Source organism: Microbacterium sp. cf046, from assembly GCF_900114345.1.
Classification (GTDB): Bacteria; Actinomycetota; Actinomycetes; order Actinomycetales; family Microbacteriaceae; genus Microbacterium.
Window position 1 is genome coordinate 627,173 of the sequence record NZ_FOZJ01000001.1, and the last position, 679,418, is coordinate 1,306,590.

Consider the following 679,418-nt stretch of genomic DNA (forward strand, 5'->3'; position numbering starts at 1 on the left):
TACGCCACCGGGCACGGGCTGTTCCAGCTCGAGATCAACGGACGCCGAGTCGGCGACGATGAGCTCGCTCCTGGCTGGACGACGTACGAGTCCCGGTTGCGGTACACCACCTATGACGTGACTGACCTGATCGCCACTGGCGCCAATGCGATCGGCGCGTGGCTCGGCGACGGGTGGTGGCGCGGGTACCTCGGCTGGGGTGAGAAGAAGGCCCTCTACGGTGCCCAGCTGAGCCTGCTCGCCCAGTTGGAGATCGACTACGCCGACGGAAGCCGCCAGGTCATCGGCACCGGCCCCGACTGGGCCGCGGGTCGCGGACCGATCGCCGAGGCCGATATCTACAACGGGGAAGACTATGACGCCCGCGCGTTCCACGCGGGGTGGTCATCGCCCGGATTCGATGCTGCCGGGTGGACGCCCGTCGCGGTCCGCGAGCCGATCGGCGCGACGCTCGTCGCGCCGGACGGCCCACCGGTCCGCGTCGTGGAGACCCGCCAGGTGCAGGAGATGCTCACCTCGCCTTCGGGCAGAACGATCCTCGACTTCGGTCAGAACCTCGTCGGCCGCCTCCGGATCACCGTCACGGGGGATGCGGGCACGGTCATCACGTTCCGGCACGCGGAGGTCCTCGAACTCGGCGAGCTCGCCGTCGGGCCGCTCCGCGGTGCAAAAGCAACGGACACCTACACCCTCGCCGGGACCGGCGCAGAGTCCTGGGCCCCGAGGTTCACCTTCCACGGGTTCCGGTACGCCGAGGTCACCGGGTGGCCGGGCGAGTTCGATCCCCCTGCCGTGGTCGCGGAGGTGATGCACTCCGACATGGAGCGCACCGGATCGTTCACGACGTCGGATCCGCTGGTGCAGCGGCTGCATGAGAACGTCGTGTGGGGGATGAAGGGCAACTTCGTCGACATCCCCACCGATTGCCCGCAGCGCGATGAGCGTCTCGGCTGGACCGGCGATCTGCAGGTGTTCGCTCCGACGGCGACCTACCTGTACGACTCGGCGGGCTTCCTGACCTCGTGGCTCAAAGACCTCGCCGCCGAACAGCGCAACCTCGGCGGTACGCCGATGACCGTTCCGGCCATCGTCACCGGGTACACCGGCCCGACCGCCGGATGGGCCGACGCGGCAACCGTGGTGCCGTGGACCATCTACCAGGCCTACGGGGATCTCAGGATCCTGGACACCCAGTTCGACAGTATGGCCTCATGGGTCGACGAGGTGACGGCCGCCGCGGGGGAGGACCGGGTGTGGAGCGCGGGCTTCCAGTTCGGCGACTGGCTCGACCCGACCGCACCCGCGAACCGTCCCGAACAGGCGCAGACCTACCCGGAGATCGTCGCGACCGCCTACTTCGCCCGCTCCGCCCGCATCGTCGCCGAGAGCGCAAAGCTCCTCGGGCGCTCCGACGCCGCCGCCCGCTACGGCGCGTTGGCGGACGAGGTGAAGACGGCGTTCTTCCGCGAATACGTGTCCCGTTCGGGCCGGATGCTGTCGGACTCGGCGACCGCGTACGCCCTGGCACTGGTGTTCGACCTGATCGACGACCCCGCTGAGCGGCAGCACGCCGCCGACCGGCTCGCCCAGGTCGTCGCCGGCAACGGGTACAAGATCTCCACCGGTTTCATCGGCACCCCGATCGTCACCGATGCGCTGAGCGCCAACGGGCACGCCGATGTGGCGTACCGGCTGCTGCTGCAGACCGACGCCCCGTCGTGGCTGTACACCGTCGAGCAGGGCGCGACCACGATCTGGGAGCGGTGGGATTCACTGCTTCCCGACGGAACGGTCAATCCCAGTGGAATGACCTCGTTCAACCACTACGCCTTCGGTGCGGTGGCCGATTGGATGCACCGCGTCGTCGCCGGCCTCGCCCCCGCCGCGCCCGGGTACCGGCGCCTCCGGATCGCACCGCAACCACCTCGCCGCGGTCTCGACGCCGCATCCGCCACCCTGAACACCCCCTACGGTCGCGCAGCGTCCGGATGGGAACTCGCCGACGGGCAGCTTCACCTGAGCGTCACCATTCCGGTCGGTGCGACCGCCGAGATCATCCTCCCGTCGGGCGCGACCCAGCAGGTGGAGGCAGGCTCGTACGAATTCACCGAGCCGTTCGAGGTGGATGCCGAAACGGCGCGGACCTTCACGGTCGACTCGCGCATGGGCGACATCATCGACGACAAGCAGGCGGTGGCTGTGCTGACCGGCGTGATCGCGAAGTGGATTCCCGAAGCCGCCGAGCATATGTCCGGCGGCTTGCGGGGTCAGGAAGAAGTGACACCGAGGCAGATCACGGGGATGCTCCCGAATCCTGCCGGAGTGCTGGCCGATCTCGAGCGCGGGTTCGCTGCGATCTCGGCCGGGGAGGAGATCCCGCTCGACGTGATCACCGCACCCGAACCGACGGTTGAGGAGGACGCAGAGCTCGCGGCGAAGGCCGGCATGCTCACCGGCGCTGGCTTCTGGTGGACCAAGGCCGGCGAAGGTATCCGGGCGATGACTCTGGTCGACGGGCCGCACGGGGTGCGGCTGCAGAAGGCGGGTGCTGACAACCTCGGCATGAACGCGAGCGAACCAGCCACGTGCTTCCCCCCGGGCGCAGCGATCGCCTCCAGCTGGGACCGCGACCTGATCCGCGAGGTGGGAGCAGCGATCGGCCGCGAGGCACGCACTCTCGGCGTGGACATCGTCCTCGGCCCCGGCGTCAACATCAAACGGTCTCCCCTGGGTGGCCGCACCTTCGAGTACCTCTCCGAGGATCCTCGTCTGAGCGGCGAGCTCGGGTCGCAGTGGGTTCAGGGTCTGCAGAGCACCGGTGTCGGGGCATCCGTCAAGCACTTCGCGGTGAACAACCAGGAGACCGAGCGGATGCGGATCAGCGCCGAGGTCGACGCCCGCACCCTGCGAGAGATCTACCTCCCCGCGTTCGAGCGGATCGTCACCGAGGCGGCCCCCGCCACGGTGATGAGCGCCTACAACGCCCTCAACGGGGTCTTCGCCTCCGAGAACCACTGGCTGCTCACCGAACTTCTGCGCGAAGAATGGGGCTTCGAAGGACTCGTCGTCTCAGACTGGGGGGCGATCAAGGACCGCGTCGAGGCACTCCGCGCCGGCCTGGATCTCGAGATGCCCGGCTCGGGTGACGAGGGCACGGCCGCGATCCTCGCCGCCGTCCGTGAGGGGCGCCTCGGTCGGGAGGTCGTGCAGCGAAGCTTCGCTCGAGTCGCCCGGCTCGCCGAACGCAGCACCCCCTCCACCGACGTGAAGGTGGATCTCGATGCGCACCACGCCCTCGCGCGCCGTGCCGGTGCCGAATCCGTCGTCCTCCTGCGCAACGAAGGAAGCGTGCTCCCGCTCGCGCACGGGCAGAAGGTAGCCGTGCTCGGTGGCTTCGCCGTCGACCCGCAGTACCAGGGCGGCGGAAGCTCACACGTGAACCCCACCCGCATCGACCTGCCGCTGGACGAACTGCGCCGCGCGCTCGGCGACGAGAACGTCGCGTACGCGCAGGGGTACTCGAAAGACCGGACGACGGATGCCGCAGCCTTGCTGGACGAGGCTCGCCGTGTCGCGGCATCCACTGACGTTGCCATCGTGTTCGCCGGCCTGTACGAGGTGGACCAGTCGGAGGGATTCGACCGCGACGACATCGACCTGCCGGCCGCCCACGTCGCTCTCATCCAGGCGGTCGCGGCCGTGGCCGAGCGCACTGTCGTGGTGCTCATGAACGGCGGAGTCGTGACACTCGAACCCTGGCACGACTCCGTGGACGCGATCGTGGAAGGCTGGGCTCTCGGGCAGGGCGTCGGCGGGGCGCTCGCCGATGTGCTCACCGGCGCGGTGAACCCATCGGGCCGTCTGGCCGAAACCATCCCCTATGCCGTGACGGACAACCCGTCCTACCTGAACTTCCCGGGGGAGAATGGCACCGTCCGCTACGGCGAGGGCGTCTTCGTCGGCTACCGCCATTACACGACAGCGCAGCGCGGCACCCGGTACGCATTCGGGCACGGGCTCAGCTACACGACCTTCTCGCACGAGGCGCTGGAAGCGACCGCCACCAGTGGTGATACTGCGCGGGTGCGGGTCACGGTTCGAAACACCGGGAAGGTCGCCGGCGCCGACGTGGTGCAGTTCTACGTGGCACCGGCGCCGTCACGAGTTCGCCGACCCGTGCGAGAGCTCGCCGGGTTCGCCAAGGTGCACCTGCAACCGGGTGAATCGACCGTTGTCGAGCTGGACCTCGATCGGCGCGTGTTCGCGTTCTGGGACGTCACCGCTGACCGGTGGTGGGTTGCGCCCGGCACGTACACGGTGCAGCTGGCACGCTCCGCCGTCGACATCGCCCTTGAGGCGACGGTCGCCCTGGCGGGGGACACGGACCGACCGAAGCCGCTCAGCCTGGACTCCACCGTCGGGGACTGGTTCGGGCACCCCGTGGTGGGGCCGGCGCTCATGCAGGCCATGATGGCCGGCGCCTCCGAGGAGCAGCTGGCTGCCGCCGAAGACAACGGCAACATGCTCAAGATGGTGGAGTCCATGCCGATGGGGCAGTTCGCCCGGTTCCCCGGTGTCGAGATCCCTGACGAGGCGCTCGACCAGCTGATCGCCCTCAGCCTGATGGCTGCCGAGGAACCCGCGTCGGCGCATGCCATGGCGGAAGTGTGACGAAGCGGGCGGAGGCGACGCAGACGATGCGTCGCCTCCTTGCGGTGTCGAGTTGCGCGACGGCACCGTTCGCTAACCGAGTGTGATCGCAATCGCGTCCCACCAGTCCTCCGCGTCGGCGCGGTGACGCGGCAGCCGCTCCGCGGCTGCGTCAGCGATGCGGGCGCGGTTGCGCCAGAGCGAGAGAATCTGCGGAATGCCCGCCGTGTCGGCCTCGGCGATCGGCACGGTTGCGTCCTGACCCCAGTGCGCCAGTGCCCCGCGCTGTTTGACGGCCGTGTAATCGTCGGTGACGAGTCCGAGCATCGGGACTCCTGCCGGGGCCGCGAACACGGCCGGGTGATAGCGGCCGGTGATCAGGAGGGCGGTGGAACGGGCGAGGGATGCCGCTGCCGTCGCGTCTCCGGTGGGAACGACTGTCGACGGCACGCGCATCCGCGCTCGCACCTGGTCGTGCAGGACCGCATCTCCTCGCGGCTCGGTGCCGATGAGTGGCCCGTAGTGGGCGTGGAATCGGACCGGACCGCCGGTCATGTCCGCGGCGGCGTCCACCAGCGCGGCGATCCGTGTGACGGTCTCTGTCCGCGGCGCGCGGCCAAGGGAGAGTGAGAGGCTGACCAGCACTCCGGCGCGGGCGGGAGCGGCATCCGGTGCCGGCATTCCGAGGAATGAGGCGTCGTCCACGCCGAGTCGAGCATGCACGCCCAGATCGGCGGCGAGGTCGTGCGACCTCGACTCACGGACGCCGACCAGTTCGGCCGAGCGGAGCAGGCCTGCGGTGAGTTCCCGGTCGCGACCGCGCAGGTCGGGGCCGAGCGTCTGACCCGAGACGACGAGCGGCCGGCCCACGCGGGCGGCGATGCCGGCGAGTGCGGCCCGTTCGTAGACGTGCAGGGGCCAGGTGGAGGCGAGGTTGCCGCCCCCCGTGATGAGTACGCCGTCCGCGCCGGCGACAGCATCCACGACGGCGCGCGCGGTGTCGTCGGCGGCGAGGGAGTCGCGACCCTCCGCGAGGGCGAGGACTGCCGCCAATCGTGCATCCGCATCGGTGCGGTCGAGTCCGTCGAACCGGATGCGGGGCACGGCGTCGAGGCCATACCGGGCCGCCGTCTCGTTCGGCGCCGACGAGATCGCCACGAGCGAGCCACCGCGCACCGCGATCTCGTCGCGTGCTGCCTGGAACATCGCCTCATCGCCGATGTGCATCATGTCGTCGACCACACCGACATCGCCAAGGGCCACGACCCGCATGAGAGCTCCTCAGGATATTGGCGCGAACCCGTTCACGCTAGCCCACCCTCACCCCTCCCCAGGCGGGCTACGATCGAACGCCCGCCCGCTCTGAGGCGGTCGACGATCGGACGTGACATGGGCGTGCAGACGGCTCTGGATGCGGTCCGCGACGCGCCCGGGATCGTCGAGGCCATCCGTCTCGCCGACGACCTCGCGTTCGAAGCCGGCCGCGACCCCGGAGTCCGCACCCTCCGCGTGCTGGCCACCGCGCTGAACGGTGAGGACCAGGTCGCCGCGATCTCCGCCGTGCATGCGCTCGCCGAGATCTTCGACGAGCAGGCCGCACGGATGCTGACCGCATTGCTCTCGGACGAACGGCCCACGATCCGCGAGCACGCAGCCTGGGCCCTCGGCTCCGGGCTCCCGCGCTTCGACGCGATGGGCCGCTTGATCGGCCAGATCGCCGCGGGCGGGTTCACCGGCATGCTCGCGCAGCGCACGCTCGAGAAGTGGTCGACGACGGCGGCCGAGACACTCGCCGTCAGCCTCGAGACCGCTCTTCTGGGAACCGACGAACCCGGCGCTCGTGCGCGGCTCGTCGAGACGCTCGGCCTCGTGCGCCCGGCGATCGCCGGCCGGCTGCTCCTCGAGATCGCAGGTGACGACGGCGAGAGCGAGGATGCGCGGGTCGCCGCGATCGCAGCCCTGGGTCAGCGGCGCGGGGTCGCGGGCGTCGGCGAAGCCCTCGACGACCTCGTGAGCGGCGACGGCAGGCTCGCCGAGGTCGCCAGACTCGCGCTGATCGACCTGGACGCCGTGCCCGATGCGCGCATCGCGCGCACCACGGGTCTGACGATCGGTCAGCTCTTCCTCCACGCCGACATCGACCCTTCGCTCGCCGCCGTCGGCGCGGGCGACAACGGCGGCATCGCGACGCTGCTCGTGCGGCTCGGCGATGCACTCGTCGCCGATCCGAGCACCGGGGTCGAGCGCGTCATCACACTCTCGCGCGGGCCGGTGTCCCAAGCCGCCGAAGACCTGCTCGAGATCGGCTCGGCGACATCGGGCCACGTCTACGGGCGGGTGCCGCTGCTTCCTCAGCCCGTCCCATCCGCTGCGGCATGGCCCCTGCGGGTCACCGCCCGCCGCGGCATCCGTCGCATTCTGCGTGCCGCGGGACCGGTCGACCTGCTGCACCTGCGGATGGCCGACGTCGGCAGCCTCGCGGCAGCGGATGTCGCCCGCGAGCTCGGCATCCCGACCGTGTTCACGGTCGCTCCCGATCCGCACGCCGTGATCCGCTCGCTCGATCGCTCCGGTGCGCTGACTCGTGACGGATTCGGCGATGTCGACCTGCGCGAGCACTTCTGGTTCCGCGCGCGGCTCGTGCAGAGCCTCGCATCCAACGCCGCGCACAGCGTCCTGTTCCCCCGCCCCCAGCTGCAGCGGGATATGAGCCAGCTCGTCGGGATCGACATCACCTCGCATCCCGAGCGCCACACGATCGTCGCGGAGGGAGTGGACCTCGCGGTCGTCGACCGTGCGGTCCTCGCCGCGCGAGCACACGTCGCCGGCGCCGCGCCGGACGAGGCGATCGGCGAGCTTCGCACGCTGATCGAGCAGCTCCCCGCCGACAGGCGCGCGCTGCCGCTCGTGGTCAGCCTCGGTCGGATGCACCGCGTCAAGGGTATGGCCACCCTCGTCGAGGCCTGGGCGGCAGGATCCCTGCGCGAACGGGCGAACCTGCTGATCATCGGCGGCGACCTCGAGCATCCCTCGATCGACGAGCGCGAGCAGCTCGACCGGATCGACGCCGTAGTTCCTGCCGGCACCCGCGACCGTGTGGGCCTGATCCTCGCCGGACATCGGCCCAACGACGTCGCCGCGTTGTGGCTGGCCGCCGCGCGGTTCGGCCTTCCCGGGCTCGCCTCGCCGGGTGGTGTGTACGTGTGCGCGAGCGTCAAGGAGGAGTTCGGGATCGCGCTCCTCGAGGCGATGGCGACCGGGCTGATGGTCGTCGCGCCGGATGGCGGCGGCCCGGCGACGTATGTGCAGGACGGAGTGACCGGCGTGCTGACGCAGACGTGGGATGCCACGCGACTCGAAGCCGGCGTCGCTGCGGCGCTCGATGTCGCGGCAGCATCCGACGAAGGGCGGGCGGATGCGGCGCACGAGATGGTGCGCACGAGCTTCACGATCCAGGCGATGGCCACCGCGCTCGGCCCGGTCTACCGCGGCGTCGCCGCGGAGGAGGCCGAGCTCATCCGCGCCGCCGGGGTCACCCTGTAGTGGGCGAGTCCCCGTGAGCCTGCTGGTCATCAGTCCCGACTACGCCTCGCACCTGCTGCCTCTGGCGACACTCGCAACGACGTGGCGGGATGCCGGGGAGCGCGTCGTCGTCGCGACCGGGCCGGCGACAGACCCGATCGTGCGCGAATTCGGGCTCGAGCGCTACGACCTGCCGCTCGGCCGTGGCAGCAACGCCAAGGTGATCCGCGCAGAGGAGCAGTCCGACGAGGAGTCCGATTCGCTCCGCGGGTTCTTCGACGCGACCCGGCGCGGGATGATCCCGACGCTCGCGTATCAGGCGAAGGAGCGGCTCACCGACCTGATGTGGGACCCGGTGGATGCCGGCCGGCGCACCCTGGCCGCGGTCGACGTGGTGCGGCCGGACGCGATCATCGTGGACCACCTCGCGTTCAGCGCACGGCTCGCGTTGCAGGCCGCTGGAATCGCGTATGCCGATGTCGTGCTGGGGCATCCCAGCGCCCTCCCGGTTGAGGGTGAAGTGTATGGCTTCCCGCCGTTCTGGCCGGCCGTCTTCACGCCAGGCGTCGACGAGCTGGACGACCTGCGTGCGCTGTGCGACGAGGTGTCCGCTCGCTTCACGGCCGAGTGGAATCGCACGGTGCGCGCGCTGGACGAGGCGGCGCCGCACACGGACGACGCGTTCGGCGAGCACGGCGACCTCGTGCTGTACAACTACCCTGCGCCCCTCGCCGACGGTGACGGACGAGCACTTCCCCCGCACGCCTTCCTCGGCTCGACCCGCCGGGTGGAGGCCATCGACGATCAGGTGGAAGCGTGGATGGAATCCGCGCGTGAGTACGCCTACGTCAGCTTCGGCAGCTTCCTCTCCGTGCGCGGCGACGTGCTGCGCCGCGTGTCCGCGGCGCTGGCGTCGATCGGGATGCCGGCGGCGATCGCGACCGGCTCCACCCCTCCGTCCGAACTCGGGCCGATTCCCGAGAGCTGGCTGGTGCGCGAGTACCTGCCGCAGGTGCGGCTGCTGAAGGGAGCGCGGCTGGCCGTCACGCACGGAGGCAACAACTCGGTCACCGAGGCCCTCGGCCAGGGGGTGCCCCTGCTGGTGCTGCCGTTCTCGACCGATCAGTTCGCCGGGGCGGCGGCGATCGAACGTACCGGTGTCGGTCGCGTGCTCGACCCGAATTCCGCCGGCGTCGACGAGCTGGCCGCGGCGCTGGTCGCGGTCCGCGCGCTGTCGGGGTCGCCGCTTCTGCAGTCGATCGCTCGGGAGCAGTCCGCCCGGCCCGGCCCGGCCATCGCCTACGAACTGCTGACCGCGCGCGCGCCGGCCACCAGCTGAGCCATGGCGAGCGGGTCGCCTTCGGCGGCGCGATAGCGCTCCATCAGAGCCGAGTTCGCGTCGTAGCGGGCACCCGCGCGAACCTCGGCCTCGTGGTGCAGGGCGTAGACCCGGCCCTCGTGCCGCACGGGTGGAGCGCCGAGCAGCGCCTCGTGGGCGAGGTACCACGCGGCATCCTCGAATCCCCAGCCCCGGAACCGCTCGTCCTGCCCGCCGTGGCGTTCCCAGGTGCGCGGTGTCGTCACGTACACACCCGAGCAAGCGCCGATCACCAGATCGTGCTCGCACTCCTCGGCCGGAACCCCCGCGCGCAGCTGCGCGTCTCCGGTCCGACCCAGCCAGCGGTACTCGGTGTACGGCAAGTGGACCAGGCCGCTCGTGCGCGCCGCGGCGACCGCTTCGCGCAGCGCCGCGGGCTCGGGAAGGGTGTCCGCATCACACACGACGACCACCTCGTCCGGATCGACCGCCGCGATCCCCCGATTGCGGCACGCCGCGAGGACGAACACGTCATCGTCGGTGTCGATGGTCCGCACCGGGAAATCAGGCAGGAAACGGCTGTACCAGTCGAGCACGAACTCGAACGCCGGCACTCGCGAAGGGGCCGGGCGCCAGGGCACGACGACGGTGACGGGCGGCATCCCTCCAGCGTACGTGCGCAATGACGGCGCCGGCCCTCGGACGCGTACGGCGAGGTCATCGACTTCGCGGAGCTGATGCTCGTGGTCGCTGAGCGCGTCGCTGACCGAAGTTGAGCGTCGCTGTCATCGCCGCGTCCGCCGCATCCGTCGGCCGCACCGACACAGGAGATCGCACCGGCACAGGTGATTCCGCCATGGCCCGTCCTGTTGCGGAGATTTCTCCTGTCTCGGTGCTTTCTGCTCAAGGCTCGCAGTCGCCTGAGGAAGGCCAAGGGTCCGTGCAAGGGGCCGCACACGGTGACGCGGCCTGGGGCCACGTGGCCGGCGCTCCGCCGGATGCGTGCTCCCACGCTGCTCGCGACGGTCAGTCGTCGAACCGCTTAGATCCGCGCCAGGAGCTGACGGGCGGTTTCGAGCACCTCGTTCGGATGCGAGAGGTGGACATGATGCTCGGCCTTGGGCCAGGTGACCAGCTCCGCCCCGAGAGCGTTCGCGAGCCGGACGTGGGCTCGCCGTGCGGCCGACCGCTCGGGTCGATCCGCGGTCACGACGATCGAGGGGATGCGGGGCAAGGGCGTGGCGTCGAAGTCGCGCGCGATGTCGCCGAGCCCGACGACCGCCGTCGCCAGTTGGGGCAGATCGGCCTCGGCCGCGGCGAACATGGCGCGCTTCACCTCGGGCGTCATCTCGTGACGACGAGACGACTTCCGTGCGGTCGAACGCAGCAACCCCTGCACGGCGCGCCCGAGCACTGGGACGTGTGAGAAGCGCTCCAGCCGCCGCATCGTCGACTCGATGCGCGCGGCGAGCTTCGGGTCGTTGATCGGAGTGGGGTCCAGGAGGAGCAGCCCGGCGACGTCCTCCGGATGGTCGCGTGCGAAGAGCGCCGCCACGGCGCCGCCGAGGCTCTGGCCGATCACCACGACCGGGCCGAGGCCGAGCTCGGACACGGTGGAGTGAAGGTCGGCGGTCGCCGTGGACAGGCTGCCCGGCTGGGTCGAGTGGCCAGTTCCCGGACGGTCGTAGACGATGATCCGGCATCCGGGGTCGGCGAGGAGTCCCTCGGGTAGGCCGGGGAAGAAGCCCTCGACAGCTTCCGCACCGCCGGGCAGCAGGAGCACCACCGGCCCCGCATCGCCCAGGACTGTCACCGGTTGATCTGCGCCCATCGTGGATCACCTTCCTTCCCCATCTCGGGAAGCCGGACGACCGAGAGGGCGCCGAGCACCCCGAAGGCCGCCAGAGTCAGATAGAGCGCCGGGAAGCCGCCGAGCGCGAGGAGTGCCGGAGCCAGGAACGGCACGAGCGATGCGGGCAGGCCGCTGGCGAGGTTGATGATGCCGAAGTCCTTCGCGACATCCTCCGAGCTGGGGAGCATCCGCACGCACAGGGCATTGTCCACGGCGTACACGACGCCCGCACCGATGGCACTCAGCCCGAAGCTGAGGTACAGCAGCTCGATCGTCGGTGAGAAGACCGTGAGCACCAGGCCGACCGCGGACAGCATCCCGCCCACGAGCACGAACGGCTTCTGCCGCTGGATCCGGTCGGAGATGAATCCGGAGGCGACACTGGCGACCGCGATGCCCAGGATGCCGACGCCGGCGATCCCGACGACGTACGGCGCCAGCTCGTCGGTGGTGAGCCCGAACTTGTCGAGCAGCAGAAAGGTCGTGAACGCTCCCGTCGCGAACGAGCAGTAGATCAGGAATCGCGTGAGGAACGCCCACCCGAACGCCGGATGCCGCACGGGGCTCACCCAATAGGCGCTGAGCAGCTCGCGAACGCTCATCCGCGCCGGGCGGTCCACGGGCACGTGCCGCCGCTCGCGGATGAGCAGCACCGCGACCACGCCACCGACGAGTCCCACGCCGCCGGCGATGAACCACTGGTGCGGCCCGGAACCTACCGCGCCGATCACGGCGAGCACCACCAGGGGCAGGATCGTGATGCCGAGGCCCATGAGTCCGGACACCCCGCCGCGACGATCGGGCGGCACCTGATCGGCCAGCAGCGCACTCGTGATGGCGACCTGGACCGTGAACGCCGCCTGCACGACGGCCCAGACGAGGGCGACCTGCCAGATCTCTGTGGTGAACATCACCGCGAGCATGACGAGGGAGCCGACGAGTGCGCTGCCCAGGATCCACGTGCGTCGGCGGCCGAGTCGAGCGGTCGTCCGATCGCTGAGCCGGCCCGCGAGAGGGTTCGCGATGATGGCGGTCAGCGCACCAGCGCCGGTCACGAACCCGAACATGATCGCCGCATCGGTGCCTGCGATGGCCACCACGTGGATGGTCAGCAGCAGCTGCAGTGGCGCGAGCGTCGCCCCCGAGGCCCCGCCCGTCGACGCGAGGATCGCCGGGACGAGGCGACGCATGGGGGTGATCGCCTCAGGGGCTGTCGTGGCGGGGAGCGTCTCGATGCTCATCAGCCGACCTTTCTCGCGGCGCGGGCGCCGAAGTGCACGTAGCGCTCGCCGGTCGGCAGCGCATAGAAGGTGACGGGGATCCAGGTCTGCGCACCCGGTGGGCGAACGGCGAGGATGTCGGAGCGGGCGGCGACGAGCGGGAACTCCTGCACCGGATTGGGCAGGAGTGCGGCAATCGGTCCGCTCGCGGTGCTGCGGAGAATCGGGCCGTCGTCGCCGTCCTCGATGTCGATCGCGATCCCCGCGCGCTCATACCGGCCGGCGAAGTCTCCGATCTCCGCGGGCGCCTCGGTGGCCGGTTCGAACGGTCGCCGCATCTCGATGCCTGCGAGCTCGGCGAAGATCTCGCGGTAGAGATCCTCATAGAGGTCCCTGGTGCGTCCGCCGTTGGCCAGCAGGGTCACGGCCAGCCGGCGCTCCGGGAGGATGCGCAGGAAGGCCGCCTGCCCGATCGTGTTGCCGTCGTGCCCGTAGAGGCGGTGCCCCGACCAGTCGAAGCGGATCCAGCCGAGGCCCCACGAGTCGCCGAGCGTCTCCGCGTCCGGGAGGTCGACCTGCCGCGCCGTCATGGCCGCCGCGGATTCCGCGCTGAGCAGACGGCTGCCGTCGGACGCGATCCCGCCACGGAGGTGCAGCTCGGCGAATGCGAGCACGTCGCCGGCTGCGGCGGAGATCACGCCGGCCGGACTCGACGATCGAGGCATGTGCCACACCGGGACGACTGTCGGCCCGTCGTCGCGCTCGTGGTGACCGATCGCGGCCGGATGCAGCAGCACGTCCTCGGGAAGCGTGGCAGTGCGCGAGAGACCGAGTGGCCGGATGAGCAGGTCGCGGAGCGCGGCATCCCAGCCCATCCCGGTGACCACCTCGACGATGCGACCGAGCAGCACGTAGCCCGAATTGCAGTACGACCAGGTCGCCCCGATCGGATGGCTCTGCTCGGCGGTTGCGAGCTGCTCGACGTAGCGCTCCACGCAGTCGTCACCGCGACCGGTGTCGATGAAGATGTCGCCGTCGATCCCGCCCGTGTGGGTGAGCAGGTGCCGCACCGTCAGCGCTCGCGCGGTGTCGGCATCCCCGAGCGCGAAGCCGGGCAGGATCTCGGCGACAGGCTCATCGAGGCGGAGGCGCCCGTCGTCGACGAGCACCATGATCAGGGTCGCCGTCCACACCTTCGTGATGGACCCGATCTGGAAGAGCGCATCGGGCGTGACCGGGAAACCGGTGCGGACGCTGAGCACACCGGTCGCGGTCTCGAGCCGGCGGTCCTCGCCGTCGTCGTCGAGCAGAAGGATGCCGAGCTGCGCGCCCGGCACTCCGTGTCGCTCCGCGAGCGCCGCCAGTCGCGCACTCCAATGCGCATGATCGAGTCGGTCGGTCATCGGTCCTCCCAGGCCAGAGCGCCCAGCGCCAGATCGATCTGCCGCTCGTAGCCCGCTTCGTCGCCCAGCTCGGGCATGTCGTGCAGGATCTGCGCCGCCTCGGGGTGGTCGGATGCCGCGCGCTGCCGCTCCTTGCGCTCGGCCAACGTGGTCTCCGAAGGGCGGGAGATGTTGCGGTACCCGACGGCGGCGCCCGTGGCGAGCGAGATGATCGCCCGATAGATGAGCTGCGCCTGCTGGGCAGAGGCCCCGGCGGCGAGCAGATTCTCGATGATCAGCTCACCGAAGAGGTGCTGGGAGGTGCGCTCCACTTCCGGGCGGTGGCCGACGATCGCCAGGAGCAGTTCGGGATGCCGGCAGCCGGCGCGGTGGATGCGTCGCGCCGCCTCGCGGACGAACTCGACCGGGTCGCCCCCCTGTGGGAGGTCGGCGAGCATCTCGCGGGCGACGAAGTCGTCGGCGATGGCGTCGACGAGTTCGGAGCGGTCCTTCACATGGTTGTAGATCGCGGCCGGAGAAACGCCGAGCTCGGCGGCGACGCTGCGGAGCGAGAGGGCATCGAAGCCGCGGTCGTCGATGATCCTCTCGGCAGCGGCGACGACGCGCGCCTTGGTCAGGCCCGCTGCCACGCCGCGACCGCGGCGCGGTGCTGCGCTCCTGGCCGGACTGGTCGTCGTCATGGGAACTCGCCTCCGCGTTGAGCTAATTAACGGTGTACATTACATGCTGAACGGCTCGAGCGCCACTCCGACCAGGAAGGTCCCCATGACGACGACCTCAGTCCCGCCGCGGACTCCTGCAGGCGCCCCCGTCGCCGATGCCCACAACGATCTGCTGCTCCTGGTCGCGCGGCGGCCGCCCGCTCTCTGGGGTGAGTACTTCCGCGACACCTGGTATCCGCAGCTGCGCGACGGGAACGTACGACTTCAGGTGCTTGCGGTGGACTGCAACTGGCCGCCTCAGCCGGAGATCGCGCTGCGCCGCACCCTGCTCATGATCGAGGCCGCCCACCGGATCGCCGAGGAGAACGCCGACATCGTCGCTCTCTGCCGCGACGGCTCGGAGATCGACGTCGCAATCGCCACCGGCAGGATCGCCCTCGTGCTCGCCATCGAAGGGGCGTCCCAGGTCGAGCGCGACGTGGCCCTGCTCGAGTCCTTCCACCGGCTCGGCGTGCGGATGGTCTCGCTGGCGCACTTCGGCAGGAGCGCTCTGGCCGACGGATCTGGTGAGGATGCCGCCGGAAGCCGGCTCACCCGCGCGGGTGTCGAGGCGCTGAAGCTGCTGGAGTCGCGGGGGACGATTCTCGACGTGTCGCATCTGAGTGCGGCCGGGGTCGAGCACGTCCTCGAGATCGCCACGAGACCGATGATCGCGAGCCACTCCGGGGCGAGGGCGCTCTTCGACCATCACCGCAACCTCTCGGATGCCGCGCTGCGCGGCATCCGCGACGCCGACGGCCTGGTCTGCCTCAACCTGTTCGCGGGATACCTGGCGGCCGAGCCCACCATGGCGGATGTCGTCGCCCAGCTCGACCACCTCGTCGACATCGTCGGGCCGCACCGGGTCGGCATCGGCGCCGACTTCTGTCTCGAGATCTTCTCCGAGATCGTCCCCGACGCCGACCGGCCGCTGCGACTCGAGGGGATCGACGCGGAGTCGACCCTGCCCGGGCTCGAGGGACCGGCTGGACTGCCTCTGGTCGGAGACGCACTTCGCGACGCCGGCTGGGACGATTCGCTCGTCCGCGGAGTCATGGGCGGCAACCTCACGGCATTCCTCAGGACGCATATGCCGAATGCGCAGGACGCCGTGGCCTGAGGGTAACAGTCGACGTCCCCCTCGATGCGCGCGCTATTCTGGCGTCTACATCGTTGTCAAGACGATGAAGATCGAGAGAATCATCGGGAAGGCGGATGCGGCATGACCAGCCTCACTGCGCAGAACTGGCCGATCGCGGCCGCAGCTCTGCCGTTCCCCGGCACGACGGCGAACGGGGAGAGCGTCACCGACGCGGCGCCGGACGAATGGGCGAGCACCCTCACCGAGATCGCCGACGCGGGCTTCGACCGGCTCGACGTCACGGATTCGTGGTTGCGCGTCGGGGATCTGAGCGAGGGGCGGCTCGACGACTTCGCCGCCGTCGCGCGCGAGGCGGGCGTCGTCCCGACGTCGATCTCAGCGATCCGGCGCAGCGTCATCGATCACGCGAACGGCGACGAGAACCTCGCGTACAGCCACCGCACGCTCGACGCTGCCGCCTTGCTGGGCATCGAGACGGTGTCGTTCGGACTGCACCAGGCGCTGACGGTCCAGCAGCAGGCTCAGCTCTGGTTCTGGACCATGGATGGGCATAAGGACGATCCGGCCGATTGGGGACTCGCAGTGAGACGCCTCTCGGAGCTGGGACGCCACGCGGGCGAGCTGGGCTTGATCGTGTCGCTCGAGATGTACGAGGACACGTTCCTCGGCACGGCGGACTCGGCGGTGCGCCTCGTCCAGGACATCGGAATGGACAACGTCGGGCTCAACCCAGACATCGGCAACCTCGTACGACTGCACCGCCCCATCGAGTCCTGGTGGGACATGGTCGAGAAGACGCTGCCCTATGCGAACTTCTGGCACGTCAAGAACTACGCCCGCGATGAGGACTCAGCCCGCGGAGAGTATTTCGCGGTGCCCGCGCCGATGCAGCACGGGCTCATCGACTATCGCCGCGCGTTCCGCTACGCGATCGAACAGGGCTTCCAGGGCGTGATCTGCGTGGAGAACTACGGAGGTGACGGGCTGAGCGTGTGCGCCGACAACCGCGACTACCTGCGCCGCCACGTGCTGCCCAAGCGCGAGGGCTATGCGCTCGGCACGAGCAGGGTGCGCCAGCCGAGGTTCGAGGGAGGTGCCTCATGACCCGCATCGCCATCGTCGGGAGCGGCTACATGGGCGGGGGGATGGCGCAGGTCTTCGCCCTCGCCGGTCACGACGTCGTGCTCTCGGACGTCACCGCCGATATCGCGCAGTCCAACCTCGAGCGGGTGCGCGTCGAGACGGCGCAGTTCGAGGAGCAGGGCCTCTACCGCACCGGCTCGACCGACCTCATCGCCGCGAACATCAGCGCCGCGGAGAGCATCGAGGCAGCAGTCGCCGACGCGGAGTTCATCGAGGAGGCCGTCCCGGAGCGGATCGACATCAAGCACGAGACGCTGCGACGCATCTCGACCGCGAACCCGACCGCCGTCATCGGCAGCAACACCTCGACGATCTCGATCACGAAGCTGTCGGAGCCCGTCGTGCACCCTGCGCGCTTCCTCGGAGTGCATTTCTCCAATCCCGCGCCCTTCGTCCCAGGCGTCGAGATCATCCCCCACGCCGGGACGGAGGAGTCGGCGATCCGCACCGCCGAGCAGATCGTGCGCGGTTCGGGCAAGGTCGCCGCGCGAGTCACGGATGCGACCGGGTTCGTGCTCAACCGGCTGCAGTACGCGCTGTTCCACGAGGCGACCCAGCTCGTGGACGAGGGCGTGGCCTCGATCGAGGACATCGATGCGATCGTGCGATCGACGTTCGGATTCCGTCTGCCCTTCTTCGGCCCGTTCGCGATCGCCGACATGGCAGGCCTCGACGTCTACGCGTTCTGCTACGCGTCGCTGCAGACCGAATTCCCTGAGCGATTCGCCACACCGAGCATCCTCAGTGAGCGGATCGAGAAGGGCGAGCTCGGCACCAAGAGCGGCGCAGGCTTCCGCTCGATCGATCCGGAGCGGATCGGCGACCTCGTCGCCTATCGCAACCGGGCCTACGCGAAGATGGCAGAGCTGCTCGAGGAGCTCGGTCCCTCCCCGTTCGACGCGCCGGAACCGGGCGGTGACGAGGACCGGGCCAGCCGGTGATCGGCAGCCTCGGCGTCGAGCGGCCCGAGGCGCCGGGCTACTCGCCGTCGGTGCTCTCGAATCCCGTCGACTCACGCGGGACGATGCGGAACGTCGGCTTGAAGGTCTCTGGCGGACGCCGCTCGCCCTTCTCGTGGATCCTCTCGATCAGGCGATCGACGGCGATCTCGGCGATCTCATCGCGGCCGGGATCCACCGTGGACATCGATGGCACGGAGTACTTGCTCTCGTCGATGTTGTCGAATCCGATCACGGCGACGTCGTCGGGCACCGAGAGCCCTTCCTCGCGAAGCGCGCGCAGCACGCCGAGACCGAGCGTGTCGGTGAGGGCGAAGATGGCGTCGAAGTCGACGCGATCCTGCACCAGCCGGTGCGTGGCCGCCGCTCCGCCCGCGCGATTCCAGCGCAGCATCTCGGTCGGGCGCACAAGGGACGGATCGACGTCGATGCCGGCCTGTTCGAGCGCTCGCAGGTAGCCCTTGAGGCGGAGGTTCGCAGAGCTGGCCTCATCGCCCCCGTGCAGATCGGCCCCGATCAGAGCGATGCGACGGCGGCCGATCTCGAGGAGATGCTCGACGGCGGCCTGTGACGAGGACGTGTTGTGCATGGTGACGTGATCCGTCGGGCCGCCGAAGATCCGCTCGCCGAGCAGAACGAGGGGACCGTCGAGGCTGAGCGCCTCGGCATCCTCCTGACCGAGGCTCACGGGGCTGAAGAGCAGGCCGTCGAGGAAGCGGGGGCGGCTGTTCGCGACCGCCTCGAGTTCCGCCTCGCGCTGACCGAACGTCTGCTCCACCATGACGCCGAGACCACGCTGGGCGGCTGCGCGGATCACCGAGTCGGCGAGTTCTGCGAAGTAGTTCTCGCGCAGCGAGGGGACGGCCAGCCCGATGACGCCGGTGCGCCCGGATCTCAGGCCCCGCGCAGACAGGTTGGGGCGGTAATCGAGCTGCTCGATCGCGGCGACCACCCGGCTGCGGGTCTCGGGGCGCACGTGCGGATAGTCGTTGATGACGTTCGAGACCGTCTTGATCGAAACGCCCGCCACCCGGGCGACGTCGTGCATCGTCGGTCCCATCGATGCCCCCGCCTCCGTGTCGACGTCTGTACTCTACTGCGCTCGTCGCTGAGCGGAGCGGTCGGCGTCCCGTGCATTCCAACGTGGAAATGCAACGTTAGAGAAATCCTACCGGTGCCGGCTCACCGAGGTGGTGTAGGCGAATGCGTCTGCGTGCACCGCGATCGGGCCCCCAAACTTTTCGATGCCCTTCGAGGAATTTTCGCGCAGCTCTTGACACTGCACGGAACCGATGGAATTGTGTCTACAACGTTGCTCTACAACGTTGTAGACCGACCCGAACAGCACTCTCCCAGTGGCCACGATCGGAACGGTCGCGCACCGACGAAGAAGTCCCGCAAACTGAAAGGAAATCCAGTGAAGACGAAGCTTGTTTTTGCTGCGGTCGCAACTCTCGCGCTTGCCGCCTCCCTCTCCGCCTGCTCAGCAGGCGGCGACGGCGGCGGAGGCACCGATGGCGGCGGCAACGCCGACGCGAACTGCACGAACACGATCAAGAAGCCCGATGCGCCCATCGTGACCCTGTGGGCCTGGTACCCGAATTCCGAGGCTGTCGTCGACAACTTCAACGAAGCCAACGACGACGTCCAGGTGTGCTGGACGAACGCCGGCGCCGGTGGAGACGAGTACGACAAGTTCCAGACCGCCATCTCGGCCGGAAGCGGCGCACCCGACGTCGTCATGGTCGAGGCCGACCGGATCGCGCCCTTCCAGGCGCAGGGCGGCCTCGTGGACCTGACCGACCTCGGCTACGACGACGTCAAGGGCAACTTCAGCGAAGGCGCGTGGAAGGACGTGTCGGTCGGCGGCGCGATCTACGGCGCTCCGATCGACGGCGGCCCGATGGGCATGATCTATCGCACCGACATCTTCGACCAGTACGGCATCACCCCGCCGACCACGTGGGAGGAGCTGGAGACCACTGCGCAGGCGCTGAAGGATGCCGGCGGCCCGGTGTTCGCGAGCTTCGCGGCGAACCAGCCCGCCACGGCCACGGCGTACTTCTACGGGAACGGCGCGGAACCGTTCACCTACGACCCCTCGAAGGAGGGCGAGATCGGGATCGACCTCAACAGCCCCGAGATCAAGGAAGTCCTGGACTACTGGGACGGCCTCGTCGACAAGGGCCTGGTGGGAACTGAGGACCAGTTCACCCCGGAGTACATCGCCGGTGTGATCAACGGCGACTACGCCACCTACCTCTCGGCTGCATGGGCTCCCGGCTACCTGCAGGGTGCGGGCGTCGGCGAGGGTGCAGACGCGGGCGTGTGGGCTTCCGCCCCCATGCCGCAGTGGGACCCGAGCAACCCGATCGCCATCAACTGGGGCGGTTCGGCCTTCGCGGTGACGAGTCAGGCGAAGAACCCTGAGCTGGCTGCGAAGGTGGCGTTCGGGGTCTACGCCGACCCGGCGTCGCTCGATGACGGCTGGCAGAACCAGATCATCTTCCCGCTGAACGTCAACGTGCTGGACTCCTCGGAGTTCCAGGACTACGAGGTGCCCTTCTTCAACGGCCAGCAGGCCAACAAGGAGGTGTACGTCCCCGCGGCCAATGCCTACAAGGGCATGACCTACACGCCGCTCGGCCAGTACTACTACTCCGCGCTCACCAAGCAGATCGCCGCCATCATCGATGGCTCGGCTACCGGCTCCGAGGCCGCTGACGCCCTCCAGAAGGACGTCGTGGCCTACGCAGAAGAGCAGGGCTTCACCGTCACCCAGTGAACTGGGCTCGGGGCCGGTCCGTGCTCGCGCGGACCGGCCCCTCGCTCATCCCCTCTTAGACCGGGAGAAATCATGACCGCCCCAACAGACAGCGCCGTCTCCACGAAGCGTCGGAGATCGACCTCGGTGCGCCAGAACCTGACCGGCTGGGCCTTCGTCGGGCCGTTCGGGATCATCTTCCTCGCGCTGCTGGTCCTCCCGATCGGCTTCGCGCTCTATCTCAGCCTGTTCCAGAAATCGCTCATCGGGGGGACGAGGTTCGTCCTCTTCGGCAACTACGTCAAGGCGTTCAGCGACCCGTCCTTCCTCGACGGCGTGTGGTTCGTGATCCGCTTCTCGCTCGTGCTCATCCCGCTTCAGATGGCTGTCTCGCTCGCCATCGCACTGATACTCGACATCGTGATCACGCGGTTCGCCCGCTTCTCCCGCCTGATGATCTTCATGCCCTACGCGATTCCCACCGTCATCGGGGCACTGATGTGGGGGTTCCTCTACAGCGACAACTTCGGTCCGCTCGCGGAGATCTTCGAAAGTTTCGGTCGGCAGGCACCTGATTTCCTGAGCAGCAGCCTCATCTTCTACGGACTCCTGAACATCGTCACGTGGCAGTGGGCCGGCTACTACATGATCATCCTGTACGCGGCGCTGCAGGGCATCGATCCCACGCTCTACGAAGCCGCGCGCATCGACGGGGCGTCCCAGTGGCAGATCATCCTCCGGATCAAGATCCCGCTCGTGGCGCCGGCGCTCCTGCTGATCCTGGTATTCGCCCTGATCGGCACCCTTCAATTCTTCAACGAGCCGAAGATCCTGCAGCAACTGGCCGCGGGAGCCATTCCGGATGACTTCACGCCGAACATGTACGCCTACCAGCAGGCGTTCTCGCTCGGCAATTACAACTACGGAGCCGCCATCTCCTTCGCGCTGGGAGCTGTCGTGTTCGTCTGCGTGTACATCTTCCTGTTCGCCACCCGCAAGCGAGGGAGCTTCTTCTCATGAGCGTCACCCCGATCGAACGCACCGGGGCTCCTCGGAAGCCGCGGAGGACCATCGAGCGCAGGACCACTCCCCGCACACGTGGGCGCGTCCCGCTGAACATCGTGCTCGCCCTGTTGATGATCTACTTCCTCGTTCCCTTCTGGTGGCTGATCGTCAACAGCTCCAAGAGTTCCGCCGGACTGTTCGGAGGAGGCAGCTCGCTGTGGTTCGCGGACGACATCAACTACATCCCGAACCTCATCGACCTCTTCACCTATGGCGGAGGCATCTACGGGCGCTGGCTCGCCAACTCCGCCCTCTACGCGATCGTCGGAGGCCTCGGAGCGACCGTCCTTGCCGTGCTCGCGGGCTACGGCTTCGCCAAGTACCGCTTCGCCGGCCGACGACTGGCATTCGCGATACTGCTGGGCTCGGTCATGGTCCCGACGACCGCGCTCGTCATCCCGACCTTCGTCCTGTTCGCCCAGGTGGGATGGACGAACACGATCTGGGCGGTGATCTTCCCGACGCTGCTCAACCCGTTCGGCGTCTACCTCATGAACGTCTACGCCCGCGACGCCGTGCCCGACGAGCTCCTGGACGCCGCCCGGGTGGATGGCGCGGGGGAGTTCAGGTCTTTCTGGGTGGTGGCACTGCCGCTTCTGCGCCCGGCGATCGTCACGGTGCTGCTGCTGTCGGTCGTCGCGTCCTGGAACAACTACTTCCTCCCGCTGGTGATGCTCTCGGACAATCGCCTGTTCCCGGTGACGGTCGGCATCGGACTCTGGCAGTCGACCGCGTCCACCTACGGTGCGGCAGGCGGACAGAGCCTCTGGAGCATCATCGTCCTCGGCTCGCTCGTCTCGGTCATCCCGCTGATCATCGCGTTCCTGGGACTGCAGAAGTACTGGCGAGGCGGACTCGCGATCGGAAGCCTCAAGTGACCCGGCCACGCATGACCCCTGCCCAGACCCACCTCCATCCCGGAAGCGAAGAATGATCCGCGCACATCTCACCATCGACCCGAGCCGCATCGTCGGTCCCATCAACCGACGGCTCTTCGGCTCGTTCGTCGAGCATCTCGGCCGTTGCGTGTATGACGGCATCTACGAGCCGTCGCACCCGACCGCCGACGATCACGGCTTCCGCGAGGACGTCGTCGCGCTCGTCAGGGAGCTGGGCGTGTCCACCATCCGCTACCCCGGCGGCAACTTCGTCTCGGGCTACCGCTGGGAGGACGGGGTGGGGCCTCGCGAAGAGCGCCCGCGCCGGTTGGATCTGGCCTGGCACTCGACCGAGACGAACGAGATCGGGCTCGACGAGTTCGCGACCTGGCTCGGCAAGGTCGACGGCGAACTGATGTATGCGGTGAATCTCGGGACCCGCGGCGTGCTCGACGCGCTCGACGTGCTCGAGTACGCGAACCTGCGTTCGGGGACGCACCTGTCGGACCAGCGGATCGCCAACGGGCGTCGTGAGCCGCACGACATCCGGATGTGGTGCCTCGGCAACGAGATGGACGGGCCGTGGCAGCTCGGCCACAGCACGGCAGAGCAGTACGCGCAACTGGCCGCGACGACGGCGAGCGCCATGCGGCAGATCGACCCGGATCTCGAGCTCGTGGTCTGCGGCAGCTCGAGCGCGGCGATGCCGACCTTCGGTGAATGGGAGCGCGTCGTCCTCGAGAAGACCTACGACGTCGTCGACTTCATCTCGTGCCACGCCTACTACGAACCCGAGGGCGACGACTACGGGAGCTTCCTGGCATCGGCCGTGAACATGGACCGGTTCATCGACGAGGTGGTCGCGACCGCCGACCACGCCAAGGCCGCGCGCGGCACCGACAAGACGATCGACATCTCCTTCGACGAGTGGAACGTCTGGTACCAGTCCCGCTATGAGGAGGTCGACAGGATCACGGACGTCGATGACTGGCCGATCGCGCCCCGATTGCTGGAGGACTCGTACTCGGTGCTGGACGCCGTGGTGTTCGGGGGGCTGATGATCTCGCTGATCCGCCACGCGGACCGGGTGAAGGCCGCCAGCCTCGCACAGCTCGTCAACGTCATCGCGCCGATCATGACGGAGCCGGGCGGTCCCGCCTGGAGGCAGACGACGTTCTATCCGTTCTCGCTGACCTCGAAGCTCGCTCGCGGCGTCGCGCTGGAGCTCGACCTCGACAGCCCGACCTACGACACCGCGAAGTACGGACAGGTGCCCCTCGTCGACGCCGTCGCAACGCACGAGGACGGCAAGGGCACGACCGTGTTCGCCGTCAACCGGAGCCTGACCGACCAAGTGACGCTCGAGATCGACGTGCTCGCGCTCGGGTCCGTCGCAGACGCCAAGGCGACGTCGCTCTCCGACGACGACATCCAGGCGGCCAACACGCTCGACGATCCCGAGCGCGTTCGCCCCAGAGACAACACATCGCTGCGGCTCGCCGACGGGAAGATCAGCGTCACGCTTCCTCCCGTCTCGTGGACGGTTCTGACGTTCGAGTCGAGCGGCCGCTGAGCGGCACCCGGCTCGGGCAGGACGGAAGGAATCGGATGACGGAGCCAGGGCTGATGCGCGTGGATGGCACGCGCAGCATGGCGGAAGGCTCGTCCGTGATCCGCGCGGCCGGAGAGCTCGCCGATGCGTTCTCGTCCATCGACTGCCGGATCCGGTCGGACCTCGCGACGATACTCCGACGCGCATCGCGCTGAGCCCGGAGGCGGCGGAATGGCGCGGACAGAGCGTGTGACGCTCAAGGAGATCGCCGCGCTGACCGGCGTCTCGATGACGACGATCTCGAAAGTTCTCAACGGCGCGAACGATGTGTCGTCGGCGACCCGGGCGATGGTCGAGGAGCAGCTCCGCGCAAGCGGCTACCGCTCCCGGGGGCGCAGGCAGCGTCGCGAGTACATCGAGGTCGTGCTCCACGAGCTGGGGAGCGAGTGGGACCTCGCGATCATCGAGGGCGTGCGCGAAAGCGCTGCAGAGTCCGGACTTGCGGTTTCGATCTCAGTGAGCGGGGATCGACACGCACCGGCATCCGAATGGCTCGACTCGGTCGTGCGCCGACGTCCGACGGGGATCATCCTGCTCTTCGCCGGCATTCCGCCCGAAGGGCGCTCGATGCTCAAAGCGAGAGGCATCCCGTTCGTCATCATCGATCCCGCCGGGGACCCCGCTCCCGGCATCCCGGCCGTCGGTTCAGCCAACTGGTCGGGCGGAGTGTCCGCGACGAGGCACCTCATCGGTCTGGGGCATCGCCGCATCGCGGCGATCACCGGCCCGGAGGATGTCATGTGCTCGCTGGCGCGGCTGGACGGGTATCGCGCCGCGATGAGGTCGGCGCGGCTGCCGGTGGAACCGGAGTGGGTTCGATTCGGCGACTTCCATCGTGGCGGCGGGGAAGTGCACGCAGCAGAGCTGCTGCGACTGCGGAACCGGCCGACGGCGATCTTCGCCGGCAACGACCTGCAGGCGGTGGGCGTGCTGCATGCCGCGACGGCCTTGGGCATCGCAGTCCCCGACGAGCTCTCCGTCGTCGGCTTCGACGACCTCGCGATCGCCGAACTGGCGAACCCTCGACTCACGACGATTCATCAGCCCCTCCGCGAGATGGCCGAGCAGGCGACGAGTCTCGTGCTGCAGCTCCTGGACGGGCCGCAGCCCGAAGTCACTCGGGTCGAGCTGGCCACCAGCCTCGTCGTGCGGGATTCGACGGCTCGCCCTCTCCATCGCATCGCCGTGGACTGACCGAGCACAGCGAAGTGGGCTGCCGGCGAGACCGCCGGCAGCCCACACCTCTTGCTGATCTACAGCCAGTAACCGAGGTTGAAGAGCAGCTTCTGGGCGAGGGCATCCAGCCCGGCCGCCTGCTCCGCGGTCACCTTGCCGGCGGTCTTGAACTCGCTCACCTGCGTGGCGAAGCCGTTGAGCACCTCGATGGCGCCCTCGGTGTCTCCCTTGGTGACGAGCTTCAGTGCCTGGTCGAGCTTCACCGTCAGGGCGTTCTTGTTCCCCTTGTTGAGGCTCGTGGCATCGACACCGGCCTTGGCCGTGTCGATCTCGTCCTTGATGAACGCCTCCGGGTGCCACAGGTAGTCGCGCGCGAAGGTGGTGAACATCTGGTCCCACGTGTTGAAGTCGTGCGCACCCGCCACCACGACGTTCTCGATGAACCCGACGTTGTCGAGGTTCGCCACCGTGTTCGCGTTGGGCAGCCCGAAGTCCCAGCGCCCGCCACCGAACAGGATGTACGGCGCAGCCACGTTCGGCGTCGTCGCGCGAACGCTTGCGCCGCCGCTCCACGGGCCGTAATAGCCGAACTCGTCAGCATCGAAGTTGATCAGGTTCTGCGTTACCGCGGAACCGGCCGACAGGCCTGCGAAGGCCCGGTCGATCGCGTCCGTGGAGACGTTGTAGTTCGACTCGACGAACGGAAGGACGACGTTTCGCAGGTTGGGGTAGCCCTGGTTGGCCGCACCGAGGGAGTTCGTGTTCGTCGTGATGACGACCGCGGGCTCGGTGGTGCCGTCCTGGATCAGGTTGTCCATGATCACGGGGACGTCGCCCATGTTCATCCAGTCGGACTGATCCTGGCCACTGCCGTGCTGCATGTAGATCGTCTTGTACGGCTCGGCCCGGTTCGCGTCGTATCCGGGGGGCAGGTAGACACCGACCGTACGCGGGATCGTGCCGCCCAGCAGGGGCAGACCCGGAACCTCTACGTAGCTCCACGTCCCCTTCGGGGAATCCGCCCGCTCGTTCTCGATCACGCGTGCAGCCAGCGGTGCGTAGTTCTGCTTCGCCTCGTCGTACGGGACGAAGACCTTGTTGAAGGCCCGCCGCGCGGTGCCCGTGAGGCCGTCAGGCGCGTAGATCGGCGAGTTCGCCGGGTCCGCGACCCAGAGGTTGGTGTTGTTGTTGACGTAGAACCAGTACTGGTTGGCGCCGGCCGCGAGAGGCACGTCGGTCACCCAGTAGCCGTCGCCGACATTCGTCATCTGCACGTCGTACCCGCCGCCACCTCGCATGAGGCCGGGGCTGTACTGCGACGGCTGGTACACGGTCGGATCGGTCTGGTCCTGCCAGTTGCGCAGCAGGATGTCGGCGACGAATCGCACGCTCGTCGCGTTCGGGTCGTAGTACACGAAGTGGCCGGTGTACCCCGTCGGCGAGTTGGGGTCAGCGACGACGGTGGGTCCCGGGATCGGGTCGGCCTCGTCGGCCTGCGCCGCCAGCGGCACCGTGCTCAGCACCATCGCCAGCCCGAGACCGAATGCTGCGAGTGGCTTCACGAGCCGGCCGTGTGCGCCACCCCCGTCGCTTCGGTGCTGTGCTCGTGCAGTTGATCGCATAGCTCTCATCACTCTTCCTCCTTGAATAGTCGTTGAGCGCCCAACGCGGCTCGACGACGCCAGGCTAGCTACCATTTACCACGTTGTAAAGAATTTCTTTACGACGTTGTAAAGATTCTCTACGACGTTGTAAATCGGCCCCGGAGCGCGCGAGACTTCACACGTGCACGGCAGAAGGGTGTGTCGGCTGTGCGCCCGTGAAGTGTCGGGAGCGGGGGTCAGCGCAGCAGCCCGCGCTCCATCGCCAGGGTCACGGCCCGCGTGCGGTCGGCGACGCCGAGCTTCTCGAAGACCTTGAGCAGGTGGGTCTTCACCGTCGACTCGCCGATCCCGAGCGCGACGGCGATCTGCTTGTTGCTGTTGCCCCGGGCGACCAGCTGCAGCACCTCCGTCTCGCGCAGTGTCAGCACCGCCTCGGGTGCGGGCGCCCGCATGCGCTCGACCAGGCGCGCGGCAACGTGCGGCGAGAGAGCGGTCTGGCCGGCCGCGACCGACCGGATGCCCGCGACGATCTCAGCCTGCGGGGAGGCCTTGAGGAGATAGCCGCTCGCCCCCGCCTCGATCGCCGCCAGGATCTGGTCATCCGACTCGTACGTCGTAAGGATCAGCACCTTCGCGTCGCCGGCGGCGGTGATCCGCGCGGTGGCCTCGACGCCCCCCACTCCCGGCATCCGCAGATCCATGAGCACGACATCGGGATGGACCGCAGCCGCGATGCGCGCCGCCTGGTCTCCGTCGGACGCCTCGCCGACCACTTCGAAGCCGGGCTCGTCGGAGAGCATTCCCGCCAGGCCCGCCCGCACGACGGGATGGTCGTCCACGATGAGCAGCCGGATCATTGCGCGACCACCCGGTCCGCCGGCGTCGCCGGCAATCGCACGACGAGCGTCGTGCCGCCGCCGGGGACCGAAGACACCTCGAGCTCGCCGCCGGCCAGGGCGACGCGCTCCGCCATGCCCTCCAGGCCGAAGCCGTCCCGCCGTGCGTCGACATCGAACCCGCGGCCGTCGTCCGTGACGGCGAGCCGGGCTGCGCCATCGGGCTCCGCCGACACCCGCACGTCGACCCGGGTGGCAGCCGCGTGCTTGCGCACGTTGGCGAGCGACTCCTGCAGGCACCGCAGCAGCACCAGCTGTGACTCCCGCGAGAGCACCCCGGCGGAATCCAGCCGCAGGTCCAGGTCGATCGTGAGCCCCGCTTCGGCGCGGAAGCGGTCGACGAGGCGGTCGACGGCGTCGCCGAGGGCGGCATCGGACGGAACGGCGGCCGTCCGCGACACGATCGCGCGAGCCTCGTCGAGGGCGTCGCGCGACAGCCGCTCGACCGTCGCGATGCTGTCGGCCGCGGCATCCGTTCGGCCCTCATCCAGCTGCCGCCCCGCTCGCTCCGACAGGATCGCCAGACCCGCGAGCGTCTGGGCGAGCGTGTCGTGCAGATCGCGCGCCAGCCGCTCGCGTTCCATCGCCGCGCCTCGGTCGCGGCTGAGTGCCTCGACCTCGGCCTGCGCCGCGGTGAGTTCGCCGAGCAGCCGTGCCCGCTCCTGGCCGTACGCGACGACGCCCTGGATCCACACGCCGAAGGCAATTGCGAAGACGAGACCGAAGCTCGCGACGGCGGCGCCGATCGTGAGCGCGGGGATCACCGCATCTCCGCCGCCGAGGATCCCGGCGAACAGCGCGAAGCCCACGAAGGTGCCGAGCGCGATGAAGATCGATCCCACGATGGCGCGTCGTCTGCCCACCGCCAGCACCCAGGTCAGCGGGTACGCGATCGCGAGCATGATCGTGAAGAAGGGCTCGCCCGCGCAGCCGCCGGCGAGCGCGACGGAGGCGCCGGCCACGAAGGCGGGGAGATGCCACGGCCGGGGCGACGTCAGTGCGGGCCGGGCCACGAGCAGATAGCTCAGCACGAACACCACGAGCGCCGCCCCGGCGATGACGACGCCGACACCCGAGGTGCCGCTCGGTCCGACCACGAGGGCCACGATGACCATGAGGGACGCCGCGATCACCGCGGCGTCCCACCATCGTCGATTCTGCATGTCGTCTCGCCCCGGGCTCAGGCTACGCGTCGCGCTTGTTCCAGCGGAAGGTCACGCGCGCGAGCACGAGCCCGACGACGAGCCAGACCGTCAGCGCGATCGCGACCCCCGCGATGTCCCAGACGCCGTTCTGCTCGAGTGCCGAGTAGTCCTCGGGGAGGAAGACGTACCGCATCCCCTGCGCCATCCACTTCACCGGCAGCGCGCTCGCGGCCGTCTGCAGCCATTCCGGCAGCATGTAGAACTGGAAGTACACCCCCGAGATGAACTGCACGACGAGGACGATCGGGATGACCACCGCAACGGCGCCGCGCGAGGAGCGCGGGACCGCCGACAGCGCCACGCCCAGCAGTGCCGACCCGGTGATGCCGAGGATGAAGACCCACGCGAACGTGACCCACTTCTCCGGATCGATCGGCAGCGGCACCTGCAGCACGACGGCCGCGAATCCCAGGAGGAGCGCCGCCTGTGCGATGCCCGTGGCCCCCACCTGCAGGATCTTGCCGAGGAAGTAGCTCACCGGCGACAGCGGGGTCGCGCCGAGTCGCTTCAGCACTCCCTCGGAGCGATCGACCGCGATGTCGATCGCGAGATTCTGCAACCCAGAGGCCAGCAGACCCGCGGCGAGCATCGCGGGCAGGTACATCTGCGCCACCGACACCGGTGGCAGTCCGGGCGCGGGCTGGATGTCGCCATCCGCTCCGAACGCGACGCTGAACAGCCCCAGCATGATGACCGGGAAGAGGAAGGTGAACATGACGGTGTCGCCCGAGCGGACGTACTGCGTGATCTCGAAGCGCCCCCTCCAGAGGCCCATTCCGATACGACTGCGTCCGGCGGTGCTGCGGGCCGCCGTGGGTTGGCGTGTGATGACGCTCATGATTCATGCCTCCGTGACGAGGGCGCCGACGGATGCCGGGACGCCGGTGTGTTCGGCCACAAGACCGAGGTAGATGTCTTCGAGTGACGGGCGGACGATGTCCACCGCCGACGGCTCCGCCCCCGTTCGGGCGACGAGATCAGCGACGAAGCGTCCGGGTTCGTCGGTGCGCACTTCGCGCGGGCGTCGATCTCCCGGATCGATCCAGCGCACGATCGGCGTACGGGCATCCTCGCCCCCGACGGTGTCGAGTGGCCCGATCGCGCGCAGGCGCCCCTCGACCAGGATGCCGACGCGATCGGCGAGTCGCTCGGCCTCATCGAGGTAGTGAGTGGTCAGCAGGATCGTCGTCCCTTCGGCCGAGAGCCCCCGGATCATGGTCCAGAAGTCCCGTCGCGCCTGCGGGTCGAACCCGGTCGTCGGCTCGTCGAGGAACAGCAGCTCGGGGTTTCCGACGACGCCGAGCGCGACATCGACACGACGCTGCTGGCCGCCCGAGAGCTTGTTCACCCGCATCCCGGCGTGCTCCTCCATGCCGACTGCTGCGAGGACCTCGTCGACACGGCGTGGCCTCGGGAAGAAGCCCGCGAACTGCGTGAGGAGCTCGCGGACCGTGAGGGCGGGCAGGATCCCAGTCCCCTGCAGCACGACCCCGATACGCGCCTTCCACGTCAGCCCGGCTGTCGCAGGGTCCGCGCCGAGCACCTGGACCTCGCCGCTCGTGGGGTGCCGATACCCTTCGAGGATCTCGACGGTGGTCGACTTTCCCGCGCCGTTGGGGCCGAGCAGCGCGAACGTCTCACCGCCCGGGATGTCGAACGACAGGCCGTCGACGACCGCACGGCCCGAATACTCTTTCCGCAGGTTCCGCACCCGCACCACGTTCTCGTTCATGGCTTCCACGCTTCCGCGCCGTCGGCCTCGTCAACACATCCGTTCGTCCGGTCCGGCATCCTCCATTCGGTGGACCCCACTTCCGTCGGTCGGGAGGGACGTAAGCTCTCGGCGAACTCGGGCTCCGACCCCTGCCGCGGTGCTGAGATGGTCGCATGGACGACGAAGACGCGCTCGACGCGTACTCCGCAGCGGTCGTGCGGATCGCCGAGACGCTGCTGCCGTCCGTCGCAGCGGTGTCGGTGCGGTCGGCCCGCGGCGCGGGAGCCGGCAGCGCCTCCGTGATCTCGGCCGGATCCCACCTGCTCACCAGCGCGCATGTCGTGGCCGGCGCCGACCGCGCGGAGGTCGCATTCTCCGACGGCTCGGTGCTCGCGGCTCACGTGGTCGGCAGCGATCCGCTGTCGGATCTCGCGGTGCTCCAGGCGGATGGCGCCACACCGCCACCGATCCCCTTCGGCGATGCGGCGAAGCTGCGAGTCGGTCAGCTGGTCGTCGCGCTCGGAAACCCCCTCGGCATGGCGGGCAGCGTCACCGCCGGGATCGTGTCGGCCCTGGGAAGGTCACTGCCGACGAGGGCGGGGCGGGTCGTCGACGAGGTCATCCAGACGGATGCGTCGCTGAACCCGGGCAGCAGCGGCGGAGTGCTCGCCGACAGCGCCGGCCGTCTGGTCGGCGTCAACACGGCGGTCGCGGGTGTCGGGCTGGGCCTGGCGGTGCCGATCAACGCGACGACCCGCGACATCATCGATGCGCTGATGACCCGCGGACGCGTCCGTCGCGCCTGGCTCGGCGTCGCCGGCGCGCAGATCACGCTGAGCCCCGAGCTGGCGGCACGGGTCGGGTCGCACACCGGGATGCAGGTCGCCTCCGTCGTCGACGGCAGTCCTGCGGCCAAGGCCGGAACCCGGCAGGGCGACATCGTGATCACGATCGACCACACGCCGGTCACGAGTGCGACCGGCCTGCAGCGACTGATGGTCGAGCACGCGATCGGGCGGCGCATGGAGCTGACGGTCTGGCGCAACGGCGCCCTGGTCGACATCGTCGTGGAGCCGGAGGAGCTGCGCGTCCCCTGAGGCGGGGTGAGGTCCGGGCGCGCGACTACGCTCGGATCATGGCCGATCCCGATGACCGACGACCACGAGTGTCTCCGACGCGGATCGGCATCTGGATCGTGGTCTGCGCAGTCGGCGTCTTCATGGTGATCTCCGGTCTGATCAGCGTCCTCAACGGAGGTTGACGCTCGGATCGAGCATCCGCGGTCACTCGTGCTCAGGCAGCACGGGGGTCGACCAGCCCGGATCGCGGCCGAGCTGCGCTGCCCTGGCGACCGACGCCGCGCCGAAGCGATCCCGCACCGCGTCGAGCACCGTGTCGAGCCGCGCCCCGTCCTCCCAGTCGATGGGCAGCTCCGGCTGGATGCTGTCGACGCGTCCCAATTGCGACAGGGAGATGCCGATGAGGGTGATGCCGCGCTCTTCGAGCTCCGGCTGCGCCGCGATCAGCAGCGCCCGGGCGACGGTGAGCAGCGTGGCGGTGCGATCGGTCGGGAAGCGCAGGGTGCGGGACCGGGTGGCCTTCGCGAAGTCGCCGTAGCGGAGCCGCAGCACCACGGTCCGGCACACCCGATCGCGATCGCGCAGGCGGCGGGCCAGCCGATCGATGATCTGAGTCAGGAACAGGTCGAGCTCCTCGGGCGAGCGCGGGCGGCTGCCGAGAGCGCGCTGCGATCCGATGGATCCGCGTCGGTGCGTGGTGTCGACGGGTCGCGGATCCCGGAGCCTGGCCAGTGCGTGCAGGTGCGCGCCGGTCGCCTTGCCCAGAAGCCGCTCGGCCGTGGCGGATTCGAGCTCGGCCAGCTGGCCGACGGTGCGGATGCCGAGCCGGTGCAGCTTCTCGGCTGTGACGGCCCCCACACCCCACAGGCGCTCCACCGGCAGCGGGAGGAGGAACGCCTCCTCACGCTCGGGTTCGACCACGATCAGCCCGTCGGGCTTGCTGACCGCGCTGGCGACCTTGGCAAGGAACTTCGTCCTTGCGACACCGACCGAGATCGGCAGTCCGACCTCAGCGCGGACCCGCTCCCGCAATCGCACGGCGATCTGCTCGGGCGTGCCGGCGATCCTGCGGAGACCGCCGACCTCGAGGAACGCCTCGTCGATGGAGAGACCCTCCACGAGAGGCGTCGTATCGCGGAAGATCGCGAACACGTCCCGGCTGGCCGCGGAGTACGCATCCATCCGCGCCGGCACGACGACCGCATCCGGGCACAGGTCCCGCGCCTGCCGACCGCCCATCGCGGTGCGCACGCCGCGGGCCTTCGCCTCGTAGCTGGCAGCCAGCACCACGCCGCCGCCGACGATCACCGGCCGGCCGCGAAGCGCGGGTGCGTCGCGCTGCTCGACCGAGGCGTAGAAGGCGTCGAGGTCGGCGTGCAGCACGGTCGCCTCGCCCCGCATCCCGCCCCCCGCCGATCGTCTCCTCCCGCGGATCGTCCCACCCACCGGCGACATGCACGCCTCGCACGAGGTCCGACCGTGTGCGATGCTCGTCGGATCGGCGATCCTGAGGAGGCTGGCCATGGCGGTCGTCGAGGATGTGCGTCAGCTGGGGTCCCAGCTGGAGCGGTCGTACGAGGTGTACGTGCATCGGCGGCTGAAGTTCCGCGTGGGTCAGCTCGTGTACGTGGCGTTCTCGCTCGATGGCGCCGTGATGGGTTTCGCGTTTCCGAGGGAGGAGCGCGAGGCACTGGTCGGCGGTGATGCGGTCAAGTTCCAGATGCCGGCAGACTCCGACCTGCGCTTCAACTGGGTCCACGCCCATCTCGCGGCGCTGGACGCGGCGGAGGCGCGCGAACTCGTGGTGGACGCCTGGCGGATGGTCGTGCCGAAGAAGGTCGCCCGCGCTTACGATCTCGCCAATCCGGACGGCCCGGGCTGACGCGGGAGGCGCGCGCCCGAGCGGATGCCCATGCTGCGGCTGAGGCCGTCCAGGAGCGCGTTCAGGCCGGTTTCGAACTGGACGCCGAGCATGTCCTCGCCCATCGCCGGACCATCGGCGGGCGGGTCGTCGTCGGATCGCTCACCCATGCTCGCGGAGAGGGCGGACATCTCGGGGAAGTCTCCGCTGCTCAACAGGGAGGTGCCGAAGGCGATGGCCTCGGTGACGGCCGCGGGGTTCAGCTCGGCCGCGCGTGCCCGTCCCATCGTCTCGATGGTGTGCAGCGCGCTGCCGATCACGTAGTCGTCGAGGATGCCGGTGAGGGTGATCTTCTGGGCGGTCGTGAGGGTGGTGCCGCGAAGCGCCGCGAGGGACTGCTCGTAGTGACGCATGGCGTTGGGGCCGAATTGCACGTCGTTCAGCGATGCCGGCGACCACGGGTGAGCGATGAGCGCGCTGCGACTGCGCCGGGAGATCTCCGCCGTGGCTTCGCGCCAGTCCTCGGGCAGTTCGTCCGCGGGGATCAGGACCTCTTCGAGGATGGCGTCATGCATGAGGGCGATGATGTCGGCCTTGGTGCGCACGTAGTAGTAGAGCGTCATCGTCGCGGATCCGAGCTCTGCAGCGATTCGCTTCATGGTGACCGCGTCGAAGCCCTCGGCATCCGCGATCGCCAGTGCGGTGCGGGCGATCTGCTCGCGCGTGTAGCGGGGCTTGCGACCGGACGGTTCCGGACGCAGCCAGATCAGGGAGGCTTCCTCGGGACTGGTCATTTCGTATCTCGTACGATTATATTGTTCGTACGACGTACAGAAAACGAGTACGTGATACGAAAGGAGCTTCGGCGATGACCGAGCACACAGTTCCACAGCGGTTGCACGAGGGCATGCACCGGCTTCCGGGAGTGCCCTCCCACAGCGAGGCCGGGACGCGCAATCACCGGCGAGGTCTTCCGAACCGGCCCCTGCGGGGTCGGTCGCTGAAGGGCGCGCACGGCAACCACCCTCGGGCGATGAAGGAGGCGCGCGTACTCGTCGGCTGGCAGAACGCCATCGCACGACTCTTCTCCCGCACCGACGGGTAGCCGCGCTCGGGCCGGTCGGAAGGCCCCCGCCTCAGCATCCCGCGGCGCTCCCGCACGAAGATAAGGCATCCTGCCCATGGAGGCGCGGTGCCTTAGCGGGCATTGTCACTCGGGACGACGACCTGAGGAGACACCATGTACGTCAGCGAAGGCACCTTCATCCACCTGCGGCAAGCGGCCGATGAGCAGCTGAACCGCGAGCTCGAATACCGTCGCATCGCCCACGAACGCGACGGCGGGACGCAGCCGGCGGCCAAGCGGGGCGTGCGGGACATCGTCCAGCGGTTCCGCCACGCGGAGTACAACGCGCCGAGGCAGCTCTCGCACCCGTGATGACGCTGGTCGCGGACCTGCGGCACCCCGCACTCGACTCGCGGCCGGCGGTTCCGGCTGTCGGAGGGCCGTGGGACCATGAGTACATGCGAGCCACGGTCAGCCCCTCGCTGGTCGGCCGGGACGCCGACCTCGACGCGCTCCGCGACGCCTATGCCGAGAGCATCGCGGGCTCGACCAGAGCCGTGCTCGTCGGGGGCGAAGCGGGTATCGGCAAGACACGACTGGTCGGCGAGTTCCTGAACTCGCTCCCGGCGGAGGCGATCATCCTGCGCGGGCAGTCGGTCGACTTCGATCGTGACGCTCCTCCCTACGCGCCGATCCTGTCCGCACTCCGCTCGCTCGCGCAGGAGGTGGGCGAGGAGGCGCTCTTCGACGCGTCCGGCCCGGCGGGCGACGCGCTGGCGATGCTGCTGCCCGAACTGGGCGCGGGCACCGCCGTCGGTGATGCACCGGTGCGGGGCGGCGCCGACCGGCTGTACGACGCGGTCGCCGAGGTGCTCGAGAACGTGGCCGCGATCCGGCCCGTCGTGCTCGTGATCGAAGACCTCCACTGGGTCGATCCGCAGAGTCTCGGGCTGCTGCGCTTCCTGATCAGGGTCATCGAGGATGCGCGACTGCTGATCGTGCTCACGTTCCGCAGCGACGAGCTCGGCCGGGGCAGCGCGCTGCGCGCACTGCTGCCCGAACTCGACCGCAATCGTCGCGTCGCGCGCATCGAGCTCGCCCGCCTGGACCGCCGGCAGGTGAGGGAGATGGCGACGGCGATCCTCGACAGCGCGCCGGATGAGGACGAGCTGGTGCAGGTGTACGAGCGCACGGACGGCGTGCCCTTCTTCGTCGAGGAGCTCGTCTGCTGCAGCGGCGTGCGCAGCATGGACGCCTTCCCCGACACGCTCCGCGACATCCTGCTCGCCCGGTACGAGCAACTTGCCGAGCCGACCCAGCGGATGCTGAGGCTGATCGCCGCGGGCGGCGTACGGGTGGAGCACGAGCTCCTCGTCGCCGTGTGCGACGAGTCTCCCGAAGCAATCGACATCGCAGCCAGCGAGGCGATCACCGCCAGCGTGCTGGTGGTCGACGGCACGGCGTACGCGTTCCGGCATGCGCTGGTGCGAGAGGCGATCCACGATCAGCTGCTCCCCGGGGAGCGCGTGCGATTCCACACGCGGTACGCGCAGGCGCTGGAGGCGCAGTCCGGAGCGAACGGAGCCGATGCCACGGCGATCTCGTATCACTGGATGGCCGCGCACAACGTCCGAGAGGCGTTCATCGCCTCGATCGCCGCCTTCCAGCAGGGGAGGTCTTCGTTCGCGTTCGCCACCGCCGCGACCATGGGCGAGCGCGCCATCGAGCTGTGGGACCAGGTGCCCGACGCGAGCGAACTCGCTGCTCGGACGAAGGTGGAGCTGCTCGGCGAGACCTCCTACGTGCTGCGCAACGCGGGGGAGAGCGAGCGCGCCATCGCCCTCATCGATGAGGCGATCGCGCTCTGCGATCCGAGCGATGCGGCGGCCTATGCGCTGCTGCTGCGCAACAAGGCGTCGTACCTGGCCAACATCGGTCAGATCGGGTCGATCGAGCTGCTGCGCGAGGCGCTCGTCGTGCTCGACGGACAGCCGCGGAGCGTGCTGCGCGCGAACGTGCTCGGCGAGCTGGCCGCCCGCCTCATGCTCATCGCGCGATTCGATGAGGCCATCGAGATGGCCGACGGTGCGTTCGCCGAGGCCACCGCGGTCGAGAACCGGGCACGAATGTCGGTGGCGTCGAACATCCGCGGCTTCTCACGATTGGCCGGCGGCGACATCGACGCCGGTCTCGCCGACCTCGCGCTCGCCCGCGAGTTCGCGGTCGGCAACGACTCTGCCCGCCTGCGGTATTGGGTGAACCAGTCCGACGCGCTGAACCTCCTCGGCCGCTACGAGGAGGCAGTGCGAACCGCCGAGGAGGGCGCCGAGCGGGCGAGGCAGCGTGGCGTGGAGCGCACCTCAGGCGCGGTGCTGCTGTCGAACGTGATCAGCCCGCTCTACGCCCTCGGCCAGGCGGGCCGCGCCGACGAGATGCTCGATCGCGCGCTCGAGCTGGACGCGCCCATCGGCTTCAGCGCGCCGTTGCGCCGACTCAAGGTGCAGGCGGTGCTGTGGTCGGGTGATCGCCCGCTCGCGGAGCGACTGCTGCGCGGCTGGCGCGGCTCGCTCCGGCAGCAGAGCAGGTTGGACACGCAGGCTCTGCTCGGTCTCGCCCTCGTGAGCGGGGAGCTCGCGCTCGCCCGGGGCGAGACCCGAGAGTCCTGGCAGGAGGTGAGTGTGCTGATCGACCCGGAGCATCGCGCGTTCCCGGCATACGACCTGCCGCTGGTCGCGTTCGCGGCGCGAGTGCTCGGTGCGGCCCGGGTCACCGGCGTGGCGCTTTCCGCCGCGAACGGAGACCCTCGCTCGATCGACGAACTCGAGCGTGACGTGCGGGCCGCACTCGACGCCGCGAGCATGTGGCCGACGGCACCCGCATACGCGGCGATCGTCGATGCCGAACTGGGTGGTCCGCGCGCCACGGGGACCGATCCCGCGCTCTGGCGGCGCGCGGTCGACGCGGCCGGCGACGGCGTCGCGCCTGCTCAGCTCGCACCGTATGCCGGTTTCAGGCTCGCAGAGGCGCTGGCGAACGCCGGCGATCGCGCGGGCGCCCGGACGGCCGCACAGACGGCGCGCGAAGCGGCGCATGCGATCGGCATGGGGCTCATCGTCGACAGCGTGACCGAGCTCGAGCGTCGCGTCGGCGCGGTCGGCGGTGATCACCGCGATGCGCCGGGGGATGCGGCATCCCTCGAGGCGCTTCTCACCGAGCGCGAGCGACAGGTGCTCGATCTGGTCGCGCGAGGGCTCAGCAACGGTCAGATCGCCCAGCAGCTGTTCATCAGCACCAAGACCGCCAGCGTGCACGTGTCGAACATCCTCCGCAAGACCGGCGCCACGACCCGCACCGAAGCGGCGTATCTGTCGGCCAACGCTTCGCGCTGACCGCCCCGGAAGCCGGCTCAGACGCCCCGGAAACGTCGTCTGAAACATAGGGCTGATGCCTCATGCGCACCGACCACCTCAGAGAGGAATGTCGGTGTCATCGAAGAACCCGCCATTGGAGGCCATCATGGCAATCATCCTGCTCATCGCCATCGCAGCTCTCGTGCTCGTCGCGGTCACCGCGACGCTGGTCCAGGTCGCACGTGACGGCTACCGCCAGGTGCCGACGCGACGCGAGCTGGCGCGCGTCCCGTAGCCTGCCCCGCGCGCTGAACGAGTCCGCTCGCCGTCGCGGGCGGACTCACGCGCGCTGACGCTCGGCTCTTCGCGCATTGTCGGCGACGATCCCGGCGATCTCTCCCCAGAGCGCCCCGGGAACCTCGTGACCCATCCCCGGGAAGATCCTGAGGGTCGAGCCGGGGATCGCCGCGTGCAGCTCCTCCGATGCGCGGAAGGAGATCAGCCGGTCGGCGTCCCCCGCGATGATCGCGGTCGGCACCGAGATCGTCCGTGCGGCGTCGATCGCATCGGGGAAGGCGAGCAGCGCCGCCAGCTGACGGTTCACCCCATCCTGGTCGACGCCGCGGTCCCACATCTGACCGCCGAGGTCGGCGAGCCAGGCGGTGTCCTGCGGATAGGCGGTCGACGCGCAGTTCGCCTCGCTGATCAGATAGGCCGCGATGAACTCTGCTCTCGTCGACGGCTGTGGAGCCTCGATGCGCGCCACCGCGTCGTCGACGTCCACGAAATGGCGGGTGCTCGCGGTCGTGTACAGCAGGCCGAGCGAACGCACCCGAGACGGTGCGATCGTCGCCACGAGCTGCGCGATCATGCCGCCCATCGACTGGCCGACGATGTGCGCCGACTCCAGTCCGAGGTCATCGAGCAGCGCGAGTGTGTCCCGTGCCAGGTCGACGAGCGAGTACCCGCCGGCGGGGTAGCGCTCCGACTGGCCGGTGTCGCGGTTGTCGAAGCGGACGACCCGGAACCCGCGATCGGACAGTGCCTCGCACAATCCGGTCGGCCATCCGATCCGCTGAGCGCTGAACCCCTGGATGATCACCATCGGCGGGGCATCGGGTTCGCCGAAGACGTCGAACCCGATCGCCGCCCCTCGCGCGGTGCTCATGACGGGCATGATCGTCAGCGCACCTTCTTGATGAACAGGACCACGATCCCGGAGATGACGGCGCAGATCGCACCGAAGACGTACAGCGAGGCGTAGCCGCCCAGGAAGGTGATGATCACGCCGGCGATCGCGCCGGAGAGGATCGTGGGCAGGCCCACCGCCACATTCAGGATGCCGAGGTCGCGGCCCTCCTGCAGCTTGTTGGGCAGCACGAGCGACATCACGGCGAGGTCCACCGCGAAATACGTTCCGATGAAGATGCCGAGCAGCACCGAGTAGATCACCATGCCCGTCCAGGTCGGCAGCAGGATCGGGACGAACATCGTCGCTGCGAGGCCGATCGCCGCGATGCCGACGAACAGCTTCCGGCGGTTGATCTTGTCGGCGACCCAGCCGAGCGCGGTCGCCACGACGACCCAGCCCAGCACCGTGTAGGTCAGCAGGGTCGCGACTGCCTTGCCCGGGTTCCCCTCGGGCAGCTGATCCGCTCCGATGAAGTCGCTCAGCGTGAAGAACAGGAAGCCGCTGACTGTCGCATACGAGAGGAACAGCGCGAATCGACTGACGAACGCCAGCGTGAAGTCGCGCGAGCGGAAGCCCGAGAGGAATTCGCCGACCCCGCCGCTCACACCGCGCGACCGCGACTTCTCCGGCAGGGGGAGCCCAATGCTCGAGGGCTCACGGCTGCCCAGCACGAACGCGAGCGCGGTGGCCACGAGCACGATCGCGATGATCGTGTAGCCCCACACCTGGCCGGCCTGCCCCGCGACGTTGACGCCGATGAGCACCCCGATCGGTGTGCCGAACCCGATGAGCGCCGCCGCCCAGCCGCGACGCTCCTCGGGGACCCGGTCGGGCAGCACCGCGGTCAGGGCGCCCTGGTACATGTTCGCCGTGAGCCACAGCACCGTGTAGAGCGCGCCCAGCAGGAAGATGTTCCCGGTGAACCCCATGGCCACCATGAGGAGCCCCGACGCAACGGCCGTGCCGACGATCCATGGGGTGCGCCGCCCGAACCGGGAGCGCGTGCGGTCGGACAGTGCGCCACCGAGGGGGATGCCGATCATCGAGGTGATCGCGACGAATGTCGTCAGCAGGGCGAGGTTGCCGATCTTGTTCGCAGGGTCGAGCGCTTCCACCTGTGCGGGGATGAGGATCTGCTGAACCCCCTGGTAGACGGCGATCATTCCCGCCGTGGCGGGAACGAGGAATGTGAGCAGGCGGCCGATGCGCGGTGGCTTCGATCGCGACTGCTCTGGTGCGGCTGTCTCAGCGACGGGTGCGTCGGGAATTGTCATGGCCCCTCCATTGGAACCTCGGGCTGAAATCAGCGGTGGGCTAGCGATCGTTCACTTGTAATGTCAGAACATACTGTCAACCAAACAGTTTCGCAATGGCGAGATCGAATTCCCATCCACGTCGTTCATCCACGGCACGCGCGACCGCGTGAGCGAGTATCCGGCCCAGCCGTCCGCTGAGGCCGTGGCGCGATCGCGCTGTCGTCGCCGGCTACTTCGCGACGAGCGTCGTCTCGAAGCTGTACATGTCCGGGCGGTAGCAGTGCTGCCCGTACTCGATCGCGTGCCCGGAGCTGTCGAAGGCGATCCGCTCCATCGTGAGCACGGGACCGCCCTTGTCGATGTCGAGCAGTTCGCTCTCGTCGCCGCGCGCGCGGCGGGCGCCGATCTTCTGCCGGGCGACGCGGATCGTCACGCCCCGGCCCCGCATGATCTGGTACAGCCCCTTCTCCTCGAGCTGCGCCGTCGAGATGTCGCTGAACTCCGAAGGCAGGTAGTTCTCCAGTACCGCGACCGGAGTGCCATCGGTGCTGCGCTGGCGGCGGATGAAGACCACCTGATCTCCTGGCCGGACCCCCAGTCCAGCCGCGACCGCGTCGTCGGCCGGGACGCTCTCGTGCGCGAGCACTCGTGTGCTCGGCTCGTGGTGCCCGCTCTGGAGGTCTTCGTACAGACTCGTCAGCTCGACCTGTCGTGTCACGGTGCTCTGCACGACCTGGGTTCCGATGCCCCGACGGCGGACGAGAAGGCCCTTGTCGACGACCTCCTGGATGGCCCGCCGTATCGTGGGGCGGGAAAGGCTCAGCCGGTGCGCGATGGAGATCTCATTGTCCAGGCGCGCTCCGGCAGGGATCTCGCCCGATCGGATGGCGGACTCGAGCCGGCTGGACACCTGGAAGTACAGCGGTACCGGACCGGTTCTGTCGAGGTCGAGGAAGAGCTCGTCGGGCCAGACCGTCTCATCGTTCGCCATGACATGCCCTCCACAGATGTTCCCAGATCCTATTGTCGGGACAATAGAACGCATGGGCGGGTTTGTCATCGATCATATCCATCACGATGCAATCTTGTGCTATTGATAGGACATATGAGACGGTGAGATGTGCGTATACCCGACATCGTCGCGATGGGCCGCCTCGGCGTGGACCTCTACCCGCTGCAGTCCGGCCTGGGTCTCGAGGATGTCCGGACTTTCGGCAAGTTCCTGGGCGGGAGCGCGGCCAACGTCTCAGTGGCCGCTGCACGGCATGGACGCCGGACGGCGCTGATCTCCCGGGTCGGCGACGATCCCTTCGGGAGGTATCTGCTGCAAGAACTCGAACGGCTGGGCGTGGACAGCCGACATGTCGCCACCGACCCGTTGCTCAAGACGCCCGTCACGTTCTGCGAGATCTTCCCACCCGATGATTTCCCGTTGTACTTCTACCGTGATCCGAAGGCGCCCGATCTGAACGTGGAGGCTGCGGACCTGGACCTGGATGCTGTTCGCGATGCGCGGGTGTTCTGGTTCACGGTGACGGGTCTGAGCCAGGAGCCCAGCCGAGCCGCCCACCATACGGCGCTGGAGGCGCGCGGCAGGGCGGGCTGGACGGTGATCGACCTCGACTACCGTCCGATGTTCTGGCCGGCCGCGGCGGACGCCACGGCCCAGGTCGCGCGGGTGCTCGAGCACGCCACCGTCGCGGTGGGCAACCGCGAGGAGTGCCTGGTCGCGGTCGGCGAAACAGAGCCGCTGCGTGCTGCGGATGCGCTGCTGGAACGCGGGGTGACGCTCGCCATCGTGAAGCAGGGTCCCGGGGGCGTGCTTGCGAAGACAGCCGAGGAGACGACCGTCGTCCCGCCGTACCCGATCGACGTCGTCAACGGACTCGGCGCGGGTGATGCCTTCGGCGGCGCGCTCTGCCACGGTCTGCTCGAGGGTTGGGACCTGGAGCGCATCGTGCGGTTCGCCAACGTCGCCGGTGCACTCGTGGCATCCCGGCTGGAATGCTCCACGGCCATGCCGACGACTGCAGAGGTCGACGCGATTCTCGAGAGCGGGCTGTGACATGAGCAGTCGGACGCAGAGCGCGCTGGACTTCGACGCCCTTCGCAACATCCGGGCGACGGATCCGCAGGCGATCGGACGGGCCTTCGCAGCCCGCAGGCGTCGCGAACTGCTGCGCGGTGATGGCCGCCTCCTGATCGTCGCGGCGGATCATCCCGCCCGCGGCGCGCTCGCCGTCGGTCCGCATCCGACGGCCATGGCCGATCGCTACGACCTGCTCGACCGCCTTGCGATCGCACTCGGCCGGCCCGGCGTCGACGGAGTGCTGGGCACTCCAGACATCATCGACGACCTCGCCGCGCTCGGACTTCTCGATGACAAGGTCATCGTCGGCTCCATGAATCGCGGCGGTCTGCGTGGGGCGTCCTTCGAGATGGACGATCGCTACACGGGCTACGACGTCAGCTCGATAGTCGACATGGGGATCGACGTCGCCAAGACCCTCATCCGCGTGAACCTCGACGACGCCGGCACGGCGCCGACGCTTCAGGCGACCGCGGACGCCGTCACACGGGCCGCCGCCGCACGCCTGCCGATCATGCTCGAGCCGTTCATAAGCCGCTGGCAGGACGGCCGGATCGTCAACGACCTCTCGCCTGATGCGGTCATCCTCTCGATCGCGATCGCATCGGGCCTCGGAGCCAGCAGCGCCTACACGTGGCTGAAGCTCCCCGTCGTCGAGGACATGGAGCGCGTCATGGAGGCCACGACCATGCCCACGCTGCTGCTCGGCGGCGACTCGGGCGACGATCCCGACGAGACGTTCGCAAGCTGGCAGGATGCCCTCGCGCTGCCCGGCGTGCGTGGCCTCACGGTCGGTCGCACGTTGCTCTACCCCCCGGACGGCGATGTCGCCGGCGCGGTGGATACGGCAGCGGCGATGGTCCATCCCGCCATGACGCTCACGTCCGGGGTACGCACATGAGCACCGATCAGCGTTGGTTCCATCCCCGCGGCAGTCTCGCGCACGGCGGATGGGAGAGTGTGGTCGATGAGTCGGTTCCCGGCTGGGCGCACACCGGCATCCGCGTCGCCCAGCTGCACCCGCCGGACGTTCTCGACCTGCCGGAACGCGGCGTGGAGCGGATCGTCGTACCGCTGTCGGGCTCATTCTCGGTGACGCACACCGACGGGCGCTCGACGAAGACCACGCATCTGCAGGGCAGAGCATCGGTATTCGCCGGCCCGACGGACGTGCTGTACCTCTCGGCGGGGACCTCGGCCGAGCTGACCGGGGAGGGCCGTGTGGCGATCGCGGCTTCCCCCACGGAGGTCATCAAGCCGACGCGCCACATCTCCGCTGGCGAGATCCCGGTCGAGCTGCGCGGGGCGGGGCTGTCCAGTCGGCAGGTGCACAACTTCGGTACCCCGCAGGTGCTGGATGCCGCGCGCCTGATCGTCTGCGAGGTGATCACCCCCGCCGGCAACTGGTCGTCGTACCCGCCGCACAAGCACGACGAACACGTTCCAGGGCACGAGTCGCGGCTCGAGGAGATCTACTACTTCGAGGCTGCCCCCGTCGGCGGCTCGGACGCGGCCGAGGAGGCCGCATTCGCGATGTTCAGCACGTACTCCTCTCCTGCCGGTGAGATCGGCATCAGCGCGATGGTGAGGTCCGGAGACATCGCCCTGGTTCCTTACGGATACCACGGTCCCGCGGTCGCGGCGCCGGGCTACGACCTCTACTACCTCAACGTCATGGCCGGCCCTGACCCGGAGCGGGCCTGGCTCATCAGCGACGACCCGGCACACGCGTGGGTGCGCGACAGCTGGAACGGCCTCCAGGTCGACGCCCGCCTGCCATACACGACCCGGAAGGAAGGCCAGCACTGATGTCGGCGACGAAGCGGATGACCGTGAGCCAGGCGCTCATCGAGTTCCTGGCCCACCAGTGGACCGTCGACGCAGAGATCCGCGAGCGCACGATTCCCGGGGTCTTCGGCATCTTCGGTCACGGAAACGTCGCCGGCATCGGACAGGCCCTCAAGCAGCTCAACGTCGACCAGCCCGAGCTGATGCCCTACTACCAGGCGCGCAACGAGCAGGCCATGGTCCACCAGTCCGTCGGCTTCGCCCGGATGCACCGTCGACGTGCGACCTTCGCATCGACGGCATCCGTCGGTCCGGGCGCGACGAACATGCTCACCGGCGCCGCCCTCGCGACGACCAACCGGCTCCCCGCGCTGCTGCTGCCGAGCGACACGTTCGCGACACGCGTCGCCGACCCCGTGCTGCAGCAGCTCGAGCAGCCTTGGGACACCGGGCTCACCGTCAACGACGCGTTCCGGCCGCTGTCGCGGTTCTTCGACCGTGTGCAGCGCCCCGAACAGCTGTACTCGATCGCCCTCGCCGCGATGCGCGTGCTCACCGATCCGGTCGAGACCGGCGCGGTCACGATCGCGCTGCCCGAGGACGTGCAGGCCGAGGCTCTTGACGTTCCGGTGGAGTTCCTGCAGGACCGCGAGTGGCACATCCGCCGCCCGGTCCCCGAGCGCGCCGCGCTGGCCCGCGCAGTCGCAGCCATCCGCAAGGCGAAGAAGCCGTTCATCGTCGCCGGGGGCGGGGTGCTGTACTCGAGCGCCGAGAACGAGCTCCGCGAGCTCGTCGAGGCAACCGGCATCCCGGTCGGCACCTCGCAAGCCGGCGGCGGCGTGCTCGTGTGGGATCACCCCCAGAATCTGGGCGGCGTGGGGGCGACCGGCACGATCGCCGCGAACCGGCTGGCCGCCGAAGCCGACGTCATCATCGGCATCGGCACCCGCTACAGCGACTTCACGACGGCCTCACGCACGGCCTTCCAGAACCCGGACGTCGTGTTCGTCAACATCAACGTCGCCTCATTCGACGCGTACAAGCACGGCAGCCGGCTGCCCGTCATCGCGGACGCCCGAGAGGCGATCGCCGCGCTTTCGGCCGAGCTCGAACACTTCGGTATCACCGCCGAGTACGCCGAGCGGATCGCGCGCGAGAAGGCAGCATGGGACGGCACGGTGGACGCCGCGTTCGCCCCATCCGGACTCGAGCGGCCGGGCCAGACCGAGATCATCGGGGCCGTGCAGTCGGCATCCGACCCCCAGGACGTCGTCGTGCAGGCAGCCGGTTCGCTTCCGGGAGACCTCCACAAGCTCTGGCGCGTGCGCGATCCGCTCGGCTATCACGTCGAGTATGCGTTCTCCTGCATGGGGTACGAGATCGCCGGCGGAATGGGCGCCAAGCGCGGGGCGCTCGCCGACGGCTCCGACCGCGACATCATCGTCATGGTCGGCGACGGCTCATACCTCATGCTCAACTCCGAACTCGTGACCGCGGTGGCAGAAGGCATCAAGATCATCGTCGTGCTGATCCAGAACCACGGCTTCGCGTCCATCGGGCATCTCTCCGAGACCGTCGGCTCCGAGCGCTTCGGCACGAGGTACCGCGCATACGACGAGACGGCACGCAACTTCCAGAGCGATCGCGTGCTCCCCGTCGACCTCGCGATGAACGCGCGCAGTTACGGCGTCGATGTGATCGAGATCGCCCCGAGTCCGTCGGCGATCGCCGACCTGAAAGCGGCGGTCGCGACTGCCAAAGCCTCCGACCGCACCACTGTGATCCATGTGGAGAGCGACCCGCTCCTGTACTCGCCGAGCGGCGACGGGTGGTGGGATGTCCCAGTGCCCGAGGTGTCCACCCTGACCTCGACGCAGGAAGCGAGGGAGCGCTACGAGCGGGCACGCACCGCGCAGCGACCCCTGCTGGGGCAGGAGCAGGACCGGTGAGGGCATCGGTCGCGGGTGCGCCGGTCAGCTTCGGCGTATTCGAGATGACTCCGGAGGGTGCCGAGACGATCGGTCCGGACGACATGCTCGAGCTGCTCGCGGGGGCCGGCTACGGTGGCGTCGACCTCGGACCGGTCGGCTACCTCGGCCGCTCCGCTGAGCTGCAGGCACGACTGCGCCGGCATGGCCTCGAACTCGCGGGCGGCTGGGTGCAGCTGCCGTTCTCGGACGACGACGCCTTCGCAGCCGCGCTGCCGGCGCTGCGCGATGCTCTGCGGGTCTTCTCCGATGCGGCAGAGGACGGCCCCGAGCGCCTTCCCCTGCCGACCCTTGCCGACGACGGCTCGGTGGCGCGACGTGCAGCCCCGGGCCGAGGCGGCGAGGTCGACGCGCTCGCCGATGATGCGTGGGGCAGGCTGCGGACCAATGCCGATCGCGCGGCGGCGCTCGTGCGCGCTGCGGGCTTCGAGCCCACCTTCCATCACCACGCCGGCACCTTCGTCGAATCGCCCGTCGAGATCGACAGATTCCTCGCCGACGTCGACGTCGATCTCACGCTCGACACCGGCCACCTCCTCATCGCCGGGGGAAACCCGCTCGACGCGGTCCACCGGTGGGGCGATCGCATCAACCACCTGCACCTCAAAGACGTCGACCTCGCCGAGCTGCACCGGGTGCTCGCAGCGGGTGGCGGAATGCCGGAGGTGTGGTCGTCCGGCTCCTTCGTCGCCCTGGGCCGAGGTGACATCGACTTGGCTCCGGTCATGGACGCCTTCGACGAGCGCGGCTTCGACGGCTGGGTGGTCGTCGAGCAGGACGTGCTCAACGGCCCGGACGTGTCCCTCCTCGAATTCCGCGCGGCCCGCGGCGCCGACCAGATCGTCAACCGAGACGCGCTCCGCGACTGGGTCTGACGGCACACACGACAGGAACTCAATGGCACACGCCCCCCTCCGATTCGGTCTCATCGGCACGGGCCGCATCGGGCAGGTCCATGCGGCCGGCATCGCGGCCGACCCGGACGCGGTGCTGGCCTGGATCGCCGACCCGCTCGTGGAAGGTGCGCAGCGCGTCGCGGCCGCCTACGGCGGCATCGCGACAGACAGCGCCGAAGAGGTCTTCGCCTCGAATGCGGTCGACGCGATCCTCGTCGCCTCGCCGACGTCCACGCATGTCGATCTCATCGCGCGGGCGGTGGATGCTGGCCTGCCGGTGCTCTGCGAGAAGCCGATCGACCTCGACATCGGGCGTGTCGATGCGCTCCGCCCGAAGATCCGGACGGCCGGCGTTCCGGTCGCCATCGGGTTCAACCGGCGATTCGACCCCGCGTTCTCGAGCGTGCGCGCGCGAGTCGCGGGCGGCGAGATCGGCACGCTGGAGCAGCTCACGATCATCAGCCGCGACCCCTCCGCGCCGCCGGCAGCGTACGTCGCCGTCTCGGGCGGAATCTTCCGGGACATGGCGATCCACGACTTCGACATGGCGCGCTTCTTCCTTCCCGACATCGTCGAGGTGTCGGCCGTCGGCACGACGACCTTCGACCCAGGCGCTCGCGAGCACCGCGACTACGACACGGCTGTCACGACTCTGCGGTCGGCATCCGGAGCGATCGTGACGATCATCAATTCGCGCCACAGCGCGGTCGGCTACGACCAGCGCCTCGAGGCCTTCGGCGGGACGGGATCGCTGCACGTCGCGAATGCGCCGACGAGCCTGGTGAGCCTGTCGACCGCGACGGCGGTCGAGGCGCGACCGCCCTACGAGCCCTTCTTCCTCGAGCGCTACGCCGTCGCGTACGCGAGCGAGCTGCGAGAGTTCATCAAGCTCGCCCGAGGGGAGGCCTCGACCAACCCGACCTTCGAGGATGGTCGAGCGGCGCTGGTCATCGCCGACGCAGCGCAGGCGTCAGCGTCGAGTCGCAGGGCCGTCGCCGTCGATCTCGCCTGAGCGAGCCGCCGCGCCCGCCGCCGGCGCTCCCGATCAGACGAGCCCCAGCTCGCGAGCCGAGCGCACGACATCGCGGCGGCTGCTCATGCCGAGCTTGCCGAGGACTGCCGATACGTGGTGGTCGGCGGTCTTGGGGGAGATGTAGAGACGCTCCGCGAGCTCGCCGTTCGTGAGCCCCTGCGCCACGAGGCGTGCGACATCGAGCTGGCGGTTGGTGAGGCCCGCCGGATTGCTGCGCGTCGTGCGTCGCACCGGAGCGGGAAGGGAGTGGATGCCGCGCTCGCGCAGCATCGCCCGCGCTCTGGTCGCACTGCGCTCGACATCCAGCTGCTGGAGTCGCGAAAGCGCGTCGACGGCGACGTCGGGGGAGCGATCGTGCACGCCGGCGAGCGCCGAATCGAACGGTGCGCCGAGGGCGAGCCAGGCCTCCGCGGCATCGCCATGCCGTCCGTCGAGTTCCAGCCGGTGCGGTGGTGCGACCTGACCGCGCAAGGGCTGCATCCCGATCCTGTCCAGCCACACCAGGAGGTCGCCGATCGCCCAGGCGTTACCCGGCGTGGCATCGGCCTTCGCCACGAAATCGGCGGCCTGATCGAGCGCGGGATGACGGTCGCCGGTGAGCCAGGCGCGTTCCGCATACGCTGAGAGCACCGCCAGCTGCATGAGCGGCTCGCCGAGTTCGCGGGCGTGCATCCAAGCGAGCTCCAGATGCCGGTCAGTGGTGCTCGGGTCGCCGACTCGGCGGAGTCCCAGCAGTGCGGACAGCACGTGCGGCCAGATGAGGGCGAGCGGCGCCCCGTGGCCGTCGATCACCGCCGCGGCGTCCTCCCCCGACGCGGTCCAGCGCCCTCGGAGGAAGTGCAGACGGGCGCGCATCCCTGTCTGCCACTGATTGCAGATCGGGATGTCGCGCGCGATCGTCACGGGGATCGACTCGGCCAGCACAGCCTCTGCCTCGGTGAGGCGGCGGTGCTCGATGTCGAGAGCGGACAGGTTCGAATAGGCGGTCGTGCCGACCTCGTCGAGGGAGACCTGGATCGCCGCGGCAGCCTGCATGAGCAGGCGCGCGCGGCTCGGCACGCTGCCCTCCAGCAGGTCGGCGGCCGCCTCGGTGATGGCGATCCGCCGCCGCGCAGCATCCGTCTCGATGGTCTCATCGAGCAGTTCACGTGCGGCTGCTGCGATCGTGCGGGCGGTGCCGACATCCTGCCGTCGGTACGCCAGGTAGGCGCGGGTGGCCTGGGCGGACGCCGCTGCGGCCGCACCGGCGCCCGCCTGCGCGGCGAGATCCGCCTCCTCCTCGGCATCGCGCCGACGCGCCGAGTAGTACTCGATGATCGCCTGGCGATCATGCGCTTCGGCGATCCCATCGGGGTCGCCCAGACGCTCACGAATGGCCAGTGCCTCTCGGGCCGACATCCGGGCGTCGGCGAGGCGGCTGACCATGTACTGCTCGGCGCTGAGCAGCGCGAGAAGCTCCGCACGGGCGACGGAGTCACCGTCCAGTTGATCGACCGCGAGCGAGAGGAACGCGACAGCTTCCGTATGCGACCCCGTGAGCGTGGCCTCTTCCGCCGCGAGCCGCGCATACCGGAGCGTCCGCTCCGAATCCTCGGCGGCGACGGCATGGTGCGTGAGCACGGCGTGATCGGTCGAGCCGATGCCCTCGAAGGCATCCAGCAGAAGGCGGTGCAGCCGGCGCTCGGAGGCGGCCGGTGTGCCGTCTGCGATCGCGAGGCGCGCCAATTCGTGTCGGAAGGCGACTCCGCGCCGATTCCGCACGAGCAGGCTCGTCGATTCCAGTCGACGCAGGGTCGGCACGTCGATTCCGAGACCGGGAAGGAGCCGATCGCCGAGTGCGTCCGGCGCGGCGGCGACGAGCTGCAGCACCTCGATGTCGGCGGCGTCGAGGCCGGCGGTGCTCGCGATGACGGCGTCGCGGATCGTCCGAGGCAGCTCCTCATCGGGATGCCGGGCGATCTCCGTCACGAAGAACGGGTTGCCGCCGGTCAGGTCGTGCACACGTGCCGGGTCGGGACCGCCGGGGCCGAGCACGGCGCTGACCGCCTCGACCGACAGCGGCTGCAGAGCGACGTGCGTGGAGTGCTCGCTGCGCGCGATCTCCCCGAGGAGCGGGAGGAGGGGGTGACCGAGTCCGATGTCGGTGTCGGTGTCGCGGTAGCTCACGATCAACAGCACGGGAAGCCGGTCGATTCTCCGGGTGAGGAACCTCAGCACCTCGACAGAGCCGGCGTCGATCCACTGCGCGTCCTCGATGATCAGGACCGTGGGCGCTTCGCCGACGAGGTCGAGGAAGTCGGTCTCGATCGCCCGTGCACCCTCGGAATCCCGGCGGGCCCGGTCGTCGAGGCCGGCGAGGATCTCGCGGATCGGGCCGAGCGGACGCGGTGTCCCGAGCGGATCGCACAGGCCGCGGAGCACTCTCGGCCGCCCGTCGTCAGTGGGCGCGGCTGATCGGCTCGGATCCCGGTCATCAGCGCCGAGCACGGCGGCGAGGAGGGAAGTCTTCCCCGACCCCGCCTCTCCGGTCAGCGTCACGATGCGGCCGGCCTCGTGCATTCCGCCGAGCTCCCGACGCAGTGTCTCCGTCTCGAGCGCTCGCTCGAACAGCCCCATGGCATCATCGTAAATGCCATGGGGCCGGTCGGGCGAGTCACGCCTGCGGGCAGGTCTCGATGGGGAAGGCACCTCCGGAGGTCAGAGAGCGGGCCGCCCGACGAGCAGCCGCTTCCGTTCGGCGCCGACCCACTGGATCTCTCGTGCCCGCGCCGCCTCGCGGAGAATGGCGACGGACTCGTGCGTGTGAGCGATTCCGGCGCGGCGGAGCCGGCGGACGCGCTCTCCGAGCACGCGACCGAGGAGATCGGTGAGCCTGCCGGTACCGATGAGGTAGTGCTCGGCCTGCGCGCCCGGTGACGCGAACACCGACGAGGCGTACGCGCTCATCGGGCCTCTCCCGCGGTCTGCGGTCCGAACTCGGCGACGACCTCGGAGACGAGGTTGGCGGGGAAACCGCCCCGTCGCGCGTGTTCGCGGACCGACTCGGCGTCGTCGGTGCTGTGGAGGCAGTACAGCTTGTCGCCCGCGACGTAGGTGGTGATCCAGGTGTACGGGATGCCGAGCGAGTCCACTGCCGCGTTCGAGGTCTGGGAGATCTCTGCCAGCTCCTGGTGAGTCAGGCTCGATGCACCGGGCACCTGGCGTTCGATGAGGAAGGTCTTCATGATGATGGATCCGTTTCTTTTGTCGAGGACCGGTGTGTTCACCGGCTGGATCCATGTTCGATTCCGACCACGGGCGCCCGCATCGGGATGGATTCCCCATGTTGTGGAGCGGACATCCCCATGTCTCTGAGCGGTCGACGTGGCCGGCGGGAGGCATCGAAAACCGCGCAGCGGGCCGGCATGTTACTGCTTCCGGCTCGCCACAGGAAGGGGCAGTCCGGCACCGCCTCGGTGGCTCTAATGTTCGGTGAGCGCGATCCGCGCCCCCCGGAGCACCGCGCACGACGCGGTGCTCGCACCAATGAAGGAGACAATCATGCTCTGGACCATCCTCGGCCTCATCGTCATCGGCCTGATCGCCGGCCTGCTCGCCCGGGCCATCATCCCCGGCAAGCAGAGCATGGGCATCCTGCTCACGATCGTCCTCGGAATCGTCGGCTCATTCGTCGGCGGGTTCCTCGGTTACCTGCTGTTCGGCGCAGACCCGAACGGGGGCTTCCTGCAGCCCGCCGGCATCATCGGCTCCATCATCGGAGCGATCATCGTGCTGGGCCTGTACGTCCTGGTCGCCCGTCGCCGCGGCACTCGCGCGCCGTAGCACCACCGCGGCGCCCGAGCCGAGTCCGCGCCCGGGCGCCGCGGAGCCTCCCCTCGCTTGTAGCTTGGTGCTGTGACGAGCGCACCTGGTGGTCGGCGGAACTTCATCGCCGCGTCCGCCGAAAGCGTGAGCTTCGGCGTCGCGAATCACCTGACTGCGGCCGCAGTGGTGCTGCCGTTCATCTGCGTCGCCTTCGGCGGCAGCGCGTTCGCAGCGGCCCTGATCTTCCCGATCTTCACCGGCGCCACCCTGCTCGGCGCCGTGCTGGCGCCGCGCGTGCTGGGTCTGCGTCCGGTCGCGAGGTCGCTCGCCCTCATCCTCGCCCTGATCGCGATCGTGTTCGCGATCACCGCGGTGGGCATCCTGGTGGTCAGTCCCGACTGGCTGAACGCCCTCTGGATCGTCGCCGCCATCGTCGGCCTGCTGTCGGGGGTCGCATCGATCGCCGTCGTGGAGGTGATGTCCTCCGCGCTTGCGACTTCCGAGAAGGCGGCGCTCAGCGTCGTGCAGAGCACGGGCGGCGCGATCCTGACCCTGGTGATCACGATCGTGCTGGGCCTCTTCTTCCTCGACCCCGACGGGCGCGACGCGCACCTCGCGCTCCTGTGGGTCGGGATCGTCGCGATGCTCGTCGCGGCGCTCTCGCTGCTGCGGATTCGTCCGGCCGGCGACGCTCCGGTGATCCCGCAGCACTCGATCGGCATCCTCGACGCGCTGAAGTCTCGTCCGGATCGGAAGCACCCCTGGGTCCGTGAGTTCCTGATCACCCAGGTGCTGTTCCTGTCCATCGCCCTCGGCACCAGCTTCTACAGCGTCCACGGGGCCACACTGCACGGGCAGGAATCCGAGGCCCTCCATTACATCGTCGCCGTCACCGCCGTGGGCAGCCTCCTGTTCACTGCGGTGTGGACACTGAGCCGTCGCAAGGCCACGATCCGCGGGCTGCTGCTGACGGCCGCGGCGCTGGGCGTGTTCGCAGCGGTGGCGGCGCTCATCGCGGATTACAGCGGTGCCGAAGCATTGCCGATCCTGAGCGGCGTGGTCATCGTGTTCGCCGCCGCCGGCGGTGCCGCCACCTCGAGCACCCGTTCGACCTGGATGTATCACAACCTCGGAACCGAGAACGACACCGAGATCATCATCTTCTGTCAGATCGTGCTGGGCGTCACCGCCACCGCCGTCGGGCTGGGCCTCAGCCTGCTGGCCCGCCTGGACACGGTGCTGCCGGCCTGGGTCATGCTCGTGCTTTCCGCTTATGCGCTCTTCCATGCGCGGCGGGGACCGCGGGTCCGCATCCTCGACATCCGCCCCGGTCACGAGCACAACAACCACGGACGGCACTTCGGTGGATTCCACTGGTGAGGATCGGCGGCCGCTGCCGTTGCGTGAGACTCAGTACCGCGTAGAATGAGACGCAGTACCACCCGCTGAACCCAAGGAGTCCGTCATGGCCGACGCATCCTCGTACACGCCCCCCGTCGAGGACTACGCCTTCCTCTTCGCCGACGCCTTCGGCATCGACGTGGTCTCTCGTGCCACCGGCGGAGAGCTCACTGCCGAGGACGGGACCGACATCATCGCCGGAGCCGGCGAGTTCGCGGCATCCGTCATCGCGCCACTGGAGATGACCGGCGATCGCGACGGCGCGCGACTCGAGGACGGTCAGGTGAGTCTGCCTGCGGGGTTCGCGGAGGCATATCGCGCGTTCGTGGACGCGGGCTGGGTGACGGCCGAGGCACCGGTCTCCGCGGGCGGCGACGGGCTGCCCGGGGCGGTGCGTGCCGGGCTCGGCGAGATCTGGAATGCCTCGAACGCGGCGTTCGCCCTCTGCTGGCTGTTGACGTCGGGGCAGATCCACGCGCTGGATGCCGCGGCATCCGATGAGATCCGCGAGACGTACCTCGCGAAGCTCGTATCGGGCGCGTGGACCGGAACGATGAATCTCACCGAGCCTGGGGCCGGCACCGATCTCGGCGCCATCCGCACGATGGCCTCGCCCCGCGACGACGGCAGCTGGTCGATCCGCGGGCAGAAGATCTTCATCACGTGGGGCGACCACGACATCGCCGAGAACATCGTCCACCTCGTGCTCGCGCGCACTCCCGGAGCGCCCGAGGGGGCCAAGGGGCTGTCGCTGTTCGTCGCACCGAAGATCCTCGTGAACGAGGACGGAAGCCTCGGCGAGCGCAACGCCGTCACGACGGTCTCCATCGAGCACAAGCTCGGAATCCACGGCAGCCCGACCTGCGTGCTCGCTTACGAGGACGCGACCGGATACCTCGTCGGCGAGGTGGGTGGGGGCCTCGCCGGCATGTTCGTGATGATGAACGCCGCGCGAGCGGGGATGGGGTTCCAGGCCACCGGGATCGCGGATCGCGCGTACCAGCAGGCCGCGACGTATGCCGCGGGACGCATGCAAGGCGGAGTGCTGGACCGTCCGGCCGGCGCCCCGATCGCCGAACACCCGGATGTGCGCCGGCTGCTGCTGTCGATGTCGAGCAAGATCTTCGCGATGCGCGCCCTCGGCGTGTACGTCGGCGACCTGCTCGACCGGGCCGAGACGGACGGCGACCTGGTGAAGCTCGCCGAGTTCTTCGTGCCGATCCTGAAGGGCTGGACGACCGAGGACGCGATCCAGGTCACGAGCGAGGCCATCCAGGTCTACGGCGGCATGGGCTTCATCGAGGAGACCGGCGCCGCGCAGCACTACCGCGATGTGCGCATCACGACGATCTACGAGGGCACGACCGCGATCCAGTCCAATGACCTGGTCGGCCGCAAGGTGCTCCGCGACGGGGGCGCCACAGTGGCGGACCTGTTCGGGCAGATCGGCGAAACGATCGCTCAGCTGCACGGTTTCGACCACGTCGTCGCGACGCGGACCGCCGAGCGCCTCGAACGAGCCGTCGAGGCCACCCAGCGGGCGACCACCGATCTGCTGGCCTTCGCCGCCTCGCCGCGCGACGCCTACGGCGTCAGTGTGCCGTACCTGATGCTCCTCGGCACGCTTGCCGGTGGGTGGATGCACGCGCTCGCGGTCGCCGCCGTGCTCACGCACTCGACCTCGACTGAGGCGGATGCCGCCCGCCTGACCTCGGCGGACTTCTACGGTGCCCACCACCTCCCCCGCGTGCACGCCCTGGCCGAGACGGTGGCCAGCGGCGAGATCGGCTGACTCCCGGCTCGGAGCGGTCGCGGACCTCGACGGCCGTCCGGGTAGAGGACTCACCCCTCACTCGGCGAGGTGCTTCAACCGCTTCTTCGCCTGCTTCTCGACGAGGACCTCGACGAAGTCGCGCACGCGTGCATCTTCGAATTCGGCGTAGGTCTGGGTCACCACATCCCGCACGGTCGATGTCGGGTAGTCCGGAAATCGTGTGGCGAGGCGTTCGACGATCTCGTCGATCGTCTTCTCGGCGGGGGGCGGATCGTGTGTCATTTGGATCTCCGGTGGCGAGCGGTGCTCACACGCTACCGCCACCGGCGGGCACAGCGTGAGCAGTATTCTGAAGCGATGGTCGCGGGGCGCGCGGAGTTCGGTCCGGTCCGCATCGCGTGGATCGATGCAGCGGCATCCGCCCCGCCCCCGTCGAGCGTGCTGCAGCGGCTCGGCGAGGAGCAGGTGCAGCGTCACGAGCGGCTGCACGGGATCGAGGCGCAGCGGTTTCTCGCCGGGCGGTGGCTCCTCGTCGGACTGATCGCCGAGCTCACCGACGTCCCGGATGTCGGGTTCACCACGACCTGCGAACGGTGCGGAGCAGAGCACGGTCGACCGCGACTGGAGAAGTCCTCTGTGGCGGTGAGCGTGAGCTACGCGGGCTCGCTGGTGGCGGTCGCGGCGGCGCGACAGGCGGATGCCGCGGCGGTGGGCGTCGACATCGAACCGGAGCCGAACGGCGGCGCGCATCGGCCGTTGCAGGACCTCGCCGCTCTGTTCGCCCCGGCAGAGCCCCCCGACACGGAGGAGTGGACGGTGATCGAAGCCGCGCTCAAGGCCGACGGGAGCGGGCTGGCCGTCGACCTGTCCGAGGTGCGGGTCGGCGCGGTCGGAGGTGGTCGCACGCCGTCATCCCGTGCGGTTCGCATTCCCCAGCGCGCCGAGAGCCTGGAGGCCGAGACAATTCCCGGCCCTGCCGGCTTCGTGCTCAGCGTGGCGATGGCCCCGGCCACGGGCGGGCATCCGGCCTGATCGGCGCTGCCCTGATCTCGCGCGGCAGGGCCGGCAGCTGCGGGAGGTCGAGCCATGCGTGCATGAGGCCGGCGAGCGGCACGTGCGAAACCTCCTCGGCGAGCGGGATGAAGTCCGCTGTGGTCGCCGTCGCGGCGCGATGGTCGCGTGTCCAACTCTGCAGGAGCCCGAAGAACGCACCGTCGCCGAGAGTGACGCGCAGCGAATGAAGCGTGAGGGCGCCGCGCTTGTAGACGCGGTCGTCGAACATGAAGTCCGGCCCGGGGTCGCTCAGCACGAGATCCTGCGGGAGGTCGGCGAGCCGGGCGTGGTGGGCGACGGCCTTCTGGTGTGCCGTGCTTCCACCCGAGTTCTCGGACCAGAGCCACTCCGAATAGCAGGCGAAACCTTCGTTCAGCCAGATGTCCTGCCACTTCGAGACACCGACGCTGTTGCCGAACCACTGGTGCGCGAGTTCGTGCGCGACGAGGCGTTCCAGTCCGCCTGAGCCGTCGATGTGATTGGCTCCGAACACGCCGATGCCCTGAGCCTCCAGCGGAATCTCGAGGTCGTCGGCGGTCACGACCACCGCGTACTCCTCGAGCGGGTACGGCCCGAAGAGGCTCTCGAACACGGACACCATGCGCGGCAGATCGGCGAAGTCGGCATGCACCCGTGAGGCCAGCGCGGTCGGGTAGAAGAGGCGGCCGACAGGGCCGCCGAGTGAGACCGTCTCCTCGACGTAGCGCCCGACGTGCACCGTCATCAGATACGTCGGGGTCGGGGCGTTCTGCTCGAACACCCGGGTGACCTTGCCGCCGCGAGTCGTCTGAGCCGTGCGGACCCCGCTCGCGACCACCGCGTAGTTCTGATCGACCGTGACCGACACCCGCGAGGTCGCCTTGTCGGACGGGACGTCGTTGCAGGGGAACCAGGTGGGTGCGCCGGTGGGCTGCGACGCGACCAGCGCGCCGTCCTCGAGCTCCTCCCACCCGATGGTGCCCCAGCGGGAGCGGCGTGGTCGCGGGGCGCCGGCGTACGCGATCGCGATCTCGAAGGGGACGCCCGGCGCGAGTGGCGCAGGAAGTGTGATCCGGAGTTTGCGATCGCTCTGGTGGAACGCCGTGACGCGCATGCCCACGGCGGTCACCTTGGTGGCGCGAAGCCCGACCAGGTCGAAGGAGATCACCTTGGTGGTCGTGAGCGCGCGGCCCCTGATCACCGCGTGACCGCTGAGGCGATTCGTGCTGACCTTGTAGTCCAGCGTCAGGTCGTAGTGGTCGACGCGGATGCCGGCATCACCGCTCTGCGGGATGTATGCATCAGCACTCATGCGTCCGCAGACTGATACGCCCGCACTTTCACCGCACGCCATGGTCCGATCGGGTTGCCGCTCCAGCGGCTGCCGACCGGCACCGATTCACCGCGCATCACGAGCGAGGCAGGTCCGACCGTGGCGTTCGCACCGATGTTCGCGGCCGGGAGGATCACGCTGTGCGGACCGAGCGTCGCGCCCGCTTCGATGGTGACCGTGTCGATGCTCATCACTCGATCATGGAACAGATGCGTCTGAACCACACATCCGCGGTTGACCGTCGCGCCGTCGCCGAGGGTGACGAGGTCGGGTTCGGGCAGCCAGTAGCTGTCGGTCCAGACTCCGCGCCCGACTTTCGCGCCCAGTGACCGGAGCCACATCGCCAGCGCGGGCGTCCCGGCTGCCGCATTGGCGAACCACGGTGCCGCGACCATCTCGGTGAACGTGTCGGAGACCTCCGTTCTCCACACGAAGCTCGACCACAGCGGGTGCTCGCCCGCCCGGATCGGGCCGACGAACACCCATTTCGCGATCGTCGTGATCAGTGCCGCGACGGCCCCCGCCGCGAGCAGGACGATGCCCGACGCCAGGATCGCAACGGCGAGATTCCAGGTCTCGATCATCCAGCCGAGGCTGAAGAGCACGGCGAGCGCGATCGCGCACGTGATGAACACCGGAATCACGCGGCAGAGCTCCCAGATCGCGCGCGCGACCCGCAGGGCCGGTCGTGGCCGATAGGTGCGGTCGAGGTCTGCGTCGTTCACGACGCGACGCAGCCGGACGGCCGGCGAGCCGAGCCATGACGACCCCGGCTTGGACTTCTCCGGGGCGACCGAGAGGACCGCGACCAGGCCGTCGCGGGGGACTCGATGACCGGCGCCGGCCATGCCGGAATTGCCGAGGAATGCGCGCTTGCCGATCCTCGCCGGACCCAGGTGCATCCATCCGCCCTTGAGCTCGTACGTCGCGACCATTGTGTCGTCGGCCAGGAATGCGCCGTCATCGATCGTCGTCAGCGACGGGATGAGCAGGACGGTGGAGGCCTCGACGTCGCGGCCGACCTCGGCGCCGAGCATCCGCAGCCAGATGGGCGTGAAGAGGCTGGAGTACAGGGGGAACAGGATCGTGCGTGCCGAGTCGAGCAGGCGCTCGGTCGTCCATGCCTGCCATGCGATGCGGCCGCGCACCGGATGCACGCCCTCCACGAGTCCGATCGACAACACCCGTACGAACACGACCACGGCGATCGCGAAGGTCAGGCCGACGAGGAGCGTCGCGGGGATGAGCCAGACGAGCGCCGAAGGGATGGCCTCTGCGATCGACGCCGAACCGCGGATGCCGTATGCGAGGAGCACGCCGCCCGTCGCGATCGCGAGGAACGGGAGCAGGCCGAGGACGGCGGAGGACGCCCCGTATGCCCACAGCCAGCGCTTCGGCGTCGGAGGGCGCTCCGGCGCGAGCGGGCTGGTCGTGCCGCCCACGCGGACGGCCGGCGAGCCTGCCCAGCGCTGTCCGGCGCGGACCCGGCCGAAGACAGCGGACCCGGGTGCGATCTCGGCGTCGCGTCCGATCCTGGTGCCTGGGGCCAACGTGCTGCGCGTTCCGATCGTCGCACCGGCGCCGATGCTGATGCCGCCGATCCGCACGGTGTCACCGTCGATCCAGTAGCCGGACAGGTCGACCTCCGGCTCGATCGCGGCGCCGTCCGCCACCTCGAGCATCCCGGTCACCGGCGGGAGGGAGTGCAGGTCGATGTTCGCGCCGAGCTTCGCCCCGAGGGCGCGCGCGTAGTAGCTGACCCAAGGTGCGCCGGCGAGCCCCACCGGGTCGACCTGATGGGCGACCTGCTCAGCCAGCCAGAGCCTGAGGTGCACGCCGCCGCCGCGCGGGTAGTCGCCCGGTTTCAGCCCGGACAGCAGGATGCGTGCGACGGCCGCGGAGGTCGCCATGCGGCCGAACGGGGTCACGAAGAGGATGAGGCCCAGGACGATCAGCCACAGCGGTGCTTCTGGGAGGAAGTCGAAGCCGGGGAACAGCTGCAGGATCCAGCTCGCGGCCAGCAGCCACGCCGTCCACCGCAGGCCCGCGAAGATGAACAGGGGGACCCCCGCCAGGCTCTGCACCCACTGCATGATCCGCGGAGTCGGCCGCGCGACGCTGAACGTGTTCGGCAGGTCATCGAGCTCCGTCGCCTCTGCCTCGACGGCATCCGCCATCTGCCGCAGGCGTGGAAGGTCGTAGACATCGGTCATCGTGAACTCGGGGGCGCGCGCGCGGATGCGGGACACGAGCTGTGCAGCCGCGAGCGATCCCCCGCCGAGCTGGAAGAAGTCGGCATCCTCGTCGCCGGGGCGGATGCCGAGCACCGCGACCCACTGCTCGGCGAGCCAGGCCGCCGTACCCGAGAGCGTCGAGTGGGCGGCATCCGTGTCGGTGAGCGGCCATGGCAGCGACGCCTTGTCGACCTTTCCCGACGTGCGGACCGGAAGGTCCTCGACCACGGCGAGCAGCGGGATGAGCGGTGCCGGAAGCGTCTGGGCGAGCTCGGCCCGTGCGGTCTGCCGGTCGAAGCCCTCCGCGGGCACGACGTAGCCGACGAGTAGCGGGACGCCTCCATCGGACCGCTGGACGACGACGGTCGCGGCGGACACGGCACTGAGCGACTGCAGCGCGGATTCGACCTCGCCGAGCTCAATCCGCCGCCCGCCCACCTTGACCTGGTCGTCGGCGCGACCCTGGAAGAGCAGGCCGGCCGGGTCCAGCCGAACGAGGTCGCCCGATCGATATGCCCGGTCCCATCCGAGGGTCGGCATCGACGCGTACTTCTCGGCATCCTTCGCCGGATCGAGATAGCGGGCCATGCCCACACCCCCGATGATCAGCTCGCCCACCGCGCCGTCCGCGACACGAGCACCTGTCGCGTCGACGACCGCGAGCGCCCACCCGTCCAGCGGCAGACCAATACGCACCGGCCCTTCGCCGTCGAGCAGCGCGGCGCATGCCACCACGGTCGCTTCGGTGGGGCCATAGGTGTTCCAGACTTCACGACCTTCTGCGACCAGGCGAGCGACGAGCTCCGGCGGGCACGACTCGCCGCCGAAGATCAGAAGGCGGACGTTCTCGATCGCGTCCTGCGGCCACAGCGCCGCAAGCGTCGGGACCGTCGAGACGACGGTGATCCCGTGGCCGACCAGCCACGGGCCGAGATCCTCGCCGGAGCGCACCAGCGCCCGCGGCGCGGGCACCAGGCACGCGCCGTGCCGCCACGCCAGCCACATCTCCTCGCAGGACGCGTCGAACGCGACCGAGAGTCCGGCCAGGACGCGGTCCCCGGGTCCGAGCGGCGCCGACTGGACGAACAGTCGCGCTTCCGCGTCGACGAACGCGGCTGCCGATCGGTGCGTGACCGCGACGCCTTTCGGGACCCCGGTGGATCCGGACGTGAAGATGATCCACGCATCGTCGTCGACGGTGGGCGGTGGGACGACGGGTATCGCCCGAGAGCTCGGGTGCGGTGCGTCGCCGACGAACAGACCGTCCGGCGACGGCGCTGCAGTCGTCGGATCCGCGAGCGTGAACACGCCGGATCCGGTGATGACGCCCTTGACCCGGGCCTCGCGGAAGACGAGCTCGGCGCGCTCGGCCGGGTCGTCGGCATCCACGGGCACGTACGCGGCGCCCGCCGCCAGGATCCCGAGGATCGCCACATAGAGATCGCGACTGCCGGACGGCATGCGGACGCCGACCCGGTCTCCGCGATGCACGCCCTGAGCAACGAGGCGGGCAGCGGTTCGTCCGACGTGGGCGAGGAGTTCGGCGTAGCTCAGCGCTCCGTCCGCGTCTTCCAAGGCCGACGCCTGCGGATGGCGGCTGCTCGTCTCCCGGAGGATGTCGATCAGCGTCCGCGGCGCGGGAGCCGCAGACGACCGATCGAGATACTCCTGCATCGACGGCGTCAGGATGACAGCAGCGCCATGAGCTGCGCCTTCGTGTAGCGGGAGAAGCCGGCGTGGCCGGCCGCTCGTGCTCGCGCGCGCAGCTGAACGACAGTGAGCGTCGAGAGGTCCTCGGCCGTGCCGGCCGGCGCGGGCACGGGCGCGCGCGCCGAGTCGCGAGATGCCGCCGGCGGGGCCGGGGCGTGGATGCTGGTCTCGGCCTCCTCGTTCGACACGCCGCTCGGCACGACGAGCACGGTGGGACGCGCCGGCGGCGTCGAGTTCGCTCCCGCCGCCTTGCCGTTCTTGGTGGCACCCTTCTTGGCGCCGGACTTCCCGGCTGCCCGGGACTGCTTCTTCACGGCCGCCTTCTTCGCTGCGGCGAGCTTCGCCTCGACCTTGTCCACGGCCTTGTCGACCCGGGCGATCGCCGCTGCCGCCTTCTTCTGCACCTTCTTCGGGTGACGCGTGATCTTCTTCTTGGACGCTCGAGCGGCATCCTTCGCGTCGTCGGCGACGCTGCGCAGCTTCTTCGCATCCTTCTTCGGCAGCGTCTTGCTCAGTCGCTTCGCGTCCTTGGCGGCAGCGGCGGCGGCATCGAGAGCTGCCTCGGCCGCCTTCGTCGCCTTGGTGGTTTTCGCCATCGTGAGACCTTCTCAATCCTGGAATGGAGCACACCGGAGACGGCCGCTCCTTGCGGGGATAAAGGGTACAGGTGCAACACGAACGGATCGAGACCGGCGAGTGCGCGACAGGGCCGGCTGGTCCGGCCTCCGCCGGAGCCGATGTGCGCGAACGCGTGCCGTCGGAATTGCGGCTACTCTCCACTGGGGGTCTGTGCAACACCGATCCGACGAGAAAGCCCGGCCGAACGTGACGATGTCCCTCCCCGAGAGGCGCCGCTCAGCGCGTCATCGTCGCGCCTTGGCGTACTGGGCGGTCATCCTCGGGCTGTACGTGTCGCTCGCAGTCGGCGCGTCGCTGGTGCCGCCGGCGTGGCTTCACATGCCTGCGCTGTTCGCGCACCTCGGTTCGGTCATCGTCGGGCTGGGCGCCGCCGTCGTCCTGGAGTTCACGGGCCTCCTGTGGATCGCCGACCGGCGATCGCTCGGCGACCTGCGGATGAACGAGCGACTGATCTCGATCGTCGCCTGGATCGGCATCCTCGGGCTGCTGGCGAGCGGGGCGTTCCTGCACCCGAACCTGTCCGATCCGAAGACGATCGTGAAGATGCTCGCGGTCCTGCTGGTCGCGATGAACGGCGTCGCGATGACCCGGCTGACCGACGAGCTCGGCCGACTACCGGCACAGGTGCCGTTCCGGTCGATCCCCCGCAGCCTGAAGGTCTGGTGCGTCTGGAGCGCGGTCGTCTCGCAGACCGGATGGTGGACGGCAGTGATCCTCGGAATGCTGAACACCGCTTCGCACTGAACTCCCAGTGACTGCACAGCACTGGTCGCGTTAGGCTCGTGCCGAGTCCGACCCCCGTTGACTCGCATCCTCGCACACCCGGTTCAGGTTCCCGCGCCTGAGAAATCCCCCCAATGGCCAAGCAGAATCCCGACGATCGCGCGCTCGCTGACGACGCGCCCGGTCCCCGCCGCGGCGTCGCGCGCCCGACGACCGAGGCCCCCAGCGCGATAGAGCTGCGCCGTCGCCAGCGCCGTGAACGTCGTCGGCGCGTGGTGATGTGGACCAGTGTCGCGGCGATCGTCGTGCTCGTCGCTGCCATCGGCACGGTGTCGACCGTGATCGTGAGCTCGCTTGCGTCGTCCAATACTGCAGCATCGGGCGGGGCCCCTGCTCCGCAGCCCGAAGAGCCCATCGTGTTCCCCGCCGACGAGCCCGCCGCCGCTGCGGGCGCCGGCCCCTGCATCTCCGTTCCGGTCCTGTCGTCGTTCGAGAACGCCGAGATGGTCGCGAACCTCGCCGCCGCGTACAACGCCCAGCCCCGCGACATCAACGGGTCGTGTGTGACCGTCACCGCGGCCAGGGACAAGTCCGGCATCGCCGCCGAGGCGGCGGCCGCCGGGTTCCCCGCGCTGGCGGCCGACGCGAAGCCCCTGGTGTGGCTCCCGGATGCGCACACCTGGCTGTCGCTGGCTCGTGCCAACGGCGGGGAGGCGGTCGTTCCCGCCGATGCCGAGAGCGTGGCCACGTCGGACATCGTCCTGGCCATGCCGGAGCCGCTCGCGCAGGCGATCGGCTGGGACGAGAAGCCGCCGCAGTGGCAGGACGTCTTCGAGGCGGCCGGCGACGCCGACCTGTGGACGGACCTCGGTCACTCGGAGTGGGGCGCATTCAAGCTCGGAAAGACGAGCCCGGTCGTCGCCACCTCGGGCGAGGCCGCGATGTTCGCGTCGTTCGGCACCGCGGAGGGTTCGCTGGATGAGATCACGGCCGAGTCCGTGGCGGACGAATCCGTCAAGGACATCGTCCGCGAGCACGAGCTGGCGACGAGCCACTACATGGCCACCCCGGAGCATTTCCTGTGGCACGCGCGGCAGGCCGAGCAGACCGGCTCCGCCGCGGACTTCCTCTCCGCGGTCATCGTCGACGAGAAATCGGTGTGGGACTACAACCGCGGCATCACGAGCCGCGACGGCGTCACCCGGACCGCCGGCGATCCCCCGGTCGAGAAGCTGGTCCCGATATATCCCGCCGACGGCTTCTACGCTGCGGACAATCCCGCTGCCGTGCTGACCGGCGACTGGGTGGACGCGAACGAGGCGGCCGCTGCGGCGGATTTCGTGCGATACGCCGTGACCGCCGAGGGACAGCAGATCGTGCGCGACTCGGGTTACCGCGACCTCAACCGCGCGCCGGATGCCGGTGTCGCCGAGGTGGCGAAACTCGTCGCCGACCCGGCCGGCGCGCTGCCCCTGCCCGATCAGGACGTGGTCGCGGCCGTCAACACCGCGTTCCCCGAGGTGCGCAAGCGCGCGCAGGTGCTCTTCCTCGTGGACGTGTCCGGATCGATGGACGAGCCGATCTCTGCGTCGGAGACCAAGCTCAGTGCGGCCAAGGACGCGATCGCCCTGGCCCTCGACCACTTCACCGCGGGCGACAATGTGGGTCTCGCCGCGTTCGCCCAGGCGGAGGGCGGTGTGATGGTTCCCGGAGCCGTGTCTCCCATCGCCGACATCGGAACGTCGCGGGACGCCTTCCTGGCCGCCCTCGGAGGCCTGAAGTCCCAGGGCGACACCCCGCTCTACCAGGCGGTCGACACGTTCGCGGCGCAGCAGGCGCAGTCGTGGTCGCCCGATCGCATCACGGCGGTCGTCGTGCTGAGCGACGGCAAGAACGACACGCCCACGCCGACGATCGGCGTCGACCAGATGCTCGCGAACCTTGGGCACCTCCACCACGGCGGCACGCCCGTCCTCGTCTTCACGCTCGCCTACGGCGCGGACGCCGACGTCGCCACGCTCCAGTCCATCTCCAGCGCGACCGGCGCGCACTACTACGACGCGACCGACCCGACCAAGGTCAGTGCCGTGCTCGGCGATCTGGTGACCAGCTTCTGAGTCGCTGACGCCCATCCCGGGCGACGGAAATCCTGCGGAAATCCGCTCAGATGCGCCACGATGGTGCGAATGGATGCCGCTGCGCGCGGTGTACACACCTCGTGAAAGCAGGCAGCTCATGGCCCGATCCACCCGAATCCTCCTGGCCGGTCTCGGCGCACTCACCGTCGTCGGTCTCGCCCTGGCAGGCTGCGCGAGCTCGTCGGGCGGCACGCCGTCCGACTCTCCGTCGGCCCAGGCGACGATCGAGCCCGATCCCGACCTCGGTGCGGCCTGGCTGGACAGCGGACGCATTGTCGGCCTGGTCACCCTCGGCAGCTCGACGTGCGTTCCGGGCATTGCGGATGAAGCCACCTACACCGACGGCGTCCTGCATGTGGAGCTCGCTGCACCCGCGGGCGCTGAGCCGTGCACGTCGGACCTCGTTCCGCGCGTCACGCTCGTCGGAGTCCCTGCCGATGTCGATCCGGAGCAGAACCTGCAGATCGAGGTGACTGGCGACGACTACTACGGCGAGGTCGAGCTGGAGGGCGTAGCGGGCTTGGATCCGACCGGCGAGACGGACTACGAGCCGAGTGCGGGCTGGGCGACGGCACCAGGTCAGTTCGTGATCCTGACGTGGGGCTCATCGACCTGCATCCCCGAGATCGCGGATGTGGCCGCAACGGGCCCGGCCGAGGTCACCGTCACCTACCTCGACCCGCCGGCCGACCAGGTGTGCACGATGGACATGGTGGGTCGTGGCGCGGTCACTGCAGTCAATGACCTCGAGCAGGACACCGACGTCGAGCTGATCCTCACCAAGGGCGGATTCCTCGGCGTCAAGCTCCCGATCTACGGGACCAACTGACCGGCGGCACGCCGGTCGTCCAGCCGGGTTATCCTGTGCGGATCGACGAATGCGCGCGTCCGAGCGTGCGAACGAGGTCGATCTGCGCCCGGGTCGCCGCGAAGAGCGCGTCGATCGAGACCGATTCATCGGCGGCATGCGCCCGCGACTGCGGATCCTGGATCGCGGTGATGACCGCCTCCGCGCCTGGGAACGCCTCGAGATAGGAGGCGATGAAGGGGATGCCGCCCCCGACGCCGATCTCCGCCGCGGGCCGACCGAACGCCCGCGCCAACGAAGCGCTCGCGGCCCGCATGGTGGCGGCGTCGGCGTCGGCCCGCCACCCGCGACCCATCGAGACGACATCGACCGTCGCGTGCGAACCCCAGGGAACGTGCGCCTCGACATGCGCGAGCAGCAGCTCGAGGGCGCGGCGCGGGTCTTCCTCGGGAGCGAGTCGCAGACTGATCGATGCGTTCGCGGTCGGAGCGAGCGCGTTGGCCGCACCGTGCGGCTCGGGCGCCCCGATGCCGGTGACGGTCACCGCGGGTCGGTACCACAGTCGTTCGGCGAGCGAGCCCGTGCCGAGCACGGCGACCCCGTCGAGCAGGCCGGATGCCGCGCGCAGCGAGTCGACCGACGGAGGCGCGCCGGCGCCGGTCCCGTGCGACAGCCCTGCGATCGCGGCATCCCCGTCCGAATCCGCCAGCGAGGCGAGCACCTGCACCAGCGCCCCGACCGCATCGGGCACCACGCCGCCGAAGACTCCTGAATGCGCAGCGCGGTCCGATGTGCGGACGGTCAGGATGACGTTCAGCAGGCCGCGGAGTGACGTGGTGACCGATGGCGACCCGACGTCCGCGTTCAGCGAGTCGAGGGCGATGACGACGTCGGCTTCGAGGCGGCCCGCATACTCGGCGAGGAGTGCCGGAAGCGTCGGGGAGCCGATCTCCTCCTCGCCCTCGATGAGGACGGTGACCGACACGGGCAGGTCGGATCGCAGCTGTCGCAGCGTCTCGAGGTGCACCGCGATGGCGCCCTTGTCGTCGGCGGTGCCTCTGCCGCGCAGTCTGCCCTACCACTGGGTCGCCACGAACGGGTCCGACGCCCACTCGGCCGGAAGGCCGATCGGCTGCACGTCGTGGTGCGCGTAGAGGAGCACGGTGGGAGCGTCGGGTGGACCCGGCATGTGCCCGAGCACCGCGGGGGCGCCGCCGGGCGCTGCTTCGACGGATGCGGCGAGTCCGGCTTCGGTGAACGCCTGGGCCACGAGCTGCGCCGACCGGACGACATCGGATGATCGAGCGGGGTCGGCGCTCACGGACGGAACTGCGACGAAGCGCCGGATGTCCTCGAGAAGCCGGCCCCCGTCGATCGGCGGGTCGGGACTCGACCCGGCTTGCCCGCGAGCATCACGAGGAGGGGTGCCGGGCATCCCCCAACTGTGGCCGATCGGGCGACCGATTCTGCTTGTGCTGTCGCACAAGATCGGAACCGTCGGATGTGCCGCGCGACAGCGGGCGGTCGCACGAACGCGCTAGGACAGGAGTCGGATCTGGAGCTCGGCGAGCAGACGCTCATCCGAAAGGCTGAGGCTGAACCGGGCGACCTCCTGCACCCTGTTGATGCGGTAGCGCACAGTGTTGACGTGGATCCCGAGCTTTCCGGCGACTGCGCGCATGTCGCCGACCGACTCGAAGTAGGAGCGCAGCGTGGCGACGAGCTCGGTGCCCTCGGCGCGGTCGTGCTCGACCAGACGGACGATCGGACCGCTGAGGAGGGCCGGGTGCGCGAGCGCCAGTTCGCGGAACTGCTCCAGCCGCCACGTCGCGTCGACGTCCTCACTGTCGGTGAGGGCGTTCCATCCGCGGCGCTCGGCCAGGAGGAGCAGTTCGTCGACCGTCTGCCTGACCTGCGCGGTCTCACCGAGCGCACGGAACGTCGAGCTCATCATCGCGCGGTGCGGCGCGGTCCTCTGAAGCCTTGCGTGCATGTCCGTCACCACGCGCACCGCATCCCGTCGGTGCGCGGTGTCGGGTGCGGCGAACAAGAGATAGGCGGCATCGGTGCCGGCCGCGACCTGCGCATTCACCCGGAATGCGTCGCAATGCGTGCGGGCGAGCGCGACGAGCCGGCGCACCGCCGCCGCCCGCTCGTGGGCGTCGGCCGCGGTGGGCCGAAGGCCCGCGAGCACGAATCCACCCTCGATGTCGGTGCCGAGCCTGCCCGCGACCTGCCGTTCGGTTCGTCCACCGGCCAGGAGGCTCTGCAGCGCAGCATCCCCGTCCGTGCTGCCGAAGGGCGCGCTCGCCGCGTGCCGCAGCAGCGCGAGCGCGGCGAGCTCCGCAGCGCGGCGGAGCCTGCGCTCGGCCTCCTCGAGCGGCACATCGACGTCCGGCTGCCACCAGATCGTCGCCAGCACCTCGGCTCCCACTCGCGCAGCAACGGCGTACCGGCGCGAAAGCCCCTCGACCTCGCCGTCGGCTACGCGCACGATCTCACCCCGGTTGAGCGCGTCGACCACCCCGAGGCGACGGATGCCGTCGAGCGCGGCAGCGGGCGGTCTGCGTGCCAGGATCGTCTGGCTGCGCACCTCGTCGTGCGGATCGCCGCCGGAGTAGGAGATGAGCTGCCAGGCCGGGTCGAGGAGCACGACCGGCCCTTCGCACATCGACGCCAGCGCATCGGCCAGTCCGAACAGCGACTCGTCCGCGTCTGAGGACGCGGGTGTCCCGATCACCGCAGACCGCAGGAGGGCGATGACGAGGGCCCAATCGGCGTCCGGTTCGATCATCAGGACGGCGAGCGGGGATTCCTCGGCGCCTGGAGTCGCCCTTGCCTTGATCGCGACCGCGACGACGCCCGCGGCATCCGCCTCGGAGACGAGCCGTGCGCAGTCCTCGTCGCCCCACAGGTATCCGGGTGCGACGACCAGCGAACCGGCGCGGAGGACCGCAGGAAAGTGTACATCGGTGACGATGACGTCGTGGACGTCCCTCCCGACCGGACCCGCCGCGCCGATCACGATCGCGGGTCCGACGCGCTCTGCGACGTCGGCCACCTGCGCAGGCGTCATCCGGCTCCCTCGCTCGTTGTGCCCGAGCACAATCGTACGTCCGGCAAGCTGGTCCGCAGGGCAATGGTGGCGCCGTCGGCCCGACCCTACGGTGGCAACCATGCACCCAGCCTCCCGGCGCCTGCCACGCCCGCGCGACCTCGCGCGACTGATGCCGTCGAGGCCGCAGTGGCCCACGAAGGAGACGAGGCTTCGCCGGGCAGCAGACATCGGCGACCTGCGACTGCTCGCCGAGAAGCGCGCGCCGCGACTCGTCTTCGACTATGTCGACGGCGGAGCCGAGAGCGAACGATCGCTCAGGGCGTCGGTGCAGGCGTTCGACGAACTCGTCTTCCGTCCGCGCATCCTGCGGGACGTCGGGCACGTCTCGATGGCGCCGCGGATCCTCGGACGCGAGGTCGCCATGCCGCTCGTGCTGGGGCCGACCGGGTTCACCCGCATGATGCATCGCGACGGGGAGGCCGGTGTCGCGAGCGCCGCGGCGTCCGCCGGCGTGCCCTACGTGCTCTCGACGATGGGGACGACCACCGCGTCGGATGTCGCGGCAGCCGCACCCGGCGGTTGGAACTGGTTCCAGCTCTACGTCGTGCGGGAACGGGCCAGGAGCGCCGCGAGCCTGGAGCGCGCACGCGAAGCGGGCATGGACGTGCTCGTCCTGACCGTCGACGTGCCGGTCGCGGGTGCGCGCCTGCGCGATGTGCGGCACGGGATGACCATTCCGCCGCGCCTGCGGTGGGGGACCATCGGCCAGGGCATCGCCCGGCCGGCGTGGACGTGGGACCACCTCACCGGCGCGCCGCTGAGCTTCTCGACGGCCGGTGGCACGCCGGATGATCTGGCGGGGATGATCAACACGATGTTCGACCCTACGGTCACGCTCACCGACCTCGAGTGGCTCCGCGGCGAGTGGGACGGGAAGATCCTGGTCAAGGGGGTGCAGGACGTCGAAGACGCCGCCGCGCTCGCATCCATCGGCGTGGACGGGATCGTGGTGTCCAATCACGGCGGGCGGCAGCTCGATCGCGCGCCCGTTCCGCTCGGGCTCATCCCATCGGTGCGCGACGCTGTCGGGCACGATCTCGACGTGTTCCTCGACGGCGGTGTGCGCAGCGGAGCCGACATCGCCGGAGCCGTCGCACTCGGTGCGACTGCGGTCTTCGTAGGGCGGGCATACCTCTACGGCCTCATGGCCGGAGGCCACGCCGGTGTCGTCAGGATGCTCGAGATAATGCACGCCGAGCTGCAGCGCACGATGCAGCTCCTCGGCGCGCCGCGCATCGAGGACCTGAACCGGGGCCACGTGACCGTGCCCGGTGAACCCGCCTGATCGGACTCGCGTCGGTCACCCGGTGTGGGACGGGTTCGCGGCGTCTGCCCTCGGCTGAGCGATCCAGTTGCGGAGCAGATCGAGCGCATCGGCAGACGGGGTGCCGGGCTCTGCGAGGTACGTGGCGATCCTCACACCTGGTGTCGAGGGAAGGCTCAGCGTCTCGTACCCGACGGTGAGCGGTCCGACCACGGGATGCCGGATCCGCTTGGTACCGCTCGCGTGCGTCCTGACCGTGTGGGCCCCCCACCAGATGCGGAACTGGTCGCTGCGCGTGGCGAGTTCGCCCACGAGGGCCATCAGGGCGCGATCGCTCGGATCCTGACCGGCGAGGAGCCGCATCGCAGAGACCGCTTCGCGAGCGTTCTTCTCCCAGTCGACGTAGAAGACCTGCGAGCGAGGGTCGAGGAACAGGTACCGCGCGTGGTTGAGCGGCGCCGCGCCCTGCGGAAACAGATGCGGAAACAGGGCGCGGCCGAGCGAGTTGGACGCGACGACGTCGGAGAGGCGGCTGAGCGCGACAGCCGGCACATCCGCCATCGCGTCGATGAGCTGCGCGACCTGCGCCGACACGCGCGTCTCGGGTTTCGCACGCGGGATGCGCCGCGGACCGGATGCTGCGCGGGCGAGATCCAGCAGGTGCGCGGTCTCGGCGTCGTCGAGCTCGAGGGCGCGCACGAGCGCGAACAGGACGCTCTCCGACACCCCGCTGAGGTCGCCGCGCTCCATCCGGGTGTAGTACGCGGTGCTCACACCGGCGAGCTGAGCGACCTCCTCCCTGCGCAGACCCGGAACCCGGCGCTCCCCGCCGAACACGGTGAGCCCGGCCTGCGCCGGGGTGATCCTGCCGCGAAGCGCGGTGAGGAACTGCCGCACGTCCTCCCGGGAATCCATGCTCCGACGCTAGCCCCGGCGGTCGGTCACGTGGGAGTCACCAGCGGTCACCCTCACCCCGCGGGTGCTGGGGGCTAATCCTGGTGACTCTCACCAGCGCCGGCACCATGCCTACCGTGGAACCATGAACGATTCGCACAGTTCGAGCAAGATCCCGACCGTCACGCTCAACAACGGCGTGGAGATGCCCATCCTCGGATTCGGCGTCTTCCAGGTCGGGCCCGAAGAGACCGAGAAGGCGGTGCGCGAGGCGCTGGCGGCGGGCTATCGCCTCATCGATACCGCGGCCGCCTACGGGAACGAGGAAGCAGTCGGCGCCGCGATCGCGGGCAGCGGCATCCCCCGCGAGGAATTGTTCGTCACCACGAAGCTCTGGGTGCAGGAGCGGCCGGCCGAGCAGAACACGACCCGCGCATTCGAGGATTCGCTGCGCAAGCTCGGACTCGACTACGTCGACCTGTACCTGATCCACCAGCCCTTCGGCGACTATTACGCGCAGTGGCGTGCGATGGAGCGGCTCGCCGCCGACGGACGGACACGGGCGATCGGGGTGTCCAACTTCGCGTCCGATCGAATCCTCGACCTGATCCTCAACAATGACGTCGCGCCCGCGGTCAACCAGATCGAGACCAACCCGTTCCACCAGCGCGCAGACGACCAGGGCATCCTGGCGAGCGAGGGCGTCCAGATCGAGTCCTGGGGTCCGTTCGCCGAGGGCAAGAACGGACTGTTCAGCAACCATCTGCTGACCGAGGTCGGTGCCGGCTACGGCAAGTCCGTCGCGCAGGTCGTGCTGCGGTGGCTCATCCAGCGCGGCGTCGTCGTCATCCCGAAGACCGTCAGCCCAGCCCGCATGGCGCAGAACCTCGACGTGTTCGACTTCACGCTGACCGACGCGGACATGGCGAAGATCGCAACCCTCGACGAGGGCTCGACGCAGTTCTTCGACCACCGCGACCCCGACATGGTCCGCTGGCTGAGCGCACGACGTCTCGCCTGATCAGGTCTGAGGTCGGCTGCGGTCAGCGCCGCCAGACGATCGACGACCGCCACCGCCTACGGCGTGCGGTCACTTTACGCAACCCGGTTCCGGGACGCCCGCGCGCGCGATAGAACAGCGACATGAGGGTGATCATGTATGCGGGCACACGACTGATGACCGGCGACGAGATCGCCGATGCGGTGCTGGAGTATTGCGCCGCGCTCGCCGAGGTCGGAACGGCGGAAACCGTCGAGATCCCCGTGCTCACGGACGAGGGCGTCCGCGCCTCGGCGAGACTCCTGGTCGGTCCCGCCAGCCAGATCGTGGCGGAAGACGTCGAGACCTCCTTCGATGAGCTCGTCGATTCGGATGTGGTCAGTCTGCTGCGCAGCAGAACCCAGAGCCATCGACCCGTCGCCGCCAGCATGCCGCGCGACGCCGATGACTCGGAGTCCGCCTGGATCGATGACTACTGACGGCTCGATGCGGGAATGCCGCATGATGTGACGGCAAGCATGGTGCACGGATAGCGAGAGTTCTATTGTGTCGTCGTGGGCACCATCTTCTACGGGGGGTCCGCCACCCCCATCCACATCGAGGACCGCGCGCTCGCGCACCTGAAGGTCGTGATCGCGACCAAGCTGCGGCGCAGCGAGAGCTTCACGCTGTCGTGGCGGCATCCCGACGACCAGCCGCGTGGGCGGACCACGATCTGGCTCCACCCCTCGATCCCGCTGCGTTTCGTGTTCGACGACCCGGTCTCGCCCGAATTGAGCCGCAAGTGGATCGAGGAGCTGGCGAACTCCGCGAACTCCTCCGGAGGAATCATGCTGATCGCCGAGCAGATCGAGGGCGTTCCCCCGGACGCTCCCGGTGGGGAGGACCCTTCCCTCACTGTGGGCACGGTCGAAGTGGACGAGCTGACGATCGACAAGCTCACGGTCTCCGGATCCACTCTGCCCGCGAGGTCGGGAGACGGCTGATGCCGATGCGATCGGATCGCCGTCGCGGCGGTCCACTCCGCTGTGGCCCTGGACGGAATGTCAACCCCTAGGTGCGTCCGATCCTGCTGAGGCTGAATGGAGGGAACTCATTCCAGACTCAGCGAGGAGCACCCATGGTGCAGATCATCGAAACCATCGACGTGGACGTCCCCGTGGCGACCGCCTACAACCAATGGACCCAGTTCGAGAGCTTCCCCGAGTTCCTCGACGAGGTCGAGTCGATCACGCAGCTCGATGACACCCACACGCATTGGAAGGTCAAAGTCGGGCCCGTCGAGCGAGAGTTCGACGCGACGATCTCCGAGCAGCATCCCGACGAACGCGTCGCCTGGACCAGCACGGGCGGCGACACCGCACATGCCGGAGTCGTCACATTCCACAAGCTCAGCGACAGCTCCAGTCGTGTGACCGTACAGCTCGATTGGGCGCCGGAGGGCCTCGTCGAGAAGCTCGGATCGCTCGTCGGCGTCGGTTCGCATGCCGTGAAGAAGGACCTCAAGAACTTCAAGGAATTCATCGAAGCGCAGGGAGCCGAGACCGGAGCATGGCGCGGCGACGTACCGGCGTGACCTGAACTGATGGCGGTCCGGGAGCTGTGGCTCGCCCGACACGGCGAGAGCGTCGCGAACATCGCGGCGACCCGTGCCGAGCGGGAGGGCCGCGACCTGATCGCGATCGACATCCGGGACGCGGACGTGCCGCTGTCGCCGGTCGGCGAGGAGCAGGCTCTCGCGCTCGGTCGATGGGTCGCGGACCATCGGCCGGTGCTGGACATGTTCTGGGTCTCGCCGTACGTCCGTGCCCGTCAGACGCTGAGCACCGCTCTCGGAGAAACGGGTCCGCCGGCCCTGGTCGTCGTGGACGAGCGCCTGCGCGACCGCGAGCTCGGAATCCTGGATCTCCTCACGACGCACGGCGTGGCGCATCTGCACCCGGAGGAGGCTGAGCGTCGACGCCTCCTCGGGAAGTTCTACCACCGCCCGCCCGGAGGCGAGTCCTGGGCGGATGTCGCCCTCCGCCTGAGATCCTTCCTGCAGGACGCGAGCCAGGTGGCCGGCGAGCGCGCGATGGTCGTCGCGCATGACGCGATCGTGATGCTGATCCTCGCCGTGCTGCTGCCCATGCAGGAACGGGAGCTGCTCGACTTCGCGGCATCCCATACCGTCCTCAACGCGTCCGTCACGCACATCGTGCGACAAGGCGCCGGATGGCGGCTCGCCGAATTCTCGGCCGTGCGGCACCTGCAGTCGGAGGGTGCGCCGGTCACCGTGCACCCGGGCAGTCCCGATGTCCAGCCCGAGTGAAGTCGTCACCGGTGCCCTCCTGAAGGGGTGGGGGCTCCCCGATCCCGGCGACTCGAAGAAGTCTCGAGGCCAGGTGATCGTGGTCGGAGGATCACGCCGCTCACCCGGAGCAGTCCTGCTGGCGGGTGAATCCGCTCTCCGCGTCGGCGCCGGCCGGCTGGGGCTGGTGGTGCCAGGGTCGATCGACGCGCATCTGGGCGTCATGATTCCCGAGGCCGCCGTCTTCGCGCTGCCCGAGGCCGTCGGCGAGGAGCTGGATCCGGCAGTCCGCGAAGAGCTCGCGACCGCGGATGCCGTGCTCTTCGGCCCTGGATTCGACGATGCCGAGCAGACGCACGCGAGCCTGCGCCAGATCACTGCCGGCGACATCGGCTGCCTCGTGCTGGATGCGTTCGCCCTCGGCATCCTGCCCGATTTCCCTCGTTCCAGGCTGCCGCGTGTTCTCATCCTGAACCCGAACGAAGAGGAGGCCGCGATCCTCCTCGGTCGCGATCTCGGCGGTGATCGCGTCGCCGAGGTCTCGGAGATCGCCCGACGGTTCGATGCCGTCGTCAACTGCTACGGCACGATCGCGACGCCCGCCGGCCGGGCATGGGTCGTACGCGCCGGCGGGCCGGGACTGGGCACGTCGGGCAGCGGCGACGTGCTCGCAGGCGCGATCACAGGGTTCGCCGCGCGCGGGGTGGATCCCGTGCGTGCAGCCGTATGGGGGAGCTGGACTCACGCGCAGGCGGGCGACCGGCTCACGAAGCGCGAAGGCATCGGCTTCCTGGCCCGGGATCTCGCCACCGAACTCACCTCGACGCTCGCCGACGCGATCCGGTGAGCCGGCCTGGCGAGGATCAGTGCGCCGGCGGCGGGAAATGCGGGATCGGGATCGGCTTGGTGGCGCCACGCTGGCGGTGGGCCCATTCCTCCAGGCTGTCCACTGCGTCCTCGACCGTCGCGAAGGTGACCGGCAGCGGAAGCGGAGCACCCCAGACCACCTCGACCTGGTCGTCGTCGGTCACGGTCAGGTGCGCCACCGTGCGCGAGGCATATGCCGGGCGCTGCGAGTCCCTGATCTCCCATCGGTACGCGTCGATCTGATGGACGGCGAATCGATGAGCGGATGCTGTGCCGGTCATTGCGGCACGACCTCTCCTCGTTGTCTCATCTCTTCTCCCTTGGTCGCTCGGCGAGGGAGTCGGTTCGAGGAGATTCTGATCTCCCACACTGCAGATCAGCTGGGGATTGACATTTCCGATTCGGCGTAGGCCGGAGCGAGGGAGTCGCTCAGCCGATGCGGGTATCGCCCCGCGGCGAGACCCGAAGCCATCGGTATCCGTAGGGCGCGAGCTCCAGGTCGACCTTTCCGCGCGGGTCCAGTGCGATCCGATCGGGGCCGTGCAGGTCCACGAGGGTCGTGCCATCCTCGACCGCCCCGATGTCCACCTGGACGCGCTGCGGGGACTCGGTGAAATTGTGCAGCGCGATCATGCGTCCCACGTCCGAGGCGACCTCGTGGGCGAGCACCCCCCTGCCGTCGTGTTCGAGAATCCGCAGCTGCCCCCACCCGATCTCGGGGGACACGCGATACCGGCTGATCAGGTGGCGGACGAACTGCAGCATCGAGTCCGCGTCGTTGCGCTGCTGCTGCACGTTCACGTGCTGCGGCGCGTAGCCGTCTTCGGGCGGCGGCGCGACGAGCCGCCCGCGCGCGGCGTGCGAGAACCCGCCGTTCTTCCCGTCGGTCCACTGCATCGGCGTGCGAACCGATTGACGGCCCTCGATCTCGATGTTCTCGCCCATCCCGATCTCCTCGCCGTAGAACAGCACCGGAGTGCCGGGCATCGAGAAGAGGAGGCTGTAGACCATGCGGATGCGGCGCGGATCGCCCGCGAGCATCGGAGGCACCCGTCGGGTGATGCCGCGGCCGTAGACGCGCTGGGAATCGTTCGGCGCGAACGTGTCGAAGACCTCCTCGCGCTCCGCATCGGTCAGCTTGTCGAGCGTCAGCTCATCGTGGTTCCTCACGAAGTTCGCCCATGCCGCCTCCGGCGGCACCGCAGGGCGCGAGGTCAGCGACGCGATGAGCGGCGCCGGATCGCTGCGCGCGAGCGAGAGGTACATGGCCTGCATCGAGAGGAAGTCGAACTGCAGGTCGAGTTCGCCGCCGCGCTCGCCGCCGAAGAACTGCAGCTGCTCCCGGTAGGGGAGGTTGACCTCGCCCAGGAGAGCAGCATCGCCCACCCGGCGTTGCAGGAAGCGCTTCAGGTCGCGGAGGAACTCGTGCGGATCTCCGATGTCCACGCCCTCGGGCGGTTCGATCAGGAACGGCACGGCGTCGATGCGGAAGCCGGACACCCCGAGCGCGAGCCAGAAGCCGATCGTCTTGGCGATCTCGTCGCGGACGCGCGGGTTGGCGATGTTCAGATCGGGCTGGTGCCGGTAGAACACGTGCTGGAAGTACTGCTCGGTGCGCTCGTCGTACTCCCACACGCCGGCTTCCTCGCCCGGAAACACCGTCGGCTCCTGCTTCTTCGGCGGCTCATCGCGCCACACGTAGAAGTCCCGGTAGGGCGAGGTCCGGCTGCGCCGGGCGGAGACGAACCACGGATGCTTGTCGGAGGTGTGGTTGACGACGAGATCCACGATGACCCGCATCCCGCGGTCATGCGCGGTCCGGATCATCTCCACGAAATCGCCGTGATTGCCGAGGCGGCGATCGATGCCGTAGAAGTCGCTGATGTCGTACCCGTCGTCGCGATCGGGCGTCGGATAGAAGGGCATCAGCCACAGGCAGGTGACTCCGAGATCGGCGAGGTAGTCGATGCGCCGGGCGAGGCCGGCGAAGTCGCCGACTCCGTCATCGTCGTCATCCATGTAGGTCTCGACATCGAGGCAGTAGATGACCGCTGTCTTCCACCACAGATCGCTGGTGTCGGTGATCCTCACAGTGCCCTCCTCAGTGCGGGAAGCAGGTCGCGTTCGGCGCGGTCCAGGAACGCCGCCTGGTCGGTGGTCACACCGTGGAGGTAGACGCGGTCGAAGCCGAACGCGGCCAGTGCCGCGATGCGATCCGCGAGTTCGGACGCGTCATCGGATGCGAGCGCGCCCGCTCGCAGCTGCGCATCCGTGGGATTCCCAGCGAGCGCATCGAAGTCCTCGGGCTGCTCGATGTCCCACAGCGAACCGCTGATCGCCGCGTGCCTCCACTGCTCCCGCAGCACACTCAGCGCAGCCGCATCGGTGTCTTCGAGCGAGACGTGCACCTGCAGCACACGAGGACCGCTGCCGCCCGCATCCCGGTACGCCGTGACGACCTTCTCCAGGACCTCGGGCGGCTGGGCCACCGTGGCGAGGCCGTCTGCCCAGCGGGCGACCCATGCCGCGGTCTCGGCGGTGACGGCCGCCCCGAGCAGAGGTGGCGGTGACGCGGGACGACTCCACACCCTGGCGCGGTGCACCGAGATCTCCCCGCGGTGGGTCACCTCGTCGCCGGCGAGGAGCCGCCGGATGACCTCGACCGATTCCTCGAGCCGCGCATTGCGGCGATCCTTCGATGGCCAGCGGTCGCCGGTCACGTGCTCGTTCACCGCTTCGCCGCTGCCGAGCGCCGCCCAGAACCGGCGGGGAAACATCTCCTCGAGCGTCGCGATCGCCTGGGCGGTGATCACCGGGTGATATCGCTGGCCCGGTGCGCTCACCACACCCAACGAGAAGGACGTCGAGGCGAGTGCCGCACCCAGCCAGCTCCATGCGTACCCCGATTCGCCCTGCCGCACACCCCAGGGCGCGAGGTGATCCGAGCACATCGCCGCGTCGAAGCCCGCCTCCTCCGCCCGCACCACCGCTGCGAGCAGCCGACTCGGCGGGACCTGTTCGTGGGATGCGTGGTAGCCGATGAGAACCATCCTGCGAGTCTTCTGAACCGCCAGTTCCGCGGCAAGGCCTTGCCTCCGCCGCCGGATCGCCCTATGTGTCCGCATCGACCCGGTGCGGGTCCCGACCTCGCGCCGCTATGGGGCGCGGAGCTGGATGCGGACGCCCTGAGGGCTGCCCGGCGGCGATTGGAGTGGGGGAGCGGTCGCGAACACCGCGCATGCGAGCACCACGAGCGCGGTCCCGACGCCGAGCACCAGCGACATGACCAGTGCGGTTCGAGAGCGCAGTGCCGCGCGAGCCACAGAGATCAGGCCGAGTCCCGCGAGGCCGCCCGCTGTGTTGGCGATCACGTCCGTGACATCCGTCTTGCCGACCGCGAGCACGTACTGGGCGAGCTCCATCGCAAGACTCGTCCCCGCGATCAGGAAAATCGCCTTCCACCAGCGCCATGACGGCACGACGAGTCCGAGATATACGCCGAAGGGAATGAAGACCGCGACGTTCGCGATGACTTCGAACGGTGCGTTCGATCCGGCCCCCGCGGTGCGCACGAACGGGATGAGTTTGATCTCGCGCACCGAGGCGTCGCCGATGTAGGGGACGTGCAGCTTCCACACCACGAGCCACGTCAGCAGCACGAGATACACCGCGAACAGCACGCCCGTGAGCACGTTCGCCGGAGCGGACACCCGCCCTCCCGCCAGAGGTCCCGCGGTGGCGACTTCGGCGGAACGCCGCGATCCGATGGCCGGGCCGCTCATCGCCGCATCCGAGGATCCTGCGTCGGGTCCGTATACGTCGGCGGGCAGCCGAGGGTCGGCGCTTCGAGGCGCAGCTCGTAGTGCCACGGCTCATTGTCGTAGGTCGGGCACAGCCCGTACTGAGCGCCGTTTCCGCCCAGCCATTCGATGGCGTCCAGCGAGCCGATGTCGACAGCGTCCCCGGACACGTGGGCGGACGTCGCCGCGGTGGCGACCCATCGCGCGGCTTCCGCTTCCGATCCGTACTGCAGGACCGCATCGCGGAGCAGCTGGTCCTGATACGCCGGCGAACGCCAGCCGCTGCTCAGCTCGAACTCGATGCCGGCGTCCGCAGCATCCGTCGCAGCGTCGCGCAGGGCGTGCAGCAGCGCGGGATCCAGGTTGCCGACGGCGGGGTAGTCGTCGAACACGGTCGCGCCGTCGGGAAGGATGCCGTCGGCTTCGGTGAGCGCGCCGGGCGGCTGTCCGAGCGCGCCCTCGCGCGGCAGCTCACCGAGCGAAGGGGCGCGCGAGGCGGGAGCCACCGAGGGCGGTGACGGGGCGGATGCGGCCGATGACGCGGTCTGACCGATCAGGCTGCCGACGATCGCGCTCGCGGCGGCGACGACGGCCGCGACGCACGCGAGGATCAGCAGGGTCGTTCTTCGCATTGCGCTCGTGTGATGCATGCTCCCAGTCAAGGAAGCACGCGGTTGCCGTGCCGTATGCGCTTTTGCATACACCCCTGATATACGCGCTTCGTAGCATGGAGCGCATGCGTGTGCTGATCGTCGAGGACGAGCCCCTCATGGCCGAGTCCATTCGCGATGCGCTGCGGCTGGAGGCGATCGCGGCCGACATCGCCGGTGACGGAGACACCGCACAGGAGCTGCTCAGCATCAACGCGTACGACATCGCGATCCTCGATCGCGATATCCCCGGGCCGTCCGGCGACGAGATCGCCGCAGGGATCGTGGGTTCCGGGAGCGGCATGCCGATCCTGATGCTGACCGCGGCCGACCGCCTCGACGACAAGGCATCAGGGTTCGAGCTGGGAGCCGACGACTACCTGACGAAGCCCTTCGAGCTCCAGGAGCTCGTTCTGCGATTGCGGGCCCTCGATCGGCGGCGCGCACACAGCCGACCGCCGGTGCGCGAGATCGCCGGACTGCGACTCGACCCGTTCCGTCGCGAGGTCTACCGGGACGGGCGGTACGTGGCGCTGACGCGCAAGCAGTTCGCGGTGCTCGAGGTGCTCGTCGGGGCCGAGGGCGGCGTCGTCAGCGCCGAGCAGCTGCTGGAGCGGGCGTGGGATGAGAACGCCGACCCCTTCACGAATGCCGTCCGCATCACGGTGTCGGCGCTGCGGAAACGCCTCGGCGAGCCGTGGGTCATCGCCACGGTACCGGGCGTCGGCTACCGCATCGACGCGTCAGGCGAGGGAGGCGATCATGCCTAGGGAGCCCGGGATCGACGTCCGGCTCAAGCTCACGCTCAGCTACGCGGCGTTCCTCATGGTCGCGGGTGCGCTGCTGCTCTCCGTCGTCTGGGTGTTCCTCCTGCGATACGTTCCCGCGGGTTCCAACCCGGGACCCGGTCCCTTCTCGCCGAATCGTGGCGACCTGGTGCGCGCCTTCGTTCCCCCGGCGGCCTGGGCGCTGTTCTTCCTGCTGCTGTTCGGCCTGCTGGGCGGGTGGTTCCTGGCGGGACGGATGCTGGCGCCACTTGCTCGCATCGCGGACGCCGCGCGGCGCGCCGGCGCCGGCTCGCTGTCGCACCGGATCGCGCTGCCTGGTCGCAATGACGAGTTCCGCGAGCTTGCCGACGCCTTCGACACGATGCTCGCCCGGCTCGAGGCGCAAGTGGCGGAGCAGAGGCGGTTCGCCGCGAACGCGTCCCACGAGCTGCGCACGCCGCTCGCGATCTCGCAGGCACTGCTCGAGGTCGCCCGCGCCGATCCCGATCGGGACACCGACCTGCTCATCGCGCGGCTCGGCTCCGTGAACACCCGCGCGATCGAACTCACCGAAGCCCTGCTGCTGCTCAGCCGCGCCGATCAGCGGACGTTCGCACGCGAACCTGTCGACCTGTCGCTGGTTGCCGAAGAGGCGACCGAGACACTGCTTCCGCTGGCAGAGGCGCGCGGTGTCACGATCGGGGTCCGAGGCGACCCGGTCCCGGTGCTCGGATCGCACGCACTGCTGCTCCAGCTCACCGCGAACCTCGTGCACAACGCGATCATCCACAACACCGCCGCGCACGGCACCGTGGACATCGTCTCCTCCACAGGCACGGGCGTCGCGGTGTTGACCGTCGAGAACACCGGCGACAGGCTCCCGCCCCAGCTCGTCAGGACACTCGCCGAGCCGTTCCAGCGCGGCACCGAGCGCGTCCACTCGGACCACGCCGGTGTCGGCCTCGGCCTGGCGATCGCCGACAGCATCACGCGTGCGCACGACGGAACCCTCACGATCACCGCACGCCCCGAGGGCGGGCTCCGCGTGTCCGTGCAGCTCCCCCTCGTGCGAATGCCGGACTAGCCGAGCCGGGTCCGTGTGGAATACCGCTCAGCGGTCCCGCGTTGTGCGACGAGTACCCCCTAGGGGTATATTCGTCACGAGGGAGATCCGCCATGAGCGAGACCGACGCGCCCCACCACGCGATGCACGTTCACGCCGATCACGGTGCGCACGCTGATCACGGCGGACACGCCCATCACGGCGGACACGCGGGTCACGGCACGGACCACGTGGCGCGGTTCCGCCGTCTGTTCTGGATCAATCTGCTCCTGGCTATTCCCGTGCTCGCGTTCTCGAGCATGTTCGCGATGCTGCTCGGCTACTCGGTGCCGGAGTTCCCCGGTGCGCAGCTGATCTCCCCGATCCTGGGCACCGTCATGTACTTCTGGGGCGGCTGGCCGTTCCTGACAGGGGCGGTGGGCGAACTCCGTGCGCGCAAGCCCGGCATGATGCTGCTGATCAGTCTTGCGATCACCGTCGCCTTCGTCGCCTCGTGGGGTGCGAGTCTCGGACTGCTCGACCACGAGCTCGAGTTCTGGTGGGAGCTCGCGCTCCTCATCGTGATCATGCTCCTGGGCCACTGGATCGAGATGCGCTCTCTTGCGCAGACGACATCCGCGCTGGACTCCCTCGCCGCCCTTCTGCCCGACGAGGCCGAGCGCGTCGACGGCGAGCAGGTCGTGACGGTCTCACCCTCCGAACTGCGGGTCGGGGACGTCGTCGTGGTGCGCCCCGGTGGCAGCATCCCGGCCGATGGGCGCATCGTCGACGGCCGCGCGGACGTGGACGAGTCGATGGTCACGGGCGAGTCCCGCGCAGTCGCCCGCACGATCGGCGACCCCGTCACCGCGGGAACCGTCGCCACCGACTCCGGACTCCGCGTCGAGGTGACGGCGACGGGCGAGGACACCACGCTCGCCGGCATCCGGCGACTCGTCGCCGAGGCGCAGAGCTCCACCTCCCGGGCGCAGCGCCTTGCCGACCGCGCCGCCGGGTGGCTGTTCTGGTTCGCACTCGGCGCCGCCGCGATCACGGCGATCGTCTGGACCGTCCTCGGCGACCCCGATGCGGCGGTCGTCCGCACCATCACCGTCCTGGTCATCGCCTGCCCGCATGCGCTCGGACTCGCCATTCCCCTGGTGGTGGCGATCGCGACCGAGCGCGCGGCGCGCGGCGGAGTGCTGATCAAAGATCGGCTGGCGCTCGAGCGCATGCGCACGATCGACACCGTGCTGTTCGACAAGACCGGGACGCTCACCGAGGGCGAGCCCACCGTCACCGACATCTCACCCGCGGAGGGCATCGACTCCGCCACCGTCCTCGCGCTGGCGGCCGCCGCGGAAGCCGATAGCGAGCATCCCCTCGCGCGGGCGATCGTCAGCGCCGCGTCCGATCGCGGACTCCGCATTCCGCGGGCGACCGGGTTCTCGTCCTCGCCCGCGGTCGGTGTGGTCGCGACCGTCGATGGACAGCAGATCCGCGTGGGCGGTCCTCGACTGCTCGAGGACGTCCGTGTCGCCGAGATTCCTGCGGCGGCGGACTGGCGGGGGGACGGTGCGATCATCCTGCACGTCGTCCGAGACGGACGGCTCATCGGCGGCCTCAAGCTCGCCGACGAGATCCGTCCCGAGTCGCGGGCTGCGGTCGAGGCCCTGCACCGGCTCGGCATCCAGGTCGTGATGATCACGGGTGACGCCGAAGGCGTCGCCCGGTCGGTCGGGCGGGATGTGGGCGTGGACCGCGTCCTGGCCGGTGTGCGCCCGGAGGACAAGTCCGCGAAGGTCGCCGAGCTGCAGGGCGAGGGGCGCAGGGTCGCGATGGTCGGCGACGGCGTCAATGACGCTCCCGCTCTGGCGCAGGCCGATGTCGGCATCGCGATCGGCGCAGGCACCGACGTGGCGATCGCCTCGGCCGGCGTCATCCTCGCGAGCGATGACCCGCGCTCGGTGCTGTCGGTGATCGAACTCTCGCGGGCGAGCTATCGCAAGATGGCGCAGAACCTGTGGTGGGCCGCCGGATACAACCTCATCGCGGTGCCGCTCGCCGCCGGAGTGCTCGCACCCATCGGATTCGTGATGCCGATGTCGGTGGGCGCGATCCTGATGTCCGTGTCCACCATCGTCGTCGCGCTCAACGCGCAGCTGCTCCGGCGCCTCGACCTGCGGCCCGAGGCAGGTGTGCGCGCCATCCTCCGCAGGCCCCGGAGCGCCCGAACCCCGTCATCGGCGGGCACCGGTCCGCGGGCCTGATTCACCCATGCCGGGTGACCCGTCGGCCGAGATCGAGCGCGTACGCTCAGATGCCGCACCGGATTGCGGATGCCGAACCAAGGAGCGAACCGTGTCCAAGCCTCGCACTGAGCTCAAGAGCACCGGATACGAGATCTTCATCGGCATCCTGTCGATCCTGTCGATCGTGAACCTGGTGCTGGTGATCGTGGTCAGCGAGAAGTCGCTCGACACCGTGCTGGGGGTGATGAACGCGCTGTTCAGCGGCATCTTCCTCGCCGACTTCCTGTACCGCATCTTCACCGCGCCGAAGGCGAGCACGTACTTCTTCCGCCACTTCGGATGGGCGGACCTCCTGGCGAGCCTGCCGTTCCCGCAGTTCAAGATCCTGCGCGTGTTCCGGCTGATTCGGGTCTACCGGCTGCTGCGCGAGGTCGGCATCCGCACGATCGGCCGCACGCTGATCAAGGACCGCGCAGGCAGTGCGCTGTACGTGCTGCTGCTCATGGGGATCTTCGTGCTCCAGTTCGGGAGCCTGACGATGCTCGCCATCGAGCAGTACGCCGAGGGCGCCAACATCACGTCCGCCTCGGACGCGCTCTGGTACACGATCGTGACGATCTCGACCGTCGGATACGGCGACCAGTATCCGGTCACCGATGCGGGACGTCTGTGCGGAGTGCTGATCATCGTCGTCGGGGTGGGCATCTTCGGCACGTTCACCGGCTACCTCGCGACGATCTTCCTCACTCCGCGCAGCGAGGACGTGGACCTGCCTTCCGATGTCGAGGCCGTCGAACTCGCGAAGGCATCCGCTGACGACCTTCGCGCCCTGCTGACCGCGTCCGAAGCGAAGCTCGCGCAGATCAAGCAGCTGCTGAACTGAGGACGAGGGGCGAACTCACGAAGCGACGAGCACCTGCGAGACGCGGTCGAGGGCACCGGGCACGAGCGCGTAGTACGCCCAGGTGCCGCGCTTGCTCCTGGTGAGGAAGCCCGCCGCGGTCAGCACCTTCAGATGATGCGACACCGTCGGCTGGCTCAGGCCCACGGGCTCGATGAGGTCGCAGACGCATGCTTCCGATCCACGGGAGGCGGCGACGATGGACAGCAGCCGCAGACGGGCCGGATCGGCCAGCGCCTTCATCGTCGTGGCGAGCTGCTCCGCTTCTTCGGCCGACAGCGGCTCGCGCTGGAGCGGCGTGCAGCAGGCGTCGGCGGTGACGTCCGTGATCTCGAGCATCGTGGGCATATATCGACAGTAGTCGATATTGACAGTCATCGATAGACCTGCGCATGATTGATATCGACGTTCATCGATATACCACCTGGAGGCCGCTGTGACCCTGCTCGACCTGACCCCGCACGTCGTGACGGACGACCGCGTGACGACGCTGCCGATCGCGATCATCGGAGCCGGCCCGGTCGGGCTCGCCGCCGCCGCCCACCTGGTCGAGCGCGGGATCGACTTCGTGGTGTTCGAGGCCGGGGACCACGCCGGTTCGAGCGTGCGCGAATGGGGCCACACTCGACTGTTCTCTCCGTGGGAGCACCTCGTCGATGCGGCGTCGCGCCGACTGCTCGAGGCGAGCGGCTGGACGATGCCCGACCCGAAGCGGGCACCGAGCGGCGACGAACTCGTCGCGCAGTATGTCGCTCCCCTGGCCGCACTCGAGCCGATCGCCTCCCGTCTGCGCACGGGCGTCGAGGTGATCGGCGTCACCCGCGAGGGCATGGACCGCACGCGCACCAGAGCACGATTCGCCACTCCGTTCGCACTCCGCGTCCGCACCGTCGACGGGGCGATCGAAGACGTCGCCGCGCGTGCCGTGATCGACGCTTCCGGCACGTATCGGTCTCCGAATCCGCTGTCATCCGGCGGGCTCGACCTCCTCGGCATGGCCGAGATCGCCGACCGGGTCACCGGTGCGCTGCCGGATGTGCTCGGACGCGATCGCACCGTGTTCGCGGGGCGTCGTGTCACCGTGGTGGGCGCGGGTCATTCCGCAGCGAACACCCTGCTCGCGCTCGCCGAGCTCGCGCGACAGGAGCCCGGAACGACGGTGACCTGGCTGATCCGCAACGCGAAGGCGGTGCGGGTCTCCTCATCGGCGGACGACGAACTCGCCGATCGCGCGCGCCTGGGCAACCGCGTGGATCGCGCGGTCGCCGACGGGGAGGTCGCACTCCTGGACGGTGTCGAGATCATCCGCGGCCGGCGCGCCGGCGACGGCGTCGAACTCATCGGCCATCGCCGTGGGGAGGTGGTCGCACACGCCACCGATGTCGTGGTCAACGCGACGGGCTTCCGCCCCGACCTGGCGATGCTGCGCGAGATCCGTCTCGAGCTCGACGAGATCGTGGAGGCTCCGAAGCGGCTCGCACCGCTCATCGACCCGAACGTGCACTCGTGCGGCACGGTCGAACCGCACGGCTTCCGCGAACTCACCCACCCGGAGCGGGACTTCTTCGTCGTCGGCATGAAGTCCTACGGTCGAGCGCCCACGTTCCTGCTCGCGACGGGCTACGAGCAGGTGCGGTCCGTGACCGCATGGCTCGCCGGCGACACGGCATCCGCCGCGACGGTGGAGCTCGTGCTCCCCGCGACGGGCGTGTGCTCGACGGATGCGAACGAGGCGGGCGGATGCTGCTCGTGACCGGCATCCGCGCCATGACGCCCGCCGACTGGCCGGCGGTGGAGGAGATCTACCGCCAGGGGATCGAGGAGGGCGAGGCCACCTTCGAATCGGAGACGCCGGGCTGGGATGCCTTCGATGCCTCACGGCTTCCAGAGCCGCGACTCGTCGCGATCGAATCCCACGCCACGGTGCTCGGCTGGGCGGCTGCGGCACCAGTCTCGACACGCGTCGCGTACGACGGCGTGATCGAGCACTCGGTCTACGTCCACCGCGATGCCCGCGGCCGCGGCGTGGGGCGCGCGCTCCTGGATGCGTTCGTGACCGCTGCCGACCGCGCGGGCTATTGGACGATCCAATCGAGCATCTTCCCGGAGAACGCCGCGAGCCTGCGCGTGCACGAGTCCGCGGGGTTCCGGGTGATCGGCACACGCGAGCGGATCGCCCGTTCCGCACGAGGAGCCCACGCCGGCCGGTGGCGCGATACCGTGCTGATCGAACGACGCAGCGCCGTCAACGGTCGGGACGAGGAGACGCCATGACCGGCAAGCGATACGAGGACTGGGTGCTCGATGACCCTGCCGGCCAGGGGATCGAGGTCGTGCGCCCGATCCGCGACGAGATCCGGCGCCGCGTGGAGGGGCTCGTCGACGAGCTGCTGCCCGGGCGGGCGTAGGCTCGGTCGCTATGGCGGCCGGCGCAGTGATCCACACCTTCGCGGTGCAGCTGGCGGACGTCGACCGCGGTGTGTACGACGACTTCACGCTGCGCGTCGCGCGGCATCCATCCGAGACCGACGCGTTCATGACGACGAGGGTGCTCGCGTACTGTCTCGAGTTCGAGGACGGCATCGCGTTCAGCGAGGGGATCTCCTCGACCGACGAGCCGGCTGTCCTCGTGCGCGACGCGACCGGCCGTCTCACCGTCTGGATCGAGGTGGGAGCGCCGGATGCCGATCGACTGCATTTCGGCAGCAAGCTCGCCGACCGCACCGTCGTGTACACGCACCGGGATCCGGCGAAGGTGCTCGCACTCTGGTCGGGCAAGCGGATCCACAGATCCGACGCCATCACGCTGCACAGCTTCGACGCCGGTTTCATCGACGCCGCCGCACACGCCTTGGAGCGTCGGAACGTGATGACGGTGTCGGTCACCGAGCGCGAGCTCTACCTGGAGCTCAACGGCGTGACCCTCAGCACCTCTGTCCACGACCACGCGCTCACGCCGGCGCTGCCGTAGGCGCTGCGCCTGGAGACGGGCGCGCGTCGCCTGCCGGGTAGATCGTCACCGCGTCCGGCGCGAAGGAGAATGTCGCGTTCGTGCCCGTGCTGATCTGAGCGTCGGCGACGGCCGTCGGGGTGAGGTCGGCTGAGATGACCTCCGAGCGGACGCGGATGATGTCGCCTCGGGGCTCGAGATCGAGGATCCCCGCCGTGACGCTGTTCGAGCGCGAACCGACGAGCGCGGCGAATGAGACGCTGACATCGGTGGGCCTGACCGTGGCGGCCACCCGGGATCCGACTGGCGCATCCGAGGCGACCGTGCTGACGATTTCCAGTCCCGCGTCGGTCGTCATCCCACCTCGTGTGCGCACGCCGGTGAGGAGGTTGAGGGCCGCGAGCCCCGCGGTGAACGCGGTCCGCGGACGCTCGAGCGTCTGACGGGTGGGGCCCTGCTCGATGATGTGCCCGAATCCGAGCACCACGACCCGGTCGGCGAGGGTCAGCGCGTCGAGGATGTCGTGGGTCACGATGATCGCGGTGCGGTCCCTGAGGACGCGGAGCAGGGTGCGCCGGATCGCCGGTGCGACGGCGATGTCGAGGGCCGCGAGCGGTTCGTCCAGGAGGAGGAGCTTCGGGTCGGATGCGAGCGCGCGGGCGATCGCGATGCGCTGGGCCTGCCCACCGGACAGCTGCGCGGGTCTGCGCGTGGCGAAGTCCACGGCATCGACCTCGCCGAGCCAGTGCCGGGCGATCTCGTGAGCTTCTGCCTTGCGGATCCCCTTGCTCCGTGCGCTGAATGCGACGTTCTCGAGCACGCTGAGATGGGGGAAGAGGTCGGCATCCTGGGTGAGGGTCGAGACGCCGCGCGTATACGGCGGCGTCCAGACCTTCGCGCCGTCGGTGAGATCGAACAGCATCCTGCCGTCGAGCTCCGCCGCTCCCGTGTCAGGGTGCACGAGTCCCGCGAGGATGTTCAGCAGCGTCGATTTGCCGGCTCCGTTCGGCCCGAGCACTGCGATCGTCTCACCCGCGTCGACCTGCAGGTCCACCTCGAAGCCGCGCTCGGCCACCGTTGCCGAGAACGTGAGGGTCATGAGCGCGCGCTCTTCCTCAGCGGCGATGCGCTGCCGGCCTGATGTGCGAGGCCGACGACGATCACAGCGACCACGATCAGCACCAGGGAGAGGGCGACCGCCGCGTCAGGGTCGACCTCGCGCTGCAGGTAGATCTCGAGTGGCAGGGTGCGGGTGGTGCCCTGGAGGCTCCCGGCGAAGGTCAGTGTCGCCCCGAACTCGCCGAGCGCTCGCGCGAACGAGAGCACCGCGCCGGAGATCAGCGCGGGCATGACCAGCGGAAGGGTCACGCGTCGGAGCACCGTGGTCGGGCGGGCGCCGAGGGTCGCCCCGATCGCCTCGAACCGCGTGCCGACCGTGCGAAGCGCGCCCTCGAGGCTCAGCACCAGGAACGGCAGGGCGACGAACATCTGCGCCATGACCACCGCCGTCGTGGAGAACGCGATGTCGATGCCGAGGAACTGCAGTGTGGAGCCCAGAAGTCCGCGGCGTCCGAACGTGTACAGCAGCGCGATTCCGCCGACCACGGGCGGGAGTACGAGCGGCAGCAGCACGAGCGAGCGCAGCAGCCGCTGACCGGGGAAGCGCGACCGCGCCAGGACGAGCGCCATCGGGATGCCGAACACGATGCACAGCAGGGTCGCGGCGATCGATGTACGAAGGCTCAGCCAGAGCGCCGCGAGCGAGGACTCCGACGTGATCAGCGGGAGGAATTCGGCCCAGTTGACCCGGGTCAGCATCGCCACGAGTGGCAGCAGAACGAACAGGGCGCCGACGGCGGCGACACCCACGACCCAGCGTGGGACGCCTGCGAACGGAGCCGCGGGAGACACGGCGCGCAGCTAGGGCTTTCCGAAACCGGCCGCCGCCAGCACGGCCTGACCCGCTTCGCCCCTGATGAACTCGACGAACGCCTGTGCGACGTCCGAGGCGTCGGCATCCGTCAGTGTCGCGATCGGGTACGTGTTGACCGCATCCGCCGACTCGTCGAACTCGATCCCTTCGACCGCATCACCGGCGGCGATGACATCGGTGACGTAGACGAGTCCGGCATCCGCTTCGCCCGAGGTGACCTTGCCGAGCACATCGGTCACCGACGACTCCTCGCTCACGGGCATGAGGGTCACGCCGCTCGCCTCTTCGACCTTCACGGTCGCCGCACCGCAGGGCACTTCCGGCGCGCAGATCACGAGCTTCACTCCGGGACCGGCGAGATCCGCGAACGTCTCGATCTGCGCCGGATTGGTCGGCAGGACGGCGATCTCGAGCACATTCGTCGCGAAGTCCACCGGCTCGCCGTCGACGAGTCCGGCATCCGTCAGCTTGGCCATGTTCTTCTCGTCAGCGGACGCGAAGACGTCGGCGGGGGCGCCTTCGGTGATCTGTGTGACCAGGTCGGCCGAGCCGGCGAAGTTCAGCTCCACTGTCGTCCCCGGGTGCGCTGCTTCGAACTGTTCCGCGAGCTCGGTGAACGTGCCCTTGAGCGATGCGGCGGCGAACACGGTGATCGAACCCGACAGGCTGTCGGCGGTCGGGGTCGGTGTGGGGGATGCCGCCGGATCGGCGCTCGCACACGCCGTCATACCGACGGCGATCATGGCCGCGAGCAGGACTCCAGCGAGCCGGGTGGTGTGGCTCTTCATCAGGGGCCGACCTTTCCGACGGGTGTTTCGACGATGACGGTTGTCGCCTTCACCACGGCGATCGCGACGGATCCGGGCTCCAGCCCGAGCTCCTTCACGGCCTCGGTGCTCATCAGCGACACGACCCGGTGCGGTCCGCATTGCATCTCGACCTGCGACATGACCGTGTCGGAGACGATCTCGGTCACCAGCCCGACGAACCGATTGCGCGCCGAGCGCCCGATCTCGGACGGGTCCGCGGGCAGCACAGCGTTCCTGCGTGCGAGATGGGCGAGCTCGAGCCCGTCCACGACAGTGCGCCCGGAGTCGTCATGGCTGCTCGAGAGCACCTCGTTGTCGATCCACCGGCGGACCGTGTCGTCGCTCACGCCGAGATAGATCGCAGCATCCTTGACACGTATCTGCGACATGAAACTCAGTCTAGATCCGCTTTCGCGGTTGCAAGGCCGCCTGAGAGTCGCGTAGGCGGTTCGCCGCGCCCGTCGAGCACTCGGTTCTGCGCGGCGACAGAACGTGCCGGACGCCTCTTGTGGCACGCAACGGACCAGGACTAACGTGACGCACATTGCGGCCGGTGGTCCGCGCTCTTGGGGGAGCTGAGGGTCCAGGGGTCTGTCATGTCCACGCCGAAGAAGCTGTTTCCGCTCACCGTCGCCGCACTCCTCACCGGGGCGCTGCTCGTCTCCGGACCGGGCTCGCCGGCGATCGCGGCACCCGACGCGGACGCAGGGCCGCCCTCGGTGTCGGTCGACCCGAGCAGCGGCCGGGTCGTGGCCGATCCGACGGGGGTTGCGTTCACCGAGGCGAGCGGCGCTGCGCCGGCCGACATCGTGCTCGGGTACATCCGCGAGCACGCCGGCGACTTCGGCCTCACCGCGGGCGCGGTCGCGGAACTGTACGTGCACAAGGAGCTCACCCTCTCGACCGGTGCGACCGCCGTCCATGTCGGGCAGCGCGTTGATGGCCTCCGGGTGCGCGACGCGATCATGACCGGAGTGGTCGCCGCCGACGGCCGGCTGGTCTCCGTCGCCGGATTCCTCGCACCGGGAGATGCCGCCGCAGCCACCGTCAACCTCACGGCGCAGGCCGCCCTCGACGTCGCCGCCGACGCGCAGGACGCCGAGGCGAGCAGGCCGCTCGATGAAGCGGACACGAAGTCCGAGGAACCTCAGGAGTATCCCAATGTCTACGCCGAGGGCGTGACCGAGCCGGCGCCGGTGACGGCGGAGCAGGTCTGGTATCCCGACGCGAACGGCACCGCGCTGCGCCGTGCCTGGCTCACCGACATCGAGTCGTCCGACCTCGCCTGGTTCGAGACCGTGGTGGATGCGAAGACCGGCGAGGTGATCGACCAGCGCAGCCGCTACGCCCACGTCGCCCCCGAGGGAGATGTGTTCCGCGAGCAGCACCCGGAGGCGACCGGCGCGGTCCAGCAGACCACCTCGTTCAGCGGCATCGGCGGCAGTTGGGTCGATGACCGAACGACGAGCGGCAACAACGTCAATGCGTACCTCGATCGCAACAACGACAACGCGAACAACGAGTACCAGCCCCAGACGCCGGCCAACGGCGATCCGGGATACCAGGAGTTCAGCTATCCGTTCACGGACGCCTGGCGCACCACCGCCGATGTGAACTCGGTCGCTGCGCTCGACGCCGATCGCGACGCGATCATCACGCAGCTCTTCTACTACACGAACGTCATGCACGACTGGCTGTACGGGCACGGCTTCGACGAGGCGAGCGGCAACTTCCAGGTCGACAACTTCGGCAACGGCGGAAGCGGCGGAGACGCGGTGCTCGCCGAGGCGCAGGACGGCTGGGATCTGGGCTGCATCAACGACCAGGGCACCCCCGCTCCCGGTGACGACGTTCCGATCCGGTGCCTCAACAACGCGAACTTCGGCACGCCTGGTGACGGCGCGAGCCCGCGCATGCAGATGTACATGTGGGCTCCGGGCAGCCCGTATCGGGACGGCGACATGGACGGCGACGTCATCGCGCACGAGTACGGGCACGGCGTCTCGAGCAGGCTCGTCGGCGGCGGAACGCTCGGCTACAACGGCGGCGACCAGCGCGGCGCGCTCGGCGAGGGCTGGAGCGATGTGATCTCGTACCTGAAGTGGGGTGATGCCGTCATCGGCGAATACGTCACCGGAAACGCCGGCACCGGCATCCGCTCCGTCGCATACGACACGTCGACCCGGACCTTCCAGTCGTACGACACCAACTCCGGCAGCGGACACGGCAACGGCGAGATCTGGGCGTCGGCGGTCTACGACATCCGCGCGCAGTTCCCGGGCGGCGTCGAGCCGATGGCGACGCTCGTGCTGGACGCCATGAAGGCCACACCGGCCAACCCGACCTTCATCGACGCTCGGAACGGCCTGCTGACCGCTGATGGAGGCGCCAACCTGTGCCTCATCTGGTCGGCGTTCGCAGGGCGCGGGCTCGGCGTCGATTCGACGACGGGGCTCGACACGGTGCCGACGGCCAGTGCGGCCATCCCGCCCGAGTGCGCGCCGACCGCCGACGCCGGCGGTCCGTACGTGACGCCGGAGGGGACGGATGCCGCCCTCACCGCGGCCGGATCGACCAGCGGCAGCGACGCGAGCGCGGGAGCGATCACCGGCTACGCATGGGATCTCGACAACGACGGTCAGTACGACGACGCGACCGGGCCCACGCCCTCGTTCACCTCGGTCGGACAGGACGGTGTCTACCCGATCGGTGTGCAGATCACCGACGCGTTCGGCAACACCTCGACCGACACCAGCACGGTGACGGTGACCAACGTCGCTCCGACGGTCGCGATCGACGCGATCACGCCGATCGACGAGTTCGGCACGGTGAACGTCAGCGGCACCGTGACCGACCCGGGCTGGCTCGACGACCTGTCGGCGACGATCTCGTTCGACGACGGCGCGGCGGCCGTGGCGCTGACGGGCGTGGAGGAGAACGTCCGACCCGATGCGACACTGACCTTCTCGGTGCAGCACCAGTACGGCGACAACGGCGACTTCAGCGTCAAGGTGTGCGCCGCCGACGATGACACCGTGAACAACTGCGACACAGAAGTCGCTGCGGTCGCCAACGTCGATCCGACCGCGACGATCGACACGTCCGGCGAGCAGGCCTATGACGGGGTGAGCGCGTTCATCCTCGAGGCGGGTCAGCAGCTCACGGTGCCCGCATCCTCGACCGATCCAGGCAGCGACGACCTCACCCTCACGTGGGCCTGGGGCGACACGACGTCGAACTCGAAGACCTCCCTGGTGAACCCGCCGGCGACCGACCCGGCCAAGTCGCCCTCGGTGCAGCCGCGCAACGTCACGCTCGAGGCGAGCCACGTCTACGGCGACGCGTGCCTCTACGAGCTCGGCGTGACCGCCGCCGATGACGACGGCGGTGTCTCGGTGACCGACACCGCCGCCGTGGTCATCACGGGCAACGCAAGCGAGTCGAAGGGACACGGCTGGTGGCTCAACCAGTACCGGGTCAAGAAGGCGAACGACTTCACCGCGGCCGAGCTGCAGTGCTACCTCGACATCGTGGGGTACTTCAGCCTGGTGTTCAGCGAGAAGAAGGATGCCTCGACCCGGGCGGCGGCGACGCTGGTGCTGAACAACCCCGCGAAGGCCCCGGCCGACGTGATCTTCGACCAGCACGCCCTCGGCGCCTGGCTGAACTTCGCGAACGGCTCGGTCAGCCTGAGCACACCGGTCGACACCGACAAGAACGGGACGCTGGACAGCACGTTCGGCGCGGTCATGTTCGCCGCCGAGACCGTGCGGGTCAACCCCGCCTCGACGTCGGCGCAGATCAAGGCGCAGAAGGACATCATCGAGCGGATCGCGACCCAGAGCGGGCCGTGAGGATCGATCGTGAAACGGTGGCTGCCCGCGCTCGCCCTCCTCGCCGTGCTGACGGGGTGCGCGAGCGCGGGGTCGCCGCCGAACGGAGAGAGCGTGTCACCCGAGCCGACCCCATCCGCCTCCGCTTCCACGTCTGAGGAACCGGGCGCGCCGGTGCCGCGGTTCGTCACGCCGGACGATGACGGACAGACGTATGGGATGACGGTCGGGCAGACGACGACGCTCAGAATCGACGACCCGGATGCACCGGAGCCGGACGTCGAGGGGGAGTCGGTGCTGCTCATCCAGATCGTCAACGTCGCCGAGAGCGGCACGCGCGAGTGGGAGGTGCGTGCGGTCGAGCCGGGCGAGGCGACGGTGAGCGGCGTCGCCGGCGACACGACGTGGGCGATCGTGCTGCGGGTCGCCTCCTGACCACCCTGCAGCTCGATCAGCCGGTGCGGTCGGTGAGCAGGAAGTGGACCAGGCGCTGGACCGGTTCGGCGTAGTCGCTCCGCCGGGCGAGGACCTGCAGGACGATGGCACCCATGATCGCCTGACCGAGCTGGTCGACGGGGGCGTCCTCCGGCAGCTGACCCTCCTCGACCCCGAGCTGCAGTCGCTCAGTCAGCTGACGATCGACTCCGAGGCTCGTGCTGAGATGGTTGCCGACGTCGGAATCCTCTGCAGCCGCCGCGACCAGCGAGCGCAGCAGTGACTCGCCGTTGTGCGACTCGAGGATCGACAGCACTCGCGATGTCCACGCCTCGACATCCGCGACGAGGTCGCCCGTCCGGGGCGCGGCGAGGTCCACGCCGAACAGGCGCCCTTCGGTCAGGCACTCCGCGATGAGCGCGCCCCGAGAGCTCCACCACCGGTAGATCGTCTGCTTGCCGACCCCGGCCTCCTTGGCGATGCCTTCGATCGTGAGCTGGTCGTACCCTACCCGCCGAAACATCTGCGCGGTCGCGGTGAGGATCGCCTCGCGCGCGGCGGCACTGCGAACCGGACCGGCGCGGTGCTCATTCATGGCTCCAGGCTAACTCCCAGAGAGCCAGACGAGACGGTGCGTATGATCAAACTCGACTTCAAGGAGACACGTTCGTGGCCGCACTGCTGTATCGCCTGGGTTCGTTCGCTGCACGCCGGGCATGGCGGGTGATCGTCGCCTGGGTGATCATCCTGGGAGTCTCGATCGGAGCGTTCCTCGCCTTCGGAGGCACGCTCAGCAACAGCTTCGACATCCCCGGCACGGCATCCGGTGCGGTCGTGGGCGAGCTCACGAAAGAGCTTCCCGACAGTGCCGGGATGAACGCATCGATCGTCTACCGGACCACCGACGGCACGCCCTTCACGGACGAGCAGAAGCAGGCCATCTCGGCGGTCGCCGCGGGCGCGGAGGATCTCGACGCCATCGCATCGGTGCTCGATCCGTTCGACGCGCAGCAGAAGCAGGACGACGGCGCCCAGCAGCTCGCCGACGCGCAGGCGCAGATCGACGACGGGCGGGCCCAGCTCGACGCAGGGCAGGCGCAGCTCGACGCCGGCAAGGCGCAGCTCGACGCCGCGCAGGCCCAGCTGACAGTGGCGACGGCACAGGCTGAAGGTGCCGGTGCTCCGCCGGAGCAGCTCGCGGCGCTCGGCCGGCAGCAGGCGCAGCTGGACGCTCAGGCGGCGGCGATCGCCGGGCAGCAGGCGACTCTGGACGCGTCGCATGGCGAGCTCGAGGATCAGGCGGAGCAGGTCGAGCTCGGGTCTACCCTCGTCGAGCTCTCCGACGGCATCGGCGTTGTCTCGGACGACGGGTCGACCGCGATCGTCAACGTCACGTTCGCCGCGACCCGGCTGGAGCTGCCCGAGGGCGCCAAAGCGGAGACGATCGAGCACTTCGAGTCGCAGCCGATTTACGGCGTCGAGGTCTTCTTCGGATCCGAGCTCGCCCAGGGCGTCCCGGAGCTCTTCGGCATCGGCGAGGCCATCGGGCTGATCTTCGCCGGCATCGTGCTGATCGTGACGCTGGGATCGCTCCTCGCCGCGGCTCTGCCCATCGTCACCGCGCTGGTGGGAATCGCCGTCGGCGTCACCGCCTCACTGTCGTTCTCGGGAATCGTCGACATGGCCTCGATCACCCCTGTGCTCGGCGTGATGCTCGGGCTTGCGGTCGGTATCGACTACTCCCTGTTCATCGTCTATCGCCACCGGAAGCAGATTCTGCGGGGTGTGCCGGTCCAGGAGTCGATCGGTCTCGCGACCGGAACGTCGGGGACCGCGGTGGTGTTCGCCGGATCGACGGTGATCGTGGCGCTGCTCGCGCTGAACGTGACGGGCATCCCGTTCCTCGGACTGATGGGCACCGTGGGTGCGGTCTGCATCGCCGTCGCGGTGCTCGTCGCGATCACGCTCGCGCCCGCGATCCTCGGCCTGCTCGGCACACACCTGCTCTCTCGCCGCAAACGCGCCACGATTGCGGCCGACGTCGTCCCCGCGAAGGCCCCGAAGCAGATCAGGCCGATGTCGAACCTGCGCGCTGTCCTGACTGTGCTCGGCACCGTCGTGCTGCTGCTGGTCATCGCCATTCCGTCGCTGTCGATGCGGCTCGGCCTGCCGGACGGGAGCAGCGAGCCGGCCGGCTCGACCAGCTATCAGGCGTTCCAGATCATCGAGGAGGAGTTCGGTGCGGGCGCCAACGGTCCGCTGCTGGTGACGGCGACGGCATCCGACCCGATCGATGACGACGACCTCCTCGCGGCGCAGGTCGAGGTCGCCCAGCAGCTCGCCGACCTGGATGACGTCGCCGCGGTCGCGCCGATCGCCACGTCGGATGACAACACGCTGCTCGCCTTCCAGGTGGTCCCGCAGGAGGGGCCGAACTCGGAGTCGACCGAGCAGCTGGTGCAGGATATCCGCGCCCTCGCGCCGGTCGACGGCGATCTGACGATCGGCGTGGCAGGCCAGGCCGCGAGCAACATCGACATCTCGCAGGCGCTCAGCGATGCGCTGCCGGTCTACCTGCTGGTGGTCGTCGGCCTGTCATTCCTCATCATGATCCTGGTGTTCCGCTCACTCCTGGTGCCGGTCATCGCCACGGGCGGGTTCGTGCTCTCGCTGTTCGCGACCTACGGGCTGATCGTCGGGGTGTTCCAGTACGGATGGGGAGCATCGCTGATCGGCCTGAGCAGCACGGGACCGATCCTGAGCTTCCTGCCGGTGATCCTGGTGGGCATCCTCTTCGGCCTCGCGATGGACTACCAGCTCTTCCTCGCGTCGGGCATGCGGGAGGCGTTCGTGCACGGATCTCCCGCGAAGCTCGCCGTCGCGCAGGGGTTCCGGGCGGGCCGTTCGGTGGTGACGGCAGCCGCGCTCATCATGGTCTCGGTGTTCGGCGGGTTCATCTTCTCGCAGTCGACGATGATCCGGTCGATCGGATTCGGCCTGGCATTCGGCGTCCTGCTGGATGCGTTCGTGGTGCGGATGCTGCTCATGCCGGCGCTGATGCACCTGCTGGGCCGCTCGGCGTGGTGGCTGCCGCGGTGGCTCGACCGTGTCATGCCGAACGTCGATCTGGAGGGCGCGTCGCTCGAGCGCGACCATCCCGGGATGCAGGTCGGCGGAGTTGCGCACGCGACGGAGCAGCGTGAATCCCTCCGACTCGTTCCGGAATGACCCCGACGGCGTCTGCGTCGGCCACACTGTGACTGACGGCCGACGGCGGAGCCCGATCGGCCGGTGACTTCGGAACGGGGGAGGCCACGGGGTGCATGCGCTCGAGCTGCGCGGTCTCACGAAGCGCTTCGGCGGCGCTGTCGCCGTCGACGATCTGACCCTCGCGGTGCCGCACGGCTCGTTCTACGGGCTCGTCGGGCCGAACGGTGCAGGCAAGACCACGACCCTGTCGATGGCCACCGGGCTGCTCCGCCCGGATGCCGGCGTCGCCCTCGTGCACGGCATCGACGTGTGGAGGCAGCCGCTCGAGGCGAAGCGGCTGATCGGCAACCTCGCGGATGAGGTCGACCTGTACGACCGGCTCACCGGCGAGCAGCTCATCACGTTCTCGGGGCAGCTGTTCGGGCTGGATCGCGCGACTCTGCGCGAACGCGTCGCGGACCTGCTGCGCCTGCTCGATCTCGAAGGAGCAGCCGGCAGGCTCGTCGCGGACTACTCGGCCGGAATGACCAAGAAGATCGCGCTCGCCGCCGCGCTCGTGCACTCGCCTCGCCTGCTCGTGCTCGACGAGCCGTTCGAGTCGGTCGATCCGGTGTCGGCGGCCAACATCCGCGACATCCTCGACGGGTTCGCCAAAGCCGGCGGCACGGTCGTCGTCTCCAGCCATTCGATGGACCTGGTGGAGCGGATGTGCGACCACGTCGCGATCGTCGCCGCGGGGCGGGTGCTGGTCGCCGGGACGATGGCCGAGGTGCGCGGGTCGGGCGATCTGGAGACGCGGTTCCTCGATCTGATCGGCGGCCGTCGTCAGGGGGAAGGGCCCGCGTGGTTGTTGTCCTCCTGAGGCTGCGCTTCCGGGTGCTGGCGAACACGCTGGGTCGCAACACGTTCCAGTTGGTCGCCGTGATCCTGGGCGGGGTCTTCTCGGTCTTCTTGGTCGCAGCCGGACTGGGTGTGATGCTGCTCGCGTCCACGACTCCGGCCCCGGCGACGCAGGCGATCGTCGTGGTCGGCGGCAGTGCGCTCGTGCTCGCGTGGCTGATCGTGCCGCTGCTGTTCGACGGCGTCGATCGGACGCTCGACCCGCTCAAGCTCGCGAGGTTCCCGGTGCGGACGCGGACCCTCATGACGGCCGTGTTCCTGGTCGGCATCCTGTGGTTCCCCGGCATCGCGACCTTCGCCGTCTCGATGGGGACCGCGCTGGCATGGCGCCTCTTCCCCGCCGCGGCAGCGGTCGCGATCATCACGGGACTGCTGGGCGCGGCGACGTGCATCATCGCCGCCCAGCTGATGACGGAGGTGGCGGGCACGCTCTTGCGCGGCAGGGGAGCCGTGCGAGTGGCGATCGTGGTCGTCGCCCTCCTGCTCGTGATCACGCCGCTCGCGGTGGCGGTGGTCGGTCGCACCGCGGCGGGTGGTGCCGAGACTCTCGCGAGTCTCACCTCCGCCGTCGGGGTGCTCGGCTGGACGCCGCTCGGCGCGGTCTGGTCGGTGCCCGGCCGCGTCGCGGCGGGCGACGTGAGCGGCGCTGCGGGCGCGGCAGCCATCGCCCTCGGCACTCTCGCCGTCCTGGTGGTCACGTGGCGGGCGGTGCTCGCAACAGCCCTGCGGGTGCGCGGCGAGCGGCCGGCGCGGACGGTCGCAGGCGGCCGTCTCGGTCTTCTCGCGTGGGCACCGTCGACGCCGGCCGGGGCGATCGCGGCCCGCTCGCTGATCTACTGGTTCCGCGACTCCCGGCAGGCCAGGCAGCTGATCCTGCTGCCGGTCCTGCCCGCGCTGATGCTCCTGTGGTGGAGTCTGTTCCACTTCGAGTGGATGGCCATCGCGATCGGCCCGGTCGTCGCAGCCCTGCTTCCCCTGTCCGCCTTCGCCACACTGTCGTACGACGGCACCGCCTTCGGCGCGGAGCTCGCCGCGGGCGTCCGTGGCGTGCACGACCGGCTCGGCCGCGCCGTCGCCCTGGTGGTCATCGCGGGTCCCGCCACGATCGTGGTGCAGGTCGTCGTCGCCGCGATCATCGGGCGGATGCCGGACCTGCCTGCGCTGCTGGGCCTGTCCCTCGGCATCCTGCTGATCTCGGTCGGTGTGGTGAGCGTGTCGTCGGCGCGGGTCGTCGTGCCCGTGGAGCGGTCGGGTCGCAACGCGTTCTCCGCGCAGGCGGGAGCGGCGACCGCGTCGATCTTCGCCTCGTACGCCGTCGCCGCGGTCACGATCGTGCTGGCCCTGCCGGTGATCGCACTGATGACGGCCGCGCTGGTGACCGGAGCGCCGCTGCTCGCGTGGATGGCGCTCGCCGCCGGACTGATCACCGGCGTCGGCGTCGCTCTCGGCGGCATCGTGCTGGGTGGCCGGCTGCTCGATGCCGAGGGGCCCGCCATGCTCGCCCGGCTTCGGGTGATCCGCGTATAGGCCGACGACGCACCACGTTGATGCCGACCGGCCGCTGGGCAGCCTGCATCGTCATCATCTCCGCGACCTCGACCAGACAGAACATAGCTACGACATGGATAAGACCATCGCCTACTCTTCATGGCACATAAAGACGACAGGTCTCCGCACCCCCGCACCGACCCCTTGCACCCCTCGTGCCCGTCTCCATCCAGAGATATCCTTTGCCTGGAGGTGGTCCATGATGCACGCCACTGCAGGAGATCGCGTCCGGATTCACGGGCGAACCGTCGGCGCCGCCGAGCGGCTGGGTGAGGTCATCGAAGTGCGCGGCACCGAGGAGAATCCGCTGCTGGTCGTCCGCTATGACGACGGTCACGAGGTCATCCTCTCGCCGGGCGGTGACTGCGAGGTCATCCACCCGGCCTGACCTCACGCGGCGAGTTCGACCCGCGCGTCCGAGAGCGCGCGCTCTTCCAGCATGTCGAGGTCCACGAACAGGCCGTTCGAGGTGTTGGATGCCGCAGCCAGGGTCTTCAGCAGGTCGGCGTCGATCTGCTCGGACTCCGACTGGAAGACGAACCGAAGCGGAATCGCGGGCTGCATCCAGATCGTCGAGCGACCGCCCGGAGCGTCATCCGGATGGCGCCAGGAGAGCGTGAAGCTCTCGCTCCGGCGCAGCTTGGTTGCGACGACGATCTTGAGGTGTGCGAGGAGTCGATCGGGTATCTCAATCGGCTCCGGTGAGTTCCCGTAGAACAGGTGGCCCATCGGTAATGTCCTCTCTCGTGACGTGTGCGCCGACCCCAATCGACTGGATTCACCCTAGCATTTAGTTCGCAAAATTAGATAAAATCCCTAACATTAAGAATGTCTAATGAATCTGCTACCGTTGCCCTGGACACACGCGCCGGACGGAAGGATGGGATCGTGGACTTCGCCTCGACTCTCCCCTCCCCGCTCGTCGCGGCGTTGCACCGCTACGTGGAGGCGCGGACTGCGGCGCTGGTCGCCGCCCGGCATGCCCTCGGAGTCAACGAGCTGGATGCTCGGGCGCTGCTGTACATCGCAGGTCACGACGGCACGCGACCGGGCAACCTGCGCGACTATCTCGGCATCACCTCTGCCGGCGTGACGACCTTGATCGACCGCCTGGTCGAGCGGCGCGCTGTTCGCCGCGACGTCGATTCCGACGACCGCCGCATCAGCCGGCTCACGGCCACTGTCGATCTGGGATCGGAGCCGTGGTCGGTGCTGACGCGGTTCGACGATGCATTCACAACGGCGATCGCGGATGCCGATCTCGACGATTCGGTGAGACTCGCTGATGCGCTGGACAGCCTCACGGCATCGGCATCCCGCGCCGTGACGTAGCGCGGCGGTCTTCCCGCGTCAGGCCGTCGCGGGCTGCTGGCGCATGAACGCCCGCGACTTCGACTGCAGGAACGCCCCGAGCGCGGAGACCACCGTCAGCTCGTACGCGAGGGCGAGCACCGTCGCGGGGTTCATCGTCGCGGGGGTGTCGCGCGCCTCCATGGTCACGAGCCATTCGAGGGCCGCCATGTCCGGCTGCAGGTACGCGAGAGTCGGAGCATGTGTGAGCTGGAAGACCACGAGACCGGTGTCCGCGCCGTCGTCGCCGTCCTGGGGGATGACCCTCGCCGACCCGGCGATCGGATAGCCCAGCTGCTCGAACTCGTCGAGCCAGGACTGGAGCGTGCTCATGCTTCGAAACGGCATCACAAATCCCCACTCATGATCACGACGGGTTCTCCCGTCGACATAGCAATTATGGGGGTTTCACGGCATCACCGGCCCTTCGAGGACCGAACCGATTCGCACGCGGTGTCAAGCCCGCGCGTTCGGAGCCCCTGGGCCATATCGTCGGTACCAACCCGAGAGATGATCGTCGGTGTCAGCCGAGAGAAATGAGCCGTCGATGACCATACAGATAGCCGTGATCTGGAATCCGTCCAAGACCGACAAAGAGGCACTCGAAGCCGGGCTCGCCGACGCGATCGGCGACGGCACGGCCCCCGAGGTGCGCTGGTGGGAGACGACCGAGGAGGATCCCGGCCAGGGCGTCGCGAAGGATGCGCTCGCGGCGGGGGCGGACCTGATCCTGGTCGCGGGTGGCGACGGCACGGTCCGGGCTGTCGCGGAGCATCTGGCCGATGTGTCGTCCGACGCGCAGCTCGGCATCATTCCCCTCGGCACAGGCAACCTTCTCGCGCGCAACCTCGAGGTGCCGATCAACGACATGCCCGCCGCGTTCGTCCGTGCGCTGGACGGCGATACCCGGCCCGTCGACGTCGGCTGGGTCGACGTCGAACTCGACGGGGCCACCGAGCGCCACGCGTTCCTGGTGATGATCGGGTTCGGCATCGATGCGCACATGATCGAGGAGACGGACGAAGACCTGAAGGACAAGGCCGGATGGCTTGCGTACGTCGAATCGCTCGGCCGCGCGCTCGCCGCCAGCGAGGTCGTCCCGTTCCACATCACGAAGGATGACGAGCCTGCCCATGACGAGGAGGGTCACACCCTGCTGATCGCGAACTGCGGAAGTCTGCAGGGTGGTCTCACGCTGCTTCCGGATGCGGTGCCGGACGACGGCGAGCTGGACTACCTCGTGCTCAGCGCAGAGGGCGTCGGCGCGTGGCTCGGGACCCTGAAGACAATGATGTGGGACAACGGCCTCAAGCGACTGGTCACCAAGAGCGACGACCTCACGAACACGGACGACGTGAATCACGGTCGCGCGAAGTCGCTCGAGGTGACGCTTCCCGAGGCGCGCGCGTTCGAGATCGACGGCGAGGAGATCGGCGAGACGAAGGCGTTCTCGGTGACGATTCAGCCGTCCGCCATCCGGGTGCGCTGAGCAGCGCGCTCCCGATCGGCGTCGAGGATCACGAGCTGCTGGGTCGCACGGGTCATGGCGACGTAACGGTCGACGGCCCCCTCGATGCCGCCGCCGAACGAGTCGGGGTCGATCAGGACCACGAGGTCGAACTCGAGACCCTTCGCAAGCGTCGGCGTGAGCGACCGCACGCGCGCCGTCGACGGGAGCTCGGGAGCGCCGATGACGCATGCGATGCCGTCGTCGTGATCGGCGAGCCACGTCGTCATAATCGTTCCGAACTCGGCTCTCGACGCGTGCATCACCGGGATGCCGGTGCTCCGGATCGAGGTCGGCACGTTCGCATCCGGCAGCGCGGCGCGGATCACAGGCTCCGCCTCGGACATGACCTCGATCGGCGTGCGGTAGTTGACGGTGAGGGAGGCGACCTTGATGCGCTCGAGCCCGATCCGCTCCAGTCGCTCCGCCCAGGACTCGGTGAATCCGTGCCGCGCCTGTGCGCGGTCGCCGACGATCGTGAAGCTGCGGGACGGGCAGCGCTGCAGCAGCATCTGCCAGTCGGCATCCGTCAGCTCCTGCGCCTCATCGACGACGATGTGCGCGAACGGGCCGGCCAGGGAATCCTTCTCCTCGCCCGGCAGCCCGGAGTCGTCGTCCAGGCTGTTCTGCGCATCCTCTCCGCGCAGCATCGACATGAGCATCATCTCGGAGTCATCGGCGGCGATGAGGTCGTCGATGACCCTGGCTCTGCCCTCGCGCTCGATCGCGAGGGTCGCTTCGCGACGACGCCGACGCACCGACGCCTCAGGGTCGCCGAGTCGCTGCCGCGCGGCATCCAGCAGCGGCAGATCCGAGGCCGTCCACGCGGACGGATGCCGGCGCTGCAGCGCCTGCACCTCATCCGCTCCGAGCCACGGTGCGCACAGGCGCAGGTAGGCGGGCACCGACCACAGGTTGGCGACCACGTAGTCGGGTTCGAGCAATGGCCATGCTTTGCTGAACCTCCGTGCCAGGTCCTCGTTCTGCGCGAGCGACCTCCGCAGCGCGCCGGCGGGAACGTCCGCGTCGAACCTGTCGGTGATGATCGCCAGCAGCGCCTCCCAGACATCGTCGCGAGCCTGATTGTGGGCCGTGCCCGGCTCGGGCGCCTCGAAAGCCTCGGCCCAGTCGTCGGCGCTGATCCATGCGTCGCCCCACGGGGTCTCGACCGCCATCCCCTTCGTGGGCGGCTCCTCGTACAGGGCGATCGCAGGCTCGATCGCGCTCACCAGGCGCGCTGAGGCCTTCAGGCGGGCCACCTCGGGATCCGACTCGACGCCCGCAGCGGCTCCTTCGGGAACGAGATCTCGCAGGGTGCACAGCTGCACGCCCTCCTCCCCGAGTCCTGGGAGCACATCCTCGACGTAGGCGAGGTACGGCTGGTGCGGCCCGACGAACAGCACACCGCCGCGGCTCCGGCTCAGCAGCGGGTCGGAGGAGAGCAGATAGGCGGCGCGGTGCAGCGCGACCACGGTCTTGCCGGTGCCGGGGCCGCCGTCCACGACGAGCGCGCCACTCGATCCTGCCCGGATGATCGCGTCCTGGTCGGCCTGGATCGTCGCGAGCACATCGCGCATCCGGCTGGAGCGGCTGCTGCCCAGACTCGCGATGAACGCGGACTGGTCATCGAGCGCGGCCCTGCCCTCGAGTCCGTCGTAGGTGAAGACCTCGTCCCAGTAGTCGTTGATCCTGCCGCCGGACCAGCGGTACCGCCGCCTGCTCGCCAGTCCCATCGGGTTCGCGTGGGTCGCTCCGAAGAACGGCTCGGCGGCGGGGGAGCGCCAGTCGACCAGAAGGCGTCGCCCTGCGGCATCCGTGAGCCCGACGCGCCCGATGTAGACGGGTTCCGCATCGGCCGTGCCGAGGATGTGGCCGAGGCAGAGATCCAGCCCGAATCGCTGGAGCATGCCCAGCCGGGAGGTCAGGCGATGGATCTCGAGGTCGCGGTTCAGCGCCTGCTCGCCCGTGCCGCCGGGCTGCCGGCGCTCGGCATCCAGTCGTCTGGAGATGTCGGCGAGCGACTGCTCGAGGGTGTGCCCGATCGCGGCGAAGTGCGTCTCATCTCGCGCGATCAGCGCGGGATCCGCCTTCGCAGCCAGTCGTGGGGGCAGGTCGAACACACCTGTGGTGAGGGGGTTCACGGGGTCAACTCCGATCCGAGGATCGTGGCCGTCGCGTCAGGCGATCGTTCACGGCCGACCAGTATGCGCCGAACGGGGGGCCTTGCGGCAAGCCCCCGTCCGGGCGATATCCTGAAAGTGGAGAGACCGACGGGTCTCTCTTTTCTGTGCTCCCTACTCGGGAAAGCTGATCGCGGACAGGATCAGCGGCAGTTCGTTCGAGCGCTCGCTCACGTCGGACAGGAACTCGCTTCCGTCTTCGCTGCCCGAGCCGAGCATCGTGAACGAGTCGATCTCGAACGGCAGGTTCGTGGCCGTCAGCGGTGCGATTCCGTCCATCACGTGGAAGTGCAGGTGCGACTCCGTGGTGTTGCCGCTGTTGCCGGTGCGGGCGAGCTCATCGCCCAGCTCGACGGTGTCCCCGACCTCGACCAGGAGCGAACCCGGCTTGAGGTGCGCATAGAAGGCGTACACGCCGGGCGCGATCTTGAGGACGATGACGTTTCCGCCGTAGTCCTTCAACGGCAGGCTGTCCTGCAGGACCCCGGGTTCGGCATCCGGCAGATCGTCGACCACCACGACCACCTCGCCGTCGCCGACGGCGAGGACGGGCTGGTCGTACGTGAAGTAGCTCGCATTGTCGGCCGGGTCGCCCTCGAACGTCGACGGGACGCCGTTCTCGACCGGCGGCCTGAGGAGGTCGAACCGCGACCAGTCGATCGCGTAGCGCTCGGCGGCGTTGATGCGACCACCGATCGGAACCATGGCTCCGCGGTGCGGTGAGAGGGAGCAGCACGCGTTGACGGCGACCCAGTCCGAGCCCGCGAGCGGCGGCCCGATGACGACCGGCTCACCCTCCCCGACCGGCGTGGTCGCGCTCGCCACCGCCTCCGTCGGAAACAGCGACGCGAAGTTCGCCTGGTTCGGCCGCAGGTCGCCGAACGTGGCACTGATCGTCTGGTCCAGCACTGCAGGGACGTCATCGCGGTTGTCGAAGGTCGTGTCCATCAGGACGAGCGCGGTCGTTCCCGGGGGGATCTCGGTCAGCGCCTCAGGTGGGAACGGATAGTCCCCGATGGGCAGCGTTCGGGCGATGACGTCGGCGCCGGACAGCTCTCCGACCTCCTGGCCGGCCGCCGACGTGACGATGCTGTCGATCGAGGCGGGCCTCGGCGACGCGTTCTGCACGATGAGCTCATAGACGAGGTGGTAGCGCCCATCGGTCCCGTGCACCGGGATCGGGTCTGGCTCGGTCATCGAGATGATCAGCGGCGAGAATTCGTCCACGGTCGTCATCTCGGCCTCGGATTCGTCGGGTGCCGCTGTCGGGGTGGCCGTGGCCGTCGGTGTCGGCGCGGTGCATCCTGTGAGCACCACAGCCGCGGCCCCGATCACGAGGGCGGCGAATCGCACGGTCGAGGTGGGCACGGCAACTCCTCCGTTCGGCGACTCCGCCGCTGACGGCAGGGTCGAGTCTCACTGTAGGGGTGTGCCCTGCCGTCAGGGCCGCTATCCGACGAACCGCTGCCGCAGCTGCCCGATCCCTTCGATCTCCGTGAGCAGCACGTCGCCGTCGATCAGGAATCGCGGCGGTTTCATCCCGGCTCCGACCCCGGGTGGTGTTCCCGTGAAGATGAGGTCTCCGGGAAGCAGCTCGACGACCTGCGACAGACGGCTGATGATCTCCGGAACGCCGAAGATCAACTGGTCGGTGAAGCCGTCCTGAACGGTCGTCCGAGCGCCGTCATCGCCGGTGATGGCCGCGGAGATCCGCAGGCGATCGGGGTCGGCGAACTCGTCGAGGGTCGCGATCACGGGCCCGGTCGGGGCGAAGCCCGCGAACGACTTGCCGATGCTGAACTGGGCGGGCTGACCCTGCCATTGCACCGTGCGCTCCGAGAGGTCCTGCCCGACCGTGTACCCGGCGACATGCTCCGCGGCGTCTTCGACGGGGATGCCGCGCCCGCCGCGACCGATCACGACGACGAGCTCGGCCTCCCAGTCCACCGTGGCGCCGGGGAGTGCGACGTCGGTGACCGGGCCGGTCACCGACGACGCGAACTTCGTGAAGACGACCGGCTGCTCCGGGATCGGCAGGCCGGACTCCGCCGCGTGGTCGGCGTAGTTGAGACCGATGCCGAACACCTGCCTCGCGGCGGGCGAGGGCGCGCCGAGATCGGTGTCGTCATAGGTCGCCGGCTCCGGATCCTCGCTTCGATCGCGGTTGGCCGCCCACGTCGTGAACTCCTCCCAGCGAGCGAACACCTCGGCGGGCTCCGAGCTGAATGCACCGCCGCTCGCCGTGGCGACGTCGATCGCGAGCGCACCTTCCACGATGCTCAGCCGGCCACGGATGTTCGCTACGCGCATCGGCCGGTCACCACACCTCGGGGAGGAAGATGTCCTCGGGGATGTGCTCGGGCAGGTACTCGCCGGCGCGCGTTCGTTCGTGGATCTCCTGGAAGGACAGGCCGGCCTCGCGTGCGGCGACGAGCTTCTCGGGATCGAACCACGTGCCGATCGGGTTCTCGGCGAACTCCTTGGCGTTCGCAATCCACTCGCTCGAATCCGCCCAGTCCCCGAATCCGTCGACCTGGATCTCGACGCCGTTGCCGTCGGGGTCCTGGTAGTAGACCGACATCGTGATGCCGTGATCCAGCTGGAGGAACGGCACGATGCCGTGATCGCGCAGGCGGATGTAGTTGTTGATCCACATGTCGAACGTGCCGAACTCGAACGCGGTGTGATGGATGCCGGTCTCGTGGCCCTTGTCCGTCGGGTGCTTCAGCCCGGGGGGCGAGAGGAAGGCGATGCGGTGGTTCGCCTCGTCGTTGGTCAGCCAGGATGCCTCATCGCTCTGGAAGACGGGACGCAGCCCGCACACCAGGCCGTACCACTCCACCATCTGCGCCATACGGAGCGTGGTGAACGTGGTGTGGTGAAGTTTCGGCGGGTTCGCCGGCCAGTGGGTTGCCTTGTTCTCGGGCATTTCTCTCTCCTTCGAGGAACGGTTGGTGATCGGTGGACTGCGGACAGCTGAGGGTCAGGGTGTGCGGGGAGGATCGACCAGGTCGAGTGCGGCGGCGATCTGCGCGTCTGCGCCGATGCCATGCAGGCGGTACATGTCCTGGAGCGTGCCGGTCTGACCGAACTCCGTGACGCCGAGATTGACGCTGCGCACGCCGCGCACGCCGGCGAGGAAGGCCAGCGAGTGCGGGTGCCCATCGAGGACCGTGACGATCGGGGTCGCGCGGTCGGCGGGGAGGATCTGGTCGAGGATCGAAGCGTCCGCGGAGCCGTGACCGCTTCGCGCGCGGACGGCGCGGTAGAGGCGGTCCGCGCTCGTGACGCAGACGACGTCGGCCGCGATGCCCATCGCTTCCAGCCGATCGGCAGCGGTGAGCACTTCGGGCATGAGTGCGCCCATGCCGATCAGCGTCACGTCAGGTGACGGCATCCGTCGCATCGCGTACCCGCCGGCGACGACCTGTCGGCGGCGACGCTCTCGTGCGGCAGGGTCCGCGGGCACGTCCGCGAGCGCCTGGTCGATCACGCGGGAGGTGAGCCGGAAGTAACTCGACGAGCCGTCGGGTCGCCCGAGGCGCGCGAGGGCGTCGAGCATGCACCATTCGAAGTCCTGCACGAACGCCGGCTCGAACGCGACCACACCGGGCTGCTCGATGCCCACCGACGGCGTGATGATGGACTGGTGAGCGCCGCCCTCGGCGGCCAAGGTCACACCGGACGGGGTTCCGATCAGGATCGACTGACCGCCGCCGTATACGCCGAACGACCAGGGCTCGAGCGCTCGTGTGACGAACGGGTCGTACAGGGTTCCGATCGGGAACACCGGCTCGCCCCACCGGCTCCAGGTCGCGCCCAGTTCGCCCAGCAGGCTGACCAGGTTGACCTCCGCGATGCCGAGCTCGATGTGCTGGCCGGTCGGCCGCTCATCCCAGTGCAGGATCGTCTCGGCGTCATCGGCGAACCAGTCGCGCTTCGTGGACGGCGACCAGACGCCTGCCTTGTTCACCCACCCCCCGAGGTTCGTGCTCGAGGCGACATCGGGTGCCACGGTCACCACCCGTCGCGCCGCCTCCGGGGCCTGGCGCGTCAGGTCGAGCAGCAGCCGGCCGAGCGCCTGCTGCGTGGAGCTGTGGCCCTTGATCTCGCGCCCGAAGTCCTGCGGCACTGGGGGCGGCGCGGCCGTGGGGGTCGTGGGGCGCTGAAGGCGATGCGCGACTGCCGAGCAGGAGAGCGCCTCCGCGGAACCAGCAGGGAACGGACGCCAGGGGTCGTCGACGTCCTCACCGAGCTGGGCCGCGACGAGCGCGAACTGATCGGCCTTGAGCAGGTTCGAGTGATTCTGCGGGTGACCCGCGCTCGGCAGCCCGTTGCCCTTGATCGTGTAGGCGAAGATGACGGTCGGTCGGGTGTCGTCGATCTGCTCGAACGCGTCCACCAGCGTCGGGATGTCGTGACCGCCGAGACCGCGGATGACACGAGAGAGGTCGGCGTCGTCGAGCCCCGACAGCAGTTCGGCGATCGCGGTCGCGCCGTCGCCCGCTCCCGGGAGGCGATCGCGCAGCTCTTCTGGCGAGCAGCGGAGGAGGCGCTGATACTCCGGGTTGGACATCTCGTCTATCCGCCGCTTGAGATGCTCGCCACCGGGCTGAGCGAACAGCTCGGTCTGGAAGCGTCCGTACTTGAGGGTGATGACCTGCCAGCCCGCGGCGGAGAACATCGCCTGGAGGCGGGTCGCCGAGATGTTCGGCACCACGCGGTCCAGCGACTGGCGATTGAAGTCCACGATCCAGACGATCTCGCCCAGGTCGCTCACGGTCGGGTCGAGCACCGCCTCCCAGACAGCCCCCTCATCGAGTTCGGCATCCCCGACCAGGCTGTACTGTCGGCCCGCACTGCGCGGGGTTCCTGCGGTGTCGGCGACATAGCGTCGAGCGATCGCACCCCAGATCGGCGCCGTCGCGCCGATGCCGACCGAGCCCGTCGAGTAGTCGACAGTATCGGGGTCCTTCGAGCGACTCGGGTAGCTCTGCAGACCGTGGAAGGCTCGCAGCGAGCCCAGCTGATCGGGGCTGAGCTCCCCCAGAAGGTAATTGATGGCGTGCAGGACCGGAGAGGCGTGGGGCTTGACCGACACCCGATCTTCGGCGGTCAGGGTCGTGAACCAGAGCGCCGTCATGATCGTCGCCATCGAGGCACTCGATGCCTGGTGCCCTCCCACCTTGAGGCCGTCGGGGTCCTTGCGTACGGGGGAGTTCGCGGCATCGATGATGGCCGTCGAGAGCCAGAGCACCTTGCGCTCGATCGACTCGAACACCTCGAGCGATGCCGCGGAATCCGCCGGCCGGCGCGTCGTCGTTGTCATCGGAACCCCCTTGTCGCCACAGGATATATCTTATACAGTAGCGATCGCAACCGTGGCGACCTGAAATCGTCCTCCTCGGACTGACACCATGGAACGCGACAGAACGCGAGGAGACCAGATGGCACTGGAAGGCCAAGTCCGCTCGGTTGCGGGCGCCAACAGCTCGGCCGTCGACCTCGTGACCTCAGAGATCCGCCGCGCTGTGCTCACCGGGGCGTTGCCGGCCGGAGAGCAGTTCTCCATTCGCGACCTCGCGGCTCAGCTCGGCGTCAGTCATATTCCCATCCGCGAAGCGCTGCGCCGCCTCGAGTCCCAGGGACTGATCGTGCTGCGCCAGGCGCGCAGTGCGAGTGTTGCACCGCTGAGCACGAGCGATCTCGCCGCGATCTATCGCCTGCGCTATGTGATCGAGCTGCCGCTGGCGGGAGCCTCGGCCGGCCATCGCAGCCCCGCGGAGATCGAGCGTCTCGACGCGCTGCTCGAAGCCAGCCGTGACCCGGACCCGGAGGTCGCGTGGCAGGGCCACTACGACTTCCACGAGGCGCTCGTGCACCCGGCGGCCAATGTCTGGGACGACCGCGTGCTGCACACGCTCTGGATGGCGGCCGAGCGGTATACCCACCTCGTCTTCGACCCGACTCAGATCACGGATGACGAGCGCCAGCGTCGCTACGAGAAGCATCAGCTCCTGCGGGATGCGGCCCTGGAGAAGGACCCGGAAGCCATGATCGCGGCGCTGCATGAGCACCTGTCGGGCAACGAAGACCGCATCCGCGACCACATCCGCGCGATCGAAGCCCACTGATACGGCCCTTGTGCGTTCGGCGTCGGCCGTTTACCATCCAGAATATATCGTAGCGAATAGCGAGGGACGAAGATGTCAGTGCTGGTTCTCGGGGCGACAGGAAATGTCGGGCCGCACGTGGTGTCCGAACTCGTCGCGCTCGGCGTGCGCCCCCGCGTCCTCGTGCGGGACTCCTCGCGCTCCCGCGCGCTGCTCGGCGAGGGAGTCGACGTGGTCGGCGGGGACGTGACCGAGCCGGCAATGCTCGCGGCGGCGGCAGAGGGGGTCGACAGCGTCTTCCTCCTGTCCCCGCACAGCTTCGCGATGGCCGACCTTCAGCTCGGCGTGATCCGCGCGCTGCGGCGCACCGGGATCCGCATCGTCAAGCTGTCCGGAACCTCCTCAGCGATCACCGCAGACGGGCCCTACGCCTGCCGTGAGCACTGGGAGATCGAGCGCGTCCTCCAAGACAGCGGCCAGCCCTTCGTCATCCTCCGGCCGAACTCGTTCATGCAGGTGCTCGTCGGGCAGCTGATGCTGGCGGCGCTTCACGCGACCGGCACTGTGATCAATCCGATCGGCTCGGCAGGAATCAGCCTGATCGATGCTCGCGACGTCGGTGCGGTTGCGGCGCGTGTGCTCACTCGGCGCGACTGGGACGGGCAGACGCTCGCGCTGACCGGCCCTCGACCGGTCGGCTATCCGGAACTCGCTCAGCTGGTTTCAGAGCGCACCGGCGAGGCCGCGACCGTTGTCGACGTGACGCTCGATCAGGTGCGTGCGTCGCTCGTCGGTCGCGGCATGGCGGAGTGGGAATCAGATCACTTCCGAGAGATGTACGAGCTGTTCAAGAACGGCGAATCCGAGTTCGTGACCGACACGGTCCGCCGGGTCACCGGGGCGGATCCGCGCACGATCGAGGCGTTCCTCGACGAGGCTGTGGCCTCGCCCGCGGTGCCCGCATGAGCGCCTGCCTCCCGTGCGATCTCGAATCGACGGATGCCGCGTCGATCGTGTTCCGTGACGAGACCTGGTCCTGCGACGTGGCCGAAGGCTACGACGTTCCGGGCTGGTACATCCTGCGCCTGCGAAGGCACGCCGAGGGGTGGTCCGACCTGTCCGCCGACGAAGCCGCCGGCTTCGGCGGTGTCTCGCAGCGGATCGCCGGAGCGGTCCGTGAGGCGACCGGGGCGCCGACCGTGTACTTCCTGAGCTTCGGCGAGAACTTCCCGCACTTCCATTTCCTCGTCATCGCCCGCCCCGCCGACCTCGCATCCGAACACCGCGGCGCCGGCATCCTCGCCCTTCGCGAGGCGAACCGCGATCCGGTCGCCTCACTCTCCATCGCCGCCGACGTGCGCGCGGCCCTTCTCCGCCAACCCGCCACCGCCTGACCCGTTCCAGCAAACCCAACCGAAAGGACGACGATGTCCACGTCATTCACCCACACCTCCGCCGACGGCCGCGCCTACACCGGTCGCCGCAACAACGTCGAGGCCGCAGCGGGCACGCCGCTGGTCATCGCCCTGCATGGCGGAACGTACACATCGGAGTACTTCGACATCCCCGGCTATTCGCTGCTGGACCGAGGCGAAGCTGCCGGGGTACCCGTCATCGCGCTCGACCGGCCGAACTACGTCGGATCGACCCCGCTCGAAAGCGATGGTTCGATCATCCTGGCGAATGCCGACGTGCTGAGCACCGCGATCGGCGAGATCTGGGAGCAGCACGGAGGTGGGGCATCCGGCGTCGTGCTCATCGCCCACTCGATCGGCGGTGCGGTTGCGACCGCGATCGCCGCGTCGCACCCCTCATGGCCGCTGCTCGGTCTCGCGACCTCGGGCTGCCTCGTGCGCGTGCCCGCGGAGTCTGCCGGCGCCTGGGCGGCGCTGCCGCCGATCCCCATGATCGACCTGCCGGTGCCGATGAAGGACCAGCTCATGTTCGGACCGGCCGACACCATCGCCGCTGACATGCCGGCCGCCAGCTACCCCTCCAACACGCTCGTGCCCAAGGCCGAGCTGCTCGACATCACGGGTGGATGGATCGACCGGCGTGCCGAGGTCACCGGACAGGTGACCGTCCCGGTGCATCACCGCCAGGGCGAGTTCGACCACCTCTGGGTGACGAGCCAGGACGAGATCGACGAGTACCGGGCCGGATTCACCGCGGCCGCGTCAGTGGACGCCGCGCTGCAGCTCGGCAGCGGGCACTGCATCGACTTCCACCTGCCCAGCGGCGAGTTCCACGAGGCGCAGCTCGCGTTCGCGAAGGCTTCCGCGCGGACTGCGGCGGTCTAGGCATGGCGACGGTCCTGCGAAACGTCCACGTCTACGACGGCGACGGTTTCACCGATGCGCGTGATGTGGTGATCGACGGCGAGGTGATCGCCGGTGACGCAGGGCCGGATGCCGACATCGTCGATGGGGCCGGGGGCTTCCTGGTGCCCGGCTTCATCGACTGCCACATCCACCTCGCCGGCCCGCACACGCAGGAGCTGCTGATGGCGGCGGGAGTGACCACCGGGCTCGACATGAGCTCACCGGCCCCGCTCGTGAAGGCGATGCGCGGCCGAGCGGGAGTGACCGACATCCGCTCGGCCATGATGGCGATGAGCTCGCCGGCGAGCGCGCACGCGCAGCGGATGAAGGACATCCCCGCAGCGCAGGAGTCTCTTGTCGCCGGCCCGGCGGACGCCGAGGCCGCCGTCGCGCGCCGCGTCGATCAGGGCGCCGACTACCTGAAGATCGTCATCGACCTGCCCGGATTCGAGCAGGCGGACGTCGATGCGCTCGTCGCAGCCGCCCACGCGCGCGGTCTTCGCACCGTCGCGCACGCGTCGAGATCGGATGCCGTCGCCATGGCGGAGACGGCGGGCATCGACGTGCTGACCCACGCGCCACTCGACCGGCCGATCGACCAGGCCCAGGCCGAACGCCTCGCCGCAGCCGGAACCGTCATCGTGCCGACGCTGACCATGATGAAGGGGATCGTCGACCGGGTGAACCCGGCGGGCGGTCCTGGCCCGACGTACGCGCCTGCGCGCGAGTCGGTCCGAGCACTGCACGCGGCCGGAGTTCCGATCCTCGCGGGCACCGACGCGAACGAGACCCCTGCCGCGCCGGCATCGCCGCCGTTCGGCAGCAGCCTTCATGACGAGTTGGCGCTGCTGGTGGAGGCCGGTCTCACCCCGGTCGAGGCCCTTCGCTCAGCCACGTCGGTGGCAGCCGAGCATTTCGGACTCGACGACCGTGGCGTGATCGCACCCGGGCTTCGAGCCGACCTCGTGCTGCTGAGCGCCGACCCGACCGTCGACATCACCGCAACCCGCTCGATCCGCGGGGTCTGGCTGGCGGGCGACCGCGTGGTCGACGAGGCGTGACGACGCCACCGCCCTCACCTCTTTCCACGACCGCACAATCGGAGCCTCCGCACCATGACCACTGCACGCACCCTCGTCCGCCCGATCGGCGAGCGGACCCTGCTCACCTTCGCATTCGCTCTTGCGATCCTCGAGGGCTACGACCTGGCCTCGCTCGGCGTGGCGATCCCCAGCATGCTCGAGGATCCCGCTGTCGGGCTGACGACTGCGCTCGCCGGCATCGCGGGCGCCGCGACCGCGCTCGGAATGCTCATCGGCGCCGCCCTCTCCGGCGTGCTCACCCACCGGGTCGGGCCGCGCCGGCTGCTCATCGCCGCGAGCATCATCGTCCCGCTCGGCATGGCCGTGAACGCCATCGCCCCGACGGCGGGCGTCTTCATCGCGGGGCGTGGGATCGTCGGGCTCGGACTCGGCATCATCCTGCCGACGCTCCTCGCCTACGTCGCGGACCTGTCCATCGCCGGCCATCGCGCCCGGAACGTCGGGATCGTGATGGCCGGTATGGCGCTCGGCGGGCTCTGTGCGCCTCTGCTCGGCGCCGCGCTCCTGCCGGGCCAGTCGTACCGGTGGATCTTCATCGCAGGTGTCATCCCTGCCGTCATCGCCATCCCGTTCGTCGTCCGTCTCTTTCCCGAGAGTCCGGTCCACCTCCTCCGCACCGGCCGCAGCGAGGTTGCCGAGGAGCTCACCCGGGCCATGCAGCTGCCCATGCCGGTCGTCGTGGATGCCGACAGGCCGCGCGGGCTCGGGGTTCGAGTGCTGTTCCGCCCGGGGCTGCGTGCCGTGACGATCCTGTTCTGGCTCACCGCTGCGTGCGCGCTCCTGCTCGTGTTCGGGATCACCGCATGGCTGCCCACGATCATGCAGGCCCAGGGATACGCGTTGAACTCGGCGCTGCTGCTCACCGCTGTCGTCGCGGTCGGCGCCGGCGCCGGAATGATCCTCGGCGGAAGGGTCGCCGATGCCGTCGGTCCGAAGCGGGTCACCGTGACCGCATTCCTTGCCGGGGCTGTCTGCCTCATCCTCATCGCGCAGATGCCGGACCTCTGGCTGCTGATCGTCCTGCTGTTCGTGGCGGGGTTCGGCCTGATGGGGTCGCAGGCGCTCGTGAACGCGTTCATCGTCACCCGCTACCCGGAGGACCTGCGCGGCACCGGGCTCAGCTGGGCGCTCGCCGTCGGCCGGATCGGCGCCATCCTCGGCCCGATCCTCGGCGCGAGGGTGGTCTCGTCCGGACTCCCTGATGAATGGAACTTCTACGCATTCGCCCTCGTCGGAGTCCTGGGTGCGGTCTTCGCTGTTCTGGTGCCGGTACGAGTCCGGGCAGGCGCCGCCCCCGAGCGTGCGCCGAGCGCGGCGGCCGAGGCTGCGGCTGAGCCTTCCGCACCTCGATGAAGCTCTCCGGCAGCACCATCCTCATCACGGGCGGTGGGTCGGGTATCGGCCGCGGACTCGCCGAGGCCCTGCACGCTCGTGGCAACAGGGTGATCGTCGCAGGTCACAAGCCAGCGCTGCTGGCCGAGGTCGCAGCCGCGAATCCGGGCATCGAGATGCTCGCTCTGGACGTCACGGATGCCGCCGGCATCGCTGAAGCGGCGGCCCTGGTGCTGGCCCGTCATCCCGGACTGAATGTCCTGATCAACAACGCCGGAGTGATGATCGACGACGATCCGACCGCGCCGATCGACGAGCGGGATCTGGACCTGGTGTTCTCCACCAATCTCCTCGGCCCGATCCGCATGATCTCGGCGTTCATCGACCATCTGCGCTCCGTTCCGGATGCGGCGATCGTCAATGTGACGTCGATGCTCGGCTACGTGCCGCTGGCCCGGTCGTCGCTGTACTCCGCGACGAAGGCCGCGATGCACTCGTACACGCTCTCGTTGCGCTATCGGCTGCGAGACGGCGGTCCGGAGGTCATCGAGATCGCGCCGCCCCTGACGCGGACCGCGCTGCAGCCGGTGAACCTCACCGACGCCCGCGCGATGCCGCTGGATGCGTTCCTCGCAGAGACCCTCGAGGCGCTCGAGGCGGGTGAGCCCGAGGCCTACGTGGCTCGTGCGCGCGAGCGCAGGGACGCGCAGCGGGTCGACGACATCGCGATCACCGGTCGCTTCAACGACCTGATGGCCTCGCCCGTTCAGAACGGGTAGCGACCGGGCTCGCTGCTCACCGTCATGAGCCGGATCTCGGTGAAGTCCTCGATCGCGTAGTGCCCCGAGCGGCCCCACCCGCTGTCCTTGACCCCGCCGACCGGGAGCGCGGCCTCGCTGGCCATCGTGGGTGCGTTGACGTGCACGATGCCGGCGTCGAATCGCTCCGCGATGTCCCAGCCGCGTGCTCGGTCGGCCGTCATGATCGACGCGCTGAGGCCATACGGGGTGTTCTGCGCGTCACGGAGTGCGACGTCGAGATCGTCGAACGCCTCGATCACCAGCAGCGGTCCGAACGTCTCGTCGGAGCCGGTCGTGCAGATCGCGTCGGCGGGCACGTGCGCGAGGATCGTGGGCTCGTACACGCGCCCATCGAAGCGGCCACCGGTGACCAGCGTCGCGCCGCGATCGACGGCATCCCTGACGCGCTCGTCGATCTGCTCCACCGCTCGGTCGGTGATCAGCGGCCCGATGACGACATCGGGGTCGGTGGGATCCCCGCTCTTGAGCGCCCGGACGCGGTTCGACAGTCCCGCGACGAATTCGTCGTGAGCGGCCCTGGCGACATAGACCTTGCGCGAATTCATGCAGACCTGGCCCTGGTGCAGGAACGCGCCGAAGGTCACGGCCCTGATGGACTCTTCGATGTCGGCATCCTCGAGGATCACGACCGGGTTGAAACCCCCGAGCTCGAGGACCAGCCGCTTCAAGGCCCTGCCCGCACGCTCGCCCAGGATGCGGGCCGTCTTGTCCGAGCCGGTGAAGTTGATGCAGCGCACCGCCGGGCTGTCGAAGAACAAGTCAGCGAGGGCGGGAGCGTCTCCCGGCGCGTTCGTGACCACATTGAAGGACCCGGGAGGAAAGCCGGCCTCCTGCAGGATCTCAGCGTGGATCAATCCCGCCGACAGCGGGGCCAGCTCCGACGGCTTGATGACTGTCGTGTTGCCGAAGGCCATGGGCAGCAGGAAGGTCCGCCACGCCAGGTAGAACGCTCCGTTCCACGGAGTGAAGCCGGCCACCACCCCGAGCGGCTTTCGGGTGACCATCGCCATCCGCCCTGGCGCGTCGCTGCGAAGCACATCTCCGGCAGGCAGATAGGCCCAGCTGGCGGCCTGGCGCAGCATCGCCGAGGACAGTCGGATCTGGAACGAGGAGAAGGCGCGGCTGGCGCCGCCCTCTAGGGCCATCAGTTGAACGAGCTCTTCGTGACGACGGTCGACGATGTCCGCAGCGCGAAGGAAGAGCTGCTGCCGTGCGCCCGGGGCGAGGTCGGCCCACGCCGGAAAGGCCGCCGAAGCCGCGTCGATGGCGGCCCGCATGTCGGCTGTGCTGCCGGCGGCCGCCTCGGCGACGAGTGCATCGTCGAAGGGGTTGCGCACTTCGAACGTCGGGCCGGAGCGATCGGTCCAGCCGCCGTCGATGAAGTGCGATGTGACAGTCGGCGTTCCCCGCCCGCGGAAGATGGACATTCTGCTCCTTCGTGAGACGTGCGCAGCTCAGATGCGCAGCAGCGATTCGGCGTTGCCGTGGGCGATCTTCTCCCGATCGTGCGAGGTCACCGGCGCTGCGCGCAGGTAAGTCGTCGCCGCGCTGCTGTCGCCGAACGGGTGATCCACGGAGAACATGACCCGGTCGACGCCGAACGCGGCGAGTGCGCACAGCAGCGGGGCATCGGTGTTGTACCCGGAGGTGGTGAGGTACAGGCTCCGTCGGAGCGTTTCGGCGACGGTGAGGGAGTTGCCGGTGACGACCGGACTGAGCATGCTCTCGATCCGATCGAGATGGAACGGGAGACCCTCGCCCATGTGGCCGACGATGACCTTCAGATCGGGCAGCTCTTCGAACACCCCTGCCACGACCATCCGAAGCACGTGCATCCCGCACTCCGCGTGCCACCCCCAGCCCGAGGTCGAGAGGCAGGCGGCGGCATCCGGCGGCAGGCCGGAGAAATACGCCTCCTGCACGACGGGTGGCGCCGGCGCAGGGTGCAGGTAGATCGGCATGTTCAGCCGTTCGGCGCATCGCAGGATGGGTCGGACTGACGGGTGGTCGAGGAAGACGCCGTGCGTCTGGCCGTGGATCATGGCGCCTGCGAACCCCAGCTCCTCCGCGCAGCGCACGAACTCGTCGACGGCCGCGGCCGGATCGGTCATCGGCAGCGAAGCGAACGCGCGGAACCGGCTCGGGTAGCGCGCCACCGTCGCAGCCAGCCGGTCGTTGAGTTCGCGGCTCCACCGGACCGATGATGCGGGATCGAGATCCTGCACGAAGTAGCCGAGCGCCGACAGCACCTGCATGTCGATGCCGGCTTCGTCCATGATCTGCAGGCGGCCCTCGCCCAGGTCATCGAGCTGCGCGGCTCTTCTGCCGGCTCGGGAGCCGAGATCGAGGCCGGCCCGCTCGACGATGTCGCCGGGCAGCATGTGCTCCTCGATCGCGATGATCTTCATGGGACCATCGCCGAAGCAGAGGCGGGCGGCACCGCGTGCGGAGCCGGGAACCCTCGCACGGCGGCGTCCCAGACCTCCGTCCAGTCGGCGGGGGCGGCCCCCACCCAGGCGATGTGCTGGTCGGGGCGGACCAGGATCAGCTCGAGGTCCGCAGTCTCGAGATGCACGACAGGGATGCCGCGCTCCGATGCCTCCGCGAGCAATGGAGTGACGGCGTCCGCGCGACCGATCGCCGTGAAGCAGGGCCCGAGAAGGTCGTAGATCGCGCGGCCGCGCACGGAGCGGTGCGGAAGCCTGTTTCCGGCCGCGATGAGGGGACGATACTCGGACGATGTCGGTGCCTGGTCGCGCGACGTCGGGCCGTAGCCGTACCCGAGAACCAAGCCCGAACTGAAGAACTCCGGCGACTTGAGTCGCCAGATCGCAGGCCCGAGTTCGTCCCGAGCGGCCTCGAACTCCTCGCCGGAGGTCATCAGGGCAGGGTTGCTCAGATCGGTCGACAGCGAGCTCATATTGGACGATGCCAGCGCGATCGTCTGCTCCTCGATCGGGCGACGCTCGTCGCCGTAACTGTCCAGGAGGGTGTCCGGAGCCCATCCGGCGTCTACCGCGGCGAGCTTCCACCCGAGGTTGACGGCATCCCCGACGCCGGTGTTGAAGCCGTGACCGCCCCACGGCGGATTCTGGTGCGCGGCGTCTCCCACGATGAACAGGCGACCGCGGCGATACCGGTCGGCGAGGAGCGACTTCGCCTGCCATGGGTCGGTCGCGAGGATCTCGACGTCGATGTCGGCGCCGACGAGCGCGCGGACGATCTGCGTCGCGTGTCCGTCGTCATCGACCTGAGATGTTCCGGTGGAGATCGCCCACCAGGTTCCGGCGTCGTCGAGGGGGCCGACGACCCCGGGAGAGTCGGGATTCAGCACCCAGTAGTGGATCGAAGGCGGGTGCGGGATCGCACTCGCGAGACGTGTCGATCTGAACGTGATGTTGACGTTCGGCCGCCCGCCAGCGGCACCCTCGTACCGAGCGCCCATCGCCTCCCGCACGATGCTGCGGGGTCCGTCGGCGCCCACCACCCAGCGCGCGGCGATCGCGCGACGGTCGCCGTCGGCATTCGCGATGACGACCACCGCATGTTCCGGGCCATCGGTGACCTCGACCGCCCTCCAGCCGAACAGGAGTCGAACCTCCTCCTTTCGGGCGAGGTCGGCGCGCAGCACCTCCTCGACGATCGGCTGAGTCACCTGCTGCGCACGCTCGGGTGCGAGGTCCGGCGCGTGGTCGAGTCCGAGGCAGCCGTCGACGTGCGTGATCTCCTGACCGGCCACCGTCTGCACGAAGGTCACCCGCTGCGACCATTCCGGCTTCAAGGGCGCGGCATCGCGAACCTGCTCCGCGATGCCCCATCGGCGGAAGTGCTCCATCGTCCGCACCGTCGTGGTCTTGGCCCGTGGCCGCGAGTGGTTCACGACGGTACGCGGTTCGACCACGGTCACCGCAACGCCGTGGAACGCGAGCTCCTCGGCGAGGGACAGTCCGACGGGTCCGCCGCCGACCACGAGTACGGGCAGTATCTCCTCGGGCATGTGCAGGCTCCGGTGCTCGGTCTGGTCGTCGTCGACTGTCCGATCATCTCCCTGTGCTCCCTGGTCGTTGCCGAGACTTTCAATGAATGGCAGGATGGCCCGGATGACGACGACGACGCGCCGTGGCGGCCGCCCCGCCTCCGGCGAACCGGTGCTCGACCGCGCGTTCCGTCTGCTCGACGCGTTCACCGATGCGGAGACGAGCATGACCTTGACCCGGCTGAGCGATCGTGCCGGCATCCCGCTCAGCTCCACACTTCGGCTCGCGCAGCACCTGAGCCGGCTGGGGGCCCTCGAGCGCCGGAGCGACGGCACCTTCACGATGGGTCTGCGGATGCTGGAATACGCGGCATTGGCGCCGCGCGGGCACGGACTGCGTGCGATCGCGCTGCCCTACATGGAGGACCTCCACCGGGCAAGCCGCCAGCACGTGCAGCTCGCTGTGAGGGAGAAGGACGAGGGTGTCATCGTCGAGCGACTCTCCGCACCCGGCGCCGGCAAGGTCCTCTATCACGTCGGAGCGCGTGTGCCCCTTCATGGCACCGGGCTCGGCCTCGTCCTCCTCGCGCACAGCCGGCCCGAGTTCCAGGAGTCGTATCTTCAGCGAGAGCTCTTCCTCGAACCCGAGCACATCCCATTGGCCGCGGTCGACCTGCGGACCCAGTTGCATGAGGTGCGGACGAGCGGGGTCGTCCACATGGCACGCGCGCTGCCGGAACCCGCTGCCTCCGTGGCGGCACCGATCTTCGATCGCTCGGGTGACTGCGCGGCGGTCATCTCGGTGGTGGGTGCCGACGGCTCGCTCGATACTCGGATGCTCGAGCCCGCCGTCGTCGCGATCGCGCGCGCGATCTCGCGCGATCTCGCACGGGGTGGACGTGACCCGCAGGCCGGTCGCTCTCCTGGCTAGGGTGTGAGCATGCCCCGCTCCGATCCAGCCAGCGAGGTCTTGGAGCTCACGCGGGGCCTCGTCGCCATCGACTCGGTCAGTCCGAGCCTGGCTCCGGGTGCGCCGGGCGAAGCGGCGATCGCGGCGTTCGCAGCGGACCGACTGGATGCCGCGGGCTTCGCCGTCCGATGTGTCACGCCTGCGGCGGACCCGCGCCGGGTGAGCGTGATCGCCGTGCGCGACGGTCCCCGCCAGGGCGCGACCGTCGTGCTCAACGGCCACCTGGACACGGTCGGCGTGGAAGGGATGGATGATCCGTTCACCGCCCGCGCCGAGGACGACCGGCTCAGCGGCCGCGGCACCAGCGACATGAAGGGCGGCGTCGCGGGGATCATCGTCGCCGCCGGGCTTCTGGCAGCCGCGGGCGCACCAGGTCGGATCATCGTGACGCTGGTCGCAGACGAGGAGGACGCGAGCCTCGGCGCGGTCGCGGTCATCGACGACCTGATCGGCGAGGCCACGCGGATGGACGCGTGCCTCATCGCGGAGCCCACCTGGCTCGACCTCGCGGTGGCGCATCGTGGATACGGCGTCGCAGTGGTCGAGATGGAGGGACGGGCAGCGCACTCGTCGCAGCCCGGCGAGGGCATCGATGCGCTCAAGCCGCTCGGCGACCTGCTCGTCGCCGTCGCGGGCCGCGATCACGAGCTGCACGGTGTGCCCGAGCATCCGCTCCTCGCGCACGGGTCACTGATGACGACCGTCGCCCGCGGCGGCACGGCGGCGTTCACGATCGCCGCGCACGCGGAGGCCGTGATCGAACGCCGCACCCTGCCGGGCGAATCGCCGACGGCAGCGTATGACGACGTGCGTGCGCTCGTCGATGCCGTGGTCGCCGGTGCTCCAGGCGTGCGCGCACACGTCCGCCCCAAGATCGCGCGCGACGCGTGGGAGATGGATGCCGCGGGTCCGGCGGCAGCCCTCGCCGAGGCCTTGGCTGCGTCGCTGGCCGCCACCGGCGCTCCACCGCGACGGGTCGGCGCACCGTACTGGATGGAGTCGGCGCTGTGGCAGGCGGCGGGAGTTCCCACCGTGGTGTGCGGTCCGGCCGGCGGCGGCCTGCATGCCGTCGACGAATGGGTCGACCTCACGCAGCTGCGCCGTTTCCCGGTGGCGCTCGCAGACGCCGTCGGCAAGTTCCTGGAGGCATCGTGACCGATCCGCGCGACCCCCTGAGTCTCGCCGACGACGCGCCGCTCCTTGCGGCGTGGCTGCGATTCGATGCCGGCGTGCGCGACGGAGGCATCACCCCGTTCACGATTCCGGGCCACAAGCACCGCACCGATCTGGTCGGCGAGGTGATTCGCGGCGACGTTCCGTTCGTCGGCGGGCTGGACTCGATGAAGCAGAGCGGCGGTGTGCTCGGCGACGCCGAACGGCGGGCCGCAGCGGCGTGGGGCGTCGACTTCGCACGCCTGTCGGTCGGCGGCTCGACCCACGCCAACCAGGCGGCTGTGCTCGCGCTCGGGCGGCCCGGTCAGTCGGTCGTGATCTCGCGGACTCTGCACCGGTCGCTGCTGCTCGGCATCGTGTTCGCAGGGTTGCGGCCGGTGTGGGTGCGGCCCGAGATCGACGCCGCCACCGGATTGCCGGGCGCGGTGCCCGTCGCGGCCGTGCGACACGCGCTCGCCGAGAATCCGGATGCGTGCGGCGTGATCGTCGGCGACCCCTCCTACGTCGGGACGATGTCGGACATCGCGGGCCTCGCGGGCGCCGCGCACGAGGCCGGCGTGCCGCTCGTGGTGGATGCCGCGTGGGCCGCGTACTTCGGCTTCTCACCGTTCATGCCGCCGCACGCGCTGACGCAGGGCGCGGATGCGCTCGTGACGAGCGCGCACAAGACCCTCCCGGCGTGGAGCCAGGCGGCGCTGCTGCTCGCGCGCACCACGAGGACCGGCGGGCTCCTGGACGCGGACCGCCTGGAGCGCGGATTCGACGCGTCTCAGTCGACGAGCGCGGCGGGCGCGATCCTCGCGAGTACGGATGCGTCTCGCGCCCTGCTCCAGCGTCACGGAGCCGTACTCGTCGACCGCCTCATCGCGCTGGTGCACTCGGCGCGTGAGCGACTGAGCGCGGTCGGGGGACTCGTCACGCTCACGAGCCGTGGGGCGCAGCATCCGGATGGATGGCTCGAGGTGGACCCTGCGAAGCTCGTCGTGCTGCTGGCCGGCACCGGAGCCCACGGCCACGACGTGGAGGCGGACCTGCTCGAGACGGGCCTGCCGCTGGAGATGGCCGACCGTGACGTGCTCATCCCGATCGTGACGCTCGCCGACGACGAATCCAGCGTCACGAGACTCGTCGAGGCGCTCATCTCGTCGATCGAACGGCACCGGGGGGCGCCGCGCCGCATGATGCCGTCGTCGGCGTGGACCGTCGAGTCGGAGTCGGCGCTCGATCCGCGGACGGCGTTCTTCGCGCCGCACGAGACCGTTCCGGCATCCGCCGCGCCCGGCCGGGTCTGCGCCGAACTGATCGCGCCCTACCCGCCGGGAGTACCGGTGCTCGCTCCGGGTGAGATCGTCACGGCCGCCGCGATCGATGCGCTGCGCTCGACGCTCGCCGACGGCGGCCGGATCGCCTACGCGGCCGATCCCACGCTCAGGACGATCCAGGTCGTCTCCCGCTGAGCCCACTGCATCCCTCGCGTCGGCGACCTCAGGCGGTCTTCGCGATGTCGTGCACCGCCTCTTCGGGCAGTGTCGGCACGACCACGACGACGGCATCCTGCACCTTCCAGTCCATCGTCACGATCGCCTCGCGAGCGGCTTCGATCTGCTCGGTGCTGACCTTGTGCCGGCGCGGAACGACGAACGCCTCGACGTGGAAGACCTGTCCCATGTCGCGCAGGCGCACCGCTGCCGACCTCACCCAGGGCAGCGCCTCCAGTTCATGCACGATGGCGCCGAGCAGCGGATGCGGAGCCTTGTCGTCATGTGTGAGGGCGCGCTGGTCCATGAGGTCGAGGATCGCGCTCTTGCAGTTCTTGAAGCCGTCCCACGTGATCCCCAGCGAGATGAACAGCGCGGCCGCGCCGTCCAGCCACCAGATCCCCAGGCCGACGCCGAGGACCCCGACGATCGATGCGACGTTCGTCGTCCAGTCCGCCTTGGCCATGTCGGCATCCGCGTAGAGCACTTTGTTGTGCAGCTTCGGGGCGAGCTTGGCCTTGGCATGGCCGTAGAAGAAGGGACCGATGATGATCACGCTCATCACCCCCACCATCAGCCAGCCCAACCAGATGGTGTGGCCGAAGAGGGTGACGGTGCCGATCGTCGGATGCTCCTGCTGGACGAGGCTCAGGATCGACTCGAGGGCGAGGTCGCCCCCGATCACGAGCAGCGCGACCCCGGCGACGAGGTGCCCGATCCCCATCGCGCGATGCAGGCCGTAGGGATGCTTGAGCGTCGGTGGCCGGCGGATCAGCAGCAGGGCGATCAGGAACGAGATCTGCGGCACGAGCGAGAGCATGTCCTCGATCCAAGCGGTCCTCATGGCCTGCGATCCGCTGACCACGAAGGCGATGAGCGTGATCGTCACGATCGTGTAGCCGATCGTGAACCACTCCCAGCGGATCGCCTTCTTCAGAGCCTCCTGCTGCTCGGCGGGAAGGTCGGTGCGCCCCAAGGTCTTCACTGCGAGACCTCGCCGTCGAGAAAGGTCTCCAGCGCGCTGAGGAATCCGTTCTCGCCGAGCGGCACGAACATCACGATCGGCGCGGCTCCGGAGCCGAGCTGCGGATATCCGCGGGTCACGCCGACCGATACGGTCCACGGCGTCGCTGCGGTCATCCCGCCGATCGCCATGTCGAGCGTGCCCTGCTCGATGTCGTAGACGAGGTCCTCTTCGCTGCCCACCGTCCACACGGCGCGGGCGTCGTGCTCCTCGGCGAAGCGCTCCACCACGTCGGCGAGAGGCCCCGACACATCGGCGCCGTCCACCTCGACCAGACCTGCTGCGGGCGATGCTCCGACGCGCAGCTCGCCGCCGGTGATCCGCTCGAGCGTGCCGTCAGGATCCCGGGGGATCGACGCGCACCCCGCAAGTGCGACGACGCCCGCCAGGGCGATAGCGGCCATCATCGACCGCCTGCCGCGGGCCATCATGGCGCCGGGATCCCCTCGGTCATGGTGGCGCCTCCGTTGCTCGGTCGGCGACAAACCTAGGCGCGCCGGGAGCGGACCGGACCGGGCTTGACCAGTCGGGCGCGCGGCGCTACGCGTACCCGGGTGCGACTCAGCGGTACTCGGGGTTGGCGTCGAACCCGAAGCGCTCGCCTTCGTTCCACGCCTCGCGCTGATTGCCGTACGCGGGGATCCCACCCGCATCCTTCAGCATCCGGGCCACGTGCAGGAGGTTCCACGTCATGAACGTCGTGTTGCGATTGGTGAAGTCGTTCTCCGGTCCACCCGAACCCGGATCGAGGTAGCTCGGCCCGGGACCGACCTCGCCGATCCATCCGGCGTCCGCCGCCGGCGGGATCGTGAAGCCGATGTGCTGGAGGCTGTAGAGGATCGCCATCGCGGCATGCTTCACACCGTCCTCATTGCCGGTGATCACCGCGCCGCCGGCTTTGCCGTAGAAGACGTACTGCCCCTTCTCGTTGAACAGCCCGCTCATCGCGTAGAGCCGCTCGATCAGATGACGGGTGACCGATGCGTTGTCGCCGAGCCACAGGGGGCCACCGATCACCAGGATGTCGGCGGCGTCGATCTTGGGCCAGATCTCGTCCGGCCAGGCATCGTTCGCCCATCCGTGCTCCCGCATGTCGGGATACACGCCCGTCGCGACGTCGTGATCGATGAAGCGGATGCTGTCGACCGTCACTCCCTGATCCCGCATGAGGGCGATGCTCCGGTCCATCAGACCCTGCGTATTGCTGACCTCGGGACTGCGCTTGAGCGTGCAGTTGATGAAGACGGCGCGCAGGTCGTCATAAGTTGCGGGCGGGCGTCGCTGCTCGGTCATGGGGGCGATCGTACGCCCGGGCGGATGGCCGAGGGCTCGTCCGCTACGAATCGGTCGCGCGAGGCTCGCAGATCACCACGGGGATCTCCCGAGTGGTCCTGCGCTGGTAGCCGGCGTACCCGCGATACGAGTGGACGATACGCGGCCAGAGCTCGGCACGCTCGGCGGCCGTCGCTGTGTGCGCCCGCATCGGAATGGTGCGTCCGCCGACGGTCACCTCGACATCCGGATTCGCGACGAGGTTGAGATACCACGACGGATGCCGCGGGTCGCCGCCCTTGGACGCGACCAGGACGTAGCGGCCGTCCTCGTGCACGGGCGCGGTGAGCATCGCGCTTCGCCGCTCGCCCGAGGAACGGCCGAGCGTGTGCAGTTCGACGACCGGCATGGACCCGAGCGTCGCGCCGATCCGTCCGCCGGAGATCGTCAGCAGCCCGCGGTGCAGCCGGTTGATCATGCGGTGGCCGAAGTCGTTCACGAGTCGTCGCCTGCTGACGGCGGCGGCGTCGGGGTGACACCGAGCGCGCGCAGCAGATACGCCATGTGCGAGGTCACATCGATCGTGTTGTCGTACATCCATTGCGTCTGCAGACCGTCGATCGCGGCGAAGACCAACGCGGACACGGCGATCGGGTCTATGTCGCCCGAGAGCCGGCCGTCGCGCTGCAGCGTCTCGATGGCATCCTGCATGACCTGGCGGATCGCGGTGTAGCGGGCCCGGAGGAACTCATGGGCGATGTGGTCGGGCTCGGTCGCCTCGCCGGTCACGCGCAGTGAGAGCTGCGTCATCCCGGGCGCGGTGATCTCGTCATGGACGGCGCGGAGGACGCGGTCGGCGAGGTCTGCCGCGAAGTCGGCGTGCTCGGCGTCGACCTGAACGGCGATCACCTCGTCGCGGCGGCGCAGGATCTCGGCGAAGAGCGCGTCCTTCGAACCGAAGTAGTGCAGCAGTCCGTTCTGGCTGAGCCCCACCGCGTCGGCCAGGTGCTTGACCGTCGCACTGCCGTAACCGTCGCGGGCGATCACCTCGAGAGCGACATCGAGGATCTCGGCGCGCTTGGCCCTGCCCTTCGCGTACGGACCTCGTTGCGCCATAAAACGCATGATATGCGGTTTTCCTCTTGCGCGAAGCCAATCCCGCATGACATGCTGTTTTCACCCGACACGCGAAAGCGCCGGACATCGCCGTTCTACAGGTGTCGGAGCATCACCGACGATGGGACAGCGCAGATGAGCGAGACCGTGGCAACCGAGCCGAAATCCGAGGAGACGCCGCGGCGCGGCGTGGTCCTCGAGCCGACCGATCCCGGCACCTCGCCGATCCTGATCAAGGGACCGCTCTCGCGCCGGTACCTCACCTGGTACACGATCGTCACCCTCGCCATCACGGCGGTCTGGGGTGCGACCAGCATCCTGCTCGCGAATCAGGTGCAGATGCTCGAGTTCGGGCAGTGGTTCACCGGAGCCGACGCGACCGTCGACCTGCAGCAGCTGACGCTCCTGCAGCAGCAGATCGACGCCGGCACGGCGACCGCGACGGCCGATCAGACGCGTCAACTCGAACTGCTCGCGAGCTTCGACGCCTCTCGTGCGCAGTCGCTCTCGATCATCGCGTCGATCGGCGTCGTGCTCACGATGCTGATCCAGCCTCTGGTCGGCCTCGCGTCCGACCGCACGCGCAGCCGGCTCGGCCGCCGCGCCCCCTGGATCCTGTTCGGCACCCTCGCCGGCGCGGTCCTGCTGGTGGGCGTGCGCTTCGCCCCGACCATCGCGATCCTCGGCCTCCTGTGGATGACCGCGCAGGCGATCCTCAACACGGCATCCGGTCCGCTCGTCGCCACGGTGGCCGATCGGATGCCGGAGAACCGGCGCGGCACGGCTTCGGCGCTCGGCGGGTTCGGCAACTTCTTCGGCGGTGTGCTGGGCGGAGTCGGTGCGGGCCTGCTCTTCGCCACCGTCGGCCTGGACATGTACTTCGTCCTGGCGGCGTTCGTCGCATTCGCCGGTCTGATGTTCGTGATCTTCGCCAGGGACGCCTCCTCGAAGGACCTCGCGGTCGAGAAGCTGCACTGGAAGGAGTTCCTGCTCGGCTTCACCGTGGCCCTGCGCTCGCGCAACTTCCGGTGGGTCTGGGTCGCCCGCATCCTGCTGACCTTCGGCTATGCCGTCTCGACCGCGCTCGCCCTGTACATGATGCAGAGCTACATCCGCCCCGCGCTGAGCGTCGCCGAAGCCTCCCAGATGGCCGGACTGCTGGCCCTCGCCGGCGTGCCGTTCATGATCATCGCGGTGCTCGTCGCCGGCAAGCTCTCCGACAAGCTGCAGAAGCGCCGCTCGTTCGTGATCTTCTCGTCCGCGCTCATGGCGCTGTCGATGCTCATCCCGATCATCTCGCCCACCCTGCCCGCGCTGTTCCTCCAGGCGATCATCGGCGGCATCGCCTTCGGCACCTATCTGCCGGTCGACCAGGCGCTGTTCATCGACGTGCTGCCCGATCAGAAGTCGGCCGGCCGCGACCTCGGAGTGGCGGCCCTCGGCTCGAACCTCGGTCAGGCCCTCGGCCCCGCCCTGGCCGGCGCCGTCGTCGCGATCACCGGCGCGTACCTCGGGGTGTGGATCGCCGCGTTCGTGCTCGTGCTGCTCGCCGCGGTCGCCGTCATCCCGCTGAAGGGCGTCAAGTGATCGGCCGCGAGGCGCTCGCGCAGATCGCTCCGTCGACGGACTCCGCCGATCCGATGTTCGGTGAGCCGTTCGTTGACCTCGATGAGCTCCGCGACGCCCCCGTGCCGCACCGGTATGTCCACGGCGGGTTCGCGGGCACCGACACCAGGTTCTCGTTCTACTTCCCGCCGGCCGAGCGCTACGAGGGCCGATTCTTCCAGCACGCGACGCCCGTACCGCAGAGCGAGAACCTTGCTCAGGAGAACTTCGGGGAATACAACCCGATCGCGTTCTCGGTCGACAGCGGCGCGTGCTTCGTCGAGACGAACGGCGGCGGGCCGGATGCCGCGAACCCGTTCTCCGGCATGGACCAGACCATCGGCGCGTACCGTGCCAACGCCGCCGCGGCTCGATTCGCCCGGCAGGTCGCCCAGGAGATCTTCGGCGAACACCGTGTCTACGGCTATCTCTACGGCGGCAGCGGCGGCGCGTACCGCACGATCGGGTCTGCCGAGAACACCGAGGGCGTGTGGGACGGGTTCGTGCCGTACGTCCCGGGCAGCCCGATGGCGATCCCGAACGTCTTCGCGGTGCGGATGCACGCGCAGCGCATCCTGCGGGATGTCTTCCCCGCGATCGTCGACGCCTACGACGTGGGCGGCGATCCCGACGCGCTCGACCTCACTCCCGAGCAGGCGGACGCGCTCGCCGAGGTGACGCGCATGGGCTTCCCGCCGCGATCCTGGTTCGGCCACAGGACCATGGGAATGCACGCCTTCAGCGTGCTGTACCCGGGGATCATCGCCGCCGATCCAGGCTACGCCGAGGATTTCTGGCGCCTCGAGGGCTATCTCGGCGCCGACCCCACGGCATCCGTCCACCGCGATCGCGTACAGCTGCCGACGAAGGTCGCCGAGCTGCTTTCCGAAACCAGCACGCGCGGCGAGGATCTGGTGGCCGGCGGGGTCGACGAGTCGTTCCTGCACAGCGCCGACGGCGGCACCGAGGCGTCCGCGATCCGGCTGTCCGACATGCCCGACGGATGGATGCTGGGCGCCCAGCTGACGGTCCTCTCCGGCGCCGCGTCGGGGGCCGTGATCCGGCTGTCCGGTGTCGACGGCGACGTCGTGGCCATCGAACCCGGGCAGGAGGAGACGCTTGCCGGGCTCGCGGTCGGAGACGACGTCGTCCTGGACAACTCGTCCTTCCTCGCGGCCCAGACCTACCACCGGCACCAGGTCCCCGGACCCGAGTATGCGGTGTGGGATCAGTTCCGCGACGGCGACGGCGCTCCGCTGCTCCCGCAGCGGGGGATGCTGCTCGGCCCGATGTTCACCCAGCACGCGGCCGGGTCGGTGCCCACCGGGCGCATCTCGGGCAAGATGATCGTCGTCGCGTGCCTGCTCGACCGGGAGGCGTTCCCGTGGCAGGCGGATTGGTACCGCGCTCGGGTCGAGGAGCATCTCGGCGAGACTGCCGATGACGACTTCCGGCTCTGGTACATCGACAACGCCCTGCACGGCGACGATGACCCGCAGGAGTTCCCCGCCCGTTCGGTCGCGTACGTCGGAGCACTGGAGGTCGCGCTCCGTCAGCTGGCGGCGTGGGTCGAGGACGGCGTCGAGCCGTCGCCGACCACGTCGTACGAGATCGTGGACGGTCAGGTCGTCATTCCGGAGACCGCTCGCGAGCGCGGCGGTGTGCAGCCCGTGGCCACGGTGACGGTCGACGGTGCGATGAGCACCCATGCGCGCGTCGGCGAGCCGGTCACCGTCCGTGCCGAGGTCGAGGTGCCGGGCGAAGGGATCGTCGTCGAGGTGCTCGATGTCGTGACCGCCGCAGACGGCTCGGAGACGCTGGGCGGTTCGTTCGAGTTCACCCCCGCACGCCGGGTCGTGGCCGAGCGGACGATCGTCTTCGCCGAGCCGGGGGCGCACTTCGTCTCCGTCCGCGTCGCCTCGCAGGCGCAGGGGTCGGCATCCGATCCGCACGCTCGCGTGAAGAATCTGGCCCGTGCTCGCGTCGTCGTGGAGGGCTGACGCGACGAAAACCTAGTAACCGCTCGAATTTGAGGATACGGTGAGGGGATGACCGCCGACGCTCACGCAGACCCCACCGCCGCCCCGATCCGCTGGATCGTCACGACGCAGGATGCCGCGTGGCAGGAGACCGCCGGGCCCGAGCTCACCCCGCTGACCGACATGCCGAACGTCTTCGTGCAGGTCGACACGCCCCAGCAGCAGATCGAGGGGTTCGGCGCCAGCTTCAACGAGCTCGGCTGGACCTCGCTCGGAGTGCTGGGCGAGGCGCAGCGCGCGGAGATCTTCCGTGCGCTGTTCGCGCCGGGGGTCGGTGCCGGGCTCTCACTGTGCCGCATGCCGGTCGGCGCCAACGACTTCTCCCGCGACTGGTACTCGTACGACGAGGTCCCGGATGACTTCGCCCTCGAGCACTTCAGCATCGAGAACGATCTGGAGACGCTCGTGCCGTTCATCCGGGCCGCTCAGACCGAGCAGCCGGACCTGCGGCTGTGGGCCTCGCCGTGGAGCCCGCCGAGCTGGATGAAGCGCAACGGCCACTACGCCGGCGCGCTGCCGAACCCCTTCATGAACAGCGTCGAGAACGGACTGCGCCCCGACCAGGTCGGCGAGGAGGGCACCGACATGTTCCTCCTCGACGAGCCGCACCTCGAGGCCTACGCACGGTACTTCGGCCGCTTCGTCGACGCGTACCGCGAGCTCGGCATCCCGATCGACATGGTCATGCCGCAGAACGAGTTCAACTCGCCGCAGGTGTTCCCGAGCTGCACGTGGACCCCCGACGGATTCGCGCAGTTCCTGCGCCACCTCGGGCCGGAGATGCGCTCACGCGGCGTCGACGTGTTCCTCGGCACGCTCGAGCGTGCGGATGACCGCCTGCTCGGCGACGTGCTGGAGGACGCCTCCGTCGCGGAGTACGTGTCGGGCCTCGGCGTGCAGTGGGAGGGCAAGCGTGCAGTCGCCGCCCTGCACCGGCTGCACCCGGAGCTGCGGATCTACCAGACCGAGCAGGAGTGCGGCGACGGGCTCAACGACTGGCGCCACGCGCGCCACGCCTGGTCGCTCATGAAGCAGTTCCTGACGAACGGCGCGAACGCGTACATGTACTGGAACATCTCGCTGCTGGAGGGCGGTCGAAGCCGCTGGGGCTGGACGCAGAATTCGCTGGTCGTCGTGGATCCGGAAGCCGCGACCTACCGCTGGTCGTACGAGTATCAGGTGCTCAAGCACGTGAGCGCCTTCGTGCGCCCGGGTGCACGCGCGCTGGAGTGCCTGACGTACTCGGGCTACGCCAACCAGCTCGCATTCCTGAACGAAGACGGCACGATCGTGCTCGTGATCCAGAACGACATGAGTGAGGACATGCCGGTGCGGATCATGCTCGGCGACCGCGTGATCACCCCGACGCTGCCCGCGGACTCGTTCAGCACCTTCGTGATTCCGGCTGCTAGAGACCCTCGGCGATCTGCTTGATCAGTGCGAGACGGCGATCCCACTCGGCGCCGATCTCGTCGAGCCGCCGCGCTGTACTGCTCAGCTGAGACCCGATGACCCGGTACTGCACCTCTCGGCCGACCTTGACCGATTCGACGACGCCGACCTCCTCCAGCACGGCGAGGTGCTTCGCGATCGCCTGACGACTGACCGGCAGGCGCCCGGCGAGGGCGGATGCCGAGGCATCGCCCTCGCCGAGTGCCGACAGGATGCTCCACCGGGTCTCGTCGCCCAACGCGGCGAACACCGGAACCAGCGTCGCTGCGCTCACGAGCCGCTCTCGAGCAGGACGACGAGCTTGTCGAGCTCGTCGTTCCATCCCGTGCGGTGGCTCTCGAGATTCGCGGCCGGGTCGGAGGTCGTCTCGAATCCGGTCTCCACGACGGTCAGCAGCGTGCCGTCTCCCACCGGTTCTAGGGTGAAGGTGAAGACCGTGGAGTGCTCGTCATCAACCTCGGCGGGCAGATGCCCGCTCGCGTCGTCGTTCCCCCACCGATACGAGACCATTCGCGGTGCGTCGATCGCCTCGATGCGCAGCGGCACCGCCCCGTAGTCGGGGAAGGTCAGCGTGCCGCGCGCGCCTACCCCGGCTCCGTCGAAGGCGGCCTGCCCGAACCACCGCGAGATGTGCTCGGGTTGTGTGACTGCCGACCACACCTTCTCCACCGGAGCCGCGATGCTGATGGTGCGGCGCACCGTGAAGGTGCTCGCGTCGACGACGGATGCGTCGTTGCTGATCATGCTCATGTCATTAATCCCTTCGTCTGATCTGCAACTACATGGTTGCACAAAGACTCAGGTTGTGCAACTGAAAAGTTGCACAATGTCGATGACGTCAGGGTTGTACAGGTGTACTGACGAGCGGCATCCCGATCGGCGCTGCGGCGCCGAGGAACACGACGAGTCCGTCGCCGTACTGATTGCGCGCCTCGGGAACGGTCTTCCAGTTGTTGGCGAGCCACACGTTGCCGGACGCGTCGATCTGAACCCCCGTGTTGCGCTGCAGGCCGTTGAACGCATAGCCGGACTGCGTCGGTGAGATCTCCGCGCCGATCTGGCCGGACGGGCAGGTCTCGACGCGCGCGCCGCACAGGTGCGACAGGCGTTCGCCGAAGAAGTTGGCGACCCAGATGTTGTCGTCCCCGTCGACCGCGATGCCCCACGGCACGGTCATTCCGGCACCTCCGAACCTCGTGATCGTGCCGTCCGCCGCGACTCGGGCCATGCTGCCGTGCAGCCGGATGTCAGTCGGGACTTCGAGTTCACCGCCGGGCTCGCAGGGGATCTCGACGACCCCCGAGTTGGAGACCCAGACGTTGCCGAAGCTGTCGCTCGCGACCCCGAGCGGCATGGGGAGCAGTGATGCGTCGCCGAACGGCGAGTTCGGCAGCGGCTGGCCAGTCGAATCGAAGCCGTACACCTGGGAGGATGCGTTCGCCGTGACGAACACGTTGCCCTCGGTGTTCTGCGCGACGTCGAAGGCGCTCGGGATCGTGGCGTCGGCGATCGCGAATCCAGAAGGGTCGCCGCCGGGGTAGATGACGACGTTGTCGTCGCCGCAGTTCGCGATCCAGATGTTCCCGTTCGCATCGGACTTGATGCCCTGGGGCCAGCTGATCGGCCCGTCGAGGAAGCCGTCGTCGGGGGACAGGGCGGTGCCGTCCGGGGCGAACAGCGACACGCTGTTCGAGGTCGGCTCGATCGGGCAGAACTCCCCGGTGAATCCGAAGTTCGAGACCCAGACGCGCTCCTGCGCGTCGAGTGAGATGCCGAAGCCGGAGCCGTCCAGCCCGCCTCCCGAGTAGCCGGTCACCGGCTGACCCGGCGCGTAGGGGTCGAGCAGGAACACGTCCTGTCCGGGGCACACCTTCTTCGGGTTGTTGGACCAGTTCGCGTTCGCGTTCGCCCAGACTCTGCCATGACTGTCGAACGCGAGGTTTCCCGGTCCGTTGTACTGCCGGCCGTTCCCCCAGAACTTCAGGGCGAGGTACCAGCCCGCGGGCGGCTCGCTTCGCACCGGGCTGTACGCGGGCTTGCGCGGCACCTGGGCCATGACCTCGAGCGGGTGGCCCGAGGGGTTCGTCGGAAGCAGCGTCATCGCCTGCCAGGTCGTGGCGGGTCGCACGCCCCACGCGTCGGTCGCGGCATCCAGGAAGGCCGCGCAGTCGTTGGTCTTCTCCGCGCAGCCGGCGACGATGCTGGCGAGCGAGTTGAAGGTCGCGAGCGCCTCCGTCGACGAGCCGTTCGGAGCGCCCTGGAAGAACTTCGTGAGCTGGCCGGTGCGAGGGTCGACCATGTTCCGCGGCATCAGCGCCGCGTTCTGCAGGCCGGGTGAGGTGCCGCCGAGCGACCCGGACACCGCGAACTGGGCCAGCGAGTAGCCCGCAGCGACTGTGGTCAGCTCGTTGATCGCGACGCGTCCCGAGCGGATGTCGCCGAAGGATGCCGCAAGCTCCACATCCGGGCCGAGCTGACGCTTGCCGGCGATTCCTCCGGTGACCGTCGCGTAGAGCACGGCATCCGCCGGGACCCCCGCGGGAACGGTCATCCGGAAGGAGCCTGCCGCATCCGTGGCAGCGGACTGGAGCATCGTTGCCGTCCCCGGTGCGTCGCCCGCGAGCATGAGCTGCACCGTGGCGGCCCGAACGGGGCTGCCGCCCGCCCGCACTGCCCCGGTGAGCTGCTGCGACGAAGGTGGCGCGGCTTCGCGCTCCTGCGAGACCGCCGCGTTCGGGGCCATGAGCGAACCGACGAGCACTGATGCTGCGGCGGTGATGACGAGGAGCCTGCTGGCGCGCACGGACGATCCCTTCCCCAGCCGTCCGTCGGCCGCCGGCACGGCGCGGACACCCGCACCGTACACCGCCGTGGCCGCCCGCGGAAGGGGCGCTGCTCATCCTTGCGCGAGCGCTGGCGTGTCGTAGTGTTGCGCTGACGAGCAGGCGTGATCCCGAGGCGCGGCTCCACCACGAACGAGGAGGTGCGCGGTGAGTTCTGTGCCGGTTCCCGCCGATCCTTCGCTGTCGGCCGATCTGCCCGACCCCGATGCGCGGCGCATGATCGCCCTCATCGTCGGCGTCTCGGCGACCGTGGCATTCGTGATCCTGCGTGTGGTGGTCGCGCTCGGCGGGCATGAGCCTCTTCCCGCGGATGTCTGGTGGCACGATCTCATGGTCGCCACGGAGACTGACGTGGGCATCTTCCTCGCGTGGATCCCCGCGGTCGTCGGCGGAACGGTCTGGATGTTCGTGATCGTGATCCTGACGGTGGCGATCCTGTTCTGGCGCAAACGGCGCTGGGCGGCAGCCAACCTCGCGATCGCGATCGCCCTGGTCGTGGCGATCGGCGCCCCGATGGCGGCGATCGTCGCGCGTGTCCGCCCGGATGACTCGCTGGCCGAAACCGTGGCGACCTCGTTCCCGTCCGGGCATACAGCCGTTGCGACCACGTTCGTGATCACGCTCGGCCTGATGTTCCGGCGGTGGTACATCTGGACATTCGGCGCCGTGTGGGTCGTGTGGATGATGTGGGGACGCACGTACCTGCACGCGCACTGGCTGAGTGACGTCATCGCCGGGCTGCTGGAGGGGATCGCGGTCGCCACGCTCGTCTGGTGCGCGGTCGAGGCGGTTCGCGACCGCCGAGCCGCGCGCCGCGCTCAGAGCGTCGAGTCGTCTCCGACCGGATAGTCCACGAACGCGAAGCGACGACCGTCGGGTGACCCGTGGAGCGGGGGATCCCTCAGAGCAGACCCGCCGCAGCGCCGATGAACCGCCCGTACTCGTCCAGGGTGTCTGCGGAGGTGATCGCGCGGAGCACGATCTCGTCCGGCCCACGACGGTAGTCGTCCAGGCGGGCGGCCAGGTCGTGGCGCGCGGCATCCAGCACGGTCTCGCGCGGGTCGATGCCGAGCCGCGCGAAGTTCGCGGCGTAGGACGGGTAGCTCGCGTACCGCGCGGTCTCCGTCTCGAGATGCTCGTGGGCCGCCGGATCGACCGCGGTGCGCACGTACAGTGCCACGTGTGCCGATGGGCGGGTTGCGTGCGCGTCGTCCGCCTGCTCGCGGGCGACTGCAGGGGTCAGCCAGCTCAGCAGCACGCCGTCGGATTCGTCGACCGCACGGTGGCGCATCTTCGGGCCGAGCGCGCCGATGACGACTTCGGCGCTCAGTGTCGCCCGCAGCTGGTGGGCGGCGTCCGCGACGAGCTGCAGTGCACCCGTGGAGGCCTGACCCGATCCGATCCCGAGCATGAGGCGATCCTGGGGGAGCCCGCGCGCAGCGACCTGCGCGGCGATCGCCGGAGCCGTGCGCCGATCGACAGGCAGCACGCCCGTCGCGAGCACGAGCCGATCGGTCGTGGCGGCAGCTGCCTCGATCACGGCGAGGGCGTCCGCCCCCGGCGTGTCATTGACCCAGAGCGCGTGGAAGCCGGCGTCCTCGACGAGCGGGGCGAGGAGCGCGGCGAGCTCCGGCCCGATCGATGCCGCGACTCCGACCGAGACCACCGCTTCGTCTGTCATCCCTCGAGCATGCACCACTGGCGTGCTGTCAGGCGCGGGCGCGCGGAGCCCAGGCGCCGCCGCCACCCGGGGCGATGTCGACGTCGTCGACCGCGACCACGCGCCCGTCCGGCGCCGCGAACACGAGATCGAGGTGCGTCCCGTCGCGCGCATCGACGACGACCGAACCGGGACCGCTCGCGGCGGGATCGAACCGGTCGTTCCACTGCAGCATCGCCGCGATGACGACGCGCAGGCCCTGTCCGGCTTCGGTGAGGTGATAGCTCGCGCGCTCGCGGCTGCCGGCCTCGCGGTACGGGCGCTTCTCGAGGATGCCCGAGTCGACGAGGGATGCGAGCCGTGCGGAGAGGATGTCGGTCGGCACGCCGAGCGACTCGCGGAACTCCGAGTACCGGCTGCTCCCTCGGAGGGCATCGCGCACGATCAGCAGCGCCCACTTCTCGCCGATGATGTCGAGCGTGCGGACCACCTGGCATCGAGGTTCTGGGGAGCGGTGGCGCGGACTCATGAGACCAGTGTATCCGATCTGACTTTGAAAAACCAAGTGAGATGCGTATGCTGACGCCATGACATCCGTGATCGAGTCGACAGCCTCCCCACGCCCGGCCCGCCGACCCGGACTCGGATCCCGAGGCACGTTCTGGTCCGCGGCCGCGGTCCTCGCGCTCTGCCTGTGGTCCAGCGGCGCGCCGAGCGTGCTGTATCCGCTCTACGCCGACCGATGGACCCTCACCCCGGCCGTGACGACCGCCGTGTTCGGCACCTACCCGCTCGCGCTGATCGTGGCGCTGGTGCTGTTCGGCGGGCTTTCGGATGCCGTCGGCCGACGCCGCGCGATGCTGATCGGCGTCGCGCTCATCGCGTCGAGCGCGATCGTCTTCGCGCTCGCACCCTCGGTGGGCTTCCTGTTCGCTGGGCGGGTGCTGCAGGGCGTGGGCACAGGCATCGCTCTCGGGGCGGCGAGCGCTGCGCTGGTCGAGCACAACGTCTCGTCCAACCCGCGGTTCGCCAGCTCGATGGCGACCGTCGCGACCTCCACCGGGCTCACGCTCGCGCTGATCGTGTCGGGCGCGCTTGCACAGCTCGTCCCTCTCCCGCTGGTGATCAGCTACCTGGTGCTGCTCGTGCTGGGTGCCGGCACCCTCGCCGCCCTGTGGGCGACGCCCGACGACCGACCCGCGCAGGGCGCCCGGTGGCGGCCGCAGCCCCTGCGGGTTCCGCGCGGCATCCGTCGCACCTTCGCGATCGCGACCCTCTCGGTGTCGATCGCGTACTGCGTCGGCGCGATCTTCCTCTCCCTGGGCGCCCAGATGGTGCGGCAGTTCGCTGCGACGACCGACATGCTCGTGGTCGGCGTGCTCCTCGGGACGTCCTCCCTCGCGATCGGCGCCACCGCGCTGCTGCTCGCTCGAGTGCCCGCGCACGTCGCCGTCTGGACGGGGGCGATCCTGTCGATCGGAAGCCTCGGTCTCATGGCCGCGGTCGCGGCCACCGGCTCGATCGCCCTGTTCCTGGTGTGGTGCCTGCTCGGCGGCGTCGCCTATTCGTTCGCGTTCACCGGAGGGCTCGGACTGATCAACCGCGCGGCGCCGGCCCAGCACCGCGGTGCGACGCTCTCGGTGCTGTACCTTTTCGCCTACCTGCTCCAGGCGCTGACCGCGATCGGCGCCGGCGCGCTCGCCACGGCGGTCGGGCTCGGGCCGGCGGTCGACATCATGGCGCCGGTGCTCGGTCTGCTCTGCGCGGCGGTGCTGGTCATATCGATCATCGACGTCGCGCTGGTCCGCCGGGTGGCCGAAGCGGTCTGAACGCCACCACCAGCGCGTTCATCCGTCACCTGTGCACGGGATCGGCGCAGATGGGCGTACCCAGGTGACGGATGAACCGACCGGATGTGCCCTACCCGTAGGGGCCCTGCGGGTCTAGCCTGTGATCGCCGAGATTCGAGCACTCAAGCGAGGCTGACATGGCAACCACGAACGAAGCCGTCATCGAGCGACTGATCGCCTGCATCAACGACCGCGACATCGCCGTCATGGACGAGCTGTTCCATGACGACGCCACGATGGACTGGCCGCAGTCCAGGGAGCGCGTCCGAGGCGCCGCCAACCGGCGGGCGATCTACAGCTCCTTCCCCCAGCTGCCGACGATCACCCCGCACCGGATGCTGAGCGCGGGCGACCTGGTGATCGCCGAGGCGACCCTCGACTACGGAGGGCCCACGTACGAGACGGTCTTCATCTTCGAGCTGCGCGACGGGAGGATCGCGAAGGAGACCGCCTACTGGAGCGAGGCGTTCGAGGCGCCGGAGTGGCGATCGGAGTGGGTCGAGAAGTACTGATCACCTCGTGCGGGCGGCGGCATCCACTCCGCGCATCACCTGGCCGAGCGCGGTCGCGTACTGCTCGTCGCTTCCGTAGTGGGCGAGCTCGCCTGCCACCGAGAGCGTGCGCGGAAACCGGTCGGCGGGCAGCATGGCCAGAGCGCCGGCCAGCGCCGCCTCCGGATCGACCGTTCCCCGCGTCGCGTCCCGCGCCGCGCTGAACGCGAACCAGCCGTAGTTGAGGGCGAGGATGCCGCAGAACGTGGCGACCGCCCGAGCGCCGTCGATTCCGCCGCGCGCGAGGATCGACAGCGCTGCCTCGCCGATCACAGTCGCGTTGATTCCGGGGTTCGAATGGGTGAACAGCGGCACGATCGCCCACGGGTGAGCGGCGAGCACGGCGCGATGCGCGGTGGCGAACGCTGAGAGGTCGACGAGCCAGTCATCCGTCGGCGGCCGGAGGTCGATGCGGCCGAGCACCCGGTCGAGCATGGCGTCGACCAGGTCGTCCTTCGTGGCGAAGTAGCGGTACAGCGCCATCGGCGATGCGCCCATCTCGGTCGCCACGGCACGCATCGTCAGCGCGTCGAAGCCCTCGCGGGCGACGTGCTCGGCGGCGCGGAGGATCTCATCGGCGCTCACCGAACTGCGCCCGCGGCGCGGACGGGGGTTCGGGGCGGGCTTGTCTGCGGCCATGATCGCGGTCACTTCCCTTCGTCCGCGCGTGGAGCGAACTCACGTACAACGTACATTATCGGTTGCGGGAGCGCCGCCCGGCCTATTGCGCGGCCCAAAACCCGCGAGGACAATGAGGGCTGAATTTCGCAGACGGGGCCGGTCTCTGGAAGGGAGACCATGGACGACGGGCGCGGTCAGCAGGTCAGCGAGGAGGACTACTGGAGCCTCCAGCGGGACTACACCGACGCCACCGAGCAGTTCGCCGCCATGAACGAGGTGCTGACCGCCCTCGGGCGCTCCTCGTCAGATCCGGATGCAGTCTTCGACACGATCATCGCGAGCGTGCGCCGGCTCTGCCGCTGCGAAGGGGCCGCGATCTTCCTCATCGAGGACGGGCAGTTCGCCCTCTCGTCATCGGACGGCTTCTCCGACGAGTACGTGACCCATGTCGCCGAGCACCCGTTCCAGCTCGACCGGGCCTCGCTCCTCGGCAGGGTCACACAGGATCGCGAGATCCATCAGATCCCCGATGTGCTCACCGATCCGGAATACGGGCGCCAGGACGTCCAGCGCATCGTGCAGTTCCACACGTCGCTGGCGGCCCCGATGCTCCTGGACGACGAGGTGGTCGGGGCGTTCTCACTCGTGCGGACGGCGGTCGATCCGTTCGACGATCGCGAGCAGGCCCTGGTGGGCGCATTCGCCGCGCAGGCCGCCGTCGTGGTCCGCAATGTGCACCTGGTGCGAGAACTCGAATCGCGCGGCCGCGAGCTCAGCCGCAAGGTCGATCAGCTCGAGGCGCTGAGCGAGGTGGGCGGGCTGGTGAGCTCGAGCCTCGTGCTGGACGAGGTGCTCTCGAACATCATCATGAACGCCGTGCGATTCTCGGGCTGCGACGGCGGCTCGATCATGGAGTACGTCGAGGACGAGCGACGGTTCGCGGTGCGCAGCGCCTATGCGAGCAGCCCGGAGCTGCTCGCGAAGCTGCGGACGATCAGGGTCGATCTGGAGAGCACGCTCGTGGGCCGCTCGGCGATGGAGGGTCACCCGATCGCGGTCGCCGACCTCGCCACGGTCGAGCTCGACCCTCACCTGCAGCTGCTGTACGACGACGGCTGGCGGTCGATCATCGCGGTGCCCGTGCTGCACGGCGAGCGGATCATCGGCGCACTCGTCGTGCGGCGCCGGACGACGGGAGAGTTCTCGGCCGAGACCGTCGAGTTCCTCGAGACCTTCGCCGGGCAGTCGGCGCTCGCCGTCTGGAACGCCCAGCTGTTCCGGGAGCTCGAGACCAAGAGCGCGGAGCTCCAGGTCGTCAGCCAGCACAAGTCCGAGTTCCTGGCCAGCATGTCGCACGAACTGCGCACTCCGCTCAACGCCGTGATCGGCTTCTCCGAAGTGCTCCTGGAGCGGATGTTCGGCGAGCTGAACGACCGCCAGGACGAGTACCTCCGCGACATCCTGAGCTCCGGCAAGCACCTGCTGAACCTCCTGAACGACATCCTCGATCTGTCGAAGGTCGAGGCGGGCCGCATGGAGCTCGAGCCCTCGACGTTCTCGCTCCGAGGCGCGATCGAGTACACGATGTCGATGGTGCGCGAACGCGCCGCCGGTCACGGCATCGATGTCGCGCTCGAGATCGATCCCGAGCTGGACACGATCGAATCGGACGAGCTGCGGTTCAAGCAGGTGCTGCTGAATCTGCTGAGCAACGCCGTGAAGTTCACGCCCGACGGCGGCCATGTGCAGGTCGCGGCGCACCGCCGCGGGGGCGAGATCGCGGTGACGGTCGCTGACGACGGGATCGGCATCCCGCCGGAAGACCGCGAGCGGATCTTCGAGTCGTTCCAGCAGGGTCGCCGCGGCGCGCAGAGCGAGGAGGGCACCGGGCTCGGGCTCACGCTGTGCCGGCGCATCGTGGCGCTGCTGGGCGGGTCGATGTGGCTCGAGACGGAGCTCGGCGTGGGCAGCACGTTCGGGTTCACGGTGCCGCTGGATGCCGCGGCCGCGCAAGCTGCGACCCGGCCGGGCGCCGAGGCCGGCCTTCCGGTCGTGGTCGTCGTGGAAGACGATCGTGCGTCGCTCGACCTCATGACGGCGTACCTCGAAGGGCTGGGCGTCCGGGTGGCGCTGGCGCGCGACGGCAAGGAGGGGCTCGAGCTGATCCGCACCCTCTCGCCGGCCGCAGTCGTGCTCGACATCCGCCTTCCCGGACTCGACGGCTGGGAGGTCCTCAGCCGCGTGCGTGCCGATGACGTCACGCGCGCGGTCCCTGTGATCGTCGTCTCGATCCTCGACGAGAAGCACCGCGGCATGTCGATGGGCGCGGCCGAGTATCTCGTCAAACCGGTCGCGCGAGACGCCCTCGTGGGCGCCCTGCACCGCGTCGGAGCCCTGCCGTCGGCAACGCCCGACGCCGATCGCGACCCCGTCGCGCCTCAGGGGGTGGTGTGATGTCGGCCGGCCGCATCCTCGTCGTGGAGGACAACCCGCTCAACCTCAAGCTCGTCCGCGACGTGCTCACCGTCTCGGGCTACGAGGTGGTCGCCGCTCCCTCGGGTGAGGAGGGCGTGAGCCTCGCGCAGACCTGCGAGCCCGACCTCGTGCTGATGGACATCCAGCTGCCCGGCATCGACGGCTACGAAGCGCTGCGGATGCTGCGCGAGAACCGCGGCCTCGACGCGGTCCCGGTCGTCGCGCTCACCGCGTTCGCCATGCGGGAGGACCGCGAGCGCGCGTCGAGCGCGGGATTCGACGGATACCTCGGCAAGCCGATCAGCGTGCGAGACCTGGCGCTGCAGGTGAGCGGGTTCCTCAGGGACGGGCGCGTCGATGCCTCCTGAAACCTCTTCGAATGAGCAGGTCACGATTCTGGCGGTCGACGACCTGCCGCAGAACCTCCGCCTGCTCGACGCGGTCCTCAGTCCGCGGGGATACCGGGTGCTCACCGCGACCTCCGGCGAGGAGGCGCTCGCGATGCTGCCGGCATCCGGCGTCGATCTGGTGCTGCTCGACATCCTGATGCCGGGGATGGACGGCTACGAGGTGTGCCGCCGGATCCGCAGCACACCGGGCCTGGAGTTCCTCCCGGTGGTGATGATCACCGCCAGCGGCGACCAGGAGAAGATCCGTGCGATCGAAGCGGGGGCAGATGACTTCGTGAGCAAGCCGCTCAACCAGGGCGAGCTGCTCGCACGGGTCGCCTCGCTCGCCCGGGTGAAGCGCTACCAGGACACGATCGAGCGGCAGTCCTCCGAACTGGCCGAGTGGAACACCGAGCTCGAGGCGCGGGTGCAGGCGCAGGTGGATGAGTTGCAGCGGGTCAATCGGCTCCGCAGGTTCCTGTCGCCGCAGCTGGTCGACGTGATCATCGACTCCGGCGACGAGGCCTTCCTCGCCAGCCACCGGCGCGAGATCGTCGTGCTCTTCTGCGATCTGCGCGGATTCACTCCGTTCGCTGAATCGAGCGAGCCCGAAGAGGTGATGGGCGTGCTGTCGGAGTACCACACCGCGCTCGGCGAGCTGATCTACCGGTACGAGGGCACCCTCGAGCGGTTCACCGGCGATGGGCTCATGGTGTTCTTCAACGATCCGCTGCCTGTCGACGACGCCGCCGATCGGGCCGTCACCATGGCGGTCGCGATGCGCGACCGGGTCGCCGAGCTCGCGGCCGGCTGGAGTCGGCGCGGTCATGATCTCGGATTCGGGATCGGCATCGCCCAGGGCTTCGCGACGCTCGGCCGGATCGGTTTCGAGGGGCGCTTCGACTACGCGGCGATCGGCAGCGTCACGAATCTGGCGGCACGGCTGTGCGGCGAGGCGGCATCGGGACAGGTGCTCGTCGCGCAGCGCGTGTTCTCGGCCACCGAAGGCCTCGCGATCGGCGAGCCGGTCGGCGAGCTCGATCTGCGCGGGTTCAGCAGGCCCATCCGGGCTTTCGATGTGACCGGCATCGACCAATCGAAGGCGAAGGTCATCCCATGACGACAATCGAGACGGCCGAGGCCGTCGCCACCCTCTCGGACCTCGACGACGCCGAGCGGATCGCGAGATTCCAGCTGCTGCAGGACCGGATGCCGTCGGTCTGGGACTCCATGAAGCACGAACTCGATGACGAATCGGTCGTGGTGATCCCCTCCGTCACGCCGAGCGCCACGACCGGGAGCGGCAGCACCACCCAGGCGTACGAGGAGCGGTTCCTCTTCCTGCTCCTGCTGCTGCGCCAGCCCCGGCTGCGGATGATCTACGTCACCTCGATGCCGATCGACCCGAGGATCGTGGAGTACTACCTGGCGCTGCTGCCGGGCGTCATCCCGAGCCACGCGCTCGCCCGGCTGACCCTGATGTCGGTGGGCGACGCCTCGGTGCGGCCCCTCAGCGTCAAACTGCTCGAGCGCCCCCAGCTGCTCGCGCGCATCGCGGAACGCATCCCGAACCGCTCGCGCAGCCACCTGATCCCCTACAACACGACCGACCTGGAGCGCGACATCGCCGTGACGCTCGGCATCCCGATGTACGGGGCGGATCCGCGGCTCGCGCCGCTCGGCACCAAGACCGGGTGCCGTCGCCTGTTCGGCGAGGTGGGCGTGGTCTACCCGCTCGGCATCGAAGACCTGCACAGCCTCGACGACGTGGCGGAAGCGATCGACGGGATGCTCGAGACCAGGCCGACCATGGGCCAGGTGATCGTGAAGCTGAACGACGGGGTGTCCGGAACGGGCAACGCGCTCGTCGAACTGGCAGGGATCGGGGAGGTCCCCGCCGCGGAGCGACGCGCGGCGATCCTGGAGCGGGTCAGGGCGATGCAGTTCGAATCGCCCAGCATCCCGTTCGACTGGTACGTCGACAAGCTCGCCTCCGACGGCGGCATCGTCGAGGAGCGCATCGTCGGCGAGGACCTGCTCAGCCCGAGTGTGCAGCTTCGGGTGCGACCCGACGGCAGCGTGGAGCTGCTCTCGACGCACGACCAGCTGCTCGGCGGCAAGAGCGGGCAGAGCTACCTCGGCTGCACCTTCCCCGCGGACCCGGCGTACTCGCGCCTGATCAGCGAGCCCGGAATGGCGATCGGGCAGCGCCTCGCGCGGGAGGGCGTGATCGGCCGGTTCGCCGTGGACTTCGTGGTCGTCCGGGATGCCGAGGGCCGTTGGTCTGCGTACGCGATCGAGCTGAACCTGCGCAAGGGCGGCACGACGCATCCGTTCCTCACGCTGCAGTTCCTGACCGATGGCACCTATGATGCGGAGTCCGGACGCTTCGTGACCCGCGAGGGCGATGAGAAGCACCTCGTCGCGACCGATCACCTCGAGGCCGACGAGCTGCGAGCGCTGTCGGTCGGAGACCTGTTCGACGCCGTCGCCAGGCACGGCCTGCACTTCGATCAGTCGCGGCAGGCGGGCATCGTCTTCCACATGATCAGCTGCCTCACCGAGCACGGGCGCGTCGGCATGACGGCGGTCGGCGACACCCCCGAGCAGGCGATGGAGCTGTACGAGCGCGCACAGCGCGTGCTGCTCGACGAAGCCCGTGCCGCCCGCCGCGAGAACCCGCTGCCCGACTGATCGGGCGTCTCACAGCTTGTCGAGCGCGCGTTCGAGGTCGGCCAGCAGGTCGTCGACGCTCTCGATGCCGACCGAGAGACGCACGACCTCTTCCGGGACGGCGAGCTCGGTGCCACGCACCGAGGCATGGGTCATCTCGTCGGGATGGTTGACGAGCGACTCCACGCCGCCGAGCGATTCGGCCAGCTGGAACAGCCTGGTCGACTCCGCGAACTTCCGCGCCGCCTTGCCGTCCGCGAGGGCGAGCGAGACGATGCCGCCGAAGGCCGACATCTGGCGGGCGGCGAGCTCGTGCCCCGGGTGCGACTTCAGCCCCGGATAGTACACACGCGCGACGCGGTCGTGGCCCTCCAGGAAGTCCGCGACGGCCGTCGCGTTCTCACTGTGACGCTGCATGCGGATGCCGAGGGTCTTGATCCCGCGGGTGGTGAGCCACGCGTCGAGGGGTCCGGAGACGGCGCCGGCCGCGAACTGCAGGAATCGCGCGCCCTCCGCCACCTTGTCGTCGTCGATCACCAGTGCGCCGCCGACGACGTCCGAGTGGCCGCCGAGGTACTTGGTCGCGGAGTGGACGACGACGTCGGCGCCCAGGCCCAGGGGCTGCTGCAGCGCCGGGGAGGCGAACGTGTTATCGACCACGACCAGGGCGCCGGCATCCTTCCCCAATCGCGCCAGGCCCGCGATGTCGGTGATCCGCAGCAGGGGATTGCTCGGCGTCTCGACCCACAGGATCCGCGCCGGGCGCTCTTCGAGGGCGGCGGCGACCGCATCCAGATCGCTCATGTCGACGATGCGCAGTCCGACTCCCCACGGGCCGAGGATCCGCGCGATCAGCCGATAGGTGCCCCCGTAGACGTCGTTGCCGAGCAGCACCTCGTCGCCCGGTCCGAGGACCGAGCGCAGCAGCGCGTCCTCGGCGGCCAGACCGGACGAGAACGAGAGTCCGTGCTTTCCGCCCTCGATCGCGGCGAGCTGGGTTTCCAGGGCGGTGCGCGTCGGGTTGCCGCTGCGCCCGTACTCGTAGCCCTGTCGAAGACCGCCTATGCCGTCCTGGGCATATGTCGTGGAGAAGTGCACGGGCGGGATGACCGCGCCCGTCGTCGGGTCGAATGCCTGGCCGGCGTGCACCGCGAGGCTGTCGAACCCGTGCGCCGGGATGTGGGCGGTCATGCGCTGCTCCTCGAGCTCGTGCTCTTCGTCGTGTCGGTTTCGGGCATCGGGTCGGGTGCCGGTGGATCGACGTCGAACCCGCGCTGCCGCATCCAGTCGTCGTTGAAGATCTTGCTGACGTACGAGCGTCCGTGATCGGGAAGCAGCACGACCACAACGGCCTCCTCGGGAAGGTCGCGTGCCGTGCGCAGCGCGCCCACGACCGCCATCCCGCTCGAACCGCCGACGAGCAGGCCCTCTTCGCGCGCGAGCCGGCGGGTCATCGCGAACGCCTCCGCATCCCCGACCCGCTGGTATTCGTGAACGACGGTGGGGTCGAACGTCTCGGGCCAGAAGTCCTCGCCGACGCCCTCGACCGCGTATCCGTGGATCGGGCCGCCCGAGTAGATCGAGCCCTCGGGGTCGACTCCGATGACCCGCACGGTGTCCTGCGAGAGCTCCCGCAGGTAGCGGCCGGTGCCGGTGATGGTGCCACCGGTGCCGATGCCGGCGACGAAGTGCGTGACGAGGCCGTCGGTGTCGCGCCAGATCTCCGGACCGGTGGTCTCGAAGTGGCCGCGCGGGCCGTTCTGGTTCGCGAACTGGTTCGGCTTGAACGCACCGGGGATCTCCCGTGCCAGCCGGTCGGAGACGCTGTAATAGGAGCGCGGGTCGTCTGGTTCGACGTGCGTCTCGGTCACGACGACTTCGGCGCCGTACGCCCGCAGCACGTCGACCTTCTCGCCCGCGAACTTGTCGGGCACGACGAAGATCATCCGGTAGCCGCGCTGGAGTGCCACGAGGGCCAGCCCGACTCCGGTGTTGCCGCTGGTCGGCTCGACGATCGTGCCGCCGGGGCGGAGCAGCCCGTCGCGCTCCGCGGCATCGACGATGATCCGCGCGATGCGGTCCTTCGCCGAGCCGCCGGGATTGAAGTACTCGACCTTGGCGAGCACGGTGGCGCGGATGCCGGTGGTGACGTGGTTCAGTCGAACGAGGGGGGTGTTGCCGACCAGATCGGCAACGCTGTTGGCGTATCGCACGGTGGTGTCCTGTAGGGAAAGGCCGCGCGTCAGAGGCGCGGCAGCTGTCGGGGGTCGTCGAGGCGAGTGCGAGGCACTCAGCGACAACAACGACAGGTCAGCACGGATTCAGCGTAGCCGCTTCGCCGGGATGCCGCGACCTCGCCCGATCCGGGACGACTCAGACGTCGATCCAGGCCGAGCGCGGGGGAGTCAGCTCGGCCAGTTCGGCCCACAGCTCCTCCGGAATCGGGTGCGCGGCGAGGGCGATCGTCTGCTCGATGCGCTCGGGCGTCGAGACGCCGACCACGGTGGAGGCGATGCGCGGGTCGCGGAGGGAGAACTGCAGGGCGGCTGCCGCGAGCGGCACGCCGTGACGCTCGCAGGCCTGCTGCATGAGGAGGGCGGCCGCCTGCGCGTCGCCGGCCTCGCGGTAGGCGTACCGCCCGCTGGCGGCCGGACCCTTGGCCAGCATCCCGCCGCCATAGGGCGCGGCGTTGAGCACGCCGATCCCGAGGTCGTGGGCCGCCGCGATCAGCTCCTCGGCGGAGCGATCCAGCAGCGTGTACCGATTGTGGGTGAGCACCACGTCGAAGACGCCGGTCTCGACGAGGGGCCGCAGCACGCTGAGGGATCCGCCGGCGACGCCGATGAAGTCGACCAGTCCCGAGTCCTTGAGCTCCTGCAGCGCCTCGACGGGCCCGCCCGGTGCGACGGATGCTTCGTACCCGATGCGCTCGGGGTCGTGGAGGTGCAGCAGCGGGACGCGGTCGAGCCCCAGGCGCTCGAGGCTCTCGCGGTAGGACTCGCGCACGCGGGCGCCGCCGAAGTCGGTGGACCCGAACCGCGGGTCGACCTTCGTGGCCAGGACGTAGTCGGCGGGCAGGCCGCCCGCTTTGCGAAGGGCCGCGCCGATGCGGAGCTCGGACTCGCCGTGCTCGCCGTAGCCGTTGGAGGTGTCCAGGAACCGCACCGGGCTGTCCAGCGCCGCACGGACCGTCGCGACGGCGCGGTCGTCGTCGACCTCGTAGCCGTACAGGAAGCGGAAGTTCGCGAGCGGGCTCGTGCCGAAGCAGAGCTCGGTGACCCGCAGGCCGGTGCGTCCGAGTACGCGCGTGTTCATCGGCTTGCCACCGCATCCCACAGCGCATCGGCGACCTCGCGCTTGGTGCCGCTGACGGTGGCGATCACCTCGTCGTGGGCGCCGATGAAGGTGAGGGTGTTGTCGGCTGATTCGAAGCCCTTCTGCCAGCCGACCTCGTTGACGGCGAGGATGTCGACGCCTTTGCGGCGGCGCTTGCGCCGAGCTCGTTCGAGCAGGGCGGCGGCATCCGTCTCCGTCTCGGCGGCGAAGCCGACGATGATCTGCCCGTCCCGCCGATCGCGCACCAGCGCGGCGAGGATGTCGGCGGTCTCGACCAGTCGCAGCGTGAGCTCGCCGCCGGTCTCCTCCTTCGCGAGCTTGCGCTCGGACGCCTCTGCGACGCGGTAGTCGGCCACCGCTGCGGCCATCACGACGATGTCGGCGTCGGCCGCCCGGGTGCTCACCTCTGCGGCCAACTCCGCCGCGGAGCCGGCCAGGGCGACGTCGACCCGCGGGTGCGCGCGGGCTTCGGCGAGTACGTCCGTGTCGGTGTGCGCGGCGATCAGGGTCACCCGCGCTCCGCGGTCGGCGGCGGCGAGCGCCACCGCGACCCCCTGCCTGCCGCTGGAACGGTTGCCGATGTAGCGAACCGGGTCGATCGGCTCGCGTGTGCCGCCTGCGGTGACCACCACGCGGCGGCCGGCCAGATCGTCGCGGGGGGAGAGCAGCGCGGTGACGAAAGCGTGCAGCTGCTCGGGCTCGGTCATCCGCCCGGGTCCGACGTCGCCGCCGGTGAGCGGACCGTCCTCGGGGCCGACGAGATGGACGCCGCGGCCGCGAAGGACCTCGACGTTGTGCTCCGTCGCGGGATGCCGCCACATCTCGGTGTGCATCGCCGGCGCCACGACGACCGGTGCCGTGGTCGCCAGTAGGCTCGTACCCAGCAGGTCGTCGGCGAGTCCGGCGGCCATCTTCGCGAGGAAGTTCGCCGTCGCGGGCGCGACGATCACCAGATCGGCGGCCTGCCCGAGAGCGACATGGCGGACCTTCGCGACGTCGTCGTGGACAGAGGTGGTGACCGGATTGCGACTGATGGCTTCCCAGGTCGGAATGCCGACGAACCTCACGGCGTCTTCGGTGGGGATGACGTGCACCTCGTGACCGTCCAGCACCAGCAGCCGCACGAGCTGCACGGTCTTGTAGGCGGCGATCCCGCCCGTCACTCCGACGATGACGTACACGCGTCGATTCTGGCAGACGTGCGGGATGCCGCGCGGGGCGGCGCCGGATCGGGGAGGGCTGCCTGATGTGCACGGTGATCATCACCGTCCCGTCTGACGGGTCGCAGCCGGTGCGGCTGCTCGCCGTGCGCGATGAGGATCCGGGGCGCGCCTGGAATCGGCTTGGTGCCTGGTGGCCGGACGAGTACCCCGGCGTGGTCGGCATCCGCGATGCTCGCGCCGGAGGGGCATGGCTCGCCGCCGCACCCGGTGAGCGACGGCTCGCGGTGCTGCTGAACCGGCACGACCTGTCGGACCGCCCCGACCATGCGGTGCAGACCAGGGGGAGCGTCGCGCTCGAATCGGTGGCCGGCCGCTCGCCGGGCGCCCAGCCGCCGACCCGCGGGTTCAACCTCGTCGAGGTGACCGCCCACACCGCGCGGGTGGTCTCGTGGAACGGCGTCGAGTCCTGGACCGTCGAGCTCTCCCCCGGCACGCACATGATCGCGCACGACGACGTCGACGACCCCGCGACCGCGCGCATCACCACGTGGCTGCCCGAGTTCCGCGCCGCCGCTTCGCGGTTGCCGGACGACGCCGCGTGGTGGAACGCATGGCTGCCGGTCATCGAGCGAAGCGCGGATCTGCCCGGTGACGATCCCGCAGCGATCATCCGACGTCAGAGCTTCGAGGGCATCCCGTCGTACTCGCTGCTGATGTGCGTGGCGACCGTGGGCGAGGACGGCCTCGAGGTGCTCGATGCGCCGTTCACGACGCCGGGGGAGTGGACGCCCGAGCCGCTCGGCTGACCATCGGTCGGAGAATCCCGTCCACGTCGAGGGCGGCTCGTCCGGCCTGGCAGCCGCTCACCCGTAGACGAGATATGCGCCGGGTTTGTCCGGCTCTCTCAACTCGAAATGCACGTGCAGACCTGCGCCGTCGAGCAGCTGCACCTGCTGCTCGAATTGCTCGTTCGTCACATACCCGTTCCGCGTGAACCCCCACTGATCCTGCAACCACGACCGAACGGCGGCCAGGAGCCGGGAGTCGATCCCTGACGGGATCCGCGATGCGCGAACCCAGAAGTAGACGACCGCATCCACATCCGCCCACACCGCGTCTTCGACCGCAGGCGTCACCGTTGCCCGGCTGAGGAACGTGGCCGTCGTCGGGAAGATGTAGACGCATCCGAGACTTTCGGCGCTCGCCGGGTCCAGTACCGCGAAGGTGAAGGCGCGACGCTCCGCGTGACGTCGCTCCAGGTCGGCCAGGTCTTCAGCGTTCGCCTCCACGGTGAAGTCGTCAGCCGGCCACGAAGACTGCTCCCACAGACGCAGGTCCGCACGCGTCTCCACGACGGCTTCGAAATCACGCTCAGCGTCAGCGACCTCGATCGGCCGGAGGAGGAACTCGTCGCCGTGCAGGGACTCCGGGACGGCGCATCCCGGATCGGTGAACGGATTCGGGCGCCGTTGCGCGACAGGTGGGTCGGGGGTCGCACGAATCGAGCGACTGGTGACATCCGTGATCGACCGGGGCCCGCCATCCTTGCGTCGCGACATGCGTCAATTGTCCCGCTGTCATCGCAGGCACAGAGCGTCGAAGCGAGGACGGCCGAACGCTACAGTTCCCTCATGAGAATGCTGGGGGTCTTCGTCCTGGCCGTGCTGGTACTCGCCGGCTGCACGGCCGAGCCGGCACCATCGCCGACGACGACTTCATCTCCTGCCCCGGCAACCGCAGGCGAGTGCCCTGCGGGAACGAGCCTGCGCGACGAGCTGTGTCTCTCCGACGACACCATCGCAGACGAGCTCAGCGGCATTCTGCATTCGCAGTTCACCGACGCCCAGCTGAACGCGGTGATTGCGGGCGTCTGGCACGACGGCGAGCCTGTGCTGGTCGGCGCGCTCGGCGAGTCGATGACCGGTGTGCCGGCCACCGCCGATATGCACCATCTGCTCGGCAATCTCTCCACACCGATGTTCACAACCGTGGTCATGCAGCAGGTCGAGGCCGGTGCGCTGTCGCTGGACGATCCGCTCTCGACCTGGTTTCCCGACCTTCCGGCGGCCGACCAGGTAACGATCGACATGCTGCTGCATCACACCAGCGGCTACCCGCACTATACGGAGATCCAGTCCTTTCTGGATCGGCTCTGGGAGGACCCCTTCCAGCAGTGGGACATTCAGGACCTTGTCGACATCGGCGTGGCAGGCGGACCGGTGTTCACGCCCGGCACCGACTGGCTGTTCTCCGACACGAACACCCTCATCCTCCAGCAGGTGATCGAGGAAGTGACCGGGCGCTCCGCCGGCGAACTGCTGCAGGAGGACATCTTCGACCCGCTCGGCATGGACGATTCGACTGCCGCGTTCGACGCGAACTGGCCGTCACCCGTGCTCCACGGCTACAGCGATGAGCGCGGCGTCTGGGAGGACGTGACCCATTGGAGCCCGACGTGGACGTACACCGCAGGCGGCGTCGGCGCCGATCAGGAGGACGTGAGGGTGTTCCTGGATGCCCTCGGCGAGGGCTCGCTGCTGAGCCCCGAGTTCCATGACCTGCAGTTCGCACCGAGCACCGCGGGCCTCGGGCCGTGGACCGATGAGCAGTACTGGGCGATGGGCTTCCTGAACCTGGACGGCTGGGTGTTCCTCAACCCGGGCCTCTCGGGCTACTACGGCGCCGGCGGTACCATCCCGGCCGAGGGCTGGACCATGGTCGTCTACACGACCGCCAGCCAAGCCGGTGACCAGTCCGCTCCGACCGCGACTGACATCTTCCGGCAGTTCACCGCCGTCGTGACACCGGAGCATTCGCTCGCGAAGGCTGGGTGAGCAGCGCCGGATCACGGACGGCAGCCGCTGACACGCAATAATGCTGATATGACCTCTCCTTCTGTCGAACGGCGCTCGAACCCGGCTGCCTGGGCCGCGTTCTGGTTCGGGCTCGCCGGCCTCGTTCTCATGCCCATTCCGCTGTTCATCGGGCTGATCGTCGGCGGTGCACTCTCCGTCGTCGCCGCGATCTTCGCTGTGATCGGCCTCTTCAAGGGCCTCGCGCGCAACGGAAAGGGCATCGCGCCCGTCGTGTTCGCAGCGATCTTCATCGCTCTCACGTGGGCCGGCATCTCGGTCGGCGGCGGCACCGTCTGGTAGGTCCCCGACCGTCACCCATCAGGCCACCTTTCGCACGCCGCGCATCGGTGGTCGAATGTGGCGCATGGGTGCAACTCGCCGCGGTTCGTTGACGGATCGGTCGAGACCGTGGCGGATGCTGCTCGCGTTGCTCGGTGGATTGTGGGCCGCGCTGACGCTGCCGCTCACAGCGACCGCGTTCGGCTCCACGCAGTGGGTGTGGGTCTTCGACTCCTCCGTCTACGTCGCCGCCCGGCAATGGGCGAACGACCCCTATGTCGTCTTCGGAGCACTGGCAAGCCTCTCGTTCCTCGCGATCGGCATCGCCCTCCTGCCCGACCTGTGTCGAGCCCGATGGGGCGGAACGGTGATGGCGTGGCTGGTCATCGCCGGCGCGCCGGTGACCGCGCTGAGCTACCTCAATACATCGGAGAGCGCCCCGTTCCACTTCCTCTGGGGCGCGGAGTTCTACATCCTGGTGGCCATTGGCGCCAGTGGAATCGCCGCCGCCATCTCCGCCGGGCCGCATTGGGGGATCGGGGTGCGAAGCCTGCTCGGGATGACCTTCGTCGTCGTTCTGGTCGGAACACTCGCGCTTGGCTACTACCCGCACGGCAGCCTCGTGGTCCTCGCCGTCGAGGCGGTCGTGCTCATTGCTGCGGCACCGCGCGATGCCGCGTTCGCGGAAGGCTCGGCATCAGAGCGAGACGTTGCCCTGCAGACGGATTCGCCGGCGTCATCGTGACTCGGTCCGCGAGGAGCCCCCGCTGAGGCGTTAACCGGCCTGCGTGCCGGAGTGCCGCCCGCGATGCGAAGTCTTGCCGCGGTTCTCCTGGGGGTGAACAATGCGGCCATGCGCGCACCGTCGGATCGCCGGGCCCCAGTGCGGGGAGCACAGCGAATGTCTGCCGCTCTGGGCGCGATCCTGTTCGCGGGGTCGTGCCTTGCGGCGTGCTCCGCGAATGCTGAATCCGCCGCGCCGACCGGCACGACGCCGGTCGAGCCGTCGGTTGCGCGCACGTCGCCGACCGGTACCGTTGCGCCGTTCCTCGTGCCTGACTTCGATGGCCCAGCGCCGCAGCCCGTGAAGGCCGGTACGGCGCACGTTCTCGAGAACCCGAACCCGGGAGCGTCCGACTTCAAGAGTGTCGAGTACACCGTTCCACCCGGGTGGGAGATCGGTGACGTGTACATCGGCAAGAATCTCGGCCAGACGGGCGAGGTTGCGATCAGCTTCTGGACGCCGGCAGGCGTCTACTCCGATCCGTGCCGGCGAACCACAGACCTGAGTCCGATCGACCTCGCAGACCACACCCATACCGATGGCGGCGACCTCATCCTCATGAGCTATCCGCAGATCGGGCTTTCGGCGCAGGACGGCCGTGCGGCCACAGAGGCTCGTTCGGTGATCGTCGACGATCCTTCTGAGGACGAGGGGATCATCGCGCTTCGACTCGAGCTGACCGTGCCCGCCGATCTCGACCTCGCGTCGTGCGATGAGGGGGTCTACGTCGCCTGGCCGGGAACCCGCACGGGCGAGCGGCCGAGCGACAACCACATCCCGGGGCAGACGGACATCATCTACCAGGTCGATGTCGACCTGGGCCCCCTGGTCATCGACGCGTCGTTCCGGCCCGACTCCTCGCCGGAGGACATCGAAGAGCTCTACGCGGTGCTCGGATCAATCGTCATGGACCGCTACTGACTCACGGGTTCTCGTCTGCGCCGCGGACTGCGTCGCTGAGCGACCCTCTTCTGCACCGATGCAGTGACCGCTAGGGTTTGGCCGACCCACGAATCGAGGCGTATCGTGACCCAGCCTTCCTCCTCCGCCGGCGCCAAGGTGAACTGGCTGGCCATCATCGCGCTCGTGATCGGCGCAGTGAGCATCTTCTTCAACCCCTACCTGCTGGTGTCCGCGATCGCGATCGTGCTGGGCATCGTCGCCCTGATCAGCGCGCGCAGGGCAGGCGATCAGCGGTCGTACCAACTCGTCGCCATCCTGGGCATCGTGGCTGGAGCAATCGGCGCACTGCTCGTGATCGTCAGCAACACGATCAGCGCATCGCTGTAGCGGCCGACCGAAGCGCGCACGCAGACGGGCGGCAGCCGCTGCAGGGTTGTCCATGCCGCGGGGCTACGTTGGGTTGCGTGCCCTTCGCTCTCGCGCTCACCGTCCTCCTCGGGTTGTTGACCCTCCTCCAGCTGGCGCTCATCTTCGGCGCACCGCTCGGCGCATTCGCATGGGGTGGCCAGCATCGAGTGCTGCCCGCACGACTGCGGATCGGCAGCGCGGTGTCGATCCTCATCTACGCGCTGATCGTCGTCATCGCGTGGGATCGCGTCGGCGCCATCGACCTGTTCGACGGGTTGTTCTCCGAGGTCGCGATGTGGGTGATCTTCGCGTACTTCACGCTCGGCATCGCGATGAACGCGATCTCGCGCAGCAAACCGGAGCGCTACACGATGGTGCCGATGTCGATCGCCCTCGCAGGGCTGTCGTTCCTCATCGCGATGGGATTCGGCGAGCTCGCGACGGCGATCTGATTCGATCCCTGGGTGCACCCAGCGTGGCTCGGATCGGCATCCCCCTTCCACACGAGTCCGCGCACGAGCAATATGAGTGCGTTGGCAACGAACATTGAGGGGTAAGCATGAGCGTCTATCGAGTCATCGACGTCATCGGAACGAGTGCCTCGTCCTGGGAGGAGGCGGCCCGAGAAGCGATCAACACAGCCGCGGGATCGCTGCACGACCTCCGCGTTGCCGAAGTGACGAAGCAGGACGTCGTGGTCGGCGACGATGGGAGTCTCATCTTCAGGGCGCGGATCCAGCTGTCGTTCAAGTACGCACCGGAGTAGGCCGATCCTCTCTCGCCCGGGACTGCACGGTCCGACCAGCGTCGAACCAGCGGGTCGAGAGGAACCCACATCGATTTCGCGGGTCACTCGGCCCGGTCATTCGGCGGCTTGTAGAGCTCTTGAACCGCCTGGTCGATGTCGTCGTCGCGCTCCTCGACCGGTTCCAGGTACAGGCGCATGTGAACAATCAAGTCGTCCGCTTCACGCAGGATCACGACTCCGCGCATCGCGAACGGGGACCCATCCGCGTGCCGGCCGCGCCAGTCCCACTCGCCCCATTCGACATTGCCGTCGATCGAGGACGCCACGAGTTCCGCAGCGAAGTCCGGCACGCCCTCGAACACAGACGTCCAGTTCGCACGAACCTGAGCCTGCCCGCTGAACCCACGAGTCGGGTGCAGCGGCTGGTAGCTCTCGTACGAGTCCGCGAACAGCGATGCCATGCGGTCGGGATCGTGAGAGTTCATCGCATCTCTCAAGCGCTCGAGCATGCCGCCCATGGCTCACACGGTAGACCGCACCGCAATGGTGCGATAGTCCGCACGATTGACAGACCCGGTCGGCGCGGCCGACCTACCACAGGGCCGCCAGGGTGATGACGAGCATCGCCCCGGTGATGATGGGCCAGTAGAGGATGCGCGGCCAGGCGTTGCCGTACTTGAACAGCCCGAGGTGGGGCCTCGCGACCAGCAGCACCGAGTTCATGGCGACGGCGACGATCGCGAAGTAGGTGATGACGTGCAGGCCCTCGAGATAGACGAGGCTGGGCCAGCGCACCTCGTTCCTCAGCGCGTTCTGGGAGACGAGCACCGCGAAGACGTATGCGGCGCAGGTGAACAGAACCGCGCCCGGCCGCACACCGAACTGATCGAGCCGTTTCTGGTTGCGTCCGATCACCATGACGATGACGAACAGCTGCAACAGGATGATGAACGGCGCGATCCCCTGCGAGAAGAGTGGTCCGAGGAGGTATCGCTCGGCGTTGATGTTGAAGTACAGCTCCGGCTTCGGGACGAAGGTGTAGTCCTGGATGCCGAAGTCTGCGTTGTAGGTGGCGAGCCGATAGCCGAAGAAGCTCTCTTCGATCTTCCAGTTCTCCAGCACCACGATGGGGTCGACACCCGGAAGCGTCGTCGGGTTCGTATCCACGTACGCGTCGAGGTCGGGCACCAGGAACACGTTGTCTTCGAAGTCGACCGACCACATCCGCAACCAGAGCTCCTGCCGGTCGAGCGGGTAGTCGCTGTAGTCGAACTGCTCGCGCAATGTGGTCTTGAAGTTCCACCCGACCAGCACCTCGTCGCCCTGCACGGCCTCGTAGACCTTCGAGAAGTTGGTGGTCTCCGCCTCGGGGAAGACCACGCCCCGGTCGATGTCCTCGCGGTCGAGCGGGTAGAGCTGCCACATGTACCCCGCCACCTGCAGGGTGTAGGGCCCCTTGAACTCGAGCGACTGGATCATGAGGCCGGTCGGGATGTATGTGGGCTCCTCGGCGTCGGGGCCGGTGTCGACGTTCGCGTCGTTGAATGCGTCCACTTGAGCCTGTGTGGTGACGCGGGTCTCGTCGGGCGCATCCTCGTACGGCACCGACTGGTAGCCGACCCAGACGGTGGCGATGACGAAGATGCACAGGACGGAGAACACAGCGGCGAGCCAGCCGGCGACAGTCATCCATGCCGGCCGCGGCGGTTCCGGCGGCGCCTCGTCGACGTCGCCTCCCGGTGGCGGCTTCTCAGCTGCCGTGACCGCTTTGGCCATGACCCTTGTTATACCCGATGAGAGCGGCTCGCGCGCTCAGGGAGGTGGTCCCAGACCGCTTGATGGCGGCGGGCCCGTGCCGGTTCCAGCATGTGAGGATGTCGGTATGGTGACCTCCTCGGCCTCCCCCCTGATCTCCGTGGACGAGCTGCGGGCTCGCCTCGAGGCCGGTGACGGCATCCGCCTGCTCGATGTGCGGTACCGGCTCGAGCAGAACGACGGCCGACCCGGCCATCTCGCGGGCCATCTTCCCGGTGCGGTGTATGTCGACATGGACACGGAACTCGCCACGCTCGGCGATCCGTCCGAGGGGCGGCATCCGGTTCCATCTCGAGCCGTGCTCCAGGATGCCGCGCGCCGGTGGGGCCTCAACATCGGTGACGCGGTCGTCGTCTACGACGACTATCGTTCGGTGTCGGCCGCGCGCGCGTGGTGGTTGCTCACCCGTTCCGGGGTCGACGACGTGCGCGTGTTGGACGGCGGCTTGTCGGCGTGGGCGGCGGCGGGACTCCCGCTCGAGGAGGGCCATGTCGTGCCCGCGCGCGGATCGATCGAACTCGAGGAGCTGAGCGGAGGCGTCGCGACGATCGATGATGCCGGATCCTGGCCGGCGCGGGGCGTTCTGCTCGACGTTCGCGCGTCCGAGCGCTACCGAGGTGAGGCCGAGCCGTATGACCCGATCGCGGGGCACATCCCCGGAGCCGTCAACCTGCCCGCCGGGGCCTACCTGAACGGCGCGAACTTCGCGGAGTCCGGAGCGATTCGCGCAGCACTCGCCGGTGCCGGCGTGACAGATGATTCACCCGTCGCCGCCTATTGCGGCTCGGGGCTGACGGCCGCGCACCTTGCGCTCGCGGGCGCGGTCGCGGGTGTCGATATCGCCGTGTTCCCCGGCTCGTGGAGCCAGTGGTGCAACACGCCCGGTCGTCCTGTCGCGACGGGACCGACGCCGAGCGGCGACATAGCCGGGTAGGCCACGAGGACGACCACGGGCTGTGGGAAGGCGCACGCGCGCACGGTGACGACTGACGGCGGTGCAAGCGGGTCACGCGACGCTTGGTGAGTGTCGCTATGGGGTGGCTCTGAGGGGCTCGAGGGCGGCGAGGACGAGGTCGATGCCGAAGGCGAACTCCTCGGCTGGGTCATAACCGGCAGCCATCAGCGCCGCGGCCGACTCGTTGAGGTACGGGAACTCGTCGGGAGGAAGCTGGGGCAGGTAGACGTCTGCGGTCAGGTCGGCGAGCTCATCGGCGGTGTCGAACGGCAGGCTTGCCGCCTGCAGGGCGTGACCGTAGACATAGCTGTCGAGCAACCAGTTGGCGTGCGTCGCCATCAAGACGGAGAAGCCGGCCCTCCGCAGGCAGGCGGTGACCGCTTCGTGGTGGCGCAGGTTCGCCGGCCCCGGAGATGTCCGCGACTCCATCAGGCCGATCGCCCATGGGTGGCGTGCGAGAACCTGCCGGGCGGATGCCGCCCGCTGTCGCATCGCCGACTGCCAGTCCGTCTCTTCGCGCGGGAGTTCGATCTCGCCGAACACGCTGTCGATCATGGCGTCCAGCAACTCCTCCTTGCTCGCCACGTAGTAGTACAGCGACATCGCGCCCGCGCCGAGCACCCCTGCCAGCCGTCGCATGCTCAGCCCATCGACCCCCCCGCGGTCGGCGAGCCGGACCGCCTCGTCGACGACCCGCTGCTTGCTCAGCCCCGCGTCTGAGCCGACCTGGCGTTCTTCGCTCGCTGGCATGGGCCTCCTCGCTTGCTCGAACGGCTTGACAATCGTACAGCGTACTATGCATAGTACAGTGTACGACGTACAGTGTACGAGTCAGCGAGACGCGCGGCTCGGACGTGAGGAGGCTTCTGTGGGAATCGAACAGCGATCGCCTGGCGCCGCACGACCGGTGTCTGGAGCGAGTCCGGCCGCGGCGGCGACGATGCGCGCCGCCGTCCAGCATCGCTACGGCCCGCCGTCCGTGCTCGAGTCGTCCGAGGTCGGCATCCCGCTGCCGGGTCGACGCGACGTGCTCGTCCACATCGGCGCGGCCTCCGTGCATCCTGGCGACTACTTCGTCATGACCGGTGAGCCGTACATGGTGCGCTTGGTGTTCGGGCTCCGCCGGCCGCGCCACGGCATCCCAGGCAGGGATCTCGCCGGCGTGGTTGCAGCGGTCGGGAAGGATGTCACCGCGCTGCGTCCCGGAGACGAAGTGTTCGGGTGGAGCACGACGGGGACGCTCGCGGACTACGCCTGCGTCCCGGCGGAAAACCTCGTGCCCGTGCCCGCCAACGTGTCGGTCGTGGACGCGGCAGCGGTGCCCACGTCCGCCCTGGCTGCGTTGCAGGCATTGCGCAAGATCGCGAACGTTCAACCGGGCCAGACCGTGCTTGTCACTGGCGCGTCAGGCGGCGTGGGCTCCTTCGCGGTACAGATCGCGAAGGCGTTCGGCGCCGAGGTGACGGGTGTATGCAGCACCGGCAACGTCGAGTTGGTCCACTCACTCGGCGCCGACCATGTCATCGACTACACGAGAACCGACTTCGCCCGCGCCGCGAAGCGCTACGACGTCATCCTGGACAACGTGGAAGCCCAGCCGCTCGCGGCTGCGCGACGAGCACTGACGCCGACCGGCACCCTGATCCCCAACAGCGGCCGCGGCGGCCGCTGGCTCGGCCCGCTCGGTCGGATCGTCGTAGCACGCCTGCTGTCCGGGTTCACCCGCCAGCGGCTGAGGCCCTTCGCTTCGATCGAGAAGCGTCAGGACCTGCTGACTCTGGCCGACATGCTCGCGAGCGGGCAGGTCACGCCTGTCATCGATCGGACCTACCCGCTCGATGAGGCAGCCGACGCCCTCTGCTACGTCGCAGCCGGGCACACTCGCGGGAAGGTCGTGATCGCCATCTGACGAACGGACCGACGAGAACGACTCACCCGTGCGAGTGCACGCCAAGACCTGCCGCCAGTCCGGCGGACAAACCGATCCTCTCGAAAGAAGAACCGATGACCAACCGAACGAAGACCCCGAACCCGCTCGACAACCCGCCGGTGCCCGTGCAGGCCAAGCTCGCCGCCGCCTGGACCAGCTTCATGTTCCTCTACATCTACGTCGACTTCTTCAATCTCTACAAGCCCGGCGTCGTCGACGGCATCCTGAATGGGCTCGTCTGGAGATTCGAAGTCAGCTCGACGCTGTTGACCTTCATGCTCGCGTCCGTGGCGATCCCGGCACTGATGGTGATGCTCTCCATGACGCTGCCCGCCCGAGCGAACCGCGCCACGAACCTCGTCGTGGCATCGCTCTACATCCCCTACTCGCTGTTCAACGCGGCAGGGGCGTCCTGGGAATGGACCTTCTTCTACGGCCTCTCCATCGGCATCGAAGTGCTGCTCCTGGCCTTCATCCTCCGCTCCGCCTGGACCTGGCCCCGGACCGTCGCCGTTCCTGCCGACGGCGCGACGACCGATCTTCGGCAGGGGCTTCGGCTGTAGGTCTGCAGCGGGGCCCGCTGACGAGGCATCTCGCTGGCGTGGCCGGATGCGCAGTCGCGGGGGTGCAGCACGTTCCGGCTGCACTCCTCGACCTGCGCGTCAGCTGACGACGGGCGTCAGGGTGATGGTGTCGGGTCCGCGGCTTCGACCTGAGGAGCGACCGCGTCGACTTCGGCGACCGCCTCGTCGCTCGGGCTCAGCACGTGCGTGTCGCCACCGAGCTCGGTGAGCTTGTTCATGACCCCCGCCGCTGCGGAGGACTTCACCAGGGCTCCGACAGCCGCCTGGCCGTTGTCCAATGCGGCCGAGAGGCGCTCACGCTCGTCGCTGTCGATTCCCAGCCCCTTGTGATGCAAGGCACCGATCAGGCCGCCGCCGATGGCCCCGGCCAGCAGGCCCACGGGGGTCAGCGCGGCGAGGATCACACCGATGCCGGCACCCTTGCCCCAGCTTCGACGACCCATCTTCTGGGTCTTGACCTTGCCGTTCTCGTCCAGGACGAGCACACCGATCGCATTCAACTTCACGTCGTCGTCGAGCTTGTCCCACTCTTTGAGGGATTGGGCAGCAGCGTCCGCCGCTGCTTCATTCGGAAAGATCGCCAATACGACCTGCTTCTCGCCCATCGGGTTCTCCTGTCTCGTGCGCTCGCAGCGCACTCGCAGAATGACCCACGGCCAGTTTCGCGTCAAGGGGTGCGGCGTGCGGCGGCCGCTCGATCCGGTTCGTTCCGGCGGTGCCCGCGGGCCCGGTAGGTCAAGCCGCCGGCGTCGTGAGATCCGAATCGGCCTGTGCCGCTTGCCACTGATCCCGGGTGACTGCGTATTCGACGGCGCCCAACTCACTGCCGTCACGGTCGTCGTCGTCTTCGTAGAAGGTGCGGATGTACTCAAGGCCCGCCGAGCGCATGGTCGCCCGGGATCGTTCGTTCACCGTCAGGGTGAGGGCGAAGACGCGGTGCATGTCGAGGTCCTGGAAAGCGTGGCGCAGCATCTCGCGTGAACCCTCGGTCGCCAGCCCCTTGCCCCAGTGCCGCCGCAGCAGCCGGTAGCCCAGCTCGGCCTCGCCCGGGACGAGAGCCTCCTCTCCCCACCCGGCCGGCTGCAGCAGCCACCAGCCGACGAACTCGTCCTCGACGAAGCCGACCCAGAAGCCGAGTCCCGCCACGGGCTCCGCCGTCGCCAGCCGGAGTCCGTGAGCCTTCTCGACCTGGGCGCGGGTGCGACCGTCGCCGGTCAGGTAGCGCATCACCTCTGGGTCGGAGTCCAACTCCACCTCGAGTTCCAGATGCTCATCGCCTAAGGGGATCAGTCGGATTCGGTCTGTCTGCAACGTCGCCTGAGACACAGAGCAATCATGCACCAACTCAGGGAGGGCACCCTGCCAGACTGGGCGTCGTGGCCGCTGAGCATGTCGATGTCGTCGACGGACCCGCCGTCCGTGATCGACCCGAGACGCCGACTCTCGGCATCCGTGAGGTCGTGCCGTTCCGCACGATGCTGGCTGAGCGCGATCGGCTCCTGGCGGAGCTGATCACATGGCTCCGCGTCCACGGCGCAGGCGACTCCGGTCCCTTCTTCCTTCGACTGCACGTCGTGGACATGGCAGCACTGATGGACATCGAGGTGGGCGTCGTGGGAACGGCGGATGCCGAGGACGAACGAGTGAAGCGGGGATGGCTTCCGGAAGGCCGGTATGCGGAGCTCGACTATCGAGCGACGTCGCTGAGCGCCAACCGGATGCTCCTCGCGTGGGCCGGCGACCAGGGACTCACGATCGACTCGTGGTCCACGCCCAGTGGTGAGCAGTTCGCCGCGCGACGCGAGATCTACATCACCGATCCCCGACTCGAGCCCAGGAGGAAGCAGTGGGTCGTCCGGCTCGCGTTCCTCCTCCGCCCCTGAGCCGCCACGGCGTTGCGCCGAGGTCTCCGTCGCGGGTCCAAAGGTCGACCGCTTCGGCAGCTCTGACTGGTCGAGACGGTCACTCCTTGATCGTGACGATTCGGAACACCGGGAAGTCCGGAGCGATCTCAAGAAGCCGCTCGTCCGACGCGGAGGCGTCGACGTTCTCGAAGAATCTGCCGACCTCCCACGCCCACGCCCTGAGATACGCGCGCAGAATCGGCGGCTTCTCCTGGTCGGCAACCTCCACGGCGTGGAACTGCTCCGTTCTGCGCCCGCTTGCCAGCCGCCCCTCACCCGACACTCTGATGTTCCGCACCCACTGGGTGTGCCCGCGCGGCGAGACCAGATAGCGATCCCCACCGACCCGGAGAGGATTGACCGGCGTCGAGCGCCACTCGCCACTGGAACGACCTCGCACAGACAGCACACGACTTCCAGCGAACGGCAGACCGATCTTCGTCAGCCACCCGATCGCTCCATTGAAGACCGAATCGATCCCGGATGGTCTGACATAGCGCGCGCCCACCCTGTCATCCTGCCGCACGCCGTCGCCCGCTCACGGGCGTCAATCCTCGACGCCGCCGACGCCGCGGCTCGGTGACTCCAGGTGTTTCAGCCCGTGAGGAGGCCGGCAAACCCGCCGACTCGCAATGCTCCGGCCCCGCCCCGCTCAAGAAGTCAGGGGGATGACCCCGAGTTGCCGGTAGAGCCCGTACCGGTCGTATTCCACCCAGTCCTCGGCGAACTTCCCGTCAGCGAAACGGGCGATGATGATGACGGTCCACTCGACTTCCTTGCCCGACGCGGCGATCCCCGCCCAGTCACCCCGCTGCACCCCGCGCCAGCGACCCCGCCACACAGCGCGGTCGTTCGAGAAGAACAGATCATCGAGGGTGTACCTGATCTCCGGAAAGGCGGCGAAGAAGTCCGTCATCCCTGATCTCCACGCGTCAAGGCCGCGCAACGTCTGCTGCCCCATCCAGTGGGACGTCAGGTTCTCCAACCAGTACGACTCGAGGTCGTCGAGCTCGTGTCTGTTGAATACAGCCTCGATGTAGTCGCGAACAAACGTCTCCCGCGTTGGTGCTGGCACGGCACGGTCTCCTCACACGTCGAGCGACGACGGCCGAACTGCCGTCTCACCTATGAGACTGAACGCGGCGCGGGATCAAGTCAACGCATGGGATCGGCGAGCGGGGACGGATGGCTCGATTCAGGCGGAGCGAGCGAGCAGTTCTGTCGTCGCGTCCCAGAGTCTGGCCTCGCGCACCGTGTCTTGAGCGAATGGTTCGACCGAGCGCTGCTTCGTCTTGACGACGAAGTCCCCGCCATCGAGGTGTGCCCACTCCTCGTCCAGAGCGAGGGCTGCCAGGACAGGGCCGGATTTGCGTGGCGAAGAGACTCCGGGAAAGCGCTCCAACAACCGGCCGATCCGTTGCACGTTCTCGCCGTGCTCCCTCGACAGTCCGGTGCCGGGCGTGAACCCGGGTTCGAACACGGAAACGTTGATGCCTGCGGGAACGCGGGGTTGAAGTTCGTGCGCGTAATGAGGATCGCGAGTTTCGAGTTCGAGTACGCGACGCCCGCGGCGCGCGCGGTGGGCTCGATGTCCGCCGGTGCGGGCTGGGCAAGTTCCAGGGGGTCCTTCCAGACCGCTTCCGGGACACCGAGCATGCGCCGCGGAGTATTGAGGTAGTAGGTGTTCGAGCCGAGGAATCCCGTTGGCGATCTTCCGCGTGTCCGATGTCACCACCACCGTCACCCACCGCCACTCCGGCGGCAACGATCAGTCGAGCTGTCGAACTTGTCATGATGACCTCCTCCGGTCCGGAAGGGCGCTTGAGGGCTACTCTGCCCTGCGCGCGCTGAAGCCCTGCTGAACGCGGGACGCTCCCCTCGCGCGGATGCGCCCTAGGCGCGCGGGCGCGGCCGGGCGAGTGGCATCAGGGCCGACATGGCCCACCGCGGCATCCGGAACATCGGACGGTCCTTGCCGAGCGCATCGATCGCCGACATCTCCGCGACGGTGAGCTCGAAGTCGAACACGTCGATGTTCGCCGCGATGTGCGCGGGGTCAGTCGACTTCGGAATGGCGACGAAACCGCGCTGAACGTGCCAGCGCAGAATGATCTGCACGGGCGACTTCGCGTGGCTGCTCGCTGCGGCGAGCACTACGGGCTCACCGAGAAGACTCTTCGATCCGTGGCCGAGCGGATACCACGCCTCGGCCACGATGTCGTGCGACGACAGGTAGGGGAGCAGGTCGGGCTGCTGCCAGTACGGGTGCAGTTCGACCTGGTTCAGCACGGGCGTGATCCGCGCCTTCGGAAGGAGGGCATCGAGGTCGGTCACGGCGAAGTTGCTGACGCCGATCGACCGGACGGTTCCTTCGTCCACTGCCTCTTCCATTGCCTTCCACGCACCGGTGACGTCGCCGACGGGCTGGTGCAGGAGCAGCAGGTCCACATACCCGCCATCGAGCCGTTCCACCGCCTCGCCGATCGCGACGCGGGCCTTCTCGTGGGGGTAGGCCGACGGCCACAGCTTGGTGGTGAGGAAGATCTCTTCGCGAGGCACCCCCGAAGCGCGGATGCCGCGTCCGACGGCACGTTCGTTGCGATAGGCGATCGCCGTGTCGATGAGACGGTAGCCCGTCTCCAGCGCTGACTTGACGCTGGCCTCGCACTCCGCGATGTCGGAGATCAGGTAGACGCCCAGGCCGATCTGCGGCATCCGGAGACCATTCGAGAGCGGAACGCTGGTCGTCATGATTGCCACCCTCCGGCTGGGTCTTGCGCCACGGCCCCATTGTGCGCGCGATCAGGACGTTCCGACAGATCGATCGGTCGCCGCGGTGGTCAGGCGCCGAATCGCCGCTGCAGATCGGCGTAGCCGACGGCACCGTCGAGAAAGCTCAGGGTGCCGGTGTCCAGGAGTTCTCGGCCCGCGCGCTCGAGTCCGCTGAGTGCGGCTCGGGCAAGACTCGCGCCCACGCTGACCCGCCTGACGCCGAGCGAGAAGAGCGTGGGCGCATCGATGACGTTCGCGGTCAGCCCGGCGACGATGTTGAGCGGGGCGGGGATGGATGCCGCGAGCCGGCGGATCGTGTCCGCGTCATTCACCCCGGGCACGAAGATGCAGTCGGCCCCTGCTTCGACGTAGCGCAGCGCTCGTTCGACGGTCTGCTCGAACAGATCCCCGGTGGCGCTCGAAAAGTACGTGTCGGTCCTCGCGTTCAGGACGAAGGTGCCCGCCGGCGCTGCCGCGCGGGGCGGCGGCCAGTCGATCTGCGGCCTCATCGATCTCGAACAGCACGCCCCCGACGGCATCCTCGAGGTTGGCACCGACCACGCCGAGTTCGAGGACTCGTGCAACCACACGACCGACGTCCTCCGGTCCGTCGCCGTATCCGGATTCAAGGTCCGCACTCACCGGCGCGCGCACCGCACGGACGATGCGGTCGAGACACTCGAGCATGGTCTCCAGGCCCAGCGCCCCGCCGTCGGGAACCCCCGAGGACCACGCGATGCCCGCGCTGGTCGTCGCAATGGCCGGGAAACCGACCCCTTCGAGGATGCGGGCGGACCCGGCATCCCACGCGTTGGGAATGACGAAACCCGGGCCGGCATGCATCGCGAGGAAATCGGCGCCGCGGTCGATGGACGCTGTCTCGTCATCTCGTGTCGGCACGCCTGTATTAAGTGCGCACACCACGGTCCAGGTCAAGAGCGCCCGGATCTAGGTCGCTGACACTCCGTGCGCTCCGAGGACCGTGGTTGCGAGCGCGCCGGCCGTCACCGCCGCGGTCAAGGCAGCTCGAGGATCGTCGCCGAGAGCGATCCGAGCCGCCAGCGTGCCGGCGAACGCATCACCCGCTCCGGTGGTGTCGACCACCGCGACCGGGGGTGGAGTGGCATCCCAATCGCCCCATCTCGCACCGCGGGCACCAAGAGTCACGCAGGCTCCCGCGGGCCGCCCGAGCAGCGCATGCTCGTGCTCGTTGACGATCACGACATCCGCAAGCTGCAGCAGCGGTGCGGAGCCCGCGACCACCGGTGAGGCGTTGAGGATCGCGCGCGCTCCGATCGCACGAGCACGCCGGAGCGCGGCCTCGGCGCACTCGAGGGGGATCTCCAGCTGGACCAGCACCACCGACGTCTCATGCGGGATGCCGTCCACCACGTCGTCCGGGGTGAGCAGCCCGTTCGCGCCGGCGATGACGACGATGCTGTTCTCTCCGTCCGCGGCAACGGTGACGATCGCGCGCCCTGTCACCCCGCCGGCGATCACCGAGACCGCTGCCAGGTCGACGTCCGCCGCGCGCAGCGACCTCCGGCACACGTCTCCGGCATGGTCGTGCCCGACCGCGGCCACCAGCCCGACGCCGGCCCCGGCGCGGGACGCAGCGATGGCCTGATTCGCACCTTTGCCGCCCGGCCGCTCGCTTCCGTCGTCGCCCGCGACCGTCTCGCCGGGTTTCGGGTGGCGGACGACCCGAACCGTCGTATCGAGGTTCACCGACCCCACCACGACCACTGAGCTCACTCGGCGATGCTCTCATCCTGGAACCAGCCACGGGGGCGGTTCGAGACCTGCGGCAGGGCTCGTTCAACGCGCGGCTTCGCCCACTCCGCGGCATTGGCCAGAACGCGATGGATGTCGGCGCGATGGTAGATCGGATAGTTCTGGTCGCCTGGGCTGAAGTAGAAGATGCGTCCCAGACCGCGACGGTACGTCAGCCCCGAGCGGAACACCTCACCGCCGCTGAAGCTGCTGATGAAGACGAGCTCGTCCGGCGGTGGCACGTCGAAGAACTCGCCGTAGGTCTCGTGCTCGGGCAGCACCAGCGGGTCGGGGACGCCCACGGTGATGGGGTGCCCTGGGGCGACGCTCCACACCGTCTCGCGGTCCCCGTCGTTGCGCCATCGGAGCGAGCAGGTCGTGCCCATCAGCCGGATGAAGATCCGCGAGAAGTGGCCGGAGTGCAGCACGACGAGCCCCATGCCGGACAGCACGTGCTGCGCGACGCGGTCGACGATCGCCCCGTCGACGGCATCGTGCGCGCGGTGACCCCACCAGAACAGCACGTCAGTCTCAGCCAGCGTCGCTTCGCTCAGGCCATGCTCGGGCTGCTCGAGGGTCGCAGCAGTCATGGAAGCGTCCGGCAGCAGCTGCTGGACGCCGTTGATGATCGCGCCGTGGATGCCGTCGGGATACAGCTCCGCGATCTCGGGCTGTTCGCGCTCGTGGACGTTCTCATTCCAGACGGTGATGCGCAGGGGCTCGGTCACAGCACCTCTCCTTTGGCGTGCAGGCGTTCGTAGAGGTCCAGGCTCAGAGCGGCGGTCCAGCTGAAGCGCAGCGTACCGCGGGGCTCGCCGCTGTGCGGATCGACATACTCCGGGAAATCGTGGTCGAGTCCGAGGTCGGCCATCTGGCTCGCGAGCCCGCGCGCCGCATCCGCGAATCCCCGCTCGTGCAGCGCCTCGGCGATGAGCCATGCGGTGTTGAACCACGAGGGGCCGCGCCAGTATCGAGCGGAGTCGAACGTCGGCGCGGTCAGGTCGTGACTGGGCACCAGGGCGATGGCGCCGAGACCGAAATGCTCGGAAGACAGCGTCTCGAGCAGTCGGTCGGTGTGCGGGAGGGCGGGCACGAGGAGGGGGATGAGCCCGGAGATCGTACGGAACCGCTGCTTTCTGCCCGCGACGACGTCGTTTGCGACATAGCAGCCGAGCTCCTCGTCCCACAGGCTTTCGAGGGCGTCCGAGAGTTCCACGGCACGACGGCGATGGTGCTCGGCATCCGCGCCCAGCAGCTCGGCGATCGTGGCCATCGCCCACTCGGAGCGGATGAGCAGGGCATGGGTGGCAGGGTCCTCGAGCACGAACGGGTAGCCGGCGTCCTGGTCGTCGCAGTCGTGGTCGCGGTACCGCGCGGCCAGGTAGAGGTATTTGCCGTACTCCGCGTTGGAGGGACGATGGCTCGCGTCCGCATGATCGAGGTCGGGTCTGGGGATGTCGCTCCCGAACGACGCATCTACCGCGGCGAGCGGTGCGTCCCAGAACGGGGAGTTGTCCATGCCGCTCTCCCACGGGTGCACGATGTGCACCAGCCCCGATGGGCCGATGCGGCGCTTCTCGAGGTACTCGTGCCAGCCCAGGAGCCGCTTGTAGGACCGCGCGAGGAACCGGCGTCGGTCGGACTCGGCGGGGTCGGACTGGTGGACCAGCAGCGTCGCGAGCGCGTGATTCGGGGGCTGGATGAGCCCGGCGGTCGGCACCGCCGGGCTGCCGGGGATGCGCTCGCTGTGCCAGAACGAGGCGCCGGGGGAGTACTGCACGTCGAGCCGCGGGTTGAACACGATCTGCGGCAGCCGCCCATCGGCCCATTGCGCGCTGAAGATCGCATCGAGCTCCTGCTGGGCCCGCCGCGGCGAGATGTGCCGCAGCCCGATCGCGATGAACGCGGAGTCCCAGCTCCACTGGTGGGGGTACAGGCCGGCGGCCGGGACGGTGTACGTCCCCCGCCAGTTCTCGGCGAGCACGCGGGTCGCCGCCATCAGCGCGCGGTCGCTCACAGGTATCGCCTGAGCAGTGGCGGCACGGATGGGAGCACCTCTTCGGCGGGGCCGGAGAGCCTGCTCTCGACCGCGATCGCGCCGTCGTACCCGATCGCCTGAACGGTCGCCCCGAACAGGGCCCAGTCGATGTGGCCGGCACCTGGCTCGAGCCGGTTGGAGTCGCTTGCCTGGATGTGGCCGATGTAGGGTCCTGCGGCGATCAGCGCGGCTGCCGGATCGGCCTCTTCGATGTTCATGTGATAGGTGTCGGCGGCGATCCGAACGCTGTCGAGTCCGACGAGCCGGATCAGCCCTACGGCATCAGCGAGCGTGTTGACCATGTGGTCCTCGTAGCGATTGAGCGGCTCGAGGAAGAGGGCGACGCCCTCTGCGGCCGCCACCTCACCCAAGGTCCGCAGCGAGTCGACCATCACCGCCGTGTCCTCCTCGGACGAGCGCGGTGGTTCGAACGGCGGAAGCCGGCGGGAGAACATCCCCCAAGACGCAGGTGTCATCGCCCCGCGACCGCCGAGCGCCGCGATCACACGCAGCTGGTCGGCCATCTGCTCGACAGCATCCCGCCGCAGATCGTCGTCGAAGGCCCCGATGAAGTGGCTCATCTCGACGCAGACGGTAGGCGTGTTCACTCCGCTCGCCACCGCGCGGCGCAGGTCCGGGAGGCGCGCGGCGAACGCGCCGTCGCCCTGCGCTCGCAGCTCGATTCCATCGAAGCCCCAGGACTGCGCGAGCTCCCACTTCTGTTCCAGGGTTTCGCCCCAGAGCACCTGCTCCTGCACGCAGACCGCGTTCATCGCGTGCCACCCATGTCGATGACGACCTGCAGGGCGTCGCGAGGATTCTCGTCGAGCATTCGATACACGTCAGCGGCCTCGTCGAGCTGGACCGTGCTGCTGATCAGCGAGAGTGCATCGATCCTGCCGGCGGCGGCAAGTCCGATCACCGTGCTGTTGAGGCGATAGCGGTCCCACCGGTGGCTGACGGATGGCGCAGGGCCCGAGATCTGCGAGCAGACGAGCTGAACGCGGTTGTGGTGGAACTCCTCGCCGAGGCGAAGGCCGACGGCATCCCCCTGCAGGAATCCGGCGGCGACGACGCGCGAGTTGTACGCGACAGACCGGATCGCCTCGTGCAGGGCACGGGCATTGCCGCTGATCTCGATCGCGACGTCCGCGCCGCGACCGCGTGTGAGTTCGCGGATCGTCTCGGCGACGGCATCGGACGGATCGAGTGCCACCTCGGCGCCGAGTCGCAGCGCAAGCTCCCGCCTCGATGCGATGCCGTCGACGGCGATCACGCGCGCGCCGTTGAGGCGGGCGAGCTGCGCGACCAGCTGGCCTGGCACGCCGAGCCCGAAGACCGCCACCCATTCGCCGACGTGGATGTCGGCATCGATCACGGCGTTCAGCGCCACCGCGCCGATGTGCGAGAAGATGCCCACCCGCGGGTCGGCGTCGGCCGGCAGCACCCGGTCGGCCGCCGACGCAGCCGTGAGCACAGCGGAAGTCCGGTGTCCCCACGTGCCCCACACGCGGTCGCCGATCTCGACCTCGGACACGCCGTCGGCGACCTCGACGATCTCGCCGACTTCTTCGTATCCGAGCGTCGTCACCGGGAATGCGGGCTCGGCCGCACCGTCTGCGAACAGGCGCGACTCGGCGTTCCAGTGCTTCGTGACGTGCGGGCTCGTTCCCCGATACGCGGTCAGCTCGGTGCCCGCCGATATGCCGGAGAACAGAGTGCGCACACGCACTTCGCCCGCACTGAGCCCTGGTTCGGGGTCGTCGACGACCGAGACCGTCCGTGCTTCGGGAAACGTGATGCGCAAGCCCATCGGCCCATCCTTTCTCATCGTGTCGACGGCAACCATATGCCTACAGTGACGCGATAGACAAGTGTTCTTCCAGAAATCAGACATAAATAGATCGCTGAATCAAAGGTCAAATCTGTGGATTATTGGAGTTAGGTCTTGTGGCGATACATAAATCAGTGCTTCAATGTCGCAAGCGCTCCAGGTCGTGGATCCGAGTCGATGATGACCAGGCAGTGCTCCGCCCGCAGCGGCGGAACCTCGATCCCGCTACCGAAAAGAGAGACCATGCGCAAAGTCCGCGCAGGCGTCGTAGTCGCCTTCACTGCCACCGCCCTGATCCTGTCCGGCTGTTCCGCCGGCGGCGGGGAGACCGACGAGAAGATCCTGATCTGGACCGTCGAAGACACCGCGGAGCGCGTCGAGGCGCAGCAGGCGATCCTCGATGCATACTCGGAAGAAAGCGGCGCCGAGATCGAGCTGGTCGCGATCGCCGAGGATCAGCTGGCCACCGTGCTCGCCTCGGCGGCGGCATCCGACCAGCTGCCCGATGCGATCGGTGCCGTCTCGCTGAATGCCCTGAATCAGCTCGACACCGACGGTGTCGTCGACTCCGAGGCCGCTCAGGCCATCGTGGACTCCCTGGGCGCCGACACCTTCTCACCGCGCGCCCTCGAGCTGACCCAGAACGCGGACGGCGCCCAGATCGGCGTGCCGAGCGACGGATGGGCGCAGCTGCTCTTCTACCGGACGGATCTGTTCGACGCGGCGGGCCTCGATACTCCGACCACGTACGACACGATCGCCGAGGCTGCGACCACGCTGCAGTCCCCCGAGGTCGCCGGCATCGTCGCGGCGACGGCGCCGGCCGACTCGTTCACGTCGCAGACGTTCGAGCATTTCGCGCTGGCGAACGACTGCCAGCTGGTGGACGACTCGGGTGAGGTCACGCTCGACAGCCCGGAATGCGTCGAGGCCATCGACTTCTACACGAACCTGATCAAGGACGGCTCCGTCGCCGGAAACCAGGATGCCGACACCACGCGAGCGACGTACTTCAGCGGCGGTGCGGCGATGATCGTCTGGTCGTCCTTCCTGCTCGATGAGCTCGCGGGCCTGCGCAACGACGCCCTGCCGACCTGCCCCGAGTGCACGGACCCGGCGTTCCTGGCCGAGAACACCGGCATCGTCAGCGCCATCGAAGGACCCGACGGCAGCGAGCCTGCCTCGTTCGGTGAGATCGTCTCGTGGTCGGTGATGACGGGAGCCTCCGAAGGCACCCAGGACCTCATCGAGTACATGATGGACGGCGGCTACTCGGACTGGCTCGCGATCGCCCCCGAGGGCAAGATCCCCACCCGCCTCGGCACCGCCGATGAGCCGGCGACGTTCACCGACGCGTGGAAGGGCCTGGAGGTCGGCGTCGACACGAAGGCGCTGCTGTCCGACATCTACGGCGAGGAGGTGCTGGCGGGTCTCGTCGAGGCGCCGAACTCGTTCAACCGCTGGGGCCTCCCGCAGGGTCAGGGAGCGCTCGCCGGTGCAGTCGGCGGACAGTTCGTGCTCCCCGGGGTGCTGTCGGAGACCATCAACTCGGGCCTGAGCGCCGAGGACGGCGCGAAGCAGGCCGCCGAGCAGGCCAACGCCATCAAGGGAGACCTGGGCCTCTAGCCGAGGAGTGTGGTGCCTGGGCTCGCGCCCGGGCACCACACACGGGAGCACATGATGACAACGGACACGAACCTCCAGCCCGCCGCTGCCGGCGCGGCATCGTCCCCTCCGTCGGGGGGAAAGCCGACGCGACCGAAGCGCCGGCTCACCCTGACCCAGCACGACGCGCGCACCGGCCTCCTGCTGATGAGCCCCACGCTCATCATCGTGGTCGCGGTGGTGGTGGTGCCGCTCATCTGGTCGGTGCTGCTGGCCTTCCAGCACGTGAAGCTCATCCAGATCGGCACGGTCAATCCGTTCGGCAACTTCACGCTCGACAACTTCAAGGTCGTGTTCTCCAACGGAGCACTGTGGACGAGCCTCTGGACGACGATCCAGTACACGATCGGATCCGTCGTCCTGGTGATCGTCTTCGGACTCATCGCGGCGATCGTCGTGCGTCGTCCGTTCCGCGGTCGCACGCTCGTCCGGGCCGCGTTCCTCCTGCCCTACGTCGCCCCGGTCGTGGCCGTCACCTTCGTCTGGCGGGTGATGCTGAACCCCGAGTTCGGCATCGTGAACCAGTTCGGCCAGAACGTGCTCGGCTGGGCTGAGCCGATCCCGTTCCTCTCGCAGGCGACCGGGACCTGGGACCTGCTGGGACTCGAGATCCCGGTGCCCACCGCGCTGCTGACCGTGATCGCGTTCGAGGGATGGCGCTACTTCCCGTTCGCCTTCCTCTTCATCATGGCCCGGCTCGAGGCACTCTCGACCGAGCCCGAGGAGGCCGCGCTCGTGGACGGCGCCGGCCCATGGCAGACATTCCGCTACATCATCTGGCCGCAGCTGATTCCGGTGATCGGAGTGCTCGCAGTGCTCCGCACGATATGGACGTTCAACGAATTCGACGACATCTTCCTGCTCACCGGCGGTGCCGCAGGCACGCAGGTGGCGAGCGTCCGGATCTTCGATCTGCTCACGATCCAGCGCAATGTCGGCGCGGCTTCGGCGATGTCGGTCGTGCTCGCGGTGCTGCTCATTCTGATGCTCGCGTTCTATGTCCTGATGATGCGTCGCAGGGGAGAGAAAGTATGACCACCACGGCCTCCATCGTCGCGGCTGAGGAAGCCATCATCCACAGCCCGAAGCGGCGCCGGCGTGCGCCGGGCTCGGGCAGGCAGCGGGCGCTGCTGGGAACGCTGCGATGGGTCACGATCTCGCTCTACCTCATCGCGGTCCTCCTGCCGTTCGCCTACATGGCGATGCTGTCGGTGCGTCCGATCGAGAGCCTGCTGCGCAACCCGGATCAATTCCTGCCGGCGTGGAATGAGCTCACGTTCGACACGTATCGCACGGTGCTCGCTCCGGTCTCCGACGGCGGCCAAGGATTCCTGACCTTCCTCGGCAACAGTGCGATCGTGGCGATCTCGTCAGTCATCCTGGCGCTGCTCATCGCGATCCCGGGCTCCTACGCCATCGCGCGCCTGCCGTTCTTCGGTCGTCGCCAGGTGAGCGCGCTGTTCCTCGCGACCTACCTGTTCCCCGCGATCGTCATCGCCATCCCGCTGTTCGTGATCTTCACGCGCATGGGGCTGCGAGGATCCCTGCTCGGGCTCGTGCTCGTCTACACCGCGCAGACCGTGCCGGTGGCGATCTACATGATGCGCAACTACTTCGAGACCGTGCCCGAATCGATCGAGGAGGCGGGCCTCATGGACGGCCTCTCGCGCATCGGGGTGCTGCGGCGCATCACGATCCGTCTGGCGACGCCGTCGATCATGGCGACCGGGCTGTTCGTGTTCATGATCGCGTGGAACGAGTTCCTGTTCGCGCTGCTCTTCCTGGTCGACCGCCGCCCGCTCTGGACGGTCTCGCTGGGGCTCGCGCAGCTTTCGGGGAGCATCGAGGTGCCGACTACAGTTCTGATGGCAGGTTCCGTGGTGCTGACACTCCCGATCATCATTCTGTTCTTCCTCACCGAACGGCTGCTCACGGGCGGGCTCACCGCGGGCGCGGAGAAGGGATGACGGTGACGGCTCTCACAGGCAGCGCGACGGCGGGCGAGATCCTCGAGCTGGTGCGATCCGGACGCGCTCGCACCCGGCGCGAAGTGCAGGAGCTCACCGGCCTGTCGCGGTCGACGCTGTCACTGCGGATGTCGCAGCTGCTGGCCGCCGGGTACCTGCGGGAGTCCGGCCAGGCCGCCGCGACGACGGGTCGGCCGGCACGGATCCTCACGTTCGACGAGGCGCGGCAGATCGTGCTGTCTGTCGACATCGGCGCCACCCACGCAAAGCTCGCGGTGTTGGATGCCGGCAGCACGGTGTTGATGGAGGCTCAGGCCGAGATCGACATCAGCGCACCGCCGGAGCTCACTCTGCGCAGCCTCGCGAGGCGGCTGACCGAGCTGCTCACGCGGTCGGAGCGGACCCTGTCTGCGGTGGCAGGCGTAGGAGTCGGCATCCCGGCCCCCGTGCGGTTCTCGACGCAGCGCCCCAACAATCCGCCGCTCATGCGGGCGTGGCACGACTTCCCGATCGCGGAGACGCTGGAGTCGCTCCTGGGCGTCCCGGTCTTCGTCGACAACGACGCCAACCTGATGGGTCTCGGCGAAGCCAGGGACCGCTACCCTGACTCACCCAGCGTGCTGTTCGTGAAGGTCGGCACCGGAATCGGCGCCGGCGTGATCCTGCACGGTCAGCCCGAGCGGGGGATCGCTGGCGGCGCCGGCGACATCGGCCACATCCGCATCGTCGACGGCGCGGCTGCACACCTCTGCACCTGCGGCGCGGTGGGCTGCCTCGCCACGGAGGCGAGCGGCGGGGCGATCGTCCGGATGCTGCGCGAGGAGGGGCGCGATGTGCGCTCTGCGGGCGACGTCAATCGCCTCGTCAACGCCGGCGACCCGCGCGCCATCGAACTCACGCAGCGGGCCGGGCGCCTGCTCGGCGACGTCCTGGCGACATCGGTCGCACTCCTCAACCCGGCCGTGCTCGTCATCGGCGGAGTGATGGCCGATCCCGGCACCGTCCTCGTCGACAGCGTGCGGGATCGTGTCTATGAGCGCACCGTGCCGATGTCGACCAGGGAGCTGTTCATCACCGCGAGCTCGCTCGGCGCCGACGCCGCCATCCAGGGCGCCAGGCACATGGTCATCGATCAGACCTTCTCGGCAGCTGCCGTGGACAGCCGGCTGCAGTTGGCCAGCTGATGCTCCACGATCCCCTTCTCCCATCTCAACTGGCCGCCTACGAGCTCTTGCAGCGCGATGAGTCCGGCTTCGATGTCGCTCGATTCGTCGACGGCGCCATCCGGCCGGATGAGTACGACCCGCCCGAGCCGGAGCTCCTGCTCGCGCAGCTCGAATCCACCGCCAGGAGACCGGGCTGGCCATACATCGAGCCCGAGTCCCTCGACGACATCCTCCCGGCCTCGCCCTCTGAGCCGATTCCGCCGCTCCCCGCGTACGACCGCTATCTCGGCGCCTGGCTCGGCCGGATCGCCGGGTGCAATCTCGGCAAGCCCATCGAGGAGGGCCGGATCTGGACGAGCGCGCGCATCCGCGAGTACCTCGAACGCGCCGCGAGCTACCCGCTGCGCGACTACATCCCGGTCCTCGATCCGATGCCCGAAGGCTTCGAGCTTCGAGACAACTGGCCCGAGACGACCCGCGGGAATGTGGACGGGTCAGCACGCGATGACGACATCGACTACCCGATCCTCGGACTGCTTCTGCTGGAGCAGCGCGGAGCGGAGTTGACGACAGCCGACGTCGCGGAAGGATGGTTGGCCTACCTTCCATACGCCCGGGTCTACACCGCCGAGCGCGCCACCTACGTGAATCTCCTTCACGGCATCCCCGCGGATGCTGCGGGCGAGCACCGCAACCCCTGGCGCGAGTGGGTCGGCGCCCTCATCCGAGGTGACGTATTCGGCTGGACCCACCCTGGGCGTCCGATCGCGGCTGCGCGCCTGGCGTACCGCGATGCACGGCTCTCGCATCGGGCGAACGGCGTCTACGGAGAGATGTGGAGCGCCGCCCTCACGGCATCCGCCCTCGTCGAGCGGAACGTGGAGCCGGTGCTCGAACGTTCGATGGCCGTCGTGCCCGCCGGCTCCCGGCTCGCCGAGGCAATCGACCTCGTGCGCGGGCTGCACCGGTCCGGTGCGACCTGGGACGACGCGCTGGATGAGATCAAGACGCAGTACGGCCACTATGAGTGGGTGCACACGATCGGCAACGCCGCACTGATCACGGCGGGGCTGCTCTGGTCGGAGGGTGACTTCGCGACCGGAGTCGGCAACACCGTCCAGGGAGGATGGGACACCGACTCGAACGGTGCCACGGTCGGATCGGTGCTCGGCGCGCTGCTCGGCGCCGACGCGCTGCCGGCGCAGTTCGTCCAGCCGCTCGACGACCGCACACGATCGGCGGTGTTCGGCTTCGACCACTCGCGCATCAGCGCCCTCGCCGAACGCACCCGATCCCTTGCCGCACGCTTCGCCGGCGACGCCGGCGACGACGACGCGCACGCTCGAGCGCCGCTAGCATCGCGACATGAACCGTCTTGGCCCGGAGAGCGCGTGGGATCCTGACGTCGAGCGCTGGACGACGAGGCGGGGCCTGTGGCGTGCGACCGCGATCTTCTTCCGCGCTGTGCTCCTCGCGTGCGTTATCGCGGCCCTTGCCACACTCGTCCTCGGCTACGGCGATGAACGGATGGCGGAGTTCGCGCAGTTCGCGCCGGTGCTTCTCTCTGCGATCGGGGCGCCGTTCGCGTTGAGCGCCGACCCGGTGCTGCCGGCGCTGATCGCCGTGCTCATCACCCTCGTGGTCGGCCAGGGCGCCGCGACCGAGTCGCGCTTCCTGCTCTGGGCAGCCGGTGCCAGCGCGACCCTCGGCGTTGCGTGGGCGCTGCTGGCATCACTCACGCTCTTCGACGAGGCAGCTCGTCTGCTGCCTGAAGTGCTCGCGATGGTGGCGGCCTGTGCCGCGATGGCGTTCGTCGTCTTGATTCTCGGGGCGGTGATCACGGGCTTTTCGCCATTTGTCATTGACAAGCGCGAGCAGCAATTGACCGTTTCCGCTCGGACACTCAAGGAGGAGCTGAGCTCGCTCCAGGACCGAGTCGGTGTCCTGGCGCACGACGAGAAAGCAGCGGATCCGTCCTCGCCTCCGGCATCGATCAATATCGCCCGGTCGTTCGGGTCCGTCGGGCTCTGGTATCTCGCGTCGCCCCTGATCGCCTTCGCCCTGTCCATGGTCGTCCTTCAGCCCGTGACACCACAGCAGACGACCGCGAACCTCTACTTCGCGCTGCTGATCGCGTTCTTCTCCGTCGCCGTGCTCGCGTGCCTGCACGCAACAGTCCACCTGGCTTCGATCGCCACACGCAATGGCGGCGTGGTCCTCGCGATCGGGCTCTTCATTTCGGCATGCGTCACAGTCCTGTATGCCAGCGCGCTGGGTTCGCTGGCCGGTGCCGAGCGCGGCGGTACGGTCATCGCGCTCGCGCTGTCGGCGATCGTCGTCGTCGCCTGGATCACAACGGTGCTCTTCCTCTGCATCGGAACAACCCGGCTGATCCCAGGGTTCGGTCGCTCGGTCGCGCGCGTCACGTTCGCGACGCACGCACTCCGGCTCGCGTGGATCCACCGGGAAGCCACGCGAATCGCCGCGCTCAATCGCCAGCCGGCCGCGGGCCTTGGCCTGGTCACCAGATCCCGGACGCCGCGAACGAGACTGCGCCGGAGTCGGGGACTCGGCCGCTGATCAGCGGGCGGCTGACTCCACTGCTGCGCGCGCCGCGCCGACCAGTACGGCGTCGAGCTCCGGCCCGGTGCAGTCGTGCCCGGCCCCGGCGATCTCCACTAGGCGTGCCCGGGGAAGGAGTCGGCACAGCTCCAGAGAGGCGCTTCGCGGACTGCGGGCGTCCTCCGTGCCACGAACGATGAGAGTCTCCGTCCGGATCGTCGGCAAAGCCGGGCGGAGGTCTTGCGCCATCACAGGCAGCAGCGCCGTCGTGGTGGTGGGTCGCCAGTCGTCAAGGAGGCTTCGGGCGTGCGCGCGACGCTCCGCGTCGGCATCCGCCGCGAAGACGGAATCGAGGAACGCGTCTGCCCACTCGTCCGCAGGGTGCTCGATCGTGTACCGTACCGCCGCGATGCGCTCTGCAAGCGCGTCGGCCGAGAGCGACCCGCCCCAGCCGGCGTATGCGCCGACGAGGACCAGCCGGCCCACAGACGTGGGATGGTCGCGTGCGAGGAGCAGGGCGATCGTCGACCCGAGCGAGAAGCCTGCGACTGCGGGCTTTCGCAGTCCGAGGGCCGTGATGAACCCGGATGCTGCGCCTGCCCAGTCTGCGTCGACCCATCCGCTGGGAACATCTGCGGATTCACCGCACCCGGGGGCATCCCACGCGATCACATCGACGTGCGGGCTGAGCCGCTCGAGTTCTTCGGTCCAGACCCGGGAGTCTTCGAACGCTCCGTGAAAGAGGACGAGTGGCGCGCCCGTCCCGCGCCGCCGGTAGGCGATGCGCACTCCGTCGACCATGACTTCGGGCATCTTGCGACCGTACGCCTCCATCCCAGTCCGGGGCGGCTCGCGCGTCCACCCCGCACTTCGGCGCGGGCTGAGTCCTTCAGCGGCGCACGTAGTCGTCGAGTTCGATTGCGTTCGATGCCGCGGTGATGCGCTTGGTCGCGCGGGCGATCGTCGCTTCGACATCACTGCCGGATAACTCCACGGTGCCCTTGCCGAGGTTCTCAGTCATGAGTCTCGCCGACTCGACGGCGAGCGCCTGGTTGGTGCGGATGAACGCGCGCATCGAGCTGTCGTACCGGTCGAACGCCTCGGCGGAGGTCGCGGCCGTCCCCAGTTCGCCGCCGAGCACGTATGCGCCGATCAACGCGAGACTCGACCCCTGCCCCGACATCGGCGAGGCGCAGTACGCGGCATCCCCGACCAGGGCCACCCGCCCAGCGGACCACCCATCCATCTCGATCTGCGCCGCGACGTCGAAATACCAGTCGTCCGCCTGCGACATCATCTCGAGCAGCTTCGGCACCTCCCAGCCGAGGTCCGCATACACCCGACGCACTGCGCTTTCCTGCTCGGCGCGATCGCGCAGCGAGACGCTGCCCGGTGGGGCCGCGAAACCGAAGCAGGCCTTGGCGCTGTCCTCGTCGTGGGTCGCCCAGAGGGCCGCGATGCGGCCGATCTCGGCGTACTGCATCTCCATGCGATCGAGGCCGAGATAGTTCGGTACCGAGAAGACGCAGAGATACATGCCGAGATCGCGGCGGAAGCCGTCTTCCTCGCCGAAGATGAGTCTCCGGGTCCTGGAGTGCAGCCCGTCGGCGCCGATGACGACGTCGAAGTCCCGTTCCGCGCCGGACGCGAAGGTGACGTGCGCCGTGTCCGGCCGGTTGTCGATGGATTGCACGGTGTCGTCGAAGAGGATCTCGACGTCCGGCACCTGGTCGCGGAGGATCTGGCACAGGGTTCCGCGGACGATCTCGAGGTCGTCCCCGACGCGATGTCCGAACTCGTCGCCGGTCATCGTGCTGATCACCGCGCCGGTCTTGTCGACGAGCTCGGCTCCCCTCATGTTCGTCGCGGCCGCCGCAATCGTCTCGCCGATTCCCATCCTGTCGAGCACGCCGAGCGCCGCTGCGCGCACGTCGATCTTGTACCCGCCGGTGACAAGGTTCTTCGCCCGTTCCACGATCGTCGTGTCGATGCCGAACTGCCGCAACCAGTATGCGGCGGTCAGCCCTGCGACTCCCGCCCCGGAGATCAGAACTCGCATGGGTCCTCCGATCCTCGTTTCTGCGGGTCACTGTAGACCCGGAGCGGGGAGGTGCGACACCTCCGAACGGACAGCGACGACGGCCTTCTGGCCGCGAGGGTCGCTGAGGAGGACTGCACATCCTCGTCGAGGACAGCGTGATGACGTCGCATCCGGCTAAGGAGCGAGCGCGTGTGCGATCATCGCCGGGTTGCCACCGACCTTCACCACGAGGTCGTCGCCGCTCGGTGCGACAGCCGCGCCGATCAGACCCGCGGCGCTCGAGATCTCCACAACCGGCCCGTCAACGATCAGCCGGACATCCCCGGACACGGGAACGACTGTGTCGGCGTCCGCCGTCGTGACCCGCAGGTCACCGTCCTCGGTCGCCGTGAGCACCACGACGGGGCGCCCGCCGGAGGTGACGGTCAGCTCACCCGAATCGGGGACCCAGGCGATGTCCGCCGCGAGTCCATTGATCTGGCCGACCCCATCGGCCGAGCGGTACCGCTCCAGATCCGAGTGGGGCGTAGCGACGAGTGCGCTGTTCACGACGGAAAGGACATACGGGATGCTGTGCGCACCAGCCCAGCCCGCCTCGAAGTCCGCGACCCCGCGCATCCACATGGTGATGCAGGGGTGGCCGCGATCGTCGCGGAAGAAGGAGGGCGCGTAATAGCTGTCGCCGTACGTCAGCCGGCCCCAATGCTGCGCCGTGAAGACGCCAGCCTCGTATTCGCCGATCGCGTAGCCCGCGTAGTAGAGCACATCCCCTTCCCAGACGGATGAGAGCATCACGGCATGACCGTCGACATCGATGATCTGGGGGCACTCCCAGAGCGCCCCCATCCAGACATCCGCCGTCTCATGCCTGGAGCGCTCGAGCGCAACGCCCTCGTACTGCCACGCCTCGAGGTCGTCGGAATGGTAGCTGAGAGCCATGGCCGTACCCCGCGAGTCGCCGGCACCCACGAACATGCGCCAGCCGTCAGGATCGTGTCGCAGGAACGGGTCGCGGTACGCGACGAGTTCGAGTCCGGCGGGCGCCTCCGCGACGAACGGGCCCTTCTTCCAGGTGATCCAGTCTTCGTCGGCGGGCGCCGCGAGCCTGATGCGCCCGATCCCGATGTCGGGCTGCGAGGTCGATGTGTAGAAGACGCGGGTCTTGCCGTCATCGTCCCTCACCAGCGCCCCCGTCCAGATGCCGCCATCGCCGCCGCCGGGCGCGAGCGCCACTGGCAGTTCGGTCAGAGAGAACAGGTCCTCGCCGCTGGCGTGGCCCCAGCGGCAGTCTGGTGCCCAGTCCGTCCGCCCGGGAAGGTACTGGAAGAACGTGTGATACCGACCGTCCCGGAACGTGATCCCATGCGGGTCGTTGATCCATCCAGACGCCGCCGTGAAATGAAACCTGGGACGCGTGATCAACATGGTTCCTCGGCGACGGATGATGGCTGCGGGTGAATCGGTCGGTCCACCGGAGCGGACCGATCGTCAGACTTCGTCACAGCACCTCATGAATCGACGCGCGCATCACCGGCGGGCAGGCGATCAGGAGCGGACCGTCGTGCGGCGCGGGCTCGAGTCCGAGTAGCACCCGAACGCCCGCCGCCCCGAGCTCGTAATGCGGCAGCGCTACCGTCGTCAGCGGCGGGCGGAGGTGGGCGGCGATGACCTCCTGGTTGTCGAAGCCGATCACGGCGATGTCGGCGGGAATGCGCAGCCCGCGCTCGCGCAGCCCGTCGTACAGTCCCATGGCGACGCGGTCATTGTGGCAGAAGACCCCTGACGCGCCGGACGCCACGACGTACTCGGCGCTTGCGTAGCCACCTTCCTGCTGCGGCTCGGCTGAAATCACGAGCGACTCGTCGAAGTCGATACCTGCGGACTCCAGGGCGTCGCGGTAGCCCGCCAGACGACCGGTGCGCGCCGGCGAAGGTGACGTGGTGTTGATGAACGCAATGCGGCGGTGGCCGGTGGCGAGGAGCTGCTCGGTCGCCGTGCGTCCTCCCTGGCGCTCGTCGGGTACGACTGCAGCAAAGGTCGTGTCGGTGGAGTAGCAGTCGACGAGGACGGTCTCCGTCTGCTGAAGTATCTCGGGCACGACGATCTCTCGGTGGTACCACGTCGAGTAGAGGATGCCGTGCACCTGGTGCTCGAGCATCATCGCGATGGCATCATTCTCGGCTTCCGTGTTCCCGTCGGTGTTGGCGACGAGGAGCACATAGCCGTGCTTCCACGCCTCGTCCTGGGCTCCGTGGATGATCTGCCCTGCGAAGGGCGTCGTCGCGATGGCATCCGCGACGAGCCCGATGAACCGCGACCCGCCCTGCGAGAGCGTCTTCGCGAGCGCGTTCGGTCGGTACCCGAGCTGAGCAACGGCCTCCTGGACGCGGCGGCGGGCGTCCTCTCCGATCCGGGCGCCGGGCTTGTCGTTCACGACGTGCGACACGGTCGCGACCGAGACTCCGGCCGCCTTCGCGACGTCGCGCATCGTGACGGCAGGTCCGTTCCTGCCGTGCCCGGTGGCGCTCATCCCTTGGTCGCCCCACTCTCGAGTCCGTTGATCATTGCCTTGTTCAGCACGAGGAAGACCAGCAGCAACGGGGTCACCGTCACACACACTGCCGCGAATGTCGCTGTCCAGTCGGTGTTGCCCATCGCTCCGATGTAGTTTTGCAGGCCCAGCGGGATCGTCTTCAATCCATCCGAGAGAACGAAGGTATTGGCGAAGATGAAATCGTTCCAGATGAAGATGCTGTTGACGAGCACGACCGTGATGATCGTGTTGGTCGAAAGCGGGAAAGTTATCTGCGCGAAGATGCGGTAAGGCCCGGCACCGTCCAGCGAGGCCGCCTCGTACATCTCACGCGGGATGTACTCGTAGAACGACGAGAACAGGTAGATCGCCATCGGCAGCGAGAATGCCGCCAGCGGCACGATCATCGAGAGGTGGGTGTCGAGCAGTCCCACTTGCGCGTAGTCGATGAACAGCGGCACGAGGGCGATCTGCACGGGGACGATGATGCCGAGCAGGAACAGAGCGCGCACGAGATTGCTGAAGCGGAATCCGAGCACCTGCAGCGCGTACGCGGCCATCATGCCCGCGATCACGATCAGGGCGCTCGCTCCGAGCGTGACGATCAGGCTGTTGAGGATGTTCAGCCAGAGATTGCCCGTCGAGAACGCGCGGATGTAGTTGTCCAGCGTGAACTCCGCGGGGAGGGCGAAGGGATTGCCGCCGGCGAAGTCCGCTGCCGTCCGGAAGCTGGTGATGAACAGCCACGCCAGGGGATACACCTGGACGATGACGATCAGGACGATGGTGATCGTCAGCAGCGTTCGCTGAAGACGCAGCCGGTACGACCGCGGTGCGCGCCTCGTGGCCTCCGGCGCGGGTTCTGGCGCGGATTGCACAGGTCTGGTCAGGACGGATGCGGTCACGATTCGTCCTTTCGACGAAGCAGGAGGACGATGAGGCCGACCGCGACGAGGCACTCGACGACGATGAAGACGGAGATGGCGCTCGCATAGCCATAGTCGGTATGGACGAAGGCGGTCTTGTACATGTAGGTCGTCAACAGTTCGGACGATTGCCCAGGGCCTCCGTTGGTCAGAAGGTAGGGGATGTCGAAGCCCCGCAGTGCGAACGTGGTGGCCATGATCGTGGTCGTGATCCACACCGGGCGGATGTAGGGAAAGCGGATGCGCCAGAAGATCTGCCACCATGAAGCGCCGTCCAGGCGCGCGGCCTCCTCCAGTTCGCGCGGTACCGCAATCAGCGCCGCGTAGATGATGAGCATGTATAGCCCCGTGAAACGCCAGCCCTCAGGAATGGATACGGCCGCCAGCACGGTCTGCACGTCCGACAGCCACGCGGTCTGGAGCCCCTCCAGGCCCACCCATGCCAGCAGTTGATTGAGCAGGCCGACAGGTTCGAGCGAGTAGATCCGGACGAACAGGAACGCGATCGCGACCGTCGAGATCACCGCGGGCAACAGGTAGAGGGTCTTGACCAGTTCACGCGCCCGCGGGAGCGCTGTCAGCAGACCCGCGACGGCGAGTGCTCCGCCCAGTTGCAGGACCAGACAGATCGCCAGGTAGCCGAGTGCGTTGCGGAAGGCGGTCCAGAAGACGTCGTCCCGCGTGAACATCTTGATGTAGTTGTCCAGGCCGACGAAAACCTGGTCGGTGATGCCGTCCCACGAGAAGAGGCTGAGGACCAACGACTGCAGGATGGGGAGCAGGACGGCGATGCCGTAAAGGACGAGCGGGGGGACGAGGAACACGATGACCGAAAGCGCCGAACGGCGCGGCAGCATCGATGTCCTCATCGGGGGTCGGCGCCGGGGTTCGCGCGGGCTGACCGCGCGCACCCCGGCCTCGGCGATGTCAGTCACCGACGTTCTCCGCGAGTGCCGCATCCATCGTGCTGATGAACTCGTCGGGCGTGATGTCGCCCTGTACGAGGAGGGTCAGCTCCTGCTGCAGGCGCGTGTTCGTCGCGGGGTCGAGCTGCGTGTCCCAGGGCATGGCGATCGCCGGCCCGACCTCACCTGACTGCTCTACGGCCTGCGAATACAGGGGAGTCGCGTTCTCCGGGATCACCGGCTCGACGCCGTTGGTCGGCGAGAGCGCACCCGACGCCGAGTACACCTCGGGGTAGCGCTCGAGTGCGAACGCGAGGAAGTCGCGCACGAGCGGGTCGTACGTCTTCGCGTTGACTGCCATGCCGATTCCGGACGGGGTCACGTATTCGTTGTCGGCTGTGACAGCTCCTTCGATCGTCGGCAGCGTGAAGTAGTCGACCGAGTCACGCACGCTTGCGTCGAGCGCGTCAGTGGCGAGGTTGCCCAATTCCCAGGTGCCGATGTTGTACATCGCGGCTTTGCCCGACGTGAACAGGGCCTGCGCGTCCGCATACCCGGTCGAGGAGAACCCCTCCTGGAAGCAGCCTGCCTGACCGAGCCCGTACAGCCATTCGGCGGCAGCGCGGCCGGGCTCATCGCCGAACGACGCGTCGCCGGCCTTGAGCTGCTGGACGTATTCGGGGCCGGCGAGACGGAAGGGGTAGTAGGCCATGTAGCGCTCGAGCGGCCATTGATCCTGTCCGTCCAACGCGATCGGCGTGACACCCTCGGCGCGGAGCGCTTCACATGTCGCAGCGAAGTCATCGAGTGTCGCGGGAATGGGCACGCCGGCCTGCTCGAAGAGCGACGTGTTGTACCAGAAGAACTCCAGTTGGAATTCGAACGGCACCATGTAGAGCGAGCCGTCGTCGAAGCGCTGGTAGTTCAGGGCTGCTTCACGGTATTCGTCCGCAAGACCGAGGTCCTCGAGCAGCAGGTCGACGTCGACCATCTTCCCCTGGCTCGCAAGCTTCTGCGCGAAAGGTGTGGCATCCGTGTCGAAGAGCTCGGGGAGCTTGTTCGCCGCGGCGAGAGTCTCGTACTTCTGGATGTACGAGGGGCGGTCCGGGGTGGTGATGAGGTTGAGCGCGAACCCGGGGTGGTCCTCGGCGTACTCGTCGGCGATCTGCTGCATTGCGGTGATCACACCGCCATCAGCGGGTCGTGACAGCAGCCACGAGATCTCGCGAGGCGTCACCTCGCCATCCGGGTCGACATCGGTCGGGTCAGCACCGCTGGACGAACCCGCGCAGCCGGCCATGATGAGGCAGGCGGCGAGGGAGAGGGCTGCGAAGGTCGCGGTGCGCTGTGTGATGTTCATTGCGTTATCTCCATTGATTGTGTCGCGGGTGAATACGGATCATGGGACTGCGGTGACGAGCTCACTCGAGACGGATGCCGCGCCGTCGGTTCGTGATGGTGAGAAGACAGAGAATTCCGTGAGGACGGCAGATCCTTCGCCGACGAATGCGCCGAGCCGGCCCGTCGGACGGTCGTAGAGCCGCGTGCTCAGCACGACCGATTCATCGAGCGTGACCACGCACAGATCACCGTCGACGATGATCTCGATCCGGTGTTCGCCGGGCGCGATGTCAGCCGGGCGCTCGAGTTCGACGGCGAACGGCACGTCTCCGGAGATCTGCCACTGTTCAGACCCCGTGCTTCGGCGAGGCCAGCGGTCGAACACAAGGCGGTCGCGCTGCGGCTCCATGCGCACGAGATAGCCCTCGTCGCCGTCGTCGCTCGCGCGCAACAGGATGCCGCACTCCGAGGTGCCTGGGGCGATGTCGAGCCGGGCAACGAGCCGGAACGCCGATGGAGCCGGCGTGGGCACGATCGCATCGACATAGCCGTCCGGCGCACTGAGGACGGTTCCCGCAGCCAGACCGCCTTCGGCCTGGTCGAAAGCTTCGGCGAACTCCCGAGCCGGATGGAATCGCAATGTGCCGTCCGTTCGCTGCTCCGCTTCGAGCACGGACAGCGTTCCTGCCCACTGCCACGCCCCGTCGTCGGTCCCTCCCTCGCGGGAAGCGATCCACCCGAAGAAGTAGCGGTGCCCGTCCCGCTCCGCAGACTTCGCGGCGTAGAACGCGCGACCGTCGAGGGTGTCGTGCTCTGGAACGAGCCATGGTCCGTGCAGGCTGCGAGAGATCCGGTACCGGGTGGTGAAGGACTCGCTGAACTCCGAGAAGACGAGGTACCACCAGCCGTTCCACTCGAACACCTCGGGGCATTCATGTGCGACGTAACGACGAGGATTCCAGAACGGCTCGGCCGGCGTCCAATTGCGAAGATCCGGTGAAGTGCACTGGGCGATCACCCCGCGGCGGCGGGTCGGACCGTCGATGTGACGGGCGGTGATGAGCATGCGCCAGAGGGCGGCATCGGCATCCCAGAAGACGAACGGATCGCGCCAATCCGCTGTGTCGTACCCCGCCGTTGCACCGAAGGTGTCGTCGGGATGCCGCTGCCACGAGCGCATCCCGTCATGAGATGTGGCGTGCATCACCAGTTGAAGCGGAAGCCGGTCGGCGCCGCGGCGCGCGGGATTCTGCCCTGTGTAGAACACGTGGTGAGTGCTCTCGGCATCCAGCACGATGCTTCCCGTGTAGACATTGAAGTCGTCGGCGGAAGGCCCACCCGAGTCGATCGCCGGACCGGCGTCGTCGAACCGAACGAGGTCGTCCGTGACGACGCGGTGCCAGGGCATGCCTTCCCTCGGCGTCCGACGCGACTCGTGAAGGTAGAACAGGTGGAACCTGCCGTCTTCCTGGTAAGGGATGACGTCGCCCACCCAAGCTCCCTGCGGCCGGAAGAACCCTCGCTGGCTCATGAACACCCCATCGCTCTTCAAACCGGATGGTTAACCGGTTACGCAAGAAGCTATCAGGCGGTGACGAGGATGGTCAAGCGGTTAATCACGACATTTCATCTCAAACCCGCCGTGGTGGTATCGGCGCAGTGCGCCCTTTCGCACGTGGACTGCCGGTCATACACTGACGCGACATGAGGACGGTTCTGGGCAGAGCCGGATGGGTGGTGCTGCTCGTCACCAACACGCTGATGCTGCTCAATCACCTGATCGGGATCGCGTTCGTCGCGGCGTCGACGGATGAGCGGCAGATGTTCGTCGCCTACGCCGCGGTCAACGCCCTTGCAGTGCTGGTGCTCCTGTTCCCCTATCGAGCCCGACTTCGGTGGGCGTGGTGGGCGAGCTGGATCCCGGTGCTCGCCATCGGCGCGGTGTTCTTCATCGGCGGTCTCACCGCCATCGGATGGGCATATGGATTGACAGCGGTGGTGATGACCCTCGCGCAGTTGGCCACTTTGCGCGACTTCTTCCGCGCCACTTGACACCCGTGAGCCGGTCGCGTTTGTGCGTGCGGCTCGGACAGCTCAGGTGGTGAGGGTCTTTCGCATGAACACCTGGTCGGTGCCGTCGCCGTTGTCGATCCGCTCCGACTCCCGATACCCGCAATTCTCGTAGAGCCTGATGTTCGCCTCGCTCAAGCTGCCGGTGAACAGTTCCGCCTCAGGACTGCTCGAGTGCTCCTCCGCGGCCGCGAGCAGCATCGAGCCGACCCCATCGCCCTGAACATCCGGAGCGATCGCGATCCGCCCGATCTGCAGCACACGTCCGTCGTCTCGGGTTCGGATCGCACCGACGATCCGGCCGCCCAGCACCGCGACGAACCCGCCGGCGGTGCGGAGTTCCGCCTCGACCTCTTCCAGCGTCTGGGTCAGCGGCGGCTGGTTCGGGTCCCCGTAGATCTGAGCCTCAGTGACGAAGGCCGCGCGCTGCACAGTCAGCACCTCACCCGCATCCGACGGTCGAATGGGGCGCACCGAGGCCTCAGTCATCGCCACTCCTCTGTCGCATTCATGGGCACGCTATCGACCCGAAGCCTGGTGACGGCCGGGCTTGACAAGTCCGCGCGCCGACAGACCTCACGACGCTGTCAAGCCCCTCGGGCCGGGCGGGGTCGACCTCATCACCAAGCGCGCCACGCTCCGCGCCTGACCGTTTCGGTCATCGCGTCGCGCCGAGCAGCGAGCGGTCACAGACATCGGCCACGGGTCGTGACGGGGGTGTTCCTCGTTCAGCGCGAGGGCTACCATGGACCGGTCACCCGGTCCCCGGTGGCGTCTGAACGCGTACTTGGGGGTGCGATGAAGACGATCATCACCACATCGGGCGATTTCCTCACCGGCACGGAAATCGCCGACGCGGTCACGGCTTACGCGTTGGCGCTCGCTCGGGTGCGTGCCCTCGATGTCGTCGACATCCCCTTCGTGGCCGAGGACGGTTCTTTTCAGCGCGCCCAGTTCCGCATCGGCTGGCACGAACGGACGGCGGTCACCACCGAGGGCCGGACCGTCGAAGAGCTCATGGAGATCGACACGACCCTCGAGTTGCACGCCAAGTCCCGCTCGACCGCCCTCGGCCGCGACGCCGGAGTCCGCGGCCGACCCGCTGACTCCCGCCAGGACACGAACTGGGACGAGATCATCTGACCCCGCTCGCCGGCGACCCTTCAGCGGTCACCGCATCGCACGCTGCGCGACGCGCATCGGACCCGCTCACGACGAAGCCCCCGCGCGACTGGGTCGGCGGGGGCTCGCTTTGGTATCTCAATGATCGTGGGTGCTCATAATCTGTCCTTCCCTAGGGAACGACTCGAATCTAGTCAGCGAGTGCAGCATTCACAATGCCGCGCGATGTTCTTCATCGGATGCGGGCCCGGATTCGCAGTGCAGCCAATGCGGTGCACCCGATCGTGAGGCCGATCAGAATCGCGATGGCGGCCCCTGAGGGAACCAACCAGTCGCCGACGAACGCATCGATACCATACGCCTGGCGGAGCGCGTCTTCCGCCTGCTGAACTCCGCCGGTCATCGCGATGAGGCTCTCGCCGGCGAACTCCCGGCGCAGCAGCATCCCGGCTTGGCCGAAGGGCAATGCGTTGATGACGTTGGCCACCGAGTCCGGCAGCGAGCCGACCGGGATGTATGCCCCGGCGACGAAGCCGAGCACGGTGCCGACGATCGTCGCCAGCGCCGAGAACGCCCCTGCGGTGCGGACGCCCGACACGATCAGCGCCGACAGTGCGGTGAACGCCAGGCAGCAGAGCACGACGATGCCGGTGACCCGCAGAAGGACGTCGGGCGCGAGCCACATCCCGTCGACGACACCCAGGTAGACCACGCTCAGCACCAGCACGAACATCGACATCAGCAGCGCGACCGCGACGGCAGCGATCAGGTAGCCGAGCACGATCTGCCCTCTGCGGATCGGTGACACCAGGAAATCGCGGAAGCGTCCTGATTGCGCATCGTCGACGAGCACCGAAAGCGCACCCAGCCCGGTCGTGATGGTCGTGATCAGGATGATGCCGGCGAACATCCAGCTGTCGACGAAGGCCTTCACCTCGCGGGGCTCGGCGTCGGGAAATGTCGCCTCGAGCCCCTGCGTCTGCAGGTTGCCCAGGAACAGGGTGTACAGGCCGAACAGGATGATCGCGCCGAGCAGCGAGAAGAACACGTTGAGCCGGTCGCGGAAGAACAGGCGAAGATTCCGCACGACGATCGCGGCGACGACCTTCATGCCGCGGCTTCCGTGCCGGTCGCGGACTCTTCGCCGGACCGCCCTGTCAGAGCCAGGAAGACATCATCCATCCGGCCGTGGCGGAACTCGAAGTCGCGCACCAGGTCGCCGTGCTCGGCGAGGATCAGTCGGGCCGTGGCCGCGTCCGGCACGGGCACCAGGATGACGTCATCGTTCCGCTCCGGCTCGACCCCATACTTCGCTGCGAGTCGGAACAGGCCGGCGGGGTCGTCGCTGGTCACTGTGAGCACACTGCGGCTGTGGGCCGCGCGAAGCTCGGCCGGGGTTCCGTCGGCGATGATCCTCCCGCGGTCGATGATGCAGACACGGTCGGCTTCCTCCGTCTCCTCCATGTAGTGCGTGGTGAGGAAGACCGTGAGGCCAGACTGCCGGCGCAGTTCCTTGATCGTCTTCCACACGACTGATCGACTGGCCGGATCGAGCCCGGCGGTAGGTTCGTCCAGGAAGAGGATGCGGGGTTCGTGCAGCAGCGCGCGTGCGATGTCGACGCGACGGCGCTGACCGCCCGAGAGCTGGCCGTACCGTCGGCCGAGAAATTCGTCCAGTTCGATCAGCGCGGAGAGTTCGGTGATCCGGCGGCTCGTGTGGCTGCGGTCCAGGTGGGCGAACGAGGCTCGCAGCGCGAGGTTCTCACGCACTGTCAGCGTGGGGTCCAGCAGCGAGTCCTGGAACACGACGCCGACCGCTTCGCGCACCTCCTCGCCGTCGGAGACGACGTCGTGGCCGGCGACCTCGACGGTGCCCGCATCGAAGGCCAGGGTCGTCGTGAGACACCCGATGGTGGTCGACTTGCCCGCGCCGTTGGTGCCGAGGAACGCGAAGACCTGGCCGTCGTCGACGTCGAAGCTGATGTCATCGACGGCGGTCACGCCGCGGTACCGCTTGATCAGCCCGCTCACCGTGATCGCCATGCGCTCTCCTTCGTCCTCGTCAATCTAGAGGCTTGCACGTGGAGCAAGCGGCGGTGCGCCCGTCGACGGATCACGACTTCCGCGACGGCGAGGTTGATGATCCACCCCGCGCCCATCAGGGCGGTGCGAGAGACCTCGTGGGTCGAGCCGAAGATGATCGAGCCGGGGATGAGCACGATCGCCTGGGTGCCTGCGCCGATTCCGATCGCGTAGGCACGAGTCATCCATGCGCCGTGACCGACGAAGTCGCGTCGAACGATCGCGCGGATGCCGAGCACGATGCACGCGATCATCGCCGATCCGAACACGAGGCGCAGGACCAGCAGGACGACTCCGTCACCGGCGGGGTGGGCGTAGAAGACCGCCATCCACATTCCCGAGAACGCGGTGAGCAGGCCGGCCGGAATGAGGATGCGGCCGACCGTCCGGTGCCAGCGCGCTCCGCGGCGCCGCAGCGCCGGGGCGAACTGGAAGGCGCCGAGAAGGCTGAAGATCGTCACGCTGACGATGTGGACCACGACGGGGATCGGTGAGGCCACGAACCGGGCGTTCGCGGGGGTGGGGATGGGGTTCCCGGTCAGTTCGGCGAGCCGCAGCCCGCCGGCGAGGATCGGGATGAGCGACAGAACGATCAGGCCACTCGGCGCCAGCCATTGGGTCCAGGCTCCTTTCGCGGCGACCCGCGCGGCGACGACGCTCATTGCGCGGCCGCCCGGGAGCGGCGCTCCGGTCGGACTGGCCGGAGCAGTCCGGCTATTCGTTCGGTCCATGGTGGTCGTCCTTCGATCCGTGCGTGATGTTCAGGGAGATGAGGGTCACGCCGAGGTCGCCGACGCGTCGGAGGAGGCCGTGCAGCGCGGCTTGGTCGGCGACGGGGCCGGTGAGGGTGGTGGTTCCGTCGCTCAGGTTCGTCAGCTCGAAGCCTCCGAACCAGTCGCTCCATCGCTGATCCAGCTGCCCGTGCAGGCGGATCTCGTAACAGCTTGGGCCGGTGTCCCCGCGAGCTGGTGGGTGCGTCATCGCTCTGGCCGGTCAGTTCGCGGCGATCCGGTCGGAGCTCGCATCAACCGCCTGGGGGGTGCGGGTGCTGCTGCGGATCCACAGGGACCAGCCGAGCCAGATCAGCGCGAGACCCATCGGGACGGCAGCCATTCGCTCGAGGGCGTGAGGAAGGAGGGCGGCGAGCGGGGTGACGGCCGCGGCGACGATCAGGAGGATCGCCGCTCCGCGGGACAGCATGTGCGCCCGGATGATGGCGATGCCGAACAGGATGGCGCCGCCGACGTAGAGGATGGCGCCGACGAGAGGCAGCGCGGCGAGGGCACCGAGGTCGGTCTCAGCGGGATAGCGGCCGAAGAGTCCGACGAGGTCGACCGCGAGCTGCGGAGCGCTGATGGCGATGAGCGGTGCGATGAATGCCTCAGCGAAGTTGAACGATGCCTGCAGGATGAAGAAGAGGCCGAACATCATGTATCCGATCAGACCGAGGATGCCGGCCTTTCGGGCTTGGTAGAGGTAGAGGCCGGTGACCCCGATCAGGGCGAGCACGGCTTCGGCGAAGCTGATGACGTGGACCGTCACCCACGCCTGGGTCGAGAGGGACTCGATGACATCGGCCGGGTGGATGAACTGGATGACGATGTACGCGAGGCCCGCGAGTGCTGCGGCGACGGCGGCCGCGCGGGTGAGGGTGGTCGAGCTGATGCTCATGGCGATTCTCCGATGCTGAGGACGTCCGGGCGGGTCGCGGGGACGTCCTGAAGCTACGAAGGGACGTGGTGACCGGGCATCCCCACATGGGCAGTTCGGGTGGTGATCTTTCGACTAGATGAGCCCGAGTGCCTCAGCCCGTCGCACGGCGGCTGCGCGATCGTTGACGGAGAGCTTGACGAAGATGTGCTTGGTGTGAGTCCGCAAGGTGTTCACGGAGACGTGCAGCTCACGGGCGATTTCCGGTCCGGTCAGCTGCGTCCCGAGCAGTCGAACGACGCTCAGCTCGCGATCGCTGAGCGGATCCGGGAGCGGCACGACGGGGGCGATCTCGCCGGCGTTCCGTAATGATCGGCTGAGCGTCCGAACGAAGTCCGGTCGGGTGCCCGCGCCCGCGGCCGCTCTCAGGAGGTGCAGCACGGGCGCGCCCTCATCGAGGAAGAGCCGGAGCTGGCCGTCCGGTTCGGCGAGCGCAAGAGCTCTCTCGAACGACGCCAGCGCGGGAGTGGCATCGCCGCGCGCGTGCAGCGCGAGTGCGTGCAGCATCCGGATCTCAACGAGGCTGCCGAGGCGCCCACCGGATTCGGCGGCGAGGGCGAGGCGCGACAACAGCGACTCCGCCTCGTCGACGGAGTCGTCCCGGCCCTCGGCTAGGAGCAGTCGGGCAAGAGTGATGTGTCCGAATTCGCTCAGGTAGGCAAGCTCGTCGGAGCTGCTGAAGCCATGTTCGGTGATCCAATTCCGAGCGTCGGCGAATCGTCCCTGAGTGATCCAGACCCTCGCCCGCACGCCGCCGATGGGGCGCACGTCGGGAAAGAATCCCCGTCGATACTGCGTGTCAGCCGTGGCCAGGAAGTCCAGCCCGGCATCCGGCTCCCCCTGGGATTGCGCGAGCGCGGCCATGCCGAGCGCCCAGCGGTAGCGGTGCTCGTGCGAGAACCAGCCGGAACCCACCGCCTCGGCCGTGGAGAGCTGTTCCGCGGTCGCGTGCAACTCGTTGCGCTGCCGGAGCACCTCACTGAACCCTGCGTGCAGGTCGGCGGCCGGCGGGTTGCCGTTCGCCTCGCGCAACGCGAGCTCGTAGCCCGCCTGCGCTTCGGCGAGCCGGCCGAGCGCGAGCAGCATGTCGCCCACCACCATCGTGGTGCTGAGCGCATCCAGGAGGTTGCCCGCCTGGCGCAGATTGGCGGCCGACTCGCGGAATGCTGCCGCTCCCGCTTCGAGATCACCGCGGGCCCACGCGGCCAGGCCGAGCATGCCGGCGGCCGCGCCCCGGCCGAGGTAGTCATCGGATGCGGCGACATCCAGTGCGCGCTGCGCATGGGCTCTGACCGCCGTCGTGTCGCCGACGGCCATCGCCACCGCGCCCCGATACAGAGCGATCGTCACGGGGAGCGAGTTCAATTCCTCTCCCGGTTCGGACTCGTGCCCGCCACCCGCCTGCGCGGACAAGAGCTGCGCTTCTGCCGCTGCGAGCTGCGGTTCGACCGCGGCGATATCACCCGCGACGAGAGACGCCCACGCCGCGAAGACACGCAGCACGGGCCGGGCATCGATCGCCGATTGCGGCAGCTGGGCGAGCCATCCGAGCAGAGTGGCGTCCTGTCGACTCTTGCGCACGCTCGGGATCGCCGACTCGATGAGTCTCGCTGCTCGCGAGAAGTCGGAACCGGCCAGGGCGTGGCGCACGGCCTCCTCCGGGGAGCCGTGGCGTTCGAACCAGTCACTGGCACGGCTCTGCAGCGCGTTCACATGCGCGACGCCGTGGGCCGAGAGGCGGACCTTCAGGACGTCGGCGAAGAGGTGATGGTAGCGGAACCACTGTCGCTGGTCATCGAGCGGAACGACGAACAGGTTGGCGCGTTCGAGGGTGGCAAGCATCTCGATGCCGTCCGCGTCGCCTGTGACGGCGTCGCAGAGCGGTCCTGACAGCCGTTCCAGGATCGCGGTCTGGTAGAGGAATTCGCGGACATGCGCCGGGGCACGGTCCAGAACCTCCTCGATCAGGTAGTCGATGACGAATCGATTGCTTCCGGTGAAGGCGGCGACGAACTCGGACGCGTCGGGCCGCTCGCGGAGGGACAGGGCAGCCAGTTGGAGTCCGGCGATCCAACCCTCCGTCCGCGCCTCCAACGCGGCGACGTCGGCCGTGGAGAGGGCAAGTCCCGTCGCATCGGTGAGGAACCGTGCGGCTTCGTCCGGTGCGAATCGCAGATCGGCCGCTCGCAGTTCGGTGAGCTCGTTGCGAGCTCGCAGACGAGCGATCGGCAGGAGCGGATCGGATCGACTGGCGATCGCGAGGTGCAGATTCGGCGGCGCGTGGTCGAGCAGGAAGATGACCGCATCGCGCACTGACGCGTCCTCGATCAGCTGGAAGTCATCGAGGACGAGGAGGGTCCGACCCGTATTGCGTGCAGCGTCGTTCACCAGTGTGGTCAGCGTCGATTCGGCCGTCCGGGCGAGGTCGCCGGGCGGTGGACCGGTCAGGCCGGCCGCTTCGGTGAGCGCTGCGACCACGTAGGAGAGGAATCGCACTGGGTCGTTGTCGCCCTCGTCAAGAGAGACCCAGCCGACCCCGAGTTCGGGGTCGGCCCGCCTGCGCTCGGCGACCCACTCGCTGAGCACCGTGGTCTTTCCGAACCCGGCGGGCGCCGAGATGAGCGTGAATCTGTGCCCGCGGGCGAGCCCGTCGTCCAGACGCGCGACGAGGCGGCGGCGGGACACGGCGTGGGAGCGCGGCGGCGGGACGAAGAGCTTGGTCGCCAGTACCGGCATCGCCATGTGCTCATCCTAGGGATGCGCGCATGAACCCCGACCCGCGGTCGGCACCCACAGGAGCGTCCCGATCGGCAGCCCGCAAACGCGTTGATACCGCCTTGAGGTCCGCGCGCACCCGACGACCTGAGGTCGATAGAGTGCGTCCCATGGCAACGGAAGTGACGCTCTACATCGGCCCGGAGACGGCGTACCGGAAGTTCCGGTTCACAGAGGCGAGCGCATGGGACGCCGTTCGATCCCAGATCCTCACGGCGATGGACGCGGGCAAGGGCACGATCGAGATCGCGTGGAAGGGCGACACGATCGTCTACGTCTACAGCCCGTACCTCATGGTGACCTGGGTCGACAAAACAGTGGAGTAGTCCCGTGGCGCAAGGCTTCGACTACGCGCCGGGCGCGTCAAGGAAGCCGATCACGACGCCGCGGACCAAGTCCGTCCGGGCCAGCCCGAAGAAGTGCGTCGTCCCCGGGAAGACCGCGAGCTGAGATGCCGGGACGCCATCGAAGTCGCCGTTGACGTCGCCTCCGCGAAGGCGCAGGAACTGCACGGCGTGCTCGAGGGAGACCATGTCGGCGTCGCCCAGGGTGATGAGCGTGGGCGCCTCGATGCTGCGGATCTCGGCATCCGTGCGATCGGGAAACCCGCCGTCGTACGTGGCGCCAAGCTTGTCGAGCAGACCTTGGAGATGCAGCAGATCGGGGTGCGGCGACTTCGCGAGGTAGGCGGCTTCCATGGGTGTGCCGGCGATCATGTCCACAGTCATGGCGCCGACCGCATCCGCGTTCTCGGCGCCCCGCATTCCCGATGCGGCATACGACGTGGACGATACGATGACCTTGCGAACGCGTTGTGGGTGGTCGATCGCGAGGTCGAGCGCGACAGCACCCCCGACGCTGAACCCGAAGATGTCGGCACGCTGCACGCCGAGGTGGTCGAGCACGGCCAGCACATCGCCGGCGAACCCCGCCGCGGAGAACGGGCGGTCGATGTCGTTCGTGCGCCCGTGCCCCTGGAAATCGAGTGCGATCACGCGACGCCCGGCCGCGAAGTCGGGGATGAGCGGACCGAACTGCTGGTCGATGTCGAACAGGCCGCCGTGCAGCAGCACCAGCGGCGTGCTCTCGGATGCACCGCCGTGCACCTCGTAGTACATGCGAAGCTCGCCGAGTTCGACGTAGCCGGTCTCGACTGCCGGAGCGGGGGAAATCTGATCCGTCATCCGTCTACCGTCGCAGAGACGAGGCGGCGCCTCAACCTCCGGTCACCTCTCACCCGTTCGCGGTCACGCTGCTTTGCGAAGGGTCCAGACGTGCTCGCTGGGGAAGTCCCTCGCCCAGTCGGCGGAGATGCCTGCATGAGAACCTGTGGCATCGGCTGGAGCATGGATCTCGGCCAGGTCGAGGATCTCGAAGCCGGTTTCGCGGAAGAGCCGGATCCACTCCGAGAACGTCAGGCTGAATTCGATGCCGCCGGGATCGTCGACGGCGTCCCGCCAGTCGAGGCGATGGATGCCGAAGTACGGCCGCTCAAGTCGGCGGGCGATCGGGAACGATCCGTCGACCGGCGAGCACATTGCCACGAGGATGTGATTCCCCAGGAACACCAGCGTCCCTCCCGGCCGGAGCAGGCGGTGCGCCTCGGGAATCCATGCGTACGGGTCGGCCCAGATGGCGGCCCCGTACTCGCTGATCGCGAAGTCGAAGGACCCATCGGGCTGGGGGACCTTCTCCGCGTTGCCGTGGATGAGCTCGAGGGCCACACCATGCTGCTCCGAAAGTCGCTGTGCGGTGCGCAGCTGCTCCGCGGAGTTGTCGATCCCGGTGACCGTGGCGCCTCTTCGTGCCATCCAGGCCGCCACGTATGCCGTGCCGCATCCGAGTTCGATCGCACGCATTCCGGTCATGTCGTCCGGGAGCAGGTGGAGCTCGCTTTCGGGGACGCTCCAGATGCCCCAGGAGGGCTCCGCCTGACTCCAGGCGCGCTCGCCGGACTCGACCCATTCGTGGGCCATGCCGTCCCAGTACTCGCGATTCACGGCTGCATGCTCGGGAAGTTCGGCCATGGCGGGACACTACCGCGCGGTTTGCGCCGCGTCTCGTTCGCTTCGGAACTGCGCCTGATCAGTCGGAGCGACCGGTACGGACGATGCCCGCGCCGACCTTGTCGAGCGTCGGAGGCTGTCGGCAGACTGGCAGTACCGACGCGAGGAGCTGCCATGGCCGATGAGGACGTTGCGACTGGGTACAGCATCAAGCCGCTCACTCCCGAGACCTTCCCCGCATGGCTGGCGCTCGCGCAGAAGCACAACGGGGTCTGGGGTGGGTGCTACTGCTCGTATTTCCACGGCGACACGGAAGAGACCGTCAAGGACGAGTATGACCGTGCGACGTTCAAGCAGCGACTCGTGGCGGAGGGGATCGCGCATGCCGCGCTCGTGTTCGACGGCGACGACGCGATCGCATGGTGCGAGTACGGCAGTCCGCTCGAGCTGCCGAACATCTACCACCGCAAGCAGTACGACGCGGGCGAGGCGAATCCGGCGCCCTGGCGCATCACCTGCTTCTTCGTCGACCGCGACCACCGTCGGTCGGGAGTGGCACGGGAGGCGCTGGACGGCGCGCTCGAGCTGATCGCCCAGGCCGGCGGCGGTGAGGTGGTCTCGTTTCCGAACGAACTCACACCGGGCAAGCGCACCTCGTCCTCGTTCCTGCACAACGGCACGAGGGCCATGTTCGAGAAGGCGGGATTCACGTTCGAGCGGCACATTGGCAAGAGCAAGACGGTGATGCGCAAGACGGTGCCGCCGGCCGACGGCTGACGACCTGTTCGCCTGACATGGCCGGCACCCTCGGGTCTGCCGAACCGAGGAGGCGCCGTTCGTTGAACTAATCGGTTCAGTATGAAACACTGAACTTATTGGTTCAACGTTCGGAGGTCTCGTGTCCCACTCATCCCGTGCGCTGCTGATCGGCGCCATGGCTGCCACGCCGCTCTTCGTCGTGCTCTGGGCCGTCCACGCGTTCACTCGTGATGGCTTCCGCCCCACGTACCATCCGATGAGTCTCCTGAGCCTCGGCGACTCCGGCTGGGTGCAGATCGCCGACTTCGTGCTCACCGGGATGCTGGTCATCGGCGGCGGGATCGGGTTGGGGCGCACGCTCGAAGCCGGACGACTCACCCGGTGGGCGACCACTCTGATCGTGCTGATGGGAGTCGGACTGGTGGTCGCCGGGGTGTTCGTGACCGATGCCGGCGCCGGCTTTCCTGCGGGCGCGCCGGCGGGCGCGCCGGAGATGAGCTGGCACGGCGCGGTGCACGAGGTCGGATTCATCCTCACTCAGGTGGCGTTCATCGCAGGCGGAATCGTCCTCGCGGTGCGGTTCGGGCGCACCGCGCAGCGTGGGTGGATGGCGGGATGCATCGCAGCTGTCGTCGGGGCGGTGCTCGTGGCCGCGCTCGGAGCCCCCGACACGCTCGCGATCCGGCTCGTCATCAGCTCGAGCATCGAGCTCGGGCTGATCTCGGCGCTCGCCGCCGGCGTGCTCCTGGGTCGGGTTCACTGACAGGCGGGACGGGGCAGCTCGCCGCCGCTCCCCGCCGCCTGACGATCTGAGCCGGGGCCGGGGGCCCTAGTGGTTCGCCTGCTGAGGCTGCTCCGCACGCCCGGTGCTTCCGAGCTCGAGCAGGCGGTCGGCGGCGGCTCTGGCTGCACGGGTTTCGCGGAGCCTGTTCCCGATCGCCCGGGCGGACTGCGCAATCGCCGTGTCCGCGAGCAGTCGCTCGACGGCGGACGTGATCTCATCGCTGGTCGCGGTGCGCTTGAGCATCAGGCCGACGCCGGCATCGACCACGGATGCGCCGACCATGGGCTGGTCCATCAGCGGGTGCATCGGCAGGATGAGCAGCGGCTTGCCGTGGGCGAGAGCCGTGAAGGTGGTGGCGTGCCCACCATGGCCGACGACGAGCGATGCCGTCGGCATGATCTCGTCGTGACGAGCGAAGTCTCGGACCTCGACGTTCGCCGGCACCGTCAGCACACGGTCGGGCGCAACGCCGCCCAGGGTCACGAGCCCACGCACCGGGAGACCTCCGAGCGCGGTGATGATGCGCTGGTAGGTGTCGGTCTGCCCCGGCATCCAGGTCGAGCTGAGGCTGACGAGCACGAGCGGCGTCCCGGAGGGAGGCGCGGATGCCGTCCCCGAAGTCGTGGCCCCGACCCAGATCGGACGCCGCGAGAGATCGAGGTCGCGGGCGGCGGGGTCGAAGTCGGACTCACTGGTCACGAGCTGCGCATCAGCGGACTCCCACGTCCTGCGCATGTTCACACCTCGCGCGCGCGCCAGCCAGCCGACCGGACCGGCGTGGAGGTTGCTCACCCAGTACTTGTAGTACGTGTGAAAGAGCACAGCCGAGGGCACGCCGGCGTCCTGGGCGGCGAGCACGGCGATCGGCATCAGCGCATCGATGAGCACCGCGCGCGGAGCAACCAGTGCCAGTTTCTCGGCGACCTCCTGGCGTAAGTCACGGCCCGCGGCGAGACGTGCGGCGTGCCGGACTGTCTCCAGCACCGAGGACTTCGTGCGACGGTCCCCCCAGAACTCGAGGCTCGCCACCGGGGTGAACTCGAAGCCCGCGGTTTCGAACCGCACCCGCTGGTCCTCCTGGCCGAGCACATGCACGCGATGACCGTCTGCGATCAGCTCGCGGCCGATCGATATCGCCGGGGGAACATTGCCGCCCGCGGCGACGGTGACGATTGCGATGGTGGACATTGTTCACTCCTCACTGGGTGCATACAAAGAGAGGACGGATGCTGCGAGCCGCCGCATCCGCTCGGCTGTGTCATCGCGGCTGAGGCCGCGATCTCGACGCAGCAGCTTCCACGCGTACACGTCCGTCGCGACGACGAGCAGATCCAGCGCCTCGTCCTGCTCCGCCTCGGTCAAGGGCGAGAGTGCATGCGCGAATGCGCGACGGACCCAGTCTCGATGCAGCGACTTGCCGTCGGCCGTGATCGTCGCCGCGGTCTGGTCCCAGCTCTCCTGTCCGAGCAGGAGAAGCACACCATCTCCTCGTGCCTCGTAGTGGGCGACGAGGGCATCGAGAGATCCATCCACGTCGTGTGGATCGGCCGATCTCTCCGCGAGAACCTCCGCCCGCGCGGTGCCGGCCGCCTCATCGATCAGTCGCTCACGACTCCCGAACTGCCGCAGCACGGTCTGCACCGCGACGCCTGCTCGATCCGCGATCAGCGGGAGGGTGATCGCGGCGACGGGCTTCTCGTTCGCGAGCTCGATCACCGCGGTGATCACACGCGCCCTGGTGCGGGAGGCACCTTCGGCGCGAGCCCGCATCCGGTACGGCCGCGGTGAGCTGACTTCCGTCGGCGGTGCCATCTCGCCTCGAATCGATCGGTGATGATTTGGTGTTAGTGCATACTGACATGAATATAAATTGGTGTCAATGAGTCATCACGCGAAACCGATGTCGCTCTTCGCTCAGCGCCTCACCTCGTACCTGGTCAGAACCACCCCGCCGGGAAAGGTCCGCGTCTCCACGAGGTTCAGCTGCACCCAGCTGTTCACAGGAGCGAAGAACGGGTCACCGGCGCCGAGCAGCACCGGATGCGTCACGATCGTGTATTCGTCGATCAGCCCCGCCCGCATGGCCGCTCCGGCGAGCGTTGCTCCGCCGACCCTCATCGGGTCACCGTCCTCGGTCTTGAGTCGCGTGATCTCCGCGACCGCGTCGCCGGTGAACAGGCGGGCGTTCCAGTCGACCTCCTGCACCGTCGAGGAGAAGACGACCTTCGGCGTGTCGCGCCAGTTCCGCGCGAAGTCGATCTGCGCCGGGGTGGCATCAGGCTGCTGGTCACCGGTCGGCCAATGGGAGCTCATCGTTTCCCACAATCGGCGCCCGTACAGCAGCAGGCCGATCGCTCGCTCCTCATCGAGCCACCACTGGAACAGCTCGTCGCTCGGCGCGCTCCACCCGAGGTCGTCGCCCGGCGCGGCGACGAAGCCATCCAGTGAGAGATTCATGCCGTAGACCAGTTTTCGCATCGTCCTGCGCCTCTCGTCAGCCGGTGCCCGGAATCCTAGTCCGGTGCACGGCGGGCCCGGCCGCATCGGCAGCGGGCAGGCGGCCTGGCGCCCAGCCAGACCGAACTGCCATGCTGAACGCGTCACCGGCGATTGGGGAAAGACGATGACCGAGCCTGAGATCCGCACCGCCGTCGTGATGGTGCATGGCATGGGGGAGCAGGTTCCGCTCGAGACCGTGAACCAGTTCGTCAAGACGGCGCTGCCGCGCACCGGTGAGCCGCCGACGCGGCAGTACTTCTCGCGGCCGGACGTGGTCTCGGGGTCGTACGAGGCGCGCAAGCTGGCCGCATATGCACAGCCCGTCGTCCCGACCGCCGAACACCCGCGAGTGCACGACCGGTTCGACTTCTACGAGTACCACTGGTCCTACAAGATGACCGGCAATCGGCTGGGGGACTTCCTGCCGACGCTGTGGCGACTGCTGTGGCGCCGGCCGAGCACGCGGCCGAAGGGGCTGCGCGTGATCTGGCTGATCGCGTGGGGCATCATCCTCATCCTCTTCGCGCTGTTCGTGTGGTTCCTGCTCGCGCGCACCGCCGGCCAGGAGGTCAACGCCGCAGGTGTCATCGGGTTCATCCTCGGCGTCGTGATCGGCCTGCCCGCGGCGGCGTTCCTGGCGAGCGTGGTGATGTGGGTGCTCAAGCTGCTGGGCAACACCGTCACGACCTACTTCGTCGACGTCGTGCGCTACCTCGACAACTCGCCGCGCTCGTACGCGGTCAGGCGCGACATCCGCGACGGGATGGTGTCGCTTTTGCGCGGCATCCATGAATCCGGGAAGTACCAGCGCGTCGTTGTGGTGGCTCACAGCCTCGGCGGCTACATCGCCTATGACGGACTGACCTCGCTGTGGGCGGAGTACCACACTGCGCACAGCGGACCGATCCAGGACGACGACGAGCCCGCTCCCAAGCTGGGCGGACGCGAAGAGGTGCAGAAGGCAGGCAGAGCACTGCGCGATGCGGCCGCGAAGTACAACTGGGCCGAGAAGCCACCGGAGCTGGTCGAAACGGTGCCGGCAGACGTGCGGGTGCTCATCGACGCATACCGCGACACGCAGTTCGCGTTCTGGCAGGGACTGCGGGCGCAGGGCAGTCCGTGGCTCATCACGGATTTCATCACCCTCGGCACGCCGATGTACTTCGCCGACCTGCTCTACACGCGCAAGCGCTCGCAATTCCTCGAACTGGTGCACCGGGCCGAACTGCCGGTGTGCCCGCCGATCCCCCGCAGCCAGATGGTCGAGAAGACGGCTGTCCCGCAGCGCGAGGCGTACTGCTCCAAGGAGCTCGGCCGCTGGGTGCCGTACCACGCCGCCCCGTTCGCGGCCGTGCGCTGGACGAACCTGTACTTCCCGGCAGAGAAGGGCTTCTGGGGCGACTGGTTCGGCGGACCGCTGCGCGGGCTGTTCGGGCCGGGCGTGCTCGACATCCCCGTCATGGGAAACGTCGGCGGCCACGCGCCCGCGCATGGCCCGAAGGACGGCTACTCGCACGGGATGAAGCGCCGCAGCACACCGGGTGCGGCGCACGGGTTCTACTTCAGCTTCGCCGAGGAGGACTCCGGCCCAGGACCCGACGGACAGCCGATCGACATCGCCCCGCTGTTGAGGCGCTACATCGGGCTCACGATGGAGGACGAATTGCGGCGGATGCTGCCCCTTCCGACCGCGCTGGGTGCGACGTACCCCGTCCCCCGCGAGGACGCGCCCACCGGCACACCGTGAGGCGCACCGTGGTCACCGTCGACGGCTATCGGCGAGGCAGCGGCCAGGTGATCCCGCTCTCCTTCTGGCCGTACTGGTCCACGACATTCGTGCCGTAGCGGGCGTCGTACTCGAAATCGGTCCTCCACGCGGGGGTCGCCCACCACGCGTTGAAGGCGCTTCGCTCGTTGAAGATGAGGGTCGGCTTGCGCGTGCCCCATTCCAGCAGCCGTGCGATGGCGGGCGGATCGGGATGCATGTGGTCGGTGCCGTCGGTCGTGAACACCCACTCCTTGCAGTTGACGGCCTCGACCAGTTCACGCGTCACGTTGTACTGGCTCCCGTGGTGCGGCATCTTGACCAGGTCGAGATCGACACGACCGCCGGCGCCGGTCAGCTCCGGCCGCTTGACGGCGAGTTGCTTGAGTGCGAGGACGAAGTCCGCCGAGATGGCGTCCCCGGTCAGCAGTACGCGCTTGCCGTCGTACTCGAGCAGGAGGCAGATGCTCGTGCGATTCGCCTTGCTGTCGTCTTCATCCAGGTTCGAGTTCGCCAGATCGACGAGCTGCTCTCGGGTGTCCAGCGTCGGGGCATCCGACACTCCCATCGGCACCAGGCCGCCGGCCTTCGTGCGGCGCTTCTTCTCCTCCGCGTCGTGGATGACCTGGGTCCAGGCCGCTTGCAGCTCCGTCAATCGCAGCGCGTCCGGAGCGAGGACGGTGAGCCGCATCCCTCCAGCGAGCTCGACGGCAGGAAACGATCGGGGTCCCCGGCGTGCCGGTCCTCGATCGAAGGCCTCATTCCATGGCTTGTCCGCAAGCCAGGTCCCGAGCTCCTCACCCTGCGCCGGGCCCATCGCCTTCAAGCGCGTGGTCTTGCGCCCATGGATGTGGTCCCAGCCGTTGAACCAGAAGTCCTTGAAGACGACGGGGGGCAGGGTGCTCTTCGCCCTGACCATGCCGGTCAGGACGCCGCCGATATGGTCGCTGTCGATGTGGGTCACCACGATCAATTCGAACGTGCGTCCTGCCTCGTCGAGTTCCGAGAGGCGTTTGCGGATCTTCTTGCCGATCTCGGGTGTGCCCATGTCGATGAGCATCTGGTGCTGCGCACCCCAGCGGATCCAGATCGCGTCTCCTTGACGCGCCGGCAGGAACTGGATGGCGAGGTCGTCGCTCATGGCACCCGCGTGACGAGGTTCACCGAGCTCCAGTTCGTGTACGCGATCAGGGGTCCGAGGGCACCTGCTGCGGTCGATCGCGCATCCTGTTCGACATCGTCGGGCCAGCGATTCAGGAGGTCCAGCGCCAGGGCGAGCCCGTCGGCGAACATGGGCCGCTCGCGACTCGCTTCCAGCAGAAGCTTCAGGCCACGTGCACGATCGGCGGGATCCGGATCGTCGCGGAGCAGCGCGGCCAACAGGATCCGACCGTCGACCAGCCAGGGGAACCCGTTCGCGAGGTTCTCGACCCACTCTGCGCGCTCGCTGAGCATTCCGAGCCGGTGAAGTGTCAGACCGCCGAGGGCGGCGGCGGTCGGGTCGGACATCTTGCTGTGGAGCATCGAAACCGCGTCGTCGAGGACGGCGGTGTCGGAGGAGATCGTGTTTCGCTCCAACTGCCCGCTGATCAGACCCATCGTCGCCCGGCTGGGGGGATATCGCAGCACGACCGGTACGACCGACTCGACCGGTGCCGGGTCGATGGTCTCGAGGGCGCACGTCGCGTTCTCATCGAACCCCTCCGGATTCAGCGGGAGCGACACCTCCCACCGCGCCGAGCCGCGAGACAGCAGCACCGAAGGAACCGCGCTGTAGGGCGGGGTCGGACTGAAGATCCATCCACTCACCGTCTGTGCGGACGTCCAGCCTTCACCGCCGTCCAGCGAGACCTCTCGAGCGGGCGGAGCGGCGTCCTCGGCGCGATCATCAGCCGACGACGTACGCCGGCGCTTTCGCTTCTGCGGGCTCGCGGGCTCGTCGAGGGCCAACTGGGTCGTCTTGCCCGCCTCTACGCGCACCAGCTGGCTGAGCGCCTCGCCGGACTGCGCAGTGGCCTCCACCGAGTAGAGCCCCTCGGGGAGGGCGAACTCGGCGCCGGCGGGTCCGCTGTGCACTTCCGCGAGCTCGTCGTTTCTGATGGTGATCTTCGCGTAGCCGGACATCGTCGATGCAGTTCCGCCCGAGACGACCAGACCACCTTCTTTCCGTGGCTTCGTCATGGGGCAACCTCGATTGTGAAGTCGAACTTCGGCGGTCTCACGTCCACGTCTCGAACGACCTTGGGATTGGACCTCACCGTGATCCGGTAGAGCCCAGCGGGAACCTTCCGCTTGTCCGGCCACTCGGTGACCTTCGCGATCACCTTCGCCTCCTTGTCGATCGTGCCTCTGGGCAGCGGGTTGAGGCCCTTCGGCGAGAGTTTGAGCGTGAGATCGACCTTCGGGGCCTCCCGGAGGCGAAGCAGGACGGTCTGGAACACCCGCCCCATCACGTCGATGCTCTGGTCCACATTCGACTGCCCGGCCAGAGCGCCGACCCTCGCGCTGAGCCATGCCTTGAGTTCGTCGAGCTTTATCTGCCAATCGGTTGAGCCGTTCGCCTCCGGACCTGTGCCGGCAGCACCGCGCAGGCCTTCCAGGAGCGCCTTGGTGAACAGCGTTCCGGTGCGAGTGGCGAAGGCGCTTTCTCCCGTGGTCGCCGACAGGATGAGGGTCGAGGACATGACCGGCGGTCCCCCGCCATCCGGGCTGATCGCGCCGGGCAGGTGAGTCCATTTGGCCAGGACGTCGGCCTGCTGGCGGCACGCGTCAGCGAACCAGATCTGACGCTCCGGCTTGCCCTCCGCGTTCATCGCCGAATGGAACGACGTCACATCGAGTGCGGCGCTGACGCGATTGAGGTGGGACGGATCCCCGAAGTCGCTCAGCAGCAGCAGCGCCGAGCGCGTCGTCAGCTCCAATCCATGGCCGACGACGTAGACGAACGCCATGCCCTTCGGGTCCTTCTTGCAATCCTCTTCGAAGGCCCGGACTTCCTCGATGACGGCATCCCGCTCAGCTCTCGAGGTCACTCCGTCCAGGAGCGGCTTGATCCGGCCGTTGATCCGCTCGCCGTCGGCCGGTGACAGAAGGACGCGCAGACTCGCCAGCGGGGCATCGGGGTTGTAGTACTCGTCGAGCAGCCATGCCGCGACATCGGACGCTGCGCGGGCCGCCGTCGTCAACTGCGGCAGCGCGAAACCCTCGGTGACGAGCCACGAAGCGGGATCGTTGAGGAACGGATAGTCGCTCACGCCGATGACGAGCGCGTGTGTCCCCGTCTTCGGGCGTGGACCGGCCAGGATGTTCGGCAAGCGACGGCCTCCCTCCTCGACCAGGGGTGGGGATGCCGCTGACTCTAGCCACTCTGCGACCGTTTGGGCAGGCCACAACCGCGCCGAAGCGGGAGCTCACGCCGCCTCAGCGCCGCCGGACCCGACGATCCGCCCTCGTGCGATCGCATACGATGCGACCGTGCATCCTCCGATTGAACCGTTCGAGCACGGGTTCCTCGATCGACCCGACGGTGCCCGTCTGTACTGGGAGCTGGCCGGCGTGCGAGATGGACGCGCTGCCCTCTATCTTCATGGCGGTCCCGGCAGCGGCCTGGGGCCGGGCGGCTACCGGCGAAGATTCGATCCTTCCAAGCACTTGATCGTCGGGTTCGATCAGCGCGGCTGTGGCCGCAGCACGCCTTGGGCGATCGACGACCGCGATGCTCTCGAGACCAACACCACGCAGGCGATGATCGGCGACATCGAGGCTTTGCGGACGCACCTCGGGATCCATGCCTGGTTGGTGCACGGCGTCTCGTGGGGCTCCACGCTCGCGCTCGCCTACGCACTGGAGCATCCCGATCGAGTGACCGAGCTCGTGGTCACCGCCGTGACCTCCGGATCTCGGGAGGAGATCGATTGGATCACGGAAGGCATCGGCGCCGTCTTCCCCGAAGCCTGGGAACGGCTGGCGGCATCGACGGCTCCCGGCGAGCGTGTGATCGACGCGTACGCTCGTCTGCTGCGGGACCCGAGCCCGGGCGTGCGTGCTGCCGCCGCTGCTCGGTGGGAGGAATGGGAAGGGACGCACGTCTCCCTCGACCCCAGCTTCGTCGCCGGACCGATGTTCGAGACCGATCGCGAGCGAGAGAACTTCGCGACCCTGGTCACGCACTACTGGTCCAACGACTGCTTCCTCGTCGGCCACGCTCGCATCCGCGATCGCATCGGCGAACTGGCGGGGACTCCCGGCGTGCTCATCCATGGCCGCCGCGACATCAGCGGTCCGGCGATCACTCCCTGGCTGCTCCATCGCGCGTGGCCCGGCAGCATCCTCCGCATCGTCGAGACGGAAGGCCATGGCGGGGACCGCGAGATGGAACTGACCGCGGAGGCGATCGACGAATTCGCCGCGGCTCGGTCGTAGCCCGCTGGCGCGATCCGCTCGCGCGGCCGGCCACCTCGGCTCCGGGTACGTCCAGAAGCCGTCCGCTGCGGGCACTTCTGTGCGCGCGGGAACGATGGGGGAGCAGAATGAGCCCGACGGCAGGGCTCGGTCGAGGGCATTCGGGAGGTCGGTGTGGCTGATATCACTGGGAAGTGGGCCATCGATGTTGCGACCCTCGCGGGTTCCCGGCGCTACGACCTCACCCTGACCGCTGCGGGAACCACGCTGACAGGCACCGCCGTCGGTGCGACCGGACCGGTACCGATCCGAGACGGGACCGTGGCGGGCGACGCAGTGCAGTTCAGGCTCGACTTCGTCGCACCCGTGGCGATGTCCGTCGTGTTCGACCTGCGCGTGATCGGCAACCGGATGAGCGGGACGGCGCAGTCCGGGCCCTTCCCCGCATCCACAGTGCTCGGCACCCGTGCCGCCTGACCCGCGCCGCCGATGAGCTGTGGAGGGCGAATCGCGATGCCGAGTACGATCGTGGCGAAGATTGGGGTGGCGGATGTCTGATCGCTCAGTGCTCTCGCTGTGGTCCACCGGCTCTGTGCTGTCGATCGCATCGAAGAACTCGGTGCTGTCGATCGGCAGCGTCGGCTCGGCCCTCTCGATCGGATCGATCGGCTCGTTCGCGTCGGTGCTGGCCATCGGCTCCGCCGTGTCGGCGGTCGCGGTGCTCTCCTGGGTGTCGTTCGCCTCAGTGATGTCGGCCGTGTCGAAACGCAGCGTGATGCGCAGTGCGATCCCGGTGGATGAGCGTTACACATCGGGCGAGCCTTGGCGCGACATGCTCCACGGTCCTCGTCCGCGTCGGTGACGGTGCCGCAGGGCAGGCACGGCTCGGGACCGCGTGGCCACCACCAGGTCTCCGCTGTCGATGAGGTCCATCTCCGGCGATGCGTCGCCCTGGCGACGCAGGCGCTCGAGAACGGCGACGATCCGTTCGGGTCCGTTCTCGTCGACGCGGACGGCGCGGTGCTGGCCGAGGCGATGAACCGCGAGGCATCCGACCGTGACCCGACGGCGCATCCTGAATTGGAGCTCGTGAGGTGGGCGATCGCGCGTCTCACGCCGGCCCAGCGCGCAGCATCCACCGTGTACACGTCAGGAGAGCACTGCCCGATGTGCGCCGCTGCCCACGGATGGGCTGGATTGGGGCGCGTCGTCGCTGCCGCCTCCGCCGGACAGCTCGCCGAGTGGCGGGCGTCGTGGGGTCTGCCTCCGGGTCCGGTCACCCCGATGCCGCTCACGGAAGTCGTGCCGGATGTCGTGGTGATCGCGCCCGTTGCGCCCTTCGATGCGGAGATGCGCGAGGTGCACCGTCGCGCGCTTGCTCGAACGGAGGGGTGAGGGAGCGGGCGGGTGTGCAGTGCTGCACGGAGGCGCTTCTCGGCATCCCGGCTGACGTCAAACGCCGCGTCAAACGCGCGTGCGGTGTGATGTCTGCGAGAGACCGGCGAACCACGTGGGTCGCGAGAAGGAAACGAGCAGATCATGACGCTTTTCATGGATGTCCACACCATCGACGGGGGAGTCTCGGAGGCCGACGTCGCCAGCGCGCACGCGGCCGATGTGGCCACCCAGAGCACACACGGAGTGAACTACCTGCGGTATTGGGTCGATGAGCAGGCAGGCAAGATCTTCTGCCTGGTCGAGGCGCCCGACGCGGATGCGGCCAACGCGGTGCACCGCGAGGCCCACGGGCTCGTCGCCGACGAGATCTACCCGGTCCACGAGCATTCCTGATCACGCCTCGGAGAAGTGCGGGAGCATGGGGTCATGGTGGCGATCATCGATCGTCCGAGCCTCACCGTGCAGCTCCTCGGACGCCCCCGGATCCTGCGGAGCGCGGGTGAGGCGTACGAGTTCCGCAGCCGCAAGAGCTGGGCCGTGCTCGCCTACCTGCTGCTGAGCGAGCGGGCGCCGAGCCGGGCGCACCTCACTGGAATGCTCTTCGGTGAGGCTGACGACCCGGCTCGAGCGCTGCGCTGGTGCCTTGCCGAGATCCGCCGCGGGCTCGGTGATGACGCCGCCCTCGACGGCGACCCGGTGACGGTGGCACTGCCCTCGGATGCGGTGGTCGATGTCCAGGTGCTCATCCGTGGCACCTGGGAGGAGGCGGTTCGTCTTCCGGGGGTGGGTGCGGAGCTGCTGGACGGTCTGGCACCGCGCTACGCCGGTGCCTATGAGACCTGGCTCATCTCGCAGCAGCGTCACGTGGCTGCAGTCTCCGAAGCCGTCCTGCACGAAGCGGCACTGGGTTCGATGTCCGGCGGCGACCTGAACGCGGCACTGGGGTACGCGCTGCGCGCTTCGACCATGAGCCCGCTCGACGAGAACCATCAGGCCCTGCTGATCCGCCTGTACCGGCTTGCCGGCGATGATGAGGCGGCCGAACGCCAATACGCCGCATGCCGCGAGCTGTTCCACAGAGAACTCGGCGTGCCGCCCGGGCCCGCGATCGATGCGGCGTATCGGGAACGCGTGCACGTCGACGCCTCTGCCTTCGATGAGGTCACGATCGACGCGCTCATCGAGGCCGGCTCAGCCGCAGCGGCGGCGGGGTCGATCGAGGCGGGGATCGAGTCGCTCGGGCTCGCCGCCGAGCTGGCCGACCGTGCAGATGACCCGCCGCGCCGGGTGACGACCCGGCTCGCACTGGCGGAGGCCCTGATCCACGGGCTCGGCGGCCTCGACGAGCAGGGTCTTTCACGGCTGTACGAGGCCGATGAGATCGCACGAACCCATCGACTGCGGGCAGCCGTGGCCGAGATCCGTGCCGAGCTCGGATACGTCGACTTCCTCCGCGCCCGCTACGACCGTGCCGAACGGTGGCTGACGGACGCGCTGACATACGCCGACGACGCACCCAAGATTCGTGCGAAGGCGACCACCTACCTCGGCGCGGTGGCGAGCGATCGAGGCGACCTGGACCGTGCACGTCGACTTCTCGAGTCGGCGGCAGACATGTCGGAGGCGGCGGGCGCACCGCGTCAACAGGCGTACGGACTCGCAATGCTCGGACGGGTCGAGCTGCTGTCGGGGCGATCGGCGGCCGCCGAGGCGTGGCTCGCGCGGTCGATGGCCGTTGCGCAGCACGATCATTGGCTGGCGTTCCTGCCCTGGCCGCAGGCCATCCTGGGCGAAGTGAAGCTGGTTCAGGGCGACCTGACGGCTGCCGCTGCGGTGTTGGAGCAGGCGTTCGCTCGCGCGTGTCAGCTCCGGGATCCGTGTTGGGAGGGGATGTCGGCGCGCGCGCTCGCGCTCGTCGCCGAGGCCAGGGGTGAGACGGATCGCGCGTTCGCCATCATGATCGACGCGCTGGCACGCTGCAATCGACTCGCCGATCCGTACGTCTGGCTCGAGGGTTATATCCTCGACGCCCTGTGCAGGCTGGGCTGTGCGCACGGGCATCCCGAGACGCCGGAATGGACCGATGCGCTGCACCTTCTCACCGATCGAACCCGGATGCTGGTGCAGCGCGCTCCGGAGCCCGGCGGCTCCAGGGACTAGGCTCTCGCCGCAGGAGCCGCCATGCCCACACCAGATGAGATTCTTCGCACCGCCACTCACGTCGTCGTCAAGGACTACCCGAGTCACGATGTCCCCGATGCCCTGACGAGCGCCGGTTTCGTCGTGACCGTGTATGACGGCCCCGACGAGCAGGATGTCGTCGTCAGCGAGCTCGCCGAAGGGGCGATCGTGCGCCGGCCGGTCGGCCGGTATCCCGATCAGGCTGACGTCCTGTACGTCTACCGACCCATCGCCGAGATCGAAGGGATCATCGCCGAGGCGCACCGGCTCCGCGCGCACACCGTGTGGCGCCAGCCGCCGCCCGGTTCCAGCGATCCCGATTCAGGCGAGTGGAGGCGGCGGATCGAGGCGGCCGGATTAAGCTACGTCGACTCCCCGGCGATCGAGCAGGCGGCCGCGCGCATTCACCGCTGATCCCGGAGGCGAGAGCACCCCGCGGCGGCGCTGGAGGGTTCAGTCGGACGTGTCCGTCCAGGATGCGATGTCGATGCCGTGGTTGTCGGGCGACGCGAGCGACCAGAAGGCCGGTGCGTATGAATCGTCGGCGAGCCTGCCGCCGGCCGCGAGCGCGGCATCCACCCGGGCCTGCGCCTGATCGGCCGGGACGAAGACATCGAAGTGCGTCCGACCCCTCGCCGGGGTGTCACCGGTGATGGGGTTGAAGGCGAGCTGCGGCCCGCAGCGCAGTGGATCGACGGCATCCGTCTCGCCGAGGGCCTCGTAGCCCAGTGCGGCCATGAAGAACGGTCGTGCATCGGTCTGCGAGTGCTGCGCGACGTAGATGCCGACCGACTGCGCGAGCGAGGGATCGGGCGTCAGGTGCAGGTCGGCGGCAGCACCGGAGACGGCAGCCGCGAACTCCGCGGCGGCCGCGGGGATGCCCGCGAAGTCGCGATCAGGGATGCGGACCACGACCGCCTCGGGACGCACGTCGACGTCGGGGAGGATGCCGAAACGCTCGGCGGCGGCCACGACCGGGGCGACGAGACCAGACGCCTGCGCGAGCGAGCCCGCGGTGAAGACGGCCTGCGGGCCCGTGCCGGTGACGCGCCAGGCCGAGACGCCTGATGCCCGGTGGAAATCGGCTGCGGAGATCCGCTCCGATCCGCTCATCGACTCGTCCATGGAAGCTCCTTCGCGGCCTGCCGGAGTCCTCAGCCGCCGCCGGCGACCACTCCAGGGAATTCACCGTACTCGGAGGGCCGGACAAGAAAAGAGCCCCGACCGTTACCACGCGGCCGGGGCGAGACGGATGAGAAGTCCGTCTATCCCGTCCATCATATCGCGACACTCGGAGGTCGTGCGAAGCGTGGGGCGCAGTGCCACGATGAACGCATCGGAATCGACGGAGGGAACACCATGGGCAAGATCTACGGACTGCACTCCCTGGAGCTTCGTCCCGGCGTCGCCGGTGACGAATTCGAGCGGTTTCTCGCGAGCGACGCCGGGCGACTGCCCGCGCTGCCCGGCTGGCGGATCGCACTGCTGAGGGGCGAGCGCGGCGATCATGTCGGGGAGTACCTCGCCCTCGTCGAGATCGACAGCGTCGAAGCCCGCGACCGCGTGTCCCCCAACGGCGGCTTCGACGACACCGCGGAGGGTCGTGCGTGGCTTGCAGTCGCCGGCCCCATCCTCGAGCGGTGGCTGGGCTACGTCGTCCACCTTCCCGGGGTGGACGCGCCCTACACCGACTACCAAGAGGTCGTCGACTAGGGAATGCCGTGGCCCGTACGGCTGAACGTCGGGCCGGCCGCCTTCGAAGGAGCAATGGATGTCGTTCTGGATCTGCGCGACGTGCGCGGTGGAGCATGCGGAGCGGACGGATGTCTGTGCGATCTGCGCAGACGAGCGGCAGTGGGTTCCCGCGGACGGGCAGCGATGGACCACGTTGACGGAACTGGCGGATGACGGCTGCCGAACCTCGCTGGTCGAGTTGGAGCCGGATCTGTGGGGCGTCAGCAGCCGGCCGGGCGTGGGAATCGGGCAGCAGTCCAAGCTCGTGCGCACCAGCGCCGGCTGCCTGCTCTTCGATCCGATCGGCTTCCTCGACGGTGCGGGTGTGGAGGGCATCCTCGACGTCGGGCCCGTTGTCGCGATCGTGGCGAGCCATCCGCACATGTACGGCGTCCAGGTGGAGTGGAGCCGCGCGCTCGGAGGGGTGCCGGTGCTCGTGGCGGAGAAGGACAGGGAATGGGTGGCGCGGCCCGATCCGGTTGTTCAGACGTGGTCGGACGACGTGGAGATCCTCCCAGGCGTGACGCTCACCCAACCCGGTGGTCACTTCCCCGGAAGCACCGTCGCGCACTGGGCACAGGGCGCGGACGGTCGGGGTGTGCTCCTGTCGGGTGACACGATCTACGCAAATCCCGACCGGTCCTCCGTGAGCTTCATGCGGAGTTTCCCGAATCGTCTCCCGCTGTCCGGAGCAGTCGTGGAGCGGATCGCCACCTCTTTGGAGAGATTCGAATTCGACCGGCTGTACGGGAACTTCGACAACGTGATCCCGGAACGCGCCCGTGAGATCGTGCGGTGGTCGGCGAATCGGCACATCGGCTGGGCGCGAGGAGACTTCGACTCCCTGACCTGAGCGCGGACCACCCGATTCGGCGCCGAGCGGCGTCCATCGGAGCGCCACTGACCCGGGCACTTCGCGACCGCTCTTGACCGGCAAAATCAATCGCCAGTACGGTGCGCACATGGCGGACACCGAGCGTGCACCGACGATCGTGGCGAGAATTCGGGCGCGCCTGAAGGAAACCCGCGCCGACGAGAAGCTCGCGCGTGTGGACAGGCTCCTTCCCCCGCCCACCGCTCAGGCCGATGCGCCGACCGCACCTGCGGTGTCACCCGGCGAGGATCCCGCCGATCCCCGGATCGCCGGTCTTCACCAGGAGATCGTCCGACTGCGCAGCAGCCGGGATGCTGCGCGGGGCGCTGCGCACCAGCTGCGATCGCTCTCGGAGGACCCCAGGCTGACGCCGAGGCGCACGTATCGGTACCTGCGCCTCGTGATGATCGGCGCGGTGGCCGCGATCTTCCTCGCAGTCGGATTGACGTGGCAGGAATACCACCACCTGATCCCGACGATCAGTCACTTCTTCTACACGCCCGCCGGAGTCGTGTTCGTCGGCTCGCTCATCGCGGCCGCGGCCGCCATGCTTGCGCTGTCAGGTGACGGTGTTCAGCAGGTCCTGCTGGACATCGCGGCGATGCTGGTGCCGATCATCGCGCTGGTGCCGACCAACGCGGACAACAAGATCCTCGAGAACCTGCGCCAGAACGTGTGTCCGGACGGCAGGGAGGTCTGCGTGCCGTCGCCGTTCGACGGGTACGCCACGATCGGGATGACGGTGTGGTTGATCGCAGTGCCCACTGTGCTCCTGATCGCGCTGGCCATCGGCATCGCCGATCGTCGGTCCAGCGGCAGGTTCACCACGCAGTTCCTCTGGACGCAGGGGCTGTGCTGGGCGGTGTGGATCGCCGTCTTCACCTGGTTCATGTGGTTCCGCGAGGCGTTCTTCGCGGCAGGGCACTACATCTCCGCGGTCGCCTTCTTCATCGTGGTCACACTCGTCGCGCTGTGGCAGGCGATCCTCGGGCCGCTGCAGACACGCCAGGAGATCGCGAACGGAGAGAAGCCGACGCCGCTGCAGCGCGGGCTGCCGTGGGTCTACTGGTTCATCGCCGCGCTGCTGGTGGGCGTGCTGTTCATGGGGGCCGCGATCTTCACCGGACTGATCAAGCCCGGCCCGGACGGCATGTTCTGGGTCGAGGCGTGGGGGCTGATCGGCTTCGGCGTGTTCTGGTTGATCCAGACATTCCAGAAGTGGCGGGTGCTCGACGCGTAGAGGAGAGGTATGCCCATCGAGAGCGAGCATCGCGGTTCCGACTCGCCCTACGTCGCGCGGGTGTGGAGGGGGCGCACGTCCGGTCGCGAGACGATGACGTCCATCGCCACCTCGACCTGGGAGCTGGTCTTCTGGCAAGAGGACGGCGTGATGCACGCCGCTGCGCGCGGCCCTGAGACGGCGGCGTCGAGTGCCCGGATCGACGGGGAGTCGACGTCGCTCGGCATCAGCTTCGCTCACGGTGCGTCGATGCCGCACCTGGCGATCCCGGGCATCGTGGACGGGTCCGTCGAGAGCCCGCATGTCGAAGGGCGCACGTTCGTCCTGGTCGGCGAGGAGTGGGAGGTCCCCGACTTCGACAACGCGGAGCAGTTCGTCGCGCGCCTCGTGCGCGCAGGCGTGCTCACCCGCGATCCGCTCGTCGACGAAGTGGTCTGGGGCGGTATCGCACGGGTCGGCACGAGATCCGTGCAGCGGCGCGTGGTCACTTCGACGGGGCTGACTCGGAGCGCGATCCGCCAGATCGATCGTGCACGCAGTGCGGCGGTGCTGCTGGCGGAAGGGATCGCCCCGCTCGAGGTCGTGAACCAGCTCGGCTACTACGACCAGCCGCATCTCGCGCGGTCGCTGCAGCGGTTCATCGGTCGCACCGCCTCGGAGCTGCGCAGCCCGCCCGAGGGAGCGGACGCCCTGTCGCTTCTGTACAAGCCCGAAGGACCGACGGTTTCCTAGCCTGATGGTGTCTTCGGTGACCGGCACCGCGACACATGCAGAAGGAGATCCCGTCATGTTCCACGGCACAGTCACCTCGGCGGACGGCACACCCATCGCGTACACGGCGTGGGGTGAGGGCGATCCGATCGTGATCGTCGACGGTGCCACCGCGTATCGCGCCACCACACCGGAGGATGCCGCCACGGCGGAGCTGCTCGCCGGTCGGTTCCGGGTCATCAGCTACGACCGCCGCGGGCGCGGTGAGAGCGGCGATACGGCTCCGTACGCGGTCGCGCGGGAGATCGAGGACCTCGAGGCGATCATCGCAGGCCCCGGCGGAGGTGCTCCCGCGACGGTCTTCGCGTGGTCGTCCGGCGGATTCCTCGCGCTGAACGCGGTGCAGTCCGGCGCTCCGATCGGGCGGCTCGCACTGTTCGAACCTCCGGCAGTGGTCGACGACTCCCGCCCGCCGCTCCCGCCTGACTACGTCGAGAGGCTCGATGCGGCGATCGCCGCGGGTCGGCCCGGAGACGCGGCCGAACTCTTCCTCACCGCTGCCGTCTTGATGCCTGAGGAGTTCGTGGCCGGCATCCGTGCGAGCGACATGTGGCCCGGGATGGAGGCGATCGCACCCACGATCTCCTACGACGGCCGCAACGTCGGCGAGGCGATGTCGGGCAGGCCGCTGAGCACGCAGCGGTGGAACCGCGTGCGCATCCCGGTGCTCGTGCTGTATGGCGAGCACACCTGGCCGTACCTGGCCGCCGGCGCGCGTGCGGTCGCCGACCTGCTGCCCACCGGCGCTCTGAGGGCGGTGCCGGGCGAGAGCCACTCCACGACCGCCGACGTGCTCGCCCCGGTGCTGCGCGCCTTCGTCGAGGAGGGGTGAGATGGGCAGGATCGTCGCGACCGAGTTCATCTCGCTCGATGCCGTGGTCGAAGCGCCGGGTGGGGACGACTTCAAGTACCCGAACTGGAGCTTCGCCTTCGATCGCGGTCCCGGCGGCGAGCGCTTCAAGGAGGAAGAGGCCTACGGTTCGGCGGCGCTGCTTCTGGGACGCGCGACGTACGAGGGCTTCGCCGGAGCATGGCCGCAGTACGACGGCGATCTCGCCGACAAGTACAACGGGATGCCGAAGTACGTGGTCTCCAGGACCCTCACCGATCCGGCGTGGCACAACACCACCGTCCTTTCCGGCGACCTGGTCGACGAGGTGACGCGCCTGAAGACCGAGGTCGAAGGAGAGATCTCAGTGCCGGGCAGCATCCGCCTCGTCCAGGCCCTGCTCGCGGCCGACCTGGTCGACGAGCTGCACCTGATGACCTTTCCGGTGATCCTCGGCCACGGCCGGCGGCTCTGGGACAGCACCGCGGACATGACGGCGTGGGAGCTCGCCGACGCGAGCGTCTACGGCGACGGAGTGCTGGTGACGATCCATCGGCGGAGACGCTGAGCACGAGTCCCGCGTGACCCGGATCGGTGGCACCGGAGGGGGTGTGCCCGGCTGGCCGCGCGAGTAGAGTGACGCGCGACGCAAGTGGGGGCGGCTCGGGCGCGGGGGCGCAATGGCGGAAGAACTGGATCCACGACTGGTCGGCGCGCTGTCTCGCGTGTTCGCGCGGAACCCGACGATCGAGGTGCCTTTCACCGAGATCGGCGGCATCGGGGTGGTCGAGGGCATCGGAGCCCTCGGCGGGGAGCCGCTCGACGCGCCGGAGTCGCTGCCGCGCACCACCATCTTCCGTCCCGGCGACCTGCTCCGCGTCGAGTTCCGGTTCGTGAACCTCGACCGCGTCGATGCGGACGGCATGCCGACGCTCGCCCGACGGGATGCGGCCAAGCCCGCGTTCCTGATCGCTGTCTTCGGCCCGCAGCACATTCTCGAGCAGGCGTTCTTCGATCCCTCCGGTCCGCCCGGCGCGTTCGCGACCACCACGAAGCCTCCGCGCGATGATGAGAAGCGCGCCGATGCGAACACCGGCGTCGAGGTGCCGGTGTATCCGGTGAAGGCGCGCATCGCCCGCGCGAGCCGCATCGCCTACCGGGTCACCGACGAGCGGATCCTGTTCACCACCGGCGGCTTGCTGCACGCAATGCGCGTCCTGCCTCTCAGCGTGGTGCCGCACGCCGAGGGCGCGCCCCCCATCATCAGATGGCACGAACTCGCCGACGACCTCGGCGCCATCGCAACCGTCACGCGCAGGCTGAGGGGCGTCGGCGCGGTTGCCGTGCGGCGCAGCCCCGGACGCCGCGCCGCGGCCTTCACCGACCTGACCGAGGCGGTTCGCCTCCGCCGCACGGCCGACGAGGTGGAGATGCGCTTCGGGACCGCATCAGCGGTGGCTGCAGTGACCACCGACCTTCGCGCCGGCGTCGAACTGGGTCCTCGGCTGCGACTGGACCTGCGCCCGCCCGTGCCGCGGATTCCCGAGTCGACGGAGACGGCCCTCGAGATCCCGTGGCGGTTGCAGCTCAGCCCGCACTCGCGCGGCGCGTTCACGCACGCGCTGGGCGAGGTCGATCACGACGGTCGCGTCGAGCTCTGGCACTCGCGGCTCGGCAACAGGACGGACGCCGCAGCCGACCTCGACCCGAGCACCCCGCCACCGGTGGACGAGTCGCAGAGCGCGGGGCGCACGGTCCGGGCCGTCTGGACGCGCGACTTCACCCCCGGCAAGGGGCCGGCTCAGCGCACCGGGGCCTTCCCCGCGGATGAGGACTTCAGCAAGCTGAGCACGCTCCCGCCGTTCCGGGCCACCCTCTCCGTGCGCGACCGCATGCAGCTCGTCCACCTGACGTCGAATCACCGCTGGGACGGGTACAGACCGCAGCCCGCCGCCGTCGAGCGGCTCATGCTCACCGCGCCCGGTGGGTGGCTCGCCTTGGAGGCGCATTTCTCCCCACCCCTGGGGCTGTCCATCGAGGAATGGCGGCACCGCGCGACCCTCGGCCGGGACCACTACGTCAAGGTCGTCTACCAGGGCGTGCTGCTGCCGTTCGGTCACCGCGCATCGCTGGTGAAGGTCACCGAACGACGGGTGAAGTCGGATGGCCGTGCCACGCTCTATCAGCGGTTCTTCATCGTCGTGCGCCAGCCCGAGCGGAGGTTCCTCGCCAGCGGCACCAAGCAGTTCGACAATCGGATGCCGCTGCGCTGGGTGCGCATCCTCACGGCCGAAACGCCGCCGCTGTCGGCGCCCCGCGCACTCCTGGATGGGGCCGGCGGGCAGATCTTCCTCCCCGAGATCGCAGTGGCCGATGGACCTGCGCCGGCACCCGGTCAGCCTGGTGCCGGCGTGCAGCCGTTCCACTTCCGCTTCGTGGCCAACGACATCGCCAACCGGCTCATCGAGTTCGAGGGTCCCGCAGTTTTCGTGGAGAAGACGGTCTTCGAGGGCGCCGCCCGAGCAGCCGCGCTCGAGAAGGCCAACGGCGTCGACACGACGTACCCACTCCTCGGCCAGCGCATCGCGTTCGCGCCGCCGCTCGATCCGGACGACACGACCCTCGCAACCGAGCGGATCCGGTTCGACGCCGGTTTCGACCTGGTCACGAGCGAGAAGTCGGTGAACTTCGTGCTGCCTTTCATGCGGGTCGCCCATGCGCCGGTTCCGGCCATGTCGGCCTTCACCGGGCAGACCGGGGCCCGCGCCCTCACCTACGCCACCGCGTACCGCGATCACGGCGTCGGCACCGGGCCTGACCCGACTGCTCACCCGGGCAATCAGGGTGGCCTGTTCCTGCAGCTCGCCGACGATGCCGGCAGTCCGATTGCGCCGAGCGGCGCCGTCGCCATGGGCTTCTCGTCGCAGTCGCAGAAGTCGGGAGGCTTCGTCAGCCCGAGCGTCGGCGTGACAGCGCTCGCCCGACGGGTCGGGCCGGTCGGCGGTGATCTGGCCAAGCTCGCCTCCAACGCCGGGACCTTCGACGTCGGAGGCATGTTCGGGCTGGATGCCGCGAAGCTGTTCGGCATCCTTCCGCTGGCCGAACTCCTCCCGTCGAGTGGTGGCCCGCTGCCGGCGTTCGTCACGAAGGCGGTGAACGTCGTCGTCGACCTGGACGGCGCCGTCGCCGAGGCCCGCGCATTCCTCACCGCCCAGGCCGCGCAGCTGAACGCGCAGGGCGCGGCTGTCCAGCAGGCTGCCGTCGCCCTCGGCGATGCCGGGGAGGCGGTCGCCGACGCCCTCGCCGCAGTGCTGCAGCCGCCGCATCCGGCGCAGCCGCTCGAGGCACTGCTGGACGAGCTCGCACTCCGCGCTCGTGCCCTGGTCGACCGGCTTCGGGCGATCACCTCGGCAGCCGGAGCCGCCGTCGCCGGCGCGGCCGGGCTCGCGATACCCCGCCCCGACCTCGAGCGCGTCTTCGGCGTCCTCGACCGCCTCGCCGACCTCGCCTCCGACGCGGGCCCGATCGCACAGGCCATCCAGGATTTCGCGACCGGCGCGCTCCTGCCCGAACGTGTCAGTGCCCGGCTGGAGTGGACCACCGAGCTCGTGCCATGGCCGCCCACGGGGGTCAGCCCGCCCGTGTTCCTGCCCGAGGGCGACAAGCGCCTGCGGCTGGTGTCCGAAGTGCAGGCACCGCTCCGCGGTGGCACACCGACGACCCTCGTGTCGTGCTCGCTGCCGCCTTTCACCGTCACGCTGTTCGGCGACACCCGGTTCATCGCCATCCACGTCATGGTGATGGAGTTCTCGGTTCAGCCCGGGCGCAAGACCGACGTGAACGTGGAGCTGAGCGACGGCAAGGATGGGCGCGCCGAAGGCATCGAGTTCCTCGGTCCGCTCGCGTTCGTGAACACCCTGAAGGAGATCATCCCGTTCGACGGCTTCAGCGACCCGCCGTACCTCGACATCGAGCCGAGCGGTCTGAAGGCCGGCTTCGACCTGGAGATCCCCGACCTCGCGGTGGGCGTGTTCGCCCTCACGAACATCCATGTCGGTGCGGAGCTGTCGGTCCCGTTCATCGGCGAATCGCTCGAGTTCCGCTTCTTCTTCGCCACCCGCGAGAACCCCTTCCGCCTGCAGGTGGCGTTCTTCGCCGGCGGCGGATTCTTCGCGATCACGATCTCGCCCAAGGGTCTCAAGGTCATCGAGGCCGCATTCGAGTTCGGTGCCGCCGTGGAGATGAGCTTCGTGGTCGCATCAGGCAGCCTCTCGGTGATGGCGGGGATCTACTTCCGCCTCGAGATGCAGGGCGACACGCAGGCCGTGCAGCTGACCGGATACTTCCGCGCCCGTGGCGAGGTCGACGTGCTCGGACTCATCTCCGCGTCGATCGAGCTCTACCTCGAGCTCAGCTACCGCTCGGTGGGTGGAGCCTCGAAGGCCGTCGGCAAGGCGTCGATCAGCATCGAGGTGTCGGTCTGCTTCCTGTCGTTCTCCGTGTCGGTCACGTGCGAGAAGCAGTTCGCAGGCTCGAGCGGCGACCCGACGTTCCTCGACACGATGGGCAAGTTCGTCGACCATCGGGGCGTCGACCGCGACCCCTGGGCCGAGTACTGCGACGCGTTCGGCGTGGAGGCGATGTGACCACCGAATCCGCGATCTTCACCGCGATCCCCGCCGGACGGATGCCGGACCAGGGGCTGCTCAAGGTGACGGTCTTCGTCACCCCACGGCTCTCCACTGACGAGCCGCCCGGCAGCGGGGTGCTCATCGAACTGCCCGCGTTCGCGGCGTTCGCGAACTGGCCGAAGACGCTCGCCGATGCGAAGTGGGGCATCGAAGTCGACGGGGTCGGCACGATCGACGGCATCCCGTTCACCGACGTCGACCCGGATGCGGTCACGCCGAGCCCCGACGTGTGGTCGCAGCTGTTCGACCGCACGAGTGTCGGCGAAGCGAACTTCCAGCACTTCGAGCAGGCAGTCGTCCATTCCTACTCCGTGGACGAGGTCGCCAAGGCGATCACCGGCCTGTACCAGACCATCGCCGTCACGAGTCCGACCTCCTTCCCCGCGATCACGAGGGGGCCGCTCGCGGGCAAGCTCGAAGAGCTGCGCTCACCGCTCACCGTCCGCGAGCAGTTCGGCGAGGGCGGGCACCGGCGGGCCATCAAGCAGCTCATCGAGCGGGTCCGGCGCACGTCCGACCCGCGACCCGGTGGGCTGCCCGGGCGGTTCCTGCGCATCGAGGACGTCCCTCCCGCGGAGCGACAGGCGTTCGCGCTCGCCGCGGCGGCGAGCTTCTACGACCGCACGGATGACCCATGGGACGACGCGACAGCCACCGCACCGGCGCCTGAACCGGTCGCCCCGGAATTCCACTCGTTCGTCGCCCGCTGCGCCGACTATCCCGAACTGCTCCGCCATCTCGGGCTGGCGATCGACCTCGCGATCCCCGACGACGGCGGCATCCCCGAGTTCACCGGCATCCGGGTCGCATCCGGCTTCAACGTCGACCTGCTCGAGGAGCTCATCACCCCGCCCGCCGCGCCGGAGCAGGCGCGCCCCGTCACCCTCACGCACCGCACCGATCGCGTGTGGGCGCCCGACTCCCGCACGGAGCTGCCCGACATCGTGGACGGCAGCCTGGTGATCGACGACGCCCGCCGCTTCCTCGTGGATCAGCTCGACCCCGACGGTGCCGCACTCAAGGTGACGACGCTCCTGGCCGACCTCGAGCGCACCGACCAGGCGCTGCGAGACAGCGCGCAGGCGAACAACAACGCCCCGTCGATGACGGCCGACGCATCGTCGCTGCCCGCGCTGCGCTCGACCGGTGTGATCGTCGCACGCCGCGACCGCGCCGCGGGGATGGTCGCGCAGTTCGACGCCTCCGCGGACCACGACCAGACCCGCACCGGCGGACAGGCCGCGCGACTGAACGCCGCCGACGTCACCCGCGGCTGGCGCATCGACGTGCAGGATGAGGCCTCCGGCTCGCGAGAGTGGTTCTCGCTGCACCGCCGTGCGGGCGAATACGAACTGGTGGCGCCGGGCGCTGACCCGACACCGCTGGACGTGCAGCCCAAGCCCGACGAGGGCTACCTGAAGGCCGCGTCGATGTCGAGCGGCAAGGCCGACCCGACCGCAGACCAGTACCTGCACGAGACCCTCGCCGGATGGGACGGCTGGTCGCTGGCGGTGAAGCGACCGGGCAGGGTCGTGAACGAGACCGAGGCCGCCGACCCCTCCGTGCCCCCGGAGGTCGCCGACACCGGCTTTCCGCTCGCTGCCCGCTTCCGCGTCCAGCGGGGGTCGCTGCCGCGCCTGCGCTTCGGACGGCCGTACCGATTCCGAGTGCGCGCCGTCGACCTCTCCGGCCGATCGATTCCCGCCGATCAGCTCGACGAGGCGCGCGAACGCGACCTGGGACGCACATACCAGCGCTGGGAGCCGGTGCCGTCGCCCGCGGTCGTCCCCCTCACGGAGTACACCGAGGGTGAATCGCTCATGCGCATGGTGATCCGCTCCACGCTCGACGTGCCGGTCGCCGATTACATCGCACTCGACCGCGTCGCGAACCTGCCCGGGCATGCGGCAGACGGTGACCTGGGCATCGTCTACCGCGCGGAGAACGAGCGGAACCTGGCCGCGCCGATCGGCAGTGTGCAGCTCGCCGAGACGCACGGCATGTTCGACGCGGCGCTCGCCGGTGATGCCGCTGCCGTCGCGGCGCAGTTCGCGATCGCCGGAAGGGAGGCAGGGAGCTTCCTCACGCTCCCCGGCGCGCGTGTCGTCAATCCGCGCGGCCCGGCGGATGCGCTCACCGGTGAGAAGGATCAGGTGCTGCCAGACGGCCAGTACATCGTCCACACCGACCGCTCGCTCTCCCTCCCTTACCTGCCCGACCCGCTCGCGCGCGGGATCTCGTTCACCACCCTCCCCGGCGACGAGGGCGGCGGGCCAGCCGTCGAGGGCGATCCGCCGACACGGCTGCTGCGCTGGCCGGGCGATCCCGCGGACTGGACCGACCGCCGGCCGGTGCTGATCCGGGTCGTCGAAGGCGACGGAGACCCCGAGTTCGATGCCGATGCGCGTGTACTGACCGTGCGCCTGCCGAAGGCCACCCTGCGCACGGTGCGACTCAGCTCGTTCCTCGACGACGGCGACATCGACCTCATGCGTGTCTGGCACCTCATCGATGAGCACCAGGCGCCCGCGAGCTCCGCACAGCTCGACACGGTGCGCCGGGGGCGGCACTGGATGATCACTCCGGCCACCGAGCTCACCCTCGTGCACGCGGTGGAGAAGCCGCTGGAGCCGCCCGAGATCCGGCTGCAGCCGGGACGCATGCGCGATCGCGATGCCACGTTCTCGCTGCTTCCGGGCGTCGTGCACAACCACGCGCCGAGCACCGGCCGCCTCGACATCGACGCGAAATGGGCGGATCCGGTCGACGACGTGCTCGAGCCGGCGCCCCGCGACGAAACGAAGCGCGCCCACGTCGCGGACTTCCAGCTCGAGGCCTTCGAAGTCGATGCGCAGATGTGGGCGGTGAACGGACCCGCGGCCGGCCCGTACGGACCGCGCCACGCGGTGCGGCATGAGTTCGGTGACACCCGCCACCGCTGGGTGGAATACACGCCTCAGGCGACGACGCGATTCCGCGAGTACTTTCCACCGAAGATCACGGACGACCCGCAGCTGATCACGTCGGTCGGCGAGCCGCTGACCGTCGACGTGCCATCCAGTTCACGACCCGCGCCGCCCGACGTGAAGTACCTCGTACCCTACTGGGAGTGGCGCACCGAGGAACTCGGACTCGACGCGCCACTCGCGGTGCGTCGCGTCCGCACTGCGGGCGGTCTGCGCGTCTACCTCGGGCGTCCGTGGTTCTCGAGCGGACCCGACGAACTGCTCGGTGTCGTGCTCGCGCGTCAGCCCTTCATCCGGTGGCCCGTGGACATCGACCGCGGAGTCTTCGTGGACAGCGCGACAAGAGGTGCGTCGGAGGCGTGGGCGGAGCAGGTCGTCGAAGGCGCCGGCATCCGCGCCGTCGAGGGCATCGGCGCAGGTGCGGATGCCGCGGCCTCGGCGCTCGTGGCGGATCACATCGCGTCCGCCGCTGCGGCGGTGCGCGAAGAGGCCTTCCGCGCACGCGGCGACAGGGCGATCCGGGCCCGCAACGACGTGGACCGCTTCGTGGTCGCGACGGATCGCTCGGTGACCGCAGCTCGCTTGATCGATCGGGATCGGGTCAGCGCGGTGGAGACCGATGTCGCGGCGGGACTGGTCACCGACTTCTCGCCGTTCTTCACGGGAACCGGACCCGAAGGCCGACGATTCACCAGCGTGTGGGGCGCCGACCCGATCTTCGCGGGCGACCCGGTGCCGTCCGGCCCGTTCGCGACCCACTTCCCGCGCCGGGTCGCGGTCGGCACAGTCGCGCTTGCAGAGGTGCCCGATACCGTGACCGTCGTCGGGCACCAGCCGGACTTCGACGCCGATCGGAAGCTCTGGTACTGCGATGTCGCGATCGAGGCCGGTTCCGCGTACACGCCGTTCGTGCAGCTCGCGCTCGCCCGCTATCAGCCGCACTCCATCGGCGGTGTCGAGATCTCGACCGTGGTCCGCGCCGACTGGCTGCAGCCGCTGCCACGACGCGAAGCCACCTTCGTCTCGACGCCCGACGGCGCCGCGGTGCTGCTCACCGTGGCCGGCACGGTCGGCATCCCCGAGCACGCGCGCGGGTTGCCGGACCTCGCATCCGAGATCAGCGCCTCGCGGCGCGTCGAGGCCTGGGTGGAGCGACTGCCGGCCGACGCCACCAGCGACCTCGACTGGGTTCAGGTCGGAGGTCCGGTGGTGCTGGAGGTGCGCATGGGGCTCGCCGCGATCCGGCAGGAGCGCTTCGCCGAGGCGGAGTGGGTCGGCGCGGTGCCGCTCCCCGAACGCATCGCGGGGGAGCGCCTCCGCGTGCAGCTCGCCGAATACGAGCTGCACGAGGGCGATCCCATCGGCCTGTCGCCGTTCATCGTGATGCTTCCGCAGCGCGGCCGTCGCATCGTGTACGGGGACTCCGTCGAAGTGCCATGATCGCGGAAAGACCTCATCGGCACGACAGGATACGAAAGGGCTGGGCATGACTGATCACACCTACCGAGTGACGGAGATCGTCGGGACGTCATCCGAAGGAACCGACGCCGCGATCCGAGGCGCTCTCGACCGCGCATCCAAGACCCTGCGCAACATCGACTGGTTCGAGGTCGTGTCCACGCGAGGACACGTCGAGGACGGCGCGATCCATCACTTCCAGGTGACGCTCAAGGTGGGGTTCCGCCTCGAGGACCCGGAGTAGGGCTGCTCCTCGCAGGCCGCTTGCCTAGTTCGACTCGAGGCCGGCCTGCCAGCGCCGCTGTTCGCGGGCGAAGAGCAAGATGAAGATGCCCCAGAGGCTGACGTCGTCCGCGAGTCCGAGTGGACCGAGGACGAGTTCGGGAATCAGATCGATGGGCGCGAACGTGTAGACCACTGCAGCGATCGCGGCGATCGTCGTCGTCGGCGCGATGCGGTGCTCATGGTTCTTGATCGCCCTGAGGAAGCTCCACATGCATCCAGTGTGCGGCACGATCGAGGCTGCGCACCCAACTGTCGGTTGTTGTCCAGCATCCGATCAGTCGGCACCTGGACCGCGCAGCTTCTTCGGCAGTCCGGCCAGCACGAGCTCGTAGGAGTGGTCGATCGCCTCGCGCAGCTCATCATCGGGGATGCCGCCACCGGTGGCGAGCACGTTCCAGCCCGACCGCCCGATGTACGGCGAGACGCGGGCATCCTGCGGATAGCGGACCAGCCAGTCGTCCGCCTCCTCCCGGGTCGTCGCTGCCTTGACGCCGATCGAGGTGCCGTCGCCGAAGAAGACGAAGATCTTGCCGCGGGCATCCGGTCCGACCTTGAAGACCACGTCCCCCTCCCAGGGCTGGTCCTCCCACGCTCCCCATTTCGCGGCGCAGTACGCACGGACGTCTTCCGGAATCACGTCTCCAGTATGCCCACCGTCGCTCGCGCGGGCCGAGCACTCAGCGGCGTCGAACCCGACGCACTCGGCCGATCCACGCGAGAGCGAGTCCCGCGCACACCGCGAGCAGACCCACGGCCATGGGCCAGATCGGTGCCTGGCCTCCTGATGCCGCCAGCTGGCCGGTGCTTCCCGAATCGGCGCCCCCCGCAGTGATCGTGACCGGCGCGGAGGCGACGGTCGCGGGTGCGGTCACGTAGATGCGATGCGCGCCCGGCTCGATGTCCGCCGGCACCTGGACGGTCGCAGTCAGCGTGCCGGCATCCGAGATCGTGCTCGTCTCGAGCACGATCGGATCGGATGCGATCCACACGTCGGCGGTGTCGCCGGGGACGAATCCGGATGCGGTCACCGTCACTGTCTGGCCTGCTGTCAGGGTTCCGGCGCCCAGTGTCACCGACGTCCCCTCGGAATCCGCGGGTACGACGTTCACGTCGGCGGGATCGACGCCGACGCGCTGCAGGACGCCGTCCGGGCCGTGGAAGTACAGGCTCGCCGCATCCCCGGTCGGGTGTCCGGGGGAGTCGTCGCAATCGTCGCCGGTGCCGTCACCGTCGAGGTCGGTCTGGCTGTAGTTGTAGATCGCGGGGCAGTTGTCGAGCTCCTCTGGCGTGGAGTCGCCGTCGGAGCTGATGTGAACCTCGGTGGTCGTCGTCGCCGACTGGCCATCCGTCTGCGTCACCCGCACGGCCACGTCGACCTCGGCCGGGCCCGAGTACGCTGCCGTCGCATGCGGAGCGGCCGTCGTCTCGTCGAAGACGCCGTCGCCGTCGAAGTCCCACTCGTACTGGGTGATGCGACCACCGCCGGCCGCCGAGCCCCGCGCATCGAACTCGATGGAGTCCCCGATCGTCCGGACGTACGGGCCTGCCAGCCACGCCGTCGGCGGGGTGGCACCTGCCGGATTCTCGGGAGCCCCGGCGTTCGCCGCCTGTATCGCGAGCGCGCGCGGCAGCAGACCGAGTTGCGCTGCCAGATGCTGCGCCTCCTGCGCGTGGCCGGTGATTCCGGGGTGCCAGAACGTGAACTTGTCTGCGCTGTAGCTGTAATCGGTCTGCGCGACGAATCCGGGCGGGTCCTGCACGGTCTCGGTTTCGAGGAACTCATCCACCCATCGGTAGTCGTTCGACGTGCCCGGCGCCGGCTCGTGGCCCGCGAACAGGTCGTGGATGTCGGTGACATGGATCGCCTGCGGCACTCCGGGCTGCGCGTTGTACTGCGCCACGACCGTGTCCTGCAGCGCGTTGGCCTGCAGTCCGAGCTGGCGGACATTCGCGGCAGCGTCGTACTCGTAGCTGCCCCAGCAGATGACGTGGTAGTCGCACAGGATGTACGGAGTGTCGGTGGACAGGAGCGGGTAGCCGAGGATCACGATCTGCGCGTCCGGGCTCAGCTTCGCGGCGAGCTCGTCGAGGATCTGTCGTGTCGCCGTGGCGACGGCTGGAAGATCGGCGACCGCGGTGTCCACCGACGTGCGGCATCCGTCAGCGCTGCGGTAGCCCACGAGGAAGCAGTCCTCGACGATCGTCGCGAACCCGACATCGTTGCCGCCGATCGTGAACATCACCAGGTCGGTGTCGGCCGACACCTGGGGAAGCTGAGTGCTCAGGATGTCCGAGGTCTCGGCACCGCTGTGCGCGTACGAGACGTACTGCACCGGAAGGTTCGGCTGATCGGCGAGCCAGTCCGCGTACAGATTCGCCCAGCTGCGGTGGCTGCGGTAGGCCGCCGGGTCGCCGTAGTAGTCGCCCGCGCCGTTGCCGGCCGAGTACGAGTCGCCCATCTGCACGACGTGGTAGACCTCCTGGGCATCCCCTTCGGCTGCCGACGCGCTCAGCGCGCCCCCCGACACGAGTGCCGTCGCCGCCACGAAGGCCGCGACGAACGTCACCGTTCTCACCATTCCGAGTTCTCCCTACGCGCCGCCGGCGCCGCGTCATCGCGGTGCGGGGCAACGCCATGCCCAGTCTCGGTGATCGGGGGGTTTCTGTCGATCATCGCGTTTCGGGCGACGCGTCGTGCTCCGTTGCGCGTCTACGTGCTCGACCGCACGACCAGCGACGGCACGAGGTCGACCCGGCGGACGGGTCCGTTGGTGCCGGCGGCGATCCCGAGCAGGAGATCGAGCGCGACCCGCCCCGACTCCTCGAACGGCTGCCGGACAGTCGTCAGCCCAAGCCCGTCCGCCAGCGGACCGTCGTCGAAGCCGACGATCGCGACATCGTCGGGCACGGAGAGGCCGCTGGTCGCGAGCCCGCGCCAGGCGCGCGAGGCGAACTCGTCGTGGTTGGCGACGATCGCGGTCGGACCGTCGCGCTTCGACAGCGCTGCGAGGAGCGCCGGGGTCGGGTCGGCGTCGAGCGCGGAGGTGACGCGTGTGATGGCGACGTGCTCGGAGAGACCCTGCATGCGCAGCATCCCGGCCGAGATGTAATCCCGCGAGAGCTGTGGCTCGCCCAGATAGATCACGCGGCTGTGCCCGCGTTCGCGCAGGTGCTCCCCGACCAGGCGCCCGCCGGCCTCATCGTCCACGAGCACGACGGGGGCGTCATCGCCGACGGGCCGAGCACGACGCACGTCGATGAGCACGAGCGGGAGCGCGGCCTCGCGGCTCGCCCGCATCGCGGCGCTGCCGAGCGGCACGCCCATCACGATCAGACCCTCGATCCCGCGCCGCGCAGGGAGGGCGTCCAGCAGGGGCGCCCGCACGCTCGCGGCCGAGTCGAGATCGTGCGCGGTCAGCTCGATGGCGGTCTCCCTCGCGCGCACCAGCATCCCGGCGAACCGGCGGAAGTAGGTCGAGTAGGTGCTGAACGGCGCGGCGACGGCGACGCGTGTTCCGCCGCCCACGCGTGCCGTCGCCGATCCGGTGCGGTACCCGAGCGCCCCTGCCGCGGCGACGACCCGGGCGCGGGTCTCCTCGCTCACGCGGTGGGGCGCGTTGATCGCGAGCGAGACCGTCGAGATGCTGACACCGGCGCGCTCGGCGACGGTATAGATCGTCACCCTCGCCGCGCCCGCCATTGCACCCCTTCGAAAAAAGTACTTCATCGAAGTACTTCGATTGCCCCAGACTATCCGGAGACCGGAGGAGGTCGTCAAAGATGAACGACAAGAAGGCACGCACGGACGCATTCGTCGACGCCGTCGAGAAGCGCCTCGCACCGCTTCAAGAGCCCCAGGGCAAGACGGCCCAGCAGCGGCGCAGCATCGCCGAGGCGTTCGACAAGGTGATGACGACCGAGCTCGGCATCGCTCCCATCGACGTTGCCACGGAGGAGCACACGATCCCGGTGCCCGGGCACCCCGACGCCCGGCTGCGCGTCTACTGGCCGACTCCGGAGCGGCCCGACCCGGTGACCGCGGGCGGGCTTCCCGTCCTGGTCTACTTCTTCGGCGGCGGCTTCGAGATCGCGGGGATCGACTGGGTCTGGTGGGATGCGTCCTTCCGGGAGCGCGCCCGCGACGCGGGCATCATCCTCGTGGCGGGCGAGTACTCCCACGCCCCCGAGGTGACCTACCCGTCGCAGCCCGAGCAGTGCTGGTCGGTCTTCGAATGGGCGGCGACCAACGCGCGCGAACTCGGCGGCGATCCGGAGCGGCTCGCCATCGGCGGCGGTTCGTCGGGCGGCAACCTCGCCACCGCGACCGCCCTCATGAACCGGGACCGTGCGAACCGACCCGTGCGGCTGCAGCTGCTGGAAGTCCCCCTGCTCGACCTGACGGCGGGGCACCTCGATCTGGACGCTCAGGCGTCCGCCGTGCCCAAGCCGCTCCTCCGACGCCTCGTGCGCATGATCATCGGGCAGTACCTCGGCAAGGACAAGGCGACAGCGCGCGAGTCCTACGCCTCGCCGCTGCTCGCCCAGTCGCTGCGGGGCATGCCGCCCACGGTCATCTACACGGCCGAACTCGACGCCCTGCGCGGCGACGGTGAGGCCTACGCACGCGCCTTGAGCGATGCGGGCGTGCCGGTCACCTGCCTGCGGATGATCGGCCAGAACCACGGCTCCGCCGGCTACCGCGGATTCGTCCCCGCCGCCGACCACCTGCACCGCGACATCGTCGCCACGCTCCGCACCCTGCACGAAGAACCCGCCGTCTACCCGGAGGTCGGAACGCGATGACCACGCTCGCCGAACTGTCCCTCGATCCCGGCATACGTCGCTGGATCGCCCGCATCGAACAGCTCGCCCCCTCGATGCCGGATCTCGCGAGCGCCGACCCGGTGCTGCGACGCGCCGCCGATCTCGAGCTCTCGGATGCGCTCGCCGTCGACTTCACCCTGCCCCTCCCCGAGGGCGTCGACCTCGACGACGTCGAGCTCGCAGGGCCGGGAGGCGCGCTCCGCCTGCGGCGCTACCGACGCTCCGACGCATCCGGCCTGCAGCCGACGCAGCTCTGGCTGCACGGAGGCGGCTTCTACGCGGGCTCGATCGACGAGGTGCTCAACGACCGGCTCTGCGCGCGGCGCGCGCTCGAGAGCGGCGTGCAGGTCTTCTCGCTCGACTACCGGCTCAGTCCGGAGCATGTGTATCCGGCACCCGAGCTCGACGCCGTCGCGGCGCTCGAGGCCTTCGCGGCCGATCCGCAGAGATACGGGGTCGACCCCGAACGGCTCGGCATCGGCGGCAATTCGGCGGGAGCCGCGATCGCCGCCAGCACGGCGCTGCGGGTTCGGGATGCCGAGACCCCACGTCTCGTCCACGTGGATCTCGAAGTGCCTCCGCTCGCAATGCGACGTGTGGGGCGCTCGGCCGAGGACTACGCGATCGGCTTCGGGCTCGATGCGCTCGAGGCCATCGTCGACATGTACACCGGCCCGGGCGGCCCGGCCGATCCGCTCATCTCGCCGCTCGACGTCGATGACCTGAGCGGTCTGCCGGCGACGCTCATCCTGGCCGCCGAGCATGACCCTCTTCGTGACTCCGGCGTCGAGTACGCCGAGCGGCTGCGGCAGGCGGGCGTGCCCGTCGAGCTTCACATCGGCGCGGGACACCTGCACGGAACCCCAGGCATCACCGCCGCGTTCGACGGTGCTCGCGAGTGGCAGGGACGCCACGCGCAGCTGCTCGCCCTCGCCTACGACACCATCCCCGCCCGGCAGCACGCCGGCTGACCCGACCGACCACCTCAAGGAGACGACGATGTCCCAGACCACCCTCGACCCGATCGGCGCCGTCGGCCCCGACACCGTGCCCGGCTCGAAGCAGCCGCGCGGATTCCTGTTCACATTCGTCGCTGCCTGGTTCGGCATCAGCCTCGTGCTGAGCACGCTGGGCGGTGCGGCGATCCCCAAGGTGTTCGCGTTCCTCGACGACGCCACCAAGGGAGTCAACCTCTCGATCGTCGCGGCGGTCGGCGGGGTCGTGGTCATCGTGATCACGCCGCTGTTCGGCCGGCTGAGCGATCGGACGATGTCGCGGCTCGGCAAGCGCCGGCCGTGGATCATGGGCGGAGCGCTCGTCGGGCTGGTCGGCGTCGTCATGCTCGCCTTCTCGGCCGGCCTGTGGCAGGTCATCGTCGGCTGGGCGATCGTGCAGACCGGCTACGGCGCCACGAACGCCGCCGTGCACGCGCTCCTCGCCGACCAGATCCCCAAGCGCATCCGCGCGCGGGTATCGGCAGCGGCGAGTGTCGCGAACGCCGTCGCGCTCATCTTCGGCGCCGTCATGATCGCCTCACTGCCGAACGACATGCAGTGGACGTGGTTCATCGTGCCGGGTGCGATCGGCACCGTGTTCAGCGTGCTGCTCTTCTTCCGCCTGCACGACATCGTTCGCACCGACAAGCCCGAGCCGTGGAAGTGGTCGGACGTGCTGTCGACCTACTGGCTGAACCCGGTGAAGTACCGCGACTTCTTCTGGGCGTGGGCCTGCCGTCTGTTCGTGACGATGTCGATCTTCACGGTCGCGACCTACATGCTGTACTTCATCATCGACCGACTCGACGTGCCGCTCGAGGAGGCATCGGGTGTCTTCGCCGGAGTGCTCACCGGCTTCACGCTCATGAGCGTCGTCACCACCGTCGTCTTCGGCTGGATCTCGGACCGCACCGGCCGCCGCAAGGCGATCGTGTGGGTCTCGGCGCTGCTGTCGGCCGGTGGCCTGATCGTGGCGGCGATCGCCCCCGACCTGGCGACCTTCTTCATCGCGATGATGTTCGTCGGCGCGGCGCAGGGCGCGTTCATCTCCGTCGACATCGCGATGATGACCGAGGTGCTGCCGAACTTCGACGAGGCCGGCAAGGACCTCGGCATCGTGTCGCTCTCGTACCAGGTGCCTCAGGTGCTGGTGCCGGTGCTCGCGATCCCGCTGCTCGCGATCGGCGGCAGCGGCGAGAACTACTCCGCGCTGTTCATCGCGGCGATCGTGTTCGGCGTGCTCGGCGCGCTGTGCGTGCTGCCCATCAAGAGCGTCAGGTAGACGAGACGAGACCCGCGATGCCCGGTCCGGCTCAGGCCGGACCGGCCGTCGCCTCGACTGCATCCCTCCTCGCCCGGCGTCGTTCGCTCACGACGAGTACGACGAGGAGGATCAGACCCGTCACGATGATGAGGTAGGTGCTGAACGCCGGGAGGATGCCGAAGATCGACCCCGCCGCGGGAGCCTCGCCGTGCAGGAACAGCGTCGGGTCGGTCGTGGCGTGCAGCAGGATCGGCCAGATCAGGTTGCCGGTCACGCGCAGCGCGAGGTACATGCACATGCCGAAGCAGAACGTGTAGACGACCTGGAGGAGCGTGGTCGGAAGCCCCTGGTCGGTCGTGAACAGGTTGCCGAGGTGCAGTGCCGCGAAGATGCCGGATGAGACCAGCGCAACCGCGATCTCGCCGTGCCCGGCCTTGCGCATCAGGTTCACGGCGAAGCCCCGGGTGAGGACCTCCTCGGCGAACCCGACGAACAGGCCGGTGAACAGCCATGCGGCCACCAGGGGGGCGCCGGCCTCGGCGTAGTCGATGCTGAGGAACGCGGAGACGTTGATCGCCGCCACCACGCCGACGGCCACCCACATCCATCCGCGTCCGCCGACGGGCTGCCTGCTGAACAGCTCCTTCAGCCAGCCGACCGACAGCGCGAAGAGGACCAGCAGGATGCTGCCCAGGATGATCGGGAGCGCGGTGCCGATGACGATGTCCATCGCGCTGCCCTTCTCGCCGCGGACACCGCCCTCGGTCCCGAAGACGGCGCCGACGAGCAGCGCCATCAGCTGGTACAGGCCGTAGTAGACGGCCGCGAGAAGAAGGGCCTTCCACCCTCCGCCCCGCTCCCAGAAGCGCTTCCACGCGGACGGCGATGGATCGGGCACGGCTACCTCCTCGAGAAGCGACGGGCGAGGCTGCGGCCCCGATCTCCGACGGTACTGCATGGCTGAGAAGCTGAATCGCGAACGCGATCCAGCGCCGGCGTCTGGCCGACGACCTTCAGTTCGGAATCGCCGTCGGGTAGATTTCGGGCCATTGCTCGCTGATCGCCCACCGTCGAAGGGTCCCGGATGCCGGACACCACGTGCCACATGTCGGTCTCGCTCGACGGCTTCGCCGCCGGCCCGGAACAGAGCCGCGAGAACCCTCTCGGCATCGGCGGGATCGAGGTGCATCGGTGGCACATCGGGGATGAGCGGGCAACCGAGGCCGACGAGATCGCGACCGGCTGGCTCATGCGCCCCCGCGGCGCCTATGTCATGGGTCGCAACATGTTCGGGCCGATCCGGGGCGCGTGGGACGAGGACTGGCGCGGATGGTGGGGGCCGGAGCCGCCGTATCACGCCCCGGTCTTCGTGCTCACGCACCATGCTCACGACCCGATCGAGATGGAGGGCGGGACGACCTTCTTCTTCGTCACCGATGGCTTCGATGCCGCCTACGCACAGGCGGTGGCGGCGGCCGGCGGCGACGGCGTGGACATCGCCGGCGGGGCGTCCACCGTTCGGCAGGCGCTCGCCGCGGGAGTCGTGGACGAGCTCACCCTGGACATCGCACCGGTCCTGCTCGGGTCCGGCGAGCGGATCTTCGACGGGATCGAATCCTTCGGCATGGAGCCGGTCGAGGTGCTGCACTCGCCGCTGGCAACGCACATCCGGTACCGACGGGTGAACTGAGAAGCCCGTATTCGACACCACCGGCATCGGATCGTACGACACCGATCGTGGACGGAAGGTTCTCGGCCGCAGCCGTGTTGAGGCATGCATGGGTTGGAACGACGACGTCATCACGAAGTTCCGCAGCAGCAAGGGCACCGAGAACTACTGGGGTCCGAAGCTGATCATCCTGCATTCGATCGGCGCGAAGTCGGGCAAGACGCATCTGAACCCCGTCGTGGGGTTCCGCAGCGACCTCGGCTGGCGGGTGGTGGCGTCCAAGGGCGGCACGCCGGAGAATCCTTCGTGGTACCACAATCTCAAAGCCAACCCGTCGATCGAGATCGAGGCGCTCGTGGACGGCGAGATCGTGACGGTGCCGGTCACGGTGAGCGAGATCGGGGCCGACGACTGGCAGGACGCGTACGCGGCGATCGCGGCCGAGGAGCCGCAGTTCGGCGAATACCTCCACAAGACCGATCGGCGCATCCCCGTCCTGCAGCTCACTCCTCGCTGATTCGGCTAGGACGGCCACCGGCCGAGCGCTAGCATCTCGGACATGCCGGAGATCGCTGAGGAGCCCGCGGTTCGACGCGCCGGCCCACGGGATGCCGCCGCCGTCGCTCGGCTGCTGCATGACTTCAACACCGAGTTCGACACCCCGACGCCGGGGACTGCGACGCTGACAGCACGTCTGGAGTCGCTGCTCGGTCAGCCGAGCACCGTCGCCTACCTCGCGGGCGACCCCGCCGCGGGAGTCGCGCTCGTGACCCTGCGGGCCAACGTCTGGTACGACGGACAGGTGGCCCTGCTGGACGAGCTCTACGTCGCACCCGATCGGCGCGATCACGGCATCGGTGCGGCGATGATCCGCCGGCTGATCGCAGACGCCGAGGAGTGGGGCCTCGCCGCCATCGAGATCAACGTCGACGCGGGCGACGTCGACGCGCAGCGGTTCTACGAACGCCACGGCTTCAGCGGTGCCGACCCGGACACGGGCGAACGCGCCTACTACTACGCCCTCGAACTGGAGGCGGAGTGAAGCTTCTCCTCACCTCGGCGGGAGTGACCAATCCGTCGATTCTCGACGCTCTCGTCGCCATGCTTCCCAGGCCCGTCAGCGAGTGCACCGCACTCTGCATCCCCACCGCGCAGTACGGTCACCCGTGGTTGGGGCCCGGGGTCAACGCCTGGGAGTTCATCAGCGGCAGGTCCGAGAACCCGATGGTCGACCTGGGCTGGAAGTCGGTCGGCGTGCTCGAGCTGACCGCACTGCCCAGCATCGACGACGACCGATGGAAGCCCCTGGTCCGTGACACCGACGTTCTGCTGGCGGCGGGCGGCGACGCCCTCTACCTCGCCCATTGGATGCGGGAATCCGGACTGGCCGAGATGATCCCGTCGCTGGAGGACACGGTGTGGGTCGGGATGAGCGCGGGGAGCATGGTGATGACCCCGCGGATCGGCGGGGAGTTCGTGGGATGGAAGCCGCCGACCGGAGACGACACCGCGCTGGGGCTCGTCGAGTTCTCGATCTGCCCGCATCTCGCCGTGGACGGCGCGCCCGGCAACCCCATGGCCGCCGCGGAGAAGTGGGCGGCGGGAATCCCGCATCCGTCCTACGCGATCGACGACCAGACCGCGATCGCGGTCGTCGACGGCACTGTCGAGGTGGTCTCAGAGGGGACGTGGCGGCGCTTCGGATCCGCCTGACCGCTCGTTCACCACCAGGATCGGCCGCGGAGCATCTCGCCGAAGTCCTCGGGTGAGCCGCGCCCGGAGGGACGCGAGCCGAGGTAGCTCTCCACGACCGCTCGCCCGAGATCGTCGAGTTCGGGCGCGACGACCTGCCCGCCGGCCCGCCGCGCGAGGGCGTCCATGAACCGTGCGAGACCCGGATCGTCTCCCAGCCGGAAGAAGGTCGTCTGGGCGCCGAGTCGCTGCACCGTGTCGAGCTCGCGCACCGTCACGGCCACCGTGTAGGGGTCTGGCGGGTAGGCGAAATGAACCTGACCGTCCGGTTCGAGATGCGAGGTCGGCTCTCCGTCGGTGACGATGAGCAGCACGGGCTGCGCGGTCGGGTTGCGCCGGAAGTGCTTCTGGGCGAGCAGCAGCGCGTGGTGCAGGTTCGTCCCCTTGTCCCACACGGAATCCTTCGCCGTCAGGTGCTCGATGTCGATCACCTCGGCGTACCGGGCGAACGCGATCAGCTGGAGGCTGTCGCCGCGGAAGCGACTCGAGATGAGGTGATGGAGCGCGAGCGCGGTGCGCTTCATCGGCACCCATCGGCCGTCCATCTCCATCGAGAACGATGTGTCGACCAGCAGGGCGACCGCGGCCTGCGTGCGCTCCTCCGTCTCGACCACCTCGACATCGCGGGTCTCCAGTCGCACGCCGGATGCCGCATCGCCGCCGTCGGCGACCGTCCGGAGCACAGCGTTGGACACCGTGCGGGGGATGTCCCACGGTTCGGTGTCGCCGAACGCCCACTCGCGGGTCGATCCGGTGCGATCGCCGGCTGCGCCGGCGTTGCGGGTCTCGCGGCGGCCCGTGCGTCCGGACTGGTGTGTGGCGATGTCCCGCAGGAGCGCTCGTCCGAGCTGCCGCATGGCGCGGGGGGTGAGCCGCAGCGCACCATCGGATGCACGCTGCAGCATCCCGGTGTCCTTGAGCTCCTGCTCGAGCGTCCGCAGCGCACGGGCGCTGACGGCGGCCTCGTCGCCGACGAGTCGCTCAAGCGCATCCACGTCGATGTCGTCCATGCGCGCACCGGGGTAGGCCTGACTCAGCTGATCGGAGAGCGAATCGAGGTCGGAGAGATCCTGCATGATGCCCGTCGCCTCGCCGAGACCTGCCGGCTGGTCTCCGGAGAAGGAGGCGGAGCCTCCCCAGTCCTCGCCGGGTCGAAGCGAGCGCAGGTTGTCGTCGAGCCGTGATAGGGACTGCATGAGGTCGGGCGAGCCGAACGCCTGCGCCGCGAGACTCATCAGCTCGTCCCGCTGCTCGGGGGTCATCGAGTTCAGCATCCGCTGGGCCGCGGCGGACCGCTCGGCGAGGGTGTCCAGCAGCTCATCGAGATTCCGTGGGTTCTCCGGGAACTGATCGCCGTGCTTGCGCATGAACTCGTCGAAGTCCTCCGGCGTGTCCTCGCCGAGCCGACGCTTCTCGAGCAGCTCGTTGAGGTCGCCGAGCATCTCGCGGATCGCCTGCCGATCGGCATCCGTCGCCCCTTCGAGGGCGGACTTCATGCCCGCGAAACGCTGGTCGAGAAGCTCGCGACCGAGCAGCTCCTTGATCCGCTCATAGTCGGCCCGGGCGCTCGGGCTCCGCCATTCGTAGTCGGACAGGTCGTTCACGGCGGCCGCGGTGCTCATCGGGAGGTTCTCGAGCCGCATCTCGCCGAACGCCCGCGCATCGTCGTCCATCTCGACATCGCGCACGAGGTGCTTGCGCTCTTCGAGGACCGCATGATCGAGGAGTCGTCGGACCTCTTCCAGCGTGCCGTCGAGACGGTGACGGCGCACCAGCTCGGCGCGTCGCTCGCGCACACGACGCGCCAGGTCGTCGAGGCCGAGCTGATCGCGCGCGCCCCGGCGAAGATACTCGCGCATCGCGCGCTCGGCCGACGTCCCCGACATGACGTCGCGACCGATCGCCTCGAGCGCCTCCTGCACGGGCACGGGCGGAGCGAGCGGATCCGGCCCGCCGGCGTACCGCCCATACCGGTTGGTGTGGGCGGGCACGCGGTGGAATCCGCGAGGCATCAGCGCGCGCCGCCCGATGTCGGCACCCGAGTACCCCGCGGTCGATCAGCCATAGACCGTCTCCCCGTCGGCGTGGTCCTTGCTGATCCGCCGTTCCAGGTAGAGCGCTTCGAGCAGGAGTTCCAGCGCGCCCGCGCGCTCGCCGGGAGTCTGCGCGCCGAGCCGCTCGGCCACCTGGTCGTAGAGGTCCGATTCGCCGAGGATCGGCATCGCCGCGAGCACTTCGGCGGCCGGAACCTGCTCGCCCGTCATGACTGTCGCGCCGTCGTGGAGCGCCTCCACCAGGGCGCCGGCATCGATGCCGCGCAGATGTGCGCGAGCAGTGTCGGCAACCGCGGTCCGCAGCAGGTGCTCCAGGACGGCGCGCTCACGGCCTTCCTCGCCCGTCTCGAACTCGATCTTTCCGCCCAGGACGTCGACGGCGGTCTCGAGGTCGACGGGTCGCGCCACCCCGACTCCTTCGTGCTGACGCGTCGCGCGGTGAAGGGCCGCCGCGGCGATCGTCTCCGCCCCCGCGATCGCGAAGCGCGCCGATACGCCGGCGCGCTGATCGACGGCATCCGACTCGCGAAGATTGCGGGTGAACCGCGCCAGGACCTCGAGCAGGTGCTCGGGGACGTCCGCGACGAGATCCGCCTCCTGACGGATGACCGCGACCTCCTCCTCGATGGTCTGCGGGTAGTGGGTGCGGATCTCTGCGCCGAAGCGGTCCTGCAGAGGCGTGATGATTCGACCCCGGTTGGTGTAGTCCTCGGGGTTGGCGGTCGCGACGACGAGCACGTCAAGGTCGAGGCGCAGCACGTAGCCCCGGATCTGGATGTCGCGTTCCTCCATGACATTCAGCAGCGACACCTGGATGCGCTCCGCCAGATCGGGCAGCTCGTTGATCGCGACGATTCCGCGATGGCTTCGGGGGACCAGCCCGAAGTGGATCGTTTCGGGGTCGCCGAGCGAGCGGCCCTCTGCGACCTTCATCGGGTCCACGTCGCCGATCAGGTCGGCCACCGACGTGTCGGGAGTCGCCAGCTTCTCGACGTACCGCTCGGCGCGGTGGCGCCACGAGACCGGGAGGTCGTCTCCCAGCTCCGATGCCCGCCGGACGGACCCAGGCGTCACCGGATGGAACGGGTGCTCCCCCAATTCGGAACCGGCGATGACCGGCGACCACTCGTCGAGCAGCCCCGAGAGGCTGCGCAGCAGACGCGTCTTGCCCTGACCGCGCTCGCCGAGGAGGACCACGTCGTGACCGGCGAGGAGCGCTCGTTCCAGCTGCGGTATCACGGTCGTGTCGAACCCGTGGATTCCGGGCCACGGGTCGCTTCCTTCGGCGAGTGCCGACAGGAGGTTCTCCCGCAGTTCGACGCGCACGGGCCGGTAGGTGTGCCCCGACGCGCGCAGCTGTCCGGTCGTGGTGATCGGAGGCGGCGATGTTGTCATGACGAGAGAGTAGGTCCGCTCCACAGGCATGTGGGCCGGATTCTCATAATTCTCCGGTCATGCACCTCGAGATCTTGACGTCAGCGCGTGGGTGAACCGTCCGCGGGCTGCGCAGGGAGCCCGGGCTCGATCTGCTCGTGCCAGTCGATCGCGCCAGCGTCCGGCGAGTCGCGCACTTCCGGCTCGGGCATTCGAAGATCAGGCGGCCCGCCGATCTGCTCGTGCGTGATGACCACGCGGTCTTCGTCCACCGCGTCCTGCGGCAACGCGGGTTGCCGGAGGCTCTCTCGAGGGATCTCATCGGCCATCGAGGTTCCTTTCGTGCACAGACACCGCGCTGGCGCGTGGTGCGCACAAGGCCCTCCGAAATTTCGCCTGCCCCCAGGGCGGCATCTCGGAGGGCCGGTCGTGCGGCAGGGCGGCTCCGGCCTGCCTGTGGTCGGTTCGCATGGTCGGTGGGGCCTCCGCTTTCGTGCGCAGAGCTGCGCATCGCATTCCAATGGGTCGGCCCCAACCGACTCGTTGCTTCTGTCTTTCGACGTGCCAAGTGTCACTCCGGCGCCGAGCACCCGAGCGGGGCTTGACATCTCGCCCGGCGAGCAATAGCGATCGCTCCGCGACTCGATCTCGCAAAGAACGGCGTAATGGATGCCGGATGTCGGCGTCCTAGAAGTGCGGGGGGTTCGTCCTGGGCTCAGCCCCAGTTCGTTCGCCCCGTGGCGCCGCCCCAAACGGCGCCAGGGCCGACGTCACTGGTTCATCCCCAGAGCGACGTCGGCCCGCCCCACGATCTGCGTCATCGGGGCAGCTGATCGACCACCCGGTAGAACAGGTGCACGACGCCGCGTCCCTCGACGCCCCGGCGGGCTAGCCGACGTTGTCGAGCACCAGCCGGTATCCCATGCCGGACTCGGTCAGCAGGTGCACCGGTCGCGAAGGGTCGGCCTCGAGCTTCTTGCGCAACTGGGAGAGATAGAGCCGGAGGTAGCCGGTGTCGGTGACCTGTTCGGTGCCCCAGATGTCTGTGAGCAGCGCCTGGCGCGTCACCAGGACGCCGGGCTTGCGCGCCAGGAACTCCAGGATCTGCCACTCGGTCGGGGTGAGGTGCACGAGTGCGCCGCGGCGGGTGACGGCCTTCGCGGCGAGGTCGACACGCACATCACCGAACGAGACGATCGGATCGTCGGCGGATGCCGGCGCACGACGGGACAGGGCGCGCAGTCTCGCCAGCAGCTCGTCGATCTGGAAGGGCTTGGTCACGAAGTCGTCAGCGCCGGCGTCCAGGGCCTCGACCTTGTCGGCCGAGCCGGCCCTGCCCGAGACGACGATGATCGGCGCCGTCATCCAACCGCGCAGGGCCTCGATCACCTGCACGCCGTCGAGGTGCGGCATCCCGAGGTCGACCATCACGATGTCGGGATGCTCCTTCGCCGCAAGAGCGATCGCGGCGGCACCGTCCGGCGCGGCGACCACGTCGTATCCGTGGGCGGCGAGCGTGATGCGCAGGGCGCGGACGAGCTGCGGGTCATCGTCGGCGATGAGGATCTTCACGTCTCGACCTCGGCGATGGGGAGTTCGATCACCATCGTCAACCCTCCGCCGGGCGTGTCCTCCGGTGTGAGCGTGCCGCCCATCCCCTCCGTGAAGCCTTTGGACAGCGCGAGCCCCAGGCCGAGCCCCGACGTGTTGTCGGTGTCGCCCAGGCGCTGGAACGGTGCGAACATCTCGTCGCGGCGTTCGGGGGCGATGCCTGCGCCGTGATCGATGACGCGCAGCGTCGCCCTGCCTCTGCGCGCTCCGGTGGTCACCTTGACCAGCGTGCCGTGGGGCGCGTGACGCTCCGCGTTCGCGAGCACGTTCACCAGCACACGCTGCAGCAGGACGGGATCTGCTGAGATCGCCGGAAGGTCGGGGTCGAGGGCGAGGTCGACGACGTCGGGACCGAGGCCAAGCTCCTCCAGGGCGGAGAGCACGACATCGGCGGCGTCGACCGCCCGCGTGGAGGCGGTCAGGACTCCTGCCTCGACCCGGCTGACATCCAGCAGATCGGTCACCAGCTTCGAGAGTGCGGCCAGGCTCTCGTCCGCAGTCTCGACGAGCTCCTGGCGGTCTGCGTCCGAGAGGTGCGGACCGCTGGCGCGGAGCCCGCCGACAGCTGCGATCGCGGCCGCCAGCGGACGGCGCACGTCGTGGCTCACGGCCGACAGGAGCGCGCTGCGAACCTGATCGGCTGCGGCGAGTGCTTCCGCCGCGCGCGCGGTCTCGGTCAGTTCGGCGCGCTCGAGAGCGGCGCCGAGCTGGGCGACGATGACATCGAGCAGGCGTCGCTCGGATGCGTCCAGTTCCTGTCCGTGCAGCTCGAGCGTCGCACGCGGCGGAGCACCGCGCGTGCCGATCGGCACGGCGACGAATCGGCCGTCGCGGACCGGCTCGCCGTCGGTCGCTTTCACCGTGCCGTCGACGTCGAGGAGTCGCACCCCGGCGAGTCCGAACGCCTCGCGCGCCCGACTGACGAGGGCCGGGACCGCGCTTTCGCCGCGCAGCACATTGCCGGCCACCGTCGCGAGCAGCTCTGCCTCGGCGGTGGCGCGCTGGGCGGTGCGCGCCCGCCTCGCGGCCTGGTCGACGATGTAGCTGACCAGCAGGGCGATGAGCACGTAGAGGAACAGGGCCCAGAGGTGAAGGGGATCGGAGACCTCGACCGTGAACTGCGGGGCGACGAAGAGGAAGTCGAGGGTCAGCCCAGACAGGACAGCGGCGAACAGCGCGGGCCAGATGCCGCCGACGAGGGCGACGATGACGACGAGCAGTTGGAACGCGAGCACATCGGATGTGATCGATTCCGGTGTGCGCGCCGAGTAGAGGAGCCAGGTCAGCAGCGGCCCGCCCACGAGCGCGACCACGAACCCGAGTGCGACCCGCTGTCGGCTCAGCGCACCGCCGGTGATCCGCGGGAGCGCCGGCCGGTCCCGCGAGGCCGGGTGGCTCACGATGTGCACATCGAGGTCACCGGAGTCGCGGACGACGGTGGCGCCGATCCCTGGGCCCGACAGCACGGCGGCGATCCGCCCGCGCCGGCTCTCGCCGATGACGAGCTGGGTGGCCTCGTGCGCGCCGGCGAACTCGATGACCGCCTGCGCGATGTCTTCGCCGATGACCTGGTGATAGGTCCCGCCGAGGGATTCGACGAGTGCCTGCTGCGCGGCGAGGTCGGCGGGCGCTGCCGCGCGTGCGTCGTCCTGGCTGGAGACGTGCACTGCCATGAACTCTCCGCGGCCGGATCGGTCGGCGATGTGTGCGGCCCGGCGGAGCAGCGTCTCACCATCGGGGTCACCGCTGACCGCTGCGACGATGCGCTCGCGGGATGTGGCCTTCGTGTCGATGTCGTCCACCCTCTCGATCCAACACCCGCCGACCCTCGCGCGGTGCTCCTCACGCGGCTGAGCAGCCGAGCCGCTGCCCGGGTCAAGGCACCGACGCCGTCTCCTTCTCGGGTTCCGCGGCGGGCGGGCCGGCCGGACGGCTCGCCCGGCGCCCGTTCGTGTGGACCTCCGGCGCGGGACGACCGGCGCGCTGATCTCCGGGGAGCGGTCGCGAACGGCGGCCGTAGATCAGCTCCGACGAGTCGAGCAGCCACGGCACCAGCGTGATCGACACGCCGTGCACGAGCATGAGCTGCTGCGCGATGCGCCGCGACCGCCGGTTGTGCAACGGCGCCTCCCACCAGTGCCCCACGATGTACTGCGGCAGGTAGACCGTCACGACGGACGATCCGAACTCGTGCCGGTACTGCTTGATGAACTTCGCGATGGGGGAGGCATAGGACCGATACGGCGACTCGATGATGACGAGCTTCATCGGGACCCTGTGCTCCTGCCACTCCTTCTGCAGCGCGGCGGACTCCTCATCGCTGACTGCGATGTGCACGGCGATCGCCTTGTCGTGCTTGGCGGCCAGCGCGTATTCCACGGCCTTGAGGACCGGCTTCTGCAGGCGGTTCACCAGGACGATCGCCAGGTCGCCGTCGGCGCCGAAATGGGTGGTGTCATCGACGCGGATCTCGTGCTCGACGTCACGGTAATAGCGGTTCACCCCGATCATGAGCACCGCGAGGATCGGGATCGCGATGAACACGAGCCACGCACCGTGCGTGAACTTCGTGATCGTGACGATCAGCAGCACTGAGATCGTCATGGCTGCGCCCACGGCGTTGATCGCAAGTCCGCTGTAGGCGGACCGACGCGCATGACGGGCGGATGCCTGGGCCGCGGCATCCGGCGACAGCTTCGACATCTCCCGCAGGCTGCGCCGCCAGTGCCGCACCATGCCGATCTGCCCGATCGAGAACGACACGAAGACGCCGATGATGTACAGCTGGATGAGCGTGGTCAGATTGGCCTGGTACACGATCAGGACGATGATCGCGACGATGCCGAGGATGATCATGCCGTTCGAGTAGACGAGTCGGTCGCCGCGGGTGTTCAGCGCCTTCGGCGCGAACCCGTCGCGGGCGAGCACGGCACCCAGCAGCGGGAAGCCGTTGAACGCGGTGTTCGCGGCGAGCAGTAACACGCACGCCGTGGCGGCCTGAATGACGAAGAACGGAATGGATCCCATGCCGAATGTCGCCGCGGCGACCTGGGCCATGAGGCTCGGCTGGGGGTTTGCGCAGTCGAAGCCGATCAGGTTGCAGGGGTTCTCGGCGTAGTGGACGCCCGACACGAGTGCGATCGCGGTCAGCCCGGAGAACAGGAGGATCGCGATGCCGCCCATGAGCGTCAGGGTCATCTGCGCGTTGCGCACCTTGGGCTTGCGGAACGCGGGCACGCCGTTGGAGACGGCTTCGACTCCGGTGAGCGCCGAGCAGCCGCTGGAGAATGCGCGCAGCACGAGCAGGATCACGGCCGCCTGGGTGAGCGATTCGGCATGGACGGCGTACTCGGCGCTGGATGCCACCGGCGGGTTGCCCGCGAAGGTGCGCGTGAGGCCGACGATCACCATGAGCGCCACCGAGCCGATGAAGACATACGTCGGGATCGCGAATGCGAATGAGGCCTCGCGCACGCCGCGCAGATTGACGATCACGATGAGGATGACGAACCCGACCGCGAGCTCGATTCGTCCTGGGTTGAGCTCCGGAATCGCCGAGATGATGTTGTCCACGCCCGATGCAACCGAGACGGCGACGGTCAGGACGTAGTCCACCAGAAGCGCTGCTGCGACCACGACGCCAGGCACTTCGCCGAGGTTCGTCCGCGCCACCTCGTAGTCGCCACCGCCTGACGGATACGCCTTGATGAGCTGCCGGTAGCTCGCGACCACCACGATCAGCAGCAGCACGACTGCCGCAGCGACCCACGGCGAGAATGCGAGGAATGCGGTTCCGCCGATGAGCAGGATCATCAGCAGCTCCTGCGGCGCGTACGCGACAGAGCTCAGCGCGTCGGACGCGAAGATCGGCAGTGCGCGCTTCTTGGGGAGGAGCTGCCCCTCGAGGTTCTCGGAGGTGAGCGGGTCGCCGAGGATGAGCCGCTTCGCCAGCGGCGGTTCATCTCCCGGCTCTCGGGATTCAATGGTCACGGCAGGCGACACTACGCTCGCGCGAGCGCCGGAGACTGCTCGAGATCGGCATCCTCACGGAATCCATGCAGCGGTCGCGGAAGCCGCGCAACGCGTCTTGCCAGTGTCGTGGGGTCGTGGTTTCTTGTTGGGATGAACACCGCGACTTCAGCTGACGGGACGACGATCGCCTTCGAACAGGTGGGTGACGGGCCGACGATCGTGATCGTGGGCGGCGCCTTCTCCGTCGCGACCGATGGGGATGCGCTCGCGAGCGCCCTCGTGGATGCCGGATTCCGGGCTGTGACGGTGGACCGGCGGGCGAGGGGCTCCAGCGGCGACAAGCGCGGATCCTCGCCGGAGGACGAGGCCGACGACCTCGCGGCCGTGATCGACGCGGTCGGGGGTGACGCGTTCGTGCTCGGTCACTCGTCCGGCGCCGTTCTCGCGCTCTTCGCCGCAGGCAGGGGCGTGCCGATCCGGGCCCTCTTCCTGTCGGAGCCGCCGTTCCGATTCGGGGTGGACGAGCCCGCCGATGATCTCCCTGAGCGGCTGCAGCAGCTCGTCGACGACGGCAGGGGAGAGGATGCCGTCGTCACGTTCCAACTGGAGGGGGTGGGGCTGCCGCAGGAGATGGTCGATCAGATCCGGCAGAGCGATCTGTTCGCCACGCTCGTCCCGCTCGCTCAGTCCACGGTCTACGACGCGAATCTCACGATGCAGATGTCGACTCCGACACCCGAGATGCTCTCCGTGTCGCAGCCGGTCACGATCCTGCGCGGCGAGCAGACGTTCCCCATCCTGGTGACCGCGGCAGATCGGCTCGCGCAGGAGCTGGATGGCGCGGAACTCGTCATCGTTCCGGAGTCGGTGATGCACCGGCCCGACCCAGCGGCCACCGCCCGTGTCGTGCGGGCGCGCGTGGACTCATGACCGGCACGCGACCGGTGGTGCGGATGTGGACCGGCGTCGTTCGCACGGAAGACCGGGATGCCTACGTCGGCTACGTGGAGCAGACCGGCATCGCCGCCTACCGCGATACGGCGGGCAACCTCGATGCGTGGCTGCTGACCCGTGACCTCGGTGACGGTCGAACCGAGATCGCCACCGTCTCCCGGGTGGGAGTCGCTCGAGGCGATCACGCGATTCGCCGGCGCCGACTACGAGCGTGCCGTCCTGTATCCCGAAGACGATCGCTACCTCCTGGAGCGGGACGACCGCGTGCGCCACTACGACCAGCAGACGTGAGCCCTGCAATCCGCTCGTGCCCGTGCGAGCCCCGAGCCGTGGTGCGTCAGTAGTCCTCGCCGGTCCGCCACGCCATCTCCTGCAACAGCATGGTGTTGCCGTCCGGGTCGCTGAACTCGGCGTATCTGACTCCGCCGCCGACGTCCGTGATCGCTGAGACCTCGACGCCGTGACCACGAAGCTCGGTGCAGGCGTCGTCGATGCTGTTCACGACCAGGTGAATCCCGTGAACCGTGCCGGGCAGCATCCGGTCGAGCGAGGGCACGCCGTGACTGAGCGAGATCGAACACGCGGAGCCCGGCGGGGTGAGCTGTACGAAGCGAACCCCTTCAGCGGGAGCCACGTCCACATCGAGGACGAATCCGGCCTGCTCCGTGTAGAAGCGCATCGCGCGGTCGATGTCGCTGACCGGCACGGGTACGAGTTCGAGCTTCAGATCCATGGTGACTCCCTCTGGTGTGACGAACGGTGTGGGGCGGCATCGCGCTCTGCCACCTTCATCATGTGCGTCGAACGGGATGAGCGGATATCGACACCGACCGGCGTGCAAAGGCTGGTGGCACATCCCCACTCTCTGGTCAAGGTGGTGGCCGGTCGGCGGCGATCGGCGGACGCTGGGTTCATGACCGCCGTTCAAGGAGGCAACGAGATGACGAATCAGCCCGACGTCCAGGGTGACGGTGATGAGCGCGAGCAGGCCGACGAGATGCCGACGACCGAGGAGCTCGCCCAGCCGAGCACGGAGAAGGAACCAGATGAGGAGCCGAGAGGCGGCGCATCCGATGCGGAGCCCGACCACACCGCGGTCGGGATCGGGGTCATCGATGCGCCGCTGCCGGACTCCGATCCGGGCGACGCCTAGGCCTGGCCGTCGCGCGTCAGGGTTGGGTGCGGCGCCTGCGCACGGCGATCACGATCGCGATGACGATCAGGACCACGCCGACGACCAGGACGATCGGACCGATCGTCGCCCACAAAGGCGAACCGCTCATCGCCGACCCGCCGAGCACATTGAGCCCTTGCAAGGTCCACACCAGGCCGACCGCGCTCAGAATCACACCGGGGATGAGGAACAGCCAGAAGCGCTTCACATATGAACCCTAGATCCCCATCGGCCCCGGGAATACCCTTGATCCTGCCGGTATAGGGAGGTCTCCGATGGAGCCGATCCGCAGTGCGTCGCAAGAGTTCTTGAACGGGGAAGACCTGTGGCTGGCCTACGACCGGAACACCGGCGCGGCGACGACCGGGCATCTCACGCCCGACGGCACCGCGCACCCGCTCACCCAGTTCCAGCTCGACCCGACCTGGGAGTTCATCCTGCCGACGACGGGCGGGGTGAACATCTTCTTCCGCCTGTCGCAGGATCAGGTCAGCACCGGGGTGTTCGGTGCGGACGGGCGATTCACCGACCTGGTCACCAGTCCCCTCGGCGGGTTCTTCCACCGTGTCACGGTGCTGCCCGCCGGGCTCGTGATGTGGAATCGCACCGTCTCCGAGAACGGTGAGTATCGCAGCGTCTCAGTGATCGGCCGTGTGCACGCCGACGGTCGTCACGAGGTCATCAGCGAGCAGCTCCTGCTGGACTTCTGGACCCATATCGTGCACGTCGGCGAAGGACTCCTGCTGTTCTACAACAGCAGGACCCGCCTGGCCGCCACGGGCCTGGTGACCGGTGACGGCGGATTCCGGGACCTCGGTCAGAGCTTCGAGTTCGACACGTGGACCACGATCCTCTCGGCGGGCGACGGCAACGTGCTGTTCTACAACACGGCGACCGGAGATTCCGCGACCGGCCGGGTCGACGCGGACGGCGGATACACCGATCTCCACTCCCAGTTCCTCGGACCGATGGGATTCGTGACCACCACGCGCGGCGGTTTCGTGATCATCCGGTCCGCGGACACCCTGGCCGCTCACCTGGACGAACGCGGAGTCTTCAGCGACACCGTCATCGTGCGCGGCCTGCCGACGGAGCGCCGGATCGTCTTCGTCCGCTGATCAAGCCGGTGGCGGCAGAGGTCGGCCGCACAGGAGGGTCTACGGATACTGCGGCCGGCCGCCCTCCCACGCCACCGGGTACCGCACGCATGGACCGGTCGTCGCATCGGTCACACCGGCCGCGTAGTTCTCGGGGATCGAGTAGATGCCGTACGGATCGAAGAAGTAGTACTCGCCGTCGGTGTCACGGCGCGTCCAGAAGATGTGCAGGTGGGTGTTCGGCCCGCCCGAACCCTTCTTGCCGCCGGGGCCGGTGTTGCCGGCCCATGCGATCGTCTGCCCGCGCGTGACGGTGTCGTTCGCTGCGACCAGGATGGTCTGCGCATCGGTGCCCCAATGGGCGGCATCGAGGCTCCGTGTCGCGGGGTCCTGTGTGCAGCCGGTATCGGTGAGATGGGTCTTGTAGTCGGCGAGGTCGGCGGCGTTCAGTCCGCCGGTGGCCACCGTGTTGTTCCATGCGGCATCCGCGTCGTGGGTGGCACCGTCGCGCAGGTGCATGTAGATCGTGCGATAGGCATCGGCGACGCCGTTCACGTCGTGACTGAGGATCACCGTGTTGCCCGACCAGTTGTCCCAGCCGACGAAGAGCACCCGGCCGTCGGCAGATGCCTTGACCTCGAACGTGCCGGAATCGTCCCGCGAGTAGTCGCCCGCGTGGTGGTATCCGCCGCCGCCGTACCGCCAGATCCCGCCTCGCTTGACGGCGGTGTCGGTGAACGGGAGGCGGAGGAACGGCTCGACGCCGGTCAGGACACTCAGCCTCGCGAATCGGGTCGCCCCCGAGGTGTCCTGGACCGGCCAGCTGTAGAAGTTGCCGGTACCTGTGACCTGATAGTTGTACATGCCGGTGGGCATGACGACCTGGTTGAGCGCGTCCGCTGTGCAGCCGTGCCTCGAGCCGGCGGCATCCACCAGCCGCAGACCCGCCTGCGACCATTCGTTCCACCGCGCGGTGAAGCTCTCCCAATCCACGCCCGCCCACAGCCCGTGGCCGCCCTCGCCCGGGAGGTAGGCGCCGACCCAGGTCCGCTCCCCGTTGTGCTCGTACGTGTCGATGCTCGTGAGGCGAAGCCCCTGCCCCGACAGCTCCTGCCATTTCGCGACGAAGCTGTCCCACGGCGCCGCCCACAGCGCATGCCCCGCGTTGCCCTCTCGGAAGACCCCGGCGAAGACCGGTGAGCCGCCGATCACCGCGGCCGAGACGTTCACGAGCCGAAGGCCACCGTCCGAGAGCTCCTGCCACTTCGCGACGAAGCTGTCCCACGGCGAGACCCAGAGCGCGTACCCGTCGGTACCCGGGAGGAACGCACCCGCGTACATCGCGGTGCCGTCCACCTCGTAGATCGCGATGCTCACCAGGCGCAGGCCCTGTCCCGACAGCTCCTGCCATTTCGCGACGAAGCTGTCCCACGCCGACACCCACAGCGCGTGCCCGCCCGTGCCCGCCCGGTACATGCCGATGAACTGGACGTCGCCGTCCTCCACCGACACCGAGATGCCGTGCAGCCTCTGGCCGCCATCGGACAGCTCCTGCCATTTCGCCACGAAGCTGTCCCAGCCGGCCACCCACAATGCGTGTCCGTCATCACCGGGCAGAAAGACACCTGTGTACGCGCGTGCCACGTCGCACCTCCGCTCTCGGGGCTCGCCGAACCGAGCCCACTCGCAGGGTAGAGCGACTGCCCGCTCCGGTGATACCCCCCCCGAGGCGGGATCGGGCTAGAACGAGGAGAGGTTCGCCTGCAGCCCTCCGGGCACGAACTCCGAACGCAGGATGCCGCGCCGACGCAGGATGGGCACAAGCTCGTCGAGCGCGTGGTGAAGGGTGACCGGGTGAAGGTCGCCGGAGAAGATGAGGCCGTCGTTGTCGGCGTCGTCCCCCAGAGCCTGGACCAGATCTGCGAGCTCTTCGGCGGTTCCCACCGTGCCGCTGATGCCGTCGCCGATACGGCCGAGCCTGGCCTTGCCGGCGAGGATCTGCCGGAACGGCACGTCCGCGAACGAGTCGAAGCGACCGCGCAGGCCCTTGATCGTGCCCTGCGACACATGCTCGCCGAAGATCGCCGGATCCAGCGGCCGATCGAGATCCAGCGTCGTCAGGTCGGTCTCGAGGTCGCTCGACCAGGCCTCTGCCACCGCGAGCAGCGCGGCTTCGTCGGGATCGGCGGATGCGGCCACGATGCGGTCGGCTTCCTCGACCGACGACGCGACGATCGGCTTGAAGACGAACATCGTCTTGATCGTGTCCGGATCGCGGCCGTGTGCGACCGCGTCGGCACGGACGCGCTCGCGGTAGGCGCGGACGGCGTCGACATCGAGGTTGGAGAGGGCGAGCTGGATGTCCGAGTTCTCCCCGGCGAAGCGGATGCCGCGCGGCGAGCCGCCGGGAGAGGCGATGACCGGCTCCGACGGAAGCGGCTCCGCGTTGAGCGGGCCGTCGAACGACCAGTACCTTCCGCGGTGCTCGACAGCGCGGATCTTCGAGCCGTCGGCATAGATCTGGGTCTCCGGATCGGCGATGAGGGCGCCCTCGTCCCAGCTGCGCCACAGCAGGCGGAGCGCGTCGAGCCACTCCTGCGCGCGGTCGTATGCGGCGTCGTGCGACAGGCGCTCCTGGCCGAAGTGGTGGGCGGAGCCGACATCGGTCACGACGTTCAGGCCGACTCGGCCGCCGGACAGATGCTGCAGCGAAGCGAACTGCCGCGCCGCGGTGTACGGATGCCAACCCGCGGGGTTCGCCGTCGGGATCACGCCGAGGTGCTCGGTGGCTGCGAACAGGTAGGGGGCGAGCGTCCACGGGTCGTGCTTGGGACCGCCGTATGCCTTCCGCACGCGCAGATCGAGCGTCTCGGGACTGATGCCGACCGAGAGGGCGTCTTCGATCAGGACGAAGTCGAACCCGGCCTGCTCGAGGGTGCGCGCGCCCTCCTGGTAGAGGCCGGGCTTCTGCCAGGGGTAATTCCACTCGTAGTACGGCCGCGCCCAGCCGTGCGGGCCGAAGCCCCGCGAGAGGAACCAGCCGAAGTGCTGCTGCTTGCTCATACGATGCCGGCCCTTTCGAGGAGTTCCGCCGCCTGCACGGCAGCCAGAGCATGATCGAGATCTGCGATGAGGTCGTCGGCATCCTCCAGGCCGATCGAGACCCGAAGCAGCCCCTGCCCCACCCCTGCCGCGACGCGCTCGTCCTCGGTGCGGTTCACGTGGGTCGTCGATGCGGGATGCAGCACGAGCGAGCGCACATCGCCGAGGTGGGTCATGCGGGTGAAAAGGTGCAGCGAATCGGTGAACGTCTTCGCGGCATCCCGGCCACCCCGGAGTGTGAACGCGAAGACCGATCCCTGCCCGCGCGGCAGGTACTGCTGAGCGAGCGCGTGGTACGGGCTGGAGGCGAGCCCGCTGTAGTCGACCGACTCGACCGCGGGGTGCGCTTCGAGCCAGGCCGCGATGCGCCGTGCCGACTCGGAGTGCCGCTGCACGCGAAGCGAGAGCGTCTCGATGCCCTGGAGGATGAAGAAGGCGTTGAACGGCGACGGCGATGGACCCTGTCGCAGCGCGATGACCGATCGCGCGTACGCGAGGAATGCCGCACGCCCCGACCGCTCGGCGAACGTGCGCCCGTCCGACCCGACGTTCTGCGCGAGATGCGGGTAGCGATCCGGTGCGGCGGACCAGTCGATCCGGCCCGCATCGACGATCACCCCGCCCAGGACGGTGCCGTGGCCCGCGAGGAACTTGCTCGCGGAGTGGACGACGATATCCGCGCCATGCTCGATCGGCCGCAGCAGGTACGGCGTCGCGAGCGTGTTGTCGATGATGAGCGGCAGGCCGTGGCGGCGCGCGACCTCGGCCACGGCGCGGATGTCGAGGACGTCGTTCTTCGGGTTCGGGATGGACTCCGCGAACAGTGCCCGCGTCTCGGGTCGGATCGCGGCCTCCCACGACGCCGGGTCGTTCGCCTCGGTCACGAAGGAGGTCGTGATCCCGAGTCGCGCGAAGTTGTCGCGGAACAGCTCGCGCGAGCCCTCATAGATGCTCGCCGCCGATACCAGGTGGTCTCCGGCGCCGGCGAGCGCCAGCACTGCAGTCGACACGGCTGCCTGCCCGCTGCCGACGAGGAGTGCTCCGATGCCGCCCTCGAGGTCGGCGATGCGCCGCTCGACCGCGGTGTTCGTCGGGTTGCCGACCCGCGTGTAGCTGTAGCCGTCGTCGGACTGCACGAAACGCTCGTTCGCCTGCTCGAAGTCGTCGAACACGAACCCGGCCGTCAGGTAGATCGGGGTCGCGCGCGGGCGGTGCGAGTCATCGAGCTCCGCGCCGGCATGGATCTGCCGGGTCGCGAAGCCGAGCGGGCCGTTCTGTGTCATGCACGGAGACTATGCGGGCATCGGCATCCGCTTCGCATCGCGCGTTACGCGCGGAAACATGCGCCCGCAGAGCGCGTTTGATCCCGAACCCATGCGCTCGTCGCGAGACCATGCAGAGAACGGCCGTTCGACGTGTGGGTTCGAAGGGACGGGATGGGTTCGAGAGGAAGGGGAGGCGCTCGCGGTCAGCCGGCCAGGGCGCGGTGCACCGAGGCGACGGCGCTGGAGCCTTCGCCGACGGCCGCGGCGACGCGCTTCATCGATCCGCGGCGCACGTCGCCGGCGGCGAAGATGCGCGGCACCGATGTCTCGAAGGGGAGCGGCTCGCGGCCGAGCATCTGCCACTGCGCGAGCGACTGCGCCGCGATGTCGGTGCCCGTGCGCAGGAATCCGTCCGCATCACGGTCGAGGCCGTCGAGCCACGACGTCGCCGGCTCGGCGCCGATGAAGCAGAACAGACCCCGCGCGTCGACGGTGCCGACGCTGTCGATGCTGACCCGTTCGAGGGAGTGCCCGCCGTCCAGACCGGTGACGCGGGACCCGGTGTGGACCTCCACGCGCGGGTCCTCGAGAAGTCGGTCGACGAGGTACGACGACATCCGCGTGCCGAGGTCCGAACCGCGCACGACGAGTCGCACCGGGCAGCCGTTCGCCGCGAGGTACAGCGACGCCTGACCCGCAGAGTTCGCTCCGCCCACCACGACGACGGGGGAGTCCATCACCTGGCGCAGCTCGAGCTGGGTCGCGGCGTAGTAGATGCCTGCGCGCTCGAAGTCCGACCAGCGATCGAGGTCGAGGGTCCGGTATGCGGCGCCGGATGTGACGATCGCCGTCCGGGTGCGGATGATGCGTCCGTCGGTGAGGGTGACATCGAGCAGGTCGTCGACGGGTTCGAGCTTCACCGCCTCGCACGGCGCGTAGACGCGCACACCGAACTTGAGCGCCTGCAGCGATGCCTGCCCGATCAGATCGCCGCCGCTGACGCCGAACGGGAAGCCGAGGAAGTTCTCGATGCGCGAGGTCGCGGCCGCCTGGCCGCCGGGCGCGACGGCGTCGAGCAGTACTGTGCTGAGTCCTTCGGACGCACCGTAGATCGCCGCGGCCAGCCCGGCCGGCCCACCGCCCACGACCACGAGATCCACCACCTCGTCGCCGTTGGCCTGGTAGCTCAGCCCGAGTCTCTCGGCGACCATGCCCGGAGTCGCCCGGAGGATCGGCTCGCCCTGGATGAACGCCACGGGGAGGTCGTCGACGGTGATGTCGTGCCCCGTCAGAGAGCCGAGGTCGCCGGGCGGAAGCTCGACGGCAGCGTGCACCAGGTCGAGTCGCTCGGCGAACCGGCGGAGCGAGAGGAAGTCGCGAGAGGACGTCGTCCCGACGAATTTCAGGGTCAGCGCGGCGGGGCCCTTCCGCAGCGACTCGCGACGCGCCCACAGCGAGTGCAGGATGATGTCGCACAGCTCGTCGTCCTCGGCCATGAGCTTGCGCAGCTCGGCGCGGGTGACGCGCAGCATCCTGCCTGCTTCCGTGACGCGCGCGGACAGGAACGCGCCCTGGCCGTTGAGCAGGCCGAGCTCGCCGACGAACGAGCGAGGACCCATCCGCACCAGCACCGCCTCCTCGATCCACCAGAGGGAATCGCGGACGACCTCGACCTCGCCGGTGTCGACCAGGATCAGGTCGTAGTCTCGATCGCCCGACCGGAACACGTAGTCCCCGACCGCGACCTCCTCCGGGGTTCCGAACGAGCACAGCCGCTCCCACTGGGCGTCGGTGAGTTCCGGTCGCTGCACAAGGTCGAGTTCGTGGTTTCCCATCGGGGGAGGCTTCCTCTTAGAGCGTCGGCGTGGTCAGGGTGGCGGTCGCCGTGCCCTGGTCGGGCTGCGACAGCGCTCTGATGAGCGACTGCGAATCGTATGGACCCGTGTGGCGGCGACCGTTGATGAAGAGAGTCGGCACCGACGTGATGTTCATCGCCTCGGCATCCAGCATGTCGTCGCGCACCCGGCCGGTGACCTCGGGAGAAGTCAGATCGCGTTCGAACTTCTCGATGTCGAGACCGAGCTCACGCGCGAGGCGGATGATGTCGGAGGGTCGCTGGTTCTCCTGATCGGTGAACAGGCCGCGCTCGAACTCGAAGAACTTGCCCTGCAGGGATGCCGCCTCCGCGGCTTCTGCGCCCGCCAGTGCGTTCGGGTGGTACTGCGTCAGCGGCGCGTGCCGCCACACGTACCGCAGGTCGTCGCCGAGCTCCTCCTTGACCTCCTGGATCGAGCCGGATGCCTTGAGGCAGAATCCGCACTGGAAGTCGCCGTACTCGACGATCGTGTACGGGGCGTTTTCGCTGCCGAACACGTGGTCGCGCTTCGCGTCGACCGGGCGCATCAGCGTCTGGCCGGATTCGAGGTCGGGGCGGACGACGTCGGAGATGCGGAAGATCACCGTCGAGACGAGGAAAGCGATGACGGATGCCGCGAGCACGCCCACGCGCGCCTGGTTCTGGGCCGCCGGGTCGTCGATCGCGAGGTCGACGATGAAGAGCGAGATCGTGAAGCCGATGCCGCAGAGGGCGGCGCCCCCCGCGATGCGGTCGAGCGTGAGGCCAGGGCCGAACTCGCCGATCTTCAGCACGCGCAGGACCGCGGCCGAGCCGAACACGCCGATGAACTTGCCGACCACCAGGCCCACGACGATGCCCCATGTGAGCGCGGAGGTCATCGCCCCGGCCAGGATCTCCGGACTGATCACGACCCCCGCGTTGGCCAGGGCGAACAGCGGCAGGATCACGTATGCGACGTAGGGCGCGTAGGCCGACTGCAGCCGCTCGTTGATCGAGATCGACTCGCGGAGGCTGTTCGCCGCGGCGCGCGCGTACTCGGTGTTCGGCGACTGGCGGAATGTCCGGGCCAGGTCGAGGGCGTGCTCCACGTCGCGGCGGTCGGGCCGGTAGACGGGCACGAGGAGCGCGATCGCGACGCCGGCGAGCGTCGGGTGCACGCCCGAGGCGAGGAATGCGAGCCACACGATGATCGAGAGGGTCGCGTAGACCGGCCCGCGACCCCCGCGCAGGTAGCGCGTGAAGTACACGCCGGTGAGGCCGGCCGCCGCGATCAGCAGCGGCATCGGATTGAAGTTCTCGGTGTAGACGAGCGCGATGATGCTGAGCGCTCCGATGTCGTCCACCACTGCGAGAGCCAGGAGGAACACGCGCAGCCGGCCCGGGACGCGCGGACCGATGAGCGCCAGCGCGCCGACGAGGAACGCGGTGTCGGTCGAGATGACGATTCCCCACGCGTACTCGTGGCCCGACCCGGCTGCGATCAGCACGAACAGCAGCGCGGGGATCGCGAGCCCGGCGATCGCCGCGACCACGGGCACGACCGCGCGCGACCAGCTCGTCAGCTCGCCGATGGCGAACTCGCGGCGCACCTCGAGACCGACCGTGAAGAAGAAGATCGCCATCAGAGCGTCGTTCACGAGGGCGTGGAGGGTGAAGTCGAGCTGCAGATCGCCCACGCCGACCGTGAGGTGGGTCTCCCAGAACGTCTCGTACGAGCCGATCGACACGTTCGCCCAGATGATCGCCGCGGCCGTCGCGATCAGGAGGATCAGCGCACCGATCCGGTTCTGCCCCATCGCCCGGATCTTCTCGGCGATCGAGCGCCGAGTGCGCGACTGTGCTGCGACCTGCTCGGGATCGGGCGATCGCTGAATGATCGTCAGCTCAGTCATCTACCAGCATTGTCCTCGCCCGCCATAGGAGCGACAAGTCGATCCGGCCGATGGGCATTCCCACCGGCGGCCGAGAATTCACGGCCCGCTCTCAGCTTCGCGGGACCAAATCGGATGCGGCATCCGTTCTTCTCTATGACGCTGCAGCCAGCCGCGTCATCCGAGGAGGAACGTGACGCCATTCGTGGCTCACGAGGAGGAAGAAGATGTCACAGGACTATCGCGCGACGGCCGATGCGCTCAGCCGCCTCACGCCCGCGCAGTATCGCGTCACTCAGGACGACGGCACCGAGCCGCCGTTCCGCAACGAGTACTGGAACAACCACGAGGCCGGCATCTACGTCGATGTCGTGTCAGGGCAGCCGCTCTTCTCATCGACCGACAAGTACGACAGCGGGACGGGGTGGCCCAGCTTCACCAAGCCGCTCGCCGCCGACGCCGTCACCGAGAAGGTCGACGGCAAGCTCTGGATGCGGCGCACTGAGGTGCGTTCATCGGGTGCCGACAGCCACCTGGGCCACGTCTTCGACGACGGACCGCGAGAGGCCGGCGGCATGCGCTACTGCATGAACTCGGCGGCACTGCGCTTCGTGCCCGTCGCACAGCTCGAGGAGCAGGGCTACGGTGACTACCGCGGGCTCTTCGAGGACACCGACCCTTCGACCGGCTCAGCAAACAGCAAGGAGAACGCATCATGACCAGTGGACCATTCGACAAGGGTGAGATCACCCGCACTGCGGGCACCGAGACTGCCGTGCTCGCCGGCGGCTGCTTCTGGGGCGTCGAGGACCTCATCCGCAAGCAGCCCGGCGTCCTGGACACTCGCGTGGGCTACACCGGCGGAACCAAGGACCACGCGACGTACCGCAACCACACCGGCCACGCCGAGGCGGTCGAGATCGTCTTCGATCCGACCAAGACGACGTATCGCGACATCCTCGCGTTCTTCTTCCAGATCCACGACCCGTCGACCCTGAACCGTCAGGGCAACGACATCGGGTCGAGCTACCGCTCGGCGATCTTCCCGCTGGATGCCGAGCAGGAGCGGGTCGCCCGCGACACGATCGCCGACGTGGACGCGTCCGGTCTGTGGCCGAAGAAGGCCGTCACCACGATCGAGCCCGCCGGGCCGTTCTGGGAGGCCGAGCCCGAGCACCAGGACTACCTCGTGCGGATCCCGCACGGCTACACGTGCCACTTCGTGCGTCCGGGCTGGGTCCTGCCCAAGCGCGACGCCGCATCGGCCGTCTAGCACCGACACGAACGGCCGGACCCGCATGGGGTCCGGCCGTTCCTCGTGTGGGCTAGAGCGTTCGCGCGAACGGGTCGAAGTCGACCGGCACCGCCTCGATCTTCTCGACCGTGCTCTCGACCGCTATGAACTCGCCCCGTGCCGCCGACTCCTGAGCCGACACCATCGTGTCGAGCACGTGGTAGCCGAGTTCGCCGGTGGCGCGGTGCGGGCGGCCGCTGCGGATGGCGCGCGCCATGTCGAGGACGCCGAGGCCACGACCGACGACGACGCCTTCCTCTGCAACGTCCTCCCACGGCTGCTCGGCCCCGGCTGTGATGCCCGGGTCGCTGCCGCGGTGGCTGAACGGGCGGGTGATCGCAGTGCGCCCGGTGAACATGTTGGGGTCGGGAAGCACGATCGTCCCTTCCGTGCCCGAGATCTCGACGAAGCCCTGGCGGCGAAGCGGTGAGTCGAAGCTCAGCAGCGACTGCGACTGAGCGCCGTGCTCGAAGCTGGCCAGCACGTTGATGCTCGACGGGACCTCGACCGGGAAGGTCTTGCCGGCGTCAGGGCCGACCAGGATCTCGCGCTGCTCCGTCGCCTTCAGTCCGAGCGCGGCGACCGCGGCGACCGGACCCAGGATGCTCACGAGCATCGTGAAGTAGTACGGGCCCATGTCGAACAGGGGTCCGGCGCCGTGGGCGAACAGGAACGCGGGGTTCGGGTGGAAGACCTCGGGGCCCTGGTACTGCATGCTGGTCTGCGCGAACAGCGGGCGGCCGATGTCGCCGCGCTCGATCGCGCGCTTCGCGGACTGGATCCCGGGGCCGAGCACCGTGTCCGGTGCGATGCCGAGTCTCAGGCCGGCGGCATCCGCCTGGTCGAGGAGCGCTCGCGCGCTCGCCCGGTCGATGCCGATCGGCTTCTCACTCCAGACGTGCTTGCCTGCCGAGATCGCCTGCGACGAGATCTCGACGTGCACCGCCGGGACGGTCAGGTTGACGACGAGCTCGACTCCCGGGTGCGCCAGGACGTCGGCGGTAGTTCCGGATGCCGGGATGCCGTGCTTCTGCGCCTGCGAGGCGGCGCGATCGGTGAGGAGGTCGCCGAGGATCAGCACCTCGACATCGGGGAAGCTGTTCAGGTTCTCGAGGTAGGTGTCGCTGATGACGCCCACCCCGACGAAGCCGATGCCGACCGGGCCGGTGCCGCGCGGCGCGAACTCGGCCATCAGGCGAGACCCCGCGCTGCGAGGAACTCGTAGCCGGTCCGGACACCCTGCCAGATGTCGCCGGGGTAGTGGTCGAACTCGACGATCGCGTACTGCGCGCTGTGCGCGGCATCCAATGCGTCGGCGAGTGCGACCACGCCTTCCCCCGCGGGGACCTGATCGGTGGGGATCGCGCCGAGCGACGGCAGCGGCTCGAGCGTGCCGTCCTTCACGTGCAGCGCGGTCACCTTGTCGCCGAGGCGCTCGAGCAGTGCGACGACGTCGGCGCCGCCGGCCGATGCCCAGTACAGGTCCAGTTCGAGGGACACGCCCGGGTCGAGCAGCTCCGCGAAGATCTCCAGCGGGTAGCGGCCTTCGATCTCGGTCAGGAATTCCTGGTTGTGATTGTGATAGCCCACCGAGATGCCGTAGCCCGCTCCGATCACGGCTGCCGAGTTGAGCGCTTCGACCGTCTTGGTGATCTCCTCGACGCTCTCCCAGCGGTCGGGCGCGACGAAGGGGTCGAAAACCGTCGTCATGCCGAGCTTCTGCGCCGCGGCGAAGACCTCATCCGGGGTCGGAACGGCGATCGACGAGTCGAACGGGTTCTCGGTGCCGGATGCGAGCGATGCGTGGCCGGTCGGGGAGGAGACGCCGTGGCGCGCGAACGCGGCGGCGAGCTCATCGGCGCGCGAGACGAAGCCGAAGGCCTCCACATTCGCGAATCCGATGGCGCTCAGTTTGGCGAGCGTGCCATCCAGGTCGGCTGTCAGTTCGTCTCTCACTGTCCAGAGCTGGATGGAGATCGCCGGGGTGGTCATTTCGTGTCCTGCTTTCTGATGGCGTCATTGCGATATGGGAACGGTACCACGAAAAACCACCATGTGGAGGTTTTATCTTGATAGGCTTTCGGCATGGCCGTCACCTCCCCTGCTCCGGCGGATGAGCCGACCGGCGATGCGCCGGTGCCGAACCGCCCGAGGTCGTACGCGAAGGGAGTGGCGCGGCGCCAGGAGATCCTGGACCGGGCGATCGAGGTGTTCGCCGACAAGGGTGCCGAGGGAACCTCCCTCCGGGCGATCGCAGAGAAGATCGGCGTCTCGCATGCCGCTCTCCTGCACTACTTCGGCTCACGGGAGGAACTCCTGGTCGAGGTCCTGCGCGAGGGGGAGCGACGACGCAGCGATCCGCGCGACAAGGGCGAGGTCGTCGGCATGATGGTGCGCGCCGCCGAGCGCAACGTCACGATCCCCGGCTTCGTCGCGCTGTACACGATGCTGCTGGCCGGCTCGCTCGAAGCCGACAAGGAGTACTCACGCGAGTTCTTCTCCGCACGCTTCGCGAGGATCCGCGCACAGCTCGAGGAGCTGATCCGGATCGGCCAGGATGATGGATCGATCCGACGCGGCATCGACCCCGCTTCGATGGCGGCACTCGTCATCGCCGCATCCGACGGCCTGCAGGTGCAGTGGCTGCTCGAGCCGACCGTCGACATCGCGAAGAGCCTGGCTCTGCTGGAGCGGATCCTCGAGCCCTAGTCCGCCGGGGTGTCCGTTCTCAGCCACTGGAGCACCGGCCGCCCGCCCCTGCGCCACCACGCGCCGGTCCGATCCTGCGGCCACCCGGCCGGCGAGTCCTCCCACTCCTCCTTCCGCCCGTACGCCGTCAGGTCGAGCAGGTGCAGCGTGGGTGAGAACGCCTCGGTTCCGCGGTCAGTCGTCTCGTACGTGAGATACACGTCTTCGCCGTCGCGGAGGTACGCGCGCATGATGCCGCCCCCGGCCACGGCCGGGTTGTCCTGGACGGACCGGGTCGAGTACCAGGGCATGTTCCAGCCCAGGAACTCTCGATACTCCGCGATGTCCTCCCACGCGCCTTCGCACAAGACCGCGAACGTCACGTCGCGCTCGGCGAGGTAGAGCGGTGCGGCTTGGGCGATGTCGGCGATCGTGAACGTGCATCCCTCGCACTGCCGTGCGATCGAACAGCCGTCGTGCCACATGAACGCGTATGCGAGCAGGACCGGCCGGTCCTCGAACACGACCTGCAGCGACGTCGGCCCGTCCGCGCCGATCAGGGTCACCGGGTCGACCGGTGTCATCGGCAGGCGGCGGCGCTCAGCGGCGAGCGCATCGCCGGCTCGAGTATGCAGCTTCTCCCGGATCAGCAGCTCGTCCCGACGGTCCTGCCATTCGGATCTGCTGACGATCTGCGGGAGCGGCAACTCGGACTGGGGCGTCTGCGGGTTCGTGCTCATGGCGGGACTCCTCTCGCGACCGGCGGATGCCGGTTCACAAGCGGCGTCGAACGGCGGCCGGCGAAGTCGACAAAAAACTTTCTGCGAATCCGCGTAATGGATTCCGCGAACCGGCGTCCTAGGAGTGTGAAGTAGAGAACTGAATGCTTCACGGTGCTGCCCCAACAGCGCCTGGGCCGACGCTGCTTGGTTTCATCCCCAGAAGTCAGCGCCGGCCCTTACTTTATTTCCCGTTGCGGTTGGGTATCTCTCGCTTCCTTTGGCGCCCCGCGCATGATATGCATGCTCAATGGCTGACGATTTGGGGTCGTCGCATGTTCGAACCGGTTTTGGGGAGCTGAGCGACGCCGAGCTGGTTCGCGCGACCCGTGACGGGTCGCGGCGTGCGTACGCGGCGCTCTGGGCGCGGCATTCCGTCAGCGCGCTCAAATACGCCAAGACCCTGACGATGTCGGATGCCGACGACGTGGTGTCCGAGGCGTTCCTCAAGGTCTACGCCGCGATCAAGGCCGGCCGCGGGCCGGAAGAGGACTTCCGGTACTACATCCGCTCGGCCGTGCGGAACACGTACGTGTCCATGGTCAGATCCCGCCGCACGGCGCCCGCGGGCGATGCGATCGAAGACATCATCGGCGACCGGGGAGCCGATGTCGCCTCGATGCGCAGCTTCGACGGATCCGTGACCGCCCGTGCCTTCCTCTCCCTGCCGGCGCGCTGGCAGGAGGTGCTCTGGTACACCGAGGTCGAGGGCTACACCCGCGATCACACGGCATCGCTGCTCGGCATGAACGCGAATGCCGTCTCGGCGCTCTCGTTCCGCGCACGCGAGGCCCTGCGGACGGCCTGGCTGCAGGAGCACATCAGCAGCCACTCCGACCTCGACCGCGGATGCGAAGCCATCACGCCGCTGCTCGGCGCGTACTCGCGTCAGGGGCTGTCGCGCCGCGATCGCCTCCGCGTCGAGCACCACCTCAACGGCTGCGCACACTGCACCTCGGTCGTCGGTGAGCTCTCCGAACTCCTGACCCCCGGGCGTCTCGCCCTCGTCCTGCTGCCCGTCCTCGCCGCCGGAGGCGGTGTCGCGGCATACGTCTCGAAGCTCGGCGCCGGAGGCGGTGTCGCGGCATACGTCTCGAAGCTCGGCGCCGGATCGATCGCCGTCGCATCGGCATCCTCGATCGCGCCTCCGACCGCCCTGCTCGCCTCGGTGGGCGGGACGAGCGCGGGTGGCGCGGCGGCGCTGTCGGTCGTCGGCAAGGTGGCGGCGTGCGCCCTCGTGGCGACCATGATGGTGCCGCCGACCCAGATGCTCATCGAAGCTTCGCAGCACGCGCCTTCCGTCAGCCATTCGACCAGTTCGGATGCGGACGCCGGATCCGGATCCCTGGACTCTCCGGAGTCCGAACCCGTCGACGTCGCCGGAGCGTCGGATGGGCCGGCGAACGGTGGCGGGGCCTCGACCGCTCCTGATGGCGACTCGGATTCCGGCATCGCGGGCACCGACGACAGCTCCGACTTCTGGGACGGGAGCGGCAACGGCCGCGCCCAGCCGAGCGGCAACGCGAACCCGCACGCGAGCGCGGAGGGCGCGGCGAACGGCAATGCGAACGCGAACGCGAACGACGACGCGAACGGCTCAGGCAACGGCAACGGCGCCGGCAACGCGAACAGCAGCGGAACCGGCTCGGCGAACAACTCCGGCAACGGTTCCGGAAACGCGAATGCGAACGCCAACGGCAATGCGAACGCAAATGCCAACGCCGACACGAACTCCAGCGCCAACGGATCGGGCCCTGCGAAGAAGGTGGTCGAGTCCGGCGCGAGCGCAACACCGAAGGCGACCACGAACGCCAACGCCAATCCGAACGCCGCCACGACGGGCAACGGGAACGCAAACGCGAACAGCAACGCGAACGCGGGGCGGAACGGCAACGCGAACGGTGCTGACGACGGGAACGCGGGCGGAAACGGGAACGGCAACGCGAACGGTGCTGCCGACGGGAACGCGGGCGGAAACGGGAACGGCAACGCGAACGGTGCAGCCAACGGAAACGGGAACGGCAACGCGAACGGTGCAGCCAACGGAAACGTGAGCGCGAGCGGCGCAGCGGACGGCAACGGCGCGGCGAACGGGAACGGCGCAGCGAACGGCAACGGCAACGGCGCAGCGAACGGGAAGGCCAAGGCCGCTGCGGCCGCGCCGGAGGCCTCGGCGCCTGCGGAATCAACCGGTCCGTAGCGGTGCCGATCCCCGTCGGCCCGCCCTTCGATCCTGAGCTCGAAGGCGTCCTGGCCGCGCTCGCCGACAAGGTTCCACCGACCATCACGGCGCCGATGATCGAAGGGTTCCGCGCGATTCCCGCCGATCCGTCCGTCGGAGGCCTCATCGAGCAGGTCGGCGCCGTGCGCGACGAGCGCACGATCGCCGGGTACGCGGGCGCCGACGTCGCGGTGTCGGTCATCCGCGGGCCGCAGCGCACGCCGGGCCCGGCCATCGTGTACCTCCACGGCGGCGGCATGATCTTCGGGAACCGATTCGGCGGCGTGGGCGCCTATCTGCCGTTCATCCAGAGCCATGGCGTCGTCGTCGTGACGGTCGAGTACCGCCTCGCCCCCGAGCATCCGGACCCGGTACCGGTCGAGGACTGCTTCGCCGCAGTGCAGTGGGTGGCGAAGAACGCCGCCGAGCTCGGCGTCGATCCGGCTCGACTCATCGTGGCGGGTCAGAGCGCCGGAGCAGGGCTCGCAGCCGGTGTCGCGCTGCTCGCACGCGACCGCGGCGGACCCGCGATCGCCGCCCAGGTGCTGGTCAGCCCGATGCTCGACGATCGCAACGACACCGTCTCCGCGCACCAGATCGACGGAATCGGAGTGTGGGACCGGTCGAGCAACGACACCGGATGGACCGCCCTCCTCGGAGCGCGGCGCGGCGGCGACGATGTGGCTGCATCGGCCGCGCCCGGCCGTGTCGAAGACCTCGCGGGGCTTCCCCCCGCGTTCATCTCCGTCGGAAGCGCGGAGGTCTTCCGCGACGAGGCGGTGTCGTACGCGTCGCGCATCTGGGCGTGCGGCGGCGTCGCGGAGCTGCACGTGTGGCCCGGCGGCTTCCACGGATTCGAGAACTTCGCACCCGATGCGCGGATCTCCAGAGCCGCAGCGGCGGCACGTGATGGATGGCTCGCCCGGACGCTCGGGGACTGAGCAGGAGTCCGCGGGCGCGCAGAGGGACTCGCCGACGCCGCCGCCAGCGGCCAGACTGTCAGGGAGTCGATCGCGGCGGCCCGAGCCCAGCGTCCGCGAACAGGAGAACACCATGACCCACGCGTATCAGCCCGACCACATGCACGCGATCTCGGAAGACACCCGTGACACCGTCGACGAGGTCCTGCACTACGCGCGCCGCCGCGCGCTGTTCCAGAACGTCCCTCTCGACAAGGCGATGTCGCCCCGCGACCTCGAGCGCTTGGCATCCGGCTCGATCACCGCCGACGGCATCGGCGCTCGTCGGGCGATCGGCCTGTTCGAGAACGTGCTCGCCCCGGCGTGCATCTCCACCGACCACCCGGGCTATCTCTCGTTCATCCCGTCGGCGCCGACAAAGGCCGCACTCGCCTTCGACGTGGTCGTATCGGCATCCGCCATCTACGCCGGCTCGTGGATGGAAGGCGCCGGCGCGGTGTTCGCAGAGAACGAGGTGCTGCACTGGCTCGCCGCCGAGTTCGGACTGCCCGAGGGCGCCGGTGGAGTGTTCGTCCAGGGCGGCACGATCGGCAACCTCTCGGCCCTCGTGGCGGCACGCGACGTCGCCCGTCGCCGCAACCGGGCGGCGGGCCGCGTCGACCCTGCCCGCTGGATCATCGTCTGCAGCGCCGAGGCGCACTCCTCGATCGCCTCGGCGGCGGCGGTGATGGACGTCGATGTCGTCACCGCGACTCCGGATGCCGGGGGTCGGCTTCACGGCGACGCGGTGACCGCCGCCCTCGACGAACACGGCGCCGCGGTCTTCGCGGTCGTCGCGACCGGAGGCACCACGAACTTCGGGATCGTGGACCATATCGCCTCGATCGCCGCGGCGACCCGCGGCCGCGACGTGTGGCTCCACATCGACGGCGCCTACGGGCTCGCGGCGATGCTGGTCGATCGGATGCGGCCGGTGTTCGAGGGTGTCGGCGAGGCCGACTCCGTCATCGTCGACCCGCACAAATGGCTGTTCGCGCCGTTCGACGCGTGCGCCCTGATCTACCGCGACCCGACGGTCGCCCTGGCCGCGCACACGCAGAAGGCCGAGTACCTCGACACTCTCACGGAGTCCGCGGACTGGAACCCGTCCGATCTGGCCGTGCAGCTGACGCGACGGGCGCGAGGGCTGCCGCTGTGGTTCTCCCTCGCGACCCACGGCACCGAGCACTACCGCGCAGCCGTGGACAGCGGCATCCTGCTGGCGCAGCGCATCGCCGACGAGATCACGGCACGCGAGGGCCTGTCGCTCGTGCGGGATCCCCAGCTGTCGGTGGTCGTGTTCCGGCGGGAGGGATGGACGGCCGCGGACTATCAATCGTGGTCGAACCGATTGCTGGAGGAGCAGAAGGCGTTCGTGGTGCCGAGCTCGCACGCGAGTGAAACCGTGCTGCGGTTCGCGATCATCAGCCCGCTCACGACGTTCGAAACCCTCACCGAGATCCTCGACACGCTCGCCGTATAGCAGGACACGAGCGCGCCCGGCAACACCGTTGCCGGACGCACATGCGATCCATAGACTCGACCCCGCTGGCTTTCAGCCGTGTGACGGACCGAGACGTCCGACATGCGTCGTCAGGACCTCACATCCCCCCAGGAGTGTCATGAATCGTCGCCTTCGCACCCTCGTCACCGGCCTCGTCGCCGCTGTCGCGGTCCCCGCACTCGTGTTCGGCTCGTCCGCCGCATGGGCTGCCGATCCGGTTTCGCCGCCGACGCTCCCCGATGAGGTGACGAGTGACGGCGGCGACTGGACGCCGCCTGAGCCGCGAGGGCTCGCGGACAGCCTGAAGCGGGCGAGCGGCACCGTCGAGGTGACAGTGCGCCTCGCCGAGCCCACGATCGCGGAGACCGTGCCCGAGGGCGCCGTCGCCGAGGGCACCGTGCCCGGCAAGGCCGACCAGAAGGCGAAGAAGGACAAGGTCACGGCTCAGCAGGACGAGTTCGTGACCGAGGCGAGCGACCTCGGCGCGACCGAGCTGGGCCGCACGGATCTCGCGGCCAACCTCGTCGCCGTGTCGGCGGACGCAGGACAGCTCGAAGAGATCGCGGCGCTTCCCAACGTCATCTCTGTGACGCCGATCCGCACGTACGAGACCCACGCGACGACCCAGGACGACGCTGTGCAGTCCGGCAGCCTCGCCCAGGCGATCGACTACGTACAGGCCCGGCCGCTGCACGAGGCAGGATTCGACGGCACCGGCGTGAAGGTCGCGGTGCTCGACTCGGGCATCGACTTCACCCACTTCAACCTCGGCGGACCCGGTGATCAGGCCGTGACCGACGAGTGCTTCGCCGGAGCCGCGGCCGCGGTCGCGGGCGTGTGCGCGACGCTCTTCGGCGACAGTGCGCCGAAGGTGAAGGGCGGGTACGACTTCGTCGGCGAGACGTGGCCGACTGGTGCCCGCCTCGAGGATCCGAACCCGATCGATGCGGGCAGCGATGCGGGCCACGGCTCGCATGTCGCCGACATCATCGGCGGTCGCAGCGCCGATGGCACCCACTTGGGAATCGCTCCGGGAGTCGACCTGTACGCGGTCAAGGTCTGCTCGGCGGTCTCCACTTCGTGCAACGGCGTCGCGATGCTGCTCGGCATGGACTGGGCGCTCGACCCGAACGGCGACGGCGACATCTCGGACGCCGTCGATGTGGTCAACATGTCCCTCGGCTCGTCGTACGGGCAGGAGCAGGACGACTCCTCGCTGGCTGCGAACAACCTCGTGAACGCGGGCGTGGTCGTGGTCGTGTCGGCGGGCAACTCCGCCGACCGCCCGTTCATCGTCGGTTCGCCCTCGACCGCCCCCGGCGTGATCAGCGTCGCCCAGACGTCACTGCCGGATGACCTGCAGTGGGTGATCCAGCCGGATGCCGGTCCCACGATCACCAACGCAGTGCTCCAGTCGTGGTCGCCGGCGCCCACCGCGCCGATCACGAGCGCATTGGCACGTCCGGCAGGCATCCTCGGCTGCAGTCCGGCTGACTTCGCGGGCTTCCCCGCCGGGGCCGTCGCGCTCGTCTCGCGCGGATCGTGCAACGTCTCCGACAAGGCGGTGTTCGCCCAGGGTGGGGGCGCCGTGGCGGTCATCATCTACAACAACGCACCGGGTGACCCGCCGAGCTTCAGCTTCGGCAGCACCGTGCCGGTGACCGTCCCGACGTTCAGCATCTCGCAGGCGGACGGGAACGCCCTCATCGCCTCCGGGGCGACCAGCGTCACGATCGATCCCGCTCAGGCGATCTCACTGACCAACACCATGGTCGGCACGTCCAGTCGCGGAACGACCGTCGGCGACCACCGGGCCAAGCCCGACATCGGAGCCCCGGGTGCCTGGCTCTCGGCAGAGACGGGCACTGCGACCGAGGAGACGAACTTCGGCGGCACGTCCGGTGCGGCTCCGGTCGTCTCCGGCGCAGCCGCGCTGCTGCTCGACAAGTTCGAGGGCGCGACTCCGGCAGTCATCAAGGCACGTCTGCTCAACGGTGCCGACAGCAGCAACCGCACCCCGACCGCGGACGGGTTCATCACGACCCCGATCTCCCGCATCGGGGCGGGCGAGGTGCGTGTCGCGCCATCCGCGGACGCCGTCGGTGTCCTGGCGGTTCCGGGAGTCGGCGGCAACATCGGGCTCGGCATCCCGTCCGTGACGAAGACGTACAGCACCGACGTGGAACTGACCCTCTCGAACACGTCCGATGCGAATCGCAAGTACTCCCTCACGGCGAGCTACCGCGAGGAGGCAGACCAGGCCAGCGGGGCGGTCTCGATCAAGATCGCGCCGAACACGGTGGTCGTGCCGAAGGGGAAGACCCAGAAGATCAAGGTGCAGGTGACGATCGACGGATCGAAGCTCGCGGACTGGCCGTTCAACTCGGTCGGCGCGACCGGCGGCACCGGCTCGCTGCTGAACGGTCCCGAGTTCGACGGCTGGATCACGGCGACCTCGGACAGCGAGAGCGTGAAGCTCGGCTGGACCGTGCTGCCGAAGAAGGCGGCTGACGTGAGCACGTCCTCGTCGCTCAAGCTGAAGAACGGCGCGGGCACCCTGAAGCTCAAGAACGGGTCGTTCGTCGCCGCCGGACCGACGGAGATCTTCGCGCTGACCGGGACGAGTCCGGAGCTTCCGGATCCGGCGCCGGGCGAGCCCGGATCGCCGGGCAGCAACGCCGCGATCATCGACCTCGCCGCGGTCGGAGTCCGCCAGCCCGCAGTGGACGTGCTGCAGTTCGCAATCGCCACGTACGATCGACGCACCGTGCTGAACTACCCGGCCGAGTTCGACGTCTACATCGACTCGAACAACGACGGCACGGATGATTACGTGCTCTACAACGCCGAAGTGGGCGGATTCGCCGTGACCGGGCAGACCGCGGTGTACGTGGCGAACCTCAGCACCGGGGCGTCGACGGCCTACTTCTACGTCGACGGCGGGTTCAACTCGGCGACGCAGATTTTCACGGCGCCGCTCGCGGCGCTCGGGATCGCGCAGGGTCAGACGTTCGGGTACAGCGTGTACGCCTTCGACAACTACTTCACCGGCGCCGCCACCGACGCCATCGAGGGGCAGTCGTTCACGGCCGGCGCGTCGAAGTACACGCCGTCATCGGGCGCCGTGACGGTTCCGGCCAAGTCGGGCATGACGGTGAACGTCCAGGCGACGGGCTCGACGGCGACCTCGACCCAGACCGGGCTGCTGCTGACGTACCGCAGTGCCGCGACGACCGACTTCGCGGTGGTGCAGATTCCGCAGTAACGGCGGGAGGGACGCGAGGGCCGAGCGCACTGCGCTCGGCCCTTCGTCGTGTGGACCATGACTCCCGTGCGCACGAACCGAGTCGTCCGGACGGCCCCGGCGGCGGCATCCCGTGCAAGAGTCGAAGGGATGAGCAGCGCATCGCACGCGAAGACGATCGTGATCACCGGTGCGAGCGATGGGATCGGGGCGGCCGCGGCGCGCCGGCTGAGGGCCGGCGGGCACTCGCTCGTGCTCGTGGGCAGATCTCCGGAGAAGACCCGGCGGATCGGCGAGGAGCTGGCGTCCCCGTACTTCGCGGCCGACTTCGCCGATCTCGGCCAGGTGCGCGCACTCGCCTCCGACCTCGCATCCGCCTGCCCGACGATCGACGTGCTCGTGAACAACGCAGGTGGCATCTTCGGCGATCGCCACCGCACCCGGGACGGATTCGAGAAGACCCTTCAGGTGAACCATCTCGCACCGTTCCTGCTGACGAACCTGCTGATGCCCACGCTGCGTGCGAGCGGGGCGAGCGTGATCAGCACCTCCAGCGTCGCGGCGCGCCTGTGGGGTCGCATCGACATCGACGATCTGAACAACGACCGCAGGTTCTCGGCTCGCAAGGCCTACGGCGACTCCAAGCTCGCGAACATCCTCTTCACGAAGGAGCTGCATCGGCGGTTCCATGCCGACGGCCTGGCCGCGGCGGCGTTTCACCCTGGGCCGGTCGCGACGGGTTTCGCGACCGGGTCGACGAGTCTCATGCGCTGGGTCTACCAGTCACCGCTGCGTCACGTCGCCGGGTTGATCACGCCCGACCAGGGTGCGATCACGCTCATCTGGCTCGCCGAGACGACGCCGGGTGCGGACTGGGAGTCCGGGGAGTTCTACGAGCGGCTGCAGATCGCGGGGACCAGCCCGCAGGCCGCGGATGCCGAGCTCGCACGTGAGCTCTGGGACCGCAGTTCGCGGCTCGTCGGCCTCTGATCAGGCGCGGGCACCCGGTCATCGCGGGCGCGCCGGATGGATCCGGCGGTGCGGCTGGGGCCAGGATGAGATCGGTGACCATCGACACGAGCCACGGATCGCCGCTCTTCGCGCCGCTGCGGATCGGCGGCATCACCGTGCCCAATCGCATCATGCAGACCGCGCACTCGAAGCAGTACTCGGACCGCACCGAGTCCGCGCGCGAGACGGCCTATTTCGTCCGCCGTGCGCGTGGCGGGTGCGGCCTGTTCGTCGCGGGCAACCACTTCGTGCATCCGTCGGGATCGATCCGGGGCTTCGAAGACGCGTTCCGCCCGGAAGCGATCGGCTCCGATCGGCGCATGACCGACGCGATCCACGAGGCCGGCGCGCGCGTGTTCGTCCAGCTGAACCACCACGGCGCGCAGGCCACACCAGACGGCCCGGACGGTCCGCGCGCGGTATATGCGCCATCGCGCATATTATCGCCCTCCACGGCGCACGCGACCCGTGAGATGAGCGTCGCCGACATCGACCGGTTCACCGCATCCTGGGCCGCGTCCGCCGGGATCGCCCAAGAGGGCGGCTTCGACGGTGTCGAGATCCACATCGCGCACGGATATCTGCTGCACCAGTTCCTCTCGCCGCTCTACAACGCACGCAGCGACTCGTACGGCGGAGACCTCGACGGCCGCACGCGATTCGCCCGCGACGTGCTCGCGGCCGTGCGCGAGCGGGTCGGCGAGGACTTCGTGGTCGGCATCCGCATCGTGGCGAACGAGTTCCACCCGCAGGGGATGGATGCCGCCGACCTCCGCGATGCGATCGCGATGCTCCGCGGCTCGAACCGCATCGATTTCCTCGATCTGGCCGCGGGCGGCTACCACAACGTCCACTACGTGTTCCCGTCGGACGCGATGCCCTACGCGTGGATGCGCGACGAGGTCGCAGCGGCGAAGTCCGCCAACCCCGACATCCCGGTGTTCGGAGTCGGCGCCGCGATCAGCGTCGAGCAGGCCGAAGAGGTGGTGCGCGACGGGATCGCCGACATGGTGGCCCTCACCCGCGCGCAGATCGCCGATCCGGACCTCGGGCTCAAGCTCCGGGATGGGCGCGGAGACATCCGGCACTGCATCCGCCTGAACCAGGGGTGCCTGGGCCGGGGCAGTCGCGGCCTCGCGATGTCGTGCACCGTGAACCCGCTCGCGGGTCGTGAGCTGGATCGCGCGCCACGCCCCGCGACAGCCGCGCCGCAGCGCTGGATCGTGGTCGGCGGCGGACCGGCCGGAATGCGCGCCGCGGTCGAACTCGCGACGGATGGCCACGCGGTGACGCTCCTCGAGCGGGATGCCGAGCTCGGCGGCCAGCTGCGTCTGGCTCGCGCCGTGCCGGGCCGCGAGAGCATCGGCCTGCTGATCGCGGATCTGCACCGTGATCTCACTGCGGCCGGCGTCGACGTGCGGCTCGGGACGGAGGCGACGGCCCGGACTGTGCGGGAGCTCTCCCCGGATGGAATCGTGCTGGCGACCGGTGCGTCCGCGCCGAGGTCGACCTCGTTGGCGATCGGCGGGGCGTACCGAGACGGATTCCCGGCGCTGGGAACCGTGGACGCGTTCGCCGCGGCATCCGATCCGGCGATGCTCGGCCGGAGGATCGCGGTGATCGACGACGACGGCACCGCCTACGCGTCGGGCATCGTGCTCCTGCTGCTCGAGGCGGTGGACGAGCTCACCTTGATCACGCCGTTCGAGACCGCGTTCCCGCATGTCGGCGCGGGCTACGATCGACCGCTCCTGTTCGAGCGTCTCACCGCCGGCGGCGGTTTCGATCGCGTGGTCTCGCATCGCGTCGATCAGGTGACCGACAGTGCCCTCACCGCGACCGACCAGCTGACCGGACGCACCACTGTGGTCGGGGCGCTGGATGCGATCGTCGCGATCGAGCCGCGCAGCCCGGTGAGCGTCACCGGACTCGATGACGAGGCCGCAGGGCCGCGGATCGTCGCCATCGGCGACGCGTTCGCGCCCCGCACGATCGACGCGGCGATCTTCGAGGCGGTGGAGCTCGCCTATGACATCGCGGGACTCGCGAGTCTGCGCGGCTGAGGCGACCTGATGCAGCCGGTCATGCTGGAGCTCCCCTTCCGCGGTCGGTGGCGCGCGGAGATGAGTCCCGCCTCGAGGGTGCCGAGTCACGGCACCGATCTGTTCGGCATCACCTACGCGATCGACTTCGTCGGCGTCCGCGAGGACGGACTGTCCGCACCGCGCACATGGCGGGCGGCGCTCTCGTCCGAACCTCCCGAGACCTTCGCGGGTTTCGGCCGCCCGATCCTCGCGCCCGTCGCGGGGACGGTCGCGGCGGTCCACGACGGCGAATCCGACCACGTCGGGCGCCGCTCGCCGCTGAGCCTCATCCCGTACATGCTCGGCCAGGGGGCGCGCATCCGCGCCGGCATCGGGGCCATCGCGGGCAACCACATCGTGATCGCCCTCAGTCCCAGCGGGCCGTTCGTGGGGCTGGTCCACCTGCGTCGCGGGACCGCGCAGGTGGCCGTCGGCGACGTCGTCGGGACCGGCGAGGAGCTCGCCGAATGCGGCAATTCCGGCAACAGCACCGAGCCGTGCCTCCACCTCCAGGTGACGGACTCCGTCGAGTGGAACTCGGCCCACGGCATCCCGATGTCGTTCCGTGCGTACCGCAGCGTTCGAACGGGCGCGACCGTCGAGAACGGGATGCCGGCCGAGTCGGAGATCATCGAGGCAGTCTGAGGCCGTGCGCGGCAGTGAGCCTGCGCGCGGACCCCTCGTGTATCACTGACGGCGGGTCTAGCCTCTCCACCGAAGACAGCCGCGCGACCGCACGGCTCATCGAACGAGGGAGGAGCCAATGGCATATATCCGACCCGTCGGGGACATCTTCATCTCCGACAGCTGGCAGGGGCACATAGACAGACCCACGCCCTCAACCGAGCCCGGCGTCGATTACGGCTGCGGATCGGGCACCGCGGTGCATGCGCCGGCGGATGCAGTCATCGTCGAGACCCACGACTCGCCGTCAGGCGGCGGAGGTCGAACGATCATGCTGCGCACCGGGGGCGACTGGCATCGTGCCCTGCACCTCTCCGAGATCCATGTGCGGGAGGGGCAGAGCGTCAGACAGGGCGACGTGATCGGCCTCTCGGGTGCATCTGCGAACGGCAGTGAGACCTTCTTCGGCCCGCATCTGCACTGGACGTTCTGGCGTGCGCGGGGAGAAGACAACCCACCGGTTCCGGGGATCTCCGGAACGGATGATTTCGAACGATTCGTCGGGCTCAACAGGACCGGGCCCGCAGGTTTTGCAATGGAGGATGACATGTTCAACGACGAAGACCGGGCTCTGCTCACCACGGTGCGCAACGCGATCATGAACACCCACGCAGGCATCTGGTCCGGCGGTCGAGCGACCATCGACGGCCAGGTCTCGGTGTTCAACTACGGCGTGCTGCCGATCGTGGCGCACAACCAGAACCTGATCGCCAGGCTGTCCGGCCAGGTCGCCGCGCTGCAGGAGGTCGTGAATCAGCTCACCAGCACGAACAACGTCGTGCTGGATCAGGGTGCGATCGACGACGCCGCGACTCGGGGCGAGGACTTCGCCCGCGGCGGCCTCACCAACGAGGTCGTGACGAACGAGCCCGACGTCCCCTGATCGGCCCTGCTCGACCCCGCGGACCGCTCGAACCAGCGAGCGGTCCGCGCTGGTGGATTGCCGGTGGGGCCGGGCCCTGCGCGAGGTCTCCCGGCCGCCTACGATCGGACTCATGTGCGAGCGACCGTGCGACGGCGACCCCGCATGAGCGCGTTCCGTGCGAGTGCCGGGCACGAAGCCGGTTTCTGGATCGTCGCGGCCGTGTTCCTGACGACCATGGCCTATTCGACCGTGCCGACGCCGCTGTACCCGCTCTACGAGAAGGCCGACGGCTTCCCGGTGAGCCTCGTGACCGTGATCTACTCCTCGTACGCGGTCGGAGTGATGCTCAGCCTGTACTTCGCAGGTCATGTGAGCGACTGGCTCGGCAGACGGCGGATGCTGCTCGTCGCCGTCGGGATCTCGATCCTCTCCGCCCTGATGTTCCTCCTGTGGCCCGAGTCGCTCGGGCTCATCGGCGCGCGGCTGGTGAACGGGGTGAGCATCGGCATCCTGTCGGCGACCGCGACCGCGCACTTGGGGGAGCTGCGCGCGATCGCCAAGCCGCAGGAGAGCATCGCGTTCGCGACGTCGGTGGCCGGCGGGGCCAATCTCGGCGGCCTGGCGCTGGGTCCGCTCGTCGGCGGACTCCTCGCCGAGTTCCTCCCCGATCCGCTCGTCATCCCGCACATCCTCTTCCTCGTGCTGCTCATCCTCTGCGCGCTTGCGCTCCTGATGGTGCCCGAGACGGTCGTGCCGCCGAACGAGCGGCCCCGCTACCGGCCCCAGAAGCTCTCGGTGCCGCGCGCCAATCGGACGATCTTCCTGGTCGCGGCGTTCGGCGCGTTCGCGGGATTCGCCGTCTTCGGACTCTTCAGCTCCCTGGTGCCGACCTTCCTCGCAGGGACGTTCGGCGACCGCGACCACCTGCTCGCCGGAGTCGCCGTCTTCGCGATCTTCGCCTCCGCCGCAGTAGGTCAGCTCGCACTGGCCTCGCGACGCCTGCGAACTCAGCTCACGATCGCGATCGCCGCCTGCGCGGTGGGCCTCACACTCGTCGCGGTCGGCGCCCTGCTTCCGCAGGTCGCCCTGTTCCTCGGCGGCGGTGTCATCGCAGGACTCGGTGTCGGCGTCCTCTTCCGCGGCGCGATCGCGACCGCACTCGGCATCGCCGAACCGGGTCATTCCGGTGAGACGCTCGCACTGCTGTTCCTGATCGCGTACGCGGGTCCGGTGATCCCGGTGCTCGCAGTCGGCATCGCGCTGGCCTTCGCGCCGCCCGTGGCCGTCCTGCTGGTCTTCGCCGCCGTCGTGCTCGCGGCGACTGTGGTCGCGGGTTCGATCATGCGCCGCCGCGCCCCTGTCTGATCCCGGCTATGCCGCCGACCAGCCGCCATCGCTCGCCATGATGATCCCGTTCACGTTGACGCCGTCGTTGCTGAGCAGGAACGTGATGGATGCCGCGAGCGCGTCGGCTTCGGCCGGATCGGGCATGACCGCCATGGCGGTCTGGATCCGCTCGGCGCCGAGTGGGGAGCCGAAGCTCGCCTCGATGTTCGTGATCGTCGGGCCCGGCGCCACCGCGTTGACCCGGATGCCCGAGGGGCCGTACATGAACGCACTGCTCTTGGTGAGCCCCGCGACCGCGTGCTTCGAGGCCGTGTAGGCGACTCCGGCCGCGGAGCCGCGGAGTGCCGCCTCGGAGGCCGTGTTCACGATGGAACCGCCGCCCTGAGCGAGCATCGCGGGGATCACGGCGCGCATGAGCTTCATCGTGCCGTTGACGTTCACCCGGAAGACGCGATCCCAGACGGCATCCGTCACGTCGCCGACCGGGGTCATGTCGTCCATGATCCCGGCGATGTTCGCGAGCCCGTCGATCGTGTCGCCGGCCGCTTCGATGATGCGGGCCACGCCGGCGTCGTCGGTGATGTCGGCCGTGAGCGAGACGATGTCGGCTCCTGCGTGCTCGGCGACGAACTCGTCCAGGCGCTCCTGGCTCACGTCGACGGCGATCACGCGGCCGCCCTCGCGGGCGATGCGGGATGCGGTCGCGCGGCCGATGCCGGAGCCGGCGCCCGTCACGATCACGGTCTGACCCGTGAAGCGCCCCTGGTCGATGCGCTCGGTCCACTCGCGAAGGGTGACGGCGTCAGCTGCTGAGGGCTCCGCGGGGGCTTCGGGAGCGGCATCCGCACCGGCCGGGACATCGCCGGCGGCGGCGCGGCGGACGAGGTCGTCGAGCATCTCCTGCGTGAACGCACCTCGGCTCATCTTCACGAGCCGCTTGATCGCCAGCCGCTTGATCGGTGCGAACACCTCGGGCGACTGGCCGCCCTGAGCGAGCATGTCGGTGAGGATGGCGTTGCCGACCGGGTCGTCCAGCCATTTGGCGATGGAGGAGTCTGCAGTGAGAGGCGCGGTGCCCATGATGTGTTCCTTTCTACCGGACAACCATGTCCGGTATTAGGCTACACCCGTGCCGACCCCTGAACCAGATCCGAAGCGCCCGAACCGCGGCCCCGCCGCGGGTCCCGGAAATCGGGCAGCGCTCATCGCCGCCGCGCGGGAGGTGTACGCCGACGATGGTCTGAACGCACCGTTCAGCGCAGTGGCGAAACGGGCCGGGGTCGGGCAGGGGAGCCTCTACCGCCACTTCCCCGACCGAAAGGCCCTCGCGGTCGCGGTGTTCGAGGAGAATCTCATCGACCTGGAGGAGTTCACGGCATCGCCCGAACGCACGATCGACGACCTGCTGGACCGCGTGGTGGCGCAGGCGATGGTCTCGACCGCATTCATCGATCTCATCACCGCGGATGTGCACGATCCCCGGGTCGCGCCGCTCGGCATCCGCTTCTACGGTGTCGCCGAGCGGCTGCTCGCCCGCGAGCGGACCCTCGGCCATGTGGGCGCCCATGTCGAGGTCGAGGATGTCATGATGGCGACCGGGATGCTGGCGACGGAGCTCGCCCGGGCCGATCCCGCACAGCGCCCCGAGGTCGCACGTCGTGCGCGCGCGCTGTTCCGCGCGGCATTCGCACCGCGCTGACCCCACGCGCAGGAGGTCCGCGGGTAGGCTCAGTGCATGGGCAGGTTCATCTACGACACCATGGCGAATTCGGTCGACATCGACGATCGGACGCTGGCCCATCTGCGGATCGTCGTGATGAACAAGCTCCGGCGCACCGAGGCGTTCATGTTCGACGTCGAGGTCGGTGACGGCAGCGGTCGGCGAAGCTTCTGGATGCACCCGTCGGTGCCGATCCAGTTCCACTTCTTCGGCAGCCGTCAGCCTCGCATCAATCGCGCATGGATCGAGGATCTGATGCAGGCCGCGAGCGGCCCGAACGGCCTGACGATCACGACCGAGCCTGCAGAGGACGCGCCGGTCGAAGAGACTCAGTCGGCCGGCTGAATCGGAGTCTCGGCCGTCTCGAGCACATTCTGCTCGGTGGTCACGCCGCTGATCGGCACCTCGGTGCCGGCGACGGTGAGCTTGTCGATCGACAGCTCGTCGACGTCGACCTTTCCCACGGACAGGTGGGCGTCCTCGGTCGAGACGAGATCGACGGGACCTGTGTCGAAGTGCTCGGCGATCAGGGTGATTCCGCCCGAGGAGTTCGCCGAGCTGGCCAGCTCCTCGATCCACTCGCGGCTCAGCTCGGTCGGCTCCGGGTCGTCGAAGACGAAGCGCAGCGGGATCGACGGATGCAGCCAGATCGTGCTGCGTCCGCGCGGCTGATCCTCGGGATGCCGCCAGGTGACCGTGAAACTCTCGCTTCGTCGCAGCTTGGTCGCGATGACGACCTTCAGGTGCGCCAGAGCGCGATCATCGATGTGGATCGGTGTTGCCGACCCGCCGTAGTAGATGGTGCCCACGTGGCCACCATAAGCCCCGGACGACCGCGCCCCGGCATCCCTGTGGAAACTCGTCCCCTCCGCGGTCGAGCGAGGGGTCAGCGTGTGGCGAGAGCCAGGTTGTCCACCAGCTCGTCGCGGGTCTGGCGAACGACGTAGGCGGGCTGGTCGCGCTCGACGCGCCAGCTGTCCTCGAGGGGGCCCACGTTCACCGTGTCGAATCCGAATTCGTCGTACAGCGCGGTGACGAATGCGGTCGCCTCGTCGCTGTCGCCGGCCGTCGCGAGCGCGCGCCGGTCAGCGGTGCCGGCGGGCCTGCCGTCGGTGAGGATCTGGCTGGAGGTGATGTGGTTGAACGCCTTGGCGACCTTCGACTCGGGCAGGTGCTCCTGCAGGAGTCCGCTGGTGGTGGCGACCTTCTCGTCGAGCGAGGGGATGCGGCCATCGCGCTCCCAGTAGTAGTTGTTGGTGTCGAGCACGATCTTGCCGGCGAGCGGAGCGACCGGCACGTCCTGGTAGGCCTTGAGCGGCACGGTCACGATCACGACATCGCCGAAGGCTGCGGCATCCGCAGCGGTCCCCGCGGTCGCCCGCTCGCCGAGCTCGGCGATGAGGGGCGCCAGCGACTCGGGTCCCCGCGAGTTGCTGATCGTCACGTCGTAGCCGCGGTCGACGAGACCGCGAGCCAGGGTCGAACCGATGTGTCCTGCGCCGATGATTCCGAAACGTGTCATGCGGGGGTGGAACGCCGCCGTTCCGTGGGTATTCCCCGACGTCGTGGTGTTACAGCCGCGACCAGGCCTCGGTGAGCACGCCGCGCAGGATCTGCTCGATCTCGTCGAACTCGGCCGGCCCGATCGTGAGCGGCGGGGCGAGCTGGATGACCGGGTCTCCCCGATCGTCGGCGCGGCAGTACAGCCCGGCATCGAACAGCGCCTTGGAGAGGAAGCCGCGCAGCAGACGCTCGGACTCGTCGTCGTCGAAGGTCGCCTTGGTCGCCTTGTCCTTCACGAGCTCGATGCCGAAGAAGTATCCGTCGCCGCGCACATCCCCGACGATCGGCAGGTCGGTGAGCTTCTCGAGCGTCGAGCGGAAGACCGGCGAGTTCTCCCGGACGTTCGCCAGGAGACCCTCCTCCTCGAAGATGTCGAGGTTCTCCATCGCAACGGCGGACGAGACCGGGTGCCCCCCGAACGTGTAGCCGTGCGGGAAGGACACGTGCCCGTGGGAGAACGGCTCGTAGATGCGGTCGCTCACGATCGTGCCGCCGAGCGGGGAGTACCCGCTCGTCACCGCCTTCGCGAAGGTGATCATGTCCGGCTGGTAGCCGTATGCATCGGCGCCGAAGTAGTGCCCCAGCCGACCGAACGCGCAGATGACCTCGTCGGAGACCAGCAGCACGTCGTACCGATCGCAGATCTCTCGCACCCGCTGGAAGTAGCCCGCGGGCGGCGGGAAGCACCCACCCGAGTTCTGCACGGGCTCGAGGAAGATCGCCGCGACGGTCTCGGGTCCCTCGAAGTTGATCATCTCCTCGATGCGATCGGCCGCCCAGACTCCGAACTCCTCCTCGGTTCCGCCGGTGAAGCCCATCTCGCCCGCGCGGTAGTAGTTGGTGTTCGGCACCCGGAAGCCGCCGGGCGTCACCGGCTCGAACATCGACTTCATCCCGGGGAGGCCGGTGATCGCGAGCGCGCCCTGCGGGGTGCCGTGGTACGCGATGTACCGAGAGATCACCTTGTGCTTGGTGGGCTGGCCGGCGAGCTTCCAGTACTGCTTGGCGAGCTTGAACGCGGTCTCTACCGCTTCACCGCCCCCGGTCGAGAAGAACACGTGGTTGAGGTCGCCCGGCGCGAGGTGGGCGATGCGGTCGGCGAGCTCGATCGCGGCGGGGTGCGCATACGACCAGATCGGGAAGAACGCGAGCTGCTCGGCCTGCCGCGCGCCGGCCTCGGCGAGTCGACGGCGACCGTGACCGGCGTTCACGACGAACAGGCCGGAGAGCCCGTCGATGTACTCCTTGCCGTTGGAGTCCCAGATGCGGTGACCGTCGCCCTTGACGATGATCGGCACACCCGGACCCTCGGTCATCACCGACTGACGGGAGAAGTGCATCCACAGGTGGTCGCGGGCCATCTCCTGAAGCTCCGCGTCGGTGCGGGTCGTTCGTTCGGTCGAGATCGACATGTGGGACCTTCCGTCGGGCATCGTTACCGACGATACCGGCGCGATCACCGCACGGCCAGAACGGTCCGTCCGGATCCTCGTGCAGATCCGGCGGACCGTCCACCGTCCGTCTGCGGTGCGCGTCTGGCGAAGTCGGCCTATGCCTGAATCGGAGCCGCCACGGCCACTGACACCGTGCGGCCGTCGGCCGCAGTCACCTCGTGCACGGGGCCGATGAAGCGCATCGTTGCCGACGTCTCCCGGTCCTCGCAGGAGGCGCCGACCCAGAGTTCGACGTCTCCGGGCTCGACGATGCGGACCCCGCGTCGATCCGCGAATGCGAGACGGGCCGACGGCACCTGGAACCGCACGACGGTCCGCTCGCCTGCCTCGAGGGCGACGCGTGCGTAGCCGACGAGCTGCGCGACGGGACGTGTCACGCTCGCATACGGATCGCGTGCGTACAGCTGCACGACGTCGACTCCGGCGCGATCGCCGGAGTTGAGGACCTCGACCGTGACGGCGAAGTCCGCAGCCGTCGACGTTTCGGCCGGGGCCGTCAGACGGGTGTGCTCGAACGACGTGTACGTGAGGCCGTGACCGAAGGGCAGTACCGGAGTGCTGTCGGCGCTCGTGATCTCGGACGCGCCGCCCAGGATCGGATGCAGGTACGTGTAGGGTTGCGCTCCCGCCGATCGAGGCAGGGAGACCGGAAGCCGTCCGGATGGGGCGGTGCGGCCGGTGAGGATCTCGGAGATCGCGGCGCCGCCCTCCTCTCCCGGGAAGAAGGTCTGGAGGACCGCGGCCGGAGCCGTCGGTCCGGCGATGGCCCAGCCGATCGAGTACGGACGCCCCGAGAGCACGACCATGACCGTCGGCACGCCCGTCTCCACGACCTCCTGCACGAGCCGGCGTTGCAGGCCGGGAAGCTCGAGGTCCTCGACGTCGTTGCCTTCGCCCACCGTCCCGCGGCCGAACAGGCCCGCGCGGTCGCCCACGACGACGATGGCGACGTCGGCTGCGCGCGCCGCCGCGACCGCGGCCGGGATGCCGCTGTCGTCATCGCCCGTCACCTGGCACCCGGCGGCCACCTCGATCGTGGCATCCGGCAGTTCTGCACGGATCGCGTCCGCAACGCTCGGCAGCTCCAAGCCCAGCGGCACCTCGGGGTGATGCGCCAGGACATGGTTGACGAACGAGTAGCAGCCCATGAGCGCCTCCGGCGCATCCGCGTTGGGACCGATCACGGCGATCCGCGCGCCGCCGCGAAGATCGAGCGGCAGGAGGCCGTCATTGGAGAGCAGGACGATCGACTCGGCGGCGAGGCGACGGGCGACCTCTCGATGAGCCGGCGTGTCGAGGTCGATCTCGGTGGGGGGCTGGTCGAAGCTCTCGTCGAGCAGGCCCAGCTCCTCCTTCTCGTTGAGCACCCTCAGCACCGCGCGGTCGACGAGCCCTTCGTCGACGCGACCTTCCCGCACAGCGGCGGCCAGGGGCGCCGTGAACGCATCGCCTGTCGGCAGTTCGACATCGATGCCCGCCATGAGTGCGAGCGCACCCGCTTCTCCCAGGTCTTCGGCCACGGCATGCATCGTGTGCAGGAACGCCACGGAGAAGTAGTCGGAGACCACGACGCCGTCGAAGCCCCACTGGCCTCGCAGTATGTCCGTCAGCAGTTCCTGCGAGGCCGCGGCCGGCACCCCGTCGATCTCCGCGTACGAGTTCATGACCGACCGCACGCCACCGTCGCGCACGGCCATCTCGAACGGCGGCAGCAGCACGTCGGCCAGCTCGCGGGCGCCCGCGTGCACGGGCGCGTGGTTGCGTCCCCCTTGCGACGCGGAGTACCCCACGAAGTGCTTCAGAGTCGCGTGGATGCCGGCATCCTGCAGTCCGCGCACGTATGCGGTGCCGATCGTGCCGACGACGTAGGGGTCCTCGGCGATGCACTCGTCGACCCGCCCCCAACGTGGGTCGCGGATGACGTCCAGCACGGGTGCGAGACCCTGATGGATGCCGAGCGCCCGCATGGATTCCCCGATGAGACGGCCCATCTCCTCGACCAGGGCGGGGTCGAACGAGGCACCCCACGCGAGCGGAGTCGGGAATGTCGCGGCCTTCCACGCGGCAAGCCCCGTGAGGCACTCCTCGTGGACGATCGCCGGGATGCCGAGCCGGGTCTCCTGGCGGAGCCGGCGCTGCTCCGCCCACAGCCACGCGGCGCGCTCGACCGGATCGACCGGTCGAGTGCCGTAGACGCGCGTGAGATGTCCGATGCCGTGCGCCGTCGCATCCTCGTATCTCGTCGACGTCGCCATCTCGCCCGCCATCGGCGCCACGAGCTCATCGCCCTGGTCGACCCAGTACCCGACGAGCTGAGCGAGCTTCTCGTCGAGGGTCATTCGCTCGTGCAGGGACTGCACCCGCCCGGACACCGGCGGGAGTCGGACCTCGCTCATCCCTTGACCGCCCCCGTCAGACCGCCGACGATGCGTCGCTCGAAGAGGCTGAAGAAGACCAGCGCCGGGATCATCGACAGCGACGTGAACGCGAGCACCTTCGCGGTGTCCTGCGAGTACTGCGACGAGAACGCCTGGACGCCCAGTGGCAGCGTGAAGTTCGCATTGTCGTTGAGCAGGAACAGCGGCAGGAGATAACTGTTCCAGCTGCCGATGAAGGCGAGGATTCCGACCGTGATGACGCCAGGAATCGCCAGCGGAAGCACCATGCGCCAGAAGAATCCCAGGCGGCTGCAGCCGTCGATGAACGCCGCCTCTTCGATCTCGTCGGGGATCGCACGCAGGAACGGCACCAGGATGATGATCGTCACCGGCAGTGCGAACGCGATCTGGGGAAGGATGACGCCGACGAGCGAATTGATGAGCCCGAGGTCGCGCACGACGATGTAGAGGGGCGTGATGGCGACCGTGATCGGGAACATGAGTCCCGCCGCGAACAGCGCGTACATCGCCCCACGACCGCGGAAGCGGTACCTCGCGAGCACGTAGCTCGCCATCAGGCCGAGCAGGATGACGCCCACAGTGGTCGCGACTCCGACGATCGCAGAGTTGAGCACGAGCTGCCAGAAGACGCCGCCGGTCAGCACTTCGAAGTAGTTCGTCCAGACCCATGGGTCGGGAAGCCCCCCAGGATCCGCCGTGATCTGCGAATTCGAGCGGAATCCACCCAGGATGATGTAGATGATCGGACCCAGCATGAGCGCGATCACGACCAGCGCGACGAAGTACACGGCGGGCGTACCGGCCTGCATGGGCCGACGTCGTGGTGGCGGCAGCTCAATGGTCGCCAAGGCGGCGGTCATCGGGTGGTCCTTTCAGTGAGCGCCCCCGCGGTGTCGCGGCGCAGCACGAAGCGCTGGTAGATCAAGGCGACGATGAGGGAGATGAGGAAGATGACGACGGCGACGGCGTTGCCGTAGCCGAAGTTTCCTGCGTTGCGGCCGTTGGAGACCATGTAGGTGGCCATCGTGGATGTGCCCGCCACCGGTGCGACGTATTGCCCCCAGATGATGTACACCAGGTCGAACAGCTGCAGCGCCCCGATGATCGACAGGAACACCCAGATGCGCAGGGTCGGGCTGAGGAGCGGGATCGTGATGCGCCGCTGGATCTGCCAGTAGCTCGCGCCGTCGATCGCGGCCGCCTCGTAGAGCTCGTCCGGGATGCTCTGGAGCCCCGCGAGGAACAGGATGACCGCGAAGCCGACGTACTTCCACGTGAGGATCGCCATGAGCGTCCAGATGGCGATGCTGGGGTCGGCCAGCCAGTCGCGGGCCAGTCCCGACAGCCCGAGATTCTCGAGCACTCCGTTCAGAGCGCCGTTCGTCGCGAGCAGGAGGGCGAAGCCGGTACCCACGACGACCTCGGCGATCACGTAGGGCGCGAAGATGAGCACCCGGATGATCGACTGCCCCCGCATCTTGCGGTTGAGCAGCAATGCGATCAGCAGGGCCGCAGGTCCCTGGATGACGATCGACATCACCACGATGAACGCGTTGTGGCCGAGCGCTTCCTGGAAGTCGGGGTCGGTCAGGATCAGGAAGTAGTTCTGCAGGCCGACGAAGTCCGTCGGCGGTCCGTAGCCCTGCCATCTGAAGAAGCCGTAGTAGGCCGCCATGACCATCGGGAAGATGACGAAGCCGATGAAGACGATCATCGCCGGCCCGGCCAGCAGGGCGATCTCGAATCGGCCCGACCATCCGATGCCCCGGGGTCGGCGGCGCCGCGGTGCCGAGGGCGGCGACTCGACGCCACCGCCCCCGGCGCGCTGCGCGAGATCCGTCTCCGGGCGATCGTCCGTTTTCGGTGTCTCGCTTGCATGCATGGGAAGTGTTCCTAGCCCTTCGCCCCGGCCGCGTTGGCCTCGTCGATCATCTGCTGCGGCGTGCTCTGCCCGGCCAGCAGCGACACGACCGACACGTTCAGCGCGTTGCCGACGTTCTGACCGAGCACGGTGTCGAGCCACTGCGAGACGAACGGAGCCTTGTTGTAGGCCTCGAGGATCTGAATCAGGTACGGCTCGGTGACAGCCTCCTGCGCGACCGTGTTGACCGGCGGGGACGAGAACGCCTCGTAGTACGCGGTCTGCTGAGCGTCCGAGCCGACGAAGCTGAGGAAGTCGACGCATTCCTTCGGCGCTTGCGCGGAGCAGGAGTAGCCGTCGACGCCGCCCATCATCGAGCCGGGCTCACCATCCCCACCGGGGACCTCGGGGAACGGGTACCAGGCGAGATCCGGCAGCGGCTTCTCGTCGGGCGTCAGCGAGGCGATCACGCCCGGGTCCCAAGCGCCCATCAGTTCGCCGCCCGCCTTGTGGTTGGCGACCAGACCGGCCGAGCTGCCGGCGCCCTGCTGCGCAGCGGTCGTGAGGAAGCCTTCGTTGAAGGGCTGCGTCGCGTTGAAGTCGGCGAGGTCCTGCGCGGCCTTGAGCCAGCAGGGGTCGCTGAAGTCCTTCGAGTCGCCGGTCGCCTCCACGGTCGCGGGGGAGCACTCGCGCAGGGCGAACCAGTAGAACCAGTGCGCCGCAGGCCAGGCGTCCTTCGCTCCGAGGGCGAGCGGAGCGACGTCCGTCGCCTTCAGCTTGTCGTTCGCGGCCACCAGGTCGTCGATGGTCTTCGGCGTCTCGCTGATGCCTGCGGCCTCGTAGAGGTCCTGGCTGTAGAAGATGCCACCGGGCAGCACCGACAACGGGATCGCCCAGAGCTTGTCCTGGTAGGTCTCGGCCTTGAACGAGCCCTCCGGGATGTTCTCCGCCGCCTCGCCGGTGATCTTGCCGGTGAGGTCCATGAGCTGATTGGCCTGCACCATGGCCGCCATCTTGCCGCCGCCGCGCTGGAGGAAGATGTCCGGCGGGTCGCCGGCGTTCAGGGACGTCTGCAGCTTGCCGTCCATGTCTTCGTTCTGGACGGACTGCATCTTGATCGTGACGTTCGGATTCTCCTCCTCGAACGCCGCGATCGCGTCCTTCCAGAACTGCTGTCCCGGCCCTGTCGTCGAGTTCTGCCACAGCGTCATCTCGACGGTTCCGTCACTGTTCTCGTTGGAGCCGCCGCCACTGCAGCCGGCGAGCGCCAATGCGCCGACGACGAGTGCGACGGACCCGGCGAGGATCCTGTTGCGCTTCATGTGATTCCCGTTCTCTTCTTCGAGGAGCACCCCTGCTCCGGGGTGCCGGTGGTCAGCGCGGTCGGGACCGCGCAAACTCGGCGTGCTGTCCGAGCAGGAAAAGTGTGCGTCCACAACAAATCTTTGTCAAACGTTTTCGAAAACGGTTTCTAACCCGTTATGCTTTCGAGATCATGGAGCGCCGTCCGACAATCATGGATGTCGCCGCTGCAGCAGGAGTCTCAGTGGCGACCGTCTCCAAGGCGGTCAACGGCCGGTACGGAGTCGCCCCTGAGACGGTTGACCGCGTGCTGTCGGTCGTGGCGGAGCTCGGCTATGAGTCCAGCCTCATCGCGAGCAGCATGCGCTCCCGCAGAACGGGGGTCATCGGCGTGCTCGTGGCCGACTTCGAGCCGTTCAGCGCCGAGATCCTGAAGGGCGTCGGCCAGGCGCTGAGCGCCTCGCGCTACGACCTGCTCGCGTACTCGGGCTCCCATGGGACCGCCGAGGGCTGGGAGCGGCGTTCGCTGTCCCGCCTGAGCGGAACGCTCATCGACGGCGCGATCATGGTGACTCCGACGGTCGTCAATGTCAGCACGGATGTCCCCCTCGTCGCCATCGACCCGCACGCGGGGCCGGCCGACCTGCCCACCGTCGAGTGCGACAGTTTCGGCGGCGCGCACCAGGCGACGCGCCACCTCATCGAACTCGGCCACTCCCGCATCGGCTTCATCGCCGGCCGAACCGACCTGCGCTCGTCGATCGCGCGTGACGCGGGCTACCGGCGTGCGCTGGTGAATGCCGGGCTTCCCGTCGACCCCGCGCTCGTCGGATCAGGAAGCTACCGCCAGGATGCGGTGCGGGTCGCCGCCCTCGAGATGCTCAGCCGCCTCGATCGGCCGACGGCGATCTTCGCCGCCAACGACATCTCGGCGCTCGAGATCATGAAGGTCGCTGCGGAGCTCGGGCTGGATGTCCCGCAGGACCTGTCGATCATCGGATTCGACGACGTGCCCGAAGCGTCCGCGGCGACCCCCGCGCTGTCGACGGTCCGTCAGCCGATGCAGACGCTCGGAGCGGAGGCCGCCCGGATGCTGCTGTCGCTCATGCAGGGTGAGACACCCGCGGCCACGCACTTGAAGCTCCCGACCCGGCTCGTGACGCGCGGGACGACGGCGCCGCCCGCATAGCCGGGCTCACCGCAGCGCGACGCCGGCGGGATCTGCCAGAAGCTCGGCGAACGCCGCCTCGGACGCGCCGATGAGCAGCCGATCCTCCCCGAGTGCCGCGGGGTGGATCTCGAGCTCCTCGCCATTGGCGTGCATCGTCTGCGCGATCACAGCCAGCCGGAAGCCTTCGAGATCGTGGGCCGCCAGCATCCCGAGGAATCCGCCGAGGATCACGACCGCGGGGTTGAGCACGTTGACCGCGTTGGCCAGTGCCGTCGCGAGGATGCGGCGCTGCCGGGCGATCTCATCGAGCACGTCGGGGGACTGCGTCGCTGCGAGGAGCCGCGCGAGCGTGGGCTCGTCGACGTTGGCCCGGCCGAGACACGCGAGCAGCCTCGCGCGGCTGACTTCGTCTTCGAGCACGCCGTCGTTGGCGCGGCGATCAGCCGCGGACGCGATGCCTGGCCGATTCTGGCCGAACTCCCCCGAGTACCCCGACGCGCCAGCGACCGGGATCCCCTGCACGATCAGACCACCGCCGATGCCGCTCGCGCCGCCGTTCAGGTAGACCACGTCATCGATGCCCTGCGCGGCGCCGAACAGGTGCTCTGCGAGGACGCCCATCGCGGCGTCGTTGCCCACGACAGCGGGCAGCCCCGTCGCGGCTTCGATGAGCTCCCGGAATGCGACATCCGTCCAGGACAGGTGCGGGGCGTCGCGCACGAGCCCATCCGCTGCGCGAACGAGACCCGGCACGGCGACGCCGATTCCGGCGATCGCCGCATCGGCGAACTCTTCGCTGCGCCACGCCGCGATGCGCTCGCCGATGATGCGGGCGGTCTGCTCGGGCCCGATCAGCCCCGCCATCTCGATGCGCTCGCGTCGCCGAACGGTGCGGTCGAGCCCGACAGCGCCCAGCTCGAGGGCATCGACTTCGGGGTTGACCGCGATGGCAATGACCCGGGGGTGCGCGCTCACCAGCGGCGAAGGGCGGCCGACGCGCCGGCTGGGGTCGGGCGCGCGCTCCTCGACGACGCCGAGCGAGACCAGGTCGCCGACCAGATCCGCGATGGTGGAGCGGTTCAGCCCCGTCTCGGACGTGAGCGTCGCGCGGGAGACCGGACCTTCGAGATGGACGAGCCGCAGCAATCGCGAGAGATTCGCTTGGCGCCTGCCGACCGTCTCGTTCATGCCGCCGGTGCGCGCGGAACTCGCCGACGAGCGAGATGGGCGGGACGGGTCACGCGTGAATTATACGTTGCGACCGACAACAATCCGGTTTCGGCGTGCGGCCGCGCGCTGCCGTCGAGGGATGCCCGACCCCTCTCCTCTCCGCGACGAATCCGATGCGGATTCGCGGTGGACGCGGCATCCGATCTGCTATAGGTTGTTTTCAGCAACAATTCCCGCGAAGGAGCGTCATGCCCACCCCCACCACCGCCGACAAGTTCTCGTTCGGACTCTGGACCGTCGGCTACAACGGCACCGACCCGTTCGGTGGACCGACCCGCCATCCCCTCGACGTCGTTCACGCCGTCGAGAAGCTCACCGAGCTCGGCGCGTACGGTCTCACCTTCCACGACGACGACCTGTTCGCATTCGGGTCGACCGACGCCGAGCGACAGAAGCAGATCGACCGCCTCAAGGGCGCACTCGCCGACACCGGGATGATCATCCCGATGGTCACCACGAACCTGTTCAGCGCACCCGTCTTCAAGGACGGCGGCTTCACCTCGAACGACCGCGACGTGCGCCGCTTCGCGCTGCGCAAGGTGTTCCGTCAGCTCGATCTGGGTGCCGAGCTGGGCGCGAAGACGTTCGTCATGTGGGGCGGCCGCGAGGGCGCCGAGTACGACTCCGCGAAGGACATCCGCCAGGCGCTGGAGCGCTACCGCGAGGCCGTCAACCTCCTGGGCGACTACGTCACCGACAAGGGCTACGACATCCGCTTCGCGATCGAGCCCAAGCCCAACGAGCCGCGCGGCGACATCCTGCTGCCCACGCTGGGTCACGCGATCGCGTTCATCGACTCGCTCGAGCGCCCCGAGCTGGTGGGCCTGAATCCCGAGGTCGGCCACGAGCAGATGGCGGGGCTGAACTTCGCCGCCGGCATCGCCCAGGCGCTGTACCACGGCAAGCTCTTCCACATCGACCTGAACGGACAGCGCGGCATCAAGTACGACCAGGACCTCGTGTTCGGCCACGGTGACCTGCACAACGCGTTCGCCCTCGTCGACCTGCTCGAGAACGGCGGCCCCGGCGGAGTGCCGGCCTACGACGGCCCCCGTCACTTCGACTACAAGCCCTCGCGCACCGAGGACGAGAACGGCGTCTGGGACTCTGCGGCGGCCAACATGCGCACCTACCTGCTGCTCAAGGAGCGCGCGGCCGCCTTCCGCGCCGACCCCGAGGTGCAGGAGGCGCTCGAGGCTTCGCGCGTGCACGAGCTCTCGGTGCCGACGCTGAACCCGGGCGAGACGTACGACGACTTCCTCGCCGACCGGTCGGCGTACGAGGACTTCGACCCGAGTGTCTACCTGGGCGGCAAGGGCTTCGGCTTCGTCCGCCTGCAGCAGCTCGCGACCGAGCACCTGCTCGGCGCTCGCTGACACCCCTCCTCTGGTCGACTTGCCGTATATGTAGGCGACACGCCGTGCGGCGACATGCATATACGGCAAGTCGACAGAGGGATGATTCCGGAACCGGCCGGGCACACACCGAAGGAGCAGCGATGACGCTCGTGGCAGGAGTCGACTCGTCGACGCAGTCGTGCAAGGTCGTCCTGACGGATGCCGAGACCGGCAGCGTCGTGAGCGAAGGGCGCGCGTCGCACCCCGAGGGCACCGAGGTGCATCCCGGCGCATGGTGGTCGGCCCTGCGGGCGGCGATCGCGGATGCCGGGGGCCTCGGCGACGTGGCGGCGTGGGCGATCGGCGGCCAGCAGCACGGCATGGTCGTCCTCGGCGAGGACGGCCGGGTCATCCGCGACGCGCTGCTGTGGAACGACACCCGCTCCGCGGGTGCGGCGGCGGACCTGATCGCCGAGTTCGGTGCCGAAGCGCTGGCCCAGCGCACCGGCCTGGTTCCGGTAGCTTCCTTCACGATCACGAAGCTCCGATGGCTGCGAGACCACGAGCCGGAGAACGCCGCGCGCGTCGCCGCTGTCGCACTGCCCCACGACTGGCTGACGTGGCGGCTTCGCGGCTTCGGACCCGCGGACGAGTCGCCGCTCGGTCCGGTGCTCGCCGAGCTCGTCACCGACCGCTCCGACGCCTCGGGCACCGGCTACTGGGATCCTGCGACCGGAGGCTACGACCGCGACCTGCTCGTGGCCGCGCTCGGGCACGATGCGATCCTGCCGCGCGTCCTCGGACCGCAGGAATGGGTCGAGGACGAGGCGGGCCGTCGCGTCGGCGGCGGAGCGGGCGACAACGCCGGCGCCGCCCTGGGCCTGGGTGCCGGGCCGGGTGACGTCGTGGTCTCGATCGGCACGAGCGGCACCGTCTTCGCGGTCAGCGAGCAGCGCACGATCGACCCGACCGGCACCGTCGCCGGCTTCGCCGACTGCACCGGCCGCTTCCTGCCGCTGGTCGCGACGCTCAACGCCGCCCGCGTGATGACCGCGATCGGCGGCCTGCTCGGTGTGGACCACGCCGAGCTCAGCCGTCTCGCACTGGCTGCGGAGCCCGGCGCGGCGGGGCTGCAGCTCGTGCCCTACTTCGAGGGTGAGCGCACACCGAATCTGCCCGAGGCCACGGCTTCCCTGACCGGCATGACCCTCGCCTCGACCACCCGCGAGAACCTGGCACGGGCGGCGGTGGAGGGGATGCTGGGCGGACTCGGCGCCGGACTCGAAGCACTCCGCGGGCTGGAAGTGCCGATCCGGCGTGCGCTGCTGATCGGCGGCGGTGCGCAGTCTGAGGCCGTGCGCGTCATCGCCCCGCTCGTGCTCGGCGTGCCGGTCGAAGTGCCCGCGCCGGGGGAGTACGTCGCACTCGGTGCGGCACGGCAGGCGGCATCCGTCGTCGCCGCGTCGGCCTCCGGCGCCTGATCCTCCGGTTCATCCGTCACCGCGGTACGCGCTCGCGCGGTGATCGCGTGCACGGGTGACGGCTGAACGAGGGGGCCGGCTGCACGAGAGGGGCGGCCGGGCTCTCACAGTGATCTCGTAGCCCCGGGCCATAGCGTCGGAGGCATGCCCCTCGAAGACACCGACGATGATCAGGTCACCTTCTCGACGAATGAGCTCCGCGCGATGCGCGACGAGATGCAGCGGTTCCTGCTCGAGTACCGCTTCGGGATGCAGGAGATCGAGACCAAGGTGGCGATCCTCCGCGACGAGTTCCTCTACATGCACGACTACAACCCGATCGAGCACGTCTCGAGCCGGGTGAAGTCTCCCGACAGCCTCGTCGACAAGGTCGTCCGCAAGGGGATCGACGCGGACTTCGCCTCGATCCGCGAGGCGATCACCGACATCGCCGGGGTCCGCATCACCTGCAGCTTCACGACCGATGCCTACCGGCTCTTCGACCTGCTCACCGCGCAGGACGACGTCACGGTCGTCGCGGTGAAGGACTACATCGCCGAGCCCAAATCGAACGGCTACAAGAGCCTGCACGCGATCGTCGAGGTGCCCGTTTTCCTCTCCAGCGGCCGGGTCGCGGTGCCCGTCGAGGTGCAGTTCCGCACGATCGCGATGGACTTCTGGGCGAGCCTCGAGCACAAGATCTATTACAAGTACGACCGGCAGGTGCCCGGCGAGCTCCTCAGCAGCCTGAAGGATGCCGCCGACACGGCCGCCGAGCTCGATGAGCGCATGCAGCGCCTGCACCGCGAACTGCACGGCCCCGCCGGGCACGGCCGTATGGTCGCGATCTGAGGACGACTCAGGCGGCGCCCAGGAGCGAGCCGACGGCGAACGCGACACCGACGACGCCCACCAGGAGGTCGGTGAGACAGGCGACCCACTCCTTCGCGCTCTTGTCCTTCTTCGGAAGGTGACGAAGGCCTGCGAGCAGCAGGAAGCCGCCGCCTGCCAAGCCGATGGCCGGTGCCCACTCCGGCACGAAGACGCTGATCACCGCCGCAAGGCCGATCGAGAGGTTCATGAAGCCGAGCTCCTGCACGATCTGCGCTGCTTCCGGGGCGTCGATGTGCAGGATCTCCTTGCTCGTGAACTGCGGGCGCAGGATCTGGCTCACGCCTGCGGCCAACAGGCGGACGCCGATCCCCCAGAAGACCCACCAGACCCCGAACACGTGCAGCGCACCGCCGGCCCACTCGGTCATCGATCCCGCGATGACCCCTGAGACGAGCGGAGCGAGGACGGTCGTGAACACAACGAAGACGAAATACATGAGGCTCCCCAGCACTGGACGGATGTGTCCTTTGTAGCGCGCGGCCTCGTGGGGCGGCGAGTCTTCCGCGGCTCGGGGGGAGATGTCGCGGCCGGGCCGACCTGCCCACCAGAATGGACGCGTGCCACCTTCCGCCGAAGAGTCCGCTGTCGCACAGGTCGACGCGATCGCGGTGGAACTGTATGCCCTGGCTCCCGACGCGTTCACCGAGGCGCGCAACGCCCGTGCCGCGGCATCCGACCGTTCCCTCGCCGCGCGCGTGAAAGCGCTCCGCAAGCCGACCGCTTCGGCGTGGGCCGTGGATCTGCTCGCCCGCGACGGGCAGCTGGCCGAAGCGCTCGAACTGGCCGGTGCGCTGCGCGAGGCGCAGGACGACCTGGACGCCGCCGAGCTCGCGCGCCTGAGCCGCCAGCGCCGCGCCCTCGTGGCCGCGCTCGCCACCCAGGCGGTCGGTCTGGCCGAGGACAAGGGCGTGACGATCAGCGCCGCGGCGCGCGCCGACGTCGAGAAGACGATCAACGCGGCCGTGATGGATGCCGCGGCCGCGGCCGCCGTCATGACAGCGCGCCTGGTGCGCCCGCTCGAGGCGTCCGGATTCGATCCGGTCGACGTCTCGGATGCGGTCGGCGGGAGCCTCCCCGGCGTCCCCGACGCGCCGCCGCCCAGTCGCGACGACCTCGCCGAGCGCCGAGCGCGGAAGGCGGCGGAGAAGGCGCTGCGGGAAGCGGAGCGGGCAGCGGGTGAGGCAGACCGCGAACTCGCGAAGATCGACGCGCAGCTCGCCAAGGCACGCGAGCGCGGAGACCACCTGCGGGAGCGCATCGACGACCTGCGCGGCGAGCTGGCGCGCCTGGAAGGCGACGTCGAGAAGGTCGATCGCGACACCGAGCACCTCGATGACCAGAGGGCGGACGCCGCCACACGCGCTCGCGCCGCCGAGCACGAAGCCGAGAAGGCGCGGAAGGCACTGGAATGACGGCCCGCCGAGGATGCTCCCCGCGACGAGCGCTCGCGGCTCTGACGCTCGCCGCCGCAGCCCTCGCGGTGAGCGGCTGCGCCGGCCCGAGCAGCGATGTGCCCAGCGTCGCGACCTTCGATGTCGAGGGCCAGACCTTCAAGATCGAGCTCGTCACCGCCGAGCTGGTGCAGCACGCCAAGGACCTGATGGCGGGCAAGGAGGTGCCGGCGATCCCGGTGGGGACGATCGTGCGCGACGACCCCTCGGTGAACGAGCCGTGGAGCTGGCACATCGACCCCGAGACGCTCGAGTTCGCCGACTTCACGACAGAGGTCTGCGACGGTCTGCCGGAGTACGTGGAGGACGGAACCCTGACCAGCGACATCTACTGCCCCTGGTCATCGACCGTGATCGCCGTCGAGCCGCTCGATGACTGACCGCGGTCAGGTCGCAGCGTGAGACCAGGCTTCCGCTGGGCCGCGGTCTTCGTCGCGGCCGTGCTGGCGGTCGCCGGCGGCGTGGTGGCGGTCGAGGCCCTGCGCATCGGCGGCGACGCCCTCGAGCGGCCCGGCATCGACGCGTTCTACGAGCAGCCGGCGGATGCCGCGGACGGCGAGCCTGGGTCCATCGTGAAGCTCGATCCGCTCCTCGGGGCGCCGTTGGCTGCGCGCGCCTGGCGGATCATGTACCGCACGACCGACCTCAACGGCGACGCGGTGGTCGCCACCGGCGTGCTCGTCGTGCCGCTCGCTCCGGCCCCGCCGGGGGGCCGCACCGTGGTCTCGTGGGCGCACCCCACCACGGGCGCCGCGCGCGAGTGCGCCCCGTCGTACGGATTCGACCCGTTCGTGCTGATCGAAGGGCTCCGCGCTCTGCTGGATCGCGGCTATGCGGTCGTCGCGACGGACTACGTGGGCATGGGGACGGACGGTCCCGACTCGTATCTCGTCGGTATCACCGGCGGCAACGCGGTGCTCGACGCGGTCCGCGCCGCACGGGCGGTGCCGGATGCGGATGCGAGCGATCGCGTGATCCTCTGGGGCCACTCGCAGGGTGGCCAGGCCGTGCTGTTCGCCGCCGAGCGCGCCCCGAGCTATGCCCCCGAGCTGGACATCCAGGCAGTGGCCGCGGCAGCTCCGGCCGCCGACCTCATCGACTTGATGAGCGCGCACCTCGACGACATCTCAGGCGTCACGATCGGCTCGTACGCCTTCACGGCGTTCGCCTCGGTGTATCCCGCGGCGAAGCTCGACAGCATCCTCACCCCGGATGCGCTCGAGATCGTGCCCGAGATGAATCAGCTCTGCCTGCTCGCGAACATCACCGAGCTGCATCGCATCGGAGCGCCCCTCGTCGGCGATTTCACCTCCAGTGATCCGACCACCACCGAACCGTGGAAGACCCTCCTGGCCGACAACTCCGCCGGCTCGACGGCGTTCGACGCGCCGCTGTTCATCGCACAGGGGCTCGACGACGAACTGGTGGTTCCCACGGATACGACCGACTTCGTCGAGCACGAGGCCTCGCTCGGGATCGACGTGACCTATCAGGAGATCCCGTTCGCGACGCACGGCACGGTGGCCTACCTCGCGATCCCCGGATTGACGGCGTGGCTCGACCGAGTGGTGCCGTGATCGGCTGATACCTCCCGGGCGTCCGAGTCGATACGGTGAACCCGTGGACCAGCTCGAGCCGACCCTCCTCGTCATCCCGCTGCTCGCGGTGCTGGCGCCGCTGCTGACCCGTGGCCTGGGGCGCTGGGTCCGCATCCCGGTCGTCGTGTTCGAGCTCGCACTCGGCATCCTCTTCGGTCCGTCGCTGCTCGGCTGGGCGGTGCCGTCCGACTTCGTCGGCGCGCTGTCGGAGTTCGGTCTGGCCATGCTGTTCTTCGTCGCCGGGTCCGAGATCGAGTTCACCGCGTTCCGCGGCCGCACCGGGCGGTTCGCCCTCTTCGGCTGGCTGATCAGTCTGGCGATCGGCGTCGGAGTGGTCTGGTTCGTCTATCCCGGTGAGATCGCGATCGTCGTCGGGATCGCCCTGTGCTCCACCGCGCTCGGCACGATCCTGCCGATCCTGCGCGACGCCGGCGAGCTGCGCACACCGTTCGGGCAGGCGATCGGCGCGATCGGCGCCGTCGGGGAGTTCGGACCCCTGATCGCGATCTCGATCTTCCTCGGGGCCAGCAACCCCGGGATCGAGGCGGTCGTGCTGGTGATCTTCGCAGTGGTCGCGGGGCTCGCGATCTTCCTCGCCTTCAAGATGCCCCGCGGTGCGATGCACCGGGTGGTCAGCGGGACGCTGCACACCTCGGGGCAGTTCGCGATCCGCGTCGTGTTCCTGATCCTCTCGGCCTTGGTCGCGCTGAGTATCCTGCTCGATCTCGACATGCTCCTGGGCGCGTTCGCCGCGGGCGTCGTCTGGCGACTGCTCATGCGGGATGCCGACGAGTCCGATCGCAAGGTCGTCGAGAGCAAGGTCGAGGCCGTCGCCTTCGGCTTCCTGGTGCCGGTCTTCTTCGTCTACACCGGAGTGACGTTCGATCTGGCCGCGCTGCTCGCGCAGCCGCTCCTGCTGGCGGTCGTGCCGCTGCTGGTCGTGGCGCTGTTCGTCGTGCGCGGCCTGCCGTCGATGCTGGCCGCGCCGGTGGGCTCCAGCGGTCGCGAACGGCTCTCGGTCGCGTTCCTCGGCGCGACGGGCCTGCCGATCATCGTGGCGGTCACCGCGATCGGCGTGGACGAGGGAGTCCTGTCCACGGCCGGCGCAGCGGTGCTCGTCGGCGCCGGGATGCTGTCGGTGCTGCTCTTCCCCCTGATCGCGATGACCCTCCGCGGGGAGCGCACGGTGCGGGCGACGGCTCCGCTCGAGGACGACCTGGCGTGAGCACGAGCGCGCTGCTCGCCGACGCGCGCGCCGAGCTGGTGGATGCGCCGCAGGAGGCGCTCGGCGAAATGATCGTGCCGCGACGGGTGCTCGGTGTCGGCCGCTCGACGCGGATCGTGCGGCGCGGCGCGGCCTGGCACCTCGGGGTGCTGCTGCTCGTCGACGACGGAGTGCTGGCCACCGGCGACATCGTGCGCGCGCGGCAGGAGGTCAGGCGCGGCTTCACTGCCGAGTCGCAGCGCCGACGCGCCGAACTGGCGGCAGCCGCCCGCCGGGGCGGCTTCGCGGAGGGTGAGCCGGTGCACATCGGCTGGACGGTGCTCGACGCCGATCAGGTGGACAGCGGGGCGGCGTCCGGCCCGCTCGCCCTGATCGAAGGCACGCCGAGCGTGCGCTGGAGCGCGGCGGGGAGCTACATGCCGCTCGCCGCATATCTCGACGAGCGCATCGAACTCCTCCGGCACCCGCCTTCGGGCGCCTAGCTCAGACGGGACCGAATTCGCGGGCGAACGCGCGCAGGAGCCGCACCGGCTCGGTGACGGATGCCGCGAGCACGCGTCCGGCGACCGTGTCGAAGTCGTTCGCCGGGAAATAGCCGTCGTCCCGGTACACCGCCATGCGCTCGGTGAACGCTTTGGTCGTCGGCTCAGGATGGAACTGCGTCGCGTAGAGGCGATCGCCCACCCGGAACGCCTGCACGGGGCACTGCCCGTTCGTCGCGAGGAGCGTGGCGCCCTCGGGCACGGCCGCCGCACCCTCCTTGTGCGCGGTCAGGGCGGTGAAACGGTGCGCCAGCGTGCCCAGCAGGGGATCGCTCTCGCCTTCGGCCGTGAGATCGATCGTGACCGGGCCGGTGTCCTCGGGATAGGCGCGGCTCACCTCGCCGCCCAGCATGCGCGTGACCACGCCGATGCCGTAGCAGGTGAAGAAGGCGGCGACCGGCGCGACGGCCGATGCCGAGATTGCGGCATCCGCGATCCGCTCGAGGTCGCCCTCGAGCCGGCGCTGCACCGGAGTCTTCGTCGACTCGGGATCGGTCACGTTGAACGGGCTGCCGCCGACGAAGAATCCGCTGTAGCGCTCGAACACGTCCTCGGGCAGAGGGTCGCGCACGAGGTCGAGCTGGACGAGCTGGGACGGCTCCAGGTGCGCGGCGACGCGAAACGATTCGTACTCCATGGCAGCCGCGCCCTGCTGCGGCCGCACGCACACATAGAGCAGCGGCGCCGTCGTCATGGTGCGAGTGTAAAGGGCCGGGGCGCCGATGTATCAGCCATGTCCTTTCGCGCTCCTCCAGATGTGGACACAATGGGCGCTATGACGCATGGGGGCGCCGAGGCTTCAGTCGACTCCGCCGAGCCGACACGCTGGGAGCGCGCTGCGGCGATGTTCCTGAAGTGGCGTGACGGTGACGCGCGGGCGATGGACGATCTCGTTCGGCTGATGACGCCGCTGCTGTGGCATGTGGTGCGCGCGTACGGCCTGGACCGTGCGCTCGCCGAGGACGTCGTGCAGACGACGTGGCTCACGCTCGTGCGCAGGCACGAGTCGATCACGGAGCCGCAGGCGGTGTCAGGGTGGCTGACGATGGTCGCCCGTCGCGAAGCGTGGCGTGTAGGAAAGCTCCAGCGCCGTGCCGATCCGACCGAAGCCGAGAGCCTCGAACCGCATCTTCCCGCCCAGGAGTCCGCAGAGCAGACCGCCGCGACCGAGGACGAATCCCATCGTCTGTGGCTCGCGGTGGCACAGCTCAATGATCGGTGCCAGCGCCTGCTGCGCATCGTGGCATTCGAGGAGCGCCCCGACTACGCACGCATCGCGCAGGACATGGCGATGCCGATCGGCTCGATCGGGCCGACGCGTCAGCGCTGCCTCGGCAAACTCCGCGCCCTCCTCGAGGGCGACGGCTGGGGAGGGGATTCCGATGGAGACTGAAGACTTCGCTGCGGATGCGGCACTTTTCGCCCGAATGCGCGCCATGTGGGAGGAGATCGACCCCGCACCGGCCGATCTCGTCGACCGAATGGTCGCTGCCGTCGCGGTCGAGGACCTGTCGCGCGAGTACGCGCTGCTGACACTCGTGGCGGGTGAGCTCGCCGCCGTGCGTGGCGACACGGACACCCTGACGCTGCAGTTCAGCGACGGAGACACGAGCGTGCTGCTGCACGTGACCGCCCCCGAAGACGATCATCGCCGCATCGACGGATGGGTCGATGCGACGGCGCTCGCCGTCCGCCTGGTCCAGGGCGATCGGGAGTGGTCGGCCGAGCTCGGCGAGCACGGTCGCTTCGCGTTCGACGGTGTCAAACCCGGTGTGTCACGCATCCGCCTCGTCGTGCGCAACGATGATGACGATCTGCGCGAGTTCCAGACCCCCCAATTCGAAGTGTGATCGGGTGCCGCGACGAATGCGGCACCCTGACGGCCCCTCGCGGCCATGAGGAGAGACGATGACTGACGATCCGATCCGACGCCCGCCCCTGCCACGCCGTCCCCCGGGTCAGCCGTGGTGGCAGCGCACCGGAGCCGCTCGCCCGCTCGGCGTGCAGCTCAAGCCCACGCAGGAGGACGGCTTCGGCAGGGAAGCCGTGCAGCCGACCGGCTACGCGCCCCGCCATCTGCTGGTCACCGGGTCCGACGAGCTCGATTCCGTGTACGAGGTGCTCAATGCCGCTGCACTGCACTTCGGCTGGAGCATCCTGATCACGACGCTCGACGGCGAGGTGCTCGACACGGTGGACGCACGGAATGCCGCACAGCAGCAGGCGCAGGGGGAACGGGCAGCGGGGCGCGTTCCTGCGCTCTATCGCGCACTGATCGTCGTGGATCCCAAGGATGACGTCGACGACGAACCGGTCGCCGTGATCGATGCATGGCGCCTTCTCGAGGATGCGCGCTCGCGCGGTCTCGTGCGCCGCGTCGGTCTCGATCACGTCATGTCGGTCGGTCCATTCCCGCGCACGAATCCGTTCACGCGCACGAATCCGTTCACCCGGACGAATCCGTTCACGCGGACGAACGCGCCCGGACCCGACGGCTACGCCGATCCAGGGAGCGGGGGTCGCGAGGCCGTGAGCTTCGCCGGTGCGGCCCCGACCCACGAGATCGATGTCGTCGAAGGAGGCCGCCGCCCCGTGGTCGCGATTCTCGACACCGGATGCGGCAGCCACCCCTGGCTGGACGGGCATGTCCGCCTGGATCCCGTGCTGCCCAACGGCGGCGCGATCGGGCGCTACGACCCGGCCACCGATCCGGAGGTCTACGGAGACCAGGCAGGTCCGTACGACGGCTTCCTCGACGACGCCGCCGGGCACGGAACGTTCATCGCGGGGATCATCCGTCAGCGCTGCCCGGAGGCCGAGATCGTCGCCATCCGGGTCGCAGACAGCGAGGGTCTCGTCCTGGAGGGCGACTTCCTCGAGGCCGTGCGGAGCTTGGTCGCGTGGATCCGAGGAGACGACGGCGACGCGCAGCCGATCGATGTGCTCAACCTCTCCATCGGCTACTACCACGAGACGCCCCGCGACGTCCGCTTCGACGACACGATGAGCCTGCTCCTCGCGGATGCGCGGAAGCAGGGGTGCGCGGTGGTCTGCTCGGCGGGCAACGACTCGACGGATCGGCCGGCGTTCCCCGCCGCGCTCTGGCGGTACGCCGGCGCCGAATACGACGTGGTCGAGCCGGAGGATGCTGCGCCGCACGTCTCGGTCGGAGCACTCAACCCCGACAACGAGACCGTGGCGCTGTTCAGCAACATCGGGGCATGGGTCAAGGTGTACGCGCCGGGAACGTCCGTGCTGAGCACGTCCCCGGCGTTCCAGGGTGCAGTCCAGGCCGGCACGCGCGACGACGTGACCATCGACGGCGTCGTGCTCGCCCGCGCGTCGATCGATCCCGACGACTTCACCGGCGGGTTCGCCCTCTGGAGCGGAACCTCGTTCGCGGCGCCCTACATCGCCGGTTCGATCGCCCATCGGGTCGCTCAGGGAATGCTCGCGGGCAAGTCGTCGCCGGATGCGGCCGAGCGCTCACGGGATCTTCGAGATGCAGCTGACGCGATCACGCAGGTCCTCGGCGTTCCGGGCACGACGGCATGAGCGATCTCACCCCCGACGACCCGGCCCGCGGTTCGGCATCCGGTGGAGGCACGACGCCGGGCTGGCGTCGTCGCTACGACGCCGCCCGTGCGAACGGCGTGCACCTCGACCCGACCGGTGAGCCGGTGCGCGGCGTCAGCGCATACCCGACCTCCTACGCACCCGACCACCTGCTGCTCACCTCCGGAGACGATGTCGAGCCGGTGCTGGAGATCCTGCGACCTGCGGCGGCGGACTTCGGCTGGGGGATCGAGCTGCAGAATCTGGACGGCTCGGACGTCGACGTCGAGACCGCCAACGAGCGCGGTCGGCGCGGCCGCGATCTGTTCGACCTGCCGACGATCTACCGCGTGGCGATCTTCCCGTCGCCGAGCCCTGATCGCGACGATCAGCCGGTGCCGCCCATCGACGCCTGGCGGCTGCTGCAGCGCGCTCGCGCGCGGAACGGGAGGGTGATCCGGGGCATCAGCCTCGACCACGTGCTGACGGTCGATCCGTTCGGCAAGACCAACCCGTTCGGCAAGACGAACCCGTTCGGCAAGACGAACCCCTTCGGGAGGACCAACCCGTTCGGCAAGACGAATGCGCCCGGAGTGGACAGCTACGCGATCGCAGGAGGCGGCGGGCGGCAGGTGATCCAGTACGTCGGACCGGCGCCCGAGCGTCGCGCCACCATCGCCACAGGTGGTCGGCGGCCCGTCGTCGCCGTATTCGACACAGGCTGCGGGGAGCACCCCTGGCTTCCCGATGACATCGTGATGCGCGAGCCCGTGGTGGACGGCAAGGTGCTGGGCGTCCAGGACGCGGGCACCGATCCCGAGAGCGTCGGGGACGTCTCGGGGCCGTTCGACGGCGAGCTGGACGCCTCGGCCGGTCACGGCACGTTCATCGCCGGCATCGTGCGGCAGGTGTGCCCCGACGCCGACATCGTCGCCGTCCGCGTCGCGGACAGCACCGGGATGCTCCTGGAGGGCGACTTCATGTACGCGGTGCGCACGCTCGTGAAGTGGATGCTGCTCCCGGCATCCGAGGGCGGGCGCCGGATCGACGTGATGAACCTCTCCCTCGGCTACTACCACGAGACCCCCGAGGACGAGCTCTTCGACGGCACGCTCAGCGAGCTGCTGGCGATCGCGCGGCGTCAGGGCTGCGCCGTGGTGTGCTCGGCGGGCAACGAGGCGACGGATCGCCCGACGTTTCCGGCTGCCCTGTGGAACTGGCCGGGCTCGGACTTCACGGTCGACGACCCGGCGGATGCCGCACCGCACATCGCGGTCGGCGCGCTCAATCCGAACGACACCGTCGCCCTGTTCAGCAACATCGGGCCCTGGGTGCACGCATACGCGCCGGGCGCCGCAGTGCTGAGCACGTCGCCCCCGCTGAGGGGCGGTGTGCAGGCCGGCAGCCGCTCCGATCGGATGGGCATGCGGCGGGAGACGATCGACCCGGACGACTACTCCGGGGGATTCGCGCTGTGGAGCGGCACCTCGTTCGCCGCGCCGTATGTCGCGGGCAGGCTCGCGCAGGCGCTGGTGGATCAGCTCGCCTCGGAGGCCGCGGAGACGCCGGCGTGCGTGCGCACGCTGAGCCAGGCGAGCGATCAGCTGATCGGCGAGCTCTCCGGGAAGGTCGTCCGCACCGCCTGATCGCGCCATGATGGGGGAATGGCGCGCTCCGCGGGGGAACTTCACGAGGCCGGCGTGCGCCTGGCCAACGAGGGGCGCCATGCCGCCGCCACGAGGATGCTGCTGGCCGCACAGGAGCTCACCGACGATGTGAACGTGCGTGCTCGGATCGCCGGCACGCTCGCGTACATCAAGTCGCGCACCGGTGCGCCGGCCGAAGGCGAGCAGATGTGCCTCGATGCCATGGCCCAGCCCGGCATCGACTCGCACACGTACGCGCTCCTGGCCGGGCAGCTCGGCGCGCTCGCCGAGCAGGCCGGCCGCTACGACGACTCCGAACGGTGGCTCACGCAGGGGATCGATGCGCTCGAGGAGGATTCGGAGGAAATGGCCAACCTCCTGGTGAACCGGAGCCTGGTCAACATGCGCAGGCTCCGGCTCGCGGAGGCCTCCCGCGACGCGGCCCGTGCGTCGGAGATCTTCGGGGCGCTCGCCCGACCCGTCGATCAGGCGCAGGCGCTGCACAACGAGGGATACATGGCCCTGCTCGGTGGCGATCTGATCACGGCGATGCGGATCATGTCTTCGGCGCGGAGCACCCTCGTGGATGTCTCGCCGGTCTTCGCGGCGGTGTGCGACGTGGACCGCGCGGAGGTCCTCAGGGACGCCGGGCACACGATCGAGGCCGAACGGATCCTCGCTCAGGCGGCGACGGTCTTCGGTCGCCAGCGGATGCCGCAGTCCCGTGGTGAGGCCGAGTACCACCTGGCTCGATCCCTTCTGGCTCATGACCCGCTGCGGGCGCGCCCGGTCGCGACGAGGGCGGCACGTCGCTTCCGGACGGTCGGGAACGACTCGTGGGCCTCCCGCGCGGAGGCCGTGCGCATGCGCGCCGAGCTCAGCGGCGGGCAGGTCATGCGCACCGGGCACCACGTCCCGCCTCCGCGTCGCGTTCCCGCCCGTGACGATGTCGAGGGCGCATCCGGTGCACTCGAACGGTTCGGGTTCGGCAGCGATGCGGCTGCGCTGCGGATGACGCACGAGCTGTGGCGCGCCCGCCAGCCGCACGTCGACGGCGACCCGGCTCGGATCACCCGGGTTCCGGCCGCCGCCTCGATGGAGGTGCGGCTGCTCGCCTACGAGGTGCGCGCGGCACGCGCGTCCGCGCGCGGTCGCCACGGGGACGCCCGCAGGCATGCGGCGGCGGGACTCGTCGAGCTGTCGGCGTGGCTGAGCGATTTCGGCAGCCTCGACCTGCAGACCTCGGCGGTCATGCAGGGCAACGGGCTCATCAGGGTGGGATTGGATTCCGCAGTCCAGTCGGGGCGGCCCGAGGTCGTCTTCGAGTGGTCGGAGTGGGCGCGTCACATGAGCATGCAGGTCATCCCGCTGCGTCCGCCCCCCGACGCCCAGCTGGCCGACGATCTGGCGGAGATCCGGATGCTGCGCAGCGAAGGCGGGGATTGGCAGGCCGATCCGCGTGCGCGTGAACTGCGCGAACGGGTGCGCGAGCGCCAGTGGTCGACCACCGGCTCGGCCGCGATCCAGCCGCGCGCGACGCTCGACGAGGTGCAGGCGGTGCTGGACGACGAGACCGCCCTGCTGTCGTACGTCTTCTCCGGTGACTCGCTGATCGTCCTCGTCGTCACTGGTGAGCGGGTGAGCATGCTTCCGATCGACGGATGGCGCAGCGTCCGCGACGCCCTTCCCGCGCTGCGGTCCGATCTCGACATGGCGGCGACCATCCGCGGCCGGATGGGCGAGGTCGTACGCAGAACGCTCGACGACAGGCTGGCGTCCTTCTCCCGCGAACTGCTGGACCGCGCGGTCGAGGTCGCCGGCGCTCGCCGGTACGCGATCACCGTCCCGGGCCTGCTGGGCGGCATCCCGTGGGCGATGCTGCCGGCGCTGCGTGGAAAGGCGTTCACCCTGCCGGCTTCGGCATCCCGGTGGGTGCGGCAGCGCGGCGGGGCGGAGCCGCCGCACTCGGTCGGATTCGCAGCCGGGCCCGACGTCGCGCGTGCCGACGAGGAAGTCGATGCCGCGGCTGCGGCGTGGCCGGATCCGGTCATCGTCGAGGCGGCGACCGTCGACGACGTCACCTCGCTCGCTGCCGAGGTCGATGTGCTGCACATCGCCGCGCACGGTCGGCACTCGTCGGACAACCCGATGTTCTCCGGTCTCGAGCTGGCCGACGGCGCCCTGTTCGGGTACGACATCGATCGGATGCCGCGCGTGCCGTCCACGGTCGTGCTGTCGGCCTGCGAGGCGGGTCGCTCGTCGGTGCGGTGGGGTGAGGAGGCCGTCGGAATGGCGCGCGCCTGGCTGCACGCCGGCACGAGCTGCGTGATCGCGGCCCCGGTGGTCGTCGCCGACGACGTCGCGTGCGAGCTGCTCGGTGCGATGCACGAGGGGCTTGCTGCGGGCCGGGCTCCGAGCGAGGCCCTCGCCGCCGCATCGGAGAGCACGGGGATCGTGGCGCCGTTCCAGGCGCACGGAGCCGGTTTCTGAGAATATTCCGATTCGATGTATCAGGCCGGATGCTGCCTGCTCCTGGTACATGGAACGGCTCACGCAGGACGGCACCGGGGGGTACCGGCCATTGGGGGCACGGGATCCGTGGGGCGCGATCGGGGCGCGAGGGATCTCGGGGCTGTTCCGCGGGGGATGTCGCAGAGACCCAGGTCGGCGACATCCCCCGTCTTCTGTCTCAGCTTCGCGACGAATTCGCAGTGCGCCCGCGCACGATCCCGACGAACGTCTCGACCGACGGTGTCGTCCGCTCAGCCGGCCACGCGAGGGCGACGGTCGAGGTCGGTGCGTCTCGCAGCGGGCGATACGCGGCATCCTTGCGCCGATGCAGTCGTGCCAGCGACATCGGCACGATGACGATGCCGACACCGGCCGCGACGGTCGCGATCGCCTGCTCGGTGTCCTCGGGAGCGGCGAATGACGGGCTGACGGCGCCGGGCACGTCGAGCGCGAGCACGTCGTCGTGCGGCACGATCAGGATCTCGCCTGCCAGGTCCGCCAGCTCGAGCTCGTCGGCCGCGGTCAGGTGCGAGTCCGCGGGCGAGACGACGACCGAGACCTCGTCGTAGAGCGGGATGATGTGGAGCCCGTCGCCGTCGATGGGGAGTCGGACGAGCGCGGCGTCCAGAACCCCCTCGCGCAGGGTGTCGCGCTGAGTCGCAACGGCGATCGGGCGCAGCTCGAACTCGGTGTGCGGCATCCGCTCGTTCCACGCGTCGATCCACCCGCCGGGCGTCGCGCCCGGGATCGCACCGAGCACGAACGTCGTGGGAGCGCGAGCGGTCTCGGGCGGCGCGTCTGCGCCGCGCGGTGCAGTGGTCGATGGCTTGCCCGGGCGCCGGGGCGCGGCATCCTTCTTCGCGCGCCCCGCGCCGGGAGACTTGCCGGGTCGACCCTGCCGACCCCGTGCACCGCCGCCCTTCGCCATTGAGACAGCATCCCATTCCGCGACCTTGGCCGGGGCGATATGGTTCGCTCATGATCGCCATCATCGCCACCGTGTTCGCCGCGCTCGCCGCGCTCCTGCACGTGTACATCTTCGTCATGGAGAGCGTGCAGTGGACTCAGCCGCGCGTGTGGAAGCGCTTCGGCGTTCCGGACCAGGCGGCTGCGGACACCACCAAGCCGATGGCGTACAACCAGGGCTTCTACAACCTGTTCCTCGCGATCGGGGCGATCCTCGGCCTGATCCTGTACTGGGCGGGCAGCGACGGCAACCCGCTGCGGGTGGCGGGCCTCACCCTCGTGCTCTTCAGCCTCGGCTCGATGGTCGCGGCATCGCTCGTACTGCTCACGAGCGGCGGCAAGTACCTGCGGCCCGCGCTCATCCAGGGGACCCTGCCGCTGATCGGCTTCGTGCTCTTCCTGTTCACCTGACGGCGTGACCTCGCGCCGCGGACGCCGGCAGTCATCCGGTGCCAGAGCGCATCGCGGTCGAGCTCAGCAGGCTCCCCACAGACCGCGCCCGGCGGCCGAGGCCTCGGCTTCGAGCGAGCGGAAGAGCTGCTCGTGCAGCGTGTTGGGTGCGAACACCATCACCACGCCGTCGCCCTGCGCGACGAGCGCGGCGTTGACGAAGCGCCCGTCCGGAGTCCACAGGTAGAGCAGATGGCGCCCGTACTGGTCGAGCACCTCGAGGTCGGCCGCCGCCCAGACGGTCGAGCCGGGCGGCAGCAGCGTGGACAGGCTCGCGGTCGCCTCGTCGCCCCAGCACTCGACGGCGGGTGAGATCTCGGGGGTGTCCAGCCCGATCAGGCGCACCCTCGTCGATTCGAGGTCGGTGACCACGGCGTTGTGAGCGTCGACGTGCGCGCGGATCGTGTCTCCGTCGTGCACACTCTCGACGGTCATCTCGAACGCCTCGGCCGGGATGCCGGGCAATGGCAGCGAGGTGGACGGGGCACCGGTCGGCGGGGCGGTCGTCGCCGCGTCGCGCGGAACGAGCCACCAGATCGCGATCGCGATCACGGCGAGGCACAGGATGCCGATCCCGGCTCGTCTGATCACTCTGCAAGCCTAGGGTGCGACGGCGACACCGCGGCGGGTCAGGCGGCCAGGCGCAGGCCCCGGCGGTCGGTAGCGACGCGCTCGCCGTCGCCGATCGTCTCGTCATCGCCGATCAGCGAGCCGACGGCGACACGGGCGCCGGTGCCGACGTACGTGCGCACGCCGATCTTGGCTCCTGCTCCGATGGCGGCGCCCGAGCCGATGTGGGCGTGCGGGGCGATGTCGGCCTCGGGTCCGATGACGGCATCCGCCTCGACCCAGACGCCGCGTCCGACGTGGGCTCCTGCGGCGATCATCACACCGGGCTCGACGTAGGCACCGGCTTCCACGATCGCGCTGGGGTGGACCTTCGCGCCGTGCGCGACCAGGCCTCGGCCGTTGGTGTGCTTGCGGTAGCGAAGCAGCTCACCACGGTCGTTCTCGATGTCGACGTAGTTCTTACCCACGATCCCCTCCTGCGGCCCATTCGTGCCGAGTACAGGAATAACCTGACCTGTCACTGATTCATTCCCGCGCATCGGCCTGTACGGATGCATGCTGACGCAACTGATATTCGTCGCGGCGACCGGATCGGATGTCCGGGACCGCTCGGATGGCCGAATCGGGCACGCGCGAGGCGACTCCGAGGTCGGCCGGACAGATCGACCGGTGATCGCCTAGGCTGTCTGGAACCCGAAGCGTTGAAGCAGGAGCGTGTGCGATGGCGGCCGAAAGCCGTGACGAAGCCGTGGCTCGGACGGATCGTCCGGGCGGTCTCGACGGTCACGAGACGCTTCCCACCGTGCGCGAGGTGATCGGCCTGGATGCGGTCGCGCAGGGCGCGCCGGAAGTGCTCGTGGGCGACGGCGCCCTCGACGCCCGAGTGCGCTGGGTGCACGTCTCCGACAGTGCTGGTGTCGCGCGACTGCTCAACGGCGGCGAACTGCTGCTCTCGACCGGGTCGGCGTGGCCCTCCGAGGCAGACGAGCTGCGGCGATTCGTCACCGAGCTCGGCGATGCCGGGCTCTCAGGGCTGGTGGTCGAGCTCGGCACCCACTACGGCGACGTCCCACCCGTCGTGATCGAGACCGCACGGGATCGCGGGCTCGCGCTCATCGCGCTGCACCGCGAGGTAAAGTTCGTCACCCTGACCGAGGCCGTGCACGGCAGGGTCATCTCGGCACAGACCGAAGCCCTTCGCGCCCGGGACGAGGTGCGCGAACGGTTCACCGCGCTGTCGCTGCGCGGGGCGCCCGCGGACTTCATCGTGCAGCAGCTCGCCCAGACGCTTGCTGCGCCGGTGATCCTCGAGAACCTGGCGCACGAGATCGTGGCGAGCGAGACGCCGCTCGCGATCGAGGAGGAGCTGTTCACGGACTGGGAGCTGCGCTCCCGCGCGGCTCATCGGGGAAGCCGGCAGCAGCGCGACGGCGCCCTCGAGCGCGCCGACTGGCTCGTGGTGCCGGTCGAGGCGCGCGGCATCCGGTGGGGGAGCCTGATCGCCCTGCCCGGTCCGCCGCACCCTGCAGGCAGGGCCGCGGTGCTCGAGCAGGGGGCGATCGCACTCGCGATCGGCCGGCTTGCAGACGGGGATGCCGACGAGTGGGCGCGCATCGGGCGCAGGCGGCTGCTCGACGGACTCCTCGCGGGTCGGTTCGCCGGAATCGCGGGTGCCGCGGCGCGGCTCGAGGCCGCCGGAATGCCCACGCAGCGCGCACTGCTGTTCGGCCTGATCATCGCGGGTGCTGCGGTTCACGCGGAGGCGGCGGACGCCGCGGCGCGCACTCTGCGCGGCCGCGCGCTCGCGGGCTCGGCACCGGACGGGGTCGGAGCCCCGGCGGCCGCTGTGCTGCTGTCGCTGCCGGAGGACGCATCGTTCGATGACGAAGCCGCACTCCGGTTCTTACGCGCGGTCGCGGGGGATGCCGCCGATCGGGTCGTCGCATCGATCGGGAGCCCGGCCAGGGGGCTCGACGAGGCGCTGACGTCGCTGCAGGAGGCCATCGACCTGGCGCGCGGACGCCGCCGACGCGCCGTGCGCGGCCCGGTTCTGCGACGCGCGGAGGACCGGCCGCTCGTGCAGCTGGTCACATCGCTGCGCGACGACTACCGCCTGCTCGATCACGGCGAGCGAATGCTCGCTCCCCTCATCGTGTATGACCTGGAGCGCGGCGGCGACCTGCTCGACGTGCTCGAGGCGATGCTCGCGCATCCCGGAAACCGCACGGCAGCGGCATCCGCATCGCACCTCTCGCGGTCGGTGTTCTACCAGCGCATCGCCCTGATCGAGGATCTGCTCGACGTCGACCTCGACGACGGCGAGACCCAGACGGCCCTGCACCTCGCCCTGCTCGTGCGGCGCTCCGCCGGCCGGTAGGGACGGTGGGAGGTCGCCCTGACGCGTCAGAAGGCGATGTAGACCTTGCGGAGGGTTTCGCGCACGGTCCACACGGTGCGCATGCCCGCCTCGAGCCGCACCACCGATCCCGGGCTGAGCCGGATCGACGGTAGCGCCGGGTGGACGAACTCGACCGTGGCGTCGCCGGTCAGGACGACGAACAGCTCGTCCGCCTCGACGTCGCTCATCACGCCGGGGCTCATCTCCCAGACGCCGGTCGAGGCGTCGAGCTCATGCAGGGCGGTCGTCGGCGACCCCGCGACGGTCTGGTCGGCGGGCACCGGCTCGGGCACGAGCGCGAGGGAGACGGCATCCGTCACGACGCCCGCCGGCATGCGCCCGGTCACGAGTCGAACCCCAGGCCCAGGGCGTCGAGCGTCTTGAGCAGGACGTTTCGGCGCCCGCGGTTGTGGTCGGCACGATCCAGAGACCAGCGGGTCGCGTTGATGCCGATCGCCGCGACCGGCTCCGGCGGGAACGGCAGGGGCTTCTCCCGCACCATCCGCAGGGACGTGCGGGCCGTCGGGACGCCGTGCAGCAGATCGAGCATGACCTCGCCGGCGAACCGGGTCGCGGCCACGCCGAGGCCGGTGAAGCCCGCGGCGTAGGCGACCTTCCCGTCGCGTGCGCTGCCGAAGAACGCGCAGAAGCGCGAGCAGGTGTCGATCGCGCCTGCCCAGCGGTGCGTGAACCGGACCCCCTCGAGCTGCGGGAACATGGTGAAGAAGTGGCTCGCGAGCTTGCTGAACGACTCGGGGCGATTCTCGTAGGCCGCCCGGACCCGCCCGCCGTAGTGATATACCGCGTCATAGCCGCCGAACAGGATGCGGCCGTCCGCGGTCTGCCGGAAGTAGTGGAACTGGTTGGCGAGGTCGCTCAGGCCCTGCCGCTGGTCCCAGCCGATCGCCGCGCGCTGCTCGGCGCTCAGCGGCTCGGTCATCAGCACGTAGTCGTAGACGGGGACCGTCATGAGCGTGTTGCGGCGCAGCAGCGAGGGGAACACGTTCGTGGCGAGCACGGCCTTGCGGGCCGAGATGCGCCCGCCGTTCGTGATGACCTCGACGCCGTCTCCGGAGGTGTCGATCCGGCGCACCGGGGAGTGCTCGAAGATCTCGACGCCGCGCTCCTCGGCGGCCCGGGCCAGGCCGGTCGCGAGCTTGCCGGGGTGAACGAGCGCGTTCGAGTGGGTCTCGAAGACCGCACCGAGGTAGGTCGGCGAGGAGACGGCCGCCTGCACCTGCTCGCGGTCGAGTCGCACCACGCCGTCCTCACCGCGGGCCGCGGAATCATGCGCCCAGTCGTCCAGCCACTCCAGCTGGTGTGGCTCGGTCGCCACGGCGAGGGCTCCGACGCGCTCCCACTCGGCGTCGATGCCCCATTCCTCGATGTCGGCGCCCATCGCATCGAGGTTCTTCATGCCCATGCGATCGAGGGTCTCGATCTCCTCGGGCCAGCGGCTCAGGCCGTTGTCGCGACCGTGCGTGAGGCTCGCCTCGCAGAATCCGCCGTTGCGACCGGACGCCGCCCAGCCGACCGTCCGTGCTTCGACGAGGGCGATGCGCAGGTCGGGGTCACGGCGACGCGCGAGCAGCGCCGTCCACAATCCGGTGTACCCGCCGCCGACGATCACGAGGTCGGCGTCGTGGGTTCCGCGAAGCGCCGGCCGATGCGGCTGGTCGGGCAGATCGTCGAGCCAGAAGATGCTCTGGCGCGTTCCGGCGAGGCTGCGCTCGATGACGGATGCTGCCGGCCGCTGTCGTTCGAAGACGGTCGTGCCCACGGGTATCACTTCCCTGTCGATTGGTGACTCCATCTTCGCCGGGGTCGCGTGCTCCGCGCGAGGCCCCGCTGTCGCGAACCGGGCGCGCGACCGGACGCCCTGTCCGGCATCCCCACCCGGGCGTCAGGCGTCGTCGGATGCGAAGACGCGCTCGCCCTCGACGTAGGTCTGGAGCACGCGGGTCGCACCGATATGGTCGGCCGGCCCGGCGAAGGGGTCGCGATCGAGCACGGCGAGGTCGGCGAACTTGCCGACCTCGATCGTGCCGGTGTCGCGGTCGAGGTGGTTCACCCACGCCGATCCGGCCGTGTAGGCGGTGAGCGAGGTCGCCAGGTCGATCGCCTGCTCCGGCAGGAACGCGTCGTACTCGCCCTCCTCGTACCCCGGCGCCGCCTTGCGGTTGACCGCGACGTGGATCGCCGCCAGCGGGTTCGGGGTGGACACCGACCAGTCGCTGCCCGCGGCCAGCACCGCACCCGAGCGCAGCAGGTCGCCGAAGGGGTACTGCCAGGCATCCCTCGGCGACCCGAGGAACGGCAGCGTCAGCTCGACCATCTGCGGCTCGAGCGCGGCCCACAGCGACTGCATGTTCGCCGCGACGCCGAGCTGACGGAAGCGGGGGATGTCCTCGGGGTGGATGACCTGGATGTGCGCGATGTGATGCCGGTTGTCGCCGCGCCCGTTGCGCGAGAGCGCGTGCTCGACCGCGTCGAGGCACTCGCGAACGGCACGGTCTCCGATCGCGTGGAAATGCACCTGGAACCCGAGTGCGTCCAGCTGCGGCACCGCCTCGTTCAGGACGGCCGGGTCGACGAACGAGATGCCCGAGTTGTCGGTGCGGTGCCCGTGCCCGTCGCAGTAGGGCTCGAGCATCGCAGCGGTGAAGTTCTCAGCGACGCCGTCCTGCATGACCTTGATGCTCGTGGCGGCGAAGCGGCCGCCGCGATAGCGCTCCCGGCGCTCCACGAGCGAGGGGATCTGCTCCAGCCCCGCGGAGCGGTCCCACCAGATCGCACCGACGACGCGCGCCGTGAGCGCGCCCGATGCTGCCGCAGCCAGGTAGGCCGGGCCGGGGTCGCTCAGGTCGCTGTAGTCGCCGATGATCGCGTCCTGCCAGGCCGTGATGCCGAACGAGTGCAGGTAGCGCTGCCCGACGAGCAGGGCCTCGGTCAGCTCGGCCGTGCCGATCTCGGGCAGAAGCCGATTGACGAGGTTCATCGCCCCCTCGTGCAGGGTGCCCGACGGGTTGCCGTCGGCATCCCTCTCGATTCGCCCGTCGGCAGGATCAGGCGTGCCGCGCTCGATGCCCGCGCGGCGCAGCGCCTCCGAGTTGACCCATGCGCCGTGGCCGTCGCGATTCGGCAGGAACACGGGTCGGTCCGCGACCACGCGGTCCAGGGCTGCGGCGGTCGGCGTGCCGCCGGGGAACGTCGACATCGACCAGCCGCCGCCGAGGATCCACTCCTCATCCGGATGCTGCGCCGCGTAGCGCGCGACGATCTCGAGGTACTCGCCCTCCGTCGTCCCCTCGTTCAGGTCGCAGCGCAGCAGCTCCAGCCCACCGGAGACGGGGTGCACGTGCGCGTCCTGGAACCCGGGCAGCAGCATCCGTCCGGCCAGGTCGACGACTTCGGTGCGGTCACCGATCAGCTCACGCACGTCGTCGCCGCCGACCGCGACGATGCGGCCCCCGGTCACGGCAACCGCGGTCGCCCGCGATCGGACCGTGTCGGCGGTGAAGACTGGCCCGCCGATGAAGACGAGGTCGGCGTAGGTCATGTGGTGGACTCCTTGGTTTCGTGCGTTGAGCGAGCGGGTCAGCCGCCGCCGAGCGTGCGTGCGATCTGCGTCGCCGAGTCGCCCGCGCGCTTGAGCACGAGCGCGACGGCGGCCAGCGCCACGAGCGTGAGCAGCAGCATCAGCGTCGAGACGGCCGCGATCTCCGGGCGGAGTCCCGAGCGCAGGGCGCTGAGGACGTAGACCGGCCACGGCGTCGTGCCCGACACCTGGACGAAGGCGGCGATCACGGTGTTGTCGAGACTCAGAGTGAACGACAGCAGGAACCCGGCGAGCACGGCGGGCATGGCCAGCGGCAGGGTGATCCGGCGGAAGGTCGTGAACGGCTTGGCATACAGGTCGCCGGATGCCTCTTCGAGCTGCGCGTCCATGCCGATCAGGCGAGCGCGCACGAGGTACGACACCACGGCGATCGCGAAGAGCGAGTGGCCCACCACGAGGCGCACGATGCCGTTGCCGAACATCGTGAGCCCGAGGTCCTGCCCGAGGAACACGAGCCACGGCAGGAGGGCGACGGCGTCCACGATCTCGGGCGTGACCGAGACCAGCAGCAGCAGACCGAGGAACCAGTAGACCCACTTGCCGGGATGCCGCGCCATCGCGATTCCGGCCAGTGTGCCCAGGAGCGTCGCGAACACGGCGGCGATCAGCCCGGTCTGGATCGAGATGAGCACCGCGCTCTGCACGGCGGGCTTGGCCAGGATCGTGAGGAACGGCGCGATGCTGAAGCCGTCCCAGGCGACCAGGAGGCGCCCGCTGTTGAACGACGACACCACGATCACGGCGATCGGCGCGAACAGGAAGATGAACACGAGCACGCCCCACACCGAGAGCGCGACATCCGACCAGGAGGCCCGCGCGCGCCGGGTTCTCGGCGCTGCCTTCGGCGGTACTCGGGTCTGTTCGAGGGTCATGCTCCCACCTCCTCGAGCTCGCGCACGGGAGTGGCGGGGTCCGGCGGCGGGGTCTCGCCGAGCACGAGCCGGTTGCGCCGACGGATCGGCCACAGGATCAGCCACACGATCGCAGCGCCGACAGCGATCGTGACGGTGATCACGAGGATCAGCAGCACGGCCATCGCCGAGCCGAGCGCCCAGTTCTGTGCCGTCTGGAACTGGCTGGCAACGAGCTGGCCGACCATGTTGCCCTTCGCTCCGCCGAGCACGGTCGCAGTGATGTAGTCGCCCATCAGGGGGATGAACACCAGGAGCACGCCCGCGATCACGCCTGGGCCCGCCAGTGGCAGCGTGACCCGGAAGAACGTCGCCCACCGGCCGGCTCCGAGGTCCTTCGATGCTTCGCGGAGGGGACCGCCGACGCGGTCGAACGCGACGAACAGAGGCAGGATCATCAGCGGAAGGTAGTTGTAGACCACGCCGATCAGCACGGCGGTGCGCGTGTAGAGGATCTCAAGAGGCCCCTGGGTGATGCCGACCCCCTGCAGGAGCGTCGACACCCATCCCTCGGGGGCGAGCAGCACCTGCCAGCCGATCGTGCGCACCAGGAAGTTCGTCCAGAACGGCACCAGCACGAGCGCGATCAGGATGCCGCGGCGCTCCGGCCTCACCTTCACGGCCATCCAGTACGCGACCGGCATCCCGATCAGCAGGCACAGCACCGTGCCTGCGATGCCGACCCAGAGCGTGTTCTGGAACGTCGCGAAGAACGTGGGCGACATCGCCTCGGCGTACCTGTCAAGCGAGAGCACGTCGTTCGCGTGGGTGCCGAAGATGCCGGGCTTGTAGCCGAAGCTGAACCAGATCACCATCCCCACGGGCGCGACGAAGAACAGGGTCAGCCACACCCACGCGGGAACCGCGAGCGCGATGCCGGTTCTACGCACCCGCAGCGGCCTTCGTCGCGTTCCAGATCTCGACGCGGCGCTGCTGGGCGTCGTTGACCTCGCCCTCGTGCATCGTCGCGACCTGCTCGGGCGTGAAGAAGACGAGGTCCAGCATCGGAAGCCCCTCGTCGGCCGCGGCCTGCTCGATGTCGCTCGCGCCGGTGTGGTACCCGATGTAGTCGAGTTCGACCAGAGCGTTCTCGGGCGCGAGGATGAAGTTGATGAACGCGTGAGCGGCCTCGGGGTGCGGCGCTCCGGCGGCGATCGCCCAGTTGTCCATCCAGATCTCGGTGGCCGGCCCGGCGAGCACCCACTGCCAGCGGTCGGGGTCGGGGCTCTCGAGGATGCCGAGACGGGTGTCACCGTTCCACGCCTGCATCAGCACCTGCGTTCCTTGCGGGATGGCGCTGCCGCCAGGGTACGAGTCGAAGGCGGACAGGTGCGGAGCGAGCGTGTTGACGAGGTAGTCCTGGCACGCGTCGAGTTCGGCGGCGTCGGTGGTGTTCCAGTCGATGTCGTTCGCCCAGAAGTAGATGCCGGTGAGGTCGCCCGGGTCATCGAGCACCGAGGTCTTGCCGCTGGCTTCGTTCTGCGCCGCATCCAGGAAATCCGCCCAGGTCGAGAGCTCGCGCGTGATCACGGTCTTGTCGTAGACGAAGCCCGTGGTGCCCCACGCCTTGCAGATCGAGTAGTCATTGGTCGGGTCCCAGGCGCGGCCGAGGTAGGCGGGGTCCATGTGCTCGAGGTTCGGAATGAGGTCGAGGTTCAGCTTGCTGAGCAGCCCGTTCTCGATCATCTGCGGAATGAACACGCCGGTCGGCACCACGATGTCGTAGCCGCTCGTGCCCTTCGCAGCGACGAGCTTGGAGATCAGCTCCTCGTTCGAGCTGAACGAGTCGAGTGTGATCGTCGGGCCGAGCTCCGACGTGAACGTCTCGAGCAGCGACGGCGCGTCGTACTCGCCCCAGGTGTAGATCGTGAGGCTGTCCTCGAGCGGTCCGCCGGTCGCCTGCGCACTGGGGCTGGAACCGCCGCCGGGTGCGCATGCCGCCAGCACGGCGGCGCTGCCCGCGGCGACGGCGAGGCCGAGGAACCCGCGCCTGGTCAGCTCGCTGCGGATGACGCGCGCTGCGCCGTCGCTCGCGAGGATGCGGATGGGGGTGCGGGATTCGGTCATCGGTGCCTCCGGGTGCTTCGGGACGGTGATCGGACGGGGCGTTCGGTATGGTGCGGGTCTCTCAGACGGTCGGCGGGGCGACGTAGCCTCCGGCGGTCGCCGCGTCGTCGGCCGGGAAGAGGAGCACGTCGCCGGGAGCCCACGAGCACACGACGGCGTCGTCCATGGCCAGCGCGGGCGCCTCCGGCGTCGGTCGCCTCGCGATCAGGCTCTGGTCCTCGCCGATGCTGACGAGGTACTGCATCGTCTCGCCGAGGTGCGAGACGCCGATCACGCGGCCGCGGACCGCGTTCACATCCGGGAGCGCGGCGTCGGCATCCCGTGCGATCCTGACGAACTCGGGGCGCACGGCGGCCTGACCGGCCTGGCCGTCGACGAGGGATGCCGCGCCGCCGCGCACCCGCACATGCGGGGACTCGATCTCGGCGCCGTCGCCCGCGACCGCACCCCGGAAGAAGTTCTGCTGACCGACGAATGCCGCCACGTACGCCGAGGCGGGCCGCGCGTAGACCGTGTCGGCGTCGGCGAGCTGCTCGATGCGACCCGATCGCATGATCGCGATGCGATCGCTCATCGAGAGCGCCTCGCCCTGGTCGTGCGTGACGAAGACGAAGGTGATGCCCAGGCGCGACTGCAGCAGCTTGAGCTCGAGCTGCATCTCCTCCCGCAGCTGGCGGTCCAGGGCGCCGAGCGGCTCGTCGAGCAGGAGCACCGCCGGCCGGTTCACCAGCGCGCGGGAGAGGGCGACGCGCTGCTGCTGGCCGCCGGAGAGCTGGGTGGGCTTGCGGTCCGCGAAATGACGCATCTGCACGTGGTCGAGTGCCTGCGAGACGCGCTCGCGGACCTCGGATTTCGGAGTGCGCCGCTGCTGCAGTCCATACGCGACGTTCTCGGCGACCGACAGGTGGGGGAAGAGCGCGTACGCCTGGAACACCGTGTTGACATCGCGGCGGTACGGGGGCTCTGCGAGCACCGATCGACCGGAGATGAGGATGTCCCCGGCATCCGGTCGTTCGAAGCCCGCGATCATGCGCAGCGTGGTGGTCTTGCCGCAGCCGGACGGTCCGAGCAGGGAGATGAACTCACCCGGTTGGATCGTGAGGGACAGGTCGTCGACGGCGGACTGATCGCCGTAACGCTTGGTGATCCCGTCGAGGATCACACTTCCGCGCTCGTCGATGCGGGATGAGGGCGTGATCGCGGGGATTGCCATCTCTGGCGCCACTGTCGATTCGGTCACGTCGCGGGTGCCTCCACGTCTCGCATCACACCGGCCCCGCCGCGCGTCGATGCGCGGGGGATGTCCGGTCATTCAATACGTCGCGCTGACCGCGTGCAATGGCCGCATCGGCGAAACCGGACGATCCGAGGCGCCATCGTGGCGAGCCTGACAGATCGTCCGGGCGGGTGCCCGGCGCACTGCGGCGAGGGGTCGGCGGGTCAGGTCTGACAGGCGGGACACCAGAACGTGTTGCGCTCGCGGGTCGGGTCGGCGCCGAGCGACCCGGCGCGGATCTGTGTGCCGCACCGGCGGCACGGCCGGTTCTCCCGACGGTAGACCCAGGTCGAACGACCGGGCCGATCGTCGCCCGTGAAGGTGCGCCCCGAGCGGTCCCGGTTGGCCCGGATCATCCTGGCACCGAGATCGATGATCGCCGCCGCGTCCGTCTGCGTCGCAGGAGTCGTCGGCAGGATGCCGCGCACGAACAGGATCTCGTTCGCGTACTCGTTGCCGAACCCGGCGACATTGCGCTGGTCGAGGAGGGCGACGTGCACGGCACGGTCATCGGCGGCGAGCCGCCGCGCGGCCTCGGCAGGATCCCATGCGTCCGACAGGGGGTCGGGACCGAGGTGGCCGACGAGCTGCGCCTCGTCGCGGGTCGGTACGACGGCGATGTCCGCCAGGTCGAAGCCGACTGTGTCCCACTCCGCGTTGCCGACGATCGCACGCGCCCTGAAGCCGGGCTGGCGCCATCGTCCGCCTCGCGGGTAGACGTGCCACTCGCCCTCCATCTTCAGGTGGGAGTGCAGCGTCCACTCGCCGATTCGGTGCAGCAGATGCTTGCCCCGCGCGACGACATCGTGGACGACCATGCCGCGCAGATCGACGGTCGCGACCTGCGGAACGCGCAGCTCGAACCAGGTCACCTCTTCGCCGGCGAGCGCGTCGTTCAGCCGCTTCGCCGCACGGTGGACGGTGTCGCCCTCAGGCACGCGCCGACTCCCGGAGGGCGTCACCCGCCGTGGCGCGGCGCAGCGTGAGCCCGCGGGGCGACTCGACGAAGCCGGCGTCGCGAAGCGCCCGCCCCACCGCGGTCCCGTAGACGAACGCTCCGTTCACCTGCTCTATCGTGAGCGTCGCGAGCCGACGTGCGCGCGCGGTCGCGACGAGCTCGCGCGCGGCGGCGGCCAGAACGTCCTCGTCGTCCGTGAATGCGAGCGCGGACTTGCCGCCGCGTTCGAGGTACAGCGCGAGTTCGCCGTCGACGATCGCCACGAGTCCGCCTGCCTTGCGCCCGGGGCGGTGCGTGACACCCTCCAACGCCGGCCACGGCAGCGCCGCGCCGTACGGGTTCGCCGGATCGGTGGCTGCCAGCAAGAACGTGCGCAGCGGGGGAGGGTCGGCGAGTCCGGCGAATTCGCGCAGGCGGTCGACGGTGGCGGATGCCGCGAACTGCGCGGCTCCGAGCTTCTCGATCACGTATCCGCGACGGCAGTGGCCGGCCTGCTCGAACCCCGCGAGCACGCGGTACGCCTGGGCGAAGCCGCCCGGCATCCCTTCCGCCTGCACGGATCCGCGGGTGACGACGCCGTAGCGATCGAGCAGGAGGCTCGCCGCGGCGGTCGCACGCAGCGCCGGGTCGGCCTCGGCAGGTGCGAGCAGCGACCAGCGGCCCCCGATGGACGGCGGTCGGGGCGGCGAACTCGCGCGTGGAATCGTCGCGCCCCGGTACATCCGGGCGCGAGGCGCCTTTCGTGCCGTCCGGTGGGCCTGCGAGCCGCCCCCGAGCAGCAGCCGCACGGGCGCGAACGTGTCGTTCGTGACGCGCCCCGCCCAGGTGAGGCTCCACAGCGCCTCGATCACCGACTGCTCGTTCTCGGCGCCGGCGAGCTGACGCAGCTGGGCGGCGAAATACGCGCCGCCGCTCTCCAGCGCTGCGACGAGGCGCTCCTCGAGCGAGCCCGGGATCAGCTCGTCTTCGGGCGGAAGGAGCGTGAGCGGCGCAGCATCCGCCGGGTGGAGCGCGATCCAGCCGTCCCGACCCGGGAGCGCGCCGTGACCGGACCAGATGACCTCTCCCGTGGCGGTGAGCTCGTCGAGCATTCCCGGCGTGTAGTCCGAGACGCGCGAGGGGAGCACGAGCGACTCCCAAGCGCTCGCCGGAATCGGCACGCCGGCAAGCTGCTCGATGACCGCGGCAACGCCGTCCAGACCCTCCAGCGGACGGGCCAGGTGCTGCCACACGGGCAGGAACCGGGCGAATGCCTCGGGCGGCACCGGCTCGACGCTCCCGCGGATCGCGGCGAGCGACCGCATCCGCAGTCGGCGCAGCACCTCGGTGTCGCACCACTCGGTCTCATCGGCGAGCGCGCCCGTCGCGGGCACCGGCAGGAAGAACCCGCTGGAGATGCGCCCCTGCGCTTCGAGGCGCTGGAGGGTGAGTCGTGCGACGGCGATGCCGACGCCGAGTCGCTCGGCGACCGACGTGCTCGTGAAGGGGCCGTGCGTGCGGGCGTATCTCGCGACCAGGTCGCCGAGCGGGTCGGCGAGCGGCTCGAGGAATGCGTTCGGGATGCCGACCGGCAGCGCTGCGCCGAGCGCGTCGCGCAGGCGGCCGGCGTCTTCGATCGCGGCGACCCGCGAGACTCCGCCGATCGTGACCGGAATCGCCCGCCGCGTCGCGATGAGCTCGTCGAGGTGTCCCGCTGCTTCGGCGACGGCATCCGTCTCGGTGGCCTCCAGGCGGCGCGAGACCTCGTCGGCGTCGAGGGGGCCGAGCATCCGCAGCAGGTCGGCGACGCCCTCGATGCCGCGGGCGCGCCGGTCGGGGTCGAGGCGCTGGGCCTCGCGCTCGAACTGCGCCATGATCTCCGGGTCGAGCAGCTCCCGCATCTCGACCTTGCCGAGCAGTTCGCTCAGCAGAGCCGGGTCGACCGACAGCGCGGCGGCCCGGCGCTCCGCGAGGGGAGAGTCGCCCTCGTACATGAACGCGCCGACGTAGCCGAACAGGAGGTCGCGCGCGAAGGGCGACGGCGAGGTGGTGGTCGTCTCGACGAGCCGGATGCTGCGATCGCCGATGCTGCGTGCGATGCGCAGCAGCGCGGGAACGTCGTACACGTCCTGCAGCACCTCGCGCAGCGTCTCGAGGATGATCGGGAACGTCGGGTAGCGGCGGGCGACCTCGAGCAGCTGGGCCGACCTCTGGCGCTGCTGCCACAGCGGCGAGCGGCGGTTCGGGTTCATGCGGGGCATCAGCAGTGCACGCGCGGCGCACTCTCTGAAGCGCGAGGCGAACAGCGCGGAGCCGCCGACCTCGTCGATCACGATCTGCTCGAGCTCGTCGGGCTCGAAGACGAACAGCTCAGCGCCCGGCGGCTCGGCCGTGGCGTCGGGGACACGCGCGATGATGCCGTCGTCGCTCGCGACGGCGGAGCCTTCGACGCCGAGACGCTCGCGGATGCGGGCGTTGACGGCGAGGGCCCACGGGCCGTGGACCTTCATGCCGTACGGGGAATGGAGGATCACCCGCCAGTCGCCGACCTCGTCGCGGCCGCGTTCGACGGTCAGCGCCTTGTCGGTCGGGAGCGTTCCGGTCGCTTCGCGCTGCTCGGCGAGATACGCGAGCAGATTCACGGACGCGTTCTCATCGAGTCCGGCCTCACGCAGGCGGTCCCGGGCCTTGTCGGGTGCGGCCGCCGACACCTCCCGCGAGAACCGGCCGAGCGCCTCGCCGAGTTCGGCCGGCCGGCCGAGTCCGTCGCCGTGCCAGAACGGCAGCTTCCCGGGCTGCCCGTACGCCGGGAGCACGTTCACCCGGTCGTGCGTGATCTCGACGATGCGCCAGCTCGTCGTGCCGAGGGTGAACACATCGTTCACCCGCGACTCGTAGACCATCTCCTCGTCCAGCTCTCCCACGCGCGCGTTCTGCGACTCACCCGCGACGAAGACGCCGAACAGCCCGCGGTCGGGGATCGTGCCGCCGCTGGTGACCGCGATCCGCTGCGCTCCGGGCCGGCCGGTGAGCGTCCCCTTGTCGCGATCCCACACCACACGGGGGCGCAGCTCCGCGAACTCGTCGGACGGGAACCGGCCGGCGAGCAGATCGAGCGTCGCCTCGTAGGCAGAACGGGGGAGCGTGCGGAACGGCGCGCTGCGCTTGACCGTCTCGAACCACCCCTCGACGTCGACGGGGCCGAGGGCTGATGCCGCCACCGTCTGCTGCGCGAGGATGTCGAGCGGATTCTGGGGGACCGTGATCGCCTCGATCTGGCCGGCCAGCATCCGCTCGGTCACGATCGCGGTGTGCAGCACGTCGCCGCGGTGCTTGGGGAACAGGGCCGCTCGGCTCACTTCGCCGACCTGGTGGCCGGCTCGCCCGATGCGCTGCAGTCCGGATGCCGCGCTCGGCGGCGCCTCGACCTGGATGACCAGGTCGACCGCTCCCATGTCGATGCCGAGCTCAAGGCTGCTGGTGGCCACGACGCACCGGAGCACACCCGATTTCAGCTCCTCCTCGACCTGCGCGCGCTGCTCCTTCGACACCGATCCGTGATGGGCCTTCGCGAGCACGGGGTCGGCGCCCGCGCTGATCCCCGCCTGCGCCATCATCCCGGCCGGGATCGCGGCGTCCGGAACTGCGAGGCCCAGCCTCTCCGCATAGATCTCGTTCAGCCGGCCGGTGAGCCGTTCTGCGAGGCGGCGCGAGTTGGAGAACACGATGGTCGAGCGGTGCTGCAGGACGCGGTCGACGATCGCCTCTTCGACGTGCGGCCAGAGCGACCCCGTCATCTCGGTCTCACCCGCGCTGGTGGCCGTGCGGCCGGAGCTCCCGTCGGCGAACCAGTCCTCATCGATCGGCTCCGGTGCTGCCGCATCGGTCCGCGCGGCGTCGGGACCCGGGTCGGCACCCGGCGGAGGCGGCGGATTGAGCATGTCGTCGACGGGGACCACGACCTTCAGGTCGAAGGTCTTCGTCGCGCGTGGCGCGACGATCTCCACGGGTGCGGATCCGCCGAGGAACCGGGCGACTTCGTCGATGGGCCGCACCGTGGCGGACAGGCCGATGCGCTGAGCGGGCGCGTCCAGCAGCGCGTCGAGCCGCTCGAGGCTCACCGCCAGGTGCGCGCCGCGCTTGGTGGCCGCGACCGCGTGCACCTCGTCGACGATCACGGTGTGGACGCCGCGCAGGGTCTCGCCGGCCTGGCTCGTGAGCATCAGGTACAGCGACTCGGGGGTGGTGATGAGGATGTCGGGAGGAGCGGTGACGAGCTTGCGCCGGTCGGACGAGGTCGTGTCGCCGGAGCGCACGCCGACGGTGACCCCGGGCACGGTGATGCCGAGCCGCCTCGCCGACTGCCCGATCCCGACGAGGGGCGAGCGCAGGTTGCGCTCCACGTCGACGCCGAGCGCCTTCAGCGGCGAGATGTAGAGGATGCGTGTACGAGTCGAAGGGTCTTTGCGATCTCGCGGCGAACGCGGTACGGCCGAGGTGCGGTCGCGCGGTCCCTGAGCAGGCGGCGGAGCCGCCGTATCGAAGGGGTCATGGAAGACGCGATCGATCGCCCAGAGGAACGCGGACAGCGTCTTGCCCGAACCGGTGGGCGCGACCACGAGTGCGTGCCGGCCGTGCGAGATCGCGTCCCATGCGCCGAGCTGCGCGGGGGTCGGTGCCGCGAAGGCGCCGCGGAACCAGTCCTGCGTGGCAGGACCGAACCGCTCGAGCACGTCGCCCATCCGTCCATCTTCCCCGGTGGAGGGGACATTCGGGCGAGGAGCCGTGGATCAGGATTCCGAGGGCATGAGGATCCACAGCACGACGTAGACCCAGATCGAGAAGCCGAAGAAGACGGTGCCGGCGACCGCGAGGATGCGCACGGGCGTCACACTGACGCCGAAGCGGTCTGCGAGACCCCGGCACACGCCGGCGATCAGGCGACCCTGATGGGGACGCGCGAGTTGACCCATGCCGCCATCATGACGCCCCGCAGGCGTCGACGCCAGAGGGCGCCCGTCAGCGTCTGCGGGTCGCGCCTGCCGGTCGTCATCCGATCGTTGTACTGCGCGCCCTGCGCGTCGCCCCGCGTGAAATACCCTCAGTGCATCGGCGCAGATCGCCGCCTACGACAGGACTCACGATGCCCCGCCGCACGGCAGCCATCGCGCTCGCGCTGCTCCTGACGGTCGCGCTCACGGCGTGCACGTCCCCCTCAGCGCCGGAGTCGACCCCGGCCCCGACTCCTCCGGCGACGCCTACGCCCGCGCCCGCATCGGAGACCGTGCTGCTCGATCCGGGATCCCGACCGCCGTCGGTGTTCGGCGGGGACTGCGAGGCAGCAGTCCCGGCCGGGGTGATCGCCGAGGCGACAGGGCTGCCCGTCACCGAAGTCACGCGGCGCGATCCGCTGTGGACGCGCGCGATCGACAACGTCGGCGGTCTGGTCTGCGAGTGGCACATCGGCGGCGCAGAGGGAAGTGTCAGCATCCTTCCCGTCGAATCGCTGGATGGCGCGGAATTGGCAGCAGCATCGTATGAGGACTACTTCGTCGAGTGCGGCTGGACGTGCGCGTGGGTGGTGGAGTCGGACGAGCTGTGGATCTCGGGCTATCAGTCCGATCTTCCTGAACGAGGGCGGGCGGAGGCCGATCGGATCGGTGCCCGGATCGGGGCGGACATCGCCGCGCGCGTGAGCGCGGCCGGTCTGGACTGGCAGTCGGATCGGGCGCAGTGGTGGTCCACCCGGGAATGCTCGTCGGTGGCATCGGCTGTGGGCGCGACCCTGGGTGCGACCCTCACCGGCGAGCCGATCGGGTATCACGACCCGCCGCTGCCTGCGACCCTCGTCGCGGACACCGCCTCTCGCCGCACGTGGTGCCTGCTCGCGCAGGGTGGAGCCACGATCGCCCTCGTCGTCTTCGAATCGGGCGTGGCCTGGGACGTGCCGTGGGGCGGCGATGCCGAGCGGCTGGACCTCGGTGTCCCCGGCGTGACGGCGTACTCGGTGGGCGCCGGTGGATACCTCGGAGGACCCGACTACGAGTTCACCGATGGCGTCAACTCACTCTCTCTCGAGGTCGCGCCGGATGCCCCCTGGTCGCCGGATGAGCTCGCGTCGATCATGGCGGAGCTCACCGCGTCCGATGTGAGCTGATCCGACCGGACCCGGCTCAGCGCTCGGTCAACGTCGCGTCCGATCCCAGCTCGATGCGCAGGTCGATGCCGAGCCTGGCCAGGAACGCATCGTCGTGGCTGACGACCAGCACGGCACCGCGATAGGCCGCGAGCGCCTCGACGAACCGGTCGACGGTGTCGATGTCGAGGTTGTTCGTCGGCTCGTCGAGCACGAGCAGCTGCGGCGGGGGATCGGCCAGCAGCAGCCGGGCCAGCGCCACCCGGAACCGCTCGCCGCCCGACAGCGTCGAGACCTGTCGATCCACGGCGCTGCCGCGGATCAGGAAGCGCGCGAGCCGGTTGCGCAGCTCCCGGTCGGGAACGGTGGATGCCGCCTCCCGCACGTTCTCGAGCACCGACGCCGTTTCATCCAGACCGTCGACCCGCTGCGGCAGATACCCGATGCGGTCGGTGTGGCGGTGACTCGTCAGTCCGCCGCCGTTCGCGCCGAAGATCAGCGCTTCGAGCAGCGTCGTCTTGCCGACGCCGTTCGCGCCGACCAGCGCGACACGCTCCGGACCCTGGATCGTCCACATGCGCGCGCCGTCGCCGATCGTCGCGATGCGGCGACCGGACGGGACATCGGGATCCGGCAGGTCGATCCGGATCGCGTCGTCGTCGCGGACTCGACGCTCCGCGGCATCGTGCGCGGCCCGGGCGGTGTTCTCGCGGTCGCGCATCTCGGTGCGCATCTTGCCGGCCGACACCTGCGCCGAGCGCTTGCGGGCGCCCGCGATGATCCCGGGAACGCGCTTCTCGATCTGGGCCTTGTGGCCCATCGCCCTGCGCTTGGAGATCTTGGTCTCGGCCTCGATGCGGTCGCGCTTCTCGCGCCTGACGACCTGCGCCGCGGTGCGCTCCGCCTGCCGGGCGGCGTCCTGCTCCGACTCCAGCCGCTCCCGCCACTGCGAGTACGGGCCGCCGAACACCGACAGCTCGTTCCCGTAGAGCTCGGCAGTGTCCTCCATCAGCTCCAGCAGCGCGAGGTCGTGGCTGACGACCACCAGGGCGCCTCGCCAGCCTCGGACCATGTCGGCGAGACGGGTGCGCGCGTCGCGGTCGAGGTTGTTCGTCGGCTCGTCCAGGAGCGTGATGCCCGCATCGAGCAGCCGGATGCCGGCGATCGCCGTCAGCACCGCCTCGCCGCCCGACAGTTCGCCGATGCGGCGGTCGAGCATCTCAGGGCGCAGGCCGGCATCGGCCAGCGCCGCGTGGGACCGCGCCTCGATGTCCCAGTCGTCGCCCACGGCGTCGAAGTGTCGAGGGTCGACGTCGCCGGATTCGATCGCCCGCAGCGCGGCCAGCGGTGCTGCCACGCCCAGCAGCTCGGCGACGGTTCGCCGGACGTCGAGCGTCAGCCTCTGCGGCAGATACGCGACGGGCGCGGTCGTGTTCACCTGGCCGACGGTCGGGACGAGCTCGCCCGCGATCAGCCGCAGCAGCGTCGACTTGCCGGACCCGTTGCGGCCGATGAGCCCGGTGCGGCCGACGCCGAACGCGCCGGAGATCTCGCTCAGGGCGAGGGAGCCGTCCGGCCATGCGTACGAGACGCGGTCCAGGACGACGGATGCAGTGGTGGTGTGAGCAGGCATGGGGCCTCCTTGTGTCAGGCCTGAGTCTCAGGGATGCACTGACACCGGTACCCCGGGTCGATCGGATCAGATCGACGGGGCGCTGCTCACCATGGTGTGGAGGGGGAGCGTCGACGGGTCAGCGCGCGGATGCGGGCGCGGAAGCGTCGATCATTCTCACCGGAGGATCCTCACGTTGCGGACAAGGAACTCCAGGATAGCGGATGCCGCGGCAGCGGCGTCGGTCAGTTCTCCGGCGCGAGTCTCTCGAGCTGCTTCTCGAGGAAGATGCGCACATCGGCCAGCTCCTGTTCGGAGACGCTGTGCGTGAGCCCCTGATAGACCCGGCCGCTGAGCTCCGCGTGCTCGGGCAGCCACGTGACGGTGTGCTCGACGAGGAAGGTCGGGATCACGTCGTCACGAGTGCCGCGGCCCCAGAACACCGGTGGGCGACGGTCCGCCAGCTCCGCGTCGCCGGCCACGGTTCCCGGCGTCGCATAGCCGCTGAGATTCACGGCGAAAGAGAAGCGTCGGGGTTGCAGCCGCATCGCCTGCAGCGCCACGGCGGCTCCCTGAGAGAAGCCGAGGAGCCCGACGACCGCGCCGGCCGCGACCACGTCCAGCCAGTCGATGAGCTGGGACGCCGCGCGGGTCACATGGCTCGCATCGCTCCCGTCGAGCCCTCCTGACTGGGGCTCCGCCCCAGACCCCCGGCTTGCTGACGCGCGCCCGATCGGATACCAGGAGAACCCCGGAGCCGGGAACGGCGGCGCGAGCGGCGCCCGCACGGCGGCCACGACGAACTCGGACGGCAGGTACGGCACCAGTCCGAACAGGTCGCGCTCGTCGGCGCCGTACCCGTGCAGCAGGACGAGCAGTGGGCGATCGCCGCGGTCGGCGGCCTCGGCGGACCACAGCACTGCGGCATGGTCGAGCGCGGGATTCTCTGCCATGGCCCCATCCTCCCAGCCGCCGCCGACCTGCGGGCATGCGCGGTGCGCCTGGGGTATACAGGAGGCATGGCTGTCCGAACCCCCGATCCCGACCCCAACGAGCGCGACGACAGCGGCACGCCGCAGGATCCGCTCGACGGCATCGGTGCGTCGTTCGGGGGCCGGGGCCACCCGCTCGGCGACGGCTCGTTCGGCTCGCCGACGCCGGGCAGCGCGACGAACCCCGGGTGGCTGACCGACATCGAGCTCGCCGAAGTGCGTCGACGGATGCCGATCCTCTACGTCGAGGCGGTGCCGGTGCGCACGGACGGGGTCGGTGCGGTCACGGAGGTCGGCATCCTGTTGCGCGCCACGCCCCTGGGTGAGATGACCAGGACGATCGTGAGTGGCCGGGTGCGGTACGGAGAGACGGTGCGGGACGCGCTGTTCCGCCACCTCGAGAACGACCTCGGCCCGATGGCCTTCCCCCTGCTCCCGCCGCAGCCGGTGCCGTTCACCGTCGCGGAGTACTTCCCGATGCCGGGCGTGTCCGCCTTCCACGACGACCGGCAGCATGCGGTGTCGCTCGCGTTCGTGGTTCCGGTGACCGGCACCTGCCAGCCGCGTCAGGATGCGCTCGAGGTCACCTGGATGCCGCCGGCGGAGGCCGCGTCCGACGCCCTGTCCGCCGAGATGGAGGGCGGCCGCGGCAGCCTGATCCGTCTCGCGCTCGCGAGCGTCGGCGCGCTGCGCTGACCCTTGCTCGACTGAGAGCTCTCGCTCGTTCCGCGCACACAGGCGCGGGAGGTATTCTTCGTCCTACCCGACGTGCGTTTCCCTGCGCACACCCTGGTGCCGTCTGCAACGCGCCGAGATTCCTTCACCCGGCGACCGCGCGCGTCACCGGAACGAAGTGAGACATCCCGGCCGCGGAGCCGTCCGCGCGCCGACCCCCGCCAACATCCGAAGCGAGACCCTCGATGCCCGAAAACCCCCTCTCCTCACGCTCGAACTCCAGCGACGAGCCCACTCCGTTCGACCAGCTGATCGCGGTCTCGGGACACACACCGCGGGAGGCCGCATTCACGAGTGCGTTCCGCGGCTACGACAAGGACGAGGTGGATGCGGCGATCGCGGGACTCACCGCACGTGTGCGTGCCGAAGCCGAGCAGACCACGCAGCTGACCGAGCGCCACCGCCGGGTGCTCGCCCAGGGCCGCCAGGCCGTGGCGCGCCTCGAGGCCGAGCTCGAGACCGCGAAGTCGGAGTCGGCCGAGCGGGTGCAGGCCGAGGTCGATGCCGCCCAGGCGGAGACCCGTGAGACCCTCGGGCGGCTCGAGGCCGAGCTGGCAGCCGCCCAGGCCCGGGCGGCGAACGCCGAGCAGCAGACGCGCGGGCTCACCGAGGAGCTCGCCGGATCCGCCGACGGCACGCCCAGCCGCCACAAGTTCGAAGAAGTGCTTCGCGTCGCCGAGGACCAGGCGAGCGTGCTGCTTCGCAACGCGACCGATCAGGGCGACCGGCTGCTCAACGCCGCGCGCGAGGAGATCGACAATCGTCGCAAGGAGGCCAAGGCCGAAGCCGAGGCGATCGTCTCCCACGCCCAGCACGACGCGCAGCAGGCGCGGCTGCGCATCGACACCGAGCTGACCGCCCACCAGGCGCGCATCGAGCGCGAATCCGCGCACGCCGCCGAGAAGGTCGTGCAGGCCGAGCGCGAGGCTGCCGCCATCCGCACCGAGGCCGAGAAGGGCGCTGCGGCGCTGCGGTCGATGGGCGCGCGTGAGACGGAGCTGGCCCGTGCGGATGCCGAGGACGCCGTGCGCGAGCTCCGCGTGCGGGCGCTCGAGTTCGAGGCGTCGCTCACGCGGCGTCAGGACGACGCGCAGCAGGAGTTCCTCGTGCTGCACAACCAGGCGGTCGCCCACGCCGAGCGGATCACACAGGATGCGAACGAGCAGGTCGCAGCATCCCTCGAGCACGCGCAGCGCGTCGCGTCCAAGGCCGAGGACTTCGAGCGGCTGATGCGCGCGCAGGCGCACCAGATCGAGGCCGACGCGAACCTGCGCGCGAACGAGCAGCTGGATCGGGCCCGCGTGAAGGCCCAGCAGATCATGGACATGGTCACGATGCACTCCCAGTCGGTGCTGCGCGACGCCGAGGACCGCACCCGTCAGCTGCGCTGGCAGCAGCAGCAGCTGACGAGCTTCATGGCCGAGGTCTCCGACCTGATCCGTCCGGAGACCGCCTTCGATGCGTCCGAGGCGGAGCCGGTCGAAGAGGCGGAGCGCATCGCCGAGCCTGCGGTGTCGCCGGAGGATGGCGAGCGCGGTGGCGAATCCGAGGCCGATCAGGCAGACGAACTGGAGCGCGTCGAGGGCTGAGCCCGAGCGCTCCTCGCTCAACGACCGAGGTGCGAAGTCTCCTTGGCGATCGCGGCGATGAACGCGTCGATGTCGTCCTCAGTGGTGTCGAAGCTGCACATCCAGCGCACCTCGTTCTTCGCGGCATCCCAGTCGTAGAAGCGGAACGACTCGCGCAGGCGGTCCGCGACGCCGTCGGGCAGGGTCGCGAAGACCCCGTTCGCCTGGGTCTGCTGCGTGAAGGCGACCCCGGTGATCGATCCGTCCGCGATCCCCGCCTCGACGCCGGCGCGCAGGCGGTGGGCCATCGCGTTCGAATGGGACGCGTTGCGCAGCCACAGGTCCCCCTCCAGCAGCGCGATGAGCTGCGCTGAGACGAACCGCATCTTCGAGGAGAGTTGCATGTTCAGCTTGCGCAGGAACGTCAGGCCGGCGGAAGCCTCCGGGTCGAGCACGACGATCGCCTCGCCGAGCATCGCGCCATTCTTCGTGCCGCCGAAGCTGAGCACGTCGACGCCGATATCGCGGGTGAACTCTCGCAGCGGCAGGCCGAGGGATGCCGCGGCGTTGGAGAGCCGGGCGCCGTCGAGGTGCAGCTTCATGCCGAGGGCGTGCGTGTGGTCGGCGATCGCGCGCAGCTCGTCGACCGAGTAGACCGTGCCGAGCTCGGTGGACTGCGTGACCGCCACCACGAGCGGCTGTGCGCGGTGCTCATCGCCCCAGCCCCAGGCTTCGCGGTCGATCAGCTCGGGCGTGAGCTTGCCGTCGTCGGTCGGCACGGTGAGCAGCTTGATGCCCGCCACGCGCTCGGGCGCACCACCCTCGTCGACGTTGATGTGCGCCGTGGATGCCGCGATCACCGCGCCCCAGCGGGGCAGCATCGACTGCAGCCCGACGACGTTCGCGCCGGTGCCGTTGAAGACCGGGAACGCCTCGACGCCGTCGCCGAAGTGATGGGCGAAGACCTCCTGGAGCCGCGCGGTGTAATCGTCCTCGCCGTACGCGACCTGATGTCCGTCATTGGCGGTGGCGATCGCCGCGAGCACCTCGGGGTGGATGCCGGAGTAGTTGTCGGAGGCGAAGCCGCGCAGGGCGGTGTCATGGAGCGGAGTCACAGTGTCAAGCCTACGGCCGGCGGGGATCGCTCCCGTCGGATGCGGACCGGCGGGCGCTTCCGGGGTTCCGGATGTCGGCACCGCTGGGTATCCTCGCGAAATGACCTCCCCCGGTGATCATTCGGGCGCGATCGCGGCTGACGGCGGCGGATCCACGGAGCAGCAGCATCCGGCGCCCTCCTCCGATGTCGTGCCACCCCCTGGTGGCATGCGCACGTTCATCCAGGTGCTCGTCAACACCGCCCTCGCGAACATCACCACGAGCTTTCTGTGGTTCGCGCTGACGTTCTGGGTCTACATCGAAACCCAGTCCGTTCTCGCCACGGGCATCATCGGCGGCGCCTACATGCTGTTCGTCGCGATCTTCTCGATGATCTTCGGCACGATCGTCGACCGCTACCGCAAGCACGTGGTGATGGTGCTCTCGAGCCTGGTGACGCTGACATCCTTCGTCATCGCGGGCGCGATCTACCTGGCCCACCCGGAGTCGGCGCTGCTGGACCTCGGCGGACCCTGGTTCTGGCTCTTCTCCGGGATCATCCTCTTCGGCGGCGTGATCGAGAACATGCGCAACATCGCGCTGTCCACAACCGTCACCCTGCTCGTGCCGGTCGAGCGCCACGCGAACGCGAACGGCATGGTGGGCACGGTGCAGGGCATCGCCTTCGCGGTGACCAGCGTGTTCAGCGGGCTGTCGATCGGCCTCCTGGGCATGGGCTGGACGCTCGCGATCGCGATCGCGTTCACTCTGCTCGCGCTGGTGCACATCGCCTTCATCCGCATCCCCGAAGACAAGCCGCGGCGCGACGCGGGTCGCCAGCCGATCGTGGACTTCCGCGGCAGCATCCGCGCGATCAGATCTGCACCCGGGCTCTTCGCGCTCATCATCTTCGCGACGTTCAACAACCTGATCGGCGGCGTCTACATGGCGCTCATGGACCCGTACGGTCTCACGCTCTTCCCGGTCGAATGGTGGGGCGTGGTGCTCGGCGTCGCATCGACGGGATTCATCATCGGCGGAATCGTGATCGCCGCGCGGGGCCTGGGCCGCAACCCGATCCGCACGATGCTGCTGGTGGTCGTCGCGATGGGCATCCTCGGTGCACTGTTCACGATCCGCGAGTGGTGGTGGCTCTACGCCGTCGGCATCTGGCTGTACATGGCGCTGGTGCCGGCGGTCGAGGCCGCGGAGCAGACGGTCATCCAGAAGGTCGTGCCGTTCCGAACGCAGGGGCGGGTGTTCGGCCTGGCCGCGGCGCTCGAGTCCGCCGCCGCGCCGATCACGGCGTTCCTGATCGCGCCGATCGCCCAGTTCTGGATCATCCCCTACATGAACTCGGATGCCGGGCAGGATGCCTGGGGCTGGCTGCTCGGCGACGGCGATGCGCGCGGCATCGCGCTCGTCTTCCTCGTGAGCGGACTGGTGATGGTCGTGGTCGCACTGCTCGCGTTCACCACCCGCAGCTACCGGACACTGTCCGAGGAGTACGAGCGGGCGCCCGAGCCGTCGGAGCCCGAAGAGGTCCAGGCGGGTGGCTAGAGTCGCCTCATGCCCGAAGATCCCGGCGTGGCCGTCGCCGATTCGCTGACCGCCGAGCTCCAGAAGATCCTGCGGCCGGATCAGGTCGTGGCAGACCCCGTCGACCGTGACGCGTATGCCCACGACGATGCCGAGTGGGCCGAGTACCGGCGACCGGCGGCCGTCGTGCTCGCCGAGACCACGCAGGACGTGGCTGCGGTCGTCCGGTTCGCCGCGTCACGGGGCGCCAACGTGGTCGCGCGCGGGGCCGGCACCGGCCTCTCCGGCGGAGCGAACGCCCTTCAGGACGCCATCGTGGTGTCGCTGGAGCGCATGACGCGCGTGATCGAGGTGAACGCCGCCGAACGCTACGTCGTCGCGGAGGCGGGGGTGATCAACGACGACCTGCGCGCTGCGGTCGCCGCGCACGGACTCTGGTACCCGCCCGACCCGGCGAGCTACCGGATCTCGACGATCGGCGGCAATGCCGCCACCAACGCGGGCGGCATCTGCTGCGTCAAGTACGGGGTCACCCGCGACTACGTGCTCGGCATGACGGTCGTCCTCGCCGACGGCGACGTGGTCAGGCTCGGACGCCGCACCGCCAAGGGCGCGACCGGCTACGACCTGACCGCGCTCATGGTCGGGTCGGAGGGCACGCTCGGCATCATCACCGAACTGACCCTGTCGCTGCTGCCGCTGGGCGGCCGTGAAGAGCGCGCAGTGGTGGGGTCGTTCGCCTCGCTCGAAGCCGCCGGAGTGGCCGTCGCGGCGATCACCGCGGCGGGCATCATCCCTTCCGCGCTGGAGCTCATCGACGAGATGTGCGTCCGCGCCGTCGACGAGTGGCAGGGGCTCGGCCTGCCGCAGGGCGTCGCGGCGCTCCTCCTGTCCACGGTCGACGAGCCGGGTGCGACCGGCGCGGCGGCCGCGGCATCCATCGCCCGTCACATGACCGATGCCGGTGCGCTCGCCGTCGACGAGGCCGTCGAGCCCGTCGAGATCGACCGCCTGTTCCTCGCACGGCGCCTGGCCTATCCGGCACTCGAACGGCTCGGGCCGGTGCTGACCGAGGACATCTGCGTGCCGCGCGCCGCCGTGCCCGCGATGCTGGGCCGGATCCGCGACACCGCGGCCGCGCACGACGTCGTGATCGCCACGATCGCGCACGCCGGTGACGGCAACCTGCACCCGCTGATCATCGCGCCGGAGGGGGATGCCGCGGCAAAAGCTCGTGCGAAACAGGCCTTCGACCGCATCGTCGAGGACTGCAGGGATCTCGGCGGGACGGTGACCGGCGAGCACGGTGTCGGGCTGCTGAAGCTGCCCGGCGCACGGGCAGAGCTCGGCGGGCGCGTGCTCGCGATGCACCGCGACATCAAGGCGGCACTCGACCCCCTCGGCACGCTCAATCCGGGCAAGGCGTTCTAGGCAGCCACGTCCGCCAGTTCAGCGCGCGAGCCAGCGCAGGAGCCCGGAAGTGAATGCCTTCGGCTGCTCGATGTTCGTCGCGTGACCCGCCTTCTCGACAATGGCGGACTCGCCGAGCGGTGCCAGTGCGGCTGATGCCGCCGCGTGCTCGCACGGCCAGAAGTCGCTCTCGCGACCCGCCACGAACAGGACCGGCACGTCGGTCGCGGAGATCGCAGGCCGCCAGTCCCGTCTGGCGTGATCGTTCAGCAACGCGAGTTCTGCGGTGGTGAACCCGGCTTTCGCCGCCTTGAGGTCCATCGCCTTGAGCAGCCGCGCCACCCGCACCGGCCCCTTCGACGCGAGGGAGTGGCGGCCCGGATCGGGGACGCCGGCCGCGAAGTACGTGTCGGCGTTCGATGCGTCATAGCCGTAGAAGCCGAACGCCCAGTCGTCAGAGTTGAGCATCTTCGGGGTTTGGTCGACGATCACGATGTCGCGGACGCCGGTGGCCCGGCCCGCGGCCAGCAGGGCCCACACGGAATTGCCGCCCATCGACTGGCCGACGACCGTCGCGTCCAGCAGGCCGAGGGCCTCGATCGCGTCCCCGATGTCGGCGCCGTGGCGGTCCATCGTGTGCGCGTCGTCCGGACCGATCTCAGAGTCGCCGTGGCCGCGACGGTCGAGGGCGATCACGCGGTACCCCGCGTTCTCGAGGTCGGCGAGCTGCGGCTTCCAGCTGGTGGCCGGTGCCTTGAACCCGGCGACCAGCAGCACCGGGCGCCCGGCGGGGTCGCCCGATTCGAGGTAGTTCAGGCGCACCCCATCCGAACTCGTGACGCTCGGCATTCGCCCCTCACATCCTCGCGTATCGGGCGCGGGCGAAGCAGAACAGGCCGTAGATGATGAGTCCGGCGCCGACGATCCAGAGGATGATCGGGCCGAATGGCAGCCCCGCCAGGGTGTGCAGGGCGGCGTCGAGCCCTCCGGCGGTCTCGGGGTCGTGTGTGACGGCCGCCACCACGAAGAGCGCGCCGGTCACCGCGATCGCGATCCCCTTCGCGACATAGCCGACCACACCGAAGGTCACGATCCCCTTGCCGGCAGGGTCGGGCGGAAGGTCGAGGTGCTTCTTGAAGGCACGCGTGAAGCCGCGCACGATGAATGCGATGCCGATCCCTGCGATCAGCAGACCGAACAGCACCAGGAGCACGACGCCACCCGGGGTCGCCAGCAGCTGAGCGCTGAACGAGGTCGAGGACTGCGACGAGTCCGACTGGCCGCCGAGCGCGTAGACGAGCGCCGTGATCGCGATGGCGATGTATGCGACCGCGGTCCCGACGAACTTGACGCGGTAGCCCCACTTCTTCTTCGTGTCGGGGTCGCGCTCGAGGAACGCTTCGGCGATCTGCCAGATCGCCAGCGCCGTGAGACCCAGGACGATCGCCCACAGCAGGAAGACCCCGGCAGGCGTCTTCTGGATCTGCTCCATCGCACCGCCCTGGTCGGCTTCACCTCCGCCTCCGGTTGCGACGGAGATCGCGATCACGCCGATGACGATGTGGAGGATGCCGAGCACGACGTAGCCGATTCGCGCGACGACGCGAAAGGGCGTGGAGTTCTGAGCCGCCTGTGCGGCGGCCTGCGGGGTTGTCATAGCCGAAGCGTAGCCACCCGGATCACCTGCCCGGAACGGCTTGACGCCGGGGCGCGCGTGTGTCTGGGCGGTCAGCCCTCGATCGTGATGACGGCGTCGTTGACGGATGCCGCATCCTGCGTCCAGAGGCGCACGACGTGCTCGGCGAGCACGTCCTCGAGCCCCTCCAGACTCTTGACTCGGAAGATCGCGGCCGCCGACGACAACGGGGATCCGGCATCCCGTGCGCTCTTCGCGAACCCCTGCGCGACGGCGCGCGTCCACGCCTCGGATGCCGCCTTCACGGCTGCGTAGTTCGCACCTCCGGCGAGCGGCCGTGCCACGGCCGTGGAAGACACGATCGCGAGGCGCCCGGCGCTCGAGGTGCGCAGGTCTTCGTCGAATGCGCGGCTCACGTGGCGGAGGGCGGTGAACGAGCGCTCCAGGAAGCGGAAGTCCTCATCGCTCTGACCGGCCAGGCCTCCGCCGCCACGCCAGCCGCCCACGAGGTTCACGACGCCGTCGACCGGTCCGATCGCGGCATGGACGTGCTCGGCGAGCGTGCGCACCGAGAACTCGTCGATCAGATCGCACACCTCGGTGCGGATCGTCGGCCCGTCGACCTGTCGCAGGGCCCCGGCCATCGCGTCGATCTTGTCGGCATCCCGGCCGACGGCGATGACCCGGGCGCCGGCCTGGACCAGCGCCCGGGTGACCGCGAGACCGCTCGCGCTCGTCGCGCCTGCGATCAGCACGACCCGCCCCTCGGCCGCCGCGGACTCCGCAGGCGCGCTCATCGCGTCAGGCGTCCTCGGCCCGGATGCCCGCAGTCGACTCGATCACCGGGCGCATCTTCTTCTCGAGCGCCTCGAAGAACATCGAGAGCGGGAACTCGTCGTCCATGACCGCGTCGGTGTAGCCCTTCGGAAGCCCGGCGAGCACGTCGTCGGGCAGACCGCGCGCCCACCGCGAGGCCGGGTGGGGCGTGAGCGTCGAGCGGACCAGCTCGTAGGCGGCCAGCCAGTGCGCGGTCTTCGGGCGGTCGATCGAGCGCCAGTACAGCTCGTCGATCGCATCGCTCAGCTCGACCACCGCGGAGGGCACGTTCGGCCAGTCGAAGGTCAGTGCCGTGTCGGTCCAGTGCAGGACGCCCCGCTGGTGCAGCCAGGCGAACAGCAGCTGACCGCCGACCGCGTCGTAGTTGCGGACGCGCGAACCGGTGATCGCGAAGCGGAAGATCCGATCGAAGATCACGGCGTACTGCACGAGCACCGCGTGCTCGAGCATCTCGGCTTCGACATCGCTGAGCGTCGCGCCGGAGGCGACACGCTCGCGCAGGCGCTTCGTGATCGCCACGCACTCGCGGAAGGCTGTGAGGTCGCAGCGCAGCTCTTCGAGCGAGTACAGGAAGTACGGCATCCGCTGCTTGATCATGAACGGATCGAACGGCAGGTCGCCGCGCATGTGCGTGCGGTCGTGGATGATGTCCCACATCACGAACGTCCGCTCGGCCAGCGCCTGGTCCTCCAGCATCCGCGCCGCGCCCTCGGGGAGCTCGAGCTTCGTGATCTCCGACGCGGCACGCACGACCCGGCGGTAGCGCGCGGCCTCGCGGTCCTGGAAGATCGCGCCCCACGTGAACGTGGGGATCTCGCGCATCGCCACGGTCTCGGGGAACAGCACAGCCGAGTTGGTGTCGTAGCCGGGCGTGAAGTCCACCAGGCGAAGCGAGACGAAGAGCCGGTTGACGTATTCGGTCTCGAGCTCGGCGATGAACTCCGGCCAGATCACCTCGACGATGAGCGCCTCGACGTACCGATCGGACGACCCGTTCTGGGTGTACATAGGGAACACGACGAGGTGGCGGATGCCGTCCACACGGTGCTGCTGCGGCTGGAACGCGACGAGCGAATCGTAGAAGTCCGGGACGCCGAACCCGCCGTCCGCCCACCGCTCGAAATCGTGCGCGCTCGCCGCGAGGTACTCGGCGTCGTGGGGGAAGCGATGCGAGAGCGCCCGGATGGACTCGACGACAGCTTCGACGCACGTCCGCGCCTCGGCGTGGTCGGCGGGGTCGGGAACCGAGCCGTCCTGAGCCTGGATGGCCTGGAGGGCGATCGCCGCATCCTTCAGTGAGAGCCAGGCCGGCGTGGTCTCGACACCGAGTGCGCGGCCGTCCTCGACGACCTCGGGTTCGCCGACGACGGCCTGGCGCGCACCGGTCTGGTGGGTCTGGCTGAGGGACATGGCAACCTCCGATCCGAGGAAGAGATGGAAACATTCCGGCGATTCACCGGTTCAACCGATATTCTTCCATGTCATGGACGATCCTGTCGACTCAGCGATCCTCGCGGCGGTCTCGCGGGATCCGCGGGCCACGCTCGCGCAGCTGTCCGAGAACGTCGGCCTCGGCGTCTCGGCAGTCCAGGCGCGGCTGCGCCGACTCGAGAGCACCGGCGTCATCACGGGATACCGCGCACTCCTGGACCCCGAGGCCGTCGGCCGATCGCTCTCCGCCTTCATCGAGATCACGCCGCTCGACCCCTCGCAGCCCGACAATGCCCCGGAGCTGCTCGAGCACCTGACCGCGATCGAGGCGTGCCACTCGATCGCGGGCGATGCGAGCTACATCCTGTTCGTGCGGGTCGGCACGCCTCGCGGCCTCGAAGCGCTCATCCGCGACATCCGACTCGCCGCATCCGTCAGCACGCGCACGACGGTGGTGCTGCAGACGTTCTACGAGAACCGTCCGATGGCCCTCTGACCCGGCTGGCCGCTCGACTCCCGTCTTTTCGCGAAACCACCCCTTCTCGCCGAGACCACCCAAGATGGGTCGACTGAACCGCGTGGATTCGGCGAGAAGAGGTGGTTTCGCCAGGGGAGCAGCAGAGCCGTCCGCTAATCGTGCTGGGGGAAGCCCAGGTTCAGGCCGCCGTGCGACGGGTCCAGCCAACGGCTCGTGACGGCCTTCTCCTGCGTGAAGAAGTCGAAGCCGTGCGGACCGTACGCCTTCGCGTCGCCGAACAGCGAGGCCTTCCACCCGCCGAAGGAGTGGTACGCCACCGGCACCGGGATCGGCACGTTGATGCCGATCATGCCGACGTGCACCTCGCGCTGGAAGCGCCGCGCAGCGCCGCCGTCGTTCGTGAAGATCGCCGTGCCGTTGCCGTACTGGCTGCCGTTGATGATGCCGAGGCCCTCTTCGTAGCCGTCGACGCGCACGACCGACAGCACGGGGCCGAAGATCTCGTCGCGGTACACCGTCGAGGAGGTCGGCACCTTGTCGATCAGGGTGGGTCCGAGCCAGAACCCGTCGGGGTCGCCGTCGATCTCGACATCGCGGCCGTCGACGACGACCGAGGCCCCGTCCGCCGAGGCCACGTCGATGTACGAGGCGACCTTGTCGCGGTGCACCTGGGTGATGAGCGGGCCCATGTCGCAGCCGCGCGTGCCGTCACCGGTGCGCAGGGTGCCCATGCGCTGGCTGACCTTCTCGACGAACTCGTCGGCGATCGTGTCGACCGCGAGCACGACCGAGATCGCCATGCAGCGCTCGCCGGCCGAGCCGAAGCCGGCGTTCACGGCGGCGTCCGCAGCGAGGTCGAGGTCGGCATCCGGAAGGATCAGCATGTGGTTCTTGGCGCCGCCGAGGGCCTGCACGCGCTTGCCGTGCGAGGTCGCAGTCTCGTAGACGTACTTCGCGATCGGGGTGGAGCCGACGAACGAGATCGCCCGCACGTCGGGGTGCTCCAGCAGCGCGTCGACGGCCTCCTTGTCGCCGTGCACGACGTTCAGCACGCCGTCGGGGAGGCCTGCCTCCTTCAGCAGCGCGGCCATCCAGTTCGCGGCGCTCGGGTCCTTCTCCGAGGGCTTGAGGATCACTGCGTTGCCGGCGGCGAGCGCGATCGAGAAGAACCAGAGCGGCACCATCGCCGGGAAGTTGAACGGGCTGATGATCCCGACGACGCCGATCGGCTGCTTGACGGTGTACACGTCGACACCGGTCGAGACGTTCTCGGAGTAGGCGCCCTTCGTGAGGTGTCCGAGCCCGCACGCGAACTCGACGACCTCCATGCCGCGGGCGATCTCGCCGAGGGCGTCGGAGATGACCTTGCCGTGCTCCGACGTGAGGATCTCGGCGAGCTCCTGCTTGCGGGCGTTCAGCAGCTCGCGGAACGCGAACAGCACGGTCTGGCGCTTGGCGATCGATGAGTCGCGCCACTGCGCCCATGCCGCGGTCGCCGATGCGACGGCGTCGTCGACGTCGGCGGTGGAGGCGAGGCGCACCTCGCGCTGGACCTTGCCCCAGGCCGGGTTGTAGACCGGTGCCGTGCGAGTGGATGCGCCCGCCCAGGTGCCGCCGTCGACCCAGTGGTCGAGGATCGTGGTCGCGGACTCCGTTGCCGGCTCGAGTGTCGTGGTGTCAGTCATGGTCTTCCTTCTTCTGGCCTCGTGGGCACGTGTCTTTCCAGGGTAAGTCGCGGTCCGCGCGACCGATAGGGCGGTGCGCGCTAGCCGGCGGCCTCGACGGCGGTGAGCGCCTCGTCGTAGATCGACATCGCCTGGGCGACCTCGTCGTCGGTGACGACGCACGGCGGCACCACGTGGATGCGGTTCTCCGACGCGAACGGCACGAGCCCGCGTGAGGTGAGCTCCTGCTTGAGCCGGCCGATGACCGCCGGCGCCACGGGCTCGCGCGTCGACCGGTCGGCGACCAGTTCGATCGCCCAGAAGACGCCTTCGCCCCGGACTTCGCCGATCAGGCGGTGCTTCTGCTCGAGGTCGGCCAGGCCGGGCCCGATCGCCTCCTCGCCGATGCGCCGCGCGTTCTCGACGATGCCCTCGCCCTCCATCGCGTCGATCGACGCGACGATGGATGCCGCGGCCAGCGGGTGCCCGCTGTAGGTGAGTCCCCCAGGGAAGACCCGCTCGTCGAACGTCGACGAGATCTCCTCGGAGATGATCACGCCGCCCACCGGGACGTAACCGGAGTTGACGCCCTTCGCGAAGGTGATCAGGTCGGGGACGACGTCGTAGCCCTCGAACGCGAACCAGCGACCGGTGCGGCCGAACCCGGCCATCACCTCGTCGAGGATCAGGATGATGCCGTAGCGGTCGCACAGCGCGCGCACGCCGGAGAGATACCCGGGCGGCGGAAGCAGGATGCCGGCCGTGCCGGGCACCGACTCCAGCAGGATCGCCGCGATCGTGGCCGGTCCCTCCGACTGGATGACGCGCTCGAGATGGTGCAGCGCCCGCGCCGACTCCTCCTCGGGCGTCGTCGCCCAGAACTCGCTGCGGTACAGGTAGGGGCCGAAGAAGTGCGCGTGGCCGCGGGCGTACTGGTTCGGCATCCGCCGCCAGTCGCCGGTCGCGACGATGGCCGCGCCGGTGTTGCCGTGGTACGAGCGATAGGTCGAGAGCACCGTGTCGCGGCCGGTGTGCAGCCGGGCCATCCGGATCGCGTTCTCGTTCGCGTCGGCGCCGCCGTTGGTGAAGAACACCTTCGCGAAGCCGTCGGGCGCCTTGCCGATGATGCGCCGGGCGGCCTGCCCGCGCGTCAGATTGGCGGTGGCGGGGCCGATCGTCGCGAGCGTCGCCGCCTGCTCCTGGATCGCCGCGACGACCGCCGGATGCTGGTGCCCGATGTTGACGTTGACGAGCTGGCTCGCGAAATCCAGCATCCGATTGCCGGCGTGATCCCAGACGGTCGACCCGCACCCGCCTGCGATCACCGGCAGGTCGAGGTTGGCCTGGGCCAGCCAGGAGTGGAACACGAACTCGCGGTCGAGGGAGCTCGCCTGGGCGTCCAGGTCTTCATCGGTCATGCGTGCGGTCCCTTCGCGCGTGCGATCGCGTCGGCGCGCTGCGCCGCCGCTCAGTGATCAACGCTCGTCTGTCGGGCACCGCGGGTCAAGCCACGAACTGTTCTGATCCGATCGCCGGGTCCGTCGAAGCGTCCGGATGCCGCCGTTCCGCCGCGGGCCACGGCGCTCCGTCTCGCTCGTCATCGCTCGCCCAACGACCGGGGTCGGTCGTTGAGCGAGCGAAGCGACGAAAACGCGTGGACGGCTAGTTGCCGCCCTCCTGCAGCTCGACCTCCAGCGGCGTGAACTCCTCGCCGAGGACGTCGATGCCGCCCTCCTCCTCGAGCTCATCCAGCGCCTTCTGGATGTACTCGTTGCTGTACGCCGTCGACGGCGGCTCCTCGGTGATGAGGTGCGCGCCGGTCTCGTTCACAGCGGCGAGCGCGCCCTCGACGGTCTGGTTCCAGGCCGCCTCGTCGATGATTCCGATTCCGTCGGGCGACGGCCAGATGAGCTTGTTGATCTCGTTCATCATCCACAGCTCGTGGCTCGGACCCCACCCTGACCCGGAGGCCAGGGTGATCGCGGCAGCCTCATCGGGGTTCTCCCGCGAGTAGACCCACCCCTTGATGACGGCCTTGAGGAACTTCACCGCGGTGTCGGCGTACGCCTCATCCGAGGCCAGGCGCTCGGTGTCGGCCCAGACGGCGTCCTGCAGCATCGCGCCGACGGTGTCCTGGTAGCTGATGACATTGAAGTCCTCGGGCTGGTAGAGCTCGCCGGTCTCCGGGTCGGTGGTCTCCAGCAGCTGCGCGTACTCGTTGTAGGTCATCGCCTGCGCCGCGTCGATGTCACCCTGCAGGAAGGCGTTCATGTTGAAGTCCTGCGTGATGATCTGGACGGTGGTGGCGTCGAGGTCCTCCGCGGCCATCGCCGCGAAGATCTCCCACTCGTTGCCGAAGCCCCACGAGCCGATCTTCTTGCCCTCGAAGTCGGCGACCGAGTCGATGCCCGAATCGGCCCACGACACCTGAAGGGTGCCGGAGCGCTGGAAGATCTGCGCGATGTCGGTCAGGTTCGCGCCGGCCTCGATCGATCCGAGCACTTTGGGCACCCAGGCGATCGCGAAGTCGACGTCACCGTTGGCCAGGGCATCCTGCGGAACGATGTCGCCGCCCGACGGGATGATCTCGACCTCGAGGCCCTCGTCCTTGAAGAAGCCCTGCTCGACGGCGGCGAAGTAACCGGCGAACTGAGCCTGGGGGAGCCACTGGAGCTGGAGCTTGACCGGGGTCAGCTCGCCGGAGTCGCCCGAGGCGTCCGACGAGGGCGACGTGCCGCCTCCGCCGGAGCAGGCGCTCAGGATGACGGCCGCCGACAGCGCGAATGCGCCTGTCGCGAGGCCGCGACGTGTGCTGTGTCTCATGTCGTTCCTTTCGGGTTCCCTTGCGGGATGCGGTGATGCGGGACCGGCCTCGACTGGCGAGGACGACGACCCGCCGCATCCAGCGCGGCGCGCTTCATTGCGCGCCTCCGACCGGGATGCGGCGGAGCACGAGGCGCTCGATGAGCGCCGTCGCGAGATAGAAGATCAGGCCGACGACGATCGCCGCGACCACGTAGGCCCAGGCGCGCGCGTACGCGCTGGTCGCGGCGGAGGTGGAGATCGCGCTGCCCAAGCCGCCGCGCGGGCCGCCGAAGTACTCCGCGACCAGCGCCGAGATCACGGCGAGCGAACTGGCGATCCGCACGCCGGTGAGCAGGTACGGCAGGGCAGTGGGGAGTGTGACGGTGCGGAAGGACTGGGCGCCGCTGGCGGCATAGCTTCGCATCAGGTCCCGGTGCACCGGCCGGGTCTGCCGCAGACCGCGGAACGTGTTGATGAAGACCGGGACGAAGGATGCGAGCGCGGCGATCGCCTGCCGGCCGAATTGGCTGTCGGCGCCGAACATCGAGTTCAGCACCGGGGCGAGGGCGACGATCGGCACGACGGCGAGGGCTGCCACGACCGGCGCCGACATCCCGTCGATCGCGTGCCAGCGCGCGGCGAACGCGGCGAGCACGATCGCGAGGACCGTGCCCACCACGAGGCCGATCAACGCGTTCGTCCCCGTCACGAGCGCCGCTGACCAGATCGCCGGACCGAACTCCGCGAACTGCTGCGCGATCGCCGCCGGGCTGGGCAGCAGGTAGTCCGACACGCCCACGACGGTGACGAGGAACTGCCACAGCGCGAGGCCGGTGATCCCGACCACGATCGGCGCGATGATCCGCAGGCGTCGCTCGGTCGCGGCACTCCACGCCGCGCGCGGCGGGCGGGGCGCGACATCCCGCGGGGTGACCGCCGTCATCGTTCCTCCCGCCCGCTCGTGGGCACCGGTGTGCCGTGCAGTGCCTCGCGCACCGAGGTCACGCGATCGAAGAACGCGGGCACTTCGCGCAGAGCCTCATCGCGCGCGGTGTCCTTGCCGAACCCGGTCTCGATCACCTCGGTGATCCGGCCGGGACGCGGCGACATCACAACCACGCGATCCGAGAGGAAGACCGCCTCGGGGATCGAGTGCGTGACGAACACCACGGCGGCGCCGGTCTCGGCGGCGATCCGGGACAGCTCGGTCTGCATCCGCTCACGGGTCATCTCATCCAGCGCCCCGAACGGCTCGTCCATGAGCAGCAGCCGCGGTCGCTCGGCGAGCGCGCGCGCGATCGCGACACGCTGCTGCATTCCGCCGGAGAGCTGATCCGGATGCCGGTCCGCGAAGTCCGTGAGGCCGACGAGCTCCGCGAGCTCGGCCACGCGGGCCTTGCGCTCCGCGGCCGCCACACCGTGCAGCTCGAGGGGGAGCGCGATGTTGGCGGCGACGGTCCGCCACGGCAGGAGCCCCGCCTGCTGGAACGCGATGCCGTAATCCTGGTCGCGGCGCGCCCGATGCGCCGGCTTTCCGAAGACCTCGATCGTGCCGGACGTGGGCGAGTCGAGGTCGGCGATCAGGCGCAGCAGGGTGGACTTGCCGCACCCGGACGGGCCGATCAGCGCGACGAACTCGCCCTCGGCGACGGTCAGATCGATGCCTTCGAGCGCGCTGACATCGCCGGTCTTCGTCGCGAAGGTCTTGGCGACGTCCCGCACGACGACGGAATCCGTGCCTGCCGTCGCATCCGGACCCCCGTGAGCATGTCCAAGGGTCATCAGGTGGCCTCTCCTCGTCGGTAGTCCTTCAGCAGCAGTCCGAGCATCGCGACCGATCCGGCGGCGACCAGCCCGAGGGCGATCGCGCCGAAGATCGGCGCCCACGCCTTGGACGGGTCACCCGACGCCTGGCCGGCGAACTGGATCAGCAGACGGCCGATCCCGCCCTGCAGCCCGGTCGACACCTCGGCGACCACGGCGCCGATCACGGCGTTGGCCGCGCCGAGGCGCAGCGCCGGGAGCAGGTAGGGCACGGATGCCGGGAATCGCAGTCGCAGCAGGGTCGGCCAGTAGCCGGCCGCGTAGGTGTGCATGAGTTCGGTATGGATCCGGTCGGGGGACTGCAGCCCCCGCAGGGCGCCCACGGCGATCGGGAAGAACGCGAGATAGGAAGCGATGAGGGCGACCGACATCCAGTCCTGCCACTCGAATCCGCCGATCGAGACGCGCGATCCCCAGCTCTTCACGATCGGGGCGAACGCGATCAGCGGCACCGTCTGGCTCAGGATGATCCACGGCAGCAGACCCCACTCGACCAGGCGCCAGCGCTGCATCACGAGGGCGAGGCCGACGCCGACGACGAGCCCCACCAGCCACCCGACGGCGGCGATGCCGAGGGTCGTCAGGCACGCCAGCGCGATGGCTCCCCACAGCGGAGGGGAGCCGTCGGCGCGGGTGACGGGCTCGAGCAGCCGCCCGATCATGTCCCACACGTGCGGCATCGCGAGGTCGGTCGTCCGCGGCAGGATCCTCGCCCCTCCGATGACCACCCCGTCGGAGGGACCCAGGAATTTGTACGCCTCCCACACGATGACGAGGAGGAGGATGCCGACGGCGCCCCAAGCCCACGCCGAGAGAGCGTGCGGGCCGGTTCGCGTGCGAGCGCGCGCCGGGCGGGCGGAACCGCGGCCCTTGTCCACGGTCTCGCCGGTCGGTTGCGTTCTCGCGGTGTCGGTCGCGGGTGAGGTCATGTCTTGGCCGTCACGTGCTCGGACAGGGCGGGGATCACGGTTTCGCCGTACACCCGCATCGTCTCCTCCTTGTTGTCGTGCTGGAGGTAGCCGGCGAACTGCGTCACCCCGATCTCACGGAGCTTCTGGAGCTTGGCGATGTGCTCGTCCGCCGTGCCCAGGATGCAGAACCGGTCGACGATCTCGTCGGGCACGAAGTCGACGTGGTCGTTGTCGGACTTGCCGTGCGTGTTGTAGTCGTAGCCGTGCCTGCCGGCGATGTAGTCGGTGAGCGCATCCGGGACGGCACCGTGATGGCCGTACTTCGCGACGATGTCGGCGACGTGGTTGCCGACCATGCCGCCGAACCAGCGGCACTGATCGCGCATGTGCTGCCAGTCGTCGCCGATGTACATCGGCGCGGCCACGCAGAACGCGATCGAGTCGGGGTCGCGTCCGACGTTCTCGGCCGCCTGGCGGACCGTCTTGATCATCCACGCGGCGATGTCGAGGTCGGCGAGCTGGAGGATGAAGCCGTCGCCGACCTCGCCGGTGAGCTTCAGCGCCAGCGGCCCGTACGCGGCGACCCACACCTCCAGCTCCGAGCCGTGGCTCCACGGGAACTGCAGGGTGGCGCCGTTGTACTCGACCGGACGCGAGTTGGCGAGCTCCCGGATCACGTGGATCGACTCGCGCAGCTCGCTCATCGAGACCGGCTTGCCGTTGGTGACGCGCACCGCCGAGTCGCCGCGCCCGATTCCGCACACGGTGCGGTTGCCGTACATCTCATTCAACGTCGCGAAGACGGATGCCGTCACCGTCCAGTCCCGCGTGGCGGGATTGGTCACGAAGGGCCCGACGGTCACCCGTTTCGTCTCCGCGAGGATCGCCGAGTGGATGACGTAGGGCTCTTCCCACAGCAGGTGCGAGTCGAAGGTCCACACGTGGGTGAACCCGTGCGCCTCGGCGAGCTTCGCGAGCTGCACGGTGCGGGCCGCGGGCGGGTTGGTCTGCAGTACGACGCCGAAGTCCATGGTGCTCCTATCGATCGGCCGCGCGGTCATGTCAGGTACTGGCTGAGGCCGCGCTTGAGGAAGCGCCCATCGCCCTTTGCGCCGAGATACTCGCCGCCGTCGACGATGACCTTGCCGCGGGAGAGCACGGTGTCGACGTGCCCGTCGATCTCGAAGCCCTCCCACGCCGAGTGGTCCATGTTCATGTGATGCGTCTTGCCGAGACCGATCGACGTATGCCCGTTCGGGTCGTAGATCACGACGTCGCCGTCGGCACCCGGCTGGATCACGCCCTTGCGGCCGTACAGCCCGAACATCCGCGCGGGGGTGGTCGAGGTGAGCTCCACCCACCGCTCCAGGGTGATCTTCCCCGTCACGACGCCCTGGTACATCAGATCCATGCGGTGCTCGATCGAGCCGATGCCGTTCGGGATCGCGCGGAAGTCGCCGAGCCCGAGCTCCTTCTGGTCTTTCATGCAGAACGGGCAGTGGTCGGTCGAGACCATCTGCAGGTCGTTCGTGCGCAGCGCCTGCCACATGTGGTCCTGGTGGCCCTCGGCGCGCGAGCGCAGCGGGGTCGAGCACACCCACTTGGCGCCCTCGAACCGCCCCCACTCGTCGCTCGTGGCACCGAGCTGCTCCTCCAGAGACAGGTACAGGTACTGCGGACACGTCTCGCCGAACACGTTCTGACCCTTGTCGCGGGCGGCGGCGAGCTGCTCGACGGCCTGCTTGGCGCTCACATGCACGACGTACAGCGGCGCTCCGGTGAGGTTCGCGATCATGATCGCGCGGTGCGTGGCCTCCTCCTCCATCTGCCATGCACGGGCGATGCCGTGGAAGTACGGGTCGGTCTTGCCCTCCGCGACGAGCTGTGCGGCGAGCACGTCGATCACCGGTCCGTTCTCGGCGTGCATCATCGTGAGCAGGCCGGTCTCGCGCGAGACCTGCATCGCCCGCAGCACCTGGGCATCGTCGGAGTAGAAGACTCCCGGGTAGGCCATGAAGAGCTTGAAGCTCGTGATGCCCTCGTCGATCAGGCCGGGCATGGCCGCGAGCGCGTCCTCGTCGACGCCGCCGATGATCTGGTGGAACCCGTAGTCGATCGCGCAGTTTCCGGCGGCTTTCGCGTGCCACGCCGCCAGGCCGTCCTGGACGCGCTCACCGTACCGCTGCACCGCGAAGTCGATGATGCTCGTGGTTCCGCCCCAGGCCGCCGCACGCGTGCCGGTCTCGAACGTGTCGATCGCGGCGGTGCCGCCGAAGGGCAGCTCCATGTGGGTGTGCGCGTCGATGCCGCCCGGGATGACGTACTTGCCTGTCGCGTCGATGACGCGGTCGACGGATGCCGCGACGTCCGTCCCGAGAAGCTCGGAGCCCGGCTGCAGGACCGCGGCGATCGTCTCGCCGTCTATCAGCACGTCGGCCGCGGAGCGGCCGGTGGCCGAGACGACCGTGCCGCCGGTGATGAGTGTCGTTGCCATGATCTCGATACGCCCCTTCGTCGCTACTCGATCACCCGGGTCACGGCTTCGCGATCAGCGCGTACGAGTCGGGCCGGCGGTCCCGGTAGAACTGCCAGTCGTCGCGCATCTCCTGGACCATGTCCATCTCGAGGTCGCGGATGAGGACCTCTTCATGGGTGCCCGACCCGCGCTCGCCGACGAAGTTGCCCCGCGGGTCGATCACCTGGCTGGTTCCGTAGAAGTCCACCGCGAGCTCTCCGTACTCGTTGTCCTCCCGTCCGACGCGGTTCGGCTGGAGCACGAAGTAGCCGTTCGCGACCGCGGCGCACGGGCCCTCGACCTCCCAGAGGCGGTTGGACAGCCCCGGCTTGGTCGCGTTCGGGTTGAACACGACGTGCGCTCCGCCCAGGCCCAGCTCGCGCCAGCCCTCCGGGAAGTGGCGGTCGTAGCAGATGTAGACCCCGACCTTGCCGATGGCCGTGTCGAACACCGGGTATCCGAGGTTGCCGGGACGGAAGTAGAACTTCTCCCAGAAGCGATCGAGATGCGGGAGGTGGTGCTTGCGGTACTTGCCGAGGATCGTCCCATCGGCGTCGACCACGACTGCCGTGTTGTAGTACACGCCGGTGATGTCCTCCTCGTAGATCGGGAGGATCATGACCATGTTCAGCTCGGCGGCAAGGGCGGCGAATCGCTGCACGATCGGGCCGTCGGCCGGCTCGGCGTAGCGGTAGTACTTCTTGTCCTCGGTGATCCCGAAGTACGGGCCGTAGAACAGCTCCTGGAAGCAGATCACCTGCGCGCCCTCTGCTGCGGCATCCCTCGCGAACCGCTCGTGCTTGTCGAGCATCGACTCCTTGTCGCCGGTCCAGGTGGTCTGTGTGATTGCCGCGCGTACCGTCGTCATGCCGGTCTCCGTCCGTCCTCGACTGATCCTCTTCGTGCTGCATCGACGGGGACCGGTTCGGGTTCCGGTGGGGATCGCTCCCCGCTGTTCGATCTTGGTCCTCCGACGTTTCCCGTCGATTTCAGCCTGTGTCCGGACAGTAAAGCCTGAGGGCGATGCGCGGCAAGGGGTTCGCCGGATACATCCCCGACTGATGCCGCCACAGCGCGGCAGGGCCGAATACATCGCAGGATGGATGCTGCGCCGTCGCCTTCCCGGTTAGCGTGAGTGCGTGTTCCGCCGGCTGAAGACCTACCAGATCACGGTCGACGTCTCGGTCGCCGTCGTGTTCTTCGCGGTCGCCCTGCCGGTGGAGATCATGGTGGGCGAGACGGGCACGGTGAGCCTCCTGGGCGCTCCGGTCGCGCTACTGGCCGGCGTGACGATCGCCGTGATCTTCAGCGCGGCACTGGGCGTCCGTCGCTGGTCGCCGCCGATCGCGCTGGCGCTCGCCTGGGCCGGCGCCGTCCTGCAGATGGCGCTCGGCCGACCGCCGACCGCCGCCGATCTGGCGATCTTCGGCGTGCTCTACGTGACGGCCGCCTACGGCACCCGCCGCGTCTACTGGGCGGGCTTCGCGTCCGCGCTCGCAGGCGCCCTCGTGATCACGATCTACCTCTTCGTCGGGCCGACGTTCGCCGGTGGCGGCCTGTCGCTGCGCACGCTGCCGCTCGCGGTCGCCGTGCTGGTCGCTGCCGCCTTCGCGCTGCTGCTGGCGTGGACGGTCGGCGCGCTCGTGCGGGCGGCCCTCCGCGCGAGTGCCAACCGCGAGGCGCAGGAGCGCGCCGAGGTCGAGGCGGCGACGGAGCAGGAGCGCGTGCGGATCGCGCGGGACATGCACGACGTCGTCGCGCACTCGCTCGCCGTCGTGATCGCCCAGGCCGACGGGGCCAGGTACGCGGCCCCCGCCGACCCGGCAGCTGCGACGGCGGCGCTCGGCACGATCTCGACGACGGCCCGTGCTGCGCTCGCCGACGTCCGGCTGCTGCTGACCCAGCTGCGCCATAACCAATCCCCGGGCCCGCAGCCGACGCTCGCCGATCTCGAGGAGCTCTACGCGCAGGTGCGCGCGGCCGGGGTCGAGCTGCGGGTCGACATCGATCCGGCACCCACCGTCCAGCCGTCCGCTGCCGTGCAGCTCGCGCTGTACCGGATCCTGCAGGAGGCCCTCACGAACGCCCTCCGCCACGGCGACGGCGGGCCGGTGCTCGTGCGGCTCGCCTGGCTTGCGACGGTGTGCAAGGGACGCCCCGGAGTCGAGTTCGAGGTGCGCAACCGCCTGCGGTCGGGCGAGCATCCGACCGAATCGGGGCACGGACTGATCGGGATGGGCGAACGAGCGAACCTGGTCGGCGGGTGGCTCAGCGCCTCGGATCCGGACGGCGAGTTCGTGGTCACCGGCGTGCTCCCGGTCGGAGGCGTCGAGTGAAGCCGATCCGCGTCGTGCTGGTCGACGACCAGGCGCTGTTCCGTGCCGGCATCCGCATGCTGATCGACTCGCAGGCCGATCTCGAGGTCGTCGCCGAGGCGGCGGACGGCCGCGAGGCGCTCGAGGTCGTGCGTGCGGCCCGCCCCGACGTCGTGCTCATGGACATCCGGATGCCGGTCATGGACGGACTCGCCGCGACCGCCGAGCTGCTCCGTGACGAGGACCCGCCGCGGATCGTGATGCTGACGACCTTCGATCTCGACGAGGCCGCCGCGCGCGCGATCCGGCAGGGTGCGAGCGGGTTCCTGCTGAAGGATGCCGAGCCGGAGTTCCTGCTCGCCGCGATCCGCACCGTCCACTCGGGGTCGGCGGTGATCGCGGCCTCCGCCACCCGCGACCTGTTCGCGCACTTCGCTGTTGCGGCGCCGCGGCCGGTTCCGCCGGCGTATCTCGACCTGACCGATCGGGAGCGGGAGATCTTCGCGCTCGCCGCACAGGGGCTCTCGAACGCCGAGATCGCCGGGCGCGAATTCCTCTCCGAAGCCACGGTCAAGACGCACGTCAGCCGCATCCTGACCAAGCTCGCGCTGCGCGACCGCGTCCAGCTCGTGGTGTTCGCCTTCGAGCACGGCCTGGCGTAGCGGGCGCCCGGCTCAGCGACCCTCGAGCGCCGCGCGGTGCTTGACGTACTTCGGCTTGCCGATCCACCGCCACATCAGCCGCGCCGGCGCTGGCATGTGCTCGTGCAGCCACTCGTCGCCGCCGTCGGGCTGCGCGGCCAGGATCTCGCCGAGCTGATTCCAGGTCTGGCCCTTCGGGACGGCGCGTCGTCCGTGGTCGGCGAACCACTCCACCTCCTCCTCGGTGATGGTCCTCTCCATGACCGGGACGATGTTCGTCTCCTCGTCGGGGAGGTGCACGCCGAGCGCGGCGTTGATGCCGTCGAGCGCTGTCAGCACCGGAGCCGCACCCGTCGCCGTGGCCGTCGTCCTCCACTCGGGGAGGGCTCGGTCGAGCGCCTTCAGCTGGACGAGCATCTCGGCGTGCTGGGCCTTCATGCGCTCCACGTGGATCGCGCAGGACGGCGCGCGCTCCTCCAGAGCGTCCCAGAGGCGCTCGTCCTCTGCCTCGTGGTGCGCGTGCAGGCCGACCGAGAGCATGTGCAGCTGATCGGCGACGATCTCGGCGTGGGCGAGGTCGCCGGAAGAGACCGCTCGCACGAGCCCCGGGGCCTCGCCGAAGCCGCGCCGGAACATCCGGTGGATCTCGACCATGCCGCGGGCATCGCACGTCTTCCGCGCGGCAGGTTCATCACCGCTCGGCGGCATGGCGGTTGCAGGCATCATCGCTCCTCACTCGGGTTCTGGAACAGGACCCTAGCGCCGCGCCGCGACGCCGCGGAAGATCTCGGCAGTCGACGCGCCGCGATGCGTGTGCGCAGGTGCCCGGCGAACTAGCCTCAGGATCATGCGTTCGAGCACCTCAGGGCACCAGCTGCTCCCTTCTCGCCGTCGGCGGATGCTGCCTGCGTGGGTGCGCGGGGTCGATCGCACGGTCGGCCGGCGCCTCAACGCCTCGGCGTCCTGGCATGTGCACGACCGCGCCTACACCCGGCTCAGCCGGGCCGCCGATCACGGACTGCTGTGGTATTCGATCGCCGCCACGCTGTTCGCGCTGGGTCGGCGACGTGCGGCGATTCGCGGCGTCGCCTCGATGCTGGTCGCGAGCGTCACCTCCGACGTCGTCGTGAAGAGCTTCTTCGCGGGCCCGCGACCGCTCTTCGATGACGTTCCCGCCGTGCGGCGGCTGCGCATCCATCCCTCGACGCCGTCGTTCCCATCGGGGCACTCGGCCAGCGCCGCGGGCTTCGCGACGGGGGTCGCGCTGGAGTCGGGGCGCTCGGGGCTGGTCATCGGGCCGCTCGCGGCTGCGGTGGCGTACTCGCGCCTGCACGTCGGCGCCCACTGGCTCTCCGACGTCGTGGGCGGTGTCGCGATCGGCGCCGGCGTCGCGCTGCTGGGCCGGATCGTCGTGCCCGCCCGCGCTCACGATGAGGAGGTGAGCGACGACGAGGTCGAGCAGGTGGTCGAGCTGATCACCCTGCCGGCTTCCGATGACGGCCGCGGCGTGCTGATCGTGATGAACCAGGGTGCAGGGACAGCGGTCATCCGGCTCGATCCGCGCTCGACGATCGCGAACCGGCTGCCCGCTGCCATGGTGCGGGAGCTCGAACCCGACGAGGACATGGACGACGTCGTGCGGGAGATCATGGCCGGCGAGGACGCGCCGCAGGTGCTCGGGGTGTACGGCGGAGACGGGTCGGTCTCGCGCATGGCGCACCTCGCGCTCGAGTTCGACAGGCCGTTCCTGGCGCTGCCCGGCGGCACCTTCAATCACTTCTCCCGCACGGCGGGCATCGAGAGCGTCGACCTCGCGATCGACGCCCTGCAGTCCGGATCGGGGATCGCCGCGAGCGTCGGCGAACTCACGGCCGGGGGACGCACGACGACGGTCCTGAACGCCGCGTCGATCGGGATCTACCCCGAGTTCGTGGCGGAGCGGACGCGGCGGAAGGCCACGCTCGGCAAGTGGATCGGCGGCGTGGTCGCGACGTGGCGTCAGGTTCGGGACGCCGAGCCCATCGACATCACCGTCGGCGGCAGGCGTGCCCGCGTCTGGTCGGTGTTCGCGAGCGTCGGCCGCAACACTCCCGGCCAGGCGGCGACGATGCAGCGACGCACGCTCTCCGACGGCGTCCTGGACGTTCGGGTGCTGCACGCGCGCGGCTCCCGCCTCCAGGCGGTCGCTGCGCTCTCGTTCGGCAGGGCGACGCGCGCGGTGCTGCGTGCGCTGCGCCTGCTGCCCCCGGCATCCGACATCGAGCACATCACCGCGACCGACATCGCGATCTCCGTGCAGCCGAGGCACGGCGAGGCGACCTTCTACGCGCACGACGGCGAACTCGAGCGACGCCCCGCGGTCGGCGACGACGGTCGCTACACGCTGACCTGCCGGATCCTGCCGAAGGCCCTGCGCGTCTACGCCCCGGCGCCATCCCGCGCCCAGGAGGTGCTGGATTCCACGCGCCGCTGACGGATCGGATCCCGGGCTCGGATCATCCCAGCGATGTACGCGGGATGCCTCTGCGGGCCGACGCGCCTGCGCCCGGCGATTCGTACCGTCGGAGGCATGAACCTCTCATCGACAGACCTCGGGCTCGCCGCCCGTGTGCAGAACCTCACCAAGACCTACGGTCACGGCCAGAGCACGGTGCGCGCGCTCGATGACGTGAGCGTCGGCATCCGTCGCGGTGAGTTCACCGCGATCATGGGTCCGTCCGGGTCGGGCAAGTCGACCATCATGCACATCATGGCCGGGCTGGATGCCGCGACGAGCGGCCGGGCCTGGATCGGCGACACGGACATCACCGGTCTCTCGGACCTCGAGCTGACGATCCTGCGACGCCGGCGGGTCGGCTTCGTGTTCCAGGCGTTCAACCTCGTGCCGACCCTCGACGCGCTCGCCAACATCCTGCTGCCCTTCGACCTCGACGGCCGACGGCCGAGTGCCCTGGAACGCGGTCGCATCGACGGGCTGATCGAGGCGCTCGGGCTCGGATCGCGACTGCGACACCGCCCGCACGAACTCAGCGGCGGTCAGCAGCAGCGGGTCGCGATCGCACGGGCGCTGGCCACCGCGCCGGATCTCGTGTTCGCCGACGAGCCGACCGGCAATCTCGATTCGCGCAGCGGTCGTGAGGTGCTCGGTCTGCTCGCCAAGGCGAGTCGTGACCAGGGTCAGTCGATCGCGATGGTCACGCACGACCCGATCGCCGCGAGCCACGCCGACCGGGTGATCTTCCTCGCCGACGGCCGGGTCGTCGCCGACAAGCCCCGCCAGAGCCCCGAGCAGATCGCGGCATACATGCTGGCCTCCGAACTCGGCGCGCCGACCTCGATCGGCGACGACGCCGCAGCGGTGCTCGCATGAGCGCCGTCGCCACCGCGACCGCGGGCATCGAGCCGCGTCCGGCAGCGGCATCCGCTCCGCTGGGCTGGCTCAGGGACCGCGGCATGGGGGCGAGCATCCTGGTCGCGGCGATCTCGAGCGCCTTCGGCGTCGTGCTCATCTCGGCCACCGGGTACATCGCGGCGATGCTCCGAGCGGATCCGTACATCGGCGACAGCGCGATGCTCGCGGTCGTGCTCGGGATCATGACGGTCCTGCTGGTGGGCGTCGCGGTGTACGTCGCCGCGATCGTCACGGCGAACACGTTCTCCACCGTGATCGCGGGCCGCACGCGGCGCATCGCCCTCCTCCGACTGATCGGGGCGTCCGCGCGCACGCAGCGCTCGCAGGTCGCCCGCCAGGGGCTGGTGGTCGGCGCGATCGGTTCGTTCGCCGGACTCGTCGGCGGCACGGCGCTCGCCGCGGTCGGGGTGTGGACGGCCGGACGGATGCTGGGGCTGGAGGGCGTCTCATTCGGCGTGGTGCAGCCGGTGCTGCTGGTGCCCGCGGCGATCGTCGCGCTGACGACCTGGGCCGCGGCATGGGCGGGATCGCGCCGCGTGCTCGCAGTCACGCCACTGCAGGCGCTCGGAGGGTCGGTCGAGGCGACGCACGACCAGCTGTCACGCCGGACCGGGCGGAATGTGTGGGCGATCTCGCTGTTCGTCGCCGGGGGAGCGCTTCTGGCGGGAGGCGTGCTCCTGGGCCTGGTCTCGCCACTCGGCGTGATCGTGGCGTTCGCGGGCGGCATCCTGTCCTTCACCGGGCTCGCGCTCGGCGCGACGCTCGTCATGCCTCCGGTGCTGCGCCTGGTCGGACGGATCTTCGGCGGATCGGCGACCGCCCGGCTCGCCGCCGAGAACGCCCTGCGCCACCCCGAGCGCTCGTCGCGGATGGCGATCGGCGTCGTGATGGGCGTCACGCTCGTGACCATGTTCGCCGTCGCGATCGAGTCCGTGAAAGCCGTCATGAGCGCCGCCGCTGGCGGGCAGCTGCCGCCGGAGATCGCGACGGTGCTCGACAGCTTCGCGGCGATCATGATGGGGCTCGTCGCCGTGTCTGCGGTGATCGCCGGCGTCGGACTCGTGAACCTGCTCACGATCGGGGTCGTGCAGCGGCGCCGTGAGCTCGGGCTGCTGCGGGCGCTCGGCGTCTCCAACGGCCAGGTGCGCCGCATGGTGCTGCTGGAGGCCGCCCACGTCACGATCGCCGCGCTGGCGACCGGGCTCGTGCTCGGCGTGCTCTACGGGTGGGCGGGAGCGCAATCCCTGCTCGGGTCGATTCCGGTGAACCCGGATGCCCCGTCTGCGTCCAGCTTCGTGTGGCCGGCCGTGCCGTTCTGGCCGATCGTCGCGATCGCGGGCGCCACCACCGTGCTCACCCTCGTCGCGGCCGTCGTGCCGACGCGTCTGGCGACGCGGGTCGCGCCGGTCGAGGCGCTCGCCGAGTAGCGGACGTCAGTCGCTCGTCTGCTCCCGTGCGAGCTCGGGGTCGTGCGCCCAGGTCGGCGCCATCGCCTTGATCCGCGTCGCGCGCCACTGCCACGTCGTCCACAGCAGCGGCCACAGCGCGAGCGCGGTCGGACCGCCGATCACGAGCCGATCCCGCCAGAGCGTCTTGGCGGGATCGCCGGGAGCGGGCGAGATCGCCATCTGGTGGTCCCACACGTCGAGGCTCGCGAGGGGTCCGGTGAGCGGGATGCCGCTGTCGCGGAAGATGCGCACCGCACCGTTCGCGTCTTCCGTGATGCGGTCGCTGACGTGGATGAGCTGCCGGCCCATCGGGACGAGACCGGCAAGGGCCAGCTGCACCGGCACATCGCCGCCAGGCTCCCACGTCGTCGGAAGGCCCTGCGGATCCAGCGGCGACAGGTCCATGAGCGGGCCGTACAGTTCGGCGACCGCGCGGGGGGAGTGCACGGCCCGCCACGCGGCATCCGCGTCGCAGTCGATGACCAGCTTGAGGAGGATGCGCATCGTCTCAGTCTCCCATCGGGTGGCCGCGCCGGTCGCCCGCTGCGGCGGACGACCGAGCCCGGCCGTACGCTGGTCGGATGCCGGGGAGTCCGTTCGACCAGTCCATGTACCAGGTGCGACTGGAGTGGGGTGTGGACGGGCTCGAGCGCCTCGCCGCATCCGACATCGTCGTGGTCGTGGACGTGCTCCGGTACTCGACGAACGTGATCCGCCGACTCGAGCAGGGCGAGGACCACCCGCTGGATGCCGCCGCCCACGCCGCATCGATCAACGGCGCCGCGGTCGCCGAGGCTGCAGCGTCGAGCGGAGCGCTCGTGCTGGTGGGCGCGCTGCGCAACGCGTCGGCGGTCGCCGTCGCCGCCTCAGCCGAACAGGAGCGACGCGGCGGGCGCACCAGCATCGCGGTGATCGCCGCCGGCGAGCTGACCGGACGGGATGGCGCCGCAAGGGTGCGCTTCGCCGTCGAAGATCACCTCGGCGCGGGCGCGATCGTGGAGGCGCTCGGCTCGCTGGGCATCGACCACACTTCGCCCGAGGCCGCCGTGGCGGCGGAGTCGTTCCGCGCGCTCCGCCGTTCGGCGAAGCATCTGCTCACCGCGTCCGGCTCGGGGCTGGAGCTGGCAGGTCAGGGTCGCGGAGATGACGTGGTCGCAGCGTCCGCCCTGGATGCGGCATCCGTCGTCCCGGTGCTCCGCGAGGGCGTCTTCCGCGTGCACTGAACGCGGCTAGCGCGGGGTCATCGCCGCGAGCCGTACCGCGGGACCGATCTCGCGACGCGACCACGTGAAGACGAACCGCTCGTCGAACCGCGGAGCGCATCTCGCGCAGGACGTGGGCCGGGTGACCCGCCGGTGCCGGTAGGCCAGGTGCCCGGCGGGACACACGCCGATCCAGGGGGCGAGTTCGGTGGCAGTCTCGCCGTGGTGCGTCGTCCCGCCGACGTACCCCAGGTCGCGGGCGACTGCCTTCCACTTCGCACCGTGTCCGGCCTTGGCCCCCGCAAGCGCGTGCGCGACCTCGTGCAGGAGGGTCTGATGGTTCGTGTCGTCGTCGTAGCGGGCGGCGAGGTAGCGCGAGACGCTGATGCGCTTGCGCGTGTAGTCGCAGAGGCCGGCGCGGCGCTTCGCATTGTCGAACCCGAACGACCACGAGTCATCCAGGTGGTGGGCGATCAGCGCGTCGGCCCAGACGCGCACACGATGAAGATCCGACATGGCGGCGAGAGTAGAACGTACCTACGACACGGGGGGTTGCGGGGACCGGGGCGGGGTCTCAGCTGGCGACGGAGGCGCTGGTGCGACGCCGGTCGGCGGCGTCGACCGCGAGCAGCGTGGCCTCAAGCTGATCGTCCGACGCGCCGGATTCCTGGCGCAGGAACAGCGCGCGCTTGAAGTCGGCCCGCGCCGACACATAGTCCTCCGCGTCGTAGTGCACCTTGCCGCGGTGCTGGTAGGCGAAGGCGGCGATCGCGTTCCAATCCTGCCCCTCCGCCTCGTAGGCGCAGGTTGTGAGCTCCTGCTCGGCGGCCGCGTACGCGCCCCGGAACTGCAGCACCGACGCGTGCAGGATGCGTGCGCGAAGCAGATCCTTGCGCGTGCCCGCCATGCGCGCCACGCGCACCGACTGCTCCGACAGCACGAGCGAGTCCTCGAGCCGCCCGAGGACCTTCAGCAGCCACACCCGCTCGAGCAGCGCCGGAAGGCTCCGCTGCTCGCCGATCTCCTCGAGCCGGTCCTTGCACTGTCGCGCGTCGACCTGCTCGCGCAGGGTGTCGGGGTCATACCCGTGGATGTAGCTCATCGTCGACTCCTCTCCGCGCGAGCGCGTTCGCCCTTCCAGTGTGCCCCGCGGCCCGCGAAGGCCCGGGCTGACGCGCCGCTGGATCACGTGACGTCGCGCCGATTCGCATGCGGAGCGTGCGGGCCGCCCTCGTCACCGGACGCGAGGCGTCACGGCCGACGCTCGAAGACGGATGCCGCGGGCCTCGGCGAGGGTGTGGAATCGGCATCCGTCGCCACCCGCGCGCCGCGCGCGAACTCATCGAGCTCGACGTCCTGCGCGACCTTCGCCGGGTGCGGTCCTGCGGCCATGAGCCGTGGGAGCCACTGGGACGGGAGCGGCGTGCGGGATGCCGCGATGACGAGGTTGCCGAAGCGCCGCCCCTTGAGCACCTGCACCTCGGCGAGCACGATCACGTGCGGGAAGACGGCCCGCACCGTCGCGACCTGGCGCCGAGCGAAGGCGAGCCCCGCGCCGTCGGCGACATTGACCAGCAGCACGCCGTGGGGTGCCAGCATCCGCTCGGCTGCGGTGTAGAACTCGACCGTGGTCAGATGCGCGGGCGTCTGCGACCCGGCGAACACATCCGAGATGAGCAGGTCGACGTTGCCGACGAGCGCGGCCGGCAGCCGCCCCAGTCCCTCGCGCGCGTCTCCGATCCGCACGCGGATCGACGCGCCGCGCGGAAGCGGCAGCTCGCTGCGCACGAGCTCGATCAGCGCGGGCTCAAGCTCGATCACCTGCTGACGCGAGTCCGGCCGCGTCGCGGCGACGTACCGCGGCAGGGTCAGGGCGCCGGCACCGAGGTGCACGGCGGTCAGGGGCTGGCCCGGCATCTTCAGCAGGTCGATGACGGCACCCATGCGGGCGACGTACTCGAAGTGCAGATGCGTGGGATCGTCGAGGTCGACGTGCGACTGGGGCGTCCCGTCGACCTGGAGCTCCCACCCGCCGGCGTACTCGGAGCGCACGATGTGCGCGAGCGTCCCGTCGGAGAGCCGCACCGACGCGGGGGGCTCCTCGAACCGGGCTCGGGCCATGCGACAACGCTATCCCGCCCGCCGGTCAGGCACGCGCGGGGATACCGTGGAGCATGGCCTCGATCGATCTGAACGCCGACCTCGGCGAGTCGGTCGCGGGCGTGCCGACGGCCGATGACGAGGCGATGTTCGCGGTGATCTCGAGTGCGAGCATCGCCTGCGGCGGACACGCGGGGGATGCCGCATCCGTCCGAGCCGCGATCAAGCGGGCCGTGCGGTTCGGCGTCACGATCGGGGCGCACCCGTCGTATCCGGATACGGCGAACTTCGGCCGCGTCGCGGTCGCGATGACGCGCGAGGACCTGACCGCGACCGTGACCGCCCAGCTGCACGTGCTCGCCGATGCCGGAGCCGATGTGCGGTACGTCAAGCCGCACGGCGCGCTGTACCACGCGGTCACCGGCGACCCGGCTCAGGCCGCCGCGGTGGTCGCCGCCGTCGCGGCGCTCGCAGACCGGCAAGGGCATCCCGTCGCCGTCCTCGGGGTCGGCGGGGCGATCGAGCAGGCGGCGGAGGCCGCCGGCCTCGTCTTCGTCCGCGAGGCCTTCCTCGACCGCGGCTATCGGGCCGACGGGACCCTCGTTCCGCGTGGCGAGCCCGGCGATCTGCTGCACGACCCCGCGGAGGTGGGCGCCCGCGCAGTGCGACTGGTGCGCGAGGGCGCGGTCGAGGCGGCCGACGGCACGCTCGTCCTCGTGGATGCCGCGTCCCTGTGCGTCCACGGCGACTCACCTGGCGCGGTCGCGATGGCCCGCGCGGTGCGCGACGCGCTCGCCGCCGACGGCGTCGAGGTCCGGGCGCCATGGTGACCGACTCCGGCCCCCGCGATGCCGCCTCGCCGCGCATCCTGCCGATGGGGGAGCGCGCCATGCTCCTCGAAGTCGGGTCGCTGGAGGCCGCGGTCGGACTGCACCGCCGCCTCGCGGCATCACGGCCCGCCGGCGTCGTGGACCTCGTCCCCGCCGCGCGGACGGTGCTCGTGCGCGTCGACCAGTCCCGGCTCTCGCTCGCCGCGGCCAGAGCGTGGATCGAGGCGACGACATCGGATGCCGCCCCGGTAGCGCCGGCGAGCCCTGAGGTCGTGGAGCTGGAGGTCCTCTACGACGGAGCCGATCTCGCCGAGACGGCCGCGATGCTCGGCATGACGGCGGACGAGCTGGTGCGCCGGCACACCTCGGCCGCCTGGACCGTCGCCTTCACGGGCTTCGCGCCCGGCTTCGGATACCTCGTGAGCCCGGACTGGCCCTTCGATGTGGCGCGTCTGCCCAGCCCGCGCACGCGCGTCCCCCGCGGTGCGGTGGGCCTGGCCGGCGAGTTCACGGGCGCGTACCCGCGCGAGACCCCCGGCGGGTGGCGTCTGATCGGCAGGACCGATGCACCGCTGTTCGATCCGGATGCCGCATCCCCCGCCCTGCTCGCGCCGGGCACGCCGGTGCGCTTCCGCGCGGTCGATCGGTCGGCGACCGCCCTCGCGGACCGCCAGAACGCAGGGGCACCGCAAGACAGCGGCGAACGCGCTGCGTCTCGTGGCGCGCATGCAGTCGCCCGGGAACCGGAGGGTCGGCAGGCGGCGATCCGCGTCATCGAGCCGGGGCTGCTGGCGACGGTCCAGGATCTCGGCCGTGCCGGCTCGGCCTCACTCGGGGTCGCCGTCTCGGGAGCGCTCGACCGAGGGTCGGCCAGGACCGCGAACCGGCTGCTCGGCAACGCCGAGGGGGCTGCGGTGATCGAAGTGACGATGGGCGGGTTCCGCGCCGTCGCACTGAGCGACCTGTGGTTCGCGGTCACCGGCGCGTGGGGTGCGATCCGGCTCGCGGGCCTTCAGTCCGGCCAGCGTGAGGTCGATCCGTACGAGGCGCACGCCTGGCCGGCGGGCGCCGAGCTGCAGCTGGACTGGTTCGGTCACGGAGCGCGGGGGTACCTCGCCGTGCGCGGCGGCGTCGAGGGCCCGAAAGTGCTCGGCTCGCGCTCCACCGATCTGCTCGCGGCGATCGGTCCGCCCCGTCTGCGGGTGGGGGACGAGCTGGCGCTCGGGCACGAGGTCGACGCTCCGATCCCGGTCGCCGCGGTCGCGCCGTGGGGCGCGCCGCACGACGAGGAGCTCGAGGTCGACCTGGCTCCCGGCCCTCGAGCGGACTGGTTCGCGGCATCCGCCCTTGAGGCGCTGTTCGAGGAGGTCTGGACGGTCACGAACGACGCGGACCGTGTCGGGATGCGCCTGGACGGGCCCGAGCTCGTCCGCACCAGGACGGACGAGCTGCCCAGCGAGGGCATGGTCCCCGGCGCGCTGCAGGTGCCGCCGAGCGGGCGCCCCACGGTCCTGCTCGCCGACGGTCCGGTCACAGGCGGCTACCCGGTGATCGCGGTGGCGACGGATGCTGCGCTCGACCTGCTCGCGCAGGCCCGGCCGGGTACGCACGTGCGGTTCCGTCACGCGCGCCGCAGCCCCTAGCTCATCGGTCGCGCGCCGCACCCCTAGCTCATCCGTCACGCGGGTACAGCGGGGCGGCCGTTCCGCGTGCACGGGTGACGGATGAACGGGAGGTGGACCGGTCCCGGACCGTCACCAGTGCTCGACCGACTCGCGCACCGCGGCGCCGGCATCCGGCAGGGCGAGGGCGACGGCCTCCTGCACGCTCAGCTCGGCCCCCGCCCGCTCGCCGGCCGCGACGCCGTCGGCGTCCTTCGCGCGGAGCGCGGCGAGGTCGGCCGTGTGCACGGTGAACGCCTCGGCGTCGAACACCCCGATCCGGTGGCGGATCGCGCTCGCCGCGGCGGACAGCGCGCCCGCGCGCCACGCGTCGCCCTTCGCGGCGGCCACTGCGCACAGGCCCTCCAGGCCGTACGCGAGCCCCTCGTCGTAGTGCAGGCGGATCGCGAGCTCGAGGGTGTGCACGAACTCCTTTTCGGCGATCTCGATCTCCCCGCGCAGGAAGTTCAGGCGCGAGCGCAGGTTTCCGGCCACCGACATCGTGAACAGGTCCTGTCCGGCGGTGGCGATCCCGGTCGCGCGATCGAAGTGCTCGAGCGCCTCCGGCGTCCTGCCCATCACCCAGGCGAGCCTGCCGAGCGAGACCTCGGTGATCGCCTCGGCCCACCCGTTGCCGACCGCGTGGAGCTTCGCGACCGCATCGGTCAGCTCCGCCTGCGCCTTCACCACGTCGGGGGCGGGGAGCTGCACCCGCGCCGTGGCGCGCGCCGCGAGGGCCATCGCCGATGCATCGTCGTCGCCGGACTCGGCGAACAGCCGGATGCACTCGGCGAGCCCCGCGACCACGCCCTCGGACGGGTTCTGCCACATCTCGCCCCACAGCGCGAAGAACCAGGCCACGGCGCGGGTGTGCTGAGTGATCGGCTGCTGCTTGTCGAGCAGCTCGAGCATCCACACGCGCACCTCGCCGAAGAATCCCGCGATCCACCAGTAGATCAGCAGGCTCCATGCGAAATCGGCCGCGTCGTCGAGCCGATCGGTGTAGACGAGGTGGCGCACGGCGGCGCGGAGGTTCGGCAGCTCGAGGCCCAGCTGAACGACGGCGTCGGCCTGTCCCTCGCCGCGCAGGCCGGGCGCGACCCGCTGAACGAGGCCGATGTAGTAGTCCGCGTGCGCCGCGCGCATGCGTGCGGCGTCACCACGGGCTTTCAGCCGGCCGAGCGCGTACTCCCGGACGATCGCCAGCAGCGAGAGCGAGGATCGGCCGTCGATCTCGACCTGCGTGACCAGCGACGCGTCCACGAGCGCCGCGAGCGCGTCCATGCACTCGTGCTCCCACGATCGCCCCTGGCCGATCGCCTCGACGGCATCGAAGCTGAACCGCGTCGCGAAGACACCGAGGTCCTCGAGGAGGTCGCGCTGGGCCTCGGGCAGCAGGCTGACACTCCAGTCGATCGTCGCCTGCATCGTCCGATGCCGGACGGGCATGTCGCGCACCGCTGCGGTCAGCAGGGGCAGTGCCCGCTGCAGTCGCTCGGCGATCCCCGCAGGGCTGAGCACACGCACCTTCGCCGCGGCGAGCTCGATCGCCAGCGGCAGACCCTCCAGTCGCCGGCAGATGTCGGCGACATCGGCGGCGTTCTCCTCGGTCAGCGCGAAGTCCGGCTTCACGGCCCTCGCGCGATCGACGAACAGCGCGACGGCGGGTGACTGCTCCGCCCGCTCGAGGCTCGCGGGTCCCGTCCCCTCGGGCGCACGCAGTGCGGCGACCTCGTAGACCCGCTCACCGCGGATGCGCAGCACGATCCGGCTCGTCACCAGGAAGCTGGCGAGCGGCGCGACCGTGTAGAGCCGCACCAGGAGCGGTGCGACATCGACGATCTGCTCGAAGTTGTCGAGCACGATCAGCACACGCCGCCCTTCCAGCGCTCGGGAGATGCGCTCCTCGAGCGATGCCTCGCCGTTATCGCGGATGCCGAGCGTGTATGCGATCGTCGGCAGGAGGAGCTGCTGCTCGAGCACCCCCTCGAGCAGCACGAAATACGTGCCGTCGGGGAAGAGGTCCTCGGTGGCGTGCGCGACCTCGATCGCGAGGCGGCTCTTGCCGATGCCCCCAGGGCCGATCAGGCTCACCACGCGATCCGTGCCCCGCTCGAGCAGCGCGCGGACGTTCTCGAGATCCTCCTCGCGGCCGATCGTGGTCGTGTACGGCGCGGGGACGCGCGCGACGAGGGATGCGGCCGCATCCGTCCCGTCGTCGCCTTCGGCGGCCGACCGGGACTCGTCGAAGCGCTCGGCGAGCAGCGTCGCGAGATCGTCGGCGACCCTGTCCTGCAACTGCTCGGGCGTCTCGAAGGGCAGGTAGGCGGCCGTGTCGTCGGTCTGGATCCGGCGGATCAGCTGCTGCAGTCGCTCGTCGCGGTGCTCGCTCCTGCGGATGTAGATGAGCTTGGGCATGTCCCGCGGCGCGAGGTTGTATTCGTCCTCCAGGCCCGATATCTCCTCATCGGGCGCGACCCACCCGTAACTGTCGGCGTAGATCCCGACGAACACGTCGCTCTGCGCGAGATAGGAGCGGTAGAGCTCCCGCGGGGGATGCGGGCGGGCGCCGAGTTCGAACATGACCGGCGCGAGCTGGAGGCGCTCGATCGCGGAGCGCACGGCCGCCCGCTCGTCGGCGAGCTCGTGGAGGGTCGAGCTGACGAACACCCGGATCCGCTGGTCGGGTGTGCGGATGACCGGCCGGTTCACCATCGGGCGAGGGCGCGTCGCATCGTGGGATCGGGCTCGGGAAGCGCGAGGGCGATCGCCTCGACCACGCTCATCTCGGCGCCCGCGCGCTCGCCCGCGGCCATTCCCTCGGGCTCGCTCTCGCGCAAAGCCGCCAGCGGCGCGGCGTGGACCGCGAAGCCTTCGAGATCGAAGATCCCCGTCGCCTGGCGGATCGTGGCAGTCACTACCGCAAGCGCACCCGCGCGCCAGGCGTCTCCGCGGAGCGCGGCGACCGCCGACATCCCCTCGAGCGCGTAGGCCACGCCCTCGTCGAAGTGCAGGCGGGTCGACTCGCGGAGCGTCAGGAACCACTCCTGCTCCGCATCTTCGACTCTGCCCAGGAGGAACAGCACGCGCGCGCGGTTGTTGCCGGAGACGACCCGCGTGAAGATGTCGTGGCCCGCGTCGGCGATCGCCGCAGCGCGCTCGAAGTGCTCGAGGGCGGGCCCGAGCTGGCCGGTGACCACCGCCAGCAGGCCGAGCGCAGTCTCGGCCAGCGACTCCGCCCATCCGTCCCCGAGGTCGTGGAGGGTGGAGACAGCCTCGGTCAGCTCCGCATGGGCTGTGGCCGGATCGAGGTCGGGGAACTGCATGCGGGTCGTCGCGCGGGCGGCGAGCGCCATCGCCGCGGCATCCGGGTCGCCGCTCTCCTTGAAGAGCCGGACCACCTCGCCGAGTCCGGTGACGACCTGGTCGGTGGGTCGCTGCCACATCTCGCCCCACAGCGTGAAGAACCACGCGGCCGCACGCGTGCGCTTCGCGATGGGCTGCTCCTTGCCGAGCAGCTCCAGCATCCACAGGCGCACTTCGCTGAAGAAGCCGGAGATCCACCAGTAGACCAAGAGGCTCCACGCGAAGTCGCCGGCCTCGTCGAGGCGGTTCGTGTAGACGAGGTGGCGCGCGGCGGCGCGCAGGTTCGGCAGCTCCAGGCCGAGCTGCAGCACGGCGTCGGGCTGCTCGGCGCCGCGGAGGTTCGGAGCGACCGAGTGCACGAGGGCGAGGTAGTAGTCGGCGTGTGCGACTCGCACGACATCCGCCTCACCCCGCTCCTTGAGCCGCCCCATCGCGTACTCGCGCATGATCGCGAGCAGGGTGAACGTCGATCTGCCGTCGATCTCGACCTGCCGGACGAGGGAGGCGTCGACGAGCTCGGACAGCGCGTCGAGGCCGTGCCCGTCCCAGATGCGGCCGCGGCCGATCGCCTCGACGGCGTCGAGGGTGAAGCGCGTCGCGAAGACCCCCAGGTCCTCGAGCATCGCGCGCCGCTCGTCGGGCAGCAGGCTCACGCTCCAGTCGATCGTCGCCTGCATCGTGCGATGCCGGTCGGGAAGGTCGCGCACGGATGCGGTCAGCAGCGGCAGGCTGTGGCCCAGGCGCTGGGCGATCCCCTGCGGCGTGAGCAGGCGCACTTTGGCGGCGGCGAGCTCGATCGCGAGCGGCAGTCCGTCCAGCCGCCGGCAGATGTCGGAGACCGCCTCGACGTTCTCGGCGGTCAGGGTGAATCCCGGCTTCGCCGCCTGCGCCCGGTCGACGAACAGCTGCACCGCCGTCGATCGCCGTGCCCGGTCGAGGCTGACGAGCCCGTCGCCCTCAGGCGGGCGGAGCGACTCGACTTCGTAGACCTGCTCGCCGCGGATGCGCAGCACGATCCGGCTGGTCACCAGGAAGCTGGCGAGCGGTGCCACCGTGTACAGCCGCACGAGCTGGGGCGCGGCGTCCACGATCTGCTCGAAGTTGTCGAGCACGATCAGCACTCTGCGGCCCTCGAGCGCGCGCGAGATGCGATCTTCGAGGCCGGCCTCGCCGTTGTCGCGGATGCCGAGGGTGTACGCGATGGTCGGCAGGACGAGTCCGGGCTCGAGCACTCCCTCCAGCAGCACGAAGTACGTGCCGTCCGGGAAGAGATCCTCCGTCGCGTGGGCGACCTCGATCGCGAGCCGACTCTTGCCGATGCCCCCCGGCCCGATCAGGCTCACGACCCGGTCGTCTCCGCGCTCGAGCAGCTGGCGCACCTGCGCGAGGTCGCGCTCGCGGCCGATCGTGGTCGTGTACGGTGCGGGCACCCGCGAGACGAGGGATGCCGCGGCATCCTCACCCGCCTCCGGTCTCCCCTCGGGCCGGGATCGGTCGAACCGCTCCGCCAGGAGCGTGGCGAGGTCGCTGACCACGCGCTCCTCGAGCTCCTCCGCCGACTCGAACGGCAGGTAGGCGGCCGTGTCGTCCGTCCGGATGCGGGCGATCAGGTCGTTCAGGCGATCCTCGCGCTGATCGGACGCCTTGATGTATATGAGCTTGGGCATATCCCGCGGCGCGAGGTTGTACTCGTCCTCGAGACCCGACACGTCCTCGTCGGGCGCGACCCACCCGTAGCTGTCGCCGTAGATGCCGACGAAGATGTCGCTCTGCAGGAGGTACGAGCGATACAGCTCGCGCGGCGGGTGCGGGCGCGCACCGAGTTCGAACATGACCGGCGCGAGCCGCATCCGCTCGATGGCAGCACGAACGGCGCCCCGCTCGTCCGCCAGCTCGCGCAGAGTCGAACTCACGAACACCCGGATCCGCTGGTCGGGCGTGCGGATCACCGGGTCTCGCGCCCCAGTCATGAAACACATCATGGCCTCATCGGCCCGCGCGCGCACTCATTCAGCGCGCGGAATGCACCGGTTCGTCGTCCTTCGGTCGGTCGAACGGCGCCAGCGCGAATTCCGCGACCTCCCAGACCGTCATCGCGCGACCCCGCGCGCGTCCGGCCTCGAAGACCGGGGCCGCCTGGGAGGCGAGGACCGAATCGACGAACGGCTCGTAGGTGACGATCGATGCCTGCTCGCCGACCCCGGTCAGCTGGCGGACGGCCTCGGCCGCGCCGGTGAGCACACCCGCTCGCTCGGGATCGCCCTGGAGGACTGCGATCGCGATGAGTCCCTCGAACGCGTATGCGACGCCGTCGACGTTGTCCAGGGTCACGGCGAGCCGCAGATTGCGTTCGAACAGCTCCGGCCGCGGCTCGCCGAGCGCGAGGGCCGCCCACCCTCGGTTCGTGAGTGCGAGGGTCGCAGCGAACATGTCGCCTTCGGCATCCGCCTGCCTCAGCGCCTCGTCGAACAGCTGAGCGGCGGTCGCGAGGTCGCCGCGCACGACCATGACCCGGCCGATGGTCACCTTCGCCATGGACTCGATCGTCGGCGCTGCGCCCTCCACGATCGCGAGCGAGGCGCGCCCCGACTCCTCCGCCCCATCCAGATCGGGCGGGATCTCGCCGAGATAGGCGAGTGCGAGCGAGCACAGCGCGAGCGCCTCGCTGCCCGCGTCGCCAACGACGCGGAAGAGCCGGACGCTCTCCTCGAAGGGCGCGGGGCCGAGTCCGCCGCGCTTCTGCCACAGGCTCACCCAGGCCGAGAACCCGAGGGCGATCGCGCGCGTCCGGTCCGACACCTCGACCCCGGTCGCGAGGATCGCGTCCATCCACCCCCGCGCCTCAGGCATGAGCCCGCGTATCCACCAGTAGAGGAAGAGGTCCCACACCACCCGCGACAGGGTTTCGATCTCGCCGGTCTCGAGGAGGTACCGGCCGGCGGCCCGGAGGTTCTCCCGTTCGGCGCCGAGCCGCTCGAGCGCCGCAAGCTGCGTCGGTCCCTGCAGGAGCGGCGCCGTCTCCAGGGCGAGCCGCGTGTAGCACGCGGCGTGCACGCGGCGGATCCGATCGGCCTCGGGTCGCGAATCCAGCTCTGCCAGGGCGAACTCGCGCACGGTGGCGAGCATGCCGAACAGCGGGAACGATGCGACGTCACGGGAGCGCACCAGGCTGTTGTCGATCAACTCGGTCAGCAGCGTGAGCGTGTCGGTCTGCCAGCCGGCATCCGCTGCGATCGCCTCGACCGCCTCCACGCTGAAGTCGCCCGCGAACACCCCGAGCCGCACGAGGAGCTCGCAGGGCTCCGTGCCGAGCAGGCCGACGCTCCATTCGATCGTCGCCTCGATCGTCCGCTGCCGATCGGGCAGATCGCGCGCCGACGCCACGAGCAGGGCGAGTTGCCCGTCCAGCCGTTCGAGCATCATCGCGGGGGACAGCACGCGGATGCGGGCCGCAGCCAGCTCGATCGCGAGCGGCACGCCCTCGAGCGCTTCGCAGATGCGCACGACCGCGTCGATGTTCTCGTCCGTGACGTCGAACAGCGGGTTGGCCGCACGCGCGCGATCCCGGAACAGTCGCACAGCGGGCGAATCGAGGGCGGTCTCCGCACCTCGGGCCCGCGACGCGTCGGGCAGTCCGAGCGGCTGCACCTCGAAGACGGTCTCGCTCCGCAGACGCAGGCGCGCCCGGCTCGTCACCAGGAACGTCGCCCCCGGCAGCTCTGTGAACAGGGCCGCGATCTCGGGGCCGGCATCCAGCACCTGCTCGAAGTTGTCGAGCACGATCAGCATCCGCCGATCGCCCGCCACCCGCCCGAGGTCGGCCGCCGGATCGCCGGCACCGGAGTCGCGCACCCCGAGCTCCGCCGCGATCGCCGGGACCACGCGCGCCGGGTCGGTCACGTGCTCGAGCAGGACGAACGAGACGCTCATGTCCCCGGCATCCGCGACGCGCTGGGCGACTTCGATCGCGAGGCGGCTCTTTCCGATCCCGCCGGGCCCCACCAGCGTGACCAGGCGCATGTCCGGGCGGTCCAGCTGCTCCAGCAGTGCGGTGACCTCCGTCTGCCGGCCGATCGCCTCCGTGTATGCGGCGGGCACCCGTCGGGGCGGGGCGGCTGCCGCCCCTCCGTCACCGCCTGCGCCGTCGAACCGCTCCGCCAAGAGGGCCGCGAGGTCGGCCGCGACGCGCTCGGCGAGCTGCCCCGGAGTGGAGAACGAGACGTACGAGACGGTGTCGTCCGCCTTGATGCGATCGATCAGGTCGGTGAGCTTCGGCTCTCGGGCGCCGCTGTCCTTCAGATAGATGAGCTTCGGCATCCCGTCCCGGGCGAGGTTGTACTCGTCCTCGAGCCCCGAGACGTCCTCGCCCGGCGCGACCCAGCCGTAGCTGTCGCCGTAGACACCCACGAAGACGTCGCTCTGCTCCAGGTACGCGCGGTAGAGCTCCCGGGGAGGATGCGGCCGAGCGCCGAGCTCGAACATCACCGGCGCCATGCGCATGCCTTCGATCGCCGCACGGACCGCCCGCCGCTCGGGGGCCAGTTCGCGCAGAGTCGAACTCACGAACACGCGGATCCGCTGATCTGGCGTGCGGATCGCGGGCTCTCGGCCCCCAGTCATGAGGTCATCATGGCCTCACCGCACGCCCGGCGCCAGCGTCGAAGGCGCGGCGCCGGCGAGCGCGTACTCAGCCGCCTCCCGCGCGCCGTACTCCGCACCTCGCGCTTCGGCCGCGCGGATGCGCTCGCGCTCGCCCTGAGCGGCCAGCGCTTCGAGGTAGCGGGTGTGGAAGACGAACACCGGAGCGTCGAAGACCGCGGCGCGCTTGCGGATGGCGCCCGCGGCGCCGGCCAGCACGCCGGCGCGCTCGGCCTGGCCTCGTGTCGCCGCGATCGCGCTGAGACCTTCGAGTCCGTACGCGATGCCCTCCTCGTGGCGCAGGATCAGCGACCCGGCGATCGCGTCGAGGAACAGTCGCTCCGAGTCGTCCACGCGGCCCGTGAACAGGCGCATCCGCGCGAGGTGATGGGTCGCGACGGTCGCGGCGAACGTGTCGCCGCTGGCGGTCGCCGCGGCGACCCCGCGCTCGAACTCCACCGTGGCCGCATCCAGGTCTCCCATCAGCGCGTCGATCCGGCCCAGGGCGACGAGTGCGAGCGTCTCGCCCCACCCCGCTCCCAGCGCCCGGAAGCGATCCGCGCCCTCGCGGAGCCAGGCGGTGGCGCTCTCGATGTCGGGGTCGGCGGTGTTGATCTCCGCCAGACCCGCCGTCGCGCCCGCCATCGTCGCCCCGAGCTCGTCGCCGTCCGCCGCGAAGTCCTCGGCCGCCGCGCGCAGCGATCGGGTGATCTCGTGCGACGGCGTGAGCCACATGTCCCGCCACGCGACGTAGAAGGCGGCGACGGCGCGTGTGCGGGGCGGAACGTGCTCGGCGCCCGAAGCCAGCAGCTCCTCCATCCACAGCGCGACCTCGGTCAGGTATCCGCCCACCCACCAATACAGGTACAGGCGCCATGCCGTGTCGGCCGCAGTGTCGACATCGCCGATCATGGCGAGGTGGCGCACGGCCGCCCGCAGGTTGCCGCGTTCGAGGTTGAGCCGGGCGACCGCCGCGGTCTGCTGGCCGAAGCCGAGTCCCCGGCCCTCGCGGCGCGCGAGCTCGACGTAGACGTCGGCGTGTGCGCGACGAGCCGCCTGCTCCTCGTCGGCCGCGCGCAGCCGCTCCAGTCCGAACTCCCTGACGGTCGCGAGCAGCGAGAACACCGACTCCCCGTCCAAATCGCTCTGGTCGACCAGCGACGAGTCCACGAGGGTCTCGAGCGCCTCGAACGCGTCGAAGTCCCACCCGCGGTGCGTCCCGAACGCCTCGACGGACTCGAGCGTGAAACCGGGGGAGAACACGCCGAGCTCGTTCAGCAGCCTGCGCTCGTCGTCCGGCAGCAGCCCGGTGGACCATTCGATCGTGGAGCGGAGGGTGCGCTGTCGCTCGGGCAGGTCGCGGGAGGAGTCCACGAGCAGCGGGAGCTGCTTGTCGAGCCGCTGAAGGACGGCCGCCGGGGTGAGCACGCGCATGCGCGCGGCGGCCAGTTCGATCGCCAGCGGCAGACCCTGCAGCGCCCGGCAGATCCCGACGACCGCGGCGGCATTCGCATCGGTGACCTCGAAATCGGGCTTGACCGCCCGCGCCCGGTCGACGAAGAGCTCGACCGCGGGGCTGGTGCGCGCCCGCGCGACCGAGTCCGGCGATGCGGGATCGTGGGTGCGCAGCGCCGGCACCTCGAAGACCTGCTCGCCGCGGATCCGCAGCAGCGCGCGACTGGTCACCAGGAAGGCCGCGTCGGGCGCGATCGTGTACAGCCTGACGAGGATGGGCGCGGCATCCAGCAGCTGCTCGAAATTGTCGAGCACCAGCAGCAGCCGGCGGCCGGCGAGTGCGATCGACAGGCGCTCCTCGAGGGGCAGGTCGCCGGCATCCCGGACCCCGAGCGCGTAGCCGATCGTCGGAAGCAGCAGCTCGGCCTCGACGACGTTCTCCAGCGGCACGAAGATCGCGCCGTCCGGAAAGAGCTCGCCGACGGCACTCGCGACGGCGATCGCGAGCCGGCTCTTGCCGATGCCGCCCGGCCCGAGCAGCGTCACGAGTCTGCGGTCGCGGTCGCCGAGCAGCTCGAGCACCGCGGCCACGTCGGCGTCGCGCCCGATCAGGCGCGTGTACGGCGAGGGGATGCGGGCGGTCAGCGTGTCGGCCGCGGGAGTGGCCGCCTCGGCGCGTGACGCGTCGAACCGCTCGGCGAGGAGTGTCGCGAGGTCGGCTTCGACGAGTTCGGCGAGCTCGTCGACCGTCGCGTACGACTTGTAGGACGCGGTGTCGTCGGAGCGGATCCGGGCGATCAGCTCGTTCAGGCGGTCGTCGCGTTCAGCGGGCTCCCTCACGTAGATGAGCTTGGGCATCGCCCGCGGAGCGAGCCGGTACTCGTCCTCGAGCCCGGAGATCTCCTCGCCCGGCGCGATCCAGCCGTACCGTTCGGCGTAGATGCCGACGAAGACGTCGCTCTGCTCGAGATAGGCGCGATAGAGGTCCCGGGGCGGATGCGGCCTGGCACCCAGCTCGAACATCACCGGCGCGAGGCGCAGCCGTTCGATCGCCGCCCGAACCGCTCTGCGCTCGGCCTCCACCTCGCGCAGCGTGGAGGAGACGAAGATCCGAAGCCGCTGATCGGGTGTGCGGATCGGCGCAGTGCGCGCGCTGACGGCATCCCCCATGCGCCCATTGTGGGGAATCCGCACCGCGCCGTCCAGCATCCGGCGTCCCGCGCCGGCCGTCGAGGCCGGGAATCGATGGATGCCGGCCGCGGTTATACCGCAGGAGCGCAAACTTTTCAAGAACCCGACTGGACACGGCGTGGCACCCGGCGTATAGTAGGTCCTTGCGCTCTTGGATTCCCCCTGCCCTCATATGGTGGTCGGCTGTGCCTGCGTGCCCCCGCTTCGAACGATGAAGCGGAGTGTGGCGCCCAGGTTTCGGGGACAGATGAGCACTCCACCCTGACGACAAGGAAACGAGCCCTGCCCGGGCCCACGGAGGTAATCCCCTTGGCTGCTGCGCGCAACGCATCTACCACCACCACCAAGAACGGCCGCGGAGCATCCCGCCTCTCGTTCGCCAAGATCACCGACACGCTGACGGTCCCCGACCTTCTCGCGCTGCAGACCGAGTCGTTCGACTGGCTCGTCGGCAACGAGGCGTGGAAGGCGCGCGTCGCCGAGGCCAAGAGCATCGGCCGCACCGACGTGCCCGAGATCAGCGGCCTCGAGGAGATCTTCGAGGAGATCTCGCCGATCGAGGATCTCAGCGAGACGATGCAGCTCTCGTTCACGAACCCGTACCTCGAGCCCGAGAAGTACTCGATCGACGAGTGCAAGGAGCGCGGCAAGACCTACGCCGCCCCGCTGTACGTCGAGGCCGAGTTCATGAACCACCAGACCGGTGAGATCAAGACGCAGACCGTCTTCATGGGCGACTTCCCGCTGCAGACCGGCAAGGGCACGTTCATCATCAACGGCACCGAGCGCGTCGTCGTGTCGCAGCTGGTCCGCTCGCCCGGCGTCTACTTCGACAAGACGCCCGACAAGACCTCCGACAAGGACATCGTCTCGGCGCGCATCATCCCCAGCCGCGGTGCCTGGCTCGAGTTCGAGATCGACAAGCGCGACCAGGTCGGCGTGCGCATCGACCGCAAGCGCAAGCAGTCGGTCACGGTGTTCCTCAAGGCGCTCGGCCTGACGAGCGAGGAGATCCTGCAGGAGTTCGCGGGCTTCGACTCGATCGAGGAGACGCTGTCGAAGGACACGATCCTCTCCAAGGAAGACGCGCTCCGCGACATCTACCGCAAGCTCCGCCCGGGCGAGCAGGTCGCCGCGGAGGCCGCTCGTGCGCTCCTGGACAACTTCTACTTCAACTCCAAGCGCTACGACCTCGCGAAGGTGGGTCGCTACAAGATCAACCAGAAGCTCGGCCTTGACGCGCCCCTGTCGGACTCGGTCCTGACCGTCGCCGACATCGTCGCGACGATCAAGTACCTTGTTCGCCTGCACCGCGGCGACACGACGTTCGACGGCCTTCGCGCGGGCAAGCCCGCCGAGATCCGTCTGGACATCGACGACATCGACAACTTCGGCAACCGTCGCATCCGCGCGGTCGGCGAGCTGATCCAGAACCAGGTCCGCACCGGGCTGTCGCGCATGGAGCGCGTCGTCCGCGAGCGCATGACCACGCAGGACATCGAGGCGATCACGCCGCAGACCCTGATCAACGTGCGCCCCGTCGTGGCCGCGATCAAGGAGTTCTTCGGAACGTCGCAGCTGTCGCAGTTCATGGACCAGAACAACCCGCTCGCAGGCCTGACCCACAAGCGCCGCCTCTCCGCGCTCGGCCCCGGTGGCCTCTCGCGTGAGCGCGCCGGCGTCGAGGTCCGCGACGTCCACCCGTCGCACTACGGCCGCATGTGCCCCATCGAGACCCCGGAAGGCCCGAACATCGGCCTGATCGGCTCGCTCGCGTCGTTCGCTCGCATCAACGCGTTCGGCTTCATCGAGACGCCGTACCGCAAGGTCGTCAAGGGCCGGGTCACCGACCAGATCGACTACCTCACGGCCAGCGAGGAGGACGACTACATCGTCGCCCAGGCCAATGCGCCGCTGAAGGCCGACGGTCACTTCACCGAGGACCGCGTCCTCGCCCGCAAGAAGGGCGGCGAGGTCGACCTCTTCCACGCGGACGAGATCGGCTACATGGACGTCTCGCCCCGGCAGATGGTGTCGGTCGCGACCTCGCTCATCCCGTTCCTCGAGCACGACGATGCGAACCGCGCCCTCATGGGTGCGAACATGCAGCGTCAGGCCGTCCCGCTCCTGCGTTCCGAGTCGCCGCTGGTCGGCACCGGTATGGAGGGCTTCGCCGCCATCGACGCGGGTGACGTCGTCACCGCCGAGAAGGCGGGCGTCGTCCTCGAGGTCTCGGCGGACGTCGTGACCGTGCAGCTCGACGAGGGCGGCACGCAGCAGTACTTCCTCCGCAAGTTCGACCGCTCCAACCAGGGCACGAGCTACAACCAGCGTGTTGTGGTCTCCGCCGGCGAGCGCGTCGAGGCGGGCGAGGTCATCGCCGACGGACCGGCCACGGAGAACGGCGAGCTCGCGCTCGGCAAGAACCTCCTCGTCGCGTTCATGACGTGGGAGGGTCACAACTTCGAGGACGCGATCATCCTCAGCCAGGACCTCGTGAAGGACGACACCCTCTCCTCGATCCACATCGAGGAGTACGAGGTCGACTCCCGCGACACGAAGCTCGGCAAGGAGGAGATCACCCGTGATCTCCCGAACGTCAGCCCCGACCTGCTGAAGGACCTCGACGAGCGCGGCATCATCCGCATCGGCGCCGAGGTCCGCCCCGGCGACATCCTGGTCGGCAAGGTCACGCCCAAGGGCGAGACCGAGCTGTCGGCCGAGGAGCGCCTGCTGCGCGCGATCTTCAACGAGAAGAGCCGCGAGGTCCGCGACACGTCGCTGAAGGTCCCCCACGGCGAGCAGGGCACGATCATCGCCGTCAAGGAGTTCAACGCCGAGGACGGCGACGACGAGCTCGGCTCGGGCGTGAACCGCCGCGTCGTGGTCTACATCGCCCAGAAGCGCAAGATCACCGAGGGCGACAAGCTCGCGGGTCGCCACGGCAACAAGGGCGTCATAGCGAAGATCCTCCCCGTCGAGGACATGCCCTTCCTCGCCGACGGCACCCCGGTCCAGGTCATCCTGAACCCGCTCGGCATCCCGGGTCGAATGAACTTCGGCCAGGTGCTCGAGCTGCACCTCGGCTGGATCGCCCAGCAGGGCTGGAAGGTCGAAGGGTCCCCGAAGTGGGCCGCCAAGATGCCGAAGGAGGCCCTCGAGGCCGCACCCGGCACCAAGGTCGCCACCCCGGTGTTCGACGGCGCGTTCGAGTCGGAGATCGAAGGACTCCTCGACTCGACCAACGTGACCCGCGACGGCGAGCGCCTGATCGGCTCCAGCGGAAAGACCGTGCTGTTCGACGGCCGCTCCGGCGATCCGTTCCCGGCTCCGGTCTCGGTGGGCTACATGTACATCCTGAAGCTGCACCACCTCGTCGACGACAAGATCCACGCGCGCTCCACTGGCCCGTACTCGATGATCACCCAGCAGCCGCTCGGTGGAAAGGCGCAGTTCGGCGGACAGCGCTTCGGTGAGATGGAGGTGTGGGCCCTCGAGGCCTACGGCGCGGCATACGCGCTCCAGGAGCTCCTCACGATCAAGTCCGACGACATCCTCGGCCGCGTCAAGGTGTACGAGGCGATCGTCAAGGGCGAGAACATCCAGGAGCCCGGCATCCCCGAGTCGTTCAAGGTGCTCATGAAGGAGATGCAGTCGCTCTGCCTGAACGTCGAGGTCCTCTCGGCCGACGGCACCGCGGTCAACCTCCGCGACACCGACGACGACGCATTCCGCGCCGCCGAAGAGCTCGGCATCAACATCTCCAGCCGCTTCGAGTCCTCGTCGATCGACGAGATCTAAGCCCGGCCGGTCCGATACAGAATTCCGATACAGGAGAACTGAGAACAAGTGCTCGAATCAACAACTTTCGATCAGCTGCGCATCGGCCTGGCCACTGCCGACGACATCCGTCGTTGGTCGTACGGTGAGGTCAAGAAGCCTGAGACCATCAACTACCGCACCCTCAAGCCCGAGAAGGACGGTCTCTTCGGAGAGCAGATCTTCGGACCCTCCCGCGACTGGGAGTGCGCGTGCGGCAAGTACAAGCGCGTCCGCTTCAAGGGCATCGTCTGCGAGCGCTGCGGCGTGGAGGTCACCAAGTCCTCCGTCCGCCGCGAGCGCATGGGCCACATCGAGCTCGCCGCACCCGTCACCCACATCTGGTACTTCAAGGGCGTCCCGTCGCGCCTGGGCTACCTGCTGGACATGGCGCCGAAGGACCTCGAGAAGGTCATCTACTTCGCCGCCTACATGGTGATCTCCGTCGACGAGGAGGCACGTCACCGCGACCTCCCCACGCAGGAGAACAACATCCGGCTCGAGCTGAAGACGCTCGGCGACCGGCGCGACTCGCGCATCGCCACGCGCCTGCAGAAGCTGGAAGAGGAGCTCGCGGCGCTCGAGGAAGAGGGCGCCAAGGCCGACCAGAAGAAGAAGGTCAAGGACGCCGCCGAGAAGGACATGGCGGGCATCCGCAAGTCCTTCGACGACCAGATCACCCGGCTCGAGAAGGTGTGGGAGGACTTCCGCACGCTCTCGGTCGGTGACCTCAAGGGCGAAGACGAGATCTTCCACGAGCTGCAGGACCGCTTCGGTCAGTACTTCGAGGCCTACATGGGCGCCGAGTCCATCAAGCGCCGCCTCGAGGCGTTCGACCTCGCGGCCGAGTCCGACTCACTGCGCCTGCAGATCTCCGAGGGCAAGGGCCAGCGCAAGATCCGTGCGATCAAGCGCCTGAAGGTCGTCAACTCGTTCCTGCAGACCGGCATGAGCCCGGCATCCATGGTGCTGGACGTCGTCCCGGTGATCCCGCCGGAGCTGCGCCCGATGGTCCAGCTGGACGGTGGCCGCTTCGCGACCTCCGACCTGAACGACCTGTACCGCCGTGTGATCAACCGCAACAACCGCCTCCGTCGCCTGATCGATCTCGGTGCCCCCGAGATCATCGTCAACAACGAGAAGCGGATGCTGCAGGAGGCCGTCGACGCCCTGTTCGACAACGGCCGCCGCGGTCGCCCCGTCACGGGCACCGGCAACCGGGCCCTGAAGTCCCTGAGCGACATGCTCAAGGGAAAGCAGGGACGCTTCCGTCAGAACCTGCTCGGCAAGCGCGTGGACTACTCGGGCCGTTCGGTCATCGTCGTCGGCCCGCAGCTCAAGCTCCACCAGTGCGGTCTGCCCAAGCAGATGGCGCTCGAGCTGTTCAAGCCGTTCGTGATCAAGCGTCTGATCGACCTCGGTCACTCGCAGAACATCAAGGCCGCCAAGCGCGCCGTGGAGCGTACGCGGCCCGAGGTGTGGGACGTGCTCGAGGAGATCATCCGCGAGCGCCCCGTGCTCCTCAATCGCGCGCCGACGCTGCACCGTCTCGGTATCCAGGCGTTCGAGCCTCAGCTCGTCGAGGGCAAGGCGATCCAGCTGCACCCGCTCGTCTGCGCCGCGTTCAACGCGGACTTCGACGGCGACCAGATGGCCGTTCACCTGCCGCTGTCGGTCGAGGCCCAGGCCGAGGCCCGCATCCTGATGCTCGCCTCGAACAACATCCTGAAGCCGTCCGACGGCCGACCGGTCACCCTGCCTTCGCAGGACATGATCATCGGCCTGCACCACCTGACCACGGTCAAGCCCGGCGCAGCCGGCGAGGGCCGCGCGTTCGGGTCGGTCGGCGAGGCGATCCTGGCCAAGGACGAGGGCACCCTCGACCTGCAGGCCAAGGTGCGCATCCGCATCCCGGGGCTCACGTTCCTCGAGGCCGAAGGCGACAGCCAGGAGTCCATCGAGGCGTACGAGAAGAACGGCCTCGTGGAGACCTCGCTCGGTCAGGCGATCTTCAATGACACGCTCCCCAAGGGCTACCCGTTCGTGCGCCAGCAGGCGGACAAGGGCAAGCTCTCGGAGATCGTGAACAAGCTCGCCGAGGAGTACCCCAAGGTCGAGGTCGCAGCGACGCTGGACCGCATCAAGGACGCCGGCTTCTACTGGGCCACGCGTTCGGGCGTGACGGTCGCGCTGAGCGACATCCTCACCCCGCCGGACAAGCCCGCGATCGTGGCACGCCACGAGAAGGCCGCGGCCAAGGTGCAGGCGCAGTTCGAGAAGGGTCTCACGACGGACTCGGAGCGCCGTCAGGAGCTCATCAAGATCTGGACCGAGGCGACCGACGAGGTCCAGGTCGCGATGCGGGCGAACTTCCCGGAGGACAACACCATCAACCGCATGGTGTCCTCGGGCGCCCGAGGCAACTGGCTGCAGATCCGGAACATCGCCGGTATGCGAGGCCTGGTGAACAACCCCAAGGGTGAGATCATCCCCCGTCCGATCATCTCCTCGTACCGCGAGGGTCTGTCGGTGGCGGAGTACTTCATCGCGACGCACGGTGCCCGCAAGGGTCTGGCCGACACGGCCCTCCGTACCGCCGACTCCGGGTACCTCACGCGTCGTCTCGTGGACGTCTCGCAGGATGTCATCATCCGCGAAGACGACTGCGGTACGACCAAGGGTCTCGAGCTGCCGATCGCGGCCGCCGGGTCCGACGGCGTGCTCGTCAAGGACGCGAACGTGGAGAACTCCGTGTTCTCGCGCACCCTCGCCTCCGAGGCGGTCGACGCCAAGGGCAACGTGCTGGCAGCCGCCGGCGACGACGTGGGCGACGTGCTGCTGAACACGCTGATCGAGGCGGGTGTGGAGACCATCAAGGTGCGCTCCGTGCTCACCTGCGACTCGGCTGTCGGAGTCTGCGCGCAGTGCTACGGCCGCTCGCTCGCGACCGGAAAGCTCGTCGACATCGGAGAGGCCGTCGGCATCATCGCGGCCCAGTCGATCGGCGAGCCGGGAACCCAGCTCACGATGCGCACCTTCCACACGGGTGGTTCGGCCTCGGCCGATGACATCACCCAGGGTCTGCCGCGTGTGCAGGAGCTCTTCGAGGCCCGCACCCCCAAGGGTGCGTCGCCGATCGCCGAGTCCGACGGTCGCATCACGATCGAAGAGACCGATCGCGCCAAGAAGGTCATCCTGACGCCAGACAACGGCGACGAGCCGCACGTCTACCCGGTGCTGCGCCGCGCGACGCTCCTGGTCGAGGACGGCCAGCACGTCACCGTCGGTCAGCCGATCCTGGTGGGCACGCTGGACCCCAAGGAGGTCATGCGCGTCATGGGCGCCCGCGAGGTGCAGCGCTACCTCGTCAACGGCGTGCAGGGCGTCTACCGCTCGCAGGGTGTGCCGATCCACGACAAGCACATCGAGGTCATCGTGCGCCAGATGCTGCGCAAGATCACCGTGGTCGACCACGGCGAGACCACGCTGCTTCCGGGTGAGCTCGTCGACTTCAAGAAGTACCAGAACATGAACCGCGAGGTCGTGGCAGAGGGCAAGCGTCCCGCGTCCGGTCGCCCGGAGCTCATGGGCATCACGAAGGCGTCGCTCGCGACCGAATCGTGGCTGTCGGCCGCTTCCTTCCAGGAGACGACCCGCGTCCTGACGCAGGCCGCCATGGAGGGCAAGAGCGACCCGCTTCTGGGCCTCAAGGAGAACGTCATCATCGGAAAGCTCATCCCCGCCGGAACCGGACTTGCGAAGTACCGCAACGTCGTGGTCGAGGCGACGGAGGAGGCCAAGAGCGAGCGGTACCCCAACCGCATCTTCGCCTCGGACGGCGCCTACAGCGACGCCGATCTGAGCTACGTCGACTTCGACAGCTTCTCGACGGACGACTTCACGCCCGGCACCTACAACTGAGCCGCGTGGAAACGCCCTGGTCCTCACGGACCAGGGCGTTTCTGCGTTTACCGTGGATGCAGGAGGTGGGGGCCTTGGCGCGTGTCGGCGGACGCAACTCGTGGATCGCGTGGCCCGCGGGGCTGCTGTGCGCGGCAGTCGTGGGTGCGCTCGCCTGGCTCGCCCAGCCCATGCTCCCCGTCTCGGTCGCATGGATGGGGGACATGCTGCGCGCGGCCAGCGCCGCCCAGGTGCCTGCTCCGGCCGCGCAGAGCGTCGCCACGCTCGCCATCGCCCCGGGTGACATCGACTGCCGCGCGCTGTACCCCGACGGGCTCTGGGCGGAGCTCACCTGGACCCCGCACGTGCTCCTCTCGCAGGACTACGCGGCGCCTGCGACCTCGGTCACCTCGCTCACCGATGCGCTGAGCCCATCGGTGCGGATCACGTGCCACTGGCGCACCGAGGAGGGGGGCCTGATCGTCTCGACGCTCGCCGGGGTGGCCAGCGACGCAGGTCCCGTGGCGGAGGCGTCGCTGCGAGGTCAGGGCTTCGCGTGCACGACGGACGACGACGCGGTGGTGTGCGCGCGGACCTCCGGGGATGTCGTCGAGGAGCACACCATCCGCGGCGGACTGTGGCTCTCCAGCGTCGAGACCCGATGGCATCCGGACGCATACGGCGCCCGTCTGACCGCACACATCTGGGGGTGAGCCCGGTGCCGGTTCAGCCGGCGAAGATGCTCGCCACGATCGCAGCAGTGTAGCCGGTCGGGGCGAGATCCGAGAACGACGAGTCGATCATGATGTCCTCGCGCCAGAACAGCGTGCGACCCTGCGGGAGAAGATCGGGCTCGCTGAACCAGGTCTTCTCGCATCGGGTTCCGCCGTCGGGCCGGTAGCAGCTGTACCCTTCAGCGGCCAGGCCGTTGAGCATGTCCAGCGCGGGTCCGCGGGACATGAAGGCGATCGTCGTGACGAGGTGCGACGTGTCGACCGCGGGATCGCCCCAGACGCAGATGAGACTCCCGTCGGGCTGCGCACCGGACGCGCCGACGGACGACCCGTTCAGGGGAATGTCGCCGAGCTCCGCGAGCACCCCCGCGTCGAGCATCTCGCGGCAGTCGGTGGGGATCTTCGCGGCGGCGACCGTCGGCGTCGGGGACGCCGACGGCGTGGCGGAGGCGGCTGAAGCGGTGGGCGAAGGGGTCGCACCCGGCTCCGGCAGGCATGCCGCGAGGATCGTGACGCACGCCAGGACGGATGCGGCAGCCCAGGAGCGGGCGATGGGTCGGCGGGTCATGGGGCCACGATAAGCGCGACGACGGCCGCAGATCGCGGCGCAACACCCCGAATCCCACGGCACGCCTCCACGGAGCGGCGCACCGCGCGGGATACTCTCGCACTGCAGGGACGTGCCCTGCGTGAGGAGTGCATCGGATGAGTGACTCGAAGTCGTCCTACGGCGAACCGGTCGAGGAGCCCAAGGCGGTCGATGACGTCGTCGGGAGCGCCCACGAGGGCATCGCCGATGCCGAGGCCGCCGGCCGCGACGCGGTCGTGGTCGAAGAGCCCCCCGCGGAGTCGCACGCCGCACCCGAGGTCGTCTCCGCACCCTCGGAGCCGATGGTCGAGGAGGACCCCTCGTTCGACAGCGCCATGTACGAGGCGCATGCCGATGACGCCACGACGGCGTATCCGGTCGCCACGGCGGCCGCGGCTCCGGTCGTGACCCCGAGCGAGCCGGTCGTCCAGGCGCCCGTCGCAGAGACGACGGTCATCGAACCCGCCGTCGTCGCTCCCGCAGCCGTCGCCGGCGCGGCGTACGCCCCTCAGCCCATCTTCGTCCAGGCGCCCGAGGCGCCGCGTCCGCGCGGCAACCGTGGGGCTGCGGGCGCGATCGGCCTGCTTGCCGCGCTGTCGTTCGCCGTGCTGTACCTCGCCGTCTGGATCGGCATCGGCCTGCTCAGCGGCGAGGTGACGACGGATGCGATCGTCTCCACCGTGCTCGTCGCCCTGGGAACGTGGGCACTGTGGGTTCCGGTCGTCGTGTTCTTCATCGCCTTCTGGCTGCTCGGGGCGATCATCAACCGCGGACGCTGGGGCGCATGGGTCATCTTCGGCCTGCTCGTCGGCGTCGCGGCGTATCTCGGCCACATCCTCGGCGCGCTCTTCCAGGCGCCGTTCTGGATGCTGACCGCCAGCCAGGGTGCCGAGCTCGTCGAGGCGCAGCTGCTCTCGCCGCTTGCGATCGCCGCATTCGTGATCGGCCGTGAACTCACGATCTGGTTCGGAGCATGGGTGGCCCGACGCGGTGCGCGCGTGACCGAACTCAACGTCGAGGCACAGCGCGAGTACGAGCGCACGCTCGAGGCGGGTCCGCAGCTCACGCGCGTGTAGCCGTGGCTGCCACCGGGGGCGCGTCCGGCGGCCCGGTTCGCCCGCTCGTCGCACTCGGTCTGGCGACCGTGGCCTTCGTCGCGCTGCTGATCTTCGGACTCGGCATGGTGAGCCTGATCCTGGAGGAGGACGTCGTCGAGGTGCCCGGCCTCGGGCAGATACCGGGCGTCTTCGCGACCGCGGTGACGGTCGGGGCGTTCGCGCTGGTGCTCTGGCTCGGGCTGCGGGCTCCGAAGCGCTCGTACTGGACCGCGCTCTGGGCTGCGGTGGCGTGCTACCTCGTGTACGTCGGGGGCATGTGGATCGGAGCACTCGTGGCCGGCGGCGCCTTCTCGATCGCGGCGGAGGTCGCGGGTCGGATCGCCACCACATGGTTCGGCGCGGTCGTGGCCGCTGCCGCGGCGGTCTCGGCGTGGGGAGGGATCGCGCTGTCACGCACGCGCGCCGAACGACCCCGCTGGCCATGGGAGGACGAGTTCGACGAGTGATCGGACGGCGGATCGCACCCGGATGGATGCCGAGGCGGCGCGGAGTCGCTGCGAAAGCGGCGGAAACGGGCCACGGCGGGCTAGCGTGTAGGCGTGGAGCGGTCGCTCGAAACCCAGGTCAGCCAGGCAGTTGATGCCTGGCTGCGGTGGCTGCCGCGATGGGAGCCGGCCACCCACCGTGGTCGCGTGGCCCCCTGCCGGCGGTGCTTCGGCTCGCCCGTGCTGTCGGCGGCCGGCCTGGGCGCCGACGTGCCGCACGGTGTGCAGCACGGACTGTCCACGCGCATCAAGGCGATCGTCGACCACGCCGTCGCCGAGTACACGACGCTGAACCTCCCGATGCTGCAGACCGAGCTCGATCACCAGGCCGACCGCAACCGCGCGCGCAGCTATCGTCCCGGCGAGGGGCTCGAACCGGAGTTCGAGGGCCTGCCGCTGGACCCGGAGCCGCAGCCGGGCGCTCCGTTCCTGTTCACGATCTCCGGTCTCGCCGAAGAGGCGGATGCCGGCGTCCCGGCGCTGCCGCCGCTCAGCGACGAGGCGAAGGCCGCGCTGCGCCAGGAGGTCGGGCTGGCCGACGACTACGCCAACATGATCGGCCGCGAGGTGTGCACGATCCTGCTGCACCATCGGCTGCGGATCCAGGCCGCGATCAGCCAGTACGTGGAGCCGCAGATCGAGGCGATGCTCGAGGAGCTGACCCGTTCGCTGGACGCGCCGTTCGATCCGAACGAGCCGCCGACGATCTGATGCCGGCGTCCCGATGACGCCACGGCGCCTCCACAGCGCACAGGGTGCTCCTCAGGCGGCTTTGTTAGCATGAGCGGGTTTGCACCTTCCTGCGTCGGTGGGTGCCTGTCGACTGAGACGCGCACTGTGCGGTGCGCCCCCGCCGGGCTTGAGCGGGCATACTCCGGGGAGGCTTCGGTGGCCACACGCCTGCCGTCCGCGCCCCCGATCCTGCCGGGTCTCGCCTACATCCGGCCGCTCGGCTCGGGCGGCTTCGCAGACGTGTTCCTCTACGAGCAGGACATGCCACGGCGCGACGTCGCGGTGAAGGTGCTGCCGAGCGACGTGCGCGACCCCGACCTGCGGCGCATGTTCAACGCGGAGGCCGACGTCCTCGCGCATCTGTCCGCGCACCCGTCGATCGTCACCGTCTATCAGGCGGGGATCTCGGCCGACGGCCGCCCGTACATCGTCATGGAGTTCTGCCCCGGCTCACTGTCGCAGCGGTACCGCATCGAGCGGATCCCGATCGACGAGGTGCTCACGATCGGCGTCAAGATGGCCAGCGCGCTCGAATCCGCCCATCGCGCCGGTCTGGTCCACCGCGACGTGAAGCCCAGCAACATCCTGGTCACGACCTTCGGGGCCCCTGTGCTCGCCGACTTCGGCATCTCGTCGTCGCTGTCACGGCAGACCGCCGATGAGGTGCTCGCGATGTCGATTCCGTGGAGTGCGCCCGAGGTGATCGCGGAGCAGACCGCCGGCACCGTCACGAGCGAGGTGTGGAGCCTCGGGGCGACGGTGTACTCGCTGCTGGCCGGCCACAGTCCGTTCGAGCGCCGTGAGCGCGGGCAGAACACGAAGGAGCAGCTGCGCCGCCGCATCGCACGGGCCTCGTACACCGACATCTCCCGCGCCGACGTGCCGGCATCCCTCCAGGTGGTCCTCGCTCGCTCGATGAGCCGTGACCCGCGGCAGCGCCATTCCTCGGCGTTGGAGTTCGCGGAGGCGCTGCGGGCTGTGCAGGTCGAGCTCGGCGCCTCACCGACGCAGGTCGAGATCGCAGCCGACGGCTGGGCCCCGGCCTCCGGACCCGTCGACTTCACGGACACCGCGCTGCGAGGGCCCGCCCGCAGCCGCATCGAGCGCGACGAACGGCGCAAGTCCGCTCCCGGTGCCGGTGTGGCAGGTCTCGCCCGCGACGAGGAGACCGAGTTCTCCTCGCCCGATCGGCCCCGACGGGTCCTGCCTTGGGTCATCGCCGGCGCCATCGGGGTCGTGGTCGCGGTGGGCGGCATCCTGACCGCGCTGCTGGCCACGGGAGTGCTCTGATGCGACGTCGTTCGGTCGCAGGCCTGATCGCGGCGGGTGCCGCGATCGCGCTCGTGGCCGGTGTGAGCGTCGTGTGGCCGGGGCTCGACGCCCAGACGACCGACAGGACCGACACGTCGGTGTGGGCTCTGCAGACCGGCGACGGCCGGCGCTACGCCCGCGTCAACACGACGATCGGGGAGCTCGACACCGTCCGCGAGATCAGCAACCCGAGTCAGGTGGCGCAGAACGGCGACGGTGCGTATCTCTTCTCCGACAGCTTCAGCAAGCTCACCCGGATCGATGCCGCGCTGCCGTCCGACCTCGACGAGGAGGCGCTGCGCTCCTCGCCGTCGACCCCTGCGGGAACCGTCGACGTCGTGACCGCCGACGACTACGTCGCGTATCGCACCGACTCAGGTGCGGTCTTCGTGGGGAGGCTCTCCTCGGGCGAATCGACGCAGCTGGACCCGTTCCCGTCCGATGACGAGAATGCCCCGCAGTACACCTCCGACGCGATCGCGGTCGACGAGCGCGGCATGCTGTTCAGCTACTCGGTCGCCGACGGGTCGGTGCTCCGGTACGACCTTCGTGCCTCGGAGGTGCGCGAGCGCGACGTGCTGGACGAGTCGGACATCTCGGCGCCCTCCATCACCGCGGCCGGCGATGCCTGGGCGGTGGTGGACGGCACTGACGGCGATGTGTGGCTGAAGGGGGCGGATGCCGCGATCTCCACACCGACGACCGGCGGAGTGATCCTCAGCCAGCCCGACCCCGTCGGATCGGCCGTGTACCTCGCCGATGAGACCGCCCTCGTGCGGGTTCCGGTGGACGGGTCGGCGGTCACGACGGAGGTCGGGACCGGCGCGAGCGTGCTGGGGACGCCGGCGCGCCCAACGGTCCACGACGGCGAGGTGTACGCGGCCTGGCTTCCGCAGGGCACGCAGGGCGGCGTGCTGTGGAACTCGCGCACCGGGCAGTCCGCGCTGGACTACGGCGGGCTGGGGCTGCCCGACCAGCGCCGCCCCACGTTCGTCGCGAGCGAGGACGCGATGATCCTCAACGAGACCCGCACGGGGTGGGTGTGGACGATCCCCGGCGGCGGGCTGGTCGTCTCCAGCCAGAACTGGTCGCTGGATGAGCGGACCGACCCGGATGCCGAGCCGAGCGCCGAGCAGCTGACCGTCGTGATCGACCCGAAGCCGCCGGTCGCGGTCGCCGACGCATTCGGGGTTCGCGCCGCGAGTCTGGTCACCCTGCCCGTGCTCATGAACGACCACGATCCGAACGAGGACGTGCTGAGCATCGACCCGGCCTCGGTGACCGGGCTCGACCCCGGCTTCGGCACGCTCTCGATCACCGATGACGCGCAGCGCATCACCGTGCGGGTGGCGCCCGGCGCGAGCGGCACCGCGACGTTCTCGTACGCCGTCACCGACGGAACCGCCGTGGACGGATTGCTCTCGCCTGCGACGACGGTGACGCTCACCGTCTCGACGGGCGACGGCGCACCGGAGTGGTGCGGTGTGGAGGGGTGCCTCGTGCCCTGGCCCACGCCCGAGGTCGCGCGCGGCGGGACCGTCACGGTGCCGGTCCTCCCCGGCTGGGTCGACCCGGACGGGGACCCGCTGCTGCTCCTGTCCGTCCAGAACACGTCGGGCATCGGGACGGTCGCGTCGACCCCGGGCGGGGATGTCGTCTACCAGCACAGCGATGACGGCGGGGGAGGCGAGGAGCTCATCTCCCTCGAGGTGACCGTCTCCGACACCGCCGGGCAGGTCTCGACGAAGCCCCTGCTCGTGCGCGTCTCTCCGCAGCCCGCGCTCAGCGTGCAGTCGTTCGCGCTCGTCGACTCGATCGACGCCGGCCTGACGGTCGATGTGACGCCGCACGTCACCGGAACCGCCGGTGAGATCTCGCTCGAGTCGGTGCGCGTGCTCGACGAGGCCGCGGCCACCGCGACCATCGTGGGCGGGTCGGCGTCCTTCGACTTCTCCGCCCGCACTCCGGGCACGTTCCGCGTGGACTTCACGGTGACCGACGGAACGACTCCCGCCAACGGCACTGCGCGCATCACGATCCTGCCCTCCGACGCGCCGCCGCAGCTGGCGACCTCGCCTGTCGTCGCGTTCGTGCACCCGCAGGAGGACGCGACCCTCGACGTGTTCTCAGCGGTGTCCAACCCCACGCGGCGAGTGCTCCTGCTGAGCGATGTCGTGGGACACGCGGATGCCGGAGCCGCCCTGTCCGTCGACGGCGTGGGTCAGAACTACCTGCGCGTGTCGGGCTCCACCGCCACCGGAGCCGCCGGGCGTCTCGGCACAGTGACCTACACGATCAGCGACGGCACAGACGATCAGGGCGCCGGCGTGCAGGGCGAGGCGACGGTGTTCCTGCTCCCGCAGGCGCCGGAACTCGCGCCGATCGCGGTCGATGACACGGTCGTCGTGCGAGCGGGCTCGCAGATCGACATCCCGGTGCTCGACAACGACATCGCTCCCGCCGGTGGACGGCCGACACTGAACCCGGCCTCGATCGTGTCCTCGAGCGAAGACGCCCTCGCCTTCGCGGGCGGCGACGTGCTGCGCTATCTCGCACCTATCGAGCCGGGGGAGTACACGGTGGACTACTCCGTCTACACGACCGGCGCTCCGGCGCTCGCCGACGCCGCGACCGTGCGAATCGAGGTGCTGCCGGACGACGCGAACCGCAAGCCGCTTCCGGAGACGCTCGAAGGCCGCGTGCTGAGCGGCCAGTCGACGGTCATCGAGTTCGACGGGTTCGGGATGGACCCGGACGGCGATGTGGTGAGCCTTGACCGCATCGTCAGCCAGCCGGAGAGCGGATCGGCCACGATCGCAGCCGACGGCGAGTCGATCCTCTACTCGAGCGTCGCCGGCTATCGCGGGCAGGCCTCCTTCCGATACCGCGTCGTCGACGCCTTCGGCGAGACCGGCGAGGGCGTCGTGCGCATCGGAGTCCTCGACAGTCAGTCCAATCCGAGCCCGATCACCTTCACCGACTACGTACAGGTGCAGGCGGGCGCGGACAGCACGATCCGGGTGAGCCCGCTGGCGAACGACGTCGACCCGACGATGGGCGCCCTGGCGATCACGGATGTGCGTCCCGACCTGCCCGCGACGCTGGGGGACGGCAGCGACAACCCCGAGTACGAGCGGCTGGAGGGCCGGCTCGAATCGGAAGGCGAGTCGACCGTCGTGATCGCGGCCGGCACGGCCCCCACCACGATGTCATTCCTGTACGACGTCGAGTCGAGCTCCGGCAACACCGGCCGTGGTCTCATCGTCGTGAAGGTCGTCCGCGAGAGCGTGCCGAACTACCCCGTCGTGGACGACACCGTCCTCACCGCGGAGACGCGGGAGGACTTCCCGTCCGGCGTCGATGTCCTCTCGGGTCGCGTGGCATGGTCGGGCGGCGACGTCGACGACCTCGAAATGAGCCTCTGGGGCGATCCGCCGGGGGTCACCGTCGACGGTCGGGAGCTGCGCGGCGCGCTGCCCGAGACGACCCGCGTGATCCCGTTCGCCGTGACCGGCGAAGGTCCGACCGGTGAGGTGACCACCTACGCGTTCCTTCGCGTGCCCGGAGACGACGACCTGTCGCTCGCGCTCCGTTCGAGCGCCGCGACGCCCGAGGTCACCGAGCTGGAGTCGGTCTCGTTCGACATGGCCAAGCTCGTCTCCAAACCGCGCGGCAGCACGATCGAGATCGGAGTCGATGTACGTGCGTCCGGCGCTCGCAGCGGCGCGTCCTGCTCGTTCGAGTCGGGGACGACGGTCCGCTACGACTCCGGCGCGGGCGCTCCATGGGTGGACGCCTGCCAGGTTCCGGTCCGCATCGCCGGACAGCAGGACTGGACCTATCTCTCCGTGCCGATCCTCGTCCGTGCGCTCGACCCCCAGCCCGAGCTGCGGGCAGGTTCCATGACGGTCGGCCCGGGTGAGACCGCGACGTTCGATCTGCGGAACATGACGAGCTGGCAGCTGCGCGAGGACTGGAGCGGCATCCGGTACGCCCTGGACTACGGCGGCTCGGCCTTCGAGGTGTCGCTGGACGGGTCGATCGTGACCGTGATCGGCGCCGACAGCGCCGTCCCAGGGTCCGAGGAGGCCGCGATCGTCTCGGTCACAAGTCACACCGCCGTCGCCCCGGTGCGCCTGATCCTCCGCGTCGGCGCGGCGCCGTCGACGCTCCCGCAGGGCGGATCGGTGACCCAGCAGTGCTCGCAGGCGGCGGGCTCGTCCTGCACGATCTCCGTGATCGGCGCCACGGGCGAAGTCAATCCGCTGCCCCGGACGCCGCTCACGGTGATCGATGCGCGACCGACGGGTGCGTGCGTCGGAGTGAGCTTCCAGGTGGCGTCCCCGACCTCGGTCGTCGCCTCCTGGTCGGCCGACGCGCCCGGGGCGACCTGCAGCGCGGTCTTCTCGGTGCAGGATGCACAGGGTCGGCGCACGAACGCCGAGCGCGACGGACGGCTGCTCCTGGATCTGCAGGGGTATCCGAAGACGCCGGCGAGCGTGTCGCAGACCGGGTACGCCGACGGCACGCTCACACTCCGCGTCGATCCCGGGGAGGCGGCGCTCGCGTATCCGGCGCTGACCGGCTTCGTCATCCGCTGGAACGGCCAGGACCTCGCCGAGTGCTCCTCCGACGGGACCTGCCCGCCGATCGCCGCCCCGAACGGCGAGCAGCGCACATACGAGGCGTTCGCGCAGAACGCGGTCGGCACCTCGAGCGGCAGCGTGCGCACCGTGGCATGGGCGTACAACGCGCCTGCGACGCCGGCGACCGTGCAGGTGACCCCCGTCGTCACGTCAGGCGAGGGCGGGGTCGTGTCCCTGCACATCGAGGGGATCGATCCGGAGGAGACGGGCAACCTCGAGATCACGAGTCCCGCCGGCGAAACGGTGACCGTGCCGGTCCGGCGCAATGAGACCGTCGTCGATGTCGCCGCCTACCGCGTCGGGTCCAACACGTCCAGCCCGATCACGGTCACGCCGTTCTCGCGCTTCGACCTGCCGCCCGGGCTCGGGGGGAGTGCGTCGGGTGCCGCGGCGACCGGATGGGGCAACGGCATCGGCGCGCCGACCGGCCTGGTGCTCTCGCTGAGCTCGGCATCCAACGGCGACGGCACCTCGACCGTGACCGCACGCGGCACGGCCGCACTCAACGGAGACGGCTCGACGCTGCAGTATGGAATCGTCCGGGAGGGCGATCGCTGCACCCCGACGGTCGGCGGCGACACCGCGGTCTTCCCCGGGCTCGCGGACGGGGACGAGTACGTCTTCACCCTGTGCGCCGAGTCGTGGTTCGACGGCGAATCCTTCGGTGCCGCCGCGGCCGATGCGGGTGTGCGCGCGCAGCAGGCGGGCCGGGCACCGCGGGGCTACACGTTCGCGGTCGCGGCGACCCCCGATGTCTCCGATAGCCGCGCCGACTGGATCATCCGCGACCAGCCCATCTCCGACGAGCGTGTGCCCAACCGCAACCGCGTCGAATTCGCCGGGACGCCGAGTTCGATCTTCGACCGGGATCCGGGGATCCAGGTGCGGTACGTCCACGAGATCTGGGGGACGGCCACGCCGTGGGCGAGCGTGACGCCACGAGCCGGCAGCGCGCCATATCAGGTGCAGGCGCAGTGGAGCGTGCAGAGCTGCGTCGGCGGATCGACGCTCGTCGCCGCAGGCGACTCGTCCGCTGACCCGGCAGGCGGCAAGGCGGCGATCACGTTCGGCAACGCCGGCCTCCGCTACTACGACGCAGGCGGCGCGCAGCTGGCTCACACAGCGGGCACCTGGACGGTTCCGGTCGGTGCAGTCCGCGTCGAGGGCATCACCGTGTCGGTCGACTGGACGGCGCAGGCCTGGGGCCTATCGCCCGCGAGCTCGACGTTCGCGGCATCCTGCGACCCGAACTCTCCGGCTCCGCCCACCCCATGACCTGCCCGACACCCCGCAGAACGACCGACAGAGGACGAACCACATGACCATCACGCAGGAGCAGGCGACCTGGTTCGCGCAGACGTTCGCGCAGCTCGCCGACAACGTCGAGCGCGCCGTGCTCGGCAAGCGCCACGTCGTCGAGCTCGTCCTGACGGCGATGCTCAGCGACGGGCATGTGCTCCTGGAGGACGTGCCCGGCACCGGCAAGACCTCGCTCGCGCGTGCCGTCGCGCAGTCGGTGCAGGGCACGAACACCCGCATCCAGTTCACGCCTGACCTGCTGCCCGGCGACATCACCGGAATCACGGTGTACGACCAGAAGACCGGCACGTTCGAGTTCCACTCCGGACCGATCTTCGCCAACATCGTGCTGGCCGACGAGATCAACCGTGCGAGCCCCAAGACCCAGTCCGCGCTGCTGGAGGTCATGGAGGAGGGCAAGGTCACGATCGACGGCGTCTCCCGGCAGGTCGGCGTGCCGTTCCTGGTGCTGGCCACGCAGAACCCCGTCGAGCAGGCCGGCACCTACCGGCTGCCGGAGGCGCAGCTCGACCGATTCATGATGCGCGCCTCACTCGGCTACCCGGATCATGCCGCCACAGTGCGCATCCTGGACGGCGCCGCGGTGGCGACCGCGGATCTCGTCGCGGTCATCACCCCGGAGGCGCTGATCGGAATGGCCGACCTCGCTGCGGACGTGTACGTCGACGCACTCGTCCTCGACTACATCGCGCGACTCGTGGACGGCACCCGCGCCGCCGATGAAGTGCGCCTCGGCGTCAGCATCAGGGGTGCGCTCGCCCTGACCAAGGCGTCGCGTTCGCGTGCCGCCTCGCAGGGCCGCACGTACGTCACGCCCGACGATGTGAAGGCGCTGGCTGTCTCGGTGCTCTCGCACAGGCTCATCCTGCACCCCGAGGCCGAGTTCGACGGGGTGACCCAGGAGGCCGTGATCGGCCAGGTCCTGCTGGATGTCGCCCCACCGAGTCGTCGCGAGACCGCATGAGCCTGACCGAGCCCCGTCTCACCCGCACGTCCGCCTCCACCGGCTCGGCCGTCGGCACCGCCGCGCCGTCGGCGACGACGCAGGTCACCACGGCTGCCGGCGGGCGACGGATCGTCCGCGCGGTCGTCTGGTGGACGCGCGTGTCCCGCGCCGCGGGTGCGGCGCTCGCCGCCGCGGCGCGGTGGACCGCGCACACGGTGCGGCCCGCCGGCGTGCTCGTCGTGGTCGCCGCGACCGCCGGGCTCGCCATGGGCGTCGCGTTCGGCTGGGTGGAGTGGATGGTCGCTGGGGCGATCGCACTCCTGCTGGTCGTGATGTGCGTGCCGTTCCTCTTCGGCGCACGCTCCTACGACGTCGATCTCGTTCTGGCGCACGAGCGCGTCGTCGCCGGCGACGATGTGACCGGCGAGATCGTCGTCCGCAACGACAGCCGCCGGGTCGCGCTGCCGGGTCGCCTCGACATCCCCGTCGGTGCGGGGCTCGTCGAGTTCGGCGTGCCGCTGCTGCGCCCGGGCCACGTGGTCGCGCAGCCGCTGGAGATCCCGGCCCTGCGTCGCGGCATCGTGACTGTCGGACCCGCCACGACGGTGCGCAGCGATCCGATCGGCCTCCTGCGGCGCGAGCACGCCTTCCACGACGTGCACGAGCTCTACGTCCATCCGCGCACGATCCCCATCCCCTCCACGAGCGCCGGGCTGATCCGCGACCTCGAGGGCAATCCGACCCGTCGGCTGGTGGACGCGGACATGTCGTTCCACGCGATCCGCGAGTACGCACCCGGCGACTCGCGGCGCCAGATCCACTGGAAGTCGACGGCCAAGACCGGCCAGCTCATGGTGCGCCAGTACGAGGAGTCCCGTCGTTCGCGGATGGCCGTGGTGCTGTCGGTGGCCGAACCGGAATTCACGGATGCCGACGAGTTCGAGCTCGCCGTCAGCTGCGCAGCGTCGCTGGGTCTGCGGGCCGTGCACGACGCTCGCGAGGTCGACATCGTCACGGGCAGCGAGATCCCGCGGGTGGTGCGCGGGCGCCTGCGCGCGATCAGGCACATTCCGGCGGCGTCCCGTCGGACCATGCTGGACGGGTTCAGTGCCGTCGACCTGCTCGAGAACACGATGCCGATCGCCGACGTGTGCCGGCTCGCCGCCGAGGCGAACGAGCGCCTGTCGATCGCGTTCATCGTGGTGGGCTCGCGCGTCACGCTCGGACGGCTCCGTCAGGCGGCACTCGGCTTTCCGGCCGACACGGCCGTGGTCGCCGTGATGTGCGACGAGCGCGCGCACCCGCGCATGCGGGTGCTGTCCGGCCTCACCGTGCTCACGGTCGGCACGCTCGAGGACCTGTCCGGACTGCTGCTGCACGGAGCGACCGCATGAGCGCCGGCGACGCACCCGCGAAGGCGTCATCCGATGCAGTGGATGGGACCGCCACGGAGTCGTCGGGCCGCGGCGCCGTCTTCGCGCCCCGAATCGTCGCAGGATCGCTGTTCCTCGCCGCCACTGTCGTGATCGCGGGACTCGCGGCGTGGCCGATCTATCGGGATTGGTCGTTCCTGCTGCTGGTGGGGGTGACCGCCCTCGTGGCGGCGGCGATCGCTGCGCTGGCGCGCAGTCGCCACTGGGGCGGCTGGAGCATCGCGGGCCTCCTGGCGCTGGCCTTCTTCGTGCTCGGCATCCCCCTGGCTGTGCCTTCGCGGCTGGGCAGCTCGCTCGAGCTCCTTCGAGGGCTCGGCGACCTCGCGACCGGAGCGGTCTTCGCCTGGAAGGACTTGATCACCGTCGACCTCCCCGTCGGCACCTACCGGAACCTCCTGGTCCCGGCTCTGATCGTCTTCCTCGTCGGCACGTGCGCCGGGCTGCTCCTGTCGTGGCGATCGGATCGAGCCGCCTTCTGGGCTGTGCCGGTCTCGCTCGGAATGACCCCCTTCGGGCTGTTCTTCGGCCGCACGACGGTCAGCTCGCCGCTCGAGCTCGGTCCCTTGACGATCTCCGCTCCGCTGGAGACGGCGCTCGGGATCGCGGCCCTGCTCTCGAGCCTGCTGTGGCTGGCCTGGCGCAGTCGCGATGAGCGGATGCGGTCACTCCGGCGCGCCGCGGCATCCAGTGGGGTGCGCATCTCGCGTCGGCCGTCGCTCGCCGACCGGCGGCGCTCGACCCTCGGGGCCGGCATGCTCCTGATCGCCGTCCTGGCCGCAGCGATCGTCGTGCCGTACGCCGCCCGCGGCGCCGAGCGGGAAGTGCTGCGCTCGACGGCAGGACCAGAGATCGCGGTGGCGTCGGCGATCAGTCCGCTCGCGCAGTACCGCGCCATGTTCGCCGACGACCGGGCCGACGACGTGCTGTTCACCGTCTCATCCGCGGACGCGCTCCCGGAGCGGGTTCGATTGGCGACCCTCGACTCCTATGACGGGGAGATCTATCGCAGCGGCGGAACCGGCGCGGTCGACGAGGCGCGCTTCGTGCGCGTCCCCTCGACGCTCGATGCCGGCTCCGGGCGCCCCGTGGACGCGCGCGTCACGATCGAGGCGCTCGACGGGATCTGGATGCCGACCCTCGGCCGGCTCGCGTCGGTCGATTTCGCGGGCTCCCGCGCGGCATCCCTCGCGGACGGGTTCTACTATCGCGCCGAGGCCGCGGCGGGCGTGCAGACCGCCGCGGGCGGACTCGCCGCAGGCGACGCCTACCGGATCAGCGCGATCGAGCAGGCGATGCCCGACCTCGCGTCGATCGAGGCACCGGGCGGACTCGGCGACGACGTGGCCGTGCCGCAGAGCGTCCGCACCTGGGTGGACGAGCATGTCTCCGAATCCGGCGGGGCCGCCCTCGCCGGCCTCGTCGCACTGCTGCGAGAGCGGGGGTATCTCAGCCATGCCCTGGAGATCGGTGACGCCGCGCCGCTGTGGATGCAGTCGCTGCCCGACTACACCTTCCAGCCCAGCGCATCGGGGCACTCCCTGGCCCGGATCGACGCGATGTTCTCCCGCCTGCTGGAGCGCGAGACCGATCCGCGGGCCGCGGCGTCCGAGAACTACGTCGCCGCCGTCGGCGATGACGAGCAGTTCGCCGTCGCGGTGTCCCTGATCGCGCGTGAGCTCGGCTTCCCGTCGCGGGTCGTGGTCGGCGCGAGACTCACTTCGACGGATGCCGCACTGCCCACCTGCGAAGCGGGCGCATGCCGCGCCCAGGATCTCGCCGTCTGGACCGAGGTGCAGTCCGCCGCAGGGGAGTGGGTTCCGATCGACGTCACCCCGCAGTACGCCCAGTCACCGAGCCTCGAGGTGACCGAGCAGCGCAACCCCGAGAATGTCACTGAGGTGCGTCCGGACGCCGTCCAGGACGTCGTGCCGCCGGATCCGCTCGAGGAGGACTCCGGCGCCGACGATCGCGCCGACGACGCCGCCGCGATCGATCTCGCCTGGCTGTGGCCGATCCTGCGCGTCGGCGCCGTCGTGCTGCTCGTCCTGCTGCTGCTCCTCGGGCCGTTCGCCCTCATCGCGGCGGCGAAGGCGGCGCGACGTCGCGCACGCCGGACCCAGGCGGATCCCGCCGTGCAGATCGCCGGCGGATGGGACGAGTACGTGGATGCCGCCGTCGACTCCGGCCGGGACGCCTCGCCGGTCTTCACCCGGACCGAGCTCGCAGACCTGTTCGAGACGGCTGCCGGTGGAACCCTCGCAGTGGATGCCGACCGCGCGGTCTTCTCGGGAGCCGCGATCTCGGCGCAGGACGCGGAGGACTTCTGGCGCATCGTCGAACAGGAGCGTCACGACCTGGTGCGCGAGCGCGGAATCTGGCGCGGCCTGCTCGCGACCGTATCGTTGAGATCATTCGTCCGTCACCTGGCGCCCCCCGGCGCCCGGTCGCGCATCGCCGAGAGGGGGAAGCGCCGGGTCGTCCAGTCCCAGCGCCCATCGCCATGACCATCTTCGATGACTCCACCGCCACCGCCCTCGGCACGATCTCGTTCCTGCTGTTCGTGGTGCTGTACGTCTGGACCGCCCTGGGCCTGTCCGCCGTGTTCCGCAAGTCGGGCGAGCAGTCGTGGAAGGCATGGGTGCCGGTCCTGAACCTGGTCGTCCTCCTGCAGCTGGGCCGGCTGTCGGGCTGGCTGCTGGTGCTCGCGCTCATCCCGTTCATCGGACCGCTGATCGTGTGGGCGCTGCTGATCGTGGCGTACCACCGCATCAACGCCGCATTCGGTCACGGCGCGGGCATGACCGTCCTGGCGGCCCTGCTCCTGCCGGTGTGGGCTTCGGTCCTCGGTTTCGGGCCGGCCCGGTGGCTCGGCGCCGAGCCGGGCGGACGCCGGCCCGCGACCGGCGGACCGCGGCGGACCGCCGCGCCCGATGCAGACGCATCCGACGACGCCGACGCGGCATACGTTCCGCGCGTCAGCGCACCCTCGTACAGTCCGACGGTCGCAGCACCGGCCGAGCCCGTCGGCGGCTGGACGCCGCCGCCGATGCCACCCGCCCCGCTCCTTCCGCAGCCGGCCGCAGCCGAACCCCTGCCGGTCGCCTCCGACGCGGATCCCGAGCGGTACGCGCCGCCGCCGGCGGCGTCGTTCGCTCCCGTGATCGGTCGCTCCACGCTCGAGCCCCCTGCGGATCCCGACTCGGGCCGGTGGGGCGGATTCGACCTCGGGGCCGTCAGCGAGGTCACGAGCGAGGTGACCGGCGCCGACTCCGGAGCGCCGGCCCCGATCTCCGCGGTGCCGGTGCGCCCGGCGGCCGAGCCGCCGGCGATCGTGCCCCCGCCCCCGGTCACGCGTGTCCCCCCGACACCGGCGCCGACTCCGGCAGCCGAGCCGTGGGCGCCAGCCCGATCGCCGATGAGCGACCCCGACGGGTCGGCCGAGACCTCCGGGCAGGTCTCCGCGATCGTCGGAGCGCCGGATGCGGGCACGCCGCGGTCCGCGCGCAGCACGGTCTCGGCACAGCACACGAAGTCGGAGATCCCCGAAGAGCCCATCGACGAGACGATCATCACGCGCCGGCGGCGCACCGATTGGTCGCTGATCCTGCCGAGCGGCGCCGCTGTGCCGATCACAGCCGAGGTCGTGCTGCTCGGGCGCAAGCCCTCGCCGGATCGGGCGTATCCCGAGGCCCAGCTGATCCCGATCGATGACGGGACCGTCTCCAAGACGCACGCGCGGCTCGCGCTGCGCGCCGACCACTGGTACGTGACCGACCTGGGCTCCACCAACGGCGTGCTGTTCGCGACCCTGATGGGCACGGAGGTCGAGGCGACTCCGGGCGAGGAGGTCGAGGCGGGCGAGCGCTTCTACCTCGGTGACGCGGAAGTGCGCCTTCAGCGCAGCGCCGGATGACGGATCTCCCTGACGAGGAGACCGTCCGGGTCCGTCGTGCGGCGTCGACCGGTACCCCACCGGACGGTCCGGGCGACGCGCTGCCGGGGGATGCGACCCAGCCCTCGGGCCAGACCGAGCGGGCCGGAGACACGGAGCCCGACACCGAGAGCGGCACCGCAGACCGGCGGCGGTCGGCCGACACGGTGGCCGCGAGCCAGGACGGCACCCCGGGGCCGACGCGACGCCGTTCGACCTACGTCGACGGGGGCGGGGGCGAGCAGACCGACGGTTCGACGTTCATCGCCCGCCGCGAGACGCGCCGCCGAGCCGAGCGGGTGCACGCGACGACAACCCCCGGCGTGCCCGCATCCGGCGCACCGCCCCTCGACGCGCCCGCCGGGCGGGTGGCGTCCGTTCCGGACACCGCATCCGACGTCTACCGCCCGCGCACCGGGGAGCCGGCCGTGGTCGCTCGAACGCCCCCGCAGAGCCGGGCGGCGCAGGCACCTGTCGACGGCGACGCCGCGTCGGCCGCGGAGCGGAGGAAGGCACGCCGGACCGCGCTGCTCGTCGTCGTGGCGGCATCCGTCCTCGCGCTCGCCGCCGGCGCATCGCTGATCGCGCTCACGATCAACCTGTGAGGTTCGGGCGCGTTTGACCGCCCCCGCTCCGACCGCGTATCATTGACAGGGTGTGCGCATGTGCGCGCCTTGTGCTGCGCCTCGGCGCAGGGCGAGGAAGCCGGCGCCACATCTCAGGGAAAAGCCTGCGAACAGGCGGCCCCCACGGCATACCCACCACACACACTCGCGTCATTCATCATGCCGCGCCGGTGGGTCCGCGTGAGCCTCAGACGAAACAGATCGAAAGATCCGCGAGTCCGAGGGGAGACCACGACGCTGTCACCGTGCAGCACTTACAAGGAGAGAACGTGCCAACTATTCAGCAGTTGGTTCGCAAGGGACGCTCGCCGAAGGTCGCGAAGACCAAGGCACCCGCCCTCAAGTCGAACCCCCAGCAGGCCGGCGTCTGCACCCGCGTGTACACGACCACGCCCAAGAAGCCGAACTCGGCGATGCGCAAGGTCGCCCGTGTCAAGCTCCGCAACGGCACCGAGGTCACCGCGTACATCCCCGGCGAGGGCCACAACCTGCAGGAGCACTCGCTCGTGCTCGTCCGCGGCGGTCGCGTGAAAGACCTCCCCGGCGTGCGCTACAAGATCGTCCGCGGCGCCCTGGACACCCAGGCCGTCAAGAACCGTAAGCAGGCTCGCAGCCGCTACGGCGCGAAGAAGGGTTAAGGAACATGCCTCGCAAGGGACCCGCCCCGAAGCGCCCGGTCGTCAACGACCCGGTCTACGGCGCGCCGATCGTCAGCCAGCTCGTCAACAAGATCCTCGTCGACGGCAAGAAGTCGCTCGCCGAGTCGATCGTCTACACCGCCCTGAAGGGCGTCGAGGCCAAGAACGGCCAGGACGCCGTCGCCACCCTCAAGAAGGCGCTCGACAACGTGCGTCCGACCCTCGAGGTCAAGAGCCGCCGCGTCGGCGGCTCGACCTACCAGGTGCCCGTCGAGGTCAAGCCGCACCGCGCGAACACCCTCGCGCTGCGCTGGCTCGTCAGCTACGCGAAGGGCCGTCGTGAGAAGACGATGACCGAGCGCCTGCAGAACGAGATCCTGGACGCCTCGAACGGCCTGGGTGCCGCGGTCAAGCGCCGCGAAGACACCCACAAGATGGCCGAGTCGAACCGCGCGTTCGCGCACTACCGCTGGTAACAGCCTCCGAGATGCGGGGGCTGGGATCCAGCCCCCGCATCCCCCTGTCATAGATAAGGAAGAGACCCCGTGGCACAAGACGTGCTCACCGACCTCACGAAGGTCCGCAACATCGGCATCATGGCGCACATCGATGCCGGCAAGACGACGACGACCGAGCGCATCCTGTTCTACACGGGAACCAACCACAAGATCGGCGAGACCCACGACGGCGCCTCGACCACCGACTGGATGGAGCAGGAGCAGGAGCGTGGCATCACGATCACCTCCGCCGCGGTCACGTGCTTCTGGGACAAGAACCAGATCAACATCATCGACACCCCCGGCCACGTGGACTTCACGGTCGAGGTGGAGCGGTCGCTGCGCGTCCTCGACGGCGCCGTCGCCGTCTTCGACGGCAAGGAGGGCGTCGAGCCCCAGTCCGAGACCGTGTGGCGCCAGGCCGACAAGTACAACGTGCCGCGCATCTGCTTCGTCAACAAGATGGACAAGCTCGGTGCCGACTTCTACTTCACGGTCGACACGATCATCAACAAGCTCAAGGCGAAGCCACTGGTCATCCAGCTGCCCATCGGCGTCGAGAACGACTTCGTCGGCGTGGTCGACCTGGTCGAGATGCGCGCGCTGGTCTGGGCGGGCGACGCCAAGGGTGATGTCACCATGGGTGCCAAGTACGACATCCAGGAGATCCCCGCCGACATGGCTGATGTGGTCGCCAAGTATCGCGAAGAGCTGCTGGAGACTGTCGCCGAGACCGACGAGGAGCTTCTCGAGAAGCACTTCGGCGGCGAAGCGCTGACGGTTGCCGAGATCAAGGCTGCGATCCGCAAGCTGACCGTCAACTCCGAGATCTACCCCGTGCTCTGCGGCTCGGCGTTCAAGAACCGCGGCGTGCAGCCGATGCTCGACGCCGTCATCGACTACCTGCCGTCGCCCCTGGACGTGCCGGCGATCGAGGCGCACGATCCGAAGAACGAAGAGACCGTCATCCTGCGCCACTCCGACCGCGACGAGCCCTTCACGGCGCTCGCGTTCAAGATCGTGACGCACCCGTTCTTCGGTCGCCTCACCTATATCCGCGTGTACTCCGGTCACCTGGATTCCGGTGGACAGATCGTCAACTCGACCAAGTCCAAGAAGGAGCGCATCGGGAAGATCTTCCAGATGTACGCCAACAAGGAGAACCCGGTCGACTCGGTGACCGCCGGTCACATCTACGCGGTCATCGGCCTCAAGGACACCACCACGGGCGACACGCTCTCCGATTCGCAGCACCAGGTCGTGCTCGAGTCGATGACGTTCCCCGAGCCGGTCATCGAGGTCGCGATCGAGCCCAAGACCAAGGCCGACCAGGAGAAGCTGGGTCTCGCGATCCAGAAGCTCGCGGAGGAGGACCCGACGTTCCGCGTCGAGCAGAACTCCGACACCGGTCAGACCGTCATCAAGGGCATGGGCGAGCTGCACCTGGATATCCTGGTCGACCGCATGAAGCGGGAGTTCCGCGTCGAGGCGAACGTCGGCAAGCCCCAGGTCGCGTACCGCGAGACGATCAAGAAGGCCGTCGAGCGCCACGACTACACGCACAAGAAGCAGACCGGTGGTTCGGGTCAGTTCGCGAAGATCCAGTTCGCGCTCGAGCCCCTCGACCTCGCTGCCGATGAGACCTACGAGTTCGACAACAAGGTCACCGGTGGCCGCATCCCGCGCGAGTACATCCCCTCGATCAACCAGGGTTTCCAGGACGCGATGAACGTGGGAGTCCTCGCGGGCTACCCCATGGTCGGCGTCAAGGCGATCCTGCTCGACGGCGCGGCGCACGACGTCGACTCGTCCGAGATGGCGTTCAAGATCGCCGGCTCGATGGGCTTCAAGGAGGCCGCCCGCAAGGCGAACCCCGTGATCCTCGAGCCGATCATGGGTGTCGAGGTGCGAACCCCCGAGGAGTACATGGGCGACGTCATCGGCGACCTGAACTCGCGTCGCGGGCAGATCCAGTCGATGGAGGACGCCCAGGGCGTCAAGGTCGTCAAGGCTCTGGTGCCGCTGTCGGAGATGTTCGGCTACATCGGCGACCTGCGCTCGAAGACCTCGGGCCGGGCCGTGTACTCGATGGAGTTCGACAGCTACGCAGAGGTTCCCCGCAACGTGGCCGACGAGATCGTCCAAAAGAACAAGGGCGAATAGCCCGGATGGATGCCGCGGCCCTGCGCGGCGGCATCCATCGCCCCACAACTTCACAGTCTCAGTAACAACCTCTCTACTAAAGTAGAAACCAATCCCCGTAGAGAACCGATCGCAAACCAGTGCCCGGCGCATCTACATGAACGTCCTGAGGAGGACCCAGTGGCTAAGGCCAAGTTCGAGCGGACCAAGCCGCACGTAAACATCGGAACGATCGGTCACGTCGACCACGGCAAGACCACGCTGACCGCTGCCATCTCGAAGGTGCTCGCTGACAAGTACCCGTCGGCCACCAACGTGCAGCGCGACTTCGCGTCGATCGACTCCGCTCCCGAAGAGCGCCAGCGCGGCATCACGATCAACATCTCGCACGTCGAGTACGAGACGCCGAAGCGCCACTACGCGCACGTCGACGCCCCCGGTCACGCCGACTACATCAAGAACATGATCACCGGTGCTGCCCAGATGGACGGCGCGATCCTCGTGGTCGCCGCCACCGACGGCCCGATGGCTCAGACGCGCGAGCACGTGCTGCTGGCCAAGCAGGTCGGCGTGCCGTACCTGCTGGTCGCGCTGAACAAGTCCGACATGGTCGACGACGAGGAGATCCTGGAGCTCGTCGAGCTCGAGGTCCGCGAGCTGCTGTCGAGCCAGGACTTCGACGGCGACAACGCTCCCGTCATCCGCGTCTCGGGCCTGAAGGCGCTCGAGGGCGACGCCGAATGGACCGAGAAGATCGTCGAGCTCATGGAAGCCGTCGACGACTCGATCCCCGACCCGGTGCGTGACAAGGACAAGCCGTTCCTCATGCCCATCGAGGACGTCTTCACCATCACCGGCCGTGGCACGGTCGTGACGGGTCGCGCCGAGCGCGGCACCCTCGCGATCAACTCCGAGGTCGAGATCGTGGGTCTGCGCCCGACGCAGAAGACGATCGTCACCGGTATCGAGATGTTCCACAAGCAGCTCGACGAGGCATGGGCCGGCGAGAACTGTGGTCTGCTCCTGCGCGGCACCAAGCGTGACGACGTCGAGCGCGGCCAGGTCGTCGTCAAGCCCGGTTCGGTCACCCCGCACACCAACTTCGAGGGCACGGCGTACATCCTGTCCAAGGAGGAGGGCGGCCGTCACAACCCGTTCTTCACGAACTACCGCCCGCAGTTCTACTTCCGCACCACCGACGTCACCGGCGTCATCACGCTGCCCGAGGGCACCGAGATGGTCATGCCCGGCGACACCACCGACATGACGGTCGAGCTGATCCAGCCCATCGCCATGGAAGAGGGCCTCGGCTACGCGATCCGTGAGGGTGGCCGCACCGTCGGCGCCGGCACGGTCGTGAAGATCCTGAAGTAAGCACGGTTGTCGAGTAGGTCGCTCTGCGACCGTATCGAGACACGCCCGTAAGCGATCCTGAGAGGGTCGGGCCACTGGCCCGGCCCTCTCTTCGCGTCTGCGCCGGCCGACTCCCGCCCGGTCGGCGTTCACGGCGGTTTCCGGGCTTGCCTCGTTAGGATTCTTCAGTGCCCGAATCACACCCGAATGACGACCTGATCGACGCGCGTCCGCGCCGGCGCCGCCGCCGGATCTGGCCGTGGGTGCTGGGCATCGTCGGCATCATCATCATCGTGCTCATCGCGGCGGGCATCGCCGGCGCGAAGCTCTTCTCAGAGGCGATGGACGTGCGATCCGATCTGGAGTCGGCGAAGTCCCGTCTGAGCAACGTGACCGAGCTGGTGCGCAGCGGCGATCAGGCCCAGTTCGACACGGTGGCCGCCGAGGTGCTGGGGTACACCTCCAGCGCCGACCGGATCGTGCAGGGCCCGCTCTGGGAGTATGCGTCGTGGATCCCGTTCGTCGGGCAGAACATCGCGGCCATCCGCTCCACGACCGAGGCGACGCATCTGCTCGTGCGGGACGCGCTCCCTGCGAGCTTCACCGTGCTCGGCGCGATGCAGCGCGAGAACATCCGCTTCGAAGGCGGAGGCTTCAACCTCGCGACCTTCCGCCAGGCGCTGGACGCGCTCCCGGCCGTGGACGCCGCGTTCGCGGAGGCTCAGCAGAAGATCGCCGGCATCGATCGCGATGATCTGCTCCCGATCGTGGACGACGCGGTCGGCCAGGTGATCGAGGTGATCGACCAGGCCGCGCCGTTGGCGCACACCGCGACGGAGGTCCTGCCGACGGCGCTGACGATGCTCGGCGAGCAGGGGCCGAGGACGTACCTGGTCATCTTCCAGAACAACGCCGAGATCCGCGCGACCGGCGGCGAGGGTGCCGCCGCGGTGTACGTCCGAGCTGACGGAGGTCGCCTCACTCTGGAAGGGCAGACCGGATCGACCACCTTCGAGTCTCCTGGGCTCACCGGCGTGCAGCACCTCGATCTGCCGGCGGACACCCTGGCCCTCTACGACGACGAGTTCGCCCGGTTCTCGCAGAACTACACGAAGACCCCGAACTTCCCCACAGCCGCGCGGATGTTCCAGGCGATCGCCGCGAAGACCGGCTACGGGGTCGACGGTGTCGTCTCGCTGGATCCCGTCGTGCTCAGCGACATCCTCGCGGTGACCGGACCGGTCACCGTCGACGGCATCGAGGTCAACGCCGACAACGCGCTGCAGATCCTGCTGAGCGACACGTACCTCCGCAACCCCGGCGACCAGGGGCCGGCTGACGCATTCTTCGCGGCCACCTCCGCGACGGTGTTCCAGAAGCTCGTCTCGGGCGACTGGGATCTGATGAAGATGCTCGACGTCTTCGCAGCGGCCGGCGAGCAGCAGCGTCTGTACGGCTGGTTCGGCCGTGAGGACGAGGAGGTCGTCGCCCGCGAGCTGGGCATCGACGGCGCGATGAAGGCCGACAACGCGGAGACGACCGAGGTCGGCATCTTCCTCAACGACGCAGCCGTCAGCAAGCTCGAGTACTACCTGTCGACCTCGGTCGATGTGTCCTGCAATCCCGCGGACCGCACGGTCACGACGTCCATCACGATGACGAACTCGGTGGACCGCGACGATCTGACCTTCCACATCCTCGCCCGCCGTTCGCCGAGCTATGGAGGCAGCGGCACGTCGATGCTCCTGGATGTGCTCTACTTCGCACCACCGGGCGCCACGATCGCCGGCGTGGATCCGGCCGAGGGCGATGCCCAGGATCTGGCGCGCACGAGCACGGAGGACGGCAGGAACGCCCAGAGCATCGCCGTGCTGCTGGACCGCGGCCAGACGCGGACCGTGACATACACGAGCGTCCTGCCGGAGGGACCGCTCGGACCGATCTCGGTGCGCTACAGCCCGACCGTCACGGACACGCCCGTCACGATCGCGCCGGCGTGCGCGGAGCTCACCGGACCGTAGCCGGCGTCGCCGAGCGTGTTGAGGCGCTGCAGGCGAGCGTCGCGGCACGCCCTCAGGGCTCGCGGCTCAGGGAGCGTCGCGAGACGCCCAGCGGTTGCGCCGCTCAGGCCGAGGTGTTTCCCGGAGCGAGTGCCGCACGAGCGGTCTTGAACATGATCACGATGTCGCCGACGAGCGTCCAGTTCTCGACGTACGAGAGGTCCAGGCGCACCGACTCCTCCCAGGAGAGTGTCGAGCGACCGCTGATCTGCCAGAGTCCGGTGATGCCCGGCTTGACCATGAACCGGCGGTGCACGTGGTCCGCGTAGCGCTCGACCTCGCGCGGCAGAGAGGGGCGAGGACCGACGAGCGACATCGAGCCGCCCAGGACGTTGAACAGCTGGGGCAGCTCGTCGAGGCTGTAGCGACGCAGGAAGCGGCCGATGCCGGTGACGCGCGGATCCTCGGTCATCTTGAAGAGCACTTCGTTGCCCGCGTTGCGGTGCGGCTCGAGCTCGGCGAGCAGATCTTCGGCGTTCGCGACCATCGTCCGGAACTTCAGCAGACGGAACTCGCGGCCGTCGAGGCCCACGCGCGTCTGACGGAACAGGATCGGTCCGTGCGTGGTCGAACCGATGACGAGCGCGATGACGCCCATCACCGGACTCAGCAGGATGACGCCGACCGTCGCCAGCAGCAGGTCGAGTCCGCGCTTGGCGAGCCGCTGGCCCTTGCTGTAGCGCGGCGTCTCGACGTGGATCAGGGGCAGGCCGGCGACCGGGCGGGTCTGGATGCGCGGGCCGACAACGTCGATGATGCCCGGTGCGAGCACGAGGTGCTGGCGTCCTGCCTCGAGCTGCCATGAGATCCGCTTGACCACGGACGGCGGCAGTTCGTCGGTGCTCGAGATCGCGACCGTATCGGCCTGGACCGAGGCGAGCGCGGCCGAGACCGACAGCACGGAGCCGACGATCGGGATGTCGGTGCCGCGCACGTACTCACCCGGGATGCCGAGCGGCACGCACGCGCCGACGACGAGGTAGCCCGCGCTCGGCGTGCGCCGCAGCGCCTCGCCGATCTGCGCGACCGAGTTCTCCGAGCCCACGAGCACGACGCGAGCGCTGAATGCGCCGCGCGCGCGCTTGACAACGAGCCACTGCCGCCACAGCCACCGCTCGACCAGGAGGAGCAGCATCCCGAGCGGGAAGGCGATCAGCAGGTACCCGCGCGCGACGTCGACGCGCAGCAGGAAGGCGAGGATCGCGATGATGCCGAAGAGCCTGATGCTGACCGAGATGATTCGGATGTACTCGGTCGAGCCGGTGCCGATCGCGCGGTCGCTGCGGGAATCGATCAGGCTCAGGGACCACATCCAGGCCACGACGAGCAGAGCCGAGAAGAACCAGTACGACACGACGCTCAGGCGCGAGTCCTCGCGGATCGACACCTGGGCGTTGCCCAGGCCGAACCACGCGATCTGGGTGCCGAAGGCGACCGCGACGAGCACGATGAGATCGCTCAGCCACAGTCTGATGGCGTAGCGCCTGCGCCAGTCGGCTCCGACGGGAGGCCCGGCCGTGCCGGCATCCGTCAGATGGATCGCTTCGATTTCGCCCGGCGCGCGCCCCACCCGCACCGTGCCTGCTCCGGACGGCTTCTTCCTCGCCGAGCGGATGAGATTGGACGCCACAACTCCCCTTTCGCGTACGAGAACCACCCGGAGGTGATGTTCGCCGGTATGCATCCCCAGAACGCATACGACGCTCGCCGCAACCCTGCCATTGTGCCACCAATCAGGCAGATCTGTTCCTGGCGATCTGGCGCGAGCAGGCAATCGTGACCCGCCCGTGACGACGGGGTTCCCTCCGGAGGGAGAGTTCGCCAGACTGATCGGGCGATACACGCACACGCAATCGAAGGGGATGACCATGGGCATCGAAGACCTCGTGAATCAGGGCAAGGACTTCCTGGATCAGAACAAGGACAAGATCGGCGAGGCGCTCAAGAGCGAGCAGGCGGAGGGTGTCAGCGACGGCGCGCTGGATGCCGCAGCGGACTTCGTGAAGAAGGTCGCACCGGCGGACGCGCACGCGACGGTGGACGACGTCCGCGACAACGTCGACAAGAGCATCGGGAACGAGTAGTCCCGCTTCCGCGCCGGCGCCCGGGTCCACGCGACCGGGCGCCGGCGCTGTGCTGTCGGGCCGGTGAACCCCCGGATGGATGCCGATCGGCCGGGCTCCGCTGGGAGGGTGCTGGGCGCGACACGCCCGAGTTTGCGACACGCCCGGGCGACACGTAGACTAGTGAGGTTCCACATTCCGGCGGGCGCTTCGCGGTGCCCCCGGATCACTGCCAGGGCAGTGCATAGGCGGCGCTCACGCGCAGGGTCCTAGGCCGCAGGCAGCAGAGCGCAACTTCCCACACCAGCAGCCCCGGAAACGGGCGTGCGCATCCGTGCGCGACGAGGGTGTCGGAGCCGGAGGCGGCAGTCCCCGGTTTGACAGCAGAACAGTGGTGCAGCATCACCGCGGCAACGCGGGTATGCGAAGTGCCAAGGGCGAGGGAAGAACCCTCCCACGCCCCCGTGCGTCCAATGCGGTTCGAAACGAACACGTATGACGCGGAAAGAGAGAGAGCAGACAATGGCGGGACAGAAGATCCGCATTCGCCTGAAGTCGTATGATCACGCCGGCCTCGATTCGTCGGCCCGCAAGATCGTCGACACCGTGACCCGTGCCGGTGCGACCGTCGTGGGCCCCGTGCCCCTTCCGACCGAGAAGAACGTCATCTGCGTCATCCGGTCGCCGCACAAGTACAAGGACAGCCGCGAGCACTTCGAGATGCGCACCCACAAGCGTCTGATCGACATCATCGACCCGACGCCCAAGGCCGTCGATTCGCTGATGCGCCTTGACCTGCCGGCTGACGTCAACATCGAGATCAAGCTCTAGGACTCGCCATGGCAGACATCAACTCCAAGATTTCGAAGGGGATGCTGGGCACCAAGCTCGGCATGACCCAGGTATGGAACGAGAGCGGCAAGCTCGTTCCCGTCACCGTCATCGAGCTCGCGCCGAACGTGGTCACCCAGGTTCGCACGCCCGAGCGTGACGGCTACAACGCGATCCAGATCGCCTACGGCCAGATCGACCCCCGCAAGGTCAACAAGCCGCAGACGGCCCACTTCGAGGCTGCCGGCGTGACCCCGCGCCGCCACCTCACCGAGGTGCGCACGGCGGATGCGGGCGACTACACGCTGGGCCAGGAGCTCACCGCTGAGGGCACGTTCGAGGCCGGCCAGCTGGTCGACGTCGTCGGCACCAGCAAGGGCAAGGGCTTCGCCGGTGTCATGAAGCGTCACAACTTCAAGGGCGTCTCGGCATCGCACGGTTCGCACCGCAACCACCGCAAGCCCGGCTCGATCGGCGCATCGTCGACTCCGAGCCGCGTCTTCAAGGGAATGCGCATGGCCGGCCGTATGGGTGGCGAGCGCGTGACCGTCCTGAACCTCACGGTGCACGCCGTCGACGCCGAGAAGGGTCTGCTGCTCGTCAAGGGCGCCGTCCCCGGTGCCCGTGGCCGCATCGTCTTCGTCCGCAACGCAGTGAAGGGGGCTTGAGTCCATGGCTGACCAGACTCTCGCGCTCGACGTGCGAAGCGCAGACGGCAAGAAGGCAGGCTCCGTCGAGCTGCCCGCCGCGCTCTTCGACGTCAAGACGAACATTCCGCTGATCCACCAGGTCGTCGTCGCGCAGCGCGCGGCGGCACGCCAGGGCACGCACTCGACCAAGCGTCGTGGCGAGGTCTCGGGTGCAGGCCGCAAGCCCTTCAAGCAGAAGGGCACCGGTAACGCCCGTCAGGGCTCGATCCGCGCGCCGCACATGACAGGTGGTGGCATCGTCCACGGACCGAAGCCGCGCGACTACGCGCAGCGCACCCCCAAGAAGATGATCGCGGCCGCCCTGCTGGGCGCGCTGAGCGATCGCGCGCGGGGCGAGCGCCTGCACGTCATCGAGTCCTTCGGCATCGAGGGCGCGCCTTCCACGAAGGCCGCCGCCGCGTACCTCGCCGACGTCGCCCAGACCAAGCGCGTGCTCGTGGTCATCGAGCGCAGCGACGAGATCACCGTCAAGAGCGTCCGCAACCTGAAGTACGTCCACGTGCTCCCGGTCGACCAGCTCAACGCCTACGACGTGCTCGTCTCCGACGACATCGTCTTCACCAAGGCCGCCTACGACGCGTTCATCGCGGCGAAGGCTTCCGCCACCGAGGAGGTCTCGGCATGACCACCCTGCAGACGGCCCTGAACAAGGACCCGCGCGACATCATCCTCAAGCCGGTCGTTTCGGAGAAGAGCTACGGGCTCATCGACGAGGGCAAGTACACGTTCCTCGTGGACCCCCGCGCGACCAAGACCGAGATCAAGCTCGCGATCGAGAAGATCTTCGGCGTGAAGGTGGCTGCGGTCAACACGATCAACCGCGTCGGCAAGGCGCGTCGCACGCGCTTCGGCGCCGGCAAGCGCAAGGACACCAAGCGCGCGATCGTGACGCTCAAGTCGGGCACCATCGACATCTTCACGGCCGTCGGCTGACGACCGGGACGAAGGACTAGAGAACAATGGCAATTCGCAAGTACAAGCCCACGACTCCGGGTCGCCGCGGCTCGTCGGTGGCGGACTTCGCTGAGATCACCCGATCGACGCCCGAGAAGTCGCTCCTCCGCCCGCTGTCCAAGACCGGTGGTCGCAACAACCAGGGTCGCATCACCACCCGCCACATCGGCGGTGGCCACAAGCGCCAGTACCGCGTGATCGACTTCCGTCGCAACGACAAGGACGGCATCGACGCGAAGGTCGCTCACATCGAGTACGACCCGAACCGCACCGCGCGCATCGCGCTGCTGCACTACGCGGACGGCGAGAAGCGCTACATCATCGCGCCGAACAAGCTGTCGCAGGGCGACATCGTCGAGTCGGGTCCGTCCGCGGACATCAAGCCCGGCAACAACCTGCCGCTGCGCAACATCCCGACCGGTACCGTCATCCACGCGATCGAGCTCCGCCCCGGTGGCGGCGCGAAGATGGCCCGTTCGGCCGGCGCCGGTGTGCGCCTGGTCGCCAAGGACGGCCCGTACGCCCAGCTGCGTCTCCCCTCGGGCGAGATCCGCAACGTGGACGCGCGCTGCCGCGCCACGATCGGCGAGGTCGGCAACGCCGAGCAGTCGAACATCAACTGGGGCAAGGCCGGCCGCAACCGCTGGAAGGGCATCCGCCCGACCGTCCGCGGTGTCGCGATGAACCCGGTCGACCACCCGCACGGTGGTGGCGAGGGCAAGACGTCCGGTGGACGTCACCCGGTGACGCCGTGGGGCCAGAAGGAAGGCCGCACGCGTCACGCCAACAAGGAAAGCGACAAGTACATCGTCCGTCGTCGCAACGCCGGCAAGAAGCGCAAGTAGGAGTAGAGGAAGATGCCACGCAGTCTTAAGAAGGGCCCCTTCGTCGACGAGCACCTGCTCCGCAAGGTCGTCGTTCAGAACGAAGCCGGTACCAAGAACGTGATCAAGACCTGGTCGCGTCGCAGCATGATCGTTCCGGCCATGCTCGGCCACACGATCGCCGTCCATGACGGTCGCAAGCACATCCCTGTGTTCGTGTCCGAGACCATGGTCGGCCACAAACTGGGCGAATTCGCGCCCACCCGCACCTTCCGCGGCCACGAGAAGGACGACAAGAAGGGCCGTCGCCGCTAGGCGACTGAGGAGGAGAGAGAAATGGTGGAGTCCATCGCACGTGTGCGACACATCCGCGTGACCCCTCAGAAGGCTCGTCGTGTCGTCGCCCTCATCAAGGGCAAGCAGGCCCAGGAGGCCCTCGCCATCCTGAAGTTCGCGCCGCAGAGCGCGAGCGAGCCGATCTACAAGCTGGTTGCAGCTGCGATCGCGAACGCTCGTGTCAAGGCCGACAAGGACAGCGAGTACCTGGACGAGCAGGACCTGTACGTGGCGAACGCGTACGTGGACGAGGGGACGACGCTCAAGCGTTTCCAGCCCCGCGCCCAGGGTCGCGCGTTCCAGATCAAGAAGCGCACGAGCCACATCACGGTCGTGCTCGCAACGCCTGAGGTGGCCGACGCCGCCCCGGCAGCCAAGACCAAGAAGGCGAGCAAGTAATGGGCCAGAAGGTAAACCCGTACGGCTTCCGCCTCGGCATCACCACCGACCACGTGTCGCGCTGGTTCTCCGACTCGACGAAGCCCGGACAGCGCTACGCCGACTACGTGGCCGAGGACATCAAGATCCGCAAGCTCCTGCAGTCGAGCCTCGACCGCGCGGGCGTCAGCAACATCGAGATCGAGCGCACGCGCGACCGCGTCCGCGTCGACATCCACACCGCCCGCCCGGGCATCGTGATCGGTCGCCGCGGCGCCGAGGCCGAGCGCATCCGCACCGACCTCGAGAAGCTCACCGGCAAGCAGATCCAGTTGAACATCCTCGAGGTCAAGAACCCCGAGGCCGACGCTCAGCTGGTCGCCCAGGGCATCGCCGAGCAGCTCTCCGCCCGCGTGGCATTCCGCCGCGCGATGCGCAAGGGTCTGCAGGGTGCTCAGCGCGCCGGCGCCAAGGGCGTCCGCATCCAGGTCTCCGGCCGCCTCGGCGGCGCCGAGATGAGCCGTTCGGAGTTCTACCGCGAAGGCCGTGTGCCCCTGCACACCCTGCGCGCGAACATCGACTACGGCTTCTACGAGGCTAAGACCACCTTCGGCCGCATCGGCGTGAAGGTCTGGATCTACAAGGGCGACCTCACCGCCAAGGAACTCGCTCGCGAGCAGGCCAACGCTCCGAAGGCACCCCGTGGTCGCGATGACCGCGGTGGCGACCGTCGCCGTGGCCCGCGCAACGATGCCCCCGTCGCAGAAGGAGCGTCTGCCTGATGCTTATCCCCCGCAAGGTCAAGTACCGCAAGCAGCACCACCCCGGCCGCTCGGGTCAGGCCACCGGTGGCACGAAGGTGTCGTTCGGTGAGTTCGGCATCCAGGCGATCACGCCCGCTTACGTGACCAACCGTCAGATCGAGTCCGCTCGCATCGCGATGACGCGTCACATCAAGCGCGGTGGAAAGGTGTGGATCAACATCTACCCCGACCGTCCGCTGACCAAGAAGCCCGCCGAGACCCGCATGGGTTCCGGTAAGGGTTCGCCCGAGTGGTGGGTCGCGAACGTCAAGCCGGGTCGCGTCCTCTTCGAGGTCGCCGGCGTCAACGAGCAGCTCGCTCGTGAGGCCCTGACCCGTGCCATTCACAAGCTGCCCCTGAAGGCACGCATCATCAAGCGCGAGGAGGGCGACGCGTAATGGCGATCGGCACCAAGCAGCTCGCTCCGAGCGAGCTCGACACGTTCGAAGACCAGCGCCTCGTCGAGGAGCTGCGCAAGGCCAAGGAAGAGCTGTTCAACCTGCGCTTCCAGTCGGCCACCGGCCAGCTCGAGAGCCACGGTCGCATCCGCGCCGTCAAGCGCGACATCGCGCGGCTCTACACCGTGATCCGTGAGCGCGAGCTCGGCATCCGTGCCACTCCCGCTCCCGTTGAGGTCGCGACGAAGGCGAAGAAGACGAAGGCCAAGAAGGCGGATGCCGCCGACGAGGCCGTGAAGGAAGAGGCCGAGTAATGGCTGAGACCACTGAGAAGAAGCCGGCTGCGCCCAAGAAGGCCGCCGCCCCGAAGAAGGCCGCCGCCAAGGCTGAGGCCGTCGTCGAGGCGCCCGTCGAGGCGAAGGGTCACGAGTCGTCCGCGCACGACGTGCGCGACGCCGACGCCCGTGGCTACCGCAAGGCCCGCCGCGGCTACGTGACCAGCGACAAGATGGACAAGACCATCGTCGTCGAGGTCGAGGACCGCGTGAAGCACCCGCTGTACGGCAAGGTCATCCGCCGCACATCGAAGGTCAAGGCGCACGACGAGAGCAACTCGGCCGGCATCGGCGACCTCGTCCTCATCAACGAGACCCGCCCGCTGAGCGCCACCAAGCGCTGGCGCCTGGTCGAGATCCTCGAGAAGGCCAAGTAGGCCCCGGCCTGCTTGGAACCCAAGGAGTAAGACATGATTCAGCAGGAATCCCGAGTCAAGGTTGCCGACAACACCGGCGCCAAGGTGCTGCTCACCATCCGCGTGCTCGGCGGCTCGAAGCGCCGCTACGCCGGTCTCGGTGACACCATCGTCGCGACCGTCAAGGACGCGATCCCCGGTGGCAACGTGAAGAAGGGCGATGTGGTCAAGGCCGTCATCGTCCGCACCGTCAAGTCCACGCGCCGTCCCGACGGCTCGTACATCAAGTTCGACGAGAACGCCGCCGTCATCCTGAAGAACGACGGGGAGCCCCGCGGCACCCGCATCTTCGGACCGGTCGGTCGCGAGCTTCGTGACAAGAAGTTCATGAAGATCGTCTCGCTGGCGCCGGAGGTCATTTAGTCATGGCGAAGATCAAGAAGGGTGACCTGGTTCAGGTCATCGCGGGCTCCAAGCCCGAGCGCGGCGGAGACCGCGGCAAGCAGGGCAAGGTCCTCGAGGTCCTCGCCGAGCAGAACCGCGTCATCGTCGAGGGCGTGAATTACGTCACGAAGCACAACCGCGTGGGCCAGACCCAGCGCGGCACCAAGACGGGCGGCATCGAGACCTTCGAGGCCCCCATCCACATCTCCAACGTCGCCGTCGTCGACCCCTCGACCAAGAAGCCGACCCGTGTCGGCCACCGGATCCAGGAGCAGACGAAGGACGGCGTGAAGCGCACCGTCCGCGTGCGCTACGCGAAGAAGTCAGGCAAGGACCTCTGATGAGCACCACCACTGCCGCGCCGGCTGGCAAGATCCAGCCGCGCCTGAAGCAGAAGTACCAGTCCGAGATCGCGAAAGCGCTCCAGGACGAGTTCGGCTACGTGAACGTCAACCAGATCCCCCGGATCGTCAAGGTCGTCGTGAACACCGGTGTCGGCGAGGCAGCTCGCGACAGCAAGGTGATCGATGGCGCGGTCGATGACCTCACCAAGATCACCGGCCAGAAGCCGGTCGTCACGAAGGCGCGCAAGTCGATCGCCCAGTTCAAGCTCCGCGAGGGCCAGGCCATCGGCGCGCACGTCACGCTCCGTGGCGACCGCGCCTGGGAGTTCCTGGACCGTCTCGTCTCGCTCGCGCTGCCCCGCATCCGCGACTTCCGCGGCCTGTCGCCGAAGCAGTTCGACGGCACGGGCAACTACACGTTCGGTCTGCAGGAGCAGTCGGTGTTCCACGAGATCGACCAGGACAAGATCGATCGCGTCCGCGGTTTCGACATCACCGTGGTCACCACGGCGAAGACGGATGCCGAGGGCCGCGCGCTTCTGCGCGGACTGGGCTTCCCGTTCCGCACCGAAGAGAACGCATAACAGAACGTCATAGCAGGTCGGCTGTCGTGTAACGGCAGTCGAAACCGAATGAACAAAGGAAACAACTCATGACAATGACAGACCCGGTCGCAGACATGCTGACCCGTCTGCGCAACGCGAACTCGGCGCACCACGACTCCGTGTCGCTGCCCAGCTCCAAGCTCAAGACCCACATCGCCGAGATCCTCAAGCGCGAGGGCTACATCGCTTCCTGGAAGGTCGAGGAGGCCCGCGTGGGCCAGACCCTCACCCTCGAGCTGAAGTACGGCCCGAACCGCGAGCGGTCCATCGCCGGCATCAAGCGCGTCTCCAAGCCCGGCCTGCGCGTGTACGCGAAGTCGACCGAGATCCCCACGGTCCTCGGTGGCCTCGGCGTCGCCATCCTGTCCACCTCCTCCGGTCTTCTCACCGACCGCCAGGCTGAGCAGAAGGGCGTGGGTGGGGAAGTCCTCGCCTACGTGTGGTGACCTGACATGTCGCGTATTGGACGTCTTCCGATCGACATCCCCGCGGACGTGACCATCACGGTCGACGGCCAGGATGTCGCAGTCAAGGGCCCGAAGGGTGAGCTCGCGCTCACCGTCTCGCGCCCCATCGAGGTCAAGATCGAGGAAGGTCAGGTCGTCGTCAGCCGTCCCGACGACGAGCGCGAGTCGCGCTCGCTCCACGGACTGACCCGCACCCTGATCAACAACAACATCATCGGCGTCACGCAGGGCTACACGAAGGGCCTCGAGGTCGTCGGCACCGGTTACCGCGTCGCTCAGAAGGGCGGCTCGATCGAGTTCGCCCTCGGCTTCTCGCACCCCGTGCTCGTCGAGCCGCCCGCCGGCATCACGTTCACGGTCGAGGGCAACAACAAGGTCACCGTGGCCGGCATCGACAAGCAGGCCGTCGGTGAGGCCGCTGCGAACATCCGCAAGATCCGCAAGCCCGAGCCCTACAAGGGCAAGGGTGTGCGTTACGCCGGCGAGGTCGTTCGGCGCAAGGCCGGAAAGGCTGGTAAGTAACCATGGCTGTGAAGTCGAAGACAGACGCACGTTCGCGTCGTCACGCCCGCCTTCGCAAGAAGGTCGTCGGCACCGAGCTGCGTCCGCGGCTCGTCGTCACCCGCTCGGCGCGCCACGTGTTCGTCCAGGTCGTCGACGATGCCAAGGGTCACACCGTGGCATCGGCATCCACCCTCGAAGCGGACCTGCGTTCGTTCGACGGTGACAAGACCGCCAAGGCGCACAAGGTCGGCGAGCTCGTCGCCGAGCGCGCGAAGGCCGCCGGCATCGAGGATGTCGTGTTCGACCGCGGTGGCAACCGCTACGCGGGCCGTGTCGCGGCGATCGCCGACGGCGCCCGCGAAGGGGGACTGAACCTGTGAGTGAAATCAAGGAGACCGAAGTGGCAGTGGATGCCGTGCAGACCGCGCCCGAGGCGACGGCTGCAACCGAGGCGGCGCCCGAGCGCGAGCGCGAGCCCCGCCGTGGCGGCCGTGAGCGCAACCCGAACCGCGACCGCGGTTCGCGTGACGCAGACAAGAGCCAGTTCCTGGAGCGCGTCGTGACGATCAACCGCGTCTCGAAGGTCGTCAAGGGCGGTCGCCGCTTCAGCTTCACGGCCCTCGTGGTCGTGGGCGACGGCAACGGCGTCGTGGGCGTCGGCTACGGAAAGGCTCGTGAGGTTCCCCTCGCGATCTCGAAGGGTGTCGAAGAGGCCAAGCGCAACTTCTTCCGCGTGCCCCGCGTCGGCGTGACCATCCCGCACCCCGTGCAGGGTGAGGCCGCCGCCGGTGTGGTGCTGCTGCGCCCCGCCGCTGCCGGTACCGGTGTCATCGCGGGCGGTCCCGTGCGTGCCGTGCTCGAATGCGCCGGCATCCACGACGTCCTGTCGAAGTCGCTCGGCTCGTCGAACACGATCAACATCGTGCATGCGACCGTCGCGGCCCTGAAGCAGCTCGAGGAGCCCCGTGCGGTCGCCGCGCGTCGCGGACTCGAGTTCGACCAGGTCGCCCCCGCCCGTCTCGTTCGTGCGGAGGCCGACGCCGCCGCTGCTGCGAAGGTAGGTGCCTGATGGCCGCCCGACTGAAGGTCACACAGACGAAGTCCAAGGTGAGCGAGAAGCAGAACCAGCGTGACACGCTGCGCAGCCTCGGTCTGAAGCGGATCGGCGACTCGGTCGTCCGTCCCGACGACGCGCAGACGCGCGGATACGTCAAGACCGTCGCCCACCTCGTGAAGGTTGAGGAGATCGACTAATGGCCGACAAGGCTGAGAAGGCGACCGAAGAGGTCGTCGAGAAGAAGGCACCGGCGAAGAAGGCTCCGGCCAAGGCCGCCGCCGCCAAGGCGCCCGCCGCCAAGAAGGCTCCGGCCAAGGCTTCCGCAGCCAAGGCCGACTCTGCCGACAAGGCGGAGAAGGCTCCGGCCAAGGCCGCCGCGAAGGCTCCGGCCAAGAAGGCCGCGCCGAAGGCGGATGCTGCGGCAACGCGTCCCGGCGTCCTGAAGGTGCACCACCTGCGTCCCGTCCCGGGCGCCAACACCGCCAAGACCCGCGTGGGTCGCGGTGAGGGCTCCAAGGGCAAGACCGCCGGTCGTGGCACCAAGGGTCAGAAGGCCCGCTACCAGGTCAAGGCCGGCTTCGAGGGCGGGCAGATGCCCCTCCACATGCGCACCCCCAAGCTGCGCGGGTTCAAGAACCCGTTCCGCGTGGAGTACCAGGTGGTCAACCTCGAGAAGCTCGCCGAGCTCTACCCGAAGGGCGGCGACGTCACCGTCGTCGACCTCGTCGCCAAGGGCGCCGTTCGCAAGAACGAGAAGGTCAAGGTGCTCGGCACCGGCGACATCGATGTGAAGCTCACCGTGGCGGTCGACAAGGTCTCGGGTTCCGCCGAGCAGAAGATCGTCGCCGCGGGCGGATCCGTCAAGTAGTCACACCCAGCGGGGGTCGGAGCATGCTCCGACCCCCGCTGAGTTACCCTGGAGGTTGATGCGCCCCGTTGCGCGTCGGCATCCCCTCTGGAGGCATCCTCTTGTTCAGCGCCATCGCGCGGGTCTTCCGTACACCCGACCTTCGTCGGAAGATCGCATTCACTCTGGCGATCATCGCCCTGTATCGCCTCGGCGCGCACATCCCCGCGCCCTTCGTCGACTTCCCCAACGTGCAGTCCTGCCTCAAGCAGAGCGCCGGCACCGAGGGACTCCTGTCGCTGGTCAACCTGTTCTCAGGTGGCGCGCTGCTGCAGCTGTCGATCTTCGCCCTCGGCGTCATGCCGTACATCACGGCGACGATCATCGTGCAGCTGCTGCGCGTCGTGATCCCGCACTTCGAGACCCTCTACAAGGAGGGTCAGGCAGGTCAGTCGCGGCTGACGCAGTACACCCGCTACCTGACGATCGCACTCGCGCTGCTGCAGTCGACGACGCTCGTCACCGTCGCCCGCAGCGGTCAACTGTTCGGCACCACCGGCATCCCGGAGTGCGAGCAGCTGCTCACCAACGACGTGTGGTGGGCGCAGCTGCTGATGATCATCACGCTGACCGCCGGCACCGGCCTCATCATGTGGTTCGCCGAGCTCGTCACCGAGAAGGGCATCGGCAACGGAATGTCGATCCTGATCTTCACCTCGATCGCGGCGGCCTTCCCCGCGTCGATGTGGGCGATCTGGCAGACCAAGGGCTTCGAGGTCTTCCTCCTCGTGCTCGGCGTCGGCATCCTGGTGGTGGCCCTGGTGGTCTTCGTCGAGCAGTCGCAGCGACGCATCCCGGTGCAGTACGCGAAGCGGATGGTCGGCCGGCGCACATACGGCGGCACCAACACCTACATCCCGATCAAGGTCAACATGGCCGGCGTGGTGCCCGTCATCTTCGCCTCGTCGCTGCTGTACATCCCCGCCCTCATCGCGCAGTTCAACCAGCCGCAGGCAGGCCAGGACGCGCCGGGCTGGGTCGCGTGGGTCTCGCAGTACCTCACCAAGGGCGATCACCCGCTCTACATGTTCATCTACTTCCTCCTGATCGTGGGCTTCACGTACTTCTACGTCGCCATCACGTTCAACCCGGTCGAGGTCGCCGACAACATGAAGAAGTACGGCGGCTTCATCCCCGGCATCCGTGCGGGTCGTCCCACCGCGGAGTACCTCGACTACGTGCTCACCCGCATCACGCTGGCCGGTGCGCTGTACCTGGGCTTCATCGCCCTGCTGCCGCTCATCGCCCTCGCGGCGGTCGGCGCCAACCAGAACTTCCCGTTCGGCGGCGCCTCGATCCTGATCATCGTCGGTGTCGGACTCGAGACCGTGAAGCAGATCGACGCCCAGCTGCAGCAGCGTCACTACGAAGGACTCCTGCGATGACCGCGGTGCAGAGTGCGCGGCTGCTGATCGTCGGGCCCCAGGGCTCCGGCAAGGGAACGCAGGGGATCCGGATTGCCGACGCGTTCGGCGTCCCGGCGATCTCGACCGGCGACATGTTCCGCGCGGCGGTCGCCAGCGGCTCCGATCTCGGCACCCAGGTCACCGCGATCATCCAGGCAGGCGACCTCGTCCCCGACGAGCTGACCAGCGCCGTCGTGGCCGACCGTCTTTCGCAGCCGGATGCCGCGAGCGGCTTCCTGCTCGACGGCTACCCCCGCAACCTCGGCCAGGTCGCCGATCTCGACGCGTTCCTCACCGGCCGTGGCGAGGAGCTCGACGCGGTCATCGAACTCGTCGTCCCGCGCGAGGAGAGCATCGAGCGTCTCACGCAGCGTGCCGCCGAGCAGGGGCGTGCGGACGACACCGAGCAGGTCATCGCGAACCGCCTGGCGATCTACGAGCGCGAGACCGCGCCGATCCTCGACGTGTACCGCGGACGCGGCATCGTCGACGAGATCGACGGCGTGGGCACGCTCGATGAGATCACCGACCGGGTCATCGCCGCGCTCGAGCGGCGCGGCCTGATGCGCTCCGCCGCTGCCTGACGTGGCGGAGTCCGTTTCGTGAGTCCTCTGCTTCCGGGGCGTCGGTCGATCTACAAGACGCCCGCTCAGCTGAGGGCGATGGTCGAGCCCGGATTGATCACGGCCGCCGCGCTCGACGCGGTGCGCCGGCTGATCGCCCCGGGTGTCACCACGCTCGAGCTGGACGAGGCGGCATCCGCGGTCATCGTCGGTCGAGGGGCGAAGTCGAACTTCCAGATGGTGCGCGGATACCGGCACACGATCTGCGCGTCGGTGAACGAGCAGGTCGTGCACGGCATCCCGTCCTCGCGCGCGCTGGAGCCGGGCGACATCGTCTCGATCGACGCCGGAGCCGAGTTCGAGGGCTGGAACGGCGACTCCGCGTTCACGGTGGTGGTGCCCGATGACGCGCGGCCCGACGTCGTCGCGGAGCGCACCGAGCTGTCGCGGGTGACCGAAGGGTCGCTCTGGGCCGGAATCGCGGCGCTTGCCACCGCCCGGCACCTCGGCCAGGTCGGAACGGCCGTGCAGGACTACATCGACGGGGCGGGCCACGGGTACGGCATCCTGCGCGAGTACGTCGGTCACGGCATCGGCCGCAAGATGCACGAGTCGCCGTCGGTCTTCAACTACCGGGTCGCCGACCCGGGTGCCGAAGTGCGCCCCGGACTCGCGGTCGCGATCGAGCCGATGGTCGTGATCGGCGATCAGGCCACGTTCGTCGAGGACGACGACTGGACCGTCTCGACCATCGACGGCACAGCCGGCTCACATTGGGAACATAGCGTCGCCGTGCATGATGGCGGTATCTGGGTGCTGACGGCGCCCGACGGCGGCGCCGCGGGTCTTGCACCCTTCGGTGTCACTCCGCGCGAGATCGGATAGGAAACGTGATGGCTGCCACTGCGCGCAAGACGAATTGGTTCGCGATCTGGGTGAGCGTCGCGGTGGTCGTCGTTCTCGTGCTGGTCGCCGCCCTCGTGGTCTGGATGAACAACAGCGCGAGCAACCCCGCGCCCGGGCCGACGCCGGAGGCCGCGAACATCAACGTCGAGACCGGCGCGATCGTGGTCGGCGACGGCGAGAACACGATGGACACGTACATCGACTTCATGTGCCCGGTGTGCAACCAGTTCGAGCAGCTCTACGGCGAGGCGATCAGCGGCCTGGTGGACGACGGCACGATCACCCTCAACATCCACCCGATCTCGATCCTCGACCGAGCCTCATCGGGCACGGAGTACTCGACGCGCGCAGCGAACGCGATGTACTGCGTCGCCGCAGCCGACGGTGCCGCCGCCGTGCCGTTCATGCAGGCGATGTTCGCCAACCAGCCCGAGGAGGGCTCGACCGGTCTGACGAACGAGCAGATCCTCGCGATCGCCGCGGGCGTGGGCGTGACCGAGATCGACTCGTGCGTCAACGACGGCGAGTACTCGTCGTATGTGACCACGATGACCGACAAGACGCCGATCGCGCCCGGCGCGAGCGGCATCGGCACGCCGACGATCGCGATCAACGGCGAGGTCATCGCGAACTCGACCCTGCCCGAGCCCGCGGATCTGGCGAGCCTCTTCGAGTAGCGGTCACGGGTTCCGGATGCCGCAGCCGCGGCATCCGCCGGTCGTGGGCCCGCTGGCTAGCTGGGTCGTTGGGTCGTTCCTCGGCGAAACCACCCCTTCTCGTCGAAACCACGCGCCTAGGTCGCGCCATTTGAGGTGGGCTCGACGAAAAGAGGTGGTTTCGTCCGCAGAGCGGGGTGCGCGAGAACCTCTCCACAGGCCGATGCGCCGCGCGCCGGATTCACAGATCCGAGGATCGGATGCCGCGCGCTCCGCACGGCCACGACCATGGCCGCGTGCGCATCGACGAAACCCGAACCAAGATCCTCACACGGCACGAGCTCCTCGCGAGCGGAATCAGGGAATCTCAACTCAAGCGCAGCCTTCGAGACGGTCGGCTGCGGCGACTTCACACCGGAGCATTCGTGACGCGGCAGGACTGGGAGTCTGCGCGCGCCGAGGAGCGGCATCTGCTCGCGGTGCTCGCCGCGGACAGGGCCCGCAAGGGCGGCGATGTGGTGTTCTCGCACGCCTCGGCGGCTGTCGCGTGGGGGCTGCCCCTGTTTCGCATGCCACCGAGTCCTGTGCACACGAGCGGCCCCCGCACGGATGGAGTCGTTCGTCCGAAGGCGGGCCTCGCGCACCATGCCGTGGCCGTCGACGACGAGGATCGTGTCGTCATCGCCGGCCTGCCGTGCACGTCTCTCGAGCGGACGGTCTACGACATGATCCGCACACAGTCGAAGGAGGCGGCGGTTGCGCTGGCTGATGCGGCCATGCGGCTGGTCGCCGCGGGTTCCCGCCGAGGGAGATACGACGACGATGCCGCCGACGCTTGGCGCGCCAGCCTGCTCGGGCGGATCGCGCGTTCGGTCGGCGCGCGAGGCATCCGTCAGGCACGATGGCTCGCAAGGTTCGCGGATGGTCGCGCGGAACTGCCGGGCGAGAGCGTGAGTCGCCTCTACCTCGTTGAGTTGGGGTTCGCTGCGCCCCGCCTGCAGGTTCCCTTCGACGGACCGAATGGTGAGCAATGGCTGATCGATTTCGGGCTCGATGACGTCGGGGCGTGGGGGGAGTTCGACGGGGTCGGCAAGTACACCGATCCAGACCTGCTCGATGGCCGAACCCCCGATCAGGCGATCATGCGTGAGAAGCATCGTGAGGACTGGATCCGCGGTCGGTCGCAGCGCCGATTCGTCCGCTGGGGGATGCAACACGTGGCGACCGCGGAGGCCCTCGGGTCGCGGCTGTCCTCGTTCGGCATCCTGCCGACGCGTTGAGAGACCGACGCCACCGCGTCGAAACCACCCCTGCTCGTCGAAACCACCCCAATCAGTCGAACAATCGTGGGTGGATTCGGCGAAAAGGGGTGGTTTCGCCCCGAAAGGGGAGAGGGGCCGGGCCCAGACCGGCTCAAGTTGCCGCGGCTTCCACTATCACGTATGCTTGATCCTTGGTGCGTTGCGCCTTCATCGGCGTGTCCAAGCACCGGAACCCCACCCAAAACGCAGACCGACCAGTCTGCTGAGCGTTAGCGAGTGTATGGCGAAGAAAGACGGTGTCATCGAGATCGAGGGCGTGATCTCCGAGGCGCTTCCCAACGCGATGTTCCGCGTTGAGTTGAGCAACGGACACAAGGTCCTCGCCACGATCTCGGGCAAGATGCGGCAGAACTACATCCGCATCATTCCGGAGGACCGCGTCGTCGTGGAGCTGAGCCCCTACGACCTCACGCGCGGCCGAATCGTCTACCGCTACCGCTAGACCGGTCGAGAAGTAACACCCCAGGCTTCGGCCTGCCCGGTGAAGACAGCGAACAGGAAAACACAATGAAGGTCAACCCGAGCGTCAAGCCCATCTGCGATCACTGCAAGGTGATCCGCCGTCACGGCGTCGTCATGGTCATCTGCAAGTCGAACCCGCGTCACAAGCAGCGCCAGGGCTAGTCCACAGATCTCATTCCGGATGCCGGTGCCCCCGCCATCCGGAACCACCACAACTGAACACATACTCGGCAGGACCAGATCCTCTTCGGAGGGGACACCTCGGGCTGGAGGCCCGGGCACCGATCCTGCTCCACACCTCCACAACACTCCCAGGAGAACCGCATGGCACGTCTTGCCGGCGTTGACATCCCGCGCGACAAGCGCGTGGTGATCGCCCTCACGTACATCTACGGCGTTGGTCCGAACCGCTCGAAGGACATCCTCGCAGCGACCGAGATCAGCCCCGACATCCGCGTCAAGGACCTCAGTGACGACCAGCTGATCCAGCTGCGCGACTACATCGAGGGCAACTACAAGGTGGAGGGTGACCTCCGTCGCGAGGTCGCCGCCGACATCCGCCGCAAGGTCGAGATCGGCTCCTACCAGGGCATCCGCCACCGCCGCGGCCTGCCCGTGCACGGTCAGCGCACCAAGACCAACGCACGCACCCGCAAGGGACCCAAGCGCACTGTCGCCGGCAAGAAGAAGGCGCGCTAGGGCGCGGCTAGGAGAACAAGAACATGGCTGCACCCAAGACCGCCGCGCGCAAGCCGCGTCGCAAGGAAAAGAAGAACATCGCGCTGGGCCAGGCCCACATCAAGTCGACGTTCAACAACACGATCGTCTCGATCACCGACCCGGCCGGCGCCGTCATCAGCTGGGCCTCGTCGGGTGGCGTGGGCTTCAAGGGCTCGCGCAAGTCGACTCCGTACGCCGCAGGCATGGCAGCCGAGTCGGCCGCCCGCCAGGCGCAGGAGCACGGCGTCAAGAAGGTCGACGTCTTCGTGAAGGGCCCGGGTTCGGGCCGCGAGACCGCCATCCGTTCGCTGCAGGCCGCCGGCCTCGAGGTGGGCTCCATCAACGATGTGACGCCGCAGGCGCACAACGGATGCCGTCCCCCGAAGCGCCGCCGCGTCTGACATCCCTCGGCTGCACAGCGGCCTGCTCGAGCCCGTTTCGGCGTCGAGCAGGCCGTGCAGCGGCCGGGGTCTCGATACGGCGCTCACGCGCCGACCCGACCACCGACGAGCAGGCCCGCAAGGGCACGCCTGAGAAAAACTCAACACTCTCACCCACTGCACGTGTCATATAGCGGACACGTGATCGAAAGGAACACATAGTGCTCATCGCACAGCGTCCCACTCTGACCGAGGAGAAGATCGGGGAGTTCCGCAGCCGGTTCATCATCGAGCCGCTCGAGCCCGGTTTCGGTTACACGATCGGCAACGCGCTGCGCCGCAGCCTGCTGTCGTCGATCCCCGGCGCCGCCGTCACCAGCATCCGCCTGGACGGCGTCCAGCACGAGTTCAGCACCATCCCGGGTGTGAAGGAGGATGTCACCGAGATCATCCTCAACATCAAGCAGCTCGTCGTCTCGAGCGAGCGCGACGAGCCGATCACCGCGTACCTGCGCAAGACGGGTGCCGGCGAGGTCACGGCCGCCGACATCTCGGCTCCGGCCGGCGTCGAGGTGCACAACCCCGAGCTGGTCATCGCGACGCTCAACGACACCGCGAAGTTCGAGCTCGAGCTGACGATCGAGCGTGGCCGTGGCTACGTCTCGGCGACCCAGAACCGCAACGAGTACGCCGAGTCGGGTCAGATCCCGATCGACTCGATCTACTCGCCGGTGCTCAAGGTCAGCTACCGCGTCGACGCGACGCGCGCCGGTGAGCGCACCGACTTCGACAAGCTCGTCCTGGATGTCGAGACCAAGAACTCGATCGCCCCGCGGGATGCCGTCGCTTCGGCCGGCCGCACCCTCACCGAGCTGTTCGGTCTGGCGCGCGAGCTCAACGTCGAGGCCGAGGGCATCGAGATCGGCCCGGCACCCGTCGAGACCGTCCTCTCGAACGAGCTGTCGATGCCGATCGAGGACCTCGACCTGTCGGTCCGCTCGTACAACTGCCTCAAGCGCGAGGGCATCAACACCGTGTCGGAGCTCGTCGCCCTGTCGGAGACGCAGCTCATGAACATCCGCAACTTCGGTCAGAAGTCGGTCGACGAGGTGCGCGACAAGCTCATCTCGCTCGGCCTGTCGCTGAAGGACTCGGTTCCCGGGTTCGACGGCGCGCACTTCTACGGCGGATACGACGACGAGACCGTCTGATCCCCCGATCGAGAATCCACACTGGAGTAACTGAGAATGCCTAAGCCCACGAAGGGTCCCCGCCTCGGCGGCGGTCCTGCCCACGAGCGCCTCCTGCTGGCCAACCTCGCGGCCGCCCTGTTCACGCACAAGAGCATCACCACGACCGAGACGAAGGCCAAGCGCGTTCGCCCGCTCGCGGAGCGTCTCGTGACGTTCGCCAAGCGCGGCGACCTGCACGCCCGCCGTCGCGTGCTGTCGGTCATCGGTGACAAGGAAGTCGTGCACGTCCTGTTCACCGAGATCGCGCCGCTGGTGGCCGACCGTGAGGGCGGCTACACCCGCATCACGAAGATCGGCAACCGCAAGGGCGACAACGCCCCCATGGCCGTCATCGAGCTCGTCCTCGAGCCCGTGAACCCGAAGCCGAAGAGCGCCAAGAAGACCGCGAAGGCCGCTCCGGCCGCAGCCCCGGTCGAGGAGACTCCGGCCGACGAGGCCGAGGTCGTCGAGGCGGACGAGGCTGCGGACGCCGCCGCCGAGATCGCTGCGGACGACGTCGAGGCCGAGGAGGCCGCGGTCACCGCCGAGGCCGCCGAGAAGGCCTGAGCCGCTCCACAGCTGCACCCGTGAGACCCGCGTGCCCTTCGGGGCCCGCGGGTCTCACTGCGTCCGGGGACGCCCCGCTCCTGCTGGATAGGGTGAAGGGATGAGTGCCGACAAGCCCCTGGCGGAGCGACTCGATGCGCAGCCGCCGGTCGTGCCGCAGCATCCCGATGTCGCGTTCCGGCCGGCGACGGTCGCCGACATCGATGCGATCCACACCGCGATCGCGGCATCCGATCGGCGCGACCATCCGACGTGGGTGACCCCGCGCGAGGAGATCGCCGACGTGTTCGAACTCTCGCACGTCGACGTCGCGCGCGACACGCTGCTCGCGATCGCGCCGGACGGATCCGTCGCGGCGATGGGCTGGGCGATGCTGCATCCGAGCCAGGATGCCGCGCTGCACGCATACCTGCAGGGCACGGTGCACCCCGACCGGCGTCGCCGTGGCGTCGGCACCGCCCTGATCGGCTGGCTGTACGCGCGCGCCGCCGAGATGCTCATCGAGACCGGGTCGAGCGCCGATGCGGCGATCTTCCAGTACGTCGACGAGAGCAACGCGGATGCCGCGACCCTCGGCGAACGGCTCGGGCTGCGCACCGAGCGGTGGTTCACCTCGATGCAGCGCGACCTGTCGGAGCCGATCGAGGGGCCGGACGCGAGGGATGGCGTGGTCCTGGTCGCGTACACGCCCGACCGGGCCGAGGACGTGCGCGAGGCCCGCAACGATGCGTTCCGCGATCACTGGGGGAGCCTGCCGAGTCCGGCGGAGCGCTGGGCGCAGTTCGTGAACGGGCCGTTCCTGCGCCCCGACCTGTCCACCCTGGCTCTGGTCGATGGCCGGGTGGCGGCGTTCTGCCTCGCGTCGGTGAACGAGGAGGACTGGGCGGCGCTGGGCGCCCCGAACACGTACATCGACCTGATCGGCGTGGTCCGCGATCAGCGCGGCCGCGGCCTCGCGCCTGCTGTCATCGCACGTACGCTCGAGGCGGCCCGTGCCGCCGGGCTCGAACAGGCGGTGCTCGACGTGGACACCGCGAGCAAGACCGGTGCGAACCGGCTGTACGAGCGGCTCGGATTCCGCGCGACGCAGCGCCAGCAGGCGCTCGTGCGCCACTTCTAGTCCGGCCGGCGGTTTCGGTATCACAACGGCCCTCTGCGCGCTCTATGCCCGAGAGAACGCGCGGGGCTATCCTGGGCGAACCCTCTGTGCAGCAGGGAACGGCCGGGGGTCTGGGGATCTGCGGCATCGTCCGCTAGGGCAGAGCGCATCAGGGAGCGCACGATGGCAGCACCGAACATGCCGGTTGCGGCATCCGGTGCGCCTGCCTCCAGTCCGGCATCCACCGAATGGGTGGGCACTCCGCGCGCCCGCCGTCGTGCCGGTCTGTCGATCTACAGCATCCTGCTGATCATGCTGCTGTCGGTGAGCGTGCTCTCGAGCATCGTCGTGGGCATCATCGGATACGTCAACGGCACCGAGGCGCTGCGCACGATCGCGTACGAGAAGCTCGTCGAGATCCGTGAGAACCGCGCGCGCGAGGTCACGCAGCTGTTCTCGACGATCGAGAACGCCGTGCGACTCGGAGCGATGAACGAGACCAGCAAGCAGGCGGCGATCGCCTTCACGGAAGGCTTCGCCGCGCTCGACCAGCAGCCGGTCGACTCGGCCGACAGCTCCGCATTGGCGGCCTACTACCGCGACGAGTTCGCCGCCGATCTGTCGGAGGCGACGGGGGAGGACGTGGACGGTGCGAGCTTCGCGCCGCGCACCCCGGCCGCAAAGTACCTCCAGGCCAAGTACGTGATCCCCTACGACAGCTGGGAAGAGGCGATCCTCACCGACGACGCGGGCGACGGCAGTGCCTGGTCGGCGGCGCACGCGAAGTACCACGACTACTTCCGGGCGATGACGCAGCTGCAGGACTTCGAAGACGTGCTCATGATCGACACGCAGGGCAATGTGGTCTACAGCGCGTTCAAGGGCGTCGACCTCGGCACGAACCTGCTCGACGGCCCGTACCGCCTCTCGAACCTGTCGGAGGCGTACCGCAAGTCGATGAGCCACAACATCGTCGGCGAGGTCGTGCTCGCCGACTTCGCCGCGTACAGCCCGAGCCTGGGCAATCCGGCGGGCTGGGCGGTGACCCCGGTCGCCGTGGACGGCGAGGTCGTCGGCGCGCTCGCGATCGAGCTGCCGATCGACCGCATCAACGAGGTGATGACCGCCTCGGGCGAGTGGCAGATCAACGGCCTCGGCGCGACCGGGGAGACCTATCTCGTCGGACGCGACGGACTCATGCGCTCCATCTCGCGCGAACTCGTCGACGACCCCGCCGCCTACGAGGATGCCGCCGTCTCCGCAGGTCTGTCGCCGAACTCGGCGGCGATGAGCGTGCAGAACGGCAACACGCTGCTGCAGCAGATCGTGAGCGGCGCAGCGGTGACCGCCGCGCTCGCCGGCGACAGCGGCACGATGCTGGAGCACAGCTACCTCGGCCGTGACAGCCTCACCGCGTTCGCCCCGCTGAACATCGACGGACTGAACTGGGTGATCGTCGCGCAGGAGGCCTCGGCCGAAGCGCTCATCCCGGTCGAGGACTTCACGCGCAACCTGATCCTGTCCACCGCCGGGATGATCATCTTCGTCTGCCTGCTCTCGCTCGTGCTCGCGCAGGTGTTCGTGCGGCCGCTGCGGCGACTGAAGACCGCGGCCCGGCGCATCGCCGCGGGCGAGGAGGGCGTGCAGGTCGATGCCGGCTCCTCCGATGAACTGGCGGACGTCGCCACGGCGTTCAACGACATGAGCCGCAGCCTGCAGGTCAAATCGAATCTCATCGAGGAGCAGGAGCGCGCGAACGAGAACCTCATCCTCTCGTTCATGCCCGAGGGCATGGCCGACCGGTACAAGCACGGCGACGAGGCCATCACGCAGGAGAACGAGGACGTCACGGTCATCTTCGCCGACATCGTCGGCTTCGAGGAGATGGCGCTGTCGATGACCTCCGAGGAGGCGGTCGCCAAGCTCAACGACCTCATCCGCACATTCGACGAAGCTGCGGAGCGGTTCGGCGTCGAGCGCGTGCGCACGACGCGGCAGAGCTATCTGGCCAGCTGCGGCCTGGGCACCCCGCGCGTGGACAATGCCCGCCGCGCGGTGGAGTTCGCGATCGAGATCGACACGATCCTCGAGCGCTACTCGGCGCAGCAGGGGGTCAAACTCGATCTTCGCGCCGGGCTGGACTCGGGCCAGGTCACCAGCGGACTCATCGGGCGGGCGCGGGTCGTGTACGACATGTGGGGGGATGCCGTGAACCTCGCGTTCCGCGTGCAGGGCGACTCCGACGAGCCGGGCATCTACATCACGCAGCGCGTCGCCGACCGCATCCCGGACACCGTCCAGATCACGCCGGCCGGTGACGTCTCGACGCAGAGCGGCACCCAGCGGGTGTGGCGCATCGAGACCGTGGTTCCGGTGGTCGAAGGCTCCGGCTGATGGCCGACATCGTCTCCCAGCCCTGGTTCTGGCCGGCGGTCATCGTCTCGGTCGGACTCCCGCTGCTGCTGATCGGGCTCACCGAGATGCACAACGCCATGGCGCGCCGCGGCAGCCGCGCCGCGCCGATCGTGCTGATGGTGCGCAACTACCTCGTTCCGGTCGCCGGCGTGCTGGTGCTGATCAGCCAGCCCGGTGCGTGGGAGGGCGAGGGCACCTGGCCGAAGGTCGTCACGACGATCTTCGGGCTGCTCGTGATCCTCGTCGTGATCAACGCGATCAACCACCTCGTGTTCCACCGCGCCGAGAAGGGCTCGTGGCGCGACCGGTTCCCGACGATCTTCAGCGACCTGATCCGGTTCGTGTTCATCCTCGTCGGGATCGCCCTGCTGTTCTGGTGGGTGTGGGGCGCCGATGTCGCCGGCATCTTCGCGGCACTGGGCGTCACATCGATCGTGGTCGGCCTCGCGCTGCAGAACGCGGTCGGCTCCGTGGTGTCGGGCCTGTTCCTCATCTTCGAGGCGCCGTTCCAGCTCGGCGACTGGATCGAGACCGGCGACGTGCGCGGTCAGATCATCGAGGTGAACTGGCGGGCGATCCACCTCGACGTCGGGAACGGGACCGTGGTCATGCCGACCTCCGAGCTCGCGGGCGGATCGTTCACGAACCTGTCGCGCAGCCCGGAGCCGTACGCGGCCCAGCGCGCGTTCTCGTTCGCGACCGATGATCCGCCGGCCCGGGTGCGGGCGCTGCTGGTCGATGTCGCGCGCGACATCCCGCTCGTCTCCGCCGACCGCGACCCCAGCGTCGCGACCCTCGACGGCGCGCAGTTCCAGGTCTCGATCCCGCTGCAGTCCCCCGGGGACAAGGATGTGGTGCTCGACGCCTTCTCGACGCGTCTCTGGTATGCCGCGCGCCGCGCCGACCTGCACCTGAACGGGGACGTGACCGACGAGTGGAACACTCCCGGCCGCCTGCAGGACGCCCTGCACCAGATCGCCCCGATCCTCAGCCTGCGTCCGGAGGATGCCGAGGCGCTCGCCGTCTCGGCTCGCCTGGAGCGCTTCTGCCAGGGCGAGGTGATCCTGAGGCCCGGTATGATCCCGACCGCGACCAGGTACATCCTCGCCGGCCGGGTGATGCTCGGGATCCCGACCGATGCGGGCCTGGTCCAGGTGACCGAGCTCGGGCGGGACGACGCGGTGGGGCTGACCGCGCTGACGCGCACCCAGACGATCTCTCGCGCCATCGCCCTCACCGAGCTCGAGGTGCTCACGATCCCGGTGCATCTGCTCGATGACGTGGTGCGCGCGCACCCGGTGCTCGCCCGTGAGATCGTGCGTGAGAACGACAACCGCGTGCGCCTCGCCCGCAGTGCGCTCGCGGCGGTCGGCGAGCACCTCGCCCCGGGGCGCAACGTCTTCGGCTGAGCGCCGCCGGTGCTCCCGACCCTCGAGTCCCCGGATTCGTCGGGTAGGCTCTCGCTCACGCGCATCAGCGTCGCGGCGCCCTATCGAGAGGCCCGCATGACTTCCGCTGACGCACCCGACCGTCGTCCCCGCAGCTCCTCGCGCGCGATCGCGAGAGCCCTCCTGACGGTGTACGCGATCACGCTCGCGCTGATCGCCTTCTGGCCGGTGCCCGTCGATTCCGATGCGGGGCCGCTGCTGCGCCAAATCACCCTGGCGTTTCCGCCCCTGACCTATCCGCGCATCGAGCTGCTCGCGAACATCCTGCTGTTCGTCCCGCTCGGCGCGCTGCTGATGCTGATCATCCGCCGGCGGTACCTGATCCTGCCGATCGCGGTCGCGGTCACCGCGGTGATCGAGTGCTCGCAGGCCCTCATGCTCGACAGGCGCACGCCGAGCATGCTCGACATCATCGCGAACACGGTCGGGGCATGCGTGGGAATCCTGATCGTCGCAGCACTCCAAGGGGTTCGGCGACGCGAGGCGGACCACGCCGTTCCGAGGACCGTCGGCGCGCGGTCGTCCCGGACGCTCCCGCCGAGCCGGTCGCCCGGCCTGCGCGGCGCCCGGTCGCGGGTCTAGGCCTGCTCGGCGACCCAGTCCTGGATCTGTCCGATGAAGCGCGCGCGCGAGAAAGCGAGCGTGCGCTGACGGAAGTCGGCCGGATCGAGGTCGGTGGCGCGCTGGAGCAGATCGTTCCAGTCGGTGCCGTGATCGAGGTCGGCCGTGATCCCGCCGCCGACCAGTGTCACGCTCTCGTGCACACCTCCGATGTCGCTGCCGATCACCGGAGTGCCGCACGCCATCGCCTCGACGGGCATGATCCCGAAGTCCTCGACGGCCGGGAAGACGTACGCGACCGCGTTCGCGTAGAGCGCGCGGATGAGTTCGTTCGAGGGCGAGATCACGAACGTGACATCGGCGCCGAGCTCGACGGCGAGGGACCGGAGGCGCGCTTCGCTCGGACCGGCACCGGCGATCACCACCGGGAGCCCCGTCGCCACGCCGGCCTCGATCACCTTGTGGAGCCGCTTGTACGTGACGAACCGCGATGCTCCGAAGAGGTAGGGCCGCTTGAGGGAGTCGAGCAGCCGCTGCTCGGAATCGACGAGCGGCGTGCGCCAGTCGTCGATGGCGGTGAGCAGCTCGGTGTCGACCGGCGGATAGATCACGCGAGAGGGCTGGTGCCAGGCGTTGCGCACGCGCTCCCCGGTGAACGAGCTGTTGACGGCGATCGAGGTGGCCTCGGCCGAGCGGTGCCGGTCGATGGGCTTCAGCGCGGCGCTCGCCGCGCGCACGAAGGGGTTGCGGCCGCGTCGATCCCGGTCCGGCTCCCAGATGTAGCGGGCCGGCGTGTGCGTGTAGACGAACTTCTTGGTCGCCTTGGGCGTGCGCACGTGGTGTGCGAACAGATGAGAGCTGACCAGCACCCAGTCCGGATCAGATCCGAGCGGCAGGCGCCAGGTCGGCAGCATCGCGGGAAGCGCCAGCGCCTTGTGGTGGCGCAGCGGAGTGCGGGCGAGCCAGGACTCGGTGACCGTGCGGTCGAAGAGCTCGGGTGCGTCGCTCCACAGCACCCGGACGTCGGCATCCGGGAATGCGTCGGCCATCGCCTGGAGAACACGCTCCGCGCCGCCCCAGCGTTCGACCCACTCATGGATGATCAGTCCGGACTGCGCGCGCATAGGAAGCTCCGTGTGCGCATGGCTCGCAATGGAAGTAGTGATGGCAAACTCCGTCTCCGAAGCAGGACGACGTCGAATCGTGGATTCGGGTTACCACGGCGACGCATCCCACCGGCGCCCGCTTCCCCAGGTCGCAGACGCACTTCAGGCAACGCTACCGTGTACCGGGGGATAACGATAGACCTCACCTCCGCCCGTTCGCTACCCACTCGACCATGCCCGGCGACGCGTTCCACGTACACTTCCGGTGTGCCCCGTACTCTCCTCGTCGATGCCGTCGGCTCCTGCATCGCCATCGATCTGAGCGCGCTCGATGACGGCGACGAGGCGGCCGTCCGGGCCGCCTGGGCGGATGCCGCGGCCGACGCCGGTGCCCGCGCCGTCGCGACCGTGACGCCGTACGACACCGATCGTTCGAGCATGCTCTCGGCCCTGTCGCAGCAGGTCACGCTGGCGGCGATCGAAGCGGCGCGCGGGCGTGCCTGGATGCTGCACGCCGCGGGGATCGCGACACCCGACGGAGACGTGGTGGTGCTGGTGGGTCCCTCGGGGCGAGGCAAGACCACCGCGTCGCGGGCGCTCGGCGCCGTGTACGGCTACGTGTCCGACGAGACGATCGCGATCGACCACGACGGCCGGGTGTGGCCGTACCGCAAGCCCCTGTCGGTCATCGAGGATCCCGCGGCGCCGAAGACGCAGCATCCACCGTCCGCCCTGGGCCTGCGGCCGCTGCCGTCCGCCGAGCTGCGCGTCGCGGCGGTCGTGCTGCTCGATCGCGACGAGGAGCACCCGGAGTCGCCGCTCGTCGAGGTGACCGACCTCGGGACCGCGCTCGAGGCGCTCGTGTCGCAGACGAGCTTCCTGCATGACCAACCCGCCCCGCTGCGATTCATCGCGGCGCTCGCGACGGCGACAGGCGGCGTCCGGACCGTGAAGTACCGGGACGCCGCGACGCTCCCCTCCGTGATCGCGGACCTCATCCGCCCGTCGGCGGCGATCGTGCTGCCCGAACGGCCGGCTCACATCGCCCCCGTCGCCGACCCCGAGCACCTCGGGCCGCGGTTCTCGCGGGTCGAGGTCGTCGACGAGGTCTCGGTCGAGGATCCGGACCGCATCGCCCTGCTCACCATCACGGGCCACCAGGGGCACGTGACCCTCCTGGGAGGGATCGGGCCGGCGGTGTGGCGTGCCGCCGATGGCGCGACGCTCCGGCAGCTGACGGACGCTGCGGTCACCGCTCACGACCCGCCCGAGGACTTCGATGCGGAGAGCGCTGTGCTCGCCGCGGTGGGACTGCTGCTGGATGCCGGACTGCTGAGCTCGGACGAGCCGGTCATCGCCCGGCGCGACGAAGTGGTCTGGGTCGATGTCGACGATCCGGCTACCGCTCGGCCGGTCGGCCCCGACATCGACGACCAGCTCGCACGGGCGGCGGCGCTCACGGGGTCCACGGCGCTCATCTGGGAATGGCTGGATGAGCCTCGCACCATGACGCAGCTGATCGTCCGAGCGATGATGACAGGATCGGACCCCGCAGGCGATGCCGTCGACGACGTGCCGACGGCGGTCGCGGAACTGATCGAATCCGGCCTGCTCGAGGAGCGGGTCCTCCAGCCGGGCGCGCCGACCTTCGTGGTGCGCTGAGGCGGCGCGTCAGCACCACGCCCTCTCGCCGAACGGGCTGATAGGCCGTGCCAGGGTGCGCACTTAGGCTTGGCGGGTGCGCATCCGCCTCGACATCGCCTACGACGGGACCCACTTCCGCGGGTGGGCGCTGCAGCCCGGCCTGCGCACCGTCCAGGGCACGGTCGAGGGCGCCCTCGCGCGGATCCTCGGCGGTCAGCCGCGGCTCGTCGTCGCCGGTCGGACTGACGCCGGCGTTCACGCGACCGGACAGGTCGCCCACCTCGATCTGGATGCGGACCAGGAGCGGCGCCTGAGCCAGGGCAGGGGAGGGGTCTTCGACGATCCGACGGGCTCGGCGACCCAGCCGGATCCGGCCGCCGCGGCGGCCGCCGGCAGGCTGGCCACGCGCGTGCGCGGTGTCGTGGGCGCGTACTCGGATGTCGCGGTGCAGCGCACCACGCTCGCCCCCGACGGCTTCGACGCGCGATTCTCCGCGGTGTGGCGCCGATACTCGTACCGGATCGCCGATGAGCGGTACGACCCGCTCGAGCGGCACCGGACCACGACCGTGCGCGGGCGCCTCGACGCGAACGCGATGGATGCCGCTGCCCGCTCGCTCATCGGCCTCCACGACTTCGCCGCGTACTGCAAGCCTCGCGAGGAGTCGACCACGATCCGCACCCTCCTCGAGTTCGACTGGCGACGGGATGCCCAGGGCGTGCTGCTGGCGAACGTGAAGGCCGACGCGTTCTGCCACAGCATGGTGCGCGCACTCGTCGGCGCGTGCGTCGCGGTGGGTCAGGGCCGGCTCGCCGTCGAGGATGTCGTCGGCATCCGCGATGCCGTCCGGCGCACGAACGACTTCACGGTGCTCGCTGCGCGCGGGCTCACCCTCACCGAGGTCGGCTACCCCGCCGATGAGCTTCTCGCCCAGCGAGCGGAGCAGACCCGGGCGCGACGGGACCGCGAGTGAGCCGGCTGCTGCGTGTTCTGCTCACGATCATCGCGGGGGTGTGGCTTCTCGTCCTGATCGCCCTGCCGCTGTGCGTGTTCCCCGCCGTCGATGAGATCCGCCCGAGCGATGCCGTCTTCGTGCTGGGACCCCCGATGGATGCGCGCCTGGAACTCGCGGAGCGGCTGCGAGATGAAGGCATCGTCGACGAGATCGTGATCTCGGTGCAGCCATCCGGAGGTCAGACGGCGGGCGACACGGCCCTCTGCCGGGAGCCGGGGGTCACGTGCGAGGTGCCCGATCCGTACACGACGCGCGGCGAGGTGCTGCTGATGAGCGAGCACGCGCGAGCGACCGGGGAGTCATCGGTCATCGTCGTGACGAGCGTGCCGCACGTCGCGCGTGCGCGCTACATCTTCGGCAAGTGCTACCCCGGAGAATTCACGGTGCTGGCCGTCGGGCGTCCGGCCGACGCATGGCAGTGGGCGCAGCAGTCCGCCTACCAGTCGGCCGCTCTCGCGAAGGCCCTGTTCGAACCCTGCCCGGTCGCCGCAGACGTGCGGTGACTCAGGCGCTGACGCTCAGCGCGCCCGGCCGCTTCGAGGCGAACAGCTGGATCAGATTGTCGGCAGCGTCGTGGCCGGCCGGATCCGACTCGTCGTCGAACGCCTTCGCCAGCACGTCGGCAGCCTGCTCGATCGCGAGCGCGCGGTCGAAGGCGCGGCGGTGGCGCTCGACCGAGCCCGCGGCATCCGCGTACGTGGCACGGAGGCGAGCGCGAGCCGCTTCGCCGATCGGCGATGGTGCGAGGTTCGACTCGAGGGCCCGCGCGGCCTGATCGCGCTCCAGTTCGCTTCGCCGCAGCGCGCGTTCCGCGAGCAGTCGATCGCGGTGGGCCGACTCGAGCAGCTCCGTGCGACTGTGCTCCGTGCGACTGTGCTGCGCGCTCATCTGAATGGTCATCGCGAGACCCTCCTGTCGGTGTCAGTTCTCACACCTGAAGAGGCGGCAGCGGCCGTTTTCGTACATCGAGTCCGCTAGAGCGCACTCCAGCGGGTGAAGGGCCAGAAGACCAGGGCGGCCTTGCCGACGATGTCGGATCGCACCGCCCATCGCCAGCAGTCCGCGGCAGAGTCCTCGCTTCGGCAGGCGGCTGCCGAGTCCGAGGAGTTCGCCCGGTTGTCGCCGAGCATCAGGTACGAGTCGGCGGGCACGGTGATCGGGTCCAGGCAGCGCGCCGAACGGGGGGTCGTGTCGCAGTCGAATTCACCCGGTTCGAAGGGGAAGTCGTTCGTGACGTACGGCTCATCCAGGGCTTCCCCGTCGACCAGCAGTCGCCCGTCGTCGCTGCAGCACTCGACTGTCTGGCCGGGCGCGGCGATCACCCGCTTGACCAGGGTGTGCGCGCTGGAGGGCCCGAAACCGGTGACCTCGCCGACCCATCGCAGCGCTCCGCGGATCGGATCGGAGGGGGATTCACCCTCGATGTCCCAGGTCGGGCCCGCGTCGAACACGACCACATCGCCGGTCGCGGGCGATGCGCCGAGATATGCGAGCCGGTTCACCAGCACGCGGTCCCCGGGCTGCAGAGTGGCCTCCATGGACCCCGACGGCACCCAGTACGGCTTGGCGACGAAGCTCAGGATCAGCCCGGTCACGACCAGCGCCGCGGCGAGGTGGAACCACGTGCTTCCGAGGACGCGTCGCCACCAGGGGCGGGGGGTTGTCTCGGACACCCCCTCACGGTACCTGGTGGCCGGGGCGGCGCTCGGCGGCGTTCGCTCGTCACTCCGCGTCGGCTGTGAGGTCGGCCAGTGATTGTCAAGGGGACACCCGCGCGAAACCTCACCGCCCTAGGCTGGGGATCGATATGAAGGTCATCTCATACAACCTCCGCAAGCACCGGGCCGCAGGCGAGCTCACGGCACTGGTCCAGCGCCACGGCGCGGACGTGCTGTGCCTGCAGGAGTGCGACACTGCCGACATGCCGGCATCCATCGGAGATCTGCGTCTGGCCGAAGCCACCTCGCGCAATCGTCTGGGTCTGGCCGTCTATTACCGCGAGAACACGTTCCGCCTCATGGAGGTGCGCTCGATGGCGCTGAAGAAGTCGATGCACGACCGCGTGCTCAAGCCCGCCGAAGAGCGGATGCTGGGCGTGAGGCTGCACGACATCGACGAGAACAGGGACGTGATCGTGGCGTCGTTCCACGCCGCGCCGCTCACCGCGCTCAATTCGCTGCGGCGCCATCAGATCCGCACCGCGCTCACCGAGCTCCAGCAGCTCGGTGACGGGCTTCCCGTGCTGATGGTCGGCGACTACAACTATCCGGTCTTCAAGGAGAACCTGAGCCAGAAGGTGCGCGAGCACGGGTACGAGCTGAACCTCAGTGACGCGCGGACGTACACCCGCTACCGCTTCTTCCGCGGCCACTACGATTTCGCGACGTCGGTCGGCCTCGAGATCGACCGCGTGCGAACCCTCCCGCAGGGTCGGAGCGACCACCTGCCCATTCTCGTGACGGCCACGATCTCAGAGGCGGCGAAGGCCGCCTGAGGCCGCGGCGTCAGGGCCTGCCCATGCCGTAGTACTCCCACCCGGCCGCGCGCCAGGCGGCGGCATCCAGGCAGTTGCGTCCGTCCACCACGATCCGGCCCGCGACGAGGCCGGCAGCGTGGGCCGGCGAGAGCTCCCGGCGGTACTCGTCCCACTCGGTGACGACGATCACGGCATCGGCGCCGGTCAGCGCTTCGTCGCGGTCGGTCACGAAGCCGAGCTGCGGGTGGGTCCTGCGCGCATTGTCGATGGCTGCCGGATCGGTGACGGTGACGAGTGCACCGAGCCCGCGCAGCTGTGTCGCGACGTCCAGCCCGGGGGAGTCGCGGATGTCGTCGCTGTGGGGTTTGAATGCCGCGCCGAGCACGGTGACCCTCTTCTCGAACACCGTGCCGCCCAGAGCCGCGACGACCAGCTGCACCGCGCGCTCGCGCCGACGGAGGTTGATCGCGTCCACCTCGCGCAGGAAGGCCACCGACTCACCCCGGCCGAGCTCTTCGGCCCGCGCAGAGAATGCACGGATGTCCTTGGGGAGGCATCCCCCGCCGAAGCCGATGCCGGCGCCGAGGAAGCGGCGGCCGATGCGGGCATCGTGTCCGATGGCGTCGGCGAGCTGAGTGACGTCCGCGCCGGTCACTTCGGCGATCTCGGCCATGGCGTTGATGAAGGAGATCTTCGTCGCCAGGAACGCGTTGGCGGCCACTTTCACGAGCTCGGCGGTGGGCCGGTCGGTCACGAGGAACGGGATGCTGCGGGCCACGGCGGGATGGTAGACCTCACGCAGCACATCGGCTGCGCGCTCTCCGGCAGCGCCGGATGCGACCCCGACGACGATGCGGTCGGGGTCGATCGTGTCCTGGAGCGCCCAGCCCTCGCGCAGGAATTCGGGATTCCAGACCAGGGTGGCGCCGGTCGCCTCGATCCGGGGCGCGAGGTCCGCGGAGGTTCCCACGGGCACTGTCGACTTGCCGGCGACCACGTCGCCGGGCCGGAGGTGGGGCAGCAGTGCGTCGACCGCCGCGTTCACGAACGTGAGGTCGGCCGCATTGCCGTCCTTCTGCTGCGGGGTGCCCACGGCGATGAAGTGCACGGCCGCCCCGGCTGCGGCGGCCATGTCCGTCGTGAAGGTCAGGCGGCCGGACGCGATGCCGTCCGCGAGGATCTCGGGCAGTCCGGGTTCGAAGAAGGGCGCCTCTCCGCCGGAGAGCGCGGCGATCTTGCGGCGGTCCACGTCGATGCCCACCACCTCATGGCCGATCGAGGCCATCGCCGCCGCGTGGACGGCGCCCAGGTAGCCGCATCCGATCACGGACAGCTTCATGCTCGAACCCCTCTTCGACCGCGGATCCCGCCGGTCACTTGGCGTCGTCGGTGGTGCCGAACAGCCCCTTGCCGAAGCGGCTGATCGCTTCGTAGGCCTCCGCGTACGTCTGCGGAGCCTTGCTGCCCGGATTGAATCGGGCCAGCAGCAGCCCGGTCAGTCCTTGCGCCGGGGCCGTGAGCGGACGGTGCTTGTGCTTGGTGGCCGCGGCGGCAGCGTCGTCCTCCTCCGGATTGCGCCCCTTGTAGAGCGCCTTCGGCTTGGGCCAGCTGTACGGCTGGCGGGGCTCCGTCAGGTTCACCGAGTTGAAGATCGGATTCGCGCTCTGGTCGCGGAGCGTGAGCGGCGGCAGGCCGTGCTGGCGGCAGATCGTGTTGATCACCGACCCGTGATGCATCTCGTCATGGATCACCGTGTTCGGCGCGGTGTAGGCGCTGACCACGATCGTCGGGACGCGGCATCCCAGCCGGTCGAACGTGAATCCCATCTCACCCGATCCGCTGCGATCCGGTGGCGTCGCGGTCGGCGGGGGAACATGGTCGTACGTGCCGCCGTGCTCGTCGAAGGTGATGACCAGCGCGGTGTTCATCGCGTTCGAGCCTTTGGTCGCCTTGCTCGTGCGGATCGCGTCATAGACGTGCTGAACGAGCTTGTCGCCCGCGCGCACATCCGAGAGGGCGCTGTTGTACACCGGGAACATCCGGCCGTCGATCTCGACGTCGTCCTCGTGGATCTTCTGGCCCCACGGCGGATGCATGTCGTTGTGGTTGAAGACCATGCGCGGCTCGATGAAGCTGTATGCGGGGAGGTCGCCGTTCTTGGCGTCCTCCAGGAACTGGCTCATCACGCGGAAGTGGGTCTTCCAGTACTGCTGCAGCACCGGCGCGTGCAGCAGTCCGGTCAGCGACACGAGCTGCGACGGGTCGTAGTAGATGCGCCACGGGATGCCGGCCTCTTCGAGCCGGTTGAAGATCGTGGTGGCGGGCGGGCCGTTGATCCACTTGTAGTAGCTGTCTCCACCGTGATTGGTGACGTACCCGTTCGATGTCGAGGCGTGGAAGAAGAGCCGGTTGCAGAACGTCTGCGAGGGCACCCCGGCGTGCCAGGCGTCGTACACGGCGAACTCGCGGGCGAGCGTTGACAGGACCGGCATCATCTCGGGCGAGAATCCGCCCATCGCCACTTTGTACTCGGCGGCGGTCGGGAGCCTGCCCTTGTCCCGCTGGAAGTTGATCGCGAAGTCCCTCACGAAGCCGGACATGTCGGCCGTCGCCTCGATCGGCGGGGTGTTGAACGGCGGCAGCTGACTGTGGTGACGGATGTCGGCGTTCGTCGGCGGGTCGACCGTGCCGAACAGCTGCGTGTTGACGTGGGGATACGTCTCACCCGGGTCGGGCTGCGGCGACTGCATGACCGTGTCGGTGGCGCCGTCGTACACATAGGCCGGAACCGTCTCGCCGTCGAGTCCGAGGTTGGAGTAGCTGCCCTGGGCGAGCCCGTCGAACTCGTCCTTGGACTTCTCATCCGCCGTGTAGAGCCACCCGAGCATGTTGTCGAAGCTCCGGTTCTCGAACATCACCACGACGATGTGGTCGAATCCGGGCGTCGTGCGCTTGGGGAGCGGATCGAACTCGGGGGGATGCGCGGTCGCCGCAGCCGTGACCGCAGCTCCGGCGGCCCCGCCGATCGCGATGCCCGCCGCCCCGATGCCGGCTTTGCGCAGAAAGTCGCGGCGGGAGGTCGCCGGCGGCTCACCGGGTGAGGCCGGCGTGTTCGATTCGCTCACGGCCCCCCTAGATCGCACGGCTTTTCGCCAGTATAAGGTCTCGCTGAAAGGGCCGGCCGGGGCCCAGCCGCTAGTGTCGAGCCATGATTCCAGAGGTCCGCTTCGACCGGAACGCGCGGTACGGGGCCGCGATGGTGGGTGTGATGTTCGCCGCGTTCCTGAACATCGCCACCGACTTCAGCGCCTTCATCCAGGCTGCCAATTACGCGGGCGCCCTGGGCACGGATGTGCCGGCGGTGGACTTCGTGCAGTTCGTGGTGCTGCTGGGCCTGTACATCGCGTCGTTCATCCTCATGCCCGCCTCCGGCGCCCGCAGGCTGGGCGCGGTCACGCTCGCGAGCGTCGTGCTGCTGCTGTGGGCGACGGTCGGCATCGAACGCGGAATCGGCAACATCACCGAGCCGATCGCGTTCTGGACCTTCGTCGTGAATCAGGGCATGATCACGCTGGTGGTCGCACTCGGCGGCTGGCTGATCGTCCGCGGACGGCATCCGCTGTGCTTCGTGGTGCTGCTGCTGGCGCTCATCCCGCCGATCGTGAGCCGGATCCTCGTGGACGTCTCGGCCACGTCGGGCGCGTACACCCTCGTCACGGAGGCGATGGTGGTCGTCTTCGGGCTCGGCGGGGCGTGGCTGGCCGCGCTGATCGACCATCTGGTGCGAGGGCGCTCGAAGGTCGCGACGACGGATGCCGAAGACGGGGTGGCTGTCGAGGCGTAGACGGCGCGGGTCGTCAGGACCCTTGTGGTGGAGGACTCAGGAATTGCACCTGCGAGGCGCCTCAAGTGCGCGTCCCCCGAAGAGTTCGAGTGTATCGATCCCCCGGGGTGGTAGACAAGTCGCGAAGGGAGACGTGCCGAGGCTCTCCAGCCGACGGGGGATCGGCGCGTCAGGTGAATGACCGCTGACGAGATCCGACGCATATTCCTCGAGTTCATGGCCGAGCGCGGTCACATCGTGATTCCCCGGGCCCCGCTGATCCCGAAGGACGATCCGACCACGCTGTTCACCGGGAGCGGGATGCAGCCGCTGCTGCCCTACCTGCTCGGCGCGGATCACCCGGCAGGTGCACGACTCGCCGACAGCCAGACGTGCCTGCGCGTCCAGGACATCGAGGAGGTCGGCGACAACCGCCATACGACCTTCTTCGAGATGCTCGGCAACTGGAGCCTCGGCGACTACTTCAAGCAGGAGCAGATTCCGCAGGTGTGGACGTTCCTCACCGAGAAGGTCGGCCTCGATCCCGCGCGCATCTACGTGTCGTGCTTCAGCGGCGACCCCGAGAACGGCATCCCGAAGGACGACGAGTCCGCCGCGATCTGGACGGGGCTGTTCGAGAAGGCGGGGATCTCGAGCGCGCAGGTGGATCTCGGAACGGAGGAGCACGCGGCTGCTGTCGGCACCGACGGTGCCCGGATCGCGTTCTACGGCAAGAAGAACTGGTGGTGCCGCGGCGGCAAGGCCGAGGACATGCCGGTCGGGGAGCCCGGTGGTCCCGACACCGAGATCTTCTACCTCTTCCCGACGGTGGAGCACGACCCCGCGTACGGCCGGCACTGCCATCAGAACTGCGACTGCGGCCGGTTCATCGAGCTCGGCAACTCGGTGTTCATGGAGTACCGACGCACCGAGTCGGGCTTCGAGCCGCTTCCGCGACGCAACGTCGACTACGGCGGAGGGCTCGCCCGCATCGCCGCTGCCGCGATGGACACTCCTGACGTCTTCCGCATCGGTCTGCTCTGGCCGATCATCGAGCGACTGCAGGAGCTCTCGGGGAAGACCTACGAAGACGAGACGCGCGCGATGCGCGTGATCGCCGACCATCTGCGCGGCGCGACCTTCCTCGCCGTAGACGGCGTGCAGCCGGGCAACAAGGCGCAGGGATACGTCATGCGCCGCCTCATCCGCCGAGCCGTGCGATTCGCGTTCGAGCTGGGCCTCGAGGAGAACTTCTTCCCCCAGATCATCCCGACGATCGCCGGAATCTACGAGGCGCACTTCCCCGAGGTCGCCGAACACGCCGAGTACGTCGAGCGCATCCTCGTGAAGGAGGAGCAGGCGTTCCGGCGGACCCTGCGGAAGGGCCTGAAACAGCTCAACGCGTACCGCGCCACCGGCGTCACAGGGCAGGAGCTGTTCGTCCTCTACGACACATACGGATTCCCGGTCGAGCTTTCCACGGAAGAGGCGGAGCGGAAGGGCATCGCCGTCAGCGCGGGCTGGCAGGCGGAGTTCGACGAGCAGATGGCCGCTCAGCGCGCCAGGTCGCAGCATCCCGTTCCGCACACCTGATACTGCCGCCTCGACCGTGTAGGCTGACGCCGCTTCTATCCTGAAGCGAGGTGGCGCACGTGACAGCATCCCGAGAGCCAGACATCCAGCCGCAGAAAGACGCGGCAACGGTGCCTGGCGCGCCCGCGGCCGGCGAGGAATCCGAGCGTGCGCGGGAGCTGGCTGAGCTCTTCGGACGCGCTGCCGAGCAGGAGACCGAACGGGCCGACGAGCAGTCGGATGACGCCGGCGAGAGGCTCGCGGCGCTCTTCGCCGAACCCGCTCGCGAGGAGGCATTCTCGACCGCGCCGGTCGCTGCTGCTGCGAAGGACAGGCTGCCGGCGACACCGCCGGCGGCTGTCGAGCCATCCGCGTACCAGGACGACCTGCCGGACGACGAGCCGATCGTGATGGCCGGTGCCGGCGCCGTCGCATCCGCGGCCGTCGTGGAGCCGGTCCGGCAGGACGACGCGCCGGCGGAGGCCGTGGAGGACGACCCGCTGGCCTGGCTCGGCCTGGTCGAGGAGCCGGCAGTCGAACCGACGGAGAAGAAGAGCGCGGCCGCGACGGCGGGCTGGGCGGGCATCGTCGGCGGGGCAGCCGTTGCCGGGTCGGCGTCCGCGGCGGCGCCGGAACCTCCGGCGGCCGAGAAGACTGCGGTGCTTCCCGCAGCCACCGAGGTCGGCACCTCGGCCGGTGCGTTCTTCCCGGCGGAGCGCCGGCGCGGCATCCGGGGCTGGAGCACCCGCGTGCGGTGGTCGGTCGCCGTGTCGATCGTGCTGCTGATCGGCGTCATCGCCGGTTCGGTCGTGATCGCTCAGATGCTCGCCGCGAACAACCTCGCCGCGCAGGAGCTCGCCGCCGCCGTCGCCGAACTCGAGGCGGCCGAGACAGCGGCCACGGAGCCCGAGTCGGTGCTGAAGGACTCGGTCGCCGCATACGACGAGAGCGTGCTGCTCGCCCGCGGCACCGCAGACAGCGCGGGGCCGGCCCTGGCGGCGGTGGTCGGCGTCACCGAGCAGGCACCCCTCGATGCGGCCAATGCGGCCCTGGCCGCCCTGACCGCCCAGCTCGACGCCGACTCGCTCGCCGATCCTCCCGCGCCGTATGAGCGCGGCGACGTCGATCTCACCGACATCGATGCCGTGCGCGCGGCAACGGCGACAGCCGAGGATCACGGGGAGAGCATCACAGCCGCGACACGCGCAGTGGGGGCCGCGCAGACCTCGCTGCAGGAGAAGCTCGTCGCCCTCCGCAACGCGCAGGTCGCGCTCGGAGTCACGATCCCCGAGACCGCCGTGCGCATCGTGGGCGAGAACGAGGAGGCGGAGCAGAGCCTGCGCGACGCGGTGATCGCGGCGTCGCTCGCGGTCGGCGCCGCGCAGAACGCCGGCGCATCCGGGGATCCCGAGCTGATCGCGTACGCGGCCGCTGTCGCCGCGATGCGCGCCGATCAGGAGCGTGTGATCAACGGCGACACGCAGGAATCCGAGACTCCGACGACGGAGACGAACCCCGAGCCTGCGCCGGCGCCCGCGCCGACGCAGGAGCCGGTCCCGGAGCCTGTGCCGCCACCGACCGAGCCGAGCACTCCACCGGGCCCGACGCCGCCCACGCTGCCGTAGGACGGCTGCCCGGCGCGCGCCCGCCTCCGACCCGGTGCGGGTGGGTCAGTTGCGGGCCGGAATCAGCGTCGGTGCCATCTCGGCGATCCACGCGGCGAGCTCGGGGCCGAGATCTTCGCGATCCAGGGCGAGCAGGATGCTGGATTTGAGGTAATCGAGCCGGTCACCGGTGTCGTACCGGCGGCCGGAGAAGATCACGCCGAGCACGGGCCCGGCGATCGCCTCGTCCGCGGCGAGCTCCTCGAGGGCGTCGGTGAGCTGGATCTCGCCGCCCTTGCCGGGTTCGGTGTTCTCGAGCACCTCGAAGATCTCCGGCTTGAGCACGTATCGGCCGATGATCGCGAGATTGCTCGGAGCCTCGGCGGCGGCGGGCTTCTCGACGAGCGCCCTGATCCTGACGACATCGGCCTCATCGGTCGGTTCGACGTCCGCGCACCCGTACAGGTGGATCTGCGAGGGCTCGACCTCCATCAGCGCCACGACGGTGGCAGACCGGGCGAAGGACACCTCGATCATCCGCGAGAGGAGCGGGTCGCGCGCATCGATGAGGTCGTCGCCGAGCATGACGGCGAACGTCTCCCGGCCGACGTGCTTCTTGGCACGCAGGACTGCGTGGCCGAGACCCTTGGGATCCCCCTGGCGGACGAAGTGGATGTCGGCCAGCGAACTCGGCTCCATCACACGTGCGAGCTTGCCGTGATCGCCCTTCGCCTCGAGCGTGTGCTCGAGTTCGGTGACGCGGTCGAAGTGATTCGCCAGGGCGTTCTTGTTGCGCCCGATGATCACCAGGATGTCGTCGATGCCTGCCGCGACCGCCTCTTCGACGACGTACTGGATCGCCGGCTTGTCGACGACCGGAAGCATCTCCTTCGGCATCGCCTTCGTGGCGGGGAGGAAGCGGGTGCCGAGGCCGGCCGCGGGGATGACTGCCTTGATGGAGGGAGTGGTCATGTGCCGACCGTAACGGCGGGATGTGAACCGCGGGTTTCGCAACGGTCACGCCAAGTGGCGGTCCACTCGCGCTCGCGGTTTGGTCGCGGCATCCGGATGCCGTAGAATCGATCCTTGGTGCCTGCGCCCTGCTGGCCGTGCACCGCGAACGTGAGCCCTCCACTGGCGTGTTCCGTCGGCCCTCGGCCGGAGAACCACCCCGGAGCGGGATTCACGAACATCTCCGTTCGAATCAAGAAAGCAGCACTATTGTGACGCGCACGTACACCCCCAAGGCTGGCGAAGCTCAGCGTGAGTGGCTTGTCATCGACGCCACCGACGTCGTCCTCGGCCGCCTCGCGAGCCACGCCGCGGCTCTCCTCCGCGGCAAGCACAAGGCGACCTTCGCTCCCCACATGGACATGGGCGACTTCGTCATCATCATCAACGCCGACAAGGTCGCGCTGACGGGCCAGAAGCTCCAGAAGAAGAAGGCCTACCGCCACTCGGGCTACCCGGGCGGGCTCAAGTCGGTCACCTACGAAGAGCTCCTCGCGAAGAACCCCGAGCGCGCTGTCGAGAAGGCCGTCCGCGGCATGCTCCCGAAGAACAGCCTGGGTGCGCAGCAGCTCACCAAGCTCAAGGTCTACCGCGGCGCCGAGCACCCCCACGGTGCGCAGCAGCCCAAGACCTTCACCCTCGACCAGGTCGCCCAGTAAGCGCCTCCCAGACTGACTAAGGACACACTCGTGGCGAAGATCGAAGAATCCACCGAAAGCAACTTCTCGACCGAGACCCCGGTCGACCAGGCGGCTGTCGCCGCCCCGCGCCCCGTGCTCAGCGTTCCCGGCGCTGCGGTCGGCCGTCGCAAGCAGGCCATCGCCCGCGTGCGCATCGTCCCCGGCTCGGGCGTCATCACCGTCAACGGCCGCTCGTTCGAGGACTACTTCCCGAACAAGCTGCACCAGCAGCTGGTGACCGACCCGTTCACGGTGCTCAACCTCACCGACGCGTACGACGTCATCGCGCGCATCTCCGGCGGCGGCCCCTCGGGCCAGGCCGGCGCGCTGCGCCTCGGCATCGCCCGCTCGCTGAACGGCATCGACGAAGAGAACAACCGGGCCACCCTGAAGAAGGCCGGCTTCCTCTCGCGCGACGCGCGCGTGAAGGAGCGCAAGAAGGCCGGTCTCAAGAAGGCCCGCAAGGCTCCTCAGTACTCGAAGCGCTAGGTCGGAATCCCTCCGATGCCGCTCTTCGGCACGGACGGGGTGCGGGGGCTGGCCAACGGCCCCCTCACCGCCGACCTCGCTCTCACCCTGGCCCAGGCGACTGCCGTCGTCCTGGGCCAGGGCCGCACTGCCGAGGCTCGCAAGGCCGCCGGCAAGCGGCTGACTGCCGTCGTCGCGCGTGATCCGCGTGTCTCCGGCGAATTCCTCGCGGCTGCTGTGTCGGCCGGGCTCGCCTCGTCGGGAGTCGACGTCCTCGATGCGGGCGTGCTGCCGACGCCTGCGACCGCGTACCTGATCGCCGACATCGACGCCGACTTCGGCGTGATGGTCTCGGCATCCCACAATCCGGCGCCCGACAACGGCATCAAGATCTTCGCGCGCGGGGGTGTCAAGCTCCCCGACGTTGTCGAGCAGCGCATCGAGCACGCGATGAGCCTCCCGAAGCTGCAGCCCACCGGGGCCGGGGTCGGCCGCATCCGCAGGTTCGCGGATGCCGAGGACCGCTACGTCGTCCACCTCCTGGCCTCCCTGCCGCACCGGCTCGACGGTCTGCATGTCGTCCTCGACTGCGCGCACGGTGCGGCATCCGGCGTCTCGCCCGAGACGTTCCGCGACGCCGGAGCGCGTGTGACCGTGATCGGGGCCGATCCGGACGGCCTCAACATCAACGACGGCGTCGGCTCCACCCACCTCGATTCACTCGCCGAGCACGTCGTGCGCGTCGGGGCCGATGTGGGCATCGCCCACGACGGAGACGCCGACCGCTGCCTCGCGGTGGACGCCCGCGGTCGAATCGTCGACGGCGACCAGATCATGGCGATCCTCGCGGTCGCGATGAAGGATCGCGGACACCTCGTCGAGGACACCCTCGTCGCCACGGTGATGAGCAACCTCGGACTGCACCGCGCCATGACCGATCAGGGCATCACGGTCGTCCAGACCGGCGTCGGCGACCGCTATGTGCTCGAGGCGATGAACGAAGGCGGATTCAGTCTCGGCGGCGAGCAGTCCGGGCACGTGATCATGAGCGAGTACGCGACCACCGGCGACGGGCTGCTGACCGGACTGCACCTGATGGCGGAGATGGCGCGACAGGGCAAGACCCTCGCCGAGCTCGCGTCGATCATGACCGTGTATCCGCAGGTGCTGGTGAACGTGCGGCACGTCGATCGCTCGCGCGCGGCCTCGGACGAGGGCGTGGCGGATGCCGTCGCCTCCGTCGCCGCGGAGCTCGGAGACTCCGGGCGGGTGCTGCTGCGCCCGTCGGGCACCGAGGAGATGGTCCGCGTCATGGTCGAAGCCGCCGACGCCGCCGCCGCCCAGGACTACGCAGACCGTCTCGCGGGCGTCGTGCGGGAGCGTCTCGCGCTGTAGGCCGACCGCCGTCCTGAGCCGGACGGCGAGGGCGACCGCAGGGATCTACTCGGAAGGCGTCTTCCGTCCCCGACGACCCCGGATGAACAGGCCCGCGGCGACGGCCATGATCGCGGCCGCGGCCAGGAGCAGGGTTCCTCCGATCGCGGTGCCCGTCTGGGCGAGCCACCCGCCTTCGGCCCCGGCCGGCACCGGAGTCGTGCTCGGAACGGGCGTCACCACCGGCGTCGGGGTGATGGTCGGCGTGGCCGTCGGTGTCGGTGTGATCGTCGGAGTGGGCGTGATCGTGGGAGTGGGCGTGATCGTGTGCGTGGGTGTCGGCGTCGGGGTCGGCCCGCAGCCGATCACGGTGACGCGCGGGTCGGGATAGCCGACGACACCGGACGTCCATTCGGGGGTCTCATCGGACAGGTCGGCGAATCCGTATGCGGCTGCCGACATCTTCCCGACATCGGAGCACGGGTGGCCGGGCAGCGCCGCGGCGAAGGTGCGCGTCTCACCCGCCGCGTACAGCGACGGACCGAAGTCGTAGCGGTTCCCGTTCGGGATCGTGATGTACGCGGCACCGTAGGCCGGCACTCCCGACAGGTTCGTGGTCGTGATCTCGACGCCGAGGTGCGCGGTCGAGCTGAAGTCCAGCACGACCGTGGTCTCGCCGAATATCCCGTCGTCCTGCGCCGCAAGGGCGGGAGTCGCCAGCATCAGTCCGCCCGCGACGGCGAGTGCGATCCCGGCTGCGCCGACACCGATCGCGGCCTTCGGAACATGTGTGAAACGGCTCATGGCCTCATCCCAACCTGCTTGGGTCCGGGCCTGCCGCGTCGTCGACGGACGATGCGGAATCGCAACCCTGACGACGTGCCTTCACGCTATCGCGGCCGCGGACGCGCATGCGCGCCGGCGTGAGTCGGGGGCGTTACAAGTGTGTCAACAGTTCGTGGCGGACCCGGCTACAGGTCGGCGGCGTCCGCGCACGGGGTGACGATCGCCTTCACGAACGCCGCGGTCTGATACGCGTACTGGAAGGCCCACTGATCGGGCCGGAGTCTCTGCTCGACGGCGATGACGACGGCGTCTCCGTCGAAGCACTTGTCCAGGATGAAGCGAGTCCTCGCCACATGGGGCGTGAAGGTGATGACGATCACCTTCGCGCTGCGGTCCCCGCTCAGGAAGTCGGAGAGCATCGCCACCTCGCCTTTCGTGGAGAAGGGCGTCGGTGTCTCGCACGTGACCTCCGGACGGGCGCACGCACTGAGCTTGCGCGCGGACTGGCCTCCGCTGCGCGGAACCGACACGAGGATCTGCTCCACCACCCCGTCCGCCCGCAGCTGCTCCGCGAGTGCGACGCGCTGTTCGGTCGGCGGTCCGATGACGTAGGCGACGTCAGCGCGCCCCGTCTCGCCCTCCGGCGGGAACACGTAGACGGGGAGTCCCGCGACCGCGACGACGAGGACGGCGGCGACGAGCGCCACGGCGAACAGCACGATGCGCCGCATTCCCGGGTGTCGGGAAGCAGCGTGGCCGGGCTTCGCAGAGCGGGAGGTCATGCCGAGCGGCGGGTGCGCAATTCCATGCCGACCACCAGGGCGGCGTAGCCGGCGAACGCGACTGCGATCAGCGCGAGGAATGCGGGTGTGGCAACCCGATCCCACTGCAGCGCATCCCGGCCCGCGATCAGCGAGCATGCGATCGCGATGAGGCTGACCAGCTGCGCCTGGAACAGGATGCGGAACGAGCTCCAGCGGTCATCGCGCAGGAATCCCACCGCGACGACGCCGGGCAGCGACAGCACCGCACCCAGCACCCGTGCGGTCAGGGGCGTGAGCTCCCACGCCCACACCGGGATGACCAGCGTCGGCGCGATGAACATCACCGCGCCGGTGACGAGGGATGCCGCGCCGACCGCCAGCATCATGCCCCGCACGAGCCGTGGGACCCGGGCGTCGACCGCGTCGGGCCGCCCGTCATCGCTGCGGCGCTGCAGCCACCACAGCCACGCGACCGCGAACGGAGTCGTCGCGTACAGCGTCACCCAGGTGAAGAAGGAGAGGTTCTGCGAGAACCGGTCGAGGTGCAGCAGGGTCGCGACCAGCAATGCGCCGGCGAACACGACGACGGCGGGGAAGCCGGGCGCGACGCGGTGCCACCGCCTGGTCACCGCGACCCCGACGAAGAACCAGATGCCCCCCACGTATGCTGAGGCGAGCATGTACGCCGACAACGGCGGATCGATCGCCCACGCGAACAGCTCGCCGGTGCGGTGCGGGAAGCCGAACAGCAGGATCGCGGCCACGACCAGGAACGGCACGATCACGATCGCGACGACGCGTGTGACGAGCAGGACGCGGTCATCGCCGGCATCCGCCTCGTCCGTGCGCGTCGGCTCGCGCACCTCGCCGTCAGTGTGCGACACGGGCGATCACTTCGGAGACCGGCAGCTGCGCGCCCTCGTCGATCGCGGAATCCAGCGCAGTGCCTCCGCCACCCGCACGGAGCCCGTCGACGAGGTGCCCGTAGAGGGTGAATCCCGCCGGCCCCACCAGGCCGGTGCGCCGACGCAGGCGATCCGCGGCACCGAGCAGCAGCCCGGTCTGCGCGATGTCCCCGCGAGCGGCGCGCACCGATGCGAGCCCCTCGAGCCCGTACGCGATGCCTTCGTCGTGTCGCATCGCCAGCGACGTGTCGAGCGACTCCGCGAAATCCTCCTCGGCGCCGTCGATGTCGCCGGCGAAGAGCTTCGGCCAGCCGCGGTGGTGCTGCGCGATCACGATCCCGAGCATCTCGCCCGCCGAGGAGGCCAGGCGCAGACTCTCCTCGAAGCGGCCGGCCGCCCCGGCGATGTCCTGCGTCGCCAGGTCGATCCGGCCCAGCGTCACCAGGGTCATCGCCTGACCCCAGGAATCGCCGGCGCCGGTGAAGCCCGCCAGACCATCCTCGAGGGTCGTCCGGGCTGCGGCCAGATCGGGTCCGGTCGGCGCGGACAATTGGGCGAGGGCGACCGATACGCGCGCAAGGCCCGCGCTGGCGGGGTCGCCGGACTCCTCGAAGAGGGTGGCGCTGCGCTGCAGCCCGGGCAGCACGTCGAAGCCCGGCTCCTGCCAGTACGCCACCGCGCGGGTGAAGTACAGCGCGATCGCCTCCGTGCGAGGTGCGAGGAGGAGGCCGTCGCGCTCCGCGCGCTCGAGCAGTTCGGTCATCCAGTCCCTGACGACGCCCAGCAGGCCGCCGATCCACAGGTAGAGGTAGAGCGACCACGCGTACTCGGCGGCCTCGTCGAGCCGCGACGAGTCCAGGAGCCGGCGCATGACCGACGCGAGGTTCTCCGACTCGGCGTTCAGCCGGCGCATCCACTCCATCTGGCCGGCCGCGCGCATGCGCATCGGCGCCTGGCGGGCAAGGTCCACGTAGTAGGACACCCACCGCTCGCTCGCGAGGGTCGCGGCTTCGGTCGATGCCTCGGCGGCCGCCTGCTCGCGGGCGAACGCGCGCACGAGGACGAGCATGCCGAACACGCGGACACCGTCGCGCTCGTGCTGCCACAGAAGGCTCGCATCGACGAGCGCCTCGATCGGTGCGAACGCACCGTCGATGTCGCCATCCGTGCCGAGCACGGCCTCCGCGGCCTCGAACGTGAACGGTCCGGAGAAGACCGAGAGCGCTTCGAACGCGGCAGTCGCCTCGGCATCCAGCAGCCGGACGCTCCATGCGATCGTGTCGCGCACCGCACGCTGCCGCTCGGGCAGATCCCGCGAACCGCCGACGAGCAGGCTCAGCGCGGAGTCGAGCCGATCGAGGATCTCGCGCGGCGACATCGTCCGGGTCCTCGCGGCGGCGAGCTCGATCGCCAGCGGCACGCCGTCCAGTGCCCGCACGATTCCGGAGACCGCGGCGGCGGACTCGTCGGTCAGGCGGAACGCCGGGTTGATCGCAGTCGCGCGCTGCACGAACAGGTCGACGGCGCTCGCGGCGACGGCATCCGCCCTCGTCGCCTCGGTGTCGGGCACCGCGAGCGGTCCGAGCTCGAAGGTGTGCTCGGCGCGCACCCGCAACGGGGACCGGCTGGTCACGAGCAGCTGCAGTCGCGGCAGATCGGTGATCAGGCGCACGAGGTCACCGGTCGCGTCGAGCAGATGCTCCATGTTGTCGACCACGATCAGCATGTCCCGCCCGGCGAGGGCGGTGACGAGCTTGGTCTCGACGCGTTCCTCGCCCGTCTCGCGGACTCCAGCCGCGCGCGCGATCACACTGATGACCCGCTCGGGCGAGGTGATCGACTCGAGCGTCGCGAAGGCCACCTCGCGGCCGGTCGCAGCGATCGTCTCGGCGACCTCGATCGCCAGCCGCGACTTGCCGATCCCGCCCGGACCCACGACCGTGACGATGCGGACACCCGGCGTCGACAGCAGTTCCAGCAGCCGCGCCTGCTCGTCGCCCCGACCGACGATCGTCGTGAACGGGGCGGGGATGCTGAGCATGGACTCGGGCGCGACCGGCGCCGAGGCGGCGCGGGCCGCGTCGAACCGATCCGCCAGCAGGGTCGCGACGTCGGCCACGATCAGCTCGGCGAGCTCTGCCGGATCCGAGAACGCGCGATACGAGCTGTGATCGTCGCCGCGGATGCGGTCGAGGAGATCTGCGAGCCGCGGATCGCGCTTGGGCGCCGGGTCCTTGATGTAGATCAGATGCGGCATCGCGCCGGAGAGCCGGTACTCGTCCTCCAGGCCCGAGATCTCCTCGTCGGGCGCGACCCACCCGTAGCTCTCCCAGTACAGGCCCACGAAGATGTCGCTCTGCGCGAGGTACGCGCGGTACAGCGAGCGCGGCGGATGCGGTCGTGCCCCGAGTTCGAACATGACCGGTGCCAGGCGGAGTGACTCGATCGCGGCACGTGCCGCCTCGCGCTCGGGCTCCAACTCACGGAGGGTGGAGCTCAGGAAGACCCGGATGCGCTGGTCGGGAGTGCGGATCGACGCCGGGTGAGCGTCCATCCCAGAAGTGTGGCGCACGCGGGCGCGCACCGCTACCCTTTCGGGTCGGTGCGGCTCCGCCCCCGCGCGCGGCTTCCGTGATCGGGCGTCGACGGCCCGGATCGCTACGCGGCCGGAGCGTTCCAGGACAGGGACTCGATGTAGCGGAGCAGCACGCCCTCGCGCAGTGCCCAGGGGCTCACTTCGAGTTCGTCGATCTCCATCGCCTTCATCGCCTGATGCAGCACGACCGCACCTGCGACGATCTGGAAGGTCCGGTCGGCCGTGATGCCGGGCAGCTCCTGACGCGTCTCGGCGGGGATGCGGGCCAGCCGCGGGATCCACGCCTTGAGGTCGCGCCGCGGCAGCACCATCCGCTCGATGCTCGACCACCCCGGCGCGGGGTAGCCGGCGAGCCTGGCCAGCGATCGGATCGCCTTGGACGATCCCACGACATGGTCGGGCCGCGGCTGTGACGCGAAGCGTTCGGCGACCGGGCGCAGGACCTCCGCGGCGTGCGTGCGGAGCGCCTCGATCGCCTCGGGACCTGGAGGATCGTCCGGCAGGAATTGCACCGTCATGCGTCCGGCGCCGAGCGGCACCGACTCGGCCGCGTCGGGGAGCTCATCGGATCCTGCCGCGATCTCGAGCGACCCGCCGCCGATGTCGAACAGCAGGATCTGGCCGGCAGCCCAGCCGAACCATCGCCGCACTGCGAGGAAGGTCAGCCGCGCCTCGGTCTCGCCGCCGAGCACCTGCAGCGGCTGGCCCAGCGCCGCCTCGATGCGGGCGATCACATCCGCGCCGTTGGCCGCCTCGCGCACGGCCGATGTCGCCGTCGCGAGAAGCTCGTCGACCCGCTCGGACTCGGCGACCGCACGCGCCTCCGCGACCGCGGCGACGAGGGCGCGGACGCCGTCCTCGATGATCGAGCCGTCCGGCGCGAGATAGCGCATGAGGCGCAGCACCGTGCGCTGGCTCGTGGTCGCAAGGGGCCGCCCACCGGGCCGGACGTCAGCGACCAGCAGGTGGACCGTGTTCGAGCCGATGTCGAGAACTCCGAGGCGCACGGGTGAAGCGTAGCGCGGGGCGCCCGCGCTCGTCTCGGGCCGACTGTGTGCGCCGGGGCTCCGGGCGACGGGGGGACCGTCTCGCCGGAGCAGGGCGCGGCATCCGACCCGATACGATGTTCGGGATGCCCGCCGATGACGCAGCCACCACGGTCACCCCGTCGCTCTCGCTCTACCGCGAGATCGATCGCGGGGAGTGGGCGCGACTGGCGGCCGACATGGCCCAGCCGCTGTCCGAGACCGAGATCGTGCAGATCCGCGGGCTCGGCGACATGCTCGACATGGCCGAGGTGCGAGAGGTCTACCTGCCGCTGAGCCGCCTGCTGAGCCTCTACGCGAACGCGACGAAGCGCCTCGGGGCCGACACGAGCGCGTTCCTGCGCGAGCCCGACACGACGACGCCGTTCGTCGTGGCGGTGGCCGGCTCGGTCGCCGTGGGCAAGTCGACGATCGCCCGCCTCCTGCGCGAGCTCATGAGCCGTTGGCCCGGGACGCCGCGGGTCGAGCTGATCACGACCGACGGATTCCTCTACCCGAACGCCGAACTCGAGCGCCGCGGCCTCATGGATCGCAAAGGCTTTCCCGAGTCATACGACCGTCGCGCGATGGTGCGGTTCCTCACGGACGTCAAGAGCGGGGCTCCGGAGGCGCGTGCGCCCTTCTACTCCCACATGCGCTACGACATCGTGCCGGACGCGCACATCACGGTGCGGCGGCCGGATGTCGTGATCGTGGAGGGACTCAACGTCCTGCAGCCGTCGCCCTCGCCGAGCGACATGGCCGTCAGCGAGCTCTTCGACTTCTCGATCTACGTGGATGCCCAGACCGACCACATCGCCGCCTGGTACGTCGATCGGTTCCTGGCGCTGCGGCGGGGCGCGTTCGCGAACCCGAGCTCCTTCTTCAACGTCTTCGCGCATCTCACCGACGAGGAGGCCGTGCAGACGGCCATGGGCTACTGGAACGAGATCAACCTGCCGAACCTCCGGGAGAACGTGCTTCCGACCAAGCATCAGGCGACGCTGATCCTCGACAAGGCCGCCAGTCACAGCGTCGCGCGGGTGCTGCTGCGCAAGCTCTGACCGGTCCACCGCGGCGAATCGCAACATGCGGAAAACCTGAGCGATCAGTTGTGGCGCGACGTTTTTAGGCTGTGCTAAGTTCTGCTTGGGACCGTCATTTGGGGTGACGGTGTCCCGGCTGTGACCCGAAAGCACAGCCGTACCGCTGAGAACACTGGGGATGAACATGTCATTTGGCGCGCCTGAAAACGACGGCCGGATCTCGAACGGCGTCAGCCGCCGCACGCTCGTGAAAGGCGCCGCCTGGGCCGTTCCGGTCATCGCATTCGCGGGGCCGGTGCCCGCAATGGCCGCATCGCCGTGCACGCCCACGACGGCCCTCGACACCTTGAAGCCCGGGACGAAGCCGACCTCGATCGCCTTCTTCCCGTCGGACCCGCTGGTCACGGCTGGACTCGCGTTCACCTCGTCGTCCGGCAGCGTCAACCGGGGCAACACGGGCGAAGTCGCGGCGACGAACACGAACCCGTCGTGGAACTACATCGAGATCGAGATGGAGCAGAACGGCCAGCGCCCGCTCACGCAGGGCGACTGGGTGCAGCTCACGATCACGCTGAACCAGCCGGTCACCGGCCTGTCCTTCGTCATCCACGACATCGACCAGACCCAGTCGGGCTGGCGCGACCTCGTCAACATCCGCACGGCTGGCTACACGGCCAACCTCGGCAACCCGACGAACATCCAGGGCGACGGCTCGGACGGCAATCCGTTCCGCCCGATCGCCAACGGGGATCTGCCGATCGACAGCGGCGCGAACGCGATCCGCCTCACCTGGGCCGGCAGCGTCCAGGTCGTCGTGATCCGCTACATCGCGGGCATCACCGGCAACTCCGGCAACCAGCACATCGGCCTCGGCAACCTCAGCTACAGCGCCTGCGTGTTCCCGACGGCCAAGTCGTCGTCCGCGCGCAGCTCTGCGGTGGTCGCGCCTGAGCTGATCGTGCCGCCCACCGATCTGGTGCTCGTCGACAGCGACGGCTCGGCCGACCTGTAGGAGTCGCCCCCACGAACCCGGGACGGGATGCTGCAGTGGGGACCGCGGCATCCCGTTCCGTCTCACCCCAACGCATCCGGTCCCCTCTGAGCGCGGCGTCCGGGGCCGTGCGGGTATGGCACCCGGTCCGTGGGTGCCGCGCTCAGGATGCTTGCACCCGGCGCCCATAGGATTGATCCCATGTGTGGAATCGTCGGATACGTGGGCCCTCGCGACAGCCAGGCCATCCTTCTCGCGGGCCTTGCCCGACTCGAGTACCGGGGCTATGACTCCGCCGGTGTCGCGGTCATCGACGGTCACGGCGACCTCGGGATGCGCAAGCGCGCCGGGAAGCTCAAGGTGCTGCGCGACGACCTCTCCGCGAACCCCCTGGCAGACGGCACCACCGGCATCGGCCACACGCGCTGGGCGACCCACGGCGGCCCGACCGACACGAATGCCCACCCGCACCTCGCCGACGATGACAAGCTCGCCGTCATCCACAACGGCATCATCGAGAACTTCAGCGACATCAAGGCGGACCTGCTCTCCGAGGGGTACACCTTCCGCAGCGAGACCGACACCGAGGCCGCGGCCATCCTGCTCGGCCGTGAGTACCAGGCGGCCGGCGGAGATCTCGAAGCGGCATTCCGCGCGGTCGTCAGCCGCCTGGAGGGCGCGTTCACGCTCCTCGCGATGCACGAGGACCACCCCGGACTCGTCGTCGGCGCGCGCCGCAACTCGCCGCTCGTGATCGGCCTCGGCGAGGGCGAGAACTTCCTCGGCTCCGACGTCGCGGCGTTCGTCGAGCACACCCGCAACGCGCTCGCGATCGGACAGGATCAGATCGTCGCGATCACCCCCGGCGGCGTCACCGTGACCGACTTCCAGGGCAACGCTGTCGAGGTCGAGCCGTTCGAAGTGCTGTGGGACGCCTCGGCCGCCGACAAGGGCGGCTGGTCGAGCTTCATGGCCAAGGAGATCAGCGAAGAGCCGGAAGCGGTCGCGAACACGATCCTCGGTCGTGCACGCGACGGCCAGGTCGTGATTCCGGAGCTCGACGGGCTCGACGAGCTGTTCGTCGGCATCCAGCGCATCATCGTCGTCGCGTGCGGCACCGCGGCGTACGCCGGCGTCGTCGGCAAGTACGCGATCGAGCAGTGGGCGCGCGTTCCCGTCGACGTCGAGCTCGCCCACGAGTTCCGCTACCGCGACCCCGTGATCGGACCCGACACCCTGGTCGTCTCGATCAGCCAGTCCGGCGAGACCATGGACACGCTCATGGCCGTCAAGTACGCCCGCGAGCACGGCGCGCGGACCCTGTCGATCTGCAACACCCAGGGCGCGACGATTCCGCGCGAGTCCGACGCGATCGTCTACACGCACGCGGGGCCCGAGGTCGCCGTCGCGTCGACCAAGGCCTTCGTCGCCCAGATCACCGCGCTGTACCTTTTGGGCCTGCACGTCGGGCGCGTCCGCGGCACGCTCGGCGCGACCGAGGCCGCACAGCACGTGCTGGAGCTGGAATCGATTCCCGACAAGATCCGCAGGATCCTCTCCGGTGAGCAGGAGCGCATCGAGCAGCTCGCCCACTGGATGGCCGACACGCGCTCGGTGCTGTTCCTGGGCCGACACGTCGGATACCCGATCGCGATGGAGGGCGCGCTCAAGCTCAAGGAGCTCGCGTACATCCACGCCGAGGGGTTCGCCGCCGGTGAGCTCAAGCACGGCCCGATCGCGCTCATCGAAGCCGGTCAGCCGGTCTTCGTGATCGTTCCGTCGCCGCGCGAGTCCGGTGAGCTGCACAAGAAGGTCGTCTCCAACATCGAGGAGATCCGCGCGCGCGGTGCACGCGTGATCGCGATCGCGGAAGAGGGCGATGCCGCTGTGCTGCCCCACGCGGACGAGGTGCTGCGCATTCCGCTCGCGGGACCGCTGTTCGAGCCGCTTCTGGCCGTCGTGCCACTGCACATCTTCGCGATGGGGCTTGCCACCGCCAAGGGCCTGGACGTGGACCAGCCCCGCAACCTGGCGAAGTCCGTCACCGTCGAGTAGTCCTCGCGGACCTTCACCCCCGGCGAAACCACCCCTTCTCGGCGAAACCAGCCGTTTTGGCGCGTCCGAAGCGGGTGGACTCGACGAGCAGGGGTGGTTTGGTCGAAGAGAACGCGGGCCGCGCTGCGAGATAAAGTGGCGGAGTGCGCAGACGAGGGCAGGAATGATCGTCGGGATCGGCGTCGACCTCGTCGACATCGCCCGCTTCGAGCGCACGATCGAGCGGACGCCGAGACTTCTCGCGCGACTCTTCTCGCCCGCTGAGCAGCTGCGCTCGCCGCGCTCGCTCGCCGCGCGCTACGCCGCCAAAGAGGCGCTCATCAAAGCCCTCGGCGGCTCCGACGGCGTCCACTGGACCGAGATCGAGATCACGCCGGAGGAGTCCGGCCGGCCGTGGTTCACGCTCACCGGCTCGACCGCCGGGGTGATCGAACAGCGCGGCATCACGGGGCTGCACCTGTCCATGTCGCACGACGCCGGATTCGCGACCGCGTTCGTCGTCGCGGAGTCGGATGCCGCGAGCGGATCGAGCGCGGCGGTTCGGGCATGAGCCGCCTTCCGGCGGGCGTGCTGCGCGAGGCAACGATCGACGTCGGCGCGATCACCGCGAACGTTCGTCACCTGCGCCGACTGACCGACTCCGAGGTGATCGCCGTCGTCAAAGCCGACGGCTACGGTCACGGTGCGGTCCGCTCGGCGGTCGCCGCGCTCGACGGCGGAGCGAGTCGGCTCGGCGTCGCCGACATCGGCGAGGCCATGGCCCTGCGGCGCGGTGGGATCATGGCGCCGATCCTCGCGTGGCTCCATGCGCCCGGCACCTCGTTCGTCGAGGCCGCATCGGTGGGCGTCGAGCTCGGCATCTCGAACTTCGACCAGCTGCTGCAGGCCGCCGCCGCGGCATCCCAGGACCGCGCGGTCGGCGTCCACCTCAAGCTCGAGACCGGGTTGGGGCGCAACGGCATCGCACCCGAGGACTACCGAGTGGTGTTCTCGGAAGCCGCCCGGCTCGAGCGCATCGGCAAGCTCCGGGTGATCGGCCTGTTCAGCCACCTCTCCAACGCGTCCGCCGAAGACGACCGCGCGGCGCTCGGCGTGTTCCGTGACGCGGTCGCGGTCGCGGCATCCGCAGGGCTTGCCCCACCGCTGCGCCACATCGCGGCGACGCACGCGGCGATCGCACTCCCCGAGTCCCGGCTCGGGTGCGTCCGGATCGGGATCGGGATCTACGGGCTCTCACCGTTCGCGAACCGGTCGTCGGCCGACCTCGGCCTGCGTCCGGCCATGACCCTGCGGGCGCCGGTCGCCGCGGTGCGACGCGTGCCGCCCGGGCACGGGGTCTCCTACGGCTACGACTACCGCACCGATCGCGAGACGACCCTCGCGCTCGTGCCGCTCGGATATGCGGACGGCGTGCCGCGCAACGCGTCGGGCGCCGGCGCGGTCACGATCGCCGGCGAGCGATTCACCGTGTCCGGACGCATCGCGATGGACCAGTTCGTCGTCGACGTCGGCGACCACCCGGTCGCGGTCGGCGATGAGGCGGTGCTCTTCGGCGACCCGACCCTCGGGGTGCCCGCAGCGGACGACTGGGCGGACGCGGCATCCACGATCAACTACGAGATCGTCACGCGGATCGGACCGCGGGTCGCACGGCGACAGGTCTCCGCGTGAGCGGAATCGACCCGCTCGTCGGCCGGTACGAGATCGCTTCGCCCGGCGAGATGGAGGAATTCGGCGATCGCGTCGGGCGGATGCTGCGCCCCGGCGACCTGGTCGTGCTCACGGGTGCGCTCGGAGCCGGCAAGACGACGTTGACCCGGGGGATCGCCGCCGGGCTGGGCGTTCGCGGGCCCGTGCAGAGCCCCACGTTCGTGATCGCGCGGACGCATCCGTCACTCGTCGGGGGGCCGCCGCTCGTGCACGTGGACGCGTACCGGCTCGGATCAGCGCTCGAACTCGACGACCTGGACATCGACGCCGACCGGTCGGTCGTGATCGTCGAGTGGGGGCGCGACATGGTGGACGGCATCCGGGATTCGTGGTGGGAGATCGAACTCGAGCGCGAGCTCGGCGGCCGGGGGGCCGACACGATGTGCGGCGACCCGTCGGATGCGCTCGACGCAGACGCGCCCCGCGTGGTCACCGTCTCCCGGCGACCCTAGGCTGACGCGCGACCGGCGCTGAACGGCCGCTCCGCTGCGGCCCGAAGCGGCCGGTCGGCGCGGGTGACCGCATCCATCGCCGCAAGCACCGCGTCGGGACGCTCCACGTGCGCGAAGTGCCCGGCATCAGGCAACCGGACCTCGCCGAAGTCGGGGATGAGCCTGACGAAGGCACCGGCATCCTGCTCCCCGGCGAAGACGTCGCGAGCGCCGCGGACGGATCGCACGGGGCACCGGATGCCGGTCCACGTGCGCTCCTCGTAGTCGGCTGCCAGTCGCGCGGCACGGGCGAACGACGCGGGCCGCACCTCCTCGGCGAAAGCGGAGATCACAGATGGGTGAACCGCCTGCGCGAACAGCGGCGACGTGAGCGCACCCAGCCACCCGAGGCGTCCGATCAGCCGGACGAGCCCGGTGCCCGCGGCCCGGATCCTCCGCCTCAGCACACCCTTGCCGCCGACAGGAGGGCCGGCGAGCGTCCGCATCGTGAGCAGCATCCCGGCGAACCAGGGGAGTCCGATCCCACCGCGCAGCGGACGGCGGATCGCGTCGAGGACACCCGTGCCGGTGGCCGATACGAGGGTGACACCGAGTGTGTCGTCCGGGTACCGCGCCGCGACGTCCAGGGCGACGAACCCGCCGAGGGAGTGACCCACGACGTGCCACGACGAGTATCCGAGCGCGCGGGCGAGTTCGACGACGGCGTCGGACATGTCCTCCACGGTCCGGACGCGATCGAGCTCGCCGCTCTCGCCCCAGCCGGGCAGGTCGACGGCGACGACATCGGAGAGCCCTGCTCCGCCGCGCAGATCGGATGCCGCGATGAGCGGCGTCCACGTCGTCCACGACCCGGCGGCGCCGTGCAGCAGGATCGTCGCAGGCCCGCCTGCGTCACGACCGGTGCGGACGGCGACCTCGCCGATCGAGGTCGGCACGACGAGTCGGCGCAGTCCCAGGGCGGCTTCGTCGGTGCGCAGCGGCAGCGGGTGCGGGAACGGGTTCACGATGGGTATTCGGCGCCGCGGCGCCGACGGATTCCCCGGGTGCAGCCCGACTACCCTGGAGGGGTGATCCTCGCCATCGACACCTCGGTCGGAACCGCCGTCGCGGTCCTCGAGGACGACGGCGTCGTGCTCGCGGAAGGACGGAGTCAGAACCCGCTCGGCCACGCGGAGGTGATCGGCGGACTGCTGCAGGACGCGCTGGCCGCGGCATCCGGTTCGATCGAAGCACGCGGCGAGCAGCTCACGCATGTCGCCGCGGGCATGGGGCCGGGGCCGTTCACCGGGCTGCGAGTCGGAATCGCCGCGGCGCGCGCATTCGCGCTGGGCCGCGGCATTCCGGTGGTGCCGGTCGTGAGCCACGACGCCGTCGCCCTCGAGATCTTCCTCGCAGGCGCGATGACCGACACCGAGGTCGCGCGATTCGCCGTCGTGACCGACGCGCGCAGGCGCGAGTTCGCCTTCACGGTCTACGAGGGGATCGATGACGACGGACTCCCGGTGCGGGTCACCGATCCGGGGCTCATCCCGCGCGACGAGCTGGATGCGCGCCTGGCCGAGCTCGGCGCCGAGCGACGGGACGCAGCCGGGATCTCCGCGGCGATGGTCGCCGTCATCGCCGGCCGCGCGATCGCCGCTGGCCGATCGACCGCGCCCACCGAGCCGCTGTACCTGCGCTCACCCGACGTCACGATGCCGCACGGACCGAAGCGGGTGACCGCATGACGACGCGACCCGCGACCCCGGACGACCTCGCCGCCATCATGGCGCTCGAGCGTGCGTCCTTCCCGAACGACGCATGGTCTGACGCCATGATGCGCGAAGAGCTCGCCTCTCCGCACGGCTGGTACGTCGTGGTCGAGGAGGGCGGGCGGCTGATCGGCTACGCCGGGCTGCGCGTCGCGCGCGGGGTGGCGGATGCCGACATCCAGACGATCACGATCGCCGAGAGCGGCCGCGGCCGGGGTCGAGGACGCGCGCTGCTCACATCGCTGCTGGAAGAGGCAGCCCGCCGGAATGTGAAGGACGTGTTCCTCGAAGTGCGGGCGGACAACCCGGTGGCGCAGGGGCTGTACGCCTCGGTGGGGTTCGTGGAGGTCGGGCGGCGAGCCCGTTACTACCAGCCCGACGACGTCGACGCGATCGTGATGCGCCTCGACCTCCCGGGCTGGACCGCGAGAGGCGGCGTCCGCACGGACGCGGGAGCGTGCACGTGAACCGCACCGACCCGCTCGTGCTGGGCATCGAGACGAGCTGCGACGAGACCGGCATCGGCATCGTCCGCGGTCGCACGCTCCTGTCGAACACGATCGCATCGAGCATGGACGAGCACGCGCGCTACGGCGGCGTGGTGCCGGAGGTCGCGGCGCGTGCGCACCTCGAAGCGCTGACCCCGTCGATCGAGGCGGCTCTCGTCGAAGCGCGGGTGAACCTTCGCGACCTCGATGCGATCGCCGTCACGTCCGGTCCCGGCCTGGCCGGCGCTCTCATGGTGGGCATCGGTGCGGCGAAGGCGCTCGCCGTCTCGCTGGGCAAGCCGCTCTACGCCGTGAACCACCTCGTGGGGCACATCGCCGCCGACATCCTCGACCCGGACGCACCCGCGCTGGAGTACCCGACGGTCGCGCTGCTGGTGAGCGGCGGGCACACCTCTCTTCTGCTCGTGCGCGACCTCACCTCCGATGTGGAGCTGCTGGGCGAGACGATGGACGACGCGGCGGGCGAGGCTTTCGACAAGGTCGCGCGGCTGCTCGGACTGCCCTACCCCGGAGGTCCGGAGATCGACCGGGCCGCGCTGGTCGGCGATCATCGCGCGATCGCGTTCCCGCGGGGGCTGTCGCGTGCGTCCGATCTGGCGAAGCACCGGTACGACTTCTCGTTCTCCGGGCTCAAGACCGCGGTCGCGCGATGGACCGAGCAGCGCGAGGCCGGTGGCGAGCCCGTGCCGATCGCCGATGTCGCGGCATCCTTCCGCGAAGCCGTCGTCGACGTGCTCGTGACGAAGGCGCTCGCCGCCTGCGCCGACCACGGCGTGCCCCGGCTGCTGCTGGGCGGCGGCGTGATCGCGAACCGGCGCCTGCGCGAGGTCGCGACGATGCGGGCGGAGGCAGCCGGTGTCGCGCTCCGCATCCCGCCGCTGTCGCTGTGCACCGACAACGGCGCGATGATCGCTGCTCTCGCGTCGGAATTGATCATGGCCGGACATGAGCCCTCGACCTGGGGCTTCGGAGCGGACTCGACGCTGCCCGTCACCGAGATCCAGGTCGCGGAGGAGGCGGCATGAGCCGCGCAGAGGACGACAACGCACCGGATGCCGCGGCATCCGCCCCCGCGCCGACGTCTCCACCCGCGCCTGAGTCGGACGCCCCCGCGCCGACGTCGGAGACAGCCGGGCCGGCCCCCGCTCCGGCGTCCCAACCCGCTCAGGGTGCACCGACCGCGGCGGCGCTCGAGGCACCGTCGCCGGATGTCGCGCCCGTGGAGGCTGAATCGGCTCTGCCCGGAATGCACCGCGGGGGATTCGAGCGCTGGCCCACCGCTCCGGTCGCGGTCACGCCGATCCCCAGCGCGCCGGACCTCGACGCGCCGGTGCTGTGGGCCTCCGCCGAGCCGTCGGCTCCGTCGCGCGGAATGGCCGCGTGGGCCCTCGGATTCGCGATCGTCGCACTCGTGGTCTCGATGTTCGTCGGCTGGGGCTTCCCGATCGGACTCGTCGCGATCGTGACCGCCATCGTCGCACTGCGCAGGCCGCTCGAGAGCCGCGCGGTCGCAGTGTGGGCGCTCGTGCTGGGGGGCGTCTCGGTGCTCTACAGCGCCGGATGGCTGCTGTTCGCGGCCAGCATGGCCGATCAGATCGCCCTGTTCGGCTAGCTCGGCGCCACGCGGTCGGCGAGGATCGCGACACGCTTCGTGCCGACCCGCGTCAGGATCAGCGTCGCCGACCCGTCGCCGCGCAGCTTGAGCGCGGTGCGCAATGCCGCAGGGTCGAGATCGACGCCGCGCTTCTTTATCTCGAGTCGGCCGATGCCGCGCTCGCGGAGTGCCCGGGAGAGTGCGCGCACCTCGGCCGGAAGCACTTCGCGCACCCGGAAGCTCGCGACGAAGGGACTGGTCAGTGCCGCGTCCGAAGTCAGATAGGCGATCTGATCGGCGAGCATCCCGGCATCCAGCGAGCGGGCGACCTCGCCGATGAGCCGTGCGCGGATGACCGCACCGTCCGGTTCGTGCACGAAAGTCCCGAGGTCGCGCACCGCCTCGTCGGGCGCGTCGCCCGAGGCGGTCAGCTCCCACGCGGCGTCGCCGCGCGTGACCAGCGCGGCGCGGCGGACGCCTTCGCGAGCGAGTCGGCCCGACCAAAGCACGAGTTCCACCGTGGATCCGTCTGCGCTCACCCACTGGGCCTCGACATCGTCGGGGATCACGGAGCGATCGATGCCGGGTCCCAGCTTGATGCCGGTCGGAACGCGCTCGGCGAGCCCGAAGGCCCAGTCCAGCGACGGCGACCAGTCCTCCGGGCGGGTGCGCGCCGTCTCGGAGTGGCCCGATGTCCGCCGCGCCGGGTCGAGCCACACCGCGTCGACGTCGGAGAGGTCAGCCGCCTCGGCGAGGCCCTGCTCGACGGTCACCGTGTCGTCGAACGGCGCCAGGTTGTACGCTGCGATCGCCGCCGTCACCTCGTCTGCATCGACTGCGCGGACGCGGATGCCGAGACCGGCGAATCCGAGCGCATCGCCTCCGATGCCGCAGCCGAGGTCTGCCACGCGGCCGACACCGGCATCCCGGAACCGGCCGGCGTGTCGTGCGGCGATGGAGAGCCGCGTCGCCTGCTCCAACCCCGCGCGGGTGAACAGCATCCGCTCCGCGAACTCCCCGAACTTCGCCTGCGCCCTGCCCCGCAGCCGCGCCTGCCCCACCACCGCCGAGACGAGATCGGGGGAGTATCCGGCCGCGCGCAGGCGCGAGACCGTGCGGGCGACGTCCTTCGTCGACTGCGCGGCATCGAGGCCGTCCAGCAGCCGCAGACCCTCGGGGGTGAGCAGCGCGGTGAGCTCGGCGATGTCCATCGCGCCAGCCTAGGACCCGGTGGGGCCGCACCCCATCGGCCCGATGGGGGGTTCCCCGTGCCTCCCCCCGCAATCCCCTACCACCCCCATCCGATCCCCGTCCGCGATGGGGGATTCTGCGGGATTGCACCCGATGCCGGACCGGCCGCGAATCTCCAGACTCATACCAACGCGCCACTTGGCACTCCACGAACGAAGGAAAAAGATCATGGCTGTGGAAGACAACATCAACGTTCTGGGCATCCAGACCAACCTCGACACGGACCTCCTGTCGAACAACAACCTCGGCTCGTTCAACGACGACGACCACTCCGACAACGACCAGGCCAACGCGGACGACTCGTTCAACGTCGACACGGACGACCACTCCGACAACGACCAGGCCAACGCCGATGACTCGTTCAACGTCGACGACCACTCGGACAACGGCCAGGCCAACGCGGACGACTCGTTCAACGACAACTCCGACAACCACTCGAACAACGACGACTCGTTCAACACCGACTCGTACAACGACCTCTACTCGAACAACGAGGACTCGTTCAACGACCACTCGGTGAACGCGGGCATCCGCCAGTACAACTCGGGCAGTGAGTTCAACCTCTTCAACGCCAACGACTTCGGCGCCGGCAAGAGCTGGGGCGGTGGCGGCGGAGACGTCGACATCGAGGTCGACAACCGTCAGACGAACCTCGACCAGTCCGTCAACCAGAACATCTCGACCTTCTCGGGCAGCGGTGGCGCAGCGCTCGCCGTCGGCGGCGACGCGGACGGCGGCTTCGGACCGACGGCTGCCGGCGCAATCGGCGGCGACACCGGCAACGCCAACGGCGGCGACGGAGACGACGGAGTCGGCGTGGGCGTCGGCGGCCTCGGCCTCGGCCTCGGCGTGGGTGTCGGCGGCGACGGTGGCGACGGCGGCGAGACGCAGGGTGCGGGCGACGCCGGTGCACTCGGCCTCGGTGGCGGCAACGGCGGCGACGGCGGCGACGCCGACGCTGACGGCGGAGACGCGGAGGGCGGAAACGTCACCCAGTTCTTCGGCCAGAACGCCACGGTCGCGTCGGGTGACGGCTCGCAGGCTGCGGGCGACGACCTCACGAACGTCGAGACCGACATCGACATCGAGGTCGGCGACATCTGGACCGGCAACGAGTGGAACACCGACTCCTTCAACGACGACTTCTCGGACAACTGGTCCATCAACGACTCGTTCCAGGACAACTCGATCGACACCGACGTGGACGTCGAGAACTCGAACGTGGCCAGCCCCTTCGGTGACGCCAACGAGTTCGACATCGACTTCTGAGTCGACGAGCAGGTCATGCCCGGCCGCCCCTCGGGGCGGCCGGGCACACCCTCATCCGGGATCGGGTGAGGGTGTCACACTGGAGTTCACAGAACCGGCCCGAAGGTGTTGAGAGATGTCCCGTGACGACGCAGCGAGCTGGCAGGACCACCTGCCGCTCGATGACGTGCCGGAGCAGTCTGTCGACGCCGGCGATGCGCCCGGCGCGGACCTCTGGGGCGTCGACTTCGCGGACGCCGTCGCAGATCCCGGAGCCAACCTGTTCTCCGCGGAGATCGAGAACGTCAGTGCCACCGACTGGGACATCGATGCGGAAAGCATCTGGGGCGATGTCGGAACCGACGCGGTCGACGACGGCGGCGCCATGGGACTCGACTTCCCGATCTAACAATCGCCCGGATCGAGGGCGCACACGCATTCGGCAGGACGGGTCCACCCGTCCTGCCGATCTGTCACGATGGAACTGAGGATCACGTGCCGGAAACGGGCAGCACCGAGGAGTTCGCAGTGATCGAACGCGAGCAGACATCGACGTCGAGCCAGGCGAGCGCGCCCGGTGTGAAGAAGGCAGCCGCACGCGGCGCAGTGCAGGCGGTGACGGGTGCGACCGTCACGCCCCCGCCGGTCGCCCCACAGCGGGCATCCGACATGACGGCCCTCGTCCACAGCTTGAGCGAGTTCGCCGCCGAGACCGGTCGGCCCGACCTCGCCAAGCGACTGGAGCACACTCACGCCCGACTGCTCGACCCCGACGTGCGGGTCATCGTCGTGGGGGAGTTCAAGCAGGGCAAGAGCAAGCTCATCAACGCGCTCGTCAACGCGCCGGCATGCCCGGTCGACGACGACATCGCGACCAGCGTGCCGACCTCGGTGGGCTACGGCGAGGAGCCCTCCGCGTGGATCATGACCCGCGAGGAGGACTCGTCCCAGGCTCCCGGCACGGCAGTGGAGCGTCGAGAGGTGCCGCTCGAGGAGCTGTCGGACTATGTGTCGGAGCGTGGGAATCCGGGCAACGAGCGCCGCATCGTCTCGGCGGAGGTCCTGCTGCCTCGCGAGATCCTCAAGGGCGGACTGAAGCTCATCGACTCACCGGGGGTCGGCGGTCTCGACTCATCGAATGCGCTGGCGACGCTCTCGGCGCTGTCCTCCGCCCACGCCGTGCTGCTCGTCTCGGACGCCTCGCAGGAGTACACCGAGCCGGAGGTGCAGTTCCTCAAGCACGCGATGCGCATCTCGCCGAACGTCGCCGCGGTGCTGGCCAAGACCGACCTCTATCCGGAATGGCGGCAGATCGAGCAGATCGACCGCGGCCACCTGAGCGAGGCGGGCGACGTGCCGATGTTCTCGGTGTCGAGCGACCTGAGACTGCTGGCGGCCGAGCTCCAGGATCGCGCGCTCAACGACGAGTCGGGATTCCCTGCGCTCGTCGTCCACCTGCGCCGAGAGGTGCTCGGACGCGCTGAGCTGCTCCACGAGCGCAGCGCGATCCACGACCTGCTCTCGGTCGTCGAACAGCTGACGATCTCACTGCGCAGCGAGCTCAACGCGATCCTGAACCCCGAGGACACGCCGCGCATGATCGCCGAGCTTGAGGAGGCCAAGGCCCGCGCCGACGAGTTCCGCGGGCGCTCCGCGCGCTGGCAGGTCACGCTCACCGACGGCATCGCCGACCTGATCGCCGACATGGAGCACGATCTTCGGGACCGACTCCGCAAGGTGCAGCGCGAGGCGGAGACCGCGATCGACGAGGGCGACCCGGGTCCGATCTGGGACCAGATCACCGAGTGGATCGATCAGCGGGTGGCGGCGGCCGTCTCCGAGACGTTCGTCTGGACGGACGAGCGCTCCCGCTGGCTGTCCGAAGAGGTCGCCCAGCTCTTCAGCGACGGCGAGTCGGCACTGCCCGCCATCTACGTCGGCGACACGCAGGGCGTTCTGGACCCCGTGGAGCACATGGGCGGGCTGGATGCCGGCCGCCTCGGCGCGGGGGAGAAGATCTACATCGGCGTCCGTGGGTCGTACGGCGGCGTGCTCATGGTCGGTCTCGCGACCGGCCTCATCGGCCTTTCGCTGATCAACCCGCTCTCACTCCTGGCCGGCGTGCTCGTGGGTCGGCGAGCGTACCGCGAAGACATGAGCAACCGGCTGTCGCGGCGCCAGCACGAGGCGAAGCTGCTCGTGCGCCGCTACATCGACGAGGTCATCTTCCAGGTGGGCAAGCAGCTCAAAGACCGCCTGCGTCTCGTGCAGCGGTCTGCGCGCGACCACTTCGGCTCCATGGCCGAAGAGCTGCATCGCTCGCTGTCCGAGGCGCTGAACGCATCGAAGCAGGCCGCCGGCATCTACACGTCCAAGCGCGACGAGCGGGTCGTGCAGCTGCAGGCGCAGCTCGAACGGCTCGAGTCGCTCCACAGCGCGATGCCCGCACTGCCGCCGATGCGCCAGGGGGCGCTGCGGCGGTGAACAGCCCGACGAAGGAGGATGCGGAAGTCCTGCTGCAGACGGCGGGCGTCGTCTACGACGACGACCCTGCGGCACTGACCGTCATCGCCGAGCTCGAGCGGCGTTTGCACGAGCCGCTGCGGCTCGCGATCGCCGGGATGGTCAAGGCCGGCAAGTCGACCCTGCTGAACGCGATGCTGGGCGAGCAGATCGCGCCGACCGACGCCGGCGAGTGCACGCGGCTGGTCACGTGGTACCGGTACTCCAAGACGCCCACCATCACCCTGCATACGCACGCGGGCGAGCCGCGCCGGATGCCGGTGCGACGCGAGCACGGGCGGCTGGTGATGGGTCTGGGCGGCGTGCCGGCGGAGGACGTCGACTGGATCGACGTCGGCTGGCCGCTCGAAGGGCTCAAGTCGATGATCCTGATCGACACCCCCGGAATCGCCTCGCTGTCCGAAGACACCTCCAAGCGCACGACCCGATTCCTCACCCCCGAGGAATCACCGTCATCAGCGGATGCCGTCGTCTACCTCATGCGGCACCTGCACGCGTCCGACGTGAAGTTCCTCGAGGCGTTCCGTGACACCGCCGCAGGTGCGGCGCAGACCGTCTGCGCGGTCGGAGTGCTCTCCAGATCCGACGAGATCGGGTCGGGTCGCATCGACTCGCTGCTGTCGGCCGGCAAGGTGGCGCGGCGCTATGAGCACGACGGCGACCTCGCATCCCTGGTGCTCGGCGTCATCCCCGTGGCCGGCCTGGTGGCGGAGGGTGCGAGAACGCTCCGCGAGAAGGAGTACGCCGCCTTCCGCGAGCTCGCCGCGCTCGAACGTGCGGACCGGGAACGGCTGTTCATATCGGCGGACCGGTTCACCGGAGAGTCCGACGCCACGACGCTGAGCGCGGCCGAGCGTCGCTCGCTGCTGTCGCGGTTCGGGATCTTCGGCGTGCGCCTGGCCACCGCCCTCATCCGCGGCGGTGCGAGCACCTCGTCCGAGCTGTCCGACGCCATGGTGAAGCAGAGCGGGCTGGTGGAGCTGCGCCAGTTCGTCAACGATCAGTTCCGAACCCGCGCGACGACCCTGAAGCTGCGCGGGGTGCTTCTCGAGCTGGAGAAGCTGATCCGCGACAACCCACGCGAGGGGACCGAGCAGATCCGCGCAGGCATCGAGCGCATCTCGGCGGCGGCGCACACCCTGCGCGAGCTCGCGCTGCTGGCCAGCGCGCGCTCGGACGGACTTCCGTTCTCGCAGGAGGACGCCGCGGATGCGCAGCGGATCATCGGCGGTTCCGGCACGTTCGCGCACGTTCGGCTCGGTCTGCCCGACGACTCCGACGACGAGACGATGCGCGCGTGCGTCGACGCGAAGCTCGCCTACTGGCGCACGCTCGCGGAGTCTCCGCTCACCGAGCGCGCGGCCGTCGGAGTGTGTCGCGTGGTCATCCGCAGCCTGGACGAGGTGGCATCCGAGGTTGCACCGGCCCCTGAGCCAGTCGCAGACGCGTCAGAGGTCGCCGGTGCCGACGACCCCCTCGTGTCCTCTGCGGATGTCGTGCTGACGAGCGGACCAGGCGATGGCCTTGGGCAGAGTGCTGAAGAGCAGGGCGAGGATCACAAGTCCCGCCTGCGCCGCAAGAAGAAGGAGAAGCGACTCGCGACGTTCGCCGAGCGCCACCCACTCCGTTGACAGCAGCAGCAGGATGAGCTGCAGGCCGAGGGTGGCCAGCTGCCACCATCGGACGTGCGGCCGACGGCTCATGAATGACACGAGCAGCGTGATCTGCACCAGTAGCACGCCCACCATGACTCCGAAGACGATCCAGAACACGATGTCGGCGGCTGTGTCATAGGTCTCATCGCTGCGTCCCTCGGCGACCTCTCGGACGAGCTCGGAGATGAGGGGCAACTGCTCCTGGCGGATGACGAAGAAGTAGATCGCGGTGAAGCCGCCGACTGCGAAGCTGAGGATCCAGAACAGCTGGCTCATCCGCACCGAGAACGGTGGCGTCTTCTTCACCAGCACCGGCGCGGCGTTCGGATTGGCTGTGGGCGGGCGAGCCGGCGCCTCTCGCGCCGGAGCGGCGGGTGCGTCCCGGGCGGCCGGAGGCGGGGTCGCAGCTCGCGCTACGACCCCGCCTCCGGCACCAGGGCCCGGTTGTGGGTTCTGCTGATCGGTCACGTGCCGGTCGTCACTGCTCCTCGATGGGTTCTTCGACGAAGGCGTCGTCCACGACGGCTGTGCTCGCATCCTCGGCCTCGTAGCTCTCCGTCGACGTGAGGTCGGCAGCCAGCGGATCCTCCGCCGGTGCCTCGACGACGGCGGGCTGCTCCGTGACAGCCTCCGTGACGGTGTCCACGGCCGTGGTCGAGGCGTCCAGGCTCGCGTCGACAGCGGCCTCCACGGCGGCACCGGCGACGACGGCGGCATCGGCCGGATCGACATCGGCGGCGGCCGGGTCGGCGGCGACGTCCGGGGCTGCGGCTTCGCCGTCGCCTCCGGTCGTGTTGAAGCTTCCGTCGTTGGTGGTGTTGCCGATCGCGACATCGCCGATCGTGACGTCGACATCCGAGTCCACCACGGTCGCGTCATCTCCGGCGGCGACGGCTTCGTCGCCCGACGCGACGACGGCTTCCTGGTCGAAGATCTGGGTCACATCGCCGCCCTCGGTCCAGATGTTCTGGTTCGTGGACTGGTCGACGATCGTGGTGCGGTTGTCGATCGTGGCGAACTGATTGATGATGTGCTTGATCTCCTTGACCACCTCGTCCGGCGGGTCCGGCGGCGGCGGCGGACCGACGGGCTTGATGATCACATGCGGATTGTCGACGATGATGGGCTTGACCGCCTGGACGTCGGCCGCGCAGGCGTCCTGCAGGCCTTTGCTGGCCAGCATCGCCTTGGGCGCCGCATCGAACTCCTCGACCGCTGCGGGATCTCGCAGCAGGCTCAGGATGAACGAGATCAGTGCGTCGGCGACAGTTGCTACCGGGGTACTCATGGTGGGCTCCTCAGCGTCGAAAAAGCATGAATGTCACGCAGGTTAAAGACTTGTACGGATCAGGCTATTGAGTTGTTCGGGATGGAGCATCGGGGGTTGCCCCGATGCGGCTCGGGGGCACTAGGGGGTTCACACGCCGGCCCCCTCGTCGACCGGCACGCGTTCCCCGTTTCGAACGGGCTGCTCGACGACCACCCGCAGTTTCGCGATGAGATCGGATCGAGACGTCGCGCCGAGCCGACGCCGGATGTGGGCGATGTGATGCTCCGCCGTTCGCGGCGAGATGAAAATCGTCTCGCCGATCTCGGCATACGTCTTGCCCTGGAGGACGAGCCGAGCGACATCGCGCTCGCGCTCGCTCAGGATGATGCGGTCGGACGTGGACGACTCCGCGCGGTCCCGATCATCATCGATGCGTGCGGGGGCCCGCAGCGTCTCGTTCGGGTGCAGCTCGCGGGCGCAGGAGAGCAGTCGCGCCGAGACCTTGCGATCCGTCGAGCGACTCGCGCCGTGACCGGCGAGCCGCGCGCCGTCCCAACCCAGGCCGGCGGAGGCGAGCCCGTGCGCAGCAGCCTCGACGGCGTCCGCATCCACGGACCCTGCGAGCGTGGCCGTCCACACGCGTCCTGCCTGCGACATCACCGCGGCGATGGGACTGTGCGACGAGGCCGCGACGAGTGCGCGAGCGTGCGGCTTGAGGACGTCGGGCCGACCGCTCAGGATCCCCTGCTGGATGCCGGCCCAGTTCAGGTGCACCGACCACAGTGGAGGCGAGCCGAGTTGCGCCACGATCTCGAGGCCACGGAGGAAGTGCGGCTGCAGACGGGCCGTGTCACCCACCCGGGCCGCCGAGGTGACCAGCTCCGCCAGAGGCAGGAGCATGAACAGATCGGCTTCGGTGTGCAGCACACTGTCGCGTGCTTCGTTCCACGCGGCATCCAGGGCTGCCGCATCCTCGTAGCGTCGCGCGATCGCGACACGGACTGCTTGGGCGAGCACCTGATCGCGCGCTGACAGTGACGGGGCGGATCCGAGCGCACGCTCCAGCGCCTCGCGCGCCTCCTGCGGCCGTGAACGCTGCACGGCGAGCCACGATCGCCACAGCAGCAACCGGGTGCGCGCCCAGTCGCCGCCGTGGCCGCCGCGGATGGCATCCTCGATGACGGTGTGCGCGATGTCGAGGTCTCCGACGTTCATCGCGACGATCGCCGCGATCACCGCCGGAAGCTCGGGGATCGGCGACGAGGTCGCCGAGGACGTGTACATCTCGGATGCGCGCACGAGGTCGGCGACCGCGGATTCCGCACTGTCCGGGCTGAGCGTGGCGCGAAGGCCGCGGTCGAGCAGACTCATCGCGACGCCGAGCGTGGAGGGCAGGCCCTTCGTCGGCGTGCGCTGGCTGGGGACGGACTGCCCGGAGCCGATCGCGGCGATCGCCGCGCGGGCGCACGCCTCCTGTCCGACCGGGGGAAGTGATCGGTAGGCGGCATCGCTCATGCGCATCATGGCGCGAAGCGACCAGATCGCGGCGGACGTGTCGGCCACGCGATCGCTGTCGGCCAGCCCGTCCAGCAGCGGCACGTCGTCCAGGATCGAGCTCGCGACCTCGGGACGTGCCGAGGCCCATGCTGCCTGCGCACGCCTCCCGGCCAGGATGATCGGCTCGACGCCGCATTCGATCGCGCCGTCGTACAGGTCCAGCGCCCGAGCGGGGTCCTGCTCGAGCACGCGGTCGGCGTGCTCGACGAGCGCAGACCCGATGCCGGGATCGTGGATGCCGCCGATCCAGTCGCGGTAGTCCGCGTCGCCCTCGGCGGCGGAGCGCGCCAGACCGTCGGCCATGTTCGCACTCAGATCGATCAGCCGGCCGACCGGTATCGTCGCCCGGACGGCCGAGCGCACCAGCGGGACGGGCTGGCCGTTGCGCATGAGCAGCCCCTCGGCGTAGCCCTGCGCGATGATGTCGTCGCGCTCGGTGACGGGTCGTGCGTGTGCGCCGGCGCTCACGCACAGCGATTCGATCTCGTGGCGGAGCAGAGAGGGGATCGTGTCCAGGCGATGGGCGATCCGATCCTCGATGGCCCGGATGACCGCATGGTGGCCGTCGTCGTCCGCGCAGTCGCGTTCGTCGTGCAGGGCGAGTGCCTCCGACACGAGCCACGAGACCCCGCCCGTGAACGCCAGGAGGTGGTCGACGCAGGAGCTGGAGATCACCCGATCGCCGTCGCTGAGGTAGGTCAGCACGTCGGAGCGGGACACGTGGCCGAGCACGATTGCGGGGCGACTGCGCTCGAGGCTCCGGGTGATGGTGGTCAGAGCATCCATGCGCGGCCAGGGGCGGCTGGTCACGACCAGTGCCGCGCTCGGGTCCTCCGAGCGAGCCTGGACCCGCTCGACCTGGTCGGGATTGAGCAGGTGGAGGTCGTCGACCAGCAGCACATGGGATCGCGGAACGCGCGAGACGTCCGTCGAATCAGCCAGGAGGCTCGCATGGGTCGCGTTGTCGGAGAACAGCCGGTGCAGCTCCCGCAGCATCGTCGACTTGCCCGATCCGGCATTGCCCACCACGACGGCGCGCGCCGGGCCGGCCGCCGGAGCGGAGATCGCGTCCATCACGGGACGCACCTGTCGCTCCCAGATGTACATGGTGTCGGCACGCCGCACGGTGGTTCCCTCAGTCTGAATCGTTGACATGATCGGTGACGCTCCGGTGGATCAGACCGGATCGGTCGGCGATGGCGAGGGTTCGGGTGCGGGCGGTTCGGGAGCGGGATCGCTCGTCGGCTCGGGCGCCGGGTCTCCGGTCGGCTCGGGCGCCGGGTCTCCGGTCGGCTCGGGCGCCGGGTCTCCGGTCGGCTCGGGCGCCGGGTCTCCGGTCGGGTCCGGTGCCGGGTCTCCGGTCGGGTCCGGAGTGGGATCCGTCGTCGGGTCGGGAGTCGGGTCGGTCGTCGGATCGGCGGTCGGAGCCGGGGTCGGGTCGGTCGTCGGATCGGTGGTCGGCGCCGGCGTCGGGTCGGTCGTACCGGTGTCGGTGCCCGTCGTGGTGTCGGTCGGCTGCTGCCCGGTGCCGCCTGCCGATGACGCGGGCGCCTGCGGTGCGGTGCTGGGCTTGGGCGCGTCGGCGGCCTTCTGCATGCTCTGCGAGCGAGGGTTGCTCGCCTTGGACGAGGAATTCGGCGACTCGTAGTCCGCGCGCTGGATGGCGGCGGGCGGGTCGGGCGGCGTCGCCGGCGTCGGCACGGCGGCCGCGGGCTCGTCGGCCGCGGCACCCGATGTGTCGAAAAGGCTCACGCCGAGCCACTCGGCGAATGACTGCGACTTGCCCTCGGAGTTCGAGACCGGACTGGACCCCAGTCCGGTCGCACTGACGAGCACGATGCCGGTGGCGAGCACGACGGCACCACCGGCCATTGCTGCCGTCGCAGGCAGCCGTTCGAACCACCGGCGTCGCGCGGTCGCCGCGGCTGCGCCGACTCCGTCGAGGCCTTCGGCCGCTGCGGCCGGCGGCTCGGAGAGCAGAGCCACCTCTGCGCCGATCACGGCGCCTGCAGGCCCGGCCGCGAGCCCTGCCGTCGAGCGGGGATCCGCCATCGCACGGGCCGCGCCGAGCGCGACGATGGCCTTCGGATCGGCATCGATCGCTATCGGGCGGTCGAAGCGCTCGGAGAGCAGCTCGGCGATGCGCGGAATCCGCGATGAGCCGCCGGTGAGGAGAATCGCTTCGAGGTCGGCGGGGTCGACGGCTGCGGTCTCGAGCGCCTGCGCGAGCACCTCGATCGTGCGGTCGACGCCGCTCTCGATCATCTCCTCGAACTCGGACCGTGTGAGGCGCACCGTGGAGTGGGACTGTCCGACGAGCACGGGCACGACGGCCTCGGAGTCGAACGAGAGCGCCTCCTTGGCCTCGACGCACTCGCGCCGGAGCGTCGAGAGCGCGACGCGCGACGCCGGGTCGGCCGAGAGCGCGGATGCCGACAGGCCCGCCGCGGCGATCGTGTGGCGCAGGACGATGTCATCGAAGTCGGCGCCGCCGAAGTCGGCGAGACCGAGAGGCTCCCCGACGATCCGGACCGCGCCATCCCCCTGCTTGCGCAGCACCACAGCGTCGAAGGTCCCTCCGCCGAGGTCGTAGACGGCCAGTGCGCGGCCCGCCTCGAGCGGCGAGGTCGACTCGTAGTGACGTGCGGCGGCCTCGGGCTCGCTGATCAGCTGGATCTCGCCGGAGATCTCGCGGGCGAGCGCGGCGGAGATCAGTCCGGAGCGGTGTCCTCCCCACGTGACCGGAATCGTCACCGAGATGCCCGCGGGACTCGAGCCCTCGCGTTCGGTGACGGCTTCCACCACCCACGCCACCATGCGCGCGTACAGGTCCTCGGGCGCGAAGCGCTGGTCGCCGGCGAGGATCGGAACGTCGTCGCCGACGCGCCGTTTGAACTCCCGGACCAGTCGTTCAGGCTGTGCCAGCCCCCGACGCTCGGCGGCCTCGCCGAACAGGAGCTCGCCGTCCGCCGCGAAGATCGCGCTCGGAGCGCTGTCCGAACTGCGGCCGAGTCCGAAGGTCGCGGTCAGAAGCGAACCGTCGGGCGAAAGGCGCGCAGTGGAAGCTGCTGTCCTGCTCGTCCCCACATCGACGGCAAGAAAATACGACATCACTGTCATGTCCAGTTCCCCCAAGAACTTGACGTGTTACATCCCCCACATATGTCTACCACCGGAGCGGCCCCTTGGTAAGAGGCGCCCACATTCGTGTCACAAATCGTCGTGACTCGTCCTTCTGGACTGCTCACGAATGCGAAGAGCAGGCTCGTCCGCGTCTGATACATCCATCGGCGAGGAAGTCCCTCGACGTTCCATTCGGAGTCGATGCGACTTCGGATTGCGCGTCACTGGCACTCACGTTGCATGAGTGCCAGTGCTTGCCTAGACTGGGAATTAGCACTCTCAGGTGGAGTTTGCTAATCAGTCTTGAAGTTTCAAGGAAAGCAGAGGTAGACCGTGTCGGTTTCCATCAAGCCGCTCGAGGACCGCATCGTCATCCGCCAGGTCGAGGCCGAGCAGACCACCGCCAGCGGCCTGGTCATCCCGGACACCGCCAAGGAGAAGCCCCAGGAGGGCGAGGTCGTGGCGGTCGGACCGGGTCGCATCGACGACAACGGCAATCGTGTTCCGCTCGACGTCGCCGTGGGCGATCGCGTGCTGTACAGCAAGTACGGCGGCACCGAGGTCAAGTTCGGCGCGGACGAGTTCCTCGTCCTGTCAGCCCGCGACGTGCTCGCGGTCGTCGTCCGCTAGGACACGCAGCTCTGGAAGGGCCCGGATGCTTCGGCATCCGGGCCCTTCCGCATGCCCGGTGGCAGATTCCACGCGGTGAACGGCAGTCGACGGATGCCGGAACCCCACCGCATCGGCAGCCTCACCCCGTCGCGCCCGTACGCTGGAGGGGTGACCCGCGACGCGCCCTCCGCTTCGACCGAGGCGTCCGGCGCACCCGCTCAGGCGGACCCGACGACGGGCCCCCTCTCGGACAGCCCGCGGGAGCGCGCGCTGGGCGGTGTCTACGCGTTCACGGCGTACTTCCTGTGGGGCTTCCTCCCGCTGTACTTCCTGCTCCTGGCGCCGACCGGGCCGTTCGAACTGGTCGCCTGGCGGATCGTCCTCTCGCTCGCGTTCTGCGCGATCCTGCTGACCGTCCTGCGCGGATGGGGGCGGCTGATCGCGATCATGCGGCAGCCCAAGCTCCTGCTGTGGACCGGTGTCGCCGGCGGTCTGATCTACATCAACTGGCAGGTGTACATCGTGGCGACGCTGAGCGGCCACGTGATCGAGGCCAGCCTCGGCTACTTCATGAACCCCATCGTCACCGTGGTGCTCGGCGTCGTCGTGCTCCGCGAACGCCTGCGGCTCACCCAGTGGATCGCGGTGGGCATCGCGGTGATCGCGGTCGCGGTGATCGTCTTCGGCTACGGGGCGTTCCCCTGGATCGCGCTCACGCTCGCCTTCACCTTCGGGCTGTACGGGCTGGTCAAGAAGAGACTGGGCCCCTCTGTGGATGCCGTGAGCGGGCTCACCCTCGAATCGCTCTGGCTCGTGCCCGTGGCGACCGTGATCCTCGTCGTCGTCGGCACGACGACGGGCCTCAGCATGGGTGCCGCCGGTCCGTGGCACGCGCTCCTGCTCAGTCTCGCGGGCGTCTTCACGGCGGTCCCGCTGCTGCTGTTCGCCGCGGGAGCCCGCCGCGTGCCGCTGACCGTGATCGGACTGCTGCAGTTCGTCGCGCCGATCCTGCAGTTCATCATCGGTGCGTGGCTGCTGGGCGAGCCGATGACGCTGGAGCGCTGGATCGGGTTCGCGCTCGTCTGGCTCGCACTCATCGTGCTCACGGTCGACTCGCTCCTGTTCGCCCGTCGGGCGCGCGGCGTCTCGGACGTCGGCGAGCTGACCTGACCCGCGGTCAGCGCACCAGACGCGCGATCGCCGCGGTCGCCTCGGAGATCTTCGCGTCTGCCTCGTCGCCGCCCAGGCGTGCGGCATCCACGACGCAGTGTCGCAGGTGATCGTCCAGCAGGCCCACCGCGACGGCCTCGAGCGCGCTGGTGAGCGCGCTGATCTGCGTGAGGATGTCGATGCAGTACTTCTCGTCTTCCACCATCTTGTGGATGCCGCGGGCCTGACCCTCGATCCGCCGCATGCGATTGAGGTACTTCTCCTTGTCGGTGATGTACCCGTGGTGGGCATGCACATCGGTCATCGCAGCTCCTTCTCCTGAGTGGTGAGCGCCCGACTCCGAAAGGATCGCAGGCGCAGGCTGTTGCCGACGACGAACACGCTCGAGAACGCCATCGCCGCGCCGGCGATCATCGGGTTCAGCAGCCCCAGCGCCGCGAGCGGGATGGCGGCGACGTTGTAGGCGAAGGCCCAGAACAGGTTCACGCGGATCGTTCCGAACGTGCGCCGCGACAGCCGGATCGCGTCGGCGGCGCTGCGCAGGTCGCCGCGGACGAGGGTGATGTCGGAGGCCTCGATCGCGGCATCCGATCCCGTCCCCATCGCAAGACCGAGATCGGCCTGCGCGAGGGCTGCCGCGTCGTTGACGCCGTCGCCGACCATCGCGACCACGTGACCCTCGGCCTGCAGGGCGCGCACCTCGGCGACCTTCTGCTGCGGAAGCACGCCGGCGATCACGCGGTCGATGCCGACCTGCGCGGCGATGCGAGCGGCGACGGCGGCGTTGTCTCCGGTGAGGAGCACCGGCTCGAGCCCGAGCGAGCGGAACTGCGCGACGGCTTCGCCGCTTGTCGGCTTGACCTGATCGGCGACCACGAGGACGGCCCTCGCCGCACCGTCCCACGCGACGATCACGGTCGAGGACCCCTGAGCCTCCGCGGCATCCTTCGCGGCGGCGAGTGCCGGGCCGACCTGGATGGCCCAGTCGGCGAGGAGCGCTTCGCGGCCGATGACGAGCGCGTGCCCTTCGACGACGCCTGAGACGCCGAGGCCGCTGGAGGCGACGAACGACTCGACCGGCGGGAGGTCGCCGAGCTCGTCCTTCGCGGCCCGGGCGATCGCTGCCGCGATCGGGTGCTCCGACGCGTCCTCGAGGGCGCCGGCCAGTCGCAGGACATCCGCGCGATCGGTGCCCGGTGCGGTGATCGCGTCGATGAGCGCCATGCGCCCGCTGGTGACGGTGCCGGTCTTGTCGAGCAGGATCGTGTCGACGCTCCGCGTGGACTCGAGCACCTCGGGACCCCTGATCAGGATGCCGATCTGCGCCCCTCGACCGGTGCCGACCAGCAGCGCGGTCGGCGTCGCGAGTCCGAGCGCGCACGGGCACGCGATGATCAGCACTGCGACCGCAGCGGTCATGGCGGCGGCCGCGGGGTATCCGAGCAGCAGCCAGGCGGCCAGGGTCACGACCGAGATCACGAGGACCACCGGGACGAACACACCCGAGATGCGGTCGGCGAGCCGCTGGATGTCCGCCTTGCCCGACTGGGCCTCCTCGACGAGCCGGGCCATCTGGGCCAGCTGGGTGTCATCGCCCACGCGGGTCGCCCGAACGACGAGGCGACCGCCCGCGTTCACGGTCGCGCCCACCACGGCGTCGCCGGCGCCGACCTCCACGGGAACCGATTCGCCCGTGACCATCGAGGCGTCGATCGCGGACGAGCCCGACACGATCACGCCGTCGGTCGCGATCTTCTCGCCCGGGCGCACGACGAACTCGTCGCCGACTCGCAGTGACGAGACCGGGATGCGCCCCTCGACCCCGTCGCGCACGACCGCGACGTCCTTCGCGCCCAGCTCGAGGAGTGCCCGCAGTGCATCGCCCGCGCGGCGCTTCGAGCGCAGCTCGTAGTAGCGGCCCGCCAGGACGAACATCGTCACTCCCGCCGCGACCTCGAGGTAGATGCTGTCGGCTCCGTCGCCCTGCTGAACGGACCATTGGAACTCGTGCGTCATTCCGGGCGTGCCCGCGCCTCCGAAGAACAGCGCATAGAGCGACCACAGGAACGCCGCCGACACTCCGATCGAGATCAACGTGTCCATCGTCGCGGCGCCGTGCCGGAGGTTGACCCACGCGGCGCGGTGGAACGGGTACGCCGCCCACACCACGACCGGCGCAGCCAGTGCCAGTGAGGCCCACTGCCAGAAGGTGAACTGCAGCACCGGGATCATCGCCATCGCGATGACCGGCACCGACAGCACGACCGCGCCGATCAGGCGCTGCCTCAGCGAGGTGAGCTCGCGATCCTCGGGCGGATCAGCGGATGCCGGAGGCTGGGGGAGGGCCGCCGTATATCCGGTCTTCTCGACCTCTGAGATCAGGACGTGCGGATCCAAGCCCGCCGGAGCGGTCACCAGGGCCTTCTCGGTCGCGTAGTTGACGCTCGCCGACACCCCGTCGAGCCGATTGAGCTTCTTCTCGATGCGGCTCGCGCATGACGCGCACGTCATGCCGCCGATCTCGAGCTCGACCCGGGAGATTCCCGGGGCGACGGCGGCGGCATCCATTAGATGCGCGCCGCCTCGTATCCGGCTTCATCGACCGCGGCGATGACGGCGGAGTCGGACAGGGGGAGTGCCGAGGTGATCAGGAGGCGCCCCGTGGCCGCACTCACGTCGACCTGCTCGACACCGTCGAGCTTGGAGACCTCATCGCGGACCGAGGTTTCGCAGTGGCCGCAGCTCATGCCCGTCACGCGGTACTCGTTCAACATCGTCATCGTCATCGCTTTCGTTCAGGATACCCCTAGGGGGTAGGACGCTGCATGCAACTCTATACCGGTCAGGGGTATCGACCTCCGGCGAGGCGGAATGCGCGCAGCGAGACCGTGCGCGTCGACCTCGGTCTCGTGACCTCTCGGCGGTCGCGCGGTGAGGATCGGGGTGAAAACGGGGCTTGATAACGATTTGACTGCGTTACACATCGTTAACGAAAGGCAACATTGGGAACACCCGTCCGCGGTTAGGTTTAGTGGAACTGGATCGGCGCCCGAGTCGAACCGCGTTCATTCACAGCAAGGAGCAACATGAGCGTCTTTTCCCGAGGCACTGCCTCCCGCTCGCGCGTGCGGACGGTGATCGGCGGCATCGCCATCGCCGGCGCTAGCGCCCTCGTCCTCGCCGGCTGCGCCGGCGGTGGCGGCACCGCCGAGCCGTCGGAGTCTGCCGCGCCCGTCGAGGACCTCACCCTCAAGCTCGGCACGATCCTGCCGCAGACCGGAAGCCTCTCCTTCCTCGGCCCGCCCGAGGAGGCCGGCGTCGGTCTTGGTGCGCAGGATGTCAACGACTACGCAGACACGACCGGTCTCACGATCGACGACATCGTGTGGGGCGACTCGGGTGACACCGACAACAAGGCCTACGCGACCACGATCCAGACCCTCATCTCCGAGGGCGTCACGGCCGCCATCGGCGCTGCGTCGTCCGGTGTGACGAAGCTGTTCCTCGACGACGCCGTCGCCGCGGGCATCATCACCTTCTCGCCGGCCAACACGTCGCTCGACTTCACGTCGTGGGACGACAACGGCCTGTACTGGCGCACCGCTCCGTCCGACACGCTGCAGGGCGAGGTGCTCGGCAACCTTCTCGCGGAGGACGGCCACAGCAACGTCTCGGTCATCTACCAGAACGACTCGTACGGCACCGGTCTGAACGACGTGTTCCAGGAGGTCTTCACGGGCACCGGCGGCACGGTCGTCTCCGAGCAGTCCTACAACACGGGTGACACCACGTTCGACGCGCAGATCAGCGCGACGCTCGCGGCCAACCCGGACGCGATCCTGCTGATCACGTTCGACGAGATCTACACGATCGGTCCGGCACTGCTGGCCGCCGGCTACCCGGCCGACCAGCTGTACCTCGTCGACGGCAACCTGAAGCAGTTCGGCTCCGACGCCAAGTGGCCCGCAGCGGCCAACATGGAGGGCGCGAAGGGCACCACGCCCGCCGGTCCTCTCGAGGCCGACGAGGAGTTCCAGACCGCCGTCAGCGACTGGTGGGTCGCCGAGGGCAACGAGGCGCTGACCGACTTCTCGTACGCCAACGAGTCGTACGACGCCGTCGTCCTGCTCGCGCTCGCGTCGCTGGCTGCAGGGTCGACCGACCCGGGCGAGGTCGCAGGCAAGCTGCAGGAGGTCTCGGGCGGCACCGGCGACGGTGAGAAGTGCACGTCGTACGCCGACTGCGCCGACATCATCCTCGCGGGTGGCGTCGCCGACTACGACGGCAAGTCCGGTCCGATCACGTTCGATGAGAACGGCGACCCGACCGAGGCGACCGTCGGCATCTTCCAGTACGGTGCAGACAACCTGAACACCCGCATCGGCTGATCCAGCCGAACGCAGCGAGGGCCCCGGAGCGATCCGGGGCCCTTCGCGTGTGTGCGGTCCGCTCCCCGTGCGCCACGCCGAACCCATACGTCCCCCGCGAACCCACGCGCTCGTGCGCGCGGGAGCACATGGGTTCGCGGGGGCTGTGTGGGTTCGGGGGTCCAGGGGTTCCTGGGAGGTGAGCCGGCCGAAGCGTCAGACGAAGAAGAGCGGATGCCGCAGCATCCGCTCTTCTTCGCAGTGCGAGTCAGACCCCGTCGGAGCCGAGGGTTCCGAGATAGAGTCCGATGACCTTCGGGTCGTTCAGCAGGTCGCGCCCGCTGCCCTCGTAGGCGTCGCGGCCCTGGTCGAGCACGTAGCCGCGGTCGCAGATCTGCAGGCAGCGGCGGGCGTTCTGCTCGACCATGATCGTGGTCACACCGGCCTTGTTGATGTCGGAGACGCGGATGAAGGCGTCGTCCTGACGCACGGGCGACAGGCCCGCCGAGGGCTCGTCGAGGAGCAGCACCGCCGGGTCCATCATCAGGGCGCGAGACATCGCGACCATCTGCCGCTCACCGCCGGAGAGCGAGCCGGCGCGCTGCTTCAGGCGCTTGCCCAGCTCGGCGAAGATGCCCTCGACGAACTCGAGGCGTTCCTTGTACGTCTTCGGCGACTGGTAGAGGCCCATCTGCAGGTTCTCTTCGATCGTCAGCGATGGGAACACGTTGTTGGTCTGCGGCACGAACCCGACGCCGCGGGCGACGAGCCGGTCCGACTTGAGTCCGACGACGCTCTCGCCGTTCACGGTGATCGTGCCCTCGCGCACCTTGACCATGCCGAAGATCGCCTTCAGCAGCGTCGACTTGCCGGCGCCGTTGGGCCCGATGATGCCGATCAGCTCGCCCTTGCGCGCGTAGAGGTTGGCGCCGTTCAGGATGTTCACGCCCGGGAGGTAGCCCGCGACGACGTCCTTGAGCTCGACCACCATCCGGTCGGTCTTGCCCTCGGCCATTGCCGATGCGCCGGTGGACCCGGTGCTCGTGGATGCCATCACTTGCCCTCCTCGGCGTCGGCGATCGAGGCCTCTTCGGCTTCCTTGATCTCTTCGAGCAGCTCTTCTGCGGAGGCGTCGAGTTCGCCCTCCACGCGCCCGGTCACGACGCCCAGGTCGACGTCCTGGTGGCTGCCCAGATAGGCGTCGATGACCGCCTGGTCGTGCATCACGGTCTCGGGCGGCCCCTCGGCGACGATCCGGCCCTCGGCCATCACGATGACCCAGTCCGCGATGTGGCGCACCATGTGCATGTCGTGCTCGACGAACAGCACGGTCATGCCCAGGTCCTTGAGGTCGAGGATGTGATCCAGGAGGGACTCGGTCAGCGCCGGGTTGACGCCGGCCATGGGCTCGTCGAGCATGACCAGCGTCGGGTCGCTCATCAGCGCACGCGCCATCTCGAGCAGCTTCCGCTGGCCGCCGGAGAGGCTCGCCGCGTAGTCCTCCGCCTTCGCGTCGAGCTTGAAGCGCGCCAGGAGTCCCTGGGCCTTCTCCTCGATCTCGTTGTCCTGCTTCCGCCAGATCGCCGGGATCACGCTCGCCCAGAGCTTCTCGCCCTTCTGCGAGGTCGCCCCGAGCTTCATGTTCTCGAGCACCGTCAGGAGCGAGAGTGCCTTGGTCAGCTGGAAGGTTCGGACCTGACCCATGCGGGCGACCTTGAACGACGGGATGCCGGACAGGCTCTTGCCGTCGAAGCTCCAGGTTCCGCTGTTGGGCTTGTCGAACCCGCACAGCAGGTTGAACAGTGTCGTCTTGCCGGCACCGTTCGGCCCGATCAGGGCGGTGATGACACCGCGGGGCACCTCGACATGGTCGACGTCCACGGCCGTGAGGCCGCCGAAGCGCCGCGTGATGTTGTCGGCGATCAGGATCGGATCGACCTTCGCGACGCCGGGGACGTTCTCGCCTTTCGCGAGCCCCTGCGCCTTGGGACGGCGGATGCTGCCCGTCGGGGTGACCTCGACCGGAACGTCGGCGGCATCGTGTGCGGTGCCGTTCTCTGGGATGCCGTTACTTGACAAAGGTCAGCTCCCTCTTGTTTCCGAGGATGCCCTGTGGACGGAAGATCACGATCAGCATCAGGGCGACACCGACCAGGATGAAGCGCAGCGTTCCGGCCTGCACGGACGACAGCGGCAGGATGCCGGAGTTCGCCAGTGCGGGCAGCACGTTGCCCAGGAAGCCCATGATGACCCAGAAGATCACGGAACCCAGCACCGGTCCGAAGACCGTGGCCGCGCCGCCGAGCAGCAGGATCGTCCAGATGAAGAACGTGAGCGAGGTCGTGTATGTCGCCGGGACGACGGCCGACGGGAGCGCGAAGACCACGCCGCCCAGGGCGCCGAACACACCACCGATGATGAGCGCCTGCATCTTGTATGCGAAGACGTTCTTGCCGAGCGAGCGAACGGCGTCCTCGTCCTCGCGGATGCCCTTGAGCACGCGACCCCAGGGGCTGCGCATGATCGCCCAGACGATGTAGACCGCGATCGCCAGCAGGATCGCACCGAAGACGCGCACCCAGAGCTGGTCGGCTGTCCATTGCCACGGACCGAAGCCGTACGTGCCCTCCGGGAACGGATTCGCCCCTCGGAAGCCTGCGTGGTACCCGCCGAGGCCGTCCGCCGAGTTGGTGTAGTCGTCGAAGAGCTGCGTCGTCAGGAAGAGCCTGACGATCTCGGCCGCCGCGATCGTGACGATGGCGAGATAGTCCGCTCGCAATCGCAGCGTCGGTATACCGAGGATGAACGCGAAGGCGACGGCCGCGAGGCACCCGACGATGATGCCGACCCACCATGGCCAGCCGAAGCTCAGAATCGAGATCGCGTAGCCGTAGGCGCCGAGGGCCATGAAGCCCGCCATACCGAAGTTCAGCAGGCCGCCATAGCCGAACTGAACGGCGAGTCCCACCGCCGCGAGGGCGTAGGCAATGGTCTCCGGGCTGAATACCCAGTAGGCCGTGTTGTTGAAGATCTGTCCCCAGTCCATGTCGCCCCCTAACCGAGTCTCTCTTTGCGACCCAGGATGCCCTGAGGTCTGACGAGCAGGATGATGATCAGCACAGCGAGTGCGCCGACGTACTTCATGTCGGGCGGTATCCAGAGTGTCGAGATCTCGACCAGGATGCCGACGATGATCGAGCCCAGGAGGGCGCCGAAGGCCGTACCGAGACCGCCGAGCGTGACGGCCGCGAAGATCAGCAGCAGAACGCCCGAGCCCATGTCCCACTTGATGCCGGGTCGGAAGTAGGCCCACAGCACACCGGCGATCGCGGCGAGGGCGGTGGAGAGCACCCAGACGATGCGGATCACGCGGTCGACGTTGATGCCGGATGCCGCCGCCAGGCCCGGGTTGTCCGAGATGGCTCGGGTTGCCTTGCCGATGCGGGTATAGAGCAGCCAGTAGGCGGTCGCGGCGATCAGCACGATGCTGATGCCCATCGAGACCACATCCAGCAGCGACAGCGAGATCGGACCGAACTTGATGTCGCGCGCCCCGCCCGCGCCAGGCAGCTGGTACGTGCTCCCGCCGATGAAGAACTGGAAGGTGTAGCGCGCTGCGAGCGAGAGGCCGATGCTCACGATCATGAGCTGCACGAGGCCGAGCCCCTTGCGTCTCAAGGGTTTCCAGAGGCCGGCATCGAGCACCCAGCCGAGTATCGCGCCCATCACGATCACGATCGGGATGACGATCCACATCGGCCACGCGAACCACACGCCGAACACCAGGGCGACGATCGCGCCGAAGGTGAGGATCTCGGCGTGCGCGAAGTTCGTCAGGCCGGTCGTGCCGAAGATCAGCGACACACCGATCGAGGCGAGGGCGAGGAGCAGACCGAAGTTCAGGCCGTTCGCCAGTCGCTCGACCACCTGATCAAGGAAGCTCGTCTGCGTGCGTTCGCCGGGGGCGAGGAAGCTGTTGATGATGACCGACCCGGTGAGGCCGAACTCCTCCTCCTTCGGGTTGTCCTCGACGATGACGCCCTCGGGGAGGGTCGACTCGTCGACCTCGATCGTGTACGCGTCCTTCTCGGGCACGTAGAGCCTCCAGCGCCCGTCGGCGCCCGTGAGCGTCTCCGCCTCGAACCCGTTGCCCTCGACCGTCACCCGGATGTCGGGAAGGGGTTCGTCCTTGTAGGTGATGACGCCGGCGAAGTAGAACGCGGTCTGCTCCTGATCACCGCCTGGTTCATCGGGTGCGGCGGCATGGGCCGCACCGGGTGCCTGCAGAACGAGCAGCGTGGCCGCAACGAGCGTGCCGATGGCGATGATGAGCCATTTCAGCGAACGCCCCGCGAGCGTAGTCGTGGAACCCACGTAACCTCCAGTCCGGCCACGGCACGACGCTACGGGTCGCATCAGCCGTGATGACGACGGTACGAGCGTAATGTGTCGACCTTGTTTCGCCTACAGCACCCGGTCAATAAGTAATCGCGGATGCCAAGAAGTGATCGAATCGAGACTCTGCCACAGCCGCGCCTGCGGGGCACCACCCCGGGCCGCCCGGGAACAATTCCCAGGCTCCGACGCTTAGAATCGAGTACGGCGGGCATGCCTCCCGCAACCTGGCCGTCGACGTCCTGATTCGCGCCGAACGGCGCAGGAAGAGCAGCGCATGGAGCAACCCGATCCCTTCGGCTTCGTCGGACTGACGTACGACGACGTTCTGCTGCTGCCCGGGCACACGGATGTCATCCCGAGCGAGGCCGACACGTCATCTCGCGTGACCCGGCGGATCACGGTCGCCACCCCGCTCCTCTCCAGCGCGATGGACACCGTCACGGAGGCTCGGATGGCGATCGCCGTCGCCCGCGAGGGGGGTCTCGGCATCCTGCATCGCAACCTGTCGATCGAAGAGCAGGCCTCGCAGGTCGACCGCGTCAAGCGCAGCGAGTCCGGGATGATCTCCAACCCGATCACGACGACGCCGGATGCCACGATCGACGAGGTCGAGGCGCTGTGCGCGCAGTTCCGCATCTCCGGGCTTCCCGTCGTCGACGAGGACGACCGGCTCGTGGGCATCGTCACCAACCGCGACATGCGGTTCGTGTCGGGCTTCGAGCGCTCCACGACGCTCGTCAAGGACGTCATGACGAGCGAAGGGCTGGTCACGGCGCACGTCGGGATCGGCGCGAATGACGTCATCGCAATCTTCGCCAAGCACCGCGTCGAGAAGCTTCCCCTGATCGACGACAACGGCAAGCTCGCCGGGCTCATCACCGTGAAGGACTTCGACAAGAGCGAGAAGTATCCGCTTGCGACCAAGGACGAGCAGGGCCGCCTGCGCGTCGGCGCCGCGATCGGGTTCTTCGGCGACGCGTGGGAGCGCGCGGAGGCCCTGCGCGACGCCGGCGTGGACGTGCTCGTCGTCGACACCGCCAACGGCCAGTCGGCCGGAGTGATCGACATCGTCCGACGGCTGAAGGCGGACCGTTCGTTCGACCACATCGACATCATCGGCGGCAACGTCGCGACCCGCGAGGGCGCGCAGGCGCTGATCGATGCGGGCGTGGATGCCGTCAAGGTCGGGGTCGGGCCGGGGTCGATCTGCACGACGCGCATCGTCGCGGGCGTCGGGGTGCCTCAGGTGACCGCCGTCTACGAAGCATCCCTCGCGGCCCGCGAAGCGGGCATCCCGGTGATCGCCGACGGCGGTCTGCAGTATTCGGGCGACATCGCGAAGGCGCTCGTCGCTGGTGCCGACACCGTCATGCTCGGCTCGCTCCTGGCCGGCACCGACGAGTCGCCGGGCGAGATCGTGTTCCAGGGCGGCAAGCAGTTCAAGCAGTACCGCGGGATGGGCTCCCTCGGCGCCCTCCAGACCCGCGGCAAGAAGACCTCGTACTCGAAGGATCGCTACTTCCAGGCCGATGTGCCGAGCGACGACAAGCTCATCCCCGAGGGGATCGAGGGCCAGGTCGCCTATCGCGGCCCGGTCGCCGCGGTCGCCTACCAGCTCGTCGGCGGTCTCCGGCAGTCGATGTTCTACGTCGGCGCGCGCACGATCGAAGAGCTGAAGGCGAAGGGCAGATTCGTCCGGATCACGGCCGCGGGGCTCAAGGAATCGCACCCGCACGACGTGCAGATCGTGGTCGAGGCACCGAACTACAAGCGCTAGGCGTCGGTATCCTGGGCCGGTGATCAGGCAGCGGACCCACCCGGCGGCCACTCAGGGCACGACCCGCCTCGAGGCGTTCACCGACGGCGTCTTCGCGATCGCGGCGACGCTGCTCGTGCTGGATCTGACGACCCACACGATCGGCGAGATCACCTCGGACGCGCAGATGTGGGCGGCCTTCGCCGGCATGTGGGAGCTGTTCCTCAACTTCGGGCTGAGCTTCGTGCTGCTCTGCCTGCTGTGGATGACGCACGTCCAGCAGTTCGAGCACGTCGCGCGCGTCGATTCCACGCTGATCTGGCTCAACAACATCAGGCTGCTGTTCATCGTGCTGGTGCCGTTCGCCACGAGCATCACGACCGAGTACTCCGAGTGGCTGGCCGGGCGCCTGCTGATGCCCGCCACGTTCTTCATGGCGATCCTGTTCAGCTGGCTGCAATGGATGTGGGCGGTCGGCCATCGCGCCACGATGCTGCCCGACCTGTCCGACGCCGACGCGCGCGCATACGGCCGCGGCGCCCTCAGCGCGCTCCTCATCTCGGCGACCGTCGTCGTCATCTCGCCCTTCCTCGGCTCGACGTCCTTCCTGCTGTTCCTGTTCGATCCGCTGCTGACCAGGGCACTGCGCGGCAGAGGCGACTGAGCAGTCGCGTGACGGATGCCGCGACCGCGGCGTACCGTTGTCGGCATGTGCCGGAACATCCACACCCTCCACAACTTCGAGCCCGCGGCGACGAACGATGAGATCAATGCCGCCGCCCTCCAGTACGTCCGCAAGATCGCGGGGACGACCAAGCCGTCCAAGGCCAACCAGGACGCGTTCGATCGCGCGGTGCACGAGATCGCGCACATCACGGGCCACCTCCTGCAGGATCTGGTCGCGGTGACGCCGCCGAAGAACCGCGAGGAGGAGGCGGCCAAGGCGAGGGCGCGCGCGATCGCCTCCGGGCGGTACTCCGCCGCCTGAGCCCCGACGCTCCATCGCAGCGGCCCGCGGTCGGCGGACCAGCTTCAGCGAGTGTGTGACAAGCGGCACTCGAGGAGACATCTGCACCACTGCTCCGGCGACCGAGGGTGCACGGGCGCCTTCGGCGCGAGATAGTCTGGTCGGCTCGCCACTCGCGGGCCGGCGATTCCCGCCGACGCATGCCGCGGACTCGCGCGGCGAGGATAAAGAGCGGCAGGCAGCGAGTCATGGGCTACATCGACATCAGCGGAGTCTCGTTCTTCCTGCCCGACGGCAGGCCGCTGCTCGACGAGGTGTCGTTCCGGGTCGGCGAGGGCTCCACCACGGCGCTGATCGGCGCGAACGGCGCCGGCAAGACGACCCTGCTGCGCATCATCCGCGGCGACGAGCCCGCGCACGGCGGCGTCGTGTCGATCGGCGGCGCTCTCGGGGTCATGGACCAGTTCGTCGGCCACGGCGCCGCGGGGCTTACGGTTCACGACCTCCTGATCGACGTCGCGCCGCGGCGCATCAACGCGGCGGCGACCGAACTGGAAGCGGCGGAAGCCGCGATCATCGAGACCGACGACCTTCCGGCCCAGCTGCGGTACGCGACCGCGCTCGCCGACTACGCGGATGCCGGCGGCTACGAGCACGAGACGGTCTGGGACCAGTGCACGGTCGCCGCGCTCGGCGTGCCGTTCGAGCGCGCTCGCTTCCGGGAGCTGACGACGCTGTCGGGCGGCGAGCAGAAGCGACTCGTGCTCGAAGCGCTGCTGCGCGGACCCGACGAGGTCCTGCTGCTCGACGAGCCCGACAACTACCTCGACGTGCCCGGCAAGCGATGGCTCGAGAAGCAGCTGCGGGCGACGCCGAAGACAGTGCTGCTCGTCTCGCACGACCGCGAGCTGCTCGCGCGCGGCGCGGATCGCATCGTGACGCTCGAGACCGGTGCGGCCGGCAGCACCGCGTGGGTGCACGGAGGCGGCTTCGCCACCTACCATGCGGCCCGCACCGACCGGATGGACCGCCTCGACGAGCTGCGTCGGCGCTGGGACGAGCAGCACGCGAAGATCAAAGCGCTCGTTGCGGCGATGAAGGTCAAGGCGACCTCCAGCGACGAGTTCGCATCGCGCTACCGCGCCGCTCAGACCCGGCTCGCGAAGTTCGAGGAGGCGGGTCCTCCCGAGGAGCGCCCGCCCGAGCAGGACCTGCAGCTGCGGCTGCGGGGAGCCCGCACCGGCAAGCGCGCGGTGATCGCGGAGCGACTCGAGCTGACCGGACTCATGAAGCCGTTCGATCTCGAGGTGTGGTTCGGCGACCGGGTGGCGGTGCTCGGCTCGAACGGCTCGGGGAAGTCCCATTTCCTTCGCCTCCTCGCGCGAGGGGGAACCGAGCCCGACGCGCGGCTCGGCCACATCACCTCGGCCGGCGCGAAGCTCGAGCCGGTCGCGCACTCGGGCCGCGGCATCCTGGGTGCACGGGTTGTTCCGGGCTGGTTCGCCCAGACCCATCGGCACCCGGAGTTCGTCGGGCGCACGCTGCTCGAGCTGCTGCATCGCGGTGACGAGAACCGACCGGGCATACCGAGGGATGCCGCGAGCTCGGCGCTGGACCGCTACGGGCTCGTCGGCCAGGCGCTGCAGAGCTTCGAGACGCTGTCGGGCGGCCAGCAGGCGCGGTTCCAGATTCTGCTGCTGGAGCTCTCCGGCACGACGCTCCTGCTGCTGGACGAGCCCACCGACAACCTCGACCTCGCGTCCGCCGAGGCACTCGAGTCGGCGCTCGCGCGGTTCGAGGGGACCGTGCTGGCGGTGACGCACGACCGGTGGTTCGCGCGGTCGTTCGATCGATTCCTCGTCTTCGGGGCGGACGGCGAGGTGTACGAGTCCGACGAGCCGGTGTGGGACGAGAAGCGGGTGGCGCGGGCGCGCTGAGCCTGGGTTCTTTCGCCTCGGCTCTTGCGCCCTGCTGTTGCCCTCTGCTCTTGCGCCTCGCTCTTACGCCTCGGCTCGTGCGCCGCGGCTCGTGCGCCTCGGCTCTTGCGCCTCGGCTCTTGCGCCCGGCTCTTGCGCGGGCTCTTGCGCCCGGCTCCCTGCCCGCCTCCTCCGCCGAACCCTCACGCTCCCGGCGAACCCATGCCTTCCGGTGCCCGCGAGCGTGAGGGTTGGCGGGGGAGGTGTGGGTTCGCGGGGAAGATGGGATTCAGCGACCCGGCGGAGGGAGGGGGCTCAGCGTAGGCGGAACGCCGAGGCCGCAGTGGACGCAGGGTCCAGCGCGAGGTCCGCGAGGACCGTGCCGACGCCGGGTGCGAACTTGAAACCCTGCCCCGAGAAGCCGGCGCCGACCACGATCCGGCCGACCCGGTCGAGCACGAACGCCTCGTCGGCGGTGGATGTGTACGTGCAGCTGATCGGCTCAGCGGTGCCGGGGTCGAGGCCCGGCATCCACTCGCGCACGTAGTCCGCGAGCGCGTGCGCATGCTTGTCGGTGCGCAACGGTCGCCGATCGGGGTCGACCTCGTCGCCGACGGCGTGGAAGCCGACCTTCATGCCTTCACCCGGCGTCGGCATCCCGTACACGTTCGCAGGCCAGGTGCCCGGCGTGACGAAGTGATTGAACGACGGCCAGGGCGTGCCTGGGTCGCGCGGGGCGAAGTGGGCGGGGCTCTCCTCGGTGACCGTGAGTCTCGGGAGAGGGATGCCGGGCAGCAGCGCGGTGGTCCAGGCGCCGGCCGTGACGATGAGCGTGCCGGCGCGCACCGTGCCGCCAGGATGATGGACCGTGACGCCCTCGGCGTCCTCCTCGATCCGGGTCGCGGGGCTGTTCCAGCGCACCTGGCCGCCGCCGGCGACGGTGCGCCGCTCGAGCTCGTCGAGCGCGACGGATGCCCGAGCCACGCCCGCATCCGGCGAGAACAGGACCGTGTCTTCGAACCGCATCCCCGGCCATCGCCGCGTCGCTTCGGCACCCTCGAGCAGGTCGGCGGCGATTCCGCGCTCGCGGAGACGCGCGTGGATCGCGAGCAGCCCCGCGCCGGTGCCGCCGAGTGCCGCGCCGGAGCCGTGCGAGACGAGCCCGTGAAGTCGCAGCAGCGGCCTGCCGTCGGGTGATCCGAGCGCGTCCCAGCCCTCGCGGGCGAGCGTGAGCAGGTCGAGGTAGTGCTCGTCGGCGTACGCGTTGTTGAAGTTCCGGGTGGCACCGTGCGACGCGCCGCGCGTGTGGCCTCGGGCGAACCGCTCGAGCACGAGCGGGCGCTCGCCGCGGCGGGTCAGAGCCCAGGCCGTCGAGAGCCCCATCACGCCGCCGCCGATCACCACGACCCGGACGTGTTCCAGCATCCCTCGATCTTGCCAGCCTCCTCCGCCGAACCCTCACACTCGCCGCGAACCCACGCCCTCCCGTGCCAGGGAGCGTGTGGGCTCGCGGCGAAGGGGTGGGTTCGGCGGGAGAGGAGGAGGCGAACCGGGCGGCTAGGCGCCGATCAGCTCGGCGGGGTCGGATGCCGCAGCCTCAGCGGCCGCAGCATCGGCACCCGTCTCAGCCGCCGCGACCGTCGACGAGCGGCCGGACGGCAGCCACAGCGCGACGATCATCGCGGCCGCCAGCACGGCGGCGCCGACGAGCACCGCGGGCCGCGCGGCGTCGACGTACTGGTCGGGCAGCAGCTCGCCGCCCGCGCTCACGAAGATCGCCGTCATGACGGCCGTGCCCAGTGCGATGCCGATCTCGCGGACGGTGGAGTTCACGCCGGACGCCTTCGCGTGATCCAGGATGCCGAGCGTCGCCAGCAGCGCCGTCGCCGACGGAGCGAAGACGAGCCCCATTCCGACGCCGGCCATGATGAACGGCACGACGAGCTGCGCGTACGCGAGGTCGGTCGACATGGTGATCGCGATCCAGAACAGCGCCGCCGCCTGCAGCCCGAGGCCGGCGACCATCAGCACGCGGGTGCCGACGCGCGGCGCGATGAACCCCGCGAGTGGGGCGACGAACATCGGCGCGAGCGTCCACGGCGTGGTCTGCACCGCGGCCTCGAGCGGGGTGGAGCCCTGCACGACCTGCATGTACTGGATGAGGATGAACACCGCGCCGAACGTGCCGAAGCTGAACGCGAAGCCGACGATGTTCGTGACCGAGAACGAGCGGTCGCCGAACAGGCGCAGCGGCACGAGCGGCGCCTTCGCGCGGGCCTGCCAGAGCAGGAAGACGACAAGCAGCACGACGGCTGCCACGATCTCCGCGATCACGCCCGCAGAGCTCCATCCGTCGTCGTTGCCGCGCACGATCGCGTGCACGAGCGCCAGCACCCCTCCGCCGGCCAGCACCGCGCCGACGACGTCGATGCGTGCGCGCTGCCCGAAGTCATTGTTCAGCACGAAGAATGCGAGCGGCATCGCGATCAGGGCCACGGGCACGTTGATCCAGAAGATCGCCTGCCAGCTCCAGCCCTCCATCACCGCGCCTCCGACCAGTGGTCCGACGGCGACGCCGAGGCCCGAGATGCCGCCCCAGATACCGATCGCGAGCGGTCGGCGCTCGGGGGCGACACCGCCCGAGATCAGGGCGAGCGACAGCGGAAGGACTCCGGCGGCGCCGAACCCCTGCAGCGCCCGCGCCGCGATGAGCTGCCCGGGATCGGCGCTCAGGGCTGCCAGCACCGACCCCAGGCCGAAGATGCCGATGCCGATCATGAACACGGTGCGGCGGCCGAACCGGTCGCCGAGCGCGGAGGCGACGAGGATCATGCTCGCGAACGACAGCGTGTACGCGTTCACGAACCACTGCAGCTCCTCGACCGACGCGCCGAGCCGCTCGTGCAGCACGGGCAGTGCGTTGGTCATCACGAGGTTGTCGAGCGTCGCCATGAACATCGGGACGGATGCCGCGGCGACGACGAGTCCGAAGGCCCGGCGCCTGGTCGCGGGCGGGGAGGTGAGAGTCACGGCGGACTCCTTTCGCGGATGTTTGTAATCGGATGATTACTAAGACATCGCAACTGTAGTAATCGACTGATAACATGTCAAGCGTGAATCCGAGAATCAGCGAGACAGTGGATGCCGCGCCCGATGCGACCCGTCGGATGAGCTCCGAGGAGCGGCGCGAGCAGATCATCGACGCGGCGATCGCCGTGTTCGGCGCCAAGGGCTACGTGGGCACGACCACCGACGATGTCGCGCGCGCGGCATCCGTCTCGCAGCCGTATGTCGTGCGGCTGTTCGGCACGAAGGAGAACCTGTTCCTGGCCGCTCTGGGCAGCGCGCTGGAGCGGCTGCTGGAAGGGTTCGCGGCCGTCCCTTCGGTCGGCGACCTGCACGCGCGCGGCGAGCTCATGGGGCAGGCGTACCTGGGTCTGCTCGAGGTGCGCGGGCTGCATCAGATCCTCTCGCAGGCGTTCCTGCTCGGCGCCCACCCCGTAATCGGCCCGGCCGCGCGTGCCGGATTCGCGAAGGTCTGGCGCTACCTGCGGGACGAAGCCGGCTTCAGCGCCGAGGAGGCGCAGAAGTTCCTCGCGATGGGCATGCTCATCAACACGATGGTCGGGCTGCGCATGACGGAGGAGTACGGCAAGGACGCCGGGATGACGGAGCTCTTCGACGAGTGCTTCCCGCTGAGCATCGCCATGGTGCTCGAGGAGGCGCCGCGCGTCGACGAGCCCTGGTGAGGCGGCCTGACCGCGTCGCTCGGACCGCGCCGGGTAGGCTGATCCCGTGAGCATGGAGATCGAGATCGGTCGCGCCAAGCGCGCGCGTCGTGCCTTTACGTTCGACGACATCGCGGTCGTGCCGTCTCGGCGCACACGCAATCCCGAGGATGTCTCGACGGCATGGTCGATCGACGCATTCCAGTTCGCGATCCCCGTGCTCGGTGCGCCGATGGACTCCGTCGTCAGTCCCACGACGGCGATCATGCTCGGACAGCTCGGCGGTCTGGGCGTGCTCGATCTCGAGGGCCTCTGGACCCGCTACGACGACCCCGAGCCGTACCTCACCGAGATCGCCTCGCTCGACGACGCGACCGCCACGCGGCGGATGCAGGAGCTTTACGCGGAGCCGATCAAGCCCGAGCTCGTGCGCGACCGGCTCGCGGAGATCCGCGCCGGAGGCGTCACCGTCGCAGGAGCCCTCACCCCGCAGCGCACCCAGGAGCTGTACGAGACCGTCGTGGCGGCGGGTGTCGATCTGTTCGTCATCCGCGGCACCACCGTCTCGGCCGAGCACGTCTCATCGGTCGATCAGCCGCTGAACCTCAAGAAGTTCATCTACGACCTCGACGTGCCTGTCATCGTCGGAGGCGCCTCGACCTACACGGCAGCGCTGCACCTGATGCGCACCGGCGCGGCCGGCGTGCTCGTCGGCTTCGGCGGGGGAGCGGCATCCACCACGCGCGCCACCCTCGGCATCCACGCGCCGATGGCCACCGCGGTGTCGGATGTCGCGGGAGCACGGCGCGACTACCTCGATGAGTCGGGCGGACGCTACGTGCACGTCATCGCGGACGGCGGCGTGGGCACCTCGGGCGACATCGTCAAGGCGCTCGCCATGGGGGCGGATGCCGTCATGCTCGGTGTCGCGCTCTCGCGTGCGACGGACGCGCCGGGTCGCGGCTACCACTGGGGCCCGGAGTCGCACCACCCGAAGCTGCCACGCGGCCACCGCGTGAGCGTCGACCAGGTGACGAACCTCGAATCCGTGCTCTACGGGCCCGCGCCCGTCGCCGACGGCACTGCCAACCTCATCGGCGCGCTCAAGAAGTCCATGGCGACCACCGGGTACTCCGACCTGAAGGAATTCCAGCGGGTGGATGTCGTGGTCGCGCCGTACACCACGGGATGACCGCCTCCCCCGAGCCGGCAGATGTCGCGCCGGAGGACTTCCCGCCGACCCTGCGCGAGGTGATGCTCCGACCGCGATGGCTCGCGCTGCTCGCGCTCTGTCTCGTGGTCGCAGGCGTGTTCGCCTGGCTCGGGCAGTGGCAGCTCGGTCGCGCGATCGACACCGACCCGGCGCCGCCGGGTGCCACGGAGGAGGTGCTGCCTCTTGCCGAGGCCGCCGCGCCCGGCGACTACGTCCCCGAGCCGCTCGTGGGGCAGCGCGTCACGGTGACCGGGACGTGGGTGCCCGAGGACTTCATCGTCGTCTCGTCGCGCTACAACGACGGCGTCGAGGGCTACTGGGTGACGGGCCAGCTGCGGGTGGCGGGCGAAGAGGACGGGCAGCCCGTGTCGGTCGCAGTCGCGATCGGATGGGCGGCGACGCCCGCGGAGGCGCAGGCGGCGGTCGAGCAGCTCGAGGAAGCCGCGGCCGCCCCCGGCGCGGCGGAGATCCCGCTCGCGATCACCGGCCGTCTGATCTCCGACGAGGGGCCCGTGCTGCCTCCGCAGAGCGGCGACCCGCAGACGCTGACCCGGATGTCGCCTGCCGCGCTGCTCTCGCGCTGGCACGGGATCGACGGTCTCGACGTCTACCGCGCCTATGTCGCCTCCGAGGTGGCGCAGGGTCCGCTCGAGGACATCTCGTCGCCCGCTCCGGCCGAGGGCTCGAACGTGAACTGGCTGAACATCTTCTACGCGATCGAGTGGGCCGTGTTCGCGGGATTCGCGTTCTACCTCTGGTATCGCCTCGCTCGCGATGCCTGGGAGCGCGAGGTCGAGGAGTTCGAGGAGACCGAGCCGGCGGCGGCCTGACCCCATCGCGCGCGCGAGAGGGGCCGGAATCCCGCGGGTAGACTGGGCGCATGCCTCCGGCCCCGAAACTCGCCTCGTTCCCGGCCATCCGCGGGGCGCTGAGGTTCTACCAGATCTGCTCGGTGATCACCGGCACGATGCTGCTGCTCCTGTGCGCCGAGATGCTCGCGAAGTACGTGCTCGGGTACGAGCTGTTCCTCGGCGGGTCCGGTGGTCTCCTCTGGTTCGCCCCGGTCGTCGAGACCCCGAACGGCCTCGAGTCGACCGGCGACGGGTTCAACCTCTCGCTCGGCATCCTGGTCGCACACGGCTGGTTCTACGTCGTCTACCTCTTCGCCTGCTTCCGCGTCTGGAGCCTGATGCGGTGGCGCTTCCCGCGCTTCCTGCTGCTCGCTTCGGGCGGCATCGTGCCCCTCCTGTCGTTCTTCCTCGAGGTGCGCGTCGCCCACGAGGTGCGCGCCTACCTGAAGACCCGGGAGGATGCCGAGCTGCACTCGCGCGCCGAGCACTCGTCCTTGACCCAGGCCATCCCGACGGAGAACAAGCGTTGACCGAGCAGACCGAGACCTCCCAGCGCCCCGTCCTCGTCGTCGACTTCGGCGCGCAGTACGCACAGCTCATCGCGCGGCGCGTGCGTGAGGCCGGGGTCTACAGCGAGATCGTGCCGCACACCGCGACGGCGGGGGAGATCGCCGCGAAGAACCCGGTCGGGCTCATCCTCTCGGGCGGTCCGTCGTCCGTGTACGAGCCGGGCGCCCCTGCGCTGGACTCTGGCGTGTTCGACCTCGGCGTGCCGACCCTCGGCATCTGCTACGGCTTCCAGGTCATGGCCCAGGCGCTCGGCGGCGAGGTCGCCAACACCGGCCTGCGCGAGTACGGAGCGACGGATGCCGCGCTCACGGGCGACGGCGGCGTGCTGCTTGCCGGCCAGCCGGCCGCCCAGAACGTGTGGATGAGCCACGGCGACCAGGTCTCGAAGGCGCCCGAGGGCTTCGATGTGCTCGCCTCGACGTCGGCGACCCCGGTCGCGGCGTTCGGCAGCGACGAGCGCCGGATGTACGGCGTGCAGTGGCACCCCGAGGTGAAGCACACCGACTTCGGGCAGCGCGTGATCGAGAACTTCCTGCATCAGGCGGCGGGGCTGCCCGCGGACTGGAACAGCGGGAACGTGATCGCAGAGCAGGTGGCCCGCATCCGCGAGCAGGTCGGCTCGGGTCGCGTGATCTGCGGCCTCTCCGGCGGCGTGGACTCGGCGGTCGCCGCGGCGATCGTCCACGAGGCGGTCGGCGACCAGCTCGTCTGCATATTCGTCGACCACGGACTGCTGCGCAAGAACGAGCGCGAACAGGTCGAGAACGACTATGTCGCCTCCACCGGCGTGCGGCTCGTCACGATCGACGCGCGCGAGCAGTTCCTCACCGCGCTCGCCGGAGTGAGCGACCCCGAGCAGAAGCGCAAGATCATCGGGCGCGAGTTCATCCGCTCGTTCGAGGCCGCAGAGAAGACGCTCGTGCTCGAGGCGGCAGCCGACGGTGAGCCGATCCGCTTCCTCGTGCAGGGGACCCTGTACCCCGACGTGGTCGAGTCCGGCGGCGGCACCGGCACCGCGAACATCAAGTCCCACCACAACGTCGGCGGCCTGCCCGAGGACCTGCAGTTCGAGCTCGTCGAGCCGCTGCGCACCCTCTTCAAGGACGAGGTCCGCGCGATCGGCAGGGAGCTGGGCCTGCCCGAGGTGATCGTCGGCCGTCAGCCGTTTCCGGGCCCCGGCCTCGGCATCCGGATCGTGGGCGAGGTCACCGCTGACCGTCTCGAGATTCTGCGTGACGCCGATGCGATCGCGCGCGAAGAGCTGACCAGGGCGGGCCTGGACGGCGAGATCTGGCAGTGCCCGGTCGTGCTGCTGGCCGACGTCCGCTCGGTCGGCGTGCAGGGGGACGGGCGCACCTACGGGCACCCCATCGTCCTGCGCCCGGTCTCGAGCGAGGACGCGATGACCGCGGACTGGACCCGCCTGCCGTACGACGTCCTCGCCCGGATCTCCAACCGCATCACGAACGAAGTGCGCGAGGTGAACCGGGTCGTGCTCGATGTGACCAGCAAGCCGCCGGGAACGATCGAGTGGGAGTGAGCCAGCCGTAGAGCCGGCCTTCGCGGGGCAGGATGGAACCGTGAACGTGAAATCGCACGCCGAGTTCCCGGACGCCGAGTACGTCGTCCTCTCGAGCAGGCTGATCCCCGATCGGGACGGAGGGTACGCCCTCGCGACGCTCGCCCGGGCGCGGCAGATGGCCGCGGCAGGCGTCCACGGCGGACTCGGGCCGCTCCTGCTCACCCTCGACCCCGGGACGCCTGCGGAGCACGCGCAGCATCGCGCGGCGTTCGCAGGGCGCGACCTGGTGGTCGACCCGCATCGGATGCGCAACCTCTTCGACGAGGCGGGCGGGTCGCACGGCGGGGCGGCGGGATGGCTGCGGACGGCGGCGCACCCGGGCGAGCCCGATCCGGCCCTCGAGTACCGGATGATCGAGGATGCCGCAGGGCGGCCGATGGTCGGGCTGCCCATCATCGCGGGGGACCCCGATTGGCACGTCACAACCGCTCCGATCGCCGTGTACGACGAGCGGCATGCGGTTGCGGGCGTCGTCGACGGGTTCGGCGCCCTCTACCGCGCCTGGCTCGAACACGTCGTGGACGGGCTGCGGGCGGGGGATGCCGACCGTCCGGTCGTCGTCGTCTGCGAGTCGCGGCAGCTCGGCGAGCTGCTCGCCGGCTGGGATGACCCGGCGCTGCGCCTCGTGCACGCGATCCACACGATCCACCTCGAGCCCCCGTTCACGCCTGACGCGTCGCTCAATCCGCTGTGGTCGCGGTGGTTCACCCTCGCCGAGCGCTTCGACGCCGTGCTGTGGCCCACCGCCGCGCAGCGGTCGGATGTGCAGGACCGGTTCGGCGCCTCTCCCGTGCATGTCGTGGTGCCGAACGCCGTGCCGGCCGCGGCATCCGTCACGCCCCTGGCGGCGCGGGTTCCCGGCCGCGTCGTCATGCTGAACAGGCTCGCGCCGGGCAAGCGGATCGACCACGCGATCCGGGCCTTCGCCGCCGTGATCGAGGTCGTGCCGGAGGCGACGCTCGACGTGTTCGGCGACGGCTCGGAGCATGACCCGCTGCAGCGCCTGATCGACGAGCTCGGACTCGACGCGCACGTCGTGCTGCGTGGACTCACCGACGATCCCGGGCGTGAGCTGGATGCCGCATCCGTCTTCCTCTCGACGTCGGCGTTCGAAGGCCAGGGGCTGTCGATCGCCGAGGCGCTCGCGCACGGCTGCCCGGTCGTCGCGTACGACGTGCGGTACGGCCCGGGCGACCTGCTCGCCGCAGGAGGAGGACTGCTGGTGCCCGACGGCGACATCGACGCGCTCTCGGCGGCGATGGTCGAGCTGCTGACCGACATCGAGCTGCGGGCGCGCCTCACCGCCGAGGCGGTCGCCGCCGCGCGCGCCGTGCACCCGGAGCACGCGATGGACGCGCTGGCCCAGGCTGTCGCGGACGTGCTGGCTCGTCCGTCTCGACGCACGACCTGACGCTTCGAGGCCCGTGCCGCTGGCGGCGGATCCGCTGGCGGCGGATTGCGCTGCGGGAGCGCGCCTCCCCGCGCACGCTGGGGTCATGGCAGATGACGGAAAGATCCCGCAGTTCGGAGCCGAGGCGCGGCGCGAACTGTTCCACCAGCGCGTGCTCGTGCTCGACGGCCCGCTCGACGACGACAACGGCACGATGATCGCGACGCAGCTGCTCGCGCTCGCCGCCGAGGACGAGGCATCCGACATCGCCCTGTGGATCCACTCGCCCGGAGGCTCGGTGCCGTCGATGCTGGCGATCCGCGACGTGATGCGGCTGATCCCCAACGATGTCGCCACGCTCGCCCTCGGGCTGGCCTGCAGTGCCGGGCAGTTCCTGCTGTCGGCCGGGACGAAGGGCAAGCGGCGTGCGCTGCCGCACGCGCGGATCCTCATGCACCAGGGTTCCGCCGGGATCGGCGGTTCGGCGGTCGAGGTCGAGGTGCAGGCCGACGACCTGCGCCACATGCGCGACACGGTGCTCGGACTGATCGCGCAGGACACGGGCCAGCCCGTGGAGCGGATCTTCGAGGACTCGCTGCACGACCGCTGGTACACCGCAGCGCAGGCGCAGGAGTACGGATTCATCGACGGCACCGTCACCGACTTCGCGCAGGTGGTGCCGCGGCGGCGGCGGCCGGCTGGACTCGGCCTGGGTCTGCCGGATGAGCGTGCGACGGAGGTGGCGGCATGAGCGGCTACACGATCCCCAATGTCGTCTCCCAGCATCCGCGGGGCGACCGCATCATGGATGTCTACTCGCACCTGCTGACCGAGCGGGTCGTGTACCTGGGCACCGCGATCGACGCCGGCGTCGCGAACGCGCTGATCGCCCAGCTGCTGCACCTGGACGCCGACAGTCCCGAGCGGGACATCCAGCTGTACATCAACTCCGAGGGCGGCGATCCGAGCGCGATGCTCGCGATCTACGACACGATGCAGCACGTGCGGCCCGACATCGCGACGACGTGCGTGGGGCAGGCCATCGGTGTGGGTGCGGTCATGCTGGCCGCCGGGGCGGCCGGCAAACGCGCGGTCCTGCCCCATGCCCGGGTCGTGCTGCATCAGCCTGCGGGGCAGGGCCGCGGTGCGATCCCCGACCTGATCCTGCAGGCCGACGAGCTCGTGCGGGTGCGCGGCGAGGTCGAGCAGGTGCTCGCCCGCCACACCGGACAGGATGCCGCGAAGCTGCGCGTCGACACGGATCGCGACCGCGTCTTCACCGCGGACGAGGCGGTCGCCTACGGCCTGGTGGATCGGGTGCTCGCCGAGCGGTGAACCCCCGCACGGGCGTTTCGCCTCGGCGCCGGCGCTCCTCGCTCGACGACCGGGACGGGACTCAGTCGGCGGGCCTGCCCGGCCAGGTTCTGCCTGCCCACGGATCGTAGTCCGCGAGCAGGTCGCCCTGGGGTGGGCGGGCATCTTCGGGCACGTGCTGGAGGTTGATCCGCACCCGGTACCAGAGCGAGCTCGAGCCGCGCATGCCGTCCACGAGCGTGTCGGCGGGGTGCAGCGACGCCACGACGTCGGGATGCTCCGCCTTCCACTGCTCGAGCACCTCGAGCGCCTCAGGCTTGGTCTTCGTCCGGGCGATCTCGATGAGCGGCATCGTGGACGCACGGCGGCCGGAGCCGTCACCGCCGCGTGGCGGCTTCTCGGCGGGACCGAGCTCCTTCGCCAGCGCGAGCAGCGCGTCGAGCGAGCCGACGGCGTCATCGATTCCCTCGTGCGGGTCGCCGAGCTCCGCGAATCTGGCAGGGACGGTGAGAGCCGTGAACTCCTCGGGGCGGCGGACCCTCACCTCGCCCCAGTCCAGCGGCGTCGACACGCGGGCATCGGGAAGCGGCCGGATCGAGTAGGCCGAGGCCACGGTCCGATCCTTCGCGTTCTGATTGAAGTCGACGAACACGCTCTCGCCGCGCTCCTCCTTCCACCACCGCGCGGTCGCGAGTCCCGGCGCGCGGTTCTCTACCTCGCGCGCCAGGGTCTCGGCCGCCAGCCGCACCTGTCGGAAATCCCATTCGGGCGCGATCCGCACCAGGATGTGCAGCCCGCGAGAACCGGAGGTCTTCGGCCAGCCGACGAGACCGACGTCGTCGAGCACCTCGCGCGCGACGTACGCGACGTCCACGATCTGCGACCAATCCACGCCCGGCATCGGGTCGAGGTCGACGCGCAGCTCGTCGGGATGGTCGAGGTCCTCCGCGCGGACGGGATGCGGATTGAGGTCGAGACACCCCAGGTTGACGACCCACGCCAGGCCCGCGGCATCCCGGATCACCGCCTCCTCAGCCGACGTGCCCCGCGCGTAGTGCAGGGTCGCGGTGTCGATGAAGTCGGGGTGGTTCTCCGGCACGCGCTTCTGGAAGAACGCCTCCTGATCGATGCCCTTCACGAATCGCTTGAGCACCATCGGCCGCCCGCCCGCACCTCGCAGCGCGCCGGGCGCAACCGAGAGGAAGTACTGCACGACATCCAGCTTGCTCAGCCCGGCCTGCGGGAAGACGACCTTGTCGGGGCTCGAGACGCGGACTTCGCGGCCGCCGACCTCGACCGTGGTGTCTTTGCGCGCAGGACTCACGTTCGCCACGCTAGCGCGGGAGCGGATGCCGCGGCCACGGCTCGCCGACCTCGGGGAAGCGGTCAGGCGACGAGCGAGAGCCCGACCTGGCCGCCGACCGCGGGACGGTCTGCGGTCCGCATGCGGAGCTCGTCGACGACCGCGGCGGTCAGGTCGACGAGCGTGACTTCGAGCGCCCCGGCGACTGCGGCGATCATCTCGCTCGAGGGCTCCTTGAGGCCGCGTTCGATCTCGGACAGGTATTGCGGCGACACCCCGGCGCGCTCCGCCGTGTCGGCCAGCCGCTCCCCGCGGTCGTGCCGGATGCGGCGCAGCTGGTCGCCGAGCGCGTCGCGCCACAGCGGCTCGAGGGCAGGGGCGGGTCGCCTCGTCGGCAGCGGGATGAGCTCCGCCGTTCGTGCATGCATGCGCTCACGATAGGACGCGGAGGATGCCGCATCCGAGCTGTTCCGCTCAGAGCAGAACGGGGCTCACAGCATGAGCAGTCCGCGAGCGAGCAGCCAGAGGGCGAAGCCTGCCGACGCCGCCGCCGACACCGACAGGACGACGCGGTGGAACAGACTGCCCTCCTCCTGCATCCAGGCGCGGACCAGCGACACGATCAGCAGGATCGTGGCCGCGAGCGCGACGAACGGCACCACGAGCAGCGGCCACGCGCCGCTGGGGAGACCGAAGGCGACGATCATCGGATCCGCGTTCAGCAGGACGAGGGCAAGTCCGCCCGCGGAGGCGAGGTTCAGACCGGCCGACGTCGCCGCGACGAGCACCAGACCTCCGGGGGCGTCGCCGCGGCGACGGCCGAGCCACCTCAGGGCGTAGATCGCCGCGTACACGAGGGTCGCGGCGAAGATGAGGACTGTCGATCCCGCGATCATCATCTGGAGCGGATCGCGATCCCGAATGAGGTCGCCGTCGAGCCGGGAGATCGACGACATCGGATGGATGGCCTCGCTCGTGAGGAAGTCGGGGCTCGACATCGCGTCGATGCACGATGCGTCCGGCGGCGTGACCGGATCCTGCAGGAACTGCTCGGCGATCCACGCGGCGCAGTCATCGACGCCGTCGGTCCACACCACGCCGTGCGCCCGGCCGGGGAAGGTGTACACGTGGGGGAGCGCTAGCGTCTCGGCGGTCGACTCGGCGAAAGCTGCGGGCGTGACCGGGTCGTACTGGCCGGACATGAGCAGCGTCGGTATCGCGCTGGAGACGGGCAGGTTCTCGGTCGGGGGCAGCGCGGGCACCGCCCAGAGCTCGCAGTCCGCGCGGAATCCGTCGGAGAGCGAGTAGTGGGCCAGCAGCTCATCCGCGGCGATTGCCGCGGCGATGCGCGCGTCGTCGTTGAACGGCGCTTCTTCGGCGCAGTCGATCGACAGCTGCAGACCCTCGCCCGCCCCGTCCGCGTCGTCGACGATGCGCTGTGCCAGGGGGATCGCCGCCTCGACCTCGCCAGCGGCCAGCCGATCGATCACATACGGAACCACTGGCAGGACGCTCGCGTCGGAGAAGGCGCTGACCAGGCCGTCGACGAGGTCGGTGTCGCTCAATCGAACCCTGAGCGGGGAGCCGTTCGCGGGGTTCTTCACGGTGACCGAGAGGGGTTGCTCGGCCGCGCCCGCGAGCACCTTCCTGAGGGACTGCTCCAGGTCGGGATACCGACGACTGCACTCCGCGTGGGCTGCGCAATCCGCCAGCAGTGTGTCGACGGAGGCCGTGAAGCCTGCCGGGGTGTCCTCGTACCGATTGATCTGCGGCGCGTAGACGCCGTCGAGGATCACCGCGCGCAAGCCCTCCGGCCGATCGCGCATCGCCGTCAGCGCCAGCCGCGAGCCGTACGACGCTCCGTACAGATTCCACTCGTCGTACTCGAGCGCCGCCCGGAGGTCTGCGAGGTCGGCTGCAGTCTCCGCGCTCGTGTAGGCGGTGAGATCGATGCCCTCCGCGATGAGCCGCTCGTGACACTTGGTCAGCTGCTCGGCGCGTCGCTCGAGCGCCGCATCACCCGAGAGGAGCGTCCCGTCGACCACGAAGTGCTCGATGTCGAGTTCGGGGCAGTCCAGCGTGGGCTTCGCATGGGCATCGCCGCGCTGCTCGATGAGGATGACGTCCCGGTCTTCGCCCGCCCAATCGGCGTCATCCAGGAAGTACCGCAGAGCGTCGAGGCGCCCCATGCTCGACGCGCCGGACGTCGGGAAGACGAGCGGGTCGGAAGTCGTCGGCGCGCGGCCGGCGATGATGGTCACCGGAAGCTGGAGTGTCTTCTCCGGGTCGGCCTCCGGAGACCGGCGCTCGGGCACGGTGAGCATTCCGCATGTCACGCGCTGCTGGTCGTCGGCGGGCACGTCGGCCGTGCACTCGCCCTCTTCGAACGCGTCCTCCGGTGCAGGTGCCGAGACCTGGGGCTCGCCGGCTGCGGCGAGGGCGGCAGTCGGCGCGAAGAGGGTCAGTGCCAGCGCGCAGAGGACCGTCGATGCAGCGGTGAGCGCGCGCGGCCCGGCCATAGCGTCACGATAGCGGCGAGGCAGTGCTGCTGACAGCCCTCGCGTCACGAATGACGAAGGGGGCCACCCTTTCGGATGACCCCCTTCGTGCAGAACGGGTGACTAGTTCGAGCCGCGGGCGATCGCGAGGATGCGCAGGATCTCGATGTAGAGCCAGACGACCGTGACCATGATGCCGAACGCACCCAGCCATGCGAACTGACGCGGAGCGCCGTTGCGGACGCCCTGCTGGATGTTGTCGAAGTCGAGCACGAGCGAGTACGCGGCCATGATGACGACGAACACGCCGATCAGGACGCCCCAGGGGATGCCGAACAGGAAGCTCGGCTGGCTGGCCAGACCGAACGCTCCACCGGCGATCGGGACGTTGAAGAACATCAGCCCGAGGTTGATGAGCGAGAAGACGAGGTAGCCGATCATCGCGATCATGAAGATCTTGGTGGCGCGCTTGGACGCTCGGATCTTCCCGCTCGCGAACAGCGCGAGGGTCACACCGACGACCACGAGTGTCGCCAGGGTCGCCTGGACGACGATGCCCGGCCAGATGAACTCGAAGAACGCCGAGATTCCGCCGACGAACAGGCCCTCGAATGCGGCGTACGCGAAGATCAGCGCGGGGCGCACCTTCTTGCGGGAGCCGAAGATCACTGCCAGCGAAAGGACGAATCCGCCCAGGAGGCCGACGATCCACGGGACCAGGGTCGGGCTGGGGTTGGTCGGCGTCACGGGAGCCATGGTCCACAGCCAGCCGCCGACGGCGGTGACCAGGAGCACGGCGAACAGGCCGACGGTCTTCCAGACGGTGTCCTCGACGGACATGCGGTCGGTCTCGATCGCACCGGCGGCCGGAGCGGCGTACATGCCCTCCAGGTGCGCCTGGGCAGCGGCATCCGTGCCCGCGGCCTGCGCGGTCGCGAACTGCGTCTGCCCGCCGAGGCTGGCGGCGTTCTGGCCACCCGGGTAGGACTTCACGGCTTTCGCGTCCTGGAAGGCGGGGTTGTCGAATGCGGGGTTTCTGAGGGCCACGGCTCTCACACTCCAAGGTCAAGGGTTTCACAGCGCTGTGCTGTGCATCCACGATATCCGACCGGGGGTGATCCTTCGCGGGTTCGTGCTGTGAGAGGGCTTTGAGCGGGTGCTGCGATCGGATGCCGCCGCCTGCGCCCTGATGACCCGCGGGTAGCCTGAAACGGTGCCGCGGACCCGTCCTCTCGTGATCGGACACCGCGGCGCGCCCGGATACCGCCCCGAGCACTCGCGGTCCTCCTTCGATCTCGCGTTCGCGATGGGCGTGGACGCGGTGGAGCCCGATGTCGTCGTGTCCAAGGACGGCGTGCTGGTCGTCCGGCATGAGAACGAGATCTCCGGCACCACGGATGTGGCGGATCGCCCCGAGTTCGCCGACCGGCGCGCGACGAAGACGATCGACGGCGCCGAGCTGACCGGCTGGTTCACCGAGGACTTCACGTGGGACGAACTGTCGACCCTGCGATGCCGCGAGCGGCTGCCGAAGCTGCGGCCGAGCAGTGCGTCGTTCGACGACGAGCAGCCCGTCCTGAGCCTTCGGGACGTGCTGGACCTCGTGCGAGCGACCTCGCTGGAGCAGGGACGTGAGCTCGGCGTCGTGCTCGAGATCAAGCACGCCACGTACTTCGAAGTTCTCGGATGGGACCTCGCGCAGCTCGTCGAGTCGGAGCTGGTCGCGGCGGGCTGGGCGCGCGGGGAGCTGCCGCTCACGATCGAGGCGTTCGAGTCGACTGTGCTCGGCCGCCTGCGCGAGCGCGGCATCCGAGGAACGTACGTGTACCTGCTCGAGGCCGCCGGTCGTCCCTTCGACATGGTCGCCGCGCTGGGGAAGGCCGCGCCGACCTACAAGGAGACCGCGCGTCCGGCGGGGCTGGACCGTCTCGTCGGCGCGGTGGACGGAATCAGCGTCGACAAGCGGATGATCCTCGCGCCCGACAAGCTCGGCAGGATGACAGGTCCGTCGCCGCTGATCGCCGACGCCCACGCCCGGGGTCTGCGCGTCTTCACGTGGACATGCCGTCCGGAGAATGCGTTCCTGGTCGGCCAGTACCGCGCCCGCGGCGGTCCCGCCGCGTTCGGCGACTACGAGTCGGAGTGGACGGTGATCCGGGACGCCGGCATCGACGGCGTCTTCGTCGACCACGCCGACCTCGGAGTCGCGTTCTTCAAGGGCTGATCGGGACTCAGTGCGATTCCCGGCTCACCGCCGAGCCGCTCGCACCGCGCAGGAAGTCCAGGTCGGCGCCGGTGTCGGCCTGCATGACATGGTCGACGTACAGGCGCTCCCAGCCGCGTCGGGGGTCGGCGAAGGCTTCGACCATGGCGTCGGCGGGTCCGCGGGCTCCGAGTTCCTCCGGCGTGAGTTCGACGTCGATGCGGCGCCCCCGCACGTCGAGACTGATCCAGTCACCGGTGCGGATGAGCCCGAGCGGTCCGCCGGCCGCTGCCTCGGGCGTCACGTGCAGGACCACCGTGCCGTAGGCGGTGCCCGACATCCGGCCGTCGCAGATGCGGACCATGTCGCGGACGCCCTGCTCGAGGAGCTTCTGGGGGAGCGGCATGTTGGCGACCTCCGGCATCCCGGGATATCCCATCGGCCCGCACCCGCGAAGGACGAGCACGCTGTCGGCGGTGACGTCGAGATCGGGATCGTCAATGCGGGCGTGGAAGTCCTCGATGCTGTCGAACACCAGCGCCGGGCCGCGGTGCTTCAGCAGGTGCGGCGAGGCCGCGGCGGGCTTGATCAGCGCGCCGCCCGGGGCGAGGTTGCCCCGCAGCACCGCGATGCCGGCATCCCGCTGGAACGGTGTCGACCGGGCGCTGATGACGTCGGCATCCCAGCTCGGCGCGACCTCGAGGTAGTCGACGAGCGGGCGGCCCGTGATCGTGAGCGCGTCGGGGTCGAGCAGGTCGCGGACCTCCCGCAGCACGGCGAGCAGGCCGCCCGCGCGGTGGAAGTCCTCCATCAGGTGCGTGCCCGCCGGCTGGAGGTTCACGAGCAGCGGCACGGATGAGCCGATCCGGTCGAAGTCATCGATCGTCAGCTCGATGCCGAGTCGGCCTGCGATGGCGAGCAGGTGCACGACGGCGTTTGTGGATCCGCCGATCGCCGCGAGGGCGACGATCGCATTGTGGAACGATCCCTCGGTCAGGAACGTGCTGGGCCTTCGACCCTGGGCGACGAGTTCGACGGCGAGGCGTCCGGTGAGCTGTGCCGCTTCGAGCAGCCGCGCATCCGGGGCTGGCGTGCCGGCGACGCCGGGCACGATCGTCCCGAGCGCCTCGGCGACGAGCGCCATCGTGGAGGCGGTGCCCATCGTGTTGCAGTGCCCGGCGCTGCGGATCATCGACGACTCGGAGCGCAGGAAGTCCGCTTCGCTCAGCGTGCCGCCCCGCACCTCCTCACTGAGCCGCCACACATCGGTGCCGCAGCCGAGGGCGACGCCGCGGAACGTGCCGGTGAGCATCGGTCCGCCCGGCACCACGACGGCCGGGATGTCGACGGATGCCGCCGCCATCAGCAGGGCGGGAATCGTCTTGTCGCAGCCGCCGAGCAGCACGACGCCGTCGATCGGGTTGGCGCGCAGCATCTCCTCGGTCGCCATCGCCGCCATGTTGCGCCACAGCATGGCGGTGGGCCGCACCTGCGTCTCGCCGAGGGAGACCACGGGCAGTTCGAGGGGGATGCCGCCCGCCTCGAGGATGCCGTTCTTCACTGACTGCGCGACCGTCGTCAGATGCGCGTTGCAGGGGGTGAGGTCGGATGCGGTGTTCGCGATCGCGATCTGCGGCCGGCCCGTGAACGCGTCGTCCGGGACGCCGCGACGCATCCAGGCGCGATGGATGTAGGCGTTGCGGTCGTCTCCTGCGTACCACTGGTTGCTGCGAAGCTCCATCGCCCAGATTCCAATTCTCGAAACGTTGGTCTACTCTGTGGAACACGATGAATTCTATGCCACAGACTCTCGATGCGACTACAGCACCGACGTCGGTCGGTGTCGAGAGCGACGAGGGCAGACTCGTCGGCTCAGATCGCGTGCTCGCGGTGCTGGGTGAACTCTCCAGGCACCCGGCGGGTGTCGGACTGGACGAGTTGGCGCGCATCATGGGCAGCCCGAAATCATCGGTCCACCGAGGATTGGCGTCTCTGCGTCGAGCCGGCCTTGCGGATCAGGACGATCGCGGCCGCTACCTGCTCGGCGACGAGTTCGTCCGCATGGCATTCGCCTATCACGAGGCGCGTCCCGATCAGGTGCGCGTGCGTCCGGTGCTGGAGGAGCTCGCCGCCCGATTCGGCGAGACGGTGCACTACACCGTGCTGGACGGGCGCACGGTGGTCTACCGCGCGAAGGTCGATCCGCCCACCGGCGCGGTGCGGCTGACCTCCACCGTGGGCGGCCGCAACCCCGCGCACTCGACCGCTGCCGGAAAGCTGCTCCTCTCATACCGGCTGCAGACGCGCTCGGATGTCGCTGCCTGGGCGGCGGAGGAGCCGCTCGTTCGCCGGACCGAGCGCACGCACACCACTGCCGATGCGCTGCAGCCCGAGTTCGAACTCATCCGCGGCCGCGGGTTCGGCACCGACGATCAGGAGAACGAACCGGGCGTGAACTGCCTCGCGCTGCCGGTGTTCCTGACATCCCCCTCCGCTCCCTCCGGCGCGGTGAGCGTGAGCGCGATCGCCTACCGGACCCCGATGACCGAGCTGATCTCCCGGGTGGATGACGTGCGCCTGATCATCGGCGCCCTGGGGGCTCCGGTCCGATGAAAGCGACCCCCGCATCAGAACGCGCCTTCGTGCTCGGCGAGGGACCGCTCTGGGACGACCGCACCCAGGCGCTGCTCTGGGTCGACATCCAGTCCCGACAGGTTCACCGCGGGACACTCATCGGCGAACGCATCGAGCCGTCGGCGACCATCGGATTGCCCGCCACCGTCGGAGCGGTCGCACTGACCGAGCGGGACGACCGCTGGCTGGCGGCGGTCCACGACAGGCTCATGCTGATCGGTCCGACCGGGCCACTCGCCCACACCCCGCCCTGGTTCGACGGTGCCGTCAGGAGGTTCAACGACGGGCAGGTGGACCCCACTGGCCGCTTCGTCGTCGGAACCCTCCGCCTCGAAGGCGGCTCCACGACCGAGAAGCTCCTGCGCGCCGACAGCCGGGAGGTGACGGTCATCGATGACGACCTCACCCTGTCGAACGGACTCGCCTGGTCGGCCGACGGATCGCGCTTCTACAGCATCGACACGATCAGCCGGACGATCCGTGTGCGCTCCTACGACCCGATCGGCGACGCGATCGGCGACTGGTCGGTGTTCGCGACCCTGGACCGCGGCTATCCGGATGGGATGTGCATCGACGCCGATGACCATCTCTGGGTGGCGGTGTGGGGCGGAGGTGCCGTGCTCCGCTTCTCGCCGGAGGGCGCGATCGTCGATCGCATCGAGGTCGCGGCCCCGCACACCTCGAGTGTGACCTTCGCAGGCCCCGAACTGGATGTCCTCGTCATCACGACCGCCCGCGAGGAGCTCACCGCACAGCAGCTGCGCGAATTCCCGCGGTCGGGGTGCCTTTTCACCGCCACGCCCGGAGTCCACGGAGTTCCGGTGCGCCGGGTGGCGGCATCCGTCATCGACCGCCTCTTCCCCACCCTCTGATCAGGAGCACCACGTGTACCTCATGCGCATCGGCACGCCCGGAGCCGAGAAGCCGGTCGTCCGCCTCGACGACGACACCTACGTCGACGTCTCCGACGTGACCCGCGACTTCGACGAGCAGTTCTTCGGCTCGGGCGGTCCGGCCTCCTTGCGGGCGGTGGTCGACGAGCGGGTCGCGTCGGGGCACGTCGCCCGGTTCGAGGGCGAGCGCATCGGCGCTCCGATCGCGCGCCCGCACCAGATCCTCTGCATCGGCCTGAACTATCGCGACCATGCCGCCGAGACCGGGCAGGCGGTGCCCGACGAGCCCATCGTCTTCAACAAGGCGCCGAACACGCTGATCGGGCCGAACGATGATGTGCGCATCCCGCGCGGCTCGACGAAACCCGACTGGGAGGTCGAGCTCGGGATCGTCATCGGTTCGCGTGCGAGCTATCTCGAGTCGCCCGAGGAGGCGGCATCCGTGATCGCGGGCTACACGCTCGTCAACGACGTGAGCGAGCGCGCCTTCCAGATCGAGCGCGGCGGTCAGTGGGTCAAGGGCAAGTCGGCAGAGACCTTCAACCCGGCAGGACCCTGGCTCGTGACCCCGGATGAGCTGGATGACGTGGACGACCTGGGCATGTGGCTCGATGTCAACGGCGTGCGCCGTCAGACCGGAAGCACCTCGACGATGGTCTTCAACAGCCGGTTCATCGTGCAGTACCTCTCGCAGTTCATGGTGCTGGAGCCGGGCGACCTGATCAACACCGGCACCCCGCCCGGGGTGGGAATGGGCTTCCGGCCGCCGGTCTGGCTGCAGCCCGGCGACGTGATGGAGCTGGGCATCGACGGCCTCGGCGTACAGCGCCAGCACGTGATCGGACCGCGGTGACATGCGCGCCTTCGTGATCACCGCTCCCGGGCAGGCCGGGGTGCAGGACGTCGAACCGCCGATCGCGGCACCGGGCGAGGTCGTCGTCGACGTGGAGCGCGCCGGCGTCTGCGGGACCGATGTGGAGTTCTACACCGGCGAGATGGCGTACCTGCACCAGCGTCACGCGCACTTCCCGATGCGCATCGGCCACGAGTGGATGGGGACGGTGACAGCGGTCGGTGACGGCGTCGACCCCGGGTGGATCGGGCATCGCGTGACCGGCGACACGATGCTCGGCTGCGGGAAGTGCCGGCGCTGCCTCGCCGGTCACCAGCACGTCTGCGAGTTCCGGCAGGAGGTCGGCATCCGAGGCGGCCGGGCCGGCGCGCTCGCCGAGCAGGTCGCTGTGCCCGCGACATCCCTGCACCGCTTCCCGGACGACATGGATGCCGCGCTCGGCGCGCTGGTCGAACCGGCGGGCAACGCCCTGCGATCGGTTCAGGGCGCCGCCCTGAAGCCGGGCGATCGGGCGCTGATCCTCGGGCCGGGGGCGATCGGCCTGCTGTGTGCGATGTTCGCGCGCGCTGCCGGAGCCGAGGTGCACCTGCTGGGTCGGTCGCAGCGCTCGATCTCCTTCGCGAAGACCCTCGGATTCCAGGACGTCTGGGCCGAGGATGCGCTCCCGGACCTGCCCTTCGACGCCGTGATCGACGCATCCAACTCGCCCGCGCTTCCCGCCAAGGCGCTCGAGGTCGTCGAGCCGGCCGGCCGCGTGGTCTACGTGGGACTGGCCGGCACCCCGAGCCTGATCGACACGCGCGACCTTGCGCTGAAAGACGTCACAGCGGTCGGCATCCTGAGCGCGTCGCCCGGCCTCGCCGGCGCGATCGAGGCATTCGCCTCAGGGGATGTCGACCCGCGCCCCCTCGTCGCCGCGACCATCGGACTCGAGGATCTCGCCGGCGTCCTGGCGGGCGCGCGTCCGCATGGTGCCGGTGACGGACCCAAGATCCACATCGACCCCCGCATCCTTGCCGCAGGAGGCACGCCATGACCGACTTCACCGGGCTCGTCGCCCTCATCACCGGCGGCGCGAGCGGCATCGGAGCCGCCACCGCAGCCGAACTGGTCTCGCGCGGCGCGCGTGTGGCGGTGCTCGATCGCGACACCGCGAACGCCGCAGCCGATGTGCTCGCGATCACGTGCGATGTCACCGACCCGGCGCAGGTGCGAAGTGCGGTGGCGCAGGTGGCCGACGAGCTCGGCGGCATCGACGTCGTCGTCAACAACGCCGGCATCGGGGCATCCGGCACCGTCGCCGACAACGACGACGACGAATGGGCGCACGTGCTGGACGTGAACGTCATCGCGATGGCCCGCGTCGCCCGCGAGGCGCTGCCGCACCTCGAGCGGTCCTCGCACGCCGCGATCGTCAACGTCTCGAGCGCGGTGGCGTACGTCGGCGTTCCGAACCGCGCGCTGTACGGAGCAAGCAAGGGCGCGATCGTCGGGCTCACCCTCGCGATGGCAGCCGACCACGTGCGTGCCGGCATCCGCGTCAACGCGGTTGCACCCGGCACCGCGGACACGCCGTGGGTCGGCCGTCTCCTCGACCAGGCGGACGACCCGGATGCCGCCGCCGAGGCGCTCCGCGGGCGCCAGCCGATCGGCCGGCTGGTCCGGCCGGGCGAGGTCGCGAAGGCGATCGCCTACCTCGCGTCTCCGCTCTCCGGGTCAACCACCGGCACGATCCTGCGGGTCGACGGCGGCATGTCGAGCCTGCGCGTCTAGCCCACGGCCGACCTTCGGGGCGGCCGGCCGCGGGTCTACGATGTGCCCATGGCGGCGTACTTCGTCCCCGCTCTCGATCTTCTCCCCTACTGGCCGCATGACCTGCTGGCCCCGAGTGACGTGCCCATGCTCGGTCGGCTCGGCCAGTACGCGGGCGTCACCGAGTTCGAACTCGTCGAGTACGAGGGCGAACTCGGCGTCGTGGGGACCCTGGCACTGTGGGACGAACTGACGCTCGACCTCCCGCTCGTGGACGGACTGCAGCTCGTCCTCGGCCAGCCCGGGCCCCACCTGACGGCACTGCCGTTCGAGCTGAGCTTCGGCGCGCCGACCACCGAGGTGACCGGCGGGCCGGCCGAAGTCGCACTCGACAAGTTCCTGAAAGGTCGCCAGGGTCCGTACGAACTCGTGCTTCCCGCAGTCGACATCGGACTTCGATTCGACCCTGAGCACTTGCGGCCGATGCGTCCGAAGGATGCGGGAGATCTGCGCAAGGGGTTCGAGATCGACCCGACCCGGACCGCGACGCAGCTCAACTTCCGGGGTGCGGTCGCGATCAACACCGACACCGGCATCCGGATGGAGGCGCCTGGCGACCTCGACCTGCCGTACTGCCAGATCGGGTCGACGGGGATCGTCATCACGGCGCAGGACCTCGTGATGAGGTTCTCGGACGACCAGCCGTTCCCGGAGGGGATCGACCCGGAGGCGTTCGACCTCGATCCGGACTGGAAGGGCGTCTTCCTCGGGCGCGTCCAGGTGTTCAACCTCAACACGCTCGTGGAATGGCTTCCCGAGCGACTCGACCTCGAGAAGTGGTTCATCGGCCGTGGCGGCGTGACCGGCAAGGCCACCGCGATCCTCGACCTCGCGCCCGACATGTCGGCCCAGGACTTCGCCGTACGCTCGTTCCGGTTCGCGTTCCAGCAGAACGCACTCCTGGAGGGGCTCATCCAGCTCGCGGTCAAGCTGCCCTATTTCGACGACAAGGTCGCCTACCTCGACCTCGCCATCACCAACGAGCCGACGCTCGACTTCCCGGAGTCCATGGGATTCATGGGTGCGATCGCCGGGGTGCAGCCGCCGGGCGGGAGCGAGGCGCCTCGACAGGACGAACTGATCGCGCTTCCGGCCGATCCGATTCTGCGGGTGGGTGTCACCAGACTCGGCGTCCGCGCCAAGCCGGATCGGGGTCGCGTCCGCAACGACGAACCTCCCGAAACCCGCTTCTGGGACCTCCTGATCGATGGCCGCGTGGAGATCGGACCCGCTTCGACCGTGGCCGCTTCGCTGTTCGGCGGTGAGTTCACGGAGCTGATCCTCCAGGTGTCGCCGCGATTCGACTTCGTCCTGCCGAGCGGCCTCTGGCTCGCCATGAACGAGGCGGCCCGTACGAAGCTCGCTGCGTTCCCCGTCACGATCTCGCGGGTCGGGTTCGGGTCGCAGGACGCCGAGAAGTGGGTCGGGCTGGATGCCGCCGTGGACTTCGGCAAGGGCATCGGACCCGCCGCCTCGGTCAAGGGACTGCGTGTCTTCTACGGCGGTCCGCCGGGGACGCACATCTCCTTCGAGGGCATCGGCCTCAAGCTCGATCGAGCGGGCTTCGCCTTCGAGGGCTTCGTCTCCATGGTGACCGGCGCGGATCCGGGAGGCATCGCCGATCCCGGGGATCGCATCTTCCGCGGGGATGTGAAGCTCGCCGTCGCCGCCGGCGTCGGCGTGACGCTCGAAGGCTCGGTCCTGTTCGGGACCAAGGCGGGCACCCGCTTCGGTTACGTCGCCCTCGATGCGGAGTTCGGCAGCGGGATCCCGGTCTTCTCGTCGGTCTCGTGGTTCGGCGCGGCGCTGCTCGCCGGGGTCAACGTCACCCCTGACAAGTCTCTGACCGGCGACCAGGGCGACGACTTCAACTGGTATCAGCACTGGTACGCCCCTTCGCCGGGGCCGCACTCGGTCATCAACGCCCGCAAGTGGGTCCCCGCTGAGGATGGCTGGGCGGCGGGCGCCGGAGTCACCCTCGGATCCAGTGACGGCAAAGCATGGAGCCTGAGGGCGCTCCTGGCGGTCGTCGCTCCCGGACCGGTCATCATCGTCGAGGGGCGCCTCCGTGTCCTGCAGACGCGCGAACCGCATTCCGGTCCGCCCCGTTCGACCACCATCCGGGGTCTCATGGTGCTCGACTTCGATCAGGGCGACTTCCTGCTGGCGCTCGAAGTGGACTACAAGCTTCCCGAGTCCGGTCTGCTGATGGATGTGCACGCGGCGGGCGAGGTGTTCTACGGACACCGCCCCGGCGACTGGCACCTCGCGATCGGCTGGCCCGAGCCGATCAGCCGTCGGGTGCGCGCGAAAGCGCTGAAGCTGCTCGAGTGGGATGCATACCTCGTGATCACCGGGCGCGACCTGGAACTCGCGGAGCGGACCTTCCCCGGCACGGCGCTCGCGGTCGGCTACCGCACCGGCATCGACAAGCGCGGCAAGTGGGGACCGATCAAGGGAGTGCTGGCCGTCTGGATCGCCGGCGACGTGGCGATCTCGTTCCGGCCGTTCTACATCCTCGCCGAGCTCTCCCTGCACGGAGAGGCGAGCATCAAGGTCTTCGGGATCGGATTCGAGCTGATGCTCGACGCGCTGCTCGCGCTCGAGGCGCCGGTCGACGGCGACGACGAATACTTCGGTGGAAAGGTGCGGATCAAGCTCGGCCTGCCGTGGCCGCTCCCGGACATCAAGAAGGACATCCCGTTCGAGTGGGGCGACGCGAGCGGGATGCCGCCGCCGATCACACCGCTCGTCGACGGCGCGAGCGTGAGCCCGGGCTACAGCATCGTCGGCGAACGGCTCTACGAACGGGAGACCGGAGCCGTCTCCGGCATCTCGATGCCTCTCGACGGCCGGGTGTCGATCGCCTTTCAGCGTCCGATGCGGTCGACCTGGGCGGGAGCGCCGACTCCTGTCGATGTGGCGCGCCCTGACCGGGTGGGCGATCTCTACTACCGATACACACTGCTCGACGTCCGCGTTCAGGTGACGCCGTCGGCGGGCTCGCCGCACGACGCGACCGAGGACCTCTTCGGGCAGTGGACCCTCGGGCCGGGCGACGTCGACGGACCGCAGGCCGAGAGCCTCGTGCTGTGGGGGCTGACGCCGTTCCCCGCGGCGGGCAATCTCGCCTGGCCGGGTCGCACCGAACGCCGCTCTTGGGCCGACCTGCTGTTCGAGACGTACACCCGCTGGCCATGCGGCACCCTGCCGCCCGTCGAGCGGTGCGTCGACTTCGGCATCCCGCCGCTCGGGGTGTACGACCCGGAGCTGCGATACCGGCCGGAGCCCGCGTTCGGCGCGGTCGTCTTCCGCGCCTGGCCGGGTGTCGATGACCAGGAGGACGGTCTGCGAGGTGAGCGGGTCCAGGTGCCGCTCGCGATCATCGGTGCCGGGGGCGGGGCGCCGGGTCAGGCCCTGAGGCTGGCGCGCACCACATTCCTGGGCGGCGAGGACGGCGGCGACGGTGCACAGGCGACGCTGGGCCCGGTGGACGGCGTGACCGTCGCCGGGGCGAGCATCGACCTGCCCCCGAGCGTGCGGGCCCATGGCCGGATCGAACACAACAAGGATCTGACGTTCCTCATCGTGATCGGGCTCCGCGGCGACGAGGTCGTGGCCAGCGCGATCGCCGACGGCCCGGACTTCGAGATCACCTCGGACGCCAAGCCGTTCACCCGGGTCATCCTGCGACTCCAGCCCCGCGGCGGTCCGAGCCGAAAGGGCGAGGACTTCCACACCCTGACGAAGTTCTGCTACACGACCGCGGCTGCGCTCGCGAATGACGCCGAGGTGCACGCGCAGCGATCCCGGTGGCAGCACGTCATGGGACCGCTGACGATCGACCAGCCAGAAACGGACGCCGCGCCGTTCGGAACGCACCTTGTCCACGAGCCGCACGCGGCATATCGCATCGAACTCGACATCCGCACCGAGAGCGCCGCGGCACTCGATGACCCGTGGACCGACCTCGGCGTCGCCACCGAAGCACTGACCGTGTCAACTGCCGGGGCGCCGGCGGACCTGTCACCGTACGTCCACTCCGTGGCTCCCGGCGACGGCGCCCGGCCCTTCTACGCCGACTACGACCTGCGCATCCTCTACAACCAGCCCTACGTCGAGGCCATGTACCTGCGTGCCGGCGGCCGGCTCACCGCCGACCTGTTCACCTCCGGCGGCCAGCACGTCGAGCCGGAGATCACGCGCGGGCGCACGCTGACACCGGCGATCACTGGCGAGGTCGGCATCCTGATCGACCGACTCGACGCGTCGGAATGCATCGTGGTCGACCTCGACACGATCGCCGGCTACGACGTGACCACCTACCGCACGCGCCTGGCGACGGCGACGGCCTACGAGGTCCGTGTCAGCGGAGGCGGCCTGCCCGACCCGGTGCACCGGTGGAGCTTCGTCACCAGCCGCTATCGCACGTTCGCCGAGCACATCGCCGACGCGCGTGCGACGCCCTGGCACGAGCGGCTCGCGGCGGGCATCGACTGGGCAGCGGTGGCAGCCGGGCTCGCGCCTGCCGTCGACCGCGGGCTCGAGGACCAGGCGTGGCGGAGCATCTGGCAGGGTGCCTTCGGGTTTCCCATCCGCACCCTCCCGACTCGCCCGGACATCACCGTCCTGTGGACGGAGGGCGCCGCCTTCGAGGCCCGCGCGCTCGCGATCGCGAGTCCCGAGCCCCTGTTCGCGGACGAGCGGACGATGCTCGTGCTCACGCGCAAGAAGACCACGATGGTGCTCACTCCGGCAGGCCCGCAGCCGACGGTCGCATGGGTGGAGGTGCCCCATCGCCTGGTGCGCTCGCTCGACGGGACCAGGGCGCTGCTGGTCGGGACCGACCTGGCCGGGCAGCCTGTTCCCCTCACCGCCGGCGCCTGCCGGCTGACGGCGACCTATCGCCTGGCAGGCATCCCCGGTCTGCCGGACCTCAGCCGGCAGGGCGACGACGCGGATGAGACGGCGACCTGGGCCTTCACGCTGCCCGACACGCCGTCCCCGATCGTGGATCCGGAGGCGTGACATGGCGGATCTGCTGCTCCAGGACCCCAGGCTGACGCTGATCGGCGCCGGCTTCCTCGGCGACTCCGAGGCGCAGGACGGTGTTCACCTGCGCTGGTCGTTCGACCCCGACCTCGGGTTCCCTGCCGAAGGCTTCCGGCTGTGGGTGCGCGACGCGTCCCGCGAGGACTCCCGCAAGGTGTCGTTCACGAAGCTCGCCACGCAGCTCGAGCAGCATCCTGCCGCGGCCGGGATCGCCACCGGGGTGACCGTGCACCGCATGGACGGCGGCAGGATCGCCGCCGGACGCCGCTGCGACCAGATCGGCCTGGCGCTCGGTTCGGCGCCGCTGGTCCTGCGGTTCCGGCCGGGCTTCGGCGCCGCTCCGGAGCCGGTGAGGTCGGTGACCGTCTTCGGACTGAGCCAGCGCGGAGCGGTTTCGGTCCGCGCGCGGCACGCCGGCCGGGTCGCCGACTGCGCCGCGGTCGGCGCCGCACCGTGCCTCCGCGACCTCACCGGCGGAGCGATCGCCGAGGAGCTGACCGCACTCACCGGGGCAGACATGATGCTCGCCGGGCGCGACCTGCGCACGCGGCGCTCGGGTGACGGCGTCGCGGCGGCCGTGCGCGAGGACCGCGCCAGTGCATTGGAGCGGCTGCGGGATGTCGGCTTCGCGGCCGCCGCTGCGTCGTGCACGCCGTTCCAGCTCACCGTGCGGGCGGACGCGATCGACGAGGTCCTGGTGTCGGGCTGCGACGCGATCCTCGTCGGCGCGCTGTGGAGTCCGATCGCGCCGGATGACGCCGAGCGCGGCTGGACGCCGCTCGCCGGCCCAATCTGCCTTCCTGTCGATGACACGCCCGGCTCCCCATGTACCGCCGGCGCGAGCGGGCGCGCCGTCGCGAGCGCCCGACTGCCGGATGCCGCCGACCTGCCCCCCGGTGCGCCGACGCGGGCCGAACTCGACGCGCGCCTCCTGGGCGCCGACTTCGACGAGCTCTCCACGTCGCTCGAGAAGGTCCTCAGCGGCGGGGGCCAGTTCGTGACCCGTCTCGCCGCCGATGACATCGACGACGGAACGACCTGGCGCTACGACGTCGTGCGCGACGCCGTCACGGCGGCAGCAGACCCGTACTTCGCGCGCATCCTGGGCCTGTACTGGGTCCACCATCCCATCGACGCCACCGCTCGCCATGACTACCGCGTCGAGGCCACATGGCCGATCGACGGCGAGAAGAAGAGCCTGTCCTGGATCATCTACGATCGGGGACTCGAGGCGCAGCCACCCCTGCCTCCGCCGACCGCCACCGCCGCGACGCCGAGGATCGGCGCCGCGCACGTCATGGCCGACGGCATCCTGAATCCGTTCGAGATGGACGTGACGGTGGATTGGCGGCGCCCCTCGGTCTGCGAGCTGGCCGACCCGGTGCGCAGCCCGATCGCCTACCTGATCGAACGCACCGCCGCCGACGATCCCGCCACGGGGCCGTACCGGCTCGTCACCCGCCGCACGTTCGAGGCCGGCGGGGTGCCGGAAGTCGTACCGGTCGTCATCGCGGACCCGGACGACGGCGCGCCCAGATTCTCGGAGGGGTATTTCGTCGACCGCGGACCCGGGTACGGCACGTTCCACTATCGCGTCCTCGGTCGTGACATCTTCGGGCGCACGAGCGGCCCGTCGGCGGCGGCATCCGTCCTCGTCACCGATCAGGTGGCTCCCGGCCCGCCGCTGAATCTCGCCGCCGAATACGTGGACCCCGCAGACCCGGACCGCGCGGGCAGCGAGATGCTGGCCTGGGCGAACCGCGATGCGACGGTGGGCGCCCAGCAGCGGGCCGCCATCGTGGTCCGTTGGGTGTGGCCGGAGGCGCGCCGGATGCAGTTCCCGGACCTCGACGAGTTCCGGCTGTACTTCCGGCCGGGCTCACTGAATCACGTGCTCGGGCGCATCACCGACGTCGCGGAGGTCGCACCGGGGGAGTACACCGTGCGGACGGACATCGCGCCGATCGGACCGGACTTCCCGGTGCCACAGGCAGGCATCGACCTGGGGGCGCTGCGCAGCGAAGGCGAGGAGTGCACGATCGTCACCGTCACGACGGAGTCGGGACGGCTGGTCTTCCGCGTGCGAGCGAACGCCGCGGCACCGCCACTGATCGGGCCGTGCACGTTCCGGCTCGGCCGAGGCAGGTCCGCGACCGCCACTCAGCAGGCGCGCGCGCCGTATCCGGCGTTCCGCAGCTTCGAGCAGCCCCCGCACTGGGAGGGCTTCATCGTCGGACCGGCGACGCCGCCGCGACCTCTCCGAGTCGGTGCGGACGGGGTGCTGCGAGGCCCGGTTCCCGCCGGCCTGACCCTCGACGACATCCTCGTCGACAGGGTGCTCGAACCCGTCGACGGGCAGGTGCACTGGCACTATCGGATGCTGCTGCGCGGGGTCGAACTCGTTCCGACGCGGGACCGGCCGCGAGCGGTGGGGACGTTCGGGATCGGCTCGGTCGATCTGGTGGGCAACGAGGGGCGGATCGCGCCGCCGGCATCGATCGTCGCGCTGCACAGGGTGCCCCCGCCTGTGCCGGTGATCGTGTACCCGCCGGTGAACTTCGCGACGCGCGCCGACTACCACGGCGCGTCGTGGTTCACGCTCGAGTGGACCGGCGTGCCCGACGTCGGGTATCAGGTCTTTCGCGCGGGGGATCTCGATCTGCTGGCCGCCGCGGGCATCGAAGTCGCCGACCACCGTGCCGCCACCGACGACGAGCAGCGGCTTCAGCTGCAGCAGCTGGCGCTCGATCCGGCGAACATCGAGGCCTTCCGACTGGTGACGGCCGCACCGCTGCTCGGCACGGGCGGCCCGATGCAGCATCGCGACGCCCTGCCGGGTTCGTTGCGGAACCGCTTCGTCTACCGCATCCGCTCGATCGACCAGGCCGGCAATTTGGCGCCGTGGCCGCCGGCCACCGCCGCCACGTGCGTCGTCGTCGATCTGCCCGGTGTGCCGCCCGCGCCGCCCGCATGGGCGGAGGTCGCCTATCCGCCGTCCGGCGGCGTCACGCTGCGATGGACGCCGAACGCCTCCGTCGACATCCGCGGCTACCGGCTGTACCGCGCAGACGAGGCCGACGCCGCAGATGATGTGCGCTCGATGTCGCCGCTGTTCACCGCCGCCCAGGACGAGGGCGGCGGGACGGTGGTCGGCACGATGGTGGATCGGGATGCCGCGGGCGCGATCGTCTCTGTGACCGAGCTCGCCCCGGGCGATCGGCGCCCGGGTCGCCTCCTCCAGCACGTCGACACGACCGCCCGACCCGGCCGTCCGCTCTACTATCGGCTGGTCGCGGAGGATGCCGCCGGCAATCGGTCGGCGGCATCCGAGCGACTCGTCGTGCAGCTGCCCACGCTCGTGCCGCCCGCGCCGCCGGCGTGGGCGGCCCCGACCGTCACCGCAGGATCGATCGGGCTGCGCTGGTCGGCTGAGGAGGGGGTTGACTCCCTCGTCCTGCGCCGTGCGGACGGCGGCCTCTGGCGTGCACTGCGCCCGTGGGCCCCGCCCGGGGCGGACGCGTTCGACGACACGGACGTGGCGGCCGGCACGCTGTACGAGTATCGGGTCCGCATCCGCGACCGCGTGGGCCACATCGTCGACGGTCCTGTCCTGCCCGTGACGGCGATCTGAGGGAGCGGAGACTGTGGCGGAGTTCAGCGGCAACGTGCACGACCTCGAACTGGCGATGCCGTTCCCCGCCCCGGTCGTCGGCGGTGGCCCGTACTTCGTCGCGGGGAGGAAATTCGGCACCGACGGCAGCGATCTGCTGGACGTGTGGATCGATGATGCCGAGCAGAACACGTTCGATCCGCCCGACGGGCCACCCGCTGACCTGCACATCCGCACGCTGATCGCCTGCACGCACGGGTGGCTGAGCTTCGTGGCCGCGGGCCAGCCGGTGCCGGGGCTGGTCAGGCGCGACGGTTCGCCGCTCATCGTCGCCGACGCGACGCTCGTGCTGGAGGTCTGGTCCACACTGCGCGGCAGCCTCGACCGGATGGCCGAGGACGGCAGCTACTTCGTCGAGCTGACCGCGACCGGACGCGGCGGCCGCCCGGCACTCGGCCACCTGCTGTACGAGAACGTCGACCTGCAGACGCTCGATACGGCGATCGAGGCGCTGATCGCGGAGTCGCGCCCCGACCCGTTCTTCAGCGCGGCGGACCGCGCGGCGATGGTGCAGTCGTTCCGGGCAGGCGAGATCCGCATCCTCGCGCGCGCGGGCCGCATCCTGGGCGAGGCCGCGGCCGGTGATCCCGGCCCGGTGCCGGTGCCGACCGGTGCCGGTGTCTCGTGGCGCCGTGCCACCTTCCGGGCGGCCGATCGACTGGGCCAGCTCTACGATCCCGGATTCCTGTTCCGCCGCATCCAGGACCTCGCCGACATCGTGGAGGTGCCCCTGCTCGTAGAAAAGTCGCTGATTCCGTCGCGCGCGGCGGTGAAGGATCATTCGCTGCCGCAGATCACCGAACGCCGGCTGATCCTCGATTGGCGGGACGAGTTCGGCCGGCCGGTGCCGAACGCCCGCTTCGCACTGCCCCCGGCGACCGGAGGCGCGACGGACTTCGTGACGACCGACGCCGCGGGTCTCTGGCTCGGTCCGGCGCTGGCCGGCGGCGCCGATCCGCGCGCGATCAGCGGACTCGTCCTCATCCCGGAGGCGCCGGGCATCCGACTGGGCACGCTGCCGGACTCGCCAGGGTCTGCCGCATCCCTCGAGCGGGAGCAGATGGCCGATGACTACCTGATCGTCTCCGCCATCGACCTCGAGCAGTGGTTCCCTGCCCGCATCCCGCCGTCGAGCCCGTCTGTCGAGCCGCTGCGGCGCTTCAGCGAAGGCAATCGCGTGACCGCGCTGATCGACGGGCGGCGCACGTACTCGATGATCTCTCGCGCGCTGCGCCGGACGTTCCGCGACGACGACTTCACCGGCGTCGCCGAAGGAGGCATCCCCGGGCAGGAAGGTCCGGCGCTGGCCGACACGGACGGAAACCGCATCTACGTGGCGGGGTGGAAGCTCTCACCTGAACTGTGGCTGCCCGACTTCGGGCCAGGGGCCGATCCGGTGCCCGATTACGACGCGCAGGCCGTGATGACCGCGGGAGCGTTCGATCCGCGGGGACACCTGATGGGGATGCTGCGCGCAGCGATCGCGGCAGGGGTCGACGTCCGCGCCCTGCTGTGGCGCCAGCAGCAGGAGACACCGGACCACCACTCCGACAACACCGCGGCCGTGCTCTTCGTGAACCGCGAGGAAGCCGGGCTGCGCGGCCAGGCGATCCTCGACGCCGTCGGCCGGACCGTCGGCTCACATCACCAGAAGACCCTCGTCGTCCAGAACGCAGATGGCCGGCTCGCCTTCGTCGGCGGGATCGATCTCGCGCTCGGACGCTGGGACACGCAGGAGCACATCCCGGGCGACGAGCGAGCCCGCGGCGGGCGGGACCCGGTAGGCGAGGGCTGGCACGACACGCACGTGATGATCGAGGGACCGGCCGTCGAGGATGTGGAGACGAACTTCCGGCAGCGCTGGAATGCGCATCCCGATGCGGCGATCGGCGGCCGCACGACCGTGCCGGCGCGGTCGCCGGCTGAAGTGCTCGATCCGATCCCAGAGGCGAGTCATTTCGTGCAGATCAACCGGACGGTGCCGCCCGGCGTGCCGCACTTCTCGTTCGCGGATCCGGTGCGGGGCGATCCGGGTGCCCGCCTGGCCCGGGTGAATGCCATTCGGCGCGCGCGGCGGTTCGTCTACATCGAAGAGCAGTACCTGACGATGTTCGATCAGCAGGACTACGACGCACTCCTGGCCAGCCCGAATCCGCTCGACTTCGTGCCGGGGGACCCCGACACCGTCGCAGCGGCACTGCGAGCCCGGCTCGTCGGGCCGGATCCGATCGACTTCGCAGCGATCCTCATCCCGCGGGAACTCGGCGAAGACCCGCGCTTCGCGGACGGCGTGCTCTATGAGTTGCGCAAGCGGTTCATCAGGTTCCTCACGCACGGCCTGAGCGACCAGCTCGTACGAGACCGCCTCCTGGTCTTCCACCTGCGCAACTCGACCGGGCAGTTTCCGTACGTGCACGCCAAGAACATGGTCGTGGACGACATCTGGGCGAGCATCGGGTCCAGCAACACCGGCTACCGCAGCCTCACGTATGACACCGAGCTCAACTGCGATGTCGTCGACGGGCAGATCGTGCGTGGGGTCCGTCGCTACGCCCGCAACCTGCGCGTCGAGCAGTGGCGTGAGCACCTTCGGCTCGGGCCCGGCGGAGGACCGATCGTGCTGGACCCGCGCCGCGGCTTCGAACTGCTCCGTGCAGCCGCGGAGGGCGGTCTCGCCCGCCCGCACGGCCTCGCGCCGTATGACCCGGCATACATCGGAGAGGATCTCACCCTGCCGGGAGCACCGCCGCGCTACGACCCCGCCAATCCCAACCACGAGATCGTCCGCACGCACCTCATCGACCCCGACGCGCGCCGGCCCGATGACCCGCTCCTGGACTACTTCGCGTTGATCGGCTTGATCTGACTCAGCCCCGAAGGGCCGCAGGTGCGCGAGATCGCCACCCGGCGTTGCCGGATACAGCCTCAGCTGCGGCTCCGCCACGGATCGATCGACCACGTCGGCATCCGTCCTCGTGGTCGTCGGGTGCGATTCAATCGGACTCGTCGTTGGCCGCAGCCTCGATCCAGTCGACGGCTTCGTCCGAGAGGAAGAAGCCGTCCGGTCCTGTTTCGCCGATCCACCGCGCGCTCGAGGTCACGGTCCCGCCGGCCGCCACGATTCTGCTCAGCACGTCCGGCGCGACCGCTTCGCCGTTGTGGGCGATGAGCCACGCCTTCGCATCGGAGTCCAGCCTCGGCCACCACTCGATGATCTCCATGCGGCCACCATGGCACTGCATGAACCCGCCCGGAAGCGGGTGCTCGGGGTCGAAAGCACGGGATACATCCCGCGCGAGGAGGCTATTCGGAAGCGGTGACGTCCTCGAATGACAGGCTGTGCCAGATGTCGAAGGTGACATCCGAGGCCTGCACCGCGTCGCCGCTGACAAGCAGCTCGATCAACTGCTCGTGCTTGGCGAAGGAGTTCTGCCCGTGCGCCGCGAAGCGAGCACGCTCCGCACGCCTCACCACGGGTCCGAAGTGATCGAGCACCGAGGCGATCGCTTGATTTCCCAGCGCCGCCACCGGGACTCCATGGAGCTCTTCGTCGGCGTCGAGCGCGGCGGCGGTGTCGCCGGCGCGCAGCGCCGTGGCGAACCGGTGATTGGCGTCCCGCATTCGTGCCACATCGGCCTCACTGAGGTTGCCGGTCACCTCGCGCACAGCCAGGAAGTGCATTGCAGCGACGACATCCAGCGCGTCGCGAACCGCCTTCGGATCGATGGCGCTCACCGTCGTGGAGCGCCCGGGTACCGAAACCACCAGGCCGCTCGTGCCGAGGCGAAGCAGCGCTTCGCGCACCGGGGTGCGACTGACCCCGAGCCACTCGGCGAGCTCGCCGTCCTTCAGCTGCTCGCCGGGCAGGAACGTCCCGTCGACGATGGCATCGCGCAGCCGTCGGAACACATCGTCGCGAAGCAGCGAGCGGTCAACGCCCGGGACACTCTGAGGAATCGGCATGCAATATATTGGCCCACACTTCGCGGCTCCACGCAAATTTCAGTGATTGAGGACGCCTGCAACATGCAATATATTACACATTGCAGGTGTTCTCCTGCTGTGAATCACTACCCGCCCGGCTCCGGCGGAGCCGATCCATGAAAGGAATGTCATGACCACCACCGAACGGAAGATCAAGAACGTCGTCCTCGTGCACGGGGCTTTCGCGGATGGGTCCGGATGGCGCGGCGTCTACGACGCCCTGACTGCTCGCGGCTATCGGGTCTCGATCGTGCAGAATCCGCTCACCTCCCTCGAGGCGGACGTCGCGGCCACCAACCGCGTGCTCGACCTCCAGGACGGCCCGGCGATCCTCGTCGGACACTCGTGGGGTGGCACCGTCATCACCGAAGCGGGCGTCCACCCCAAGGTCGCGGGCCTCGTCTACGTCTCCGCGCTCGCGCCGGACGCGGGAGAGACGACCGCCCAGCAGTACGAGGGATTCGCACCCACTCCCGAGTTCGTGATCGACGTCGGCGAAGACGGCTACGGCTACCTCCGCCGTGACGCGTTCCACGGGGGATTCGCCGCTGACCTCAGCGATGCCGACGCCGCCTTCCTCGCCGACAGCCAGATTCCCATCGACATGGCGGTGTTCGGCGCTGCTGTCACGGTCGCCGCATGGCGCGACAAGCCCACTTGGGCCGTGATCGCCACCGAGGACAAGGCATTCGACCAGGCGATGCTGCAGCACATGGCCACGCGAGCCGGAGCGGACATCACCAACATCCCGAGCAGCCACGCCGTGTTCATCGCGCACGCCGACGCGGTCGCCGACGTCATCGTCACGGCCTCGGAGAGCTCCGCGCCCTGAACGGGCCCGTTGCCCGGCGGGGTCAGCCCGGCGACGAGGGGATCGGTGTCGACGCGGAAGTGCGTCCGTCGGCGAATCGCGCCTGTGCTCGATCGTGGTTGCGGGTGATCGGGACCATCCTGGTGGCCTTCGGCAGGCCCATCGGCTTGGTCGAGACGTAGATGCTCTCTGCGCGCTCGACCTGAAAGGTCTCGTGCCAGATGCCGACCGCGCCCGGTGCGCTGCGAGCCGCCTTGTTGAAGCGCGACCACGCCGGGCGGTGTTCCGCTGTCGGTTCCGACGCGTAGGCGTAGAGCTTCTCGATCGAGGACCAGTACTGCACGACGTACGGCCCACCCGCTCCCATGAGCAGCTCGTATCCGAGGAACCCCGATTCGGGATCCTGGCTGAGCTCGCGGAGCATTCGCGGCATCGCGAGGAATGCCGGCATCCAGAGGTCGGGTCGCCACCAGCGGTTGATCTGCATGCCGATGTGGAAGACGACGAGTTCGCCGTCGTACGCGTGCGTGTTCCGGCCTGCCACGACTCTGCTCATCGGTTCCTCATCCGCCACTGTTGGATAGCTTCACTATCTATATTGGATAGCACTACTATCTATGTCAAGGGGGTTCATGAGGATTTCGGAGTTGTCCGCCCGCAGCGGTGTCGCGGTGCCGACCATCAAGTACTACCTCCGCGAGGGGCTGGTGCCGGAGGGCGAGCGTCGCTCGGCGACCTCGGCTGAATACGAAACCATCCACCTCGAGCGTTTGAGGCTCATCCGGGCGCTCGTGGACTCTGGAGTCAGCATCGCCGCGACTCGGAACGTGCTGGCTGCCCTGGATGACCCGCCCCCGAATGCGCATCGTCTGCTCGGACTCGCCCATGCCGCGATCACGGCCGCTGCCGACGTCGAGATCGACGTCTCCGCCGCGGAGGAGCTTGCGACCGGATTGGGCTGGCAGCCTGGAATGTGCGATGACCGGGTCCTCACCGAGGTCGCACGTGCGCTCGCGGCGATCGAACGCGCCGGATTCGAAGTGCCCGCTGATGTCATGCCCGTCTACCTTCGCTCCATCAGGGCGATGGCCGACGCCGAGATCGCGAACGTGCCGACCGAGTCCGTCGAAGCGGCGGTGCGCTACGTCGTGCTCGGATCCGTCATCGTCGAGCCGCTTCTGCTGGCGCTGCGCAGAGTTGCGCAGCAGGTCGCTTCGGCGGAGCGCTTCGGCGGGTCGGAAGCGAGCCCGCCCCCGGAATGACGGCATCCGAGCGTCAGCGCGGCGCGAGATCCCCGGCGAACACCGGAATCTCGCCCTGCGGAAGTGGACGCGACGGCGGGAGTCGAACCCGCACCGCTTCCAGGTATGAACTGGAGCCCGGGACCGCCCGGATCGCCGCGATGAGCCGACTGTAACCCCGCTGCGCAGGACACGCCAGGAGCGTGAACCGGGGTTTCGCTATGAGTCTTCGGATGACGCGGCACCGACGCGCGGTACGGCGAACGGCGGCGCAGCATCCAGTGCCCGCAGCATCCGTTCCAGCGTCTCCCGCAACTCGCCGCGGGCGGGTTCGGCCAGATCGGTCGTGTACTCGACGCCTGCGGGCACCCAGGACATGCCGTACATGGTCTCGCGGAAGTCCTGGCCGCCGACCGGCCACCTCGTGCGCCCGGCATCCTCCGCGGTCGCGCCCTGGCCCCATTGGCCGAACGCCTCCTGCATCTGCGCCAGCGGAAGCTCCATCACGAGGTCGGTCTCCACGGCGGTCCTCACCCACGAGCGGGCCACCAGGATGAACTCCTCGACCTGCTCGGGGGTGAGGGGCCGCGGCTCGAACAGCACACGGGTGTGCTCGATCGCGCTGACGCGGTCGACGCGGAAGGTGCGCCACTCCGCACGCTCGATGTCCCAGCACAGCAGGTACCAGTGCCGGTCCGCGGGTGCGAGCGTGTACGGCTCCACGCGCCGGCGCGACACCTCCCCGGACGCGGCCGTGTATGTGAAGCGCACGCGCTCGTGGTCGCGGCAGGCGAGCGCGAGCTCGCCGAGGACCTCGGTCGAGACCGCCTCGCCGGTGCGGATGCCGGCAGGCTGCACGGCATCGGCGAGCGCGGTGACGCGGCGACGCAGGGGAGCGGGCAGCACCTGCTCGAGCTTCGCGAGCGCCGTGAGCGTGGTCTCGGGCCCGCCGACGAGCCGCTGCGCCGCTGCGACCCGAAGGCCGATCGCCATCGCGACTGCTTCCTCGTCGGTCAGCAGCAGCGGCGGTACGGCGCTGCCCGCCTCCAGCCGGTAGCCGCCGGCGACTCCGGGCGTGGACTCGATGCGGTACCCGAGTTCGCGCAGTCGCTCGACGTCGCGCCGCACGGTCCTCTCCGTCACGCCGAGTCGCTCGGCCAGTTCGGTGCCGGGCCAGTGCCGATGGGTCTGCAGCAGGTTCAGCAGTGAGAGCGCGCGAGTCGTCGTATCTGACATGAATCAAGATTGCCTCAGATCGAGGACGGAATCTGTCCGCGATGATTTCTACCCTCGAATCATGGCGAACGAACCGATCATCCAGGCGCAAGGCTTGACCAAGCGCTTCACCGTGAAGAAGAAGACCGTCGAAGCCGTGACCGACCTGACATTCGACGTCGGGCGCGGCGACCTCGTCGCCTTCCTCGGCCCCAACGGGGCGGGCAAGTCGACGAGTCTGCGCATGCTCACCACCCTCATTCCCCCCACCGCCGGCACCGCTCGAGTGGTGGGCTTCGACATCCTGAAGCGCCCGGCCGACGTGCGGGCCCGCATCGGCTACGTCGGGCAGCTGACCAGCGGCAGCTTCGCACAGCGCGTACGCGACGAGCTGCTCAGCCAGGGCGCGTTCTACGGGATGCCGCGCACCGCGGCCGCGAAGCGCGCGGACGAGCTGATCGAATCGCTGGACCTCGGCAGCTTCTCCACCCGCACGGTGCAGCAGCTCAGCGGCGGGCAGAAGCGGCGGCTCGACATCGCGCTCGGACTCATGCACGCGCCGCCGCTGCTGTTCCTCGACGAGCCGTCGACCGGGCTGGACCCCCAGAGCCGGGCGAATCTGTGGCAGCACATCCTCGATCTGCGCGAGCAGCACGGCACGACCGTGTTCCTGACGACCCACTACCTCGAGGAGGCCGACCGCTACGCCGAGCGGGTCATGGTCATGGACAAGGGCCGCGTGATCGCCGACGACACCGCGGCGCGACTCAAGGCCGAGCTGGCCGGGGACGTGCTCACGTTCGGCTTCGCGACCGAGGCGGATGCCGAGCACGCGGTCGCGGTCGTCCAGCGCCTCACCGATCGCGTCGTGAGACGCGAGGGCACGGACTCCGTGGTCGTCACCGCCCCCGACGGCGACTCGCTCCTTCCCGACGCGGTGCGCGCGCTGGATGCCGCCGGCATCCGCGTCGCCCGGGCCACCGGCGTACCGCCCACCCTCGATGACGTCTTCCTCGCGCTCACTGGCCGCACGCTTCGAGAGGCCGGCGAGGGCGAGCCCGTCGAAGAGCCCGAGACACCCGAATCCGCACAGTCCGCGACGACAGGAGCACAGCGATGACCAGCCACATCGAAACGGATCAGAGTCGTCACGACACGGCAGTCCGGGCGAACACCACGCGCGACACGTGGAACGTCCTCACCCGGGAGCTGAAGCCGGTCGTGCGCGACCCGTTCACGCTGATCTTCAGCCTCGTCCAGCCGCTCGTCTTCCTCGGGCTGTTCGCGCCGCTGCTGATCGGCTCGTCCGGGCAGCCCGTCGGAGAGACGCTGCAGTGGTTCGTGCCGGGCGTGCTCGTCATGATCGTGCTCTTCGGCACCGGGGCGACCGGATCGAACCTGCAGTACGAGATGATGACCGGGTCGCACGAGCGCACGCTCGTCGCGCCGCTGTCACGGTCGTCGCTGCTCGTGGGTCGAGCCCTCAAGGAGATCGCTCCGATCGTGGTGCAGGCGCTGCTGATCGTGCTGATCGCGTGGCCGTTCGGCTTCACGATCAACGTCCCCGGCCTCGTGATCGGACTCGCGCTGCTCGCCGTGTTCGGCGTCGGACTCGGATCCCTCTCGTACACGCTCGCGCTGAAGACGAAGGACCGCGAGTGGCTGTTCTGGGGCGTGCAGCAGACGCTGATCTTCCCCCTGCTGATCCTCTCCGGGATGCTGCTTCCGCTCGACCAGGGCCCGGCCTGGATGCAGGCCGTCTCGACCGTGAACCCCGTCAACTGGGTGGTCCAGGCCGAGCGGGCGCTGCTCGCAGGAGACCTCGGTGCGATCACGGTGCTGTGGGGCTGGATCGCCGCGCTCGTCCTGGCCGCACTCGGTCTGTGGGCGGGGGTGCGCGCCATCCGCAAGAGCAGCTGATCCCGGCGGCCGCGAGGTCGCCCGCGTCGGGCCCCGAGGTCCGTCGAGAACGCGTCTCACCACCGGCTAGCGTGAACCCATGACAACGGCGACACGGCGAGCGGTGCTCGCCGTCGTCACGATCGTCGTCCTGGTGGCGCTCGGTGCCGGCCTGGGACTGGTGGTCGGCGATGCGCTCGGCATCCGCACGGAGCCCGCTGCGCAGATGGAGCCCGCTGCGCCGGTCGTCCCGGCCGGGACCGCGGTCGTGCCCCCGCCGCAATTCACGCGGATCGAGGCACCGGACGGGGTCCGGGTCGATGTCGCCCTCGAAGAGCTCGCGGATGCCGTCGCCGACGCGGCCGGCACGGAAGGATCGGCATCCCTCACCGTCGTCGCAGGGAACGGGGACCCCGCCGACGAGACCTACCGGCTCGGCGGGACCGCCGAGGCATTGCGCATCGAGTCCGTCAGCGACACTGGGGCGGTGCGCGGCATCTACGACCTCGCCGCTCAGGTGCGCGCCGGCCGCTCGGTCGCCGAGGGTCTCGGCCAGGACGTCACGTCACGGCTGCCGTTCCGCATGGTCGACATGGGCGCGGTGGCGGTGACCCCCGATCCGGCCGAGTGGGAGGCCGGCGACGACTATTCGCACGCCTCCAAGGCGTTCGCCGACGTGCTGCTGCGCGATCCGCCGTACATCGATCCGGAGTCGCTCGCCGACGCCTACGACGACTTCGACGTGTTCATCCGCCACTCGCTGGCGAACGGCTATAACGCAGTGGCCTTCCCGGGACTCGTCGAGTACCTCACCTTCGACGACGCGCCCGACGGGCCGGTCTACGCCGAGGGGGACGATCACCGTGCGAAGGCCCTCGCCCTCCGCGAGGCGTTCGCGCCGTTCTGGGACCGTGCGGACGAACTCGGCATGAAGGTGTTCCTGCGCACCGACATGCTCACCCTGACCACGCCGCTCGAGGAGTACCTCACCGACCGGTTCGGATCGCTCGACACGGCGAACCCCGAGCTGTGGGACGTCTATGCCGCGGGGCTCGACGAGCTCTACGCGGCGGAACCGTCACTGGACGGCGTGCTCATCCGCATCGGCGAGGCGGGACGCGTCTACGACGTCGAGGGATGGGACGTGTACTCCGCGCTCGCGGTGACCTCCGTGGACGCGGTGCGCACGATGCTCGAGACGCTCACGGCGCAGGCCGAATCGACCGAGCGCGAGGTCATCTTCCGCACCTGGAGCGTCGGCGTCGGCGCGGTGGGGGACATGCACACGAGCGACACCTCGTACGAGGCCGTGCTCGGGGGGATCGACTCGCCGGCGCTCATCGTCTCAACCAAGTACACGCTGGGGGACTTCTACAGCTGGCTGCCGCTGAACGTCACGCTCGAGCAGGGGCAGCAGCGTCGGATCGTCGAGTTCCAGAGTCGTCGCGAGTTCGAGAACTTCGGAGCCTTCCCGAACGACCTCGGGCCGGAGTACCAGTTCGCGCTGCAGACGCTGCTCGCCGCGAACGAGGACATCGAGGGCATCTGGACCTGGACGCAGGACGGCGGCCCCTGGCGCGCGGGCCCGATGACCCTGTACCTGAAAGCCGGGTTCTGGCAGCTGTACGAGCTGAATACGATGCTGGCCGCGGACCTCGCGCGCGACCCGTCCGCCGATGTCGGCCGGGTGACGCAGGACTGGGCACGCGAGTGGTTCTCGGACGACCCCGCCACCGTCTCGGCGATCGTCGAGGCGATGGCCGTGTCGCGACCGGCGATCGAGCAGGGCATGTACATCGAGCCGTTCGCCGAGCAGCGGGTGTTCGCGATCGGGCTGGAGCCACCGCCCATGATGTGGATCTTCGAGTGGGACATCCTCACCGGCGACTCCGCGGTGCTCGATGTCATCTACGCGATCTCGCGCGATGCGACCGGCGGCGACATCGAGCAGGCCATCGCAGGCGGCGAGCAAGCGCTCGCGGACGCCGAGCACATGCGAGAACTCATCGAGACCAGCGATGCCGCGACCTGGCACGACCCGGCGATGCGGGACGCGTTCCTCGGCACGATGGACTACGAAGTCGACGTGCTCGGCATGCTCTCGTCGTATCGGGCCATGATCCTGCACCAGGCGCAGTGGCACGACACGCTCTCGTCGGACGCGTACGCCGCCTGGGAATCCGACCGCGACGAGTTCGAGGCGCTCGCGGCCGCGCACGTCGAGCAGTACGCCGGCGACATCGACTACCCGGCCTACAACCTCACGGCAGCCGAACTCGGCGTGCAGCGAGCCGATCGCGACCTCGCCATGGCGTGGCTCGCACGCGGGCTGCTCGTCCTGGCCGGACTGTGGGTGGTGATCGGCGTCATCGCATCGCGCACCCGGCTCGTCCGCCGGCCCGGAGCCGCGGCGGCACGCGCGGCGTGGCTCGGTGCGACCCGGCCGTGGCGCGCCCGGGAGTCCACGCTCGGTCTGCTGCCGCTGGATCGCTGGCTGCTGCTCGGCATCCCCGCCGCGCTGCTGGTCGCGACCCGCGCCGTGCAGACGTCGTTCCTGTCGTGGACGCACCTCGCGGTGGTGCTGGGCGCCTGGCTGGTGTTCATCCTCGTCGTACGGCTGCTCGTCGGCCGCCGCTCGCCGTGGCCCGTGATCGCCGCCGTCGGCGGTGTGGTCGTGCTGCGCTGCATCGTGACGCTGCTCGCGCTGTCGGTGACCGGCCCGGGCGGATACTGGTTCTCGTTCTGGACGGAACCCACCCGCCGCACGGTGTACGTCGCGATCGCGTTCGCCCTCTTCGTCTGGCTGTTCGTGGCGGCCGCATGGGCGCTCGCCGCCCACATCGGCCGTCGGCGCGCGATCGGCAGCGTCCTCGCAGGCGCCGGGCTCGGGCTCGCGGTCCCGGCCCTCGTGGTCGCCCTCATCGGACTCGAGAAGGCGCTCACGCTGTGGAACGACGAGATGGGGCTGCTGCCATGGGGCCTCGCGCGCATCCTCGGCATCACGGTCTATCTCGACATCCCCGCGGCCACTGCGTGGTACGCCGCCGGGTTCGGCCTCGCGATCGCGGTGCTCGGCATCCTGCTCGCTCTGCCGTACGGGCGAGCGGACCGCCGCACGGGTCCGGAAGCCGAGGCGACCGCGGACCTGATGAGCTAGCCGGGCGAGCCGACGGTCGGTGTCGCGCCCCGCCGGAGCCGGGGTGGCTGTCGGCCTGCGCGCCTAGACTTGAGGGGCTATGACCGACGCCACCACGCCCATGATCATCGTCGGCGGCGACCGCGGACCCGATCCCGCGACCGGGCCGTCGGGATCGGTGCGCCCGGACGAGGATCTGCTCGCGGGCCTGAACCCTCCGCAGCGTGAGGCGGTCATCTACCGCGGGCCGGCCCTGCTGATCGTCGCAGGGGCGGGCTCGGGCAAGACCAGCGTGCTCACGCGGCGAGTCGCCAGCCTGCTGCGGACCCGCGAGGCATGGCCCAGTCAGATCCTCGCGATCACGTTCACCAACAAGGCCGCCGGCGAGATGCGCGAGCGGGTCGCACAGCTGATCGGCGACCGAGCGCAGGGCATGTGGATCTCGACGTTCCACTCGGCGTGCGTGCGCATCCTCCGCCGCGAGGCCGAGCAGTTCGGCTTCACGAAGTCGTTCACGATCTACGACTCCGGTGACTCGCGCGCGCTGCTGAAGCGACTGGTCAAGGAGCACGAGGCGGATGCGTACGGGCTCACGCCGGCCGGCGCGCAGAGCCGCATCTCGAAGCTCAAGAACGAACTCTCGGATGCCGAGTCCTACGCGCGCTCGGCGAACATGACCGACCCCGCCGAGCGGGTGTTCGTCGATGTGTTCAGCGACTACCAGCGGGCGCTGCAGCGCGCGAACGCGTTCGACTTCGACGACCTGATCGGTCAGGTCGTCTACCTGTTCCGGGCATTCCCGCACGTGGCGGATGTCTATCGCCGTCGCTTCCGCCACATCCTCGTCGACGAGTATCAGGACACCAACCACGCCCAGTACGCGCTCATCCACGAGCTGACCCGGCCGATCGGCTCGGATGCTCCGGGATTCGAGTCGAACGGGATGATGATCTTCGAGGCCGACCCTGCCGCCGATCCCGACAAGGCACCGGCATCCCTCACGGTCGTCGGCGACTCCGACCAGTCGATCTACGCGTTCCGCGGCGCCGACATCCGCAACATCACCGAGTTCGAGCGCGACTATCCCGGTGCCAAGGTGGTGCTCCTCGAGCAGAACTACCGCTCGACGCAGAACATCCTGAGCGCGGCGAACGCCGTGATCGGCCACAACTTCGACCGCAAGGACAAGAAGCTCTGGACCGACGTCGGCGCCGGCGAGAAGATCATCGGCTTCACCGGCTACTCGCAGCACGACGAGGCGCAGTTCGTCGCCGATGAGGTCGACGCTCTGCGGCGTGCTGGCACCGACTACTCGCAGATGGCCGTCTTCTACCGCACCAACTCGCAGAGCCGTGCGCTGGAGGAGATCTTCATCCGCTCGGCGGTGCCGTACAAGATCATGGGCGGCACCAAGTTCTACGAGCGCGCCGAGATCAAGGACGCGCTCGCGTACCTGATCGCGGTCTCGAATCCCGCCGACGAGATGGCCCTTCGTCGCATCATCAACAGACCGCGCCGCGGCATCGGCGACGTGACGATCGAGGCGATCAGCCGCTACGCCCAGAACGAGGGCATCACCTTCCGCGATGCGCTCGCCAATTCGTCGGCGCTCGGCGTCGGGCCGAAGATCCAGGCCGCCATCGCACACCTCGACGCGGTCCTGGCCGAAGCAGGCGAGCTCATGCTCCCGTCCACCGGCGAACTCGCCCCGCCGACCGCGGTCGCAGAAGGGCTGCAGCTGCTCCTCGGCAAGACCGGCTACACCGACGCGCTGCGCGCGAGTCGCGACGCGCAGGACGAAGCGCGCGTCGAGAACCTCGACGAGCTCGTGGCGGTTGCCCGCGAGTTCGCCCGCAACAACCCCGAGGGAACGGTCGTGGACTTCCTCGCGGAAGTGCAGCTCGTCTCGGATGCCGACGACCTCGAGGACGCGTCAGGCTCGGTCTCGCTCATGACGATGCACACCGCGAAGGGCCTCGAGTACGACGCGGTGTTCGTGACCGGCGTCGAGGAGGACCTCATTCCGCATCGGATCTCGGCGGGCGAGCCCGGCGGACCGCAGGAGGAGCGACGCCTCTTCTACGTCGGGATCACACGCGCCCGCAAGCGCCTGTACCTCTCCCTCGCGATGACCCGTGCACAGTTCGGCGAGATCTCGGTCGCGATGCCGAGCCGCTTCCTGCAGGAGATCCCACCCGACCTCGTGCACTGGCGTCAGTCGCCGGGCGATGTGAATTCCCGTGGCGGCATGCAATCCAGGGCCCTCAACGCGAGGCGTCCCGGCGGGACCGGTGCGTCCGCCGGCGGCGCACGTCGTTACGGCGAAGACCTCGTTCCCAAATCGACCTCGATCGAACGATTCGCGAACCGCATTCCGGCCCGGGTCCGCGACAACGGAGACATGCAGCTCGCTTCCGGCGACCGCATCAAGCACGACGACTTCGGCGAGGGACGCGTGGATGCCGTCACCGGGGAGGGTGCCAAGCGCGTCGCCCATGTGCGCTTCGACACCGCCGGACCCAAGAAGCTCCTGATCAAGATCGCGCCCATCGAGAAGCTCTGACCCGTGATCCCGCGCCGCAGGCGGCTCGGCACCGCGGGCTACGCTTGAGCAATGGCCCTGTTCTCGCGGCGGAAGAAGACCGACGACGTCGAGGCGGAGGACGGATTCGCCGAATCCCCGATGCCGGCGGCGGCTGAGCCCGAGAGCGCCGATGCCGCTCCCGTCGCATCCGCTGCCGCCCCGACCGCACCCGATGCCGCTCCGATCGCACCGGACGGGCCGACGGAATCCGCGGCATCCGTGGGCATCTCGGTGTCGTCCTACCGCGGTCTCGGAGGGCAGGCGGCGCCGGCTGCGCCTGCGGCCCGAATGGCTCCCGCCCGCGCGCCGGAGGCACCTGTGGCGGCGACGACCGTGCCCGGCATCCGAGACAACGTCGTCCTGCGCGAGGCACTCGCTGCCTTGCCCGTCTCGCCCGAATCCCCCGACCTGCTCGAGATCGCGCGCCAGCTGATGCAGGGGCACCTGTTCCTGCGGGTCAAGGGCGATGCCCGCGAACTGCTGGCCGAGGGGAAGGATCTCCCGCTCGGGGTCGCTGTGGTGGGAGACAAGCAGTTCGTCCTGGCGTACAGCAGCGGTGCGGCGCTGCGCGCGAGCATCGCGGCCGACCGCGATACCGGCACCTCTGCGATGGGGCAGCCGGTGCTCGCGGTGATCCGTCACGTGCTCGGCGGCCCGTACGCGGGACTGATCATCGACAATTCCTCCGCTCCCGCCAGGGCGGTGCTGCCCCGCGAGCTGCTCGAGAAGCTGCTGGAGCAGGCCGACGAGACGCTCGAGGTCAAGACATTGCTCGCGGGTGATCGCACCGACGCCACGGCGGGTGCGGTGGTGGAAGCGCTGACCCGCGTGAAGTTCTGGGTCGCCGTGAACCGGTCCGAGGAGGGGCGGTTCGGTGTCGCGGAGGCGCGGTCGCAGGACGGCGCCCGCCTGATCGAGCTGTACTCGCACCCGCTCGAGGTCGCGTCGCTGCGGCGCGGCGACCAGGCGGCGCCGATGACCGCCGCGCAGCTGGCCGGGGCGCTCCGCGCCGACGAGGCACTCGACGGTGTGATCGTGGATCCGGGTGGCCCGTGGATCCGCCTCTCGCGCTCCGACCTCGCGCCTCTGATCGCACTCGCCGGCTGACCGCCTGTCATCTTGCACGGAAGGGTTGACGCTCGGATCTGATCGCGGTATCGTATTCAATCAATTGATTGATAAATGAATGAGTTGATTATGCCCATCCCCATGTCTCCGCCAGGCAATGCCGACGCGTCGCCCGCGGACGTGGGGAGCGAGGGGTCGTCCACGCTCGACAAGGCGTTCGCGGCTCTCTCCGACCCGGTCCGCCGAGCGATCGTGGCGCGGCTGAGCCGGGGATCGTCCACGCTCGGCGAGCTCGCCGAGCCGTTCGCCATCACGCTCCAGGCAGTCTCGAAGCACATCAGCGTGCTCGAGGAGGCCGGGCTCGTGTGGCGCACGCGCGACGCGCAGCGCCGACCGGTCCACCTCGATGCGGCCGCACTGCAGCGGCTCACGGCGTGGATCGATGGATATCGGCTCCAAGCAGAAGCGGCCTACCGGCGCCTCGATGCCGTGGTCGCAGCATCCCCCGTCGAAGCAATCCCACCTGACAAGGAGAAGGAATCATGAGCAATCCCGTCGTCATCGATGCGGCTCCAGGCCAGTCCTATGCCGACATCACGCGCGAGTTCGAAGCGCCTGTGGAGGCCGTCTTCCGCGCGCACGCCGATCCCGACCTGTTCAAGATCTGGATCGGGCCACGCACCGAGAACACCGTCATCACGCACTGGGACTTCCGCTCGGGCGGCGGCTACCGCTTCGAGCAGTCCAACCCGGACGGGACGTTCGCCTTCCGCGGCGTGTTCCACACGGTGATCCCCAACGAGCTGATCATCCAGACCTTCGAGTACGAGGCCTGGCCGAACGAGGTCAGCCTCGACAACATCCGGTTCGAGAGCCTGCCCGGCGGTCGCTCCCGCATCGTCGACCACAGCGTGTTCCCCACGGTCGAGGTGCTCGAGAGCATGATCCGCCAGGGCATGGAATACGGCATGCGCGAGGGCTACGAGAAGATGGACGAGCTGCTGGCGGCGGGGTCATGAGCGGCCTGGTGGTCACATCCGCCTCGATGTCGCTGGACGGCTTCGTCGCGTACGAGAACAACGATCCCGGGGCGCTGTTCGACTGGTACGACGCCGGCGATGTGGAGGTCCCCAATGCCGGCACCCTGCCGCCGTTCCACCTCACACGTGAGAGCGCGGACTACTGGAGGGAGTGGACCGGCTCCCTGGGCTGCCTCGTCGTCGGTCGTCTGCTGTTCGACATCACCGACGGATGGGGCGGGGAGCATCCGCTCGGAGTGCCGTTCGTCGTGCTGACGCACGAACCGCCCGCCGACTGGGCGCACGCGCACACCGGCAACGCCCACTTCGTCACCGAGGGAATCGAGGCGGCGGTCGCGCGAGCGAAGGAGATCGCCGGTGACCGCAACGTCGGTGTCGCCGCGGGAACGGTCGCCGGTCAGGCGCTGGCCGCCGGACTGGTCGACGAGGTCGGAGTCGATCTGGTCCCGATCGTCATGGGTTCGGGGCACCGCTATTTCGAGGACATCGAACCGGCGGACGTGAAGCTCGGCGATCCGACGGTGATCATTCCGGCGCGGAGCGTGACCCACCTGCGGTATCCGGTCGTGCGCTGAGGGGGGCCGGGGTGACGGATGCCGGAACCCCGGCCTAGGCTCCTGACATGGCGAGCGAGCGCATCACCCTGACCGTGCCCGGACCGCAGGGCGATCGCGAGGTGGGGCTGTCCAGCCCGAACCGCGTGCTGTGGCCCGAACTCGGAATCACCAAGCAGGAACTCGCCGAGTACGTGATCGCCGTCTCGACGCCGTTCCTCGCGGCGAACGGGAATCGACCGGTCTCGCTCGAGCGATTCCCGGATGGCGTCGTCGGCGAGGCCTTCTTCTCGAAGAACCCGCCCAAAGGCACGCCGGACTACGTCGAATCGGTCATGGTGACATACAACAGCGGGCGGCGGCATCCACAGCTCGTCCTCACCGAGCCGGCGGCGATCGCGTGGGCTGTGCAGATGAACACGATCGTGTTCCACCCTTGGGCATCGCTCGCCGACGACACCGACAACCCGGTCGAGCTGCGCATCGACCTGGACCCGCAGCCGGGGACGGACTTCTCCGACGCGGTTCCGGCCGCTCATGGGCTGCGGGCAGTCCTCCGCGACGCAGGGCTCGAGGCGTGGGTGAAGACCAGTGGCAACCGCGGCATCCACGTGTTCTGCCCGATCGAGCCGGCGCACGAATTCCTCGATGTGCGGCACGCGGTGATCGCGGCCGCCCGCGAACTCGAACGCCGGATGCCGGAGAAGGTCACCACGAGCTGGTGGAAGGAGGAGCGCGGCGAGCGCATCTTCGTGGATTTCAACCAGGCGAACCGCGATCGCACGATGGCCGGCGCCTACAGTCCCCGCGCGCTGCCGACCGCGACCGTGGCGACGCCGGTGACCTGGGAGGAGCTGGACGGCGTCGATCCGGCGGGCTTCACGGTGCGGACGGTGCCGCAGCGGATGGCCGACATCGGCGACCCGTGGGCGGGGCTGCTCGAGAACCCGGGCCGTATCGACACGCTGCTGGAGTGGTGGGAGCGCGACCTGTCCGAGGGGCTGGGGGAACTGCCGTTCCCTCCGGACTTCCCGAAGATGCCGGGCGAGCCGCCTCGTGTCCAGCCGAGCAAGAAGAACCCGGAGAACTGGACTGAGGACGGCCAGGCACGCTGATGGCGGAGCGTGCCGTGTCACTTCGCTCGCTCAACGACCGGACGGCCGCTGAACCTCCGGGTCAGTCGAGCACCGCTCCCACGTCGTAGGCCGACACGGACTCGAGCTGCTCGTACGTGCACGAAGCGGGGTCGCGATCGGGCCGCCATCGGTCGAACTGCACCGTGTGCCGGAACCGCCAGCCCTCGAGCTGGTCGTAGCGCACCTCGAGCACGCGCTCTGGTCGCAGGTGCACGAAGGACGAGTCGCGATCGGGTGCGGAGAACCGGGACTTCTCTCCCTCGCTCTTGACTGCGGCGCCGGCCTCGTCGCGCTGGACGAGCGGTGCCAACTCGTCGATGAGCTCGAGCCGCCGTGCGTTGGTCCAGGCCGACACGGCCCCCACCGGGTAGAGGATGCCGTCGTCGGAGTACAACCCGACCAGGAGGGATCCGACGCCTTCCCCGGACTTGTGGATGCGGTAGCCCATCGCGACGACGTCGGCCGTGCGCGCGTGCTTGATCTTGAACATCGTGCGCTTGTTCGGAGCGTAGGGCTGCGCGAGCGGCTTCGCGACGACGCCGTCGAGCCCGGCCCCCTCGAACTCGCTGAGCCAGCGACGCGCGGTGTCGGCATCCGTGGTCGTCCGCGTGACGTGGATCGGATGCGGCAGCCCGGCGAGCAGATCGACGAGCTGCGCCCGCCGCTCCGAGAAGGGCTCCGGCTGCAGGTCGCGATCCCCGCGGGCGAGGAGATCGAACGCGATGAACATCGCCGGCGTGGTCTCGGCGAGCATGTTGACGCGGGATGCCGCAGGGTGGATCCGCTGCGTGAGCGACTCCCAGTCCAGGCGCTGCGCGCCGGGCTCGCCCTTCGGGACCACGACCTCGCCGTCGAGAAGACACGGCTCGGGCAGCAGCCGTGAGAACGCCTCGACGAGCTCCGGGAAGTATCGCGTGAGCGGCTTCGCTCCACGGCTGCCGATCTCGACGGTCTCGCCGTCCCACGAGACCAGCCCGCGGAACCCGTCCCACTTCGGCTCGTAGCTGAGGCCGCCGGGGACCTTGTCCTGATCGGGGACGTCCGGGACGGACTTGGCGAGCATCGGCGCGGGGATCTCGTACGGCATGGGTCCATCCTGGCCCGGACCGGCGACAGGCGCGCTATGCGAAGCGGTCGATGATCCGCGCCGCGATGCTCGCGGGCGACATCTGCGGCGAGCCGTGGTGGGCGCCCTCGAGCGCCTCGTACTCGGCTCTCGGGAGGGCAGTGGCCAGAGCCCTCCCGGTTCTGTGGAAGAACGCAGGGCTCTTCGAGCCGACCAGCACCAGCAGCGGGGCGCTCAGTCCGCTCCAGCGCTGCGCGGGGAGCGGTTCGCCCTGCTGAGTGCCTTCCAGCACGGCGAAGTCGAACCGGAGCGTCGGCGTCAGCGCCTTGGCATCGCGCCACAGCGGAAGAACCCGCATGACGGCCACCGCGGCGGCCGGCATCCCGATCGCCTCGTGGAAGAACGCCTTCGCGGCACCCGACCGGTCGCCCGCGGCGACGCATGCCGCGATCCTGGCGGCAAGGTCGACGGGGACGGGAGGCCGGGAATCGTCGCAGATGTAGGGCGGTTCGAACGCGACGACGGAGCTCACGCGATCGCCGAGCCGGGCTGCAGCCTCGATCGCCAGCGCGGCGCCCGACGAGGATCCGAAGAGGATCGCACGGCCGCCGGCCGCCTCGATCAGGGCGGCCAGGTCTTCGACCTCGCGGGCGGGATCGGCCGCATCCGGCTCCTCGTCTCCGCTCGCCCCGCGCCCGCGGCGGTCGTAGCTGATGACCGTGAAGCGCGACGCGAGCGCCGCGGACAGCTTCGCCGATCCGGTGTGGGTGGACAGGGCAGGGTCGACGAGGATGATCGCCGGTCCTGATCCTGCGCGGAAGAAGGCGATCTGCGTGCCGTCGGCGGAGCGAACGGTCGTCGGGGTGTCGGTGATGGTCATGTCGTGCTCCTCAGGCGATCGTCGAGTCGGTCGAATGCGCCGGTCCAGCCCTCGACGACTCCCATCGCGAGGATCCTTTCCAGCCGGTCGACCGAGGTGAAGCGGGTGCGCATCACGAGCCGGGTGCGCCCGGGTTCCATGCCGATGAACTCGACGGTGACCGCCTGCGACTCGGGGTCGAGGTCCGCACCGGTGTCATCGGAGAAGCCCTCGACGTAGGAGAGCGCGGATCCGGTGATCACCTCGGTGTAGATGGAGCGGATCCACACCTCGGGCGGCTCGCCGGTCCGGCCCATGCCGAAATGCCACAGGCCGCCGGGTCGAACATCGAGCGACCGCACCGTGGTGGCCCACCCCTCGGGTCCCCACCAGGCCTCGAGTTCGGCTGCGCTCGTCCAGCTGCGCCAGACTGCGTCGACCGATCCCCGCAGGTCGCGCTCGAGCACGAGCTCCCGCAGCTCGAGGTCCTTGGAGACGAGCAGACCGCTCATGAGCCGCCCTCGGATCGGTCGAGGTGCGCCTGCAGTCGATCCAGTCGCGCGTCCCACAGCTCGCTGAAGGTGTCGAGCCAGCGATCGAGCTCGGCGAACCTGGTCTGCTCCAGGGCGTAGATGCGTCGCTTGCCGTCGACGCGGCGGCCGACGATCGCGACGTCGCTGAGCACCTTGAGGTGCTTCGAGACGAGCGGCTGGCTCATGCCGGTCCGGACCACGATGTCGGTGACCGAACGCGGTCCGTCTCGCAGATACTCGACGATCGCGAGGCGATTCGGCTCGGCCAGTGCGGCCAGTGTCTGGATCATGTCATCAAAATACCCGAGAGTTATATGAACTGCAAGATATGTGAAGAGAACGAGCCGGCGCGACGACGGTGTACCGTGACCGAATGCCGCGCGAGGACGCGCATGGCTCGACCAGGGCGGACGTCGCAAGGGAGTGCACCGTGGACAGATTCACCGGACGGGTGGCGTTGATCACCGGCGGCAGCCGCGGCATCGGCTTCGCGATCGCCCGTCGGCTCGTCGCCGAGGGCGCGGACGTGGTCATCACCGGCCGCAAGCAGGAGTCGCTCGATGCCGCGGTCGCGCAGCTGGGCGGACATGCCAGCGCCGTGGCCGGGAAGGCCGATGACCCGGTGCACCGTGCCGACGTGTTCGCGCACGTGGCGGCGCAGCACGGGCGCCTCGACCACCTCGTCAACAACGCGGGCATCAACCCGGCCTGGGGGCCCGTGCTGGATATCGACCCGGGCGTCGCGCACAAGATCCTCGCGGTGAACGTCATCGCGACGCTCGAATGGACGCGCGATGCCGTCACCGCCGGGCTCACGAGGTCGGTCGTCAACCTGTCATCGGTGAGCGGCCTGAGCGCGAGTCCGAACATCTCGTTCTACGGGGTCTCCAAGGCCGCAATCATGAACCTGACGATGCAGCTGGCCGAAGAGCTCGCGCCGTCCATTCGCGTCAACGCCGTCGCTCCTGCGGTCGTGAAGACCGACTTCGCGCGCGCGCTCTACGAGGGTCGCGAGGCGGAGGTGTCGGCGGGGTACCCGCTCGGCCGCCTCGGCGATGTCGAGGACGTCGCCGCCCCGGTCGCCTTCCTGCTCTCCGACGACGCCGCCTGGATCACGGGGCAGACGATCGTCATCGACGGAGGGCTCAGCATCCGGTCGCTCGTGTGAGGCCCGCCGGGCCGGTCAGCGGCCGAACTCCGCCTTGCCAAGGGCGCTCAGATGCACCTCGTCGGGTCCGTCCGCCAGTCGAAGCGCCCGGGCCCCGGCGAACATCTCGGCGAACGGCTGATCCGCCGACAGACCCGCTGCCCCGAACACCTGGATCGCCCGGTCGAGGATCTGCTGCACGGCGCGGGGAACGGCGATCTTGATCGCCTGGATCTCGGTCATCGCCGCGCGGTTGCCGACGGTGTCCATCAGCCAGGCGGTCTTCAGGACGAGCAGACGCAGCGACTCCAGCTGGATCCGCGATTCGGCCACCCACTCGCGCAGCACGCCCTGCTCGGCCAGGGTGCGGCCGAATGCGACGCGGGTGAGTGCGCGCTCGCGGACGAGCGACAGCGCACGCTCCGCCATTCCGAGGGCGCGCATGCAGTGGTGGATGCGGCCGGGACCCAGCCTGGCCTGCGCGATCGCGAACCCCTCGCCCTCGCCGCCGATGAGGTTCGTCGCAGGCACCCGCACCTCGTCGAACGCGATCTCGGCATGACCGCCGTGATCGCGGTCGTCGTACCCGAACACCGTGAGCGGACGGACGATCTCGACGCCCGGCGTCGACCGGGGCACGAGGATCATGCTCTGCTGCCGGTGTCGCGCGGCGTCCGGATCCGTCTTGCCCATCACGACGAAGATCGCGGCATCCGGGTTCATCGCGCCGGTCGACCACCACTTGCGGCCGGTGATGACGTACTCCTCGCCATCGCGACGGATGCGGGTCGCGATGTTCGTCGCGTCGGAGGAGGCGACCTCGGGTTCGGTCATGCAGAACGAGGAGCGGATCTCGGCGTCCAGCAGCTGCCGGAGCCACCGATCCTTCTGCTCGGCGGTGCCGAACTCGGCGAGCACCTCCATGTTGCCGGTGTCGGGCGCCGCGCAGTTGAACGCGATCGGGGCCAGCCGCGGGCTCCACCCGGTGAGCTCGGCCAGAGGCGCGTACTGCAGATTCGTCAGCCCGGCGCCGCCGGCCCCGGGAAGGAAGAGGTTCCACAGCCCGCGCTCGCGTGCGCGCGCCTGGAGTTCGCGCACGATGGGGCGCGTGCCCCACTCGTGCGGCGTCGCGGCGACCTGCGCGGCGAGCACCGGCTCGGCCGGCAGCACCTGCTCGTCGAGGAACGCGCGCACCTCGCCGATCAGCTCGGTCGTGCGGGCATCGTGCGCGAAGTCCATCTCAGTGCCTTCCCGCGCCCAGCCGCCGCAGTCCCTCCGCGGCGATCGGCTCGACCAGAGCGCCGATGCGGTCGAATCCGGCGCCCACCGTCTCGCCCGAGCGGTAGCGGTAGTGGATGCCCTCGGCGATCACGCCGAGCTTGTAGGCGGCGAATGCGCCGTACCAGGCGAGATCGGGCACGGCGATGCGGGCCCGTTCGGCGTACGCGTCGACCAGCTCGTCGAAGGACGGATAGCCCGCCGCCGGATCGATCGCGCTCGGCAGCGCGCCGGCCGCGCCGGGGAGAGCGCCGGCGTTCCAGTACAGGCCGAACATGCCGAGGTCCACCAGCGGGTCGCCGATCGTCGACATCTCCCAATCCAGGATCGCAGCGATGCGCGCGGAATCGCCGGCACCGGCGACGATAGCGTTGTCGAGGCGATAGTCGCCGTGCACGAGCGTCGTCCGCGCAGACGCGGGCATGCGCTCGGCCAGGTTCTCCTGCAGCCGGTCGAGGGTCGGCAGCTCCCGCGATCGGGACGCGTCGTACTGCCGATGCCACGTGCGCAGCTGACGCTCGAGAAAGCCCTCGCCGCGACCGAAATCACCGAGCCCCACATCCTCGGGGTCGACGCGGTGCAGGTCGGCCAGGACCTCGGCGAGACTCAGGCCGACCTCGCGCAGCGCTTCCGGGCTGAATCGGGCGTTCTGGCTCGGCCGCGAGAGCACATCGCCCTCGACGAACTCCATCACGAAGAACGGGGTGCCGGTGACGGCGGAATCCGACGTGTCGTCGACGAGGTCCACCGCCGGCGGCACCGGTACGGCGCTGCCGCGCAGGGCCGAGACGACCCGATGCTCGCGGCGCATGTCGTGGGCGCTCGAGAGCACGTGACCGAGGGGCGGGCGTCGCACCACGAGCGGGACGCGCGGGCCGTCGATGCGGTAGGTGAGGTTGCTCTTCCCGCCCGCGATCACCGCAGCGGTCAGCAGTCCGCCGACCAGGTCGGGATGCGCGCGCTCGAGCCATTCGCCCAGTCCGGCGACGTTCAGGCCCGGTGGATCGTCCTCGCTCGACTCGGTCACGATCGGCGACTCCTTCGTCGTGCAGTCCTCATCGATCGGCGGCGTCAGCCGTCGAGGGCGGTGCGCACGCGCCGCGTCATCTCGGCCGCGGGCATGGATCTCGGGAACACGGCGACGACGACGTCGTCCTCGGCCGGGGCGACACCGTCCGGATGCACGCCGTACCGGCGCATCGCGTCGTCGAGCGCCCGCCGCAGGGCGGTCAGCGGCACGCGCTTCGTGCCGCGCAGCAGTCGCCGCAGCACGTGGTTGTGCAGGGCGGTGACCAGCGCGGCGAATCCGACGGCGTCCAGCGGGTCGATCTCGGGCAGCGAGCGGCGCAGGTACTCGTCGAACTGGCGCTCGTAACGGAAGACCGTCACGATCTCGCGTTCGCGCAGCGCGGGGACCTGACGCACGATCTGGTAGCGCAGCCGGGCCACCTCGGGGTCGTGCGCGAAGTGCAGGAAGACCCGCTCGGATGCTTCGCACACGGCGACCCAGGGGTTCGGGTGGCCGCGCTCGAGCCACTCGCGAAGCTCGTCGAGCAGCACCTCGTGATCGGCGAAGACGACGTCCTCCTTGCCGCCGAACTGCCGGAAGAACGTGCTGCGCGACACCCCCGCCGCCCGCGCGATCTGCTCCACCGAGGTCGCTTCGAAGCCCTGCCGCGCGAACAGCTCGAGTGCGGCGGCGACGACGGCGGTGCGCGCGACGGACGGGGACGGAGTCTCACTCATGATCGACAGAAGCCTAGACCCGCGGATGCCGCGGGCCACCGCATCCGCCGGGCGCTGACTGCCGGCACCGCCGGTCGCAGCTGTCAACCCGTGGACAGGAGGGCCGCGCGCGCGTTGACTGGATCGATGACCTCCCTGTGGCGGGCTGACGGCGCCGTGGTCGCCGGATCGCCGTTCATGCCGGGCGCGCACCGCGACGTGATCGTGGTCGGCGCGGGGATCACCGGCCTGTCGACCGCGCTGATGCTCGCTCGCCGTGGGCTGGATGTCGCCATCGTCGAAGCCGGAGAAGTCGGCAACCTCGCCACCGGCGGCAATACGGGCAAGCTCTCCCTGCTGCAGGGGAAGGTGCTCTCGACGCTGCGCAGGCATCATCCCGCATCCCTGGTCCGCGCCTACGTGGACGCGAATCGAGACGGCGCGCAGTGGCTCACGGACTTCGCCGACGAGGTCGGCCTGAGCTACACGCGGCGGACGGCGTACACGTACGCGCAATCGGCCGAGGGCGTCGACGAGGTCGAGGCCGAGCGCGCCGCCGCCCATGAGGCAGGCCTCGCGGTGCGCCGGGTGCTGCCCGACGGGCGGGAACCCTTCCCGATCGTGGATGCGGTCGCACTCGACGATCAGGTCGCGATCGATCCGCAGGCGGCGGCCCTGGCGCTCGCGCGGGCGTTCATCGCCGCAGGCGGAACCCTGCACACCGGTACCCGCGTGATGCACGTCGACGTCCTGCCGGACGCCGTCGTCGAGACCGCCGCCGGGTTCGCGACGGCGCGCCACATCGTGCTGGCGACTGCCGCGCCCATCACGTACCGCGGGTTCTATTTCGCGAAGACCCGCGGACTGCGCTCGTATTGCGTCGCGTTCGCCGTGCCCGGCGATGTCCCCGACGGCCTCTACCTGTCGGCCGACGGGCCCACACGATCGCTGCGGTCGGTGACTGCGGCCGACGGTCCGGATGAGCTCGCATCTCTGGTCGTCGGCGGAAACGGGCATCCGGTCGGACGCGCAGGGTCCGAGCGGGCGCTCGTCGACGACCTGATCGAATGGACGACGGCGCATTTCCCCGGGGCGGAGCCGCGCATGTCGTGGTCCGCGCAGGACTACGAGTCGCACAATCTGGTGCCCTTCGTCGGCGCGATGCCGCAGGGTCTGGGCAAGGTGCGGCTGGCCACCGGATTCGGCAAATGGGGACTCTCGAACGGACCCGCCGCCGCGCTGCGGCTGACTGCGGAGATCACCAGGGTGCCGTCGCGCGATCGCCCGGAGTGGATGGGGACCATGGCGCACCGCTTGACGGTGCCGGCCGACTTCGGGCGCGGCGGCGTGGAGAACATCCACGTCGGGTGGGCTGCGGCGACCGGGTGGGCGGATGCCCAGCGAACCCCGGTTCCGGTCGCGCAGCCGGAGGAGGGGCAGGCAGTCGTCGCCTCTCGCGGGGGCCACCCGATCGGCATCTCGACCGTCGGCGGAACGACGCGGGCGGTGAGCCTCGTGTGCACCCACCTGGGCGGCGTCCCTTCGTGGAACGACGCCGAGTGCACCTGGGACTGCCCCCTGCACGCGTCGCGCTTCGCGCCCGACGGCACGAGAATCGAGGGTCCGGCATCCCGCGACCTGCCACGGCTGCCGCGGTCGGGACCCTCGAGCCACCGGTAGTAGGCTGGGAAACCGGTCGATATCTCTCGACGTCAAGACGCTTTCCGCGTCATTTCCCCTGTCGCCCCAGCGAAGGATCGCACTGTGGATCTGTACGAGTACCAGGCACGTGACCTATTCGAGAAGTACGAGGTTCCGGTGCTCGCCGGGCTCATCGCGGACACCCCGGAGGAGGCCCGCGCCGCCGCTGAGAAGATCGGCGGAGTCGTCGTCGTCAAGGCCCAGGTCAAGACCGGCGGTCGCGGCAAGGCAGGCGGCGTGAAGGTCGCGAAGACGCCGGATGAGGCGTACGAGGCAGCGAAGGCCATCCTGGGCCTGGACATCAAGGGCCACGTCGTCAAGCGCGTGATGGTCGCCGCAGGCGCGCGCATCGACAAGGAGTACTACTTCTCGGTGCTGCTGGACCGCGCGAACCGCGCGTACCTGTCGCTCTGCAGCGTCGAGGGCGGCATGGAGATCGAGGAGCTCGCTGTGGAGCGCCCCGAGGCCCTCGCTCGCGTCTCGGTTGACCCGCTCACCGGAATCGACAAGCAGAAGGCCGTCGAGATCGCCGAGGCGGCCGGGTTCGCACCCGAGCTCGTCGACAAGGTCAGCGACGTGTTCGTCAAGCTCTACTCGGTCTACAAGGGCGAGGACGCGACGCTCGTCGAGGTCAACCCGCTCGTCCTCACCGAGGACGGCGAGATCATCGCCCTGGACGGCAAGGTCACGCTCGATGAGAACGCCGACTTCCGTCACGCGGGCCACGCGCTGCTCGAGGACAAGGATGCCGCCGACCCGCTCGAGGCCAAGGCCAAGGAGAACGACCTCAACTACGTCAAGCTCGACGGCCAGGTCGGCGTGATCGGCAACGGCGCGGGACTGGTGATGTCGACACTGGACGTCGTCGCCTACGCCGGCGAGAACCACGGCGGGGTCAAGCCCGCGAACTTCCTCGACATCGGCGGCGGCGCCTCCGCCGAGGTCATGGCCGCGGGACTGGACGTCATCCTCGGCGACCCGCAGGTCAAGAGCGTGTTCGTGAACGTCTTCGGCGGCATCACCGCGTGCGATGCGGTGGCAAAGGGGATCGTCGGCGCACTCGCCGAGCTCGGCTCGACGGCGACCAAGCCGCTCGTCGTGCGCCTCGACGGCAACAAGGTCGACGAGGGGCGCGCGATCCTGCGCGACGCCAACCACCCGCTCGTCACGCTCGCCGAAACCATGGACGAAGGCGCCGACAAGGCCGCCGAGCTCGCGAACGCCTGATCGCCCGCGAAGAACAAGGACTTCAGAATCATGTCGATCTTCCTCAACAAGGACTCCAAGGTCATCGTCCAGGGCATCACCGGCGGCGAGGGCACCAAGCACACGGCGCTCATGCTCAAGGCGGGCACGCAGGTCGTCGGCGGGGTCAACGCCCGCAAGGCGGGCACCACCGTGCTCCACCACGACGCCGACGGCAATCCCGTCGAGCTCCCCGTCTTCGCATCCGTCGCGGAGGCGATCGAGAAGACGGGCGCCGACGTGTCCATCGCATTCGTGCCACCCGCCTTCACGAAGGACGCGATGGTCGAGGCGATCGATGCCGAGATCCCGCTGCTGGTCGTCATCACCGAGGGCGTTCCCGTCGGCGACACCGCGGAGGCGTGGGCCTACGCGCAGTCCAAGGGCAACACGACGCGCATCATCGGGCCCAACTGCCCCGGCATCATCACCCCCGGCGAATCGCTCGTCGGCATCACTCCTGCCAACATCACCGGCAAGGGGCCGATCGGACTCGTCTCCAAGTCGGGCACCCTGACCTACCAGATGATGTTCGAGCTCCGCGAGATCGGCTTCTCCACTGCGATCGGCATCGGCGGCGACCCGGTCATCGGCACGACGCACATCGACGCGCTCGCCGCGTTCGAGGCCGACCCCGAGACCAAGGCGATCGTCATGATCGGCGAGATCGGCGGTGACGCCGAGGAGCGCGCGGCCGACTTCATCAAGGCGAACGTGACGAAGCCGGTCGTGGGCTACGTCGCCGGGTTCACCGCTCCCGAGGGCAAGACCATGGGTCACGCCGGCGCGATCGTGTCGGGCTCCGCGGGCACCGCGCAGGCCAAGAAGGAAGCCCTCGAGGCCGCCGGCGTCAAGGTCGGCAAGACGCCGTCCGAGACCGCCGACCTGATGCGCGAGATCATCGGCTCGCTCTAGGGGAGTCCCCTCCTCAGCTCGCGTCACTCCTGCTCGAGCTGATCACGCAGCTGTGTGACCGCCTCCTCGTACTCGGCCACCCGGTAGTACTCGCCGTGGGTGCCGACCTCGACCATGTAGCCCGACATGTCCAGTTCGCTCGCGTAGCGGTCGACGTGGTTCTGCCAGCCCGGGCCCGTCGGCGCGGTGCTGAACGCGGGATAGCCGAGATAGTCGGTGAGACGCCACAGGCTGATCCACCGCACCTTCGGCAGCGGGACACCATCCGCATCGCGAGGGAGCAGAGCGCCGGTGAGGCGCCCGATCGGGGGCCGGACGGCGGCGGGGGAGCCGGCGGCGGGCGGTGACGGATCGAGCGGCTGCCGCTCCCGGCTCTGCTGCTCGGCCAGATCGGCGGCCCACGGGTCTGCATCCGAGAACCGGGGAGCGGCGCAGGAGTGCGTTCCGATGACATCGGGGCCGAGGAGCTCGGGGAGCATGCGGCCGAAGAACGGACGCAGCTGCACGCCGAAGGTCAACAGTGCGATGCGGTGCAGATTCCGGCGTGTGTCCGCCGAACTGGCGAGCAGGCCCAGAGCCGAGACGGAGAGCACCGCGCCCATGCTGTGCGCGGCGAGGATCGCGCGATGCGTGTCATCCTGCGAGAGCCAATGGTGCAGCCGCCCGGCGATCTCGGGCACTGCCCGCTCGGCGTAGCACGGCGGGCCGAACGGGTGCCCGGTCCTCGGCAGGAAGCACGTGATGTCCCACACGATGCCGAGCGGCCGCGAGCCGCCGGAGGTCGCGCCCGCGGCGAGCACCCCGACCAGGATGATCCCGATCCAGGCGAGGCTGAACATCCCGACATCCAGCGCCGCCACGATCACGTCGCGCCAGAACCCGGTCAGCCCGCCCCACAGATCGCTTCTGGTGACGTAGGACCAGCAGGTCCACACGATGGCGCACACGATCGCGCAGACGAATGCGATCGTCACAGCCCAGACCGCGGGTTCCACCAGGTGGAGGCGGGCCGCGCCGGCCCGCTTGTCGACGATCCGGCGCAGCAGCGTCGGCTTCGACGGAGGCAGCACGCCTCCGCTCGGTACGGACAGCTCGTCGGGCACGGTGGGCGGTTTCGCCCCGCCCCGCGCCGGGGGCTCCGAGGTCGGCGCGGTGCGCCACAGCACGCCTCGCGCGGTGAGGTCGCGCCGCCGCCGGAAGACCCGCAGGAGGACGTAGAGGACCGCGACGACGAGCCCGATGACGATGAGCGTGCCGAGTGCGACGAAGCTGCGCGAGATGTGGATGCTGGATGACGCAGCGCCGATGAGCGCCGACGGACCGTTCGCGCCGTTGAGGAAGTCCCCGGTCGTGACGACGACGATCGCGCTCGTTGCGAGCGCGACGGCGAGCGAGATCGTCATGAACACACCCGGGCCACGGCCGGACCACGCCGTCTCGGCGTTCCGGCTCACCGGAGGGCGCCAGGCGAATCCCGAGATCGCGACGACAGCGCCGGCGATCGCGAGCACGAGCAGCGCCATGCCGGCGCCGTACAGGCGCTGCGGCGGCACCACCGGCGTGGGCAGCACGGCCAGGCCGAGCAGGACCACGCCGAAGACGACGCTCGAGCCGACGAGCAGCCACTTGCTGAAGCGGTTCGACGAGTTGCCGCTGACCTGCTCCTCGGTCTGGATCGTCATGGTCGGCAGCCTCCACGCGAGGACGCATGCCGCCGCCAGGCCGAAGGCGCTGCCGGCGACGATCAGCAGCGCCGGCCAGAAGCTCCACGGAGGTGCACCGTCGCGGAAGCACGCGTCGAACGCGACGCCCCGGCACTGCGACTGCCACCCCATGGAGGCCTGCAGGCCGACGAGGAGCAGCGTCAGGCAGATTGCGGCCGAAAGGTGGGTCCGCGCGAGGTAGCGGGTCATCCGGTTGGACCAGAATCCGGGCTGGGAGAGCACGGCATCCGCCGAGCCGGACTCGGAATCGGCGGTTCCGACACCGCCCTCCATGCCCGGCAGCACGTCGTAGCGCACCTGAGAGACCGATGACACGATCCAGAGCACGATCACCGCGGCAACCGGCGCCAGCGCGAAGAGGGCGAGTCGCCTGCCCCCGGTCCAGTCGGCGAACACGCCGAAGAAGCCCTCGAGGGGTCCGCACAGAGAGGCCTGCGCGGCGCATTGCGCGGCACCGACATCGAGCGCGAGCGTGGCGGCGGTCGTGGTGAACAGCAGCGTCAGGATGAGGCCGAAGAGGCGTGCGGCGCCGGCGGTGCGGCGTGATCGCCTGCCGGCGACGGTGGCGGTCCACGACCGCCAGCCCTCCTCGCCCTCCGGAACGACGCTGAGATGACGCGTCCACTGCGCGGCGTTGCCGATGCTGAACGGCAGGATGATCGCGTAGAAGATGCGCGCGAGCACCCCGACGACTTTCCCGGCCGCGCCCGGACCGCCGAAGTTCGGCGTGGTGCGCACCATCCCGCCCCACGAGTACGCCTCCCGGGCGATGCGCTCGGGAACATGGCCGCGCTTTCCGATCCTGTCGGGTGCCCGCATGGCGGCCAGCGCCGCAGGCGTCGGCTGCCAGAACGAGCCGAGGGTGTCGCCGGCCGCCAGCTCGATGCTCTCGAGCGGCAGGTCCAGCAGGGCCGCGGGCGTCGTGTTGTTCACCCCGTGCACGCGCAGCTCGAGAACTCGCGTCGCCGGTCTCGGTGACGCCGCGCCGGTCGTGGTGCTGCTCGGATCCGTCATGGCGTCCCCACTCGTCGCCCGATCCCCCTGGCCGTCATGGTAGACCGCGAGACCCGTGCCGGAAAGTGTCCTGGGAGCGGTGCGCCGACCCCCTTCTCCGGGCGGATACGGTGGGCAGATGCCATTGACAGGAGAGTACAAGCCGAGCACGTCGGCATGGGCCCGCTCGCAGGCCGAGCGCTTCGAGGCGTCGGGCGGCGCCGAGGCGAATCTGCTGCGCGGAGTGCCGATCATCGTGCTGACGACGGTCGGCGCGAAGTCCGGCGCCTTGCGCAAGACGGCACTCATGCGCGTCGAGCACGACGGTCGCTACGCGGTCGTCGCCTCGAAGGGCGGGGCGCACGATGAGCCTCGATGGGCGGAGAACATGCGACGCCACGCGCATGTGGAGCTGCAGGACGGAGCCGACAAGCGCGACTACCGTGCGCGCGAGCTGGCCGGCGCCGAGCGCGACGAGTGGTGGGCTCGCTCCAGCGCGGTGTGGCCCGATTACGACAAGTACCAGACCAAGACCGACCGGCTCATCGCCGTCTTCGTGCTGGAGCCGCTCGAGGGCTGAGCCGCGCATCTGCGGATGCCGCGCGCGGGCGTGCCGGGAGGCGGGGCGCGGGCTCGGCCTGGGTAGGGTCGATGAGGCATGCATCGCCTGATCGTCGTCATCCTCTCCGCCGTCGACGCCGCCATCGCGGCGGCCGTCGGCGTTGCGGCGACCCTGGCCCCGCTGACCCTGCTGTGGGTGCTCGGGATGGGCGGTTCCGCCGACTGGGGAGCACTCTGGCCCGCCGGCGCCACGATCTGGCAGTTCGGGAACCTGGTTCCGCTGCAGGTGACGCTCCCCGGCGATTACCTCGCGGTTGCGGGGATCGACCTCGGCTCGGCATCCTTCGTCCTCTCGCTGGCGCCGCTCGCCTTCGCCGCGTTCACCGCGATCTTCGCCGCGCGCTCTGGTGTGCGCGCCTCACGGGCCGATGCGTGGGTCACGGGTGTGATCACCGGGTCGCTCGTCTTCGCAGCCGCGACGACCCTGATCGCCCTCACGTCGGCCAACACGCTCGCCGAAGTGGAGCGCTGGCAGGCGATCCTGTTCCCCTCGCTCGTGTTCACACTGCCGCTGCTGGCCGGCGCGTTCGTGACCGAGTGGCGCGAAGCGGGGACCGGGTTCGTGGCACGGCTGCGCGATCGCGTCGAGTCGGCGCGGCACGGCTGGGGGGAGGCGCCCGGGCTCATCGTGCGTGGCACTGCGGTCGTGCTCGCGGGCCTGGTCGGCCTCGGCGCCCTGGCGTTCGCGGTCGCGCTGATCCTGCGCGGAGGAGAGGTGATCGCGCTCTTCGAGGCTGCGCACGTGGACGCCCTCGGCGCGACCGTGGTGACCCTCGCGCAGCTCGCGTACCTGCCGACGCTCGTGGTGTGGGGCATGTCCTTCGTCGCCGGGCCGGGTTTCGCGGTCGGCGCGGACACCGCGGTGTCGCCCGCCGGCACCCAGCTGGGCGTCATCCCCGGCATCCCGATCCTGGGAGCGCTGCCCGAATCGACGACGCCGTGGCTGCTGCTGCTCGCGCTGCTGCCCGTCGGCGTCGGCGCACTCGCCGGATGGGTGGCGCGATCCCGCCTGGTCGCGCCGGAGATCGCCGTCGCCGAGGCGCCCCGATTCGTGCCCGCGGAATGGGATGCGGCCCCCGAAGCCGCACGCAGCTCGGCCCTGACCGCCTTGCTCGCAGGTGTCGACTCGGCGCGGCCCCCCGATCAGATCGGAACCGACGACAGCGGCGGGATTCCCGGCGACGAGACGGACGGGAATCCCGACGCGATCGCCGCTCGCGCGGTGATCGCCCTCGGAATCGCGCTGCTGTCGGCGGCGGGCGCAGCCCTCCTCGCACACCTCGCCTCGGGATCGATCGGCCCGGGTCGCCTCGCGGAGCTCGGCCCGGCGCCCGGTCCGGTCGCGCTCGCGGTCGGGCTCGAGGTGCTGCTCGGCGCCGCGATCCTGCTGCTCTCGCCGCGCCGCCGTCCGAAGGAGCTCGCGAGCGTTCCACTTCCCGTGGGGACGGAGGCCGCCACGTCGGTCGACTCCACGCCGTCGCCCGATGCCGACGTCAGTGATGGCGCGAATGCGGCCGACACCGCCCCGATCGACGTCCCGTCGCCGAACAGCGCGCCCGCGCCGCGGCGTCCGCCCGCCGACCCGGACGGCACGGCGACCGAGGATCTCGGACCCCGCCGGCCCCGGCCCCTGCCGCCGCTGACGCAGGAGCGGCCGCCGATAGACTAGGCGCGTGCTCACGGTCGCCGTCCTCATCTCGGGCGCGGGGTCCAATCTGCGGGCCCTGCTCGACGAGGCGGCCGATCCCGACTTTCCGGCGCGCGTCGTCGTCGTCGGCGCGGATCGTGAAGCCGACGGATTCGCGCATGCCGAGGAGTACAGCATCCCCACGATGCTCGTCCCGTGGCGGGAGTTCGACACGCGCGACGAGTGGGGCGCCGAGCTGGGCGCGCAGCTGGATGTCTGGAAGCCGGACCTCGTCGTGCTGAGCGGACTCATGCGGCTGCTGCCGCCGGCCCTGGTGGATGCCTGGTCGCCTCGCATCATCAACACCCACCCGGCGTATCTGCCCGAGTTCCCGGGGGCGCACGGCGTGCGCGATGCGCTCGCCGCGGGCGTCGCCCAGACCGGTGCGAGCGTGATCATCGTCGACAACGGCGTCGACAGCGGCCCGATACTGGCGCAGGAGCGGATCCCCGTCCTGCCCGGCGACGACGAGCACACGCTGCACGAGCGCATCAAGCCCGTCGAGCGACGGCTCCTGATCGACGTCGTGCGCCGCATCGCGACCGGGGATCTCGACCTCGCCGCGATGGCCTGAGTCCCGAGCGAAGAACCTCCACGCACCCACTGCCCAACGAGAACCGAGGAGCCCCCATGGCCGGCCCCAGCCACGATCCGTCCCTCTACCGCGACCGCGACGTCGTGCCGATCCGGCGCGCACTCGTCTCGGTCAGCGACAAGACGGACCTCCTCCGTCTCGCCGAGGCGCTGGATGCGGCCGGGATCGAGATCGTCTCCACCGGCTCCACGGCGGCCACGATCCGTGATGCGGGCCACGAGGTGACGGATGTGGCCTCGGTCACCGGATTCCCCGAGTCGCTGGACGGGCGGGTCAAGACCCTCCATCCCGGAGTCCACGCCGGCCTGCTCGCCGATCTGCGCCTGGAAGACCACGAGCGTCAGCTCGCCGCACTCGATATCGACCCGTTCGAGCTCGTGGTGGTGAATCTGTACCCGTTCGTCGAGACTGTCGCATCCGGCGCCGAGGGCGATGCGGTCGTCGAGCAGATCGACATCGGCGGTCCCGCCATGGTGCGGGCATCGGCCAAGAACTTCGCGAACGTCGCGATCGTCGTCTCACCGGGCTCCTACCCCGCGATCATCGACGCGATCGGCAACGGCGGCACCACGCTCACCCAGCGCCGCGAGCTCGCCGCGCGGGCGTTCGCCCACACGTGCGAGTACGACCGGGCGGTGGCGACCTGGTTCGCCGAGCAGACCCTCGGCGAACCCGACCTCCCGCAGCACCTCACGATCAAGGCCGAGCGGCTGGCGACCCTGCGGTACGGCGAGAACTCCCACCAGCGCGCGGCGATCTACACCCGCGTCGGCGGTCACGGCATCGCCCAGGCGATGCAGCTGCAGGGCAAGGAGATGTCCTACAACAACTACGTCGATGCGGATGCTGCGCTTCGCGCCGCGTTCGACATGGTCAAGCCCGCGGTCGCGATCATCAAGCACGCGAATCCCTGCGGAATCGCCGTCGCCGCCCCGAATGCCCTCGATCCGATCGCCAGCGCCCACCTGCGCGCGCACGAGTGCGACCCGGTCTCGGCCTTCGGCGGCGTGATCGCGGCGAACCGCACCGTGACCCTGAAGATGGCCGAGAACCTGCGCGACATCTTCACCGAGGTCATCGTGGCACCGGACTTCGAGCCGGCCGCGCTCGAGGTCTTCGCGCTCAAGAAGAACCTGCGCATCCTGCAGCTGCCGGTCGACTGGCAGCAGGAGCGGATGGACGTGCGTCTGGTCTCGGGCGGCCTGCTGCTGCAGGATGCCGACCGCTTCCCCGATGACATCGAGTCGGTCGCGAAGGACTGGCAGCTCGTCTCGGGCGAACGGCCCTCCGACGAGGAGATGACCAATCTGGTGTTCGCGTGGAAGGCCTGTCGCGCCGTGAAGTCGAACGCGATCGTCCTCGCCAAGGGTTCGGCGACGGTCGGCATCGGCATGGGCCAGGTCAATCGGGTCGACTCGTGCCGCCTCGCGGTCGAGCGCGCCGGCGATCGTGCGGCGGGCTCGGTTGCGGCATCCGATGCGTTCTTCCCCTTCGCGGACGGCCCGCAGGTGCTGCTCGACGCCGGCATCTCGATGATCGTGCAGCCCGGTGGTTCGGTCCGCGACCAGGAGGTCATCGACGCGGCTCAGAAGGCGGGCGTCACCATGTTCTTCACCGGCGAGCGGCACTTCTTCCACTGACGCGGGCGCTCCGCGGTCTCGGTGCCGTTCAGAGGGGCGGGCGGCCGTACGCCTCGAGCCAGCGCAGCCATACCTCGCTGACCGTCGGGTAGGACGGCACCGCGTGCCACAGGCGATCGATCGACACCTCGCCGACGATCGCGACGGTGGCCGAGTGCAGGAGTTCCGCGACGTCCGGCCCGACGAAGGTCGCGCCGATCAGCACCCCGCGATCCTCATCCACGATGGCGCGCGCCATCCCCTCGTAGTGATCGGCATACGTCGTCGCCCCGCCGATCCAGGACAGGTCGTAGTCGAGCACGCGGATGCTGCGCCCCGCCTCCCGCGCCGCCGCTTCGGTGAGTCCGACCGACGCGACCTCGGGATCGGTGAAGGTGACCTGCGGCACGTGGTCGTGATCGGCTGTGGCCACGTGTGCGCCCCAGGGCGCGTCGTCGACGGGCAGGCCTTTGGCGCGTGCGGCGATGACGTCGCCGGCGGCGCGCGCCTGGTACTTGCCCTGGTGGGTCAGCAGTGCACGGTGATTGACGTCGCCGACGGCGTAGAGCCAGTCCGTGCCCTTCACCAGCAGGGTGTCGTCGACGGCGAGCCAGGCTCCGGGCTGGAAGCCGATCCGCTCCAGCCCGAGATCGGTCGTGCGCGGGGTGCGGCCGATCGCGACCAGCACCTCTTCGGCGACGACCCGGCCGCCGTCGGAGAGGGTGAGCACGGCGTTCTTGTCGGTGCGGTGCGCCTCGGTCACTTCGACTCCGGTGCGGACCGTCACCCCGAGCTTCGTGAGAGCCGCCTCCACCATCTCGCCCGCGAAAGGCTCGAGGTGATCGAGCAGCGTCGAGCGGACGATGAGCGTCACCTTCGTGCCGAATCCGGCGTACGCGGTCGCCATCTCCGCGCCGACGACACCGCCGCCGAGGATCGCCAGAGAAGCGGGGATCACATGGGCGCTCGTGGCATCCCGGCTCGTCCACGGCTCGATCTCACGCAGTCCGGGGATGTCGGGCAGAAGTGCGGCCGAACCGGTCGAGACCGCGACCGCGTGCCGCGCGACGAGATCGGTGACGGTGCCGTCCTCGGCGGTGACGCGCACGCGCTTGACTCCGGTGAACTCCGCATGGCCCCGCACCAGGTCGATCCCGGTCTGCTCGAGCCAGCGCACCTGCGAGTCGTCGTTCCAATCGTGCGCGATGCGGTCGCGGCGGCGCAGCACCCCCGCGACATCGAGATCGCCCGTGATCGCCTGCTTCGCGCCGTCGAGATCCCGCGCGGCTCGGAGGGCCGCCGCGCTGCGCAGGAGGCCCTTGGACGGCATGCATGCCCAGTACGAGCATTCGCCGCCCACGAGCTCGGCCTCGACGATGACGGTGTCCATGCCGCCCTGCTTCGCACGGTCGGCGACGTTCTCGCCGACTGTGCCCGCTCCGATCACGATGACGTCGTATTCGCGTTCGCTCATTCCTTCACGGTATCCGGTGCCGTGGGTGAGAGATCGGTGCCGACGAAAACAGCCGTCTCGGGCGCTGGCGCGCGAGTACACCGGATGCCGACGTCGGACAAGGGGCTGGTGGTCCGGCTGACGAGCAGGCGGACTGGAACCAACCGGTTCTTGGACCCGACACCTGGGTCACGCCATGAGGAGTTGCGATGATGCACGTCCCCCATCCGCACGACGACGGCCGGCAGGCAACCGCCCTGCGTGACGCTTCACGGCGGCAGACGAGCAGGCTGTCGTCGGCCGTCAGACCCGTGCTCGCCCTCCTGGTCGCGGCCGCCGTATCGGTCGGCGGAGCCGTCGCCCCGGCATCCGCAACCCTCCGCGAGACGGCGACGTCGTCTGCCGCCGCCGTGGCCGCGCCGCTCACGAACCTCGCACACCTCGATTTCCTGCTCGACGAGGCGACGCCGCCGGCGGTCGTCGACGGGCACACGACCTACCGGCTCGCCGACGAGCCGGCGCTCATCCTCCCGTGGACCTACGCCGACGCGCGGCCCGGAGGCACCTTCCAGCGAGTGGGCGGCGGCCCCCTCGATCCGGCCACCAATACGTGGGGACAGGGTGCGTACAACGCGGACGACGTCGCGCGTGCCGCCGTCGTCTACCTGCGGCACTGGACGCTGACCGGCGCCGAGACGAGTCGCGACAGCGCATACGAACTGCTGCGGTCCCTGGCGTATCTGCAGACGACCGACGGACCGAACGCGGGCAACGTGGTGCTGTGGATGCAGCCCGACGGCACGCTGAATCCGTCCGCCGAACCCGTCGAGCTGCCCGACCCGTCCGACTCCGGGCCGAGCTACTGGCTCGCGCGCACGATCTGGGCGCTCGGCGAGGGCTACGCGGCGTTCCAGGACGCCGATCCTGAATTCGCGGCGTTCCTCGAGGACCGGCTCGCACTCTCCGTCGGCGCATTGGACCGGCAGGTGCTGGTGAACTACGGCGAGTGGGCGGAATCGGACGGCATGCGCGTTCCGGCGTGGCTGATCGTCGACGGGGCGGATGCCTCAGCCGAAGCCGTGCTGGGTCTGGCCGCCCGCGTCGAGGCGCAGCCGGCCGACACGACCTCCCGCGACGCGATGCGCAAGCTCGCAGAGGGGATCGCGGCGATGTCGGCCGGATCCGTGCAGTCGTGGCCGTACGGCGCGGTGCTGCCGTGGGCGCAGTCCCGCAGCATGTGGCACGCCTGGGGCTCGCAGATGCCCGCAGCGCTGGCCGAGGCATCTGTCGTGCTCGGCGATCCCGCGCTCGCCGAGCCGGCGATCATGGACGCGGCAGTCTTCACGCCGACGCTGCTGACCGCAGGCGGTCCGGACAACGGCTGGTTCCCGAGCCCGACCGACCGCGTGCAGATCGCGTACGGAGCCGACTCGCGCGTGCAGTCCCTGCTCGCCGTCGCCGATGCCACCGGCTCCGCCGGGTTCGAGGCGCTGGCGGGCATGCAGGCCGCATGGTTCTTCGGTGCGAACCGCGCCGGCGAGCCGATCTACGACCCCGCGACCGGCATCACCTTCGACGGCCTTCAGCCCGACGGCACGATCAACCGCAACAGCGGCGCCGAGAGCACGATCCACGGGCTGCTCACGATGATCGCGCTCGACGCGCGACCCGAGCTGGCCGCCCGAGCCTCGTCGATCACCACGATCGCAGAACGGGTCGGTCTCGAGCTCGTCGAAACCGAGGCGGCGACAGAAACCGACGGCACCGTCAGCACGCCGGAGTCGTGGACGGGCGAGTCCAGCTGGTCGGGAAGCGCCCTGACGCTCACCGCGGGACAGCACGCGATCTTCGACATCGGCGCCGCGGAGACGCGGCGCTGGGTCGAGCCCGTCGTGTGGTCCGACAGCGCGGAGGGAAGCAGCTCGAAGTGGACGTCGGATCGCCGTCCGCTCCGAGTCCTCGAGGAGTCCGCGCCCCCGCAGGGGATCTCGCCGACGTACGGCGTGCTCCTGCCGCACTCGCTCGCCCAGTCGGTGCAGACCGGCCGTGAGCATGTCCGGGTGGACGTCACGCACGGCGCGGTGCAGCTTGACACCCTGCTGGTGCGTCCGATGGCCTCCCGCCTGGTGCTCACCGGCGACGGGGGCACGACGGAACTCGTGCACTCGAGCGCTCTCACGCCGCAGCCGATCCGGGTCGGCCGTGACGGGCAGCGCGCGACGGTCGTCGTGTACGACGCATCTGGCGCCGAGGTGCGCAGCTACGACCTGCGAGGCGCGCGGAACGTGCCAGTGCCGAGCGGTGGTTTCGCGATCGTGACCGGCTGAGCGGATCGCGATCGGTTGAGCTGATCCAGATCGGCTGAGCGGATCGCGATCGGTCGAGCTGACGCGGGCGGCCCTCGGAGGAGGGTCGCCCGCTCTCGTCATCGCGGTGTCCGATTTCCGCCAGTCGGATGCCGCGAGACGTGGCAGGCTGGAACACGTGAGCATCCCGACCATGACCTTCGACGAGCGGTACAGCGTGATCCGATCGCGCGATCCCCGCTTCGACGGCCAGTTCGTCACCGCGGTCAGCTCCACCGGGATCTACTGCCGGCCGAGCTGCCCAGCACGCACCCCGAAGCCGTCGAACGTGTCGTTCTACGCCACGAGCGCCGCCGCCCACGAGGCCGGCTATCGCGCCTGCAAGCGCTGCCTGCCCGAAGCCGCGCCGGGTTCACCCGAGTGGGATCTGCGGGGCGACACGACCGCCCGCGCCATGCGACTGATCGCCGACGGCGTCGTCGAGCGCGAGGGGGTGCCTGGCCTGGCCCGGCGCCTCGGCTACTCGCCCCGCCACCTGACCAGACTCCTCACCGCCGAACTCGGCGCGGGCCCGCTCGCGCTCAGCCGCGCGCACCGTGCGCACACCGCGCGCATGCTGCTGGTGGGCACGGACCTTCCGGCCGCCGACGTCGCGTTCTCGGCGGGCTTCTCCAGCATCCGCCAGTTCAACGACACGGTCCGCGAGGTGTTCGGCATGCCGCCGCTCGACATCCGCGCGCGTCGCCGACGGACGCCGGGTGCCGAAACCCCCGGAGCGATCGACCTGGTCCTCCCCTACCGCGGCCCGCTCGACGCGGACGGCCTGTTCGCGTGGATGGGCGCCCGCGCCGTCCACGGGGTCGAGGCGGCGACCGCGAGCAGCTTCGCCCGCACTCTCCGCCTCGCCGGCGGGGCGGCGTGGTTCGAGCTGCGCCTGGACGAGGTCGGCCGGGTGCGGCTGCGTGCGAGGCTCACGAACCTCGGCGATCTGTCCACGCTCGTCACGCGGGCGCGCCGTCTGTTCGACCTGGATGCCGATCCGATCGCCGTCGACAACGCGTTGGCGCGGCATCCCGAACTCGCCCCCCTCGTCGCGCAGGTGCCGGGCATCCGAGTGCCCGGCGCCGCCGACCCGCACGAGATGCTCGTGCGCGCCATGGTCGGCCAGCAGATCACGGTCGCCGCCGCACGCACCGCGCTCACGGCGCTGACCGAGGCGCTGGGGGAGCGCGTCGCGCTCGCGCCGGATGACGGCGGAGACCTCGCGCCCCAGGATCGCCTCTTCCCGACCATGACGGCCATCGCCGAGCACGGGCACGAGGTGCTGCGCGGCCCCGCCGCGCGCACGCGAGCGATCATCGGCGCGGCGTCCGCCCTCGCGGACGGGACGCTCTCGCTGGGGCCGGGCGACGAGGCAGCCGATCAGCGCGCCGCGCTGCTGGCGATGCCTGGCATCGGCCCCTGGACCGCCGACTACGTGCGCATGCGGGTGCTCGGAGACACGGATGTGTTCCTGCCGGGCGATGTCGCCGTGCGAACGGGAGCGGCGCGGGCCGGTCTCCCCGCCGACGCGCGCCCGCTCGAGGCCTGGGCAGCGCGCACCGCCCCCTGGCGCAGCTATCTGACCGCGCACCTGTGGCGCGCCTCCGCGCCGGCGGCCACGACCGACCCTGCCGGCCACGGGTCGGCATCCGCCCGCCCGGTCGTCGGAGCAGCGGCGCCCGGCGCGCCGCATCCGTCACACCAGAAGACATCCGCACCAACGGTCCGACGACCGAGCACCGAGGAGGCCCCGCGATGACCGCGAGCATTCAGACCATCGACACCCCCGACGGAGCGTTCACGCTCGTCGCCGACGACCGGGGCCGCGTGCTCGCATCCGGCTGGACGGCCGACGCCGAGGCTGCGATCGCGCGCATCCACCCCAGGCTGCGGCCGGACAGCGTGCGCGAGATCGAGACGGATGCCGCGGCCGCGGTGTTCGCATACTACGGCGGAGACGTCTCGGCGATCGACGATGTCTCGGTCTCCCAGCAGGGCACCGAGATGCAGCTCGCTGGCTGGGCGGCCCTGCGCAGAATCGAGCCCGGTCAGCCCCTCTCGTACGCGGAGTTCGCGGCGGCGCTCGGTCAGCCGAGCGCGGTGAGGGCCGCGGCATCCATCTGCGCGCGCAACGCGCCCGCCCTGTTCGTCCCCTGTCACCGCGTGCTGCGCTCGGACGGTTCGCTCGGTGGGTTCGCCTGGGGGCTCGATGTGAAGCGCAGCCTGCTGTCGCGCGAGGTCGCTGCCTGAGCTTCTCCCTCATCGTCCGAACCACCCCTTCTCGCCGAGTCCACCCGGTCTGGTCGCACCGATCCGGGTGGACTCGGCGAGAAGGGGTGGTTTCGCCGCAGCCGGATGACCCGGCAACCCGGCCCGCGGGAGCGGTTGCATCGGCGGAACCGTGGGGGCTAGGCTGGAGGGCTCTGGTCCGCGCGATGCGGACACCCATCGAAGGAGGATGCCATGAACACGATCGCCGTTGCCGTCACGCCGGTCGCCGTCATCCTCCGCGACCCGATCGGAACCCCGCGACTCTTCGGCTGAGCCGAACCTTCCGGGCATAGGCCCGGCGATCCGCGCGTTCCCTTCGACAGGCGTCACCGCCAGTCGCCGTGCCCGGCGACCACCCACGACAATCTCTCCACCCTGCGCGACCCATTCCCACAAGGATCATGACCTCCACCGCTGCACCACACGACGGCCGCCTCTCCACGCCGAGGGCGCTCGCCCGACTCATCCCGTTCGCCAAACCGGTGATCCCGCGACTGACCCTCGGTGCCGTGAGCGCGCTCGTCGCGAGCCTGCTCGCGCTGTCGATCCCGCTCGTGCTCGAGGTGATCGTGCGCGGGCCGATCAGCTCCGGCGACCCCGCGCAGCTGGTGTGGGGCTCGGCGCTCATCCTCGTCCTGGGACTGCTCGAAGCCCTCATGGTGTGGCTGCGACGCTGGTTCGTCCTCGGGCCGGCGACCAAGGTCGAGTACGACATCCGCAAGGGCTTCTACGCGCGGCTGCAGCGCCTTCCGGTGTCGTTCCACGATCGGTGGCAGTCCGGACAGCTGCTCAGCCGCATGATGCAGGACATCAGCATGCTGCGCCGCTGGATGGCCTTCGGCCTGGTGCTGCTCGTGGTCAACGTGCTGACGATCGCGGTCGGCACGGTGCTGCTGTTCCGCTGGCACTGGCTGCTCGGCACGATCTTCCTGGTGTGCTCGCTGCCGCTCTGGTACACCGGCTACCGCTTCGAGAAGACCTACGGCACCCTCGCGCGCCAGAGCCAGGACCAGGCGGGCGATCTCGCCACCTCGGTCGAGGAGAGCGTGCACGGCATCCGCGTCCTGAAGGCGTTCGGCCGCGGCAAGCACGCGCTGCACAAGTTCACCGAGCAGGCGGAGTCGCTGCGCCAGACGGAGCTGCGCAAGGCGCGCGCGATCGGCGTCATCTGGTTCTGGCTCGTGCTGCTGCCCGACATGGCGTTCGCGCTGTGCCTCGGCGCCGGCATCTACCTCGTCCAGCTCGGCCAGCTGCAGGTCGCCGAGCTCATCGCGTTCTTCGCGATGGCGACCGTGCTGCGCTGGCCGATGGAGTCGATCGGATTCCTGTTCTCGTTCACGCTCGACGCGCGCACGGCGACCGACCGGATCTTCGAAGTGTTCGACGAGGAGAACACGATCATCGACCCGGCGCAGCCGGCCACGATCGATCGCCCGCGCGGCGAGCTCGTGTTCGAGGGAGTGCACTTCCGCTATCAGGATGCCGCGACCCAGGAGCGCGACCTCCTCGACGGTATCGACCTCGTGCTCCGGCCGGGGGAGACCATGGCCCTGGTCGGGCTCACCGGCTCGGGGAAGACCACGCTCACGACCCTGCCCTCGCGTCTGTACGACGTGACCGGCGGGCGCGTGACGCTCGACGGCGTGGATGTCCGCGACCTGACGCTGCGCGAGCTGCGCACCCATGTCGGCATGGCGTTCGAGGACGCCACGCTGTTCTCGCAGACCGTGCGCGACAACGTGCTCCTCGGCCGCGAAGACCTCGAGCCGGGCAGCCCGGAAGCGGAGGCCGTCATGCGCGAGGCCCTGCAGGTCGCTCAGGCTCAGTTCGTGGACGACCTGCCCAACGGAGTCGACACGGTCATCGGCGAGGAGGGCCTCTCGCTCTCCGGCGGTCAGCGTCAGCGCCTCGCGCTCGCGCGGGCGGTCGCCGCGCGGCCCTCCGTGCTCGTGCTGGACGACCCGCTGTCGGCCCTCGACGTCGACACCGAGGCCCTCGTCGAGGATGCGCTGCGCGAGGTCCTGCACGCGACCACGGCACTCGTGGTCGCGCACCGGCCATCGACCGTCACGCTCGCCGACCGCGTCGCCCTGCTCGAGTCCGGCCGCATCACTGCGGTCGGCACGCACTCCGAGCTGCTGCGAGACAGCGAGCACTACCGACACGTCATCTCGAGTCTCGAGGACGAGCAAGCCCGCATGCGGGAGAGGGAGGTGAACCTGTGAGCACTGCAACCGTCGAAGGAACCAGCGGCGAAGACCGCTCGGACTACACCCAGGACGAGAGCCGCAGCATCCGCCGGCGCTCCCTCCGACTGCTCGGCTCGCTCGTCTCGCCGCTGAAGTGGCAGCTCGTGCTCGCCGCGGTCGTGCTGATCGTCTCCACGGCCCTGCGCGTGCTCGGGCCCGCCCTGATCGCGTACGGGATCAACACCGCGCTGCCGGCCGTCGTCGACCAGATGAACTGGATGCCGACCATCGGCGTCGTCGCGGTGTACCTCATCACCGCGCTCGGCGGTGCAGGGCTCATCGGCTGGTATGTCGTGGTCGCGGCGCGCCTCACCCAGGCGATCATGCTCGATCTGCGCAAGCGGATCTTCCTGCACACGCAGCGGCTCAGCCTGGAGTTCCACGAGTCCTACACGTCGGGTCGCATCATCTCGCGGCAGACCAGCGACCTCGACACGATCCGCGAACTGCTCGACGGCGGCCTCAACGAGCTCGTCTCCGGCATCCTCTACGGCGGGTTCACGCTCATCGCGCTGCTGCTGCTGGACTGGGAGTCGGGCGTCATCCTGATCGTGATGGGACTCCCGCTCTATCTGCTCATGCGCTGGTTCTACACCCGCTCGCAGGTCGTCTACCGCGAGTCACGCGTGATCAGCGCGAAGGTGATCGTCAAGTTCGTCGAGACGATGACCGGCGTCCGCGCCGTCAAGGCGTTCCGCAAGGAGGTGCGCAACGACGACGAATTCGGCGGGCTCGCGAGCGACTACCGCGACGTCAACATGCGCTCCATCCGCCTGTTCGGCACGTTCGAGCCGGGGCTCATGGCGGTGGCCTCGGTCACGGTCGCCCTCGTGCTGCTGTGGGGCGGCATCCGCGTGGTGGACGGGTCGATCCTGATCGGAACGCTCATCGCCGCCGTGCTGTACGTGCGGAACTTCTTCGCGCCGCTGCAGGAGGTGGCGTTCTTCCTGAACTCATACCAGTCGGCCACGGCCGCGCTGGAGAAGGTCTCGGGCGTGCTCGAGGAGGAGCCCACGGTTCCGGATCCGGCCAAGCCGGTCGACCTGTGGCAGGCCCGCGGGCACATCCGCTTCGAGGACGTCGAGTTCGGCTACAGCAGCGGGCGCACGATCCTGCCCGATTTCACGCTCGACATCCCGGCCGGCGAGACGATTGCGCTGGTCGGCACCACGGGCGCGGGCAAGTCGACGCTCGCGAAGCTGGTGTCGCGGTTCTACGACCCGACCCGGGGCCGGATCACGCTCGACGGCGTGGACCTGCGCCTGCTGCACCCGAAGGACCTCCGGCGCGCGATCGTCATGGTCACGCAGGAGGCGTATCTGTTCAGCGGGACGGTCGCCGACAACATCGCGCTCGGCAAGCCCGACGCGACGCTGGATGAGATCCGCGCGGCCGCGCGTGCGGTGGGCGCGGATGCCTTCATCGAGCGCCTTCCGGACGGCTACAGCACCGACGTCAACAAGCGCGGCGGGCGCGTCTCGGCGGGTCAGCGTCAGCTGATCTCGTTCGCGCGCGCCTTCCTGGCCAATCCCGCGGTGCTGATCCTGGACGAGGCGACGGCGTCGCTCGACATCCCGAGCGAGCGCCAGATCCAGGACGCGCTGCAGACGCTGCTGGCCGACCGGACCGCGATCATCATCGCGCACCGGCTGTCCACTGTCGCGATCGCAGACCGCGTGCTGGTGATGGAGCACGGCGAGATCATCGAGGACGACACCCCCGACAACCTCATCGGGGGCGACGGGCGCTTCGCCCGCCTGCACGCGGCGTGGCGGGAGTCGCTGGTGTGATCCGGGGGGCGGGTCTCGGCTAGAGGCGGATCTCGGCGATGACCTCGCCGTACTCCGTCTCGTTCACCGGCGTGAACCCGACGCGGGTGAAGAAGGCCTCCGGGCCGCCCTCGCCTGCCTCGTAGATGACGTCGACGTGGTCCATGCCGCGCCGCCGCGCCTCTTCGATCAGCTCCTCGACCGCGAAGCGGCCGACGCCGCGTCCCTGGTCGTCCGCGTCGACGTTGATCCGCCACAGCACGGAGCGGAAATGCTCCTCGGTGGCGTCGGGATCGAAGTTCGCGCTGACGAATCCCACGACCTCGTCGCCGTCCACCACCACGCGCTGCCAGGTGGTCTGCGGATTGACGACAGTGGCCGCGACCCCGTAGCTCACGGGAGCCAGGAACTGCTCCTGACCGGGCTTGAGGCCCAGTGTGTTGACCGCGACGATCGTCGTCGCCGACAGTTCCACCAGTCTCAGCTCAGCCATACGCACAGGCTAGTCCGCAATCGCCGCATCCGTCACAGTCCGTGTCCTCGCTTAACGAGGAGTTCACTTCCCGAAGTATCTCGATGTCGAGATACTTTCCCGTTGCGATAGGCTGGAATCACGACCCGAACGGAGACTCCCCGGTGACCGAATCGACCATCTTCTACACCCACACAGACGAGGCTCCGGCACTGGCGACGGCCTCGTTCCTGCCGATCGTCAAGGCGATCACCCGGCAGGCGGGCGTGGATGTCGAGACACGGGACATCTCGCTGTCCGGGCGCGTGCTCGCCGCGTTCCCGCAGAAGCTCACTCCCGAGCAGCAGGTTGGCGATGCGCTCGCCGAGCTCGGCGGACTCGCGACGCTTCCCGAGGCGAACATCATCAAGCTTCCGAACATCTCCGCGTCGATCCCTCAGCTGAAGGCGGCGATCGCCGAGCTGCAGGCTCAGGGGTTCGACATCCCGGACTATCCCGACGACGCGCAGTCGCTCGAGGAGAAGGACATCCGCGCGCGGTACGACCGCATCAAGGGCTCCGCTGTCAACCCGGTCCTGCGCGAGGGCAACAGCGACCGCCGCGCGCCCCTCTCGGTGAAGAACTACGCGCGCAAGCATCCGCATCGCAACAAGCCGTTCGCGGAAGGCTCCAAGACCCGGGTCGCGACGATGGGCCACGACGACTTCAAGTCCAACGAGAAGTCGTGGGTCGCCGCGCACGATGACGTCCTGACGATCCGCCACATCGCCGAGGACGGCACGGTCACCGTGCTCAAGGACGACCTGAAGGTGCTTCCGCGGGAGATCATCGATGCGACCTTCCTGTCGGCGGCCGCGCTGGATGCCTTCCTCGCCGAGACGCTCGAAGCCGCCGCCGCTGCGGACGTGCTGTACTCCGTGCACCTGAAGGCCACGATGATGAAGGTCAGCGACCCGATCATCTTCGGCCATGTCGTCAAGGCGTACTTCCCCGACGTCTTCGCCCGCTACGGCGACCGCCTGGAGGCCGCGGGCCTCACTCCGAACAACGGCCTCGGGTCGATCCTCGCGGGCCTCGGCGAGGTCGAGGGCGGCGATGAGATCGCGGCGGCCATCGCGGCGGACCTGGAGCGCGGACCCCGGCTGTCGTATACGAACTCCGACAAGGGCATCACGAACCTGCACGTCCCGTCCGACGTGATCGTCGACGCATCCATGCCGGCCCTGGTGCGCAACGGCGGAAAGCTCTGGGGAGTCGACGGCGGCGAGGCCGACACGCTTGCGGTGATCCCCGACTCCTCCTATGCGGGCGTCTATCAGGCCACGATCGACGACGTGATCGCGAACGGTCCGCTGGACCCGGCGACCATCGGAACCGTCCCGAACGTCGGCCTCATGGCGCAGGCCGCCGAGGAGTACGGCAGCCACGACAAGACGTTCGAGATCGCGGCACCCGGAGTCGTGCAGATCGTCGACTCCGCCGGCGAGGTGCTCATCGAGCACACGGTGGGCACGGGCGACATCTGGCGCGCGACGCAGACCAAGCACCTCGCGGTGATGGACTGGGTGCGCCTGGCCGTCAAGCGTGCGCGCGCGACGGGCGACCCGGCGGTCTTCTGGCTGGATGTCAACCGCTCGCACGACGCGCAGCTCATCGCGAAGGTCCACCAGGCGCTCGCGCTGCTGGACACGAGCGGCATCCAGATCACGATCCTGGCGCCTGAGGAGGCGACGCGGTACACCCTGGCGCGCATGCGCCACGGACTGGACACCATTTCGGTGACCGGCAACGTGCTGAGGGACTACCTCACCGACCTGTTCCCGATCCTCGAGGTGGGAACGAGCGCCAAGATGCTCTCGATCGTGCCGCTCCTGGCAGGCGGCGGACTCTTCGAGACAGGCGCCGGCGGCTCGGCGCCGAAGCACGTGCAGCAGCTGCTGGAAGAGGATTACCTGCGGTGGGACTCGCTCGGCGAGTTCTTCGCCCTCGCCGCTTCGCTCGAGCACGTGGCGAACTTCGCCGACAACCCGAAGGCGCAGGTGCTGGCGGACACACTGGATGCCGCGACCGGCACGTTCCTCGAGAACGACAAGTCGCCCGGGCGTGCGCTCGGCACGATCGACAACCGCGGCAGCCACTTCTACCTCGCCCTGTACTGGGCGCAGGAGCTGGCGAGCCAGCAGGCGGATGCCGAGCTCGCTGCGACCTTCGCACCGATCGCCGAGGCGCTCGCTGCGCAGGAGCAGCGGATCGTGGGCGAGCTGCTCGAGGTGCAGGGCTCTCCGGTCGACATCGGCGGCTATTACCGCCCCGACCCGCAGCTGGTCGAGGCCGTGATGCGCCCGTCCGAGACCTTCAACGAGGTCATCGACGGGCTGGCCGCACAGCCCAGCTGAGCGGAGCGGATGCCGCGGCATCCCTCCCGGCGCGCGTCGATCGACGCTCCCCACGGGCGCCGACGGCGTTGATCCCGTTGTCACGCCCCGCGGTACACCCCTAGCCTGGGGCCAGCCGTGTGATCCTCCTCGCCTTCGGCCCGGACGGTCACGGGATGAACGAGCGAGGGGAGTTCGGGGTGTCGTCAGCCCTGTACGCACTCGGGCGCTGGGCCTTCGGTGCGCGCTGGCGCATGGTGCTGATGTGGGCCGCCATCCTGCTGGTGCTGTTCGCCGCCGCCGGCTCGCTCGGCGTCGGAACCGACAACACGTACGACATCCCCGGGACGGAGTCGCAGGAGGCGCTCGACTCGCTCGCGCGCACGTTCCCGCAGGTCACCGGCACTTCCGCGCAGCTCATCGCCGTCGCGCCCGACGGCGAGGACGTCACCGATCCGTCGTTCCAGGCTGCGGTCGAGGCAGCGGTCACCGAGATCGCCACGATCCCGCAGGTGCTGGCCGCGTCCTCGCCGTATTCGTCGACCTCGGCGGCCGGCATCTCCGACGACGATGCGGCAGTGCTCGTTCCGATTCAGCTCTCGGTCGCCGCGACAGTCGTGCTGCCGACGACGTCCGACGCGCTGCAGGAGGCCGGCGCCGCCCTGGAGGCGGCACTGCCCGAGGGCAGCGAAGTGTCCGTGGGCGGCCAGCTCTTCTCGCAGAGCGACACGGGGATCAGCGTCACCGAGCTGCTGGGCATCGCGATCGCGTTCGTGGTGCTGTTCATCACGTTCGGATCGCTGATCGCGGCAGGTCTGCCGCTGCTGACCGCCCTGCTCGGGGTGGGAGCGTCGCTTGCGATCGTGCTGGCCGCGACGCGGTTCATGACGATCACCTCGACGACGCCCCTGCTGGCGCTGATGCTGGGCCTCGCGGTCGGGATCGACTACGCGCTGTTCATCCTCGCGCGACATCAGGAGCAGCTGCGGCGCGGGATCGAGCCCGAGGAATCCGCCGCCCGCGCGGTGGCGACGTCGGGGTCGGCGGTCGTCTTCGCCGCCGCGACGGTGATCATCGCGCTCGCCGGTCTCGCGGTCGCCGGCATCCCGTTCCTCACGACGATGGGTCTTGCTGCCGCGCTCGCCGTCGCGATCGCGGTGGTCATCTCCCTGACCCTGACGCCCGCCCTGCTCGGGTTCGCGGGGTGGCGCATCCTGCCGCGCAGGCTCCGGCCGCACCACGCGCGGAAGGGCAAGGAAGCGGCATCCGCCCCCGCCGATGCGGCGGATGCCGGCGCCGGCGCTGATGCGGGGGCCGCGACGGATGCGGATGCCGCGGCGGCTGCGGGACCGGATGCCGATGCTGCGGCGGCTGCCGACGGGGTTGCAGCGCCGGATGCGGAGCCGGATGCCGCCGCCGGTTCGGGCGATCAAGCGCAGACGCCCGGGGGAGCCGTTGACGACGAGACCGCGGCGAAGGACGCCGCAGCCCAGGAACGCGAAGACGAGGAGCTCGACCCGAGCCTGGTGGCGTCGAAGCCGTCGGATCATCCGCGCGGCTTCTTCTGGGGATGGGTGCGGACCGTGACGCGGTGGCCGATCGTGACGATCGTGCTGATCGTCGTGGGCCTCGGCGCCCTCGCGCTGCCGGCCGCGCATCTGAGACTCGCACTCCCCGATGCGGGCTCCCTCGACGAGGACACCCCGGGCCGGGTCACGTACGACCTGATCTCGGAGTACTTCGGTCCGGGTTTCAACGGACCTCTCCTGGTCATGGGATCGGTGATCCAGAGCACGGATCCCGTGACGCTCATGAACGACATCGGCGCCGAGATCAGCACCGTCCCAGGGGTCGCGTCGGTTCCGCTTGCGACCCCGAACGAGACCGGCGACACCGGCATCGTCCAGGTGATCTCCGAGGGCTCGCCGAGCTCGGAGACGACCGCGGAGCTCGTCGCGACGCTGAGGTCGATGCACGACCAGTTCGCCGAGGAGTACGGCGTCGACCTCTCGGTGACCGGCTACACCGCGGCTGGCATCGACATCTCAGCGCGACTCGGGGGCGCGCTGCTGCCATTCGGGATCGTCGTGGTCGGCCTTTCGCTCATCCTGCTCGCGATGGTCTTCCGATCGATCGTCGTGCCGGTCACCGCCGCCCTCGGCTACGTCCTGTCGATCGCTGCGGCGTTCGGTCTGACCACGCTGGTGTTCGTGGACGGCTTCCTGGCCGGGCCGCTGAACGTGCAGGGAGTGGGCTCCGTCGTCAGCTTCATGCCCATCATCCTCATGGGCGTGCTCTTCGGACTCGCGATGGACTACGAGGTGTTCCTCGTCTCACGGATGCGGGAGCACTACGTCCACCACGGGGACCCCGTGGATGCGGTCCATCACGGGTTCGTGGCGTCCGCCCGGGTCGTGACCGCGGCGGCGACGATCATGTTCGCAGTGTTCGCGGCGTTCGTCCCTGAGGGTGACGCGAACATCAAGCCGATCGCGTTCGGCCTCGCCGTCGGTGTCGTGATCGACGCCTTCATCGTGCGCATGGCGCTGATCCCCGCGATCCTGGTGGTGTTCAAGGATGCCGCGTGGCGGATGCCGGCGTGGATGGACCGACTGCTGCCGAGCTTCGACGTCGAAGGGGAGGGCCTCGCCGAGGAACTGGAGCTCGCCGACTGGCCCGACGACGGTGACGGCGTCGCGATCGCGGCAGAGCGTCTGCGGGTGCCGGGCGCGCCCACGGACTCGGCGGCGGCAGTCGATGCGATGGTCCCCATCGGCGGCGTGCTCCTGATCCACGGCGGGGATGCGGAGGACCGCACGGCGCTGCTCCTGGCGCTGGGCGGACGGACTCCGGCGACGGCGGTGCGACTCAAGGTGGCGGGCCTCGTCCTGCCCGTGCGCGCGAGCTCGCTGCGTTCGCGGACGTCGTACGTGGTGCTGGAGGACCGGTCGGAGGCGATACGGGCCCTCGATGACGGGCTCCGGCTGCGCCCGGCGGTGCTCATGCTGGACGCGGCCGACGACATCGCCGACCCGGCGACCCGCGCCGAGGTGCGAGCGGCCCTCACGTCGGCTCGCGAGGGCGATCGGAGACTGGCGATCGTCATGGCATCCCGCGACGACGACGATGTCTCCGACATCGTCCCCCACGGCGCACCCGTCGCGTCGGTCTCGCTCCCGCGGTCCGTGGTGGGGGTGGGCTGAAATGGCGCGGCGCGACTTCTCTGCGACGTCCGGCTCGGAGCGTCCGCGCCGCCTCACGATCATCGGACTCGTCATCGCGCCGCTGCTGATCGGCGGAGTGCTCGCGTGGGCCCTCGCGACCCCGGTCGCGAACCTCGACCGGGTCACCGCCGCGATCGTGAACAACGACGTCCCCGTGACCGTCGACGGGCAGTCCATCCCTCTCGGCCGGCAGTTCGCGGCAGCGCTCATGGAGCCGTCGGCCGCCGCATCCGATCCCTCGGCGAGCCCGACGCCGTCGGCGAACCCGACGCCGTCGGCGTCGGTGGATGCTGCCGCGGCGACGGACTCCTCCGACACGCAGACATTCGACTGGGTGCTCACCAACTCCGAGGAAGCCGCGGCAGGGCTGGCGTCAGGGCGCTACGCAGCGGTCGTCACGATCCCGAGCGACTTCTCGGCCGACGCGACCTCGATCAGCGGGCCTGCGGCCGATGCGCAGCAGGCGACCGTCGAGATCGAGACCACACCGGATTCCGCATGGCTGGACCCGGCGCTGACCGGCGCGGTCACCCAGGGCGCCGTCGACGCGCTGAACACGCAGCTGATCTCGCGCTACCTCGGGCAGGTCTACGAGGGCTTCAACACCATCGACGCGCAGATCGGCCAAGCCGCCGACGGCGCGCAGCAGCTGGCTGCCGGCGCCGCCTCGGCCGCCGCCGGCGCCGACGGCCTCGCAGCCGGCGCCGGCGACCTCGCGACCGGATTGACATCGCTGGCCGGCGGCGCGGCATCCCTTGCGAGGGGACTGGGCGAACTCGGGACGCTGGCCGGAGGGCTTCCCGGGCAGACGGCGCAGCTCGCGGCGGGTGCCGACGCGGTCGCGTCGGCCGTCGGATCCGCCTCGAGCAGGCTCGACGACGCGACCGCTGCGTTCGGCGCCGTGGTCGCAGACCTGTGCCAGACGCCCGGACCCCTCTGCGATCGCGCGAGTGCGGCGCTGGCCACGCTGCAGGCAGCTGCACAGCAGGTCGACGATCTCGCCGCGGGCGCCGGCGAGGTCGCGGCGGGGAACGACGCGCTCGCGACGGTGATGCCCGTCCTCGTCGACGCGATCGACGCCTCCGCCACGGGCTCTGCCGACGTCGCGGCGGGTGCCGCTGCGTCGAGCACGGGCGCGGATTCCCTCGCCGCCGGCGCCGATCAGCTCGCGGCCGGGACCGAGCAGGTGGATGCCGGAGCGGGGCAGCTCGCCGATGGCCTGACCGAGGCGACGGAGCAGATCCCCACCTACAGCGACAGCGACATCACGACGCTGTCATCGGTCGTCTCGCGTCCGGTCGAGGTCGATCAGGCGCCGAGCCAGGCCGGGCTGCAGTCCGCACCGCTGTTCACGATGCTGGCGCTCTGGCTGGGCGGGCTCGTCATCGTGCTGGGCGTGCAGGCGGTGCCGACCAGGATGCTGCTCACCGGTGCGGGTTCCGGATCCATCGCCCTCCGAGCGATCGCGGTTCCCGCGGCGATCGGCGCCGCGCAGGGTCTGCTCGTCGCGATCGTCGTGCTGGGCAGTGTCGCGGTGTCGCCGCTGCAGTGGATCGCCTTCGCGGCCTCCGCCGTCTACATCGGGGTGATGTTCACCCTGGCCAATCAGGGACTCGCGGCGGCGTTCGGCGGCGCCGGGCGACTCCTCTCGCTCGCGATCGGGCTGATCGCACTCGCCGCCGGTCTCTCCTCCACCGTGCCCCCGCTCATCAAGACGCTCAGCGTGGGGCTGCCGACCGGGATGGGCCTGGATCTGCTGCTGGCCGCCCTCACCGATCAGGCGGCGGCCGGATGGTTCGCGGTCGGATCGCTGCTGATCACGGGGATCGGAGCGTTCGTCCTGGTGCTGCTGAGCGTGCTCGCGCGACGACGGGTTCCTGTGGCCGAAGCCCGTTGAGGGGTCTCGATACGCCGGCTTCGCCCGCTGCTCGACCTTGACACCGCTCGTGTCAGTAATGCACCCAGACCTCGGTGCCCATCGGCGCCCAGGTGTAGACGTAGGCTGCCGCATCCACCGGCATGTTGATGCAGCCGTGGCTCATCTGGTTGCCGAAGTTGTTGTGCCAGTACGCCCCGTGCAGCGCCTCGTCGGCGTTGTAGTACATCACCCAGGGCACATTCTCCGTGTAGTAGTACGGCGCCTTGGTGAGGTCGGGATTGCCCATGTTCTGCGATTCGAGCTTCGCGCTGATCCGGAAGCTGCCGGTGCTCGAGTTGAACCCGTCCCTGCCCGAGGAGATGTACCAGGACGCGACGACCTGCTCGTTCTCGAACAGGAACGCCTGCTGCTGGCTGAGGTTGACCTCGATGCGCCGGGCCAGGGTCGTGATGACCGGAGCAACCTCGGTGACCGGGAGGGAGAAGACGCCGTTGCCGGCGTCGAGCTGGGTCGCGAAATCGGACGCCACGCTCGAGGTGTCGCCGAGTTGGCGGCCGGAGATGCCCGGGGCCACTTCGCGGAGCACGTCGCCACCCGAATCGGTGATCACCGTGCCGTTCTCGGCGGCACGGTCCACGAGCGGTGCGAGGCCGTCGACATAGGGCTGGATCGCAGCCGCATCGGCCGTGACCACATACGTGCCCCGTTCGGCGGAAGCAACGGTGAGCCAGGATGCCGCGACCGCGCGATCGATCGGCACGGTGCGCTCGGCACCGACGTAGAAGCCCGTGGAGGCGAGCATCGAGTTGAGGCGATCGACCGTCGCCTGCGCGACGAACGTGGGGCTCTCCGCCTGCACCGGCGTGGCGTCCACGTCGAGCTCGGCGACCGTGACGCCTGCGGCGAACGCCTCCGCCAGCGCGGCGCGCACGGCATCGATGTCGATCCCGGTGCCCAGCTCGGAGGGCGACGCGACGTACCAGGCGGACACCGGATCGAACGTGATCGCGGAATCGACCGGATCCGTGTAGAGCTCGGGGGCTGCGGCGCGCAGCGCCGCGGTCGCGGCATCCGTGTCGATGCGCACGGGGGCGTCGATCGGAGCAGCGAACCAGGTGGTCGGGTTCCATGCCGGGTTCGCCGCGAAGGCGGCGTTCGCCAGCGCAGTGGCGTCGACGGATGCGCCGAGGTCGGCGCCGGTCACCTCGGCGTCGCCGCCCGCGCCGGTCAGCACGATGGTCGTCTCGGCGAGCCGGGTCTCGATGGCGTCTGCAGCCGCACCCGGCGTCATGCCGCCGACCGGCACGCCGGCGACGGAGGTTCCAGGGGCGATCAGAACGAGGGAGGACGCGACGACCGCGACGGCGGCGACGGCGGCGGGGATGCCGATCCACAGTGCGAGGTGTCGCTTGCGCGGAGCGGGTTCAGCCGGGGCCCATGCCATCGCCGGCGCGTCTCCGCTGCCGTCGATCGGCGCTGTCGCGGCCGGTTCGAGATCATCGGCGGCGTCACCGAGAGGCGCCTCTTCGGCGCCGGGCCTGGTGGCCAGATCCGTCATGCCATCACCCCCCGGCTGCGAACACGTCACTCAATGGTACGGGACGCATGTCCGAGGTCGCGCAACGGAAGCATCACGGATGCCGCACGCGGAATCCGTCCGGGGTCACGGAGTGCAGATCTCATGGAACGCTTCGCTGGTCTCCTGGAACTTCGCGCCGAGCTGCGGGAGGTCCTGGACCTTCGAGGCGTCGCCCTTCACGATCGCCTCCATCACCGCCGCGACCTCGGAGAACATGTCCTCCAGCGACGGCACGATGGCCGCGACTTCATCGTTCGTCACGCTCCGAGCCGTCTCGGAGAGCTGCTCGGCGGCCGCGCGCATCGCATCCACCACGGTTGCCGGATCCGAGCTCGACGCGTTCTCGAACTCGGCTGTAGCGTCTTGGATGCTCTGCTGGATGAGCGCGCACGCATCTGCCGCGGACTGCCCCTCGTCTCCGGGCTGATCGCTGGTCGCCGGCGTGTCGGCGTCCGTCGAGGTGCCGGGGGAGCCGGTGCAGGCGGTCAGCCCGAAGAGGGCGACCACCGCGATCGTGAGTGCCGCGATTCTGGGGGACATGGATTCCAGGGTACGTCCGGGCGAGCGCCCAGCCGCACCCGGGTATCGTCGTCCGGCCGCGCCCCGCTCGACCGGCATGCGGAATGTAACGGTTTTGTAAACACGCCGTCCAAATAGCCTTCAGGACTTGCGTGGTGATTGTTCGTAAGGTGTACTAACAAACATGTCTGCATCGGAAGCGCAGCGCGGCTCTTCCACCCTCGAGCCGCCGCACCCTCACGGAACCACGAACGGTCGCACGTTCGGGCCGGGTCGCGCGCTGCGTCAGGGCGGCAAGGTCCTTCCGGAGCACGCTCGCGGGCACAACCGCTCGCTGCTGCTGCAGACCCTGTTCCACCAGGGTGCGATGAGCCGCGCCGACCTGTCACGCGAGACCGGACTCACCCGCGTCACGATCTCGGATCTCATCGCAGAACTCATCGCCGACGGCTTCGTCGCCGAGATGGGTGTCCGCGAGGCATCCGGACCGGGCAAGCCCGCGATCCTGGTCGACCTCGACCGCGCCGGTCACCGCATCGTCGGCATCGACCTTTCCGGGAGCGACGCGTTCATCGGCGCCGTCCTGACGCTCGACGGCGACATCGTCGCACGCCGCGAGGTTCCGATCCTGACCGACGGCGACGTCGTCGGCGCGGTCGTCCAGCTCGCCCGCGACCTGGTGGGTGACGCGCACGCCCCCGTGCTCGGCATCGGCGTCGGAACCCCCGGCATCGTCGACGAACGCGGCGTGATCCTGACCGCCCCGAACCTCAAGTGGGCGGGATTCGACCTCCAGAGCGCGCTCCAGGGCGCCCTCGGGCTCCCCGTCCTCGTCGCCAACGACGCGAACGCCGCTGTGCTTGCGGAGTACACCTTCGGCGGCGCCGGCGATGACGTGCTGCTGGTCAAGGTCGGCCGAGGCGTCGGCTCCGGGCTGCTCGCCTCCGGCCAGCCCATGCGCGGCGCGCACTTCGCCGCGGGGGAGATCGGCCACGTCACCGTCGGGACCGACGGTGGGCCGGTCTGCGTGTGCGGCAAGGTCGGCTGCCTCGAGGCATGGCTCGCCGTGCCGGCACTGACGGCGCGGCTGGCCGCGGCATCCGACGAAGATGCGCGCATCGGCATCCTCCGTGACGCGGGGGAGCGCCTCGGAATCGCGCTCGCGCCGATCGTCGGCGTGCTCGACGTCTCGGAGATCGTCCTCTCCGGACCCCCTGAACTTCTCGACGGACCCCTCGCGCAAGCGACCGTCGAGACCCTCCGCGCACGGACGCTCGCCGAATTCCACGACGGCGTCCGCGTGCGGATGACGGAGCAAGGCCAGGACATCGTCCTGCGCGGAGCCGCCGTCATGGTCCTCTCCGGGCAGCTCGGGGTCTCATGATCCCCGGCAGCCCATCCCTCGCCCCAGCACCAGCCGGGCAATCCAAGTAAGAACCCCCCGGACGGGTCACCCGGCCCCCGGAACCACCAAGAGAAACACGAAGGAAGACACCATGAACAAGAAGCTCGGAGCCCTCGCGCTCGTCGGCGCTTCGGCTGTCGTGCTCGCCGGCTGCGCAGGTGGCAGCGGCGGCGCCCCCAGCGAGGCAGCGACCGGCGACCTGACGGTGTGGCTCGTCGGCGCGGACACCCCGCAGACGGCGCGCGACTACCTCAAGGAGACGTTCGAGGACGAGAACGAAGGCTGGACCCTCACAGTCGAGGAGAAGACCTGGGCCGACGTCTCCGACACCTACACCGCGGCGCTGTCCTCCAACGACTCGCCTGACGTCGTCGAGGTCGGCAACACGCAGGCGCTCGGATTCGCCGACGCGGGCCTGTTCCTCGACATCTCCGACATCCAGGAGCAGCTGGGCGGCGACGACCTGCTGTCGGGTCTGGTGGATGCCGGAACCTACGAGGGCTCGCTGTACGCGGCGCCCTACTACGCCGGTGGGCGCATCGTGTTCTACACGCCGCAGATCGTGGGCGACACCCTCCCGACGACGCTCGACGAGTATGTCGCCAAGGGCATCGAGCTGAAGACCGACACCGTCTCGGGCATCTACGCCCCGGGCAAGGACTGGTACAACGCACTGCCCTACGTCTGGGCACACGGTGGCGAGATCGCCGTCCAGGACGGCGACGAGTGGGACGCGCAATTCTCCAGCGACGAGAGCCTCGAAGGTCTCGAGCAGCTGCAGGACGTCTACCTGAACGCCTCGGTGGCTCCGGTCGACGGCAACGAGCGTCTCGGCAACATCGACTTCTGCGCCGGCGAGGTCGGCTTCCTGTCCAGCCCCGCGTGGGCCGCCGGCAACATCACCGGTGACTGGCCGTGGGGCGACGAAGCAGCCGGTGAAGAGGTCTCCGAGGGCTGCCCCGACACGTACGGCTCGGACCTGGCCGCGTTCGCGCTGCCCGGCCTGAAGGCGGGTGAGACCGCTCCGATCTTCGCGGGTGGCTCGAACATCGCCGTCGCGACCAAGAGCGGCTCGCCCGAGAAGGCGAAGGCCGCCCTGGAGATCATGCTGTCGGAGGGCTACCAGAAGCTCCTCGCCGAGCAGGGTCTGACCCCGGGCATCGTCTCGGCTGCAGAGTTCCTGCCCGACACCCCGATCGCCAAGGCCCAGGCCGAGGCGCTCGCGAACTCCAAGTTCACCCCCACGAGCCCGAACTGGGCCGAGGTCGAGGCCGCGCAGATCATCCCCGACGCGCTCGTCAAGATCGCGCAGGGCGGCGACGTCGCGGCGATCGCGGCTGAGCTCGACACGGCGATCGAAGCGATCCTCAACAAGTAACCCCCACCAAGAGGGGTCCCGGTCTCCGCCCCGGGACCGGGACCCCTCGCCCCCGACCGATCCCTCGGCCAGACTCAGGATGCGGCATCCGCACCGCCTGCGCCTGACCTGGAGACCGGTCCGCCCCTCCCCACTTCGCACAACGCAGCGCACGTCCAGCGTGCCCCCCAGATCCCTCTCAGAGAGGAGACGACATGAGCGACACCGCCACCGCTGTCCGGCCCGCACGGCCCGAGCGCAGCAGCGAACCGCGCCCGCCCGTCTCGCGCGAACGTCGGCGCGCTCGACGCGAAGCCCGCGGCGCATGGACCCTGCTCGGCCCGTCCCTGATCATCCTCGCCGTCATGGTCGGCTACCCGGCCGTCCTGATGGTGATCCAGTCGTTCACCGACTACACGGTCAAGAACAAAGTGCTCGGCACGATGCCGAACTTCGTCTGGTTCGAGAACTACGTCGCGCTCTTCTCCGAATCCGACTTCCCGGCAGTGCTGATGCGGAGCCTCGGCCTCATGGTCGTGCTGACCATCCTGAACATGCTGCTCGGCATCCTGGTCGCCGTCCTGATGACGCGACTGAGCCGGGCGTGGCGCATCGTGGTCTCGGTCGGCCTGCTGCTGGCGTGGGCGATGCCGCCGCTGACGGCGACCGTCGTATGGGGCTGGATCTTCGACACCCAGTACGGCGTGGTCAACTGGGCGCTGAACACGATCACCGGCACCAGCGACTGGACGAACCACTCCTGGCTGCTCAACCCCTGGTCGTTCTTCCTCGTGCTGACGATCATCATCGTGTGGCAGTCGGTTCCGTTCGTGGCCTTCACGACGTACGCCGCCCTCGGCCAGGTGCCCGGTGAGGTGCTCGAAGCAGCGTCGCTCGACGGTGCGACCGGGCTGAAGCGCTTCGGGCTCATCGTCTTCCCGTACCTGCGCAGCGTGCTCACGGTCGTGCTGGTGCTGCAGATCATCTGGAACCTGCGCATCTTCACGCAGGTCTATGCCCTGCAGAGCCGCGGCGGCATCGCCGCCGAGACGAATGTGCTCGGCACGTACCTGTTCCGTCAGGGCATCGGCGAGTTCGGCACCACGGCCGCGATCGGCGTGGTCATGGTGGTGCTGCTGCTCACGCTCTCATGGGGCTACGTCCGCAGCACGCTCAAGGAGGAGGAGCTGTGAGCACTCAGATCAACGTCGGCACGCAGCTCGGCACGATCGGCGTCGACGAGGTGCTCGGTGAGGGCGGCGAGCCGAACGCCCCCAAGAAGCGGTCGATCGAGGCACGCCGGCCCTCCGGGAAGCGCATCGCGACCCGCACCCTGCTGAACATCGCCGCGGCGATCGTGTTCCTGATGTCGGTGTTCCCGGTCTACTGGATGGTGAACATGTCGTTCACCCCGAACGCGCAGATCATCAGCCGCGACCCCAGCTTCTTCCCGTGGTCGTTCACGCTGCAGAACTACCTGACGGCGTGGACGCGTGAGGCGGCGCAGGGGCAGACCGACTTCCCGCACGCCCTGGCCACTTCGGTCACGGTCACACTCGGCGTGCTCGTGGCGACCCTGCTGTTCGCCTTCCTGGCATCGATCGCCGTCGCGCGGTTCCACTTCAAGGGCCGCCGCGCCTTCATCGTCTCGGTGCTGATCGTCCAGATGATCCCCGGCGAGGCGATGATGTTCACGATCTACGGGATGATCGACGACTGGCGTCTGATCAACACGCTGCTGGGCCTCGGGATCGTCTACCTGGCGAGCGTGATCCCCTTCACGATCTGGACCCTGCGCGGATTCGTGGCGGGCGTCCCGGCAGACCTCGAGGAAGCCGCCATGATCGATGGGTGCACGAAGTCGCAGGCGTTCTGGAAGGTCACCTTCCCGCTCCTCGCGCCCGGCCTCGTCGCGACCGGCATCTTCGCGTTCATCCAGTCGTGGAACGAGTTCACGATGGCGCTGCTGCTCATGAAGGGCTACAACCTGACGCTGCCCACGTGGCTGAACGCCTTCCAGTCCTCCTCGGTCTCGGGGTCGGTCAACTGGGGCGCGGTCATGGCCGGGTCGACGCTCATCGCGATCCCCGTCGTCATCTTCTTCCTGATCGTTCAGGGCCGCATGACAGGCGGCCTGGTGGCAGGGGCGGTCAAGGGCTGATGCGCGGCACCATCCACGCCGCCTCCCGCGGGGAGGCCGGCCGATGAGGGTCGGGCTCGACGTCGGCGGGACCAAGACGGATGCCGTGGCCATCGATTCCGACGGCGTGATCGTCGCCCGCGTGCGGCTCGCGACGGGCTGGGGCGCGGACGCCGTCGTGCGGACCGTGCTCGATGCGGTGCGCAGTCTCGGTGCCCGGGGCGAGGAGCCCGGTCAGATCGAGTCCGTCGGCATCGGCATCCCGGGGCAGGTCGAGCCGGGGACGGCCCGCGTCGTGCATGCCGTGAACCTCGGCGTCGAAGAGCTCGACCTCGCGGCGGCCGTCGGCCCGCAGCTCGGCGCGCCCGTGCGCGTGGAGAACGACGTGAAGGCGGCCGCGTTCGGCGCGTACGCACTTCGATCCGGCGGAGCGCCGAGTTCGATGGCCTACCTGAACCTGGGGACGGGCATCGCCGCCGGCATCGTCACCGACGGCGAGCTGTGGCGCGGCGCCCGGGGGACCGCAGGCGAGGTCGGTCACATCTCGATCGATCCCAACGGCCCGCTGTGCCGCTGCGGCCAGCACGGATGCATCGAGGCGCTCGCGGGCGGCGGAGCGATCGCCGAACGCTGGGGGCGGCCCGGGGCGCTGCCGGTGCGCGACGTCTTCGACGCTGCGGACGCCGGCGACCACCTCGCCCGTAAGCTCCGCGCCGGCCTGGCTCGTGGCGTCGCCGCAGCCGTGCGCGTGCTCGTGCTGACGGCCGACGTCGACGTCGTCGTGCTCGGCGGCGGGGTCACCGCCCTCGGGCCGAGGCTCATGGCGGATGTCGTCGCAGAGCTCGCAGCCAGCGCCGAGGCATCGCCGTTCATGCGCTCGCTGCGCCTCGAGGAGCGCGTCGAACTGCTGCCCGCAGGTTCGCCGGCGGCGGCCCTCGGCGCCGCGCTCGTGGGCGCCGCGCGGGAAGCGCCGGTGACCGGTGCGGCCGAGGCCCTCACGCATGGCTGAGATCGTCATCGTCGCCGACGCCGCGGCGGCAGGGGCGGTCGTCGCCGACGAGATCGCCCGGCTCGTGCGATCGCAGCCGGATGCGGTGCTGGGCCTTGCCACCGGTTCGACCCCGGTGCCGGTCTATGCCGCCCTGCCGTCGCGGCTCGCCGGCGTCGACGTGTCGCGCGTGCGCGGATTCGCGCTCGACGAGTACGTCGGCCTCGACCCGGATCACCCCGAGAGCTACCGGTCGGTGATCACCCGCGAGGTCGTCGAGCCGCTCGGGCTGGATCCCGAGCGGGTGTCCGTGCCGGACGGCTCGCTGAACGGCATCGAGCACGCCGGCGATGACTACGAGCGTGCGCTCGTCGACGCCGGCGGCGTCGATCTCCAGCTGCTGGGCATCGGCACCGACGGACACATCGGGTTCAACGAGCCCGGATCCTCGTTCGCCTCGCTGACCAGGGTAAAGACGCTCACCCGGCAGACGCGCGAGGACAACGCGCGCTTCTTCGACTCGGTCGAGGACGTTCCGAGGCACTGCATCACGCAGGGGCTCGGCACGATCCTGCGTGCCCGGCACCTGGTGCTCCTGGCGTTCGGCAAGGGCAAGGCGGAGGCGGTCGCCGCCGCGGTCGAGGGCCCGGTGACGGCATCCCTGCCCGCCTCCGCGATCCAGCTGCACCCGCACGCGACGGTCGTCGTCGACGAGGCGGCGGCATCCGATCTGCGTTTCGGCGACTACTACCGGTACACCTTCGCGAACAAGCCGGCCTGGCAGGGGCTGTAGGTCTCCGTCCGGGCCGAGGCCCCCCGCGGCCGACGTATCGTCGAGTCATGACACTTCCGGATGACCTGCTCGACCTGCTGCGCGCCAAGAGCACCTGCTACATCGCGACGCTGATGAAGGACGGGTCGCCGCAGCTGACGCAGGTGTGGGTCGACACCGACGGCGAGCACGTCATCGTGAACAGCGTCGACACGCATCTGAAGGTGCGCAACCTGCGCCGTGATCCCCGGGTGGCCGTGACGATCAGCGACCCGGCCCGTCCGGGCGCCTTCTACCAGGTGCGCGGGCGAGCGATCAGCATCGTGAAAGAAGGCGGTCCCGAGCACATCGAGAAGATGTCGCAGAAGTACACCGGCCGCCCGTACTCCTGGTACGGCGGGCGTGATCAGGAACGAGTGGTCATCACGATCGAGGCCGAGAAGGTCAGCAGCACCGGCCGCTGACGCCTCAGCCCCAGGCGCGGGCCGTGCACAGGTGCGGATCCCGGGCGCGACACGCCGGGACTTGGCATGTACGTCCCGGTGTGTCGGCCACGATCCCCGCGGTTGTGCACGCCGCGGGGGCTCAGTCCCAGGCGAGGGCGAGCAGGTGATCGAGGCTGAGCGGTGCCAGCGCCATCGTCGGCACGTCGGCCGGGGTGATCCAGCGAAGCTCGGCGATCTCGGCCTGCGCGACCACATCGCCCGGCTCCGCGAAGACGCGGAAGGTGTCGGCCACGACGCGGTGCCCGGCCTCGTTCGCGGCATCCGCCTCGAAGATCCCGAGCGGCTCGAGATCGGCGGGGTCGAGCACCAGGCCGACCTCCTCGTGCAGCTCCCGGGCCAGCGCCTCGGCGCCGGTCTCGCCCGCCTCGGGCTTGCCGCCGGGCTGCATGAACACCGACGTGCCGTGCTTGCGCACGACCAGCACCCGGCCGGCGGCATCCGTGATCACGGCCGCGCTCACGTGGATGCGCGGCGCGCTCACGGCGCGAAGACCTTGCCGGGGTTCAGGATGCCGAGCGGGTCGAACACGCGGGTGATCTGTCGCTGCAGCTCCCACTGGTCATCGCCCAGCTCGTCGGCGAGCCAGCGGCGCTTCAGCACGCCGATGCCGTGCTCGCCCGTGAGGGTGCCGCCGAGGCGCAGCGCCGAGCGGAACAGGTCGTCGGCAGCGACCCAGATGTGGTCCGGCACCGTGTCGCCCTCGAAGATGAAGTTGGGGTGGAGGTTGCCGTCCCCGGCATGAGCGACGGTCGGGATGACCACGCCGTGCTCGCGTTCGACGCGTGCGATCTCGTCGAACATCGCGGGGAGGCTGCTGCGCGGTACGGAGACGTCCTCGATGAGGGTCGTGCCGAGCGATTCCATCGCCGGATGCATCGACCGGCGGATCGCGAGCAGGCGCTCGCCCTCGTCGCGATCATTCGACACCGCGACCGTGCCCCCTGCCGCGCCGAGCACCGTCGCGATCGCTTCGGCCTCGGCGGCCGCCGCGGGCCCGTCGGTCTGGATCGTGAGCTGGGCGGCGCCGGGGGTGGGGGGCTCGAGGTTCAGGAGGGCGTGGACGGCGGCGAGGGATGCGGCATCCATCAGCTCCATGATCGCGGGCTGCGCGCCTGCGGCGGTGACCGCGGCGGATGCCTCGGCTGCCGATCGCACGTCGGAGAACGTCGCGGCGATCGTGCAGACTTCACCGGGAACGAGCCGGCGGAGCTTGAGCGTGGCCCCCACGACGACGCCGAGCGTTCCCTCCGACCCGATCACGAGCGAGGTCAGATCGAGGCCGGTCACACCTTTCACGGTGCGGTGTCCGAGGTGCAGCAGGCGTCCGTCGGCGAGGACGAGATCCACGCCGAGCACCGCGTCGCGCACGACTCCGTACTTCGCGCACAGCAGGCCGCCGGCGCCCGTCGCGATGTTGCCCCCGACGGTGGAGATCGCGCGACTGGCCGGGTCGGGCGCCCACCAGACGCCGTGCTCGGCGAGCGCGGCATTGAGGTCGGCGTTCAGGATCCCGGGCTCGACGACGGCGAGCAGATCGTCGGGCCGCACCTCGAGGATCCGGTCCATTCCGCGCACGGACAGCGCGATCTCGCCCTGGCCGGCATTGGCGCCGCCGGCCAACCCGGTGCCCGCGCCGCGAACGACCACTGGTGTGCGGGTGGCGGTGGCGACGCGCAGGGTCTCCTGCACGTCTGCGACGGACGTCGCGTGCACGACGGCGAGCGGCGCGGCGGATGCGGCGTGCCCCGACTTGTCCGCGCGCGCGTCCTGGAGCGCCGCGTCCGACGTGTCGACGCGATCGCCGAGCGCGGTGCGCAGACGCGAGAGGACGTCGGGCTCGTCGCTCACGCGAGACGGCGTCTGCCGGCGAAGACTCCGGCGGTGACCGCGACGACACCGAAGACCAGGCCGACCCAGGTCAGGCCCATGCTCCACCACGCCAGGGTCGCGGAGACGTAGACCAGCAGTTCGACCACGGCGCGCACGAACGGGTGGACTGCGAACACGGCGCGAGGCGAGACGAACAGCGCCCAGACGAGGATGGCGACCAGCGGCGCGGCGATGCCGACGACGATGTTCCACGGGAACGGCCATGCCGCGAAGCCCCAGATCGCGAGCGTCGCGAATGCGAAGAGCTCGCACGCGAAGGCCAGCACGTCGACCGCGGTCAGCGGTGCGCGCATGCCGGGTTCGAGCGGCGCTTTCGGCGTCACACGGGGAGTCTCGGACATGCACCCATTCTACGGCGGGAGGTTCAGGCCGGAACGCCGGAGGTCCAGACCGACCGCACGTCCAGACCGCTGGTGAGGAGGACGGCATCTGCGAAGAACCCGACGGCCAGCGATCCGAGATCGTCGTCGCGACCGATTGCGCGAGCCGGAGTCGCGGTGAGCGCGGCGACCGCGTCCACGAGCGGCACCCCGGCCGCGACGGTGCGACGCAGCGCGGCATCCTGCGTGAGCGTGGAGCCCGCGATCGCGCCGCCGATCGCCAGTCTTGCGACGCCGTCGAGCACGTCGACACGGAGCGGGCCGAGTTCGTACCGGCCGTCGGCGTGCCCCGCGGCGGCCATCGCATCGGTCACCAGCGCGATGCGGCCCGGTGCGGCCGCGAACGCGATGCGCACGACCTCTGGATGGAGGTGGACGCCGTCCGCGATGACTTCCAGGGTCACGCGCGGGTCGGCTGCCGCTGCGGCGACCGGACCGGGATCGCGATGGTGCAGGCCGGGCATGGCGTTGAACGCGTGCGTCAGGATCGTCGCGCCGGCATCGAAGGCGGCACGGGTCGTAGCCAGATCCGCACCGGTGTGGCCGACCGCCGCCGCCGCGCCCGCGCCGACCACGAGTGCGATCGCATCGTGGGCGCCGGGCAGCTCGGGAGCGAGCGTCACCTGGCGGACCGTTCCGCGCCCGGCCGCGAGCAGCCGCTCCACCGCCGTGGGCTCGGGAGCGCACAGCAGGGTGGGATCGTGCGCGCCCTTGTGGCCGGGGTCCAGGAACGGCCCTTCGAGGTGCGAGCCGAGGATGTCGGCATCCGTCGTCGCGATCTCGGCGACCATCGCCGCGCGCCGCTCCATGGTGCTGAGCGGCGCGGTCACGAGGGAGATCACCGCGCGGGTCGTGCCGTGGGCGCGGTGGAGCGCGCGCGCCGCCCTGATCGCGTCCGGACCGTCGTCGTACGACTCGCCGCCGCCGCCGTGGCCGTGGATGTCGATGAAGCCTGGCGTCAGGATCGCCCCGGCGCCGGCCGCATCCACACCGTCCACGATCGTGTCGTGGGGCTGCGCGAACCGCCGCCATCCCTCGCCGATGCCCGCCGAGGCCACCCGTCCGTCGTCGAACCGCACCCACGCGTCCTCGACCTTTCGCCCGGCATCCATCAGCCGGACCGAGTGGATCAGCGTGCTCACTCCGGCGCGCCCTCGGTGATCCAGGGGATCTCGTCGGAGGCGTGGAAGCCGATGCCGAGGCTGGACCACAGCGGACCCAGGCCGCCGACGCGAGTGCGGAACGACTCCCATGTGCGCAGCTCGCTGTCGGCGGCGGCCGGTGACCAGGCCGCCTCGGCGGCGGCCGCGATGCGCGGGAAGGCCATCTCGTCGATGTCGGCGAGCGTGCGGATCGTCTCGGTCCACATGGGGGCTTCGACGCCCAGGATGTCGTCCTCCGCCACGCCGTCGATGATGGCCGCGGGCTCCCACGAGTAGGCGCGCTCGACGCTGGTCGGGCCGTTGGCCCACGTGAGCCCGAGTGCTGCATCCGCGTCGTACTTCATGTCGAGGTACACCGCGTCGGCGGGGGAGAGGATGAGTCCCGAGTCGTGCTCGACGAACGCCCGGGCCCGGTCGTCCATGCCGTCGGTCGGCGTCAGGAAGCCCCAGTACTGGCCGACGGTGTCCGGGTCGATGCCCGGGGCCGCCCCGGCCTCGTGCCAGGTCACCGGGATCTTGCCGAGGTCGGCGACGATCGCGGTGGCCCGCTCCATGAACACCGCGAAGTCGTCAGGGTCCGTGCCGAGCGCCTCGTCACCGCCGATGTGCAGGTACGGGCCCGGCGTCATGGCCGCGAGCTCCCCGACGACATCGGCGACGAAGTCGTACGTGGCCTCGTCGTGGATCTTCAGCGACGAGAAGCCGACGGCCATTCCGGTGTAGGCGACGCCGGCGGTCGGCACCTCGCCGCCGTGGTCCCGGACCGTGTCGAGGATGTGCTCCGAGAGCACGGGCGCCTCGGCGATCTCCGGATAGGCCAGGCCGACGGCATGCGTGTGGCCGGGCAGGTCGATCTCGGGCACCACGATCATGTGACGGGATGCCGCATACTCCACGATGCGGCGATAGTCGGCCTTCGAGAAGAACCCGCCACCGTCACCGCCGACGGCGGTCGAGGAGGCGAGTTCGGTCAGCTTCGGACGCGAGTCGAGCGCGATGCGCCAGCCCTGGTCGTCGCTGAGGTGCAGGTGCAGGGCATTGAGCTTCAGACTCGCGGCGCGGTCGATGTACGCCTCGACCGTCTCGACGGGGAGGAAGTGGCGCGCGACATCCAGCATCACCCCTCGGTACGCGAATCGCGGTGCATCGTCGATCTGCACGGCGGGGATCGCGAATCCGTCCTCATCCCGCGCCATGAGCTGCCCGAGCGTCTGGACGCCGTAGAAGAGCCCGGCCGCGTCCGCAGCGGTGACCACGACGGATGCCGCATCCGCGGTGATCCGATACGACTCCGGCTCCGCCGCCTCGACCAGGCGGAGCTCGATCGTCCTGGCGCCCGCGCTCTCGGTCCCGGATCCCGCCGATGCGGCGACCGCGCCATCCGTGCGGGCGACGATCAACGCGGAGAGCGCGGCGACGGCATCCGCATCGCCGCTCAGGATCACCTGGTCGCCGAGCCGGAACTGCTCCGCCGAGGCGGCGGGCTCGATCGAGGCCGGTGCGGGCACGATGGGCAGGGATGCGGACACAGTGGCTCCATTCTGTGCGGCCGGAGTGCATCCCGCCAGCAGCACGACGACCACGACCGCCACCGGGACGGCGAGGCGTGATGCGAGGTTCATGTAAAGAGTCCTAACAAATAGGAGTCCAGCCTACCGTCCGACGTCCCGCGAGCGCACGGATCGGCATCCGATATGCTCGGACTGTCGCGACTGGCGTTGAGGTGGATGACCACCGGGGAGCGACCGACACGGATTTCGACCGTACGCCTGGGTCGATGCGGAACACCGATGGAACGGCCCGTGCAGCGGGCGTCCACCACCCGAACCGTCGTCAGAGGAGAACGCCATGACCGATCACTACTTCAACGCGCCGCTCGCGGAGGTCGACCCCGAGATCGCACAGGTGCTCGAGCGCGAACTCGAGCGGCAGCGCGGCTATCTCGAGATGATCGCCTCCGAGAACTTCGTGCCGGTCTCGGTGCTCCAGTCGCAGGGCTCGGTGCTGACCAACAAGTACGCCGAGGGCTACCCCGGCCGTCGCTATTACGGCGGCTGCGAAGAGGTCGACGTGGCTGAGGAGCTCGCGATCGAACGCGCCAAGTCGCTGTTCGGTGCGGAGTTCGCGAACGTCCAGCCGCACTCGGGCGCGACGGCCAACGCGGCGGTGCTGCACGCGATCGCCCGCCCCGGCGACACGCTGCTGGGTCTCTCGCTCGACCAGGGCGGGCACCTCACGCACGGCATGAAGATCAACTTCTCCGGCCGGCTCTTCAACATCGTGGCGTACGGCGTCGACCCCGAGACCTCGGTGATCGACATGGACGAGGTGCGTCGCCTGGCGATCGAGCACCAGCCGAAGGTCATCATCGCCGGTTGGTCGGCCTACCCGCGTCAGCTCGATTTCGCGGCCTTCCGCGCGATCGCCGACGAGGTCGGCGCGCTGCTCTGGGTCGACATGGCCCACTTCGCCGGACTCGTCGCCGCCGGGCTGCACCCGAACCCGGTGCCGCACGCGCATGTCGTCTCCTCGACCGTGCACAAGACGATCGGCGGCCCTCGCTCGGGCTTCATCCTCACGAACGACGCCGACATCGCCAAGAAGATCAACTCCGCGGTCTTCCCGGGCCAGCAGGGCGGTCCGCTCATGCACGTGATCGCGGCCAAGGCGACGGCGTTCAAGCTCGCCGCGACACCTGAGTTCAAGGAGCGCCAGGAGCGGGTCCTGAGCGGCGCCCACATCATCGCCGAGCGGCTGTCGCAGCAGGACGTGAAGGACGCCGGCATCGCCGTCCGCTCGGGCGGAACCGATGTGCACCTGGTGCTCGTCGACCTGCGCGACGCCGCCATCGACGGCAAGCAGGCCGAGGACCTGCTGCACGAGATCCACATCACGGTCAACCGGAACGCCGTGCCGAACGACCCGCGACCTCCGATGATCACGTCCGGCCTGCGGATCGGGACGCCGGCGCTCGCGACCCGCGGGTTCGGCGACACCGAGTTCCACGAGGTCGCCGACATCATCGCGCTCGCGCTCCTGCCGGATGCCGATGTGCAAGCTCTGCGTGCACGGGTCGGCGCCCTGACGGCCCACTTCCCGCTCTACCCTGGCCTCGAGCAGTAGTCCCAGCCCGCGAGACTGCAACGGGAGCGTGAGACTGCGGGCTCTGCCCGGGATCTCGGGCACCGGATGCAGCCTCACGGTGATCGTGGGTTGCCCTGGGCATATACCTACGGGCATAGTGATGTGAGGCTCGCGCCGCGGCGTCGGGTCGAGAGGCGATGAGGAGACACGATGACGGCACTCAAGCTCGACGGCCGCGCAGCAGCGGCCGAGATCAAGGAGGAGCTGCGCGAACGCGTCGCGGCCCTCAGGGCTCGCGGCGTCGTCCCCGGGATCGCCACGGTGCTGGTCGGCGCGGACCCCGCGTCGGAGCTGTACGTCGGCATGAAGCACCGGCAGTCCGAGGAGATCGGGATGAACTCGATCCAGCGCACGCTGCCCGCCGACGCGACCCAGGCGGACGTCGAGAACCTGATCGACGAGCTCAACGCAGATCCCGCGTGCCACGGCTACATCGTCCAGCTGCCGCTTCCCAAGCACATCGACACCGACGCGATCCTGGAGCGGATAGACCCCGACAAGGATGCCGACGGGCTGCACCCGACGAACCTCGGGCGACTCGTGCTCAACGTCAACAACCCGATCACATCGCCGCTGCCGTGCACGCCGCGGGGAGTCATCGAGCTGCTCGTGCGCAACGGCTACGACCTGGCTGGCAAGCACGTCGTCGTCGTGGGCCGCGGCGTCACGATCGGCCGTTCGATCGGGCTGCTGCTGACCCGCCGCGAGTACAACGCGACAGTCACCCTGACCCACACCGGCACGGTCGATCTCGGCCGTCACCTCCGTGAGGCCGATGTGGTGGTCGCTGCGGCGGGGGTCAGGCACATCGTGCGGGCGGAGGACGTCAAACCGGGTGCGGCGGTGCTCGATGTGGGAGTGACCCGCGAAGACGACCCCGAGACCGGCAAGAGCAGGGTCTACGGCGACGTCCACCCCGACGTGGCGGAGGTTGCGGGATACCTGTCCCCGAACCCGGGCGGCGTCGGCCCCATGACCGTCGCGCTGCTCATGACGAACGTCGTCGAGGCGGCCGAGCGCTCGGTCGCCTGACTCAGGCGCGGAACCGCGCCAGGAACTCCTTGGTCCGATCCTCCTGCGGATTCGCGAACACGTCCGCGGGCGGACCCTGCTCGAGGATGCGGCCGGCGTCGAGGAACACGACCCGGTGCGCCACGTCTCGCGCGAACGCCATCTCGTGCGTCGCCATCAGGATCGTCGCACCTTCGTCGGCCAGCTCGCTGACCAGTTCGAGCACCTCGCCCACCAGCTCAGGGTCCAGTGCCGAGGTGATCTCGTCGAGCAGGAGGATCTCCGGATCCGTGGCGATGGCGCGCACGATCGCGGCGCGCTGCTGCTGGCCTCCGGAGAGCCGGTCCGGATGCTCGCGCGCCTTGTCGGCCAGCCCGACGCGCTCCAGCAGCAGCATCCCGCGCTCCTCCGCCGCCTGGCGCGGCACCTTGTGCACATAGCGCAGCGACAGCGTCACGTTCTCCAGCACCGTGAGGTGCGGGAAGAGGTTGTAGCTCTGGAACACGGCGCCGAACCGCGCCCGAACCCTGTTCGCGTCCACGCGCGGATCCGAGATGTCCTCTCCACCGAGGATGATCTGCCCGTCGTCGATCGTCTCGAGCAGGTTGAGGCAGCGAAGAAGGGTCGACTTGCCCGACCCGCTCGCCCCGATGACGGCCACGACCTCGTGGGCCGCGATCTCGACCGAGACGCCGCGCAGCACCTCGCGATCGCCGAAGGACTTGCGGATCCCGATCGCCTGCAGCAGCGCGCTCATACGATCGAGCCCATCTGCTCGCGGCGCTGCAGGCGCGCCGTGTACCAGTCGGTGAGGCGGATTGTCGGGATCGCGAGCAGTACGAACAGCAGGGCCGCCACGATGTAGGGCGTGAAGTTGTACGACAGCGACGTCTCGATCTGCGCGGCGCGCACGGCATCGACCAGGCCGATGATCGAGACCAGCCCGACGTCCTTCTGCATGGCCACGAAATCGTTCATGAGCGGCGGCGTCATCTTGCGCAGGGCCTGCGGCAGCACGACCAGCCGCAGCGTCTGGGTGTAGCCGAGCCCCATCGCGCGCGCGGCGATCCGCTGCGACGGATGCACCGCCTCGATGCCCGCTCGGATGACCTCGCTCACGTACGCCGAGTATGTGATCGTGATGGCCGCGGTGCCGAGGAGGATGAGCGGCACGCGGGCGTTCAGCAGCGCGGGAACGCCGAAGCCGATGAGGTAGAGGACGATGATGAGCGGGATGCCGCGGAACACATCCGTGTAGGCCGCGGCGAGCACCCGCACCGGGAAGAAGACGGCGCCGCGCAGGGTGCGCAGCAGGGCGATGAGGGTCGCGAAGATCGCGACCGTGACGACCGACAGCGCGAGCACCTGCAGGTTCAGCAGGAACCCCTCCCACACGCGCGGAAGCGATGACCAGAACGTCTCGGGATCGAAGAACGACTGCTGCACGTCGGCCCAGCCAGGCGTGTTCAGCACCGTCAGCCAGACCACCGCCGCGAACACGAGTGTCGAGACCAGCGCGACGAACACCGACCTCGTCGACTGGCGCTTGCGGAACGCCCGCCGATCGAGCTCGAGCGCACTCGGCTGGTGCGGCGCGTCAGTCACGATCCGACGCTAGCCGACCGACGTCGTCCGGTGTCACTTCAGCTGGGTGACGCCCGCGCCCTCGCCGAGCCACTCGTTCGTGATCTCGTCGAGCGTGCCGTTCTCGCGCAGGGTGTCAACGGCCGCGGAGACCGCCTCCGTGAGGGGCGAGTCCTTCGACAGCACGAGGCCCCACTGGTCCGGGATGCCGCCCGTGGGCAGCTCGCCGACGATGAACGAGTTCTCGATGTACACGCCGGTCGCGTAGAACGCGGTCGGAAGGTCCAGAACGAGTCCGTCGATCTGCCCGGCCTCGAGCGCCGCTTTCGCGTCCTCGTTGGAGTTGTACAGCTGGGCGGCGGTCGTCGGCTTCACGACCTCGTCGATCGTCTGCGCGCTCGTGGAGCCGACCATCGCCCCGAGGATGAGACCCTTCAGCCCCTCGAGCGTCGTGACTCCTTCTGCCGGCGAGCCGTCGATCGCGACGACGGCCTGGCTGGCGGCGTAGTACGGGGACGAGAAGTCCACGTTCTGCTTGCGCTCGTCGGTGATCGTGTACTGCTGGATGTTGAAGTCGAACGTCTTCGGCCCCGGCGCGATCGCCGCCTCGAAGGTCGTCCGCACCCACTCCACGTCCTCGGCCGCAAAGCCGAGCTCCTCCGCCACGGCGTACGCGATCGCGGACTCGAAGCCCTCACCGGATGCCGGATCGTCGTCGATCACGTAGGGGTAGTACGCCGGCTCGCCGGTCGCGATCGTGAGCTTGCCCGGCGTGATGTACCCCTCGTCGGCGGGCGCGGAGCTCTCGCCACCCGAGGGAGTGCCGCCGGACGCGCAGCCGGTGAGGGCGAGCGCGGTGATCGCGATGCCGACCAGCGCGGCTCGCAGGGACGGGTGACGACGCGACATGGTGCCTCCGGTGCTCGGGAAAGCGGCGCGCTCGTGCTGTCGGCGCGGCCGCCTGCTTCCATCATCGCCGAGCCTGGGGCTGCGTGGATCGTCCAGGTCGCACTGTTACGTGCTTCTCATGTCGACCGGCGCCGATCAGAGCCTCGCTTCGGCCGCTGCGAGTGCGGCGCGGGCGCCCGCGGTCGGCGCGACCGCGACCAGGCCGCGGTAGAGGGTCACCAGGGCATCGGCATCCAGTTCGCCGGTGCGCGCGCGGTCGCAGTGCACGGCCTGGATCGCCGCTTCGAGCTGGAACCGACCGAGCGGGTCGCCGAGCGCCGACGCGCGGCGAAGCAGGGCGCGTCCCTCCTCGATCAGGTCCGGATCCCACAGGGCCGGGTCCTGCTCGTCCAGCGGCGGCCACGGCCGCTCGGCGCGCGCGGGCGCCCGCGACTGGGCGAACGTGAGCAGGGCCGCCAGACCCCAGGCCTCTGGTTCGTCCTCGAGCAGGCTGGCGAGCAGCACGGCGAGCCAGCGGGCCTCATCGGCGATCGAGTCCTGCATCCCATCGCCGCTGCCGGTGTTCGGCGCCTCGAGCCAGTCGATCGCGTAGGCGCCGTAGACCGCCTCGAGCACCGCGCCCAGGCGCGCGGGCATGTCGGCGCGGGTGGGGATCGTGAACGGGATGCCGGTGTCGCGAATCCGCCGCTTCGCACGCACCAGCCGCTGCGCCATCGTCGCCGGCTCGACCGCGAAGGCTCGCGCGATCTCGGCCGCATCGAAGCCGAGCACTGCCTGCAGCATCAGGGGAGTGCGGATGCCCGGGTCGATCGCGGGATGCGCGCACGCGAACAGCAGCTCCAGCCGCTTGTCCGGAATGCGTTCGCGCTGCTCGACGATGGTGGCAGCATCCTGCGTGTCGGCCTCGAGCACTCCTTCCAGCAGCGGCAGGCTCGCGCGCACGGCGGGCGAACGCAGCAGGTCGCGCAGGCGGTTTCGTGCCACGGTGACCAGCCACCCTTCGGGATTGTCGGGGATGCCGGCATCCGGCCAGATCCGAAGCGCCTTCTCGAACGCATCCGAGAGCGCGTCCTCGGCGAGGGCGACATCGCGGGTCGCGGCGGCGATCACGGCGAGGATGCGGCCGTACGAGGTTCGGGCCGCATGTTCGGCGGCCGAGCGCGCAGCCTGCCCGGAGGCGGGCCGCGCACCGGCATCGGGCGTCATCGGTAGTCGAAGTCCGTCCACGAGCCGTCGACGAACCGCGTGCCGCTCGGGCGGATCTCGACCGCGCCCCAGTTCACGGAGGGGGCCTTGCCGGCCCACGCGATCGCCTGGTCGAGGTCATCCACCTCGATGACGAACGTGCCGCCGAGCTGCTCCTTCGTGTCGGCGTAGGGGCCGTCCTGCACGCGGAGCTGCTCGCCGCCGCGCACCGTCGTCGTCGCCGATGAGGGCTGCAGCACCTCGGCGGATCGCAGCACGCCGGCCGCGTCCAGTGCCTTCGCGTACTCGTCGAATTCGCGCATGCCGTCCGCGAGCGCCTCAGGGCCGAGGTCGGCGGCGGTCATGTCGGGGTAGTGGAGCAGAAGTGTGTACCGCATGGTGTCCATCCTTCGTGTCGTTGTCGTTGACACCCCTATGACGGTCGGGGTCCGGCTCGATCGACACCCGAGCGGAGAAAGTCTCAGCCCTTCCCGAGTTCGTCCAGCATGCGTCGCTGCTCGTCGGTGAGCCCGTCCTGCAGTTCGCGACGACCCTCGGCCGACTCGGCCGAGGGCAGCGTGGCGGTCGTCGTACCCGCCTCGGCCGCTTTGGTGCCGGTCGCCCTGTCGTACAGGGCACCCGCGTGGCCCTCGACCCGGTCGTCGATCGCGTCGTAGATCGCCCAGCCGATCAGGATGATCACCGGCGGGAGGATGTAGCCCCAGAACCAGCCGCCGATGCTGACGCCGGAGAACACCACGGTGAGGATCCAGACGATGAGCGCGACAACGAAGACCAGCACGCCGTGCACGAGCTTCTCGCCGATCTTGGTGCGCTGGTTCGCCGACTTCGACGCCATCGACTGGAACCACCGGTGGATGAGCGGCTTGATCCAGATGGTCAGCGCCGTGAGGATCACGCCGGCCCAGATCGCCGACCAGCCGACCCGGGCGGGCGTCAGCCAGCCGATGATCAACAGGACGACGATGTCGAAGACGAGCAGCGACAGGAACCGGATGACCCACTTCTTCATACCGATACGTTCCCACGCAGTTCGGGCGCGCGCCACCGCGGCGCACCCGCGGGTCAGTGCATGCGGACGGGCTGGTTCAGGTCGTCGTTCGGAAGCTGGTCGACGATCGCCATGACCTCCATGGCCACCAGGTCGACGCGACCCGACACGGTGGTCAGGAACGCGGAGTCGGCGGCATCCCGGCCCGTGGCGATACGGACGAGCGTCGATCGGGGCGCGAGCGTCGTGGCATCGACCACGTGCCAGCCGTCCTCGACCCACGCCTCCGCCACCGCATGGAAGTCCATCGGGAACAGCCCCGGCGCGTACACCGAGACCACTCGGGCGGGCACGTTCAGCGCGCGCAGCAGCGCGACCGTGAGGTGCGCGTAGTCGCGGCAGACGCCCTGTCGCGCCAGCAGGGTGCGGATCGCACCGTCGGTGGGCAGACTCGAGCCGCTCACGTACGACAGGTGCGTGCCGACCCACGATGACACCGACGAGAGGAGCTCGGCGGGGTCGGTGATGCTGCCGAACTCCGCGAACGCGGTCGGTCCCAGCGCATCGGACTCCGCATACCGGCTCGGACGCAGGTAGGTGATCCGGTCGGTGGCGTTCGCGACGGTCGCGGCGGCCTCGCCGACGATCGAGGCGTCGTATGAGGCGACGAGCCGGCCCGCCGGGCTCTGCACCTTCTGCAGGCGGGTGCCGTGGGAGTCGGGAACCGCATCGAATGTCAGCGGCTGGTCGTCGAGGGTGAAGGTGATGTGCTCGGTCACCGGCGTGTGGTGTCCGCTCACCGCCATCGAGAACACCAGCTCCGCGGGCTCGGTGACCTGGAGTTCAATGCGGCTTGCGACGTCTCTCTTCATCGCACCAGCGTGGCATGTCTGCGGGGGATGCGCGTATCCCCCGAAAGGGCTTGACAGGATGCCGCGGCACTGTCGTCGGGGTATGGACAAGCGCTGGTCCGCCATGTATGGTGACCTAAACCGGTTTAATTAACCGGTTTAGATGACGAGGCGGTCGAAATGGGCGATGAAGCGCACGCGGGTCGTGGCCGACGTCCGACCATCGCCGACGTCGCCCAGCGCGCCGGGGTCAGCAAAGGGCTGGTGTCCTTCGCCCTGAACGGTCGGCCGGGCGTGAACGCCGTCACCCGCGACCGCATCCTCGCCGTCGCCGCCGAGATGGGCTGGTCGCCCGACGTGCGGGCGCGTTCGCTCAGTACGAACCGATCCTTCGCACTCGGGCTCGTCCTGCGCCGCGACATCGAGATCGTGGCAGGCGATCCGTTCTTTCCGGCGTTCATCGCCGGCGTCGAGCGCGAACTGTCGCCCGCCGGGCAGGCACTCGTGCTCGCATCCGTGCCCACCGGACCGCTCGAAGCCGATACGTATCGCAAGCTCGCGGCGGAGCGGCGGGTCGATGGCGTCTTCCTCGCCGACCTCCGCGCCCACGACGAACGCCTCGCGCTCGTGGATTCGCTCGGGCTCGCCGCGGTCACCCTCGGTCACCCCGACATCGACTCTCCGTTCGCCGCCGTCTCGGTCGACGACGTCGAGGGGATGATCGCGACGGTCGACCACCTCGTCGATCTGGGCCACCGGAGCCTCGCCCATGTGGCCGGAACGGCCGACATGCTGCACGCCAGTCGGCGGCGGGACGCCTTCCACGCGGCATGCGGGGCACGCGGCGTGGTGGGGCGGGTCGTCGAGACCGACTTCAGCGCACGGCAGGGCGGCGAGGCGACCCGCGAGCTGCTGGCCGGCGACGCGGATCGCCCGACCGCGATCACGTATTCGAACGACCTGATGGCGCTCGCCGGCATCGCGGTCGCGCAGCGGGCCGGGCTGTCCGTGCCCCGAGACCTGTCAGTCTCGGGATTCGACGACAGCGACATCGCCCGGTACGTCTACCCGTCGCTGACCTCGGTCGCCACCGACGCGGTGGAGTGGGGCGCCGCGGCTGCCCGGGTGCTCCTCGCCGCGATCGCAGGCACACCCCTCGAGGACACCGACCTCGCACCGGCGAAGCTCATCGCGCGCGAATCCACCGGACCCGCGCCGGGCGCGCCCCCTCCGCACTAGACATCCCCTCGCTCGGAAGCCTGGCCGATCCAGGCACCTCCCCCCAACAGATGAAATTCGGGATGCGGCAGCCGTCGCGTCTCCTCAGGAAGGAAGAACAATGCGAAGAAGCATCAAGATCGCGGCCATCGCCGCGGCCGGCACCCTGGCACTCACCGCGTGCAGCGGGGGCGGAGGCGGAGGCGGCGGAGGCGACGATCTCGAGGCCCACGGCGACATCACGATCTGGTACTCGAACAATGCGGCCGAGATCGAGTGGGGGAAGCAGATGGTGGAGGCGTGGAACGCCGAGCACCCCGACGAGCAGGTCAAGGCGCAGGAGATCCCCGCGGGCGACAGCAGCGAGGCAGTGATCGGCGCCGCGATCACCGCGGGCAACGCGCCCTGCCTGATCTTCAACACGTCGCCGGCAGCCGTGCCGCAGTTCGAGAAGGCCGGCGGCCTGGTGTCGCTGTCCAGCTTCGAGGACGGCGACGACTACATCAACGAGCGCAGCGGCGACAATGCCGCGCAGTACGCGTCCGCCGACGGCGAGTTCTACCAGATGCCGTGGAAGTCCAACCCCGTCGTCATCTTCTACAACAAGGCGATGTTCACGGCGGCCGGCCTCGACCCCGAGGCGCCGAAGCTCTCGACCTACGACGAGTTCCTCGACACCGCGCGGACGCTCACCGAATCCGGCGCGGCGCCCTACGCGATCTACCCCGCCCCGTCGAGCGAGTTCTACCAGTCCTGGTTCGACTTCTACCCGCTCTACGGAGCCGAGACCGGTGGCACCCAGCTGGTCGAAGGCGGCAAGGCGACCTTCGACTCCGACGCGGGCGCTGCGGTGTCCGAGTTCTGGGCGACGATGTACAAGGAGGGCCTCGCCGGCCAGGAGGCCTACAACGGCGACTCCTTCGTCGACGGCAACTCCGCCATGACGATCGCCGGGCCCTGGGCCATCGACTACTTCGGCGAGGACGTCGACTGGGGCACCGTGCCGGTTCCCACCTCCAAGGGCACCGCTGCGGATGAGACCTACACGTTCAGCGACGCGAAGAACGTCGGCATGTTCACCGCCTGCGAGAACAAGGGCACCGCATGGGACGTCCTGAAGTTCGCGACCGGTGAGGAGCAGGACGGACAGCTCCTCGAGCTGACCGGGCAGATGCCGCTGCGTCAGGACCTGACCACCGCCTACCCGGACTACTTCTCCGAGAACCCGGCGTACGAAGTGTTCGGCGACCAGGCCAACCGCGTCGTCGAGGTGCCCAACGTGGCGAACTCGATCGAGGTGTGGCAGACCTTCCGTGACGCGTACTCCAAGACCGTGATCTTCGGCGAAGGCGACATCCCGTCGTTCCTCACCGACACGGCCGCAGAGGTCGACGCCCTGGTCGGCCAGGGCTGACGGATCCGGCCATGGCCACGGTCACGACCGAGCCGGCGACGGACCGGGCGGACGCGCAGCACGCGCGTTCCGCCCGGCGCCGCCGTCGCATCCTCGGCGAGAATCCGCTCGGAATCCTCCTGAGCGCGCCCTACCTGATCTTCATCGGCGTCGTCTTCGCCTTTCCGCTCATCTTCGCGGTGTGGATGTCGTTCCAGGACTACTTCTTCGCGGCCCCCGGAGCGGACGTCGAGCGGGAGTTCGTCGGCTTCGACAACTTCGTGGCGGTCGCCACCGATCCGGCCGTGTGGCGTTCGTTCCTGAACGTCGGGATATTCCTGATCATCAACGTGCCGCTGACGGTCGTGCTGTCGCTGCTTCTGGCGACCGCGCTGAACCGGGTCGTGCGGGCGCGCCTGTTCCTGCGCGTGAGTTTCTATGTGCCGTATGTGACGGCATCCGTCGCCGTCGTCGGCGTCTGGCTGTTCATGTTCAGCGGCAACGGACTCGTGAACCAGGTCCTGGGTCCGCTCGCCCCCGACCCCTCCTGGTTGATCAACCCGTTCCTCGCGATGCCCACCATCGCGTTCTTCGTCACCTGGAAGCAGCTCGGGTTCTTCATCCTGCTGTACCTCGCGGCGCTGCAGGCGGTTCCGCAGGAGCTCTACGAGTCGGCGGCGACCGACGGGGCGGGCGCCGTGCGCACGTTCTTCTCGGTGACCGTGCCCGGCGTGCGATCCGCGACGCTGCTCGTCCTCCTGCTGGCGACGATCACGGGGGCGAACCTGTTCACCGAGCCGTATCTGCTCACGAACGGCGGTGGACCGAACGGGGCATCGACCTCGCCGGTCCTGCTGATGTATCAGAAGGGCCTGGAGCAGGGCAATCCGGATGTCGCGGCCGCCATCGGCGTGATCCTCGTCATCCTGGTGCTCATCCTGGCGCTGATCGAGCGCAACCTCGTGGGAGATGAGGAGTCATGACCACCACCGACTCGCGCGCGCAGGCGCAGACGACGACCCCGGCGGATGCTGCTTCCCCCCGCCGCCGCAAGCCCGGGCGCGCCGGACGGATCGCCCGCTGGATCCTCCTGGCCGTCGGCGCTCTGGCGTTCCTGTTCCCGTTCTATTACATGGTCATCGGATCGCTGCAGACCAAGCCCGACACCAGTCCGGCGGGGGCGTTCCCCAACCCGGCGAACATCACATTCCAGAACTACGTCGAGATCAACGAGCGCATCAGCCTGCTGTCGGGCCTGGTGAACTCGGGGATCTTCACCGGCGGGGTGATCCTGTGCACTGTCGTGTTCGGCGTCCTCGCCGGCTACGCGCTCTCGGTGCTGCACTGGCGAGGGCGCGGTGTGACGTTCTCGATCGCGCTGCTGGTGCAGATCGTGCCGTTCCAGCTGCTCATGATCCCGCTCTACGTGCTGATCGCGCGGGATTACGGGCTCGCCGACACCCACCTCGGGATGATCCTGCCGTTCGCGATCAACTCGGCGGCCGTCCTCATCTTCCGGCAGTACTTCCTGCAGGTGCCGCGGGCGCTGTTCGACGCCGCCCGGATCGACGGCGCGAGCGAATTGCGGATCCTGTGGAGCGTGGCGCTGCCGCTGGTGCGTCCGGCGCTGCTGACCGTCGTGCTGCTCACGTTCATCGGTCCGTGGAACGAGTTCCTCTGGCCGTTCCTGATCACGAAGGAGCCGTCGCTGCAGCCGCTTGCGGTGTCGCTCGCCAACTACATCACGACAGTCGCGGCTTCGGCATCCAATCCGTTCGGTGCCATCCTGGCGGGCGCTGTGGTCCTCGCGATCCCGGCTGTGGCGCTGTTCATCATCTTCCAGCACCAATTCCAGAGCACCGACATCGGGTCGGGCGTGAAAGGCTGACATGACCACCGCAGAGCTTTCGACTGTGCCGTACACGCTCACGCGTCTGGGCGTGATCATGTCGCCGGAGGACGGCAATCCGAACGAGGTCGAGGGGGTGCTGAATCCGGCATCCGGAATCGGGCCCGACGGACAGTTCTACCTGCTGCCGCGACTGGTCGCGGCCGGCAACGTGTCGCGCGTCGGGCTGGCGCGCATCGTCGTGGAGGACGGCGTGCCGGTCGGCGTGGAGCGGCAGGGCGTCGTGCTCGAGCCCGATCGGTCGTGGGAGCGCGGCGTCGGCAATGCCGGCGTCGAAGACCCGCGGGTGACCTGGATCGATCGGCTCGGCCTGCACGTCATGACGTACGTGGCGTACGGACCGCTCGGACCGCGGACGGCGCTCGCCGTCTCGGAGGACCTGCGCGACTGGCGCCGGCTCGGACCGGTACTGTTCGCGTACGAAGACGACCTGGATATCGACCTCAACCTGTTCCACAACAAGGACACCGTGTTCTTCCCCGAGCCGGTCACGGCGCCGGGCGGCGTGGAGAGCTTCGCGGTGCTCCACCGGCCGATGTGGGATCTGGGCGAGACCAAGCCGGGGCAGGGCATCGTCGTGCCGGCGGGCGTCACAGACAAGCGCCAGTCGATCTGGATCAGCTATGTGCCCGTCGCCGCGGTCGAGGCCGACCTGTCGGCGCTGACGTTCTGGCGACAGCATCGCTTCGTCGCGGGGCCCGCGTATCCGTTCGAGGAGGTCAAGATCGGCGGCGGTCCCGCACCGCTGCGCGTGCCGGAGGGCTGGCTGCTCCTGCACCACGGCGTCACCGGGAAGATCGACAGCGCGTTCTCGCAGCAGCAGAACGTCAACTACGCGGCAGGCGCGATCCTCCTGGACGCCGACGATCCGACACGCGTGGTCGCCCGCACCAGCGAGCCGCTCCTGCAGGCCGAGACCGAGGACGAGCGCAGCGGCATCGTGCCGAACGTGGTGTTCCCGACGGCGATCGAGCAGATCGAGGGCGAGCGCTACGTCTTCTACGGCATGGCCGACTCGAAGATCGGGGTCGCACGGCTGGACCACGTCTGACCTGCACGGCGAGACTGCGACTGCGCGCCGAGACTGCGGTCCTCACCCGCTGTCTCGGCGTGCCAGTGCAGTCTCGCGGTCAGAACGGCCACAACGGCCAGAACGAGGTCAGTACGAGGCGCGCGAACCTGCGTCGCCGGTGGCGAACCGCGCGGCGAGCGCCTCCGAGCCGCGGGCGAGCAGTGAGACGTCCGCTCCGACGAGGATGAACGACGCACCGGCCGCCAGATACCGGTCGGCGACGGCCGGGTCGAATGCGTTGACGCCGACCGGCTTGCCCGCGTCGCGCACGGCCTCGAACGTGCGCAGCACGGCGGCCTCGACATCCGGATGGGTCTGCTGACCGAGCACTCCCATCGACGCGGCGAGGTCGGCGGGGCCGACGAAGACGCCGTCGACGCCGTCGACCGCGGCGATCTCGGCTGCGGCATCCACACCCACCGCCGTCTCGATCTGCACGTACAGCGAAGCGTGATCGCCCGCGTTCTCGAGGTAGCCGTCGACCCGGTTCCAGCGTCCCGATCGAGCGAGGGAGTTGCCGATTCCGCGACCGCCGAGGGGCGGGTAGCGCACGGCGGCGACGGCCGCTGCGGCCTCGTCGGGGCTGGAGATCATCGGCACCAGGAGGTTCTGCGCGCCGAGGTCGAGCACCTGCTTGATGGTGACGACATCGCCGATGGGCACCCGTACGACGGGCGTGATCGGGTAGGCGGCGACCGCCTGCAGCTGCGCCAGCACGGATTCGAGCCCGTTGGGGGAGTGCTCCATGTCGATGAGCGTCCAGTCCATTCCGGAGCCCGCGCAGATCTCGGCGACGAGCGGCGACCCTGAGCACACCCAGATGCCCGCGAGAGGGCGGGATGCCGCGGCCAGCGCGTCGCGGAACGTGGGCTCTAGACGAAACGGCATGTGATCCTCCCCATCGGTCCATAGTCACAGAGCACGTCGTCGCCGCGCGAGACCCACATCGGCCGGGTGAACGACCCGGCCAGGATGATCTCGCCGGCCTCGAGCCGAGCACCGTGGTGGTGGAACTTGTTCGCCAGCCATGCAACCCCGGTCGCGGGATGATCGAGCACACCGGCGGCCACGCCGGTCTCGGTGATCTCGCCGTTGCGGTAGAGCAGCGCGGGCACCCAGCGCAGATCGATCTCGTCCGGACCCTTGCGCACGTCGCCGAGCACCATGGCTCCATAGGCCGCGTTGTCGGAGATCGTGTCGACGATGGTCCGGCCCTCCAGCTCGATGTGCGAGTTGAGCACCTCGAGTGCGGGGATCGCGTAGTCGATCGCGGCCAGCGCGTCCGCCAGTGTGCAGTCCGGACCCTCGAGCGGCTCCTTCAGGACGAATGCGAGCTCGACCTCGATGCGCACGTTCGAGAACTGATCCACCGGGATGTCGGCACCGCTGCGGTACACCGTGTCCTCGAACATGACGCCGTAGTCGGGCTCGCTGATGCCGGTGGCCTCCTGCATCGCCTTGGACGTGAGTCCGATCTTCCGGCCCACCAGCCGGCGCCCCGCGGCGACGTTCTTGTCGCGCCAGACTCCCTGGATCGCGTAGGAGTCCTCGATCGTCGCGGCCGGATACCGTGCCGTGATCCTGGGGATCACACTGTGCGCGCGGTCCGCGGCGGCGAGCTCGTCTGCGATCTCGGCGATCTGCTCAGGCGTCAGCATCGGCCCTCCTCCTCTGTCACGTTAGGGCGTTTCGTCTCGTCGCTGCGCTCCTCGCTCAAAGACCGAAGGCTCCGGTCGTTGAGCGAGCGAAGCGAGACGAAACGTGCCTCACAGCTGATGGCCGAGCTTGTACTCGCCCTGCTTCCAGCTGGGCAGCTGCTCGGGCTCGTCGCCCGGGCGGGTGTACGAGAAGCCGTCCGCGCCGATGGTGACGGCCATCTCGCTCGTGTCGGTGCGGGCGAGGACCGGCTTCGGGTTGCCGTCCAGGTCGAGCACGAGCGAGGCCTCCGTGTACCAGGAGGGCACGACGGGGTTGCCCCACCAGTCGCGGCGCTGGTTGTCGTGCACGTCCCACGTGATGACCGGGTTGTCGGGGTCGCCGGTGTAGTAGTCCTGCGTGTAGATCTCCACGCGGTGTCCGTCCGGATCGCGCAGGTACAGGTAGAACGCGTTCGAGACGCCGTGACGACCGGGTCCGCGCTCGATCGCGTCGGAGCGGCGCAGGGCGCCGAGCTTGTCGCAGATGGCGAGGATGTTGTGCTTCTCGTGCGTCGCGAACGCCACGTGGTGCATCCGCGGGCCGTCACCGCCGGTCATCGCCGTGTCGTGCACGGTGGGCTTCCGGCGCATCCATGCGGCGTAGACGGTGCCCTCGTCGTCCTGGATGTCCTCAGTGACCCGGAACCCCAGCGACTGCATGAAGTTGACCGCTCGCGGCACGTCGGGCGTGACCTGGTTGAAGTGGTCCAGTCGCACGAGCTCGCCCGGGGTGTGCAGGTCGTACCGCCACGACAGGCGCTCGACGTGCTCGGTCTGGAAGAAGAACTCGTACGGGAAGCCGAGTGGGTCCTCCACGCGCACCGAGTCGCCGATGCCCTTCGTGAATCCCTCCGCGCGCCGCTCGATGCGGCATCCGAGCTCCTCGTAGAAGGCGACCGCTCTGTCGAGGTCCTCCGGCGTTCGCACGCGGTACGAGAACGCGGCGACCGCGGCGACCGGGCCTTGACGCAGCACGAGATTGTGGTGGATGAACTCCTCGGTGGAGCGCAGGTACACCACGTCGCCGGTCTCTTCGGTGACGTGCAGACCCAGCACGTCCACATAGAACACGCGGGATGCCGCGAGGTCGGTGACGACGAGTTCCATGTAGGCGCACCTCAGGATGTCCGGCGGCGGGCTGCTGGGCGTCGGGACCGGGTTGTCGCTGGTGATCGGTGCCTCCTGCGAGACGGAGAAGCCGGAGGAGGTGAGGATCTTGTCGGTCACGATCAGGCTCCCTTGCCGAAGGTGGGGTTGTGCGCTTCGCCGAGTGTGATGTGCACTGCCTGCTGGTCGGTGTAGAAGTCGATCGAGCGGTACCCGCCCTCGTGGCCGAGTCCCGACGCCTTGACTCCGCCGAACGGCGTGCGCAAGTCTCGGACGTTGTTCGAGTTGAGCCACACCATCCCGGCCTCGATGGCCTGTGCGAAGTTGTGCGCGCCCTTCAGGTCGTTCGTCCAGAGGTAGGCGGCGAGCCCGTACTTCGTGTCGTTGGCCAGGGCCAGGGCGTCCTCCCACGTGTCGAACGGCGTGATGGCGACCACCGGCCCGAAGATCTCCTCCTGGAAGATCCGCGCGTCCGGAGCGACGTCGGCGAACACGGTCGGCGAGACGAAGTTGCCGGTGTCGAACCCCTCCGGCCGGCCGCCGCCGGCGACGAGACGACCCTCGGACTTGCCGAGCTCGACGTAGCTCATCACCTTGTCGTAGTGCTCGGGGTGCACGAGCGCACCCACCTCGGTCTTCGGGTCGTGCGGATACCCGACGACCACGCGCGAGGCCTGAGCCGCATAGCGCTCGACGAACTCGTCGTACACCTCGCGCTGCACCAGGATGCGCGAACCCGCGGTGCACCGCTCGCCGTTGAGCGAGAACACCCCGAAGATCGTGGCGTCGATCGCGGCGTCGAGGTCGGCATCCGCGAAGACGATCGCCGGCGACTTCCCGCCGAGCTCCATCGACAGACCCTTGAGGTACGGCGCCGCGTTGGCGAAGATCAGCTGCCCGGTCGAGCTCTCGCCGGTGAACGAGATCAGCGGGACGTCCGGATGCTTGACCAGCGCGTCTCCGGCATCCTCGCCGAGTCCGTTGACGAGGTTGAAGACACCCTTCGGCAGGCCCGCCTCCTCGAAGATGCCGGCCCAGAGCGACGCCGAGAGCGGCGTGAACTCGGCCGGCTTGAGCACGACCGTGTTGCCGGTCGCCAGGGCGGGGCCGAGCTTCCACGATTCGAGCATGAACGGCGTGTTCCACGGCGTGATCAGGCCGGCGACGCCGATCGGCTTGCGGTTGACGTAATTCAGCTGACGACCGGGCACTTTGTACGCGTCGTCGGCCTGGGCGACGATCAGGTCCGCGAAGAACCGGAAGTTCTCTGCCGCCCGGCGGGCCTGACCGAGTGCCTGCGTGATCGGCAGGCCTGAGTCGAAGGACTCGAGTTCGGCGAGCCGCGCGTCGCGGGACTCGACGATGTCGGCGATGCGGTGCAGCACGCGCGAGCGCTCACGCGGCAGCATCCGCGGCCACGGGCCATCGGTGAATGCGCGGCGCGCGGCGGCCACCGCGAGGTCGATGTCGGCCTTCTTGCCGGCGGCGGCCCGCAGGTACGTCTCGTTGGTGACCGGATCGAGCACGTCGAAGGTGTCGCCGTCGGCACTGTCGACGAACTCGCCGTCGATGTAGTGCTGGACGCGGGTGGGCAGATCGGCGGGCACGTGGTGCGCGCCGACCGCGGTCGCGGTGTCGGTCATGTCTCTCCTCGGGCGGTTCTCAGAAGGCGGGCAGGCCCAGTGCCTCGTCGGGGTGTTCGTGGATCAGATAGGCGTCGAGCGTGGCCGAGCGGTGCCGTCGGGCGACCTTTTCGATCTCGCCGAGCGGTGCGTCGTCCTCGATCAGCTGCAGGATGCTCTCGTGCTCTCGCACCGACTCGGCCGCGCGGCCGGGGACGAAGCTGAACGTCGAGTCGCGGAGGTGGCCGAGGCGCGCCCACTCGGCGTTCACGAGCTCGAGCATGCGGGGGTTGGCGCACCGGGCGAACAGGATCGCGTGGAACTCCTGGTTGAGGGCGGTGAACGAGCGCGGGTCGAAGTGGTCGAGCGTCTCGACCATGAGCTCGTTGACGGCGCGCGCGCGGCGGATGTCGTCGGCACTGAGACGGCGGGCGGCCAGCGCGGTCGCCGTGCCCTCCAGGATGCTGAGGGCCTGCATGCTGAACCGGTACTGCGAGTCGTCGACCATCGACACGTGCGCGCCGACGTTGCGCTCGAACGTCACGAGCCCCTCGGCCTCGAGCTGACGGATCGCCTCGCGGACCGGAACCACGCTCATGTCGAGCTCTTTCGCGATCGAGCCGAGCACGAGCCGGTAGCCGGGCGTGAAGTCCTGGTTCGCGATGCGCCCCTTGATCCAGTGGTAGGCGCGCTGGGACTTGCTCTGGGTGGCGGCCGGCGCGGCGCCTGCGCTCATCGTGTCGCGCGCCACGCGTCGTACCTGGCCTTCCACTCGGCGTTCATCGGGAAGAGTCCGTCGACCGGATGCCCCGCGGCGACCTGCTCCGCCACGTACGCGTCTTCGTCCTCCTGCGCGAGGGCCGCATCCGCGACCTCTTCGGCGAGTGCGGGCGGGATCACGATCACGCCGTCGCCGTCCCCGACGATGACATCGCCCGGCTGGACGGTCGTGCCGCCGCATCCGATCGTCACGTCGATGTCCCACGGGACGTGCTTTCGTCCGAGCACGGCGGGATGCGCGCCGGCGGAGAAGACGGGGATGCCGATCGCGGCGACCGCGTCGTAGTCGCGGACTCCGCCGTCGGTGATGATGCCGGCCGCGCCGCGTGCTTTCGCGCGGAGCGCGAGGATATCGCCGAGCGTGCCGGACCCGGTCTCGCCGCGTGCCTCGATCACGATGATCTCGCTGTCGCCGACCGCATCGAACGCCCGCTTCTGCGCGTTGTAGCCGCCGCCGTGGGAGGCGAAGAGGTCCTCGCGGCCGGGGACGAACCGGAGCGTCTTCGCGGTGCCGACGATCTTGGTGCCCGGGTGCATCGGCCGGACGCCGTCGATCGTGACGCTGTTCAGGCCGCGCTTGCGCAGCTGGGCGGACAGCCCAGCGACCGGGACGCGCATCAGCTTGGCGCGCAGCTGCGGTGTCAGCACCGGAGCCTCGGTCGCTTCGCTCTCTCGCTCGACGACCGTGGCCGCGGGGGAGCCCCATGCCTCGGCGCGCTGGGTGTCATCCACCGACGGCAGCGAGCCGAGTGACCCGTCGAAGGATGCCGTGCCCTGCGTGACCGTCGTGACCAGGCGTCCGGACGACAGCCCTCGTGCGGGGGAGTCGACCTCGACCTCGACGACGTCCCCGGGCTCGACGACGGAGGAGCCGGCGGGGGTGCCGGTGAGGATCACATCGCCCTCCTCGAGCGTGAAGTGCTGCGAGAGGTCGGCCACGAGCTGGGCGAGCGGGAAGATGAGTCCGGCCGTGGTGTCGTCCTGTGCGAGAGCTCCGTTGACCCACGTCCGCACCCGGAGTGCGCCGGGGTCGATGCTCCGGGCATCGAGCAGCACGGGGCCGATCGGCGTGAATCCGTCGCCGCCCTTCGATCGCACGTTGGAGCCCTTGTCGTTCGCGCGCAGGTCGTACAGACCGAAGTCGTTCGATGCGGTCACCCAGCCGACATGGCTCCACGCATCGGCCATCGCGACGCGGCGGACCGGTGCGCCGATGATGAGGGCGATCTCGCCCTCGAACGCGAGGAGTTCGGTGCCGGCGGGGCGCTCGATCGTGCCCCCCGACACGCCGACCGAGCTCGAGGGCTTGAAGAAGTACGACGGCGCCTCAGGACGGCGGCCGCGCTGATCCGCGCGCGACGAATAGCTCAGATGGATCGCGATGATCTTGCCCGGCCGTCCCGGCAGGGCGCCGAAACGAGCGGCTGCATCCGTCGAACTGCTCATGGGGCTCCCTCGCCTTGCGTTGTATCCGAAATCGTATATTATCCGGAATCCCGTGGGCAAGGCCTCGTCGGAAGCATGGTTCTCACCCGATGGATCGGTCTCCGAGTCCGCCGCGCCGCATCGCCGTGATCGATCCGCCCCGCTACACCCTCGCGGTCAGGAGTTCACGCGGATGATCTCCTCCTGGTACGGCGCGATCACCGAGCCGGAGATGCGCAGGTCCAGGAGCAGGAACGGGCGTTCGGCGGCGGGCGTGCCGGCCCACTCGGCGAGCCGGTCGAGGTCGGCGAGCGTGCGCACCACGACACCCTCCGCGCCGAAGCCCCGCGCGACGCCGGCGAAATCCACCTGCGGAATGAGCATCGGAGCCTCGGCGAGGCCCTTGAGGCCGTAGAGGTTCACCTCCGCGCCGTATGCCGCATCGTTCCAGACGACTGCGAGCCCCCGCCCGCCCGCCACGCGCACGGCCGACTCCAGGTCGGCGAGCGCCATGAGCCCGCCCCCGTCGCCGGAGGTGAGGACGATGGTGGAGTCGGGCTTGGCGAGCACAGCACCGGGAACGCTCGCGAAGCCGAGGCCGATCGACTGGAACGCAGTGCCGACCATCATCATCCGGTCGGGGGACGCGACCGGCCAGTACATGTTCGCCCAGCCGATGAAGTGCCCGCCGTCCGAGACCACCACGCGGTCCTCGGGCAGCAGTTCGGCGATCCGGGCCGCTGCGGAACGCGGGTCGAGACGCCCGTCGGCGGCGAAAGCGTCACCGGGTTCGTACGCGCGAGCGGATGCCGTGTCCACGCGTTCGCGCCACCCGCTCGGCGCTGGCCCCATCGACGCGAGTTCCTCGGCGATCGCGCGGGCGACGAGTGCGGCATCCCCCCGGATGTAGCCGCCCACATGCGGGTGAGTGGCCGCCGGGGCGAGATCGACCTGGATCACCCGTGCGCCGGGCGCGAAGAGGGCGCCGAATCGCATCGTGAACTGGTTCAGCGAGGCGCCGAACACGACCGCGACGTCGGCCTGCTCCACGAGCTCCATCGCCTCTTCGGCGCCGAACCCGCCGGTGACGCCGAGGTCGAACTCATCGCGGGGGAAGATGCCGCGTCCCAGGGCCGTCGACGCGGTGAGGGCGCCCGTCGCATCGGCGAGGTCGCCCAGTGCGGCGCCCGCACCCGCGATCCACGCGCCGCGGCCGGCGAGCAGGAAGGGGCGCTTCGCGCCCGCGAGTGCCGCTGCGGCATCGCGGATCGACTGGGCGGTGAACGGGCCGCGCGGGGCGACTGGGGCGGGCAGCCGCGGCTCGGGCGCCTCGGGCACCGGGCCGGCGTCGAGCGCGGCGACGTCGTACGGGATCGCGAGCACCGTCGGCACCCGGTAGGTGAGCGCATGCTCGATCGCGATCACCGTGGTGGCGGCGGCGTCCGCCCGCCCCACGGTGTAGGTGCGGGCGCCGACGGCCGACGCGAGGGCGATCTGGTCCACACCCCAGGGGCGCCGACCGGAGGTGGGCTCGTCGCCGACGACGAGCACGAGCGGCACGTGCGCCTGCACCGCCTCGGCGAGGGCGGTCAGGGTGTTCGTGAAGCCGGCGCCGTAGGTCGCGGTCGCCGCTGCGAGGCCGCCGCCCGCGCGATGGTACGCGTCCGCCGCGACCACCCCGCCCGCTTCGTGGCGGACGGCGGTGAACCCGACGTCGGTCGAGCGCTCGAGGGCATCGAGGAAGTAGGCGTTGCCGTTGCCCATGACCCCGAAGACGTGGTCGATGTGGCGGGCGAGGGCGGCGGCGACGTGCGCGGACACAGTGGGCATTTCGGCTCCAGAGACAGGGACGGACGGTGAGTTCCGTATGTGTCTCGCGCGCGGCGATGCGGGATGCCGTGGCGGTGTGCCCCTTTTTCGAGCACCGGCGGGTGCTCGCCCGCCGGACGGTTCGAGTATAGGCGGCAGCCTCTGCAGCCGCCGTGCCAAGCTGGTGCCGTGAAGACGATCCAGCTGCGCAGGTACACGCTCGTCGACGGCGAATACGACGCCTTCCTGGCCTGGTGGCAGGAGTGGATGCCGCGCGTGCGCTCAGGCGCCGGATTCACGATCGATTTCGCGTACGGCCTGCCCGAGACGAACGAGTTCATCTGGGCGGTCAGCGCCGAGGGCGATCAGGCCGCCTTCGTCGCCCGCGAGAGCGTGTACATGGAATCCGACGCGCGCGCCGAGGCGTTCGACGGCATCCCGCAGCGGATCGCCGTGTACAACGTCCGCTTCGTCGACGAGATCGCCTAGCCGCCGAGCGCGTCGCGGATCACCGCGGCCGAGCGCTGCAGCCGCAGGGCGATCTCGGCGGGCCCGTGGGCGCTCGCGACGTAGACCACCGCGATCGCGGAGGGCAGTCGACCCCGCAGCACGATGGGCACCGACACCGACCGCAGGCTCGGGATCACCTCGTCGTGGCTCGTCGCGAATCCGCGCGCGGCGGCCTCGCGGACCTCGCCGCGGAGGTGATCCGACACGTCCGCCGGCCATTCGCCCGCGGGGAGCACGGAGAGGATGGCCTTGCCGGGCGCGCCGATCGTGACCGGATGCCGCGTCCCCGGCCGCTGCGCCACCGAGGCGACGGCATGCCGCGGCTCGACGCTCACGAGCGTCACGCACTCGTCGTGATCGAGCACGACGAGGAAGCACGTCGTGCCGAGGTCGTTCGCGACGGCGGTGAGTTCGGGGAGAGCCTCGGCCTGCAGGTCGTGCGCCACACCGGCGGCCAGCGCCGCCATCCGTGCCCCGAGCTGAATCCGCCCGGCGCCGTCACGCGTGAGCAGACCGTGATCTTCGAGCGTGCGAAGCAGCCGGTACGCCACCGACCGGTGCACGCCCAGGCGCCTGCCGATCTCATCGATCGAGAGCGGCTCACGGGCGTCGGCGAGGATCTCGAGGATCCGGATGCCGCGACTGAGCGTCTGCGAGGCCGGGGTGGAACCGGCATCCGTCATCGTCATCCGCCACCCCTTGTGTCCGTCTCACCGGAACGTCTACGATCTGTTCAGTAGTAGAACTTCGTGTTCGAATATAGAACGGCATCCCTTTCGACGCAAGCACCGTCAACGCGGACCGGGACAACGCCGTCCGAGGAGGACCACATGCAGTTCCACCACCACGGATACGTCTCGGGCGAGCCCCGCGTGCAGGACGCGGCGGGGACCGGCATCGATCGTCGGTCCGAGCTTCCCGATGAGATGGATGTGCTGATCGTCGGATCCGGCCCGGCAGGCATGCTGCTCTCTGCCCAGATGGCGCAGTTCCCCGGCGTCACGACGCGCATCATCGAGCGCCGCGACGGCCGACTGGTGCTCGGGCAGGCCGACGGCATCCAGCCGCGCAGCGTCGAGACCTTCCAGGCGTTCGGATTCGCCGAGCGCATCATGGCCGAGGCGTACAACATCGCGTACATGAACTTCTGGGGGCCCGACCCGGAGAACCCCCGGAACATCGTGCGAACGGCGCGCACCGAGGACTACGCGTTCAAGATCAGCGAGTTCCCCCACCTGATCGTCAATCAGGCGCGCGTGCTCGACTACTTCGCCGAGGCCGCCGCGCACGGACCGGGTCGGATCGTCCCCGACTACGGCATCGAGTTCGTCGATCTCAAAGTCCACGACGACGGGGAGTTCCCCGTCGAGGTGCGGGTGCGCCACACCGCGGGGGAGCGCATCGGCCAGGAGCGAACGGTGCGCGCGAAGTACGTCGCCGGGTGCGACGGCGCGCGCAGCGGCGTGCGCGAGGCGATCGGCCGGAAGCACCTCGGCGGCGCATCCGCACACGCGTGGGGCGTTATGGACGTGCTGGTGAACACCGACTTCCCCGACTGGCGCACCAAGTGCGCGATCAACTCCGAGGCGGGCAACATCCTGCACATCCCACGGGAGGGCGGATACCTGAGCCGGATGTACATCGATCTCGGCGAGGTCGCCCAGAACGATGATCACCGGGTGCGTCAGACGCCGATCGAGGAGATCATCCGGAAGGCGAACGACATCCTGCACCCGTACTCGCTGGATGTGAAGCAGGTGGCCTGGCACAGCGTGTACGAGGTCGGCCACCGGGTCACCGACAAGTTCGACGACGTGCCGCTGGGCGAGGAGCGGGCGCCGCGCGTCTTCCTCACCGGCGATGCGTGTCACACGCACAGCGCGAAGGCGGGCCAGGGGATGAACGTCTCGATGCAGGACGGATTCAACCTCGGCTGGAAGCTCGGACACGTCCTGAGCGGTCTGAGCCCCGAGTCGCTGCTGGCGACATACTCGGCCGAGCGCCAGCCGGTCGCGCAGCAGCTGATCGACTTCGACCGCGAGTGGTCGACGCTCATGGCGCGCAAGCCGGAGGAGATCTCCGATCCGCAGGATCTGGCCACGTACTATCTGGCGACCGCGGAGTTCCCGTCCGGTTTCATGACGCAGTACGGCCCCTCGAGCGTCATCGCGGACGACTCGGATCAGGCGCTCGCGGCAGGATTCCCCATCGGAAAGCGGTTCAAGTCGGTCGAGGTCGTGCGCGTGTGCGACGGCAACGTGGTGCATCTCGGTCACCACGCCAAGGCCGACGGGCGCTGGCGCGTCTATGCGTTCGCAGACACCGCGGCCACCGCATCCGCGACGGAGGTCGGGCGCTCCGCACTGGAGGACTGGGCGGCGTGGATGGCTTCGCCTGACTCCCCGATCGCCCGGCACACGCCGGCGGGGGCGGACATCGATGCGGTGTTCGACGTGAAGGCGATCTACCAGCAGCCCTTCGAAGAGATCGACATCACGCGCGTCCCCGGTCTCTTCACGCCGCGAACGGGCCCGCTCGAACTCACGGACTGGGAGAAGGTCTACACGGCAGCGCCCAGCGCTTGGACCAGCGCCGACATCTTCGCCGAGCGTGAGCTCTCGCGCGACGGCGTCGTGGTCGTGGTGCGGCCGGATCAGTACGTGGCCGCCGTGCTTCCGCTCACCGCCACCGCCGACCTTGCGGCATTCTTCGAGCGCAACCTGCTGCCCCGGGGGGTGCCCGCGGCGACGCGGTGACCGTCCCTGACGAACACTCGCACCCAGGCGGCTGTACACCGCGTACATCGCGCTCGGAGTCCAGCGCGACCAGAATGAACCACGAGCCGCCGATACCGGATGCCGCTGCATCCGCTCGAACGAGGAGTCCCCGATGACGGACCTAACTGTGACAGTCGACCGTGAGACCGAGTTGCTGGCGCGGGTGCCGGACAAGCTGTTCATCGGAGGCGAATGGCGCTCCGCGACCGACGACAAGCAGCTGCGCGTCTTCGACCCGGCGACCGGCCAGGTCGTCAAGCGGATCGCGGACGCGTCGCCCGTCGACGGCAAGGCCGCGATGGATGCCGCCGCCGAGGCGTTCCCGGCATGGGCGGCGACCCCGGCACGGGAGCGGGCCGAGCTGCTGCGCCGCGCCTTCGACCTGCTGCAGGAGCGGAAGGAGGACTTCGCCCTGCTGATGACGATCGAGATGGGCAAGCCGCTGGCCGAGGCGCGCGGGGAGGTCGCGTACGGCGGCGAGTTCCTGCGGTGGTTCAGTGAGGAGACGGCGCGCATCCAGGGCCGGTACGGCGCGAACCCCGAAGGCACCGGACGCATGATCGTCTCGCAGCATCCGGTCGGGCCGTGCTTCCTGATCACTCCGTGGAACTTCCCGCTCGCAATGGCGACCCGCAAGATCGCGCCCGCGCTCGCGGCAGGCTGCACGGTCGTGATCAAGCCGGCCGAGCTCACCCCTCTGACGACCCTCTACTTCGCGAAGCTGCTCGAGGATGCGGGCCTGCCCAAGGGCGTCGTCAACGTGTTCACGACATCGACCTCGGGCGCCGTCTCGGAGCCGATCATCCGTGACCCGCGTCTGCGCAAGCTGTCGTTCACCGGTTCGACGCAGGTCGGTCAGCGCCTCCTCGAGCAGGCGTCGCACGGCGTCCTGCGCACGTCGATGGAACTCGGGGGCAACGCGCCGTTCGTCGTCTTCGACGATGCCGATCTCGACAAGGCCGTCGACGGCGCGATCCTCGCGAAGTTCCGGAACATCGGACAGGCCTGCACCGCCGCGAACCGGTTCATCGTGCACCGTGACGTCGCGGACGAGTTCGCGCGGCGTGTGACCGAGCGGGTCGCCGCGTTCAAGATCGGCCGCGGCACCGAGGACGGGGTCATCATCGGCCCCCTCATCAACCAGGATGCGGTCGACAAGGCGCGTTCACTCGTCGACGACGCGGTGTCGCGCGGAGCGCAGGTGCGCACCGGCGGCCACGAGATCGACGGCGCAGGCACCTTCTACGAACCCACCGTGGTCATCGACGTGCAGCCGGGGAGCGACATCCTCCGCGAAGAGATCTTCGGGCCGGTGCTCGCGATCATCCCGTTCGATGACGAGGACGACGCCGTGCGCATCGCGAACGACACCGAGTACGGCCTCGTGTCCTACGTGTTCACCGAGAGCCTCTCGCGCGGACAGCGCATGATCGACAAGCTCGAGACGGGCATGATGGGGCTCAACGTGGGCGTCGTCTCGAACGCGGCGGCGCCGTTCGGTGGCTGGAAGATGTCCGGCCTCGGCCGCGAGGGTGGCGCCGAAGGCATTCACGAGTACCTGCAGACCAAGTACACACTCACGGCGAACCCGTACGCGTAGGCCGATTCGCGGACGCTCGCTGTCCGCGATGCGCGCGAGAATGTGGCTGTGAACACGTCACGGATGCTCGAGCGCCGCTTGCGCTCGCACCGCCTGTCGGCACCGGCGCCGACGATCGCCGCGGCTGCCGAGCACATGCTCGCGACGCAGGGCCAGGAGTTCTGGGGCGGACGGTGGGCGCTCGCCGCCCGGACCAAGGGCGACCCGAGCGTCCGAGACGTCGACGCCGTATTCGACGGGGGTCAGATCGTCCGCTCGTGGACGATGCGGGGGACGATCCACGTGATCCCCGCGCGCGATCTGGGCTGGGTGCTGTCACTGACGGGTGAGCGGCAATCACGCGCGGCCGCAGGGGTTCATCGCGCCGAGGGGATCGACGGTGACGAGCTGGGCAGGGCGGAGCGGCTGGCGATGGCCGCTCTCGCAGGCGGCGACCGTCTCACGCGGAAGGAGCTGTTCGCCGCATTCGAACGCGGCGGCGTCTCGACTGCGGGCCAGCGCGGGTACCACCTCCTCGTCGCGCTGTCCGTGCGGAATCTGGTGTGCCAGGGCCCGGTCGTGCCCCGGGAGGCCGGCCCCAGCCGCGAGCAGTACATCGTGCGATCCGACGAATGGCTGCGCGAGCCGTCATGGCCGGCCGACCCGCTCGCCGAGTTCTTCGCGCGCTACATCGCCTCGCACGGTCCGGCGGGCGTCCGCGACTTCTCGTGGTGGTCGGGGCTGCCGCTCGGGGTGTGCCGGGCCGCCGCGGAGGCGGCATCCGATCGCCTGTCCGTGGTCGCCGACGACGGCGATCGGCTCTACGTCGCGGCCGGACCTAGCCCGCGCACAAGCGCGGGCGCGCACGAGGTGATCGCACTGCCCCCGTTCGAGGAGTACTACCTGTCGTACGCCGACCGCGCCGTGCCGTGCGCCCCGGAGTTCCTCGCGCACGTCGGACCGAGCATGAACGGCATCGTGCGGCCGATCCTGATCGCCCGAGGCGAGGTCGTGGGGGTGTGGACGCACTCGCTCGCGGTCGGGCGGCATTCGGAGGCGCCCCTGCCCGAGCTGTTCGCGCCCGAGTCGGCGACGGATGCCGAGGTGGGTGCGGCCCTGGACCGCTACCGCGCCTTCATCACCGCGTGAGCGCGCGCGTGGCACACTGTGACCCGTGACGAGTGAATCCGCGCCGAGCCGACCTGCGCATCACCGCGGGCGGACGCTCGGGATCGTCCTGATCGTCGCGCTCGTGCTCGTGTACGTCGTCGTCGTCGCCCTCTATGCGGTCAATGAGCGGTTCGCCAACATCGAGGGATGCACGCAGGAGCCGCCCTCCGATGCGATCCTGCTCTCGATCACGCCCGAATCAGTCAACGCCGCGGGCGATCGGATCGTCGCGAATCTCACGGTCCTGTCGTTCGGGCCCCTCGGCTCCGCGGAGACGAGCCTGCTCAGCGAGCCGCTGACGATCCTGGTGAGCGACACCGACGGTCCGCGTTCGTTCACGATCGCGCAGGACGAGATCCCGTCGCCTCAGTCGCTCAGCTTCATCACCGACGGCTACGTCGAGCGCTGGCCTTTCGACTCGCACAGCGTGGACGTCGCAATCGTCCCCCTCCAGGGCGTCGGCGACGACATGACCGCGATCCCCGCACTGCTGTGCGGCTCGGCGCACGTTCCCGGTTGGACGTTCTCGTCCGAGGAGATACCCGGCACCGACGAGGTCGTGGTCGACGGCGAGCCGGTCACGCAGATCCGGGTCACCGCGACGCGATCCGTCGCGACCGTCGCGTTCGGGATCGTGATCCTCGGGCTCATGGCGGTGCTGCCGGTGCTCGGGCTGACGGTCGCGATCGTCGCATATCGCGGCATCCGCAAAGTCGAGGCGACGCTCATGAGCTGGATGGCAGCGATGCTCTTCGCGACGATTCCGCTGCGCACGTTCCTGCCCGGATCGCCGCCGATCGGCTCGTGGGTGGACTATCTCGTCGTGCTCTGGGTGGTCGCCGGACTCGTGCTCGGCCTCGTCATCTACGTCATGGCGTGGCTGCGATGGGGGACCCGCGGCGAGCGTGCCGCCCCGGACGGCTCGATCGCCGTCGCGGCGGTGGCAGTGGGCTCGACGGCGACGGCGGTGCCCGGCTCCGACTCGGACACCTCCGACGCGTCCGGCGCGGACGGCCCCTAGCGCTCCGGCGTCGGCTCAGCCCTGGGCGTGCCGGTCGAGGAACGCGTAGACCTCGTTGTCGTCGACCCCGGGGAAGGCGCCACGGGGCAGCGGCGAGAACATCTGCATGTGCACCCGCGCGCTCGGCCACGCCTTGCCCTGCCAGCGATCCCTGACCTCCGCGGGCGGTCGGCGGCAGCACGATTCGTCGGGGCACGTCGAGACCGCCCGCTTCTGCGTCTCCCGCCCGCGGAACCACTTCGCATCGTCGAAGGGCACGCCCACGGTGATCGAGAACTCGCCGTCGGCGGTGGACCCGGTCTGCGTCGAGCACCAGAACGTGCCAACCGGGGTGTCGGTGTACTGGTGGTGCTCGGTCGTGCGGTTCTGCTCGGAGAACGCCGAGCGCGCCGACCACTTGCGGCAGAGGATCTGGCCCTCGACCGATCCGGTGACATCGTGCGGCAGCGGCAGGTCGTCGTTCTCGTAGACGCGCGAGATCGCGCCGGCGCCGTCGGCGCGCAGGAAGTGCAGCCGGATGCCGAGATGCTTGGTGAGCAGATTGGTCATGCGCATCCCGGCCGCCTCATGGGTCACCCCGAACGCATCTCGGAAGTCCTCCACGGCGAGGTTGCGGTCGCGCTTGGCCTGAGTGAGGAAGGCGACCGAGGCCGCTTCGGGCATGAGCGCGCACGCCGCGAAGTAGTTGATCTCGAGCCGCTGCTCGAGGAAGTCGGCGTAGTCGGTCGGACGCTGATGCCCGAGGAGCCGATGCGCCATCGCCTGGAGCGCCATCGAGCGCAGGCCGTGACCGCCGGGGATCGACGCGGGCGGCAGGTAGATCCGACCGTGCTCGAGATCGGTGACCGAGCGCGCGGAGTGCGGCAGGTCGCTCACGTAGAGCAGCTCGAAGCCGAGCTGCTCGGCCATGATGCTCACCGTGCGGTGGGTGAGCGCGCCTGAGACGTGCCCGGCGGCCTTGAGCTGCTTCTCGGCCAGTTGCTCGATCTCGCCGAGGTAGTTGTCGCCGTCGCGCATGCGCAGCCGCAGCTCGGTGTTCGCACGGCGCGCCTCTTCGGGCGTCGCGATCGCCTCGCGCTCGCGGCGCTGCAGTTCGCGGTGCAGGCCGAGCACCGACTCGATCGTCTCGTCCGGGATGCCCTTGGTGACCCGCACCGCCGGGATGCCCAGCTGCCGGAAGATCGAGCTGGACTGGGCGCGTTCAAGCTCGATCTCGAGGGCCGCGCGGCGGTTGGGCGGTTCCGGGGAGAGCAGGTCGGTGACCTCGACGCCGGTGGCGCTCGCGATCGACTGCAGGAGCGACAGCTTGGGCTCGCGCTTGCCGTTCTCGATCAGGCTCAGCTGGCTCCCCGCGACGCCGACGAGCTCGCCGAGCTCGTCGAGGGTGAGGCCCTGAGAGACCCGCTGGTGACGGATGCGGTGGCCCAGGGTGGACAGTTCGAGGGAGGTCGGCGGCATTCCTTGAGCATAGCGAAAGAAACGCACTTCTTGATTCGGCATCCTTCCAAAACTTCACGAAATACCTCGCATAGTGGAGGAAGAACACCGATCTGATCGATCGAGGAGGAGTGATCATGGCCCTTGCCGACATCTTCACGCGACCCGCACCCCGCGACGCCCACCGGCTGACGCCGACGACGGGGGAGTTCGGACGACGCCCGGCGATGGACGGTGACGGACTGACCTCGCTGATCGCGTGGGTCGACCAGATCGCCGCGCTGACCCAGCCCGAGCGGGTCCACTGGGTGGACGGCTCGCGCGCCGAGAACGACGCGCTGCTGCGGGCGATGGTCGACGACGGCAAGATCATCAAGCTCAACCCCGAGTGGCGCCCCGGTTCGTACCTCGCCCGCTCCCACCCGAGCGATGTCGCCCGCACCGAAGGGCGCACGTTCATCGCGTCGGAGCTCGAGGAGGATGCCGGTCCGACCAACAACTGGATCGCCCCCGCCGAGATCCGCGCCACGATCACCCCGCTGTTCGAGGGCAGCATGCGCGGACGCACGATGTACGTCGTCCCGTTCTCGATGGGTCCGGTCGGCGGCCCGCTCTCGCACATCGGCGTGCAGGTCACCGACAGCCCCTACGCAGTCACTTCGATCGGCATCATGACGCGCGTCGGCACGGATGTGCTCCGCCAGATCGCCGCGGGCGCTCCGTGGGTCAAGACGGTCCACTCGGTCGGCGCGCCGCTGCAGCCGGGCGAGCAGGATGTCGCGTGGCCCTGCAACGACGAGAAGTACATCGTGCACTTCCCCGACACGCTCGAGGTCTGGTCCTTCGGCTCCGGATACGGCGGCAACGCGATCCTCGCGAAGAAGTGCTTCGCGCTCCGCATCGCCTCCGTGATCGGACGCGATGAGGGCTGGCTCGCCGAGCACATGCTGCTGATCCGCGTGATCGACCCGACGGGCCGCGCGTTCCACGTCGCCGCCGCGTTCCCGTCCGCGTGCGGCAAGACCAACCTCGCCATGCTCCGCCCCTCGATCCCCGGCTGGCGCGTCGAGACGCTCGGCGACGACATCGCCTGGCTGCGCCCCGGCGACGACGGGCGACTGTGGGCGATCAACCCCGAGGCCGGCTTCTTCGGCGTGGCCCCGGGCACCGGCGAGTCCACCAACGTCACCGCGGTCGAGACGCTGTGGGGCAACACGATCTTCACGAACGTCGCACTCCGTCCGGACGGCGACGTCTGGTGGGAGGGTCTGACCGACGAGGCTCCGGCGAACCTGACCGACTGGGAGGGCAACCCCTGGACGCCCGATTCCGGTCGCCCTGCCGCCCACCCGAACTCGCGCTTCACCGTCAGCGCCGGCCAGTGCCCGCAGATCGCGGGGGATTGGGAGGCGCCGGAAGGCGTGCCGCTGGATGCGATCCTGTTCGGCGGCCGTCGCGCCACGAACGTGCCGCTCGTGGTGGAGGCCACGGACTGGACGCACGGCGTGTTCATGGGCTCGAACATCTCGTCCGAGCGCACCGCCGCCGCCGAGGGCACCGTCGGCGAGCTGCGCCGCGACCCGTTCGCGATGCTCCCGTTCTGCGGGTACAACATGGCCGACTACTTCGGTCACTGGCTCAAGGTCGGCCAGAAGCTCCGCTTCGATCGCGCCCCCCGCATCTTCCAGGTGAACTGGTTCCGCAAGGGTTCCGACGGCCGGTTCCTGTGGCCCGGCTTCGGCGACAACGCCCGCGTGATCGACTGGATCATCCGCCGCATCGACGGGTCGGTTCCCGCGGTCGACAGCCCGATCGGCCGACTGCCGCGCACCGAGGACCTCAACCTCGACGGCATCGACGTCCCGCAGGACGATCTGGACGAGCTGTTCTCGATCGACCGTGACTCGTGGCTGCGCGAGGCCGACCTCACCGAGGAGTTCTACGCGACCTTCGACGGACGCGTCCCCGCGCCGCTCCAGGCCGAGCTGTCAGCCCTGCGCTACCGCCTGCAGCGCTCCTGAAACGCCGTTCGGGATCACGTCCCGGTCGTTGAGCGAGGGAGCGCAGCGACCGAGACGAAACGCCCGACTCAGACCAGCAGCTGGTGTTTCGCGAGGTCGCGGTACAGCGGCGTCGAGGCGACCAGTTCGGAGTGCGTGCCCTGACCGACCACACGGCCGTGGTCGAGCACCACGATCCGGTCGCTGTCGACCACGGTCGACAGGCGGTGCGCGATCACGATCAGCGTGCGGTCTGCGGCGACCGCATCGATGGCCTCGCGCATCCGCTGTTCGTTGACACCGTCCAGTGACGACGTCGATTCGTCCAGCAGCAGGATCGGCGGCGCAGCCAGCAGAGCCCGCGCGATCGCGAGGCGCTGACGCTCACCGCCCGAGAGCATGACGCCGTCCTCGCCCACCGGCGCCTGCAGCCCGAGCGGGTTGCGCTCGAGCACCTCGGTGAGGTTCACGGCGTGCAGAACACGCTCGCAGTCGGCGTCGGTCGCCTCGGGCGATCCGAGTCGGAGATTGTCCGCGAGCGTACCGGCGAGCGTCGGTGCATCCTGCTCGACATAGCCGAACTGCGCACGCAGATCCACCCGGGAGAGGGCGCGGATGTCGCGCCCGTCGAGCTCGATCGCGCCCGCCGTCGGGTCGTAGAACCGCTCGATGAGGGAGAGCACGGTGCTCTTTCCCGCGCCGCTCGGACCGACGAGTGCGACACGAGCGCCGCGTGGAACGTCGAAGGACACACCGCGGAGCACATCGCGATCGGCTTCCGCCACATCGCCGGCCGTCGCGGCGCGCTCGAGGTGGATCTGCTCCAGCACGGCCCTCGCCTCGGCCTCTGCCGCCTCGCGGGCGGCCACCACGGCCTCCGGGTAGCGGAACCGCACGTCGCGGAATGCGATCGCGGGGGCGTCGGTCGGGGCCTGAGCCGATCGCCCGGGTCCGCCTGCCGTTCGCAGGGTCCCCGCGACCGCCGCGTCGCCCTGCTCCTCGGTCGGCAGATCCAGCACCTCCTGGATGCGGCCCAACGCGCCGAGCGCCTGGTTGACGGACGTGATCGCCCCGAACGTCGAGCCGAGCGGAGCGATCATCATGAACAGGAACATGATGAACGTCACGAGCGATGCGATCGTGATCGCACCCGACGCGACGCGGAATCCGCCGACGCCGAGCACGACCAGGAGCGAGACCTGCAGGGCGATGCCCGCGACCGGGACCACGAGCGCGGAGACCTTCGCGATGCGGACGCCCACCGTGTACGCGTCAGTGGCGAGGGTCGTCACCGATGCGACCTCGCGCTCGGTCGCCCCCGCGGCGCGGACCGTGCGGATGGACCCGACGGCGCGTTCGACGCCCGAGGCGAGCTCGCCGACCTTGACCTGCTGATCGGTCGAGGCCGTGCGGATGCGGCCGCTGAGCAGCACGACCACCACGACCGAGACCCCGATCACGACGATGATCAGCGCGAGCAGGATCGGATCGATGATCGCCATCGCGACGAGCGCTCCGACGAAGATGAGCGCGTTGCCGACGGCATCCGCAAGACCCTGCGTGAGCACCGCGTACAGCAGCGTCGTGTCCGTGCCGACGCGCGAGACGAGATCGCCCGTGCGCCGGGCGTCGAACTCGCTGATCGGCAGGTGGAGGATCCGTGCGATGAGCTTGCGACGGCTGGAGTAGACCACCGCAGTGCCGGTGCGCTGCAGCAGGAAGTGCTGGTAGCCCGAGATCACCGAGGATGCGACGACCAAGGCGATCAGCAGCCAGACGAGCGATCCGAGGGTCTCGCCGATTTGGACGCGCTCGATCACCTGACCCACCAGCAGCGGCTGGGCCAGCGTGGCGACGGCGCCGAGCACGCTCAGCACCGCGACGACCACGAGGGTGCGCTTGTGCTCGAAGATGAACGGCAGCAGCTGGCGGAAGGTCGCGCGAGGGCCTTCAGGGACTTTTCGGCGTCGGCGGCGGCCGGCCGGTGGCGCGGCTTCGGCGGGATCGGCGCTGGATTCGGAGAGGGTGCTGGATGCAGACACGCGGAGTACCTCGGTGTTGTCGGGGGTCACATACGACCGTACTTCTTGTGGACGGCCTGTCGGCTCACGCCCAAGGCCGAGGCGATCGCCTGCCACGAATGACCGAGGTTGCGGGCGCGGCGCACCTGCACCTCCTCGGCGCGGGCGAGCTCCCGGCGCACGTCGGCGAGGCGGTGCAACTCGGCGATCGGCGCCGGCTCGCCCACCGAGCCGACCAGTGTCCGGATCTCGTCTCCGCTCATGCGGGCCGCCTTTCGATCGACGGATGCCGCGGCCACGGCATCGGCGTCAACATTAGTTGACACTCGAGTCTTCGTCAACTTGGGTTGACAGATGCTCTCCTCGGGGTGTCCGGCGCCGCAGGTAGTGTTATCCGGTGCCCGCTCCCGTCATCTCCGCGTCGAACCTCGTGAAGGCCTACAAGGTCAAGGGCAAGCCCGACTTCCTGGCCGTCGACGGGCTGTCATTCGAGGTCGCGCCAGGGGAGTCGTTCGGCCTCCTCGGCCCGAACGGCGCGGGCAAGTCGACCACGATGAAGATGATCGGCGCGGTCTCGACGCGCACGAGCGGCGACCTGACGATCCTCGGGCTCGACCCTGATCAGTACGGCCCGGAGATCCGCTCACGCCTGGGCGTCGTGCCGCAGCAGGACAACCTCGACGGCGAGCTCAACGCCCGCGAGAACCTCTACATCTACGGCCGCTACTTCGGCCTGTCCGGCGCGGAGTGCTCGCGGAAGGCCGACGAGCTGCTCGCCTTCGCGGCACTCGAGGACAAGGCCAAGAGCAAGGTGGATCAGCTCTCCGGCGGAATGAAGCGCCGGCTCACGATCGCGCGCGGGCTCATCAACGACCCGCGCATCCTCCTGCTCGACGAGCCCACGACCGGCCTGGACCCGCAGGCCCGCCACGTGCTGTGGGATCGGCTGTTCCGGCTCAAGGAGCGCGGAACGACGCTCCTGCTCACCACGCACTACATGGATGAGGCCGAGCAGCTGTGCGATCGGCTCGTCGTGGTCGACAAGGGCAGGATCATGGCCGAGGGAACGCCGGCGTCGCTGATCCGCCAGCACTCCAGCCGCGAGGTGCTCGAGGTGCGCTTCGGCTCCGACCGCAACCAGCAGATCGAGCCGCAGCTGCAGGGCATCGGCGATCGCGTCGAGGTGCTGCCCGACCGCGTGCTGATCTACACCGAGAACGGCGAGCACGCCCTCGAGCGCGTGACCGAGCGCGGTCTCGAGCCGATCACCTCGCTGGTGCGCCGCTCGAGCCTCGAGGACGTGTTCCTGCGGCTGACCGGAAGGTCGCTGATCGAATGACAGCCGCGGACATGGACGACGAGCGGATGCCGGAGGCGGCGGCATCCGTGATCGCGCAGCCGTCGCTCGACGAGCTGCGTGCCGAAGCGCTCGAGTGGGGGCGCAAGCCGCGGGCGTTCGGCGCCTGGTATGTCACCGAGCACATGGTGCGCGCGATGCGCGCCTACGGCTGGACGATCATCGTCGGGGCTCTCGGGCAGCCGATCCTCTACCTGCTGGGACTCGCGGTCGGCCTGGCGGCGCTCATCGACGCCCCGGTGAGCGAAGGGGGCGTCGAGGTCTCGTATCTCGTCTTCGTCGCCCCAGCGCTTCTGATGACCTCGACGATCGCGGTCGCGAGCGAGGAGTTCACCTATCCGGTCATGGCCGGCTTCAAGTGGCGGCGGTACTTCTACGGCTTCAACGCGTCGCCGCTGGCCTCCCGTCAGATCGCCACGGGCGTGGTCTTCGGAGCGGCGGCGCGCATGGCGGTGGTGGCCGTCGCGTACACGGCGTTCCTGTACCTGTTCGGCGCGATCCCGGACGTCGCCACCGGATGGCTGTCGATCTTCATCGCGGTCCTCGCCGGCCTCGCCTTCGGTATTCCGCTGATGGCATACGCTGCGTCCATCGAAGACGACAAGGGTCAGTTCGCGCTCGTTCAGCGCTTCGTCTTCATGCCGATGTTCCTGTTCTCGGGCACGTTCTATCCGCTCGCGACGCTGCCGCTGTGGCTGCAATGGATCGGCTGGATCTCGCCGCTGTGGCACGCGACCGAGATCGGCCGGTGGCTCACCTACGGTCGTCCGATCGAGCCGGCGATGCTCGTCATCCACTTCGGGTACCTGATCGCGCTCACGGTCGTCGGCTACGTCCTGGGCAGGCGCATCTTCGAACGGCGGCTCGCCAAATGAGCGCCACCGCGGTCTCGGCTGCGCGTCGGGCGGGAGGCGTGCGCGCGCTCTGGGCAGGCAACCCGGGTGCGGTCGTCCAGCGCGGCCTGATCGCCGCGCGCTCCTCGAGCTGGATCGTCGTGCTCTCCGGGTTCTTCGAGCCGGTGTTCTACCTCCTGTCGATGGGGATCGGCCTGGGCGGCCTGATCGGCGACGTCGAGACGACCACAGGACTCGAGGTCTCCTACGCGGCATTCATCGCGCCGGCGCTGCTCGCCGTCTCGGCGATGAACGGTGCGATCTACGACTCGACGTGGAATGTGTTCTTCAGGCTGAACTACGGAAGGCTCTACGAGGGGATGCTGTCCACCTCGCTCGGGCCGCTGGATGTCGCCCTCGGCGAGATCCTCTACGCGCTGCTGCGCGGGTTGCTGTACGCCACCGGGTTCATGATCATCATGCAGATCGCCGGGCTCAACCTCGCGTGGACCGCGATCCTCGCCATCCCCGCAGTGCTGCTGATCGCGTTCGGGTTCGCAAGCCTCGGCATGGCCGTGACCAGCTACATGAAAGCGTTCCAGCAGATGGACTGGATCAACTTCGTACTGCTGCCGATGTTCCTGTTCTCCGCGACGCTGTATCCGATCACCGTGTACCCGGAGTTCATCCAGGTGCTGGTGAAGATCTTCCCGCTGTGGCACGGCGTGGAGCTCGTGCGCGGGCTGACCACCGGCGCCCTGTACTGGGGCATGCTCTGGCACGTCCTGTACTACGTCGTGATGATCGCAGTAGGGCTCGTCTTCACGACCAAGCGGCTGCGGGCGCTCTTCCTGGACTGAGGCATCGGCGCCGCTAGAGGGACGCCGTCTCGCCCAGCCCGAGGTTGTCGTCGTAGTCGATGTTCTTCGTCTCCGGCGCCAGCAGCAGCGCGATGAACGTGAGGACCGACATCGCCGAGAGGTAGATGCCGACCAGCCACGGGTTGCCGTCGCCGAGCTGCCACAGCCACACCGCGACGAGCGGCGCGAGCGCGGCGCCGAGGATCGACGACACGTTGTACGAGATCGCCGAGCCCGAGTAGCGCACGTTCGTCGGGAACAGCTCGGGGAGCACCGCGCCCATCGGCCCGAAGCTCGCACCCATGAGCATGAATCCGATCACCAGGAACGCCTGGGTGAGCGCACCGGTGAACTTCGGGTCGGCCTGCGGCAGCAGGAAGACGGTGAAGGTGAGGCCGAAGACGATGATCGCGCCCGTGACCCAGAGCAGCAGCCTGCGCCGCCCGATCCGGTCGGCGAGCGGCCCGGACAGCAGGGTGAAGATTCCGAAGAACACCACGCCGATGATCTGCATGACCACGAAGTCCGTGTAGCCGAAGCCGAGTCCCGGATAGAACTGCGCGGCGAAGGCCGTGGCGTCGAAGCTGCTGCCGTTCGCCTCGGCGGCGGCCTGTGCGGCCGCGGAGGCCGCCGCGAGATCGGCCGGCTTCGTTCCGTACGACAGGGTGAAGTTGGTCATCAGGTAGAACAGCACGTACGTCGCCAGCATGATGAAGGTGCCGAGGATGAGGTGCTTCCAGTGCAGGCGGATGACCGTGCCGAGGGGGAACCTGGTGAGCGCGCCCTTCTCCTCTGCCTTCACGAACGTCTCGGACTCGACGAGCCGCAGCCGCACCCACAGTCCGATGATGACCATCACGGCCGAGAACAGGAACGGCACGCGCCAGCCCCACTCCAGGAACGCCTGGGATCGCTGGCCGGTGCCGTCGGGGTGCGGGAGCAGCCAGTTGATCGCGAGGAACACCGTGTTGGCGATGATGAAGCCGAGCGGAGCACCGACCTGCGGGAACGTGCCGTACCACGCGCGTTTGCCGGCCGGTGCGTTCTCGGTGGCCACCAGCGCCGCGCCGGACCACTCGCCGCCGAGCGCGAAGCCCTGCGCGAGTCGCAGCACGAGCAGCATGAGCGCCGCCCACCAGCCGATCTGCTGGAAGGTGGGCAGGCACCCGATCAGGAAGGTCGCGATTCCCATCGTGAGCAGCGATGCGACCAGGGTCGCCTTCCGGCCGAACCGGTCGCCGAAATGGCCGAAGACGACCGCGCCGATCGGTCGCGCGATCATCGCCGCACCGAACACGGCGAACGACGCCAGCAGCGAAGTGGTGTCGTTGCCGGTCGGGAAGAACAGGATCGGGAAGACCAGGACGGCCGCCGTGGCGTACGCGTAGAAGTCGTAGAACTCGATCGTCGTCCCCACCAGGCTCGCGGTGATCACGCGTGATCGGGGATTGAGCGGAGCCGTCTCGGTGCTCGGGACGGTGGTTGCCATGATCTCTCCCAGGGGTCAGCGCCAGATGACGGCGATCGCGGCGTTGAGCAGGGTCAGGATGCCGATCGACCAGAACAGGGCGGGAGCCACCTTGCCGCCCTTGCGCTGGCGCGACATCCCGATGCCGAGGAGGGCCCCGATGATCAGCAGGATGACGAGCTTGACGCCGATCTTGGCGTAGTTCAGGTCGTAGTCGATCCCCCACGGCGCGGCCAGCACGAGGCCGGCGACGGCGGCGATCCCGAGGCCGATGTTCATCAGCGGCGTCACCTGCACGCGATGGTTGTACACCTCGACGGCCCACGCCCCGAACAGGACCGCGAAACCGCTGAGGTGCACGAGGACGACGATGTGGCGGAGGACTTCGAGGGGTTCCATGCAACCCACGGTATTGCGCGTGCCCGCGGCTCGCCACCCAGGCGCGCCTCACCTGCTCGCGTTCGTGTCGCGATGCGGCGCGGAGTTCAGGCGCGCAGTTCCCGGAGCACCAGCGCGGTGCGGATCGCGGCGTCCGCCGCCTCGGCGCCCTTGTCCTCGTGGGAGCCCGGCAGGCCGGCGCGGTCGAGGCCCTGCTGCTCGTCGTCGAGGGTGAGCACGCCGAATCCGATCGGCTTGCCGGCATCCAGCGCCACCCGGGTGAGCCCGTCAGTGGTCGCGGACGACACGTACTCGAAGTGCGGGGTTCCGCCGCGGATGATCACGCCGAGGGCCACGACTGCGTCGGCGCCGGAGGCGAAGGCCGCCTGTGCGGCGACCGCGAGTTCGAACGACCCCGGGACGCGGACGAGCTGCCAGGTCGCGCCGGAGGCATCGAGCGTGCGCTGCGCACCGGCGATCAGACCGTCGGTGATCACCTCGTGCCACGTGCCCGCGACGATCACGACCTCGAGCCCCGTTCCGTCGGTGCCGCCGACGATCGGCGCGCCCTTGCCGCTCACGCGCCGGCCCCTTCGTGCATCTGGGCCAGTGCGTCGGTGAGGTCTTCTTCGGCGATGAGGTGACCCATCCGGTCGCGCTTGGTGGAGAGGTACTGGTGGTTGTTCGGTCCGACGCCCACCAGCAGCGGCACCTGCTCCACGATCTCGAGTCCGAGCTCGCGCAACTGCGTCACCTTGTCGGTGTTGTTCGTGAGCAGGCGCACCTTCTCCACACCCAGGTCGGCGAGGATGCCGGCAGCCGCGGCGTAGTCGCGCGCATCGGCGGGGAGGCCGAGCGCGAGGTTCGCGTCCACGGTGTCCAGACCCCGCTCCTGCAGGCTGTAGGCGCGGAGCTTGTTGATCAGCCCGATGCCGCGGCCCTCGTGGCCGCGCATGTAGATCACGACGCCGCCGTCCTGTTCGATCGCATCCAGCGCCGCCTCCAGCTGCGGGCCGCACTCGCACTTGAGCGAGTCGAACGCCTCGCCGCTGAGGCACTCGGAGTGCACGCGGACGAGTGGGGCGTCGTCGGTCAGATCACCGGAGACGACAGCGAGGTGGTCGGTGCCGGTGATGCGGTCCTTGTAGGCGAGGAACCGGAACTCCCCGTGCGAGGTGGGGACGTTCGCCTCGGCGCGCAGGCTCACCCGTCGCCGATGGCCGCTGTGGCCGGAGACCTCGACGGGGTGGTGCTCGTCGAGGTGGGCGATGAGCTGCTCGATCGTGATCACCGGAACGCCGTCGCGCTCGCCGAGCTCGATGAGCCCGGGCAGCCGCATCATCGAGCCGTCTTCGGCCACGACCTCGGCGATCGCGCCGACCGGCCGGAGCCCGGCGAGCCGCATGAGCTCGACGGCCGCCTCGGTGTGACCGCCGCGTTCGCGCACGCCGCCGTCGACTGCACGCAGGGGAAGGATGTGACCCGGCCGGATCACGCTGGTCGGCGTCGACTGGGGGTCGGCGAGGACGTTGAGGGTGTGCGCGCGGTCCGAGGCGCTGATGCCCGTCGAGACGCGGTCGGCGGCATCCACGCTCACCGTGTAGGCGGTCCCGCGCGCGTCTTCGTTGACCTCGACCATGGGGGGCAGGTCGAGTCGGTCGGCCCACTCCGCGGGCATGGGCGCGCAGATGAAGCCGCTGGACCATCGAACGGTCCAGGCGATCCACTCGGGGGTCGCGAGCTCAGCCGAGAGCACGACGTCGCCCTCGTTCTCGCGGTTCTCGTCGTCGGCCACGATGACCGGCTTTCCGGCGCGGAGCGCGTCGAGGGCATCGGAGATGGATGAAAGGCTCATCGTGAGCCTCCTTCTGTTGGAGGTGCCGCTGTCACTGCTGCGGCGTCGGGGGCGAAGGCGAGGAGGCGCTGCACGTGGCGCGCCAGGATGTCGGTCTCGAGATTCACGCGGTCACCGGCGGCGCGGTCGCCGAGCGTCGTGGCCTCGAGCGTCTCCGGGATCAGCGACACCTCGAACCACTGCTCTGCGGCGGATGCGGGGCTCACGGCGCTCACCGTGAGCGAGACCCCGTCGACCGCGATGGAGCCCTTGTCCACGACGAGGGGGGCCAGCTGGTCGGGCAGCGCGATGCGGAGGACACGCCATTGAGCGCCGGGCCGCACCTCGAGCAGGTCGCCCGTGCCGTCGATGTGGCCCTGGACGATGTGGCCGCCGAGGCGGCCGTGCGCCGCGGTCGCGCGCTCCAGGTTGACGACCCGGCCGGCGTCGGCGCCGGCGAGGGTGGACATGTCGAGGGTCTGCTTCATGACGTCGGCGGTGAACCAGTCATCGCCGCGATCCACGACCGTCAGGCACACGCCGCTGACCGCGATCGAGTCGCCGTGCGCGGCATCCGAGACGGCTTTGGGCGCTCGGACGGTGAGACGCACGCCGTCGCCGGACGGCTCGACGGCGGTGACCGCGCCGATCTCTTCCACGATCCCGGTGAACATCAGAGGATCCCTTCTTCAGTGTCTTCTCGCGGCGATGGGCCCGACGCCCCCGATGGGTGGGCGATGACGAGCAGATCCGCTCCGAGGCTCTCGACCGCCGCGACGTCGAGGCGTCGCGCATCGGCGATCGTGGCGACCCCCACATCGGTCAGCGCGAGTCGATCGCCCCCGATCAGCACCGGTGCGAGGTACGCCAGCACTTCATCCACCAGTCCGTCGCGCAGGAATGCGCTCGCCACCGTGGGCCCGCCCTCGATGAACACGCGGTGCACGCCCAGCCCGCGCAGTTCCGCGAGCAGGCCCGGAAGGTCGTCTCCGCGCCGCTGTCGCAGCGGTCGGGGATGCCGGTGCAGGGAGGCGTCGGCGGGGATGGTGCGATCGCCGAGCACGATCGGGATGGGCTGATCGTCGTGGAGCGTTCCGTCCGGCCGCCGGGCGGTGAGGGCGGGGTCATCGGCGAGGACGGTTCCGGTGCCGACGACGATCGCGTCGGCCAGAGCGCGGCGGCGGTGCACGTCGGCGCGCGCGTCCGGTCCGGTGATCCACTGGCTCGTGCCGTCGGCCGCCGCCGCGCGCCCGTCGAGGCTCTGCGCCCACTTCACGGTGACGTGCGGGCGTCCGAGTCGCTGCACCGTGAGCCACGAGGCCAGCAGATCGGTTCCGGCCACCTCGAGCAGGCTGCTCTCCACCTCGACGCCGGCCTCGCGAAGTCGCTGCGCGCCACCGGTGGATTCGGGATTCGGATCCGACACGGAGTAGATCACCCGGGCGATGCCGGCGGCGATCAGCGCCTCCGAGCAGGGGCCCGTCCGGCCCGTGTGGTTGCACGGCTCGAGCGTCACGATCGCGGTGGCGCCGCGAGCGGCCCCGTCGGCAAGCTGTGAGAGCGCGTCGACCTCGGCGTGGACGGTGCCCGCACCTCGATGCCAGCCCTCCGCGATCACATCGCCGGAGGGTGAGAGGATCACGGCACCGACCTGGGGGTTGACCCCGCGCGGCCCTCTGAGCGCGAGCGCGAGCGCACGGCGCATGGCGCCGTACTCCGCAGCGTTCACCGACATCCGAATCCTTCGTCCAGACTCCGGGAATCAGCGAACGGCGGCACGCGGCACCGCTCGTGCTGCCTCCCATCCGGACTCGCAGCAGGTTTCTGCTGCATCACCGTCGGTCCCGGAATTCCACCGGGTCAGCCTCGGCGGCAACCGGATCGGATGCTGATGCCTTGGCTCGCGGACTGTCACCGCCGGTTCGGATTCTCACCGACCCCGGAGCACGTATTGCACTTGATTCTAGTCAACGCGCGACAGCGCGTTTCATTCCATGTCGCTGAATGAACACGTCGCGAGTGAATATCGACTGAACGAATCCTGCAGATGCCCGCGTGGACGGCGCCCCCTGCTCGGGGGGCGCTTAGCCTTGAAACCAGGGGGATGAAGTGAACGAGGCACGGCAGGGGTTCGAAGCGCTCGCCGCGCGTCCGTATGCGGATGTGCTGATCGTCGGGGGCGGGATCAACGGCCTCGCGACCTTCCGCGACCTGGCGATGCAGGGGGTCGATGTCGCACTCGCCGAGCGGTCGGACTTCGTCAGCGGCGCATCGGCGGCCTCCTCGCACATGATCCACGGCGGCATCCGCTATCTCGAGAACGGCGAGTTCCGGCTCGTGCACGAGGCGGTCACCGAGCGCAACGGCCTGCTGCGCATCGCTCCTCACTATGTGCGGCCGCTGCAGACGACGATCCCGATCTTCTCGACGTTCTCGGGTGTCCTGAGCGCACCGCTGCGATTCCTGCGTCACGGCGGGGGGAAGCACACCGAACGCGGTGCGGCGCTCATCAAGATCGGCCTCGTGATCTACGACTCCTTCTCACGTGGCGGTGGGCGAGTGCCCCGCCACGAGTTCCGCGGACGACGGCAGTCCCTGCGGCAGCTGCCGCAGCTGAACCCCGGCGTGAAGTACACCGCCACGTATTGGGATGCGTCGCTGCACGACCCCGAGCGGCTGGCCATCGACGTCCTCCGCGACGGTCTGGCTGCCGGCGGGGATCGGGCCCGGGCGGCGAACTACACGGCCGCCGTCGGCGTCGATGACGGCAGGCTCGTGCTGCGCGATCAGCGCAGCGGCCGTTCGACGCCGTTCGCCGCATCCGTCATCGTGAACGCCTCGGGCCCGTGGACGGATCTGACCAACCTCGCCTGCGGCGACCCGACGAACCACATGGGCGGCACCAAGGGGTCCCACATCGTGCTCGACCACCCCGAGCTGCTTGCCGCGACCGGCGGCCGCGAGCTGTTCTTCGAGCACAAGGACGGCCGGATCGTGCTGATCTACCCGCTCAAGGGCCGGGTGCTCGTGGGGACGACCGATCTCGAGCACGACATGCGCGAGCCGATCGTGTGCACCGAAGCGGAGGTCGACTACTTCATCGACTTGATCGGTTACGTGCTGCCCGAGATAACGGTCGACCGGAGCCGCATCGTGTACCGGTTCTCCGGCGTCCGGCCGCTCCCCGGTCACGGTGACCTCGCGCCCGGATTCGTCTCGCGCGACTACCGGATCGAGGCCGCGCCGCTGGAGGGACGCGCAGCGGCGACCGTCCTGAGTCTGGTGGGCGGCAAGTGGACGACGTTCCGCGCCTCGGCCGAGCATCTCGCCGACCGCGTCCTCGAGCTGCTCGCGCAGCCGCGCCGCCGCTCCACGAAGGGCGTGCCGATCGGCGGTGGCCGGGGGTATCCGACCACCGAACGTGCGCGCCGGCAGTGGATCGATGCGTACAGCGAAGGCCTCCCGCTCGACCGTGTCGCCACGCTGCTCGATCGGTACGGCACTGTCGCGGCGGACGTGGTCGCGGCGATCGCCGCCGATCCCGACGATGCCCTGCTCCGCACGATTCCGACGTACAGCTCGGCGGAGCTGCGTCACCTGGCCCGCACCGAGCACGTGGTCCACCTCGATGACGTCCTCATGAGGCGGACGAGCCTCGCGTTCATCGGCGATGCGACCGCGGAGTCGGCGTTGGAGATCGCCGAGGCGATCGCGCCGGTGATGGGCTGGGACGGCGAGGACTGCCGCGCCGAAGCCGATCGCGCCATCGCGAAGGTGCACGCGGCAGACCCGACCTGGACGGTCGGGGCATCGGCGCGCTCTGCGCGATAGCCTGACCGCAGTCCGCGGCGCCGGGTCGCGGCGGCTCGATGAGGAGACGACGTGTCCGAACATGTCCTGGCGCTGGATCAGGGAACCACCTCGACGCGGGCGATCGTCTTCGATGCGGACGGCGGGATCGTCTCGGTCGCGCAGCGCGAGCACAAGCAGATCTTCCCGCGCGCCGGGTGGGTGGAGCACGACCCGATCGAGATCTGGACGAACACCCAGTGGGTGATCGCGGCGGCGCTGGACGATGCCGGCCTCGGCCCGCGCGACTTCGCCGGTATGGGCATCACGAATCAGCGCGAGACCGCGATCGTCTGGGATCGGCGCACCGGCCGGCCCGTCGCGAATGCACTGGTCTGGCAGGACACCCGCACGCAGCCGCTGATCGACCGGCTCGCTGCCGACGGCGGCGCCGACCGCTTCGCGACCACCACCGGACTGCCCCTGGCCACGTACTTCTCGGCGTCGAAGATCGCGTGGATCCTGGAGAACGTGCCGGGCGCGCGGGCGGATGCCGAGGCCGGCCACCTGCTGTTCGGCACGCCCGAGACGTGGGTCATCTGGAATCTGACCGGAGACACGCGCAGCGGCATCCACGTCACGGACGTCACCAACGCGAGCCGCACGCTCCTGATGGACCTTTCGACCCTCGAGTGGTCCGACGAGCTGCTCGCGGTGTTCGGCATCCCGCGCTCGATGATGCCAGAGATCGTCTCGTCATCGGGTGTCGTCGGCGAGGTGCGCGAGCCCCCGGCCGCCCGCGGGATACCGATCGCGGGAATCCTCGGCGATCAGCAGGCCGCGACCTTCGGGCAGGCGGCGTTCGATCCCGGTCAGTCCAAGAACACCTATGGGACCGGCAACTTCCTCCTGGTCAACACGGGGAAAGAGATCGTGCGCTCCCAGCACGGGCTGGTCACCACGGTGGCGTATCGCTGCGGCGACGAGCCGGCGAGCTACGCGCTGGAGGGCTCGATCGCCGTGACCGGATCGCTCGTGCAGTGGCTGCGCGACAACCTCGGAATCATCAGCTCGGCGTCGGAGGTCGAGCGCCTCGCCTCGAGCGTCGAGGACAGCGGAGGAGCGTACTTCGTCCCCGCGTTCTCAGGACTGTTCGCCCCCTACTGGCGGCCGGATGCGCGCGGGGCCCTCGTCGGCCTCACCCGCTACGTCAACAAGGCGCACATCGCGCGTGCGGCGATCGAGGCCGCGGCGTTCCAGTCGCGGGACGTCATCGACGCGATCGTCGCCGACACCGGGCTCGAGCTCACGGAGCTGCGGGTCGACGGCGGCGGCTCGCGGGATGACGTCATGATGCAGTTCCAGTCCGACATCCTCGGCATCCCGGTCGTGCGTCCCGCGATCATCGAGACGACCGCGCTCGGAGCCGCATATGCAGCGGGCCTCGCCACCGGCGTATGGCCGGATCGGGAGTCGCTGCGCGGGCACTGGCGGGAGGGCCGGCGCTGGGAGCCCGCGATGCCGACCGAGGAGGCCGACCGGCGCGTGCGCCTCTGGCGGAAGGCGGTCACGAAGTCGCTGGACTGGGTCGACGAGGACGTGACGGCGCTGTCGTGACGGACTTCGGTCGTTGAGCGAGGAGCGCCGCGACGAGCCGAAACGCTCGCGCCGGCCTACTTCAGCAGCCGGCTGAGCCGCCGGTCCGCGAGGACCTTGCCGCCGGTCTGGCACGTCGCGCAGTACTCGAGCGAATTGTCGGCGAAGAACACGCTGCGAACCACGTCCCCGCACACCGGGCACGTCTCGCCCCGGCGTCCGTGCACCTTCATCCCGCGTCGCTTGGCGTCTTTGAGCTCGGCGGGGGGTTTGCCGGATGCCGCAGCCACGGCCTCCGCCAACGTCTCGGTCATGGCCGCGTAGAGCCGGTCGATGTCCTCCGGGGTCAGGCTCGCGGCCAACGCGTACGGGGACATCTTGGCGTCGTGCAGGATCTCGTCGGAGTACGCGTTGCCTACCCCCGCGAGGATCGACTGATCGCGCAGCACGCCCTTGATCTGCGTGCGGCGCCCGTCGATCAGGCCGGCGAGGGTGTTGCGGGTGAAGGTCGGCTCGAGCGGATCGGGACCCAGACGGGCGATGCCGGGCACGTCCTGCGGATCCCGCACCACGTAGACCGCGAGCGACTTCTTGGTGCCGGCCTCGGTGAGATCGAACCCCGAGCCGTCCGACAGGGCGACCCGCAGGGCGATCGGCGTCTTCCCCGGCCGGATGATCGTCGCCGGCAGCTGGTCGTACCACCGCAGCCAGCCGGCCTTGGCGAGGTGGAAGATCAGATGCGGCTCGGCATCCGGCGACGTGGTGGCGAGGTCGATGAACTTGCCGTGACGCGCCGCCGAGGTGATCTCGGCGCCGACGAGCGAGTCGACCGGAGGGTCGTACGTCTTCAGCGCGGCGAACGCCGCGACCGTCACGCGTGTGATCGTCAGGCCCGTCGCCCGTCCGCGGAGGAAGTCGACGAGGCCCTGCACTTCGGGCATCTCCGGCATGGTGCCATCCTCGCACGGGGCACGGTGGTCAGGTCAGGGCGTCTCGAGCATCGGCCACGGCTGCGGCATCCGGTCATCGCCGGGCAGCAGGCCGGCGATCCAGCCGTCCTCGCGGCCGAACGAGTTGGCGAGGGCCTTGCGCAGCACGCCCTCGTACCGGAAGCCCAGCCCACGCGCGACCCGCGCCGACCCTACGTTGCCGACGACCGCACGCCACTCGATGCGCTGGAGGGCGGCGCCCTCGTAGCTGAAGCCCCAGTCGATCACTGCGCGCGCGGCCTCGGTCAGCAGTCCGCGACGCCTCGACGGCGGTGACATCCAGTAGCCGATCTCACCTGACCCGCCGAGAGTGATGCCGTGCAGGCCGATCATGCCTGCGAGCGTATCTCCGTCGCGCAGCGCCCAGGTCGCCTCGACGCCGTCGCTCCACCGGCTGCGAGCGAAGGGGATGAAGCCCTCGGCATGCCGGCGCTCGTACGGCGAGGGCACGGTCGTGTACCGCTGGATGCCGGCATCCTGGCACGCCTCGAAGATCGCGTCGACATCGGCCTCGGTCGGCACCGACAGCGTGAGCCGCGCGGTGCGGAGGATGACAGGTTCCACTCGGCAAGGGTAGTGCCGGCTCGAGCTCCGGCTACACGCGCCGGAGGAGTCCGACCTTGTCGTACACGTCGGCCACGGTCCGGTCCGCGACCTCGGATGCGCGACCTGCATTGACGGCGAGAACGCGGTCGAGTTCGGCCTTGTCGTCCAGCAGCTCGAGCGCGCGAGCCCGCACCGGCCCGAATTCGTTCACGACGACCTCGGCGAGACCCTTCTTGAAGTCGCCGTAGCCTCGGCCCGCGTATTCGTCCTCGATCGCCGGGATCTGCCGACCGGTGAGGGCCGCGTAGATCACCAGCAGGTTCGACACCCCGGGCTTGTGCTCCCGGTCGTACCGGACGGATCCCTCGCTGTCGGTCACGGCTCGCATGATCTTCTTGGCGCTGATCGAGGGCTCGTCCAGCAGCCACAGCACGCCGGCATCGGACTCGGCCGATTTCGACATCTTCGCCGTCGGGTTCTGCAGGTCGAAGATGCGTGCCGTGTCCTGCTGGATCACCGGCATCGGCACCCGGAACGTCTCGCCGTAGCGTGAATTGAACCGCTCGGCGAGGTCGCGGGTGAGCTCGACGTGCTGCTTCTGGTCGTCGCCCACGGGCACGATGTCGGTCTGGTAGAGCAGGATGTCTGCAGCCATCAGCACCGGATAGGTGAACAGCCCCACGGAGGTCGCGTCGGCGCCGTAGCGACTGGACTTGTCCTTGAACTGGGTCATCCGGCCGGCCTCGCCGAAGCCGGTGATCGTGGAGAGGATCCAGGCCAGCTCGGGGTGCGCCGGCACGTGCGACTGGACGTACAGGGTCGATTTCGACGGCTCGATACCTGCGGCGATGTACTGGGCAGCCGTGCGGCGCGTCTTCTCGCGCAGCTCGGCGGGGTCGTTCGGCTGCGTGAGCGCGTGCAGGTCGACGACCGAGAAGAACGCGTCGTAGGCCTCCTGCAGGTCGCGCCACTGCATCAGGGCCCCGATGTAATTGCCGATCTGGAGGGAGTCGGCGGACGGCTGCATGCCGGAGTACAGACGGGGTTTGGTCACCCGTCAATCGTAGTCAGGCGGCCCGCCGGCTTCGTCGAACAGCACAAGAGTGCCGCAGGGGCGGAAAGAAGTCTGGACTGCGCACCGGTGGGTGACTCTCATAGTCTCGGGGCCAGTCGCGATGAGGCGACTGCGAACGGTGATCCTGCGGCGAACACGCCCGACCGTCACCGGACAGGTGGACGCGATGAAGCGTCCTCGAAAAGGAGCATCTTCATGGCGAACATCATGTGGTTCCAGGACCTGGGCATCAAGGACATCGACCAGGTCGGCGGCAAGAACGCATCGCTCGGCGAGATGGTGAGCAACCTCGCGCACCTCGGCGTCCACGTTCCCGGTGGATTCGCGACGACGGCGGACGCGTACCGCGCGTTCCTCGAAGCCGGCGGTCTCTACGAGCGCATCCGTCGCGCGGCCGAGTCGATCGACGTCGAGGATGTCGTGCAGCTCGCGCGGGTCGGCGCCGAGATCCGCGGCTGGATCGAACGCCAGCCGCTGCCCGACGATCTCGATGCCGACCTCCGGGAGGCGTATCAGACCCTCAGCGAGGGCGATGCCGACCCCGAGCAGGTCTCCTGGGCGATCCGCTCCAGCGCAACGGCGGAGGACCTCCCCGACGCGTCGTTCGCCGGCCAGCAGGAGACGTTCCTGAACATCCACGGCATCGACAACGTCATCGCGGCGGTGCGCGCGGTCTTCGCCTCCCTGTACAACGACCGGGCGATCGCCTACCGCGTCCACCACGGGTTCGAGCACCACGATGTGGCCCTCTCCGCCGGCGTGCAGCGCATGGTGCGCTCCGACATCGGCTCATCCGGGGTGATGTTCACGGTCGACACCGAATCGGGGTTCAGCAACACCGTCCTGGTGACCTCGTCGTGGGGTCTCGGCGAAGCCGTCGTGCAGGGGGCCGTCAATCCCGACGAGTTCAGCGTCTACAAGCCCGGACTTCGCGCCGGACGTCCGTCGATCCTTCGCCGCGCGGTCGGTGACAAGGCGATCAAGATGGTCTACGCCGACGGTCGCGGCGTCGGCACCAGTACGGTGTTCACGGAGGTCGCGCCGGAGGACCGCATCCGGCTGAGCCTGACCGACGACGAGGTCGTCGAGTTGGCGCGGCAGGCGCTGGTCATCGAGGACCACTACGGGCGTCCGATGGACATCGAGTGGGGCAAGGACGGCATCGACGGCAAACTCTACATCCTCCAGGCGCGGCCCGAGACCGTCGTCTCGCGCGCGGAGGCGGGCGTTCTGAGCCGCTGGGTGCTGAGCAGCCGAAGCGAGATCGTGTCGCAGGGCAGCGCGATCGGCAACCGCATCGGCGCCGGCAGGGCCAGGCTCGTGCACTCGATCGACGACATGGAGAGCTTCCAGCCGGGCGAGGTACTCGTGGCCGACATGACCGACCCCGACTGGGAGCCGATCATGAAGCGAGCGTCGGCGATCGTGACCTCGCGCGGAGGGCGCACGTGCCACGCGGCGATCATCGCCCGTGAGCTCGGCGTACCGGCGGTCGTCGGGACGGGGGATGCGCTGCGCGCGCTCTCCGACGGCCAAGAGGTGACGGTCTCGGGCGCCGAGGGCGACGTCGGATTCATCTACGAGGGCATCCTCGACTTCCACGAGGAGCGGTCCCAGCTCTCCGACATGCCGGAGATCACCACGAAGATCATGATGAACGTGGGCACCCCTGCCCAGGCGTTCTCCTTCGCGCAGATCCCGAATCACGGTGTGGGACTGGCGCGGCTCGAGTTCATCATCAACCGGCAGGTCGGCATCCACCCGCGCGCGCTGCTCGAGTACGACACGCTGAACCCGGGGCTGCGGGCCCAGATCGCCCTGCGCATCGCCGCCTATCCGTCGCCTCGCGAGTACTTCGTCAGCCGTGTGACCGAGGGGGTCTCGACGATCGCGGCCGCCTTCGCGCCCGAGCGGGTGATCGTGCGGATGAGCGATTTCAAGTCCAACGAGTATGCGAATCTCGTCGGCGGTCCGCAGTTCGAGCCGCATGAGGAGAACCCGATGCTCGGCTACCGGGGCGCCGCACGGTACATCTCACCCGACTTCCGAGAGTGCTTCGAGATGGAGTGCGAAGCGATGCGCCGGGTGCGGGATGACATGGGACTGACGAACGTGGCGCTGATGATCCCGTTCGTGCGCACCGTCGATGAGGCCGAGGCCGTGATCCAGCTCCTCGCAGACAACGGACTCGTCCGCGGCGAGAACGGGCTCGAAGTGATGATGATGTGCGAGCTGCCTTCGAACGCGCTCCTGGCCGACGAGTTCCTGCAGCACTTCGACGGGTTCTCGATCGGCTCGAACGACATGACGCAGCTGACCCTGGGCCTGGACCGAGACTCGTCGCTGGTGTCGTCGCTGTTCGATGAGCGCAATCCCGCCGTGAAGCGGATGCTGTCGCTGGCGATCGAGGCGTGCCGGCGCAACGGCAAGTACGTGGGCATCTGCGGTCAGGGCCCGAGCGATCACCCCGATCTCGCCGAGTGGCTCGTCGAGCAGGGCATCGAGTCCATGTCGCTGAATCCCGACACCGTCGTGGAGACGTGGCTCCAGCTGGCGCGCATGCATCCGGAGTACGTGGAGTAGGCGATGGATGCCGCGCTCCGCGCGACCGGGAGCGGTCAGCCCCCGAGCGCGTAGTCGACCACGACCGGGGCGTGATCGCTCCAGCGCGTGTCCCAGGACGCAGCCCTGACCACGCTGTACCCCGTGGCGCGCTCGGCGAGCGCGCGAGTGGCGAGGTGGTAATCGATCCGCCACCCGGTGTCGTTGTCGAAAGCCTTGCCGCGGCTGGACCACCAGGTGTAGGGACCGTCCACCTCTCCGTGTGCGCGGCGGCCCACGTCGACCCAGCCCAGCCCGAGGCCGACGGAGCCGTCGACGGCGGCGACCCGCGCGCCCGCGTCGCCCAGGATCCGATCGAAGTAGGCCCGCTCGCGAGGGAGGAAGCCGGCCTTCTTGATGTTGCCCATCCAGTTGCGGATGTCGAGCTCGCGGTGGCCCACGTTCAGGTCGCCCGTGACGACGACGAACGGGGTCTCGGACTCGATCTGGGCCATCCGCACCGTCATCTCGTCGAGGAACAGCCATTTCAGATCCTGCCTGGGGGTGCCGGCCTCGCCGGTCGGCACGTAGGCGCTGATCGCGGTCAGCAGCTCGCCGTCAACGTCGAAGTCGGCCTCGATCCAGCGCCCGGACAGGTCGAGCGTGCCGTCTCCGAGGCCCCGGCGCACGGCGACCGGCTCGGTCCTGCTCGCGATCGCGACACCGGCCCGGCCCTTCGCGAGCGCCTCGTCGTTCACGACGTTCCAGCCCGGAAGCGCAGTCGCGAGGTCGTCGGCCGTCGCGCGGACCTCTTGGAGCGTGATGATGTCGACATCGGCGGCGTCGAGCCAGGCGCTCATGCCGTTTCGGACCGCGGCCCGGATTCCGTTGACGTTGACAGAGGCGAGGCGGACGCGTTGTGGCACGTCTTTCAGCCTATCGAGCGCCCCTGACATGCGCGGCCCGGGTGGCGTCGGCCCCCGCCGATGGAGGAGCTGTTCTGCTCTTGTCGTCGGCCGTCTGCTCCGGCGGCTGCTTGTCGCGCTTGGGCTGCTTGGCCGGGCGCTTGGCGCTCTTCGCTGCCTTCGCCACAGGCAGGACCGGCCGCGCGGCCTCCACCTGCTCCAGCTCGTCCTCGGCCTCGCGCACGGCGAAATCGGCACGCCAGGCGCGGTACCACGGGGCCGTCGCCCGCGCTTCCCGGGCGGTGCGGAGCCGGACCTGTGCGGCCAGCAGGAGCGCCTGATGCTCGGCGGCGATCCGCTCGGCCTCGGTCTGAGCCAGGATCGGGATGTCGCGGTCGTTCGAGGTGACGGCGATCCAGGCCGCGGCGACCAGCATGATGATGCCGCTGATCTTGAACCACAGCAGGAGTCCGACGAAGATCGCGAAGGTCGCCAGCAGCGGGTTGGACGGCGTGTAGCTCAGCAGCAGCCCGGCCCCGAACTGCAGCACCGTGAGCGCCGCGCCGCCGAGCAGCGCGCCGGGCCAGATCACGCGCCATCGCAGCGACGTGCCGGTGAGGAAGTGGAACAGGGCGGCGAGCGCCGCGGCGTTCAGCCCGAATGACACGAGCACGGATCCGACCCGGATCGTGGAGTCCAGCATCCCCGTGCCGAGATCCACTCCGAACAGGGACAGCACCAATGACAGCGCCCATGAGCCGACCCAGGTCAGCGCAGCGCCGAGGATGAGCGCGACGCCGAAGATGACGGCGGCGAGCAGGTCGCGTGCCTTCAGGAGCAGATAGCTGCGGCGATCCGGCGGGATGCCGAAGATGTCGCGCACGCCACGGCGCGAGTACGTGACCCAGCCGATGGCGGTCCAGATCACGGTGCCGAGGGCGATCAGACCCGTCACCCCGAGCACGCCGCTCGAGTCGGTCGCGACCTGCTGCACCTCGGCGGTCGTCACGACTCCGTCCGGACCGATCAGACCGGGGATGTAGTTGTTGATGAGCGCGATCATCGCATTCACCGCGTCGGTGTTGCCGCCGAGCCACAGACCCGTGATCGCGAACGCCAGATAGATCGCCGCGAAGATCGCGAACAGCGCCTGATAGCTGATTCCGGCTCCGAGCAGGAAGCCGTTGTGCTGCAGGAAGTGGCGCCACACGCGGATCGGGAACCAGCCCATCGTCGCCCTGGTGATCTTCGTGGCCGTCTGGATGGGCTCGTCGAAACGCTCGCGCAACGACTCCTGGGTCGCGTCCCAGCGCTGCCGGAGCGTCTCCTCCTCACGCGCGGCGTGCTCGGCCGCGGTGCGCGTGTCGGGCGAGGTGTCCCGCGCGCTCTTCTGACTCACTGTCACAGGTTAGCGATCGGCCGATGCCTCGGCATCGGCATCCGATCCGGTGCGCGTCGCGGCGGCATCCGAGAGCGACGCGTCTGCCGCGACGGGTGCCCGGAACCGCCGTGCGATGAACAGCACGGGCACCAGCAGCGCGGCAGGCAGCAGGAAGGCGATGCCCAGACCGGGCGCCTCGGCGAGCAGCCCGAGCAGCACCGCACCCAGCACTGCTCCCGCGTAGTTGAACAGGTTCACCCGGGCGATGATCTCATCGCTGCGGGCGGGCGCGAGTCCGCCGGCCGAGGTGAATGCGAGCGGGACGAGGGCGCCGACGGCGACGCCGGCGAGGGCGAATCCGGCGATCGCGGCCGCGGGGAAGGGCAGGAGCGCGACGACGACGCAGCCGACGAGCGACGCGAGCGTCGCGATCACCACGACGCGCGCGCGGCCGATCCGGCCCGAGGCGCGGTCGGTGAGCAGGCGGGTGATCAGGATCGCGGCCTGGTAGGCGGCGTAGCCGAGCGGCGCGAGCGCCGCGGCCGCCAGCAGCTCGTCCTGCAGGTAGACCGTGCTCCAGGTGCTCACTGCCGAGTCGACGGTGAACGCGGCGAGGATCACGAAACCGAACAGCCAGATTCCGCGGCGGGGGAGCGGCGAGGCTGAGCGACCGCCCATGGGGGTCGCAGCGCGCGCAGGATCGAACGAGCTGAGCCCGAAGACGGCGATCACGACCGCCACGAGCGATGCGAGCGACAGCGGCAGCACGACGGCGACCCCGGCCGCCGACGAGCCCGCCACAGCCAGGGCGCCGACGATGGCCGCCGCCGTGTACGCGGCGAAGTAGCCGCCCATGATGTCGCGTCCGTAGCGACGCTGGACGAGGACGCCCTGCATCGCGCCGGCGGCGTCGACGCCGCCGAGTCCCAGTCCGTACAGGCCGAACGCGGCGACGAACACCCAGAGCGGCAGCCCGGGCACGACGACGGAGACGACGATCAGCAGCAGGGCGACGACCTCGAGCCCCAGCCCGACCACCAGGGCGATCCGGCTGCCGCGCCACTTCGCGAGAAAGTCGGCCTTGACCGAGCCGAGGGCGGCGGTCACGCACACCAGCAGCACGATCAGCGAGACGGCGACGTCGTCGATGCCCTGGCGGTCCTTGAACACCGGCAACGAGGTGACCACGACGGCGTAGCCGAGGCCCTGGGCAGCGTATGCGGCGGTGACGGCGATTCGCGAGCGTACGGCGGAGGCGGGTGTGGTGGCGAGGCTCACGCTCGGAGCATACCCGTGGCTAGCGTCCGCGCAGGATGGCCTGCTTGACCTCGGCGATCGCCTTGGTCACCTCGATGCCGCGGGGGCATGCCTCGGTGCAGTTGAAAGTCGTGCGGCAGCGCCACACGCCCTCCTTGTCGTTGAGGATGTCCAGGCGCACGTCCCCTGCGTCGTCCCGCGAATCGAAGATGAACCGATGCGCGTTCACGATGGCCGCAGGCCCGAAGTACTGGCCGTCCGTCCAGAACACGGGGCACGACGAAGTGCATGCCGCGCAGAGAATGCACTTGGTGGTGTCGTCGAAGATCTCGCGATCGGCGATCGACTGCACGCGCTCCTTGCCCTTCTCCGGCGTGGAGTTGGCGATCAGGAACGGCTGGACCTCGCGGTAGGACGCGAAGAACGGCTCCATGTCGACGATGAGGTCCTTCTCGAGCGGGAGTCCCTTGATCGCCTCGACGTAGATCGGCTGCGAGATGTCCAGATCCTTGATCAGGGTCTTGCAGGCCAGGCGGTTGCGCCCGTTGATGCGCATCGCGTCCGAACCGCAGATGCCGTGGGCGCACGAACGGCGGAACGTCAGCGAGCCGTCGACCTCCCACTTGATCTTGTGCAGCGCATCCAGGACGCGGTCGGTCGAGTACAGCTCGACGTCGTAGTCAACCCAGCGCGGCTCCTCGTCCACCTCGGGGTCGAAGCGGCGGATGATGAAGGTCACCAGGAACGACTGGATGCCGGTGTCCGCTGCCGGGGCGATGCCCACGTCGGCTGCGGCATCCGCGGTCTCCACGAGAGTCGACACCATCGCTAGTACTTCCTCTCCATCGGCTGGTACCGCGTGATCACGACGGGCTTCCAGTCGAGCCGGATGTGGTCGTCGGAGTTCGACGATCCGGCATCCCCCGACAGGTAGGCCATCGTGTGCTTCATGTAAGTCTCGTCGTCGCGCTTGGGGTAGTCATCGCGCATGTGCCCGCCGCGGCTCTCCTTGCGGTTGCGCGCCGTCACGACCACGACCTCTGCGATATCCAGCAGGAAGCCGAGCTCGACCGCCTCGAGCAGGTCGGTGTTGTACCGCTTGCCCTTGTCGTCGACGTGGATGTTCTTGAACCGCTCGCGGAGCTCCTCGATGACGTCGAGCACGTGCGTGAGCGACTCGTCGGTGCGGAACACCTGCGCGCCCTTGTCCATCTCCTCCTGCAGCTTCTTGCGCAGCACGGCGATGCGCTCCGTGCCGGCGCCGTTTCGCAGGCCTTCGATCAGGCCCCGCACCTCGGCGGCCGGATCTTCCGGGAGCGGCACGAACTCGGCAGTCTGGACGTACTCCACCGCGTTCTTGCCGGCGCGCTTGCCGAACACGTTGATGTCCAGGAGGGAGTTGGTGCCGAGGCGGTTCGAGCCGTGCACCGACACGCACGCGCACTCGCCGGCGGCGTACAGACCCGGGACGACGGTGGTGTTGTTCGAGAGCACCTGCGCGTCGTTGTTGGTCGGGATGCCGCCCATCGCGTAGTGCGCGGTGGGCATGACCGGCACCGGCTCCACGACCGGGTCGACGCCCAGATAGGTGCGCGCGAACTCGGTGATGTCGGGGAGCTTGGTTTCGAGCACTTCGGCGCCGAGATGCGTGCAGTCCAGCAGCACGTAGTCGCGGTGCGGACCCGCTCCGCGCCCCTCTGCGACCTCCTGCTGCATGCAGCGGCTGACGATGTCGCGCGGTGCGAGGTCCTTGATCGTGGGGGCGTACCGCTCCATGAAGCGCTCGCCGCTCACGTTCCGCAGGATCGCCCCCTCGCCGCGCGCACCCTCGGTGAGGAGGATGCCGAGCCCGGCGAGCCCGGTCGGGTGGAACTGGAAGAACTCCATGTCCTCCAGCGGGAGGCCCTTGCGCCAGATGATCCCCACGCCGTCGCCGGTGAGGGTATGGGCGTTGGAGGTCGTCTTGTAGATCTTGCCGAAGCCACCGGTCGCGAAGATCACGGCCTTGGCCTGGAACACGTGCAGGTCTCCGGTGGCCAGCTCGTAGGCGACGACGCCCGCGATGCGCGTGCTGCCGTCGTCCTCCTTCACCGTCACCAGGTCGAGCACGTAGAACTCGTTGAAGAAGTTGATGCCGAGCTTGACGCAGTTCTGGAAGAGCGTCTGCAGGATCATGTGCCCGGTGCGGTCGGCCGCGTAGCACGCACGACGCACCGGGGTCTTGCCGTGGTCAGCCGTGTGGCCGCCGAACCGGCGCTGATCGATCTTGCCCTCCGGCGTGCGGTTGAAGGGCAGACCCATGTTCTCCAGGTCGATGACCGCGTCGATGGCCTCCTTCGCGAGGATCTCGGCGGCATCCTGGTCGACCAGGTAGTCGCCGCCCTTGACCGTGTCGAACGTGTGCCACTCCCAGGAGTCCTCTTCGACGTTCGCCAGGGCGGCCGCCATGCCGCCCTGCGCGGCGCCGGTGTGCGAGCGGGTCGGGTACAGCTTGGAGATGACCGCGGTCTTCGCCCCCGGACCTGCTTCGATCGCCGCGCGCATGCCGGCGCCGCCGGCGCCCACGATCACGATGTCGAACTGGTGGTAGTGCACGCCGTCCTTGACGACGGAGCCTTCGGTCTGGGTGCTCACTGCGAGATGCTTTCCGTCCTGGGTCGGTTCTCGGGCGGCGCGCCTATGCGCACAGCTCGGTGATGAGGGAGGAGGCGGTGTCGGAGTCGAATCCGATGCACGGATCGAACGTGAAGACCACGAGCGTGCCCAGGACGATGAGGAAGGCCGCGGCCAGCCCGATCGCCCACACCAGGACGCGCCGCACCTTCTGGTGCGTGATGTAGTCGTTCGTGATCGTGCGCATGCCGTTCGCGCCGTGGATGAGCGCGAACCACAGCATCAGCACGTCCCACCACTGCCAGAACGGGCTCGCGTACTTCCCGGCGACGAACGCGAAGTCGATGCCGTGGATGCCCTCGCCGACCATCAGGTTGACGAACAGGTGGCCGAAGATCAGGATCACCAGGAACACGCCGGAGACGCGCATGTAGATCCAGCCCCACTTCTCGAGGTTCGGACCCGAGCGGCGGACGGCGGTGTGCGGGGAGCGGGGATCCGCGATCGCGCTGGTCATCACTGACCTCCAGCCGGTGCGAACGCGAGCATGAGGTGACGCGGGGCGAAGCCCGCCATCGTCACCGCCCACAGGCCCAGGACTCCCCACCACAGCTGACGCTGGTGACGCGTCGCCCACGGCCAGAGGTCGACGGCGATGATGCGGAGGCCGTTGTAGGCGTGGTACGCGATCGCGGCGACCAGGACCACTTCACCCAGCGCCATGATCGGGTTCTTGTAGGTGCCGATCACCGCGTTGTAGGCCTCGGGGGACACGCGGATCAGAGCGGTGTCGAGCACGTGGACGAGGAGGAAGAAGAAGATCGCGACACCGGTGATGCGGTGCAGCACCCACGACCACATGCCCTCGTTCCCGCGGTAGAGCGTTCCGCGCGGGACTTTCGAGGTGGTCTCGGATATCGACGGTGTCAAGCGTGTGCCTGCGGACACGGTCGCCTCCCTGCTCGCTGCGAGGTCGTTTCCAGCCTGAGCGGACCATGCGCAGGCGCGCCTCCATCCTAGGACCGCAGCGCGCCGGCGGGCGACTGAGGCGAGCCTAAGTCTCTCGACATCGAGAGAAATCGGCACACATGCCGGACACCTGTGCGAAACGCCGCCGACAAGGGCCGCGACTACGCTGGCCGCATGTCAGAGCCCATCAAGGACTTCTACGCAGTCATCCCCGCAGGCGGTATCGGGAGCCGCCTGTGGCCGCTGTCACGTGCCGATGCCCCCAAGTTCCTCCACGATCTCACCGGTTCGGGCCACTCGCTCCTGCGTGACACGTGGGATCGTCTCGAGCCGCTGTCAGGGCCTGATCGCATCGCCGTGGTGACCGGCCGCGCCCATCGGGCCGCGGTCGAGAAGGAGCTGCCCGGCATCGCCGACATGAACGTCTTCCTCGAGTCCGAACCCCGTGACTCGGCGGCCGCGATCGGACTCGCCGCCGCGATCCTGTCCCGCCGCGAACCCGACGTGATCATCGGGTCGTTCGCGGCCGACCACGTGATCCGGGGGACCCAGGTCTTCGACTGGGCGGTCCAGCAGGCGGTCGCCGTCGCTCGCGAGGGGTACATCTGCACGATCGGCATCCCGCCGACCGAGCCGGCCGTCGGGTTCGGCTACATGAGGAAGGCGGGCGAGCTGCGGGTGCAGGGCGCCCCCGAGGCGGCCCTCGTCGAGAAGTTCGTGGAGAAGCCCGACCTCAGCACAGCCCGCGAATACGTGGCCGACCGCTCCTACCTCTGGAACGCGGGCATGTTCATCTCCCGGGCGGATGTGCTTCTCGGCGAGATCGCGGAGAACGAGCCCCACCTCTACGCCGGACTCATGGATCTCGCCGAGGTCTGGGACGACCGCGACGCCCGCGGTCCGGTCGTGGACCGGGTGTGGCCGACCATCACGAAGATCGCGATCGACTACGCCGTCGCCGAACCTGCCGCGGCCAAGGGTCGACTCGCCGTCATCCCCGGTCACTTCGACTGGGACGACGTGGGCGATTTCGCGAGCCTCGCGAAGCTCAACTCCCACGGGCGCGGCAACGATCTGGCGATCCTGGGCGAGAACGCCAGGATCCTGGCTGATGCCTCCAGCGGCATCGTCGTCTCGCAGACCCAGCGCATCATCAGCGTCATCGGCGTCAAGGACATCGTGATCGTCGACACCGAGGATGCGCTGCTGGTGACCACGAGCGAGCACGCCCAGCGGGTCAAGGGCGTCGTGGACGCGCTCAAGCTCACCGGCCGGGGCGACGTCCTCTGACGAACCGACCCGCGCGCCCATGACAGCGCGGGTGTCTCCGACATTGCGTCTTTGTAACCATTGGCGCCCAGCGGCGCTTCCGGTATGCAAGCGCGGCGTCACAGTCGGTAACTTGGCACCGTCGCCCGCGAAGTCCGCGGGGCACCTTTTATGGAGGCGTGAGTTGACAATCTCTACCACCAAGAAGTTCGTCGGGGTAGTTGCCGCCGCCGGACTGCTCGTAGCCCTTGCCGGCTGCGGGTCGGCACCCGAGCCGGCCGCAAGTGAAACCTCCGCCGCCGGCGGTGCCGTCGACGGCTTCAAGCCGTGCATGGTCTCCGACGCAGGCGGGTTCGACGACAAGTCGTTCAACCAGCTCGGATTCGAGGGCCTGGAGGCTGCTTCCGAAGAGCTGGGCGTCGAGTACGTCGCGGTCCAGTCCGATTCCGAGGCCGACTTCGCTCCGAACATCACGAGCCTCGTCGACCAGAACTGCACGCTCATCATCACCGTCGGCTTCGCGCTGGCCTCCGCCGCCGGCGAGGCTGCGATCGCGAACCCCGACATCGAGTTCGTCTCGATCGACGACGTCGTGGACAACGACTTCGACGGTACGACGGATGCCGAGAACATCAAGCCGATCATCTTCGACACCGCGCAGGCGGCATTCCTGGCCGGCTACGCATCGGCGTCCTACTCCACCGCCAAGAAGGTCGGCACGTTCGGTGGAATGAACTTCCCGACCGTCTCGATCTTCATGGACGGCTTCGCCCAGGGCGTCGAGTACTGGAACTCCGAGAAGGGCGACACGGTCGAGGTCCTCGGCTGGGACCGCGCTGCTCAGGACGGTGTCTTCACCGGTGGCTTCGCGGCCAACCAGGACGCGATCAACGCCGCTCAGGGCCTCGTCGACCAGGGTGTCGACGTGCTCCTGCCCGTCGGTGGTCCGATCTACCAGAGCGCCGCATCGGTGATCCGCGACTCCGGTCGTGAGATCGCACTGCTCGGTGTCGACGCGGACGTGTTCGAGACCGACCCGTCGGTCGCCGACCTGCTGCTCACCTCGATCCGCAAGGCGATCGACGTGGGTGTCCAGGAGGCCGTGCTGTCGGCCGGCGTCGGCGAGTTCGACCCGGCGCCGTTCGTCGGCACGCTCGAGAACGAGGGCGTGGCGCTGGCCCCGTTCCACGACTTCGAGTCGAAGGTCTCTCCCGACCTGCGGGCCGAGCTGGACACGATCCAGGCCGGCATCATCGACGGTTCGATCCCCGTCGAGTCCTACCTCGCGGGCTAGTCCCGCTGCGCGACGGGGAGGCTGGGCGACCAGCCTCCCCGTTCCGTTTCCTCGGGGCTCGATCGGGCCCGTCCCGATCGGCGCACCTGATGCACCCGAACGCACCCTCTCACTAGGATCTGGAGCATGAAGCTCGAACTCCGCGGGATCACCAAGCGGTTCGGCACCCTCGTCGCGAACGACCACATCGACCTTGTGGTGGAGGCCGGAGAGATCCACTGCCTCCTCGGTGAGAACGGCGCTGGCAAGTCGACCCTGATGAATGTGCTGTACGGGCTGTACCGAGCCGATGACGGGGTCATCCTGCTCGATGACATCGTGCAGAACTTCCAGGGCCCGGGCGACGCGATGCGCGCGGGCATCGGCATGGTGCACCAGCACTTCATGCTGATCCCGGTGTTCACGGTCGCCGAGAACGTCATGCTCGGCCACGAGTCGACCAAGGCGGGCGGCATCCTGGATCTGGAGACGGCCCGCAAGCGCGTCCGTGAGATCTCCGCGCGATTCGGCTTCGACGTCGACCCAGACGCGCTCGTGGAAGACCTGCCGGTCGGCGTGCAGCAGCGGGTCGAGATCATCAAGGCGCTGTCCCGCGACGCGCGGGTGCTCGTGTTCGACGAGCCGACGGCCGTCCTCACGCCGCAGGAGACCGACGAGCTCATGGGCATCATGCGCCAGCTCAAGGAGACCGGCACCTCGATCGTCTTCATCACGCACAAGCTGCGCGAGGTCCGCGAAGTCGCCGACCGCATCACCGTCATCCGCCTCGGAAAGGTCGTCGGCGAGGCGTCGCCGGGCGCGACGAACGCCGAGCTGGCCGAGCTCATGGTCGGCCGCGCCGTCGAGCTCACCGTCCAGAAGGACGAGCCGAAGCTCGGCGATCGCGCGCTCGTGGTCGAGGGCCTCACCGTCATCGACGCGAAGGACCAGATCGTCGTCAACGACGTGAGCTTCGACGTGCGCGCGGGCGAGATCGTGGCGATCGCGGGAGTGCAGGGCAACGGGCAGACCGAGCTCACCGAGGCACTGGTGGGTCTCGAGAACCGCGTCCGGGGCTCGGTGAAGCTCAGCGGCGAGGAGCTCGTCGGCGCGAGCGTGCGGCGCATCCTCGACGAAGGCGTCGGCTTCGTGCCGGAGGATCGCAACGAGGACGGGCTCGTCGGCCGGATGACGATCGCCGAGAACCTGGTCCTGGACCGCACCAACGGCCCGCCCTTCGTGCGCGGCGGCGGCCTCCGCCTCGGGTACATCGCGGAGTTCGCGGCGCAGAAGTTCACCGAGTTCGATGTGCGCGGCCCGGGCATCACCGCCCCGGTGGGCACGCTCTCCGGCGGCAACCAGCAGAAGGTCGTGCTGGCCCGGGAGCTGAGCCGCGATCTCTCGCTCCTGGTCGCCGCGCAGCCGACCCGCGGGGTGGACGTCGGATCCATCGAGTTCATCCACAAGCGCATCGTCGAGACGCGGGATGCCGGCATCCCGGTCATCGTCGTCTCCACCGAACTCGACGAGGTGACCGCCCTCGCCGACCGCATCATCGTCATGTACCGCGGTCGCATCATCGGGATCGTGCCCGGCGACACCCCGCGCGGCGTGCTCGGCCTCATGATGGCCGGCGAAGCGCCGACCGACGACAAGGGGGTCGCGGCGTGAGCGACAATCTCACCGGCGGCGCGTCGATCACGACGAACGAGCCCCTGCCGACACCGCCGGAGGAGCCTTCGAAGTGGCACTCCACGTTCCTGCAGATCACGCAGGGCAATGCGATCATCTCGGTGCTCGCGGTGCTGCTCGCCCTGATCGTCGGCGGCATCATGATCGCCTTCACCGACGAGGAGGTGCAGGCGGCGGCGCAGTACTTCTTCGCACGACCGATGGACACGATCGTGGCGGCCTGGGATGCCGTCTGGGGCGCGTACTCTGCGCTGTTCCAGGGCTCGATCTACAACTTCGGGGCGCCGACGTTCGCGCGCGGCATCCGACCCCTGACCGAGACGCTGACCTTCGCCACGCCGCTGATCGCGGCCGGCCTCGGCGTGGCGCTCGCGTTCCGCATCGGCATGTTCAACATCGGCGGTCGAGGGCAGATGCTGATGGCATCCGCCGCAGCCGGATGGGTGGCCTTCTCGCTCGATCTGCCGTGGGGGCTGCACATGATCGTGGCCCTCATCGCCGGCCTGATCGCGGGAGCGCTGTGGGCGGGCATCGCCGGCGCGCTCAAAGCCTGGACCGGCGCGCACGAGGTGATCGTGACGATCATGCTCAACTACATCGCCTTCTACCTCATCTCGTGGATGCTGCGCACACCGGGTCTGCTGCAGGCGCCCGGCTCGAGCAACCCGAAGACGCCGCCCATGAAGGACACCGCGATCTTCCCCGAGCTGTTCGGGCCGCAGTACAACCTCCACTTCGGATTCATCCTCGTGATCATCGCGACGATCATCGTGTGGTGGATCCTCAGCCGCTCGAGCCTCGGCTTCAAGTTCCGCGCGGTCGGCGAGAACCCGAACGCCGCGAGGGTCGCCGGCATCAACGTCAAGAACATGTACATCATCGGGATGCTGATCGCCGGCGCGCTGGTCGGCCTCGCGGGCGTCAACCAGGTGCTCGGCACGATCACGACCGGGTTCTCGTCCGACATCGACGCGTCCATCGGCTTCGACGCGATCACCGTGGCGCTGCTCGGCCGCTCGACTCCGTGGGGGACGTTCGCGGCCGGCATCCTGTTCGGGGCGTTCAAAGCCGGCGGCTTCGCGATGCAGGCGGCCGAGGGCGTGCCGATCGAGATCGTCACCGTCGTGCAGGCGCTCATCGTGCTCTTCATCGCGGCCCCGCCGCTCGTGCGCACGATCTTCTTCCTGCCCTCGCCCGAGCGCGATCAGCGCCGTCGCGAGAAGGCACGTGAGAAGCAGCTCAAGGCCGAGGCAGGGGCGGTGCTGAAGTGACTGTCGCAGTGGACGGAGCGCTCGTCGCCCAGGCCCCCATCAAGGCGGAGGTGCGCAGCTGGAAGGCGCCGATCGCCCTCGCCGTGTTCACGGTGCTGTACGCCCTCCTGATCCTCGCCGCACCCCGTGGTGGCGAGACGACGTTCCGCATCTCGACGCAGGCGGACGCGATCCAGCTGCCCGCGATCACGGTCTCCGTCACGTTCACCACGTGGGTCGTCTTCGCGCTGCTCGTGCTGCTGACGGTGTTCGCCGCGGTGCTCGTCCGCGGCTATCGGCACACCCCGCTCTGGCTGATCGCCGCATACATCATCATCGCGATCGTCGGCTTCCTCACGTGGGCCGCCGCCGGTGCGACGATCCCGGTCGCGGGTCTGCTCGCGGGCGCCGTCGCCCTCGCCATCCCGCTCATCTACGGTGCACTCGGCGGAGTGATCGGCGAGCGCGCGGGTGTCGTGAACATCGCGATCGAGGGTCAGCTGCTGGCCGGTGCGTTCAGCGCCGCTGTCGTCTCCACCCTGACCGGCCAGCCCCTGCTCGGACTGGTGGCGGCGATGTTCGCCGGCGTCCTCGTGGCGTTCGTGCTCGCTGCGTTCGCGATCAGGTATCTGGTCGACCAGGTCATCGTCGGTGTCGTGCTGAACGTGCTCGTGATCGGCCTGACCAGCTTCTTCTACTCGCAGGTGCTGCAGCCGAACCAGGCGCTGCTGAACTCCCCGCCGCGCTTCGACCGCATCCCCATCCCGATCCTCAGCGAGATCCCCGTGCTCGGCCCGGTGCTGTTCCGCCAGACGATCATCGTGTACCTCATGTACATCGCCGTCGCGCTGGTGTGGTTCGGCATGTTCCGCACCAGGTGGGGCCTCCGCCTCCGCGCCGTGGGCGAGCACCCGCAGGCCGCCGACACGGTCGGCATCAAGGTGAACCAGACCCGCTTCTGGAACGTCCTGCTCGCCGGCGCGATCGCCGGCCTCGGCGGCACCGTCTTCACGATCGGCAACGGGATCGCCTTCAACAAGGAGATGACCGCAGGAGCCGGCTTCATCGCGCTGGCCGCCGTGATCTTCGGCCAGTGGGATCCGTTCAAGGCCACCCTCGCCGCGCTCCTGTTCGGCTTCGCCTCGAGCCTGCAGAACACGCTCAGCGTGATCGGCTCGCCCGTCCCCAGCGAGTTCATGCTCATGCTGCCGTACCTGGTCACGATCTTCGTCGTCGCCGGAGTCGTCGGACGCTCGCGGGCGCCCGCTGCCGACGGATTGCCGTACATCAAGGGGTGAGGTGTGTCTTCACCTTCGCTGAGCACTCTCTCGCGGGGCGACCGCTCATGACCCGCATCGACCCATCGGAGGACGCATTGTGACCGACATCGACTGGGACGAACTCCGAGCCGCGGCGACCGCGGCGAAGGAGCTCGCCTATGTGCCCTATTCGCGCTTCAAGGTCGGCGCCGCGGCCCTCGTCTCGGACGGCCGCATCGTCTCGGGCTGCAACATCGAGAACGCCTCCTACGGCGTGACGCTGTGCGCGGAGTGCTCGCTCGTCAGCGACCTGTTCATGTCGGGCGGCGGCAAGCTCGTCGCGTTCGTCTGCGTCGACGGCCAGGGCCGCACGCTCATGCCGTGCGGCCGCTGCCGCCAGCTGCTGTACGAGCACGCGATCCCCGGGATGCTGCTGGAGACCGTGTCCGGCATCCGGACGATCGACGAGGTGCTCCCCGACGCCTTCGGACCGCGGGAGCTCGAGGAGGCGTCGAGATGACCCTGCGACAGGGTCAGGGACCCGCCGTCGAGCGCCACGACGCCGTCGACGTCATCCGCACCAAGCGCGACGGCGGCGAGGTCAGCGCGGACGCGCTGCACTGGCTCATCGACGCCTACACGCGAGGGTACGTCGCCGACGCGCAGATGGCGGCGTTCGCCATGGCGGTGCTGCTGAACGGCATGAGCCGCGACGAGATCCGCGTGATGACCGAGGCGATGATCGCGTCGGGCGAGCGGATGAGCTTCGAGGGCCTCGGCAAGCCCACCGTCGACAAGCACTCCACCGGCGGCGTCGGCGACAAGATCACGCTGCCGCTCGCGCCCCTCGTCGCGTCCTTCGGCGTCGCCGTGCCGCAGCTGTCCGGCCGCGGGCTCGGTCACACCGGCGGCACGCTCGACAAGCTCGAGTCGATCCCGGGATGGACCGCCGCGCTGAGCAACGACGAGCTGTTCGAGCAGCTGCGCGATGTGGGCGCCGTCATCTGCGCCGCAGGCTCGGGTCTCGCACCCGCGGACAAGAAGCTCTACGCCCTGCGCGATGTCACCGGCACCGTGGAGGCGATCCCGTTGATCGCGTCGAGCATCATGTCCAAGAAGATCGCGGAGGGCACGGATGCACTCGTGCTGGATGTCAAGTTCGGCTCCGGCGCGTTCATGCGCGACGTCGAGCGCGCCCGCGAGCTCGCCCGCACGATGGTCGCTCTGGGCACGGACTCCGGCGTCGCCACGACCGCGCTGCTGACCGACATGAACGTCCCGCTGGGCCTGACGATCGGCAACGCCAACGAGGTGCGCGAATCCGTCGAGGTGCTCGCCGGAGGGGGCCCCGCCGATGTCGTCGAGCTCACGGTCGCGCTCGCCCGCGAGATGCTGGCGCTCGCGGGCAAGCCCGACGCCGACGTCGAGGCGGCGCTGGCGGACGGTCGGGCGATGGACTCGTGGCGCGCGATGATCCGCGCGCAGGACGGCGACCCGGATGCCGCCCTCCCCGAACCCCGCGAGACGCACACGGTGAACGCGCCCGAGTCCGGTTTCGTGACGCGCATGGACGCGCTGCCGTTCGGCGTCGCGGCGTGGCGGCTCGGCGCCGGCCGGGCGCGCGCGGAGGACCCCGTCATGCACGCCGCGGGCATCGACCTGCACGCGAAGCCGGGCGACGAGGTCACCGCCGGTCAGCCGCTGTTCACGCTGCTGGGGCACGATGAGACCAGATTCGAACGCGCACTGCAGGCGCTCGAAGGATCATGGGAGGTAGGGTCGGACGCTCCGGACCGCAACCCGCTGGTCCTCGAGCGGATCACCGCGTGAGGCCGCAGCATCCGCCAATGACGCATCCGACCAGCCATCCCACCACCCGAACCGCGCGGGCGCACGCCCAGCGCTGAGGAGGACGACATGCCGATCGATCAGCACGGCGACACCACGCTCCAGGGCCTCTCGGTTCGGGGCCTGCCCAAGGTGTCCCTGCACGACCACCTCGACGGCGGTGTGCGCCCGCAGACGATCATCGAGCTCGGCGACGCGATCGGGCTGGAGCTGCCCGAGAGCGACGGCGACGCGCTGGGCACCTGGTTCGCCGAGAAGGCGGATTCCGGTTCTCTGGTGGAGTACCTCAAGACGTTCGACCTCACCACGGGCGTCATGCAGACGACCGAGGGTCTCACGCGCGTCGCGCGCGAGTTCGTCGAGGACCTCGCCGCGGACGGCGTGATCTACGGCGAGGTGCGGTGGGCGCCCGAGCAGCACCTGAGCCGCGGGCTGTCCCTGGACGAGGTCGTCGAGGCCGTGCAGGCAGGCATCGAGGAGGGTGAGGAGGCGGCCGAGCAGTCGGGCCGCGACATCCGCGTCGGCCAGCTCATCACGGCGATGCGCCACACCGACCGCTCGCTGGAGATCGCCGAGCTCGCCGTCGCGTGGCGGGGTCGCGGCGCCGTCGGGTTCGATATCGCCGGCCCGGAGGACGGGTTCCCGCCGTCACGGCACAAGGTCGCCTTCGACTACCTCGCGTCGGAGTTCTTCCCCGCGACGGTCCACGCCGGCGAAGCCGCCGGACTGGACTCGATCCGCTCGGCGATCATCGACGGCCGTGCGATCCGTCTCGGCCACGGCGTGCGCATCGCGGAGGACCTCGAGGTCGTCTCGCGGGCCGGCGACGAGGTGCTCGTGCAGTTCGGCGACCTCGCCCGGTGGGTGCGGGACCGCGAGATCACGCTCGAGCTGTCGCCGTCGTCGAATCTTCAGACCGGCGCGATCGAGCGCTGGGGCGAGGAGCTGGCCGATCACCCGTTCGACCTGCTGTACCAGCTCGGGTTCTCGGTCACCGTGAACGTCGACAACCGCACGATGAGCCGCACGTCCCTGACCCGCGAGCTGGCACTGCTGTCCGAGACCTTCGAGTACGACCTCGACGATCTCGAGACCTTCCAGCTCAACGCGGCCGCCGGTGCGTTCCTGCCGGTGGAGGAGCGCGAGGAGCTCATCGAGCTGATCGCGGAGGGGTTCGAGCGGTAGGGTCGCTCCGAGTATCTGCAGAACTCCACCGATGTGAGCGGAAGAGCGTGCTATGCGGTGCGGCGGCGCTCGCGGCGCCGCGGTGCGGTGGAGTTCTGCGACTGCACGAGCCGTGCAGGGTTGTCGAGCACCTGTTTCATCGTGGCCAGCACCGATTCGGTCCGGTAGAGGATGTCCTCGGCGATCGGGCGGATCGTGGTGTAGCCCAGTGTCGCGGCGGCGATGTCGCGAGCACGATCGCGCTTCTGCGCCTCCCACCCGCCGTGGAACTCTCTGCTGTCGCACTCCACGATCAGCCACCCGTCCACGATGAGGTCCACCCGCCCCACGCCGGTAATCGCCACCTGGACCTGGACATCGCAGCCCAGACCTCGCAGCATCAGCCTCATGATCGTCTCAGGTCCCGACTCGCTGCGCCGATCGAGCAGTTCACGCAGAGCGCGATAGCGGCGAGGAAGCCGAGCGAAGATCGCCGCGATGTCGTCCTCGTCGACGAATCCGCGGTGCCAGGCGTTGTCGAGGCTCGCGATCGCGTCGCGCGGCGCCTGGCACCGGCACGCCTGGGCGAGAGCGCCCACGATGTCGGACGCGAGAGCGCTGCGCGGGGAGCCGGACGGTCTCCAATGGGCGACCACCTCCGGCGGCCTGGGTGGAAGCCGGGTGGTTCCACGGTCGAACTGAGCATGCAGGGAGTGCTCGACGCGGACGAAGATGCCCAGGGCGGCCAGAAGCGAGACGCAGTCGAGGCGGCCGCCGAGCCGTCCGGCGCGGATGAGTCCTTCGCAGACGTCGCCGCGAACGTAGCGACCGTTGCGCAGCCGCAGAAGCTCTCCCTCAGCCAGGAGCAGCTTCACGCGATGTCTGCTCAGGCCAGAGGCGGCAAGTGCCCGCCCGCTGAGGAAGGTCGCGCTGAGAATCACGGCCGCCCGGTCGGTCTGCTGCATTGCCCCAGCGAACCGCGGAGAGGCGTCGACATCGGTCCGCGGAGACTTGGCGTGGATGGCTGCCGCTGCCCGGCGAGGTGGGGAGGAACAGACTTGGTCGGCAGAAATCCACCAGTCCGATCACTTCGGGCGCCGGACGCCCCGGATCACTGCACATCCGACCCGATCGGGTGGAGTTTCTGCACCTGCGCAGGACCCAGGGCGGATCAGCGGCGGGCGACTCCGGGGTGGGTCTCCAGGTACTCGTCGAAAGCCTGCGCGCTCGTGCGCGTGGGCGTGTATCCGAAGTCCCGCTTGAGCGCATCGTTGGCGAGCACAGGGCGGTACCGCAGGAAGCCGATCTGCTCGGGACCGTGCACCGTGAGGTGTAGCATCCTGCCGACACGCAGCCCGAGCGCGAGCACACCGGCGGGCACTGACGTGACCCGCTTGCCGAGTCTCGCGGCGATCTCGCGCACCGTCAGCCGGCCGTCTCCAGCGACGTTGTAGATGCCCGGCGGGCCATCCGTCGCCGCACGCGCCATGGCGGCCGCGACATCGTCGACCCAGACGAATACGAAGGGAGAATCCGAACCCCGCACCGCCAGGATCCGCCGCCGGTCCCACAGGGCCGTGATCTGGTTGCGCACCGTCGGGCCGAGGATCGTCCCGATGCGGAAGACCACCTGCTCCAGCTCCGGGTTCGTCTCGCGGTAGTCGGCGAGCATCTCTTCGACCAGACGCTTGTGCAGCGAATACGGGAACTCGTCGTTCCCGCGCACGGGGTCCGTCTCGCGGAGCCACTCCGGATTGTCGGCGTGGTACCCGTACGCGGCTCCCGACGAGGAGACCACGATGCGCCGCACTCCGGTCGCGATGCACGCTTCGAGCACGTTGCGCGAGCCGCCGACATCGACGAGGTACTCCATGTCGTGGTCGCGCCCGGGGCTCACGATGGCCGCGAGGTGCACGACCACGGTGACACCGTGGCGCTCCATCAGCGGCACGAGGCCGGTCGAACGTGTCACATCGCAGTCGTCGTAGACCACGCCCTCCAGGGGGTGCTCCGGGCGCCGCACGTCACCGGCGACCACGAGGTCGACGCCCGGGTGTCCGACGAGCGCTGCGGCGACATGCGAGCCGAGGAAGCCCGCGCCCCCGGTGACGAGCACGCGGGCGTTCACGCGGCAGACTCCGGGTCGGCTGGCGCGGTGCGGTTCCGCAGGGCGTGGCGCGACGCATCGCCCTTGGGCGAGCCCGTGCGGCGCTTCGTATGCAGCGCCCACAGGGACGCGACGATGAGCCCCGCGATGATGTCCCAGATCCCCCACCAGCCGGCGACGATCGCCATCCCGCCGAGCCCGCCGAAGAAGGTGAACACGAGGCCCAGCCCGAGACCGGCATTGCGGATGCCGACCTCGAACGTCATCGCCTTCCGCTCGCGCGTGCCCAGCCCGCCGACGACCGCCGTGGTGTACCCGATCGCCAGCGCCACCGCGTCGTGGATCGCGACCACGACCACGATGACGCCCAGGAAGGCGACGAAGTACGCCCAGTTGCCGGCGAGCGCCGCGACGATGAAGCCCACGAGTGCCAGCAGCGAGAACCACTTCACGAACGGCTGCACCTTCGCAGCGAACCCGGGGAAGCGCGCCCGGATCGCAAGCCCCGCGAGGAACGGGAGGCCGATGATCAGGAAGATGTCCAGCAGCATGGTCCACGGGTTCAGCTCGACGGTCGTGAGCAGTGACCGGGCGGTCGGATGCAGCGAGCCCCAGAACGCCACCGACAGGGGCAGCACGAAGATGTAGATGAGGTTCGACACGGCCGTCATCGAGACCGACAGGGCGACGTTGCCGCCCGAACGATGAGTCAGGACCTGCGAGATGTTCCCGGGCGGGCAGCACGCCACCAAGATCATCCCGAGCGCCATCGACGGGGTCACCGGGAGGATAAGGGTCAGTGCGAACGTGACCGCGGGCAGCACGACCAGCTGCGCCAGGATCGCGATCACGAACGGCTTGGGCTTGCGCGCGACGACCTTGAAGTCCTCGGGGGAGGTGTCCAGGGCGATCCCGAACATGATGAGTCCGAGCACGACGTTCAAGACGACGAGCGTTCCCGGTGCGAAGTTCAGGACGACATCGTCGATGTTCATGCCGGTGTCCTCTTCGAGGGGCGGGATGCCGCACGCCGAGCGCCTGCGCGATCCGCGGCACCGCGCGGGTGCGCGCGAAGCGACTCCCGCGCCTCGCGCACGGCGCGACGGTAGGCGTCCTTGTTCACGTAGTACGACATGCGCTCGAGGCCGAGGTAATGGTAGCCGCCGGTGAGGTCCGGCCAGGGCTGGGACGCGACCCGGCGGCGGAACTCCTGCGCCTGCGCTGGTCGATTCTGCAGGGCGGACAGGTACTCGGCGATCAGCTCCGCCTGTTCGTACCGGCCCTGCCAGCCGATTCCGGAGGCCTCGATCATGCCCATCACGTACAGCCCGTTGAACGACGGAGGAAAGACGTTCAGGAAGAGGCGGGGAGAGAATCCGCGCCAGTTGAGGGCGTCCCGCGAGACGAACGGGTAGTCGAGGGTGTAGCCGGTCGCCAGGAGCACCATGTCGTACTCGCCGCTCGTGCCGTCGCGGAAGTGCACGGTGCGACCGTCGAATCGCTCGACGTCGGGGCGCACGGCCAGGTCGCCCTGACCGAGGTGATTCAGGATCAGCGTGTTCACGATCGGATGCGACTCGTACAGCCTGTAGTCCGGCTCGGGAAATCCGAAGCGCACCGGATCGCCCGTGAACGCGCGCAGCACGCGCTTGTCGACGAACTGCTTGATGCGCGCGGGGAGCGGCCTGCCCTGGTTCAACGTGTCGGAGGGGCGGCCGAACAGGTAGCGGGGGACGAAGTAGTACCCGCGACGCACGCTCATGTCGACGGATGCCGCATGGTGCACGGCATCGACCGCGATGTCGCATCCGGAATTCCCGGCGCCGATGATGAGCACCCGCTTGCCGGTCAGCTGGCCGGCGCTCTTGTACGCGCTGGTGTGCAGCAGCTCGCCCGTGAACTCGCCGCGGAACGTCGGCACATTCGGCTCGGCCAGCGTGCCGTTCGCGAGGATCACGCCGTCGTAGCGCGCCTCGATCGCCGATGCGGGGCCTTCCGCCCGCAGCATCCAGCCCCCGTCGTCCGTCTGCTCGAGCCCGGTCACCCGCGTGTCGAAGCGGAAGTGCTCGGTCAGCGCGAATCGGTCCGCGTAGTCACGGAAGTAGCGCATCAGGGTGCGGTGGCCCGGGTAGTCGGCGGTGGAGTCCATCGGGAACTCGGTGAACTGCGTCGTCGTGCGCGAGGAGATCAGGTGCGCTGACTCGTACATGGTCGACCGCGGGTTCTCGATGTCCCACAGGCCGCCGACCCCGCGCGAGGCCTCATAGCCGTCGAACGCGATCCCCGCCTTCTGCAGCGCCCTCGCCGCCGAAAGCCCCGACGGCCCCGCACCGATCACGGCATACCGTTGCTGCTGCATCCTTCTCCCACACGTCCTCGTGTCGGGCTTCCGCGCCCGGACAACCTCTCGATGTTAGCCGCTGTTAACTGAAGCCTCATCGCCGAGCAGGAACGGCCCGAGCGCATCCGTGATCTGCGCTCGGATCTCGGCATCCGGTATCGTCGCCTCGCCATCGCCGGCCTGGGCACCGTATGCGCCGAATCCTGCGTGGTTTCCGCCCTCGATCACGACGAAGATCGTATCGGCGGGGAGCAGGTGCGCCGCACCGTCGATCTTCTCCGGTGTGGAGAGCCCGTCTTCGCTGGCGGAGATGCTGAGCGCGGCCAGGCTCGACCCGGACAGGTCGTTCACGCAGTAGCTGCCCAGCAGGACGAGTCCGTCGGTGCCGTCGGTCAGCTGACATGCACGAACTCCGCCGAGCGAGTGGCCGCCGACGAACCAGTCGTCGATGCCGGGCACCAGCTGCGTGAAATCCGACAGCGGGCGGAAGTCGAAGAACGCGAGGTTGAGCGTCGGCTTGGTGATCACGACGGTGGCGCCCTCCTCCACGACGCCGACGAACGTCGCGGCGTACGCGAGCGGGTCGACCTTGGCCCCGGGGATGAACACGAGCCCGGTGTCGGACTCGCCGGATGCCGGGGCGAGCACCCATGCGGCGCCCTCGTCGGTCAGGATGACGTCCGTGTCGGCGCGCACTGCGTCCAGCGCCTCGGGCTCCGCGGCCATGACGCCGATGTTGGCCCACAGCAGGAAGCCGACGACGGCCGCGACGATCAGCGCGCCGAGGGCGGCCAGCACCCAGACGAGGATGCGACGGCCGCGGCGGCGCGTGGGCGCTGCTGGCACACCGTCGGTCGATGGGGCGGTCACCCCCGCAACGTTACGCGAGCTCGGCCTGCCGGGCTGCGACGATCGCCTCCACGCGCGGGAACAGCGGATGACCCGGTTCCAGACCTGTCACCGAAGCGGTGACGGATGCCGCATCCTGCTCGCGCAGGATGCGCTGCAGGTCGACCGACTGGGCGTCTTCGGCGTCGTCGAACTCGAGCGCGGCGCCCATCGCCGCGACGAGTGCGTCGACCGGCAGGCCGCGCTCTGCCGCCTCGGCCGCGGGACCGACGAAGCGTTCGTGCCGGGAGAGCTTGCGCAAGGGCTGCCGGCCGACGCGCCACACCGTGTCCGGCAGCGCCGGATTGCGGAATCTGCGCAGGATCGTCTCGCGGTACGACGCGAGGTCGGCGGGGTCGAGCCCGTGCTTGGCCACGAGCAGTGCGGACGTCTCCGCCAGTGCGGCGGCGACCCGGGCCGCGATGCCGTCGTCGGAGAGTGCGCCCGAGATCGTCTCGACGCCGGCGATCGCTCCGAAGTACGCCGTCGCGGCGTGGCCGGTGTTGACGGTGAACAGCTTGCGTTCGATGTAGGGCGCGAGGTCGTCGACGAAATGGGCGCCGGGGATCGACGGCGGATCGTCGCCGAACGGAGGGCGTTCGATCGCCCACTCGTAGAACGGCTCGACCGTGACATCGACTCCGGAGCCCTCGGGCTGCGCGGGGACGATCCGGTCCACCGCGGTGTTCGCGAAGACGGCACGCCCGGCGAGCGCATCCCACGCATCTCCGGCGAGCGAGACGATCTCGTCGCGGAGCAGGTCGGTCGCGTTGATCGCGTTCTCGCAGGCCATGATCTGCAGCGGGGGAGAGGACGGGTCGCGCAGGGCGAGCCCGGCGACGATGTGCGGCGCGACGAACTTGAGGATCGTGGGGCCGACCGCAGTCGTCACGACGTTCGCGCCGGCGATCTCGGCGATGACCTCGTCGGGGTGGGTCGCGCTGTTGATCGCCCGGAAGCCGGTCACGACTGTGTCCCGCCCGCCTTCGCCGACCTCGTGCACGGTGTACTCGGTGGCGCCGTTGATCGCGTCCACCAGCGGCGCGGCCACATCCGAGAACACCAACTCGTAGCCGCCCTGGTGCAGGAGCAGCCCGACGAACCCGCGTCCGATGTTGCCCGCGCCGAAGTGGACGGCCTTCATCAGACGCCCGCCGCCGACACCAGCGCGAAGAGCTGTTCAGGCGTCTGCGCCTGCTTGAGGTTCTCGACCTCGTCGTCGTCCGAGAAGAGGATGGCGATCTGCGACAGGATCTCGAGGTGCTCGTCGCCCTTGCCGGCGATGCCGACGACGAACGTCACCGGCTCCCCGCCCCAGTCCACACCGCCGTCGTAGCGCACGACCGACAGCGCCGAGTCGAGGATCGTGTGCTTGGTCTCGTTCGTGCCGTGCGGGATGGCCAGTTCGTTGCCCATGTAGGTCGAGACGGTCTCCTCCCGCTGCTGCATGGCGTCGTAATAGGCGCTGGTCACCGCACCTGCCGCCTGGAGGATGTCGGCAGCCTCCTTCATCGCCTCTTCGCGGGTCGCGCTGCCGGAGTGGATCCGGACCTGGCCGAGGCTCAGGACGTCACGTGCCATGATGTTGCCTTTCTCTTTTCGGACGAGTGCATGAAAGGCCACGGGGTCGGGGGCATCGCGCCGCCCGACCCCGCAGCGGTCTCAGAACCTACTGACCATCCTGGTGCTGATCGCGGACCAGATCCACGACCTCGTCGTACCTCGGCGAGTTCATGAAGTTGTCGACCGAGACGTGCACCGAGTTCGGCGACTGCTGCCGCGCCCGGTCGGTGAGCTGGTTCTGCGTGATGACCAGGTCGGCCGAGCCGTCCAGAGCCGCGATCGCCTTGTTGACGACCGTGACGTCCTCGATGCCCGCCTTCTTGATCTTGTTGCGCAGGACGCTGGCGCCCATCGCCGACGAACCCATGCCCGCGTCGCACGCGAACACGATGTTCTTGATCTGGCGCTCCGTCATGACGGCGGGCTCGATCCCGCCGCCCGCCGCGGTCGCCGCGCCACCGCGGAGGCCGCCGAGCGCGTCGGAGGACTTGCCCTTCGCGGCCTCGGTCTGGGTGATCGCCGCGCCGAACGCGTCATCCGTGGCTGCCATCGCCTCGAGGTCGCGCTTGCGCGAGGCCCGCAGGATGAGCGCCGTGAGCACGAAGGTCACGGCCGCGGCGAGGACCACCGACAGGATGACCGCGAAGTATGACCCGGTCGCAGTCTGGGCGAGAACCGCGATGATGCTGCCTGGTGCCGCCGGTGCGCGCAGCGCGCCGCCGAGGAGCATGTTCGTGGTGACGCCGGTCGCGCCGCCCGCGATGAGGGCGAGGATGACCATCGGCTTCATGAGCGCGTACGGGAAGTACACCTCGTGGATGCCGCCGAAGAACTGGATCACGGCCGCGCCCGGGGCGGACGCGCGTGCGGCGCCGATGCCGAAGAACGTGAACGCGAGCAGCAGTCCGACACCGGGGCCGGGGTTGGCCTCAAGCAGGAACAGGATGGACGATCCGTCCTCGGATGCCTGCTGGATGCCGAGTGGCGTCAGCACGCCGTGATTGATGGCGTTGTTCAGGAACAGCACCTTCGCCGGCTCGATGATGATGCTCGTCAGCGGGAGCAGGTTCATCTCCACGAGCCAGTTCACCGCGTTGCTGAGCACCTGCATGAGTCCGTTGACCAGCCAGGCGATCGGGTAGAAGCCCACGACGGCCATGACGAAGCCCCAGATGCCGGCGGAGAACATGTTGACGAGCATCTCGAAGCCCGCCTTGATCTTCCCCTCCCACAGGCTGTCGAGCCACTTCATCGTGTAGGCGGCCAGCGGCGCCATGATCATCGCGCCGATGAACATGTGCACCTGTCCGAGGGGCGCCTCGCCCTCCGCCAGCGTCGAGTTGAATTGCGCGATCAGGAAGTCCGATCCCGCGATGGCGCCCATGACGGCGATCGAGGCGACGACGCCGCCGCGGATGCCGTACACGATGTTGCCGCCGGTGTAGGCGATGATGATCGGCAGCAGGTAGTGGATGAACGGGCCGACGATCGTCGCGAGATCGGCGTTCGGCGTCCAACCCACCTCGATGAAGAACGCAGTGAAGATGCCCCACGCGATGAGCGCGGGGATGTTCGGCATGATCATGCCGGACAGGAACGTGCCGAAGCGCTGGACTCCGACCCGCACCTTGCTCCCACCGGTGGTGGGCATAGACGCCGTTGTCATGGCTGTGTCTCCTTCTTGTCAGGATCTCGCGGCCGCGCGAGCGGCCTCTGGGGTGGCGGCCTCATCGGCCGCGCGTGTGGTGATCGGAGTCGCGGCCGGGTGAGCCGCGACCATTTCATTCACGAGCAGCGGCCGCGCGGGCCGCGTCTCTGGCGGAGGCCGCATCGTTCGCGGCCAGGGCAGCCTCGGCGATCGTTCGGGCATCGTCGAGGGAGTACAGGAGCAGGGATGCCCGCACATCGGCGAGCGCGGTCGGCGCCATCGAGAGACTCGTCGCGCCGAGACCGACCAGCACGACCGCCAGCAGCGGATCCGCTGCGGCCTCGCCGCAGATCCCGACGGGTTTGCCGTGGATGCGGCCGGCGTCGCCGACCTCTCGGATCAGCCGCAGGACCGCCGGGTGCCACGGGTCCTGGAACGCCGCGACCGAGCCGAGCAGGCGGTCCGCTGCGAGCGTGTACTGGGTCAGGTCGTTCGTGCCGATCGAGGCGAAGTCCGCGTCGACGAGGATGCGGTCCGCCAGGAGTGCGGACGAGGGGACCTCGACCATGACACCTGCCGTCTTGATGCCGTAGTCGCGGGCGATCGCGACGAAGTACTCGGTCTCCTCGACGGTCGCCACCATCGGTGCCATGACCCAGAGGTCGGCATCCGTCGCGGCATCCGCCTCGGCGAGGGCGGTGAGCTGCTCGCGGAGGATGTCCTCGCTGGCGCGGAGCGCACGGATGCCGCGCAGGCCCAGTGCGGGGTTCTCCTCGTGCGCGTCGTTGAGGAATGCGAGGGGCTTGTCCGCCCCGGCGTCGAGGACGCGCACGACGACCTTCTTGCCGGGGAACGCCGCCAGGAGCTGGGTGTAGGACTCCCGCTGCTGCTCCACGGTAGGCGCCTGATTCGCGCTCAGGAAGAGGAACTCGGTGCGGAACAGGCCGACGCCTTCGGCGCCGAGCGCGACCGCCTCGACGGCGCCCTCCGGCTTGCCCAGGTTCGCGAGCAGCGGCACCGGCGTCCCGTCGCCGAGCGCGCCCGGCGTGATCGGCGCCGCAGCGGCCGACGCACGGTCCGCTGCGCGATTCCGCGCCCGCTCGAGCTCCTCGGCGGACGGCTCGGTCGTCACGACTCCTGCCGCCGCATCCACGATCACCATCTCGCCCTCCACCAGCCCGGTCGCCGATACGGCGCCCACGACGGCGACGATCGACTTCTCGCGGGCCAGGATCGCCGTGTGCGAGGTCGGTCCGCCTTCGGTGGTGACCAGTGCCAGCACCTTGTCGAGGTCGAGGAGTGCAGTGTCGGCCGGAGCGAGATCCTTCGCGACGAGCACGAAGGGGTAGCCGGGGTCCGGTACGCCGGGGGCGGGCACGCCGCGCAGCCGTGCGATGACCCGCTGGGCGACGTCGTCGAGGTCGGCTGCGCGCTCGCCGAGGTAGCCGCCCATCGCGGTGAGCGTGTCGCGGAACGTGGCGAAGGCGTCGTAGACCGCGAACTCCGCGGTCCTGCCAGCGCCGATGCGCGTGTCGATCTCGGCCTCCAGGCTCGGGTCCTCGGCCATCATGGCCTGCGCCTCGAGCACGTCCTGTGCGGCACCGCCGGCCTGCGCTCCGCGCTGCTCGAGCTCGCGGGCGACCGCCGCGACGGCTTCGCGAACGCGCGCCGTCTCCTCGGCGCCGCTCAGCCCACTGGGGCCGTCATCCGGCGCCGGAAGCGGCTCCGCCATGCGGGCGACCGGTCCCTGAGCGACCCCGAGGCCGATTCCCACCCCGCGCAACTCCGTCATGGTCTTCCTTCCGTCAGGTGAGTCATCGGTTCATGCCGCGTCATGGTCCGTCGAGAGCAGCTCGCTGAGCAGGTCGAGGATCACTTCGGCGTTGTCGCCGTCGGCGGTGAGGGTCACGTAGTCGCCCTGCTCGATCCCCAGCGCGATCACGCCGAGGATGCTCGCCGCGTTGACCGGGCCCCCGGCATCCTTTGCGATCGTCACCGGGATGCCGGCATCCTTCGCGGCCTGTGCGAACAGCTTCGCGGGCCGAGCGTGCAGGCCATGTGCGGATCCGATCCGTACGGTTCGGGTCGTGACGGGCATGTTCAGTCCTCTTCCTGTCGGGCGTCTTGTTCGGCACTGGGCGCGGCCGAGACGCCTGCGCCCGTCCTGCCGACCGCTTCGTGGACCAGGGCGAGCGTGCGGGTGCCGTCCAGATCGGTGAAGATGTCGGCCGGCAGCAGCACCACTGCGGTGCCGCGGCGAGCGGCATCGCGCTCGATGCGCTCCAGCGCGTGAACGAGGTGGGGACCGACGAGCACGACATCGGCCGCATCGAGGTCGATCGGGAGCGACTGCTCGGTGCCGGCGAACGCGGAGTACGGCAGACCCTGGTCGTGCGCGGCATGGCGCACGCGCTGAGCGACGAATGTGCTCGACGCACCGGCACCGCAGACCACCAGGATCCTCATCGACCCGCCTTCCTGTGCCCATTCTTGTGAAAACGCTGAGAGCCGACAACCAGGCAAGTTTCCGGAGGGGCGGAAAGCACGAGGCCCCGGTCCCCGGGAAGGGGATCGGGGCCTCGTGGACGGCCGCTACTGCGTGAAGAACGCGCTCGCGCGCTTCGAGAACAGGAACACGAGGCCGATGATGGCCAGGATGGCGGCGACGACCTGATCCCAGAAGTTGACGCCGATGACGATGGCCCACACCGCGACCACGAGGTTCAACGTGAACACGATGGCCATGATGATACGGGCGACGTTGCTGCCGCGGAACAGGCCGAGGCTGACGGCGATCGTCAAGATGCCGACGATCAGTACCGCCCACGCGTCGATCCCGCCGCCGTTGAACAATCCGATGATTGCTCCGACGATCTGAATGGCACCGATGATCCATGCGATCACAGCGACGATCGTTACCCCTACGGGGCGCTCTCCAGCCATCTCAACTCCTTCTGCGAGGTATGCCACAACTCTGTGGCGAGAACACGGTACCGCTCGGCGGCATCGGCCGCCACGCGGCGCGCGGCGCGTGATTGACTGGCGGAAGGACCACCGCACCGATGCGCAAGGGGACACCGTGACCAGAGCGAGACAGGACCGCCTCCTCGGTCTGCTCGCGCGCGACGGTGAGTGGGTGACGGCCGCCACGCTCGCCGACGGTCTCGGCGTGACACCGCGCAGCATCCGCTCGTACGTCACGGCCATCAATGCGCGGGTGCCGGACGGGGTCGCGGTGGAGTCCGGGCCCCAGGGCTACCGGTCCGGTCCCGATGCGGGCGTTGCGCTGCGACTGACGGCGGGGGCGGATGCCGGAACCCCGCGCGATCGGCTGCACACGCTCGTCCGCGCCCTGCTGGACGCCGATGACGGCATCGATGTGTTCGAGACTGCCGACTCCCTGCACGTCAGCACTGCGACCCTGGACGCGGATCTGGCGCGCGTGCGGGGCCTGCTCGGTGGAACCGAGCTGACGCTCGAGCGATCCGCGTCGCGGGCGCGGCTGCGGGGCACCGAGATGGCGCAGCGGCGCCTGCTCAGCAAGCTGGCGCACGACGAGATGGATGCCGGATCCTTCGACCTCGAGGCGCTGCGACGGACCCTGGGGCAGGGATCGGTCGGCGCCCACGCGTTCGGACCCTTCAAGACGGAGCTCGTCGCCGAGCTCGGCGCACTGGGGTATTTCGTCAACGAGTTCGGCATCTCGGACGTCGTCATGCACATCGCGATCGCGGCCGACCGGGTCGCCCGCGATCGCGGTCTCGAGGGCATCGCCGGTGAGATGCGCCCTGCCCAGCAGGAGGTGGCCGCGATCCTCGAGCGGCTGGTCGCGCGGCACCTCGGCGTGACGCTGGGTGCGGGCGACCTGCAGCACCTGTCGACCCTGGTGCTGACCCGGGTCGTGGCACCCGGGGCGTCGGCGCCGTCGGATCACGCGCGCTCGCGGCTCGAGCCGGAGGTCGAGGCGGCGGTCCGCGAGGTCGTCGAGGCGGCCGCGGTCGAGTTCCTCGTCGACATCGCGCACGAGGATTTCATCCTCCGCCTCGCCCTGCACGTGCAGAACCTGCAGCACCGCGCCCGCGAGCAGGCGTGGTCGCGCAACCCGCTCACCAAGTCGCTCAAATCGACGTATCCGATGATCTTCGAGGTGGCGGTGTTCATCGCGAGCGGACTGCAGGAGCGCCTCGGCATCCCCCTGCTGGACGACGAGATCGCGTACATCGCGATGCACGTCGGCGGAAGGCTCGAGCGCAGTCGACGCGCCGACCAGCTCCTCACCGCGACGATCGTGTGCCCGGGGTACTACGAGCTGCACGAGCTGCTGCGCTCGTCGGTCGACCGCTCACTCGGCCAGGCGATCGAGGTCGTGGGGGTGGAGACCCGGGTCGATCCGGACTGGGCCTCGATCGACACGGACCTGGTGCTCACGACGATCGATCCGGCGATCGCCGGCGACCGGTTCGTCCGCATCCAGCCGTTCCTCACCGACGCCGATGTGGACCGGGTGCAGACGGCGGCGGCGCGCATCCGGCGCACCCGGCGCCTCGCGCGACTGCGCAAGGAGCTCGAGCGCTACTTCGTGCGATCGGCGTTCGTCCGCGGCCTGGATGCCGACGGCGACGAGGAAGGGGTCATCCGGCACCTCGGCGCGCTGCTGGTCGAGGAGGGGGTCATCGATCAGGACTACGTGGAGCGCACGATCCAGCGCGAGCGGCTCTCCTCCACTGCGTTCACCGACGCGCTGGCCGTTCCGCACGCGATCGGCATGACCGCGACCCGCACGGCGATCGCGGTCGGCATCGCCGACCCGTCGATCCCGTGGGGAGAGGGACGGGTGCAGGTCGTCGCGGTGGTGGCGTTCTCGGAGACCGATCGCGAGGCGTTCCAGACGGTCTTCGAGCAGTTCGTCGAGGTGTTCTCCGAGCGCGACAGCGTGCACCGGATCGTACGTCGCGCGACTGACTTCACGGGCTTCCTGGACGAGCTCGTCGCCGTCATCGACGGCTGAGGAGCGGCATCCGCTCAGCGGGCGAGGCGCGACTCCAGCCCCAGCCGCACCGAGGCCCACTCGTGCGGGAGGATCGAGAAGACGACCGTGTCGCGCAGCGATCCGTCCGGGCCGATGCGGTGGTTGCGCAGCACACCGTCCTGCTTGGCGCCGAGCCGGGCGATCGCGGCGCGCGACTGGAGGTTGTGCCAGTGCGTGCGGAACTCCACCGCGATCGCGTCGCAGCGCTCGAACGCGTGACCGAGCAGGAGCAGCTTCGAGGCGGTGTTGACGGCCGTGCGCTGCGCCTCCACGCCGATCCAGGTGTGTCCGATCTCGACGTGCCGGTTCGGCTGGTCGATGTCGCAGAACGTCGTCATCCCGATCGCCTTGCCGGTGTCGAGCCGTCGCACGGCCCACGGGTTCATCGAGCCTTCCTCGTGCCACGCCAGCCGCTGCTCGATATCGGCGGCGACCGCATCCGGTGACGGCACGGATGTGTACCAGGCGTGCTCGAGGCCGACCGTCGCCTCAGCGAGTTCCTCCGCGTGGTCGAGCGTCAGCGGTTCCAGGCGGACGAAGGCGTTCTGGAGGGTGATCGCGTCGCGCAGGAGCATGTGCTGAGCCTACGAGGGTTCGTTCGCGTGCATGGCGGCCTCCGCCGCCGCCGCGCCGGCGGCCGGGTCGGAGACGTGGGATGCCGCACGCGCGGCGCTGACGGCGCGCCTGCCGGCCGGCAGCCACACCGCGCCGCCGACGACGATGAAGGTGAGCACGCCCGCCGAGACCAGGAGCCATTCGATCGGGACGAGGTCCGCGAGCGGACCGAACACGACCATGCCGATGGGCATCGCCAGAGCCATCACGATTCCGAGGAAGCCGAACACGCGGCCCTGCCGTTCGGGTTCGACCGTCTCCTGCAGCAGCGTCATCGACGGGGTCGAGAAGAACGGCACCGAGAGGCCGAGCAGCCACATGAAGCCGAAGTACAGCCAGATGTTCGGCGAGAGCCCCAGTCCGATGGAGAGCACGCCGAACACGAGGGACGACACGATGATCATTCCGATGCGACTGCGCTTGGCGAAGAAGGATGCGACGACGATTCCGCCCAGCACCATGCCCACGCTGAACGCGACCTCGAGCACCGCGAGGTTGATCACGTTCTGCTGCTCTCCCGCGTCGAAGGTGCGCACGAGCATCAGGGGCGTCAGATTCGACGGCGCCACGATCAGGACGAAGATGATCGCGAACAGCACGAGCAGCCATCGCACGAACGCGTGGTGCGCGACGTAGCGGACGCCGTCGACGAGATCCGCGAAATACCCGGTCGGCACGTCGCCCGCGCGCCGGATCGCCGAGACCGGGATCAGCGCGAGCAGGCCGATCCCGATGATCGCCGTCACGACGTCGATGAAGAAGATCGGCACCAGCGAGGATGCCGTCCCGCCCGCCTCGGCCGACGACCATGCGTAGATGGCGCCCGCAGCGGCGGGTGCCAGCAGCGCCATCGCCGACTGGATCGATCCGTTGATGCCGTTCACGCGCATGAGATTGCGCGTGGGCGTGATCTGCGGAATCAGCGCCGAGACGGCGGGCATCTGGATCCCGGCTCCTGCCGAGCGGATGGCCATCGTGAGGAAGATGAGCCACACCGCGTCGTACCCCGACATCATGACCAGTGCGAGCGCGAGAGTCGAGGCGGCGATCGACGCGTCGGCGACGATGATCAGGTACTTGCGGTTGTGGCGGTCGGCCCAGACGCCGCCGAAGATCGACACCACGGCCTGCGGCAGGAACCCGAACAGCGCCGCGAGCATCATGATGACGCCGGACTCGTACGTGATCGTCAGGTACCAGAACACCGCGTACTGCACGAGCATCGAGCCGAGCAGGCTGATCGTCTGCCCGCTCAGGAAGAGGACGACCTTCCGAAGCCAGTGCGGCGGATCGGGTGGTTCCTGCGTCGCGCTCGCGCTTTCAACCAGCTCGGATGCCGCGTCCTCGGCATCCGTCGGCTCGTCCTGCGCGGCCCGGGTCACGCGCGCGTCAGCCGGCCTCGTCCAGGAGTGCGTGTGCGCCGTCGGTGAGGGCGGTGAGCCGTGCCCTCGCGTCGTCGACGGAGTCGCCGCGCACGTCGAGGTAGATCTTCAGCTTCGGCTCGGTGCCGCTCGGGCGCACGATCACGCGCGATCCGTCCGCCATCCACAGCCGCAGCACGTCGCCCCGCGGCAGATCCTCGACGCCCTCGAGCAGGTCCTCGATCCGGTCGACGGCGACCGATCCGATCGAGTCCGGGTGCCGCTCGCGCAGGCCCGCCATGATCCGCTCGATGCGCGAGAGATCGTCCACGCGGATCGAGATCTGATCGCTCGCGAAGAACCCGAAGGTCGCGTCGAACTCCGCAAGCACCCGCGCAAGGCTCTCGCCTCTCCCGCGCGCCTCTGTCACGATGCCGAGCATCGCGACGGCAGCCGAGATGCCATCCTTGTCGCGGACGGTCTCGGGGTTCACCAGGTAGCCGAGGGCCTCCTCGAAGCCGAACACGAGGCCGGGGGCCCGCGAGATCCATTTGAAGCCGGTGAGGGTCGTGTGGAAGTCGAGCCCGTAGTGGTCGGCGACGGCCTTGAGCCCGGGAGAGGAGACCAGCGAGCAGGCGAGGGACGCACCCGGCCCGGCACCGCCCTCGCGCGCGAGTCGCGCGGCCCGCCAGCCCAGGAGCAGCCCGATCTGGTTGCCCGTGAGGCGCCGCCACCCGCCCGCGGCGTGCGGATCCGGCACCGCGACCGCGAGACGGTCGGCGTCGGGGTCGTTCGCGATCACGAGGTCGGCGTTCGTGCTCCGCGCGGTCTCGAACGCGAGGTCCATCGCACCGGGCTCCTCCGGGTTGGGGAACGCCACAGTGGGGAATGCGCCGTCCGGATCGAGCTGCTGCTCGACCGGGACGGGCGGCGGGTACCCGGCCGCATCGAGGATCCGAGAGAGGGTCTCCCACCCGACGCCGTGCATCGCCGTGTAGACCCACCTCAGTCCCTCGGCGCCCTCGGGCGCCGGCGCCACCGCGGCCGTCGCGTCGATGTACGCATCGACGAGGGACTCGGGCGCGATCTCGTAGCCGAGCGAACGCGGCAGTGCGGCGACATCGCCGGCATCCGCGATGCGCTGGATATGCGCGGCGATCTCGGCGTCGGCGGGCGAGACGATCTGGGCGCCCTCATCGGCGCCGCCGAGATAGACCTTGTAGCCGTTGTCGTTCGGCGGGTTGTGGCTCGCGGTCACCATGACCCCGGCATCCGCGTCGAGTTCCCGGACCGCGAACGCGAGCACGGGGGTCGGCAGCAGGCGGGGGAGGAGGATCGCCCGCAGCCCGGCGCCGGCGAAGAGCTCTGCGGAGTCCTGCGCGAACACATCCGAGTTGCGGCGGCCGTCGTAGCCGATCACGACCGTCGGAGTTCGCGCCGCGCCGGCACGCTCACGTACGTACGCCGCGAGCCCGGCGGCGGCCTGCGCGACCAGCACCCGGTTCATGCGGTTGCTGCCGGCGCCCAGTTCCCCGCGAAGGCCGGCAGTGCCGAAGGCGAGCCGCCCGGCGAACCGGTCGGCCAGGTCGGCGGATGCCGCGCCGTCGCCGGCTTCGGCCCCCTCGATCACGGCGCGCAGCTGCGCGCGTGTCTCGGCATCCGGATCCTGGGCGAGCCAGGCGCGCGCGGTCTGCAGCAGCTGGTCCTGGCCCTCTGCGCCGTCCAGCGCCGCGTTCACATCGCGCCGATCACGCGGGCCAGCAGCGAGGAGATGACCGGTCCGGCCGCCTGCCCCGCCTCCATGACCTCCTGGTGGCTCAGGGGAGTGGTCTGGATGCCGGCGGCCATGTTCGTGATGAGCGAGAAGCCCAGGATCTCCATCCCCGCCTGTCGTGCGGCGATCGCCTCGAGCGCGGTGGACATGCCGACGATGTGTCCGCCGATCGCCTTCGCCATCTGCACCTCGGCGGGCGTCTCGTACTGAGGACCGGTGAACTGGCAGTAGACGCCTTCGTCCAGCGACGGGTCGATCATGCGGGCGAGATCGCGCAGCCGCACCGAGTACAGGTCGGTCAGGTCGACGAAGGTGGCACCCTCGAGGGGAGTCGAGCCGGTCAGGTTGATGTGGTCGCTGATCAGCACCGGGGTCCCCGGCTTCCAGGTGTGTTTGATCCCGCCCGCGCCGTTGGTCAGCACCATCGTGCGCGCGCCGGTCGCGGCGGCGGTGCGCACGCTGTGCACGACCCGTCGCGGTCCGTGGCCCTCGTAGAAGTGCGTGCGCGCGCCGATGATCAGAACGTGCTTGCCGCGGGGCGTCACGACGCTGCGGAGCGTGCCCACGTGGCCCTCGAGGGCCGGCTTGCTGAACCCGGTCACCTCCGTCGCCGGGATCGTGGCGACGGTCTCGCCGATCAGTTCGGCCGCTTGACCCCAGCCGCTGCCGAGGGTGAGCGCGATATCGTGGCGCGGCATTCCGGTGAGCCGGGTGATGTCGTCCGCGGCCTCGGCGGCGATCTCGAACGGGTCGGCAGCAGGGTCGTCGAGCGGGTTGGAGAGAGTCTCTGACATGCACCCACTCTAGGAACGCGGACGCTCCGGAGCCAGACCGCGCGCGGAGGGGCGACCGGCCCGACCGGGGGAGGTCGTGCCGGGGTGCTCGATGGGGCTCCGCCTCAAACCCCTGGGTGTGCTTCGC

At 69.3% G+C, this 679,418-nt stretch carries 607 protein-coding genes, 1 tRNA gene, 5 pseudogenes and 1 riboswitch (1 of these 614 cut by a window edge); of the genes and pseudogenes, 334 read left to right on the forward strand and 279 right to left on the reverse strand.

Going from position 1 to position 679,418, the window contains the following annotated elements; all coding sequences use genetic code 11:
- Window positions 1–4,671 carry the 3' portion of a family 78 glycoside hydrolase catalytic domain gene (locus tag BM349_RS18895; protein WP_254773699.1) on the forward strand. The gene continues 420 nt to the left of window position 1, outside the view, so 4,671 of the gene's 5,091 nt are visible here — the last part of the coding sequence; its start codon lies beyond the left edge, outside the window; the stop codon is at window positions 4,669–4,671.
- Window positions 4,672–4,743: 72 nt separating this feature from the next.
- Here BM349_RS18895 and BM349_RS02890 read toward each other — a convergent pair whose 3' ends face one another.
- Window positions 4,744–5,922: a polysaccharide pyruvyl transferase family protein gene (locus BM349_RS02890; protein WP_091702525.1), complete on the reverse strand. Its 1,179-nt coding sequence runs from the start codon at window positions 5,920–5,922 to the stop codon at window positions 4,744–4,746.
- A gap of 117 nt (window positions 5,923–6,039) precedes the next feature.
- Between BM349_RS02890 and BM349_RS02895 the strand changes: the two genes are divergently transcribed.
- Window positions 6,040–8,193 (forward strand): glycosyltransferase, encoded by a 2,154-nt coding sequence (locus tag BM349_RS02895; RefSeq protein ID WP_091702530.1) that lies wholly within the window; start codon window positions 6,040–6,042, stop codon window positions 8,191–8,193.
- A 13-nt stretch (window positions 8,194–8,206) separates the two neighbouring features.
- Window positions 8,207–9,511 (forward strand): glycosyltransferase, encoded by a 1,305-nt coding sequence (locus BM349_RS02900; protein WP_091702535.1) that lies wholly within the window; start codon window positions 8,207–8,209, stop codon window positions 9,509–9,511.
- Here BM349_RS02900 and BM349_RS02905 read toward each other — a convergent pair.
- From BM349_RS02905 to BM349_RS02925, 5 genes are all read right to left on the reverse strand, one after another.
- Complete coding sequence (locus tag BM349_RS02905; protein ID WP_091702539.1) at window positions 9,472–10,152, reverse strand: glycosyltransferase family A protein; 681 nt, start codon at window positions 10,150–10,152, stop codon at window positions 9,472–9,474. The two genes, BM349_RS02900 and BM349_RS02905, sit on opposite strands and share 40 nt — an antisense overlap.
- Before the next feature lie 380 nt (window positions 10,153–10,532).
- A complete protein-coding gene (locus BM349_RS02910; protein ID WP_091702543.1) occupies window positions 10,533–11,321 on the reverse strand; it encodes an alpha/beta fold hydrolase in 789 nt (262 codons plus the stop codon).
- On the reverse strand, window positions 11,300–12,583 hold the full coding sequence (locus tag BM349_RS02915) for an MFS transporter (RefSeq protein WP_091702545.1): 1,284 nt from the start codon (window positions 12,581–12,583) through the stop codon (window positions 11,300–11,302). Before BM349_RS02915 ends, BM349_RS02910 begins: the two co-directional genes overlap by 22 nt.
- Entirely contained in the window at window positions 12,583–13,965 is a 1,383-nt protein-coding gene (locus BM349_RS02920) for a serine hydrolase domain-containing protein (protein ID WP_091702547.1), read from the reverse strand. Before BM349_RS02920 ends, BM349_RS02915 begins: the two co-directional genes overlap by 1 nt.
- Window positions 13,962–14,645, reverse strand: a complete 684-nt coding sequence (locus BM349_RS02925; RefSeq protein WP_091702552.1) for a TetR/AcrR family transcriptional regulator — start codon at window positions 14,643–14,645, stop codon at window positions 13,962–13,964. The genes BM349_RS02920 and BM349_RS02925 overlap by 4 nt, the downstream gene beginning before the upstream one ends.
- A gap of 85 nt (window positions 14,646–14,730) precedes the next feature.
- Here BM349_RS02925 and BM349_RS02930 point away from each other — a divergent pair, with 85 nt between their 5' ends.
- The 3 genes from BM349_RS02930 (at window position 14,731) to BM349_RS02940 (ending at window position 17,852) form a co-directional block, all read left to right on the forward strand.
- Window positions 14,731–15,786: a dipeptidase gene (locus BM349_RS02930; protein ID WP_091702557.1), complete on the forward strand. Its 1,056-nt coding sequence runs from the start codon at window positions 14,731–14,733 to the stop codon at window positions 15,784–15,786.
- Window positions 15,787–15,888: 102 nt separating this feature from the next.
- Window positions 15,889–16,872: a sugar phosphate isomerase/epimerase family protein gene (locus BM349_RS02935; RefSeq protein ID WP_091702561.1), complete on the forward strand. Its 984-nt coding sequence runs from the start codon at window positions 15,889–15,891 to the stop codon at window positions 16,870–16,872.
- Window positions 16,869–17,852 carry a 3-hydroxyacyl-CoA dehydrogenase family protein gene (locus tag BM349_RS02940; RefSeq protein ID WP_091702564.1) on the forward strand — a complete coding sequence of 328 codons (984 nt, stop codon included), beginning with the start codon at window positions 16,869–16,871 and terminating at the stop codon, window positions 17,850–17,852. Before BM349_RS02935 ends, BM349_RS02940 begins: the two co-directional genes overlap by 4 nt.
- 37 nt (window positions 17,853–17,889) lie before the next feature.
- On the opposite strand, the gene BM349_RS02945 is transcribed toward BM349_RS02940, so the two are convergent.
- Entirely contained in the window at window positions 17,890–18,930 is a 1,041-nt protein-coding gene (locus tag BM349_RS02945; RefSeq protein ID WP_091702567.1) for a LacI family DNA-binding transcriptional regulator, read from the reverse strand.
- A 357-nt stretch (window positions 18,931–19,287) separates the two neighbouring features.
- Between BM349_RS02945 and BM349_RS02950 the strand changes: the two genes are divergently transcribed.
- The 6 genes from BM349_RS02950 (at window position 19,288) to BM349_RS02970 (ending at window position 25,383) form a co-directional block, all read left to right on the forward strand.
- Window positions 19,288–20,655, forward strand: a complete 1,368-nt coding sequence (locus BM349_RS02950; RefSeq protein WP_091702571.1) for an ABC transporter substrate-binding protein — start codon at window positions 19,288–19,290, stop codon at window positions 20,653–20,655.
- 72 nt (window positions 20,656–20,727) lie between these two features.
- Window positions 20,728–21,654: a carbohydrate ABC transporter permease gene (locus tag BM349_RS02955; protein WP_091702574.1), complete on the forward strand. Its 927-nt coding sequence runs from the start codon at window positions 20,728–20,730 to the stop codon at window positions 21,652–21,654.
- On the forward strand, window positions 21,651–22,577 hold the full coding sequence (locus tag BM349_RS02960) for a carbohydrate ABC transporter permease (RefSeq protein WP_091702578.1): 927 nt from the start codon (window positions 21,651–21,653) through the stop codon (window positions 22,575–22,577). The genes BM349_RS02955 and BM349_RS02960 overlap by 4 nt, the downstream gene beginning before the upstream one ends.
- A gap of 52 nt (window positions 22,578–22,629) precedes the next feature.
- Complete coding sequence (locus BM349_RS02965) at window positions 22,630–24,150, forward strand: arabinosylfuranosidase ArfA (RefSeq protein ID WP_091702582.1); 1,521 nt, start codon at window positions 22,630–22,632, stop codon at window positions 24,148–24,150.
- Between the two features lie 35 nt (window positions 24,151–24,185).
- On the forward strand, window positions 24,186–24,344 hold the full coding sequence (locus BM349_RS18700; RefSeq protein WP_175525173.1) for a hypothetical protein: 159 nt from the start codon (window positions 24,186–24,188) through the stop codon (window positions 24,342–24,344).
- A 16-nt stretch (window positions 24,345–24,360) separates the two neighbouring features.
- Window positions 24,361–25,383, forward strand: a complete 1,023-nt coding sequence (locus BM349_RS02970) for a LacI family DNA-binding transcriptional regulator (RefSeq protein ID WP_091702586.1) — start codon at window positions 24,361–24,363, stop codon at window positions 25,381–25,383.
- A 59-nt stretch (window positions 25,384–25,442) separates the two neighbouring features.
- Here BM349_RS02970 and BM349_RS02975 read toward each other — a convergent pair whose 3' ends face one another.
- The 5 genes from BM349_RS02975 to BM349_RS02995 form a co-directional block, all read right to left on the reverse strand.
- A complete protein-coding gene (locus BM349_RS02975) occupies window positions 25,443–26,927 on the reverse strand; it encodes an alpha/beta hydrolase (protein ID WP_217645641.1) in 1,485 nt (494 codons plus the stop codon).
- A gap of 278 nt (window positions 26,928–27,205) precedes the next feature.
- Window positions 27,206–27,826 (reverse strand): response regulator, encoded by a 621-nt coding sequence (locus BM349_RS02980; RefSeq protein ID WP_091702589.1) that lies wholly within the window; start codon window positions 27,824–27,826, stop codon window positions 27,206–27,208.
- Complete coding sequence (locus BM349_RS02985) at window positions 27,823–29,028, reverse strand: sensor histidine kinase (protein WP_091702592.1); 1,206 nt, start codon at window positions 29,026–29,028, stop codon at window positions 27,823–27,825. The genes BM349_RS02980 and BM349_RS02985 overlap by 4 nt, the downstream gene beginning before the upstream one ends.
- A 22-nt stretch (window positions 29,029–29,050) precedes the next feature.
- Complete coding sequence (locus tag BM349_RS02990; RefSeq protein WP_091702595.1) at window positions 29,051–29,908, reverse strand: ABC transporter permease; 858 nt, start codon at window positions 29,906–29,908, stop codon at window positions 29,051–29,053.
- Window positions 29,909–29,911: 3 nt separating this feature from the next.
- Entirely contained in the window at window positions 29,912–30,802 is an 891-nt protein-coding gene (locus tag BM349_RS02995) for an ABC transporter ATP-binding protein (protein WP_091702600.1), read from the reverse strand.
- 155 nt (window positions 30,803–30,957) lie between these two features.
- Between BM349_RS02995 and BM349_RS03000 the strand changes: the two genes are divergently transcribed.
- A complete protein-coding gene (locus tag BM349_RS03000) occupies window positions 30,958–31,881 on the forward strand; it encodes a S1C family serine protease (protein ID WP_091702604.1) in 924 nt (307 codons plus the stop codon).
- 38 nt (window positions 31,882–31,919) lie between these two features.
- Window positions 31,920–32,045: a hypothetical protein gene (locus BM349_RS19010; RefSeq protein WP_302848244.1), complete on the forward strand. Its 126-nt coding sequence runs from the start codon at window positions 31,920–31,922 to the stop codon at window positions 32,043–32,045.
- 22 nt (window positions 32,046–32,067) lie between these two features.
- Here the strand turns inward: BM349_RS19010 and dinB are convergent, their stop codons facing one another.
- On the reverse strand, window positions 32,068–33,264 hold the full coding sequence (gene dinB, locus BM349_RS03005; RefSeq protein ID WP_091702608.1) for a DNA polymerase IV: 1,197 nt from the start codon (window positions 33,262–33,264) through the stop codon (window positions 32,068–32,070).
- A 121-nt stretch (window positions 33,265–33,385) separates the two neighbouring features.
- Here dinB and BM349_RS03010 point away from each other — a divergent pair, with 121 nt between their 5' ends.
- A complete protein-coding gene (locus tag BM349_RS03010) occupies window positions 33,386–33,745 on the forward strand; it encodes an MmcQ/YjbR family DNA-binding protein (protein ID WP_091704826.1) in 360 nt (119 codons plus the stop codon).
- On the opposite strand, the gene BM349_RS03015 is transcribed toward BM349_RS03010, so the two are convergent.
- On the reverse strand, window positions 33,712–34,518 hold the full coding sequence (locus tag BM349_RS03015) for a TetR/AcrR family transcriptional regulator (protein ID WP_091702611.1): 807 nt from the start codon (window positions 34,516–34,518) through the stop codon (window positions 33,712–33,714). The genes BM349_RS03010 and BM349_RS03015 overlap by 34 nt on opposite strands.
- A 74-nt stretch (window positions 34,519–34,592) precedes the next feature.
- Here BM349_RS03015 and BM349_RS03020 point away from each other — a divergent pair, with 74 nt between their 5' ends.
- From BM349_RS03020 to BM349_RS19015, 4 genes are all read left to right on the forward strand, one after another.
- Window positions 34,593–34,829 carry a hypothetical protein gene (locus BM349_RS03020; RefSeq protein WP_139230867.1) on the forward strand — a complete coding sequence of 79 codons (237 nt, stop codon included), beginning with the start codon at window positions 34,593–34,595 and terminating at the stop codon, window positions 34,827–34,829.
- Window positions 34,830–34,964: 135 nt separating this feature from the next.
- Window positions 34,965–35,162: a hypothetical protein gene (locus BM349_RS03025; RefSeq protein WP_091702619.1), complete on the forward strand. Its 198-nt coding sequence runs from the start codon at window positions 34,965–34,967 to the stop codon at window positions 35,160–35,162.
- Between the two features lie 86 nt (window positions 35,163–35,248).
- Window positions 35,249–38,179, forward strand: a complete 2,931-nt coding sequence (locus BM349_RS03030; protein WP_091704830.1) for a helix-turn-helix transcriptional regulator — start codon at window positions 35,249–35,251, stop codon at window positions 38,177–38,179.
- A 127-nt stretch (window positions 38,180–38,306) separates the two neighbouring features.
- Entirely contained in the window at window positions 38,307–38,435 is a 129-nt protein-coding gene (locus BM349_RS19015; protein WP_302848245.1) for a hypothetical protein, read from the forward strand.
- 45 nt (window positions 38,436–38,480) lie between these two features.
- Here BM349_RS19015 and BM349_RS03035 read toward each other — a convergent pair whose 3' ends face one another.
- The 3 genes from BM349_RS03035 to BM349_RS03045 all read right to left on the reverse strand — a co-directional run bounded on the left by BM349_RS03035 (window position 38,481) and on the right by BM349_RS03045 (window position 41,579).
- On the reverse strand, window positions 38,481–39,308 hold the full coding sequence (locus BM349_RS03035) for an alpha/beta fold hydrolase (protein ID WP_175525174.1): 828 nt from the start codon (window positions 39,306–39,308) through the stop codon (window positions 38,481–38,483).
- 14 nt (window positions 39,309–39,322) lie between these two features.
- Window positions 39,323–40,606 carry an MFS transporter gene (locus BM349_RS03040; protein WP_091702626.1) on the reverse strand — a complete coding sequence of 428 codons (1,284 nt, stop codon included), beginning with the start codon at window positions 40,604–40,606 and terminating at the stop codon, window positions 39,323–39,325.
- A 211-nt stretch (window positions 40,607–40,817) separates the two neighbouring features.
- Window positions 40,818–41,579, reverse strand: a complete 762-nt coding sequence (locus BM349_RS03045; RefSeq protein WP_091702630.1) for a GntR family transcriptional regulator — start codon at window positions 41,577–41,579, stop codon at window positions 40,818–40,820.
- 153 nt (window positions 41,580–41,732) lie between these two features.
- On the opposite strand from BM349_RS03045, the gene iolC reads away from it, so the two are divergent.
- The 6 genes from iolC to iolG are packed head-to-tail and all read left to right on the forward strand — an operon-like array spanning window position 41,733 to window position 48,361.
- Window positions 41,733–42,653: a 5-dehydro-2-deoxygluconokinase gene (iolC, locus tag BM349_RS03050; RefSeq protein ID WP_091702635.1), complete on the forward strand. Its 921-nt coding sequence runs from the start codon at window positions 41,733–41,735 to the stop codon at window positions 42,651–42,653.
- Window position 42,654: 1 nt separating this feature from the next.
- Entirely contained in the window at window positions 42,655–43,578 is a 924-nt protein-coding gene (locus BM349_RS03055) for a class I fructose-bisphosphate aldolase (protein ID WP_217645642.1), read from the forward strand.
- Window positions 43,575–44,486, forward strand: a complete 912-nt coding sequence (gene iolB / locus BM349_RS03060; RefSeq protein ID WP_091702639.1) for a 5-deoxy-glucuronate isomerase — start codon at window positions 43,575–43,577, stop codon at window positions 44,484–44,486. Before BM349_RS03055 ends, iolB begins: the two co-directional genes overlap by 4 nt.
- The gene (gene iolD, locus BM349_RS03065; protein ID WP_091702643.1) at window positions 44,486–46,414 is read left to right on the forward strand and encodes a 3D-(3,5/4)-trihydroxycyclohexane-1,2-dione acylhydrolase (decyclizing); all 1,929 of its coding nucleotides are present in this window, start codon (window positions 44,486–44,488) and stop codon (window positions 46,412–46,414) included. Before iolB ends, iolD begins: the two co-directional genes overlap by 1 nt.
- Window positions 46,411–47,328 carry a sugar phosphate isomerase/epimerase family protein gene (locus BM349_RS03070; protein ID WP_091702647.1) on the forward strand — a complete coding sequence of 306 codons (918 nt, stop codon included), beginning with the start codon at window positions 46,411–46,413 and terminating at the stop codon, window positions 47,326–47,328. The genes iolD and BM349_RS03070 overlap by 4 nt, the downstream gene beginning before the upstream one ends.
- Before the next feature lie 22 nt (window positions 47,329–47,350).
- Window positions 47,351–48,361 (forward strand): inositol 2-dehydrogenase, encoded by a 1,011-nt coding sequence (gene iolG, locus BM349_RS03075; RefSeq protein WP_091702651.1) that lies wholly within the window; start codon window positions 47,351–47,353, stop codon window positions 48,359–48,361.
- A 33-nt stretch (window positions 48,362–48,394) separates the two neighbouring features.
- Here iolG and BM349_RS03080 read toward each other — a convergent pair whose 3' ends face one another.
- The 3 genes from BM349_RS03080 to BM349_RS03090 form a co-directional block, all read right to left on the reverse strand.
- Window positions 48,395–50,998, reverse strand: coding sequence for an AAA family ATPase (locus tag BM349_RS03080; RefSeq protein ID WP_091702654.1), 2,604 nt, complete (start codon window positions 50,996–50,998; stop codon window positions 48,395–48,397).
- Between the two features lie 81 nt (window positions 50,999–51,079).
- Window positions 51,080–51,328 (reverse strand): hypothetical protein, encoded by a 249-nt coding sequence (locus BM349_RS03085; protein WP_091702657.1) that lies wholly within the window; start codon window positions 51,326–51,328, stop codon window positions 51,080–51,082.
- A complete protein-coding gene (locus tag BM349_RS03090) occupies window positions 51,325–51,648 on the reverse strand; it encodes a DUF4242 domain-containing protein (RefSeq protein ID WP_254773700.1) in 324 nt (107 codons plus the stop codon). The genes BM349_RS03085 and BM349_RS03090 overlap by 4 nt, the downstream gene beginning before the upstream one ends.
- 274 nt (window positions 51,649–51,922) lie before the next feature.
- On the opposite strand from BM349_RS03090, the gene BM349_RS03095 reads away from it, so the two are divergent.
- The 3 genes from BM349_RS03095 (at window position 51,923) to BM349_RS03105 (ending at window position 55,379) form a co-directional block, all read left to right on the forward strand.
- On the forward strand, window positions 51,923–52,204 hold the full coding sequence (locus BM349_RS03095) for a GlsB/YeaQ/YmgE family stress response membrane protein (RefSeq protein WP_091702660.1): 282 nt from the start codon (window positions 51,923–51,925) through the stop codon (window positions 52,202–52,204).
- 72 nt (window positions 52,205–52,276) lie between these two features.
- Complete coding sequence (locus BM349_RS03100; protein ID WP_091702663.1) at window positions 52,277–53,566, forward strand: MFS transporter; 1,290 nt, start codon at window positions 52,277–52,279, stop codon at window positions 53,564–53,566.
- Between the two features lie 85 nt (window positions 53,567–53,651).
- Window positions 53,652–55,379 carry an acyl-CoA dehydrogenase family protein gene (locus BM349_RS03105; RefSeq protein WP_091702666.1) on the forward strand — a complete coding sequence of 576 codons (1,728 nt, stop codon included), beginning with the start codon at window positions 53,652–53,654 and terminating at the stop codon, window positions 55,377–55,379.
- Between the two features lie 57 nt (window positions 55,380–55,436).
- Here the strand turns inward: BM349_RS03105 and BM349_RS03110 are convergent, their stop codons facing one another.
- Window positions 55,437–55,643: a three-helix bundle dimerization domain-containing protein gene (locus tag BM349_RS03110; RefSeq protein WP_091702669.1), complete on the reverse strand. Its 207-nt coding sequence runs from the start codon at window positions 55,641–55,643 to the stop codon at window positions 55,437–55,439.
- A 75-nt stretch (window positions 55,644–55,718) separates the two neighbouring features.
- Here BM349_RS03110 and BM349_RS03115 point away from each other — a divergent pair, with 75 nt between their 5' ends.
- The gene (locus BM349_RS03115) at window positions 55,719–56,393 is read left to right on the forward strand and encodes a 4'-phosphopantetheinyl transferase family protein (protein WP_091702672.1); all 675 of its coding nucleotides are present in this window, start codon (window positions 55,719–55,721) and stop codon (window positions 56,391–56,393) included.
- Here the strand turns inward: BM349_RS03115 and BM349_RS03120 are convergent.
- From BM349_RS03120 to BM349_RS03130, 3 genes are read right to left on the reverse strand one after another with little or no spacing between them, the layout of a single operon-like run.
- On the reverse strand, window positions 56,350–57,705 hold the full coding sequence (locus BM349_RS03120) for a M1 family metallopeptidase (RefSeq protein ID WP_091702675.1): 1,356 nt from the start codon (window positions 57,703–57,705) through the stop codon (window positions 56,350–56,352). The two genes, BM349_RS03115 and BM349_RS03120, sit on opposite strands and share 44 nt — an antisense overlap.
- Window positions 57,702–61,634 (reverse strand): Pls/PosA family non-ribosomal peptide synthetase, encoded by a 3,933-nt coding sequence (locus tag BM349_RS03125; protein ID WP_091702678.1) that lies wholly within the window; start codon window positions 61,632–61,634, stop codon window positions 57,702–57,704. The genes BM349_RS03120 and BM349_RS03125 overlap by 4 nt, the downstream gene beginning before the upstream one ends.
- Before the next feature lie 8 nt (window positions 61,635–61,642).
- Window positions 61,643–62,266, reverse strand: a complete 624-nt coding sequence (locus BM349_RS03130; protein WP_091702681.1) for a hypothetical protein — start codon at window positions 62,264–62,266, stop codon at window positions 61,643–61,645.
- 280 nt (window positions 62,267–62,546) lie between these two features.
- On the opposite strand from BM349_RS03130, the gene BM349_RS03135 reads away from it, so the two are divergent.
- From BM349_RS03135 to BM349_RS03145, 3 genes are all read left to right on the forward strand, one after another.
- Entirely contained in the window at window positions 62,547–63,053 is a 507-nt protein-coding gene (locus BM349_RS03135) for a hypothetical protein (RefSeq protein ID WP_091702684.1), read from the forward strand.
- Between the two features lie 113 nt (window positions 63,054–63,166).
- Window positions 63,167–65,149, forward strand: coding sequence for a vWA domain-containing protein (locus BM349_RS03140; RefSeq protein ID WP_091702687.1), 1,983 nt, complete (start codon window positions 63,167–63,169; stop codon window positions 65,147–65,149).
- 118 nt (window positions 65,150–65,267) lie between these two features.
- A complete protein-coding gene (locus BM349_RS03145; RefSeq protein ID WP_091704843.1) occupies window positions 65,268–65,999 on the forward strand; it encodes a hypothetical protein in 732 nt (243 codons plus the stop codon).
- A 28-nt stretch (window positions 66,000–66,027) separates the two neighbouring features.
- Here BM349_RS03145 and BM349_RS03150 read toward each other — a convergent pair whose 3' ends face one another.
- The 3 genes from BM349_RS03150 to BM349_RS03160 all read right to left on the reverse strand — a co-directional run bounded on the left by BM349_RS03150 (window position 66,028) and on the right by BM349_RS03160 (window position 69,054).
- Window positions 66,028–67,047 carry a M20/M25/M40 family metallo-hydrolase gene (locus BM349_RS03150; RefSeq protein WP_091702692.1) on the reverse strand — a complete coding sequence of 340 codons (1,020 nt, stop codon included), beginning with the start codon at window positions 67,045–67,047 and terminating at the stop codon, window positions 66,028–66,030.
- A 6-nt stretch (window positions 67,048–67,053) separates the two neighbouring features.
- Window positions 67,054–67,413 (reverse strand): hypothetical protein, encoded by a 360-nt coding sequence (locus BM349_RS03155; RefSeq protein WP_091702696.1) that lies wholly within the window; start codon window positions 67,411–67,413, stop codon window positions 67,054–67,056.
- A 102-nt stretch (window positions 67,414–67,515) separates the two neighbouring features.
- Complete coding sequence (locus BM349_RS03160) at window positions 67,516–69,054, reverse strand: PucR family transcriptional regulator (protein ID WP_175525175.1); 1,539 nt, start codon at window positions 69,052–69,054, stop codon at window positions 67,516–67,518.
- A gap of 100 nt (window positions 69,055–69,154) precedes the next feature.
- Between BM349_RS03160 and BM349_RS03165 the strand changes: the two genes are divergently transcribed.
- Window positions 69,155–70,381: an alpha-hydroxy acid oxidase gene (locus BM349_RS03165; RefSeq protein ID WP_139230868.1), complete on the forward strand. Its 1,227-nt coding sequence runs from the start codon at window positions 69,155–69,157 to the stop codon at window positions 70,379–70,381.
- A gap of 15 nt (window positions 70,382–70,396) precedes the next feature.
- Here BM349_RS03165 and BM349_RS03170 read toward each other — a convergent pair whose 3' ends face one another.
- Window positions 70,397–71,275: a helix-turn-helix transcriptional regulator gene (locus BM349_RS03170; RefSeq protein ID WP_091702704.1), complete on the reverse strand. Its 879-nt coding sequence runs from the start codon at window positions 71,273–71,275 to the stop codon at window positions 70,397–70,399.
- Window positions 71,276–71,426: 151 nt separating this feature from the next.
- On the opposite strand from BM349_RS03170, the gene BM349_RS03175 reads away from it, so the two are divergent.
- From BM349_RS03175 to BM349_RS03200, 6 genes and pseudogenes are all read left to right on the forward strand, one after another.
- On the forward strand, window positions 71,427–72,275 hold the full coding sequence (locus BM349_RS03175) for an aldo/keto reductase (RefSeq protein ID WP_091704850.1): 849 nt from the start codon (window positions 71,427–71,429) through the stop codon (window positions 72,273–72,275).
- Between the two features lie 122 nt (window positions 72,276–72,397).
- Complete coding sequence (locus BM349_RS03180) at window positions 72,398–72,733, forward strand: hypothetical protein (protein WP_091702707.1); 336 nt, start codon at window positions 72,398–72,400, stop codon at window positions 72,731–72,733.
- A 75-nt stretch (window positions 72,734–72,808) separates the two neighbouring features.
- Window positions 72,809–73,108 (forward strand): annotated as a pseudogene (locus BM349_RS03185) (hypothetical protein); the annotation flags it as partial.
- 266 nt (window positions 73,109–73,374) lie between these two features.
- The gene (locus BM349_RS03190) at window positions 73,375–73,830 is read left to right on the forward strand and encodes an SRPBCC family protein (protein ID WP_091702709.1); all 456 of its coding nucleotides are present in this window, start codon (window positions 73,375–73,377) and stop codon (window positions 73,828–73,830) included.
- A gap of 9 nt (window positions 73,831–73,839) precedes the next feature.
- A complete protein-coding gene (locus BM349_RS03195) occupies window positions 73,840–74,565 on the forward strand; it encodes a histidine phosphatase family protein (protein ID WP_091702713.1) in 726 nt (241 codons plus the stop codon).
- Window positions 74,549–75,391 carry an NAD(P)H-hydrate dehydratase gene (locus BM349_RS03200; RefSeq protein WP_091702716.1) on the forward strand — a complete coding sequence of 281 codons (843 nt, stop codon included), beginning with the start codon at window positions 74,549–74,551 and terminating at the stop codon, window positions 75,389–75,391. Before BM349_RS03195 ends, BM349_RS03200 begins: the two co-directional genes overlap by 17 nt.
- Window positions 75,392–75,407: 16 nt before the next feature.
- Here BM349_RS03200 and BM349_RS03205 read toward each other — a convergent pair whose 3' ends face one another.
- The 5 genes from BM349_RS03205 to BM349_RS03225 form a co-directional block, all read right to left on the reverse strand.
- Window positions 75,408–75,692 carry a hypothetical protein gene (locus BM349_RS03205; RefSeq protein ID WP_091702721.1) on the reverse strand — a complete coding sequence of 95 codons (285 nt, stop codon included), beginning with the start codon at window positions 75,690–75,692 and terminating at the stop codon, window positions 75,408–75,410.
- Window positions 75,693–75,840: 148 nt separating this feature from the next.
- Window positions 75,841–77,502, reverse strand: coding sequence for an alpha-amylase family protein (locus BM349_RS03210; RefSeq protein ID WP_091702724.1), 1,662 nt, complete (start codon window positions 77,500–77,502; stop codon window positions 75,841–75,843).
- The gene (locus BM349_RS03215; RefSeq protein ID WP_091702728.1) at window positions 77,499–78,461 is read right to left on the reverse strand and encodes a TIGR03885 family FMN-dependent LLM class oxidoreductase; all 963 of its coding nucleotides are present in this window, start codon (window positions 78,459–78,461) and stop codon (window positions 77,499–77,501) included. The genes BM349_RS03210 and BM349_RS03215 overlap by 4 nt, the downstream gene beginning before the upstream one ends.
- Before the next feature lie 105 nt (window positions 78,462–78,566).
- Window positions 78,567–79,193, reverse strand: a complete 627-nt coding sequence (locus BM349_RS03220; RefSeq protein WP_091702731.1) for a VanZ family protein — start codon at window positions 79,191–79,193, stop codon at window positions 78,567–78,569.
- Window positions 79,190–79,843, reverse strand: a complete 654-nt coding sequence (locus BM349_RS03225) for a M15 family metallopeptidase (protein WP_091702734.1) — start codon at window positions 79,841–79,843, stop codon at window positions 79,190–79,192. The genes BM349_RS03220 and BM349_RS03225 overlap by 4 nt, the downstream gene beginning before the upstream one ends.
- Before the next feature lie 104 nt (window positions 79,844–79,947).
- Here BM349_RS03225 and BM349_RS03230 point away from each other — a divergent pair, with 104 nt between their 5' ends.
- The 4 genes from BM349_RS03230 (at window position 79,948) to BM349_RS03245 (ending at window position 84,805) form a co-directional block, all read left to right on the forward strand.
- The gene (locus BM349_RS03230; RefSeq protein ID WP_091702737.1) at window positions 79,948–80,631 is read left to right on the forward strand and encodes a response regulator transcription factor; all 684 of its coding nucleotides are present in this window, start codon (window positions 79,948–79,950) and stop codon (window positions 80,629–80,631) included.
- Window positions 80,624–81,712 (forward strand): sensor histidine kinase, encoded by a 1,089-nt coding sequence (locus BM349_RS03235; RefSeq protein ID WP_091702740.1) that lies wholly within the window; start codon window positions 80,624–80,626, stop codon window positions 81,710–81,712. The genes BM349_RS03230 and BM349_RS03235 overlap by 8 nt, the downstream gene beginning before the upstream one ends.
- Before the next feature lie 122 nt (window positions 81,713–81,834).
- Window positions 81,835–83,940, forward strand: a complete 2,106-nt coding sequence (locus BM349_RS03240; protein WP_254773755.1) for a heavy metal translocating P-type ATPase — start codon at window positions 81,835–81,837, stop codon at window positions 83,938–83,940.
- A gap of 91 nt (window positions 83,941–84,031) precedes the next feature.
- The gene (locus BM349_RS03245) at window positions 84,032–84,805 is read left to right on the forward strand and encodes an ion transporter (protein ID WP_091704854.1); all 774 of its coding nucleotides are present in this window, start codon (window positions 84,032–84,034) and stop codon (window positions 84,803–84,805) included.
- A 15-nt stretch (window positions 84,806–84,820) separates the two neighbouring features.
- Here the strand turns inward: BM349_RS03245 and BM349_RS03250 are convergent, their stop codons facing one another.
- Complete coding sequence (locus BM349_RS03250) at window positions 84,821–85,171, reverse strand: ArsR/SmtB family transcription factor (protein WP_091702747.1); 351 nt, start codon at window positions 85,169–85,171, stop codon at window positions 84,821–84,823.
- 88 nt (window positions 85,172–85,259) lie between these two features.
- Here BM349_RS03250 and BM349_RS03255 point away from each other — a divergent pair, with 88 nt between their 5' ends.
- The 4 genes and pseudogenes from BM349_RS03255 to BM349_RS03265 all read left to right on the forward strand — a co-directional run bounded on the left by BM349_RS03255 (window position 85,260) and on the right by BM349_RS03265 (window position 87,794).
- Window positions 85,260–86,576, forward strand: a complete 1,317-nt coding sequence (locus BM349_RS03255) for an FAD-dependent oxidoreductase (RefSeq protein ID WP_091702750.1) — start codon at window positions 85,260–85,262, stop codon at window positions 86,574–86,576.
- Window positions 86,564–87,097: a GNAT family N-acetyltransferase gene (locus BM349_RS03260; RefSeq protein ID WP_254773702.1), complete on the forward strand. Its 534-nt coding sequence runs from the start codon at window positions 86,564–86,566 to the stop codon at window positions 87,095–87,097. The genes BM349_RS03255 and BM349_RS03260 overlap by 13 nt, the downstream gene beginning before the upstream one ends.
- Before the next feature lie 2 nt (window positions 87,098–87,099).
- Window positions 87,100–87,231 (forward strand): annotated as a pseudogene (locus BM349_RS18705) (phosphotyrosine protein phosphatase); the annotation flags it as partial.
- A gap of 11 nt (window positions 87,232–87,242) precedes the next feature.
- Window positions 87,243–87,794 (forward strand): YaeQ family protein, encoded by a 552-nt coding sequence (locus BM349_RS03265; protein ID WP_091702753.1) that lies wholly within the window; start codon window positions 87,243–87,245, stop codon window positions 87,792–87,794.
- Here BM349_RS03265 and BM349_RS03270 read toward each other — a convergent pair.
- Genes BM349_RS03270 through BM349_RS03285 form a run of 4 tightly spaced genes read right to left on the reverse strand, consistent with a single transcriptional unit; the run spans window position 87,775 to window position 90,904 of the window.
- Window positions 87,775–88,872 carry a sulfate/molybdate ABC transporter ATP-binding protein gene (locus BM349_RS03270; protein ID WP_091702756.1) on the reverse strand — a complete coding sequence of 366 codons (1,098 nt, stop codon included), beginning with the start codon at window positions 88,870–88,872 and terminating at the stop codon, window positions 87,775–87,777. The genes BM349_RS03265 and BM349_RS03270 overlap by 20 nt on opposite strands.
- The gene (locus tag BM349_RS03275) at window positions 88,869–89,684 is read right to left on the reverse strand and encodes an ABC transporter permease (RefSeq protein WP_091702759.1); all 816 of its coding nucleotides are present in this window, start codon (window positions 89,682–89,684) and stop codon (window positions 88,869–88,871) included. The genes BM349_RS03270 and BM349_RS03275 overlap by 4 nt, the downstream gene beginning before the upstream one ends.
- A gap of 9 nt (window positions 89,685–89,693) precedes the next feature.
- On the reverse strand, window positions 89,694–90,494 hold the full coding sequence (gene modA / locus BM349_RS03280) for a molybdate ABC transporter substrate-binding protein (protein ID WP_091702762.1): 801 nt from the start codon (window positions 90,492–90,494) through the stop codon (window positions 89,694–89,696).
- On the reverse strand, window positions 90,494–90,904 hold the full coding sequence (locus tag BM349_RS03285; RefSeq protein ID WP_091702765.1) for a TOBE domain-containing protein: 411 nt from the start codon (window positions 90,902–90,904) through the stop codon (window positions 90,494–90,496). Before BM349_RS03285 ends, modA begins: the two co-directional genes overlap by 1 nt.
- A 207-nt stretch (window positions 90,905–91,111) precedes the next feature.
- Here BM349_RS03285 and BM349_RS03290 point away from each other — a divergent pair, with 207 nt between their 5' ends.
- The gene (locus BM349_RS03290; RefSeq protein WP_091702768.1) at window positions 91,112–94,369 is read left to right on the forward strand and encodes a M36 family metallopeptidase; all 3,258 of its coding nucleotides are present in this window, start codon (window positions 91,112–91,114) and stop codon (window positions 94,367–94,369) included.
- Between the two features lie 9 nt (window positions 94,370–94,378).
- Window positions 94,379–94,783 carry a hypothetical protein gene (locus tag BM349_RS03295; protein ID WP_091702771.1) on the forward strand — a complete coding sequence of 135 codons (405 nt, stop codon included), beginning with the start codon at window positions 94,379–94,381 and terminating at the stop codon, window positions 94,781–94,783.
- Between the two features lie 16 nt (window positions 94,784–94,799).
- Here the strand turns inward: BM349_RS03295 and BM349_RS03300 are convergent, their stop codons facing one another.
- Window positions 94,800–95,378, reverse strand: a complete 579-nt coding sequence (locus tag BM349_RS03300) for a TetR/AcrR family transcriptional regulator (protein WP_091702776.1) — start codon at window positions 95,376–95,378, stop codon at window positions 94,800–94,802.
- A gap of 74 nt (window positions 95,379–95,452) precedes the next feature.
- On the opposite strand from BM349_RS03300, the gene BM349_RS03305 reads away from it, so the two are divergent.
- The 4 genes from BM349_RS03305 (at window position 95,453) to BM349_RS03320 (ending at window position 100,829) form a co-directional block, all read left to right on the forward strand.
- Window positions 95,453–98,011 carry an MMPL family transporter gene (locus tag BM349_RS03305; RefSeq protein ID WP_091702779.1) on the forward strand — a complete coding sequence of 853 codons (2,559 nt, stop codon included), beginning with the start codon at window positions 95,453–95,455 and terminating at the stop codon, window positions 98,009–98,011.
- Between the two features lie 91 nt (window positions 98,012–98,102).
- Window positions 98,103–98,855: an ABC transporter ATP-binding protein gene (locus tag BM349_RS03310; RefSeq protein ID WP_091702782.1), complete on the forward strand. Its 753-nt coding sequence runs from the start codon at window positions 98,103–98,105 to the stop codon at window positions 98,853–98,855.
- Window positions 98,837–100,420 carry a transporter gene (locus BM349_RS03315; protein WP_139230869.1) on the forward strand — a complete coding sequence of 528 codons (1,584 nt, stop codon included), beginning with the start codon at window positions 98,837–98,839 and terminating at the stop codon, window positions 100,418–100,420. Before BM349_RS03310 ends, BM349_RS03315 begins: the two co-directional genes overlap by 19 nt.
- 223 nt (window positions 100,421–100,643) lie before the next feature.
- Window positions 100,644–100,829: a DUF1918 domain-containing protein gene (locus BM349_RS03320; protein ID WP_091704863.1), complete on the forward strand. Its 186-nt coding sequence runs from the start codon at window positions 100,644–100,646 to the stop codon at window positions 100,827–100,829.
- Window positions 100,830–100,831: 2 nt separating this feature from the next.
- On the opposite strand, the gene BM349_RS03325 is transcribed toward BM349_RS03320, so the two are convergent.
- Entirely contained in the window at window positions 100,832–101,170 is a 339-nt protein-coding gene (locus BM349_RS03325) for a DUF7882 family protein (RefSeq protein WP_091702788.1), read from the reverse strand.
- Window positions 101,171–101,329: 159 nt separating this feature from the next.
- Between BM349_RS03325 and BM349_RS03330 the strand changes: the two genes are divergently transcribed.
- The gene (locus tag BM349_RS03330) at window positions 101,330–101,773 is read left to right on the forward strand and encodes a MarR family transcriptional regulator (protein WP_254773703.1); all 444 of its coding nucleotides are present in this window, start codon (window positions 101,330–101,332) and stop codon (window positions 101,771–101,773) included.
- Window positions 101,774–101,791: 18 nt separating this feature from the next.
- Here the strand turns inward: BM349_RS03330 and BM349_RS03335 are convergent, their stop codons facing one another.
- Window positions 101,792–102,124, reverse strand: coding sequence for a hypothetical protein (locus tag BM349_RS03335; protein ID WP_091702794.1), 333 nt, complete (start codon window positions 102,122–102,124; stop codon window positions 101,792–101,794).
- A gap of 214 nt (window positions 102,125–102,338) precedes the next feature.
- On the opposite strand from BM349_RS03335, the gene BM349_RS03340 reads away from it, so the two are divergent.
- Window positions 102,339–103,280: a diacylglycerol/lipid kinase family protein gene (locus tag BM349_RS03340; protein ID WP_091702797.1), complete on the forward strand. Its 942-nt coding sequence runs from the start codon at window positions 102,339–102,341 to the stop codon at window positions 103,278–103,280.
- Here BM349_RS03340 and helR read toward each other — a convergent pair.
- From helR to BM349_RS03365, 5 genes are all read right to left on the reverse strand, one after another.
- Window positions 103,253–105,439, reverse strand: a complete 2,187-nt coding sequence (gene helR / locus BM349_RS03345; RefSeq protein ID WP_091702800.1) for an RNA polymerase recycling motor ATPase HelR — start codon at window positions 105,437–105,439, stop codon at window positions 103,253–103,255. The two genes, BM349_RS03340 and helR, sit on opposite strands and share 28 nt — an antisense overlap.
- A 153-nt stretch (window positions 105,440–105,592) precedes the next feature.
- The gene (locus tag BM349_RS03350) at window positions 105,593–106,846 is read right to left on the reverse strand and encodes a M23 family metallopeptidase (protein ID WP_091702804.1); all 1,254 of its coding nucleotides are present in this window, start codon (window positions 106,844–106,846) and stop codon (window positions 105,593–105,595) included.
- A gap of 81 nt (window positions 106,847–106,927) precedes the next feature.
- Window positions 106,928–107,788 carry a fumarylacetoacetate hydrolase family protein gene (locus BM349_RS03355; RefSeq protein ID WP_091702808.1) on the reverse strand — a complete coding sequence of 287 codons (861 nt, stop codon included), beginning with the start codon at window positions 107,786–107,788 and terminating at the stop codon, window positions 106,928–106,930.
- A gap of 7 nt (window positions 107,789–107,795) precedes the next feature.
- A complete protein-coding gene (locus tag BM349_RS03360) occupies window positions 107,796–108,407 on the reverse strand; it encodes a VOC family protein (RefSeq protein ID WP_091702812.1) in 612 nt (203 codons plus the stop codon).
- A 54-nt stretch (window positions 108,408–108,461) separates the two neighbouring features.
- A complete protein-coding gene (locus tag BM349_RS03365) occupies window positions 108,462–110,807 on the reverse strand; it encodes a transketolase-like TK C-terminal-containing protein (protein WP_091702815.1) in 2,346 nt (781 codons plus the stop codon).
- 118 nt (window positions 110,808–110,925) lie between these two features.
- Between BM349_RS03365 and BM349_RS03370 the strand changes: the two genes are divergently transcribed.
- From BM349_RS03370 to BM349_RS03400, 7 genes are all read left to right on the forward strand, one after another.
- Window positions 110,926–111,612: a GntR family transcriptional regulator gene (locus tag BM349_RS03370; RefSeq protein ID WP_175525176.1), complete on the forward strand. Its 687-nt coding sequence runs from the start codon at window positions 110,926–110,928 to the stop codon at window positions 111,610–111,612.
- 72 nt (window positions 111,613–111,684) lie between these two features.
- Window positions 111,685–112,557 (forward strand): NmrA family NAD(P)-binding protein, encoded by an 873-nt coding sequence (locus BM349_RS03375; protein WP_091702822.1) that lies wholly within the window; start codon window positions 111,685–111,687, stop codon window positions 112,555–112,557.
- Window positions 112,554–112,985 (forward strand): HIT family protein, encoded by a 432-nt coding sequence (locus tag BM349_RS03380; protein WP_091702826.1) that lies wholly within the window; start codon window positions 112,554–112,556, stop codon window positions 112,983–112,985. Before BM349_RS03375 ends, BM349_RS03380 begins: the two co-directional genes overlap by 4 nt.
- Window positions 112,986–113,018: 33 nt before the next feature.
- Complete coding sequence (locus BM349_RS03385; RefSeq protein ID WP_091702830.1) at window positions 113,019–113,891, forward strand: alpha/beta hydrolase; 873 nt, start codon at window positions 113,019–113,021, stop codon at window positions 113,889–113,891.
- 2 nt (window positions 113,892–113,893) lie between these two features.
- Window positions 113,894–114,973 (forward strand): amidohydrolase family protein, encoded by a 1,080-nt coding sequence (locus tag BM349_RS03390; protein ID WP_091702833.1) that lies wholly within the window; start codon window positions 113,894–113,896, stop codon window positions 114,971–114,973.
- A 54-nt stretch (window positions 114,974–115,027) separates the two neighbouring features.
- Window positions 115,028–116,368 (forward strand): MFS transporter, encoded by a 1,341-nt coding sequence (locus tag BM349_RS03395; protein ID WP_091702836.1) that lies wholly within the window; start codon window positions 115,028–115,030, stop codon window positions 116,366–116,368.
- Entirely contained in the window at window positions 116,365–117,126 is a 762-nt protein-coding gene (locus tag BM349_RS03400) for an SDR family oxidoreductase (protein ID WP_091702841.1), read from the forward strand. Before BM349_RS03395 ends, BM349_RS03400 begins: the two co-directional genes overlap by 4 nt.
- Here BM349_RS03400 and BM349_RS03405 read toward each other — a convergent pair.
- Genes BM349_RS03405 through BM349_RS03415 form a run of 3 tightly spaced genes read right to left on the reverse strand, consistent with a single transcriptional unit; the run spans window position 117,114 to window position 121,165 of the window.
- The gene (locus tag BM349_RS03405; protein ID WP_091702844.1) at window positions 117,114–118,595 is read right to left on the reverse strand and encodes an aldehyde dehydrogenase family protein; all 1,482 of its coding nucleotides are present in this window, start codon (window positions 118,593–118,595) and stop codon (window positions 117,114–117,116) included. The genes BM349_RS03400 and BM349_RS03405 overlap by 13 nt on opposite strands.
- Window positions 118,596–118,622: 27 nt before the next feature.
- Entirely contained in the window at window positions 118,623–119,576 is a 954-nt protein-coding gene (locus tag BM349_RS03410; RefSeq protein ID WP_091702848.1) for an amidohydrolase family protein, read from the reverse strand.
- On the reverse strand, window positions 119,573–121,165 hold the full coding sequence (locus tag BM349_RS03415) for an FAD-dependent monooxygenase (protein ID WP_091702850.1): 1,593 nt from the start codon (window positions 121,163–121,165) through the stop codon (window positions 119,573–119,575). Before BM349_RS03415 ends, BM349_RS03410 begins: the two co-directional genes overlap by 4 nt.
- A gap of 103 nt (window positions 121,166–121,268) precedes the next feature.
- Here BM349_RS03415 and BM349_RS03420 point away from each other — a divergent pair, with 103 nt between their 5' ends.
- From BM349_RS03420 to BM349_RS03430, 3 genes are read left to right on the forward strand one after another with little or no spacing between them, the layout of a single operon-like run.
- Complete coding sequence (locus BM349_RS03420; protein WP_091702852.1) at window positions 121,269–122,075, forward strand: IclR family transcriptional regulator; 807 nt, start codon at window positions 121,269–121,271, stop codon at window positions 122,073–122,075.
- 9 nt (window positions 122,076–122,084) lie between these two features.
- On the forward strand, window positions 122,085–123,269 hold the full coding sequence (locus BM349_RS03425; protein ID WP_091702855.1) for a M20/M25/M40 family metallo-hydrolase: 1,185 nt from the start codon (window positions 122,085–122,087) through the stop codon (window positions 123,267–123,269).
- Window positions 123,266–124,744 (forward strand): aminotransferase class I/II-fold pyridoxal phosphate-dependent enzyme, encoded by a 1,479-nt coding sequence (locus BM349_RS03430; RefSeq protein ID WP_217645645.1) that lies wholly within the window; start codon window positions 123,266–123,268, stop codon window positions 124,742–124,744. The genes BM349_RS03425 and BM349_RS03430 overlap by 4 nt, the downstream gene beginning before the upstream one ends.
- Window positions 124,745–124,772: 28 nt before the next feature.
- Here the strand turns inward: BM349_RS03430 and BM349_RS03435 are convergent, their stop codons facing one another.
- The 5 genes from BM349_RS03435 to BM349_RS03455 form a co-directional block, all read right to left on the reverse strand.
- Entirely contained in the window at window positions 124,773–125,750 is a 978-nt protein-coding gene (locus BM349_RS03435) for a cation diffusion facilitator family transporter (protein WP_254773704.1), read from the reverse strand.
- On the reverse strand, window positions 125,747–126,196 hold the full coding sequence (locus tag BM349_RS03440; protein WP_091702860.1) for a transglycosylase SLT domain-containing protein: 450 nt from the start codon (window positions 126,194–126,196) through the stop codon (window positions 125,747–125,749). The genes BM349_RS03435 and BM349_RS03440 overlap by 4 nt, the downstream gene beginning before the upstream one ends.
- 154 nt (window positions 126,197–126,350) lie before the next feature.
- Window positions 126,351–127,082, reverse strand: a complete 732-nt coding sequence (locus BM349_RS03445; protein ID WP_091702862.1) for a flavodoxin family protein — start codon at window positions 127,080–127,082, stop codon at window positions 126,351–126,353.
- Window positions 127,083–127,125: 43 nt separating this feature from the next.
- Window positions 127,126–127,560, reverse strand: coding sequence for a nitroreductase family deazaflavin-dependent oxidoreductase (locus BM349_RS03450; RefSeq protein ID WP_254773705.1), 435 nt, complete (start codon window positions 127,558–127,560; stop codon window positions 127,126–127,128).
- Complete coding sequence (locus BM349_RS03455) at window positions 127,557–128,177, reverse strand: TetR/AcrR family transcriptional regulator (RefSeq protein WP_091702864.1); 621 nt, start codon at window positions 128,175–128,177, stop codon at window positions 127,557–127,559. The genes BM349_RS03450 and BM349_RS03455 overlap by 4 nt, the downstream gene beginning before the upstream one ends.
- Window positions 128,178–128,312: 135 nt before the next feature.
- On the opposite strand from BM349_RS03455, the gene BM349_RS03460 reads away from it, so the two are divergent.
- The 3 genes from BM349_RS03460 to BM349_RS03470 are packed head-to-tail and all read left to right on the forward strand — an operon-like array spanning window position 128,313 to window position 133,255.
- On the forward strand, window positions 128,313–129,764 hold the full coding sequence (locus tag BM349_RS03460) for an MFS transporter (RefSeq protein ID WP_175525177.1): 1,452 nt from the start codon (window positions 128,313–128,315) through the stop codon (window positions 129,762–129,764).
- The gene (locus BM349_RS03465) at window positions 129,761–131,782 is read left to right on the forward strand and encodes a hypothetical protein (RefSeq protein WP_217645647.1); all 2,022 of its coding nucleotides are present in this window, start codon (window positions 129,761–129,763) and stop codon (window positions 131,780–131,782) included. The genes BM349_RS03460 and BM349_RS03465 overlap by 4 nt, the downstream gene beginning before the upstream one ends.
- Before the next feature lie 48 nt (window positions 131,783–131,830).
- Window positions 131,831–133,255, forward strand: coding sequence for a glycoside hydrolase family 30 protein (locus BM349_RS03470; RefSeq protein WP_091702869.1), 1,425 nt, complete (start codon window positions 131,831–131,833; stop codon window positions 133,253–133,255).
- Here the strand turns inward: BM349_RS03470 and BM349_RS03475 are convergent.
- From BM349_RS03475 to BM349_RS03485, 3 genes are all read right to left on the reverse strand, one after another.
- Window positions 133,230–133,547 carry an ArsR/SmtB family transcription factor gene (locus BM349_RS03475; protein WP_254773706.1) on the reverse strand — a complete coding sequence of 106 codons (318 nt, stop codon included), beginning with the start codon at window positions 133,545–133,547 and terminating at the stop codon, window positions 133,230–133,232. The genes BM349_RS03470 and BM349_RS03475 overlap by 26 nt on opposite strands.
- Window positions 133,544–134,023, reverse strand: coding sequence for an SRPBCC family protein (locus BM349_RS03480; RefSeq protein ID WP_091702873.1), 480 nt, complete (start codon window positions 134,021–134,023; stop codon window positions 133,544–133,546). Before BM349_RS03480 ends, BM349_RS03475 begins: the two co-directional genes overlap by 4 nt.
- 88 nt (window positions 134,024–134,111) lie before the next feature.
- Window positions 134,112–136,076 (reverse strand): NHL repeat-containing protein, encoded by a 1,965-nt coding sequence (locus BM349_RS03485; RefSeq protein ID WP_139230870.1) that lies wholly within the window; start codon window positions 136,074–136,076, stop codon window positions 134,112–134,114.
- Window positions 136,077–136,263: 187 nt separating this feature from the next.
- Between BM349_RS03485 and BM349_RS03490 the strand changes: the two genes are divergently transcribed.
- Window positions 136,264–136,965 (forward strand): phosphatase PAP2 family protein, encoded by a 702-nt coding sequence (locus BM349_RS03490; RefSeq protein ID WP_254773707.1) that lies wholly within the window; start codon window positions 136,264–136,266, stop codon window positions 136,963–136,965.
- A 52-nt stretch (window positions 136,966–137,017) separates the two neighbouring features.
- Here BM349_RS03490 and BM349_RS03495 read toward each other — a convergent pair whose 3' ends face one another.
- Window positions 137,018–137,797: an LLM class flavin-dependent oxidoreductase gene (locus tag BM349_RS03495; RefSeq protein ID WP_091702878.1), complete on the reverse strand. Its 780-nt coding sequence runs from the start codon at window positions 137,795–137,797 to the stop codon at window positions 137,018–137,020.
- A 28-nt stretch (window positions 137,798–137,825) separates the two neighbouring features.
- Window positions 137,826–138,305 (reverse strand): winged helix-turn-helix transcriptional regulator, encoded by a 480-nt coding sequence (locus BM349_RS03500; RefSeq protein WP_091702881.1) that lies wholly within the window; start codon window positions 138,303–138,305, stop codon window positions 137,826–137,828.
- A gap of 58 nt (window positions 138,306–138,363) precedes the next feature.
- Between BM349_RS03500 and BM349_RS03505 the strand changes: the two genes are divergently transcribed.
- Together BM349_RS03505 and BM349_RS03510 are read left to right on the forward strand one after the other, a co-directional pair.
- Window positions 138,364–139,605: an MFS transporter gene (locus BM349_RS03505; protein ID WP_091702884.1), complete on the forward strand. Its 1,242-nt coding sequence runs from the start codon at window positions 138,364–138,366 to the stop codon at window positions 139,603–139,605.
- Between the two features lie 158 nt (window positions 139,606–139,763).
- Window positions 139,764–140,138, forward strand: a complete 375-nt coding sequence (locus tag BM349_RS03510; RefSeq protein WP_091702887.1) for a nuclear transport factor 2 family protein — start codon at window positions 139,764–139,766, stop codon at window positions 140,136–140,138.
- Here BM349_RS03510 and BM349_RS03515 read toward each other — a convergent pair whose 3' ends face one another.
- Window positions 140,139–140,828, reverse strand: coding sequence for a TetR/AcrR family transcriptional regulator (locus BM349_RS03515; protein WP_091702891.1), 690 nt, complete (start codon window positions 140,826–140,828; stop codon window positions 140,139–140,141).
- 147 nt (window positions 140,829–140,975) lie between these two features.
- Between BM349_RS03515 and BM349_RS03520 the strand changes: the two genes are divergently transcribed.
- From BM349_RS03520 to BM349_RS03535, 4 genes are read left to right on the forward strand one after another with little or no spacing between them, the layout of a single operon-like run.
- Complete coding sequence (locus BM349_RS03520; RefSeq protein WP_091702894.1) at window positions 140,976–143,252, forward strand: hybrid sensor histidine kinase/response regulator; 2,277 nt, start codon at window positions 140,976–140,978, stop codon at window positions 143,250–143,252.
- Window positions 143,252–143,641 carry a response regulator gene (locus BM349_RS03525; protein ID WP_091702896.1) on the forward strand — a complete coding sequence of 130 codons (390 nt, stop codon included), beginning with the start codon at window positions 143,252–143,254 and terminating at the stop codon, window positions 143,639–143,641. Before BM349_RS03520 ends, BM349_RS03525 begins: the two co-directional genes overlap by 1 nt.
- Entirely contained in the window at window positions 143,631–144,782 is a 1,152-nt protein-coding gene (locus BM349_RS03530) for an adenylate/guanylate cyclase domain-containing protein (RefSeq protein ID WP_091702899.1), read from the forward strand. Before BM349_RS03525 ends, BM349_RS03530 begins: the two co-directional genes overlap by 11 nt.
- Window positions 144,779–146,356, forward strand: a complete 1,578-nt coding sequence (locus BM349_RS03535) for a peptide ligase PGM1-related protein (RefSeq protein WP_091702903.1) — start codon at window positions 144,779–144,781, stop codon at window positions 146,354–146,356. The genes BM349_RS03530 and BM349_RS03535 overlap by 4 nt, the downstream gene beginning before the upstream one ends.
- Before the next feature lie 9 nt (window positions 146,357–146,365).
- Here the strand turns inward: BM349_RS03535 and BM349_RS03540 are convergent, their stop codons facing one another.
- The 4 genes from BM349_RS03540 to coaBC all read right to left on the reverse strand — a co-directional run bounded on the left by BM349_RS03540 (window position 146,366) and on the right by coaBC (window position 150,852).
- A complete protein-coding gene (locus BM349_RS03540; protein ID WP_091702907.1) occupies window positions 146,366–147,526 on the reverse strand; it encodes a cystathionine gamma-synthase in 1,161 nt (386 codons plus the stop codon).
- Complete coding sequence (locus BM349_RS03545; protein ID WP_091702910.1) at window positions 147,523–148,548, reverse strand: pyridoxal-phosphate dependent enzyme; 1,026 nt, start codon at window positions 148,546–148,548, stop codon at window positions 147,523–147,525. The genes BM349_RS03540 and BM349_RS03545 overlap by 4 nt, the downstream gene beginning before the upstream one ends.
- 160 nt (window positions 148,549–148,708) lie before the next feature.
- On the reverse strand, window positions 148,709–149,650 hold the full coding sequence (locus BM349_RS03550; RefSeq protein ID WP_091702914.1) for an aldo/keto reductase: 942 nt from the start codon (window positions 149,648–149,650) through the stop codon (window positions 148,709–148,711).
- Window positions 149,647–150,852 carry a bifunctional phosphopantothenoylcysteine decarboxylase/phosphopantothenate--cysteine ligase CoaBC gene (gene coaBC, locus BM349_RS03555; protein ID WP_091702918.1) on the reverse strand — a complete coding sequence of 402 codons (1,206 nt, stop codon included), beginning with the start codon at window positions 150,850–150,852 and terminating at the stop codon, window positions 149,647–149,649. The genes BM349_RS03550 and coaBC overlap by 4 nt, the downstream gene beginning before the upstream one ends.
- Before the next feature lie 65 nt (window positions 150,853–150,917).
- Here coaBC and BM349_RS03560 point away from each other — a divergent pair, with 65 nt between their 5' ends.
- A complete protein-coding gene (locus BM349_RS03560; RefSeq protein ID WP_091702922.1) occupies window positions 150,918–151,640 on the forward strand; it encodes an NRDE family protein in 723 nt (240 codons plus the stop codon).
- Between the two features lie 57 nt (window positions 151,641–151,697).
- Here BM349_RS03560 and BM349_RS03565 read toward each other — a convergent pair whose 3' ends face one another.
- A complete protein-coding gene (locus BM349_RS03565) occupies window positions 151,698–152,393 on the reverse strand; it encodes a GNAT family N-acetyltransferase (RefSeq protein WP_091702926.1) in 696 nt (231 codons plus the stop codon).
- Window positions 152,394–152,465: 72 nt separating this feature from the next.
- On the opposite strand from BM349_RS03565, the gene BM349_RS03570 reads away from it, so the two are divergent.
- The 7 genes from BM349_RS03570 to BM349_RS03600 all read left to right on the forward strand — a co-directional run bounded on the left by BM349_RS03570 (window position 152,466) and on the right by BM349_RS03600 (window position 156,829).
- Window positions 152,466–153,668: a serine hydrolase domain-containing protein gene (locus BM349_RS03570; protein ID WP_091702930.1), complete on the forward strand. Its 1,203-nt coding sequence runs from the start codon at window positions 152,466–152,468 to the stop codon at window positions 153,666–153,668.
- Window positions 153,669–153,716: 48 nt separating this feature from the next.
- On the forward strand, window positions 153,717–153,989 hold the full coding sequence (locus tag BM349_RS03575; RefSeq protein WP_091702934.1) for a hypothetical protein: 273 nt from the start codon (window positions 153,717–153,719) through the stop codon (window positions 153,987–153,989).
- Between the two features lie 115 nt (window positions 153,990–154,104).
- Complete coding sequence (locus BM349_RS03580; protein WP_091702937.1) at window positions 154,105–154,713, forward strand: hypothetical protein; 609 nt, start codon at window positions 154,105–154,107, stop codon at window positions 154,711–154,713.
- A 156-nt stretch (window positions 154,714–154,869) separates the two neighbouring features.
- Complete coding sequence (locus tag BM349_RS03585; protein ID WP_091702941.1) at window positions 154,870–155,673, forward strand: hypothetical protein; 804 nt, start codon at window positions 154,870–154,872, stop codon at window positions 155,671–155,673.
- 105 nt (window positions 155,674–155,778) lie between these two features.
- Entirely contained in the window at window positions 155,779–156,042 is a 264-nt protein-coding gene (locus tag BM349_RS03590; protein ID WP_091702945.1) for a DUF4190 domain-containing protein, read from the forward strand.
- A gap of 77 nt (window positions 156,043–156,119) precedes the next feature.
- The gene (locus BM349_RS03595) at window positions 156,120–156,515 is read left to right on the forward strand and encodes a hypothetical protein (protein ID WP_091702948.1); all 396 of its coding nucleotides are present in this window, start codon (window positions 156,120–156,122) and stop codon (window positions 156,513–156,515) included.
- Window positions 156,516–156,622: 107 nt separating this feature from the next.
- A complete protein-coding gene (locus tag BM349_RS03600) occupies window positions 156,623–156,829 on the forward strand; it encodes a dodecin family protein (RefSeq protein ID WP_091702952.1) in 207 nt (68 codons plus the stop codon).
- Window positions 156,830–156,912: 83 nt separating this feature from the next.
- On the opposite strand, the gene BM349_RS03605 is transcribed toward BM349_RS03600, so the two are convergent.
- On the reverse strand, window positions 156,913–157,329 hold the full coding sequence (locus BM349_RS03605; RefSeq protein ID WP_091702957.1) for a nuclear transport factor 2 family protein: 417 nt from the start codon (window positions 157,327–157,329) through the stop codon (window positions 156,913–156,915).
- A 73-nt stretch (window positions 157,330–157,402) separates the two neighbouring features.
- Window positions 157,403–158,587 carry a hypothetical protein gene (locus tag BM349_RS03610; protein ID WP_139230872.1) on the reverse strand — a complete coding sequence of 395 codons (1,185 nt, stop codon included), beginning with the start codon at window positions 158,585–158,587 and terminating at the stop codon, window positions 157,403–157,405.
- A gap of 106 nt (window positions 158,588–158,693) precedes the next feature.
- Here BM349_RS03610 and BM349_RS03615 point away from each other — a divergent pair, with 106 nt between their 5' ends.
- The gene (locus BM349_RS03615; protein ID WP_091702965.1) at window positions 158,694–159,560 is read left to right on the forward strand and encodes a sulfurtransferase; all 867 of its coding nucleotides are present in this window, start codon (window positions 158,694–158,696) and stop codon (window positions 159,558–159,560) included.
- Between the two features lie 96 nt (window positions 159,561–159,656).
- Here the strand turns inward: BM349_RS03615 and BM349_RS03620 are convergent, their stop codons facing one another.
- On the reverse strand, window positions 159,657–160,331 hold the full coding sequence (locus BM349_RS03620) for a TetR/AcrR family transcriptional regulator (protein ID WP_091702968.1): 675 nt from the start codon (window positions 160,329–160,331) through the stop codon (window positions 159,657–159,659).
- 118 nt (window positions 160,332–160,449) lie between these two features.
- Here BM349_RS03620 and BM349_RS03625 point away from each other — a divergent pair, with 118 nt between their 5' ends.
- Together BM349_RS03625 and BM349_RS03630 are read left to right on the forward strand one after the other, a co-directional pair.
- Window positions 160,450–161,490, forward strand: coding sequence for an NAD(P)-dependent alcohol dehydrogenase (locus BM349_RS03625; protein ID WP_254773708.1), 1,041 nt, complete (start codon window positions 160,450–160,452; stop codon window positions 161,488–161,490).
- Window positions 161,491–161,585: 95 nt separating this feature from the next.
- The gene (locus tag BM349_RS03630) at window positions 161,586–162,074 is read left to right on the forward strand and encodes a DUF6326 family protein (RefSeq protein ID WP_091702975.1); all 489 of its coding nucleotides are present in this window, start codon (window positions 161,586–161,588) and stop codon (window positions 162,072–162,074) included.
- A 116-nt stretch (window positions 162,075–162,190) separates the two neighbouring features.
- On the opposite strand, the gene BM349_RS03635 is transcribed toward BM349_RS03630, so the two are convergent.
- Window positions 162,191–162,700 carry a DUF1269 domain-containing protein gene (locus BM349_RS03635; protein ID WP_091702978.1) on the reverse strand — a complete coding sequence of 170 codons (510 nt, stop codon included), beginning with the start codon at window positions 162,698–162,700 and terminating at the stop codon, window positions 162,191–162,193.
- A 130-nt stretch (window positions 162,701–162,830) separates the two neighbouring features.
- Window positions 162,831–163,436, reverse strand: coding sequence for a GNAT family N-acetyltransferase (locus tag BM349_RS03640; protein ID WP_368086661.1), 606 nt, complete (start codon window positions 163,434–163,436; stop codon window positions 162,831–162,833).
- Between the two features lie 35 nt (window positions 163,437–163,471).
- Here BM349_RS03640 and BM349_RS03645 point away from each other — a divergent pair, with 35 nt between their 5' ends.
- Entirely contained in the window at window positions 163,472–163,978 is a 507-nt protein-coding gene (locus tag BM349_RS03645) for a GyrI-like domain-containing protein (protein ID WP_091702982.1), read from the forward strand.
- Between the two features lie 79 nt (window positions 163,979–164,057).
- Here BM349_RS03645 and BM349_RS03650 read toward each other — a convergent pair whose 3' ends face one another.
- The 11 genes and pseudogenes from BM349_RS03650 to BM349_RS03695 all read right to left on the reverse strand — a co-directional run bounded on the left by BM349_RS03650 (window position 164,058) and on the right by BM349_RS03695 (window position 172,395).
- Window positions 164,058–164,525, reverse strand: a complete 468-nt coding sequence (locus BM349_RS03650) for a nitroreductase family deazaflavin-dependent oxidoreductase (RefSeq protein WP_368086662.1) — start codon at window positions 164,523–164,525, stop codon at window positions 164,058–164,060.
- 126 nt (window positions 164,526–164,651) lie between these two features.
- Window positions 164,652–165,074, reverse strand: coding sequence for an ester cyclase (locus BM349_RS03655; protein WP_091702991.1), 423 nt, complete (start codon window positions 165,072–165,074; stop codon window positions 164,652–164,654).
- A 120-nt stretch (window positions 165,075–165,194) separates the two neighbouring features.
- Window positions 165,195–165,479 carry a Rossmann-fold NAD(P)-binding domain-containing protein gene (locus BM349_RS03660; protein WP_091702995.1) on the reverse strand — a complete coding sequence of 95 codons (285 nt, stop codon included), beginning with the start codon at window positions 165,477–165,479 and terminating at the stop codon, window positions 165,195–165,197.
- A gap of 413 nt (window positions 165,480–165,892) precedes the next feature.
- Complete coding sequence (locus BM349_RS03665; protein WP_091702997.1) at window positions 165,893–166,750, reverse strand: aldo/keto reductase; 858 nt, start codon at window positions 166,748–166,750, stop codon at window positions 165,893–165,895.
- 89 nt (window positions 166,751–166,839) lie between these two features.
- The gene (locus BM349_RS18900) at window positions 166,840–167,280 is read right to left on the reverse strand and encodes an isocitrate lyase/phosphoenolpyruvate mutase family protein (RefSeq protein ID WP_254773710.1); all 441 of its coding nucleotides are present in this window, start codon (window positions 167,278–167,280) and stop codon (window positions 166,840–166,842) included.
- Window positions 167,281–167,305: 25 nt separating this feature from the next.
- Window positions 167,306–167,614 (reverse strand): annotated as a pseudogene (locus BM349_RS19080) (isocitrate lyase/phosphoenolpyruvate mutase family protein); the annotation flags it as partial.
- 105 nt (window positions 167,615–167,719) lie between these two features.
- Complete coding sequence (locus tag BM349_RS03675; RefSeq protein ID WP_091703000.1) at window positions 167,720–168,526, reverse strand: ribokinase; 807 nt, start codon at window positions 168,524–168,526, stop codon at window positions 167,720–167,722.
- Window positions 168,523–169,272 (reverse strand): ThuA domain-containing protein, encoded by a 750-nt coding sequence (locus BM349_RS03680; RefSeq protein ID WP_091703003.1) that lies wholly within the window; start codon window positions 169,270–169,272, stop codon window positions 168,523–168,525. Before BM349_RS03680 ends, BM349_RS03675 begins: the two co-directional genes overlap by 4 nt.
- Window positions 169,269–170,561, reverse strand: coding sequence for an MGH1-like glycoside hydrolase domain-containing protein (locus tag BM349_RS18905; protein WP_254773711.1), 1,293 nt, complete (start codon window positions 170,559–170,561; stop codon window positions 169,269–169,271). Before BM349_RS18905 ends, BM349_RS03680 begins: the two co-directional genes overlap by 4 nt.
- Window positions 170,558–171,355 (reverse strand): sugar phosphate isomerase/epimerase family protein, encoded by a 798-nt coding sequence (locus tag BM349_RS03690; RefSeq protein ID WP_091703007.1) that lies wholly within the window; start codon window positions 171,353–171,355, stop codon window positions 170,558–170,560. The genes BM349_RS18905 and BM349_RS03690 overlap by 4 nt, the downstream gene beginning before the upstream one ends.
- Window positions 171,352–172,395, reverse strand: coding sequence for a zinc-binding dehydrogenase (locus BM349_RS03695; RefSeq protein WP_091703012.1), 1,044 nt, complete (start codon window positions 172,393–172,395; stop codon window positions 171,352–171,354). Before BM349_RS03695 ends, BM349_RS03690 begins: the two co-directional genes overlap by 4 nt.
- A 264-nt stretch (window positions 172,396–172,659) precedes the next feature.
- On the opposite strand from BM349_RS03695, the gene BM349_RS03700 reads away from it, so the two are divergent.
- From BM349_RS03700 to BM349_RS03725, 6 genes are read left to right on the forward strand one after another with little or no spacing between them, the layout of a single operon-like run.
- Window positions 172,660–174,042 carry an ABC transporter substrate-binding protein gene (locus BM349_RS03700; protein ID WP_091703016.1) on the forward strand — a complete coding sequence of 461 codons (1,383 nt, stop codon included), beginning with the start codon at window positions 172,660–172,662 and terminating at the stop codon, window positions 174,040–174,042.
- A 51-nt stretch (window positions 174,043–174,093) separates the two neighbouring features.
- On the forward strand, window positions 174,094–175,116 hold the full coding sequence (locus tag BM349_RS03705; RefSeq protein WP_175525179.1) for a carbohydrate ABC transporter permease: 1,023 nt from the start codon (window positions 174,094–174,096) through the stop codon (window positions 175,114–175,116).
- Window positions 175,113–176,048, forward strand: a complete 936-nt coding sequence (locus BM349_RS03710) for a carbohydrate ABC transporter permease (protein WP_091703019.1) — start codon at window positions 175,113–175,115, stop codon at window positions 176,046–176,048. The genes BM349_RS03705 and BM349_RS03710 overlap by 4 nt, the downstream gene beginning before the upstream one ends.
- A gap of 2 nt (window positions 176,049–176,050) precedes the next feature.
- Window positions 176,051–177,232 carry an ROK family transcriptional regulator gene (locus tag BM349_RS03715; RefSeq protein WP_175525180.1) on the forward strand — a complete coding sequence of 394 codons (1,182 nt, stop codon included), beginning with the start codon at window positions 176,051–176,053 and terminating at the stop codon, window positions 177,230–177,232.
- Window positions 177,232–178,617, forward strand: a complete 1,386-nt coding sequence (locus BM349_RS03720) for an ADP-ribosylglycohydrolase family protein (RefSeq protein WP_091703028.1) — start codon at window positions 177,232–177,234, stop codon at window positions 178,615–178,617. Before BM349_RS03715 ends, BM349_RS03720 begins: the two co-directional genes overlap by 1 nt.
- Complete coding sequence (locus BM349_RS03725) at window positions 178,580–179,794, forward strand: hypothetical protein (RefSeq protein ID WP_091703031.1); 1,215 nt, start codon at window positions 178,580–178,582, stop codon at window positions 179,792–179,794. Before BM349_RS03720 ends, BM349_RS03725 begins: the two co-directional genes overlap by 38 nt.
- On the opposite strand, the gene BM349_RS03730 is transcribed toward BM349_RS03725, so the two are convergent.
- The 8 genes from BM349_RS03730 to BM349_RS03765 all read right to left on the reverse strand — a co-directional run bounded on the left by BM349_RS03730 (window position 179,795) and on the right by BM349_RS03765 (window position 189,053).
- On the reverse strand, window positions 179,795–180,589 hold the full coding sequence (locus BM349_RS03730) for an alpha/beta fold hydrolase (protein WP_175525181.1): 795 nt from the start codon (window positions 180,587–180,589) through the stop codon (window positions 179,795–179,797).
- A 76-nt stretch (window positions 180,590–180,665) separates the two neighbouring features.
- Entirely contained in the window at window positions 180,666–181,835 is a 1,170-nt protein-coding gene (locus BM349_RS03735) for an FAD-dependent monooxygenase (RefSeq protein ID WP_091703038.1), read from the reverse strand.
- Window positions 181,836–181,991: 156 nt separating this feature from the next.
- Window positions 181,992–183,239 carry a glycoside hydrolase family 32 protein gene (locus tag BM349_RS03740; protein ID WP_217645651.1) on the reverse strand — a complete coding sequence of 416 codons (1,248 nt, stop codon included), beginning with the start codon at window positions 183,237–183,239 and terminating at the stop codon, window positions 181,992–181,994.
- A 76-nt stretch (window positions 183,240–183,315) separates the two neighbouring features.
- Window positions 183,316–184,347, reverse strand: coding sequence for a LacI family DNA-binding transcriptional regulator (locus tag BM349_RS03745; protein ID WP_091703046.1), 1,032 nt, complete (start codon window positions 184,345–184,347; stop codon window positions 183,316–183,318).
- Window positions 184,344–185,255: a carbohydrate ABC transporter permease gene (locus BM349_RS03750; protein WP_254773712.1), complete on the reverse strand. Its 912-nt coding sequence runs from the start codon at window positions 185,253–185,255 to the stop codon at window positions 184,344–184,346. The genes BM349_RS03745 and BM349_RS03750 overlap by 4 nt, the downstream gene beginning before the upstream one ends.
- Complete coding sequence (locus tag BM349_RS03755; protein WP_091704893.1) at window positions 185,252–186,133, reverse strand: carbohydrate ABC transporter permease; 882 nt, start codon at window positions 186,131–186,133, stop codon at window positions 185,252–185,254. The genes BM349_RS03750 and BM349_RS03755 overlap by 4 nt, the downstream gene beginning before the upstream one ends.
- 70 nt (window positions 186,134–186,203) lie before the next feature.
- Window positions 186,204–187,481: an ABC transporter substrate-binding protein gene (locus tag BM349_RS03760; protein WP_254773757.1), complete on the reverse strand. Its 1,278-nt coding sequence runs from the start codon at window positions 187,479–187,481 to the stop codon at window positions 186,204–186,206.
- A gap of 99 nt (window positions 187,482–187,580) precedes the next feature.
- Window positions 187,581–189,053 (reverse strand): glycoside hydrolase family protein, encoded by a 1,473-nt coding sequence (locus tag BM349_RS03765; protein ID WP_091704896.1) that lies wholly within the window; start codon window positions 189,051–189,053, stop codon window positions 187,581–187,583.
- Window positions 189,054–189,226: 173 nt separating this feature from the next.
- Between BM349_RS03765 and BM349_RS03770 the strand changes: the two genes are divergently transcribed.
- Entirely contained in the window at window positions 189,227–189,574 is a 348-nt protein-coding gene (locus BM349_RS03770; RefSeq protein ID WP_139230874.1) for a hypothetical protein, read from the forward strand.
- Window positions 189,575–189,616: 42 nt separating this feature from the next.
- Here BM349_RS03770 and BM349_RS03775 read toward each other — a convergent pair whose 3' ends face one another.
- Window positions 189,617–190,081 (reverse strand): GNAT family N-acetyltransferase, encoded by a 465-nt coding sequence (locus BM349_RS03775; RefSeq protein ID WP_091703061.1) that lies wholly within the window; start codon window positions 190,079–190,081, stop codon window positions 189,617–189,619.
- Between the two features lie 309 nt (window positions 190,082–190,390).
- Here BM349_RS03775 and BM349_RS03780 point away from each other — a divergent pair, with 309 nt between their 5' ends.
- A complete protein-coding gene (locus BM349_RS03780) occupies window positions 190,391–190,735 on the forward strand; it encodes a hypothetical protein (RefSeq protein ID WP_091703065.1) in 345 nt (114 codons plus the stop codon).
- A gap of 211 nt (window positions 190,736–190,946) precedes the next feature.
- Here BM349_RS03780 and BM349_RS03785 read toward each other — a convergent pair whose 3' ends face one another.
- The 6 genes from BM349_RS03785 to BM349_RS03810 form a co-directional block, all read right to left on the reverse strand.
- Window positions 190,947–191,825, reverse strand: a complete 879-nt coding sequence (locus tag BM349_RS03785; protein ID WP_091703068.1) for an ABC transporter permease — start codon at window positions 191,823–191,825, stop codon at window positions 190,947–190,949.
- Window positions 191,822–192,757: an ABC transporter ATP-binding protein gene (locus BM349_RS03790; RefSeq protein ID WP_091703071.1), complete on the reverse strand. Its 936-nt coding sequence runs from the start codon at window positions 192,755–192,757 to the stop codon at window positions 191,822–191,824. Before BM349_RS03790 ends, BM349_RS03785 begins: the two co-directional genes overlap by 4 nt.
- A complete protein-coding gene (locus tag BM349_RS03795; RefSeq protein WP_254773713.1) occupies window positions 192,742–193,527 on the reverse strand; it encodes a DUF2306 domain-containing protein in 786 nt (261 codons plus the stop codon). Before BM349_RS03795 ends, BM349_RS03790 begins: the two co-directional genes overlap by 16 nt.
- On the reverse strand, window positions 193,511–193,777 hold the full coding sequence (locus BM349_RS03800; protein ID WP_091703080.1) for a hypothetical protein: 267 nt from the start codon (window positions 193,775–193,777) through the stop codon (window positions 193,511–193,513). Before BM349_RS03800 ends, BM349_RS03795 begins: the two co-directional genes overlap by 17 nt.
- 12 nt (window positions 193,778–193,789) lie before the next feature.
- Entirely contained in the window at window positions 193,790–194,467 is a 678-nt protein-coding gene (locus BM349_RS03805; protein ID WP_091703084.1) for a hypothetical protein, read from the reverse strand.
- Window positions 194,468–194,581: 114 nt separating this feature from the next.
- Window positions 194,582–197,248: a winged helix-turn-helix domain-containing protein gene (locus BM349_RS03810; protein ID WP_091703088.1), complete on the reverse strand. Its 2,667-nt coding sequence runs from the start codon at window positions 197,246–197,248 to the stop codon at window positions 194,582–194,584.
- A 143-nt stretch (window positions 197,249–197,391) separates the two neighbouring features.
- Between BM349_RS03810 and BM349_RS03815 the strand changes: the two genes are divergently transcribed.
- A complete protein-coding gene (locus BM349_RS03815; protein WP_091703091.1) occupies window positions 197,392–197,607 on the forward strand; it encodes a hypothetical protein in 216 nt (71 codons plus the stop codon).
- A gap of 21 nt (window positions 197,608–197,628) precedes the next feature.
- Here BM349_RS03815 and BM349_RS03820 read toward each other — a convergent pair whose 3' ends face one another.
- Together BM349_RS03820 and BM349_RS03825 are read right to left on the reverse strand one after the other, a co-directional pair.
- Window positions 197,629–198,465 (reverse strand): alpha/beta fold hydrolase, encoded by an 837-nt coding sequence (locus tag BM349_RS03820; protein ID WP_091703096.1) that lies wholly within the window; start codon window positions 198,463–198,465, stop codon window positions 197,629–197,631.
- A gap of 63 nt (window positions 198,466–198,528) precedes the next feature.
- Window positions 198,529–199,308: a class I SAM-dependent methyltransferase gene (locus BM349_RS03825; protein ID WP_091703101.1), complete on the reverse strand. Its 780-nt coding sequence runs from the start codon at window positions 199,306–199,308 to the stop codon at window positions 198,529–198,531.
- Between the two features lie 153 nt (window positions 199,309–199,461).
- Here BM349_RS03825 and BM349_RS03830 point away from each other — a divergent pair, with 153 nt between their 5' ends.
- Both BM349_RS03830 and BM349_RS03835 read left to right on the forward strand, forming a co-directional pair.
- The gene (locus BM349_RS03830; protein ID WP_091703105.1) at window positions 199,462–200,064 is read left to right on the forward strand and encodes an N-acetyltransferase; all 603 of its coding nucleotides are present in this window, start codon (window positions 199,462–199,464) and stop codon (window positions 200,062–200,064) included.
- A gap of 121 nt (window positions 200,065–200,185) precedes the next feature.
- Window positions 200,186–200,809, forward strand: a complete 624-nt coding sequence (locus tag BM349_RS03835) for a DUF998 domain-containing protein (RefSeq protein WP_091703108.1) — start codon at window positions 200,186–200,188, stop codon at window positions 200,807–200,809.
- Between the two features lie 66 nt (window positions 200,810–200,875).
- On the opposite strand, the gene BM349_RS03840 is transcribed toward BM349_RS03835, so the two are convergent.
- The 3 genes from BM349_RS03840 to BM349_RS03850 form a co-directional block, all read right to left on the reverse strand.
- The gene (locus tag BM349_RS03840; RefSeq protein ID WP_091703111.1) at window positions 200,876–202,018 is read right to left on the reverse strand and encodes a glycosyltransferase; all 1,143 of its coding nucleotides are present in this window, start codon (window positions 202,016–202,018) and stop codon (window positions 200,876–200,878) included.
- Between the two features lie 3 nt (window positions 202,019–202,021).
- A complete protein-coding gene (locus tag BM349_RS03845; protein WP_091703114.1) occupies window positions 202,022–202,642 on the reverse strand; it encodes a TetR/AcrR family transcriptional regulator in 621 nt (206 codons plus the stop codon).
- A gap of 102 nt (window positions 202,643–202,744) precedes the next feature.
- A complete protein-coding gene (locus BM349_RS03850; RefSeq protein ID WP_091703118.1) occupies window positions 202,745–203,308 on the reverse strand; it encodes a dihydrofolate reductase family protein in 564 nt (187 codons plus the stop codon).
- Window positions 203,309–203,453: 145 nt separating this feature from the next.
- Here BM349_RS03850 and BM349_RS03855 point away from each other — a divergent pair, with 145 nt between their 5' ends.
- Window positions 203,454–205,076, forward strand: coding sequence for a hypothetical protein (locus BM349_RS03855; protein WP_091703122.1), 1,623 nt, complete (start codon window positions 203,454–203,456; stop codon window positions 205,074–205,076).
- Between the two features lie 25 nt (window positions 205,077–205,101).
- Here BM349_RS03855 and BM349_RS03860 read toward each other — a convergent pair whose 3' ends face one another.
- The 3 genes from BM349_RS03860 to BM349_RS03870 are packed head-to-tail and all read right to left on the reverse strand — an operon-like array spanning window position 205,102 to window position 208,408.
- Window positions 205,102–206,235 (reverse strand): ComEC/Rec2 family competence protein, encoded by a 1,134-nt coding sequence (locus BM349_RS03860; protein WP_091703126.1) that lies wholly within the window; start codon window positions 206,233–206,235, stop codon window positions 205,102–205,104.
- Window positions 206,232–207,275, reverse strand: coding sequence for a hypothetical protein (locus BM349_RS03865; protein WP_091703131.1), 1,044 nt, complete (start codon window positions 207,273–207,275; stop codon window positions 206,232–206,234). The genes BM349_RS03860 and BM349_RS03865 overlap by 4 nt, the downstream gene beginning before the upstream one ends.
- Entirely contained in the window at window positions 207,272–208,408 is a 1,137-nt protein-coding gene (locus BM349_RS03870; RefSeq protein ID WP_091703134.1) for a caspase family protein, read from the reverse strand. Before BM349_RS03870 ends, BM349_RS03865 begins: the two co-directional genes overlap by 4 nt.
- Before the next feature lie 160 nt (window positions 208,409–208,568).
- On the opposite strand from BM349_RS03870, the gene BM349_RS03875 reads away from it, so the two are divergent.
- The 7 genes from BM349_RS03875 (at window position 208,569) to BM349_RS03905 (ending at window position 213,488) form a co-directional block, all read left to right on the forward strand.
- Window positions 208,569–209,516, forward strand: a complete 948-nt coding sequence (locus tag BM349_RS03875) for an alpha/beta fold hydrolase (RefSeq protein ID WP_254773714.1) — start codon at window positions 208,569–208,571, stop codon at window positions 209,514–209,516.
- A gap of 153 nt (window positions 209,517–209,669) precedes the next feature.
- Window positions 209,670–209,972 carry a hypothetical protein gene (locus tag BM349_RS03880; RefSeq protein WP_091703137.1) on the forward strand — a complete coding sequence of 101 codons (303 nt, stop codon included), beginning with the start codon at window positions 209,670–209,672 and terminating at the stop codon, window positions 209,970–209,972.
- Between the two features lie 73 nt (window positions 209,973–210,045).
- Window positions 210,046–210,357: a hypothetical protein gene (locus tag BM349_RS03885; RefSeq protein WP_175525182.1), complete on the forward strand. Its 312-nt coding sequence runs from the start codon at window positions 210,046–210,048 to the stop codon at window positions 210,355–210,357.
- Window positions 210,354–210,890: a nucleoside deaminase gene (locus BM349_RS03890; protein WP_254773715.1), complete on the forward strand. Its 537-nt coding sequence runs from the start codon at window positions 210,354–210,356 to the stop codon at window positions 210,888–210,890. Before BM349_RS03885 ends, BM349_RS03890 begins: the two co-directional genes overlap by 4 nt.
- A 144-nt stretch (window positions 210,891–211,034) precedes the next feature.
- Window positions 211,035–211,286 (forward strand): DUF4242 domain-containing protein, encoded by a 252-nt coding sequence (locus tag BM349_RS03895; protein ID WP_091703141.1) that lies wholly within the window; start codon window positions 211,035–211,037, stop codon window positions 211,284–211,286.
- Window positions 211,287–211,319: 33 nt separating this feature from the next.
- The gene (locus tag BM349_RS03900) at window positions 211,320–213,053 is read left to right on the forward strand and encodes an AfsR/SARP family transcriptional regulator (protein WP_091703145.1); all 1,734 of its coding nucleotides are present in this window, start codon (window positions 211,320–211,322) and stop codon (window positions 213,051–213,053) included.
- A gap of 21 nt (window positions 213,054–213,074) precedes the next feature.
- Window positions 213,075–213,488 (forward strand): CoA-binding protein, encoded by a 414-nt coding sequence (locus BM349_RS03905; protein WP_091703148.1) that lies wholly within the window; start codon window positions 213,075–213,077, stop codon window positions 213,486–213,488.
- A gap of 39 nt (window positions 213,489–213,527) precedes the next feature.
- On the opposite strand, the gene BM349_RS03910 is transcribed toward BM349_RS03905, so the two are convergent.
- Window positions 213,528–214,199, reverse strand: a complete 672-nt coding sequence (locus BM349_RS03910) for a VOC family protein (protein WP_091703151.1) — start codon at window positions 214,197–214,199, stop codon at window positions 213,528–213,530.
- A gap of 234 nt (window positions 214,200–214,433) precedes the next feature.
- On the opposite strand from BM349_RS03910, the gene BM349_RS03915 reads away from it, so the two are divergent.
- The 9 genes from BM349_RS03915 (at window position 214,434) to BM349_RS03955 (ending at window position 227,881) form a co-directional block, all read left to right on the forward strand.
- A complete protein-coding gene (locus tag BM349_RS03915) occupies window positions 214,434–214,787 on the forward strand; it encodes a hypothetical protein (RefSeq protein ID WP_091703155.1) in 354 nt (117 codons plus the stop codon).
- Between the two features lie 58 nt (window positions 214,788–214,845).
- Window positions 214,846–215,661, forward strand: coding sequence for an MBL fold metallo-hydrolase (locus tag BM349_RS03920; protein WP_091703159.1), 816 nt, complete (start codon window positions 214,846–214,848; stop codon window positions 215,659–215,661).
- Window positions 215,662–215,770: 109 nt separating this feature from the next.
- Window positions 215,771–216,922: a hypothetical protein gene (locus BM349_RS03925; protein ID WP_091703162.1), complete on the forward strand. Its 1,152-nt coding sequence runs from the start codon at window positions 215,771–215,773 to the stop codon at window positions 216,920–216,922.
- A 9-nt stretch (window positions 216,923–216,931) separates the two neighbouring features.
- The gene (locus BM349_RS03930; RefSeq protein WP_091703167.1) at window positions 216,932–217,654 is read left to right on the forward strand and encodes a helix-turn-helix domain-containing protein; all 723 of its coding nucleotides are present in this window, start codon (window positions 216,932–216,934) and stop codon (window positions 217,652–217,654) included.
- 55 nt (window positions 217,655–217,709) lie between these two features.
- Window positions 217,710–218,525, forward strand: a complete 816-nt coding sequence (locus tag BM349_RS03935; RefSeq protein WP_091704910.1) for an alpha/beta fold hydrolase — start codon at window positions 217,710–217,712, stop codon at window positions 218,523–218,525.
- 1 nt (window position 218,526) lies between these two features.
- A complete protein-coding gene (locus BM349_RS03940; RefSeq protein WP_091703171.1) occupies window positions 218,527–219,090 on the forward strand; it encodes a dihydrofolate reductase family protein in 564 nt (187 codons plus the stop codon).
- Between the two features lie 112 nt (window positions 219,091–219,202).
- On the forward strand, window positions 219,203–223,168 hold the full coding sequence (locus BM349_RS03945) for a hypothetical protein (protein ID WP_091703175.1): 3,966 nt from the start codon (window positions 219,203–219,205) through the stop codon (window positions 223,166–223,168).
- The gene (locus BM349_RS03950) at window positions 223,165–227,619 is read left to right on the forward strand and encodes a hypothetical protein (protein WP_091703178.1); all 4,455 of its coding nucleotides are present in this window, start codon (window positions 223,165–223,167) and stop codon (window positions 227,617–227,619) included. Before BM349_RS03945 ends, BM349_RS03950 begins: the two co-directional genes overlap by 4 nt.
- 46 nt (window positions 227,620–227,665) lie before the next feature.
- Window positions 227,666–227,881, forward strand: a complete 216-nt coding sequence (locus BM349_RS03955) for a dodecin (protein ID WP_091703181.1) — start codon at window positions 227,666–227,668, stop codon at window positions 227,879–227,881.
- Between the two features lie 24 nt (window positions 227,882–227,905).
- On the opposite strand, the gene BM349_RS03960 is transcribed toward BM349_RS03955, so the two are convergent.
- The 4 genes from BM349_RS03960 to BM349_RS03975 all read right to left on the reverse strand — a co-directional run bounded on the left by BM349_RS03960 (window position 227,906) and on the right by BM349_RS03975 (window position 231,604).
- Complete coding sequence (locus BM349_RS03960) at window positions 227,906–228,133, reverse strand: DUF1232 domain-containing protein (protein WP_091703184.1); 228 nt, start codon at window positions 228,131–228,133, stop codon at window positions 227,906–227,908.
- Between the two features lie 63 nt (window positions 228,134–228,196).
- Window positions 228,197–228,559, reverse strand: a complete 363-nt coding sequence (locus BM349_RS03965; RefSeq protein WP_091703187.1) for an MmcQ/YjbR family DNA-binding protein — start codon at window positions 228,557–228,559, stop codon at window positions 228,197–228,199.
- Window positions 228,560–228,599: 40 nt separating this feature from the next.
- Window positions 228,600–230,501 carry a GDSL-type esterase/lipase family protein gene (locus tag BM349_RS03970; RefSeq protein ID WP_091703190.1) on the reverse strand — a complete coding sequence of 634 codons (1,902 nt, stop codon included), beginning with the start codon at window positions 230,499–230,501 and terminating at the stop codon, window positions 228,600–228,602.
- A gap of 131 nt (window positions 230,502–230,632) precedes the next feature.
- Window positions 230,633–231,604 (reverse strand): LacI family DNA-binding transcriptional regulator, encoded by a 972-nt coding sequence (locus tag BM349_RS03975; protein ID WP_254773716.1) that lies wholly within the window; start codon window positions 231,602–231,604, stop codon window positions 230,633–230,635.
- A 98-nt stretch (window positions 231,605–231,702) separates the two neighbouring features.
- Between BM349_RS03975 and BM349_RS03980 the strand changes: the two genes are divergently transcribed.
- Genes BM349_RS03980 through BM349_RS03990 form a run of 3 tightly spaced genes read left to right on the forward strand, consistent with a single transcriptional unit; the run spans window position 231,703 to window position 235,023 of the window.
- Window positions 231,703–232,725 (forward strand): alpha/beta hydrolase, encoded by a 1,023-nt coding sequence (locus tag BM349_RS03980; protein ID WP_091703196.1) that lies wholly within the window; start codon window positions 231,703–231,705, stop codon window positions 232,723–232,725.
- Window positions 232,722–233,717 (forward strand): alpha/beta hydrolase fold domain-containing protein, encoded by a 996-nt coding sequence (locus BM349_RS03985; protein WP_091703199.1) that lies wholly within the window; start codon window positions 232,722–232,724, stop codon window positions 233,715–233,717. Before BM349_RS03980 ends, BM349_RS03985 begins: the two co-directional genes overlap by 4 nt.
- Before the next feature lie 28 nt (window positions 233,718–233,745).
- Window positions 233,746–235,023, forward strand: a complete 1,278-nt coding sequence (locus BM349_RS03990; RefSeq protein WP_175525183.1) for an MFS transporter — start codon at window positions 233,746–233,748, stop codon at window positions 235,021–235,023.
- Between the two features lie 31 nt (window positions 235,024–235,054).
- Here the strand turns inward: BM349_RS03990 and BM349_RS03995 are convergent, their stop codons facing one another.
- Window positions 235,055–235,903, reverse strand: a complete 849-nt coding sequence (locus BM349_RS03995) for a CPBP family intramembrane glutamic endopeptidase (RefSeq protein WP_175525184.1) — start codon at window positions 235,901–235,903, stop codon at window positions 235,055–235,057.
- Between the two features lie 186 nt (window positions 235,904–236,089).
- On the opposite strand from BM349_RS03995, the gene BM349_RS18500 reads away from it, so the two are divergent.
- From BM349_RS18500 to BM349_RS04010, 4 genes are all read left to right on the forward strand, one after another.
- Window positions 236,090–236,695, forward strand: coding sequence for a dihydrofolate reductase family protein (locus tag BM349_RS18500; protein WP_139230876.1), 606 nt, complete (start codon window positions 236,090–236,092; stop codon window positions 236,693–236,695).
- An 88-nt stretch (window positions 236,696–236,783) separates the two neighbouring features.
- Window positions 236,784–237,191, forward strand: coding sequence for a nitroreductase/quinone reductase family protein (locus BM349_RS04000; protein WP_091703209.1), 408 nt, complete (start codon window positions 236,784–236,786; stop codon window positions 237,189–237,191).
- Between the two features lie 42 nt (window positions 237,192–237,233).
- The gene (locus BM349_RS04005) at window positions 237,234–237,716 is read left to right on the forward strand and encodes a GNAT family N-acetyltransferase (RefSeq protein ID WP_091703212.1); all 483 of its coding nucleotides are present in this window, start codon (window positions 237,234–237,236) and stop codon (window positions 237,714–237,716) included.
- Window positions 237,713–238,387 carry a Type 1 glutamine amidotransferase-like domain-containing protein gene (locus tag BM349_RS04010; RefSeq protein WP_091703214.1) on the forward strand — a complete coding sequence of 225 codons (675 nt, stop codon included), beginning with the start codon at window positions 237,713–237,715 and terminating at the stop codon, window positions 238,385–238,387. Before BM349_RS04005 ends, BM349_RS04010 begins: the two co-directional genes overlap by 4 nt.
- Window positions 238,388–238,395: 8 nt before the next feature.
- On the opposite strand, the gene BM349_RS04015 is transcribed toward BM349_RS04010, so the two are convergent.
- The 6 genes and pseudogenes from BM349_RS04015 to BM349_RS04040 all read right to left on the reverse strand — a co-directional run bounded on the left by BM349_RS04015 (window position 238,396) and on the right by BM349_RS04040 (window position 247,455).
- Window positions 238,396–240,417: a vWA domain-containing protein gene (locus BM349_RS04015; protein ID WP_254773717.1), complete on the reverse strand. Its 2,022-nt coding sequence runs from the start codon at window positions 240,415–240,417 to the stop codon at window positions 238,396–238,398.
- A 66-nt stretch (window positions 240,418–240,483) separates the two neighbouring features.
- Window positions 240,484–241,875, reverse strand: coding sequence for a sigma 54-interacting transcriptional regulator (locus tag BM349_RS04020; protein ID WP_091704913.1), 1,392 nt, complete (start codon window positions 241,873–241,875; stop codon window positions 240,484–240,486).
- A gap of 80 nt (window positions 241,876–241,955) precedes the next feature.
- A complete protein-coding gene (locus BM349_RS04025) occupies window positions 241,956–242,183 on the reverse strand; it encodes a hypothetical protein (protein ID WP_091703220.1) in 228 nt (75 codons plus the stop codon).
- A 559-nt stretch (window positions 242,184–242,742) separates the two neighbouring features.
- Complete coding sequence (locus tag BM349_RS04030; RefSeq protein ID WP_091703224.1) at window positions 242,743–243,426, reverse strand: response regulator; 684 nt, start codon at window positions 243,424–243,426, stop codon at window positions 242,743–242,745.
- A pseudogene (locus tag BM349_RS04035) lies at window positions 243,423–245,240 on the reverse strand (ATP-binding protein); the annotation flags it as partial. The pseudogene BM349_RS04035 and the gene BM349_RS04030, both read right to left, overlap by 4 nt.
- Before the next feature lie 100 nt (window positions 245,241–245,340).
- Window positions 245,341–247,455 (reverse strand): APC family permease, encoded by a 2,115-nt coding sequence (locus tag BM349_RS04040; RefSeq protein ID WP_254773718.1) that lies wholly within the window; start codon window positions 247,453–247,455, stop codon window positions 245,341–245,343.
- 132 nt (window positions 247,456–247,587) lie between these two features.
- On the opposite strand from BM349_RS04040, the gene BM349_RS04045 reads away from it, so the two are divergent.
- On the forward strand, window positions 247,588–248,367 hold the full coding sequence (locus tag BM349_RS04045) for an alpha/beta fold hydrolase (RefSeq protein WP_091703233.1): 780 nt from the start codon (window positions 247,588–247,590) through the stop codon (window positions 248,365–248,367).
- 141 nt (window positions 248,368–248,508) lie between these two features.
- Window positions 248,509–248,682, forward strand: a complete 174-nt coding sequence (locus BM349_RS18910) for a hypothetical protein (RefSeq protein ID WP_254773719.1) — start codon at window positions 248,509–248,511, stop codon at window positions 248,680–248,682.
- Between the two features lie 46 nt (window positions 248,683–248,728).
- Here the strand turns inward: BM349_RS18910 and BM349_RS04055 are convergent, their stop codons facing one another.
- Window positions 248,729–249,124 (reverse strand): VOC family protein, encoded by a 396-nt coding sequence (locus tag BM349_RS04055; RefSeq protein ID WP_091703235.1) that lies wholly within the window; start codon window positions 249,122–249,124, stop codon window positions 248,729–248,731.
- 180 nt (window positions 249,125–249,304) lie between these two features.
- Between BM349_RS04055 and BM349_RS04060 the strand changes: the two genes are divergently transcribed.
- Window positions 249,305–249,544 (forward strand): hypothetical protein, encoded by a 240-nt coding sequence (locus tag BM349_RS04060; protein WP_254773720.1) that lies wholly within the window; start codon window positions 249,305–249,307, stop codon window positions 249,542–249,544.
- 16 nt (window positions 249,545–249,560) lie between these two features.
- On the opposite strand, the gene BM349_RS04065 is transcribed toward BM349_RS04060, so the two are convergent.
- Window positions 249,561–249,773 (reverse strand): hypothetical protein, encoded by a 213-nt coding sequence (locus BM349_RS04065; protein WP_091703241.1) that lies wholly within the window; start codon window positions 249,771–249,773, stop codon window positions 249,561–249,563.
- 100 nt (window positions 249,774–249,873) lie between these two features.
- Between BM349_RS04065 and BM349_RS04070 the strand changes: the two genes are divergently transcribed.
- A complete protein-coding gene (locus tag BM349_RS04070) occupies window positions 249,874–250,683 on the forward strand; it encodes a hypothetical protein (RefSeq protein ID WP_139230877.1) in 810 nt (269 codons plus the stop codon).
- Window positions 250,684–250,722: 39 nt separating this feature from the next.
- Here BM349_RS04070 and BM349_RS04075 read toward each other — a convergent pair whose 3' ends face one another.
- The 5 genes from BM349_RS04075 to nhaA form a co-directional block, all read right to left on the reverse strand.
- A complete protein-coding gene (locus tag BM349_RS04075) occupies window positions 250,723–252,306 on the reverse strand; it encodes a M23 family metallopeptidase (protein ID WP_139230878.1) in 1,584 nt (527 codons plus the stop codon).
- 96 nt (window positions 252,307–252,402) lie between these two features.
- Window positions 252,403–253,725: an LLM class flavin-dependent oxidoreductase gene (locus tag BM349_RS04080; protein ID WP_091703249.1), complete on the reverse strand. Its 1,323-nt coding sequence runs from the start codon at window positions 253,723–253,725 to the stop codon at window positions 252,403–252,405.
- Window positions 253,722–255,047: an O-acetylhomoserine aminocarboxypropyltransferase/cysteine synthase family protein gene (locus BM349_RS04085; protein ID WP_091703252.1), complete on the reverse strand. Its 1,326-nt coding sequence runs from the start codon at window positions 255,045–255,047 to the stop codon at window positions 253,722–253,724. Before BM349_RS04085 ends, BM349_RS04080 begins: the two co-directional genes overlap by 4 nt.
- 185 nt (window positions 255,048–255,232) lie before the next feature.
- On the reverse strand, window positions 255,233–256,864 hold the full coding sequence (locus BM349_RS04090) for an FAD-dependent oxidoreductase (RefSeq protein ID WP_091703255.1): 1,632 nt from the start codon (window positions 256,862–256,864) through the stop codon (window positions 255,233–255,235).
- Window positions 256,865–256,880: 16 nt separating this feature from the next.
- A complete protein-coding gene (gene nhaA / locus BM349_RS04095) occupies window positions 256,881–258,779 on the reverse strand; it encodes a Na+/H+ antiporter NhaA (RefSeq protein WP_091703258.1) in 1,899 nt (632 codons plus the stop codon).
- Between the two features lie 206 nt (window positions 258,780–258,985).
- Here nhaA and msrB point away from each other — a divergent pair, with 206 nt between their 5' ends.
- Both msrB and msrA read left to right on the forward strand, forming a co-directional pair.
- Window positions 258,986–259,477, forward strand: coding sequence for a peptide-methionine (R)-S-oxide reductase MsrB (msrB, locus tag BM349_RS04100; protein WP_091703261.1), 492 nt, complete (start codon window positions 258,986–258,988; stop codon window positions 259,475–259,477).
- A complete protein-coding gene (msrA, locus tag BM349_RS04105; protein WP_091703264.1) occupies window positions 259,474–260,031 on the forward strand; it encodes a peptide-methionine (S)-S-oxide reductase MsrA in 558 nt (185 codons plus the stop codon). The genes msrB and msrA overlap by 4 nt, the downstream gene beginning before the upstream one ends.
- Window positions 260,032–260,083: 52 nt before the next feature.
- Here msrA and BM349_RS04110 read toward each other — a convergent pair whose 3' ends face one another.
- Window positions 260,084–261,244, reverse strand: coding sequence for a Gfo/Idh/MocA family protein (locus BM349_RS04110; RefSeq protein ID WP_091703266.1), 1,161 nt, complete (start codon window positions 261,242–261,244; stop codon window positions 260,084–260,086).
- On the reverse strand, window positions 261,244–262,044 hold the full coding sequence (locus BM349_RS04115) for a sugar phosphate isomerase/epimerase family protein (RefSeq protein ID WP_091703270.1): 801 nt from the start codon (window positions 262,042–262,044) through the stop codon (window positions 261,244–261,246). The genes BM349_RS04110 and BM349_RS04115 overlap by 1 nt, the downstream gene beginning before the upstream one ends.
- Before the next feature lie 93 nt (window positions 262,045–262,137).
- Between BM349_RS04115 and BM349_RS04120 the strand changes: the two genes are divergently transcribed.
- On the forward strand, window positions 262,138–262,761 hold the full coding sequence (locus BM349_RS04120; protein WP_091703273.1) for a TetR/AcrR family transcriptional regulator: 624 nt from the start codon (window positions 262,138–262,140) through the stop codon (window positions 262,759–262,761).
- Here the strand turns inward: BM349_RS04120 and BM349_RS04125 are convergent.
- Entirely contained in the window at window positions 262,758–263,480 is a 723-nt protein-coding gene (locus tag BM349_RS04125) for a DUF899 family protein (RefSeq protein WP_091703277.1), read from the reverse strand. The two genes, BM349_RS04120 and BM349_RS04125, sit on opposite strands and share 4 nt — an antisense overlap.
- A 289-nt stretch (window positions 263,481–263,769) precedes the next feature.
- Between BM349_RS04125 and BM349_RS04130 the strand changes: the two genes are divergently transcribed.
- The 9 genes from BM349_RS04130 to BM349_RS04170 all read left to right on the forward strand — a co-directional run bounded on the left by BM349_RS04130 (window position 263,770) and on the right by BM349_RS04170 (window position 277,456).
- A complete protein-coding gene (locus tag BM349_RS04130; RefSeq protein WP_091703280.1) occupies window positions 263,770–265,719 on the forward strand; it encodes a sigma-70 family RNA polymerase sigma factor in 1,950 nt (649 codons plus the stop codon).
- A 2-nt stretch (window positions 265,720–265,721) separates the two neighbouring features.
- A complete protein-coding gene (locus BM349_RS04135; protein ID WP_254773721.1) occupies window positions 265,722–266,681 on the forward strand; it encodes an alpha/beta hydrolase in 960 nt (319 codons plus the stop codon).
- A 112-nt stretch (window positions 266,682–266,793) separates the two neighbouring features.
- Window positions 266,794–268,182, forward strand: coding sequence for a pyridoxal phosphate-dependent decarboxylase family protein (locus BM349_RS04140; RefSeq protein WP_091703284.1), 1,389 nt, complete (start codon window positions 266,794–266,796; stop codon window positions 268,180–268,182).
- A 139-nt stretch (window positions 268,183–268,321) separates the two neighbouring features.
- Window positions 268,322–271,468 (forward strand): S8 family serine peptidase, encoded by a 3,147-nt coding sequence (locus tag BM349_RS04145; protein WP_091703288.1) that lies wholly within the window; start codon window positions 268,322–268,324, stop codon window positions 271,466–271,468.
- Window positions 271,469–271,597: 129 nt separating this feature from the next.
- A complete protein-coding gene (locus tag BM349_RS04150; RefSeq protein WP_091703292.1) occupies window positions 271,598–272,437 on the forward strand; it encodes an SDR family NAD(P)-dependent oxidoreductase in 840 nt (279 codons plus the stop codon).
- 74 nt (window positions 272,438–272,511) lie between these two features.
- On the forward strand, window positions 272,512–274,521 hold the full coding sequence (locus tag BM349_RS04155) for an oxidoreductase (protein WP_254773722.1): 2,010 nt from the start codon (window positions 272,512–272,514) through the stop codon (window positions 274,519–274,521).
- Window positions 274,522–274,542: 21 nt separating this feature from the next.
- Window positions 274,543–275,187, forward strand: a complete 645-nt coding sequence (locus tag BM349_RS04160; RefSeq protein WP_254773723.1) for a M23 family metallopeptidase — start codon at window positions 274,543–274,545, stop codon at window positions 275,185–275,187.
- 118 nt (window positions 275,188–275,305) lie between these two features.
- Window positions 275,306–276,109: a M23 family metallopeptidase gene (locus BM349_RS04165; RefSeq protein WP_091703302.1), complete on the forward strand. Its 804-nt coding sequence runs from the start codon at window positions 275,306–275,308 to the stop codon at window positions 276,107–276,109.
- Between the two features lie 63 nt (window positions 276,110–276,172).
- On the forward strand, window positions 276,173–277,456 hold the full coding sequence (locus BM349_RS04170; protein ID WP_368086663.1) for an MFS transporter: 1,284 nt from the start codon (window positions 276,173–276,175) through the stop codon (window positions 277,454–277,456).
- 6 nt (window positions 277,457–277,462) lie between these two features.
- Here BM349_RS04170 and BM349_RS04175 read toward each other — a convergent pair whose 3' ends face one another.
- Window positions 277,463–278,518 (reverse strand): SDR family NAD(P)-dependent oxidoreductase, encoded by a 1,056-nt coding sequence (locus BM349_RS04175; RefSeq protein WP_091703307.1) that lies wholly within the window; start codon window positions 278,516–278,518, stop codon window positions 277,463–277,465.
- 49 nt (window positions 278,519–278,567) lie between these two features.
- Between BM349_RS04175 and BM349_RS04180 the strand changes: the two genes are divergently transcribed.
- Window positions 278,568–279,137, forward strand: coding sequence for a TetR/AcrR family transcriptional regulator (locus BM349_RS04180; protein ID WP_091703309.1), 570 nt, complete (start codon window positions 278,568–278,570; stop codon window positions 279,135–279,137).
- Between the two features lie 36 nt (window positions 279,138–279,173).
- Complete coding sequence (locus BM349_RS04185) at window positions 279,174–279,503, forward strand: DUF7882 family protein (protein WP_091703314.1); 330 nt, start codon at window positions 279,174–279,176, stop codon at window positions 279,501–279,503.
- Window positions 279,504–279,676: 173 nt separating this feature from the next.
- Here BM349_RS04185 and BM349_RS04190 read toward each other — a convergent pair.
- The 7 genes and pseudogenes from BM349_RS04190 to BM349_RS04220 all read right to left on the reverse strand — a co-directional run.
- A pseudogene (locus tag BM349_RS04190) lies at window positions 279,677–279,967 on the reverse strand (hypothetical protein); the annotation flags it as partial.
- A 77-nt stretch (window positions 279,968–280,044) separates the two neighbouring features.
- Window positions 280,045–280,680: an NADPH-dependent F420 reductase gene (locus tag BM349_RS04195; RefSeq protein WP_091703319.1), complete on the reverse strand. Its 636-nt coding sequence runs from the start codon at window positions 280,678–280,680 to the stop codon at window positions 280,045–280,047.
- Window positions 280,681–280,729: 49 nt separating this feature from the next.
- Window positions 280,730–282,133 carry an aspartate aminotransferase family protein gene (locus BM349_RS04200; RefSeq protein ID WP_091703323.1) on the reverse strand — a complete coding sequence of 468 codons (1,404 nt, stop codon included), beginning with the start codon at window positions 282,131–282,133 and terminating at the stop codon, window positions 280,730–280,732.
- A 137-nt stretch (window positions 282,134–282,270) separates the two neighbouring features.
- Window positions 282,271–284,571, reverse strand: a complete 2,301-nt coding sequence (locus BM349_RS04205; protein ID WP_091703326.1) for a beta-xylosidase/alpha-l-arabinosidase — start codon at window positions 284,569–284,571, stop codon at window positions 282,271–282,273.
- Window positions 284,568–285,434, reverse strand: a complete 867-nt coding sequence (locus BM349_RS04210; protein WP_091703330.1) for a carbohydrate ABC transporter permease — start codon at window positions 285,432–285,434, stop codon at window positions 284,568–284,570. Before BM349_RS04210 ends, BM349_RS04205 begins: the two co-directional genes overlap by 4 nt.
- A complete protein-coding gene (locus BM349_RS04215; RefSeq protein ID WP_091703334.1) occupies window positions 285,431–286,456 on the reverse strand; it encodes a carbohydrate ABC transporter permease in 1,026 nt (341 codons plus the stop codon). Before BM349_RS04215 ends, BM349_RS04210 begins: the two co-directional genes overlap by 4 nt.
- A gap of 11 nt (window positions 286,457–286,467) precedes the next feature.
- Window positions 286,468–287,757, reverse strand: coding sequence for an ABC transporter substrate-binding protein (locus BM349_RS04220; RefSeq protein ID WP_091704919.1), 1,290 nt, complete (start codon window positions 287,755–287,757; stop codon window positions 286,468–286,470).
- Window positions 287,758–287,930: 173 nt separating this feature from the next.
- On the opposite strand from BM349_RS04220, the gene BM349_RS04225 reads away from it, so the two are divergent.
- Complete coding sequence (locus BM349_RS04225; RefSeq protein WP_091703338.1) at window positions 287,931–288,926, forward strand: LacI family DNA-binding transcriptional regulator; 996 nt, start codon at window positions 287,931–287,933, stop codon at window positions 288,924–288,926.
- 6 nt (window positions 288,927–288,932) lie between these two features.
- Here the strand turns inward: BM349_RS04225 and BM349_RS04230 are convergent, their stop codons facing one another.
- Complete coding sequence (locus tag BM349_RS04230; protein WP_091703342.1) at window positions 288,933–290,096, reverse strand: ROK family protein; 1,164 nt, start codon at window positions 290,094–290,096, stop codon at window positions 288,933–288,935.
- A 230-nt stretch (window positions 290,097–290,326) separates the two neighbouring features.
- Here BM349_RS04230 and xylA point away from each other — a divergent pair, with 230 nt between their 5' ends.
- From xylA to BM349_RS04245, 3 genes are all read left to right on the forward strand, one after another.
- Window positions 290,327–291,514 (forward strand): xylose isomerase, encoded by a 1,188-nt coding sequence (gene xylA, locus BM349_RS04235; protein WP_091703346.1) that lies wholly within the window; start codon window positions 290,327–290,329, stop codon window positions 291,512–291,514.
- A gap of 122 nt (window positions 291,515–291,636) precedes the next feature.
- Window positions 291,637–292,956 carry a xylulokinase gene (locus BM349_RS04240; protein WP_091703350.1) on the forward strand — a complete coding sequence of 440 codons (1,320 nt, stop codon included), beginning with the start codon at window positions 291,637–291,639 and terminating at the stop codon, window positions 292,954–292,956.
- A gap of 144 nt (window positions 292,957–293,100) precedes the next feature.
- Window positions 293,101–293,787 carry a GTP pyrophosphokinase gene (locus tag BM349_RS04245; protein WP_091703355.1) on the forward strand — a complete coding sequence of 229 codons (687 nt, stop codon included), beginning with the start codon at window positions 293,101–293,103 and terminating at the stop codon, window positions 293,785–293,787.
- Between the two features lie 7 nt (window positions 293,788–293,794).
- Here the strand turns inward: BM349_RS04245 and BM349_RS18710 are convergent, their stop codons facing one another.
- Entirely contained in the window at window positions 293,795–294,265 is a 471-nt protein-coding gene (locus BM349_RS18710; RefSeq protein ID WP_091703358.1) for a DUF6790 family protein, read from the reverse strand.
- A gap of 121 nt (window positions 294,266–294,386) precedes the next feature.
- Here BM349_RS18710 and BM349_RS04255 point away from each other — a divergent pair, with 121 nt between their 5' ends.
- From BM349_RS04255 to BM349_RS04275, 5 genes are read left to right on the forward strand one after another with little or no spacing between them, the layout of a single operon-like run.
- Window positions 294,387–295,241: a transposase gene (locus BM349_RS04255; RefSeq protein WP_091703363.1), complete on the forward strand. Its 855-nt coding sequence runs from the start codon at window positions 294,387–294,389 to the stop codon at window positions 295,239–295,241.
- A complete protein-coding gene (locus BM349_RS04260; RefSeq protein WP_091703366.1) occupies window positions 295,238–295,660 on the forward strand; it encodes a BP74-related protein in 423 nt (140 codons plus the stop codon). The genes BM349_RS04255 and BM349_RS04260 overlap by 4 nt, the downstream gene beginning before the upstream one ends.
- An 18-nt stretch (window positions 295,661–295,678) precedes the next feature.
- Window positions 295,679–296,857, forward strand: coding sequence for an alpha/beta fold hydrolase (locus BM349_RS04265; protein ID WP_091703370.1), 1,179 nt, complete (start codon window positions 295,679–295,681; stop codon window positions 296,855–296,857).
- A gap of 43 nt (window positions 296,858–296,900) precedes the next feature.
- Window positions 296,901–298,103 (forward strand): cation:proton antiporter, encoded by a 1,203-nt coding sequence (locus BM349_RS04270; RefSeq protein ID WP_091703373.1) that lies wholly within the window; start codon window positions 296,901–296,903, stop codon window positions 298,101–298,103.
- Entirely contained in the window at window positions 298,100–298,585 is a 486-nt protein-coding gene (locus BM349_RS04275) for a glutaminase (protein ID WP_091703376.1), read from the forward strand. The genes BM349_RS04270 and BM349_RS04275 overlap by 4 nt, the downstream gene beginning before the upstream one ends.
- A 1-nt stretch (window position 298,586) precedes the next feature.
- Here BM349_RS04275 and BM349_RS04280 read toward each other — a convergent pair whose 3' ends face one another.
- Window positions 298,587–299,339: a glutamine amidotransferase-related protein gene (locus BM349_RS04280; protein ID WP_091703381.1), complete on the reverse strand. Its 753-nt coding sequence runs from the start codon at window positions 299,337–299,339 to the stop codon at window positions 298,587–298,589.
- An 81-nt stretch (window positions 299,340–299,420) separates the two neighbouring features.
- Between BM349_RS04280 and BM349_RS04285 the strand changes: the two genes are divergently transcribed.
- The 5 genes from BM349_RS04285 to BM349_RS04305 are packed head-to-tail and all read left to right on the forward strand — an operon-like array spanning window position 299,421 to window position 306,336.
- Window positions 299,421–300,038: an RNA polymerase sigma factor gene (locus tag BM349_RS04285; protein WP_091703385.1), complete on the forward strand. Its 618-nt coding sequence runs from the start codon at window positions 299,421–299,423 to the stop codon at window positions 300,036–300,038.
- Window positions 300,028–300,495, forward strand: a complete 468-nt coding sequence (locus BM349_RS04290) for a hypothetical protein (protein ID WP_091703388.1) — start codon at window positions 300,028–300,030, stop codon at window positions 300,493–300,495. Before BM349_RS04285 ends, BM349_RS04290 begins: the two co-directional genes overlap by 11 nt.
- A 58-nt stretch (window positions 300,496–300,553) precedes the next feature.
- Window positions 300,554–302,200 carry a S8 family peptidase gene (locus BM349_RS04295; RefSeq protein ID WP_091703391.1) on the forward strand — a complete coding sequence of 549 codons (1,647 nt, stop codon included), beginning with the start codon at window positions 300,554–300,556 and terminating at the stop codon, window positions 302,198–302,200.
- Window positions 302,197–303,846, forward strand: coding sequence for a S8 family peptidase (locus BM349_RS04300; protein WP_091703395.1), 1,650 nt, complete (start codon window positions 302,197–302,199; stop codon window positions 303,844–303,846). The genes BM349_RS04295 and BM349_RS04300 overlap by 4 nt, the downstream gene beginning before the upstream one ends.
- An 18-nt stretch (window positions 303,847–303,864) precedes the next feature.
- Entirely contained in the window at window positions 303,865–306,336 is a 2,472-nt protein-coding gene (locus tag BM349_RS04305; RefSeq protein ID WP_091703398.1) for a CHAT domain-containing protein, read from the forward strand.
- A gap of 199 nt (window positions 306,337–306,535) precedes the next feature.
- On the opposite strand, the gene BM349_RS04310 is transcribed toward BM349_RS04305, so the two are convergent.
- Complete coding sequence (locus tag BM349_RS04310) at window positions 306,536–307,285, reverse strand: LysR family substrate-binding domain-containing protein (protein ID WP_091703401.1); 750 nt, start codon at window positions 307,283–307,285, stop codon at window positions 306,536–306,538.
- 50 nt (window positions 307,286–307,335) lie between these two features.
- Between BM349_RS04310 and BM349_RS04315 the strand changes: the two genes are divergently transcribed.
- Entirely contained in the window at window positions 307,336–307,734 is a 399-nt protein-coding gene (locus BM349_RS04315; protein ID WP_175525185.1) for a DUF1304 domain-containing protein, read from the forward strand.
- A 63-nt stretch (window positions 307,735–307,797) separates the two neighbouring features.
- On the opposite strand, the gene BM349_RS04320 is transcribed toward BM349_RS04315, so the two are convergent.
- Entirely contained in the window at window positions 307,798–308,364 is a 567-nt protein-coding gene (locus BM349_RS04320; protein ID WP_091703405.1) for a thermonuclease family protein, read from the reverse strand.
- 38 nt (window positions 308,365–308,402) lie between these two features.
- Window positions 308,403–308,810 carry an LbetaH domain-containing protein gene (locus tag BM349_RS04325; protein ID WP_091703408.1) on the reverse strand — a complete coding sequence of 136 codons (408 nt, stop codon included), beginning with the start codon at window positions 308,808–308,810 and terminating at the stop codon, window positions 308,403–308,405.
- A 254-nt stretch (window positions 308,811–309,064) separates the two neighbouring features.
- On the opposite strand from BM349_RS04325, the gene BM349_RS04330 reads away from it, so the two are divergent.
- On the forward strand, window positions 309,065–310,720 hold the full coding sequence (locus tag BM349_RS04330) for a PucR family transcriptional regulator (RefSeq protein ID WP_254773724.1): 1,656 nt from the start codon (window positions 309,065–309,067) through the stop codon (window positions 310,718–310,720).
- Window positions 310,721–310,746: 26 nt separating this feature from the next.
- Here BM349_RS04330 and BM349_RS04335 read toward each other — a convergent pair whose 3' ends face one another.
- The 10 genes from BM349_RS04335 to BM349_RS04380 all read right to left on the reverse strand — a co-directional run bounded on the left by BM349_RS04335 (window position 310,747) and on the right by BM349_RS04380 (window position 324,524).
- A complete protein-coding gene (locus BM349_RS04335; protein WP_254773725.1) occupies window positions 310,747–311,088 on the reverse strand; it encodes a cupin domain-containing protein in 342 nt (113 codons plus the stop codon).
- Window positions 311,085–312,521, reverse strand: coding sequence for an NAD(P)/FAD-dependent oxidoreductase (locus BM349_RS04340; protein ID WP_091703412.1), 1,437 nt, complete (start codon window positions 312,519–312,521; stop codon window positions 311,085–311,087). The genes BM349_RS04335 and BM349_RS04340 overlap by 4 nt, the downstream gene beginning before the upstream one ends.
- A gap of 123 nt (window positions 312,522–312,644) precedes the next feature.
- Entirely contained in the window at window positions 312,645–314,300 is a 1,656-nt protein-coding gene (locus BM349_RS04345) for an amidohydrolase (protein ID WP_091703418.1), read from the reverse strand.
- Window positions 314,301–314,338: 38 nt separating this feature from the next.
- Window positions 314,339–315,232 carry an ABC transporter permease gene (locus BM349_RS04350; RefSeq protein ID WP_091703421.1) on the reverse strand — a complete coding sequence of 298 codons (894 nt, stop codon included), beginning with the start codon at window positions 315,230–315,232 and terminating at the stop codon, window positions 314,339–314,341.
- Complete coding sequence (locus BM349_RS04355) at window positions 315,229–316,167, reverse strand: ABC transporter permease (RefSeq protein WP_091704935.1); 939 nt, start codon at window positions 316,165–316,167, stop codon at window positions 315,229–315,231. Before BM349_RS04355 ends, BM349_RS04350 begins: the two co-directional genes overlap by 4 nt.
- Window positions 316,154–317,338: a polyamine ABC transporter substrate-binding protein gene (locus BM349_RS04360; protein ID WP_091703424.1), complete on the reverse strand. Its 1,185-nt coding sequence runs from the start codon at window positions 317,336–317,338 to the stop codon at window positions 316,154–316,156. Before BM349_RS04360 ends, BM349_RS04355 begins: the two co-directional genes overlap by 14 nt.
- 61 nt (window positions 317,339–317,399) lie before the next feature.
- Window positions 317,400–318,551: an ABC transporter ATP-binding protein gene (locus BM349_RS04365; RefSeq protein WP_091703427.1), complete on the reverse strand. Its 1,152-nt coding sequence runs from the start codon at window positions 318,549–318,551 to the stop codon at window positions 317,400–317,402.
- Window positions 318,552–318,778: 227 nt separating this feature from the next.
- Complete coding sequence (locus BM349_RS04370) at window positions 318,779–319,552, reverse strand: DNA-formamidopyrimidine glycosylase family protein (protein WP_091703431.1); 774 nt, start codon at window positions 319,550–319,552, stop codon at window positions 318,779–318,781.
- Window positions 319,545–324,293, reverse strand: coding sequence for an ATP-dependent helicase (locus BM349_RS04375; protein WP_091703434.1), 4,749 nt, complete (start codon window positions 324,291–324,293; stop codon window positions 319,545–319,547). Before BM349_RS04375 ends, BM349_RS04370 begins: the two co-directional genes overlap by 8 nt.
- Before the next feature lie 48 nt (window positions 324,294–324,341).
- Window positions 324,342–324,524 (reverse strand): PspC domain-containing protein, encoded by a 183-nt coding sequence (locus BM349_RS04380; protein ID WP_091703437.1) that lies wholly within the window; start codon window positions 324,522–324,524, stop codon window positions 324,342–324,344.
- 170 nt (window positions 324,525–324,694) lie between these two features.
- Between BM349_RS04380 and BM349_RS04385 the strand changes: the two genes are divergently transcribed.
- Window positions 324,695–325,708 carry a hypothetical protein gene (locus tag BM349_RS04385; protein ID WP_091703441.1) on the forward strand — a complete coding sequence of 338 codons (1,014 nt, stop codon included), beginning with the start codon at window positions 324,695–324,697 and terminating at the stop codon, window positions 325,706–325,708.
- Between the two features lie 16 nt (window positions 325,709–325,724).
- Here BM349_RS04385 and BM349_RS04390 read toward each other — a convergent pair whose 3' ends face one another.
- Entirely contained in the window at window positions 325,725–327,320 is a 1,596-nt protein-coding gene (locus BM349_RS04390) for an ABC-F family ATP-binding cassette domain-containing protein (RefSeq protein WP_091703445.1), read from the reverse strand.
- Window positions 327,321–327,544: 224 nt separating this feature from the next.
- The gene (locus BM349_RS04395) at window positions 327,545–328,252 is read right to left on the reverse strand and encodes an alpha/beta hydrolase (RefSeq protein WP_091703450.1); all 708 of its coding nucleotides are present in this window, start codon (window positions 328,250–328,252) and stop codon (window positions 327,545–327,547) included.
- 66 nt (window positions 328,253–328,318) lie between these two features.
- On the opposite strand from BM349_RS04395, the gene BM349_RS04400 reads away from it, so the two are divergent.
- The gene (locus tag BM349_RS04400; protein WP_091703453.1) at window positions 328,319–328,987 is read left to right on the forward strand and encodes an NUDIX hydrolase family protein; all 669 of its coding nucleotides are present in this window, start codon (window positions 328,319–328,321) and stop codon (window positions 328,985–328,987) included.
- Window positions 328,988–329,211: 224 nt separating this feature from the next.
- Window positions 329,212–330,615: a DivIVA domain-containing protein gene (locus tag BM349_RS04405; protein ID WP_139230879.1), complete on the forward strand. Its 1,404-nt coding sequence runs from the start codon at window positions 329,212–329,214 to the stop codon at window positions 330,613–330,615.
- Window positions 330,616–330,632: 17 nt separating this feature from the next.
- Here the strand turns inward: BM349_RS04405 and BM349_RS04410 are convergent, their stop codons facing one another.
- Window positions 330,633–331,709 carry a threonine aldolase family protein gene (locus tag BM349_RS04410; protein ID WP_091703456.1) on the reverse strand — a complete coding sequence of 359 codons (1,077 nt, stop codon included), beginning with the start codon at window positions 331,707–331,709 and terminating at the stop codon, window positions 330,633–330,635.
- A gap of 208 nt (window positions 331,710–331,917) precedes the next feature.
- Here BM349_RS04410 and BM349_RS04415 point away from each other — a divergent pair, with 208 nt between their 5' ends.
- Together BM349_RS04415 and BM349_RS04420 are read left to right on the forward strand one after the other, a co-directional pair.
- On the forward strand, window positions 331,918–333,249 hold the full coding sequence (locus BM349_RS04415; protein ID WP_091704938.1) for an MFS transporter: 1,332 nt from the start codon (window positions 331,918–331,920) through the stop codon (window positions 333,247–333,249).
- 9 nt (window positions 333,250–333,258) lie between these two features.
- The gene (locus BM349_RS04420; RefSeq protein WP_091703459.1) at window positions 333,259–334,659 is read left to right on the forward strand and encodes an FAD-binding oxidoreductase; all 1,401 of its coding nucleotides are present in this window, start codon (window positions 333,259–333,261) and stop codon (window positions 334,657–334,659) included.
- A gap of 18 nt (window positions 334,660–334,677) precedes the next feature.
- On the opposite strand, the gene BM349_RS04425 is transcribed toward BM349_RS04420, so the two are convergent.
- From BM349_RS04425 to BM349_RS04440, 4 genes are all read right to left on the reverse strand, one after another.
- Window positions 334,678–335,487 (reverse strand): alpha/beta fold hydrolase, encoded by an 810-nt coding sequence (locus BM349_RS04425; RefSeq protein ID WP_091703462.1) that lies wholly within the window; start codon window positions 335,485–335,487, stop codon window positions 334,678–334,680.
- Window positions 335,488–335,494: 7 nt separating this feature from the next.
- Window positions 335,495–336,295, reverse strand: a complete 801-nt coding sequence (locus tag BM349_RS04430) for a DUF1206 domain-containing protein (protein WP_091703465.1) — start codon at window positions 336,293–336,295, stop codon at window positions 335,495–335,497.
- A 71-nt stretch (window positions 336,296–336,366) separates the two neighbouring features.
- Window positions 336,367–337,071, reverse strand: a complete 705-nt coding sequence (locus BM349_RS04435; RefSeq protein WP_091703468.1) for an SDR family NAD(P)-dependent oxidoreductase — start codon at window positions 337,069–337,071, stop codon at window positions 336,367–336,369.
- Window positions 337,072–337,075: 4 nt separating this feature from the next.
- Entirely contained in the window at window positions 337,076–338,521 is a 1,446-nt protein-coding gene (locus BM349_RS04440; RefSeq protein ID WP_091703471.1) for a DUF6421 family protein, read from the reverse strand.
- A 73-nt stretch (window positions 338,522–338,594) separates the two neighbouring features.
- Here BM349_RS04440 and BM349_RS04445 point away from each other — a divergent pair, with 73 nt between their 5' ends.
- Window positions 338,595–339,038: an Lrp/AsnC family transcriptional regulator gene (locus BM349_RS04445; protein ID WP_091703475.1), complete on the forward strand. Its 444-nt coding sequence runs from the start codon at window positions 338,595–338,597 to the stop codon at window positions 339,036–339,038.
- A gap of 134 nt (window positions 339,039–339,172) precedes the next feature.
- Here the strand turns inward: BM349_RS04445 and BM349_RS04450 are convergent, their stop codons facing one another.
- The 9 genes from BM349_RS04450 to BM349_RS04490 all read right to left on the reverse strand — a co-directional run bounded on the left by BM349_RS04450 (window position 339,173) and on the right by BM349_RS04490 (window position 349,607).
- The gene (locus BM349_RS04450) at window positions 339,173–340,705 is read right to left on the reverse strand and encodes a CoA-acylating methylmalonate-semialdehyde dehydrogenase (RefSeq protein ID WP_091703479.1); all 1,533 of its coding nucleotides are present in this window, start codon (window positions 340,703–340,705) and stop codon (window positions 339,173–339,175) included.
- Between the two features lie 80 nt (window positions 340,706–340,785).
- Window positions 340,786–342,102 carry an aspartate aminotransferase family protein gene (locus tag BM349_RS04455; protein ID WP_091703483.1) on the reverse strand — a complete coding sequence of 439 codons (1,317 nt, stop codon included), beginning with the start codon at window positions 342,100–342,102 and terminating at the stop codon, window positions 340,786–340,788.
- Window positions 342,103–342,346: 244 nt separating this feature from the next.
- Window positions 342,347–343,507 (reverse strand): ABC transporter substrate-binding protein, encoded by a 1,161-nt coding sequence (locus BM349_RS04460; protein WP_091703486.1) that lies wholly within the window; start codon window positions 343,505–343,507, stop codon window positions 342,347–342,349.
- Window positions 343,508–343,601: 94 nt separating this feature from the next.
- On the reverse strand, window positions 343,602–344,432 hold the full coding sequence (locus BM349_RS04465; RefSeq protein ID WP_091703490.1) for an ABC transporter permease: 831 nt from the start codon (window positions 344,430–344,432) through the stop codon (window positions 343,602–343,604).
- On the reverse strand, window positions 344,429–345,271 hold the full coding sequence (locus BM349_RS04470) for an ABC transporter ATP-binding protein (protein ID WP_091703495.1): 843 nt from the start codon (window positions 345,269–345,271) through the stop codon (window positions 344,429–344,431). Before BM349_RS04470 ends, BM349_RS04465 begins: the two co-directional genes overlap by 4 nt.
- Window positions 345,271–346,242, reverse strand: a complete 972-nt coding sequence (locus tag BM349_RS04475; RefSeq protein WP_091703498.1) for an ABC transporter permease — start codon at window positions 346,240–346,242, stop codon at window positions 345,271–345,273. Before BM349_RS04475 ends, BM349_RS04470 begins: the two co-directional genes overlap by 1 nt.
- The gene (locus BM349_RS04480) at window positions 346,239–347,255 is read right to left on the reverse strand and encodes a TIGR03842 family LLM class F420-dependent oxidoreductase (RefSeq protein WP_091703501.1); all 1,017 of its coding nucleotides are present in this window, start codon (window positions 347,253–347,255) and stop codon (window positions 346,239–346,241) included. The genes BM349_RS04475 and BM349_RS04480 overlap by 4 nt, the downstream gene beginning before the upstream one ends.
- Window positions 347,256–347,281: 26 nt before the next feature.
- Window positions 347,282–348,718 carry a dihydropyrimidinase gene (gene hydA / locus BM349_RS04485; RefSeq protein WP_091703505.1) on the reverse strand — a complete coding sequence of 479 codons (1,437 nt, stop codon included), beginning with the start codon at window positions 348,716–348,718 and terminating at the stop codon, window positions 347,282–347,284.
- 40 nt (window positions 348,719–348,758) lie between these two features.
- Entirely contained in the window at window positions 348,759–349,607 is an 849-nt protein-coding gene (locus BM349_RS04490; RefSeq protein WP_091703509.1) for a nitrilase-related carbon-nitrogen hydrolase, read from the reverse strand.
- A 271-nt stretch (window positions 349,608–349,878) separates the two neighbouring features.
- On the opposite strand from BM349_RS04490, the gene BM349_RS04495 reads away from it, so the two are divergent.
- Window positions 349,879–351,075: a sensor histidine kinase gene (locus tag BM349_RS04495; RefSeq protein WP_091703512.1), complete on the forward strand. Its 1,197-nt coding sequence runs from the start codon at window positions 349,879–349,881 to the stop codon at window positions 351,073–351,075.
- Entirely contained in the window at window positions 351,072–351,716 is a 645-nt protein-coding gene (locus BM349_RS04500; RefSeq protein WP_091703517.1) for a response regulator, read from the forward strand. The genes BM349_RS04495 and BM349_RS04500 overlap by 4 nt, the downstream gene beginning before the upstream one ends.
- 12 nt (window positions 351,717–351,728) lie before the next feature.
- Here the strand turns inward: BM349_RS04500 and BM349_RS04505 are convergent, their stop codons facing one another.
- Window positions 351,729–352,418: a hemerythrin domain-containing protein gene (locus BM349_RS04505; RefSeq protein WP_091704941.1), complete on the reverse strand. Its 690-nt coding sequence runs from the start codon at window positions 352,416–352,418 to the stop codon at window positions 351,729–351,731.
- A 124-nt stretch (window positions 352,419–352,542) separates the two neighbouring features.
- Between BM349_RS04505 and BM349_RS04510 the strand changes: the two genes are divergently transcribed.
- From BM349_RS04510 to BM349_RS04520, 3 genes are all read left to right on the forward strand, one after another.
- Window positions 352,543–354,168 carry a bifunctional phosphatase PAP2/diacylglycerol kinase family protein gene (locus BM349_RS04510; RefSeq protein ID WP_091703522.1) on the forward strand — a complete coding sequence of 542 codons (1,626 nt, stop codon included), beginning with the start codon at window positions 352,543–352,545 and terminating at the stop codon, window positions 354,166–354,168.
- Window positions 354,169–354,264: 96 nt separating this feature from the next.
- The gene (locus BM349_RS04515; protein ID WP_091703525.1) at window positions 354,265–355,065 is read left to right on the forward strand and encodes an ABC transporter ATP-binding protein; all 801 of its coding nucleotides are present in this window, start codon (window positions 354,265–354,267) and stop codon (window positions 355,063–355,065) included.
- Window positions 355,062–356,534 (forward strand): ABC transporter permease, encoded by a 1,473-nt coding sequence (locus BM349_RS04520; RefSeq protein ID WP_091703529.1) that lies wholly within the window; start codon window positions 355,062–355,064, stop codon window positions 356,532–356,534. Before BM349_RS04515 ends, BM349_RS04520 begins: the two co-directional genes overlap by 4 nt.
- A 6-nt stretch (window positions 356,535–356,540) precedes the next feature.
- Here BM349_RS04520 and BM349_RS04525 read toward each other — a convergent pair whose 3' ends face one another.
- Entirely contained in the window at window positions 356,541–357,059 is a 519-nt protein-coding gene (locus BM349_RS04525; RefSeq protein WP_091703533.1) for a hypothetical protein, read from the reverse strand.
- Window positions 357,060–357,136: 77 nt separating this feature from the next.
- On the opposite strand from BM349_RS04525, the gene BM349_RS04530 reads away from it, so the two are divergent.
- The gene (locus BM349_RS04530; protein ID WP_091703535.1) at window positions 357,137–357,778 is read left to right on the forward strand and encodes a 2-phosphosulfolactate phosphatase; all 642 of its coding nucleotides are present in this window, start codon (window positions 357,137–357,139) and stop codon (window positions 357,776–357,778) included.
- A gap of 6 nt (window positions 357,779–357,784) precedes the next feature.
- Here BM349_RS04530 and BM349_RS04535 read toward each other — a convergent pair whose 3' ends face one another.
- From BM349_RS04535 to BM349_RS04545, 3 genes are all read right to left on the reverse strand, one after another.
- A complete protein-coding gene (locus tag BM349_RS04535) occupies window positions 357,785–358,273 on the reverse strand; it encodes a SprT-like domain-containing protein (protein WP_091703540.1) in 489 nt (162 codons plus the stop codon).
- Between the two features lie 58 nt (window positions 358,274–358,331).
- Window positions 358,332–358,859: a hypothetical protein gene (locus BM349_RS04540; protein WP_091703544.1), complete on the reverse strand. Its 528-nt coding sequence runs from the start codon at window positions 358,857–358,859 to the stop codon at window positions 358,332–358,334.
- 149 nt (window positions 358,860–359,008) lie between these two features.
- Window positions 359,009–359,878 carry a spermidine synthase gene (locus BM349_RS04545; RefSeq protein ID WP_091703546.1) on the reverse strand — a complete coding sequence of 290 codons (870 nt, stop codon included), beginning with the start codon at window positions 359,876–359,878 and terminating at the stop codon, window positions 359,009–359,011.
- A 53-nt stretch (window positions 359,879–359,931) separates the two neighbouring features.
- On the opposite strand from BM349_RS04545, the gene BM349_RS04550 reads away from it, so the two are divergent.
- Both BM349_RS04550 and BM349_RS04555 read left to right on the forward strand, forming a co-directional pair.
- Complete coding sequence (locus BM349_RS04550) at window positions 359,932–360,687, forward strand: 5-oxoprolinase subunit PxpA (RefSeq protein WP_091703549.1); 756 nt, start codon at window positions 359,932–359,934, stop codon at window positions 360,685–360,687.
- Window positions 360,681–362,330 (forward strand): 5-oxoprolinase subunit B/C family protein, encoded by a 1,650-nt coding sequence (locus BM349_RS04555; RefSeq protein WP_091703553.1) that lies wholly within the window; start codon window positions 360,681–360,683, stop codon window positions 362,328–362,330. The genes BM349_RS04550 and BM349_RS04555 overlap by 7 nt, the downstream gene beginning before the upstream one ends.
- Window positions 362,331–362,441: 111 nt before the next feature.
- Here BM349_RS04555 and BM349_RS04560 read toward each other — a convergent pair whose 3' ends face one another.
- From BM349_RS04560 to BM349_RS04575, 4 genes are read right to left on the reverse strand one after another with little or no spacing between them, the layout of a single operon-like run.
- The gene (locus BM349_RS04560) at window positions 362,442–365,063 is read right to left on the reverse strand and encodes a DUF4062 domain-containing protein (protein WP_175525186.1); all 2,622 of its coding nucleotides are present in this window, start codon (window positions 365,061–365,063) and stop codon (window positions 362,442–362,444) included.
- Window positions 365,057–367,684 (reverse strand): DUF4062 domain-containing protein, encoded by a 2,628-nt coding sequence (locus BM349_RS04565; protein ID WP_175525187.1) that lies wholly within the window; start codon window positions 367,682–367,684, stop codon window positions 365,057–365,059. The genes BM349_RS04560 and BM349_RS04565 overlap by 7 nt, the downstream gene beginning before the upstream one ends.
- 40 nt (window positions 367,685–367,724) lie before the next feature.
- Window positions 367,725–370,334 (reverse strand): ATP-binding protein, encoded by a 2,610-nt coding sequence (locus BM349_RS04570; RefSeq protein WP_091703566.1) that lies wholly within the window; start codon window positions 370,332–370,334, stop codon window positions 367,725–367,727.
- 15 nt (window positions 370,335–370,349) lie between these two features.
- Window positions 370,350–372,977, reverse strand: coding sequence for an ATP-binding protein (locus tag BM349_RS04575; RefSeq protein WP_175525188.1), 2,628 nt, complete (start codon window positions 372,975–372,977; stop codon window positions 370,350–370,352).
- 330 nt (window positions 372,978–373,307) lie between these two features.
- Here BM349_RS04575 and BM349_RS04580 point away from each other — a divergent pair, with 330 nt between their 5' ends.
- From BM349_RS04580 to BM349_RS04590, 3 genes are all read left to right on the forward strand, one after another.
- Window positions 373,308–376,799, forward strand: a complete 3,492-nt coding sequence (locus BM349_RS04580) for a DNA-directed RNA polymerase subunit beta (RefSeq protein WP_091703573.1) — start codon at window positions 373,308–373,310, stop codon at window positions 376,797–376,799.
- Between the two features lie 48 nt (window positions 376,800–376,847).
- Complete coding sequence (locus BM349_RS04585) at window positions 376,848–380,738, forward strand: DNA-directed RNA polymerase subunit beta' (RefSeq protein ID WP_091703577.1); 3,891 nt, start codon at window positions 376,848–376,850, stop codon at window positions 380,736–380,738.
- A gap of 65 nt (window positions 380,739–380,803) precedes the next feature.
- Window positions 380,804–381,430, forward strand: coding sequence for a hypothetical protein (locus tag BM349_RS04590; RefSeq protein WP_254773726.1), 627 nt, complete (start codon window positions 380,804–380,806; stop codon window positions 381,428–381,430).
- A 13-nt stretch (window positions 381,431–381,443) separates the two neighbouring features.
- Here BM349_RS04590 and BM349_RS04595 read toward each other — a convergent pair whose 3' ends face one another.
- Entirely contained in the window at window positions 381,444–382,019 is a 576-nt protein-coding gene (locus tag BM349_RS04595) for a hypothetical protein (protein ID WP_254773727.1), read from the reverse strand.
- A gap of 137 nt (window positions 382,020–382,156) precedes the next feature.
- On the opposite strand from BM349_RS04595, the gene BM349_RS04600 reads away from it, so the two are divergent.
- The 15 genes from BM349_RS04600 (at window position 382,157) to BM349_RS04670 (ending at window position 405,239) form a co-directional block, all read left to right on the forward strand.
- Window positions 382,157–383,116, forward strand: coding sequence for a ribonuclease E domain-containing protein (locus BM349_RS04600; RefSeq protein WP_091703585.1), 960 nt, complete (start codon window positions 382,157–382,159; stop codon window positions 383,114–383,116).
- Window positions 383,117–383,118: 2 nt separating this feature from the next.
- On the forward strand, window positions 383,119–383,604 hold the full coding sequence (locus BM349_RS04605) for a hypothetical protein (RefSeq protein ID WP_091703589.1): 486 nt from the start codon (window positions 383,119–383,121) through the stop codon (window positions 383,602–383,604).
- Window positions 383,605–383,697: 93 nt separating this feature from the next.
- Complete coding sequence (locus BM349_RS04610) at window positions 383,698–384,354, forward strand: spermidine/putrescine ABC transporter substrate-binding protein (RefSeq protein WP_091703594.1); 657 nt, start codon at window positions 383,698–383,700, stop codon at window positions 384,352–384,354.
- 177 nt (window positions 384,355–384,531) lie between these two features.
- Window positions 384,532–385,665 carry a serine/threonine-protein kinase gene (locus BM349_RS04615; protein ID WP_091703597.1) on the forward strand — a complete coding sequence of 378 codons (1,134 nt, stop codon included), beginning with the start codon at window positions 384,532–384,534 and terminating at the stop codon, window positions 385,663–385,665.
- The gene (locus BM349_RS04620) at window positions 385,665–391,607 is read left to right on the forward strand and encodes an Ig-like domain-containing protein (RefSeq protein WP_091703600.1); all 5,943 of its coding nucleotides are present in this window, start codon (window positions 385,665–385,667) and stop codon (window positions 391,605–391,607) included. Before BM349_RS04615 ends, BM349_RS04620 begins: the two co-directional genes overlap by 1 nt.
- 43 nt (window positions 391,608–391,650) lie before the next feature.
- A complete protein-coding gene (locus tag BM349_RS04625) occupies window positions 391,651–392,616 on the forward strand; it encodes an AAA family ATPase (protein ID WP_091703603.1) in 966 nt (321 codons plus the stop codon).
- Window positions 392,613–393,992: a DUF58 domain-containing protein gene (locus BM349_RS04630; protein WP_091703607.1), complete on the forward strand. Its 1,380-nt coding sequence runs from the start codon at window positions 392,613–392,615 to the stop codon at window positions 393,990–393,992. Before BM349_RS04625 ends, BM349_RS04630 begins: the two co-directional genes overlap by 4 nt.
- The gene (locus tag BM349_RS04635; RefSeq protein WP_091703611.1) at window positions 393,989–396,535 is read left to right on the forward strand and encodes a transglutaminase TgpA family protein; all 2,547 of its coding nucleotides are present in this window, start codon (window positions 393,989–393,991) and stop codon (window positions 396,533–396,535) included. Before BM349_RS04630 ends, BM349_RS04635 begins: the two co-directional genes overlap by 4 nt.
- Entirely contained in the window at window positions 396,532–397,944 is a 1,413-nt protein-coding gene (locus BM349_RS04640; protein ID WP_091703614.1) for a DUF5684 domain-containing protein, read from the forward strand. Before BM349_RS04635 ends, BM349_RS04640 begins: the two co-directional genes overlap by 4 nt.
- A complete protein-coding gene (locus tag BM349_RS04645; protein WP_091703617.1) occupies window positions 397,941–398,567 on the forward strand; it encodes a hypothetical protein in 627 nt (208 codons plus the stop codon). Before BM349_RS04640 ends, BM349_RS04645 begins: the two co-directional genes overlap by 4 nt.
- Before the next feature lie 290 nt (window positions 398,568–398,857).
- Entirely contained in the window at window positions 398,858–399,226 is a 369-nt protein-coding gene (gene rpsL, locus BM349_RS04650; RefSeq protein ID WP_091703622.1) for a 30S ribosomal protein S12, read from the forward strand.
- A gap of 5 nt (window positions 399,227–399,231) precedes the next feature.
- On the forward strand, window positions 399,232–399,702 hold the full coding sequence (gene rpsG, locus BM349_RS04655; RefSeq protein ID WP_056117669.1) for a 30S ribosomal protein S7: 471 nt from the start codon (window positions 399,232–399,234) through the stop codon (window positions 399,700–399,702).
- 69 nt (window positions 399,703–399,771) lie between these two features.
- Window positions 399,772–401,886, forward strand: a complete 2,115-nt coding sequence (fusA, locus tag BM349_RS04660; RefSeq protein WP_091703626.1) for an elongation factor G — start codon at window positions 399,772–399,774, stop codon at window positions 401,884–401,886.
- 159 nt (window positions 401,887–402,045) lie between these two features.
- A complete protein-coding gene (gene tuf, locus BM349_RS04665) occupies window positions 402,046–403,239 on the forward strand; it encodes an elongation factor Tu (protein ID WP_091703630.1) in 1,194 nt (397 codons plus the stop codon).
- A 167-nt stretch (window positions 403,240–403,406) separates the two neighbouring features.
- Window positions 403,407–405,239: a DUF4012 domain-containing protein gene (locus tag BM349_RS04670; RefSeq protein WP_091703633.1), complete on the forward strand. Its 1,833-nt coding sequence runs from the start codon at window positions 403,407–403,409 to the stop codon at window positions 405,237–405,239.
- Between the two features lie 103 nt (window positions 405,240–405,342).
- Here BM349_RS04670 and BM349_RS04675 read toward each other — a convergent pair whose 3' ends face one another.
- Window positions 405,343–406,908 carry a sugar transferase gene (locus tag BM349_RS04675; protein WP_254773728.1) on the reverse strand — a complete coding sequence of 522 codons (1,566 nt, stop codon included), beginning with the start codon at window positions 406,906–406,908 and terminating at the stop codon, window positions 405,343–405,345.
- Between the two features lie 238 nt (window positions 406,909–407,146).
- Between BM349_RS04675 and BM349_RS04680 the strand changes: the two genes are divergently transcribed.
- The 36 genes from BM349_RS04680 to BM349_RS04855 all read left to right on the forward strand — a co-directional run bounded on the left by BM349_RS04680 (window position 407,147) and on the right by BM349_RS04855 (window position 431,352).
- Window positions 407,147–407,362, forward strand: a complete 216-nt coding sequence (locus BM349_RS04680) for a hypothetical protein (RefSeq protein ID WP_091704949.1) — start codon at window positions 407,147–407,149, stop codon at window positions 407,360–407,362.
- Window positions 407,363–407,863: 501 nt separating this feature from the next.
- The gene (gene rpsJ / locus BM349_RS04685; RefSeq protein ID WP_091703640.1) at window positions 407,864–408,172 is read left to right on the forward strand and encodes a 30S ribosomal protein S10; all 309 of its coding nucleotides are present in this window, start codon (window positions 407,864–407,866) and stop codon (window positions 408,170–408,172) included.
- Window positions 408,173–408,180: 8 nt separating this feature from the next.
- Window positions 408,181–408,840 (forward strand): 50S ribosomal protein L3, encoded by a 660-nt coding sequence (rplC, locus tag BM349_RS04690; protein WP_091703645.1) that lies wholly within the window; start codon window positions 408,181–408,183, stop codon window positions 408,838–408,840.
- A 4-nt stretch (window positions 408,841–408,844) separates the two neighbouring features.
- Window positions 408,845–409,507 (forward strand): 50S ribosomal protein L4, encoded by a 663-nt coding sequence (gene rplD, locus BM349_RS04695; protein ID WP_091703649.1) that lies wholly within the window; start codon window positions 408,845–408,847, stop codon window positions 409,505–409,507.
- Complete coding sequence (gene rplW, locus BM349_RS04700) at window positions 409,504–409,815, forward strand: 50S ribosomal protein L23 (protein WP_091703654.1); 312 nt, start codon at window positions 409,504–409,506, stop codon at window positions 409,813–409,815. The genes rplD and rplW overlap by 4 nt, the downstream gene beginning before the upstream one ends.
- Window positions 409,816–409,841: 26 nt before the next feature.
- Window positions 409,842–410,681 carry a 50S ribosomal protein L2 gene (rplB, locus tag BM349_RS04705; RefSeq protein WP_091703658.1) on the forward strand — a complete coding sequence of 280 codons (840 nt, stop codon included), beginning with the start codon at window positions 409,842–409,844 and terminating at the stop codon, window positions 410,679–410,681.
- A 12-nt stretch (window positions 410,682–410,693) separates the two neighbouring features.
- Window positions 410,694–410,975, forward strand: a complete 282-nt coding sequence (gene rpsS, locus BM349_RS04710) for a 30S ribosomal protein S19 (RefSeq protein ID WP_091703661.1) — start codon at window positions 410,694–410,696, stop codon at window positions 410,973–410,975.
- A 21-nt stretch (window positions 410,976–410,996) separates the two neighbouring features.
- A complete protein-coding gene (gene rplV / locus BM349_RS04715; RefSeq protein ID WP_091703665.1) occupies window positions 410,997–411,395 on the forward strand; it encodes a 50S ribosomal protein L22 in 399 nt (132 codons plus the stop codon).
- Window positions 411,395–412,156, forward strand: coding sequence for a 30S ribosomal protein S3 (rpsC, locus tag BM349_RS04720; RefSeq protein ID WP_091703669.1), 762 nt, complete (start codon window positions 411,395–411,397; stop codon window positions 412,154–412,156). The genes rplV and rpsC overlap by 1 nt, the downstream gene beginning before the upstream one ends.
- Window positions 412,156–412,575, forward strand: coding sequence for a 50S ribosomal protein L16 (gene rplP, locus BM349_RS04725; protein WP_005050509.1), 420 nt, complete (start codon window positions 412,156–412,158; stop codon window positions 412,573–412,575). Before rpsC ends, rplP begins: the two co-directional genes overlap by 1 nt.
- Window positions 412,575–412,889, forward strand: coding sequence for a 50S ribosomal protein L29 (rpmC, locus tag BM349_RS19020; protein ID WP_091703674.1), 315 nt, complete (start codon window positions 412,575–412,577; stop codon window positions 412,887–412,889). The genes rplP and rpmC overlap by 1 nt, the downstream gene beginning before the upstream one ends.
- Window positions 412,889–413,287 carry a 30S ribosomal protein S17 gene (gene rpsQ / locus BM349_RS19025; RefSeq protein WP_175525189.1) on the forward strand — a complete coding sequence of 133 codons (399 nt, stop codon included), beginning with the start codon at window positions 412,889–412,891 and terminating at the stop codon, window positions 413,285–413,287. Before rpmC ends, rpsQ begins: the two co-directional genes overlap by 1 nt.
- 33 nt (window positions 413,288–413,320) lie before the next feature.
- Window positions 413,321–413,689: a 50S ribosomal protein L14 gene (gene rplN / locus BM349_RS04740; RefSeq protein WP_091703678.1), complete on the forward strand. Its 369-nt coding sequence runs from the start codon at window positions 413,321–413,323 to the stop codon at window positions 413,687–413,689.
- Window positions 413,690–413,691: 2 nt separating this feature from the next.
- Window positions 413,692–414,051 carry a 50S ribosomal protein L24 gene (rplX, locus tag BM349_RS04745; RefSeq protein WP_091703681.1) on the forward strand — a complete coding sequence of 120 codons (360 nt, stop codon included), beginning with the start codon at window positions 413,692–413,694 and terminating at the stop codon, window positions 414,049–414,051.
- Window positions 414,051–414,638, forward strand: a complete 588-nt coding sequence (gene rplE / locus BM349_RS04750; RefSeq protein ID WP_091703685.1) for a 50S ribosomal protein L5 — start codon at window positions 414,051–414,053, stop codon at window positions 414,636–414,638. Before rplX ends, rplE begins: the two co-directional genes overlap by 1 nt.
- Before the next feature lie 68 nt (window positions 414,639–414,706).
- Entirely contained in the window at window positions 414,707–415,105 is a 399-nt protein-coding gene (gene rpsH, locus BM349_RS04755) for a 30S ribosomal protein S8 (RefSeq protein WP_091703689.1), read from the forward strand.
- Between the two features lie 6 nt (window positions 415,106–415,111).
- Window positions 415,112–415,648, forward strand: coding sequence for a 50S ribosomal protein L6 (gene rplF / locus BM349_RS04760; RefSeq protein WP_091703695.1), 537 nt, complete (start codon window positions 415,112–415,114; stop codon window positions 415,646–415,648).
- 2 nt (window positions 415,649–415,650) lie between these two features.
- Window positions 415,651–416,010 (forward strand): 50S ribosomal protein L18, encoded by a 360-nt coding sequence (gene rplR / locus BM349_RS04765; RefSeq protein ID WP_091703698.1) that lies wholly within the window; start codon window positions 415,651–415,653, stop codon window positions 416,008–416,010.
- A 35-nt stretch (window positions 416,011–416,045) separates the two neighbouring features.
- Window positions 416,046–416,699, forward strand: coding sequence for a 30S ribosomal protein S5 (gene rpsE, locus BM349_RS04770; RefSeq protein ID WP_302848248.1), 654 nt, complete (start codon window positions 416,046–416,048; stop codon window positions 416,697–416,699).
- Window positions 416,699–416,884 (forward strand): 50S ribosomal protein L30, encoded by a 186-nt coding sequence (gene rpmD / locus BM349_RS04775; RefSeq protein WP_039402995.1) that lies wholly within the window; start codon window positions 416,699–416,701, stop codon window positions 416,882–416,884. The genes rpsE and rpmD overlap by 1 nt, the downstream gene beginning before the upstream one ends.
- Window positions 416,884–417,555 (forward strand): 50S ribosomal protein L15, encoded by a 672-nt coding sequence (gene rplO, locus BM349_RS18850; RefSeq protein ID WP_091703706.1) that lies wholly within the window; start codon window positions 416,884–416,886, stop codon window positions 417,553–417,555. The genes rpmD and rplO overlap by 1 nt, the downstream gene beginning before the upstream one ends.
- A 101-nt stretch (window positions 417,556–417,656) precedes the next feature.
- Window positions 417,657–418,979, forward strand: a complete 1,323-nt coding sequence (gene secY, locus BM349_RS04785; RefSeq protein WP_091704957.1) for a preprotein translocase subunit SecY — start codon at window positions 417,657–417,659, stop codon at window positions 418,977–418,979.
- The gene (locus tag BM349_RS04790) at window positions 418,976–419,584 is read left to right on the forward strand and encodes an adenylate kinase (RefSeq protein ID WP_091703710.1); all 609 of its coding nucleotides are present in this window, start codon (window positions 418,976–418,978) and stop codon (window positions 419,582–419,584) included. The genes secY and BM349_RS04790 overlap by 4 nt, the downstream gene beginning before the upstream one ends.
- 18 nt (window positions 419,585–419,602) lie before the next feature.
- Window positions 419,603–420,448: a type I methionyl aminopeptidase gene (gene map / locus BM349_RS04795; RefSeq protein ID WP_302848246.1), complete on the forward strand. Its 846-nt coding sequence runs from the start codon at window positions 419,603–419,605 to the stop codon at window positions 420,446–420,448.
- 8 nt (window positions 420,449–420,456) lie between these two features.
- Window positions 420,457–421,146 (forward strand): DsbA family protein, encoded by a 690-nt coding sequence (locus BM349_RS04800; protein ID WP_091703717.1) that lies wholly within the window; start codon window positions 420,457–420,459, stop codon window positions 421,144–421,146.
- A 275-nt stretch (window positions 421,147–421,421) separates the two neighbouring features.
- Window positions 421,422–422,405 carry a hypothetical protein gene (locus BM349_RS04805; RefSeq protein WP_139230883.1) on the forward strand — a complete coding sequence of 328 codons (984 nt, stop codon included), beginning with the start codon at window positions 421,422–421,424 and terminating at the stop codon, window positions 422,403–422,405.
- Window positions 422,406–422,667: 262 nt separating this feature from the next.
- Window positions 422,668–422,889 (forward strand): translation initiation factor IF-1, encoded by a 222-nt coding sequence (gene infA / locus BM349_RS04810; protein ID WP_017201569.1) that lies wholly within the window; start codon window positions 422,668–422,670, stop codon window positions 422,887–422,889.
- A 65-nt stretch (window positions 422,890–422,954) separates the two neighbouring features.
- The gene (gene rpmJ, locus BM349_RS04815) at window positions 422,955–423,071 is read left to right on the forward strand and encodes a 50S ribosomal protein L36 (protein WP_056224002.1); all 117 of its coding nucleotides are present in this window, start codon (window positions 422,955–422,957) and stop codon (window positions 423,069–423,071) included.
- A 162-nt stretch (window positions 423,072–423,233) separates the two neighbouring features.
- Complete coding sequence (gene rpsM, locus BM349_RS04820) at window positions 423,234–423,608, forward strand: 30S ribosomal protein S13 (protein ID WP_091703727.1); 375 nt, start codon at window positions 423,234–423,236, stop codon at window positions 423,606–423,608.
- Window positions 423,609–423,631: 23 nt separating this feature from the next.
- Window positions 423,632–424,030, forward strand: coding sequence for a 30S ribosomal protein S11 (gene rpsK, locus BM349_RS04825; RefSeq protein ID WP_091484780.1), 399 nt, complete (start codon window positions 423,632–423,634; stop codon window positions 424,028–424,030).
- Window positions 424,031–424,230: 200 nt separating this feature from the next.
- Entirely contained in the window at window positions 424,231–425,220 is a 990-nt protein-coding gene (locus BM349_RS04830) for a DNA-directed RNA polymerase subunit alpha (RefSeq protein ID WP_091703730.1), read from the forward strand.
- 36 nt (window positions 425,221–425,256) lie between these two features.
- Window positions 425,257–425,808, forward strand: a complete 552-nt coding sequence (gene rplQ, locus BM349_RS04835) for a 50S ribosomal protein L17 (RefSeq protein WP_091703733.1) — start codon at window positions 425,257–425,259, stop codon at window positions 425,806–425,808.
- 100 nt (window positions 425,809–425,908) lie between these two features.
- Window positions 425,909–426,928 carry a GNAT family N-acetyltransferase gene (locus BM349_RS04840; protein WP_091703737.1) on the forward strand — a complete coding sequence of 340 codons (1,020 nt, stop codon included), beginning with the start codon at window positions 425,909–425,911 and terminating at the stop codon, window positions 426,926–426,928.
- A gap of 162 nt (window positions 426,929–427,090) precedes the next feature.
- The gene (locus BM349_RS04845; RefSeq protein WP_091703740.1) at window positions 427,091–429,301 is read left to right on the forward strand and encodes an adenylate/guanylate cyclase domain-containing protein; all 2,211 of its coding nucleotides are present in this window, start codon (window positions 427,091–427,093) and stop codon (window positions 429,299–429,301) included.
- A complete protein-coding gene (locus tag BM349_RS04850) occupies window positions 429,301–430,731 on the forward strand; it encodes a mechanosensitive ion channel domain-containing protein (protein ID WP_091703744.1) in 1,431 nt (476 codons plus the stop codon). The genes BM349_RS04845 and BM349_RS04850 overlap by 1 nt, the downstream gene beginning before the upstream one ends.
- Before the next feature lie 96 nt (window positions 430,732–430,827).
- On the forward strand, window positions 430,828–431,352 hold the full coding sequence (locus BM349_RS04855) for a VanZ family protein (protein WP_091703747.1): 525 nt from the start codon (window positions 430,828–430,830) through the stop codon (window positions 431,350–431,352).
- On the opposite strand, the gene BM349_RS04860 is transcribed toward BM349_RS04855, so the two are convergent.
- Complete coding sequence (locus BM349_RS04860; protein ID WP_091703750.1) at window positions 431,349–432,455, reverse strand: glycosyltransferase; 1,107 nt, start codon at window positions 432,453–432,455, stop codon at window positions 431,349–431,351. The genes BM349_RS04855 and BM349_RS04860 overlap by 4 nt on opposite strands.
- A gap of 249 nt (window positions 432,456–432,704) precedes the next feature.
- On the opposite strand from BM349_RS04860, the gene BM349_RS04865 reads away from it, so the two are divergent.
- The 3 genes from BM349_RS04865 (at window position 432,705) to BM349_RS04875 (ending at window position 435,599) form a co-directional block, all read left to right on the forward strand.
- On the forward strand, window positions 432,705–434,099 hold the full coding sequence (locus tag BM349_RS04865; RefSeq protein ID WP_091703754.1) for a hypothetical protein: 1,395 nt from the start codon (window positions 432,705–432,707) through the stop codon (window positions 434,097–434,099).
- Between the two features lie 76 nt (window positions 434,100–434,175).
- Window positions 434,176–435,054, forward strand: coding sequence for a tRNA pseudouridine(38-40) synthase TruA (gene truA, locus BM349_RS04870; RefSeq protein ID WP_091703758.1), 879 nt, complete (start codon window positions 434,176–434,178; stop codon window positions 435,052–435,054).
- Window positions 435,051–435,599, forward strand: coding sequence for a YdcF family protein (locus BM349_RS04875; RefSeq protein ID WP_091703762.1), 549 nt, complete (start codon window positions 435,051–435,053; stop codon window positions 435,597–435,599). The genes truA and BM349_RS04875 overlap by 4 nt, the downstream gene beginning before the upstream one ends.
- A 1-nt stretch (window position 435,600) precedes the next feature.
- Here the strand turns inward: BM349_RS04875 and BM349_RS04880 are convergent, their stop codons facing one another.
- Together BM349_RS04880 and lepB are read right to left on the reverse strand one after the other, a co-directional pair.
- Window positions 435,601–435,996 (reverse strand): hypothetical protein, encoded by a 396-nt coding sequence (locus tag BM349_RS04880; protein ID WP_091703766.1) that lies wholly within the window; start codon window positions 435,994–435,996, stop codon window positions 435,601–435,603.
- 74 nt (window positions 435,997–436,070) lie between these two features.
- The gene (lepB, locus tag BM349_RS04885) at window positions 436,071–436,769 is read right to left on the reverse strand and encodes a signal peptidase I (RefSeq protein ID WP_091703770.1); all 699 of its coding nucleotides are present in this window, start codon (window positions 436,767–436,769) and stop codon (window positions 436,071–436,073) included.
- Window positions 436,770–436,903: 134 nt separating this feature from the next.
- Between lepB and BM349_RS04890 the strand changes: the two genes are divergently transcribed.
- Window positions 436,904–437,590: an endonuclease/exonuclease/phosphatase family protein gene (locus BM349_RS04890; RefSeq protein ID WP_091703775.1), complete on the forward strand. Its 687-nt coding sequence runs from the start codon at window positions 436,904–436,906 to the stop codon at window positions 437,588–437,590.
- A 10-nt stretch (window positions 437,591–437,600) separates the two neighbouring features.
- Here BM349_RS04890 and BM349_RS04895 read toward each other — a convergent pair whose 3' ends face one another.
- Entirely contained in the window at window positions 437,601–438,911 is a 1,311-nt protein-coding gene (locus BM349_RS04895; RefSeq protein ID WP_091703780.1) for a UDP-glucose dehydrogenase family protein, read from the reverse strand.
- Window positions 438,912–438,945: 34 nt separating this feature from the next.
- The gene (locus tag BM349_RS04900; protein ID WP_091703783.1) at window positions 438,946–440,697 is read right to left on the reverse strand and encodes an alkaline phosphatase family protein; all 1,752 of its coding nucleotides are present in this window, start codon (window positions 440,695–440,697) and stop codon (window positions 438,946–438,948) included.
- A gap of 83 nt (window positions 440,698–440,780) precedes the next feature.
- On the opposite strand from BM349_RS04900, the gene BM349_RS04905 reads away from it, so the two are divergent.
- The 3 genes from BM349_RS04905 (at window position 440,781) to BM349_RS04915 (ending at window position 444,592) form a co-directional block, all read left to right on the forward strand.
- On the forward strand, window positions 440,781–441,416 hold the full coding sequence (locus BM349_RS04905; protein WP_091703786.1) for a hypothetical protein: 636 nt from the start codon (window positions 440,781–440,783) through the stop codon (window positions 441,414–441,416).
- A gap of 177 nt (window positions 441,417–441,593) precedes the next feature.
- Window positions 441,594–442,988 carry an alanine--tRNA ligase-related protein gene (locus BM349_RS04910; RefSeq protein ID WP_091703789.1) on the forward strand — a complete coding sequence of 465 codons (1,395 nt, stop codon included), beginning with the start codon at window positions 441,594–441,596 and terminating at the stop codon, window positions 442,986–442,988.
- A 110-nt stretch (window positions 442,989–443,098) separates the two neighbouring features.
- Window positions 443,099–444,592 carry a hypothetical protein gene (locus tag BM349_RS04915; RefSeq protein WP_139230884.1) on the forward strand — a complete coding sequence of 498 codons (1,494 nt, stop codon included), beginning with the start codon at window positions 443,099–443,101 and terminating at the stop codon, window positions 444,590–444,592.
- 45 nt (window positions 444,593–444,637) lie between these two features.
- Here the strand turns inward: BM349_RS04915 and galU are convergent, their stop codons facing one another.
- Window positions 444,638–445,543, reverse strand: coding sequence for a UTP--glucose-1-phosphate uridylyltransferase GalU (galU, locus tag BM349_RS04920; protein ID WP_091703797.1), 906 nt, complete (start codon window positions 445,541–445,543; stop codon window positions 444,638–444,640).
- Between the two features lie 251 nt (window positions 445,544–445,794).
- Between galU and rplM the strand changes: the two genes are divergently transcribed.
- Genes rplM through glmM form a run of 3 tightly spaced genes read left to right on the forward strand, consistent with a single transcriptional unit; the run spans window position 445,795 to window position 448,125 of the window.
- Window positions 445,795–446,241: a 50S ribosomal protein L13 gene (gene rplM, locus BM349_RS04925; protein ID WP_091703805.1), complete on the forward strand. Its 447-nt coding sequence runs from the start codon at window positions 445,795–445,797 to the stop codon at window positions 446,239–446,241.
- Window positions 446,242–446,271: 30 nt separating this feature from the next.
- Window positions 446,272–446,751 carry a 30S ribosomal protein S9 gene (gene rpsI, locus BM349_RS04930; RefSeq protein WP_091703808.1) on the forward strand — a complete coding sequence of 160 codons (480 nt, stop codon included), beginning with the start codon at window positions 446,272–446,274 and terminating at the stop codon, window positions 446,749–446,751.
- Between the two features lie 15 nt (window positions 446,752–446,766).
- The gene (glmM, locus tag BM349_RS04935; RefSeq protein WP_091703811.1) at window positions 446,767–448,125 is read left to right on the forward strand and encodes a phosphoglucosamine mutase; all 1,359 of its coding nucleotides are present in this window, start codon (window positions 446,767–446,769) and stop codon (window positions 448,123–448,125) included.
- A gap of 45 nt (window positions 448,126–448,170) precedes the next feature.
- On the opposite strand, the gene BM349_RS04940 is transcribed toward glmM, so the two are convergent.
- The 5 genes from BM349_RS04940 to BM349_RS04960 all read right to left on the reverse strand — a co-directional run bounded on the left by BM349_RS04940 (window position 448,171) and on the right by BM349_RS04960 (window position 454,162).
- The gene (locus tag BM349_RS04940; protein WP_091703814.1) at window positions 448,171–448,908 is read right to left on the reverse strand and encodes a hypothetical protein; all 738 of its coding nucleotides are present in this window, start codon (window positions 448,906–448,908) and stop codon (window positions 448,171–448,173) included.
- Window positions 448,909–449,075: 167 nt separating this feature from the next.
- Entirely contained in the window at window positions 449,076–449,609 is a 534-nt protein-coding gene (locus tag BM349_RS04945) for a YdcF family protein (protein ID WP_139230885.1), read from the reverse strand.
- Between the two features lie 59 nt (window positions 449,610–449,668).
- Window positions 449,669–450,538 carry a hypothetical protein gene (locus BM349_RS04950; RefSeq protein WP_091703822.1) on the reverse strand — a complete coding sequence of 290 codons (870 nt, stop codon included), beginning with the start codon at window positions 450,536–450,538 and terminating at the stop codon, window positions 449,669–449,671.
- Complete coding sequence (locus BM349_RS04955; protein ID WP_091703824.1) at window positions 450,525–453,113, reverse strand: ATP-binding protein; 2,589 nt, start codon at window positions 453,111–453,113, stop codon at window positions 450,525–450,527. The genes BM349_RS04950 and BM349_RS04955 overlap by 14 nt, the downstream gene beginning before the upstream one ends.
- Before the next feature lie 104 nt (window positions 453,114–453,217).
- Window positions 453,218–454,162: a Ppx/GppA phosphatase family protein gene (locus BM349_RS04960; protein ID WP_091703828.1), complete on the reverse strand. Its 945-nt coding sequence runs from the start codon at window positions 454,160–454,162 to the stop codon at window positions 453,218–453,220.
- 125 nt (window positions 454,163–454,287) lie between these two features.
- Here BM349_RS04960 and coaA point away from each other — a divergent pair, with 125 nt between their 5' ends.
- The 6 genes from coaA to tsaE all read left to right on the forward strand — a co-directional run bounded on the left by coaA (window position 454,288) and on the right by tsaE (window position 460,434).
- Window positions 454,288–455,244 carry a type I pantothenate kinase gene (gene coaA / locus BM349_RS04965; protein WP_091704960.1) on the forward strand — a complete coding sequence of 319 codons (957 nt, stop codon included), beginning with the start codon at window positions 454,288–454,290 and terminating at the stop codon, window positions 455,242–455,244.
- A gap of 166 nt (window positions 455,245–455,410) precedes the next feature.
- Window positions 455,411–456,238, forward strand: a complete 828-nt coding sequence (locus tag BM349_RS04970; RefSeq protein WP_139230886.1) for a hypothetical protein — start codon at window positions 455,411–455,413, stop codon at window positions 456,236–456,238.
- Between the two features lie 180 nt (window positions 456,239–456,418).
- Window positions 456,419–458,272, forward strand: a complete 1,854-nt coding sequence (gene glmS, locus BM349_RS04975) for a glutamine--fructose-6-phosphate transaminase (isomerizing) (RefSeq protein WP_091703834.1) — start codon at window positions 456,419–456,421, stop codon at window positions 458,270–458,272.
- Between the two features lie 163 nt (window positions 458,273–458,435).
- On the forward strand, window positions 458,436–458,822 hold the full coding sequence (locus BM349_RS04980; protein ID WP_091703836.1) for a holo-ACP synthase: 387 nt from the start codon (window positions 458,436–458,438) through the stop codon (window positions 458,820–458,822).
- Complete coding sequence (gene alr / locus BM349_RS04985; RefSeq protein ID WP_091703839.1) at window positions 458,819–459,943, forward strand: alanine racemase; 1,125 nt, start codon at window positions 458,819–458,821, stop codon at window positions 459,941–459,943. Before BM349_RS04980 ends, alr begins: the two co-directional genes overlap by 4 nt.
- Window positions 459,940–460,434, forward strand: coding sequence for a tRNA (adenosine(37)-N6)-threonylcarbamoyltransferase complex ATPase subunit type 1 TsaE (gene tsaE, locus BM349_RS04990; protein WP_091703842.1), 495 nt, complete (start codon window positions 459,940–459,942; stop codon window positions 460,432–460,434). The genes alr and tsaE overlap by 4 nt, the downstream gene beginning before the upstream one ends.
- On the opposite strand, the gene BM349_RS04995 is transcribed toward tsaE, so the two are convergent.
- Window positions 460,431–461,438, reverse strand: a complete 1,008-nt coding sequence (locus tag BM349_RS04995) for an alpha/beta fold hydrolase (RefSeq protein WP_254773729.1) — start codon at window positions 461,436–461,438, stop codon at window positions 460,431–460,433. The two genes, tsaE and BM349_RS04995, sit on opposite strands and share 4 nt — an antisense overlap.
- Before the next feature lie 63 nt (window positions 461,439–461,501).
- Here BM349_RS04995 and tsaB point away from each other — a divergent pair, with 63 nt between their 5' ends.
- Genes tsaB through BM349_RS05015 form a run of 4 tightly spaced genes read left to right on the forward strand, consistent with a single transcriptional unit; the run spans window position 461,502 to window position 464,306 of the window.
- Window positions 461,502–462,161 carry a tRNA (adenosine(37)-N6)-threonylcarbamoyltransferase complex dimerization subunit type 1 TsaB gene (tsaB, locus tag BM349_RS05000; protein WP_091703845.1) on the forward strand — a complete coding sequence of 220 codons (660 nt, stop codon included), beginning with the start codon at window positions 461,502–461,504 and terminating at the stop codon, window positions 462,159–462,161.
- Window positions 462,158–462,652, forward strand: a complete 495-nt coding sequence (gene rimI / locus BM349_RS05005) for a ribosomal protein S18-alanine N-acetyltransferase (protein ID WP_091703848.1) — start codon at window positions 462,158–462,160, stop codon at window positions 462,650–462,652. Before tsaB ends, rimI begins: the two co-directional genes overlap by 4 nt.
- A complete protein-coding gene (tsaD, locus tag BM349_RS05010; RefSeq protein ID WP_091704966.1) occupies window positions 462,649–463,719 on the forward strand; it encodes a tRNA (adenosine(37)-N6)-threonylcarbamoyltransferase complex transferase subunit TsaD in 1,071 nt (356 codons plus the stop codon). The genes rimI and tsaD overlap by 4 nt, the downstream gene beginning before the upstream one ends.
- Window positions 463,716–464,306, forward strand: a complete 591-nt coding sequence (locus BM349_RS05015; RefSeq protein WP_175525190.1) for a DUF4190 domain-containing protein — start codon at window positions 463,716–463,718, stop codon at window positions 464,304–464,306. The genes tsaD and BM349_RS05015 overlap by 4 nt, the downstream gene beginning before the upstream one ends.
- On the opposite strand, the gene BM349_RS05020 is transcribed toward BM349_RS05015, so the two are convergent.
- Window positions 464,303–465,499 carry a class I SAM-dependent methyltransferase gene (locus BM349_RS05020; RefSeq protein WP_091703852.1) on the reverse strand — a complete coding sequence of 399 codons (1,197 nt, stop codon included), beginning with the start codon at window positions 465,497–465,499 and terminating at the stop codon, window positions 464,303–464,305. The two genes, BM349_RS05015 and BM349_RS05020, sit on opposite strands and share 4 nt — an antisense overlap.
- Window positions 465,500–465,707: 208 nt before the next feature.
- Here BM349_RS05020 and BM349_RS05025 point away from each other — a divergent pair, with 208 nt between their 5' ends.
- From BM349_RS05025 to BM349_RS05040, 4 genes are all read left to right on the forward strand, one after another.
- Window positions 465,708–466,808: a hypothetical protein gene (locus tag BM349_RS05025; protein ID WP_091703856.1), complete on the forward strand. Its 1,101-nt coding sequence runs from the start codon at window positions 465,708–465,710 to the stop codon at window positions 466,806–466,808.
- Window positions 466,809–466,923: 115 nt separating this feature from the next.
- Window positions 466,924–467,196 (forward strand): hypothetical protein, encoded by a 273-nt coding sequence (locus BM349_RS05030; RefSeq protein WP_091703859.1) that lies wholly within the window; start codon window positions 466,924–466,926, stop codon window positions 467,194–467,196.
- Between the two features lie 260 nt (window positions 467,197–467,456).
- Window positions 467,457–469,271, forward strand: coding sequence for a dynamin family protein (locus BM349_RS05035; RefSeq protein WP_091704969.1), 1,815 nt, complete (start codon window positions 467,457–467,459; stop codon window positions 469,269–469,271).
- Window positions 469,268–470,941, forward strand: coding sequence for a dynamin family protein (locus tag BM349_RS05040; RefSeq protein WP_091703862.1), 1,674 nt, complete (start codon window positions 469,268–469,270; stop codon window positions 470,939–470,941). The genes BM349_RS05035 and BM349_RS05040 overlap by 4 nt, the downstream gene beginning before the upstream one ends.
- A gap of 502 nt (window positions 470,942–471,443) precedes the next feature.
- Here the strand turns inward: BM349_RS05040 and BM349_RS05045 are convergent.
- From BM349_RS05045 to BM349_RS05055, 3 genes are all read right to left on the reverse strand, one after another.
- Window positions 471,444–472,253 carry an IniB N-terminal domain-containing protein gene (locus tag BM349_RS05045; protein ID WP_091703865.1) on the reverse strand — a complete coding sequence of 270 codons (810 nt, stop codon included), beginning with the start codon at window positions 472,251–472,253 and terminating at the stop codon, window positions 471,444–471,446.
- A 129-nt stretch (window positions 472,254–472,382) separates the two neighbouring features.
- Window positions 472,383–474,947 (reverse strand): helix-turn-helix transcriptional regulator, encoded by a 2,565-nt coding sequence (locus BM349_RS05050; protein WP_091703868.1) that lies wholly within the window; start codon window positions 474,945–474,947, stop codon window positions 472,383–472,385.
- A gap of 21 nt (window positions 474,948–474,968) precedes the next feature.
- A complete protein-coding gene (locus tag BM349_RS05055) occupies window positions 474,969–476,912 on the reverse strand; it encodes an Hsp70 family protein (RefSeq protein WP_091703873.1) in 1,944 nt (647 codons plus the stop codon).
- A gap of 336 nt (window positions 476,913–477,248) precedes the next feature.
- Here BM349_RS05055 and groES point away from each other — a divergent pair, with 336 nt between their 5' ends.
- Both groES and rarD read left to right on the forward strand, forming a co-directional pair.
- Window positions 477,249–477,545 (forward strand): co-chaperone GroES, encoded by a 297-nt coding sequence (gene groES / locus BM349_RS05060; protein ID WP_091492757.1) that lies wholly within the window; start codon window positions 477,249–477,251, stop codon window positions 477,543–477,545.
- A gap of 252 nt (window positions 477,546–477,797) precedes the next feature.
- Window positions 477,798–478,697, forward strand: a complete 900-nt coding sequence (rarD, locus tag BM349_RS05065; RefSeq protein ID WP_254773760.1) for an EamA family transporter RarD — start codon at window positions 477,798–477,800, stop codon at window positions 478,695–478,697.
- Window positions 478,698–478,704: 7 nt separating this feature from the next.
- Here rarD and BM349_RS05070 read toward each other — a convergent pair whose 3' ends face one another.
- The 3 genes from BM349_RS05070 to BM349_RS05080 are packed head-to-tail and all read right to left on the reverse strand — an operon-like array spanning window position 478,705 to window position 481,477.
- A complete protein-coding gene (locus tag BM349_RS05070; protein ID WP_091703880.1) occupies window positions 478,705–479,001 on the reverse strand; it encodes a metal-sensitive transcriptional regulator in 297 nt (98 codons plus the stop codon).
- Window positions 478,998–481,265 carry a heavy metal translocating P-type ATPase gene (locus tag BM349_RS05075; RefSeq protein WP_091703882.1) on the reverse strand — a complete coding sequence of 756 codons (2,268 nt, stop codon included), beginning with the start codon at window positions 481,263–481,265 and terminating at the stop codon, window positions 478,998–479,000. The genes BM349_RS05070 and BM349_RS05075 overlap by 4 nt, the downstream gene beginning before the upstream one ends.
- Window positions 481,265–481,477, reverse strand: coding sequence for a heavy-metal-associated domain-containing protein (locus BM349_RS05080; protein WP_091704972.1), 213 nt, complete (start codon window positions 481,475–481,477; stop codon window positions 481,265–481,267). Before BM349_RS05080 ends, BM349_RS05075 begins: the two co-directional genes overlap by 1 nt.
- Window positions 481,478–481,783: 306 nt before the next feature.
- On the opposite strand from BM349_RS05080, the gene BM349_RS05085 reads away from it, so the two are divergent.
- Complete coding sequence (locus tag BM349_RS05085; RefSeq protein WP_091703885.1) at window positions 481,784–483,085, forward strand: ABC transporter substrate-binding protein; 1,302 nt, start codon at window positions 481,784–481,786, stop codon at window positions 483,083–483,085.
- 247 nt (window positions 483,086–483,332) lie between these two features.
- On the opposite strand, the gene BM349_RS05090 is transcribed toward BM349_RS05085, so the two are convergent.
- The 4 genes from BM349_RS05090 to BM349_RS05105 all read right to left on the reverse strand — a co-directional run bounded on the left by BM349_RS05090 (window position 483,333) and on the right by BM349_RS05105 (window position 487,438).
- A complete protein-coding gene (locus BM349_RS05090) occupies window positions 483,333–484,079 on the reverse strand; it encodes an ABC transporter ATP-binding protein (RefSeq protein ID WP_091704975.1) in 747 nt (248 codons plus the stop codon).
- Window positions 484,080–484,117: 38 nt separating this feature from the next.
- Entirely contained in the window at window positions 484,118–485,062 is a 945-nt protein-coding gene (locus BM349_RS05095) for an ABC transporter ATP-binding protein (protein ID WP_091704978.1), read from the reverse strand.
- 70 nt (window positions 485,063–485,132) lie between these two features.
- A complete protein-coding gene (locus BM349_RS05100) occupies window positions 485,133–486,110 on the reverse strand; it encodes a branched-chain amino acid ABC transporter permease (protein WP_091703886.1) in 978 nt (325 codons plus the stop codon).
- A gap of 8 nt (window positions 486,111–486,118) precedes the next feature.
- On the reverse strand, window positions 486,119–487,438 hold the full coding sequence (locus BM349_RS05105) for a branched-chain amino acid ABC transporter permease (protein WP_254773730.1): 1,320 nt from the start codon (window positions 487,436–487,438) through the stop codon (window positions 486,119–486,121).
- Window positions 487,439–487,736: 298 nt separating this feature from the next.
- Here BM349_RS05105 and guaB point away from each other — a divergent pair, with 298 nt between their 5' ends.
- The 4 genes from guaB (at window position 487,737) to BM349_RS05125 (ending at window position 492,122) form a co-directional block, all read left to right on the forward strand.
- On the forward strand, window positions 487,737–489,239 hold the full coding sequence (gene guaB, locus BM349_RS05110; RefSeq protein ID WP_091703888.1) for an IMP dehydrogenase: 1,503 nt from the start codon (window positions 487,737–487,739) through the stop codon (window positions 489,237–489,239).
- Window positions 489,240–489,258: 19 nt separating this feature from the next.
- On the forward strand, window positions 489,259–489,882 hold the full coding sequence (locus BM349_RS05115; protein WP_091703890.1) for a TMEM175 family protein: 624 nt from the start codon (window positions 489,259–489,261) through the stop codon (window positions 489,880–489,882).
- A 45-nt stretch (window positions 489,883–489,927) separates the two neighbouring features.
- Window positions 489,928–490,206 (forward strand): DUF2277 domain-containing protein, encoded by a 279-nt coding sequence (locus BM349_RS05120; RefSeq protein ID WP_091703893.1) that lies wholly within the window; start codon window positions 489,928–489,930, stop codon window positions 490,204–490,206.
- 227 nt (window positions 490,207–490,433) lie between these two features.
- Entirely contained in the window at window positions 490,434–492,122 is a 1,689-nt protein-coding gene (locus BM349_RS05125; RefSeq protein ID WP_091703895.1) for an ABC-F family ATP-binding cassette domain-containing protein, read from the forward strand.
- Window positions 492,123–492,416: 294 nt separating this feature from the next.
- Here BM349_RS05125 and BM349_RS05130 read toward each other — a convergent pair whose 3' ends face one another.
- Window positions 492,417–493,526 (reverse strand): FAD-dependent oxidoreductase, encoded by a 1,110-nt coding sequence (locus tag BM349_RS05130; RefSeq protein WP_091703898.1) that lies wholly within the window; start codon window positions 493,524–493,526, stop codon window positions 492,417–492,419.
- 132 nt (window positions 493,527–493,658) lie between these two features.
- A complete protein-coding gene (locus tag BM349_RS05135) occupies window positions 493,659–495,131 on the reverse strand; it encodes an MFS transporter (protein WP_254773731.1) in 1,473 nt (490 codons plus the stop codon).
- 83 nt (window positions 495,132–495,214) lie between these two features.
- On the opposite strand from BM349_RS05135, the gene BM349_RS05140 reads away from it, so the two are divergent.
- The 8 genes from BM349_RS05140 (at window position 495,215) to BM349_RS05175 (ending at window position 502,770) form a co-directional block, all read left to right on the forward strand.
- The gene (locus BM349_RS05140; protein ID WP_175525191.1) at window positions 495,215–495,850 is read left to right on the forward strand and encodes a TetR/AcrR family transcriptional regulator; all 636 of its coding nucleotides are present in this window, start codon (window positions 495,215–495,217) and stop codon (window positions 495,848–495,850) included.
- Between the two features lie 52 nt (window positions 495,851–495,902).
- Window positions 495,903–497,021: a GuaB3 family IMP dehydrogenase-related protein gene (locus tag BM349_RS05145; RefSeq protein WP_091703907.1), complete on the forward strand. Its 1,119-nt coding sequence runs from the start codon at window positions 495,903–495,905 to the stop codon at window positions 497,019–497,021.
- Window positions 497,018–497,872 (forward strand): SURF1 family cytochrome oxidase biogenesis protein, encoded by an 855-nt coding sequence (locus tag BM349_RS05150; protein ID WP_091703911.1) that lies wholly within the window; start codon window positions 497,018–497,020, stop codon window positions 497,870–497,872. Before BM349_RS05145 ends, BM349_RS05150 begins: the two co-directional genes overlap by 4 nt.
- A gap of 50 nt (window positions 497,873–497,922) precedes the next feature.
- Complete coding sequence (locus BM349_RS05155) at window positions 497,923–498,423, forward strand: DUF3817 domain-containing protein (RefSeq protein WP_091703915.1); 501 nt, start codon at window positions 497,923–497,925, stop codon at window positions 498,421–498,423.
- The gene (gene guaA / locus BM349_RS05160) at window positions 498,420–500,003 is read left to right on the forward strand and encodes a glutamine-hydrolyzing GMP synthase (protein WP_091703918.1); all 1,584 of its coding nucleotides are present in this window, start codon (window positions 498,420–498,422) and stop codon (window positions 500,001–500,003) included. Before BM349_RS05155 ends, guaA begins: the two co-directional genes overlap by 4 nt.
- A 40-nt stretch (window positions 500,004–500,043) precedes the next feature.
- On the forward strand, window positions 500,044–501,456 hold the full coding sequence (locus BM349_RS05165; RefSeq protein ID WP_254773732.1) for a glycosyltransferase: 1,413 nt from the start codon (window positions 500,044–500,046) through the stop codon (window positions 501,454–501,456).
- 85 nt (window positions 501,457–501,541) lie between these two features.
- Window positions 501,542–502,186, forward strand: coding sequence for a ClpP family protease (locus tag BM349_RS05170; RefSeq protein WP_091703922.1), 645 nt, complete (start codon window positions 501,542–501,544; stop codon window positions 502,184–502,186).
- Window positions 502,183–502,770 (forward strand): ClpP family protease, encoded by a 588-nt coding sequence (locus BM349_RS05175; RefSeq protein WP_091703926.1) that lies wholly within the window; start codon window positions 502,183–502,185, stop codon window positions 502,768–502,770. The genes BM349_RS05170 and BM349_RS05175 overlap by 4 nt, the downstream gene beginning before the upstream one ends.
- Window positions 502,771–502,831: 61 nt before the next feature.
- On the opposite strand, the gene BM349_RS05180 is transcribed toward BM349_RS05175, so the two are convergent.
- The 4 genes from BM349_RS05180 to BM349_RS05195 form a co-directional block, all read right to left on the reverse strand.
- Window positions 502,832–504,073: a DNA polymerase domain-containing protein gene (locus tag BM349_RS05180; protein WP_091704989.1), complete on the reverse strand. Its 1,242-nt coding sequence runs from the start codon at window positions 504,071–504,073 to the stop codon at window positions 502,832–502,834.
- 62 nt (window positions 504,074–504,135) lie between these two features.
- Complete coding sequence (locus BM349_RS05185; protein WP_091703929.1) at window positions 504,136–504,480, reverse strand: helix-turn-helix domain-containing protein; 345 nt, start codon at window positions 504,478–504,480, stop codon at window positions 504,136–504,138.
- A 63-nt stretch (window positions 504,481–504,543) separates the two neighbouring features.
- Window positions 504,544–506,571, reverse strand: a complete 2,028-nt coding sequence (locus BM349_RS05190) for an alpha/beta fold hydrolase (RefSeq protein WP_091703933.1) — start codon at window positions 506,569–506,571, stop codon at window positions 504,544–504,546.
- A 102-nt stretch (window positions 506,572–506,673) separates the two neighbouring features.
- Window positions 506,674–507,597, reverse strand: a complete 924-nt coding sequence (locus tag BM349_RS05195) for a Bax inhibitor-1/YccA family protein (protein WP_091703936.1) — start codon at window positions 507,595–507,597, stop codon at window positions 506,674–506,676.
- Window positions 507,598–507,763: 166 nt separating this feature from the next.
- Here BM349_RS05195 and BM349_RS05200 point away from each other — a divergent pair, with 166 nt between their 5' ends.
- Complete coding sequence (locus tag BM349_RS05200) at window positions 507,764–508,774, forward strand: glycerophosphodiester phosphodiesterase family protein (RefSeq protein ID WP_091703939.1); 1,011 nt, start codon at window positions 507,764–507,766, stop codon at window positions 508,772–508,774.
- Between the two features lie 7 nt (window positions 508,775–508,781).
- Here BM349_RS05200 and BM349_RS05205 read toward each other — a convergent pair whose 3' ends face one another.
- Window positions 508,782–510,494, reverse strand: a complete 1,713-nt coding sequence (locus tag BM349_RS05205) for an IlvD/Edd family dehydratase (RefSeq protein WP_091703943.1) — start codon at window positions 510,492–510,494, stop codon at window positions 508,782–508,784.
- 56 nt (window positions 510,495–510,550) lie between these two features.
- Here BM349_RS05205 and BM349_RS05210 point away from each other — a divergent pair, with 56 nt between their 5' ends.
- From BM349_RS05210 to BM349_RS05245, 8 genes are read left to right on the forward strand one after another with little or no spacing between them, the layout of a single operon-like run.
- Window positions 510,551–511,366 carry an IclR family transcriptional regulator gene (locus tag BM349_RS05210; protein ID WP_217645652.1) on the forward strand — a complete coding sequence of 272 codons (816 nt, stop codon included), beginning with the start codon at window positions 510,551–510,553 and terminating at the stop codon, window positions 511,364–511,366.
- Entirely contained in the window at window positions 511,363–512,259 is an 897-nt protein-coding gene (locus BM349_RS05215) for an SMP-30/gluconolactonase/LRE family protein (protein ID WP_091703949.1), read from the forward strand. Before BM349_RS05210 ends, BM349_RS05215 begins: the two co-directional genes overlap by 4 nt.
- Window positions 512,260–512,272: 13 nt before the next feature.
- Window positions 512,273–513,133: a fumarylacetoacetate hydrolase family protein gene (locus tag BM349_RS05220; RefSeq protein WP_091703952.1), complete on the forward strand. Its 861-nt coding sequence runs from the start codon at window positions 512,273–512,275 to the stop codon at window positions 513,131–513,133.
- Window position 513,134: 1 nt separating this feature from the next.
- On the forward strand, window positions 513,135–514,169 hold the full coding sequence (locus BM349_RS05225; RefSeq protein ID WP_091703956.1) for a zinc-dependent alcohol dehydrogenase: 1,035 nt from the start codon (window positions 513,135–513,137) through the stop codon (window positions 514,167–514,169).
- Complete coding sequence (locus BM349_RS05230) at window positions 514,166–514,906, forward strand: SDR family NAD(P)-dependent oxidoreductase (RefSeq protein ID WP_091703958.1); 741 nt, start codon at window positions 514,166–514,168, stop codon at window positions 514,904–514,906. The genes BM349_RS05225 and BM349_RS05230 overlap by 4 nt, the downstream gene beginning before the upstream one ends.
- Window positions 514,907–514,954: 48 nt before the next feature.
- Window positions 514,955–519,973, forward strand: a complete 5,019-nt coding sequence (locus tag BM349_RS05235; protein ID WP_091703961.1) for a hypothetical protein — start codon at window positions 514,955–514,957, stop codon at window positions 519,971–519,973.
- A gap of 1 nt (window position 519,974) precedes the next feature.
- Window positions 519,975–523,628: a fibronectin type III domain-containing protein gene (locus BM349_RS05240; protein ID WP_091703964.1), complete on the forward strand. Its 3,654-nt coding sequence runs from the start codon at window positions 519,975–519,977 to the stop codon at window positions 523,626–523,628.
- 13 nt (window positions 523,629–523,641) lie between these two features.
- Window positions 523,642–526,533 carry a phospholipase D-like domain-containing protein gene (locus BM349_RS05245; protein WP_091703967.1) on the forward strand — a complete coding sequence of 964 codons (2,892 nt, stop codon included), beginning with the start codon at window positions 523,642–523,644 and terminating at the stop codon, window positions 526,531–526,533.
- A gap of 127 nt (window positions 526,534–526,660) precedes the next feature.
- Here BM349_RS05245 and BM349_RS05250 read toward each other — a convergent pair whose 3' ends face one another.
- On the reverse strand, window positions 526,661–526,888 hold the full coding sequence (locus BM349_RS05250; RefSeq protein ID WP_091703970.1) for a hypothetical protein: 228 nt from the start codon (window positions 526,886–526,888) through the stop codon (window positions 526,661–526,663).
- 82 nt (window positions 526,889–526,970) lie between these two features.
- Window positions 526,971–527,630, reverse strand: a complete 660-nt coding sequence (locus BM349_RS05255; protein ID WP_091703973.1) for a GntR family transcriptional regulator — start codon at window positions 527,628–527,630, stop codon at window positions 526,971–526,973.
- 151 nt (window positions 527,631–527,781) lie between these two features.
- Between BM349_RS05255 and BM349_RS05260 the strand changes: the two genes are divergently transcribed.
- Window positions 527,782–528,483: an alpha/beta fold hydrolase gene (locus BM349_RS05260; protein WP_091703976.1), complete on the forward strand. Its 702-nt coding sequence runs from the start codon at window positions 527,782–527,784 to the stop codon at window positions 528,481–528,483.
- A gap of 22 nt (window positions 528,484–528,505) precedes the next feature.
- On the opposite strand, the gene BM349_RS05265 is transcribed toward BM349_RS05260, so the two are convergent.
- A complete protein-coding gene (locus BM349_RS05265; RefSeq protein ID WP_091703980.1) occupies window positions 528,506–529,018 on the reverse strand; it encodes a DUF4188 domain-containing protein in 513 nt (170 codons plus the stop codon).
- Window positions 529,019–529,094: 76 nt separating this feature from the next.
- Between BM349_RS05265 and BM349_RS05270 the strand changes: the two genes are divergently transcribed.
- Complete coding sequence (locus BM349_RS05270; protein WP_091703983.1) at window positions 529,095–529,724, forward strand: MerR family transcriptional regulator; 630 nt, start codon at window positions 529,095–529,097, stop codon at window positions 529,722–529,724.
- Between the two features lie 64 nt (window positions 529,725–529,788).
- Here the strand turns inward: BM349_RS05270 and BM349_RS18720 are convergent.
- Together BM349_RS18720 and BM349_RS05275 are read right to left on the reverse strand one after the other, a co-directional pair.
- Window positions 529,789–529,864, reverse strand: a tRNA-Met gene (locus BM349_RS18720).
- A 58-nt stretch (window positions 529,865–529,922) separates the two neighbouring features.
- A complete protein-coding gene (locus tag BM349_RS05275) occupies window positions 529,923–530,939 on the reverse strand; it encodes a helix-turn-helix transcriptional regulator (RefSeq protein ID WP_091703986.1) in 1,017 nt (338 codons plus the stop codon).
- 61 nt (window positions 530,940–531,000) lie between these two features.
- Here BM349_RS05275 and BM349_RS05280 point away from each other — a divergent pair, with 61 nt between their 5' ends.
- The 9 genes from BM349_RS05280 to ligD all read left to right on the forward strand — a co-directional run bounded on the left by BM349_RS05280 (window position 531,001) and on the right by ligD (window position 542,314).
- On the forward strand, window positions 531,001–532,038 hold the full coding sequence (locus BM349_RS05280; protein WP_091703988.1) for an ATP-binding cassette domain-containing protein: 1,038 nt from the start codon (window positions 531,001–531,003) through the stop codon (window positions 532,036–532,038).
- Window positions 532,035–532,838: an ABC transporter permease gene (locus BM349_RS05285; protein WP_091703992.1), complete on the forward strand. Its 804-nt coding sequence runs from the start codon at window positions 532,035–532,037 to the stop codon at window positions 532,836–532,838. The genes BM349_RS05280 and BM349_RS05285 overlap by 4 nt, the downstream gene beginning before the upstream one ends.
- Before the next feature lie 79 nt (window positions 532,839–532,917).
- On the forward strand, window positions 532,918–535,974 hold the full coding sequence (locus BM349_RS05290) for a hypothetical protein (RefSeq protein ID WP_091703996.1): 3,057 nt from the start codon (window positions 532,918–532,920) through the stop codon (window positions 535,972–535,974).
- 79 nt (window positions 535,975–536,053) lie between these two features.
- A complete protein-coding gene (locus BM349_RS05295) occupies window positions 536,054–538,516 on the forward strand; it encodes an ATP-dependent helicase (RefSeq protein WP_091704000.1) in 2,463 nt (820 codons plus the stop codon).
- 51 nt (window positions 538,517–538,567) lie between these two features.
- The gene (locus tag BM349_RS05300; RefSeq protein ID WP_091704003.1) at window positions 538,568–539,644 is read left to right on the forward strand and encodes an SseB family protein; all 1,077 of its coding nucleotides are present in this window, start codon (window positions 538,568–538,570) and stop codon (window positions 539,642–539,644) included.
- A gap of 90 nt (window positions 539,645–539,734) precedes the next feature.
- A complete protein-coding gene (locus tag BM349_RS05305; RefSeq protein ID WP_254773734.1) occupies window positions 539,735–540,151 on the forward strand; it encodes an ArsR/SmtB family transcription factor in 417 nt (138 codons plus the stop codon).
- Window positions 540,148–540,624, forward strand: coding sequence for an SRPBCC family protein (locus BM349_RS05310; RefSeq protein WP_091704010.1), 477 nt, complete (start codon window positions 540,148–540,150; stop codon window positions 540,622–540,624). Before BM349_RS05305 ends, BM349_RS05310 begins: the two co-directional genes overlap by 4 nt.
- Entirely contained in the window at window positions 540,621–541,220 is a 600-nt protein-coding gene (locus BM349_RS05315; protein WP_091704014.1) for a dihydrofolate reductase family protein, read from the forward strand. Before BM349_RS05310 ends, BM349_RS05315 begins: the two co-directional genes overlap by 4 nt.
- Before the next feature lie 47 nt (window positions 541,221–541,267).
- Window positions 541,268–542,314, forward strand: coding sequence for a non-homologous end-joining DNA ligase (gene ligD, locus BM349_RS05320; RefSeq protein WP_091704019.1), 1,047 nt, complete (start codon window positions 541,268–541,270; stop codon window positions 542,312–542,314).
- 61 nt (window positions 542,315–542,375) lie between these two features.
- On the opposite strand, the gene BM349_RS05325 is transcribed toward ligD, so the two are convergent.
- The 4 genes from BM349_RS05325 to BM349_RS05340 are packed head-to-tail and all read right to left on the reverse strand — an operon-like array spanning window position 542,376 to window position 545,083.
- The gene (locus BM349_RS05325; RefSeq protein ID WP_091704022.1) at window positions 542,376–543,422 is read right to left on the reverse strand and encodes an ATP-dependent DNA ligase; all 1,047 of its coding nucleotides are present in this window, start codon (window positions 543,420–543,422) and stop codon (window positions 542,376–542,378) included.
- Window positions 543,423–543,456: 34 nt separating this feature from the next.
- Window positions 543,457–544,281 (reverse strand): alpha/beta fold hydrolase, encoded by an 825-nt coding sequence (locus BM349_RS05330; RefSeq protein ID WP_091704025.1) that lies wholly within the window; start codon window positions 544,279–544,281, stop codon window positions 543,457–543,459.
- Window positions 544,278–544,772, reverse strand: coding sequence for an SRPBCC family protein (locus BM349_RS05335; protein ID WP_091704029.1), 495 nt, complete (start codon window positions 544,770–544,772; stop codon window positions 544,278–544,280). Before BM349_RS05335 ends, BM349_RS05330 begins: the two co-directional genes overlap by 4 nt.
- Window positions 544,769–545,083, reverse strand: a complete 315-nt coding sequence (locus BM349_RS05340) for an ArsR/SmtB family transcription factor (protein ID WP_091704033.1) — start codon at window positions 545,081–545,083, stop codon at window positions 544,769–544,771. Before BM349_RS05340 ends, BM349_RS05335 begins: the two co-directional genes overlap by 4 nt.
- 140 nt (window positions 545,084–545,223) lie before the next feature.
- On the opposite strand from BM349_RS05340, the gene BM349_RS05345 reads away from it, so the two are divergent.
- Window positions 545,224–545,961 carry an SDR family oxidoreductase gene (locus tag BM349_RS05345; RefSeq protein WP_254773735.1) on the forward strand — a complete coding sequence of 246 codons (738 nt, stop codon included), beginning with the start codon at window positions 545,224–545,226 and terminating at the stop codon, window positions 545,959–545,961.
- Window positions 545,962–545,976: 15 nt separating this feature from the next.
- On the opposite strand, the gene BM349_RS05350 is transcribed toward BM349_RS05345, so the two are convergent.
- Genes BM349_RS05350 through BM349_RS05360 form a run of 3 tightly spaced genes read right to left on the reverse strand, consistent with a single transcriptional unit; the run spans window position 545,977 to window position 548,964 of the window.
- Complete coding sequence (locus BM349_RS05350; RefSeq protein WP_091704041.1) at window positions 545,977–547,179, reverse strand: acyl-CoA dehydrogenase family protein; 1,203 nt, start codon at window positions 547,177–547,179, stop codon at window positions 545,977–545,979.
- A 1-nt stretch (window position 547,180) separates the two neighbouring features.
- Window positions 547,181–548,245 carry a phosphotransferase family protein gene (locus tag BM349_RS05355; RefSeq protein ID WP_254773736.1) on the reverse strand — a complete coding sequence of 355 codons (1,065 nt, stop codon included), beginning with the start codon at window positions 548,243–548,245 and terminating at the stop codon, window positions 547,181–547,183.
- 44 nt (window positions 548,246–548,289) lie between these two features.
- Window positions 548,290–548,964 carry a TetR/AcrR family transcriptional regulator gene (locus BM349_RS05360; RefSeq protein ID WP_091704044.1) on the reverse strand — a complete coding sequence of 225 codons (675 nt, stop codon included), beginning with the start codon at window positions 548,962–548,964 and terminating at the stop codon, window positions 548,290–548,292.
- Window positions 548,965–549,090: 126 nt separating this feature from the next.
- Here BM349_RS05360 and BM349_RS05365 point away from each other — a divergent pair, with 126 nt between their 5' ends.
- From BM349_RS05365 to sucD, 3 genes are all read left to right on the forward strand, one after another.
- Complete coding sequence (locus BM349_RS05365) at window positions 549,091–550,623, forward strand: FAD-dependent oxidoreductase (RefSeq protein ID WP_091704047.1); 1,533 nt, start codon at window positions 549,091–549,093, stop codon at window positions 550,621–550,623.
- Window positions 550,624–550,707: 84 nt separating this feature from the next.
- The gene (gene sucC, locus BM349_RS05370; RefSeq protein WP_091704050.1) at window positions 550,708–551,871 is read left to right on the forward strand and encodes an ADP-forming succinate--CoA ligase subunit beta; all 1,164 of its coding nucleotides are present in this window, start codon (window positions 550,708–550,710) and stop codon (window positions 551,869–551,871) included.
- A 30-nt stretch (window positions 551,872–551,901) separates the two neighbouring features.
- On the forward strand, window positions 551,902–552,804 hold the full coding sequence (sucD, locus tag BM349_RS05375; RefSeq protein WP_091704053.1) for a succinate--CoA ligase subunit alpha: 903 nt from the start codon (window positions 551,902–551,904) through the stop codon (window positions 552,802–552,804).
- Between the two features lie 23 nt (window positions 552,805–552,827).
- On the opposite strand, the gene BM349_RS05380 is transcribed toward sucD, so the two are convergent.
- Window positions 552,828–555,542 (reverse strand): hypothetical protein, encoded by a 2,715-nt coding sequence (locus tag BM349_RS05380; protein WP_091704056.1) that lies wholly within the window; start codon window positions 555,540–555,542, stop codon window positions 552,828–552,830.
- A 118-nt stretch (window positions 555,543–555,660) separates the two neighbouring features.
- Between BM349_RS05380 and BM349_RS05385 the strand changes: the two genes are divergently transcribed.
- From BM349_RS05385 to purH, 4 genes are all read left to right on the forward strand, one after another.
- Window positions 555,661–556,101, forward strand: coding sequence for a nitroreductase family deazaflavin-dependent oxidoreductase (locus tag BM349_RS05385; RefSeq protein WP_091704061.1), 441 nt, complete (start codon window positions 555,661–555,663; stop codon window positions 556,099–556,101).
- A gap of 78 nt (window positions 556,102–556,179) precedes the next feature.
- Entirely contained in the window at window positions 556,180–557,811 is a 1,632-nt protein-coding gene (locus BM349_RS05390; protein ID WP_091704065.1) for a cell division protein PerM, read from the forward strand.
- 4 nt (window positions 557,812–557,815) lie between these two features.
- Window positions 557,816–558,403 (forward strand): phosphoribosylglycinamide formyltransferase, encoded by a 588-nt coding sequence (gene purN / locus BM349_RS05395; protein ID WP_091704069.1) that lies wholly within the window; start codon window positions 557,816–557,818, stop codon window positions 558,401–558,403.
- 56 nt (window positions 558,404–558,459) lie between these two features.
- On the forward strand, window positions 558,460–560,064 hold the full coding sequence (gene purH / locus BM349_RS05400) for a bifunctional phosphoribosylaminoimidazolecarboxamide formyltransferase/IMP cyclohydrolase (RefSeq protein WP_091704073.1): 1,605 nt from the start codon (window positions 558,460–558,462) through the stop codon (window positions 560,062–560,064).
- Window positions 560,065–560,092: 28 nt separating this feature from the next.
- Here purH and BM349_RS05405 read toward each other — a convergent pair whose 3' ends face one another.
- Window positions 560,093–561,517 carry a dihydrolipoyl dehydrogenase family protein gene (locus BM349_RS05405; protein WP_091704078.1) on the reverse strand — a complete coding sequence of 475 codons (1,425 nt, stop codon included), beginning with the start codon at window positions 561,515–561,517 and terminating at the stop codon, window positions 560,093–560,095.
- A gap of 188 nt (window positions 561,518–561,705) precedes the next feature.
- Between BM349_RS05405 and BM349_RS05410 the strand changes: the two genes are divergently transcribed.
- The 5 genes from BM349_RS05410 to BM349_RS05430 all read left to right on the forward strand — a co-directional run bounded on the left by BM349_RS05410 (window position 561,706) and on the right by BM349_RS05430 (window position 570,154).
- Window positions 561,706–563,823 (forward strand): hypothetical protein, encoded by a 2,118-nt coding sequence (locus BM349_RS05410; protein ID WP_254773737.1) that lies wholly within the window; start codon window positions 561,706–561,708, stop codon window positions 563,821–563,823.
- A gap of 172 nt (window positions 563,824–563,995) precedes the next feature.
- Window positions 563,996–565,603, forward strand: a complete 1,608-nt coding sequence (locus BM349_RS05415; RefSeq protein WP_091705000.1) for a DNA-3-methyladenine glycosylase 2 family protein — start codon at window positions 563,996–563,998, stop codon at window positions 565,601–565,603.
- On the forward strand, window positions 565,600–566,094 hold the full coding sequence (locus BM349_RS05420; RefSeq protein ID WP_091704081.1) for a methylated-DNA--[protein]-cysteine S-methyltransferase: 495 nt from the start codon (window positions 565,600–565,602) through the stop codon (window positions 566,092–566,094). Before BM349_RS05415 ends, BM349_RS05420 begins: the two co-directional genes overlap by 4 nt.
- Before the next feature lie 422 nt (window positions 566,095–566,516).
- Window positions 566,517–568,340 carry an ABC transporter ATP-binding protein gene (locus BM349_RS05425; protein ID WP_091704085.1) on the forward strand — a complete coding sequence of 608 codons (1,824 nt, stop codon included), beginning with the start codon at window positions 566,517–566,519 and terminating at the stop codon, window positions 568,338–568,340.
- Window positions 568,337–570,154, forward strand: a complete 1,818-nt coding sequence (locus BM349_RS05430) for an ABC transporter ATP-binding protein (protein WP_091704089.1) — start codon at window positions 568,337–568,339, stop codon at window positions 570,152–570,154. The genes BM349_RS05425 and BM349_RS05430 overlap by 4 nt, the downstream gene beginning before the upstream one ends.
- 19 nt (window positions 570,155–570,173) lie before the next feature.
- Here the strand turns inward: BM349_RS05430 and BM349_RS05435 are convergent, their stop codons facing one another.
- The gene (locus BM349_RS05435; RefSeq protein ID WP_091704094.1) at window positions 570,174–570,626 is read right to left on the reverse strand and encodes a GNAT family N-acetyltransferase; all 453 of its coding nucleotides are present in this window, start codon (window positions 570,624–570,626) and stop codon (window positions 570,174–570,176) included.
- Window positions 570,627–570,769: 143 nt separating this feature from the next.
- On the opposite strand from BM349_RS05435, the gene BM349_RS05440 reads away from it, so the two are divergent.
- From BM349_RS05440 to BM349_RS05450, 3 genes are all read left to right on the forward strand, one after another.
- The gene (locus tag BM349_RS05440; protein ID WP_091704097.1) at window positions 570,770–573,001 is read left to right on the forward strand and encodes an NADP-dependent isocitrate dehydrogenase; all 2,232 of its coding nucleotides are present in this window, start codon (window positions 570,770–570,772) and stop codon (window positions 572,999–573,001) included.
- Window positions 573,002–573,156: 155 nt separating this feature from the next.
- Entirely contained in the window at window positions 573,157–576,183 is a 3,027-nt protein-coding gene (locus tag BM349_RS05445; RefSeq protein ID WP_139230887.1) for an MMPL family transporter, read from the forward strand.
- Window position 576,184: 1 nt separating this feature from the next.
- A complete protein-coding gene (locus tag BM349_RS05450) occupies window positions 576,185–578,101 on the forward strand; it encodes a hypothetical protein (protein ID WP_091704105.1) in 1,917 nt (638 codons plus the stop codon).
- A 52-nt stretch (window positions 578,102–578,153) separates the two neighbouring features.
- On the opposite strand, the gene BM349_RS05455 is transcribed toward BM349_RS05450, so the two are convergent.
- Window positions 578,154–579,641: a L,D-transpeptidase family protein gene (locus BM349_RS05455; RefSeq protein ID WP_091704110.1), complete on the reverse strand. Its 1,488-nt coding sequence runs from the start codon at window positions 579,639–579,641 to the stop codon at window positions 578,154–578,156.
- A gap of 105 nt (window positions 579,642–579,746) precedes the next feature.
- The gene (locus tag BM349_RS05460) at window positions 579,747–580,202 is read right to left on the reverse strand and encodes a hypothetical protein (protein WP_091704113.1); all 456 of its coding nucleotides are present in this window, start codon (window positions 580,200–580,202) and stop codon (window positions 579,747–579,749) included.
- 163 nt (window positions 580,203–580,365) lie between these two features.
- On the opposite strand from BM349_RS05460, the gene BM349_RS05465 reads away from it, so the two are divergent.
- The 7 genes from BM349_RS05465 to BM349_RS05495 all read left to right on the forward strand — a co-directional run bounded on the left by BM349_RS05465 (window position 580,366) and on the right by BM349_RS05495 (window position 587,307).
- Window positions 580,366–581,565 carry an ROK family transcriptional regulator gene (locus tag BM349_RS05465; protein WP_091704116.1) on the forward strand — a complete coding sequence of 400 codons (1,200 nt, stop codon included), beginning with the start codon at window positions 580,366–580,368 and terminating at the stop codon, window positions 581,563–581,565.
- Between the two features lie 112 nt (window positions 581,566–581,677).
- Window positions 581,678–582,964, forward strand: coding sequence for an extracellular solute-binding protein (locus BM349_RS05470; protein WP_091704119.1), 1,287 nt, complete (start codon window positions 581,678–581,680; stop codon window positions 582,962–582,964).
- Between the two features lie 194 nt (window positions 582,965–583,158).
- Complete coding sequence (locus BM349_RS05475) at window positions 583,159–584,136, forward strand: carbohydrate ABC transporter permease (protein WP_091704123.1); 978 nt, start codon at window positions 583,159–583,161, stop codon at window positions 584,134–584,136.
- Window positions 584,133–585,104: a carbohydrate ABC transporter permease gene (locus BM349_RS05480; protein ID WP_091704127.1), complete on the forward strand. Its 972-nt coding sequence runs from the start codon at window positions 584,133–584,135 to the stop codon at window positions 585,102–585,104. The genes BM349_RS05475 and BM349_RS05480 overlap by 4 nt, the downstream gene beginning before the upstream one ends.
- A gap of 43 nt (window positions 585,105–585,147) precedes the next feature.
- The gene (locus BM349_RS05485; RefSeq protein WP_091704131.1) at window positions 585,148–586,092 is read left to right on the forward strand and encodes an ROK family protein; all 945 of its coding nucleotides are present in this window, start codon (window positions 585,148–585,150) and stop codon (window positions 586,090–586,092) included.
- Complete coding sequence (locus BM349_RS05490; protein ID WP_091704135.1) at window positions 586,085–586,864, forward strand: glucosamine-6-phosphate deaminase; 780 nt, start codon at window positions 586,085–586,087, stop codon at window positions 586,862–586,864. The genes BM349_RS05485 and BM349_RS05490 overlap by 8 nt, the downstream gene beginning before the upstream one ends.
- A 47-nt stretch (window positions 586,865–586,911) precedes the next feature.
- Entirely contained in the window at window positions 586,912–587,307 is a 396-nt protein-coding gene (locus BM349_RS05495; RefSeq protein ID WP_091704138.1) for a PPOX class F420-dependent oxidoreductase, read from the forward strand.
- A 121-nt stretch (window positions 587,308–587,428) separates the two neighbouring features.
- Here BM349_RS05495 and BM349_RS05500 read toward each other — a convergent pair whose 3' ends face one another.
- The 5 genes from BM349_RS05500 to BM349_RS05520 are packed head-to-tail and all read right to left on the reverse strand — an operon-like array spanning window position 587,429 to window position 592,404.
- Entirely contained in the window at window positions 587,429–587,830 is a 402-nt protein-coding gene (locus BM349_RS05500; RefSeq protein WP_254773738.1) for an NUDIX hydrolase, read from the reverse strand.
- Entirely contained in the window at window positions 587,827–589,197 is a 1,371-nt protein-coding gene (locus BM349_RS05505) for an FAD-binding oxidoreductase (RefSeq protein ID WP_091704141.1), read from the reverse strand. The genes BM349_RS05500 and BM349_RS05505 overlap by 4 nt, the downstream gene beginning before the upstream one ends.
- Window positions 589,194–589,580, reverse strand: coding sequence for a YrdB family protein (locus BM349_RS05510; protein ID WP_091704146.1), 387 nt, complete (start codon window positions 589,578–589,580; stop codon window positions 589,194–589,196). The genes BM349_RS05505 and BM349_RS05510 overlap by 4 nt, the downstream gene beginning before the upstream one ends.
- 23 nt (window positions 589,581–589,603) lie before the next feature.
- Window positions 589,604–590,731, reverse strand: coding sequence for an N-acetylglucosamine-6-phosphate deacetylase (locus BM349_RS05515; RefSeq protein WP_254773761.1), 1,128 nt, complete (start codon window positions 590,729–590,731; stop codon window positions 589,604–589,606).
- Window positions 590,732–590,757: 26 nt separating this feature from the next.
- Window positions 590,758–592,404 carry a family 20 glycosylhydrolase gene (locus BM349_RS05520; protein WP_091704154.1) on the reverse strand — a complete coding sequence of 549 codons (1,647 nt, stop codon included), beginning with the start codon at window positions 592,402–592,404 and terminating at the stop codon, window positions 590,758–590,760.
- A gap of 76 nt (window positions 592,405–592,480) precedes the next feature.
- Window positions 592,481–592,564, forward strand: a riboswitch (ZMP/ZTP riboswitch).
- 66 nt (window positions 592,565–592,630) lie between these two features.
- Here BM349_RS05520 and glyA point away from each other — a divergent pair.
- On the forward strand, window positions 592,631–593,905 hold the full coding sequence (gene glyA / locus BM349_RS05525; RefSeq protein ID WP_091704157.1) for a serine hydroxymethyltransferase: 1,275 nt from the start codon (window positions 592,631–592,633) through the stop codon (window positions 593,903–593,905).
- A gap of 171 nt (window positions 593,906–594,076) precedes the next feature.
- Window positions 594,077–594,958: a bifunctional methylenetetrahydrofolate dehydrogenase/methenyltetrahydrofolate cyclohydrolase gene (locus tag BM349_RS05530; protein ID WP_091704160.1), complete on the forward strand. Its 882-nt coding sequence runs from the start codon at window positions 594,077–594,079 to the stop codon at window positions 594,956–594,958.
- Window position 594,959: 1 nt separating this feature from the next.
- Here BM349_RS05530 and BM349_RS05535 read toward each other — a convergent pair whose 3' ends face one another.
- From BM349_RS05535 to BM349_RS05565, 7 genes are all read right to left on the reverse strand, one after another.
- On the reverse strand, window positions 594,960–595,694 hold the full coding sequence (locus tag BM349_RS05535) for an amino acid ABC transporter ATP-binding protein (RefSeq protein ID WP_091704163.1): 735 nt from the start codon (window positions 595,692–595,694) through the stop codon (window positions 594,960–594,962).
- Window positions 595,691–596,542, reverse strand: a complete 852-nt coding sequence (locus tag BM349_RS05540) for an amino acid ABC transporter permease (RefSeq protein ID WP_254773739.1) — start codon at window positions 596,540–596,542, stop codon at window positions 595,691–595,693. The genes BM349_RS05535 and BM349_RS05540 overlap by 4 nt, the downstream gene beginning before the upstream one ends.
- Window positions 596,543–596,575: 33 nt before the next feature.
- Window positions 596,576–597,430: an ABC transporter substrate-binding protein gene (locus BM349_RS05545; RefSeq protein ID WP_091704165.1), complete on the reverse strand. Its 855-nt coding sequence runs from the start codon at window positions 597,428–597,430 to the stop codon at window positions 596,576–596,578.
- Window positions 597,431–597,565: 135 nt separating this feature from the next.
- Window positions 597,566–598,636 (reverse strand): RNA polymerase sigma factor, encoded by a 1,071-nt coding sequence (locus BM349_RS05550; protein ID WP_091704169.1) that lies wholly within the window; start codon window positions 598,634–598,636, stop codon window positions 597,566–597,568.
- Window positions 598,633–599,013, reverse strand: a complete 381-nt coding sequence (locus BM349_RS05555; RefSeq protein WP_091705012.1) for a YciI family protein — start codon at window positions 599,011–599,013, stop codon at window positions 598,633–598,635. Before BM349_RS05555 ends, BM349_RS05550 begins: the two co-directional genes overlap by 4 nt.
- Window positions 599,014–599,096: 83 nt before the next feature.
- A complete protein-coding gene (locus BM349_RS05560; protein ID WP_091704171.1) occupies window positions 599,097–599,648 on the reverse strand; it encodes a hypothetical protein in 552 nt (183 codons plus the stop codon).
- 53 nt (window positions 599,649–599,701) lie between these two features.
- A complete protein-coding gene (locus tag BM349_RS05565) occupies window positions 599,702–600,499 on the reverse strand; it encodes a transglutaminase-like domain-containing protein (protein WP_091704173.1) in 798 nt (265 codons plus the stop codon).
- Window positions 600,500–600,658: 159 nt separating this feature from the next.
- Between BM349_RS05565 and BM349_RS05570 the strand changes: the two genes are divergently transcribed.
- The 5 genes from BM349_RS05570 to BM349_RS05590 all read left to right on the forward strand — a co-directional run bounded on the left by BM349_RS05570 (window position 600,659) and on the right by BM349_RS05590 (window position 606,049).
- Window positions 600,659–601,717, forward strand: coding sequence for a LacI family DNA-binding transcriptional regulator (locus BM349_RS05570; RefSeq protein ID WP_091704176.1), 1,059 nt, complete (start codon window positions 600,659–600,661; stop codon window positions 601,715–601,717).
- A 100-nt stretch (window positions 601,718–601,817) separates the two neighbouring features.
- Window positions 601,818–603,110 (forward strand): extracellular solute-binding protein, encoded by a 1,293-nt coding sequence (locus BM349_RS05575; RefSeq protein ID WP_091704178.1) that lies wholly within the window; start codon window positions 601,818–601,820, stop codon window positions 603,108–603,110.
- Window positions 603,111–603,121: 11 nt separating this feature from the next.
- On the forward strand, window positions 603,122–604,072 hold the full coding sequence (locus tag BM349_RS05580) for a carbohydrate ABC transporter permease (protein WP_091704182.1): 951 nt from the start codon (window positions 603,122–603,124) through the stop codon (window positions 604,070–604,072).
- Complete coding sequence (locus tag BM349_RS05585) at window positions 604,069–604,977, forward strand: carbohydrate ABC transporter permease (RefSeq protein WP_091704184.1); 909 nt, start codon at window positions 604,069–604,071, stop codon at window positions 604,975–604,977. Before BM349_RS05580 ends, BM349_RS05585 begins: the two co-directional genes overlap by 4 nt.
- A gap of 1 nt (window position 604,978) precedes the next feature.
- Window positions 604,979–606,049, forward strand: coding sequence for a glycoside hydrolase family 130 protein (locus BM349_RS05590; protein WP_091704186.1), 1,071 nt, complete (start codon window positions 604,979–604,981; stop codon window positions 606,047–606,049).
- A 108-nt stretch (window positions 606,050–606,157) separates the two neighbouring features.
- Here the strand turns inward: BM349_RS05590 and BM349_RS05595 are convergent, their stop codons facing one another.
- The 7 genes from BM349_RS05595 to BM349_RS05625 all read right to left on the reverse strand — a co-directional run bounded on the left by BM349_RS05595 (window position 606,158) and on the right by BM349_RS05625 (window position 614,531).
- Window positions 606,158–606,958: an HpcH/HpaI aldolase family protein gene (locus BM349_RS05595; protein ID WP_091704190.1), complete on the reverse strand. Its 801-nt coding sequence runs from the start codon at window positions 606,956–606,958 to the stop codon at window positions 606,158–606,160.
- Window positions 606,943–607,728 (reverse strand): 2-keto-4-pentenoate hydratase, encoded by a 786-nt coding sequence (locus BM349_RS05600; RefSeq protein ID WP_091704193.1) that lies wholly within the window; start codon window positions 607,726–607,728, stop codon window positions 606,943–606,945. The genes BM349_RS05595 and BM349_RS05600 overlap by 16 nt, the downstream gene beginning before the upstream one ends.
- Before the next feature lie 108 nt (window positions 607,729–607,836).
- Window positions 607,837–608,994 (reverse strand): 3,4-dihydroxyphenylacetate 2,3-dioxygenase, encoded by a 1,158-nt coding sequence (gene hpaD, locus BM349_RS05605; protein ID WP_091704197.1) that lies wholly within the window; start codon window positions 608,992–608,994, stop codon window positions 607,837–607,839.
- Between the two features lie 2 nt (window positions 608,995–608,996).
- A complete protein-coding gene (gene hpaE, locus BM349_RS05610; protein ID WP_091704199.1) occupies window positions 608,997–610,517 on the reverse strand; it encodes a 5-carboxymethyl-2-hydroxymuconate semialdehyde dehydrogenase in 1,521 nt (506 codons plus the stop codon).
- 19 nt (window positions 610,518–610,536) lie between these two features.
- Window positions 610,537–611,232, reverse strand: coding sequence for a GntR family transcriptional regulator (locus BM349_RS05615; protein WP_091705018.1), 696 nt, complete (start codon window positions 611,230–611,232; stop codon window positions 610,537–610,539).
- A complete protein-coding gene (locus BM349_RS05620) occupies window positions 611,229–612,722 on the reverse strand; it encodes a fumarylacetoacetate hydrolase family protein (RefSeq protein WP_091704202.1) in 1,494 nt (497 codons plus the stop codon). The genes BM349_RS05615 and BM349_RS05620 overlap by 4 nt, the downstream gene beginning before the upstream one ends.
- A gap of 156 nt (window positions 612,723–612,878) precedes the next feature.
- Entirely contained in the window at window positions 612,879–614,531 is a 1,653-nt protein-coding gene (locus BM349_RS05625) for a thiamine pyrophosphate-binding protein (RefSeq protein WP_091704204.1), read from the reverse strand.
- A 168-nt stretch (window positions 614,532–614,699) separates the two neighbouring features.
- Here BM349_RS05625 and BM349_RS05630 point away from each other — a divergent pair, with 168 nt between their 5' ends.
- On the forward strand, window positions 614,700–614,999 hold the full coding sequence (locus BM349_RS05630) for a hypothetical protein (RefSeq protein WP_091704207.1): 300 nt from the start codon (window positions 614,700–614,702) through the stop codon (window positions 614,997–614,999).
- On the opposite strand, the gene BM349_RS05635 is transcribed toward BM349_RS05630, so the two are convergent.
- Window positions 614,996–615,703 carry an IclR family transcriptional regulator gene (locus BM349_RS05635; RefSeq protein ID WP_091705022.1) on the reverse strand — a complete coding sequence of 236 codons (708 nt, stop codon included), beginning with the start codon at window positions 615,701–615,703 and terminating at the stop codon, window positions 614,996–614,998. The genes BM349_RS05630 and BM349_RS05635 overlap by 4 nt on opposite strands.
- Window positions 615,704–615,850: 147 nt before the next feature.
- On the opposite strand from BM349_RS05635, the gene BM349_RS05640 reads away from it, so the two are divergent.
- From BM349_RS05640 to BM349_RS05655, 4 genes are all read left to right on the forward strand, one after another.
- On the forward strand, window positions 615,851–617,776 hold the full coding sequence (locus BM349_RS05640) for an FAD-dependent monooxygenase (protein ID WP_091704210.1): 1,926 nt from the start codon (window positions 615,851–615,853) through the stop codon (window positions 617,774–617,776).
- 133 nt (window positions 617,777–617,909) lie between these two features.
- Window positions 617,910–619,397 carry an NAD-dependent succinate-semialdehyde dehydrogenase gene (locus BM349_RS05645; RefSeq protein ID WP_175525193.1) on the forward strand — a complete coding sequence of 496 codons (1,488 nt, stop codon included), beginning with the start codon at window positions 617,910–617,912 and terminating at the stop codon, window positions 619,395–619,397.
- Between the two features lie 48 nt (window positions 619,398–619,445).
- Complete coding sequence (locus BM349_RS05650; protein WP_254773740.1) at window positions 619,446–620,525, forward strand: winged helix DNA-binding domain-containing protein; 1,080 nt, start codon at window positions 619,446–619,448, stop codon at window positions 620,523–620,525.
- A 25-nt stretch (window positions 620,526–620,550) separates the two neighbouring features.
- Window positions 620,551–621,567: a DUF4436 family protein gene (locus BM349_RS05655; protein WP_091704222.1), complete on the forward strand. Its 1,017-nt coding sequence runs from the start codon at window positions 620,551–620,553 to the stop codon at window positions 621,565–621,567.
- A 15-nt stretch (window positions 621,568–621,582) separates the two neighbouring features.
- Here BM349_RS05655 and BM349_RS05660 read toward each other — a convergent pair whose 3' ends face one another.
- Window positions 621,583–623,025 carry a helix-turn-helix transcriptional regulator gene (locus tag BM349_RS05660; protein WP_091704225.1) on the reverse strand — a complete coding sequence of 481 codons (1,443 nt, stop codon included), beginning with the start codon at window positions 623,023–623,025 and terminating at the stop codon, window positions 621,583–621,585.
- A gap of 116 nt (window positions 623,026–623,141) precedes the next feature.
- Here BM349_RS05660 and BM349_RS05665 point away from each other — a divergent pair, with 116 nt between their 5' ends.
- Window positions 623,142–625,025 (forward strand): phosphoenolpyruvate carboxykinase (GTP), encoded by a 1,884-nt coding sequence (locus BM349_RS05665; protein ID WP_091705025.1) that lies wholly within the window; start codon window positions 623,142–623,144, stop codon window positions 625,023–625,025.
- A 68-nt stretch (window positions 625,026–625,093) separates the two neighbouring features.
- Here the strand turns inward: BM349_RS05665 and BM349_RS05670 are convergent, their stop codons facing one another.
- Window positions 625,094–627,046 (reverse strand): ABC transporter ATP-binding protein, encoded by a 1,953-nt coding sequence (locus BM349_RS05670; RefSeq protein ID WP_091705030.1) that lies wholly within the window; start codon window positions 627,044–627,046, stop codon window positions 625,094–625,096.
- Between the two features lie 26 nt (window positions 627,047–627,072).
- On the reverse strand, window positions 627,073–627,288 hold the full coding sequence (locus tag BM349_RS05675) for a death domain-containing protein (RefSeq protein ID WP_091705033.1): 216 nt from the start codon (window positions 627,286–627,288) through the stop codon (window positions 627,073–627,075).
- Window positions 627,289–627,422: 134 nt separating this feature from the next.
- Here BM349_RS05675 and BM349_RS05680 point away from each other — a divergent pair, with 134 nt between their 5' ends.
- Genes BM349_RS05680 through BM349_RS05690 form a run of 3 tightly spaced genes read left to right on the forward strand, consistent with a single transcriptional unit; the run spans window position 627,423 to window position 630,075 of the window.
- A complete protein-coding gene (locus BM349_RS05680) occupies window positions 627,423–628,364 on the forward strand; it encodes an ABC transporter ATP-binding protein (RefSeq protein ID WP_091704228.1) in 942 nt (313 codons plus the stop codon).
- Entirely contained in the window at window positions 628,361–629,257 is an 897-nt protein-coding gene (locus tag BM349_RS05685) for an ABC transporter permease (RefSeq protein ID WP_254773741.1), read from the forward strand. The genes BM349_RS05680 and BM349_RS05685 overlap by 4 nt, the downstream gene beginning before the upstream one ends.
- Entirely contained in the window at window positions 629,254–630,075 is an 822-nt protein-coding gene (locus BM349_RS05690; RefSeq protein WP_091704232.1) for an ABC transporter permease, read from the forward strand. The genes BM349_RS05685 and BM349_RS05690 overlap by 4 nt, the downstream gene beginning before the upstream one ends.
- Before the next feature lie 13 nt (window positions 630,076–630,088).
- Here the strand turns inward: BM349_RS05690 and BM349_RS05695 are convergent, their stop codons facing one another.
- From BM349_RS05695 to ribD, 6 genes are all read right to left on the reverse strand, one after another.
- On the reverse strand, window positions 630,089–631,564 hold the full coding sequence (locus BM349_RS05695; RefSeq protein WP_091704235.1) for an MFS transporter: 1,476 nt from the start codon (window positions 631,562–631,564) through the stop codon (window positions 630,089–630,091).
- A 15-nt stretch (window positions 631,565–631,579) separates the two neighbouring features.
- Entirely contained in the window at window positions 631,580–631,942 is a 363-nt protein-coding gene (locus tag BM349_RS05700) for a Fe-S protein (RefSeq protein ID WP_091704239.1), read from the reverse strand.
- Between the two features lie 86 nt (window positions 631,943–632,028).
- Window positions 632,029–632,502, reverse strand: a complete 474-nt coding sequence (gene ribH, locus BM349_RS05705; protein WP_091704243.1) for a 6,7-dimethyl-8-ribityllumazine synthase — start codon at window positions 632,500–632,502, stop codon at window positions 632,029–632,031.
- Complete coding sequence (ribA, locus tag BM349_RS05710) at window positions 632,499–633,776, reverse strand: GTP cyclohydrolase II (protein ID WP_091704248.1); 1,278 nt, start codon at window positions 633,774–633,776, stop codon at window positions 632,499–632,501. The genes ribH and ribA overlap by 4 nt, the downstream gene beginning before the upstream one ends.
- A complete protein-coding gene (locus tag BM349_RS05715) occupies window positions 633,773–634,429 on the reverse strand; it encodes a riboflavin synthase (protein ID WP_091704251.1) in 657 nt (218 codons plus the stop codon). Before BM349_RS05715 ends, ribA begins: the two co-directional genes overlap by 4 nt.
- On the reverse strand, window positions 634,429–635,490 hold the full coding sequence (gene ribD, locus BM349_RS05720) for a bifunctional diaminohydroxyphosphoribosylaminopyrimidine deaminase/5-amino-6-(5-phosphoribosylamino)uracil reductase RibD (protein ID WP_091704255.1): 1,062 nt from the start codon (window positions 635,488–635,490) through the stop codon (window positions 634,429–634,431). The genes BM349_RS05715 and ribD overlap by 1 nt, the downstream gene beginning before the upstream one ends.
- A 374-nt stretch (window positions 635,491–635,864) precedes the next feature.
- Between ribD and BM349_RS05725 the strand changes: the two genes are divergently transcribed.
- Window positions 635,865–637,586: a glycerol-3-phosphate dehydrogenase/oxidase gene (locus BM349_RS05725; protein WP_091704260.1), complete on the forward strand. Its 1,722-nt coding sequence runs from the start codon at window positions 635,865–635,867 to the stop codon at window positions 637,584–637,586.
- A gap of 51 nt (window positions 637,587–637,637) precedes the next feature.
- Window positions 637,638–639,161 (forward strand): glycerol kinase GlpK, encoded by a 1,524-nt coding sequence (glpK, locus tag BM349_RS05730; protein ID WP_091704264.1) that lies wholly within the window; start codon window positions 637,638–637,640, stop codon window positions 639,159–639,161.
- A 56-nt stretch (window positions 639,162–639,217) separates the two neighbouring features.
- Here the strand turns inward: glpK and BM349_RS05735 are convergent, their stop codons facing one another.
- Genes BM349_RS05735 through trpS form a run of 3 tightly spaced genes read right to left on the reverse strand, consistent with a single transcriptional unit; the run spans window position 639,218 to window position 641,729 of the window.
- On the reverse strand, window positions 639,218–640,090 hold the full coding sequence (locus BM349_RS05735) for an Fpg/Nei family DNA glycosylase (RefSeq protein ID WP_091704268.1): 873 nt from the start codon (window positions 640,088–640,090) through the stop codon (window positions 639,218–639,220).
- Between the two features lie 33 nt (window positions 640,091–640,123).
- The gene (locus BM349_RS05740; protein ID WP_091704272.1) at window positions 640,124–640,693 is read right to left on the reverse strand and encodes a GNAT family N-acetyltransferase; all 570 of its coding nucleotides are present in this window, start codon (window positions 640,691–640,693) and stop codon (window positions 640,124–640,126) included.
- Window positions 640,694–640,724: 31 nt separating this feature from the next.
- On the reverse strand, window positions 640,725–641,729 hold the full coding sequence (gene trpS, locus BM349_RS05745) for a tryptophan--tRNA ligase (RefSeq protein ID WP_091704276.1): 1,005 nt from the start codon (window positions 641,727–641,729) through the stop codon (window positions 640,725–640,727).
- 216 nt (window positions 641,730–641,945) lie between these two features.
- On the opposite strand from trpS, the gene ppsA reads away from it, so the two are divergent.
- Complete coding sequence (gene ppsA / locus BM349_RS05750) at window positions 641,946–644,333, forward strand: phosphoenolpyruvate synthase (RefSeq protein WP_091704279.1); 2,388 nt, start codon at window positions 641,946–641,948, stop codon at window positions 644,331–644,333.
- A gap of 35 nt (window positions 644,334–644,368) precedes the next feature.
- Here the strand turns inward: ppsA and BM349_RS05755 are convergent, their stop codons facing one another.
- Genes BM349_RS05755 through sdhC form a run of 7 tightly spaced genes read right to left on the reverse strand, consistent with a single transcriptional unit; the run spans window position 644,369 to window position 651,395 of the window.
- Window positions 644,369–645,217: an exodeoxyribonuclease III gene (locus tag BM349_RS05755; RefSeq protein WP_254773742.1), complete on the reverse strand. Its 849-nt coding sequence runs from the start codon at window positions 645,215–645,217 to the stop codon at window positions 644,369–644,371.
- 10 nt (window positions 645,218–645,227) lie between these two features.
- The gene (locus BM349_RS05760; RefSeq protein WP_254773743.1) at window positions 645,228–646,595 is read right to left on the reverse strand and encodes a YhjD/YihY/BrkB family envelope integrity protein; all 1,368 of its coding nucleotides are present in this window, start codon (window positions 646,593–646,595) and stop codon (window positions 645,228–645,230) included.
- A 9-nt stretch (window positions 646,596–646,604) separates the two neighbouring features.
- Entirely contained in the window at window positions 646,605–647,855 is a 1,251-nt protein-coding gene (locus BM349_RS05765; protein ID WP_091704287.1) for an MFS transporter, read from the reverse strand.
- A 19-nt stretch (window positions 647,856–647,874) separates the two neighbouring features.
- Window positions 647,875–648,660, reverse strand: coding sequence for a succinate dehydrogenase iron-sulfur subunit (locus BM349_RS05770; RefSeq protein ID WP_175525194.1), 786 nt, complete (start codon window positions 648,658–648,660; stop codon window positions 647,875–647,877).
- Between the two features lie 2 nt (window positions 648,661–648,662).
- A complete protein-coding gene (gene sdhA / locus BM349_RS05775) occupies window positions 648,663–650,468 on the reverse strand; it encodes a succinate dehydrogenase flavoprotein subunit (protein WP_091704290.1) in 1,806 nt (601 codons plus the stop codon).
- Window positions 650,469–650,511: 43 nt separating this feature from the next.
- Window positions 650,512–650,964, reverse strand: coding sequence for a succinate dehydrogenase hydrophobic membrane anchor subunit (locus BM349_RS05780; protein WP_091704293.1), 453 nt, complete (start codon window positions 650,962–650,964; stop codon window positions 650,512–650,514).
- Window positions 650,964–651,395: a succinate dehydrogenase, cytochrome b556 subunit gene (gene sdhC, locus BM349_RS05785; RefSeq protein WP_091704297.1), complete on the reverse strand. Its 432-nt coding sequence runs from the start codon at window positions 651,393–651,395 to the stop codon at window positions 650,964–650,966. Before sdhC ends, BM349_RS05780 begins: the two co-directional genes overlap by 1 nt.
- A gap of 195 nt (window positions 651,396–651,590) precedes the next feature.
- On the opposite strand from sdhC, the gene BM349_RS05790 reads away from it, so the two are divergent.
- From BM349_RS05790 to BM349_RS05825, 8 genes are all read left to right on the forward strand, one after another.
- On the forward strand, window positions 651,591–652,706 hold the full coding sequence (locus BM349_RS05790) for a mannose-1-phosphate guanylyltransferase (RefSeq protein ID WP_091705049.1): 1,116 nt from the start codon (window positions 651,591–651,593) through the stop codon (window positions 652,704–652,706).
- Between the two features lie 163 nt (window positions 652,707–652,869).
- A complete protein-coding gene (locus tag BM349_RS05795; RefSeq protein WP_217645653.1) occupies window positions 652,870–653,979 on the forward strand; it encodes a BMP family lipoprotein in 1,110 nt (369 codons plus the stop codon).
- A 126-nt stretch (window positions 653,980–654,105) separates the two neighbouring features.
- Window positions 654,106–655,629: an ABC transporter ATP-binding protein gene (locus BM349_RS05800; RefSeq protein ID WP_091704307.1), complete on the forward strand. Its 1,524-nt coding sequence runs from the start codon at window positions 654,106–654,108 to the stop codon at window positions 655,627–655,629.
- Window positions 655,630–655,673: 44 nt separating this feature from the next.
- On the forward strand, window positions 655,674–656,921 hold the full coding sequence (locus BM349_RS05805; RefSeq protein ID WP_254773765.1) for an ABC transporter permease: 1,248 nt from the start codon (window positions 655,674–655,676) through the stop codon (window positions 656,919–656,921).
- Window positions 656,918–658,198 carry an ABC transporter permease gene (locus tag BM349_RS05810; RefSeq protein WP_091704310.1) on the forward strand — a complete coding sequence of 427 codons (1,281 nt, stop codon included), beginning with the start codon at window positions 656,918–656,920 and terminating at the stop codon, window positions 658,196–658,198. The genes BM349_RS05805 and BM349_RS05810 overlap by 4 nt, the downstream gene beginning before the upstream one ends.
- 79 nt (window positions 658,199–658,277) lie before the next feature.
- Complete coding sequence (locus tag BM349_RS05815; RefSeq protein WP_091704313.1) at window positions 658,278–658,679, forward strand: cytidine deaminase; 402 nt, start codon at window positions 658,278–658,280, stop codon at window positions 658,677–658,679.
- Complete coding sequence (locus tag BM349_RS05820; RefSeq protein ID WP_091704316.1) at window positions 658,676–659,989, forward strand: thymidine phosphorylase; 1,314 nt, start codon at window positions 658,676–658,678, stop codon at window positions 659,987–659,989. Before BM349_RS05815 ends, BM349_RS05820 begins: the two co-directional genes overlap by 4 nt.
- Before the next feature lie 87 nt (window positions 659,990–660,076).
- The gene (locus BM349_RS05825; RefSeq protein WP_091704320.1) at window positions 660,077–661,192 is read left to right on the forward strand and encodes an adenosine deaminase; all 1,116 of its coding nucleotides are present in this window, start codon (window positions 660,077–660,079) and stop codon (window positions 661,190–661,192) included.
- Between the two features lie 50 nt (window positions 661,193–661,242).
- On the opposite strand, the gene BM349_RS05830 is transcribed toward BM349_RS05825, so the two are convergent.
- The 12 genes from BM349_RS05830 to BM349_RS05885 form a co-directional block, all read right to left on the reverse strand.
- Complete coding sequence (locus BM349_RS05830) at window positions 661,243–662,136, reverse strand: endonuclease domain-containing protein (RefSeq protein ID WP_175525195.1); 894 nt, start codon at window positions 662,134–662,136, stop codon at window positions 661,243–661,245.
- A 206-nt stretch (window positions 662,137–662,342) separates the two neighbouring features.
- The gene (locus BM349_RS05835; protein WP_091704325.1) at window positions 662,343–663,299 is read right to left on the reverse strand and encodes an SDR family oxidoreductase; all 957 of its coding nucleotides are present in this window, start codon (window positions 663,297–663,299) and stop codon (window positions 662,343–662,345) included.
- Window positions 663,296–664,273, reverse strand: coding sequence for a bile acid:sodium symporter family protein (locus tag BM349_RS05840; RefSeq protein WP_091704330.1), 978 nt, complete (start codon window positions 664,271–664,273; stop codon window positions 663,296–663,298). The genes BM349_RS05835 and BM349_RS05840 overlap by 4 nt, the downstream gene beginning before the upstream one ends.
- On the reverse strand, window positions 664,270–665,637 hold the full coding sequence (locus BM349_RS05845; RefSeq protein WP_091704333.1) for a flavin-containing monooxygenase: 1,368 nt from the start codon (window positions 665,635–665,637) through the stop codon (window positions 664,270–664,272). Before BM349_RS05845 ends, BM349_RS05840 begins: the two co-directional genes overlap by 4 nt.
- Window positions 665,638–665,691: 54 nt before the next feature.
- Window positions 665,692–666,489, reverse strand: coding sequence for an alpha/beta hydrolase (locus BM349_RS05850; protein WP_254773744.1), 798 nt, complete (start codon window positions 666,487–666,489; stop codon window positions 665,692–665,694).
- A 10-nt stretch (window positions 666,490–666,499) separates the two neighbouring features.
- Window positions 666,500–667,651: a mannitol-1-phosphate 5-dehydrogenase gene (locus tag BM349_RS05855; RefSeq protein WP_091704336.1), complete on the reverse strand. Its 1,152-nt coding sequence runs from the start codon at window positions 667,649–667,651 to the stop codon at window positions 666,500–666,502.
- Complete coding sequence (locus tag BM349_RS05860; protein WP_091704339.1) at window positions 667,651–668,088, reverse strand: PTS mannitol transporter subunit IIA; 438 nt, start codon at window positions 668,086–668,088, stop codon at window positions 667,651–667,653. The genes BM349_RS05855 and BM349_RS05860 overlap by 1 nt, the downstream gene beginning before the upstream one ends.
- Window positions 668,089–668,176: 88 nt before the next feature.
- Window positions 668,177–669,736: a PTS mannitol transporter subunit IIBC gene (locus BM349_RS05865; protein ID WP_091704341.1), complete on the reverse strand. Its 1,560-nt coding sequence runs from the start codon at window positions 669,734–669,736 to the stop codon at window positions 668,177–668,179.
- A gap of 115 nt (window positions 669,737–669,851) precedes the next feature.
- Window positions 669,852–671,510 (reverse strand): phosphoenolpyruvate--protein phosphotransferase, encoded by a 1,659-nt coding sequence (gene ptsP, locus BM349_RS05870; protein WP_091704343.1) that lies wholly within the window; start codon window positions 671,508–671,510, stop codon window positions 669,852–669,854.
- A 30-nt stretch (window positions 671,511–671,540) separates the two neighbouring features.
- Complete coding sequence (locus BM349_RS05875) at window positions 671,541–671,816, reverse strand: HPr family phosphocarrier protein (RefSeq protein WP_091704347.1); 276 nt, start codon at window positions 671,814–671,816, stop codon at window positions 671,541–671,543.
- Between the two features lie 2 nt (window positions 671,817–671,818).
- Window positions 671,819–672,184 (reverse strand): PTS sugar transporter subunit IIB, encoded by a 366-nt coding sequence (locus BM349_RS05880; protein ID WP_091704351.1) that lies wholly within the window; start codon window positions 672,182–672,184, stop codon window positions 671,819–671,821.
- Window positions 672,185–672,310: 126 nt separating this feature from the next.
- Complete coding sequence (locus tag BM349_RS05885; RefSeq protein ID WP_091704355.1) at window positions 672,311–672,661, reverse strand: hypothetical protein; 351 nt, start codon at window positions 672,659–672,661, stop codon at window positions 672,311–672,313.
- A 136-nt stretch (window positions 672,662–672,797) separates the two neighbouring features.
- On the opposite strand from BM349_RS05885, the gene BM349_RS05890 reads away from it, so the two are divergent.
- Window positions 672,798–674,726: a BglG family transcription antiterminator gene (locus BM349_RS05890; protein WP_091704359.1), complete on the forward strand. Its 1,929-nt coding sequence runs from the start codon at window positions 672,798–672,800 to the stop codon at window positions 674,724–674,726.
- Between the two features lie 14 nt (window positions 674,727–674,740).
- On the opposite strand, the gene BM349_RS05895 is transcribed toward BM349_RS05890, so the two are convergent.
- The 4 genes from BM349_RS05895 to BM349_RS05910 are packed head-to-tail and all read right to left on the reverse strand — an operon-like array spanning window position 674,741 to window position 679,291.
- A complete protein-coding gene (locus BM349_RS05895) occupies window positions 674,741–675,322 on the reverse strand; it encodes a GNAT family N-acetyltransferase (RefSeq protein ID WP_091704363.1) in 582 nt (193 codons plus the stop codon).
- Window positions 675,323–675,331: 9 nt separating this feature from the next.
- Window positions 675,332–676,744, reverse strand: coding sequence for an MFS transporter (locus tag BM349_RS05900; protein WP_254773745.1), 1,413 nt, complete (start codon window positions 676,742–676,744; stop codon window positions 675,332–675,334).
- Window positions 676,745–676,751: 7 nt separating this feature from the next.
- Window positions 676,752–678,461: a phospho-sugar mutase gene (locus BM349_RS05905; protein WP_254773746.1), complete on the reverse strand. Its 1,710-nt coding sequence runs from the start codon at window positions 678,459–678,461 to the stop codon at window positions 676,752–676,754.
- A complete protein-coding gene (locus BM349_RS05910; protein WP_091704366.1) occupies window positions 678,458–679,291 on the reverse strand; it encodes a purine-nucleoside phosphorylase in 834 nt (277 codons plus the stop codon). The genes BM349_RS05905 and BM349_RS05910 overlap by 4 nt, the downstream gene beginning before the upstream one ends.
- Between the last annotated feature and the right edge of the window lie 127 nt (window positions 679,292–679,418).

Coding starts and splice junctions, on each gene's coding strand:
- BM349_RS03580 (WP_091702937.1), top strand. CDS start 154,105: ATGCTGCTCGCGTTGCTCGGTGGATTGTGGGCCGCGCTGACGCTGCCG.
- BM349_RS04195 (WP_091703319.1), bottom strand. CDS start 280,680: ATGACACGTTTCGGAATCATCGGCGCAGGACACATCGGTTCGACCCTG.
- ribD (WP_091704255.1), bottom strand. CDS start 635,490: ATGTCGGTGAACGCTGCGGAGTACGGCGCCATGCGCCGTGCGCTCGCG.
- BM349_RS03735 (WP_091703038.1), bottom strand. CDS start 181,835: ATGCGAGTTCTGATCTCCGGGGCGGGAGTCGCAGGGCTGACCGCCGCA.
- BM349_RS05205 (WP_091703943.1), bottom strand. CDS start 510,494: ATGGAGCTTCGCAGCAACCAGTGGTACGCAGGAGACGACCGCAACGCC.
- rpmJ (WP_056224002.1), top strand. CDS start 422,955: ATGAAGGTCAACCCGAGCGTCAAGCCCATCTGCGATCACTGCAAGGTG.
- BM349_RS03585 (WP_091702941.1), top strand. CDS start 154,870: ATGTCTGCCGCTCTGGGCGCGATCCTGTTCGCGGGGTCGTGCCTTGCG.
- BM349_RS05260 (WP_091703976.1), top strand. CDS start 527,782: ATGACCACCACCGAACGGAAGATCAAGAACGTCGTCCTCGTGCACGGG.
- BM349_RS03810 (WP_091703088.1), bottom strand. CDS start 197,248: ATGGCGATGCCGGTACTGGCGACCAAGCTCTTCGTCCCGCCGCCGCGC.
- BM349_RS04090 (WP_091703255.1), bottom strand. CDS start 256,864: ATGGGAAACCACGAACTCGACCTTGTGCAGCGACCGGAACTCACCGAC.
- iolD (WP_091702643.1), top strand. CDS start 44,486: ATGTCGGCGACGAAGCGGATGACCGTGAGCCAGGCGCTCATCGAGTTC.
- BM349_RS03425 (WP_091702855.1), top strand. CDS start 122,085: ATGCCCCGCTCCGATCCAGCCAGCGAGGTCTTGGAGCTCACGCGGGGC.
- BM349_RS04330 (WP_254773724.1), top strand. CDS start 309,065: ATGGCGGCCGAAAGCCGTGACGAAGCCGTGGCTCGGACGGATCGTCCG.
- BM349_RS03600 (WP_091702952.1), top strand. CDS start 156,623: ATGAGCGTCTATCGAGTCATCGACGTCATCGGAACGAGTGCCTCGTCC.
- BM349_RS03865 (WP_091703131.1), bottom strand. CDS start 207,275: ATGACGAAGCCACGGAAAGAAGGTGGTCTGGTCGTCTCGGGCGGAACT.
- rplD (WP_091703649.1), top strand. CDS start 408,845: ATGGCTGACCAGACTCTCGCGCTCGACGTGCGAAGCGCAGACGGCAAG.
- BM349_RS03130 (WP_091702681.1), bottom strand. CDS start 62,266: ATGGCGAAAACCACCAAGGCGACGAAGGCGGCCGAGGCAGCTCTCGAT.
- BM349_RS05280 (WP_091703988.1), top strand. CDS start 531,001: ATGGCGAACGAACCGATCATCCAGGCGCAAGGCTTGACCAAGCGCTTC.
- BM349_RS04360 (WP_091703424.1), bottom strand. CDS start 317,338: ATGACCGAATCCCGCACCCCCATCCGCATCCTCGCGAGCGACGGCGCA.
- BM349_RS04890 (WP_091703775.1), top strand. CDS start 436,904: ATGAAGGTCATCTCATACAACCTCCGCAAGCACCGGGCCGCAGGCGAG.
- BM349_RS05600 (WP_091704193.1), bottom strand. CDS start 607,728: ATGCTGACGCCTGAGCAGATCGCCGAGATCGCAGACGAGCTCGCCGCC.
- BM349_RS05860 (WP_091704339.1), bottom strand. CDS start 668,088: ATGGCACGTGACGTCCTGAGCCTCGGCCAGGTCCGGATCCACTCCGGC.
- BM349_RS03790 (WP_091703071.1), bottom strand. CDS start 192,757: ATGGCGATCACGGTGAGCGGGCTGATCAAGCGGTACCGCGGCGTGACC.
- xylA (WP_091703346.1), top strand. CDS start 290,327: ATGCCCACCCCCACCACCGCCGACAAGTTCTCGTTCGGACTCTGGACC.
- BM349_RS03825 (WP_091703101.1), bottom strand. CDS start 199,308: ATGGCCGAACTTCCCGAGCATGCAGCCGTGAATCGCGAGTACTGGGAC.
- BM349_RS03910 (WP_091703151.1), bottom strand. CDS start 214,199: ATGGACGAGTCGATGAGCGGATCGGAGCGGATCTCCGCAGCCGATTTC.
- BM349_RS03620 (WP_091702968.1), bottom strand. CDS start 160,331: ATGCCAGCGAGCGAAGAACGCCAGGTCGGCTCAGACGCGGGGCTGAGC.
- BM349_RS05590 (WP_091704186.1), top strand. CDS start 604,979: ATGACCACCGCAGAGCTTTCGACTGTGCCGTACACGCTCACGCGTCTG.
- BM349_RS05545 (WP_091704165.1), bottom strand. CDS start 597,430: ATGTCGCGTCGTCACCCGTCCCTGCGAGCCGCGCTGGTCGGCATCGCG.
- BM349_RS05485 (WP_091704131.1), top strand. CDS start 585,148: ATGAGGGTCGGGCTCGACGTCGGCGGGACCAAGACGGATGCCGTGGCC.
- rpsK (WP_091484780.1), top strand. CDS start 423,632: ATGGCTGCACCCAAGACCGCCGCGCGCAAGCCGCGTCGCAAGGAAAAG.
- BM349_RS04115 (WP_091703270.1), bottom strand. CDS start 262,044: ATGACCACCCCGGCGATCTCCATCCAGCTCTGGACAGTGAGAGACGAA.
- BM349_RS18900 (WP_254773710.1), bottom strand. CDS start 167,280: ATGAGGCCGCAGATCGACTGGCCGCCGCCCCGCGCGGCAGCGCCGGCG.
- BM349_RS03510 (WP_091702887.1), top strand. CDS start 139,764: ATGGCAACCACGAACGAAGCCGTCATCGAGCGACTGATCGCCTGCATC.
- BM349_RS05120 (WP_091703893.1), top strand. CDS start 489,928: ATGTGCCGGAACATCCACACCCTCCACAACTTCGAGCCCGCGGCGACG.
- BM349_RS03055 (WP_217645642.1), top strand. CDS start 42,655: ATGAGCAGTCGGACGCAGAGCGCGCTGGACTTCGACGCCCTTCGCAAC.
- BM349_RS05830 (WP_175525195.1), bottom strand. CDS start 662,136: ATGCAGCAGACCGACCGGGCGGCCGTGATTCTCAGCGCGACCTTCCTC.
- BM349_RS05125 (WP_091703895.1), top strand. CDS start 490,434: ATGGGCTACATCGACATCAGCGGAGTCTCGTTCTTCCTGCCCGACGGC.
- modA (WP_091702762.1), bottom strand. CDS start 90,494: ATGAAGAGCCACACCACCCGGCTCGCTGGAGTCCTGCTCGCGGCCATG.
- BM349_RS04465 (WP_091703490.1), bottom strand. CDS start 344,432: ATGACGGCGGTCACCCCGCGGGATGTCGCGCCCCGCCCGCCGCGCGCG.
- BM349_RS03160 (WP_175525175.1), bottom strand. CDS start 69,054: ATGACGCCTGCGCAGGTGGCCGACGTCGCAGAGCGCGTCGGACCCGCG.
- BM349_RS04575 (WP_175525188.1), bottom strand. CDS start 372,977: ATGGGGGATGCCGTCAGCGCGCGCACTGCGCCGATCCGCACACCCGAT.
- rpmC (WP_091703674.1), top strand. CDS start 412,575: ATGGCGATCGGCACCAAGCAGCTCGCTCCGAGCGAGCTCGACACGTTC.
- guaB (WP_091703888.1), top strand. CDS start 487,737: ATGGAGCAACCCGATCCCTTCGGCTTCGTCGGACTGACGTACGACGAC.
- BM349_RS03385 (WP_091702830.1), top strand. CDS start 113,019: ATGTCCACGTCATTCACCCACACCTCCGCCGACGGCCGCGCCTACACC.
- BM349_RS05330 (WP_091704025.1), bottom strand. CDS start 544,281: ATGACCATCACCGACACCCCGACGACCGTTCGCTCCGCCGACGGCACG.
- BM349_RS04480 (WP_091703501.1), bottom strand. CDS start 347,255: ATGGACTTCGGCGTCGTACTGCAGACCAACCCGCCCGCGGCCCGCACC.
- BM349_RS03920 (WP_091703159.1), top strand. CDS start 214,846: ATGTCGTTCTGGATCTGCGCGACGTGCGCGGTGGAGCATGCGGAGCGG.
- BM349_RS04315 (WP_175525185.1), top strand. CDS start 307,336: ATGATCGCCATCATCGCCACCGTGTTCGCCGCGCTCGCCGCGCTCCTG.
- BM349_RS05285 (WP_091703992.1), top strand. CDS start 532,035: ATGACCAGCCACATCGAAACGGATCAGAGTCGTCACGACACGGCAGTC.
- BM349_RS03700 (WP_091703016.1), top strand. CDS start 172,660: ATGCGCAAAGTCCGCGCAGGCGTCGTAGTCGCCTTCACTGCCACCGCC.
- BM349_RS03820 (WP_091703096.1), bottom strand. CDS start 198,465: ATGACGGATCAGATTTCCCCCGCTCCGGCAGTCGAGACCGGCTACGTC.
- BM349_RS19010 (WP_302848244.1), top strand. CDS start 31,920: ATGGCCGATCCCGATGACCGACGACCACGAGTGTCTCCGACGCGGATC.
- BM349_RS05845 (WP_091704333.1), bottom strand. CDS start 665,637: ATGCAGCAGCAACGGTATGCCGTGATCGGTGCGGGGCCGTCGGGGCTT.
- BM349_RS03575 (WP_091702934.1), top strand. CDS start 153,717: ATGACCTCTCCTTCTGTCGAACGGCGCTCGAACCCGGCTGCCTGGGCC.
- BM349_RS04570 (WP_091703566.1), bottom strand. CDS start 370,334: ATGACTGGGGGCCGAGAGCCCGCGATCCGCACGCCAGATCAGCGGATC.
- BM349_RS04375 (WP_091703434.1), bottom strand. CDS start 324,293: ATGGGCGACGTGCTCGAGCGGTTCGGTCCTGCCACGCAGGACTGGTTC.
- BM349_RS03250 (WP_091702747.1), bottom strand. CDS start 85,171: ATGCCCACGATGCTCGAGATCACGGACGTCACCGCCGACGCCTGCTGC.
- BM349_RS05460 (WP_091704113.1), bottom strand. CDS start 580,202: ATGTCCCCCAGAATCGCGGCACTCACGATCGCGGTGGTCGCCCTCTTC.
- BM349_RS05085 (WP_091703885.1), top strand. CDS start 481,784: ATGAGCGTCTTTTCCCGAGGCACTGCCTCCCGCTCGCGCGTGCGGACG.
- BM349_RS04505 (WP_091704941.1), bottom strand. CDS start 352,418: ATGCCTGCAACCGCCATGCCGCCGAGCGGTGATGAACCTGCCGCGCGG.
- BM349_RS04140 (WP_091703284.1), top strand. CDS start 266,794: ATGACCCACGCGTATCAGCCCGACCACATGCACGCGATCTCGGAAGAC.
- BM349_RS03455 (WP_091702864.1), bottom strand. CDS start 128,177: ATGGCGCAACGAGGTCCGTACGCGAAGGGCAGGGCCAAGCGCGCCGAG.
- iolB (WP_091702639.1), top strand. CDS start 43,575: ATGAGCACCGATCAGCGTTGGTTCCATCCCCGCGGCAGTCTCGCGCAC.
- BM349_RS03730 (WP_175525181.1), bottom strand. CDS start 180,589: ATGCCCGAAGTCATGGTCGACGGAGTGCGCATCGCCTACCGGCGGCGC.
- BM349_RS03615 (WP_091702965.1), top strand. CDS start 158,694: ATGGTGACCTCCTCGGCCTCCCCCCTGATCTCCGTGGACGAGCTGCGG.
- rpsG (WP_056117669.1), top strand. CDS start 399,232: ATGCCTCGCAAGGGACCCGCCCCGAAGCGCCCGGTCGTCAACGACCCG.
- BM349_RS05380 (WP_091704056.1), bottom strand. CDS start 555,542: ATGACGGATCCGAGCAGCACCACGACCGGCGCGGCGTCACCGAGACCG.
- BM349_RS03705 (WP_175525179.1), top strand. CDS start 174,094: ATGATGACAACGGACACGAACCTCCAGCCCGCCGCTGCCGGCGCGGCA.
- BM349_RS03755 (WP_091704893.1), bottom strand. CDS start 186,133: ATGCTGCCGCGCCGTTCGGCGCTTTCGGTCATCGTGTTCCTCGTCCCC.
- rplX (WP_091703681.1), top strand. CDS start 413,692: ATGGCGAAGATCAAGAAGGGTGACCTGGTTCAGGTCATCGCGGGCTCC.
- BM349_RS03035 (WP_175525174.1), bottom strand. CDS start 39,308: ATGAGCACCGCGCGAGGGGCGGCGATCGGGTTCGACGTCTTCGGCGAA.
- BM349_RS05560 (WP_091704171.1), bottom strand. CDS start 599,648: ATGAAGAAGTGGGTCATCCGGTTCCTGTCGCTGCTCGTCTTCGACATC.
- BM349_RS02910 (WP_091702543.1), bottom strand. CDS start 11,321: ATGGGCGCAGATCAACCGGTGACAGTCCTGGGCGATGCGGGGCCGGTG.
- BM349_RS03355 (WP_091702808.1), bottom strand. CDS start 107,788: ATGCGCGTAGCGAACATCCGTGGCCGGCTGAGCATCGTGGAAGGTGCG.
- BM349_RS04640 (WP_091703614.1), top strand. CDS start 396,532: ATGACCATCTTCGATGACTCCACCGCCACCGCCCTCGGCACGATCTCG.
- BM349_RS03570 (WP_091702930.1), top strand. CDS start 152,466: ATGAGAATGCTGGGGGTCTTCGTCCTGGCCGTGCTGGTACTCGCCGGC.
- BM349_RS04555 (WP_091703553.1), top strand. CDS start 360,681: ATGGTGACCGACTCCGGCCCCCGCGATGCCGCCTCGCCGCGCATCCTG.
- msrB (WP_091703261.1), top strand. CDS start 258,986: ATGTCACAGGACTATCGCGCGACGGCCGATGCGCTCAGCCGCCTCACG.
- rpmD (WP_039402995.1), top strand. CDS start 416,699: ATGGCCGCCCGACTGAAGGTCACACAGACGAAGTCCAAGGTGAGCGAG.
- BM349_RS05265 (WP_091703980.1), bottom strand. CDS start 529,018: ATGAGCAGAGTCGTGGCAGGCCGGAACACGCACGCGTACGACGGCGAA.
- BM349_RS03905 (WP_091703148.1), top strand. CDS start 213,075: ATGCCCACACCAGATGAGATTCTTCGCACCGCCACTCACGTCGTCGTC.
- BM349_RS05250 (WP_091703970.1), bottom strand. CDS start 526,888: ATGGAGATCATCGAGTGGTGGCCGAGGCTGGACTCCGATGCGAAGGCG.
- rpsH (WP_091703689.1), top strand. CDS start 414,707: ATGACAATGACAGACCCGGTCGCAGACATGCTGACCCGTCTGCGCAAC.
- BM349_RS05620 (WP_091704202.1), bottom strand. CDS start 612,722: ATGAGCAGTTCGACGGATGCAGCCGCTCGTTTCGGCGCCCTGCCGGGA.
- BM349_RS02890 (WP_091702525.1), bottom strand. CDS start 5,922: ATGCGGGTCGTGGCCCTTGGCGATGTCGGTGTGGTCGACGACATGATG.
- BM349_RS05090 (WP_091704975.1), bottom strand. CDS start 484,079: ATGGCCGAGGGCAAGACCGACCGGATGGTGGTCGAGCTCAAGGACGTC.
- msrA (WP_091703264.1), top strand. CDS start 259,474: ATGACCAGTGGACCATTCGACAAGGGTGAGATCACCCGCACTGCGGGC.
- BM349_RS04645 (WP_091703617.1), top strand. CDS start 397,941: ATGACGGATCTCCCTGACGAGGAGACCGTCCGGGTCCGTCGTGCGGCG.
- BM349_RS03000 (WP_091702604.1), top strand. CDS start 30,958: ATGGACGACGAAGACGCGCTCGACGCGTACTCCGCAGCGGTCGTGCGG.
- BM349_RS03930 (WP_091703167.1), top strand. CDS start 216,932: ATGCCCATCGAGAGCGAGCATCGCGGTTCCGACTCGCCCTACGTCGCG.
- BM349_RS03635 (WP_091702978.1), bottom strand. CDS start 162,700: ATGGGCGAGAAGCAGGTCGTATTGGCGATCTTTCCGAATGAAGCAGCG.
- BM349_RS03105 (WP_091702666.1), top strand. CDS start 53,652: ATGGCCGACGCATCCTCGTACACGCCCCCCGTCGAGGACTACGCCTTC.
- BM349_RS03370 (WP_175525176.1), top strand. CDS start 110,926: ATGGCACTGGAAGGCCAAGTCCGCTCGGTTGCGGGCGCCAACAGCTCG.
- BM349_RS04850 (WP_091703744.1), top strand. CDS start 429,301: ATGGCCGACATCGTCTCCCAGCCCTGGTTCTGGCCGGCGGTCATCGTC.
- alr (WP_091703839.1), top strand. CDS start 458,819: ATGAGCCGCCTTCCGGCGGGCGTGCTGCGCGAGGCAACGATCGACGTC.
- BM349_RS05535 (WP_091704163.1), bottom strand. CDS start 595,694: ATGAGCGCGCTGCTGCAGGCGATCGGGATCCGCAAGTCCTTCGGCGAT.
- BM349_RS05425 (WP_091704085.1), top strand. CDS start 566,517: ATGACCTCCACCGCTGCACCACACGACGGCCGCCTCTCCACGCCGAGG.
- BM349_RS05210 (WP_217645652.1), top strand. CDS start 510,551: ATGCCACAGACTCTCGATGCGACTACAGCACCGACGTCGGTCGGTGTC.
- BM349_RS05055 (WP_091703873.1), bottom strand. CDS start 476,912: ATGACAGTGATGTCGTATTTTCTTGCCGTCGATGTGGGGACGAGCAGG.
- rplN (WP_091703678.1), top strand. CDS start 413,321: ATGATTCAGCAGGAATCCCGAGTCAAGGTTGCCGACAACACCGGCGCC.
- BM349_RS04020 (WP_091704913.1), bottom strand. CDS start 241,875: ATGACAACATCGCCGCCTCCGATCACCACGACCGGACAGCTGCGCGCG.
- BM349_RS05820 (WP_091704316.1), top strand. CDS start 658,676: ATGACCCTGCGACAGGGTCAGGGACCCGCCGTCGAGCGCCACGACGCC.
- BM349_RS04475 (WP_091703498.1), bottom strand. CDS start 346,242: ATGACCTCACCCGCGACCGACACCGCGAGAACGCAACCGACCGGCGAG.
- BM349_RS04565 (WP_175525187.1), bottom strand. CDS start 367,684: ATGACTGGGGCGCGAGACCCGGTGATCCGCACGCCCGACCAGCGGATC.
- BM349_RS04350 (WP_091703421.1), bottom strand. CDS start 315,232: ATGACCCTCGAACAGACCCGAGTACCGCCGAAGGCAGCGCCGAGAACC.
- BM349_RS05390 (WP_091704065.1), top strand. CDS start 556,180: ATGCATCGCCTGATCGTCGTCATCCTCTCCGCCGTCGACGCCGCCATC.
- BM349_RS03990 (WP_175525183.1), top strand. CDS start 233,746: ATGTCCCAGACCACCCTCGACCCGATCGGCGCCGTCGGCCCCGACACC.
- BM349_RS03540 (WP_091702907.1), bottom strand. CDS start 147,526: ATGACCGCCCACATCCCGGCGCACGGGTTCGACAGCCTCGCGGTGCAC.
- BM349_RS05475 (WP_091704123.1), top strand. CDS start 583,159: ATGAGCGACACCGCCACCGCTGTCCGGCCCGCACGGCCCGAGCGCAGC.
- BM349_RS04130 (WP_091703280.1), top strand. CDS start 263,770: ATGGCTGACGATTTGGGGTCGTCGCATGTTCGAACCGGTTTTGGGGAG.
- BM349_RS03630 (WP_091702975.1), top strand. CDS start 161,586: ATGACCAACCGAACGAAGACCCCGAACCCGCTCGACAACCCGCCGGTG.
- BM349_RS04415 (WP_091704938.1), top strand. CDS start 331,918: ATGCGCACGTTCATCCAGGTGCTCGTCAACACCGCCCTCGCGAACATC.
- BM349_RS04510 (WP_091703522.1), top strand. CDS start 352,543: ATGCGTTCGAGCACCTCAGGGCACCAGCTGCTCCCTTCTCGCCGTCGG.
- BM349_RS03025 (WP_091702619.1), top strand. CDS start 34,965: ATGTACGTCAGCGAAGGCACCTTCATCCACCTGCGGCAAGCGGCCGAT.
- BM349_RS05145 (WP_091703907.1), top strand. CDS start 495,903: ATGGAGATCGAGATCGGTCGCGCCAAGCGCGCGCGTCGTGCCTTTACG.
- BM349_RS05175 (WP_091703926.1), top strand. CDS start 502,183: ATGAGCGGCTACACGATCCCCAATGTCGTCTCCCAGCATCCGCGGGGC.
- BM349_RS03860 (WP_091703126.1), bottom strand. CDS start 206,235: ATGAGCGACGACCTCGCCATCCAGTTCCTGCCGGCGCGTCAAGGAGAC.
- BM349_RS04005 (WP_091703212.1), top strand. CDS start 237,234: ATGCCGGAGATCGCTGAGGAGCCCGCGGTTCGACGCGCCGGCCCACGG.
- BM349_RS03410 (WP_091702848.1), bottom strand. CDS start 119,576: ATGAAGATCATCGCGATCGAGGAGCACATGCTGCCCGGCGACATCGTC.
- BM349_RS02980 (WP_091702589.1), bottom strand. CDS start 27,826: ATGATCCGGCTGCTCATCGTGGACGACCATCCCGTCGTGCGGGCGGGC.
- BM349_RS03110 (WP_091702669.1), bottom strand. CDS start 55,643: ATGACACACGATCCGCCCCCCGCCGAGAAGACGATCGACGAGATCGTC.
- BM349_RS03165 (WP_139230868.1), top strand. CDS start 69,155: ATGCACCCAGCCTCCCGGCGCCTGCCACGCCCGCGCGACCTCGCGCGA.
- BM349_RS04245 (WP_091703355.1), top strand. CDS start 293,101: ATGCCCCTCGAAGACACCGACGATGATCAGGTCACCTTCTCGACGAAT.
- BM349_RS03530 (WP_091702899.1), top strand. CDS start 143,631: ATGCCTCCTGAAACCTCTTCGAATGAGCAGGTCACGATTCTGGCGGTC.
- BM349_RS04395 (WP_091703450.1), bottom strand. CDS start 328,252: ATGGCAGAGAATCCCGCGCTCGACCATGCCGCAGTGCTGTGGTCCGCC.
- BM349_RS03390 (WP_091702833.1), top strand. CDS start 113,894: ATGGCGACGGTCCTGCGAAACGTCCACGTCTACGACGGCGACGGTTTC.
- BM349_RS05350 (WP_091704041.1), bottom strand. CDS start 547,179: ATGGACTTCGCGCACGATGCCCGCACGACCGAGCTGATCGGCGAGGTG.
- BM349_RS02915 (WP_091702545.1), bottom strand. CDS start 12,583: ATGAGCATCGAGACGCTCCCCGCCACGACAGCCCCTGAGGCGATCACC.
- BM349_RS05885 (WP_091704355.1), bottom strand. CDS start 672,661: ATGGCTGGAGAGCGCCCCGTAGGGGTAACGATCGTCGCTGTGATCGCA.
- BM349_RS04025 (WP_091703220.1), bottom strand. CDS start 242,183: ATGGCCGATGAGATCCCTCGAGAGAGCCTCCGGCAACCCGCGTTGCCG.
- BM349_RS03460 (WP_175525177.1), top strand. CDS start 128,313: ATGAGCGAGACCGTGGCAACCGAGCCGAAATCCGAGGAGACGCCGCGG.
- BM349_RS02905 (WP_091702539.1), bottom strand. CDS start 10,152: ATGCCGCCCGTCACCGTCGTCGTGCCCTGGCGCCCGGCCCCTTCGCGA.
- BM349_RS03415 (WP_091702850.1), bottom strand. CDS start 121,165: ATGCCCGAGGAGATACTGCCCGTACTCGTGGTCGGCGGCGGACCCGTC.
- BM349_RS05455 (WP_091704110.1), bottom strand. CDS start 579,641: ATGACGGATCTGGCCACCAGGCCCGGCGCCGAAGAGGCGCCTCTCGGT.
- nhaA (WP_091703258.1), bottom strand. CDS start 258,779: ATGACTGAGCTGACGATCATTCAGCGATCGCCCGATCCCGAGCAGGTC.
- BM349_RS04800 (WP_091703717.1), top strand. CDS start 420,457: ATGGCTGCCACTGCGCGCAAGACGAATTGGTTCGCGATCTGGGTGAGC.
- BM349_RS04625 (WP_091703603.1), top strand. CDS start 391,651: ATGACCATCACGCAGGAGCAGGCGACCTGGTTCGCGCAGACGTTCGCG.
- BM349_RS04600 (WP_091703585.1), top strand. CDS start 382,157: ATGAGTGACTCGAAGTCGTCCTACGGCGAACCGGTCGAGGAGCCCAAG.
- BM349_RS18500 (WP_139230876.1), top strand. CDS start 236,090: ATGCCGGACACCACGTGCCACATGTCGGTCTCGCTCGACGGCTTCGCC.
- BM349_RS03195 (WP_091702713.1), top strand. CDS start 73,840: ATGGCGGTCCGGGAGCTGTGGCTCGCCCGACACGGCGAGAGCGTCGCG.
- BM349_RS05420 (WP_091704081.1), top strand. CDS start 565,600: ATGACCGCGAGCATTCAGACCATCGACACCCCCGACGGAGCGTTCACG.
- BM349_RS04120 (WP_091703273.1), top strand. CDS start 262,138: ATGGCCGTCACCTCCCCTGCTCCGGCGGATGAGCCGACCGGCGATGCG.
- rpsJ (WP_091703640.1), top strand. CDS start 407,864: ATGGCGGGACAGAAGATCCGCATTCGCCTGAAGTCGTATGATCACGCC.
- BM349_RS05495 (WP_091704138.1), top strand. CDS start 586,912: ATGACACTTCCGGATGACCTGCTCGACCTGCTGCGCGCCAAGAGCACC.
- BM349_RS03710 (WP_091703019.1), top strand. CDS start 175,113: ATGACCACCACGGCCTCCATCGTCGCGGCTGAGGAAGCCATCATCCAC.
- BM349_RS04125 (WP_091703277.1), bottom strand. CDS start 263,480: ATGAGCACGAACCCGCAGACGCCCCAGTCCGAGTTGCCGCTCCCGCAG.
- BM349_RS04460 (WP_091703486.1), bottom strand. CDS start 343,507: ATGAGACACAGCACACGTCGCGGCCTCGCGACAGGCGCATTCGCGCTG.
- rpsC (WP_091703669.1), top strand. CDS start 411,395: ATGGGCCAGAAGGTAAACCCGTACGGCTTCCGCCTCGGCATCACCACC.
- BM349_RS05290 (WP_091703996.1), top strand. CDS start 532,918: ATGACAACGGCGACACGGCGAGCGGTGCTCGCCGTCGTCACGATCGTC.
- BM349_RS05080 (WP_091704972.1), bottom strand. CDS start 481,477: ATGACGATGTTGAACGAGTACCGCGTGACGGGCATGAGCTGCGGCCAC.
- rplE (WP_091703685.1), top strand. CDS start 414,051: ATGAGCACCACCACTGCCGCGCCGGCTGGCAAGATCCAGCCGCGCCTG.
- BM349_RS03120 (WP_091702675.1), bottom strand. CDS start 57,705: ATGAGTGCTGATGCATACATCCCGCAGAGCGGTGATGCCGGCATCCGC.
- BM349_RS05255 (WP_091703973.1), bottom strand. CDS start 527,630: ATGCCGATTCCTCAGAGTGTCCCGGGCGTTGACCGCTCGCTGCTTCGC.
- BM349_RS02930 (WP_091702557.1), top strand. CDS start 14,731: ATGACGACGACCTCAGTCCCGCCGCGGACTCCTGCAGGCGCCCCCGTC.
- BM349_RS05880 (WP_091704351.1), bottom strand. CDS start 672,184: ATGAGGATCCTGGTGGTCTGCGGTGCCGGTGCGTCGAGCACATTCGTC.
- BM349_RS04635 (WP_091703611.1), top strand. CDS start 393,989: ATGAGCGCCGGCGACGCACCCGCGAAGGCGTCATCCGATGCAGTGGAT.
- BM349_RS05695 (WP_091704235.1), bottom strand. CDS start 631,564: ATGGCAACCACCGTCCCGAGCACCGAGACGGCTCCGCTCAATCCCCGA.
- BM349_RS04905 (WP_091703786.1), top strand. CDS start 440,781: ATGATTCCAGAGGTCCGCTTCGACCGGAACGCGCGGTACGGGGCCGCG.
- BM349_RS04440 (WP_091703471.1), bottom strand. CDS start 338,521: ATGTCCCTCAGCCAGACCCACCAGACCGGTGCGCGCCAGGCCGTCGTC.
- BM349_RS03325 (WP_091702788.1), bottom strand. CDS start 101,170: ATGGGCCACCTGTTCTACGGGAACTCACCGGAGCCGATTGAGATACCC.
- BM349_RS03800 (WP_091703080.1), bottom strand. CDS start 193,777: ATGACGCACCCACCAGCTCGCGGGGACACCGGCCCAAGCTGTTACGAG.
- BM349_RS03610 (WP_139230872.1), bottom strand. CDS start 158,587: ATGGCCAAAGCGGTCACGGCAGCTGAGAAGCCGCCACCGGGAGGCGAC.
- BM349_RS05360 (WP_091704044.1), bottom strand. CDS start 548,964: ATGAGTGAGACTCCGTCCCCGTCCGTCGCGCGCACCGCCGTCGTCGCC.
- BM349_RS03360 (WP_091702812.1), bottom strand. CDS start 108,407: ATGCCCGAGAACAAGGCAACCCACTGGCCGGCGAACCCGCCGAAACTT.
- coaA (WP_091704960.1), top strand. CDS start 454,288: ATGCCCGCCGATGACGCAGCCACCACGGTCACCCCGTCGCTCTCGCTC.
- BM349_RS05185 (WP_091703929.1), bottom strand. CDS start 504,480: ATGCATGCACGAACGGCGGAGCTCATCCCGCTGCCGACGAGGCGACCC.
- BM349_RS02940 (WP_091702564.1), top strand. CDS start 16,869: ATGACCCGCATCGCCATCGTCGGGAGCGGCTACATGGGCGGGGGGATG.
- BM349_RS04045 (WP_091703233.1), top strand. CDS start 247,588: ATGAACACCGCGACTTCAGCTGACGGGACGACGATCGCCTTCGAACAG.
- BM349_RS05910 (WP_091704366.1), bottom strand. CDS start 679,291: ATGTCAGAGACTCTCTCCAACCCGCTCGACGACCCTGCTGCCGACCCG.
- BM349_RS03500 (WP_091702881.1), bottom strand. CDS start 138,305: ATGAGTCCGCGCCACCGCTCCCCAGAACCTCGATGCCAGGTGGTCCGC.
- BM349_RS05640 (WP_091704210.1), top strand. CDS start 615,851: ATGCAGTTCCACCACCACGGATACGTCTCGGGCGAGCCCCGCGTGCAG.
- BM349_RS03240 (WP_254773755.1), top strand. CDS start 81,835: ATGCACGTTCACGCCGATCACGGTGCGCACGCTGATCACGGCGGACAC.
- BM349_RS03780 (WP_091703065.1), top strand. CDS start 190,391: ATGAAGACGATCATCACCACATCGGGCGATTTCCTCACCGGCACGGAA.
- BM349_RS05100 (WP_091703886.1), bottom strand. CDS start 486,110: ATGGACTGGGGACAGATCTTCAACAACACGGCCTACTGGGTATTCAGC.
- BM349_RS04300 (WP_091703395.1), top strand. CDS start 302,197: ATGAGCGATCTCACCCCCGACGACCCGGCCCGCGGTTCGGCATCCGGT.
- BM349_RS03775 (WP_091703061.1), bottom strand. CDS start 190,081: ATGACTGAGGCCTCGGTGCGCCCCATTCGACCGTCGGATGCGGGTGAG.
- BM349_RS05625 (WP_091704204.1), bottom strand. CDS start 614,531: ATGCCCACTGTGTCCGCGCACGTCGCCGCCGCCCTCGCCCGCCACATC.
- BM349_RS03270 (WP_091702756.1), bottom strand. CDS start 88,872: ATGACCCTCACGTTCTCGGCAACGGTGGCCGAGCGCGGCTTCGAGGTG.
- BM349_RS03470 (WP_091702869.1), top strand. CDS start 131,831: ATGACCGCCGACGCTCACGCAGACCCCACCGCCGCCCCGATCCGCTGG.
- BM349_RS05840 (WP_091704330.1), bottom strand. CDS start 664,273: ATGAACATCGACGATGTCGTCCTGAACTTCGCACCGGGAACGCTCGTC.
- BM349_RS04860 (WP_091703750.1), bottom strand. CDS start 432,455: ATGCGCGCGCAGTCCGGACTGATCATCCATGAGTGGGTCGAACGCTGG.
- BM349_RS05690 (WP_091704232.1), top strand. CDS start 629,254: ATGAGCGCCACCGCGGTCTCGGCTGCGCGTCGGGCGGGAGGCGTGCGC.
- BM349_RS04215 (WP_091703334.1), bottom strand. CDS start 286,456: ATGCATGCAAGCGAGACACCGAAAACGGACGATCGCCCGGAGACGGAT.
- BM349_RS04980 (WP_091703836.1), top strand. CDS start 458,436: ATGATCGTCGGGATCGGCGTCGACCTCGTCGACATCGCCCGCTTCGAG.
- rpsQ (WP_175525189.1), top strand. CDS start 412,889: ATGGCTGAGACCACTGAGAAGAAGCCGGCTGCGCCCAAGAAGGCCGCC.
- BM349_RS04845 (WP_091703740.1), top strand. CDS start 427,091: ATGGCAGCACCGAACATGCCGGTTGCGGCATCCGGTGCGCCTGCCTCC.
- BM349_RS04435 (WP_091703468.1), bottom strand. CDS start 337,071: ATGAGCGCGCCTGCGGAGTCCGCGGCGGCCGAGGGGCGGGTCGTGCTG.
- BM349_RS02925 (WP_091702552.1), bottom strand. CDS start 14,645: ATGACGACGACCAGTCCGGCCAGGAGCGCAGCACCGCGCCGCGGTCGC.
- BM349_RS03925 (WP_091703162.1), top strand. CDS start 215,771: ATGGCGGACACCGAGCGTGCACCGACGATCGTGGCGAGAATTCGGGCG.
- BM349_RS03015 (WP_091702611.1), bottom strand. CDS start 34,518: ATGACCAGTCCCGAGGAAGCCTCCCTGATCTGGCTGCGTCCGGAACCG.
- BM349_RS03745 (WP_091703046.1), bottom strand. CDS start 184,347: ATGAGCGCCACCGGGCACGGCAGGAACGGACCTGCCGTCACGATGCGC.
- BM349_RS05300 (WP_091704003.1), top strand. CDS start 538,568: ATGGCCCTGTTCTCGCGGCGGAAGAAGACCGACGACGTCGAGGCGGAG.
- BM349_RS03785 (WP_091703068.1), bottom strand. CDS start 191,825: ATGAAGGTCGTCGCCGCGATCGTCGTGCGGAATCTTCGCCTGTTCTTC.
- BM349_RS05225 (WP_091703956.1), top strand. CDS start 513,135: ATGCGCGCCTTCGTGATCACCGCTCCCGGGCAGGCCGGGGTGCAGGAC.
- BM349_RS04175 (WP_091703307.1), bottom strand. CDS start 278,518: ATGGGCACCGCGCCTCTCACTGCAGACTCCTCCATCGCCAAATGGCTG.
- BM349_RS04445 (WP_091703475.1), top strand. CDS start 338,595: ATGGACGATCCTGTCGACTCAGCGATCCTCGCGGCGGTCTCGCGGGAT.
- BM349_RS03285 (WP_091702765.1), bottom strand. CDS start 90,904: ATGTCGCAGATACGTGTCAAGGATGCTGCGATCTATCTCGGCGTGAGC.
- BM349_RS05340 (WP_091704033.1), bottom strand. CDS start 545,083: ATGATCCAGACACTGGCCGCACTGGCCGAGCCGAATCGCCTCGCGATC.
- sucD (WP_091704053.1), top strand. CDS start 551,902: ATGTCGATCTTCCTCAACAAGGACTCCAAGGTCATCGTCCAGGGCATC.
- BM349_RS03080 (WP_091702654.1), bottom strand. CDS start 50,998: ATGGGGCTGTTCGAGCGAGCGCTCGAGACGGAGACACTGCGTCGGGAG.
- BM349_RS03405 (WP_091702844.1), bottom strand. CDS start 118,595: ATGTCCATCTTCCGCGGGCGGGGAACGCCGACTGTCACATCGCACTTC.
- BM349_RS04450 (WP_091703479.1), bottom strand. CDS start 340,705: ATGACTGACACCACGACACTCGAGCCGGCAACGGAGTCCGCGACCACG.
- BM349_RS04880 (WP_091703766.1), bottom strand. CDS start 435,996: ATGACCATTCAGATGAGCGCGCAGCACAGTCGCACGGAGCACAGTCGC.
- rplR (WP_091703698.1), top strand. CDS start 415,651: ATGGCTGTGAAGTCGAAGACAGACGCACGTTCGCGTCGTCACGCCCGC.
- BM349_RS05020 (WP_091703852.1), bottom strand. CDS start 465,499: ATGGACATCGCCGAGCTCACCGCGCTGCTCACCCCCGAGGGTCTGCGG.
- glmM (WP_091703811.1), top strand. CDS start 446,767: ATGCCGCTCTTCGGCACGGACGGGGTGCGGGGGCTGGCCAACGGCCCC.
- BM349_RS04910 (WP_091703789.1), top strand. CDS start 441,594: ATGACCGCTGACGAGATCCGACGCATATTCCTCGAGTTCATGGCCGAG.
- BM349_RS05050 (WP_091703868.1), bottom strand. CDS start 474,947: ATGTCAACGATTCAGACTGAGGGAACCACCGTGCGGCGTGCCGACACC.
- BM349_RS05575 (WP_091704178.1), top strand. CDS start 601,818: ATGCGAAGAAGCATCAAGATCGCGGCCATCGCCGCGGCCGGCACCCTG.
- BM349_RS04535 (WP_091703540.1), bottom strand. CDS start 358,273: ATGTCGGATCTTCATCGTGTGCGCGTCTGGGCCGACGCGCTGATCGCC.
- BM349_RS03300 (WP_091702776.1), bottom strand. CDS start 95,378: ATGAATGAGCACCGCGCCGGTCCGGTTCGCAGTGCCGCCGCGCGCGAG.
- BM349_RS03695 (WP_091703012.1), bottom strand. CDS start 172,395: ATGGGCTTGCGCATCACGTTTCCCGAAGCACGGACGGTCTCGGTCGTC.
- BM349_RS05270 (WP_091703983.1), top strand. CDS start 529,095: ATGAGGATTTCGGAGTTGTCCGCCCGCAGCGGTGTCGCGGTGCCGACC.
- BM349_RS04490 (WP_091703509.1), bottom strand. CDS start 349,607: ATGACGACGGTACGCGCGGCAATCACACAGACCACCTGGACCGGCGAC.
- rimI (WP_091703848.1), top strand. CDS start 462,158: ATGACGACGCGACCCGCGACCCCGGACGACCTCGCCGCCATCATGGCG.
- BM349_RS03845 (WP_091703114.1), bottom strand. CDS start 202,642: ATGGCACCGCCGACGGAAGTCAGCTCACCGCGGCCGTACCGGATGCGG.
- BM349_RS03115 (WP_091702672.1), top strand. CDS start 55,719: ATGGTCGCGGGGCGCGCGGAGTTCGGTCCGGTCCGCATCGCGTGGATC.
- BM349_RS05790 (WP_091705049.1), top strand. CDS start 651,591: ATGTCAGAGCCCATCAAGGACTTCTACGCAGTCATCCCCGCAGGCGGT.
- BM349_RS05770 (WP_175525194.1), bottom strand. CDS start 648,660: ATGGTGTCGACTCTCGTGGAGACCGCGGATGCCGCAGCCGACGTGGGC.
- BM349_RS03840 (WP_091703111.1), bottom strand. CDS start 202,018: ATGTCCACCATCGCAATCGTCACCGTCGCCGCGGGCGGCAATGTTCCC.
- BM349_RS05520 (WP_091704154.1), bottom strand. CDS start 592,404: ATGAACCTCGCATCACGCCTCGCCGTCCCGGTGGCGGTCGTGGTCGTC.
- BM349_RS03010 (WP_091704826.1), top strand. CDS start 33,386: ATGGCGGTCGTCGAGGATGTGCGTCAGCTGGGGTCCCAGCTGGAGCGG.
- rplQ (WP_091703733.1), top strand. CDS start 425,257: ATGCCTAAGCCCACGAAGGGTCCCCGCCTCGGCGGCGGTCCTGCCCAC.
- BM349_RS04895 (WP_091703780.1), bottom strand. CDS start 438,911: ATGAAGCTGTCCGTGATCGGATGCGGCTACCTGGGCGCCGTCCACGCG.
- BM349_RS03970 (WP_091703190.1), bottom strand. CDS start 230,501: ATGGTGAGAACGGTGACGTTCGTCGCGGCCTTCGTGGCGGCGACGGCA.
- BM349_RS05550 (WP_091704169.1), bottom strand. CDS start 598,636: ATGACGCCCGATGCCGGTGCGCGGCCCGCCTCCGGGCAGGCTGCGCGC.
- BM349_RS05305 (WP_254773734.1), top strand. CDS start 539,735: ATGCCCATCCCCATGTCTCCGCCAGGCAATGCCGACGCGTCGCCCGCG.
- BM349_RS03850 (WP_091703118.1), bottom strand. CDS start 203,308: ATGCGAAAACTGGTCTACGGCATGAATCTCTCACTGGATGGCTTCGTC.
- BM349_RS05275 (WP_091703986.1), bottom strand. CDS start 530,939: ATGTCAGATACGACGACTCGCGCGCTCTCACTGCTGAACCTGCTGCAG.
- BM349_RS04940 (WP_091703814.1), bottom strand. CDS start 448,908: ATGAGCCGTTTCACACATGTTCCGAAGGCCGCGATCGGTGTCGGCGCA.
- glyA (WP_091704157.1), top strand. CDS start 592,631: ATGACCGATCACTACTTCAACGCGCCGCTCGCGGAGGTCGACCCCGAG.
- BM349_RS05190 (WP_091703933.1), bottom strand. CDS start 506,571: ATGGCCGGGCCGCGCGCGCTCACCGCTGCATCGACGGTCCTCTGCGCG.
- BM349_RS05030 (WP_091703859.1), top strand. CDS start 466,924: ATGTCCCGTGACGACGCAGCGAGCTGGCAGGACCACCTGCCGCTCGAT.
- BM349_RS04525 (WP_091703533.1), bottom strand. CDS start 357,059: ATGCGCATCCTCCTCAAGCTGGTCATCGACTGCGACGCGGATGCCGCG.
- BM349_RS05130 (WP_091703898.1), bottom strand. CDS start 493,526: ATGCTGGAACACGTCCGGGTCGTGGTGATCGGCGGCGGCGTGATGGGG.
- BM349_RS05555 (WP_091705012.1), bottom strand. CDS start 599,013: ATGCGGTACACACTTCTGCTCCACTACCCCGACATGACCGCCGCCGAC.
- BM349_RS03180 (WP_091702707.1), top strand. CDS start 72,398: ATGAGGGTGATCATGTATGCGGGCACACGACTGATGACCGGCGACGAG.
- BM349_RS04430 (WP_091703465.1), bottom strand. CDS start 336,295: ATGACAACCCCGCAGGCCGCCGCACAGGCGGCTCAGAACTCCACGCCC.
- BM349_RS03830 (WP_091703105.1), top strand. CDS start 199,462: ATGGCCGATGAGGACGTTGCGACTGGGTACAGCATCAAGCCGCTCACT.
- BM349_RS03985 (WP_091703199.1), top strand. CDS start 232,722: ATGACCACGCTCGCCGAACTGTCCCTCGATCCCGGCATACGTCGCTGG.
- BM349_RS05015 (WP_175525190.1), top strand. CDS start 463,716: ATGAGCCGCGCAGAGGACGACAACGCACCGGATGCCGCGGCATCCGCC.
- BM349_RS05070 (WP_091703880.1), bottom strand. CDS start 479,001: ATGACCGATGTGCATGCCCACCACGGGTACATCACCGACAAGGAGAAG.
- ppsA (WP_091704279.1), top strand. CDS start 641,946: ATGGCGAACATCATGTGGTTCCAGGACCTGGGCATCAAGGACATCGAC.
- BM349_RS05585 (WP_091704184.1), top strand. CDS start 604,069: ATGACCACCACCGACTCGCGCGCGCAGGCGCAGACGACGACCCCGGCG.
- BM349_RS05310 (WP_091704010.1), top strand. CDS start 540,148: ATGAGCAATCCCGTCGTCATCGATGCGGCTCCAGGCCAGTCCTATGCC.
- BM349_RS03265 (WP_091702753.1), top strand. CDS start 87,243: ATGGCGGCCGGCGCAGTGATCCACACCTTCGCGGTGCAGCTGGCGGAC.
- BM349_RS05315 (WP_091704014.1), top strand. CDS start 540,621: ATGAGCGGCCTGGTGGTCACATCCGCCTCGATGTCGCTGGACGGCTTC.
- BM349_RS04515 (WP_091703525.1), top strand. CDS start 354,265: ATGAACCTCTCATCGACAGACCTCGGGCTCGCCGCCCGTGTGCAGAAC.
- BM349_RS03720 (WP_091703028.1), top strand. CDS start 177,232: ATGCTCCACGATCCCCTTCTCCCATCTCAACTGGCCGCCTACGAGCTC.
- BM349_RS05735 (WP_091704268.1), bottom strand. CDS start 640,090: ATGCCGGAGATGCCCGAAGTGCAGGGCCTCGTCGACTTCCTCCGCGGA.
- BM349_RS03525 (WP_091702896.1), top strand. CDS start 143,252: ATGTCGGCCGGCCGCATCCTCGTCGTGGAGGACAACCCGCTCAACCTC.
- BM349_RS03665 (WP_091702997.1), bottom strand. CDS start 166,750: ATGACGACCAGCGTTCCGCTCTCGAATGGTCTCCGGATGCCGCAGATC.
- BM349_RS04560 (WP_175525186.1), bottom strand. CDS start 365,063: ATGGTGAACCGGCCGGTCATCCGCACACCCGACCAGCGGATCCGGGTG.
- BM349_RS04380 (WP_091703437.1), bottom strand. CDS start 324,524: ATGGGTCAACTCGCGCGTCCCCATCAGGGTCGCCTGATCGCCGGCGTG.
- rpsM (WP_091703727.1), top strand. CDS start 423,234: ATGGCACGTCTTGCCGGCGTTGACATCCCGCGCGACAAGCGCGTGGTG.
- BM349_RS03220 (WP_091702731.1), bottom strand. CDS start 79,193: ATGAGCGGCCCGGCCATCGGATCGCGGCGTTCCGCCGAAGTCGCCACC.
- rplC (WP_091703645.1), top strand. CDS start 408,181: ATGGCAGACATCAACTCCAAGATTTCGAAGGGGATGCTGGGCACCAAG.
- BM349_RS03760 (WP_254773757.1), bottom strand. CDS start 187,481: ATGGCCGGCTGCGCGGGTTCGTCCAGCGGTGCTGACCCGACCGATGTC.
- BM349_RS05565 (WP_091704173.1), bottom strand. CDS start 600,499: ATGAAGAGAGACGTCGCAAGCCGCATTGAACTCCAGGTCACCGAGCCC.
- BM349_RS02985 (WP_091702592.1), bottom strand. CDS start 29,028: ATGCAGAATCGACGATGGTGGGACGCCGCGGTGATCGCGGCGTCCCTC.
- rplO (WP_091703706.1), top strand. CDS start 416,884: ATGGCCGACAAGGCTGAGAAGGCGACCGAAGAGGTCGTCGAGAAGAAG.
- BM349_RS04165 (WP_091703302.1), top strand. CDS start 275,306: ATGGCATATATCCGACCCGTCGGGGACATCTTCATCTCCGACAGCTGG.
- BM349_RS05715 (WP_091704251.1), bottom strand. CDS start 634,429: ATGTTCACCGGGATCGTGGAAGAGATCGGCGCGGTCACCGCCGTCGAG.
- BM349_RS02955 (WP_091702574.1), top strand. CDS start 20,728: ATGACCGCCCCAACAGACAGCGCCGTCTCCACGAAGCGTCGGAGATCG.
- BM349_RS02920 (WP_091702547.1), bottom strand. CDS start 13,965: ATGACCGACCGACTCGATCATGCGCATTGGAGTGCGCGACTGGCGGCG.
- BM349_RS03520 (WP_091702894.1), top strand. CDS start 140,976: ATGGACGACGGGCGCGGTCAGCAGGTCAGCGAGGAGGACTACTGGAGC.
- BM349_RS03895 (WP_091703141.1), top strand. CDS start 211,035: ATGACGCTTTTCATGGATGTCCACACCATCGACGGGGGAGTCTCGGAG.
- glmS (WP_091703834.1), top strand. CDS start 456,419: ATGTGTGGAATCGTCGGATACGTGGGCCCTCGCGACAGCCAGGCCATC.
- BM349_RS03560 (WP_091702922.1), top strand. CDS start 150,918: ATGTGCACGGTGATCATCACCGTCCCGTCTGACGGGTCGCAGCCGGTG.
- BM349_RS04000 (WP_091703209.1), top strand. CDS start 236,784: ATGGGTTGGAACGACGACGTCATCACGAAGTTCCGCAGCAGCAAGGGC.
- BM349_RS04400 (WP_091703453.1), top strand. CDS start 328,319: ATGGCTGTCCGAACCCCCGATCCCGACCCCAACGAGCGCGACGACAGC.
- iolC (WP_091702635.1), top strand. CDS start 41,733: ATGGGCCGCCTCGGCGTGGACCTCTACCCGCTGCAGTCCGGCCTGGGT.
- BM349_RS03125 (WP_091702678.1), bottom strand. CDS start 61,634: ATGCAGGAGTATCTCGATCGGTCGTCTGCGGCTCCCGCGCCGCGGACG.
- BM349_RS03955 (WP_091703181.1), top strand. CDS start 227,666: ATGACTGATCACACCTACCGAGTGACGGAGATCGTCGGGACGTCATCC.
- BM349_RS03945 (WP_091703175.1), top strand. CDS start 219,203: ATGGCGGAAGAACTGGATCCACGACTGGTCGGCGCGCTGTCTCGCGTG.
- BM349_RS04220 (WP_091704919.1), bottom strand. CDS start 287,757: ATGAAGCGCAACAGGATCCTCGCCGGGTCCGTCGCACTCGTCGTCGGC.
- BM349_RS05410 (WP_254773737.1), top strand. CDS start 561,706: ATGATGCACGTCCCCCATCCGCACGACGACGGCCGGCAGGCAACCGCC.
- BM349_RS05235 (WP_091703961.1), top strand. CDS start 514,955: ATGGCGGCGTACTTCGTCCCCGCTCTCGATCTTCTCCCCTACTGGCCG.
- BM349_RS03445 (WP_091702862.1), bottom strand. CDS start 127,082: ATGACCGAGCAGCGACGCCCGCCCGCAACTTATGACGACCTGCGCGCC.
- purH (WP_091704073.1), top strand. CDS start 558,460: ATGGCCGGCCCCAGCCACGATCCGTCCCTCTACCGCGACCGCGACGTC.
- BM349_RS04425 (WP_091703462.1), bottom strand. CDS start 335,487: ATGCCGAGCGTCACGAGTTCGGATGGGGTGCGCCTGAACTACCTCGAA.
- BM349_RS05855 (WP_091704336.1), bottom strand. CDS start 667,651: ATGAAGGCCGTCCACTTCGGCGCGGGCAACATCGGACGCGGGTTCGTC.
- BM349_RS05825 (WP_091704320.1), top strand. CDS start 660,077: ATGCCGATCGATCAGCACGGCGACACCACGCTCCAGGGCCTCTCGGTT.
- BM349_RS03935 (WP_091704910.1), top strand. CDS start 217,710: ATGTTCCACGGCACAGTCACCTCGGCGGACGGCACACCCATCGCGTAC.
- BM349_RS03855 (WP_091703122.1), top strand. CDS start 203,454: ATGACCGAGCCTGAGATCCGCACCGCCGTCGTGATGGTGCATGGCATG.
- BM349_RS18710 (WP_091703358.1), bottom strand. CDS start 294,265: ATGTATTTCGTCTTCGTTGTGTTCACGACCGTCCTCGCTCCGCTCGTC.
- BM349_RS04230 (WP_091703342.1), bottom strand. CDS start 290,096: ATGAACGAGACGGTCGGCAGGCGCCAAGCGAATCTCTCGCGATTGCTG.
- BM349_RS05645 (WP_175525193.1), top strand. CDS start 617,910: ATGACGGACCTAACTGTGACAGTCGACCGTGAGACCGAGTTGCTGGCG.
- BM349_RS03020 (WP_139230867.1), top strand. CDS start 34,593: ATGACCGAGCACACAGTTCCACAGCGGTTGCACGAGGGCATGCACCGG.
- BM349_RS05445 (WP_139230887.1), top strand. CDS start 573,157: ATGAACGAGCGAGGGGAGTTCGGGGTGTCGTCAGCCCTGTACGCACTC.
- BM349_RS05800 (WP_091704307.1), top strand. CDS start 654,106: ATGAAGCTCGAACTCCGCGGGATCACCAAGCGGTTCGGCACCCTCGTC.
- rplB (WP_091703658.1), top strand. CDS start 409,842: ATGGCAATTCGCAAGTACAAGCCCACGACTCCGGGTCGCCGCGGCTCG.
- BM349_RS04405 (WP_139230879.1), top strand. CDS start 329,212: ATGCCCGAAAACCCCCTCTCCTCACGCTCGAACTCCAGCGACGAGCCC.
- BM349_RS03725 (WP_091703031.1), top strand. CDS start 178,580: ATGAACCGTCTTGGCCCGGAGAGCGCGTGGGATCCTGACGTCGAGCGC.
- BM349_RS03765 (WP_091704896.1), bottom strand. CDS start 189,053: ATGAGCCAGCGAGGGTTCTTCCGGCCGCAGGGAGCTTGGGTGGGCGAC.
- BM349_RS03550 (WP_091702914.1), bottom strand. CDS start 149,650: ATGAACACGCGCGTACTCGGACGCACCGGCCTGCGGGTCACCGAGCTC.
- BM349_RS02970 (WP_091702586.1), top strand. CDS start 24,361: ATGGCGCGGACAGAGCGTGTGACGCTCAAGGAGATCGCCGCGCTGACC.
- BM349_RS03225 (WP_091702734.1), bottom strand. CDS start 79,843: ATGCGAAGAACGACCCTGCTGATCCTCGCGTGCGTCGCGGCCGTCGTC.
- BM349_RS05035 (WP_091704969.1), top strand. CDS start 467,457: ATGACGGCCCTCGTCCACAGCTTGAGCGAGTTCGCCGCCGAGACCGGT.
- BM349_RS04385 (WP_091703441.1), top strand. CDS start 324,695: ATGCCCCGCCGCACGGCAGCCATCGCGCTCGCGCTGCTCCTGACGGTC.
- BM349_RS02965 (WP_091702582.1), top strand. CDS start 22,630: ATGATCCGCGCACATCTCACCATCGACCCGAGCCGCATCGTCGGTCCC.
- BM349_RS03335 (WP_091702794.1), bottom strand. CDS start 102,124: ATGAGCACGCTCCAGTCCTGGCTCGACGAGTTCGAGCAGCTGGGCTAT.
- BM349_RS05510 (WP_091704146.1), bottom strand. CDS start 589,580: ATGTCCGAGACTCCCCGTGTGACGCCGAAAGCGCCGCTCGAACCCGGC.
- BM349_RS05415 (WP_091705000.1), top strand. CDS start 563,996: ATGACCTTCGACGAGCGGTACAGCGTGATCCGATCGCGCGATCCCCGC.
- BM349_RS04955 (WP_091703824.1), bottom strand. CDS start 453,113: ATGGACGCTCACCCGGCGTCGATCCGCACTCCCGACCAGCGCATCCGG.
- BM349_RS04970 (WP_139230886.1), top strand. CDS start 455,411: ATGTCATTTGGCGCGCCTGAAAACGACGGCCGGATCTCGAACGGCGTC.
- BM349_RS05580 (WP_091704182.1), top strand. CDS start 603,122: ATGGCCACGGTCACGACCGAGCCGGCGACGGACCGGGCGGACGCGCAG.
- BM349_RS04630 (WP_091703607.1), top strand. CDS start 392,613: ATGAGCCTGACCGAGCCCCGTCTCACCCGCACGTCCGCCTCCACCGGC.
- BM349_RS04420 (WP_091703459.1), top strand. CDS start 333,259: ATGCCCGAAGATCCCGGCGTGGCCGTCGCCGATTCGCTGACCGCCGAG.
- BM349_RS03095 (WP_091702660.1), top strand. CDS start 51,923: ATGCTCTGGACCATCCTCGGCCTCATCGTCATCGGCCTGATCGCCGGC.
- BM349_RS04345 (WP_091703418.1), bottom strand. CDS start 314,300: ATGACCTACGCCGACCTCGTCTTCATCGGCGGGCCAGTCTTCACCGCC.
- ribA (WP_091704248.1), bottom strand. CDS start 633,776: ATGAGCCTTTCATCCATCTCCGATGCCCTCGACGCGCTCCGCGCCGGA.
- BM349_RS03190 (WP_091702709.1), top strand. CDS start 73,375: ATGGTGCAGATCATCGAAACCATCGACGTGGACGTCCCCGTGGCGACC.
- BM349_RS05295 (WP_091704000.1), top strand. CDS start 536,054: ATGACCGACGCCACCACGCCCATGATCATCGTCGGCGGCGACCGCGGA.
- BM349_RS03690 (WP_091703007.1), bottom strand. CDS start 171,355: ATGAACGCGGTCTGCGTGCAGGAGCAGGTGCTCTGGGGCGAAACCCTG.
- BM349_RS03230 (WP_091702737.1), top strand. CDS start 79,948: ATGCGTGTGCTGATCGTCGAGGACGAGCCCCTCATGGCCGAGTCCATT.
- BM349_RS03140 (WP_091702687.1), top strand. CDS start 63,167: ATGGCCAAGCAGAATCCCGACGATCGCGCGCTCGCTGACGACGCGCCC.
- BM349_RS05490 (WP_091704135.1), top strand. CDS start 586,085: ATGGCTGAGATCGTCATCGTCGCCGACGCCGCGGCGGCAGGGGCGGTC.
- BM349_RS05675 (WP_091705033.1), bottom strand. CDS start 627,288: ATGAGCGGAGACGAGATCCGGACACTGGTCGGCTCGGTGGGCGAGCCG.
- BM349_RS04085 (WP_091703252.1), bottom strand. CDS start 255,047: ATGACACAGAACGGCCCGCTCGGCTTCGCGACCCGGCAGATCCATGCC.
- BM349_RS03900 (WP_091703145.1), top strand. CDS start 211,320: ATGGTGGCGATCATCGATCGTCCGAGCCTCACCGTGCAGCTCCTCGGA.
- BM349_RS04550 (WP_091703549.1), top strand. CDS start 359,932: ATGGCCTCGATCGATCTGAACGCCGACCTCGGCGAGTCGGTCGCGGGC.
- BM349_RS18700 (WP_175525173.1), top strand. CDS start 24,186: ATGACGGAGCCAGGGCTGATGCGCGTGGATGGCACGCGCAGCATGGCG.
- rplP (WP_005050509.1), top strand. CDS start 412,156: ATGCTTATCCCCCGCAAGGTCAAGTACCGCAAGCAGCACCACCCCGGC.
- galU (WP_091703797.1), bottom strand. CDS start 445,543: ATGACCACTCCCTCCATCAAGGCAGTCATCCCCGCGGCCGGCCTCGGC.
- BM349_RS03205 (WP_091702721.1), bottom strand. CDS start 75,692: ATGACCGGCACAGCATCCGCTCATCGATTCGCCGTCCATCAGATCGAC.
- BM349_RS04540 (WP_091703544.1), bottom strand. CDS start 358,859: ATGAGCTACATCCACGGGTATGACCCCGACACCCTGCGCGAGCAGGTC.
- BM349_RS04680 (WP_091704949.1), top strand. CDS start 407,147: ATGGGCATCGAAGACCTCGTGAATCAGGGCAAGGACTTCCTGGATCAG.
- BM349_RS05450 (WP_091704105.1), top strand. CDS start 576,185: ATGGCGCGGCGCGACTTCTCTGCGACGTCCGGCTCGGAGCGTCCGCGC.
- BM349_RS03795 (WP_254773713.1), bottom strand. CDS start 193,527: ATGGACCGAACGAATAGCCGGACTGCTCCGGCCAGTCCGACCGGAGCG.
- BM349_RS04840 (WP_091703737.1), top strand. CDS start 425,909: ATGAGTGCCGACAAGCCCCTGGCGGAGCGACTCGATGCGCAGCCGCCG.
- BM349_RS05170 (WP_091703922.1), top strand. CDS start 501,542: ATGGCAGATGACGGAAAGATCCCGCAGTTCGGAGCCGAGGCGCGGCGC.
- BM349_RS04150 (WP_091703292.1), top strand. CDS start 271,598: ATGAGCAGCGCATCGCACGCGAAGACGATCGTGATCACCGGTGCGAGC.
- BM349_RS05215 (WP_091703949.1), top strand. CDS start 511,363: ATGAAAGCGACCCCCGCATCAGAACGCGCCTTCGTGCTCGGCGAGGGA.
- BM349_RS05385 (WP_091704061.1), top strand. CDS start 555,661: ATGCCATTGACAGGAGAGTACAAGCCGAGCACGTCGGCATGGGCCCGC.
- BM349_RS03505 (WP_091702884.1), top strand. CDS start 138,364: ATGACATCCGTGATCGAGTCGACAGCCTCCCCACGCCCGGCCCGCCGA.
- BM349_RS04280 (WP_091703381.1), bottom strand. CDS start 299,339: ATGACGACGGCGCCGCTGCTCTATGTGTGCGTGCGGCCGCAGCAGGGC.
- BM349_RS05665 (WP_091705025.1), top strand. CDS start 623,142: ATGGCCCTTGCCGACATCTTCACGCGACCCGCACCCCGCGACGCCCAC.
- BM349_RS03805 (WP_091703084.1), bottom strand. CDS start 194,467: ATGAGCATCAGCTCGACCACCCTCACCCGCGCGGCCGCCGTCGCCGCA.
- BM349_RS04620 (WP_091703600.1), top strand. CDS start 385,665: ATGCGACGTCGTTCGGTCGCAGGCCTGATCGCGGCGGGTGCCGCGATC.
- BM349_RS03045 (WP_091702630.1), bottom strand. CDS start 41,579: ATGGCGAACGATGAGACGGTCTGGCCCGACGAGCTCTTCCTCGACCTC.
- BM349_RS04545 (WP_091703546.1), bottom strand. CDS start 359,878: ATGGCCCGAGCCCGGTTCGAGGAGCCCCCCGCGTCGGTGCGGCTCTCC.
- BM349_RS04145 (WP_091703288.1), top strand. CDS start 268,322: ATGAATCGTCGCCTTCGCACCCTCGTCACCGGCCTCGTCGCCGCTGTC.
- BM349_RS04365 (WP_091703427.1), bottom strand. CDS start 318,551: ATGGCAATCCCCGCGATCACGCCCTCATCCCGCATCGACGAGCGCGGA.
- BM349_RS04055 (WP_091703235.1), bottom strand. CDS start 249,124: ATGGATCTGAAGCTCGAACTCGTACCCGTGCCGGTCAGCGACATCGAC.
- iolG (WP_091702651.1), top strand. CDS start 47,351: ATGGCACACGCCCCCCTCCGATTCGGTCTCATCGGCACGGGCCGCATC.
- BM349_RS05230 (WP_091703958.1), top strand. CDS start 514,166: ATGACCGACTTCACCGGGCTCGTCGCCCTCATCACCGGCGGCGCGAGC.
- BM349_RS03215 (WP_091702728.1), bottom strand. CDS start 78,461: ATGGTTCTCATCGGCTACCACGCATCCCACGAACAGGTCCCGCCGAGT.
- BM349_RS05045 (WP_091703865.1), bottom strand. CDS start 472,253: ATGAGTACCCCGGTAGCAACTGTCGCCGACGCACTGATCTCGTTCATC.
- BM349_RS05335 (WP_091704029.1), bottom strand. CDS start 544,772: ATGAGCGGTCTGCTCGTCTCCAAGGACCTCGAGCTGCGGGAGCTCGTG.
- BM349_RS03980 (WP_091703196.1), top strand. CDS start 231,703: ATGAACGACAAGAAGGCACGCACGGACGCATTCGTCGACGCCGTCGAG.
- BM349_RS03885 (WP_175525182.1), top strand. CDS start 210,046: ATGTCTGATCGCTCAGTGCTCTCGCTGTGGTCCACCGGCTCTGTGCTG.
- BM349_RS04210 (WP_091703330.1), bottom strand. CDS start 285,434: ATGACCGCCGCCTTGGCGACCATTGAGCTGCCGCCACCACGACGTCGG.
- BM349_RS04185 (WP_091703314.1), top strand. CDS start 279,174: ATGGGCAGGTTCATCTACGACACCATGGCGAATTCGGTCGACATCGAC.
- BM349_RS03535 (WP_091702903.1), top strand. CDS start 144,779: ATGACGACAATCGAGACGGCCGAGGCCGTCGCCACCCTCTCGGACCTC.
- BM349_RS04200 (WP_091703323.1), bottom strand. CDS start 282,133: ATGTCGATCTCGACCGAACGAACGACCCGCACCGACGCGGAGCTTCAG.
- BM349_RS05875 (WP_091704347.1), bottom strand. CDS start 671,816: ATGCCCGTCACGACCCGAACCGTACGGATCGGATCCGCACATGGCCTG.
- BM349_RS04390 (WP_091703445.1), bottom strand. CDS start 327,320: ATGCCTGCTCACACCACCACTGCATCCGTCGTCCTGGACCGCGTCTCG.
- BM349_RS02935 (WP_091702561.1), top strand. CDS start 15,889: ATGACCAGCCTCACTGCGCAGAACTGGCCGATCGCGGCCGCAGCTCTG.
- ligD (WP_091704019.1), top strand. CDS start 541,268: ATGGCGAGCGAGCGCATCACCCTGACCGTGCCCGGACCGCAGGGCGAT.
- BM349_RS03480 (WP_091702873.1), bottom strand. CDS start 134,023: ATGAGCATGATCAGCAACGACGCATCCGTCGTCGACGCGAGCACCTTC.
- BM349_RS03915 (WP_091703155.1), top strand. CDS start 214,434: ATGGGCAAGATCTACGGACTGCACTCCCTGGAGCTTCGTCCCGGCGTC.
- BM349_RS04160 (WP_254773723.1), top strand. CDS start 274,543: ATGCTGGAGCTCCCCTTCCGCGGTCGGTGGCGCGCGGAGATGAGTCCC.
- BM349_RS02945 (WP_091702567.1), bottom strand. CDS start 18,930: ATGGGACCGACGATGCACGACGTCGCCCGGGTGGCGGGCGTTTCGATC.
- BM349_RS05435 (WP_091704094.1), bottom strand. CDS start 570,626: ATGGCTGAGCTGAGACTGGTGGAACTGTCGGCGACGACGATCGTCGCG.
- BM349_RS03200 (WP_091702716.1), top strand. CDS start 74,549: ATGTCCAGCCCGAGTGAAGTCGTCACCGGTGCCCTCCTGAAGGGGTGG.
- BM349_RS03085 (WP_091702657.1), bottom strand. CDS start 51,328: ATGAGCGCGTACGCCTCGTCGGTGTTCGCGTCACCGGGCGCGCAGGCC.
- BM349_RS04295 (WP_091703391.1), top strand. CDS start 300,554: ATGACTGACGATCCGATCCGACGCCCGCCCCTGCCACGCCGTCCCCCG.
- BM349_RS05155 (WP_091703915.1), top strand. CDS start 497,923: ATGCCTCCGGCCCCGAAACTCGCCTCGTTCCCGGCCATCCGCGGGGCG.
- rplF (WP_091703695.1), top strand. CDS start 415,112: ATGTCGCGTATTGGACGTCTTCCGATCGACATCCCCGCGGACGTGACC.
- BM349_RS03040 (WP_091702626.1), bottom strand. CDS start 40,606: ATGACAATTCCCGACGCACCCGTCGCTGAGACAGCCGCACCAGAGCAG.
- BM349_RS02990 (WP_091702595.1), bottom strand. CDS start 29,908: ATGAGCGTCATCACACGCCAACCCACGGCGGCCCGCAGCACCGCCGGA.
- BM349_RS02960 (WP_091702578.1), top strand. CDS start 21,651: ATGAGCGTCACCCCGATCGAACGCACCGGGGCTCCTCGGAAGCCGCGG.
- hydA (WP_091703505.1), bottom strand. CDS start 348,718: ATGGCAACGACACTCATCACCGGCGGCACGGTCGTCTCGGCCACCGGC.
- BM349_RS03400 (WP_091702841.1), top strand. CDS start 116,365: ATGAAGCTCTCCGGCAGCACCATCCTCATCACGGGCGGTGGGTCGGGT.
- BM349_RS04595 (WP_254773727.1), bottom strand. CDS start 382,019: ATGACCCGCCGACCCATCGCCCGCTCCTGGGCTGCCGCATCCGTCCTG.
- BM349_RS05515 (WP_254773761.1), bottom strand. CDS start 590,731: ATGGATGCCGGGCGAAAGGTCGAGGACGCGTGGGTGCGGTTCGACGAC.
- rpsS (WP_091703661.1), top strand. CDS start 410,694: ATGCCACGCAGTCTTAAGAAGGGCCCCTTCGTCGACGAGCACCTGCTC.
- BM349_RS04080 (WP_091703249.1), bottom strand. CDS start 253,725: ATGAGCAAGCAGCAGCACTTCGGCTGGTTCCTCTCGCGGGGCTTCGGC.
- rplV (WP_091703665.1), top strand. CDS start 410,997: ATGGTGGAGTCCATCGCACGTGTGCGACACATCCGCGTGACCCCTCAG.
- BM349_RS03375 (WP_091702822.1), top strand. CDS start 111,685: ATGTCAGTGCTGGTTCTCGGGGCGACAGGAAATGTCGGGCCGCACGTG.
- BM349_RS03960 (WP_091703184.1), bottom strand. CDS start 228,133: ATGTGGAGCTTCCTCAGGGCGATCAAGAACCATGAGCACCGCATCGCG.
- BM349_RS05240 (WP_091703964.1), top strand. CDS start 519,975: ATGGCGGATCTGCTGCTCCAGGACCCCAGGCTGACGCTGATCGGCGCC.
- BM349_RS04470 (WP_091703495.1), bottom strand. CDS start 345,271: ATGACCCTTGGACATGCTCACGGGGGTCCGGATGCGACGGCAGGCACG.
- BM349_RS05895 (WP_091704363.1), bottom strand. CDS start 675,322: ATGCTCCTGCGCGACGCGATCACCCTCCAGAACGCCTTCGTCCGCCTG.
- BM349_RS03235 (WP_091702740.1), top strand. CDS start 80,624: ATGCCTAGGGAGCCCGGGATCGACGTCCGGCTCAAGCTCACGCTCAGC.
- BM349_RS05865 (WP_091704341.1), bottom strand. CDS start 669,736: ATGACAACGGCGTCTATGCCCACCACCGGTGGGAGCAAGGTGCGGGTC.
- BM349_RS04225 (WP_091703338.1), top strand. CDS start 287,931: ATGGAGCGCCGTCCGACAATCATGGATGTCGCCGCTGCAGCAGGAGTC.
- BM349_RS05595 (WP_091704190.1), bottom strand. CDS start 606,958: ATGCCGTTTCGTCTAGAGCCCACGTTCCGCGACGCGCTGGCCGCGGCA.
- BM349_RS04455 (WP_091703483.1), bottom strand. CDS start 342,102: ATGACCGATGAAGACCTGGACGCCCAGGCGAGCTCCCTCGACCGCGAG.
- hpaE (WP_091704199.1), bottom strand. CDS start 610,517: ATGACCGACACCGCGACCGCGGTCGGCGCGCACCACGTGCCCGCCGAT.
- BM349_RS05470 (WP_091704119.1), top strand. CDS start 581,678: ATGAACAAGAAGCTCGGAGCCCTCGCGCTCGTCGGCGCTTCGGCTGTC.
- BM349_RS04260 (WP_091703366.1), top strand. CDS start 295,238: ATGACGGCCCGCCGAGGATGCTCCCCGCGACGAGCGCTCGCGGCTCTG.
- BM349_RS04855 (WP_091703747.1), top strand. CDS start 430,828: ATGACTTCCGCTGACGCACCCGACCGTCGTCCCCGCAGCTCCTCGCGC.
- BM349_RS05660 (WP_091704225.1), bottom strand. CDS start 623,025: ATGCCGCCGACCTCCCTCGAACTGTCCACCCTGGGCCACCGCATCCGT.
- BM349_RS03365 (WP_091702815.1), bottom strand. CDS start 110,807: ATGACAACGACGACGCGCCGGCCGGCGGATTCCGCGGCATCGCTCGAG.
- BM349_RS03340 (WP_091702797.1), top strand. CDS start 102,339: ATGACCATACAGATAGCCGTGATCTGGAATCCGTCCAAGACCGACAAA.
- BM349_RS03170 (WP_091702704.1), bottom strand. CDS start 71,275: ATGGATTCCCGGGAGGACGTGCGGCAGTTCCTCACCGCGCTTCGCGGC.
- BM349_RS03320 (WP_091704863.1), top strand. CDS start 100,644: ATGCACGCCACTGCAGGAGATCGCGTCCGGATTCACGGGCGAACCGTC.
- BM349_RS05530 (WP_091704160.1), top strand. CDS start 594,077: ATGACGGCACTCAAGCTCGACGGCCGCGCAGCAGCGGCCGAGATCAAG.
- BM349_RS05780 (WP_091704293.1), bottom strand. CDS start 650,964: ATGACCAGCGCGATCGCGGATCCCCGCTCCCCGCACACCGCCGTCCGC.
- BM349_RS04110 (WP_091703266.1), bottom strand. CDS start 261,244: ATGGCCGAGTTCGCGCCGCGCGGCACCGGCCCGGTCGGCATCGGCTTC.
- BM349_RS03770 (WP_139230874.1), top strand. CDS start 189,227: ATGAGGACGGTTCTGGGCAGAGCCGGATGGGTGGTGCTGCTCGTCACC.
- BM349_RS04060 (WP_254773720.1), top strand. CDS start 249,305: ATGACCGCCGTTCAAGGAGGCAACGAGATGACGAATCAGCCCGACGTC.
- BM349_RS03030 (WP_091704830.1), top strand. CDS start 35,249: ATGCGAGCCACGGTCAGCCCCTCGCTGGTCGGCCGGGACGCCGACCTC.
- rplW (WP_091703654.1), top strand. CDS start 409,504: ATGACCACCCTGCAGACGGCCCTGAACAAGGACCCGCGCGACATCATC.
- BM349_RS05405 (WP_091704078.1), bottom strand. CDS start 561,517: ATGAGCGAACGCGAATACGACGTCATCGTGATCGGAGCGGGCACAGTC.
- BM349_RS05150 (WP_091703911.1), top strand. CDS start 497,018: ATGACCGCCTCCCCCGAGCCGGCAGATGTCGCGCCGGAGGACTTCCCG.
- BM349_RS02895 (WP_091702530.1), top strand. CDS start 6,040: ATGGGCGTGCAGACGGCTCTGGATGCGGTCCGCGACGCGCCCGGGATC.
- BM349_RS03260 (WP_254773702.1), top strand. CDS start 86,564: ATGCTGCTCGTGACCGGCATCCGCGCCATGACGCCCGCCGACTGGCCG.
- BM349_RS05635 (WP_091705022.1), bottom strand. CDS start 615,703: ATGACGGATGCCGGTTCCACCCCGGCCTCGCAGACGCTCAGTCGCGGC.
- BM349_RS05615 (WP_091705018.1), bottom strand. CDS start 611,232: ATGAGCGCAGGCGCCGCGCCGGCCGCCACCCAGAGCAAGTCCCAGCGC.
- BM349_RS04290 (WP_091703388.1), top strand. CDS start 300,028: ATGGAGACTGAAGACTTCGCTGCGGATGCGGCACTTTTCGCCCGAATG.
- BM349_RS03440 (WP_091702860.1), bottom strand. CDS start 126,196: ATGATGGCCGCTATCGCCCTGGCGGGCGTCGTCGCACTTGCGGGGTGC.
- BM349_RS02995 (WP_091702600.1), bottom strand. CDS start 30,802: ATGAACGAGAACGTGGTGCGGGTGCGGAACCTGCGGAAAGAGTATTCG.
- ptsP (WP_091704343.1), bottom strand. CDS start 671,510: ATGACGGAGTTGCGCGGGGTGGGAATCGGCCTCGGGGTCGCTCAGGGA.
- BM349_RS04310 (WP_091703401.1), bottom strand. CDS start 307,285: ATGGCGAAGGGCGGCGGTGCACGGGGTCGGCAGGGTCGACCCGGCAAG.
- BM349_RS05685 (WP_254773741.1), top strand. CDS start 628,361: ATGACAGCCGCGGACATGGACGACGAGCGGATGCCGGAGGCGGCGGCA.
- BM349_RS04305 (WP_091703398.1), top strand. CDS start 303,865: ATGGCGCGCTCCGCGGGGGAACTTCACGAGGCCGGCGTGCGCCTGGCC.
- BM349_RS05570 (WP_091704176.1), top strand. CDS start 600,659: ATGGGCGATGAAGCGCACGCGGGTCGTGGCCGACGTCCGACCATCGCC.
- BM349_RS03395 (WP_091702836.1), top strand. CDS start 115,028: ATGACCACTGCACGCACCCTCGTCCGCCCGATCGGCGAGCGGACCCTG.
- BM349_RS03290 (WP_091702768.1), top strand. CDS start 91,112: ATGTCCACGCCGAAGAAGCTGTTTCCGCTCACCGTCGCCGCACTCCTC.
- BM349_RS03605 (WP_091702957.1), bottom strand. CDS start 157,329: ATGGGCGGCATGCTCGAGCGCTTGAGAGATGCGATGAACTCTCACGAT.
- BM349_RS19015 (WP_302848245.1), top strand. CDS start 38,307: ATGGCAATCATCCTGCTCATCGCCATCGCAGCTCTCGTGCTCGTCGCG.
- BM349_RS04790 (WP_091703710.1), top strand. CDS start 418,976: ATGACCGCGGTGCAGAGTGCGCGGCTGCTGATCGTCGGGCCCCAGGGC.
- BM349_RS03155 (WP_091702696.1), bottom strand. CDS start 67,413: ATGCCCGGCACCCCTCCTCGTGATGCTCGCGGGCAAGCCGGGTCGAGT.
- BM349_RS04520 (WP_091703529.1), top strand. CDS start 355,062: ATGAGCGCCGTCGCCACCGCGACCGCGGGCATCGAGCCGCGTCCGGCA.
- BM349_RS05465 (WP_091704116.1), top strand. CDS start 580,366: ATGTCTGCATCGGAAGCGCAGCGCGGCTCTTCCACCCTCGAGCCGCCG.
- BM349_RS05700 (WP_091704239.1), bottom strand. CDS start 631,942: ATGGAACCCCTCGAAGTCCTCCGCCACATCGTCGTCCTCGTGCACCTC.
- infA (WP_017201569.1), top strand. CDS start 422,668: ATGGCGAAGAAAGACGGTGTCATCGAGATCGAGGGCGTGATCTCCGAG.
- BM349_RS05075 (WP_091703882.1), bottom strand. CDS start 481,265: ATGGATGCCGCCGCCGTCGCCCCGGGAATCTCCCGGGTCGAGCTCGAG.
- BM349_RS04530 (WP_091703535.1), top strand. CDS start 357,137: ATGCCGGGGAGTCCGTTCGACCAGTCCATGTACCAGGTGCGACTGGAG.
- BM349_RS04285 (WP_091703385.1), top strand. CDS start 299,421: ATGACGCATGGGGGCGCCGAGGCTTCAGTCGACTCCGCCGAGCCGACA.
- BM349_RS05365 (WP_091704047.1), top strand. CDS start 549,091: ATGACCTCCCTGTGGCGGGCTGACGGCGCCGTGGTCGCCGGATCGCCG.
- BM349_RS03815 (WP_091703091.1), top strand. CDS start 197,392: ATGGCAACGGAAGTGACGCTCTACATCGGCCCGGAGACGGCGTACCGG.
- BM349_RS03145 (WP_091704843.1), top strand. CDS start 65,268: ATGGCCCGATCCACCCGAATCCTCCTGGCCGGTCTCGGCGCACTCACC.
- BM349_RS03940 (WP_091703171.1), top strand. CDS start 218,527: ATGGGCAGGATCGTCGCGACCGAGTTCATCTCGCTCGATGCCGTGGTC.
- dinB (WP_091702608.1), bottom strand. CDS start 33,264: ATGCGGGGCGAGGCGACCGTGCTGCACGCCGACCTCGACGCCTTCTAC.
- BM349_RS04240 (WP_091703350.1), top strand. CDS start 291,637: ATGACGCTCGTGGCAGGAGTCGACTCGTCGACGCAGTCGTGCAAGGTC.
- BM349_RS03380 (WP_091702826.1), top strand. CDS start 112,554: ATGAGCGCCTGCCTCCCGTGCGATCTCGAATCGACGGATGCCGCGTCG.
- BM349_RS03565 (WP_091702926.1), bottom strand. CDS start 152,393: ATGTCGCGACGCAAGGATGGCGGGCCCCGGTCGATCACGGATGTCACC.
- BM349_RS05325 (WP_091704022.1), bottom strand. CDS start 543,422: ATGCCGTACGAGATCCCCGCGCCGATGCTCGCCAAGTCCGTCCCGGAC.
- BM349_RS03495 (WP_091702878.1), bottom strand. CDS start 137,797: ATGACAGACGAAGCGGTGGTCTCGGTCGGAGTCGCGGCATCGATCGGG.
- BM349_RS04205 (WP_091703326.1), bottom strand. CDS start 284,571: ATGAGCGAGGTCCGACTCCCGCCGGTGTCCGGGCGGGTGCAGTCCCTG.
- BM349_RS05025 (WP_091703856.1), top strand. CDS start 465,708: ATGGCTGTGGAAGACAACATCAACGTTCTGGGCATCCAGACCAACCTC.
- BM349_RS03420 (WP_091702852.1), top strand. CDS start 121,269: ATGACGACGACGACGCGCCGTGGCGGCCGCCCCGCCTCCGGCGAACCG.